Genomic DNA, 922,746 nt, shown 5'->3' with positions numbered 1-922,746 from the left:
TTAGAAAAACTATCAACAGCCCCAGGCATAAAAAACACGCCAGAACTGTACGCTCAAGCTCAAAATTTACTCCAGAAATCCAGGCAACAAGAAACGTCTTTAGAGCATTTCAAGACCTTTCATGCCGTCATACAAAACTCATATAACTATTTACCCTCTGCATTCAAAGAGTGTTCTAACAACCTTAATCAAAACGAATCATCACCAACACTTTCAACACAAACAAAACTCATTCAAGAGATTTTTGTTCAGGCTCTAACCATCCATAAACAGACTCATAACGATGGTTTTTACCATTTAAAAAGTATGAACGCCCAATTAGCCAAAAGTAGCCTAAATAATTTATGCAAAAATTTTATTAGGCACAATCAAATCTTGATTGATTATGTATCAAAAGAAGAGAATGTATATACACAGCTCTACAACATTGGCTTAAACCAAGCCATTCATCAGTTTTATATCAATATTGAAAAACATACTTCATCAGCGATTGCACAAAATAATACCTACTATATTATTCTGTCTTTGCTTGCTCTGCTCCTCATCGCTTATGTAGGTTTTACCCTAAACTCTCTCTATAAAATAAACAATCATTTATCAAACACACTCTCTCAGCTCTCTGAACAACAAGGGCTATTTACTACTCTCATTAAAGTCAATACGGCCATTGCTAACACGCATAATAAAAAAAAGCTCTTGCAGGAAGTGTGTAACATCACCACAGAAGAAGCACTATTAGACCATTGCTGGATTGGGTTTATTGATGAATCTGACACTGTACAGCCACTGGTCGCGTCTGGCATTGGAAAAGCCGTTATTATGAAAATACGGCCATCAATCAATAGTAACGAAGAAAACGGCACAGGCACAATTGCGGAATCCTACAGAACCCAACGCTCCGTTATTAGCAATAACCACCAAAAACGAATGGAGCACACCCCGTGGGCCAAGCTCGTTCAAGAGTGGGGTATCCGTGCGAGTGCAACCATTCCCATTAAACTGGATAATAAAATTATTGGTTTTTTTGTTTGCTATACCAGAAAAAACCATTTTTTTACGCAAAAAATCAACCTGCTACTTGAGCAACTCATTAGTGACTTGGGTGTTGCGCTCAAAAAAATACAGCTTGAATCAGAGCAAAAACAACGTCAACAAGACCTTGCCGTTTCTGCTATTGCATTTGAAAGCCATGAAGCGATTATTATTACCGATGCCAATAAAAAAATAATCCGGGCAAATAAAGCTTTCACAAACATGTCGGGGTATAACCTGGCAGAGTGTATTGGTAAAACACCTAGCATTTTAAAATCTGGCTTACATGAAGCTTCATTTTATGAAAGTTTGTGGAAACACATCCATAAAACAGGAAAGTGGCAAGGTGAGATATGGAACCGAAAAAAAGATGGTACTCTCTACCCTGCTTGGCAAAGTATTAGTACCCTTTTTGATGAAGAAGGTAATGTAACCCATTACATTTCTCACGCTATGGACTTAACTAAAGACAAAGAATCACAACGAGAAATTCACTATTTAAACAACCATGACAACCTTACAAAATTGCCTAATCGCACCCTTCTTATAGATCGGCTCGATCAACAACTAGGCCAACACTCACCTAAATATAGCTTTTTATTTTTAATCAATATCGATCGTTTTAAGATTTTTAATGAGTCTTTAGGGCATACCGCGGGGGATAATTTATTAATTCACGTGGCTAAACGTTTAAAAAACCTAGTCTTGGATAATGTATTCAACACAACAATCGCCCGTATTGGTAATGATGAGTTTGCAGTACTTTGCCTAACAGAGTTTGAAGAACTTGATGAAGCTACTCTCGAAGCTGGTCATATTTCTTCTCACATACAAAATAATTTGTCACAAGGGTTTAGTATTCAAGACAATAATGTAGTCATAGATACCTCAATCGGCGTGACCTTATTCACACCGAATCAACGCACTCAAAAAAAACAAACCCCAGAAACATTACTTCAGGAAGCCAACACCGCTCTGCATAGAGCCAAACAGAACTCCTTATCATCTGTACAGTTCTTTGAAACGAATATGCAGCTACAAGCTCAACAGCGTTTAACGCTTGAAACCAATTTAAGAACAGCCTTAAAAGACAAAGAATTTGAGCTACATTATCAACCGCAAATCTCATTAGTGACTCACAAAATTATTGGTTTAGAGGCGCTAATACGGTGGCGAAATAAACAACAAGAGCTCATACCTCCTAATGACTTTATTCCTGTCTTAGAGGAGACTGGAATCATTAATTCAGTTGGAACATGGATTATCGAAGAGGCGATTACTCAAGCTATCATTCTTCATAAACATGCACCCGATTTAACCATGTCGGTTAACTTATCAGCCGTTCAATTCAATGATCCGAATTTAGTGATTCAAGTGAAGAATATACTTGAAAACAGTGATTACCCAGCGGACAAGCTTGAGTTTGAAATCACCGAAAGTTTACTTATGACAGATATAGAAGAAACCATTCTTAAACTGAATAGTCTTGCTGAACTGGGGATTAAAATTGCCATTGATGACTTTGGTACAGGCTACTCATCACTCGCATATTTAAAACAGTTCCCTGTTAATCGCTTAAAAATTGACAAGTCATTTATTGATGACATCACTCTACCTGATAATGCGGATTTAGCCATTGTAAAAGCCACTATACAAATGGCGAGTGCTTTACATATAACTACCATTGCGGAAGGCGTAGAGACGCAAAACCAACTGTCCCTACTTAATGCATTAGGCTGTGATGAAGTTCAAGGATATTTATACAGCAAACCACTACCCTTGCCTGAATTACATAAATATATTCAAAAGCAGGCTTCCGACCCCCTCAAACAAACAAGTAAATAGTAACACTCTTTTATGTTTAAACTTTTTCAAAAAAAAATAGCGGTTAATTTAATTACAGGCTCGCTTGGCTCAGGCAAAACCACTTTACTGCGCCAGCTTATTGCAAAAAAAACGCCAGAAGAAAACTGGACCATACTGGTTAATGAATTTGGCGCAATCGGCATAGATGGCAGTATTTTTGAAAGTGAACAAACAGGTAACAATCAACTTCAAATTGAACAAATACCTGGTGGATGTATCTGCTGTACCGCACAAAATGAACTGAAAGAGTCTATTCAACACATCATTAAAAATAACAAGGTCGATCGACTATTCATTGAGCCAACGGGCTTAGGAGAACCAGATACTCTAGTTGATTTATTGCAAAGCCAACTCTTTCAAGAACAGTTCCATATTCAAAGCATATTTGCCGTTATTGACAGTGCAACCATGACAATTGGGGAAATACAACAATATACGATACTGCAAAACCTCTTTACCATGGCGGATGTTATCGTACTGAATAAATCTGATATTGCGGAGCCAAGCAACCTTTCTGAACTACAAAACTATGCAGAAAGCCTTTTCCCAGAGAAGATGTCTATTGTGACAACCAATCATGGAGATATTTCTATAGAGTTACTTAATAAACCCTCTGCAAACAAACCCGTAAGACATAATCTAATAAAACAACAAAGCGAACACGCTATTCAAAAATGCTCTCCTACTCAAAAGAGTGTTGAACTCAATTCAAACATTGAGTTACCAGGCCTGGTAACTCGGCAAATACAAAGCCAAATATCGACCCGTTCAATAGGCTGGGTATTTGAGGCGTCCATCATTTTTGATTGGGCTGCAGTACAAACACTTTTTAAGTCCTTTAATGCATTAAACCCTAAATCAAAACCGATGCGTGTTAAAGGTGTTTTTAGAGTAGGTAAACCTTGGATGCTGTTTCAATGGGTGAGTGACCACCCCTCAAGAGAGTACATAGCCTACCGCAGTGATAGCCGAATCGAGTTATTACTACCCGAAAACAGCCTTTTTAATATAGAGAAATTTGAAGTTTTGCTTAAAAATTGCATCAAATCTGACTAACATTAATTTTTTGAACCACCAATCTCTTTGCGAGCAAAGCGAAGCAAACCATAACTAAAGTCTAAATACTAAGCTTAAACGTTAACCATGGATTGCCACGCCACTTCGTGACTCGCAATAACCAAGATTTTCAAATCTTCGTGACTTCGTTGTTCAATGATAAAAAACACCAATGTCTTTGCGAGCGAAGCGAAGCAAACCATAACTAAAGCCTAAATACTGAGCTTAAACGTTAACCATGGATTGCCACGCCACTTCGTGACTCGCAATGACCAAGGTTTTAACATCTTCGTGTCTTCGTTGTTCAATGATAAAAAACACCAATGTCTTTGCGAGCAAAGCGAAGCGAAGCAAACCATAACTAAAGTCTAAATACTGAGCTTAAACGTTAACCATGGATTGCCGCGCCACTTCGTGACTCGCAATGACCAAGATTTTAACATCTTCGTGTCTTCGTTGTTCAATGATAAAAAACACCAATGTCTTTTCGAGCAAAGCGAAGCAAACCATAACTAAAGTCTAAATACTGAGCTTAAACGTTAACCATGGATTGCCACGCCACTTCGTGACTCGCAATGACCAAGATTTTCAAATCTTCGTGACTTCGTTGTTCAATGATAAAAAACACCAATGTCTTTGCGAGCAAAGCGAAGCAAACCATAACTAAAGTCTAAATACTGAGCTTAAACGTTAACCATGGATTGCCACGCCACTTCGTGACTCGCAATGACCAAGATTTTCAAATCTTCGTGTCTTAGTTGTTCAATGATAAAAAACAACAATGTCTTTGCGAGCAAAGCGAAGCAAACCATAACTAAAGTCTAAATACTAAGCTTAAACGTTAACCATGGATTGCCACGCCACTTCGTGACTCGCAATAACCAAGATTTTCAAATCTTCGTGACTTCGTTGTTCAATGATAAAAAACACCAATGTCTTTGCGAGCGAAGCGAAGCAAACCATAACTAAAGCCTAAATACTGAGCTTAAACGTTAACCATGGATTGCCACGCCACTTCGTGACTCGCAATGACCAAGGTTTTAACATCTTCGTGACTTCGTTGTTCAATGATAAAAAACACCAATGTCTTTGCGAGCAAAGCGAAGCGAAGCAAACCATAACTAAAGTCTAAATACTGAGCTTAAACGTTAACCATGGATTGCCGCGCCACTTCGTGACTCGCAATGACCAAGATTTTAACATCTTCGTGTCTTCGTTGTTCAATGATAAAAAACACCAATGTCTTTTCGAGCAAAGCGAAGCAAACCATAACTAAAGTCTAAATACTGAGCTTAAACGTTAACCATGGATTGCCACGCCACTTCGTGACTCGCAATGACCAAGATTTTCAAATCTTCGTGACTTCGTTGTTCAATGATAAAAAACACCAATGTCTTTGCGAGCAAAGCGAAGCAAACCATAACTAAAGTCTAAATACTGAGCTTAAACGTTAACCATGGATTGCCACGCCACTTCGTGACTCGCAATGACCAAGATTTTCAAATCTTCGTGTCTTAGTTGTTCAATGATAAAAAACAACAATGTCTTTGCGAGCAAAGCGAAGCAAACCATAACTAAAGTCTAAATACTAAGCTTAAACGTTAACCATGGATTGCCACGCCACTTCGTGACTCGCAATGACCAAGGTTTTAACATCTTCGTGTCTTCGTTGTTCAATGATAAAAAACACCAATGTCTTTGCGAGCGAAGCGAAGCAAACCATAACTAAAGCCTAAATACTGAGCTTAAACGTTAACCATGGATTGCCACGCCACTTCGTGACTCGCAATGACCAAGGTTTTAACATCTTCGTGACTTCGTTGTTCAATGATAAAAAACACCAATGTCTTTGCGAGCAAAGCGAAGCGAAGCAAACCATAACTAAAGTCTAAATACTGAGCTTAAACGTTAACCATGGATTGCCGCGCCACTTCGTGACTCGCAATAACCAAGGTTTTAACATCTTCGTGACTTCGTGACTTCGTGGTTAACCTTTAATCTGTCATTAAAATACAGACCAAAACTCACCCGTTCAAAGCAGTGCAATAGGCTTTCCATTTTGAAGCATTTTTATGCGTAAGAAAACGTAAACAGCGATTTTCCGCCCTTCTTAAAATGCAAGTATTATTTGACGTTTTTCCAATAGATTTTTTTTACCATAAATAGAATTTTTTTTCTTTCATTCTTTAAAACGCCCCACAGAGTTATCCACAGGCTATAAAGCTTGTTTTTTAGCGGATTTTGCTCTTTTTTCCACAGAGTTTAGAGTAAGTACTCACAGATAAACTCTAAAATTAAGGGCTTGCGTGTTTTTAGAAAATCTACTATATTTTGCGTTATCGTTTTACAATTAAAACCATATATTGTGTACTGCTTAATAAAACACACTAGGCAATTAATTCACAAAACTATATTGAGTTTTCTATTGTGACGCTAAGCTAATGAATTTACTAATAATTCATTTTTTTACCTCATATTTACTTCTTATGCTTTATACACAGGTTAAAAAAATACGCCCATGACTAGTCAAAATATTAAAGTTACCAAACGCAATGGAACCCAAGAATCGATTGACTTGGAAAAAATTCATAGAGTAATTTCATGGGCAGCAGAAGGTTTAGAAAATGTCTCTGTTTCTGAAGTTGAGCTGCGTTCTCATATTCAGTTTTATGATGGTATCACCACATCTGACATCCATGAAACGATTGTAAAATCTGCAGCTGACTTGATTTCTGAAAATGCACCTGATTATCAGCATCTTTCAGCTCGACTCGCAATTTTTCACCTGCGTAAAAAAGCGTTTGACCGCTTTACACCTCCTGCCTTATTTGAACACATCAATAAAATGGTGCGCAGCGGCCACTATGACAAACAAATCCTAGAAGACTTTACGAAAGCTGAAGTCGATGAATTGGATCAGTATATTGATCATTCTCGTGATTTAACTTTCAGTTATGCGGCGGTTAAACAACTTGAAGGTAAATACCTCGTTCAGAACCGTGTTACAGGCAAGATTTACGAAAGCCCGCAGTTTATTTACATGCTAATACCAATGTGCCTATTTGCACATTATCCTAGCGAAACACGTCTGCAGTACATTAAAGATTTTTACGATGCATCATCACTGTTTAAACTCTCATTGCCTACACCAATTATGTCGGGTGTACGTACCCCAACACGTCAGTTCAGTTCTTGTGTCTTAATTGAATGTGGTGATTCGTTAGATTCAATCAATGCCACTTCATCCTCTATTGTGAAATACGTCTCACAACGTGCTGGGATAGGTGTAAACGTAGGACGCATTCGTGCGTTAGGCAGTGAGATTCGTGGCGGTGAAGCTTATCACACGGGCATGATTCCATTTATTAAACACTTCCAAACCGCAGTTAAATCTTGTTCGCAAGGTGGGGTTCGTGGTGGTGCGGCCACTCTGTTTTATCCTATTTGGCATTTAGAAGTTGAATCGTTAATTGTTTTGAAAAACAACCGTGGTGTTGAAGAGAACCGTGCCCGTCACTTAGATTATGGTGTGCAAATCAATAGAACCATGTACCAGCGTATGATTCAAGGTGGCGAAATTGCGCTATTTAGCCCGTCGGATGTACCAGGCCTGTATGATGCGTTTTTTGAAGACCAAGATGAGTTTGAACGCCTATATAAAATCTATGAAGCGGATGAAAGCATTCGTAAGAAGAAAGTCAAAGCGATTGATTTATTCACTCAAGTGGCACAAGAGCGTGCACAAACTGGCCGTATCTATATTCAAAACGTTGACCACTGTAATACCCACAGCCCATTTGATCCAAGTAAAGCGCCAGTACATCAATCTAACCTATGTTTAGAGATAGCTTTACCAACAGCTCCTCTTAACTCAGTAGAAGACCCAAATGGCGAAATTGCTTTATGCACACTTTCAGCCTTTAACTTAGGCGCCTTAGAAAATTTAGAAGAACTTGAATCTCTTTCTAATTTAATTGTGCGTGCTTTAGATAGCTTATTAGACTACCAAGATTACCCTGTAGAAGCCGCTCGTCGTGCCAGCATGGGTCGTCGTACATTAGGTGTGGGTGTAACCAATATGGCTTACTACCTGGCGAAAAACAAAACCAAATATTCAGACGGGTCAGCCAATAACTTAATGCACCGTACCTTTGAAGCCATTCAATACAATCTATTAAAAGCTTCTAATGAACTGGCTAAAGAACAAGGTGCTTGTGATTACTTTGCAGATACAACCTATTCGCAAGGTATTCTACCGATTGATACCTACAAAAAAGACCTAGATGAAGTTTGTAATGAACCCCTGCATTTAGATTGGGAAACCTTGCGTACAGAGATTAAAGAGCACGGCTTAAGAAACTCAACACTCACCGCTTTAATGCCTTGTGAAACGTCATCACAAATCACCAACTCAACCAATGGGATTGAACCACCTCGTGGTTATGTCTCGGTTAAAGCCTCTAAGGACGGTATTTTAAAGCAAGTGGTTCCAGGCTTTAAAGAGCACCGTAATGACTATGAGTTGCTGTGGCATATTCCTGATAATAAAGGCTACTTACAACTTGTAGGGATTATGCAGAAATTTGTCGACCAGGCAATCTCTTCAAACACTAACTACGACCCAGCACGCTTTAATGAAGATAAAGTGCCCATTAAACTCGTGCTTCAAGATTTGCTCTACGCTTATAAAATGGGGCTTAAAACGTTGTATTACCACAATACACGTGATGGAGCGGATGACAATCAAGAAGATGATGGCTGCGCAGGCGGCGCTTGCAAACTTTAAACAGGCCTTTTTGCCCAAACTCAGCGTTGGTTAACAGCTCGTTTACACATGTAAACTTCGCTGGTAACCGCCTTGATTTTGAGCAAAAATACTCTGTTTAAAGTGATAAATTTTAAGAAAGCGATTGGTTTAACTTCAATCGCTTTTTTATTGGGTTTTTAAAATTACCAGGCCTGGTAAATGTCTATTTGATTTGTGCTGAGTTTTTAAGAAGATTATCGGGTCAAGCCAGATAATAACGTGTGTTTTTTGTAGATTGCTTCGCTTTGCTCGCAATGACGATTTTTATTTAAAAATAAATTCACCACGAAGGCACTAAGACACGAAGTTTTTTAAACATTCCAGGCCTGGTGGGTGGTTTCTAGTCTGCTTTGCTCTCAATGTCGATTTGGTTATGGAGCTTATTTAATATAAAAACCTTCGTGCCTTCTCGGCTCTGCAGCCGAGTTCTTTGTTTCATGTCTTCGTGGTTAACTTTCTATGTAATTTTTTGTACTGTAAGTTGTTACATTACTTCTGGAAAAGCTGGCCAGTTGTAGTTTTTGTCGTTTACGGCAATAAAAAATGGGTTAAGCAATGATTCTGTTTGTATATATTCTAACGGGTGGCCTGCGGCATTTAGGACTGCGCCCCCTGCTGCTTCCAAAATACATTGGGCTGCTGCAGTATCCCATAAAGAGGTTGGACCAAAACGAGGGTAAACATCTACTTTACCTTCAGCCACTAAACAGGTTTTAAGTGCAGAGCCCATTTTAACGGTTGTGCAGTGACCTAGCTGCCCCATAAATCGTTGCAAAGCGCCGCCGTGTCTTCGGCTCACGGCCACTTTACAAGCAGAGCCCTCGTCAGGCAAAGGCTTCACTTGTATGCTTATCGCTTGTTCAAGCACAGCAGGCCAATCGAGTTTTAGCTTAAGGTTGCTTGGCATTAAGTTTTCTAACTTAGCCACCCGACTCGCTTGTTGCATTCCGTTATTCAGTCTCTCTGGTTGTTGAATTGCAAAATACATATTCCCCAACTCAGTACCATAAACCACCCCTAATACAGGGTGGTGGTTATGAATCAATGCAATATTCACACTGTATTCCCCTGTATTAGCAATAAACTCTTTCGTACCATCTAATGGATCAACCAACCAATAGGTTGACCAGGCCTGGCGTTCTTCAAATGGCACTCGCTCAACACTCTCTTCGGTTACCAAGGGAATATTTGGCGTCAGCTTTTGCAGGGCATAACAAATTAAATCATCTGCCGCTTTATCGGCCTCTGTGACTGGTGAGCCATCCGCTTTTGATTCAATATCCACCTCTTCGTCTTGGTGATAATATTCAGAAATCAATTGGCCTGCGTTGTACGCAATCTCGCAAACTTGCGGTAACCATTTTTCTAACGGTAAAGAGGAGTCCGACATGATATTCCTACATTTATTTATTTGGATGATTAGATGTAATTACGTTCTTTCAGTAAAAGCATTAAAGCGGCATAAGCGCGCCCTTCACTAAAGTCGGGATGTTCTAGTAAAGCATGCCAGTCAGACAGGTGCCATTTCACCACCTCAAGCGGTTCGGGTTCATCGCCTTCTGCGTCTTGAAGCGAAAGCCCAGTTGCCAACACAATATGAGTAACATGCGTCATATAACCCGCTGCCAAGCTGACTGAATCGAGCAGTTTTACTTCTGCAGGCAAATGGCCAATCTCTTCTTGGCTTTCTCGAATACTCGCCTCTTTCCAGCTCTCACCTGGGTCGATTTTACCCTTTGGAAACCCCAGTTCATAACGCCCAACCCCCGCACCATATTCGCGAATCAGTAAAATATGGTCATCTTCTAATAACGGTATAATCAACACCGCACCGTCTTCACTGCCTAACAGACGTTCATAAATAACTTGTGTGCCATTTGAAAACTCAATTTCTTGCGATTGCACAGTAAAAATCCGCGATTGTATTGCAATGTTTTCCGCTAGAATGGTAGGTGTTTTTTTAGACGATTTTTTAGACATTCGTATTAACCTGACGTTTGATAAATGGCGCAACAACACACACTAAATTAAAACGTAACTGTTTAAATAATTAAAATAATTTTGTACACTCTGATACTCATTCATCATACGCTAAGGGATAAACATTGCCAATGCAGCAAACGCCAACAAACACTTTAATTGACTGGTCAAATATTGAAACCGTACTGCTTGATATGGACGGCACGCTGCTCGATTTACACTTTGACTGGCACTTTTGGATGGATGTCATTCCACAAGCGTATGCGGATAAAAATACGGTTTCTGTTGAACATGCCAAAGAGCTGATTCATAACAAAATTCATTCGCAAACAGGCACGCTTAATTGGTACTGCTTAGATTATTGGACAGAAACCCTGGATTTACCGATTGCTGAATTAAAACGCGAACTTCGCCATCAAATTAAAGTGCACCCAGAAGTCATGGACTTTTTAGCGTTTCTAAAAAAACAAAATAAAACCGTCATTATGGTTACCAATGCCCACCGAGATAGCTTAGCCATTAAGCTAGAGATGACAGAAATCGGTGCTTATTTTGATAAACTGATTTCTGCACACGATTTTGGCATGCCTAAAGAAGACATTACTATCTGGTCTGAGATTCAAAAAGTGAAACCTTACAATCCAAAAACCACGCTATTAATTGATGACAATATCCACGCATTAACCACGGCACAAAATTACGGTATTAGACACCTACTCTGTGCCACTTTTGTTAGCCCAAAACTGGATGCGATTGACCCAAAAGACTTCCCGAGTTTTGAACGTTATTCTGAAATTATGCCGTAGTTTTTTTTGACTTTACCATCCTGAACAAAACATTCTACCAGGCCTGGTAGATTCAAAATAATCCACTACGCTTGAATAATAAATACCTTCTCTAACGCATTGATTCCTTTACGACTAAAAGCCACCTCTTCCACTTTGTTCACACTAGCAAAAGGGCTAAACAACTCCATCACTTCTGACTCTGAAACTGAAAATGGTGGCCCTGGCATTTTGTTTTGGTCATACTCCATGGTCACCAATAAAAACTGGCTGCCTTTAGGTAAAATCGCCTGTAAATGGGCAACGTATTGTTCACGCATTTTGGGAGGAAGAGCGACTAAGGCCGCTCGGTCATACACCACATGAATATCCGCACACTGCTCAGCAGTTAAATGAAAAAAATCGCCACATAACAGCGTCATATCTGGCATTTTGTATCCGCAATGATTGCCCTGTTCAATTGCCTCTGCATTCAATTTGTTTTCAGCCAAAAACTCAGCCAACGCTTTAGGACTCAATTCAATACCCAAAACAGAATGGCCTTGTTGCGCTAGCCAAATCATATCAAGTGATTTCCCGCACAATGGAACCAGTACATTTTCGCTGCCATTAAGCTTTAATTTTGACCAATGATTTTTTAAATAACCATTTACATCAGGCTGTTGAAAACCCACTACACCGCTAGCCCACATATCGTGCCAAAAATTTGCTTCCATTAGATTATTCCTTTACAACTTAGCCTTTATAATGTGCGATATCTTAACCCGAATATTTCATTTACACGGATGAAATCAAACCGCATTTTATAAAAAACAAACAGGATATAGGCATGCCATCTCCCAATAACCAAACCGACACACCAAAAGAGCAAAAACCAAAAAAACCAAAAAAACCAAAATTATGGCAAAAAAATTGGTTTAAAAACATAGTATGGGCGGTTATTTTTACAGGTGTTTTTCTTACGATTCGTCCCTATATGCAAGGTGATGTGATTCATGGTCAAGCCCCCAAAATGCAGGTAACCTCCATTACAGGCAAGACCTTAGATTTACAGGCGTTTAACCAACAAGGCAAACCTGTTTTAGTGCATATTTGGGCAACCTGGTGCCCAATTTGCAGCGTGAGCAAAGGCGGTGTTGAAGAGATTGCCAAAGATTTTGCGGTAATCAATATTGCCACCCAATCAGCCGATGACGAACAGTTGCTGACTTATGCATCAGAGAATGAGATGAACCCCAATTTTATTGTCAACGATTTAGAGGGTAAGTGGTTAAAAACATTCGGTGCTAAAGCGGTGCCTGCCGATTTCATTATTGACCCACAAGGCAATATCGCCTTTGTAGAAGTCGGCTTTACTACCGCTTGGGGCTTACGTTTGCGCCTTTGGTGGGCAGGTTTAAATAAAAACCAAGAGAGCGCACAATGAAATATGACGGTATGACCATTCATAGCGTGCGTGACGAATACGGCCTAATTGAAGTGGTACAAAATCGTTCTACTCGTAAACTGTATTTTGACTCACCGATTGAACAAAGCTGTTTGTATTTAAATGCGCCAATGACACTTAACTTTGAATATCAAGAAAAAATAATTGAGCGGGTATTGGCCTTTGCCAATCAGCATAAAAAAGAACAGAACTTGCGAGTGTTAATGCTTGGTATGGGTGGCGGTTCTATGGCGCACCATCTGTTTCATACGCTACCCAATATTCAACTGACTGTGGTCGAACTTCGCCAAGCGGTGATTGACTGCGCTTACAACTATTTTCATTTGCCTAATGAGCCAGAAATTGAGGTCGTGTGTGAAGATGCGATTACTTTTATGGCTGAAAATAATTTGGAAAACCTTAAAGACAACGCCCAGCACTATGATGTGATTATTGTGGATATTTTTGATGCCAACGGTTTGCCTTCTGAGCTGAGTGATAAACAGCTTCAAGAAAACCTTTGGCAAAATATCAATTCACCAGGCCTGGTAATTTTTAATTTGTGGTATCAATGGAATCAAACGCACAGTAATGGCAAACCCGTTCCCACTGCAGAAACCCAACAAGTCATCAATTTTTGGCAGAACAGTACGATTGAAAACACCGACTGCACACTTAACCGCTATAATATCCAGTCCAGTCAAAACTTGATTGCTGAAATTTTAAAAAATTAAAAAAATTAGTCTAATTTAGTCTAATTTCCTTCAACTTAACCTTTTACAAACGAAAGCGATACACCTATGGCCCTTCTATTTTTACGCGATATCTCACTCAGCTTTGGTGCCGCGCCTCTGCTCGATAAAATCTCTTTTCAACTTGAACCGAATGAGCGTGTCTGTATTGTTGGCCGTAATGGTGAAGGGAAATCGAGCTTATTAAAAGTGATTGAAGGTTTAATTCTGCCCGATGGCGGCACACGCATTGTGCAAGACGGTGTAAAAATTGCCAAACTTCAACAAGAAGTACCGCACGACACCACAGGTAGCGTGTTTCACGTGATTGCCGATGGTATGGGCAATATTGGGCATTTACTGGATCAATTTCATCAATTAAGCCTGCAACTTGAACAAAATTACAGCGACGAGATTTTAGAACAATTCACAAAAACCCAACAAGCGATTGAGTCGCAAAATGGTTGGGAGCTTAAACAAAAAGTGGATACCATTATCTCGAAACTCGGTCTGCCAGAAGACAGCGAATTTTCTACGCTTTCGGGCGGGATGAAACGCCGTGTATTATTAGCCCAGGCCTTAGTGCAAGAGCCTGATGTGTTATTGCTTGATGAGCCAACTAACCATTTGGATATTCCCTCCATTCAATGGTTAGAAGGCTTTTTGAAAAACATTCGCTGTTCTCTGATTTTTATTACCCACGACCGTGCTTTTTTACAAGCCCTAGCCACCCGTATTATTGAACTGGACCGTGGTAATTTAAGCAACTGGCAGTGTGATTACCACACCTACTTAGAACGCAAAGCCGAAGTGCTTGAGGCCGAAGCCAAACAAAACGCTCTGTTTGATAAAAAACTCGCGCAAGAAGAGGTGTGGATTCGTCAAGGTATAAAAGCGCGCCGTACCCGTAATGAAGGCCGAGTACGTGCTTTAGAAAAACTGCGTGAAACCCATCAAGCTCGCCGTTCGCAACAAGGTACGGCCAACTTACAAGTGAACCGTGCTGCCAATTCGGGTAAACAAGTCTTTGAGATTGAAGATTTAACCTTTAACTTTCCTAAAAAGCCGATTGTTAGCCACCTTAGCGCTCTGATTATTCGTGGCGATAAAGTCGGGATTATTGGTGAAAACGGTTGTGGTAAATCGACCTTATTGGCTTTGCTTTTAGGCAAATTACAACCCGATTCAGGTACAGTAAAACTCGGTACAAATATCGATATCGCTTATTTTGACCAACATCGTGCGCAACTCGATGAAAACAAACCCGTAGTTGAGAGTGTGTTAGAAGAGAGCGACCATGTCGAAATTAACGGCCAACGTAAACACGTGATGAGTTATTTGGCCGATTTTTTATTCTCGCCAGAACGTGCTAGACAACAAGTCAAATCACTATCGGGTGGAGAGCGTAACCGTTTATTGCTGGCTCGTGTTTTCTCAAAACCATCTAACCTCCTGATTTTGGATGAACCAACCAATGACCTGGATGTTGAAACTTTAGAACTGCTTGAAGAGTTATTGATGAACTATCAAGGTACCGTGTTAATCGTAAGTCACGACCGTGCTTTCTTAAACAACGTCTGTACCAGCAGTTTAGTGTTTGACGCCCCTGGCGTGGTCAATGAATATGTGGGTGGTTATGATGATTGGTTACGTCAACGCCCTGAGCAATATACTACGTTACACAAACCTATTCCAAAAGAACAAAAAACGTCTGCAACAACCATTGAAACTGAACAAGCTACCAGGCCTGGTAGTTTTGAAACAAACGCATCAAACAACGTTAAAAAACCTAAAAAACTCAGCTATAAAGACCAACGTGAATACGATGCGTTGCCTGAGTTATTAGAAACCTTAGAAGCAGAATTAGAAACCTTAAATGAGCAGATGGCGCAAGCCGATTTTTACCAGCAAGGTGAAGAGAAAGTACAAGCCACCCTTAAAACCCTAAGTGATAAAGAGACAGAGTTAGAACACGCCTTTGAGCGCTGGGAAATTTTAGAAGCGATGATAATGGGCGAAGAGTAATTTTTACAATTAATTGGTAAGCGCATTTTATGATTGATAAAACAACAGTTTTAACCACGAAGACACGAAACAAAGAACTCGGCTGAAGAGCCGAGAAGGCACGAAGAATTCTAGAATTTAACTCCTGTTTCATTTGAAGGAATTATTTGTAGAAGTTTAGACTTAATCTGGCCGTTTCATATTTTTAAGTATTTTTTAAACCTTCGTGCCTTCGTGTCTTCGTGGTTCACTTTTTTTAATTGTTTAAGGTCACTGCCGGTGTGATATCCCCTCGCAGGGCTTTCCAGCGGTTTAACTTTCGTAAAACCGTTAACATCGCTTTGGGGCTAATTGGTTGTCTTAAACAGAAACGGAAATATCCTTTATTGATTAACGGTTTGATTTGTTCACTCTCTTCCATTGTTGACGTTAAAATCAAAGGTGTTTGGGCAATACTGGGGTTTACCGCAGTAATCTCCTGCCATGCGGCTTCTAAGGCTATCGCAAGGTCGGCTGAAATAAACACGGCCACAAAAACTCTATGAGTTGAATATCGCCGAGACTCTAAGTCTGCCAACATCTCTTGCGCACTTTGCAAACCAATAACCTCAATGTCATAACGCTGTAAAAAGCTCTTAACCTGCATAAAACGTTGCTTATTGGTTTCACACAGCGCAATTTTTTTACCCTTTAGCCAAATTAACTTCTCTTTAATGGTCACTCAACTTCCTCGTTGCTATTTTCACACTCAATGATTTTTAGTGTGTCTTAGCCCTCTAGCTAAGGCTAAAATGTAAAGTTCATTATCTAAAATAGAAGCCTCTCTGCCAAGCTGAATCTTTTTTATCTGTGTAAAACTGGCCATAAAATACACCTCTCAATAGATAGAATAATCGGTTTACACTTCACACAGTTTTTAGACTAAAATAGCTCAATATTTTCAGTCCCTTTAGTTACCCCTTTTAGGAAAACAGTCTATGAGCTGCCAAGATAAGCATACTTACTCTACTTTTTGTCGTTCAACCAACAATGCCTTGAAAGAGCCAATGTTCTTTGGGCAAAACGTCAACGTAGCGCGTTATGATCAACAAAAGTATCCCTTCTTTGAAAAACTTATTGAGAAACAATTAAGCTTCTTTTGGCGTCCAGAAGAGGTGGATTTATCAAGTGACCGTACTGAATATTCTGATTTACCCGATAATGAAAAACACATATTTATTAGTAACTTAAAATACCAAACCCTTTTGGATTCAGTACAAGGTCGTTCACCAAATGTGGCACTATTGCCTTTGGTTTCATTACCTGAATTAGAAACCTGGATTGAGACTTGGGCGTTTTCAGAAACGATTCACAGCCGCTCTTACACCCATATTATTCGTAATATCGTGGCTGACCCATCGATTGTGTTTGATGATATTGTCACCAATGAAGAGATTGTAAAACGTGCAGAAAGTGTCACTCAGTATTACGATGAATTAATCGCCCTGACGAATCACATGTATGCCAATCAAATCGACATTGCTCAGGACGATGAATTCCGTAAAAAGATTAAAACCATGCTCTATTTAACCGTGGTTTCGGTAAATGTTTTAGAAGCGATTCGTTTTTACGTCTCTTTTGCTTGCAGTTTCTCGTTTGCAGAACGCTCGTTAATGGAAGGTAATGCCAAAGTCATTAAGCTGATTGCCCGTGATGAAGCCCTTCACTTGTCTGGAACGCAAAACATGATTCAGATGATGGCAGAAGGTAAAGATGACCCTGAAATGGCTGAGATTGCTTTAGAACAACGTGAAGCGACTTACGAGATTTTTAGAGAAGCCGCTGAGCAAGAAAAACAGTGGGCCGAATATCTATTTAAAGATGGTTCAATGATTGGTTTGAATGCGAGCATCTTAAAAGACTATGTTGAGTACATCACTAATGTCCGTTTGAGAGCAATTCAACTTGAGCCTATTTTTGCCAATACCAGTAATCCACTGCCTTGGATGAATAACTGGTTAGTGAGTGATAATGTTCAGGTAGCACCTCAAGAGTCTGAAATCAGTTCTTATCTTGTTGGCCAAGTTGACTCAAAAGTAGAAACAGACGACTTTAGCGATTTCTCTTTGTAATTTTTCACAGCAATCCCATAAGAAGCCATGCACATTATTTATGCATGGCTTTTTTGTTTCTACTCGCTATTAACTTACCAGGCCTGGTTAAACCAATCCTAGCTTTGCAACAAACAGCTTGGTATTTAAAAGCCCAGTTCAAACAGGCTTTTAATATGTTCAGTTGCCGAAACCCTTAAAGCACCTAAGTCATAACCGCCTTCTAGAACAGAAATCATTTTACCTTCGCAGTGTTTATTGGCTAACTTAATCAATTCTTGGGTAATCCAAACATAATCACTCTCATGCAGTTGTAAATTCCCCAATGGATCTAATGCATGGCCATCAAAACCTGCAGAGATAATGATTAACTCGGGCGCAAATAGGTCTAAGGCAGGCAAACCTTTTTCTGACCAGGCCTGCTTAAATTCCTCTGATTTAGAAAATTTGATAAGTGGCATTGTCACCATATTCTCAATATCAGAGCTCGGTTCGCTAAAAGGGTATAACGGATGCTCAAAACTGGACGCTAAAAACGCCCTAGGCTCTCTTCTTACAAAATCTTCTGTGCCATTACCGTGATGGACATCAAAATCCACAATCGCAACCCGCTTTAATCCATACTTTGCTAACGCATAAGCCGCCCCAACCGCCACATTATTGAATAAACAAAACCCTTTAGATTCATTGTATTCTGCATGATGTCCTGGCGGTCTTACATTACAAAACACACGTTTTGCTTTACCCGTTTGTACCGCATCAACCGCATCAAGCACCGCTCCCACCGCATGGCGAGCCGCATTCACAGAGTCTTTACAGAGGTGAATATCTTCAGCCACCTCAACCACCCCTTGTTCAGGCGTACTCTGTTCAAGCAAGGTAATTAATTCAGGGTGATGAAATAGCGCAATTTCTTCATTCGTAGCCGCACGTGAATCCGCATGCAAAAACCAGTCATAAAGTTGACTACTAATAAGATAATCTTGAATTCGCTTAAGACGTTCACCCATTTCTGGATGATAAACACCATTGTCATGTAAGATACATTTTCCACTAGTAATATATAAATTCACTCGTCACATCTCTTTAAGGTTTTTTTATGGGTCCACATTATCTTACCAACTTGTTTAAGCCAAATAGTATTGCGGTATTTGGTGCTAGCGAACGACCAGAATCGGTTGGTGGCAACGCTTTGCATAATTTATTAACCGCTGGCTTTAAGGGGGATATTTATCCTATTAATCCTAAGCATGAGCAGGTACAAAATCAAGTCTGTTATGTAAACATTGAATCCTTGCCTAAGGTGCCAGACTTAGCGATTATTGCCACACCAGCCAAAACGATTCCTGCCATTATTCAGGCTTGTGGTGAACAAGGCGTGGCTAATGCGGTTATTTTATCAGCTGGCTTTGAAGATAAAGCGGGTAAAGTGCTCCAGCAAAAAATGACTGAGACCGCTCGCACTTATGGCATGCGTTTAATTGGCCCTAACTGCTTAGGCATTATTAGACCCGAAATTGGCTTAAATGCGACCTTTAGCAAAAACCAAGCATTGGAAGGTAGTTTAGCTCTAGTCTCTCAATCAGGCGCTATCTGTACCGCTGTATTAGATTGGGCGGAAGCCAACGGCGTTGGTTTTTCACAAGTGGTTTCAACAGGTGATGCCGCCGATATTGATTTTGGTGAAATTTTAGACTTCTTAGCACTCGACTCTAAAACCAAAAGCATCTTGCTTTATATTGAAGGGATTTCAGAATCGCGCCGTTTTATGAGTGGACTCAAAGCGGCAGCACGTATGAAACCAGTGATTCTATTAAAATCAGGTCGTATGCCAGAAGGTTCAAAAGCTGCAGTATCGCACACAGGTGCTTTAGTGGGTGGTGATGATGTTTTTAGCGCGGCCATTGAACGTTCTGGTGCGGTGCGCGCGCAGTCCATTTCTCAACTGTTTGCCGCAGCCAAATCTCTATCTCATAACATTCAAATTACCAGTAACCGTTTAGCGATTCTAACCAATGGTGGTGGGCCTGGTGTAATGGCCACCGACCGCGCGGCTGAACTGGGGTTAAAGCTACCTGAATTAAGTGCTGAGAGCATCAAAAAATTAAACGATTTGTTACCAGAGCATTGGTCGCATGGAAACCCTATTGATATTTTAGGAGATGCCACTGGAGAGCGTTACACTCAAGCACTTAAAATTTGTCAAGAAGATGAACAGTTTGATGGCACTCTGATTATTTTAACGCCCCAAGCGATGAGTGATCCAACTGGCATCGCACAGTCGATTATTGAGTACCAAAAACAATCCGAAAACGATAAACCGATCTTTACCGCTTGGCTTGGTGAATCCTTAGTCAGTGAAGCACGTAATTTATTTAGTGAAGCCAAAATACCCACTTTCCGTACACCCGAAGCGGCTGTAGAAGCCTTTAGTTTTATTTCAACCTATCATCAAAACCAGGCGTTGTTAATGCAAACACCTGCGACAGCTGACCAGTGTTGTCAACCAACCGATACCGCTGGCGCACGTATTATTATTGATTCGGTTTTGGCAGAAAATCGCACCTTGCTTAGCAGTGCTGAAACTCGGGCGATTATGCATGCCTTTGGTGTACCGATTACCCCTGCGGTAGAAGTCAACAGTGCCACTCAAGCAATGGTGGCGGCCGAATCCATGGGCTTTCCTGTGAGTTTAAAAATCAATTCACCTGACTTAACCCATAAGTCAGATGTCGGCGGCGTTAAACTCAATATTCATAGTGTGCAAGAAGTACGTTCTGAGTTTACTAAAATGATTGAAAAAATCACTAAAGAACAACCTAATGCCACAATTCATGGCGTGACTGTTGAGCCTATGTTTAAGCGCCCCCACGCGCGTGAATTATTAGTGGGCGTAATGCGTGATCCCGTCTTTGGTCCTGCGATTACCTTTGGCAGTGGCGGAACCGCCGTAGAGGTAATTCAGGATCGCGCCATTGCCCTGCCACCGCTCAACCATTTTTTAGCCAATAAAATGATTCAAGGCACTAAAGTTTCCAAAATGCTTAAAGCATTTAGAGGATTGCCTGCCGTTAATCATGAGGCGATTGTAAATACCCTATTGCGTATATCCGATATGGTTGCACAACTCCCTGAAATACAAGAACTCGACATTAACCCTCTTTTTGCCGATGAAACAGGGGTAATGGCGGTTGATGCGCGCATTACGGTTAAGTCATTACCCGCCAATCATAAACCTTATCAACACATGGCCATACACCCTTATCCCAATGAACTTGTTCAATCGGTAGAAACACCGAAGGGGTTAAATATCCTAATTCGTCCGATTCGTCCAGAAGATGCCGAACTTGAACTCGATTTTGTTAGAAACCTGTCTGAACGCAGTCGTTTTTTACGTTTTATGAATAGCATGCAAACACTGACCCCCAAAATGTTATCTCGCTTTACCCAAATTGACTATGACCGAGAGATGGCTTTTATTGCAACCACCCAAGATGCTCAAGATAAAACCATTGAAATTGGGGTAACGCGCTACACCACCAACCCAGATGGTAAATCTTGCGAAATGGCGATTGTCGTACGTGATGACTATCAACATAAAGGGGTAGCAAGCGCCCTGTTAAATAGCTTAATTCAACATGCTAAATCAAAAGGAATACGCAAAATGGAAGGCGAAGTCTTAAGTGAAAACAGCTCAATGCTTTCACTATTAAGGCAGTTTAATTTCAAATTAAAAACCATGGCAGAAGATCGCAATGTCATTCAAATTGAACTGAACTTATAGAGAGTCTTTAATTTAAATACACTAAGAAATCGCTGTATTGCTTGTACTTACATGAGTTAGTACAAGCAAAAGAAGTTACCAGGCCTGGTAACTTCGCTTTGCATAGAGTGCAAACAGAAATCAAAATCAGCTGAACTTAACCGACTTAAAGAAACGGATTTGCGCTAAAGCCACTTGTTCCATACTGTTGGCCACGATGGCAACCACACCGCCTTTTACGGGCATTAACTCCCCGTGATAACCACTTTTTTCAAACGCTTGCATAGCCGCAACTTGTTGACCTGGCATTACAATAATCGTAATGGGTTCACCACTCTCTTGAATCACTATATGCAACCCTTTTTGCCCCTCTACTTCACAGATACCCGCATAACTCATCCCTTCAACGGGCTTATTAAGCTGCGCACCTACGCTGGCAAACAGTTGTTGCATCTCTTCTTCTGAATTTGGTAGTTTTACCGCTGTCATCAAACTTGGATCTTCAGCAATATGCGCAAGAATATGCTCTACCATCGCTTCTCCAGAAATGGCTTTATGCACATGAGTGGTTTGCAACAAGCTAAACATGACCACAAAAGCGATAAGACTTGCGGCAATTCCACCTGCCCATCCCGTAAAATAGTTGGTTAACCATGCGCTAGTGGAGCGCTTTGTCGATTGATTGGAAATGGTTTCAATACTCTCTAGCTTGTCCGAATTCACCGCTAAGCGAATCTCTGGCGTTTCGACATTTGTTAACGTATTTTTACGGTTCTGTTGATAACTTTGATTCAGTAAAATTTTGGCATGTAACCCTTCAGGAATTTCAATATCGAAAACATCTGAAATTTTTTCATCAAACTCTCTTGCCTGTTGAATAGTCTGTTTTTTCTCAGGATTTTTGGCTAAAAATTGCAACATCTCTTCATCTAAGAGCTGAGGGTTTGTAAGCAGTTTTGTACGAAATGTCATGTCATTCATTTGTTTACCCCCTCGTTAGCAGGATATAAATTAAATTCGCTAATTTCGTTATTCATCATCTGTTTTAATTGCTGCCTAGCCCTAAATAATCGGGTATTGACGGTGGCCAATTTCAAATTCAATTCTTCGGCAATCTCATCACCACTAAATCCCCACATAATTTGTAAAAGAAGTGGTTCTTTATACTCATTAGGTAACTTTAAAATCATCTGATGTAGCTGCTCTTTTTCCAGTTTATGGCTTGGTTCATTACGATAATCATCGGCCACCAAGCTCTCTTCAATTTCAAGTAATTGCGGTTGATATTTTTCATAAAGGCGGGCATTTTCTCGTCTTAAAATAGTGATTAGCCAAGCCTTAGCGGCTTTTTCATCTTTTAAACTTTCGATTGATTTCCAGGCACGAGAAAAGGTCTCTTGCACTAAGTCTTCAGCCAACGGTTTTTGTTTGCATAACCAATAAGCGTAACGGTATAAATCGTTTGCATAGGCAGAAACCAACTGTTCAAAAAAACGATGTTTATTTTCCATAATGGTTTCTCATTTGAGGGTGTGGCAATGTTGATAAAACATAAAACGGATTATCTCAATGGCTTATTAACCTATAAGACCAGAAGCTATAAAAAATCTTTCAAGCAAAAGAACGGTAAATTAGCTTGTCATTTCGGCTGGTAAAATAACGGGGTGTTGGATGCCTTCAATCGTAACAACTTTTACCTTGAGGCCAAGCTCTTCCTGAATCGTTGCCACATTTAGCACTTCAGAAACCGTACCTTGCTTAACGAGTTTAGCATTATTAAGAAGCACCACTTTATCGGCAATTTGTACGGATAAATTTAAATCATGCAACACCATGACAATCCCTAAACCTTTTTTTGCCCAACTTTTAAAGTGTTTTACTAATTTTTGTTGGTGATGTAAATCCAAATTATTGGTCCACTCATCAAGCAATAACCAGCGACCTAAAAATGGCTGTTTAACGGCTTCATTAAAATAATCATTAGGCCAAATCTGCGCCAAGACTCTAGCCAGTTGTGCGCGTTTTTGTTCACCACCTGAAAGCGTTACCACATCGCGGTTAGCCAAATGCAGTACATCACAAACTTGCATTACCTTATGGGTGATCTGATTCATATCATCACGACAATTGTGTTGTTGTACCTCAACACCCAACTCAACCAACTGCTTAACAGTAAAAGAAAACACTAAGGATTGTAGCTGTGGCAACACGGCACGTTGTTGCGCAAGTTGTGAATAGCTCAGTTGGTTTAACGGTATATCTTGCCAAGTAATAACGCCACTAGATGGCATAAGCTCTTTGCTGAGTAAAGCCAGTAGCGTTGATTTACCTGCACCGTTTTTTCCCAAAATCACATTGATTTGGCTAGTATTGAATTCAGTATCAATGTTTTCAATTAAGCTTTTATTTTTTAACTGATAATCAATCTTCTGAAGTTTTATGCTTTGCAACGGATTTTCAATCATCAGCTCACCCAACCTTTACGCTGTTGCAGCAACATGATTAAAAAGAATGGGCCACCGAGCAGAGCCATCAGAAGCCCAATGGGGAGTTCAGAAGGAGCAATAAGCGTTTTGGCAACCCAATCAGCAAACACCAATAAAACCGCACCTGCAAGAGCACTTAACGGAATTAAACGCCTGTGGTCAGAACCCGTGGCTAGACGAACAATATGAGGAACAACCAAGCCAACAAAACCGATGACACCCACCGTGGCAACGGCAACTCCTACCATGAGCGCACTGCCCCACATCACTTGCCATTTAATTTTTGCAGGGTCATACCCCATATGCATACAGATATTTTCACCCAGCATAAACGCATTCAGAGGTTTAGCTAAACGCCAAAATAGCAAACTGATTATCAAGGTTAACATGGTCACAACCATCACGGCGTACCAATCCACATTGGCAAAGGAGCCCATCATCCAAAAAGTAACGCTACGTAGCTGACTATCATCAGAAACACTGATTAAAAGCTGGGTAGCCGCACCTGCAACAGCATTGATAGCCACCCCCGCTAACAACATCAAAGCAACATCTGTTTTACCAAAGCGAGTAGCAATACTATAAATAAACAGGGTTGCCAGGCCTGCACTCATAAAAGCCACAATCCCCAATTGCCAAAATTGAATCTCTTGCCAAAAAAACGAGCCCAGGACAATAACAAATACCGCCCCTAAAGCGGCGCTACTGGAAACACCTATCAGACCTGGTTCGGCTAAGGGATTACGAAACATCGCTTGTAAAACGACACCAGAAACCGCTAAGCCAGCGCCAACGACCATCACTAACAATAAACGGGGAACACGAAGCTCCCACAATACCAAAGATTGTTGTGCATTCAACCCTTGTTGAATTGAGTCCACATCAATATTCACACTCCCCGAACCAAGATGTAAAACCACCCCTATCAGTAGTGTGATTAGAAGCATCGTTAAGGTTATAGACAAGCGTGGAACTGCCGCTTTAAGAGTGACGTTACTCACTAAAAACCTCTTTTTGAGAGTTTGTTTTATTTGAGTTGCTTGTACTGGGTTTATGCGAATTCATATTCATTAAGGTAGCAACCACAGCACCATTCCAAATGACAATAAACCAGATTGAATATAACCAAAGTAAAAACAAAGGGATTGCAGCAAAAGCGCCATAAACCACAGCATAAGTTGGAAACCATTCAACATACATCGCAAAACCTGATTTTAAAAATTCAAGCTCTATCATGGCAAACAGTCCGCTAATTAAGGCCATTTTAAAAGGTACCTTAACAACAGGAACCAATTTATAGAGTGCGGTAAACCCTAACCAAGCTAATATCAGTGGCACAATTTTCATGCCCGACGTGAGCCTATCAATAAAAGGTGTGGTTTCTACAAATAACGGTAAAGCAAGTAGTGACGAACTAATCACCAAACTCAAACCTAAAAGCAAAGGCCCAAGTAAACTCACCCCTAAATATTGCAAAATATTCACCCACCACTTACGTTTTAAACGGTGAGACCATAACCCATTGAGCTTTTGATCTACTTTCCATAACAACATCAAAGTGGTAAACAGCATCACCACCAGGCCTGGCCCTTTTAAACTGGCTGCCGCTAATGAAAACTTAAACAAATACTCTTCAATAACAGGTTGAGAGTTGGGCATTAAATTACGTACAACCTGATCCATCACCAAAGCTTCAAATGAATCAAAATAACTTGAGACAGAAAACAGACCCAGCATCACCGCAAGCATGGGCACAATCCCAACCAAAGAGGTATAGGCGAGGATGGCTACCGCATCAGTACCTTGACGGTTTCTAAAGTGGATAAATACGCGCTGCCAAAAACGCCAATGAGAAACCTGCTTAATCAGTGTAAATAGGGAAACTGAATCTACCCTGTGTTGTTGTTTGACCTGATTAATAGGCTCTTTTTCGATATCTTGTTGCAAACGGTTTGCCCTCAAACACAAGTGATAATAATGAAAGATACATTGAATTAAATCTTTAAAATCATTATCGCATAAAGGTTTGTCATTCGTGAATGAATGGCAAGATTACCAGGCCTGGTAAATGGAGTCCGCGGTAATGATTGAAAGAGACCTTTGCACGAATCAATGCACGGTAAAAAATGATAAGAGATAGATTGTTTAATCAGACAAGGTTATAAACCTGCTAGACAGCCTGAATAATGCCTAATTTTTGAAATTCCATCAAAGTCTGCTGAGCAAATTTTACTAGCGTATCTTCATCAATTTCACTGCCTTGACTCACCTTAAAAAGCGCTTTTTTAGCACTTTCAGAGTTGGGTAGCTCTATTACCCATTGATATAGAAGCGGTGTTAACGCCATAAAATCAATTTTCTCAGCAGGTTCATTATCCACTTCAGAACGGTAAACCAATAAGGTTGTGACCTCTACAGGTTTTTCTGTAGGCTGATAACGCTTTGCTATTTTATGTACAGGCCATTCATAAGCCAAAGGCCAAGCCACGGGTGAGAGTTCATATTTTGCATCTAAATCAATCGTGCTTGCCTTATTTTGGCTTATAAAACCACGCTCTTCTGAGGTTGCAAGTGCTAACTCAACCCACTCATAGTGGGCTAATTCTAGAAGAAATTGGGGATCATCCTCTTGTGGATTGAATTCATTTTGCAGAAAATCCAAAAACTCTTCACCTAATTCATGAAACAGTGGCGTTTGCGATTGGTGTTTAACCATATACTCGCGAACCATCTCCGCCCACCGTGGTTCTCCAAGTACCTCTTTGCAAACGGGAAACAGTTGACTGAAAAAGCCATGTAGATTGTTAAAAAACAAGGCTTCATAAATTTTGAGCCTTCTTGTTTCGATTTCTTGTTCAGAGCCTGGTGCATAGTTGTTTTTTTCAGGGTCGCGGATATAGGCCGTGAATTGTTTTTGTAATTGTTGAAAATAGGGCAATGAATCAGGCGACATGTGATTTGCTCCATGCCTGCTGATAGGCTCTTATCTGCTCAATTTCTGCTAATAATTCTTGCAGGGGAGGGATATTAAAGTCTCGCTCTAATAGCGTAGGAATCAAGCCGTGAGTTTGATAGGTCTGTTCTAATAAATCCCACACTTGTTGTTTAACGGGTTGGCCGTGGGTATCAATTTTTAAATCTTCCGCTTCATCAAAATGCCCTGCCATATGTAGGTAAACCATTCGTTCTGACGGCATAGACTGCATATATTGTTGTGCATCATATTGATGATTGATTGAATTAACATAGGTATTGTTTACGTCAAATAACAGCTCACAATCTGCCTCGTTTAAAACCGCTGTTACAAACTCTTGTTCATTCATTTGATTGCTTGGCATGGCATAAAAAGAGACGTTCTCAATGCCTATCTTTCGCTCCAAAACATCTTGTACTTGACGAATTCTATCCGCCACATAGAACACCGCTTCTTCAGTAAACGGAATTGGCATCAAGTCATAAAGATGTCCACTATCGCCGCAATAACTCAAGTGTTCGGTATAGGCTCTAATCTCGTGCTCTGCAAAAAAACCTTTTAAGGCTTTAAGATAATCCATATCTAAAGGTTTCATGCCACCTAAATCAAGAGATAAACCGTGACAAACAAAAGGCGTTCGTTCAGTAAGCGTTCTCAATTGTCGCCCTTGTTTGCCACCAAACTGCAGCCAGTTTTCAGGGGCTATTTCCATAAAATCTACGGCTAAATCGGGTGTATCAAGCACTTCATTAAAAAAGTCCCTACGCAAACCTAAACCGACACCTTGAACAGGATAGCTTCTTAGCGTCTTCATATTAATTCCTAACAAGATACTAACAGGGGGAAAATCACCTTTTTAAAGTTACCAGGCCTGGTAACTTTAAAAACGATTCTCTATTATGCGTTACTTATGTTACAAGCATACCCACAAAGCATGCCTGTATCATTGTTTTTAAAAATTAAGAAGGTCTTCCACCACACTTACCTTCAGGTTCTTTTCCGCCACATTTGCCTTCTGGCTTTTTACCACCGCACTTACCTTCGGCTTCTTTGCCGCCACATTTACCCTCTGGCTTTTTACCACCACACTTACCTTCCGCTTCTTTGCCGCCACATTTACCCTCTGGCTTTTTACCACCACACTTACCTTCCGCTTCTTTACTTCCGCATTTCCCTTCAGCAACTTGTGAATAACCTGATGTCATTGGTTTAAAACCAAAAGGATTCTCAGATGCTGAAGCCACACCGCTCGCCCCTACCATGGCCGCTCCTGCCAATTTTAAAAAGTCTCTACGTGAATTTGTTTTCATGTCATTTCTCCAATTTTCTGATTATAGAAAGAATAATGCTTTCTATAAATATGACCTTAACAAGTTTGTTTTATTTCACGAGATAATGATTTTTTATTTCAAAATGGATAAATGGGGTAATTCTTTAGACAAAATAAAGGGCGAAAAGTCTTGTGAGATGAGCGTTTTATTATTGTAGCTAGGGAGATTTGTGTGATGACTTTATATAAAAAACGATTAAGGTTATGCAAACCGAGCAGCTAAAGCATAAAGGTATCTATATTTTGTGATTGATTATCTTTTTTGTAAATGAACCACAAAAACAGAACTCATTGCATAAAAAGTTATCTGAGGTTTAAGCCCTTACTAGAGCTTGTTCAACCTGCATGCGAACAGCTTTACCTTTTAACTGTTCAAGCAGAGCCAAAGCAAAATCCATTGCTGTTCCTGGACCACGTGAGGTAATGATTTGTCCGTCTTGAACAACAGATTGGTTGGTATATTTCATACCTGGTGCTGGAGCGATATCAATCACTCCTGGATAACTGGTTGCATTTTTATTGTCTAATAACCCAGCAGAGACTAACACTTTGGGTGCTGCACAAATGGCGGCTGAAATACCGCCGTGCTCAACGGTTGTCTGCAATATGGATAAAATGCGTTGATCATTATTCAGATGATCCGCACCTGGCAAACCACCTGGTAATACAACCATATCAAAAACGTCATCAACGATTTCTGACAGTGTTTTTTGAGCAACCAACTGCACTCCACGGCTGGCGGTAATAATCTTATTATCGTCCAAACTTGCCGTAATGACTTGCACACCACCGCGAACCAGAATATCAATAATAGTTACGGCTTCGAGTTCTTCGCACCCTTGGGCGAGAGGAACCAACACCTTATCTGACATTTTTTCACCTTCAAAAGTTTAAGTTTACTTAACCATTTGTTGAGCAAGAGCCATCGCTTTAACTAAACGTAACGCTTCATTTAATTCAAAGTCTTTATCAAGCAGTGTCTTTAATTCTGTTTCGGCTTTGCTCTTTTTATCCACTTTATCATCAGCTGATTTTTCGTCTTCAGAGTCACCATTTTCTAGGTGACCTGCCAAATCACTCTCTTTAATATTGGTTAAAGCACTTTTATCTACTTTTTCAACCTTAACGAGTTCGATGTCCACATCAGGCTTAATTCCTTCAGCCTGAATAGAACGACCTGAAGGAGTGTAGTAACGCGCCGTTGTAACCTTGATAGCCGCGCCATTATTCAATTGTAATAATGTTTGTACAGACCCCTTACCAAAACTGGTTCTACCCGCAATGATAGCGCGTTTTTGGTCTTGCAAAGCTCCCGCCACAATTTCAGAAGCGGATGCTGAACCTTCGTTGATTAATACCACAATCGGCTTACCATTCATGATGTCACCTTTTTCAGCTTCAAAACGCATTTTTGAATTCTTAATGCGCCCTTCTGTGTAGACAATCAAACCATCTTCTAAGAAGGCATCTGAAACCTGAACCGCAGCATTTAACACCCCACCTGGGTTGTTTCGTAAATCAAGTACAAGTCCTTCAAGAGGTTTACCATTCTCTTTTTCTAATGTTTCAATCGCTTTAACTAAATCAGGCCCTGTTCTAACCTGAAACTGGCTGATTCGAGCATAACCCACATTATCTTTTAGGAGACGTTGTTTTAAGCTTTTAACTTTGATAACGGCACGAGTAATTTCAATTTTAAGGGGTGCATCTTCACCTTTACGCACAATCGTCAGCATTAACTTAGTGCCTGGTTTACCACGCATGACTTTAACCGCTTCACTCAATGTTTTGCCTTTTACAGGTTCTTTACCAAGTCTAATGATTAAGTCACCTGACTGAATGCCTGCTTTTTGAGCGGGTGTATCGTCAATTGGAGAGATGACTTTTACAAAACCATCTTCCATCCCAACTTCCATCCCTAAACCACCAAATTCACCTTTAGTGTGCTCTTCCATCTCTTCAAAATCAGTTGGTGGTAAATAGGCTGAATGCGGATCTAAACTTGAAAGCATTCCACTGATCGCTCCTTCAAGCAGCTTTTTATCATCAATCGCATCAACATAGTCATGGGAAACTCTTTCAAAGACCTCTACAAAAGCACGTAGTTCTTGCAAAGGTAATGATATTTGTTCGCTTTGAACAGCAGGAAGACTCTCTTCTTTATCAGCCCAAACCGTTGTACCTACTGCAATTAAAGCTCCTAGCACTGCGCCTGAGCCGATTAACATGACTTTTTTTAGTCCCGATGTACTCACACCACTCTCCATAAATAATTGTGTTTCAGCCTCATTCAATCAAAAAATAACGAAAAAAGCGTACTCCCAAAAATAATTTGTTCATTATAAATTAACTTTAGGTGACAGATTGAAGGTATTTCATTAGAATTCAAGCTTAATAATAATATCGTTATACAGTGAAATAATAAAATGACAATCCAAGACAGCTCATATTTTGAAATGAAAGAAGATAACATCAATAAAGCTTCTAAGGCGCTTAAAGCAATGGGGCACCCATTACGTCTTAAAATATTATGTGTTATTGGTGAAAAAGAATTGCCAGTAATGGATATCGTAAAACAAGTTGGTACCACTCAAAGTAATATTTCTCAACACATCGATATTCTTCGCGAGAAAGGCATTATTACCTCTAGACGTGATGGCAGTAAGATTTTATGTAAAGTTCCTGACCACAATATCTTGATGTTAATGAATGCTATGCAACAAACGTTCTGTCCAGTTAAGTAGTCTTAGACACGAATACACATACACTGATTTAGCCAAAGGTAACGGTAATCTTAAATATAATTGTTACCTGGCTAGAACCCGAAAAACCAACGTTTTTTCGTTCTTTTTTCGTTCTTATTTAGACCATCACTTGACCAAACTCATCGGTTTAACGTGTAATTTCTGTAACATTTGATTGCCTTACTTTTTTCAACTCTTGCTCACTGTAAAACTGATAAGATCGCGCCTATTTAAATTCGTGATTGCACCACCTTGAGATATTGTACAGAAGGCTCGCAAAAGCCTCTATAAGGTCGAAATTAAAAGTTCAACAAAATCCAGCCAACCAGGTTTAGTCAGTCAGAAAACACTATGCATTATTAGATACATAAAGTATATTTTAGGTTATTATGATTTTTATTTGCTGTGAAAGCGCGCGCAGTAATCCACTAAAACGAGTAATATCAATGCCTTAAACTTTGAACTTATTCGCGCATATAACCTATGCAACATTACAAAAGTCATGGCAATCCTAACTATCGCTATTGAATACAAAAAACTAATTTAGGAACGAATGTGTAATATGCAACAAAACCTTGCTAATGCCGCCCAAAGATTTGCACAATCTGCGATCCCCTCTATTCCAGAAGAAATTATTAAGCTTAAAGAAGAGCTTAATAAGAAGTATCCAAATACCGTTACCATAGCGAATTTAATTAGCCATAATCCAGAACTACTCTGTGATTTTTTAACTCTAGTAAACACAAATATAACCAGTGAAAGAACCGAAATCACAGATGCTAAAGCCGCCGTTAACGTACTGGGTTTAGACGAACTTTATAATATATTTCTATCTAGCAGTTTAACCAAAATAATCGCTCAGACACCTGGTGAAAAAGCCATATTACAGCACGGCTCTAAAGCAGGTTTAGCTGCAGCAGAGCTATCATATTGGGTGTTTGATGTTTCGCGTTCCGAAGCCTACATGGCGGGTTTAATGCAAAATATTGGTGCCATCTACTTTTCAAAACTAGAGCCCGATAGCTATTTTGACATCTATAAATCACAACTTTCAAATCCAATCACAGGTTACGATAAAGAACTGCAAACCTACAACACAACTCATGCATTCTTAGGCACATTTATCACCAAAAAATGGCATATAAGTCAGGACATATACAAATCCATACTACTGCATCACGACAGTGACTTTGCCTCTAAGCTTGCAAATAACCCGAAGGTTCGTCACTTAGTCTCTCTAATCATGGTGGCTAACTATATCGTGAGCTCTAACGCTGATGACCAATACATTACCCAGGAATTGAAAGACTATCGAAAACTTGGTTTAGACCAATTAGATCTACCCGATAACGCATTAAAAGCAGCCTATGCAGCGGTTGCTAAATGGGGAAATTCGGTTGGCCTATCCACAGGTAGCCACTAAAAATAGTAAAAAAACAAAAAGAAGCCAAAAGATGGTGGGCCCTCCCAGACTTGAACTGGGGACCTGCCGATTATGAGTCGGATGCTCTAACCAACTGAGCTAAGGGCCCTAAATAGGGTAAATAAACTACCAGGCCTGGTAATTTAGGTGGCGCTATTATAGCGACAACAAATCAGTTTGTGAATTGTTTGCTAACAATAATTACAATATCAGGTGCAACAAAGTAAAAAGGCCACGTTTTCCATCTGGAAAACGTGGCCTTTTTTTTAAAAAAACAACCTGGATTAATCTAGGAAACTTTTTAAACGCTCTGCACGACTTGGGTGACGTAACTTACGCAGTGCTTTTGCTTCAATCTGACGGATACGCTCACGCGTTACATCAAATTGCTTACCTACTTCCTCAAGCGTGTGGTCTGTATTCATACTTAAACCAAAACGCATACGCAGTACTTTTGCTTCACGTGGCGTTAATGTACTTAGCATTTCACGCACTGTTTCGCTCATACCTTCAGAATCCGCGGCATCTTGTGGCGAGAGGATATTTGAATCTTCAATAAAATCGCCCAATGATGAATCTTCATCATCACCAATCGGAGTTTCCATAGAGATAGGTTCTTTAGCAATTTTCATTACTTTACGAATCTTATCTTCAGGCATTTCCATCTCTTCAGCTAACTCTTCAGGTGTTGGCTCACGACCCATTTTTTGAAGTAACTGACGCTGAATACGGTTCAACTTATTAATGGTTTCAATCATGTGAACAGGGATACGGATAGTACGAGCCTGGTCGGCAATTGAACGAGTGATTGCCTGACGAATCCACCAGGTGGCATAAGTTGAGAACTTGTAACCACGACGGTATTCAAACTTATCTACCGCTTTCATTAGGCCAATGTTACCTTCCTGAATTAAATCCAAGAACTGTAAACCACGGTTGGTGTATTTTTTAGCAATTGAGATAACAAGACGTAAGTTAGCTTCAATCATTTCACGCTTTGCGATACGTGCATTATTTTCAGCTTTACTTAATCCTTTATAAATCGTCTTGTATAAAGAAATTGGCATCTTTTCAGATTTCTGAATCATCGCCAAACGTTTTTGAGCACGACTGACTTCAGAACGAGCTTCTTCTAAAGCATCTGCTTGAGCTGGTGCTTTCTCTTTTAATAAATCAATTAATTCTGGATTAGTTTCAGAGCCAATAAACACTTCAAGAAACACTGAACGAGGTACTTTTACTTTACGTAAAACTAAATCGACAATTACTTTTTCTTGTTCACGAATGGCTTTAATTTTTTCTTTGATATTTTTTACGACACGGTTAGAGAAAATAGGTGTAATTTTCAATCCGCGTAAATGTTCAACTACCGCTTGGCGTTTTTTAACCGCTTTACTGTCTTCAGAGCCAAATTTGGCTTCAGCTTCTAAAGCTGCACTGCTTAATTTTTCAAGCGTTGCAAGAAATTGATCAAGCTCTTCTTGGTTAATTCCGTCTTCTTTTGGTTCATTATTATCGCTGTCTGGAGATAGCTCTTCTACAGGGACATCGATTAAATCTTCTGGACGAATAAACCCTTGAACTACATCGGCAATTTTTCCTTCGCCATCTTCCATTTTAGAAAAAGTGTCTAGGATAGAAACTGAAAAATTTGGATACATGGCAAGTGCATCCAACATATCACGAATTCCCCACTCGATACGCTTGGCGATATCAATCTCACCGTGACGAGTAAGCAGCTCTACAGAACCCATTTCACGCATATACATACGAACAGGGTCTGTTGTACGTCCAAACTCACCGTCAACTTCAGCAAGCGCGGTTAAAGCAGCTTCAGCCGCTGCATCATCAAATGCCCCACCTTCTTGGGTTAATAGCTCATCTTCATCAGGTGGAGAATCGAACAGTTTGATACCAAAATCTTTAAGAATGGTTAATACTTGTCCTAACTGATCTTCTTCGATATCATCGGGCAAAACATCATTAACATCAGCAAACGTTAGGTAACCCAGCTCCTTCGCTCGCTCAATCAAATCTATTAACTGCTGCTTTCTTTCGACTTTTGTCATGCTTTGCCTCAAATAATGTTTCTATAATTCATTTTTTCAAAAAAAATCTATCTGCTTAATAGCCACAGACAGAAAAAACAGAACCCGTAATTATACTAAAATTCTGCACCCTATGGGTAAAATTCTTCTTTTAAAATTAGCGGGTTAGCTTTTTATCGCAAACTGAACTTATTATGCCCAATTTACCTCGTTATTTACTCTTTACTAAAGCCTGGAGTTTCAACATTTCGTCGGCATTCCAACCAGACTGACCTAGTTTTTTTTCATCAAGATAGGCTGCTAAAGCCACAATATATATTTCAAACTCTGCTTGAATAAAGGCTTCGTCATCTGGAATATCTGAGCTTTTTACCAAATTTAATTCCGCTTCATAACCCGCATTAGCGACTTTATTCCATGCTGTTTCAGCATCAAAAGCATTAGATTGTAACGTTTTAATAAACCCACCTAAGGCTACATAGTCACGCTCAGAAGACTTTACAAGGTCTTGCACAAATTCTTTCGCAAAAATTTCAGCCCAAGCAGGTCTTTTTACCAATAAACGAATCATTTTCAATGGCAATGTCACAATAGTCGAAACAGAGATTTCAGAGCCTTTGGTTTGACCAGGCCTGGTAGTTTCTTTTTTAAAACCTGCAAAACCCGATTTTACATTCATCTGCTTTTCAACACGCCAGGTAGGCAAATCAACCATATTGGCAATGCCTTCCGCCAATAAAAATTGATATAGTCCATGCGCTGATTGAACATAAGGCTCTGCCATTGAAACCAACTGTTGCCGCCCTTCAATACTGTTCACTGGAAAGGAGAGCTTGCCTTGCAAACCCTGCATTAAAAACTCGGAGAGTGATAACGCATTTGATACACGTTGATTAAACCCTTCAAGCCCCTCTTTACGAACCATGGAATCAGGATCTTCACCATCAGGTAAAAATAGAAATTTCACTGACCGTTCTTTTTCCATCATAGGCAAAGCCAGCTCTAATGCTTTCCAGGCGGCTTTTAGCCCCGCAGAGTCGCCATCAAAACAAAACACGACTTCATTCACTTGTCTAAAAAGTAAATCTAAATGCTCAACAGTAGTAGCCGTTCCTAAAGTAGCTACAGCATTACGAATCCCAAACTGAGCAAGTGCCACCACATCCATATAGCCTTCAACCACAAGAATATGATCAATGCTTTGCCGAGATTGACGCATTTCATACAAGCCATACAAAGTATAACTTTTATGAAATATTGGCGTTTCAGGTGAGTTTAAATATTTTGGCTGGTCATCACCTAACACTCGGCCACCAAAAGCGATGACTCTGCCACGTCCATCTCGAATTGGAAACATGATCCGATGACGAAACCGGTCGTAATTTTTTTTATCGTCCTTCTCAACCAATAAACCCACTTCAATTAACTGTTTCTGTAGGTTTATATCTGCTTTTAAACCAGAAACCAAACTATCCCAACCTGGCGGGGCAAAACCAATCACAAATTCTTTGGCAATATCGGCACTTAAACCACGTTGCTTTAAATAGTTTTTGGCTTCATCGGATTGGGCATGATCACGCAGTTGATGACGGTAAAATTTGGCAGCAAGATGCATAACATCGTATAAATCACGCTGTTTTTGCTGTTTAATTTGTTGAGCCTTTTGCTGGGCTGGTGTTCGCTGTTCACGAGGAACTTCCATGCCATATTGAGCCGCTAAAGACTCAACCGCTTCCACAAAAGAAAGGCCGTCGTATTCCATAAGAAATTTAAGCGCATCACCACTCGCACCACAACCAAAGCAGTGGTAAAACTGTTTGCTAGGACTGACATTGAATGAGGGACTTTTTTCATCATGAAATGGGCAGCAAGCCTTGTATGAAGTACCTGCTTTTTTAAGTGGTACACGTTGATTTATAACTTGCACAACATCGGCTCGAGCCAAGAGAGACTCGATAAACGAACGGGGAATTGACCCACCTTGTTCTGCCATATTCACAACTTATCCACAGCGTGTACACACCTTTTTACACAGGCCTTAAAAGCAAAAAAACCCGTTAGTGAAACACTAACGGGTTCTATAGCAAGAGTCAGATTGTATTTAGAAACTAACCATAATAACGCAATTGTTATTAACTGAATTAGCTCAACTTAGCTTTAATTAATTTGCTGACTTGCCCCATATCTGCACGACCTTGCATCTCAGGTTTTAACAAGCCCATCACTTTACCCATGTCTTGCATGGAGCTGGCACCTGTTTTCGTCATCGCATCATCAATTAATGCATTAATTTCATCATCAGTTAGAGCTTGCGGCATGAAATCCTGAATCACGGACATCTCATAGGCTTCTTGCTCAGCTAAATCCGGACGATCGGCATCCGTAAATTGCTGATGAGAATCACGACGCTGTTTCATAGCTTTATCTAAAATCGCTAAAACACCAGCATCATCTACTGTCGTTTGATTATCAATCTCAACCTGCTTAATGGCTGCTAAAAGTGAACGTACTACTTGTAAACGTTCTTTATCTTTCGCTTTCATACAGGCTTTCATTTCAGCCGTTAGTTTTTCTTTCATTGTCTCTGACACTAACTTAAACCTTAGTACATACGAGTTGTACGACGGTTTTCACGAGATAAACGTTTTGCTAAACGCTTAACTGCTGCAGCTTTCATACGCTTTTTAGCCCATGTTGGCTTTTCATAAAACTCACGTTTACGAGTTTCAGTTAACACGCCTGCTTTTTCACAAGCACGTTTAAAACGACGTAAAGCTACGTCAAATGGTTCTGTATCTCTGATTTTTACGCTTGGCATAATTTCGACCTTAAAAATTTTTAGAATTCATTGCATCCCTCTCACGCAAGAAATGAGAAGTAGCAGAAAAGGGGGATTATAATTTTCTCACTCTCGTTTTGCAAACCTTTTTCAGATAATTTTAGAGATTATTTGTTAAAATTCAGCCACTTTGATTTAAACAGATGAGTTTTAAGATGTTAGTACTTGGAATTGAGAGTTCTTGTGATGAAACAGGCGTGGCCATTTATGACACCGATAAAGGGTTAATTACCCATACTCTTTATACTCAGATTGAACTGCATGCACAATATGGCGGTGTTGTTCCAGAACTCGCTTCTCGTGACCATATTCGTAAACTCACGCCTTTAATTATGCAAACCTTAGAAGAGTCCAATATTAACAAATCTGATTTAGATGGCATTGCCTATACATCTGGCCCAGGTTTGATGGGTGCGCTTCTTGCAGGCGCATCGGTCGCACGTAGCTTAGCCTTTGCACTCAAAATTCCTGCGGTGGGTGTTCATCATATGGAAGGCCATCTTTTAGCCCCCATGCTAGAAGAGACAAAACCCGAATTTCCATTTATCTGTTTATTAGTATCGGGCGGTCACAGTATGATCATTCGGGTAGATGGCATTGGCCAATATAAAGTGCTTGGCGATACTCTGGATGATGCCGCTGGTGAAGCCTTTGATAAGACTGCCAAGCTTCTAGACCTTGGTTACCCAGGTGGCCCAAACGTTTCTAACTTGGCCTTACAAGGCCGTGCAGACCGTTATAAATTTCCTCGACCCATGGTCGATCGACCAGGCCTGGATATGAGTTTCAGTGGTTTAAAAACCTTTACGCTTAACACCTGGAATGCTGCCGTAAAAGAAAATGATGCAACCGAGCAGACTAAAGCGGACGTTTGCCGTGCATTTGAGTTAGCGGTTGCGGACACTTTAACGATTAAATGCAAACGTGCCTTAGAACAAGAAAAACTCAATCGTTTAGTGGTTGCGGGTGGCGTGAGTGCTAACCGAGAAATTCGCAGTAAATTAGATGCTTTAATGCATAAACGCAAAGGCGAAGTTTTTTACCCAAGACTGGAGTTTTGTACCGACAATGGAGCAATGATCGCCTATGCAGGCGCACAGCGTTTATTAGCAGGACAAACCAGCGACTTAAGCTTTGCCACTACCCCTCGCTGGTCTTTAGAAGATTTACCAAAGATTTAAACTTACCAGGCCTGGTAAAAGATTCACCACGAAGACACAAAGACACGAAGATTTTAATGGTTTTGTCATTGTGAGCTGAAGAACTCCTTTTAAGACGACCCGCAGGATATGTGCAACGAATACTCCATGTCAACGCCTAAACCACAGTACTCTGCCGTGAACCAAAGATTGTCACGCCTCCAGATCGCAATGATACAACCCACCATCATTTTCTAGCTTGACTTGGTAATCTCTTCTTGCCTTATTAAACACCTCTGTCTAGGCCAGAGGATGACGTTCGATGTTTTGGATAGGGTTGTTTTTAGCCTTACCAGGCCTGGTAGGTTTACCAGTAAATAGTATTATTTTGATTTAGAGTCTTGGTCTTTTGGCGTTTTAATCAGGCTCTCTTCACCATTTAATAAACGCTGAATATTGCCTCTATGACGCCAGAATAAAATCAATGTCATCACCGAAGTTACCCACACCCACTCTACCAGGCCTGTTAAAAACCAAATATAAATAGGCGCTAAAATGGTCGCAATTAACGCTGAAAGCGAAGATATTTTTAGAACCTTTGCTACAAACAACCAGGTACCTGCCACAGCTAAACCAATTGGCAGTGACAAACCAAACATCACCCCCAACATAGTCGCAACACCTTTACCGCCTTTAAACTGAAAAAACACAGGATAGAGATGTCCAATAAACGCCGCAAAACCAACTAAGATAATCATTAAATTAGATAAACCCAATCCGTGCGCAACAACCACTGGCAACAACCCCTTGAGCATATCGCCAAATAAAGTGATCGCGGCTGCCTTTTTGCCTTTTTCGCCACCAATACGTAATACATTAGTCGCTCCAGGATTTCCAGAACCGCCTTCCCGCGGGTCGGGCAAAGCCATTAGCTTACATACAATAATTGCGGTAGATATTGAGCCTAACAAATACGCTGCAACAATGATTAAAACACTTTCAAATCCCATTTAATTCCTTTTTACCTCGCCTTTATACCCTCTTGAGGGCTGTGGTTCTTTAAAGAGAGCTTTGCCCAATGGGCTACAAATAATTGCATGATTTTACTAGAAGTAGATAATGTTCATACAAATATTGCTCATTCAAATAATTAGTGGAACCAATAAATAATGCTTACAGACAACAACCTAGTCACGACTCAAAATATGGATACAATTTTTATCGATGGCTTAAAAACACAAGCCATTATAGGTATTTACGACTGGGAGAGAGAGAACCGTCAACCACTGATATTTGATATTGATATGCTACTGCCTATCGCGCAGGCGGCTCAATCTGATGATATTAACGATACGGTGAATTACAAACAGGTCTCTGACGAGGTCATTGCACTGGTTGAAGCGAGTCGGTATGAATTATTAGAGACCTTGTGTGAAGCCATTTGCCAACACATCCTTACGCATCACAACGCTGTAAAAGTGATTAATCTTAAAGTAAGCAAACCCATGGCTGTCGCCGAGACCAATACCGTAGGGCTAAAAATAACCCGCGCTAGAACCAACTAAAAACGCTTGAATCGCCCACCTTCAATCGCCCACTAAAAAACAAGATTTAAGAATATAGCTCTTTTTGTTCTTGGGCGGCAATTTTAATCAGCGGCACAATTTGTTCCATATACAAGCAAGCGTGTTGTTCAGTAATTTTATTCATCACCTTAAAATCCTCTTCAAATTGACGACGATTCTGCTTAGACAGGTTTCTACAAATCTTTTGATACAGCGCATCCCCTTCGGCTAGACGTGCAATTGTGACCAACTGCTCTGGTGTCACTTTGGGGGCAAACTTCTGTACAATTCGATCATCAACACCAATCATTTTTGAGGCTAAAGCCTTATACGCCTCTAATTTACGTTTAATGCCTTCATCATCAATCGCATTACTTTGATTAAGACGCTGGTCAATCACTTGCTGTAATGCATCAACCACCTCTGATGGCAAGGTGAATGTAACAGGGCCAATATCCAATTGGCATTCACCTGTTTTAGTGCGACTCGCTGCAATTTCCATCTTTGCTACCTTTTACCCTATATTATTTTTTTACACACACTAGATATAGCGTGTATTATCAGAAGAAAATTCAATTTGCCCACTGGCTTCAAGTTCAAATGTTTTTTCAACAATTCGACGTATTGCCTCTTTTGCAGCGGCTTCGGAAGGTATCGCTGCAGTAACCAAATCTTGCTCAATTTGTTTGGCCAAAATACCGCCAATATTCGCCATCACAAAATCATTTAAGACCTCATCACTGGCTAATAACATCATAATCAAAATGTCTTTTGAGTCCAAAGCGCGCAGTAATTTCTGCATATCCAAAGCTTTTAGCTGCTTAATACGCAACCCCAATTTTATGTAGCTCTTCAAGGTTGAGTGTTCAGCACCATGCTCAAGCGCCAATAAATGCTCTAGGGTAATATTTAAAAGCGCAACGGAGAATCGATCCATTTTCACCGCTCCACAACCAATGTGAACCAGCCACTCATTTTCTTGTAATTTTTTAATACCGACTTTCATTCTCTATCTCGCCAACCATTGGGAACACTATTTGCCAACTTTACCAAAACTTCATTTCATAAAGCAAACTTCTTTCCAAGCCTGCTAAACCACAAAACGTTCTAATTAAAACCACCCTAATTTTAAGCTTATTTTTAGGCTTATTGACTCTATTATCTAGCTGTTAAGTACGCTTTATTGCATAATATCACATACTTTAACAAACGCCTCTTGAAGCTCAATGAAATCAACCAATAGCCATAAATCAAATAGAAATCACAATACAAAATCCCTTCCCGAACCAACAGAAGAAGCGATTGCTCATAGCCAACAACTTTCGCGGAACATCCAAAAGTATTTAGGTAGACACAAAAATCTAGCTTTTTCTAAATACATGGAAATGGCTTTATACACCCCACAACTCGGCTATTACGCTGGTGGACTACCAAAAATAGGTAAAACAGGCGACTTTATTACAGCACCAGAAGTCTCTTCAATATTTTCACGCTGTTTAGCTCGCCAAGCCGCACAGGTTTTAGCTCAGCTTGATGAACCCAATTTAATCGAGTTTGGTGCTGGTCAAGGCACAATGGCAAAAGACATTTTGTTAGAGCTTAACAGTTTGCAACAGCCTATAAACCGTTACTACATTGTGGAAATCAGTGCCGATTTACGTGATCGACAAAAACAGATGTTTGAAAAACACCTGCCTGAGGAGCTTATTAATAAGGTAGTTTGGTTAGACTCTCTACCAAAAACGCCTATTAACGCCGTTATTTTAGCTAATGAAGTCCTTGATGCTATGCCTTTTGAACGCATCCGCATTGAACCCAACCAAGCGTTACAAGGTTATGTACGCTTTAATGAAAAAAGCCAACAATTTGATTGGGACTACCAAACCATCACGGATTCAGGACTGCAAAAATTTGCCAACCAACTGATTAAACACATCGGAAAAGTCTCAGACTTAGGCTATGAAACCGAGATTAATCTTAATTTAAACCCTTGGCTCAAAAGCCTAAGTGATATTTTAAGCGCTGGGGCTGTCTTTTTAATTGATTACGGCTACAGTAGACAAGAGTACTATCAACCCGCTCGAGTTATGGGCACTTTACGCTGCCACTACCAACACCGCGCTCATCAAAACCCGTTTTTTTACCCAGGCCTGCAAGATATTACGGCGCACGTTGATTTTACCGCCGTGGCAGAAGAGGCCTTTGATAGTGGATTTAAGATTGCAGGTTTTACCACTCAGGCCAATTTTTTAATGGGAAGCGGTCTTTTAGAGATGTCTTTCAATGCCGATGCCGACATCACTCAACAAATACAAGTTGCCCAACAGATTAAGACTCTAACCCTACCCGATGAAATGGGTGAAACCTTTAAAGTGATCGGGTTAACCAAAAATTTTGAACAGCCTCTAATAGGGTTTAGTGTTCGTGATTTACGTCATCAACTCTAAACCAGCAAATTAAATAAACGACACACAGGACTTAATAAATGGATATTTTTCAGGCGGCTATACTTGGTATTATTGAAGGTCTAACCGAGTTCTTACCCATATCTTCAACAGGCCACCTTATTGTGGTGAGTGAATGGTTAGGTCTTGAGCAAACCAAGCAGAACATGGCGTTTGAAGTCATTATTCAAGTGGCCGCCATCCTAGCGATATTCTCTCACTACAGCTCAAAATTCAGTTTAGAACATATACGTTTATGGATTAATGTAGTTATCGCATTCATTCCCATTGCAGCCATCGGTTTTTTATTTCACCATCAAATCAAAGAATTCTTTACCTTAAACGTCGTTGCCTGGATGTTTATTATTGGCGGCCTGATATTTTTAGTTATGGAAAAACTCTATAATGAAGGGACCCACCGTACTCGTGATATTGATGATTTAAGTATCACCCAGGCCTTCTGGATTGGTATTGTGCAGATATTTGCCCTTATCCCAGGTACTAGCCGCGCTGGCGCTTCTATTGTGGGTGGTGTCATGGTCGGTCTAGACAGAAAAACCTCAGCAGAGTTTTCATTCTTATTAGCCCTACCAGTTTTGGCTGCCGCATCTGGGCTTGATTTACTTAAAAACTATTCAGAATTTGCAAACTCCTCTTGGCTACCGCTTTTGGTTGGTTTTGTAATGGCGTATATTGTGGCTTACTTAACCATGAGTTTATTCCTACGGTTTTTAGACAAATTCACCTTTAACGCCTTCGGCATTTACCGTATTGTTTTTGGTGTTGTTCTACTCATTTGGTTTGTTTAGCTCCCTATAAAAATGCTAAGGTGAACGTATGAAACTCTATAGCGCACAAAGTTCGCAAGCGATTGATCAAGATGCCATTCACAATTTAGGTATCCCAGGCATCCTATTAATGAAACGTGCGGGATTCTTTGCGTTTGATGTATTACAAAAACACTGGCCTGATATCAACCATATCCTGGTTTTTTGTGGAACGGGGAATAACGGTGGCGATGGTTATGTCATCGCCCAGTATGCTTGTTTGGCAGGCTATGACGTAACACTCATTCAAACTGGTAACCCCAACAAGATTAAAGGCGATGCGCTGATTGCTCTTAATGAATTGAAACAGCTTGGCGTTCAGCCTACGCCATTTTCAAAAGAGGTTCTGCAAAATGCTGATTTAATCGTTGATGCCATTTTAGGTACAGGTTTAAACCAACCAATCATAGGTGAAGCCGCTCAAATGATTGAGCAAATCAATCAAACCAATACACCAGTTTTATCTGTGGATATTCCAAGTGGGTTAGACGCTAACACGGGCACTATTCTAGGCTATACGGTTCAGGCAGATATAACCTGTACCTTTATTACCCAAAAACTGGGACTTTATACTTTCCAAGGCCCTGAAGTATGCGGCAAAATCCATTTTAGCCCACTCTTTCTCCCTAAAGCGCTCTACAAAAAACAACAAGCTTTGGCACAAAACCATCCGCTTAAATATTGGTTAAACAAACTCCCTCTTCGTCTAGCATCACATCACAAAGGTGTTTCGGGAACGGTCTGTTTGGTGGGTGGCAATACCACCATGATGGGGGCTATTCAACTAGCAGGCCTGGCAAGTTTAAAAACAGGGGCTGGGCTGGTTAAAATCATTACTCATAAAGAGCATGGTATCGCCATCACCCAAGCGATTCCTGAGTTAATGTGTTATTCAACCGAAGAACTGTTAAACCAGGCAGGCCTGGCAAATGTGATTGGCATTGGCCCAGGATTAGGGCTGGATGAATGGGGTAAACAACTGTTTACCCAAACCCTAGATTTACCGCTTAATAAAGTGATTGATGCCGATGCTTTAAAACACCTAGCCAACCTAGCTAAACAAAAAGAACTGCCAACCAATAACTGGGTATTAACACCTCATCCAGGAGAAGCCGCCCAACTGCTTGAAACGGACACTGCCAGTGTGCAGAAAGACCGAATCACGGCCATTAAACAGCTTCATAAAAAATACGGTGGTGTGATTGTATTAAAAGGCAATGGCACACTGATTTATGATGGTAGCAATATGGAAATCTGTTTAGCAGGCAACCCAGGCATGGCGGTTGGCGGAATGGGCGATATATTAACAGGCACAATTGCCACCTTTATTGCTCAAGGCTTATCCCTTTGGAACGCCGCATGTTTAGGCGTTAGCTTACACGCCCACGCAGGAGACATACTCGCCAACCAAAGTGGTCAGCCAGGAATTTTGCCCTCTGAAGTTGCACAAGTTATGAGTCAGTTATTAAGTTATAGCGATAGCCCCGTTTCTTAGCTACCTATCAACTGGATGAACTGCGAACTTTTAAGCTACCAGGCCTGGTAAATTAACAGGCCTGGTGTTTTGAAGGGATTTAAATAGCAAGGATAAAGTGAACTTTAGAGAGTTACGCTTTTGGCAAGAAACCTGATAACGTTTGAATATCTTTATATAAAGAGTCTTCATCCACCGCTAAGAGATTGATATGCCCTAATTTACGCCCTGCTCTTTCGGCTTTATCGTACAAATGCAAAAACGCATTTGGCATGGTTAGAACCTTTTCTACAGGCCCTGTTTCACCAATAATATTAATCATGGCGGCAATCGGTTGGCGAGGAGAGGTATCGCCTAATGGTAAGCCAGTAATAGCACGCACATGGTTCTCAAACTGTGAAGTGTACGCCCCCTCAATGGTCCAATGCCCTGAATTATGTACACGTGGTGCCATTTCATTAGCCACTAGCCCATCAACCGTTTCAAACAACTCAAGCGTTAAGACACCGACATGGTCTAACTCATCTAATAAGCTGTGCATATACTCTTCAGCCTGCTGTTGAATCTCTGCGGTGACCTCTCTAGCAGGGGCGATGGTGTAACGCAAAATACCTTCATGATGAACGTTTTGTACTAACGGATAATAGACATGTTCATTATTGGCATTACGCACGGCCACAATAGATAATTCACGTTGAAAATCGACAAAACCTTCTAAAATCAATTCACGATTCCCAATTTCTGACCAGGCCTGGTCAATTTGAGACTCTTCTTTCAAAACAAACTGACCTTTGCCGTCATAGCCTTCGGTGGTGGTTTTCAAAACGGCAGGCAAACCAATCTCTTCTACGGCAATCTTTAAACTCTCTAAAGAGTCCACCACCTGGTAAGGCGCACAAGGAATATTTAACTGGTCAAACATCCCTTTTTCACGACCACGGTGCTGAGAAACAAACAGGGATTTTTCTGCGGGATAGACTGGCGTGGTTTTAGCGATTTCTCTGACTTGTTCTACAGAGGTATTTTCACTTTCATAGGTAATGACATCAGCAAACTCTACTAACTGATTAAGCGAGTTAGTGTCATCAGACTGGTTGTACATATGACCCAACAGTGCAGAGGGTTCATCGTGACTGGTTCCGTAAAAACCAAATTTTTGCCCTAACGGATAGCCAGCAATAGCCAACATGCGTCCAAGTTGACCTGCACCTAATACTCCAATGCGTTTTGTAATCGGGGTCATCACCTTCTCCAAATAAAAAAACCGTAATGGTGGGCATTTTATCAAACAACCACCAAAACGGTTTTAAAAAACGTTGTATTCAGTTTGCTTAATGATTTTATTAAGCGGTTAACGACTTGCTGTTAACAAATTATTCCACACGAGGATCTGGATTTTCTAATACAAAATCCGTTTGCTCTTCTCTAAAATTAGCCACTGCTGTACGAATCGCAGGATTAGAATTACCTACAATCTGCGATGCCAAAATACCTGCGTTTTTTGCCCCCGCTTCACCAATCGCTAAAGTACCAACAGGGATTCCACCAGGCATTTGTACAATGGATAGTAACGAGTCTTGACCACTTAATGCACGTGACTGAACCGGCACACCTAAAACAGGTACAACCGTTTTAGCCGCTACCATACCTGGTAAATGTGCAGCGCCGCCAGCACCAGCAATAATCACTTGCAACCCTCTTTCCTCGGCCTGTTCCGCGTATTCAAACATCAAATCTGGCGTTCTGTGCGCTGAAACCACCTTCACCTCATGCGGTACACCAAAAATCTCTAACATATCTACAGCGTGCTTCATGGTTGGCCAATCGGATTTTGAACCCATAATTACGCCAACTAATGGTTGCTTCATTTCACTCATGTTTTAATACCTTAGAAATAGGGAAAGCGAAGTATTCTACATTTTTAAGCTAAAACGTCAACTTTAATCAGTCATAACTATTTGAATCAACTGGATAAGTGTTTTTAGTTCAAACTTGCTTTCCATTGATATTCACCCATCTGTTAGAATGGCGTACTTGGCGAACAAATTCAGTATAACTGCTAAACAGACTCACAATAACAGACTTAATTAAAATGAAATTCATTTACGGCATATTTTGTTTTTTTATTCTCAGCATCCAAGGTTGCTCACAGCAAACGGATGCGGTTCAATTACCTGAAACCGTTAAGGCTGAGAATGGTCTTCCAGAATACCATTTTGCAGTACATCCACTACACAACCCAACCCGCCTATTTGAAGTGTTTCACCCTCTCATTGAATATTTAAACAACAATATACCTGAAGCAACATTTGAAGTTGAAGCTTCTCGTAATTATGCCAGTTTTGATGATAAATTAAAGAATAGAAGCGTGCCTTTCGCCCTACCAAATCCATACCAAACATTAATCGCTATGGAACATGGTTATAACGTGATTGCCAAAATGGGCGATGATGAAAACTTTAAAGGCATTATTTTGGTACGCAAAGACAGTGGCATTACCAAGCCCAGAGATCTAAAAGGCAAAACGGTAAGCTACCCAGCGCCAACCGCATTAGCCGCCACAATCCTTCCACAATATTATTTACAAACCCACGGCTTGGACATTAATCAAGACATAGAGAACAAATATGTTGGCTCGCAAGAGTCCTCCATTATGAATGTCTTTTCAGGCACCGTAGCCGCTGGCGCAACCTGGCCACCGCCCTGGAATGCGCTATCCGCCGAAAACCCTGAACTCAAAAAACAGCTTAAAGTTGTCTGGCAAACTCAATCTTTACCTAATAATAGTGTAGTGGTAAGAGATGACATACCTAAAAACATTGCCATTAAAGTACAAAAACTAATGGCTGATTTACATAAACACCCAGAGGGTCAAGAGATTTTACAAAGAATGTATTTATCTCAATTTGAGAAGGCGGATAATACCACCTACCAAACAGTCCAAAACTTTATTAAAAATTTTGAACAAAAGGTTAGACCCCTTTAAAAAACGATTGACTAAAACCTACACACAAAACTTTTGCTATATCGTGTATTTACTACCAACTTTTAACATTAAAATGATTAAGGCCTAACATGTTTAAAGAGATTTTCTCTCATTCAATAAAACGCAAGCTTATTATCGGGATTGCGGCTTTGCATGCCATTTTAATGACCATTTTTGTCACGGATTTAGTCAATCGTCAACACAACTTTTTAATTAAAGAGTCTCATAGCTCCACAGCAGGTATAGCCAAAACCCTAGCCACAAACAGTATTCCATGGGTTCTCTCAAATGATACTGCTGGATTAAATGAGATTATTCAATCCCAGTCACAGCAACCTAATTTTGTCTACGCAATGATTACCGACACCCGCGGTAAGGTTCTTGCATTTCATCATCAAAATACATCTGCACCCAAACTAGTAGGTGAACACATTCCTCGTCACTTTCTTGCTAAGCCGTTATCGAAAGACGGCGTAGTTATTTTTGACGATAACAACACTCAAATCGATTTAGCCGCTCCAATTAAAGTTAAAGGTACTTTAATTGGTTGGGCAAGAATCAATATGAGCAGACAAAACATATTCAACAGTGTGCAATGGATTACAGTGGAAGGCATGCTATATACCTTAATAGCGATTCTTATCGGTACCTTCTTTGCTTGGCGCATGGGGCGTGGGCTAACTCAAGGCATTTACCAACTGATTGACGCAACACAGCAAGTAAAAGCTGGAGAACGCAAGATTAACATTACACTCAATCGCAACGATGAGCTGAAAACGCTTTCCAATAATTTTCAAGACATGCTCAATACCCTTAGTTCAAAAGAACAAGAGCTTTTCTCTGAAAAGGAACGATTAGAAATTACATTAAAATCGATTGGTGATGGTGTCATCACAACAGATCGTGATGGCCTGATAACATACATAAACCCTGTTGCTGAGATGTTAACAGGCTGGAGTAGCCACTCAGCAAAAGGCATACACATTGAGGAAGTCTTTAAAATCTACCATGAAAAGACCATGCTGCCAGTTAAAAACCCTGCATTAGAAAGCATGATTAAAAACAAAGTGCTCTATCTACAAAACCACACTGTTCTTATTAATCGAGCAGGTGAAAAAATCTCTATTGAGGACTCAGGCGCACCATTAGTCGAACTTTCTGGCGATATCATTGGTTCAGTTTTGGTTTTTCATGATGCGACTGAAGCCCATCAATTACGCAAACAGCTTACCTGGCAAGCGTTACATGACAGTTTAACAGGCCTGGAAAACCGTCAAGCTTTTGAAAATCATCTTGAAGATTTAATTGAGAAAAGCAATAAAAGCCCACAGTTAGAACATTGCTTAATCTATATTGACTTAGACCAATTTAAAGTCGTCAATGATACCGTTGGACATACTGCAGGTGATGAACTTCTTAAACAAATCGCCACTATTATCCATAAGCAAGTCCGAGATTCAGACCTACTTGCCAGAATTGGTGGCGATGAATTTGCCATTCTTTTAGAAAACTGTTCAATAGCGAATGCACAAAACGTTGCTGAAAAAGTACGGCTTGCTGTCAGCAAACACCGTTTTGTTTGGGAAAATCGTGTTTTTGATATTGGTACTAGCCTTGGCATTACCAGCATTAAAAGCTTTATGAATAAAACGACCATAATGAGTCAAGCCGATATCGCCTGCTACATTGCAAAACGTAATGGCCGAAACCGAATGCACATCTTTAAAGAAGATGATCAAATTCTAACTCAAGAACTCTCTAGATTAGATTGGGTAAATCGCATAAAACGTGCCATTGAGAATGAAGACTTTGTCCTTTATGCACAACAAATTGTGCCTCTACAAGACAACAAACATAAAAAAGCCTATGAAATATTAGTCCGTTTGCTAACCCCTGAAGGTGACATTATCGGTCCTGATCAATTTTTACCTGCTGCAGAACGTTTTAATTTAATGGGCGCTTTAGACCTTTATATTGTGAAACATGCATACCAATGGTTACAAGACCACTTTGATGAAGTAGAACTATTAAACATCAATATTTCTGGGCAATCACTTGACGATGAAAACTTTAACCAAGCCCTGCTTGATATTCTGGCCAAAGATAGCAAAATCAATCAAAAAATATGTTTTGAAATTACCGAAAGTACCGCTATTACACACATGTCAGCGAGCATTGTCTTTCTACATAGTATAAAAAATCATGGCTGCCAACTCGCTCTCGATGATTTTGGTTCAGGATTTTCTTCTTTTGGTTGGCTAAAAACACTGCCTGTTGACTACGTCAAGATTGATGGCACCTTTATACTGGATGCCCTTAATGACAAGGTTGATGCCGCAATGGTGAGAGCGATTCACCAAATCAGTGGTGAAATGAAAATTGAAACCATTGCCGAATTTGTAGAAAATCAAGAAGTTTCAGATTGGTTAAAATCAGTTGGAATCGACTATGCTCAAGGCTACCACTACCATAAACCAACATTATTGCAGGATATTTTATAGCGATAAGGTTTGCCTTTTATAAGCTGTTTTTTGAATCAACAATAAAATAGGTGTCACCTCCTAACGCCTTAGCCCCTTTTTTGGCTTTAGTGGCATAGGATGACAGTTTTTGGGTATGCTCAAAAGACTTGGGGGGCACCAATAAAATACCAATAGATAAACTCATCAAGTGATAAAACTTACTGTTTCCATCCCTATCTAGCGAATCTATTCCCCCTCTTAACTGATCTTGTTCGTTATAAAAATGTAAGATTTCTTCTTTAAATGTTTTTAATATCCGTTCAGCCCAGACAACATGCTCTTCAATAAAGGTACTCATAACCACAAAGTCATCTCCACCAATATGCCCAACAAAGGTTTCTCCATGTATGACTTGCTCTTCTGGCATAGCCTGATTAAGAATATCGGCGATCAAACGAATAACACCATCTCCTTCCTCAAAACTATAGTTATCATTAAAGGGCTTAAAATTATCCACATCAATATACATCACCATAAAGTCTTGCTGGCTTTTTAACAGTTTATTGAGTTTTTTCTGAATGGGTACATTCCCTGGCAGGCCTGATAGAGGGTTGGCATACTGCGCACTTTCAACCTTTAAATCGGTTATTTTTCTCAACAGGTCTTTAAAGTCTCCACAGCCTAAATATTTTTTCTTTTTCTCAACGATAAATGCGTCTCTAGAACCAAACTCATTGCTATCGGTAACCAAACGACTTAAATCAACCAAAGAGGTTCTTGAGTCAACAATAATCGGCGTTTTATCCATTACACTCGCCACAGATTTTCGCGCATGCAACTCTTGACCAAACTTACGCGCAAGCAAATCCATTAAATCCCGACGCCATATCATTCCCACAACCTGTTTATTTTCAACAACAGGAAAATAATCAAATTCAGCATGTTCTAAAAACATCTCAGAAACCGCATTAACCAGCTGATTAGGCTTAACTTGAGGGTGTTCAAATGCAATCTCAGCAACGGTTGCTTCGCCCTTTTCAGCCTTATTTTCTATCTGTGTTTCAGGCCATTCGTACAGTAAATCTTCGCAAATAATCTCTTCTGGTTTTTTAAATAAAAAACCCTGCACTAAATCCACTCCTAGAAACGTCAAGACCTCTAGCTCTTTTTCGGATTCCACACCTTCGGCCACTACTTTGGTGTTGGTGCTTTTTGCCAAAGCCATTAAGGTTTCCATAAACATTCTTTTATCATCATTCAGATGTATATCAGAAACAAAATGACGGTCTATCTTCACAAAATCGGGACGAAGCTCTGACCAAATACGTAACCCGTTATAGCCACTACCTAAATCATCAATAGCCACTTTAAAACCAATGGAGCGATAATAATTTATAGCGGTAATAAAGGCTTCAAAATTATCTACAGGTTGTAACTCGGTAATTTCAATCACCACTCTTTCAGGAGAAATTCCAAAAAACTCTAGAGCATCAAGCGTTATCCCCTTCTGATGCGCAGAGTTCATCACCGCATTAATAGAGATATTAAGAAACAGATGCAGGTGCTCATCTTTAGCGGCCTGTTTTGCAAAAGATTGGATGGTTGATATTCTTGAAAAGGTATCTAACTCATAGAGAACGCCTTGCTCATCAGCAACTTTAAATAAATTTAAGGGATGGTAGAGAACAGAATCGAATGGACCACGAACCAATCCCTCAAAAGCACACACTCGCTTGCGTTTAATATCAATAATGGGTTGAAAAACACATTGAAGTTTTTTGTTATCCACAATATCCAATAACTCGCTACCCAAACCAGATTGCATTAACATAAGACGCTGGCTTGCATCCAGCACACTGGTAGGATGAAATTCGGAATGATTAGAGTTTGAGTTTTTGAACAAAGGCATAAAAGGTCTTAACCATTTTTTGATATTAGAGTCCGCTAATGTTAATTTCAACCCCTCTCTTATTGATTAAATTGTCATTAAGTTCGTATGACAGAGATGTTACAAGCACATTTCCGTTCTATGTTTCCCCTACAACTTGAACCTACAAAAAAAATATTAGATAATACACATATGCGCCGATTTGATTATCAGCTTGCGGGCGCTTTAAAAAGTACGGCTAAAGCGAGGAACCCTTCTATAGATTTCGTTCCCAGCAATTCCCCGTACCTCGTTATTAATTCACTATTCTTTTCGAGGAACACAATATGACTAAAACAACCGTTTTTACTTCTGAATCTGTATCAGAAGGCCATCCAGACAAAATCGCCGACCAAATTTCGGATGCGATGCTGGATGCTATCTTAAAACAAGACCCTCGCGCTCGTGTGGCTTGTGAAACCTTTGTTAAAACAGGCATGGTAATGCTGGGTGGTGAAATCACCACTGAAGCTTGGGTTGATCAAGAAGAACTGGTACGTAAAGTCGTCAAAGAAATTGGTTACGACCATGGAGATTTAGGGTTTGATGGTGAAACTTGCGCGGTACTCTCTTCAATTGGCAAGCAATCACCTGAAATTGCGATGGGGGTTGATGATACAGCAGAACACGAGCAAGGCGCGGGTGACCAAGGTTTAATGTTTGGTTACGCATCCAATGAAACCGATGTGTTAATGCCAGCACCTATCTACTACGCTCACCGTTTAATGGAGCGCCAAGCGTATGTGCGTAAATCAGGCCAACTTGATTGGCTCCGCCCTGATGCCAAAAGCCAAGTGACGTTACGTTATGAAGATGGCCAACCCGTTGCGATTGATGCGGTGGTACTTTCTACTCAGCACGGCCCAGAGGTTGATAATAAAACTCTACGTGAAGCCATTATGGAAGAAATTATTAAACCCGTTTTACCAGCTGAATGGTTACACAAAGACACCCAGTACCATATTAACCCTACAGGGCGCTTTGTGATTGGTGGGCCAGTAGGTGATGCTGGATTAACTGGACGTAAAATCATTGTAGACACTTACGGTGGTATGGCACGTCACGGCGGTGGGGCATTCTCTGGTAAAGATCCATCAAAAGTAGACCGGTCAGCGGCTTATGCAGGTCGTTATGTGGCTAAAAACATTGTGGCTGCTGGTTTAGCAGACAAGTGTGAAATTCAAGTTTCTTATGCCATCGGTGTAGCAGAACCAACGTCAATCAGCATCGAAACTTTTGGCACTGAAAAAGTGGATATTCAGTTAATCGAAAGATTAGTACGTGAACACTTTGACTTGCGCCCTAAAGGGCTTATTGCTATGTTAGATTTGTATCGTCCAATCTACCAAAAGACCGCATCTTATGGTCACTTTGGCCGTGAATTACCTGAATTCACCTGGGAAAAAACCGATAAAGCAGATGCCCTAAGAGCAGACGCAGGACTATAAGACTGTCTAGTTTAGTCAATTTTAAATTCAAGATTTAACCAGGCCTGGTAACATTCAAAGACCAGGCCTGGTCGTTTTAAAAGAGAGACAAAATGAAATCTCAACAAAAATACGCTCAAAAATTTAGTTTGGAGTTTTTTCCACCAAGAACCGAACCAGGCATGGATAAACTTAAAACCGTCATTAATGAACTTGGGGCTTTAAACCCTGAGTATATGTCAGTGACTTATGGTGCGGGTGGCACTACACAAGAAAAAACGCTGGAAACGGTTAAATATATCCAGCAAAACACACCACATGCAGCTGCGCCACACTTAACTTGTATTGGCGCTTGCCAAGAGAGTGTTACAGAATTACTGGATACCTATGAAGCATTAGGCATCAAACGTATTGTGGCCCTGCGTGGCGATTTGCCTTCAGGTATGATGGACCCAGGTGAATTTAAATACGCCAGTGACTTAGTCAAATTCATTAAAGATACTCGTGGTGATACCTTTCACATTGAAGTGGCCGCTTACCCAGAAACCCATCCGCAAGCGCGTAACTGTGACATTGGTATTAAGTGGTTTAAGCATAAGGTTGAGCAAGGCGCTGATTCAGCGATTACTCAATACTTCTTTAACTTTGACAGCTACCGTTATTTCATTGATAACTGTGAGCGTAATGGCATTGACCTACCGATTATTCCTGGCATTATGCCAATCACCAACTATGAGAACTTAATTCGTTTTTCTGAAGGTTGTGGCGCTGAAGTACCACGTTGGTTAAAGTGTCGTTTAGAGAGTTTTGAAGACGATAAAGAGAGCCTACTCTCTTTTGGTAAAGATGTGGTTCAAGAATTAGCTCAGAAGCTACTCGATGCAGGCGCTCCTGGTATTCATTTTTATAGCATGAATAGCATTGAACCCACTTTAGAAATCACTAAAAATCTAACTTTTAAATAGAGTATCCATCTATGCGTATCTCTCGCTTGTTTTTAGAAGGTAATTACCAAGCAAACCAAACCATTGCTCTACCTAAAGAACAAGCGCACTATGCACTAACGGTTTTGCGTTTAAAAAATGACTATGTAATTGAGGCTTTTAATGGCAAAGGTTTATTAGCCAAAGGTAAACTTATTGTAACCAGTCGCAGAACCGCTGACCTTTTAATTGAAACCGTTGAAGAGTCTAATAATGAATCACCCCTCCATACCGTATTGGTACAAGGTATTTCTAAAGGTGACCGAATGGATTACTCCATTCAAAAGGCGGTAGAGCTCGGAATTACAACGATTCAACCAATCTTCACTGAACGTTGTGATGTAAAACTGCAAGACGATAAGCTTGAAAAACGTCGTGCACAATGGCAGTCCATTGTCATTAATGCTTGTGAACAGAGTGGTCGAACAGTAGTCCCTAAAATACAGCCCATCTTAACTTACCAGGCCTGGTTAAACCAACTATCAGAACCTTTTGGTTTAGTTCTAGACCCTTATGCCAGCCATACGCTCAAAAGCATTTCTCAACCGCCCATAGAGCACCCAATCCAATTACTTATTGGACCTGAAGGTGGTTTAACCGAAGAAGAGGTATTGCAGGCCAAGCAAGCTGGATTAACCCCTGTTCAATTAGGGCCACGTGTATTGCGCACCGAAACTGCTGGACCCGCTATTATTGCCATAATACAAACCCTTTGGGGTGATTTTTAATTTTTCGGATTAAAAACCATTAACAGACTTGAACGGTAAGCCATTATCTTAAACCCTCTAGTTAACTTTACCCATGACCACTTTTACCATTTAGAGTAAAATGATTTTAAGTTCATATTATTAGCTAAGAGTTACCCAATACAGTAATGAGAAAAAGTAGCATTCTAAATAGATGGTTGTTGTTATGTTTTTCGCTGTCTTGGGTTTTCACCTCACCGACACTCTTAGCCAACACATCTGAAGACGTAGTTTCTAAAGCGCAACAAACACCTCATAACAAGCCCGCTTTAGAGCCCGTTTCTTTACAGCTAAAATGGTTACACCAATTTCAATTTGCGGGTTATTACGCCGCCAAAATAAAAGGCTTTTATGAAGAAGAGGGCCTTGATGTCACCATTAAGCCTCGCGATACTTTCGTCAACAACATTGAGCAAGTAATGAATGGTGAATCTGAATATGGCATTGCTGACTCAATAATTATGCTCTATTTATCTAAAGGCGCCCCGCTTTCTATCGTTGCACCGATCTTTCAGCACTCCCCTCAAGTGTTTATCACCTTAAAATCAAGTGGAGTCAATAGCCTATATGACTTAGAAGGTAAAAACATCGCTTTTTACACTAAAGATACTGATGGATTTCCGTTATTAGCCATGATGAACCACAATAACATTGTCCCTAACCTTGAGCGGATAATGATTAAAACGGGACCTGAAATGTTACTCACAGGGCGAGTTCAAGCTTACCCGAGTTACCTATCTAATGAACCTTACTTTTTTCTTAAAAAAGGTGTAAAAATCAACATCCTAAATCCGATGAACTATGGGGTTGATTTGTATGGAGACATGTTATTTACCAATCTAAATGAACGTAATAAACACCCAGAACGAGTTGAACGTTTTAAACGGGCTTCTATCAAAGGCTGGCAATATGCACTTAACCATAAAGAAGAACTTATTGATTACATCATTAACGACTTAAAAGTGGACAAAAGTCGTGAACACCTGGCTTATGAAGCCAATGTCATTGAAGAAGCAATACAGCCCAATTCAACACCTATCGGAACCTTAAATGAAGGACGCTTAAAATATATAGAAAAACTGTTTATCAAACACAACTTAATCAATAATAAACTCGATTTTTCTCAAGGCATCTATCACGAAGAAATACATCAGTTAACCTTTTCTCAACAAGAAGTGACCTGGCTTAAAAAGCACCCTACGGTAAAAGTCGCCATTGATCCAAACTGGGCTCCCATTGACTTCGTAACCGATAAAGGTGAGTATCAAGGCATTGCCAATGAGTATTTTAAATACTTACACTCGTTTACTGGGATTAAATTTATTCCAGAAACCAATCTCAATTGGGAGCAGTCGGTACAGCAGGTCAAAGACCGCCAACTTGATATGTTCTCAGCTGTTGTGAATACACCTGAGCGCAGAAAATATTTGAATTTCACCTCGCCCTATCTTAAATTCCCCATGGTCATTGCCACCCAAAAAGGGCAAGACTATATCAAAGATTTAACATCGCTCAACAACGCTACTATTGCCGTAGTCAAAAGTTATGCCGCTCAAGAACTATTAACCGCAAACTACCCGAAACTTACCCTGTTATTAGTAGACAACCCAAAACAAGGTTTAGAAGCTGTATCTCAAGGAAAAGCCTTTGGTTATGTTGATAATATTGCGGTTGTCGGCTATCACATCCGTGAGGATGGACTTACTAATATTCAAATCAGTGGCGAAACGCCTTTTAGAGCTGATGTTTCTATGGCTATTCGTAAAGACTGGCCAGAGTTACAATCGATTCTACAAAAAGCATTTGACAGTATGGACGCTCAAACCCACTCTGAACTAAGTAACTCTTGGCTACAAATTGACTACAAAACTCAAATAGAGTGGCGCAGGGTTACTTTTATTCTGATACCCATCCTCATAGTCGCATTAATGATTTTGCTTTATAACAGAAAACTCAAACAGCTAAACAATAAACTCACACAGAGCAATGAACAGCTTCTTGACATCCAGTCTGATTTAAAACAGACAAACGACAAACTAGAGACACTCTCAACGACTGATTTTTTAACAGGCACTTTTAATAGAAAGCATATCGATCAAATCTTAGAAGAGGAAGTCAGTAGAAGTGAGCGCTACAACAATGCCCTCAGTCTATTAATGATAGATTTGGATAATTTCAAACAGATCAACGACCTATATGGGCACCTAATTGGGGATCAAGTACTCATAAAAGTCAGTGAACACTTGAGCAAACACATTCGTAAATCCGACACGCTTGGGCGCTGGGGTGGCGAAGAGTTTATGATTATTTGCCCCTCTTCAGACCAACAACAGGCACTTGAACTTGCCAATAAACTATTACAAAAAATCAGAGAACTCACTTTTGAGCAAGGTTTTACACAAACCGCTAGCATCGGGGTAGCTACATTGAAAAAGCAAGAATCTATTCTGGATTTTGTCGCTCGAGCAGACAGTTACCTCTATAAAGCGAAGCAACTTGGTAAAGACCAAGCCATTTCAAGTGAAACTGAAGAAATCATCGTATAAATTCTCTCTCAACGAGGGTTAGATTTTAAAATCGTTTATTTCAAACTGCGTATAATAAGTCATAACTTATACCTAGAGACCTATGTGCAAGCATACACTTGTGCAAAGTTCTTACAGAGCCAGTCGTTCTAATTTGAACGACCCACAATAGATGAAGAGATGTTCACATGCCATCAACAAACCAAGTGCCACATTTACAAACAGCATTAACCGGCCCTCTGCTCGAGTTAGAAGAGCAAATTTTATCTCACCGAACAGAGATTGAAGCTTGGTTTAGAAAACAGTTTAAAAACACCCCCGCTCCATTTTATGGTTCGGTTGATTTACGTAATGCGGGCTATAAATTGGCTCCAGTAGATACCAATCTCTTTCCAGCAGGGTTCAACAACTTACACCCTGACTTACGCTCACTTGCTGTACATGCTGCACAAAATGCAGTCACTCAGGTTTGCCCTATTGCTGACGGTGTTCTGATTATTCCAGAAAACCACACTCGTAATATGTTCTACTTTGAAAACCTTTATGCCTTACAAAACATTCTAGAAAATGCTGGCTACGAAGTGCATATTGGTTCACTAAACCCTGAATTAAATGCCCCCATGGTAATTGAATTACCCTCTGGCAATGTCTTAATATTAAAACCGCTGGTTCGTGAAGGTAATCGTGTTGGTGTTGAAAACTTTTTCCCTTGTGCCGTATTACTCAATAATGATTTATCTGCTGGTCGTCCAGAAATTTTAGAAGGTATTGAACAAACCTTATTACCCCCCATGGAACTGGGCTGGGCAAATCGCTATAAAACAGAACATTTTGCACACTATTCCGATGTGACTGAATCATTTGCCAAACTCATCAATATTGACCAGTGGCTGATTAACCCCATGTCAATCCCCTGTGGCCCAATTAACTTTAAAGACCGTACAGGCCTGGAAGATTTAGCGCAAGCGGTCAATAACGTACTTGAAAAAACACAAAGTTATTACGATACGCATCATATCGACTGCAAACCTTTTGTCATCGTTAAATCGGACAGTGGTACTTACGGCATGGCCATTATGTCGGTTTATAGCCCAGAAGACATCTTAAATTTAAACCGTAAACAACGTAATAAGATGGCCTCAGTTAAAGAAGGGTTACAAGTTGAGCAGATGTTGGTTCAAGAAGGTGTATACACCTATGAAACCATTAATGATGCCGTAGCTGAACCTGTGGTTTATATGATTGGTAGTCAGGTTGTTGGTGGGTTTTATCGTGTTCATACAGGTAAAACGGCAACCGATAACTTAAATTCGCCTGGTATGCATTTTGAACCACTCTCTTTTGAAGAATCTTGTGTATTGCCCGATGAAAACCAAAACCCAGACGCGAGCCCAAATCGCTTTTATGCCTATGGAGTTATTGCTCGTTTAGCCTTATTAGCGGCGGCAAGGGAGATTGCCGATTCAAAAGGTCAGCTTCCTGATATCAACGCCATTTAATCATTAAGCAATTACCACCGTTAGAGTAAAAAGGAAATATTCATGGCTTACCGTGTTGGCATTGTAATGGACCCCATTTCAGGCATTAAACCCCATAAAGACAGTTCATTTGCCATGCTGTTAGAAGCTCAGCGCCGTGGGCATGAATTGGTTTATATGCAGCCTGAAGACCTCTATTTAAAAAATGGTAAAGCCTTTGCCATGACGAGCGAACTTAAAGTTTGGGATAGAGCAAAAGAAGAGCAGTTTTATGGTTTTGGCGCCTCCCATGATATCGCCCTAAATACCTTAGATATTATTCTTATACGCCAAGACCCACCGTTTACAAACGATTATCTATATAGCACCCACATACTTGAACAAGCCGAGGCGGAAGGCGTGTTAGTGGTCAATAAACCACAAAGTTTACGTGACGCTAATGAAAAGCTTTTTGCCAGCTGGTTTCCCGAGTGCATTCCTCCGACCTTAGTCACCGCTTCAGCAGAGAAACTAAAAAGTTTTATTCAAGATCATCAAGACACCATTTTAAAGCCACTTGATGCGATGGGAGGCGCCTCTATTTTTAGAGTGCGCAAAGATGACCCAAATATCAGTGTCATTATTGAAACCATGACCGAACATGGCAAGCATCACATTATGGCGCAAGTCTATCTGCCAGAAATCAAAGCGGGCGATAAACGTATTTTACTGATTAACGGTGAACCGATTGATTACACCTTGGCCAGAATTCCTGCCCAAGGCGAAACACGTGGCAATATTGCCGCAGGTGGTACGGGCGTTGGCATGGAAATCACCGAACGTGAACGCTGGTTATGCCAGCAAATTGCACCCGTATTAAAATCCAAAGGGCTTTATTTTGTGGGGTTAGACGTGATTGGTGATTACATTACTGAAATTAATGTGACTAGCCCAACTTGCATTCGCGAGCTTGATAGTCAATTCCACCTCAATATTGCTGGCACTTTATTTGATTGCCTTGAAGGGCAATTAGCTCAATAATTGACTGATAACCACGAAGACACGAAAGCACGAAGAATTCTAAAGTCTAACACCAGTTTAATTTGAGAAAATAGCCGTACTAATCGCCATTCGTTATTCGTTATTCGTTACAAAACCTTATAAATAAAGTATCTATGTCGCATGAATTAAAACACATAAACGCTGTTATTTCTCATCGCTATACTTCTTTTTAAACCTTCGTGTCTCTGTGTCTTTGTGGTTAATTTTTTTTACAATACTGACTAATCAATCACCAAATATGGAGACCCTGCTACACGAATCGATTTAGTGTAACTGTTGAACAATCGCGTTTTCCAACTCACCTAAAGAGGTATCTAACTGTTCAGTCACACTCTCAAAGTCCACAATTAACTCATCAATCAACTCCAGTTTATCTAGCGTTAAACCACCATCACGACGTAACTCCAAAATCGATTCAACCGCTTTATGTTGACGATAGTGTAAATCTTCAATTTGACGCCATACATTTAACTGTTCCACAGAAGCATTAGCCTGCAAAATCTGTTTTAATGCCATTCCTACTGCACACTTAGTTGGGTCTAAGCTTGTCTCTTCATTAAAAGAGACATTAACGCCATTTAAATACGATTGGGCATTAATTTTCCATAAGCGCATCTGCTGACGTATCTCACTTAAATTTACTCCATAAACCTCTCGATTAAGCGCACCGTCTTCATGTTTAGGGTCGCAATTTAACTTAAACTTTTGAACTTCATAGTTGAGGATACCTGCTTGTTCATTTAAGCCTCTAGCGGTTGCCGTAGACTCCTCTACCAATGTCGCATTACTTTGTAGGTTGGTATCCAGTACTTTAATTGCATGGGTAATCTGAGTAACATTACGCTGTTGTTCTTCGATTGAAACCACAACTTGAGAGAGCGTGCTACCAATTTGTGACACACCCTCATCTACTTCGGTAAAAACGGCATGGGTCGCTTGCACCTTGTCAGAACCTTCTTTAACCTTATTACCAGACTCTTGAATCAAATGTTTAATATCTTTAGCGGCTTCAGCAGACTTGCCTGCCAGGTTTCTAACCTCTCCAGCCACCACCGCAAAACCACGACCATGCTCACCCGCTCGTGCGGCCTCTACGGCAGCATTTAACGCTAATAAGTTGGTTTGAAAAGCGATGCCATCAATTAATCCAATAATCGCCTCGATCTTTTCGGAGGTTTCTGAAATACTTTGCATTGCATGGATGGAGTCATCCATGGCAATTCGTGCATTTTGGTTAAGCGCCATGGCATTATTTGCCAGTTGAGCGACACTTGATAACGATTCACTGTTACTCGCTTGCATATCATTAATCACACTCATACTTGTGTTAACTTCTTGAAGCGTCTCGGTAGCCACTTGTGTACGTTCCGCCAGATCCATTGCAGCATTTGATGACTCTTTCGCCGAAAGTAAAGTCGCATTAGAGACTTCTTTAATCTGCAACATAATGCCACACAAGTTATCCAAAGAGACATTTGTCGCCCCTTTCATGGCATCCAAAGTACCACTTAGCGGTTTTTCAATACGACCTTGCATATCCCCATTGGCTAGATTCACCAGTATCTTAACCACATCCTCAATCGTACTATTTAGGCTTTTTAATAAGTTATTGATATTATTGGCTGAATAGAGATAAAAACCATCTAAGCCTTCAGTATCAATCGTCACATCCATATGGCCTCTAGCCGCTATATTTAAGGCGTTATCTAAGGTTTTTTCAATCTTACGTTGTTGGGTTAAATCGGTCCACTCCAACACGGCTCCAATACACTCATTTCGATCGTTCAACACTGGGTTTTTGACCACTCTAATAGTGAGGCCTGCCAAACTGACCTCTTTATCTATTGTCTCCATTAAGTTATTAGTAAATAACGGGTCTAACGAAGCTGTTTGATTAAATAAAAGAAGAGAGTGGTCTTTGAGTTGATTGCCATCAAACCCGCTATATTCAGACTGAAACTTGCCATTATTTTTATTAAAGAATCGTTTTAGCACTTGGTTATAAAAAATAATTTTATTATCTCGATTGACCACCATAATAAAATTGGAAGCATTATCTAAAGCGGAGGTTAATCGTAAGTTGTAGTTTAACTGCGCCCTATTCGCCTCATAACTCGCGCCCATCTGAACCTGCATTTTTTTAATATCACTGGCTAATGAAGAAACCCAAGAAGTTCCCATAGTGACCGTTTGCAAGCTAAAATCACCCTCAGCCATCCCTTTAAGCAGATGAGAAAACCCATTAACGCGTTTCTTTAACTGACTGCTCACAAATAAAGCTAACCCTAACATTAGGGTAAAGACAACTAACTGAACACCCCACGGAAAACGCACTAACTCAAGCGCATCCAAAATACCAACAATGCTCATTATGACAATCATTCCAACCAAGACCATAATGGGGTTAAAACGATTGATTAAACAAAATCGGCTGTATAAAGTTTCTATAAAACCGTCTTTAATTGAGACTTTACCTGCCTCAACCTGTTTATATAATTCTGTTGCCGCTTTTTTTTGTGCATTGCTAATCCGCCTGCGCACCGACAAAAAACCAATCACTGTACCGTTTTCTCGAATCGGTGATACATTGGCTTCAACCCAATAATACTCGCCACCTTTGCATCGATTTTTAACTAATTGAACCCAAGGCTTATCTGACTTTAAAGTTTGCCAGAGGTCTTTAAAGACCGTTTTAGGCACATCTGGATGGCGCATAATATTATGCGGTTGGCCAATTAACTCTTCACGTGAATAACCACTAATACGAACAAACGCTTCATTTACATCCGTAATGGTGCCATGCAAATCCGTTTTAGAAACAATGGTTATCCCTTCAGGTACGTCTATTTCTTTATCTACAACAGGTCTATCCATAAGTTCTTCCAGGCTCAAAGAGATTTGATTTAATACTCATCATTGGTATTCGATTAAATCGGGTTAACATAAAACATTCCAAAAACATCAGCAGAATTTACACCAAGTTTGGTAGCCACGCAGCACAAATGCCCTCTTTCATTATTTAATTTCATATTCCTATGATTAATATTTTTTATTACAAAGTCTTTATTGGCGGTCGATTCTAGTTAAAAATTGAATGTACAGCTTAACCATGGCGTTATAAGATAGGCTCTCTAAATTTTTCGCAAATCACCTAACAGGATTCACTGTGCGTTATCTTTTTTTATTGACTCTATACATATCATCACTACTGCTCACGGGTTGTCAGCCTGAAAAAACCACACCGACCAAAAGCACGGTTGTTGTTTTTGGCACCCTGGTAGACATAGTGGTTTATGACGAACACAAAAAAAATGCCGAGCAAGCCATTGCAAAAGTAGAAGCGACTTTTCAAGAGATGCATAAAGAGTGGCACGCATGGGAAAAAGGTGGCATTGTCAGTAAAATCAACCAAGCCATAAGCCATCAAAAACCCATTCAGGTGCCACAATCCGTTAAAGATTTTATTGAAACTTCTCAAAAACTCAGCCAACAAAGCCAAGGGCTTTTTGATCCAGGCATCGGCAGTCTCATTGGGTTATGGGGATTCCATTCCGAACAGTGGCAAGGCCCACCCCCAACCAAAGAGCGTATCCTGGCCTGGTTAAATAACAAACCCAGCATTGCCAATATCTCTTTTGAAGGCAATCAACTTATTAGTTCAAATAAATATGTACAGCTCGATTTTGGCGGAAACGCTAAAGGTTTAGCGATTGATATGGCCTTAAACACACTAGAGGAAGCGGGCATTAAAAATGCACTGGTCAGTATTGGTGGTGATATGAAAGTGATTGGCACTAAAAATAACCAGGCCTGGTCAATTGGCATACAGAACCCCAAAAATCCTGAAACAGCTATCGCCCAAATCGCTCTTAACGATGGCGAAAGTATCGTCACCTCTGGAACCTATCAGCGTTATTTTGATTGGCAAGGGCAACGTTATTCACACATTCTCAATCCAAACACGGGTTACCCAGCCAATAGCTTTTCATCCGTAACGGTCATTCATTCCGATGCAACAACGGCTGATTCTGCAGCCACCGCTCTACTGATTGCAGGGCCTGAAAATTGGTTGAAAATCGCTCAAGCAATGGGTGTGACACAAGCCTTTTGCATTGATCAATCAGGCAAAATTTTTCAAACAAAAGCGATCTCCAAACGCATCAAACTGTTATAGCGTAGCATGCGGTTAAACCGTGAAAATTATTTGAGTGTTTTTTGTTCCTTAACCTCTTTTAGACTCTGCTTCATAGAATAGTCTCTGCTATAATTTATTTTATGAATCAATTACACTCTTTAGAACATCACTTCCTTATAGCCATGCCCGCGTTAAATGACAGCTGGTTTGAAAAAACCGTTATTTACATTGTTGAAGATAACGAACATGGCACGATGGGTTTGGTCATAAATTTGCCGCACAAAAAACTCAATATAAAAGAGTTGTTAGAACATTTTGATTTACCTATTCCTGAACACTCTGAGTTTTTGAATAATGACGTACTACTTGGTGGTCCAGTTGATTTGGAGCGCGGCTTCATTCTTCACGACTCTCTTGGGCAATGGAAAAGCTCTATGAACTTACCTGACAATATGAGCATGACGGTTTCTGAAGACTTTTTAAATGCCTTAAGTGAAAATCAAGCCCCGCCCAACTTTATCACCTGTTTAGGATTTGCAGGTTGGGAACCTGGTCAGCTTGCCCAGGAAATCCAAGAGAATAGCTGGTTAACCATCCCTTTTAATCACAGCTTACTTTTTGAAACCCCAGTTGAAGAACGCTGGGAAGTCGCTTTAGGCACACTGGGTATTTCACCTGAATTTTTAAGCTCAGAGGCGGGTCATGCCTAAAAAAAATAGCAAACCAGAAGGGGTCATTATTGGTTTTGACTTTGGCTTACGTCGCATCGGTGTCGCTATTGGACAAACGGTTACCCAAACCGCCACTCCGGAAACGATTGTAAACAGTAAAGACGGCAAACCCGATTGGGAACACATTACTAAACTCTTTGAAACCTGGCAGCCAACCGCTATTGTTGTTGGTTTACCGATGCGGCTCGATGGAACCGAACAAGCGTTAACCCAACCTGCACGTAAATTTGGTCAACGTTTACATGGCCGTTATCAACGCCCTGTGTTTTATATTGAAGAACAGCTCAGCTCTATTGAAGCAGAACAGAGAGGTTTAAAACAAAAACACATAGACGATCACGCCGCACAAATTTTATTAGAAAACTGGTTACAAACCCAATAAGGCTTGTAAATACTGCACGCATCAAAAGATGCCACGCTTTGCGTAAAATTGAGACTTTATCATGACTGAACTCGACATTGATGTTCCAAAACTAATTAACAGCATTTGCGAACAAATCCAACAAAAATCGATTTTTACTCAATCTCCTAAAATGATTGGTATTCGCACGGGTGGAGAGTGGGTCGCGCAAAAAATCCATGAGCAATTAAATCTTAGTGATGAACTTGGTGTGATTGATATCGCCTTTTACCGAGACGACTTTTCTAAGATTGGCTTGAACCCTACGGTTAAACCTTCACACATTCCTTGGGATATTGAAGACCAACACATTATTTTAGTGGACGATGTCCTCTATACGGGGCGCACAACTCGAGCAGCATTGAATGAAATTTTTGATTTTGGCCGTCCAGCAAGCGTCACCTTAGTCACCCTGCTTGACCGTAAAGGCTGCAGAGAACTGCCTTTTCAAGCCGATATTTTTGGTGCCAGCTTAGAGTGCAGTCAAACCATTAAACTCACGGGACCTGACCCGTTGAAAGTGACCATTTTAGAGAAAAATGAGGAATCCGCATGAGTGCGAAATTAGCTGGCCCCAATATTCAGCTAAATGAACTGGGCAAACTCAAACATTTTATAACGTTAGAAGGCTTAAAAGCCCACCACCTAACAGAGATTCTAGATACCGCTGAATCCTTTATTAATCCACTCACAAATGAGATTAAAAAAGTGCCTTTGCTACGTGGTAAAAGCATTATGAATCTATTTTTTGAGCCAAGCACCCGTACTCGCACCACTTTTGAGATTGCTGAAAAGCGCCTGTCCGCCGATGTAGAAAGCCTAGACATTCAAACCTCGGCTACCAAAAAAGGTGAATCCTTATTGGATACCCTTTGGAACTTGCAAGCGATGCAGGCTGACATGTTTGTGATTCGCCATTCCGAAAGCGGTGCAGCCCACTTTTTCTCGCAACATGTAGCACCCCATGTTCACGTTATGAATGCGGGCGATGGCCAGCATGCTCACCCTACCCAAGCCATGTTAGATATGTACACCATTCGTAAACACAAAGGCGACATTTACGACCTTACAGTGGCAATTGTTGGTGATGTTTTACATTCGCGTGTGGTTCGCTCACAAATACAAGCCCTAAGCATATTAGAAGCTCGAGAGATTCGCGTAATTGGCCCTAAAACACTGATGCCAGAATCTCCCGAAGCCATGGGTGTGCATGTTTACCACGATATGGAGGAAGGCTTAAAAGATGTGGATGTCGTCATTATGGTGCGCTTACAAAATGAGCGTATGACCAGTGCTTTAATTCCAAGTGAAAAGGAATTTTTTAAACTCTATGGTCTTACTGAAAAACGGTTAGCATTAGCTAAGCCAGACGCAATTGTTATGCACCCAGGCCCAATTAATCGTGGGGTAGAAATTGATTCCGCCGTGGCCGATGGCCCACAATCCGTAATCTTAGAACAAGTCACTTACGGTATTGCGGTACGAATGGCGGTTATGTCTATTTTGATGAGCAATGCCGCCCAACTCGCACAACATAAATTAGAACAAGAGCAACAAGCCTCATTAGATTTGGATGATGAGCAAGCAACACAGGGGGGTACGCTGTGAGACACATTATCAAAAACGGACGTATCATTGATCCAGGTCAAAACATTGACAAAATCACCAATCTCTACCTATCACGTGGTCGTGTGGTCGCTATTGGCGATGAATTACCAGAAGGCTTTACTGCCGACCAAGAAATTGATGCTACGGGTAAATGGATTCTACCAGGCCTGGTAGATTTACAAGCTCGCCTGGGTGAACCTGGTAGTTTTTATGCTGGTAGCATTGAATCAGAAACCAAAGCGGCGGTTGCAGGCGGTATCACTAGCATTTGCTGTCCACCCGATACCGCGCCTGTGAATGATTCGCAAGCAGTAACTGAGCTCATTCAACGTCGAGCTCGCCAAGCCGCCACAGCATTTGTTATGCCTATTGGCGCACTGACTCAAGGGCTTGAGGGTGAACGTTTAAGTAACTCCTACTCACTCAAACAAGCGGGATGTATCGCTTTAAGCCAAGCCAACAAACCTGTTCAAAACTCACTAACATTAAAAAATGCCCTGGAATACAACGTGACTATTGGTTTACCGATTATGTTGCGCTGTGAAGATAAGCAACTTAAAAATGGCGGTGTTGCACACAGCGGTCCTGTAAGTTCTCGCTTAGGTTTGCCAGAGATTCCACCCGCCGCAGAGACAGCCGCCCTCGCTAGAGATCTAATTTTGGTGGAAGAGTCTGGGGTGAGAGCCCATTTTTCACAAATATCCTGCGCTCGTTCCGTTGAATTGATTGCCGATGCTAAAAAACGTGGGCTTCCTGTCACTTGCGATGTGGCCATTCACCAACTTCTCCTTTCAGAAATGGATTTACTAGGCTTTAACAGTCTATTTAATGTCTCGCCTCCGCTACGTAGCCTAAAAGATCAAAAGGCTTTAATAGCGGGCGTACAATCAGGTGTGATTGATGCTATTGTTAGCGACCATACCCCATTAGAAAAAGATTCTAAATTACTGCCCTTTGGGGAAAGTGCACCTGGCATCAGTGGTTTTGAAACCTTATTAGCGCTGTTATTAAAATTGGTTGAGAACAAAGAATTGGATTTAATCACCGCTATTCGTTGTGTCACGCAAGCGCCTGCTGAAATTATTGATTGCCAAACGGGTTCATTAACACCAGGAAGCTCGGCTGACTTAACCATTGTAGATCCTCAAGCCATATGGACATTAGAAACCAAAACCATGGTAAGCGAAGGCAAAAACACACCGTTTGCAGGTTGGGAGTTTGTTGGTCAAGTTGAACAAACCTTCTTCCAAGGGCGTCCTGTTTATCGCAATAACCAAGTGTAATTAAATAAACGTTAACCGCTATGATTTCATACACGCCTGACTCCCCCATTCAACAGTCAGAACAAGTTAATGGTTTTTGGTTAATTCAATTCACTCTACAAAAACCTTTGCCTTTCGAGCTATCGATTGGCAGAGCTTTCTCTTTAAGTGAAGCGCCAGAAACCCCGTTTTATCTCTTTCAACATGCGGATAATCACCCGAGTCAGCACTATCAATTTTTATCTAAAAAAGCCTTACCTCCAGAGATACTTACCAGGCCTGGTAACTTAACCAGCACAAATGACAAGCCGACCATGATGCCAGCTCAAAATCGAGCATTATTGATTTTAGGTGAAGATTTAGCGATGGCGAATGGTTTCGCTTTAGCCAAACAGCGAACTAATCTTAAATTAGAAAAACCAACATTGGCTGCTTTAGCCAGTGAGACGGCTTTTCCATTTATGATTAAACCTGCCCGTTTTTTAATGCCTGAAATGCCAGCTGAAGCAATTGGAGCTTGTACTTTATTAGAAGATTGGAAAATACAAAATCGCTTGGCGTCTTTACAAGGATTGCCTGGATGTTTTGAAGGCGATTTAGCTGAATTATTTGATTACTGGACAAGAGCAACCCAACCAGAAATCGACCAGCACAATAAACCAAGCTGGCAAGTGGTTATTTTTGCAGATGAATCAACACAAAAAAAATGCCTGCAAATTAGCCAAAATAAAACCTGGCTAACCGTGCAGACATCTTTTTAAAAACTTAATGAAGTTCATAAAACCTCATAGAAACCCATAGAAGCTCATTTAAAACATCACTAATCAGTCATCAAGTTCATCAATAAAACGCGTTTTTTTACGAATTTTTTTAGCTAAAACTTCAACATCTTTTGCAACTCGATGTAAAACATTCTCAGCGGTCGCACCTAAGGCCGCTTCTACCAATATTTGTAACTCTTCAAAGTTTTCATCGTTTAAAACTTTACGCTGTTCTTTACTTAAACTCTTTTTAAAGCCATCAACAACTTTATAGGCGTGCTTATCAACTTTCATCATTTATTCCTTTTTTGTAAAACCACAAACGTTAATCGTATTGAAAAATATCTTCACCAGAACTGACAATCAAAGGGTCTGCTTGCCCAACCACTTCTTCATCCTTGCCTTCATAAGGAATATGACTCAATACATAACGCATCGCTTCTAAACGAGCCCGTTTTTTATCATTTGATTTCACAACGGTCCAGGGTGCATGATTGGTATTGGTATAAAAGAACATATCTTCTTTGGCTTTGGTGTAATCGTCCCAACGGTCAAGTGAAGCCAAATCCATTGGACTGAGTTTCCACTGTTTTAATGGATCGGTTTTACGTGCGTTAAAACGTCTTAACTGCTCTTTTCGTCCAACTGAGAACCAAAATTTCATAATGCGTACACCATCTGCTACCAACATACGCTCAAACTCAGGCGCTTGATGCATAAACAAGGTGTACTCTTGTGGTTTACAAAAACCCATCACTCGCTCAACACCCGCTCGGTTATACCAAGAGCGGTCAAACAGAACAATCTCACCTGCGGTAGGCATGTTTTCTATATAGCGTTGAAAATACCATTGGCCTTTTTCAATTTCACTTGGTTTATCTAAAGCCACCACACGCGCACCACGAGGGTTGAGATGCTCCATCATGCGTTTTATTGTGCCACCTTTTCCAGCCGCATCTCGCCCCTCAAACAATAAAACAATACGCTCATCGTTCTCTTTGACCCATTTCTGCAACTTCAGCAACTCTATCTGTAATGAACGTTTAATTGCTTCATATTCTTCACGCTTAATCTTATCGGTATATGGATAATTACTCTCACTTGATTTTACCTTCTTCACTCAAAACTCCTTATCTCAAACTGGCTATTACTGTGTTTTATTTATACTTTAACTATACTCCGATTTACTGAGGTTTAAAGTTACCGCCATATTTTAAAGTTACTACCATATAAAACTCTGTAAGAAAATTGATTGAAAACAATTTAAATAGCCAACGCTAACATAGAGGTGACTTGCTCAAATAAGCGTAACGACACACTCTAAACTTATTGGTTATTTAAAAAACGATTGGCAAAAAATAGCGTTACAAAATGATTTAAAATAATCTTACATACACTGATTTAAGACTTGTGGAGAAAAGATGAGCGAGACGATTGAAAGCCGTTATCAAGATGTTAAAAATCGAATTCACCAGGCCTGTATAGAAGCCAATCGTTCTCTTGACTCTGTACAACTTTTGGCCGTAAGCAAAACCAAACCGATTGAAGATATTCAAGCCTTAACTAAACTAGGGCAACACGCTTTTGGTGAAAACTATCTGCAAGAATCTTTAGCCAAAATTGAGGTTTGTCCAGAGTTAGAGTGGCATTTTATTGGCCCGATTCAATCCAATAAAACCAAACCTATTGCTGAAAATTTTCAGTGGGTACATAGTGTAGACCGATTAAAAATTGCCCAACGACTTAGCCAACAAAGGCCAAGCGACTTGCCTGATTTGAATATTTTGCTTGAAGTCAATATCAGTGAGCAAGCGTCCAAAGCGGGATTTACCGCCCAAGAAATTATGGAAATTGCCCCGCAAATTGCAGAACTTCCCCATCTTAATTTAAGAGGGTTGATGGCTATTCCGCAGGTAGCTGAAACAACAGAACAACAGAGAAAACCCTTAGCAAAAATGCGTCAATTAATGGAACAGATTCAACAAGCACATCCAGATTGGCAGTTTGATACTTTATCCATGGGAATGTCGGGCGACTTAGAAGCCGCTATATTTGAAGGTGCAACTATCGTCAGAATTGGAACAGATATTTTTGGCGCCCGAGATTATTCAAAATAGTGTGTTCAATAGCCTTAAAAAATAAAACCTATTCTATTAATTTTTGAACTGTGTTTAATCAGTTAAATGCCAAAAAGAAAAAAGCCAAATTGCCTAGACAATTTGGCTTTTCCTATCTCCTTTTTGCGTAACTTAACCACATTGAGCTTTAGTTCTTATGGTTAAATCACAAGGGCAATTTATTCACTTAAATCGCATTAAATGCCAATTACCTCTATATTTTATATAACGGCGCTAACCATCAAATCTTGAGTCTTTTTATTCATTAACTTCTGTCTTTTTTACATCAGGCGCTATTGCCTCAGTTAGCGGTTCACTCATCTTTTCAGTCGCATCAAGACCCACCGTTTCTTTGGTGTTCACTTGAGCCATTTCAACAAGTTGTTGATGAAATTCTTTAACCCTATCCAACCATCCTTGGTGACTATCTTGCTCTGGAAAACGCTGTGCATTCACCTCCCCCATTAATTCATTTAGGAAACTTTGTGCGTTTTCAAACTGTGTATTTAAGCGCTCAATAGCCTGTTGCCAGTTTTGTAAATAGGGTGGTAAATTACTCATATCAACACCATACTCTTCAACATTTTTCTCCCCAGGTTGAGACGTTTGATTTTGTACATTATTGTACTCAGCTAGGGCGGCTTGCTGATAAGTTGTGGCAAGCGATTCGGTCTGCGTTAGATCCAACTTAAAACTATCAAGCTGACCAAAATCAATATTAAGCGCCATTGCCTGCTGCAAAGCCTTTTCAATATTGCCATCAAAAAACTGCTGTGAAAGAGAGTCAACTTGCTCAAACACATCAAATACAGCTTTAAGCTCATCTTCGTTTAAATCACCTTCAACAGAAAACGCAAACTGCTCTTCAAACTGTGTCATTTCCATCGCATCACGGCTCTCAAAATAACGTACACCTTGAGGACCTTTTTCGCTAGTTTGCATCTCTTGATACGATTGATACTGAGCATAAAGCTGACGAAAATCCACCGTGACTTTATCACCCTCTTTGGTTGTTAACTGTAAACTCATAGTTTCGCTATATTGATAGGCACGTTCAACACTCGTCATTTGTAAAGCAGCTAGAGTTGCCTTTTGACTTGGTTGGTAAGTAACATCATTAGAACGAGTTTTATTTGATTGGGCGGCCTGCTTAGCCATCTCATCAGCTTGCTTGTTTGCTTTGAAAAGTTCAGAAACACCCAGGCCTGGTTGATGTTTTTTGGTTTGTTCTTTAGAACCAAACAATTGATTCAGTGTGGGGTTTTCAACAATACTATTAGACATAAATACTTTCTCTTTACAGGCATTTAAGGCGTTTTGAGTAAATGGTTATTTTTTCTTTTTCCAAAACGACACCAATGAGCTATATCGCAACATATCTAATATATCGGCCTTCTCAATATATCTTTAGAGATTCTTATTGCGCGTTTTAACCTCAATGCTTTTGAATATTTAGAACTACCCTACCCTCAAATTAACTCAAATCAACTTCCTCTATTAATTATTCAAACAATCTTTGACGTACCTTGGTTAAACATAGTTAAATAATAAATACATATAATTAAAATGCTTTTTCTAAGCAAAAGGACATTATTGTGAAGACAATAAAATGGTTAAGCTTTGCACTTATTTACATGCTTACCCTTACAGGGTGTGGCGGTGATGACTCAGGTGAAACACCTCCCACAGTACCTCAGATATCTATTACCGATGTCCAAGCCTTAGACACAGCTACTAGCACAGAAATTACCGTCACACTCTCTGCTACAAGTACACAAACAGTCAGTGTCAGTTATGCAACAGCGGAAGGTACCGCAACTGATCCTGAAGATTTTGTGGCTCAAACAGGCACACTTGACTTTAATGTGGGTGAAACCTCCAAAACTATTCTGATTGCATTAACCGATGGTAGAGATTCATCCATACCTAAAGCCTTTACCATTAACTTATCCAATCCAGTTAATGCAACACTTTTAGATGCCCAGGCGAACGTTTCTCTGCTCGACCCTGTTCATAGTGCCATGTTCAACAGCCCAGCGTACACTGCATCATGGGGATCAAGAAGTGTTTTTAGTAATGCGGTAGCTTGTGCTAGCTGCCATGCTGGTACTAGTACAGTAATGAACTACAACAGTAAAGATGTTAGCCCCGTAACTGAGTGGAAACATGCCACCATGGCTCACTCTTTAAACGATCCCATTTTCAATGCGTTTGTTGAAGAAGAGGCACATATCTTTCCAGATAAAAAAGTTTTTATTGAAGATACCTGCATGCGTTGCCACGCACCAATGGCCTATACCCATGCTCATGACAATATTGAACTGCTCACAGCAGACCCAACAGGACTTGCTCCTGACGGTGGTTACCCATTTGCTCAAGCGATGATTGACCCACATGCTCGTGAAGGTGTCGCTTGTACGGCTTGCCATCAGGTACAGCCTGATAACCTTGGAAACTTAGCCAGCATGAGCGGGCATTATAAAATAAAATCAGAAGCTGAAAATGGCGCGGTCGATCCCGCGATTTTCGGCCCTTATAGCAGCCCTATTGGCCAAGCGATGCAAAACCAAACGCAATACACGCCACAACAAGCGGAGCACATTAGCATCTCGGCCATGTGTGCAAGTTGCCATAACCTGTATACACCTACATTGGACTTAAATGGTGACCCTGTCATGATTGGCGGAACCGTTTTAGCACAATTTCCTGAGCAGACTCCTTACTGGGAGTGGCTAAATAGTCGCTACCCTACTGATGGAAAAAACTGCCAAACATGCCATATGGCAGAACCTGCACCAGGTTACACTACCCCCATTACAACACGCCCAACGAATGCTCAAGACAGACCAAACGCAACAGATACAATTAACAACAAGGTCTTTTCTGCCCATGAGTTTGTTGGAGCCAATACCTATTTACTGACTCTATTAAAAACCTACAATGATGAACTTGGGATTGCTGATAAAACAACAAGCCAAGGCTTTGATACCAAAATTGCAGAAAGTCGTACTCTATTAGCCAGTGCCGCCAACTTATCCATAGTTAGCACCTCAATTATTGGCAATACTTTAAGGGTACCTGTAAAAATCGTAAATAATGCTGGTCATAAATTACCAGCCAGCTTTCCATCTCGTCGAGTATGGATTCACTTAACCGTAACCGATAATAATGGAACCACACTCTTTGAATCTGGTGCTCTCGATGCCAATGGCCGCATAGCCAAAGACACCAACTTTACGGCCAATAAATGTTTAGAAATCCATAAAGAGGTTGGCTTTGATTCAATCACCGATGGTTGTTATGAACCACATCACGATGTTATCTCAAACCCTAGCCAAGTTGCTATCTATGAAGGTGTTCTTGGAGATGTGAATCAAGACATTACGCATGTATTACTGCACGCACGTCAATACATTAAAGACAACCGAATTCCGCCACAAGGCTGGACACTCGCAGGGCAACATACAAACCCAGCAGACCCCGCTATTAAAGACGACGGTATTGTAGGTTTAGCAAACGCTGACATTAACTTTGCACCAGGAGCTGATGCGGGTGGTTCAGATGGTTCAGATACTGTAACTTATGAAGTGGATATAACAGGAGGAACACCGCCATACACCATTAATGCAGAACTCATATTACAAACTGTAAAACCAAGTTTTGTTCTGGCGATGCACGCTGATGACCCTGACCATGGGATTGAAGGTGATAGTTTTGTGCGTCGTTTAAAGTATATGTATACAGAAACACCGCCAATTGCTGAAACATTAACAACGGCAAACACAACAACACCTTAATAACTTAGGCGCTATCCTAAAAAGCACCTTAACTTAAAAACACCGCTGTATAGCACTGCTGTATAGCGGTGTTTTTATTTCAAGCATCCAAATCAAGATTACCAGGCCTGCCTATTTTGACACGAGCCTCTAAATCACCCGCTATCTAACTGCTGGCTTAGGCTATTTTTTAACGCTAAATCCTTTATAATAACTCCAATTCTTAACTCTGAAAGTGGAACGATCGATTATGCATGCTTCTATCTGTTTTATTGGCGCAGGAAATATGGCGCAAAGCCTCATTGGTGGCTTAATTGCCAGTGGTTATAACAAGCAAAACATTAGCGCCACTGACCCAACGCAAGAGCAGCGCGATTCAGTGACCGCAAAATTTGGCATTCAATGTTTTGGCGACAATATAGAAGCTATTTCAAAGGCGGATATTGTGGTTCTTGCTGTCAAACCTCAAATCTTAGAATCGGTTTGCCAAACCATTATTGAGCAAGTAAAAACACAAAAACCATTAATTATTTCGGTTGCCGCTGGCATTCGTTCAAAAGACATTAACCGCTGGTTAGGTGGACAAGCCGCGATTGTGCGAACCATGCCAAACACCCCTGCACTGATTCAAACAGGTGCAACAGGCTTATTCGCCAATGAATATGTAAACGATGAACAGCAAAGTCAGGCAGAACATATTTTACGTGCCGCTGGTATCACCGTATGGGTAGATGAAGAAACCAAGCTTGATGCTGTAACCGCTCTATCGGGAAGTGGTCCAGCTTACTATTTCTTATTTATGGAAGCGATGGAACAAAGCGCACAGAAGTTGGGGTTAGATGAAAAAACCGCACACTTACTCACTCTGCAAACCGCTTTAGGAGCCGCCAAAATGGCGTTAGAGAGTCATCAAGACTGTGGTACTTTACGTAAAAACGTAACCTCACCCAATGGCACGACCGAAAAAGCGATTCAAAGCTTTCAAGCTGCTGGTTTACCAGAAATGGTTGAAAAGGCCATGCAAGTAGCACAATCGAGAGCAGTAGAGTTAGCAGATGAACTAGGAGGAAAATCTTAATGGAACTTGCATCACCCGTTGGACAAGGCGGACTTTTTTTACTTCAGTTTATTACTGGTTTAATCATTTTTGCCTTAATGTTACGTTTTTTATTACGCGCTACTTATGCGGATTGGAATCATCCCATTGTGCAGTTTATTGCAAAAATAACCAATCCACTGTGTGCCCCTTTTAATAAGGTTATTCCAGCAAAAGGTCGTTGGGATTGGTCTGCAATGGCAACGGCTATCACTATTCAAGCTTTATTTGTGGTGCTGGTTGGTTACTTAACCTCTCGCAGTTTTGGTGTGCCATTTATTGTGCTTGCATCAACCACTGAAATTATTAACCAATTACTCGATATGATGTTTTGGTTAATCATTATTCAAGCCGTTTTAAGCTGGGTATCACCAGGCTACAACCCAAATACGGCTATATTTGAGCAATTAACACAACCTATTTTAGCGCCATTTAGACGTTTTATCCCACCAATGGGAGGCATTGATTTAACACCGATTGTTGCCATACTTGCTATTAAACTTTTCCAAATAGTGGTGGTGGGTTCAATCTCTCAAATTGCCCAGCAAATGATAGGGTAAGAACTGAATGAATTCTGAATTAGACATTACCCAACCTAAATTATTGCAAGTAGAAACGCCACTAACCTTAACAAGTGGCGCCGTATTACCTCGCTATGACTTAATTTATGAAACCTATGGTGAACTCAATGCTAACGCATCCAATGCGATTTTAGTCTGTCACGCCCTTAGTGGTGACCATCACGTATCAGGAACCGATGCCGATGGAAAAGTGGGTTGGTGGGACGGCTACATTGGCCCAGGCAAACCCGTTGATACCAATAAATTCTTTGTGGTCTGCTCTAACAACTTAGGTGGTTGCCGAGGCAGCACAGGACCTGCAAGCCTAAACCCAGAAACTGGCAAGGTCTATGGCCCTGACTTTCCAATGGTGACATGCCGTGATTGGGTACATAGCCAAAATGAACTGCGCAAACATTTAGGCATTGAACAATGGGCCGCTTTAATTGGCGGTTCAATGGGGGGTATGCAAGTTTTACAGTGGGCGATTGATTATCCAGACAAGCTTAAACACGCACTCGTAATTGCGGCGGCGCCTAAACTCTCTGCACAAAATATTGCATTTAATGCGGTTGCACGAGATGCCATTATGTCTGACCCTGAGTTTCATGGTGGGCGTTTTGTTGAGCATAATACCGTACCAAAACAAGGCCTCTCTTTAGCCCGAATGCTTGGCCATCTAACTTACTTATCTGACGATATGATGGGCTCTAAATTTGGTCGAGAACTGCGTGAAGAGACCTTACAATATAACTACGGAACTGTATTCCAAGTAGAAAGTTATTTGCGCTACCAAGGTGAAAAGTTTGCCACTAAACAGAACTTTGATGCCAATACCTACTTATTAATGACTAAGGCTCTAGATTACTTTGATCCTGCGGCTGAGTTTGACCATAATCTTAGCAAGACCTTGGCGAATGCCACGGCTAAGTTTCTTGTGGTCTCTTTTACCTCCGACTGGCGCTTCTCACCACAACGCTCTCATGAAATTGTTAAAGCTTTACTCGATAACGATGCCGATGTGAGTTACGCAGAAGTGGAATCAGAACACGGGCACGATGCTTTCTTACTACCAAACAAACACTATGAAGGTGTTTATAGAGCTTATATGCAACGAGTTTTAGCGGATATCTCTAATCAAACAGAGCAAGAAGGAGAACAATTATGAGCCATATTTCTCCTGAATTTAAACTGATTTCTGACTGGATTACGCCAAATAGCCGTGTATTAGATTTAGGTTGTGGTGATGGTCAACTATTAAAACACTTAATTGATACCTACTCCGTGACTGGCTATGGCTTAGAAATCGATAGCGATAAAAACATCCAGGCGATTCAAAAAGGCATTAATGTCATTCAAAGCGATTTAAATAATCACGACATCTGCGATTACTTTGATGAAGGCTCGTTTGACTTTGTCATTATGACTCAAGCGTTACAAGTGGTTAGTCGCCCTGATGAACTACTTGATGATATGTTAGCCGTAGGTAAACAGTGCATCATCACTTTCCCAAATTTTGGGCACTGGCGTATGCGTTTGCAACTACTAACTAATGGTCGAATGCCCGAAACCGATACCCTACCCTACCATTGGTACGACACCCCTAATATACACATGTGTACCTTTAATGACTTTGAAGACCTCTGTGAAGAAAAAGGACTTGAAGTGGTGGCTAGAACCGTTGTAAATGCAGAACACCGCACCTCATTAGGTATGCGAATCGCACCAAACTGGCTGGGAGAAGTGGCTCTGTATAAAGTACAAAAGAAAACTTAGTACCTTAAATTTTAACGTTCTTTAAAACACATTTAATAAGTTACCAGGCCTGGTAACTTATTAAAACCACATATAAAATCAAAACAAAACAACTCCGCTCTCATTAACACGTTACACCGCTCTTTATTGAGAATAATTTGCATTTAACTACGTGTTTTGCTATCCTACATGTAAATAAAAACTATTATCATTTAAAACCATATGTCGACACCAACCCACTCTACAACACTCAGCCAATGCCATAATGGACAAGTTAGCCAAATTGTCTCCTTAAATGGCAGTCTAGAACTCAAAATGCGTTTAGTTAATCTAGGATTTCATACTCACAGTATTGTTGAAACCATTCTAAGCCGAGGACAAAACATTGTGGTTAGTGTGGATGGCAGCCGTTTTGCGATTGATAAAAAAATAGCCGAATTCATTCAAGTAGAACCTTTAGCATGACCGTTATTAAACCTAAAATTAAATTTAAAAAGCAGGCTCATACAGGCAAACACGCTTATCAAATTGCCCTAATTGGTAATCCAAACTGCGGTAAAACGACTCTTTTTAACCGCCTAACAGGTTCACAGCAAACCACTGGAAACTGGCCTGGGGTAACGGTTGAACAAAAGTCAGGCAATTTTGAGTTGAATGATAGTGGTTATCACCTAATTGATCTACCAGGGGTCTATAGCCTTGAACAGTCATCTCATGCTGGCTTAGATGAAAAGGTTGCCACCGATTATCTTCAATGCCAACCAACCGATTTAGTATTGAATATTGTTGATGCCACCAGCCTAGAACGCCAGCTCTTTCTTACAGCGCAGTTATTACACATGGGGCTTCCAGTCGTTGTTGTTCTCAATCGCATGGATTTACTTCAAGAACGTAATCTAAGAATTGATGTCGATAAACTTTCTGAATATTTAGGTTGCCCAGTTGTGCCGATTTCTGCCTATTACAATAAAGGCATAGACCAACTAAAGCAGCATCTACCTGAGATGCTAAACAAACGTTCCAACTTGCACTTTGATTTACCTGAAACCTTGCACAACTCCGTGCATGCCGTACGTGATGCACAAGAAAACCCTGATTCAGACTCTTGCTGGAAAACATTACAGATGCTCATTGAACCTCAGCAAGCGCCATTAGAGTTACGAAGCTTCTGCCAGGCTGAAAAACAAAAAATAGAAAAACATTACCAAGAAGATTTAGCACTGATTGCAGCTGACCTATACTTCCAACATGCACATGATGCTACCCATGGTAGCCAAGAGCATACCGACCAATTCACACGAAACACAACGGACACCATCGATCGTTGGGCACTGCATCCTGTACTAGGAATGCCCATATTTTTGGGCATTATGTATTTGGTGTTTGCCTTATCCATTACCGTTGGTAATGCGTTTTTAGACTTCTTTGATTTAGGTGCTCAAGCGTTATTTGTCGATGGACCTTCTGCGCTATTGCAATCCATCAACGCACCCCAGTGGCTCATTGCATTTTTAGCGCAAGGCATTGGCGGCGGCGTACAGGTTGTGGCCACTTTCATTCCTGTAATTGGCGCGCTGTTTCTATTACTGTCCATTATGGAAGAGACTGGCTATATGCAACGTGCGGCACTTATTATGGACAGTTTTATGCGTCGCCTTGGTCTTTCGGGTCAAGCGTTTATACCACTTGTTGTCGGTTTTGGCTGTAATATTCCAGCGGTACTCGCAAGCCGAACCCTGCCAGATCAACGTGACCGAATTATGACCATTATGATGACGCCCTTTATGTCGTGTAGTGCTCGCTTAACGGTTTACGTAATGTTTGCTACCGCCTTTTTTGCAGATGATGCGGCGCTAATTGTATTTTCACTCTACCTAGCTGGGATTCTTGCCGCTATCTTAACCGCCCTGGTACTCAAAAGTACCTTATTACCAGGTGAAGCGCCGTCCTTATTAATGGAGTTACCGATTTACCACAAACCTGCGGTTATTAACGTACTGCTCAATACTCGTAATAAATTGAAAAGCTTTATTCTCGATGCTGGTAAAGTCATCGTATTGGTGGTGCTGGTTTTAAACTTTTTCAATAGTTTAGGCACTGATGGCACTTTTGGCCATGAAAACCAACCCTCTTCCGTTTTAAGTACCGTTGCTAAAGTGGCTACCCCTGTTGTTGAACCTTTGGGCATTACTGAAGAGAATTGGCCTGCTACGGTTGGACTCTTTACAGGCTTACTCGCTAAAGAAGTGGTGGTAGGTTCACTTGATGCACTGTATCAAAGTGCTTCAACAGAACCGCTCGAACATGAAGAGTACGAATTCATTGGCGCAATGAAAGAGGCTTTTGCGACCATTCCAGCTAATCTCTCCAATATCTTTATCGATATTCCTGATCCACTTGGCTTGCAGTCCATTGACGATATTGCAGATAAAAGTGCTATTGCTGAAGAACAAGGCTTTACCTTGTCGACACTTGATAAGATGGTCAAGTATTTTGACGGTGAAATCGGAGCCTATGCCTATTTATTATTGATTTTGTTGTACTTTCCTTGCGTAGCGACATTTGGTGCCATTAAACAAGAACTAGGTTGGCGCTGGGCACTCTATAGCGCAAGTTGGAGCATGTTTTTAGGGTACAGTGTTGCGGTCGGTTTTTATCAAATTGCCAGCTATGCACAACACCCGCTTCAATCATTAACCTGGGTGATGATTATCCTCTTTGCTTTTTTACTGCTCTATTCCTTTTTATGGAAAACGGGTCGGCCTTATAGAGAAAGTAAACGCAAAAGTGCCACACATTAAATTCCTAGAGGTTTTTTGGGTTCGCGTATGATTCTACTTAATATTAAAAAATACATTAAACAGCATCAACGGGTAACACTGAAAGACATTCAAAACCATTTTGAGTTAGATGAAGCCGCCGCTATCGGTTTAATGGAGCCTTTATTACAACAAGGCTATATTCAAGAAATCGCTCGCCCTAACAACCAAACTTGTACAACGGGTCACTGTTCTACAAATTGTCATCAAGTCAGCAAAGGCTCTGAATTTCAATGGGTTGATAAACCTCTAAAACCGCTATCAATTCCTGTACAAATTATTTAGAATGAATCCTTAGTATCTTTCACTAAGGATTTTAATAATTCATGAACAAATGGTTTAGAAAAGGAAATGGTCGACGCTTTCATCGAGTTGACATGCCATTACGCTACTATATTGTGCCGAGCTCGCCGATTAAAGATCGGGAAATCTATGCCACTGGAGCAAATTATTTTCCGCAACCATTGGTCGACATGATTGAAACCCGAAAATACGATACCATTCGTTCAGTCGAAAAAATTAAAGAGCAAAGCGCCTTAATCACTGAAATTTTTAACGATGTTATTGCTGATATTGAATTTTTAGGCGAATGCACCAAAAGCATATCAAATGGAATTAGCCCTAAAAACAATGTCAGTTATTGGTTAAAAATTAACGACAAACTCAAGGGGTTTTCATCCATTAACCGAATAGAAGCTTCTTCTCCGAAAACCTTTCAATACCTCTCATTAATTGAAGAAAAGTATTTAAGTTATTTACAGCGCCTTACCAATAGTATCAATGAATCTACACCCGAACATTTTATGGTAGAGGGCGTTTTGCCCATCGGCTACAAACTGGATGAGATGATGAGTGTATTTGAGCAAGAAAAATTTGCCAAAATTCCGCTCATTCAAGCGATTCTTAACTTATCGAAATTTTTAGAAGCTTATCTTGATGTTTATCGTCAAATTAACGATGACAACTATTTAAAACAATTTCCGCAAGAGTGGCCACAACAAATAGCCAATGTCAGTGCAAGTGGTTTAGCTATTTTACTGCCAAAACGTTTTGAGCTGTATTCTCGTGTTGATGTTTACCTCTATTTTGAAGCAAACGATAAAGTGATTAATTTTGACGGCAGTGTGGTAGATTTACGGGCGGATAATGAAAAACACCGAGAACGTATTGCCATTAACTTTGAATTCCCCAATGGCAATGACCAAAACTTTATTCAGCAAGAAATCCAAAAACAAGAAGTTAAAGAGTGCATGAAATTTGCTTTATACTCCTAACAGCCGAATACATTTAATTTGACCTAGAGACTAAAACCTATATGCCTGGAAGTAATCATGACCTTGACCCAAGTTTTATGGATGCATTGCCTATTTCGGTGAGAGATGCTGGGCTTGATTTAATACGTTTTTATAGCTTAAAGCAGATGATCAATCTTCGCATCAATGGCGTTGATGAGTATTTACAGAACCGTTTTAAACTGAATGAAGAGCAGTGGTTAAATGTTTTAAACGCGGTTATCTTAACCAAAATTAGTTATTTTCAGATTGAGCTACATTTCCCAAATCGCTATATTGATAAACTGATTGAGATTTCTAGTTTTGCCAATGGTATGGCGAGTAAAGACCCAATTGAGCTATACCATTCAATGCTTACTGACCACCCGCAATTTGCCGAATGGATTAAAAATGCCATTCAAATCAAACAACAAAATTTACGTTATCAAAACAATCTGGCCAAATCGACCTAACCCTATGTATCGGTTAACAAACGATTATGTTAACCACTCCTGTTTTTCTTAGGTTAATTTGGTAGTGCAAACGTTAACATGGCATCTTTCAACTCTTTACGCTGTTCAAATAGCGTTATTTTTTGTTCTTGCTCAACCGTGAGCAGATAAAACTCTACACCGACTCTATATGGAAAAACCAAGTCATGGGTCTCTATTTGAGAGATAATTTTTCCTCGGCAAACTAAGACTTCGCCATCGATATCCATAAAAATATCCATTAAGCCAAATTTTTCATAAGCTTTTTCTGACAAAAAACTAAAGCCACCCGCACTTAAATTCACTCGATAGTTCATCCAATCATCGGACCGAGAAATTTGTCTATACACCTCTTTTAAACGTTCAAGCACGGTTGCTTGTAAATTTAACTTTTTCACCATTAAGCGTAAAACCTTTGCTGGCAACACACCTGATTCTGCTAATTCATTTAAGTTTTTTACATAGTCTTTATCATCAAACAACCCTAAAGAAGGTTTTGAATAGATAAAAATCTTGCCGTCGATACTGGTCTTAACCACATTCTGAAGCTCGGCAATATATTCATCAATTTGATGATATAAACCTAAGATCAGGGGCGCAATGGAAGAGCTTTTTTTAGTTGATGGAGGGCTAAATTTAGCGTCCTCTTTAGTTCGAAATTTATAATCATGCGTTAATCTTGGGTCATTCGACTCCATCAATTTTTCCAATAACCACCACATAAAATCAATACGGTGGTTAAGAACATAAAAAACATATAAGGCATTGGAGCTGGCATCAAATACTTTTTCTAACCAAGCATCTAGCTGCACATTCAACTCATTCAGCTCGTCTTCTTCTTTTGCTGAAATCAACTGTCTACGTTCAGCGCCGAGATGTTTACCAAAACGATCTACTGGCTCTAAATGCATAGGTAAAATCACATCATAACGAAAATATCGTCGGGCGTTAGACATCTAAATAGAAATCCTGTTTCATTAAAAATTTAATAAAGATACTCCTCATTATTAACTCCTTTTGATTGGCATTAAACCCTGGCATAGACAACTTTCAAAAGCAAAAGCTTGACCAAATCCTTTCACATAGCCCCCGTTAATAGGTGTCAGGGCAATTAAATGAAAATCAGGTAAGCTACTAAGCATACCAATAATCTCACCAAATTCATCCGCAAACTTTTGTAAAACCAAAGTGTATTCACGCTGTTCACGCTTTAGTTCCGAGGCATTCAACTGCAAAGTAATCCGTTCACGAGCAAAAAGTTGTTCAGTTTCCGACTCATCCGCCACCAATAAAGCACTCACCAGTGGTCGATTCTGTTCTATTTGCCAAAGGCAATTTTGTGTATGTTTGGCTAACTCACTGATATAGATATAAAACAGACCATCTAAAAATACAAATGGGGCAACACTGGTCTCCAGCACCCCCTCTTTATCTAACGTACTCAATAGCAAAGTTTTACGGCGATTTAAAAAGGCTTCACACTGTTGTTGATGAGTCATTATGTTCTCTTTTTTGATATTGTTCGCTTATAACAATTGTGCGGTTAGCCAGCTTGAAATATGCTCTATTTCAGGCATGCAGACAGAGTGTTCCATTGGGTAAGTGTGCCACTCGACCTGTAAATTTAGACTCTCTAAAAACGCTTTTGACTTTTGTGCCACAGATAGAGGAATCACTGGGTCAAAATTGCCATGCGCCATAAAAATGGGCATTGCACTGTTTTTTTGAAACATGGCCTCTTGCCAACACACTGAGGGATAGTAAGTGGATAGGGCTATAACCCCTGCTATCGGTTGTTTTGAATGAAGTGCAGCGTGTAACACGACCAAACCACCTTGCGAAAATCCAGCCAACACAATTTTATCTGCGGCAATACCTTGAGCAACTTGCTGTTCAATCAAAGCTTTTACCACACCACTCGATTGATTAATACCTTCAATATCAACTCTCTCTGCAATCGTCATCGAGTAAATATCATACCAAGAGCGCATTGCCATGCCACCATTTACGGTAACGGGCTGTACAGGTGCATGTGGAAAAACAAAGCGGATAGCATGATTTTTTGGCAAGTTTAACTGCGGTAATATCCCTTCAAAATCGTGTCCATCCGCGCCCAGACCATGTAACCAAATAACCGCTGAACTGGCTGGAACAGAAGGTTCAACAATAATACAGGGATCTAAATCTGCAAGCGTGTCATGTTTATCCATTTATTTGCCTTTATTTGAGACTTTGCAAAACTGAGGTACAAGAGTTTTTATCATAAGTTACCAGGCCTGGTAAAGATATTAAAGCCAGATAACCAAAGGATTTCAGCCTATTTTATAATTCAAAGCAAACTAACCTAAAATTATTCGTCTTTAGTAATTATCTATCGTGAGATATTTTCTATGCTCTGCTAAAATAATCCCATTTTAATGGGTTGCACTCTAAATGAGAAACCCTATTACAAAAACCGAATTATAAAATACGGGTAACGTACTTTTGCGTTCACCATACTTGGGATACAACTATGCGAATGTTAACCATTATGACCATGCTTACTTGCTTTTTTTGGCTTTCAGCTTGCGGTAAAAAAGGTCCACTGCATTTACCTGATGATAACGCCGCTAATCAAACGCCAAGTAACGCTACAAACGCATTACGTTTACACCCTCAGGAAAAATCATGACACAAGCATTTAACTTACAAAAAACAGGCCTTTATGCCGAAAATGTGAGCATCGAATCGTTAGCCAAACAGTACGGTACGCCTCTTTATATTTACTCTCGTAGCGAATTAGAAAACCGTTGGTTAGCGTTTGATAACGCCTTTGGTTCTCAGCCACATTTGGTTTGTTACGCAGTCAAAACCAACTCTAACATTGCGGTTTTAAATGTTTTGGCCAGACTAGGTTCTGGATTTGATATTGTTTCTCAAGGTGAACTTGAACGTGTTCTCAAAGCGGGTGGCGACCCTAAAAAAGTGGTGTTTTCTGGCGTAGCTAAACAGTCCGTAGAAATTCGTCGCGCTTTAGAAGTGGGTATTCGTTGCTTTAATATTGAATCTCACGCCGAACTAGACCGCATTCAAGCGGTGGCAGAATCAATGGGCTTGATTGCAAATATCTCTATTCGTGTTAATCCCGATGTCGACGCCAAAACCCATCCGTATATCTCAACAGGGTTAAAAGACAATAAATTCGGTGTCGATATCAATACCGCTCCAGAACTCTATGCCGATGCGTGTGCGTGTTCACATATTAATCCAATTGGGATAGATTGCCACATAGGTTCACAGTTAACCGAAATCACCCCATTTGTTGATGCTTTAGAACGTGTATTAACCCTTAAAAACACCCTGGCCGATATGGGCATTGATATTCATCATTTAGATTTAGGTGGCGGCTTAGGCATTCAATATACCGATGAAACCCCACCGCCAATTCAAGAGTACATTCACGCTTTACTGAATAAATTAAATGATGATTCTATTGAAGTAATTATTGAACCTGGCCGTGCGATTGCAGGCAACGCAGGTGTATTGATAACAGAAGTAGAGTACTTAAAACCGACCGAACATAAAAACTTTGCGATTATTGATGCCGCCATGAATGACTTAATTCGCCCTGCTCTTTACCAAGCCTACCAAGAAATTGTGCCCGTTAAACCCCGTACAGATGGTTTACAAGCGCAATGGGATTTAGTTGGCCCAGTTTGTGAAACAGGTGATTTCTTAGGTAAAGACCGTAGCCTGAATTTAAAAGCGGGTGATTTATTAGCGGTTAAATCGGCTGGGGCTTATGGCTTTACTATGAGCTCAAACTACAACACTCGCCCTCGTGCCGCTGAAGTGATGGTAAAAGATAACCAGGCCTGGTTAATTCGTCCACGTGAAACCTATGAAGATTTAATGGGTTCTGAAATATTAATTAACGATTAATTAACAATTAATTGCTGACAATTTTCATAAAAATTAACCACAAAGACACGAAGTCACGAAGATTTAAGAAAAATAGACAGGGTTCAATTAATTAAAGTTTTTATCTAAACCTTGAAAACCCAAACTTAAATAACTTCGTGACTTCGTGGTAAACATTAAAATTTAAGTTATTTGAATTTTCTTGGCTTGCCATAGATGTAAGGTTGAGTGCTGTTTAGGGCCTGCCAAGACGTTCTCTAACCCTCGTACTCTAATGACCTTATGCATATCATTTAGCTGTTCAAGCGGTTTCGGTGTTTGTGGTAATTCTGAGTGAATTAACGCCCCCCAAATCCCCTCTTCATCTTGCCAAGCCACTAACTGCGTCTTGCCTTCTGTGGCATTGGCATAATCCGTTAACCAAACATGTTGCTGAATTTGCGTTAAGGCCACCCAATCCTCTAATCCATGTACTTGACTAGGTTCAGCCGTTAAACGTTGCATAAAGTGTGTTTGCAGGCTTTTATGAAAGGCGATTTTATTAAGTTTACAGCTATCAATCGTTTCCATTAACCAGGCCTGGTAAAGTTCATTTACCTCCACTAAATAACGACATTGACCAATTCTTTTAACGGTTAGCTCAGCCAACCCTAAATAGTCTGCCACGCGGTAGGCGTCTTCTAACTGTGCAATCATGCTTTGGCACTGCATGGGACGGCAAGGGAGTTGCGCTAAGGCGTGATGTAGTTTTGAACCAATTAACTCAGGAAACCGTGCAGCTAGTGATAGAGCCATTGAATTAATTCTTGGCAGGCTCTGCAAGGCAGTTAAGCGTTGCTCATCGAGCAGACAAGTTTCGATCTGTTCGGCAATCTCTTTATTCACTAAACGTAAGCGTAAATTGGTTAAAAATTTAACGGTTTCCGCTTTGCCAGGCCAGCCAACGGTGGCCGCAATATCCGCTCTCTTACCCGATAATAACGCCACAATTTTTGGCTCTTGCAGTTTTGAAGTGACTAATCGCCACGCCAACATCGGGGCATGATCCAACAACTCTAACACTTGTGGGTATTTACCTGCATAGTGCAATAAGGTCATTTGATGGGTTGGAAACAAAGCGCAACTGTCTTGCACCCATGGTGGAATCTGTTTGCGCCAGTCGGCATATTGTGGGTGTTTCGTCCAGGCTAAAATTTTGAAAAACGCTGGGTAATTCGGAATCGGTTGGGCGTTCATCATCATGTTATCCCAACCTAAAATGGTCACCACCCCCTCTTTGGGGAAAAGCTGGCGGGCATCAATATACAACACCTGTTCAAACTCATCCCAAAAACAGTGTTTAGCGAGCTGTTGCTGAATACGGTCGGCAGCGGTCAATAAAACAGGCGATTTCATTAGACTAACTCGCTAAATCCTTTAAATACATCACTTACCAGCTAGGTGAGACTTTGAAAAAAAGCGTTTTAATATATTCAGTTTCTGGAATAGCTGGGTGAATAGGATGGTCTGGTCCTTGATGACCTTGGTCAAACAACTGTACATTGCGGTCAATATGACGTGAAGCCGATTGAACCACTTGTAAAAGATTGTCACGCGTTAAGTGGTGAGAACACGATGCTGACACTAAAATACCGTCTTTTTCTAACACACGCATTGCCAATTCATTAATACGGCGATAGGCTTCAAACCCTTGTTTAAAGTCTTTTTTACGTTTAATAAATGCAGGAGGATCCACAATCACCACATCAAACTTTTCGGCTTCTTGTTTTAAGGCGTTTAATACATCAAACGCATTACCTTGAATGGTGGTCATTTTGTCTGCCACGCCATTTAAGGCCGCATTACGGTCAACCCCATCTAATGCAAATTCAGAAGCATCTGTACAAGTTACCGATTCTGCTCCAGCCACCGCTGCGGCCACGCCCCAACCACCTAAATAACTAAAGACATCTAATACACGTTTACCTTTTACCAAGCTTTGTAAACGTTTACGTGATTCACGATGGTCGTAAAACCAACCCGTTTTTTGACCGTTTTCAACGGGGATTTCAAACTGAGTGCCATTTTCTGTAATCAAAATTGATTCGGGTAATTCACCTAACACCACCTCTTCATACAAATCCAGCCCTTCTAGCGTTCGGCTGGCGGTGTCGTTTTTCATCACAATGGCTTGTGGGTGATAGAGGTTTTCTAACACTTGAATAATGTCGTCTTTGACCGCTTCCATACCCGCAGTGGTAATTTGCACCGAAAACACATCGCCAAAACGGTCAACTACCAGGCCTGGTAAACCGTCAGAATCTCCAAACACTAAACGATAAAAAGGCTCATCAAAATACAATTCACGTAAATCTTGTGCCGCCTGAATACGTTTTTTAAGAAACTTAATATTAAAATCAACCTTAACACTGCGACTTAAAATACGCGCACAAATCAGTGAATTTGGATTGACATACCCCATGCCTAATGGCTTGCCATTTGAGGCTTCAACAATCACTTGTTGCCCTGGCTCAAACGCTTTTAACGGTGTGGCTTGGGCATCTACTTCATTGCTGTACACCCAAACATGGCCTTGTTTAATACGGCGTTCTTCATTCTTTTTTAATCGTAGGCTGGCTAACATGGATAGGTTCTCTTTTATCTTTTTGTCTATTCTGTAAAACTAAAGAAGAGGCTTAACCAGTTTGATTAAACCTCTTCTAATTATTTGTGTCTAAATGGGGATAAGCGTTAAAACCGCCGATTAGCCATCAATCATCTTTTGATACTCGTCATCTGAGAGTAAATCATCAAGTTCTGAAGCGTCATGCACAGCAATTTTGAATAACCAACCACCGTCATAAGGTTCTTCATTAATCAGTTCAGGGTTATCTTCAAGCTCTTCATTGATTTCAATAATTTCACCACTGACTGGGGCAAAAATTTCTGACGCCGATTTAACCGATTCTAACGACATCACATCTTCTTCAGCGGAAACATCAATACCCAGCTCTGGAAAAGTCACACTCATTAACTCGCCCAATGATTCTTGAGCAAAATCCGTTATACCAACGGTTGCAATACCATTTTCATCAATATATACCCATTCATGAGTTTCAGCATATTTTAAATGGTTGGGTAACACACTCATGTAAATTCCTTTTAATTAATAGAGCTTTGTACAAAAAAGAGGCAAAGTTTCCAATAACATTTTTGTTTTGGCTATTATTTGTTGTGGCTATTATACGGCTAATAACAAAATAAAGTTAAGTTGCTCAGATTTTTATTCATGGGTATTTGAATGGTAATGAGCGGCCACTTTAACACAATTACGGCCATTTTCTTTAGCCTTGTAAAGTGCTTTATCAGCCCTTTTAAACAGGGTTTTATCATTATCCCAACGGGTCATCTCCGCCACACCAAAGCTAACTGTTAATTGAGTCGGCAAGGTATTATCTGGCAGTTTCTCTACTGCTAAACGTAAACGTTCTGCCGTATTTGTGGCTTGCTCTAAATTGGTCTCAGGCATAATCACCGAAAACTCTTCACCACCAATTCGGCAAAACACATCCGTTTCTCTCAATAATTCACTAATCACTTCACCCAGAGTGATCAAAACCTGATCACCTACCTCATGGCCGTAATTATCATTAATGTTTTTAAAGAAGTCGACATCAAATATAATCAGCGATAAATCAAGGTGATATCGATGCGCTCGCTGAATCTCCTTAACCAACATTCGATTAAAGACTAAGCGATTTGCAATGCCTGTTAAGGTGTCTGTTTCAGATAAAAACTCAAGCTGTTTTTTATACTCTTCTTCGCCCGTAATATCATGCATAATCACGCTGTATAATGGCTTTTCATAAAGGCTAATTAAGGCGACTTTAATTTCAAAATAATGTATTTTTTCATCTTTCTGAATTTGTACCTTATGCCGTTTATCAGGATGGCGTAAAACATAATCTAACCAATACTCGCCATCTTGTTCTTTTTGTAAATAGCCAGGTTTATCTAAAAAGGTTTCGCAAATACACTCGTATTTTTCAATGAACTGTTCAATATTTGTAAACTCAGAATAAAACTCAAAAAATTGCTGATTTGCTTCCACTATTTTTTGGTAGTTACTTACAAAAATAATCTCAGAAGCGGAGTTAAGAACGTGTTGATAATAGCGTAAACTTTTATCCGACGACTGTTTAAAAACATAGAGCAGCATAATAAACAGGGTTAAAGCAAGTAGCGCAATCGAACCATACAAATATTGTCGTTTCAGCTGTTCTACATCCATTAAATTCAAGGCGTGCACAGACTGAAAAGTAAACCAATGACCTAATAAGAAACCATTATCATCGTAAATTTCTTGTCTTGTGATTACTTGGTTTTTCTCTACCGTTACTGACTCTCTTTGCATCAACTCTTGCACACTTAGCGCTTTTAACTGCTGCACGTCTTGCCAATCCGCATCGCCATTGAGGATATAGTAATCTTCCACAAATAAATTTTTATCCGCTTTAGTGAGCTGTTGGCGAAAACGTTTATCCACCAATACCACTGAAGAGATTCCTTGTAGATTATTTAACTTTTTTGATAAAGAAGTCATGTGTGAGACGATTTCCACAATCCCTAAAAATTGATTAGAAGAGTCAAATAATGGCACCATCGATTTAGTCGTCAAACTAAACTTACCCACACTGATACTTTTCATAACCTGAGGTGCTTTTAACATCTCACGAAGGTCTAAACGCGCGGAGACCAAGGAGTCACCCACATTTTTTGTCCAACTGCGATAACGGCTTACACCTTTGGTATCTAACACTTGAACCCATAAGTTACGATAATGCGTGTGTAACGTCATTTTTTCAATTAGGTGCTCAAATTTAAGAGGGGTTATTGATGCGCTTGAGGTAAAGTCTTGTTGCAAGAAGTCGTGTACCTGAGTACTTTCTGATAGAGCCAATGCGATCGCCATAGAGGCTTCTCGACTATCGTCAATTAAACCGGTAATTTCACGAGAAACTTCTTTTTGATAGGATTGTAGAGCATCATTATAAAGTTTGGTTTTAGCATTCCCATAAAGCCAAAATACCACAGACGCAATCACAAGGAAAACGAGTGCTATCCATATAAAAACAGAGTTATTATTTTTTAAAAAACGCATACAGATAATTCAGAGTCTTTGGTAAAAAATTATATTGATTGTGCTCTTTTTCAAACGGGGTTGCAAACTCTTTAGTCATTGATATTATTTCAGTACCCAGAAAATGAACAAATAACCCCATAATCAAAGTCATTTATTCTCACTAAATCAAAAGCTAAAACTGTGAAATCGTTGCGGTGACAACGCCCCAAATGACAATATCAGATGACTCTCTGACTAAAATGGGAGGATAATTTTCATTTTCGGGCACAAGCCAAGTACCCGTTGATTTCATAGACAATCGTTTTACGGTTAACTCGCCGTCCAAAGCGGCAATCACAATTTTGCCATCTTGCGGTTGAATACTGCGATCAACCACCAAAATATCACCATCAAGAATACCCACATCCTTCATCGAATCACCCTGCACAGACAATAAAAATGTCGCTTCTTTATTACGTATTAATTTTTCGTTTAAATCTAACCGCTCTTCTACATAATCTTCAGCAGGGCTTGGAAAGCCTGCTACCACCTTATGGGCATACAAAGGCAGCTCAACAAACTCTGTTGTTTCGTTAGGTAAATGCCAAATAAAAGGCGAATCGAATTTTGACTGATTAGACGGCTTAGCGTGCTTGAGCAGTTTATCATCTGGCTTATTTTGTAAATTTAACCAGGCCTGGATAGCCGACACCTTCGATTGTGGCACACGCATCACCTTGGTGGGTTCTCCAAATTTTCCAGACCCTTTTTTACGCCCTGCGCCTTCACGGATACCGCCATGAGCAACAGAATGAATCGTGTCACTTTTTTGTTGAGTCATAGATTTTACACCTTTTGCCAGAATTTTTTTTAAAAACCAAAGTTGTGTTTTTTTGATTTGTGTTACACTTTTCAAAAAGCGATTATATTAAACTCAATCTTAAAAAGACAGCCTTTGTTTACCATCAACCGATCTTGAGAATACAAGTATGACCATCTACGCTTTAGTTGACGGCAACTCATTTTATGCTTCTTGCCAAATTGCCTTTCAACCAGGCCTGGTAAACCGCCCAGTTGTGGTTTTATCTAATAACGATGGTTGCATTGTGGCAGCCAATCAAATCGCTAAAAATTTAGATTTACAACATACCAAAGCCAATAGCATGGGAACAGGTGGATACCATGCGGCCACACCTGACAGTATGATGTTTCAACCCTATTTTAAAGTTGCGCCACTCTTAAAACGGTATAACACCGCGGTATTTAGCTCAAATTATGAGCTGTATGGCGATATGAGCCAGCGTATGCATGCCATTAGCGCCCAGTTTGCAACACGTCAAGAAATTTACTCAATTGATGAAAGCTTTTTGGATTTTACAGGCATAAACAAAGCAGACCTAAACAACCACGCGCTTAAATTAAAAGAGCGCATTATGCAATGGATTGGTATTCCTGTTGCAGTTGGAATAGGTCGCTCTAAAACACAAGCGAAACTGGCTAATCATTTGGCCAAAAAAATAACCCACTGCAATGGCGTCTTAGATTTAAGTCAAATGTCTGATCACTCTCGAAATGCGCTTTATAAACAGGTCAAAGTAGGCTCGATTTGGGGGATAGGAAAACGAATAGCCAATCAACTCAACGACCAGGGCATAAAAAACGCTTACGACTTAATTTCTATAGACAGTAAAACATTAAGAAAACGGTTTTCTATTAACCTTGAACGCATTGCTCTCGAACTTACAGGGCAAGCTTGCTTTGAATTTCATGAATCAGCAACCAATAAACAGAGCATTGTCTCTTCTCGCTCTTTTGGCACAAATGTGACTGAATTTAACCTAATGCGTGAAGCCGTCACCAGCTATACCGCGACCGCAGCTGAAAAGTTACGCAAACAATCTTCTACCTGCCAAGCCGTGAGCGTATTTATTACCACCCCACCCTATCAAAAGCAATTAGCACAGTATCGAAACCAATATACGATACCGCTGATTTACCCAACTGACAGTACCATACTACTAACAAAAATTGCGCTCAAGGCGTTGCAAAAGATTTGGCAACCCGACTACGAATATCAAAAAGCCAGTGTCATGCTACTCAATATTCAAGAGAAGCAAAACTTACAAATCGACTTATTTGTCGCAAACCCACAATATTCAGGTAATACAAAATCAGACCGTTTAATGAAAACTCTTGATAAGATTAATCACAAAATGGGTAAAAACACGTTAAAACTGGCGAGTAGCGGTTTACAAAAACAAGGCTGGAAAATGAACCGAAACCTAATGTCAGCACGCTATACCACACGCTGGGATGAACTGTTAATTGTAAAAGCGAATGGCTAACCTATTTTTCTAGCAACAAAACAAACTCTGCATACGGGAGTGGGCGGCTCATCAAATACCCTTGCAGTAAATTGCAACCTTGTTGAGCCAACCAGTCAAACTGCTCTTGTGTTTCCACGCCCTCAGCAACCACTTCCAACCCTAATTTTTGCGCCATGCTAATGGTGGCACTACAAATGGTCATATCGCTGTCATCGCTCGGAATTCCATCCACAAAAGATTTATCAATTTTAAGCTCACAGATAGGTAAATCTTTCAAATAAGAGAGTGATGAAAAACCTGTTCCAAAGTCATCTAACGAAAAACTAAACCCTTCTTCGGACATCTCAGCAAATAACGCTTTGGGATCCAAGGCATTATCTAAAAAAGCACTTTCTGTAAACTCAAAACGTACTTTACTGGATAACACCTGATGTTCTTCAAAAGCCAACAGCAAGCGCTCGGTTAAGTTTGGGTTGGTTAACTGTTTAATACTTAGGTTAATGGAAATGTGATCTAAAGAACTCTCATTAAACAGCCCTTCCATCTGCTGAATATCTGAAAGCACACGGTGTACAACAAACATACCTAAATCATCAATTAGACCGCTCTCCTCCGCGACATTAATAAAATCAACGGGAGAGATAACACCGAGCTCCGCCGAGTTCCAGCGAACTAACGCTTCAGCTCCAATCAGTTTTTTATCCTTATTGTACTGAGGTTGATATACAACAGAAAGTGGTGAATTGACCTCTTTGGTGAGCGTTAAATCATGACGTAAAGCCACCTCCATCTTAAAGCGCTCGGCCATATTATCGCCAATCAAATCAGTATAAAACCGAAAGGTGTTTTTACCCATCGCTTTGGCTTGATACATCGCTGTATCCGCCTTCATTAATAAACTGCCTGCATCGTCTTTTGAGCAATCGCTTACCGCGATACCAATACTGGTAGAGATATAAACATTTTGCTGGCGTACATCCAAACCGTCCGCTAATGAATCTAAAATAATTTGTGCCATATGCTCAATTTGAAACGCCGCCGTCTCATAGCTTTCAGAGAGCTCGGTAAAGAGAATAACAAACTCATCTCCGCCAAAACGTGACAAAGTCACACTATTTGGCACAAGCTCTTTAACAAACGAACTAAATACGGCCAGTAGTTCATCACCAAAAGCGTGACCAAAGGTGTCGTTAATGTGTTTAAAATTATCTAAATCAATAAACATCAACGCCAAATGCTGTTTTGTTGAGTGATTCGCTTTAACGGTCTGCTCTAAACGATCAGTAAATAATCTTCTATTTGGTAACTGAGTTATCGAATCATAAAAGGCTAAAAACTCAAGCTCTTGCTCAATTTGTTTGCGTTGCGAGATATCTGCAAAACTGCCAATATAGTTTATAACTTGATTATCCTTACCTAGTACTTGGGTAATTCTTAACCATTCTGGGTAAATCTCACCATTTTTACGACGGTTCCAAATTTCTCCGTGCCAGTAACCTTGGTTTATAATGCAAGCCCACATTGCACGATAAAAAGCCTTATCATGCCGACCAGATTGCAAAACCTTCATGGTTTTACCTTTTACTTCGGACAACGAATACCCCGTAATGTCTTCAAACGCTTGATTCACTTTAAGAATCGCACCAGAAGCATCGGTTACCACCATTGCCTCTTGAGTTTCAAATGCCACGGCAGATAACTTTAAAGCCTCTTGGTCTTTTATTGCTTGGGTAATATCCAGGCCTGTGCAAATAATAAAGAGCACTTCACCGTTTTCATCTAATAAAACCGAATTATGCCAATCAATGGTAACAACGCCACCTTGTCTTATCAGTAGGTCATATTGCCACTTATTAGGCAATGAGCTAGGCAAGTTACTGAAACGCTTTTTAACGTCAGCAACTAGGTGTTGAGGAATTAACATCTCCCAAACAGGCCTATCCTTAACTTCATGCGCGGCATAACCCGTTATATGCTGTGCGGCTAAATTAAACTGTTTAATAAAACCCTTTTTATCCAATACAACAACAATCGCATCCATTGTTTCTAAAAGTCGCTCATTCATTGTCGTTTGATACTCTAGCTCAGCGGTACGCCTGGCCACTTCTGAGGTAACGTGTTCTAGCATCAAGCGATTTTTGGCCTGCTCTTTCTGCTCCACATACTGCTCATAGGCTAAAATTAAAAAAGAAAACAATAACAAACTCATAATAGCCACAATCACTAACAAGGCTAAATTACCGAATCGAATCCCCTCCTCTAAAACCGTACAGTAAGAATTGTACTCAAATTCAGCTGCGGCCATACCCGTATAGTGCATACCAGTAACCGCAACTCCAATCACAATAGAAGAGAATATATTGCTTATTGAAAAGATTGTACGGTTTTGGTTTTTGAGTGATTGAGAGAAAAGTTTTAAGCCAATAAATGAAGCGACATAAGCGATTATCAAAGAGAGAAAAAACAGAATGGGATCGTAAACGATTTGAGGAAACATCTGCATCGCATCCATGCCTAAATAGTGCATACAAGCGATACCTGAACCTAAAACAAAGGTACCAAATAAAAGTCGATTGGAATTGGAGCTATCTTGATGAGACAGGATTACCCAAAAAGCCGCATAGCTTGCGGCTACTGGAATCAAAGCTGAAACTATCGTTCGAATCGGCTCAAAAGCGACCGCAGTATCAAGATGCAAGGCAAGCATTCCCACAAAATGCATCGCCCAAATACCTAGCCCCAAGTTAAGAGCGGCAGCAAACAACCACCACTGCGATGCACTCTTTTTATGCCAAACAATAAAGTTAGCAAATGCAATGGCTAAAAAACTCGTTAAAAACGAGATAATTAACGAGCCTAATACTAGATATACATCATACTGTTTATCCATACAAAGACCTTGTGCAACAAAACGGCACCTAATGAATCATTCGTTACCATTGATTTTAGCAACATTTATTCTAAATAAAGTCTTTATATTTCAATTTCTAACCCATTTTTTCTATCTTCACATAAAACAAATCAATTCTATTAGAGATCTTTGCACGAGTCAGGGACGTAAGAAAAACGAGATAGAATTTTTTAGCCTGAAGATAGAGGACTATTGCCGTTTTTATATGTTCATCAACTCGTGCAAAGGTCTCTATTAATCTTTTTTTAACAAAAAAGGGGCAAAAGCCCCTTCTATTAATGAACAACTCATTGTGAATGTTTAAAACATTATTTTAAATTAGTTGTTTCCATTGGTGAATTGATAATCGCATCAAACTCTTCTTGTGAGATATGTGAAGGAACATAAGTAAATCCTTTGCTTGTTAACACATCCCAAAAAGAGCGTAGGTGGTTACGTGACCCCTTCATTAACTCAGAATAGACATTAATAATATCGTCATTCCCTTCTACTTGAGCAATCGATTCTGCAATATCTTTAATATCCAGTTCTTCAATTTCAGTTCCAACCTGTAAAGCGCCTTCTAAACTTTCGCTGCCTTTAGCCACCAAAGCTTCATAAACCTCAACAAAGTGATAATCTGTAAACACACCAATTGTGTCATCAATAACAGGATCAGCTAATTGATATTTTTCAATCAAACCTTTAATCGCATCCGTATGAGTCTGCTCTGACTTAGCAATATTTTGAAAAATATTTAATCCCCAAATATCGTATAGCGTTAAATAAACATCACGAGCAAGTTTCTCTTCTTCACGCATAAATAAAATACCGTGCTCTTCTTCTACCGAAATCGCTTCTAAAGTACTTGCTTCAACGGCTTCTTCCATTGAAGTGATTGTTTGATTTTTAAAACCATTACCCGCTGAAACATTTAAAGCCAGTGCCATAAAACCAATAGAAAAAAGTGTTTTAATTGTCATTTTCATAAATAATTCCTTGTTGTTTAAAACATGTCTTTGTCATGGATAATATTAAATGTAATTATTTTACATGTACACATGAATTTATTTATTAATACATATAAGTAAACTCTTATAAATACTTTTTTAATAGAGCGTTACAACGATTTTTTATTTATTAAGTCCGCCAAAAATCACAAGAAATTACAAAAAATTACAAAAAAAAAGCGCCGCTAAATGATTTAGCGACGCTTTTTTGTTCAATGGCTTTTATAGAATAAAAGCGTTGAGTTTAAAGATTATTTCTGGATTTTGCGTAACCCCATAAACCCAATAATACCCATTAGCAGTCCAACTAAGGCTGGCATAATCAAACCGCTAAATACGCTGGCACTTCCACCACTTGAAGCAACAGTTGTATCTGTAACAGGTGGCGTTACCACTGGAACATCCGTTACTTCACCTGTAATGGCCACTGCAGAAATTGCATCTACCGCACCATTACTCTCTTCGTTCCAAACAGCATATACCGTTTGACCATCTGGAGATGGGCGTAATTGCGACTCAAAACGAGACGCATTATTCGGGTTTGCAACACTGACTACTGGTTCAAAAGTGACCCCTTTATCAAATGAACGTGTATAGAAAATCTCAACATCTTCTGCCTCTTCAATATGAGAAGCCACGTTGGTTTGCGTACCCCATGCAATTACAAACGCATCTGGATTATAGTTTTGTGCTGGGTCATCCGAGTAAGGTGTTTTAACAAAACGTGGTTCACGCACTGTCAATGGTTTGTATTCAACATTGGTTTCTGGGTTTATTTCACTTTTTAGGTTAGACAAGTTAACAGGTGTCGTCCACTCATCCGTTGCACCATTATAATGACGTAGCCAGAAATCATAGTTATCTAAGTTAGTGTAAGTCACTAACGCCCAATCAGAAGTATATGAATAACCAATATATAAATCATCACCAACAATTGCACCACGGTGCGCTAATGCGTTTTCTGCATTATTAGCTTCAGTGGTATCACTTAAGTTTCCGCCTGTTTTGGTGTTACTACTTAAATTATAAGCAGGCTGATTATTAACCGCTTTAGACGAATCATAATCAGGTGCATTACAGTTAGCATCAACGGCTGGAACCATATTGGTATAACTTACACCGTTTCGTAAAACACGCGCCACTATGTCAGATGGTCCACCGCCATCATATTTACCTTCTTTCCAGAAGATACCCATTTGTAAACCACTTGCACCTGGTGTCGCTTGAGGTACAAAACGGACACGACGTGCATTTTCAGCAGGGTTTGAAATCAAACAACCTGCTTGGTTGGTTACTGCACTTGGATCAGTAGAATAAGGAAAACTGTGGTAACGAATATACTTACCAAATTCAATTTCTTCAGATCCTTTTGTCTCTTCATAAGTAACCACAATATTTGAACCTACCAAAGCATTATTAGCTCTAGTTGATGCCGTTGAGCCACCATCAATAACTGATGCATCTACTAAATTACCATTTGCATCTTTTACTGTACGGTTATCACCTGCCATACTTTTTGTGAAGTTATTTGTTAAACGTGCTGGCGTTGTAAATCCTGTTGGCTTACCTTTTTTAAGCACAGCATCCGTTACCTCATTGGTTGTAGTGGCGTACCACACATCTGTACCGTGAGAAGCCGTTGCACCAGAAGCACCATCACCAGGACCATCTCCTCCACCAATTTGTAACCCTAACGGGTCTTCTTGCCATGTAATAACAGACTGCCCCATCGAGCTAACCTTACTCGCATCTTGTTTAGCATCACGTGATCCATCACTTAAACGAGTTGGTGCTGTCCATGCCAATCCACCATTAGTTGAATAAGACGCATAAGTACAACTAAATGGAATCTCTCTGTTATCACGCGTTACATAAGTAACCGTTCTTTGAGAACCACTATCACAAAACTTATCAACCCACGTAAGCATTAAGTTACCACCACCATTGGCAATGTTTGGCTTATCTGAATCACCCCAATAAGCTTTGCGTGTTGTGCCATCAACACTTTCGCCATCCCAATCTGTACTAATACTTGTTTGAACTGCTGTATTAGAAACGTTAACAGGATCACTCCAGTTAGACTCCACACCACAATCCACACTTGCACTCGCACACGTTCTAACAAAAATATCTCTTGCAGGTCTTTCGTTATCACCTTTCAAGTCATAAACAACTTTACTTGCATCAACACCATCACCAAAAGCGCTGATTAACATACCATTACCTAAACGAACCAATTTAGCCTTAAATGCCAATCCTAAATCAGGTACTTGTTTACTTGATAAGTTTTGCGTTTCACCAAAATGCATTTGTGTATTAGCTTGCTCTACTGCATAAGCATTACCACTTACTCCCACAGCTAACGCCATGGCAATAATTAACTGTTTTTTTTGTGTCTTCATACTCTCTCTACCTCTGTATTCAACTTAGTGTTCACTAAAACCATCACTCAATTCTCATTAAGTTTATGGTCTCTCTTCAACTATTATGTTACGCCTATACTGGGGTATTCGCTAGAATCCACTGCATATTAAATTAAGCATAAAAAACAGTTAAATTATTATAAAAAACCATACTATCTTTATTGAATATAGTTCAAATATAAAAATAGCGCAACAAGCAATAACGGATTGTTTTTAAAATTGTTTATTCACTCACCCTAACAGGTGAAACTCATAAAAATCATGATTTTGTTATAGGGTTAAAAATTATAGATTAGATTGAATCGCTAGAGAAAATAACACCCTAAAACTTAATTTAAAACAAGTGAATTAAGTAAAAACCCTCTCTGAATAAGGAATTTAATCATATCAAGTTTAAAGTAAAGCCATTATCGAAAAGTACTTTTATCCAGATAACCACAATCGCTTTATTACAGACAAAAACAAAAAAACTTGTCACATTAAAGAAAACATCAAGAAAAGCGTAACCAACACACTTGAACCCCTTATAATATGAACACTTTAACAATCTGCGTTTGTAGCTCAGCTGGATAGAGCACTGCCCTCCGGAGGCAGGGGTCGGGGGTTCGAATCCTCTCAAGCGCACCATTCTTTACAAGTAACCTATTGAATAATATACACTTTCCTTACACAATCCTTTATAGATACCGTAAAAAATACCGCTTTTCATTTTCTTTTCCCACTCTTGAGAATCTGTAAATATACGTATATGCTAACTATGTAAATGTCACGCAGTTAAAACAAGGGTATCTATTATGAGTTTTACAGACTTAGAATTTCGTTGGCATCAAGAATACTTTGAATTATTCGATTTAGAATTTACAACAACAGCTGATTTACTTGAGCTTGATGAAAATGAAGAGTGGTTTTCAAGAGCTCCTCGGCTCCTGGGATTGTTTGAGCATTCAAATGAAGAAAAGCAAGCGCAAAATGAAATGTATGAAAACCCTAATGAGGTTAAGTACTCAAACCCGCTCAGAAGATTGAGAGCGAAAGCTAAATTTGAAGATTCTTATAATTCTATGTTGCTTGGAGTTCCAGAAGATAAAGAAAGCCCTACATCGAGACACAACAGGATAGATTATTTCAACCTTATCCTTCGAGAGGTAGATACAACTGATAATATTGACCTTGTTGTTAAGTCTGGAACTTTCTTTTATTTTAAAGGAAACCCAGAAATATCTATTGAAGACGAGGTTTATGCTGAGTTTGGTGTTACAAAAGAAATTTTTGATTGTATCGAAAAATGGTTGTTAAAGTCGGATATTCAGCTTTCTGTTTATATCAATAGGAAAGGCTGGTTATGGGTTGGCCCAATCAATGATAAAGAAATGTATTTTGATAAAGAAAATAATGAAAAAGCTGAGTTTTCGGGCATTACCTTTACCAAAATATTTACCGAAACTGAAAGTGACAACATAGCAGAAGATACATATAGAGACAAGCAAGAAACTGCTCAAGACAACTCACAACAGATTATAGAAGCAACAGCACAAATCTTCAAAAAGCTGAATGAATTAGATACAAATTTATCTTCCATAAAGTTAACAGCTTGGATAATTGCCTTAAGCTTAATTCTTGGAATATTATTTTAGGGACATGGGAAAATAATGACTGAACAATTGGAAGATTACACAGATTCAAACAATCTGGTTTCAGACAAAGCGACCAAAGCAAAAAACAAACTATTAGCGATTAGTAGCATTGTAATTTTCTACATAACCTTTGAGCCATCACTAACAGGAAGCCTCTCCCCCTTTTCTGTGACAATTAATAATAACTGGGATTATTTACCAGTTTTTATAAGACTGGTTTTACTTTGGTTTTTATTTAGGTATATTTTTCTATTAATATACAGTAGCAATGAGATTTCTCTGTCTATCAAAAAACCTCACAGAATCATTGGAATACTTTTCAGACAGAACTACACCCCCCTATCTGACAGCATTACCATGGAAAAGAACAAACTAGAGGAGAAAATAAACTCTTTTCACAGCATAAATGGCTTTCCGCCTCCACAACCCGCGTCAAATCTGAGCCATATAATTACGGATGAAACCATTGCTCAAAATGAGTATAGAAAACAATACTCTGACTATGAAAATCATCAACTAAGATTAAATAACTATATTCTGCCTGATTTGAAGAGAGCACAAGAAATTGACAAAGTAACAAAGAGTGCCGTAACTGGACTGATAATAATGGATTTTTTATTCCCATTAGCTCTAGCTATTACAGCTTTAATATTGCTATTTGCTTGTGAAGACTTAATAATAATTAACTTTGCGACATAAACCACAAGGTTAAAATATAACGCTAACAAATAAAGATAGGCATAATAACCGCTTAAGGCAACCCGATACTTTCCATGCCAAGTGTTGGGATAAGAGATTGAGTGCTTCCAGTCCAAAGCATTGCTAAACATAACGTAATCGCAAAGAGGCATATCGAGTCTTATACTCAATCCCTAGCTAGTTTATCAAATAATTAAAAAAATAGGGATTACCGACCTTCTTTATTTAAATAAAAGCATACTGTCCTATAGTTTGCTTGGATCAATCCCAAGTGCTACAAGTTCTGATTCAATTTCTTCTTTACTCTTTGCTGACTTATTAATAACTGCTTCAACATTAACGTCCCTAGGTAAAACCTTGCTCAATAGGCCAGCAAAGACGCTTGGATTTTCTTTCGCTAACCCCACTAAATAATCCACTCCACCAGCTTTATTAAAAGCCTCAATTATCGCCTCTTTAATCTCTAAAGTTGTTTTGTTTGGCGTGCCTTTTTGACGCCCCCCAAATTTTCTACCTGTTGTGTTAGCCATAATCTATATCAAACCTTTTTAGTTTTAGCTGAAATCAACATTAGTTAAGCTTACTAGCATCTATTCCATTCTCAGTTAATATCTCTAACGCTCGGCTATCTGTCATTTCAACACTGCCACTGTGTTCAGTCTTCTGCTTAACTGCTGCGTGATCACCTGTCATCTTGTTAATCTGGTCAATAGCACTAATAGCCGCTTGAGGATTTACGAGCCTCTGCGTACCTTCTTCTTTCTGACTACATGCCTTTGCTATACCCCAAAGTAAAAAAAGCCGCTCATTAACAGTAGAATCAAACTGTTGTTCAAGCTTTGCTTTTACCTTACTTTGAATTTCATCAATCCTTACCGTAATCTTGCCGTTCTTGAGTAACTCACAAGCCTTAACATTTATACTTTCAGGCTTCATCTTAGAGGCCTCATAAGCTTTTCTATAAGCAGCAGAGGCATTACCTCCGTTTAGCACGAACTCTTTAGAGAAAGCCTCTTGTTTATCAGTTAAAGACCTCAACTAAATCACCATTGGTTAGATAACATACTTGCTTGCTGACCAAGCGGGTTAATGTCATAACTTGCCCCATAGCCCAAAGAGCCAAGACCATAACCGTTGGCACCATCAAAGAAAGAATATGACAATCCTCCCATTAAACCTTTACCAAGATCATTGTTGTAGTCTGCTGTACTACTTGTTGAACTACCAAGCACAGTAGGATTGCCGATAGCCGCTTGATAACGCCCTAATAAATCCCATTCGTTATTATTCTGCCAGTCGTATTGAGTTTGCGACATATCTTGTTTCATTCCGCCTACATTCAAGGCTGTTTGGTATGGCTGTAGCCCCATACTATAAGCATCACCCATCATACCTGTGCCTTGATTCGCCATATTCATCGTGTTATTAGCACCAAGATTCATTTGATTCATGGCGTTTTGATAAGCATTGTTTTGAATGTTAGAGACATTGTTAGACTTTAAGCCTGCTGCTTCTTTCGCCATCATAGCTTCTGCTGCGGCTCTACGTGTTGAGCCTGTGTTACCGCCGCCTGCGCTTTGTGAAGCAATGCCGTTCATTGCTTGCCCGAACTGGTCATCTACCGCACTGTTAGCCGCATTGATTTGTCCGTTTACTAAGTCTGAGTTGATGAACTGATTAGCATTAGCATTGAACTGTGTGCCGCCATTCATTAAATCGCCATAGTAGTTCTGCGCCTGGTCATAACCGCCCATTAGCTGTGTGGCCTGGTTCATGTTGTTATTGGCAATATCCATGCCTGTTGTGTTGGCATATCCAAGCATGCCTGTCATAGCATCGTTTTGGATATTGTTAAAATCCGCTACACCTGGTGCTTGCCAGCCTTGATTGTATAAACCTTGTGAATTTTGATATATATCTTTGAGGTAGTTCTCTTGCTCCCCCCAAACATTACTCTCACTCGTAGACGAGCTTTCACTTCCACCAAAAAGCCCGCCTATAGCCCCGCCTAATATTTCTCCGAACATACCTTTCCACCTTTATTGAATCGTTTTATTTTCTGACTCACTCTTGATACCTATTCTATGAGCGGCTACTACCCCCCAAGCAACAAGGCCATGCGTATAAAAATCAGCCATATCATCTTCAAAAGTAATTCGACCAGAATCTATAAATGCGGCAACAGTAATAGCTGCGTCAAACAGCTCTCGCTCTATACTTTTACCTTCATAATGAGCTGTTCTTTCAATTATTTCTTTAGCCTTTTTTAAGGCCAAACTTTCTTCAATACTTTTCATCTTTAGACCTAAAGTTTTCAATTATATTTTAACATCTTGATTATTGTTACACTAATCATAATTAAGACTTTAATCTACTTGCTGAATAATCTTTTGCCTGAACACCCCTATAACCTTTACCACGCTCTTTAGCCATATAAGAGATACGCCAAACCACGTCTTTCACCCCCTCCATATCATTAATCCAATAATATGGGTTCGGAATAGTAGGCATAGTTTTCGTGCCGCAAGTATTTCTCTCCCACATTCCCTTGATGACTTTATTGAGTTTAGATGAATGCCTTATCTTGTCACCATCAAGAAACAAAACAACGTGATAGTGCTGTACCTTAACTCTCTCAACTTCCCTGACCCAGCAAAAACCTACTTCCTTTGCCTGATAATTTCGCTTGATATAAGAGCGCACTCTTCGCATGAAGTCACTAACAACCTTGTTGTCTTGAGTGTATATTTTGTAATGAAGGTCAAAACGTAGCACAAAAACCCTTTTCCATCTCTTATAGCAAACCAACAATTGGTCAATCATTCGACTAAGAACTTGCGTATAACATCCAGATTTCTTAGCAACGTTAATATCGTAATAACCGCTCTCGTGCTTGTATGTATTTGAGTATGTAACGTACTTTCTGTTTGTTAATTTTCTATCTGAATTTGTAGAGGAAGAGTTATTAGATATTAGAAATATCCGCTTTTTTCGTTCCACTTTGGAATCTCTAAAACCTTCAATCCATAAGGGGTTGCTAACAGTCTCATGATACAAAACCGCTGATACAAAACCGCTAAATGAATTGAAGGTGTTAAGAGGGCTGTTATTACCCTCCAAAACATGGGTCATGACAGGCATGGTCTAACTCACTTTCTTGCGTGAATTAAGCCATTCTTCAATATCCTCTGCTTTCCAACCTACTGAACGAGCTGTTAGACTGACAGGCTTTGGAAATTGGCCTTCCTTAATCAATGCGTAGATTGTTGTTTTAGACAGCCCTAACTCACTTACAAGGGCTTTTAAACGGTAGATTCGCTTATTCATGCTGCGTCACCTCCGTTCTTGCCAAAGGAATCGTTAGCGGCCTGAATAACAAGCTCAGCAAACTTACCTTTTCCATCCAATTCTTGAATAACTAGGTTTAGACCATCACTGTTAGTAGCAAGTTTTTCAGCAAGGCGAAGAAGAGCTTTTGCTTCTCTCTGAATAGAGCGAAGACGAACCTCGTGTTTCATCTCTTCTCTTTGAGACTCTCTGTCATTGTAAAAGCGTTCTATCTCTTCCTTCTCCACCCAATACTCACAGACATTGTGAATGTTGTACTCTGAACAGATAGGGACGAAGTATTTGTTTTGAATTGTGCTAATGATTGAATGTAAGCTTGAATTGATAGTGCCAACATCTTGTGGAAGGTTTAAGCGAGAAAAGCGCTCGCCATTCAATAGGTGGGTTAATGCTGCGTTAGCTGTTTGATATTGAGTCTTGCTCATTTTCTTATCTCCGATTTAATTAAAAACCCTCTCCTTTTGAAGAGTTGAGATAAGTGTGTTTTTCGTTTTCGTCTTTTTTTTCGTCGGAACGAAAGATACGAAAGATTATTTTTTTAACTTTGATACAGAATCTTGAAAAGTCTGCTTAGATATGGCTCTGCCACCACTCATAAGAACCGTGGCTGTTTGACTGGTAACATTAAAGTTAAAAACTTCATCACCTTCAAACTCGATCTCATAAAGGTAAGAAGAATCCTTTGCTCCTGCTCTTAAAGATTTTATCTTTTGGTAGATTTGCTCATTAGTTGCTCCTTTACCAAGAACACTAATCGCTTCTCTTATTGCTTTTTTGTAATAAGCTTTTGGTACTGGAATTGTTGCTTTTCCAGCTTTAGCACTCTTTAAATCATTTAGTCCCCCTGTTGTATCAAGCTGGACTCCAAACATGTCAAAAATTTGCTGTTCAATGAAATGAATTGAGTGAGCAACCTCAAGAAGGGGCACCTCTCCAGGCAGCATAAACCCCTCAATATTATAACTAGTTGTTCCTGTGATGAAGTATATGCCACCCCCCCTTTTTTCTATTTCCTCAACCATTCCTATACCTGACTTATTAAGGAATGCCTTTAACTTTTTAGAACGAATATTCGATGTTATTTCAATTAGCACCTCATCCTTACCCGCTCCTTGAGAAGTTATTAGCTTAAGCGCATCAGAAAGCGAAATTAATTCAGGCTTCATTGAGTCCTCTCATTTTTTAAAAACGGAACTTAATCTTTCAAGCTGGCTCTATACGCAGCAGCATCAAAATTAAGACCCTTATTGGCTGTTTTTAATAACACTCTGTTATCTTCATTTTCAAGCCCATCATCCATGTTTTTAGCCGCAGCTACTAGCCATCTATCAAGCTCTGAAAAGAAGCCAACAGCCTGCCCTTTTAATGAATCCCATTCTTGCCTGTCATCCCTCTCTTTATCAAGCATATCTAAAGTTATGCTTTGAAGCATCCCACCAGGACACCCTCCATGCTCTTTTAGATGCTTTAAGTAAATGCGCGCTAAAGCTTTTCCAGTTGTACAGCCGCCAGCATACCCGCCGTCCTTTGGCACTTTCCAAAAAGATAGCCCCAGCTTCCCATCCTCATCTCCTACAAAAGGAAGCCTGTGTAATGGAAGTTTCTTCCTGTTTTTAAACTTCAACTTACTAGTACTTGTGCTCATTACAAACTCTGCTGGCAAGTTACACTCAGTAACATTAGTTTTCATATACGCCTCCTATCTTCGGCTTATTAATGTAAAACAATAATTATTTAACTTTAAATAATGGCACCACCTCGGCACCTCTTTTAATTCCATCCAAATAATTAGCCCAATCTTGGAGCATCCCTGCTCTTTTGGATAAATATTCAGCCTTGTTATAAACAGATCTAACCGAATTAGCATCGGCATGACTTAACTGAGCTTCCACTAACTCTGACTCATACCCAAGCTCATGGAGATATGTAGAAGCTACATGACGCCAGCCATGAGAAGTCATTACTCCTTTACCAAATGGCAATCCATCCTTTGGATTCCTGATACGTTTAATAGCCTGGTTTAAAGTATTCTCACTCATTGGCTTACCACAAGCTCTGGCTGTAGAAAACACGTACTCTTGACCACTTGTCAATCGCTCCATAAACCTTAATATCTCAATAACCTGTCTGCTCATTGGAAGAAAGTGTGGGCGCTTCATTTTCATATCATCTTTTTGAAAAGTAATTAACCTCTCTTGGAAATCAACATGACTCCACTTAAGAAACCTAATATTCTTCGGCCTAAGAAATACCAATGGCATAAACTGGAGAGCTTTTGCGACAGCTATATCGCCAGAATAAGCATCAAAACCAAGCAACAACGCTTTGAGAGTTTTCTGCTCTAAGGTAAAAGCAAAGTTTTCCGATGGCCTGGGTGAAGGCAGTAATTCTGACAATCCTGCGGCGGGATTAATAGAAATCAACTGTAACAACACAAGGTCGTTAAAAGTCTGTCTAGCATAAGTCGAGACATATCTAGCTGTCTCACGCTTACCTTCATCAGCTATAGGCTTACAAATATTAAGCAGGTCTATTGTGGTAATAGTGTTAACTGGCTTCCTATCTAAAACTGGATTTAGGTAGCGCTCTATTCTTTGCCATTTCTTCTGACGTGTTGATTCCGAGATTTCTTGACGAAGAACACACTCTCTTGCGTAATAGCTAAAAGACTTTAATTGATGGCTTTCATTATGCCTTTGTCTAGGATCGTTACCCGCCGCTAAATCAGCTCTAGCCTGACCATGTATATCTCTAGCAGTAGATAAATCAATTTCTGGGTAAGAACCAATAGAAAGTGTGTATCTTTTGCTCAAATAGGAAAAATCATAACGCCATAGTTTAGAAGCGTTCGGCTTTATCAATAGGTACAACCCACCCCCATCAGCTTTTTTATACTGCTTATCTTTTGGTTTCAGCGACTTGACCGCTCTATCTGTAAGACTTCGTTTCACTTTTGGTAAACCTCCTGAATAGATACCGTAAACGATACCGTATTTTATTCGGGATTTCAACAAACCATTTAGAACCAATAAATACTTAACTATTTGTTAAATAAAGACTCTATATACAGTTAAGAACCATAAAAAACTCATGTTCGAGGTTTCTCAAGCGCGCCATTCAGTGCATCTCAAAACCCCACTTATTCAACAAAACCGCAATATTTCATTTGCTTTTGAAATCCATCCAATCGATTTACAAATTTGTGACTTTATTAGTCTGTCTTTTAATCAAAGAACTCGAAACAGAGAAAAGTTGGTTCATACGAAGTGTTTATCGGTTTAAGAGATAGGTCGCTTTTGGCATCCGCAGACAATAATACGATTTTACCAGCTCAGTAATAAACTGCATTACAGGATAGGTTTCTTAGTCAAACCAGCAAGCTAAGTAAGATGCCTTCCACCGTTTAGGGGCAGTGAAATACCTGTTGTATAGGAACTGTTCATAATATAGTTGACCGCTTGCCAAACCACTTTTGCACCTGGTTCAATGGGGATAGCGGCTTGGGTTAGGCGTTTTTCTTTATATTCTGACGAATCGCCAATATTAAACTCAATTAACGCGGGTGCGATATCATTCACCTTAATATCTGGGGCAAACTTTTTAGCAAACACTTGGCTTGCGGTTTGCATGGCGGCTTTACTTGAAAGGTAAGCCACATGATTATCGGTGACACGATTTACGCTATTATCCGACAAAGAGATAATGTCTTTGTTCTCACAATCAGAAGCGTTCAGTAAAGGTTTTAATTGCTGATTTAAATAAATGGGCGCTTCTACATGAATTTGAAATAAACTCTGATATTGCGCTGATAATGCAGGAGCTTGTTCATCATTCAACCATAAAGAAGCATTATGAATAACTGCACGCAAACTACTGACCGTTTGCTTTATCTGTTCTACCAGGCCTGGTAACTCTGTTTGTTGAGTAAAATCGCATTGAATCGCGATTGCACCCAAAGCGATTAATTCATCCACTTCCGCTCGTGGGGTTCTGTAAGTGAAGATGACTGGATATTGACCTTGTAATAAGAACTGTCTTACTAAATAAGCGCCAATACGCTGACCGCCACCTGTAATTAAAACCGCATTTTCTTTTAACAAACTCAAATTCCCTCTCTCAAGCGTAAGGCTGACAACATTGTGACTGTCCGTTTTAAAGACAACAGGCCTGCGTTATTAAATTTATTGTACCGTTTTTATAAAAACTATACAGTGATTAGGCACTTGTTGAATTTAGGTAAAATCTCAGTTGCTTTGAGAATAACTCAAAGTGAAAACCGTAGAAACAAAAATGAAAAAAGAGGTAAAAACGTTAGATAAAATCACTTAATAGAGACCTTTGCACGAGTCGGGGACGTAAGAAAAACAAGATAGAACTCTTTAGATTTAGGCTAAAAAATACGCATAATAACCAGTTATTGGGCGGATTTTTTAGCCTGAAGATAGAGGATTATAGCCGTTTTTATATGTTCATCGACTCGTGCAAAGGTCTCTTATAAACAGTATGTTAGCTTTTAACATTACATTTACCCAAACCCCATATTAATATTTTTTATATAATAACTGGCTACCAGTTTTACTGGCACTATGAATTTAAGTGAATACAGAGATAAAAGAGATGAAAAATCGTACATTTGATGTCGTAATTGTTGGCGGTGGAATTTCAGGAAGCGCTTTAACTTACATGCTTTCCAAGTACACAAATGTCGGTTCAGTTGCCATGCTAGAAAAATATGGCTCTCTTGCACCGCTAAACTCGCACGCACGTTCGAACAGTCAAACACTTCATTGTGGCGATATTGAAACCAACTATACCTTAGCAAAAGCCAAATTAGTGAAACAGCAAGCTAATATGATTGTGCACTACGCAAGCCAAGTTGAGAAAAACGATTTTCTGTATAAGTTCCCTAAAATGATTTTGGCGGTAGGTGAAGACGAGTGTGAACGCTTAGAAAAACGCCATGAAGAGTTTGCTGAAGCCTTTCCATATATGGAGCTTTGGGATGCTGAGCGTATTGCCGAGGTTGAACCTGCTGTTGCACTGATTGATGGAAAACCTCGTCCAGAAAAAATCATTGCCTCTGGTTGTACCGATGAATATTCAGCCGTAAACTTTGGCAATCTATCAAAGTCATTTATTAATAGTGCTCGAAATGGCAGCACAGAAATCAATGTTTCTTTGAGCAGTGAAGTAGAAAAAATTGCCAAGTATGATGACCACTATGAACTGACCACGCCACAAGGGACTTTTCTGGCTAAATTTGTTGTGGTTTCTGCGGGTGCGCATAGCTTACTACTCGCCAACCAGCTTGGTCACGGCATGGATATGTCCATTCTACCGATGGCAGGCAGTTTTTACTATGTTCCAAAAATGCTAAACGGAAAAGTTTACACCATGCAAAACGACAAACTCCCCTTTGCCGCTCTACATGGTGACCCTGATTTAATCGAATTGAATAAAACCCGTTTAGGGCCAACCGCCTTAGTTCTTCCAAAACTAGAACGTTACACTGGCGGCACTTATTGGGATTTCTGGAAAAGCTTAAAGCTCGATTTCAAAGTCATAAAAGTCTTTTGGAATTTAATGAAAGACAGCACCATACGTAATTATATTTTTAGAAACTTTGCCTTTGAGATTCCAAAAATTCGCCAAAAACTCTTTGCTAAAGATGCCAGCAAAATCATTCCAAGCCTAAAGCCAGAAGATTTGGAATATGCACAAGGTATTGGTGGTTTACGTCCACAGGTGATTGATAAAACCACCATGGAATTAAAGCTGGGTGAAGCGAGTATTGTGCCTGAAGATGAAAACCTCATCTTTAATATGACTCCCTCTCCAGGCGCAACCACCTGCTTAGGAAACGCTTACCGCGATGCACAAATCATTGCCGAGCGTTTAGGTCTTGAACTTGACCGTGAAGCCGTCATTAATGACTTGCTTGGCGGCACCGACATGCCACGCTAAAAGCCACCGTTTATGTCTCAAACACTGCCAGTTCATCTCATAACAGGATTGCTTGGCAGTGGAAAAACCACCTGCTTAAAACACCTTATTCAACAAAAACCATGTAATGAAAACTGGGCTATTTTGATTAATGAATTTGGTGAGGTCGACATTGATGCCAGTCAACTTCAATCAAACCACAATACACATTCACTTAATATTCAAACCGTTTCTGGTGGCTGTATTTGCTGTACCGCACAAATTGGATTAGTAAATACCATTAACCAATTACTCAGCGACCATACCCTTAATTTTGACCGCATTTGGATAGAGCCAACAGGCCTGGGACATCCCGCTAAAATCATTGATGCCATTCAGCATACTCAATTTTTGCGCCCTCTGGCATTGCAAAAAATTGTGTGTGTAGTCACACCTCAACAATTAACCGCTGAACGTTGGAAAAAGTCCGCTGTTATGCGTGATTTGGTGAATTTAGCTGACACCATTATTCTAAATAAATCCGATTTAAGTGATGCTGATGCCACTACAAAAAGCTTGGCCATTTTAGATAACTGCTACCCAAGCAAAAACCAAATAATACCAAGCCAGTATTCAAACGTTTCTCTACAAGCACTACTAGGTGAGAGACCATTTAAACCCTTTACCCTACTCTCTCAAAAAACAGAAAACGACGATTCAGAACATCAACAACAAACTGAGAACCCACAAGCTCCATACCACTCAATAATTGATAAAACCCAAGCTTGTTACATCAGTCAAACCTCAGACCCAAAACAACCATTATTATTAAGCATGGGCTGGATTTGGGATAGCACACTGCAATTTAATCGAGTTAAAATTAAAGCGTTTTTTGAAGAAATTTCACCCTACTTAATTCGTGCCAAAGGCCTAATCAAAACAGGCAACGAGTGGCAGTTGGTAAACTGGAGCGAAGGTGAGCTTAAATTTGAAGATATAGCATGGCGCCAAGATAGCCGCCTAGAATGCCTTTTTAAATCTAATCGATCTAATAGAAATGATTTAAAACTTTCTCCACAACAACTTGAAAAGCAAATTAAAAACACTATAAACAATCTTATGGATTAACCGATAATTTCTATTTTATTGATTAACCCAGCATTTTAGTCAATTATTTGATAGAATCGCACGCTACTTTGAGTATTTACACAAAATCAGTGTTAAATGCTCTTTATAATTATTTCAGTGAGTTATGTTGATAATAACGCTAATGGTACATTAAGCGCCCCACCAAAACTCCACTAAAGCCGAAGGAAATTGCATGACCAAGCACATGCCCGATATCGCGTGTCAACCGCACCATGGCCCACAAGGTAAACTTAACTGGGTAGGAATGAGCGGTATTGAACTCCCAATCCTCGTCAAGCAAGCTCAAGCGAGTGATAGTGATGCGACTGATGTTCGTTTATCATCTAAAGCACAAGCCTACGTCAGTTTAGACGATCCGCATAGCAAAGGCATTCACATGTCTCGCTTGTACCTATTACTAGACCAAATGGCCACACAAGAATCCTTAACACCTCTTCGTGTTAAAGCCATTTTGGATGCTTTTATTGAATCTCACCATGGATTAAGTGCTAATGCATTTGTTGAGTTCAAGTTTGACTATTATGAGCGTCGTCGTTCATTGAAAAGTGATAATAGCGGCTGGAAACACTACCCAACCACATTGCGTGGTGAAGTACGCAACGGTCAATTTGAATGTGAATTATCGATCTCGGTACCTTACTCATCAACCTGCCCTTGTTCAGCCGCACTATCTCGTCAGTTGATTCAAGAAGCGTTTGAAGCACAGTTTTCTGGTAAAGAGATTGATTACAATACCGTGATTGACTGGTTAGGTACACCTGAAGGTATCAATGCAACACCACACAGTCAACGTTCTTATGCTCAAGTCAAAGTCAAAGTGGCTCAAAGTGATCATTTAGAAATTTCTGAACTCATTAACCATATTGAAGATGCATTACAAACACCTGTTCAAGCCACCGTTAAACGTGAAGATGAACAAGAGTTTGCCCGCTTAAATGCTTCAAACTTAATGTTCTGTGAAGATGCATCAAGACGTTTACAATCTAAATTGGATGCTTGTGCAGAGTACCAAGACTTTTGGGTACGCGTAAACCACCTAGAAAGCCTACACCCGCATGATGCAGTAGCGATTGTGACTAAAGGCATTAAAAACGGTTACATCGATGATCCAAACCTAATGGATCCAATGTAACGCTTTAGCATTTCAATAAAGCTTAAAACACAAAAAAGCCGATTTAAGAGTAATACTTAAATCGGCTTTTTTGTATTCAAAACAACCTACCAGGCCTGGTAGATTTTCATAAGTTCAAATACTTGAATTGCATTAACCTAAATTAAGGCAGATACTTTTGAGGCTCATCAAATAATGCCTTACGCTCTTTAGAAGTAAGTTGTTTGATTGGAATCACAATAAAACCAAGCGCTTTATAATCATTAATTTGCGCTAAACCCGAGGCCGACACCTCAACAAAATCGGCAAAATCTTCTTGGCTTAACCCTTTTAAACCAGCGACTGCACCACACACATGCAAACTCACCTCGTCATCACTAACTAGAGAGCTAAATGTTTGATGAAGTAATGTATTATCCACGCTCGCCTTTTTTTGCAATGCAAACTGCTCAGTACCATGCGATACCACGGCCACATCCACATCAGGAAAACGCTGGCGGATAAGTTGAATCTGGTGTTTAACAAATGGCAAGAGTTGCGGCAACACACCTGACTCTAAAGTCTCTATATCAAATACCACCCCACTTGGAGCATTAGACTGAGCCACAATCTCTTGCACTACGGGATGAATATCATACTGAGTTTGTGTTTGCGCCCACGCATTTGTAAAAAATACAAATACACTCAAAAATACACCTAACAATAACGTCTTCATTACTCATCCACCGTTGTATATGCTTAACTAAACCGCCACCATTCATTTTAAAACCACATGCCTATTTAAGCGAATGCATTATTAAACACTTATCTAATGGCGCAGTTAGTCGAAGTATAGTGTGGAAATTGAACGCACCTTATGCCGTTAAATGTTTACCAAGATAGCGCCTCATGTATAAGTAACAACCAAAGTTTTTACCCTTAAAAACCTAGAGAGAATTAAGAACAAATAATGCTTCATGCCTACTTAAAAAAGAATAATTAACGGTAATAAAAAAGCCAATTCAAGAGCGTGTCTTAAATTGGCTTTTTTGAAAGAAATACAACCTGCCAGGCCTGGTAAATTCAGCAATAGAGTAATCAACGAAACAAACCACAAGCCCGTTTATTTGAGTGATTATTTTGAAGCCAATCTAGGCGGCATGAGAGAAGCATAGCACCGCTATGTGAACGAATGCCAACAACGAGTGCCCTACAACAAACCAATAAAATTTGAGTGATTATTTTGATTCAATTCAAGGCAAGTTAAAGTGAAGTTTAGTAAAACTGAACAAACTTTAACTTAACGCAGAAGTGGATAAATCAAACCTGTAAATGATTTGAGTGATTATTTTGAAGCCAATCTAGGCGGCATGAGAGAAGCATAGCACCGCTATGTGAACGAATACCAACAACGAGTGCCCTACAACAAACCAATAAAATTTGAGTGATTATTTTGATTCAATTCAAGGCAAGTTAAAGTGAAGTTTAGTAAAACTGAACAAACTTTAACTTAACGCAGAAGTGGATAAATCAAACCCGTAAATGATTTGAGTGATTATTTTGAAGCCAATCTAGGCGGCATGAGAGAAGCATAGCACCGCTATGTGAACGAATGCCAACAACGAGTGGCTCAAAATAAGCCTCAAATCAGAAGTAACCGTTTTGGATTTCGTTATATATCCTTCTCGCATTATTTTCTGCCGCCTGGTCAAATACAGGGCGATCTTTATACATCGATTGATCCACTGCTTCGGCCTCTTCTACGGTGCCTTCAGCTTCAACAATTGGCTTAATCGCTTTTTGCAGATAACGGAAGTAATCATAAGTCTGTTTTTTTACGGTGGCCATATCGGTTGGTGTACCGTGCCCTGGTATAACCTTGGCGTTTGCAGGAATAGTCTTCATCATTTTGTCGTAGGAAGCCATCCATTCAAAGCTATTGGTGTAGTTAAACATAACGGGCATACGCTCATTGAACGCTAAATCACCTGATAAAAATAAGTTTTTACTGGGTACATACACACTGGTTGAGGCGGGAGTATGACCTGGACCAAAATCAATTAATTCAAAGGTTTCACCACCACCCACATCAATCGTCATTTTTCCGTCAAATACGGTAAATTTGTCGGTGACATTGCGTGCGGTGTGGGTAATCATTTTACCGACTCGTTCACCCCACTCTTGGTATTCTCTGTCAAACGCTCGATTAAACAGGTCATTAGCTTGTGCGCTAGAGTAGAGATTTTTGACCCCTACATCTACCCAATAGCTCGCTCCTAGATAAGCATGACCTTGATTGTTTTCAACGGCTAACCATTTAACAGGCTTATTAGTGATTCGTTTAATTTGTTGGTGAACACTATAAGCAATCGCTGGGTTTGCACCCGCATTAAAGACAAAAACACCGTCTTTGAAAATAATAAAAGAGATATTGTTATTTAGACCAAAGTTGGATGGGTTATGCCAAATTTGACTGCCTACAATGGTATAGACACCATCCATCACTTTAGTGGCTTTAGGAAGGGGTAATTCACTACCAATATAACCCTGCTTTTTAATGACGCCACTAACATCATTTACATAAGCCGAGGTTGCATGAGCAGAAATATCATCGCCCATTGCTTTCAATTCTTGTTCCCAAGCTGCAAAACCCTGAACATATAAATCTTCTTGTGCTGAAGCACTGATACTTAGTGTGGATAAAATAGCGGTTAATATTAATTTCTGCATTTTTTTCACTCCTCTGTTATTAACCCAATCATAACACCAAGCTAATCACAATACTCATCACTAAGTTCTATCTAATGAATGAGAATTTTTATGCTCATAAACATCAAATATCGTAATCGCCATAGCGGCAATCACTGGGCCAAAAAACAGACCAATAACACCAAAATGTAGTAATCCAGCAAAGGTGGATAGCACAGTTATTAAAGTATGATTCGCCACCTGCAAGCCCTCACCTGCCACACCTAAACTTTTGGTTAAACGGCTAATCATTAAAGGTCTGGCGATATTATCAATAACAAACCCTGTAATCACGATACCCCAAAAAGTGATTATCACTGCCGTTAAGTAGTCACCTTGAATCAGTGCATAAATCACAATCGGAATCCAAACTAAAGCGGCTCCCACCACAGGAATAAAGGAGGTAACGGCAATGGCCATTCCAATAAACAGGCCTGGCAAACCTAACACCCAAGACACAATGGCAAATGATACCCCCTGCATCAACGCGATCCCCACCACACTTAGGGTTAACACCGTAGATAATGAGGAAAAGCGATTCATAATCATCAAGTCGTAATAATTTTCTAAGGGTGAAAGAATTTTAATATGGTGAGCAATACTATGCCCATCACGGTAAAAGAAGAACAGCGCAAAAACCGACAAACCTAAAAAGGTAATAAAAGAGGAGGTTGTTCCCAATACCCCCTCAAGTAAGAAAACGGTTGCCTGTTGAACAAAACCTAAAATCTTTTGGGAATGCGCTTTAAGCTGGGCTAAAAGATCAGTTTGTGTTGTTTCTGAAATGGGTAGGTAACCTAAGATAGATTGGTTAAATTTGGCTAGACTTTCGGCATCTTGAGCGCTTAACCAGGCCTGGGCATTACTCATTAGCCCACCTACTTGCAAACTGACTTCTACCAATAAATAGGTCACGGGAGCAATCACGCCCACAAATACCGCAACACTCATAATTGATGCGGCCATGCTTTCTGAGTTTTTACAATGCGGTAATAACTGTTGATAGCCTTTATAACTGGCCGTCGCCAAAATCATCGCAAAAAATAGCGCTTCTAAAAAAGGCGCAAATAACCAAATCAGTCCTAGCAAAGCCAGAACCATTAAAATCATTAAAAAACCTTCCTCATAAGGACGATTGTCACGCATAATAAACCCCATAAAAATAGCAATCAGGAATGAAGTGTACCCTACCATGAATACCGATATTGAAGAAATCATTATTCGCCCAGAAGGCTCCTTACAAATTTTGTCTTACCGTGAAGCCAAACAGCTTTGCGATGTGTCTGATGAGGGTTTAAACGAAATTTTAATGCGTTGTGCTTTAGCGGTATTAAACACAGGCTCAGAGGCCGATAACGAATTGGCACTACTTGAAAAATACCCTGACTTCTCAATCAGTGTTGCGGTTAAAGGTCGAGGTGTTCAAGTAATCATCAAAAATGCCCCACGACATGCATTTGTAGACAACCAACTGATTGTGGGTCTAAAAGAACACCTGTTTGCGGTGATTCGCGACTTAATTTATTCACGAAATGAAGTGTTATTCAGCCAGAAACTTAACCTCAACAGCTCTCATGGCATTACTAATGCAGTATTTCATATCGCACGTAATGCGCAACTGATGAAACCGAATGAATTGCCAAATATTGTCGTCTGCTGGGGAGGCCACTCCATACCAAATGACGAATATCAGTACAGTAAACATTTAGGTTATGAACTGGGTTTGCGTAATCTCGATATTTGTACAGGTTGCGGCCCAGGTGTCATGAAAGGCCCAATGAAAGGCGCCATATTAGGTCACGGCAAACAGCGTTACCAAAATGGCCGCTATATTGGCATGACAGAGCCAGGCATCATCGCTGCCGAAGCCCCTAACGCCTTCGTAAACGAGCTTTGCATTATGCCCGATATTGAAAAACGCCTAGAGGCCTTTGTACGTTTAGGGCATGGCATTATTATCTTTCCAGGTGGTCCAGGCACGATGGAAGAGTTGCTTTATTTACTGAGCATATTATTACACCCAAAAAACCAAGATTTAGCTCTCCCTGTTATTCTTACAGGAGATGAATCAACCCAGGATTACTTTACTGAAGTTATGCATTTTTTAGACGTCACTTTAGGCAAACCAGCGCTTGATAAACTTAAACTGATTATTGACCACCCTCGTGATGTCGCCACTTATATGAAAAAACAGATGGAAGTGGTAAGACAAGACCGCAAAGCGAGTAGCGACGCCTACTACTACAACTGGCGCCTTACTTTAGAATTAGAACACCAACAACCTTTTGAACCAAATCATAAAAACATGGCCGCACTCAACCTATATAAAGACCAACCTATTCACCTATTAGCCAGCCAACTACGTAAAGCCTTTTCAGGTATTGTGGCGGGGAATGTAAAGGCGGATGGAATTAGGGAAATTCAGAACCACGGCCCTTTCGAGATTCATGGCGATAAAGAAATTATGCAAGCCATGGACAGCTTGCTACAAACCTTTGTAGAACAAAAACGTATGAAACTAGATACCAGTGAGTACCACCCTTGTTATAAAATACACAAATAAGCTTTTCACAAAGCAAAACAGACAAATATGATTATCTCGATTCTATTCGAGATTTCTAAACTACCAGGCCTGGTAAAAAGCCTGGTCATAACACTGAGATTTACATGACTTTTGAAGAACTGGATTTAGATGACGTCTTATTAGACGCTATTGAACAACAAAAATACCACAAGCCGACCCCCGTTCAAGAGGCCGCTATTCCCATTCTTATGGAACGTCATGATTTACTAGCAGGTGCTGCAACGGGTACGGGTAAAACCGCTGCATTTGTATTGCCTGTACTGCAGTTTTTGTTAGATGAACCACAACGTAGTAACCAACCTAGAGTTTTATTATTAGCACCAACCCGAGAACTGGCTTTTCAAATACATAAAGTCGTCAAACAACTGAGTACAAATTGCGACTTCCCAACCGCCATTATTACAGGCGGTTTTAAGATGAGTCAGCAAATAGAAACCCTAAGAAAACCTTGTGACATTATTGTGGCCACTCCAGGCCGTCTCGCCAAAATTATGGAAGAGGATGCCGTTAATTTATCAGACATTGAAATGCTGATTATTGATGAAGCCGACCGTATGTTAGACATGGGTCAAGGGCCAACGGTTAGAGCGTTAATAGAAGCCATTCCAGGAGATTTTCAGGCTGGATTATTCTCTGCCACTTTAAGCGGTTCAGGGGTCGCAAAGTTTGCAGACGAAGTCTTAGACAACCCAGAAGTGGTGCAAATTGATGCACCTAATCAACAATCAGTACAGGTGCAACAAGCGGTTTATTTAGCCAATGACAAAGCGCACAAACAAGCTATTCTTACCAGTCTACTCAGTGACCCGAGTTGCCAAAGTGCCATAGTATTCTGCAACAAAAAAGAACGCGCGATTGAAGTAACCGATTATCTACAGTCCCAAAACCTCTCGGCACAAGTTCTACATGGCGACTTTATTCAGGCCGTGCGTTTAGAAAAAATGCAAAAATTCCAGTCAGGTAAAATCAAAATATTAGTGGCTACTGACGTTGCTGCGCGTGGTTTAGACATGTTAAATATCACTCATGTCATTAACTACGACATGCCATTTAGAGGCGATATGTACATTCACCGCATTGGTCGTACTGGCCGTGCTCAACAAGTGGGTGTTGCCATTAATATTGTAGAGCGTCACGATTTACCCAATTTGGAACGTGTTGAATACCATCTACAACAGAAATTGCCAGAAGCAAAAATTGCTGGATTAGAGCCAAACTTTAAAATGAAAGATGCTCTAAAAAAAGCGACTACAAAAAAGAAGCCTAAGAAAAGTACCAAGAAGAGTGCTAAGAAAACGCCCGCTAAAAAAGCGAAAAAGAAACAGTAACTAACGCTTGCCTAAAAATTCAAACCTACCAGGCCTGGTAGGTTTCTTTATGTTTTCTATCTACTATTGGCTTTTAGGCCTCATCCCTTACTGGCATAGTCGATAAATGGTCAAAGTAATGATGTGACAAAGCAATAACCGCTAGTACTGGAACAAACAAACCAATTAAGGGTAAGGTACTCAATAAGAACAGGGCGGCTAATGCATTCGTTGGCGCCCAATTTGTCATTGGTTTTACTTGATTAAACATGGCTTCAGGCAAAATGACCTGCCCTACATCTAACACAATAGAATATCTAAAAAACATAAAGCCAAGCAACCAGAACCACACAATATTCACTAGCGGAATAAAGAGCATAGGGATCGTGACAATAAAGAGTAACAATAACAAGAAACCGTAAACCAATAACTTCCAAATCATACCCAAAATCGTGCCATGCCCCGAATAATCGGTATGCGGATAATGTTTATCATGCACCGCTTTTACCAAGCTATCCGTCATAAAGCCCGTGATAATCATGGCAAAAAGCAGTATGAGGTAACTCCCCAATAAAACCCCCAAAATCCCTGCAATCACCGCAACCACCATGCCTAAAATCCAAATGAGTGCACCGCCAATAAAAGGAATAGCACCAATGGTTTGCTCCGCTTCTTCTGTCCAAACTCCTACTTCAGCAACAATTGGGTTTTGTGTTACAAAATCACTCACCAAGAAAACACCAAAAATACCATAGCCCATTAAAGAGACCAAAATAATGGCGGCCACAAAGGGAACAAACAAACGCCATAAAATAGCGGGTTCTTTTAAATCAGAGAGTGTCTTAAACAGTAAATCAAACATAGTTACTTAATCCAAATAGATTTTATATTGGTGAATTCTCGGATGCCATGCTCAGATAATTCTCGACCATAACCTGAATTTTTCACACCCCCAAATGGCATTCTAGGGTCTGAAAAACTGATGTTATTCACAAACGTCGCTCCAGACTCCATACCGCGTGCCATGGTCTCTGCGGTGGCTAAGTCATTTGTCCAAATAGAACCACCCAAACCAAAATCAACCCCATTGGCAATGCCCAAAGCGTGAGCAGGCTCAGAGGCTTTAATCACAATCGCAACGGGGCCAAAAAACTCTTCATTAAAGGCGGGCATATTACTGGTTACATCGGTCAAAATGGTTGGCGCATAGTAGCAACCAGGCCTGTCAAGTTGGTAGCCTCCAGTGACAATTTTGGCGCCTAACTCAACAGATTCCATTACTTGTTCGTGCAATTCATCCAGTAAATCTTGGCGTGCCATCGGTGCTAGCGTGGTATTTGGATCCATTGGATCTCCAGCCACAAACTTTTCTTCAATCGCCTCTTTAAACTGTGCTACGAAGTCATCGGCAATAAATTGGTCAACAATAAAACGTTTAGAGGCAATACAACTCTGCCCCATATTTTGAAAACGCCCTTTTACCGCGCCTTGAACCGCCTCTTTTATATTGGCACTATCCAATACAATAAACGCATCTGAACCACCTAATTCTAGAACGGTTTTCTTGAGTTCAGCACCTGCAATACTAGCCACTGTACGACCCGCATGTTCACTCCCCGTTAATGCGACCCCTCTCACGGCTGAATGGCGAATCGCATTTTCGACCAAATCAGAACCAATCATTAAGTTTGAGAACACGTGGTCTGGAAAGCCTGCTTTACGAAAAACTTCTTCCATCGCTAATGCACATTGAGGTACGTTTGATGCGTGTTTTAACACAGCAACATTTCCTGCGATAAGCGCTGGAGCTACACAGCGAAAAACCTGCCAAAAAGGAAAGTTCCATGGCATAACAGCCAACACCACACCCAAGGGTAAATAAGCAACATAACTCTTACTGGCATCTGTTTCGATTGTTTCATCGGCTAAGTACGCGGGGCCGTTTTCAGCATAAAAATCGCAAACCCAAGCACACTTTTCAATTTCAGCCTGCGCTTCGTTGATGCTCTTTCCCATTTCTAAGGTTATCAGTTCTGCTAAAGGCTCAATATCATCTCTTAAAACATCTGCTACCCGTTTCATCATCATGCAACGATCTTCAATAGGGGTTAATTTTGACCAATCCTCAAACATATACCCCGCTTGGGTGAGTGTGTACTCTAAGGTCTCTTCATCCCATGTATCAAATTCAATTAATAACTCACCCGTTGCTGGATTTATTGAACGCATTGCCATGAATTTACTCCTTGTTCTACGGTTCTTTACCGTTAGCCTTTCACAGGCTTCTAAAAACAAATAAAGCCGGATAATAACCGACTTACATTGTCATCTTTAATTGTTAGGGAAATACCCATATTGATGCAAACTTACTATTGCCTATACTCTTCAGTCAGCAATAACCTGTTGAGCCCAAGCATTGGCTGCCATAAAGCTTTTGCCAACCTGATTAATACTTAAACCATCATAATGCAAGCTTTCTAAGGTGGAATTAACGCGCTCAATACTCACCAGTACTTTAAGCGCTTCACCCATTGGACCTTCATTATCAACCAATGCCTCGACCAGGTCTTCTGCTAATGGCATTTGTGCCACAATTTTATCAATTGGCGTTTTAAAGAAAGCACCTAAATTTGAGAATAAGCCCACTAAAAAGAAACTGTCTTTATCACTGGAATAGCCTGATGCTTCTGCCAATAACTCACAAAACTTAGCGCGCATTAATGACGTCGTTAATAACTCCTGTGGAACATCTTCCATACTCGACAGCATCAACATATTCACCCAAAACTTTAAACGTTTAATGCCCATATACTTGACGGCATCGGCCACGCTTTCCACTCTAATAGGAATCATAGCAGCTGGATTGTTAATCGCCACCAACAGCTTATGGCTTAATGCCACATCTTGAGAGATGATATCCGAAAGCTCTGCAAAATCCGTATTGGAATCGTTCACTTTTGCTAAAAGTTGCAACAATGTAAGCTTGTTGCCACTCAGTTTTTGCCCGTTAATAATGAGTGGGTTAGTGAAAAAATAACCTTGAAAATAATCAAAGCCAAGCTTTTTCAAATAGAGAAACATCTCTTCTGTTTCTACCTTTTCCGCAATGACTTTGATATTTTTATCTTGTAAATCTGCAAGCATTTTTCTGATTTGAACTTCGCTATGCGATTCTGGATCAATTTTCACATAATCACTAATACTGGCAAGACGAATACTGGACTCATCATCAATAAAATCATCTAGCGCAATGCTCGCACCATCGGCTTTTAACTCTTTTAAATGACGCAATACATCAACATCTTTGGTGATGTTATTGGGTATCTCTAAAACGAGTTGGTAATGGGTATCAAACTGCGGCAATGCGGTTTTTTTAAGAAGTTCTTTGGGTAGGTTTAGTAGCACATTATGATTGCCAACAATCGACTGAAAACCAATATTATCTTCTATCTCTTTTATGAGTTCAGCGGTGGCTTGAAGCGTTTTATTATTAGGATTAATCCCTTGATGAAACTGTAATTCATAAGCAAAGACATTCATATCCCTATCTAAAATTGGCTGTCTTCCAATGAATACTTCTGACATAGTTACACTACCTTATCTATTATTTTTTTAATCAATGGCTCGTTGTAAAGCCTTTTGACTAGCTATTAAACTCATATTAACAAAATTCAACGTAAAGCCAATACAGCAATACATATTTTTACCCGCTAAATAGATGAACCAACGGGCAGCCTACTCCCCACATAGGGGGTATTTAATCAAACACACTAACGGTCAAATAACAGACGATGTCCTGGTGTAAAGTCGGCAAACTCACCTTGGTGATACTTTAGCTCTCCAGAGACAATCGTACTGATTACGCTAGACTTAAAGGTATGCCCTTCCCACGGTGACCACTGGCATTTATATAAATTATGCGCTTTATCGTCCACGTGAGGTTTATTCATGTCCACTAAGACCAAATCGGCCCAATAACCTTCTCGAATATAACCACGGTCTTCAATTTGGTAACGAATCGCCACATTATGCGCTGTCTTTTGAACAATGGTCTCAAGATCAAACACGCCATCATGCACCATATCTAATAAGGCAGACAATGACTGTTGTACCTGCGGTAACCCTGCTGGAGCCATAAAATAACTGTTCTGTTTTTCTTCATCGGTATGTGGCGCATGATCGGTGGCAATAATATCAATCCGTCCCTCTCTTACCGCTTGGCGAATAGCCTCTCTGTCTGACATTTTTTTAATGGCAGGGTTGCACTTAATATAAGTACCGCGTGTTTCATAGTCCTCTTCAGTAAACCACAAGTGATGAACACACGCTTCTGCTGTAATTTTTTTACCCTTAACAGGCCCCGGTTCAAACAAGGCCATCTCTTCGGCGGTAGTTAAGTGCAAGATATGTAAATCGGCCCCCGTTTCTTTGGCAAGCTGTACGGCAAAAGAAGATGATTTATAACAAGCTTCACGGCATCTAATTTCAGGGTGGGCTGACATCGGAATATTATCCCCGTACTGCTCACGATATTTCTCTTCTTGCGCCTTAATCATCGGAGTATCTTCACAATGCGTGGTAATCAAGGTTGGGCTGTAGGTAAAAATATCTCTAAGCGCCTGCTCTCTATCCACCAACATATTACCCGTTGACGCCCCCATAAAGATTTTAACACCGCAGACATTCTTAGGATTTACCTGCTTTAACTCTTCCAGGTTGTCATTAGTCGCACCAAAATAAAACGAGTAGTTTGTCCATGCTTTTTCAGCACCAATTTGGTATTTTGCTTCTAGGTTTTCAATGGTCGTTGTTGTTGGTTTAACATTCGGCATATCCATAAAGCTGGTTGTCCCTCCAGCTACAGCCGCCTTTGATTCAGTAGCAATATCACCTTTAGAAGTTAAACCTGGATCACGAAAATGCACTTGATCGTCAATCATACCTGGCAACAACATCAATCCTGATGCGTCAATCACCTTATCGGCTCCAACTTCAATCTTAGGCGCAATCTTTTGGATTCGTCCATTCTCAATCAATACATCACCAACAAATTGCTTTCCTTCGTTAACGATGGTTGCTTGTGAAATAAGGAGTTGTTGTGAGTGGGTGTTCGAAAATTTCGACATAATGATTTCCTTTAAATTCGACTCAATAATTCAGCCGTTCTGACTCTCCAGCAAGTAAACAAGGAGATTTAACTACCTCTATTTAACTAGCACTGCAAAAAAATGGCCGAATTTGCTTGTTTATTTGCTATTCTAGCTTGATTCATTGTAAGATTTTGTTTGTTTTTCACTCTCAACGTAAATTCACTACGCCTTTAGACAGCAGGGATGCCATCAAGTGTTAATTATTAGAATATATCAACGTATTTTACGATTTATAGCTAATAATAAGTACCCTAGCCAAGTAGGCAAAGCCAATCTATTTCATAAAGCACTAAATGGCTTAATGACCAACACTAATCCCCCTTGTTTTCACTCAGAAACCTGCATACCCCCCCTCTTTTTCAAGCCAGCACTTTCTTTGAAAAAAGTGCTGTTTGTCGTGCTTTGTAGCGTGACTTTTTCAGCGAGTGCATTTACACAAGTTCCGCAATCCAAAACCGATAAGCCATTCTTTGAAAGCCCCGTTGAGACTCAAAAAAAGCTTCCAGTTTGCCTATATATCGCTTCTTATGCACCTGGTTACCCTTGGCAGAATGGAATAGAACGAGGCATAAGACAAAGCTTGAATGACAAATGTGAACTTAAAACTTTCTTTATGAATACCAAACAAGTATTTAAAGAGAGTGAACTTGAAAAAATTGGGGTACAAGCGATTGATTTTATTGCGTCCAACAACCCCGATGTTGTGATTGTTTCAGATGACAACGCTACCAAGTATGTACTTGAAAAACATTATAAAAACAGCCGTATTCCATTTGTATTTTGCGGGGTAAATAACACAGGATCAACCTACAACCTTCCGTATAAAAATACCACGGGTATGATTGAAAAAAACCCGACAGAATATTTATTAAAACTCTTGTTTAATATTAGCCCATCAAAAACTCGAGTGGCCTTTCTAACCTCCAATGGAACGACGGCCAAAAAAGATGTTATTGAATTTAAGCAACTCGCAGATCAACTTGGCATTAAACATCAGGCTTATCAAATACAAGATGAAAATGAGTGGCGTAAAGTCTATAAAAAGGTGCAGGAAAGTGACGATATCGACCTTATCTATTTTTCTAACCGAGCCGCTTTTAATACCTGGGATCATCAAAAAAATATTGACTGGGCTTTACAACACAACCATAAACTTTCTTTCACAACACAAGATTGGATGATGCCTTATGTTGCTGTAGGTATTAATAAGATTCCTGATGAACAAGGTGTTTGGGCTGGACAAGCGGCACTTGAAATTTTAAAGGGTACGCCTCCAAGCGAAATTGCAGTTGTACCAAATCAAAACGTCCAACTATGGATTAATAAAGAGTTTGCTAGACCTTTTAAAAAAGAGCTTCCTGAAAACGTTTTTTCAAAGTCCATCATTTATGATGCAAAGGTAGCTCATTGAAAAACTTATTCATGCAAACCTTTTATGAAACTTCAATAAAACAGAAATTCCTGATTTTTGTATTGGGTTTCTTATGGTTATCTATCGCATCTGTCATTGAAATTGCTCATCAATACCAAGAACATAAAGAACAATTTCAACAATATGCTATTGCATTCACCAACCAACAAGATATTCAACAAAAACGTGCAGAAACCGTTTTAACGGCTCTTTCTGAGTACTATACATCGCAAACCATTAAGTCCTACTCTGACTTTAGAAGCTTTTCTCAGGGGTTAATCGATATCAAAAATGGGGCTACCATAGGTTTGGCAGACTTAATTTCTCGTGACAAAAAACCAGCTGTTGAGTCGAATATGCAAGCACTTGGATACGAATCCTTTTCAATTTCAAATAGACACTTCTTTAAAGAACAAGAAAGTAATGAGAAACTGGGTTTTTTAACTGTCACGATGGTTTCACCACTCGACCCAAAACGTTCTACCTATTTATCGGAGGATCTTTTCTCCATTCCAGGTTTGGTGAATACATTTCAAGTCGCCATCAAAAATAATCAACCACAAACTCTACTTTTAACTGAAAGTAGAACCCATCAAGTACAAAAGCTTATCTTTACGCCTGTCTTTTTGAACTCGCCTGACTTAATGACGCATGAACAAAGATTGAAACAGGTCAGAGGAGTCGTATTTATATTAGAGCCCCTAGAAGAAAATCTACTAAAGCAAGCATCCCATTTTTTTGATCGTGCACATACCACAATCAGCTTTAATCAAGCTGGCTCAGTACACACAATACAAGTCGCCAATGATAGTTATGAGCATTTGTCCGATAATTGGTTTAACTTACCGTTTTCAACTTCAATCTTACTGCCTACAAACTCATCATCAGAAACCATTAAAATCACCAGAACCTTGCACCCATCAGAAATCGATCAAATCGCGTTATTGATCGTGATTTTAATTGCTAGCTTACTCTACTTTTTATTGGTAACCCTCATATTTACACTTATACGCTATACGCGAAACCTTCGTCTTACACAAACGAGATTGTCGCAAATTATAGAGACCTCACAAGACGCTGTCATCATCACAAATGAAGAGGGTTTTATTATTGATTGGAATCCCGAAGCGGAGACCCTATTCAAGCACCCCAAATCCAAAGCGCTTGGTGAATGCGTATTCTGCTTAATCTTTGACACGAATTTGCAAATTGATATAGAAGACAGTGATTCTAAACAACAGGCGATTGAACTGTTTTACAGAACACTTCAGCTCAATATAGATAATATTGATAAGCATAATGGTTCCCGAAAAATTGAGTGTATTTTGCACGATAGTGCACACAAACCAATAACAGCTGAAATCGCCACATCGGTACTCAAGATTAGAGACAATACCGAAATCAGCCTCTTTATCAAAGACATTACTTACCAAAGACAAACCGAAGAAGCCATTACAAAAATGGCCTATTTCGACTCTTTGACTCAACTCGAAAATCGCACTTTTTTCAAAACAGCTGTTGACCAGTTTATTAATGACCAGCCAGAATCACATTTAGCCCTTCTGTTTTTAGATCTTGACGGCTTTAAACAAGTGAATGATACGCTTGGGCATAATATTGGTGACGAACTGCTCAAAGTCGTCGCTAAACGCATTCAAAACAGTTTAAGGGGCAACCATGGCAATAACCATATTTGTCGTTTTGGTGGCGATGAGTTTGTCATCCTACTCAAAAACGTGGATGAAAAAAATAGCTCTCAAATCTCGTTAAGAATTCTTAATCAAATTGAACGAACCATTAAAATTGCAGAAGATGAATTACAGGTTTCTGCCAGTATTGGTATCGCCATGTATCCTGAACATGGTAAAGATGTGGACACCCTGCTTAGACACGCCGACACCGCCATGTATCAATCAAAAGCGTTAGGGAAAAACACCTATTCGCTTTATCACGACGCCATGGAAGAGAGCATTGCAGAAAGAAGCTTAATTGAAAAACATCTAAGAAAGGCTATCCAAAACGATGAGTTTAACTTGGTTTATCAACCGCAAATCAACTTAGAAACTGGCGCTATCATTGGTGTAGAAGCGTTGATACGCTGGAACAATCCCGTACTAGGCTTTGTGGCCCCCGATAAGTTCATCCCTATTGCTGAAGAGAGCCAATTGATACTCACGATAGGCGAGTGGGTCACGAAAGCCTGTATTGCGCAACTACAGGCCTGGAAAGATACCGAATTTGATTCGCTACACATTGCCATGAACGTCAGTAGCGTTCAGTTTGAAAGCCCGTATTTTTTAGGTTTTGTAAGAAAGCTGATGGAACTCTCAGGCATTCATAACCACCTACTTGAAATTGAGTTAACCGAACGCACGGTTATGAATAATGTCACGGAGAATATCAATCGTTTTAACCAAATTCGCTCTAGTGGTTTTGGCCTCTCGGTTGATGATTTTGGAACAGGCTATTCTTCTTTAAGCTACCTTAAAAAGTTCCCTTTAAGTATCTTAAAAATTGATAAATCGTTCATTGATGGCATTCCTATCGATGAAGAAGATATTATCATTACAACCGCCATATTAAACTTAGCTCACAGCTTAAGCATGAAGGTGGTCGCAGAAGGCGTTGAAACCGAAGAACAGTTAAAGTTTTTGCAAAAATTAAAATGCAATATTGCCCAGGGTTACTTCATCAGTTCACCACTTAGCATTCAAGATTTAGAATCCTGGCTACAAAAAAACCAACGCAATTTTTTTCATAAGCAAGCCCATTTATCCATAGACTCAAACAATGCGTAATCCAATTGGTTGGCTAATTGTATTATTGGTGCGTTTTTACCAACTGTTTATCAGCCCACTCCTTGGGCCAAGATGTCGCTTTTACCCTACCTGCTCAAGCTACACCATTGAAGCCATAAAAACCCACGGTGTTTTATGTGGTTCTTGGCTCGCCATTAAACGCATTGGACGATGCCATCCTGCCAACCCAGGAGGCGTTGATCCTGTTCCAAAATGTGGCTGCAAATCCGCTTGCGAAAAAAATAAATCCAAAGATTAAGTTTTTTTGCAAACACGGCTTTTACATAGCACCTAGTCTAAGATGATAACTTGTCACAATAATTTCTTATTTGAACACTGATTTCGTTTAATAAAAACGCTAGAATAGCTAAATATAAACCTGTTCAATTCAACGAATTTAGAGAACGATATGTCACCAAGCGAAGTCACCCTGCACGAGCCTGAAAACCCAATAGAAATGCCAACAGAATTTCCACGTTATATTAACCGTGAAAAGAGCTTGCTTGAGTTCAATAGACGGGTTTTGGCTCAAGCTCAAAACGACCAAATTCCGCTATTAGAACGTTTAAAGTATCTGTGTATTTCTAGTAGCAATATGGACGAGTTTTTTGAAGTCCGTTTGGCCAGTTTATTAGAGCTTGCTAAAGACCCTAATGCATTGACTTTTCCAGATGAACTTCCAGCAAGTAGTGTAGTGGAATGTCTCTCTGAGACCGCACATAGCATTGTTGAAGAGCAATACCATACTTTAAACAATATACTCATTCCTGCCTTAGAGAAAGAGAATATTCGTTTTGTTCGCCGCAACCATTGGACAGAACAGCACAAAGAGTGGCTAAGCAACTATTTTGAACAAGCTTTACAGCCTGTTTTAAGTGCGGTTGGTTTAGACCCATCTCATCCGTTTCCTAAGGTCTTGAACAAAACCTTAAACTTTATTGTCTCTTTAGAAGGTAAAGATGCGTTTGGCCGTTCAAACGGCCTCGCCATTGTGCCAGTTCCTCGCTCTTTGCCACGCATTATCAAGCTTCCTACTGAGGCAACCGACGGCGAAAATGATTTTGTGTTTCTCTCATCCATTCTGCACGCCAATGTCTCTAGACTTTTCCCAGGCATGACTGTAACAGGCTGTTATCAGTTTCGTGTAACACGTAATACTAACCTCTTTATAGATGAAGAAGAGGTGGATGACCTTATGAGCGCTCTTCGTGGTGAATTAACAGGCCGCCAATATGGTGGTGCAGTACGTTTAGAGGTCGCCGATAACTGCCCTCAACACATGATTGATTACCTTTTAGATCGTTTTAAACTAGATAAAACAGCGCTATATGAGGTGAATGGCCCTGTTAACCTTCACCGTTTAGATGCCGTACCAGGCATGGCAAACCGAGCAGATTTGCAATTTTCTCCGTACACACAGAAGACATATAACTTAAAAGAGCGCCCATCTAAAAATGCGTTTAAAATTTTTACCCGCCATAAAGAAACCAGCGACAACCTATTTGAAAAAATCAAACAAAAAGACATTTTATTACACCATCCTTATGACTCTTTTTCGCCCGTTATCGAGTTTTTAACGAAAGCGGCAACCGACCCTAATGTACTTGCGATTCGTATGACCCTATATCGAACTGGAGAAGACTCTCTCATCATTAAGGCGTTAGAAAGAGCGGCTCAAAATGGTAAAGAAGTTACCGCCGTGGTTGAGCTTCGCGCCCGTTTTGATGAAGACAACAATATCCTTCAAGCCACACGTTTACAAGACGCTGGTGTGCATGTTGTGTATGGAGTAGTTGGCTATAAAACGCATGCTAAAATGATTTTAGTGGTGCGTCGTGAAGGTGATTTAATTCGTTACTACACACACATGGGAACGGGAAATTATCATCATATTACCACCCGTTTTTATTCCGACTTTGGTTTGATTACTGCCAACCCAGCCATTGGTCGGGATGCTTCAAAAATATTCCAACAATTAACCAGTTTAGGCGACACTAAAAATCTAGAAGTCTTATTACAATCCCCCTTCACTTTAAAAAGCGGCATGATTGAACGAATTAACCGCGAAGCTGAACATGCTCGACAAGGTAAATCGGCTAAAATTATTGCCAAAATGAATGGCTTAGAAGAGCAAGGTGTTATTGATGCGCTTTATGAAGCTTCGCAAGCGGGGGTAAACATTCAACTGATTGTCCGTGGTATTTGTAGTTTAAGACCTGGTGTACCAGGCCTGTCAGAAAACATTACCGTGACCTCAATCATTGGCCGTTTTTTAGAACACCACCGTATCTACTATTTTGAGAATAGTGGCGGTAAACCTGAACTGTTCTGCTCAAGCGCAGACTGGATGAGACGAAATCTTATCGCTCGTGTTGAAACTTGCTTCCCTATTTTGGATGACGACTGTTTTCAACAAGTCTATACAGAAGGCCTTGCCATGTATTTACAAGACAATACTGGCGCTTGGGTTTTACAGCCTGATGGCAGTTATCTACCCAAAGAACCCAATGGCGCTGAAGCATACAATGCGCAGTCCTTACTTATTGAAAAATACAGCCATTAGTCTATAAATGAATCATTTCACAGCCTTATAAGTAAGATTGATTGTTCTTCTTAAGACAAGGCTGTTTAAAAACGGTACACTAGCGCCAATTAAAACTATAACCACTTATAGCGGCAACCGTGGTTGTCTTGCACAAAGATAAAAAACTGATTTCTCTATGATAGATACAAACAGCCCCTCTTCAAATGAAGATTTATTTGCCGCAATAGACCTTGGCTCTAACAGTTTTCATATGATTGTGGCTCGTGACGTTCACGGCCAAATGCAAGTCATTGATAAACACAAAGAGATGGTACGCCTACGCTCTGGTTTAGATAAACATGGCAAACTCACCGATAAAGCTTTTGAAGAGGGAATTGCCTGCTTAGAGCGTTTTGGCCAACTCATCAAAGACATCCCTAAAGAGAATGTTCGTGCCGTAGGAACAAACACCCTAAGAAATGCCGTAAATAGCCGAGAATTTCTTAAACAGGCAAAACAAGCACTGGGTCATAGTATTCAAATCATTGCTGGTCAAGAAGAGGCTCGTCTGATTTATTTAGGGGTTGCTCACGGCTTAGCCAACAGTGATGAACAACGTTTAGTCATGGATATCGGTGGTGGAAGCACGGAATACATCATTGGTAAACAGTTTGAAAACAGTCACTTAACCAGCACTGAAATGGGCTGCGTCAGTATTACCCAAACCTACTTTCCAAAAGGCAAAGTGACAGAAGAGAACTTTAATCTCGCCATTGCAAAATGCCGCCAAGTACTTCGTCCCCATCGCAGTACACTTCGTAAACAAGGTTGGGATATTGCGATTGGCGCATCTGGCACCATTAAATCCATTGGTCAAATTCTTGAAATCAATAGTTGGTCAGAATCGGGCATTACTTTGCAAGGCATGTTTGATTTAAGTAAGGCTCTGCTTAAAGAGGGTTCTGCACAGAGCATCAAGCTCGCTGGCTTAAAAGATGAACGCCGCCCTGTATTGCTTGGCGGTTTAGCCATTTTAATGGCGACCTTTATTGAATTAAACATTGAACACATGCAGGTTTCTCAAAACGCATTACGTGAAGGATTAGTGTTTGACACGCTAGGTCGATTAAACGCCGAAGATGTTCGTGAAACCAGCGTAAAAGCCATGCAACAGTGGATGAAGGTCGATACTGAACAGGCAGACATGGTTGCCAAAACCGCAAAATCACTCTACAAACAAAGTCATAATTTATGGCGTTTACACTCAGACGGTTATGATCTAAAACGCCTATTAAAATGGGCTTGCCGTCTACATGAAATTGGCATTGCCGTGAGCTTTAAACGTTCACGCCATCACAGTGCATACCTCATTGCGCAAGCCGATATGGCAGGATTTAACCAACAAGAAAAACTGATTATGAGCTCATTGGTACTCAACCAACGCGGTAAATATTCAGATGAAAGCCATGAAGAAATTGATGACAGCGTAAAGCCACTCATGCCCTATTTAACCGCTTTATTGCGATTATCGGTACGTATTCATCGCGGTCGAGATTTAGAACATGTTGACCCTACACTCATTATTGCTGATGACAAGCAATTACATTTAGAGTTTGAAGAAAAATGGCTTGATGAGCACCCGCTTACCCGCTTAGATTTAGAAAGTGAAGCCAAACACTTAGATAAATTTGGTTTTAAATTGACTCTAGCCTAAACCAAAAACTAAACCTACCAGGCCTGGTAGGTTTTAAAAAATCAATAAACATCCATCTGCAAACGTTTTTGTTTTCTCAATGTATGCCAAAATGCGTCAGCCGCTTCTGAATCCAAACCACCCTGTTTTTCAAAGATGTTCAATATTGCTGCTTTAACCGATACCGCCATGGTTTTTTGGCTACCACAAATATAGATATGTGCGCCATCATTGAGTAACTTCCAAATATGCAAGCTCTGTTTTTCTATCTGATGTTGCACGTATTGTTTCTCTTTTTGATCACGTGAAAACGCATAAAAGACTTTTACCAGGCCTGCGGATTGCCAACGGTCTAATTCATCACAAAAAAGACAATTTGTCGTCTGATAAGTCTCCCCAAAAAAGAGTAAGTTTTCAGCGCAATCTTTATTCACTCGGCTTTCCAGCTCACGCTGTTGCATAAAACCAATAAAGGGCGCTAACCCTGTCCCTGCACCAATCATAATGATTGGTGTAGCCAAATCATTGGGCAGTTTAAAAGTTGGATTTGACTTAAACTCAACCTCAAAACTCATCTGCTCTTTCGCATCAGCCAAAACACAACTGGCCACACCAAAACGTTGACGACCTTGATTTTGGTATTGTACTTTTTTATATAAGATTGAAACGCTGTTGCTCTTATCGGGTGCTGAAGCAATCGAATAGTAACGTGGGGCAAGTGGTGATAACAGCTTTAAAAATTCAATACCTTGCTCTTTTAATATTGGAAATGCTTCCAGTAAATCAATAATGTCTTTGCCATCGGCATAATCCATCATCGCTTGCCTATCTGCCCAGCTTCCCAAAGAAAACTGTCTTTGAAGTTTATTTAAAATAGCGGGATTCAACTGCGTTAATTCTAAATGGAAAGTTAAGGCCTCTCTGCAAGTTACCAGCCCTGGTCGTCTCAATTCAATACTTTCATCGCCCTCTAAATTAAGCAAAGAGAGCATGGCATTAACCATTTCTTCTCTGTTTTTAGGCTGAATCGTTAGCCAGTCTCCAGGTGCATAAACATCCTGACTTTTTACATTTTCAGGCAATAGAAACGTTAAGTAAAAAATAGCTTTATCTTGAGAATTTGGGGTAATACAGACATTGTGAGAAACAGTGAGATTCATAACAAAACTTCATAATCTGAGCTAAAAAATGAACATTTATTCTAGCACGCTATGAACCCAAAACTAATGAGGTTGTTTTTAACTCGCGCTATTTGAAGCGTAAATATGAAAAAAGGAGTGGCCATTTACCACCACTCCTTTTAAAAAGATAAGATGAGTTTGTTAATTTTTAACGAATATTTTCCATTAATACCGTTAACCACGGAGCGGTAGCTAAGATGGTGACTGCTGACATCAACCCCGCAATTAATCCAATTCCAACTTGAGGAATTAAGTTGTTTTGTTTAATTTCAATATCTGACATTTGGCGCTCAACAGAAGCAAAAATATCAACTTGACGTTTTAACAACGAGTTTAAGGTTTTGATTTGTTTAAATAACAGTTGCTGCTCTTTTTCAACGGTTAAACGAGACTTCTTTGATTTTTCATCAAGCTCATTCATTTGTCTATTGAGCTGACCAATTGAGGCATCCATCTGCTTAACTAAACTTTCAATGGCCGTTTTATCTTCTTTCAACCATTCAAAATCGGGGGTAATCATGTCTGACATATCAATATCATCAAAACGGTCTTGGCTATTTGCCGCACGGCTTCTACGCATCGCTTGTTCTAGCAAAACACTTTTTGAACCTAGTGGTTCAACTTTTCTCATATCTATCGCCATATCTTATCCTTAGTGTGTTTTTTGCAACTCATATAGACTGTCTATTGAGTTGTCATTTTTTTGTCGCATGGTATGCGCTAGCTGTCTTTATGTCAGTACCATGCAGAAATTGTGCCAACTAATACAAACGCGTGATATTTTGATAAAATCCCTTTTCAAGATACAAACAATCGCGTTGTAAATACAAAAAGGTAATCTCATTATGAAATACATTGGTGCTCATGTTTCAGCGGCTGGCGGAGTAGAAAACGCCCCGATTCGCGCCCATGAAATTGGGGCAACCGCGTTTGCCCTATTTACTAAAAATCAACGCCAATGGGTTGCAAAACCCCTTACTGATAAAAGCATTGATGCGTTTAAAACAAACTGCGAAAAATATGGCTATGGGGTTAATCAAATCCTACCGCACGATAGCTACCTAATTAACTTGGGCCACCCTGACTTAGATAAACGTCAAAAATCTCTTGATGCCTTTATTGATGAATTAGAACGTTGCCAACAACTTGGCATTAATCGCCTTAACTTTCACCCTGGCAGTCATTTACGGGAGATTTCTGAAGAACAATGTATGGATTACATCGCTGAGTCCATTAATTTTGCATTAGATCAAACTCAGGGCGTTATAGCTGTTTTAGAAAACACAGCAGGTCAAGGCTCAAATCTTGGTTACAAGCATGAGCAGCTTGCTTATATTATTGATAAAGTTGAAGACAAATCGCGCATTGGCGTCTGCATTGATACCTGTCATGCCTATGCAGCGGGTTATGATTTAAAAAATGATTACCAAGGTGTTATGGCCGATTTTGAATCGGTTGTAGGGTTTGAGTATTTAAAAGGCATGCACTTAAATGACTCTAAAGCCAAGCTCGGGCAAAAGCTTGATCGCCACCACAGTTTAGGTGAAGGTGAAATTGGCTGGCCCATGTTTAAACAACTTATGGAGGATAAACGCATTGATAATATCCCCATGACTTTAGAGACCATTAATCCCGATATCTGGAGCGAAGAGATTAAACAACTCCAGGCCTGGTTACCTAAATAATCCATTTAATTGACATTAAAACGCATTTATTCATAACCCCATTCTAACCTGTTAATAGAGATACAACTTGCTACAAGCAAAATGAATGGAGTAAGATAATCCTCCACTCACACAAAATACAATGGCTCAATGAACAAAAACCAATTTATTGAATTCGTCATGCAAACTGGCGTTTTAAAACTCGGCGAATTCACACTTAAATCTGGACGAATCAGTCCTTACTTTTTCAATGCAGGCCTATTCAATACAGGTGGCCAACTTGCAAAACTCGCCAACGGTTATGCGGGCGCAATTGCCCAATCAGGCTTTGAGTTTGATGTACTTTTTGGCCCAGCCTACAAAGGAATACCTTTAGCCGCTACCACCAGTGTTTCTCTTGCCAATGACTTTAATATTGACAAGCCCTATGCGTTTAACCGTAAAGAAGCCAAAGATCATGGTGAAGGGGGTAATATTGTTGGCCATGCTTTAGAGGGTGATGTGCTTATTATTGACGATGTGATTACCGCAGGAACCGCCATTCGTGAAGCGATGGATATCATCACCGCAAATGGCGCAAAACCAGCGGGTGTTGTCATTGCATTAGATCGCATGGAAAAAGGCAAGGGTGAACTATCAGCCATTCAAGAAGTTGAACAGGAGTACGGTATTCCAGTCATGAGCATTATCACCTTAAATGATATTATTGATTACCTAGCTCAATCCAATGACCCTGAAAGCCATCAATACCTTAATGCAATGAAAACCTACCGAAGTGAATATGGCATAGGTTAATGAATACTCCACAACGTTACAAACAGGATGTATTCAACTCAATCTCTGACCAATTGGAGGCATTCTAATGGCCAATAAACTGCGCGAACTGATGCTACTTAGACATGCAAAGACCGATTGGAAAGATAATGATTTAGAAGACATTGACCGCCCTTTATCCGATAAAGGCAAAAAGAATGCCGCCAAAATGGGCAAATGGTTAAAAGAAAAAAACTTAATGCCTGACCTTATTTTGGTATCACCCGCAGTGAGAGCACAACAAACGTTAAGACGTATTTGCAATGAATGCTCCGCAACGGCCATTACTGTCGATGCACTCTACCTAGCAGAATTAGACCAATTACGCCAAGTTTTAGCGGATGCTCCACACGCTGAACGTATTATGATTATCGGTCACAATCCCGGCCTAGAAACATTGTTTAATTTATTGGTTTCCGAAACAGCCTCCTCCCATGTACAACTTTTTCCTACCTGCTCGCTCGCCCATTTTATTTTACCCAATGACTGGAAAAATATTGAGGCTGGTGATGGTAAGCTACAACAGTTTATTACGGCTAAAGAGATCAAAAACAGTCATTAACTCATTCCCAATCAACCATTGGTTTAATCCTCAAAGACTTAATAAATTATGATAAAAAAGGGCGGTTTGTTGCAAAACAAACACAAAAGTTAATAATTCCTACAAAAGCCTCATATTTTCAACTTGTTAGAGATATATCCCTATTATTAAGTAAATATACATGTTATATTTTATGAGTGAATTAAATTTTATAGCTAAATTTAAAAAAATAATAAGGATATGTTCATGAAAACAAAATTACTTCCTCTTGTTGCTGTTATCGCTATGGCATCAGCCGCTTCTGTACAAGCTCACTCTTCAGTAGAAGCAAAAGGTGACATCATGGCAGAAGGTAGTTCTGCTTATGTTGTAGATTCTTGGGGTCGTATTGTTCGCGACAACGAAAATCGTTGTGTACGTTCTATCGACTGGAGTAAAGATACTGCTATCGCTAAATGTGAAGGCTGGGAAGAACCTAAGCCAGTAGTTGCACCTGCTCCAGCACCTGCACCTGCTCCAGTTGTTAAAGCACCTGAACCAGCTCCAGCGCCAATGGCTCCAGCTAAGTTTATTGGACACTTCGACTTTGATAAAGCCGATGTTAAAGAAGTACCTGAGTTAGATACCTTTGCTGCATACATGAATGAAGTTGCTGATAGCAAAATCTCTATTACAGGTCATACTGACAGCACTGGTCCAGAAGCTTACAACCAGACTTTATCTGTAAAACGTGCGCAAGATGTGGCTGATTACCTAGCAGGTAAAGGTATCGCAGCAGACCGTATGATGGTTTCTGGTGCAGGTGAATCTTCACCAATCGCAGACAACGCAACAAAAGCAGGTCGCGCTGAAAACCGTCGTGTAGAGGTTGAAATTGTTAAGTAATTAACGATTTCAAAACTTAGATTGGTTTGACAAAAATACCCACTTTTAGTGGGTATTTTTTTATCTTAAATTAAAACTCTACAATAGACTCAAGTACAAAATTTTTAACAGATACATTCACGCTTATTTATTGGTAATTAGTGGCATATTGCTGTATTCATGAATAGTCAGTTATTTAAGAAATAGCCTGTGTAACTTATTCATAGGTATCCCTCGTTTTTAGTAAAACACCTAAAACAACCAGGCCTGGTTAAAGTATTTTCTTAAGTCTTCGTGCCTTCGTGTCTTCGTGGTTAACTTTTTACTCTTTGGTAAGTCAAAGCCTAACTAATCGCTTTAAAAATAAGTGAAATCCCAACTAGAATGGTAATGATTTCAAAACTTCGTTTCACCATTTGATTGCCTTTTACAATGGCAAAATGCGCCCCTAAGTAGCCACCAATTAATGAGCCTAAAATCAGAGCAGGCAGCCAGCTCCACTCGATATTGCCCAAAATGCCAAGGGTAATCGCCCCCGAACCATTCCAAAAAATACCGACCAAAATCAAGGTATAGCCCACAGCCGTTTTATAATCTAACCCAAACCAACGCACTAACCACAAAGTCACAAACAAACCTGTTCCAGAGGTTAAAGAACCGTTTAAAGCGCCAATAAAAAAGAGCATTAACCCTCCAATAACCAGGCCTGGTAAGTCTCTATGAGTTGTCGATTCAACTTGCCCTAATTGCGGTTTAAGCCAAGAATATAAACCTAAACCGAGCGTTAACAACCCCAACAGCCCTTGCGATATCGTGTCGTCTACCTGCAAGATAATACTGGCACCTAAAACTACGCCTGGCAGCCCTGTGGCTAAAATAAAGGCTGAAAACTTCCAATCAAAAGTGGATGATTTAAGGTGTCTTGCTGTGGCACCCAGACCAAGAAAAACACTGGCAACCTTGTGGGTAGCTAAAGCCGTTCCAAAGGGTAAACCTAAAAAAAGCAAAGCGGGTAACTGCAGTAAACCTGCCCCACCGCCCGCTAAAGCAGAAAATAGGTTAGCGACCAAAGAAATAATAAATAAGATAAGCTGTTCAAATAAGTCCATGCGCTTATTGTATTCGACCCGAACACTCTAAACAGAATTTAAGAGATAAAAAAACCACTACGATGAGTGGTTTTTTTAACGTTAGACTTGTTACTTGGAAAAGTCTAAAAACGGACGATTAATCTTCTGTTTTGTGAAGATGAACATCCATTTGTGGATAAGGAATAGAGATTCCAGCTTCATCAAAGGCCAGTTTTACTTTTTCATTCATATCCCAGTAAACTTTCCAGTAATCGCCTGAGTTTACCCATGGACGAACGATAAAGTTAACACTGCTATCACCAAGTTCAGAAAGTGCAATTACAGGAGCAGGATCTTTTAAGATACGATCATCCGCTTCAACTAATCCTGTCAGAATCTCTTTGGCCTTACGGATATCGTCATCGTAACCAATACCAAAAACCATATCGACACGACGAGTATCGCGTGCTGAGAAGTTAGTAATAGCCCCACTGTAAATTCCGCCATTAGGCACAATCACTTCTTTATTATCGCCTGTACGCATCGTTGTGCTGAAAATTTGTACATTTTCAACCACACCCGTTACACCACCCGCTTCAACAAAGTCACCGCTTTTAAAGGGTTTAAAGACTAAAATCATCACACCCGCTGCAAAGTTCTGCATTGAACCTTGTAAAGCTAAACCAATCGCTAAACCTGCTGCCGCAATCAGTGCTACCAAAGAAGAGGTATCTACACCTAATTGGTCTAATGACGCAATAATGACAAACAACATTAGTACCGCGTTCACAATCGAACCAATAAAGTTCACCAGCATATCATCAACTGCTTGAGAGCGACCTAATAGCTTTTTAACCAGTTTAACAATCACTTTTACAACCCATTTACCAATCACAAAAATTGCGATGGCAAGTGCCACTTTAATTGCCCATGGCATGGCATAATCATTCAATAACGCATTAAATTCCATGTAATATTCCTTTTATCCAATCCTCTGAGTAGAAGCTTTACTCTGCGGTAATTAATGTACCAACACCCTCGTCCGTAAAGACTTCTAGCATTACAGCATGTTCAACCCGACCATCTACAATATGAGAAGAGTGCACACCATTTTGAACGGCCTCTAAAGCACATTGTATTTTCGGTAACATACCTCCATAAATTGTACCATCCTCTACTAACTTATCTACAGAATCCGCATTCAACCCCGTTAATAATGTGCCTTCCTTATCGAGCAACCCAGCCGTATTGGTTAATAACATTAACTTTTCAGCTTTCAATGCCTCAGCAATCTTACCAGCCACTAAATCAGCATTAATATTATAAGACTGCCCTGCTTTATCAACGCCTACTGGGGCGATAACGGGAATAAAGTCATCTTGAATCAACATATCTAACACTTTGGTATTGATTTGAGCGACTTCACCAACATGCCCTAAATCAATAATTTCAGGGGCGTCGAGCTCTGGTGCCATGCGCTGCATTTTCATTTTGTTGGCACAAATCAAATTACCATCTTTACCCGTTAAACCAACCGCATTACCACCTGCTTGATGAATCAGGTTTACAATCTCTTTATTGACCATACCACCTAAAACCATCTCTACAATATCCATAGTTTCAGTGTCAGTTACACGCATACCTTGAATAAATTCCGATTCTTTACCCACTCGTTCTAACAAGTTGCCAATTTGTGGCCCTCCACCATGCACAACCACAGGATTCATTCCCACCAGTTTCATTAACACAATGTCTCGCGCAAAGCCTTGCTTGAGTTTTTCATCAGTCATGGCATTACCGCCATATTTCACCACAATGGTTTTACCTGCGAAACGCTGTATGTAAGGTAAGGCTTCGGTTAAAACGGATGCGATGTTCTGCGCTTGCTGTTTATTTAGATTCATAGTGTTTTGTGCTCTCATGGTAGTGAGTTCTCGTTGTATATTTTGGTATATTAAGCGGTTTAGAAAGCTAAAAGTTAGTCTCTAAAGTTATTAAACTGCAAAGGCATCTCAAGGTCTTCCATACCTTTTAGTAACTGCATTACTTGTTGCAAATCATCACGTTTTTTACCCGTTACACGCACGCTGTCACCTTGGTTTGCAGCTTGCACTTTAATTTTAGAGTCTTTAATCGCCTTAATGATTTTTTTAGCTAAGGGGGCATCTAAACCCTCTTTCATCTCAATCACTTGTTTGGCCGTTTTTAACTGAATATCAGGATCTTTGGTTTCCATACATTTCACATCAATCCCACGACGGTTGGCTTTTTGAACCAAAATATCGAACATCTGATCCAACTGAAAATCCGATTGCGTATTCATGGTCACGGTCGTACCTTTTAATTCAAAGCTTGAATCCGTTCCTTTAAAGTCATAACGTGTCGTCACTTCTTTATTCGCTTGATCTAATGCATTTTGTAATTCATGTTTATCCAGTTCTGAAACGATATCAAATGAAGGCATGTTCTCTCCTAAAACTTACCAGGCCTGGTAACTTATACCCAACCAAGAATTTAAAATAAAAATATTGCAAACATTTTACCATTAGCCTGACAGTTGCAGAAGTCTTGTAACAGGCTTTAGATAAATAAAACGGTTATCTTTTCAGAGTATCAACCCGTATAATTCAAAGCAATCAAACTTAAAACCTACTGCTATGACATCAAGCTCTCAACCTTCTCACTACACAACACCATTTATGCCACAAATATCTACCACTGCGGCAGCGATACAACCTTTTCATGTAATGAAAATATTAGGCGAAGCTAAGGCTTTGGAAGCGCAAGGCAAAGAGATTATTCATATGGAAATCGGCGAGCCTGACTTCCCTTCTTTAGATTGCGTACATGACGCCGCCTATAAAGCGGTTAAACAAGGCTTAACGCATTACACCCCCACCTTAGGATTACCTGCTTTACGAGAAAAATTAGCCCAATTTTATAGCCACTTTTATCAGGCTAAGGTTGATTTACAAAACATCATGGTAACACCAGGCTCATCATCGGCACTGCAACTGGTTTTAACCGCCATCTTAAATCCCTCTGACAAAGTCATGCTCACCGATCCCGCTTATCCATGTAATCGTCAATTCATCAATTTACTGCAAGCACAACAAGTTTCCGTACCCGTTTCACATGAAACCAATTACCAATTAAATTTAAGCCTTATTAAACAACATTGGCAAGAGGGCATTAAAGCGGTGATGGTCGCATCGCCAGCCAACCCAACAGGCACGGTTATTGAGCAAGATGAACTGGTTAAAATCGCGCACTTTCTTGCCGAAAATAATGCCTATTTTATTGTCGATGAAATCTATCAAGGGCTGGTGTATGAACGCCCAGCAGAGAGTATTTTAAGTAGCACGGCTTTGCCAGAAAATGTCATTGTCATTAACTCATTCTCTAAGTTTTTTGGTATGACGGGCTGGCGTTTAGGTTGGACAGTGGCACCAACACACCTCATGCCTATTTTAGATCGTTTAGGACAAAACCTTTTTTTGGCCGCGCCAACGCCCTCCCAATATGCGGCCTTACGAGTATTAGACAGCGATGCTTTGGAACAACTTGAAAAGCGAAGACAAATCTTTGAAAAAAGAAGAAACACACTGTCTAAAGCAATGATAGAGGCTGGCTTTAGATTAAAAGGTCTACCACAAGGTGCTTTTTATCTGTATTGGGATGTTTCAGAATACACCGATAGCAGTGAACAGTTTTGTGCTGAACTGTTACGCCAAACAGGGGTGGCAATAACCCCAGGTTTAGACTTTGGTGAATTTGAAGCAAACAAACATGTACGTTTGGCGTATACCACAGATTGCGAGCAACTCAAATTAGCCATACAAAAAATAACCGCGTTTATTAAAAATACCTAAATCTATTTAACGATTGAGTCATTACGAGGCCGAAGGCCGTGGTAATCCATAGCTTAGCTCTAACTACATACTTTGCCGTTAACCATGGATTGCTTCACTTCGTTCGCAATGACCTAATTATGATTTGTTTCTCGGCTCTACAGCCGAGTTCTTTGTTTCTCGGCTCTACAGCCGAGTTCTTTGTTTCTCGACTGTACAGCTGAGTTATTTGGTTGGTGGTGAGTTTTTTAAATATAGAAAATCAATTACAAAAACTGCATAGCCATTAAGACCCTCCTACCAGGCCTGGTAGGTTTATAAAGGAGTGCTCTCTTTTAAATATTTACTTGCTTCCTGTTGAACCAAAACCACCAACACCACGTTCAGTGGCATCACCAAACTCTTGCACTTCGGTAAAGACTGGCTGTAATACAGGCACAATCACCATTTGAGCAATACGTTCACCCACTTCTACTTTATAAGCGGTGTCACCACGATTCCAAACAGAAACCATTAGTGGGCCTTGGTAATCAGAATCAATCAACCCCACTAAATTGCCAAGCACAATACCATGCTTATGCCCTAAACCAGAACGCGGTAATAACATAGCCGCCAAACCCGCATCATCTAAATGAATCGCCATCCCTGTGGGAATTAATACTGTTTGCCCTGGTTCAATGGTCATATCTTCATCAATACAGGCACGTAAATCCAAACCTGCAGAACCTTTAGTACCGTAATGAGGCATTTCAATCTCATTGCCTAGACGCTTATCTAAAATCTTGTATTCCACTTGTATTGTCATAAATCACCTCTGGTTAATTTGAATGTATTTTACACTAAGCCTCTTACGGATTACATGGCACTTACCAGGCCTGGTAAGTTCGTTTTAAGCTCAAACATAAACTCATTTAAAAGACTTATATACGCTTTTTGGTGGACATAGCCGCTATTTCTAGGTAATTTAACTCAAACCTATTATTTAATGACATTTAAACAGTCCCAAAAGGCCTCCTATGGAATCAATCAACAGCATCCTTTCAACCGCCAGCAGTTGGGCTTGGGGGCCTCTCATGTTGATTCTCTTATTAGGCACGGGGGTTTACTTAACCATTCGTTTAAAATTCTTGCCGTTACGCCATCTTTTCTATGCTTTTAGCCTTTTGTGGAAAGGCCGTAAGTCCAGAGAAGAAGGTGACATCAGTCCTTTTAGCGCCTTAATGACCGCCATGGCCGCAACGGTGGGAACGGGGAATATTGCTGGGGTAGCGGCCGCGCTTTTTATTGGAGGACCAGGTGCCATTTTTTGGATGTGGATTACCGCACTAGTCGGCATGGCCACTAAGTACAGTGAAGCCGTTTTGGCGGTTAAATACCGCGAGGTCGATGAAGATGGTCGCCATGTTGGTGGCCCTATGTATTACATTAAAAATGGCATGGGCGAAAAGTGGCAACCACTCGCCTTTGCGTTTGCCCTGTTTGGCACGATTGCCGCCTTTGGTATTGGCAATATGGTACAAGCCAATGCGGTGGCTGGCGCAATGCAAAGTGCGTTTGAAATGGATAATCAACTTACAGGCCTGGTATTGATGGTGTTAGTGGGTTTGGTACTGTTTGGCGGTATTAAACGTATTGCCCATACCGCCACCATGCTAGTGCCGATTATGGCGATTTTGTATATCGCGTTTGCCTTGTATATTTTATTTATGCACGCAGACGCTTTACCTGGCGCATTTGCAACCATTATCGAAAGCGCCTTTACAGGCAGCGCCGCCGCAGGTGGTTTTGCAGGGGCGAGTATTATTTTAGCCATTCAATTTGGTGTGGCTCGTGGGGTATTTTCTAATGAAGCAGGTCTGGGAACCGCCCCTATTGCCCATGCCGCCGCTAAAACCAATAACCCTGTTGAGCAAGGCCATATTGCCATGCTCGGTACTTTTATTGACACCATCATCTTATGCACCATGACCGCCCTGGTCATTATGGTCACAGGCGTTTGGCAGAGTGGTGAAACGGGTTCACCCTTAACTGCCTTAGCATTTAACACGGGATTAGAATCTGGTTTGGGCGCCATAGTGGTCGCCGTTGGTTTAGCGGTATTTGCCTTCACCACGCTCATTGGTTGGAGCTATTACGGTGAACGTTGCGCTGAATACATTGCGGGCACTAAAGTGATTACGGGTTACCGCATATTGTGGGTGCTCGCTGTTTTTGCAGGCGCATCCTTGTCTGACTACTTTAATACCGTACTGATTTTGGCCGATGTCCTCAATGCGTTAATGGCCATTCCTAACCTTATTGCCCTATTGGTTCTATCCCCCATAATCATTAAACTCAGCCAACAAAACAAATAACCGAAAAATCAATAAACTGTAGAAGTTCTAACATAATCTTGCAGTACAGAAGTTGAGAAGCCTTTTCGATTTAATTACTTTGCCTAAATTTTTTCTATCAGGCTTCCCGTCACTTTTTGCAATTTGGCAAAAAGTAACCAAAAAAACAAACCCCGCTCCATAAATGGGCAAGTTCTAAGCTTGTTCACTGACAATCTCGCAACTTGCTGAGCAAGCTCAGCTTCGAGCAGCAGAGATTGTTTAATCGTTCTCTACGCTAAGAACTTTGCGCTATTTATTCCAAGGGGAATCGAGGCGTTTGCCGATGCATTGATTATAAAAAGCAAGGTTCACTTATGGCTTATAGTATTCAAAAATATAAAAACATTTATGGTAGAAAACTATTCGTTTTGTTTTGTACTGTCAGATAAAATCTAATTTTCTACAACTAAACCTACCAGGCCTGGAGACTTTAATCCCCAAGTTGGAGATGAGCTCGATTATTTACCAGGCCTGGTTTGTTTCTGTATAACAATCCTATTTGAGACCTTTGCACGAGTCAGGGATGTAAGAAAAACGAGATAGAATTCTTTAGATTTAGGCTAAAAAATACGCATAATAACGAGTCATTGGGCAGATTTTTAGCCTGAAGATAGAGGATTATAGCCGTTTTTATACGTTCATCGACTCGTGCAAAGGTCTCTATTTATAACAATCATAAGAGTTTGTTTCTTTTCAACTATTTTTCATCGGTGTATTATTGAAACAACTTCCCACTATTTAGCTTGGTTATTATGTTTATAAGCGTTTTCGATATTTTTAAAATTGGGGTTGGCCCTTCTAGTTCTCATACTATGGGGCCAATGATTGCGGCTGAAAACTATATTGCGTTAGTGAACTCACTCTTAAAGCAAAATCCTGATTTCAAGGTTGCTCGCATAAAATGTACCCTCAAAGGCTCTCTGGCTTTTACAGGAAAAGGCCACGCCACAGACAGCGCTGTTTTATTGGGTGTTCATGGTTATAAACCAGAAAACCTTATTGAGGTTGATATCCCCATTTTATTAGGGCAACTTAACAGCCCAACCTTAATCAGCCATTTAACAACCGAGCTCATGTTTGATCCAGAGCACGATATCAAGTTTGATTTTGGCGATGCCCTCTTTCAACATCCAAACGGCATGATTATGGAGTGTTTAGATGAGAACGGTGAACGCATTCATCATGAAATCTACTTCTCTATTGGCGGTGGCTTTATTACAACCGTTGATGAAATCAACTCTATTGAGGCGCCCATAAAAGGCGAACCCGCCAAGCTATTTCCCTATCCTTTTAATAACGCAGAACTCATGTTGGAGCTAGCCAATCAAAACCAAGTATCCATTGCCGAAATGAAGCTCACTAATGAAAAAGAACATTTATCCGATGTGCAAATCAACAAACAAATTAACAAAATTTGGCAAGCCATGAAAAGCTGTGTTGAAAACGGGCTAGAAGCAGAAGGCATTTTACCAGGAGGGTTAAAGGTAAAACGCCGTGCCAAAAACCTCTATACTCAACTTAAAAATGAACCCGCAACGGGCAACGTAAATGACTGGTTGTGTGCTTATGCCATGGCCGTTAATGAAGAGAACGCTGCAGGGCACATGGTGGTTACCGCGCCTACAAATGGGGCTGCAGGCGTTGTGCCTGCTGTACTCTACTATTTTATGGAACATGAAAATGGCACTCTAGAAGATGTAAAAACCTTTTTATTAACCGCGGCCGCCATTGGGGGCTTAATCAAACACAATAGCTCTATTTCGGGTGCCGAGGTAGGTTGCCAAGGTGAAGTCGGTTCTGCCTCGGCCATGGCCGCAGCGGGCTTGTGTGCGGTAAAAGGTGGGATTCCTGAACAAATTGAACAGGCTGCCGAGATGGCTCTAGAACATCATTTAGGTATGACCTGTGACCCCGTAAAAGGATTAGTGCAAGTACCTTGTATTGAACGTAATGGCTTTGGGGCCATTAAAGCTTACACATCTTCATCGATTGCATTGCGTGAAAGCGGTGAACACATTATGCCATTAGACAGCTGTATTGCCGCTATGAAAAAGACTGGAGATGAGATGTCTCATAAATACAAAGAGACCTCTCTAGGAGGGTTAGCGGTTACTTGGGTAGAGTGTTGATTCATTAAAAAAGGTCTTTTATACTCCATCCATATCATCAACTCATTAGAGACTCCGTGGAGAGTAAAGCAACATGCTCGATTATGCAGAATATTTTAAGATTTTGATTGGTTTAATCGCCATCGTTAACCCCGTTGGTGCCATCCCTTTATTTATCAGTATGACCGCTGATGAAACCCCAAAAGAACGCCAAACCACCATTAACCTTGTGGCCATTGGCGTTATCAGCATTTTGTTGGTTTCTCTGTTCTTTGGTGAAGCCTTACTGCAATTCTTTGGCATTACCATTGACTCATTCCGTGTTGGCGGTGGCATTTTAATTTTATTAATGGCCATCTCAATGCTGCACGGTAAAACCAGCCCCGCTAGACAAACTAAAGAAGAGGCGTATGAGTCAGAACAAAAAGAATCTGTCGCCATTGTGCCGCTGGCCATGCCGCTATTAGCAGGCCCAGGTGCAATCAGTACCGTTATTTTAGCCGCACACAAATCTACCAGCGTGCCGCACTATCTAATTGTGGCCATAGGGATTGTTTTATTAGGTCTTATTATTTGGGGACTTTTGCGTTTATCACCATGGATAACCCGTCATAGCAGCACCACAAGTATTAATATTTTTACCCGAATTATGGGATTAATATTGGCCGCCATCGCCGTTGAGTTTATCGCCAACGGCTTGCGAGGTCTGTTTCCAGTCCTGGCATAAAAACAAGGTTTAACGAAACGTTATTGGTAAGCGGTTGCCATTGCTGAAAATCAATAAATATGGCATTTATTGATTTTCAGCCATAGCCTTTAACAAAGCCATGGCTTGTTGGGTTTTTGATGAGGTTGGGAAGGTTTGCTGTTGAGAAGCGGTAATCACTGTTAATGAATTCACATCTGCCTCAAACCCTTGAGTGTCACCCACCTGATTAGCACAAATCATGTCGAGTTTTTTACGCTGTAATTTGTCTTTGGCGTACTCAATCACATTTTGAGTTTCTGCGGCAAAACCCACCACAAAAGGCTTATCGGTTTGTTGCGCCACCCAAGCAACAATATCTGGATTCTTAACTAACTGAAGTGTCATCTCATCACTGTCAGCTTGCTTTTTAATCTTTTGCTCTGCAATGTCAGCAACTCTAAAATCGGCAACCGCTGCGGCACTAATAAAAAATGACGACTGCGCATATTCTTGTTGCACCGCCTCAAACATTTGTAACGCAGAGCGCACATTAATGCGTTTTACCTTATCGGGTGTTGCCAACTGAACTGGACCTGCAATTAGGGTGACATTCGCCCCCGCTTGAGCGGCGACTTGGGCAATGGCAAAACCCATTTTTCCTGAGCTTCTATTACCAATAAATCGCACAGGGTCAATGTTCTCAAAAGTAGGCCCTGCACTAATCAGCAATGATTTTCCTTGCCAAAAGGTTTGTAAATCTGACCAGGCCTGGTAATTTTCTTTTTGCTGTTCAGCAACCGCAATCACTTCATCAAATATCTGCTGAGGTTCAGGCATTCTACCCTCACCCACTTCACCACAAGCCTGCTCACCCGAACCAGGTTGCAATAACGTCCATCCTCTTTGCTTTAAAACAGAAACATTCTCTTGGGTGGCGGCATTGCTCCACATCAATCGGTTCATGGCTGGGGCTAAAACAATGGGTTTATCGGTCGCTAAAATCAATGTGGTGAGTAAATCATCAGCACGCCCCATTCTAAATTTGGCTAAGGTTTCTGCTGAGGCGGGAGCAACCACAATCACATCCGCCCATCGTGCCAACTCTATATGCCCCATACCTGCTTCTTGATTGGCATCAAACAAACTATCACGCACAGGGTTGCCAGATAACGCTTGAAAGGAGAGCGGCTGAATAAATTCTTTAGCGCCCGAGGTCATCACCACTTGCACTTGGTGGCCTGCCTTAATAAACAGACGCGTCAGCTCTAAAGATTTATAGGCGGCAATCCCACCTGTCACACCAATCAGTATTTTCATATTCGTTTCATATTCAAAAAGTACACTACGCTTATGATACCGAGTTTACCGCATGAACGAATAACTATTTATCACTCTTATGATTAGGTAAACTAACGGTGTAAACCTCAAATATATAAAGGGTTTTAACATGAATGTTGTACGTTTTAGTTTAGGAGTATTTATTATCCTGTTTTTAACCTCGTTTGTAGATATTCTCTACGACTGGGATGGAATGGGAGGATTAAACGCCCATATCTTAGTTGAGATGTTTATGGGGTTAATGTCCTTAATCGCATTTGGTGTTTTATTATTTACCTCTTGGCGGCAAAAACAAGTACTGCAAAAAATGGGGAATAATCTTACTCAGGCGCAAGAAGCACTCGATAGCGCTCAACATCAAAGTAAAAAATTGATGGGAGAGTTTTCCAAAATCATACAAACCCAGTTTGACCTTTGGAATTTTACTCAAAGTGAAAAAGAGGTGGCCTTACTTCTTTTAAAAGGTCTGACTTTAGACGAGATTGCATCGGTACGGGAGACGAAAGAGAAAACGGTTCGTCAACAAGCGTCAAACCTATACAAAAAAGCCGGCATATCAGGCCGGCATGAGTTAGTTGCTTTCTTTTTTGAAGACTTATTGATTTAGCCATTTAATCAATCAACCTTATCTAAAGTCTCCGTTTAGAAGCGCTTTAGGAGAAGGTATCCGCAAATAAATTACCAGACCAATGGAACATTGAACGATAATTTTCTGCACTCGGCGCGCCAGAGGCATATTTATCTACCACACTGTTAGGAACCACATCGACTGGCTGCATTTGTTTGCTTGTAGGATTGTATTCATAAACAGCGGTTAACCATGACGCGGTTGTGGCAGATACTGGGCTATAACAAGCTGAATTGGTTTTTGGTGCGGGGTCAGGTGCCAAACCTTTTAATGCACGTAAAATCGCATCGGCACAAATCTTCGCTTCTGAGTTACCAATATGACCTGCTTTTGGCAAACCCGTTCCTTGTGAATCACCAATAATATGAATATCCAAACCTACTGCTTCTAATGCTCCATTGAGCTTGGTAGATTCATAGGTTAATGCATTTATTGGTGCCCAATTTCCTTCATTTAACCCTGCTGTAAAGACAATGGGCCCTGCTTTTTGGTTTGGTATGACATTTAAGGTGGTCGCACTATCTGTAACTTCTGTCGGTTCTGAACCAACGGTATAAGTCACACTCTTAGCATCAGAATCAACACGTAATACGGTTGCACTATGAACGTACGTCACACCATAGGTCGCAAACATCGCTCCAAAGGTATCCGCTTCAACGGTAATTGCAGCATTGGCGTCTAACACTTTTACGGTACAGCCAGTATATCCTTTGGTGTTTTTAAGGTAGTCCGCTACCACACAAGCACGCTCATATGGCCCTGGAGGACAACGATAAGGAGCCTTTGGCACAGTCATAACAAAACTGTCGCCATCTTGCATGGCATCAATTTGTGCTTTTAACAGATTCGTTTGCACTCCCGCTTTCCATGCGTGAGGAACTTTAGTAAAGTCATGGCCTGGTACGGATTCAAAATCAATTCCAGGGGCAAGTATCAACTTATCATAGCTTACCGTTGCGCCACTTAATAAGGTAACAGACTTATCGGTGTTATTCACCGCCGTCACCGTGTCATGTATCATGTTTACGCCATATTTTTGACTGTGATTGATATAGTTAAAACTTAACTCATCAGTCGTCTTTTGGTTATTCAAAACCAAATTACTTAAAATAGGCGAGATATAGGTTGAGTTTGGTTCAATAATGGTTACTTGGACACTTAACCCACCCCACATTTTTAGATATTTAGCAACGGTGGCTCCTGCAAAACCGCCGCCAACAACCACAATGTGTGGCAAGCTATCTGCGGCTTTTACCAGGCCTGGTAAAGTGGTTGCGGCAAAACCAAGACCCAGTGCTTTTAATAAACTTCTACGTGATAATTGATTATTCATTTTCACTTTCCTTAATCATCGTTATCTGAGCTAGGTTGCGTTGCTAACCATGCGGCTAAAGCTTCTATTTCAGCGTCGCTATAACCATGTGCTTGTGCTTGCATAATTAGGTCTTCTTCACCCGCTTGAATCTCTTTCATCTCTTCAATAAGTTCCCTGGCGCTTTCACCCGCAATACTGTCCCAACTCGTGGTTGAATGACCATTTGTTCCATGACACTGAGCACATTGAGAAGCTAATAAACGACCCGTTGTTAAGGTATATTCATTAACGGGTGTGTAAACCGTTGTTGAACCCGTTTCATTATCATCGTCGTGATCAGAATCTTCGCTGTCAGGCGTACCATCATTATCATCATCGTCATCACGATCATCACTTAAACCATCATTATCATCATCACGGTCATAGATATCATCAATCCCATCGCCGTCGGAATCATGGTTATCTACTTCATCAATATCATCAGTACCGTCATTATCATCGTCAGCATCTTCTGAGTTAAAAGAACCATCGTTATCATCATCGTTATAAAGATCAGGGATATCATCACCATCTTTATCTAAAGGGTCATAGGTCACATCTCTAACGACAACGCCATCTGGTAAGGTTAGGGGCAAGGCTAAAGGAACATCCGCAACGCCATCTCCATCAGAATCTACCCCAACACGAGTTAATGAAAGCGGAACATACCCTAACTCAAGGTTTTGTGACATATTGATTAAACCACTGGTCACTAAACCTGAATTTATTTGAATAGCGGTAATGACTCGGTTCGCAATATCATCTTCATTGGTTGTCATCACTAATCGACAATCGACATTATTAGGCAATGAAATTAAGAATGGATGTTGACTTGTACCGTCATTGGTTGAGTTAACGTGATAATAGGTGCCATCGGCACAAAAGGCTTCTATTAATGTTCCTGGAACCGTTCCGCTTACCACACTGGTGGTGCTTGTCGTAGTGGCTAAAGCTGAATCGGAGCTACTGCCTCCACCACCGCAAGAGGCTAATAGTATCGCCATGGATATCCCAGAGAGTACAAATGGGGCTTTTATTATTTTCATAGCCACTCCTAGTTAGTTGTAGTTAGTTATGTATATTTTAAAAAATGTAAAATTTTTACTTAATAATACATGAAATAACCACATAAAACAGAGGGCAAATGTCTAATAGGACATATGTCTTAGACAGATATCTAAGCTAGATTCGAATGTATTTGTGCGTTAAACCTACTGCTACGGGGCGGTTTGAAGGCACAAAAAAGCCAAACCTTTTTAAGGTTTGGCTCTTTAACACCCTTTTAGAAAATAGCCATATGAACAACCTGACTATTTTGGGGTAACCCTGTTTTTATATACAACAGGCCTGGTAAATTTTAACCAAACGTATCGGCAAACAGGTTATTTGCCCATTTCAACATCGCATTCAAATGTCTCTCTGATGGTTCATCTGCGGTATTACCTGCACTGACTTCCATTTGCAAAGTAGCAGGGTTATAACGCCAAGCTTTTCCAGCCCAATTAATTTTGGTTTGAGTAACGGGTGCAGAACAACCAACGGTAGTAATGGGGGTTCCATATGGGGAATCTCCCGCCATAATTCTTAAAATGGCATCCGCACAAATTTTGGCTTGAGCATTCGCTGTTTGCCCACCTTTTACCTGAGCTGTCGCTTGAGAATCGCCTAAAACGTAGATATTCTCTTTGCCTACAACGGTCGATTCATAGGTCAGCGGATTAATGGGGGCCCAATTATCAACATTTAAACCCGCAGTAAAAATTAACGCCCCCGCTTTATGGTCTGGTATTAAATTGATAACATCCGCTTCAATGGTTTCAGCGGCACCAGCCACCCCACCAATATATTCAACAAAAGTTATTGAACGCCCAGATCCATCTGCCGCACCTGAATTAACACTTTGCACTTCAATATCATGTCGATATTCCACACCAAACTCATTATATAAAGCATGAAACATATCCGCTTCAATCGAGATATCGGACTGCGCATCAAGCACGACCACACGCGCATTTTTATTATTTACTCTTAAATAATCCGCGACAGTGCTGGCTCTTTCATACGGCCCAGGAGGACAGCGATATGGGAGTTTGGGCACTTTAATTACCAAGGTGCCATTTTCTGGAAAGTTTGCCAATTGCTCTTTTAATAACACCAATTGATCTCGCCCACTCCAAGCATGTGGAATTTTAGTACGATCCCAACCTGGAATATCAATAAAATCAATACCAGGAGAGAGAATCAATCGGTCATAATTCAGCGTTGCACCACCCCCTAAAGTCACTGTTTTATTGGTTGAGTCAACATTGGTAACAAGTTCTTGAACTACATTAACCCCATGAATATCTTGTAAGCGGCTATACCCAAAATCCAAACGATCCACTTCCAGTTGATTGGTCACGACCATACCGCTCAAAATGGGAGAACTGTATTTTGTATTGGGTTCAATTAAAGTCACATTAACCGTATCTTTACCCCAGATTTTAAGATACTTAGCAGCCGTTGCACCTCCAAACCCTCCTCCGACAACAACAATATGAGGAGGTGCAGCTTGAACAGGAAAAACAGACATACCAGCTAAACCTGCAAAGAGACCCATACCTGTTTTTAATAATTGACGGCGCGACCAAAGAGCCTGACGGACATCTAAATCTACTGTTGATTTACCCATGATTACTCTCCTGTCTAATTTGAAACGTAGCTGATTTCTGGATAATAAGACTTTAATAAGTCCACCTCAGCCGAGGTATAGGCCAATGCATGCAAATGCATCATATCGTCACTATAAATACCTGCGTCTTGATAATCATTCATCCAGTTACTAATTTGACGACCACCTCCCCATAAATCGGGCCAATCCCTTACAGCGACACCAAATGTTCCATGACATTGAGCACATTGAGACGCCAACAATCTTGCTCCTGCTGGGAGTGCATCAACACCAGCCGAATCAACGGTTATTCCCGCATAATTTACACTCGTAATATCAAAATAAATTCCACTATCAATTATCTTGTCTTCACTAGAAGACTCAAAACACCCTTGTAAAGCGAGTACAGATAAACCAATTAAAATAAACCAGCTCAGTTTTACCGTTGTGTGGACACTTCTATTCACTTCCCCTCTCCTTTTCGTATTTACACTTATACGATATAACTAATTAAGCCATATAAAAACTAGGGAATTTTAGTAAAAAACAGTATTTATAAAATGTGGTAAAACGTCTTCACCCAAAAGGAGCATAAAAACAGAAAAAGCAGTTAATTTAGGGAGCTAAAACTGTTTTAGAAGAATCCATAAAAATAAAATATAACTATGAATTGCGTTCAACTATCGGTGTAATATTACAGATAATGTGTCACACACTAATTTATGAGAGAAGAGGTTCTAATGCGATTCGCTATTATTTTTATCTGGATATTCAGTTTATTAGCAGTGAGCCAAGCCTCTTTAGCGGAAACCTCTCCAGCCATTAGCCAAACAGTAGCAACTTCTTCAATCTCCGTTGACTCTATAAAAACGCTTAACCAAGCGGTGAGTCAGTCTGATGCGCTAACCGAATCTGAAAAAAGTGATTTATCACTCCAACTAGAGCAAGCAAAATCTTGGGTTTTATCAAACTCAAAATCACTTGAGGTGCTAAAAAACCAACAACATGACGTTTTAGTGGCTCAAAAACATGAGTTAGAACGCAATATCGCACTAAAAGAACTCGAAACAGAGAGAGAGATCACACAAAATTTAACAAAATCTTCCGTTTCAAATGAAGACTTATACAGCATATTGACCCATGCACAAAAAGAGTTGGATTTAGCCAATAGTAATTATTTAAAGTGGGACAACACGCTTAATCAATTTCAGGTTCTTTCTGTTGGTGGTTCACAACAAAAGCTTGAGTTGGAACAATCCTTATCTAAACTGAATGAAAGTGTGACAAATTCACTCAATGCAAGACAAAACGATTTAACTGAACAAGTCTCACAATTGACCTTTAAAGCACGAAAACAGCTACTCGAAAACAATCTTAAACTGTTAAATTTTCAATTAGATAATCTAAGAAGTTTGACTAAAAATGCCCAGGTGGAACGAGATTATTGGCAGAAAAACAAAAGCCTTCAGTTAAAAACAGTTGACCATTTACAGGACGTTTTACAGACACAAAAAACAGAACAAGCACAAACAGAACTTGAGCAGACTGTACAAGCTCAATCTGACCCTTCAAGCCCGTTATACGCTATTCAAAATAAAATCATTGAGGTACAGCAAGAAAAAGCTGCCCTGGTTAAACAAGAACAAGAGATTCAACAACAGATTAACTACATCACCACAACCAACAATGCCATTGAAGCGGATTTTAGCCGAGATAAACAGATTATGGCCTTGGAAGGGTCTAGAGATATTGTTGCTCAAGTTTTACATAAACGTGTTGAAACCTTAGCGACTTACCGCATTAAAGAATCCAAGACACTTAAAATCAAAGACCAACTCAACCATACTGTCTTAGCTCAAATGCTGCTCAGTGAAAAACTACGTACCGCAAACTTACAAACCCCTAGCGACCTGTTAAATCAGACCTTAAATAAAATTAAGATTACCGACCCCGTTGAACGTAACAACATTGAATCTCAATTAATCCAAATTCAAGCCAAGTACATTGAGTCGGCAAATGAGCTACAAACCTTTTATCCTGATTTTGTCAGCAAACTTTCAGAACTAAACTCGCTCTACAATAAACGTAACCAATTGATAAATGAGTATTCGCAATTTTTACATAACAACCTTTTATGGCTGCCTAATGTTCAAGTCAATTCGTTACTCTCTTTAGAGGCTTTAACTCACAGCTTAAAGTGGTTTTTTGCGCCTGAAAACTTAAATGCACTTCTGGCGGATATTAAAGAGAGTTATGCCAAGCAAACGACCGCAATATTCGTGTGGCTAATGCTCATTATTGCCTTAATTTTCATGCGCTCACGTTTTAAACGAGGTTTAAAAGAAAGTGCGACACATATCACCTCCATTCGTACCGACTCATTTATTTATACGTTAAAAGCCGTTGGGTTTACTTTTGCACTCTCTGTCACCATTCCGTTAATATTCATTGGTTTGGCCAGTTTATTCAATGACCTTAGTAACCCATCAGAATATACCCAAAGACTTTCAAACAGCCTAATCAATGCAGGAATATTGCTGTTTATATTAGGAGGTTTACAACAAATTTGTCGTAATAATGGCCTAGCAGAAAAACATTTTCGCTGGCAAATAACCACGTTTAAGTCAATCTACAAAGAGCTGAAATGGGCGCTACCTATCGCCGTTTTGCTCATTATGGTGATTGGTTTAAACACCGACTCTACAGGGCCTTCTGATCGACAATTGATTGGTCGAATTGGTTTCATTACACTCATGGTTTTATTGATTATTGTTCTATTAAGGCTTTGGGGGCCTTCTAGTAGTATCATCCGTACCGCCAACAACCAGCTCAAAAAACATAATTGGATGCAGCTACACTTTATTTGGTTCCCTGTTTTACTGCTGATTCCTGCCTTTTTAATTTGGAGTACGATTTCAGGCTATTACTACTCATCCTTACTCATTGCTGAACGCATAAACTGGAGCATTGGACTCATTTTAATTACCTATATATTGAGAGAGTTATTACTACGCAATATCTATTTATCTGAAAGAAAACTGCACTTTGCCGAAAAGGTAAAACAACAACAGGCATTTATGGCGGCAAAAACAACAGATGAAAACGCACCCAAAGAGAGTTCAGAGCTACCGACAATAGAAGTTGAAGAGCTGGACTACGACAAACTCAACAACCAAGTAAGACAAACGATTAATTTAGGGTTCTTTTTAGCACTTGCTGTTGGTTTATGGCTATTATGGGGAGACCTATTATTGGCTTTAAACCTCATTAATGACAGCACCCTACCGCTAACCAAATCACAAGTTATTGATGGCGTTGTGCAGCAAGTACCACTGACTCTGGGCGATTTATCACAAGGTCTGTTATTAGGTATTGTGACGTTGCTACTGGCCAAAAATTTGCCTGGAATTTTAGAATATACCCTGCTCAAATACCTCCCCATCAGCAATGCGGCAAGATATGCGACCAGCTCATTAACGCAGTATATTATTGCCATTATTGGCTTTATTCTTATATTTAGAGCGCTGGGAATTGAGTGGTCAAATATTCAGTGGCTGGTTGCCGCTCTTTCGGTTGGTTTAGGGTTTGGTCTACAAGAGATTGTGGCCAACTTTGTAAGCGGGATTATTCTGCTGTTTGAACAGCCTCTACGAGTGGGCGATATTGTGACGGTGGATGGCGTAACGGGCAAAGTCTCAAAAATCCGCATCCGTGCTACCACCATTGTTAACTGGGACAGACAAGAACTGGTTATCCCTAATAAACAGATTATTACAGGGCAGCTCATTAACTGGTCACTCTCTGATCCAATCAATCGCATTAAAATCGATGTTGGTGTCGCTTACGGGAGTGATGTTAAGCTTGCCATGAAATTAATGAGTGAAGCGGCTGACGAGCATATCGAGGTATTAAAAGAGCCTGAGCCGAGCGTTATATTTGAAAACTTTGGCGATAATGCTTTACAGCTCTCATTGAGAGCCTTTACTGAAGATTTAGAGAACTTACTTGGCATAAAATCTCAACTTCGTAATGCCATTAATGACAAACTGAATCAGGCAGGCATCGTGGTGGCGTTCCCACAAAGAGATGTTCATTTAGACACTTCTGAGCCATTAGAAGTACGGTTTACTCGTAGCGAAAAACCTGCAAACTAAAGTGAATAAAGAAACTTACCAGGCCTGGTAAAAAATGCCATGACTCACTCGCTCTAAGTTTGCATGGCAACAAAATTAATTCTGGTTTGAAATATTATCTAACGGCTCAAATGCCGTTGGACGACCCCTTTCATTTAACGCTACCCCTAAAGTTCTGGCTTGTAGCATTAAGGTATCATCAACACTGCGGTATATTTTTTGTACAAAAGCGTATTTAACTCGAGAGACTTTCTCAAGTTCAACAGTAATATAAAACGCATCTCCTGGTTTGAGAGACTGCTTGTAATCCAGCTCCGCACGCACTACAACCAAATGAATGCCTGCTTGTGCTAAATGCACAAAATCTACGCTGTTTTCTAGCAAAAATTCATGACGACTGTGCTCTAAATAATTCTGATAAACAGAATTATTCACCACTTTTTGAATATCGCACTCGTAATCACGAACTTTCATCTCTATTTTAAACATTGCTAAATTGCGTCCTTATACGTAATATAAAAATCAAGTTTACCAGGCCTGGTAAATTTAACACTCGATATTATCAAAAACATCGATAAAGAGATAGAAAACCATGGCGATAAGCGACTGGCATGAAAACGACCGCCCCCGTGAAAAACTGATTAAATTTGGTGAACACCATTTAAGCGACGCTGAACTCCTGGCGATATTTTTGCGGGTGGGCGTAAAAGGTAAAAGTGCGGTCGATTTAGCGCAAGATTTACTCAATGAATTTGGCAATTTACATAATTTACTCAATGCGAATGAAACCGAATTTTGCAAAGCCAAAGGCTTAGGCCAAGCCAAATATGTTCAGCTTAAAGCGGTATTAGAGATGTCACGCAGGCACTTTCAATCTAGCCTAGAAAAAGGCAATGCCTTTACCAGCCCAGAACTGGTGGCACAATTCCTTGCTCACGAACTCGCCCATCAAAACCGAGAGCGCTTTGCCATACTACTTTTAGACCAGCAGCACCAACTGATTGAACTGCAAATACTCTTTGAAGGCACACTTAATCAAGCTGAGGTTCACGCCAGAGAAGTGGTTAAAGCCGCCTTAAACGCTAATGCTGCAGCGGTCATTCTTTCTCACAACCACCCTTCAGGCGATCCAAGCCCCAGTCAAGCCGATATTCAACTTACAAAAACATTAAGCCAAGCACTAGAACTGATTGAAGTCAGAACTTTAGATCATATTATTATTGGTGATAAAGGTCGTTGGCATTCAATGGCACAGCATAATCAAATGCCATAAATTGAATTCACACCCTAAATCAAAAAGCTATGGCATAAACTGAACAACCGAAAATTATGATGGATTTTCCACGGTTTAAAAATGAGGTAAGCGTATTTTATGGTTGATAAAACAAAAGATTTAACCACAAAGACACGAAGAGTTTTAAAAGCTAACACTTGTTTTATTTGAACAAATAATGAACCTAAGTGTAACGGGTTATTTGTTCTGAAGTTTTATAACTAAAGTGTTTATGACGCATTAATTAAAATGTATGGACTCTGTTTATCTCATCATTTTTACTCTTTTTTTAATCTTCGTGCCTCCGTGTCTTCGTGGTCGTTTTTTTTACAAAACTAAATAATCAATCACAAAATACACTTACCCTAAAAATTTAAGCGATTTGATGACCATCTTGATGCCAAATTGCAATCACCGTTGAGCGTGCGACATCACCATATGGAAAATGTGAATTACCTTTTTCACCAGGATGTTGAATACCCACAAAGATGGTTTTTTTATCTTCGCTATAAGCAAACCCTGTTACCTCACACTCTTTAGGCCCCACCATAAAACGCTTTATTTCACCCGTTTCAGGATTAGCTAGCAACATCTGATTGTTGCCCATACCAGCAAAATCCTCGTTATCAGAATATTTACCGTCGGTTTGAATCCAAAGCTTACCTTGGCTATCAAAATGCAGACCATCTGGTGCATTAAACATATTGCCACTAGTCACATTTTTTGACCCTGCTAAAAACCCTTTTTTATGTACAGCTGGATTACCCGCTAAAACAAATAGATTCCAATTAAAAGTATCTGCTGCATGATTATCTTCTGTTGGAATCCAACGAACCACTTGACCATATTGATTTTTTTCACGAGGATTTACCCCAGCTACTGGTTGGGCATCGCCTCCTTTATTAGGCTTTAGGCCACGATTTTTATTGTTGGTCAAGGCACAAAAAACTTCAGCCTTATTGGGGTTAACAGCCACCCACTCTGGTCTATCCATTGTCGTTGCCTTCACCTTAGAGGCAGCTTGACGAGTATGAATACAGATTTCAGCCTGACTCATTCTAGTTGCTTGTGGGGTTAAAGCCAACCACCCTCCTGAACCATCGTCATTAAACTTAGCAACATATAATGTACCGTTATCCATCAAATCATCAATATCCGCATCCGCATCCGCATGATAACTATTGGTTGATATATAACGATACAAAAATTCACCGCGCTCATCATCCCCTAAATAAATAACCACTTGCCCTGTTTTGGCAATAACAAGCTCTGCATTTTCATGTTTAAAACGACCTAAGGCGGTTCTTTTTTTAGGTTGACTATTTGGATTCCCAGGGTCTATCTCAACGACATAACCAAAACGGTTTGGTTCATTTGGGGTAACCGCTAAATCAAAGCGTTCATCATATTGCCCCCAAGCATACCCTCTGTCCTGATGAGAGATACCATAACGTTTAAGTTCCGAACTAAGAATCCATTCAGAATCAGAACTTTGAAAAAATCCATTAAAGTTTTCTTCGCAGGTTAAATAAGTCCCCCAAGGAGTTACGCCACTGCCACAGTTATTTAAAGTCCCTAATGATTCAACCCCCTTAGGGTCAGTCTTGGTTTGCATAAGTTTATGCCCACTTGCAGGCCCGGTAATTTGCATTGGGGTAAACGCATGAATACGGCGATTAAACTTTGAATCTTTAACGACTTGCCAGCCATTTTGATTTTGTTTAACCTCTACAATAGAGACACCAACGGCCAATTTAGCCTTCAAAGCATCTTCTTCACTCTCAGGCAGTCCAGAGGCGCGATTACTATAAAAAGAGCTAAAGTTAATATACTCATTATTAATTGCCAATAACTCTCTACCCTGAAAACTAAAGTGCTTCATGCCATCATTGTTATCGCCAAAAGCCAAGGCTTGAGATGATGAAGAGACTAATTCTTGAGGGTTAAACGCCTCACCTTTTGACCAAAGCGGGTCTCCCCAACTAACGAGGGGCTGCCAGTTGAAACCTTTAGGAAGGCTAATATTGTCCTCGGTATTTGCTATAACATTTTCTAAAGAAAAAATATCAAACTTATCAGGCGTTACTTTAGACAGTGCTTGGGCTAACGAAGATTGAACAAATAAACCACTACCAAATAAAAGAGCACTACCTTTAAAAAAATCTCTACGACTCATCGCTGAATCTAATACATCTTCAAAATCAACTCTATCAGGAGCAGGTCGTTGCACTTCATCAAATTCGTCACACGATAGTTCTGACAAGGCTTTAACACTCTTTTTATTAAAATGAGACACTTTCTTAACACTCCCAGCTAGGTAATCAATAATATCAGCCGTTGATTATCTAAAATTATCTAGAGTTGCTTTATTAACCTTTAATGACAGCCTATTCACTTCTTTTTCAACCTTTTCATTGATTTTTAGCTTAACTCTAATCTGCTTTTTGTACATTAAGACCTAATTCTATGTAATTAAACTTGCAATTAGCTCTGGTTTTATGGATAATTCCGCTTCTTATTTTTAACGTTACCCACATAGCGTTTTAAATATAGAAATATTCGAATATTTTTATTTATTTGGGTCCCGTTTAGGGGTTCAAACTGTTTTTAGAAGGATTGTGAAATGTCTAAAGTATGCCAAGTTACAGGAAAACGTCCTGTCGTAGGTAACAATGTTTCTCACTCTCACCGTAAAACTCGTCGTCGTTTCTTACCAAACTTGCACACGCATCGTTTTTGGTCTGAAGCTGAAAGTCGTTTTGTTAAGTTACGTGTTACCGCTGCTGGTATGCGTATCATCGACAAAAACGGAATTGACGCTGTGATCGCAGATATGCGTTCACGTGGTGAGAAGGTCTAAGGAGACTAACCATGCGCGATAAAATCAAATTACAGTCTACTGAGTCTGCTTATTTTTATACTACGGATAAAAATAAAAAGAACATGGCTGGCAAATTCGAGATCAAGAAATACGATCCAGTAGTTCGTAAACACGTCTTGTTCAAAGAAGCAAAAATCAAATAAGTCTTACCCAGATAGATTTGAGACCAACCCAGTTCAAAAGACTGGGTTTTTTTATGCCTAAATTTTAATTCAATATTTAAAAGCACGGCAAGATAAACCAGTTAGTTCAGATAAAGCTAGAGTAAACTGCTACTCTTTTTTATATGCTTAAGGCAGTCCGTTTTTTTGACTACTTCAAATACCAAAGCATTTCGGCCACTCTGTTTCGCCTGGTATAGACCTTTATCCACTGCACCATAAATATCATTGGCACGACAGCTTTCAGGAACCGATTCGCAAAATAAAGCACCAATAGACACGGTCAACACACCCTTTGGAGAGGTTGGGCTGGGTAGGTTCAACGCTTCTATTGCCAAACGCAATTCATCTAAGTGCATTTCAAAATCCTCAGCCTTTGAGTTGTCACATAAAATAACAAACTCTTCGCCACCCACTCTGAATACAAAATCATTTAAACGGTTAAAATGGTTTTTAATCACGTCTGCGACTTGCTTTAAAACGGCATCACCTTGCTGGTGTCCGTAGCTGTCATTGATACCTTTAAAAAAGTCAATATCGAGCAAGGCAATCGAAAATGAACCGCCATTACGGCTTGCACGGCTCAACTCAACCTCAATCACCTCATTAAAGTGGTTACGATTGTATACACCTGTTAACAAATCATTAATAGCGAGTCTTTGTAGACGTTTTTTATCACTGATATCAACACGAGTCGTCCAAGCCCCAACCACTTCATCGCCTGTAAAATCTGGCGTAATCGTCACATCAACAAAATACTCCTCTCCATTTTTGGTCAGCCCCCTTAATTCGCCCTGCCAAGATTTTCCCGATTGAACAAGTTTGTGGAGCTTCTCAACGACCTCATCAGATAGGTCTGGATGCTTTAAAAAAGTATGAGGTTTATTTAATAACTCTTCTCTTGAATAACCAATCATGGCCGCAAAACGGTCACTCACCCACTTTAACTTTAAATCTCTTAAATTCGTGTAGGTTGCTAAGGATAGGTCGTTAATTTGGTCAATATAAAGTTTTTGTTTCTGTTTTTGACGCTGAATAATAAAGACAATAAACAGTAAAACTGCCCCCAACAATAGAGCAAAAAGCACCACTTTAATCAAAGTGGAATTATCTGTTTTTTGCACCATTTCAAGTTGAATCCAGCGATTGTAGATCTCATTACGCTCTGCTGGTGTGATACTTTTTAATGCTTTATCTAAAATACTAAAAAGAACTGGATTCTCTTTAGAAACCCCTATAGACAAGTCAAAGCGCTCTATATTACTGCCAATTACATGTAAACCATCTAAACCAAAACGTTTAATGGTGAAATTAATAGATGCTAAGTTCCCCATATAAGCTTGTGCCTTACCATCAATAACGGCCTTCAACCCCTCTTCAATACTCTGCACAAGAAAAGGGTTGATTTTTGGGTAGTCTCTTTTCAGTAGTTCTTCAGACCAGTAGCCTTCAACAACGGCCACATTTTGCCCATTTAAAACATTGTAATTTTCAATATAACTTAACTTTTTAGACGCAACCAAAACCATTGGAAATGACAAATAAGAATCGGTAAATTTTAACCACTGTTTTCGCTCTTCCGAAGCAACGGCACAGGATAAAATCTCAACTTCACCCTTAGTCACTTTATCCATCACCTCCGCCCAGGTTTTGTCTTTAAAAGGCTTAAACTCCACTCCTAAACGTTTGGATATCAAGCCAAAATAATCGGCAGCCATACCACTGTATTCACCATGTTCATTAACATATTCAAAAGGCTCCCAATTTCTATCATTACCAATATTAATTACGGGGTGTGTATCAAGATAATTCAACTCCTCTGCGGTATAGAGCGTGGATGCCTGCTTAAACAAAAAGTTTTGGATATTAATATTGTCGAGTTCAGTTTGAGTAATTAGACCATTCTCTTTTGCATCTGCCGCACTCGCTAACAATTTCAAAGCATCAATCTGGCCTATGCTGTTACTACCAGACTTAACATATCTTGTTGTCGCAGCGGCTTCGGCTAACAGGGCATCACGATCTTTTACCACGGGGTAGCGCTTCATTAAATAATCAACAACCTCCTGTGGGTGCTTCAAAGCATACTTCCACCCCTTAATGGTAGCCGCCCTAAAAGAGGCTACTTTTTCAGGAAAACGATTGGCAAACTCTTTACTGGTAAAAATAAGGTCTCCATAAGACTGTATTCCATAGGTTTTGGGGTCTAAACGATAGTAAGTGACACCTTGCTGATCAAGGCGATAGGGTTCGTTAGTGTTATAAGCGGCGTAAAAATCCACCTTTTTATCTATAAAGTCTTGTAGATTTCCTGATGATGGAATAATTTTGATTGGTTGATCAACAACAACGGAAGCTTTATTCAATAAAGAGTGAATCTGTTGATTTCCAAAATGCATAACAGATTTGCCTGAAAATTCAGATAATTCATCCACTGGCTGATGAGCTAGTAATACCATTGGGGAAAACTGGAACGATGCCATCACCAGTTTTAATGGCGCCCCTTTTGCATAATCACTAATAATTGAGCTATAACCCGTAGCAAAATCGGCGCGCCCTGCGAGTACTTCTTCAACCGTGGAGAGACCTGATTTCCACGACTTAACACTCACCTCTAACCCTTCTTTTTCATAATACCCTTGCATTTGCGCAGCATAAAAACCCGCAAACTGAAATTGATGATTCCAGTTTATTTGCACCGAAATAGGTGTTAAAGAGTCATTTTGGAGAGTCGTATTTGTGGCTATTTGAGAAGTATTTGCTAGAACCGAAGTCGTAAAAATCAACAGTAAAGAAAAAAATATAAATAACCCCACGCCCCCTTTAACGGACTGAGACAGAGCTAAGGTTAGAGATTTATTTAAATTCATTTAGGCAGTATAAAACATTTTCTTAAATTCAAAACAGAATTATAAAAAAGAGTGGTTTTGTTCTAAACGTTAGTGCACTTCTTGTCGATAATAATTGGCTTTTGCGGCTCGCATGGCAGGTGGTGTTTTATCATAATCACTTAAAACAGGCCTGTCTTCAAAAGAGCGTTTAGCATCAAATGCCTCTTCACTATTAGCAAAGGCGGCTACAACACGCACCCCAAATAGTACAACATAGTCGCTGCCATTAAACTCGACTAAATAATTTGAATTTGTCATGATACCTCCTTACAGTATCGCTTACTTTAGTTATCGGCCAATAAACCAATAACTTATTGAGTTTCTTGAAACCTAACAAATTCTATGCCTAAAGAGCAACTTGCAATTTGACGGATTTCTGACGTTTTTTGCTCGCTTTGTTTACAATGTAGCCAATGCAATCATAACTAGAAAAAACCATGCCTGAATTACCCGAAGTAGAAACCACCCGCAAGGGCATCACCCCAAAAGCCAACCAACAAATCATTAAACAATTTATCATTCGTAATGCAAAATTACGCTGGCCTGTTGATTTAACGCTTACCGATAAACTACCAGGCCTGGTCATTCAAGCGATTAACCGACGTGGCAAATACCTGTTACTTAAAACTGAACTTGGCACATTAATGATTCATTTGGGGATGTCTGGCAATTTAAGAGTGCTACCCGAAAACACTCCACCGCTAAAACATGACCATATTGATATCGTTCTAGAAAATGGGTATTTAGTGCGCTTAAATGACCCACGCCGTTTTGGTTCAGTATTGTGGCACCCTGCCACAAATGGCTCAATTGAAGAACACAAACTGCTCGCAAAACTCGCTCCTGAGCCGTTAACGGATGCATTTAATGGCAACTACTTTTATGAAAAAACGCGCAATCGTAAAGTGGCTATAAAAAGCCTAGTGATGAATAGCTCGGTCGCAGTAGGGGCAGGCAACATCTACGCCAATGAATCGCTTTTTATGAGTAACATCCACCCAGAGACCCAGGCCTGTAAACTTTCTAAAAAACAGTGTGATGTGCTCGTTACTAATATCAAAAAAGTCTTAGAAGCGGCCATTAAACAAGGTGGAACCACCTTAAAAGATTTTATGTCACCCGATGGCAAACCTGGCTACTTTGTTCAAAAACTTAATGTCTATGACCAGGCTGGCAAACCCTGCCCTGTTTGCAGCACACCCATTGAACGCATCATCCTCAACCAAAGAGCGAGCTATTTTTGCCCAAAATGCCAAAAAAAATAACTTTTCTTAATTAGGCTTAAATAGTAAAACTGTAAAAAACCTATCAATAAAGTGTAACCAAATTAATACGTGTAAATATCTATTCTAGTAGTTTTACTATCAACCTAAAACTAGAGAGTCATTACTATGCGTTTAAAACCTATTGTTGCTGCCCTGCTAACACTATCACTTGTTGCTTGCGAAGAAGAAACGACCAATAACGACACAAAAACCATCACTTTGAGTGAACAAGCTCGTTATGAATCTGGTGTTTTTGATCAAAGTGCCGCCGAGATTGTCGCTTTTGATGCGACTACCGAACAAACTTTTGTGGTCAATGCGAACTCAGGCCAAATTGATATTTTAAATAGTTCCGACATCAGCAATCCAACACTAACCCAATCCATTGACATTGCAACAGACCTAGTGACAGCGACCGTTGTTGCCAATGTAGGTTTGGTAGGTGCAGCCAACAGCGTTGATGTAATCAACGGTTTAATGGCTGTGGCCGTTGAAGCGGGCACTAAAACTGATGATGGCTGGGTTGTCTTTTATAAAATTTCAGATTTGTCTTATCTCACCGCTATTCAAGTAGGCGCTTTACCCGACATGCTGACTTTTACACCCAATGGCTCTCAACTTGTTGTAGCTCTTGAAGGTGAGCCAAGCTCGGACTATAGCGTAGACCCTGAAGGTGAAATTTCAGTCATTGATATTACCTGGGATGGCACAACGCTAAATACGATACTGACTGAAATCGGTTTTACTGATTTTAATGTTGGTGGTGGTAGAAACGGAGACCTTCCATTAGATAAAATGGTTATAGATGGCTACAGTGCAACGAACGGAGATAATAAAGCAACCATTGCTGAAAGCTTTGAACCTGAATATATTACCGTTAGTTCTGATAACGCTAAAGCCTATGTTTCACTTCAAGAAAATAATGCCATTGCGGTGGTTGATTTAGCGACCAAAACCATTGATAAAATTATTGGTTTAGGCTTTAAAGACCACTCTATTGCTGGTAATGCTTTAGACGCAAGCCAAAAAGATGGTGTTAACATCAAAAACTGGCCAGTAATGGGTATGTATATGCCCGATACCATTGCCAGTATGCAATACAATGGCAAAACCTACCTGTTAACCGCCAACGAAGGGGATGACCGTCAAGACTGGTTAGACAACGTAACAGATCAAGCGAGCTGTGAAGCAGCAGGCTATTACTTTGATAGTTCAGATAACTGTATTGATGCTTTTAGCGCTAAAGATTATTACGATACCTTTAATGTCACTCTTAACTCTGGTTTAGCAACCAATGGCGGCTTTGGTGAAGATGATGAACTACGCCGTTTAAAATTTTCTTACCATACAACCGTTGCTAAGAATGGCAATGCCACATTCTTTAATGAGCTTTATGCATACGGAGGTCGTTCTTTCTCTATTTATGATGCCGAAACGGGCGAACAAGTCTTTGATTCAGGAGAGGATTTTGAAACCATCACGGCTGAAAAATATGCAGATGGATTTAACAACGATAACGCTGAAAATACTGGCGACGATCGCTCTGACAATAAAGGCCCAGAACCCGAAGCCTTAACAGTTGGTGTAGTAAACGGTAAAACTTATGCCTTTATCGGGCTAGAGAGAATGGGTGGAATTATGGTTTATGATGTTTCAAACCCAACCAAACCTAGCTTTGTTGAATACGTCAGCAACCGTGATATGACAAAACAACCAGACCCAACCAACCCAGACTTTGATGCCAACGGTGACTACGGCCCAGAAGGCTTTAAATTTGTTTCGGCAGAACACAGCCCGAGTGGAAAACCCCTGTTAATTGTTGGTAATGAGGTCAGTGGCACAACCACGTTCTACAATATTGAAGAAACCTTAATAGCAAAATAACCATAAAAATTAACACTGTCTTTTTAGCCAACTAGCTTTCGCTAGCTGGCTTTTTTGTTTTTGAATAAACCACCTTAGACACATCTCTTTTATAAACCAAAAAGTACTGCCCTCTTAAAACAACATTCAAAATTGAATATTTAAGCGTTTTATTGACTTAACTATTATTGTCATTTTTATCGTAAATTTGTTGTGATAAACTCAATTATACCTTTTGCGTTTACACTATTTTGAGTAGCAATGACATGGATAATTTAAGAGAAAAACATTGGCACCACCACGCCTTAGAGGACATAGATAAGCTATTAGAAACCAATAGCCACTCTGGTCTTGACGTTTTAACGGTAAAAGAGCGCCAATTATTCTATGGCCCAAACCGCCTCACTCCTCAAAAGGGAAAGAACCCTATTGTTCTATTCTTGCTCCAGTTTAACCAACCTCTTGTTTATATTCTTTTAGCCGCCGCCATTGTCACTTTTGTATTGCAAGAGTGGGTTGATAGTGGCGTCATTTTTGGGGTTATCTTAGTTAATGCCATCGTGGGCTTTATTCAAGAATCTAAGGCGTTAAAGGCGATTGAAGCACTTTCTCGCAGCATGGAAGGGTTTGCCACCGTACTGCGTGCGGGTACAAAGATAACCATCCCGTCTCATGAATTGGTGTTGGGAGACATTGTTCTACTTCAATCGGGCGATAAAGTGCCCGCTGACCTACGCTTAATACGCTGTCGAGAGCTTCAAGTCGATGAATCTGCCTTAACAGGTGAGTCGGTTCCTTCTCAAAAAAATCTGCAACCACTGGCATTTGAAACACCCTTATCAGAACGCCATAACATGACTTACTCATCCACTCTCGTCACTTATGGAACCGCTACTGGTGTTGTAGTAGAGACTGGAGATCATACTGAAATTGGACAAATCAATACCTTGATTGCCAATGCGACCGTTTTAGCCACGCCATTAACAAAATCCGTTTCTAAATTTAGTGAACTTCTACTTAAAGTTATTTTATTGCTCGCAGGCATGACCTTTGTTATTGGCTGGTTGCATGGTCAACCCATGCTTGAGACGTTTATGGCAGCCGTTGCTTTAGCCGTAGGCGCAATTCCAGAAGGATTACCAGCGGCCATGTCTATTATGCTGGCCATTGGGGTGAATAAAATGGCCAGTCGTCATGCCATTATTCGTAAAATGCCTGCGGTTGAAACCTTAGGAAGTACAACGGTCATCTGCTCTGACAAAACGGGAACCCTGACCCAAAACCAAATGACGGTACAGCAAATCTTTGCAGGCCAAACCCACTATGAGGTAACGGGCACGGGGTACAATCCTCAAGGCGAAATATCCAGCAATGGAAAGAGTATTGAGCCAGCACAATTTCATACTACACAAAACCAAATCACGGCCCTTTCAGAAACTCTTAAAGCGGGGTTATTATGTAATGATTCAAGGCTCATTGAAAAAGAGCAACGTTGGGCAATTGACGGAGACCCTACCGAGGCGGCCTTAATCTCGTCAGCGTTCAAAGCCCAGTTTAATATAGCGGATCTTGAACAAACCTACCCAAGAGTAGACACGCTCCCTTTTGAATCTCAACATCAATACATGGCCACATTACACAAACTTGCCATAGACAATGAGGCTGGACAATCCGTTATCTACATTAAAGGTTCCGTTGAAAGCATTCTTAAACGCAGTGATTCTGCTTTAAACAATGACAATCAACTCACTTCGCTCGATATCACGCAAATACATCAAGAAATTGATTTAATGGCTTCAAAGGGTTTGAGAGTACTCGCTTTTGCTAAAAAACTGGTTTCTGCTGACACACAAAATGTCACGCATGAAATGCTCAATTCAGGTTTAACCTTTTTGGGTCTTCAGGCGATGATGGATCCGCCTCGTCAGGAGGCGATCTCTGCGGTTAAAGCGTGTCAAAGTGCTGGTATTCAAGTCAAAATGATCACAGGTGATCATGTTGCTACAGCCGCTGCCATCGCCAAACAAATTGGTTTAAAAGGCAACGATCATGGACTAGATGAACAATATGCTTACAGTGGCCATTCACTTGCTCAACTTAGTGATACAGAGTTGGTTGAAGTCGCTGAAAAGTCAGCGGTCTTTGCCAGAGTCACACCAGAGCAAAAATTACGTTTAGTAGAAGCATTGCAATCTAAAGGGCATGTAGTTGCCATGACAGGTGATGGCGTGAATGATGCTCCCGCCTTAAAACAGGCCGATATTGGTATTGCCATGGGGCTGGGCGGAACAGAAGTGGCTAAAGAAGCCGCCGATATGATTTTGACCAATGATAATTTTGCCACCATTGAAGCGGCTGTAGAAGAAGGTCGTTCGGTGTTTGATAACTTAGTCAAGTTCATCACCTGGACATTGCCCACCAATGCAGGGGAAGGGTTAGTCATTTTAACTGCCATTATTTTTGGACTGACGTTACCCATCACCCCCGTTCAGATTTTATGGATAAATATGACCACCGCCCTATTACTGGGTTTGATGTTGGCATTTGAAAATAAAGAACCTGGCCTAATGGCTCGCAAACCACGCAAACCTAATTCTCCGATTATTAATACAGAACTTGCCATTCGTATCTTAACGGTAAGCACCCTTATGTTGGCTGGCGCTTATGGGTTATTTAACTGGGCAATTAACATGAATCATAGTGTGGAAACGGCACGTACCTTAGCGGTAAACATGTTTGTTTTTGGTGAAATCTTCTACCTCTTCAATTGCCGTTCTTTACGTTACTCGATGTTTAAAATCGGCTTTTTCTCCAATCCCTGGCTATTGGCTGGCGTTCTCAGTATGGTGATGATTCAGATATTTTTTACCCACTCAACCACCATGAACAATCTATTTGGTAGCGCCCCCCTATCACTTCTACAATGGAGCGCTGTTTTACTTGCAGGATTAACCATTTACATTGTCATTGATATAGAAAAACGTTTTAGAATCTACTTTGAAAAACACAAAAACTAACTCGCTTTTGCAACCGTTTATCACTCCGTCATGGCCACGGTTTTAATTAAAGCAAAAACAACCAGGCCTGGTAATAGTTGCAAACGATTAGCGGAGTTTTGAGTAATTTCTGCAAACAGGTGCTGACCATCAGCTAACAATAATCGCACTAAAACTCGATGTTCGCTCTGTGGAATAATTTCTCCCACCTCAACTTTTAAATGGTTGATTATGCTTAGATTTTGCGGATCAGATAAACCGATACTGACATCTCTGGCTAAAATTCGCACTCTTACTTGTGTTTTTTGCACCAAGAGATGCTGACTAACCCATAACGATTGCCCTGGATTTTGGTCTAAAGTTTTATTAATTCTAATCTGCTGTAGGCCATCCTCAACCTGCTGTGGTTCACCCAGTAAGACTGAAACCGCACCTTGTTCATCAAACAACGGAGAATCTGGACGAGATAAGGACTGTTGTAGAGTTTCCATTCGTTCAATCTGCCCATCTTTCATAAACACCACTCTATCTGCCAAACGCTCGACTTCTGCGGGAGCGTGGGTAATATAAAGCACGGGCAATTGATATTGTTCTATAACCTCTTCAATAAGGGTTAACAGTTCGGCTTTGGCTCGCCAATCTAATGCGGATAATGGCTCGTCCATACAGAGCAACTTTGGACGCATTAACAGAGCACGGGCAATTGCCACACGCTGACGTTCGCCCCCCGATAGATATGTGACCTCACGATCTAACAGTTCTGCAATGCCAATGCGCTCAACAATATCATTAAAATCACCAGGCCTGGTCGTTTTAGGCAGACGTTTAATGCCGTATTCTAAATTTTGCCTAACGGTCAAATGCGGAAACAGCGCGGCATCTTGAAACACAAAACCAATATTGCGGTTTTGTGCGGGCAAGGCTTTATGGCCATTTTGCCAGGCCTGGTCATCCACAGTTAACTTGCCACAGGTGCGTTTATCTAAGCCTGCAATGGCACGCAACAAGGTGCTTTTACCACTGCCCGAACGGCCAAATAAAACGGTAACGCCTTGTAATGGTATTGAAAAATCACCACTGTCTAGGGCAAAACCACCAAGATCAAGCTGTAAGTTGCCTGTTATCATCTGTTTGCTACTCACTTATCCCACCTTTACCCCAAAACGACGATTCACGCCATAGACCAACATCAGAACCAATAAAGAAAAAATCAACATCATGGCGGACAAAATATGCGCTTGGTCGTACTCCATGCTTTCAACATGATCAAAGATATCAATCGACACCATTCGAGTTTGCCCAGGGATATTACCGCCCATCATTAAGACCACACCAAACTCGCCCACCGTATGGGCAAAAGTCAACGTGGCAGCTACTAAAAACCCGCGTTGCGAGAGCGGCACGACAATGGTAAAAAACCGATCTAAAAATGAGGCACGCATAGTGGCAGCGGCATCGAGCAAGCGCGATGGAATGGACTCAAAGGCATGCATTAACGGTTGTACCGCAAACGGCAAAGAGTAAAACACCGAACCAATCACCAAGCCTGCTTTACTAAAGGTTAGCTGCCCTTCAAAACCAAACACCCTTAAAAAATCAGTGACCATGCCGTTTGGATTAAAGATAATCAGCATATAAAAGCCCAATACCGTTGGCGGTAACACAAGAGGTAGAGCCACTAAGGCTTCAAGCAATACTTTATTACGTGATTGCATTTGTGCCATCCACCAGGCTAAAGGTGTGCCTAAAACCAACAATAGAACAGTCGTCATTGCCGCCACTTCTAGTGTTAGCCAGATGGGGTCTAAATTGATTTGAGTACCAAAAATTTCCAGCATGGAAACCTTCCTTGAGAATCATTCATTCAAAAAAACAAAAGCAGGTAACAATACCTGCTTTAAACACTGTCAATACGGTGTAGGGGTGTGTCAATCAGAAACCTACTTGATGAGCTGGTGATTTAACCCTAGTTAACACCGTAACCATAAGATTCGATAATTTTAATCGCTTCAGGCGTTTTCATAAAGGCCATAAAGTCTTTAATGGCCGCATTCTCTTTACCGCGTAACGTTACCACTGCCCCTTGATTAATTGGCTGGTAATCGGCTTGTGGCACAACCCAATACTGGCCTTTTTGATAAATGGGGCTTTGTGGATCAACAATTTGTGACATGGCCACAAAACCAATTTCGGCATTGCCCGTTGCCACATATTGGAACGCATGGGCGATACTTTCACCGTTGACGATTTTGGCTTTCACGCCATTGTATAACCCTTGCTTCATTAGATAAGCTTGAGCGCGCTCACCGTAAGGAGCCGTTTTTGGATTGGCAATCGCCAAATGGTTAAACTGAGCTTGCTTTAAGACCTCTAAAGGCGATTTAGCGACTGGATACTTGGCACTATAAAGCGCGATTTTACCTTGCGCATACACAAAATAGCTGTCGGCTTCACCCAGACCTGCTTCAATGGTTTTTTTAGCACGTTTTTCATCGGCCGCAAAAAAAGCATCAAAAGGGGCACCATTTTTAATTTGGGCAAACAGTTTTCCCGTTGGTCCAAATGAGAACTTAATATGGTGCTCAGGGTGCTTTTTCACAAACGCTTCATTCACCGATTCAATGGTTTTAGTAAAGTTGGCCGCTACCGCCACAGTGGCATTTTGCGCATAACTTAATGCACTAAAGGTTAAACCAACAAACAAACCTGTTATTGATACGATTTTTTTCATTTCTTTCTCCATACTAATTCAATCTAAATAAACTTTAATACATATAACGTTTAATACATATCGATTATTAAAAAAAGAGCGATTGAGTAGCCTCAAGTCGCTCTATTTGTAAAATGTATTTCTAGTCAGCAACCGCCAATAACACATGGCTTGATTTAATCAATGCGCAACAACGTCCACCGACCACTAAATCTAGGTTTTCAACACTTTGGTTGGTAATGACCGCAGACAACTTTTGACCTCCGCCCACATCGAGCGTCACGTCACTATTAACGGCGCCCTTTTCTATGTGGGTAATTTCACCACAAAACTGATTGCGGGCGCTGGTTTTAAAAGCACCGTTTATATCTTCGGTTAAAATCACCCAGCTGGCTTTAATAAGGGCGTAGGCATCTGCACCAACCTCTAAACCCAATCGCTCTAAACTTTCTGGGGTAATATGCGCCACCACTTGCATATCATGGCCAATCGCTAAAATGACTTCACAATTTACTGGACCCGTTGTAATTTTAGTCACCGAACCGTGAAACAGGTTTCTTGCACTGGTTTTCATTGAGACCTTCCGCATAATTTCTAACTGACTTAATACACCTGGTGAGATATTCTCAAGCTCTCTCATCCAGTGCTGCATCTGTTCTGAAAATAACTGATAAGCGGCTAACAATGATTCTCCCGCTGGGGTCAACACCATTCCGCCACCGCCTGTTCCGCCTTTTTGGGCAGTCACCAAAGGTTTTTCAGCGGCCAGATTCATTGCTTCAATCGCTTGCCAAGCCCCTTTATAACTCATACCACACGCTTTAGCGGCAGATGAGAGTGAGCCTAATAACGCAATTTTATTTAACAACTCTAACCTTCTTTGACCTGAACGAGATTGTTTAGAGCCCATTAAAAAGGATTGCACAAGTTGTTCTGGATGTGAGTTGTTCAAAACGCTATTACCTTATATACATAATGAGACAAATTATAACTGGAGACAAGATGATGTCAACCAAATTAATCGCAATTACGTATGCCTTTTAATAGGTCCTTTAATAGACCTTTAAAAACTTGATTTAAGCTTCTTTAATCCAAACAGTTTTGGTAGGAGTATTAATATTTATTGAATTTACCAGGCCTGGTATTTACAGCAAAGAGTATAGATGTAAATATAGACCCCATCATTTTAATCGTAAGCAAATTTATGAAAGCCTATTTACGTTCCATTACACAGCTTATTGGCCAAACCAACGGCACGGTAAGCCACAGTGAAAAAATCATTTCTGCAATCGGTGGTTTTCTTGCTATTTTTGTGATTATTCTTATTAGCCAATATTTTTTAGGTCTTGAGGCTAGTTGGGGCATTATCGCATCCATGGGGGCTTCGGCTGTTTTGCTGTTTGCGGTACCCAACGGCCCGCTTTCACAACCTTGGCCAGTTTTTGGTGGCCATATGTCAGCCGCGTTTATTGGCGTAAGCTGCGCGCTATTGATAAGCGACCCTTTATTGGCCGCCAGCAGTGCTGTTGGGCTATCCATTGGCGTAATGTACTACTTAAACTGTATTCACCCGCCAGGTGGCGCAACGGCATTAACCGCCGTGGTGGGTGGAGAAACCATTCACCAAATGGGCTATCAATTTTTACTGACTCCCGTATTGATTAACATTGTTGGAATTTTAGTCATCGCCATTATTTTTAACGCTTTATTTGATTGGCGTAGATACCCCGCTTTTTTACAAAATACTGACAGCAAATCTAAAAAAGAATCAGCAAATCAAGAGAGCATTTCACACCAAGATTTTTTGGCCGCTTTAAAAGAGATAGACTCTTTTGTGGATGTAAATGAAAATGAGTTGCGACGCATTTTTGAGCTTATTAACCTAAATGCGGCCAAAAATAAACTCGCGGATTATGACATTCAGCTAGGTAAGGTTTATAGTAATGGTCAAGTAGGTAAAGAGTGGAGCATGCGCCAGATTATTGATGAATCCACTGATGAAAACCCTAATAAAGATTTTGTTATTTTTAGACAAATCGCTGGTAAGGCAAAAAAACGTAGCGATTGTTTAACGCGTAACGAATTTGCTCAATGGGCAAAATATGAGATGATTAACCAAGATGGTAAGTGGGTACGAAAAGATTAATACACGCCTTCACTGTCAAATAACACAGATAAAAACGATGATTAAACCTCAAAATATAGCCTTAATATTCTCTGTTATTTTTATAACGTTGGTTGCACAAGGTTGTTCAAAATCAGACGATAAGAATGTCACACAATGGCCAACACCAAAAACATGTGATTTGCATGCGGACAGCTGTACCGCAAAAATGGGTGATGCTAAAGTGACCCTTAAAATCAGCCCCCACCCAATCCCCATTGCGCGACCGCTAGGCATTGAGGTAGACATAGAGAATTTGGATGTTCAGAACATAGAATTAGATATATCGGGCATTAATATGTATATGGGGTACAACCGCGTAACCCTCACACCTGCAGACCCTAATCGATACATAGGCACATCCATGCTGGCGTTTTGTACGAGCCAAAAGATGTTATGGCAAATCACATTAATGATTCATCAAGCAGATGGTTCACAAATTCAAATACCTTACACTTTAGAAACCATTAATCGTCGCTAGCCAAACACTGTCTTTTCAAACTTACCAGGCCTGGTAAGTTTGAACTATAGACCTTGTTTCTCTTTTAGAGCCTTGCCAACAACAGGGTGTACAAATTCTGAAACATCACCACCTAATGCCGAAATTTCTCGCACCAAACTTGACGAAATAAAGGCGTATTGTTCCGCTGGTGTCATAAACATAGTTTCGACTTCTGGGGCAAGCTTTCGATTCATTGACGCCAATTGAAACTCATATTCAAAATCTGAAACCGCTCGCAATCCACGTAGCAAAACATTGCCATCAATCTCTTTAACAAAATCAACCAGTAGTCCACTAAAACCAACCACTTCTACATTGGGTAAGTTTGCCGTCACTTCTTTAGCTAATGCCACTCGCTCGCTCAAGGTAAAAAGTGATTGTTTGTTTCGATTATCCGCTACGGCAATCACTAAACGATCATAAAATCGAGCTGCGCGTTCAATCAAATCAAAATGCCCTGAGGTAATCGGATCAAAAGTACCTGGGTACACTGCCGTAATCGACATAGATGTCCTTTAAGTTAAGTTGAATAAAGTTGGCTCTATTCTACGTGAAGCCAAAGCATAAAAAAACCAGCTCTTCGCTGGTAAATAATTACGTTGGCCTGGGCTCTTATATAAAGCTCACTTAAAAACGCTGCCTAATCTTTTATCTAAACTTTAATTTAGAGTCTTATTTAACGTCTTTTTTAAATAAACCAAATTTAACTTGGGAAGTGTTTTTTTCACGATAATTAACCCAACCTTCGGGCAAAATTGGCCAATCCAACTGCTTTTCCTGTTCTAGATATAGCCAGGCCTGGTCACTCAAATAGCCATTTTCAAACAATAAATCGACCGCTGTTTGCATTAATTCTTTATGAAAAGGAGGGTCTAAAAAAACCAAATCATAGGCTTGTTCACAGGGCTTATTTAACCACTGCAAACTATCGATCTGTTCAACAACCGCATTTGAAACAGCTAGGGCTTTAAGATTCTGTTGCAATTGCTTGGCATTTTGTTTATTGAGCTCTAACAATGTGGCCTGTTTTGCTCCACGTGAAATGGCTTCAAAAGACAAAGCGCCTGAACCCGCAAACACATCCAAACAGCTTGCACCAGCAATCTCAAACTGTAACCAATTAAACAGCGTCTCTTTGACTCGATCTGAAGTGGGGCGAAGCCCTTCGGCATTAAGCACGGGCAGTTTTCGACCTCTGAAATTACCGCCAATAATTCTTACTTCACCTGCGGATGATTGTTTTAAGTTACCAGGCCTGGCAACTTTATTGGTTTTGGGGCGTGGTTTACGACTATTGTGAGACATTAGATTTATTTTTTAATGATTTAGAGTGATTTTTTCAGGTGTAATCGTAATCTTTTTAGCGGATAACAAACGACCTAACGCTTTTTTATAACTGGCTTTACTCACTCGATAACGGTCAAAAATTTGTTGTGGTGTACTTTTGTCGGTTAACTCTGAAACGCCATCATTGGCTTCTAAAACAGCAAGAATCATTAAACCAAGTTCATCTTGCGCCTCTTGCCCTCGCTTTTGTAGGGTTAGATTGATTCGATGGTCTGGGCGAATCCCTTTAATATAACCTTGCATTTTTTGCCCCATTCTTAAAGGCTGTAAAATATCTGAGTTATGAATTAAACCTAAATGAGTACCATCAATTAATGCGGTATAGCCCATATTACTACGACTCACCACCATGAGTTTAACGGGCTGACCGCTTTTAAAGTTGTCATTGGTCTCTTTAAGATGAAGGCTCAATTTACTAGAAGCGGCAATGCGTCCACTTTTGTCTATATAGAGATAAACACAGTAAAAGCGCCCTTTTTCCATTGGTACACGCTGTTCGGCATAAGGCACTAATAAATCTTTTGGCATTCCCCAATCAAGAAAAGCACCTGTGCGGTTTACATCACTAACCTTTAAATAAGCCACTTCACCAATTTGAGCTAATGGTTTGTCAGTAGTCGCCACTAAACGATCTTGTGAGTCTAAATGAATAAACGCATCAATCATTTGACCAACCTGGGCTTTAGCTGGAACATACCGCGCAGGCAGTAAAATCTCGCCTAAATCGCCACCATCTAAATAGAGCCCAAATTCAACTTCTTTTACTATTTTTAATTGGTTTATTTGTCCAATCTGAGCCATTATTTCTTTACCTTAAAGTTAAAAACGCATTTAATAGGATTTATTCAAACGGAGGTCTTCTATGAAAACGTATCTTATTCTACCACTTATATTATCTGTTATATTTCTCACCGCTTGTAATACTGTTCCGATTGCTTCAGATGATGCGGATAGCCTAGCTAAGAATTTTAAACCTAACGCTACAAAATCAAAAATCTATGTATATCAAACCGAACCTTTTAGCTCGATAACGGGGGTTCCCATTGCTCTAGATAAAAAAATCGCTGGAGAAGTTACCGCAAATAGTTTTTATGTTTGGACTGTAGAGCCAGGCCGACATGTTATAAGCTCATTGACAGCCAATAAAAATAATATGTGGATCGACACCGAAGCTGGACAGAATTATTACGTTAAGCAAACTGTTAATATCAGCATTTGGAAACCCACTTCCCTTTTAGAGCAAGTGAGCGAAAAAGAGGGAATTAAGGCGATTAATCAATCTAAACTGATTGACGTAAAATAGAAAACGGCGTGCCGTTAGCCAATTAAAGAGTATTTAAAGGCTAACTTGTACGCCGTTTGCTATGAAACTAAGCTCACTCAATAAATGGTTTAGCGCGGTTTTCCCACCATAATTTCAAGCATATGATCTGGCTTAATATGCTTTTGCCAGGCCTGCAAAACATCCTGTTTTGTTACTTGCTTGATTAATTTTGGAAAAGTATCCAAATAGTCTAAAGGTAAATCGTAAAAACCAATCATTGAGATATAACCTAGAATTTTGCCATTGTTATCCATTCTAAGTGGCCAACCACCAATTAAATTATCTTTAATCGCTTGTAGCTTCTCTTCTGAAAAATCTTTTAAGAAAGCATCCAACGTTTCTCTCACCACCTTATCGGCTTCTAAAGCCGAGGCGTTTTTGGTAGATAAACCGATTAAAAAAGGCCCTGTGACTTTTTGTGGCGCAAAGTAGCTGTATACACTATAGACCAAACCGCGTTTTTCTCGCACCTCTTCCATTAATAAAGAACCGAATCCTGCACCGCCAAATAGGTGATTGCCCACAAACAACGGTACATAATCAGGGTTACCGCGTTCAATACCAAGTTGTGCAAGTGAATAATAGGTTTGAGTAGAGTCAAAATCGATTTTAATGGTTTCCTGCTGATGCTCTAATTTTGGCGTTACCAGGCCTGGTGGTTTAGTGCCTTTAGGTAAGTTTGCCGTGAGCTGATTAGCGATGGCCTTAGCCTTTGCTTTATCCACATTTCCGACAATGGAAACAACCGCATTAGAAGCCACATAAAACTGTTTATAAAAGGCTTTAATTTTAGCGATATCAATCTGTTCAACCGAATCAAGCGTTCCAGATGTTGGATGTCCATATGGATGGTTGGCGTATAAGGTTTCCCATAACTTATCATTTGAAATGACTTGCGGTTTAAAGGCTTTTTGTTTTAAGCCTACTTTTAAACGCTGTATTTCACGGTCAAAAATATCCTGGCTAAACTGTGTGTCACTCACCAAACTTTCAAAGGTGGTTAACGCAGTTTGCATAATTTGTGGTCGCGTTAAGGTACGCAATGAGATAGAGGCACTGTTCTTGGTCACACCCGAACCAATTTGCGCACCAATGGCGTTAAAGGTTTCTGATACTTGCTCTTCATTTAGCTTAGATGTTGTAGTACCCAACAAACCTGAAGTCATTGAGGCTAATCCCCATACTTTACCATCACGTGCTGACCCTGCATCAAAGGTCATTTCAATATCAAGCATGGGCAGTTGTTTGGCTTCAACGTACATAACTTTGGCGCCATTTTCGGTATACCAACTCTCAATTTTGACATTGGCCAATGCTGAAAAACTCATGATAAAAAAGGTTACAAACAACCAGGCCTGTAAGCTTAATTGAGAAACCGAATAACTAGAATGTAATTTCAATATGTTCATTAGTGAATATCTCCTGCATGCCCAACTGCGCCACGCATTTTCTTCTCTTCTTGACCATTTGGCAATAAAGTCGCAACGGTTACTTTATCTTCTTGCAGATATTTTTTGGCAACCGCTTGAACTTGTTGTGGAGTGACTTTACGCAAAGACTCTACCCAGTTATCCAAAGTATCCGCAGGCAAGCCCACGCTGATTAATGAACCTAATACATTTGCTTGAGACTGAATCGAGTCCTGATGATAGATATATTGTGCTTCTGATTGTGCTAACACTCTTTCAAGTTCAGCGTTTGTGATGAGTTCAGTTTGCAGTTTTTTAATCTCTTGCCAAATGCCCTTTTCGGCTTTTTCTGGTGTAACCCCTTCTGATGGGGTTGCACTAAACATAAACAAGGTGGTCAATCGGTCTGTACCGTCATAACCCGCTCCAGCACTAGCAACTAATTGCTGTTTACGAATAAGCTCTTTGGTTAATCGTGACGAATCATCACCATCTAAAATAGAGCTCAACACCTCCAAAGCAAATACCTCTTGCTTTTCAGCCTCTGTCTTTGCCGTCACCAAAGTTGGCGCATGAAAACCCATTAATATACTCGGTGCTTTCGTCGCGCCTTTTAGGGTTAAACGTCTGGGGCCTTCTTGTTCAAGCTCAACCTGAGGTTTGGGCGGTTCAATCTTTTCAGGTTTATTTTTGCCATAATGTTTTTGGGCAAGCTCATACACCTCTTGCGGGTTTACATCGCCCACCACAACCAATGTGGCATTATTAGGAGCATACCAACGCTGATACCAACTACGTGCATCTTCTGCTGTCCAACTGCGAATATCTGGCATCCAACCAATAACGGGGTGATGTGCTGGACTGTTCATAAAGGCCATGGCTTTAAATTGCTCATACAACTTACCTGATGGCTTATCCTCTGTACGCCATCTACGCTCTTCAGTGACCACATCTCGTTCTTTGATAAACTCTTCATCGGTCAAAACAATATTACGCATACGGTCGGCTTCTAAACGCATCACCTCAGCAAGATGTTGTTTACCAATCACCTGATAATAAGCGGTGTAATCGGTAGAGGTAAAGGCGTTTTCTTGCCCCCCCATCTTAGAAACGATTTTAGAAAACTCGCCAGGCTTGAGCTTCTCTGTACCCTTAAACATCATGTGTTCAAGCATGTGTGAGATACCCGTTTTACCGCTATGCTCAAAATGAGAACCCACACGATACCAAACCTGATGAACCACAACAGGTGCACGATGATCCTCTTTTACCACCACTTTCATGTGGTTATCTAGGGTAAATTCGGTTACTTTTGCTGCGCTGGGTAAACTTACGGCAGCAAACAACATTACCGTTGCTAATTTACTTGCTAAGCTTGTGGTTGCCATATTGAAGTTTCCTTTAGATTGTCTGATTTGAATTTTGAATTAGCTATTCTACAAAAACTATTTAAGCTTACCAGGCCTGGTTGATTATTTTTGTGGCAAACCAATTAACATTAACGCCCTGGTTAAGCCAAACTGTTTATGAATTCATTTATAATAACGATAGTTTTTTATCCAAGTATGAATATAACTTGGATTTACCTCTGTTAGCCCTTATAAAACAGACAAATAATGAATACCAAATACCGCTATTTGGTTTTAGGAAATACGCATGTTTAGCTTTTTGCGCCGCAACAAAAAAAATGAAGAAGCTTCAGACATTAACGCTGAAGAAGCCAGTCAAAATCTTGATAAACTCCAACAAGAAGAACAGCCTGTAAAAGAGACTGAACAGCCACAAGAAAGCACTGAACAAAGTTCCACTGCTTCGCAAGCAGAAACGGCTAGAACTGAAACAGCGCCTATTGCAGAGCAAGCGGCTGATTTCGAAGAGATGACCGTTGAAAAACCCGTTGATGAAACCAAAGCAAAACCAACGACAGAAGAATCAACGGATATAGATATTGCGAAAGAACCCGAACAGAAAAAAATGGGATTCTTCACTCGTCTTAAAAATGGTTTAAGCAAAACTCGCCAAAGTTTTACCGAGAGTTTGGCAGGCCTGGTATTAGGCCGCAAAGAGATTGATGAAGATCTGCTAGATGATTTAGAAATGATTCTACTGACTGCGGATGTAGGGATTGATGCGACCGATAGAATCATTAAAAACCTAACAGAACAAGTATCTCGCAAAGAGCTTAAAGATCCCGAAGCACTTATTAATGCGCTCAAAATACAATTGCAAGAGATTATAGACCCAATGTCTCAACCTTTAGACATTGATACGCACTTAGCCAAACAATCTGGGCCTTTTGTTATTTTAATGGTCGGTATTAACGGTGTAGGAAAAACCACAACCATTGGTAAGTTAGCTAAAAAATATCAGCTTGAAGGAAAATCCGTGATGTTAGCCGCTGGCGATACCTTCCGAGCTGCAGCGGTAGAACAGTTACAAACGTGGGGAGAGCGCAACAATGTCCCAGTCATGGCTCAAAAAACAGGTGCCGACTCGGCGGCGGTTATTTTTGATGCCATTCAATCTGCTAAAGCAAAGAATATTGATGTATTAATTGCGGATACTGCTGGACGCCTGCACACGCAATCCAACTTAATGGAAGAGTTAAAAAAGGTAAAACGTGTTATCGCCAAAGTTGATGAAACCGCACCTCACGAGGTTATGTTGGTGATTGATGCGGGTACTGGGCAAAACGCTCTTAACCAAGCACAGCAATTCCAAGAAGCGGTGGATGTTTCAGGCATTACCTTAACCAAGCTCGATGGTACTGCAAAAGGGGGAATTGTTTTTGCCCTAGCTGAACAACGTCAAATCCCAATTCGCTTTATTGGTGTGGGTGAATCAATCGATGATTTACGCGCATTTGACAGCAAAAGTTTTACTGAAGCCCTATTTGACCAGTCACAAAGTAACTGATTCTTTTGAGTTAATTTATGCAAATGCCCGACACCGATAATATCGATTTTCAATATGCCTTTAAGATAGGCTATCGAATGGCGATTGAGGGCAAAAGGGTCACAAGTATGCCTAGCAGCATTCGCCGAGACATGGGCATGCGTGACTATTTTCAACAAGGTTGGGAACAGGCACTTGAAGATGTCAGTTTAGCCAATGCACAGGCGAATAAACCCGAGTGGCGTAAACGCTTTATATGGTTTGTCTTTATGGTTTTAGGTGGCATTGGTACCGCCAAACTCATGATTTACAATATTGAAGCAGAAAAAGCTCAGCAACAGGCCATTATTGAAGGTACACATACCTTAACAGTGCAGCAAAACTCACCCACAGAGTTACCTAGCGAGACTAAAGCCGTTCATAAAACGTTACCTCAACTTAGCCTTCTCTCTAATGAACAGCGTCAAGACCTAGCTCAAACTAAGCAAAACTTTACGACTCTTGAGGCCATCCCTCTTGAACCAATTATTGACAGTAAAATAAAGATAACTTTTTCTCAACTGAGTGAGTCTATCGAAAATAGAACCCCTGTTAACCCTCTGAGTGAAGTAGTTCCTAAATATATCCGTACCGTTTATTTCTTTACAGAGGTTACTGAAGCAAAGGGTAAAACAATCTTTCACCGTTGGCGAACGGATAATCAAGTCATGGCAACGGTTGAATTAAATATTCAAAGTGATAAATTTAGAACATGGTCTTCAAAAAAACTCAGTAGCGCTTGGCAAGGCAAGTGGTATTTAGAGGTTTTAGACGAAAACCAAAATGTAATTTACCGTAAACAGTTTTACTATGGAATAAAAAATGACAAGCCTTAAACGCTTAACCCTGATTGTACTCAGTTTAATTATTGCTACATTAACGGGTTGCAGTAGTACTCCGCCACCTAAAAAAACATTTAACAATGTCTGCTCGATCTATGACCATGACGATGACTGGCAAGAGGCTGCTGAGAAATCCTATAGAAAATGGGGAACTCCGCCACATGTGCTGATGGCAATGGTCCATCAAGAGTCGCGTTTTAAACCCAATGCTCAACCTAAAAGAGAATATGCATTAGGCATGATTCCATTACCTAGAAAATCTTCTGCATATGGTTACTCTCAAGCAAAGGACGGTACCTGGCATGACTATATGAAAGCGACAGGTAATTGGGGAGCTTCACGTTCAGATATTGAAGATTCAATGGATTTTATTGGATGGTATAACTACCAATCTTATAAACGCCTGAAGATTTCGCGTAAAGACACTTACAAGCTGTACCTTGCTTACCACGAAGGACAAGGTGGCTACTCAAGACGCACCTATTTAAAAAAGGATTGGTTGCTTAAAGTCGCAAAAAAAGTTTCTGACCGAGCAAGAATGTATAAAAAGCAAGACCGTAGATGTTAATCAGAGAAGCCCTGATTATAGAAAATGATAGGCTTAATATTTTAAATATAAAAAAAACCGAGAAAGAAAAATCCAACTCGGTTTTTTATATATTTTTAAAATAACCCGTGTTTAAAATAACTCGTGCTCTAAATGAGTAAATACAAAGGGTATTTACCAGGCCTGGTTATTCTAAATCGTGTTAATTAGGCTTTATAACGTTCAAATACCACTGAAGCGTTTGTACCACCAAATCCAAAACTGTTACTCATAATACGGTTCAACCCTGCATTATCAATACGCTCTGTAACGATAGGCATACCTTCACACTCTGGATCTAAGTTTTCAATATTGATTGAAGGACAGATAAAATCTTTTTCTAACATTAATAAGCTATAAATAAACTCATGAACACCAGCTGCACCCAAAGAGTGACCAGACATGGATTTAGTTGAACTGATTTTAGGCACTTTAGCGCCAAATACTTCACGAATTGCCGCGGCTTCTTTTGTATCACCTACTGGAGTAGATGTTCCATGAGGGTTAATGTAATCAACATCACCATCAACAGTTGCTAATGCCATCTGCATACAACGTACTGCACCCTCTCCAGATGGAGCTACCATATCGTAGCCATCAGAGTTCGCACCATAACCAGTAATTTCAGCGTAAATTTTAGCTCCACGAGCTAAAGCATGTTCTAATTCCTCAACAACAACCATTCCGCCGCCGCCCGCAATTACAAAACCATCACGGTCTGCATCATAGGCACGAGATGCTTTTTCTGGAGAATCATTGTATTTAGAAGAGAGCGCACCCATTGCATCAAACATAACGGACATTGTCCAGTGTAGCTCTTCACCACCACCTGCAAAGACTACGTCTTGTTTACCAAGTTGGATTTGCTCAACAGCTGTACCAATACAGTGTGCAGAAGTTGAACAAGCTGAACTGATTGAATAGTTGATACCTTTAATTTTAAAAGGTGTTGCTAAACAGGCCGATACTGTTGAACCCATAGTACGGGTCACCATGTATGGACCAACGCGTTTTACTCCCTTCTCACGCGCGATTTCAACCGCCTGAGTAGAGTTAGAGTTTGAACCACCACCTGAACCAGCAATAAGGCCTGTTCTAGGGTTAGAAATTTGATCTTCTGTTAAGCCAGAATCTGTTACAGCTTGTTGCATAGCAATATATGAATACGCAGCTGCGTCACCCATAAAACGTAACTGCTTACGATCTATATGGTCTTTAAATTCTAAATTCTTAATGGCACCGTGCACTTGCGAACGCATACCATTTTCAGCATATTCAGGGGCAAACACTATTCCAGACTTACCTTCATAAAGTGAATCTGAAACTTCTTCAGCATTGTTACCTAAACTAGAAACAATACCTAAACCTGTAATAACAACTCTTTTCATAATTAAAAACTATCCGTATTTGTGAATAGGCCAACCTTAAGGTCAGATGCACTATAAATTTCGCGTCCATCAACAAACATTTTAGCATCACCTAAACCCATATAAAGTTTACGTTTGATGACTCGTTTCATATCAATGACATATTCTACTTTTTTTGCTGTAGGTAAAACTTGGCCATAGAATTTGACTTCACCCGAACCCAATGCTCTTCCACGACCAGGCCCACCAGTCCAACCAAGGAAAAAACCAATTAATTGCCACATGGCATCTAAACCTAAACACCCAGGCATAACAGGGTCTTCATTGAAATGGCATTCAAAAAACCATAGATCCTCAGTAATATCTAGTTCTGCTCTAATCTGACCTTTTCCGTAAGCACCGCCTTCTTCAGAGATATGAGTAATACGATCCATCATTAACATCGGAGGAAGAGGTAATTGGGCATTACCAGGGCCAAAGAGTTCTCCACGACCACTCGATAAAAGTTCTTCTTTTGTGTAACTAGACTGTTGTTCCATTCGGCTTACCAATTTCAATATCAAATATCCTGCATTATAACAGTTCGTTAAAGCACAGTACAATTCGAGTTTATATAACAAAAAAGCCCGTAATTCACTATAAATTACGGGCTTTAAAATATGGTGCCGACATCAAGACTTGAACTTGAAACCTACTGATTACAAATCAGTTGCACTACCAATTGTGCTATGTCGGCTGAAGTTGCTGCGTATTATAAGGGCATTTAAAATTTCGTCAATATCTTTTTTCAATTATTTTCTATTTTTTTACACTTTCTTCAACATTAACCATTCCTTGTAGAACCAGGTCAGGTATATAGTCAAAATCATAGTCAATTAAGCTGGAAATCTTCAGAGATTCACCACCTGTTATAATGAGTTTAAAACGGGTTTGTAGCTGGCTATTAAGGTCTAGCACGACCTGATTAATAAATGAAGCTGTCATATAAAGAGTACCACCCAATATACCATCAGCCGTATTAGTAGCTAAAATCTGTGTTCGGTAATCATTACCTAATTCTTTAGCATCCTCAAAGAGTGGTAAATCATTTGTATTGAGTGCCAAGGAGCTTCGCATTGTATGCAAACCAGGAACAATAAACCCACCTAAATGCTTACCATTCATAATAGCATCGATAGTCAAAGCTGTTCCAGCATCAGCAACAATAACGGGATCACGGTAAATACCAACTGCTCCGAGCATGGCAAACCAACGGTCATCACCGAGTTGACTAAAATCATCATAACCAGAGGTTAAATCACAGCACTCTTTTTGTGAAGATAGTTGTATTGGAAAAATCTGCCAAGCCGTTTGAATCGATCTTTTAAGTAATTCAATGCGATGAGCATCCCCAACTGCAGAAAAATAAACCACATCTGGAATACCGTCAATTTCAAAAAATGCCAAACCTCTCTTTTCAATTTCATCAAAAGAGATAGCTTCGTGAAGTACGTATGAATCGTTAATAACAGTTGCCCATTTTATAAAACTATTACCAATGTCCAAGAAGAGCTTATTCATAAAATTAACTAACCAAAAGATCTTAAAATCAGATATAACGTTAAATAGAAACAGTATTTACATACTGCAAAGTAGCCAATATGATACACGATAGCCCTTAAAAAACAGCACTATATTCACTCTAAATACCTAGTATTACTTTACGAAAAAAAATAAAAACATATAAAAATAGACTCGGTATTTACCAACAACAAAGCACAAGCTGTCTGTTAAAAATTTGGGCAAAAAAAAACCCGCTATATCGAAGATATAACGGGTTTTAGGATATAAGCTTGGCAATGACCTACTCTCACATGGGACCTCCCACACTACCATCGGCGCTAAGACGTTTCACTTCTGAGTTCGGAAAGGGATCAGGTGGTTCCATCTTGCTATTGTCACCAAGCAATTTGGTGTTACGGGCTGATTAGTATCAACCACGTAAAATTCTTTGAAATAGATCTCTTTGAGATTTTATAAATTTGGTTTTTCTATAATCTCGAACACTCAAGGTATACCATAACCACTCTTAAACTCTTAGTTACGTTACTCTACTTCACTTTAACAAAAGTTACTTTTGAGTTGTATAGTTAAGCCTCACGGGTAATTAGTACAAGTTAGCTTCATACATTACTGCACTTCCACACCTTGCCTATCAACGTCATAGTCTCTAACGGCCCTTCAGAAGACTTAAAGTCTAGGGAAATCTAATCTTGGGACAGGTTTCCCGCTTAGATGCTTTCAGCGGTTATCCTTTCCGAACGTAGCTACCGGGCAATGCTATTGGCATAACAACCCGAACACCAGCGGTTCGTCCACTCCGGTCCTCTCGTACTAGGAGCAGCCTCCCTCAAATTTCCAACGCCCACGGCAGATAGGGACCGAACTGTCTCACGACGTTCTAAACCCAGCTCGCGTACCACTTTAAATGGCGAACAGCCATACCCTTGGGACCGACTTCAGCCCCAGGATGTGATGAGCCGACATCGAGGTGCCAAACACCGCCGTCGATATGAACTCTTGGGCGGTATCAGCCTGTTATCCCCGGAGTACCTTTTATCCGTTGAGCGATGGCCCTTCCACACAGAACCACCGGATCACTAGAACCTGCTTTCGCACCTGCTCGACGTGTCAGTCTCGCAGTCAAGCACCCTTTTACTCTTGCGCTCATTGCACGATGTCCGACCGTGCTGAGGGTACCTTCGCGCTCCTCCGTTACTCTTTAGGAGGAGACCGCCCCAGTCAAACTACCCACCATACACTGTCCCTGACCAGGATTCACTGGCCTAGGTTAGAACCTCAATAATATCAGGGTGGTATTTCAAGATTGGCTCCACAATAACTGGCGTTACTGCTTCAAAGCCTCCCACCTATCCTACACAGATAGTATCAAAGTCCAGTGCAAAGCTGTAGTAAAGGTTCACGGGGTCTTTCCGTCTAGCCGCGGGTACGCAGCATCTTAACTGCGATTTCAATTTCGCTGAGTCTCGGGTGGAGACAGTGTGGCCATCATTACGCCATTCGTGCAGGTCGGAACTTACCCGACAAGGAATTTCGCTACCTTAGGACCGTTATAGTTACGGCCGCCGTTTACCGGGGCTTCGATCAAGAGCTTCGCCTAAGCTAACCCCATCAATTAACCTTCCGGCACCGGGCAGGCGTCACACCGTATACGTCATCTTTCGATTTTGCACAGTGCTATGTTTTTAGTAAACAGTTGCAGCCACCATTTTATTGCAACCCCCGAAAGCTTACAGAGCAAGTCTTTCACCTAAGGGGGCGTACCTTCTCCCGAAGTTACGGTACCATTTTGCCTAGTTCCTTCACCCGAGTTCTCTCAAGCGCCTTAGAATTCTCATCCTGACCACCTGTGTTGGTTTGGGGTACGATTCTTTATTACCTGAAGCTTAGAAGCTTTTCTTGGAAGCATGGCATCAATCACTTCGTCCAAAAGAGGACTCGTCATCAGGTCTCAGCATAAAGTATCCCGGATTTACCTAAGATACATGCCTACATCCTTAAACTTGGACAACCATCGCCAAGCTGATCTAGCCTACTCCGTCCCTCCATCGCAGTAATAAAAAGTGCAGGAATATTAACCTGCTTCCCATCGACTACGCCTCTCGGCCTCGTCTTAGGGGTCGACTAACCCTACGTCGATTAACGTTGCGTAGGAAACCTTGGTCTTTCGGCGAGGGAGCTTTTCACTCCCTTTATCGCTACTCATGTCAGCATTCGCACTTCTGATACCTCCAGGACACTTTACAATGCCCCTTCGCAGGCTTACAGAACGCTCCTCTACCATGCCATAAATGGCATCCGCATCTTCGGTATATTACTTAGCCCCGTTAAATCTTCGGCGCAGGCCGACTCGATCAGTGAGCTATTACGCTTTCTTTAAAGGGTGGCTGCTTCTAAGCCAACCTCCTGACTGTCTGAGCCTTCCCACATCCTTTCCCACTTAGTAATATTTAGGGACCTTAGATGGCGGTCTGGGTTGTTTCCCTCTTGACTACGGACGTTAGCACCCGCAGTCTGTCTCCCATGATTGTACTTGTTGGTATTCGGAGTTTGCAATGGGCTGCTAATCCTTGACGGACCGCTAGACCATAACAGTGCTCTACCCCCAACAGTAAGACATGAGGCACTACCTAAATAGTTTTCGAGGAGAACCAGCTATCTCCGGGCTTGATTAGCCTTTCACTCCGATCCACAGCTCATCCCCGCATTTTTCAACATACGTGGGTTCGGTCCTCCAGTACCTGTTACGGCACCTTCAACCTGGCCATGGATAGATCGCCCGGTTTCGGGTCTACACCATGCAACTAAACGCCCATTTAAGACTCGGTTTCCCTACGACTCCCCTATTCGGTTAATCTCGCTACATAATGTAAGTCGCTGACCCATTATACAAAAGGTACGCAGTCACAGAACAAGTCTGCTCCTACTGCTTGTACGTACACGGTTTCAGGTTCTATTTCACTCCCCTTCAGGGGTTCTTTTCGCCTTTCCCTCACGGTACTGGTTCACTATCGGTCAGAAGAGAGTATTTAGCCTTGAAGGGTGGTCCCCCCATGTTCAAACAGGATTTCTCGTGTCCCGTCCTACTCGATTTCACACTTAAAAGATTTTCGTATACAGGACTATCACCTTGTATCGTTAGACTTTCCAGACTATTCTACTAATCTTATAAATGCTTAAGGGCTGGTCCCCGTTCGCTCGCCGCTACTTAGGGAATCTCGGTTGATTTCTTTTCCTCCGGGTACTTAGATGTTTCAGTTCCCCGGGTTAGCCTCCTGCAAGCAGGATATCCATAAATGGATGGGTTTTCCCATTCGGAAATCCACGGATCAATGCATGTTTACTGACTCCCCGTGGCTTATCGCAAGTTACTACGTCCTTCATCGCCTTCTTCTGCCTAGGCATCCACCGTGTACGCTTAGTCACTTAACTATACAACTCAAAAATAACCTTATGCCTTTTGTTAACTCCGCAAGTTCTGGTAGCTATACCATTGAATGAACTTGTTTCTGTTTATAAGGTCTGATGAGTGTACGTAACTAAAAGTTTTTCGCTGTCATGATATACGCTTGAGTATTCTCAATTATATATTTTACCTATACTTGATAACTCTTAAGCCTAAGCTTAAAAATTATCCAGTTTGCGTGACAAGCACCTGGAAGGGATACTTGCCACACCCACCTCTCAAATTGTCGGCTGAGAGGTGGGCTTCTCATTGATTGAGTCTTAAACCAACTACAATGCCTATTGATTACTCAATAAGTAGAGCTTGTATTTAAAATCTCAATCGAGAGATCTATTCCAAATTTTTAAAGAACTTGCAGTGTTTTCCACTGTAAATAAATTCTAAAGTTTTTAACTTTAAAACGTATTCAGAGTGAAACGCGTTTTTTAGCATCAACTATTTTTATTCAAGACAAGGCGTGTAATTGTGAAGTGTATTCTAGATACACGAACAATTGCATAACGCAGTATTGGATAAAAATTGGTGGGTCTGGGTGGATTTGAACCACCGACCTCACCCTTATCAGGGGTGCGCTCTAACCAACTGAGCTACAGACCCAAATCTAATTTATATTTAGACAATATCTAAATAAGTAGAATTTGGTGGAGCTATGCGGGATCGAACCGCAGACCTCCTGCGTGCAAGGCAGGCGCTCTCCCAGCTGAGCTATAGCCCCAGTTAATGCTTCATGTAATTCAGAGACAATTTATGTGAAAACTCACTTAAGCTCGTAACCATCTTTATCTTAAAGGAGGTGATCCAGCCCCAGCTTCCGCTAGGGCTACCTTGTTACGACTTCACCCCAGTCATGAACCACAAAGTGGTAAGCGCCCTCCCGAAGGTTAAGCTACCTACTTCTTTTGCAATCCACTCCCATGGTGTGACGGGCGGTGTGTACAAGGCCCGGGAACGTATTCACCGCGACATTCTGATTCGCGATTACTAGCGATTCCGACTTCATGGAGTCGAGTTGCAGACTCCAATCCGGACTACGAAGGGTTTTTTGAGATTCGCGCACTGTTGCCAGTTGGCTGCTCTTTGTACCCCCCATTGTAGCACGTGTGTAGCCCATCCCATAAGGGCCATGATGACTTGACGTCGTCCCCGCCTTCCTCCGGTTTATCACCGGCAGTCTCATTAGAGTTCTCAACTAAATGGTAGCAACTAATGATAAGGGTTGCGCTCGTTGCGGGACTTAACCCAACATCTCACGACACGAGCTGACGACAGCCATGCAGCACCTGTATCCAAGTTCCCGAAGGCACGAAACTATCTCTAGTAACTTCTTGGTATGTCAAGGGATGGTAAGGTTCTTCGCGTTGCATCGAATTAAACCACATGCTCCACCGCTTGTGCGGGCCCCCGTCAATTCCTTTGAGTTTTAATCTTGCGACCGTACTCCCCAGGCGGTCAACTTATCGCGTTAGCTTCGTTACTAATCTTTTTAATAAGACCAACAACTAGTTGACATCGTTTACGGCGTGGACTACCGGGGTATCTAATCCCGTTCGCTACCCACGCTTTCGCACCTCAGCGTCAGTTTTAAGCCAGGAAGTCGCCTTCGCCACTGATGTTCCTCCAGATATCTACGCATTTCACTGCTACACCTGGAATTCCACTTCCCTCTCTTAAACTCTAGACTACCAGTATCAGATGCAGTTCCCAGGTTGAGCCCAGGGCTTTCACAACTGACTTAATAATCCGCCTACGCGCGCTTTACGCCCAGTAATTCCGAATAACGCTTGCACCCTCTGTATTACCGCGGCTGCTGGCACAGAGTTAGCCGGTGCTTCTTCTAAAGTTAACGTCAAGAACAGCAGGTATTAACTACTGAACCTTCCTCACAATTGAAAGTGCTTTACAACCCTCGGGCCTTCTTCACACACGCGGTATGGCTGCATCAAGCTTTCGCTCATTGTGCAATATTCCCCACTGCTGCCTCCCGTAGGAGTCTGGGCCGTGTCTCAGTCCCAGTGTGGCTGATCATCCTCTCAAACCAGCTAGAGATCGTTGCCTTGGTGAGCCATTACCCCACCAACTAGCTAATCTCACGCGGGCTCATCCTATAGCGATACCTTCCAAGGAGAGGGCACCTTTACTCCGTAGAGCATATTCGGTATTAGCGTACGTTTCCATACGTTGTCCCCAACTATAGGGTAGATTCCCACGCGTTACTCACCCGTCCGCCACTCGACGCCTGAAAAAACAAGTTTTTTCATCGTTTCCGTCCGACTTGCATGTGTTAAGCCTACCGCCAGCGTTCATTCTGAGCCAGGATCAAACTCTTCAGTTTAATCTTGCTGATATATTTCAATTCCATCTCTGGAAATAAACACTCGGAATTGACAAAGTGAACATGATAAATAAATAATAAATTATTTATTACCAAATACATAATTTGTCAAAAATCGAGATTTTTTATTTGGTTACTCACTTAAGGAGTTTCCACATAAATTATCTCTGAATTACCTGATTTTTAAAGAACTTAGGTCTCTTCGAGAAAGTTAAGAAGCGAATCAAATTCACTTGCTTTTCCTTCTCGGTAAGCCGCTTATTATAAGTTGATTTCCAATTCGTTGTCAACAATTTATTTCAAATTATTTTCAACCACTTTTTCAATCAACTTAACAATCTCATATCAAATACTCAATCGTTAAGCGGGGTTCTCAACCACTTTCAACTCCCTGTTGACTTAGCGTCTAACCAGTTCGTTGTGTGTCTCCGTTGGAACAGGTGCGTATTCTAGTCATTTCACAAAACAACGCAACCCCTTTTTTCACCTTTTTGACACTTTTTTTACATTTATTCCAATACCACCACTTAACCCCATCTTACCCACGAGTTATCCACAGAGTTATTCACATTTTGGCTTCTTACCCTATTTTTTCTAACTCAAAACGTGTGGTTATTCACAGTATCAAAAGAATTCTTCCAACAGGTGACTTATAAAAAACAAAAGGCGATGCCTTTTGACATCGCCTTTTTTATTTAATAAATGATTTAACTTAATCTATGACTTAACAATATGCCTTATTACATATATATGATGTATTTAAAAACTAAAACATTTAATTAATCGTGATTTTGGCAAACTTACGTTTACCTACTTGATAAACGGCAGTGGTGCCTACTGGCATTAGTTGACGACTATCATCTACTTTTTCACCATTAATTTTAACAGCACCTTGTTTTGTCATTCGATGACCGTCAGATGTCGAACCCACCAGGCCTGCTTCTTTTAATAAGTTCGCTAATGGCATTTCACCTTCAATAGTGATCTCTTCAATATCATCAGGAATGGCGTTCTTAGAGAACTTGGTTTCAAAATCTTGCAACGCAGCTTGAGCAGCTTCTTCTGAATGGAATCGTGCAATCAATTCCAATGCGAGTTTTACTTTTACATTCCTTGGGTTTTCACCATCCGCTATCGCTTGCTTTAAACCTTCAATGGTTTCGATTGATTCAAAGCTCAATAATTCATAATAACGCCACATTAAATCATCAGACACAGACATCACTTTACCAAACATATCGTTTGGTGCATCTTTAATACCTATGTAGTTATTTAAAGACTTAGACATCTTTTGTACACCATCCAAACCTTCAAGAATCGGCATTGTTAATGTGCACTGCTGTGGCTTGCCATAATGACCTTGTAAAGTACGCCCCATTAATAGGTTGAACTTTTGATCTGTACCACCTAATTCGATATCAGCTTCTAAAGCAACTGAATCATAACCTTGTACTAAAGGGTATAAGAATTCATGAATGGCAATAGGTGTGTTGGCAGCATAACGATCACCAAAGTCATTTCGCTCTAGCATTCTGGCCACCGTCATTTTGCCTGCCAACTGAATCATATCAGCTGCAGACATCTTAGACATCCACTCAGAGTTAAAGACAACTTTCGTTTTCGCTGGATCAAGAATTTTAAAAACCTGTTCTTTATAGGTCTCGGCATTTTGAGCAACTTCTTCAGCCGTTAACGCTGGACGCGTGACACTTTTACCCGTTGGATCACCTATCATCGCGGTAAAGTCACCAATCAAGAAAAGCACCTCATGACCTAAGTCCTGAAACTGCTTCAATTTATTAATCAAAACCGTGTGACCTAAATGCAAATCCGCCGCCGTAGGATCAAATCCTGCCTTAACGCGAAGAGGCTTGCCACTCTCTAATTTTTCAATTAATTCTTTTTCAACCAGAATCTCTTCTGCACCACGTTTAATAATGGCTAATTGTTCTTGTACTGTTTTCATATTATTTTCTTATTTAAATCTAAAATTCTTTTAAAACTACCAGGCCTGTTCAAATTCAATTAACACAACACGGTGTCAGTATTTAATTCTAACTGCCCTGTCATTTGTGAGACAGAGGTATAACCATTGTCTTTCATATATTGAGCAATCCCTTTATTAACCTTTTTAACCAATAAAGGATCTTTGGCGATGGCTGTACCAATGGCAACCATTGATGCTCCCGCCAAGAAAAACTCAATTGCATCCTCAGCGCTGGCGATACCACCTAATCCAATAATAGGAATATTGTGCAGCTTGGCGACTTGATAAACTTGGTGCACTTTCAATAAAGCCACGGGTTTAATCGCGGGGCCAGAAAGGCCACCTTGGTTATTTCCCAAAGTTGGTTTTCGTGTTTTGGCATCTATCTGCATTCCCATTAAGGTATTAATAGCAGAAAGTGCATCAGCACCGGCCTCAATAACTCGTCTTGCACCCTCGGCAATATCGGTTTGATTGGGTGATAATTTAACAATTAATGGCTTGGTGGTATTTGCTCTACAAGCCTCAACCACTCTTGCGGCCATATCAGGATCATTACCAAATGCAGCTCCACCTTTTTTTACATTCGGGCAAGAGATATTGACTTCTATCGCAGGCAAATCTGTATCATTAAATAATCGCACTACTTCAGCGTACTCTTCAATACTTGAGCCAGATACATTAATAATAAAGCGTGATTCGGTTAAATCTAATTTAGGCAAATAGTCATTAATTACCGCATGAGCACCTGGGTTTTGCAAACCGATTGAGTTTAATAAACCACTTGGCGATTCCATTACACGCTCAGGTTTATTTCCAAGTTTTGGTTCTAATGTCGTGCCTTTTAAAAACACCGCACCTACATCTCTATTGGAAAACCCTGAAACAGCCTGGTATTCTATGCCATAACCAGCGTTCCCCGAAGCCATAGCTACTGGAGAATTAAAATGAATACCACAAATATCAACTGATAAATCAACCACAGAAATTTTCCTATATGTTACATATTATTCTTTACGAACCTGAAATCCCGCAAAACACAGGGGCTTTAATCCGCCTTAGTGCCAATATGGGCGCACACCTGCATTTGATTCACCCAATCGCTTTTGATTTAAGTGAAAAAAAGGTGCGCAGAGCAGGACTAGACTACGCCGAACTCGCCAATGTTTACGAACATCAAAACCTTGAAGCGTGCTTAGAAAAAGTTAAGCCAAATCGAGTTTTCGCATTAACCACCAAAACTACGCGCTATTATACCGAGCCAAAATTCGAAAATGGCGATGCTTTTATGTTTGGACCTGAAACTCGCGGACTACCTGCAGAAGTGATTGCCAGCCTGCCAGAAGAACAGAGATTAACCATTCCTATGATGCCTGGAGGTAGAAGCTTAAATCTGGCAAACGCTGTATCTGCCATGGCTTATGAAGCCTGGCGTCAACTTGATTTCAACATGAACTTATAAATAAACCTACCAGGCCTGGTTAACGCCTAAACAATCCAGACCTGGTAAGTAAAAACCTTACTTACTCAGATTTTCCTGAACGTGTCATCAGAGCATGAACCGCTTGTTTAGGTGAAATCGCTTCGCTGACGAGCAAATACACTTGCTCCATTATTGGTAAATCAAGATTCAATCTATCAGCCAATAACTTCACTGTCTTAACCGCTTTAACACCTTCAACCACTTGACCAATCTCACTCATAACTTCCTCAGAAGTATGATTACCACTGGCTAAACCAAACCCAAAACGTCTATTTCTAGATAAGTCATCGGTACAAGTTAACACCAAATCTCCCAGGCCTGCTAACCCCATCATGGTTTCAGGTTGCCCGCCTAAAGCCTGACTCATTCGCATCATCTCAACCATGCCGCGCGAAACCAAAGCCGCACGTGCATTAGCCCCCATATGCAAACCATCACTTACACCCGTTGCGATGGCCATAATATTTTTATAAGCTCCACCGACCTCAACACCAACCATGTCTGACTGGGTGTACATTCGAAAAGCATCATTATGAAATAAGTCTGCCCAATACTGCGCCTCACACTCCTGATTTGATGCACTTACCATCGCGGTAGGCAAACCTTTAGCGACTTCATTAGCAAAGGTTGGCCCAGATAAAACTGCAACGCGAGAAGATTCACCTAATACTTCAAAAGCGACTTCATGCAATAGTTTTTGACTGTTAGGTTCAAACCCCTTAGTTGCCCAAGCAAAATGAATTGTTGAACCAGCAACAAGTTTTTTTACCGAAACTAATGTCTCCCTAAACGCATTGCTTGGAACAACAAATAGAACCGCTTCAACATCAGCAATCGCTTCAGACAAACTCCCGACAGGTGCTAAATTTTCAGGGAGCTCAACGCCAGGTAAATAACGAGAGTTTTCCTTGGCCTCAACAAGCTGCCGAGCTTGCTCAGCTCGGTGAGTCCACAGATTAACAGCGTGACCAACCTTAGCTAAATGAATGGCTAAGGCAGTTCCCCAAGCTCCAGCGCCTAAAACGGCAATTTTGCGTTGCGAACTCACAAAAAATTATCTTTACTGCTCGGTTGTTTCAGATTCAGCCTGGCGCTGCTGCATGTGTTCGTGATACATCATTTCAAAGTTCACTGGCTCAAGTAGCAACTGTGGAAAACCACCACGAGCCACCAAGTCCGAAACGGTTTCACGTGCATAAGGAAATAATGCGGTAGGACATTGAACACCTAACATATACGAAAGTTCAGCATCATTAAAACCAGAAAGCGTAAAAATACCTGCCTGCTCTACTTCGCAAAGAAAGGCTGTTTTTTCTTCCACTTTAGTTGTTGCAGTCACTCTCACCACAACATGGTAAATATCACCTTCCAATAATTTACTTTCAACATTTAAATCCATACCTAAAGCGGGTTGAAAATCCGTAGTAAATAGCTCTGGAGTATTTGGTGATTCAAAAGAGATGTCTTTTGTGTAAATCTTTTGAATAACGAAATTTTGCTGAGGTGCTTCTGACATTTTTTATCCTTAAATCTTTTTATGTTTGTTTAGGCTTGTAACAGTGGATCAATTTCACCACGTTTATCGGCCGCAGATAGGTCATCAAAACCGCCTATATGATGTTCACCAATAAACACTTGCGGAACCGTATTTCTACCCGTTTTTGCTTCCAAATCCGCCCATTTTTGCGCATCATTGCCAATATCAATAGATTGATACTCAACACCTTTATCGTCAAATAAACGTTTTGCCATCATGCAAAACGGACAAGTAGCAGTACAATAAATAACAACTTCTGACATCTTTCTATCCTCTTTTGGCAAATCAGACACAACTTGGGTAGAAGTCGTTGACTGTTTTGTTAGATTTACTTTTTTTTGTTTTTTTTAGACTTTTCACGTCCAACAGGTAAACCAGCGGCTTTCCAAGCATTAATACCACCCGATAAATTATTTACATTGGTATAACCCGCTTTAGCGATAGCTCCTGCGGCTCTTGCTGAACGTGCACCTGTTAAGCAATATACCAAAATGGGTGCTTCTTTATCTGCAGGTAAATGCCCCATTTTTGAACCTATCTCAGTTGATGAAATATTGGTCGCATTGCCAATATAGCCTTCTTTATATTCATTAGCGGTTCTAACATCTAAAACAAAAGCATCATCATTATAAAGACGAGTCGCCTCATCGGTATTAACCGCTTTATATCCAGCAATCTTATCCCCTACATAACTATAGACGAGCATGAGTGTGATAACAAAAACAGCAATAAATAAAGGCCACTGTTCTTGAAAGAATTCATTAAACATTTACATTTCCTTGATAGGTATATTTTCAAACCTAATGATTTTAACAGTGAAAGTCGATACAATAAACCGAATTGACTAAATAATTTATATGGTAGAAACATCGAATGTCTCAAGAACTCAAACCAAAGATTAAAATTGCACAACGTCCAACTGGCCTAATCATCCTTGATGGCTGGGGGCACAGAGAAGAAAGAGAGCATAATGCAATCGCTCAGGCCAATACGCCAAATTGGGATAAATTGGTTGCCAACAACCCAAATACTTTAATCAGTACATCTGGTTTAGACGTAGGTCTACCACATGGTCAAATGGGTAATTCAGAAGTTGGCCACATGAACCTAGGGGCTGGCCGCGTGGTTTATCAAGAATTAACGCGTATTCAAAAAGACATTGATGATGGTCGTTTTTTCAATAACAACGCATTATTAAGCGCGATTGACAAAGCGACTGAACGTGATCGTTCGGTGCATATTTTAGGCCTACTTTCTGATGGTGGTGTTCACTCACATATCAGCCATATTAAAGCCGCGCTTTCATTGGCGGTTGACCGAGGAGCTAAAGCTTTCTTACATATCTTTACAGACGGTCGTGATACAGCACCACAAAGTGCTCTAGAGTACATTAACGAGATTGAAGCTCACATAAAAGAAATTGGTGGGAACTGTACGATTGCTTCGGTTATCGGTCGTTTTTACGCTTTAGACCGCGACAATCGCTGGGAACGCATTCAAGAGGCTTACGACTTAATCTGTTGTGGTGACGCCAAATTTAAAGCGGAAAGTGCTCGCGAAGCCGTTGAGCTTGCCTACGAACGTGGTGAAACAGATGAGTTTGTACAAGCCACCGCCATTCTAAATAAGAAAGGCAAAAAAAGTAAGGTCAAAGATGGTGACTCAATTATCTTTATGAACTATCGCTCCGACCGTGCACGCCAAGTCACCAGTGCCTTTATCATGCCTGATTTCGGTGAGTTCCATCGTTGTAAAACACCGATCTTATCGGCCTTTGTAACACTGACAGAATACAATAAAAACTTTGAAAACTTTGGTGCGACTATCGCTTTCCGCCCAACCAAACTCAAAAATACATTCGGTGAAGTCATTGCTAAATACAAGCTTCGCCAATTACGCATTGCTGAAACTGAAAAGTATGCACACGTTACCTTCTTCTTAAACGGTGGGGTTGAAGCGCCTTATTTAGGTGAAGACCGAATCTTAGTTCCTTCACCTCAAGTGCGTACCTATGACCTACAACCCGAAATGAGTGTAGGCGAACTGACTGATAAATTGGTTGAAGCAATCGAATCCGATAAATACGACACCTTCATCTGCAACATCGCCAACCCAGACATGGTCGGTCACACAGGCAACTTTGATGCTTGTATTAAAGCGGTGGAAGCGGTTGATGAAGCTTTAGGGAAAATCCTAGACTCTATTGAAAAAGCGGGAGGCCAAGTGATAGTAACGGCTGACCACGGTAATATGGAGATGCTAGTTGACCCTGAAACAGGCAAACCACTCACATCGCACACAACTTGTCCTGTACCGCTCGTCTATTTTGGTCCTAAAAAACTTGAGCTTATTGAAGGTGGTTCACTACCTGACGTTATGCCAACTTTATTAGACTTAATGGAAATAAAACAACCTGAAGAGATGACGGGAATTTCACTTCGTAAGAAGTAATTCTCATCAAATAACGCATTAGCTTTAATTAACCAGGCCTGGTGAGTTTTTAACTTACCAGGCCTGGTTGTTTATACAACTCCATAAAACCCTGCCTTTTAACTCTAGACTATTTACGCCTTTCATCATATGCTAATTTATACCTTTTGTTGCTTTGTGGGAATTGTTTATGGAAATAGTAAACGCCATTAACCAACCAGCGTTTTGGTTGTATTTTGCATACACTATTTTGGTTATTACTGCTGTCTTACACATTCTCTATCAAAGACGCTCACCTCAAAACCTAATGGCTTGGCTACTAACCCTTCTTTTACTGCCCTTTATTGGCCTTTTACTTTATATTGTTTTGGGCTCTCGTAAATTTTTTACTAAACGTAAAAAACCCATTTTATCCATACAACCCTCTTTTAAAGAGCCCCCACAAAGCGATTTGGGCGCAAGTATCAACAACATTCTAGTTGCCAATCATTTACCAAGCTCATCACAAAACAACCACATTGAAACCTTTGAAAACGCCACCGAAGCGTTTGAAAGATTTATGCTAACGCTAGAATCAACACAATCAAGCATCTACCTACAAACTTATATTTTTGAACTAGACCAAACTGGTAACGCTATTTTACAGGCACTGATTAATAAAGCTAAACAAGGTGTAGAAGTTTGTTTATTAATGGATGCCATTGGCTCTTTTGAACTTTATAGAAAGCAAAAAAAATTAAAACCACTCGTTGATGCGGGAGGGCAATATGCATTTTTTCAACCTTTACTCAAATCCCCATTTAACAGTCAGCTCAACCTAAGAAACCACCGAAAAATTTATCTATTTGATGAAAAAACCCTATTTACTGGTGGCATGAACTTATCAAGTGATTATCTAGGCTCTAAAAACACCCCTCACACATACTGGAAAGATCTTTTACAAAAGATTGAAGGACCTGCCGTCCTGCACTATCAAAATATTTTTAATGAAGACTGGAAATATACGACAAATCAAAACATAAGGCACTTACAAAACATTCAACCCTTAGAACAAACAGCTAGAAAAGGAGGAGATTCTATACAGGTTATTCCATCTGGCCCAGACATTGAAACAGATGTCCTATTTGAATGCCTACTGCACAGCCTCTTTGCCGCCAAAGAGCGTATTGAGATTGTTAGCCCCTACTTCATTCCAGACAGCTCGTTAATGAACGCCCTTCTAATCGCCATTAAACGCGGAGTAAAGGTAACCTTAACAACCCCATACAAGTCAGATCACATTATTTTTGACTTAGGGCGTAGTTCCTACATGCGCGAATTGAATGAAAATGGCGGAAAAGTCTTTCTTGACGGTTCAACCATGCTTCACGCAAAGTTAATTTTAATTGATGATGAATGCGCCATTATTGGCTCAGCCAACTTAGATTACCGCTCCATGTTCATAAACCATGAAGTGGTCAACTTTATCTATTCTAAAACCGTTATTCAGCAGATGAAAAACTGGCTCAATAAGATTCAAACATCCGCAACCGTTTATCACTCAAGCCAAAAAAGAAGACGTCGACTTTTAGAAAACCTCACCCGAATTTTTGCACCAATACTGTAACCTTTAACCAAGCAGAATATAGTCATGTATAAACCAAAATATACCCCCATATCGCCTCCAAACGGTGATACTTTTACACCAAAACAGCTCCCCAAGTCTTTCACCCTATTAACCTGGAATTTACAAAAAACTGACTTTGCTCACTATATTCACCGCTCATTCAATGAACTTTTAAAAACCCTAGACCCATCTATTCAACCAGATATTTTATCTTTTCAAGAAGCCAAAACATTTCCATCACAAAATACCTTTTTTAACATGCCTTTTATTATGGCGCCCAATATTCAAACCAAAAAAAACCATTTTGGGGTTTTAACTGCTTCTAACGCCACAATAACACCGATTAGACAGTGTTTAACCCAGAGCAAAGAGCTTGGCTGGACAACCCACAAAACCGCTTTAATTACCGAACACCTAATGAACAACCAACAAGTCCTAACTCATGTCAATATTCATGCCATCAATTTTGTGACCAATAGCGTTTTTTACCAAGAGTTAAATAAACTATGGCAACATCTTGAACACATTGATGGACCAATTATTCTGAGCGGCGACTTCAATACGTGGAATGCAAAAAGAACCAACAACCTAAATTTGACCACACAAAAATTAAAGCTCAAGAAGGTTGAGTTTTTAGACAACAAGCCCGTAAAAACAATGCTGAGACATCCTATTGACTTCATATTTTATCGCGGTGTAGAGCTTGAGCACTCAATGGCTTTAAACGTAAAAAACATATCCGATCACAACCCTATATTGGCGACCTTTCGCAGCAGCTAATCCAAGCAAGGCCATCAAAGGCTAAAAATAAGCGTTTACAAGCAGATAAATCGCCTTTATAGCAACTCAAACAATGGTAAAATTTGATTCTAATTGCCCTAATAAAGTATAATTCCGCTCTTATTTTTATTATTTATACGCGCTGAAACGAGACAAATCCCTTGTACATCAATAGGTTAACCTAGCTTAACCTAGGGTTATTTGTGCAAAATTTGACAGACAGGAAACTGAATATGAACCCATTACAATCCCCAAACGGTCTTAACCTAACAGGCCTATATTCTCCGGAGTTTGAAAAGGAGAACTGTGGTTTTGGCTTGATTGCCAATATGGATGACAAACCAAGTCATTGGCTAGTAAAAACGTCTATTGAATCACTTGCAAACATGACGCACCGTGGTGGGGTTGCGGCCGACTGTTGTACAGGTGATGGTTGTGGTTTATTAATCAAAAAACCTACAGCCTTCTTAGCCTCTGTTGCTAAAGAGCAAGGTATTGAGTTAGCGGACATTTATGCCGCTGGTATGGTTTTCTTAAACCAAGATGCGGATAAAGCCCAAACAGCACGTTCATTCCTAGAAAAAACCTTAACGAATAAAGGGTTAACAGTAGCTGGCTGGCGTAAAGTTCCTGTTCGTTCAGAAGTGTTAGGCGCTCAAGCAGCAGGAATGGAACCTGTTATTGAACAAATCTTTGTTAATGCTCCATCGGACATGGACGAAGCTCAATTTAACCGTTTATTGTTTACAGCGCGTCGTAAAACAGAGATGGAAATCGAGCCAACTGACGGCACTTTCTATGTCGCCTCTTTAAACTCTCAGTTATTGGCCTATAAAGGTCTAGTCATGCCTAAAGAACTTCCAGAGTTCTATCTTGACCTTAAAAATGATGAGTTTGCGTCTTCGTCTATCTCTTACCACCAGCGTTTTTCAACCAACACCACACCACAATGGCGTTTGGCTCAGCCGTTCCGTTTCTTAGCGCACAATGGTGAATTAAATACCATTCGTGGTAACCGTAACTGGGCATTAGCTCGTCAGAAGAAATTTGAAACGCCTCTTCTTCCTGACCTAGGTGAATTAAAGCCATTAGTCGCTCAGTCTGGCTCTGACTCAAACTCTTTAGACAACATGATGGAAATCCTAATGATGGGCGATATGCACATCTTCCAGGCTTTGCGTCTTTTAGTACCACCTGCTTGGCAGAACATTCCATCAATGGATGCGGATAAAAAAGCCTTCCTAGAGTACAACTCTATGCATATGGAGCCATGGGATGGCCCTGCAGGTATGGTTCTTAACACAGGTAAATATGCAATCTGTGGTGTTGACCGTAACGGCTTACGCCCTACACGTTATGTGATTACTAAAGATCGTCACATTACTTTTGCTTCTGAAATTGGTGTGTATAACTATGCGCCTGAAGATGTTGTTGAAAAAGGCCGTCTAAAACCAGGCCAGGTAATTGCCGTTGATTTAGAAAACGGTACTTTAATTAAGCCTGAAAACATCGATGACCAATTAAAAAATGCTAAACCTTACCGTCAGTGGATGGATGAAGGTTATATGCACATCGAAGAGAAGCTTGAGCAAGAACAAAAAACCCTTAACTGGGATAGCAAAACAGCGGACATCTATCAAAAGTACTATCAAGTGACTTTTGAAGAGCGTGATGCGGTAATCCGCGTTTTAGCTGAAGATGGTCAAGAAGCTACAGTTTCTATGGGTGATGACGCTCCTTTACCTGTTTTCTCTCACAAAGCGCGCTCAATCTTTGACTACTTCCGTCAGATGTTTGCGCAGGTGACTAACCCGCCAATCGACCCATTACGTGAAAACATTGTTATGTCTCTAAATACCTGTTTTGGTAAAGAGCTAAACATGTTTACTGAAGGGCCTGACCACGCTAAACGTTTAGAAGTTCAATCTCCAGTATTAAGTCCATCAATGATGGAACAACTGCTTTCTGTTGAAGTAGATGGTTACGAAAACTGCAAAATTTCATTGCACTATAACCATGAAGAAATGAATTTAGAAGCCGCCATCAAAGCTGTATGTGCTCAAGCAGAATCGGAAGTGAAAGCGGGCAAAACGATTCTAGTATTAAGCGATTTAGATATCGAAAATGGTCAAACCACCATTCCTGCTGCTATGGCGACTGGTGCGGTGCACCATCACTTAATAACAAACGAACTTCGTACTGAAGCTAACATTGTGGTTGAAACAGCGACCGCTCGTGACCCTCATCACTTTGCGGTGCTATTTGGTTACGGTGCAACCGCAGTGTTCCCATACTTAGCATATGAATCAATCGAAGACATGCGCCGTACTAACGAGCTTAGCAAAGATATTTCAATCAGCAAGTACATTGGTAACTACCGAAAGGCAATCAATAAAGGATTATTCAAAATCCTTTCTAAAATGGGTATCTCAACCATTACCTCTTACCGTGGTTCACAGTTATTTGAAGCGGTTGGTTTAAGCTCAGATATCGTAGAGCTTTGTTTCAAAGGTACGCCTACACGTATTCAAGGTACTAAGTATGAGCACATTGAATTAGACCAGCGTCGTCTTGCTTGGGAAGCATTTAACCCTCGTAAACCATTACAGCAAGGTGGTTTATTCAAGTACGTTCACGGTGGTGAATACCACGCGTTTAACCCAGAAGTGGTTAACAGCATCCGTGAAGCGGTACAAAAAGATGACCAAAACAAATACAACGAATTCCGTGACTTGGTCAACAACCGTCCTGCCATGACCATTCGTGATTTATTCACCTTTAAAGATGGTATTGAAGGCGTTGAGTTAAGTGAAGTTGAACCAGTAGAATCCATCTACAAGCGTTTTGACTCTGCAGGTATCTCGCTTGGGGCTTTATCTCCAGAAGCACATGAAGCCCTAGCCACAGCAATGAATCGTCTTGGCGCACGTTCAAACTCTGGTGAAGGTGCGGAAGATCCAGCGCGTTACGGTACCGAAAGAATGTCTAAGATTAAGCAAATTGCTTCTGGACGTTTTGGTGTAACCGCACACTACCTACGTAATGCCGAAGTATTACAGATTAAGGTTGCTCAGGGTGCTAAACCAGGTGAAGGTGGACAGCTTCCAGGCCACAAAGTGGATATGACGATTGCTAAATTACGTCACTCTGTGCCTGGTGTAACTTTGATTTCACCTCCTCCGCACCACGATATTTATTCAATTGAAGATTTAGCTCAGCTAATCTACGATCTAAAACAGATTAACCCTAACGCTTTAGTTTCAGTAAAACTGGTTGCAGAACCAGGTGTTGGAACCATTGCTGCCGGTGTAGCTAAAGCTTACGCTGACCTTATCACCATCTCTGGTTATGATGGTGGTACAGGCGCCTCACCAATGACTTCGGTTAAATATGCAGGTAACCCGTTTGAAATGGGTCTGGCTGAAACGCATCAAGTACTTCGTGCTAACGACTTACGTGGTCAAGTTATCGTTCAGGCCGACGGTGGTCTAAAAACTGGTTTAGATGTTATTAAAGCAGCTATCTTAGGTGCAGAATCATTTGGTTTCGGTACCGTGCCAATGGTTGCATTAGGGTGTAAATACTTACGTATCTGTCACTTAAATACTTGTGCCGTAGGCGTTGCAACTCAAGACGAACGACTACGTAGAGAACACTACATCGGTATGCCTGAAATGGTTATGAACTACTTCAAGTTTGTAGCTGAGGAGACCCGTGAGTGGATGGCTAAACTGGGTGTGCGTTCATTACAAGAACTCGTTGGCCGTGTTGATCTACTGAAGATGATTGATAACCCACTAACCGAAAAACAGAAGAACATCGACCTATCAGCGTTTATTACAGATGGTGGTGTACCCGCTGATAAACCACATACGGTTCAAGTTAAACGCAATAATCCTTGGGATGCAGGTGATATTGCAGAAGAGATGGTTAAAGCCACCCTTCCAACGATTGAAGCGAAAACAGGTGGAACTTTCGAATTTAACCTGGTTAACACAGGTCGTTCTATCGGTGCACGTGTTGCGGGTGAAATCGCAGAACGTTATGGCAATAATGGCATGAAAGACACGCCAATCACCCTAAAACTAACGGGGATTGCTGGCCAGTCTTTTGGTGTGTTTAACGTAGACGGATTGAACCTTCACCTAGACGGTGATGCTAACGATTACGTTGGTAAAGGTATGGCAGGTGGTGAGATAGTTATTCGTCCACCAGCAGGCAGTACTTTTAACGCTAAAAACACGCCTATTGTGGGTAACACTTGTTTATACGGTGCTACTGGCGGTAAATTATTTGCCAACGGTACAGGTGGGGAGCGTTTTGGTGTTCGTAACTCCGGAGCAATTGCTGTCGTTGAAGGTTTAGGTGATCACGGTTGTGAATACATGACTGGCGGTACGGTTGTCAGTTTAGGTGAAGTTGGTGTGAACTTTGGTGCAGGTATGTCAGGTGGTATGGCGTTTATCCTAGATGAAAACCGCAACCTTCCAGATTGTCTAAACCCTGAGATGGTTGAAGCGATTCGTATCGATACCGAAAACACAGAAGCCTACCGTGTTTACCTAAAAGAGTTAATCACTGAGTATGTTTCTAAAACCAATAGCCCATGGGGTCAAGAAGTATTAAACAACTTCAGTGCATTCATTGGTCAATTCTGGTTAGTGAAATCACGTGCGATTGGCATCGATAAGCTATTCGATTTATTTGTTAAAGCTGCAGACTAAGAGAAACTGGAAGGAATTTAAAAATGCCAAATGTTAGACAATTTTTAGAATTAAACCGCCAGCTTCCTGAAAAGAAAGCGGCAAACACTCGTAACAAAGAGTTCTCAGAAATCTACTCTGCGTTCAAAATGGAAGACGCTATGGCACAGGCAGACCGTTGTTTGCACTGTGGTAACCCATATTGTGAATTTGCGTGCCCTGTACACAACTACATTCCAAACTGGTTAAAGCTGGTTTCGGAAGGCAATATTATGGAAGCCGTTGAGATTTCTCATAAATCAAACTCACTTCCTGAGATGTGTGGCCGTATCTGTCCACAAGACAGACTATGTGAACAGGCCTGCACGCTAGAAGACACCAACTTTGGTGCGGTAACAATCGGTCAAATCGAAAAGTTTATTACTGATACCGCCTTTGCAGCAGGATGGACTCCAGATTTATCTGACGTTCAAATGACCGATAAAAAAGTCGCGATTGTTGGCGCAGGCCCTGCTGGGATCGCTGCCGCAGATATCTTAATCCGTAACGGTGTTAAGCCTGTCGTCTTTGAAAAGCAACCCGAAATTGGTGGCCTACTGACTTTTGGTATTCCTCAGTTCAAGCTAGACAAAGACATCGTAGTACGTCGTCGTGAAATCTTAGAAGGCATGGGGATCGAATTCCATTGCAACACTGAGATTGGTAAAGATATCTCTTTCCAATCATTACTAGATGACTATGATGCCGTCTTCTTAGGGATGGGAACCTACAAGCCAATGGCAGGTCGTTTCCCTGGTGAAGATCTACCAGGTGTTTACAAAGCATTAGACTTCCTAATCGGTAACGTTAAAAACGAATTAGGTATGGAACAATCGCCAGAACCATTCGTCAGCATGGCCGGTAAAAAAGTCGTAGTGCTAGGTGGTGGTGACACCACTATGGACTGTACACGTACTTCTATCCGCCAAGGTGCAGACGATGTTTATTGTGTATACCGTCGTGACGAAGAAAACATGCCAGGTTCACGTGCCGAAGTACAAAACGCCAAAGAAGAAGGTGTTCAATTCAAATTCAACTTAGCACCTGTTGAAGTGGTTGGTGATGGTAAAGTTGAAGGTATCAAGGTAATCGAAACTCGCATGGGTGAACCAGATGAAAACGGTCGTCGTCGTGCAGAGATGGTTGAAGGTTCTGAAACCATCATTCCATGTGATGCAGTCATTGTAGCATTCGGTTTCCAACCTAATCCACCAGCTTGGTTCAAGGATTACGGTATTGAAGTCAATAGCTGGGATGGTGTAGTGGCGTCTGACAAGTCTCTATACCCTTTCCAAACCACTAACCCAAAAATCTTCGCAGGTGGCGATATGGTGCGTGGTTCAAGCTTAGTGGTAGAAGCCATTGCCGAAGGTCGTTCAGCCGCAGAAGGGATTTTGGATTACTTAGAAGTTTAAATCTTTTCAAACCCACCTGGCCTGGTAAATTACAAAAAACCCGCAAGGATTTCCTTAGCGGGTTTTTTTATATTATTGATGGCTTAGGTCAATTATACTCATAGCAAAGTTGCTGCATTTATCTAAGCTGAATTTTGAAATCTTTCTTTAATTTCTTCCCTTATGAAGTAATTATTTAGAGCTCTTACTAATTCCTTACCAAGCGCATAACTTAAATTGACAGGAACGGCATTACCTATTTGTTTATATTGCTGATTGATACTACCCATAAACTTCCAATCATCAGGAAAAGTTTGGATACGGGCATACTCTCTGACTGTAAAAGGTCTAGTTTCATCTGGGTGACATCGTTCTGTTTGTTTTTGCGCTGGTGATGTTGTTAAAGTGAGGCAAGGCTCATCCCATGAAATCCTTCTTGCCATACCTGTTTTACCACCACCCAAATAATAGCTTTTAAGCATATACTCTTTTTGTATGTCTTCGGGCAAATCTCTCCAATACCCACCTGGAGGAATCATATCCATTATTTCTTTTTTACGGCCAGGGTAAGATTGCCCAGGAGATTTTGGTACATCTGTAGGGTAGAGTTCGCCTGCTTTTAAAGCCAGTTTTAAAGGTAGCATTTCAGGATTTGGCAGAGGATATTGAAATGGTATAATACAACCTTTTTTTACACCAACTAAAAACAGACGCTCTCTTTTTTGTGGCACATTGAAATAAGCTGCTTTTAAAACTTTGGGCTCTAAAACATCGTAGCCAAGTTCATCTAATATTTGAATCATTGATTCTAAAGTTTTTCCACCATCATGACTTGTTAAGCCTTTAACATTTTCACCAACGCAAATTAAAGGCTCAACTTCCTTAACCGCACGAGCAAATTCATAAAAAAGTGTTCCACGTGCATCTTCTAAACCTAATTTTTTACCTGCATAACTGAAAGATTGACAAGGAAACCCCCCAGTGACAATATCTACTTTACCTTTGTATTCTTTAAAAGAGACTTGTGAAACATCCCCTTCAACTACATTCCAATTCGGACGGTTTTCCCTAAGAGTTTGGCATGCCCACTTATCTATTTCATTAAGCATTGTACAATGCAAGCCAGACTTCTCTAAACCTAATGCTAAACCTCCTGCTCCTGCAAAAAGCTCGAGAACATGATAAGGTTTGATTGGTGTATAGTGGTTTTCGTCAATGACGTCAATTTCAAAAATGCTTTTACCCATAGTAAGTTCTTTTAAAGATTCTGGTGTATAAATTCTATATTTATTAGGTAATCTAATTGATTTTAATTTGCCATTTTCATCCCAACGACGTAATGTCTTTTTTGAGACTGAAAGCAGTTCTGCGGTTTCTGAAAGTGAGTAATAGCTTTTCATAAACAATGTTACCCAAGATTGGACATGGTTACTAATTTTATCATAAGGATAGTTTTACGTGGATAAAAATGAAAAAGAATTAATTTTGATTAAAGCTCAAACTTGGTTTAAAGATAGCATCGCTCTAAACCACATCAAAAATGCTAAGAAATTAGGCAATATTTCAAGTTTTGATATAAATCCTTTTTTGGCCGTTTATTTATCAAACTTCTTATCTGGCAACTCTGAACCAGAAAATATCGCAAAAGCATTAATCTATCCTAGAGTACTTGGAACCTCGATTACAACTTCTTTTGGAACTAATATTCAGAAATTCACAAATGAAGTTCTTTCTTCCTTCGCAAGCACAACTTCAGGGATTGATATTGAGTTTATAGACCAATTAGATGGGAATAGAAAATATTGCCAGTTAAAATCAGGACCAAATACAATCAACAAAGATGATGTTGAAACTATTGCAGGGCACTTTAAAAATGTAATAAATCTTGGTCGTGTAAATGGACTGAGAATACCCCACGAAGATATGATTGTTGGTGTTATTTATGGAGAACCAAATGGGCTAAATGGTCATTATAAAAGAATTGAAAGTCAGTATTATTTCCCTGTAATAATTGGTGAAGAGTTTTGGTATAAATTAACTGGAGATAAAGACTTTTATCATGACCTTATTCGAGTTATTGGTGAAGTTGCTGTCGAGGCTAACTTTGCAGAAGAAATCAAAGATTTGATTAAAGAACTCGCTTCTGCCAAGACACTTCAAGATTTGTCAAAATTTTGAACTGAAACAATTGAAAATCATTGTGAATCAGTCGATGCTACCCTTTTTATCTTTATATAATTGAGAAGCCTTTTTAATATTTATATACCTTTGAAATTGTCATTTAGGCCTCCCCTTACCTTATTGCTCGCCCAAACATAGAACTCGGCTGAAGCGAAGCGGAGAGACAAGAAACAGCAGCGTTTTTTAACCGTTCACTTCTCGGCTCTTCAGCCGAGTTCTTCGTTTCGTTAAGAACTCTGCACAATTTATTCCAAGGGGAATCTTGGCGTTTGTGGTTGGCTTTACAGAACAAAATCAAAATTTACCCTATGCTCACAATGTATGTATGGCCACAGGACATGCCAGGCCTGGTAAAACTGAAAAGTCACAGCTCAAAATTACTAAAAATGGAATACGGAATTAACGTAGAAAAAACCTCCCCTCTGTAAGAAATCGTAATTTTACCCCAAGGGCACTTCCGTTGGGCGCACATGCGTAGGTGGCGTTTAAACGTTTCATCTGTTTCTTGTCTCTCCGCTTCGCTGCAGCCAAGTTCTTCGTTTGAGCGAAGCGAGTTCACAAACTTCAGCAGACAAACTTAGTAAAATCGACTACTTCAGCGGGGTTTGCCCCAAGAGCACTTCTTTCAGGGCGCGTATTTGGTTACTTTTTGCCGAACTGCAAACGAAGAACTCGGCTGAAGAGACGAGAAAAAGTGACGGGAAGCCAGAATCATAAAATTGAAGACCTATAAATATTAAAAAGGCTTCTCAATAGCTAAGACTAATCAAACCTTAAAACCAAATTTACCCAGTCTGTCATGTCCTGTGGCCATTTCTACATTGTGAGCAAAGGGTAAATTTTCATCTGCAAAAAACACTGGCTTCCGTACAATACGTTTTTAATGCCTTTACCTTGGTTACCTCTATTTATGCTCGCGACTTTCTCAATCCTATTTCCCGTATTCGCTTTAATCGCAACGGGCTATATTAGTTATAAAACTAAAATTTTAGGTCCTGCATCGGCCACGGAATTGAGTCGTTTTGTGATTTGGTTGGCTCTGCCTGCACTGTTGTTTGAAATTACCGCCAAAAGCGATTGGCAAAACCTATTTCAAGCGGACTTTATTGCGGTGTATATCATTGGTTCGTTTGCTGTGTTTTTGCTGGTTTTGTTTTGGCGTTTACATAACGGAAAAGACTTAGCTGAGGCCAGCATTGATAGCATGGCGGCTTCTTATGCCAATACCGGGTATATCGGTTTTCCGCTGATGTTTCTGGTGTTTGGCACGGCCAGCGAAGTGCCTACCGCTTTAGCGAGCATTATCGTGGCCTCTTTGCTATTCGGTTTTGGGATTGTGTTAATAGAAAGTGCGTTACACGCCTCTCTAGCCTGGCACTTACGTGCTTTGAACGTGTTTAAAGCGGTGTTTAAAAACCCGTTGGTGGTCGCACCACTAGCGGGTGCGCTGTTTTCGGCCACTCCCTACACACTGCCCGAAGCCGTGGCGACCTTTTTAGGCCTTTTAGCTGATGCTGCAAGCCCTGCGGCGTTGATCAGTTTAGGACTATTTTTGGCTCATGGGTCGGCTCAACCAAATGTAAATTTAGCCGAGGCTCGCAAAACAGCTCTCAGCCTAACAATCGTTAAATTAATATTGCAACCGTTATTGGTCGCTTGGTTGGCGTTTGGTGTATTTAAGATGCAAACTGAGTTAGCAATGATGGCGGTGTTTTTGGCCGCCCTACCCACGGGCACAGGCCCTTATATGTTGGCGGAGTTTTATAAACGAGACGCCTTAATCACCGCCCAGACCGTACTAATATCCACCTTGTTTTCTTTGCTGACGTTGTCGCTATTATTGCAACACCTTAAATATTAACTGTATATAACGGCTATTTATAACTCTGCGACATCAGTGAAGCTTGTTCATCGGTTATAACACCCTGCTTATTTAATAAGCCAATAATTGAACGTGGTTTACGGCAAAACTGATCAGCTATAAGGTGAATCGCTATGTTTTCGTTAAACTGTTGAATAACAGAATCAATATCTGTTTGATTCCAAGGTAAACCATAATTTTGAGGTAACCCTTTTTCAATATTAGCCTGCTGTTTCTGCGCTAGCGTTTGTTTAGGCTTTCTAACTTTAGGAATAAGGTTAATTGCGTGAAACAGCGCTCTAATCACATCAGGGTGATTGTAAGGTGAAGTGCTGGGTAAAATTTCACCCGTAATCGGATTAACGCCATTTGCTAAACCTTCTATTATTGAAATTACTTCTTTTTGCTGCATACCACCTCCTACCTTAAATGCCAACGATTATCCGACATAATAACAAGTATTATTACGTACATCAATAAACTAGAACACCCGCCTCTATTACTAACACCACATTTATCTTCTTTTTCACTGCTGGCATTGATAGTGAGCTGGCAAGAACGAATAGCAATTTACCAGGCCTGGTCAATTAATCAGCCCTCTTTGATTGACCTGTAATGATAAAGCTTCTACTTTCTAATTCACCATTAATATGTAATACTCAATTCAGCCCTATACCAGTCTATACCGCCCCGTACCTGGTATAAACAAGCCAATCGGCTTGAATCATTACTGGGAGAAAACTATGATTAAAGTGACTATTAATGAACGCACGGTAGAAGTCGAAAAAGGCACAACCATATTGGATGCGGCCAGAGAAGCTGGCGTGCATATTCCTACATTGTGTTACTACCCACGCATTCCCTCTCATGCCGTATGTCGCTTATGTTTAGTGAATATCAGTAGTAAAGCTCGTCCCAAAGCGGCTTGTAAAACGCCTGCCATGGATGGTGACATTGTTGAAACTGACACGCCAGAACTGATTGAATTTCGCAAAATGGATATGCAGTGGTTATTGGCTCGTCATCCCAATGACTGTATGCGCTGTGAAGTAAACGGCTCTTGCCAGTTTCAAAATCTGGTAAGCGAATATCAATTGGAAGACCTTTGGCCTAAAGAGCCAAGAGGTTGTGAGGAACACCCAGAACACAAACTCATGGACCATACCTCCCCCAGCATTTGGCGCGATTTATCCAAATGTGTGGAGTGTGGTTTATGTGTTGAAGCCTGCGGTGATGCGGGGCAACAACAGCATGTGATTGGCTTTGCGGAACATGGATTTGGACGTTTACCCGTTACCGTATTTGATAAACCCCTTTCTGAAACCAACTGTATCTCCTGCGGGCAATGTACTTTAGTTTGCCCAACGGGGGCTTTAATAGAAACCCCGCACTGGCATGATGTACTGCATACGCTGGATGCCCACAGGCGAGTCTCAGCGGTACAAGTCGCCCCTGCAACCCGCGTAGCCATTAGTGAAGAGTTTGGCATGAAGCCTGGTACGGTGAGCACAGGCCGCATGATTAATGCGTTAAGAGAGCTTGGTTTTGACTATGTATTCGACACCAATTTTGCGGCTGACTTAACCATTATGGAAGAGGCTAATGAGTTTTTAACACGATTTAAGAACCAACAACAGCTCCCCCTATTCACCTCCTGCTGCCCTGGCTGGGTGAACTGGCTAGAAATCAATCGTCCTGACTTATTACCTCATTTGAGTACCACCAAATCTCCACAACAAATGCATGGCGCCTTAACCAAACGCGGCGCTTTTGCTCGTTCATTAGGCGGTGAGTTTGCAAACGGTCAAGTAGAACCCTATGTGGTGAGTGTCATGCCTTGTACCGCCAAAAAAGATGAATCGCAACGCCCTGGTGTTGCTGGTGATATTGACCATGTATTAACCACCCGTGAACTGGCAAGAATGATTAAGGCTCGTGGCATTGCATTTGGTGCTTTGTCTGAAGATGCGGAATTTGACAATCCACTAGGTGAAAGTACAGGAGCCGCCCAGATTTTTGGGGCGTCAGGCGGAGTGATGGAAGCCGTGGTACGAACAGCCGCCCACTTGATTGGCCAAGAAGATTCTATGCCTTTGGATTGGCATCAAATGCGTGGCGTAAACCTGGCGGTTAAAGAAGCCGAGATTCCAGGCGTAGGCAAGGTCGCCATTTGTAATGGCATTGCCACCGCACAGCAGATGCTTGAAACTGAAAACTGGCGGGATGACTATGTAGCGATTGAAGTCATGGCCTGTGTAGGGGGTTGCCTAGGCGGAGGTGGAGAACCCAAGTCTATGGACCCACTTATTCTTGAAAAACGTATGCAGGCGATTTATAACATCGACCAAAATACCCCTCGTAGACGCTCCTACGAAAACCAAGACATTCAAAAACTCTATGCAACAGAATTAGAGCAACCCAATTCAGCCAAAGCTCATCACTTACTACATACTCATTATGCTGCTCGTAACTCTAAACGTTTACTGTTAATGCAGTTTCTTGACTGCGTGGATAGACGAGATAGTAGCAGTGCTGCGAAGCTATTTCATCCACAAGCGGTGTGGTCAACTGCTTCTGATTTTGGTGATATTCAAGGCTCTGCAAACATTGAAAAATTCATCAATGAAACGCTTCCACCACGTCAATACGGTTCTCACTATGCACGCCATAAAATGGCCTCTACCGCTGAAGTTGACGATCTAACCGTTATCACACCAACAGGCGAGCGTTGCCGATTTATTATGCAAACAGAGAGCCAAACTAACGACTCTCAACCCAAAACCGTAATTACAAAACTGGTGCGAAAACCACTCACGTGATTAAACATTCACAACCAGGCCTGGTAAGTTCAAGCACCACACTTATTTAAAAGTATGCATGACTGATATCTCTTAGTTTTGCTAGAATGCTACTGATAAGCGTCATAAACTTATTTGCATTCAACCTACTAGGAAGTTTACCCGTGCTACTTTATCAAACCGTGACTCACCCTGCTTTTACTGCGCAATTACATCATCACTTTTTAAACAACTAATTTGGCTTATTATTCATGCTGATTCGAGTTTTATGTAGTGTCGCGTTTTTAATCCCTAGCGTTGGATTAACCCAGCCTATTGCGCCAACAACAGCTGAAACCACCCAAAATAGCACCGCTAAAAAAAGCTTTCCAAAACTTGAAGTCAAAATAACATTAAAAGGCAATGCCAAGCCTGAATTAAGCAAGCAACTACAAAATGAGATTGCCTTAACTCACCTTGAAAGGGATGAGTTTCCAGCGCAAACCGACTTTTTATTTAAGCGCGCTGAACAAGAGATTTTAGATGTATTGCGGGCATTGGGTTATTACGAACCTAAAATAACCCATTCATTACAACGCAATGGTAAGCAGACTCTAGCCTCTTTTCAGATTGATTTAGGCAAACCCGTTAAAACTCGCAAAGTGGATATTGTCATAAACGGAGAGGGTAAAAATTTAGCGAGCTGGAAACAGTACAAAAAATTTAAACTGACTTTACGCCCCAAAACGCAGTTTCGCCATGAGGATTATTCAGACACGATCAATGCACTCAAAAATTTGGCCATTAATGAAGGGCATATGGATGCTGAATTTACCCAGCGTGAATTTAAAGTCTATCCACACTTACATGCTGTAGACGTGCATATTCACCTTGATACCAAACAATCTTATCAATTTGGCAAGGTAAGCTTTCAAGGCAATAAAACCATTAATAGTGGTTTTTTATCTCGCTATGCCGAATTTAAAGAGGGTGACACCTATCAGTATGCAGGCATTACCGCCTTACAAAAAAGTTTGATTGATAGCCGTTTTTTTGGATTGATTCGTGTCATTCCACAATACAGTGAACAAGTAGACCGCAAAATCCCAATTAATGTAGAGCTTGAAGAGAGCTTAAAACACCACTACGACATGGGGATTGGCTATGGAACCGATACAGGCGCACGTGTGCTATTTGGCTTTGAAAACCGATTGGTGAATCAATATGGACACAGCTACCAAGTAGACAGTTTATTTGGTGAACGTGCACAGAACTTTAATTTTAATTACCACATTCCAGGGGAACGTCCCGCTGTGCAATATTGGAATGCTGGTGTAGGTTATGAGGCCACCCAATCCGACACCTTAGAAAAATCATTAACCTCAATCTCTGGAGATTATAACTATCAAATCACCCCACTTTGGTTGATTAAACCCTTTGTCTCATTAGAAACAGAATCCTTTCGCTATAAATATGAACCTTCTGAAGAGATTAATACTCTGCTAGTGGGGATTAATGCCACAACGCGTTGGGTTAATAATGAATCCTACCCTACATCAGGCTATCGCCACAGTGCCACCTTACGTGCGAGTATGGACGGCTTAGTGTCCGAATCTCAATTTGCCCAACTTGAACTCAGTTCACAAGCTATTTTTTCAATACAAGAATTTTGGCGTTTACACGCTAATGCCAAAACCATTGTCACCGCTTCTGACAAAAACCAAGTGATTCCCGCCTCTTATCGCTACCTGCTTGGTGGGGAAACCTTACGAGGTTATGAATTCGAATCGGTCGGTTTAATAAATGAAGATGGCGCTACTGTGGGTGCAAGAAATTTAATTTTAGGTTCACTTGAAACCGATTACCGTTTAACCGAATACTTTGGTTTAGGCCTATTTGCCGATGCGGGGCAACTGTTTGACTTTGATGACTCTACCGACCTTAAAGTGGGTGCGGGGTTTGGTCTGCGTGGTTATACGCCTGTTGGCATGGCTAAACTCGATATTGCTTGGCCCGTTTCTGAAGAGGGTGAACAACCCTGGCGTATACACTTCTCTCTAGGGTTTGATTTATGAGTACAAAACCCACAGAAAAACCAGCCACACAACCAAAAAAACGTAATTTTATCGATTGGTTTAGCCTGATTTTATTAAGTTCAACCCTGTTCTTTATGCTCACTTTTACGCTCGTTGTGAGCTTAATACTGTGGCACCCTAAAGCCAGTCAATACGCTCTGCCTTATTTAGAACAATTAACCGATGGTCAACTTAAAATTGAATCTGCCGAAGGCCGCCTTATTGAGGGTTTGCAGTTGCACAATGTGCATTATCAAAGCCCTGAGTTTAATCTAGAAATTCAACAGCTAGAGTGGCGCTGGCAACTGAGCGCTCTGCTAATCAATCAGCTTCAGTTTGATAAACTGCATATCAACCAAACAAAAATCACCTTAAAAACCAATGAGGCCGCTCACAACTCATCGATTGCAACCGCACCGTTTGAAATCATCACTCAACTCAATAGCCAATTTGCGACGGACATACACATTGATGATTTGCAACTCACTCAATCCAGCCTTCAAGTCGATTCACAACCCGCGATTGAAGTCGCAAAAATAAACAGTGCCGTTCACTGGCAAGATTTAAACTTACGCTTAGAGCGCTTCTCTGCCAATTACCAAACCTATCAATTACAAACGACCTCAAGTGCCACCATTCAAGATACCGAAAGCTTTGAAGCGCATCTTGGTCTTAAATTATTGGGTACGGAATTCCCTAATCAAAAAAATGAAATTGCCCTCTCTGCCAATATCAAAGGTGGAATAAACCAACTCCAGATTCAGTTAGAAACCACTCAACCTTATAAGAGTAAGTCGCATCACACCCTTAATATGGATGGTGCTTCGATTCGTGTCGATTCTCAATGGCAAGCCTTCAGTGCAAATTTACATGAACAATGGCAGATTGAAAACCTTCAAGGCAATAGCACTCTCCAGTATCAACTCGATTCTGCACAAATCAGCAGCCAAGGTAAACTTGAACTGGCTTTAGCCAATAGACCCAAAGCTACTTTTGAATTTGAGGTTGATTACCCTGCTTTACAGCAAACAAATTCAGACCTATTAGCGTTTAAATTACACAGCCAATTTGAGGGCATGGGTGCTCTACAAGCTAACGCAAAGGTTAATTTAGCAAACACCACCGCTAATATGGATATAGCCACTCAGGCGTTAAATTTACAGTGGATAAATCCCGCTCAAAATTACCAAATAGACAGCCAATTGACTTGGCAACTAACCGACTTTACACAACGTCAAAGCCAGCTTGATATTAAGCAGTTTAAGTTAACAGGCCTGCCAGAAACCTTAATCGCCAATGGCCGCTTAAATACTCAGCTGAATGCAAAACAAGACTATGCGGTAAACCTACTCAGCTCAAAGCTAAACTACGCTAATCACACGGGTAAACTTCAAGCCAAACTTGTTTTAAAGCCAGATTTATCAACCATAAACATTGATAAAGCGCACATGAGTTTAGGCAATAACCATTTAGATTTAAGTGGACAATGGTCAGATAAGTTTGCCTTAAAATTAACCGCAAAACTCAATCAGCTTGAACAGCTTTATTCGCCTGTTAGCGGAAAAATAGCGCTCAATGTCAATGCAAATGGCCAAGTTAAAAAAGATTTTTCAGGCTTTAACCAGGCCTGGTCAACCATCAACCTGACCGCTTCTCAACTCCACTACCAAATACCTAAAACCGAAAATAAAACGGCCACACAAGACTTTTATACACTCAAAAGTTTAACCCTACAGGGCGATATTCCGCTTCATCAACCCGAATGGAGTACGTTTAGCTTTAAAGCCAATCAACTGGCAAAACGCTCTAATATTCACCAGAGCCAAACTTTTTTTACACAATTACAGATTACTCGTCAGCAACCATCTAAAAAGAGCAATGGCTTAAATACAGACATCGAGTTCGTTCATCCAGATATCAGCATTCATGCACAATTTGATGAAAACAAACCCTCCTTCACACAACAAACCATACAATTAAATCGTGTGGATATTACGCAACCCGTTACAGGCAACTGGGCGCTTGAAAGCCGTGCCAATATCGATTGGCAGTCACCCAATAAAGTGACCATTCCAGGCCTTTGTTTGCACTCTATTCAAGACAAACAAGCCAAACTTTGTTTAAACGCTAAAGCCCATAACGCAAATTGGTCAATGCGGTCATTACCCGTTTTAGAGTGGTTAAAGCCGTGGATAAGTCCTTCGATTTCACTTACTGGCGTACTCAATGGTGAAGGTCATGCTCAGTGGAACAAAGCATTTAACTTAACGCAAAAATTAACTGTTCCTCAACTCGATGCCACCATTACAGAACAAGGGTTTGAAATACCTCTGCGCTTAAAAGAGTGGCAGACCGATTTACAATTTAGCCCGCAAAAAGCCAGCTTAATTAGCCAAGCACAATTAAATGAAACAGGCCGATTACAGGCTGATATTAACAGTACAAAAGCACTTAACCAGGCCTGGTCAAATGCCAAAATCAATGGAAAAATCACTCTTAATTTGAATGATTGGAAACTCAATAAACGCGCCTTAGAACTGATTGAACTGCAAAAAACAGCCCTTCTATTAGAGAGCCAGTTATCAGGCAATCTCAATGCCATTAAACATTCAACACAAGCTAACTTAGAACTAAAACTGAATTTACCCTTACTCGGCCTGAACGACCAAGAGCTTCAACTCAAGGCCGATGTGACCCAAGATAAAGTTGATGCCAATGGAACTTTAAAACAGCCAGGAGATCGCCAAGCTGACCTCTTGCTCACCCTGACTGATTTTAAATCCCAACCCAAAATTTTAGCCAGTTTACAAACCGACTCCATCGAATTACTTAAAACAGAATTTGCGCATTTCAATACCTCTGCCGATATAAATATCACACTGCTTGAAGGAGCAACCCATATTCAAGGTTTGGCGCAACTGCACAATAGTCGGCTTGATTTAGAAGCCATGCCTTTGCACGAACGTACTCAAACCAGCGATGATGAAAAGATTATCGACCAACAAGGCAATGTCTTACCACGAGCTGAAGCGGTTAGCGCACTGAGTTATGATGTCAAAATTGGCTTTGGTGAACAGGTAAAAGTAAATGTTCGCGATGCTCAGGTTTTCTTAGGCGGTCAACTACAACTCATCAAACAAGGCGACAGCCCTGATATGCAAGCGTTTGGCGAAGTTAAATTCACAGAAGGTTTTATTAAACTTGATGCCCGTAACCGAGTTGAAATCTCAGAATCTAACTTCCGTTTTAACGGTGTTATTGGCAACCCAGACCTGAATGTAAACCTCTTTAGAGTGGTTGACCAAACCACAGCGCGCCTCAATATTACAGGCAATGCCACCCAACCGCAGTTTGTCTTTTATTCAGACCCTGCGTTATCTCAAGGCCGCATTATTAACCTAATGATTTTTGGACGTGCTGGAGACTCTACCGATGAACCCAACTACGAGTCACAAGTACTGAGTGCTTTTTACAAGCTGGGGATTCAAAACAACACCCCCGTGCTAAATACCTTAACGCGCACTTTAGGAATAGAAGATGTGTATTTTGATGTGAAAAATCAGAAGGTCAGTAACTTATTAGTAGGTCGATCATTAACCGACAAACTCTATGTGCGTTACGCACGAGACTTAACGGGGCAACAAAACAATGCCATCCAGTTCTTCTATAAAATTGCCGATAAATGGCTACTTAAAAGCAATACCAGTGACGATGAAAACTCGGTTGACCTCATCTACCGATTAGAGCGTTAATTTAGTAATATTTTTAGTGAAGTTAAGAAGATTCATCTGTTGCTAACTCTTTTTTATGACTCTATTTTAGGACGGGGCATAGGCAATAAAAAAGCCCACAAGATTCATCTCTTTGGGCTTTTTGTAGGCAATTTTATCAAAAACTGAATGCATTGCTAATACGATGCAGTTTCCGATATAGATACGCTATTTATGACTTTTTATGCCGTCTGTTTTAAATTAAATCGCTCTCTTAAAATTTTAGCCGCCGTCACCATATTGCTGAGTGCTGGTTCAGTTTCTTTCCAACCACGAGTTTTTAAACCGCAATCAGGATTAACCCATAAGTTTTCTACAGGTAGTGTTTTCGAGGCTTTTTCTATTAATTTAACCATTTGTTCAACGGTTGGCACATTAGGCGAATGGATGTCATACACCCCAGGTCCAATTTCATTTGGATAGTCAAAATCTACAAACGCATCCAATAATTTCATCTGCGATTTTGAGGTTTCAATGGTAATCACATCGGCATCCATTTTGGCAACCGCTTCAATAATATCGTTAAACTCTGAATAACACATATGAGTATGAATCTGTGTACTGTCTTGTACACCCGATGTCGTCAGTTTAAATGAGTTTACAGCCCAGCGAAGATAGTCCGCCCAAGCCGATTTTTTAAGTGGTAGCCCTTCTCGTAAAGCGGCTTCATCAATCTGAATGATTTCAATACCCGCTTTTTCAAGGTCTAAAACTTCATCTCGTAATGCCAAGGCTATTTGGTTACAGGTTGTTTCTAGCGGTTGGTCATTGCGCACAAACGACCATTTAAGCATGGTGACCGCCCCTGTTAACATGCCTTTCATTGGCTTTTTGGTTTTGCTTTGAGCATATTCAGACCAAAATACCGTCATCGCTTTTGGGCGGGATACATCACCATAAATAATAGGCGGTTTTACACAGCGCGAACCGTAAGATTGCACCCAACCAAACTGGGTAAAAGCATAGCCATCAAGCTGTTCGCCAAAGTATTCCACCATATCATTACGCTCTGGTTCACCATGTACTAATACATCAATATCCATTTTTTCTTGGCGCGCAATCACCTCATCAATCTCTTGCTGCATTTTGGTAATGTACTCTGATTCATTGATGGAACCAGCTTTAAAATCACGTCGGTCTTGTCTAATCTGTTGGGTTTGTGGGAAAGAGCCAATTGTTGTGGTTGGAAACAAAGGTAAATTAAATTTTGCCTTTTGCAAAATGGCTCTATTTGGGTAAGTTGACTGGCGATTTAATGCCACTTGGTCAATATTATTTACACGTTGTTGTACTTCTGCATTATTAACAATCTTAGACTCAGAACGTGCTTGTATCGCTTTGGTATTTTCTGCTAATTCTAACGAAACATCTGCACCCATGAGTGCACGTTTTAATAATGAAACTTCTGATAACTTTTGTTTGGCAAACGCCAAGTATTGAAGCAACTCATTTGATAAAGTTTTCTCTGAATCTAAATCCACAGGTACGTGTAACAATGAACAACTCGGTGCAATCCATAGATTGTCTTTAAACTTGGTGTTAGCGGCTTGCGCTGTTTCAATCGCTTGCTGTAAATTGGCTTTCCATACATTACGACCATCAATTAAACCGAGTGATAGAACCTTATCTGCTGACAGAGATTCAATAATTTCCTTTAATTGGTTTTTACCATACAGCCCATCGTAATGCAGCCCATCAATAGGCAGTTCTGGCAACCAAGCTAAGTGTTCACCTAAGGTTTCAAAATAGCTTGCCAGTAAAATCTTAATGTCATTGCTTTTGAGTGTTTGATAGGCTTTTTTAAACGCTTCTTGCCACTCATTGGCTAATTCAAGACCCAAAATTGGCTCATCAATTTGCACCCATTCAATCCCTTTGTCTGCAAGTTTAGTCAAAATTTGTTTGTAAACCGCTAGCAATGCTTCTAAACGGCTCAACTTGGGTATAGAAGCCGATTTATTTTCTGCTAAATACAAGAAACTTACAGGCCCTAATAAAACAGGTTTTACTTTGACATTATTGCCATCTTGAGCAATCACTAAGGCTTCATCTACTTCATCAAACAAACGCGTATCTGTTAATTCAAAATGGGTATTTTCTTCCAACTCAGGGACAATGTAATGATAGTTGGTATCAAACCATTTTTTCATTGCACCAGCATAATCTGCTTTAGATGCTTGAGAATTAACATCAGCATGACCAGCACAACAAGCTGAAACATCGTCTGATGGCGCACGACCACGCGCCATTCTAAAGGCGACTTCTACATCAAAAGAATCTTGCTTAAACCTTTCTGGAATCACCCCCAATAAACAACTCATATTAAGCACATGATCATAATAGGCAAAATCGTTAACGGGCAAAAAATCAATTCCCGCTTCAATTTGAGTACGATAGTTTTGATAACGAATCTCTGCGCCAACAGCTTCAAGTTCATTAAGGGATTTCTCGCCCTTCCAATATTGTTCAATAGCAAATTTAAGTTGGCGCTTATCACCAATACGTGGATAACCTAAGTTATGTGATTTCATCTCCATTCCTTTTATTTTTGTTTAGTTCTGTGTTTGACACAAAGAATGATAGAATTCATACCAAATGAAAACAAACGAATTAAATTCATTTTTAAATGAATTTAATTCATATTGGAAAATACACATGATTGAAACAAAGCATTTAATAACCATTGCGAGTTTGGCTGAAACTCATTCGGTTAACCTATCGGCTGAACGTTTATGTATGACACAATCCGCCCTCTCACACCAAATAAAACAGTTAGAACAAACCTTAGATTTAAAGTTATTTGAACGCAAAACAAATCCCATTCAATTTACTTTGGCGGGGCAAACTTTACTGAAAACCGCACAAGAAGTCTTACCTAAACTACAACAGACCCAACAAACCTTACTCGCGTTATCTCAGGGTGAACAAGGTCGCTTATATATTGGCGTAGACTGCCATACTTGCTTTGAGTGGCTATTGCCTATGGTCAGAAACTATCAAAATAAATGGCCCAATATTGACTTAGACATACTGAATTCATCAGGAGACCAACCGCTCAAAAAGCTCACTGAAAATAAACTCGATCTAGTGATTACCTCTGACCCAGAGCAACTCAATTTAGTGAAATTTGATTCTTTATTTAGCTATGAATTAATGGCTGTTTTGCCTGTCAATCACCCTTTATCAAAAAAACAGTGGTTGGAACCGCAAGACTTTTACAATGAGACGTTAATTACCTATCCTGTACCCGAAACAAAGTTAGACATATTTAAACGATTTCTCTTGCCTAATCAGGTTAATCCGAAATCAATTCGCTATTCAGAATTAACTTTAATGATGTTGCAACTGGTGGAATCAGGGCGTGGCATTTGCGTTCTGCCTAAATGGCTCATTACCAGCCAGCAAGAGTTTGCACATTTACCCTCACTTAGCCTTGGTAAAGATGGGCTTTGGTCAACTTTGTATGCCGCTTCTATTCAAAATTGTCATCATCAAGCCTATATTCAAGACTTTATTAATCAGGTTGCCGACAAAATGAAACTTTGAAAGGAAAACGAAACAAATAAACGCTTTTGTCAGCCTATTCGTCAACAATAAAAGCTTTCCCATAACAGTGGAAAGCCATTACAATCAATCTAATAACGTTTGCGAGGTTTAAGATGAGAACTTTATCAAATGCTTTTTTAATGGCTACAATGAGCCTAGCGCTGCTGGGTTGTGAAGCAGAACAAGCTAAACGCATCGAAACAGAAGTGACTGCTACTGCCTACACTTCTCACGCTTCTCAAACCGATAAAACACCTTTTTTAGCCGCTTGGAACAATGTTTTAGAACCTGGAATGAAGTCCATTGCGGTATCTAGGGATTTACTCAAAATGGGTTTAACAAATGGGAGCAAAGTGACAATCTCTGGACTTCCTGGCGAATATATTGTGTTGGATAAAATGAATAAACGTTGGGAAAAGAAAATCGATATTTATATGGGTAAAGATGTTCAAAAAGCCAAAGACTGGGGTAAACAGCAAGTGATTATTAGCTGGGCAGAACCCATTGAATAAAACCCTACAATAAACCCATTAAATATAAAGAAAGTATCTATGAGACATGTTGTGATTACAGGCGGAAATAAAGGCATTGGCCTCGCCTTAACCCAAAAATTTGTAGAAGCAGGTGACACCGTGCAAATTATTGCTCGAGACTTTAGTAATCAAGAAGATTTTGATTACCAAAATCATCCACAAGTGACTTGCACAGAGTTTGATTTAACCGATTTAGACAACTTACCAGGCCTGGTAGATTCGATTGAGCAACTGGATGTATTAATTAATAATGCAGGTCTATTACAACCCATTACCCTGGATAGCTACCCAGACGATGCGCGTGATTACTCTTTGCAATTAAACATTATGTCGCCCGTAAAACTCACCGAGCTGCTCACTGAGAAACTGAAAAACACTTCGAACTATACACCCAGAATTGTCAATAACGCCTCAATTGCTGGTCAAATTGGCCATCCCGATATTTGGTATGGCATTAGTAAAGCAGGATTAATTAATGCCACTAAAAGTTTGGCTAAATATTTTCAAGGCGAGATTATTGTGAATGCTGTTGCACCTAGCCCAGTAGAAACGGAGATGCTAAATAATATACCTGAACACAGACAACAAGCTTTTCTAAAAAACACCATTGCAGGGCGTTTTGCCACCGCTCAAGAAGTGGCCAATACCATGTATTGGTTAGCGACTGATTCACCTGAATATATCAATGGGAGTTGTATAGATATTAATAATGGTTCTTTACCGAGATAGTAGATAGGTATTGCAACTAGATATTAGTCAAAGCGTTGACTTCTTTAAGGGCCTCAAAGTAAATCAGCGCATACTCCTGATGTTGGTCAGCATGATTCATTTCAAAGCTTTTCGCGGCTTGCAGTAAACGACCATATTCCCCCTCGCCTTTTAGCAAACCTTTTTTAATATTGTCATTAAGAGGAATCTGCTCTAAAGCCTCTTCTAAACTTTGACCCACAATCACATCCATCATTGAAAATAGACCCGCTAAGTAATAACTGTCTACCGCAGGAAGTCGTTCTTTTTGTGCCACATTACGCATAAAATTAGCTCGCAAGCGCGCTAAATTAAATACTTCTGGTAAAACATCTTCTAAAGCGGTCATCGAGATCATAGTTGCCCAAGATTGCACACGCTTTAAACCAAACAATATCAACACCTCTTTAAGTGAGGCAAAATCTGGCATGGTTTCTGTTCGATATTGCTTGGCCAATTTCATAATCTTAATACTCAAACCAATGTCTTTTTCAATGATTTTCTCTAGATCATCCAAGTGTAGAGATTCATCGACCACCTTTTCCAGCAATTCAAGAAGGTTCAGTTTGGCTACACTCAACCTTTTACCTGAGAGCACTTCAGGTTTGGCAAAATAATAGCCCTGAAACAGGTTTGCACCCGCCTCTTTGCAAAGCTCAAACATCTCTCTGGTTTCAACCCGTTCAGCCAGAATCGTTACCTCTTTTAGCTGTTTAATTTTTTGAAAAAGAGGTTTAATTTTTTCAGGCTGAATATCCAATACATCAAACTTAACGATATCCGCCATTTTGATAAATGGAATAAACTTTTTACTAAAAATAAAGTCATCCAAGGCAATCATATAGCCCTGTTCTTTTAAGTAACGAACACTTTCAACCACCTCATCCGTTGGCTCAACCGTTTCTAGAATTTCAATAACCGCTTGAGAGTGATGAAAGCACGGATCACGCATTTCAAAGAAGTATTCTTCAGGAAAGTTAATAAAGGCTTTAGCATTACCAACTAACTGATTTAATCCCATATACATCATGGCATTACAAATAACCGTTGCGGTGGCTTGACTAGGTGAATCAAAATGAGCCTGATTAGGGTTCAACCCACCTCGGAACAACAGCTCATAACCATAAATATTATTATCAACATCTAAGATTGGTTGCCGACCAACAAAAAAATCCTCTTTTTGTTCCGATTGCATTTGAATTGACCCCATTAATAACCGTTATCGTCCTTGATTACATTATTTTATAGAGACCTCTTCAATTAACCATTCAAATATTCTAGGGCAGAGATAAATAGAAACTTTAAAAAACAAAAAGATAGACACAATTAACCACTTGTGCAAACAACTGTACGTAAAATGAATATGGCTAAAAACAAAGCTATTTTGCTCGAGACTCGGCTCTTTTTACCCAAGCAGAGGTTGAGTTATCTCGCTCTTCTTTGAGACTATTGACTACCTTAATCACAGGTCGTTGAAGAATGAGGTTATTGGGGTAAGCGATTTCTTGATTATCTTCATCAATCAATAATACCTGAAACAGGTTAATCTCTGTGATTGTGCCTTTTATACGATGCGCACCATCAACAACCTCTACGGTATCACCAATACGAGCAGGAAATGAAAAGAACACGATGACTCCTGCGGTAATATTACTCAAAATAGACCACTGAGCAACCAACGCGACCCCAATAACTGCGAGAACAGAGGAGAGAAAAACCAACATCCCTTCATAGTCGACTCCCCAAACCATCATTAAACTCAAAAACAGTATTAGAAAGAGAATTAAAATAAAGTAGTTGGTGACATTCTTAATACGCACCTCAGGGACTTGTTTGGCCGCCCCCAATTTAATGAATATCTTGACCAGAGTCCACTTGCTAAAAAAGTAGCCTGAAACCAATGCTACGGTTAAAGCTAGCTGAAAATAATAGCCTTCCATACGATCCCTTTCATTATCATTTCTAAAATCTTGTTTTATTGAACATATTAAAATAATCGACTGGTTAATCAATCATTAAATGAAAAATACCCTGATTAAGTCCTCTCTAAAAAGGCTGATTTCGTTTATCTTATTATTTGTTTTACAATTTAACGACTAGCCTAACTAACCATGAGGATTGTATGAGCGATTTACGAACCGATGCCTTGCACTATCACGAACTGCCAAAACCAGGAAAACTGGAAATAAGCTTAACCAAAGCGTGTGAAACCCAGCGTGATTTAAGCTTGGCATACAGCCCTGGTGTGGCTGAACCCGTTAGAGAGATTGAAAAAAAGCCAGATGATGCCTATCGCTATACAGGCAAAGGTAATTTGGTGGGTGTCATCTCTAATGGTACTGCGGTGTTAGGTTTAGGCAACACAGGTGCTCTAGCCAGCAAACCTGTAATGGAAGGCAAAGGCATGTTATTTAAACGTTTTGCCAATATTGATGTCTTTGACATTGAGGTCGATTGCACCGATACCCAAGAACTGATTCAAACCATTGCCAATATCGCCCCTACCTTTGGTGGCATTAATTTAGAGGACATTGCCGCACCGCAGTGTTTTGAAGTTGAGCAAGCCCTTAAAGCCAAGTTGGATATTCCCGTATTTCACGATGACCAACACGGTACAGCTATTGTTGCTTCAGCAGGCCTGGTAAATGCCTTAGAACTGCAACACAAAACACTTGAACTGGCGCGTATTGTTTGTGTTGGCGCGGGTGCCGCAGGTATTGCCTGTATGAATTTACTCATGGCAATGGGGGCACAAAAATCCAATATTACCCTGGTGGATAGCAAAGGTATTGTGACCACACACCGTACAGATTTAAACCGTTATAAAGAGGCTTTTGCTCAAGACACTAACAAAACCACTTTAGCGGATGCGATGGAAAATGCTGATGTCTTTTTTGGCGTGTCAGGCAAAGATATTTTAACGGTGGAGATGTTGCAAAGTATGGCGGCTAATCCGATTGTATTTGCTATGGCGAATCCTGACCCTGAGATTAATCCAGTCCTTGCGCATAAAACTCGTAATGACCTAATCATCGCAACAGGGCGAAGTGATTACCCCAATCAGGTAAACAATGTATTAGGGTTTCCATATATATTTAGAGGAGCTTTAGATGTACGTGCTTCTGAAATTAATATGCCAATGCAAATTGCCGCTGTTGAAGCGCTACGAAAGTTAGCGCACGGCTCTGTACCTAAAACGGTATTGCATAGCTATGGGCTTACCGAGTTAAGTTATGGCAAAGAGTATATTTTGCCAAAACCCAATGACCCAAGGCTAATTAATGTCATACCGCAGGCTATTAGCCAAGCCGCCATTGAATCAGGAGTAGCGAGAATTTCCATGCCCAAAGAGGCACAAAAGTTTTAACCACAAAGACACGAAAGCACGAAGAATTCTAAAATATAACACTTATATATTTGGACGAATAATTAAAATATATGGACTATGCTTGTCTCATCGTTTTTACTCATTTTTTTAATCTTCGTGCCTCCGTGTCTTCGTGGTCGTTTTTTTACAATACTGAATAATCAATCACAAAATATGGATACCTAAGTTTATTAACTTAAATTTTCAGCCTGTGGATAACTATGTATAAAACTCAATTTTCATTACAAATAAGTAGCTTATTGATTGCATCATTATTATTGTCAGGCTGTCTATCACAGACGCCTGTCAAGCCTAAAGCAGACCAACAAAACGTTTCGTTAATGACCGCTTATGATTATCAACTGGTAAACTCATCACTGCAAAACCTATCTCTAAAACAGCTTATTGTGCAACTACAGTCCGCAGATATTGTCTTTGTGGGTGAATTTCACGGTAACCACGCTTCGCATTTATTGGAAATGCAACTGTTGGCAGGCTTGTTTAAGCAAAACCCAAACATTCTATTAAGTATGGAAATGTTTAACCGCGACCAACAAACCATGCTTAATCAATATTTAGACAGTGAAATTGGTGAAGTTCAATTGGTAAAAGAGACACCCGCCTGGAATAACTATGTGGCCAGTTATCGCCCGCTTGTGGAGTTTGCCAAACAGCATTTTTTGCCCGTAATCGCGGCTAACGCCTCAGCAGATATTGTGCGCTGTATTGGCCGTAAAGGTGAAAGCTACCTGAGCAAACTAAACCCCCAAGAAAAAGCCAATATAGCCCAAAATCCTTTTGCAGAAATACCAGGCTATAAAGCCAAGTTTAATGGCTTTTTAGAAGAGATGCGCCACTTGCCTGATGAACGCAAAAACAACAGTTATTTAGCGCAAATCACCCGAGACAATACTATGGCGGAATCAATCTACCAGGCCTGGTTAAATCACCCTCAACATCAAGTGATTCATGTCAATGGCGCTTTTCATAGTGAAAACCATTTAGGCACAGTGGCCGCATTAAAACGCTTAAACCCAAAATTGAATATACAAGTGATTACCCCAATAAGGGTAGAAAGTTTAGATGAGATAAAAGGTTTTAAAAAATCAGAAAAAAATGCAAATGACGATTTTATCTACTTTTTAAAACCGCAACCCGAACAGTATGTGGATGCGGATTATAAACAGAAAGATCGCCAGGCGATGTTTAACAAATCAGAACAGGCAAGTTGTAAATAGTTAGAAAATGATTCTAAGCAATTACTGTAAATATAAATAGTAGATGCCCGACTTCAATTGCATCTGTTCTAACATGGGGATATCGATCAACTTAACCGTTTGACCGCTTTCATTAAACTGCATAGTAGGTGAATAAGGGGTGGCATTGGCATTTTCGTTAAAACGATAAGTGACCACTTTACACTGTTTGGCCTCTGCCAACTCACAAGCCTTTTTAGTTGCATCCGTTACATAACCCAATGAATCTACCAGGCCTGCTTGAATGGCAGTTTTACCTGTAAAAACTCGCGCCGTTTTCAATACAGCCATCTGTTCATCATTCAGATTACGAGTGGTTTTTACCATCTCATAAAAACGCATAGCCATCTCATCGACTAAACTTTGAAAGGCCTTTTTATCCGAGTCGCTCGCCTGCCTAAATGGTGAACCCATATCCTTATTTTCACCCGTTTTATAAACATTCACCCTCGCACCAATTTTTTCCATAGTGCCAGATAAATCGGCACTCATTGAAATCACCCCAACCGAACCCGTAATGGTTGAAGGGTGTGCCTGAATATGGTCCCCCGCCATGGCAATATAAACCCCGCCAGAGGCAGCAACATCCATCATTTGTACATAGAGCTTTTTCTTGGTGCGCTCTTTAAACGCAAATAACTCATGGTACAAAATATCGCTAACGGTCACACCCCCACCAGGGCTATTCACTTTGAGTAACACTGCTTTTATCTTATCGTCTTTTTCGGCTTTTTTAAGCTGCATCATCACCGAGTCTAAAACACTCGGAGCTTTAGACAATAGGCCTGTTTTTGGACGGTCACTCAATAGACCGTTGATATTAATAATCAACACCTTATCTTCGGTTTTGCCCTCTTCAACCAACTGCTCTTTTATGGGACTATCGTAAGACTGGCCTAGCTTAATCGTCGCACAGCCAGACAAAAGACTAACTAGCGTCACACTCAATACCAGGCCTTTATACCCCCCTGCGGGGTGTGGTAACTTTAGAGAGAGCGAATAGAGTTTATTCACAAGTCACCTCATTTTCTAAACAGCTTTCAGGGTTTGCCAAATATTCATGTATATTTGCCGTAGTGGTTTCAGCTATGTGGGTTAATGCCTCTTGGGTAAAGTAGGCTTGATGACCCGTAATCAAAACATTGTGAAAGGTAAGCAGGCGTTCAAAAGCGTCATCTTGAATAATCTCACAAGAGTGGTCTTCAAAAAACAGGGCGCCTTCTTTCTCATAAACATCCATGCCTAAATAGCCAATTTTTTTGTTTTTTAAGCCTTCAATCAAAGCGGTGGTATCCATTAAAGCCCCACGTCCTGTATTGATGAGCATAACCCCATTTTTCATTTGTGAGATACTTTTAGCATTAATGAGATGATTGGTTTCTTTATTTAATGGGCAGTGTAATGAGATGATATCTGACTCTGCAAAAATCTCACTCAGTTCAACTTGTTTTATGCCCAGGTCATGACACGCCTCACAAGTATAAGGGTCATAAATCAACACCTCGCAACCAAATGATTTAAGCATTTTGCCCACTAAACGACCGATTCGACCCGCACCAATAATGCCCACCGTTTTGCCATGCATATCAAAACCCAACATACCATTTAAAGAGAAGTTACCCTCTCTCACTCGGTTATAAGCTCGATACAACTTGCGGTTTAACCCAAGCATTAATGCAATGGTATGCTCGGCCACCGCATAAGGCGAATAAGCAGGCACTCGTACCACTTTAAGGCCGAGTTTTTTAGCCGCTTCTAAGTCAACATTATTAAAACCCGCACAACGTAAGGCAATCAATTTTGTGCCACCTTCAGCAAGCAAAGTCAAAACCTTAGCATCAAGCCTATCATTTACAAACGCCGACACCACCTCGGCACCATTAGCGTAAGCAATCGTATCCAAGTCTAATGGCACTTCCAAATATAGAGTGTCCCATTGATGATGAAATACTCGACACAACACCTGTTTATCGTAAGGTTTAGCACTATAAGCAACAATTTTCATGGGCATCCTCTTGTTTCTGTTGGTGTTTTGAGTAATGACTTGGTTAGGATACTATTTGGAATGAGTCCACTTAAACCGCGCTTTACACAAGTTAGGCAAATTTCAATGTAAAACAGATTATAACTACCCCAGCTGCTCATCATAACCAGCAAGACAGTTTTTCGTTTCAACACCATCAATCACAAATTGATTTCTACCTAAATGTTTCGCTTGATAGAGGGCTTTATCCGCATTTCTATACAGCGCATTTATTGTAGTGCGACTGCCTGGTGACATTGAACTTATTCCCCCTGAAATAGTGACCCAAGGTAAATCCAATCCTGGCGCATGTTTTAGCTTTAATGACTCAATAACACCAGACAACTGAGTCAACCAACAGGCCATTTGTTTTGGGTCTCGCGCTTCTAATAAACCTGCAAACTCTTCTCCCCCAAGCCTAAAAACCAAATCGTTTTCACGATGAATAAATTTCTGTATAGCAGCACCTATCTGCTGAATAACCTCATCACCTGCCTGGTGGCCATAAAAGTCGTTATAAGCTTTAAAGTTATCAATATCAACTATAAAAAACATCAACGAATGCTGAGCACTTTCTAGCTCTTTTATTTTTTGAGCAAAAATCTGATTGAAGTAATGACGATTATACAAGCCCGTTAACCCATCGGTTCTTGACATTATTTTTAACTCATCAAGATACAGGAGCTCTTTTTCATGCATTTTTAACTCACGTTTATATGAATAAACTTGAGTTAAATCAATCAATACAGCCATACTCATAGCTAATAACAAGGTTGCCACAAAACGGTAAAAATTAACATAGTTCCAAAGGCCATCATCCCAAACACCTATATTGAAATAGGCCAGTGGAAACACCACAATATAGAAAGCAAACACATAAAGCCCGCCGACTTTCCAACCATTTAATAAAATGATGAAGAACGGCAAAAATACAACCCAAATTAAACTCATATCTTTATTCTGGGTAATCAGAATAAACATCAAATAAATAATAGAGGTGCCTATTGCCAAAAAGTGCCCAACCAATTTGATTGACTTGTTAGTTCTAAGTTGAAAGTACAAAAATATCACAAACAACAAAGCAACTAAATCAAAGAACCCTACCTTATAATTACCTGTATAAAGAAAGTGATAAAGCGTAAAAAAAGCCATTAACAGCCCCATTACCAACAAAATAGCATGGGCAAATAACGCACGAGAAAAAATGTGTGAATCCTCTTCATCAACCCACGAAACAACAAGCTTTAACCAAAAAGATTCTTTAAATATATTCTTTAAAAACATAATGATAAGCCAATCTCCTGTTATCTAAATCTAACATTTAGAGTAGAGTGGAATTTTGCCATCCTCTCAAGTTCAGTATAGCGCTTTGCATGGAAATAAAAACAATCAAAAACAGTAGGAATTACACCCTGCTTAAGTACAAAGTTTAAGAACAAAAAAGCCCAATCCACCAGGCCTGGTAGATTGGGCTTAGTTTCATATTAAACGCAATCAACAGTAAAGATTATAGTGAACGCGCTCTTAAATAAGTTTGTTCAGAAACATTCGTCCACTGCATAACTTGCTCTTTAAAGCGTTTTTGCGAAGCCCAAACTTTTTTAGATAATGGGTCTTTAGCGGCTTCCTCTTCAACCACTTGTTCAGAGATGCTTTTTAACTCTTTTAATACATCGTCAGGAAAGTCTTTAAGCTGAACATTGTGTTCGGTAATTAAGGTATGTAACGCTTGCTGATTACGTGCAGTATATTCAGCCAACATATCAGCATTAGCGGCCTTGATTGCATTACGTACAATGCTTTGTAAATCGGCAGGCAGTTCATTAAATGCCGCTTCATTAATCATACATTCCATTGTGGTTCCTGGCTCATGCCAACCTGGCGTATAGTAATATTTAGCGGCCTTATAAAAGCCAAACGCTAAATCATTATAAGGGCCAACCCACTCGGTGGCATCCAATGCACCTGACTGCATCGCAGGGAAAAGCTCACCACCTGGCATAGTCACGGGAATACCGCCAGCACGCTTTAACACTTCACCGCCTAGGCCAGGAATACGCATTTTAAGCCCTTTTAAATCAGCCACTGAGTTGATCTCTTTGTTAAACCACCCACCCATTTGAGTACCTGAGTTGCCACCTGGGTTAGGAATTAAACCAAATGGTTTATAAGCTTCTTCCCAAAGCTTCAAGCCTCCACCATAGTACATCCAAGCATTCATCTCTTGCGCCGTTAAACCAAAAGGTACCGATGAAAAGAATGCGGCAGATGGAATCTTTCCTTTCCAGTAATAAGCTCCAGCATGACCTAATTGAGCATTGCCTCGTGAGACCGCATCAAACACTTCAAAAGCGCCAACTAACTCACCTGCACCATAAACCTTAACATCAATACGACCACCCGACATCTCGGTAATTAATTTGGCAATATTATTTGCCCCAGTACCCAGGCCTGGAAAGTTTTTTGGCCAGGTAGTCACCATTTTCCACTGATAGGTTTTTTGCGGTGCGGCCGTAGCTGTTTGTGTTGGGCTCTCGTCTGTACCACAAGCTGTTAAAGCGGTTGCTGCAGTTGCACCTGTAATGGCGCCAATAAAGTCTCTACGTTTCATTTTTTAAATAGGCTCCTTACTATTTTGTAAGGACATTTTAAGCAAAAACATAATACAAAATAGGTTTTTTTATAAAAACCAGTCCCTTAACGTATTGCAGGTATGGCTCTTGCTGATAAACTTAACCTCATAAATTTAAGGTGATTTTTGTACCAATGAGGTGTACACATAAGCCTCTTCTCATGCAGAAATCACCTAATACAATTTCCTTACATGTTGTTTGGAGGCAATATGAAACTTACCCCAAAACTGGTCACTAGCTTTTTATTTATTGGTTTGGCACCGCTATTCATTTTTGCCGCCATCTCAATTCAAAATGCCGACCACGGTTTAAAAAACCTCGCGACTCAACAGCTAGAATCGATTAGAGACAGTAAAAAAGCCTCTATTCAACGTTATTTTGATACGGTTTCCAGCCAGGTAACGACTCTTGCCGATACACAAGTTATTCTACAAGCGATGTTCTACCTTCCCACTCAGGTACAGGGGTATCAGGCACTTGCAGACAATGCCGATTTAACAGCGCTAAAAGAGGCTCTACAAAAGAAATACCAAACATTAGACCTTAACCCTGATTATGCCTCTCAGCTAGATGGTATCGCCTTAATGATGCAAAATGACTATTTAGTCAATAACCCCAACTCAAGTAGCGAGCGTTGGAAACTCAATAAAGGGGCAAGCAAATCAGCCTATCACGCCATACACGCCTCAATGCAACCCGTCATTCATAAGTTCATCCGTAATGCCAACTTTAATGAACTTTACCTAATCGATCAAAAAACCGACCGTGTTCTATATAGCGTGAATAAAGGCAGTGATTTTGGGGTAAATATTGCCACAAACCCTTTAAAAAATTCGGGCTTAAATGCGGTGTACCAAAACGCCAAAAATCTAACAGCCAACCAAACTGCTTTTACTGACTTTAGTCGATACGCCCCTGCGGGCAATTTACCGCAGTCTTTTATGGCGGCACCTGTTGTTTACCAAGGTAAAACGTTAGGTATTTTGGTGGTACAGTTAGACACAGAACAGCTCAATGCCATTATGACTGATAACTCAGGTATGGGGGCTTCTGGAGATACTTTTCTAGTAGGTACCGATTTTTTGATGCGTACCGATTCAGCTAAGGATAAAAATCATACTGTACTCAACTCATTTGCCAACCCCAAAACGGGGCAGGCAAATTACTCTTCGGTTAACCAAGCACTGCAAGGAAAAACTGGCGTTGATTTAACACCCAGTTTTAACAGCACCCAAGTTATGAGTGCCTATACCCCCATTGATGCCTTAGGTACAAAATGGGCGCTCGTTGCAGAACTAGATGAACAAGAGGCGCTTGCAAGCTCAGATGCGCTTCTCAGTACCGCTTTGCTTACAATCTTCATTGCCATCTTAGTCATTGTACTGGTTGCCTTTGTGATTGCACGAAGCATCTCTAATCCGATTCATAAACTGGTTGAAACGATTGATAATATTGAAAAATCGTCAAATTTCACCCTTCGCCATCCCGCTTCAGGGAATGATGAAATCTCACAAGCAGGTCAAGCAATCAACCAGTTGATGGGCAATCTTGATAAGTCATTCACAGAAATACAACAAGTCATGCAATCGATAAGTGAAGGCCACTTTAGTCAACGAGTCGAATCTCCACTACATGGAGACTTAGAAAAACTAAAAGACTCTGTTAATGCTTCTGCTGGCAGTGTTGAAAACACCATGAACGCCCTTTCAACCGTTATGCAAGGTATTGCTAATGGCGACTTCTCGGTACGTTTAGATGAAAGTGTTAAGGGTGAACTAAAAGAGTTAGTCGATAATGCTCTGTCGCAAATGGATCAAGCCATTCACACCATTACCGATGCCATGGAATATGCCGCAAAAGGCGTGTTCTCACATCGTGTTACGGGTGAATTAAAAGGCGATATGGTCAAACTTAAACACTCTGTTAACGCCTCTTTAGAAGAGATTCAATCTGCCATTGATGAAATAACCAACTCAGCAAAAGCGATGGCTACAGGAGATCTCACCCAAACCATTCAAGGTACTCATGAGGGTGAGTTAAAAGAACTACAAGATGCCTTAAACAGTTCTATATCCCATTTAGGGCAAATGGTGCAGTCGGTACGCGATGCCTCAATAACGGTTTCACGTGGAGCCAATCAAATCTCAGCAGGCAGTACGGATTTAAATGGCCGAACTCAACAACAGGCCGCCGCGCTTGAAGAAACCGCCGCTTCTATGGAGGAGATGACCTCATCCGTTCAAGGCAATTCGGACAGCGCCCAACGTGCCAACCGATTAGCTTTGAATGCACGAAACACCACACAAGAAGGTGTTCAAATCATGCAAAAAACCATTCAATCTATGCAAGATATTGAAGCGGCCAGTAATAAAATTAACGACATCATCACCATGATAGATAGCGTTGCCTTTCAAACCAATTTATTGGCCTTAAATGCCGCAGTAGAAGCTGCGCGTGCTGGAGAAGCTGGCCGTGGGTTTGCCGTGGTAGCGGGTGAAGTTAGAAGCTTAGCAGGACGTTCAGCAGAAGCCGCTAACGAAATTAAAGTATTAATCAGTAATGCGGTCAGTCAAATTAAAAATGGAACGGAACTGGTCAACCAATCCAGTGCCTCTTTAGACAACATTAACCAAGCGATTCAAGAGGTCAATGATATTGTTGCAGAGATCAGCTCTGCCAGCAGTGAGCAAGCTAACGGCATTAGTCAGGTAAACCTAGCCATTAGCGAAATGGATCAGTCCACACAACACAATGCACACCTGGTTGAAACCTTATCGGCCAACGCGCAAGGGGTAAACAATGAAGCCAAAGAGCTTGAATCGGCGGTATCTGGATTTGAAATAGCTTCACAAAAAACGTTATTAACTCATCAGAAATAAAATTTGAATTAAAGCTTAGGTTGACTTTAATCAGGGCTTAGATAAAACTAAAGCACTTATTCAACCCACACATCAAAAGGCGCTTCCAGCATGAAAGGAATTGTATTTGCCGAGTTTATAGAGCTTGTTGAAGATAAATTTGGCTTTGAAATGGCCGATGAGATCATTGAAAAATCCAACCTACCTTCAGGTGGTGCCTATACCTCCGTGGGAACCTATGACCACCAAGAATTACTTGAATTAGTCACTCATTTAAGTGCTGAGACAGGTATTTCAGTTGAAGACTTAGTGAAGATATTTGGCGAACATCTTCTGGTACGGTTTTCTGAAGGTTATCCCATGTTTTTTGAAACAGTCGATAACTGCTTTGATTTTTTACACACCATTGAAAACAAAGTGCATGTTGAAGTGAAAAAGCTTTACCCTGAGGCAGAGCTACCGACCTTTGATTCCCAAATAGAATCGGAAAAACGCATGACATTAATCTATAGTTCAAAACGCCCATTTTCTGCTCTGGCTTATGGTTTGATTAAAGGTTCCTCCACCTATTTTGACGAAGAGATTGAGATTCAAATGAATGACCAATCTTCAGAAAGCTTAACTAAAGTCGTTTTTACCTTAACTAAATCTTAACCGCTTTCGGCCACAAAAATGACCAACAACCCTTTTGAAAAACGTTTTTTCCGTGAGCGCCAAGCTCGTAAACAAGCGGAACAAATTTTAGAACAAAAATCACTAGAGCTTTACGAAAGCAACCAAGCCCTGACCCAGCTGGCTTCAGATTTGGAGCTTCAAGTCGAACAGCGTACCGCAGAGGCTGAAAAAGAGAAAAATCGCGCTCTGGCCTTAAGTAAAGCCAAATCTGAATTTGTCGCCACGATGAGCCATGAAATTCGTACGCCGATTAACGGTATTATCGGCGCGTTAAATTTACTGGAATCGGAAGTTGTCTCTAATGAGTGCCAAAGACTACTGGGCATTGCCGACCATTCGGCCAATGTTCTATTGCATATCATTAACGATATTTTGGATTTTTCTAAAATCGAAGCTGGGCAAATGGATATTGAAAATATCCCTTTTGATTTATACCAGGCCTGTCAAAATTCACTCCTACCTTTTCAGGAAAAGTGTGCCGAGAAAAATATTGATTTATGTTTTGAGTGGGATGAGACAATCTCACATTGGCAAATAGGCGACTCTTTCCGAATTACGCAGGTGTTAAACAACTACTTAAGCAATGCCGTTAAATTTACTGAACAAGGCAAAATACTGCTTAAAATCGAAGCAATTGATGAGCAAATCCAGCTCAGCATTATTGACACAGGAATCGGCATTTCTGAAGAGGGCTTAGCCAAACTCTTTATCGACTTTTCTCAGGTAGATGCCTCAACGACTCGTCAATTTGGTGGAACGGGGCTTGGCTTGGTCATATCCATGAAACTCGCACAGCTTATGGGTGGTCAGGTCGGGGTTGAGAGCACCCCAAACATTGGCTCAAAATTTTGGGTTTGCCTATCCAATCAGCCTACCGACTCGCAAAATAAGCTATCTATCAAACCAAATATTGCAGATTTAAAAGCACAAAGCAGCACGATTTTATTAGTCGATGACAACCAAGTGAATCGCCAAATAGGCCAAAAGATTTTAGAAAAACTCGGACATAAAGTGGATTTAGCCGAAGACGGTTTTGAAGCAGTGGCCTTAGTCAAGCAGAAACAAATAAACGCTTTACCCGCTTATGATTTGATTTTAATGGATTGTCAAATGCCCGAGATGGACGGTTTTGAAGCGACACGAACCATTCGAGGCTTAAAGTTAAATACACCGATTATTGCCTTAACTGCAAACACCTCCAATGAAGATAAGCAACTGGCGTTTGATAGTGGTATGAATGGCTTTTTAAGTAAACCCTTTAAAATTGATGAAATACAAAATTTAATTCTCTCTTACCAACAAAAAAGCCAGTAGTCTCCCACTGGCTCTAAAATTTAATCCTGTTGCTGGACCTTAATCCTTTTGCTGAATGAAAACTTAATAGTCTGCCCTTGGATTAAATGGCATTTGCCCAGCCATTTTTTCATACAACGCTTTATCTTCATCGGTTGCCGCAGGTGGCGTATGGATTTGCACAATCACATACTGATTACCAGGGGTGGCTCCTAATCCACGGTCTTTAATGCGTAGCTTAGTGCCCGACTGCGTTCCAGCGGCAATCGCCATTCTTACCTTACCTTTTAAGGTTGGTATATCTACTTTTGCACCCAAAGCGGCTTCCCAAGGCGTGATAGGTAAATCCAAATAGATATCTTTACCCTCTACTTTATAGTGAGGATGTTTTTCCAATTTAATTTGGATAATCACATCACCATTTGGCCCGCCATTGAATCCAGAAAAACCTTTGCCTTTCACACGAATTTTTTGGTCTTGCGTTACCCCTGCTGGAATACGGACTTTAATCGGTGTCGTATCATAAGAATAGCTACTCGACTGAGGGTTACCTGTTTGTACGTTAATGGTTCTTTCTGTACCTTCTACGGCTTCAACCAGCGACACCATAACATTAACAGACTGATCTTCACCTGCCCTAGGACGAGCTTGTTGCTGAAAACCGCCATGACCACCACCAAAGCCGCCACCGCCGCCAAACATATCACCAAAGATATCGCCAAAATCGGCACCACCAAAGCCACCGTGCCCGCCGCCAAAACCGCCTGCACCACGCTGTTGATAATCCGAGCCAAACTGGTCGTACATTGAGCGCTTTTCAGCATCGCTCAAAGTTTCATAAGCTTCACTTAATTCTTTAAATTTAGCTTCATCCCCTGTCGGTTTATCTGGGTGATATTTTGCCGCCATTTTTCGATAGGCTTTCTTAATTTCAGCATCACTCGCACTGCGAGAAACGCCCAAAATCGCATAATAATCTTTGCTCATAATGTGTTTAATCTCTTAAATTCTTTAATTGCCTTGTAAATAAGGACTTACTCGCCCTTTTTCAAGGGCAATCTGCGACTTTTTCACTGCATTTTAAAACCCACTAAAGTCGTTATTTAATCAAAAATTGAGGCTATTCTACCCTATGCTCACAAAAGTATATATGGCCACAGAGCTTACCAGGCCTGGTAAAACATTCGCAGCTTTCCAAATAAGCATCTCAAGCACATAAAAAAGGCCTGGGATTTATGCAAATCACCAGGCCTGTAAGTTTTTTAGATTTAAATTTACAAAATATTAAAAATCCAAACGTGCTTTAAGTTGAATATTTCTACCCAAGTTAAGCGTATAGCCTTTGTATGTATTTAAAAAATCCACATACGGGGTATCAAACAAATTCTCCACTGCGGCACTTAAATGTAACGTTTGTTTATCTAACTTAACAGCTGTTTGATAATTTACATTCCATAAAGCATAAGCATCCGTTGAAGCCGTGCCAATGGGCAAATTATCAAATTGAGAGAATGGTTCATAAGCACCCGCCGAGTTTTTAGCGTCCACGAGCTTAACACCAACACTCACTTTTTGCTGAGATAAACCCGCAAAATCTTGTGGATGATAATGCACATTTAATTTGGCGTTATTGGCTGGCATTAGCGGTAAATCCTGGCTGTTTTTAGTGTCCATACCCGCAATTAATTCCAAGGCTAGGTCGGTTGACCAGGCCTGGTTAAATTGATGTTTGGCACTGAATTCAAAGCCGTAAATAGTGGCATCGGTTTGTTCCGCCTTCATTTCAGGAATGGCTCCTGGTGCCGTGGAAGCAACAACTTGACCTTCGTTCGGCGCGCCTTCTTTTGCTCGATACAATCCAGTGTTAGCTAGATAGATATAATTATCAATCCAGTTTTGATAAACCGTTGCTACAACCTGAGATTTAGGTGACTGCCAACGAAGCGATAAGTCGGTGTTAATTGCCGTTTCTGCTTCTAAATCAGGATTACCGATTTGATAAGCTTGAACACCGCCATGTTCGCCACCAGCATAGAGTTCAAAAATACTTGGCGCTCTAAATCCTCTAGCAATATTCCCTGCAATACTCCATTGAGAATCAACGCGGTAAGTCGCCCCTAATGAGCCTGTAACCACGTCAAAATCACGTTTATTATTGGTGGCATCAAAAATATCACCTACAAAATGTTCGTTCTCTTCACCTAAAGGGGCTTTAATTGATACGGTATCGTATCGCGCGCCAAACTGTACCAACCACTTATCATAATCCGCTTCTTCAAACACATAAATAGCACGTTTGCTTTCATCGGCTGAAGGCGTTAAATGCCCTGAACGTAAGGTTTGTTGCTTTTCAGTCACTTCAAACCCGATTTCACCTTCAAAATCCCCCACTTTAGGGTGTTCCAAAGCTAGTTTAAAGTCATCACGTTTAACCAAAAGGTCTAAATATTCTTCAGTTCCTTTATCCGCCGACATGGTTTCAAACGGTAAATCATGTGAGGCTTCACGGGCGTTACGCGTGTGTGTCCAGCTTGGTTTAATGACCCAGTCATTATCGGTATAAAACTCGGCACTTAACTGTGTCTCATCATTTTGTAAACGTTGCCCTGTGGCCAAAGCTTCATATTCAGACACCGCATTTGCTGCCTCAATACCTAAAAAGTTTTGATACGCTGTCCATTGTGTATGACGCAACTCAACTTTACCCCAGTCATCTTGATAACCAAGTGCGATGTTTCCAGTTCGGTTTTTAAAATTTGTATTTGGTACTTCGCCAACAAACAAGGGTTTATCACCTATTGCGCTACTTGGTGTCGCCCCTTCTGATGACGAGGTATTTGGCACAGTAAAGTTATCGCCTTCACGAATTGCCACACCTGCATTGATTGCAAACTTCTCAGAACCTGCACCGATTTTTGCACCCAACATTTTTTCTTGGTTGTTGCTGTTATATTCGGTTGCCACTTGACCTTTCATCTCTTGACCATAAGGCAACTCAGCTTGCAACACATTGACCACACCGCCCATTGCTTCTGAGCCATACAATACACTTTGTGGCCCTCGTATAACTTCCACACGCTCAGCTAAATAAGGCTCAGTATTTGGGTTATGACGTGTGCCATAAGCCTGATAGTCAGTCGCTTGGCCATTAGAGAGCAGTTTAACGCGGTTACCCGTTAGACCACGAATCACAGGCTTACCTGATTGCGCACCCGCCGATTGATTGTTTACCCCTGGGATGCTCTCTAACATTTTGCCAAGTGAGCCGCTCTCTTGTGCCATTTTTTGTTCATCAGTAATACTATCGATTTGCGACGGCACTTCAAACGCTTCATGGTCATGAATCGGCGATGCTGAGACAGTAATAGCAGGTAATAAGGTATTGCTGTTTTCTTGTGTTGCTTGTGCCATAGCTGTTAATGGCGCAGACAGACAAACGATTCCACTGGCGCAATAAACAGCCAGCGTGATTTTATTGAGTTTCATAATGTTTCCTAATGGTTTTGCAGGCGAGTGCATTTAGCTAAATAACAATCGCAAAATATTTGAGGTATTAACCCCTTGATAAACTAAAGCAAAATCAATTAAGAACAGGCGGTGCACGCCCCATGAAGTGAGGAATGTATTGCGCGTCAAAGACGGAACGCAATGCCAAACCTGTTGGAATAACAAAAGGCACTTTTACAAATTCAAAAGAGACATTTGAATCATGGTTTATTGGCTGAGCAAGGTTATCAAATACATCACAACTGGCTTCATGTTCATGAAACGGATGAATCTCAGCATGTATCAACCCTGCTGCTTGCGTAAACACAAACAGCAAAATAAGCGCAGCAATCCAACGACTTAACTTATTCGTACTGGAATGGTGCTCTTTGCTGTGCTGAGCAATCAAATTGTCTGCTGGTGAAATTATCATCAATAAACTGGCAAATAAAATAGAGAAAGTGGACTCGGATTATAAAGGATTTTAATATTGAATGATTAACAAAACAGATAAATTTGAAACAAATTAAGCCGTTATAAGTTACCAGGCCTGGTAACTTATTTTGCAATCAGATTCAGTCTAAAATCAGCTACAAACCCTTATCAAAAAAACGTAATATAAATCTCTACTTTACATCGTTAAACTGAATCGTTACTGTGTTTAAACAGAAACACTTTACAACTGACAACCTCATTAAAGCGAGTAACATTATGGCCAACTCTCCATACGCAGGCAAAAAAGCCCCATACACTCTTTTGGAAAACATCCCTTTATTGATGGCGGACTATTACAACCTTACTCCCGATGCAAGTAATCCTGACCAAGCGGTTAGTTTTGGCACATCAGGGCACCGCGGTTGTTCCAGTAAAACCACCTTCAATGAGAATCATATTGCCGCCATTTGCCAAGCGATTGTTGAATACCGCCGCTTAGAAGGTTTTATAGGCCCAATGTTTATTGGTATGGACACGCACGCATTATCTGAAGCGGCTCATGCTACCGCGATTGAGGTTTTTGCCGCAAATAATGTCAATGTGATTATTCAATCAAATGGTCGTTATACTCCAACGCCAGTGATTTCTAATGCCATTTTAAGTTACAACCAAGGCCGTCAAGGAGGCCTGGCAGACGGCGTGATAATTACCCCTTCGCATAACCCTCCACAAGATGGTGGTTTTAAATACAATCCGCCAACAGGCGGCCCAGCGGATACTGATGTAACCACCTGGATTCAAGACCGAGCCAATGCGATGATTATTGGTGGCATGAACGAGGTCAAACGTATGCCACTTAAAGAAGCCATGGCTTCAGAATTTGTGACACCGACTGACTTAATTACGCCTTATGTAGAAAACCTAGATAAAGTCGTTAACATGCAAGCCATTAAAGACGCGGGCTTAAAATTAGCGATTGATCCAATGGGCGGTGCAGCCGTTGATTTTTGGCAACCGATTGCTGACCATTACGGTTTAGATTTAGAGATTGTTAACCCACAAGTCGATGCCACTTTTTCATTTATGCATGTCGACAAAGATGGCAAAATTCGTATGGACTGCTCATCACCCTACGCCATGGCAGGGCTTATTGATTTAAAAGACAACTACGATTTAGCCTTTGGTAATGACCCAGACGTTGACCGCCACGGCATTGTCACCAAATCAGTAGGGCTAATGAACCCAAACCACTATTTAGCGGTAGTCATTCAATACCTATTTAGCCACCGTCCAAACTGGCCAAAAAATGCTGCGGTCGGTAAAACCTTGGTATCCAGCTCGATGATTGACCGAGTCGCCAACGCCATGAACCTGAATTTAAGTGAAGTGCCAGTGGGTTTTAAATGGTTTGTGGATGGTTTACAAACAGGTGACTTTGGTTTTGGTGGTGAAGAGTCCGCAGGTGCGTCTTTTTTATGCTTTGATGGTTCGCCTTGGAGTACCGATAAAGACGGCATTATCCTGAACTTATTAGCGGCAGAAATCACTGCGGTAACAGGTAAAGACCCTGGCGAACTTTATCAAGAACTCACTGAAAAATTTGGCAACCCCATTTACAGCCGAATCGATGCACCAGCCAACCGTGAAGAGAAAGCGATTTTAAGCAATCTTTCACCAGAGATGGTTAAAGCCGATACCTTAGCAGGCGAAACCATTACCACCAAACTCACCCACGCACCTGGCAATGGCGCAGCGATTGGTGGCTTAAAAATCACCACCGAAAACGGTTGGTTTGCCGCTCGTCCATCGGGTACAGAAGATATTTATAAAATTTATGCTGAAAGTTTCAAAGGCCAAGAACACCTAAATGCTATTTTAGAAGAAGCTAAAGCGATTGTATCCGAAGCTTTAAAATAACGAGTAAGCGGAATTTATGATTGATAAAAACTAAAAAATTAACCACGAAGACACGAAAGCACGAAGAACTCTAAAATCTAAACCCGTTTTATTTGAGTAAATAACCGTACTAATTGCCATTGGTTGTTATTTCTAATCGCTATTACTCCTTTTTAAACCTTCGTGTCTCTGTGTCTTCGTGGTTGTTTCTGACTAATCAATCACAAAATATGGATACCTAAAATAACCACATCCCGTATAGAAGTATAAAGGCCTGGTTATAAAACATCCAAAGGTTATATAGATGTCTAAACCTAAACAATTCACCCAAACAACCAAAACCGTCTCTCTCATTTTAGGCAGTGGTGGTGCGCGTGGTTTGGCACACATTGGCGTGATTCGCTGGCTAGAAGAACATAACTACCAAATCAACTTTATCTCGGGTAGTTCAATGGGCGCCTTAATTGGTGGCGTATACGCCGTTGGCAAACTTGATGAATTTGAAACCTGGTTTAAAAAGTTAGGCCATACCGACATTCTTGGGCTTGCCGACATTGCGTGGGATAGCAGTGGCTTAATTAAAGGCGATAAACTCTTTAATCAACTGGAAGAGCTCATTGGTCATCCAAACATTGAGGACTTAACCATTCCCTTTACAGCGGTTGCCACCGATATAGAAAATGAAAAAGAAGTTTGGATTCAAAAAGGGCCATTATTAGAAGCAGTTCGTGCCTCTATCGCCCTACCAATGATTTTTACCCCTTTTCACCGTCATGGGCTGACACTTATTGATGGTGGGGTACTCAACCCAATTCCCATCGCCCCCACCTTTAGCCAAACCAATGATTTAACCATTGCGGTCAACCTTGGCGGAAAACCCAAAACCAATCAACCCAAAACGGTTGAAAAACCAAATACCTCTCAAGATGACTCTTGGCTTAATAATGCCTCTGAATTATTTAATTCACTCATTAAACGATTTAGGCCCGATAAAAAATCGAATCTTGCGTCATTTAACTGGGATATGTACGACATCAGCAACAAAGCATTCGATAGTATGCAAAGCACCATTGCACGCCAAAAATTAGCCGCCTATCCACCAGATATCGTCTTAGAAATACCGCGTGATGCCTGTGGTATGCTGGAGTTCACCAAAGTGAATGAGATGATTGAACTCGGCTATCAAACCGCTCAACAATCGCTCAGTGACTAGAACTCCCACCTGCTCTCAAACACTGCTTGCATTCGTCATCAAAACTCCTGAAAATAGCGCCATTATAATCCGCTCAAACTTCTTAAAGGAAACCCCCATGCCTAGAATCAATGAACTTAAAAAAGGCAGTGTTGTTGAAATCAATGGTGTACCGCACATTGTAAAAACTTACGACGTTAGAAACCCCTCTTCTCGTGGTGCGTCAACCATGTATAAAGTGCGTTTTAACAATCTTAAAACAGGTCAAAAAGTCGATGAAACCTTCAAAGGTGAAGACATGATTAAAGAAGTTGAAACCACCAAAGTTTCGGTTATGTACTCTTATATTGATGGTGATAACTATGTCTTTATGAACAATGAAGACTATACACAGTATCTACTCGCTGCAAATGAACTAGAAGATGAAAAAAAGTACATCACTGAAGGATTAACTGGCATAACGGCTTTATTATATGAAGAGCAAATTCTTGCGATAGAGATGCCCACCAATGTGGATTTAGAAGTGGTTGAAACCAACCCAGGAACCAAAGCAACGGGGGCAGGCCGCACTAAACCCGCCGTGCTTTCAACAGGCTATGAAATACAAGTACCTGAATTTATTGAACCAAATGAAGTGGTTAAGGTCAGCACCTTAACAGGCAAATTTTTATCTCGAGCATAAAAACCGCCCAACTCTCAACCCATCCTAACCTCTCAATTAATCAAGGGGTTAGGCCATCCCAAGCTCCCTCATCGTTTAAATAAGCTCTTATCCTTTAATATTATAGGGTTATTATTAAATTTAGCCTTTTGTTATTGAATAACTCCTAGTAGAATCAAACTCTCATAAACCCGTATAAAAGCCTACTATTACATGCCACAAACAAACAAACTTGAATCCGAATTAAATGCGTTATTAAAATCCAATACAACGCTTTTTCACCTTCTAGAAGGTACGGTTTTTGATGGCATGTGGTTTTGGGATTTAGAAAACCCCAACAACCGCTGGATGAGTGAAAAGTTTTGGCTCACGCTTGGGTATAAGCCAGCAGAAAAAGCGCACACCCAAGAGGCGTGGGAAAGCGTCATTCATCCAGAAGATTTACCCCTTACCCAAAAATGCTTAACCGAACAAGCTTGTAGCACTGAATATCCATTAAACCGCACTATTCGCTATCTACACAAAGATGGCTCGATTATCCATGTTCAATGTCGCTGTTTTGCCCTTAAAAATGAACAGGGCAAACCTCACAGAATGCTTGGTTTTCACACCGACCTAACCGACTATATTGATGAAAAAAATTCACTTACCGCTGAAAATTTAAGTATTAAAGAGCGTTTACATTATGCGCTAGAGGGTAGTCAAGATGGTGTTTGGGATTGGAATTTAGACACCAACGAGGCCTTTTACTCTCCCCGGTGGAAGTCTATTCTAGGTTATAAAGAAAACGAAATAGAAAATGCCTTTTCATCTTGGGAAAACCTGCTTCATCCTGACGACATTGATGATGCAAAACAGTGTGTGCAAACGTTTTTAGACAACACCGATAACGGTTTTGAAACACGCTTTAGAATGAAACATAAACAGGGGCACTATGTTCCAATACTTTCAAGAGCTCAAAAAGTAGACATCCCTAAAAACGGTAGCACCATACCGCACTTAATTGGCACGCATGTAGACCTAACGGATATTGTTGCTATTCAAGACAAGCTAAATCAACAAATCAAATTAACCTCAACCTATCTAAACACCACTTCAACCATTATGTTGGCTCTCGATAAAAATACCATGCTCAACAAAAAAGGTTGTGAGGTTTTGGGCGTTACAGAAGCCTCTATATTAGGCCAGTCTTGGTTTAAACAACCCTTTTTACCAAAAGAAATTCACGCTAAATTTAAACAGATCCATTCCGAATTTATTGCTGAAAAAATTGATTTGAGTAAACCTATAGATCACACATTAATCACGGCCAATAACGAAGTTAAGATGTTTACTTGGAGCAGTACTCTGCTTAGAAATGACAAAGATGAAGTGATTGGTTCTTTAAGCTCTGCCATTGATATTACTGAACGTACCCGAGTTCAGCAACAGCTAGAACAGAGTGAGTTTATGCTTAAACAAGCACAAAAACTCGCTAAAATTGGCTATTACACGATCGATTTAAAAGCCAATCAGTGGTCATGTTCAACCGAAATTAACAAAATATTTGGCATAGATGACAATTATCCAAAAGAGATCGAAGACTGGATGCAAATCATCTGTACAGAAGACCGCCAAGAAGTACATAACTACTTCACGCAAAAAGTGGCCGCCAAAATAACAGAGTTTGACAAACAGTACCGAATCATCAATCAAACCACCAATGAAATGCTGTGGGTACACTCTAAAGCGACCTTAACATTTGACGATAATGGTTTACCTTGCGAAATGTTTGGCACAATTCAAAATATTTCAGATCAAAAACGTACTGAAAGTAAACTGACGCTGGCTGCAAATGTTTATAAAAATGCCAATGAAGGGATTGTGGTTACCAATAAGCAAGGCCTTATTATTGATGTAAATGACGCCTTTACCGAAATCACAGGATACAGCAAAAAAGAGGTCTTAGGAAAAAGCCCCAACGTCCTAAATTCAGGCATTCACCATACCGATTTCTACCGTGAGATGTGGGAATCTATCCAAACGTCAGGAAAGTGGGAAGGCGAGATATGGAACCGTAAGAAAAGTGGTGAAACCTACCCTGAATACATTAGGATTAGCACTATCAAAGACGCCAATAATGAGGTCGAAAATTATCTGGCCCTTTTTTCAGATATCTCACTCCAAAAAGGCAATGAACTTAAACTCAAAAAAATGGCGCATTATGATCCGTTAACAGGATTGCCCAACCGTGTTCTGCTAAGTGACCGTCTTAACCGCTCAATCGCACGTTCAGATCGAGATAAAAAAATCATCTCTTTAGCCTTTTTAGATTTAGATGGCTTTAAGCAAATTAACGACACCTTTGGCCATGAAGTGGGCGATCAAGTACTGAAAATTATTAGTGGCCGATACAGCCAACAAGCCCGTGAAAATGATACTATTGCACGCATTGGTGGCGATGAATTCATTATACTGTTAGATCAAGTTGAGACCATAGAAGAGTCTCTTTCTTTCTATGACCGTTTTTTAGAAATCACACGCCAACCCATTCAGATAAAAGATCATCACTTCACCATCTCGTGCAGTATAGGTATCTCTTACTATCCACAAACATTCCCTATTGATTCTGACCAGTTGATTCGTCAGGCTGATAATGCCATGTATCAGGCTAAACTCGCAGGTAAAAATGGTTATCACATCTTTGATAATGAAAAAGACCAAATCGCACGAGAGCGCCATCAAAAAATTATGGCCATCAATGAAGCCATTCAAAAAGATGAATTAGTGCTCTACTATCAACCTAAAGTGGATATGCGCTCCAATAAAACGGTTGGTTTTGAAGCCTTGGTACGTTGGCAACATCCAAAAAAGGGACTGCTACCACCGATTGAATTTTTGCCAGCCATTGAAAAAAGCAAAACCTCCATTGACCTGGATAAATGGGTTATTGAACAAGCATTCAAACAAGCTCACTTTTGGGTTAAGCAAGGCATTGAATATCCAATTAGCGTTAATTTAGGGGCTCAAATATTACAAAACTATAAACTGATTGAGTTTTTAGAAGAAATGCTACAAAAGTACCCCGAAGTACCGACTAGACTCATTGAAATAGAGGTATTAGAAACCAGCGCATTAGAAGATATGAAACACGCTTCTGCCTTAATGCATACCAGTGAAGCTCTGGGCATTAAGGTCTCAATTGATGATTTTGGTACAGGTTATTCCTCATTGGAATATTTAAAAAACTTACCTGCTAGCTATCTAAAAATTGACCAATCATTTGTACGTGACATGCTCGAGGACGAAGCCGATTTGGCCATTCTTACCGCTGTAGTTGGGCTTGCCCAAGCCTTTGGTATGGAAACCATTGCCGAGGGGGTTGAAAGCGACCTACACAGTAGTCGACTGATTGAGCTAGGTTGCTTTATTGGCCAGGGTTATGGTATTGCCAAACCAATGCCAGCCGATCAAGTTCCAGATTGGCTTAATCAATAACACCCATTCGCCCTCTTTATTTAAAAGAGCTATCCAAATTTTGTGATTGATTAGTCAGAATCAACCACGAAGACACGAAGGTTTAAAAAGGAGTAATAGAGATTAGAAATAACACCGTTCATGTGTTTTAACTCATTCAACATAAATACTTTATTTATACGGTGTTATAACGCGCAGTTTCAAGTAACAAATGGCAATTTGTACGGTTATTTTCTCAAATAAAACTGGTGTTAGATTTTAGAATTCTTCGTGCTTTCGTGTCTTCGTGGTTAATTTTTTTATTGTTATCAATCATCAAATACGCTTACCCTTTAAAACAACCAGGCCTGGTAACTCAAAAGGTTTAAGGCGCTTGATAGGTTTCTTTTAAAAGAGAATCAATCACCTGAATATGTTCTGCACTATCCCACTCGGTTGCGCCAAATAAAGCAAAACGAATTTGGCCTTTTTTATCTATCAAATAACTGCTTGGGTAGGCAAATACTTGCCACTCTTTGACCGCTTTAGACTCTGGGTCTAACAGCACTGAAAAATTAACGGGGTGCTCTTTTAAAAAGCTTTTAATCTCGGCAGACTCTTCACCTAAATTAACCGCTAAAATTTCAAAATCTTGATTACTATAATAATTTTTTAAACGCGCCATAGAAGGCATTTCATGCACACAAGGCGGGCACCAACTAGCCCAAAAGTTTACTAAAACCACTCTGCCTTGATAGTTAACGATATTAAATGGTTTTTGCTCAATATCCGTTAACGACAAGCCCAAATTTTGTTTGCCTTGGTAATCCGACAAGTGAATATTTCGGCTCGATTTTATCGGCTTAACCGTTTCTTTAGCGAGCGGTTTAATCGTTCTTTCAATACCCAAATAAGGTATCTGTAAACGCATAGTTTGTAATAACTGAGCCGCCAACTTAGAACGCTTTTCTTGTTCTATTGCTAAGGCATCAGGTCTAAAGTAAAAACGGTCTCTCACCTTGGGAATAAGCTGAGTAAACACATCACTACCTGCGCCAGCTAACTGCTCCGCCAATTCGCTTACCCTAAGTTTCCAGGGCGAAAGTTCTGCTTGAATTATGGTTGTGGGTATATTGATATTAGCGGTTTCTGGCCAGTAATGAGCTACCTGGCCTGGTAAAGGTGTTTCGAGATAGAGGTTAGGATTAATTAAAATCAAGCCAATCTGGTTTATTGACCGACTCAAAATGGGCTGCAAACCACGCACCGCCGTTTGTGCGGCTTTATTTGGCGCTATAACCCATAAAGGGATGGATTCATTTGAATGGTCGCCATTTTGAGAGGCTAAGGCAATGATGTGTGCCGTCCAAACTGGATTAATTTTATCCACAGCGCTCGGCGTCGGTGATAAAAACATCGCCTCGTAAAAATCCACAAACCAAGATTCAATTCCGTGTTTGGCAAGCTGTTTGGCAACGGTTTTTTCTTGAGCTAAAACTCCATACTCAGAAGGCAGCCAAAGTAGTCGTGCTTTTGGTCTGTTCTCATCGTTTGCCACCTGGGGCTGAACCACCTCAATATTGATTGAAACATCCTCAATCTCAACCACCTTTATTTGAGCGCAGACAGTCGGTGTTAACAACCACATTAGAAAAAAAAGTAAAGCGTGTTTCATAAAACCCCAAATATTAAGCCCGCGCCTTTTCAGCAAAACTCACTTGCGTGATCCAACTCTCAGGTCTGTGCCAGCTTGCTAACCATTTTGCAATAAATTTCGGTTCCATAGGTTTTGCAATAAAATACCCTTGGCCATAATTACAACCCAACTCAATTAACATACTGCCATGTTTTTCTGACTCAATACCTTCTGCAATCACTTTTCGGTTAAGCGATTTTGTTAAGCCAATAAGCCCTTCTAAAAGGGTAATATCTTCAGGGTCTTCAAACATATTTCGAATAAACGACTGGTCAATCTTAATCGTTTTAATGGGTAAACGTTTTAAGTAGGATAAAGAGGCAAAGCCTGTACCAAAGTCATCTAAAGCAAAGGCAATTCCACATTTTTTACACTCTTCAATCAACGCTTTAACCGACACCACATCTTCAAGGGCAGAGGTTTCCAAGACTTCAAACTCAAGCATACTGCGCGGCACACTTGGGTGCTGATTCAGCAATTCAGATATCCACTCTACAAAATCGCCTTTTTGTAACTCCATTACTCCAACATTAACACTAACAGAGAGCTTAATGCCCTGCTTAAGCCAAGTGTCAATTTGCTGTAAAGCTTGATTTATGACCCACTCACTCATTTTGATTGAAAGCGGAGTATTCTCGACACTCGGTAAAAATTCAGCTGGATAGAGCAAGCCTTTTTCTGGGTGTTGCCAGCGAATTAACGCCTCGACCCCCACAACTTCATCATTGCGTAATGAGACTTTGGGCTGATAATGCAAAACAAACTCATTATTTAACAAACCTTGTTCAACACTATTTAGGCTTCTAATCAAATCTCGGTTATAGGCATCTCTTTCAGTATCAAAAACATGATAACCATTTTTACCCGACTGCTTGGCTTGATACATCGCCTGATCGGCTTGTCTAATTAACTGCTCGCCATCTAAACTGGTTTCTTGAGGAAAAAAGGTCACCCCTAAACTCCCGCTAACTTGAAGCGATTGATTACCTTTTTTAACGGGAATTGAAATGGCCGCCAGCAACTTTTCGATAATTGGCAAGGCTTCATCAGAATCATGCAACCCTCCAATAACTGCGACAAACTCATCCCCGCCTATACGAGCAATGGTATCGGTTGCTCTTAAAGCGGCTTTCATCTCGGTAGAAGCATTGACGAGTAGCTGATCGCCAGCGTCGTGACCAAACGTATCATTAATTGTTTTAAAGCCATCTAAATCAATAAACACAATCGCCAAACTTTTTTGGTTTCGTTTAGCTTCCTTTATCGCTTGCTGAATGCGGTCATTAAGCAAAAATCGATTGGGTAAATTGGTTAACATGTCGTAATGTGCGGAGTTTTGTAAACGTTTTTGATACTGTTTTTCTAAAGTAATATCATTAAACATCCAAACATAATGGCAAGCACCGCCATGAGGGTTTTTAACTTTTGTAATATTTAAAAATACCAAGATAGGTTCGCCCGTTTTGCGACGACTCCATACTTCACCGTACCAGTGTCCTTTTCTCAATAAGGCGTGTTTTATATCCGCATAATATTCGCTAGACTGCATATTTGAATTCATCATACTGGGTATCTTGCCAATCACGTCTTCACGTTGATTTCCAGTAATGAATTCAAATTCATCATTGATATCCACAATCAGAAAATTTGCGTCGGTTAAGATAATACCTTCATTGGCATGAGTGAAAACGGATGCGGCCATTTCCAATTGAAATTCATTCTCTTTTTGCGAAGTCACATCTCGTATAAAAGCACAAATCTGCTGGGTGGCACACACAGGCATCAAACTAATTTCAATGTGAAATTTAGCATTATCCACTAGGCGTGCAAGCTCAACTTTACAATAACCTCTTTCAAAGATATCACTAATATACTGAGTTATTTTTTGCTCTTGTTCTTTATCAAAAAGAGTGCCTAAAAACACGCCATCAATATTTTTGTTTTCTATGTGCAAAATCTCATAGAGAGCCAAATTACACTCTAGAACAAAGCCTTGTTGATTCATTAACACAAACCCATCCATTGAGGCGTTTAACACACTTGAGTAACGCTCTACACTCTCTTCTAGTTCTTTTTTCGCCCTCTCTTTAGCGACAATATCCAAAGTCAACTGTTTACTGGTTTTATCTAATTTTTTATTGCTCGCTTTAAGCGCTCGTAAAGCAGCTTCTTTTGCCAAGCGAGAGCGCGCTAAAAAGATTGAACCTATGAGAACCAAAATCAAAATAACAGACAACCCTACGTAAAAGGGCATAAGAACCGAACGTTTCAATGCCATGATCTCTTGCATGGGTGAAAAATACACAACCTTCCAAAAATACGGGTTATAACTATGAGAATTTAATACCACTTTCTTTGAGTTAACATCATCAACCACAATTTGCTCCTGGTCGGCCAAATTTAGGTATTCCACTTGTTGAAGGGGTCGAATGGTATCAAAGTGCCAAAGTCCGCTTTCATCGCTAAAAGAGCCTTTTTCTTGGCTGATAATTTTTTGCCATGCATCGGGATAGCGGTGTTTAACGGTGAGTTCGGGCTTATCGTACATAAACCCCCACTCATTTTGAGGAGTACAGCCTAACAACCAATAACCTTGAGCATTGGTTAACCAAATTTTTTGGCTGTTTTTATCCTTTAGCTTTTTAAGATGTTGCAACATATCATTGCCAAGATAGTTTAAGACAATCACCCCTCTTTTTACGCCCTGTTGGTCAAAGACAGGTTTAGCCAATCGAATCATCGGCTTACGAGGTTCATCAATAATGCCGTATTCAACATTCAAGTCAAATGGAGAGAGATAAAACTGGTTCTCCTTTAATTTCATGGCATTAGAAAAGTAATAGCGGTTACTTTTATTCTGCAGTTCATCTTCAGGAATGCGGACTGGAAAAGCTTCAGAACGATCAATGCGAAGCCTTTCATGGCCCTTAGCATCAATCCAACGCAGTTGGTCATAAATCGGTGAGTTGGCCATCAATGCTTGCCAATCTCTGGCCAATTTATCTAGTGAGACATCTGAATTTAATACTTCACTCAATAGTTCACTGTTTGTGATATAAAAAATATCTCGCACAATTAGGTCTAAGTTTTCGATTGCCGCAGTCGTAGCCATCAAGACCTTTTCATTGGCCTTAGCGTTTAATGAGCTTAACGGTTCTTTTTGCGCTTGCTGCATACCCACATAGGCCAAAACCAAAACCAGCCCCATTGATGGAAGGAAATAACGTAGAAAATGTTTAAAAAACTGAGCCGAAGGTACGGATGTCATAGTTACAAACTTATTGTGCAATATAAGTTTGACATCATACCCTAACAAAAATAGTTAACAACTCTGACATAGCGCCTTTAAGCACATTCTTTTTATTATCAATAAAAACTTTTTATCTCTTCAAACACTTCACTTTTTGAATAAGGCTTAAACCTTAGCTAAATAGTCATAAACTTACCAGGCCTGGTAACTCAATGCAGTTCAATAACAGAAAGCTAGCCTTTAAAAAACTATCATCAAGCTGTCATCTTTTCGTCACCTCTCTAGCCTTTTTGCCAGTAATAATACTCAATGACATTTTCCATTATTGAGATCTGCACCAAACATGCTAAACATTGAAGCCGCAATTATTGAGAAGTTTCCAGAGCTGCACACCAAAAAAACAGGCAAACTCGTCATTAGTTTAATTAAAGCGCTAACCCATGAAGCTGAAATTAATCAATTTATAGAAACACACCAGCACTTAAAGGGCTTTGCGTTTTTAGATGCGGTGTTAGATTACTTTAACTTCAGTTACAAAATCAGCTCAAAAGCCACCAACCGGATCCCTTCCGATGGACGTATTGTGATGGTAGCCAATCATCCCATTGGCTCTTTGGATGGTTTAGCTTTATTAAAAATGGTACGAAGCATTCGCCCAGATGTGCAAATTGTGGCCAGCGATGTACTTAATCATATAGAACCACTCAAATCGCTGTTTTTAGGCATAGATAACCTAAGCGCAAAGAGCGCTCACAAAAAACAATTCACAGAGATGCTCAATGCCTTAGAAAAAGAACAAGCGGTCATTATTTTTCCCGCAGGTGAAGTCTCCCGCATTCGTCCTAATGGTGTGCGTGATGGCAAATGGAAAGGCGGCTTCTTAAAACTCGCTCAAAAGGCCAAAGCACCCATTCAACCGATTTACATTGATGCTAGAAATTCCTCTCTGTTTTATGCTCTATCGGCACTATACAAACCGCTTGGAACCATGATGTTAGTCAAGGAGATGTTTAATAAAAAACATCAAGAAATTCAGTTTTTTGTGGGTAAACAAATTCCATGGAAATCCATAGAAAACAGTGAATTACCCACTAAACAGTTGGCTAATCAGTTTCGTAAACATCTCTACCAACTTGACCAAGAGAGTAAACAGCTCAAAAAAGGCAAATCCACCCCCTTTAAAACCATAGAAACCATTGCCCATCCTGGCGATAAACAAGCCCTTAAAAAGGCGCTTAAAAAATCCCCTCTACTGGGGCAAACGCAAGATGGCAAAAAAATCTATCTTTATGACTTTGAAGATGATTCCCCCGTTATGCATGAAATTGGTCGCCTACGAGAGCTCACCTTTAGAACCGTGGAAGAAGGCACTGGCGGCGCAATTGATTTAGACCAGTACGATGTACGTTACCGTCACTTAGTTTTATGGGATGATGAAGAGTTAGAAATTGTAGGAGCTTACCGCATTGGTGAATGCAAACAGATTGTTGAACAACACGGTTTAAAAGGCTTATACACCAGCACACTTTTTAACCTAAAACCTCAGATTGAAAACTACCTGCCTAACGCTCTTGAACTAGGCCGCAGTTTTGTGCAACCCAAATATTGGGGCAAACGCAGTTTAGATTATTTATGGTATGGCATTGGTGCTTATGTTGCCCAACATCCGCACATTAAATACCTGTTTGGCCCAGTTTCATTAAGTGATGCTTACCCTTTGAATGCTAAAGAATTGATTATTGGTTTTTATCAGCAACAATTAGGCTCTAACCAAGATTTAGCCCAAGGCATCCGCTCCGTTAAGTTAAGTAAAAACAATCAACAAATTGCCCAAGAGATTTTTAACGGCGACTACAAAGAGAGCTATAAAAAACTAAATGCTTTACTGGATTTAGAAGGTGTAAAAGTCCCCACCCTATTTAAACAATATGCTGAAGTGGCTGATGATAAAGGATGCCGTTTTATTGACTTCAGCACAGACCCTGATTTTAACGATTGCGTTGATGCCCTGATTTTAGTTGAATTAGATAAGCTCAAACCCAAAAAACGTGAACGCTATCTCAACCCAATTAAAGCCTAACATTAAAGGGTTTAAAGGGTATCGTCCCTAAAAATCTTCTAAAAGCCTTTTGCAGATTCCCGCGTCAAGCACGGGAATGACGTTGGGAGTTTATGAATCATCATTATCGTGCTTGAATGCCTTAGACTTGCCACACAATTTAATCTGCTCTAAAACGGTACTTTCTTGATACAAAATAAAAAAAATAACACTAAGTGGAATTAATAACACTAAATTGCATACATATTGCTTAGAATGCATTCAACTTAAACTCAATCGTTTGTTAGGAATGTATTATGCAAGAATCTATTCGTCTTATTGCTCGAGTTGATGCCGAGGGCATTATTCAGTATATCAACCAAGAATACCTATCTTGGGCGGGTTACCGTTCAGAAGAGTTGGTAGGACAGCCCACTGTCATTCTTAGAGCACCCAATTTACCGCAAGGGATACAAGAGACCATTGCCGAACAGTGTCATAAAAACCGACCTATCAATTTCCCTGTCTGTGAAACCAAAAAAAATGGCGAGCTCTATTGGACAGACATGCGAATTCAGCCTATCCATGACGATGGCCAGTACCTTGGTTACACCTCAGTAAAACGTATTATCACTGACCCGCTAAAAATTCAAAGTGCGGAGGCTTTGTATCAAAAAATTAGAGATAAAAAACTGGTGTACTTTAATGGCGAATGGGTCAATAAAACCAGTCATGCTGTTAATGCGGCCATCGGTTTTCATAAAGCCTCCTTAAATCAAAAAATCATTGCAATTATTTCCATTGTTTCGTTATTCATTTTAGGCCTCTCATTTGTTTATATGGAATCAAGTAAAAGTGCAATCGAAACGCACGCGGCTGAAAACTATGCCAAAAGCATTGCTGACTTAGTTGACAGTCAAATGGATAAAAAAGAGCAAATTGGCTTAACCAATGCCATAGGGATTACCCATTCAAAAGAGATTCAACAAGCCACCGCTAGCATGGATCAAGCAACTCTAAATAAAGCCTTAATGGGCATTAGCCCCGAATACAAGTCAATGAGTTCATTGAACAATGTAAAACTGCATTTCACCGATGAAAATGGCATCTCATTCTATAAGTCTTGGAAACCTCTAAACCAACAAAAAATTGATGACTTGTCTAACCGTGGCTACTTAAAAACACTGGCAAAAGAACAAAAACCACAAGTGGCATTAGCGGTGAGTTCATTAGGTTTTAATATCAAATCCATTATTCCCATTTTTAAAGAGGGTCGCTTTGAAGGCGGGGTTGAATTCATTCAAGGAGTGGGTTCAATACGCCGTGATTTGAATAAAAGTGAGCGAGCCTATCTGGTTGCCATTTCAAAAGAATACGCTTTAGCTGGGGACAAATACCGTCAAAAAAACGCCAATAACATTGCGGTTTCTGCCGACAAAAACTGGGTTGTAGGTAACGATAAACACTTCTCTATGGAAGTTTCTGGCAAACAGATTAATGCCCTTCAACAAGTGGATATTAACAGCCTTTTTAAACAAGGTTATTTAGTTACCCATGACCACTTTCACTTTGCAAAACCTATTTTTGATAGCGCAAATGCACTCATGGGTTACCACATCATTACCGAAGACATCGCCAAGTTTCATGCCATTTTAATGAAACAATACGATGTGGCTGAGTCCGCTTTTTATCAGGTTTTATTCTCACTCATTTCTATGATTCTGATTATTTTAGCCCTGCTTTGGAACATGATTATTAAACCGATTCGTAAAACCCAAGATACTATGGAAAAATCGGTTAAAAATTCAGATCTATTTGCACGTGTTCACAGTTATGGTAATGATGAAATCGCCCAAATGGCTAAGGCTTACAATCGCCAGTCGATGCTTTCTCAGGTAGCCATTGCCGAAATTTCTGCCGCTATGGAAGAGATTCTAGCAGGACGACTCGACTACACCATTGAATACCCCTTCCAGTCTGACTACGGAATTTTGCAAGGACGTATTAATGATACAAGTATCTCATTAAAAGAGACCTTTGAAAAAATTGAAGATGTGATGCAAGACTTGCGTGACGGCGAATTCAATAAACCACACCAAAACAATCTACATGGCGCTTATGCCAAGGTGGTGGATGACTGCTTAGCCTCTATGCAGACCATGTCTAACGCTTTTTCAGAGATAAACCAAGTCATGGATTTTGCCGCTAGAGGTAAATTTGATGAACGTATTCTAAACATTGCCAAAGGAGACGTGGCTAAACTGCAAGAAAACCTAAACGCAACGTTAGAGCAGATTGAAACAGGCTTTGCAGATATCGTTCAAGCCGCACAACGTATTGCACAAGGTGATTTAACTCAGCCAATTACTCACGAATACGAATACACCATTGAGCAAGCCAAACAAGCAATCAACCAAAGTATTACCAGCCTAACTGACACGCTTTCTCAAGTCACCGAGATTGCACACCAAGTTAAAGAGGGCGTTTCAAGCGTGGCCGAAGGTGCTCACAACCTCAACAACCGTACTCAAGAACAAGCCGCTACCTTAGAAAAAACCTCTGCGGCCATGGAACAAACCAACGCACAAATTCATAACAATTTAGATAACACCAAAATGGCAAGCTCAATTGCAGAGACTCAAAGCAATATGCTACACGATGCCAATAAGGTTATGGGCGATACCAAAAGCTCCATGAACAATATCCAAGAAGCATCAAATAAAATTAGAGAGATTACAAGCTTAATTGACTCAATTGCCTTTCAGACCAACCTACTCGCTTTAAATGCCGCGGTAGAAGCGGCCAGAGCAGGTGAACACGGTCGAGGTTTTGCCGTAGTTGCTGGCGAAGTACGAACGCTTGCAGGTAAATCTGCCGATGCAGCCAAGGACATTAGCAGCTTAATTGAACAAACCTCTAATGCAATCAATATAGGGGTTAATCAAGTCGATAAAGTAGGTAATTCACTCGTTCAAGTGACCAGTGAAACCCAAAAAATGCTTGAAATTGTAAGAGAGGTCTCAACCGCCTCGCAAGAACAATCTCAAGGAGTGAGTGAAATCAATGACGCAATAACCACCATTGATAACAATACCCAACAAAATGCCGCACTCGTCAAAGAAACCACTGCCACGGCTGAATCCCTATTAGATTCATCCACACAACTGCAAAACTCTGTCAGTGCGTTTCAATTACAACGTAAATTAAACTGATTAAACAAACACCACAAAATACAAACCTACCAGGCCTGGTTATTCACAGGCCGCATCTCTTTTGTAAGCACTGCCCCACAACACGTCATTATCGGGCTCGACCTGATAATTCTTATAGCCCATTTTGGAGATTCCCGTGTCAAGCACGGGAATGACGGTGGGTGTTTATGAATCGTCATTGCGAGCCGAAGGCGTGGCAATCTAACAAGGCCAATGCAATATTCGCCATGGATTGTCATGGATTGCCACGTCACTGCGTGACTCGCAATGACAGGTGTTTTTAATTATCAAAATTCAGATTTACCAGGCCTGGTATCCTCTAATTCAATAAACACCCCCAACACGTCATTATCTGGCTCGACCTGATAATTCTTATACCCCCTTTTGGAAATTCTCGTGTCAAGCACGGGAATGACGGTGGGTGTTTATGAATCGTCATTGCGAGCCGAAGGCGTGGCAATCTCCCAAGGCCAATACAATATTCGCCATGGATTGTCATGGATTGCCACGTCACTGCGTGACTCGCAATGACAGGTGTTTTTAATTATCAAAATTCAGATTTACCAGGCCTGGTATCCTCTAATTCAATAAACAACCCCAACACGTCATTATCCAGCTCGACCTAATAATTCTTATACCCCCTTTTGGAGATTCCCGAGTCAAGCACGGGAATGACGGTGGGTGTTTATGAGTAGACATTGCGAGCCGAAGGCGTGGCAATCTCCCAAGGCCAATGCAATATTCGCCATGGATTGTCATGGATTGCCACGTCACTGCGTGACTCGCAATGACAGGTGTTTTTAATATCTTGCTTTCTCGCAATGATAGGTGTTTTTGAATTATCAAAATTCAAATTTACCAGGCCTGGTACTGACTAAAGGGTACCGTCCCTTCGCTCACAATTAACAGACATTGCCTTCTTGAAATCCTGGGTTCCATGGGTGGTCTAGGCGGATTAATCCGTTATCGACAGGTGGAATGGTGATATCGCCATTACACTCTTTCCAGGCATTAAAACCACCCGCTAAGTTCACCACATTGGTGTAGCCCATTTTTACCATGGTATCTACCGCTAACGCGCCTCGCCCGCCCGATAAACAGAATACCACCCAGCCTTGGTTTAAATCGGCTAGCTCACCGCTGTGGCCTTCGTAACATTTATCACACATCGGCTCTAGCATGCCGCGTGGTACATGTAGCGCCATAGGAATAGTGCCATCTAGGTATTCGGCTGGTTCACGTACATCAAGCGGTTTGTAGCCACCACATTTAAATAGGTCTTTGGCTTCTGAGGTGGTGACTTCTTTAATATTGGCTTTAGCGGCAGAAACGAGGTCTTTTAATCTTGCTGGCATGTTACTTCTCCTAATTGAAAGGGATAAATTACGCTTTCAATTTATCATAAATAAAACGTTACTTTGATTTTATATCAGCGGATATTCTTCATTTAAATCAATTTATTAGCGATTTATTGAAGATTTATTTATTTTAAATTATTTTTGCTTTTGCAAGATTTCAAGATTAAGACGCTGGCGTGAATCAAACAATTTTCGGCATGCCATATTGACGGCAATTAACGTACCAAAACCTGTTGAAGTGGCGATTAAAAGCATAATCATAATTTGGTATTTCACAGCTTCCATAGGGTCTGCACCTGCTAAAATCTGCCCTGTCATCATCCCTGGTAGAGAGATGATTCCTGCGGCTACCAACATATTAATCACTGGAATCATCGCCGAATGTAAACTCTGTTGGCGAATAAAACTCATGGACTGCTTGGCGGTTTTGCCCAAGGCTAATTGCGCTTCGATTTTGGCTTTGGATTGCACCGCATTGCGGGTTAAGGTATCTAACCCTAAACCAATTGCGGTCATACTATTACCTAATAACATGCCTAAAAGCGGAATCGCATATTGTGGTTCGTACCACGGACTTGGTTGAATAATAATGGTTAACACACCAATCAACAGCACCAATGACGTCATGGAAAGTGCTAAAAAACCAACCAAGAGCCCGTTTAGTTTTTTAAAGCGATACTGCTGACGTTTAGTGATTTCATAGCCCGCCGCGGTGAGCATAATGATTCCCACTAAAACAATCCACAGTGGGTTATCGGCATAAAACACATAGCTGAGCCATACGCCCATAAAAAGGAGTTGCACCACCATTCTGGCGGTGGCAATCCACAGCTCTTTTACTTTATTAAAACCGCTTAACCACAGAAAAATGCCCAAGAGTAAGACCAGTACAGAGAGGCTGGCTAAATCCCAATAACTAATTAATATCATGCGCTCTGCCTCTCTATTTGGTTTTTAGAAAACACCAGTGTTTTCGTTGCCATACGCTCGGTTTGCTCTGGGTCGTGGCTAATCCACATTGCGGCGGCATTTTGCTGTTGAACATAATCTAAAACCATTGCTTCAACAAGCTGTTCACTTTTTGGGTCGAGGTTGGCGGTAATTTCATCCAACAGCAATACTTTGGGCTGATATTGCAAACCACGTAATAGGGCAAAACGCTGTTTTTCACCAGATGAGAGTGCATCGGGATTGGATTTTAATTGCGCGCTATCTAAACCAATTTTTTCTAGCTCCTCTGCTTTTGGGACGCTTTCAAAATGCCGCTCAATCTCATCTTCCCACCAAGCACTCTCGGCCGAAAAATACATGACCTGCGCCCGCCAATTTTCAGGGCAAATTTTATCAAGCGACTGTTGTTGCAATTGAGCCGTACCTTGATGCTCAATTAAATCGGCCAATGCTTTAAAAAACTGGGATTTACCGCTTCCAGAAACACCCGAAACCATACAAATATCATTAGGCTTTAGCTCTAAATTAATCGCCTCTGGCATCCCTTTAGCCTTAAAGTCTTTAACGCTAAAAAAACAGGGTTGGTTTACCGATTCAGACACAAACTACCCCTTTTTCTCTAAATTAGCATAAGCGGTCACTAACCATTTTGACCCTGCATGAGTAAAGTTGATTTGAATACGCGCATGGTCGCCACTGCCTTCGGTACCCGTTACAACACCATCACCAAACTTTTGATGAAAGACACGCTCCCCCACACTAAATCCCGTTTCATTGACCGTACTGTTTAAACCAAAAGTAGGTTGTTGTGCATAACCACCAAACGCTGGCGCCACCGAACCCGACATGCGAACCGCCTCAATACAATCTTGCGGAATCTCTTTAATAAAACGTGATGGCACAGGAAAGAGCTCTTTACCATGCAAACGACGGCGTGTAGCGTAGGTAATCATCAATTGCTTTTCGGCACGAGTCACGCCAACGTAAGCGAGACGACGCTCTTCTTCTAAACGTGAAGCGTCTTCATGCGATTGTTGTGATGGGAATAAACCTTCTTCGACCCCAATCATAAACACCAATGGAAACTCCAACCCTTTGGCGGCATGCAAGGTCATTAATTGAACAGAAGATTCCCACTCATCGGCCTGACGTTCCCCCGCTTCTAAAGCCGCTTGTGCCAAGAATTCCGATAACGGGTTATCAAAGGTTGGCGTGAGCATAATGGTATTGCCGTCTTCATCAACGCCTTCAACTGTGGCAGAAGCCATAAACGCTTGTTGTTCGGTTTCTACACCTTGGGCATTTTGCTGGGCATTGGCTTGTTTAAATTGGCTAGCGGCGTTGATTAATTCGTCAATGTTTTCTAAACGGCCTTGACCTTGTTCTGAACGGTCTTTTTCAAAGTGCGCTTGCAACCCCGATTGCGACACGACTTTGAGCATTTGGTCTTCAAGATTCAGCGCTTGCGTGAGTTCATCCAAAGTCTCAATTAACTCCAAAAACCCTGCTACCGAAGATTTGGCCTTTGGCGTTAAGCCATTTTCAGCAAGTTGTTTGGCGGCATCCCAAAGTGGAATTTGGTTATGCTTGGCGACTTCTCGAATGGTATCGGCGGTTTTTTGACCGATGCCTCTTGGCGGATGATTGTAAGCGCGCTCAAAGGCGGCATCGTCTGCTCGGTTAACCAGTAAACGCAAATAACTTAAAACATCTTTAATCTCGGCGCGATCATAAAAACGTAAACCGCCATAAACTCGATACGGAATTTGTGCTTGCATTAAGGCTTGCTCTAAAATTCGTGACTGGGCGTTTGAGCGATATAAAATCGCCGCTTCATTACGTGCACCACCGTTTTCACACCACTGTTCAATTTGGTTACAGACATAACGTGCCTCGTCCATTTCATTCATGGCTTCATAGACTTTAATCGGGTCACCCTTTTCGCCTGCCGACCAAAGCTCTTTACCCATGCGTGAGGTGTTATTGGCAATTAAGCCGTTGGCGGCAGTCAAAATCGTTTCGGTTGAGCGATAGTTCTGTTCTAAACGCACCATTTTGACATTGGCAAAATCTTCATCAAACTGGCGAATATTTTCGACCTTAGCACCACGCCAACCGTAAATAGATTGGTCATCATCGCCCACCACAAATAACTTACCAGAACCACCTGCCAACACTCTTAACCAAGCGTACTGCAAACTGTTGGTATCTTGAAATTCGTCCACCAAAATGTGTTTAAAACGCGCTTGATAATGTGCCAGCACTAATGGTTGTTTTAACCATAATTCATGTGCTCTTAACAGCAGTTCGGCAAAATCTACCAGGCCTGATCGTTGGCACTGCTCTTCATAAGCTTTATAGACCTGAACCATTTTGCCAACAAACGGGTTGTGACCAATATCAATGTGATGTGGGCGTCTGCCCTCTTCTTTTTCGCCATTAATAAAGGCTTGAATCTGTTTATGTGGCCACTGAGCCTCATCTAACTCCATCGCTTTTAATAGGCGTTTAATCACTCGTTTTTGGTCATCTGAATCTAAAATCTGGAAATCTTTTGGCAGGCCTGCTTCTTGGTGATGTTGGCGCAAAATACGATAAGCAATCCCGTGAAACGTACCCATAGTGAGTCCACTGGCTTGCTGACCAATGAGTTTTTCTATACGGCCACGCATCTCATTAGACGCTTTATTGGTAAAGGTAACCGCCAATACATTATAAGGAGAGTGCCCCATAACCTGCGTTAGCCAAGCAATACGGTGTACCAACACACGGGTTTTACCACTGCCTGCGCCCGCTAAAATCAAAGCGTGAGTTTCATCAGCCGTGACCGCTTCACGCTGCGCATCATTCAAATCATTTAATATAAAAGAGATATCCATCAAAAATTCCGTGTGCGTTATTTAAAGCAAACTGACCAGGCCTGGTTGTTTATAACAATAACCAATTAAGTGCTTTAAATAATGTTATAAGTGGTAATAAACGCTAAATTGAGTTTAAAATTAGCACTTAGCCATAAAAAATAATGCTTCATATCGTACGATAAATTGCCTTAAATTTGGCGAAATTGATAAAACTTAAATGATAAAGCAAAATCGTCATACTTAGTTACCAGGCCTGGTAGATTAAGGAGTTCATAGCTAACACCGAAAAAAACATCACTTTTTTCTAATGTTTTTTTAATATTAAGACTTGATATTTAAAAAATCTTCCTGTAATGTTTGCTCAATATCAAAGAACATTGAATTTTATTCAAAACGAATTTCAGTTGGTATCAACAAGTTCGACATCACATCAAACAGAAAAAATCCATACAGCTCCTACACGTTTTAAATTACACGACCTACTCTAAAAACTGAGTATGCGTGATATGTGTATCTGTATGATAATAAGAGTTAGGAGAAAACATGATCTCAACAAGCGATTCAAACTTTGACGCAGAAGTTTTACAATCAGACATTCCAGTATTAGTGGATTTTTGGGCAGAATGGTGTGGCCCTTGTAAAATGATTGCCCCAATCTTAGACGATATTTGTTCTGAGTATGAAGGCAAAGTTAAAGTAGCTAAATTAAACATTGACGAAAACCCTGCTACCCCACCTAAATATGGTGTACGTGGTATCCCAACATTAATGTTATTTAAAAACGGTGAAGTAGATGCAACTCAAGTAGGCGCATTATCTAAATCACAGTTAACGGCTTTCTTAGACGGAAACCTATAATATCTTCCTCCCCAACGTTAACTTGTTGGGGAGCAAAATCCTCTCTTTTTAGTCATTAGAACTTCAGTAAGAAACTCAAAAAAACTCAATCATTGAACGAATTTAATATTCATTTCAACTCTTCAAGAAACCATCAAATAAAAAATTAAACTATGCATTTACTCGATTTAAAAAAACAATCTGCCGCTAAACTTTTAGACCTTGCTGCTAGCATGGGTTTAGACAACCTAGCGCGTTTACGCAAACAAGACATCATTTTTGCCATTTTAAAAGGTCACTCAAAAAAGGGTGAAGATATCTTTGGTGAAGGTGTATTAGAAATCTTGCCTGATGGTTTTGGTTTCTTACGTTCTGGTGACGGCTCCTACTTAGCTGGCCCTGATGATCTTTATGTTTCACCTAGTCAAATCCGCCGTTTTGGATTACGTAAAGGGGATACCATTCAAGGTAAAATTCGCCCGCCTAAAGAGGGTGAGCGTTATTTTGCGTTGTTAAAAGTTGAAAAAATCAACTTTGAAGACCCTGATGTCGCTCGTAAGAAAATTGCCTTTGAGAACTTAACCCCTTTACACGCTCAAGAGCGTTTAAAAATGGAAATTGGTAATGGTAGTACCGAAGATATTACCCCACGTATTATTGATATTGCCGCACCATTTGGTAAAGGTCAGCGTGGTCTCATCGTTGCACCGCCTAAATCGGGTAAAACGGTTATTCTTCAGCAAATGGCGCAATCGATTGCCGAAAACTATCCTGATGCTTACTTAATTGTACTGCTGATTGACGAGCGTCCAGAAGAAGTGACCGAGATGCAACGTACGGTTAAAGGTGAAGTTATCTCCTCTACTTTTGACGAACCCGCTTCTCGACACGTTCAAGTGGCAGAAATGGTGATCGAAAAAGCCAAACGTTTAACTGAACATAAAACAGACGTTATTATCTTATTAGACTCTATTACTCGTTTAGCACGTGCTTACAATACGGTTGTGCCTGCATCAGGTAAGATTTTAACGGGTGGTGTGGATGCGAATGCTTTACACCGTCCAAAACGTTTCTTTGGTGCGGCACGTAATATTGAAGAAGGAGGCTCTTTAACCATTATTGCCACGGCTCTTGTGGATACTGGTTCTAAAATGGACGAGGTTATCTTTGAAGAGTTCAAAGGTACAGGTAACATGGAACTACACCTTTCTCGCAATATTGCAGAAAAACGTACTTTCCCAGCGATCAACCTGACGAAGTCGGGGACTCGTAAAGAAGAGTTACTGACCACTCCTGAAGAGTTACAAAATATTTGGATTCTTCGTCGTTTCTTACAATCAATGAATGAAGTTGAAGCGATAGAAACATTGATTGATCAAATGAAAGTATCAAAAACAAACCAGGCATTATTTGATGCCATGAAAGGCTAAAAAGCCACTAAGAGAGAGTTGCTGTAAATAATTGTTACGCAACTAAAACACTGTATTCATTGGTAAAAATTTGCAACCAACTGTAAAAAGTTTGTTGCAATTCTTATTTTTAAGAATATAATGCTCATTTTTTAAAGAATTAACTAATTAATTGGACCGTCATCATGAAAGCAGACATTCATCCAGAGTACAAAGAAGTAGTTTTCCAGGATATCTCAACTGGCGAAACTTTCATTACTCGTTCAACAATTGAAAAGACTTCTGGCGACACTATTACTCTAGACGGTAAAGACTACCCGCTAGTACGTGTTGAAGTTTCTAGCGCATCTCACCCTTTCTACACTGGTAAGCAGACTCTTGTAGATACTGAAGGTCGTGTTGAGAAATTCAAGCAGAAATACGCTCGTCGTTAATCAAATCTTTTTGATTACACAAAAAAGCGCTATTGGCCAAAAGCCTCTAGCGCTTTTTTTATAGCTGAATTTTAATGAATGGGTATCCATATTTTGTGTATTGATTATTCAGCATTGTAAAAAATCAACCACGAAGTCACTAAGACACGAAGATATAAAAATAAATAGAAACCACTATATCTATATGAACACAATCCTTACATTGACCCATGTCTTAATCACTTATTTATAAAGCTTTAGAACCTATAACCAATTACATTGAGATTGGTTATTCATTCAAATAAAACAGATGTTAGATTTTAGAGTCTCTTCGTGCTTTCGTGTCTTCGTGGTTAAAACTTTCATTTTATCAATCATACAATGCGCTTAGGTAAATATTCAGTAAACACACAACCATCAAGCTTTGGCTTATCAATTGCTTTGTATTTCTCACTAAAATCATTACAATCAAAGCCATGAAAATACTAAATTCCCCGCTTGTTATCTTAACCACACTTTTTCTCTCACTAAATGTTTTAGCTGCTGATGAAAAAAGCTGTGCCATCGACACCAAAAAGCTACTTTGGACTAAAGCTGAATACGCGATTACGGGCGACACCATTGTCATTAACAAACAAAGAGTCAAGCTCGCAGGTATTTATGCGCCACAATTAGAAAAAAAACAAAAATGGCATACACCTGGCGAACCTCTAGCCAAAGAGTCGCAAACCTTTTTAAATAAATTGCTGGCTAATAATGATTTAGAAGTGGGCGTTGAATTTGATAGCACACGTTTAGACAATCGTAACCGCCAACTTGCCCACCTATTTTTTAAAGATGGCACCAGTGTTCAACAAAAAATGCTTGAGAGTGGTTTTGCTCTAAACCGTTCAATGTACAACAACCTCAAACATGCCGACTGTTACTATAAAGCCGAACAAAAAGCCCGTAATGGCGGTTATCAACTTTGGGATTTTTTAGCCAAAAACCCAGATAGACATTTTCCGTTGGCTGAAAGCACCACGCTCACGTCGGACGATGAAGGTTTTAGAATCATTAAAGGTAAAGTCGTTAAAGTAGATAAGTCTTCAACCAACTATATTATTAATATGGATACTACGGGTATCCGTGTTCAAAAGAAGTATTGGGATAAATTTGTTTACGACCAATTAGAAGCCTTGAAAGGTAAAACCATTGAAGTACGTGGCTACGCTTACCTCTATAAAGGCGCTATGTATATGATTATTAAAGAACCCTACGCCATCGCCAACTTTAGTCCAATTGGTGCACCCTAATTTAAGTTACCAGGCCTGGTAGATTATTTGTTCTTAACAAGCTGTTTGATTCAAGCAAATAGCTTGCTCGCCAAGTAACACTTTGTGTAAATTCTTGCTTTAAGGTCACTTTACGCTAAAATAACCCCCTATTTTTTAAGCGTTAACAGAAAGGGCCTTGTTATGGCAGAGTTACAAAACGATCGTTTTTTACGTGCACTTCTTAAAGAACCAGTTGACCGCACGCCTGTTTGGATGATGCGTCAAGCGGGTCGTTATCTGCCAGAATACCGTGCAACTCGTGCTAAAGCGGGCTCATTTATGGATCTTTGTAAAAACGCAGAATTAGCGTGCGAAGTGACCATTCAGCCTTTAGACCGCTATCCGCTTGATGCGGCTATTCTATTTTCAGATATCTTAACGATTCCTGATGCTATGGGACTTGAACTACGTTTTGCTGAAGGTGAAGGTCCTATCTTTGATAAACCCATCAAAACACAAGCCGATGTTGACCGCCTATTTGTTCCAGATATGGGTTCTGACTTAGGTTATGTAATGAATGCGGTCAGTACCATTCGTAAAGAGTTAAATGGCCGTGTACCCTTAATTGGTTTTTCTGGTAGTCCATGGACTTTAGCAACCTATATGGTTGAAGGTGGTTCAAGCAAGCAGTTTGGTAAAGTCAAAGGCATGATGTTTGAACAACCAAAAATGATGCACCAAATCTTAGACGTTTTAGCAGACTCCGTAACCGCTTATTTAAACGCTCAGATTGAAGCTGGCGCACAAGCGGTACAAATCTTTGATACTTGGGGTGGCTTATTAACGCCACGTGATTACAAAGCTTTCTCACTAGACTATATGGCTAAAATTGTTGATGGCTTAATCAAAGAGAAAGATGGCCGTAAAGTCCCATGTATTCTTTACACCAAAGGTGGTGGTCAGTGGTTACACGCCATGGCGGATGCAGGCGCAGACTGTTTAGGTATTGACTGGACAATGGACATGGCTGACGCGCGTGCCCAAGTAGGTGACCGTGTAGCCCTTCAAGGGAATATGGATCCAACGGTTCTTTATGCCTCTCCTGAACGTGTTCGTCAAGAAGTAAAAAGCGTATTAGAGAGCTATGGTAAAGGCGAAGGTCATATCTTTAACCTTGGCCATGGTATTCACCCTGGAATTGACCCAGAGACGGTTGATGCGTTTATCAATGCCGTTGTAGATTACAGTCCTGAATATCATAAATAATCGTTAGACACTCTTTATAGAGAGTCATAGGTTATAAAGCAAAAAGCCCTCACTTTGAAGTGAGGGCTTTTTTATGACTTAAAAATAATAAACTTAACTAACCTAAGTCAACATTCTCAGCAAACTGCATTGCTTTAAGGTACAAATTAGAAGCTTCTGTTGCGGTTATGGAGTCAGGCACAATAAAGTCTGTTTTTCCTTGCTCCAACCCTTTCACCATCGTTAATACATGCCCCAAATCGCCCTGCTCTTCTAACAAAGCGGCTTCTACCATTGGTTCGAGTCCTAATTTTTTTATCAGGCTAGAAAGCTCAGCGTCCATCACCGCATCCAAACATGAAAACAGGCCAACCGTAAAATAACTATCAATAGATGCTTTACCGATTTTACCACCCACTAACTCACAAAATTTAGCGCGGGTTAAGGCGGTCGTAAACAGTTCAACAGGCTTATCATCAACACCCGAAAGCACTAACATGCTTGCCCAGCTCTTTAAGCGGTTCAAACCAAAACGTAACACCGCATCGTGAATGGAGGCGATCTGTATGCCTGTATGATTGGTTTCTGCCACAAATTTAAGTAGTTTTTGGCTTAAAGAAACATCTTTACTGATAATATCCGACAAGCAATGCATATCGACATCAGGGTCATACACTTTAGAGAGTAATTCTAGAATGGTAAGTTTATTATTAGGTAGGCGTTTACCTTGAATAATTTTAGGTTTGGCAAAGAAATAACCTTGAAAATAGTCAAAGCCTAATTTGACACAAAACTCATATTGTTCACGGGTCTCAACCTTCTCGGCCAATAATAAAATTCCCTGTGCCTTCAATCTGGCAGTGTGTTCGGCTAATTTTTTAGGCCCTACTTGAGTGATTTCAACCTTAATGATGTCGGCAAACCGTTCTAGCGGCTGTAACTCGGGATTAAAAATATAATCATCCAGCGCAATCTTAAAACCAAGCTCTTTTAGTTTGGTAAGCGAAGAAATTAATTGAGGAGAAACGCTGATATCTTCTAAGACTTCAATGACCACTTTCTTTTTTGGAAAAAAGGGTTGGTACTCTCTTAATAATAGACCCTCAGTGAAATTAATAAACCCTTTATGTTGGCCTAAAACTTCCTCTAAACCCATCTCGCCAAAGACATTCATCATCACTTGAGCAGAAGCGGTATCCCCGCCTAAAATCATCGCATGATTGTTTTGCGAACCACTACGAAACAGCAACTCATAAGCAATGACTTCTAAGTTTCTATTAAAAATAGGCTGACGACCTACATAAATATCAATTAATTGACTCACTCTTTTCTTACCTTAAAAACACCTCATCCAGGTGATTAAACAGACTTAAACTCTTCAGGCATATCAATGTCCTGATCATCAAATAAGAACTTTTGCATCTCTTCCAATAAAAAAGTACGTGCTTTAGGGTCTAGGCTCGATAAACGATACTCATTAATTAAAATCGTTTGTTGGCCTAACCACTGTTTCCAAGCTTCTTTAGAAACATTATCGTAGACTTTTTGACCTAACTCACCTGGAAACGGTAAAAAATCTAACCCTTCTAACTCTTCACCCATTTTTACGCAATTTACTGTTCTGCTCATAATCTACTCCGTAACCCATCTAGATTGTTTTATCTGTTATTTTTGTTTTTAATAATTTTTATAATTTTATATTTTTTTTATAAATTAACTCAACTTAAGCCATCACTCTTACGTTTGTCTAGAAGCGTTATTAACTTAGTGACTGGTGCAGGTAAACCCACCTTGCTTTGCATTAGCGCCTCTAATGAATACCATTCACCAAAATGCTCTATTTGAGCTTTTGGTTCTGCTTGCAAACGGTATTCAGCGTTAAGCTCAGCGACCTGCTTTTTAAACTCCCCACTCATATCTAAATAAACAGGATGAATATCTAAATGATAGTGAGAAAAAGTATGTCTGAAAGTATCCCATTCTATCAAAGTATCTGCATGACTTCCTTGGCTTTCTGCATATTGCTCACACAAGGTACGACTTTCAAATTCGGGTAAACTCCATAAGCCGCCCCAAATCCCTTTTTGAGGTCGTTTTTTTAGAAAGACATCGCCATTTTCATTGGCCTGAATCAATAACCAGGCCTGCTTGATTGGTTTTTCCTTTTTGGGCTTTTTATAAGGAAAATCCAACACTCTATCTTGCTGATAAGCTTGGCAGTACGGCTGTTGAGGACAGGCCTGGCAATTTGGTTTACTGCGTGTACAGAGCGTAGCCCCTAAATCCATAATGGCTTGAGTGTAGTCTGCAAAACGCTCTGGCGGTGTTAATTCACTGGCTTTAAGCCATAGGTCATTTTCTATGACCTTTTCACCAGGCCAACCTTCAATGGCATAATAACGGCTTAAAACTCGCTTTACATTGCCATCTAAAATGGCATATTTTTGTTGCAAAGCAATGGATAAAATCGCCCCCGCTGTTGAACGACCAATGCCAGGTAGAGCGACAATTTCATCAAAATTCTGGGGAAATTCACCGCCATATTCATTGACGATAATTTGCGCGCTTTTATGTAAATTACGCCCACGAGCATAATAACCCAGGCCTGCCCAATGTGATAAAACCTGCTCTTGAGATGCATTGACTAAATCTTTAACCGTTGGGAAATGGCTCATAAACTTTTGGTAATAAGGAATCACGGTTTTAACTTGAGTTTGCTGCAACATAATTTCAGAGACCCAAACACGGTATGGATTAATCTCTTGTTGCCAAGGCAGGTCGTGGCGTCCGTATTGGTCAAACCAAGCGAGTAGTCGAGCAGAAAAGTTGTTTTTATTATGTATTGTCATGAGTTCACTAAACAGAAATAAACGCGGCAAAACACGCTTAAAGAATTGTATTTTTTGATTTACGTTATACTATACGCAATCAAAATTAACTCAACCTATTCTTAGACCTTTGCACCCTAGAAAATTATGACTGAAGAAAACAAATCCAACCCTACTCAAGACGATAATCGTCCTACCATCACTCACCGTATTAAAAGCTTTGTATTACGCCAAGGGCGTTTGTCCGCGGCACAACAAAATGCGATTGATACGCAATGGCCTAAGTTTGGTTTAACCGTCAGTGATGAATTATTAGATTTAACCGAACTGTTTGGTCGTGATGCGCCCACCATTGTTGAAATTGGTTTTGGTATGGGAAAAAGTTTGGCTGAGATGGCTGAGGCCAATCCACAGCAAAACTATATTGGGATTGAAGTTCACAGGCCTGGTATCGGTGCTTTATTAAAGCTGGTAGAGGAGAAAGGTTTAACCAATATTCGTGTCTATAACCACGATGCCATTGAAGTGTTAGAAAAATGCATTCCTAAAAATTCTTTAGCGGGTGTTTATCTGTTCTTCCCTGACCCTTGGCATAAAAAACGCCATAACAAGCGCCGTATTGTGCAACCTGCTTTTGCGCAAACCATCGCTTCACACTTAAAACCAGGTGGGCAATTTCATATGGCTACCGACTGGGAAGATTATGCCTTGCACATGATGGAAGTGATGAATGCGGCTGAAAACTACCGCAATATCAGTGGTGAAGGCCAATACACACCGAGACCAGAGTACCGCCCTTTAACTAAGTTTGAGGCGCGTGGCCACAGTTTAGGGCATGGCGTTTGGGATTTGATTTTTGAACGTGTATAACGGCTAAATAACGCTAAGCGCTAAACTTATCACTAGTTAATAAGCGTTTGCAAAGCACTCAGTACGGGCGAAGAATCAATAATTTTGGGGTTTAATTCGGCCAAATTAACCGACCAACTTGGGTTCATCATATCGCCCTGATAAGTCAATGGAATCACTAACCCTTTAAGCTCAGACAATGCTTCAGAGGGTTTGTCTATCTGTAAATGTAAATCCCCTTTCACTTGTTGATTCACTAAACTTAATTCACCATTCCCTGTGCCTTTAAAACGCTCTGCTGTGGCTAAAAAACGTTTGGGGGTAAACACGCCATCGGTAAACTGGCCATTCACTTGCAAACTGTTAAATTCAGTAAACAAGGGCTGCTGAGCATTCAACGCTACCTGACCTTGTAACAGCTGATTTAAATCCAGGCCATATACTCTTGCCTGCTCAATATTCGCATTGATATTACCTTGCAAATTTTTCGCCCAGTCAATCGGGTTTACCCCTTCTGTCTTTAAGGCAAAATGACTATCCAGCGTTCCTGTAACAGGTTGCTGCCCCTTCACAGAGACTTCACTCAACGATAAAGATTTCGTACGACCTTTCCAGAAATATTCAGGCTGTGGTTTCGATAAATCCGCCAAGAGTTTAGATTCAACAATACCCTGTAAAAACGCAATATCAAAAGGAGCAAGTTCTAATTTTCCATTGCGACTGTTCAACTCAAGGTCAATACGTTGAGCCTGTCTATCTAAAGCGCGAAAGTCAACCAGTGTTAACTTTCCTTGAAGAGACGTTGTTTGTAAAAAACTAATCGGAATAGGATAAATACCTTTTTTCAAACCACCAGGCCTGGTAACTTGTGACGCTGTTGGAATATTGGAAGCCGTTTTAATTAAATAATCTTCGAGAGAGAAATCTTTAACCGTTAAATCAAATACCGTAGTGGCATTGACTGAGTCCATAGAGCCAAAAGGGATGCTTAAATAACCCGTAATGTCTGACTCATCTACCTTAACCTTTACTTGTTCTATAGAGAGTTTTTTACCATCCCAGCGCCAATGAAATGTTCCACTGGCTTGGCTCAAGGCCTTTTGATCGGCCATCTCTGGTGCAGGAAAACCTAAATGTTCAACCCAGGATTTTATATTGATTTCTTTCGCGTCAAATTCACCTTCAAAAACTGGATTTGCACCAAAAGAACCATCAAAACTCGTCTCGACTTGTGAGTTTAGACCTTCTAACACCGCTTTTTTTACATAGATCTGTTGTTGGGAGAAGTCGACCATCAGGTTTTCACCACTGGTCGTTAAACGAATGTCAGGTCGGTTTTGCTCTTTGGGTAGCTGCAAACGAAACACACCATGCCAATTTGCTAGGTGCAACTGACTGAACTGCTTAGCCAATAACATCTGTGCATTAATTTCAAAATCAAATACACGCGGAGACTGACTGTGTTCATACACAAAATCACTGTTCACTTGAAATGGCTTATTCGGCTCTATATCAAAGGTTAATAGATTGGCTTTTTTGAGACTAACACTAAAGTTTTGTTCTCTATCGCTGTAATCAATTTGGGCATTTTTTATAGCCAGGCTTTCTAACTGCCAGCTGTCGTTAACCTGACCAAGATTAAGACTTTTAGCGTGTGTAGAACTTACCACTTTTTTGGCCAAATCATTAACCGACACATCATAGTGAGCCGTGTTCAGCCTTGCAGTTTGTCTCTCTTGAGAAACGATTTCTGCCAATTGGTTTGCTGAGAATAGCCCCGCTAAAAACTTAATATCCGACCAGTTGTTTTTATCGGCCTGTTTAATAAAGTGAACATGCGGCTCAATCAACTCTAAGCTAATCACCTTAAGTTTTTTCTCTAAAAAAAGCGCCCTTAATGAAAGTTCAATTTGCGCTTCTTTCATTGTCATCAAATTTTCTGTCTCAAAACCAGGTTGGTTCTTTAAGCGCATATCCCCCATATGAAACATAAACGGTAAAATGGAAACCTTAACCTCTCCTTCAATCTTAAAATCTCGCTGAGTCAGTTGGGCAACTTCTTGTTCTATTTGAGGTTTGTATTGATTGAAGTCAATTAAACTCACCGCGCCTGCAAACGCTAAAAAAAGCAGTATGGGGATTATGGCAAGAATTAAAATGGCACGTTTGGTCCACTTAATGGTCGTTTTAGTCACAGGTTTAGCCCTTAGGTTCAAAATGGGTTTTTGTTGGCAAAAACATTATACGATTTACTCATTCAAAAAAGCACTCACCACATTATTAAGATACTGTTGACCTTTGTCAGTTAACATTAGCCAATTGTCTTGATTAATGCCAATCAACGCTTGGGCTTGAAGGTCTTCTAAAATTTCATTAATCCGATTTTGTGGTAACCCTGTTCGCAAGGTAAATAAATTCAAATCAAAGCCCTGCTGTAAACGCAAAGCGTTCAACATAAATTCAAAAATCGCATCGGCTTCTTCCAACCAGTGTGTACGGCCTGCATTAGGTGATTTCATCGCCTCAACATACCCACCAGGAGAAGCGGGCATTTGGGTTCTCAAAATACGCCCTTCTGGCGCCATGGTAATTTTGCCATGTGCACCCGCACCTAAACCAATGTAATCGCCAAACTGCCAATAATTTAGGTTATGTTTACATTGGCGATTCTTTTGCGCGTAAGCCGACACTTCATAATGTTCATAACCTGCATTGGCAATCACTTGCTGACAAGCTTGTTGAAACTCCCAGGCCTGGTCATCATTGGGAAGAATAGGCGGATTTTTATAAAAAGGGGTATTTGGCTCTAAGGTCAATTGATAATGTGATAAGTGTGGAGGTTGATAACTTATTGCTTGCTCCACATCGGCAATGGCCTGTTCTAAGGTTTGGTTGGGCAAGGCAAACATTAAGTCTAAATTAAAGTTCTTAAAACCTGCTGATTTGGCCGCTAAAATCGCTTTATGCGCTTCGTCCGAAGAGTGAATTCGGCCTAACGCCTGTAACTTTTCATTTTCAAAACTCTGAATCCCCATCGACAGACGATTAATTCCCGCCTCATAAAAACCTGCAAATTTTTCAAAATCCACCGTACCTGGGTTCGCCTCAAGAGTGATTTCTATTTCGGGTGAAAACCCTAATAAGGCTCTAGCTTGAGATAAAAAACGGTTCAAACCCTCTTCGGAAATTAGGCTCGGCGTACCGCCACCAAAAAAGATAGAGACAATCGGTCTGCCCCAAATTTGCGGCAATAAACGCTCTAGCTGCACAATTAACGCCTTAATATAAGCGGCTTCATCGACCTCTTGTTTAAGCGTGTGTGAATTAAAATCACAATATGGGCATTTTTGAACACACCAAGGGTAATGCACATACAAACTAAGCGGAAGCGGTTGAGTAAAATTCACACAGTTCTCTCTAAAATTGATGTTACCAGGCCTGTCAGCTGTATCAGAAGGCCTATATTTTGCGTTTATTCTAACGTTTTCTCATATTTTTCGAGGGTAAAATTAACCCTATGCGCCTCTTTCATAACTCTATCTTGAGCATGCCCAACAATTTTAAATACCTGTTTTTATTGAAAATTAACTCAACATTAAGAGATACTGATATTCCACATTAGAGGGGATACACATGTTACATAAACACACTATAACCCTAGTAATCTCTTGCATGACACTGCTCTCGTTTACTCATAACAGCTCAGCCGCTGAACCAATTACCCACGCAATTTTAATAACCCCTATTCAAGGCCAACCCACTCAGGACAACCCGTCCCCAGTTGAACTTATCATTACGACAGGTGAAGCCAAAGGCTGTAAAGCCCAGGGCACAGCGTATTTAAATCATCAAAGATTGCGTTATGAATTTAAATTACAACCAATCCATTGCATAAAACAAGGTCAAGTTATCCCTGTGGGAACGGTGGTTCGCGGACAACATAATATTAAAGGCACTATGGCTAATAGCGGTTTAGGACGTGATTATTTAGTTTCGAATAAAGGCGTTACCGTTACCTTAGCCAATCAATAATAGTTATTTTGGCAGGCCTGGTAAAAAGCACAAGATATTGATTTTAATTATGTGCTTAGAATCAAGCTTGTGATAATCTGCAAACTTACCCTATAAATAAAGGATTGCATTATGGTTCCCATTCAATCATTTGGTGCGGCAGAAACCGTTACGGGTTCATGCCATTTTTTACAGCTTAAATCTGGCCCTAAAATACTAATCGATTGTGGCATGTTTCAAGGCCATACCGACCATGATTCAGCAGACCCTTTTGGTTTTAACCCTCAAGATGTTGATATTCTACTGATTACTCATGCCCATTTAGATCACGTTGGGCGTATACCTAAGCTAGTTAAAGAAGGTTTTAACGGACGTATTATTGCCACCAGAGCCACTATGGACTTAGCTGAAGTGGTGTTATTAGACAGTGCCAAAATAGCACAAGAAGATTACAAAACGTCACTAAAAAAGGCCAAACGTCGTGGTGATGAAGGTGAAGTGCCTGAACCTATTTATACCATTGACGATGCCAAAGCGGTATTTGATATGAATATTCAATATGCCAACTATAACGAGACCATACAAATCGATAAAGGTGTAAATGCCACCTTTAGAAATGCAGGGCATATATTAGGCTCTTCCACCATTCAACTTGACTTTAGCGATGATGGACAAAATAAAACCGTGGTATTTTCTGGCGATTTGGGTGGCTGCATTGACACAGTTATGACTGCACCTGAAACCGTTCCAAACGCAAACGCACTCTATATAGAATCTACCTATGGTGACCGAAACCATCGCTCTTTAGAAGCGAGTGTGGATGAATTTAAAACCGCTGTAGTTCAAACGATAAAAAACCAAGGTAATGTCATTATTCCTTCCTTTGCCATTGAGCGTACTCAGGAAATTTTGATTTTACTGAAACAGATGTACTACAACGATGAACTACCAGAATGTAAAGTATTTGTAGATTCGCCAATGGCCATCAAGGCGACCGCAATTTACAACCAAAATCACAACCACCTAAACAAAACGGCACAAGAGCTGTTTAATAAAGACGGTTCTGTGTTTGATTTTCCGTATTTGGAATACACCATTAGCGGAGCAGATTCCATGCAAATTAATGAAGTTGAATCGGGTGCCATTATCATTGCTGGAAGCGGCATGTGTAATGGTGGCCGTATTCTTCATCATTTTAAACACCGTTTATGGAACGAAAGAAATACTTTGATTTTTGTAGGTTACCAAGTTGAAGGTACGCTGGGTAGGAACTTAGTGGATGGCGCTGAATTTATTCGTGTGTATGGTGAAAAAATTAAAGTACGCGCCAATCGACTGATGATTAATGGTTTCTCAGCTCATGCAGATCAAAAAGACATGCTTAAATGGATGGGCGCATTTGAAACGCTTGATAAAGTGTTTTTGGTTCACGGAGAGCGCGACAAACAAGAAGTCTTTAAAAAAGCGATTGAAGACAAGTTAAATAAAACCGTGCATATTGTGGAATACGCTGAAGAAGTTTGGGTTTAAAAACAAATATACCAGGCCTGGGTAATTAAACATTTACCAGGCCTGGTAAATTGAAAAACCCAATAGGTCTAACGTAATCACCCAAAATTCAACATTCACAATTATCAAGCACCGCGTCTTAACTGCATAACCAAACCATTCAATGCTTGCGCTCTGTGGCTCACTTGGTTTTTTTGTGCCTTAGGCAACTCTGCCGCTGTTTTAGCAAACTCTTCAACCCAAAAAATCGGGTCATAACCAAATCCACCATCACCTCGCTTTTCAGTCAAGATTTCACCATACCAACGGCCTAAACCAATAATGGGGGTAGGATCATTTTCATGCTCAACATAGACCATCGCACAGTAATAACTGGCTTGTCTTTGTTCAGAAGGCAGGCCTGCCAACTCTTCCAATAACTTTTGAAGATTGGTTTCATCATTAGTGTTTTCACCATGAAGATCCTGCGAATAACGTGCCGAATAGATGCCAGGACGACCTTTTAACGCAGAAACTTCAATGCCAGAATCGTCAGCTATTGCAGGCAACCCCGTTTGTTGAGAAGCGTAACGTGCTTTTAAGATGGCATTTTCAATAAACGTTAGTCCTGTCTCTTCTGCCTCGCTTGAAAAAAACTCTGACTGTGGTTTCACTTGCCATCCATAAGGTTGCAAAATATCAGACATCTCTCGCAACTTACCCGCATTACCTGTCGCCAATACAACGGTTTGTGTCATCTCATTCCCTTTTATTCAGAAGCTTGTTAAATTACCACTATTATAAATGAAGCTTTCAATAGACACTGTTGAAAGCAACACATTCGATAAAAGGATTGGCTATGAATGCCCCACAAAACCAAAATATACAGTACTCTGCCAACAGTATGACGGCCTTTTCCCGTACTCAAGAAAATACTGAACTTGGACAATTTAGCTGGGAGATTCGTTCTGTTAACCAGCGTTATTTAGAAATAAGCCTTCGCCTTCCAGAGCCCTTTAGACACCTTGAAATGGCGATTAGAAACCTGGTTAAACAGCAAATTTCACGTGGTAAACTAGAGATTAGTTTACAATTTGAACCTGCACAAACCCAACAACAAATTCACCTTAACCAAAACGTTTTAACCTCGCTGACACAAGCAGTGAATGAGGTGCAACAATCTCTAATAGAAGCCACACACATTAACCCGCTGGATATTCTAAAATGGCCAGGGGTATTACAAGAAAATAACAAGAATGGCACACAAGACGAGTGGGAAAGCACTCTTCTTACAGGCTTAGAAAACGCATTAAACCTCTTTAGTAATCACCGTTTGCGTGAAGGGCAAAGCTTGGCGGCAATGATTATCGAACGTTGTCAAAAAATCTCACAGCAAATCACTCAGCTAGAACCCAAGTTACCCACAATACTTGAAAAACACACCAATAAACTCAAACAACGCATTGCCGATTTAACGGAAGAGATGGATAACAATCGCTTTCATCAAGAAGTGGCTATATTGGCTCAAAAAATGGATATCAGCGAAGAGATTGACCGCATTAAAATCCACTTGACCGAAGTTGAACTTATTCTCACCAAACCAGTACAAAACCCCAATAAACACTGCGAGTCAATTACACCAATAGGAAGAAGGCTCGACTTTTTAATGCAGGAACTCAACCGAGAAGCCAACACTCTTGGCTCAAAGGCTATCGATACGAGCATTTCACAAGCCAGTGTTGAATTAAAGGTATTCATTGAACAAATGCGTGAACAGGTTCAGAATATTGAGTAACCTTATAAACAACTCGGTAATTTGCATAAAAAATTCTTGCTCTTAATGGTGACTACAAACTTGATATAAATCAAGCTTGTTCATGGAATTTAATTGAAATTCCTAGTCAATATCAGTATAGTTCGAGGTGATATAAAATATAAAAAATAAAAAAACTTTTGTTGAGGCATAAAATCATGAATAACTTTGTAAAAATGTTACTTGTTATCGTTGTATCAGTGGTCATTCCACTTGCAGTTCTACTAGGCATTTGGGCTGATATCCTACCGCAAACAGTACAGGTTGCAATTGGTCTTGCAGGTGTTGCTTTAGCGGCAACATTTATCGTTGTTGGTAACCTATACCTAATGTGGGGCGACATCAAATCAGGTCGTTACAGCAAGTAAACTAATTCATTTATTAGTTTTCACTTCAAAAACCCAGCTCAGGCTGGGTTTTTTGCGTTTTAGCCATGTGTATTTGTGCGCTGTGCGAGCGCAAACTAACTAAACATTGACATTAAAGCCGAATTGACCTATCAACTTATTACGCAAAAAAGCTATAATAACCAACAGTTTTGACTCCATTTAAGTGCTAGATAGAAAAGTCAAAATGCCATATTTATTGGTTTCATCCTTAATTACAAAACGGATACAAGTAGAGTCAGTTCATGAGTGAAGTAAACAACCCGACGATTGAAATTAACAACGAGATGGCTAAGCCGAGCGCCCCTCAAGACCCTGCTCCTAAACCTAAAAAAACAAAACGAAAACTGTTTCTTTGGTTTATTGCTGTTAACTTTGTAATTTTTGGATTGCTCTTACCTGCCATTGCAGCAACCTATTATTACTTAACCATTTATCCCACGCTTCCCGATACTGCTGAACTAAAAGAAGTTAGTTATCAAGTCCCTTTAAGAATCGTCACTAGAGACGATAAATTAATCAGTGAAATCGGCACAAAAAAACGTCTGCCATTAGAATATTCTGAAATTCCTGAACGCATGACTCAAGCGATTATCTCATCAGAAGATGAACGTTTTTTTGAACACGGTGGGGTGGATTATCGTGGTCTAGGCCGAGCTGTTTATGAGCTAATTACCACGGGTGATAAAAAATCTGGCGGTTCAACCATCACCATGCAGGTGGCACGTAACTTCTTTTTAACCAAAGAAAAAACCTATTTACGAAAATTAAATGAAATCATTCTCTCTTACAAAATCGAAAACGATTTAAGTAAAGAAGAGATTCTAGCCCTTTATCTCAATAAAATATTTTTAGGTTATCGCTCTTATGGTGTAGCCGCAGCTGCGCAAACCTATTATGGTCGCCCGATCGCTGAGCTTACCTTGGATGAATATGCCATGATTGCAGGTTTGCCCAAAGCACCTTCGGCTTACAATCCAATCGCTAACCCTAGTCGCGCTAAACTACGTCGTAATTATGTATTACGCCGAATGAATGAGCTAAATTTCATCACCGAAGAGGAGATGATTGCGGCACAAGAAGTTGAAGTTCATGCAGATAAACACGCGGCCATTATTGATGTCGAAGCCGACTATGTGGCGGAAATGGCACGTGCATTTGCGCTCGAAAAATTTGGTTTAGAGGCCTTACAAAATGGTCTAACCATTGTCACAACCATTGACAGTCAACTACAAGCACAGGCTAATCACGCTGTACGCAGTGGATTACAACGTTATGAGCGTCGTCACGGTTATCGTGGCGCAATCACCAATTTAGACATCACCACTTTTGAAGATGAAAAAACGTTATTAACCGCCTTAAAAGAGACCTCTAACTATGGTGAGCTTAAAGTAGGTATTGTGACCGCATTCAATAAATCAGACACAGAAGTGCTGATGGAAAGCGGTGAGACAATCAGCATTCCATTTAACACAATGGAATGGGCGGCTGAATTTAAAACCGTAAACTACAAAGGCAAAGCCCCTAAAAAACCTCAAGATGTATTAAAGGTTGGGGATGTTATCTATCTCGAGCTACTAGATAATCTATGGCAATTAGCGCAAGACCCTGCCACAGAATCTTCACTGGTGTCATTAGATTCGCATGATGGCCGTATCTTAGCCTTAGTGGGGGGGTATGACTTCTTTAGAAGCAAATTTAACCGCGCAACACATGGTCGTCGTCAAGTAGGTTCTAATATCAAACCTTTCTTGTATTCAGCTGGTTTAAATAGCGGCATGACTGCGGCTACAACTATTAACGATGCTCCCGTAGTGTTTCATGATAAAAACCTTGAAGATGTATGGCGTCCTGAAAACTACTCTGGCCGTTTTTATGGGCCGACTCGTTTACGTAACGCCCTCGCCTTCTCAAGAAATTTAGTATCGGTTCGCCTACTCATGCAGCTTGGTATCAATGAAGCCTCTGACTATATTCAGCGTTTTGGCTTTCCTGAAGAAGAAATTAATAAACACCGAGACTTATCACTCTCTTTAGGCAGTGTGCAGTTCACCCCTTGGGAAATGGCTCGTGCTTATGCCGCCTTCTCAAACACAGGCTTCTTAATAGAGCCTTATATTATTGACGAAGTGCGTGATTTTAATGGCGATATTTTGTATAAAACCGAACCGAAAATTGCCTGTACCAATAATCAGTGTATCCCTGGTGACGAACGTAATGCACCGCGTATTATTGAAGAGCGCAATGTCTACATTATGAATACCATTATGCAAGACGTGATTCGCATCGGTTCAGGTAAAAAAGCCAAGGCGCTTAACCGTGAAGATATTGCTGGTAAAACGGGAACCACTAATGAGCAGAAAGATGCTTGGTTCTCTGGCTTTAATTCTAATATTGTGACCACCGTTTGGGTTGGATTTGATAGCCCAACAACCTTAGGGCGTAGCGAGGTGGGTGGCCGTGCCTCCTTACCGATTTGGATGGATTATATGCAGTTAGCTTTACAAGCTTATCCAAATGTACCGTTTACCCAGCCTGATGGCATTGTTAATGTGCCGATTGATCGAGAAACAGGGCAAGCTGTACCGCAAAACACGCCTGGTGCATTAATGGAAATCTTTAGGGAAGAGAATGCGCCTGAAATACCATCCGTTTCGCAAAAACAGATTGAAGCGATTACCGAAGATTTATTTGATTAGAACCCTGTAAACAACAATGGTTACAGCGATGATTTACAATATTTAAGAGGAAATCATTATGGACTGGCAAGCTTTTTCAAAACAATTAACGGATCAGCTTGGCAAGCCCATTCATATCAATACGGCACACTCGGTTGCGGGTGGCGATATTCACCAGGCCTACCACCTCCATACGAATCTGGGTAATCTATTCTTAAAACTTAACCAGCCTTCTCTACTCGCTCTATTTGAAACCGAAGCACATAATCTCAACGCCATTAGTCAATCCAATAGTATTCGTTGCCCAAAGCTCTTTGGGTTTGGTGTTAGCGAAAACAGCGCCTGGTTACTGATGGAACACCTTGCATTAACCACCAAAGGTGATGATTTTCAGCGTGGTCGTGATTTAGCTTTAATGCACCATCAAATTCATAATGCCTCGCAACCTTTTGGTTGGTTTGAAGACAACTATATTGGCCACACCATTCAAAAAAACCAGTGGCATTTTAACTGGGTTGATTTTTATGGCAAACAAAGACTGCAACCGCAACTGGAGTTGGCGCAATTACGTGGTGCTAATGCGGCTATGTTTGAGTTGGGCCAACAACTCATTGAAGCACTGCCCTTTTGGTTTAAAAAATATTCACCAAAAGCCTCGTTACTGCATGGGGATTTATGGGGTGGTAATAGTGGGTTTGCAATGGACGATGCCTCTAAAAAAACCTCAGAAGCCGTTGTTTTTGACCCTGCTTGCTACTACGGTGACCGAGAAACCGATATTGCCATGACTGAACTATTTGGAGGCTTTAGCCAGCAATTTTATGCGGGTTATAATGATGTGTTCCCGCTTGATACCGATTACCCAAAACGCAAACCGCTTTATAACCTCTATCATGTTATTAACCACTTCAATCTATTTGGTGGTGCTTATGAACAGCAAGCCATTCAAATAATGCAATCACTTTTACAACAAAGCCGCACTTAGCCAACACTCTACCAAAAAACTTACAGGCCTGGTTGAGCTAAATCTTGGTTAACCTTTTATGCCACTACGAAACACCGTATAATATTGGGATTCTTTTATTTTCAAACTTATCACTCTAGGATTTTTCAATGAAATTCATTCTATTAGGTGCTCCTGGTGCCGGTAAAGGTACACAAGCGCAGTTCTTAACCAAACAGTTCAATATTCCGCAAATCTCAACGGGCGATATGCTTCGTGCGGCAATTAAAGCGGGCACTGAGCTTGGTAAACAAGCTAAAGCGGCAATTGATGCGGGTCAGTTAGTCACCGATGAAATCATCATAGGTATGGTTAAAGAGCGCATTGCAGAACCTGATTGTGCTAATGGATTCTTATTGGATGGTTTTCCACGCACCGTTCCTCAAGCCGATGCGGTTGCTGAAGCGGGTGTTGAGATTGATGCTGTAATTGAAATTGATGTACCTGATGAAGAGATTGTAAACCGTATGTCAGGTCGTCGCGCACATTTGGCTTCTGGTCGTACTTACCATATTGTTTACAATCCACCAAAGGTCGAAGGTAAAGACGATGCAACAGGTGAGGACCTTGTTCAGCGTGATGATGACAAGCCAGAAGTGGTGAAAGACCGTTTAAATGTCTATCATGCGCAAACAGCACCACTAATCAATTACTACACTGATGTAGCCGCTAAAAACCCAGCGTTAAAGTACATCAAAGTAGATGGCACTCAGCCTATCGCTGAAGTTGAAGCAGCGATTATCAACAGCTTAAAATAAAACCATTCCTGATTTTTCAGAAGTGATTAAAAAGCTCGTTAAGTTAAGCTTAACGGGCTTTTTGTTTATTCACCACAGGCAAATAATAGCCATCATTAACGACGCTCTACGAGGGACTGAGTTTCTCGATAAACACTCAGCCATAACACCACCCCAATAAACCAAAGCGCTAATGTTGCACTCGCCATTTGTAATAAAGAGTCATGTACAAATGGCACCACCAATATTGATACTAAAGCCGCTGTTCCCATTTGCAATAAACTTTGTAATGAGGCTGCCATGCCTCTCTTTTCTGGTAAACAATCTAATGCCATGGTGGCCAATACAGGTAAGCCAAAAGACAAGCCAAAGGCATATAAGCTAATAAACGGAATAATGCTCATCACCGATGGTTCAAAGATAAAGTCCGATATTAATGCCATCGTAGCAGCGATGCCAACTACACTAAAAGAGGCGTTGGACATATGAATCGGCGAATAGTTATCGGTCATTCTATGTGCGGCCATCGAACCTAAAATCATACCGCCCACCATGGGTACAAACTGAACCCAAAAGTCTTCTGGCCCTAAATTTAAATGGTCAAACATCAAGCTGGCTGAACCCGCAATATAAACAAACATGCCGCCAAAAATTAATGCTTGCGCCAAGACTAAACGAATAAAAATAGGGTGTCTTAAAGCATGAATGTAAGAGCGAGCTAAATGTTTAGGAGCGATGGATTGGACATGTTCTCTATTCTGAGTTTCTTCAATAAACATCAACAAAATAACCAGCGTAATCAAGGCATACAAAGTTAAAAACCAAAAAATGCTTTGCCAGTCAAATACGGTTTGTAGATAACCCCCAACAATTGGCGCAATCGCTGGGGCAATCGCAAACACCATCATCACAATCGCCATGGTTTTTTGGGCTTCTTTAGGAGGAAAAACATCTCTCACCATCGCTCGTGAACCGATAATCACCCCACCTGCTAAAACCCCTTGCAATACCCTAAAAATCATAAATCCATCAAACGTCGGTGCTAAAGCACAACCTGCAGAAGCTAAAGCAAAACCAAACAAAGAGACCATCGCGACATATTTACGACCAAAACGGTCGGCCAATGGCCCCCAAATTAACGTGATAATCGCAAAAGCCCCTAAATACGCCCCCATAGAAGACGCTAACAGTTCACGTGAAACGCCGTAGTAACTTTCAATTGCTGGAAAAGAAGGCAGGTAAGTATCGATTGAGAATGGCGCAATCATACTTGCTAAAGCGGTAAAGACAATTAACCAGATTCTTATCATTGTTGACGATTCATTTTTGATATTTTAGCCTCATTATTTTTAGAGTTACCAGGCCTGGTAACTCTTACTTAGGGCGATACCCCTATTTATTGTCGGTTTTTTAACCTGTTAGAGTGCAATCGGTTAGAATACCGCCTCATTTATTTATTCAGGTATTTCTGTGTTCAAACAAAAGGCTGACCGCCTTCCCGTTATTTTGATTCTTTTTGTCTCTTTAATCGATTTTATTCTCTACTTTCAACTCGAAAACATTTGGATTTTAATGGGCGTTTGGTTACTAATGATTATACCCAAAGGCGTTATCTCTGCGTGGAATCATCATCACCAACACTGTCATGTTTTCAAAAGCCATATACTTAACCGAGCGTTAGAGTTTTTTTATGCTTTGCATACAGGCGTAACCACAAACCTTTGGGTTTTACATCATAACCTGGGTCACCACCGTAATTTTATGGACCAAGAAATTGATGAAAGCCGTTGGAAACGTCAAGACGGTTCTAAAATGGGAATAATTGAATATACCATTAAGGTCACCCTTACAGCCTACTATCGTGGTTTTCAAGTGGGTAAGCATTTTCCAAAACAACAACGCCAATTTGTTATTTACGGATTGATTACCGCCTTACTTTTGGCCGTTTTGACTTTTTACAATCCAGTGAATGCATTTTTTCTCTTTATTTTGCCAATGATAACCAGTTTAGCCTACACTTCATGGGCGACCTATGGCCACCATACAGGACTTGAGAGTGATGACCAATTTGCCAGTTCACACAATATTACCGACAAATGGTTCAATACCTTAACAGGCAATTTAGGCTACCACACCGCACATCATTTCAAGCAGGGTGTACATTGGTCAAAACTTCCAGAACTGCATGAACAGATTAAACATAAAATTCCAGCAGAGTGCTTTAGACCATCTTTTTTTGAAGGGATTGGTAAGTTTCTACCGATAGGAAAGTAACTCAGAAACGAGGAGTTTTATAAGCTACCAGGCCTGGTAGCTTTGTTGAGAAACGGCATAAACACTCAAATTTTAGAGCATTTCATACAAAGTAAATTAGTTATTCATCATAAAATAAGCCGTTACAACCGCGACTTGTGATTCATCTAAATTGGTATTTGTTGTTGCGCCGTAAGCTCTTCGGTTATCTATAGACCAATTGGTTGATGCCGAACTGGTACTGTTTGCTAAAGAACCTTCCCTAAACAATCCAAACCTCGCATCCACTTTACCATCAACCTGTGAATCCAAAAAACGCGCTAAATCAGGTGTCAGTGATTTCAGTACCATTACATTACGTTTTCTAACCACATAGCCTGATGTCGCTCCTGGTAAACTCCAATCAACATTTTGAAAACAGACCGTGGTCTCCTGTGGATTGCCATTGCTATCTAAATAGACAAAGGCATCTTCATGACCTTCTGCACGCCCTGCTGGCATAGTAATACCTGCCGCATCCATAAACCCATGAAGGTTTGTGGTACAAATTTCACCTGGTGTAGCATTAGCGCCATCCACTTTTAAAGTCGGTGCGCTTGCCGAATCGCCAATCACAATCCCTGTTTTATTGAAATAGTTTTGGTAAGCTTGGCTCCAAGACTGCATAAAATTAGAACTAATTTGCTGATAAACCGCATTACGCTGTAAATCTGAGCCAATCGAAACGGCACCAATAATCAGACCAATCACCACCAGAACCACAGACATCTCCACCAATGTAAAACCTAACTGTTTTACCTGGCTTGCAACGTTTCTACTTTTATAAGGTTTCATTAGGCTCTCTCTTTTTTCATTATTGTTGATAAACGCCTTTTGCGTCAGCTTGCACTACATTGCTATAAATAGAGGCATTTAAGGTATTAATCTCGGTCAACATGGCACTGACATCAACCACTAATGCATCTGCGCCAGTTTTATTTGTTGCCGCAAGCGCTGTCGTAATCCCCGCTGTTACCACACCAGCGGCGGCCGCAGCAACAGCCGCTATTGAAAGAGCGGCGGTTGGTGCAGCCGCACCTGCAGTATTGATGGATTCAGAGGTTGCAATCGGAATCGTTGCCGCTGCTGCGGCTGTCGCTCCAACACCACTTGCAACCGCAGCCGCAGCGGCGGCAATATCAGCTGAAGCGACATCCGCTGCCAATTCAGCCTGAACCTTATAGTCAGCTAAAGCCTGATTCATAATGGCCGATGCGCTTGCCGTATTTGGGTGGGCATGTCCCACAGATGAAATTACCCCAGCACAGCCTAAATCCGTCCACAATTGGTTAAACGACTTCACATAAACATAATCGTCATTACTGGCCTCAGCGCCATTACGAGCCGAGTTAAACTCTAAATCCGTTGCCACTAAGGTATTACTGCCATCTTCAATATTATTCAGCCCATCTGCATCTGAGAGACCAAGATCATGGATTAAATAAGCAATGTGTTCAAATTGTGCACCACTTCCTGTATGCAATACATTGGTATCGTTTGAAGCACTAGAACCGTTTTGGATTGCATGACACAGGTCCAATCCATTTGGGCTACCTACATTTAACACGCTATTTTGCGCCACTGGACGCAGGTTAACCGAATTATCATCTGTGGCAATATAAGCTTCATAGCGATCTTTTAAGGTCGTGAGCTCCATATCAGACGCCCCTGTTAAAGCTTTATCAAACACGGCGTAACGCAAAGCGACACCCGCCTGATTTCTTATTGGATAAGCCATACCTAGGGACTGATAGGGAAACTCTCCTTTAACCAAGCTACAGTTCTCAACACCGTTCATATCGCTTGCTGGACAAGGTAAACGACCTTTGGCAAAAACAAATCCTAAAATGGCCTGCTCCAGTCTTTCTGTTTGAATTTTAGACTGTTGTTTGGCTGAGCTCTCCGTCACTTTAGGGTATAAGTTTGTTAACACCGTTACCACAAAACCTAAAATCATTAAAGCAACAGACATCTCAATTAAGCTATAGCCCCTAAAAGCGTATCGATTTTTATCCATAGAGTGCTTATTCATTAAAACCACCCTTTGGCATCTATCGCTTTTGCTTCTGCTAGCTTAGCGGTATATAAAGCATCAATATCCACCTTTTGCGCAGCGGCCTCTACTTTTTGAGCCGCCGCAACATCCCTTGCCTCCTTGGCATCCGACAAACCATTCGCCGCATCAATCAATCCTTTGGCGGTTAGCGCTCCTGCCGCGACAGCAGGAATTGCGATGGCCGCAACCGCCACGCCAAAACTCTCGGCACCTTCAGCAATCGCAATAATCGTTTGTGCTAGATAAATAGCCGCATCCAACTTGGCTAATAAATCTACAAACTCAGCTTGATCAACATTCCCCTCATGCACATCTAAAGCTAGGGCTCTAAAATCAACCGTGTAATCCATCAATCTCTGCACGTCGTACATTGCAAAACTTGTTCTTGCTGCGCTATTCACTCGCCCTATCAAAGTAGAGCACTGTAAATCACCCGCTAACTCGGCAAACCCCACACTTTTAACTGTATCATCATAAGTGCTATCGATTACTTTATTTGGCAGCTCAAAACCCTTGGAGTTGACTTGATTAATACCATCAAAAATCGTACCGAGATTATTGGCATTTGAAGCGCCTGGGCTAGCCAAAACATAAGCTTGATTATAAGGATTCGCACTACTGCCAACGTAGCTATAACTATTGGAATTGACACTACCGATGGCATTTTTTAACGCCCAACAAAAATCCAAACCATTTGAATGAGTGCTTACTTCAGCATTGGGCAAAATTGGTGTAAAACGATTTTTTAGACTCGCCAAATCCGCATCCAAACTCACAGTGGCACTGCTCTTACGATAAACGCTATATGCAATAGGTTGGCCAAATCCGTTTTTAACAGGGGCTGAAAGCTTTAATGTTTTATAAGGCAGGACTCCAGAATCTATTCCCGCTGCACAGTTCTCAAAACCGTCTGCATTAGAATCAGGACAAGGGAAACGACTATTGGCTTTTAAAAACCCCTTTATCGCACTGCTGGCCTTGTTTAAAGTTTGTTCATCATTTTCCGCCACAAACAGTTTTTGAATGGTTGGCGTAATGGAAGGGATCGCTAAAAAAATAATGCCCAACACCGCCAAACCAACGGCGAGCTCAATTAAACTAAACCCTTCATTTCGCTTAATATTCACACTGTTTTTTTGAAGTATCTTCATCTAAATACTCCTTGTTTATCGGCTTCTTGAAGGATATTAGCGCCTCCATTAGAAACAACGGATCCCGTTCCATATCCAGGCGGAGGATTATCAGAACAGACCCCTGTTGATTCTTCCCAATATTTACCATCTTGCTTACATATCATGCCGTCTAAACCGTTTTTTACATCAACTAAAGTCGCTTCTTTGGCTTCGGCATCAATCTTCGCTAAATCGGCGTCTGGCTGCCTAACCAAAATGGCATCCAGATAAGAGTTTGGAAAGGTATCGGAAAGATAAATTTTAACATTCGCTATAGGAATCTCTGTTGTTAGCCCATAAGCATGGTAGGTGGCCACCTCACCCATTGCATACCGAGAATTATTTGGCAAGCCACAAACATTGGGTAGCAATGGATTTGTATTGTAACTTGCACAGGTACGGGTAGTTGCCGCTTGGGTAACCGTGGTCGTTGTATTGCCTTCAGAATCGGTTGTGGTTTCTGTTTGTTGTGGAATATAGACAGGATGATTTTCTGCGGCCTGGTAAGTCGCATTATAAGCACTTTCAGAAGCCGTTTTAGCCGCGATATAAGCGGCATAAGCATTATCCTCCGCCGTTTTGGCTACCGCGTAGTCTATACAAGATTGAGCAGTTAAATCAGGCGTACCACCAGCTGGGCAAGATGGTAGATTACTTGGATCGCCCCCCGCTGGAAGCGCATCGATATCCGCTTGGGTAAGTGGCGGATCAAAAACACAGGCTGTATTATCACAATCTTCTTTATAGCCAGCCGCTATTTGCGCTTTATCACGATAGATAATCAGCTTGCTATTTTCATCATCAATCGCATCTTGGTAGGCTTCAGATTGATTGTACAAGTTATTTCTGGCTGCATTATAGTCATTCCAAGAAGCATAGGTATCGGGTAGATGACCACCAACTGGGTTACTTAAATTATTTGCATAAGTATATAGGTCGGAAAACCGTTGAAGTGCAGTTGCCTTCACGGAATCAGCGGTTGTCTGCATTTGATTGGCGTAGTTTCTCGCGGCTGTTGCCTCTGCAACCGCGGTATTGTATTGAGATGTTAACTGAGCAATCATCGTGGTGTAGTCAGGCTCTGTTGTTGTGGCCGCAACATCAGGCGGGATTGAAGCATTCGAGCGAATGGCAATATCCACATACAAGCCAGTCGCAATGGCTTGTGCAACACCTGCAGCCACAGCCGCACCAACAGCAACACCACTTAATGCAACCCCAATTGAGGCCGCCACGACACTCGCAGTGTAAACAGGGATAAATGCACAACCCACAAGAACTGCACAGGATGCAATCGCACCAGATAAAAGACCAGAAGCTACCCCAAGTGTGGCACTGGCATTGGCTAAATCAACTGAGGCTAACACAACATCATAGGCAATAACGGCCAAGCCAACACCCGCCATAATCGCCCCTTCAAGCGCGGCATCAGCCATATCTTCTGCTTGATCTTTAACCTCTTTTTCCATTAATACCGAATTAGCCATCATATTCAGTGATTGCATAGTCACATCACACTGCATAGTCTGTTTAAGCTCAGAAAAAGAGCGGCTGATGACATAATCATCATAATCACTTGATAGTAAAGTACCCGAGCTATTAAAAGCTGCGGCAGAAGAGGCATTTAATCCATCATCTAACGATCCATCATTATTGCCATCATAAGCGCCTCCCATAGAGAGTGCATAGGCCACATTTTTTCTGACGCCCGTTGAGGTTTGTACATAAAGTTTTGAGCTGTCTAAAGCGCCTGCCTCAGCCGTAATCAGCCCTTGACAAAAATCAAGTGTATTGAGGTTATTGACACCCGAAAAATTAAAACTATAGCCACCAGCCATGGTTGGCTGATAACGATTTTTTAAACTCGCCAAATCGGCATCATTTTTAAGTAAAGAAACCGCATTAACATCGCTTGTCTCTAAGCGATCTAGCCCACCATTTTTAAGGGCTGTATCGTTGGCTTTTCTATAGACTCCATACTTTATTGGTGAATCACCAGCAACAAATCCAGAGGCTGGCATTCCTAAAGTGATGTAAGGCAAACCGCCTTTTACATTGGAACTACTACAGTCTTCAACACCATCTCCATTGGCATCAACGCAGGGTAGTCGACCATTTTTAACAATAAAGTCGTTTAATAATTTATCGGCTTTTTTGAGTGCAATCTCATTGCTTTTGGTAGGTGCTTGAGGAGCGATCGGCTTGAGCATATAACTGGCTAAGCCGCCAATAATCATTAATAAAATGGCAACGTGCAATAACCCAAAACCAGTCTGCTCTTTTATGCTCGCTAATCGCTTCATCGCATCGCCCTCTCAACCAAACTTAGCCGTTTACCTGACTAACCAATTGATAAATCGGTAAGAACAGAGCGATGATAAGAAGTAGGAATAGGCCACCTGCAATCAGCATAACCACAGGTTTAATAATTTCACTGATGGACGCCACAATATGATCAAAGCGTTGACGATATTCTTCGGCTAGATAACTCAACTGTTCATCAATACGTCCTGTCTCTTCTCCTACACTAATCATTCTGACCACAAATCTTGGATACATCTTTATCTGACGCATTTCAGAACTTAATGAGTTACCTCGAATAACCCCATCACGCATGTTTTGAATACTTTTTCGATAGACTTCATTTTCAGTAGAACGCTCTAAGATATCTAGGCTTTCGACCATACTTAGACCAGAGGAAATCAATAGGCTTAAATACTCTGTAATAAAAGCTAGAGCAGACGAGTTGACCAGTACTCTACTCACGGGTAACGCCATCAATAATCGATGGAACTGGTAGCGCACTCGATAACTGTTACGGATGGCGTAAACTGAAGCAACGAATAACAGAACTAAAATAATAAACGACAGTAACAAATTTTGACCTATGTTATCTGAAATAGCCAAAACCATTTTTGTTATGGCTGGTAGCTCTACTCGCATCTGCTTAAACAGGTCACTGATATTTGGAATCACATAGCTAATCCAAAATACGGCGGCCGCTAAAATGGTAAAGAAAACAAATGCTGGGTAAATCATTGCCCGTTTGCTATCTCGAACAATTTTATCTACTCGTTTAAGGTGCTCAGCGGCATCCATTAGGGTGCGGTCTAAGTTACCAGAACTCTCCCCAATACGAATTAAATGAATGACGGTTTGCGGCACAATATCCGAATGGCGCTCCACCCCTTCACTAAACGAGGCTCCCGTTTTTAAGTTTTCTAAAATGTCTTTTGAAACACGCTGTACAGGTATTGATGAGTCATCCGATGCCATATCTTCAATGGCGGTAAACATGGGAATACCGCTTCTCAACATGACGGCGATATTTCTGAAAAAATCTGCCACTTCTTCACGTTTTAATTGTGGCCTGAAAAGGCGCATAATAAAGTCGTATGGCCAATTTAACCACGTCGGCAGCATGACTAATTTAACAATAACCGCATCACCCCAGCGCTGTTCTAAATAAAACTGTGCCGATGTTTCATTGGCAAAAGCCAGCTTTTCAACGCCAGAGGCAATCTGCCCTGTATCTAACAATCTTTGAAAGTAAAAATATCTCATGGCGCAACTCGCTCTAAGCTATTTCCTAATAGACGGGTAACTTCCGCCAAAGTGGTATTGCCGAGTAACACTTGTTGAATCGCCATGGTTTCAATGGTTTTAAAATCAGAGGACTCTAACTTTCTCATTAACTCAGTACGGCTGGCATTTGATGCAATCATCTCTTGTAGTTCAGCGTCAACATATAAAATTTCATAAAGTGGAATACGGCCAAAATACCCTGTGCCTTTACAGTGTGAACAGCCTTCACCTCTATAGAGCGTAATTTCTTTAGACGCTTGTGGAAAATAGACCAACTCTTCATCGCTCGGTTGATATTCTGTTTTACAGTGTGAACATATTTGACGAGCCAGGCGCTGATTAACAACCCCAACTAATGAATCGGCAATCATTTGCACAGGAACATCTAACGCTTGTAAACGAGAAATCACCCCTAAGACACTATTGACGTGCAATGTGGATAGAACTAAATGCCCCGTTTCAGCTGCGGTAATAGCTGCGTGTGCTGTTTCAGCGTCACGAATCTCGCCCACGAGCATCACGTCAGGGTCATGTCTTAAAAATTGGCGTATGGCGTGTGAAAAATCATAGCCTGCTTTGCGGTTAACTTGAGTTTGACAGATGGTTGGTAGCTTATATTCAATAGGATCTTCAACCGTAAGAATGTTTTTACCAACCATACCTTTTGAACGCAGGCCTGCATGTAATGTCGTACTTTTACCTGAGCCTGTTGGCCCCGTCATTAATAAGATGCCATGCGGATGCACAAACATATTATTCAAAGTAGCTAAATCCTCTTCAAAGAAACCTAATTCATTTAAGCCTTTAACATGCATTCCGCTTGGTAATAGACGCATCACCACGTTTTCTCCATATTCAGAAATCAGCGATGAGACACGTACATCAAAAGGCATAGAAAGAATATTGGTTGAGAAACTGCCATCTTGAGGTCGTAACTGGTCAGAAATATCCATATCGGCATACCGTTTAATGGCAGCAACTAAACGTTTTAAGGTTGTAGGAATGGCAAAAACAGGCTGCAACACACCGTCAACACGAAATGAGATATGAATACTTTTTGGTTCAGGCTGAATATGAATATCAGTAGCGCGCTGAAGCACAGCTAGATGCAGTAAATAGTGAATCAAGTTATCTGGAGAAAGAACTTGATCTTTATCTTTATCAATCTTTGAAACTTCTTTTAAGAAAAGCTTGTCTACAGGGTTATCAATAAAGAAATAGTTGTGACGAATCGCTTGCAGGACTTTACTGAACTCCCCCTGCTTGATTTTACAATTTATGCCTGCACGTTGAGTCACCGCCTGTTTCACATCATGGATATTCGCATTACCAATGACAACGACAAGCTCATTGCCTTCTCTAAACAAGGGTAAGAACCCTCTATTTAAACAATACTCTTGGTTGAACAGTCTAAGAATATCGGCACTAGGCTTAGAAAGGCTGTCAACATCAACAAATTCGATGCTCGTTTGCGTGGCTAAATGTTTTGCTAAGTCATACTCAGAAACAATGCCTAGTCTTACCAGTAATTCACCTAAACGTTCACCAGTAACGGCTTGCTTTTGTAATGCAAACTCCATCTGATTTTGATTCATTAACTCGGCATTGAGCAATGATTCGCCTAATCGAACAACTTGTGTATTTATCTCTTCTGACATAGTGACCAGCTTTCTGTTTTATTTAGAACAATCTACATAACAAATGCACGATTATCCTGAGTTAAAAAATACAATGTTAACGGGTCAGCTTTACCCGTTGGCTCAATACCGAGAGAACGTTGAAAATTGGCAACGGCATACATGGTTTTTGACCCAACCGTTGCATCTTCCATATCCTTAAAAAAACCTTGTTGTTTAAGCAGTTTCTGCAATATTGCCACTTGTGAAGACTTCAGACCAAAATGGTATTTATCAAATCGTAACTTGGGCTTCCAAAGCATCAACCAACGCTGTTTTTTGTCTTTTAACACTAATTCCAATACGCTTCTAGGAGGTTCAATAAAAGGCTTATCATTCATTAAAACCTGCCAGCCCTGCTCCGCTATTTTTTTTTGAAATAAAAGCCAATTTTCTTGTTCAAGAGCGATATCCAGCTCTCTTGAATCATCTCTCACACCATAGTCTTTTAAGAAATGCATTAACTCGGTATTTTTGGGTAGCTCTAATGGTTTTGAAACTTCCTCTTTTACCAGGCCTGGTAACTCTTTAAATACCACTTTATCCGTTTGATTTTCCTCAACCGTATCAACCCGCTTTTCACTTACCGTTACCTTGGTCATCACAGTGTCTTCTAATGCGAGACTAGCTTGAGACTCTGCAACAATCTGCTGTATATTCAACTTATTTATCCAGCTATCGGGGGCAAATTGCCAAACCGCTAGGCCAACAGCTAATAAGCCAATAAAACTTGCTACCAAACTTTGATAACGCTGGGTATTGGCCTGAGCCTGTTGTACACCACGCATATACTCTGTTTGCTCAATATCGTTATTGGCTAAGACAATAAGCTTGTCATTCACGACAGTCGTTGCATCCACTAATAATGCATATAAGACTCTATCCATAATTAAATTAATGCGTCTTGGATAGCCTTTACTCAACTTATGGAGCTTCTGTCCTGCTTTTTTTGTTAATTGAACGTGATAGTGGTTACCTGCACTATCAAGCCGAAAATAGACATAATCCAACACCTCCTGTTCCGTAAATGGAGCCAGCTCGATATGGAGCGCAATGCGACTTTTTAGCTGCCTAATTTTCGGTAAATTTAGCGTCAACATTATCTCTGGTTGCGCAATCAATAAAATTTGTACTAGCTTATCTGTACTGACTTCAAAGTTTGAAATAAGACGAATCATCTCCAAACTTTCCGTACTTAAATTTTGTGCGTCATCAATAATAATTAAACAATTTCGTTGCTGCTGATACTGCTCTAGTAAAAAATGATTTAACCCATCTAACTGAGCTTTTACCCCTCCTTCAACTTTGAGGCCAAAATCATCATTAATGGCTTTTAATAGTTCTACGCCCTGTAAAAAGGTATTCAACACCAAGGAAACATCGGTATATTGCTCTTCCAAGTTGTTAATCAAATAACGACTTAATGTGCTTTTACCAAGGCCAACGTCTGCGGTGAACAGTAAGAAACCTTTACGCATATGAATGCAGTGCATCAGTTCAAGAACATGTGACTCTAGCCTTTGCGAACAAAAGTAATGACTTGCATCAGGTGTTACAGGAAAAGGAGATTCTGTAAGACCTATGCGATCAAACATGCCTTCATTAGGTATGGCTAAACTAATATCCATATTTAGCGTGAATCATTTTTTTATAGTGTTTTAACTGGCTTGATTCGGGGTACAAGGAATCTAACCGATTCAATTGTTGTTTAGCGGTTTTCTGATCACCTAATTCGGCTAATGCAATAACTAGATTCATATTCGCCTCCATGTCTTCAGGCTTTTGGTTTAACAATTTTTGGTAACTATTTGCAGCCTCTTGATAACGTTGATTTTTTAATGATGCATAACCATCCATTCTTTGATAAATAACGCTCTCTTTACCTGACAACAGCCCAAGCTCATTTAAATTAGCTTGCACCTCTTTCTCATTGTTAAAACGAATCGATTGTTTAATCTCTGCCACTTTGGTTTTGACAGCCATAAAATATTCAATGGTATTTTTATTGGCTAGAAGTGGAGCATCCACACTTTTAGAACCAACGGTTCTTTCAGTGGTTTTATTTACAACGGGTCTAGGTGTTTTGACTAGTTTAGTCGCGACTACACTACGAGGTTTTACCTCAATTATTTGAGCTTGTTTCACGGCAATAGCAGACTCTTTCTCTATTGTTTGATCCTCTTTTTGAGAAACCTCTTGACGAACTTTTTTAACATCAGAGCTTTTCTCTAGTGGCTGAATTACCGTTAATTGAACCGTTTTCTTTTCTGCATCTAGGTTGGTTTCAGGAGTCCTATCCACCTCTACAATTAAATGTGCTTGTACAGTTTCATCACTTTTAACAAAGGAGGTTGTAATTGAATTTTCTTCAGTCACCTCCGCCTGAGCTTTGATGTTTTGTTGTTTTAAACTCTCTAAAACAGGCCATTTCTCAGTATGCGGCTTCGCTTTATGCTCATTGCGTTCTTCTGGTACAGGAGCCAAATCTGGCTTTTGTATCGTTAATTTTTTATCTACCGTAGCCACAAGATTTGTAGCTGTAGCATCATTAATAACGACACCGTTTATAGCGTTCTCATCCTCAATCTCAGTTAACATGACTGACTCAGTTTGAACCGATAACGGTTCTTCTGTTGCCACAACACCTTCCTGTGGTTTGCTCGCCAATACCAGATGGTTAACACTATTCACATACTCGTCTTTAGCTTGGTAGCCCCAGTAGTTTTGCAAAATAAACAAACCGAGAATAACCGCTAGAACGGCACCTGAAACGAGTAGCCAAAAAAAAGTTTTAGAAAAAGACGGCTCTTCTAAAGCTTGCATTCTTTGACTAATTGGATTCATTTTTGGCGGTGAATCACTCTTTTTTTCATGTTGCTTTAATGAGTTATAAATTAAGCTCATAATCCTCTAGAGAATCGTTACACGTAAAACCATAACCAACTCTCTAGTCTCCTTATCATGCAGACGGTTACCACCAAATAGCGCGCCGATTCCAGGAATTTCATTCAACCCTGGCACCCCCTCACCTGAATCTGTTGCCACTTCATCCATTAAGCCACCTAAAATAACCGTGTCGCCATCTTTAAGACTAAGCGATGTGGTTAAGCCTTTAAAATCAATTACGGGTAAGGTGATTTTGGTACCGTTTCCTACATCCACTAATGCCATACTTGCTTTATCCACATTCGACTGCATAGGGTGAATGGTTAGACTGATTTTTCCATCAGAATCAATAAAGGGTTCGAATCCTAAAATGATGCCATCAAACACCGAGCTGGTTGATACATCACTGGTTGTGGTTAAAGAACCGCCCACGTTATTTACAGTGGAGGTACTTTCAGAAATATACTGAGAATTACGTCCTACACTAATAAAGGCTGGACGAGCATTTTTAGCGCGGATACTTGGATTCGATAGTACTCTTAAGCTACCAAACTGCTGTAAGGCTTGCATCGCTACTGAGAAGGTATTAGCTGAATGCACCAGTTTTAGGTTGGTAGCGCCATCTACGCCATAAGAGTTAGAAGGAATAGTAATTGAGCGAATCTGATTTCCTGTTCCGCTTAACGTATCGGTCACACCGCCTAAATCAACTGAACCTGCACCATAGTTATAGGCAATATCTTGGCCAAGTTTATTCCAATCAACTCCATACTGATTACCATCTCCTAGACGGACATCAAGCAATTGCGCTTCAATCAGTACCTGTCTTGACAATACCGATTTATATTGTGAAATGAGTTGATCAACCGCCTCCACTTGTGACGGTTTGGCCTTTAGATATAAAGTGCCTGTCATCTCATTGAGAGAATAAACAGGTTGAAACCCTTTTGGGGTTTCTTTGATTGGCATAGGAAGACGCCCCATCATATTTGGAGCTTGGTTGGTTACACCAGGAATCACACTCTCTTGTTCATTGGCTTTTTTTCTACCTAAAATGTCTTCTAAAGTTTCACTTAACTGACTATATGGATTGCTTTGGGTTGCGCCAGTCCCTTTAAATGCTAAAGAACCTGTCATTGGTTTATTACCACCACTACTACCGCCACTTCCATTCGAGTTGGTATTAGCACCAAAGACATCTCCACCCATGCTGTAGTCAATACTGGTAGAAGTCTGTAAGAAGTTCAGCTCATACACTTTTTCACGATAAGGTCTCACAATCAAGACATTACCTTTCACTTGACCATCAAAGTCTAAGAGCTCCATGACCTGGTTAAAGACAAGGCTGGCTGGTACATTTTTTAGATGCATACTGATTTTGCGCTTGAGCTCCGACAACTGAGGATCCATCAATAAGCTCATGCCTGCTTGATCAGAAATGGCATGCAATACCGACTGTACGTCTCCATTGTTGACATTTACACTAATTTTCACCGCATCTAAAGGGTTGAACTCAGGCTCTACAGCAACGACTTCAGGTTCTACTTTGGGGATGTTTTGAATTTTTTTATAAAGGCTTTGGCTTTCGTCCATAAACTTTTTGGACTCTTGATTAATACGCGTCGTCATCAATTCATGAGATTGATTATCGACTTCCTTGATATTATCAATATTGTTTTGGGAGACGTGAGCCGTTGAACACCCCGCCAATAATGCACCACTCATAGCAAGTGACACGATTTGAACATAAGTATGATTTTTAGTACGCATCTTATAACCCATTCTTTTGATAATTATTCATTCAAAAACCCGTTTAAAGTAAGCCTATTAATTCGTTAAAGGCCAAACCTGAAACCCTATCTACATAATTCGCATCTTGTCTTCTCGAAGGTGCTGCGAAACAAAGAGAACCGCTTCCATCATGCTTTAAAAACGCATTCACACCATCAAAAGGATTGCCATCACCATCAGCGTCTTCAACACTGGACGAAGCTAACCAAAAAGCCCCATTAGCCACCCTATTCGTTAAGCAATCCTCACTACCAGAAGTATCATTGTTGCCTGTTATAAAAGGTTGATTAACACTGATGGCGAGCAAACTAGCATTCGATAATGCTTTTTTTAAATCATCAATGTTTTGATAATCAGCATCACCTAAACTGTCTCCAGTTCGTTCTGTTAAAACGGTTAGCTCGGCATCATTGACGGAATCTCTAAAAACCCCATAAATAAGGTTTTGATAACCAATATCGGCATCAGAAACCTGACTACTGACTGGAAGTCCAATCGTATAAAAAGGCAACTGGCCTGTCTTATAACCACCTGAACAATCTTCATAACCATCACCATTTATGTCTGGACATGGAAGACGGAAATTAGCTTGTGCAAAAAAAACCACTGCTTCTTGTGCTTGCAACAGGCCTTTATTCGCCATTGCCTGATTTTTGTAGGTATTTGCCGAGTTATAAACTTGTAAGGTCGCCACCGATATCACCCCAATAATCACCAACGCCACTGAAAGTTCAATTAAAGAAAATCCTCTAACGTGAGAATCAATTTCTTTAAGAAGACTACTCATTCGGTACAACCCCCTGCTGGAGGTCTTGCAATGTTTGCACTTCTTCTTTTAATTTTTCGTTTTTGTCTTCACCAGGCAATAACCCTTTGTTCTGCGAGGTCTCAATGATTTTGTTGGATTGAGCAATGATTTTTCTTAATTGAGGAATGCTTACACCTCCAACAACACCATTTGCATCACCCATTTCTTGTAACTCAAGCAGCAAAGCATCCAACTTATTAAAGTCGACACTCTGAGGGTCGCCTGAGGCTATTTTTTTTAACTCATCGCGAATAATATTTAACTTAGCTCGCTTTTGTTCTTCAGCTGAAACGGAATCCACTGCATTTTTTTCACGGGTCATTGCTGGCTGAACGGCTAGATCTTCTTGTGGCTTTAGGTCACTAAACTCTTGCGTGCTATCTTGATTCTCTTTTCCCTCAGTTAACTGAGATTCATCATCATTGAACACGGGGGGATTCGATACCTGATCATTCATATTACCAGGCCTGGTTATACCCTCTGAATTCAGTCTGTAATTATCCTGGGCATCTGAATATTCAGGATTTACAATAGAAGAATTCTCAACAGGTATTTCAGATTGATTAGCAGGCACTAAATAGTTAACTGTCCAATAAGCTGTCCCTACAACCAAAATAAAGCCTAAAACAACATAGACAACCTGCTTCACTTTCATTTAACCTGCCTTAGATTTCTATTAACAATGTTGGAATGGGCTATTGTCAAACACCTCATTTCTGTCATCGTTTCAAACAATGGATTAAGAATTAATCTTAAACGCCTCTATTTTTTTGCCGCGCTTTACTTCAACATAATTTTCTTCAATGGCCACAACCTTTCCACCGTCTGGCAAGACATCACCCACTCTTGAAAAATGATCATCAATCACGGCATAACGATTATTGGGAGCAATAAAAATCATTGAAATCGCATAGTTTTTATAACTCTTAGCGGCAACACGCGTGTAAGGAATATAACGCTGTGAAGGTAAAGTCACCGTTGTTTTTTTTATTACTGGAGCAATCGGTGCCAAAGCGATTAAATTTGTATTCATATTGGCGGCTGATTGATAAGCGGCAATAACTTCAATTTGTTGACTTACGACTGAAGCCTGACTTTTTTGAGAATTTTGTACCAACGTTTTAGACTTTAAGTCTTGTAATTCACTCAAGGAAGAGTCTGAGTTAGATGGAATATACTGTTTATTGGCCGCTTCATCCCACGACAAATAGACCGCAACAGCGATAATCAATAATAAAACTAAACCACTATATTTCATTTTGACACCTATTCCTTATTTCCAGGAATGAGTATTAACTGGAACCCATTATTACCATTCTTAGCCACAAAACCTTTATCTTCAATTTGGTAGCCTTTTTCAATTAAACGGTCGATGAATAGGCGAACTTGTTTAGAGGCAAAATCTAAGTCTTGATCCACAAACCCTTGCACCACCATACCAAACCGATCACTCTCTTCAGAACTGTGCAGCTGTATATTATTAATATGAATAAACTTGTTCACGCTGGCTTGCAAATCTGCAACCATCTGCGGGATGGAATTTGATTCAGTTATAGAATAGAGCTCTTCAATAAAACCAACTTTGTCCGTTTCGAGAATCGAGGCTGTTTGATTGTTTGTAGCAACGAGCTGCTTAGCCTTTGCCAGCTTTGCCTCATACTGACTAGATGCCATTAATTCATTTGTAGAGGCTATATACTCTTCAGCCGTTTTTTGCCAATTTAGACCCGCCAAAAAAGCACCTGCACTAATCGCCAGAACCAAACCCGCCACCCAAGGTAAGGCTCGTTCAAACTGAAACAGCGGTTTACTGGTTTCAGCCTTAATCGCATCACAAGTAGAAAGAGCTTGAAATAGCGCATCAAAATTGGTTGAACAATCTTTGTTGTTTACCGAAATGACCTCCTTATTAGCGACAGAAACCACTCTCCCAGAAAGGGCTTCAAACTGCTCTGCTAAGTTATCTGATGCATTATCCGCACACCATAAGAACCACTTAACACTGTCTAATTGCAAAGCGTTATCTATCTCTACCTGGTTCAATTCTGTTGCCAAATAGCTAAGGGCGCTCTCCCAATCTTGACCGCCATAAGAAGCACTAGAGACTCGAATACTATGCAAAGGAAAACCAGAATCGACGACCAGCACATCCAGCACTCCACCATGCTGAACCACCACGGTTGAAATGGCTTTATCAACCACATTTAACATCGCACTCCATAAAGGAATATACAGACAATGGTCACTCTCTTTTTTAATGGTATCTAAATAGGTGGCATATTCGTTTATTGGCAAGGCGGCATAGAAAACATTTTGGGCTGAGGCGGCTTTTTGAGTTTTTAAAACCAACACCTCACTAGCACCTTCCATATCACCGCGACTTCTGAGATTCTTTTCGATAATCGCAGAGGCATAAGAGCTACCTTGATGAACGGTCTCTATGCCTGTTAAAGCGTGGTTAAAATCAGATAAAATGACTTTTGGACCTGAAATCGCTTCTAAAGAATCCATTAAAATGGCTTTTTTACCTTCTAATAACCAATACTGATTATCAAGATGCAATATTCGCTTAAAACCTAAAGGGACACTCATAACGCTCTCCGAATCATGTACTCACCTTCAAGCAATAAATTAAGCTGATTGGAGCTTTTTTCAATCCAATGAAAAAGATCATCTTTTTCGCTCATCGTTTTTAATGCAAACTGCTTTGGCTTAAACCATTGAGTCTCTTTGTTAGAAATTCCTTTCAAAAACCCAGAAACATCCTGTCTTGAAATAATACTATTTTTAACAATGACACTTTTACGGCTCCAATCTTCTTTGTTGAGTGCATTATTTGCTACACCAGATTGAATAGAAAGCAATGTATTTTGGTATTTTTGAAACTCGGGTAATTGTTGCTCAAGTTCAGACATCACTCTTACCTTTCTCTCCGCCGCTAAATACGCTTGCTGAGAGGTTTGAAGTTTTTGCCACTGCTGCACCGAATATGAGACCGATACCACTAAAAATACTGCAGCCAAAACACCCAATCCCAACGTTACTAGTCTGAGTAGTGACATAACAAACCTCGCTCCTAATATCCAATTATTCTTTCATTGATCTGCTGACAAATCTGCTTATTAACCTACTGATCCATCTGCCAGTGCGCGGTTAATAACACTACTCGGTTTTCATCTTGATTATCGCCTTCGCCATCTGCTGTTGCCGTGGCTTCCTCGCCCACCTTGTAGGTGCTGTTTGCACGCCATTCAACACCAGGTTGCTGACTTGTATTCGCGCCTCCTGTGTTTAAAGCGGCATCTTGCTGGCGAAATCGACCTTCAATTGCGTCAGGCTTTCCATCAATCATACTATCCAGAGTACGTGCTAAATCTGGCGTAAGCCCTCTTAACACAAGCACATTACCCGCGCCGCTATTCGTTCCATTTGGATTCCATTGAAAACAAACCTGCAACTCAACAGGGTTACCATTAGCATCTAAATATAAGTAACGATCTTCTTGTCCCTCTGCACGACCAGGCGGCATTTTCAAACCTGCACGGTCAAATAACGCATGCAAATCTTGTGTGGCCAACCCTGCATCTCCAGTAGAGACTGTATTAGCCGCATAACCTTGTCCATGGCAAATTTTTAAACCCGTATTAGTAAAGTTCTCAGCAACACCCGCTACAGCACCAGTTACATTGCCAGAAGCACCTCCATTTGCACCCCCACCAATATTGGCTTCAAAACCGTTTACCATGTAAGTTGGTGCAACTTGGCTATCTCCAACAACCACGCCAATACGGTTATAGTACTGATCGTAGGATGTCTTCCATGCAGCTAAAAATTTTTGATAAATTTTCTGGTTCTCAGCATCTCGCTGTAAATCTTTACCAATAGAAACAGCGCCCAAAATCACACCTATAATGGCCAAAACGATAGCCATTTCAACAAGCGTAAACCCTTTTAATTTAGCTTTTTTTTGCATAGACATGATGGTTCTCCTATTGATTCATTTTATAGATAGCAACCAAGGTGATAACCTGGTCTTCATCTTGGTTGTCAGCCGTATTGGTTGCATCACCGTTATCACTAACCTGCTCATCTTGAGAGTTATTACCATCCCACTCAACACCTGCCGTACCAGCCGTACCATTGGCAACACCTTGCTGTCTAAACAAACCCTCTCTTGCATCTGGCTTACCATCAATCATTTGGTCTAAAGTCCTTGCCAAGTCAGGGGTTAACCCAGTAATAACCATGACATTACCAGCACCTTCTGCGCGCCCTGGACGGTTCCACTGAAAACACACTTGAATTTCTTGTGGGTTTCCATTGGTATCTAAATAGACATAACGATCTTCCAAACCTTCAGCACGACCTGGCGGCATTCTGACACCTAAGCGATCAAATAATGCATGTAAATCAGCATCTGCATTGGCTCTATCCATTTTAGGCCCAAGACTTCCCTGACAAATTGCATTAGGTTCCGTGACAGCCGTCATATTTCCACCAGACACAGGTTCGCCAGCGCCCGCAGCATAATCTTCACCATTTACCATAAATCTTGGCTCGGATTGGTTATCTCCCACCACTACACCCGCTCGCTTGTAATAAGCGTTGTAGGACTGCACCCATTGATCCACAAATTTTTGTTTGATTTTGCTGTATTCGGCATCTCTTTGCAGGTCTTTACCAATAGACACTGCACCTAAAATTAAACCGATAATAACTAATACAATCGACATCTCAACTAAGGTAAAACCACGTTGCGATTTATTATTTGCTTGATGCTTCACGATGCTCTCCCAATCGTTAACTAAACTCATTCATATGTGAATAAACTTTAAATCACGGTCTTTGTTGTTTGATAACTGAAGTAGAATCGCTAAGAATGGTTTTAACCACCAGGCCTGGTAGATTAAAAACCCAATACAAAACACCACACAAAACCGTTTATTGGCTCCAAGTATGGCCCCTATTGAAAAACAGTACTAACGACGAGTTACGACAAATTACGACACAAACCGACATTCAGAAGTGAATAAACAACCCATGACTAGCGATTGTTTAAATTATGATTTAATCAAATAAAGAATTTATGAATAGAGATAGATGATTTGAAATGTAATCAAATAATTTTAATTGGCTCTATAAAAGAATAACCAATCGAATGAATCGTTTTAATGGGCTTGGTTCTGTCTCCAGATAGAGGTTCAATTTTTTGGCGTAAACGTCTAATCAGAACTTCTAGGCTTCTTAAATCGTAAGAATCCTCTTTTTTATTCAAGGCAATAATCAGCTCTTTTTTACTCACCGCTTGCCCAGGCATAATCGCTAAACGGTTTACCACCATCTCTTCTAGCTTGGTGAGCTTCACTGGCTCTGAAAAGTGTTTATTTTTTAAGCTCCAATCAAGAGTGTTCAAAGTCCACTCCGCCTGCTCAATACTAGGTAGTAGAGTTTGTTTTTTGTGCTGAAGGTTAAGAATAATCGCCACCAGTTCTTCCAAGGCGATTGGCTTAATCAGATATGAATCAATTCCTAACTTAAAGCCCTGAACACGATCAATGACCTCACCTCTTGCAGAAGCGATAATGACCGATACATCATCAGAAAAAGGGTTGCTCCTCAACCACTCCATGCCATCATCACCGTCTAGGTTTAAATCCAAAACGACCACATCGGGTGAGTTTTTAGTTAACCACTTTTGGGCATCCTGGAGGTTACCCACCCCCACGGCAAAAGCGTCTTCTAGATTTAAAAAGGAGACAATGGCATCACGTAAATCGATCTCATCTTCAATGACTAATACAGTTACACCTTCCATGATTTAATGATTTATCTCCTTAGTAAAAGATTAAATTATAAACTTCTTAGGCACGCTTAAAGCGTAAAACAAAGCGGCTGCCTTTTTTGTATTCACGATCGATATAGGCAGCGCCGCCATGCAGCTCCATCACGTTCTTTACGAGTGATAGCCCTATACCAGTCCCTTGAATGTGACTTTCTCCTTTACCTCGCACAAAGCGCTCAAAGATTTTTTGCGCATCTTCTTCTGAGACACCCGCCCCATGATCTTCAACATAGATAAAGATATTGTTCTCTGTTACCACAATCTTAATATTAATCAGCGAACCTACTGGGGAGTATTTAACCGCATTATCAATCAAGTTATAAAAGGCCAGTTTGAGTAAAACAGAATCTGCATGAATCATAACAGACTGTTTTTCAAAATAAAATTGGTGCGTACTGTAGGTTTGTTTAATCATCTCCTCTAGAGTTCCCATCCAATCAGACAATTCAAAGGTTTGAATTTCAAATGAGAACAAATCATTTTCTAATTTATCCGAAAGCAACCAATCATCAAATAACATCTCCATACGCTGGGTTGTCATGCTCATTGTATTTAAACGGTTGCTACAATTATTAATGCCTTTTTCCGACTCTTTTCTTAATAAAGCAATCTGACTTTTAATAATACCCAATGGATTTCTTAATTCATGGGTAATAAAAGAGATAAAGCTGGCGTACTGTTTAACCAAACCATTCTGTTTTTTCAGCATTTTCTCTAACTGTGACGTTCGCTCTGAAACCTGTCTTTCTAAACGAAGATTGGTTTGAGCTTGCATCTCAACCAAGCATTGATTGGAAATCTCTTTTTCATCTTGTATTTGAAAAACTTTAAGCGCCAGGATATAAGCAAAAAAAGCAAACTCAATAATAGAACCAGGAAAAGGAGCATTACGTGTTAAGACGTTGTAAGGCAACCACCCCAAAGCGAGCATAGACAAAACTATCATGCCAGAGAAGTAGGCAAACAACCCCACCACATATAAGTTAATTAATCGCTCCTTTCGTGCTAAAGATTTAAGCGATAAAATAATGAGAAGAACCATCGTTATGGTGACCGCCACATTATGCAATACAAACCCTGTTTGCACATCAAATGGGATAAAGGCGATGGCGACGACATACAGAGCAATCAATACATTCAAAAAAATATGGCAACGTAAGTTGTGTGTACGCGTATCCAAGATAGATTGTGAAAATTTGATTAAGAAAATAAATGCAATCGGCATAAATATATACAGTGCATTATTAACCCACTCATTGAAAAACATCGGAATTAAGCCGTTATACAAGGCCACCCAAATGGAGTAACTTAGACTATAGAGGCTGTAATAAATAAAACTCGCCTCTTTAATGTACACATGTAAAACCAGGTAAAAAATGGACAACATAATAAGTGCCACAATCAATGAAGAAAAAATCATTGATTTTTTTAAAACCTGATCATAAAAATCTTTTTCTGATGACACTAATAAAGCACCAAAAACACCTAATTGACCATTGAATTGAACATAAATAACTTTGGCTTCTTGCGGCTTTAAATGTACTTGAAAATGAGGATAGGTATCTAATGCATCTTTATGATTAATATCAATATTCAACCCTCTAGTAAAGGATTGCCACTGATTATTAACTTTTTCATAAAAAACCACTTTATGCAGAAAGGTCTCTGTTATCCAAAGAAAAGGAGAAAGGGTTTTATCAGAGATGTTTTGAAGTTCGATTTTAATCCAGTGAGTATCACCAGAATAACCAAACGAAAAGTGGTTGGGCTGAGATTGCCAATCATTTATCTCGATAACGTCAGCAAGTGAAAGCTCTTTCGATGGGGCGAGATAGCTTTCTATACTAATAAAATGTGGCGCTTCATCGCTTGAAAGAATCACTGCATTTGCATTTGTGGTAAACATCAAAAGTAACGCCAACAACCAAAATCGCATCTCTTTCATTCAGCATTACATCTCTATTTAAAATGCATCAAAATTAAAACCTAAAATCATCTTAAATGAGATACTAGCCTAAATACAAGTATTGTCTTAACTCAACTAAAACAACCGCCCTTGTAGCTTGGTCACATAATTGACCGCTGATTTTTTTTGCAATAAAAACGCCCAATCAGGTAACTCTTTCTCAGAAGTCGCCTTGAGATTCAAATCCAAATGATAAGCATAGCTTTTATTTAGTGAGGCCGTTCCATTTAATTGCCAGCCCGTTTTCTGACCATTTAAACGCGCCTTGATTCGCTCTTCTTGTAAATTGGCTTTAAGGTTTAATGTAGGAAATACATTATTCATCACCGATAACTCGTCAATTTGAAAATCCGATTCTAAAGCACTAAACCACCTAGCTTGAAGCAAATACTCAGCCTCAACATGATTAATACCAACCAGGCCTGCTAAGTTCTGTGTAATAGGTGATTCGGCTACTTTTTTAAACGCTAATTTGGGCATTAAATCCTTAAGATTAATCACACCATTCACGTCAGAAACATGCAGATTTCGTGTTTCCATTGAAGAAAAAATACCCGTAGATACTTCAGCAGACAAAGTTGATTGACCCAATTGCCAATCAATATCGGCAGATAACTTGGTAATCAAAAGTGATGCAAGATTTAAATCCCAAGCGATTTTTCCGATTGAAATAGCGCTTGCAGACTTTGCGTTGTTAGCTACATGCTTCTCAATAGCCAGATCCACTTCACCTTGCCAAATCGTTCCACGTGAAGCGAGAATTTTGAGCTTTTGAGATGGATTAATTTTTTGTTCTATGGCTTGTTTTATAAAAGGTTTTGACAACACCCAGTTAGCAGGCAGTTGTGACAAAATAGACAGCAATAACACCACAACAAACAAGGCAACAAAACCAGCAAACTGTTTTTTATTGCGACTGAACCCAAAAAAATGCATTGATATATTCCTATTGGAGAGTAAATTGCATTTCAGCCTTTACCAGGCCTGTTTCAAGCCATGAGGCTTGTAAGCTATTTGTGGTTACGCCTTGCTGTTCAAGTAGACTTAACCACTTAAATAACCTTGTTGCATCCACCTTTTCAAAACTAACTTTTCCACCCTTTGCCGTACCTTGCAAAGTTTTAATATCTTTAAACAGATTTTGTTCACGCAAGGTTTTTTGCAGCAATGCCATCAATTGGTTTTGGGAGGTTACTGGCACAGAATTTGAAGCCCCGCCAGAAGAGCGCATAGCCTCTACAGCTGGCACTTGCTCATTCAACCATTGCCACTCTTGCAAAGCACTCTCTAGCTGCTGCTGTGCTTGCTGTTTATTTGATTGAATTGGCGCCCAGATAAAGACATATAACGCGGCCAAAACTAGAAAAACAGCTAACGCTTTAACCAGGTTTTGCTCTCGTGCATCTAAATCCAACCAGGCCTGGTTAATTTGCGTCCACATAAATCACTCCCTGTGCGCCATCGGCATTGACATTTTTTAAAGAAAGACTCAACTTCACAGAACGATTATTTTGTGCGTTAGACAGTTCAATAATATTTTCTAATTCCTTGGTATTTGTCGCCGTCACTGTTAATTCCAATGGTTTTTGTTTTTTATCTCTGTGCCATTGAAGCTGTTCTACTTTAACCGTTTTGGCTTGACTAAACCAAGGTTCAACCTGTTGCAAAATAGGCATCAAATAGAGTGCTTCGCCACTTCCTTCTGTTTGCCGCTTGAGATACATCAATGTCTGTGATTTGATATTAACAATTCGTTTAGCTTCTGGAAACATCACTTTAAAAAGCTCGGTATTTTTCTGTTGAGTATAGTCAACTTGATCTTTAAGCTGCTGCGTCTGCATAACTTGGTTAGTTAAATACAACCCCACAACAATAAAAATCAAAACAGCAACCCAACGCCATTCATACCATTTGTTCTCATTACCCGAACGAGTTTTATAGGCATACTGACTTAAGCTTAAAGATAAAACCTTTGGCAAGTTTTGCGAATGACTGCTTAATAAATCAGAAGCCTTCACTGTAACTTCTTTTATATCCGTTACGGCTTGTAAGTCCTTCATGTAGCGCTGATTTAAAGCCTGCTCTTTTATGGCATGATACCAATCGGAGTTACCCGCCAACCCTTGATAAGCACTGGTTCTCACCAAGACAGTACTGCCTTGCTGAAAAAGAGTCCAAACATGAGAGCCTTCAGCTACTTCACCGTTGTTATTTTGCAATCTAAAACAATCGGGAACCAACTGCGCGTACCCTAAACCTGCCGATTCAATTATACGCTTCCAATTTTTCATGTCTTCATGGTTCGCTGCCGCTAAAGAGACTAAACCCGCATTGGTACGGTTATAAGGCACAAAATGATAGCTCTCAACAGGTTCCGACAAACCTTCCTCCAGAGCATAAGGCAAAGCCGCCATCCAATGCGCCTTTCGCTTTCCAGGTACGATGGCTTCGGTCATAACCAACTTTTGTGTTGGCAACCAAACAATGGCAAGCTCACGATTCAATCTTCTACTTGCTGTCAATTTAGAAATAACGTCTTCTGCATTCAGTAATTTGCCTTCAACATTGTGAATTTGCAACTCACCCTGAAGTGAAATACTTGCCACCAAAGAGTTGGCTAAAATACCATCGGTTTGCTGTATTTCAGATTTATTTTGGTTACTACCCAACACTTAACCACCTTTGCACTAATGTGACTTCGTTTTCACTTTTTCGATTAAAAATGGATGAAACCACCTGCTTTACATCACCATAATCAACTTGTGCTTGTAATAAAAAAAATTGACTTTTTACATCGATGACCTGAACAGGGATATCCTTTACAATCTCATCGGGCATAAACCCTGTTTTATCCGTTAAAAAGGCCATAAACATACCTGTATCTTCAGCGGGTTCAGTCTTCCTTTGAACCACCCACTGTTTAGCAATATCTTCTGTTAACCAGTCTGCCATTGCCGTTAATACGGGAATATCCGCCGTATTCACATTAATCGTTGTTACACTCGGCAGTGCCGTCACATATTGCTCAATTTTTTGTAAATTCATTGGCTTAATCTTTTCCATACCCTGTAGGTTTTTCAGCTCACTGACCATAACCATAGGTTGGTTTGCCGCTCGGTAAGCGGGCTCATTCAATAAATATATCTCACTTTCAGCACCGTAATCTTGTGAGTCATCATCAGCATCAACCCAATCTGTTAACACATCCGCAAAACCCTGAAAATTCTCTTCAGGCAATCTTTGCGAAAGATAGCGCTCAACCATTTTTTTCCAAAACGTTTTTAACTTTGCATCTTGTTCTAGCACATTATTTAAATTTAAATGCGCATGCAAATCGAGCAACCGTCCACTCACCATACCATCGGCAAATGCCACTGGAATTAAGGGTTGTGCCCATTGTTCATTCAAATGGTCAGTTGGATTATTTCTTAAATCTGCTTTTAACCCTTTTTTGACCCAGCCTTCAAATCCATAAGCCACCGATATCGAATGCGCTTGGTGAATCATATAGGTGCTTCGCTGTATATGAACTTGTTGATCATAGAGCAATTGACTAGAGACCATACTCACTAAAGCCACCACTAACATTACCGTAAGTAATGCAAAGCCTTTTTGCTTTTCATAAAACAGGCCTACCGTTTTTCTATACAAAACCACTAACTTACCCCCATATATAAACGGGAAAGCGTGCCCAGGGTTTTATGCTCAATAACAATTCTCGTTGCCTTGGGTAGCTCATCCAAAGTTTGGGTTGGCGCAGGCCAAGAGTCTACCCATTTATCTGAAGCGTTTAAAAGCTCAACATCCAGTTTGCTGACATCTTCTAATAACACGACCTTTTTGGGTTTAGTGTCAGGCGCACGATCCATCACAGGCCAAGTTAAACGGTATAGCACCGAATTATCCAACACATAACCAACTCGCTGTAGACCCCCATTCGAATTTGGCGTTGGAAACTGAGCAATTCTGCTCAGTTCAATACCTGTATCCGCTCGATACTGAAACGCTGGCAAATCAGAGCCTAATTCATCCTGAATAGGGCGAGGTGTCAATTGAATAAAGTCTTGCTCCATCCACCAAACCGCTCGCTGTAGGATTTCTGTTTGGCTGGCATGTTCTTCAACATTCGCCTTTACATTCACCATGCTGTCAATGGACTGATAAGCCAAAACGGCTATCACGGCAGAAACCCCTAAAGCCACCAACAACTCTATCAAGGTAAAACCTTGCTGTTGTTTCAACTTGAGCGTTAAATTACTCATTGGCTCCAACTACACTAAATAAATTGGCAGAGAGTTGCTCCGACCCTTCCTCTCTTACCTCAACCGACATTCGATAGATTTCTGGAATGAAGGTCGGTTCACTTGTCGTTTCAATGACCCATTGGCGATTCAACATACTTTGTACCTGTTTTTTCTCTGCTTGCTTGCCAGGAAAAAGTTGCTGTTCTACAATCGAATTTTCCGCCACCCAGGTCGCCAATACTCGTGACTCTAAATGCGTTTGATTTGACACCGTTAAACCTAAACTACGACTGACTGCAGAAAGTGCTATGGCAATAATCGCTAAAGCCACCATCACTTCAATCAGGGTGAAGCCAGAAGCGAACGCTACGCGTTTTCCTGCTTCACTATCAGTATTCATGCAATTCAATACCCCTGAACATATCTTCATCTCTTGGCAAACTCTAAAGATTCATTCCAACTCAGCGCCACTTCATTATCAGAAGGATCCGTCACACCATCGTTGATACTTTTTAGCAAAATTTTACCTGCCAAAACATCGCCACTTGGCCAAAACACCCAACCAGGCCTGGGTAAACTTTGTTGTTCTGCAAAATGTTCGTCCACTTCCCACTCTGCGACAAAACCACTGTGCCATGGCAAGTCACTCATATCCTCAACCGACTGCCACTGATAGTCAACATACTTAAATGGCGTTAAGCCTTCATCATCTGGCACAATTAAATACATTGTTTGGCTAAAGGTAGATTGGTCAGCAATTTGTGTAAAGTAGCTCTCAATTTTGGCTTGTTGGTTTTCAAGTAAATCTTGATTAAACCGCCCTAAAGAGAGCACACCTACTGAAACGACTACACTCATTATGACCACAACAACCATCAATTCAATCAAGGTAAAACCCTGTTGCAAATTATGTTTGCTTAGAAAAGTTGGGCGCGCCTGTTTACGCATACAAATTATCCGCTAATCGAAAGGGGGTTACTGTAAGTTCCACTGACCGATTGTCGCATTTACCCCTTCACCGCCATCAACGCCATCCGCGCCATAGGTAAACAAATCAAATGCTCCATGCTCGCCAGGTGATAAATACAAATAGGGATTACCCCAAGGATCTAAAGGCACATTATCTAATAGGTTTTTCCAATTCTTTGGCACAGGCTCACTGTCAGGTTTTGTAACCAAAGCTTCTAACCCTTGGTCGGTTGTTGGATAAACAAAGTTATCTAACTTATACAGTTTTAAGGCGGATGAAACCGCAGAAATATCCTGTTTCGCTTTTACAATACGAGCTTCATCTGGTCTATCCATTAAATTTGGAACAACCAGGCCTGCTAACACCGCTAAAATCACAACAACAACCATCAACTCAATCAAGGTAAAACCTTTTTGGTGTTTTAATTTCTGTTGATTTATTAATCGCTTCATAACCTTAACCTTTATTAAAATTTAATTTTTTTAAAACTCTTGAGATTTTTTATGAGAGTGTGCGAACCGATGCTAAAAGAAGAATGCATCCCCCCTTTAACTGCCAACCATTTGGTTCATTTCAAAAATTGGCATCATAATCGCCAGCACAACGGTCAATACCACCGCCCCCATAATAATAATGAGAATAGGTTCCAATACGCTCACTAAAGTATTAGCTGCCGTTTCAACTGAAAATTCATAATGTTTTGCACCTTTCAATAACATGGTATCTAACTGACCTTTACCTTCACCCGTTCTGACTAAATTCAGTAATAAGGGAGGAAAAAAGCCAGCTGTTTGCATCGCAGAAGCGACAGATTCACCTTCACGCACATCAGAAACCATCTTTAAAACCAATTTTTTCAATGGCTCTAAAGTCACGACTTCAGCAGAAATTTTAAGCGCATCCTGAATGGCAACCCCACTTGAAAGTAACACCCCAAGCGTTCTTGCCCAACGAGCGGCTGAAGAATAAATTAAAAAACGTTGTATTCCTGGTGTGTTAAGCATAAGTTGATGGACTTTATAACGACCATTTTCTTGACGCATTAACCAAACAAAAAATCCCCACGCGAATAATGCAAAAGCGAATAACCAACCCCATTGGTGCTGAATAAAATCACTAAAACTCAATAAACCTTGCGTTAAAGGGGGCAAGGTTTGCTGCATATTGTCAAATACCTTAACCACCTTAGGCACAACATACATCATCAAAAAGAATACAATAACTACCGCCACGACAACCATCAAAATTGGGTAGATAAGCGCCGTTTTCATTTTTTTATTTAACTGATCACGTTGCTCTACCGACTCTGCTAAACGTGAAAGTACCTTATCCAGATAACCACTCTCTTCACCTGCTTGTACGGTGGCAATCACATCAGTTGGTACTTTAAAAGGCGCTTGATTCATAGCACTCGCTAAACCATGCCCTTCAGCGACTTTAGTATGCAAACTGGTCACAAAACGTGTCATCTGCTTTGATTCCGCTTGCTGAGCCATAGATTTTAAAGCCTCATTTAAGGGCGTACCTGCGTCTAGCAAAGTATAAAGTTCACGTGTAAATAGAGAGAGATCAGCCGTTTTGATTTGAGGAACAAATAACGCCTGTCTAGCTCCCAAAGCGTGTTTTTCATGTTTACTGAGAGGTTCAATTTCAGTGGGAATTAAGCCTTGATCTCGTAAAATTTGACGAACCTGCTTTTCCGAATCGCCTTCCAAAAAGCCTTTTTTCAATTTACCAGATGAACTTAAAGCTTTGTACTCAAAGGCAGGCATAATGAGTATCCAAATTAATTAGTTGAAACATAAGACTCTCTTGCGCAACCATATTAAGACTGAGTCACTCTTTGCACTTCAGCCAGATTTGTTTGCCCTTTTAACACGGCTTGATAGCCATTTTCACGTAGTGATTTTGAATGGCCTCTTAAAACCGCTTCAATCTCATCTTCTGTCATATTTGAGTAAATCATAGAACGTAACTTCTCATCCATTAAGAACAACTCATAAAGCCCCATTCGACCTTTATACCCTGTATAACGGCACTGTTCACAACCATTTGGCTGATAAATGGTCGCTTGTTCAACACCCAGTATTTCGCACTCTACTTTATCTGCTTCGTGCGGGGTTTTACAATCACAGAGCTCTCTTACTAAACGCTGAGCCAATACGCCAACCACACTGGAGGACAATAGGAACGGTTCAACCCCCATATCTCTCAAGCGGGTAACCGCACCTACTGCCGAGTTGGTATGTAAAGTTGATAAAACTAAGTGCCCAGTTAATGAGGCTTGAACAGCAATATTGGCCGTTTCTGCATCACGAATTTCACCTACCATAACCACGTCTGGGTCTTGTCGAAGAATCGCTCGCAACCCTTTGGCAAAAGTCATGTCTGCTTTTGTATTCACTTGAGTCTGGTTAATACCATCAATGTTATATTCAATTGGGTCTTCAACCGTCATAATATTGCGCTGAGCATCATTTAATAAACTTAAGCCAGCATACAAAGTGGTCGTTTTACCCGAACCCGTTGGTCCTGTTACCAAGAAAATACCATGCGATTTAGATAAAGCTTCTTGAATGCCTTTTTCGACTTGTTCTGGTAATTTGAGTTCTTTAAGGTTTAAACGTCCCGCACTCTTATCTAACAAACGTAAAACCACACGTTCGCCATAGTTAGAAGGGATGGTTGAAACCCTTAAATCGACTGCTCGCCCACCTAACTTCAATGAGATACGTCCGTCTTGTGGTAAACGCTTTTCAGCAATATCTAAACGCGCCATCACTTTAATACGTGAAACCAGCATATTGGCTAGAGCAATTTTAGGCGTTAATACCGTTTTTAGAATGCCATCAATTCTGAAACGAATACGCAGTTGGTTTTCAAAGGGTTCAATATGAATATCCGAAGCGCGAGAGCGAATGGCCTCACCCAATATTGCATTCAGTAACTTGATGATTGGTGCTTCATCTTCACTGTCTAATAAATCTTCAGGCTCTCCGACTTCAGCAAATACAGAAGCTAAATCTTCGGTTTCAATCGCCTCAATGGCTTCCATAGACTGCTGTCCATGCGAAGAGTAACTTGACTGAATCTGCATATCAAAGTTAGCTTTATCAATCTTATTAAGTACAACATCACAATTTACGTATTTTCTTTGAAGCTCTAATAAAGCACTTGCTGGCGTCTCTTCGGTATATTCAAGCAATAAGCCTGCTTCAACATTGTTAAGCAGTACTTTATTTTTATTAGCAAAACTAAATGGTAGTGCAACATTCATAATTCAAAATCCTATTGCCTTAAAACCCTAACAGCTCTTGATCACTCATCTCATGAATCAATGATTCTTCTTTTTTGACTGGCTGAGTAACGGCTTTAGATTGCTTTGCATCACCATCAAAAGGCGTCGCTGGTTCACTTTTTTTCCATTGCTCAATCGTTGGCAATCTTGGACGCAACCCTTCTAATAATTGACCCTCAGATTGATGCAGCATCTCATCTTGCTGTTCATAAACATGGTGGTATTTTTTATTACTGTAGTAATCACTCATTTCATTATTACGAATAATGACAGGACGTAAAAACACCATTAAATTCACTTTTTCGCGAGTGTCAGAAGAAGAGCTAAATAAACCGCCTATTCCTGGTAAATCACCCAGGCCTGGTACTTTAGATTTTGAACGTGTTTCTTTTTCATTGATTAAACCACCGAGCACGACCATATTGCCATCACCAACAATCACTCGAGTTTTGATTTGGCGTTTAGAGGTTTGAATATCAACCGCTTGCCCCTTATCAATCACATCAGAAACTTCCTGATCAATCTCCAGGTAAACTTCATTACCTTCGTTAATTTGTGGTTTGACTTTAAGTTTTAATCCCACGTTTTTACGCTCAATGGTAGTAAAGGGATTGGTCACGGTTGTCGTCGTACTGGCATAAGAACCTGTTTGAAATGGTACTTCTCTACCAACCAAAATCTCAGCCTCTTCATTATCCAGTGTCAAAATAGAGGGTGTTGCTAAGATATTGGAATACGAGTTAGTATTTAAAGCACGAAGTAAAGCTCCCCAACCAGTTCCATCTGAGTTAACATCACCGCCACCTATAGTAATACCTCGACCAATAACTTGTGACTGAGCAAGAAGGTTATCCGCATTACCTATCAAAGATGGGATTGCACCCGAAAAATTCACTATGCCAGCAGCACCTGTACCACTCAACCCCCACTCAACGCCTAATTCAGCCGCTTTATCCGCTGCTATTTCAACAAAGATGGCTTCAATTAGTACTTGGGCACGGCGAATATCTAACTGTTTAATAACCGTTTTCAAGCCATTCACTACAGTCGTTGGTGCACTAATAATTAGTGCATTCATCCGCTCATCTGCCTCAATGCTAATTTTCTCTTTCAGCTCATTTTTATTCAAAATAGAAGTATTTAAACCTGTCACCTGTTCAGGAATCCCTGTCGTGGCATCCGCTGGGGCGTCTGGAGGAGTCGTCGTTGTTGTGGTTGACTCTTCAATGGTTTGAATCGCTTGGTTACCAGCAATCTTTTGCAAAACTGGCGCAATATCGGTTGCTTTAGCATAACGTAAATAGATAACTTGAACACCACCACCAGCATCCACTTCAACATCTAACTCTGCAATCAATGCCCGCAACATCATGCGCTTTAATTCATCACCACTTAAAATAATGCGATTAGAACGTGCATCAAAACCAATGGTGGCGTTTACGCCTGCTTGGCTTTTAGGCATAACACTTTTTAAAGTTTTGGCTAATTCAACGGCTGAAGTATGCTGAACTTGAATCACTTCAAATGCGCCTTTTACATCGATATCAACACGTTTCAAAATACTCTTAATACGTTTAATATTAGAAACCGTATCAGACACAATTAACTTATTGCTCTCTGACAACGCCACTAAGTGACCTTCTTTAGCGACTAATGGTCTTAAAACGGCAACCAGTTTACTGGCGTTCACATTATGAATGGTCACTACTTCGGTAACCCATTCTTCATCATATTCTGTCCAGGTGCGATATGGAATTTGGTCGCGTGCTAAGTTTGCAGGCACCACTTTCACCACGCCATCACTCGGTACAGCCACATAACCATATACATTCAACACGGCAAGTAAAGAGTCATAGAGCTCATCTGGCTCCATTCCCTCAGGCGCAATAAATGTCACATTACCTTTTACACGAGGGTCAATAATAAAGTTTTTACCGGTAATCTTGGCGACCGCTTCAATAACCGTTTTAATATCTGCTTGTTTAAAGTTTTGCTTCAAACTCCCTTCCGCTAAGGCATTCTGAAAAGCTCCCATTACCAGCATTGAACTGAACACTGCAATCGTCAAGGCATTTTTTATAACGCCATTTTTAAATAATGGGTTTTTAAATAAACGGCTTTTATCAAAACATCCGTTATTTAAAAAGTGGGTTAAGCTATTCATAATTCCTTCCCTATCCTTCTAATCCAATTGCAGCAAAACGTTTCGAGTTTGGCTATTTCTTACTTTTTCAAAGTCGCTTATTAAAGTCTTTTAATTGTTCACTATCAGCCCAGCAACACTCGCCCAAGGCAGAACTAAAACACCCAATAGGTTACATTTGAATCAATTTTTTGAGCATAATTATGAGTAATAAAAGGTTATTCTTTGACACTTTTTGCATGCCCGAACCAAAAAACAGTATTAGATACACTCAAAGTTTGACTAAGGTTAATTTTAATCTAAATTTGAGATTCAACTGAGTCAGGACATTTACCCTAACAATAACATCCAAAATCATTTGATTGAAAGCAAAACAATCAAATTAACGCTTTTAATAATATAACTAAAATATCTTAAAAGACAGTAATTATAATCTTTACTTATTTTGAATTAACTAAGAAAGCTCGTTCGAAACAAAAATTACATATTAATAATACAGACTTTCACTTTTTTATAGATGGCCTTCACAAAACTTTTAAGTTAAAGCCTTTACCTATTTAAATCTTAAACCGTTTTACCAAATAAAGATTAAACCCATAAACGTGACAACCTAAAAATCACACTCCTAAAAATAAATAGGTTCTTCGGCCAACACCTCATAAAGACAGAATAAAACACCTCTAAACAACCTTAATAAATTTAAAACATATCTTTAAAACACATGACTTTCATGTGTAAAAAAACATAAGCGAATGCTTTTATTTACTAATTCAATGAATTTTATAGATAAATTTGATTATTCTTATCAACTACTTATGAATATAATTCACTTAACCACATTAAAAAACAAATCACGATAGTAATGATAATAATAGCAACTATGCTAATGATTATTATTTGATATACCAATTAACGTTCACTTTTCAATCGACTTATCACTGATTGAATTACGTGCCTTTTTAAAACAATAACTAAAGAACATTAAAAGAATGCTAAAAAGCCAAAAAGACTCACTCCCAGCACAGGGCTACGTTATATAGAATAGATTTATATAGTTTCGCCTAAATAAGATAGCCTCGTTGCAAGGGATTTAATAAAAATTTGCAAGCCGAGGAGATCGAAATGACACTTCAACGAAACCAATCGATGAAATCTACGTTCATTGAACTGAGTGCTGCCGTCTTCTTACTGCTATTCGTGGCACTTGACGTAAATGCGCAGGAAAGCAGCATCAATGTACAGTGCCCCAAGGCAACAGGAACACTCATTCACCCTGGATCAAATAACCCTGGCATAAAATGCATGCACCTTGCGGCGGGTGACGGCATGGTAACCATGGCTGATAACTATCAGAATACTGGTGCTGGTAAACCGATGTATATCTTCAGTTTTGCTGACCTCCCCCTTCCTGGAGTAGATGATGCACCAACTGCAAGCAGTGGAGAATACCCTGGCTGGGTGATGGATAAAGGCATGCTGGCTGCGAATGCGCCAGCACCGACCATTGCGGTTGATGAAGATGATGAGCTCTTTCTATCTTTAACAAATGTCGGTATGACAATGCGTCCCGACCTGTTTGACCCTCATACTATCCACTGGCACGGATTCGCTGAAGCTTCAGCTGTCTTTGATGGCGTACCTGACGCTTCAATATCAATCAATATGGGTGCCACTTTAACCTATTACTACCAAGCGAAGGACGCTGGTACCTATATGTATCACTGCCACGTCGAAGCGGCCGAACACATGCAAATGGGGATGCTAGGTAATCTATTCGTCAGACCACGTCAAAATCGTTGTGACACTATCAACGACCCCGCCATACCTGGTGGTACTTGTCCAAATGGTCATGTCAGCGGAGTCACCACTTACGCCTATAATGATGGTGACGGCTCCACACGTTACGATGTAGACTTCCCAATCCAGATAGGTTCATTTGACCCTGACTTCCATGATGCCAGCTTCAATGTACAACCTCTTCCTTTTGCAGGTATGCGGGATCGCTACTTCTTATTAAATGGTCGTGGTTATCCAGATACAGTAAATCCCGAAGCTCTCAACACTGTAGACCCTCTAGGAAACACCCAAATCTCTCAGCCAATATCCAGCTTGATTACTGCATCACCAGGACAACGTATCCTGCTTAGGATATCGAATCTAAGCGTAACCCAATTTTACACAATCGGTACCAACGGCCTGACAATGGATGTGGTAGGGCTGGATGCACGAATGTTACGTGACAATGCTGGAAACAACATGAATTACCAAACGAATTCATTAACTCTCGGTGGAGGCCAGTCTGCAGATGTCATTATCACGGCTCCGACAACAACTGGAACCTACTTCCTTTATACCAAGAACCTTGATCAACTTGCCAATGATGCTGAAAACTTCGGTGGCATGATGACTGAAATACGGATTAACTAGGAGAACGGCAATGACTATATTCAAAACAAATATTAGCAATACTAAGTTACCCAGTTTCTTTTCAGTCATTACGGTACTGACGGTGTTTATATTCTTGTTAACCCCTGTCACAGTCCGTGCCATGATCATTGGTGAAACGGGAAGTAACTTCAACTTAACGGCTAGCGAAGGCTATATATCAATAGCGGATGGTGGTTCCATTTATTCTTGGGGCTATAGTAATAACGGTATCATGCAGCTTCCTGGACCAACGCTAATAGTGGATCAGGGAACAACGGTAACAGTGACTCTTAATAACAGTTTACCAGCCGCAGCTGGCAACACTTCGATAGTATTTCCAGGCCACCAAGTTACAACCAGCTCTGGTGTTGCTGGAAAATTAACCCAAGAAGCACCCGCAGGGGGATCGGTTACCTACAGCTTTGTTGCCAATACACCTGGTACATATCAATATCACAGTGGAACAAGGCCTGACCTTCAAATTGAGATGGGATTATATGGCGCTTTAATCGTTCGCCCCTCTGCGCCAGCCGCAGGATGTACTGTAGCCTCAGCCTACGACCACTCAGAAACTTGCTACGACCGTGAATATTTATACCTTCTTAGTGAAATCGACATGGAAGTTCATCAAGCAGCCCAACAACAAGCTTCAGGCCCTGGTCCAATTGATGTAGGAACAGGTCCGTTTCATCCTGAATACTGGCTTCTTAATGGGAGAGCAGCTCCTGACACCATGGCAGCAGCAGGTACGGATTTACTTCCTAACCAGCCCTACAATGCGATGACTCGTATGCACCCTGGTGAAAAATTACTATTACGTTTAGTTGCGGCGGGGCGTGATATGCACCCATTTCATACTCATGGCAATCACTCTCGTGTGCTCGCGCGTGATGGTCGTTTACTGTTAAGCGCAACAGATGCCAGCCAACTTGCAGGACCATTACTTTATACCATTCCTGCCATCCCAGGCGGCACTGTCGATGCAATTTTTGAATGGACAGGAAAAGATCTAGGTTGGGATATGTATGGTCACTCACCATCAGATCCAATGGAACCAAACGAATGGGCACCTGACCATGGCAAGCCTATTCCAGTTGAATTACCGAGTCTAAGTTCAATGGCATTTGGTGGATTCTACAGTGGAAGCCCTTTCCTAGGAGCAATGGGCAGCCTCCCGCCTGGTGAAGGTGGACTTAACCCTGGTGCAGGCTATGCATATATGTGGCACTCACACACTGAGCGTGAGATGGTGAATAACGATGTCTTCCCTGGTGGAATGATGACCATGCTAATCATAGAGGCACCTAGCGTGACAATAACTGAATAAAAGCCCGAAATTGGAAATTCAGAAGTTTGCACAATCAAAGCAAACTTCAAAATGCACATTCTGAGCACTACTTACCCTAACAGGTAACTCTCAATATAGAGGACAGAGCAATGAAACAGGCAATGCAAAAAACATCAATACAAAATTCTACAGTAGAACTGAGTGCCAGCAACGGCTACAAGTTAATACATAGAGCTAAATTGTTAACCCTTGTTACAGTCGTTCTAATGGCGACAGGGTTCAGTAACATCTCATCCGCAAAGGATGTTTATCTGCAAGCTCAGCCTTTTGAAAAGACTCTATCTGAAGACAAAACGGTTCCTATGTGGGGATACCAGTGGTGTAGACAAGGCTTTGTTAATTGTGGTCAAGCTGCGGCTTCACAAAATGCCCCAGGGCCACAGCTCAACCCCTACACAATCAACTTTGGTGTGCAAGCCAATGCCTCTGGAGCAACACTGAACGACCCAGGAAATCCAAGCGTTACAATTAGCGGCCTGCTAGGCAACGGAAATCCTGCAGGAAGTGTTTATCGAACAAGGCAAGGGATAGGTGTATCTAATGCAAATGTAGGTGCTAATCAAACCGCAGTATTTGATTTTGATAGCACCATAACCCCGCAAAAATTCTCTCTCTGGAGTGCGGGAGGCGTTCCCAGTACTTTAGAGGTGACACTTGATGGAAATCCTGTAACAGCTACACCTATTCATGAGCCGCTCGCTTCATTACCAACGACTCACGAAAATGCAGGAGGAAATCATGGTTGGGTTACTTACCAAGTTATAGGTGCTCCGAGTGGGACAAAACTGGCAATCAAAAACACGGCTTCTGGAACAGCTTTTAGAGTAAAAGAAATTACAGCGGTTCCTACAACCGTTTCAACAGGACCAAACTTAACCATTCACCTTAGAAACGCTCTTCGAACACCAACTTCTATCATCATTCCTGGACAAGCAGGCGGTGGTAATCCAGTAATGTCTATGGACTCACTCGGAAGAAACCGCGTACAGTCTTTTACAGCTGAAACGGCATCCAGAGGTGATATTCAAACTTACACGTTTAATAACCTGCGCCCTGGTACTTATCTCTACCAAAGTGGTACTCAACCATCTATTCAGATACCAATGGGTTTATATGGTGCTCTTATTGTCGATGCTAATGCGAGTACGGCTTACCCGAATGTAACGTATGACACAGATGCCATTCTACTTTTAAGTGAAATTGACCCATTACAGAACCAGCGCGCCGACGCTGCATTAGCCGCTGCTTTGGGGGCTCCTGGAACTGAATGTGTTCCTTTAGCCGAATACGTAGCGAACGGAACCGTTGGCTACCCTTGCACAGTGGATTACAACCCAATCTATAGACTTGTCAATGGAGAGATGTCTCCTGAGACAGCTATAGCGGCTGGTAATCCTGGTGACAAAGTCCTATTTCGTTTCCTTAATGCTGGTCTACGCTCGCATACCCCTGCTATTATCGGACCAGATATGGGGTTGATTGCCGAAGATGGAAACCCCTATCCAGGACTAGTAAAATTGCAGAGTCACGCCCTATTACCTGCTGGAAAAACTCTAGATACACTAGTCTCCATGCCTTTCGAAGATGTGACCTTCTCACTATTCGACCGTACATCACCTAGCAACAGTGGTATTAGCGGAAACAGCGGAACGACTAGTGACAATCCCGATGCTCTACCAGCTGGCGGAATACTGGTTCAACTACAAGTCGGTACGGGCACGCCACCACCGCCTGCGGCTACCACTTATGCTGTTGATGATGTCTACGATGTTACCGAAGACACAGCGCTTAATGCAGTAAGTGTCCTAGCAAACGATGTTATGCTCACTAATGCAACCGTTGCCCTAGTGAGCAGCCCTTCAAACGGCACAATTAATTTAAATAGTGACGGCACCTTTACTTACACTCCAAACGATAACTACTCAGGAACGGATGGGTTTACTTACAGTGCAAGCACGGGTGACGGAAATAGCTATCCAGCCCAAGTCACACTGAATATTTCATTCGTTAATGATGCTCCAATGGCTGCTGTGGATGGTCCTTATACCAATACCACAGGAACAGATATAACAGTATCAACTTCAGCAGGTGTTCTCGGTAACGATGCTGACCCTGATGGAGACATTCTTACTGCAGTAATCGAAGGAACTCCACCAACAGGACTAACCCTCAATGAAGACGGTTCATTTAGCTACACGGGTGACACTCAAGGTGCTCCAGTCACATTCAATTACTTCGCTTTCGATGGTTCTTTGCAAAGTGACAGCGATCCAAACACAGCAGGCAATCAACCTACAACCGTTACCCTTAACTTTAATCCTGTTGCAAATATTGCACTGACAGTTCAAGATCCTGACGGAACAGACGTATCCAATTACCGCTGGCTAGTACAGGAAGATGCGACTTTCCATCATGATCCGAATGCACCAGACACGCTCATTAATCAGCAATCCCTAAACTTTCACAAAAGTTATATGCCAATTGTTGCTCAAGGTAGCGGAGCGAACGAATTTGCTCAGGTAGCACTTGACCCATCAAAACATTATTACGTTTCCGTTTTACCTGACGATGGTGTCGATGCTGATGGACACTCAATTGGTGGAGCACAAATTCCACCTGGTTCAAACGCTGTCACGGTGTACGTTAACAAACAACCTATTCCAACAGCTCAAATCAGTGTATTGGTGTTTAATGACAACTTCCCAACCAATGGTGCTCCCGACGCTAATGAACCTGGATTAGGAGGTTTTCAAATCGTGCTTGAGGATGCGGGTGGACGTTATGGCATGTCAGGCGGAACCATGAGTCAAGATGCCTTTGGCGCACCACTGAAAAACTCGTTACCCTGTGCTCCTCAAGCAACTGCGGGCATGATTATCACCTGTCCAGATGGTAGCGCTCTGATAAAAGACCTACCTCCTGGTAAATACGGGGTTATTGCTGTTAAACCTCTTGGTGGAGCTGAATGGGTACAGACTTCGACCATCGAAGGTTCCAAAGTTATAGATGCTTGGGTAAAAGCGAACGAACCAGAGTTTTTTCTTGAATTCGGTGGGCAGATGCAACATGCATTTATCGGCTTTGTTGACCCTCAAACAACAACTCCACCCGTAGCTGGAAGCAACAGTATCAGCGGACAAGTTACTCTACTCCATGACCCCCGACCACCAGCTGCCCTGGGTTCTTTTGAAACAGGATCTTACGATGCTCTTAGCTATACCAGGGCGTGGGTTGGGCTGAATGATAGTGCAGGTGACGGTGCCAATATCCGCACAGTTCATGCTGAACCTGATGGTACTTTTATGCTCGATGGTATCCCAAATGGGAATTACCAAATTGTCGTTTGGGACGATTACCTAGACCAAATCATTGCCTACCAGTTAGTCGATGTTATTGATAGCAATGTTGAACTTACTGACCCCATCGCAGTAAATGCTTGGTTCACTCGTACAGAACATAATGTATTTATGGATATGAATGAAAACGGTATCCTCGACAATGGAGAGCTACCATTGTCTGAACAGGCCATCAACCTTCGCTGGCGCGATGGTACGGTCAACCAATCATTCCCAACAGATTTAGAAGGTTTTGTGTCATTTGACCAAACGTTTCCATTTTTCTCATGGCAAGTTCTTGAGGTTGACTATACCAGATTTAAAGCAACAGGCATGACAACAACGGTTGATGGCGGTGGTGATGTAAACCTCCCTGGCAACCCTTATGCAGGCCTGCTAAATCCGCAAGTTCAAGCAAATGGAGAACTTTCACGCACCGAAACTGGACCAGTGCTAACCCAAGCCTTCCAAGGCTTTCCAGGACAAACCAGCATTTTCAACTGGGGTAAAAAACCCTATGAAGTCGGTGAAAACGGAGGTATCTCGGGCATTGTCTTCTATGGGTCAACCCGTGGTGAAAATGATCCCCGTCTAACGGTAGGAGATCCTTGGGAACCAGGCATACCTGGCGTTAAAGTTCGACTATACCGTGAGGTAGCCAGATCAGCTCCTTTCAATGTTCCTATTGCCAACGCAGGCTTTGAAGAACTTGCTCTTGCGAATGGAGCATCTTTAAATGACAATCCTTTACCTGGCTGGGTAAAAACTGGATCTGGTCGAATTTTTAACCCCTCGAATAATGCCAATGTTGCAGAGGGTGCAAATATTTATCAGCTCCAAGGTGACGGTACACTGGAACAAACACTTGGTAGCGTACTCAAAACAGGTACTTACAACCTGAGTGTGGCAGTAGGAGACCAACGCTCTACCAGAATTTCAATTGCCGACTACCAGGTACAGCTTGGGGTCATGCAAGGAACAACGTTTGTATTGCTTGCTCAAGACAATGATAGCTTGAGCCCAGACCAAGAATACCTAACATCTACCGTAAGTTATACGGCAAGTGCTGATGATCCGAGTCTAGGCCTACCATTAGTGATTCGCCTATTAGCAACAAACACCTCTTCAAATGCATGGGTTCTTTTTGACAATGTGCGTCTTGAGTTATTGACAGACAAAGCATTAAGTTTAGTTGCTGAAGTCACCACAGACAGTTGGGATGCCAGTCTGCCTGAAGGTTGCCCTGGCGAAGATGCGAGTTCGGCATTCGCGATTGAAACGCTAGGCCTTGCCAATATTGACAAGTGTTACGATGGTTTTCGTAATTGGAACCAGGCAAGACCAGGTGTATTTGATGGCGGCTATGCCTTTAACGATATACCAGCAGGAACCTACGTTGTAGAGGTCGTGCCACCAGAAGGTTACGAGCTAATCAAAGAAGAAGACGTTAACGTCGGTTTTGGTGACATCTTCTCAACCGTATCAGTATCACCACCTGCTGGAGGACCTGGCGTGTTTACCTTCCCTGATGCAGCCACTGTAGCCGCTGCGTTAGCACCCGAACCAGGCATAGCGCAGCCATCTTGTGTGGGAGATTTACGCGAGGTACCTGACACCATGAGTCTATTCCCCAGCGTGGCTGAACCAGCGCCTTTTGCAAATGCTCTGCGTCCGCTATGTAATCGTAAACAAGTTGTACTTGCCGATCAAGGACAAGCTGCAGCAGACTTCCATCTATTTACCACTACTCCAGTTGCGGCACAGTTCACGGGATTAGTACTCGACGACATTTCTAACGAGAGTAACCCTGCTTCGCCAGGCTTCGGTGAGAAATGGGGGCCTGCTAACTTGCCAATTTCATTGCGTGACTGGGCTGGACGAGAGATATACCGTACCTACGGTGATGCCTTCGGTCGGTTCAATGGTGTTTTACCTTCAACTTATACTGCAAACATTCCAATTCCAAGTGGTTACTCACCAGCAATGATGTCTGCCTGTATGAATGATGCAGGAGATGGTCAGCCTGACCCTTTCAAACTGGAGAACTACGGTACTGCATGTTATACGGCGCAGTTTATGCCTGGAACAACAACCTATCTAGACACCCCTGTGTTGCCACAAGCCGCATTTGCAGGAGGTTTCAACCCAGCTGACTGTAAAGCCAGCAAAGGCACTCCAGTAATCACTTCGGTTGATAACGCTACGGCGGGAACTTTTGGACCGCTTGTGGCACCTGGGGAAACGATTGTTATTCATTCCGCTGGAACGGCAGTAGAGGTGCCAAACCCATCCTATGAAGGACCATTGGCAACGGCACCTTACAATATACCAACCATCGTCCGAGACTTAAGCTTCGGTGCCAGCTCAAATACAGCCACCGTAGAATTGATTGACAGTAACGGTATCAAACAGGCTCTATCGATACAATCCTGGACGCCTGATGAAATCCGTGTTGTTGCGCCAGCTTCAGCAATGACAGGTGAACTCGTTGTCACACGTGGAGACAGTGGAAAAACATCCGTCAACACAGTGACTTTAACAGTTAGTAACGAGACCCCTGTCCGTGTTGCGGCGGGAGAATCGATACAAGTAGCAATTGATGGTGCAGCCAATGGTGCTCTGATTCTAGTCGAATCGGGAAATTATAACGAGCTAGTCATTATGTCGAAACCAGTTCGTCTGCAGGGTTCTGGCGCGAATACCATTATCGATGCAAATCAGCGCCCTACAGAAAAACTACAGGCCTGGATAGATAAAGTTGACGGCCTAATCAGTAGCGGAACAGTTGATTTACTACCTGGACAAATTGCGGGACTACCAACAGAGCGTGGCGCAGGTATCACAGTACTTGCAAAACGCAATGGGCCAAACCGCTTCGCTCGCCATCCTTCGCGCATTGACGGTTTTACCATTACTGGTGCGAATAGTGGGGGCGGTATATTCATCAACGGTTACGCACATAATCTTGAGGTAGCTAATAATAACATCACAGGCAATTCAGGATTCCTACATGGAGGTATCCGCGTAGGCCATCCATTCTTACCAGACGTGAATCAGCAAGCAAACGCGAATGGTTACATTGTGTTCAATAAGAACTTAAATATCCATAATAACGCAATCACAATCAATGGTGCTATTGGCGAACAAAGTATCGGTGGTGGGCTTGCTCTCGCAACAGGTACCTTTAATTACACAGTGTCAAATAACTTCATCTGCGGTAACTATGCAAGTGGTAATGGTGCTGGTATTGCGCATCTGGGTCAAAGCCATTCAGGAATGATTGATCATAACCGTATTATGTTCAACCAATCTTTCGATCCGACTGCGACCCCATCTGGTGGTGGTATCTTTATAGGAGGTGAGCAACCTGAACCACCAGCTCTTACTCTCGGAACTGGTTCAGTAGAAGTGAATGCTAACCTTATTCAGGGTAACCAGGCTGGTAGTGGACACGGTGGAGGTATCCGTACCCAGTTTGTTAATGGTAGCGAGATTGGGTTCCAACAAAGAAATAATAAAGCAAGAAAACCGTGGTTATTGCGATTCATCAATAACGTGATTGTTAATAATGTAGCGGGTTATTCTGGTGCTGGTATCTCTCTACAGGACACTGTAAGAGCTGTTATCAACAACAATACCATTGCTAATAATGACAGTACTGCAACCATGGGTGGGCTTATTATTGGTAACACCACAACACCACAACCAGCTGGTATTTCTGCAGAGCGTTACAGCCTCGCTTTGGCCTCAGCTCTAAATGAACCAAATGGATTCTCGAACCCACTACAGTTGCTTAACAACATTATTTGGCACAATCGAGCATTCTCTTTCGACGGCTCAACATTACAGCCAGCTCTATCTCCAGCCAGCCCCGGGCAGTGTTCAGCTGGAGCAAACTATTGGGATCTAGGTGTTCTAGGCGAACCACAAATACCTTTGTCAGGCAGTCTCAAGCTCAATCCAAGACACTCAATACTCACCTCTCTTGCGGGAGGCTATCATTCAACCAATCTTACTGGAAACCCAGACTTCATCTCTGAGTACTGCAACGGTTCTCGGAGCCTGAGCACTCCAGGACCAATGCGGGTAACGCCAGCCTTTGGTGAAGGCGGCAATATGTTAGATATTCGTTTTGGCCCGCTAACCCCTGAGCCAGCCGTACCCTGGGCGGCTGAAACTGGACCTTGGAATTATCACATAGGAGCGGCTTCAGCTGGGTTAAATAACGGTAGAACCATTCGTAACTTGAATGCAACCAATCCTCGTTCGGCACTTGATATTGACAACGATGTTAGACCTCAGGGAGCAAGGTTCGACCGTGGTGCAGATGAGCGTCGATTATAACGATGAGGGATTAAAACGCTATACAGCTTGCGGAATATCCGCAAGCTTCACTACTTTAAAATCACTTCAAAAGATATTATTAGATAAAGGGCCTAGCAGTATGCAACAAGTAATGAAAATAACAATTACAGCAAATGCCAAGTCGTTAATAGCAATAATTGGCGGGCTCATACTCATCACGATATTGGGATTCTCTCAGTGGAGTTCGGCAGCAACGTTTTCAAATGTAACTAGCCCTAATCTCAAAAATTCCAATATAAAAGAAGTCGCTCACCATCCCCGTGAAAAAACTTACATGAAACGTCAATGGGGTGTTGAAATTCTATATGTACGTACCTCTGCGGCAGGATACATGCTTGAATTTCGATATAAAGTACTCGATCCAGAAAAAGCAAAAGCACTATTTGAACGACAGAGCAAACCACAGTTAACCCACAATGAGAGTAGTACAAAACTCATCGTGCCTACGCCAGCCAAGACAGGCGCATTACGAAATTCCAATCCTCCATTGGCCAACCACACTTATTGGATGTTCTTTGCCAACCCTGGCAAGTTAGTCAAACCAGGAGAACACGTTACCATCAAGATTGGCGACTTCCTCGCTGAGCGGCTCATTGTTCAATAAGATTCTTCAGGAGAACGACCATGTCAAAAAAACTAAGCTTAGTTACAATCGTGCTCATTCTAGGGTTGACGGCAATTTATTTCTCACCCGTTTATTATTTCTCTCCTGAGCAAAAGGCCGCTCGCGCTGTGACCAACCTTGTTGATCGTAATATTGAAGCTCGCGGTGGCGCTGATAAGTGGAAAGAAGTCTCCTCAATTCAACTCAAAGGACGCATCGATGTTGGCCAGGGAATGAATCTACCCTACACACTTGAACAAAAACGTCCTAACAAAATGCGACTTGAATTCGTCTTCGATGGGGAATCATCCATACAGGCCATTGACGGTAAAACAGGCTGGAAGCTGTTGCCATTTCTTGGTCGTAGACATCCTGAACCGATGACTGAAAATGAATTTCACATGGCGGCAGACTCCGCTGATCTATATGGCCTGCTCTACAAATACAAAGAACGAGGACATGCCATAGAGATTCTAGGCCTGGAAACCGTTGCTGGTAGAGAAACCTTTAAACTCAAAGTAAGCCTTCCTAGTGGTGACGTGCGCTGGGTGTATCTTGACAAAGAAACGGCTCTTGAAGTTAAAGTCGAAGCCTTACGAAATCTGGCGGGAAGAAAGCTACGAGTTGAGACCTTTTACCACGACTGGCAAGATACAAATGGATTATTGATTGCAAGTCGACAGGAAACCCAGACTGAAGGTGATAAAAAATCACATTTTCTCACCATTGAAAGTGTAGAGATTAACCCAAAGATTGACAACAATCGTTTCACAATGCCATCCCTAGGCATGGCTGTTGCCAGACAAGGAAAATAAAAAATATAGCAAAAATCGAATTCCATAAAGCTATCACGATAGTGTTGACAAGATTCCAACCGAGAGGTTATCGCTATCCATCTATTTGATGTATTAGTGATGGAAAAATTGAGTATTAAAGATAGAGGATGACAACATGAGTAACCTATATTCACAGCAAAAATCTAGCCGTAAAACCCTAGTATCATCGCGTTGGGGTAGCATTCTAGGAGCAAGTCTAATATTGCTATTTACAAGCAATAATCCTGCATGGAGCAGTGAAGATTCTGAGAAATCTGAACATTCACACCATCAGCTACACATGGATCATAGTAACCACATGAATCATGGCAATCACATGGAAATGGACGAACATGCCATGCACCGAGCAGCAATGGAAAATCCAAAATACTCAGTTACAACACGGCAATATGACGTGCCTGAAGTAACGTTAATCGATAAAACTGGTACTAATGTGTCATTAAAGAGCTTGCTCAATTCTGACCAACCAATAGCCCTAAACTTTATTTTTACAACATGTAATACAATATGCCCTGTGATGACTGCGACCTTTGCACAGATGCGAAAACAGCTCGGTAAAGCAGGATCAAATATGAAGTTAATCTCTATTTCAATTGATCCAGAGTATGACAGACCACCCGTTCTCAGCAAATACGCTAAACTCTTCGAAGCGGATTCTGATTGGACTTTCCTCACAGGTGACAGCAAAGATATTTCTCAAGTTCTAACCCGCTTTAATGCCCTCAGTGGTTCAAAAATGAATCATAGGCCATTAACCCTGCTGAAACAGCCTAACAGTACTGAATGGATTCGCATAGACGGTCTTGCCAGTAGTACAGACTTGACTCGGGAAGTAACCACAAGGCTACTAAATTGAATCGCTCTCTGAGTTCAACATTGAGTTACAGCGTATTCATTTCGGCTGTTCTTCTTGGAAGCAGTGTTTTTTTTGCACCTTCTTTGACCACAGCGGCCGATGCAGAAAAAATAGATTCTGGACAAAGAATTTATAGACAAGGCATTCGCCCCTCGGGAGAACCTATAACGGCAATTGTTACTGGCGATGTTAGCATATCAGGGAATCAATTCAGTTGTCATAACTGCCATGGTCGTAGTGGCATGGGTACTTCTGAGGGTACTTACCAAGTTCTGCCAATTGCAGGTCCCTTTCTCTTCTCTGATTCCACCCTTCCGCCACGCCCAGCTTATAATCAACAAAGTCTTGCACGTGCACTTCGTACAGGAGTGAATCCTGCGGGTCGCAAACTTGATCCTCTGATGCCTCGATATCAATTTTCCGATAACGAAATAACAGCTCTGACATCTTACCTAAAGAAATTATCTAGCGCTCCAGCGCCAGGAGTGAATGACAAGGTCATTCGATTAGCTACGGTAATCACTGACGAGATTGACGAACATAAACGCGATGCATTTCTATCCGTTCTACAAACCTATGTTAATGAGAAAAATAGGCAAACTCGTCTCGAGAGTTTGCGCTGGAACCGAGGAAAGACACCAGCAAGCAAACTACCGACGTTATATCGCGACTGGGTTTTAGATATTTGGAATCTCAGTGGTCCACGCTCAAGCTGGGACAAACAGCTCGAAAACCAATACAAAAGTAATCCCGTATTTGCCATGATGGGGGGATTAAGCGCAGGCTCCTGGAAGCCTATTGGTCGCTTTTGCGAGCGGCATGAAATACCTTGTCTATTCCCGTCCACCGATTTAGCTGACGCTGATTCGACAGGCTTTTATACGCTACATTTTTCACAGGGTCTCGACCTTGAAGCAAATCTAATCGCTAACCACCTCACAACACACCCTGTTTCAAAAGTTATCCAAATATACTGTAGAGAGGCGTCTGAACAAGTAGCAAACAACCTACGTTCAGAGTTATTGGAAAATAAATTTAGTGTAGAAAACCTTCGTTTTTCTTGCTCAGACTCCCCTCCTATAGCCGAATTGACTAAAGCTCTGTCTGAAAAATCGGATGTTGCAACCATACTTTGGCTAAATAGTGAGCAACTTGCAAATTTCAAGCACCCACTTCCAGTTGAGCGTATCTACCTCTCATCAACACTACTAAATCGTAATCTTGATAATCTACCTCTATCAACCCCCAAACATATATTTGTAGCCCACCCCTACTATTTACCAGGTCAACCTGACTCCGCAATGGAGCGTTTTAACGCTTGGGCTCGAACACGAGGAATCGAAATTAACTACCCTCGAATTCAGTCTGAGGCATTTTTTGCCAGTTTGGCCACTAATGATGCACTCAATCACATACGTCGTTATTTACTGCGGGATTACATGCTTGATTCACTCGATCATGCCCAAGGGTTAGCGGTGTATGTTCCAATCCATCCTAGAGCGACTCTTGGACCCAACCAACGGTTCCTTACCAAGGGGGGTTACTTGTTACCGATTGTGGAAGGGCATGTAGATACTAAAAATGCGACTTGGATTCTGCCCTAAGGTGGCAGGTTTTTACTGACCGTAATATTGCCTTTATTAATAAAGCTAATATTACGGTAAGCTCCCTCATGCAAGCTAGAGAATTTGTTTACTCAGGGATACCAATGACTATTGACTTAATCTAGTTGCACCAACAAATTTTGTGTTTGGCCATCTCTTATCACGGTTAAATCTAAATTTGTTTGTTTCAAAAGCTCTTGCCATAAAGCAGGTGATTTAGTCAACTCAGCCACCGAATAACCGTTTACAGACTTCAACTCATCGCCAGCTTTAAAGCCGAGAGAGAGAAAAATCTCCTTCTCTTTTTGAGGCCAGACCTTTACCGAATCCACCTTGCCATTTTGTTGCACCATTTCAAAACGAACATAGCGCATAATGGTAATTGGGTTCTTCAAAGCATTTTCTTTAACATGTTTTAAAATGGTAAGCTGTCTTTGATTTAACTCAGGAGCATCCGTACTTTGAGTAAAGACATCCTCTTCCTCAACCATTTGTAGCTTTTCTAAAAGCCCATTGTGATTAAGTACAACATAAGAAGGGTAAACCTCTTTTAGAACCACACCATTTTGAATGGTTTCTTCAAGACTATAGCTCTCTGATTTACCACTGTTTTCAATAATGGCCACACCAAATCCTGGTGCAACAAGTACACCCAGTAACTTGAGATTTAAGCTGGTTTTTTTGACGTTTTCTTGTGAAATAATGGGCGGTTCGTCAGCCGCGTATTCAACTCGCCCAAAGAGATAAACAGGCGCAATCCCCCCTTTTTGCTGATTAACAGACAAACTCTCTTGAAGAGCGGGAACAACTAATACTTGATTGGGGCTGTCCGTAAAAGTCCAAAACAACTTACCTGACAGCCATGCAACGAGTATAAGTAATAGAATCAATAATCCATTAATCATTCTGCTTCTAGTTAAGGTATCCAAAAGAACTCCGAAGTAATTTTATTATTTCTACTTTATTATGCATTATCCTTAGCATTAAAAAGGCATTATCACCATAATTTAATTGGCTTTAATTACATAATATAGACATTTTAAAAGCACGTCATCAAGACTGAACATCTAATTATTCTAAATCAATTCATTAGACCAATTGAACAATTCAAAAAACCATCAAACGCATTATCCACCAATAAAGTCAGCCTAAGAGATACAACTTCTTTAAAAGAAAACAAACTTATAGACTATTTTGGCATAATAACCAAAAAATCTATACCTGATTTACCACCAAAACAGTAAGGAACAACAAGTGATTAATATTATTCTATGCGGAGGCTCTGGCACTCGCTTATGGCCTTTAAGTCGTACCATGTTACCAAAACAATTTGTACGCTTATTTGAAGGTAAATCACTGTTTCAAGATACTGTTTTGCGTAATGCCTCTTTATGTTCAAAATCGATGATTGTCTCTAACCGTGACCAGTATTTTTTGGCGGTAGATCAGTTAGAGCAAATAGACTCCCACTCTAATCAATTTTTACTGGAACCCGCTGGGCGTAACACTGCTCCAGCGATTGCTTTAGCTTGCATGGCTTTAAATGCCGATGAAATCGTTTTTGTAACCACCTCAGACCATTTAGTAAAAGACCAAGCCGCTTATGAAAAAGCCGTTCAAGAAGCCAAAGCGATTGCCAAACAAGATTATCTAGTCACCTTTGGCATAAAACCGACTTACCCTGAAACAGGGTTTGGCTATATTGAATCTAATGGAAATGATGTTTTGTCATTTAAAGAAAAGCCAACGGCTGAAGTGGCCCAATCTTATATCGAACAAGGTAACTACTATTGGAACTCTGGCATGTTCTGTTTTAAAGCAGGCGTATTTTTAGCAGAACTTGAAAAACATGCTCCAGAAATCTACCAGGCCTGTAAAAAAGCCATGCCGCAAGACAACAATGGTGACGAAATTAATATTGACCTTGCTGCCATGCAAGCCATTCCTGAAGACAGCATTGATTATGCGGTAATGGAACAATCAAACAAAGTCAAAGTAGTGCCTTGCGACATGGGTTGGTCTGATTTAGGCAGTTTTGATGCCTTATACGATGAAGTTAAACAACCAGGCCTGGTAAACTCAATCTTGCCAAGATTAAAAGATTCACCCAAACCCATTTGTGTGAATGCCAACCATAATTTAATTGTAACGGGTGAACGCCAAGTTGCCTTAATTGATGTCGATGATTTATTGGTGGTGGACACCAGTGATGCCCTTTTAATCTCTAAAAAAGGCAGTTCACAAAAAGTGAAAGAAGTTGTCGCACAAATTAAAAAACAAGCACCTGAATTAGCCGAGATACATCGACTTGCTCACCGTCCTTGGGGAACTTATGAGGTATTGCAAGCTTCAGAACAATACAAAGTAAAACGTATTGTTGTCAAACCTGGTGAACGCCTATCATTACAAAAACACTTTCACCGTAATGAACATTGGATTGTAGTATCTGGCACCGCTACCGTGACCGTTGAAAATGAAACTTTTTTAGTTCGTCCAAATGAATCCACCTATATTCAAATGGGACAACTTCATCGCTTAGAAAACCAAGGTAAAATCGATTTGGTCATGGTAGAAGTCCAAGTGGGTGAATACACAGGTGAAGATGACATTGTGCGTGTAGATGATATTTACGGGCGTTAAAAACATGACTCACATAACGCAAATATAACGGTAGTTGCATGGATTTTTTACTTTTACCAAAAGCTTTATCCCTTCATGCATCTGTTATTCGTCATGATGCCAAACATTCAAACGATGTATATATTTGATTCCAGCTCTTTTACAAAGAAATTTAAAGATTTCTTCAAATAAAATTTGACACTAGCAAAGCCCATCTATACAATACGCCCATTCTATTTTGGCCACATAGCTCAGTCGGTAGAGCAGATTGAAAACCTATTTCCCTACAAAAACCTAGCCATGCTTCTTCTTGCATAAACCTATATTACCCTATAAAATCATAGCTATATCAAACTAAAAACAATTTAATATTCTATACATTAAAGTCCATTATCATGATTTTATTTGGAATAACTAAGTTGAATTTTAGAGCAAAGGGCTGACCTTTAAGCTCTAAAAACTCCAGCTATTTTGAGCTGTCATTATGGAAGCATTAATGGAAGAAAAGCAGCTTAAAAGGCCGGCTCCGTCCAACTTAGATATTTGGCATTCGCTGAATAGTGACTACCCTGAAAAAACTAAAGCGATGGAAGACCTCAAAGAGTTTCTTACGGCTCCAGATGATGGTTATCTCATTGTTGATATACTTAGTAACTTCATAAATCTAGACAATGAAATCACCCATGGCATACAGCCCTATGAAAAACTCAAAACCCTAATTGAAAATGCCAAATGGGCTCTTGAAAAAATCTTAATAAAATTCCCTCCTAATAAATATCCTTCGATTAAATTTGATTACTTCTTCGAATTGGTAAAAAAGGAAAATCAGGTTGTAAAAATATCACAAACGCAATTACAGCACTTCATACATGATCCACTTCTATGGGGGTACAAAAAACGCTACCCTATTTACGTTTGTCTTTTCTTTCCCTACATTGATAAAACCATAACCGTTGACGGCTCACTGCAACGAGTTACACAAGTACACAATTTCATCAAATCCCAAGGTTTCAAGCTCATTGCAAACAGCATTTCTACTCTAAGCACTCAGGCTCTATATGACTTTTCGTATGGGTTAATCAAAATAATACGAGACGATGCCTATGAACATCTGTTGATTGAGGGCTATCTCAATATGGATGACCCTAAAAAAATAGTTCATGCCATCAATGAAGATGAGGGACAGGAAAACACCCACAACCTTGAAGATAAACTAGATTTAGAATCCATCACTAGAGATGAAAACAACTGGTTAATCAAGGCGAAAACAAAACTAAATGATTTCTTCAAAAGATTCTACATAAAACCAAAAGGAATGACCTCTGACCCTCTTAGAAAATCATCTGAAAGATCTGCTTATAGCAGAAGCATGGGGCTTGTTCTTACAAGTGATATCAAACTTCATTACAAATACATTTTAGTAAAAACAAACGATGATACTAACCTAAAAGATGCCTACAGAGTACTTCATGAACCTAAAGAAGAACTTACCCCCAACCTCCACAAACCTAACTCAAAAAACCGATCAGATGATTTAGATGAAGAGACACAGACCACGCAACTTATTTGGCCTAAAGTAAAACCTTGTGAATTGGTAAACCCTCTAAGCTCAATTCAATCCGGAAAACAAATAGAGCCTCATATCGCACTAGGTAATCAGCAACTAAAACGCCGCATACCAGAAAATGAGTTAACGCGGTTATTCCTTGAGTTCAGTTTCATCTGCCAGGATATTAAGAAACATGGCGTTCAAAGCTCTTTTTTTAAACTCGCAGACACTTATCTATACGGCTTATTTTTATTACTTTTTGGCCGTGAAATCGTAAAGATTGAACTGGATGAATCTGCTATTCTGGATATACATTCAATTCGACTTCAACACGATCACCACAAAGTCGAATTAAGCTTTCCACAATATAAGAACAGACTTCATTTAGCAGATCCAAAATTATTTGAAACCACAAAAGTTGAGGAGGTTGAGTTCGACATACCCAATGATATTTGGGAGCTTATCGTATGTTTATTGGAATCTTACAAAAGGAATCATATTGATCGTCGTCAGACAAAACTACGAGGAAAAAGACAATTTGATAAATTCTTAAAAAACCACAAATATTCATTCATAACCAAGCACATAAAAGAAGCAATTCAAAGAAAATACAGTTTTCTAGTCCATGGCGATTTATGGACCATATCACTCTTTACAGGTCTACAAAATGGATTGCAAAACACTCAAAAGCACTACGCTTCAATAACGGCTCTCAGAACTCAACAGATTTTCGAAAGACACTGTATAGAAGCCTTTAAGTTGAATTTTGTAGAATACAACGCCCCTTTTAATCCCCCCCTACGAATCGGCTCTCCATACTTTTTAAAAGCCGAAGTTTTTAAAGTTATTCCCAATCTTCTTAAAAGAATATTCAAGCCTTTACACTATTCAATCAAATTGAAAAACCTTTCACTAGATGAACTTTGTGCTCGCTTCAACGCAGCTGTACTCTACACTGACTTATATTGTGCATTTTCAGCAGCAATTCGCGATATTACCGATCCCATCATAGAGCTTGAAATGGTAAGTCATGAAGGACTTTACATCGTAAATGACAAAAACACATTCAATGGATTCAATACCCGCATAATTTTCGTTCCAGAAGAGTTAAGGCTCTTTCTAACACAATTTCACCAGATACGAGCTAAGGTACTGACTGAATTTAAAAGACGAAACCTCATCACTCCTGAATCCCAAGATATCTATCAACAAAACAAGTTAATTTATTGCGCTCCCAAAGCAGATAATTTAAGCATTAGGCCCTATACACGCTCTGTAGCAAAAAGCGATTTGGTTTATCTATTAACTGAAAATAAGAAATCACTCAGGCTTGGGGAAAAAGAGCTAAGTTATTTAAGATTGCTAGAAGAATATAAGACAAATGCAAATCGGCACTATTTGCGTGGCCGAATGATTGATATGACGGTTCCTGGATATTTTATTGATGCCTATCTTGGACACTGGAATACAGGAACTCAACCCTGGGGACGAATGAGCCTATTTGATAAAAAAGGTTATCTAAATACTATGAAGCAAGTCATTCCAAACATTCTAACGGAACTAGGGTTTAAGCCTCTTCTTGAAAAAAAGGCTAAGCATGAAAGTTAACTCACCTCGCAAGCACTCTTCTCCTCTTGAACAACGCAAGGAACTCTTCAAAACGTTAGAAAGAACAGCACGATTGAATCAAAAAAATCGTTCACCGTCTCTCAGATTACTCCAGATTAGAGCACACAGCTCATTTCAATCAAAATATAAGGCTCTAAAAACTGGAAGCGATTCTATCCAGAGTTTAAGGCAGCATTTCAAAATTGAAAAACCTGCTATTGAAACCTTCTGGCGAGGCGACTGGAATGAAGCCATGCTTATTAATCCCGCCTCACTAAAAACCTTAAGGCAGTTTTTAACGATGAGACTTGATCAAAACATAGAATTGTTTAAAAGGAAGACTCCACCTAAAGAGACTGACAAACCCGCACTGGCCAACTTGTTTTACGATTGGGTAATTGTAGCTCTAGGTCCTACATATACTAAGAACAAAGCAAAAAATACAAAAATATTTGCAACGATAAAACTAGATAAATACATTCCTGATATTGACTCAAAAAACCTAAAAAAAGCTCAATTAGAAAAAGTGATTCAGAAAGCAAGACAATCTACGAAAACTGAATTTAGTGATGCTCTAGGGGAGTCTTTATTAAAAAGTGCACTTGAGGACTTTAAGTTAAATTTTACTCAAATCGAAACACTTTTTACGACACTCAATTTATTAATTGAATTTGGTAACCACCAAGGACTTTGGAAGCTTTGCTTTATTAACTCCGTCGTAGTACCTTTTAGAGAGGAAAACCCTTTTGCCGATGAGAATGAATGGAAAAGAGCTTTAAGAGTTGAGAAAGTTTCTGGGCTCGTTCAGAAAATCCTTCCAACCCACTTTAATGATATGGGCTTTATTGAAGACATTTTAAGTATTAGCCTGCTAATCGACAGCTATGTACTGAATGAAACAATATTTAGGGAAGCCATAGAAAAGCTTAACACTCCTGAAAAACTAGAACGATGTGGTGGACAAATTCTTCTACGGCTAACACATCCTAAAACTAAAGCACCGCGTAATATTTTTCTATCTCCGCTAACAGAACTGTATTACCGTCAGTATTTGGCTCTTTGTAAAAAACACGGCCAGCCAGCCAACCTAAAACCGGAACTACCTAACTCAAGGTTCTATCGGCAGCTGGGGTATTCTCAACATACCTTGAAACTTGAAACCTTTAAAAGCTGGAAACACTCAGCACTGGCTTACTTACATCTTGATTCGAACCTAAGTGGAATGTTGGTTGAATACATTGAAGGTTCAATAGATAACAGTTCACTGACACCTCAAGCATTCGAACGCTTGTTTAAAATTGATAATCAACAGCAACAGTATTTAAACAACGACCACAATCTTAGCCCACAGAACCTACCAGGAAACCCGCGACGCCCACGCTCTTCAGTATGGGTAGCCATAAGACGAGTTTTAAATGTACATCACATCTCTAAAAAAGATAACTACAGAATCATAAAGGGAATACAGCTTCAACTTATCGATCTGATGAATGGCCATTCGATAACGATTAATGAACAGTTAATGGCATTGTATGCAAAAGAGTTAATTGATTACAGCTACGGTCAAAAAAACTTATCCCCCTCTATCGCTCTAGAAAATATCGATGCAGTGGGTTTACCTCTAATTTTAACGGCAAGTCAAAGGGTCATCCGATCACTCTCTCCATTAGAAAGACAAAACTTATACATAGAAGTTCTTGAGCTTGAAGATATTCAGGTCGACCGCGTGCGTTATTATCTTAAGCGTTTTGAAGATTGGTTCCAGCGTTCCATCTCCAAAAACCAGCAAGTCCTCATTCCTGATTATGAAGAACTTTTTGGTGGAGCAAAGAAGCCTAGATTTAATATCGATGCCAATGTATTGAGTTTTGAAGAGTACGACGATGCCCTAAGAAAGCTCTTACAGGCTGATATAGACTCTCAGCAAAACGTTGCTGAACCTAAAATGAAGTTCCTCCAAAGTGCCGTACTATTAATTTTTGGATTTCGACTAGATCTAAGACGAGGAGAGGCAATCAATCTTCATCACAAAGACTATATCTTTGATTCTGAACAACCCGATTTATTGATTCGTCCCCATGAAGGACATCAATTGAAGACACAAAACTCACAGAGACAATTTCATTTAGAAGAACATCTCTCAAAATTTGAACTCAATATTATTAAGACTTACCTGGAAAGCTTGACTAAGTGTTTTGAAAAAAATCCGACCCATCTCCTTGCCGGGAAAAAAACCAAACCTCAAGAGTCATTTAAAATAGTTAATCCCCTACTCCAAGTACTTCATGGGATTACGGAGGATGAAAAATTTAAATTTCACAACCTAAGACATTCAAAAGCCTCATGGGATATGCTCTCAATTATCAATGCCCAATTTAATCTTGAACTAGAAACGCAATTTTTTTCACACAGCCCGCGCACTCAACTCTTTTTACAAACGGCAAAGGAACGTTGGGCACAGGCAGTACATACTCCTGAAAGCTATCACAAAGCCCCTTATTACTTGCATAAAGCAATGGGGCACTCAAACCTTCTAACAACCTTAAAACATTACATCCACTTTATGGACATCAGTGTGGCAGGGTTACTAAGACGACGAGCCAAAGAGATCATGACAATTGTATGGGCAAGCAATTTAAGTGTACGATCAAAAAGTTCACTCTATGAAAAATCTAAAAACGAAGACATGATTCAAGTTATTCTCGAATCAGTCTATCCTTGGTCAAACATTCTGCCTACCAAAACCAGATCAAAGGAGTTTTCTTCAGAGCCAGACGAAAGTGTAAAAAATTCATCCCTTAGCTCACTAGAAAAAAAGAGCCTAACACCTTTGAATGAGTTGAATAAACTAAAGCCGTTTTGCTTCTTTCAACTATATGCTCAACGAGATAATGAACAACAAGCGGTCTATGCCAAACTACTGAGGTTGGATAAAGAAGAGCTCTCAGCTATCTCTAAGCATTTTGAGATGAATCCTGCTTATCGTTTCAAAGAGATTAACACATCTCAAGGAAATTCAAATTTACTGAACTTAATTACAGGCCTGCCACAAGAACTTCAAACCGCTCTATTAGATGATTCGCTATGGATTGATGAAAATTACTCTGACTTTCGAGACCAAGTAAGTCAATTTATAGAACGCATGACAACGAAAATGGAAAGTGCCAAAGATTCTCTATCAAGCATTCGGGAGTTTGATGTCATTTTTCATCAGTTTAAAGAAGCAAAACCAGTACTAACTTTATGCAATGCATTAGATTTGCAGTGTAGTTTTAAATTTAGCCCTCCTAAGTCCGGAAAAGTAACTATAGAGGATTGGGCACAAAGCCTAGAGTTAAGCGAAGAGCAACTAATAAACACAGCCGTTACAGGCAGTCGAATTAATAACACAAATGGTCGACTAACCCTCAGGATTCAGAGAATCAATCAAACAAAATCAAAGAATCTTGAGGTCTATCTATTGCTGTCTATATTAGATAGTTACTGTAAATGGCGTCAACTTAAATCACAGCAAACTTCAAGAACTGCTTGAAGAGAGCTAGTCAAGTCAGTTAAAAATTAAGAACACATATTCAATATCGAGAGACAGTTTAGGTCGCCCATAAAAAACTAAACCCGCAAAGAGTAAGTAAACTCTAAGCGGGTTCGTCTGATAGCTATTTCTAGACTAACAGAAATCCCATAATCTTTACCGGCTTAGCCACGACCTAATGAATTAGGTAATCGGGTGTCATGAATCTTCATGTGGGTCACACTCATCTCATAAATAATAAAGTAAATCATCCAATCGGGTCAAGTAAATTCAAAGAAATGCTTCCTAAACGGCATATATTTATAAACAATATCTTCCATACGTTTACATAAACCTCTTTTCTAATTGAAGGCATCAGTTTGTTCGAAGGTTGACCTGGTCAATTTTTTGTTCTATTTCGGTTAGGTAATTAATTAAATGATAACGTCCCATTTTTCTATAACAAACCTAAAGCCCAACGCAGTTCATGCCAACTCTTCCAGATTTGTGCTTTTACAACTGGAATGTCTCTTTCTATCTTATGCGTTTGCCTTTGCGCATTTAATAAATCTAATAAGTTACGACTACCAGTAACTAGACCATTTTCAGTGGCTTCCTTTGCTAAACGAGTTGAACTTAAAGATGCATTAAGCGATTGTAATGCATCATTTAGTGCTTGATATTTTATAAATGATTGCTTTGCTTGCGTTCTTAACATGAGTATTTTTTGTTGCTCCTTGGCTTTAGCTTGAGACAGCATTCCCCTAGCTTTAGCAATTGCAGCGTCTGTTCCCCCACCTGTATAAAGAGGCAGTTCTAAACGTACTCCCGCTCGAACGCCCTGCATATCATCGTAAAAATTACCATTACTATCGTTGTATACCAAAGCACTAAAGGCTTCTATTTGAAGGCCGTCCCGATTTTTTGCGTAACTAATCGATTCACGAATGGCAGTTTGCTGGGCTTTGATGAGTTGTATTTCTGGGTGGCTATTTACCAAGGGGAACCAGTCGGACTCATCGGTAAGCTGGGTTTGATTTAATAAACTCTCAGGCAAATTTTCTGGAAAAACTTGGTCGGTTAAAGTAATCGCCGTGCCAACCAACTCCTCTAAATTGGTCTTTGCAATCCCCATTGCTAATTTTGCATTAATTAAATCCGACTGATTGGTATCCAATCGCGCTTGAATTTCAACTATGTCGTTCAGATCTTGATAACCAATTTGAAAACGTCGATTAAGTTGCTGCAGAATTTCATAAATGGAGGCCTTCTCCTTTTGCAAAAATTCAAATTCGGCTTCTTTTTGCCAATAGTCAAAGTATAGCTCAGCAATATTCAAAAATAGCCGTTGCTCTTCCGCTTCTCGCTGATAGGTCGACGCTTTATATTCATGATCAGCCATCTCAATTAAATTTGATTTATCTGGTTGATAAAGCGGAATAGTGGCCTGTAATTGGTTACTGGTTCGCGCAAAATCCTTGTTTTTCATCCACGCATAACTCAACTCGGACTGAAAGCCGACTTTAGGCTCTAACAAACTTTGGGTTTCTTGCTGATAGCTACTAGCGGTCTGCTCCATCGCTTGCGCCAAGAACAGACTAGGATTGTTGGCCAGCGCCTGATTAAAAAGTGCTTTTAATGGCGAAGCTTTAAACACAATCGGCTCAACCGCCTGATTTGCAAAAACAGGCAACGTCGTCAATGCAGCGCTAAAAAACGCTGCCCCTGAAAATAATAAGACTATTAATCGGTTCATCATGATTTTTCCTTTAACACGAATTGACCTTCCTCTTTCGAAAAGAGACGCTTTTTATAAAGAAGAAAGGTCAGTATGGGAATCAATATCATCGAGACAATTGGGGCGGAAATCATGCCTCCAATCATCGGTGCGGCAATCCGTTGCATAACTTCTGAGCCTGTGCCACTGCCATACATAATGGGCATTAAGCCGGCCACAATCACAATCACAGTCATCGCTTTAGGACGAATACGCTGTACTGCACCTTTCATAATGGCTTGAATCAAATCGTCGGTATTATTTAAACGTTGCGCTTGCTGAGCGCCTTCAATGGCCTGCTTGAGATATAACAACATAATCACCCCAAACTCAGCGGCCACCCCCGCAAGGGCAATCATCCCCACAGCTACCGCAACCGAATAGTCGTAACCGAGCCACCAAATTGTCCAAACAGAGCCAAGCAAAGCAAACGGCACCACAATTAAAATCATTAAGGCTTCTACGCCATTTTTAAAGATAAGGTAGAGCAGCATAAAAATAATGAGAATGGTAAACGGCACAATCGTTTCAAGGGTTTTTTGCGCTTTCAACAGATACTCATATTGCCCCGTCCAGGCGATACTGTAACCCGCGGGCAAGGTAACCTTGTCGGCCACAACTTGCTTGGCTTGCTCAACGTAACCGGCTAAATCGGTACCGCTTTCAATGTCTACAAACGTCCAGCCATTTAAGCGCGCGTTTTCAGACTTAATCATTGGCGGCCCTAATTGAATGACCACATCGGCGACTTGACCGAGTTGCAGTTGTTGACCTGTTGGCGAAACAATCGGTAACAGTTGCAGTTTTTGTACTGAATCTCGCCAAACTTGCGGATAACGAAGGTTCATCGAATAGCGTTCTCGACCCTCAATGGTGGTTTGTAACGCCTTTCCTCCTACTGCCGTTGAGAGAATATCCGCCAAACCTTCCATATTTAAACCATACCGAGCCATATTGGTTCTATTTGGCAAAATATCAATATAGCGCCCGCCTTGTGCGCGATCTGAAAAAGCCGATAAAGTACCGGGCAGTTCACTAATTGCAGCTTCAATTTCTTGACCTATGCTCTCTATTTCAGCCAAGTCCTCCCCCGACACTTTAACCCCAATCGGGGTTTTAATCCCGGTGGAGAGCATATCGATTCGGGTTTTAATGGGTTGCACCCAAGCATTGGTTAATCCTGGAAATTTCACCTTGTTGTTTAGCTCGTCAATTAGCTTCGGTAAAGTCATGCCGGCTCGCCATTCCGATTTGTCATGCAACTGAATAGTGGTTTCAATCATCGTTAAGGGTGCAGGATCGGTCGCGGTATCGGCACGGCCGATTTTACCGAATACCGTTTTAACCTCTGGAAACGACTTAATGATGGCATCGGTTTTTTGCAATAACGCTTGTGCCTCACCAATCGACAGGCCTGGTAAGGTGGTTGGCATGTAGAGTAAATCGCCCTCTTCAAGTTCGGGCATAAACTCCGAGCCTAGTTGTTGCCAAGGGTAGACTATCGAAGCCAATACCAACAGAGAGGCGACAATAACGGTTTTTGGCCAAGCCAATAATGACTTTAAGGTAGGTCGATAAAGATAAATTAACACGCGGTTAATTGGGTTTTTGCTCTCTTTAGGCAATCGTCCGCGCACAAAGTAGCCGATTAAAACCGGCACGAGCGTAATCGCCAATGCCGCCGCAACTGCCATAGCCAAGGTTTTAGTTAAAGCCAGCGGTGTAAACAATCGACCCGCTTGTTCTTGCAGAGCAAAAATAGGCACAAAACTTAAGGCGATAATCAACAGCGATAAAAACAGCGGTAAACCGACCTCTTTTGCGGACGCTAAAACAATTTGCCAGTGTTTACCGCCTTTGGCGACCTCGCCCGTTTTTTGGTAATGTGCTTCAAGGTGTTTGTGTGCGTTTTCAATCATGACAATGGTGGCATCCACCATTGTCCCGATGGCAATGGCAATACCGCCTAAACTCATAATATTGGCAGAAACGCCCATCGCTTCAATGATAATAAACGCGCCTAAAATACCTAACGGCAAGGATATAACGGCCACTAAAGCAGACCGCAAATGCATTAAAAAGACGATAGATACCAACGCGACAATTAACATTTCTAACAAAAGCTTATTGGTTAAGGTGTCCACTGCACGGTCAATCAATCCAGAGCGGTCGTAAACCTCGACCAACTCAACGCCTTCAGGTAAGCTTTTTTTCAGTTCTGAAATTTTATCTTTAACCGCCGCAATGACTTGCGATGCATTTTCACCCGCACGCATCACTACAATGCCGCCAACCACTTCGCCTTCGCCATCTAAATCGGCAATGCCACGACGTGACTCAGTACCTAACTTAATTTGGGCGATGTCTTTTAATAAAAGCGGTGAACCATTGCTCGAAGTCATGCCTAATGGAATCGACTCTAAATCGCTCACTTTGTCCACATAGCCTTTCACAGCGACCATGTATTCTGCTTCACCCTGTTCAATGACCGAGGCACCCATTTGAACGGTGCTTTTACGAATGGCTTCTTGAACTTGTTTTAAGGGGATTTGATAGGCGCGCAGTTTGTTGGGACTGACCACCACCTGATACTGTTTAATCATGCCGCCAACTGAGGCCACTTCGGATACGCCCGCAATGGATTGCAGTTCAAACTTTAAAAACCAGTCCTGCAAACTGCGCAGCTGAGCAAGGTCGGTGTTAAGGCTTCTATCCACCAAAACATATTGATAGATCCACCCCACCCCTGATGCATCCGGCCCTAAAACGGGTTGCGCTGACGGCGGTAATTGCCCTTTAACTTGGTTCAAATACTCCAAAACTCGGCTTCTTGCCCAGTAAGGGTCTGTGCCATCTTCAAACAAGACATAGACATAAGAGTCCCCAAAGAATGAGTAACCCCTTACGACTTTAGCCTTGGGCACCGACATCATTAAACTTGAAACCGGATAGGTAATTTGATCTTCTACCACCTGTGGGGTTTGACCCGCAAACGGGGTTTTAATAATAACCTGAACATCAGACAGATCTGGAATCGCGTCAAGTGCGGTTTTATTTAAAGCCATCCACCCCCATGCGGCGATGGTCAGACTGAGTAACAGCACCAAAATTCGGTTCTGGATAGAGTAAGAGATGAGTCTATTAATCATGCTAGCCCCCCTACTCGTTTGAATCGTTAGATGAAGTAGATCCAGAAATTAACCGTTGTAAGTTCGACTGAATTTGACTCTCTGAATCGATTAAAAACTGACCCGAAGTGACAATGGTCTCGCCTTCAGATAACCCAGAAAGGACCTCAACAAAGCCTTCACTTTGCATGCCTGTAGTCAGTTCTGACACTTCAAATTGGCCATTCTGCAAGGCCTTTACCACTCTTTTTGTCTTGCCATCATCAACCACCGCCTCTAAAGGAATTGCTAACACATTACGTTTAGGACCTCCGTAAATAGCAACATCCATAAACATATTGGATTTGAGCTTATTAGCGGAGTTTTCAACTGGTAAACGTACTTTCAAGGCTTGGGTTTTCACATCAGTGACTGGGTAGATATATTCAATAAAACTCTCCCACTCACTCTTCGGAAAGGCCTCTGATGAAAGGCTGGCGGTTAAGCCGTCACGAATCCAGTTCTGCTGTAAAGGCAACACTTCCGCTTCGACCCAAACTCGACTTAAATCGGTCAAACTCATTAATTCGGTTTGCGGCTCAACATACATGCCATCTTGTACAATCAAATTGCCCGCCACACCAGCTTGCGAAGCATAAACTGGAATTTTATGAATCACACGACGCTTTTGAATAATACGTGCGATATCGTCTTTACTAACGCCCAACAGTTCTAGACGTGTTTTGGCCGATTCTAGAACGGTATTGGCCTGATTGCCCAAACGTTTTTGGTTTTGGCGAGCGAGCAGTAAATCTTGCTGGGCAGAGACAATTTCGGGCGAGTACAAACGATAGAGCATCTGGCCTTTTTCCACCGATTCACCGTTGCTTCGAACGCTTAAATCACTAATCCATCCCGAGGCACGTGGATGAATATGAATGACATTTGCATCGTCAGCGACCACTTTTCCAAAGGTGGGGATGTACTTCCAAAGGGTCACGCGCTCCACTTTTGAGGTACGAATTGCCAAACCTTGTTGCAGGCCATTCGCGGACTCACCCGACACTGATATTTTAGGGGTAGAGACATTCTGCTTAAAAATTTGTTTGACCAAATCCATACCACAGAGCGGGCAAATGCCTTCGTGGTCTCTCACAATTTGTGGATGCATTGGACATACGTACTTAACGAGATCGGCACCACTTGAAGAACCAATTTCAGGCAGTTCACTCGAATCATGAGCATCGTGTGTGTGCGAGTCATGATGCATTTCCTCTTCTGCATAGGCAGAATTGAGCATCATTGATGAGAATAGCGTGATAAAAAATACAGAAACAAAACGTCTCATGGTTAAACCCTTTTTTAGAAATCAGATACTATGCTGCTTAAACGCATTAAGCAAACATCATGAAAATTTTAAATAGGGATTAAGCTTGGGGAGGTTTATATTCTGGAGAGATGGCGATAGACACCAATAAAGGTGAATAAGAAGCGATATAAGCCGAAATGAACAGGCCTACTGAAATAGATGCTTGTTCTAGATTCACAACAGGTGAAGTATGCTGACACGTTTGACCACTGGCACACTGGCAGTTATCGCCGCAATGGGCACACTGGGCAACCGTCTTTTCTATTGTTTGCATAGAAGGGCAGCAGTCATGTGATATCTTTGCATTGTTAGCAATAGAATGGCTAGAACCATGATGAAGCTGTGCATACGATGAAGAAGAAAACTTTGTCGTAACCATTCCTGATTCAGCTACACTTTTATTTGACGATATCGCACCTACCCACTGTGAAGACAGTGAGCTAAATAGGAATATAAATATCATTAAATAGTTTTTCATTTTTTCAATTATACAAGTTTTTAACTGAATGAGAAATCCAAAATATTTTATAGGCTCAATAGATATTCAATTTGATACTAAAAAACAAAGGTTATTGACGATGGTAGATATCAATATACCTAATTTACTTTAGGGCTATAAAGGTGTGTTCAAAAATACTGACCACTATTTTCTATTTTGTAATGATATGAATACTTAATAAACTAAGAATTAAAATCTAATTCATTTTATAGGACTCCCTTAGAAACAATGACACATACCATATGAATCTCGTACATATCTATCAACTTTGGTATACTTTTGAACTAAATACAAAATTAACGAAATCATACGTGACCAAATTACGGCTGCACTATCCACTGCTATTTATCCTTATTGTTGCTTTTATCAGCATGCAATGGGCTTCTGCACATGTTCATTTAGCAGAAAATCATAATCATGACGGAATTCATCACCATAAAGCAGAAAGTCACGCACATAATTTAACAACACACTATTCCGATACAGTAGATTCATCTCATCTAGCAGATGCTTCAAACACTGTTGACTTAGATAACCAATGCAATGTACCTTCAGGCAAGAACCAGTCACCTGATTTAATTGCTATTGAATATTGTTCTCAACAATACACCTATGTGCAAACCGTCAGGATTGAACCTCCCTTTACAAACAACCTCTTTTACCATCTTCTCGATCAATCAACAGCCAATCCTCGCGCACCTCCTTATTTCTCATAACATCTCACATATTTAAACAAATTTAATAATTTCAAGATCGTATAGCATCTTGAATAAACTGTTATTGAGAAAAATTATGTTATCTTTTATTAAGACGTCACGTTGGTTGTTGGCGGCATTTACCATGCTGGCCGTCAGCCAAGCTTTTGGACATGGTATGTCTGAAGCTGAAAAACAAACGATTATCGATGGAGGCAATCTAAGCTATCTATTGATTGGTACAACTCACATGCTCTCGGGCTATGATCATTTATTGTTCATCTTCGGTATTATCTTTCTTTTAACAAAGTTCAAAGACATTGTTAAATACATCACCGCCTTTACGCTCGGACACAGCGTCACACTTATTTATGCGACGTTTAATGGCATTCAAATTAATTACTTTTTGATTGATGCCATCATCGCTTTGAGTATTTGCTATATCGCCTTTGCAAACCTAAATGGCTTTAAAAAGTATTTAGATATCAAAGCACCTAACTTGCTGGTAATGATTACTGGGCTCGGCCTAATTCATGGCTTAGGCTTGTCTACACGCCTTCAACAGTTACCTTTAAATCAAGATGACTTACTCATGAATATCATCTCTTTTAATATTGGTATTGAAGTCGGTCAAGTCCTAGCCTTAACCGCCATGCTATTTGTCATGGTTTTATTACGCAAGTCAGCTTCATTCAAAACTTTTAGCCTTATCTCCAATTATGGACTGATATTTGCCGGCCTGTTTCTATTTATGCAGCAAATGCACGGTTATTCGCACACCTCACACCCTGATGAATTTGGTTTTAGCTCAGACAATCACATTCATGAGCATATCAAGATGGATGAAGAGCGAGCCGCTCAAGTCATTAAAAATACCCAACATGACAGCATTGAATAAAAGGAAATTGAATATGTCTAAATTATTTTTAACTTTTTTAGCAAGCTTGATTTTTATGACTCTGTCAGCCTGTTCTGATCATTCGCACGGTAATGGTTCGCACTCCCACGATGAACAAGAACATCACGAAACAATTGAATAATAGAAAGGAATCATTTTATGAAAAATTTAATCACAACACTGTTTTTATCACTCTTTATTACCGCTCCTGCAATGGCTAGTGGAGGACATGCACATGGTCCAGATGGCGGTCATAATCATTCACAGGCAGCCGTATCCAGTGAAGAAGCGATTAATAGAGCATCGAAAAAAGTAAATCAATTAGCGATTAAGGGTGTAATTGATGTGACTTGGAAAGACGTAAAAGCTCATAGCGCCACTCAAAAGCAGTTTTCAAAAGGCACTGAGTGGGTTATTACCTTTAAAAACGACAAGGTAAAAGACTCAAAAAAACAAAGCTTATATTTATTCTTTAGTTTGGATGGCCATTACATCGCGGCTAATTATTCAGGTAAGTAACACTCTGTTGTAAGAACGGTTTTAAAACTTGAACTCTTTGTTTTATTGACAAAGAGCTCTCATTAAATGGATTGTATCTATGTTATTTCATAACCTATATATTTCAAAAAAAACAACAACTGTTAATCGACTTTTTGGTGTAGCAACACTACTCTCTTTGTCATTAACATCCTTTACAAGTTTTTCTCAAACTCATGCGGTTGAATCTATCGATTTAACGACGGCCATCAAAAAAAGCATTGCTCACCACCCAGCGTTAAATCAGTATCAATACCAACTTGATGCTCAAAAAGGATTTGAAACGCAAGCAGGTGTTTCAATGCCTACAGAGGTTTCGCTCTCTGTGGAAGATGTACTAGGCACAGGGGATTTGCAAGGCATTACAAATGCACAGTCCTCCCTAAGTATTAGTTGGGTGCTCGATAACGATGTTATAAGTAAACGTGTCAGTGTCGAAAGTTCAAAAAAAGAGATCATTGAGATTGAGCAACAGATAAATAAAATTGACGTGGCTGCACAAACTGCTCGATATTTTCTCAGTACTCTCGCCTTACAAGAAAAGTTAAAAATCGCTCACCAGTCTGTTCAACAATTAAATAAGACAAAAACGCAAATCAAGAAACGTGTTCGAGCAGGCAAGACATCCGAAACAGACTTATTAAGAGCCGAAGCGGAATTAGAAACCGCTTTATTGCAACAGGAAGACATTCTTCATGAAATAAAGTCTGCCATGAGAATGCTTGTGGCTCAATGGGGTGAGAAAAACCAGCAATCGCTCAGAATAAACGGTTCACTACAGACTGAGCCGAACCTTATCACCCTAAACGAACTAGAGCAGAAATTGACGACAACCCCAGCTTTAAAAAGATTTATGGTCTTAAAGGGCATCGCTCAAACAAAAATAGATTTAGCTCAAGCGGAATCAAAAGCGTTATGGAAAGTGTCGGCTGGCCTCAAACGCTATGAAACATCGGGAGATTTTGGCTTAACAGCTGGTGTAACGGTTCCGATTATGCAAGCCAATAGAAACCAAGGGTTGATTGCCGCATTAACGGCAGAACAAAATCAACAGCAATCAGAGTTTAATGCATTGCAAAAACATGTTGGAACTCAGCTATTTGTTCTTTATCAAGAATTCAAACATGCACAACATGTCAAAGAAGCACTTCAAGAAAAAATCATTCCAAGCTTAAACAAGGCTCTAAATGAAGCGACTCGTGTCTACTTACAAGGAAAATACAGCTATATGGAACTCACTTCTGTACAGCGAGATTTATTACAAGCCAAGGCTAAATTGATAGACGCCAATTTGATGATGCATTTAAAAATGATCGAACTTGAAAAGTTAACAGGTATGCAATTAACCAGATTTGAAGAGAGAAAATAGTTATGAACAACATTTTTTATAAATTACGTAATGGGTTAATTGCGGGCCTGCTGGTATTAGGTGTATCCAATAGTGCCATTGCTGAAAGTAACCCTCAAATGTCCTTAGAACAAGCCGAACCTGAAAAAGGTATCCATGGTGGCCGCCTATTGAAAGATAACGGTTTTGTTGTAGAGCTTTCTATTTTTGAAACAGGTGTTCCGCCTGAGTTTAGAACTTGGGTTACTCACAATGGGCAACCTATTGATCCCAAAAAAGTCTCATTAAAAGTTATTTTGACCCGACTTGGAGGCGTTGAAGACCACATCAATTTTATGCCACAAGATGATTTTTTGCGTGGCGATATGGAAATCTATGAACCCCACTCTTTTGTGGTCACTATTCAAGCCAAACATCAGGGTAAAGATTATGAGTGGCGCTATGACAACTTTGAAGGCCGAGTGAAGATTCAACCTGAAATTGCTAAAGCGATGGAAATCAAAACCGAGATAGCTACTGAAGCCTTGTTAAATCAAACCATTAAATCCTATGGAAAACTGGCCGTTCTTCCTCAAAAAACCGCTAATATCTCAGCCCGCTTTGATGGAATCATCAAAAATGTATTTGTTAACCTGGGACAAAAAGTAAAAAAAGGCCAACGTTTAATTGTTGTTGAAAGTGATGAAAGCCTGAAGCCTTATAACATCACTGCTCCAATGGATGGATACGTGATTCAGCGAAATGCTAGTCTGGGCGAGCACACTCAAGGCAAGATCTTACTTCAAATTGAAAACCATGACGAACTCACGGCTGAACTTTTAGTTTTCCCTTTTCAAAGGGCCGCAATCAAGGCAGGTTTAAACGTCAATTTATCGATGAATGATATAAATGAAGGGTTCAAAGGTACTGTTACTCAGATAGATCGACACATGCAGGACAACCAATCTAGCGTTGTTCGAGTGCGAGTTGACAATCAATCAGGCTCCCTTTCACCAGGAATGTTTGTCAAAGGCGAGATCGAAGTATCCGAATTTACCGTACCATTAGCAGTAAAACGTAAGGCTCTGCAAAGCTTTAGAGACTTTACCGTTGTCTACGCCAAAATTGGTGATGAGTATGAGGTTCGCATGCTTGAACTAGGACGTGTATCAGGTGAATGGATAGAAGTGCTTGGAGGATTGAAATCAGGCACCGAATATGTCACTGATAACAGCTACATTATTAAAGCCGACATTGAAAAGTCCGGCGCATCACATGACCATTAAGGAAAAGACATGCTAAATTTTATTTTACAATTTTCCATAAAACGAAGTGGGGTGATTCTGGGTGCTGTACTGCTGCTTATCGCACTTGGAATTTGGAATGCCACAAAACTTCCTGTTGATGCGGTACCCGATATAACCAATGTACAAGTTGTCATCAATACCGAAGCACCTGGATATACACCTTTAGAAGTTGAACAAAGAATTTCATTCCCTATTGAAACCGCGCTCTCTGGCACACCAAATATGATTAAAACAAGATCGGTTTCTCGTTATGGCTTATCTCAAATTACCGCTATTTTTGAGGATGGTACCGACATATACTTTGCGCGCCAGCTAATCAACGAAAAACTATCTAACGTAAAATCTAAGATACCTAGCAATTTAGTGCCTGAGTTAGGCCCTATATCAACTGGGTTAGGTGAAATTGTCATGTTTACAGTGGATGCTGAACCTGGAGCGAAAAATGCCGACGGCTCAGAGATTACACCTATGGACTTACGTACAGTTCATGACTGGATTGTACGTCCACAGTTACTTAAAGTGCCTGGTGTCGTTGAAGTAAACCCGATTGGAGGTTACAAAAAAGAAATCGTTGTTGAAATCATTCCAGACAAATTACTTGCCTACGGCCTAAGTCAGGCTCAAGTCATTAACGCCATTGAAATGAATAATGAAAATCGTGGCGTAGGTTTTATTGAAAAAAATGGTGCTCAATGGTTAATGCGAGTACCAGGCCAACAAAACAGTCTTGAAGGCCTATCCAATATTGTTGTAAGTAATGATTCTGGGATAAACATTCAAGTCAAACATGTTGCGAATGTGACTGAAGGCAAAGAACTTAGAACGGGAGCGGCGACTCAAAATGGTCGTGAAGTCGTAATGAGTACGGTATTTATGTTGATTGGTGAAAATAGCCTTACCGTTGCAGAGGCCGTTTCAAAACAACTTGAAGTCATTAAGCCGACTTTACCTCACGGCGTCACCTTAACAGAAACCTACAACCGCATTAATCTAGTCAATAAAACGTTAGATACAGTAAAGAAAAACCTGTTTGAAGGGGCTATTTTAGTCATCGTCATTCTATTTTTACTACTTGGAAACATTCGTGCAGCCATCATTACGGCAGCCGTTATCCCTATTGCTATGTTAATGACCATTACGGGAATGGTACAAACAAAAGTTAGCGCCAATCTAATGAGTCTTGGTGCCCTAGATTTTGGTCTACTTGTCGATGGTGCAATCATCATTGTAGAAAACTGTTTAAGACGTTTAAGTATGGCGAGCGTACAAAAGAAAACCCTAGACTTAAAAGAACGTTTAGAAATTGTATTCAGTGCTACTCAAGAAGTGATAAGACCCGCTCTTTTTGGGGTGTTTATCATCACCGCCGTCTATTTCCCGATATTTGCATTAACTGGCGTTGAAGGCAAAATGTTTCACCCTATGGCGATTACAGTTGTCATGGCTTTAGCATCAGCAATGCTTCTTTCCATTACATTTGTTCCCGCTTGTGTTGCACTGTTCTTTAAAAAACCAGTTGTTATCAAACATAACATCATCATGAGTTCAGCAATGAAAGCTTATGAGCCTTTATTAAATTTTGCGATTAAAGCAAGATGGTTGGTACTAGCCGTGGCAATTGGATTAGTCTCATTTTCAGGTTACCAAGCCACTAAGCTTGGAAGTGAGTTTGTGCCTAATTTAGATGAAGGCGATATTGCTATGCATGCTCTACGTATTCCTGGAACGTCTCTTTCACAGTCCATAGACATGCAAAAGGTGCTTGAAGAAAAAGTAAAAGAGTTACCTGAAGTAGAAAGAATCTTTGCAAAAATAGGAACGCCTGATGTCGCAACAGATGCCGTTCCTCCAAGTGTTGCTGACAACTTTATTATCCTTAAGCCGCGTGATGAATGGCCAGATCCGACTAAAGAAAAACAACAAGTTGTCAATGAGCTTGCCGAGCTAGTCGAACCTATACCAGGAAACCGCTATGAATTTCTTCAACCTATTCAAATGCGCTTTAATGAACTCTTATCAGGTGTAAGGTCAGAACTCGCCATTAAAGTATTTGGTGATGATTTTGACAAATTAGGCGAGCTAGGTAAAGAGATTGAAAAGGCGATTAGTGGTGTTTCTGGCATTGCCGATCTGCAATCCGAAAAAACGACAGGGTTACCGATTTTAACCATCAACCCTAAGATTGAAAAACTGGCTCAATATGGTATCAGTACGAAACACCTCCAAGACCAACTTGCCGTAGCTCTTGGCGGTCAACAGGCTGGTCAATTCTATGAAGGTGATCGTAACTCCGACATCGTTGTCCGATTACCAGAACACCTAAGAACAGACGTTGATGGACTTTCCTATCTTCCAATCCAATTATTGAATAAAGATGTTATTCCTCTACAAGAACTGGCTAGCATCGAACTTGTCGAGGGATACAATCAAATAAAAAGAGAAGATGGTAAACGAAGCGTTGTTGTTACTGCAAACGTTCGAGGGCGTGATTTAGGTTCATTTGTTCAAGATGTTCAAGCAACGATAAATCAATCTGTTGATATACCTTCAGGGTATTGGGTTGAATACGGTGGAACTTATCAGAAGCTTCAATCGGCATCTGAAAGGCTAGCCATTGTTGTACCTATTACCTTAGTAATGATTATGGCTCTTTTGCTTTGGGCTTTAAGCTCAATTAAAGATGCCGCGATAATCTTTACTGGCGTACCTCTGGCGTTAACAGGAGGTGTTATGGCTCTACACCTTACTGGCATTCCATTTTCAATCTCAGCCGCCGTCGGATTCATTGCCCTTTCTGGTATCGCAATATTGAATGGTCTGGTGATGATTTCATTTATTAAAGACTTGAGAAGGAAAGGGGTGGCACTTGAAGACGCTATCATTGATGGCGCCTTAGGCCGTTTACGCCCTGTTATCACTACAGCACTTGTAGCTGCTCTTGGCTTTATCCCAATGGCATTAAATACCGGGATAGGCTCAGAAGTACAACGCCCTTTAGCAACCGTGGTTATAGGTGGAATAATTTCATCAACAATACTAACGCTGTTTGTTCTACCTGCGCTCTATCGAATATTGCATAGTAAGAATCAAGCCGTATAGTAAATTTAGTCACGTCATGGGTTTATATTTATAAACCCATGTAACTACAACGTTTAAAAAGCGTGCGAAAGTACGCTTTAACATCATTTAAATCTAAGCTTTAGAGGCTCAACTTCAAACCCGTCGTAATTATTTTAGTTTTTCAATTCTGTACTCACCCATCACTTGAGTCACATGACATCCAGCTTGTTCCTCTTCCCATTTTTTCATTAACTTCCATTTTTTGAAAACTAAAACAAACAATTGCATTCGAGTAAATAATTGGTTTACAATGAAATCATGCATTTTGTCTCAAAATTAAATAGGCATAATGAGACTTCCCTATACATCCGTTAGGAATACCCAGATGTTAAAACGATTGTTTTTAGTCATTTTCATTCTTCAAAGCTTCGCGACAACTGCGTGGGCAGGGATGGATATGTCTCAATTTAATCAAGCGGAAAAATCTCAAATGCAAATCATGCACCACTCGATGAACATGAACGAGGTACAAACAATGCCTTTTTCAAGTGAATCAAACGCAAATTCTCAAATGCACGCTATGATGGATTGCAATCAATGTGATCAAAATTCAAACTGTCACGATTTGATGTGCATCTCTATTCATGCAGCAACGCCATTTTATGCACAAATAGAGATGATTCTATCAGGAATATTATTGGTCGGACATCTAACGCCGACTTTAGCAATTTCAGTTCAATACTCTAATTCTCAGCCAGAAACACCTCCTCCTGCCATCTAACTCAGGCGAAATGCGTTCAAATATATACTGACAGAGTCTGATTCTTTTTAGAAAAAAGAAATCCGTTCCGTAATTTAACGCTTTCGCCTTAAAACTTAATCCCTTTATTGATTATTTTTTAAGGAGTTAGAGATGACCTCTTCTACTAAAAACACACACCCAACAACAATGAACCGTCGTCAGTTTGTACGCGGATTTGCTTTAACAACGGTTGCAGCCGCAGTTGCAGCCCATATACCCGCTGCTTTTGCATACGAAGATACACTTTCTCACGATGCAACGACTTATAACCCAAAGCAACCAGTCTTGTCAGGTACAGAGTTCGATTTAACCATTTCAGAAAAAATGGTCAATGTAACCGGCACACCTAATATAGCTACTCTAGTGAATGGTTCATTGCCAGCGCCTACACTGGTTTGGCGTGAAGGCGACACGGTTACGCTACGCGTTAAAAATGAACTGTCCGTAGATAGCTCAATTCACTGGCACGGCATTATATTACCAACCAATATGGATGGTGTGCCCGGCTTTAGTTTTGATGGAATTAAGCCCGGTGAAACCTACACCTATCAATTTACCCTAACCCAAAATGGTACCTATTGGTATCACAGTCACTCTGCATACCAAGAGCAAACAGGTGTATACGGAGCAATTGTCATTCTTCCTAAAAAAGAAGAACCTAAGCATGTTCAAGCCGATTATGACCATGTCATTCAACTATCAGATTGGTCAGATACTGCTCCAGAACAACTTTATGCGAATCTCAAAAAAATGGGAGACTATTACAACTTTAGCCAAAGAACGGTCGGTGATTTTTTTAGTGAAGTAAAAGAAAAAGGTTTTTCAAAAGCCTGGTCAGATCGTTCTATGTGGAACAATATGAAAATGACAGACCGTGATTTATCAGATATTTCTGGTGCTACCTACACCTATTTAATGAACGGACTAGCACCAAATGCACATTGGCGTGCCGTGGTGGAGTCAGGCAAAAAAGTCCGTTTACGTTTTATTAATAGCTCGGCAATGACTTTCTTTGATGTTCGCATCCCTGGACTAAAAATGACGGTGATTGCATCCGACGGTAACTTAGTACAACCTGTTCAAGTAGATGAATTCCGTATAGGTGTCGCAGAAACCTATGATGTCATGGTGGAAGCAGACACCAGTAAACAAGCTTATGCCATCTTTGCTCAAGCCATTGACCGTTCAGGTTATGCGATAGGCTCCATTACCTCCGATGCTTCAAAATTAGCGACTACTCCTGAAATGGATCCATTACCTATTTTAAGCATGACAGACATGGGAATGGACCACTCTATGCCAGGCATGGACCATAGCGGCCATGACATATCGGGTAGCTCACAAATGTCTGGCATGAACCAGAGTGGTCACGATATGTCTGGCGGTTCACAAATGAATGGTATGGATCACACTGGACACGATATGTCTGGCGGTTCGCAAATGCAGAGCATGGACCATAGCGGTCACGATATGCCTGGTGGTTCACAAATGAATGGTATGGATCACACTGGACACGATATGTCTGGAGGTTCGCAAATGCAGAGCATGGACCATAGCGGTCACGATATGCTTGGCGGCATGCAAATGGATGGCATGACATCTCCTGATTATACGCACGCCTTAACCATGGAAAAAATGAAAATGGGCCAGGATGTCAGTGATGTTGATCATTCAAAGCACGCACACACTGCGTCTAACATGAATGTCAATTTAGATGACGTACAAATTCCAATGGATATGAACCCAAAACTCCCTCTAATTGATGTGCCTAAAAAAGAAGGCCCGCAAATCGACATGCGTGCTACTGGCGCAAAATATCGTTTAGATGATCCAGGCGTTGGCTTACGCAATAATGGACGCAAGGTCTTAACCTATGCCGACTTAAAAAACCTTTATCCAACACGCCATGAGCCAAAGCCTACTAAAGAATTGCTATTGCACTTAACGGGCAATATGGAGCGTTATATGTGGTCAATTGACGGTATTCCATTTGATGAAGCACCACCATTGAAGTTTAATTACGGTGAGCGCATTCGCGTGACATTTATTAATGACACCATGATGAATCATCCTATGCACTTACACGGTGTATGGAGTGATTTAGAAACGGGAGATGAAAATCATATTCCTAGAAAACACACCATTGTTGTGCAACCAGGCGCCAAAATCAGTTATCGAGTCACCATGGATGCTCGTGGTGATTGGGCTTATCACTGCCACATGCTTTACCACATGATGGGCATGTTTAGACGTGTGCAAATTCGATAATGATGATTCGTGATTTAGGAGATATAAAGATGAAAAATTCACTCAAAACAATTTTAAGTGCCGCACTTACCTCGTCGATGCTAATAACATCGCAAGTGCACGCAGGCGGGGAAAGAGACCCTTTATTAGCATCCTTGTTAATGGACACCTTAGAGGTCAGTAACCAAACAGGGAACCCTACCGCTTGGGATGCATCCGCATGGATCGGTAAGGACTGGCACAAGCTTTACCTTAAAACAGAAGGTGAAAGTGTGAATGGCCAAATCGAGTCTGAGAACCAGCTGCTCTACAGCCGTCCCATTGAAAAATTTTGGGATCTTCAAATGGGTTTAGGTTACGACACGACTCCTGAAAAAACCCAAAATTGGGGAATAATCGGGTTACAAGGCCTTGCCCCTTACTTCTTTGAAACCAATGCGGTCATACTGGCAAACGACAAAAATATTGGCTTTAGATTAGATACAGAATACGAGGCTTTATTTACCCAAAAACTGATATTAACTCCCAGCCTAAAACTTAGTGCCTATTCCTCTGATGATGAATCCATGGGGATTGGATCTGGACTGTCATCTGCCGAACTTGGACTACGTTTTCGTTATGAATTTTCACGAAAATTTGCACCCTATATCGGTCTTAAATTTAACCAGGCCTTTGGCAAAACAGCCGACTATGTTAAGGCCGAAGGTGGAAAAGAGTCAGAAACCAGTCTAGTGGCCGGTTTAAGATTCTGGTTTTAATTAAACACTATAACGGTCGGACTTATTCACCATTAAGTCTGACCATACAGATAGGAAATCACCATGAGAGTTTTATTAATTATTCCGTTTTTATTGCTACTGAGCGCCTGTTCAGATGAGCAGGTAGCAAAATTGGATACCTCTGAAAGATGGTATTCAAATGCTGATGTTCAGATTGGAAAAAAAACATTTACCAACAATTGCGCCGTTTGTCACGGCGATAAGGCACAGGGGCTCACGAAAGACTGGAAAAAGACTTTAGCGGATGGAAGTTATCCGGCTCCACCTTTAAATGGCTCAGCGCATGCATGGCATCACCCGCTAAAAATCCTCTTAAGAACGACACAAAATGGCGGAATTCCGTTAGGAGGAACCATGCCAGGGTTTAAAGATAAGTTAACCCAGACCGAGCAATTGGCTGCAATCGCCTATTTTCAAAGTCTTTGGTCAGACAACATCTACCAGGCCTGGTTAGAACGTGGTGGTCTGAAATAAATTATGTATTACATTACAAGAGCGCTACTCATTGCTTACCCAGCGTTCTAAAAAGGAATTCAAATGAAGAGACGTGACTTTTTACGACAAGGATTAGGCATGACCTCCGGCTTAATAGCCGCAACTCATTCCCCTTTGACACTTGCTCAAACAATATCGCAAACGGGATTTTCAAAACCTATTTTTAACCTTAACGACTTTAACTTGCCCACAATTGAGGAAGGACAAACCATTCAGGGTAAACAAGTTTTTAAACTGAGACTACAGCAAGGTCAAACTCGAATATTAGCCGATACGACTACCGAGACCATTGGCATTAACCAAGACTTTTTAGCCCCCGTGTTAAGAATGAAAAAAGGCCAAACTGTCAAAATGGAGGTGACGAATAATCTAAATGAAACCGCCGCGCTTCACTGGCACGGCATGGTGTTACCTGCAACGGAAGATGGTGGGCCACACCAAGCTATTCAACCCGGTAAAACCTGGGTAGCGGAATGGAAAATACTCAATGAGCCCTCAACCCTGTTTTATCATTCCCACACCCATAATCAAACGGGCCAGCAAGTTTGGCGTGGCCTTGGCGGTCAAATGCAGATTGTGGATGAGGATCGAGATGCCGACTTAGGTATCCCGCATCAATATGGCATAGATGATTACCCTGTCATTTTAATGGACAGAGCGTTTGATGAATCGGGCGAATTCTATTACAACAATACCCGTATGAATAAAATGCGAGGCATGCATGGCGATGTCATGTTGGTGAATGGCGTTGCAAACTCGGTGCTTAAACCGAAAAAAACACTGGTTAGATTGCGGTTACATAATGCATCAAATGCCCGTTTTTATCATTTAGCATTTTCAGATAACCGGCCTTTTCAGCTAATTGCCTCCGATGGCGGCCTACTGGAAAAACCGACAACCTTACGCCAAATTCGTTTAGCACCTGCAGAACGAGCCGAGATATTAGTGGATCTTTCTGACCGAAATCCTATTACTCTCAGAAGCATCAAAGGCTATGGCAATCTTTCAATGGGCATGATGGGTGGAGGTAACGCCCGTTATCTGGATCAAAACTTTGATTTATTGCATATTGATTCGAGTCAGTCTGAACGATCGTCTGCGTTTAAAACTACTCAGCTGATAACCTTGCCCGATTGGTCTAAAGTACAGGTGGCTCAAACTAGGCGAATGAGTTTAGAGATGCAAATGGGCCCAAGAATGATGTTTGGTTCTGGAGGCTTTACGATTAATGGCCAAGCCATGGATATGGATGTCATCAATGAAGTAACTCATGCGAATACCTTCGAGGTATGGGAACTGCAGAACCCCTCCATGATGCATCATCCATTCCACGTACATAATACCCAATTTAGAGTATTAGATCGCGACGGTAAAGCGCCTTATCCCTGGGAAAACGGTTTTAAAGATACGGTAACCGTGCATGCTGATGAAAAAGTCAGAATTCTATTTCCAACAGGGCCTTATAAAGACAGCAAGATTCCTTACATGTATCACTGCCATATTTTAGAACACGAAGATGCGGGGATGATGGGTCAATTTACTGTTACTTAGCAAGAACATTCTTGAGGTTGTATTTTGAGGATTAAACCTACGTTCCAATAAAAATTACATACTAAATTTAGGTAAGCATGATGAAAAAATTAACTTAATAGATATAGGCCCTTTACTGAGCATACTTTTTATACAGAACGCGATTGCACACCCGTTTGTATATGCGCCTTTGGGTAAAGCCAATCAAATGACAACGATTCAATAAAATAGTTAAGAAGGAGATATATTCGTGTTGAAAAATTTTAAATCGCCAAAACTGGTTAGTTTTTTATTGATTTGTTTAGCTTGGCTCCCCCCAATGGAAAGCCAAGCACAACAGGCAGAACAGGTTGATGCAGTTCCGTTTGTTGTTCAGTTAACAAGGAGTGATGAAAATTATGGGCACAGAAGAGTTTTCCTGCAAATCGATAAAGTGCTCGATGAGATTGGAGAAGACAAATTGGCGATAACTGTGGTTGCTTATGAGGATGGAATTAAAGCATTACTGGCAGATAATCCTAAGACTTCACAATTGTTAACCAAGCTGGCTAACCGTGGAGTGACTTTTAAAGCGTGTCGTATCAGTATGCGATCGTGGGGGTTAAAGGATGAACAATTTCCTTTGGAAGTCGAGTATGTGCCATCGGGAGCGCCGGAAGTCGTCCGCCTACAGATGAAAGGATATAAGTATTGGCGTCCTTAAATAGCGATTTGATTAATTATTGAAGTACAGGAGAAATTGTAATGGATTGGCATTTTGAATCAATGGGAGGTTATATGGGTGGTGGTATGTGGTTATTTTGGTTAGTGGTTTTAGTAGTTATATTTGTATTGCTAAGACAATTCACCCCTTTATCTGACAAAGAAACTGCTTTAGAAGTATTGAAGAAACGTTATGCCAAAGGAGAGATTGATAAACAAGAATTTGAAGAGAAGAAAAAGGATCTTCAATCGTAATTGGATTTTAACTATATAAGAAGACGATTTCGTTAAAGAAAAAGGAGCACACAATGTATTACCAAGTAGAAAGTGAAAAATCATTTGATCAAGCTGCTACGGATCTAGAGGCATCAGTGAAAGAGCATGGGTTTGGCGTTCTACATATTCATGATTTAGGCGGCACTCTTCGCAGTAAGGGGGTCGAATTTTCTGAAGACTGTAAGGTTTTTGAAGTTTGCAACCCTGTTAAAGCTGCACAAGTATTGTCTACTGATATGCGTTTGAATATGGCTTTACCCTGTCGCATCTCTGTTTACACTGAGAAAGGTCAAACTAAAATTGGCATGATTGAACCGGCAAAAATGCTGGGATTTCTATCTCAGGATGAAGCATTAACTGAGGTGGCAAAGGAAGTGGAGCAGAAAACCATGCAAATGATTAATGATGCTAGATAGTTTTTAGCAAAAACGTTCGAATTGGAACGCTGACAGGAGAGAGACATGAATGAGAAGTTTTCAGAAGGTTCGTCTAAGGCTATGATTGATCCTGTTTGTCATATGGAGGTTTCCGAAGACACTTCTTATATCTATCAATATAAAGACCGGACTTTCTATTTTTGTAGTGAACACTGCCAGCATAAATTTGAACAAAACTCTGCTGTTTATCTACACCCCTCAGAGGATAAACAATTAGCCAACCCACCTCAGGAAGCGGGTCAATATACTTGTCCTATGCACCCTGAAATCGTACAAGACCATCGTGGAAATTGTCCAATCTGTGGTATGGCATTAGAGCCTGTCCTTATTGATATGGGTGAAAGCTCAAGTGATGATACAGAGCTTAAAGATATGCAGCTTCGTTTTTGGGTAGGTGCTGTATTTTCCATTCCAGTATTTGTATTGGCAATGTGGATGGACTTGTTGCCTGAAAGCCTTCCAGAAATGTTGAGTTTTTATCACATCCAGTGGGTTGAATTTATTTTAGCTACCCCCGTTGTTTTGTGGGGAGGGTTACCATTTTTTATTCGTGGCTGGCAATCGATTAAAACTTGGAATCTAAACATGTTCACACTGATTGCGATTGGTACTGGTGTTGCATGGAGCTATAGCGTGTTTGCTTTATTTTCGCCTCAAATCTTTCCACCTGCTATGCAAACAGAAACGGGGCTGGTGCATGTCTATTTTGAAGCTGCTGCCGTCATTACGACATTAGTTTTACTTGGACAAGTGTTAGAGTTACAAGCCCGTTCTAAAACGAACCAAGCCATTCAATTGTTATTGGGCTTAGCACCCAATACGACATGGCGACTTGAGGAAGATGGCAACGAAAAAGAGGTTTCGTTAACCGATGTACACGAAGGAGATGTTTTAAGAGTTAGACCGGGAGATAAGGTGCCAGTAGATGGCTCGGTGATTCAAGGGCAAAGTTACGTTGATGAGTCAATGGTGACGGGTGAACCAGTTCCAGTTGATAAGGCTACTGGTGATCATTTGATTGGTGCCACGATTAACGTATCAGGCAGTCTATTAATGAAGGCTGAAAAGGTAGGTAAGGATACTCTGCTGTCACAGATTGTCGATATGGTAGCTCAAGCTCAAAGATCAAGAGCCCCTATCCAAAAGTTGGCTGATATCGTTTCATCTTATTTTGTACCAGCTGTGGTGGTAATTGCATTCATCTCATTTTTGGTATGGTGGGCGTTTGGTCCCGAACCTAGCTTGGCATATGCATTAATCAGTGCAGTCGCTGTATTGATTATTGCATGTCCCTGCGCTCTAGGTTTAGCCACACCAATTTCCATTATGGTGGGGACTGGGCGTGGTGCTCAACACGGTGTATTGATCAAAAATGCAGAAGCACTGGAAATTATGGAAAAAGTCGATCTGCTGGTTGTTGATAAAACTGGAACCTTGACAGAAGGAAAGCCCAAACTGGTATCTATAGAAGCTCAGCCAAGTTTTGAAAAAATGGAGGTTTTACGTCTTGTCGCTAGCCTCGAAAGAGGAAGTGAGCATCCCCTCGCTAAAGCGATTGTTAGTTCTGCTGTGGATGATGGAGTGACATTGAGCAAGCTCACTGACTTTAACTCTGTGACGGGCAAAGGGGTTGTTGGAATGGTGGATGACCATTCAGTGGCCATAGGTAATCAAAAGCTGATGGGTTCACTGAGTATTGAGTTAAGCCACCTAGATGAGAGCATTCAGAGTTACCTTTTACAGGGGCAAACCGTTATGTTTGTGTCCATTGATAAAGCTTTTGCAGGTTTATTGATTGTGGCTGATCCGATTAAAAAGACCACTAAAGAAGCGATTGAAGCATTGCATCAAGAAGGCATAAAGGTGGTGATGCTGACAGGAGACAATAAAGTCACCGCTAATGCGGTTGGTAGCCTCCTCAATATTGACCAAATAGAGGCTGAAGTTCTTCCTGAAGATAAGGCTAATTGGGTCAAGCGCTTTCAAGATGAAGGTTATGTGGTTGCTATGGCGGGTGATGGTGTGAACGACGCACCTGCGCTAGCCCAAGCACATGTCGGTATCGCCATGGGAACGGGAACCGATGTGGCAATGGAAAGTGCTGATGTCACTCTAGTGAAAGGCGATTTAAACGGTATCGTTAGAGCTCGTAAATTAAGTAAAGCGACCATGCGGAATATTAGGCAAAATTTATTTTTTGCATTTAGTTATAACTCGCTTGGCGTACCTATTGCAGCTGGTGTTTTTTATCCAGTCTTTGGCTTGTTATTGTCTCCAATGATTGCAGCAGCCGCAATGAGTTTTAGCTCTGTATCGGTGATTGGAAATGCCTTAAGGCTAAAAAAACTAAAATTATAACCTGTTCTTAACTTTGAGTGGTCAAGTTGGGTTGTCTTGACCATTCTTTTGAGTTTTACAACCTGATTTGATAACGAAGTTTTTAATTTTATAGAGGATATTGTTATGAAAAAACTAAATTTAATGTCAATTATTTTGAGTGGGGCTGTAATGACTGGAGGGTCAATGGTATATGCATCTGATCATTCATACCCACAAACTCATGCAATTCAGAGTATGGAAGGAAATCATATTATTGGTGGTCATTTAATGACTTCGGAAGAACGCAAAGAATTCAGAGAAAAAATGAAAAATGCGCGCACGCCTAAAATGCGAGAACAGTTGTTAAAAGAAAATCATGAAAAAATGCAAAAACGTGCAAAGGAAAGAGGGGTGCCATTAAGAAAAATGCCTCCAAGTCAAGGACATCTCATGGATAAAGGCATGATGGATAAAAACATGCATGACACCCAAGAGCACGGACATAACCATTAAAATGTAGAGAAAGTGATGGGGAGCCACCTTCTTTTATGGTGGCTTCGACTCTGTAAATTAAACTGTAAACGCTCATTAGTAATGACCCTAAAACACTAGACACTTCATAGCTATATAATTAGCGTAAAAATGAGATGTTTTCAATTCCCCTTAAGGTTTATTGATTGATACGTTCTGATTTATTGACTGATTGACGCGAGTCTTCACTTTTAACTTGAAATGCAAATAGTAACAAAACTGAAACCACAGAAATAAAAATAGATGCAAAATACTCCAGTGAATATCGGTTTTCCTTTTGCTGTTTAAGAGTGGCTGAATCGCACTGTATACTTGGCGACACGGCTAACAGACCTGAAAACATCTCTGAGTTAGGGTAATGCAGATAACCGTGATAACATTGAACAGTGCTAACGACGTCTTGAGAGATTCCGTAAGTTTCAGCAAGCTTAACTTCAATTTGTTTTTGCTCTTGATAATAGCTTGGTGCGTATTGTGATATCGCCCAAATAGACCAAATAAATATTCCGACCAAAACGGTCTTTAATACCCTCTCTATCCAAATGATTTCTTGTGTGTTTTGATAAGCCATAGAGCTCTCCTTTACATGATTAAATAACACCTTTCTCTATGAAGATATCGTATTTCTCAATTCCGTCAAATTTTGAACGTCTTCGAGAATTTTAAGAAAGGTATGTTGCTTATTTTTAAAGAGGTCATTAATTCAAACGGTTAAGGTAATGCTTGTTGGCTCCAATATTTAGTTCTGCAAAGTGAAAGTATTCTGGCTTATCCTTAAACGCCATGCTTCTTAATGAAGCTGAAGTACTTAGGCGATCCGCCATCTTAATTGCATTGCCTGACACAAAACGACAGACGCCTTGTGGTTCCTTCCAAGTTAATAGATATTGCAGCGTCTCAGCACCCTGTTCCCAATATTCTTGCAAGGTATTGAGAGGATCTGCTAGGAGCATGAGAGAGAACTGCTCATGATCGATTAGTCGGCCTGTTGAGGTATGCTGAGTTGGCCCAATAGTTTTAACCTTACCAATATCATGAAAAAGTGCCGCAATAACGGCGACCTCTTTTTCTTTGGTCGAGACATCAATAAGTGACTCAACTGTTTGCTCGGTCATCAAGGCACACTCTAAAGAATGCATCAGCAACCCTCCTGGAAAACTATGATGATGACGTTTACTGGCTGGAATACTGACAAAAGCGGTTATCAGTGATTTATCCATCAACACTTCTCTTGCAAACATTCTTAAGGGAATAACCTTTAAGCTCTCTATTAATTCAAACAACTGATACAGTGAATCAAAATCATAACAGGCCTGGTAAATTGGAAAGAGCTGTTCCAGTGTTAAAGTGCTTTTGAATAGTCGCCAGTTCAGAACAGACCCATCACTACCTTGTTCTAACCAGAGATAAAGTGTTTCGGAGTTTTGCAGATTCAGGCTTTCATACCGCTGATTGATGTCGGCGTAATCTTGGCTATCGACCTGTATGTAGTGAGTGATGAAGTTTTGGTCAACAAGACTCACCTGACACCAACCGAAATCTGTACAGCCTAACTCTTGACCAAAAATACCAGCATAACCGATGAGCTGTTTACCGTTGCCGACTTGCAGACGTTTTTGTTGGTTGTAAAGCATAATTGGGTTCATTGGTAGACCTCCATCATAATCTTTTCTTTAAGCTGACTGACAAGGTGTTCAAGTACATCGTCTTGGCTTACTGGCGTTACTGCTAGGGTCGCTAACACCCAATACTTAATAGCATCCCTGTTATTAGCGCATTGACCTTGTCCTAATACGAAAGTTAGGTAATCACCCTCTTGAATGTTAAACAGGTACATAAGATTATTTACCAGGCGATTTAGGACCCTTGGGTCTTCAATAGCAATTGGTACTTCGATGGTTGAAGTCATCGATGGATGTTGCCTTTTTAAAAAAGGCGGGATATGTTGATTTGATGTTGCTTGTGGTGTAGTTTGATGTAAATTCATTAGTAACGTCCTCCCATTGAAGAAGTTTGATTGGGTGTTAAGAACTGATCCCAAAAAGCCACTTCTTCGGCTTCGCTTTGTTGTGCTTGATTAACCGATACGCTTAATTCTTCATCAGCTTGTTTTTCAGCATCGTTTACTGGCTCATGAAAACCGTCAATATTGGAAGCCAATAATCGCTCCATTGCCGAACCGTCTTGACGAGTGAGGTTGGGAACATAACGTGCATAGACGCTGAACAGCATAGTGGTGGTACTGTGGCCCATCTGTTTGGCAATCCAGTTGGGGTTTTCTCCTGCCGCCAACCAGAGCGTGGCGGCTGTGTGACGGGTTTGATAAGGCTTACGGTACTTAATCTTGAGATAAGCCAGTAGTGGCGTCCAGACGCGTCTTAAAAAGTTAGGCGTATGCACCGGTGAGCCGTTATTGGCGTGAAACACCATCTCACAGGATACATCACGATTTTTATAGCGCTCCAATAAGGTGTTATAAACCAAGGTCGACATCTCAATTTCTCGTTGAGAACCCTCGTTTTTGGTGTATTCCCAACGCCCCATTGAGAAGGTTTCTCGCACGAGAATCTCACGTCGTTCAAAATCAACGTTGTCCCATTTAAGACCGTCAATCTCTCCTGTACGCATGCCTGTAAAAAACCTCACGAGCAAATAATCACGCCAATCCGATCGGACGTTGACCAATATCAAGTTCACTTCTTGAATAGAGAGCGGTTCGATATGCACCTTCTCTTCTTTAAGAGGCTTGATATTTAAATGAGGTGGCGTAAAATTGTATCGGTCAGCTGCTTCATTCATAATCATATTGAGACACTTGATAAACTTGTTTATCGTCTTTGGCTTTAATTTACCGTCCGATTGTTTGGCGACGTTAGAACGGTACTTTAAAATGTGAGCTTTGGTGATTTGGCTGACTTCCATTTCTCCAAAATGGGGAATAAGTCGCTTATCGATATAACGCTGATAAGTTTCGGCTGTTGAAGTTCGCCATGTTGGTTCCATCTCTGAATACCACTCGATTGCAAACGCTTTAAACAAAGGTGTTTTGGTATAACCTGGTTGTTGCTTTGCTTGAATCTCGTCAATCTTGTTTACCATTGAACTGTTTGGAAAATACTTACCGTACTCAAACGTTCCCAAAGTAATCTCGGCTTCAATACGTGCCAATATGGCTTCCAGCCTTTTGCGGTTGGTTTTTGTGTCAGGTAAAGATGTGTATTCTCTACATCTAATTTTTAAAAACTGAAAATCAAAATATAGGTTTCCAGTACTCTTTTTGACTCTAATCGTGGCCATATAAAGCCTCCTAATATAAAAAACTATCTTGAATAACTTTATAACTTAACTAATGCAGCCCTAAACAAGAACCACCATTTGCCATTGGAATACTAAAATCAGAAGCCTCTGAAGCCTTATACATATCCGTTTCAATATGCTCCCAAATAAACAAAATTTTACGCTGTCCAAAAGGCCTGATGTAATGGCGTCCTTCAAGTAAAACGCTATCCTTTAGTTCGTTTCGAATTGTTCTAGGGTTGTACTTGATACGTTCTGATAATTCTTCTGTGGTTAAGTATGTAAAATCCATGCTAAAATCCTCTTATTAATATTAAGTATATAAAACAGATTTTATTCCCATAAAATCTATTTAGAATAAATTTTACACACTTAAAATATATTTACAAGCATTTCTGTTTATTTAATGTAAACAAAATATATTCTACATTCATTTAAAGCTTATAAAGGAGGGTAGATAATGATTGATTCCAAACTATCTACACTGATGGGAAGTAAACGATTAAAAGTGATTGATGTGGCAAGAGAAATTGAAGTTAACCGGAGTTCCATTGATAAGCTTTACAACAATCAAGCGAAAAGAATTGATTTGGAAACACTAGACAAATTATGTAAGTTTTTAGATTGCACGCCAAATGACATACTAAATTTTACAAATGAAGACAAATAGAGTCTTTTAGTCAATGTCCAAGCAATCAGAAATGTTTTGTCTCTAATTTGTCTCTAATTTGTCCCTGGGTCTTATTTAAGATTTTTTCAAAATAAAGTTTGACAGCCGCGAAGCCCGTCCATATAATACGCCCATTCTATTTTGGCCACATAGCTCAGTCGGTAGAGCAAGGGATTGAAAATCCCTGTGTCCCTGGTTCGATTCCAGGTGTGGCCACCATATTTTATAAGTTGTTTAAGCTTTAGTTTAGATGACTTATTCGCGGGAGTGGTGGAATTGGTAGACACGCCAGATTTAGGTTCTGGTGCCTTTGGTGTGAGAGTTCGAGTCTCTCCTTCCGCACCAATTCAAAAACCTCGATTGATTCGTCAATCGGGGTTTTTTTATATCTAAAATTTAATGTTTAATCAATAAATAGACTTACCAGGCCTGGTAAAAATGAATTGTCCTTAATTTCGCACCATTATATTCGGGTTTATTAGAGTGGTTAAAACCCTGACTCCCTAATTAACACGGCCATAATTTTGTCCCATAGAATGCTTAAACCACTTTTTGGGTCTGCTTCCACAATAACTTTGCCTGCGGTCTGTTGCATCCACTGTTTTTCTGGAAGATTTGTGGTTTGGAGTTTGATTAAAAAATAGGGGGTTTCAGGCACCATTTTACCTTCTTGGTTTTCTCTGACTCCTAAACTTCCGCCGTAAACGGAGCTTAAAATTTCATATTCCAATTGCTGTATTCCCATTTTTTCTATTGAAGTAACCATTAAATCTGCTTGTAGCTCTTCGCCATGATTGGCAATAAAAGTACCTTTGGCACCAGCAGAAACGGCACTTATTTGATTTTCAGGTAAAAAGGCAACCAACTCAATGTCAGTTGGTGCTACCACACCGATAAGGTGTTGATTAACACCTACACTTTGCCCTATTGTCATTGTTTTAAGGTCTGTGACAACACCATCTATGGGTGATGTTATTTGTAAGAGCTTCTGTCTTTTTTTAAGCCCCACGAGCGCTTCTTGTTCTTGTTGGAGTGCTTCTTGCAACACGTCAACTTGGTATCTATCTTCGGAAAAAGTAGCGATACGGTCTAATTTTGACTGTATTTTGGCAATATTGAGTTTTGTCACTTTTATACGAAAATCAAGTTCTGGTGAGGTCAACTGAGCGAGCTTTTCACCCTCTTGCACCGTTTTCCTAGACTCTACATAGATGGCAACTAGTGTGGCGGGTTCAGGGCTATACAATCGAATATAGCTACTAGACTTATAGACGGCATCTAGAGTGATCTGTCTTTGCCATGGAATAACCAGTAAGACAATTAAGCCAATAATCATGCTTGCGGAAGTTATTGATTTACGATTTAGCGTTATCTCTTTTCTCATCTTCCACCACTCAATAAGTTCTTTTTGTATTGGAAGCAAAATGAACCAAACAATTTCTATTATAAATAAGATAATGCCTAATACTTTGAAAGCAAAGAAATAGACTAATAACGCAATACCGAGAAAAAGAAAAAACCGATATATCCAGGTAAACCACGCATAGAAAATAAGAGTTCTTTGTAACTTTTTCGGCAAGGGTTCTGGTGCAGGTAGGTCTATTCCAAATAATGTTTTACGTAAAGCCCAACGACCTAAAGCAAATGAGCGCGACTGTAGGTTTTCAACACCCAGCCAGTCTGAAAATGCGTAATAGCCATCAAAACGTAAGAAAGGGCTGGCGTTAATAATTAAGGTACTTACCCAGGTTGTTGTTGCCAATACAAAAGCTGCACTTTTTAACATACCGTCAGGTAAAAAGCTCCAAAAGAAAGTAGCCAGCATGGCGATATATAGTTCAACCCTAACCCCAGCCGTAACAATATCTAGTTTTTGGTAACGTGATTGTAGTTTCCAAGCGTCGGTTGTATCGGTATATAGAAAGGGAAATAAAACCATAAATGCAATTCCCATTGAACTGACACGACAACGATATTTTTTAGCAACGTAAGCATGGCCCAGCTCATGAAATACTTTTACGATAATCAGCGTAATAATGTAAAAAGCCAGACCTTCCCATGACCAAAAATAAGAAAAGGCATTTGTGAACTCATCCCATTGACGCAGGGTTAATAAGATTCCAAGTCCACCAAACATCAAGATAATCCATTTGATTTGTGGCTTAAAAAGCCATTTTACGTAGGGATAAGTTTTTTCTAAAAAGCCGTCAGGCCTAAATAATGATAAGCGTATAAAAAGGTAGTTGTGAATTAACCACTTGAATAGACTGTGTTTTGATGCTTTTTCACGTTGGCTTAATCGAGCAACATCTTCACTATTACGATGAACGGTAAGCCCATTCACAGTCAAAAACTCACAAAATGCGTTAAGCTCTGACTCATCAACCTCTGTACCTTGGTTTTGTAACTCTACAAGAAATGTGGTTGTTTCTTGACCGTTACGCCAAGCGGACATTAATGCAACTGCGGTTTGACTAAGGGTGTAATATTTGTTGACCATAGGATCAAACAATAACCAGCGTGGTGAACCGCTTTCATCTGAGGTTCCTTGTAATAACTTTAAGTTTTGACGAATGGTGGGTAAAAAAGACTTTTCTTGTTGCGCTTGTGAAAACATGCTACTACCAACCCAGCCACTGCCTTACCGAAGTAATAGGCCGACGGAATAGATAATAAAATAACGTAACTGATTCACCATAAAGTTTTGCCGTACCTCGCATACCGATACGTACAGATTTTAACGCTGTCTCATCATTCTGAAAACGGGCAACCAACTTATAAGCGAGAATGCCTTGAGGTGTTACTTCTGGCATATACGTCATGTAAAGAATATTCACATCTAAAGGGTTAAGAGGATCACTGTCTAAAAAGAGCCTTACAGGCGTTTGATGATTTAAAACAATAAAATCCTTAACTGGTAACTGCACCTTTAACTCAAAACGTTTAGGGTTAGCAATTGAAAGAATTTTTTCACCAATTTGAACAGGCCTTCCTTCCCACTCCTTGGGATCATTCATAATCACAATGCCTGCATCTGGCGCGGTAAGCTGTGTTTTTTGTAAAAGCTCTTTGGCATAAGCCATTTCGGTTGCTTTTAAATCGACATTGGCCTGCAACTCTGCTAGCTTGGATTTGTCATTTTTATTAAGAAATCCTCCTCTTTGAGCAGTTGTTAACTCTGCCTTGGCTTTCAACCAAGCTTTTTTGGCTATGGCATAACGACTTGACTGCTGGGTATCATCAAAAACGACCAGCAAATCCCCTTTATCAACACTTTGCCCAGGAATCACTTCTATGTTTCTAATTGCACCTTGTAGCTGAGATGTCATTTGAATAGGAGATTTTGAAACCACTTCTGCAGGAGCAATGACACTTAACTGAACAGGCAATAAACTGAGCACTACTAAAAACAAAAAAGCATAAAACCAAACCTTACGCTTTTTGATCCCCGTTGAGAGCCAACGGCCTGCACAGCCTTTTCTAGAAAGACAGTTCATCGCATGAGCAGCGGTTTTAGAGATATGTGAAAGTAGCTCGGTGTCTTTATTTGAAAATGGAGTGCTTCTGGACAGTAGCACTCCCCCTTGAAGCGCTCCCGAACCTGACGGTAAAACGAGGGGAATCCAGAGTAAATGACCAAGAAAAAAGTCTTGAAGATCTTTAACATCTTCTTGTGACCATAATGCTGAATTTAAAACAATAGGCTCTTGTGAAGTACAGCACTCTGTTTTCTTAGAGAGCTGGTTCTCTAACCAATTGACAAAGGGTGCGGTAGAATCAACGGAAGCATGATCACTGATTGTAACGACTTTGAATCGAGCCTCACCATTACCTTCAAGCAACACCGCCAAATCATAGTCGATTAACTGACGGAGTTCATTTGTTATTATAAAACCAAACTCCGCCAGAGAGTCGCTTTTTCTTAAATGATGCTCTATTTGAATAAGAGCTGAAAATGAGGCAACGATATTGCTCATTAACTTGCCAATAACGCCGTTAATTTATCTCCATAACTATTTTGAATACTCATCTCATTTGATAATTGCTCACTCAAGCCTATAGGAGATAATGCCGCTTGCACTAATGCTGGGTCAGCCAACTGTTCAAGCTCTTCCTCTTCTTCTTCAAAACTCAGTTCAATTTCAAGAACCCTAACTTCTCCAGATGTTCCAACCGCGTTAATTCTGATTGAAAGTGTTTTTACACCTTCTGGTGGTGATGCTTTAATTGAACCCGTTGTCTTATCCACACTTACCCAAGCTGGCAACTCTGTACCATCACTCAAAGTTGCGGTATAAGATTGAGCGGTTTCGGTATCAAAAATTGACACCTCGACAGTGTCTCCCGATTTAATGACTTCAGCAACGGCTAAACCTGTATTTTTAATGGTTTCTGAACGTTCGCGATCAAAACTCACGTTACCATCCGTACCAACGTTAACGGCTATCTTAGTTGTTTGATCACCCTGTGGGGTTGTGTTGGTAACAGGGTCTGGAACATTTAAACCTGAACCTTCAAAACCTTCCCCACTCACAACTAGAGGTTCACTAACAAAACCTTCTTGTCCAGCGGTTGAATCAACTAAACCATCTGGTAAGTCACCTACACCAACCTCAACAATAGGCGCAGTATCATCACCTAAATTCACTGGAGAGGTAGGAGAACTTGGTGGCGTTGTTGGAGCAGCTGGTTCGGGAGGTGCGGTAACCGTCATCTCAAAAGTTCTTGAAACTGTGGCTCCTTCTTTATCGATAGCGGTAACTTCTATGGAAAATATACCTGGAACTAACGGTTGTCCAGAAAGCTTTCCAGTGTTTTGGTCGTACACAACACCGTCTGGCAAGCCATTAACTGCATAGGTATGTTGGTCATTGACATCAACATCGCCAAACCAGCCTGTGACATCAAGAGAATAAGGTTCAGAAAAACCTAATACCACTGAATCGTAATTATCATTGATAATGATAGGTGCATCATTTGTGCCATTGATTGTAAGGATTACCGTATCACTTGCCGTTGCATTCTCTGAGTCTGTTACCGTTACCGTATAAGTTAAGGCAATGGTTTCACCTTCAGATAAGAAATCCAAATCAACGCCAGAAACGTCATAATTCCAGTTTATGCTGCCAGGAGACAAGTCCTCTCCAACAACTTGGAAACCATCTAATAGAGTCTGTTTGATGCTTGGGTCTAAAGTCCCATGACTCCAGTTTATGTCCTTGGTGAAGCTAATATCAAGGGTGTCCCCTTCGTCAACATCATTAAAGGTGACTGCACCAGAATCCGATAAATCGACAGCAGAACTATCATCAACCGTACCAAAACCAGACCCTTGCTGAACGGTAACGGTTGGTGTGTCATTAACCTCACTAATCGTCAAATTGATTGTTTGACTTGCTGTTTGCGCAACTCCATCTCCAGAGTTTCCAAGGTCATTTACAAGAACAGTCAATTGATCACTACCGTTAAAGTCTTGGTTTGCTGTATAACTCAGACCATTGATTGCATTTTGAAGCTCAGTAAGTGTTCCTTTTACCTTAATATGGGCAGACTGATCTGCGCCTTCAAGTAGCTCCAAGTTGCTATTTGAACCTAAAGTTACAGCACCATGATTAACACTCAGTGTAAGAGTCATCTCTCCATTTGCACTGTCAACATCATTTAAGGTAATTTGATTACCATTACCACTACTGAATACGAGTGCAGAATCTTCGGCAATTGAGGCCGAATTGTTTGCCTGCACTTCTGGTGCATCGTTAACAGGGGTAGTAACAAGCAGTATTTGAGCGATATGACTTGATTTGCCATCCCCAGAATTATATTGATAAACAAAAGTTTCAATGCCATTGAAATCTCCATCTGGAATATAACTGAAGCTTGCAAAGTCAGTACCTAATACTTGGTCATTATTTAAAATCAGCTTACCGTGCTCTAGCTGATAACCAATCTCTTCTGGATTGCCATCATCATCAATATCTGCAGTAATAATCTTACTGTTGTCAAACGGTGTAATAGTTCCAGCTTGCGTCACATTACCGCTTTGATCCGTTATGTCTGGTGAGCCCGTACCGATAGTATAAGTTCCTGAGTTGTCGTTAATATCAGCCACTAAACCGCTCATATCAACCAAGACAACACCATCTTCTGAAACGGTTACATTATCACTGTTTGCATTTGGAATAGCAGGTAGAACCGTCACTTGGCGACTATACTGGAACTCGCCTCCAGCTCCATCTGTTGCCGTAATGGTTAAGATATCAGGCCCAGGAGTGACAATGTCATTGCCACTGCCAGCTTGATAAATCAGCCCTCCATTAGCCAATAAAGTATTATTAATCTGCTCAATCGTGCCTGTAATGGTTACATTGCCTGTTCCGTTATTTGTAATATTTGCACCAGTCAAACCGTTTGGAACACTTGTATCCACAGTTAACTCACCATATAAGCTTGTAGATAACTCCACGGTAAGCTCATTATGATCAAGATCACTCATTTCAATGCCAGGTAAAACAACCGTACCATCCGGGTTCGTTTGCACAACTTTCTCGACAATATAGCTACCTGAACTAATACTAATTTCAGGTAAATCGTTCAGCGTTTCAATCTCTACCGTCGCTTCTTTTGAACTGAATCTCGCTGTGGTCTGTCCATTATTACCACCGTCATTCACCTCAATAACCACTGTACGAGACTGCTCACTCAAATCATCTGTGGGATTACTAAAGCCTATCGAACGAGCCAAAGCCTCAACCTGAAGTGAGTAAGCATTTTGATTCAAGTTAATGCGCAGCGGTTGTCCCGCTTGGCCATTTTGCTGACTATCAATGCTTCCTATCAGGGCTCCAGATGAATAGACATTACTACCATTCAAGGTGATACCGTTAGTTTCAATAATGCTAAACTGATCCGCAAGCTCTCCATTAAGGGTCGTTTTAAAGACAAGACTTCCGCCTTGATAAGACAATCCTTCTGGGTCTTCTAGAGTAATAGATCCATCGACAATCACAGGGCTGCCATTTTCAAAGAATGTAACCTGACTTGCACCGCCGCCTAAAATAGGAGCGTCATTTACCGCTTGCAAATCAATTGTGAGTGTTTTTGAATCGTATGAACCGTTTCCATCCGTTACTGTAAATGTAAACGTTTCTGTTGTAGAACTGGTTAATGCATTAATCGCATTTTCGTCAGGCGTATATTGATACACACCTGTGCTTTTATTAATTTCTAGAGTTCCAAAAGTGCCCGCCTTTGAGAAAGAAGAACCCATATCGGTTCCGTTATCAATACTGTACTCAAAAGTGGTATTACTATCTGGGTCTGTTGCATTAAGCTGATTCGTTATGGTGTTGAAACTGTCTTGTCCATCGGTATCGGTAAGATAAATGGTATCTACAGGGTCTAACGACACTGAATCATTTACCTCAGTAATCACCAAACCTTTAGAGCTCGTATGCGTTATAGGAGTGTCATCGCCTGAAGCTGTAGTAATGATAATATTTTTATTAACCGTGCTATTCAACGCACTCAAATCAGCACTATCTTGGTATGTCACTTTATGGGACAAAGCTTCTAAAACAGAAGATTCCAAACCACCAGCTGCGTTGGCCTGCGTGACTTTAACGTCATCAATAAAGAGCTGCGCACCTAAAAGCGTACCGCCTGTCGCATCCCAGGTACCAGAGACAAATACAAACTGGTATTGTCCAGACTGACTCACCGCTATGGATTCTGTTGCCCAATTTGTTGTGACACTCGCTGAACTTGCTGTCTCATTTAAGATAATTTGATAGTTTATTGGGTCATTAACATCAATGATATAACCAAAAACATCATATGCATCTCCGCCACCTTGAGCTTTCCAATCAAACTGAACTGAATCTCCAGCCTCTAGCGCAACAGAAGCATCAGAATAGATATAAGGGCCACGAATCACTTCAAATCCCGTGTTCGACCACATAGTGGAGTACATCTGAATGGAGTTATCTCCATTTCCATCTTGGTGTACATAAGTTTTATATGTTGAAGAACTTAGAGTTCCCGTGTCATCAAGCCCATTGGTTGTTCTAGGCCAATCTGTATCTACTGGAGTTGGTAAACCGTCAATCGTATCCTGACCAAATATGACTCGGTCATTGACGATTGTCCATCCATCAATATTGATGATGTCACCTGTTTTTGAACTTAGCAGGCCTGCTGTTGAGAGGTTGAAATCACCATTCGTAAAGTCCACGCTAAAGTTAATTCTTAACTTTTGGCCATTTTGACCATTGAATGTACCATCAATTTGGCCAATCACTTTTGCACTACTACCGTCACCTAAGTAAACGGTATTACCAACCACGCTGACCTCACCATCTACCGTTGAGGCAGAACCATCATCTTCAAGCCCAAGAATCTCTGTGGTTGTTACTGAGTCGATTTCAAAGTCAATATAGCCGCCACTATAATCTTCAGCTGTATCAATGACCGTATCGGTTAATGGCAAGATAGGGTTTGCTTGCTCAACATATTGAGCAGCAACTTCAGGTGTAGCCGTAACATTAATATTTAATTGCACGCTATCAGACAAATCCCCGTCCGAAACATTGATAGTAAAGCTTTCAGATGTATCCGCATCTAGAGCATTAATAGCGCTATTATCAGGGGTGTAGGTATAGTCACCCGTTGACGCATCAATGGTTAAAGTGCCATAAAGACCTTGAATGCTCTGAACACCACTGCCATTGTCATCAATCTGATAATTTAAACTGCCACTATCAACATCACTGGCCGAAATAGTTCCTGTTATATCACCATAAATATCGGCACCTTTGCCATCAACAATGGCGAGTGCACTTGGAGCTGAAACAACTGGAGCATCGTTAACGGCAACAGTAGTCAATGTCGCGGTCACTACTGAGCTATCTAAATAACCATCATTTACCTGCCAAGAGATTGTTTTACTCGCATCGGTTAAGGCTTCATCACTCGATTGGAAAGTTACGCTTCTTAAAGCAGATTGCCATTCTGCGACCGTTGCTGTATCACCTGCTGATGAAAGTGTTAACAGACCATTAACAGAGTCATAGCTCCCTTGAATATTTCCCATTGAAATACTGTCGTTCACAAACAGCAACTCGTCATGACTTGTGTCAAAATTACCTGTAATTGAGATGGTTGCCGTTGATAATGTTACACCATCATCTGAAATACTTAGCCCAGGAGCTAAGACCACAGCACTTGCATTTTCCGTATAGCTCGGCGTATCAGAAACCGTAACCACAGGTTTATCATTAACCGTCATGGTGGCATTTTGAGAAATTTGCACAGATGACTCACCTGGCATGCCGCCGTATTCCACAATCGCATACGTTAAATTGCTACTTGCAGAGGGCAAGTCGTTCCACTGCCCAGGAACTGCACCACTTGCATAAAATTGCAGAGCGTCTTCATTACCTCCTGAGTCATTTGGCTCCCCACTATTCCAATTGGAGTAAGTTTGAGTTACTGGGTTATCATTTCCTATTGAAAATATCGTTCCAGCTTCAGGCCCAGTTACCCACTTCCAAGTTCCCTCTGTTTCCGAGTCTGAACCACCCGCCCAGCCATCTTCTGGGAGTTTAGATAAAATAAAATCATTTTCTTCTTGTGAAGTTATTGTTGCCAAATAACCTTGCATGCCATACAAAGTTAAACTTTCAGCATAAACTTTAGCTGCTGCCCAGGTCTGTTGGCCATTAGGCAAAGCAACGGCTTCATAAAAGTGTCCATTATCTTCAAATGGAATCGCCGAACCAATAGTAAAACTGATTGAGCGGTCTGTACCATCCGTAGCTGAAGCGGCTAAAGTTACACTTCTTAAAGCCTCTTGATACTGAGAAACCGTTGCTGTACCCGTTAACGTTAAAACACCTGTACTTGCATTATAGGAACCCGAAATCCCATTTTGATTGATAAAGCCGAGTTGATCACCCGAAACAAGGTTATTCAGCTGTACAAGGGCACCAGATATTGTGGTTGAATCAATGTCGGTAATGGTTAAATTAGGGGCAATTACCGTTGCTGAATTATCGTTTACAACATTAAGCGATCCTATGGTTAATACAGGCGCATCATCTACCGCAGTCACAGAAGTGTTTAAATTCGCCGAACTTGCTGATACAGCAGAATCAGCTCCTGTGTCACCATTGACGGTATCATAAGTTTCGCGCGTCGTCCCGCTGGTAAATGTGATGGTATTATCAGAACTATCTACGGCATGAACACTCAAGCTACCAGGGGTACCGCTATATTCAGCGGCTGGAACAAAACGCAGACTGGATGAACTCGATAGCAACAAGCCATCTGTCGTCGAAACGCTACCAACAGAATACCAGTTACTACCATCTGTCGAATATTGCCATTCACCTTCAGCGACAGAAGAAGAATCCGCCGTAATGATAATTCCAGACAGACTATCAGCGGGTGTATAGGATGTATCGGGATCACTCAGCAGAGAATCAAAAAGCGAACTAATCGTTGCACCAGACGGATTCAAGCTATCTTCCGCTACCGCAGCCAGAGAGCCATCCCCACTAAAAGAGGGAGCGTTATTCAATTGATTAATCGTCAAAGACGTTGTTTGAGAGCCAGTATTGCCAGACTTATCAACCACACTTACCGTTAAATTGCGTGTTTCAAGAGAGTCCACACCCGTATTTTGGTACTCAACCTGTCTTGCCAGGTCATTCAGTACCGTATCGTTTACCGTGTCACCAAAAACCTGAAAATTATCAATGTACAGAGAGCCACCAACCGCTCTACCGCCTGTAAAGTCATAAGTTCCTGCTACAAAAACAAAGTACCAGTCTCCAGAAGTTGGCACGACCACAGACTGTGTAGCCCAGTTAGTCTGCCCAGAATCATTTGCACCCGTTGCATCTAAAACCGTTACATACTCAGAGCCATCCGATTTCATCATATATCCATAGGCATCAAAAGCATCTCCACCAGCCGCCGCTCTCCAGTCAAAATAAAGGGTATCACCCGCATTTGCTTCAAATGTACTTGAGAAAGCGTAAGGGCCATGAACAACATCATAACCATTTGTTGTTTGGCCTGAATTGTACAAACGCAGAGAATATTGGCCATCTGTCTTTTGGTCTGATGACCACTGAGAAGAGTACGTCATGCTGTTCACTGAACCTGCATCATCGCCTGAATTTGGTGGATCAGTTAAATCATCAGGTGTGGTGTGACCATTGATTACGGTTGTACCAAGAATGACTCGGTTCTCACCGATAGTCCAACTATTCAAACTATCCTCAAACGAAGGGTTAGCAAAATTGGACTCAAAATTAACTCTCAAGTTATTACCATCTTGGCCATTATAAACGCTGTCAATCACACCAATAAATGTACCAGAGTGGTAAACATTATCACCCACAACCGTGATATTTCCGCCACTATCTAACGTAAACTGATCGCCACTGTTTGAGCTATCAACGCGAAATTCGATATAACCACCACCCAACTCACTTGAACCTGAAAAGGAGATATCACTATCAACGGTTATAGCAGGGTCACCTTCATCTATAACAATCGGACTAAGGTTACTCACCGAAGGCGCACCTAACTGTCCAGCATAAGCCGAGTAATTTATGGTCTGAGTTTCAATAGCGCCTATATTCAACTCTAAATCCCAATCTCCGCCAAGCGTATTCGCACCAGTGAGGTCATCCGATGCGGCAATGTCTGCACCTGTCAAATTCGCTAACGAATCGACAAAGTCACGCCCGTTACCATCGGCTCCAACATAACAACCATAGAGCATGACATCACCGCTCTCAGTTAAAGTGCCGCCAACGCGGGAAAGTAAATTTGAATAATCACTAAGATTGTCGCGATTTAGTGTCTGCGCACCGAGAGTAAACTCACCAACATCCCCGTGAGATAAAATATGAATGGCATCATAATCTTGAGCTGTTTCAGCCCACATTTCCAGCTGTGTTAGGCCATCATAATCGCCTCCAAGCAACTGAATTTCTACCCCTGCATGAGTGCTGTCAATAAGGGTTTGGTAATTGTCTAACCCTGTATCAATAAATACCACCTCTTTTCTGCCATTATTGGCCGCTGGATCAGCCGCTCTATATTGGGTAGGGGCTGGAGCTTCTGGTCGTGTAGGCGCAACCGATGCAGAAGTATCAGCTTGCTCTGTGGCCTGTTGGTCTTGTAAATCAACATCCGAAACAATGGCATCTGCTGCTGTGGCTACAGCTGCACCATCCAACAAAACCCTTGCTTCAAGTGCTGCAATAAGAGGTTTACGTTTAGCGTAAAAACTTGCTTGATTTTTTGAACGAATGTCTGACATGGAATATCTCCTCAAAGACCTTTAATTATTTCGGTCAAATAAATACTAATAACTTTCATGGATTTATCTATTACCGAAATGACTTTTATTTTTTAGCACTAACATTTTGGCTACTTACGGCATGCTTTTTGGAGCATCAAACACCGCAGTCGCACTCATGCCAGCTACAATACCCTTTGTCTGTAAGAGTTCAGCTCTCACCTCTAAGGTTTGGCTTACGCCATCAATTGTGGGATTTAAACCAGTTACTTTTGCCTCAACAATTTCACCTGTTTCATCAATGCTTAAATTCACTTTTTGATTAAGCTTGATATTTTTCACCCACTTTCCTGGAATAATGATTTCAGCCTGGAGCCTCTTAGTACCAATAACTTCAATAAGAGGTTCTTGACCAGCCCGCTCTTGTTCATTGACTAAAACTTTCACGACTTTTCCATCATAAGGCGCCTTGATATAACATCGTTGAGCGTTAATTCTAGCAATCTGCATTTCGGCACGCGCTTTTTCAAGCTCGGCTTCAGACAATGCAACGTCGAGCGCACCAATTGATCGCAACTCATTTAATTTTTTTGCATTTTTGAGTTTTAAGTCTGCAAGTTTAACTTCAGACTGTACTTTGGAGAGCTGAGCCTCAAAGACTCGGCAATCGAGCCTGACCAAGGTTTGCCCTTTACGAAATGAATCGCCCATTTTTTTTGGTACCGAAACAACCGTTGACACTAACTCGCCAGATAACACTGCTCGATCCACCGCCTTTACCACAGCTCTTGCTTCCATAGATTGAGCAAACAACACACAAGGAAACAAACATAAACCAAGACATAGAAAACCAGAAACCTTGTTTTTGATGTGCATCATTGTTATTTTTCTGCTTTAATTTCGGCAATTCTTTCTTTGTAAATCGCGTCACCCTCCAAGATATTTATATCAACAAAAAGCGGCACTCCAACGGATTCTATATATCTTTTAACCGCCATTCCTCTACGCATAACAAGGCGGCGGTTATAAGATTCTGGAAGATCAACTTTGTCCGTATCCTTAGAAGCATAAGGCGTAATAATCACCTTCTTGTACCCTAATTCAACTGCTTTTTTAAGGTACTGCTCTAACTCTTCGGTTTGCGTCACTTGCATCGAATCTAAATCAAAACCGATTACTGCTATACCCATTTTATCTTCTGGCTCGGCAAGTTCAGTTTGACTTTGTCCAGCCGTTTCTTCAATAGAGACTTTTTTAACAGCAGGCTTATTTTTTTGCGCAACTCTTGCTTTAGATTCCGTCATCTCTCCTGCTAAACTACCTTCAAAAGTAAAGGTTCCAGTTTTCCAAGCTTGCATCTTGCTGTCAATTTCGCTGGAAAGCATATTAAGATCTTTGTTTTTATAGCCAGAATCAATTAAGTCTAAGCCAATAGAGGTAAATATCTCACCAAAGCTATTTTGCATATCTGAATATGCAACATCACGGCGTAACTCAGCAAGTAATTCATTCATTTTTTCACGAATCAGCCCTAATTCACCCATGTTTTGCATCTGGTTAGAAATTACCGCTTGTTCACCTATGCGTTTGGATACCTCATAATATTGATCTGCAATTTTGAAATTTTTCTTAGACTCATAAAAACGAATATTTGAGATATGCACCTGTGAGATTACGGCCATTGAGCTGGCAATAGCTTGCTCTTTAACCAGGGCTTTATTAAGTTCATTAACTTTATCCACATTGTTCACATTGAAAACATTCAATAAATTCCAACTAACTTGAGCACCAATTCCTTGCCAGTCGTTGTTTAGTAGATAGGCGTTATCATCATAATAAGCACCTGCGTTCAAAGAGATTCCAGGCAATAAGCGAACCATAGCGGCTTTTGTTTCTTCAAGAGTGATTCGCTCACGATAGTTCGCCTCAATCAACTCTGGACGTTGCTCTATAGCCACCTTTTCCATGAACTCTAAATCAAACGGAATACTCATATCTTTGTATGCAAACTCGTCAAAACCTGCCAATTTAAAAGCTTGGCCTGGCTTCACCCCCATTAAACGTGACAAGTCCGTCTTAGCGGTTAATAGGTCCTGACGGAGAGATTGCAAAGTTCTCAAAACCTCTAGGAGGTTTCGCTGATATGAGAGCGCTTCCATGGGTGACTGCGCTCTAACTTGTTCTATCTTCTCTGCATCTGCTAATGCCGAAGATGCTTCTTTCATAAGCGGTTCTATCTTTTGTAGAAGCTTTTCTGCAGAAACTGCACGAAAATATGACTTACGCACATCTTGAACAATGTTATGTACAACCTTACGCTCACGCTCTTTAGCAATTAAATATCTGTCTGCCTGTTGTTTTGCACGAATATAAGAGAGTCCAAAATCTAAAACATCCCAGGTAAAACCAATATTTTGGGTACTGCTAGCTTTGTCTTGAGAGACTGAATAGGATGGCGGACTCGGTAACGGTTGAGGTTTACCATCCACAAAGGTCGTGCTTGCAGAAGCCGCATAATTATTTCTTTCAGAATAACCTGCTTTTGCTACCAAACTAGGTAACATGTCGAAATTATTAATATCAAGCTGACCTTGAGACAATACAGACTCAAGCACTTTGAGCCGATGTTCTCTATTATGTTTAATGGCTCGAGCAATTGCGTCAGACAAATCAATTTTGGAAATAATAGGAGGGCTTTGTTTTATTAAAATATTTAAGTTTTCGTTTGCTTTATCAGAAATTTGAGATTGAGAGAATTTTTCGGGATAAACCGAACAGCCCGTTAACACTGCAAAAATACCGCTTAGTAGTATTAAATTTTTTACTTTGAATTGTTTGGACATCTTTATCATCTCTATTCCCAAAATTTATAAAAAAACACGATACTCATAAGTATTTGCTAATGAATTGCACTTAAAGACGTGTATAAGAATACTTAACTTTAACTTAAGTTATGTAGTCAAATAATTTCAATCAATTCCTATCTTTTTTTGCAAAAAACTTATTTTGAAACAATATAAGTTGCTCAAATAAATGCATATAAAACATATTAATATCCATATCAAAATTAATAAATGTCCTGGCAAATATAACAACCTAAGTACATTAATCTTATAGCGGGTTAAATAGGCCGTCACCATCAAATTAGGTAAATTTAGGAAAAAACGAGATCTAACAACTGTAAAAACGTGCATATATTCTCCCAAACATAAAAATTCAAAATAAATACAGCAAATTAAGACAAAAACCGCTGTTATTACGTTTGCAAAAAGAATTCACCAGGCCTGGTAAAAGTTGTAATGCCGTTTATTGTGTTTGGACTCTTAAGAATTAAGCGCAGTGAAGATAATAAAGTCGATTTTCCGCTACTTTCAGAAGATAAGTAGCGATGGTTATAAAAACGCAATGAGCGATAATCATTTTTAGCGCTATTTACATCTCTCTTAGCCAGTAGAAGCCAAAACCTGGAATCACTAAGGCGTTGTTATAGATTTCTGGTTGTTGGCGGCTTTGTAAGTCAAACAGTTGCCCTTGATCATAACTTCCCCAACTACCGACGTCTTCTAGATCTAACTTTTGTGGTTGGTTGTTAAAGTTGGCCACAACCAACACTCGGTCACTAGACTGCTGTGGATTAAATCGGCTAAAAACAAATAAATTTGGGTTTCCTACATCGATTAATTCACGGTTATTGAAATCAGCAAACACATTGACTTCTTTACGCACAGAAATCATCTTTTTAATTCCGTTAAATATTTCATATTCAATGGTTCCTGTAACATGTCGAAGTTCTGCTTTTTCCCAATTGATGCAGGGGCGATGAACCCAGCGATTATCATCGACTTTATGAGGATCATCGAGGTAGGAATCATCATTTAAAGTGCCAATTTCGTCCCCATAGTAGAGTAGTGGAATACCACCAAAAGATAAAATCATGCTATTTAGCAGCAAAATCTGTTTAACAGCATCTTCTTGTGCGGCCAAGTCGCCAGTATAGAACGCATATTGCAGGCCTGCTAATGAAGCAAGCGAACCTGAAATCCGCGAGTCACCTGTTTTAAAGTTCTCCGCGAAAGGCAGACCACGAGCGTGAGAGTCATCATAACGTCCAGTAAGATAGTCAATTAAAAAACGACGGTGCGATTGCGGATTATAACCCGCTTGAATAATGTCTTTGTCATCAAAGCCTAGACCAATATCGTCGTGACAGCGAATGTAGTTTAACCAGGTTGCACGCTCTAATTTAACGGGTAAGCTTTTAATACCTTGGGTTAACAATTTGGCATTTTTAGTTGCCACGGCATCCCAAAGTAAAGCCATATAAGTTGCGTTATAGGCGATTTCACACTCTTTAGCAATGACCGCATCTTCACCAAAATACTTGGTGACTTCTGAGGGAGCAACAATGGCTTCAGCAATAAACAGAACACCTGGCGCAACCACTTGGCAACAATCTTTAAGCAATTGTAATATCAAGTGAGCTTCATGTTCATTTTGACAGGTACTGCCAAGTTTTTTCCAAAGGAATGCAACGGCATCCAAACGCAGGATATCAGCCCCTTGATTTGCCCAGTAGAGAATGACATCAAGCATTTCAATAAAAACGGCTGGATTATTGTAATTTAAATCCCATTGGTAATTATTGAATACCGTCATGACCCAACGTTGCATTTTGTCATCCCAGGTAAAGTTTCCTGGTGCGGTTTCTGGAAAAACTTCCAACATGCTTTGCTCAAACATATCGGGGATATTACGAGATTCAAAGGTGTAATAGTAATCACGGTAAACGGGGTCACCTTCACGGGCTTTTTCGGCCCATTCGTGTTCGTCCGAGGTGTGGTTTAAAACCACATCTAACGCCAGCAACATATCTCGTTCACGCATCTCTGTAGAGAGATTCTGTAAGTCTTCTAGGGTTCCAGCACGACTATCCACCTCTCTAAAATCACTGACGGCATAGCCGCCATCACTCTGCCCTTCTGGACATTTCATAATGGGCATAATGTGAGCCAGATTGACACCAAGCTCTTGCAGATAGCTTAAATGGCTTTGCATATCATTTAAGTCTTTAGCAAAACCATTCGCATAGAGCGCCATTCCCACCCATTTTTGATGTAAAAACCAGTTATGGTCTCGTTCACGATCAATGTCTAGCTGTTTTAAATCATCTAAACGATTAATGTATTTTCGAGCCATGGTTTCAACTAGTTTTAAAGCCTGTTGTTCAAAATCTGGGCGATTACCATACAGCTTAGAAAACAAACCATGAATGGCATAAAAGTTTGCACCAAGCCGTGTATAGAAATGGCGTAAATCTTTTTGGTAAATATCTGGTTTGATTTGGTTGAGGATATCGTTCAATAATGAATGGGAGATTTCTTCGTACATAGGCTTTTAACTGCTCTTAACTATTTTGTATTGAATCAGCTAGTAGTAATGACTGATAAAAAGATTTTTGATTGGGTGTTGCACCGCGAATACCAATGATTTTACTGGCTAGCCTTTGTGCTGTTGCGATCGTTTGTTGAGTTGACCATTTTTTTATTAAACCGTGTATATAAACGGCGGTAAAAGCATCGCCCGCGCCAACGGTATCGACAAATTGCTCTATTTTGTCAGGCGTTTCTTTAAAAAAACCATCTGCTGTCAGTACGGTAACGCCATCAGCACCTTGAGTCACAATCACTTGCTCATTACCAAACGTCGTTTGAAATGCTTTTATTGCGGTTTCAAGATTGGATTGCTGAAACCCAAGTTCACGCAATTCATCTAAATTCAGTTTGACCCATTTTGCTTGTTTAAGCCAATAAATTAAGGTTTCCTGTTCCCACCAAGGCGCTCTTAAATTGACATCTAAAAAAATATCCCACTCTCCAGAGTGAACGAGTTTTTGAAACTGATCTTTCGCATAGTTACTTCTTAAAGCCAGTGAACCATGGTAAAGAATGCCTTTTGGATTGTTCAACTGTGTTTCAGACTGATTAATGAAATCGTAAGCACTGTTAATTTTGATATCGTAATGTGGTTCATCATCCTTAAAAGTCACTTGTACCTGGCCTGTTGGATGCTGTTCATCTATTTGAATATTGTCTGTAGCAATCCCCCAATCTTGGGCTTGCTGAATAATTTTTTCACCAAGTTTATCTTTACCTACTCGAGAGATAAACACGGGATTATCGCCCAAAGCTTGCAGGTGCCAACAAATATTAAAAGGAGCTCCACCAAGAACTTGCTGTTGCTGTTCTTGATGACTAAAACAGTCAAATAAAACTTCGCCAAATAGGGTGATTTGTGTTTCAGTTGATTGATTCATATTTAATCCCTAAAGCATGAATGTGTCGTTTGAACCTAGGAAGATAGTGCATCACGCCTTGCAAGACACCTGAACTGTAATTTCCATTGTCATTATTGGCGTTTATAGCTTGAAAAAACTGTTTTCCAGTACCACGTTTTTCAACCAGTTCTAATGCTTGTTTTTTTAGCTCAGGCGTTGCATTCGCCACCAAAACGGACTGAATTGGACTGATTAATACTTCAAGGTCATTGCCACTGTCTCCAGCAAAAACCACCTCTTGGTTTTGATAACCTAAGTATTGCTGTAAAAACTCAATGGCGTGCAGTTTATTGGCTTTGGGCGGCAAAATATCTAGCAAACCAGTATGAGTGGTTTCATCAATACTCCAAATCAAATTGGTTTGAATTTTTAAAGGTGCTAGACGTTCATTTACTTTAGCCAAACAGTCTTGCTCGGCAAGCTTTTGTAGGTCAATATAAAAACTGATTTTATGGGCGTTCTGTTTTTCAGATTCTTGTTTTGCCAGGCCTGGTATCGAGTCGAGTAAATCATAGATTTGTTTTGGCTCAACCCCACGCCAATCTTGATCAATCTCTTTTTCCCATGCGGTTATAGGATGCCACAGCTGCTCTTTTTGCTGGTAAATACGTGTACCTACATCGGTGATTGCATAGTCTGCTAAAGGCAACTGATATTCTTGAACGGCTTGCTGCATTAATGCCAGATGACGCCCTGTTACATAAACCAAATTCACTGTTGGCAAACCACAAAAATCGGCAAATCTTTCTCGCGCACCGCTCGTTTCCTTTTGCATACCATTGGGTATCACCGTGCGATCCATATCGGTACAAAGAAGCAGTCTCATCCGTTTTCCCGCTCGCGTCCTGATGCATGACTATTTTCAGCTTCGGCTTTTTCTTCCATTTCAGGCGGACGACATTTACCAAAAAAATCATAGTGTTCAATCGCTTCTAAAATGCCTTCTTCATAACTTTTCTGGGCAAAATAGATTCGCTCAAACTCTTGCAACTGTGAGAGATCTTCCTTATGACGGTTAGCCACTACCACGGCAAGAGTATTACCACGCATCATATCTTCATCCGCACCAGAACCACCTGCAACCAGTATTTTTTCTAAAGGTATTTGCCAACGGTCAGCCACATAACGCAATGCCATTCCTTTGGAAGCTCGCATAGGCAGAATATCTAGGTATTTATCAAAAGAGAGCTGAACATTTGCCGATTCATCCTCTTGATGAAGTATGCCATTGATGTGGTCAAGATCGGTAATGTCCTTATTAAGGTAATAACTAATCTTAAATGGGGCTTGCTCTGATTTTGGCTGTAAATACAGGCCTGGATGTTCATCTAGCAGGTCTTTAATTTTATACCTAACCCAGTGAAAATCGATGTGTTTAGCCCAATATTTGTCTTTATTGAGTTTAGGGGCATAGTAAATCTCGGTTCCCGAACTGGTGATTAAAGTATCAGGTTCAGGCAATTTGTAGTGTTTAAGTAAACGTAAAGCGGAATCAAGCCTTCTGTTAGTTGCAACAATAAATAGGGTTGATTTACGGTGCTCTTTTAACACGGCAATGAGTTTAGTTAACGCTTCAGGGTTTCCAACAAGGTTATGGTCAAGACTGGTGACTAAGGCACGGTCTTTATAAAGAGCTGATCGTCTTGAAATCGGTGTTCTTGGTAACCGTTCAGAATTTTTAACAATTGGGCATATCAAATTCAAATAACGTTCTGCGTGAGCTTTCCATGCATAGTGTTGCTCTACACCGCTTAACCCATGTTTAATCATTTGATTTTTCTTTTCAGGCTGTTTAAAAAGCTCAAGCAATGCCTGGGTAATTGTTCGTGGTTCTAATGGGTCAATAAGAATGCCATTCTGGCAATTCTCTATAATATCTCTTGGCCCACCATCTTCTGTTGCAACAATAGGCAAACCAGATGCAGTCGCTTCAATTAAAGTTAAACCAAACGGTTCTGTTAAGGCGGGGTTAACAAACACACCCCCTGACGCTGCCGCAATGCGATAAATAAAGGCGACATCATTACGACTATGATGTTTTGGCAAAGAGACCTTGCCATATAAATCATAACGGTCAATCATCGCCCAGATTTCATGAAAGACCTGTTGCGCTCCTGACTCCAAATCTTCTACATCATCGCGGTTACCTGCAATAATCAATAAATTGGCTTGTTGTTGTAGCTCGGGCGATTGACCATAAGCCTCAATTAAAGCGGCAATATTTTTGCGAGGGTCGGGTCTTGATAAAGCCAAAATAATTGGTTTTTGCGAATCAACCAAAGAGTAGGTTAATTGTTGATAAAGTTTTGAGGTTAACTCATCGCCATATGGTGGCTGAAATTGGGCTAAATTTGTTCCTGGAGGAATAACCCGCATTTGCTCTGGTTGATAGAAATCATAAATTTCATACTGCTCTTCAATCTCTTGATGAGTGCTGGTAATCACCCTTTCTGCGGTAGCCAATACATGCTCTTCGGCATCAATACGCCTGGACATATTGTACTGGCTTTCAATCTCTTCGGACGGCACACCATTGGCAAACAGTCTAGCACGCTTAACGCGCCCTAATGAATGCCCCGTATGAATAAGCGGAATAGATAATTGATTGGCTAACTGGCTTCCCACATAACCTGCGTCGGCATAGTGGCTGTGAATAATATCGGGGTAATGATTTTGATGCCGAAAATAGTCCATCATATTATCAGCAAACGTATCCAGATAATCCCACAACTGCTCTTTGAATATATACTCTTCTGGACCCGCTTCGATTCTAATAATTGAGAGTTTATCGTTTATTTTTTCAATGGGTTGGGCGTAGTCTGCATCAACAGAGCTATCTTTTACTAAACGCGTAAAAAGCTCTACTTTACCCACTTCGGGTCTTTCTGATAGAGCCTGAGCGAGCTCTAAAACATAGAGAGTTTGGCCTCCTGTATCCGCGTCTCTACCTAATTCGAGATTATTACCACGGAAAAGGCCGTGAACACTAATAAGAGAGATATACACATCAGTTTGCTGTTCGTTCATACTTTTCACTTTATTGACAATTCTTGTTGGCTCAGAAATCAATGGGTTAAAAGGTTATTTGAATTTTAGCTCCCTCATTTATAACATACTCTAAAATAGGATTCTAAGATTTAAGTGATTAACTTGTGGATTTTAAAAGAGAAATCAAATACAAAGAGGCTTAAAAAGGTAATGACTCTTGGCTAAGATACACCTTAGTGTGTTTGCCTTGAACCTGTTTAATGGGAAGCTTGGCCTCTTCTGTGAGCCAGGCACTTATAGCATTACGCTTAGACTCTCCTGTAATCAATTTAATCACTAAATCACACTGATTAAAGGCTGAGTAACTTAAACTCACTCGTTGAGAAGGCGGCTTAGGAGAATCGTTTTCTATAATAATAGGGGCGACCTGACTGCCATTAGATTCTGAAAAGACCTGTTGAACAGTTTCACTTCCATCGTGCCCAGGAAACAGGCTGGCGGTATGGCCATCTTCACCCATACCCAATAAACACACATCAAAATGGTCTACTGACGCAAGTAAGTTCGCATAAGCCTTAGCGGATTTTTCAGCACCCGCTTCGGTATTCATAAAATGAATATTTTTAACGGGTATATCATTATTGCTCAACCAGTGAGAGAGCAAAGCCTGGGAATTGCGTTCCGAGTGATTAAACGGCAAAACGCGTTCATCCCCCATATAGATATGCCAGTTTTTCCAATCGGCATGGCGTTCCGCTAATAATTGATAACAACGGTTTGGTGTAGAACCGCCTGCCGTAATAAAATGAAAAGCACCATATTTTTGAATCGCCCTATCCGCAATTTGCAGAATTTCTTCTACGCATTGCTGGGCAAGAGCTTCACTGTTATCGAAGACTTGCCAATTTTCAGGTAAAGATGAACTCATATGGCAAGCCTACTCTTTACAGTGTGGATTAATATAGGTACGCCAATATTGTTCGTTATCATCAAACAGTTTATGTGAACCTTCAGGCCCCCAACTGCCTGATGCGTACGTATCAATATAATCCGTTTGATTTGCCCACTCAGACAAAACGGGATCAACCACATCCCAAGCCGCTTTGACTTCATCAAAACGTAAGAACAGTGACCTATCGCCTTTAATAACATCTAATAACAGTTCTTCATAGGCATCGATTTTTGAATTTTCATCGTATTTCATGGCCGCATCCAAACTAATCTGTTCGGTATTAATTTCCAGGCCTGGTTGTTTGGCAATCATCTCGATTTTAATAGACTCATTCGGCTGAATACCAAACACAATCCAGTTAGGCTCCATTTTTTTAACCTGTGAATCACGGAAGAATTGTTTAGGCGGATGTTTAAAACAGATTGAAACCAAGGTTTTAGACTGCTTCATGTTTTTACCCGTCTGAATGTAGAAAGGCACACCTTCCCAACGCCAATTATCAATATAGAGTTTTAAAGCCGCATAGGTCTCGGTGACCGAATCTTCGGCCACACCAGGCTCATCTAAATAGCTGTGCACTTGGTTGCCATGAATAATACCCTCGGCATATTGAGCACGATACGCTTGACCTTTGACCTGTTTCTTTTTAATAGGGCGAATCGATTTAAGCAGCTTTACCTTTTCATCACGCAAAGATTCGGCATCCATAGAGGCAGGAGGCTCCATCGCAACCAACGCCAATAGCTGTAAAAGATGACTTTGAATCATGTCACGCAAAGCACCACTATGGTCGTAATAACCAGCACGAGTTCCCACACATTTGTCTTCGGCATGGGTTATCTGAATATGGTCAATGGTATTTCGGTTCCATAAGGGTTCCATCAGTGCATTGGCAAAACGAAAAACCATCACATTTTGCACCATACCTTTGCCAAGATAATGGTCAATACGGTAAGTCTGCTCTTCAGATAACGCTTTACTGATTTTATTTTGCAGTGCCGCAGCACTTTCTACGTCATACCCAAACGGCTTTTCAAGAACCACACGTTTCCAACCATTCGATTCATCTAATAAACCATGCTCTTTAAGTTCATGGGTTACTTGGCCAAACATATCTGGCCCTAGCGATAAATAAAAAGCCATTTTGGAAGAAAATTTTGGCTCTGCTAACGTTGTTGCTAAATTTTTATAACATTCAGCACTCGAAATATCCATTTGCACGTAGTCCATACGCGAGGCAAAAGCTTTAAAAATAGCATGATTAATACCTCCACGGGCAACAGGTTCAATGTACTTTTTAATTTCAGTCAATAAATCTTCAAGACGCCACTCTCTGCGACCAATTGCCACAATACGCATACCATCTGGCAAACGACCCACGCATTCTAAGTGGTAAAAAGCAGGCATTAATTTGGTAAGAGATAAATTCCCAGTTGCACCAAATACCACATATGTACAAGGTTCAACCATGATTAAACCTCATACGTTGTAGAGCTAACATTACCGCCAGATTGAATCCAGTCGGTATGAAAAAACTCTCCACGTGGAGCATCTACACGCTCGTAAGTATGAGCACCAAAATAATCACGCTGTGCTTGCAATAAATTAGCAGGCACAACCTCACTGCGGTAACCATCAAAAAACGCTAAGGCCGAGCTTAAAGTTGGGGTTGGGATTTGCTGTTCAATACCAAACACCACCGCTTTTCGCCAATGGCTTTCAGCGGCTTTAATTGCGTTTTCAAAGAAGGGGGCTTGCAGTAAGTTTGCCAGGCCTGGTTGTTTTTCATAAGCGTGTTTAATCTCTTCTAAAAAACGGCTTCTAATAATGCAACCACCACGCCACATAAGCGCAATGCCACCGTAATTTAAGTCCCAACTATAGGCTTTAGCCGCTTCAGCCATTAACATGTAGCCTTGGGCGTAAGAGATAATTTTTGAAGCATAAAGCGCATCGTGAATTGAAGCGATAATGGCTTGTTTTTCTTCTGATGAATAGGTTTTTGTGGCGACCGTTCTTGGGTAAATTTTAGAGGCCTGTACACGTTCTGTTTTTAAGGCCGATAAACAACGTGCGTAAACCGATTCGGTAATCAAGGTCACAGGGATCCCTAACTCTAATGAGCTAATTCCAGTCCATTTACCAGTACCTTTTTGGCCTGCGGCATCTAAAATTTTATCGACTAACGGCTCACCATCTTTATCTTTAAAAGTTAAGATTTCTGCGGTAATTTCAATTAAATAAGAGTCTAAAACCCCTTTATTCCAATCAGCAAAGACGGCTTGGCATTCATCTGCACTCATACCCAAACCTTCGCGCATTAGCTGATAAGCTTCTGAAATAAGCTGCATGTCACCATATTCAATCCCATTGTGGACCATTTTCACATAGTGACCAGCACCATCATCCCCCACCCAATCACAACAAGCCTCGTTACCTGATTTAGCCGCAATCGCTTGAAAGATGGGTTTGACACTTTCCCAGGCCTGGTTATTTCCGCCTGGCATAATGGATGGTCCAAAACGCGCACCCTCTTCGCCCCCAGAAACCCCCGTACCAATAAATAAAATACCTTTTTCGGCTAGGGCTTTGGTTCTACGGTTTGAATCGATGTATAAAGAGTTACCACCATCAATGATAATATCGCCTTCATCCAATAACGGGACGAGCTGTTCAATAAACGCGTCAACCACGTCACCCGCTTTAACCATTAACATGACTTTTCGAGGCGCCGCAAGAGAATCCACTAACTCTTTTAAGGAATAAGCCGCGCTAATTGGAAAACCTTGTGCACGCTTTTCAATAAACTCATTGGTTTTTTGCTCTGAGCGGTTATACACACAAACATGAAAGCCATGCTCCGCCATATTCAAAACCAAGTTTTGTCCCATCACGGCAAGGCCAATTAAACCAATATCTGCAGCTGACATACTCTCTTCCTTATTCAATTCTGGGTAATTTTTAATTAAAAACGGTTGGTAATCCAAACCGTTTGATAGGGGGCTAACGTCATTTCACCATATAAATCGGTAATCATTTGGTCGCTAATAATCTCTTTCCACTCATCCATATCTATTAAGTTTAATTGTGCCAAACTTAATGTTTGTGACCGATTCGTGACATTATTAATCACAAAAATACTTTGATGACGCATCAAACTTTGTCGCCAGAAACCAAACAGCTCATCAGGTAAATGCAAAGTGAATTGCGTGGCATTTGGATGGAAAGCCGCATGCTGTTTACGTAAATGAATCAAACGACTTAAACCACTTAAAACACGGGAATTTAAGGTGTTGGAATCCTCAAGCAAAGGCTGCAACTCATCAAACTGCCATTTATGACGATTTATATCACGATTATGCTCTGTTTTTTCTAACATGTCATAATCATTTTCAGTGGCAAAGAAAGAATGCACATAAATCGCTGGAACACCTTCCAAAGCGATGGCAATCGCATGAGCGCATAACATACGTTCTACCTGATACTCATCCACACCATCAGCCGTGCCCTTAAAGGCATCAATTAAAGCAATATTAATCTCATACGGGTGTTTTTCACCGTTTAAACCCGCACGCCAAGAGACTCTTGCACCAAACGATTGTAAGGCATGAATCATATTTTGCAGCTCTTCTGGATCAAGAATCCCCTCGGCAGGCCTGACACCAATACCATCATGACTGGCAATAAAGTTTAAAAAAGTGGTGCCCATTTGCGCAGGCGGCATAGTCATTAACCAAGATTTTAAATGTTTGGCTGAACCAGTAAGTAAGGCATTAATTAATAGCGGTGGCAAGGAGAAGTTATAAACCATGTGCGCTTCATTGGCATTACCAAAATAGGTGAGGTTTTCACGTTTAGGCACATTAGTTTCTGTGATAATAATCGCCTCAGGCAAACGGTACTCAATTAAAGCACGCATTAATTGAATCGCTTGATGAGTTTCAGGCAGGTGAATACAAGATGTGCCAATAATTTTCCATAAAAAGCCAATGGCATCTAATCTAAAAATACTTGCACCTTTATCGATGTACATAGAAATCAAACGCATGACCTCTAAAAACACATCTGGGTTAGCGAAATTTAAATCAATCTGATCGTGACTAAAGGTACACCAAACGTATTTTTCACCCTCGGTGGTATGGGTAATTCTCAATAAAGGAGTCGTACGTGGGCGAACCACCGCTGATAAATCTTCGGTTGGACTGGCTTGCACAAAATAGTTTTCATACTTTGGATCACCCGCCTCAAAAGCCTTAAACCAGGGGTGTTCACTTGAACAGTGGTTAATCACTAAGTCTGCCATGATTTTATAGTCTTGGCTAATCTCTGTGATATCAGACCAAGACCCTAAATCAGGGTTAATGGATTCATAATCCGATACCGCAAAACCACCATCAGAGGTATAAGGGTAATAGGGCAAAATATGCACCATTGAGACACTCTCTTTTAAGTAAGTGTCTAAAGTGTTTTTTAAGGTTTTCAGGGGTTTTTCGCCACTCTTAAGAATAGAATCGCCATAAGTAATGAGCATAATATCTTGCTCATCCCAATGTGACTGGTGCGACATAGGTAACTGGCAAGATGTTTTATCAATGCCAGTTATCTCGATAAACTTCTCTGCCAATTCAGCCGTATCTTGATCGGGATAGAGCGCCTGCACTAATGGAGTAATTCGCTCAATCAGTGCAGAGTAAGCGACCGCAGATGGACATGATGACATTGGCATAGAAGCCCCCTTCTTTATTTAGATTGATACTCTTGCATATCGGCTTCAACCGCTTCGGTAATCTCTTGCAAAATATCTGGAAAAGCCGATGAAACTCGGTTCCACGATGGAATAAATGGCGTTTCCATTGGCGCTTCTAAAAAGTGTTGACCCGCTTTAATAATATTCTCACAGAACATCTCTACTGCAATTTCTTCTTTATGCACATCCAACTCTAAGCCATTCATAATCGCATCATTACGGTAAGACTCAATTAGGTCTAGGGCAATTCGGTAATAAGTCGCTTTTAAGGTTCTAAAGCCCTCTGTGGTAAAGGTGACACCTTCCGCAGCTAACTTACGGTAAAACGCCTTAGCAATATCAATCGACATTTTAGATAAACCTTTTTGGGCGTCATCGGCTGATAAGTCTTGGTGTTTATGGTCGTAAATATCGGCAATATCTACTTGGCAAATACGGTTAGAACTGATGTTTCGTTTCATCTCCGAAAGCACGCCAATCTCAAGCCCCCAATCCGAAGGGATGCGTAAATCCGAAATCACCCCAGCTCTAAAAGCAAACTCCCCTGCTAACGGGTAACGATAGGAGTCGATATGACTTAGATATTCGTCGGCTCGTTCATTTTGCTCTCCAGCGGTTTTTTGCAATGCACGTATCAGTGGCGTAACCAGTAAACGGGTCACTCGTCCATTCATGGTTTGATTGGCAATACGGGTATAAAAACCCTTGGCAAACGCATAGTTAAATTGTGGATTGGCCACGGGATAGATCAATCGTGCCAATAATGAACGTTCATAAGTGACAATATCACAATCGTGTAAAGCGACCGATTCAACTCTATCTGAACCTAAAACATAACCAATCATATACCAGACATTTCGCCCTTTGCCTGGTGCTTCTGGAGCGATGCCTTCATCAACCAACTTCTTGTGAATGGCTTTCATGCGTGGACCATCGTTCCAAATGACTTTAACGTCTTGCGGTAACACTGAAAAATACTCTAAAGCATGGCGATACTCAGCCTCATTGGCTCTATCTAAACCCACCACTATCTCTTCCAAATAAGGAACCGACTTTAACTCTTCAACAATTTTGGCAAGGGCGGGCGTTTGCAGTTCAGAATATAAGCTTGGCAAAATCAAGCCTAAAGGCCTTTGTTTACTGTACTTTAATAAGTCAGCTTCCATATCCTCGATAGGTCTATCCACTAAATTATGTAATGTGGTGATAATGCCGTTCTGATAAAAATCCATACTTGCTCCTTCCCACCGTTGGGGTTTGGATATTCGTTAATTTTTTAAACTATCAAGCCGTTTCTAACCAATTTAAAACGGCTTGATTCCAGCCTTTAGGCCCATACTCTTTGGTCACAATGACCCTATCGTGCTCCACCACGGGTGGCGGATTAACGGGAGAGCGAATCACAACGGGGTAATCACTCGCCTCTAATAAAGGAATATCGTTATTACCATCACCCAAGGCCATGGTCTCAATCGGTTCTTGCCAGGCCTGGTGATAATAATCTGTTAAAAATCGTAGTGCCAAACCCTTATTACTCAACCCCATTAGATGCACAAATCGCCCACCTTTTATGAGTTGCAAACCATAAGGTTTCAAAAGAGCCATAAACTGCTGTAAACGCTCTTCGGTATCTTGCCAAAGCAGAGGTTCAGAAAAGTGACGCTGCTTGGCCTTTGCCGCTTGCTCTAAGCTCAAGCCTGTACAATCAGAAACCTGTTGCACACTCATTTCAGAAAAGCCAGTACAAATAAAATGAAACTTTTTTCTCATAGCCTGAGCCAAAGTCAACATCTCTGACATTAAAACCGAGTTTAGACTAATGTAGTCATAACTCTCTTTCCATTGCGAAATTTCGATGTTTTGCAACCAATCTTTGCGAAAAACCTCTGTAAACTGCATACTCCCTTTAGGCCAAAAAATACCTGCGCCATTTTCAACAATAAAAGGGTATTTGTTATGTAATTCATTACGAATATCAATCACCTCTTCTGCCGTTTTACTGGTAGTCAAAACCCAAGGAACGTGTTGAGTTTGCAAAGCGTTTATGGCGGGTAACGCAGGTGAGTAGTCATAATCGTGATGGTCTAATAAGGAACCGTCTAAATCGGTAAATAACAACTTTCTCATCTAGGCGCCTTTGCTTTTCGACAACGTTTCAAATTCAAAATTTAACTTCATAACTTCAACTCAATACTAATAGAGTTAATGCAATCATTGTGCCAATGAATTTTTATACATCCTAATTAACTCCCACCAAAAAGACCTTGTTTCTTAAAAAGAATATCTTAATTAATATATCTAAAACAATAAGTTAAATACTTATTAAACTTTTAAATAGAGTCTATATAACAGCAATTAAAACACATAATTAATGTGAACTAACTGAAACCTTATCTTGATAAAAACGCAAAAAATCTTAATCAAACAGACCTAAACCCCTCCTTCCTCTCACCAATATGGTGCGTAAAGCACCTTACTCAGACAAGACCCTGCAGACAACAACTCACAAAAAGACCCTATCCTATTGAAATGTAATAATTTAATCACAAATTACGCCCTTATTGCTAAATGCCTAAAAAACGAGGTTATTATGCAAATACAAAACAAATACCCTAATAACGGCTTCTATGATGAATCGATAGACGCCAATGAAAAACCACGCGCAGCTTCTGTTGAGCTTTTTCAACATCTAACCAATCTGGGCTTTGAAGAGCTCACAGAACGCCAAAAAGCGGCTGAAAAAACCATCGCCCAAATGGGAATCTCTTTTACCGTTTACAGTGATAAGGGAAACATTGACCGACTTTGGCCTTTTGACTTAATTCCAAGAACCATTGAAGCCTCTGAATGGGAGCAGGTTGCAAGTGGGTTGAAACAGCGTTTAAGAGCGTTAAATCTATTTATTGAAGATATCTACAACGATCAAAATATCTTAAATAAAGGCATTGTGCCTGCCGAAATCATCCTATCGTCTAAGGATTTTAGACCTGAAAGCAAAGGCATGAAGCTGAAACACCAGGCCTGGGCATGTATTTGTGGTACCGACTTAGTGCGTGATGATGCGGGTGAGTTTTATGTATTAGAAGATAATCTTCGTGTGCCTTCAGGGGTGTCGTATATGCTTGAAAATCGTTATGTCTCTAAAACAGCCATGCCTGAGGCGTTTCAAGATATTAACATTCAACCCATGAACCAATACCCTTATGAACTGCTAAAAATGTTGCGTTCAATCTCCCCGACTGATTCCGAAGACCCTGAAATTGTGGTTTTAACGCCAGGTATTTTTAACTCTGCTTATTATGAACACGCCTTTTTAGCCCATGAAATGGGGGTAGAACTGGTGGAGGGTTCTGATTTAATGGTGGGTGATGACGACTGTGTTTATATGCGTAATGTTGATGGTCCACAAAAAATCGATGTGATTTATCGCCGTATTGATGATGATTTTATTGACCCCGAAGTGTTTCGTGAAGATTCTGCTTTAGGGGTACCAGGTTTAATGCGTGCATGGCGAAAAGGCAATGTAGGCATCGCAAACGCCCCAGGCTGTGGCGTGGCTGATGACAAGGTTCTGTATGCCTACGTACCCGATATTATTCGTTTTTACCTTAATGAAGAACCTTTGATTTCCAATGTACCCACCTACCTATGCAGTAATGAAAAAGACCGTGAATATGTTTTAGAACACCTTAATGAATTGGTGGTAAAACCTGCCAATGAGTCTGGTGGCTATGGTTTATTAATTGGCCCCAAAGCAACTCAAGAGGAACTAGAGACCTTTAGCCAACTTATTCAAGAAAACCCAAGAAATTATGTGGCGCAACCCACACTTAATTTATCCACAGCCCCAACCATTTGTGAAAACGGACTCGAACCCCGTCATGTTGACCTTCGCCCGTTCATACTACATGGAGAGGAGAGCTATGTGACCGCAGGCGGTCTAACCCGTGTTGCTATGGTTAAGGGCTCTTTAGTGGTTAACTCATCACAAGGTGGTGGCAGTAAAGATACTTGGATTGTGAAACTGGAGGATAAATAATGTTATCTCGTGTGGCAGAAAGAATCTATTGGTTAGCGCGTTACATTGAACGCATTGAAAACACCGCTCGTTTAACACAAGTTCACTCACAGCTCATGTTTGATATGCCTAAATCGGTCAAGCTGTCATGGTATACATTAATTGAAATCACCAGTAATGAAGATTTTTTTGAAGAGCACTATGACGCTAAAACCGAAAAAAACTGTTGTTGGGCCATCTTAGGTGATCGAGATAATTCAGCCTCGTTAATCTCCTCATTATGGTGGGCAAGAGAGAATGTTCGCACCACGCGTGATAGCTTACCTAGAGAGGCCTGGATATACGTTAATGAACTGTATCTATTGGTAAAAGAGAATGAAGAGGACTTTAATGTAAGACGTAAACGTAATGAGTTGTTAGAACAAGTCATCCGTTCATGCCAAGCTATTTCAGGTATGCTTGATGGAACAATGAGGCTTAATAAAACGTTTCAATTTTTACAGCTAGGCACGGCTATTGAACGAGCAGATATGACCTCACGTATTTTAGATGTAGGTGGTTTTTTTGTGGCGCAAGAGCTTGAAGAGCAGGAGATTAAACCCTTTGAGAGTATCTTATGGGCAAATATATTAAAGTCGGTCAGTGCTTACTTTATGTATCGCCAAGCGGTGCAAATGGAAATCAACGGTAAATCGGTTATTCGCTTTTTGGTCAATGACCCATTGCTATTTCGATCAATCAAACATTGCGTTTGTATGATGCACACTCAAGTGGCTACACTGCCCGAATCCACCAATGTGACCAAAGCACTTGAAGACTTACAAACACTGATTAATCAAAGCATTCCGTTTGAATTAGGCTCTCCTGTTTTACATGACTACTTGGATGAAGTTCAAATGCACTTATCCGTATTACACAAAGAGTTTTATAATACCTGGTTTCACCCAACGATTGATTTACCCACAAACCAGCAACAAAGCCAGTAAGGATACTTGACGTTGAAGCGTTATTATTGCCAGTGTAAACAAGAAATTTTCTTTAATAACGCCTTTTGTGAAAAGTGTGGACGTGACTTAATTTACGACCCGAAAGCACAAACCATGTGGAGTGGTGTGCTGACCGATCATGGTTTTGTCACCCATACTAATATGGCATTACCTGGTGATGAACCTATGGTGCTACGGCCTTGTGCAAATCGTCAATCCAGCATACTTTGTAACTGGTCAGTCTCATCAGAGCATGATACACAGTGCATTTCGTGCAAAACAACCCGTATTATTCCAGATCAATCGATTACCAAAAACAATCAACGTTGGCTCACTCTTGAACGGGCAAAACGCCAACTTATCTCCTCTTTAATCAGCTTAAACTTGCCCATTGAGAACTATCATCAAAAAACAGGTGGCTTAGCTTTTGACTTCTTGGAAGACCAACGCAGTAATCCCAATGTGGCGCTTGAACATGTTTTGACAGGCCATTCAAATGGCACCATCACATTAAATGCAGCCGAAGCGGACGAAGGTTTTTTACACACCATGAAAGAAGAAATGGGCGAACCTTACCGCACGATTTTAGGCCATTTTAGACATGAAGTTGGCCACTATTATTGGGCGATTCTGCTACAAGATGAGAGCCAACTTAAAGCCTTTAGGGAGTTGTTTGGCGATGAAAGACAAGATTATCAACAAGCTTTAGAGCGTTATTACCAACAAGAAAAACCAAAATTTAAAAGCAGTCAGTTCATCACCCATTATGCCAGCAGTCACCCACATGAAGACTGGGCAGAAACTTGGGCGCACTATTTACACATTGTAGATACGCTTGAAACCGCCGTGAGTTATGGTTTAAGTAGTTATGAGCCTAAAATAAACGACTTTAACAGCTGGTTTTCTGAGTGGGCACGAGTCGCACAAATTATGAACGCTCTGAACCGCAGCATGGGTTTAAATGATGCCTACCCATTTGTATTAACGGAAATTGTTCGCAGCAAACTGGCATTTATTGACTCACTCATTGATGGCTTTGCCTCTTATAAAAAATAACGTTTTTAATGCCCAAATTCTGAATCAACTCAATCTTACCAGGCCTGGTAGTTTATGATATCCTTTGATTTTCAAAACTCATGTAGCGCATTGATACACCTATTTAATACATATTGTTGTTAATACAAACTGTTTTATAGGTAGTGACTAGGAAACCAAATGATTCAAACCCAACACTCTATTTTAAAAACGCCATTTATCGCCCTGCTTTTTTTAATGTTCCTCTCTTTAGCAGGTTGCTTTGGTGACTCTCAACCATCCGAAAACGATGTTAAATCCATGTCTTCACAATTTTTTGATAAAGAATACAGCGACCTATTTATTGCCAGCAATATTGTTAAGAACAATGGTTATAAACAAAACGACACCCATTATGTGGCTGAAGTGACCATTACAGGTACCGCACAACAATCTTTAGAAGATTATGCTAAGAGCGTTATGAATGACAAATCAATGTCTAGCCTTGAAAAAATCAGCAACAGCATGGCGCTGGGCATGATGAAACTTTCAATGCCCGCTTTTCAAGAAGGCGACCAATTAGAGTTTGAAAAAAACTACCTGTTTATTAAAACCGACAATGGTTGGCTGCTTAAAAAAGAGCTGCCTCAAACAGATGAAAGCCAAGCTTTGCTGCACTAAACCTGTTTAAAGCATCCATATAGGTTTACATAAGCGTATTACTAAACGCCCAGTAACCTCACCAATTAACATAAAGAATTAGGACAAAACTATGCCATTACTAGATAGCTTTACCGTTGACCACACCATTATGAATGCACCAGCGGTGCGTGTAGCAAAAACCATGACTTCGCCATCTGGCGACACCATTACCGTGTTTGATTTGCGTTTCAATAAGCCAAATGAAGATATGATGGGCGAAAAAGGAATCCACACTCTAGAACACCTTTTTGCAGGTTTTATGCGTAATCATCTAAACGGTGATGGCGTGGAAATCATTGATATTTCACCAATGGGATGCCGTACAGGTTTTTACATGAGTTTATTAGGCACGCCAACAGAAGACCGCGTAGCTAAAGCTTGGTTAGCCGCAATGAACGATGTACTTCATGTACAACGTATGGAAGATATTCCAGAGCTGAACGAATACCAGTGCGGTACTTATGTTATGCACTCATTAGAAGAAGCCAAACAAATTGCCCAAAACATTATTGACCACGGTATTGGTGTCAATAAAAACGCCGATATCGCTCTAAGCGAAGACACTCTAAAATCATTGGGTAATGAGGTTTAATATAACGCCATGAAAATAGCTATTATTGGAGCAATGGAAGAAGAGGTCTCGTTACTTCGCAGTAAACTTGAAAATCAAACCACTGAAGTACATGCAGGCTTTGAATACTATATGGGCCATATTGGCGATAAAGAGATTGTATTACTGCGTTCAGGCATTGGTAAAGTTAACGCGGCCATTAGCACCGCGCTTTTAATGCAATCCTACCAACCAGACTATGTCATTAATACAGGCTCTGCTGGCGGTTTTCACACCGATTTAGAAGTGGGTGATATTGTCATCAGTAGTTCTGTGTGCCACCACGATGTTGACGTAACGCCTTTTGGTTACGATTTAGGTCAAGTACCAGGCCTGCCAGCTTGTTTTTTACCTGACGATAATCTAGTTAAAGCTGCTCAACAAAGCATTGAGGCATTAAAAGAAGTGGTTCATATGCACGGTTTAATTGCCACGGGTGACCGTTTTATGCATCAGCCAGAAGATGTCACCAATACACGCAATAACTTCCCTGAAATGATTGCTTGTGAAATGGAAGCGGCTTCGGTGGCACAAGTTTGTCACACCTTTAACAAACCGTTTGTGATTATCCGCTCTCTTTCGGATATTGCAGGCAAAGAGAACGCCAAAACCTTTGAACAATATCTAGAACAAGCGGCCACTCACTCTGCCAAAGTGATTTTAGGTATGTTAGACCGTATTTAATTTAAACACGCTCTAACCAACAAAAACGCCCGCAAATTTAATCAAATTTGCGGGCGTTTTAATTTATCACTCAAAATAACCAGGCCTGGTTGTTTATACTTCTTTCCAGCCACCCCAGAACATCCAGCCCACATATTTCATCTTTTTCATTTCGCAATCTAGTCCTTCATAAGCACGTTCCCAGTTTAAGATTGGACCAAAGAAAAACGACATCATTCGCTGGAAGAAATTCATGTGCATGGCACTTCTGCGCTCAATATCTAAACAGCTTTCATAACGAGGTGTACCTCCATCATTATAGGAAAGACAGCGCCCCATACTGATCTTTGCACTGCTTGTGCTTGGAAGGCAGGTACCTTTATAGCCAATGTAAAAACTGTCATCCAGCACCACTTTTTTACTTGAACTGACGGAGCCGCAGGATTTAACTGACGACATCATAAAAAAGGTATCTAAACAACGATAGTCACTCACAGCTGAAGAGGGCGAAATTTCGTCTTTTTTGAAGGTACTTTCATCTTGTTCATAGGCAAATTTTTCATCCGAAGACCCCCAAGGCATAAAACTAAACATCATGTCTTTCATTGCGGAAAACATGCCTCCCGTTTTATATAAAGGGTCTTCACCATCATCAATAGCCAAAGGTTTGTGTTCTAAAATTTTTGAAAAAGCAGCATCACTATAACCCTGTGAGTAAAACATAAAAAAGTTGCTGGTATTGGGTTCGCGACCTATCCAGCCATCATCAAATTGCGCCCAAGGGTATTTGCTTGTATTAAGGTTTGATGGGTGCGGTGCCGTGTAGCCATAGTTGCAATACTCTTTACGTGCATCAGACCCCTTAACTGCAATCAAAGCCGCTTGACCAGCTGGAATGGGCGCCAAATCAGCGACTGTTAAATCCATATCTAAACAGGCTGTATAGCGGTTTTTACAATAGCAATCTGAGTCAGCATTTTGGTCGGCAAATGAGAGTGTATAGATGGCTTTGCCTTGCGGGGTATAGATACCCATAAAACTGTCGGTACTCCAAAGTTGAACCGCCACCGCACTAAAATCGGGTGGGGTGGTTGCACCTCGTGGGTTTGAAGCGTTACTGCTTAAAGCCACAAAATTACCCGCTGAATCTAAATTGCCAAACGTAATCTCTTTGTTGATATTGACTGATTTATCATCGGTAGCGGCAGCGTACATCTCTACTTTTGATAAGAGACTGTCCACCACAATATCAGTTTGATTGCTCGCAATAGTTCCTGCATCAATACCCGCTTTGGTAATAGCTAGCTCGGAACGCAAAGCAACACTTGCGACAGTGCGAGCGTAATTATCGAGCTCTCTATCAAGTATTTTGGCGTTTCCGTATTGCAGAATTTGCTCAAAGCTAACTAACCCTAATGCAATCACAGATGCGCCAAGTAGTGAAATAGCACCCTTTTGTTTCGTCAAATGATCTGGCGTTTTCATTGTTTCTCAATCAATGTAGTAACCAAAGCTAAATTATTGCTCGCTTTGCTGTTTAAAGGATCTTTGCGTAAAGCTTGTTTAAAATACTCTTTTGCTTGCCGATAATCGTTTTGCAACATAGAGGCAAAACCTAAATTGTTTAAACCACTGACTTGAGTAGAAATCTTGTCAGAATTTAACCAGGCCTGGTAGATTGGCTCTGCAATATCAAATGCTTCTTGAACGAGTGCCAAACGTGCCAATTCAGCTTCATCAGAGACCGTTCTATCGCTCGATTTATTAACATGTAACCAAGCAATCAACGCCATTGAGTTTTTTTGTTGTCCTTCATAAACTTTTGCCAACATTCTGTAAAGCCGCAGGTCGTCGGACTTAGCTTTGCGTAACTTATGCAACAAGCTTTCTGCCTGCTGATATCGCTGTCTGTTAATCTCTAACTCCGCTAGATCTAGAGCAAATTCATATTCATCCTGAGCACTTAATTCAGTGGCCAATGGCGGAGATTGTGGTCGTTCAAAAGCTTGTTTTTCAAGCTGACTTAGCTTGGTGGGTGATTGTGAACAGCCTGCAAAGAATGTGGCTAACAACACGAGCAATCCCAATTTAACCCATTTAAATTTTTCCAACTCTGACATTAGAATCCTCTCCCTAATAACACCATGCGCTCTCCTACCAATAAGATGAGATAAGGCAACATTAAAAATGGCATAATCACCACCGCCATTTTGGCCGAGGTTTTTGCAGCCTTCTCTTCCAATAGTTGTTCTCTGGTTTGATACATACGGCGTGAAAATTCACTTAACGCTTCACTAATGGAGCTACCTAACTTTTCATTTTGTATCAATACTTGCACTAAGTTTTGAATATCCTTGGTTGGATTTCTTTGAGCAAACTGCCTTAATGCGTCGATTCTTGGCACGCCAATCTGAATTTGGTCTAACAGGTATTCAAACTCAAAACAGATCTCTGGATGAAGCTCTTTTAACTCTGCTGAAACACGTTTAATAGCCACCAAATAACTTAAACCCGCATTCATACAGATATTGCACATATCTAAAAAATCAGGTAAATGGGTACTGATTTCGGCCAAACGGCGGTTTCCCAAATAGATTAATACTCTTTCTGGCAACAGCATCACCACAATCGGCGCAAGAATCACCCACTCTAATCTTAGACCGTACCAGCTCCATAAACTCAACATGACCAGCAGCGTGCATAAAATTGCGGTGTATTTAATAAAAAAGTAACCGCCAATGTGGTTTTCGTCTCTGAACCCCGCACTCACGAGCAGTTGCTGAGTCTTTTCAAGCTCTGTTCGGTTTTTTGTGCCAATCACACGTCCAAGTGTGCACCACCAACACGTTGAGTAGCGGCGGCTTTCAGTGGTGTATTGACTGGCTAAACCCACTCTGGATTTTAAGCGCTCTTTTTGTAGCTGTTTGGTTTGTAACGATAAAGCTCGGTTCACCAATAACCAGGTTACACCAAACGCCATAAGCGCAACCACCGCTAATAACACCGCTAAATCCATTCGTTAAAACCTCATCTTTAACATTTGACGCAAAATCAAAGAGCCTGTGCCAATCAAAAACAGTGCAATCAAGAACAGCTTAAAGCCCAGAGGGTCATGCAAGAAAAAGTTCATAGACTCGCGATCAAAAAGGTATTTGTAGGCAATATAAAGTACAGGAGCTCCACCAATAAACCATGCCGTAAAGCGAGATTCTGCTGTTAAGGTTTTTAACTTTGCTTGAAAGACATCACGCCGCCTCATCAATTTGGCTAACTCATTTAAAATCGCTGCCAATTGACCACCTGTCTCTCTTTGAATAATCAATGTAATTACAAAAAACTGCGCTTCGGGCAGTGAAACCCTACGCTGAAATTCACGCAAGATATCACGCATACTGATACCCAGTGTGAGCTGTTTATTCACCTCTTTCATCTCTTCGGCCAACGGCCCTGTCATGTCTTCACCAATTGCGCCAATAGCCCCGTCAATGCCATAGCCCGACTGCAACGAGCGCACAATAGAGTCCAACATCTCAGGAAACTGTTTACGGAGTTCTCTCTGTCTTTGATTAATTTTCAGCTGAATATAAATCATTGGCAAAGCAGGTAACACGAGCACTAAAAAAAGGTGTTCTTGAGTTAACACATTGAGTTTAGTTGCTAAGATGAATGCACTAATAAACAACAAGATAGCTTGAATAACAATAAGGCGAACAATCTCTTTTTTGTGGCCAATACCCGCTTTTTTAAAATGTCCTGAAAACCACTGATACCAAGCGCTATCTTTTTGTTGTAACAGGTGCTGAGAAACATCACGCCGCTCACTGGTGGAAATACCCACTCGATTGAGCAATACATTAAGCTGTTGCTCCTTATGGCGCTTTTGTTTAAGTGAGAGCGTAAAACCTAAAATAACAAAAGGCATCATCACCGCTAAACCAACAATAATAAAACCTAAGTCCACTAAAACACCTCTTTAGAAAAACTAAACAGCTCCTGCGGCAAGCGATAACCCACTGACTCACACTTTTTACCGCAAGTCGGGCGTAATCCCGTCGCTTTAAATTGCCCGTTCATGGTATCGGTTTGCTTGTTGTATTTATTTTCAAAGACAAAAATCTCCTGTAAAACAACATTTTCTTCTTCAATCCCCACCACTTCAGTCACTGATTCAACACGGCGTTTACCATCCTTACCCCGATTAACATAAATAATTAGGTCAATCGCACTGGCAATCTGTTTGCGAATAGAGGGCGCTGGAATATCGACACCACTTAAATTAATCATCAGCTCCAATCGAGCAATACTGTCTCTTGGGCTATTGGCGTGAAGCGTGGCTAAAGAGCCATCATGCCCAGTATTCATAGCCTGTAGCATATCAAGCACTTCGCCACCTCGAACCTCACCGAGCACAATACGGTCAGGTCGCATACGTAACGCATTTTTTAAGAGCTCTCGTTGCGTAACCTCACCCACACCCTCTGCATTAGGTGGACGTGTTTCTAAACGCACCACATGGGTTTGCTGCATACGTAATTCCGCACTGTCTTCAATAGTAACGGTTCGTTCATTTTCAGGAATTAAGCCTGACAGCATATTAAGCGTTGTTGTTTTACCTGACCCCGTTCCGCCACACACCAAGATGTTTAAACCTGCTTTTACCGCATAATCTAAAAAAGTAAACATCTGCTCGGTCATTGAACCGAAGGCAATCAAATCTTTAGGGCGTAGATGTTGTTCTGGAAAACGGCGGATTGAGACACTAATGCCATCAACCGCCAAGGGAGGAATGATAATATTGATACGTGAACCATCAGGCAGACGAGCATCCACCAAAGGAGAAGACTCATCCACACGCCGTCCAGTTGAGTACAACATGCGATCTACCTTATTACGAAGATGCTCTTCACTAATAAAACGCACATCACTAAGCTCTAGCTGCCCACTACGTTCAACATAGATTTGTTTGTAGCCATTGATTAAAATATCGGAGACACTTGGGTCAGATAGCAGAGGTTCAATTGGCCCTAAACCGTAAATCTCATCTAAAAGTTCAACCCCAATTTGCCTAACCTCAACCTCTGACAAAGGGTAACCCAGCTCAAGGGCATGCTCTCTCACCAACTCTTCTAAACGAGGACGCAGCTCTTGGCGAGTTTCCTGACTGTCGGCTTCATAAAAGGCATCATCTTCTGCAGCCTTTTTTTGACAACGGCGCTTTATCTCTAAAAGAGTAGGGTTTTGCGCCAGGCTTGCATCGGCAATGGTGCGACGCGCCACCGCATCATTTACCTCAGAGGACTCAGTCTTGGTATTTTTGGCCAGCGGTTTGCGTTGTTGCTCTACCTGTCTTAAACGATCACGCAAACTCATCTATTGCACCAGTGCTTTATCTGTCATCACAAGTGACTCTTGTGAGGCTTTGACGGGTTGCTTTTTTTTGTTCATAAAAAAGGAAAGCACTTTATTTACTAGTGAAGATTGATGTGTTTTTTGCTCTATTGGTATATGTAAACTGCCGTTATGTAGCATATTAGCAACGCCATTTAGCTGGCTATTCACAATAGAATCTGGGTTGTACTCTTTTAATAACACCCCCTCTTTAAGAGATTCATTAAAATCTACATAAGCATTAGCCACATGGATAACGGTATCAATGTCTAGAGACTCAATAACCTCATCCAACATTTCGTCGTCGTGGCTTGAGCTGCGGTTTAAAATCAATTTAACGGACTCTTTTATATAGCCCAGTTTTTGCGTTAACTGAATAACGGAGTTCACCGCACGTAAAGAAGAGAGGGAAGGTTCGGCAATTAAAACAATATTATCTGATTCATCTAAACAACTCAGCGTCATATCGGACAAGTCACTTGCACAGTCGATGATCACATGATCATAGTAACGGCGCAGCGATTGAATAATGGTTTTGATAATATCACCGTTCAAATTATCCAGTTCACTCACTTCGGTAGGCAGTGAAAGCACATATAACCCTGACTCATGTCGGCTTAACGACTTATAAATCAAGTTTTCATCAAAACGGTTTAAGTTGTATACAAAGTCTGTTAGTGAATAGAGACGCTGACCTTCCATATTTAGGTATAGAGCGGTGTCTCCTAGTGGCATATTTAAATCGACCAATACTGTTCTGCCGTCGGTCATTTCATTGAGGTGAGAAGCCAAGTTAGTTGCCAAAGCGGTACAACCAACCCCGCCTTTTAAACTGAATAAAGAGGAAACATTACCGTTTTTTCCCTGACGTCTTCGGTCTTGCATGTGCAGGATTGACAAAATATGCAACACTTCATTAGGGCACTCTATAAAACCTTGTACACCTTGATGTGACGCCTCAATAATAAAATCCGCATCCTTCTCTTTTAGCAAGACATAGAGTTGAACACCTTTTGCCATGGTCAATAACTGATTAACTTGGCTTAACGTTTGTTGCGCATCGCCCTGATACTCTAACAACACCAGTTGAATATCATCAGGCCAGATATGAGGAATTTCGTGCATAAATTCAGTGTGATATTTAGACATAATAGAAACACGAACGGCCTCTCTTAAATCATCATCTACACCAAAATAAAGCGCCTGTTTAAGTGCCATGGAGTTTGTTGAAAGCGCTTGTGTCATTATGGTGTCTCCAAACCAACTTTAACCGATAGCTCAGGTAGGGCACTTTGGCCTTCTGGCAACAGTTTAGCGAGCTTACCATGCCAAAAACCATCCGCCACACTTGGGCGAGTCATATTTTCACCAGGCAGGGTAATTTTGGCACCCTTTTCAATCGGCTCAACAAAGGTTGGCGTCACTAAAATAGCTAACTCTGACTGATCTTTTTCATAGCTGGTCGAACGAAATAGCGTGCCAATAACAGGGATTTCTGATAATAGCGGTATTCTGGAAACCGAACTACGCAGGTTATCTTGAATCAAACCACCAATCACAAAACTCTGACCTGCCGACATAGTAATAGTAGTACTGGTTTTGCGTGAACGAAAGCCTGGCACTTCAATACTGCCAAGCTTATAACCCGCACTTGTATCAATATTGCTTACCTCAGGAGCCACCGTCATTTGGATTTGACCCGATTCCGTTACAATCGGGCTAAAACGCAAGCGTACACCAAACTCTTTATACTCAATGGTAATGGTGTTCTCTTCTTGAGCGACAGGAATCGGCACTTCACCCCCCACTAAGAAGTCGGCGGTTTCACCAGACTGAACAATCAACTCTGGTTTGGCCAGTACACGCGCCAGGTTATTTCCTTCTAAGATAGAAAGCACGCCAAATAGATCACCCCCCGTGGAGTTTACCCCTATCTGAAAACCGTCTGAATGCGGAAAAGACATGGATGCTGGCGTACCCTCTGCAACGTGTCTAACATTTAATAAAAAATTAGCGGTTGTGCCTAAGTTTCCTGGTGGAAAAATACCAAACTGGTCTTTTTTATCTCTCACCCCAAAACCGCTTCTAAACGGATTGCCTTTAACGACCTCAGCCACACGAACTGATAATTTTATCTGCTGAGGACCTGTTACATTAATCATATTGACCACGCTCAACCCTAAAGCCGACACCACCGAATGTATGCGTTTCTTTTGTGCTTTATTAGGAACCGTTCCTCTTAACAAGACCATATAGTTACCTGCTAAAGGCTGTGCCCCTATTTCACCACTCGCGCTCTCTGACTGTAACACCTCTTTATCTTTACGTTTTTCGGTTTTTTGAGTACTTTCACCATCAATTTGATTACCGATTTCATCGACTTCTCGGCGTACAGCTCCTTCGGAATTTACCCAAATATTTTTTAAATCAAACGTCACAGTCCCTTGTGGGTTTAAATCCGTAAGCAAGGTTTGCAAAGTACTGGTAATTTCTTCACGGCGAGACTGGTCGGGTGAAACATTGAGTACCACCTGGTGGTCAATATTGGGTTGTTCGCGATAGGTGACAATCAACTGCGTTCGACCCGCACCTTTACCTGTAACTAATAGCTCACGGCTATTTAAAACCTTAGCGGTGGCTAACTCAGGATTAGCAATCATCGCTCGTTTTAACGCTTTATCAAACTTGATAATAGTGCTGTCGGTCTCGGTTAAGTTATAAACCTTAGCCAGCGCGGCAGAGACACTTGCTGGCATGGCCAATACCGCTAAACTAAAGGCACTAATAACCGCTGTGCGTGTTAACCCTTGCGTGTTTATTCTCATTGCGTAAATACCTCTTGAACTTGATCACCTTGCATAATTTGGATCACGTCTCTATTTTGCTTTGGTTTATATTTAGGCGGTCTCTGTTTGCTACGCTCTATCACCTTGACATTGACGCCATCCGTTTCAACCAACGCCACATCTGCAGGCCCCCTTAAAGCCAAATGAATCGCTCCCACATTCATGGCTAATGCTAATTGTTCAGCCTGGGTGGTATTGACGTTTAAGGCCACCATAGAGGCTTTTACAAACGCCTCACCTTCATGATTGTCTTGCTGTGTTTTTCTCTCTTCATAATTTTGACGCCCCATACGGTTGGTCTGGCCAATCGATAAAACCTCAATATTTTGTAGAATGGTTCGGCTCACCATGCGCTTGCCATCCGCACTTTCAAAAACACTAATAACATCCACATGATCGCTGGGATTAAGCATCCCTAAGAGCCCACTCTCTGCCGACACAGGAATGCGCATCGCTCTCATCCCCTCTTCAAGTAGCGATTCAACTCGCCCCTCATCAACATCTTTTAAGCCAATTTTCTTTTCTATGAGCCACTCACCTGCATAGATAGGTTGTTTAGCAATACGCCCAACAATATTGTCTGGGTTTACCACCACTCCTGATGCCACTACACCTTCGGTTGGCACCATAAGCACTTTGACATCATCGACATTGAATTTTTCACCGCGATAGATATCTCTATTAGCCACAACCACAGAGCGTAGCTCAGGTTTTTCAATCACAGTAACGGTTTTTACTTGTGCTTTACTCTCCACCTCTGCCACACGGCTTTCAACATAGCCATACACCAAACTGACCGCTAAGAGCGATGCCAAAAGTGCCACGCCGTATAAAATCAAATCACTACGTTGAAGTTTCATAGAATTCTCTTAAAAATGAATTATTAATCTGGTAGTAAACAGATTAGTCTTCGCAACTGTCTTTAATACTGATAATCGTATCGACATTAATGGGAAGTAACTCTGATAAAAAATTGGGAATAACGAGTGTATTGGCCGTACCTTTAAAATTAACCACATAGACATCAAAACCAGAAACTGCGCTTTTGGTAATAGTAGTTACACCAGGATCGGAATCCGAAAAGGTGATATTTTTAGTAGCCAGCGTTGTTTTAATAACACTGTTGATTGCGCTATTTGTACCAGTGGGCAAAACCACCGTTCCGCCACTGCAACTTGCATATTGAATGGAGGCACTTGGCGCTTCACCCTCTTCTAGGTTGCTGATTTCAGAAACTTCGCTTAGCATCGTTGAGTGGATATCGGTTAAAACGTCATTGGCCGCAAAACTATTCATGGCATAACCAACCACTTCTACCGACAATAAAATAACGGACACCATTACGGGCAAAAAATAAGCCGTTTCAAGTAAAACGGCTCCTTTCTGTTTTCGCAACCTACAAGAAGGCATAATTAGCTCGGAATCGAAGCTTCAACTTTAGTCTTGATTGCATCGCCAACAGAACCACCGCCACTTGTTCCGCCAGAAAACAATACTGCTGCAATCGCTGCAACGCCTGCAATTACAAGGGCGTATTCAATCATCGTTGCCCCTTTCTGTTTTTTCTGTTTTTTAGCTTGTAACATCTGAGTAACTTTTGCTGTATCTAACATAATTTTTCCTCGGTTTTATCAAACTTATAAATTTTTAGCATTGGCCTTCTTGGACCGTGGAGCTATTTAAAATCATCACTTTTACTAATTCAATAATTTTTATAGCAAATCATAAACAAAACTTTTGATTACTTCATAAGTATTTCTTCTCACCCAAGTTTTATTCAAAAACAGACTTATAACCTATTGAATTCATTAATAAAATAATTTTATTACCATTCATTAATCAAGCTTATTTAAGCAATGGCTAATATTAGAATATGCTGTAATTTATAGCCTTATAAAGCCATGATTTTGAAAAATAGATGTGTTTTGAGGCTTAATAAGGAAAGAAGTTATGGTCTTTAATAAGGTTTTGCGTCTAAAACTGTCGTTAGTTATGAGTTTTTTTTGTTAAAAACAAACGGAAGTGAATAAAGCATTTTCTTAATAAGAGGAGAAAAATATGGCTGATAAAACTGGACATATTAAAAGAGACCTTTGCACGAGTCGATGAACATATAAAAACGGCTATAATCCTCTATCTTCAGGCTAAAAAATTCTATCTCGTTTTTCTTACGTCCCTGACTCGTGCAAAGGTCTCTAAAAGTTAAATACCGCTAAGGGAGCTTAGCGATTTGACGACTATGAACCTTAGATAATAAGACTAAGGCCATAATGGCCCCAAATAGCGCATAAGCCATATCGGATTGGGTATCCCAAACATACCCTTGAGTCCCTAAAAACGCTTCGGCTGCTTGTTCTGAAGCCAATGCTACCCACCATTCAATTAGCTCGTAAAAAGCACTGAAGGCAAGCGCAATACTCACACTCATAAAATTGACCCAGGCCTGGCCATTGACAATATGCTTGCGAATTAAGATTTCTCTGGCAATTAACACGGGCACAAAACCTTGCGCTAAGTGCCCCACTTTATCGTAGTTATTTCGTGACCAATCAAAGGTGTATTTTAAGGTATCAAAAAAAGGCACTTCGGCGTAGGTATAGTGGCCGCCAATCATCAAGATAATACTGTGTATCAAAATTAAGAAATAGAGCAATGAGGTTAACGGGAAAATTTTACGAGTAAACACGATTATTGTTAAGCCAATCAGCGCGGGGACAACTTCTAAAAACCAAGTGAGTGTATCTTTTGGGTTTATGGCTGACCAAATCAATACCATAAAAAATATGGCAAGCCAAAGAAACTGTTTTAGGTGCATCTCTTTTAACATGACTCTGTTCTCATGGCTCTATTTTGATTTATGGTTTTGTAATCGTAACGATTCTACCAGGCCTGGTCAATTCTATAATGATTTGGCTATCTCTTTTTACAGACAATAAAAAACCCCGTAATGAAGTGACCCCAAAAAGTTGGACATTTTAGTTAAACGGCACTTAAGGCCTGATTTCGATATTCTATCGGAGTCAGGCCTTTTAGTTTCACCTTGATTCGTTTTGTATTGTAATACTCAATATAGTCTTTAATTTCTTCCATTAGATGCTCAGCGCTATTGAACTTCTTACGATGATACATCTCGGTTTTGAGGATTCCAAAAAAGTTCTCAGCAACCGCATTATCTAAACAGTTCCCTTTTCTTGACATGCTCTGAGTTAATCCATTCTCTTTTAGTAACTTCTGTACATCACTATGCTGATACTGCCAGCCTTGATCACTGTGGAATATCGGTTTGACTTTGCCTGTTAACTTATTGACTGCTTCTTTTAGCATGTCGGTCACCAGTGGTAGCCGTGCACTCTTGGCCACTCGATAACTAATCACTTCTTGGTTAAACAGGTCAATCACTGGGGATAAGTAAACTCGCTGTTCTCCGACTTTAAACTCCGTGACATCGGTGACCCATTTTTTATCCGGTGCATCAACACGGAAGTTTCTTTGAAGCACATTTTCGGCAATTCGGCCTACTTGACCTCTATAGGATCGGTAACGCTTTGGCCTGACGAATGACTTCAAGTTCAGTTCTTGCATTAAACGTTGAACGGCCTTCTTGTTTAAAAAGTGACCTAAGCGTCTTAACGCATAGGTCATGCGTCGATACCCATAACGACCTTTATGCTCATTACAGAGTTGTTGAATCGCTCTTTTAACGTCCGCATAACGATCAGGCAGCGCATTGCGCGCCTGATGGTAATAAAACACACTGCGCGCAAGCCCTGCGGCCTTGAGAAGATGTTTAAGTGGATAGAACTTTCTAAGCTGATCTATGAGCCCTGCTTTTTCTTGGTTTGGCGTTCTTTTTCCTGAAGCAGGGCATCGAGCTTTTTTAAATAAGCATTCTCCGCTCGACGGTATTCGAGTTCTTCTCGTAACTCTTCTAGGCTCATTTGTTCGGTTGGTTTAATGGTTTCTTGCTTTTGGTTTTTTTTCATTTTTCTACCCTGCTTTTTAGGCTGCAAGCCTGAAAGGCCGAACCGTTCGAATTGAGTGAGCCAAGTAGAAATCGTACCTGGAGAACTCATGTTATGGACAATACTGGTATAACTAATAGACCAGTTATTTTCACGCATGTGTTTTAGGATACGATATTTGTCTTCAAAAGAGTATGGTGTGTTTCGTTTGATAAACGCATTTTGACCATGGAAACGATAGACTTGTGTCCAGTAACGGATATAGCGATCTGGAATACCGAGTCGCTTGGAAATGGACAGACTGGATTCATGAGAAAGGCATTGCTTAGCAATCGCCAGTTTAAATTCTCGATTGTATTTGGACATGAAAAACCCCCAAAGTTGGTGTCCAACATTTGGGGGTCACTTCATAAACGGGGCTTAGTTGAATTTTTTCAGGCTTATAGATTAAGAAATCACGGTTAATTCTTGTTGAATAGCTTGTTGTAATTGCTCTGCATCAATGGGCGCTGACCAGTTTTCACCTTGTGCCATTGAACAGCCAATCGCACGATATTGCTGCGCTTGTTCTGGGCTTTCAACCCCCGTGGCAATCACACATAAGTCCAAACTTTTTGCCATCTGAACCAGGGCTTGCACCCATTTTTGGCCTTTTGCATTTGTCATCGTGGTCTGTAACCAGTCACGATCTAATTTAATCTCTTGTAAATTTAACTGAGCCAATAATGCTAAATCAAGTGGCGTTTTGCCCACTTCACTTAAAGTGATTTGATACCCCGCGGCGGTTAATGCATTTAACACATTTTGCAATGCTTCATTTTCATTTAGCGTTTTAATAGAGAACTCTAATTGTACTTGAGAAGCAGGCACTTCAAAGTTTGCAAAACGTTCATTTAGCATCATAACTAAGTCTTGCTGTTTCCATAGGGCATCCATAACAGGAATAGAAACAATCATGGCATCATTATATTGTTGCCACTGTTTTAAATAAAACAACCCTGAATCCATTAACCATGCGCCAACGGTATAACCCGTTTGCGAGTCATTTAACATTTCAATCCAGCTGGCTAAATAAGGTGTTTCAATTTCAGTCTCATCCCATTTAGCAGTTAGGCTTGCGCCCACAATGACACCCGAGGTTAAATCTATTTGAGGTTCAAATTGTAAGGCAATCTGGCCATTATCCACCGCATCATATAAACGATTAACCAAAACATGTTTTGGTGAAACAACGTCCTCTACAATCTCATCATAAAAGCGATACGTTTTACGACCACTCTGCTTTGAAACATAAAGAGCTTGGTCGGCATGTTCAACTAATTCTGTTGATGTTTTACCATCTAACGGAAAACGAGAAATACCAATGCTCATTGAGATTTCAACGTCATTACCATTAATCCAATAAGGGCGGCTTACTTCATTAATAATACGCTGGCAAACCACTTCAATGGTTTCTTTATCTGCGATATCGGCAAGCAACACCACAAATTCATCTCCACCAAGACGACTAACAATATCGCCCTCTCTTGTGGCCGACATTAAGCGAGCACTGACATTTCGTAACAGCTCATCACCTACTTGATGACCTAGGGTATCGTTTACCGCTTTAAAGCCATCTAAATCTAAAAACAGTAAACCAAAATCTGCTTTAGCTTCTTGGGCTTTTAAAACAAGTTGTTCAACAGTTGTATTGAAATAAGCACGGTTTGGCAAATGCGTTAAAGAATCATAGTTAGCCTGACGAAACAATTCTCGCGTACGCAATTGAACTTGTTTTTCAACTATCTCGGCAATCTCGCTTGAGATATCACCTGTATGAGAAAAGCGATTCTGTAACGCACGCATCATTTTTTTAACGCTAAAACCGCCCGCCTCTTCATGACGTTCAATCGACGTTTGTGTGCGGTTACGCTCAGACTGTAAAAAACGCTCTACTTCAGGTGAAGTAATCGATTCTTTTTTTACTGCGCTGCTTAACTCTAACATGGTGTTAACCTCGTATTCCGTTTGGCGGTCTCGGTGGCAAAAATACCGTATAATGCTCGGTGTTTTATTCTGACCGTTTAACGGGTTTTAACTGTTTACTTAAACTTTTACTTAAGTTTTGAATAAAGTTGCCGATATATTGGCTCTTTGTTTTTCTTAACTACCTCTTAGCAAAGGAGATGCCATGTCTAGCATTGGTACACCATTTTCTTCTACAGCCGTGCGTGTTTTATTGTGTGGCGCAGGTGAATTAGGCAAAGAAGTTGCCATTGAATTACAGCGTTTAGGCGTAGAGGTGATTGCCGCAGACCGTTACCAAAATGCCCCAGCCATGCAGGTTGCAGACCGTAGCCATGTGATTGATATGTTAGATGGTGAAGCGTTAAGAAAAGTGATTGAACTAGAAAAACCGCATATGGTTGTGCCAGAAATCGAAGCGATTGCCACCGATACTTTAGCGGCAATGGAAAACGAAGGTGTCAAAATAATACCAACCGCTCGCGCCACGCAATTGACAATGAACCGTGAAGGCATTCGTCGTTTAGCGGCCGAAGAGTTAAATATCCCAACTTCACCTTATGAATTTTCTGACACCTTAGAAGACTTTACCGCCGCGGTAAATCGTATTGGTATGCCGTGTGTGGTCAAACCGATTATGAGCTCATCGGGCAAAGGGCAAAGCGTGATTAAGTCTGCTGACGATATTCAAACCGCCTGGAACTACGCTCAAGAAGGTGGACGTGCTGGCAAAGGGCGTGTGATTGTTGAAGGCTTTGTGGATTTTGACTATGAAATCACTCTATTAACGGTACGCCATGAAAATGGCATTAGTTTTTGTGAACCCATTGGCCACCACCAAGAAGATGGCGACTACCGCCAATCTTGGCAACCTGCTGCCATGAGTCAAAAAGCCATAGCGACTTCAAAAGAGATTGCCGAGAAAGTGGCCAATAATCTTTGCGGTGAAACGGGGCGCGGGCTATTTGGGGTAGAACTCTTTATTAAGGGTGATACTGTCTATTTTAGTGAAGTCTCACCACGCCCTCACGATACAGGCCTGGTAACTTTAATGTCACAAGACCTATCTGAATTTGCCCTGCATGCACGCGCTATTCTTGGTTTGCCTATTCCCAATATTACCCAACATGGTTTCTGCGCATCGAGCGTTATCTTGCCAACAGGCACTTCAACTCAAACAAACTTTTCTAACCTACAACAAGCTCTAGCAGAACCTGACACCCAAATTCGCTTATTTGGTAAACCTGATATTGATGGGCGCCGAAGAATGGGCGTTGCCATTGCTCGTGCTGAAAGCATTGAAAAAGCGATTGAAAAAGCCAATAGAGTGGCAGATGCGGTAAAAGTGACTTTTTAACCCTGTGCATCTGCCCACTATCTATTGACTATTTAATGAGTGACTTGCACCCCGCAAGCATTCATTAACACTCAATTATTTAACATCTATTTATTGACAGTTCTTATTTAAACTACCAGGCCTGGCAACTCACCAGCTACTGAAAACAAGCAAATCAAACCTATTCAATCAATATTTTAATAAAAACAAAATTAATAAATTATTATTTAGTTTCAATAACTTACCAGTACTAAAAAGCCATTTAACTACTGCTAAAATTCTATTTACCCTTTGTTTAGCCCCTCTTTTGGCATAGCTTATGCTGAACGACAAATAAAGCAAAAACTTGAATACTAAAAATCAAGCATTGCAAAAAATACACAAGAAAAGCCATAACTGCTAAACACACTAGGGGAATAACATGACTTTAAACAACACTACAGCGCAAGAGATTAAAGCGCCAATTTTAGAAGAATATCATAGAAACCAAGAAGCAGAAAAACAGCTGGCCGAGAACCCTCGTAAAACTGTTTTACTCCTACTACAAGGTGCCGTTGATAAAGGCAACCTGGCAAAAGTTTGCCACCAAAGCCATGCTTTAGTCGAAAAAGGCTTTCATTTAGGACGTATGACTACGATTCTTGATGCTCTTCGTGATCGTTTAAGCCTGACTCAAGACACACCGTTAGCATTTGATTTAGAAGAACTTTACCGTTATGCCGATCAAAGTATTCAGGAAGCGGTATTTGAAAAGGATACCTTCTATCTTGATAGTTCAATTGAAATCCTTACTGAGCTTCGCGACGCTTGGTTAGAAATGATGCAGCAAACAGGGCAGCTGCCTGAAAACAATTAATATCTAGATATTAATAAATCACACTATCAATAGTAGAGAGCTTTGCATCATCAAAGCCTCTAATTAATGATTCTCATAAGCCAAATTCTATTTTCTGAGTTTGGCTTTTTTTCTTTTCGCTTTTTTTCCTTTCACTTTTTTCATTAGCTCTCTTATCTCACTAAATTGGCAATACCACTTTTCTTAACAAATAGCCTATATTTATCTTAACGGCAACTATCGCCTTATTTACTCTCGTAAAACAAACGATATATCGGTTTTTAAGCCATCATCATAGCAATCGGCAATTTTTACCAACCTATTGTTTTAAAATCACTTTTTTACAATACTTGAAACATAGTGAACAGTTTTAGCACTCTCTTGCATTGAGTGCTAAAAATAGGTTATATTAGCTTTATAAGAAAGTATTAATGGAGGGCAATGTATGTCAATTACAACTTACCCACAAGCAGAACAAGCGCAGACCTTACCTTCTGCACACGTATTAGCACACCAATTAGCGCCAGGCCAAAACCTGGAAAGTTATTTGCATACCATTCAAAGTGTGCAACAACTGACAGCAAATGAAGAAAAAGCACTTGCTGAAAAACTGTACTACCACGATGATGTTGAAGCGGCTCGTCAGCTCATTTTATCGTCACTACGTTATGTGGTACCAGTGGCACGTTCTTATAATGGTTATGGTTTACCTTTAGGCGATATTATTCAAGAAGGTAACATTGGCTTAATGAAAGCGGTAAAACGTTTTAACCCTGAAGAGAATGTGCGTTTAATGACGTTTGCCGTGCATTGGATTCGTGCCGAAATTAATGAGTATGTCATTAAAAACTGGCGTATTGTGAAAACGGCCACCACTAAAGCGCAACGTAAACTGTTCTTTAAACTTCGTAGCACCAAAAAAAATCTAGAGTGGTTTGGTGATAAAGATGCCGATGCGGTCGCTGAAGAACTCGGTGTAACACGTAAAGACGTTCTAGAGATGGAAACCCGCCTTTATGGTAAAGATTTATCTGTGGATATGCAGCTGGATGATGAGAATGAAAACATCACCTTCCCAGTATTAATCAGCCAGGAAGCGGATCCAGAAACGGCTTTAGTTCAATCTAACCAGGCAGAATATGAGCTAGCCCGCATGCAAAATGCACTCGCCAGTTTGGATGATCGTAGCCGTGATATTCTACAAAAACGCTGGTTAACCGATGATAAAGTTGGTTTAAAAGAGCTTTCTGCTGAGTACGGTGTTTCAATGGAACGTATTCGTCAGGTAGAACAACAAGCATTAAATAAATTAAAAAACCTCTTAGTTGCTTAAATAAGTTAGAACACAGTTATTGTGCATAACTTACCAGGCCTGCTAGAATTCATTTTCTAGCAGGCCTTTTTTATTTCTGGAGAGCCAGTGCCTTACCCTATTCGAGAACAAATAGAAAGCGATACAGACTTTAGTGTTTCATTATCCAAACTCTATTGGATTAGCTTTACCATGACACTCATCGCAGGTTACATCAATAGTGCTATCTTGATTGAATTTGGAATCCCTGTTAGCCAAATGACAGGGGTGAGCTCTCGCATTAGTGATGCATTGATTGATATCGATTGGATTGAACTGACAAAAAATCTCATGATTTTATGCGGATTTTTCAGCGGTGCAGTCCTTTCTGGCCTGCTAATTGGTCAATCCAAATACAAAACCACCCCAAATTATGGCTATGCCCTACTTATTAATAGCGCACTATTAACCATCGCAACGATCTTTAGCTTTATTCAATCTGAAATATCTATTTTATTAGCGGCCATTGCTTGTGGCCTACAAAATGCGTTGGTTGCCAGCTATCGTGGACTACAGATTCGAACCACTCATGTAACTGGAACAGTAACGGATTTAGGCGTTCATGTTGCCCAAAAAATTAAAAACAAAACCCCCTGGTCTTGGCAGGGAAATGTCTTAATTGTGTTATTTTTAGGTTTTATTATTGGCGGCATTATCGGTATCTTTGCCTATCGCATTTTTCCGAACTGGTCATTGATATTTCCTGCTGCCATTAGCTTAACCTTGGGTGGGCTATATCTACACCAATTTAAAAACACACCAAAAGAAAATTGAATAAAACCCCATAAGCTATACTTAACCGTTACATAATTAATACAAAATCTAATAAAATTGATACAAATCACCTTTGATGTATCCTCTCGTATTGTTTAGAATGATGATTATTCATTCATATTTGGACAATCACAATGTTAACGAGAGAAGATTTAATTACCCAACCTCCCAAGCTTTTAACGGGAGATATTGAAGCTAAACGCCAAGAAATTAAATCTTATTTCAATCTCACCTACGATGCCTATGAAGCCCTGTTTTTAACGCTAAAATCCGATTCTGCTTTTTATGAACGCCCTTGTTCATTACGCCATCCTCTGATTTTTTATTTTGGTCATACCGCCACTTTTTTTACCAACAAACTGGCTTTAGCCAAGCTTTTACCCAATCGTATTAACCCCAAAATAGAGTCTATGTGCGCCATTGGCGTAGATGAAATGTCTTGGGACGATTTAGATGAAACCCACTATGACTGGCCAACAGCCGATGAAGTTAGAACTTATCGAAACCAGGTTCGAGCGGCAATAAATGAATTAATCGACCATATTGAATTTACACTGCCTATTGATTGGAATAGCCCAATGTGGCCAATCTTAATGGGCATAGAGCATGAACGTATCCATTTAGAAACCTCATCCGTACTCATTCGCCAACTGCCCATTAGCTCAGTTCAATCTCATGAGCTGTTTCCCATCTGTGACCAATCTGGCGTAGCACCACAAAACCAGCTTTGTGAAGTTCCTGCTGGCGAGGTATTAATCAATCACCATGATCCCGCTCCAGTCTATGGCTGGGATAATGAGTATGGGCAACATCAAGCTCAAGTCTCCGCTTTTAAGGCGGCTGCTTTTTTAGTCTCTAACCAAGAGTATTTCGCTTTTGTTGAAGATGGCGGCTATGACAAACCTGAATATTGGGATAATGAAGGCAATCAATGGCGTACTTTTAGCCCAGTAAAACACCCCACATTTTGGGTCAAAAAAAGTGACCAGGCCTGGTATTTACGATGCATGACCGAAGAGATCCCCATGCCTTGGAACTGGCCTGTTGAAGTTAACCAGCTTGAAGCACACGCCTTTTGCCAATGGAAAGCCCAACAGACAGGCCTGCCTATTCGCCTACCAAGCGAAGATGAGTACTTGCGTTTAAGAGAGCATAGTCAAGCACTGAATTATCGTGAACAAGCCAACTTTAATTTGCAAAAATTTGCCTCATCGACCCCTGTGGATGAAAACAGAACAGGCGATTTTTATGATGTTTTGGGCAATGTTTGGCAGTGGACTCAAACCCCAATTTACCCTTACGAAGGATTTAAAGTTCACCCACTCTATGACGACTTTACCATGCCGACTTTTGATAACAAACATAACCTCTTTACAGGTGGCAGTTGGATTTCAACGGGTAATGAAATCAATGGGTATTCACGTTACGCATTTCGCCGTCATTTCTTCCAGCACGCTGGTTTTCGTTATATCGAATCAAAAGCTAAAGTTCAGACTGAGTTTTCCACCTATGAGACCGATCAATCTGTTTCTCAATACTGCGAATTTCATTATGGGGATGAATATTTTGCGGTTGAAAACTTTGCTAAAGCGTATGCAAATATTGCTATCAATACCATTAAAAATGATGCCGAGTTTAATGAAAAAGAGCATTTAAGCGTTCTCGAATTGGGCTGCTCAGTTGGCCGTGCAAGTTTTGAGTTAGCAAAACACTTTAATGAAGTAACAGGCCTGGACTTCTCTGCTCGTTTCATCCAAGTTGCCAACCAATTGCAAGAAACAGGAAGTATCCGCTACACCATCCCGCAAGAAGGCGAAATCATGGACTTTAAAGCGCAAACATTAGTCAACTTAAACCTCCATGAACAAGCAGACCGTTGTACCTTTATGCAACAAGATGCCAGCAATCTTAAACCCCATTTTACCGATTACGATATGGTGGTTGCGGTTAACCTGATTGACCGATTATATGAACCCGCTAAATTTTTGACCATGATCCATGAACGTATCAATTCCCACGGTTATTTAATGATTGGCTCTCCGTACACCTGGTTAGAAGATTTTACCGAAAAAACGCGTTGGTTAGGCGGTTATAAAGATGAAAAAACGGGTGAGAATGTCACCACTTTAGAAGGTTTACACGCCATTCTAGACAAACACTTCGTTCGAGTTAAAGCCCCTTTTGACGTGCCTTTTGTGATTCGAGAAACCCAGCGAAAATATCAACATTCACTGTCTGAATTTACAATATGGAAAAAAATTACATAAATAGTATTTAATAATGGTAAGCTATAAAAATACAACCGCGCAACCAACGTGCGTTAATGAATTAGCACCAGAAAAAGAACCCATTATGTTTAACTTCAATCAGTCCATCTCTAGGGCTGGCACTCATGCCGAAAAATATGAATTACGCCAAGCTCTATTTGGCACAAACGATGTCATCCCAATGTGGGTGGCAGATATGGATTTGCCAACCCCACCATTTGTAATGAACGTCCTTAAATCTCGTTTAAACCACCCTTTATTAGGTTATACACTTACGCCTCCTGGCGTGTATCAAGCCATTATTGGTTGGCAGGCGCAACATGACTACATTGTAGAAACCTCACAAATACTGTTTACTCATAATGTGGCTAATGGCTTCTTTATGGCGGTTTCAGCTTTTACCAGGCCTGGTGATTCAGTTTTGGTACAAACACCGATTTATCCACCGTTTTTAAAAGCGCCCGAAATTAATGACCGAAAACTGGTTGAAGCCCCGCTCAATTTGATTGATGGACGCTATCAAATTGACTTTGATGAATTTGAAAAAACGGTTGTGGATAACTCTGTAAAACTTTTTTTATTTTGCAATCCACAAAACCCCTCGGGGCGTGTTTGGCTAAGAACCGAACTAGAACAACTCGCCAATATTTGCCTTAAACACCAAGTCACCATTGTTTCAGATGAGATACATTCCGATATGGTTTATGCTCCGCATAAACACATTCCAATTGCCTCTCTCTCAGATAAGATTGCCAATATCACCATCACATTAAACTCCCCAGGAAAGACTTTTAATTTAGGTGGATTGCAAATTGGTTATGCCATTATTGCCAATAAAGAACTCAAGGCGGATTATCTACAAATTTGCCAACAAAATGCGATTGATAGCGTAAACTTATTTGGCCAAATCGCCTTGACGGCTGCTTATACTGAGCAAGGCAAGGAGTGGCGAGATGAACTGCTTAGTCACTTCCTACAAAATATTGATCTGCTTGAGCAGTTTTTAAAAAAAGAGTTGCCTCAAGTTAAAGTTATGCGACCAGAAGCCTCGTACCTAGTTTGGTTAGATTTTAGAGCACTATTTACCCATCAAACGGATCTTAAGGATTGGTTAGTCAATAAAGCCAAGCTTGGCTTAAATGATGGGGAAAATTTCGGTGGAGAAAGTAAGGCGGGAACTGGCTTTATGCGCATCAACCTCGCTGTGCCCAAACCCACTTTAGACAAAGCCTTGCAACAGATAAGACAGGCAATATACTCACTGCCTGCTCAATAGAATTTGGTACAGCCACGAGGACTCGAACCCCGAACAGCCCCTTAGGAGGGGGCAGTTATATCCAGTTTAACTATGGCCGCATTGTTTGATTTTTACCTTAAAAGCCCTAGAGTCATTTAAGGTTGGTCAAGCGCACCTAAGCGTGCTGTTTGGTATTGACCTGTTTGGGTGTCTAGTTTATAAATATTAAAGTTGGTGTCAATATCAAAACCAGGTAAACGTGCCGCATAATTGGTTGAGAGACTCCCTTCTGGTGAATGCACTCGATGAAAAACCTTGGCTGGCCAACCTAAAATAGCCGCACCATCAAAGATTTTTTGGCTGTTGTGATAGATAGCATCCGCCGTTACTTCAAAGTTTTCAACTTGGCCATGTTTTACTGAATAGAGCTGAACCAAACGTCTTCCTTGATGTACCACTAATTTATCTTCTTGGTCGGTATGCATGTACCAATACCAGGTATCATCGCCCTCAATAAGAGGGCTTTTTCCGCCTGGTTCATGCATCACTAAGTCAACACCCGATAAGTCATCAACAATACCGTCTATGGCAAAAAAAGAGACCTTGGGTGTGGTTCTTAGCGTTTTTAACGGAAGAATAAAACATAAATCGTCAATGTAATTATTTTTATTACCAGCTTCTAAAGAAAGCATGCAAACCTCATAAATGATAAATTTTTGGACAAAATAATACCTTGAAAAAGTTCTGTTTTTTCAAGGTTTAGAACAATACATCTTCGTTGATGCTAAGAAATGGGCACCTCGATTAACCCCAATGAATTCTGGCAACGCCAAGCTTGTCAGATCAAGGCGTGAACGTGAAGCAATGTCTAGACCTTGCAAACGTTCACAACGCAAAGCTGGAGAACTTGGCTAAGCCCCTTCGGGCGGGGGTTAATCGAGGTGCCCAAATGATAAACCAGATTATGAAGTGATTTAAAACCACTTACTATACGGGAGCTATAAAGTCGTTTTTACGCTGTATTTGACACTTAATAAATGCTCAGAGTGCGCGGGAACCGTAATCACATTATCTAAAACATTACCGCTTTCTACACAGGCAAATTCTAACCAGGCCTGGTCATCGATATCGGCAAATCCTTTTACAATTTCAGGACCAGGGTTCCACACCACACTCGATTGTGAATTGCGTTTTTCAATAATAATTTCACGTGAATTATCACTATCCACAATACTGATTTCACCCGCTTGATTTAAATATACCGAATCTTTAGCGGGGTTTAACACAACCACCTCTTTTTGAACTTCTGCTGGTGCATTCTCAATCAGCTTATCTAAGTGCGTACTGTTTTCTAAACCTTTAATCGGTAGCCCAATAGGATTGGCCACCGCAAAATAAGTATGCAAAGCTTCAGTAATCTCTACTGGCTCATCACCCAAATTAACGGTAGTTAGCGTTAAAGTTAAGCTTGAATTAACTTGCACACAAAGCTTGAGTTCAAATTCGTGTGGCCAAACTTTAAGCGTCTCTTGGTTTGACTTACAGACTAATGAAATACGTGTTTCACCATTTTCTAGCTTACCTACTTTTTCAACTTGCCAAACCATATTTCTCACAAAGCCATGAGCTGGCAGGCCTGGTTGATTTGCCGCCCCAAACCATGGCCAACAAATTGGAACACCACCTCTTACTGGCTTGGTTCCATCATAAACAGCCGTATCACTTACCCACAACACATCTCGTTGTCCAATTGGAATAAAACTTAATACAGTAGCGCCATAAGTGGTAATGGTTGCCTTGGCAAACTGGTTTTCGATATGAATCAGTTCAACACCATCTCGAGTGGTAAATTTAACGCCTTCTACATCAAACTGCTTTGCATATTTACTTGTCATCTTTACACTCCTAAAAATGGTTACAGGCTAAATCGGTTTTAACGCCACTCAGTAAGCGTTTGCTCTAAAACGGCTTGGGGATAATCACCCGTTACATAGGCTTGACCAATGGTTTTAAGTAAAACTAAACGGATAGTACCTGCTTGTACTTTTTTATCACCCGCCATTAGGCCTAAATACTTTTCATTACTCATCTCTTCAACCGATGGCGGAACCACAGGTAATTTAGCACGCTCAAAAATCGCTTGAATTCGCTCTTGGTCAGCTTGGGTAAGATTGCCTAATAACTTAGACATATAAACCGCTTGCATAGAGCCAGCGCTCACGCCCTCACCATGTAACCAGTTGCCATAACCCATACCCGCTTCAATCGCGTGACCAAAGGTGTGACCTAAATTGAATAATGCTCGAAGCCCAGCTTCTTTTTCATCCTTAGCCACAATATCGGCTTTATCTTGGCAAGAACGTTCAATGGCGTATGACAATGCTTCTGGTTCACGATTAAGCAGCTTTTCAATATTGGCTTCTAGCCACTCAAAAAATTCTAAATCTTGAATCAAACCGTATTTAATCACTTCTGCCAGGCCTGCCGAGAGCTGGCGATCTTCTAAGGTATTTAAGGTTTCGGTATCAATCACCACACACTCTGGCTGATGAAATGCCCCAATCATATTTTTGCCTAATGGATGATTCACACCTGTTTTGCCACCTACCGATGAATCTACTTGAGAAAGCAAGGTGGTTGGCATTTGAATAAAGTTCACACCTCGCTGAAAAGCGGCCGCGGCAAACCCCGTCATATCGCCAATCACTCCACCACCTAACGCAATCAAAGTGCAACTACGATCAAAACGTTCACCAATCAACTTATCAAACACCAAGTTTAAGGTTTCTAGGTTTTTATACTCTTCACCATCAGGCAACACCACTGATTGAACATTAAAGTCAGCAAAGGCTTTTTTACAAGCCTCTAAATAGAGTGGCGCCACTGTGGTATTGGTGACAATTAAGACTTGTTGGCCTTTCACATAGGGCTTAACCAACTCGGCATTACCCATTAAGCCTTGACCAATAAAAATAGGATAACTTCTATCCCCTAATTCAACCTTTAATGTTTTCACGCTGTTTTCTCTTACTTTTTATTCTGTTGACTAAGCTAAACGATCTGCTCAGATTCTAAACAATCGATAATTTGTTTGACCACACGGTGCACGGGTACTTGCTGTGTTTCAATCACCAAATCGGCCATCTCTAAATACCAGGGTTCACGACGTTTCATCAAATCTCTTAACACTTGTGCAGGGTTCTCTGTTTGCAACAAGGGGCGATTACGATCATGTTTGGTACGTTGAATTAAAGACTCAACGGGAGACTTTAAATAGACCACAAATCCACGGGAACGCAAATGCTGTCGATTACTTTCCGTTTCAACCGCACCGCCACCTGTTGCCAATACCACTTCTGAACGCTCCGATAATTCATCAATCATCGCGGCTTCTCGAGTTCGAAAACCCGTCTCACCCTCAATATCAAAAATCATCGGAATCGTCGCGCCCGTTCGAGCCTCAATCTCATGATCGCTGTCGACAAAACTGTAGTGCAACTTTTCGGCTAATAATTTGCCTACGGTGGACTTTCCAGCCCCCATAGGACCTACTAAAAATATACTTTCTTTATACATTTGTTCATTATAAAGGATTTTCTTATTTTGCCTTAGGTTATACCGAGTTAAATTCACAAAAAAATTAAATTTATCATTTAAGCCAGCTCTCTTTTTTGTGTTAAAGTCTTTTTAAAATACGTAAAAAAAACCATTGTGCAAAAGGAATGTGTATGAAGCTGGTTGAAGCATTAAATTTGACTAAATCTTATGCAATGGGTGGCGAAACCGTCAATGCCATTCAAGGTGTCGATTTTGTCATTCATAGCGGGGCTTTTGTCTCCTTTGTTGGGCCTTCAGGTAGCGGCAAAAGCACACTTCTGAATATGATTGGTTGTTTAGACAAACCTACAGATGGTACTCTTAAAGTGGATGGCGTTGATATTAGCCGTTTAAATCGCCAACAAGCGGCTAAATTCCGTGGCGAAACCGTGGGGTTTATTTTTCAAGACTTCAATTTGATACCTGTTTTAACGGTGGCCGAAAACATCGAATACCCTCTTTTAATGGTACAAAACTGGCCCACTAATGAACGGCAACAACGTGTAAATACACTCATGGAAGCCGTAGGCATTAGTGACCAAGCCAATAAGTTTCCGCACCAACTTTCTGGTGGTCAAAAGCAACGTGTTGCCGTGGCGCGTGCTTTAGCCTCTAAAGCCAAGTTGATTTTGGCCGATGAACCCACCGCCAATTTAGACCACGACACCGCATTTCGTATTATTGATTTAATGAAACAGATGCGCGATGAATTCAATACCACGTTTATTTTCTCCACCCATGACACCAAAATCATGGATGCCGCAGAAGTTTTGTTTACGCTTGAGGATGGAAAGCTCTCACAACATATTCAGGGAGGGCAAGCCTAATGAAAATTCTACGCATTGCCAGCCGTAACTTATTACGTTATCAACGTCGTACCCTTTTAACCACCATACTAATTACGCTGGGTGTGGTAGCCATGCTGTTATTTGTCAGTACCTCTGGATCATTTAAAGCGATGATGGTTGGTCAAATTACCGACTCGATGATGGGACATTTACAAATCCACAAAAAAGGCTATGTATCCTCCATTGACAGCCTACCTCTCACCCTTAATATGAAACCTAAAATGGTTGAAAAAGCCGAACAACAACTAGCCCAAATGCCACAAGTAGAAGCTTGGTCTCCGCGCATTAAACTAGGTGCCATGTTCAGTAACTTTTCAGAAACCACCAGTATTCGTTTAAATGGCGTTATCCCTGAAAAAGAGATAGCCGCTTGTCCAGAGTTGTCACAACGTATTCTTGGTGAACAACCTCAAACCCTAATTGAACGGGGCAAGCTATTAATACCTGAACTGATTGCCAAAGGGCTCAAGGTTAAAGTGGGCGACCCTGTGGTGCTTGTCGCCACCAACCGAGATGGTTCAGTCAATGGCATTAACTTTGTTGTTCACGGCATCTTAGAAGGTCTGTCTGGTCCAGGCGGGCGTGATGGTTATATTCATATAGACGACGCTCGTGAATTACTGCGCATTGAAGACAACGAAATCAGCGAGATAGCGATTCGATTAAAATCGGCTGAACTGGAAAAACCCGCCCAAAAAGCCTTGCAAGAAACCCTAGGACAGATGAAAAATCAAATGGATAAACCCGCTTTTGAAATCCACAGTTGGGACAAGCTTTCACCCTTTGCCAATATTGCAAAAATGATTGATTTAATGACTCTGTTTATCAAAATCATGTTGGTTGCCATCGTTTTAATTAGTGTGATGAATGTCATGATTATGGCGGTATATGAACGTGTTCGCGAAATTGGCACCTTGGCCGCTATGGGCACGCAACCCAGAACCATCTTAGCGCTGTTTTTAACAGAGGGTTTATTATTAGGCATTGTTGGTGCAGTTTTGGGCATTCTTATTAGTTTACTGATTATTTTTGGCTTACAACAAGCCGAAATCAGTTTTGCCTTTGGTCGCCAAACAGGCCTGGTACTCTATCCTGTCCTGACGATAAGTGATGCACTATTTGCATCAGGCACGGTTATTTTAGCGGCCATTTTAGCGAGCCTGCAACCCGCATGGAAAGCTTCAAAACTCAATCCTGTTGAAGCGTTACGACAAGTTTAAAAGGAGAACATAATGAATTGTTTCCAGCAACAAATGCGATACCTTTTGATATTAAGCTGCTTACTTTTTTCTCACCAGGCCTGGTCAGATACCTTAGAGGCGAATTCGTTATTAAAAGAAGTGGATGCACGTTTACAGCCTGAGTCTTACGAAATGTACCGAAAACTCATTAATATTGAACCCGATGGCGACCGCAAAGAGTTTGTGCTCTATACCGTTAAAAAAGGCAAAGAAAATGTAGTGGCACTCTTTTTAGACCCTGCAAGTGAACGAGGCCGAAGCAGTTTACGTGTGGGCGACAATATGTGGTTATATATTCCCAATGTAGGCAAACCACTGCGCATCACAAGCTTGCAGTCCGTGGTGGGCGGTGTTTTTAATAATTCGGACATTCTTCAGCTCGACTACAGTACCGAATACAGTGCTGAAAACATCACCGAAGAGAATGATCTCTATCTATTAACACTCAAAGCCAAAAACCGTTCGGTTGCTTATGACCAACTTAAAATGTGGGTAGATAAAAACCACAAAACACCGATTAAAATTGAAGCCTATTCCGCCAGCGGCATGCTCATTAAAACCCTGCATTACAGCAAAATAAAAGATTTTGGCAATGGTTATATTCGCCCCGCCATGCTAGAAACCGACAGCCCTTTATATAAAGGATTTAAATCCGTCATGCTGTTTGATGGCATTAAACCAAGAGAATTTAATGAAGAAGTCTTTACACTAGGTTATATGTCCAAAATTGGTGAATTAAGAGAATGAAACCCGTTCGATTAACGGTTTTAACAGGCCTGGTAACTCTACAAATGGTATTTAATCTCGCCAATGCCGAAGAGTTTAGCTTTAATGTTAGTGCCTATGAAAAGAAGCCTTACGAGTTTAACGGCCATTTTGACCTAATGGCTACGCAACTCAATATTAACCCAAATTCAGCCCTAAGCAATCTTGCATTTAAACCGCCCGCAAAACCACAAGATTTTCAACGCTATAACAGTGAACTAGAACTGAACGGCTTATACCGTTTTGATAAAAGCTCACTCAATTTTCGCAGTTTGTCTTTATGGCAAGATGATATTTTGACTCAAACCACCGAGCACACCTTACAAGAAGGTTTTTGGCGTTATCAACCTAGCAACCAATGGTCATTTGATTTAGGTAAACGTGCTATAAAATGGGGTAAAGGATACGCTTGGAATCCTGTTGGATTTCTAGAACGAGCTAAAAATCCTGATGACCCTGAAATCAACCGAGAAGGCTTTATTTTAGCGGGTGGTGAATACACTAAAAGTTTACCAGGCCTGGTAAAAACGGTTTCTGCCGCCTTTTTTGCGATTCCCGTTTCCGACACTCTAAACGAAGACTTTTCCAGCAATACAACTGAAAGCCTGTTTTTTGGCGGAAAACTTTACCTATTAGTCGCTGACACCGATATTGATTTCTATCTACGCCACTCCGCAGAAACCAATACCGATTATGGAATGAGTTTTGCCACCAACTTAGCCACTAACTTTGAACTGCATGGCGACTTTGCATACCGTGATCAAGTTTTTCAAACACAAATCACTGACACGCCTAGCTTAGCATCCACAATCGAATCTACCTTTCAAAGTTTAGTTGGAATTCGCTATTTAACAACCACCGATCTCACCTGGATTGTAGAGTGGCTACATAATCCACAAGGTTATAGCACCAATGAAATGACCGACTTTTATTCGCTCGCCAAAAGCGATCCTGATACCAGTCCATTGGATTATCAATTAGCGCAGCAAGCCAAACAGGGCAGCTACTCTTTAAGCAATTCAAGACAAAACTATCTGTATATAAAAGCCAGCCAAAAAGATTTTGCCGATATCGTCTATTTGAATTCCGCCTTAACCCTAATTTCTAATTTAGAAGACAGTAGCTACCTACTCACACCTGAGCTGATTTATACAGGTTATAAAAACAGCGAACTACGCTTTAGAGCCACCACATTTCAAGGTTCTAACAATAGCGAATTTGCGGAAAAATTAACGGACTTAAAATTGGAATTCAGAGCACGAGTTTTCTTTTAAGCCCACTGATTTATAATGGATTTACCTAAATCTATCTTTTGGTTCAGCTAGATTGCCAAACCCATCAAATTCTCTGTTAAAATACTCCACCACTTTCAATTTTAAACTGGAGAAACTCTTATGAGCGGTTCACTGTATATTGTCTCTGCCCCCTCTGGAGCTGGCAAGACATCTCTAGTAAGCAAACTCATTCAAGAAGACAGTAGTATTGTTGTATCGGTTTCCAGCACTACTCGCGACATGCGCCCAGGTGAAGAAAACGGTGTTAACTACCATTTCTTAACGGTTACAGAGTTTGATGAAAAAATTGTTCAAGGTGATTTTTTAGAGCACGCTAAGGTGTTTGACAACTATTACGGCACCTCAAAAAGCAGTGTTGAATCTCAACTCGCTTCAGGAAAAGACGTCATCTTAGAAATTGATTGGCAAGGTGCTGAGCAAGTCAGAAAAATTATGCCTGATGCGCACTCTATTTTTATTTTGCCTCCGTCACGCGATGAATTATTTAAACGCTTAACTGGTCGCGGAACGGACAGCAAAGAGATCATTCAACGCCGAATGCAAGATGCCACCAGTGAGATGTCGCATTACCATGAGTTTGACTATATTGTGATTAATAACAATTTTGATATTGCACTTAAAGAATTACACAGTATTTTTCAAGCAAACCGCTTAACCAAAGAGCATCAAATCTTGAGTCACAAAAACTTGATTGCCTCACTGGTCGAAGAAGAATAACCCTAAAAAATAACCATTTAATCGTTTCACCCCACCGTAGGAGCAACCAATGCCAGGTTTTGAGATTTTTGATGAATCCGAAAAACAACAAATCAATGAAGTCATGGACAAAGGATTTACCTTTCGTTACAACTTTGACGGTATGCGTAATGAAGTATGGAAAGCGCGTGAACTCGAAAGCATGATTTGTGAAACGATTAACGTTAAACATGCGCATTTGGTCTCCAGCGGAACAACCGCTCTAACTACCGCCTTAATGGCGGCAGGCATTGGCGCTGGCGATGAAGTGATCGTACCCCCGTTTACGTTTGTAGCCAGTGTTGAAGCGATTGTGTTAGCTGGAGCGATTCCTGTATTTGCAGAAATTGATGAAACTTTAACCCTTTCTGCAGAAGGCATTGAAGCCGTCATTACCCCAAAAACCAAAGCGGTAAACTTTGTACACATGTGTGGTTACGGTGGACATATGGACGCGATTAAAGCGGTTTGCGACAAACACAATCTAGTGCTTTTAGAAGACGCTTGCCAAGCAACGGGCGCAACCTATAAAGGTCAAGCCCTTGGCACCATTGGTCAAGTAGGCACCTTCTCGTTTGATTCCGTTAAAACCATCTCTTGTGGAGAAGGTGGTGCGGTACTGACTAATGATGAAACCATCTATAATAACGCCCATATGTTCTCTGACCACGGTCACGACCATATCGGCATGGATCGTGGTGCAGAAAGACACCCTATTATGGGTAGCAACTTCCGTATTTCGGAAATGAACGCGGCGGTTGGTGTTGCTCAATGGAAGAAGCTAGACCGTATTTTAGAGATTCAACGTCGTAATAAAAAAGCCCTAAAAGACGCGCTTAAACAATATCCAGAAGTAGACTTTCGTGTTATTACCGATGAATCAGGTGATAACGCAGGTTTTTTAAGCATTATGATGCCAACGGAAGAACGTACAAAAGAAGTTGTGGCTGCCCTTAGCGATCAAAAAGTCCCAGCGGTTTTTTATTGGTATGCGAATAACTGGCACTACTTAAAAAACTGGAAACACATCCATGAAATGAAAAGCTCGGCCAAGCTACCCATTGATTTAATTGCCGACCGTCCCGATTACACACAAGTTAAAACGCCAAAATCGGACGATATCATGAGCCGTACCATCTCGATGCTGATTCAATTATCCTGGACAGAAGAGGATATTCAGTTCAGAATTGACGCATTCAAAAACGTATTTAAGAAATAAGTCAGCTAAAAAGCTACTAGGAAAGCCATATTATGAAATTTCGTAATTTTAAAACCGTACCTAAGATGATTTTTGGTCGAGGATCATTCGACCAACTAGATGATGTACTTGCCGATGAACGTACAAATATGGACGATTTTGTGGTCTTCCTGGTTGATGAAATCCACAAAGACAAACCTTTAGCTGAGCGTATTCCAGCAACGGGTAAAGACATGATTATTTGGTTAGATGTCACCGATGAACCTAAAACCACTTATGTGGATGCCTTAACGGTTGAAGTACAAGAGTACTCTAAAGCAAATATTGATGGTCGTAACCCTGTTAGTGTTGTTGGTTTAGGTGGTGGCTCCTCTTTAGACTTAGGTAAAGCGGTGGCTTTAATGCTAACCAACGAAGGTGGTTCAGCCTCTTACCAAGGTTGGGATTTAATCAAAAACCCAGCGGTACATCACGTAGGGATTCCTACTATTTCGGGTACAGGTGCTGAAGCTTCTCGCACTACGGTTTTAACAGGCCCTGATAAAAAACTCGGCATGAACTCTGACCACACGGTTTATGACCAAATCATTATGGATCCTGATCTAATTCAAGGCGTTCCAAGAGACCAGTGGTTTTATACAGGTATGGACTGCTACATTCACAATATCGAAGCGCTTAATGGCACTTACATTAATGAATTTGCCCGCGCCTTTGGTGAAAAGTCATTAGATTTATGTAATCAAGTCTTTTTACAAGACCACCCAGATTCAGATGAAAAACTGATGATGGCCTCTTATATGGGCGGACAAAGTATTGCTTACAGTCAGGTAGGCGCATGTCACGCCTTATCTTATGGCCTTTCGTATGTCATGGGGTATCACCACGGTATTGGTAACTGTATTGCGTTTGATGTGTTGGACGATTTCTATCCAGAAGGCGTAAAAGTGTTCCGCGAGATGATGGCAAAACACAACATTACTTTACCTAAAGGCATCACCAAAGACCTTTCTGAAGAAGATATGGAAAAAATGATTCGTACCGCCTCTGGCTTAGCGCCACTTTGGGAAAATGTCTATGGCCCAAGTTGGAAAGAGAAAGTGACCCCAGAGCTATTAAGAAGCCTATATTCTAAGATGTAAATTTTGGTTCGCCACTTTTTGGTTTTGGCGTTGTTGTTGAATCGGTCATTGAGTAATACTCAACTCCCTCATCAACGCCTAGCCAAATCTCAAAAATTGACGTCCAAAATCCATTAAACTTCAAAATTTTAACCTACCTAAAAAGCCTTCTATTATGAACACTTATGTTTTTATTCCTGCTCGTTACGGTTCTTCCCGTTTACCTGGTAAACCGTTAAAACTGATTGATGGCAAACCGATGATTCAGCATGTGTATGAGCGTATTTCTAAAGCAAAAGGTTTAGCAGGCGTTTATATTGCCACTGACGATAATCGTATTAAAGAGGTGGTAGAAGCATTTGGTGGTAAAGTCGTGATGACACCTATTGAAGCCGCTTCAGGCACTGACCGTATTGCAGCAGCAGCTAACGCCCTTGGATTGAAAGATGACGATTTAATTGTCAATGTACAAGGTGACCAACCATTAGTTCACCACCAATCGATTGAAGACGTTATTGCACCGTTCTTAGCTGAAGATTACGATAAAAGCTTTGAAATGAGCACATTGTCTTTCAAAATCATTAATGAGGCTGAAATCACTAACCCTAAAGACGTTAAGTTAGTCACGGACGTAAATGGTTTTGCTTTGTACTTTTCACGTGCCACCATTCCACATGGTCGTGATTACTGGGATCACGACAGTTTTAAACATTTAGGCGTTTACGCTTATACCAAACGTTTTGTAGATACCTTTAATGCTTTGCCTATGGGCAAACTCGAAGACATTGAAAAACTGGAACAGTTACGTGCTTTAGAATACGGTCATAAAATTAAAGTGGTTCAGAGTGACTATGACTCACCAGAAGTCGATTTGCCTGGCGATATTGCAATTATGGAAGCGCTGCTTCAAGCGGGACATTAACTTACCAGGCCTGGTAAGTTTCAAGAGAGTGATTAATGGTTATTTATCAAATACTCATTCGCCTACTTAGTCCTCTAATATGGCTTATTGTTGCTATAGAAGCGTTTAAACACAAAGCTGGATGGACATTTATAACCCAAAAACTCGGCCTACACTACACTCAAAGCCCTGCTACCTTACAAAATCCCATTTGGATTCACTGTGCCTCAGTAGGTGAAGTTAAAGCGGCCGAACCATTAATTCGCCAACTAATGGCAAACCACCGTATTTTACTCACCACTAATACAAAAACCAGCCAACAGTTAGTCTCTGACCTATTTTCAGAACAAGTGTTTCATCGCTATTTACCTTTTGATTGGCCTTTTGCCTTAAAACGTTTTGTTAAAACCTATAAACCAAGTAAGTTATGGGTGATAGAAACTGAAATTTGGCCAAACCTCTTTCGAGTCGCGAATAAGAACGGCATTGAAATCGCGATCTTAAATGGTCGTTTAACCCAAAAAACGTTTACTTCCCCACAATGGCTGCAAACCGCATACCGAAATAGTTTAAGGCGTGTAAACAAAATCATTGCTCGCTCTGAACTTGATGCCAAAATGTTTAAAAAACTTGGTGCAACCCCCGACAAAATCCAGGTATTAGGCAACTTAAAATACGCTGCTCAACCAGAAGTTCATAACCAGCCTAGACCAATTGAAAGTCCATTTGTATTAGCTGCTTCAACCCATAATGATGAAGAGTTAAACATCGTTAATCTTTGGTTAAATATGAATAGACCTGAACTTTTGGTGATTGTACCTCGCCACCCAAAACGCACTGCCAAAATTCAAAAACAACTTGAATTCCTAGGCACAAAATTAAAAGTGGCTACCAAGCAAGAAATGATTGATGAACAAACTCGAGTCTATTTAGATGACCGCATTGGCCGTTTGCTACCTTTATATGCACACGCAGAAGTCGTCATTATGGGTGGCAGTTATGTTGCCAAAGGCGGGCATAATATTTTAGAACCTGCTGCATTTAAAAAAGCCATTATCACAGGGCCAGACAGCTCTGATTTTGAAGACGAAATGACTCTATTAAAAGCCAGCAATGGTATTATTCAAAACCAAGATTACAGTCAATTACAGCAAGCTCTAATACAACTACTCTCCAACCCAGAGCAAGCCAAACAATTAGGTGAAAACGCTTACCAGGCGTTACAAAAACAAAAAAACACCTTACAAAAATATTTGGCCGCTCTCAATATCACCTAAGTTTTAATATTCTTTACTAAAAGCCTACAATTATTATAGATTTACATAGCTAAGTAAGTGTTGTTTAGGTTAAAATAACTCCTTACCTTTGAATTTTATTGGATAGGAAATAAATTATGGCTCGCGTCACAGTAGAAGATTGTTTAACTCAAGTAGAAAACCGTTTTGAATTAGTTATTTTAAGTGCAAAACGTGCTCGTCAATTAGCTAACGGTGCTGAAGCAACTTTAGATTGGGATAAAGACAAACCAACGGTAATGGCCCTACGTGAACTTGCAGAAAACACGATTGATGGTGAAGTGGTTATGGCTGATCCAGATACTCCTCCATTTTTTAGCTAAGAGGTTCCGCCCCCTCTATGCCAACTCCAACTTCTCTAGATGGTCTTATTGAAAAGGCTTCAGCCTATTTAACACCAGAACAGGTCGAACTCATTCAGTCGGCCTATGAATTTGGAGCGCTTGCACACCAAGGTCAAACTCGTAAATCGGGTGGTGACTACATCTGGCACCCTGTTGCCGTAGCCGAAATTCTGGCAGACATTCAACTCGACAAAGAGAGCCTCATCGCGGCCATTTTGCACGATGTCGTTGAAGACACTCCCTACACCAAAAACGATATTACTGAACGCTTTGGTGAAAACGTAGCTGAAATCGTAGATGGTGTCACCAAACTCGGTAAACTTGAGTTTGATAACCCACAAGAAGCCCAGGCTGAAAACTTTCGTAAAATGATCTTAGCGATGGCGCGTGATATTCGCGTTATTTTGATTAAACTTGCGGACAGACTTCATAATATGCGTACTTTGGGTGTTATGCGCCCTGACAAACAGCGTCGTATTGCCCATGAAACCTTAGATATTTTTGCGCCTATAGCTGGTCGTTTAGGCATTAATGCCATCCGAATCGAACTGGAAGATTTAGGTTTCAAAGCAATGCATCCTATGCGTTTTGCCGTTTTAGAAAATGCCGTTAAAAAGGCACGCGGCAACCGCAAAGAAGTGATTGAGCAAATTACTGAAACCATTCAAAATCGACTCAATCAAGAAAATATTCAAAGCGAAGTCGTTGGTCGAGAAAAACATCTTTATTCACTCTACAAAAAGATGAAAAACAAGCGCCAGAATTTTAATGATATTTTAGATATTTTTGCGTTCCGCATTATTGTCGATACTGCCGATGACTGTTACCGCACTTTAGGCACAGTTCACTCGCTCTATAAGCCGTTGCCAGGCAAGTTTAAAGACTATATTGCCATACCAAAATCCAATGGCTATCAATCGCTTCATACTGCCTTATTTGGCCCTTATGGTGTGCACTTAGAAGTACAAATTCGTACTGAAACCATGCATGAAGTATCAGAACACGGTATTGCGGCGCATTGGCAATATAAACAAGATCAAACGGAACAAGAAAATTCAGTATCGCATGTAGACTTACGTGCTCAAGAATGGGTTAAAAACTTACTCGAAATCCAACAGAGTGCTGGAAACTCTCTCGATTTCTTAGAAAACGTAAAAATTGATTTGTTCCCAGATGTTATCTATGTGTTTACACCTAAAGGTGACATTATCACTTTACCAACAGGCTCTACACCCGTAGATTTCGCCTATGCCGTTCATACAAATATTGGTCACAGTACTTTAGGTTGTCGTATCGATAAAAAGCTTGTTCCATTGAGAACACCTCTTGAAAGCGGCAAGACCATTCATATTATCAAAGGCAGCGAAGCCGAACCTAATCCCGCTTGGTTAAACTTTGTTAAGACAGCCAAGGCGCGTTCGCAAATTCGTCACTTTATGAAAAATCAGCAAGCAGGTGAAGCCATTACCCTTGGTCAAAGAATGCTGATGAAATCCTTACGACACTTCAATATGGCGTATGAGGGGTTAACGGATGAAATCCGCAACCATTTGATTGAAGAGTTAAAACTCAAGGATTGGGAACAGTTACTTGCAGAACTCGGTTCTGGAAATCGTATGGCACCATTGGTGGCTAAACAAATTCACGATATCGTTTTAGGTTCGGACGATGAAATAGGCCCTAAAAACGCCAACCCTGATGCCGCGCTACCTATCTCGGGCACGGAAGGCATGGTGGTGCATTTTGCAAACTGCTGTCACCCTATTCCTGGAGATGAAATTATCGGTTTTGTCAGTACCGAGAAAGGCTTGGTAATTCATAGAGAAGCGTGCCATAACATCAAAAACATTCGCAACCAACCAGATAAATGCCTCGATGTTCAATGGGATCAAGAGTCAACTGCGACATTCTTAGCAGAAGTGCAAATTGAAGCCAAAAATCAGCGTGGAACGCTGGCTACCATAGCTAATGAAATTGCTAAAACCAATACCGATATTGAGCGTGTGCGCTCTGAAGATAAAGATGAATCATACAGCTTAATGCACTTTGTTATTAATGTGCGTGACCGCGTGCACTTAGCCCAAGTTATGCGAAGATTAAAACGCCTGCCTATTGTTGAAAAAATCCAACGACTGTAATTCTATAACATGTAACGTCTTTAAACGTTATTGTACTGCCCATGAATATTTATATATTTAACCCCTTTATCCTGTAAGAACTCTAAAAAGGCTTTAGCAATCAATGAGAGTTCTTTGCCTTTTGGGTAAACAATATGCCACTGTTTTTCAATAGGAAACCCTTCTACATCTAGTTTTGCTATCGGACTAAATTCATCGCCCAAATACAATGAGTGACCAGAAACCACTGCCACACCTAAATCTGCAGCAACACAGTGCTTAATCGCTTCATTCGTTTCTAGAGTCATTCTCTCTTCTATTTCTAGCCCCTGCTTAGCAAACACTGTCTCCACAGCTGAACGTATTCCAGAACCTTCTTCACGCATAATAAAAGGGTATTTAGTTAGTTTTTTTAGAGAGACTTTTTTACCAACTAACTCATGGTTGCTATTAGCAATTACAACAAGCGGATTTCGCGCAAAAGGAATAATTTCTAAATCCAAATGACTGGGCGGAATTTGCCCCAAAATATATAGATCATCCATATTGCGATTAATGCGGTTTACAATACTATCTCGGTTAGAAACTTTAAGACTTAAATCGATATCAGGGTGCTGTTTGATAAAATTACCCAATGCAAGTGGCGCAAAATATTTGGCCGTAGAAACCACAGCTACTCTTAGTCGGCCACGTGTCAAACCTCTAAAGTCGTCCAATAAAATTTCTAAATTTGATAATCGATCAATAACTTCTCTGCAACTACAAGCAACATGCTCACCGACTTCAGTAAGATAAATATTTCTGCCTACTTGCTCATATAAAGGCATTTCTATCGCTTCAACCAAACTCTTCACTTGCGAGGAAACCGTTGGCTGCGTTAAATGTAGCTCTTCGGCAGCACGCGTAAAACTCAGATTACGCGCGACAGATTCAAAAACCTGAATTTGTCTTAACGATGCATGGCGGATTAAGAAGTTAGATTGATTTTGACTGGATTCGCCCATTCCATTCCCCTAAAAGTAATTCTGATATTAATCAAACAATTACTCATATTTAATAAACAACAATGTACAACTATACATTAAAAAAACATTTAACCTATACGATTTTTATACAACCATTTACCTTTACTTACCGTACGATTCAGAATTGTTTACACTATTTAACTAGACAAGGCATTCTTTCAAGCGCTGCCTTAGCCGCCCTTTCTGCCTCAATGACATCCGCCTCTTTGCCACACATAATTAAACGCCCGTAAGCCCCCACTGCGCGAGCCTCTACCAAAGTGACATTAGCTGCTTTTTCAGCTTCATTAGCAGCATAGACAACATAGCCAGCAGGATCCGTTTCCATAATAAACATACTTTGTCCTGGCAGAATCATCGACCCTCTTCGGTTATCTCGGTTAATTAACACAGCGTGGTCAGGGGTAATACCTCTTATAATTTCTGACCATTTCACATGACATTTGTCACGCTCAAACTCATTCGTTTGTAGATAATTCAGGATATGCTGTCCAGACTCCAAGACATCACTTTGGTCACGGTGGTTAAACAACATCGAACCATAAGCACGTTCAACAACCTGTTGAGCCAAACGGACATTGCTCGCTTTCAAAGCGATATCGGTAATCTTGTGAACCGCCATACCTGGAGCCACTTCCACCCATAAACAGGAATCACCAGGCACTGGCAAAAACCCCATAGAAGCCGTACCAATATATGAGGCTAATTGAGGCTGTAATGAATCTAAAAATATATAGGTTCTTAACTCTATCATTTAGCCTCCCGCTGTTTGATTTGCTTAATCACCGACTCCATTGCTTGAGCGCGGTGACTAATTTTTAATTTTCTCTCTAATGGCACTTCAGAAGCCGCTTTTAACTCACTTGGAATCCACATGACTGGGTCGTAGCCAATACCATATTGAGTTCTGGGTTCTGTAAGAATATCACCATGCCATGCTCCAATACCAATCAAAGGCGTTTCATCGTTTTCATGTGCCACATACACAACAACACAGATGTAATTAGCTTTACGATTTCGTAAGGGTAAACCTTCAAGCGCCTTGACGAGCTGGCGAGTATTCTCCTCCTCAGAGCTTTCGCCAAGCCCGAGAGTTTCAGCAAAACGAGCCGAAAAGATACCAGGCCTGCCATTTAGAGCATCCACCTGTAATCCTGAGTCATCTGCAATGGCTGGCAACCCTGTTTTAGCACTGGCAAACCTCGCTTTTTTCAAGGCATTCTCAATAAAGCTCAAACCATCTTCTACTACCTGTTCAGTAAAAAAGTCAGTTTGTAGCTTTATATTAAAACCATTCAGACGCAGAGGAGTGCTCAGTTCTTCAACCTTATCTGGGTTAGCTGTGGCTAAAACAATCGTAGTCATGATAATAATTTTTATCCAAATTTACTTGGCGTTAAAACATCTGCCGCATAAGAAAACACCATAAGATGATGCCCTCTTTTGAGATAATCATTATTTAATTGCCACATTAATTCTTCAGCAATATGAATAGGTACAACCACCATAATTAGTACATTCGTATCACCATCAATATGCCCTCCTTGAAAGCCTGTATCGCCATCACCTCGTACATCAAATATGGTATAACCATTGACGCCAATTGATGTCAGCGTTCTTTTCAATTTTTTTTCGAGGGCTGTATTAGCAATTATCTGAACGACTTTTTCATTACATGTTGTTACAGTCATTTTTAACTCCTTTATACCGCTGAATACCACATAGCAAGTTGATAAAATAATGGAATACCCACCACGACATTAAATGGAAACGTAACTCCTAAGGCTAAGGTTAAATAGTAAGATGGATTCGCTTCTGGCACGCCATAACGCATCGCAGGAGGTACCGCAATATAAGAGGCACTTGCGCCCAATATAGCCACCAATAAAGCACCACCAGTAGTCAAGTTTAGTAAGGTAATCCCTACAAAAACACCAATAGTTCCGCCTATTAACGGCATAATCACGCCAAAAAAAACTAAGGTTGTTCCAACATTTTTAAACGCTTTTAGACGTTTTGCCGCTTCCATCCCCATGTCTAATAGGAATAAGCACAACACACCCATAAAAATTTCTGTAGAAAATGGTGTGACTTTTTCCATCGCCTCAGGTGAAGCGACTGCTCCAACAACCATTGCGCCCAACAACAAAATAACACTGCCGTTTGTAAAAGCCTCTTTAAGTACTGGAGACCATTCCATCTTTGGTGTATCAAGCAGCTGAGAACCATCACCTGAAGTCGAAGCTAATCTTTTTCTTGCCATCGCAGCGAGAACCAAGCCAACAATAATCGCTGGAGACTCCATCATCACCATCATAATAATAGGGTAGCTTTCGTGTGCAATTTGAGAGGCTTCCAAAAAAGCCACTGCAGTTAAAAAAGTTGCCGCACTTACCGAACCATAATGCGCGGTAATAGCCGCTGCATTAAAAGGATCAATTCGGTCTTTATATCTCAGTAAGACATACCCGATAAGAGGTATTAAAAAACCCATCACAATTGCCCAAAAAATGGCTTGTACCGCAACACCTAAGTTTGCATGTGCAAGCTCTGCTCCTCCCTTCAAACCGATTGCCATCAATAAATAAAATGAGATCCCTTTAGACATCCCCTCAGGAAACTTTAGATCTGATTTTATAAGTGTTGCGATTACGCCTAAAGCGAAAAACAGTACCGCAGGAATTAATAAGCTATCCAATCCCAACATGTCCTTTCTCCTTTATTGCAGATGCAATATTTCTAATAGTTTCCATAGTATGGAAAAGTCCTATATATGAGAAATTGATAATTCAACTCCCTGCTATAGAGAACAGTGAATAGGTTAGTTCTCTGACAGATACACCGCTTTCTATAAACAATTTATAGAGAATGGTTCTCTATTTTTAGATAAAAAAAGAGGGCACGTTTTAGGTACCCTCAATGGCTAAGAACGTTTAAAAATTGCTTTTAGTCAGGCCAAACCCTTCTTGATGAAAACACCTTAATCTGATCGGCAATGTGCGCTTGCTCGGTATTTTTATTTACCGCTGCACTCTTCTTCGTTTTTGGTGTTGCCGTTTTTTGTGCTGCGGGTTTTCTTGCAGCAGGTTTACGCTGAACTGTTTTTTTTGCCGTAGCAGGTTTCACCTCAGGTTTATCATCAACCGCTTTGTTTTCAGCCGCTTTAGGTTCTGTAGATGACTCATCTTTCATCACCGAGCTACCTAAAACCCAGCTTTCTGTTTTTTCTTCTTCAACTGTCATGCCCATGCTCCTTCAGACTGATTGGTTACCCTGTGATAACCTTCATCAATCCCTTTGGCTAAAGTAAAATCAATAGTCTGTAACTCATCAGATTTTGAGTAAATCATCACCGAAACATGGCCTCTACCAAAACTGATATTTGGGTGGTGATCTAGTAAATCCGCCTGTTCTGCTAGTTCGTCCAAAAAAGATCTCAAAACTGAAAAATCTTTAAATTCAAACCGTGTTTCTAATGAAGCAGGTTTTAATTTAGCTTTCCAACGTTCGTTCATACAAAACTCCTATCTGAATATTGATTTACATTCATAGAGTGATAAAACTCGGCTAACCAACCATTAATTCTCATTAACTGAGCTTGCTCCTCTTCAAGAAGGCGACTAAATAATGAATGATCTTCCATAGCACCGATATTTGCACAATACTGCGTGGCTTCTCCATAAAGCTGAATCAAAGCTAACTCACGCGCTTCACAGCTTCTTAAAGCTTCTGCAATTGAATTAGCAGGCGTAGCTGGACTCAATACACTGCCCGCTGGCAAAGCCCCTTGAGCGACCATGCGATCGGTTAATAAGTTAGCATGTTGAAACTCCTCATTTGCCAAAGTGACAAAACCTTGAGCATAAGTCATTTCATTACGAAATTTAGCTAAAGAAGCTTGTGCTAAATAGTGCTGACCTGCTGAGAACTCTAAGCTTAAAGCTCGCCCTAAGTAACCGAGCACTCTTGAGTTAGCCCCTGTATTTTGAGGTGTCTCAAATTGAGGGTAACTTCCGATTCCAGGCATAACACTACCTTGCATTCGTGGTTGATAACGCATAACTTACTCCTCTCGTAACCGAGGGCCTTAGCCCCCATTGGGTTTAACCGATTCTCGCTCCGCTGCTAGCCATGTCTAGAACAGGTTCCACTTCTTTGTGTGGACGTGCAATGATGTGCGCAGCAACCAATCCGTCGCCAACTCGTTCACAGGCGTCAGCTCCCGCTCTTACTGCTGCGTTTACCGCACCCGTTTCACCACGTACCATAACGGTTACGTAACCACCACCTACAAATTCACGACTGACTAAACGCACTTCTGCCGCTTTGGTCATCGCATCTGCCGCTTCAATCGCTGGTACTAAACCGCGGGTTTCAATCATTCCTAAAGCAATTCCATATTCTGTACTCATGGCTCTTCTCCTAACGTTCTTACTAATTTATCAATTTCTCAATTACTTCTTTTCAATCGTAACGACTGATTCAACTTCGTTGTGAGGGCGTGCAATGATGTGCGCAGCAACCAGTCCGTCACCGACTCGTTCACAAGCATCGGCTCCCGCTCTTACTGCTGCGTTGACCGCACCCGTTTCACCACGTACCATAACGGTTACGTAACCACCACCTACAAATTCACGACTGACTAAACGCACTTCTGCCGCTTTGGTCATCGCATCTGCCGCTTCAATCGCTGGTACTAAACCGCGGGTTTCAATCATTCCTAAAGCAATTCCATATTCTGTACTCATGGCTCTTCTCCTAACGTTCTTACTAATTTATCTTTAAAAACTTTTACGCTTTTTCAATGGTTAATACAGGTTCCACTTCTTTGTGTGGACGTGCAATGATGTGCGCAGCAACCAATCCGTCGCCAACTCGTTCACAGGCGTCAGCTCCCGCTCTTACTGCTGCGTTTACCGCACCCGTTTCACCACGTACCATAACGGTTACGTAACCACCGCCTACAAATTCACGACTGACTAAGCGTACTTCTGCCGCTTTGGTCATCGCATCTGCCGCTTCAATCGCTGGTACTAAACCACGGGTTTCAATCATTCCTAAAGCAATTCCATATTCGCTCATGATATTTCTCCTGTTACTTCATTTACTAATTTGTGTGCGGTTGCCAGTTATCAATAATGCCGGCTACCGTTAAGTCGGTTAAAATTTTGTCGTCGCCTGCGGCGGTTCTCGCTGCAGAGTTGGCGATGGTAAAAACCCAATCTCCATTTTTTACACCAATCGGATCTAAAGCGACTAAGGTCGATCCAGATACACTTTGTAAAACCTTTACTGGAAGGTGTCCTAAACCATCAAGTCGACTGGTCATAATCAATCGTTGTTTAACTTGATGAATCTCCATCGTTATTCACCTCCCATCGGTCAATGATTCCAACTATGGTTAAATCACTTGGATATCCCTTAATCCCACTGGCATCACGTGCCGCCGAACTCCCTACACATAACACCCAATCCCCTGGCTTACAGCCAACTGGATCGACTGCAACTTGTGGAGTTCCACCTGCCTTTTCGGCTACCACCAATAAGGGCTTATGTTCCATACTGGCGATTCGGTTGGTGGAGACCAGGGTTTTTTCAACTTGAAATATCTTCATCCAATCCTCCTTGTTGTTACAGAATCACCAGGCCTGGTAACTTCTCAGCTGGTTGATTTCCGGTGTTATCCCTTAAAGTACAAAGGGTTTGTAGTTGACCATTTGCCGATAAATCGGTGTAACGATCGTGTAACGCTTGTTCAATTCGTCTGGCTTTGTCTTCAGCTCTGTCTTTAGAACCTGGTACTCTTCCGTCATAATCACAGCGGATAATGATGGGAATTGGCCAGCCATTTTTAAGATTAAGACCGGTAAAAATCTTAATCCCGACATTGACATCATTTAATCCTTCCTCAACCGTATCCAAATAGCTGTAGTAAGTTAGGTTACGAAGCTGTACTTCTTCAAATCCGTTACCAATGCCGATAAATCTTTCTGCGTGTCCAATGTCTGAATAACATCCGTTTTCATACTCTTGTACATACGCAATCTGAGAAAAATTATTCTCAATGAACCAAGCAATCAGTTTATTCATCGATTCAACTGGTGCGGTTGAGCCTAACTCTGGGTTACATTGCTCTACCGCTTGTTCAATCTTGATTCTGGCTTGCTCAGAATTCATATTGGTTGTTTGTTGGAAAAGTGCATCCGTTTCTACAAAACGTTTTAAACACACTTTCCCTTGTTGGTTTGGAACGTGTATCTTCAGACTATCGTCATCCGTATTCATTCCAATAAGCAGTGTTTGTACGGTTGACCCGCATCCAAAACGATTTTCGATTGCTTGGCGGAAATCTTTCAATTTCGTTAAAGCTGCCTCTGCCGCTTTGGCATCATCACTACCATGAGCCGCACAACCTTGGTGGTGTGGATCTGATTTTGAGTAGTGATACACTGCAATTTTTAAATATTTTGTTGGCTCTTCACTTGAATTTGGTATGCCATCACGAAAACGGCTATGTTCAATAAAGACCCAGTTACGTACGCTTTCACTCACATCAAACAGAGCTCCAGCATGTGCTTTTCTTCTGGTTACCGAATAAGGCAACCGTAATACATAACTAATAATGTGTGCTAAACGTCCATCGGCACATGGTGCAACACCGACGGCGTGAAAACCCGCATCTTTAAAAAGACGCTCTGCCTGTAATTTGTTTTGACCGTGTAACGGATCTTGTTCAAAAAACTCCTTAGACATTGACATAAACTGGTTAAAAACACATTGGCCATATAAAACATTGCTATCGAACTTCTGGCTAAGACTCTCTTCAACTTGTTTTTGGCTTAGGGTAATACCCAGTTTTTGTTTAATTGTCTGCTGAGCCCATTGCTCAAAATCGTTACGTTTCTGCTGCACAATTAAATGTTGTACAACCGATTTAATCTCATCAAACCCAGCTTTAATACGTACTTCATAATCACGTAATTGGGCATTTTGTGATGCATTTACCAAAGCGTGAACACCTGGTTTTCCATCATTAGATGCTTTATTCAAACCTTCTGAAGCTTCTCCTTGTATCTGCTTCACAACATTTGCTGGCAGTGGATAAGTACGCCAGAACAATGATTTTTCGCGGGTTTTTGCGTTTAACATCTTATTCACCTATTACTTAGACTATGCTCTGGCTCCGCCAGTCAAAGTCACCTTGGCTCCTTCACCAGTGTTACCCGAAGACCCTGTTATTGGGCTCTGCGGAACAGGTTGCATGGTTTCAGGTCTAAAGTTCGCTGCACCCATTGGAGTTTGCATTGCACCCCCTCTAATTGAAGGATTACGCTGCGTTGCAAAAGGTCCATCGGTACCCGTTACTTTAGAACCTCTATCCCAACCATCTCCAGTGATTCTGCTTGCTGGTGCAACTGGCTCAGCAGTTGGTAAAGGTTGTGACATATCTACAGCAGCAGCTTGCCCCATCATTACCGGAAAATCCGATTCTCCAGGGTTAGCGGCATTTGCCGTTTGACACATTGTGCTCATTTGATCAGCACCTTGATAATGCGTGCCTGATACCAATTCACACGCGCCTTTTTGTGCCCCCGTTAAACCTTGTGGGCCAGGCTGCACACCTGTTAAGGCATGACCAAATTGGCGGTCAATAGGAGCGGTTTTTTTTTGAGCTGCAGCTTGTTCATCTGTTGAACAACTGTTAGCAAACGACTCTTTTCCCATGTACGGTGTTCCACTTACCGCTTTACAACGACCTGCTTCTCCACCTGTAATATTGCTATTGCCACCACTGCGGTCACCTGTAATGGTTTGTCCTGCAAAGGTACCCGATACATTCACCTTTTGAGGTGTGGTTTCAGGAGCTGAAGTCTGACAAATTGTTTCCACTTCTTCTTTACCCTGATAACCTGTACCCGTTACCGACTTGCAATAACCACGTTCATCACCAGTTACTTCTTGTGTACGCCCTACTTGAGTACCTGTTGTCGTATTTCCTGCAAAGGTATTCGACATCACTACTTTTTGAGGCGCTTTTGCAGTATTGCCTGAGCTTGGCTGAATAGAACCTGACATTGCAGGATATTCATTACCACCGCTCACTTTAGAAACACTTTCAATCGCTGCTTCTAAAGGCTTTTTTGCCCCCTTAATTGAAGGGCCTGGGTTAATGCTAAACCCTGTTTTTGTTGTACTTGTCTGTCCCGATTGCTCTGAACAAAACAGCGCACTTTGATCAGCAGGTAAATATTCAGTACCAGTGATACCAGAACATTGACCTTGACGATTGCCAGTAACAGCTTGGTCTTGACCCATTCTGTTACCGCTAATCGTTTGACCACGTGTGGTTTGCGTCATGGTTACTTTGGATGGTGATGCTTTAGGGCTTTCAGAGCAATGTGCTTTAAACTCTTCCGTTCCTAAATATTCCGTTCCACTTACCAATTGACATGCCCCAGTTTCAGCTCCAGTCAATTGACCTTGGCCTAGCTGAGTACCCGATACTTCTTGACCACTTAAAGTTTCAGAAATACCCACTTTTTCAGGTGCGTTGTTAGAGCGTGGTTTACGACTCTGACGCTTAACTGAGCTTTCAGTAGAGCTGCTACAACCAGATTTACCTTTAGTACAACGTTCTGCTCTCACTGAACGTGCAATATCTCGAGTTGAAGCGTCAGGGTTACTTAGCTTAGCTAAAGAACCTGCTTGACCAGCTTTACTCTTGTAAGCTGCTTCACCAGACTTACCTTTGGTCAAAGCCTTACGTCTTGCCTTAGACATTTTTCGACCACTGTTATCTGCAACTTGCGTTGATTTAACAGGGTTTCTGCGTCCAGAAGCATCTGCTCGGCTCGCTTTTGACTCAGTACGTTCGCGAGGTTCAATAATTGGCTCAGGTTTTTTCTTCTCCCTTGCCTTAGCTTGTGATTGAGGCTGAGAGCTCGTCGCTTGTCCGCGCATCATTTGCTTCCTTTTTTGCTTAGCGGCCTCTCTTCCTTCTGCAACCGTTACTGGCTGAGAAGGACGAACAGGTCTTCGGCTTAAAGGCTCACCAACCGTCTGCAGCGGTGCTTTTGCAGGCTCTGCAATTGCTTCCACTGGCGTACTTGGAGCACGCTTAGTTCTGGTTGGAATCGCTGGTGATTTATTACCACCAGAAACTCTTGATTTACGATGTGCCATAGCTTGCGAGCGTCCACTTGTCGTGTTGTTTGTCATTGCACTCATGCTAAAGGCCTCCCTTTATTCATTGCTTAGGTTTGTTACAACTTTGATTTACATGCCTCTTGGGCGATATACCACAAAGTTGTGTCCCTGACACTGAGTGTAATTGTCATAACCAATTACACGAATCAGGTGATCAGGATAGGCCTGGCGACAAGCCTCAATCTCTGCTAAAACTAAGTTTGGATCACGCATTCCAAAGAATGGTAGTTTCCACATACCCCAGTAATGTCGAGCTGCTTTTGCTGGCTCTTCATGCTCTAGAGCTGGCGTCCAACCTTGGTTGATGATGTATACAATTTGGTCATAAATTTCATCTGCATTCATGTCCGGAAGAAATGAAAAGGTCTCAAGCGTATACTTAGTACGATAATCATCAGTCTGTAAGTTACTCATTTGTAATCTCCTTCAATTGGAATAAAGTGCTTTCATGGTTCAAGCTAGAATTAACCCGCATCTAACCATCTAACTTATCTACGGTGTCATATTCAAACTTGATCTCTTTCCAAGTCTCTAGTGCTACAGCTAATTCTTTACTGTGACGTGCTGCATCACGAAGAATGTCACCACCTTCTCTCTCTAAATCACGGCCTTCGTTACGTGCTTTAACACAAGCTTCTAAAGCCACACGGTTTGCTGCGGCACCCGCTGCGTTACCGCCTGGATGACCTTGCGTACCACCACCAAACTGAAGAACTGAGTCATCACCAAAGATGTTAACCAATGCTGGCATGTGCCATACGTGGATACCACCTGATGCTACGGCGAAGACACCTGGCATCGAAGCCCAATCTTGGTCAAAGAAGATACCGCGAGAACGATCTTCTGGAATGAAGTCTTCACGAAGTAAATCAACAAAACCTAGAGTCGCAGCACGATCCCCTTCCAACTTACCAACAACCGTACCTGTATGAAGGTGGTCACCACCTGACAAACGTAGACACTTAGCTAATACACGGAAATGAATACCATGTGTTGGGCTACGGTCTATTACCGCGTGCATTGCACGGTGAATGTGCAATAACATACCGTTTTCACGACACCAGTTTGCTAGTGTTGTGTTTGCTGTAAAACCAGCTGTTAAGAAGTCATGCATGATAATTGGCTGACCGAGCTCTTTAGCAAACTCGGCACGTCTCATCATGTCTTCAACCGTTCCAGCAGTCACGTTTAAATAGTGACCCTTACGCTCCCCTGTCTCTTCAGTTGCTTTATCCACCGCTTCGGCAACAAACTCAAAGCGGTTCTGCCAGCGTTGGAAAGGTTGTGAGTTAATGTTTTCATCATCTTTAGTCAAATCTAGACCACCACGAAGACATTCATAAACTGCACGACCGTAGTTTTTTGCCGATAAACCAAGTTTTGGTTTGATGGTACAACCCAACATTGGACGACCATATTTGTTTAACTTGTCACGCTCAACTTGAATACCTGCTGGTGGCCCTTTACATGTTTTAACAAAGGCGACTGGGAAACGAATATCTTCTAAACGTAAAGCACGAACCGCTTTAAATCCGAAAACGTTACCCACTAACGAGGTCAATACGTTAACCACTGATCCTTCTTCAAAAAGATCTAATGGGTATGCAATGAACGCATAAAATGCTTTACTGTCACCAGGAACATCTTCAATTCGGTAACAACGCCCTTTGTAGTACTCCATATCAGACAGAAGATCTGTCCATACTGTCGTCCAGGTTCCTGTTGAACTTTCTGCCGCTACCGCAGCAGCTGCTTCTTCACGTGGAACACCTTCTTGTGGTGTTACTTTGAAACACGCTAATAAATCTGTATCCAATGGTGTATAGTCAGGAGTCCAATAAGTTAATTGGTAATCCTGAACACCTGCATCAAAAGTTTGTGTAGACATAAAATTTCTCCTCTAAGGTTTGGAGTTGAATTAGATTCGAGCTCAATGTTATAGAGGGGCTGATATATTGACTAATTGAAAGAACCGATGAAATTTATTGAGGATTCTCAATACATAGAAACTTATTAGCTTGAAAAAATACCAATAAACTATTGATATAATAGAACTTTATTTAAAAAAGAAAACCTATAGAATTTCTTAAATTTTTATAAAAAATAAAAAGAAAAAATGTATTTTTTTAATAAAAAAATGATTTACATTCTTAAAAAATCAAAATTGAACGCATAATTTGAATTTTGGTTACAATGCTTTTTAAGATTAAACCTCATACATTAAAGGAAAATTCATGCGCGAAGTTATAGCTACAGAAAATGCTCCTCAAGCAATTGGAACTTACTCTCAAGCGGTTCGTATTGGTAATACGGTTTACCTATCAGGACAAATTGCCTTAATTCCAGAAACCATGGAACTAAGAGAGGGCGACATTTCAGAACGCATTCATCAGGTATTTAAAAACCTAAGTGCGGTCTGTGAAGCGGCTGGCGGTTCTTTACAAGACATTGCAAAACTCAATATTTTCTTAACCGACATGAGTCACTTTGCAACCGTTAACGAGATTATGGCAGAGTACTTTCAACAGCCATACCCAGCTCGTGCTGCAGTTGCCGTAAAACAACTGCCAAAAGACACCGATGTAGAAATGGATGGCGTGATGGCTTTATCTTCTTATTAAAAATCAACATCGATTAAAACCCTCTGATAGAGGGTTTTTTATTACCTGAAATTGCTTCTTTTTATCCCAATCACATATCCTTTTACTCATAATCACTCTATCCCGTAAAACCATTTCGACAAAACCATAATAAACCTAAGGTCATTAAAATTATTTGTGCGACAATTTGTCACATTTTCTTTTTGCTAAAAATATCTAACAATTAAGGTTTTAAATTTTGTAAATCAATATCAAAACAAGAAACCCTAATCATGAAAAAGAAACTCTTAGTCTCAATTATTGCGAGCATATTATCACCAGCCGTTTATGCGGATTCTCTTCCACAAATTGAAGTTATCGGTTCGGCTGAACAGATTAATCAGCAACAAATCTCTAAAGAAGCAATAGAAACAAACACGAGCTCTACCAGTGATGTAGTTAATATCTTAAAGCAATCTCCAAGTGTTTCAGTTAACCAAGCAGGAGCAATTTCTGGTTTTCCTGTTATTCGAGGATTAGCGGATGACCGCTTGAATGTTCAAGTAGACGGCATGCAACTTCTCTCTTCATGTCCTAATCACATGAATACACCTTTATCTTACGTCTCACCGTCTCAAGTAGAGTCTATTGAAATTTACCCTGGAATTACCCCTGTAAGTATGGGTGGCGACAGTATTGGTGGTGGCATTGCCGTAAAAACCAATGATCCAATCTTTGCCCCTAAGGGTAAACAAATTACAGAAGGTGAAATTGGAGGCTATTACCGCAGTAATGGTGAAGCATTTGGTGGTGATGTAAGAGTCACAACAGCAAGCGATAAGCTTAATCTGACTTATAAAGGCTCATACGCTAAGTCAGGCAACTATGATGCCGCTGAAGACTTTAAAACAGTAGGAACTCCTGCAAGTACAAATACCACGATTTTTACAGATGGTACAGAAGGTAGCGTAAGTGATTTAGATGAAGTGGCAGGTACCGCTTATGAAACGAAAAACCATAATCTAAGTATGGCTTACAAGGGTGATGACAGTCTTTTCAAAGCAACGGTGATTAAACAAGACACGCCTTATCAACAATATCCAAATCAACGTATGGATATGACCAAAAACGAAAGCACTAAAATTAACCTATCTTTAGAAAAGGCAATGTCTTGGGGTGACATTACCCTTCAAGCCTACAATGAAAATGTTGATCATGAAATGGCATTCATGGACTATAAAAGATCTGCACAAATGCCTATGGATACTGAGAGTACAACTCAAGGCTTAAAAGCATCTGCTCTTATTCCTTTAAATGAATCAAGCGAAGTTAACATTGGCGCTGAATTACAAACATACACATTGGATGATTATTGGTCACCCAATATGGATTCAATGGGCATGAAACCCAACACATTTTTGAATATCAATAACGGTACCCGTGACCGTTACGCCCTATTCGCTGAACTGAAACAAGACATCTCTCCAGAATGGAAAACTCGTTTAGGCGCAAGATATGAACGTGTCAACTCAAATGCTGGAGATGTTCAGGGCTACAATGGCGATAGAGTTCTTGGCATGTGGGGACAAACGAATGAAGGAACTGAATCGGCGGCTTTTAATGCTTCAGACCGTTCTATTACCGATGATAATTTAAATCTGACGGCTTTGGCAAACTATAAATCAAGCGATACTTTCGACATGGATTTCGGTTTAGCTCGTCAAGTTCGCTCTCCTAACCTTTATGAACGCTACACTTGGTCAACTTGGGGAATGGCGGCGATTATGAATAATTTCTATGGCGACGGTCATGGTTATGTTGGTAACCTAAACCTTAAACCTGAAACCGCCTATACCTTAAGTGCAAATATGAATTGGCATTCGGCAGATAACAAAACTTGGGACATTCAAGTTATGCCGTACATTTCTCATGTTGATAACTATATTGATGCCGAATTTATTAAAAACTATATGGGTGGTGATTTTGGTGTCTATAAATACGTGAATGAATCTGCACGAATTTATGGTATAGATATGGCTTCAAAGCGTAAACTTGCAGAAAATAAGCTTGGTTCTTGGAACCTCAAAACTAAAATCAATTACACTCGCGGTGTTAATTTAGATACCGATGATAACCTATATAACATGATGCCTCTTAATGCCACTATCGGTTTAGAGCATAAGATTAATCGTTGGAACAATATGGTTGAAGTTGTCATGGTGACCGATAAAACGGAAGTATCTGAAAACCGTAAAGAGCTTAAAACCGCAGGTTACTCCCTGGTTAATTTTAAAACCAGCTATACCATCAAAGATCTGCGTTTAGACTTTGGTGTAGACAATCTGTTTAACGTTGCTTATGACTTACCTACTGGTGGTGCTTACACAGGTGAAGGCGGCACAATGAATATTAATGGCGTACCTTTAATGTCAGTTCCTGGTGCAGGTCGAAGCATCTATGCTGGTTTTAATTTGAAGTTCTAATTTGAAAAACTAAGTAAACAAACAAAAAAAGCCCTTATCGGGCTTTTTTTGTCTCTTGAGTATAGAGGATTACATCATTGGATAGATAGAAGCTAACTTATCAAATTGCTCGGCCGTTAGGACTTTTTTCATATTGTCACGACAATCGATTTTGGTTTCGGCAATCTGCATACGCATCGCCAAGGTTTTCTCAAATTTAGCCATCAATTCAGCTTTAGACATGCCTGCTAAAGTGTCTTGAATTAGCTCTTTTTCCGTCATATTAACCGCTTGAAATAGACGTTTCATCTCATCACCGTTCTTTTGAGTCCACGCTTTTAATTTAGCCACTTGCTCATCACTCAATCCTAGCTCCTGAGCGTTTTTAATCGCAATACCCGTTAAGTTAGGAAATGCTGGGTTAGCGTGCATCACCAATTGCATTGGGTTGGTGTTGCGTCCATTGCTTAATTGTTTACCCATCATGCCCATCTTCATACCTTTCATTGGCATTAAAGGACGTCCCTTTGCTTCAATCGTTTTCGTTGAGCCGTCATCAAACGTTAAATCAATTTTAATAGTTTGATCCTTTTCAACTGGGGCATTCAAACCAATCAACATAATGTGAAAACCGCCAGGTTTCAGCTCGGTTAATTGACCTGCAGGCAGATCAATTTTTTGCACTTGACGCATACGCATAACGCCATTGTCGTGAATATGCGTGTGTAATTCAGTGGTTTTATTAATATAAGCTTTGGCAGCAACGAGAGCGTGATTTTTGTCACTTGTATTCTTTAGTCCCATAAATGCCGCTGATGCTGGTGCGGTTGGTGGCACCATACGAACATATGGGTCAGAAACCTCAATACTCTCTGCAACAGATTCGGCAAAAACTTGTCCAGATAAAGTCAAGCCTGCTATTAATGCCCAACCCATAAATGTACGTCTTTTCATAAAACACTCCTTTCAATTTTTAGGTGTTACGCTTAAATAATTCAGTTTATTTTAAACCAAAAGATAAGTTTATTTACTTATAAAAAACAAAAAACTCTATTTCTCTACGGGGCGTTTTTGCAGTTTACGTTGCAAGGTTCTACGGTGCATATTTAAAGCTTCAGCCGTTAAACTGATATTGCCGTCATTTTCTAACAATACTTTTTGAATATGTTCCCACTCCAACCGCTTAACCGACATTGGCTGAAACTCTTCAGTTTCTGGCTCTTTAGTTTCAACCTTTTCACCTGAAAAAATATTAATAATTTGCTGTGCCGTAGCTGGCTTACACAAATAGTCTTTAGCACCCAGCCGCATAGCTTCTACGGCTGTAGCCACACTGGCATACCCTGTTAAAATAAGCACTTCACACTTAGGTTGTTCAGCTAACAGCGATTGCATGAGATTTAATCCACTTTGACCATCAAGGTTTAAATCTAAGATTGCGTAATCAAAAGAGTGTTCTTTTGTCTTTTCAAAAACTTGTTCACTGTTTAATGCACAAAAAACTCGCCAACCTTCTCGTTCTAAAGTTCGCTTGAGAAGACTTAAAAAAACGTCATCGTCATCAACAAGTAACACATTAACGGAATCGCTCATATCTCACTCCCAATGACTTTGGGAAGGGAAATATAAACACGCAATCCTTTAATCCCATCAATCATTGCATTCTCAAATTTAAGCTCACCGTCAAAACGTTCAATCATCATTCGGCTTAGCAAAACCCCCATACCAATGCCGTGATAATCTTCAACTAACACTTCGCCCAATTGAGAGAGCTCATGAGTAGATAACCCTCCCCCTTGATCCTCAATCACAAAAAGCCATTGGTTAGTGTTTTCTTCAATACGAAAACGCACACAGTTTGGGCTATAACGCGCAGCATTATCAAGCAAATTCAATAGGGCGAGTTTTAAACTCACATCGCCAACGACTTCACCATTGGGTACTTTAAACTCAATATCTAATTCACTTTTAGGGTGCAGCAGGGCAAACTCTTTATAGAGTTGATTGACCAAATCTTTTAACTGTAAGCCTGCTTTGTTGGGCATCGTTGCCTCTTCTGCTTTGGCACGCAAACTGTGTAGTTCTTCAATACAGCGATTCAACTGAGCATTCGCCGACGATAAATAGTTTTTACCATCAGGTGTGGTGACCTCATTCTCGAGTAACTCATGCAGTAACACCAAACTATTTAATGGCGTACTCAAATAGTGAACCGATGCGGATGCCATACTGGTTACCGACAACATATACTCGTTTTGTAAAGCACGTTGATACTGCTGGTTTATGGTCTGTTTCTTTTTTTCTAAGCTACTTTTAAGAGGCAAAATCCAAACCGCTAACATAAAAACAATGAGCATAAACACCCACATAGAACCATGCAAATACCAAGCAAAAAACGCGGGTAAGCTGGTCACTTTCATTGACATTAACGGCACATAAAATAGGCTTAAAAGAAAATATAAAAACGCGGTAAATACCGCTAATGCAATGAATTGCCTAGAAGCAAGTACCCACATAGCAAGTACAAGGGGCAGTAATAATAAATGTATTAAAGGGTTAATCGTTCCGCCCGTTTCATAAAGCAGACCAGCATTCAAAACGAGTGTCCAACTTAGCAATACTAACCATGTTGATTGAGAGGAGTATGAAGCGCTTTTGAATGACCATTTAGAAACAGAAACAAACACGAGAGTGAATATCAGCAAACTTAACCAGCCAAATAGCATTAGGTAATCTAAATGTATCTCTAAATTCCAAATAAACCATGATAGTACTGCGCTCCAAAGCACAATTAAGCTCAGTAGCATCACTAAAAAATAACGTAATTCTGGTATCTTATGGGTAAAAGCGGTGCGCTGAAAAAGTTTCACTGGAAATGTCTTATTCTCATAGAAAAACCATATTGTAAAAAGCCTGTGTAAACGATGCTATTCAGCATAAGGCATCGTAACTATGTCGTCATACTCTGAACAGGCCAAAAACGATAAAACAGCCATCACCCACACTTTATCGCTGAAAAGCGTGCTCTATACTAAAACTTAAAGTAAGCAATATCATCGCTTAAAATCTCAGACTGCTCGTTAAGATTTTTTGCATTCGTTGAAGTGTTTTCTACCATCGCGGCATTTTCATGGGTAGATTTTTCTAAATGACGAATAGAGTGATGTACATCATTAATGCCATTTGCCTGATTTTGTGAAGCGCCTGCAATCTGAGAAATCATATTGGTTACTTCAGTAATCGATTCATTGATACTCGACAATACCTGCCCAGATTCACTTGCCATTGCTGAACCTTGGTTAACACGAGAAACGGTTTCATCAATTAAGTTCTTGATGTCTTTAGCCGCTTCTGCTGACTTTTGTGCCAAAGAACGCACTTCGCCCGCTACCACTGCAAAGCCTCGACCTTGCTCACCTGCTCGAGCCGCCTCTACCGCCGCATTCAATGCCAATAAATTCGTTTGAAAGGCAATGCCATCAATCAGTGTCACAATGTCTGCCACCTTTTCACTGGACTCTTGAATACTCGACATGGCATCAATCGTTTGCTGCATTACTTGAACACCTTGGTTCGCTTTAGACTGAACCTCTTCTGCCACTTGGTTTGCTTTTTGTGTATGTTGAGATGTCTCTTGCACCGCACTATTCATATCATCCATCGTTTTCGATGTATTCTGAAGCTCTTTAACTTGCTGTTGAACACGTTCATTTAGACTAATGGCATCGTTTGAGATTTCTGCAGCAGAACGTTTAGCCATGGTGGCTGCATTAGAAGCGACCTGAATGACCTCTTTTAATTTCGAAACCATATGCTCTACAGATTGACTGAGCTTTTTAATATCCTCATCGTATAAGCTCTGCTGGTTAGCGTTTAAGTGGTTAGTCATCTTAACAGCGAGATTCCCTTGAGCAATGGCAGAGATGGTATTTGCCACATCCTCAACCACCTTATCTAATAATTGAGCATTAGGATTTGAGCCAATATCAGTTGCATATTTTATGACTTTAATCACTTTACCCTGACAATCCAAAATAGGGTTGTAACTCGCTTCTAACCAAACTTTTTTATTGTTCTTTCCTAATCGGCAATAGGTTCCGCTAAAAGCTTGACCTTGCGCTAAAGCGTTCCAAAATTCGGCATATTCTTTGGTTGTTGCATAATGGGCTTCGGCAAACATCTTATGATGCTGACCTGTGATTTCTGACAAAGAATATCCCATCGTTTTTAGAAAATTATCATTGGCATTTACAATGGTTCCATCTGGCTTAAACTCGATAACTGCCATGACCTTATTAATGGCTGCAATTTGCGCTTTAGCATCGAGTTCTTCTGCCACTTTATCGGTAATATCTGTGGCAAATTTAACCACTTTAACAGGCCTGCCAGCTTCATCAAAAACAGGGTTATAACTGGCTTCTAACCAAACACCATCCCCATTTTTCTTATGTCTAAAAAAGCGTCCCGAACATGGATTACCCGCTTTTAAATCAGACCAAAACTGTTGATATTCCGCCGAACTGGCTTCTTGACTATCCACGAATATTCTATGGTGCTGGGAGAGCAATTCATCAATGGAATAGCCCATTGTATTCAGGAAATTTTCATTAGCGCATAATATTTTTCCCGTTAAATCAAATTCAACCATTGCGGATACACGATCCAGAGCGCTCAACAATGAGGCCTGGTCAGCTAACTTTAATTGCAAAGACTGGATTTGATCTTGATATCGATTACAAAACATATACACCTCTTAAATTTACCTGCATGATTTTTTAGATTCACAATCCCATGCTCTATACCAAGTTAATACTCGCTTGGCCAATATTATCAGGATCTTATTCTGGGTGAATTGATAGCGAATATCATACCAAACACTAGAGTTGGATTTATGAATGACTCTTTAATTAAAGATAAACAAATAAAAACAGTAGGCTCGTAGGTAAAATTTCTTGTAGGCCAATTCATTTTTTAAATATGCTTTGCTCTGTTTTTTACATTAGAATAGGCTTTATTAATGATTAAAAATAAAATCTTCTTATCACTGTGACGCTATTTTATGAAAGAAAAGCTAGCCATCGCGGCTTCAATCTTAAACAAGGTAAAACTGCCTAAGATTTCAAATGAAGTGGCTGCTCTACAAAATGAATCATTAAAGCCAGAGCCCGATATCAATACGATTGTTCAGTGCATCAATCGCAACCCCAAACTCTTTACTAAATTTCTGGCCGTAGCAAGCTTTATGGCTAAAAAAGAGGTCACAACCGCTAGGCAGGCGGTCGATATTTTGGGCACAAAAGGCGTTTTTACGGTTTTCTTTTCAAGCGCTATTGAATTCAGTTTTCAATCCAAGGGTGATTCAGTAATCATTGTGAATCACGCGATAAAAATAGCGACCGCAATGGTTGAATTGTCTAGAAAATTAAAAGGCTTTAACTCTAGCGATGCTTATCTTTATGGGCTACTCTACAATGTGGGTTATATTGTATTGAGTCAATATTCTCCCGAAAAGTACAAATCCTGTTATTTAGCGAGTTTAATGGCTCCTTCAGAGTGCGCTGAAAAAGAGCTTAAAGCGTTTCGAACAACCAGTGCTCATATAGGTATTTACGTTGCTAAAAAATGGCACGTTAAAAACTCGGTCTACGGTGGTATTCTTTTCCAACAACAAGATATTCAAAAATGCCCTAAAGGTGAAAATCACGCTTATGAATTGATTAACCTATTAAACATTGCCCGAATGGTTGTCTCTGAAACAGAAGATTCACGCTATGTCACAGATGAAATCAGAGAGTCTGCTAAGATCTCCATGCAACGTTTGGGTATTGGTAATCTCCATTACATAAAAGCACAACAAAAAGTAAAACAACTTGGCAAAGACCTCCGCTCAATCCCTGAGGAACTTTCTGGTAATGAAGAAATCCAATTTGCTATGAAATAGCCTAGATTGTTCATCTTATCTCTTCTGGTTTATTTCATAAAATCCTTCTCTCTCTAACCATTTCTACCAGGCCTGGTCGTTTTTGATAGAATTTAATCAATTTGATTAAGACTATTGATATGCTCTCTGAACTCTCTCTCGACAACCTCAAAGGCGTTGGCCCTAAACAGTTAGAAAAACTACAGAAATTAGGTTTATTTGTCGTGCAGGATTTACTGTTTCATCTCCCCTTACGGTATCAAGACAAAACCAAACTGACCCCGATTGAAAATGCACTCATCGGCTCAGAGCTATTAATGGAAGGTGAAATTTTTTCACAGGCTCTAACCCGAGGGCGTAGAAACAGCTTACTCGTTAAAATTCAATCCGAAAACGGTGCTTTTTTAACCTTACGCTTTTTTCATTTTCATTACCGCCAGGCGCAACAATTTACCCGAGGTAAACATCTACAAGTATTTGGCGAAGTGCGTTCTGGGCCCAACGGTTTAGAAATGGTTCATCCAAGCTACCAATTTATTAACCCCAATGATGCACCAACCCTTGAAACCACTTTAACCCCCACCTATCCAACCACAGAAGGTTTAGGACAGGCTTCATTACTTAAGTTAATGAACCAAGCAATTGATCTATTAAGAGAACACCCCCTTAAAGAGTTGCTACCAAATACTCTTCTAAACGAACTTCAATTACCCGATTTAAACCATGCCCTTTTAACCCTTCATCAGCCACAACCAGAGGATGATTTAAGACAAATCAAACAGTTTACCCATCCTGCTCAACAACGCTTAATTGTAGAAGAACTGATTAGCCAACAAGCGGGATTACAACTTCTTCGCCAAACAGAACAAAAACGAGTCGCCCCCTCTTTACCACCAAGCCAAAACTGCAATGCGTTATTAGCAAGCTTACCTTTTATGCTCACCAATGCTCAGCAGCGTGTTTTAGCCGAGATACAGCACGATTTGGCGCAACCACACCCCATGCAAAGATTAGTCCAAGGTGATGTGGGTTCTGGTAAAACCGTTATTGCCGCCTTAGCCGCTATTCAAGCCGCCGATGCGAACTACCAAGTGGCCATTATGGCTCCCACAGAAATCTTGGCAGAACAGCATCTCAATGCTTTTTTAGAGTGGCTAGAACCTTTAAACATACCCGTAGCCTGGCTAAATGGCCGCATGAAAGCGGCTGAAAAACGTTATCAACTCTCTCAAATTGCCTCTGGTGAAGCCAAAGTCATTGTGGGTACTCACGCACTTTTTCAAGATGCCGTTGAGTTTAATCAACTTGGTTTAGTGATTATTGATGAACAACATCGTTTTGGTGTCCACCAACGTCTAGCTCTGCATGAAAAAAATAATGATAAAAACGTTCACACTCATCAGTTAATTATGACCGCTACCCCCATCCCTCGTACCTTGGCGATGACCGCTTATGGTGACTTAGATTTATCGATCATTGATGAACTGCCACCTGGACGTAAACCGATTGAAACCGCTGTTTTAAACAATGAAAAACGCCATCAGGTGATGGAGCATCTATATGCCAAATGTAAAGAGGGCGTACAGGCCTATTGGGTGTGCCCGCTAATCGAAGAATCGGAGTTATTACACGCCCAAGCCGCAGAAGTCACCGCCACCCAATTTAGCGACTATTGGCCAGATTTACGAGTAGGTTTGGTTCATGGTCGATTAAAAGGTGAACAAAAAGCATTAGTTATGAATGCCTTTAAACAGCATGAACTTGATTTATTAGTGGCCACAACGGTGATTGAAGTGGGGGTAAACGTGCCTAATGCGAGCTTAATGATTATTGAAAATGCTGAACGTTTAGGCCTTGCCCAGCTTCATCAATTGCGAGGCCGAGTTGGGCGTGGTGATTTACAAAGTCACTGTGTATTGCTCTACCAAGCTCCGTTATCTGAAACGGGTAAAGCACGTTTAAACATTATGCGTGATACCACAGATGGTTTTAGAATTGCTGAAGAAGATTTAAAAATTAGGGGGCCTGGTGAAATTCTTGGCACCAAACAAACTGGCGGTTTACAATTTAGAATTGCCGATTTAAAGCGTGATAGTCAATGGATACCTACCGCTCAGCTCTGGGCAAAAACATTGGTAGAACAAAACCCAAACATCGTTGAAAAACTGCAAAACCGTTGGGTGGGGCATAAAATCGATTATCAACATGCCTAAACCCTCTTGGAACCTTTCATTCTCTATAGACTCCTTTTTCTATAAATAACTGGCCTTTGTATTGCTTAACAATTTTTCCAGCGACGATACAAACAGCAAGCGAGAAGAGCTGTAGAGACTTGCCGCTCAAGGTGACGGTTTAATTTAATGATAATGAAAAATCTGCCTAGCTGTTACAATCAATTTTAGAAAGTTATTGTTTTTTTAATGCAATAACATATTACAAAACCCTTTAAGAGGTGCAAGTTATGAATCAGTCAAAACCAACAGGGCGGACAACTACACAAAATATGGCGTTACTTTTTACAATTTTACTGGCTGTAAATATTGCTGGTTTTGTTGGTTTTATTTCTTTAGAAAAGAAGTTTGACCAGAACTTAAACACCTTAAATGAAGATTTTTCTGCACGTAGCCAAATCTTTGAGCGTGTGCAAGCACAACTGGGTTATGGTCAATTTATTCATAACTTCAAAAACCTAGTGATTCGTGGCGAGAGTGACTATCGCTCACAAAGCTATAGCACCTCTCTATTAAAAAATGCCGAAAGCATCAATAATGACCTAAATCAATACAAACAATTGGGCTCCCTACACATCACTGAGAAAGAAGCCATCGCTACAATTGAAAGTGTGGTGAGTCAGTATGTGGAGCAGGCTAAAAAAGTCATTGAATTAAAAAATTCGGGCATGGATATAAAAGCCATTGATGCGCAAGTCGTGGTTGATGACCGAAACGCCCTAAAAGCCATGGACAAATGGTACACCTACCTAAGCCAAGATTGGAATAGACAATCTTCAGCATTATTGGAACAAGCCGCCTCTCAAAAACAAATTGAAGTTTTCTTGGTCTTTTTCGGTGTTTTTATAATTACACTCATCGCCTTTGAATGGTTAATTCGTCGATCGCTTATTTCACCACTTAGAAAGATATATGAAAATCTAAACCAAGTTTGTTCAATCGACGGCACTTTAGATAAAAACTATAAGTTCAGCATCAATGGCGGTTATGAAACCCGTCAGCTAGCGCATTATTTAAATAGAATGCTACAGCACATCAATCTGCAAATTGAAGAACTTTCGGCGATTCGCACAACAGTGGATCAAAGCTCCTCTAATATTATGCTGGCCGATAATGATTTAAATATTACCTATATGAATGAGGCCATTTTATCGACCCTAAAGTCAGTTGAATCAGACATCCAAAAAATGTTACCGCATTTTGAAGCCAATGATTTAATTGGTAAAAATATTGATATATTCCATGTACATCCTGAACATCAACGTCAACTACTTGGTCAATTAAAAGAGACTTATATCGCTAAACTCACTTTAGGTGAACTACACTTAAACATCATCGTCAATCCAATTTGGGGTGAAGACGGTTCACGTATTGGTTTTGTAACAGAGTGGAAAGACATTACCGAAAGCGTCAAACTCGAAAAAATGCAAACCGCTGTTGAACAAAATCTAAAAACTATGGTTGAGAAAGCCGCGAGAGGACACATTGGTGAACAAATTGATGTTTCTGCTCTAGATGGTTTTATACGAGATTTAGGCGAGCAAATTAACTTTATGTCTAAAGCGATTCATGAGGCCAATAACAATATTTCTCATGTAATCCACTTCCTTGCCGAGGGGGATTTAACGCATCGCGTTGAGGGTGACTATGAAGCCGACTTAGGTGAAATGAAAAATGCTATTAATGACTCGCTTGACACCCTTTCAAGAACCATTTCTCAGGTTGACGTTTCAATACGTAATATCGCTGAAGATATTGATGCCACCACAGAGCGTAATACCGATTTATCAAGACGAATTGGTCAACAAGCTGCGGAACTTGAAAACACGGCATCAACGATGGAAGAAATTACTGCAGCGGTGCGTAATAACGCCGACAATGCACAACAAGCCAATGCCCTAACTGTCGATGCCAGCCGTTCATTAGATCAAGGTAGCCAAATCATGCAGAAAACCATTGGTGCTATGCAAGACATTAAGGCATCTAGCGATCAGATACAGCAAATTATTGGGTTAATTGACTCTATCGCTTTCCAAACCAACCTACTGGCATTAAACGCGGCGGTTGAAGCGGCCCGAGCAGGTGAACATGGGCGTGGATTTGCCGTGGTAGCAGGAGAAGTTCGCAATTTGGCAGGTAAATCAGCAGAGGCCGCTAAAGATATTAAAACCCTGATTGATCGCTCTGTATCCCAAGTGATTGAAGGAACGCGCCTAGCTGAGCAATCGGGTTCATCACTTGATGAATTAGGCCACTCTATGCAACAAGTCACACAAATGATTAGTGAGATTGCAACATCCTCTCTTGAACAGTCACAAGGTATAGAACAACTTAACCAAGCCATTGTTTCGTTAGACAGCAACACTCAAGAGAACGCTCAGTTAGTTCAACTGTCTGCAGAAAGTGCATTAGCCATATCTGAACAATCTCAGCAGCTTGTTAGAAGTATTGCAACGTTTAAAATTTCGGAGTCCTTCTCGCTCGAAGCCCAAAAACAGCTACAAAACACCAATACCAAAGTGCTTACTTCAAAATAAAACAACTCTCTGAGTTTACTGTTTAATACCATATAACTAAGAGTTAACTATCCAAAGAACCTGCCTTGAGCAGGTTTTTTGTTACTAGCCTTTTTTATCTCAACCAGGCCTGGTCAAACGATTTGCATTGACTTCTTTACAGACAAGTTGTGGTTTAGCTAAGCCATCCACGCCAGGGACAGACTAATGAATAATAATGGAACTCGACAACTCTCGAGAATTTGTTAATGAAATAACTGAGTGATTAGATGGGATAAGTTGAAATAACTAAGGGGGACGCTCTATGTTTATGCTGTTCGCTTTGCCAAGGAAAAAGTAAGGCAAGAAGCATCAAAAAAGAGCGTGTAAACGCTGTCCACTATTTTTATTTAGTATGAAATTGGCCAATCAAGCTACTAAGTTGCTTAGAAAGCTCTCCTACCTGAGAACAGGATTGAAAAGTTTGTGCCGCTCCATAAGAAACGTTTTCAGCTACATTACTGATTTGCTTTACATTACTGCTTACTAACTCGGCTTGTTTGCGTTGATTTTCTGAGGCGTTATAAATTTTAGAATTCATTTGGTGAATATTACTCACTGCGGTTTCAATCAGTTTTAAAGAAGCGCCTGCTTCATTCACCTGTTTAACACTGTTATTGGCTTTATTTCGCCCTAAGTTCATAACATTAACGGCTTCCTGAGAAGCTTCTTGTAATTGAACAATCGTGGAGGCAATTTCGGTTGCCGATTCTTGTGTACGGCTCGCTAAAATTCTTACCTCATCTGCAACCACGGCAAACCCTCGCCCATGCTCACCAGCTCGTGCTGCTTCAATCGCCGCATTTAGGGCAAGGAGGTTGGTCTGTTCTGCAATATCTTTAATAACATCTAAAACACTGCCAATGGTTTCACTGTCACTTTCTAAGCGTTTAATTACTTCTGCCGCTTCTTTAACCTGATCGGCTAAAGAACCAATAGAAGCAACCGTGTTGTTAACTACTAAATTGCCTTTTTCAGTGGCGATATTGGCCTCATCCACTGAACTCAAAGCTGCTTGAGCGTAATTAGACATATCTTCCACAGCACTGTTCATATTTTCAACGGCATTGGCCACATTGTAGGTATCCGTTTTTTGCTGCTCCACCCCCGACTGGGTTGTTTCGGTCACACAGACCATATCATTTGAAGCAACACTCAATTGCTTTGAAACATCAGCAATACTGTCGATCATCGTTCTTAGGTTCTGAGACATTAAGTTAAAACTATCGGCCATGTCACCAATAAAGTCATGGCTTTCCATCGAACACTTGTGTGAAATATCATTGTTACTGATGGCATTAGCCACTTCACCAATACGCTGTAAACGACGTAATAACATCTTATTTAACAACCAGAAATTGACTAAACCAATACTGATACCCGCAATAATGCACGACAGGATAAACCATGCCAACATTCCCTCTTTCCACTCAACAAAAAGGTTGGCAAAAATGGGAAAAATCACTCCCATAGCAAACCCAAAAGCCATAAAGGCTAAAAACATATTTCTTAAAATACTTGGTTTACTAAAATCAAATGAAATCATGGCATTGAACCTTTAACTTATAAATTCGTGAATAATGAATAAGTTCCAATAAGCAAAATTTAATCCAAGTTTTAACTAAAAATAGAATATTTATCTAAAACGGCTATCTAAAAAACGCTTTTATTGAAACAAATCGAATTGTTTTTGCTTACCATGGCTGGGCTAGTTTACAATTCTTTGTAATTAAGCACTTGTGCCATAACTCAGATTTTTAGGAATAGTTAATGCCTTTAGATAGACTCTCTAAAATTAAAGCCTTAATGCAAGAGAAGCAAAAATCCTCTCACTCTGTATTGCCACAGTTTTGGAAACCAACCACTTTAATACGCCGCATTACTAGCTCTAGACCTCTGCAAGCGTGGCTAACCCTACCCACATCCCTAACGGCTAAACTGAAAACAATCTGTCCCGACTTACAGGTGGTAATACTTTCTGAAAAATTAGAAATACCACTCTTAAATGAAAGTCAAAAGCTAGGTATGCAAAGAGATGAACAGGCCTGGGTAAGGTGTGTGTTATTAAAATGTGCTAATAAAAATTGGGTATATGCACGAACGATAATTCCAAACCTAAGCGAGGATAATCCTTGGTATGATTTGCAAAACTTAGGTAGTAAACCGTTAGGTGAAGTACTGTTTGAATTACCGAGCATCAAACGCTCAGATTTTGAGTTTTCGACGAATAAACTGAATCATTGGCCGTACTTAATGGAAAACTTTGCAGATAAAAGTCAAGCGAATAGGCCTGGTTTTGCAAGGCGGTCGATATTTAAGCAACAAAATAGCCCCTTATTATTAACAGAGGTATTCTTACCAGGCCTGGTAGAAATAGACAATGAGAAATAGCTTAGCTATTTTGTACAAATAAAAAAGCCTGGATGCAAATGCAATCCAGGCTTTTACCGCTGAATAGAGAGCAAATTAAACCCTAAAAGTCAGGCTCTACAATTGGAAAACCTAAAGCCGCCCAATCTAACATTCCGCCTCGGTAGTAATAAAAGTTCTCCGCTGGAAAACCTTCACGCACTGAAGCCTTCATTGCAATCGGTGACTGTGGACAAACAGGACCATTACAAAATGCCACCACTTTTTTAGCCTTTTCACAGTTCCATTTACCCTCTGATTTTTCACAGCCCATCTCATTTAAACGCATAGATACTTCGGTATAAGGGATGTTTTTAGCGCCAGGAATCGTACCTTCAACATAATGATCTTGTGCACGCATATCAAGCAAAATAAACTCTGCATCATTCATGCTTTTTAACACTTCAATTTCAGCAATTGGGTGTACGCCCTCCACTGGAATAACGGGCTGTAACCAACCTTTATTCTTTGCACATGAGGTCATTTGACGTGTAATGACAAATGGCTTTCCGTTTAATTGAACGGTATAAGAGGTATCCTCTGTTGCTTCACTCATAATGCGAAGATTTTCTTGTTTTTCCTGGGCAAAAGCGTGTGAAAAAAAGGAAAATAGCAGTAGCGCGCTAATCAATAATTTACTTTTCATTATCATTATTCTTTATTGTGTAAAAAAATGGCATTTTATAGAGGTTGTTTACAGCATACTAATAAAATTTAATTATCAACAGTCATAAAAAATCAACTATTTGAATTGATAAAAATGCATCTCCAGCATCAACCTTAAACTATAAAAAGGCTCATTAAAATTATCGGCTTCATACCAGGTAACTCTAGGCTCAACTTCTGCAAATAACCAGTCTTTATAAAGCTGTTCTCGTACATTTAACCCTAGGCCAGTGGATGTAAAAGTAGCACCTTCATTAACAATACTCCAATTGCCATCTACAAAGTAAGCGCGCGCACGATAAGGGTTCACTTTTTCAAATAAAATCCCTCTTTGGTTAACCAGCATCTCAGTATCGTCACGCCACCAGGTAGCGGTTGTTTGCATTCTACTTAACCAATTTTTACTATTTTGATAGTCGAATACATGCTGTCCTTCCCATGCAAAGCCTTTATCTCGTTCAAAATAGAGTGTTTGTGTGCCTCGGTTTATAATCTTTTCTGAACTCTCTTTTTTGTAGCGAATTTTGTATTTAACAAAAGGATTCGGTTCAATAAAGTTAATAAACTTTAAACCCATATCAAGATGGCTAAACATATTTTCAGAGTTACTTAATAGATAGCGTCCTGCAATGGAGTTTTGGCTGCTGTTAGGGTCGTTTTGCTGTGTACTACTTGGGGTGATTTCTGAACGATTCAAACTATCCACCTTTTCTTCTTCATCCCCTTCAAATGACGAAACCACTACTTTCCAGCGATTATTGGTTTTAGGCAAATCAATCTGCGCTCTAAAATTCACACTGCTTACAGAGTCACCGTTGTCATAAAGCGTTAACGGAGTATAGACAATAAGCCTATTGTTCTTATAAACAACGTCTAAATCTTTACTGCCGAAAAAGCGATCTACATTTTCACCCATGCTTTGTACATAGCCACCTAAATAGGCTTGAGTATCACCAAGTGAGTTAAGATATTGCTTAATTTTAGGGTTTTCTATTTGCTCTAAAAGCGGTTTTTCTGGAGGGGGTGGAGGAAGGTTAGCGGCAGGTTCAATCGCCATGACGGACATTGAGAATAATATACTTAATGATAGCAAACCTCTTATAATAAAGACTTTCACTTTTTCAAACACCCTGTCTTTTAATAAAATGAACCGAACTTAATCTATGAGCGAAAAAATCAATCAAATCCAAGCTTCTTATCACCCTGCTGAAGACAGAATACTCCTAAAAATAAAAACTCTCAATGAACAAGTCTATTTGGCATGGATTACTCGACGTTTTATGAAACTGTTAATCCCTGTGTTACATGGTCAACATCCAACAACGGGTAAAACTTTATTTGATGAAAAAACCGCTCAAGTACAACAAGTAGAAAAAGAGAAAAACCAGTTAACAGGGGATTATGACAGTGAGTATGAACTCCCCGAGAACCCTGATTATCCTCTAGGTGAAACACCCATTTTACTGGCCAAAATCACTTTTAAAGACATTTATAGTGACAATGCGCAACTGGCGTTTGAGCCTGAAATTGGCCAAGGGGTGGTGCTACCGTATCATGCTGATTTGCTTGGCCCATTAATTAAGATATTCTCTCAAGCATTAAATGCCGCCGAGTGGGCGCTGGATTTAGACCCCATTTTAGAAGTTCCTAAAGAAACCCGATTGCAATAATTTTGAATGTTAATAGAGAATTTACCCTATGCTCACAACGTGTAGATGGCCACAGGGCATGCCAGGCCTGGTAAATTCTCTAAAAGGCACTTCGATTTGACCTCATTGATTCAGAAAACAGAATATAAATCCTTTAATCAAAATATATGACAAGTAGAATGTGAGTACAAAAAATTTATTTCACTTTACGCCAACCCGTTGGTCTTCCAGGCTTTTTAGGTGACACTCTTCTACCAGTAAGCAACTCAATCTGAGCTTTAAACTGATCATTACCTAAAGCCATACCCTTCAAAGTCGCTTGCTCAATTTCCTCAATCAATTTTACGCCCAAAACATGACCTGTAAACAGATCACGATAAGCACTTTGGCGACGTTTCTCATCCACACCTAATGCCAAATACAAAGGATGTGGAGTACCTAATTTTGACTGCTTGCCCAATGCATTCATTTGATAGCTCGACCAAGCATACTCAGAAGGCTCTTGAACCATATCCGCAGTTACAGGATTCATCTCAATATAGCGATGCAAATCCAATAAATAACTATCTTCCTGAACCAAACAAGACTTATAACGTCCTTCCCACAAAGTACCTGATCTTTTATAAGTAAAATTAAAATAACGAACATAATGCCTGCCAACCGCCTGCATCATCTGACTGATAGCCCCCTGCTTTTTTGGGGTGCACAATAAATGAATATGATTTGTCATCAAACACCAAGCATGAATATCCACCCCATACCTTTGAGAATACTCAATTAACCAACCCAAATACGCAACAAAATCCGCTTCTTCAGCAAACACCACCTGGTGATTATTACCACGCTGATAAACATGAACTGGCACCCCAACTGGGGCAACACGAGCCAAACGAGCCATAAAACCTCCTAAAAACCCACTTTAATTGGGGTCAGAGTAAAGTTATTTTTAATTTTATTATATATATCATAAAGTTATTTATTTAATTTTACTCTGACCCCAATTATTAAATTAAAATAACGAACATAATGCCTGCCAACCGCCTGCATCATCTGACTGATAGCCCCCTGCTTTTTTGGGGTGCACAATAAATGAATATGATTTGTCATCAAACACCAAGCATGAATATCCACCCCATACCTTTGAGAATACTCAATTAACCAACCCAAATACGCAACAAAATCCGCTTCTTCAGCAAACACCACCTGGTGATTATTACCACGCTGATAAACATGAACTGGCACCCCAACTGGGGCAACACGAGCCAAACGAGCCATAAAACCTCCTAAAAACCCACTTTAATTGGGGTCAGAGTAAAGTTATTTTTAATTTTATTATATATATCATAAAGTTATTTATTTAATTTTACTCTGACCCCAATTATTTTTACTGGAGAAAGAGTATCTGAATAATCAGCTTGGATCTGATTTTTATAAGCTTGGTAATCACTGTTTGCCAATAGATTGCTTGTGCCAGGCGAGTCCAGAGTGACGCCATTCAAACCAAATACATCTTTAGAGACTTGAGCATGCGCACCGCCTAACGAGTGACCAGTAACAGTGATATTGGCCCTGTCATTATCACCTTGAATAAATGCAAGGGCTTCTGCTGTTGCGGCCATTCCCGCTTCAAATTGGCCATCAAATCCGCCGCCAACTAAACCATATGCATCAGCTCCAATTACATCGTCATAAAAATCCTCAGTTCCTGCATAGGCAATAACATAGTCGTCACCTTTTTGATAAACTTGAATTTTTAGACCATCAACTTCATAGTTGTTCTGAGGAGAAAACTCAACGGCTTTCCAACCATCTAAGTCAGAAGAAGCACCTCTATCTGGCTTATCGTTGTATACATCCACGGCTAAAAGACTGTAATCATAGCTACTCACTGACATAACTTTTCCTTTAAACTTTGCTTGATTTCTGGTTTATTGGTTTGCTGGTTTTTTCGGCACTATGCCGCGCTCAGCTGCTTCTTGGTATAAATCTTTAACTTTATGTTCTTTTTTATAATTTTCATAAAGATCATGAATCTGTTTTAGGTAAGATTTGGGTATCGTTGACTCATAATAGACCTCATCTGTTTCAAGGTTACTTATTCCCCATTTATACCCCTCACTTTTTGGGTATTTTTGTTCATCCGCATCCTCAACAAAAACCAAGCGGGTATGATCATATTTATAGGATTGAGATAATTTTTCACAGTTCAATTTCATAGAAATAGTGTCAAAACCCTTCCCGCGATAGTCTCGAATATAAGAGAGAATATAGCCGCTTCCGCCTTTATTTCTTCTATTCATACTTTCTGTAAAAAGTGGTTTTATTGAATTAACAAAACTATTATTTTGACTATCAAAAAAAACCCATTTAAAACCTATATGAGAAAAAGTATGGTCATGGGAAATCCTTTGTTCTTTTTCATTCCACATAAAGTGATCACTTTTTTGACCTGCTAATCGTTTTACAGAAGAGTCTGTACAACGTTCACAAAAATCACGCTTTCTATCAGTTCTCCAAGGGATTTTAGCGTTAGAGTCAAAATAAGCCTCAAGAATGCATAAGTTTTCACTGCGACAATTATTGTAATTTCTAAAATAACCACATTTTTTCTCATCGGACTGCTGTACTTTAAAAGCAAACGCTAAAGCCCCATCCATAGATAGGTCAACCCATTCCATTGGCATACTCCATCTTTTGGCAAAAGATCCAGACATTACCCAAATGAAATTATCAACTGGCATAATGCCATTCATTCCACTGCTTACCCGGCCTTCTGGCGTGTAAACATCATGATAAGACCTCGCTGAATGGGCGTTATTTGCACCTAAAAAAAATACAATTAAAAATAGTTGCATATATATTTTGTTAGTCATATTTCCCTCTCTGATCAATGGCGTCAGACTCGATTGGTTTATACTTTTTTAGATCAATAGGGTCAAGATCAATAGGGTCAGACTCGATTGATTTTTGCTTTTTCATTTCATTTTCCATAACTATCTTTCCGTAATACTTTCATTTTGATAACGTAATAATTGCATTAGACCCAATTTATTACGTTCAAACAGTATCGATGGGATCAGACTCGATTGATTTTTGCTTTTTCATTTCATTTAACATATTCATCTCTCTCTAATACTTTCATTTTGATAACGCAACAATGGCGTTAGCAGATATTCAATAATCCGTCTCTGCCCCGTTTTAATCTCTGCAGTGACTTGCATGCCTGGTGAAAGATCAACGAGTTTGTTATCCACATAGACATTGTTTTTCTCTATTTTTAAACGCATGGCGTAGACCAGCCCTAAGTCTTTATTTTCAACAGCATCACGTGAGATATTACTGATTTTGGCATCGATTACCCCGTATTTGGTGAAGTTAAAGGTGTCGATTTTAACTTCGGCGTTTTGGCCTTCATGCACAAAACCAATGTCTTTGTTTAGGAGCATGGCTTCTACTTCTAACTTTTGGTTTTTAGGCACTATGACCATGAGTTCTTGTGCGGAGGTGACTACACCACCGACGGTATTCATGGCGAGTTGCTGTACCGTGCCGTTAATGGGAGATTGAATAACATATTGTTTTAGGCGTTGTTGGGCTTTAATGTAATCTTGCTCAGCAAGGTCTTTTTGGCGTTGGGTATCTAACAATCGTTGCATTAAGGTTTGTTTGGTGTGGCTACGTAAGGTGGCTTGTTGCGATTGCATTTGTTTGAGCTGTGCATGAATACTTTGAATTCTTAGAGATTCAATTTTTAGGTCTTGGGTTTGTTCTATAAAGTTTTGTTTGATTTGTAGAAACTGATCTTCTGAGATAAGGCTTCTATCAAGCAGCTTATGACTGGATTGCATACGCTTTTGGGTAATGGGTAACACTTTTGAGAGTTTGGTTTCTGAGGCTTGGGCGGATTGAATAGTTTTGCTTTTGCTTGCTAGCACAATTAGACGTGTGGCAATAGCCACAAAGCTTGTTTTAGTTAGCCTAGGCAATGATGAGTAAAACTGCGAAATAAGAAACATGAACTCATCATAGTGCAAAACACACTAATAAGTAAATAGTCTTATTAATAGAAGTCTTTGTTAGTTTACTAAACCTTGTAGAAGTATAGAAGCGTGTTAACTTAAGAATATTAGTTTAATTAAGTCCGCATTGCTAAATCTAAAGCGATACTCAGCAGAACAATCACCCCGATCCAATGATTTTGAATAAACACGGTAAAAGCAATTTTATCGTCATGTTGAGCTAGACGTTTTAAATCATACACAAACCACAATGCAACAATGACCAGGCCTGTAAAATAAATAAAGCCTAAACCAAATAGAAAACCTATCCATACCAACAACAGCCACATTATTAACTGAAAAAATGCGGTAATAGGCACCAGTTTGTCTGAAAATAATATAGCTGTAGATTTTACGCCAATTTTTAAGTCGTCTTTTTTATCGCCTACCGCATAAGCAGTATCGTAAATAAGTGACCAAACCATGGTGGCGGCAAAGATAGGCCAAACCTGCCAAGGCACCTCATTTTGAACTGCAGCAAATGCCATTGGTATCGCCCAAGCAAACGCCGCTCCTAAAAAGGCTTGTGGCCAATAGGTATGACGTTTCATAAAGGGGTATAAAGCGGCTAAAAATACTGCTCCAAAAGAGAGATATACGGTTAGTGTATTAAGTGTTAACACTAGCCCAAAGGCAATTAAACACAGTACGGCAAAAAACAGCAGTGCCGCTTTGGCTGAAATTTCGCCTGATGCAAGAGGTCGGCAACAGGTGCGTTCCACGTGGCCATCGAAATTACGGTCGGCATAGTCGTTAATTACACAGCCAGCCGAACGCATTAGAATCGCTCCAAAAATAAACACAAACAACAAATACATTGAAGGCATTCCATCTGAAGCCAACCAAAGTGCCCATAAAGCAGGCCATAAAACCAAATAGATGCCTACAGGACGGTCTAAACGGGTTAAGGAAAGGTAGGAACGGAGTTTACTCATAAGTCAATGTGAGGCGCTTTGAATCAATAAATCAGGATAGTGTATCTATTATTGTCATAATCTCATCATACACTGCAGGAGAGATTTCTAAGTTAGCTTGTACCTGCCCTTGTCTATCTGAATAATTTAATAGCACTTTATTTCCGTCTTTTTCCCACGCTATGACATAACCATAAGCTAATAACTCAGTTTGCCCTACATCTTGATGGGTAATTTGCCAGGCCTGGTCTGCCACCGCTTTTTTAAACGGTTCGCAAAGTTTGCCAGCTATTTCATAATGTTTCATTATGTTTATGACTCTACTTTTTAGTCGGTTTTTGCCAACTTGGAATGGTTAATTGTTTAGAACGAGACAACGTTAATTGTGCTTCAGGGGCATCTTTAGTAATGGTTGAACCGGCTCCAATAGTAGCATCATCGCCAATTTGTACTGGGGCTACTAATTGGCTATCTGAGCCAACAAAAACTCGGTCACCTATAATCGTTTTATGTTTATTCACGCCATCATAGTTACATGTAATCGTACCAGCTCCAATATTCACATCTTTGCCCATATCAGTATCGCCAATATAGCTTAAATGATTGACCTTAGAACCTTCGCCAATAATGGCTTTTTTGGTTTCGACAAAGTTACCAATTTTGGCTTCATTACCCAACTCTGTACCTGGGCGTAAACGAGCATAAGGACCAATAATACAGTTTTTCCCGACACTACACTCTTCAAGATGGCTAAAAGGATGAATCACAGTACCATCTGCCACCGTGACATTCTTTAAGATGCAGTTAGCTCCAATGGTGACGTTTTCGCCCAATGTAACCAGGCCTTCAAAAATACAGTTCACATCAATCTCAACATCGGCTTGTGCTATGACTTGACCACGAATATCAATGCGATTGGCATCAATTAGGGTAACGCCTGCTTGCATCAGTTTAATCGCTTGCTGTTTCTGGTAACGACGTTCTAAATCTTGTAACTGCACCTTATCATTCACACCCAATACTTCAATTTCTGAACATGGTTGAGTTGTTTGAACGGTAAACCCATCATTAACTGCCATGGCAATAATATCGGTTAGGTAATATTCACCTTGAGCGTTATCACTACTTAATTGCGATAGCCAATGATTAAGCTGTTGCCCTTTAACTGCCATAATGCCTGTATTGACTTCATCAATTAATAGCTGTGATTCTGTTGCATCTTTTTGCTCTACGATGGCTTGCACAACATTATGTTGATCACGCACTATACGACCGTAACCTGTTGGGTTATCCAAATTAATGGTTAATAGGGCTAATGGATTTTGCTCTGACACAAGTGAGAGTAAATCTTGTAAAGTTTCTAGTGAAGTAAGCGGTACATCACCGTATAAAATAAGTACGGTATCTTCATCACTAACAAGGTGTGTAGCCATTTGCACAGCGTGACCTGTACCCAATTGTTGTTCTTGCATTACAAAATTTAAGTTATCACCCTGTACACGCTGCTCTACAAGTTCAGCACCATGACCAATCACCGTAATGACAGAATCAGAATTTAATGATTCTGCAGTATCAATGACATGCTGTAACAAAGACTTTTGAGCTAAAGGTTGTAAAACCTTAGGCAACTTAGAACGCATACGAGTGCCTTTACCCGCAGCAAGAATAACAACTTTTAAAGCCATATAAATTCCTAGATATAACAATTCATATACAAATAAAAACAAAAATGAATCTATTCATTTACAAACTATACATAAATAATAAACGCCTATCGAGTTTGTTTAGATTGATTACAAATCAAGGTCAAGGCGGAATAAGTGAGTGTAGTTTACTACACGACTCGTTTCCAACGAAGAGATTGATAGTAAGCAACTAAACAAAACGATAGGCGAAAAAAAAGCGGCTTAGAAGCCGCTTTTTCATTAGGGTAAGAATTAAGCCAACCCAGTTTTATGCAAACGATCACGAAGTTTCGAGATAGCTTGTATTTGAGCAACGGCTTCTGCTAATTCTACTTGAGCACGAGCAATGTCGGTCTCTGATTTAGCATTAGTCATCGCTTCTTCAGCACGCTGTTTAGCAGCTTCAGCTTCAGCTTGATCTAAATCAGCAGCACGAATTGCTGTATCCGCAAGAACGGTTACAACACTTGGCTGGATTTCGATAATGCCGCCACTGATGTAGAAGTGATCTTCTTCATCGCCGCTTACAACACGAACTGTTCCAGGCTTCAAAGAGCTTAGAAACTGGGTATGGTGAGGCATAACACCAACCTCACCATCGGCAGCCTGTGCATAAAGCATCTCAGCTTTACCTGAGAAAATTTCACCTTCTGCACTTACAATATCTACTTGCATTGAGACTGCCATAATTAATTACCCTTGGTATTTTTTCGCTTTTTCTAGAACTTCGTCAATGTCACCAGCGTACATAAATGCTTGCTCAGGAACATCGTCCATTTCACCACTAGCGATCATTTTGAAACCACGAATAGTTTCTTTTAATGGAACATAACGTCCATCTTCACCAGTGAATACTTTAGCTACGAAATATGGCTGAGAGAAGAAACGTTGCATTTTACGTGCACGCGCTACTAAAGAGCGATCTTCTTCTGAAAGCTCATCCATACCTAGGATTGCGATAATGTCTTTCAACTCTTTATAACGTTGTAGCGTTTGCTGAACGTTACGAGCTACATCATAGTGCTCTTGACCAACTACTAGAGGGTCAAGCTGACGTGAAGTTGAATCTAGTGGATCGATTGCAGGATAAATACCTGTTTCAGCGATAGCACGGTTCAATACAACAGTCGCGTCTAAGTGAGCAAATGTAGTAGCAGGAGCAGGGTCAGTCAAGTCATCCGCAGGTACGTATACCGCTTGGATAGATGTGATAGAACCCGTCTTAGTTGAAGTGATACGTTCCTGAACCTGACCCATCTCTTGTGCAAGAGTAGGCTGGTAACCTACCGCAGATGGTAAACGACCCAACAATGCAGATACTTCAGTACCAGCAAGTGTATAACGGTAGATGTTATCTACGAAGAACAGGATATCACGACCTTCATCACGGAAGTATTCAGCCATTGTTAAACCAGTCAGGGCAACACGTAAACGGTTTCCTGGAGGCTCATTCATCTGACCATAAACTAGAGCTACTTTATCAAGTACTCCTGACTCTTCCATTTCATAATAGAAATCGTTACCTTCACGAGTACGCTCACCTACACCAGCAAATACTGAGTAACCTGAGTGTTCAATCGCGATGTTACGAATAAGTTCCATCATGTTTACAGTTTTACCAACACCGGCACCACCGAATAGACCAACTTTACCACCCTTAGCGAATGGGCAAATTAGATCGATAACTTTAACACCCGTCTCAAGAAGCTCTTGAGAAGCTGCAAGTTCATCAAACGCTGGAGCTGCACGGTGAATCGTATTCTTCTGTTCCGCTTCTACTGGTCCTGCATTATCAATTGCATTACCTAGAACGTCGAAGATACGACCTAACGTTGCTTTACCTACTGGTACAGAGATCGCTTCACCAGTATTTTTTACAGCCATGCCACGCTTTAGACCATCAGATGCACCCATCGCGATTCCGCGAACAGTGTCATCACCGATCTGCTGCTGAACTTCGATCGTTAGATCTAGTTCATCAACCTTCAACGCGTCATAGATCTTTGGTAAATCAGCACCTTTAAACTCGACGTCGATTACCGCGCCGATGATTTGTACTATTTTTCCGTTCATAATCTTTAACCTTTTATTGAAACTATCAAACTTATACGGCTGCAGTACCAGCAACAATTTCTGAAATTTCAGCAGTGATCGCAGCTTGACGTGCCTTGTTATAAGACAGCTTCAATTCATTGATCATTTCGCCTGCATTGTCCGTTGCGTTTTTCATTGCCATCATACGAGCACCTTGCTCACATGCCGCATTTTCAACGACAGAACCAAATACAGTTGCTTCAACGTAACGACGCATTAGTAAATCTAATGCCGTTTTAGCATCAGGTTCATATAAATAATCCCAATGTCCTGCGTCCGCTTTTTCATCAGCCTCAAGAGGTACTAGTTTACTGATAGTTGGGTCTTGTGCCATCGTATTGACAAAAACGTTAGAAGCTAAATAAACTTCATCAATTTCACCCGCATCAAACTTGTCTAAAACAACTTTAATGGTACCAACTAAGTCCTCAATATGAGGTGTGTCGCCTAAGTCAGAAACGGTCGCAACAACATTTCCACCGTAACTACGGAAGAATGACTGTGCTTTGTTACCAACTAATGCAAGCTCAACTTCAACACCTTGCTCATCCCACTTCTTAAGTATAGGAAGAGACTTACGGAATAAGTTTGAGTTTAAACCACCACATAGACCTCGATCAGAAGAGATCATAATCAAACCAACACGTTTAACTTTATCGCGAACTTGAGTATAAGGATGCTTATACTCAGGATGTGAACCAGCAACGTGAGCGATTACTCTCTTCACTTTTTCGACGTATGGTTTCGTCGCTTCCATGCGAGCTTGCGCTTTACGCATTTTAGACGCCGCAACCATTTCCATGGCTTTAGTGATTTTTTTGGTATTTGTTACGGAGCCAATCTTGGCTCGTATTTCTTTACTACCGCCTGCCATGGCCTACCCCTTATCTTAGTAAACGCCGTTTGCTTTGAATGATTCGATACAAGCTTTGACGCCAGAAACGATTTCATCGTCCCATCCGCCTTTCGCATTGATCGCATCAGCAACTGAAGCGTGTTCAGAGTTAAGGTGTGCATGTAATGCTGCTTCGAAATCTAGTACTTTAGAGACTTCAACGTCATCTAAGTAACCTTCGTTAGCTGCATACAATGACACTGCCATTTCTGCAATAGTAAGTGGGAAGAACTGCTTCTGCTTCATAAGTTCAGTTACGCGCTTACCACGCTCTAACTGTGCTTTTGTAGCAGCATCAAGATCCGATGCAAACTGAGCAAATGCCGCTAATTCACGGTATTGTGCTAAGTCTAGACGGATACCACCACCAAGTTTCTTGATTGCTTTAGTCTGAGCAGCACCACCAACACGTGATACGGAAAGACCAGCGTTAACCGCAGGACGGATACCTTGAGAGAATAAACCTGTTTCAAGGAAGATCTGACCATCAGTAATCGAGATAACGTTAGTTGGTACGAATGCAGATACGTCACCAGCTTGTGTTTCAATAATAGGAAGAGCAGTTAAAGAACCAGTCTTACCTTTAACTTCACCGTTAGTGAATTTTTCAACATAATCAGCAGATACACGAGCAGCTCGCTCAAGTAAACGTGAATGTAGATAGAATACATCACCAGGGAAGGCTTCACGTCCTGGAGGACGACGAAGAAGTAAAGATACCTGACGGTAAGCCTGAGCCTGCTTAGTTAAATCATCATAAATGATTAAAGCATCTTCACCACGGTCACGATAGTATTCACCCATCGCACAACCAGCGTAAGCGGCCATGTACTGAAGAGCTGCAGGATCAGAAGCGTTAGCCGCAACGATAACTGTGTTCTCCATTGCACCGTATTCTTCTAATTTACGTGCTACGTTGTTAACTGTAGACGCTTTTTGACCCATAGCTACGTATACACATTTCACACCAGTATTCTTTTGTGAAATGATTGCATCGATAGCGATAGCTGTTTTACCAGTTTGACGGTCACCGATGATTAACTCACGCTGACCACGACCAACAGGGATCATAGAATCGATTGATTTAATACCAGTCATCATTGGCTGATCGACTGATTGACGGTCAATTACACCAGGAGCGATACGCTCGATAGGTGAAGTAACCTTAGTATCAATTGGACCTTTACCGTCGATTGGACGACCTAATGCGTCTACAACACGACCATTCATTTCTGGACCAACTGGTACTTCTAAGATGCGACCAGTACAAGTAACCTTGTCACCTTCAGAGATATGGCTATATTCTCCAAGTACAACAACACCAACAGAATCGCGCTCTAAGTTAAGCGCCATACCAAAAGTGTTCTCGTCGAATTGAACCATCTCACCATACATCACATCTGATACACCGTGAACAAGTACAATACCGTCAGCGATGCTAACAACAGTACCTTCACTGCCAGACTCAGCTGAACCGTCAAAACCTTTAATACGGTCTTTGATCAGGCTGCTGATTTCAGAGGCATTCAATTGCATGTTTGTTCCTCTCCATTATTGGGCGATTGCTGCGCCAAGTTTGTTTAGTTGTGATACAGCTGAACCATCAATAGCCCAGTCACCCACAATAATTTTAATTCCTGCGATCAGTGATTCGTCAACTTCATAGTTGATTTCAACTTCAGCATCAAACTTAGCATTTAAAGCAGCACTTAATTTTTTCTTCTGCTCGACAGTCGCTTTTCTCGCTGAAATTACCGTTGCACGAACACGTTTTTCTTCAGTTGCTTTTAAAGCTTCAAAAGCTTCAGCAACATCTGGTAACGCATTTAAACGTTTAAATTCAGCCATTGCAGCTAAAAGGTTTTTACCTTCTTTTGACAGACTGTCACCCATAACACCTTCATATACTGAAACAATGTTTTCTTCAGTGTATGCAGGGTTATTCAACATTGCAGTCATAGCATCATCTTTTGTGATAACAGCTAGGTTAGCAAGTTGGTCTGACCAGTCAGCCATATTTTGCTCTTCAAGACTAAGAGCAAATACTGCTTCAGCGTAAGGTCTTGCAATTGTCATTAATTCTGCCATAGAGTTATCCTTAGATTTGTTTTACTAAGGCTTCAAGCATGTCGTTATGCGCAGCAGCATCAACTTCTTTTGCCAGAATTTTCTCAGCACCAGAAATTGCAATTGATGCAACTTCTTTACGAAGATCTTCTCTCGCACGACTAACTTCTTGCTCTATTTCTGCTTGGGCGGAAGCTTTAATACGGTCAGCTTCTTCGGTAGCTTTTACTTTCGCATCTTCTACGATTTCAGAACTACGCTTTTCAGCTTGACTTAGTACATTTTGAGCTTGAGCTTTAGCGTCTTTTAGGACTTCTTTAGCCTTCTGTTCAGCTAACTCAAGTTCATGCTTACCTTTCTCAGCGGCAGAAAGACCGTCAGCGATTTTCTTCTGACGTTCTTCCATTAGCTTCGAAAGCGGCCCCCACAGCACCTTGTTCACAAACCAAACTAATGCAATAAATGCAATAATCTGGATGAGAAGCGTTGCGTTAATACTCACAGTGGTTACCTCGCCATTCGTTATTAATTAAATAAATAGTACAGTTAAAACGCTATGGATTAAGCACCAATAGCAGCTTGCATTGCACCAACGAATGGGTTAGCGAATAGGAACCACATTGCGAATGCTAGGATGATGAATGGGAAAGACTCCATCAAACCAGCGAAAATGAACATGTTAGTCATTAATGCTGGACGCATTTCAGGCTGACGTGCAATCCCTTCAAGAGTCTTAGAACAGATTAGACCCCAACCAATAGCTGAACCTAAACCAGCCGCAGCCAAAATTACACCTACACCAATTGCAGTTGCAGAATAGATATCAGCAATCATAGTAGCAGTTACTTCCATCGATTTTCTCCAAAGTTTAAAGTTAAAAAAAATTAAAAGTTAATAAAGCTTTTTACTCAGTATTCAGAACACCGAGTAGGTGCGCTTAAACCCTTTTGGTGACTCACCACATTTCTGTAGTGAGCCGCCTATTCCTTTTATTGTTACTAGGCGGTTAGTGACCTTCGTCGTGAGCCATACCTAAGTAAACAATAGTAAGCACCATAAAGATGAAGGCTTGTAGAGTGATTACCAATAAGTGGAAAATCAACCAACCTAAATCCAACAGAACTTGTAACGGTGCCCAGAATAGGGCAGCGGCACCCACTGCTAATGTTCCACCAATCAAAGCGATTAGAAGGAATACCAATTCCCCTGCGAACATGTTACCGAACAAACGCAGAGCAAGAGATAGAGGTTTAGAAACTTCTTCAATCAACGTCATAACAACGTTTACTGGAACAAAGAACTTTCCGAAAGGGTGAAATAGGAACATCTTAGCGAAGCCCACTACACCTTTAATTTTGATGTTGTAGTACAGAATCAGAGCAAACACAACTACAGCCATACCTAAAGTCGTATTTAAGTCTGTTGTTGGTACTATCTTCAGGTAAGCATGCGAGTCACCTGTTACGATCTGATACAGGTAAGGAATTAAATCAACAGGAATTAAATCCATGAAGTTCATCAACCAAACCCAAATAAAGATTGTTAATGCTAATGGAGCAATAAGAGGGTTATGACCTGGAAAGGCATCTCTTACGTTTGTTGAAACAAAGTCCAAAATAGATTCAACAAAGTTTTGGAAGCCACCTGGTGTACCAGATTCTAATTGCTTACCTAAACGTGCAGCTACAAAAACAATTAAAGCACCAAGCAAAAAACTAACAGCAATGGTGTCTAGGTTTAATGCCCAAAACGTCATTTGCCCTTTATCAATTGCTTCTTGTGCTTCAGCATTCAAAGCGAGTGTATTGTTAGTCAAGTGATGTTGAATATACTCGACAGTTCCCATCTTTTCAGCACTCAAGGGTCTACTCCTTAATCAGTCAAACGTCTTTTACCTTTCAAATCGAAAAGCTTTCCAAGCTGCATTAACACAAAAGTAATTACAACTGGGAATGCTTGACTCTCATCAAGGAAAGACAGCCCCAAAATAAATAACACAGCTAATAGAACGAATCTAATCACTGCACTCATATATAAAACTAATATCCCACTTTTCGGGTCTTCTGTCGTACTGGCTTTCTGGAAGGTGTAAGTTAACATCCATACATTAACCATTCCAATAAACATGCCGTACGCCGCCCCTGCAGGCTGCCCTAATAGGCTATAAATCATTACCATCACCAAGCCAATTAAGGCTTGTATTTTTATGGCTTTATCAAGATTTTTCACTATCTTGCTTCTCTTTATCAATAGGTTGCACATTATCCAACCTACTCGATAACTTATGTACTTTTTGTATGCCACCAATAAAGCCAAGCAATGCGCATAACAACATAAAAATTGGTGTTGTTTCAAATATTTGATCGATGGCATAGCCGACTAAAAAACCTGCAATTAGCATCGATGTAAATATCGAACCCGCACTTAACAGTAAATAATTTGCTGCTAGAGATGGCGGAGCAGCTTTTTCTGTTTTCTTTTTATCTTGCTGCAATTCAGTCATCAGACGGCAAACTCTATTAATGATACTTTTTAGCGAAACCAAGTTCAAGCTAAATGGGCGCCCATGATAATGTTTTATGCACCTAAAAGCTAGCTTATATCCCTGAAATTTTAGATTTTTTATAGCATTATTAATTTAATCAACTATATGATGTGATTTATCAAATAATAAACACAACATAACCAGGCCTGGTAACTTTTTCAAATCAATATCAGTTATTTTTTTTTGTGATTAATTACTTTTATTTGAAGAGTTTTATTAAACGATTTAACTCATCTAAATCTTGATAGCTGATCTCTATCTTGCCCCGCCCATTTTCCTTATGGCTTATTTTTACGCTTGCATTAAGTCTTTCTGCTAACTGTGTTTGTTTCTGTGTTACCTCTTCAATATCTGGTATCGCTTTTTTCTTAGCGGCGGTAATCAACTTTTTAGGGACCAATACTTGTTGGGCAGCCTCTTCCATCTCTCGGACTGACCACCCTTTTTCAATCGCTTTGTCTGCTAAGTTTTTTTGAACATCTTCAGGCAGACTGATAATGGCTCGTGCATGCCCCATGCTGATTAATCCATCATGTAAAGCGTCTTGAATGTTTTTAGGTAGTTTCAATAAACGTAGCAGGTTAGAAACTGCCGCACGTGAACGCCCAACTGCATCTGCAACGGCTTGCTGCGTTAAATCAAATTCTTTTAAAAGGCGCTTTAAACCAATCGCTGTCTCAATTGGATTTAAATCTTCACGCTGAATATTTTCAATTAACGCCATTGCCAGTGTTGCCTGGCTATCTGCTTGACGAATAACCACAGGAACCTTATCAAGACCAGCAAGCTGGGAAGCTCGCCAACGACGTTCACCCGCTATAATTTCATATTTATCTGTACCTACAGGTCGAACAATAATTGGCTGAACGACACCTTGTACTTTTATTGAATCGGCCAACTCTTGTAACGCTGCCTCTTCAAACTGCTGTCTTGGCTGATACTGACCAGGCTGAAGCTGTTCAACTGGCAACTTTTCGATACGTAAATCCGCACTGCTATTATCTGATTTTTGTTTTGCGCCAAGCATGGCATGGATGCCACGATTTCCCATTCCTGAACGTTTTTTAACCACGAAACTCTACCTTTATAGTTATAACTGGGTTTTACGAATTAATTCATTGCCAAGTGCCAAATAAGCAATCGCACCGTTTGATGTTGCGTCATAGTCGAGAATTGATTCCCCGTAACTCGGTGCTTCAGCCAAGCGTACATTACGGGGAATAATTGTTTGTAATACTTTCATACCGAAATGGGCTACAAGTTCATTTGATACATCATTCGCCAAATTATTACGGCGATCATGCATGGTTCTTAAAAGACCATCAATGTGCAAGGTTGCGTTCAACTGGCTTTGCACAGTATCAATGGTATCCATTAAGGCTGACAACCCTTCTAAAGCAAAGAATTCACACTGAACGGGTACCACAATACCATCTGCAGCGGTTAAGGCATTGAGTGTGAGCATGTTTAATGTCGGTGGGCAATCAATAATAACGACATCATAATTGTCTCGTATTTTCTTAAAGGCCTTACGCATACGTTTTGGCCCCATATCCTCTTCTAGCAAGGTGACTTCAGCGGCGGTTAAGTCCCCATTCGCTGGCATTAAATCGATATTGGCTTGTTCGCAATGAACAATCGCTGCTTTTGCCTTCATCTCGCCAACCAACACTTCAAATATGGAGGCATTTAACTGGTCTTTATCCACTCCAATTGCAACCGTGGCATTTCCTTGCGGGTCTAAATCTACCAGTAATACATTCTTACCTAAGCGTCCCAATGCAGCAGCTAAGTTAACGCTGGTTGTGGTTTTACCTACACCGCCCTTCTGGTTTGCAATTGCAATGACTCTTCCCACGCTATTTGCCTCTAAGTGGATGATTGATTAAGACTGATATTCTGATTGTTTAATGCCTTTTACCAAAATGCGCTCTGCATCCAAGTTCGGAACATGTAATTCAATCACTTCTTCTATGTTTACCAGGCCTGGTATCTTGTCTGGTAAGCTTGATAAATCTTCGAACTCTTTTTGACCTTTCATCGCCCACCAAACACCACCAATTGGAATTAAATGGTGTGTCCAAAACAACATGTCTTCCATTGCTGCAAAGGCTCTAGAGATTACACCATCATATAACGGCTCTGGTTTATATTCTTCTACTCGGCTATGAATCACTTGGGTGTTCGTCAGTCCCAACTCCGCTTTTGCTTGAATCAGAAAACGGGTCTTTTTACTGTTACTGTCTAATAAATCAATTTGTTTATCTGGGTAACAAATCGCCAATGGAATTCCAGGCAGACCGCCACCAGTTCCTACATCGATCAAACGTTCACCTTGAATATGGTTAACCACAGCCAAACTATCTAACAAATGCTTAATTAACATCTCTTCTGGGTCACGGATTGCGGTTAGGTTGTAAACCTTATTCCACTTTTGCAGTAAGGTCAAATAGGACATTAATTTTTCGACTTGGGTTTCAGTCAACTCAAGCTTAAGGGAATCTAACCCTGAAACTAAAAGATCTTTTAGATGATCCATCGGGGATTAAGCCTGCTTTTTTTGTGAACGGAATTTTTTAATTTCAATTAACAGTATTGAAATCGCGGCAGGCGTAATTCCTTGAATACGTCCAGCCATACCCAGATTACTAGGCTTATGATCACGAAGCTTTTGTTTAACCTCGTTAGATAACCCTGAAATCTTATCCAAATCTAAGTTATCTGGAATTTTAACCGACTCGGAACGTTTCATTTTATCAATCTGCTGAATTTGGCGATCAATATACCCTGAGTATTTAGCTTGTATCTCTATTTGATCAACAACGGCTTCATCTTTCACGCCATCACCAAATGCTTCAAGTGTAGCCAATGCACCATAGGCAACGTTAGGCCGTTTCAGAAGATCAAATAGAGTCTGTTCTTTACTTAAAGGTAACTCCATTAGCTCTTCGGCTTTTTTGGCTTCGGCATGTGATGGATATATCCAAGTCTCTTTAAGACGCTGAATCTCTTTCTCTAGACTTTCTAATTTGTTTTCGTATGACTGCCAACGCGCATCATCAATCAGTCCCATTTCTCTAGCAATCGGAGTCAGGCGTTGGTCAGCATTGTCTTCACGAAGCATCAATCGGTATTCCGCTCTAGAAGTAAACATACGATAAGGCTCGTTAGTCCCCATGGTGATTAAGTCATCAACCAATACACCTAGATAGGCTTCATCACGTCGTGGATACCAAGGCTCTTTATCTTGAGCACGAAGAGCGGCGTTAATCCCCGCTAGCAAGCCTTGTGCAGCCGCTTCTTCGTAACCAGTGGTACCATTAATTTGGCCTGCAAAATAAAGCCCTTGAATCGCTTGAGTTTCAAGAGTGGGCTTTAGACCACGTGGATCAAAATAATCATATTCAATCGCATAACCTGGACGCATAATTTTGGCGTTTTCTAGACCCGCCATAGAGTGAACGATTTGCAACTGGGTTTCAAACGGTAAACTGGTTGAGATGCCATTAGGGTATAGCTCGTTTGTCGTCAAACCTTCAGGCTCAATAAACACTTGATGTTTATCTTTATCGGCAAAACGCATCACCTTATCTTCAATTGATGGGCAATATCTTGGGCCTACACTGTCAATTTCACCTTGGTCAGAATACATTGGTGATTGGTCCAGTGACGCCATAATCGCTTCATGCGTTTTCGCATTGGTGTAGGTAATATAGCAAGGCAGTTGTTGTGGATGCATTGACGCCTTACCCATATAAGAAAAGACAGGAACAGGATCATCACCTGGCTGAATTTGCATTGCATCAAAATTCACTGTGCGAGCATCAATTCGTGGTGGAGTACCTGTCTTTAGACGACCTACGGGTAGATTAAGCTCACGAAGTTTTTCCGCTAAACGGTTGGCTGGCTCATCTCCCGCCCTACCGCCTTGATAATTTTGCAAGCCAACATGGATTCTCCCCGCTAAAAAAGTCCCTGCGGTTAAGACCACTTGGTTAGCATAAAACGCCAGTCCAATTTTAGTCATTACGCCACGAATCGAATCGCCGTCTAAAATCATGTCTTCAACAGGTTGCTGAAAAATCGTGAGATTTTCTTGGTTTTCTAAACGCATACGAATCGCTTGGCGATACAACACACGGTCAGCTTGAGCACGAGTGGCTCTTACTGCTGGACCTTTAGAGGCGTTTAAGATGCGAAACTGAATTCCCGCCTCATCAATCGCCATCGCCATGGCACCGCCCATGGCATCAATCTCTTTAACTAAATGGCCTTTACCAATCCCACCAATCGCGGGGTTACATGACATTTGCCCTAAGGTATCGATATTATGAGTTAGCAGCAGAGTTTGCAAACCCATTCTTGCAGAAGCTAAAGCCGCCTCGGTTCCAGCGTGGCCGCCTCCTACAACAATGACATCATATTTTGAATTTTCAGAACTCATAACTCACCTTACAAACACCGCTGCATCAAGCAAAACCGTATTTAACACACCAACTAACTTAGAGAAGTTTAATCCAATTGGATGACTTCACATTCTTGCCATTTTTATCTCATAAAATAGCGAGATATTTTAGCATAAGAATCATTCATTTGCGTATCTTCAAATCTCACCAGCAATCAAAGTACATTTCGAAAAATTGAACTTACCAGGCCTGGTAACTTTATTCATAAAACAAATTTACATATTTAATCCTTGATAAAGGTTAAGAACTAGAGCCTATCTCAGTCAATTTCTTTATGTTCGAAGAAAAACCTATTATGATTAAAGCGTTATTTATCAAAAGATTTAGCTAAGCTGACCAAGGCTTGCTTGTCATCAGGAGACTCCCATGTCGCATTCATCTCTTTTATTTGTACTTGTATGTACTACTCTCTTATTCTCGCAATCTGCTTTTGCAAAAGAGACAACTGAAATTCAAAAAATTGAAATCGATTTTAATACAAATATAGAAGAGCATGATTACGCATTAACTCCATTAGATACAGCGGCTTCAGAAATCATTTTAAGCAAACAAGAAATCAGTAAAGTCGCAGGAACTCAAGGAGACCCACTCAAAGCACTATCCACCCTCCCTGGCGTAGTTAACGCATACTCAAGCTCTGGTTCAGGATTAAGTAAAGGCTTTTATATTCGTGGAAGCGATAGCAGTGAAAATGCAATTTGGATAGATGATCTCCCTGTTGGGTATGCCTTTCATTTAGGAGGATTATATTCGATTGTTAATCCAGACTTAATGACTGGATTTGACACCTACTTAGGCGGTTTTGGTGTCGAATATGGCGATAAATTAGGCGGTGCAATTAATATTACAACTAAAAGCCCACGAACGGATAAAACCCAACAGAGTGTTCAGCTTGGTTTTTATGATAGTTCATATCAAATAGAAGGCGCTTTAAGCGAAAAAAGTAGTGGCTACTTCGCCATTCGTCGTAGTTACTTTGATCTATTAATGCCTTCAACTGGTTCTTTGGGAAATAGCAATATTAACTACACTCAATTCCCTCAATTTTGGGATATGCAAGCCAAGTGGCGCTATCGATTAACAGATGGTTTTGTTGACGTCAGTGTAATCAGTTCCGAAGACCAACTGACTTTAAATGTCGACAATAGAGGTGATATCCTTAAAGACCCTGCAATAGCTGGACTACTAGGAGGGCAAGACAGCTTTTCAACCTATGCAATAAAGTGGCAGCAATCCTTAAACCAAAACTGGCAACAAAAAATACGCCTTGGCTTGTTAAGTACCAAGTCTAACCGTTTTATTGGTACACAATTAGATAGTGATCCAAATCCAGGCAAACCTTATAACAAAGATGTAACGGGGCAAAATTGGTTCCTCCTTCCTCAATGGGAATATCTTGGCAGTGCCGACTATCTCATTAAAGCAGGAGTAGACGCCTATTCGTATGCCTATGATGTTAGTGGTTATTGGTATCAAGCTTGTCAAGAAGGCGTGGCTGACTGTAACCTCACACGCTTAAATAAAGCCGTGCTCAATGAAACAATTAATGGAACCGAAGCCTCACCTTACATTGAGTATCAAACCGATTTATCAGAAAACCTTGCACTCACATTTGGTCTTCGTAACAGCAATGTTACTATTGAAAACAATGATTTTAATGCGGTATCACCAAGAATGTCTTTAGAATATCACTGGTCTGACGATTTGATACTGAATGCTAATTGGGGTAAATTTGTTCAAAAACCAGACTTTTCGCAACTCACAACAGCTTTAGGCAATCCCAATCTGGCTTTAACTGAGGCAGAGCACCGTATTTTAGGACTGAAATACAAAGTTTCTGACTTATGGAGTTTGCAAGCAGAAGTCTATCAAAAACCGATGATTAATCTCATTACAACAAGCTTGACTGATAACTATGCCAATACAGCAAAGGGTGAAGCCAAAGGATTCGATCTTTTCTTAAAACGTAATTATGTAAATGGGGCTTCTGGTTGGTTAAGTTATGGTTATTCGGATTCTAAACGTACTGATTTGCCTGGTGGAGAGTCAAGACCATTTGATGGCGATCAAACCCATACCTTGAGTGCTGTCTGGAGTCAGCCGATGACAGGTAGCTGGAATAAATGGCACTGGGGAATTAAAGCTAATGCAAGTACTGGTCAACCTTATACAAAAGTCATTTCTAGGCACACCGAATTACTACCTGATGGTGTAACAAGTTATTGGGTGCCCGATTATGAAACGGTAAACAGTTCAAGACTCCCCTTCTATTTTCGTGCCGACTTCTCGATGGAACGTGATTGGAAATATCGTGGTATCGATTTAACCACACGTTTTGAGCTCATTAATATCAATGCGTTATTCAGACAGAATGTTGTAGGATATTTATATAACTCTGACTATTCACAAGTTGAAGAAATATACGATTTACCGTTCTTACCCTCTTTTAGTATTAGAGGGACATTTTAGACTTAAAAAACAATTTACCAGGCCTGGTAACTAGGAGAATGAAATGACTATCAAAGTTATGATTTATGGTTTTATTGCCAGCACAGCCCTTTTAGCAACAGGCTGTAGCGGATTCACCATGAAACAATATGAAGGAATCAATGTAGAACAACATTTTGTATTACAAAAAAAACTGACCATTGCACCAGGCTCAACCCGTGTATTTATACAAAAAGGTCAAAGCATGGGTGGATCTGGCTTTAATCATTCAGAACAGCATTGTCGTTTAGAAGTAAAAAATTTAAGTGACAGAAAGCAAATGATTCAACCAGATAAGTTCCAAATCACTTCTATTCAAATTGATGAAGAGATGATTGCCAAAATCGCTCATAAACCTGTGCAATTTGCATTTAATGACTATGCACTAGTACAGACAGATGTTCCTTTGCAAACCACTTATTTAACGCTAGCAGGCAGTTCACAAGAACGTGTTGAAACAATGGATTTAATTCACCTTAATTTATTATCTAACCAACAAAATAACGTGATGCGCCTAACTTGCGCTGGCTCTCTAAGTAATGGGGATATGGCTGACGCGCCGAGAAGTTATAGACCAAACCTGGAACAAATAAATAAAATACTCGGAAATATCGGTCATATTGAATAGATATTAACTTACCAGGCTTTTATATCCCATACTAGGCATAGCAAGTTAACAGCCTTTAAGTTGGTCTTTTACCATTAGGGTTAGGTCGCATGGTTAAAAGCTCCTCTACTTCGTGCTGGGAATAACCCCGATCAAATGCAAAATGCGCCAGTTGACTGGCTCTAGTTTGTAATGCCTCTGGATTGATACCATTTTCAATCGCTTCTTCTAACCACTCCGAAAGCAGATCTATCGTGCTGGCTTCTTCTTCATTTTCATCTGCACCATGCTCTTTAAGCCTTTGAAGATTCATATCAAAACACTCTAAAAGCTGTTTAGCTTTAAGATTATTTTTAATATCGATTATGTCCGCATTTGGCAAAACTTTCTCCTTACAAATTAACCTAGTATGGTTACTTACAAAAAACCACTTAACTTCCATTATTGAGTTAATACTAAAGCATCGCGCATCTGCATAAACGCAATTAAAAACTCAAATAATAAACGCCAAAACAGTTCTGCAAACACAAATGAAGTTGTAAACAACAGAATCCATTTAATTTTAGATGAACGACTTAATGAATTGGAAACAGCTTGAGTACCTGTATCAATGACCTCTTGAATATCACCCACTTTATTTACTATAAGCTGTTTAAGCCAAACCATAACCCATAAAATGCTCAATGGTATAACAACAGCACCCAAATAATAAAAAGCAATTAAAACCTCAATACTAATAAGTGTGTGAAAGGTTAAAAAGTCTTTCATTTAAAATTACCAGGCCTGGTAACTTTGCGTAAAACATAGCGAGGGTTATTCTCATACAAATCATCCCAACCCTCATCATCAATACCTTGATGCTTAGACTGTTCTGTTGGACGTGAATCTAACACCCATTCATAACCGAATAGGCCAGCAAAGAAGTTAATAATTTTTAAAAACATGCTACTGACGCAAAGTTCGTGAAATATCAAACTCATCTTCAAAGTTCGAACGATAAGGATTTATATCCAAGCCACCGCGCCTTACATAACGAGCATAAACTGTGAGCTTAACAGGTGAGCAACGATTGATGATATCGGTAAATATTCTCTCGACACACTGCTCATGGAATTCGTTATGTTCTCTAAAAGAAATTAAGTATCTCAATAACGCCTCATGAGATATCTGTTCTCCTTCGTAACGAATAACAACTGAACCCCAATCTGGCTGCCCTGTAACTAGACAATTAGACTTCAGCAGATGACTATTCAATGTCTCAGATACATACTCTCCACTAGCGTCTAGTTGAACTAACTCAGTATTCAATGAGTATTCAGATACCTCGATATCCAAATCATCAATATTGTCTCCTGGAAGCTTGGCTATTAATGTCTCTTCATATTCCAATGAACGAAGATCTACAGAAACTTCTTCACCACATGCTTTAGACAAATCCCTAATCCAAGTTTCAATAACTTTCTCCTGGGATTCAAAGCGAGTCGCATTGAATGAGTTTAAATAAAGCTTAAAGGATTTAGATTCAATTAAAAATTCAGAATCCGCAGGAAATGCAAATTCAGCTATAGCAACAACAGGTTTGCCTTTAAGATTAAGCCAAGAAACTTCAAATGCGGTCCAAATATCTAAACCTTGAAAGGGTAAACAAGTTGGCTGGATTCCTAACTCACCCCTTTTCTCCTGTCTTGGAATTGGGAATAACAAATCGGGGTTATATTTCCCACAGTAGGGTGTCGATTTACCTAAAAGGCTATTATTGGCTGTGCCATTTTTATTCTGTGAATTCATAATTAACCAGGAACATCAAAGTTACGTAACGCAGTTCTGAATGAGTTAAAAGGATTTAACAATGAATCGGCAAGAATTATTGCAAAACCTATCCAATGGAAAAAAGTAGGTTCTTTTCCTGTAACAAAGTAAAGATAGGTAAGTAAGCCCGAAGCTAATACCAGAGTAACAACAGCCCAGAATTGATCTAATAAAAATGAAATAGGTGTGACATCACCAGATTTAAACATTTCGATGAACAGGACGACGACAGCAACGCTGATAAAGATATAACCAACTGTACCTTCTAAACTAATCTGAAGATACTCAGCAATCAGCAAGAAGCCGATTATAAATAGCATCCATGGTACTTTACTGATTATTGATGTAATTCCACCTGATGTAATATTTACTTGGCTCATATAAACTCCGAATTGAATTTTGAGTATATTGTACTCAATAAATGCAAACAACAAAGCACAAGATTTGGGCAAAAAAAAACCCGCTATATCGAAGATATAACGGGTTTTAGGATATAAGCTTGGCAATGGTCCAGCCTAACCACTGAGGGTTAGGCGCTCCCTTGCTAAAATTCATCCACTAGGATGAATTTCTTTACGCGAATCGCCCTACTCTCTCGTCGGTTATTTCGAATAGACATAAAAAAACCCCGCCAGACTCAAAAGAGACTAGCAGGGTTTTAGGATATAAGCTTGGCAATGACCTACTCTCACATGGGACCTCCCACACTACCATCGGCGCTAAGACGTTTCACTTCTGAGTTCGGAAAGGGATCAGGTGGTTCCATCTTGCTATTGTCACCAAGCAATTTGGTGTTACGGGCTGATTAGTATCAACCACGTAAAATTCTTTGAAATAGATCTCTTTGAGATTTTATAAATTTGGTTTTTCTATAATCTCGAACACTCAAGGTATACCATAACCACTCTTAAACTCTTAGTTACGTTACTCTACTTCACTTTAACAAAAGTTACTTTTGAGTTGTATAGTTAAGCCTCACGGGTAATTAGTACAAGTTAGCTTCATACATTACTGCACTTCCACACCTTGCCTATCAACGTCATAGTCTCTAACGGCCCTTCAGAAGACTTAAAGTCTAGGGAAATCTAATCTTGGGACAGGTTTCCCGCTTAGATGCTTTCAGCGGTTATCCTTTCCGAACGTAGCTACCGGGCAATGCTATTGGCATAACAACCCGAACACCAGCGGTTCGTCCACTCCGGTCCTCTCGTACTAGGAGCAGCCTCCCTCAAATTTCCAACGCCCACGGCAGATAGGGACCGAACTGTCTCACGACGTTCTAAACCCAGCTCGCGTACCACTTTAAATGGCGAACAGCCATACCCTTGGGACCGACTTCAGCCCCAGGATGTGATGAGCCGACATCGAGGTGCCAAACACCGCCGTCGATATGAACTCTTGGGCGGTATCAGCCTGTTATCCCCGGAGTACCTTTTATCCGTTGAGCGATGGCCCTTCCACACAGAACCACCGGATCACTAGAACCTGCTTTCGCACCTGCTCGACGTGTCAGTCTCGCAGTCAAGCACCCTTTTACTCTTGCGCTCATTGCACGATGTCCGACCGTGCTGAGGGTACCTTCGCGCTCCTCCGTTACTCTTTAGGAGGAGACCGCCCCAGTCAAACTACCCACCATACACTGTCCCTGACCAGGATTCACTGGCCTAGGTTAGAACCTCAATAATATCAGGGTGGTATTTCAAGATTGGCTCCACAATAACTGGCGTTACTGCTTCAAAGCCTCCCACCTATCCTACACAGATAGTATCAAAGTCCAGTGCAAAGCTGTAGTAAAGGTTCACGGGGTCTTTCCGTCTAGCCGCGGGTACGCAGCATCTTAACTGCGATTTCAATTTCGCTGAGTCTCGGGTGGAGACAGTGTGGCCATCATTACGCCATTCGTGCAGGTCGGAACTTACCCGACAAGGAATTTCGCTACCTTAGGACCGTTATAGTTACGGCCGCCGTTTACCGGGGCTTCGATCAAGAGCTTCGCCTAAGCTAACCCCATCAATTAACCTTCCGGCACCGGGCAGGCGTCACACCGTATACGTCATCTTTCGATTTTGCACAGTGCTATGTTTTTAGTAAACAGTTGCAGCCACCATTTTATTGCAACCCCCGAAAGCTTACAGAGCAAGTCTTTCACCTAAGGGGGCGTACCTTCTCCCGAAGTTACGGTACCATTTTGCCTAGTTCCTCACCCGAGTTCTCTCAAGCGCCTTAGAATTCTCATCCTGACCACCTGTGTTGGTTTGGGGTACGATTCTTTATTACCTGAAGCTTAGAAGCTTTTCTTGGAAGCATGGCATCAATCACTTCGTCCAAAAGAGGACTCGTCATCAGGTCTCAGCATAAAGTATCCCGGATTTACCTAAGATACATGCCTACATCCTTAAACTTGGACAACCATCGCCAAGCTGATCTAGCCTACTCCGTCCCTCCATCGCAGTAATAAAAAGTGCAGGAATATTAACCTGCTTCCCATCGACTACGCCTCTCGGCCTCGTCTTAGGGGTCGACTAACCCTACGTCGATTAACGTTGCGTAGGAAACCTTGGTCTTTCGGCGAGGGAGCTTTTCACTCCCTTTATCGCTACTCATGTCAGCATTCGCACTTCTGATACCTCCAGGACACTTTACAATGCCCCTTCGCAGGCTTACAGAACGCTCCTCTACCATGCCATAAATGGCATCCGCATCTTCGGTATATTACTTAGCCCCGTTAAATCTTCGGCGCAGGCCGACTCGATCAGTGAGCTATTACGCTTTCTTTAAAGGGTGGCTGCTTCTAAGCCAACCTCCTGACTGTCTGAGCCTTCCCACATCCTTTCCCACTTAGTAATATTTAGGGACCTTAGATGGCGGTCTGGGTTGTTTCCCTCTTGACTACGGACGTTAGCACCCGCAGTCTGTCTCCCATGATTGTACTTGTTGGTATTCGGAGTTTGCAATGGGCTGCTAATCCTTGACGGACCGCTAGACCATAACAGTGCTCTACCCCCAACAGTAAGACATGAGGCACTACCTAAATAGTTTTCGAGGAGAACCAGCTATCTCCGGGCTTGATTAGCCTTTCACTCCGATCCACAGCTCATCCCCGCATTTTTCAACATACGTGGGTTCGGTCCTCCAGTACCTGTTACGGCACCTTCAACCTGGCCATGGATAGATCGCCCGGTTTCGGGTCTACACCATGCAACTAAACGCCCATTTAAGACTCGGTTTCCCTACGACTCCCCTATTCGGTTAATCTCGCTACATAATGTAAGTCGCTGACCCATTATACAAAAGGTACGCAGTCACAGAACAAGTCTGCTCCTACTGCTTGTACGTACACGGTTTCAGGTTCTATTTCACTCCCCTTCAGGGGTTCTTTTCGCCTTTCCCTCACGGTACTGGTTCACTATCGGTCAGAAGAGAGTATTTAGCCTTGAAGGGTGGTCCCCCCATGTTCAAACAGGATTTCTCGTGTCCCGTCCTACTCGATTTCACACTTAAAAGATTTTCGTATACAGGACTATCACCTTGTATCGTTAGACTTTCCAGACTATTCTACTAATCTTATAAATGCTTAAGGGCTGGTCCCCGTTCGCTCGCCGCTACTTAGGGAATCTCGGTTGATTTCTTTTCCTCCGGGTACTTAGATGTTTCAGTTCCCCGGGTTAGCCTCCTGCAAGCAGGATATCCATAAATGGATGGGTTTTCCCATTCGGAAATCCACGGATCAATGCATGTTTACTGACTCCCCGTGGCTTATCGCAAGTTACTACGTCCTTCATCGCCTTCTTCTGCCTAGGCATCCACCGTGTACGCTTAGTCACTTAACTATACAACTCAAAAATAACCTTATGCCTTTTGTTAACTCCGCAAGTTCTGGTAGCTATACCATTGAATGAACTTGTTTCTGTTTATAAGGTCTGATGAGTGTACGTAACTAAAAGTTTTTCGCTGTCATGATATACGCTTGAGTATTCTCAATTATATATTTTACCTATACTTGATAACTCTTAAGCCTAAGCTTAAAAATTATCCAGTTTGCGTGACAAGCACCTGGAAGGGATACTTGCCACACCCACCTCTCAAATTGTCGGCTGAGAGGTGGGCTTCTCATTGATTGAGTCTTAAACCAACTACAATGCCTATTGATTACTCAATAAGTAATGCTTGTATTTAAAATCTCAATCGAGAGATCTATTCCAAATTTTTAAAGAACTTTTCAGTTTTTTCAGTATCGTTTGTCTACTTAATCTTATTAAGCAGAACAACCAATAGTACTGTTAATAAACTCTAGTTTTAAAACTAAAACTCATTAAAAGTAGTATTGTTAATTTTAACTAGGTTGGACTATTTCAATCACGAAGCTTATCTTTATAAGCGAGCGATTTAAATCGTTCAAGATAGTAAAATTGGTGGAGCTATGCGGGATCGAACCGCAGACCTCCTGCGTGCAAGGCAGGCGCTCTCCCAGCTGAGCTATAGCCCCATTACTTGTCTTTTTTAATCTACTCTGCGTTGCATTCGTCAATCTTTCAGTCATGCACCATAAGTACACTCCTTCAATCTTTCCTCTTGCGCCTTGATTAGAATAAAAAATCCTGCGTAATTGGTGTCGGTGTGTTGCCACCCTGACTATTTTTGATTGAGGTTGGATATTTTAAAAATCGAAGTTTGTTTTAAACAAACGAGGTTTTTAAAAGATTCAAGATCAACAAAAATGGTGGGTCTGGGTGGATTTGAACCACCGACCTCACCCTTATCAGGGGTGCGCTCTAACCAACTGAGCTACAGACCCGGGTCGTTCACTATACTTTCATGTAATTCAGAGACAATTTATGTGAAAACTCACTTAAGCTCGTAACCATCTTTATCTTAAAGGAGGTGATCCAGCCCCAGCTTCCGCTAGGGCTACCTTGTTACGACTTCACCCCAGTCATGAACCACAAAGTGGTAAGCGCCCTCCCGAAGGTTAAGCTACCTACTTCTTTTGCAATCCACTCCCATGGTGTGACGGGCGGTGTGTACAAGGCCCGGGAACGTATTCACCGCGACATTCTGATTCGCGATTACTAGCGATTCCGACTTCATGGAGTCGAGTTGCAGACTCCAATCCGGACTACGAAGGGTTTTTTGAGATTCGCGCACTGTTGCCAGTTGGCTGCTCTTTGTACCCCCCATTGTAGCACGTGTGTAGCCCATCCCATAAGGGCCATGATGACTTGACGTCGTCCCCGCCTTCCTCCGGTTTATCACCGGCAGTCTCATTAGAGTTCTCAACTAAATGGTAGCAACTAATGATAAGGGTTGCGCTCGTTGCGGGACTTAACCCAACATCTCACGACACGAGCTGACGACAGCCATGCAGCACCTGTATCCAAGTTCCCGAAGGCACGAAACTATCTCTAGTAACTTCTTGGTATGTCAAGGGATGGTAAGGTTCTTCGCGTTGCATCGAATTAAACCACATGCTCCACCGCTTGTGCGGGCCCCCGTCAATTCCTTTGAGTTTTAATCTTGCGACCGTACTCCCCAGGCGGTCAACTTATCGCGTTAGCTTCGTTACTAATCTTTTTAATAAGACCAACAACTAGTTGACATCGTTTACGGCGTGGACTACCGGGGTATCTAATCCCGTTCGCTACCCACGCTTTCGCACCTCAGCGTCAGTTTTAAGCCAGGAAGTCGCCTTCGCCACTGATGTTCCTCCAGATATCTACGCATTTCACTGCTACACCTGGAATTCCACTTCCCTCTCTTAAACTCTAGACTACCAGTATCAGATGCAGTTCCCAGGTTGAGCCCAGGGCTTTCACAACTGACTTAATAATCCGCCTACGCGCGCTTTACGCCCAGTAATTCCGAATAACGCTTGCACCCTCTGTATTACCGCGGCTGCTGGCACAGAGTTAGCCGGTGCTTCTTCTAAAGTTAACGTCAAGAACAGCAGGTATTAACTACTGAACCTTCCTCACAATTGAAAGTGCTTTACAACCCTCGGGCCTTCTTCACACACGCGGTATGGCTGCATCAAGCTTTCGCTCATTGTGCAATATTCCCCACTGCTGCCTCCCGTAGGAGTCTGGGCCGTGTCTCAGTCCCAGTGTGGCTGATCATCCTCTCAAACCAGCTAGAGATCGTTGCCTTGGTGAGCCATTACCCCACCAACTAGCTAATCTCACGCGGGCTCATCCTATAGCGATACCTTCCAAGGAGAGGGCACCTTTACTCCGTAGAGCATATTCGGTATTAGCGTACGTTTCCATACGTTGTCCCCAACTATAGGGTAGATTCCCACGCGTTACTCACCCGTCCGCCACTCGACGCCTGAAAAAACAAGTTTTTTCATCGTTTCCGTCCGACTTGCATGTGTTAAGCCTACCGCCAGCGTTCATTCTGAGCCAGGATCAAACTCTTCAGTTTAATCTTGCTGATATATTTCAATTCCATCTCTGGAAATAAACACTCGGAATTGACAAAGTGAACATGATAAATAAATAATAAATTATTTATTACCAAATACATAATTTGTCAAAAATCGAGATTTTTTATTTGGTTACTCACTTAAGGAGTTTCCACATAAATTATCTCTGAATTACCTGATTTTTAAAGAACTTAGGTCTCTTCGAGAAAGTTAAGAAGCGAATCAAATTCACTTGCTTTTCCTTCTCGGTAAGCCGCTTATTATAAGTTGATTTCCAATTCGTTGTCAACAATTTATTTCAAATTATTTTCAACTGCTTTTTCAATCAACTTAACAATCTCATATCAAATACTCAATCGTTAAGCGGGGTTCTCAACCACTTTCAACTCCCTGTTGACTTAGCGTCTAACCAGTTCGTTGTGTGTCTCCGTTGGAACAGGTGCGTATTCTAGTCATTTCACAAAACAACGCAACCCCTTTTTTCACCTTTTTGACACTTTTTTTACATTTATTCCAATACCACCACTTAACCCCATCTTACCCACGAGTTATCCACAGAGTTATTCACATTTATTATTTTTTATCGGATTAATATTCAAATATGTTTGTTTTAGGGTTATGTTCTTTTAGTAACTCTCTTCTTTATTTACAGAGTAACATCAGTTTTTATATAACTTTGATTTCAATACCCCAATAAAACTTACATATTTGAGTGATGCTATTTATGCATGTACTCTTAGTATCTAATATGTCAGTAGGTATTATATGTATGTCTCAATTCTCTCGTCGACGTTTTATCTTGCAAGCATCTGCTTTGTTAGCTGGAAGTGTTACTTCTAATAATTTATTGGCAAATAACATCGCCCAATCTAATCAACCTAAAGTGGGGGTAGTATTAGATCAGTTGTTTTTCAAACACAATTTAATTGGTCACCCTGAAAATGCCAAGCGTCTTCAAGCTATTGATGCGGCTTTAACAAAAGCCGATCTATGGAAACAACTGATTCCAGTTAAGGGAAGAAAAGCGGTGAATGAAGAGTTGTTATGGGCTCACACTCAAGGTTATATAGATGAGATTGAGCTGTTGAGTGACGATGGCTCGAGTTTTTATGACGAGTATCAACAAGATACTTATATTAATGAGCATACATTCGAAGCCGCTAAAATGGCTGCAGGGAGTAATATCAATCTAAACTTAGCGATTTATGACCGAGAGCTCGATACTGGATTTGCGCTTCTTAGGCCACCTGGCCATCATGCGCTCGAAAATAAAGCGATGGGATTTTGTATTTTTAATAGTGATGTCATTGCCGCCAGGGTGTTGCAACGGGAACGAGGCGTCAAGAAAGTCGCTATTATTGATTTTGATGTTCACCATGGCAATGGTACTCAGGATTTAACCGCTGATGACCCATCTATTATGGCTATATCGATTCATCAACACCCATATTGGCCATTGACTGGTGGATTGGAATTTACAGGTAACGGTGAGGCTAAAGGTACTATTGTAAATTGCCCCTTTAATAAAGATGCTGGAGATAACGCCTACTTAGATGTATATGATGCGGTTATCCATCCTAAACTGGTCGAATTTGAACCAGAACATATTATTGTTTTTGCAGGCTATGATGCTCACTGGCAAGATCCATTGGCTCGCCACCAAATGACCATAAAGGGTTTTAATCAATTAGTAGACAAATGCCTAAGCTCAGCAAAAGAGCTCTGTAATGGGCGCATCAGCTTTTCTCTAGGTGGTGGCTACAATTTAAAACCTCTTGCCCAAAGCGTTGTGGGTACCTTCCACACCCTATTAAACAACCCTGAAAAGAAATTAGACCCAATTGGAAAAGGGCCGATAGTAGAAGTTGATTACAGTAGCCAAATTACAAAGATTAAAAAACATCATCTTGGTTAAATAGACTTATACCAAACTCGATGAATTGCCTTTAAGGTAATTTACAACAACAGCATATGCGTGATTTAATCGCGCATCATGCCTTTACCTGGACGGTCTTGCTGATTCATATGCCCTCTTTCCGCAGGAGGCGTATCTGGCAAAACAATTCCTTTTTTCTGTACACGTAATTTCATTTTTTGATGGTGCATTTGACGAAGTTGCTGTTTTGCTTGAGGTGTCTTCGCTGCTCTCATCTGTGCCTGATGGTCTAACCTTTCTTGTTGAGTCATTAATTGACTTCCATAAATAGGCTCAACCTCATTTGCCATAACTGGCATAGTCAATGAAAGAAAGCCCGCAATACATAGTGAGCGAATAATTAATTTAGACATAACTTTACTCCTTTAAAAGGAAAACAATAAGTAATGTTTTTACTTACCAGTACAGTGTAACCCGAATATGAAAATCTAAATAATGAAATTATTTAATCAAAAGATAACTCTGATAAAACCAATTTATAAAACCTACCAGGCCTGGTAGGTTAAAAAGACTAAAGGGTAACGATATTACACACGACGCTAAAGGTTCACTTTATATTTACAACGATTTGCTTCTAACTGTTTAACAATCTGGTCAACCTCTTGTTTGGGGATAACGATCTGCATATCCACTTGTTGTGAATAATCAACAGATTCAATTTGCCCTTCGGCCTGAGCCACCCAGTGTCGTACTGACTGTTCTAATGCAAAGTCACAAGTCACACAAATCAAATCCATTTCAACTTGTTGTTCGGTTGGCAAAATTTCCATAACGGCTTGTGCCGCTTGTCCATAGGCGCGGGTTAAACCCCCAGCACCCAATTTAATGCCACCGAAATACCTAATGACAATGATCATTACATCGCCAATACCCTTATGATTAAGTACATTAAGTATTGGCTTGCCCGCCGTTCCTGGTGGCTCGCCATCATCACCCATACCTGCATTAGCCGCACAATTTGGGTTGCCAATCAAATACGCCCAGCAGTGATGTCTGGCATCGGGATATTGTGCTTTTATCTCTTCAAGCCATGCCATACCTTCAGCGCGTTCAGTAATTCCTTTAGCATAGGCAATAAAACGGCTTTTCTTAATCTCAATTTCGGCAATGGCTTGCTGGGTGGGAATAGGATAAGACACTAAGCGACCTTAATTCTATTCCATACCGCATATAAAGCAGGTAGAAATAACAGAGTTAACAGGGTTCCAACACCGACACCACCAATTAACACATAAGCCATCGGCCCCCAAAATGTTGATTGGGTAAGCGGAATAAAAGCCAACATCGCAGCCACTGCTGTCAAGATAACAGGACGAGCACGGCGAACGGTAGCATCTATAACGGCTTCTGCAGGTGTATAACCTTGTTTGAGGTGATCATCTATCTGTCCCGTTAAGATTAAGGTGTTACGCATTAAGATACCCGCCAGGCCAAGCAAACCAAGATTGGCCACAAAGCCAAATGGCTGGTTAAATATAATCAATGCTAAAACAGCACCAATCAAACCCAGTGGAGCAGTAATTAGAACCATAAACATGCTGCTAAACGATTTCACCAAAAGCATAATCAATAACGTCATTGCCAAAATCATTAGCGGAACCAATACCTTAATAGAGTCTTGCGCTTTAGCAGACTCTTCAACTGAACCACCGACATCAATTCGATAACCTAATGGCAAATTATCGATAATCGGTTGCATCTGTTCTTGGATGATTTGGGTTGCAACAGGCGGCTGAACTCCAGGAATCAGTTCACTATTTACCGATAAATACAGTTCGCGGTTACGTCTTTCTAAAAGAGGGTCTTCATAAACCACATCAATTGAACCCAGCTGTTCCACAGGTAGAGATTCACCTGATGGTGTTTTCACAATCAAACCACCCAACTCAGAGACATCAACCTTGTGAGATTCATTGGCACGAATCACCACATTGATTGTGCGAATTTTTTCACGAACCTGAGCCACTGGCATGCCTTGAAGTTGTGCTTGTAACTGCTGTGCGACATCTTGGCTGGTCATACCTAACTGAGCCAATCGAACTTTATCCATATTAAGCTGCAAGGAGGGTACTCTAACACCCCATTGTAGATGTGGGTCAACGGCAAAGCTTTGCTTCTCAATCAACACTCTTAAATCATTGGCGATTCTTCGTAACTCTGTTGGATCAGAGCCTACAACTCTAAAGGTAACAGGCCAGGCAACAGGAGGTCCAAACAGAAGGGGATGCACTCTTACTCTCGCTTCGGGGAACTTACCTTCGTTAATCACTTTTCGTAACTTAGCCTGTAATGCCTCTCTTTGTTCTTTGCCATGCGTTACCACAATAATTTTGGCAAAAGCAGGGTTAGTTAATTCTGGGTTTAATGCCAAAAAGAATCGTGGTGCACCGCGCCCCACGTAAGATGAAAGTGATTTCACTTCATCATATTGATTAATGAGAGCTTCAACACGTTGAGTAAGTTCATTAGTGACATTAATTCCCGTTCCCTCTGGCAGAGAGATATCAACCATTAATTCGGGCCTGTCAGAACTTGGAAAGAACTGCTTTACCACGACTTTGTTCATGGCAATAGCAGAAACGATAAAGATAATAACGGTAAATAAAACAATCCAAACTTTATGGCGTACACAACCACTAATTACACCTCTTAACCCACGATAAAAACGTGTGTCATAAGGATCTTTACTCTCTGAAGAGTGGTCTAACTTTTCAGGCAGCAGTTTCACACCAAGATAAGGGGTAAAGTAAACCGCGACCAACCAAGATGCAACAAGAGTAATACCCAATACCCAAAAGATATTACCTGCATATTCACCGACTCGAGAGTTTGCCAAGCCTATCGGTAAAAAGCCCGCGACGGTGACTAAAGTACCTACCAACATTGGCGCTGCAGTCACCGACCATGAATATGCCGCCGCCTTAACCTTATCCATGCCCTCTTCCATTTTTACCAACATCATCTCAATGGCAATAATGGCATCATCAACCAATAAACCTAATGAGAGAATAAGCGCCCCAAGGGTAATTCGGTCAAAGTTAAGACCCTCAATAAACATAAATAAGAAGGTCATTGCTAAGGTTAGTGGTACTGCTAAAGCGACAATCAGTCCCGCTCTTAAACCGAGCGCAATCAAGCTGACAATTAATACCACAAACAGTGCAGTTAAAAACTTAACCTGAAAAGTGGTCACGGCACCATGAATCGCATCGGCTTGATTGGTTAGTTTATCGAGTTTAATCCCTAATGGCAGTTGTTGACGATATTGCTCTTCAAATGCCTTTAAATTTTCTTCTAACACCAGACCATCCGTAGCGGGCGACATCACAACTCCTACCAAGATGGCATCTTGCCCCTTGTCTCGAATCAAATAAGAGGGTGGTGAATCATAACCACGAGAGACCTTAGCGATGTCTTGTACTAAAATTTGTTTACCGCCTACCACAAGCGGTAGTTGACGAATTTGGTCAACTGCATTTTCATCGGTTTTTAATCCTTGACCCGTTCTTAAATAAAGTCTTGGCCCTGCCGTTTCAATAAACCCAGCATCCGTCACCGCTAATTGGCCACTAATCGCCTTACTGACAGAATCAGGGCTAAGGCCCAATTGAGTAGCGCGTTGTTCATCTAAATCAATATATATACGCTGTTCACGCTCACCTATTAATGAGACCTTCTTAACCCCATTTACTTGACGCAATGCAATCTGCATTTTATCGGCTTCACGCACTAACTTTTCTTGCGGCCAACCTTTTGCAGTAAAGCTATAAAGGGTAAAAAAGACATCTTCAAAATCGTCATTGAAAAAAGGCCCTTGCACACCCGAAGGAAGAAAAGCTGCCTCATCACTTAGGCGTTTACGCGCCTGATAATAGAGTTCTTGTGAGATTCCGTGTGGTGTATCGTCTGCAAACGTTACCAACATATCCACTCGACCAGCTCGGGCTTTAGTCTCTACTCTAGAAAAATAGTGAATCTCTTCCAAACGTTTTTCAAGCGGGTCGGCTACTTGGTTTTGCATCTCTAATGCCGTTGCTCCTGGCCAAACCGCAGAGACCACCATGGTATTAACACTAAAGCTTGGATCTTCTGCACGTCCCATATGTAAAAACGCATAAATGCCCGCAATTGCGACCATAAGAATAAAGTACAACGTTAACGAACGTTCTTTGACTGCATAGGCTGAAACATTCCAGCGATTCATTCCTCTGACTCCTTAACGGCTTGACCTTCATTTAAACGGTGAACACCCAAACTGACAATGCGATCAACCCCAGATAAATCGCCTTCAACCCAAGCCCAACGGTCAGATAAACGCAATACCTTTACCTCAACACGGTGCACTTTGCCCTCTTTTACTTGCCAGATAGAAGCAAAATCAGCCTGTTCGTACAAAGCGGTATTTGGAATTCTAATTAAAGCGTTATTGGCCTTAAAAATGACTTTGACAGTTTGTCCAAGATTCAGCGCATTCAACTCCGCTTCAAGAGGCTGATTATCCATATCAAACGCATAATTAGCATTCCACGTTCTACTCACACTATTGGCTTGGTCAGAGATTTCTCGCAATTCAACTGCATACTGGTTTTCAGAACCGTAGATTTGCGCCATTGCCTGTTTAGGCAGGCCTGGTAATCGACTTTCTGGCACAGCAACACTCACTTCTCTTGCTCCATTTAAAGCAATTGCGGCAACGGTTTGTCCTGCAGCAACCACTTCACCCTCTTCTGCTTGAATATTGAGCACTTTACCCAGGCCTGGTGAAGTAAGTTGTGTGTAATTAAGCTGATTACTGGCTTGCTGCGCTTGCAACTTTTGCGCTTTTAAACGCTCTTGTAAAATGGTTAATTGCGTTAGGGCCTGATCAATCGTTTGTTGTGAGATTAAATTGCGTGACAGCATTTTTTGATAGCGCTCAAGTTCAAGCTCAGCATTTTTAATTTCGGATTCTGTTGAACGAATATTGGCCAGAGCGATGTTGGCCGCCAATTGGTAGTCGGTTGAGTCTAAGGTAAACAGTACCTGGCCTGGCTGAACGGTTTCGCCAGTATTAATCAAACGTTTTTCAATTTGCCCGCTAACTCGAAATGCCAGGTTAGATTGATAACGAGCACTTAATGTTCCAGTAAGAGACCAATCGGGTTGGTTTGACTTGTCGTTGATGGCAATGGTTTTAACCACTGGAATAATTTGAACAGGCGCTTCAGTTTGTTCCTGACAACCGCTCAATAAAACACCAACCAAAACACTACCAATTATTTTATGCATTAAAGACATTTTCGCTCCCACGCTTCTATGCGCACTTCAAGGTGTATAACAGTAAAAAAATTTATTTTATTCTACCAGGCCTGGTAACTCGCGATAGGCAAATCAAGGCAATAGAGAACTCCCGTTATTCGGGTTTTAATAATTGAATACGGCTCACAATATCAAATAAACCGTCACCTAATGGCTGCAGTACGACCATCTCAGAAGGCTCTACTCTTATTAAGGCAAGTTCACCAATATTAGGTCTGTGCGTCACTAGGATTAAGTTTCCCTTGCCGTTGTAGCCACCTATAAGTTCTTTAGTTTTGGCAATATTGGCATTGGCTTGTTCTACGGTTAACGCTTTGGTTAAGCGTAAAATAGGTTCCACACTATATGTACCAAATGCCAATTCAGCCGTCTCTTTCGTTCTGCAATGTGGGCTGACTAATACCTTATTTAGGTTGATTTTATGCTTCGCAAATTGAGAACGAATGGCTTGCGCTTGTTTACGCCCAAACTCATTTAAGTTTTTCTCCGAAAAACAGGAATCATCCAATAAAAAAGAGTCGCCAAATGATCGGTCGATTTCGGCATGACGAACCAACACGACCTTGCCACCTTCTTTAAGCGCATTCCAAAAAACTGCGGGCTCTTCTGCTTGTGCTGTAGAAAATAAACTTAAACTCAATAAGCCAATAAATAAGTAGCTGAATAAATTTCCCAGTAGATGCATAATTATTTTCCTATACAAAATGAGGTGAAAATACGACCCAACAGATCATCTGAGGTAAATCGCCCAGTTATTTCGGATAACGCTTCTTGCGCTAAACGTAAATCTTCTGCCAAAAGCTCGCCTGCCGCAAAATGCTCTAATTGATGCTGACCATTCATTGTCCAATTAAGCGCCGTTTGCAAGGCATCTAAATGACGTTTTCTTGCCATAAAAACACCCTCTTCTGTCTGTGCGTAACCCATCTCGGTTTTTAAATGGTCTTGCAAAGCGTCCAAACCTAACTTGTGTTTGGCGGATAACCAAATCACGGTTCTACCGCTTTCTGCTTCAAGCTCAACCATAGGCGCATGATTGATTAAATCAATCTTATTTCTCACTAAAGTCACGGGAATATGTTCAGGCAGCTTGTCTAAAATAATTTGGTCTTCGGCATGAATCGCCTCACCCGCTTGTAACATAACTAATACACGGTCAGCACTGTCTAAAGCTTGCCAGGCACGTTCAATCCCAATCTGTTCTACTTGGTCGGTCGCTTCTCGAACCCCAGCGGTATCTAAAATATGCAATGGCATACCGTCAATATTAATCTCTTCTTTAACGATGTCACGAGTTGTGCCCGCAATATCCGTCACAATAGCGCTTTCACGCCCAGATAAAGCATTCAATAAGCTCGACTTACCCGCATTAGGGCGGCCTAAAATAACAACCGACATCCCTTCACGCAATAAAGCTCCTTGTTTGGCTGAAGCAAATACGGCATGTAAGCGGTCTAGAATATGTTGTAACTGACCTGCGACTTTTCCATCAGACAAGAAATCAATCTCCTCTTCAGGAAAATCAATCGCCGCTTCGACATAAATTCGCAGTTGAGTCAGCTCTTCAACCAAAGTATTTACTTCACGTGAAAAATCACCCTGCAAAGAACGTAATGCAGACTTGGCGGCTTGGTCGGATGAGGCCTCAATTAAATCGGCAATGGCTTCTGCTTGTGCCAAATCTAACTTATCGTTCATAAACGCTTGTTTAGAGAACTCACCTGGTTCGGCTAATCGTGCACCCAATTCAACCACTCTGGCCAAAAGCCACTGTAAAACAACTGGCCCACCATGCCCTTGAAGTTCTAAAACGTCTTCACCCGTAAATGAGTTGGGATTTGGAAAATACAGGGCAATACCTTGGTCTAGAACGGATCCATCTTCGGCATAAAAAGCCCCGTAATGCGCATAACGAGGCTGGGGAATTTTACCCAAAACGGCTTGTGCAATCTCGCCCACTTTTTTTCCCGATACACGCACAATACCAACGCCACCTCGTCCAGGTGCGGTGGCTACGGCTGCAATGGTATCTATATTGTCAAATTCCATAAATGTTCCAAATAAAACGACCAGGCCTTTAACCCCCTTGCGGGGTGTGGCTAAAAACAAAAAACGCCCAATTAAGGGCGTTAGTCTGACTAATTAAGCTGAATGATTGCTTAAACTAAATTACGCCACAATTTGAAAAGTTGTTGTCGTTAAGTCAGTAATAAACTCTTTGTCTGAATACAAAGCGATGGTTTTATCCAATTTTTTCTTAGAAGTAAAACTCATCTCTTCTTCTTCACCATTCACTTTAAACGATAAAACGTAAAGTGGTTTGGTGTTTAAATCAGAGTCACTATTAGTAGAAGCCGCTACTGGAGCTGCACCCTCTTCTAATGGAATGTAACCATCCTTAGTTTTATAACAAATTGGCTTAGTGCCATCTGCAACTAAAGATTCTACTTTGCCATACATTGGGTGATCTGTACCCAGTTTTTGATACGTTAAATGCATGTGAGTTCCTTTTATTTCTCTTCGCCAGCTTCAATCTTTCTAGTGATATACCACTGCTGTGATACAGAAAGAATGTTGTTCACTACCCAATAAAGTACTAAACCTGCTGGGAACCATAGGAAGAAGATTGTAAAGATAAATGGCAACATTTTCATTACTTTCTGCTGCATCTCATCCATCATTGCAGAAGGGTTTAATTTCTGCTGAATATACATGGTAATACCCATGATAACAGGCAAGATGAAATAAGGATCTTGTGCAGATAAGTCATCAATCCATAGCATAAATGGTGCATGACGCATTTCTACAGAGTATAAAAGTACCCAATAAAGTGCGATGAAAACTGGCATTTGAATAAAGATCGGTAAACAACCGCCTAATGGGTTAATTTTCTCTTCTTTATAAAGCTTCATCATCTTCTGTTGAAAGATAACTTTATCGTCACCATAGTTCTCTTTAAGCTGTTTTAACTTAGGCTGGAATTTTTTCATACGTGCCATAGAGCGGTAACTGGTTTCGGATAACTTATAGAACACTAACTTAATAAGTAGCGTTAGCAGAATAATTGCCACACCCCAGTTACCCACCACACTGTGAATTTTATCGAGTAACCAAAATAGAGGTTCTGCTAAAAAAGTTAAAATACCGTAGTCAATCGTTAGCTCTAAACCAGGTGCGATTTCTGCCAACATATTTTGCGATTCAGGGCCGATGAATAACTGCGAAGTTAATGTTTGACTCTGACCTGGCGCAACTTCAACCAACGGCTCAACCACACCCACAGCATAACGGTCTTCACCCAACGGTTTTGCAAAATAACTGTTCTGCGCTGACTGATTTGGAACAATAGCAGTTAAAAAATACTGCTGAATCATCGCCGCCCAACCGCCAGTTACATTACGACCAGAGACTGCCTGAGTGTTTAGGTCATCAAAAGAGTGTTTAACATATTTTTCTTCGGCATTACCATCATACAGAACAGGTCCTGTATAGGTGTACATCATAAAGTTATCATCAGGGTTATAACGGTTACGCACTAACTGAGAATACAGGCTTCCTGTCCATGATTCTTGAGCCGCATTATCAACTTTATAAGAGACATCAACGAGATATTCACCCTTTCTAAAAGTGTAAGTTTTCGTTACCGTAACGCCATCTTGCGTCCAAGTTAAAGGGACTTTTAAAGTATCTCCCGTCATTTCATAACGAGATTGTACTGCTTGATAAACACTTTTGTGTGTTGGCGCTGGTAATTTAGCTTGAGATTGTGTCGCCAAGCCATTTTGTGCCATATAAACTAAAGGTCCAGTATCTGACATCAAATGAAAAGGCAAAGAACGGTCTTCATTAGATGCATACTTTACAAGCTTAGCATCGCGAATATCACCACCGTTTGTGTCGATAATAATATCTAAAGTATCTGTTGTTACATGAATACGCTGCCCTTGAAGAATGCCATTTTGCAACACAGGTACCGCGTTATTTTGTACACCACCTGAATGCGCGCCAGGCACATCCGAAGCTGAATTAGAGGCAGAAACCACCGCATTTTGACTCGCAACAGGTACTTCTTGAGCAGTACTTGTTTCTAGTGTCTGCTGAGTTTTTTGTGCTGTAAATTGGGTCCATTCAAGCCAAATCCAAGTTAACGTAAAGGCTAACGCTAACCACCAAATTGATCTCATGTTCATGTGTGATACTCTTTATGAATCTTTGTTTAAGAAATCTATATCTAGATTTCTTTAAGGGCGATTTTTTAAGTTACTTTTTTTAATTTTGCGTATTAGATGCAAAAAGCTATTATGCAGAGTCTCATTATCAATCTCTTGCATACCTTTTTTTCCTAAAACGACAATATCATACCCACTTAACTCTTTCTTATGTGAGCGAAATGCTTCTCGAGCAATTCTTTTTACTCTATTTCGCCAAACGGCACGCTGTAACTGTTTTTTTGCAATCGCTAATCCTAGACGTGGAAAGGTTTCATCATTCGGGCGAACGATAAATGTCCAGTTACGATTACCAAAGCGTTCTGCTTGAGCAAAAACATGAGAATAAGATTTGGGAGATAACAATCGATTTGACTTGGGAAAGTCGTGTTTCGCTTGTTTAGAAGAGGGGGTCTCTGGAGAAGTCGATAACTCTTGATTAGAATTCATTACTGTCTCCAGAAGATTTTCTGCGCGCATGGGAGGTTTCCCAACACTCAATCGCTTATGGTGTTAAGCGCTTGCGTCCTTTTGCACGACGAGCCGCGATAACTTTACGACCATTTTTAGTCGCCATACGAGCACGGAAACCGTGAGTACGAGCGCGCTTGATTACGCTTGGTTGAAATGTACGTTTCATGTCACTGTCCTTAAAATTCTATTCCGGATTCGGAAAAACGGGAATTATATAGAGTTATCAACAAGAAAACAACAATTCTACAAAATAAATTCTATCTAAATCAAGATGGTAACAAACCATCCACCTAAGGTTGTGTATTAATTAGAGTGAACTACAAGCTATTGTGCTTTAACCATAAAAATAACTGACCAGGCCTGGCAATCTTAATATCACCTAAATACATTTTTTATCGTTTAAATTAATTTAGGTATCCATATTTTGTGATTGATTAGTCAGAATCAACCACGAAGACACAGAAACACGAAGGTTTAAAAAGTAGTAATAGCGATTAGAAATAACAGCGTTCATGTTTTTTAACTCATGCGATATAGATACTTTATTTATAAGATTTATAACGAATAACAAATGGCAATGAGTACGGCTATTTGCTCAAATAAAACTGGTTTAGATTTTCGAATTCTTCGTGCTTTCGTGTCTTCGTGGTTCTTTTTTGTTTTTATCAATCACAAAATACGCTTACCCGATTAATTACCGTGCCGTTCTTAAATTTGAACCCTTCCTTTAGAGCACAAACTTACTCTAACAACTGACTTTTATACCTTATTTTTCTACTAAAAAACATCAAGCACCAAACAATATAAATACGTTATTATACGTGTATTAGTAATAAATTCGTCCTAGCAACGGGTCGGTACTATTATCAAATCTTACTTTCTTTAGCAGTGGAGAACCTCTCATTGAATCTTCAGCCAACACAGTCGTTTATGTCTAAAATCAAACTTTTTATAGGTGCTTTAGCATGGTTAATTGTGTATGGCCTGCTTAAGGAGTTAACTTAATGCCCCCTAAACAAAACAATCTTATCGACTCCTTTTTGGCACAAATTCAAACCTCGGCTGATAACAGGCGAGCAGGCCGATTTTGGTCTCAAGCTCACGTCCTCAGCACTCTCAAAACCGCAGCTGGCCTTATGCCATCGGTGGCCATTTGGTATTTGCTTTTGGTGCAGGGGTTTGCGGTGTTTTTAGAACTGAACACAGGCAGCGTGTTATGGGAAACTTATCCTGTTTTTCATATTTTGGCAGGCCTGGTACTTTTGGTTGTTACCATTTTCATTGCCCGAGTTTCCCAACGTGCCAAAGCGCAAAATAAATTCAGTGCCTTTGCCATTGCGTTATTTGGTTGTTTTTTCTTAATCATGATTTCCCCAACTGGCTGGGGTTGGGTTGCTTTATTGTTATTGGGCATAGCCACTTTGGTTTATTGGCTAACGCCTTGGTCAAGGGTGACAGAGCAATTTACGCCCATTAGCCAACACAGTGGCGCAACGATGGCGGTGATTTTAGAGGTTTTGGAATCGATTGTACGTTTGCCTTATCCAAAAATGCGCGACGCAACCTTACGGTTATTAAAAGATTTTTTGGAAAAAATAGATTCTGAAACTGACCCTCGTAAAAAAATGGAACTGGTACGCTTTGCACAAGCATTTTCCGAACATGCCAAACCGCTTTTGAGTGCCCTATCCTATCGTGCCAAATCTTTAGGTAACGATGCGCCTGAACTGATGCAGTTTATGGAACGCTTCCCGCCTTTTTCAGCCGAACAGCGTACTTTATTTAATTCGCCTGCTGAACTGCTTAAACCCATCTTAGCGAATAACAATGCCAAGCCACAAACCAAAATCCTCTGGTTAAAGTCATGTTTGATTCTGGCGGATCAATCCCCTAAAACTTTGGCGACCACCTTATTTGATATTGAGCTCCTCTTGCTTGGCCTGTTGTTAAAAAACGACCAGCGTAATGACCGCGAAATCAAAGACCTGCTAATTCGTTTTATGAAGCGTCTGCATGATGAGGACATTTTGCTGAATGTCTTCCAGCAAAATTCATGGCTTAACGTCTTGGCGCAAATCCGAGATCTGCCAGATAATCATCACGATATTCGTCGTAAATGGGTTGGTTATGATTATCAATGGCCTGAACACGCCAACAGCTTCACCCCAGAGAGCTATGGGTATTTACAAGAACGAGAAGACAAACTAAAAACAATTCGCAAAGCGATTTGGACCAAAGTGGATGGCTCGGACACGGGGCCAAGTTTGATTGGCATAAAGTCTGACCTTTGGAAAATGGGCTGCATTGATGATGAAGATGACATTAGTGATGAAGAAGCAATTGAGCAAGATGAGGCTTCAAAGGCTGATGTCACCAATGGGATTGCTAAAATGCTGATAAAAGGTGAGCGTTATCGGTTTTATGAACTGCTTAAAACGCTGCCAGATAATGTCATGGCTCAGCTTCTCAACAGACTCGATAATGAAACCCGTGAAGCGTTTTATCAATCCATAACGGAGCAATTTGAAATTCAGGCCGAGAAACATTACGAAACAGTTCGAAAACAACCAGGCCTGGTAGAAATTGAACCGCAAAAACTGATCAATTTAGTGCTACGTTATATTCGCGCGGGCGAGCGACTTTCAAAACTTATTATGCGCCAAATTGATGAATATGACGACACCAGTTACATCCAAGACCCTGAGCGTTATGAATATGATATTGAGCGCAAACTCAACCAAGCGGCTATGCGCCGTGTAGATCACATTGAAGGCTTGTTTAGTGAAATACTCACAGAACTGAAAAGTGATATAGAAACGGCAAACCTTGATTTACAAGATTTTATTGACCACCTTGGCTATAAATTTGGTGCTTTAGTTTTTAGTTTAAACGCTTGTTTTAGCAATGAAATATTTACATGGTTTTTACTCACGGCTCAAAACCAAACGAGCATTATTGAAACCGAAGCGGCCCAAAACCACTACCCCATACGCATCATGCTAGAAGCCATTGCCTTTCATAACACCATGTTAAAAAGCGACAAAACGGGAGCCTTTAACGCCCTTAACCAACTGTTTATTTTGCACAGTGTACGTTATCCGCTGCATAAAGAAGCGACCGAAGCTTGCCTGGTAAGTTGCATGGAAATGCTCTCGCAAACCCAACAAACCGCAGAAAACATAAAAGCCTTTTTTGATGCCTTAGCAGGCCTGCCAAACGACTACGAGCACCTTACACCAGAAAAACAGAGCGATTTACAAGAGATTACCAAATTGGCGATTGCTAAATACAAGCTAATTGAACACCCTCAACTTTCCAACGACCAAAAAGCTCTACTCACTCGGTTTATGCTGGGTGTAGAAGAAATCTAACAAATTAACCAAAGCAACAGAGAATTAAACATAAAAATTCACACCCAATAAAACCACTGCATAACGCCCAAGCTTACCGATAGTAACCAAAACTAAAAACCAAATTAAAGAGACTTTTAACAGGCCTGCTATCACGGTAAGAGGATCACCAATAATGGGCACCCAAGCGAGTAATAAGCTCCATTTCCCCCATTTGTTGTAGCGTTGTTCGGCTTTGTGCATTTGCTGGGGGGATATTTTTAACACTTTGTGGGTGAGCCAGTCGCCGCCGTAAAAGCCAATAGCATAATTGACCACCGAACCTAAAACATTGCCTAAGGTGGCAACTATTAGCAGAACATAGAGATTATGGTCATGAGTTGCTAGAGTCACAAGTAGCAATTCTGAACCAATGGGTAAAATGGTTGCCGCCAAAAATGACACGATAAATAGGCCTAAATAGCCGAGCTCTATAAAATAATCCATTTGCCTCTTTTAACTATCGCTCTTTCTTTTCAGTGAAACTCGTTTAATTTAAACACCATAATGACTTAAAAACTCACATAATCAATCTGGCATAAAATAGAATAAACAGAGTTTACCAGGCCTGGTATCTCTTTAACGATTATTCACGTGCTGCAACTCAAGGCTATATTTATGTTCGATGCCAACCTAATCATTGAATTAACCACCTATTTAATTACTGGAGCTGTGGTAGGCGTTGCCGCTGGCCTGTTAGGTATTGGCGGTGGATTATTAATTGTGCCAGTATTAAGCACGGTGTTTATCTATTTTTTAGATGTTTCTGAAGTGGTTCATTTAGCGATTGGTACTTCTCTTGCCACCATTGTGGTGACCTCTTTTGCCTCTGCTAGAGCGCACCATGGTCATGGTGCTGTGCGTTGGGATGCGTTTAAACTGTTAACCGCTGGCGTGCTGCTTGGTGCTTTTTTGGGTGGCTGGAGTTCCCAATTTGTGGCTTCTAATATGCTAGGCATAATCTTTGGAATTTTAGAGGTGTTGATTGCTATCAATATGCTTTTAGACTTAAAACCAAGTCCACATAGACAGTTACCAGGCCTGGTAGGTAATAGCTTTGCAGGCTCAATCATTGGTAGTTTGTCTTCACTAGTAGGCGTAGGTGGCGGAACCTTAACCACACCTTATTTGGTTTGGAATAATATTTCAATGCACCAAGCGATTGCAACCTCGACAGCCGTAAGCCTGCCCGTTGCAATTGCTGGAACCATTGGTTACTTTATTGCAGGGTTAGATGCAGAAAACTTACCCACCTTAGCAACGGGTTATATTTATTGGCCAGCATTCTTTGGAATTGTACTAGCAAGTTACTTTACCGCACCCATTGGCGCACGCTGGGCGCACCAACTTCCTGTGAAATTATTGAAACGAATCTTTGGAGTTTTATTGATTATTTTAGCGATAAAAATGCTGTTTTTTACCTCATAGTGCATAACCGAAGAATACTGTTTAAAAACAACCTATTATCTTGTTCATAAAAGCGGTTATCCACATGGTTTATACCCAGAGTTATCCACAGAAATATTCCTTGTTTTAAAGTTATTCACAGGTATACTGTTCACAGAATAAATAAATACCCATAATTACAGCGGTTTTGAGTTAAAAAATAAACGTTAACGCCAATAAAACACTGTGATTATTTTCACAAACCTTAAATGGCCAAACGGCTTTTTAACGTTTGTTACTGACCAAACTACATAAAAATAAAAACCGCCGTTAGGTCAAAAAAATAACTAAAAACCCTATTTAACCGCGTTTACCTCCAGAGCACAGTCGTTTTAAGGTAAAAATCGGTGTTTGAACAACTTGACTAGCCTAATGCGCAATTCTCAAGTTTTTCATTAGATACTTTTGAGGATACAATCTTGTCATCACTTTGGACCCAAAGTCTTAAACACTTAGAAAACGACTTAAACGACCAACAATTCCACACCTGGATTCGTCCACTACAGGCGATTGAAGAAGAGTCTGTAATTCGCTTATTAGCACCCTCTACTTTTATTTTGGATTGGGTCAATAAAAAGCTCATGGAGAATATTCGTCAAGCTGTAGCGATTGCCGCTCCAACCAATACCCCTGAAGTTCACCTAGAAATTGGTGACTATGCTTTAGAAAGCCTTGATGAACCAGAACCGACTGTTCCGCAACCTTTGCAAAACAAGCCCAAAGCAGACAGTAAACCTGAGCAAGATAAAGCTAAGTCCACTACCAATAAAAACGGTATTAAACACAATTTAAACACCAGTTTCACCTTTGGGACTTTTGTAGAAGGTAAAGCCAACCAATTGGCCGCTGCCGCAGCGCGCCAAGTGGCCGAAAACCCTGGCGGAAGTTACAACCCATTCTTTATTTATGGTGGCGTAGGTTTAGGTAAAACTCACTTAATGCATGCTATTGGTAATCAGCTGATGAAAGATAAGCCTGATGCTCGTGTGGTTTACTTACATTCTGAACGTTTTGTTGCCGATATGGTTAATGCGCTGCGTCACAATAAAATTGACGAATTTAAACGTTTTTACCGCTCTTTAGACGCGCTTTTAATTGATGATATTCAATTCTTTGCCAATAAAGAACAGTCACAAGAAGAGTTTTTTCACACCTTCAATACGCTCTTAGAAGGTAATAAACAGGTTATCTTAACCAGTGACCGCTTTCCAAAAGAGGTGGATGGCCTAGAAGACCGCCTTAAATCACGTTTTGGTTGGGGGTTAACCATTGCGGTTGAACCACCTGAGTTTGAAATGCGTGTCGCTATCTTATTAAAGAAAGCATCTGAATTTGGCGTAGTATTACCTGATGAAGTGGCGTTCTTTATTGCGAAACGTTTACGTGGTAATGTTCGTGATTTGGAAGGCGCTTTAAAACGTGTTGGTGCCTATGCTCAGTTTACTCAGCAAGCATTAACCGTAGATGTCGTCAAAGAAGCCCTAAAAGATTTGTTGGCATTACAACAAAAAATGGTTACGCTTGATAACATTCAAAAAACGGTCGCCGATTATTATAAAATTCGAGTGGCAGACATTTTGTCTAAACGTCGTTCACGAAATGTAGCTCGTCCAAGACAAATTGCCATGGGTATTGCTAAAGAACTGACCAACCACAGCTTGCCAGAGATTGGTGATGCCTTTGGTGGCAGAGACCATACCACAGTATTACATGCGGTTCGCAAAGTGAAAGAATTGCGTGAAACAGATCATCATATTGATGAAGACTTTAATAGTTTAATTCGTATCATTACCAACTAGGACTCAAAAAGGCACTTGGCATGAAAATCACTTTAACTCGTGAAAATCTTTTAAAAGTTTTGCAAACCGTAGGCGGTGTCGTAGAAAAGCGTCAGACCATGCCTATTTTGGGCAATGTTTTATTTCAAGTTTCAGAAAATACCTTAACCGTAACCGCATCAGACTTGGAGATTGAAACCCGAGCACAAACTGAGCTTGAATCTTCTGAAGTAAGTCAATTTGCTATCACTTTGCCAGCCATGAAACTCATCAACATTGTGCGTTCACTGCCTGACGGATTAACCATTGTTTTAGACTTTGACGAATCACGCTGTAATCTTTCTGCGGGTCGTTCACGTTTTAAACTATCCACCTTGCCTGCTGAAGACTTCCCTACGATTGACTTAACGCAAGCGGATATGTCTTTCTCACTGTCACAACACCAGTTAAAACAGCTTATTCAACACTCTAGTTTTGCAATGGCCAGCCAAGATGTGCGCTTTTACCTAAACGGTATGTTGTTTGATATTAGCAATCAATCACTGCGTGTGGTTGCCACAGATGGTCACCGTTTATCGACTTGCTCAACAGAGTTAGCGATTGAAGGCTTAACACCGACGCAAGCGATTTTGCCACGTAAAGGGGTTTTAGAGCTATCTAAGCTCATTGGTGACGATGATGCGTTAATTGAGTTTGCGCTTGCTAAAAACTACCTAACGGTTCAGTTTGAAGAAACAGTATTCACCTGTAAATTAGTTGATGGTCGTTTCCCTGATTACCGCCGAGTCATTCCTCAGCATAATGATCAGCCTGTACAGACTGACCGCGAACTTTTACGCAGCCTTTTACAGCGTGCTTCAATTTTATCTAATGATAAATTTAAAGGCATTCGTTTAGTGTTAAGCAATAATCTACTTGCGGTTAATGCCTCTAACAGTGAACAAGATGAATCACATGAAGACATGGCAATTGATTACACGGGTACTGAAATGGAAGTAGGCTTTAACGTCAACTACATTCTAGATGTACTCAACTCAATGCATGAAGATTGCGTCACTTTGTTAATGAAAGATGCCAATAGCAGTTGTTTGATTGAAGCGACAACCGATACTTGTCATTGTCAGCACGTAATCATGCCAATGCGCCTCTAGTATTGGTTTAATTCGTCCAGAAAGTAAGCCTCTTCAGCGTTAGAAAACGGTCATGTACAGTTTGTACACTCCCTTTTTTTTGCCTTGAATAGACTCACTTTCTGAACAAATTAAATCCAATCTAATAAATATTGTCAGAACTCTATTCAAGGCATTAACCACTTCACCTTATTAAGCTTATCTTTTTTCCTTTTTAAACAATATAGTATTAGACTTTAGTTTTGCCTTCACTCATGCAGATATTTTATGAATAAAGCTCGTCTTGTCAGGATTGCCACTTATGCCTCGGTTGTGATTGCCAGCTTGCTTTTATTGCTAAAGCTTTATGCTTGGTGGTACACCGAATCGGTGAGTATTTTGGCTTCACTTCTTGATTCGGCGATTGATATTGCCGCCTCGGTTATGATTGTAATTGCCGTGCAAATCGCGCAAACCCCAGCCGATAAAGAGCACCGATTTGGACATGGCAATGCCGAACCACTCGCGGCTTTGGCGCAAAGTGTATTTATTTCTGGCTCGGCGGTTTATTTAATTATCTATTCAATTGAACGATTTATTCATCCTCAAGCAATCCAATCGGCTGATTTAGGGTTTATCGTTATGATTATCTCGCTAATGGTGACCTTAGGCTTATTAAGTTTTCAACGTTATGTCATCAGAAAAACCCAATCAACTGCCATCAAGGCCGATTCATTGCATTATCTATCTGATGTCTTAGCCAATATTCTCGTTATTATCACCCTATGGTTTAGCGCCATTCAATGGCTTGACCCACTAGCAGGCTTTGCCATAGCCGCGTGGATTTTTTACTCTGCAATACGCATAGCAATTGAGGCTGGCAATCAGCTTCTTGACCATGAACTACCACAACAGATGCGTGAAGAGATTAAGCAAATCACTCTAGCCACTGAAGGTGTTTTAGGCATGAACGACTTACGAAGTTATCAGTCTGGGCCTAATAAGTTTGTGCAATTTGATTTAGAACTCGACGACAATCTTAGCCTATTTGAAAGCCATAAAATAGCCGAAAATGTCACCAAAAAACTCAAGCAACGTTTTACTGATTTGGATGTGGTAATTCACCAAGAACCTGCTAGTTTGAAATATGACCCTTCACACCATAACTGGGGTAAAGAGTAGCGTGACGCAATTAAGCAAACTGAGTATCCAGAACTTTCGTAATTGTGATTCGGCTTGCTTTGAGTTGAGTTCAGGGTTGAACTTGATTATCGGTAATAATGCGGCGGGTAAAACTGCAATTATTGAGGCGGTTTGGTTATTAGCGACAGGGCGTTCTTTTCGCTCTCAGAAATCACACCACCTTATTCAGCATGAACAGACATCAGCCACTCTTTTTTGTGAAGCATCATCCAGTCACGATGCGAACAAAACTCATAAAATCGGCATTCAAAAAACCACCGATAACACTTTATTAAGAATTGATGGCGAAACCGTTAAGTCCCATGGCCCTATTGCCAAACTGTTACCGATTCAACTATTGACTCCTGAAAGCCATAAACTGCTTGAAGAAGGTCCAAAGGCGCGTCGCCAATTTATGGATTGGGGTTGCTTTCATCAATCAGAAACCTTTATGCCTTTGTGGCGAAATTATCAACGTGGGTTAAAGCAGAGAAACCATGCGTTAAAAAAACGATTACCTAAAGAACAAGTGCAGCTATGGGACAGTACTTTGGTCGAAAATGCTCAACAAATCGATGCCATTCGCCAAGATTATTTGGCTGAATTAACACCTTACTTAGTGACTTTTTGCCAAGCCTTAATGCCAGAAATCGAAAGTGAAGTTGTTTGTCAGTATCGTGCTGGCTGGCCAAAAACCAATGACGACCTATTGGCGTTGTACCAGCAAAATTTTGCTAAAGACCAACAAGTTGGTCACACCCAATATGGCGCACACCGTGCCGATATTCGTTTTAAATTTAATAACCAAGAAGCGATGAATATTCTCTCTCGTGGTCAGCAAAAACTCTTTGTTTGTGCTCTGTTATTGGCTCAGGCCAGTCTGCATGAAAAAATAGTCAATGAACCCGTTATTATGTTGATTGATGACCTACCTGCTGAACTCGATGAAATCCACAGAACTAAGTTGCTTGAGTTACTCCAAATCCTTAATATTCAGCATATCATCACCACAACCTCTGCAGAACTTGTTCCCATTCTCAATTCTCAAACTACCCAGGCCTGGTCAATTCAAAATGGTCACATTGATTGTTTAGTAAACCCCGCTAATTAAGCACAACTCGCTCAGCCCGTAATAAAATCTATTTAATGCAAATAACAATTATTTTTATAAGGACATTTGCTTATATTTGGTAAAATCCATCTGTTTTATAAAAAATACAATAATTAGAAAAGGATATTTATGTCAGAAGAGAACCAAAAGCCGCAAACTGAAGGTACGCAAGCGGTTGTTAGCACAACCGTACCTATGATTATCTATGTGCTTTATCTTGTAAGCTTGCTCGTTGGAATTACCTCAATTGTGGGGGTTATTATGGCTTACATCAATAAAGGCGATGGCAATTATCTAGATAGCCATTATCAGTTCCAAATTCGTACCTTTTGGATTGGCTTACTCTATACCATTATCGGCGTAGTTTTAACGGCAGTGATGATTGGTTGGATCATCATACTTTTTGTTCTAGTTTGGTATATCGTTCGTTGTGTTAAAGGCATTAAATACCTAGGTAAACAAGAATCAATTCCTGAGCCTACTAGCTGGATGTTTGGTTAATTCTACAACCACAATTAATAAATTACCGCTTATCAAAGAGGCCACTTTTGTGGCCTTTTTTATTAGGAATTTCGTCCTCTCTCTCCACACCAATTTTTTGCGTCTTTTACAACATCAATAATTCTTTTAAAAACATGTAGTTATACTAGTAAAAAACGGCTAAATTCGATTAGGTAATTTATGCAATTTTATGGTAAAATTCGTCTAATATTTTGATTATAAAAATAACCTGAGATTAAGCATTCTTAACAATGATTAATCTCCATAAAAGAAATCGAGTTTATGTCTGAAGAAACGCAATACGATTCCTCCTCCATCAAGGTTTTAAAAGGTCTTGATGCAGTCCGAAAACGTCCTGGTATGTACATTGGTGACACCGATGATGGTACTGGTCTCCACCACATGGTCTTTGAAGTTGTTGATAACGGTATCGATGAAGCCTTAGCAGGTCACTGTGACAAGGTTGTAGTTACCATTCACACCGATGGCTCTGTGTCCGTTACCGATAACGGCCGTGGTATTCCTGTTGGAATCCATGAAGAAGAAGGCGTTTCTGCCGCTGAAGTTATTATGACCGTTCTCCACGCAGGTGGTAAGTTTGATGATAACTCTTACAAAGTGTCTGGTGGTCTTCACGGGGTGGGGGTTTCGGTTGTAAACGCCCTCTCTTCAAAGCTCGATTTGACCATTAAGCGTGAAGGTCATATTTGGAAGCAATCGTACACGCACGGTGTACCCGATGCACCCATGGCTACGGTTGGCGACACCGATGAAACGGGTACTGAAATTCGATTTTTACCAAGTACAGAAACCTTTACCAATGTAACCGACTTTAATTACGACTATCTGCTAAAACGTTTAAGAGAGCTCTCTTTCTTAAACTCGGGTGTGCACATTGAATTAGTAGATAAACGTGATGACCGCCATGAGGTGTTTCAATTTGAAGGTGGTATTAAGGCGTTTGTTGACTATATCAACACCAATAAAACCCCCATTCATGAAAAAGCCTTCTACTTCACTACCGTAAAAGACGATATTACCGTTGAAGTGGCCATGCAATGGTCTGAAGCCTATCAAGAGTCTATTTTCTGTTTTACCAACAACATTCCTCAGCGTGATGGTGGTACCCACCTATCTGGTTTTAGAGCGGCATTAACCCGTACTTTAAACAGCTATGCAGAATCTGAAGGTTTAAACAAAAAATATAAGATGACGGTTTCAGGGGACGATGCGCGTGAAGGTTTAGCCGCGGTTATCTCAGTTAAAGTACCAGACCCTAAGTTCTCATCACAGACTAAAGATAAACTGGTTTCTTCAGAAGTAAAATCGGCCGTTGAAACAGCCATGAATGAAAAACTGGCTGAGTTCTTATTAGAAAACCCTAAAGATGCTCTATCCGTTTTCTCTAAGATTATGGATGCCGCTCGCGCCCGTGAAGCCGCCCGTAAAGCCCGTGAAATGACCCGTCGTAAAGGGGCTTTGGACATTGCAGGCCTGCCAGGTAAGCTGGCTGATTGCCAAGAAAAAGACCCTGCACTTTCTGAACTTTACTTGGTGGAGGGTGACTCCGCGGGTGGATCGGCCAAACAAGGCCGAGACCGCCGTACTCAAGCAATCTTACCGTTAAAAGGTAAAATCCTTAACGTTGAAAAAGCTCGTTTTGACAAGATGTTAAGCTCGGCTGAAGTTGGTACTCTTATCACCGCTTTAGGCTGTGGTATTGGGCATGAAGAGTACAATATTGAGAAACTGCGTTACCACCGCATTATCATTATGACGGATGCCGACGTGGATGGTTCTCACATCCGAACTCTGCTGTTAACTTTCTTCTATCGTCAGTATCCTGAGCTAGTTGAGAAAGGTTATATCTACATTGCTCAGCCACCTTTATATAAAGTTAAAAAGGGCAAGCAAGAGACCTATCTAAAAGATGATAGAGAACTTGAAAGCTATCTATTACAAAATGCCATTGACGGTTCATCTCTGTTTACGGCGCAAGGTGCGCCAGCCATCAGTGGCGTTGCATTAGAAAACTTGTCAAAAGATTATTTTAAAACCAAACACGTTATTGATCGTTTAGCTCGTCGCTATAATCCAGTTTTCTTGAATATGCTGGTCGATTACCCTGAAATCAATCTAGACATGCTAAATGATTCAAGCGCTTTAGAAGCCTGGATTAATGCCGTACTACCACCACTAAAAGCCAGTGGTGAACTGAATAAGGTTGATTACCAATTAAGTAGTGAACCTGCAACAGACATGGAAAGTAAAGGTAAGTTCCAGATTCGTTTACATCAACGTGAGCACGGTACCTTGAGCACACAAATCTTTGATGCCGAATTCTTTGCTTCTAAAGATTACGCACAAATTGTAGAACTTGGTAAAGCCTTACAAGGCTTATTAACCAGTACCGCTTACATTCAACGTGGTGAAAAAACCGAATCTATTGCTACTTTCAGTGAAGCGATTGATTGGTTATTTAATGAAGCCAAGCGTGGCCAAAACATTCAACGCTACAAAGGTTTGGGGGAGATGAACCCAGAACAGCTTTGGGAAACCACTATGAATGCCGAAGCACGTCGTTTACTGCAAGTCACAGTGCGTGATGCAATGATAGCCGATCAAGTATTCACCACCTTAATGGGCGACGAAGTTGAACCACGTAGAGACTTCATTGAATCGAACGCATTACAAGTTGAAAACCTAGACGTATAAAACGCAAATTTAAATTTACCAATAAGAAGCTAAAAGTGATTTATTTTTGAAAAATTAACTCTTTTAGTTTCTAATATGCGTCACAAGTCTAAAGCTATAAAGAATTTATAAAGTAAAAACACAGAGTTACCAGGCCTGGTAGCTCTTTAAATTAGGAGACAGTTCATGTCAGTACAACACCCTATCGTTACCGTAACAGGTTCATCTGGAGCAGGTACCTCTTTTGTTAAACGCGCTGTAGAAAAGATTTTTGATCGCGAAAACCTTAACGTAGCTATCGTTGAAGGTGACAGCTACCACAAATACAGCCGTGCTGAAATGAAAGAAAAAGTGGCTGAATCAAAAGCCAGCGGTGGTCCAACACTTACTCACTTCTCAGAAGCGGCAAACGAATTTGGCGAACTAGAAGCACTTTTTAAAGAGTATAAAGAGACGGCTACGGGTAAACGTCGTTACTACATTCACAGTGATGAAGAAGCAGATGAGCATAATGCACGTCTAGGTGGAACAAACTACCAGTCTGGTGAATTCACTCCTTGGGAGCCAATTCCAGAAGGAACAGATGTACTTTTCTATGAAGGTCTTCACGGAATGGTTAAGCGTATGGATCACGGTCCAGAAGAAGGTATGCATAACGTAGCACAGTATGTTGATTTAGGGATTGGTGTAGCACCATCTATCAACATTGAGTGGATGCAGAAAATCTATCGTGATACCGCTGAACGTCCATATTCAGTACAGCAGGTTCGTGACACAATCCTAGAGCGTATGCCTGACTATATTGAAACAATCGTTCCTCAGTTCCACCGTACACACATTAACTTCCACCGTGTACCGTTAATTGATACCTCTGATCCGTTTTCAACCATGTCTCCAGATGCACCAATGGGACCAGCGCCAGAAGATTCACTAATCATCTGTCACGTTCGTCACCAAGACGTTAACCTTGAAGCAATCAAAGATCAAATTGAAGGGGCTTTCTTACAGAATGCTGAAACTTTAGTTTGTAGCGGTTCTCACATGGTTCAAGCAATGGATTTAATGATGACTCCAATCATTCAAAACCTAATTGCTAAAAAACGTGCGGCAATGGCTAAATAAGCTATCCTCTAGCTTAACCTAATTGGTTTTAGGTAATAAAAAACCCCATTTTATGGGGTTTTTTTATACTTAAAATAAGCTATTTCTTGTCTATGCTATTAACGCATAATGGCTATCTTTGACTCTAATTGAATATCACGATTTAATCTTTCTTCTATCTGTTTTTTAACTTTTTCAATCTGATCAATATCAATACTTTTATTAGATAGTAAAGTAACGGAAACATATAAAGGAAATTGGTCGCGAATTTGCACATCCCTTACCTCAATTCCAGCCAGATTCAACCCTTCCAGGGTAGAAATAACCTGTTGTTTTTCAACTAATTTTTTAAATGAAAAACTCAAAGGAATACTCACTAGCAATACAAAGCCTAATGCATAGGCCACCCCTTTTTTTGCCAAATGAAATGGACTAAAACCCATCACCAAAAAAGTCAAAGTAGAAGCTAAGACAATTCCTACCAAGTTAGTTATGAACAATAAAAAAGCGGCTGAAAAAGTATGCCAATCTAACCAGCCGATTCCTATACCCGAAACCGCTAATGGAGGAACAAGTGCAACTGCAATAGCAACACCCGCCAAACTTTTTGCCACCTCAGAACGAGCGTTAGCATAAGCACCAGCAATACCTGAAATAATCGCGACGGCTAAATCTAAAATCGTAGGGCTTAAACGTGCCGAAATCTCACTTGTGACCGCTTGCAATGGCGTAATAAGTGTAAGCAAAATACCAAAAAACAGTGCCAGAACAATACCAACAAGCAATGTTTTAATGCTGGTAGAAATTAAATCAATATTTTGGCGTAAGACCCCCATAGATAGAGAGATAATTGGCGCCATTAACGGGGCTAAAATCATCGCACCTATAATCACAGGTGCAGAGTTTGCAAATAAACCAACCGTAGCAAGCAATGTTGAAAGTACCATTAACATTAAATACGATTCAGTTATTTGAGCACTCTCTTTTAAGTTAACAAATGTCTCTTTCACCTCCTCGGCATCTACGTGATGAATCCATGGTAGTGGACGACTTATAAGCTCTTTAACAGCTTGTCCTTTAGGTAACGTGGATACTCGAATAGACTCTTTAGCTTCCTCTACTGGAAGCTTTTTTGGCAATCTTGAACTGATTACTTTAAGTGCATTTGGCTTAACAGCCACATTGACAACTTCATTTGTGTAAGGAACGCTATCAACGGTATAAGATAAAGACTGAGTGGACGAAACCTCAATTGAGCTTGTTTTAATATAACCAATATAATTAGCAAAACCTTGAGCACCCTCTTTACTAGGAAACAAACGCGAGAACAAAAATCGTATCACCTCAGAAATACTTCTAGGTGCCAAAAGAATTGCATTCAATGAAGACTCATCCACCTCAGTTTCACCAATCACACGCTTAGTAAAATCACTGCCACTTGGGCGATAAACAAATGTCACCCCCAACGCAGCTGTATTAACCACGGAATTTTTTTCCGTTTGTAATTTATAGGATGAAAGATGAACTTTACTCAAATTAAAGGTCATTAAAGCCAGGTATTTCAATTTACTCCAAATGCTATTGTCCATATTTGATGCTGGGCGCATTATCGTTGGATTGCCAAGCATGACAGAGCCTAATACCAGTTGTTCATTACAAAACAGTAGATCTGATAAAACAGGGTCTTCTGTGCTTTTTATATCTTCTAATACCTCTTCTATTTTTTTAGAAATCGGAAAAGTACGATAAAAACGATTCATATCAGGGTGAGGCAGAAAACCCACTGACCAATTTTTTTCTACTGCATGGGGAATCAACTCATATAGAGGCAAGTCTCCCAACCAAAATAAAACTTTTATATCGCTAGGCAAAGACAACTCATTAACAGATTGAAAAGGTATAACAGTCCAGCTCTTTTCAAGCTGAGGTGCAATCGAACTTTCAAACAACTCCGCGTTTTGAGCATCAAAGAGAACCGTATAGTCAGAAAGATTTGTCATGAAAATTCCAAGTTAATTTAACAGTGATAGAAGAGATTATATTCATAATAATCAAAGCAATGAGCAGAACCTTATCAATCTTTTTATTGATTGAATCAAATACAAACGTTTGCAAAATATTTAACCCGTTTTCTAACGCGTTTAATCAATCAAACCTCAAACCATCTAAGAAAACGACAAACACCGACAAATACCGACATGCAGCGACAATAGTATGACTCTTATAATGCTTAACCACTGCAAGCCATTGATTAGTCATTTTTTAAGACTAGAATTGAAATTAACTAAACAAAATTATTCAAATCTAAGGATTTAAACATGACATTTTCGAAAAAACTTTTAATCGGTGTGCTCGCTATCTCCACGGCAAACTTTGCACTGGCAGCAGATTCAGTAGACTCTGACATTTTCAACCAACAGTTTTTAGATGCCCTAAAAACACGTGAAAGTGGTGATATCTTTGCCTCCATTGAAATGCTCGAAAAACTCATCGACAGCCAACCCCAGTTAAAAAGAGCCGAATTAGAATTAGCTGTTTCATACTTTAGAGCCACGCTATACAGCCAAGCAAAACTACATGCGGACAGAGTCCTAAGTGACCCCAACACTCCACCGCAAGTGAAAGAAACCATTGAGATTTTTTTAAGCCAATTACAAGAAATTGAAGAAGCTGAATCTAAAAACAGACATACTTTTGAAGGCAGTGTCGGTGTTAGCATTGGTCATGATACTAACATTAATGCCAGTCCAACTGATTCCATTATCAATATCAATGGCACGGACTTTACCTTAGCGAATAACTCCATTGCCCAAGAAGAAAACTATGGCGGAATTAATCTTCAGCTTAATCACACTTACCGTGTTCCTGGAACTTTAGGTATTGGATCTCGTCCAGTCAAAATGGAGTGGGCGACTTCTGTTGGGTTATACCGAAAAGCTTATCAAGACACAGGCGACTACAATTTAGATGTTGCTACCCTTACCACAGGAGCCAATTTTATCTCTAGTACAGATTGGCGAGCAGGTGTGAATTTACGCGTTGACCACATTAGTCTAGGAGATACTCAACTTGGTCTTTTCACAGGCCTCCATGCGCATTACACCAAAGTGGACAAAGCCAACCAATATACCGTTACAGGGGAAGTCACAAACCAAGAGTTTGAATCCGCCCTAAATGATGGTAGAGATGGCATCAAATACGGTTTGGGTGTTGAGATGCAACACCAATACAATCAAGAGTTACTTGCAAAAGCAGGCCTAAACTATGCATTAAACGATGCAAAAGATGATAACAAACAAAATATATCAAAATCCGCTCATGCTGGTCTCTATTACGCAGCAACTGAAAACTCGCTCGTTTTCGGTCAAGTTGAATATAAAGTTGTTGATTATGACGGTGTTGAACCTGTCTATAACATTGCTAGAAATGACAGTGAAGTCTCAGCCATTATTGGTGCTACCTATAGCATTCCAACAGGTTATTTTGCTGATTGGATTATTAACGGAAAAATTAGCCGATACAACAATACGTCGGATGTCTCAATTTATGAATACGAGCGAACCGACGCTTCTTTAGAAGTCAGTAAACGTTTTTAAAGAGGTTTTTTATGAAATAAACCAGGAGGTATAATTCATGAACATTCATTTCTCAAAAAAAATACTTAGCCTAATCATTTTAGGCTTACTCAGCCCAACAACGGTTTACGCTATTGACAAAAAAGAGTGTAACAGCACTGATACCCTCCAAGGATGGGGGATTTGGTGTGGTATTGACACCTATTTAAGCCAGCAAGAGCCTACAGCCGCTGGGCCCGTTGATGGAAGCAACTCAGCACTTGGATTACCAGCTATTGATGGCGATGAATTTGGTGGATCTGTTGTTGTACCTAATGAAGTTAATGAAGAGGCTTCATACAACTGGCGAGGTTACGCCATTTTGAGAGTGCCAGTAGAGATGGACAACAATCCAGTTGAACAACAACCTGCTCGTCGCAATGTTCAACAATACAAATATCTAACAGGCGTATTAAATATTAATCATGATCCTGATAATGATAATATTTTGGCGGTTATGAACTTAGAGGATGGATCAACTGTCACATTTAATAAGGATGCATCCTTTACGGCCCCCGCTTGGGATAACTCCTACTTTAAAATAACTTCAGAAGATGAATCTCTTACTGTTGTAAGTTCTGTTTTACCCACCCTTTTTGGTGGTAGTCAATTACCTGATGCTCTCAATAATGAGAATGTAACATCAGGTTATTTTACAACCCAAGATGATAGCAGTTTTCCATATGAATCAAAATTTGTTGCTGGGTCATTAACCAGTGCAGACTATATCAATGAATTGGCTTTAAACAATATAACGGCTACTTACAGTGGTTATGGTATGTATAAAGGAGATAAGTCAGGTACTCGATATAATCAAATTACAGTGAATTTTGGTAATTCAAGTTGGGATGGTTACTGGAAGCTGGATGGTAGTAGAATTTTTGCTCCTGATAGCAAACTACAAGCTTCAGGTGTGGTCACAGGTAATCAATTTAGCTCAACAGAAAACAGCTTAAACTACCAAACTTATGAAAATCAAGGCTCTTTCTTTAGGCCAAACTGGGTAGAAAATAACCAAGCGGCGACAGGCTCGATTAATGGATCGTTTAATGGTACAGAAGCTAAAAATTTAACAGGTTTAGTTGATGTCAATATAGATGGCAACCGTACCGTTGGTGTCTTTGCTAATGAAATGGATAGTTCTATAGCAAACTCCCCTCAAACCAATCGATAAAATTACAATTAAAAAATTAAATCATTTTTAAAGTACACTCGAACAGCTGAACAAATTGTTCACCCCAGTAAGGTGTATTTTTTTGTCTACGGGCATGCAAAACTCTAATAAATAAAAAAGCACCCAGAAAAACAGGGGTGCTTTTTAATCGTTAACTGGGTAAATAGTGATGAAACATCACTGCTAAGTTAACTTAAAAACGGTAGGTAATGCCTGCTTGAAGCATTGGAAGGAAATCATAATCGGCCACGTCTTTCTGTAGCTTAACTTCTTCGTCTTTTAAAGCTTCGTCAAATCCCGTACATGTACCAGTACAAGTACCGTTTATATCTGTATTTGGCGACCCAGTAAAGAAAGCACCTGCTTCAATCATAAACCCTAAACCTTGTTGAGGTGAATGACCCCAACCTAAACTTAAAGTAGGCGCATTATCCCAAGCAATGTTAGCATTTATATTCACATCACCAGTGAAAGTATCATTACCAACCGTTACGCTACCTGATTTACTTCCACTCGCATCCAGTTCAAAATTGTTAATGGCATAACCTGCCGATAAAAAGAACCCATTAGCAAAAGGATGGTAGTCCAAAGCTATACGATGAATACCACCATCGGCTTCTACATCATATTCAATATCAGTATCTTTTGCCGTTTCTGAAAGTCCCATTCCACCAGACAGTGCACCACGTACTTGCACAGTATCTGAAATTGGGTATGAAAGCTCTAAAGAAGGTCCTGAAAAGGCTCCATAATTAATACCTAAACCTACATTTTCCATTGAAGAAGCATATAAAGAATGAGAGGCAAATGAACCTGCAAAAAGTGCAGAAGCAAGTATGAGTTTTTTCATCTTATGTCCTTAATTAACTTAATAAGTAATTTTAACAACTCAGGATTATAAACTAAAAACCTAAATTTTCAATTTTTCGTCTATCACGTTTAGTTGGACGGCCTGCGCCCTTTTCTCTATAGCCAACCAAAGCCATGTCTGCGGTGGGCTTACGCTGGTTTAAGACTTCATTATCTAATTGATAAAGGGTTAAAGCTTGTTCGGCATTGCCGCGTTTATCGCTGACAATCAGCACTGTCACCTCAATCTGACGATGCACTTGGGTGATTTTGAGTTTATCGCCAATGCTCAAAGTTTTACTGGGTTTAGGTTTACAACCATTCAATTCAACTTTACCACCTTTTATCGCTTCTAAAGCGACCCCGCGGGTTTTAAAAAAGCGTGCTGCCCATAACCATTTGTCTACGCGAAGTTTATCCATACAAATTACGCTAACTCGGTTAACCAATCTTTGGGTGTTAAGTAGTTGTAAATATTAGACTCTTCTGAACCAGGCTCAGGGTGATAATCGTATTTCCAATTCACCACGGGTGGCATTGACATTAAGATTGATTCGGTACGCCCACCCGTTTGTAAACCAAAAATCGTACCCCGGTCAAAGGCCAAATTAAATTCCGCATAACGACCACGACGATAGAGTTGGAAGTCTTTTTGGCGTTCACCATACTCCATCTCTTTTCTGCGAGCCATAATCGGACGATAAGCTTTAATGAAGTGGTCGCCAACCGACTGCATAAATTGAAAACATTTGGCAAAATCCCAGCCAAACGTACTTTCATTTAAATCATCATAAAACAGTCCACCCACACCACGGGTTTCGTCACGGTGTTTTAAATAAAAATATTCATCACACCACTGTTTATATTTTGGGTAAATCTCATCACCAAATGGCTCACAAGCGTCTTTTGACTGAAGGTGCCAATGCAAAACATCCTCATCAAAAGGGTAGTAAGGTGTTAAGTCAAAACCACCACCAAACCACCATACAGGTTGCTCACCCTCTTTTTCGGCAATAAATAAACGAATGTTAGCGTGCGACGTTGGCACATATGGATTACGCGGATGAATCACCAAAGAAACACCCAAGGCTTGAAATGAACGCCCTGCCAATTCTGGACGGTGTGCCGTGGCAGAAGGTGGTAAGTTTTTGCCTTTAACATGTGAGAAATTAACCCCGCCCTTTTCAATGACTGCACCACCTTCCATTACTCGAGTACGCCCACCGCCTGTTAAGCCCATCACACCTTCTTCACCTTCACGCTCCCAAGCATCAACAATAAAATCCATTGAGCCATCTTCCTGGGCTAATTGTGAACAAATATCGTCTTGCAAGCTCAGTAAATAGGTTTTAACAGCTTGAATATTAATAGCGGTTTCTGACATGATAATTCCTTAAATAATGTGTAAGGTTATTCTAGTCGTTCTTTGTTCTGTTTGCATGTATCGAAACCATGCAAATTAGATCAAATAAATCATTTAGACCTTTTGCATAAGTTAAATACCTGAAAAAATTTCGGGTTTAAGTCAAAAAAACCGCATAATATCAAAACAATAAAGCATTACACTCATAACCAGACTTATTTAAAGAAACTTTTTAAACACAGCAAATAAAAGAACCATGATATGAAACACATTCTATTAATCACTCTCATGTTACAAAGTTGGCTAACCTATGCTGAAGAGGATAAAAACCAGTTATTAAAGCAATTTCATGAATTTGGCATTACCCATTGCGATGAATTTATTTCTAAAAATACGGCAACCCCAGGTGCTTGGAAATTTTTTATGAATAAACATCCTGGTGGTATTGATGGACCCAGTACCGAGGTCTCTTTAACCCAAATATCAGGAAAACCTGGCCAATCGTTTAAGACTAACTACACTTTTATTCAAACTCTAAAGCAGTGTTTTTTACATAAATCTGGGCAGATCACCGCCTTTGATTCTTGTGAGAAAGCGGTCGATAAAAAAGTCTGGAACCTTCAATACAATCTACCCGAGTTTGATTTCAAACGATATAAGGATAAAAAAGGCGTTGTCTTGTTTACTAAAGAAGTGAGTTTGGGTGATAAAAAAATATGTTTATTGAACTATGAATTTCGCACGAGTGGCAAACACAGTATTTACCATAAATTATAGACTTAACTCTTAAATGCAGCTCTATTGATAAACCTTTAACATGAAGAATATTTGGATAAAAATGGTTAAATTCGGTATTCTGTTTTAATTAGCATCAATACTTATTCACTAAAAGGTAATTTTACATGCGTAAAACAAACATAAGTTTCAAACCATTTTTCACACTAACTCTATGTGTGACTTTGACAGGCCTGGCAACGCATACTCAGGCAAGTTGGTTTGACCAAGGTGCAGAATTATTTAAAAGTATTCAAGAATCAACAAGTGACTCCAAAACAGATTCCAATACCAACAGTGTGATTCCATCCAGCTTATCAACTGAAGAGATTCAAAAAGCCTTTAAAGAGGCTTTATCTAAAGGCTCAGAAACGGTCGTCAATCAACTGGGGGTTAAAGACGGTTTTAATGCCGATCCTAAAATCCATATTCCACTACCCGATTCATTGAAAACAGTTCAATCTACCCTAAGCCAATTTGGTATGGGTAAATACATGGACGATGTTGAAACCAAACTCAACCGAGCGGCTGAAGCCGCCACCCCTGAAGCAAAAGCGCTATTTCTACAAGCCATCAAAGATATGTCTTTCGATGATGTTAAAAAGATATATGAAGGGCCAAAAGACTCTGCTACGCAATATTTAAAATCGAAAACATCGCCAGGTATTAAAGAAAAAATGGCACCTATTGTTGAAAACTCACTCAATGAAGTTGGTGCGATTAAAGCCTACGACACGGCCATTTCTAAATATAAGGACTTACCTTTTGTGCCAGACGTTAAAGCCGATTTACTTGACCACGTGGTTACCGAAGGTATGAATGGCATGTTCTATTACATTGCCCAAGAAGAAGCGGCTATTCGTAAAGACCCCGTTAAACAAACAACCGAACTACTGAAAAAAGTCTTTGGTCAATAATCATCACCTAGGAACACAACGATGAGAACAATTACTTTTATCAAACAGGCCGTAATTGCTTTTTCCTTATTAGGATTGGTTGCTTGTACCTCAACCAGCACCAAACAAGGTACGGTTGGAATCAAGCGCGAACAGCTGCTTTTGATTTCACCTCAAGAGATGACTCAAGGTGCTCAAATTGCCTATCAATCGGTTCTAAAAGAGGCTAAAACAGCTAAAAAACTCAATACAGACCACGCAATGTTACAACGTGTGCGCCGAATAGCGAATGACATCATTCCGCAAACCGCGGTATTTAGAGAAGATGCTCCTAAATGGGATTGGGAGGTCAATGTTCTTGAATCAGAACAGTTAAACGCCTGGTGTATGCCTGGAGGTAAGATTGCGTTTTACACAGGCATTATTAATAAACTGAAGTTAACCGATGCTGAAATTGCCGCGATTATGGGGCATGAAATTGCCCACGCCTTGCGTGAACACGGCCGTGAACGTGCTTCTGAACAAACGCTTACACAAGTTGGTTTATCTGCTTTGAGTATCTTCACTGGGGTTCAAGGCCCAGCTTTAGATGCTGCTTCCCTGGCTTTGCAAGTCACACTGACTTTACCAAATAGCCGTACCCATGAAGTTGAAGCCGATAGAATGGGCGTAGAGCTCGCTGCAAGAGCAGGGTACAACCCTTATGCAGCCGTCAGTGTTTGGCGAAAAATGGATAAGCAGTCTGAAGGTGGCCAACCACCCGAAATTCTTAGCACCCACCCATCACACTCAAGCCGTATTAAAGACCTTACCAAGTACGCTAAAAAGGTAGAGCCTCTGTTTCTAAAAGCGGTAAAACGATAAAATAAGATACTTTAAACAAGTGTTATTACAAGTTACCAGGCCTGGTAACTCGTTATTTATATGGCAAGCGTGTTTTAAAAAGGTTTTAACCACGAAGACACGAAAGCACGAAGAATTAGAGAACCTAACAGTTGTTTTCTTTGAACGAGTAAATAATCTAAATATACGAAGTTATTCGCTCTAAAGCTTTAGAAATAAAATTCTTATTAAGAATATAGATTAATATTTTTTTAAAATTTTTTAAACTTCGTGTCTTAGTGTCTTTGTGGTTAATTTTGTAAAATACTGAATAATCAACCTCAAAATATAGAAACCCTTTTTCAAACCTCTGCAATTTAAATTACCGTAAAACCTTACCTGTTTTGGCTTCACGAATTTCAGTAGGTTTGGTTAATCCGCCTAATTCAGCATCAATACAAAAAAGCTTATCACTCAAAAACTCCACCACCTCTTTACAAGACTTTGCAGGGGCATGGCTTGTCACATTGGCACTTGTCGAGACGATTGGCCCACCAAAACCTTTACACAAAGCCTTAACCACTGGGTGATTCGAAACCCGAATGGCAACGGTATTTCGTCCACCCGTAACCCAGTCGGGCATCGGTTTTTTAATAGGTAATACCCAGGTAACAGGCCCTGGCCAAGTTGATAATACCGCCTGTTCCCAAGGTGCGCCGATTAACTCAACCCAAGACTCAATTTGTTCAACAGATCCTGCGACTAAAATAATCCCTTTTTCAATCGGACGTTGTTTCACGTGAAACAGATTATTAACCGCCACTTCATCAAATGGATCACATCCCAACCCATAAACCGCTTCGGTTGGATAAGCAATGGTTTTACCCATTTTTAAGTCATTTACCGCTAGTTGAATTTGCTGCTGTAAGCTTGGTTGAATCACAACGCACATCCTTTTTTATACTTACCAGGTGTTAAAAACGCGTGTAGTAACCTACCAGGCCTGGTAGGTCTTGAATCTGTTGCGATAAAGAGGTTATTGATGAAGTTGTAAAACACGCTTAAAGACTTCTGGGTCTTTAATTTGGGTTATTTCACCCTCTCTTGGGATGTGTTTATCTTTTAAACGTGATAAGAAGAAACGCAATGCAGCTAAACGCAAAGCCGCTGGCCAAGCAATCTGTTCTTGTTCGGTTAACGAACGTTGGGTTTGATAGGCGGACAGCATGGCATCGATGCGCTTTTGATCAAACTCTATTTGTGCTGGATTATCAGCATGAACTCTACACCAATCATTTACCATAACCGCTAAATCGTATAGTAAGGTTGAGTTGCACGCATAATAGAGGTCAATAATGCCCGTCAATGCATCGCCATTAAACATGGCGTTATCGCAAAACAGGTCCGCATGAATAACGCCTTTTGGTAGCTCTGCCCAATCAGTTTGAGCTTGAAATACAAATTCAGACTCAATCATTTGGCGCTCATCATCAGCTAAATGACTTTTAATCTCTGCGTAGGTGTTTTGCATCCAGTTTAAATCGCGATCATTTTCACGTGTGCCTTCATAATGCTGTCCCGCGATATGAAAACGTGCCAATTGACCACCCATCACACCGCACTGTTCAATAGATGGGTCTTCTACCGTATTACCCACTAATCGTTCCACTAGCGCAGCTGGTTTGCCACAAAGTTCTTTTAAATAACCATTTGAGTGGGTTGGCATTGGGTGTGCAGTAGGTATATTGTGCTCAGCCATAAATGCCATAATATTTAAGAAGTATGGCAACTCCTCAAATGTATGGTGTTCAAAAATCGTTAAAACAAACTGTTCTAGCTGACCATGCTTTGTGGTGTTTACAAAGTAGTTGGTATTCTCAATTCCAGCACTGATTCCAGTAAAGGATTCTAAAGTGCCAACATCATAATCTTCTAAAAAGGCCACTAATTGGTGTTCTTCAACGACTGTATAGACAGACATAGAGTAAAGTCTCTTAAATGGATTGATTATTCGGTAGAATAATCGGTTGAGGCTTTTAGGCGAGTTTTCTTGCTAAAAAGTCTCTAGTTAATTAAACAAGTTGTATTTCAACCCACTGCTGAATTTAAACCAATTGGCTAAACCTAAGCAGTTAGCGCAAATTTTATCACAATGAGCAATATAAATGACCGATTCCAATTCGCAAAACAGTTTTAATCCAGATAGCCCATTTATTTTAGTAGATGGCTCCTCTTATCTGTTTAGAGCCTTTCATGCCATGCCACCACTTACTAACGGTAAAGGCCAAGCAACGGGTGCGATTTTTGGGGTCATTAATATGTTAGGTAAACTGATTGAACAGTACCAGCCTGAAAAAATGGCGGTGATTTTTGATGCTAAAGGCAAGACCTTTCGCCATGACATGTACAGCGAATACAAGGCGCACCGCCCACCAATGCCTGATGAGTTACGTACCCAAATTGAACCAATACATGAAATTGTTAAAGCGCTTGGTTTACCGTTATTGGTGATTGATGGCGTTGAGGCTGATGATGTTATGGGAACTTTTGCACATCAAGCCACAGCAGCCAAGCACGACACCCTTATCTCTACGGGTGATAAAGATTTAGCTCAGCTTGTGAATGAACACGTCACCCTAATCAACACCATGAATGATACCCTTTCTACTCCAGAAACCGTTGTTGAAAAATTTGGTGTACGCCCAGATCAAATCATCGATTATTTGGCCCTAGTGGGAGACAGTGCCGACAATATCCCTGGTATCCCAAAGTGTGGCCCTAAAACAGCCGTTAAATGGCTTAATTCATTTGGTAGCATCCATAATTTGGTTGAAAATGCACCGATGATTGGCGGCAAGATTGGTGAAAACCTGCGTAATAATCTAGACCAATTAGCGCTTTCCAAAGAGTTAACTACCATTAAAGTGGATTGCGACTTACCTGTAAGCCTGGATGATATTCAGCGCCAACCTGCCGATATGGAACGCCTACAAGAACTGTTTACCGAATACGATTTAAAAAACTGGTTAAATCAAGTGATGGCAGGTCATCTGCCTTTTTCTAAATCAACGGGTGCAAAAGCCCATAGCCAAACCGTGCAAAAGAAAAGTTCAGCAGCAAATTCTGATTCAAATGAACCTTCTTCACCACAGGTAGAAGCCGTCGCTTCAAATTATGAAACCGTATTCACCCAAGAACAATTTGAAACTTGGGTAACACGTATTGAAAACGCCGAGCTGTTTGCCATAGATACTGAAACCACCTCATTAAATACCTTACAAGCCAAAATTGTGGGTTTATGCCTCGCCGTTAAAGACCCAGAAAATCCAGGTAACCAGGCCTGCTATATTCCATTAATGCACGATTATGAAGGCGCACCTGAACAACTTGATATTGATATGGTGTTAAATCGCTTAAAACCGATTCTAGAGAACTCAACTATCGCCAAATGTGGTCAAAATCTTAAATATGACTGGCATGTGTTACAAAATCACGGCATCTCATTAAAAGGCATGCAGTTTGATACCATGCTCGAATCTTACAGTTTAAACAGTGTGGCCACGCGTCATAATATGGACGATTTAGCGCTTAAATACCTTAACCATCGCACCACCCACTTTGAAGAGATTGCCGGCAAAGGCAAAAAACAGCTAACTTTTAACCAAATAGAGATTGAAACCGCGGCACATTATGCGGCAGAAGATGCCGATATTACTCTGCAACTACATCAAACACTTTGGCAGCAGTTAGAAGCAGAACCTTCTCTTAAAAAGGTTTTTACCGACATAGAAATGCCTTTAATGCCTGTTTTAGCACACATGGAACGCAATGGCGTTTTACTAGATACCGATATGTTGGCGATTCAAAGTGAAGAGATTAGTAAAAAACTGACCGAACTCGAACAAAAAGCGCACTTAATTGCTGGCGAAACGTTTAACCTCAATTCTTCAAAGCAGTTACAAGTGATTTTGTTTGAAAACTTAGAATTGCCGATTATCAAAAAAACCCCAAAAGGCCAGCCATCAACTGCCGAACCTGTATTAGCCGAACTGGCTGAACAAGGGCATGAGATGCCTATTTTGATTTTAGAGTACCGTAGTTTAGCCAAACTGAAATCAACCTATACGGATTCTTTGCCTAAACAGGTCGATCCTAATACAGGTCGTGTGCACACCTCTTATATGCAAGCCGTTGCCTCAACTGGTCGTTTATCTTCCACCGAACCGAACTTACAAAATATTCCCATTCGTTCTGCAGAAGGTCGTCGCATTCGCCAAGCGTTTGTTACCAGGCCTGGTTATAAAATGATTGCCGCCGATTACTCACAAATTGAGTTAAGAATTATGGCGCATTTATCGGGCGATACAGGTCTGTTAAATGCCTTTGCCCAAGGTAAAGACATTCACCAAGCCACCGCAGCTGAAATCTTTGGTGTGCCTTTAGAAGAGGTCACCACCGAGCAACGTCGAAGTGCCAAAGCAGTAAACTTTGGATTGATTTACGGCATGTCTGCGTTTGGTTTAGCCAAGCAGTTAAATGTGGGGCGTAATTTAGCGCAAGAATATATCGATCTTTATTTCTCTCGCTATCCTGGTGTATTGCACTATATGCAAAACACCAAAGAACAAGCTAAAGAGACAGGTTATGTCGAAACCTTATTAGGTCGCAGACTGTATTTACCAGACATTAACGCCCGTAATGGTCAATTACGCCAGTATGCAGAACGCACCGCGATTAACGCCCCAATGCAAGGTACCGCGGCTGACATTATTAAAACTGCGATGATTCAAATAGAGCAATGGTTAGCGACCTGTGGTTTTGATATTCAAATGCTCATGCAGGTACACGATGAATTGGTATTTGAAGTAGCTGAATCTGACCTAGAAGCGGTTAAACCAGAAATTAAACGTTTAATGGAATTGGCTTTAGAGCTGAAAGTGCCTTTAATTGTTGAAATGGGTGAAGGCAAAAATTGGGATGAAGCGCATTAAAGTTCATTAAAAACACGCTCATTCTATACATCTCAAAGAACAACTCATCAAAAACCAGGCCAAAATCCATCTACCATACCCCGCAAGGGGGTATAAAGGCCTGGTGTCTCTTAAAACCAATCTAATTCTCTCTACAAACCTTTTTCAAATATAATCTCTATATTTCAATAGGTTAATAAACTCCAAAACAGAAATTATTTAAAATAAACCCAAGGCTCTTTATATTTAATGTAATTATTTTACATTTCAATTGACAACAATCGCTCTTATTAAGTAACATTACAAATGTAAACGTTTAACATATTTTGTATAATACTCACATCGGAGACCGTTCCATGAACACTCAAACTCAAAAAACTGTTTTAAAAACCCTTGCTGCAACCGCTTTAGTAACTGCGACTTTTGCCACTATGGCAATGGATATGACCAATACACAAGCGCAACAAGAGATGGCGTTACATGCTCAAGAAAAAGTGCAAACCATGACGCAGAATATGGAAAAAATTCAGGCGATGACCCAAATCATGGAGCATACACAAAGCATGAACCAGTCAATGGAACAAGCTCAAAACCGTGTTAGAGCGCAATTAGAAATTGATACCAGCAATACTGAAGTTACCACAGCAGAAGACGTTTCTATTGAAACAGAAGCGAATGTAACAGAAACAACGGTCACTGAATAAACGATAAGTTTAAAAATGTGGTACTGGATTTGGTACCACATTAATAAAGGTTAATAATGACTCATACAATTTTTAAAATCATTTTTTTGCCAATCGTGCTCATCCTGATAGGTGCCTTAACGTTAAGCAAAGTGGTTCAAGCGGCTGACAGCACAAAACTCACTACGGGCGTTTTTTATGCTAACGGTCAAAGTGACACCATCAATAGTGACGATGTTACCTCTATATCAGTACCACTGTTACTGTCTGTAAAAAAAGACAAACTCTCTTTTGGTGTATCTATGTCCTATTTGACCATTGAGAGCGGCAATATTAATGAACAAGGCCTAGGTGATACAACGCTTTCACTGGGTTACGATTTAAGCCGTAACTTTACAGTTAAACTGAAAGAAAAACTCCCTACGGGTGATGAAAACAGAAGTTTAAGTACAGGTGAAAACGACACCTCTGTTCAACTGGATTATTTTGCAATCGCGGACAAAAACGTCTCTTTCTTTGGGTCTGTTGGTTATAAACTGGTCGGCAAGGTCGCGGGTCAAAATATGCAAGATACCGCTTATGCATCCATTGGTACAGGCCGTCTTTATAGCGATAAAACCAGTATTGGTGTAAGCCTAGACTATAGAGAAAGTGTGTTTAGAAATTTAGATGACCAACTGGGTATTGCCGCCTTTATCAGCAAGCCTCTGAATGAAACCTATAGCCTGTCTGGATTTGCTGGCTTTGACACAACGCAAACCAATAGCATTGGTGTAAGTTTAACAACCAAATTTTAAAGAATAGAATATGACTCAAGACTCTCCTGCATCCATTAAAGAAAAAGCACTTGCTAAAGCACTAAGCACCATGCTTAGGCCTTTGGTTCGTCTATTAATTCATCAAGATATTACGTATGTTGGTTTACTAAACTTGCTTAAACGTACTTATGTGGAAGTTGCTGAAGAGTCGTTTTCTATTGAAACCAAAAAGCTTACTGATAGTCGTATTAGCCTATTAACGGGGATTCATCGTGGTGACGTTAAACGCATCCGTACCGAAAACTGTAACCAACCTACTGAAAAAGAGTTAAAGGCCAGTTTAAGTTCGCAACTTATGTCTATTTGGATGGGGCATCAAGGCTATATTGATTCAGAAGGATTACCGCTCTCACTGTTCCGCTACCAACAAGATGGTAGCCCCTCTTTTGAAGAGCTCGTGTTTTCAATCTCTAAAGATAAACACCCCAGATCTATTTTAGACGAATGGCTTACTCAAGACTTGGTAGAGCTATTAAATGAAGATGGCTTAGAAAAAATTCAGCTAACTCAAGCGGGTTATGTGCCTGAAGAAGACTTTGAAGAAAAACTGTTTTTTGCGGGTAAAAACATTGGTAGCCACCTTACCTCAGTAGCACATAACTTAGAAAATCAAACCCCTGCTATGTTTGATAGAGCCGTCTATTACTCAAATCTTACTGATGATTCGATTGAAAAAATCGAACGCCTTTCAAAAGAGCGCATGATGGCTGCATTAACTGAAATCAACCAGTTTGCTAACCAATTGCAAGAACAAGATTCTACCGCTAACAATGCCAATAAAGAGATGCATGTTGGTGCTTATTTTAGCCGCGCATCACTAAAAAATGCGCAATCAAGTTCATTAGAGCAGGAATAAGTTCATGTTGCATTTTGCTGCTCTAAAAAAAGGGATTATTGGGCTTACTCTGCTGACTTTTCTGAGTGCTTGTCAATTAATGCCAAGCGAAGTTAAAACGGCTTCTAACTCTGGGTTTGGTGGCACAGGGAAAACTGCAGAACAACCAACACAAGTGGCTAAAACTTCTGGATTTGGTGGCACAGGCCAAGTGGCTTCTAACTCTGGGTTTGGAGGTACAGGTATTATTGGTACCATTACCGAGTTTGGCAGTATTTGGGTAAATGGGATTGAAGTTGAATATGACCAAAATGTAAATGTCAGTTCAAACCTCTCAAGCAAAGAAACCCTACAACTTGGGCAACAGGTAGTGGTAGAAACCGTCAGCAACCATAAACAACCTTGGACAGATACCATTCAGGTTTTCTATCCTTTAGCAGGCCTGGTAGAAAAGGTTGAGGATAACCAACTTGTTATTGATGGACATACCGTTACTATCAATAATCAAACTATTATCGCTGACGGCTTAGAGCTTAAAGAAGGTTCAATGATTGCGGTCAACGGTTATCCAGAAAACGAAAACCACTGGGTAGCAACCCGATTGAGTCACAATACAGAGAACAAACACCTCTACCAAGTAACACCTAATGTATTGTTCTCTAACAAGGTAACCAATCTTATTATTGAAACCAATAAGACACAGTTATCCGAGTGGAATAAAGCCTTCTCAGGACTAAACATCAATGTAATTCAAAACCCTGAGAGTAGCCAATCCAATCCAAAATACTTGTTAAAAGCAGAGGTTAACCAGGGCAAAATAACGGGTTACCACCTTCATGATTACTATCGTGTGATAAAAGGCCAAAACGTTAAACAAGGAAGTGAATTGAATCACCTAAAAGAGAGTTCTTCCGAAGGTGGTCAAATAAAAAAGCCCCAAGAGCCTCTAGATATCAAAGAGGCTCATGAAGCCTTTAAGGATCATCAATTTTCAATGCAAAACCAGCTAGAACAGATGCACCAAATTCAAGAGATGAAAGAAACCATACAAAATATGAATGACATAAAAAGTCAAATGAACCTCAAAAAATAACTCATATTTAATCTATTAAAAGACCACTAAAGACCCAAAAGGTTTTGAGTGGTTTTTTTATTTCAACCTTGGCAAAGTTGCACATTTTTTGCACCTTTAAAATTAAAATTTTAGCTATAGTTTTATATCTGGTTAGCGCTCTTTAGCCATAAAACCTTAGCTTATTCAAAACGGGTTTATTCCGCTGTCTAAAAGAGCGAGTGGTAAACTGTAAAAAATTATTGGAAAACGTTCATGGGTATACGCTTAAAGTTAATCACTTTATTACTGCTATTTGGCTTTATTGTGCTGGGAGCTCTTTTGTGGAGTAACCAGTTTGTTTTGCATAAAACCATGTTGCACTACATCGATCAGCGCGACCAACAACGTCTTGAACGTTTGCAAAGTAATTTAGATTTTTATTTGCAACATGAGCCTGTCACCACCGCTGAACAAATCCCCGAAGTCATCTGGCTGAGAATGTTACGTCTATCACACCGAGTTGATTTACAAGAGAACCCGCTTCCAATTGAATTTGTACTAAAAAAAGAGAGCAAAAAACGTAAACGTAGCTTTCCATCTGATGAGTTTGAAAACCGTGTAAGCCTAATCGGTGATAATGAGTTAATCATCTTTGGTACCACCCTTGAAAAAACAAATATTCGTCTGCCAATTTATCAAGATAACCGCATCATTGGGCAAATTGGTTACCACCCTTTAAAAGAGCTTATTGAAAAAACCGACATTGAATTTGCCGAAAATCAATTCAAATTACTCAGTTTAGGTGCGTTGTTTATCACCCTACTTGCTCTGCTGATTATTTGGCCATTAGCCAATCACCTCATTGCGCCAATTCGCCAGATCACAGAGTCAATGCGCCAGCTCACTTCGGGTGATTTTAGTCACCGCTTAAACATCCAACGTAAAGATGAGTTTGGCGCACTCCAAAGAGATGTCAATCACTTAGCTAAAACCTTAGAGGCCTCTCAGCTCAGTCGTAATCAATGGATAGCCGATATTTCACATGAGTTGCGCACCCCATTAACCGTGCTTAATGGGTCTATTGAAGCGATGCGCGATGGGATTCGCCCAATGAATGAAAAAAACCTTGAGCAGTTGCATCAAGAAGTGGGTTTATTACAACGTTTAATTGAAGACCTCTACCAACTCAGTTTAAGTGATGTAGGTGCCTTACAATATGCGATGCAACGCCTAGATTTTAGCCAACTGCTCAGACAAACTGCAGCACAGTTTGAAAACAAAGCCCAACAAAAAGGCTTAGCGCTGCAAATCACCAAGTTTGAAAACAAAGCCTGGATTCAAGGTGACAGCGAACGTTTACAACAGATGCTTAATAACCTGCTACAAAATGCCATTGACTATACCGATGCCGTTCAAGCTGATGGTTCTAAAGGCACTGTGCAACTGAGCTTAATGCAAAGTAACCAGGCCTGGTTACTTTGCATTGAAGACAGTTCGCCAGCCGTTACTCAAGAAGAACTGACCCATTTAAAAGAGCGTTTTTTCCGCGCTGAAGTTTCCAGAAACCGCCGAACAGGCGGCACTGGCCTTGGTTTAGCCATGGTTAGCCAGGTCATAGAAGCACATGAAGGTGAGTTTACAATTGAATTATCCAAATTAGGCGGTTTAAAAGTGTGTATCTTTTTACCGTCTGATAACTCAAAAGGTGGTTAATGTATGAACCAAACCATTGTCATCGTTGAAGATGAAATAAAAATAGCTGAGATTATTATTGAATACCTTCACAGCCACGGTTATCAAACTCAATATTTTGAATCGGGTGAGGGGGTGATTAACTGGCTAGAAAATAACCAAGCTGACTGCGTATTGCTGGATGTTATGCTGCCAAATAGTCAGCTTTATGGCGATGGTTTAGAACTCTGTAAGAATATTCGCCGTTTTAGCCAAGTGCCCATTATGATGATTACCGCTCGAGTTGAGGAACTTGACCGTATTTTGGGTTTAGAATTAGGTGCAGATGACTATATTTGTAAGCCGTTCAGCCCGCGTGAAGTGGTGGCCAGAGTCAAAGCGCTGTTACGTCGTTCAAACTTACCGAATCAAACAATACAATCAAGCGATTGGCAACTTGATGAACAGCGCTATCAAGTTCACTTTAAAGATAAAAGTACTGACCTTTCTGCCGTAGAATTTGAAATTCTGCAAACACTCTCTAAATCACCAGGCAGAATCTTCTCCCGCTCGCAAATTATTGACAGCATTTACCATGATAATCGAGTGGTTTCTGACCGCACTATTGACAGCCATATCAAGAAACTCCGCCAAAAACTCAGCAGTGCATTTGGTGAAAACGATTGGATTCAGTCTGTTTATGGTGTGGGTTATAAGTTTTTATTAGATAAAACAGAAGGGTAAGAGTATTTATGATTAATAAAAATATTAACCACGAAGACACGAAAGCACGCAGAATTCTAAAATAGCACACTAGTTTTATTTGAATGAATAACCCTACTAATTGCCATTCGTTATAAAACCTTATAAATAAAGTATTTATGTCGCACGAGTTAAAACATATGAACAGTGTTATCTCTAATCGCTATTACTCCTTTTTAAACCTTCGTGTCTCCGTGTCTTCGTGGTTGATTCTAACTAATCAATCACAAAATATGGATACCTAAAAAGAGAAACCAACACCTTTCACAAACTACCATTTTGCTTGCATAAAGTTTGCACAGTTCATTGAGATACTACACCTGACCAAAACAGAAAGCGTAAAAATGGTTCTCTTAAAAAATCCGCTTCTGTTTATTAACATACCCTGTTTAGGAGATTATCTCATGAAAAAACTCACTACTCTTATGGCGGCTCTTGCTTTAACTTCTGCTTCATTTGCTGTCTATGCCGATTCACACATGAATGATAAAGGGGCTAAAAAATGTCACCATCACTCTATGCATAAAGATCATAAAAAATTAAGCCCAGAAGAACGCCAAGCAAAAATGGAAAAACGCATTAGCCATAAGGTTGAGCGCATGACTAAAAAGCTTGATTTAACTGAACAGCAACAGGCTCAGTTAACTGATATTTTAAAAACTAAAATGCAAAAGAAACGCCAACTCTATAAAGAAAGCAAACAACAAATCGAAAATATTCTGAACCCAGAGCAGATTCAGAAAATGAAAGCCTTTAAAAAAGCTTAAAGTAAAACGAGAGCAATATGAGCCAACGTTTAAAACGTTCTAATATTGCTCTTTTTTTTCTTTTTCTTTAATTTAGTGCCCTTTTCAGCTAAGTGTCTATGCTGAACCACGACCTCTTTTTTAGGTCGCTCAAACTCCATCCAACAATCAAGCTTGTCCCAAACCTCATCTAAACCTTGCTTATTTAAAGATGAAAAAAGTTGAACTGTTGCATGAGGATAGTTCTCTTCAATAATATTTTGCATGGTATGCAGGCTAGCATTTGCTGGACCTTTCTTTAACTTATCAGATTTGGTTAACAGAACATGAACAGGCAAACCTATATCTAAGGTCCAATCCAACATCACTAAATCAATTTCAGTGGGTTCCATTCTCGAATCAACCAATAAAATTAACCCTTTTAAGGCTTCTCGTTTTTCTAAGTAGGTACTTAACCCTGCTTCCCAGGCGCGTTTTACTTTTACATTCACCTTGGCAAAACCATAGCCTGGTAAATCCACTAAAGCACGAGTCTCATCGACTGGAAAAAAGTTAATTAACTGAGTACGCCCTGGGGTTTTACTGGTTCTTGCCAAGGTTCTCTGCGTTGTAATCACATTTAAAGCGCTCGACTTACCTGCATTAGAACGTCCAGCAAAGGCGACCTCATGGGTAAGCTCTTCTGGACATAAATCAATAGTGGGTACACTTTTTAAGTAAGTGGCTTGCTGATAAAGAGGATGCTGCATAGTCGTGTCATAAGTTCCATTGGTGAATTAGCCGCCTTCATTCAATCATCAATAACCCCCAAAACTAAAGGGCTTTACAAGTCTATTCATGGCGTACAAAAATCATATTTTAATACTTTATCAATGATTTACATAGGTATATACTCTATCCTATTTTTTAACTGATTCTATCTAGTTACCAGATGGTTTGTATATAAAACGCCCTTTTAAAATTAAAGGGTAAAGTGAAGAATTCTGTTTTTTTGTATATAAAACAGTCACCTACAAATCAGTAAATAATAATAGCTTTCTAGATAAAAATAACCAAAACGATACTATGACTGAAATAACACAAGCTAAAACGAACCCTACTATGCCCTCTAGAGAGCCTAATAAAACCACTCAAGTTAAAAAAACGAGTGTTTTTATGAACTTTTTAGGCTCAATGAATCTAGCCGTTACATTATTGGTTATGCTCTCTATCGCCTCGGTAATAGGTACCGTATTACAGCAAAATCAAACGGTACAAGATTACATTATTAAGTTTGGTCCATTTTGGAGCCAGGTATTTGAACAGTTAGGTTTGTTTCATGTTTATGGTGCAGCTTGGTTTGTATTGGTACTAGTGTTTTTATTAGTTTCAACCAGTGTTTGTGTAACCAGAAACACCCCCACCTTTTTAAAAGACATGAAACAGTACAGTGAAAAACTGTCTAAAAGAGCACTGCAACATCAACCAAATAAAACCGTTATTGAAAGCCCTTTAGCTTTAGAACAACAACAGGGATACGCTAAAGCATTGCTTGAACATAATGGTTATAAAACCAAAGTACATACTCGTGATGATGGCAGTGTGACTGTTGCTGGTCTAAAAGGTCGTTGGAACCGATTAGGGTATTTCTTTACCCATGTTTCCATTATTGTGATTTGTGTAGGCGCTTTACTAGACAGTAACCTATTGCTTAAATTTAGAGAGTTAACAGGCGATTTAATGCCAGAAACTCGTTCTGTCAGTTTAGATCAAATTGACCAAAAATCTTGGTTAGGGCCTGAAAACCTCTCTTTTAGGGGGTCTGTTAATGTTCCTGAAGGAGAAAAAACAGATGTACTATTTCTTCCTTATGAAAACGGTTATTTGGTTCAAAAACTGCCGTTTACAGTAGTGAATAAAAACTTCCGAATTGAATATTACGACACAGGAATGCCTAAGTCATTTGAAAGTGATTTAATTCTAACAGCACCCGATCTAGACAAACCAATCGAACAAACCATTGCAGTAAACCACCCTCTTTATTATAAGAACTATGCCATTTATCAATCCTCTTTTGGTGATGGTGGTACAAAGCTAAATATTAAAGTTCACCCTCTTTTATCGCCAATTGAAAACGCCATTAAAATTGAAACAAGCGTTAATAGTATTGAACCTTTAAAAACCCCTGTTGGTACCTTTAAGGCGGAGTTTAATGACTTTAAAATGCACAATATTGTGCCTGCTACTGAAGAAGAATTTAAATTAACTGGCCACAAAATGCATAACAATGGGCCAACCATTATCTTTAAAGTAAGAAATGATCAAGGTAAAGCTTGGGAGTATGAAAACTACTTCTTACCAAGTAAACAAGAAGAGCGCTGGTTCTTTATGACGGGTGTGCGTACAAGCAATGCCGAACCATTTAGATACCTCTTTATTCCAGCAGATGCAAACCGCAAAAAAGAGCGTTTCTTCAAACTATTAACTAAAATCAATAACCCGTTAACCACTAAAGAGTTATTTGCTAAGCTGTACCCTAAAGCCCCTGATATGTCACAACAAAGCTATGACACTCAAACCAAGTTACTACAACAACTATTGATGTTATTCCGTAGTAAAGGTTTTAACGGTATCTCAGGTTTTGTTGAGAAAAACGTACCTAAAGAAGACCGTGAAAAAGTGTCTGATTTCTACTTCAGCCAAACCAGTTTTGTGTTGCAAACACTCTATATGGATCTATTAAAAGAAGAAGGTGTTGTTAAGAGTTATGACGAAGAGATTTCTGACTTTGATAAAACTTGGTTTGAAGATGCTTTAAATACCATTTCAGGCCTATCAGTTTATGGGCCTCCAATGTATTTTGAAATTGAAAACTTTAAACACATTGAAGCCACAGGATTACAAATTACCAAGTCACCAGGTAAAGACGTGGTTTACTTTGGTAGTGCCATGTTAATCATAGGTGTATTCTTCTTGTTTTATGTAAGACAACGCCGTACTTGGATTCATATTCAATCTAAAAACAATGACGATGAAACAGAAGGTTTGGAAGTGACTATTGCTTCTAAAGATAATAAAGATTTACCAGAAACCACCAAAGAATTTGAATCTATTGTGACCAAGATTCAAGATTATAATAACAAGTCACTAGAACAAAAAGATAACAACAAACAAAATTCAGATAAATAATAAGGCTACGATTATGCAAACTGAAAATTACATGGACGAATTTAAAAATTCAAATAGGCCATCCATATCAATTCGAGATATTGCTTGGGCATCTTTTGTTACTTTCATCTCCTTTTATGGGTGGTATGAATTTGGTAACTTAATGGATGAGTATGAGGTGGCCATATTAATTGGTACTGCTATCAGTTTGATTTGGTTGGGTCGCTTTTGGCCAAGCATTCAAACCGTTACCCTTGTTACTGCTGCAATGAGTTTTTTAGCCATTTGGACCTATGCTAACCATGGCAATGTGTTTGCCGCTAATGAACAAGCGTTTTTCTTAAAGTATTTAATATCCAGTCAATCTGCCATTATGTGGATGAACGCACTGATTATATTAGCAATGGTCACCTACTTTTTAGCACTCTATCAGAAATCTGAATTTACTGGAAAAGTGGCAACTGCCATGGTGTGGTCGGCGGCTGTTTTTGGCTTAATTGGAATGATGGTTCGCTGGCGCGAATCGTATATCATTAATTTTGATTACGGCCATATTCCAGTCAGTAGCCTATATGAAGTTTTTGTTCTATTTGTTGTGTTAACTGCACTTATTTATCTCTATTACGAACAAAAATACAAAACACGAAACCTGGGTGGTTTTGTCATGATGGTTCTGAGTGCCGCTGTTGTCTTTATTCTTTGGTATATTTTTGATAAAGATGCGCATGTAATTCAACCATTAGTACCTGCACTAAAAAGCTGGTGGATGAAAATTCATGTACCTGCTAACTTTGTAGGTTATGGCACCTTCTCTATTGCCGCAATGGTGGGTTTAGCTTATTTACTTACCGCTAAAATCGCTGCTAAAAACCCAGATAGTGCTTTTGTTAAACGTATGCCTTCATTAGAAATGATGGATGATTTAATGTACAAAAACATTGCCTTAGGTTTTGCCTTCTTTACCATTGCCACCGTATTAGGTGCTATGTGGGCTGCCGAAGCTTGGGGTGGTTACTGGTCATGGGATCCTAAAGAGACCTGGGCACTAATTGTATGGCTTAACTATGCGGCTTGGTTACATATTCGTATGTCTAAAGGTTGGCGTGGTACACCGATGGCTTGGTGGGCACTGATTGGTTTATTGGTTACTACTTTCGCCTTTTTAGGGGTTAATATGTTCTTATCAGGTTTACACTCGTACGGTGAGTTGTAATTAACCTAAATGATTTTGAGGAGTTCATAATGAAGCGCAGAACATTTTTAGCTGGTTTAACAGGTCTATTAGCAACAACGAGCATATCTACTTTTGCCGCTGAAGGGTTTGGTTTAGAGCAAGGAGTGGAATATAAAATGGTTCCACAACCGCAATCTACTGCACCTCATGCAAAAAAGGTCGTTGAGATATTTGGTTATACCTGCCCTCACTGTTATCACCTAGAACCGAGTTTACATGAGTGGTTAAAAACCAAACCTAAAGATGTTCATTTTGAGCGTATGCCCGTGGTATTTAACCACCCAAACTGGATATTTATGGGTCGCGTTTTCTATACTGCTCAAGAACTCGGTGTGTTAGAACAATCTCACACCCCATTTTTTGATGCCTTGCATAGAGATAAAAAAGAGCTCTTTACTCCAGAGAAAATTGCTCAATTCTTTACTCAATTTGGGGTTAAAGAAGCCGATTTTATCGCCACCTTTAAGGGGTTTAAAGTTGACCAATTAGTTAGACAAGCCGCTAAAATGACCCGTGCCTATGGTGTTGAAGGTGTACCTGCGATTGTAGTAAATGGTAAATATCTTACGGATGTGCCTATGGCTGGTAGCCGCGATAAAATGTGGACAGCTGTAAACCAGTTAACCAATCAATAAAGAACACCGTAATATTTTAATTCACCCATATTTACCAATCTATACGCGAGATATAAAGTCTCGCGTATCCATATTGTTTAAATCCGCTATTCCTCTTGTTTGTTCAAATTTACTCTAAATATTAAGTTACCAGGCCTGGTTATTTCGTTTATTAATCTTCATAATAAAGCCTGTTTAGCACTCTGCAATTCAATTTAAAAAAATCAAAAAAGCGAGCATGCCATGAAAGCAGCCAATCTATTTGTTAAATGTCTAGAAAATGAAAATGTTGAATTTATTTTTGGAATTCCTGGTGAAGAAAACCTAGATATCATGGATGCGCTTCTTGATTCAGAGATTAAATTCATCACCACACGACACGAACAAGGTGCCGCTTTTATGGCGGATGTTTATGGTCGTTTAACGGGTAAACCTGGTGTCTGTATGTCAACACTTGGCCCTGGTGCAACTAACTTAGTTACAGGGGTTGCCGATGCCAATATGGATAATGCCCCGCTTGTGGCTATTGCTGGCCAAGCAGGCACAACTCGTTTGCATAAAGAATCGCACCAGGTAGTAGACCTAGTTAGTATGTTCAAACCCATTACCAAATACGCAACCCAAGTTTTAGAACCCGAAACCATTCCAGAAGTGGTACGTAAAGCCTTTAAAATTGCCGAAGCCGAAAAGCCAGGTGCCACCTTTATTGATCTACCTGAAAACATCACTGAGATGGACACCGATGAGTTACCACTGCCTGTCAGCACCAACCGTTTGACCTTTGCCCATCGCAGTTTATTAAAGCAAGCAGCTGAACTGGTAGCTGAAGCTAAAAATCCACTTATTTTGGTCGGTAATGGTGCCGTACGTTCTCGAGCTGGAAAATATATTGAACAATTTATAAGCACTCACAAAATACCCGTTGTAAATACCTTTATGGCTAAAGGTATTATCCCGTTTTATAACGATATGGCGATGGGAACCGCTGGTTTACAAAAAGGTGATTATGAAAATGCGGGGTTTGAAAAAGCGGATTTAGTCATTTGTGTAGGCTTTGATATGGTGGAATATCATCCCCATCTATGGAATCCAAATCGACAACACACCATTATTCACATCGACACTAAAAAAGCCGAAGTGGATAACCGTTATATTCCTGAAATTGAGCTTATTGGTAATATTGGTGCTAACTTTGCAGGATTAGGAGAGGCTTTAGATGAAATTCTTGAAACGCCTATCAACTCTACAGACATTGAGTTTCATTTACGTGAAGCGATGATTAATGAGATGAATCGCTGCCGTAAAAGCGATGCTTGGCCAATGCTGCCACAAAAGATTATTTGGGATCTGCGTACCGCCATGAAATCAGATGATATTGCAATCAGTGATGTTGGTGCCCATAAAATGTGGATGGCACGTATGTTCCGTTGCGATGAACCTAATACTTGTATTATCTCAAATGGTTTTGCTGGTATGGGCATTGCCGTGCCTGGTGCGGTGGCGGCCAAACTCGCCTATCCTAAAAAAGGCGTTGTTGCGGTAACAGGCGATGCTGGATTTATGATGAATTCACAAGAAATTGAAACTGCTTTACGCTGCCAAACACCTATTGTGATTCTGATATGGAATGACAGCCAATACGGCTTAATTGAGTGGAAGCAACAACGCCGTTTTGGCCGTGCCGCTTATATTGATTTTAAAAATCCAAACTTTGTAGATTACGCAAAATCATTTGGTGCACAAGGCGTCCGCATTGAATCTGCAGACCAGTTATTGCCAGCCTTACAAACGGCACTTAATAGCAATACCGTTACTATTATCGATTGCCCTGTAGATTACTCGCAAAATGATCGTTTAACAGAACTGTTAGGTAATGTTTTATCTGAAATAGATGATTGATTGAAAAACAAAACACTGCAATTAAATACGAATTAAATTAGGATGTTAGCTCTATTAATTTGTAATGATGGGCTAAAAGTTTTACAAACTAAACTTACACCTTCATAATCTTTTAAATAACCAGGCCTGGTAGTTTGAGTTATTTAAAAATTTAAAATTTAGAATATTTTTAAAATAGGCAAGACTATGATTTATATCGAACGAAATTCAACTGGTGATATTGATAATATTCATTTTGCTCCAGCTCCTAATTTAGAAGAGATTAGTCTTCACGATCCTAAATTAAAAGAGTTTATTGAAACCGCACCTAATAGCGAAGAAATTATTCAAGCCGTATTAAATCGCTTAGATTTAGATATGGTTCGTATTATTGAAGATGTGATTGATATCTTAATTGATAAAAATATTATGCTGTTTACTGACTTACCTGATGCGGTACAAAATAAAATTCTCTTTAAGAAAAATATTCGTAACCTTTCAAGCGGCAACTCAATTATTGAAGAAGAAGAGTTAATTAACTTTTAATGTTTTAACGCTCTTAAAGCGCCTAAAAATTCAAAACCATAGCGGGCTAATTTGGTTTCACCCACCCCGCTAATAGCTAATAATTCAGAATCAGTTTGTGGTCTTTTCTGCGCCATTTCCACTAAAGTAGCATCGCCAAAAACTTGGTAAGCGGGTATGTCTTCGCTCTCTGCAATCTCTTTTCGTAAAGTTCTTAACTCTTCAAAACAAGCTCTGTCTTTATCTAATAAGGTCTCTTTAGATGATTTTTTACCAGGCCTGGTCACTTTTGCATTCTGTTTTTTTGGAAACGCTAATTGAACCTCTATCTTACCTTTTAAAACATCACCAGAAAGCGCTGTAAGCTTCAATACCGAATAATTTTGGATATCTTGATAGAGATACCCTAAATGAATCAATTGACGCAGTATGCTTGACCATTCGTGCGCTGAATACTCTTTACCAATTCCATAAGTGCTTAATTGATGATGATTGAGATTTCGAATACGCTCATTATCCATGCCACGCAAGACATCAATCACTTGTTTAGCACCAAAACCTTGATTCATTCTATACACACAAGACAACGCTTTTTGCGCGGCCTGTTTGCCATCAAATAAGGTGGGAGGATCTAAACAGATATCGCAATTGCCACACGGTTTATGGCTAGGTTCCGCAAAATAATTGAGTAAAACATTGCGTCTACAAGTTTGCGCTTCCGCAAAATCCACCATACTGGAGAGTTTAAAATTCTCCAAACGACGTTGGTTCTCATCAGGTACATTTTCAACAAAATGTTTTGCGGTGGCCACATCTTGCATACCAAACAACAATAAGGCTTCTGAAGGCAAGCCATCACGCCCCGCTCGTCCTGTTTCTTGGTAATATCCTTCTATGTTTTTAGGTAAATCGTAATGCACCACAAAACGCACATTGGGTTTATCAATCCCCATACCAAACGCCACAGTAGCGACTACAATATCAACTTCATCACGAATAAATTGCTGATGAACAGAGTGTCTTATCTCAGCAGGTAAACCTGCATGATAGGCTTTGGCATTAATACCTTCATCTTTCAGTTTTTCAGCGACTTCTTCAACCCGTTTACGACTTAAAGCATAAACAATCCCACTCTCTTTTTGATGGGTTTCTAAAAACCCCATCAATTGCTTCATTGGATTGTGTTTTTCGAGCACTTTATAACGAATATTTGGACGGTCAAAACTGCTGATATGCACTTTAGGATTATGAAAGTGTAATTTATCGATAATATCTTGGCGGGTGGTTCTATCGGCTGTGGCGGTTAACGCTATAAACGGTACTTGATTAAACCACTCTCTAAGCGAACCCATTTGACTGTATTCAGGTCTAAAATCGTGACCCCATTGCGAGATACAATGCGCTTCATCAATGGCAAATAAACTAATCGGTAGACTTTGTAAACGCTGAATGAATTGCTGATTTAATAAACGTTCTGGCGACACATAAAGCAGATCTAATTGACCTAAATGTAATTGACTTAATACATTTTCAGCTGATTGAGCATCTAAACTTGAGTTGTAATAAGCAGCACTCACACCATTGGCTTGCAAAGCAGAGACTTGATCTTGCATGAGGGCAATCAATGGCGAAACCACAATAGCCGTACCAGAGCGAATAAGCGCAGGGATTTGATAACAGAGCGATTTACCGCCCCCTGTTGGCATTAAAACAAAACAGTCTTGTCCTGAAATAACATCATCAATAATCTCTGCTTGCTGGCTACGAAACTGGTCGTAACCATAAACACTTTGTAAAACTTGCAAGGCCGTTAACGACATAGAAATATTCTGTTTAATGAATGAGCGGGTAAATTAGAGGATTACTCAATAAATTACAAGTTGGCTAAGCTATTAAACTGTTATTTTTAAGTTACCAGGCCTGGTAACTTACTAAATTCAATCTAAATAAACAGTGACTTCTTCTAGGGTTTTGCGTTTAGGTAATGAATTTGAGAAGCATTGTTCGTCAATACTTCCTATATATAAAGCACCAATAATTTCAATATCATTACGTTGTAACTCTAGCTCTCTATAGGTTCTACTATCAGAGATAATGGGGCCTGTACTCCACTGAACGCCCATACTTTGTTGCCAAGCCATTAATTGAAAATTTTGTATCGCACAGGCACAAGCCGCATAGTCTTCTTTTTGAGTGGTTTCACATTGAGATAAAGCTTGACCAACTAATACCACTTTGGGTATTTCCATAAATTTAGCAAACGCTTTTTCATAAAAACGCTCATAACAACACGCTTCTAATAACGCTTTTTTATTTGCTCTATTATCCGCATAAATATGCGCTAATTTCATTTTAGCTTCATCACCTATCACCCAAAACCGCCATGGTTGAGTCAGTTTATGGTTAGGTGCCCAAAGCGCAGCTTGTAAACAAATATTCAACTTTATATCATCAACAGGCGCAATGTCTTTATCCAAAAATTGGTAACATGTTCTTCTTGATTGAATTAACTCATAAAGAGATTCTGTTTCAATATTGGTCGATTTCATTGCTGTTCTTGTCCTAAAATTTAGTTTTACATTACCCCTTAAAAAATCAAATAAGCCCTTGGGATAACTTATGTATTTTTGTGGATAACTATAGCAAAAATTCAAAACCTAAATTTTATCCACATTTCACGCACACTTACACACATACTTTATCAGAAACTCTACACACACCTTAACCACAATCTAACTATTTGATAAAATGATCAAATCAATACTTATCTACAACTTTCTTGTTGCTAATAAGAACTATAAGAAGTTATATATAAAGAAAATATATACTTTACTTACGCAACCACTTATCCAATAAACACACATAATCTAACTCAATAAAAGGCCATTAGATGACTTTAAATGAACTCAAATACATTGTGGCTGTTGCTAAAGAAAAACATTTTAGAAAAGCCTCAGAAACCTGTTTTGTGAGTCAACCTACTTTAAGTGTCGCTATTAAAAAATTAGAAGATGAACTGGGCGTTATTTTATTTGAACGACGTAAGCAAGATGTTTTGATTACTTCAGTAGGGAAAAAAATTATTACCATTGCTGAAGAAATTTTAGAACGCAGTAAAGACATTAAACAAATTTCAAAAGAAGCTCAGGGCGATTTAAGCAGTGAATTAAAAATTGGTGCAATCTATACCATTGCTCCGTACTTACTTCCTAAACTGATACCCAGTTTTCATAAATTAGCCCCTAACATCCCGCTAATCATTGAAGAGAACTATACCCATGCTTTAGCAGATAAATTACAATCTGGCGAATTAGATGTTGTTATTTTATCACTACCCTTTGATGAACCTAATATTGAAACCTATCCTCTCTATGAAGAAACATTTAGCGCCATCATTCCTAAAGAACACCCTTTAGCCAAAGGTAATAAACCCATAAAGCTACAAGAAATTGAAGATGAAACCGTTTTATTATTGGGCTCTGGACACTGTTTTAGAGATCAAGTTGTTGAAGCTTTTCCAAACTTAATGCATTTAAACTACCAAAGTGACCGTTTACAAAAAACATTTGAAGGCAGTTCATTAGAAACCATTCGTTATATGGTTTCTTCTGGAGTAGGTATCTCTATCTTTCCATGTACATCGCTCTCAGAACGTGATGAAGAGCTTTTTACCATAAAACCATTAGCTAACCCCGTTCCCAAGAGAACGGTTGCCCTTGCATGGCGTAAGACGTTTTCACGAATGCAAGTTTTAGAATTATTTAAACAAGCAATTGCAGATATTAAAATACCTTGTACACTGTCTGAAAATAAGTAATTAACTTTAGAGAGTTTTGTGTAACTCAATAGTACGGATTACAACAAAGAGCTCCAAAAATAAAATGATTGATATGAAAAAAACTTTAATTACGGTTCTATTAAGTGGAATCGTGTTTAGCGTCAATAGTTACGCTAATACTTCAGAAGCTAAAAATGAAACGCTTGTTAAAGCTAGTCCAATGAGTAGTACAGACCCCTATGAAAACTTTAACAGGGTTATGTTTGATTTTAATATGGGCTTTAATGATACCGTTGGTAAACCTGTTGCTAATGCTTATAACGGGGTATTACCACAACCTGTTAGAACTGGAATCAGTAATGTTTTTGATAATTTAAAAACACCGTTATCCGCCATTAACTGTTTTTTACAAGGTAAAGCAGAAGATGGGCTATCTGAGATTATGCGTTTTACAATCAATACCACTTTTGGTTTATTTGGTTTATTGGATGTCGCTGAACCAGCAGGTCTTCAAGCAAAAAGAGAAGATTTAGGCCAAACTTTATACCATTGGGGTGTTTGGAATGAAAGCAATTATTTAGTTCTTCCCATTGTTGGTTCATATACCACTAGAGAGTTGGTGGGTGGTATGGCTGATAATGTTTATGATCCTACCTATAACCAATTTTTAGATGTCGATGATACAGGCAGAGTGCTAATATTAATGGGGGATAAATTTGTGGCTTACACCAAAGTCGTTAAATTATTAGAAGATATGAAAACACAGCCAGATCCTTATGTATTTAGCCGTGAAAGTTATTTACAGTATCGTACAAATCTTATTTATGATGGCAAAGCCCCTGTAGCAAATTTAGATGATTTTAATTTTGATTAAAACGTTGTTTCCTGTGAAAAAAAGATAGTCTAATAATAAATCATTGGTTTATCTATTAGACTGAATAACATTGACTAAAAATCAGTTTCTAGTATCCTTTACGCTCTATAAATTTCATTTATGACAGGCTGATTTTCTTATGAACCTTTTGGCATTCAATCTTCCGATTGTAGTGTTACTACCCTTTTTTGGCGCCATTTTAGTAGCCTATTCAGCAAAATTTAACCGTTTAGCTGCGGCTTATACCAGTGGCTTAGTTACTCTATTAAGTTTAGCCTTTTTAATCCCTTCCATTTCTCAGGTTTTTGCTGGAGAAACATTAATACAAAGCTGGTCTTGGTTAGAAGGTATCGGCCTGTTTTTTGCCTTCCGTTTAGATGGTTTATCCCTGTTATTTGCACTGATGATTTTGATTATTGGTCTTTTAGTCATTATCTATGCCCGTTATTACCTTGCTCAAAAAGATTCAATGGGGCGTTTTTACGCTTATTTGATGATGTTTATGGGTTCAATGTTAGGTATTGTGCTCTCTGAAAATGTTCTGCAATTAGTGATTTTCTGGGAACTAACTTCAATCACTTCATTCTTATTGATTAGTTATTGGCAACATCGTCGAGATGCCCGTGAAGGTGCCAGAATGGCCTTAGCTATTACAGGCGCTGGAGGTTTAGCGTTACTGGGTGGGGTTTTATTACTAGGTCATATTGTAGGTAGTTATCAATTAAGTGATATTTTGCTTCAGGGTGAATTAATTCGTAATCACAACTTGTATGAAGTCACTTTAATTTTGATTTTATTGGGGGTATTTACAAAGTCTGCCCAATTTCCATTTCATTTTTGGCTACCTCACGCCATGGCTGCGCCTACCCCTGTTTCGGCCTATTTGCATTCGGCCACAATGGTTAAAGCAGGTATCTTTTTATTAGCACGATTCTTCCCTGTACTTTCTGGAACAGATATTTGGATGTATTTAGTGGGTGGCGCTGGCATGATTACTTTGCTTATTGGTGCTTACACCGCTTTATTTAAGCATGATTTAAAAGGATTATTAGCTTATTCAACTATCAGTCATTTAGGATTAATAACCCTATTATTTGGATTTGGAACGCAATTAGCGGCAGTAGCCGCCATATTCCATATTATTAATCACGCTACCTTTAAAGCTTCGCTGTTTATGGTGGCTGGAATAATCGATCACGAAACAGGTTCTCGTGATATGCGTAAAATAAATGGTTTAATCAAATATATGCCTCACACAGCCGCCTTGGCCATCATTGCTTCTTTTGCTATGGCAGGGGTTCCTTTATTAAATGGTTTTTTAAGTAAAGAGATGTTCTTTGCTGAAGCCGTCAGTGCTTCACAAGCCTCTATATATGCCTGGGCAATACCTGTATTAGTGACTATTGCAGGTATTTTATCGGTCGCCTATTCATTGCGTTTTATTCATGATGTTTTTTTTAATGGCGAACCCGTTGGTTTACCAAAAACACCACATGAACCGCCTCGATTTATGAAAATACCAGTAGATTTATTGGTTATTACTTGTTTAGCGGTTGGAATTTTACCGATGTATACCGTTGCGCCTATTTTAGATGTAGCGGTAACAGGAACTTTACAAACAACACCTCCACAATACAGTTTAGCGATTTGGCATGGCTTAAATTTGCCAATTATGATGAGTGTCATCGCTTTGGTTGTCGGTGGATTAATTTACTTTAATAGAAAAGTATTAATAGAAAATTATGAACGTCATGAACATATTAATGCTAAAGCCTATTTTATGACGTTAATGGATAAACTAACTCGTTTTAGCATTAAAGTGAGTCGCAGTTTTGACAAAGGGTCATTACAAAACTCAGCGGCATGGATTATTTTTGCTTCCATTATTATTTCTAGCTTTGGTTTCTTGAGTTTTAATAGCGCATTATTGGGTGATAGAGCGTTAATGGAGATTGATCCTGTCAGTGTGGTAGCGACTTTAATGCTTATTTTGGCCAGTATTATGACAGCGATTTGGCACAGAAAACGTATTGTAAGTTTGGTGGTCATTGGGGTTGTTGGACTGGTTGTTTCATTAGCATTTATTAAATTTTCAGCACCAGATTTAGCTTTAACGCAAATTTCAGTAGAAGTCGTCACCATTATTCTATTATTACTCGCCCTATATTTTTTACCGCAAAAAACACCTAAAGAAATAGGTCAAAGCCGTTTATGGCGAGATGCTGGATTAGCCGTACTTTCAGGGGTGGGGGTTACGCTCTTTACCATGATGGTATTGAGTCGAGAGTTTGAACCTATCTCCTATTATTTCTTAAATAACAGTGTGCCAGGTGGTGGTGGAACGAATGTGGTAAATGTTATTTTGGTTGATTTCCGTGGTTTTGATACCTTAGGTGAAATTGTGGTTTTAGCTTTAGCAGGCCTGGGTATTTACGCTATGTTGCAAGGCTTAACACTGCCTGCGCCAGATAATGATATTGATGGCAGAGTCTGGAGTAAAGACACCCATCCCGTTATTTTACAAACCTTTACCCGTTTAATGATGCCTCTCATGATATTGGTAGCGGTATATATATTCTTACGTGGTCATAACCTTCCAGGAGGCGGTTTTATTGCTGGTTTAATAGCATCTGTAGCATTAATTGTGATGTATCTATCTAACGGTATTGAATGGACTCAAAAACGTCTACCCATAGATATGCATTTAGTGATTGGTTTTGGTCTATTAATCGCCACGGCCACTGGTTTAGTTGCAATGGGATATGGCTACCCATTCTTAACCTCTGCTTTTAGCCATATTCATTGGCCAGTAGTCGGTGAATTTGAACTGGCCAGTGCCATTGCCTTTGATTTAGGTGTTTTCTTGGTGGTTGTAGGGGCAACGGTCATGAGTTTAGTGCAGTTAGGTAAACTCAGTACACTTTCTCATAAACAACAACATGCCTATCATGCTCAAACTCAAATTGAAGAGGGTAATCAATAATGGAATGGTTAATATCGATTGCAATAGGTGTAATGACCACAGCAGGTGTGTTTTTAACACTGCGCGCTAGAACTTTTCCAGTGGTATTAGGCTTAACATTATTGGCTTATGCTGTGAATGTTTTCTTATTTGCAATGGGGCGTTTAAATAGTGGATTACCAGCAGTAATCAATGATGTGCAAACACAATATGCAGACCCTTTACCGCAAGCTTTAGTCTTAACAGCTATTGTTATTGCTTTTGGGATGACGGCTTTTTTGATTGTATTAGCTTTAAAAGCCCGTTCAGAGTTAGGAAATGATCATGTTGATGGTATTCATCTTGCGAAAGATGAAAAGTCACTAGAACAAATCTTACCGCCAAAGAAAGCAACTAAATCGGCAGGGGGAGAGCTGTAATGTTACTAGAAACCTTTATGCCTGTAGTGTTGCCATTAATTAGCGGTATTGTAGTGCTTCTTGCTAGAACCTGGGGAATTGGCCTACAGCGTATTATTAGTTTATTAGCGGTTTTAGCACTTATTCTCGTTAATTTAAATGCTATACAGGCCGCTGTTCAACTGCCACCACAAGTTTATGCATTAGGTAATTGGATGGCACCGTTTGGTATTGTAATGGTGTTAGATGAGCTCTCTGCAACCTTAGTGTTATTGACTTCGGTATTAGCCTTAGCGGCCTTGTGGTATGCGGTACGCCAAAAAGTGGATGAGAAAGGTGCACATTTTCATGTGTTATTTCATATTCAGCTATTTGGTTTGAATGGCGCATTTATGACTGGAGATGTGTTTAACCTCTTTGTATTCTTTGAAGTATTATTATTGGCTTCTTATGGATTATTATTGCATGGAGGGGGGCGTCTAAAAACCCGTGCTGGGCTTCATTATGTGGCATTAAACTTAGTAGGTTCAACCCTATTTTTATTTGCTGTAGGGGCGTTATATGGCATTTTAGGTACTCTTAATTTGGCCGATATGGCGGTTAAAATCACACAATTATCGCCAGAAGATCAAGGTGTGGTTTCGGCCGCTGGTCTTATGTTATTGGTGGTTTTTGGTATAAAAGCCGCTATGTTCCCACTCTATTTATGGCTTCCGCAAGCCTATTCAAATACTTCAGCACCGATTGCCGCTTTGTTTGCGATTATGACCAAAGTGGGTTTATATGCCATTATTCGTATTCATGGTACTTTATTTGGCGAGCAAGCAGGTGCTTTGGCCTTTATTCATATCCCTTGGGTTTTATGGTTGGGTTTAGTGACACTGTTATTAGCTGCTTTAGGGGTTATGGCTTCACGAAATTTACGTGAACAAGTGGCTTATTTAGTGTTAGCTTCAGTGGCTACTTTGCTTATTGGGGTTGGAATAAACAGCATTGAAGCGATGTCAGCGACCATTTTTTATCTATTTCACTCTACTTTAATCGCTGGAGCGATGTTTCTTCTTGCCGATTGGATTCGTCAAGGTCGTGGTGAAGCTAAAGATCAATTTATTCGTGCTCAAGCTATGCCTAAATCCATATTAGTGGGTAGTATCTTTATATTTGGTGCTGTCGCTATGACAGGCCTGCCACCTTTATCTGGATTTATTGGTAAGTTATTGATTTTATCTTCGGCGTTAACACATCCTGATTTTTTCTGGATTTTAGCCGTTGTGTTAATTTCTGGATTATTAATGATTATTGCCATGGCACGTTCAGGATCGTTACTATTTTATAATGTTTTACCTGAAGAAGAATGTCATACCGTAGATGGTAAAGAAGTTTGTAAAACACCCAAAACCATGGAGTTAAAAGGTGCCGCTTCAGTTATAGGTTTGTTTTCGGTTGCCGTTATTTTAGTGGTTTTTGCCAAACCGTTTCATGAGTTTACCGATTCAGTTGCTAAGCAAATATTTGATAGTAATTTGTATCAACAACAGGTTTTGGAAGTAAATACCATTGCTAACCCACTTAAGGAGTTAGTCGAATGAAAAAGATTTTACCTCATCCAATTTTAAGCTTGGTTTTATGGTTAGTATGGCTACTGCTCAATAATACTGTGGCGCCAGGGCATATATTATTAGGTGCTATTTTGGCATTTTTTATTCCATTGTTAACGTCTGGATTTTGGCCAGAAAAAGTCTGTATTCGTTATCCATTTACTCTGTTTAAGTTTGTTTTGACTGTGCTTTGGGACATTATGATAGCGAATGTAATTGTCGCAAAATTGATTTTAGGCAATAAAGATAAATTACAGCCTACCTTTTTGCATATTCCTCTCGACATAGAACAGCCTCTAGCCATTAGTTTATTAGCTAATACTATTTCATTAACGCCAGGAACGGTCTCTTGTGACCTCAGTGAAGACAAAAAAACCTTGTTAGTGCATGGTCTACATGAAGAAGACCCAGAAGCGACCATAAACGAAATTAAACAGCGCTATGAACAGCCATTAAAAAAGGTGTTTGAATCATGTTAGAAATTAGCTTACAAATGGGTTTCGTTTTAATCTCACTAGCCTTAATTCTAAGCTTTTATCGATTAATTGTAGGTCCAAGTCAACCTGATCGAATCTTAGCGTTAGATACGCTTTATATTAATAGTATTGCGATGTTGGTCTTATCAGGCATCTACTTTGATAGTACAGCTTATTTTGAAGCGGCATTGTTGATTGCGGTTATGGGCTTTGTAGGCACAGTAGCCCTCAGCAAATATTTGCTGCGTGGCGATATAATGGAATAAGGAAATAATATGAGCGAATGGACGGAATATTTATTGGGCTTGTTAATAATTATTGGTGCAGTATTTACATTAGTTGGTTCAATAGGGCTTTATAAACTACCTGATTTTTATATGCGATTACATGGGCCTACTAAAGCCAGTACTTTGGGGGTAGGAGCCATTCTTATCGCCTCAGTGATTTATTTTAGTATGAAACAAGATGCTTTAAGTTTGCATGAAATTTTAGTCACGTTGTTTTTATTTATTACAGCGCCAATTGGTGCTCATTTAATGGCAAAAGCAGCGATTCATATTCATACAAACCAGTTAGCTAAAACGAAAAAATATCACTTTAAAAAAGAGCCTTAAATATCAAAGGTTAGTCACTTGAATAAAGTTATTTATTTGTAAGAGTTCTTGAGTAAAAGCGGTTAATTTAATTTTTAACCGCTTTTTTTGTATCTTAATTTTCCTTCGTTTCTGAATCCTTTTTTATATCCATTTCAACAGGGGGTTTATTGTCTTCAGTACTATGTGGTCTACAAAGTAATATAGCCAATGCAATCGTAATTAAGTGCAGTTCTGGATGTTTTAATAATTGTTCTCCAATAATCGAAAACTGCAAAATTAAAACCACTAATAAAGAGAGAATCAAAGTATTGAACATTTTTAGGTTAGATGGATATTGACCGTGTTTTTTTAAATTAACAAAGTATTTATCAATTAATAAAGCTAATACAACAACGGGTAATAAAGCATCGGTTGGATTATTTAACCAATCCATCATATCTGAAAAAGTAATAATCAAAATGAGCACTAATATTAAAAAGGTTAGGGTAACGGTATGCTCAACAATTTTATTTTTATTATTGACTAATTTTCGAATATAAATAGTGGGTAGAAAGACCAAACCCATAATAGCTAAACTCAGTAATAAATCATTAAAAGCTAAGGCCATACCGAGTAAAGCAGGGGTTAAATTCCCATAAGTTTCAATATGAAACAGTGTTTTCAAATAGGCGATAATTAAAACCGCAAAAGGTAAGGTAAGTAATACTTTAAGGACATTTTGCATGTCCAAACTTAATAATTCTAGATTATAGAGTTTCTCAATATCAAAAGCGTTAGCTGGCTCAACTTGAACCTCGTTAAATTCAATCGTTTCTTTTAAATGGTGACTATGAGTCAGTTTAGAATATTCCAATAAGTTTTTAGTTAAAGGAAAAAGCTTATAGGTGTTATCAGACCAAATATCAATCGTTTGCCAAAATTGACCGTTATAGATTTCTAACCAGCTACGTCTATAACTATTACCTAAATGATCTATCGCAATACCACAAACATTACGAGTAGGTACCTGATAGGTTCTTAATGCAATAAAGAGATTATTTTGTTTTTGTATCCAGGTATTACATGGCTTATCAACTAATTTAGAATAAATGGGTGCTTTTCCCCAGTATTGAAAGTAAAGTTGTAAATAAGTGTCTATTGGAAATGTTTCTGATGGATTGATATTAAATTGATTTTTTTGTAAAAAGTTTAAAAATTTAGACATGTTTTTACGTTGAGAATCATCAATTTGAGTGTATCTATCTCTATCCTCATCAGTAATAGAAAAAGATAATTTAGAAGTCTTTAAATGGGAAAAATAGTATTCAAAAGAAATTGAACCAGGTTTATCATCAATCGAAACAAGGGTTACTCCTCGGTCAATACCCTCTTTATAGTTACGTTTTATAATACGCCAGCCGTTATAATTTAAAGTCTGAGAAACCACTCTATTTTCTTTTGTTGAGTAAGGTAAAGGAAGGCGGATTTCAGTATTCGGTTTAACCTTATTATTAAACTCATAATGCATTACCAATTTACTTTGTAGATGCATTGAGGGTTTAGAAATGGGTATCCAAAAGGTTTTTGCCAAGAAAATAATAATGGCCAAGCCTATTAAACCTAAGACAACTTTTATATTAGTAAGGTGCAACATGAAATTATTGGCTATCCTATTATTGAATCTAAGCTTATTGAGTTATGCGCCTATATTGCAGGCACAAACGATTGTTGGTTGGCTTGAAGATATTACCTTAATAATCAACGATAAAAAGATCACTCTGCCTGCAAAGATTGATAGTGGTGCTGATCATTCTTCTCTTCATGCAAAAGAGATTATCTATTATAAAAAAGATGAACAAACGTGGATTAAATTTACCACAGACAAAGAATTTGTTATAGAAACTCTTTTTTATAAAGAGACGCAAATCAAAACAAAAAAAGCAGGAGTTCAATTAAGGCCAGTGGTGTTATTGGAGGTTTGTATCGCTGGAATAAAAAGAAAAATAGAAGTGAATTTGGTAAACAGAAGTCATTTTTCTAAGCCACTTTTAATAGGAAGATCCGCTCTGGATGGGGTTTTAATTGATCCAACTAAAACACATTTAATACAAAATACAGATTGTGAGCGTTAACTTTTTTAACCTGTGAGGCTTCTTTATACATACTTAAAATAAAAAAACACAGGCGCTTTTTAAAAGAGCCTGTGTTTTTTTGAAAAAAGAATGCATTAAGTGTTCGTTTTAATTTAACCAGAGTATTGGTCACGCTTTAATTTTTCTAAATAGGCTTTGCGTTTCTCTGGTGGTAGAGAAGCTAACATTTGTTGTAATTTTGCTTTTTGCTGAGCGGCAAAATCTTGAGAAGCTTGAGAAGGGGCTGCTATTTTAGCGCCACGTTTTTCTAGGCTTTTACGCTCTGCAATTTTATCAATTTTTTCTTTAAGAATCGCTGCTGTAAAGGGTTTAACAATATAACCATCTACCCCAGCTTGTGCCGCCTCTAATATCTGACTGCGTTTTTGTTCAGCCGTAATCAGCATAAAAGGCATATCTTTAAAATTTTCATCTGCACGGACTTTTTTTAGTAAATCAATTCCTGTCATTTCAGGCATATTCCAGTCACTAACAATAAAGTCATATTTGCCTGTTTGAATCATTGGCCAAGCTTTTGAACCATCGTTAGCATCATCAATATTGGTGAAGCCAAGTTCTTTTAACAGGTTGGTTACGATTCTAATCATAGTAGAAAAGTCATCTACTACCAGAATATTAATATTTTTATCGATTGCCATAATATTAGCCAGCTTCTTAATTTAATTTGTTCATTATAAATTTACTAAATTCTATATCAATAAAAACTTAGCTAGATTTATACCAAATCTATAAAAAAACTAAATTATTAGAACAATTTATCTTTTTTATACGTTTTATTATGTATTAATTAGTTGAATGGCGTTTGTTGAGAAGTTTTAAGAGGAGGGGCATGTAGAAAAACGCCCTCTATTTAGAAGAGGGCATTAAAAGGGGCAATAGAATTATGCCGCTTTTTTGACTGCTTTTTTAGCAGCAACTTTTACTTTTTTCTTACTAGAGAGACCTTTTTTTAGAACCTTTGATGTTGCTTTTTTAATGACGCTTTTAGCATTTTTTTTCTTAATATCTTTTTTAGCTACTGCCTTCATAGTTGCTTTAGTAGCTGCTTTTTTTACTAACTTTTTCTTAAGTGCTTTTGCCATCTTTAAATCCTTTATTTTATGTATAAACATATTTATTACATACTAATAGTAATAAATTATAGATAATACTAACTTTTATGTGATTTAAATACAAATTAATTTTTGTGTTTATATATAATATTTGTTCATTTCATTTTTGGGTCCAATCAAATGACTTTTATTGAGTTTAAAAAGCACTTATTAGATGCTGAAATTACCTTGCCTAAGTTCAGTAAACTAATAAAAGTAAGCGAAAAAAATATTCAATCTTATAAAAAGAAGGGTGAGGTTCCTAACCCGATTGCGGTTATTGTTGTTTGCTTTGTTGAGATGAAAAAAGCGGGTTTGGATTATAAAGAAATCATTGAAAAACTTGAGTTGACCGCTAAAACCAAAAAAGGGGTTGGTTTTGCCAATAAATCAAATAAATCAGCTGATGACTCTAAGCAAAATTAACTTAATAAAGTCTATTTTTATTGAATAGGAATGGCGGTTTTATTAACCACTTTTCTTAATACAAAACTGGTATGCACACCACTTACTCCTGTTATTTGGGTTATGTGGTTAAGTAATAAATCTTGATAAGCTTCTAAATCTTTCACTAATACTTTTAGCTGATAATCTGCGGTTTGACCCGTTAACAGTAAGCATTCCAAAACATTTGGCATTGATTGCACTGCTTTCTCAAATTGTGAAAACCGTTCTTTAGTATGTTTATCCATTGATATATGCAGTAAAGCCAATAAGTCTAAACCGAGTTTTTTCGAATCCAACAAGGTTCTATAACCAATAATTACCCCCGACTCTTCTAACGCCTTAAAACGTCTTAAACAGGCAGAAGGGGATAAGCCAATTTGATCGGCAATCTCTTGATTTGTTAAACGACCGTTATTTTGTAACGCTTCTAAAATGGCTTTGTCATAGCTATCTAATTGCATATTTTCACCAATATTTAAATAATATTTTAATAATTGTATCAATATTAGAATTTAATGTTAATTATTTGATATTTTATGGAATTGTTTGCAATAAAATATACCAGGCCTGGTAATACAATAGAGCTATTAAAACGAACCTGTAAATCTGTTGAGAAAACCCATGAATCCAAAAAAATATCATCGTACTGCAACGCCAGTGTTGGCTAATCGCCAGTGGCCAAATAACTTTCTAAAAAAAGCGCCTATTTGGGTTAGTGTCGACCTACGTGATGGTAACCAAGCCTTAGCTAACCCAATGAGCGTAGAGCAAAAGTTGGCTCTTTGGAAGCAGTTAGTGGCGATGGGTTTTAAAACGATTGAAATCGGTTTTCCGTCCGCTAGTCAGTTAGAGTTTGATTTTACACGTCGTTTGATTGAAGAAGGTTTAATCCCTGATGATGTGACGGTTCAAGTTTTGGTACAGGCTCGTGAACATTTGATTGAGCGAACTTATGAATCATTAAAGGGTGTTAAACAGGCGGTAATTCATGTCTATAACACCACTTCTGTTGTGCAACGTGAAAACGTTTTTGAAAAAAGCCAAGCCGAGATTAAAGCGATGGCTGTTCAGGGTGCTAAATGGGTTCAAGAATATGCTGTTAAAGCGTCTAAGGTAAGCCCTGGTTCAAAATGGGTTTTCCAGTACTCTCCAGAGAGTTTTTCGCAAACTGAAACAGATTATGCGGTAGAAGTTTGCCAAGCGGTAATGGATGTTTGGCAACCTACACCTGATAAAAAATGTATTTTGAATTTACCAGCCACTGTTGAAAGTACCTCGCCTAACCGTTTTGCCGACCAGGTTGAGTATTTTATCAATCACCTACAAAACCGCGAATCTGTACTGATCTCGATTCATACCCATAATGACCGTGGTTGTGCTGTGGCCGCTGCAGAGTTATCGCTTTTAGCGGGTGCAGATCGTATTGAAGGTACTTTATTAGGTAATGGCGAACGTACTGGTAATATGGATATTGTCACGCTTGCAATGAATCTATTTAGTGAGGGTATTGATCCCGAATTAGATCTATCTCATCCAAATCAATGGATACCTGTGGTTGAAGAGGTCACTCAAATACAAACCCATCCTCGCCATCCTTGGGTTGGCGATGTGGTTTATACCGCTTACTCTGGTAGCCATCAAGATGCCATTCGTAAATGTTTATTAAAACAGAAGCCTGATGCTCCATGGAATGTGGCGTATTTACCCATTGACCCCAAAGATATTGGTCGTGATTATGAAGCGATTATTCGTGTAAACAGCCAGTCAGGTAAAGCGGGTTCGGCCTTTGTTTTAGCACAAGAATATGGTTTAAATTTACCAAAATGGGTGCAATTAGATTTTGCCCCTATTGCTCAAACTTTAGCCGAGAAGCAGGGTGGAGTGGTCAGCCATAAAGATTTGTATAATGCGTTTACTAAACAGTATGAATTGGAAGACAGCAGTATTCAAATCAACCATTACCAGCTTGATAGAGATGGGGATTTAGAGCACTTATCGATTGAGGTTAATGGAGAAGTTTGGCAAGGTACAGGCAATGGAACGCTGAGTGCTTTGTGTGATGCTTGGCATAAGCGCACAGGTCATTCTGTTGATGTTATGGATTATGCTGAACACGCATTACATACTTTGGACGATAGCCCTAATGGTGAACAAGGTAAAAATGCTCAGGCAATGGCTTATGTGTATTTGCAAATAGATAACCGTCGTTCAGTGGGTGTAGCTAAAGCCAAAGACACGGTTTCAGCCATGGTGATTGCCTTATTAAAAGGGCTAAATGAAAGTGCTTAGTTCCAAACTTTTGCAAAATTAAAGGCTTTTTATTCAATTAAAATTAATGCGTTAGGTTTTGCACTTTCCACAAGAAAGTTACCAGGCCTGGTAATATTTATTTCATTTATCTATGTCATAATAATTGGGTTTCTAACTTTAGAGAGCCAATTTTATGTATATAGAGACTCAAAACGCCAATCCAGTTGAACTCTATCAACTGTTAACTGGTGGGATAATACCTCGACCCATCGCTTGGATTAGCACCCAAAATGCACAAGGCCTAACTAATATAGCGCCGTACTCCTTTTTTAGTGTCGCAAGTTGCAATCCTCCTGTTTTAACGTTTACTAACGTACCATCAAGAGATGTTTTATCTAAAGATACCCTCACTAACCTTAAAGCTACTAAAGAGTGTGTGGTGCACATCGTATCAGCCTCACAAATTGATGTTATGAATGCAACTTGTGCCAATTTTTCTTCTGAACAAAGTGAAATTGATGAGCTAGCCATTGAAACCGTGGCGAGCCAAAATGTAAAACCACCCAGTGTTAAAGGAGCGCTCGTTCGTTATGAGTGTACTTTGAGGGAGACAATTACCATTTCTGAACAACCTATTGGTGGTGTATTGGTATTGTTAGATGTGGTAGCGATTTATGTAGATGATGCGATTATAAAAGAGAATATTATTCAGCCAAAGTTACTCAATTCGATAGGTAAGCTTGGTGGTAATGATTACAGCTACTCTTATGCAGATATTACATTAGCAAGGCCTTAATCTTACTTTACTGGTTTCACGTGAAACAAAAAAGGTCCACTAAACGGTTGTTTAGTGAACCTTTATAAAGAATTAAGCTGAAAAATTTATTTTTCTACGTAAGCTTTCTCTTTATTGATTTTGTAAGTCCATGGGTAACCATTTACTTTCCAACCAGCTTTTAAGCGGAAACCTTTGTGCTCACCCTCTTTGGTTTTACCACCTTCAAAACCATCCGTCATAATGTAAACGTTTTTAAAGCCGTATTGAGCTAACATTTTGGCGGCTGGTTGCGCACGAGTAGCACCAGAACGGCACATAATCACGTAGGTTGAATCTTCATCGGCATCCAAATCAGCGATTTTTTCTTCAAATTCCGATACAAAATTTGAGTTTACAACAGAACGGTAGCGTGGCTTTTTCTCATCAAATCCATCGTATTTAAAGAAAACAGAAGGAATCATAATTTGAGCCATATCGGTGTAACCGACAAACTGCCATTCTGCAGGAGTACGTACGTCAACCAAAATAACCTTAGGGTCTTTTTTCATCATTTCATAGGTTTCAGCTGCGGTAGCATATAAACCTTGTGGTGTATGACGTTTTGGGTCAGAAGGGGCTGGTGCAGCTTGAACAGAAGAGGCCAGTATTACGGATGTTAATGCGGCTGTAGAAAGCCAAGTCATTGTTTTCATATAATTAATTCCAAGTATCGTTTATGAATAAAATAAATATTTTTACTTATTTTACATAGATTAACGTTTGCTAATATTATATTTAATTATAATTTGTGATAAGTAAATATTATTACTAATTTATTTTAATTTTATCGCTGCTTATAAAGTATTAATTGTATAGATTACAAGTCGCGTTATTATGTAACGAATACTGACCAAAATATCCAACTAGGTGATGTTATGAAAGTCCGCTCGTTTTCCCTTTTACTTATTAGTTTATTTACGCTTTTTTATGGTTCTTTTGCCTACTCTCAACCCAATACTGAAGGTCAACTGGATTGGTTTACTATGTTTATGTGGTTAACGGGTGGGCTGGCTCTATTTTTATATGGCATGGAGCAGCTCATTAAAGGTTTACTTGTGGTTGCGGGTGACCAGATGAAAAATTTATTGGCGAAGCTAACCACTAATCGTGTAATGGGCGCAATTACAGGCGCTGGTGTCACGGCTGTTATTCAATCTTCATCCATTACCAGTGTATTGACTGTTGGGTTTGTTTCAGCAGGCTTAATGACGGTGGGACAAGCAACAGGAATTCTTATGGGTGCCAATCTAGGCACAACGATTACAGCCCAAGTTATTGCATTTAAGGTAACTAACTTTGCCTTATTGATGATTGCGATAGGATTCATAATTCATTTCTTTGCCAAGCTTAATAAAAAAATTGCGATTGGCAGATTAATAATGGGTTTAGGTCTCATCTTTTTTGGCATGAATGTGATGAGTGAAGGCATGTCGCCTCTAAGTAATTATCAGCCATTTCTAAATTTTATGATTGAAATGGAAAACCCACTTTATGGTATTTTGGTTGCCCTGATATTCACCGCATTAGTGCAATCTTCTTCTGCAACCATTGGTATTGTGATTGTTTTGGCTAGTAACGGGTTTTTAACATTACCTGCTGGTATTGCTTTAGCGATGGGGGCACATATTGGTACCACGGTTACCGCTATGATTGCCACAGTCGGTAAGTCTAGAGAGGCCAAAAGAACAGGTTATATGCTTGTTTTAATCAATATATTAGGTGTACTCATATTTATTCCTTTTATCCCAGATTTGGCAATGGCGATAACCGCTTTTTCCGAACCTCAAGCCGCTTCCAGTGGGAATGCTATCGCTTATTTATCAGAAAATGTTCCTAGGCAGATTGCAAATGCAAACTCACTCTTCAACTTTATTATTCTGATTTTATTTCTACCCTTTATTTCGGTATTTCTATGGATTATTCACAAAATAGTCCCAATTGTTGATGACGAAAAAAATACTGCAGAATTTAAACCAGAGTTTATTGATGATGCGCTTTTAAGTACGCCATCAATGGCTATGAATGCCGTAAAGCTTGAGTTAGAAGTTTATCAACAGAAACAGTCGTTGTTTTATAAACGCATTATTGCGTTGGTGGGCGAGCCTAATCTGGATAAACTTTCAAAAGAAGATTTAAATATTCAGCGTTTTAGAAGTTACCAACGAAAAATATTAGCTTACATAGGACGATTAGGTCAGAGTGAGCTTACCCCAGAAGAACAGGAGCAATACCTTAAGTTGCTTAATGTCTTAAATTCACTTGAAGCGATGTTGGAAAGTTTTCAAGCCAATATTTTGAACGTATTACATAATATGATTCAAAACAGTACTAAACCAAGTGAAACGATGTTGCAGCTTGTTGGTCAACTATCCAATGAGGTAGGTAAGTCGATTGATAGAGCGTTAGTGAGTATTTATAAACAAGATAAAGAGTCAGCTATGTCCGTGATAGCTATTAAACCGACTATTGATTTATTAATACAAGATGCACTCAAACATCAGATCAAAAAGTTTCAACCAACCGAACAACGTTTAACGGTTTTTCGATATGAGATGCAATTAGTTGATGGTTTTAAGCAGTTACATACCTTAGCAAAAAGAATGGCTCGATTAGAATTGGCTGAAAAATTGATTCAATCAGAAAGTGCTAACTCCGCCTCAGAAAAAGTAGATTAATCAATTTTGTTTATAAAGACAGTAAAAATTGACTCTCTTAAATGGTGTTTTATTAAACGTTCTCACTGTTCCTAATGCAATCTATAGGGTATGTATTAAAAAAGAGGATAGTGGGCTTTATTTTAAAGATTTTTAACTTAAATAAAGAGATTGTAAAAATTTTAGTTCGAAATATTAGAAGTCAGCTAATCGAACAGCTTGGGTTTTTATTATTACGTTCTTGAAGTTGAGAGGCAATTTCTGTTGTTTCCAGAAGATTCGTTTTTAGATTTTCAAGATGTATATTTTGTAGGTTTTCAGGGCATAAAGAATAATGCATCCAAATACCTTCTCGCCAAGACTTTACAATTCCCGAGTTTTTTAGATAAGCCAAATGTCTCGATACCGTGCTTTGGCTTAAACAAAGTGTGTCGACAATTTCACAAACACATAACGACTCACGCTCTAAAAGCAGAAAGATTATTTTTAAGCGAATCGGATCAGATAGAGCTTTAAATGTTTGGCTAATATTTTCAATGGTCATAAGTTACTGCTTTTATAGTGTCTGTCTTTAATCGGCTTGTCTGTTTTAGAAATTTAATTTTACTGTCAGATTTATTTCACTTGTAATTTACCATAAAGATGATAATAATATCAATATATCCGCTTATGCGGATTTATGTGTTGCTAGAGTTTGCTATAAGAGTTTTTTGTATCAACTATTATTTTTAGGATATGGTTAGCATAACCTCTGTTATTGCACTAAAACTGCAATTTTGAACGATAGCAAAGCTATTTATGGACTTGTTTATTCAAAAATAAAGTAGCGACTATTTACAATAAAAAAATATAGAGTGAATTGTAATGTTTGAAATTTTTACCGTTTTGGGAGATTGGTTCTCCTACCAGTTATTGGGGTTATCTCCTGACTCTCAACTAGGTTCAGCTGTACAGTTCTTTGTAATGGATACCACCAAGATATTCTTTCTTTTGGTTGTAGTAATCTACTTAATGGGAATGCTTAGGGCGTTTGTTTCTACTGAAAGAATTAGGCAAATTGTTGCAGGTAAACCAAAGTGGGTTGGTCGTAGCCTTGCTATTACTTTAGGTTCTGTTACCCCTTTTTGTTCTTGCTCTTCTGTACCATTGTTTATTGGTTTTGTAGAGGCACGCATTCCCTTGGGGATTACATTTGCATTCTTAATTGCTAGCCCAATGATAAATGAAGTTGCAGTGGTGTTGCTGATTTCATTATTAGGTTGGGAAGTGGCCCTAATGTATGTAGTAGCTGGTGTGTTAGTGGCTTACATTGGTTCAGTTGTTATTGAGTGGTTTAAGCCAGAACGTTGGGTAGAGTCTTACGTATGGGATATTAAAATGCGTAATACACAGCAACAAGCAGAAGCTACTGCTGACACACTTAAACAACGCCATCGTTTTGCTTGGAATGAAGTGGTGGTTATTGTTAAACGCATTTGGCATTGGGTGTTTATAGGTATTGCTGTGGGTGCTGCATTTCATGGATTTGTTCCACAAGGTTGGGTTTCTGAAAATTTAGCAGACGCGTCTAATTTATGGAGTGTACCTGCTGCTGTGTTATTGGGCATACCTCTATATTCAAATGCCACGGGGGTCATTCCGATTATTGAAGCGATGCTCTCTAAAGGGGTTCCTTTGGGTACCAGTTTGGCTTTAATGATGAGTATTGCGGCTTTATCTTTACCTGAACTTTTAATTTTAAGAAAGGTGATTCAGTGGCCAGCTTTAGCCATATTTGTGGGCGTATTGGCAGTCGCTTTTGTTTTAGTGGGTTATTTATTTAACTTTATTCAATTTAACTTACCAGGCCTGGTAAGTCTTTAATCTGACTTTAATTAGTCTTTAATTTGTTTAAAAAGGAGTCTTTATGAAAGGCAATATTATGATTCGCATGATCTCACTGATGATTGTTGTACCTGTTTTACTGGCACATTTTACAGGGCAGGTTGATTTGTTAAAACCAACTTGGTTGTGGTTAACCTTGTTTGCAGGGGTAAATGCTTTACAAGCCACCTTTACGGGTTGGTGTCCAGTGAGTCGTTTTTTACCGCATGATGAAAAGACAGGAGCTTGTTGCATTTCTGATACATCGGGTACTTGTTGTGCTCCATCAGAAGAAAAATCTGCTACTTCATCTTGTTGTGGAGAGGATGTTTCACGTGAAACAAAGAAAGCAGATTGTTGTTCAGATAATGAAAAAGAGAGCTGTTGTTCAGACACGTCATCTTCAAAATCTGCATGTTGTGGAGGTTCTGCAATAGAGATTAAAGTATTGGGAACGGGGTGCACCACTTGCGAAAACACAGTGAAACTCATCGAAGCAACTGCGAATGAAAAGGGTGTTTCAGTAACAGTAACTAAGGTTGAAGATGTGGCAGAAATTGCTTCTTATGGGGTAATGAGCACACCAGCGGTGATTATTAATGAGCAAATAGTACATGCTGGCGGAATGCCGTCAAAGCAGAACGTAATCGAGTGGTTAAAGTAATTTTAAACAAGAATTGGCGCTAAAGGAGCGGTAATAATGAAAAAGGTAAGAATCGCCATTAATGGTTTTGGACGTATGGGGCGTTTGGCTATGCGTGTGGCTTTTGATTGGCCTGAGATTGAAATTGTTCATATCAATGAAATTGCAACAGATGCGGTGGGTTCAGCTCACCTCCTAAACTTTGATTCGGCACATGGCCGTTGGCACAATGAAGCGATAGAACAAAATGGCCAAATTATTGTGGGTGACCAAGTAATCGGCTATTCCATGAATAAAGATGTTTCTGAAACCCAATGGGGTGATTTGAATGTGGATGTCGTCATAGAATCAACGGGTAAGTTTAGAACACTTGAAACCATTCAGCCCTATCTTGATCAAGGTGTAAAACAAGTGATTGTGGCCGCACCGATGAAAGAGGGTATTAAGAATATCGTTATGGGGATTAATGATGATATTTTTGTTGCAGGTAAAGACCCTATTATTACGTCGGCTTCATGCACAACCAATTGTATTGCACCCGTTATTAAAGTGATGCACGAAAAATTGGGTATTAAACACGGCATGATTACCACCATGCATGATAGAACCAATACTCAAAAAGTAGTGGATCATGGTCATAAAGATTTACGTCGTGCTCGTTCAAGTTTTGAGTCATTAATTCCAACCTCAACAGGATCTGCAACGGCTATTGGAACCATCTTTCCTGAACTCAATGGTAAGTTAAATGGTGTTGCGGTGCGTGTACCCTTAATGAATGCATCTTTAACAGACTTAGTATTAGAGATGGAAAAACCAACCACAGTTGAAGAAGTAAATATGGTGTTGGAAGAAGCATCAGAAACTTACCTAAAAGGTATTCTTGGGTTTGAAACACGTCCACTGGTATCAGTAGATTATGAAGGTGAAACCTGTTCCAGTGTGATTGATGCACCTTCTACTATGGTCGTAAATGACACTCAAGTTAAATTACTGGCTTGGTATGACAACGAGATTGGTTATGTCCTTAGAATGATGGAGTTGGCGGTTAAAGTAGCCAATGCCAATCGAATTGTTAATTAATATGGCTAAACGTATTTAATGATTGGTAAAAAAGAAATTTAAACCACGAAGACACGAAAGCACGAAGAGTTTTAAAAACTAAACCCTGTTTTATATGAACGAACCAATCAAATTGTAATTGGTTATGGTTTCTAAAACTCTATAAATAAATAGCTTATGACACATGAGTTAATATTTGAACCATGTTTATCAAATAGTTGTTATTCATTTTTTTGAATCTTCGTGTCTTAGTGTCTTCGTGGTTAATTTTTTTTTGTTATCCGAACAACCAATTAACAGGCCTGGTTAGAAAGTCATTTCACCAGGCCTGTTTACTTTAAAATCAAGTAAAAGGTTTTCAAAATGAATGCAACACAACAGTATGGCATTGTCACAACAAACTATTGGGCATTTACCTTAACGGATGGTGCATTACGTATGCTGGTATTGCTCTATTTTTACCAATTGGGCTACACCCCTTTAGCCATTGCTATGTTGTTTTTGTTTTACGAGTTTTTTGGTGTGGTGACCAATTTAGTAGGGGGTTGGCTAGGCGCAAGACTTGGTCTAAATGTCACTATGAACATTGGGTTGAGTTTGCAAATAATCGCTTTGTTGATGTTAACCGTACCTAACGAATGGTTAGGTGTGGTTTATGTGATGTTAGCTCAAGCCTTATCAGGTATAGCTAAAGACCTCAATAAAATGAGTGCAAAAAGCAGCATTAAATCTCTAGCCAGCGATACCGATGGCACTTTATATAAATGGGTAAGTGTTTTAACTGGTTCTAAAAATGCCTTGAAAGGTGTGGGTTTCTTTTTAGGGGCAGTGCTATTAGAGCTTGTTGGTTTTGCTAACGCCATGTGGATTATGGCTGCGATGTTAACGGTAGCTTTAACCGTCTCATTTATCTTTTTAGATGGTTCTTTGGGTAAAGCTAAGAACAAAAGCAAGTTCACAGAAATGTTTTCTAAGACACCTGCTATTAACTGGTTATCTGCAGCAAGGTTCTTTCTGTTTGGAGCGCGTGATATTTGGTTTGTGGTTGCTCTACCGATCTATCTACAAAGTGTTTTGAACTGGAGCCACTATGAGGTAGGTACGTTTATGGCATTATGGATTATTGGCTATGGAATCATTCAGGCGAGTACACCTAAAATTTTAGGGCTAGCTAAAAGTCAAAACAACAATCCTACAGTCAGTACTGCCATGAAGTTAGCTGTGGCTTTGGCCTTAGTTCCGTTGATTATGGCTTGGCAGTTGATGGATAACCCTCAAGTCGTGATTATTGTAGGCCTATCGCTATTTGCATTGTTCTTTGCATTAAATTCTGCGGTACACTCGTATTTAATTGTTGCAATGGCTAATGAAGATGGTGCCTCTAAAGATGTTGGTTTTTATTATATGGCCAATGCGGGAGGTCGCTTAATTGGTACCGTTTTATCAGGTTATGTCTATCAAGTTTTTGGTATGGAAGCGTGTTTATTATTTGCATTTGTTTTTATTTTAGCTTCTGCGGCTCTAGTATTACGTGTGCCAAGTTCTTAAAATAACTTTTTATAAAAATCTAGGTTAATTCAGGAAAGAGTATGTGGATTCAAAAAACCATTACCCTCAAACCACAAAAGAGAGGGTTTCACCTAATTACCAATGAAATCATTAATCAGTTACCAGAGTTAAGGGATATTAAAATTGGCATGATGCATGTTCTTATTAAACATACCTCTGCCTCTCTTACGATTAACGAAAACGCCGACCCTTCTGTACGTGATGATTTTGAAAGCTTTTTTAATGATGTTGTGGCCGAAAATAAGGCTTACTTCACCCATACCTACGAAGGCTCTGATGATATGCCTGCGCATTTAAAAGGCAGTATTATAGGGTTTGATTTAAATATCCCAATTACCAATGGCTATCCAAATTTAGGTACATGGCAGGGTATCTACTTGTGTGAGCATCGTAACCAGGGTGGCTCAAGACAATTAGTGATTACTACCCATGGGCAATAACGACAGAAAGGTTCAAGGGTTACCAGGCCTGGTAACTTTTTGTTTACGCTATAATGTTCAGATACGCTCTGCAAACTTATGTAGCCTTATTTAATCTAATACGAAAAAATAAAGACACCCATTTATGACACAAACCACAATTTCTACCTCAAATAATCCTTTCTTATCGAACACACATTTTCCAGAATTCAATGCGTTTCACGTGGAACATATTGAACCCGCTGTTTCACAACTTTTAACAGACAATAAAAATGTTATTGATGAGTTAGTTGCCTCAACAGAACAGCCCACCTGGCAAAATTTTGTTGAGCCACTAGAGGCTATTGATAACCGTTTTGAAAAAGTTTGGGGACCAGTAGGACACTTAGATGCGGTAATGAACAGTGATGAGTGGCATAAGGCTTATACTAACTGCTTAGAAAAAGTCACTCAGTACTACACAGAAAATGGTCAGAATGCAGGTCTTTATAAAAAGTTTAATGCTATTTCACAAAGTGTTGAATATAAAGATTACAACCTGGCTCAGAAAAAAGTCATTGAAAACGCCCTACGTAACTTTCGTTTAAGCGGTATTGCTCTACCAGCCGATAAGCAAGCGGTGTACAAAGAGCTTAAACAGCGTTTATCGCAAAATAGTAGCCAGTTTGGTAATAATGTTTTGAAATCTACCCAGGCCTGGTTAAAACATATTGAAGATGAAAGTGAGTTGGCAGGCCTGCCAGAATCGGCAATGGGATTATTGCAACAATTGGCTGAGCAGAAGTCATTAAAAGGCTGGTGTGTCACTTTAGATTTCCCTTCATATTTAGCGGTGATGACCCATGCAGAGAATAGAGAGCTACGAGCCGAAGTCTATAAAGCCTTTAGCACTCGTGCATCAGACCAAGCGGATAAGATTGAGTTTGATAACAGTGAATTAATTGAAATTATTCGTGCCGACCGTCATCAGCTAGCCAGTCTGCTAGGATTTAAAAATTATGCAGAGTACTCTTTAGCAACCAAAATGGCAGAGACGACTGAGCAGGTGTTAGGCTTTCTAAGAGACTTAGCGGTTAAGTCTAAACCGCAAGCAGAACAAGAGTTAGCCACTTTAAAAGCGTTTGCTAAAGCTGAACTGGCTATTGAAGACTTTATGCCTTGGGATGTTACCTACGCCTCAGAGAAATTAAAGAATAAAACACTCTCATTATCACAAGAAAAACTGCGCCCGTATTTCCCAGTAGAAACCGTTTTACAGGGCTTGTTTTCAATTACACAAACCCTTTTTGGTATTAAGATTACCGCAAAACGTGATGTAGAAACATGGCACAAAGAGGTTAGGTTTTATGAGTTAACCGATGAAAGCAATCATGTTGTGGGACATTTTTATCTTGATTTGTATGCACGTGAAAATAAACGGGGTGGTGCTTGGATGGATTCAGCGATTACTCGTTGGCAGCATCCAAAAGGTCAACTGCAAACACCAGTAGCCTATTTGGTGTGTAATTTCACACCACCAATTGGCGATAAAGAAGCGTGTTTAACGCACGATGAAGTTACCACCTTGTTCCACGAATTTGGTCACGGTATTCATCATCTGTTTACCAAAATGGAACAGCTTGATGTCTCGGGTATTGCTGGTGTGCCATGGGATGCCGTTGAACTACCATCGCAGTTTATGGAAAACTTCTGCTGGGAGAGAGAAGGTTTAGACTGCATTTCTGCCCATATTGAAACAGGCGAAACCTTGCCCGACGAACTGTTTCAAGCACTCAAAAAAGGCCGTGGTTTTCAGTCTGCCATGATGATGTTACGCCAGATTGAATTTGCCTTGGTCGATTTTGAATTACACACCTTCTATAACCCAGAAAATCCTGAAGCGATTTTGGACATTGCCCAACGAATTCGTGATGAAGTAGCCGTGGTGCAACCACCGAGTTTTAGTCGAACGTTACATAGCTTTAGCCATATTTTTGCAGGTGGCTATGCAGCGGGGTATTACAGTTACAAATGGGCAGAAGTTCTGTCAGCCGATGCCTTTAGTCTGTTTGAAGAAACGGGAATATTAAATTCAGAAACAGGATTGCACTTTAAAAACACGATTTTAGCGGCGGGTGGTTCAATAGACCCTATGGTGCTATTTAAAAGCTTTAGAGGCCGTGAACCTGAGATTGACGCTTTATTAAGGCATAGTGGTATTGCGGCTTAAATAAGTATTGAAATAGATTAATCAAGACCATACAGCCAAAACAAAAAAGCCTTTACACCTTAAAGTGTAAAGGCAAATTGGTTTATTGATATCTCAGTGAAATACTAAACAATCCAATACAACGAAAAAAGTTTTTGAAACGTTAAGCTTTAAAAAACCATCATAACCTGCGCTGAAACACGGTTATCCAAACCATCTAAAATATCATGCACAGGTGCGCTCGAAGGGGCATCTGGCGCTTCTAAGTTACGAATTTCGTAGTTTAAGCGTACAGATGTTTTCTTATTAAAGAAGTACTGAGCACCTAAAGTGGTTGTGGTGAATAAACGACGTTTATCGCCATTTGTGCCCGTTTGAATATCTGTTTCGGTTGCACTATCTAAAACATCGTATCGAGCATTTAATTCAATATTAGGCTTGATGCGATAACCAAAGTCTAGCTGATAAGCTGTTGCTTTTTGATCAGTGAAAACAGTTAAAGGATTACCAGCTACACCACCTGCTGGGCCACCAAATATCATTCCGTCCGCCGTAAAGTACTCTGCCGCCAAACGATATTTACCATCAAAATAGGTCATACCAACCCCAGCACGATCTCGATTGTACTCATCGGTTCCATAGGTGCGTTTACCATCTTGCGACCAAGCATATAATTTAAGACTCTGACGTCTTGGCCCTTGTGTGTTATTGAACACTTTTTCAGTAGAAGCATACAAATAAAGGTCTTTGTTTTTATCATCATCAGAGAGAGCTAAGCCATTACCATTACCATACATAATGGCATAACTGTGCTCCCAGTCACCTTGTTTAAAAGTGTCAAAAACCTGTATTCCCGTATCGCGTACCGCAAAAGCGGGATCGGTTCTAACACCGCTGGTATCAATTTTTCTTTCAATTAAAAGGCGATCTGTTCCATTGGTAAAATTAACATAATTGAAAACGGGTATGCCTTTAAACGACTCTTCAGAACCAGGTGTTTTAAATAATCCTACACGAACACGTGCCCCTTCAATATGGTTAAGCGTCACGCTGGCATCCGTTAATTGACCCTGTGAACCGCTTTCACCCGTTGTAATTCCATTATTACCAAATTCAGCCATTAGGAAGTAGTTCACATTTTTGTCTAAAGGAAAGTTTGCACCTCTCACCCCAATACGTGCACGTTTTACATTAAAGCCACTCGCTGTTGTTAATTGCGGTTGCATTTGGTTAAACGCCGCTTTTTTACCCGCGTTAGGGCCCGCTTGAATGGTGGTGTCATCCGTTTGTTGATAGTCAATTTGGGCAAAACCCCATACTTTAGCTCTGGGTGCTTGATCTGCTTTTTCAGTTCCTTGAAGCATCAGCCAGTTTGCAGCCTGAACCGATTGTGTACTCATGGCACAGGTCAATGCCATTAAAATGGCCGATTTTTTGAAGGTATATGGTTTGTTAAACATGTTAATCCTCTTTGATTATTTCTTGTTTTTTGTTTTATTTTTTGTTCTATTTTTTTATGTTTATATGTCTTTTACTTTAAGGTCTAAGGTAGGTAAAACCCTGGCTTTGTAAATGAGCTAACTCGGCCACACCACTTGGCACTATGTCTTCTTTAGATACATCGTAAAGGTGTTTTTCAGTATCTACATTTCGCCCTTTTACGGTATTTGCACACACATTAAAATTGACGCCTTGAAGTTTTAACTTATCAATTTTTTGTGCCATCACTTGATTGGCATTGGCGTGTTTGAATCTTGGCACATCGTTTAAGGCTTCAGGTTTAATGATTAAAGAGAGACCATCGCCATGTAACACTACTCGGATTTCTAAATTGTCCGCACCCACTGCATTGATATGATTTTCAATATTTCTTAATGTGCTAGACTGCTTTTTGGCGTCATCATAGTTGATGTGATAAACCACTTTTTGTTTGGCATATCGTTCATTTGCCGCCATGATGAGTGTGGATTGACTGATCAATGCAATTAAGAAAATAAATGGCAATATTTGTTTGATTTTATGCATGATGATTTCTCATAAGGTTAAGGTTTAAGAATTTGCCAACCCGCTTTATTGAGCTGCAAAATACGGCCTGCACCAGCAGGAACGGTAGTGACACTGTTTTGAATTTTGGGTTTATGGCCGAGTTTTTTTGCCATATTGTCAATGGTATTTTCGCAAGCGCTAAAGCGCACGCCATGGGCAATCAAGTTATTTATGCGGTCGGTATTGGCATTGCCATCAAACATCAGTCTTACTCCAGGCCCAAAAGCAACCACTTCAATATCCACATTTTGTTCTCCATAGTATCTTTGTAAGTTGCCAGCCACATTGAGTACCAATGTTTGTTTGAAAGGATCACTATCGCTAATTTGAAGTACCACTTTGTTTTCTGCAAAAGTATCGGGCAATGGGGCTTCTTTTTGAGCAGCGTAACTTGGTAAACAAACAAATAGACTTAGCAACAGGCCTATTAAGTTTTGGGTAAATAATTTTTGCATGTATCTTCCTTGTAAAAGTTGAATCAAATTTGGCGCGCTTAACCTTTAAACGTTTGAATGAAATGTTTTATTCCATTAATTTTAAATAAAATAACTTATTGGCTTAACAGCATAATTAATATCGTAACTTGCTAATATATAAAAGGTTTTACAAAAAAAACTTTATCGATTAGTATCGAAAAAAGGCTAATTTTAATAAGACATCAAAATGATATTAATGACTCAGGTTGCAAACTTGTTTGGCGACACAAAGAAAAAGCGACAACTTAATGCTCTGTTAGCACAAAAGCATCAAAACCTATATCGCTTAGCATATGCTTGGTGCCATCAGGCGTCAGTCGCTGAAGATCTTGTTCAAGAGACTTTTCTTAAAGTGTTAGAAAAGTCGATAGATATTGAAAGTTTGGAGCATTTAGATGCATTTCTAGTTAAGATAATGCGTAACCACTTTTTGGATATAATGCGTTTTAATAAACGTTGGCAGTGGGCTGATGAGACAGAAATTGATGAGCTCTTTATTCAAGAATGCAGTGAGACACAATTTATTGCTCAACAAGATTCAGAGTGTTTATTTAAAGCGATGGCAAGCTTACCTTTTGAGCAACGTGAAGCCATTGCATTGGTGGACTTACAAGGGTTTAGTTACCAAGAGATTGCTGAAATAACTAGCACACCCATCGGCACAGTGATGAGTAGAATTTCTCGCGGTAGAGAGAATTTAGTTAAACGTATGAAACAAATAGAACAGCGTGGATCGAATATCGTTCCATTTCGGAGATAGAGATGAATCACTCAATTGAGACTTATCAATTACATGCTTATATAGATGGTGAACTGAGCCGAGATGAGGCCATTGAAGTAGAAAAAGCGTTAGAAATCGACCCTGAATTACGTGCCCAATTAGAAGAGTTTAACCTGGTAAAAAATAAGGTACGTTTGGCTTATACAACAGATATTCCTCAAACCAATAGTGACAGCATAAATAAACAAAATTTGACCAATGATAAAGGTTGGGTTTTTCCTAAAGCAGCGGTAGCGTCTCTATTTTTTGGATTACTACTTGGTGCAGGCCTATTGAAGGTTTACACAGTTAACCATAGCTTGAGTCCCGCTATCGAGCAGGATAGGCCAGCCAACTATTTAGTCCATTTAGATTCAGATTCAATAGAAAAACAGCTTCAGGCACTTATAGAGATTGAGAGTTTGTTGGAATCCGCTGCCACTGATGTAAAAGTGGAGTTAATATCGAATTCTGATGGCATACAACTGTTTGATATCAATAACCCAAATAGTGCTGAATTAAACCGACTGCTTGAGAAGTACGATAATTTAGCTTTGCTTGCTTGCAAAAGGGCTTTAGAGCGCGCTAAACAAAGTGGTAAACCAATTAATATCATGCCGCAGGTTAAGCACGATATGCCTGCTATTGATACGGTGGTTAATAGGTTAAATTCTGGTTGGAATTACATCAAAATATAATTTTGTTATTTTTTGTTAAATGGCGAACAGGTAAGGACGTAAACTTAACCTCTTTATGTCAGTATAATGAGATGCGATGAATAACGTACCCCCAAAAAACGCTACTATTTTGTTATGTAATCGTCAATTTTATCCTCTGTTTTGGGTGCAATTTTTAGGCGCTTTTAACGACAATCTATTTAAAAATGCGATGGTGATGCTTATCACCTTTAAGCTGACTGATTCCGCAACCGATACAGGACTTTTGATTACCCTAGCGGCAGGTCTTTTTATTTTACCTTTTTTTGTCTTCTCTTCTTTTGCTGGCCAAATTGCTGACCATTACCCTAAAAGTTTCCTGATTAAAAAGATTAAATTGGCTGAGATTTTAATTATGCTTTTAGGTGCAATGGCTTTATTGAGCCAAGACCTGTGGTTACTGTTTATCACGCTGTTTTTGATGGGATCACAATCGGCATTTTTTGGCCCCATTAAATATTCCATTTTGCCTGAGATATTGAATGATAAGCACCTTATGAAGGGCAATGGCCTGTTTAGTGGCTCAACCTTTCTGGCGATATTAATCGGTACCATTGTGGGGGGCATGGGTGTTTTATTAGACGATGGCTTGTGGATTATGGCAGGCCTGGTAGTTTTTATTGCCATTTTAGGGTACTTGTTTAGCCTGTTTGTTGTGCCAACTAAACCGTTTGATAAGAGCTTAAAAATAGATTGGAACTGGTTTAAAAGCACTTATCAAATCGTTCAAGAGAGCCGCACTCATAAGGTTGCGTTTTTTTCGGTATTAGCCATTTCCTGGTTCTGGTTTATTGGTGCGGTTATGCTCAGTCAAATACCCGCATTGGTCAAATATGACCTGCACGCAGACGATGGTGTCGTGATGCTGTTTTTAACCCTGTTTTCAATCGGTATTGCTATCGGTTCGGCTTTAATAGGGCGTTTAATGCCCGTTCATTCTCATATTAAATGGCATTGGGTTTTGTTGTTAGGTATTTCCGTGATGCTGTTTTTAACCGTGTGGAGCATTTCTGCAGATAATCAGAAAGCAGCCATTTCATTAAATGTTTCACATGAAACATTGTTCACAGTCACTGAATTTATTACCCACTTTCCATCCAGTTTATCTCTAGTGTTTCTAGCCATTTTAGCGGTATTAGGCGGTATGTATATTGTGCCTTTATACACGCTTTTGCAAACGCATACACCAGGCCTGCTACGTGCTAGAATGGTGGCGGTAAATAACATTATGAATGCACTGTTAATGGTGTTGTCGGCACTCTTAATAATGATTGGTTTCTCTTTTGATTTCAGTTTATTAGAGATGTTGATGTTATTAGCCATCTTCAATTTGATGGTGGTCATGGTTTTATATCGCAATCGGTTTAAAGCAAATAGGTAACGGGCTAATCAACGGTGATTAGTTCAGATGGGGACTTCAATTCCTCCTGCAATAGCTCGCCAGCAGGATGTTGAGGTTTTCATTTTAAGATGGGTTTTAGAAGTAGGAAAACAGATGAAATGGTTGTTTAAATTAATTGTAAAAACGTTATTCAAACTGGTTTATCGAGTAGAAGTCAGTGGCATTGAAAACTATCAAAATGCGCTAAAAAGTGAACGTCCTGTCTTAATTATTGCCAACCATGTTTCTTTACTCGATGGCCCGCTATTAGACCTATTTGTACCAGGAGAAACCACCTTTATGGTGGATACCTCGCATACAAAAAAGTGGCATGAACGTTTTATTTTATCTCTGAGCCACTTTTTTAAGGTCGATATTCACAGCCCATACGCGGCTAAACATATGATTGATGAGCTTAAAAAAGGGCGGCAATGTATGATTTTTCCAGAAGGAAGAATCACCACCACAGGTTCATTAATGAAAGTGTATGAAGGTACAGGTTTAATTGCTGATAAAACTAAGGCGGCCGTTTTACCGGTTCATATTAGTGGAGCGGTTCGCAGCCGTTTTTCTTATTTAGATGGCACCAAATACGCCTTTATAAAACGTATGTGGTTTCCAAAAATCCAGCTACATATTCAGCCTTACCAGACCGTTTCAATAGAAAAATCATTAAAAAGCCACGAAAAACATAAACACTACAAACAGATTATTTTTAATCTGTTACGTGATGCGAGCTTTAGCGCCTCTGTGATTGAACGTTCTCTGTTTGCCAGTTTAGTGTCTGCAAAACAGAACTATTTTGCTAAAGAGATCTGTGTTGAGGATATTAACGACCAAAAATTGAGTTTAAAGAAACTCACTCAAGCCTCGGTGATTTTAGGTAAGGCGCTGCAAAAAAACTTAAAAGATGAGCAACGTGTTGGTTTAATGCTGCCTAATGTGGCAGGTATGCCAGCCAGTTTCTTTGCATTACAAGCCTATGGCTATGTGCCAGCGATGATTAACTTTACAGCTGGCCAAGCCGCAATTCGTTCCGCTTGTGAAACCGCACAACTGCAAACCATTATTACCTCTAAAAAGTTTGTAGAAGCCTTTGAAATAGAAGGCCTAATTGAAGGGTTATCTGAAAACGTTAACTTCTTATATTTAGAAGATGTTCGCACTCAAATTACGCTGTTTTCTAAAATAGCAGGCCTGGTAACTTCACCAAAATCGTTAGCAGGTTATAAAAAATCAGCCGATTCTGAAGCGGTCGTTCTCTTTACCTCGGGTTCTGAAGGGATGCCAAAAGGGGTGGTATTATCACAAAGTAATATCATCAATAATATTGAACAAATCAACGCTATGTTTAATATCTATTCTGAAGATAAAATCTTTAATGCCTTGCCCACATTCCACTGTTTTGGCTTAACGGCAGGGATGCTTTGGCCAATTTTAAAAGGCTCAAAAGTCTTCTTATACCCTTCGCCAGTGCATTATGGCATCGTGCCTGAGATGGTCTATCAGACCAATTCAACCTTTATTTTTGGAACCGATACCTTTTACAGCGGCTACGCCCGAAAAGCCGACTCTTACGACTTTTACAGCCTAAAAGCCTTGGTAGCGGGTGCTGAGCGTTTACGCCCTGAAACCAGAACGTTATATGCCGATAAATATCATCAGCCTATCTTTGAAGGCTACGGAGTAACTGAAACCACTCCTGTATTGGCCGTAAACACCCCAATGGGCTACAAAAATGGTTCAGTAGGGCAGTTTGTGCCAAACGTGCAATATCGTCTTGAAGCCGTACCAGGGATTGAAGAGGGTGGTCGTCTGTTTGTGAAAGGGCCAAATATTATGATGGGCTATTTAATGCCCGATGCACCAGGTAAATTACAGCCACCCAAAGAGGGCTGGCACGATACGGGCGATATTGTTGATGTGGATGAAGACGGTTATGTTTGGATTAAAGGCCGTGCTAAACGTTTTGCTAAAATTGGTGGAGAGATGGTCTCTCTTACCGCCGTTGAAACCTATATTAATCTAGCCAGCCCAGAAGGTCACCATGTGGTTGTAGCCGTGCCTGATGAGCGTAAAGGTGAGCAATTAGTGTTGGTAACCGATGACAATACCCTAAGCCGTAAAACGGTAACCGATGCCGCTAAAGAGAAACAAGTCTCAGAACTCATGATTCCTAAAACGGTGATTTTAGTGGAACAAGTACCCATTTTAGGAACAGGTAAAACCAACTATCCAGAAGTACAAAAAATAGCAGAACGCCATTTTAGTAGTTAGGTTTTTTAATGGTTTCAACAACAAAAAAAGGCGCTTGATTAGAGCGCCTTTTTTATTTGGGTATTTATAGTTTGAGATGTTTTACTATTAGGTTTTGAAATTGACCACGAAGTCACTAAGTTTATAAAAAATCTACCTTTATCAAATTTTTATAAATTAAAACGAGAGGTTAAAAGGTGATTGAATAGACTGAATACTCTTGTCAAATCTCTTAAACCTACACGCCTTCGTGGTTTGTAATCAAGTTTTTATATCAAATAGAATTACCCATTATTATAAAGTGAGTTTAACTCGCCTTTCTTTTTGGTCGCTGTATTCTTTTGGGTGATGAGTGATGCCCAGTTATCACAAATGGTTTGTTGGGTGTCGTAACCGAGTTTTTCGCCTGCAAAAAGGTGGGCTTCTAGTTGAAAGATGGCTTTTCTTAAACGTTCAATTGGAATGGCATCAACACTGTTAATTTGCAGCTCATCATGCAGTTGTCTGAGTAGCTCTTTATAGAACTCGGGTAACGGCATATCACACCACTTATGGTTGAATGTGTGTTCGGTGGCGATTAACGGGGTAGTGCCTGTTAGCAATATTTGGCTTTTAACTTCTTTGATTTGCTTACGGGTACGTAGCAAAATCAGTAGGGTGATGAGCCATAATGAAACAACGATAGCTACCAAAAGAGGCCAAACCCAAATAGGTAATGACAGTAAGGTGTCATGGTTATTTAAGACGTTTTGTTGGTAGCGTTGCTGATAGCTTTGAGTGCTACCTGGGAGGCTATTTTCTGTATTTTTGGTTATATTGGTCGATTGGGTAATATCGGGTATTTGATTGCTTTTGTTGCTCTCTATTGGCCATATGGTAAGTGGTTCAGTTTTTAATATCGCTTCTTCAAATTTTTGCGTTTCGGTATTCCACCAGGTAATTTTTTCATCTGGGAGAGTGAGTGTACCCGCTTGAGTTGCTACGATTGCTTGAGAGATCAGCTTGATGCTCTGAACACCTTTTTCAGAAAGGGTTTGGCTGGTTTTTGCCTCATCAGCATAGACTTTAAAATGAGTACCATTTTGGGTGGTAATATTTGGCAGTTGCGATGCTTTTAAACCCTTAACATTTAAGGTAATAATACGGCGCAGACTGTCGCCCACTTGAATCTCTTTGGGGACGTTTTCCCATTTTTGACTTAGGGTAACGTCGCTGGCAGGCAACCAATAAGGTGCTGGGCTTTTTTCAGCTGGTAACACCTTAATAATGGTCGGTTCTGCAACGGCTTGCACCCCTTTTTGTTTTGTTCTTAGGTGTAATAACCCTGTGAATGAAGGGCCTGCAATACTGAGTTGGCCGCTGGCTTGTGGAAAGATTGCATATTGCCACTCATACACGGTGTATTGTTGACCATTAATGGTTTTACCAAAAACCGATTGTTCTTTAAGAGATTCCACCAAAGCATCATTGAATTTGGGTGGACGAATATTGCCGTTAATCAGGCTTCCTTTATGGTAAAAACGTAAGGTGTAAATCACCTGCTCTTGAACATAAGCTTGTGTTTTGTCTGTTTCAGCCTCTAAAAAATAGGGTTTACTGCCATCAGCGTAAACGGCTTCTGTGACATGAATAGGGTAGGGTTTACTTTTTACATCATTAATCTCAAATGCGGGAATCATTAAGTTACCAGCCTGTTTAGGTAATAACTGGATTCGCCATTGAGTGTAAGAGGAGTATTGACCGTTAATAATGGCGATTTGATTGCTTTGTTGTTGGTTAATGACATCAAACTGGTCTTTTAATTGGCTTAAATCTAAATTACTGCCTTTGGTTTGAAAATCCGTTTGCACCGATAAGGTAATAATGTCACCCATCTCAACATTTTGACGGTCGGTTTCTACGGTAATTGAATCTGCAAAGGTTGTGCTAGCAATGAATGCAAAGCATAAAATAAAAAATAGTTTTTTAAGCGGAATAAAAGTCAGTGTACTCATAAAGGTTAATTTAGGTTGTGTCATCGCTATTACCACTGTTTCTCGGTTGCATCATCCGTTTGCGGATTTTGTTGAAATTGATATTCAAATTTACGTTTTAAAAACAGGCCTGGTTGGTCGGGTATCTGTTTTAACCAGGCCTGCTTAGCTTGTTCTTCTTCTGATAATTTTTCTCTGTTTTGTGCGCCTTCACCAATAGCCGATGATGACGACACAGCTTCAGGTGACGAATTTTCTTCTAATTTATTGGGCTGAAGTGCTTGTTGGTTCTCTTCGCTTTTACCCTCGTCAGTATTATTCTCTTGCGTGGTTGCCGCCTCAGAGACATTACGGCTATTTAAATCCTCTTCAGTTGTGCCATTTTCTGCCGTTTGCTGATTGGCTTGATTGTTAGGGGCTTGAGAACCAGGTTCAGTTTGGCTGTCTTTAGGTGGATTGGCATCACTGTCTTCTTCACCTTGTTGAGCAGAAGAGGAGTCCATAGATTCTTTATCAGCAGAGTTTTGTTTATTATTCTCGCTGTTGCTGTTTTCAGGGTTTGGTTTTTCTTTGGAGCTATGGCTCTGTTGTTGCTCTTTATCGCTTTCGTTTTGGCTTTCAGGGTTTGCATTGCCCTTATCGCTATTTTGATTCTCTTTAGGCGGTTGTTGAGTCAGTAAATTATTAATGATTGCCAGGTTCTCTTTGGCCTTTTTAAAGTCTGGCTGGATTTGCAATGCCTTTTCATAGGCATTCTTTGCTTCTGCTAAATCACCCGCTAAAGCCAGTGCATTACCACGGTTATAGTGACCATTTGGGGTTTTATCATGTTCATACAGCTTAGCCGCTTGAGCGTATTTTCCTTGGCGATACATGGCACTGGCTCGCCACTGTGGGTTCTCAAAAAAAGCTTCTGCGGTTGCGTATTTTTTCTCTTCCCAGGCCTGGTAACCTTGTTGATCAAGCGATTGAAATAGGGTGGGAAGTTGCTCCCAATAATCCATGGCATAGCTCGGCTGAGGGTTAAATAAACCAATAGGAACAATAGAAATAACCAAAAGACTCAATAAAGTGCCACGCCTAAAAATAAAGGCGACCAATGGGATAAGAAAAAACAGGAAGTAAGCACCAATATCCATCGGATGATTAACCTCTTTAGATAAGGTGGTGTCAGTTTGACTACTATTGGAGGTCGTAACGGGTGGAAGAAGTGCCTTCACACTGGCATCTTCTGGCCTTAACTCTACCCATTTAATATCGGTTTGTTGGGCGAGTTTGGCAAAACGATTAAAAGGTACCTGGGGCATAATCAGTTTTTCTTTGCTGTCTTTGAGCAAACCATAATTGGGGATTTGAACGACTCCTCCTTGTTCTGTTCCTACGGTCAATAGCGTGATGCTGACAGAGTGATTATTTACCCACTGAGACACCTGTTCGATCTCATTCTCTTCAATATCATCGGTAATCCAAATGATATGACCATTGGTGATTTGAGCGCCCTTAATGAGTTTTTCGGCTAAATCTAGCCCTTTTATGGGTTTGGCGCCATATTTGGGCATCATCACTGGGCTAAGGCTTGGCAATAAACCAAGTAAAGTTTGGTTATCTTCTGAAATAGGGCTAATGGTGTGTGCAGAGCCTGCATAGGCAACCATTCCCGTAGCGTATTCAGGATGCTGTTTGAGTAAATCAGTGAGTTTGTATTTAACGCGTGACAGACGGTTTGGCGGCAGATCATCGGCTAACATAGAGAGTGATAAATCGACAACAATTACCATACCTTGTTGAGATTTTTGGGCAGGAATATCTACCGATTTTACCCAAGGCCCCGAAAGCGCCAAGACCGCAAAAAACCAAGCAAAAGCAAGAACGATATAACCCAATTTTTCATTTACTGTGGGTTCTGAGGTGGTGTTTTCGCCCAGTAATAGCGTTCTAAACTTGGGGGCAATGACCTCATGCCAAGCACCCTGTTTACGGTTGGTTTGCCATATTTGCCAAATAATCCATGCAATAGGCAACAGGGCTAAAAACCACCAAGGGCGCAGAAAGTGGATATTGTTTAATAGTTCAACCATCGATTAAGCCCCCATTTTTCTGAGTTGTGACCAAGCTAAGAGCAAGCTCAATAGCAGGGCGACACTGAGTGGCCAAACATAATATTCAGTACGTAAGCGGTAGCTGTAGATTTCGTGCTCAACCGATTCCAGTTTATTGATATGTTGATAAATTTCACCTAACTGCTCGGTGTCATTGGCTTGAAAAAATTGGCCGCCAGTGAGGTCAGAGATTTTGGTGAGGGTATCAATGTCCATATCAGACTTATTGGTCATAAATAGATCTAAACCTGTGCGAGATTTTAATTTACCAACCCCTACGGTATAAATTTTTAGCTCCATCTCTTTGGCTTTTTCTGCGGCATCAAGTGGGTTGACTTGCCCTGCGGTATTAGAACCATCCGTTAATAAAATCAAAATGGCGCTGTTACCTGTTTTGGATTTAGAGAGGTGTTTGAGGGTTAAACCAATGGCATCACCAATGGCGGTGTTATTGCCCGCCATTCCAATTTCAGCTTCATTAAGCAGAGTATTTACGGTGTTTAGATCATAGGTAAGCGGGCTTTGTAAGAAGGCTTGAGTTCCAAAAACAATCAAGCCCATTCGGTCACCTTTACGACGTGCAATAAACTCAGAGACGACTGACTTTACCGCCACTAAGCGATTGACTTCATCACCGCCCAAATACATGTCCTCTTTTTGCATACTGCCCGATAAATCGACCGCTAAAATCATCTCTTTACCGCTCATTTGAAAGGGGGTGGCATCTAAATAGAGAACAGGCCTGGTAGCGGCAATAATGAGCATAAACCAGAGTAGAATGGCCAAAACAGGCATTTTGCTTGAAGATTGATTGGCCTCTACTAGGTTTTCAGCAGGGAGTTGTTCTTCAATTCTTGCAATAATTTGCGGAGCGAGCAGTGGGCTGTGTTGTTGATTAACAGGCTTGATAATACGGTGAATAATCCAAGGTACTGGCAAAAACGCCACCATCCAAGGCCAAATAAAGCTCAGATTACTCAGGGTTTCAAATAAGTTTTGCCACTGCATTATTGATGGTGTCCTTTAATCCATTTTTTTGCATACTCTTGCCAAATATCCACGGCCTGTTTAGCAGAAAGATTATGTTGGGAATAGGTAATGCCATCTTTATGGTTTGGCCTATAAGCCAAATTCAAGACCTCTTGCAGGTGTTCAGGCTGCGGAATATAACTGGCGGTTTCAGATAAAAAATCCAACCAGGCCTGGTCATGTAGCGAAGCGGTGCTTAATCGGCCATAGGCGGTTAATGCGACCCGTTTTACAGTGGCATTAATGGCGGCGATCTTATCGTTATCATTGAGGTTGCTATTGTTAACAATCTCTTCAATTTGCCCAATGGCTGTTTTACGGTAGATATTGCGGCGTTTTAAATCAAAATAGTACCAGGCGATACCAATTAAAATTGAGGTGATACTGAACAGTAAAATCCACCAACTAAACGCCAATGGCCACCAACCAATAGGGTCGGGTAACTGAATATCATGTAGCTGTTCAAGCAATACGTTTTGAATTTGTGAGTCTTTCAATTAGGCCACCATCTACTGAATCAACTTGTGTTGAATTAAGCTCATTAAAGGTTCTTGGTGTGTGCCAATTTCTACCAGTGGTATGGTGAGTTTTGAAAACACCTCTTGCGTCTCTTTCCACTGGACTTGATAGAGATTGGTATAGGCCTTACGGGTTTTAAGCCTAAAGCTGTCAAGCTTAACGAGTTTGTCGCTACTAAAGCTTTTGGTCATGCTTAACCAACCCAGTTTGGGTAGGTTTTTCTCTAAATTATCGTAGATATGAATGGCAGTCACATCGGTATTTTTTTTCAATTTATGGAGCAAGGGCGAGGCGTTTTCAACCAATTGCATCATATCGCCCACTAAAAAGACTTTATTTCCAGGTTTATTCACTTTAAGAAGCTGATTTAAAGTATCTACCCAGGCCTGGGTATCTGGCGCGCTCGGTTTACTCATCTGCTCTTGCAGTGAAATACTTTTTTGCAATAGGTGTAATACCGTTTGCTGACTGCGTTTAGGGGGCACCCAAACGCTTTGCAAATGATTGAAACTGATGCCTCCTACACGTTCGTTATGAGTCAGTGAAATCCAAGCTAAGATTGCTGAGACATTTAAGGCCTGTGCGGTTTTTAAACGAACCTGTGAACCAAAAAAAAGATGAGGGGTCTGTTCTGTAACCAAGATGGTTGGCCGTTCATGTTCTTCAACAAACACTTTGGTATGCGGTTTTTGAGTGCGAGCGGTGACTCGCCAATCAATATAGCGTATATCATCACCAGGCTGGTATTGACGAACCTCGCTAAAGGTCATACCTCGTCCTTTACGAATGGCTAAGTGATTACCACTATTGGTGGCAATGGTATTCTGTTGATGGCTGAGCTTTTTCTGTTTCACGTGAAACCTAAAGGCGACCAATTCAGAGAGTTCACTATAGAGCGATGAGGCTTGTGTGTTAGTTTCTGACATGATTCTTACCGAGCTTCTACAACAGGCTTAGGTTGCGGGTACAAAATTAAGAATTTGATCGGTGATATCGTCTGTGGTGATCCCTTGTGCTTCAGCCTCAAAGTCGAGAATGAGGCGATGACGAAATACGTCATGAATCACCGCCTGCACATCATCAGGGCTTACAAAGTTTTTACCACTTAACCAGGCATGGCTACGAGCACAGCGTGAAAGGGCAATGGTTGCACGAGGGCTAACTCCCACACTAATACATTTATCTAGGGCTTCTCCATAACGTTTAGGTTCACGAGTGGCCATAACCAATTCAACAATATAGGTTTTAATGGCATCTGCCATGTGCAACTCTAAAATGGCTTCTCGTGCTGCAAATAGGTCATTTTGAGTCATGGTTTGAAAAACTGGTTTTTGACTCGCTTGACGTGCTTCATTTTCAACCAACTCTAAAATTTGATGTTCACTTTCTGAATTTGGATAATCCACATTCACATGCATCATAAAGCGGTCGAGCTGTGCTTCGGGTAGAGGGTAGGTTCCTTCTTGTTCTAGCGGGTTTTGCGTTGCCATAACCATAAACAGTTTTTCCATCGGCAAGCTGCGCTTACCTATACTCACTTGACCTTCCGCCATCGCTTCTAATAAAGCGGCCTGCACTTTGGCGGGTGCACGGTTGATTTCATCGGCCAAAATCAGGTTATGAAAAATGGGGCCTGACTGAAACACAAACTCACCCGTTTCAGGACGATAAATATCCGTACCTGTAATATCAGAAGGGAGCAAGTCGGGGGTGAATTGAATACGGTGAAAACTGCCTTCAAGCATATCTGAAAGCACTTTAATGGCTTTGGTTTTTGCCAGGCCTGGTGGCCCTTCAACCAATAGATGGCCATCTGACAAAAGTGCAATTAATAGACGCTCTGTTAAATGAGATTGACCAATAATATGCTGATTGATTTGTGCTCTTAAAGCCTGAAATTGTGATGCTAACTGAGATGAAGCCGCTTCTGACACTCTGTTATCCTTTCGATATTAATTTGCTAAATAAAGTTCAATAATTAACGTTTATTATTAAATGATATTTATCAATTTTTGAATAGATTGGAATCGTTAAAAGACTCTTGCGAGTTCTACAATGCTTCACATTATACTGTTTATTTAGAAAGGGGGAATTCATTAAGCATAAACCCCTATAACAGGGGTTTATGGTGGTTATGATGTTTTATTTTAGGTGTTTGAACGGTGTGCTTAATAAATTAGGACGGATTACCTTCATACTCAATTAATTTATTTAAGATAGCGACTACCTTATCACTTTGCTGATCCATTTTAAGGATAGAGGCTTCAAGGGTTTCATAATCATCAATATGAAAGGCGTCCATAATGACCCCTATGAGCTTGTGCATTTCCATATGTTCATCACCTAACTGTTTCATCATAGGTAGATGCATTAGCTGTTGCCCACTACCTTGGTAATACCATTTACCCAGTGCACAGGCTGTATAATCGCTTGCAGATTCCTGGGTAACACCAATATCCGCACCATCAATAAAGCGGCGAATTTTCTGTTTCCAGCCCAGGTGTGCCGTAATCATTTCAGCATATTGTTTGGCTGTATTGGATGTTTCAAGAATCTGTTTGCGTTTAGCCTCCATAATCGTGTTTGATTTTGCATTTGGATGAATTTGATATGAGGTCAGTTTTTCAATGACATCATCGATTTTAAATGGTTTTTTAACAATCGTGGTCATTCCCGCTTTTTCAATCGTCTGCTGGTATTCACTAGAGTGGCCTGTGTAGGCAAGGATTGGTTGACTATAACCTGAGTTACGCAACGCTTTTGACGCTTCTAGGCCATTCATGATTGGCATTTCAATATCCATTAAAATGGCTTTAGGTTGGTAACGTTTGCATTGAGAAATAGCATCTCGACCATTGGTTGCTGTTTTCGTTACATAGCCCGATTTTTCTAATAGCATCGTCGCCACTTTTAAATTGGATATATTGTCATCAACAACCAAAATAAGAGAGCCATTATCGGTATTTTTAGAATCTGTTGAGCTAACTTGGCAGTCTCCAAGTTCAAAAGTCCCCACTAGATCGTCCATATTTTCAGCCACATCGCTTAAATAATCGGCTAATGAAGAGTTTTCCATAATGAGTGTTGAGTTATGGCTAGCGGCTTCATTTAGGTTGCGGATAGTGCCGTTAACCTCTTCAATTTGACTGGCTTGTGACTGGGCGTTTTGGGTAATAACAGAGATATTTTCAGACATTTGATGCACTTGTTTAATAATCTCTTGCAGTGAGTTACCTGTATTTTCGACCTTAGCTGTACCGTGCGAAATCTTGCTTGCAGTGGTATCAATTAAACCTTTAATGTCTTTGGCCGCTTCGGCCGATTTTTGAGCCAAATTACGCACTTCACCTGCTACAACGGCAAAACCACGACCATGTTCACCCGCTCTAGCAGCTTCCACTGCGGCGTTAAGTGCCAATAAGTTGGTCTGGAAAGCGATACTGTCAATAAGTGAAACAATTCCTGTAATTTGTTGACTAACCTGCTCAATCTCTTGCATGGCTTGAATGGTTTCTTGCATACTTTGATTGCCAAGTTCGACATCTCTTTGAGTTTGTAATGCCAATTCATTCGATTTAGTGGCCTGTTCTGCGGTTTGCGAAACGGTTTCTGTTAAAGCTCGCATAGATGACGATGTGGTTAACAGTTGGCGACTTTGCTGTTTAATAGAATTAGCTAAATCCGCGTTACTGTTGGCAACGTGCTCTGCGGATTGAGTGACCTCGGCGGCTTGATTATTAACACGGCAAAAAGAGTCACGTAGCGATTCAATGCCATTGACTAAATTTTTAATTGTCCAGCCATATTGACCCTGATGTGAATTTTCTGGTTTGACGGTTAGGTCTTTACCTGAAAGGCCACTAATTAGAATAGAGATGTCTTTCAGGGTATTTTGTAAGCCATCCATTAAGTGGTTAATATCTTCGGCCAATTGTTTATAGAAACCTTCAAGTTGCTCTGTACCTACTCGGGAGTGCAGGCGACCATGATTAGCGTCTTCTACGAGTTTAGCGATACTTTGTTGCACATACAGTTCTTGGAAAATATCTTGCCACTCAATGACCACCCCTAACGATTCGCCATTACGGTCATAAATAGGCGTTAGTAAGAGTTGAAGTTGCGCACCAAAAAACTCAAATTTAAAGGATTCTTGCTGATTCATGGAGATAAATTTTTCCATGATATGTGGGTTTTTCTTGAATAAGCAGGCAACGCTTTTTCCCATTAACTTCTCTAAGTTGAAGTCATGAATTTCTTCTTGAATAGCAGGCTCAAGTTCTTTTAGAAGCCCTTTTAAAGATGCATTTAAATAGGTGATGGTACCTGTCTGATCGGCTAACATAATATTGGTTTTAAGGTTATCCAATCCCGCTTCTAAACGAGTGGAGCGGCGAGCGGTTGTAACAACTTCATTTTGCTGAGCCCCTAATCTTATTTGCAGGGTTTTAATGCGACGATTAATGGTACCTGAGGTATTAGAACCATGCGTGTTAATTTGCCCTTTTAGTTGTCCATTGGCAATCTCATCTATCGCATGGATTGCGTGTTTGATTCTATTCAAATAATAGATAATGTGAATAGTTGATAACAGTGTTAGAAAAATAACAGAATTATTTAACCAACCAGGACGAATGCCGTAAACCAATTGATATAGCTCGGTTGATATCGCTAATAAAACAGCAGGAACCAAGGTAACCAAAGGTGGCCAATGCGCAAAGGGATTAAATCTTGTCCATAAAGTATCTACTTCGCCATGTTTAAGTTTAACGGCACCATTTGCCACCGCTTGATAAGCCGACTCTGCACCACTTATCTGCTCTCTCGTTGCCGCCGTTCGCACACTCATATAGCCTATGACTTGACTGTTTTCATCAAACATCGGTGTGGCATTGGCCTCTACCCAATAGTGGTCACCATTCTTTCGACGGTTTTTTACAATTTGGCGCCATGGGCGACCCGCCTGAATGGTGCCCCAAAAATCAGCAAAAACAGCAGCGGGAACATCAGGGTGTCTAAGTAGGTTATGAGGTTGCCCAAGTAACTCTTCATAAAGATAGCCGCTCGCTTCAACAAAGGCTTCGTTTGCATAGGTAATATTGCCTTGAAGGTCTGTGTGAGACACCAGCAAGGTGTCTTTTGGCAATATATATTCTTGTTGGGTAACGGGCTGATTGTTACGCATAACGGCTTTCCTGTTCAATGTGTGCTTTTAAATAAATTACGTTTATTACTCTAGCTTAGCAATCAAGATGCCAGTTGTTAAGTTAAGTTTTTAATTTTTTTTATAAAAGACGGATTAGGTGATTAAGCTAAGAAATGTTGGCTTAAAATAGTGGACTATTAAAAACAAAAAAGGGCATTAAAGCCCTCTTGGTAAGTGAATATACGCGGCTCTTGGTGATTTAAAACAACCCCGTAATTACACCTGAATCATCAATATCAATACGTTCTGCTGTTGGTACTTTAGGCAGGCCTGGCATGGTCATCATATCGCCAGCGATCGCCACAATAAAACCAGCGCCATTTTCGAGCTTAATGTCGCTGATTTCAACAGTGTGACCACTTGGTGCGCCTTTAGACATTGGGTTGGTAGAAAATGACATTTGCGTTTTCGCCATACAAATTGGCAAATTACCATATTGCGGTTGAATTCGTTCAATTTCAGCCTTAACTTTTGCACTTGCGGTAATACCACTTGCGCCATACATTCTGGTGGCAATGGTCTCTATTTTATCCCACAATGGCATTTCACTGTCGTAGAGATATTCAAAGCCTGTTGTATGGTTTTCAGCTAACTCGACCACGGCATGGGCAAGCTCTTCCGCTCCCGCGCCACCTTCTGCCCAGTGTTTAGAAATAATGCATTTAACCCCTAAAGATTCGACCTTTTTGATTAATAAATCGGTTTCATCATCCGTGTCAAAGGTAAAGTGGTTTATACAAACCACAGCAGGCAGCTTAAAGTTTTCAGTGACGTTATAGAGGTGTCTTTCAAGGTTTTCAAAACCTCTCTCAAGCGCTTCTAAGTTCTCTTGATTTAAGTGGTCTCTTTCAATACCACCGTGGAATTTTAGCGCACGAACCGTGGCCACTAAGACAACGGCTGACGGTGATAATTTGGCGGAACGACATTTAATATTTAAGAATTTTTCTGCGCCCAAGTCGGCACCAAAACCTGCTTCGGTAACGGCATAATCAGCCAGTTTTAATGCCGTTTGGGTGGCCGTTACTGAGTTACAACCGTGAGCGATATTGGCAAAAGGGCCACCGTGAACAATGGCAATGTTGTTTTCTAAGGTTTGCACAATATTGGGTTTAATGGCATCTTTTAATAAAGCGGCCATGGCGCCATGTGCTTTTAAATCACTGGCATAAACGGGGGTAACACGGTCTGTTTTATAACCAATGATAATGCGCCCTAAACGCTCTTTTAAGTCGGCACGGTTAGTGGCTAAACAGAGAATTGCCATCACTTCAGACGCTACAACAATATCGTAACCATCTTCACGCAAATAGCCGTTAGCTGGGCCACCTTGACCGACGGTGATATTACGCAAGGCGCGGTCATTCATATCAACCACACGTTTCCACTTAATGCGGCGAGGGTCAATATCTAAAGCATTGCCGTGGTTGATATGATTATCAATCATGGCAGAAAGTAAGTTGTGCGCCACACCAATGGCGTGAAAATCACCCGTAAAGTGCAGGTTAATGTCTTCCATTGGTACTACTTGCGAATAACCGCCACCTGCTGCACCGCCTTTCATACCAAAACATGGGCCAAGTGATGGCTCACGTAAGCACATAATGGTTTTTTTGCCAATGCGGTTTAAGGCATCACCCAAGCCAACCGTGGTCGTGGTTTTTCCTTCACCTGCTGGAGTAGGGCTGATGGCGGTAACCAGAATCAGTTTACCTTGCTCTTTTTTGTGTGACAGACTGTCTACATATTCTAAAGAGAGCTTAGCCTTGTAGTGACCATAAGGGTCTAACTCAGCAGCGGGAATACCAAAAAGTTCATCCGCTAAGTTAATGATTGGCTTCATCTTGGCATTTTGTGCAATTTCAATGTCAGACATAGTTTGGAGCTTCCTTCGTTTTTTGTAGCCGCTTACCCGGTTTTTTAATTTTATGTAGTGTATAGCTTGGGTTTTGCGAATGGTTTACATCTATTTATGATGTATATAGTGAAAAGTTATGAATCATTTGTTAGCAGTTCAATCCAATGTTTTACGGGGGTTTTTGTGCCTTTTTGTAAATGCATTAAGCAACCGATATTGGCGGTTACAATAATGGGCGGATTGGATTCCTGAAGATTTTTAAGCTTGTTATCACGCAGTTGTTTAGAGAGTTTAGGCTGAAAAATCGAGTAAGTTCCCGCTGAACCACAACAAAGGTGCGAGTCTGTGACATGACTGATTCGGTAGCCTAAACGACGCAAAAGGTCTTCTACCAGGCCTGGTAACTTCTGACCATGTTGTAAAGTACAGGGAGAGTGGAAGGTGACCTTTTGATTTTTATAATTTGTGAAAAGTGATAAGTCTTGTTTGCTTAAAAATTCGGCAATATCAAAAGTGTGTTCCGCAACACGTTTGGCTTTTTCTGCATATTCGCTATCTTCTCTTAATAGATGGGCGTAATCTTTAATCATCACGCCACAACCACTGGCATTAGAGATAATCGCCTGGGCACCTTGGTCAAGATAGTGAATCCACGCATCAATATTGGCTTTGACTTTTTTGATGGCATCGTCACTGCCTGATAGGTGATGATCAACCGCACCACAGCACTGCTCTTGTGGGGTTTCTAAGACATTTAAACCTAAGCGATTTAAAACCTTAATGCTCGATTGATTAATATTTGGAGCAAGAGCGGGTTGAACACAACCTGAAATAAGCAATACGCTCGATTTCATGGCATCCGCTTGGTCTTGCAAGTTTTGCTTTAAAGTGAGCTCATCTACTGTAAATTGCACCGCCTTAGAGTGACGTAAAAACGGCATAGCTTTAATGGTTAGGTTAAAGAACCACGGCGTGGTTAAGCTTTTACGAATAGTAAAACGTGCTACTTTTTGCCAAAGGCTACGGTTGCCTTTCTCTTCGGCCATCTCTCGGCCGATATCTAATAAATGACCATACTCAACCCCAGACGGGCAAGTGGTTTCACATGAACGACAGGTTAAACAACGATCTAAATGTGAGAGAGTATCAGTCGTGACCTCATTACCCTCTAGCACGCTTTTAATTAAGTAGATTCGGCCACGTGGTGAATCTAACTCATCGCCCAGTAGCCCATAAGTTGGGCAGGCGGATAAACAGAATCCGCAATGTACACAAGAGCGTAAAATTTTGTCGGCCGTTTGCCCCGTTTCAGTGGCTAATAAATCTTTAGGTAATTGAGTTTGCATAGGTAAACAGGTCGCTTATAGATCTTTAAAAATGTGATGAGGGTCAAAAACGTCTTTTAAACCTTTTTTAATCCTTTGAACACAAGGTTTATCGTTATTGCGTGGCGCAAAACGTGACTGCCACAGTGTGACATAAGGATGATTAGGTTTGTTCTTACTCGCAACCCAACGGCGTGTTCCGCCCATTCCTACGGCAATGGTGTTTTCTATTGCGGGATTGGTACTTTCAACATCCAAACGCCACAGCTTTTCACCTGGTTCTAATTTTGGGCGGAATGGGTTTAAAGTTTTCCATACATCATTACTGCACGCACTCACCTCAACACGGTTGTCTTGTTCAGGGTGTTCACCTGCCACTCGATAATAAAACTTGCCTTCAAAATAGGCACAGCCTGTTAACGGCAGAGCGGTACCTTGCATTTTATTCATCAGCAAAATCGCCTCACCCTCTGGCATGGTAATACAATAGGTGCGTTCTGGTAAAAGCGGTAATACCTTTAAACTCAGCTCAGTGACTAAAGCCAAAGAACCTTTAGAACCACATAACATGCGAGAGACATCATAGCCCGCCACGTTTTTCAGCATCTTACCGCCAAAACGCATTTCACGACCTTGGCCATCAATCAGTTGTGTGCCTAAAACAAAATCACGTAAACCACCTCTAAAAGGACGAGAAGGACCTGTTAACGCACAAGCGTAAGTGCCACCAATGGTGGAGTTGCCATATTCGGGTGGTTCAAAACCCAGCATTTGATTGTTTTCGGCTAACACGGCACTCAAATCGGCAAGTGTGGTACCCGCTTTAACGGTAACCACCAGTTCAGCAGGGTCGTAGCTAACGATGCCTGTATGGTCGTTAATACTTAAAAGTTCAGCATCTTCATAAATGGGCACCTTGCTTTGGTTTCCAGCTATTTGAAGCAGTTTTTTATCAACGGCGGCTTGTTTAATTTGGTCGGCGTAATGAGAAATTGAGCTTTCTATTGACATTAAAAACGCTCCAATTCTGGGTGTGGCAATTGATTATTATGGACATGCATATGCCCAAGTTCTGCACAGCGGTGCAAGGTGGGTATCGCCTTACCAGGATTTAACAGGCCTGTCTTATCAAAGACATTTTTAATGCCATGAAAAATCTCTAGCTCAGCTTCTGGATATTGATGACACATAGAGTCGAGTTTTTCAACACCCACACCGTGTTCACCTGTTATGGTGCCTCCGACATCCACGCAGAGCCTTAAAATCTCTGCGCCAAATTTTTCAGTCTCTTCCAGTTCGCCTGGTTTGTTTGCATCGTAAAGAATCAGCGGGTGTAAATTACCGTCACCCGCGTGGAAGACATTGGCGACTTTTAAGCCATATTTTTCAGATAATCTGGATATTTCATCCAATACAAACGCCAGTCGGCTACGTGGAATAGTGCCATCCATACAGTAATAGTCTGGCGAGTAACGGCCTACTGCTGGAAAGGCGTTTTTACGGCCTTGCCATAAAGCAATACGCTCTTTTTCATTTTGAGAAATGCGAATTTCGTAAGCGCCACCTTCACGTAGAATATCCGCTACTCGTTGGCTATCGGCTCTTACTTGGTCGTGACTGCCATCCACTTCACATAATAGAAGGGCGGCGGCATCCACTGGGTAACCCACTTTGGCAAAATCTTCAGCGGCGATAATGGAAAATTGATCCATCATCTCCAGGCCTGCTGGAATAATGCCTTGTTTGAGTACGGTTGTGACCGCATCGGCACACTCAGTTACCGATTTAAAGGCCGCCATAACCAGCTGTGCCGCTTCGGGTTTAGGAATAAGCTTGAGTTTAATTTCAACAATAACGCCTAATAGTCCTTCCGAGCCATTTAATAGAGCCAATAAGTCTAGGCCATCGTCTTTTTCATCAAAACGAATAATCTCTCCGTCCATATCTAATACGGTCAAGGAGGTTACGTTATGAACCGTTAGGCCATATTTTAAACAGTGAACGCCGCCCGAGTTCTCGGCCACATTCCCACCAATTGAGCAGGCGACCTGTGATGAAGGGTCTGGAGCATAATACAAACCATACTTGGCCGCCATTTCAGAAACCGTGATATTACGCACACCAGGTTGCACAACCGCAGTACGTTGCAGAGGGTCAATATGTAATATTTTATTGAGTTTTGAGAGTCCAAGGATTACGCTGTTTTCTAGCGGAAGGGTTCCGCCAGCTAGCCCAGTACCAGAACCACGTGTAATAACAGGGGTGTTGTAAGCCTTGCAGATTTTTAAGACCTGTTTTACTTGTTCTACATCTTCTGGAAGCACGACTGCCAAAGGTTTTTGGCGATAAGCGGATAAGCCATCACACTCATAAGGGCGACAAGCTTCTTCACTTGATAGGACACAATTTTTGTTTAAGGCTTCTTCTAAAGCTTGAATAACATCCATTTTTAACCTTGTGTATTACACGCGTTTGACACTATAATTGTGAAAAACTTGATTTAAATCAACTTTGACTAACCTCTTATTATTAAAAAAAGGTAACCAATATGCAATCTTTTAATCCACCAATTCGTACATTGATGGGGCCAGGACCATCAGATATTCATCCAAGAGTGCTTTCAGCTATGGCTCGTCCTACTATTGGACATCTTGACCCTGCGTTTGTCGGCATGATGGATGAGATCAAGGAACTACTAAAATACGCTTTTCAGACAGAAAATGCACTAACAATGCCCGTTTCTGCGCCAGGTTCTGCTGGTATGGAAACCTGTTTTGTAAACTTAGTAGAACCAGGCGATAAAGTCATTGTATGTATCAATGGTGTGTTTGGTGGTCGCATGAAAGAGAACATTGAGCGTTTTGGTGGTGAAGCCATTGTAGTTGAAGATGAGTGGGGAACAGCTGTTACACCTTCTAAAGTGGAAGACGCTTGTAAAGCCAACCCAGATGCTAAGATTGTTGCATTTGTTCACGCTGAGACTTCAACAGGTGCATTATCGGATGCTAAAATGATTTGTAAAATTGCCCAAGACCATAACTGCTTAACGATTGTGGATGCGGTAACTTCTTTAGGGGGTGTTGAGCTTAAAGTGGATGAGTGGGGTATTGATGCAATTTATTCAGGTACTCAAAAATGCCTTTCTTGCGTACCTGGTTTATCACCAGTGAGCTTTAGCGAAAAAGCGCTAGACAAAGTTCGTAACCGTGAATCACGTGTACCAAGCTGGTTTATGGATTTAAACCTAGTAATGGGTTACTGGGGACAAGGTGCAAAACGCGCTTATCACCATACCGCACCTGTTAACACGCTATACGCACTGCATGAATCATTAGTGATGTTAAAAGAAGAAGGTTTAGAAGCTTCTCATGCACGTCACGCCGCTGCTCATGCTCAGCTAAAAGAGGGCTTAACTGAGATGGGTATCGATTTTGTCGTACCAGAAGGTGAGCGTTTACCTCAGCTTAACTCAGTTGTGATTCCAGAAGGGTTTGACGATGCAGAAGTACGTGGCAAACTGTTAAACGAATATAATCTTGAGATTGGTGCTGGTTTAGGTGCGCTTGCTGGTAAAGTTTGGCGTATTGGTTTAATGGGTGACAGTGCTCGTAAAGAAAAAGTGTTGTTCTGCTTAGCCGCATTAAAAGAAGTTTTAGGTAAGTAATCAAAAAGTAACCGATTTATACAAACCTAAAAGCTAAAAAGCTTACAAAAAACGCCCTATATTCCTAGAAATATAGGGCGTTTTTTTATGAGTTTATGGAGGGACGGTACCCTTTTCTGTGATTAGATTTCAATCTTTAGAAGATAATTGTTTAACTCGGCACTTTTTTGTTTGAGTTCTGTTAATAGGGCTAGGGTATCTTCCTCAATATTGAGTAAACTGGATGCAATTGTTTGTTTAGCCAACCTATGAATTTCTTGATGAATATAATCTATTGCTTGATAATCTTCAGGCTTCAAGAGTTCTTTGCCTTTATTTAGTAACCACAGTCCAAATTCACAGCTTTTAGGTGAATAGTCATAGGTTAAATTTTCATCTGTACCGTCAGCAATAACGATTTGAAGTTTGTTTACCCAAGCAATATGTGCCAAACGTGCTTTAAGCAATTGTTTATTTTGTGGCGCAATTTCTATTAACGTTTTCCAAGTTGGATTGACTTTCCACTCTTTTAACCAAATATCTGTCTGTGTACGGCTCATCGGTTTACCGATGGCATACCCTTGCATAGACTCAATGCCCAGTTGTAGAAGCAATTCGATGTGTTGTTCTGTTTCAACCCCTTCGGCAATTACCGATATATTGAAGGCCTCTGCCATCGATTTAATGGCCTCGATAATACTTAAACTATTGGGTTCATTAAAGATCTCACGAATAAAGGCCTGATCAATTTTGACTTCATTCACAGGTAGGTTTTTTAAATAAGTTAAGGACGCATGGCCTGTGCCAAAATCATCAATCGCGAATTTAAAGCCCTTTTCTTTTAATCGACTGATTTGATGAGCAATTTTTTCTACTTTATCTAAAGAAGAGCTTTCTAAGATTTCTAGGGTAAGTTGATTGGGAGAGATTGTTTCACTATCCAAAAAACTCGCTAATAGATGATTAATAAACGCTTCATGCAATAAACTATTGCCATGAATATTTAAACTAATACCAATTTTATTTGTTCGGTTTTGGTTAATCGTTTGTAAGTACTGTATGCCATCTTGAATAATAAATTCGCTTAGCTTGTCCATCAGGCCAAACTGTTCAATCTGTGGCAAAAATTCAAAGGGTGCAACCAGACCTCTTTGAGGATGATTCCAGCGAATCAAACCTTCTAGAGAAATTACTTCACCACTGTGGCAGTTTACTTTGGGTTGGTAATAGAGCTCAAATAAACCTTGGTTGAGTGCTTGGCTGAGCTCATTTTTATCTTGAATGTTATCCCACTCATAATGTTGAATGGTATTTTTACCCTGTTGTTTTGCTTGGTACATGGCTTGGTCTGCTAAACGCAGTAGCTGTTCAGAGCCTAAGTGTTTGCCATAGTTATGTCCGTAATAAACAACACCGATACTGCTTGATACCTGTAATGAATGTTCTTCATAAACTACCTCACTAGAGGTTTCCTCGAGAATGCGCTGTTCAATAACAGAAAACTCATGTTGGTCTTTGGTACTGGAGATGACCACTACAAACTCATCGCCCCCTATTCGGGCAACAGTATCACTTTCACGAATAGAATCTAAAATACGATCAGCCAGTGTTTTAAGAAGAAAATCACCTGCCTGGTGTCCATAAGTGTCATTAATCGCTTTAAAGCCATCAAGGTCTATAAACAAAATCGCAATCATCTCATCAGATCGTTGAATGGCATGAATTGCTTGAGAAATTCGATCAGAGAGTAAAAAGCGATTGGGTAAATTCGTTAGAGCATCAAAGTGCGCCATTTTTTCAAGTTCATTTTGGTGCTCTTTTTCAAAGGTAATATCGGAGAGTAATCCAATATAGTAAGCTGTATTTTGACGATCATCTAAAACGGTGTTTATTTTTAAACGCTCTGGGTAAAGTTCACCATTTTTTTTGCGATTATAAAGTTCCCCTTCCCAGCTCCCTGTATCGTTTAAGGTTTGCCATAAATCTTGATAAAAAGACTTATCTTGAAGGCCAGAGCTCAGTATTTTGGGGTTTTTTCCTAAAAGCTCCTGTTCTGAATAGCCTGTTATCTCTTCTATGCGCTTATTGGCTCTTACGATGAGATTATTTTTATCACTTATTAAAATGCCTTCGTTAGCGGACTCAAATACTGTAGCGGCCTGTTTGAGTCTAATTTCCGATTCCGTTTTATTGGTAATATCACTCACTAATCCATCAATTGAAACCAATTTTTCGTCTTGATATACGCCATGGTGTTGCACAAGCAGAGTTTTGACGGTTTTACTCTTAGGTGAGGTGAGTTTTAGGATAAAAGTATCCGTAGTTTTTTCTCGTGAGATGAGTCGATTGGTGCTCTTTTGAGCGATTTCTATGGATTCAGGGAGCCAGTCGATATTGGTAAACCAGGGGCGGTTTAATACGGTTTCAACTGGCTGCTCAAAGACTTGACTAAAGCTGGCTGAAACGTAGTTTAAAATCCCGTCCTGACCACTATGTGAAAAAACCACATAGCTTTCTCCAAGGTCATCTAAAAGGCGTTGAAACTGGTTTTTTTGTTCCATGATTTGTTGATTAGAGCGGTGCTCTTTAACGATTCGCCAAATCTCATTTAGGATAAGCTGAAAAGTGTTGACGTCGTCTTGCGTATAATCGGTTGGCTTATTTCCCACCCCCGCAATTAATACCACTTCATTATGCTCAATCACGGGCAGTGAAATCATTCTCTTTAAGAAGGCATGACCTTCAGGTAAGCCTTTCTTTTCTTCATAAGTTACATAATCGTTAATGACAACAGGCTGTTTTTTGCGCGCCGCTTCTGCCCACACCCCAGCGCTTGAAATAGGGTAATGTGTTTCATAGTTTTCTAGATGGCAATAGTTCTTTAGCGTGTTGTGTGACCAGGCCATCAGTTCTATATAGCCGCTTTTAGGGTCAATGGCGTGAATAAAACTAATTGGGCTAGAGGACAATTTCTCGATTTTATCTAAGGCATATTGCATTAACTGGCTTTCATCCATCGTCTCTGCATATTTTGGTATGTCTAATAAAACTTCATCAATCAACGTTTGCTTTTTTAAGCGCTTTTCTTGTAAAGAGATAAGGTGTTTACGTTTTTCTGAGAGGATTAACAACCCAGTAATCGATAACAATAAGGCAATGAATAGGGTGATTTCGTTTTTGTACTGCTGCCATAGCTCTGTGGGAGTGATTTCAGGCTGAGTGTCAAAAGGAGTCAGTTTTAACGTTCTTAAAAGGTTTTCAAAAGGGAAGTAATCTCTTGGTGCAACAAAGCCAGCGATCCCCGCTTGTATGGCGGCAGGGTTATCGGCTCTTAAAGCAAATAGAGCCACTGAAATATCACGATTTAAATTTTCATCCAACCCTGGCAATATAATAAATGGCCATTCTGGATAAAGCGTTGTTGAAACGATATGAGGAAATTCGTCTTGATGTAATGGGTTTATGATTCTTATTTCATTAAGATTAAGCTTGTTAGCGTTCAGCCACTGTTCCAAAATACCAGTGCGAACAAAACCGACATTAGCCTTGCCTGATAACACCGATTCAATAACCGAGTCATTATCTCCAACTTCGATAAAACCCAACTTTTTATAATCAATTCCTGCTTTATATAGCTCATAAAGAGGCACTCGATAAGCCCCAGTATTATTCTTTGATGGAATGGCGATACGTTGGTTAACAAGGTCTGAAAGCTGTTGTATTTCAGTATTATTTTTTTTGGTAAAGATAACCCCGCCTAGTTGGTCAAGCGCTTGTTCACCATAAAAAAGTTGTAGTGTCGCAGTGATACCATTTAATGCCACTTTGCTTCTTAGGATTTCATACAGGCTAGGGTTGACTAAGAGCAGTTGTAGTTGTTTTTTTTGTAAGGCAGAAAGGAGCTCTTCTTGAGTATAGACTTTGAGCTCAACATCATGGTTTGGTAAGGCTTCAGAAAGGTAGTTGGCAAAACCTTGATATTGCTGCTGAACGGCAGCTTTAGCCTGGTATTGGTAAACGCCAAGTACTAATTTTTGAGATGCATGAACCCCTTGCGCAAATACCAGCAATATCAGCAAAGGTAGTAAATATAAGGTGGTTTTCTTCACATGAACCTTATTTGTCTGTAAAGAGGTTTTTAATAGAGCGCATTAAAATCATCCTTGGTTTTAAAATGCTAAATATGCAAAGTTCAATGTTAGGTGCTTTTCTGTAGAAATTGATGGTTGTTTTTGAATATGTTCTTTTGCTATGTGCTAATAAGGGAATATTTTTCAATCTACGCCTTAAAAACCAATAACATAGTTAGCTTCTTAGTATAATTAAATACTCATTATTAAGACAGTAAATGGAATAGCTCAATCTATAACTCTTGATTGATATCAAGAATTCATTAATCACTTATATAAAACAGATGACAAATTTCAGTATAGTTATGTATCTGCCTAGAATCAGTGCTTATTGATGCTCTTTAGAGAAGATTGTGAGTTGTTTTTTAAGGTTTTACTTTATTGTTCTCTTTGTCCGTGTCAGCTTCAAACAATTTGACCCTATTTCGTCCCTGCTGTTTGGCCATATAAAGTGCTTTGTCGGCCTGGCTAATGGAATCTTTTGGACTATTACAGTGTGTTTTATCACAAGCGCTTATTCCAATTGACAGGGTGACATATTTACTGCATTGAGAGCCGTTATGAGGAATTTTTAACGCCTCAACCTGCTCTCTTATTGCGTTAGAAAATTCAACTGCCTGATCAGCCTTAACCCCTGAAAAGAGAATTAAAAACTCTTCACCCCCGTAGCGACAAGCAATATCATTTGTTCTTTTTACATTCGTTTGTAGTACTTCGGCAATTTGTTTTAAACAGTCATCTCCTGCTAGGTGCCCATATTCATCGTTGAACTGCTTAAAAAAATCGATATCGAGCATTAAAGTGCTAAAAGGAGTTTGGTTGCGAGTGAGAAAGCCCCATGACTGTTTAAGTTGTTGATCGAGCGCACGGCGATTTTTAAGGCCTGTTAAGCCATCAATTAAAGAGAGTTCTTTGAGTTTAAGGTTACTTCTTTCTAATGATTTTTCTACTTGTTTAAGATGAGTGATATCGGTATGAGTACCTGAAAAACGTAATGGTTTACCTTGAGCGTCTCTCTTCACAATTCGACCTCGGTCGAGCATATAAACCCAGTGGCCGCCCTTATGTTGCATGCGGTGGACATTCCGATAGAATGGCGTTTTTCCATCCATGTGTTTTTGAATATCTTTAGAACACTGTTCTAAATCATCAGGATGAACACGGCTCTCCCAAGATTTATATGTTGGTTCTATTTCAGCGAGTTTATAACCTAAAAGTTGACACCATCTTTCATCAAAAACCACAATATTCGTTTGTGGGTACCAGTCCCATAACCCTAAATTTGAGCCTTCTAGCACCAGCTCTAAATATTCATTTTTTTCTTGTAAGTTTTTTTGTGCCAGTTGAAAGCGCTGTATCCAATAGGAGATAAATAGACCTGAAACACTGCCAACACTAAATGGCAAAATATAAAGGTGTGGTTTGACAACACCAACAAGATAGATAAATTGAAAAGTGGCAAATGTAGTAACAACTAAGGCACCAATCACTGCTGCAATGGCAAATTGTTTAACTGAATAGTGTGATAAAAATTGCATGATGCAGGATGCTCAGGTAATTAAATCTCTCTCAATGTACCAAAAAAAAATAGAATAGGGAATTAATTCAATGAGGTAGACACATGTATATGATAAATTCAATGCAATATCCCTTTTTTTAGTATGGTTTAAAACAGAATCGTGAAATTACTCCCTATATCCTCCTATTTACCCGCCATTTTTAATGCTCTAGTGGAATATGGCCAACTTATATTGCAGGCTGAGCCTGGTGCGGGTAAGTCAACAGCCGTGCCTTTACACCTTTTAAGTCAGTTGAGCAAAACGGACGGCAAAATTTTAATGCTCGAACCACGCCGTTTAGCAGCCAAGTCGATTGCGCAATTTTTGGCTAAACAGCTTAATGAAAAAGTGGGTGAAACCATTGGTTATCAAATACGTAATGAACGACGAGTGGGCGCTGATACTCGGTTAGAGATTATTACCGAAGGGATTCTTACCAGTAGAATTCAAAATGACCCAGAATTGAGTGATGTGGGCTTAGTCATTTTTGATGAATTTCATGAGCGTTCCATTCATGCCGATTTGGGTCTCACGTTGTGTAAAGAGGTTCGCACCGCCTATAACGAATCGTTAAAAATATTGGTGATGTCCGCCACGATTGACACTCAAAAAGTCAGCCAGTTTTTAGACAATGCGCCAATTATTGAATCTGAAGGGCGATGTTTTCCTGTTAATACGCACTATCTTACCAGGCCTGTAAACTCTCAATATGCAAACGAATGGTTGCCTGAACTGAATAAACTTGTTCTGAATGCCCTACAAGAAACCAATGGCGATGTTTTGGTGTTTTTACCAGGCCTGGGAGAAATTAACCGAAGTTTAGAAACGCTTTCTAACCAATTAGATTCAGCAAATTATCTTGTATTGCCGCTCTATGGCGCGCTTAAAGCAGAGCAGCAACAACAAGCATTACTCGTTGATAAAACAGGGCGACAAAAAGTGGTGTTGGCCACCAATATTGCAGAGACCAGTTTAACCATTGAAAATATTTCAGCGGTGGTTGATTCAGGTTATGAACGTGTCTCACTGTACGATGTGAGCAGTGGCATGACTCGTTTAATTACCCAACGAATCTCTTTAGCCAGCGCCCAACAACGCCAGGGACGAGCAGGGCGTGTGCAAGCTGGGCATTGTTTTAGGTTGTGGACAGAGAGTCAACAACAAGCCCTTAAACCATTCAGTGCCGAGGAAATTACCACTACCGATTTAGCCTCATTACAATTATCACTCGTGCAATGGGGGGTAAAAAGCTTTACCGAGTTAGAATGGCTTACCCCACCACCCAAAGCCCATATTGATGCGGCAATTACTCTGTTACAGCGTTTAGATTTAATAAACCCACAAATCGGCTTTTCTCCTAAAGGGCTTAAAGCGATTAACTACACACTTGAACCGCGTTTTTCGGCACTATTGGCCAGCTTACAAAATGAACCTGATTCCATTAAAGCAATGGCCTGTGATTTAGTGAGTGTGTTGAGCGATAGCCATTTTTTGCATGCGCCAGATGATGCCGATTTAGTCACACGATTACTTGCCATTCAACTCTACCGAGAAAACCGTCAACAAGCACTCAAGGCTTACCCTATTAAAGCAGGTATTGCCGAACAACTATTAATCAACGCCAGTAAACTCGGCAAACAGCTCGCTATTCAAAAACCAGTTCAACACACTTTATTGCAACTGCAAACCAGCCTGGGCAAATTGGTGGCCATGGCCTATCCCGACCGAGTGGCTAAATGTCGCAGTTTATCGAGCACAGAAAACCGTTATCTACTCAGTAATGGCAAAGGCGCGGTGTTGCCAGAATATAATCAGCTTAAAAATAGTGAATGGCTGGCTATTGCCGATTTAGATGGACAACGTAATGAGGGACGTATCTTCTTAGCCACAGCGGTTGAACAAACCCTATTAGAAGAGATGCTGGGTTTTGAAACATCGGCCAGCTATCGGTTTGAAGAAAAGAGCCAAAAGATAGTCGGTAAACAGCAAACTAAACTCGGGGCGATTGTTTTAAATGAACAAGCGTTATCGCAACCTGACAATACAAAAATACAGGCCTGTTTACATCAAGCGATTATAGATACGGATTTAAAAATCCTACCTTGGTCTAAAAACAACCAGGCCTGGTTAAATCGTGTGATTTGGTTAATGCAACACAATCCAGAAAACACTCAAAAGTGGCCAGATTTCACTTTACCAGGCCTGGTAACTTCCATTGACGATTGGTTATTTGCCTATATTGAAGGCATTTATTCGGTTAAAGCATTACAAAATTTGGCGTTAATGGATCTATTAAAAGCTCGCCTGCCCTATGAAGCCCTGGCACTTATTGATACTCAAGCTCCCGAAACCTATATGACGCCAAGTGGTAAAAAACTCAAAATAGATTATTCAGGTCAACGGCCAAAAGTGTCAGTGGTGTTGCAAGAGATGTTTGGTGAACTAAGCTCACCACAACTGGCTTGGGGTAAGGTCAATTTGACCTTTGAGTTACTCTCTCCCGCACAAAGACCCATACAAACAACCAGTGATTTGGCGCATTTTTGGCAAAATTCTTATTTTGAAGTCGCCAAAGAGATGAAAGGCCGTTACCCCAAACATCGCTGGCCAGAACAACCTTTAGAAGAGAAAGCTGGCAGGTCAATCAAATCTAAGAAGCCGAGTTTATGAAAAAAACAGAGGTCGGGTTTAAAAGTCTAAGTGTGTTTGGTCATTAAGAAAGGTTCTCTCTGCTTGCCATTCGTTGTTAACGAAGTAAGGTATTAATATACCTTTCGGGCATCTCATTGGAATGCGCTAGCATCGCCATACTTGCTTGTTGCAGAACTTGATTTTTTGTAACCTCAACGGTCTCTTTAGCATAGTCAGAGTCCGCTATTCGAGACATAGCCGTACTAGTAGATTCATTTAAATTCATTAAGTTTGACGACTGATACTGTAAGTGGTTTTCTGTGGAACCAATAATAGCCGCATAGTCTGTGAGAGTTTCTAAATGAGCGTCAATGGTTTGTGTTGAGAGCTGGGCATTACTCATAGTTGTAATGTCCAAAGTATCTCCCGTGGGAGGTGGCGGGGGTGGTACAACTGGGGCAGGAACAACATTTTTTGAAAAGCTTAACCCAGCACCAACATCACTAATCACATTAATGCCAATATCCGCTGAGGTTAAATCTCAATTGGTCGATTCAACAAGCAGTGAGCCATCTCCTGCGTTATATGTTGCTGAAAAACCAGCCGTTTGGAGATTGGCATTACCGTTAATAAAGTTGGCGGTTAACTGGTTAGCGCTTGATCCAGTGGGCGCGGTTACCGCGAGCCCAAGTATATCGAGCAACGGTATCGCGCCATAGGTTACAGTAAGTGATTCCATGCCCATTAAATTCAGCTGATAGGTGTCGCCAAGCACTAATATTCCATCAAAACCCTGTGGTGCTCCAAACTCTAATGAGTCATATTCTTCAGGAGGTGGTGGAGGGGGTGCTACTACACTGCTTAGATTCATTAAATCAATGGTCGGTATCTCAATGATATTATCCTCACCTGCTTCCCAGCCGCTTTGAATACGAACCTGATCTTCTTGGGTAAATAACGGTATACCATTAAATTTAGTGCTACCTGCAATATGTCCGATTTCGAGATAAATCGCCTGAAATTCGGCATCCATTTGTTGACGATCGTCATCACTGTATGTTCCGCTCATAGATTGAACGGCAAGCTCTCTCATGCGTTGATAGATATCAAATACCTCTTGCAGGCCTTGATCTATGGTTTTGGCAAGCGAAATTCCATCATTCATATTTCTAATGGCTTGGGTGTTACCATTCAGTTGAGAACTCATTTTAGATAGCACCGCCATGCCCGCAGCGTTATCAGACGCACTGTTAATGTTTTTACCAGAAGATAACTTCTCCATCGCCGTAGAGGCATGTGAATGACTTTTGGTAAAAACATTAACCGCATTCTGACTAGAGCGATTGTAGTTAATGACGGTTGGCAAGGCTGTAATACTCCAAAACTTTAAAAAACCAGAGTTGTCAGTATTGAGGGTTTTATCTCTGTTTTAGAGTTAACGGCCAAGAGTCGAGTTTTATGAGTAAAAATGATTAAAATAATTTAGATTACGTAAAAAGATTACTTGGGTTTATTACACACCATTACCGCACGCAGTGGCGCGGGGTAGCCTTCTATGGTCTTATTGTGGTCTTGTGGGTCTAAAAAGGTTTCTAATGAGTTCCAGGTCATCCAATCGGTGGTGCGCTGCTCTTTTACGCTGGTTTGGTCTAAATCGACGCAACGTACATTTAAAAAACCACAGCGTTCTAGCCAGTGAGTCAACTCTTTGACTGACGGCAAAAACCATACATTACGCATTTGCGCATAACGTTCACCTGGCACTAATAGTTGGCCATACTCTTCAGGCACCACGATGGTTTCTAACACCAACTCACCACCAGGCAGTAATTGGTTTTTAAGCTCATAAATATGGTCAATAGGTGAACGTCGGTGATACAAAACACCCATAGAAAATACCGTATCAAACGCACCACCTTTTTTAGAAATAGGCAGTTGTTCAAGGGTTAATGGCAAGAAATAGGCGGGCACTTTTTCACCAATAAAGTGTTTAAGCACTAAAAACTGGTTCATAAATAACAGACTTGGGTCAACACCCACCGCCAGCTCCGTCTCTTCGCCAGCCATTCGCCACAAATGGTAACCACTACCGCAACCAATATCTAAAACTTTGCGACCTTTTAATGGGGCTAAATGGGGGCGAACTCTGTCCCACTTCCAGTCTGAGTGCCATTCGGTATCAATAAAAATATCGTGAATTTTAAACGGGCCTTTGCGCCACGGGTGAAAAACGCGCATAGCGGTTTCTAACTCAACTTTTTGTTGGGCAGTTAAGTTACTGTTTTGAGCAACGGTAACGGCCGATTGATTCAGGTCAAAGTCGGTGTTTCCTGAAAAAGCACGAACCTGTTCTAGGCCTTTTAACCAGCGTGATAGATTACCATTGCCTTCAGGATGAAGTGCATCGTCTATTAGCTGGGGTAGCTGTTGCTTCCATTCAGTAAAACGTTCGTCTTCAAGTTTTTGCCAAAATGTATCGTAATGTTGCTTCACGTGAAACCTTGTTTGTTAATGTTTTATGTTTGATTTAATTAAAATTTAACCACGAAACGAAGAACTCGGCTGTAGAGCCGAGAAGTCACGAAGACACGAAGAAATTTAAGTTGTATGTCATTGCGGGTTAAGTAAAAATAATGGCATGGCAATATCTGGCGAACACTTCAGTTTCAGCTATGGATTATTCGCGTTGCTCACCCTACGGGTCGCCTTAAAAGGTGTTCTTCGCTCTAAAGAGCTTGTGCTTCATTACCTTAGTGCCTTTCAAACCCCCGTTATTATCGGGCTTGACCCGACAATCTCTCTTTGCCTTATGAGATCCCCTGGTCAAGCCAGAGGATGACGATTTGTGGTTGTACCGAATCTCAATGTCATTGCGAGCCGCAGGCGTGGCAATCTATAGCGTGCATTGCGGTTTTAGCCATGGATTATTCGCGTTGCTCACCCTATGGGTCGCCTTAAAAGGCGTTCTTCGCTCTAAAGAGCTTGTGCTTCATTACGTTCGCAATGACAGTGTTAATTTTAAAATTACCAGGCCAGGTATGCCTTGTGGCAAACATTAACTATGTAAGCAGGTGTTAAAATCAAAAAAACTTCGTGCCTTCGTGTCTTTGTGGTTCACTATTATTTAATCGCTAAAAAAGAGGCAAAATTATACGCCTGAAACCATATACCTGCCGAATTAAAGCCTGCATTATTGAGTCGTTGAATGTGTTGGGCTTCGGTATCGGTAATCAGTACGTTTTCTAAGGAGCTGCGTTTTTGGCTAATCTCTAGTTCTGAATAGCCATTGGCGCGTTTAAATTGTAGGTGCATATGTTCTATGGCCTGTTGCAGTTTGTTATCTTCAAAATGTATTTTTTCAGAAAGAATCAGTACACCGCCTGGTTTAAGGCCTTGGTAGATTTTTTTGACTAACTCATCACGTTCTTCTGGGTCAATAAATTGCAGGGTGAAGTTAATCACCACTACGGAGGCATTTTCAATCGGTACATCGGTCATATTGGCGCAATGTAGGTTTACTGGAATATCGGAATGATAGGCGTGTAAATACTCTGTGGCACGATTAATCATCGCCTCAGAGTTATCAATCGCTTCAATTTCACAGCCTGCTACCTTAATGTTACGGCGCATGGTTAGGGCGGCCGCGCCTAGTGAACAACCTAGGTCATACAATTTGCTATTCGCCTGGGCGTACTCTTTTGTGAGTTCGCCAATGCCCGTTAAAATGGTTTGGTAGCCAGGTACAGAGCGTTGAATCATATCTGGAAAAACCGCCACGACGGATTCATCAAACTGAAAAGCGCCTACCGCTTCATGGGCTTGGGCGTAAATTGTGTCTTTTTGGCTGGTTTTTAACATGATGCGCTCATTTGTTAATTGGCTAGTTGTTTCACGGTAAGTGTTTATTTTATTGAATTTTTGAGTATTTTTCGACTTACCGTAAAAATACTTTTAAAGCGCTACGGTTTTAAAAAATGGTGACGTTTTTTTTAAGCGTATTTAAACTTGTTACGGGTGACTTTTTGCACATAGTTACGCGCTTCACTACTGGATAAATTGCGTACTAAATGGGCGTAAACTTGTTCGCTCGAGAGACGGTTGATTTTACTGATGGCTCTATCTCGGTTGCTGTCAAAGGCCTGTAACACATTGCCACTGCCAGTGTTGTAGGCCGCAATCACACAATACTCTTGTGATTTTTGATTACGAATTCCTTTGAGATAACGAGTAAATAAAATAGACAAATAAGCGGTGCCATACTCTATATTGCGTGCAGGGGTAAACAGTGTGGTTTTGGAGGGCATACCATCCCGATTATGAAGTAGGCGATGTACATCACGCCCTGCCGTGGACGGCACAATTTGCATTAATCCATAAGCGGGGGCAGAACTCACTGCATAGGGGTTAAAGCTGCTTTCAGTTTCGATAATGCCATACACCAACGCGGGTTGAATGCCAAAACGTTTACACTGTTTAACCACCTCAAATTGGTAGTGTAGTTTCTGTTGGTTTTGGTAGTCATTGACCATGCTAAAGGTTACGGCATGGCGGGTTTTACCGTTATCAGCAAACTGGCGATAGCGGGTTTTAATTAAATAGTCAGCATAACGGTTAGCGCGCCAGGCATAGCGTATTTGTTTTTTATCCTGGTCTTGCACAAGGTCTAATAAAAACGGTTTAGCACCTGTTGGAGGAGCGTCTGCACTAAATAAATCTACCTGGCTTGGGTCTTCAGGGGTAAGCAGGGTTTGGGCTATGGCGTTTTTAAGTGCCAATTTTGGGTTCTGTGTTGAGATGGTTTCAACTTGAATTTGGCCACTGTTAAAATCAATAATCGCTCGGCTCTGATAGTGATCAGTGTATTTAACATACGCCTTGGGTGTGGCGGTTTTTTTATCGCTCCAGTTCTTGGCAATTTCATCTAAAAATAGGGTAATTTGTTTACGCACAACACTATCTATTTCAGGAATTCCCAGGCCTGGTACCTGGGCTGAAACCGCTTGGGATACATTGCCCTTATAGAGCTGATGACTGGTGGTAATGCCACGACGAATTTCAGAAGCCGTACAACCGCTCAAGCCTAAAATACCCAGGCCTGGTAATCCTAGAGTTAAAAATTTTCTGCGGTTAAGTTTAGGCTGTTTCATATTCGCTTTTTCATGTGAGTAGTGGTTTTTTAAAGGTCTCAATTTAATAACGCGAAGGACGATTAGCCACTTCTTGCAAACGCCAGGCTTCAGGGGTTTGGCTCGATTCAATACGTGCTTCAAAATCGTCTTCTAAGTCAGCAAAAAAGTCGATACCTGTTAAACGTTCCACCTCATCAATGGTGGTAACAAACTTCATTAAACTGGCATTAGCTGGCGCATTTTGCGGAAAAATAAACGCTAAGGCAACCGCTGGGGTTTGTGGTGTGGTTGGTTTAATCAGTATTTTATAGAATGCGTTAGGAATCTTCACACTCGAATTTTTTAAGGTTTTAGGATTTGCATCAAAAATAGGCCCAGTGGTTACCCAAAAGTCGCCATGCCATTGTGAGAAATCATTGGCAATCACCTCTTCTAAACGCTGCCACGATTTTTGGTTAAGCTTAGGTTTTTGCGGGGTGATATTGGTCATTAAAAAGGTCTCTTTTTGCGCTGAAACCCCATAACGGCTGGCAATCACATAATTGGGTGCCATGTGTCCACGATCATAACCAGAGCCTGTGTAATCATCATGTTTTACTTGTTGGTAAGAACGCCAATCACTTGAGAAGCCTGAAGGGCGTTTGCCACTTTTATAATTGGCTTTAGTCACTTTATAGGTGACCCATAAAGGGTTTTTTAAGGTTTCAGAGTATTCCAGCATAAAAGCTTGGTTGCGTAAAATGTGTGAAAACCCAGTCATAATACCTGTTTGCGGTGGCGTAGCATTGACCTGCGGTACGCCCATATACACCATGGCAGGGCGCGCAACAAACACCTCATAGCTATACCAAAGCCCACCAATGAGCGGAATTAAAATCAAAAACTTTGGGTATTTAAAAAGTAAGTTTAAAAGCGGTTTAATAATCTGTTTTAAGGCGGATGAATTCATGGGGGGATTAGGTTCTGTTCTATTATTTTAAACCACTATTTTAGCGAACTTTATAAAGATTTGGATACTTACCCCATTAAAATTGGATTTTAAATTTTGGGTTTAGCTCCATGTTGCAAAAGTGGTGTTGGTAGCTTATTTTTTGCTGTAATTTTCAATTAATTCTTCTAGTGATAGAGCAGGGCTAAAATAGAAACCTTGATAAAAGAACTCAATTGGAAGGTCTTCAAGTATTGCCAATTTTTCTTTGTTATCAACATACTCAGCAATAATGGGCTGTAAACCAAGGTTATTAATCATTTCGGCAATAAAGGTTAGAACATGGAGTTTTTCTGCTTTGGTTTCAATGCCATCAATTAAGGCGCCATCGAGTTTGGCCATTTGAATGGTTTTATTACCAGCCAATTCAGCGAGCTTGGCTAGATTGGAATAACCTGTTCCAAAATCATCTATCGCAAAATGAATACCATGCTTTTGGCTAAGGGTTTGCAGCACATTGTCATGGGTAAGTGTTTCGTGTTCGGTTATTTCGACCATGAGCACTATGTCATTTTGTTTACACACTTCCGCTAAACTAATAATTTGCAACAAGAAGTCTTTATCGCCCAAGGAATCAGGATAGATATTGACATTAATCATCGGTGTGATGCCTTTTAATTTTGGAATATCTTGTTTGATTAGATCGAAAACGATTTGGTCAATTTCTAAGGTAAGGTGGTAATACTCAACAAGATTTAGGAAGTCTTCTGCAGTAACCAATTTATTATTAATAGGCAGGCGAATTAAAGATTCGACCGTTTGACATTGGTTTGTTTGGTCTACTATTGGCTGATAATACAGTACAAAAGAGCGATTTTGGATATGTTCACGAACCACATCCAAGGTAAGAATATCGTGGTGGACGAGATTAGAGTAGTGGTGAATTTTTTGGTTATCAACTTCACATATTTGTGCATTACATGAATCTGTTAGCATTTTATTGAGAAGCCCATCAAAGTGCCTGAAATTATCAGATTGAACACCGTCAAGCTCAAATAATTTAATATAAATAAAGTCGAGAGCATGCGCCCCACATTCCTTACTCAGGTTGTTAATAACGGTTGAAATTGGCTCCACTCTATTGAAATTTATTTGTTCATGTTCACTGAGTACAACATGTAATTTATTAGCGTGATTTAAACAAATAAAGTCAATATTCTTATCTTTTAGGTAGTCAATAAAGGCATCTTGTAACTTGTTAAGCAGGGCACGCTTTTGACGAACACCTACATCAAACTCACTAAGAAGCCCATAGTGCACTACAAAATAGTAATCTAAATTTTTTTGATGTTTATTTTCACTAATTACAAACTCAATAAAGTTTTGATAGGGATTAGAGAGATAGTTAAATTCAGCTTCATCAATGTATTTATCAAGCAGTAAAAAAGCTTTAATTAATATTTCAAAGTGAATAATGGCTTTAAAATAATTGGTTTTATGAAGGTGATAACTAATCAGTTGAGCCTCTTCATGTAAGGTTCTATGGGCTAATAAGATATTACCTCGCAGAGAAAACGCATACTCACCAGCAGAATGCAAAATTAACTTGGCTTCTAAAGAATTTAGCCAGCGGCCTAATTTGCATTGACTGTGTTCCATTTCAGGCAGAGGTGCATTTTTAATATCTTTAAAATGTTTTTCTAGCTCAAGTAACCAATTCCGATGCATGAGCATAGCGTGGTTTTTACCAAAAAAGCCGTTTTCAAAACGTTCTGTGATTTCTTGGGTAGAAGCCTGAAAATAGCCGTTGGCGATATTTTTACGGCACTTACTAAAGGTTTCTAGTAGCTCTGTTATTGTGAAATTAGCTGAGAACTTTTGTACTTCATGAAAGTTATCGACACAGTAGTTTTGTGCTTGTTCTATACGTTCAAAAACATCGTGTAAATTGAGTTGATAAGTGTTTTTAAGTTGAAACCCAATGTTTTGTAGTGATTTGGCATCATTGGCATCTAAATTACGGCTTAAAATTTTTGTAAGCCACATCGCTTCTGCTTGTTTTAAGCGGGTTAACCCATTAATAGACTGTATGGCGTGTGTTGTAGAAGGGTTTTGTAATAAATCGTTCTCGAGTTCTTGCAACAAATCTTCAATAAACGCATTTAACGAATCTTGATTTAACATAACTAACTCCATCAATAATATTAGGTAGTTAATACCTATATTAGCTTATTAATGTTATTAAGATTATGAAAATAAAAGATTAAATCATGACTGTTTTTTAACCAATAGATGAATGTAGCGTGCCATATTTCGGTAAGTGGGTTCACGGCAATAGCGGTATTCCATCGCCAATAACTCTTCTTGATTGGTTTGTTCAAGCGCCTCGGGTGTCATATAGTCGTTAAACACTCTAATGCCCGTATGTACTTCAATCTCAAAGCCCCAATCTTGCAACCAGGCACAGACCTCTTCAGGAATTTGCGGGTTGGGTGGCGTCAGTTTTTTGCCTTTGCCCATATACTCATCTTTTAACAGGCCTGGTAAACGCCAACCGCCTTTTAAGGTATTGCGAATCACCACCGAATTGCGGTTATAAAACAGCAAAGATAAATGCCCGCCTGGTTTCACCTTGCTGGCCACTTCAAACAGGGTTTCTTTAGGTTGGGCTAACCACTCTAACACAGCATGAAACAGCACCAAATCAAATTCAGGCAAGGTTTTAGCTACCTCTTGCGCAGGGCCTTCAATAAAGGTAGCGGTTAATTCATTTGCCGCAAAATTCTGTTTAGCACGCATTAACATTTGGTGCGATAAATCACATAAAGTCACTTCATGCCCAGCTTGTGCAAACCACTGGCTCATCTGCGCAAAACCACAGCCTGCATCCCATACTTTAAGGTTGTGGCTTTTTAAATTTACCACACCCCGCAAGGGGGTATAAAAGCCTGGTGAATCAGTGTTTTGTGATGGTTGGCAAAGCGAATGTAAGTCCTCTTTAAGCAACTTTAAACGCCATTCGCCCTTAATGGTGTCATACACCTTGGCTTCAAATTTATCGACCAACTTATCAAAGTTACGGTCTTGTAATGGTTTTGGTTTATTCATAAGCACACATTATAAGAGTTACCAGGCCTGGTCAGTTAGTGTTTAATTGAGCTAATTGATTGACGAGCCACAATGCCAGCCCTAAACTAAGTTTTTTATTATCAAATGAGTGTTAATGATGTCATCCAAAGTTTATTGTTTAGCCCAATTTCAACCTAAACCAGGCAAAGAAAAAGAGCTGTTTCAAGTCTTACAAAGCCTAGAACCCAATACCGTAAGAGAAGACGGCTGTATTCAATATAGAGTAACCCGCCATATACAAAGCCCATTTGCAGAAGGGAACAGTTTTCCCATTGTATTTAACGAAATTTGGGCCAATATGGCCGCCTTTGAAGCCCACTGCCAACGCAAAGAAATAGTCGATTTCTTTAACACCTACTGCCTAGCCAAAGACGGTCTAGCCGCCGATTGGAACGTATGCGTATACAGCGACGAGCCCGAAAATTACGATTCACCAAAGATATAAATACCTACCAGTTTTATGCGTAAATATAATTACGCAACAAGATTTTATAATGATATATTAAGACGCTTGTAAATTATCAATTCTTGGTAGTCTTTATGAGCAAAACAGATAGGCAAAGGCAGTTTATAGAGTATTTAAAATCGGCACAGAGTTTTCCCATTAGCATTCAAAGCCTGGCACAAAGGTTTGAATGCAGTGAACGAACCATCCGACGATATATAGAAGACCACTCTGCAAAAGGCAGTCCATGGTATATCTTACAAAATGCGATTGGTTTAGATAAATCTAGAAAACAAGCCATTCAACTGCACGACTACTGGTTTACCAAAGAAGAACTAGAAGCCCTATTTACACTCAATCAAATCATCACCCAACTCTCACCAGGCACATTAAAAACACAGCTTGAAACCCTTATCTCACGAATGAGCAAGCTACTTAAAGACGAAACCCAACAAACGGATCTCGCCACAAAAGTAAAACTCATCGAAATTGCCGACCGAACCATCCAACCCCAAGTTTTTCAAACTATTACCGCCGCCTTAACCGAAAATAAACGCATAAAAATAAAGTTTTGGAGCCGAGAAAACAATCAAACTACAAACCGAACCGTTTCGCCTCTGCAACTGGTTCGCTACAAAGATAACTGGAAAATTGACGCCTGGTGTCACCAAAAACAAGCCCTAAGAACCTTTTCACTAGAAGCCATAAACCAGGCCAATTTAAGCAATGAACCTGCTATTGAAATAGACGATAAAACCCTACAAAACCACTTTCAAACCAGCTACGGAATTTTTGCAGGTCAAGCCAATAACCAAGCTGTTATTCAATTTACACCCTACATCGCCCGCTGGGTGCAATACGAAAACTGGCACCCACAACAACAAAGCCAATGGGATAAAAACGGCAATTACCTACTCACACTACCCTACAACCAAGACCAAGAACTCATACAAGACATTTTAAAATACGGCGCACACGCAAAAGTCCTGCAACCCATTGAATTACAAGAAAAAATAAAACAAAAACTCAAAGAAGCACTAGAGAAGTATTCACAGTGACAGGTTTTGTCACTGGTGTGTGATATGTTGAAGTTATAGAAAAATTGGAATAATTAAATCATGCAAGTCACAGCTAAACAAACAACGTACTACGCTCATTCTGGTATGAGTGCAGATAAATCAGACTGGCAACTTTTAAATGATCACTTAAAGACAGTTGCTGAAATTTCTAAACATAATGCTCGTTATTTTAAAGCATCAAAGTTAGCATACATGGCAGGTTTGTTACATGACTTAGGTAAGTACACATACGAATTTCAAGCAAGGCTCGAAGGTTCACCCCATAAAGTGGATCACGCAACCGCGGGGGCGATTATTGCTAAAGACATACTGCCTGAACCTTGGTTTAAGATTTTATCGTTTGTCATTGCGGGGCATCATGCAGGTTTAGCCAATGGCTCCCTTGAGGGGGAAGGGCGTAGAACGCTTGAAGAGCGTCTTAAACAATCCTTTGGTAAAGAGTTATGTCAGTTGGATGATATTTGGAAATCTGAACTCTCCTTGCCACCGCTTGAGGCTTTGACACCCAAGCTACAATTCCATCCGCAAGCGATTTTTCATGGCTTTCAATTTGCGTTTTTAATACGCATGATTTTTTCGTGCTTGGTTGATGCAGACTTTATCGATACGGATACCTTTTACAAAGAATTAGAAAATAAACCGCTATTACGGGGTGATTATCCAACTCTAGCAGAACTTAAAAATAACTTGGATCATTATTTGAAGGATAAGCAACAGTCCAGCGATAACACGCAACTAGTTAATAAATTGCGCCAAGATATTCTTGCTAGCGCTAGAGAAAAAGCTATTTTAGAGCCAGGCCTGTTCACTTTAACGGTACCTACAGGAGGTGGTAAAACGCTTAGCTCGATGGCGTTTGCCTTAGACCATGCGCTGGCTCATAACTTGCGACGTGTTATTTATGTGATTCCTTTTACTAGCATAATTGAACAAAATGCCAAGGTTTTTCGTGAGGCATTTGGAGATTTAGGCGAAACTGCTGTTTTGGAGCACCACAGTAATTTTGATGATCGTAATATTAGAGATGAAAAAACACAGGATAAGCTCAAATTAGCAATGGAAAATTGGGATATGCCCATAGTGGTTACTACAGCGGTGCAGTTTTTTGAATCTTTATTTGCTGATAGAACTTCGCGTTGTCGCAAACTCCACAATATCAGCGGCAGCGTGATTATCCTAGATGAAGCGCAAACGTTACCGCTGAAATTTTTGCGCCCCGTGATGGCAGCAATTGATGAACTGGCTCGAAATTACCAATGTACAGTCGTGTTATGCACAGCGACTCAACCAGCTTTAAATGCGCCCGATTTCAAGCTGGGGTTTGAAATCGAAAATGTGCGCGAAATTGCACCTAATCCGCAAGCTCTGTATGACCAACTCAGTTTGGTGAGCGTTAGCCATCTTGGGGCTTTAACTGATGACCAGCTGGTACAAAAAATTCAAGATCAACCGCAGATTTTGACCATTGTTAATAATCGTCGTCACGCCCAATCACTTTTTCAAAAGCTTAAAGACCAAAAGCTAGCAGGCGTTTTTCACCTGACCACGTTGATGTATCCCGCACATCGTATGCAAACCTTAGAGGTGATTCGAGAAAGGCTTAAAAATAACCAGGCCTGCCGTGTTATTTCAACTTCATTGATTGAAGCGGGCGTGGATGTGGATTTTCCGTGTGTGATGCGCGCCGAAGCGGGACTGGACTCCATTGCTCAAGCCGCAGGGCGTTGCAATCGTGAGCGTAAGTATTTAAAAGAAGACAGTCATGTGTGGATATTTAGTACCCCCGATTGGAAAACACCGCCAGAGCTGGATTCTTTAGCAGCGGGAATGCGTACGGTGCTGCGTCGAAATCACGATAACCTGCTCGGGCAACTAGCCATTAAAGACTATTTTGATGAAGTTTATTGGCGTAAAGGTGATGAACTGGATAAGAAAAACTTGCTTAAAACTTGCCAAGATCATGCAAACAAATTGAGCTTTCCTTTTCAAAATATTGCCAAAGAATTTTGCATGATTGAAAGCTTTATGTGTCCGATTTTTATTGGGCGTGATGAAGAGGCAAAAGCCCTGATTAGCGAATTAGCAGTGACTGAAAACGTCAGCCAAACCTTAAGAAAATTGCAACCCTACATTGTGCAAATTCCACAAAAAGGGTTTGAGGCTTTAAAAATGGCTGGGGTTTTAGAAACCATTGCGCCACATCGGTTTGAAGATCAGTTTTGGCAGCTGCTTAACAATGAAATATACGATGCCGAATTTGGCATGAGTTGGAATAATCCAACTTTTATCAGCGCGGAATCGTCGGTTTTTTAACAAATTAAGTCGTCTAGCGATAGGCGTATATCTAATCCCAAAGAAGGAGGTAGAAAATGGCTTATGGCATTAAATTGCATGTATGGGGTGACTATGCGTGTTTTACCAGGCCTGAGATGAAGGTGGAACGGGTATCTTACGATGTCATTACGCCTTCTGCCGCGCGCGGTATTTTAGAAGCGATACATTGGAAACCTGCGATTCGCTGGCAGATAGATAAAATTCATGTGCTGAATCCGATACGGTTTGAGTCGATTCGGCGTAATGAATTGGGTAACTGCAAAATATCCACCTCTAAAGTCAGTGGCGCAATGAAACGAAAATCGACTCAAGACTTAGGGTTTTTGATTGATGAGGGTGATAATCGTCAACAAAGAGCTACGACCTTGTTGCGTGATGTCGGTTACATTATTGAAGCGCATTTTGAACTAACCGATAAGGTGGGTCAGGAAGATTCGGTGGGCAAGCATCTTGATATTTTCAATCGCCGTGCACGCAAAGGGCAGTATTTTCACCAGCCCTGTCTAGGAAATCGCGAATTCCCAGCTTATTTTTCATTAATTGAGTCTGATGAAAACTTTCCAAACTCTGAACTTGCAAATGAATCAAAAGACTTGGGATGGATGTTGCATGACATTGATTTTGCCAATCAAAACACGCCTAAATTCTTTAGAGCACAAATGCAAAATGGCGTGATTGAAGTGCCACCTTTTTATGCTGAGGAGGTTGCACAATGATGCTTTCTAGTCTTCAGCAATATTATCAACGCCTTGCCAATAATCCCGACCCAATTACAGGTGCAAAAGTCCCCGCCTATGGCTTTAGTGAAGAAAAAATCGGCTATGTTTTGGTGCTTTCCGAAGCAGGTGAATTGGTCGATGTGATTCCACACCTAACCGATGAAAAAAAACCGAAACCAAAATTAATGAATGTGCCAAGGCCAGCCAAGCGAACCTCTGGCATTAAACCGAATTTTTTATGGGATAAAACCGCCTATGTATTAGGGATCGCGTTGCCTAAGGATAAAAAAAGTAAGGCTGTGTTTGATTTATCTTTAGCGACCTTTGAAGTCTTTAAAAATGAGCATCTGTCGCTTTTACTAGAAGCAAAACAACCAGGCCTGGTGGCTTTAAGACGGTTTTTGGAGATTTGGCAACCAGAATGGGCTTCAGTATCTAGGCTTAAAACTGAAGTGTTAGATGCCAATGTCGTTTTTCAATTAGATGGTGAACAACATTATATCCATGAATCAGAAGAGGCCAAATCACTATGGGATACTTTGCTCAAACCTGATGACGACAGTCAGGAGGCTATGTGTCTGATATCTGGAAAATCTGCCCCAATTGCACGCTTGCATCCCGCCATAAAAGGGGTGTCTGGTGGGCAAAGTTCAGGTGTTTCAATAGTCTCTTTTAATAAAGAGTCTTTTAACTCGTATGGTAAAGACCAAGGTGACAATGCACCCATATCAGAAACGTCAGCCTTTGCCTACACCACCGCTTTAAATTATTTATTGCGTCGAGAAAATAATCAAAGCATCAGCCTAGGAGATACCACCGTCGTTTTTTGGGCTGTGGCTGAAGATGTGGCGCAAGCTCAAAAAGCAGAAAACTTTTTTAACTTTGCCTTTAATCCGCCCGCCGCGTCGGACGACAGCGAAACCACTCAATTGCATGCCGCATTAGAAAAACTCGCAAAAGGCCGTCCAATGTCTGAAATTGCCCCTGATATCGAGCCAAGCACCCAGTTTTATATTTTGGGTCTTGCGCCCAACGCCGCGCGCTTGTCGATTCGGTTTTGGCTACAAACCGATTTTGCACACATTCAGCAACGCTTGTCAGAACATTTTCAAGATTTAAGTTTGAACCCTTTGCCATGGAAAACGCCGCCGTCGGTTTGGCGTTTGTTATTGCAGTTGGTACCCCATAGAGAAGGCAGTAAACCCAAAATAGATGATGTGCCTGCACATTTAGCGGGCGAATTGATGCGCTCGATTATTACAGGACAACGCTACCCTCAGGCTATTTTGGCTCAATTATTAGCTCGATTTCGAGCGGATGGTGATATCAGCGGTTTACGTGTTGCGATGGTCAAAGCCATTTTGCAAAGAGATTTTAGAAAACAACTCATCAAAGAGGAGATTCCCATGAGTTTGGATGAAAACAATACTAACTCCGCCTATTTATTAGGTCGCTTATTTGCGCTGCTTGAAAATATTCAACGCTTAGCTTTGGGCGATAAGGTGAATGCGACCATTACCGACAAATATTATGCATCGGCATCCACCGTGCCTTATTCAGTCTATCCAAGATTGCTCTCTGGCAGTAAACATCATTTTTCAAAGATCCGTAAAGATAAAGCTGGATTGGCTTTTAATTTAGAAAAAGAGCTGAGTGAAATAATGGCGAAATTGCCAAGTGAATTCCCGCGCCATTTTTCTATCGAAAACCAAGGTCGTTTTGCGATTGGTTATTACCAACAAAAAAACGCTCGTTTTGCCCAACAAGATTCAAATGACACTAATCAAACACGCTCTGAAGGAGAAGAATAATGACCATCCAAAACCGCTATGAATTTGTATACTTTTTTGACGTAACCAACGGTAATCCAAATGGTGATCCAGATGCGGGCAATATGCCACGCCTAGACCCTGAATCCAGTAAAGGCTTGGTAACGGATGTGAGCCTTAAACGTAAAATTCGTAATTTCATTCAACTAAGTGAAGAGAATACGCCTGGTTACGACATTTATGTACAAGAAAAAAGCGTTTTAAACTTACAGAACAAAAAAGCTTATGACGCATTAGAAATTACGCCAGAAGCCAAAAAACTCCCCAAAGATCAGCAAAAGGCTAAAGAAGTGACCGATTGGATGTGTGCCAATTTCTTTGATGTTCGAGCTTTTGGGGCTGTTATGACCACAGAGGTAAATTCAGGGCAAGTTCGTGGCCCTATGCAACTGGCCTTTGCCAAATCTATTGACCCAATTATTCCATTGGAAATTTCGATTACTCGTATGGCGGTTACCAATGAAAAGGATTTAGAAAAAGAGCGGACAATGGGACGTAAACATATCGTACCTTATGGTTTATATCGAGTTCATGGCTTTATTTCGGCAAAATTAGCCGAAAAAACAGGTTTTTCAAATTCAGATTTAGTAAAAGTTTGGAAGTCATTGGAAATGATGTTTGAGCACGATCATTCTGCTGCACGCGGTGAAATGTCTGCAAGAAAATTGATTGTCTTTAAACATGACAACGCCTTGGGGAGTGCCCCAGCGCATAAGCTATTTGAGCGTGTGACAGTCGAGCGAGTTAAAGGGGAGGCGGGTACACCTGCAAGTGAGTTTGCAGACTATGCGATTCACTTTGATAAAGACGGGTTAGTTTCTATGGGCGTTGAAGCCTTAGAGGTTTTTTAGCCGTGAGTGACACCCGTCTGATTCCTTTGTCCGCCTTGCAGCATTATGCGTTTTGTCCTCGCCAGTGTGCGCTGATTCATAATGAGCAGGCCTGGTCAGAAAACTGGCTTACGGCACAAGGTCAGCAACTACATCAGCGGGTAGACCATGGTTTACCCGAATCCCGTAAAGGGATTCGGTATGAGCGTGGGGTGGAGGTATCTGCCCCTTCTTTAGGTTTAACTGGAAAGCTTGATTTGGTGGAAGTTGATATTGCCACAGGAGTATGTTTTCCAGTTGAGTATAAACGTGGTAAAGAGAAACAAGAAAATATTGATTTAATACAGCTTTGTGCCCAAGCACTTTGTTTAGAAGAGATGCTGGGATTAGAGGTTCCACATGGCGCCATTTGGTATTGGCAAACTCGTCACCGTTTTCAAGTTGAAATTTCTTCTGAACTGCGTGCTGAAACGATAGCCGTGATTGAGGCAACAAAAGACCTACTCAATTCTGGCAAAACACCAAAAGCTAAATACAGCAAAAAGTGCCAGGCCTGTTCACTTTATGATTTGTGTAATCCAAAGCTGACATTTCAAGACCATAGTAGTGCCTATGTAAAAGCGATTTATCAGGAGTGTGCTAATGAAAAAATTGCAGAATAGTCTTTATATTACTAAGCAAGGTTCGTATTTACATAAAGAGCGCGAAACATTGGTGATTGAAGTTGAAAAACAAAAAGCCATGCAAGTGCCCATTCATGCGATTCAAGCGATTTATTGTTTTGGTAATGTGATGGTATCGCCATTTTTAATGGGTTTTTGCGGTGAAAACTCTGTGCATTTGGCTTTTTTTACGGAATACGGTCGTTTTTTAGGTCGTTTACAAGGTAAACAAACAGGCAATGTACTTTTAAGAAAAGCGCAGTTCAAAGTGGCAGAAATTAGTCCAGAACCCATTGCCCGCAATGTAATTGCAGCAAAAATCAGTAATTCCCGCTCCGTACTCTATCGTCATCAACGCAATTACGGTGAAAATAACAAAGTAAAGCAAGCGATTATTCAAATTTCATCAGCTCTAAATCGTTTAAAAACGGCACAAACGCTCGATTCTATTAGTGGGATTGAAGGCGAAGTGGCCTCGTTTTATTTTGGTGTATTTAATGAACTATTGTTACCTGGTGTAAAAAAAGATTTTTTATTTAACAAACGTTCTCGTCGTCCGCCTTTAGACCCTATAAATGCACTGTTATCTTTTTTATATAGCGTGATTGGTAACGATATTTCGGCCGCTTTGCAAGGTGTTGGGCTAGACCCTCAAGTTGGGTTTATGCATTTAGACAGGCCTGGTAGAGACAGTTTGGCACAAGATATATTAGAAGAATTTCGTGCATGGTTAGTTGATCGATTAGTGCTTAGTTTGATTAATCGAAAACAGTTAAAAGCCAAGGATTTTATAAAAGAAGCCAGCGGTGCGGTTAAGTTAACCGATGACGCACGCAAAACGGTTTTGGTTGCCTTACAAAATCGCAAACAAGAAACCATTATGCACCCCTATTTAAAAGAACAAGTCCCCATTGGTTTGTTACCTCATATTCAGGCACTATTATTAGCAAGGCATATTCGTGGTGATTTGGCGGAATATCCTCCGTTTGTTCCAAGATAGGGTAAAGCATTATGATGGTACTAATTACCTATGACATATCATTTGATGATCCAGGAGGTCAAAGGCGGCTAAGGCATATAGCTAAAGCTTGTCTAGACCATGGTGTAAGAGTTCAATATTCTGTATTTGAATGTGAAGTTGAACCTGCTCAATGGGTAAATCTTAAGGCAAAGTTATTGGCAACCTATAATGAAGAAACTGATAGCCTGCGGTTTTATATGCTAGGTGCTAAATGGCGAAATAAAGTAGAACACTTTGGAGCCAAAAAATCATTAGATCTTTTTCAAGATACTTTAATTTTATAAAGTTATCATATATGATAACAAGGTTGGCAAACTGAATTGGACAGTAAAGTTTTACCCTGGTGTTGAGCAAGACATTTCTGATATGCCAACTGGCATCGCAGCAAGAATGATTAAATTACTAGAGTTAGTTGAAGCCAAAGGGCCAAAATTAGGCGAACCACATACCAAACCGCTAGGTAACAAACTTTTTGAAGTGCGAGCAAAAGCCCCAGAAGGGATTGGTAGAAGCTTATTTTGCTATCAACAACAGCAAACCATTATTGTGCTGTGTGCATTTGTGAAAAAACGGATAAAACACCAAAAAGCATTTTAGATTTAGCAAAAAAACGCCAAAAGGAACTTAATGATGAAAATGACAAGCCTAAGTGATTTCAAAAAAGAGTTATTACAACAGGATGATTTCAAAAATGAATATGATGCGCTTGAAGAGGAGTTTCAATTTATTCGTGTATTAATAGATATGAGAGAAAAATCGGGTCTTACTCAAGAAGAAATAGCCAAAAAAATGGGTACACAAAAAAGCAATATTAGTCGGTTAGAAAAAGGAACCAGCAATCCTGGTTGGAAAACCCTAAAAAAATATGCCCATGCGTGTGGGTTTAAAATTCAATTACAATATTCATAAAATGAATACAATTACAGTGAATCGCTAACCATTAGTGCTCTTTAAAAACATGGAACCTTAGCGATTGACGAAGCCAATGAATAATCAACCTCCTTAAAAACCAAATTAAATTAATTTATAATTTACAAGTCTATTTATGAACCTTAGCGAATTCCCACCTAAACTACCTTAGTTTGCTGAGTTTGATTAATAGGCAGTCGCACCCATCACGGGTGCGTGGATTGAAACAGTTTATAGGTGATGCAACGGTTAGCCAGTGGAAGTCGCACCCATCACGGGTGCGTGGATTGAAACTTACACTAACTGTACGGAATGAAATAATAATGAAGTCGCACCCATCACGGGTGCGTGGATTGAAACCCATCCCTGTAAATCTACGTTGTAGAATGTTAGAGTCGCACCCATCACGGGTGCGTGGATTGAAACTTATAACGAATGAATTAGACATTTGATTTTCTCCGTCGCACCCATCACGGGTGCGTGGATTGAAACTCGCTCTTGTTGTCTTGGTGGTGGTGTGTATGAGTCGCACCCATCACGGGTGCGTGGATTGAAACTTAAATCAAAGCAAGATGTCACGATTCATTCACGTCGCACCCATCACGGGTGCGTGGATTGAAACTGCAAATTTGGGTTATCCTCGCTTGCATTTGGAGGTCGCACCCATCACGGGTGCGTGGATTGAAACATAGCTTGCTCTGCTTGTTCTAGCGTTAAGCCTGTCGCACCCATCACGGGTGCGTGGATTGAAACTAAAACCTGCTCATATAACTCATTACTAACAGGAAGTCGCACCCATCACGGGTGCGTGGATTGAAACAGGCTCCAAAGCTTTGTATTGCTCTGGCGTAAGCGTCGCACCCATCACGGGTGCGTGGATTGAAACTCGTAATAAATCATCGTGCCAAACGCTTGCCTGTAGTCGCACCCATCACGGGTGCGTGGATTGAAACATCAACTTCATTGGCTGGATGAATAAGTATTAAGGTCGCACCCATCACGGGTGCGTGGATTGAAACACTTGAGTTAATCGGTAATTTGTGCCCGTTAGATAGTCGCACCCATCACGGGTGCGTGGATTGAAACCTGCTTCTTGTTGTTCGTCTGGCATAAATTGAGCGGTCGCACCCATCACGGGTGCGTGGATTGAAACAATTACATCATCCCAGACAGGGTCTAGACCTGTGTCGCACCCATCACGGGTGCGTGGATTGAAACGACTAAAACACCGCTATTTATTAATGATGCATTAGTCGCACCCATCACGGGTGCGTGGATTGAAACCATTTACCGTGGTATCACCGTTAATTGTGGTTTTGTCGCACCCATCACGGGTGCGTGGATTGAAACTAGTCTAAAGGCGGGCAGGGGTAGGTCTCCTGTGTCGCACCCATCACGGGTGCGTGGATTGAAACACAGGTTTTAGAGAGTGTTGAAAAAAGCGGCTGGGTCGCACCCATCACGGGTGCGTGGATTGAAACACGCAAGAATGTTTTTTGACCTGATTCAAAATAGTCGCACCCATCACGGGTGCGTGGATTGAAACAAGCATTAACCGAAAATCAAAGCGCGCTTGCTTGTCGCACCCATCACGGGTGCGTGGATTGAAACAAGCAGCATGAGAAGCAAGAAACAGGCGATTACAGTCGCACCCATCACGGGTGCGTGGATTGAAATATTACCTACCGCACAGGCTGTGTATTGCAGTCCAAAAACCACCGTCTACGAGTGTTAAATTTTCCACTTAATTAATTCTTAAATGAAGCATCTTCTTTAAGAGTTTCAATATTTGATAGCTTTTAAGTAGCCTGTAGGCTACAATTTACACATGAAATACAAAATCCTAACAACCAGCACTTTTGATAAATGGCTTTCTAAACAAAAAGACCGACAAGCTGTAAGAGCCATCGCCATGCGAATTGCAAGAGCAGAACAAGGGAATTTTGGAGATTCTGAGCCTGTTGGAGAGGGAGTTAGTGAAATGCGTATTTTCATAGGAAAAGGCTATCGAATTTATTACACCGTTCGTGGTGAAACTGTTTTATTACTTTTGAACGGTGGTATCAAAAGTAATAAAAAGCAGCAACAAGAAGATATAGCCAAAGCAAAACAAATCTTGCAAAAAATTGGAGAGTAGCTCATGGCAGAAAAAATAAAAGCATTTAATCCATTTGATTACTTTGAAACCCAGGAAGAAATCAATGCCTATCTAGAAGAGTGTTTTCGTGATGAAGACCCTAATGTATTCGTTAATGCGCTTGGTCACTTGGCAAAACACCATGGAATAAGTGAGGTATCAAAGGCAACGGGTTTAAACCGTGAAAGCCTGTATAAAACTTTCAGCGGTAAAGTTCAACCAAAGTGGGACACTATTGCTCGAGTCATGCGGGCATTACACGTAGACATGACGGTAGCGGCTTAAAATATTCAGTACAAGATATGATCCACTTTCGGTAAACATTGCGGTTTCTGTGGTGGATTGCTTCACTGCGTTCGCAATGACAGAGTTAATTTTAAATTACTCTTTGTGCACAAAATTAAGTTGGCCAAAAGGCATGCCAGGAATGATAAAAGCAAAATAGTCGCACCCATCACGGGTGCGGGGTTTTGTTTTTGAGTTTACCAGGCCTGGGTGAGTTTTTTTAGATCGGTATTTAATTGTGTTTTATTAAATTCTTCGAGCGTGAATTTTAGTTCGTGCTCGTTAAAAAATTCGCTGAGATGTTCTGGTATGCTTTGGCCATTTTTTAGATTTCTAGCAAGTTCGTTTAATACAGGTATGCCACCAATGTCTTCTATTATTGCGCCACGTTTTCCAGTAATGCAAATGGCTTTGGTGTCTTTGAATTTTGAAGCTTGGTATTCTTTAGTTTGCTCTAACGTTATTGTAAATTCCCAGCCGTCACCAAAGTCATAGGCATAGTCTAACTCGTCAATCGGTTCTAAGATTTGTTGAAGTGTGATTTGTTGTTCTAAATCTTCATCAATAATATCGTGACCTTGGCTGAATTCGTGTAGGTGATAATCTAGGAGGCCAAAGAGGTCTTGAATAATGAGGTGTAGTTGATAAAGATTGAGGTTGTTTGGTGTTTCTATACGTCGCCAAATGGGTGGTTTTGAGCCTTTTAATTGAATTTTAAGTTGTAAGGTTTTAAGTTCAGCAGGTGTTTGGTTGTTTGTTGGAAAGTCGATTACATTGTTATTTTTGGTTTGTTTTTTTGGGGTGTTTTCAAGGTCTAATGGCTGGCCACTTTCTTTTAAAATTTCTTCAATATCAAACTCTTCAGAGTTGAATATTTCTTCAATAAGCTGTGCTTGCGGGTTTAGACTTAATGCTTGTGCCAGGTAAAATTCTTCGGTATCAAGGGATGGGTATTGTTTTTGGAGTTTTGAGGGAGTTGTCCATTCAAGCAGTGCAAGGCCGTGTGTTTCTATGAGGGCTTGGTTGTCATCAGCGAGCTTAAAGGTTGTTTTCATAACAGCACTTTCGTCGGGCAATTTATTGGGAGTGTAATGTTTTAGATAGGCCTGCTTTTGTGCCATAAAGTAGCTTAAATGTTCTTTAAATAATGCCATTTCAACGGCGTATTTTTGATCAAACCAGTATTGAAAAGAGGTTCTGTAACATGCCATTCTTTCTGCTTTGAGTCGTATTCAATGGCATCTTCGCAGTCCATTTTGGCGCTGTGTTTAAAAATAGAATGCAGTACTTGTTGGTATTCTTCGTGTTCGCTTTCTTCTAATAGGTCATGTTCAACAAACGTTTCTACTTCGGTTTGCGCAATGGCTAATAGTTCTACCAGTTTGCGGTATTGTTTTTTATTGATATTTAAGATCACTGTAATCACCTAATTAGAATATGTTTGCAATTTGGGTATATAAGTTGTGTTATTTTGATGGGATTATTTTAGGGTTTTTAGCCTAGATGTTCTAGGTTTTATAAGTTTAAGAATTGGATTTAAAAGGTATTGTGATTTGTTAGTATTAGAGATTATAAGAGAGCCACTGACACCCTCCAAAGGTGACTTTGGTTTGAGCGGGTGAATGCCAGTGACTCTCTTATAATCTCTTTGTTTTATACTTTAGGTTGGTTTTTGTAAGAGATTTTCAATCTGTTTAAGGCTCGCTCCATAGTCTTAAAAGGTTGTGATAGAGTTCGGAGAGTTGCAGGAGTTCAGGGTGTTGTGATTGCACACCAAAGTGCTTTCTTAGACCTTGTATGGATTCATCTAGTTGATTAAGCAGGGTGCGTTGTTCATCACTTTTAATTAGGCTTTGTACCCACATAAACGAGGCGATTCTTTGCCCAGAGGTAACGGGTAGCACTTGGTGTAGCGCGCCTGATGAGTACAAAATCATATCGCCTGCTTGCAGTTTTATTTCTTGTACACCCATGCCTGTGTCAATTTGCAGTTCACCGCCTTCATAGCTGTCTGGTTCATTTAAAAACAGGGTGGCGGATAGGTCGGCTCTTATGGATTGACCTGTGTATGGGTGGGTAAGCACGGCACTATCAATATGAGCACCGTAAAAACCACCATCTTGGTAGAGGTTGAACTTTGGTGGATAGAAGACATTGGGCAACGCTTTTGATATAAAGCTCGGGGTTTGCATTAGGCGTTTTTCAATGGTTTGACTAAGGGTTTTAGTAACCTCTTGTTGATCATCTAGCTGTAAATTTTGTTTTACGTTTTTAGCTAAATTACCAGCTGTTTTGATGCCTTCAATCCACACCGCTTGTTGCATTTGGTTAAGAAACTCGGCCACTTCTTTTTTGCTTAAAACGTTTTCTATAATGGTAAACATAGTTATCTCCTAGAGTGCACACATTTTGGAAGGTGGGTTGAAGAGTTTATTAACAGTAATTTCAGCCAGGTTACTGCAGCCTGTTAGTGCCATGCAAAGCTGCAATTCTTCAATGATCAGTTTAAGCATATGGGCGACACCGACTGCACCTCCTACGGCTAAAGAATAAATTTGTAAGCGTCCAAGCATGACGGCATTAGCGCCTAGAGCTAGGGCTTTAAACAGGTCATAGCCATCTCTAATGCCACTGTCCATTAGCAGGGTAAAATCGTTGCCAACGGCTTGGCGAATGGCGGGTAAGACTCTTAAAGGGCTTGGGCTACTGTCTAAAGCTCGCCCGCCGTGATTAGAAACTACCAGGCCTGTTACACCCATCTCTTTGAGCTGTTTGGCATCGTCTGGGTGCATTACGCCTTTTACCCAAACAGGCAGGGGTGATTGTTCTATCCATTTGCCAAAGGTTTGCCAATTGGGGGCTTGCGCCATGAGTCCGTTAAAAATAGTGTTAGTTGTAGGAGTTGGACTATGGTTGTAGTCACGTAAGTTAGCAGCTTCCACTTGTTGGTGAAGGTCAAACCCTAATCTGCGTGCTTTGAGCGAAACCGACTGAACCGAGGTATCTAGGGTAATCATAATGGCTTGATAACCAGCTTGTGCGGCACGGTTTATAAGGTCTAAATTGGTTGCATCATCCGCTTGCAAATAGAGTTGAAACACTCTGCAAGCGGGTGCAACCTGTGCCACATCTTCTAAGGTTTGTGAAGAAAGCGTGCTTAATACCGACCCAATATTAGAGGCTTTAGCGGCAGAAGCACTGGCGATTTCACCTTGTGGGTCAACTAAGTTTTGATAGGCCACAGGCGCTAATAGAATTGGGGCGGCTAGTGTTTGATTAAGCAGTGTTAATTCGCTATTGCCGTGTGATACGTCATTGAGTAGGCGTGAGTTGAGTTGAATCTCTTGAAAGGCCTGGCGATTGTCTGCCAAACTCTGTTCTTGACCACTGCCACCACTTAAATAAGCAAATAGCTCTTTTTCAAGATAATATTCGGCCAATTGCTCGTAATCGTGCGGGCAAAAAGCGTGTTGTGCGAGTTGTTGTGGTGAAAAAAGTGCCATAAAATTTGCTCTCGTTTTGGGTTTATCCCCCATAGCTTTACAGACTTTGTATAAATCGAGAGAATCTAAATCTGCACAGCTATGGGTGCGCCAACGTTAGTTTTGACTATGTGTTGGCGACCATCTTTGTTAAAGAAAGTGAATTAAAGATTAAAAATCATAGTTAAGCGTTACGCGGTAGTTTCGAGCATCGCCCTTGTAAAGGAATGAGCCTGAACGATAACCTGCTAGATAATAGTCTTCATTAAGGAGGTTGTTAATATTAAAACGTACATCTAAGTTTTTATTAAAGCGATAGTTGGCAAAGGCATCAAATACCCAGTATTCAGGTATAGGTTGGCTGTATTCACCCGTGGTTGAGCTGTAACCCGCAGCGGTGTCAGGTTGCCCTGCATAACGCACGCTTTCGTATTTGGCAGAACCACCAAAATCAAATTTATCGGTAAATTGATATTTCAACTGGGCACTGGCGCTGTTATCAGCAAAGTTACTCAGAGTTTTACCAATATTGGCGGCGATTGCGGAATCTAATATTTTAGATTTCATTAATGTAAGGCCAACTTGTCCAGATAGTTTATCGGTAATATTTCCTGCTAGGCCTAACTCAATCCCTTGAACCTCGTTTTTACCTGTGTTGTAGGTGCCAGTAGAAGTATATCCATCCCCTTCCATTACATCAGATTTTTCAATATGAAATACAGCGGCTGTGGCGAGAACTTTACCTTTGTTAAATTGCCATTTAGTTCCTAATTCAATACTGGTGGTTTTTTCTGGATTAGCAGACATTGAACCATCGCTAATGGCAGCACCACCGTAACCTGAACTAGTACCAACATCTGATTCACCACCGTTAATGTCTGAAGCCGTTGCGTAAGAGGCATAAATATTGGCATTAGGTCTAATTTTATAGGTAGCCCCTAAGTGATAGTTCCAAATGCCAGAAGAGTCTTTAAACTCATCTAGTACGCTTGGTGTACCACCACGACCATCGCCATCATGATCCCAGTAAGCTTTTAGGTTGTAATCGTAAATGTCGTAGCGAAGACCTGCAAATGCGGTTAATTTATCGGTTAAATCCACGGTATCCATAGCAGAAAACGATAGGGTTTTAATTTGCCAATCAGAATCCCAATCACCTTTACGGGCACTTGAACGGTCGAGTGTGTTGTTTAATTGGTAGTCATTAAAGGCGATACCTGAGGCACTAGTTGCAGCACCATTGAAATCATAAGTACCATTGACTACTTTGTGGTCTGAGTATTCTGCACCTAATAAAAATTCGTGTTTTTTGCCGCTAATCCATTTGTCTATATGTAGGTTGGTTTGGTTAACAAAGTAATCAACCTCTTGCCAACCATTGTGGGTGGAGAGTCTTAGGGCATTTACGCCATCGGCTCTTGCACCTGTAGCAATATAGCCATTCTCTGTGGTACCAAAACGAGTGGCGTTGGTGAGCTTCATGTCTTCATTAATTTTGTACTCTAAACGACCTGTTATGGTGGTGACTTCAGATTCTAAAAAGTCGCCGTCTTGAGTATAGACTGGCGCATCATCTACAGGCTTACGGTTGGGTACTGTGCCATCTAAATAACTCCCTAGGTCTGGATTGTCTTGCGCTTTAAGGTAGTAGATGTCACCCGTTAAGGTTAATTTATTATTGGGCGTGTGCGTGGCAGAAAGTGCAACACCTTGGCGTTCACGATCCGCAGGGTCACGGTCTGGCACACCTTCATAACCATAAAGAACATTGGCACGTACCGCCGTGTCTTGGTTAATAACATGATTGCTATCAATAGTTACACGTGTGTGTTGGTCTGAACCAACCCCTGTGGAAAGTTTGGTAAAGTCATAGTCTGGACTGGCTTGTTTGGTAATGGAGTTAATGGCACCACCTGTTGTTCCACGCCCACCAAAACTAGAGTCTGGCCCTTTAGAGACTTCTACTTGTTCAGTGGCAAAACTTTCACGAATGGTCATACCTGGATCACGCAGACCATCTACAAATACGTCTGATCGTGCTTCTTGACCACGAATAATGTAACGGTCACCAAAGGCGTTACCGTTTTCTCCCGTCCCTAAAGTAATTCCAGGCATGCCGTCTAAGATTTCTCTAAGGTCACTGTCGCCAGACTCTTCAATTTGGGTTTTAGTAATGACTTGAATGTTTTTAGGCAAATCCGCAATATCACGCTTGTAACGATCATCGCCCGATTTTTTGGCTTTGTAGGGTGCACCTGGTTCGGCATAAGGGTTGGTATCACTGGTACGTTCTTCAACCTGTAGTTTGTCTAATTTAAATACTTCCTCTTGTGCATAAACCGACGTGGCGGCCATGGTTGTCGCTAAACCAATCGTGATGGCCGTGGCATAGGCTTTAGGTTGCGGCTTACGCAATGAGGTTTGAGCGTTAAAGCGTACATTGTGACGGTTCGCTGCTTGTTTTTTAGCAGAGAGTCGTTGATGAGTCATGGTTTTTCTCCGTTTAGTAGCCCTGTTAAACAGGTGTAAATTTTGACTTTGGCCCCGCTCAAAAAACCGTAGTCAGTTAAAGTTATTCGTTAGGCTTTCGCTTAACGGGTGATTAATGAAAAATCAATCGGTAAAGCGATGGTAATGCGTTCGCGATTGAGTTCTTTTGGAATCACAGGCAAAGGGGCGGCACGTTGCACCATTTGCAGTGCGGCCTGATCCAGAGCTGTGTTTCCTGAAGATTTTGTAATTTTGATTTTTAATAATTCGCCTTGACGATTGATGGTGAACTTCACTTCAACGACACCTTCAATCTTGGCCTTTTTAAGTGCATTAGGGTAATGTTTGTTGGCATTAAGCCACTCCTTTAAAGCACCAAAATAACGGTCTGGACTCACATTTTGAGTATTGGGTCTAGCACTTTTTGGTGGCGCAATAAAGTCTGTGGTTTCGACCGTTGATGAGGTTGTAGATGTGACCGTAGGTTGAACCGCTTGCTCTAATGGTTTTGGCTTTTGCTTAACTTCTCGCTCAGGTAGCTGTTTTGGTTCAGGAACTGACTCAGACTTAGGTTCAGGCTTAGGTTCAGGCTTAGGTTCAGGCTTAGGTTCAGGCTTAGGTTCAGGCTTAGGTTCAGGCTTAGGTTCAGGCTTAGGTTCAGGCTTAGGTTCAGGCTTAGGTTCAGGCTTAGATTCAGGCTTAGATTCAGGCTTAGATTCAGGCTTAGATTCAGGCTTAGATTCAGGCTTAGGTTCAGGCTTAGGTTCAGGCTTGAGTTCTGGCTTGAGTTCTGGCTTAGGTTCAGTGGTAGGCGTTGACTCTGCTTGTAACAGCATATTGTTTAAATTAATTTCAGTCAGTTGCAGTTGTGCATTTGAGCTATCTAACTCAATAGGATCAAGCTGGTTGTCAACCAGTGCTAGGTATAGTCCACCGTGAATGATTAGTGCAGTAATAAGTGCGATTGTCCAGTTTGTCATCATCTATCAACGTGCTTTTTGAGTCACTAGGTGTACTTTTTGCCACTCTAGTTTTTTTAGGGTTGAAAGGAGCTCATTTAGGTGCGCTACCGTTGCATTTTGGTCAACATAAACAGCAAGATTTAATGGTGCTTTAGGAGAGAGATTTTGTTGCTGTTGCAGTTTACTCAGCAGGTCGTTAGCGCTGTAGGGTACGCCATTAATCAACCATTGATTATTGGCATTAAGAGTCACTTGATAAGCTTGATCAAGATACTTTTCTTGTTGTTGGGTTTGTGTTAAGCGTACTTCTGTAGGCTGTGGCTTTTGTATTTGGCCAGCAATCATAAAAAATATTAGTAGTAAAAACACAATATTAATCATGGGAATCAGGTTGCTATCCAAATCAATGGCTTGGCTTTTAGGTAGCGTTACTTGCATGGGTTTAGGTGAACTATTCATGCTGAGAACCATCTGCAGATACTAAAATTTGGCTACCAATAGAAAGGTTAATACCCAGGCTTTTAAAGTGGTCAAGCGCCTCAATGACGGTTTTAACGTTCGCTTGAGAGTAAGGGTGCAATTTAAGGTCTTGCGCAAGTTGTATTTGACTAAAGTCTGCTTGGGCATAGTCTTTAAAGTACTTTTGTTGTTCAAACGACGGTTGGTTTGATGCTAAATCAAATTTAGCAGGCCTGGTAAAAGTGATTAAGCCATTTTGATCAATTATTAACGCCTCAACTAGCTCTTCTTGAACGGCACTCGAAGCATTTTGCGATAGTTGCAATGGTATTGATTGCCATTGTGTAAACTGAGTCGTAAGCATAAAAAACATCAACAAAATAAACACCACATCAATTAAGGCGGTTAGGCTGATTTTGCGTTTTTTGGCGGTGTAGTTTACTTGCATTGCAAATGGCTCGTATAGGTTAGTTTATTGGTCACTTTTCGGGTGAAAAGCTAACTGCAAATGGTTGTTAATGTGGTGAGCATGCGCTTCAAGTTGGCGTTCAAAATATTGGTGTGCCATAGCGATAGGAATGGCCACTATTAGCCCCGCTGCGGTAGTTAATAAAGCCTGCCAAATACCACCAGAAAGTACAGAAGGGTCAATTTGACTGCCTGCTTGTTCCATTGCTTGAAAGGCGGCGATCATGCCAATAACCGTACCCAATAACCCAAGTAATGGCGCAATCATGGCCAAAACTTCAAGCACTTTTAGGTGTTTACCCAGCTCAAAAAGTTTACCTTGCCCCTGTCTAAAGGCGTTTTGTTTGGCGTGCTGCTCGGTAAAATTGTGTGCCCATTCGGCAATGATTTGGCTGCTTGGGTAGCTGTGTTGGCTGGCAATGTCACTCAAGATTTGGCTATTGAGTTGGTTTTGATGCTCTAAATCAGACGATAAACTAACGGCTTGTTTATGGCTAAACTTAGAAAAAGCCCACAGCTTTACCAGAATAATGGTGCTGGCAATAACCGAAAAACCAATCAAAATCCAGACGATAATGCCGCCATTTATAAGCATGTCTTGTAGTGTCATTTAGGTGCCTTTGTTCACATTTAAATTTTAATTATTAAATCTATATCTAAATAATAATGATTCGTATTATATATGATAGTTCGCTTAGGTCAACTAAATAATAATCAATTGCATTTAGGCGAGATTCTTTTCAAACTTTGATGGGGTATTTTTAGAGAGACCTTTGCACGAGTGAGGTGCGAGGAAAAAATAGACGTAAGTACCCCTTGAGGGTATAAAATTTTCCTGATTGCGGCGAAAAACGCAGTGAATAGCTAGCTATTCGCCAGTTATTTAACAAAAAACAGGGAAGTTTTAACCATTTTTAACCGTGCCTTGACTCGTGCAAAGGTCTCTTAGAATGAATGAAAAATTAAAATGAGACAGCTATCGCTGTTTTAACGGTTGATTAACCAGTAAAAGAGCATTTACTAACGCACTTAAAAGTGCGTCCTTAAATTCAAGAGAGAGTGGTTTAAATATTTAATTGTGGGATAAAAATACTTTAGCGATGTTTTGGTGTAGGTCTTTTAAAAAACCAAGTAAAAGATAAAAAGTTGCGGTTTCAAGTAAACAGTGAAAAAAGGAAATTTAGCTTATTTTTACCTTTATATTTGTGCAAATATGTGAATTTACAGGTATATTATTTAACCATATCAATTGTAATGTATTAAGTAATGTCAGAAAATCAAACACTCCATTTTGTTTTGGATAAGGCTACTTTGTCTCAAGAGCTCTTTGAGGTTGCCTACGATCCTGTTTTTTTATTGCATCAATCACACGTTATTGATTGCAATAAGGCGGCCATGAAAAAGTTTGGTATCGATAATAAAGAAAATATTATCCATCTTCACCCTTCTCAACTATCGCCACAATTCCAGGTGGATGGTTCAGCCTCTGAAGAAAAAGCCAATCAAATGATTCAAGCTTGTTTAAATAATGGCGTAAACCGTTTTGAATGGCAGCACTGCTCACTTGACGGCGAGGTTTTTTGGGCCGAGGTGACCTTAATAAAACTGAAATTAGAGGGGCATGAAATCATTCATGCTCAAGTTCGTGATATTGATAGTCAGAAGAAAAACCAGGCTAAGTTATTGAGTGCTAATAATGAATTAACCGCTCAAAATCAAAGTGTTGAAGCAATTAATAATCAACTCAAGCAGGCGAGTGACACCCAAGAGACTTTAATTGATTCAATGACTTTTTTGAATGAATATAAAAAGGCGATGGATGCCAGTTCAATTGTTTCTAAAGCGGATACGTTTGGTCAAATCACTTATGTAAATGAACTTTTTTGTCAGATTTCAGGTTATACAGAACAAGAGTTGGTTGGCCAACCTCATAGCATTGTACGACACCCTGATAGCCCAGCTGAAACCTTTACAAATATGTGGGCAACCATACAAAATAAGGAGGTTTGGAAAGGGGTATTAAAAAATCGTACTAAGTGCGGTAAGGACTATTACGTTAATACAACGATAGTACCCGTTTTAGACTCTCAGGGTGGGATTAAAGAGTTTATTGCTATACGCCAAGACATTACTTCTTTGTATGAACGAGATGAGATTATTAGTCAGCAATATACCGATTCGTTAACGGGGTTAAAGAATCGTATAAAACTTAAAGCTGATATTCAAACATTACCTCTCCCAAAATTAGCCATACTGAATATTGATCGTTTTAAAGAGATCAATGATTCTTATGGGCAGGAAGTGGGAGATTTAGTGTTGATTGAATTCGCTCACAAATTGAACTTGCTTAACAGTCATAATATACATATTTATCATTATAGTGGGGATGCCTTCGCCATCCTGGCTTTTGGCAATTATTCATTGAAAGAGCTTGAAGAGTTATGCCAAGAAATCTTATCTGAACTCGATCAGCAAAATTTAATGGTAGCAGAGGATGCTTTCAATATCTCTGTAAGCATTGGTTTAGCCGAAGGCAATAAAAGACTGTTAGCCAGTGTTGAAATGGCTCTGTCGCATGCTAAAGCACGAGATTTAGATTTAGTCGTCTTTAACGACGATTTGGATATGCGTACCGAGTTACGTGACAATATTGAGTGGACCAAACGCATTAAATTTGCCATTCAGAACCAACGTGTTCTCTTGTATGGTCAGAAAATCATCAATAACATAACGGGTAAAGAAAAATTTGAAACGCTGATGCGTATTGAGTCTGAAACAGGTGAAATTATTGCGCCTGGTCGCTTTTTAGAACACGCTAAAAGAGCGCGACTCTACCCAATATTAACTCGAATGATGATTGACCAGGCCTGTACCTATTTCCAAAATAAACCGTATCAGTTTTCACTGAATCTTACCATTCAAGACATCCTTAATACCGAAACGGTTAATTTCTTATTTAAACGTTTAGAAGAGACAAATACCTTTAAGCAAGTCATTATTGAATTGGTTGAATCAGAAGGGATTGAGAGTCATCTTGAAATATATGATTTTATCGCTCAAATCAAAAGTCTAGGCGGTTTGATTGCCATTGATGATTTTGGTACAGGGTATTCAAACTTTGAGTACTTAACTAAAATTGATGCAGATTTACTTAAAATTGATGGTTCATTGATTCGCAATATGCATCAAGACCCTAATACGTTAATTACCGTAAAAACCATTGTGAGCTTTGCAAAAGCGTTAAATATAAAAGTGGTAGCTGAGTTTGTACACTGTTTAGAGGTTCAAAACCTAGTTTTAGAATTAGGAATTGAGCTATCGCAAGGTTATTTCTTGCATGAACCTGAATTGCTCAGAGACTCAATGTAGTCGTTAGTTGAGCCTGTTTGTTTCACCGCTACGAATGAGTATAACTCGGGTAAATGGCGGGCCAATCAGTTCAAAAACAACGGTAGAACCTAAAATAACGGCCAGTATGACGGACTTGAGTTCAGGGAAGTGCTGAATCGCTAAGAGCGCCATACCAATGGGTACCCCTGCATGAGGTAGCATTGCAAGGCCAATCCAACGGTATAACACATGATTTTTACCTTTAAAGCCTGCCCAATGTACGCCTAACTGTGAACCTACCAATCGTCCTAAAATTCTTAGAACAATATAAGCCATACCAAATAAGCCCACCTCAAACAGAGCATTAATCTCTAAAGAAGCACCCGCAAGCAAAAAGAACAAGATGAGTAGAGGCCACTCAAAGGTCTCAATTTCGGTAAAGGGTTGCTGTCGATGGTGTTGAGTATAGTTGGCAACAATAGTGCCCATCATCATGGCGGACAGAATGTAGGAAACTTCTAGCCACTCGGCTAAGCCTGCGCAAAGCAGTACTAGCCCAAGTGCTTCTGCCTGGCTTGATTTTCCAGGGTAGATATGACCTGTTAAATACGCCATTGGGAAGCCAATAATAACTCCTAATAGTAAGGCACCGCTAATTTCCCATAGACCCGTATATAAGCTTTGTAGTGCATCACCATTGCCAACAACCACACTGGCAATAACCAGCAAAAAGCTAAAGAGTAACATCCCCCATGCATCATCCACTGCAACAATACCAAGTAAGGTGTTGGTAAATGTGCCTTTAGCATTCATCTGCTGGGTAACATCTACCACGGGCGCTGGAGCGGTGGCGGGTGCAATGCCCGCTAAAATGAGAGCGAGTTCAAGCGGTGCGCCTAACATTACCAGGCCTGTAAACATCAGAGAAGCAGTTGCAATCATTACCGCAATAGAAATGCCGATAATCGGACGGCCCATTGCCTTGAGCTTTTGCTGAGTAAGACTTTTACCGAGCATAAAACCAATCATAGCCAACGCGATGTCGGTTAATACTGGAAACCACTGTTGGGTAAAGCTAGGCAGAATATCGAATACTGAAGGGCCAATTAATACCCCGGTAATAATCAGTAAAGTAACCCTAGGTAAAGGGGTGTGACGACCGATTAGGTCGGCAATTAATCCAATTAAAAATAAGCCGCCAAAGGTCATGAGTATAAGAGAGGCTTCAGTATTTGGCATTTTGAAAACCTTTATTGATTGACGATTCAGTATTGTACAAAATCAACTATGAAGTCACTAAGAGAGCTTTAAAACGTTTCATGCTTTCGTGTTTTCATGGTTAAAACTTTTTTATCAATCATAAATACGCTTACCCATTTTAACAAGTTACCACACCCCGCAAGGGGGTAAAAAGGCCTGGTGATTTGCTTTATGTAAACCATTTAGGCTGTACTGATTATTCATCTTGCTTATCAAGTGCAGATTCCAGTTTGCGGGTTGAGGCCAATGGTGAACCACTATTTTTGGCCATTAGAGCATAAGCACTTGGAATAATAAAAAGACTTAATAGGGTTGAAAACGCCACCCCAAAAAACAGCACAATCCCAAGTATATAACGAGTTTCTGCCCCAGCACCACTTGAGAAAATTAGAGGCAGTGTTCCTGCAATCGTGGTAATAGCGGTCATTAAAATCGGTCTTAAACGCAATTGCGTAGCGGAGACTAAAGCATGATACGTGGTATAGCCTTTATCTCGTAATTGGTTGGTAAACTCAACAATTAAAATTCCGTTTTTAGTCGCTAAACCGAGCAATAATACCAGGGCGATTTGGCTATATATATTCAAGCTCATATTAAAGACGAGCAGGGCAAACAGCCCGCCTACTAAAGCGAGTGGCACGGTCAGTAAAATGACCATTGGGTGAATAAAACTTTCAAACTGAGCGGCTAATACTAAAAAGATAACCAAAATCCCTAGAATAAAGACAAAATAAAACGAACTTGAGCTATTTTGGAAGTCTCTAGATTGGCCTTTATAGTCAATAATCGCTTCTGGAGGTAAGGTGGCACGCGTTAGCTCTTGTAAGAATGTTAAGGCTTGGTCTAATGAGTAGCCATCTTCGAGTTTGGCCGATAAGGTCATAGAGCGCACACGGTTATAGCGGTTTAAACTTGAGGCCTCTCCAGAGGTAGATAAGGTGATTACCGTTGATAATGGAATCATTTGATCGGTGGTGGCTGAACGTAAATAGATCTGCTCAAAATCTTGCGGCGAACTGAACCATTTATGGTCGGCTTTTAGGTAGATATCAATCTCTTCACCTTCATGCTGGTAGGTGGTAACACGTTTACTACCCAATAACATTTGCAGGGTTTCAGTGACATCTTGATGCGATATACCAAAAGCGGCCGCTTTGGCATAATCCACTTGAATACCAATTTGCGGTTTATTTGGCTCATAATCCCAATCTAAACCTACCAGGCCTGGGTTGTTTTCTTGTATCGCTTGATTCATTTGTTCTTGCCATTGTTCAAGCTCTTCATAGCTTGAGCCACCAATCACAAATTGCACTGGTTTTTGAATACGTCCACCAATAGGTGAGCGCATAACAGGCACGGCTTTTACCCCTGTTAAATCAGCCAGTTTTTTACGCACTTCATTCATTATGGTATAAGCAGAACGGCGCTGAGCCCAATCTTCGAGCACAACAATCACAAAGCCCGTATTAAAAATTTCGGTACTGCTAAAGGATCTAGGTGCACGTATCAGTAAACGTTTTGCTTCACCACTATCAACCAAAGGCATTAAACGCTCTTCAATTTCATTCATATAGCTTTGCATATACTCATAGGTTGCGCCTTCAGGGCCTTTAATCATCACAAAAAACGCCCCACGGTCTTCTTTAGGCACATACTCTTTGGGAACGTCTGCTGAATAGTAAACGCCTGCGCCAACCACACTAATAAACAACAAAATACTTATCCAGGTGTGGCGTAAACTTTTAACCAATAACTTTTTAAAGAGATGAGACGGTGCAGGACGATGGCTTTTATTTTCGCTTTCTACCAGGCCTGGTAACTTGCTTTTGCGTGGCTTTAATAGATTTGAAGCTAAAGCGGGTGATAGCGTTAAGGCCACCCAACTTGAAAAAATAACCGCGACCGCTAGGGTAATAGCAAATTCAGAGAAGAGTCGCCCAATTTGGCCTTCTAAAAAGGCGATGGGTAAAAACACCGCAATGAGGGTTAAGGTGGTTGCAATAACCGCAAAACCAACTTGGCGTGTACCTAAATAAGCCGCTGCGATTGGCTTATGCCCCATATCAATATGACGTTGAGTGTTTTCTAATACCACGATGGCATCATCAACCACTAAACCAATCGCCAGTACGAGCGCCAGTAAGGTTAATAGGTTAATGGAAAAGCCTAAAGTCCATAAAATACCAAAGGTTGCAATCAGTGATACGGGTAGTGTGACCATAGGAACCAATGCCAAACGCCAACTTTTTAAGAAAGCTAACATCACTAAAGAGACTAAACCCAATGCAATAAATAGGGTTTTATAAACCTCATTAACCGCTTGTTGAACAAATACAGAAGAGTCAAAACTCTCTTTGAGTTCAAGGCCTTGTGGCAGTGATTTATTAACAATCTCTTTGCGTTCTCGAGCGAGTTCAGCAACCGTTAGAGTATTGGCGGTAGACTGTTTAATAATCCCTACACCGACCATGGGTACGCCATTTCCACGGAAGAGACGACGGCGTTCAATGGCTCCTAATTTAACCTCCGCTACATCTTGCAGGGTAAGCTGGCCAATTTGTTGGTTCTGTTTAATGATGAGGTTTTTAAGGTCATCAATGCTGCTAAGCGGTTTGTCAGCTTGTAAGGTAAACAAGATGTGCTCACCCTGCAAAGCACCGATAGGAAGCTCAACATTAGCGGTTCTCAGCTGGTTTTCAATGTCTTGCGTGGTAACGTCATAGACGGCCATTTTTTGCGGGTTTAACCAAATGCGCAAAGCGTAAGATTGCCCGCCGCCCACACGCACTCGTGCTACGCCATCCAGTACGGAAAAACGGTCAACCAAATAACGTTCAGCGTAATCGGTGAGTTGTGGCACAGTCATTTGGTCGCTGGCGAGGTTAAACCACATAATGACACTTTCATCGCCATCTACTTTTTCAACCTCGGGGGCGGTGGCTTGTTCTGGTAAATCATCGGCAATACGCGCCACTCGGTCACGAATATCGTTGGCCGCATCGTCAATGTCACGCTCGATGGAAAACTCCACTTTAATACTAGAGCGCCCATCGCTTGAGGTGGATTCAATATATTGAATACCCGAAACCCCAGAAATACGGTTTTCAATTAGCTTTGTAATGCGGTTTTCAACCACTTTGGCGGAAGCGCCAAGATAGGAGGTGTCGATGGTAACAATAGGGGCATCCACATTGGGATACTCTCTTAAACTCATGCGATCAAACGCCATGAGTCCAAAGGCTAATAATAATAAAGAAGCAACGGTTGCTAATATAGGACGTTTGACAGAGGTATCAGATAGCCACATTGTTATTGACCCTGATCTTTCGGTTTTTTGGCCGATGGTTGCAGTAATTTCGCTTGTTCAGTGTTGTTTTGTAGCGCCTTAATTTTAATGGGTACCTTAGCGTTCACACGCATCACTCCTTGGCTTACCACAAGATCGCCCTCTTTAAGACCAGAGAGAATTTCTGTTTGTGATTGACCTACTTCACCCACTTGAATGGCTACTTTTTCTGCCGCATAAAGGCCTTCTTTACTAGGTTTAAGTCGATAGGCAAATTCATAATCGCCCAGCATGAGAATAGCTGTATTGGGTACCGACAAGAAAGCTTTATTTGGGAGGGCAATTTGCGCATTGACCACCATATTGGTTTTAAGCTTATTTTTTGGGTTAGGAATATTGGCTTGTACTTGAATGAGACGAACAGCGCTCTCTAATCGGGGTGAAATGGCGGTAATTTTTCCTGTAAATGTCTGATTTGGGTAAGCATCCGTTTGCACAGAAACAGCCAGGCCTGGTGCGATAAAGTTAAGATATTTGATTGGCACAAATAGGTCTAAACGCATACTGCTAATATCGTCCAAACTAACTAAGTTGGTGTTTGCAGCCAAAATGGCACCTTGAGAATAGGGCGTGAAGCCAAGTTGGCCATCAAAGGGCGCTTTGATTTGATAGTTTGCGAGTACCGCTTCTTTTACTTTGCGCTGTGCAATGGCGGTTTGCCATTGTCGGTACTTTTCATCCACGACCGCTTTGGTTACGGTATTGCTCCGTAAGGCTTTTTTTACACGCTCATACTGCGCATAACTCTCTTGTTCTAAAGCTTTACTCTCTTGTAACTGCGCAAGCTCTTGACGGTTATTCAGCTCTACAAGAAGTTGACCTTTTTGAACATGGTCACCCGCTTTAAAATGAATTTTATCGATGGTGTCCGTGACATTAGAGGTGATTTGAATAGATTGCTGTGCCTGCAAACGACCGAGTGCTTGAATACTTTGGCTTTCTGATTGCAATGTCGTTTCATAAGCAATGACTTGAACAGGCGGTTTGCCATTGGCTTGAGCCAGTGAGCTAAAGGTTAAAGAGCATAGTGTGATAAATACAATAAATTTGCGCATTGGGGAGTAACCAGTGATTTAAATGTCGTTTACTGATTTTAGAGGTAAATGCAAATAATGCAAAGCCATTTGATGACTTAAATATGAAGGTTTTTGATTGTTTTAAAGAGGCGTGAGGTAAATAATGAACAGGCCTGGTAAGTTACCAGGCCTGTAAGATTGAAAAATTAAATATTTAAATCACTTTAAATAGGTGAATTGTCGCTGTTAAAAGCTGTTTTGGCTACGTTAAAACCAAAAACGAATGCCTGCAACAAGATAGGTATCTTGATCAAAGTTTGTAAACTTGGCGGTATTGCCAAAATTTTTGCTCCATTGCACACCAATGTAAGGCGCCAACTTACGTTCTATCTCATATTTAAGTCTTACCCCTAAGCCTGCTGAAGATAGTCCCGAACCGATTTTCATATTTGCAATATCCGCACTGTAAGCCGATGCGCTTATTTCAGGCACAAGTATGAGTCGCTGGGTAATCAACCATTCCACTTCTAAGCTGGCTCTTAAACCAAGATTACCGTCACTATCAATTAGAGCATGTAGGTTGGTTTCAAAGAAATAGGGTGCCATGCCTGATATACCAACCACGCCCCAATTATGTGATTGATTTGCGTGGGTGTCGTAGCCTAAGCCAAATTGCACATCCCAATAAGGCGCAATGCCATGGCCATAAACCAGCCTGTTTTCACTTTCGGTTTCGCCATTAACGGTTTCACCTTCAGAGGAAAACACAATGCGTTGGATATCTTGCATTACCCAAAAATCTAGCTCCCACACTTTAGGGTTGTCTTGTTGGTTTGTGGCCTCAAATTTATCAACTAAAAATTTGGCTACAACGGGTTCATCCATCATGCCAGCTTGTGCACTGTGATTAACTCCTAATAAGCTTAAAAACAGAGTTGTAAACAGGCCTGGTAGTTTATAAAAATGCTGTATTTTCATTTTGATTCTCCTTTAGTCATTTACGCCACAATCACTTTTCTAAACATACCTGCCATGTGGTACAGCATATGACAGTGAAACGCCCAAACACCTTTTGCATCAACCGTTACACGGTAGCTAATACGAGCACCTGGTTGCACAATGATTGTGTGTTTTTTGGGTAGGTAATTGAGGTCGCCCGTTTCTAAATCGCTCCATAAGCCGTGTAGGTGCATCGGGTGATTCATCATGGTGTTATTGATAAAAGTGATGCGCACTCGTTCACCATATTTCAGATGAATAGACTCTGCTTTTGAGTAGGGCACGCCGTCAATTGACCATAGATAACGCTCCATATTGCCTGTGAGATTAAGCACAATCTCACGGTCGGGCTTGGGAGCTTGGCTGGTTGGGTAAAGGTTGCGTAAGTCAGAATAGGTTAAAACCCTGCGGCCATTATTTCGTAATCCAACACCTGGGTCACTTAACCGATATTGAGCATCTTCAGCCTGCATATTGGTATGCGGCCCCCATTTAATTTTGGCTTGTTCCACTGGCCAATCAGCCACCTCGTCATTGGCATTGACTTGATTCATAAAGTGCCCATCGTGGTTCATGCCTTGATGTGTGGAATGATCCATTTGCATTACAGGCGCATTAGACATGTCGTGGTTCATTCCTCCATGTGTTGAATGATCCATATTACGCATATCCATTGCCATATCGCTGTGGCTAAGTATCGGCAGTGGGTCCAGTTCTGGTGTGTCGGCAATGATATCGGTATGGGTGGTTAAGCTGCCTATGGCGTAACCCGAACGGTCTAGCGCTTGAGCAAAAATCGCATAAGCTTGATTGTCCTGAGGTTCAACCAGTACATCATAAGTTTCGGCCACCCCAATTCTAAATTGATCAATTTCTACAGGTTGAACCAGGTTGCCATCTGCGGCTATTACGGTCATCTTTAGGCCAGGAATATGAATATCAAAAAAGGTCATGGCTGAGCTGTTAATAAAACGCAGGCGTACTTTTTTACCAGGTTCAAATAAGCCACGCCAATGGGTTGTGGGATTTGTACCATTCATTAAGTAGGTATAAGTCGCACCTGTGACATCTGAGAGATCGCGGTCGGTCATTGACATCTCATTCCACATTTTTCGGTCGTTAAAGGCGGCCATAAAGCCTTTGCTCTGCACTTCACTAAAAAAATCGCCAATAGTGCGTTGTTTGTAGTTGTAATAGGCTGGCATTTTTTTGATGTTTCTGACCACCTCATGCGGGTCTTCATCTGTCCAGTCAGACAGTTGAATTACATGGTCGTGCTGATAATCGTAAGGGTCTTGTTGTTTTGGCAGAATAACAATCGATCCATACATGCCATTTTGCTCTTGAAAGCCCGAATGGCTGTGATACCAGTAGCTACCGTTTTGCTGCACTTTAAATTGATAGGTGAAGGTTTCTCCTGGCTTAATGCCATCAAATGTCAGGCCTGGTACTCCGTCCATTTCAAAAGGTAAAATAATACCGTGCCAATGAATTGAGGTCATTTCTTCTAAGGTATTAGTTACATGCAACGTCACCACATCGCCTTCTCGCCAAATAAGCGTTGGGCTGGGCAGCATATTGTTTACCGTGGTGGCAAGTTGCGGTTTGCCAGTAAAGTTAACCACCGATAAGCCTATGGTTAGGTGAAATTCGGTGCCTGTAAGCACTTTAGGGTGCTGTGTAGCTGGTTGTTGTTGAATAGATTGCGGCACGCTTGCCAACAATTGAGCTGGATTAAATCCGATGCCAGCCATGGCAGTACTCATAACCGACCCTTTAATAAAGGTACGACGTGTTGTGTTTTGAGTTGTCATTGAATGAACTCCTAAATTTTAAATACAGTAAACCACAGCCAGTTGAGCTGTGAATGTGTTCAAAAATTAAGCGTTGAGAAGTGGGGGGCGGAGTTCAGGAGGGGTGAAACGAGGTGTAAATTGCGCTGTTGTTGTAGCTAGGATTTGAGATTGTTCAAGTGACAAGATGATTTGAAGAGCATTGGGTTGTGTTGCTGATAAAGAAGTAATCATTAAGCAGTTTGCGTTGTTGCAATCGTTTTGACAAAAGTGAATCCCCTCATCACAACACGGCATATTTTGTGGCATCTCATCAGACATTTGGCTGTGCATATGATTATTCATAGCATGACTCATATGGACGTGTTCGCTCATTTGCATCATTTCATTGGCCATTGTTGTTTGTTCTGCTGAGTTATTATGCACCATAAACCCTTCAGCCAATACTGGCCTAATCACTAACGATAACGTTAATAATAGAAAGATTAAGGGTTTAAATGTTCTCATTTTTAATAAGATACTCTGACATAATTATTTACTAAGTTACTCAACTACTATTTAGTTTGCAAGTTAAACGGGTATTTTGGTACCTATTCTACCAGGCCTGGTACTTTTATAACCCAAGTTTGGCGAGCTTTATGACTCAGTAGCTGCTGAAGCACAGCTTTGTACTAGCTTGATAAACTCTTTGTTAGGGAGCGGTTTACTGCATAAATAGCCTTGAAAACATTCACAATTGATGTTTTGTAAATAGGCTAACTGTTCTGCTGTTTCAACCCCTTCAGCCACCACAGTAATTTTGAGGTTGTGCGCCATATTAACAATGGTTTCTATAAAGATGGCACCAGAATGGCTTTCATAATCATCGATAAAGGATTTATCAATTTTTAGAGTATTAATTGGAAAGGTTTTAAGATAAGCCAGAGAAGAGTAGCCTGTTCCAAAATCATCAAGAGAGATGGTTACACTCAAACCACGTATTTTCTTTAAGGTATTAAGGTGTTTGTCTTTATTTTCCATTAATACCGATTCAGTGACTTCAATATCAAGATGACTGGGTTCAAAACCGAGTTTGTAGATGGATTCTTGTAGCTTTGAAAAAAAGTTTTTATGACTAAACTGCATGGCAGAAACATTGACTGAAATGGGCAATATAATGCCATGCTGTTTTTGCCACGATAGTTGAGTTTTCATCGCTTCCTGAAGAATCCAATCTCCTAAAGGAATAATCAAACCACTTTGTTCCGCTATGGGTATAAAGTCTAGCGGCGGAATCAAACCTTTCACTGGATGGTTCCAACGTATGAGGCACTCTAAACCAATAATTTCCTTTGCCTGAGTAGAGACTTTGGGCTGGTAATAAAGTTCAAATTCCTGATTTTGGATTGCCTGTCTTAACTCCGCTTCAGTTTTAACCTCGGCCTGAATTTTATGATTAAGCTCTTCTGTAAAATAGTGGTGTTGGTTTTTACCGTGTTTTTTAGCCTCATACATGGCAATATCCGCGCTTTTCATTAACGCTTGCCCATCAGTACCATCTTTGGGATAAAACGCCACACCAATACTGGCAGAGACATTAATGATTTGGTTACGCACCAGTTGGTCTTGTGAAATTTGGGTAAGCACCCTTTCTATAATGTGATTCAGCTCGATATGATTATGGTATTTATTAATAATCATCACAAATTCATCTCCGCCAACACGGGCAATAATGTCATAACCTCTTAATTCAGATTGCATGATATTTGAGACATTGACGACAATTTCATCCCCCGCATCATGGCCTAAGGTATCGTTGATTTTTTTAAAATCATCAATATCAAGAAAGAGATAAGCAAACTCTTTTTGTGAGCGCTCAGACTCTGCAATTAACCAGTCAAGCCGTTCATTTAACTGGTAGCGATTAGGTAACTCACTGAGAGAATCTGTTCTGGCTGAACGGTATAGGGCTTTTGTTTCTTCTGCAAGCAGCTGAAAGGTTTGCAGCATTGAACTGCGAATGGCCTCTAGTTCTCTAATTTTTAAAGGTTCTGGAACTCGGTCATGATAATAGGCAAAATTATTTAATTTTTGTAGGGGCTTAACCAGATAGGTTTTTAACACCCAATAGAGAAATAAGGCAATAAGAAATGTGGGTAGCACAAAAGAAAAAATGTATTGATTCTCTGTTTCAGAGAAATAGGTTTTTATTTCAGCAGGATTTGAGAAGAGCAAAATGCTTAAACTAACCGTTTGATTTTGCTGGTAAACATCAAACTCAAACTCTTGAACAGAATTAGTTAATATCTCTTGATGAGACTTGTTTTTAAATAGGGTATGTTTGTATGTTTGAGTGGGTAACTCTTTAATGCTGGGATCTGTGGTTAAGAGTATTTGGTTGCCTTTCACAACCATCATGGCTGAAATTAGGTGATTTTGTGCCACTTTACGATTAAGCAAAGACTTAAAGTTATTGATCTGTTCTAACGAATTGAGCTGGGTGCTAATTGAGTAGCTTGATTCATTGAGTACACGTTGAAAGTCTGAATTGATAATTTCCGCTTTGGTTTCTTGTTCATCTAAATAATAGGCGATAAATGAACCATATAAGGCAACGACAACTAGAATAAATAGCGCGGTTAAAAAGCGTTTTAAAGTAAGCATCTAAAGCAGATTCCGAGTTTGAAAATTGATCTCATTCATTTTTTCAATTAAGTTTGGGGGAATTGTTTCATTTAACCAATCAATATCGTGAATACTTTGCAAAAATTCGTCATAAGAGGGGTTTTCAAGATAGGGTTTAACCACTTCATAATATTCTTTGGGGTTTTGTTTTAGGTTATGGATTGCATTATTAATGACGATTTTTAGCTTTTTAAAGTTTTCTTGATGATGGTTTAGGGTGTTGGTATTCACATATAAAGCATCGAGAACGACGATATTCATTGCATCGCGGGTAGAGTCAACCGTTTTGAAACCAGCATTTACTAATTCAAAGTTGTAAGGTACATAAGTCACCACAATAGTGGGTTTATTCATGGCTTTTTGTTTTAAATGAGTAACAATTTTTAACTGATCTTTATTAATAAAATTAAAGGTTTTTTGAGTAAGTTGGTGAGCCTTTTTGAAATCATCAAATACAAAGGCGTTTACCGAGTTTACTTCTAGATAGACGTCAATTTTTTCAGAGGTTTCTTGCAGTTCTTTGATAGAGACGTTGCTCATAACCATATCGCCCCCATTGGAGCGATTAAACATGATAACGGGTACTAAATTAGAGTTTAAGGCGTTGAGTTTTTGGTATTCAAATTGAGTGCCTGTTAGGCCATCAAATCCACCTGAGCGAAAAGTCATCACACTTTCCCCTAAAGAGACTAGAGGTGAGATTTCGATATTAACTTCTTTAAGCCAACCTTTTTCTTTTGCATAAAAAAGAGGTGAATAACCAATCCAGGCATTGGTAACAAGCTTGATGGAGGCTTCTTTATGTGTGCTGCAGCTGGTTAACAGGAATAGCAAAATAAGGAATATGGATTTAATCTTCAATACAGATTTCTCTAAGTAGATGGTTGGCCATGGTTATTTAATAAAATAAAACTATTTGAGTTCTAATAATAAATGTTTTTATGGCTAAAGAAAAACTTTAGATGCATAAAGTATGTGTAAAAGTTAGCCATTGGGTAAACATCAATTTATAAAACTTTTGGCGCAACACTTACTCATTAAGCGTAAATGTGATTTCATCAATTTGTTGGGCATTTAAAAATTGATTGTACTGTTTATAGGTGCCGCTTTCATAAAAGAATTTAAGCAGTTTTTTATCAATGTGTCCTTCATTGGCCATTGAACAGAGAATGTTAAAAATCTGTGAAAGCGGGTTTGGATCTTTATAAGGTCGATGTTGTGATGAAAGGGCTTCATAGAGGTCTGATAAGATTAAAATTCGGTCTTCCAATGCGATATCTGAATCGGTTAAACCTCTTGGGTAGCCTGAACCATCTAATTTTTCGTGATGATTCGCTGCGATATTAACCACACGCTGGTATTTTTTAGGAAACGGCAGTGTGCTTAATATTTCAAGTGAAACGCGGGCGTGATCCATGATTTTTTCACGCTCTTCTTGATTTAAGGTGCCTGCACGGATAGATAAGTTAGTTATTTCATCGGGATTCAAAATAGGTTGAATTTGGCCATTAATTGTATAGCTTTGTTTGGCAATCTGCTCAATTCTCATTAGCTCGGCATCTTGTAAATAGCTTTCACCGCGATTGTGTTTTTTAAGAAAGGCAAAGTCTTCATCAAGCTGTTTGATCTTATTTTCAAACTCGATTTGAGCAATGCTAGGGGTTGTTTGCGACAGTTGGCTCTCCAAATACTCGATTTGGGCATCACGTTTTAGAATTTCAATGCGATGCTTAATCGCATCAATTCGATCATATACTTTCTCAAGTTTTGTCGACTTCTGCATAATAAATTCAGGCGTGGCGATTTTGCCTACATCATGCAATAAAGCAGCAATTTTAATTTCATGAAAATCATCTGCACTGTATTGCACTTCTTGATAGGTTGATTGATCTTCGTTAATGCCACGGGCAATGATCTTCGTTAATGCCACGGGCAATGATTTGCGAAAGTTCTGCTACTTGGCGAACATGACCACCTGTAAATGAGCATTTTTCATCAAAAGCTTTAGTGATGGTACTAATAACCGACTCAAATAAGTTTTCTAAATCTTTAATCAAAAGCGTGTTGGTCAGTGAGATGGCTGCTTGAGAAGCCAGTGCTGAGGTGTTTTGTTTATCCGCCTCTGTAAAGGCAATGCTTTTGCCTGCCGAATTGGTTTTATTAATCAGTTGTAATACACCGACTAATTCATGGTTTGAGTTGAGTAGTGGTAAAACAAGCATCGATTCGGAGTGGTAGCCCGTGTTGGCATCAAATTTTTTGGTACCTTCAAAATCAAACTTTTTATTGTTATAGATAGACTCGATATGCACCATTTTTTTGTGTATGGCGCAGTAGGTCGCCACCATCTGTTCATTCGGTTGACCATTCTCACCGAATAAAGGGAGATTGTCCCAAGTAATGGGGTTAGCGGTGCCCCCCATATGTATATCTAGGCTTTGGTTTTGTACAACGGTAAAAACTAACTCTTGGTGGTCATCTGATAAACGATACAAGGTACCAGCGTCGGCTTGTGCAAAAGCCATGGCTTGTTGCAGAATCATCTCTAATAGTTTGTTTACATCGGTTTCTGAAGATAGCGCCTGTGCTGTGGCTAGCAAGGATTCAAGTTGTTTGGTGTTATCAATGTCACTCCGTTTAGTTGCAGGGAGTGCGTGAACGGTATGTTCAGTGAACACCTCTAGAGTATCGCCTTCATTGAGCGGTTTGTGAATGGTGGCTTTACCGCTGATATTTTCAAGTTCCGCCATAATTTCGGTTTCATAGGCGGGTTTTAAATGATAGGGAAAAACCGCTATTGGCCGTTCTATTTTTTCTAAAGTAGAGGCGAGTAATTTAGGGGTTAAATGTTTACTTTGTTCGGCAAGTGACGTTAAGCGTGAGGGAAATGAGACATCAATGAATAGAGAATGAATACGCTTATCGTGATTAATGATATTTGCAATCTCTGGGTTTAGATAGGTGTCTCCTGAGATTAAGCAACTATGATTGTTTTTTTGGACTAAATAGCCACATGAACCTTTCGTGTGGTTTGCTGGAATAGCGGTGATGGTCATCTCTTGGCTAAGAATGGATTCCCCTAATTTTATTTCGTGAAAAGTGAGTAGCGGACGCTTTAAAACTTGGTGTTTAATTTTTTGAAATTGCGGCCAAACAGACCCATTAAAAATATGTTTTTCTAGGGTGTCTAAGGTGTTTTTTAGGGCAAAAACTTGCAGTGGTTTTTGGCGAGCTTCAAAATAGGTTTCAATTAAAAAAGGCAGGTCAAGAATATGATCAAAGTGCGCATGGGTTAAAAATATCTGCTCAATGAATTTACAGTCATCGCCAAGCGGTCGAATAATATTTCCAGCATCAATCACGGTGGTTTTATTGAGTTGGAATGAGATGCAGGATTTCTCTTTATCTAAAGATCCTGATGCCCCTAATACTTTAATCACAATGCACTCTCCAATTCACAGGTGACTTCTTAATTAACACTCAACGAGAATATTTAAACTCTGTAAAAATCTCCTAGCGAATGTTCAATATAGTGTTTACAAGGAGTAATGTAAATTCCTATATTTATTTGCTGAAATTTAAGCAGGCCTATAACGGGTAGGGCTTTTTAAATGAAACGAGGTGATGCGTTTGGGTGGTATATAGATTTATTGATGATATAGTTAGTTCAAAATTAAATGGCAGTAGAGCTGGTAAAGCAGATTGAATTAGGTTTTTTATGGTTTTTTGGATCGAAATCTTATTTGTCTCGCGTCTTAAAGCGGGAGATAAATTGTGAATTATTTGTTACACAAAAGGCTTCAATGGTCACTATAAAGTAAATTTGGTCTATCATTTGCTTCTTGTTTTTTTCAGTTTTCTTGAATGATTTTTTTCAGTAATGTGGGTTAAGTGGTAATTTTTGCAGCTTGCTGTGATCTTTACCTTAAAAGGTGTAAATATGTTTAAAACAATTAAATCAAAATTAATCGGTGGTTTTTCTTTAATCACGATATTGATTGTATTGGTGGCTATTTTTAGTGTGGTCAAAATCAATGAATCGAGCGACGGCTTTAAAAGCTATAGAGAGATGGCCAGAGCGTCCTTAATCTCGAGCCATATTGAGGCAAGCATGTTAATGGTCCGAATGGATGTCAAAGATTATTTATTTAATCCCGCACAAGACAAAGTGGATGAATTTCAAACTTACTATGACAAAACCATGGCCTCTATTAAAGAGGCGGAAGAGTTAATTCATGATTCAGAAAGAGTTGCTTTACTGGAAAAAATGTCGACTGACTTAGTGGAATATAAATTGAACTTTGAAAAGGTTCAAGCGTTTATGAAACAACGTGACGAGCTTGTTAATAACGGGCTAGATATGATTGGTCCACAAATGGAAAAATCCTTGACCAGTGTTATGCGTGAAGAAGTTGGATTAGGGGATTTAGAGATTGCTAATCATTCCGCTGAAACGATTAGAACCCTGATGTTGGCAAGACTGTATGCCGCAAAGTTCATTAAAAGTAATGAGCAGTCGACAATGGAACGAGTGTTACAAGAGTTTGATAACTTAAATAGCCAATTATGGACACTTAAATCACAAGTCAGTTCTGAAAAACACACTGATCAATTACATGAGGTTACTAGCCAAATTGATGAATATAAAAACAAAGTAAAAGCATTGTATAAAGTGATTAATGACCGTAACGATATTGTGAATAACAAATTGAATGTCATTGGACCGCATATCGCTAAGCTTTCAGAAGAGATTAAATCATCATTAAGAGCGGATCAAGATCGTATTGGGCCAGAAGTGCAACAGAATAACGAGAATATTGTGATGGCAATGATCTTGTCATCGGCTATTGTGGCATTAATTGCCATTCTGATTGCTTTCTTCTTACCACGTTCGATTGCGCGTGGTTTAGCCAGTATTCAACAAGCTTTAAATAAAATCAGCTCAACAGGCGACTTTAGCATTAGAGCGGATGCCAGCAAAGAAGATGAAGTGGGTGATATGGGGCGTGCGGTTAACAGTTTGTTAACCGATATGCAAAAAGCCATTGATGAATCCAATGAGGTGATTCAAGCGATTGCCAAAGGGGATTTTTCAAAACGTATTCAAGCAAATCTGAATGGAGATCTGGATAGTTTAAAACAAGGTATTAATGGTTCTGCTGACTCTATTGATGACACCATGACACAGTTAAGCCATGTTATGACAGCAATGAGTAAGGGTGATTTTAATGTCAGCATTAATGCCGCTGTTGAAGGTAAGTTCCTTGAGATGGTAGAAAGTTCTTGCCTGACTTTGAAAACATTGAATGACACCATTAGCGATATCATCAATATTATGACCCGAATGGAAAACGGTGACTTTGAGCATAGAGTGACTGTTGAAGCGCACGGTGATTTATTGAAATTGAAATCGGGTGTTAACAACTCAATGGATGCGATTGAATCAGCTATGGCGGATATCATTCGCATTGTGGTCGCTCAATCTAAAGGTGATTTGACTCAATCTATTTCAGCAGACTATAACGGGCAACTTGATACCTTAAAACAAGCGATTAACGGCAGTGCAGCAAGGCTGGCTGATGTGGTTGGTAAGGCGCTTGAAGCGACCAATATTGTAAGCAATGCGGCCGATGAAGTTTCTCGTGGCGCGCTAGACCTTAGCCAACGAGTGCAAGAGCAAGCTGCGGCATTAGAAGAAACGTCCGCAACCATGGATGAAATGAACTCGGCGGTTCAAGGGAATACTGATAACGCACAAGAGGCGAGTGCCGTTGCCCAAGATGTGCAGTCTAAAGCCAATACTGGCGTGAGCGTGATGAACCAAACCATTGAAGCGATGGACGCGATTCAGGAATCAAGCCATAAAATCAATGATATTGTCTCGTTGATTGATGGTATTGCTTTCCAGACCAATCTATTAGCATTAAACGCGGCGGTTGAAGCAGCGAGAGCGGGTGAACATGGTCGTGGTTTTGCGGTGGTTGCGAGTGAAGTACGTGCCTTAGCTCAAAAGTCGGCCGAAGCGGCTAAAGAGATTAAAACCTTGATTGAAGAGAGTGTGAACCGCATTGATGATGGTACTCAGCTCGCCAGCGAATCGGGCAAAATGCTCAGCGAGATTAATGCCTCAATTGATACCGTGAGCCAAATGATTAAACATATTGCTGAGGCCTCTGGAGAGCAAGCCACAGGGGTGAGCCAGGTTCACCAAGCAATCAGTCAGATTGATGAGGTGACTCAACAAAATGCGGCGCTGGTTGAAGAAACCTCGGCAGCCTCAGCCAGTATGAATGATCAATCTAGCCTGTTAAGACAAGAGATGTCATTCTTTCATATTGGCGGAGCATCCAAAGCAATCGTATCGGCACCAATAGCAAAAGAGCCAGTAGCCAAACTTGAAAAACCAGTGGGTATGACTGCAAAAACGCCAGTACCATCAAAGCCAATGGAGCACAAAAAAGAGACACAAAAACCAGAACTTAGTGATATAAAGTCTTACCAAAAGAAACCGTTAGGCAGTAATGAGGAGGAGTGGCAAGATTTTTAATCAACTAGGGTTTTAGCTTGTACATTCAAACGGCTTTGATTGAAGTTTGTCTTAATTCGCACAACATCAATTATTGCATAAGCCTTTCCAAAAGATGAATAGCGTGCACTCATACAGAGTGTGCGTGATTTCATATCTAAATTAAACAACCTCTTATTGAGACAACCACTCAATGAAATATAGTCATTCCAAATTGGCTTATATTCTAACGATTTAGAACCTTATTACGATTTACTAGTGTGCTCAAAGACGCAGCTAAATTTAAGCGGTGGCTGTTCTATATAATGTTTACAACGCTCGATGTATATATCGTATATTTTTGATTTATCTTATTTCGCCAGGCCTGGTAACTTAAAGACGTTGGTAATTATAAAAAATAACTGAACCTTACTGTTTGTCTAAGGAGGTTCGCCTGTGGTAATGAAAGCGTGTTGGCTCAGACTGGATAATGATAGCGAATTTGAGTGCGATACTTGATTTGGCAGGTTATAGGCTGTTTAGTTTGGTAATTCTCATTTGAGAATGAGTAGGATATTTAGTGGTGAATAAACTTAAACGTTGTGTTTTCGGTGTTATACCGACTTTATCTCTTCTGCGGTAGAAAGTGCAGAATTTTGCCACTCTGGATAACCCTCTTTTAAACGTTTGGCTTGGTAACCAAGAGATAACAGGGTTTGTACCGCATCTGTTGACCACATGCAATAAGGCCCACGGCAGTAGACAATAAGGGGTTCTGAAAGCTTAAATTGCTCTAGATTTGTTGAAAACTCATCAATCGGTAAGTTAATGGCATTGGGCAGATGACCCGCCACAAATTCGTCTTGGGGGCGAACATCCACTAGCGTATAACTTTGTTGATTTTGTTCCATTAATTTTAAGGCTTTTAGAGAGATTGGCTCTAAAGGGGTGTTGGGCTTTAAATGCTCTGTTAATAAGGTTTGCATCTCTTCAAGCTGTGTTTCGGCCACGTCACGTAAACTCACAATTAAGTTAAATACCGACCGATCACTCAACATATAAATAATACGTAAACCCTCACGGCGGTTTTTTACCAGGCCTGCTTGTTTCAGGTTTTGCAAATGTTTAGAAACATTCGCAATGCTCAAATTCAGTTTACGATGCAAAGTATCCACATCACACTCACCTTGGCTGAGAACATCAAGAATCATCAAACGATTAGCGTGTCCAAGCGCCTTGCTTACCTGTGCGAGTTGTTCAAATAGGTTGTATTTTAACGTTTGAGAGGTTGAATCGGTTGTCATCAGTACATTCAATAAAGGTTTTTTAAAATAGAAATTACCCTGTACTTTACCTTAAATAGAGTGAATACGGGAGAGCTTTATTGGTTTGAAGAGCCTTTAAGGAGAGTTGAATGTGTTCTAAAGCTTTGGTTAGAACACATATTTATTTTGTTCAAACTTTCTGTATTGGATTCATATTATAAGCAAGAATTTTCTGGATTTCTTTAGGCGCTGGCAGTGCGGTGCTGGCAACTTGCTTGATAAACTCTTCACGATTTAATCTAAGGGTTGGGTTATAACGTTTTTCAAACCCCAGAGTTGAGCTAGGTTTACCGCTAATTCCTGCACCGCAAACACTGCCTGCTTGAGCGCCAGGAAGAATTTCCATTGTATCTGGTAAGGGTAAAATACGGTGATAAATTGAATTATGCAATTGTTCAGCCATCTCCTGTTCTCTGCCGTGTAAATCAGGGCGACCAACACTGCCTACAAAAAGCGTATGTCCTGTAATCAAAAACCAAGGGTCATCTGTCCGAGAACGGTCGGTGACCATTAACGTAATACTATCTTCTGTGTGTCCAGGTGTATGCATTATCTCAATTTTTACATTGCCAGCCTCTAGTATTTGACCATCAATAAGTGGCGTAAACGAGCATTTTGCAGGTGATGAAGTGTGTAAAGCATATTGGCCATTACTTCGTTGAGCAAGTTCATATCCACCCGTGTAGTGGTCGGCGTGAACGTGAGTATCAATTACATAAGCGATTTTAAGACCTTTACTTTTAGCAAGTTCTAAATAGAGTTCGACTTCATTTTGATGAACGTCAACAGCAATAGCCAGTCCTTGGCTAATACAACCCAATAGATAGGAGAGTGATCCTGGTTCAGATTGTGGGGTATTTTGAAATAAAAACATAAAAACTCCTTAGCTTATATAAGCTTACATAATGAAAGTTCTGCAAATATTGATCGAATTCGTTGTCATTTGACGTTACCATTTCGGCTCAAAATATATTCAACTAAATGGTTGAATTGTATTAGCCTAACCGTTAAACTGTCTTTATTCAACTATATGGTTGAATAAAAAATAAGGGATTATGGAGCTTTAAAATGACTTCTTTAGACAAGAATTCGCAGATTAAACACGGTATTCATGACAATTTATCGCATATGATTCAGCAGTTAATTCAAGTGTTTTTGGTTGGTTTAACTGTTGGTATGACACGTACTGTGTTACCAGGCCTGGCAGAAAGTGAATTTGGTTTAGCTTCAAAAGCCTTTATGAGTCTAGCGGCATTTGTGGTTGTTTTTGGTTTTGTGAAAGCGGCAATGAATTTATTAGCGGGTTATTTAAGCGACCGTTTTGGTCGTCGTAGGCTATTAATTGTAGGTTGGCTATTGGCGATTCCTGTACCGTTATTGCTGTTTTTTGCAGAATCTTGGTCGTGGATTTTATGGGCAATGGTGTTTCTTGGTGTAAACCAAGGTTTGTGTTGGTCAATGGCTTTAAACAGTAAGCTGGATTTGGCGCACGCCAATCAAAAGGGCCTGATTAATGGATTAAATGAGTTTTCAGGCTATGCCGCAGTTGGAATTGCAGGGTGGCTAACGGCTTTATTGGCTGAGCAATATGGTGCGCGTGAAGCGTTACTGGGTTTTGGTTTGCTGGTCATCTTTTTGGGTTTGTGGCTAGCGATTAGCAAAGTGATTGATACCCAACCTTGGTCTCAATTACACCATGAACTTCATCGTTTTGAACAGGCCAAAAAAGGTGAGACAGAACAACAAAATGCAATGAATTTAAGTCAAGCCCTGCTCTATGCAACTTGTAAACAACCACAACTCATGGCGCTTAACCAAGCAGGCCTGGTAGAAAAGTTTATTGATGCGTTAGTTTGGGTGTTTATGCCAGTGTATTTACTCAGTCAGTCACAAACGCTGATTGAAGCTAGCGCCATTATTGCGATTTATGGTGTAGTTTGGGGAGCTTCACAGCTGATTACTGGACCAATGTCAGATAAGTGGGGGCGGCGAACTCTTATTGTGGGTGGATTTTGGCTTTGTGGTATCACAAGCTTACTCTTTGTATGGGCAGAAAGTATCTGGCTGTGGTCTGTTTTAGCCGCTTTGATGGGCTTTGGAATGGCGATGCTCTATCCAACATTAGGTGCTGCTGTGGCCGATTTTTGCGAACCTAATATACGTGCCACAATCTTGGGGGTATACCGTTTTTGGCGTGATTTTGGATACGCCGTTGGTGCTTTAGCCATGGGCGTATTGGCGCATTACGCACAATCAGTGGTTTGGCCATTTTATTTTGTGGGTATTATGATGTTTATCTCAGGGTTATGGGTATTTTTGGCTCTTAGGTCACCACAAAAACCTGCCTAAATCCGCTGTAACAATGCCTTATATAAGCAGAATTAATTGTATTTATTGAAAGCAGTTTTTTATCATTCAAGCCTAGTTTTCATTTCATAGTCCATTTATTAGATGGCGAGTCTATGGGTATTGGTTTGATTGATGAGCCTTAATCGTTTAGTTTGGAAAAAAGTATGTCTACACAAACAGAATTTTTAGCGTTAAAAACGCATTTACAGAAGGTGATTGTTGGTCAGGAAGCCTTGCTAGATAAGATGTTGATTGCCTTGTTAACGGGTGGCCATGTTTTACTAGAAGGGCCACCAGGCCTGGCAAAAACCACGGCGGTTAAAACCCTAGCAACGGGTGTGCATGCCAGTTTTCAGCGTATACAGTTTACCCCCGATTTAATGCCTGGCGATGTGATGGGTTCGGAGGTGTTGGATGTCAATTCGGGTGCATTGAGTTTTGTAAAAGGTCCGATTTTTAATGAGATTGTGTTGGCCGATGAAATCAATCGTGCGCCACCAAAAGTGCAGTCGGCACTGCTTGAGGCGATGGCTGAAAAACAAGTTACCGCAGGCGGACAAACTCGCGCCTTGCCTGAGATGTTTTTGGTCATGGCCACACAAAACCCTCTTGAACAGAGTGGAACCTACCCTTTGCCAGAAGCACAGCTTGACCGTTTTATGTTGCATGTGGTGTTAGATTACCCTGATGAAGCCGAAGAGCTAGAAATTTTACGCCGTGATAGAGCGCATCATTTTGGTGAAGACAAAGAGGACTTTAACGCTTTTTTAACACCCGAAAACGTCATTCACGCTCGTCACTCAGTGGCCGAACAATATGTCTCTGAACCTGTAGAGCGTTATATGGTGGCGCTGATTGCCGCAACCCGTAAGCTAGGCCAATTAGACAGTGCTATGCAAGGTGTTCTAGAAGTAGGGGCATCACCTCGTGCGTCTATTGCATTATTACATGCCGCCAGTGCTTATGCCTGGTTACAAGAGCGTAATTTTGTCACGCCTGATGATGTGATTACTTTATTGCCTGATGTATTGCGCCATCGTTTGATTGTTAGCTTTAGTGGTCGTGCGCAAAAATGGACACCTGATTCCATTATTCAAAAATTAATTGAGCTTGTGCCTGTTCCAATGTTAGAAGGATAAGTCGTTAATTTTGAACGGTTTTGAAGATGAATCTGAAACATGGGTGGCGCATTAATGCCGTTATTTAAACTTATGAAGTCTTTGGTGGTTCCTGTTTGGCAGAATATTCGCCAACGATTCATATCGCCTATAAAACCGCTTAGTCAAACCATTTACCAGCCGATTTTATCGTCTACTGAAATCACTGACTTTGCAGAGCAACTTGCTCAAGCCTCTAGTAAAGTTTCGCCCAACTTAAAACAGAGTGAAGCCCTAAGGCAGGGGGAGCAAACCTCGCAGTTTATGGGTGCTGGTTTGGAGTATGAAGAGAGCCGAGCCTATCAACCAGGGGATGAAATTAGACGAATTAACTGGCGTTTAATGGCGCGTACAGGCAAGGCATACACCAAACTGTTTCAAGAAGAACGCCAAGAAAATTGGTTTATTTTGGTCGATCACCGCGCCAGTATGCGTTTTGGTACCCGTAAGCGTTTAAAGGCGACACAAGCGGCAAGAGTGGCAGGTTATTATGCTTGGTTGGCACAGCAGATTGGTATTCCTGTTGCAACAGGCCGATTGGCCGAAGAGTTTGAACAATCGCGTATTTTTGAGGGTAAGTCTATCTACTCGCATGTTATGGAATTTGTCAGTCAACCGTGTCCGCCCTCTTTGAAGATCTCGCAAATTGAACCGTCATTCAATGATGTATTGGTGAGTTTGACTGCGCAGTTACAACCTGGTTCTCGATTGATATTGATTAGCGATTTTCATGATGTTAATCAAGAGACAACGGAAATATTAACCGCCTTGCAAAGTCGCGTGGCGATTAAGGCGGTTTGGGTTGAAGATATTGCGGAAACGCAGCTTCCTGAAATAGAAGGTTTACAACTTCAGTCTATGGTGAATCAACAAACTTATGCCATTGCAGATGCTGAGCAACGTTTAAGTTACCAGGCCTGGTCAGTTCAATATCAAACGCATATTCAACAAGCGATTAATCAAGCCGCAGTTGGGGTTTATTCACTCTATGCGCATGAACCTCTGTCAGAGATGATGTTGTCATTAAGTCTTGAAAATAAAAACAATCTGTTTCATAAGAGAGCACAAAATGAGCAGGTAAATTATGGCTAATCAAAATAATTCTACATCAGAGGCATTAGACCTTGTTTTATATGATATTGAACTGCCTGTTTCGCCCGATTTTAACTGGTTGAGTTTGTTGCAAACCAGTGCTTATTGGCTGGTGATTGTAGTGTGTGTATTTGCTTTAATTGCGTTGGTAGTGATGTTTAAAGCACGTAACCAACCTTTTGCAAAACAGAGTCTGTTTTTGCACTTTTTAATAGCACGTTCTCAATTGTCTAAGCTGCAAACGCTTGCACAAAAATCACAGAGTCAAACGGGGATTTCTCAGGCGGAAGTTCATGGTTTTTATCATCTAGCACAGCGATTAATCTATGTATCACAACGGTTAAAAGTAGAGGATGAACCGTCAATGGACTTATTGCAACGCCAAGTTAACTTTGTGGTGTTTTCTGAGCACACAGTTTCACGTGAAACTTTTGCCATGAACTTGAAAGAAGTTGAGACCTTTTTGCAAAATCATTTGAGTGTTAAAAATTTGTGGGCTTATTATTTGAGTTACCTCAAAACACCTTTTAAAGGTGATGTTTAATGGACGCTTGGCTATTAAATCTATTTAACTTAACAGGCCTGGTAGACGGCGCTGAAACAGCAAACTTGGCGTTTGAATCGCCTGTTTGGTTGTGGTTAATTGTTTTTTGGCCACTATTTTGGTGGTTAAGCAGTCGTTTTACCGCTAATAATGATTTAAGCGATATCGCGGCTCGTCGTCAGCTACAAGTAAGACACGCCTTAATTCATAAGGTACAGCATATAAAACCGATTAAACAGATTACGGTTTTCTCCTTTAGGGCGATTATTTTTAACCTGTTAAGAGGTTTGGCCATTAGTTTGATTGCCATCGCCCTCGCTCAGCCCATTCAAAAATTACCTACGCCTTCTGAACCCGATAGCAAAACGGTGCGTGACATCGTATTTGTAGTGGAAAGTTCAGCCTCGTTTTTATTGCCCGATTACGCGATGAACGGCCAGCAAGAAACGCGTATGAATGTGGTGAAACAGGTTTTAGATGACTTTATTGCCAAGTTGGAGGGTAATCGTTTTAGTTTAGCGATTTATGCAGATAGTGCCTATACCCTATTGCCTTTGACCTCTGACCAAACTTTGGCACGCTTAACTTTAAAACGGCTACAACCGTATTTAGCAGGGCGAACCGATACCGCAATGGGTGAAGCATTAGGTTTAGCACTTAAACAGGCCGATCAATCCACAGGCGTGACAAAAGCCAGCACCGATACCTTAAAGCGTGTTTTAGTGCTGATTAGCGATGGTTTAAGTCAGCCAAGTAAGATTGAGCTGACCGAAGCGGTGAATTATGCACAGCTTTTACAAGTACCTATTTATACGATTGGGGTAGGAGCGAGTAGTGAACAAGCCGACAAGCGTGTTTATACAGGTTTGCTTTATCAGCCATTAGAGTCCGAATCACTGCAAAGTATCGCTCAACAAACAGGTGGGCAGTATTATCAGGTGGGTAGTGGTGCTGAAATTTCTGCTGTGCTAGAACAAATTAATCAAGCCGAAGGGGTGCCTTATATTCAGCCTCCAAGCCCACCGCAAAAACAAGATTTATCGCCTTATCCGTTAATAGCAGGCCTGGTTATTTTAGGTATTTATTGGTTATTAAGTCTGATTTGGACGGGTGTGGTTCTCAGAAAGCCCAAACAAGGTAATGATGAGGAGGCAGCATGATTGAAGCTTTTTTAAATGATGCTTTAATGTGGCGCGCTCCCATCTGGCTTTGGGGGCTTTTATTACCTGTTTTGGTTTGGTTTATTCAGCGTTTGTTACGCAACCGCCAAAAACAGAGTTATGCCGATGCACAATTATGGCCTTGGGTAAGTGCTCAGCCGTCAATTAGCCAGGTTTCAATGAAACCTACCAGGCCTGGTAACTCAAAATCGCCTTTGAGCAGGCTGCTAAACTTGATAGCTAAGCCCTGTAAGGTGTTGAATGCAAGCCGCCTATTGGCATTAGCTTGGCTCTGTTTTGTGATTGCTTTAGCAGGCCCACGAAGTTTAGACAGTCAGTTTGACTCTCAAATACGGAGCGGTGTGGATGTAATGATTGATTTTGATCTATCTGATTCCATGACGGCCGAGGATGTTAAACCTAACCGTTTTCTGTTTGCTAAGTCGATTGCCCAAACCTTGGTTGCCGAACTTAAAAGCAGTGACCGAGTGGCCTTAAATGTTTTTGCCTATCAACCCCATACTGTTTTGCCTTTAACTTATGATAAACAGGCCTTTAATCATGCATTAAATTTGATAGAGCCTGGAATGTTGCCAACAAAGGGAAGTTGGTTAGATTTGGCTTTAATTGGCGCATTAAACACCTTAACCCAAACAGGACGAGCTGCAAAAATATTGGTGGTGTTTACCGATGGCGCGCAACCTTTTTGGAAACCAATGGAATTACCCAAAGCGGTTCAAGAGCTCGATGTGGCTGTTTCGCAAAAACAGAGCGATACGGGTGTAAAGGTGATTTTTGTTGGGGTGGGTAATACACGTCCTGCACCGATTCCTGATACAACACACGCTTCTGGTCATTTACATGTAAATGGTCTATTGGTGCAGAGCCGTTTAGAAGAGAGTCAGTTGCTTAAACTTGCACAGCAAACAGAAGGCGTTTATTTACGTGCCAGTGCTGAGCAAGTGTTTATGCAAAAGTTGTTAGCCGAAATTGAACAGAGTGCCTCAAGTTACCAAGATAAGCGAGCTAAGCAAGTTTGGCTGAGTTATGCCCACCCGTTTATGGTGGCTGGCATAATCAGTTTATTACTGGCCTTTTATGCTTGGCAAATTGCTTTAGGTGTATTGGCATTACCTAAAAAACAATTAAATAAGTTAAAAGATTCAGCCACCATTAGTAGCGTGCTTTTAATGCTGATTGCGCCTGCGGTTATGGTTGGCTGTTTATCGCTGTGGCCTCAAACGGCTACGGCACAAGAGGCTAATATTAAACTGCATGAGGCTTATAGCGCTTTTAGTGAGGGTGCGTATGAGTTGGCCGAAACCTTATATGATGCTAACCCCAATTACCAAGGTTGGTTTGGTGCTGGGGCATCAGCTTACAAGTCGGATGATTTAGAAGCCGCCGTTTTGTATTTTAGACAAGCCGCTTGGCAAGCTCCGTCTGATGTTGAACGCGCTAAGGCGCTCTATAACTTAGGCAATAGTTACTATCAAGCCAACTTACTGCCGCAGGCGATTGAGTCTTATCAGCAAGCGATGATTTATCAATCTCCTTATTTAAAAGCCCAAAATAATCTTCAGTTGGCTCAACAGCGTCATCAATTAGAAATACAGGCCAAGCAGAGTAAGTCAAAGTCAGAAGAGCAAGATCAGGGCAAAGGTTCAAAAGGTGATAATTCAGGGGCATTTTATGGTGGACAAAAAACAGGCGATTCAGACTCTAAAGAACCAGGTTTTGGTGCTGATGGCGATGCTTTTGGCGGGAATAAAAGTGGTAAATTATTAAAAATACCCGATGTGGATAATTTAACTGATTTTCGTTTAAACCCGAGTATTGCCAAGTTGCGATTAAATACGGTTATAGGACAAACAGGTGGCAATAAGGTTTTGCAGGCGCAAATGAATCAACAACGAGCAGAGCAATTTGAACATGAATTACAGCAGTTGCAAGATAATCAAAAACAGCTGTTAAAAAGACTTTTTGAGCGTGAAGAAGGTTTTCATGCGGCCCAAGAAAAGGCGCACTCTATTCCTGGAGCTCAGCCATGGTAAAGTTTATAAAAGTTCTTTTATTTGGTTTTTTACCGCTGTTTTTTGTGTCAGCGGTGTTTGCGGTGGATTCTCAAGTTACCCGGCCTGGTAACTTAAATGAGACCGAGTTGCTTAAAGATAATACGCCAATTGAGGTGAAGATTCGTCCAACCCATATTCAGCTTGGTCAGCCCGTTTCACTGGTGATTGAAGGTGAAAAAATTGGCAAATCGACCGCATTATTGGATTGGACTGAACTTAAACAAAATTTTGTAATTGATGATGTTGACCAACACTCATACCTTTTACGTTTAATCCTCTACCCATTAAGGGAGGGGGAGTTGGTGATTGCTGAGCAAAAAGCGGGTAGGGTGCATATACCCAAAACGGTGATTAAGGTTGAACCTAACCCAGAAGTGGCTATTGAATGGCAAAAGCCCAAGACTGAACTTTTTAGCACGCAGCAGGGGCTTTGGCAGGCTCAAGTCACCGTTAAAAATCCCGCTTTTTTAGTGGAGATGCAATCGCCTGAAGGATTAAAAAATGCAGGGCTAATTACCCATCTATTAAGTTCAGAGAGTGACCCACAAAACCACATGGTGAGTTTTGAAATGCCAAGAGTGTCAGAATTGGAAAGTCTGCCACTAAAATCGCCCATTGTTGAGGTTAAAAACACCAGTAATCAGCGTTGGAAGTTTTTTGATTCAGCGCACACTGTACAAGTAAAACCCTTGCCAACGTTTTTACCCATGTCGGTTGCGGTGGGTCAGCTAGATTGGCACATTGCGCCCTTTGAGGCGTTTTACCAGGTAGGGGATTTATATTACTGGAATTGGCAGATAACTGGTCAAGGTCTTACTGATAAGTATGTAAAGGCCACGGCTTATCAGTTAATTAGCCAGTTAACGCATAACGAGCAGGTCTCTTGGCTAGCCGAGTCGATGCAAGTCACATCAATGAGTAATGATAAAGGCATGTTGACTCTTTTAGATGTTCAAGTGCCTTTTAGGATTAAACAACCAGGCCTGGTTACTTTTCCTGAGCTGGTTTTAAGAGGTTTTAATCCAGAGATGGCTAAGGTTTCACAACAGACATTTGCTGCTATTCAGGTTATGGCTTTACCAGGTTGGTTAGTGTGGAGTGTTTACTGGTTGGCTTTGGTTTTAGGGATTGCTTCAGGCTATTTTTTACTGCTAATTTTAAAGCAATACGGGTTAAACCTGCGGTTACGCAAGGAGATTAATCAAGCCAAATCCAGTGAGGTTATTTTGCAAGCGATACTGCATTGGCAATCTAAGCACCTATTAAACTCAACAGGAAACTCAACAGGAAATTCAACAGAAGCAGAAGGGAGTCAAAAGGTTCATTCTCTAAATCAGTTTGAGCAGTGGTTTAAACAACATTATGGTGAGTCGCCATTACTGTCAGTTTTAATTCAAGATATGAATGAGGTGCTGTATGCAAAAGCAAATCCGTTAGAACATTTTGCAGACATTAAAAAGAATGCCCAGGCCTGGTCAGATGCCCTTTCTATAATAAAGGGCTCAAAATTGGCCTTTAGAGTGGCTTTAAAGACGTTAATACACCATTTCAAAAAGCATAAACGCAATTAAAAGGTTTGGGTTTATGTGTCTGGTAAATCTACCAGGCCTGGTTGTTTGTGATAATTAATTATTTTGAGTTATAAGTCTCATCAAATGGCTTAATAATGCGTTGGTATTTTTTCCAAACCAGTGTTAAAGCATACAGCAGTGAACCAACTAAAATGGCCAGCCCTAGATAAGCAATACCAGTTGAGAAAGCATTTTCTCTGAATAGGTATGGAATCATTAAGATAACACCTAAAATAAAACCTAGTGAAACGGTTTTTAATGCCACTCTGATAATGCCTTGCATCAGAAGTCGTTTATGTTCTGGTGAGCCTAGTTCCATTCTGTACTCGCTTTAATATGATGTAGTGAATTTGTAATTATACGTCTGTTGGAAATGCTTTAGGTGGGTAATTGAAATTGGACGGTATGTCTGCTCATACCGCCTCATTTACAGAGAAAAGTCATTTATTGTAATTGCTAGGTTAATTGGGTAGGTTCTGTTCAAGCCATTGGCTAAAGTTACCATAATCCATTGCGCCAGCCATTCTTGTTAACTCTTTACCCGACTGGAAAATCGCTAAGGTTGGAATCGAGCGAATCCCAAACTGAGCCGCAATTTGTTGCTCATTCTCAGTGTTAATTTTAACAAACCGCGCTCTAGGCTCAAATTGTGAAGCGGCTTGAGCAAACGTGGGGGCGAAGCCTTGGCAAGGCCCACACCACGGTGCCCAAAAATCAACCACTAAAGGTTGATCAGTTTTCTGTAAAGCTCGGGTAAATTGTTGGCCATTCATCTCTATCGGTTTGCCAGGGAAAAGCTCCCCTTTGCATTTACCGCAAGTGGCTTGAGTTGATAGCTTCTCATCTGGTACACGGTTAAGACCCGCGCAGTGTGGACACATAATAATCATGGCAATTTTCTCAATTTACTTAATAACTTAACTTAATGAGTTTATGGGGGTGAACTCCATGAATTCAAGTTTCTAAAATGGTCTTGTAACTTTTTTATTCGGTTAACCAACTTGGTTTTGGGCTTTCGCGTTTTCCTGCGTCAAAGCCCTCATTCACAAAGCCGTGTAAAGTATCATCATGCCTATGAATCAGCTCAATAATTTTAGGGTCATCGCTTGTTAGGGTCGCCTCAACGCCATCTTCAATATTGCGGTATTGCATATTAATTTGCTCTTTATATTCAAATAATGCAGCAAATAGCGGATCCCATGAGCGAATCGCTCTACCCATACCAAAACGTTTTTCCATGCCGACAACATGTTCTTGGATGATTTTAGCCAGCTTAGGAGATTGCGAAGTGGTTCGGCTGCAAATGCCATTGGGCAAACGTTCGGTTGAGCGTTTGAGTTCTTTGTGATGCTCTAATAGGTGGCTAAACAGTGCTTGGTCTTTTTTATGCTGTTCATCACTGCCGTGACCGTGTTTGTATTGTCTATGATGAGATTTGCTTTCCATGAGTTCAACTCCTGATGATTACGCTTATTGTATGAACTTGTTTGAATTTTTTCTAAAAAAAAAGCACAGTATTGGTCGTACTGTGCTTTTCAAAAGTTGAGGAGCATAAAAACCCAGTTTGAAACAGGGAAATGTTTTGAGGTTTTTAAGACTATTTTTAAGGAGCAACTCGAATACGTTGAAATGTATTTAAGTTAATGAAAAGTTTACTTTCATGGTGGTGATAGAGCAATAGATAAAGATTGAGGAAGTCTTGAAAGAGTGTGAATTACTAATACGGGCATTAAATAAATTTATACACCAATAGAATACACCTAAATTAATTGGGGTTAATGGGTGTGTTATTCTACTGGAATAGCGTTGGGTTTATAAAAAACTATCTTTCAGATATTACAACTCCCGACTCTTCATTTTTATCTGAAGCCTCTTTTTTAAACGGGTTTAATGAATTTTCCTCTTCTATTACTGAGTCCTTAATCGCTTTAGCTTCCGTTTTTTGCCCATCCGTTTTTCCTGATGGATTGGCAAACTGATCATTGAGTTTTTGGATGGCCTTTTTACTGGCATTGACAATATGGGCTAATTTTAGTCGATTGCGTTTTGTCCAACCCCGTGGTTCTGAGGGAAACAAGCTGCGCCAGAAGCGGGTATTGTGCTTGAGAGCATTAGCAAGTTGCCGGTCGGTTTTTTCAATTCGATTGGCATCCCATCCAGCAAATTTAGCCCGGATGTACCCATGAATGGATAGTATGAGTATTAACCCTATTACGGCCACTCCAGCACTGTAGTATATCGACTGTTGCATGAACTTGATTAGAGGCCAGTCGGACATGGCGATATCAAAGTAACCAAAAAACTGTAAACCATAGAAAATTGCGATTAAAAGAGCACCAAAAACCACACTATCTGTAGCAATGACCTTTTTACGCCATGACTGAATCGCTTTTTGAATCAGAGGGATTTTTTGTGTATGCATTTCTTCAATAATGTTTTCCATTGCATGAGCAATACGGTAGGTTCGTTCAATGCTCACTTTATCGATGCGAGAATGAATGCGAGCAATATCCATGTCTTTTTTACGTTTAAAGCGTTCTTGTTGTGCAGGGTCGGTAAATTCAGTGGCAGAGTCTTCATTATAAATACTGTAGAAATTACCACCCACCAAACCCTGACTTGAAATAGCACGTTGCCATGAGCCAATGACTTCTTCAGGGTTATCTTCTTTTGCAGCGGTGTCAATTTGGTTAAGAATGTAGAGAATTTTATCTGAGTCTTTTCGCCCAATGGTCGTGGCAACTAGGTGTTCTAAGGTGTCACGCATCGCTCCTGGTTCAGGGTGGCGAGCATCAAAGAAAACCAATACCAAATCAGACATATTTATAATGTGATTGGTTATACGTAAAGTGGAGTCACGTTGCGAATCGGCATCAAAACCTGGAGAGTCAATTAAGATTTTGCCTTTTAAAATGTTCGCATTAGTGGTTTTTAGCTGAAGATAAGTGTCTATACGGCTGCCTTCACCTGTTTCTACTTTTTCAATTTCTTTACTGATTCCAAAGAAGGGAAATCTTGGATCCGAATCCAGTGCCAGGCCTGGAAGAGTGGTTGCCTCTTCACCACTGCCATAACAAAGCACGGTGAATTTATCATCAACCGCCTGATTGCCAGTAGTTTGTATCTTTTTGCCTGTATAGCTATTTATAAAAGTAGATTTGCCCGCAGAGAAAGTTCCCAAAATAGAGATGAGCGGCCACCAAGAAATTTGTGTGGCATAAGACTGGTCTTTCTTGAGTAGGCCTGTCTTATAGCCGATTTTATCGAGTTCGCGATAGTTATTGATAATATCAATAAGAACAGGATTCTCTTCTTGCAAGTGTTGTTCTAATTTTAGATAACGTTCTTTAGGTAACATTATTCACATCCTTGTTCTTTGGCGAACTGTACGGTGTAAAGACCTTGGAATATATGAAGTTCTCGACCTCTAAATGTATAACACTTTATAAAGCTACCAGGCCTGGTAGCTTTATGACTACCAGAAAACGAGTAGGGTTACTTTTGGGTATTCATTTGATTTGCGAGAAAATTACTTTGGGTTTCAAGATTTGAAGCATAAGTTAAACCATTGGTGGTTTCATTTTCTTCACTCTGAAGGTTTTTAGACGGATTAGTTTGATTGATGGTTTGTTGTGCGTTTAGCGCAAGATAATCTGTGGTGCTATTTTCCAATGGCTCAGAAAGCGTAACTGAGCTATTTCCACTAATGGGTGTGTTTTGTTCGGTTGGCTGAGCTTCACTCAGTTTATCAGAAGATTTTAGTTGGCTACCATTTTGTATATTTTGTAAATTCAGAGCCGCAGAGGCTAAATTTGGATTAATTGTTGCCATGTTAAATTCCCCTTAATAAAGAATAAGAAATACAAAAAACTTCTAAGTATTCAACCTAATAATTATAGAACAAAACGACCATTTGTCTAATTTGCATTTAATTTTTTCATTTGGAATATTTTTTTGTTTTACAACGAAACACAATATTTAGTGCTCTAGTATTTTATTAAATACTCTTAATAGTTATTGCGAGATAACGAATGTATAAAAGTTAAAAAAATAACGGCTGTATTGTCCTTAGGTACAGTAGTCGTGCTTGTCGGACATAGGTATGATGAGTTTAATTAAAGTTTTAATGACTTGTTATTCAGTGCAAATTTGGAGTACAAAAAATGTCTACAATCGTTGGTAATGTTTCAAAATTAGAAGGTATCGTTCGTGCTATCAACCCAGTTACTGGTGAGGTACGTGTACTAGAAGCAGGAAGCCCTGTTTATGCAGGAGAGATTATACAGACTTCTGGAAAAGGTGGTGTGGTTGTAGACATGGTCAATGGTACTCTGTTGACATTAGGTCGAGATACCCAAATGCGTTTAGATGATGATGTCTCTGGTCAGGCAAGTGCACTTGATTCTGGTACTGAAGGAGCGGTGGATATTGAAGCGCTTCAGCAAGCCGTATTAGAAGGGAATTTTGACGCACTTGAAGCCACTGCTGCGGGTGACGCTTTTATCGTTGGTACCGCTTCTGATGGTGGTGTGACTGTTGAACGTATTGCAAGCTCTGGTGAAGTTACTTCAGGATTCGATACGAGTGTAAATGAAACTGATCAAGTTATTCAGCCTCGTACTAATGACGCGCAAGCTGTTGTTGAACCTATAGCAGTAATTCCAGTGGTGAGTATCTCTGGTCAAGAATCTGTGTGGGAAGGCAATCAAGCTACTTACACTGTAACGACAGACACAGTCTCTTCAGAAGACATTATTGTCTCAGTGGTCACAGGTCATGTCACCACTCAAGACGGTGACTATGTCCCTGTTACTCAAACTGTGACTATCCCAGCAGGCCAAAGCTCAGCACAGTTCACGGTTCAAACTACCGATGACGCCCTAGCGGACAGTGGTGAACAATACACAGCAAGCATTGCGAGTGCGACAGGTGCCGAATTCGAAGCGGTAGCCGTAGATGCAACAGCCAACAGCGTAACGACTACGATTGTCGATGCAAGTGAGCCAAATCCACCAATTACCCCTCCAGGTACACCGGATGCCCCAGATGCAGGCGCAACAGTTAGCATCGCAGGGGACGCCACTGTATGGGAAGGTAATCAAGCGACTTACACCGTCACAACCGACACCGTATCAAGTGAAGATATCCTTGTTTCAGTGGTCACAGGACATGTCACCACACAAGCAGGTGACTACGTACCTGTTACTCAAACTGTCACCATCCCAGCAGGCCAAAGCTCAGCGCAGTTTACGGTTCAAACTACCGATGACGCCCTAGCGGACAGTGGTGAACAATACACCGCCAGCATTACAGGTGCGACAGGTGCCGAGTTCGAAGCGGTAGCCGTAGATGCCGCAGCAAACAGTGTGACAACCACGATTGTCGATGCAAGTGAGCCAAATCCACCAATTACCCCTCCAGGTACACCAGATTCACCAGATGCGGGAGCAACAGTTAGCATCGCAGGGGACGCCACTGTATGGGAAGGCAATCAAGCGACTTACACCGTCACAACCGACACCGTATCAAGTGAAGATATCCTTGTTTCAGTAGTCACAGGACATGTCACCACACAAGCAGGTGACTACGTACCTGTTACTCAAACTGTGACTATCCCAGCAGGCCAAAGCTCAGCACAGTTCACGGTTCAAACCACCGATGACGCCCTAGCGGACAGTGGTGAACAATACACAGCAAGCATTGCGAGTGCGACAGGCGCTGAATTCGAAGCGGTAGCGGTAGATGCAACAGCAAACAGTGTCACTACCACGATTGTTGACGCCTCAGAACCGAACCCACCGATTACGCCTCCAGGTACACCAGATTCACCAGATGCAGGAGCAACGGTCTCAATCGCGGGTGATGCAGCTGTATGGGAAGGTAATACAGCGACTTACACGGTAACGACAGACACAGTCTCTTCAGAAGACATTATTGTCTCAGTGGTCACAGGTCATGTAACGACTCAAGACGGTGACTATGTCCCTGTGACTCAAGACGTCATCATTCCCGCAGGTCAACTGTCAGCACAATTCACCGTGCAAACAACCGATGACGCCTTAGCGGACAGTGGTGAACAATACACAGCAAGCATTGCGAGTGCGACAGGTGCCGAATTCGAAGCGGTCGCGGTAGATGCAACTGCCAACAGCGTAACGACTACGATTGTCGATGCTAGTGACCCAACACCACCAGTAACGCCTCCAGGTACACCAGATTCACCAGATGCGGGTACAGAATTAAGTATCAGTGGTTCTACAAGCACATTAGAAGGAGACAGTGTTGAATACACCGTCTCAGTGACTAATGCTCCGCTTGAAGATATGGATGTCCAAGTTACGGTTAGCAATATCAGCACAAATGGTGATGTAATCGTAGGTACTCAAACAGTTACAATCCCAGCTGGTTCAACAGAAGTTAAGTTCACAGTTGACAACGTAGAAGATGCCATCAAAGAAACCCCAGAAGACTACAAAGTAGCGATTACGGGATATGAAAATGGTGGATACGAAGCAGTGACGGAAGGTGCAATGGAAGTTAGCACAACCATTACTGATGATGATTCAGTGATTGTTGCGAGTATCACCGATGATACACAAACTGAAGGCACTGTAGATAATGATCTGGTTCATACTGTTACGATGAGTGGTGCAAGTGCAAGTGATGAAGTTTACGCGTTTAGTCTTGTTGATACAACGACCCAAGCGGTCGATCACGGGACAGCTGTATTCAGCAATGGCGTGACTAATAATGGTGATGGAACTATCACCGTTCCTGCAGGCGTGACCAGCTTTACAGTCAGTACGACAGTGACAGACGACGCCTTGGCAGATAGTGGCGAATACTACACACTGAACATCGGCGGACAAAGTGCGACGGGAACGATTTTAGATGAAAGTAACCCATATACGCCAGAAGACCCTGACCAGCCAAATGAAAAAGACGCAGGCGCAACAGTTAGCATCGCAGGGGACGCCACTGTATGGGAAGGCAATCAAGCGACTTACACCGTCACAACCGACACCGTATCAAGTGAAGATATCCTTGTTTCAGTAGTCACAGGACATGTCACCACACAAGCAGGTGACTACGTACCTGTTACTCAAACTGTGACTATCCCAGCAGGCCAAAGCTCAGCACAGTTCACGGTTCAAACCACCGATGACGCCCTAGCGGACAGTGGTGAACAATACACAGCAAGCATTGCGAGTGCGACAGGTGCCGAATTCGAAGCGGTAGCCGTAGATGCAACTGCCAACAGCGTAACGACTACGATTGTCGACGCCAGTGACCCAACACCACCAGTAACGCCTCCAGGTACACCAGATGCCCCAGATGCAGGCGCAACAGTTAGCATCGCAGGGGACGCCACTGTATGGGAAGGCAATCAAGCGACTTACACCGTCACAACCGACACCGTATCAAGTGAAGATATCCTTGTTTCAGTAGTCACAGGACATGTCACCACACAAGCAGGTGACTACGTACCTGTTACTCAAACTGTGACTATCCCAGCAGGCCAAAGCTCAGCACAGTTCACGGTTCAAACCACCGATGACGCCCTAGCGGACAGTGGTGAACAATACACAGCAAGCATTGCGAGTGCGACAGGTGCCGAATTCGAAGCCGTAGCTGTAGATGCAACTGCCAACAGCGTAACGACTACGATTGTCGACGCCAGTGACCCAACACCACCAGTAACGCCTCCAGGTACACCCGATTCACCAGATGCAGGCGCAACAGTTAGCATCGCAGGGGACGCCACTGTATGGGAAGGCAATCAAGCGACTTACACCGTCACAACCGACACCGTATCAAGTGAAGATATCCTTGTTTCAGTAGTCACAGGACATGTCACCACACAAGCAGGTGACTACGTACCTGTTACTCAAACTGTGACTATCCCAGCAGGCCAAAGCTCAGCGCAGTTTACGGTTCAAACCACCGATGACGCCCTAGCGGACAGTGGTGAACAATACACAGCAAGCATTGCGAGTGCGACAGGTGCCGAATTCGAAGCGGTAGCCGTAGATGCAACTGCCAACAGCGTAACGACTACGATTGTCGACGCCAGTGACCCAACACCACCAGTAACGCCTCCAGGTACACCAGATTCACCAGATGCGGGAGCAACGGTCTCAATCGCGGGTGATGCAGCTGTATGGGAAGGCAACACAGCGACTTACACTGTAACGACAGACACAGTCTCTTCAGAAGACATTATTGTCTCAGTGGTTACGGGTCATGTAACGACTCAAGACGGTGACTATCTCCCTGTTACTCAAACTGTGACTATCCCAGCAGGCCAAAGCTCAGCGCAGTTTACGGTTCAAACTACCGATGACGCCCTAGCCGACAGTGGTGAACAATACACAGCAAGCATTGCGAGTGCGACAGGTGCCGAATTCGAAGCGGTCGCGGTAGATGCAACAGCCAACAGCGTAACGACTACGATTGTCGACGCCAGTGACCCAACACCACCAGTAACGCCTCCAGGTACACCAGATGCCCCAGATGCTGGAGCAACTGTTAGCATCGCAGGGGACGCCACTGTATGGGAAGGCAATCAAGCGACTTACACCGTCACAACCGACACCGTATCAAGTGAAGATATCCTTGTTTCAGTAGTCACAGGACATGTCACCACACAAGCAGGTGACTACGTACCTGTTACTCAAACTGTGACTATCCCAGCAGGCCAAAGCTCAGCACAGTTTACGGTTCAAACCACCGATGACGCCCTAGCGGACAGTGGTGAACAATACACAGCAAGCATTGCGAGTGCGACAGGTGCCGAATTCGAAGCCGTAGCTGTAGATGCAACTGCCAACAGCGTAACGACTACGATTGTCGATGCTAGTGACCCAACACCACCAGTAACGCCTCCAGGTACACCGGATTCACCAGATGCAGGTGCTATGGTTTGGATTACAGGTGATTCTTCAGTTGCAGAAGGTGCAAAAGCTGGTTATACGTTACATACAGATACTGTATCAAGTGAAGATATTGTGGTTACTGTGACAACAGGGCACATTACTACTGAAGCGGGAGATTATGTTCCTGTTAATCAAGATGTATTAATACCTGCAGGTCAGTCTAGCGTTGATTTTGAAGTTACTACTAATGACGATAATGAAGCTGAAATCACAGAACAATACTCTGTGAGTATTTCAGCTGCATCAGGTGCAGAGTTTGAAGCTGTTACAGTAGATGGTAGCCGTGATTCTGTTACCACCGATATTATTGATAATGATGAGCCAAGTTTAAGCATCAATGATGTAAGTGTTAATGAAGATGAAGGCTCAATGACATTTACAGTTACTTTGAGTAATCCAAGTGCTTCAACTGTTACCGTTGATTATGTAAGCTCAAATGGAACTGCAACGGCTAGTTTAGACTATACAGCTGTTACTGGTGATTTGACTTTTGCACCAGGAGAACTGACTAAAACGATTACCGTTCCCGTTACAGATGACTTTATTGCAGAAGGTTCAGAGACTTTAGATATCATTTTATCTAATCCTGTCAATGCAACAATAACTGACGGAACAGGCCTGGGTATTATTAGTGATGAACCAATTCCTGGTGCTCCAGACACTATTTCTGTCAGCCTAAGTGGTGATACAACCGTTACAGAAGGTGGTACAGCAAACTACAGGGTTACTTTAAGTGAAACTGCAATTACCGCAATGGATGTTGTTGTCGTTACTGGGCATGTCACAACAGAAAATGGTGACTTAATCCCAACTACAATGACAGTGACAGTACCAGCGGGCAGTGACCATGTTGATTTTACGGTAAGCAACAATGATGACGCTTATGCTGAAGGAGATGAAAGCTACACAGTTACTTTATCAGGTGTCACTACGGGCGGTGGTTTTGAAGCGGTTAATGTAGACAAAACGCCAGTTGAAACAGTTATCAAAGACAATACTACGCCTGGTACAGAGTCAGATGATGAAGTCATTAACGTGACATTAACTGGAGATACTTCTGTTGCCGAAGGTGGTACAGCGACCTATACCGTGACGCTAGATCAGCCAACAGCTACAGAGATGCAAGTTGAAGTACAGACAGGCCATATCACGACAGATAATGGTGATCTTGTACCAACAACTATGCTTGTGACTATACCTGCTGGAGCGGCTTCTGCAGACTTTACGGTAGTTAACAACCAAGACACCACTGCAGAAGGCAATGAGAACTATCAAGTTGCCCTAACAGGTAATAACACTGTTGGCGGTGGTTTTGAAACGGTTAATATCGTAACTACGCCTGTAAATACAACGATTGTTGATAATGACGTTCTATCGATTAGCATCAATGATGTGACTGTGAATGAAGATGCAGGCACGATGACGTTTACTGTATCTTTAAGTACAGATACCACAACAGACGTTACATTTGATTATGCCTCAGCCGATAATGGCAGTGCATTAGCTGGCAGTGACTATACTGCGGTATCAGGAAGTGGCACGATTGCGGCAGGAGATACTTCTACTACAATTACTGTTCCAATTACAGATGATTATATTGCTGAAAACCCAGAAACCTTCCTAATGAACCTAAGCAATATCACGCCAAGTGTTGTGGTTGCAGATGCCCAAGGTGTGGGAACGATTGTGGATGAAGGAACTCCAACGGCAGGCGATACAATTACCGTAAGTATTGGTGGAACCGATACCGTTGCCGAAGGTGAAACCGCAAGTTATACGGTGACTACTGACAAGCCTGTTGTAACAGATATGATAGTTGATGTGACCTATAGTTATGTTTCAGCTGAAACAGGCGATATCGTAGAAGGCGTTACAAGCGTTACTATTCCAGCAGGCACATCAACGTCCGCACCATTTACTGTTGCAACAATTGATGATGCATACCTAGAGGGTGACGAAGTCTATAACGTGACAATCTCTAACCCACAAGGAGGTGGAGCAGAATCTGTCACTATTGGAACAGCGACTCAAGCAACAACAATTAAAGACGGTGCTGATGAACCAGATGGTGGTACTGGAACAGAAGATACAGCTACTGTATCGATTGCTGGTGATACTGCGGTTATTGAAGGCAATACAGCGGCCTACACCGTTAGTGTTGATAAAGCACCTACATCTGACATGACAGTAGATGTGACTTATTCCTATGCATCAGCAAGTTCAGGTGATATTCATACTGGCACGACTCAAGTCACTATTCCAGCAGGTCAACTATCTGTACCATTAAATGTGGCTACAATTGACGATGCTTATGCAGAAGGTGATGAAGTTTATAGCGTGGTTATTAGCAATCCATCACAAGGTGGTTTTGAGAATGTTGTAATTGATACAGATACTGTAAGTACTACAATCAGTGATAACACGACTCCAGGTATTGAACCAAATGATGAAGTGATTAATGTAACGTTAACTGGAGCTTCTACGGTAGCAGAAGGTGGACAGGCTTCTTACACAATCAGTGTTAATGAGCCAACAGCAACAGCTATGAATGTTGAAGTGATTGTTGGGCATATTCAAACCGATAATGGTGACTTAACTCCTGTTACTCAAACGGTTACGATTCCGCAAGGTGCTACATCCGTTAACTTTACGGTTGATAATAATCAGGACAATCTAGCGGAAGGAAACGAACTGTATAGTGTTGCGCTGACAGGTACTACAACGGGTGGTGGTTTTGAAACGGTTAATGTCAATACAACGCCAGTTGAAACCAATATTATTGATGATGAAGGTACACCAAGCTTAATCATTGATAATGTTACGGTTAATGAAGACGCAGGTACTTTAGACTTTACAGTTACCCTAAGTAACCCAACCACAGAAGAAGTTACTTTTGACTATGCTTCATCAGATGGTAGTGCGATTGCAGGTAGTGACTATACTGCGGTTAATGGATCAGGTTCGATTGCAGCAGGAAGTACAACAACAACGATTAGCGTTCCAATTACGGATGACTACATCGCTGAAAACCCAGAGACATTCTTAATGACCTTAAGTAATCCTAGTACGAATGCGCAAATTGCAGACGGACAAGGTGTAGGAACCATCACGGATGAAGGTACCCCAGGTGCAGAAGATACGGTGACGTTGACACTAATAGGTGATGCGCAGGTAGAAGAAAGTACCCAAGCGAACTACACAGTGACTGCAGACAAACCAGTAGAAACGCCGCTTACTGTTACCGTTACCACAGGACATGTTACAACTGAAGATGGAGACTATGTCGCCATAACACAAGATGTAACAATTCCAGCAGGTCAAACAAGTGTTGGCTTTACGGTTGATACAATTGATGATGCTTATGCTGAAGGCAGTGAAGACTATACAGTTACTATGAGTAATCCAGTGGGTGGTGGTGTAGAGAACGTTGTTCTAGGAACTTCACAAGTTACAACGTCTATCGTAGATGAAACCTCGCCAGCCTCAGAAGATACTGCAACAGTCAGTATTAGTGGTTCAACAACCGTTATTGAAGGTGAAACGGCAAGCTATACCTTAACGGTCGATCGTACTCCTACAACAGACCTTCATGTTACTGTTGAAACGGGACATATCACCACTGAAAATGGTGACTACGTACCAATGAATACCATTGTAACAATCCCTGCGGGAAGCACTACGGTGAACTTTACAATCGACACTAACGATGATGCGTATGCCGAAACGACAGAAGACTTTTCTGTAAACCTAACAGGAACATCTGGTGGCGGTTTTGAAAAAACTATTATCGGCGTAAACTCAGTAACTACAGCGATTACGGATGAGACGAATCCATATAATCCTGAAGATCCAGACCAGCCAAATGAGAGAGACGCAGGCGCAACAGTCAGCATCGCAGGTGACGCCACTGTATGGGAAGGCAATCAAGCGACTTACACCGTCACAACCGACACCGTATCAAGTGAAGATATCCTTGTTTCAGTGGTCACAGGACATGTCACCACACAAGCAGGTGACTATGTCCCTGTTACTCAAACTGTGACTATCCCAGCAGGCCAAAGCTCAGCGCAGTTTACGGTTCAAACTACCGATGACGCCCTAGCGGACAGTGGTGAACAATACACCGCCAGCATTACAGGTGCGACAGGTGTCGAATTCGAAGCGGTAGCCGTAGATGCAACAGCCAACAGCGTAACGACTACGATTGTCGATGCAAGTGAGCCAAATCCACCGATTACCCCTCCAGGCACACCAGATGCCCCAGATGCTGGAGCAACAGTCAGCATCGCAGGGGACGCCACTGTATGGGAAGGTAATCAAGCGACTTACACCGTCACAACCGACACCGTATCAAGTGAAGATATCCTTGTTTCAGTGGTCACAGGACATGTCACCACACAAGCAGGTGACTACGTACCTGTTACTCAAACTGTGACTATCCCAGCAGGCCAAAGCTCAGCGCTGTTTACGGTTCAAACTACCGATGACGCCCTAGCGGACAGTGGTGAACAATACACAGCAAGCATTGCGAGTGCGACAGGTGCCGAATTCGAAGCGGTCGCGGTAGATGCAACTGCCAACAGCGTAACGACTACGATTGTCGATGCTAGTGACCCAACACCACCAGTAACGCCTCCAGGTACACCAGATTCACCAGATGCGGGTACAGAATTAAGTATCAGTGGTTCTACAAGCACATTAGAAGGAGACAGTGTTGAATACACCGTCTCAGTGACTAATGCTCCGCTTGAAGATATGGATGTCCAAGTTACGGTTAGCAATATCAGCACAAATGGTGATGTAATCGTAGGTACTCAAACAGTTACAATTCCAGCTGGTTCAACAGAAGTTAAGTTCACAGTTGACAACGTAGAAGATGCCATCAAAGAAACCCCAGAAGACTACAAAGTAGCGATTACGGGATATGAAAATGGTGGATACGAAGCAGTGACGGAAGGTGCAATGGAAGTTAGCACAACCATTACTGATGATGATGATGCTCCTATTGCCAATGATATTCCTCCACAGAATGATGAGGATGCTGATGGAATTAGTCTTGATATTTCAACCTTCTTTACTGATGATAATCCACTGACATATAGTGCAACAGGTCTTCCTCCTGGACTTTCAATTAATATCTCAACAGGTGAAATTACTGGGACTATAGACAATAGTGCATCTCAAGGTGGTACCGGCGGAGTTTATTCTGTAACAGTAAGTGCTACGGATGGCGTAAATCCTCCAGCATCATCAACGTTTGATTGGACGGTTACAAACCCTGGACCTGACGCTCAAGATGATGGTGTTATTACTATTGTTGAAGACAGCGTAGGGATTGCTATTCCTGTAATGAGTAATGACCAGGATCCTGATAACGATAATATCTTTGTTTCAGGCACAACAGATCCTTCTCATGGTTCTATTACGCTAAATAGCAATGGAACAATTACCTATGTTCCTGATGCAAACTATAACGGTCCAGATAGCTTTACCTATACGATTAGTGATGGTGAAGGTGGTACAGATACTGCAACAGTTACCTTGAATGTAACGCCTGATAATGACAATCCAGAAATTCAGAATATAGCTGTAGTTGCACGTGTTTCTGAAGAGGGATTAGTAACAGGTCTTGCAGATACAGTGGGTGAAAACTCAGGTGATGACCAGACGAATAGTTCAACATTTACAGGCAATATGATCTTTACTGATATTGATGGCGATACATTAACTGTTAGCTTAGCAGAGCCGACAGAAGCTATGACATCAGGTGGTGAAACCATTACCTGGAGTGGTGTGGGTACAAATGTACTGACAGGTTCTGCAGGTGGTTCGGATGTTATCACTGTTCAAGTTGATAACACAGGAAGCTATACGGTTGAATTACTAGGTCCAGTTGATCATCCTAATAATTCTGTTGAAGATGTTTTATCCATTAGTACAGCTGTAACAGTAAGTGATGGCAATGGTGGAAGCGCAAGCGCAAATCTTTCTGTTGTCATTGAGGATGATTCCCCAGTGTCTCAGGATAGCTCTAACTCAATGACCGTTGACTTGGATGTAATTGAGATCCGTAACTATTCAGCAGGCTGGGTAAACCCAGTCTCAACAGCTGGAGATAGCTCAGGTATTACACAAATCAATACAGATTCAGATAGTTATATTGATGAATTACAGTGGGGTTCTGGTAGTAACGGTTCATCTGGTTATGATTTAGTTGACGCAAGTGGATTTAGTTCATCTGCTGGTGTGGGTATTCAAACAGGGGATTTACTGAATTTCGGTTCTTTCACTCACAATAACTTCCCAGTAAGCGGTGAGACGCTTGATAATGTGGATTTGACTGTATCAATGGAAGTTGTCATTAATGGTCAGCCATATACGGTTAACTTTACAATTCCAATTGAACATACTGAAACAACGAATTCAGATGACGCAGAAGCTTCAAGAGACATTATTAACCTTCCAGCTCAAGCGCAGTCTTTTACCGTAAATGGGCAGGACTATGTAGTATCGATTGATGGTTTCCGTGATACGAACGGTGATGTGGTTGAAACTATCTATACCTATGAGAACGCAGCCAACTCTTTTGATATTTTAGGTTCAGTAACATCTGTTGATACTTTACCTACAGTAACAGGAACGGTATCTGCTGATGCAGGAGCGGATGGTTCAGTTGATGGTGTTGTCTGGGCTTCTACAACAAGTCCATACGGAACTTTAACAGCTAACTCTGATGGTTCATATAGTTTTGAACTTAATAGAGAAACAAAAGATGCCTTGACTGATGGACAAAACTTACAAGCGACTTTTGATTATACGATTACAGATAAAGACGGTGACAGTCACACATCTACTTTAACGATTGATATTAACGGAAATGCTGTTTACGTTGATTTAAAACCAGAATCGATTGATGAAGTTCGCGGTATGGATTTTGCCAATGAAAATCTAGCGCAAGATACCAATATCGTTATTACGCTTGATACTTCTGGAAGTATGTCTAATGAGAATCGTTTGACATTAGCAAAAGAAGCACTAGCAAATATGATTAATACCTATGATTCGATGGGTACTGTCAATGTTAAGCTGGTCACCTTCGCGACAACAGGATTGGTCATGACAAATGCCAATGGTGAAGTCTGGATGTCTCCGCAAGAAGCCATCAATATTATTAACGGTTTGACTGATAATAATATGACAAACTATGAAGATGCGGTTTATGAGACCTACAATAACTACACAGAACCAGCAGCCGATAAAACGGTAGCTTACTTTATCTCTGATGGCGAACCAACGGCTGAAAATGTTAATGGAACTCAAAACACCACCACATCAGGTGATTCTGAAGCGGGTTGGCTAGATGATAGCTATGTTACAGGATGGACTAACTTTGTTAATACCTATGTAGATTCAGCGCATGTTGTGGCGCTAGGTGCTGGTATTACAGATACCAGCTATCTGGATGAGTTGGCAACAGCAGCAGGCGTGGAAACGACTGTTGTCGTTGATCCAAATGACCTGAATTCTGCATTGGAGCCTGAATTAAGCGTTTCAGGTGGTGCGTTAGATAATATCGGTTCTGGAACCACATTAGATAATGTTTCTGGTGGTGATGGACAAATAACAATAGACAGTATTTCCGTCGATGGCACTGTATATACCGCTGCAGATTTCCCAGCAACAGGTATAGCGATTGGTGGACAAGGTAAGTTATTGTTTGATTTTGCAACGGGTCAGTATGCTTACTCGGCAAAAGCTTCAGAGTTTAGTGCCGATATTCTGAAAACATTCAGTGTAACCGCTTCAGATGCAGATGGAGATGCAACTACTTTTGATGTGAAGGTTTTTGTGAATGTTAAGGATGTCAATGTCATTGCAAGTGAAGACTTTAATGCTTCCGCAGAAGGTTGGACTGTTAATGGTGATACTGATAGTAGAGAAAATAATGCGTTGTTCATTGACCGTAATGAAACGGCGACTAAAACTTATCAAGTAGAGCCAGGTGAAAACGTGACTGTTAGCTTTGATACAACAAATACAAGTGGTTGGGAAAGTAGCGACTACTTTGTTGTTTATGTAAAAGATGATGGTGGTAATGACGTTGAAGTTGCAAGACACTATGGTGAGTTTAACGATAAAGTTTCATTTGATGCTACGGCTGATAGCAATGGTGATTTACAACTTAGTATTCAAGTTGTGACAAATAGTAATAATGAAGAATTACAAGTTGATAACCTAGAAATTACGACAACATCTGATAATGGATTGTTCTTGTATGGTGATGACTCTGAATCGGAAGCATTTATTATCAATTCACAAGAAGACGTTACAATCGTTGACTTTGATGTAGCCAATGATGTATTGGATTTAAGTGAAGTGATTACTGATACCGATGTGACGGAAGCCACTTTAGGAGATTACTTAAACTTCACAAGCCTTGATAGTGATAATGATGGTACTGCTGACAGTACAATTATTGATGTTGATGCGGATGGTGACGCTGCGACAACCAATGATATTACTTCGGTAATCATTCAAGGAGAGTTATTGGATGAAAATGATATCAATGATATGAATATTGACTTCCAAAACGACTAACTTTTAAGGTATGGTAAAAGGGCACTCATTAAGTGCCCTTTTTTTTAGATTTTTATTTTATGGGGATTAGGCATTATGTCTGATGCGCTTTTAGCTGTTTTAGAACAGCAACCAGATTTACGTAAAGTTAAGCCGTTTGGTGATTCTAAAACCACATTCCTATATAAAGGCAAGCAGACACTGGATAGTGGCTCGCGAAAGCAATTAATTAGGGTGATAGACAGTATTGGTAATCACCATGCAATTAAGCGTGAAAAAGATTTATTACAGTATCTCAATCAATTCCCTGAATTTATTCATTTTAATGAGATACGTAAAGTAGGTTATTACTACCTTCAGTTTTTTGATTTAGCTGGAAAGCGTAATTTACAAAAAACAGTCGAAAAATCAGGCGCATATTCAGCCAAAGCGGCTAAAAAGCTTTTGCAGGATATGGTGGCTATTTTAGAGCGAGTTCACAAGCTTGGCTTTGTGCATGGGGATATTAAGCCTGAAAACATGATTGTTGGTAAAAAACGTGCGTATTTAATTGATTGGAGTCATGCCGTTCCCTCACTGAGCTCTTATGATTCAGAGGAAATACTCTGTGATACAAAGTATTGCCCCCCTGAGCGATTAAATGGCCAGTTGGAAGAGTCTAGCGATATTTATTCATTAGGTTGTACGCTTTACTATGCGTTAACAGGCAAGCATATTTATCGTTTAGATAAAGTCAACGAGGTTGAAAAGCAGCTATGGGCGCACGCACATCACTCTGTTCATAAAATGAATAAGCTACCGATTTTTTGGCGTTATTTGATTTTTTGGATGACTCAAAAAGACCCTGCTAAACGACCAGGCCTGGCAGAGTTAAAAGCATGGCTAGCAGATCAAACGGTGCCTGAGTGGGTTCGTCACATGAGTGTTCGTGTTGATAAATCCTATCCAGAAGATCCAATGACGGTATTGGCCGATGAGCATTATCTTTATCCGATTTTTAAAAAGGCTCTGGCTTTTGAAGAATCGGGTGATTTGGATACCGCTTTCAATCTATATGAAAATGGTGCCTTTAGGGATTATTCACGAGCCGAAAATAACTTAGGTTTAATGTATGAAAAAGGTGAGCCTGTTAAGCAATCTTATGCAATGGCGGCCAATATGTATCATCAAGCCTTTGAAAAAGGTAATCCATTTGCGGCCTATAACTTGGCTAGATTGTTTGAAAAAGGTCAGGGAATGCCAGCCAATTTGGACTATGCATTTAAGTTATACCGTTTTTCGGCCATGCGTGGACATGTAATGGCGCAAAACGCTTTGGCAGAGATGTATTTAGAAGGTAGAGGTACAGCAAAAAATATGGCTCAAGCCCGTTCTTGGTTTGGCTTAGCGGCTCAATATGGGAGTAAAGAAGCCAAAGTAAATATTAAAGCATTGCTCAAAGAGTCAAAAGCTATCGTGTGAAAAGTGTTTGTATAAGGTTAAATAGAAAGGTTTTTTGTTTGTTTCAGAATAACTTACCAGGCCTGGTAAGTTATGTTTTTGCTTTCAATTGCCTTGCAAACAGCGTTAGCCATTCACTGAAAATAGGGTATTCATCTTGGCTCATTTTAATGACTTCTTTCACAGAATAAGCATTTAAAGGCAAATGAATGCTCTCACAGGCCGCTTTCATTAGATACAAAAGTTCTTCTTTTGTGAAATTATCATTGGGTAAAAAATAGGTTGTTTTAGCCAATAAAGTTGCGTCAATGATTTCATCCCAATAAACTTCAGGCACTTTGTAGAAGTGTAACAGTTCCCTGTTTGGTTGCTTTGCTTGCCAGAGAATCAACAGCTCATTCAGCGGTATAATGGTAAGTAAATACTCACCAATATCTCTTGCATGCGGAGGCAGTTTTAATAGGCCTGCTGTTTCGTACTTGTTTTCAATTAAATGCATAAGTTTTGTATAATAATTTGAATATAGTGTTATAAATATATTTTGTTTTTAAGGCAGAGCATTTAAAAACCTTGAAGGCATCTGAATTGATAGAATAATCATTTATACAAATAGAGTAAATGAAAGTTTTTGTAAACGCTTATATTTTCATATTAACCTGTATTCTCAAATTCAATATAAAGGCATTTTCATGGCCCAACATCCTCTTGCGCAGTATTTAGATGCGGTTCCTGATTTTCCAAAACCAGGTATAATTTTTAGTGATATTTCACCGCTTTTAAAACGCCATTTTTCAGAAACGATTGATGCGATTAGTGACTTATTTAGCGAAGCCGAATGGGCTAATATAGATTGTTTAGCGGGCATTGAATCGCGTGGTTTTATTTTTGCTGCGGCTTTAGCCTATAAACACAATAAAGGCTTTATTAAAGTGAGAAAGCCTGGCAAATTACCGAATGTAGCTGCCTCCATTGAGTATGGTTTAGAGTATGGTGCAGATAAGCTTGAGATGCAACAGGGTGACGGCAGCAAAATTCTGTTATTAGATGATTTAATTGCAACAGGCGGCTCAATGGGTGCGGCAGCTTCACTGTGTGAAGAAGTTGGTTACCAAGTTGCAGGAATGGCTTGTTTAATTGATTTAGCAAGCTTAAACAGCTTTACCTACAAAGAGATGACTGTTCGTTCGGTGATTAAATTTAATGACTAACATGCGCTTCTAAAGGAAACATTGATGCACATACCTCGATTGACCAAAAGTATTTTTTTAGACCAGTTTATCTATATGCAGCTCGTTGGTGTTGTGATTGGGTTAGCTTTTCCACACTTTCTTGTTTTATACGGTTTTCCTTCAGAAGAGGTTTTAACCTGGGGCTTTTATTTGGTCACACAAATTGCGGGTCAGATGGTTGGGTTAATGAGTTTTTTGATAATATCCATGGTCATTCGTCCGCATTTAAAACAACTCTCTAATAAAATGCAGGATATTGCCACAGGTCTGCATCAAAAAGACTTTTTGGATTATTCGGCTAAATGCCATGATGATTTATGTTTAATGGAAGTGGTTTCCAATGATGAAATTGGGGTGAGTGCCAAAGCTTACAATGAACTATTAACCGCGTTATTAGCCGCTCACGAAAACGAACAGGTATACAATAAGTTTTCAATGGTCATGTCTGAAAACTTAGAAGTTCAAAACCTATCCTCTGATGTGGTTGATTTAATCATCTCAGCCACCAAAATTGAAGCGGCTACCATTTTGATGTTTAACAATGGTGATGTGAATGTTGAAGCCAGTCGTGGCATTGTAAATGCTGAAAGTTTGAGCCAGCATCCAGCCGTTTTAGAGTCGATTCAAAAAGGTAAAGCGCAATACATTAATTTACCAAAACATATTCAAATGGATGGTGTGCTTACACAGTTCACGCCATCAGAAGTCTTTATTGAACCGATTGAATTTAAAGGCACTCATCTTGGGGTCATGGTCGCTGCAACGGGTTCTGAATATGCTGATGAGAGAACCATTAATACACTTCACCTGTTCTCAAGAAGTATGGGGTTAGCGTTTAACAACGCATTAATCCATTCTAAATTTCAGCGTTTAGCTGCATACGATGGCTTAACCAATGTGTATAACCGTCGATTTGGTATGGCACGTTTAAAAGAAGACTTTGGCCGTGCCTTGCGCGAGAAATCAGCGTTGAGTGTGGTTATGGTGGATATTGATCACTTTAAAAACATCAATGATAACTACGGACATTTAGTGGGCGATAAAGCGATTATTTTAATCTCCTCGATTCTTAAAAATATTCTTAGAGATGGCGATATTGTTGTGCGTTATGGTGGCGAAGAATTTTTAATGATTTTACAAGCGGCTAACTCGAAAGATGCGGCCAATGTTAGCGAACGGATTCGTCATCAAGTGCAAGATACCGTATTTAAAGATGGTGAACAGCAAATTCCAATGACCGTGAGTATTGGTGTATGTGCCTATCCAGAGGCAGAGGTAATCGATGAGGTTCAATTGATTGATAAAGCCGATCAAGCCCTATATCAAGCCAAACAAACTGGTCGAAATAAAGTCGTTCAATACGGTCAAATGTCAGCTTAAATACAATGAGACCTTTGCACGAGTCAAGGCACGGTTAAAAATGGCTAAAATTTATCTGATTTTTGTTGAAAAACTTGCTAATAGCTGGCTATTAGCTACATTTGCCGCTGCAATCAGCCAAATTTTATACCCTCAGGGGGTACTTACGTCTATTATTTCCTCGCACCTCACTCATGCAAAGGTCTCACAATCTAAACATTAAGGTAATTAAGTACCTACCAGGCCTGGTAAGTTTAAAAAGTTTTTCATTTATTTAAACCATTGAAACTCGAAAAGATGGTCATTGCGAGGCCAAAGGCCGTGGCAATCCATGATTAAAATCAAGTTCCGTATTTAAAGATTTCCCTGGATTGCTTCGCTACGCTCGCAATGACGTGAATTTTTGTCTAAATAAACAAATTTTTCCGTTATTTATATCTCAATCCTAACGCATTCAAAGGTCTCTCATTGAGTTACCAGGCCTGGTAAGTTTAGTTAGATAAGATAGATGTGATTTCAGTTGCCGTTAAAGCGCGGTATTCTCCAGGTTTTAAGTTTTCGTCTAAGACGACCTTTCCCATCGATTCTCTGTGAAGGGATTGCACGCGGTTGCCTACGGCCGCAAACATTCTTTTAACTTGATGATACTTACCTTCATAGATGGTTAATCGGCAGAGTGTTGGCGATAAAGTTTCTATGCTGGCAGGAGAGGTAGTGATATTTTCATAGCCAAAATAGATGCCTTTTGCAAACAGTGATTCGGTTTCTGGAGAGAGAGGATAAACGGTTTCAACCAAATAACATTTGGGAATCTTTTGTTGTGGTTCGGTAATGTAACGAGACCATTTTCCATCGTTGGTTAAAATCAACAGGCCTGTGGTCGCACGATCTAAGCGACCCGCAATGTGTAACTCTTTTGCCTCTTTTTTAGGCAGTAATTCAAGCGCTGTTTTGTGAGTTTTATCGGTTGTGGCGCTTAAAATACCTGCGGGTTTATTCATCATAAAATAGCGTGCTGATTTGTGTCTGTGTACTGGCTGGTTTTCTATTGCGATGCTAGAAAAGTCATTGACCTCTTGAAATCGGGAAATAGCAATTTGCCCATTCACTGAAATTTTTCCAAGAGTGAGTAAGCGCAAAATTGATTTACGACTTAGGCCAGCATATTTACTCAAATATCGATCAAGTTGCATGCTTGTTCCATTTATTATTCGGTATTGTAAATAATTAACCGCGAAGGCACAGAGGCACGAAGATTTGAGAATGACAAAAAATTCATTTGTTTTTGTTGAACTACTTGCAAGTAGTCTGCAATTAACTGCATTATTCGTTCAAATAAAACAGGTGTGAAATTTTAAAGTTCTTGATAACTTCGTGGTTAAAAACAAAAAACCGCCTGGTATCGCAAGCGGCTTTAAGTTTAAACTTATGCAGAAAAGGGCGTTATTAATTTTCTAAATATAACTTAGCGCGTTTAACAGCGGCTCTAACCTGGTTTGGAGCGGTACCACCTAAATGATCACGTGCTGCCACAGAGCCTTCTAGAGTCAATACTTCAAACACATCATCGCTGATTTTGTCGCAGAAACCTTGCAGTGTTTCGAGAGACATTTCAGACAAATCTTCACCCGTTTTAAGACCATGCGCTACGGCTAACCCCACAACCTCGTGTGAATCACGGAATGCTAACCCTTTACCAACCAAGTAATCAGCTAAATCCGTTGCGGTAGAAAAACCACGTTTGGCAGCTTCATAAGTGACCTCGCGTTTTACTTGAATGGCAGGCACCATATCGGCAAACGCACGCAGAGAACCTTTAACCGTGTCTACGGTATCAAATAAAGGCTCTTTGTCTTCTTGGTTATCTTTATTGTAGGCCAATGGTTGAGATTTCATCAGTGTTAATAAACTCATTAAATGCCCATAAACTCGCCCTGTTTTACCGCGAATTAACTCAGGAACATCAGGATTTTTCTTTTGCGGCATAATCGATGAGCCTGTGCAAAAGCGGTCAGGCAAATCAATGAATTGAAACTGTGCCGAAGACCATAAAACCAACTCTTCAGAGAAGCGTGACATATGCATTAATAAGGTGGCCGCAAAATGGGTAAACTCAATGGCAAAATCACGATCAGAAACTCCGTCTAACGAGTTTTCGGTAATGCGCTCAAACCCTAATAATTCAGCGGTATATTCACGCTCAATTGGGTAAGTGGTTCCCGCTAAGGCCGCAGAACCTAATGGCATAGTATTGGTACGCTTGCGGCAATCTTCTAGGCGTTCAACATCACGTTTAATCATTTCAAACCACGCTAACATATGGTGGCCAAAGGTAACGGGTTGTGCGGTTTGTAAGTGAGTAAAACCAGGCATAATCGTGTCCGCTTCACGCTCGGCTAATTCTACCAGGCCTGCTTGTAATCGTTTAAGTTCAGGCAAAATAGCATCAATTTCATCACGAATATAGAGGCGAATATCGGTAGCGACTTGGTCATTGCGTGAGCGACCAGTGTGCAGTTTTTTACCTGTAATACCAATTAGGCTGGTTAAACGGGCTTCGATATTCATGTGAATATCTTCTTGTTGAATAGACCAGTTAAACTCGCCCGCTTCAATTTCTTGCTGAACTTGTGTCAAACCTGAAAGGATATCGTTTAGTTCCGCTTCATTTAAGATGCCCACCTTAGTTAGCATTTTGGCATGAGCAATCGAGCCTTGAATATCTTGCTTATACATGCGCTTGTCAAATTGAATGGATGCCGTAAAGGCTTCTACAAAAGCGTCTGTCGATTCACTAAAACGTGCGCTAGAAAGTTTTTCTTGGTTGTGTTTATTACTCATTTTTGTCTCAAACTTATCGGTTTAATTTTTGAATGTGTTTATTGTAAGCGACTCTGTTCGCTACGGTATTGAATCTCTAATTTTTCTGGGGTAACAGGTATCTGTTTGGTTAATCCCATATTTTTATAAGCGATGTTTAAGCGTTCATGGATTAACCCTGCATACAGGGTGATTTCTGAAACCCCCACAATTCTAGGTGCGACTTCTTGGCCTTTTGAATCAAGAAAAAGTACGGTAGGTGTTAAATCCGAATTTAGTTTGTAAGCCCAGTTGGCTTTATTCATTAACTGACCATTCCAATCTGGAATAGGTGCGGATTCATCCACGCCAACGTGGCGCATTAACACTACGCGTTCTTCGTAGAGTTTTCCCAGAGCCATTGGGTTAAAAACAGATTCATTGAGCAGCTCACAATACTCGCACCACTGCGCACCAAACATCAACATAATGGGCAGCTGTAATTGCTCTGATTTTTCAGCCAATGTTTGTAAGTTGGCAAGCTCTTTAAATTCACTATGATTATTGGCTGAAATAGGTTCAGTTGATACCATTAATATAAGTGCATAAAAGCGAATAAATCGACTCATTTTGAATATTCTATTACTTAATCACATAACGCCTAGCTTAATCCTTTATTTTAACTAAAACTTAATGGCCTTTTTCAGTAAAATGGTTTCAATCAATTAATCATTATGAAAAGAAATCAAAAAGCACTACTTTGAGTACCCGTTTGAATTGATTTTCTCTAAGCAGTGAATGGAAGCCGTTATGAAAAAAACCTTAAGAATTGCCACTCGTAAAAGTCCTTTAGCTATGTGGCAAGCTGAATTTGTTAAAGCCGAATTAGAAAAAGCGCACCCAGGCCTGGAAATTATATTGTTACCAATGTCCACAAAAGGTGACAAAATTTTAGATGTGCCTTTAGCTAAAATCGGTGGTAAAGGTTTATTCACCAAAGAACTTGAAGATCGCATGATGGATGGTGATGCGGATATTGCTGTGCATTCAATGAAAGACGTGCCAATGGAACTGCCTGAAGGTTTTGCTTTGGGTGCTATTTTAGAGCGTCATGCACCAACCGATGCCTTTGTTTCGAATAAATATGAAACCTTTGATTCTTTACCGCAAGGCGCTATTTTAGGGACTTCAAGTTTACGTCGTAAAGCGCAACTTATGGCCATTAGACCAGATTTAGATGTCCGCGATTTGCGTGGTAATGTGGGGACTCGTTTAGGAAAATTAGACGCAGGTGAATATGATGCCATCGTTTTGGCCACTTCTGGGCTAATGCGGTTAGAGTTAGATGAACGTATTCGCCATGAACTCGCGCCTGAGGTTTGTTTGCCAGCGGTAACTCAAGGAACCTTAGGTATCGAGTATTTTGAAAAAGACAATGAAACCTTAGATATTATTAAAGTGTTAAATCACACAGAAACCGAAATTCGCACCACGGCGGAACGTGCAATGAACCATCGCTTAGAAGGCGGTTGTCAGGTTCCAATTGGGGTGTTTGCTGAATTAGATGGTGATAAGATTAGTATGCGTGGTTTAGTAGGAGCTTTAGATGGCTCACAAATTTTAAAAGCCGACATTCAAGGTTCTGCAGCGGATGCAAAAGCTTTGGGTGTAACTTTAGCTGAAAAGTTGCTTGATCAAGGCGCTAAAGCGATTTTGGATGAAGTGTACGCCAATGATAACCATCACAAAGGTTAGTGTTATCTGATGCGATTTAAGGGGTTATAAGTGCACTCTTTTACCTTGCTCAATACCAGGCCTGCTCATCAAGCAACAGAGTTAAATGATTTAGTGGTTGAGTCAGGTGGTAAGGTAATCTCGTGTCCAACGATTGAAGTTGAATGGCGAGCACTATTGGTTACGGATGTTAAAAAGGTTGGCGATTTTGATAAGCTAATTTTTACCAGTGCCAATGCGATTGAAGGTTGGGTTAGGTGGTTTAATCAGCAGAATAACCAATCTGAATTGTCAGGTTTAACATGCTATGCAATTGGTAAAGCAACAAAAATTAAAGGTCTAGAATTAGGCTTAAATATTGTGACATTGTCAGATACTCAGTTTGATAGTGAGCATTTTTTAGCCCACCCAACGATGCACGAAGTGAAAGGCTTGGCTATTGGATTGGTCAAAGGGATAGGTGGTCGAACACTTATTGAGAATACCTTAACTGAACGAGGTGCCGTCGTTTCTCAATTAAATGTTTACCAGAGAAAGACGATTCCTTTTTGTAAGCAGGCCTGGCAATGTTTTATAGCCTCACCTAATCCAATTCTATTGATAACCAGTATTGAAAGCTGGCAGAATTTACTCAAAGGTTTGAGTGATGAATTGAATGATTCAGTGGCAGTAATCGATTCTGTCAATCAGGTGTATGGTTTTGTGGTGATGAGCCAAAGAATTGCAGATGAGGTTTTGAAGTTAGGTTGTTCTACGGCTATTAAAGTGGTTACAACGCAAAGTAATCAAGGTATTGTTAAGACAATACAGCAATATGTTTAATTTTCTGTTAAAGAAGCCTTTTACAGAGGCTACCTTTAGATAGATAAAGAGCGATAGATAAAAAGCGTGTTAAAACGTTTTATTTAGGTGAAAAGATGTCTAAACGTATAAAACCAAATGCAGAACATCGTATTGTCGATGGTGAGATCATCAGTGGTAGTATTGATGAGAAAATAGAGCGTGGTAAAGCCTATTCTCAAGAAAAACAGCAGAAGATGAATTCTGGTGATGACTCCCTGTTAAATGACGACGATGTTAATATTATTGGTGATGGAATTGATCCACAAGCACCTATCTCTGAGGGTATTGATTTGAAAGAAGACACTAAAGACTTACCTAAATCGAGCAAGTTTTTTACTAAATACCGAGGTTATGTTCTTTGGCTGTTACTGTTTTTAATGGTTGCTGCCGTGCTGTTTTTTACACGCCCAAATATGGACTGGCAAGTTCAAAAAATCAATGACCTGCAATCTGAACTGGCACAGTTAAAACAAGATAATATTGATTTAAATCTTCGTATTCAAAAGCAAGAAACAGATGTAGAACAGCTCATCAATGCACAGATTGCTAAAGCGGTTGCCGATTTGTCTTTAGAATCAAAAGAGAGCAGCTCATCCTCAATTAGTCAAACGGATTTAAGCGCCTTGGAACAACAAGTTCAGCAACAAATTGCGCTTCTTCAAGAAAAACTCACTTCTCTATCGGGCAATGCTGCCAGTCAGGCAAGTCAGGCGTTGTCGCAGCTGAATGAAATGGCCAATGATGCCCAGGATAATTTAGAGCCAACCCACGAGCAAATTGAAGCACTTAAGAACATTGAGGCTAAACTACAGGCGAAAATTAATGGCTTTGGCGATAAGCTGAAAGAGTTATTTGCGTTTAAATCGGAACAAGAAGTGTTAATCAAACAACCTCCGTTATTAAAGCTTGATATGCCATTGGATAGCTTACAAATTCAACAATGGATTGTGGAGGTGAATACACAGTGGATATTAAATGGCCGTACCGATGAGACAACGCAACAACTGCTAGCGCTTGAACAAGCGGTCAGCTTGAGTGATTTTAAGTACACAACCCAACTTGCTAGATTGATTGGCCAAGATTTAGGTTATTTAAAACAGCTAGAAGACGCACAACTCAATAATCCGTTGCCTGATACAAACGCTCTTAAAGCAGCCATAAATGGTTTAACCGCAGACAAAATTGCCCAAATCGATTCAGCTAATATAAATGCAAAACCTGAGCCAGAAGGGCTAAATGCACTATTAGAACGTTTTAGCCAAATGATTACGGTAAAAAAACGTTCTGATGATGACGCAACTGATGTGGACGGTTTACTAATGAATGACGTACTGAACCAACGACTCGCACTCTTAGTCAACCGTTTAGATTGGGGGTTGCAAACCCAGTCGGTTAAAGCGGTTAAACAGTCAAGCAATGATATCAAACTCTTTATTCAGCGCCATTACGCCAAAGAATTTTCAGAGTTTAATCTGTTATTAGAGCCATTTGAGAATATCGAATTTGCAAGCAAAAGAACCTTATCCATTATGCAGTTGGACGAAGCCATTGAAAAACAATAAACCGTTTGGCTTCATCTTAAATAGAGAGCATTACCCATTATGAGACTCATCGTCATTTTAGCATTTGTGTTTTTGTTTACGACCAGTTTGGCAACGATGCTTTTATATGATAACGGACAAGTTGCTATGGTTTGGGGTGACTGGGTTGTTGAGACCAGTGTTAGCTTCTTAATAGCCGCTATTTTGATTGGTTTTGTGGCTGCTTATGGCGTGATTAGGCTCATGCTGAATATTTGGCATTTACCGATGTTCTGGAAGCGACGACGTAGAATACGCCAATACAGTAAAGCTGAAACAGCCATGGCCAAAGGAATGATTGCACTTGAATATGGTGATTGGCATAAAGCCGAAAAACAGTTGATTAAAAGTGCCAAAAACAGTGAGGCAGGCCTGGTTCATTATTTAAGTGCGGCCAAGATGGCGCATAATCAACAGGCTTATGAGCGCCGTGATCAATACTTGTCACAGGCAAGAGATATTTATCCAGAAGAATATATCACTATAGGTTTGGTTGAGGCGAGATTGCTGTCTGAAGATAAGCCAGAAATGGCTTTGGCCATTTTACAGACATTACATGAGCAGCAGCCTAAAAATCCAACGATCCTGTCAGAATACGCAGTAGGACTGCGCAAGTTGGGTTATTGGGAAACCTTGGCGGATATTTTGCCTTTAATTAAGAGTACCCGTGCATTAGATAGTGCGGCTTATTTTGCGTTAGAACAAAGTTATTGGGCAGGTAAGCTTGCCTCAGCGAGTGATGAAATTGAGCTGGATACGATTTGGAAATCTTTAACAAAAAAACAACACCTATCAGCGGAATTATTAGCTGAATATGCAGAGCAGAGAATGGGTTGGGGGCAAGAGGTAACATTAGAGTCTTTACTTGAAAAAGCCATTAATAAGCAATGGAATGATCGTTTAGTGTACCAGTATGGACGATTGAGCTTAGGCCCCGCTTTTGAGCGCTTAAAAGTGGCGGAAAAGTGGCGTTCAGCGCAAGGGGATAATAATCCAATACTGTTATTAACCCTTGGTCGATTAGCCTGTAAAAGTCAATTATGGGGTTTAGGGCAGAGCTATTTAAAACAGAGTTTACAGCTGCGTGCAGAGGTTGAAACCTTTCATGCGCTTGCTCAATGCTATGAGGCCGAAGGTAAAGATAACCAAGCAGCGCTCACCTATAAAGAAGCGATATTACAGCTAGAAAATAAATAACTTACCAGACTAACGGGAAAGCTTAGATTTGCTTCCCCATTTTTTATCGCTAATGTCAAAAATGCTCTATTTACCAGGCCTGGTAGAATCCATGTTATCTTCTTAACCAAGTTATATAGAATGAAATGACCAGAGTATAAAAACCAACCTTAATAATCTTATAGGGTTGGTTTGCATTGATTCTTGCTAGAAATGACTATTCATCTTAGAAAGATTCAGCCTAAGAAGACAGATTGTCTAGCCATTATCGGTAAGGGGAGGGTAACGTCCGACTTGCTCTTCAGATTCTCTCATAGAGGCAACTGCTGCTTTAAGAAGATCCTTAGCCGTTGAGTCATCACCTTGGTAGGTTGAGTGGCCCATTTGAATGGTAAATTCGTATTCTGGACGGGCGATAGAGCGTTGGATGTCAGCAGGGATTTCACTGTTAATGAGTCGGTGATAAATATCTTTTTTGACAACCTCAGCGCCTGCCTCGTCTGTCTCAGGGGCTACGATGGCAAAAATATGCTCTTCTAAACGGAATGCCATATCGGTTTCACGGGTATCGTTGTGAAGAATTTGACCAAATACCATGTATTTAGAACCTGGCTCTTCTGCTTCAATGTTCTTAGCGGTGGCGTTCAGTATTTTAACGCTTACGAGTTTAATGAGCAGTAACGAGAAAGGGTGTTGGTAGCGATGGCTTCTAAAAAGCTCATAGCGAATTACTTCGTTAAAGCGCTCTTTATGAAATAAACCTGTCTCATGTTCAGTGACCACTAAAGCATCTAATTTGTCATAGATTCCATGTATTGTTTGAATATGTTGAGAAATGCTTTCATCAATTTGATCTATTTCAACCATCATTTGAGGCGTTCTTTGCCAGTCAATGTGTTGTTCGTGGCTACTTAATCGAAGGCGTTTTACACGTTCATTTAAGCCCGCTAGAGGAACCAATAAATTGGTTTGTATCAATTTGTTGGTAATCACTGTGGCAACCGCGATAAAGATCAAGAGAAAGGCTAGAAAAAACCCAATTGTTGAAGTAGCAGAAATTTGGTTTATCGACATGGGCACTTGTAATACCATTGTTCCAGCTAAAGCCCCAGCATAGATTGCACCCGTTTTAACTTCTTGTGAGTGGCATACCAAGCATTGGTTTTGAAACTTAATAGGAATAGCTGCGTTGATGGTACTGTTGAGAATATTTGTTTCAACAATGAGGCGCTCGTTACGTTGTACGTCTTCTATTAAACGTTTAAAGGTGGCTGTTGTTGGTGTCGATGGGTCAACAATGTCATCTTCATCAGGGTCTAAAAATTGCGGCGCTTTTTGAAGAAATAGAGCGGCACCAGGCATTCTTTCACGCAATTGTTGATAAACTTTATCAATATTATAAGGCTGCCAGCCCGTATTTAGATGCTCGTTAACAGAGTCGTAACTCTCTTTTTCTAGGGTCTCTATGTCTGAGTTTATGGTGTGATTAAGTGCAAAATAGGCGGGGATACCTGTGAGCGGTAAACTAATTGCAAAAGCAACAGCAATTGCAATAAATAGCTGGTTTAGAAGTACAGATTTAAATGTGTATTGTTTAAAGTTTACTTTTGCCATGATCGTCTTTTAGTTTTTTCACCTTTGCATTATAGACTAGCCCGTAGCGGGAAATTTATCTATTGGTAATCAATAAATTAATAAGGGTATTAACGTATTCTTGAGGTCTAAAATCATAGCAAGCCTATTTTAAAACGGCCTGAATTTATTTAGTGAATTAACTTGTTTTCATGCAGCCCAACGGCAAGAAAAGCTTCTTTAGCAGTTTGAATCATTGGCCATGGGCCGCACATATAAAGTGTGGTTTTATCTAAAGAAGGATGGTCTTTTAAGACCGTATTGTGAACGAGCCCAGTTTGACCTTGCCATCCTTCGGTATTGTCTGAAATAACGGGAATGTAATCAATATTGCCATGTTTTTGGACTAAATCAACCATCCATTCGTGCATGTAAAGTTCATCAGGGGAACGTGCGCCCCAGTAAAAAGTGATTGGCACTGCAACATGTTGACGTAAAGCTTCTACTAATAAAGCACGCATGGGTGCAAACCCAGTACCGCCAGCCACAAAAATAATCGCTTCATGGGCTGGGTGCAGGCTCATTTGTGCCTTAGGACCCTGCATAACCAGTGTGTCACCCGCCGAAACAGAACACAGTTTTTCCATCCAATCATTATTAAGCTGATTACGAATATGGCATTCAATCAATCCGTCTTCACGTGGAGCATCTGCAATTGAGAAAGGTTTGAGCTCTTCTGTATCAAACCCGAGCATAATGTAATCACCAGATGTGTATTGAATAGGATGTTCAGGCTTTAGTAAAAGTTGAATAATTTGCGGTGCAAGTTGATTCGTTTGCACGACTTTTAATACATGGGTGTTTTCAAGTGAAGACATGGGGTTTCCAAAAGTTGTATTTTGAGAAGCTTTTTATTTAAAAGTCTCAATTTAAAATTTAAATTCAGTCCAAACGGGTGCATGGTCAGAAGGTTTTTCCATAGCACGAACCTCATAACTAACACGGCTATCAACCGCTTTCTCATTAAGAGAAGGTGTCGCAAGAACGGTATCAATTCGTAGACCTCTTCTTGGTTCTCTATCAAAGCCTTTTGAGCGATAATCAAACCAGCTAAAAACATCATCCTTTTCTGGGTGCACGGTTCTAAATGTATCAACCAATCCCCAGTTTAAAAGCGTTTGCCACCATTCGCGCTCTTCTGGTAAAAAGCTGGTTTTACCATCACGCAACCAACGTTTTCGATTCGGTTCACCAATACCAATGTCTAAATCGGTTGGTGAAATATTAAAATCACCAATTACCGCTAAATGCTGATTTGGATCACACTCTTCATGTAAATAGCTCATTAAATCCTGATAAAACTTCTCTTTAGCAGGAAATTTAACAGGATGGTCACGACTTTCTCCCTGGGGGAAATAGCCATTCACGACCCTTACGGTTTCACCATTTTCAAGTTTAAAATCACCAATAACCATTCGTTTTTGAGCGGTTTCATCGTCGGTTTTCCAGCCGAGTTGTGAGTCAACAAGTTCAATGCCTTTACGGTAAAGCAGTGCCACACCATAGTGAGTTTTTTGCCCAGCAAAAATAGCGTTGTAACCCATGGCTTCAATATCCGCCATTGGAAACTCATGATCTTGTACCTTGGTTTCTTGTAAACCAATAATATCGGGTGAAATTTGCTCGGTCAGTGCTTGAAGTTGGTGCAGGCGTAAGCGCACGCTGTTGGTATTAAATGAGACGATTTTCATAAAATGAAGAACCTTGGTATAAAGAGTTTAATGTATTTCAATACGGTGTAAATACCGCTTTAATAGGATTATGAAATTATAACGAATTTGAACAGTGTAAACGGAAGAGAATCTTTATAAATATCGATGTTGCAGTGGTTTTTTATCTATATCATCTCAATAATAGATAGATACTTTTTATTTAAACAGTTTGGTATTATTAGTCACAGTCTTAATCAAATGAATATTTAAGGAATTCAAGCAGTATGAGTCATGTATATCGGTTAGTTATTTCGTGTCCTGATCAAGTTGGGATTGTTGCCAAAGTTGCGGAATATATTGCCCAGCAGGGCGGTTCAATTGTAGAAGCCAATCACCATACAGATGCAAATAATGGCTGGTTCTTTATGCGCCATGAGATTCGAGCTAGCTCGTTAAAGGTCTCGCTCAATGAGTTTGAAGCGGGTTTTCAAACCGTGGCAAATGAATTTGAGATGGAGTGGTATATCTCTGATTCAAACAAACCTAAAAAGATTGCCTTATTTGCTTCCAAAGAGTCACACTGTTTAGCGGATTTACTGCATAGATGGCATGAGAGTGAACTCCCAGGGGAGGTGGTTTGTGTCATCGCTAATCACGATGATTTGCGCTCAATGGTTGAATGGTACAAAGTTCCCTTTCACCATGTACCAGTGACCCCAGACACTAAGCCACAAGCCTTTGCAGAAACAGAAGCCCTAGTTCAACAATATGGTGCGGACATGATTGTGCTGGCACGTTATATGCAAATTTTACCACCACAAATGTGTGCCGATTATGCGGGTCAGGTTATTAATATTCACCACAGCTTTTTACCGTCATTTGTGGGTGCAAAACCCTACCATCAAGCGAATGAACGTGGGGTTAAGTTGATTGGTGCGACTTGTCACTACGTGACCCAAGATTTAGATGAAGGGCCAATTATTGAACAAGACGTGATTCGTATTAGCCACTCACAAACCATTGATGATATGAAACGTTTAGGACGTGACGTAGAAAAAACGGTATTGGCTCGTGGTTTACGTTACCACTTAGAAGACCGAGTGTTAATTCACGGCAATAAAACAGTGGTATTTGACGCCTAAAGCTTGAGAGAGCTTACGAGTTACCAGGCCTGGTAACTTGGCAGGGAAGGCTTTAAGGATGAGAACCGATGTAGATGAATGACATCGGTTTTTTTATAAATGGCGTTTAAAAGGAACGGTCGGTGATGAGGTTATCCAATCATTAATCGTATTTTTTAGCTTGTCTTCAACGCCTTTTCGACCAGCCAAATGGTGTTGGTGAGCCACGTCTTGCCAACTCTGTTTCTTAAGGATTTTGTCGCACCAGATGGCTTGTTCAGTCGTTGAAGATTGCTGTACCTTAGCGGCACACTGTAAGCTCCATTCCCATAATTTATGGCTAATTGATTCATAAGGTCTTGAGCCATTTTGGTAATGAGCCAGCGCTTTTTCACACCCCAGGTTTCGTTTCTTAAAACGGAAAGTTTGCACGATTGGCCAAACTTGTGTGGCAGGTAAGTGGGGTAGCGATTCGAGCAATAGATGTGGGAACTGTTCTTGAAAACGATTCTGAACAAGTGAAAGCGCTTGCCTTGCCATCGCGGTTAGCGGTTTGGCAACCACCAAATTATGAGAGCCGCTGGCTTTATCTCGTTTAACGCCTACGTGAAGCGGCCAGAATTGTTGTTCAAACCAAAATGGTAATAATTCATCACTCGAGCCAAAACTACTGCTGAGATAGTCAATTCGATTCAAAATGGCGGTACGTTCAATATGCTCTATTAGCTGTTTACCCATACCCCTGCGTTGGCATTTTGGATGTACAGCGATACGCATAATACGCAGGGTAGAAAGCATTAAAAAGTCTTTTTGAGCATAGTGTTTTGTGAGTAATTGAGGTACTAAATGACCGTGAACTCTATTAACTCCTGGATTGATTTTACCCTCTTCAATGCATAATACTGCTCCAAGTATTTCGGTCAGTTGATTGTTAGCCCTGCTAGCGGCAAAGATTTTGATATTGGGGGCATTTAAGAGTTGCTGAAGATCATTTGGACTGGTTTGATAATGTGCTTGAACGAGTAAGCCAAACAGAGAACGCATTAAATCGGGGTTTTCAAGAAGTTGCTGAGCACTAACTTGTTCATAGATGAGCTTGTCAGTATTTAGCTTTTCAGCCATTTCTTCTTCAATGGTTGTGATTTCAGCATCAAGCAGTAAGGCGTCATTCATCGCTTCTTCTAAAGGGTCGTTTGCTGCCCACCTAATGGGTTGAAGCAAACAACAGCTTTTCCAGTCGGGCGTATGCACGTTTAATTGTTTTTTAAAGCGGAGTTCAAAGCCCCTGCCAGAACCTTCGTAGCCATGTGATGTGGTCGCAAAAACCATTCTATGATGGCGCAGTAAGAGTTCGATTAATACGGGGGTGGGTAAGTGTGCGGCTTCATCTACAAACAGCAGATCTGCCGAACTTGGGTTAAGGATTAACGCATCTGGTGCAAAAAATTGAATACTTTTGAGTTGATTTTGGTAATTAAATTCTACCAGGCCTGGTTTGTTGGTCACAATCTCAAGCTCAACACCCTCTTTAACTAAAATCTCAAGTGATTGAATGGCGTGTTTAAAGGCTGCTTTTGCTTGATCAAGACGATTCGCCGTAATTGCAATCTGTGTTTTACCCTTAACTAAACACTCGACGGCCGCCATGCCTAACACACTGCTTTTACCTCGGCCTCTATCTGCGGTAATCACTAATGGACGTTTACGGTGACCAAATGCCACATTTTGAATACTTTTAATTGCCTCTTGTTGATCATGGGTTGGCAGCTCAATGACGGTTTTTTCAGTCGTATTGTCTTGTGAATCACAAAAAACAGGTTGAGGATGATTCTCTTCAAGCCAGATGGCATTGCTCTGTTGCCAGCGAGCAATTAGATGGTGTGTAAAACCTGAGTTTGCTTGCTCAATCGTAAGTGGTGTATTTAAAAATCGACTGTTTTCAGGGTTAACGAGATTTTTCCATTCATCAACATCAGGGGTGAGTAAAATTAACAGACCACCTGCTTTAATCATCCCTGAAACAATGCCTAAAGAATCGGCACTCATGCCTTGTTTTACATCAATAACCGCACCTGATATCTCTTGCCCTAGGAAGTAAGGTAGGCGCTTAGCCTCAATAAACTCATAATTCAAATCAGAAAATGGATGAGGAATCTTCGACTGTGAATCGTATGCAACCTCGACTTTTGAAGAGACCCAAAAAACGCATTCATCACTTTGATAAAGTGCCTCTAATTGGTTTTTTTGCCACGACTCAGAACCGCTTAATATAACCAGTTGTCGGTGCATTTGCTTGTGTAACTGTTTTCGTAAAGAAATTAAATCAGACATGAATAAGTTTTTATTATGGTTAATGATTAAAGTGAGTCGTACTCATTGATTCTATAGTAAAAATAGAGGTAAAGTTTCCATAATGTTTACTATTATTTAAGTCGCTTTAAACTCTAAACTGGCCGAGTTAATGCAAAAACGCAAGCCTGTTGGTTGCGGACCATCGGTAAATACATGGCCTAAATGACTATGACAAGCGGCACATAACACCTCGGTTCTGGTCATGCCGTGTGAGTTATCAATGCGTTCTAAAACGGCTTCTTTATTGATAGGTTGCCAATAACTCGGCCAACCTGAACCCGAATCGTATTTTTCGGTTGACGAAAACAGCGGGGCGTTACAGCAAGCACAAGAATAAATGCCAGGTGTTTTTAAATCCCAATATTTACCTGTAAAGGCTCTTTCAGTACCGCCGCAACGGCATACTTCATACTGTTCAGGAGTCAGTTTTTCTTTCCAAAAGTCATCATTAGAATCTTGTATTTTAGGTTCTGTTTTTGATGCAGTTTTTGCTAAATCATCTTCTATCATAGAACACTCCAGTCACGCGTATAATAGCGGTATTTATTGATTTACACTCTTAAACTCGGTCTAAAAAACTTAAACTACTAAATACCTTAAACTACTAAATATTATGTCATCCACTAAAAAGCCATCTCATAAACTCACTTTAGCACAAGTTAGCTGGACAAATGAAGCGGTTCCTAAATCGGAACAGTTTGACGATTTTTATTTTTCAACCGATGGCGGTATGGCTGAAGTTGAACATACCTTTATCTTACCCAATGCGCTTCCGCAACGTTTTGCAACGCTGCCAGAAAACGGTGAGTTTAGGATTGCGGAAACAGGCTTTGGTTCAGGCTTAAACTTTTTAATGGTTTGCGAGCTGTGGTTAAAAACCGCCCCAAAAACCGCTACCTTACACTTTATTTCATTTGAAAAATATCCTTTACATATTGAGGATTTAAGCAAAGCACATTTGGCTTTACCAGGCCTGGTAGATGAGGCTAAAGCCTTGCAAAAAGCCTACCCATTTTTACTGCCTGGCTGGCATGATGTATGGCTGTTTGATAAACAAGTGCGTTTAACCCTATGGTTTGGCGATGTTTTGAAAGGATTGCCCGAGTGTGATGCCTCTGAGGGTTCAAAAGTGGATGCTTGGTTTTTAGATGGTTTTGCCCCAGCTAAAAATCCTGATATGTGGCAACCTGGCTTGTACCAACAAATGGCAAGATTGAGTCACTTGGAGACCACTTTCGCTACCTTTACCGCAGCAGGTGATGTACGTCGTGCGCTTGACAAAACGGGCTTTGAGGTTAAAAAGGCCTCAGGTTATGGAAAAAAGCGCGAAATCTGTTTTGGTCAGCTTGCCCAAGAACGCCCCTACAGTTTAAAAGCGCCGTGGTTTAGTCGCCCAGAGCCCGTTGTAAAACAAACTGGCAAGGCAATCGTGATTGGTGCAGGTTTAGCGGGTGGTGCTGTCGCAAACCAACTGGCTCAAGCAGGTTGGTGCGTCACGGTTTTAGAAGCCGAGGATGAAATTGCCACTCAAGCCTCGGGCAATTTGGCGGGGGCGGTTCACCCGCTGGTGACGGCTGATTGGAATTTAAGAAGCCAGTGGTATTTACAAGGTTTTGAAGCTACTTTGCGTGCGGTTTTGCCTTGGCTACAAGAGACAGAGAGTATCGAAAAATCACCGCTGGGTGATTTAACAGGCCTGGTACAATTGGCGGTTTCGCAAACCAGTGCACAACGTGTAGCAGAAGCATTTGAGCGTGTTGGTTTGCCGCAAGATTTTATTCAATCGCTCACCCAGCAACAAGCCACTGAGCTGATTGGTACTCAAGCGTCCACCTCTGGTGTTTTGTTTCCATTAGGGGGTTGGCTCTATCCTAAAGCGGTGATTGAACGCTGTTTTGATTATGATAATGTCGATGTGCAAACAGCTCAAAAAGTCACAGAAATTGCACAGTTAGCGGATTTGACGTGGCAAGTGACAACATCCAACCAACAGCTAAAAGCGGACATTGTGATTGTTGCCACGGGCAGTTTAGATAATGATTTAAACCAAAAATTAGGCTTACCCATTCGCCCAGTAAAAGGTCAAGTAAGCCATCTTCAGGCTTCACAGCAAAAACAAGCCTTAAAAATCGCCGTGACCCATGAAGGTTATTCAACCGCTTGTGGAAATGGTAATGCGGTGACAGGGGCAACGTTTGAAGCGCCCGATATGAGTGAAACCCTTTGCATAGAAAGCCACCAAGTTAATCTTGATATGACTAAAAATGCTTTGCCAGATTGGTTAGATGTTGAGGCTAAAGAACTGAGTGGTCGTATTGCATTTAGGCCAACCACGCCAGATCATTTGCCTATTATTGGAGCCATTGCCGATATTGATTGGTTGCAAGAAGCGTATCTGTCACAATCTCATACGCATGCGGTGTATCGTTACCCTAAACAAAAATATCAACCAGGCCTGTATGTTTCAAATGGTCATGGGCCAAGAGGGTTGATGTCGGTATTTCTTGCAGCAGAAAGTTTAATGGCGGATATTTCAGGTAAAGCACTGCCCCAGCCCCTAAATTTATATTATGCGAGCCATCCTGCGCGTTTTCAAATACGTCACTGGCGCAGTGCAGGTAAAAGTTAAAGGTGTGCAAAAAATAGATAGGAAACAGCTGTTGTTACTATTTCTTTTATGTGTGCTAAAACGTAAAATAACCCGTACAATTAAATGGTTAAACCTCCATGGTAAGAGAGAATCGAGTATGATGTTTAAACGTGGTGTCCAATCACAAGTTTAGAGGTGTTAAGTCGCTTTCTTAAACAATAAAACACAGAACGATTGGGCGTTTTAATATGCCTTTTTTGTGAAATTGGTAAAGTAAGGAGACTGGGTGTTATCCAGTAAAACAGACAAGTCGGATTTAGAGCGAGCGAATACTAGAGACGTTCTGCAAATTTTTACAGGCTCTTTTAACGCTTGGTTTTTTGCGTTGTTATTTTGTGCATTATTCATGCTTCAGTCGAATTTTAACCGAGCGTTCGCTGACACTTCCATTCAAGAGCCTATATGGCAAAATGTTGTAAACACCTTGCCACATGCTTCAGGCATCTTTAACCGTCATTTACGCCAAACTGTGCAACAAAAGCTGGTCTTACCCAATATCACGGCTTCTTTAAGTGACTCGCTACCCGAATTAAATGCCCGCCTTCAGGTATTAGATAAAGCCTTGTTTCAATATATTCGTGTGAGTGAATCAAGTACCCGCTTTGATCAGTTAAGGCAGCTTATGCCAGCGCTTTATAATATTGAAGAGCGTAAATTGATTGAGCAATTTCTTAAAAATCAGGGAGAACCAATCCCAAGATTAAGAAATAGTCGCCTACTCGGGTTATTGGATAGACGCATTTCACGTTTAGCGAATGGCTTGGTTTTTAATATGAAAACCTTAGTGCGAGAGCGCCGAGATTATGAACCAGATTTGCTTAAAGCGATGGCGAGTAATGGGGTTGTATTTTCTGCCAGGCCTCCAGATTTTATCTTAAATTATTATTTACAACCTAATGGAAAAGATGCCAAAGGGTTGTGGACGTTTTATGCAAAAATTGAGCTATTAAACCGATATGAAATGCCGATTGTGACGGTAAATGAACAATTAACTCAATCATCGCAAACCCGTGAAACAGCGCAGGTTCAATCGGTTCATGAGCTGGCAAAGTTAGTGACAAACCAGCTAAAAGAGTTTTTAATACACTCTGTTGAAAAATAACTGTAAATTTTTAGGAAAACAGCATGAATTTGTTTGGAAAAATCAGCATCTTAATTTGGATAATTATCTTTATAGCGGCAGCGATTATGTTTGATTGGTTTGGTAGCCGAGAAATTGCTGTTAATCTTTTAGACTCGAGTCAAACGGCCGTAGAAAAGCTTTCTGAAACAGGCGACCACGTACAAGATGCCATAGAGGTCGTGAGTGAAAGCACTGAGCCAGCCCGTGAAGAGATTAGAGAAAAAGCCGCTGAATAACCGAGTTAGCTCTCTTTAACATAAGAGCAATCGTCAAATTTACCAGGCCTGGTAAATTTAAGATAAAGTCAGTTAATTTTTAAAAATCGATAAAGAGTTTTTAATGCGCTTTTTGCAAATTAAGGGCATTAAATTCGTCTTTGGTCTGTATAAAACCATATTTCTGCAAAATCCTCTCACCAATTTTAACAATCACTTTATCTCGCTCTTGTATGGATAACGTAGTTTGCGTTAGGTAAATACTTATTATCAGTGGTTGTTTTTCTTTTCCCCAAATGACTGCCGTAATACCTCTTGAACCGTTATTGCCGGCTCCCGTTCGGTCGGCAATAAAAAGGTTGCTGGGTAGGATTGAACGTAATAAAGCGTCAGATACTTGGTTATTCATCATCCAATTTTTTAATTGCTCTTTAGACGCATTAGATAGCAAGCTGCCATAAAGGAGTTTATGCAGTGTATTTACCATGCTTAAAGGTGTGGATGTATCTCTTGGGTCATTCAGAAAAGCGGTATTTAATTCAGGTTCAATTCTATCAATGCGGGTAACAGAGTCGCCATTTTGTTGTAAATACTTTGTTACCGCTGCAGGGCCGCCAATATGAGATAAAACAAGATTAATTGCCGTATTGTCGCTGTTGAGCATGGCGGCTTCACACAACTTTTCAAGTGTCATTTGTTTACCAATATACTGTTCGGTAATAGGTGACCAAGGAATCATTTTGGTTTTATCCACTAAAGCGGTTTGTTGTTTGTTTAGGATATTGTGGTCAGAATCAGCCAGCATTTTGGCGCAGGCAAGGGTTTTAAAGGTACTCATTAGCGCAAAACGTTCATTACCACGGTAACTCCAGTATTGTTGGGTTTGCGTGCTTAGTACCGCAACACCAATTTTACCGTGGCTCTGTTTTTCTATACTTATAATGGTGTTTTTAAGTGATGGTGCGGCCGCATTAGCATCGGCAAAAAAAGAAAGTAAGCCGAAAAACAGAACAATATTTTTCATCTGTATTACTCTTCCTCATCCAAAACGCTTACGGCTTTTTGTCCAAAATGATTTAAACCTCCGTGTCTGGCTTTTTTAAGGTTAACTGCTTCCTGATAGCTGGGTTGAGCATAGTCAGCGGTAGCAAGCGCATTTTGTAAATAGTTTTTTGCGAGCTTAACAGCTTCAGGTAGTGAGCGTTTAAAAGCGAGTTGGGTGGCAATGGCTGAGGAGAGGGTGCAGCCTGTTCCATGACTGTTTTGTGTGTTTATACGAGTTGCAGGAAAGGCATACAGCTCTTCCTTTACACCGTATTCAGCTTGAGTTAAGAGTAGGTAGTCGGTGGAGAGTGCTTCCGCGCTGTGTCCACCTTTTACTAAGGTGTTAGGCCAGTGATTGGCTTTGAGCTGTGCCAAGATTTCGCACAGCTCTTCTGAACGCCCCAAAAATTGACGGCTTAATAAGTGATTAAGCTCAGGAAGGTTTGGGGTTATTAAACGGCTAAGCGGCATAAGTTTTTGCAGTAAATAAGTTGTAGCGTCTTCATTTAACAAGGCTTTACCGCTGCTACTTTGAATAATGGGGTCCAGAACCACTGGTACGCCTTTGTGTATTTGCAAAAAAGCCACCACAACTTTAATTAATTCTTTATTGGCGAGCATGCCAATTTTAATGGCATCAATTTGGTAGTCGGCTTGTATGGCCTTTAGCTGGGCTTGCAACTGTTGGGCGCTGACTGGAAAAACCTGTTGAACCCCTTGGCTGTTTTGGGCGGTAATAGCGGTAATGGCGGTTAACGCATAGCCACCTAATGCGTGAATGGTTTTTAAATCGGCTTGAATACCAGCCCCAGCAGAACTGTCTGACCCTGCAATGGTTAAAATGGTTGGTAAAGGTGGTTGAGTGTTTGCTGTTGTCATAATTAAGGTGTTGGATAAAAGCCTGGTTAATGTGCTACGAGATTACTGATGTTCAATTTTAAACATGAGACAATTTGGCATATATGGAGTGAATTGAAAATTAAGATAGATTATCTTACGGTTTACAGTCAGGAATTGAAAGGGTGGGGTAAGTCACTATGCAAACAAACACATTAAAAATTGGATTATTGATTATTGGTGATGAGGTGCTATCGGGCAAACGGCAAGATAAACATTTAGCTCAGGCAAATGCGCTATTGCAGCCACGTGGTTTGTGTTTGAGTTGGGTTAAAATTGTGGGCGATGAACCCGATTTTTTAGTCAAAACGCTGCAGGAGAGTTTTGCAACCGACAACGTGGTGTTTAGTTTTGGCGGCATTGGTGCAACACCCGATGACCGAACTCGTCAAAGTGCTGCTTTGGCTTTAGGTTTGCCGATAGAGCGACATCCAGAAGCGGTAGCGGAGATTGAAGCGAAATTTGGCGACGACGCTTACCCACAGCGTATTCATATGGCTGAGTACCCTAAAGGGGCTGATATTATTCCTAATTTCTATAATCGTGTTCCAGGCTTTTCCATTCAAAATCATTATTTTATGCCTGGCTTTCCAATGATGGCAAAGCCAATGATGGAATGGGTGCTTAACCATTACTATTCCGCTTTTTACCAAAATCCAACGATTGAAAAAGGCATTAAAATATTTAACGGCCAGGAATCAGAATGGGTTGTTTTTATGGAGCAGTTTGAAAAGCAGTTTCCGCAACTTAGATTGTTTAGTTTACCGAGTATTCGTGCCGATGAATCCAGAACCATTGATTTAGGGGTTGAGGGATTAGAGCCTGATGTATTAAGAGGTTATGAGGTGATTGTTAATGAAGCAAATCACAGAAAAGCCAATTGGCAACCATTATAAATAGGTTTTAAGGGCCTTTAATGATAAAATTTATCATTTAAGTGTAAGTTTTTTAAACTATTTTAAAGTCAGCTTTGAATTCTCTGTTTTCAGAAGAAATTATGAATGAAATTGAACGTATTAAAACCATATTAAAGAGTAGCCAGGCGGTTTTTTTCTCTTGGAAAGCGCAAGAGGGTTGGCCTGTTGAATACGTTTCTGAAAATATCACGATGTTTGGCTATCAGACCAATGACTTTTTATCTGGAAAACTTGCTTATTCCGATATTGTTCACCCAGACGATATTCAGCGTGTTGCCGAAGAAATAAAAACCTATACCAAAATGCAGAAAAATGAATTTCGTCAGGTCTATCGTTTGATGGATGCGGATGGAGCTTCTCATTGGATTGATGACCGTACTGTTATTGAACGTAACGCCATGGGTGAGTCAACGCATTATATAGGTACAATCATTGATATTACCGAGCAAAAACAGGCTGAAGAATATAATAGCTTGTTAGGTAATGTGGTGAATGAAAGCAGTGAAGAGGTCTATATTTTTGAGCGCGGTTCACTTAAATTTACTTATTTAAATTTGGCCGCTTTAGATAATATTGGCTTTACCATGGAAGAGGCTAGAGAGCTCACACCGTTTGATATTAAAACCGATTTAGATAATGCTATCTTTAGCCATGAGTTGGGGCGCCTTCTAGATGAGTTTGATCCAACCAATACCATTACCTTTGAAGCCACGATGAAACGTAAGGACGACTCGGTATACCCTGGAGAGGTTAAAATCAAAACCATGGAGGTGGATGGGCGTTTACAGTTTGTTACCGTCGTGCGCGATATTACCGAACATTTAGAACTACTTGCAGAGAAAGAAAGAGAAAACGAGTTTGTTCAAGAGGTCATTGATGGTGTTGCAGACAGTGTGATGGTTATTAACAGTGATTACACATTAAAACTGGCGAACAGAGCGGCTCGTAAGAAGTTATTCAATTCAAAGTACATGAATTTAGAAAACCCAAAATGTTACGAGATGCTCTACCAACAAGATGCGCCTTGTCATGGTTCGGATCGTCCTTGCCCATTAAAAAAAGCAATAGAATCTAATCACCAGGTTTCGGTGATGCACTTGCAAGAGTATCAGGGTAAACCAAGGTATGTGGAGATTTTGGCAAACCCTCTGCATGATGCTATTGGAAATGTCTCAGGCATTGTTGAGTCTGTTCACGATATAACCGAATTAATGCTCTTGCAAAAGAAATTAAAAGAAGAGGCAAGTGAGCTTAACTTTCAAGCCACACATGACAGTTTAACAGGCCTGCCAAATAGACGACTTTTCTTAGATCGGCTTGAATTGTCATTAAAACGTGCTGAAAGATTGTCGTCCTTAGTGGCTACCGTATTTGTGGATGTCGATAAATTTAAAGATATTAACGATAGTTTAGGTCACCAAGCGGGAGATGAAGTCTTAAAAGAGGTATCACAACAGTTGCAGAAAATTATTCGTAGCTGTGATACCGTTGCCAGAATGGGAGGGGATGAATTTACGTTGATATTGGAGGCGCTTCATAATCAAACGGATATCTTTCCTATCTTGCAGAAGTTAAAAGACCAATTTGCTAAGCCGATTTTAACAGATAGCGGGCCAATCCAGATTACGCTCAGTATTGGTGCTTCTTGTTTCCCAATGGACGGCACAACCCATAAAGAATTACTACATAATGCAGATATCGCGCTTTATGATGTGAAGACAACTGGCCGAAATGATGTGCGTTGTTTTAATCAGCTCTCTCAGTCAGGCGATGCAAAATAATGGCCTGACGATATTGAACCCCCTTCATTAAACGTTTTATTTGATCAAGTTAGTAAAAGCCCATTTCTCTATGTCTCAAAATAAGCCAACACAGTATGATGTCATTATTCTCGGAGCAGGGGCTTCAGGGCTAATGTGTGCTGCCACCGCAGGTTATCAGGGTAAATCGGTTTTAGTGATAGATCACGCACCTAAAGCGGCCGCTAAAATTCGTATTTCTGGGGGCGGTAAATGCAACTTTACCAATCTAGATGTTTCACCGAATAACTACATTTGCCAAAACCCGCACTTTGTAAAATCAGCGCTTTCTCGTTACCCTTCGAGTGCTTTTATTGAGTTGGTCGAGCGTCATGGCTTAGCGTTTGAACAGAGAGAGCTCGGTAAACTATTTTGTGCTGAACGAGCCTCCGATTTAATTCAGATTTTACGCACAGAGGCCGATTGGGCTGGAGTAGAGGTTAAAACCAACTGCTCAATGATTAAGCTGGATTATATTAATGAAATGTATCAAGTCCAAACCTCTGAGGGTGTGTTTACCACAGCAAAATTAGTGGTGGCTACGGGTGCTTTGTCTTTTCCAAAACTCAAAGCCACAGGTTTGGGTTATGAGATTGCTCAGCAGTTTGGCTTAAATGTTATTAACACTTCACCAGGCCTGGTACCTTTGGTGTTTGAAGATAAATGGTTGCAACGCATTTCAGCGTTAAGTGGTTTGGCGTTAGATGTAACGGTATCGGCAGGTAAACAATCGTTTCAAGAAGCGATTTTATTTACCCATAATGGTTTAAGTGGCCCAGGTATTTTGCAGGTTTCTAATTACTGGCAAATAGGTAAACCCATCCATATCAACCTGTTACCAGGCCTGGTTATTTTGGATGAGTTAAAACAACTTAAGCAATCGGGCGAAAGTATTTCTAAATGGCTGAACTTGTATTGGCCAAAACGATTTACCCAGGCCTGGTTAGAATGGTTTCCGATTGAAAATCAACTCTCAAACCTAACCGATGACGCATTGATTGAATATACAGAGAACCTTGAGAATTGGACAATTTACCCAAGTGACACAGCAGGTTATGATAAAGCAGAAGTAACTTTAGGCGGGGTAGATACCGATGAAATCTCTTCTAAAACCTTTGAAAGCAATAAACAACCAGGCCTGTATTTTATTGGCGAAGTATTAGACGTAACAGGGCATTTAGGTGGCTACAACTTCCAGTGGGCATGGGCGTCTGGCGTGGCCTGTGGTTTGGCTGTTTGATGTTGTGAAAAAACAATAAAGTTTGTCCCTTTAAAATAAAGTTTGTCCTTTTCCCGTCAAAAAAAACAATAAAGTTTGTCCTTTTACTCTGCACGAGGTAAAGTTATATAACTCTCATCCTTAATAGGTGAATCCTATGGCTCGCAGAAAACTTCAATCAAATAAAGATTTTGATCGTGCATTGAAAAATAAGTATGGGCTAGGATCGGGCAAGGATTACAAGCCCTGGCTAAGGGTGCAAGATGTCCCGTCTACAGGTATTAGGTCTGAAATTTGGGGGTTAAAAACTAAGCGTGTTCACCATACTCTATCCTCTCTCGAAACTGACCTATTCTATTTATTGGAGTTCAGTGATTCAGTAATAGATATCCGTGAGCAGTTTCCGTTAATCCCCTTACCCTTTTCTCTACATATTTCTTCAATACTAGGTATTGAGCATCCAAAAAATCCACTCTCTAAAGACCCAATTGTTTTAACTACTGATTTTTTGATTACTAGACGGATTAATAATGAAACCGTTTATGAAGCGGTGTCTGTAAAGCCAGAAGATATGCTTAGTCAGCGTAATCTTGAAAAGATAGAGATAGAAAGGGTTTGGTGGGAGTTACAAGGTATTAAGTTTTGGGTGTTTACTAGTAATAAAAGAGCAAAAATACAGAGCAAAAATATCAATTGGGCCACGCATTCAATTAGGCAACAGGAAGTCTTTGATGATTCGATTCTGAGAGACGCAATTGGGATTCTAAATACAGGTCGATTTTTGAAAAAAGACTTGGTTGATAAGTTTGAACGGTTATTAAACATTGAATGTGGACAAGGTCTGGAGTTGTTAAGAACTTTAATTGCACAAAAGATGGTATTAATACGATTGGACTATGAAATCGAGAGTTCTGTAATAATTGAAATTCAATCTCTTGTTTCTCTAGCGGAGGTAAAATATGCCAATTCTTGGAAATAGTGTATGGAAAGTTAAAGGTGTTCTGGGTTTGGGCGAAGGTTTGTATCGGGTGCTCGATATTATTCCACAGACGAATGAAGTAGTGTTATTTCCAATCGTTAATGATAGGACGGAGGTTAAGCCTTTATGCTTCTCATTAGATGTGTTTCAAATAGCTGTCTCAGATAGGACCATTGTTAAATCTAACTTCGAACTACCAAACTTCATGCAGAAGGTGGAGTCTGAAATTTCAGCTGAAGAACTGAAGACTAAAGAAAAGAATTTTTCTTTGATTAAAGACTTAATTGAAGATCATTCGTTTGTTTATGAATATGCCAAAAACAAGAAGTCTTCAAGAATTGTAGAGCATGTAAAGCAAGTTGGAACTGACCGTAAAAGACTAGCTCGTTTACTGACTCGTTATTGGAGGTTTGGTCAGTCATCAAATGCACTGCTTCCATTCTACCAAAATAGTGGAGCTCCAGGAAAAACTCGAGTAGCGAAAGACTCTTCTTTAGGCGCCCCTAAACAACCTAGAACTCTCGCAATTGCGCCATCGGAAAAATATGTTCTTAAAGAAATAGATAAGCAGCACATAAAATCTTTCCTCAAAAAACGCTACTTAATTGATAATGGACCTGCTTTAAAGAGAGTTTACAGCGACTTTTTAACAAAGCACTTTTATGAAGAAAAAAAGTCCGCAAAGTTAAAGAATAGAGCTCCATGTGTGCCAAGTTTCCGGCAGTTCAGTTACTGGACAAGACAACTGTTCACTAAAGACGAAATTACTAAAAAAAGAAATTCAAAGCACACTGAGAATTTAAAAAATAGAGCAGTGATTGGTAGTGTTAAAGATGGGTGGAAAGTTCCAGGTAGTTGTTTTGAATTGGATGCAACAGTGGCAGATGTGCATATAGTTTCAAAATTCCGTTCGGATTCTGTTCTCGGTCGACCTACGATTTATTCCATTGTTGATAGAGCCAGTGGCATGATAGTGGGGTTAAATGTGTCACTCTTTTATGCCTCTTGGAGAGCTGCAAGGCTTGCTTTGGCAAATGCTTTTTTACCTAAAATTGAATATTGCAGAAGTTATGGTGTTGATATCGTAGATGCTGAATGGCCTTGTCATCACATTCCGCTTAGGTTGATGTGTGATAACGGAGAAATGATTGGTCTTAAGCCTCAACAAACCGTAGTTCCCTTTACTGAGCTTCAATTTGCTCCTCCATACAGAGGAGATTTCAAATCGATGGTGGAAAGGCGTTTTGGATTATTAAATGGCAAAGTAATCCATGATTTACTTGGAACGACTAGAGGTAGGCAGACGGTCAGAGGGGAAGCAAATCCTAAAAGTCGAGCCGTTTATACTCTCAATGAATTCACTAAGGAATTAATCCTCGCAGTATTGGAGATAAACAAAACCATTTATGACAGTTTGGCAACGGTAGATGACTTATTAATTAAAAATGATCTAGCTCCAACACCGTTAAACTTTTGGAAAATTCATATAAATAATCATCAACATGCGCTAAAGCAAGCAAATAGTGATGATGTAATTGGACAAATTTATCCAGAAGATACCGCTAGTCTTACTAGAAACGGTATTTTTTACAATGACATGTACTATAGCAACGATAAATTGATTAGTGAAAATCTTGCTAGTGTTGCGAGAGTTCATGGCCGATGGAAGCTTGAAGCAAGGATAAATGAAAACACCTCAGATTTTATTTATGTTCGATTTGATAAAACATCTAATTTTATTAGGTGTGATTTGACGAACAGAAGTTCCATATATGAAGGTAGCTCAATGACCGACGTTGATTTTGTTCAAGATTGGTTACAGGACAAAAAAGTAAAGAATATTTCTGAAAATGTCGATTCGGATTTTGATTCGAATAGAACCCGACAAGAATCTATTGGTAAAAATAGACTAAAAAAGATTGGTAAACGAAAATCAGTTGACTCATCTGGTATCAAACAAAACCGTAAAGAAGAGTTGTTAAAAACGGTTCATCAAGTATCTGAAGTTAATGATAGCCAGGTATCTAAAGGTCCAATAGACACAAGTCGTGATAATGACCGAGTTATTTATCTGCCACGTAGGAAGAAAAAGTGAGGTGCTTTATATGAAAAAGGTTAAGGCACTATATACAAAAGCGATACTTCCTGAGCATCAAGGTAACCCTTTTATTGAAGGCTTGCCACAAAAGCAAAGTGCGAAAGATTTAATGGAATTCTTTGCCTACTATCCTGAAGTTGATGAAGAAATTAGGTATCACTCTGATCCTCTTGTCAGGGAAGAATATACTCAGAGACTTAAATCATTACGACAGCCACTTCCTATTTATTATGATTGCTTTAGAGCAATTGAAACGGCTATAAAAGCAGGTTATTCAAGTAAGAACCCATTCACACCGACGACAGCTCAGTTTTTACATTATCCAGTGGATGAACGGCCTGAAATAGAACCTCGGACGGGTTTTTTTGAGCCTAAAGCAGATAGCATCACTTTAAAGGGAGAAAGTGGAGTTGGAAAAACTTCCATGTTGGAACAACTGCTGAACTACTTTCCTCAAATCATCGAACACGATATCTACCAAGGGCAGAAAATGGAATTTACACACCAAGTTGTTTGGATAAAAGTTGATTGTCCAAATAACTCAAGTGTAAGAGAGCTGTGTGAAGAAATCTTATCGATGATTGATTCAGCTTTAGGTGAGGTTACAAAACCTGAGCCAACCATTCCTAAGTTGATGAGGCAAATTGAGCAAAAAATTAAGTCAAGTTTTTTAGGGTTGTTGGTCATTGATGAAATGCAAAGACTCGTGTTTAAACGAACAGGTGGTGAAAATAATTTATTAAACTTTCTACATAGCTTAGTTAATAAACTAGGAGTGCCTCTTTTGTTTTGCGCGAATCCTCCTTTTGACAAAACACTTGCTAAAACTTTGAAGGCTGCAAGAAGAGCTGAAAGTGGTGGTTATTTCGAAATGGAACCTTTGAAGAGAGATAGTCAAGGATGGGATTATTTTGTTCATGAGTTGTGGGACTTACATTGGACAAATGTAACAACTGATTTGACTGATGACTTAAATAATAAATTGTTTGAGTTATCTGTTGGTAACTTAGATTTGGCACACAGAATATATAGAGACGCTCAGAGGCTTGTAATTGGTTCAGGTGATGAAAGAATTACTGAAGCTGTTTTGGAACAAGCTTATGCTACTTCTTGTGGATTGTCATCAAAAACGGCGGAAGTTATAGAGCTTAGACAACAAAACTTATTACCAAGACGAAACAAAAAATCAGCTATTAATAGACAAGCAGAAGTTAAACAAGAAGCATCAAAAGAAAAAAAGAAATTTATCGCAGATATTACTAGAGTGCAACATCCTGAATTTGAAACTAAACTCAGGGAGTTAATAGAAGATATAGCATTGATAGAACGAGTCAAAGATCCTGATAGTTTAAGGAAAGCAGTTGATCAAGAAGACTCTCTTGATTATCTGCGTCAGAATGATTTACTTCTTGATGACCCTCTTGATAAGTTTGGCTAAAAGGCAGAAGTACGAGTGTCTTTTCCTAAGCAGCTTACCGATGAAACTTTATATAGTAGGTTGATACGCCATCAAGCGATTCTAGGGCTGAATGAAAAAGAGTACTTAAAACAGTTTTTTAATAACCCTCGGCTTAGTATTCACCCCTTTATAACTGTTGGATTAACTGAAATTGCGAACATTTCAGGGGATGAGCCTTATGAATTGTTTAGGTATCAAACCTTGGGCTCTCTTTTCATGTATTTTAAGCCCGATTCAGGCTTAAAAATATATCAATCCTTATTGAAAAATGACGGTGCTCTCGCATTCAGGCATAGTTGTTTATCTAATTTTAGAGAAACTAAAAAGGTAACAATTAATTTTTGTCCAGCATGTGCTTATGAAGATGCTCATAATTTTGGGGTTACCTATTGGCATAGAATCCATCAACTACCGGGGATGGAATGCTGTCCGGCGCATAGAGTTCGATTAATCGAAGTTAATTTACCTGAGCGGCCTCATATAAAAAAAGGTTTTTTGCCTGAGCCATCAGAATCGTCGTTTTGTAATGAAAAACATGGAGAGTTTTCACAGTTCTGTTTCACTTTTTTACAAAATCTAACAGATAAACAAATTCAATTTGATTTAGATAAACTTAAACAGAAGATGATTTGTACTGGATATATTACGAGATATGGTCAAGTAAGAAGAAAGTTATTATGTAAGGATTTTTTTGATTTTGTCCAAACAATTGACTTCAATCATCAAGACCTTTTGCCTAAAAGTGAAGAGGATTATCGTTATTTAACCAATCTGCTTATACCAGGCTCTGCACAACACCCCTTTAAGTATCTTTTGTTTAGCTTTTTCTTAGAACACCACCCTCAGAAATCTCTAGATTTTGATAAGTTACAGACGTTAACTGAGAGCTCAGCATCTTCTGAAAAGGTTTGCATTGAAATCCTTAAAAAAGGAGTAACTTTGGCGGAGGCTAGTAGAGATACAGGAAAAAGTGTTTCTTATTTAAAGCGCCTAGCAGGATTAAATGATATTGATGTTTTAAAAGAGTCAATAAGTATAACAAAATTGGATAAAGCGTCTGCATTAATGATGGCATGGAAAGGCTTTCATCGGCGAATTATTGCAAATTGTTTTGGGGTTTCAATAGGTACTATTGAAATGCTCATTTCATCGGAGAAAGGATTGGTTGAGTATAGAAAAAAATGTAAATTTGAATCAAAACGCAGATGGTATAAAGTTGAAATTCTAAGAGCAGTGAATAATCATCCAAGCTGGATTCGTCAGCAAATAAAAGAGAGGCATAGTGCAGCATTTTTTTGGTTATACAGATACGAAAGATTATGGTTAGATGGTGTACTTCCCAAAGCTTTAAAACCCAAAATACCCGCTAAAGACAGCTGGAAACGGTCGCGATTAAGTTAGGCTATCATTGGGATGTTGGATTATATACGCAAAGTAGCAGATAGTTTTAAGACTCTAATCTTCAAACAATATTTGACATGTTTTTTTTCGATTTTAGCTCCTTTCTAGGAGGGAGTAAGCTTTAATTCATTGAATATATTGGGTAGTAAATAGCAACACTAATTTTATAAAATCATAGGCCTAAAAAGTCTGGAACCAAGAATAGGCGAAGAAGTCCAGAATTTGAAGGTGCCGCCATTTTATTCTCTTAAATATATACAACGATTAAACCTTTAAACCTCTATGTTAAAGATACAAGAAAATGAGTTGATTCATAGTTATTTATTTCGGAGCCAGTCTGTAAATGGGATTTCTGATTATTCAAATATTTTGACTGTAAAAGGAGGGTGGAAGTCAAATCCAACAATAATCTCGTCAGATTTGAATTTATATTCTTCTCTTGAGGAGAGAATTGTTTTTGATAAGTTGGTCAATATTGGTGTTATTTCTACCGCTACAAAAATGTTTTCTTATGATTTAAGTTTTAGAAATGATATTAAGTACTTTTTCAATGTGAAAGACCATTTTTATTGGTCAATGAATAGACTGCAAAAAACAGTTAGAGTTAGTTTTTGTGATATTTGTATAAAAGAGCACATTAAAGAACTTGGTTATGGGTTAATAGAAGAATCTTGGTTTAATAGTGATAGTTGTCAAAAGCATGGTAAGCCTCTTTACTACTTGCATGCAGAAAACAGATCGAAAACAACCCAACAATTAATGTTGGTTTTAAGAGGAAAACTTCCCAAGTCGGCAAAACAGCCTGCTGAATCTTATCTCAGTCATTATTTAAAAGACCATACGTTTGACTACCCTATTTATGCACCATGTTTTTTTAATGCATTTAGTGATTTCATCATTTATGTGTCTCAGGCAAAACATGCAAAAAAAATTCTTGGGAAAAATTACAGTTCACGTTGGGAAATGCGACAGAGATATTTATTAAACCATGTCTATGAGCATTTGAAGAAAAATGAAAAAAGGCTATTTCAAAAATATTGGCCAAAATATCATAAAGAGATAGAGGTGGCATGTGGTGTGTTAGATAAATCGTCATTGTCTATGAAGTTGATTAAGTTTTCACAAGCTAGCTGCCGCACCTGTATATATGATGAATGTATAGCTAATCCAGGTTACTACGAATATCGACATGTTAATTGATTCAAACTGAAGTGTTTAGATTTAATAATTGAGGTAAGCTTGTCATGTAATAGCGTTCATTTAATACTGAGCTGTTTGCATAATATCCATTAGAATCATCTTTTCCGTAACTCCATGAATATGACCGAATAAGTGGGCTTTGATATTAAGTTCTTGAATTCATTTTAAGAGAAATGGGCAGCCTAGATTTCCAGGGGTAAATTTGTAGTGGTCAACAAATCCCGAACGATATTTTTAGTTAGATAATTATTGTCTAGAGTTTTCAATTGTTAACATTTTAATCGCTCTTTCTCAGGGGGATTACACTAGGACTTCTTTTATTTGTTGTAATTGTATTAAGTGTGTAACATTACTTATCTATTTTTAGAGAATGTTTTCCTATGAGTTTTTTAAATCTTTTTCTTTTAATTATCATTGCTGCCATTATTTTTCGTTTGTTTCAAGGTGTAAACCTCCCGCTTTTAGTTTCAATTTCAAGTTAAATGTATTTATACTTAATTAAGTGTAATAATGTACCAAATTTGTTTAGTTAAAATGTAAGGATAGGATATGTCTGGAAGTGGAAGCGATGGTTTTGTCTCAACAGGTACAGGAAACACAAGGGTTGGACGTGGAATTTCAGAGGGAGATGTAAATGATGATTCCTGTTCTTCATTCGAATATGAGACAACGGTTGGAAGTCCTGACCCGAGTATGTTGAGCTCTATTTCAGCTGGAGATGTATTTACTGTGGATTTAATTCAGTCTGTGCCTGGATTTGCAGTAGTTCAGCTAACAAATAGCAGTAAGCAACGTATTGGAGGTTTAACGCCTTCAGCAGAAGTTGAGTTTATAACTCAATGCATTATGAAAAAAAATACCATGTATCAGGCAATAGTGCTTCAAATCTCTGGATCATTAATAAAAATATTAGTTAAATCAATATAGGATTAATTTTATGCAAATTAATGTTGTAGGAGGTTGTTATAAAGAGTTGTGTGATTGGCCTTCTCATAATCAAACGTTAGGCTCAGCAGGTAGAGCTTGTAAGGTTTTGTCCAGTTTAAAGAGGTCGGATGAAGGCGGTGTAACGTTAGAAGTATGTCTTCATTCTCTTCTAAATGAATCTGATATCGACCCCGTTAAATCAACTTTTTTCATGGATGAGATTTCGTGTGAGTTTACTCCCGCTGAGAACACTTATGCATTTTATTATTTTCATCCATTATCAAAGCCCGAGATTTATCCAAATATTCTGAAGAGTGGTGATTTCTGTGTGGATGCTGATAGCCCCAGTGTTCATGCGCTTGTTTTTGGCATGATTGAAGCTAATCCAGTTGTTACAGGGCATGGAAAAGTTGTATATGACCCTCAGGATTCAAAAAATCCAAAACTCTATAAAGAGCTTAAAGGCAATTTTGGCTCTTTGGTTATTATCCTTAATTCTAATGAAGCGAAGTTGTTGTACGAGCGCGTAGAAGGGAAAAAAGAAGTAGATGTTAGGATTTTGGCTGAATGGCTACTAAATGAAGAGGGCGCTTATGCGGTAGTTATTAAAAGCGGAACAAAAGGAGCTTTTTGTTATTCTTCGATTGACAAAATCTCGAAGTGGATTTCCCCGTTTATTACGAAAAATGTCTTCCCCATAGGTTCAGGAGATATATTTTCATCATCTTTTACATATTTTTGGGCTTGTAAAGAGTTGTCTTTAATTGAGGCGGTTGTTAATGCATCTGCATCAACAGCGTTTTATTGTGACTCATCAGCTTATCCAATGCGAATGGATGTGAAGCAATATAGCAGTTTACCGTGTTTGCAACAATCTACAGAGCCGTTAAATGTTTACCTAGCGGGTCCTTTTTTTAGCTTGAGTCAGATGTGGATGATTAATGAAACCAGGATTCATTTACAAAACGCCGGATTTGATGTGTTTTCTCCCTACCATGATGTTGGAATAGGCTCTGCAGAAAAGGTGGTTGAAAAAGATATTCAAGGAATTGAAGAATGTGATGTTTTATACGCCATTTTTGATGGTAGAGATCCGGGAACTTTGTTTGAAGTTGGATATGCAATTAAAGCTGGTAAAAAAGTAGTAATTTTTGCAGAAGACTCTACAAGTGAAGAGTTAAAAATGTATGAGGGAACCGGATGCTTTATTTATAAAGATTTTACATCCTCTATTTATGCTGTGTCATGGGTCTGAGTAGATGATAAAAAAATGTTTATTGCTTTCGGGAGGTTTAGATTCTATTGCTCTTGCTTATTGGCTTAGGCCTGATGCTGCAATAACACTTAATTATGGACAGGTTTGTGCTGAGGCTGAAGTTAGTGCAGCCAGAAAAGTATGTGATGAATTAGGTATTGAACATCATGTTATTTCTATAAACTGTTCTGCAATTGGTAGTGGTGATTTGCTGAATGCTGAGTCTTCACGTTTTGCACCGGAGTCTGATTGGTGGCCATTTAGAAATCAATTGTTGATCACGTTGGCTGCATCAAAGGCTCTTGAATTGGGAGTTCAAGAGATTATCCTAGGTTCGGTAAAGTCTGATCAGTATCATAGTGATGGAACCATAGAATTTTATAATTTAATAAGTGAGTTGCTTGAATATCAGGAAGGTGGGTTAAGGGTTTCGGTACCAGCCATAGATTTAACAGCGTTTGAATTGTTGGATAATGCCGGAGCTCCTGCAAGCCTTTTAGGTATTGCTCACTCGTGTCATAAATCGAATATTCCTTGTAGTCAATGTAGAGGTTGTTATAAGCATTCATCGACTATGCAGTATTTACTAAAAAATGAGAGAAGATAAAGCTTTGGATGACTTTTTTGGGCGGTTTTATAAATTTAATTCACCAGTTTCTTATCCATTGTCTAGTCCGGTAAGAAATCATGCTGGTTTTATTGAAGTTCTAGAATCAAGAGAGACTCACCGCAGGTTTGACTGTATTGATCTACAGAGAATTGGACACCTTTTTTACTTATCGAATAGAACATTAACTGTTGGCTTATCAGAGTTAGGGCATGAGGTTCAGCACAGACCAGTTATTTCAGCAGGCGGGTTACATTCAGTTGAAATAGTGTTTTGGTTGCCACAGCATAAGAGCTGGTTTCACTATAATCCTATTGAAAACTCTGCTGAGCTAATTTCGCTGAACTCAGAGAGTATTAATCAGTTTATCCAAGAATCTTACCAGATGGTTATAGATGCAAATTCTGCTGCCCTCATTTGGTTTGTATGTGATTTATCAAGGCTGGCGGTTAAATATAAGTCACCGTTGGAGCTGGCGTACAGGGATAGTGGGGCAATCTTAGCAACACAGTCGTTGGTTGCAGAATATTTAGATTTGTCGTATTGCCCTTTAGGTAGTTTAGGAGGAAGTCAGGCTTGTGAAATTTCAAATGATCGCGACTTTATAGGGGTCGGCGCTGCTCTGGTAGGTGAACGAAAATGACATTTCAATATCCCGTTTTGCTTTTTTCGGTTGCCTGATTTTCCTTGAATTCAATAGTTGTAATGCAGTTTTTGAACGTTGCATTTCATACCAAATGACCGCATCTAGCTCTGAAGCATCTATTTTAATTGCTTTTGCAACATTTAAAAAAATTTCTTCCAACTCAAAATAGTTTTTTTCAACGTTCAGGTCTTCAGGGAAAAAGCCCGCTAATATTCCAGCTCTTAATATGTGAATATCTAGTATCGCGACATCGTTGGCATTGAGCCAGTTTCTTGCAATCCATGATGCAGTTTTAGGGCCAATGCCTTTAATATCTAAAAGCCAATTTCTTAATTCTTTACCTGAGGTTTCAGGAGCTTTTGATGAATTTATTTTTCTGATGGCATCTTCTAAGTATTGTGCTTTTTGTTTGGCAAATCGGTATTTCACGCTTCGACCATTTTTTAACTGGAGAGGGCGTGATAGAAGATTTGTTAGATGCTCTCTATCATAATTTTGTCCATTAAAAACCTTGTTGGCTTTTATATGTTCAAAGGCGGCTAACCCAATCTCTGCTGGTATACCATGCCCCCCTAATAGGCAGGCACCAGTTTCTTCTAGTAATGAATTGCCTAATTTGTAATTGATTTGAGTTTTAGTGGTTCTTCTTTCAATTACTTTATATACCCAATAAGCAATGCTTGGAAACTCAAGAACACTTCCCCAGCTTACATTTGGGATGATTTCTTGCGTCTCAAAAGGCAAGTCTAATTTCAAATATGATGCGTTTTGCTGTTTTATAAATACTGTTTGCTGCATATAAATTATCTTTAAAGTTAAAACCAGGATAGATTGAAAGTAATTATAAATTTATATTAAAGTTTATAACTAATATATAATTTATTATATATTAGTTATAAAAAAAATATATTTCAAGAGCTTGAGAAGTTTTTCAGTGTTTTTTTATGATTTCTCCAGGCTTTGAGGGGGTGTGATGGAGCTTTTACCGTTTAAATATTGATTTGCAGGAAGAGCATGTTAAGCGAGTTGAGCAAGGCGAGGAACCTGTTGCACTCCCAATACATGCTGTTCAATATGGAGGAGATGTAAAAATTAATTGTTGCATTGATAGGACTGCTAAACCATGAAACATTTCTACTCTTATTTTTTATTATCTCACCTTAAAAATACTTAATTTATTAATCTTGTTTTCATTCATAATTGTGAAACGATAATAGATATAGCTAAGTATAGGAACTTACCATAGCCTATTTTATTTCTAAGGTTAAAAATATAAAACTCTATTGATTAAGCCATGAGGCATTAGTAATCTCATGCAAGAGGGGCCAATTTTGGCTGTACTCAATAAAATTAGGAGATATGAAAATGATTGGAAATAAAATTCAAATAAACACTAATTCCAAACTAAATAATAAGGTCAAAAACGAAAAAGTGCACATCTATTGTACTAAAGGGTATTGCATTACAGTTTCACTAGAAATCGAACCTGATACAGGAGAGGTGCTTGGGTGCTTTTTTACGCTTTTAGATCCAGCTGGGGTCGTTGTTATGAAATCCTTAAGTCTTGATGAGGTGACCTCAACACTAAACGCACTAATCAGTAAAGAACATGAATCTCAATCTGAAGTAGAGGTCGGTATGAGTATGTAGAAAACGCTTAGCAACGATCGCTTCGCTGGTTAAGCTGCTCAGAGGGCAGTAAATGGATAATAAAAACCCTGCGGAAAGCAGGGTTTTTATTAAGTTTGATTTATGAAGCAGACATGTATTATTAGAAAGTCTCTGTAGAGCGTTTCATAAAATTTACTCCTAAAGTTATTTGTACTAAGATTTCTTATGCTTCTGAAGCAGGTACCGCGAAAATTATATAAGCCTGTCCAGGCAATATCAACTCATCTTTTTCTGCCAACGTCCATCTTTTAAAGTTTTCAGAATCAATCTTACCACTTTTTTCCTCTTGTCGCCCAATATGTGAATGATTAAATTTAACATCAAATCCAGAACTAACTCTCGCTCTAATACGAGCTCCTTTTATATATCGACTGATATTTACAAACATATATGGCTCTGAATCAATTTTTTGACGAGTGATTACCTTACGCTCGAACTCGAGGCAAGCATCTTGATGGTTGCTTCCTGATTTTAAACAATTTTTTAATGGCAATTTAAGCTTAAAGAACGTCTCATCAGTATCATCGCAGCTTTGCTCGTAATATTCTGTAAGAGGCTTTCCAGATGCATCAGTATCTGATCCATTAATGTATAAATGGCCAATAGATGCACTTTCAGCCTGACTTAAAGAAAAATCTTGAACTAAGATAGGATCTTCGGCATGGGGAGAAATAATTAGATTAGTTTTTGTAAGTTGATGAATTGTCATGTTTCCATCGTCATCGACCTCAATATCAAAAACTGCACGGTAATTTTCAAAGTGATAGTCGCGTTCTTTATTAAAAAACTGTTTGTAAATACGCTCTGAGGCAGATTCATATGAAATTGGTAGCGTACCGCGTAATAAAGACTCTGATAAGACCATCCAACGATGTTCTAACAGCATCTCATCATCAATTTTTAACGGGTCATAAAAAACCGTCGCAATATGTTTTTGGAATATTTCAGTAAACTGGGCAGATTTTAGGATGACAGCAAATACCCCACCACCGAGAGCGGCACTTCCCGAGTGAAGAAGAAGTTTTGATAACCAGTCAAGCTTTTCGTACGTGACGATTACTCCAAGAGCTATTAAAGAAATACCAAATAGCATCATTGAAATGGCGATATGATTTTTTATTGGTTGCCAAAGAGCGGTTTTAAACCAATCCATAAGTTACTTTATCCTATTGATGAACTCAATTAAGCTTAATATTTATGAAGCATAGAAGCTCACAAGAAGTCGAATTAAAATTAATTACGATTTTTTTATCCGGATGCATTTCGTCCAACATCATCCTCTGGAACTCGGAATCTCCAATATTTATCTGGAATAACCCAAACCACGTCATGCTCATTAAGGGATTTAAACGCGTTAAGAACTTTCAGACCTAAGGCAAGGTTTCCTTCCGCATTTTCCCTTAACAATGATTCTTGTCTTTGTTTGACGATGTAATCGACAACGTCATCTTGATATAGACAGCCATCTTTATTGAGCTGCTGCTGCATCCAGGTGGCTATTTGGATTTCGTTCATTGCGCGGACAACTCAACTGTTTCAAGAGATTCTTGTTTGAAAGTTCCCTGATCCAGTTTCTTGCCTGCAAACCACTGGCAAATATATGATCCTGAAAGAAGATCTTGCATTCCGGTGTTTACTTTGTGTACGGTCATGACTGGCCCACCTGATTTTAGTTTAACCAAATCGCCAACTGAGAATATCGCTTCTTGTGTCATATTTTTTCCTTATAGGTTTTGATTAGATTACAGGTATAGCTGTAATAAATTAACTTTCCCTTTATGGGTAAAACAACTTATTGTATTATTTTTTTAACTTCGAGAGGGAACAATGTAGCTGGCAAGTGTTCATGTTCTTGAGGTGCAATGTTCCAATCCATAAGGAAGAACGGGATTAGAGCCTTTCGAATTTTGACCTCCTTATAGCCATTAATTAGCCCGAAATCGAATTCGATAGATTCTTTGTGCTTCAAGTTCCTATTTGCAGTAAGTTTCAAGATCACTTTTTTATTCCATTCCTGATCTGAATCTTTATTCATTTCTTTCCCAATTTTCCAAGAGGTAGGTCTTGCATTAACGATTCTATTCAGTTTGAAGGCTCTGAATTCAGCAGTTTTATGGTCAAAGGCTCTGACGTATTTAAAGTTACCTGCCGCGATCAATGAATGGGGTGCAATCAGTCTAGTTGACACTCCTGAAGAAGTAGAAATGTACTCTATCTCAACTTTTAACCCACGACTTAATGTTCTCAACACCGGTGCAATGATTTTTAAATCAGGTTCAACTCCTGGTATAGAAGTAACAACCTGAGTTTCGGCTAGCTTCGGTATGAAACGGATTTTTTGTGCTCCTTCACTAATCAATAAAAAAGCGTCTTCAAAGGTGTGTTTGAATGTTGGTTCAAACCAACCAACAGGTACATAAGCCTTTAGAGAAGTGTTGTAAGAGAGTTTTTCAAAGGTCTCTTCTTGATATTTTTTAATATCACGTGATGCATACGCAGACTCAATGCTGAATCTGGATGTAAGTAGACTTCTATTAACATAGCCCAGTACATAAGCGCATAAGTCGATGAACTTAAGCCTTTCCTTGTACCTCTATACTTAATTGAGGCGCAATCACAACCTCCTCGAACCAAACTTGACCGTAAGTTCGAAACAGTAATTTTGCTTTATCGGCTATATTTTGTTCTATTGTTTTGAGCTCTGATTCAGTATCAGCGTATAGCTCCAACGGAACTTGAATGTAAATACTGTAGGAGGTAGTTCCTCCGTTCCAATTATCATAACCTGAAACTTCAATAGTCGATGTTCCTTGAGATAAAACCTCAAACTCAACTTGTAAATTACCCTTTTTGCAGAGATTGGCAAGGGTCGCAATTATTTTTTTTGAGTCTTGAATTATTAGGTCCATATTTTTTTATGCTTAGCCTTTAAATAATTAAGCTGTTCCTGTTTTCAAATGAATCAAGTACGCCACATTTTAATTTTACGAACCATTCATGTAAGTATATTAAAAATAATGTACGCAGGAAGGGCGTTTACGCTGGTCTTTTTATTGAGCTTACTTTTTGAGTTGAGTTTACCGTTTAAAGAAGCTTCTAGGGTACTGGTAAGGTCCTGAAAACTTAGACACCTTTTAACTTCTCAAAATAATGTATTTCAATTTCAACTAGTGACAGAGGTAATAAAGTTAAGTTTTTGACTTATTATGCGAATTCAAGACATATATTCGCCTTTAAATTCTATAATAAAATGAAACTTTTCATTCGCAAGTCGTAAATAATATTCACCAGCCTTATTCTTTAAAATGTCGTCAAGAGAAAGTTTTACGAACTCAGGAACTTCAAGTCCATGTAAGTATGAAATAGCAATTCTAAGTAATTCTTCATCTGGCACTTCAAGCTCTTTACATTTCTTTAGAATATCAATAAAGCGTTTTTTAGCATTTTTGTGCTCAAATAAGGACGTTCAAAAGTAATCGTTTTAGGTATCGAATCTAATGTGATGTTAATGTCGTAAGCACATTTTAAGAAATTAATAAATCCAGTGATTGCTGGTCTTATGCAAGGTGAAGCCTAAAGAAATCCTTGTAGAACTTCCAGTGTAGGTTGACTAATCTTACAAATCGGTTAATCGGATTTTGGTTGTCGTCCTGCCATAAAGCCAAGGCCCGTTCCCAAAGCGGTAGTCAATATCCCTGTACCCAAACACTCTTTGTTTATAATGATAAGTGCAAAGCCTCCTATGGCTGCAATTATTAAACCTATCCCTCCAACCCATCGAAAAAAGGAGTTATTTTTAATATTTTCATTGTGCTCTTTCTCAAATCGAGAAACCTCTGATGAATGTTTATCTCGTTCAAAACGCAGAAGATCTGCTCTGTGATCCCGGTCAGACTGACGCTCTTCTTTGGTTGGAAAGAACTGACCAACGATGTCTTTAAGAGGCTCTGATGCCGCTTCTACAAGTGCATTAGCAAATTCTTTATTTGGATCACTTTTCTCTGAACTTTTGGTAACTTCGTCGCCCACTAATTTAAACTCCATTTTTGGTTCAGAACGAAAATGATTATCCTGAGCCGTTAATTTTTGTTGTGTAAAGGTTTTATGAATTGAATCAGGGGGGGATTAAGCTGATTTAGTCATAAACTAACCGTGATAGTACATCGTTGTATATTCTGTGTTTTTAAACTCAAGTTTAATTAAAAAAGAAAGAAACTAATGAACCCTGAGCAAAATCTCATTATACAAATAATAAATTATTGTTGGTCTTGCTTTAGAGGATTGTAGCGAAATAGGATTGATACAGGTATAATTTAACTATGAATTCAAAATATACAGCGTCACATGTGGCTAACTACTTTCTTTCAGAAGCCTTGGAGGCTAAAGTAGAAGTTACGCAGTTAAAGCTCAATAAGCTTGTCTATATAGCTCAAGGTTGGTACTTGGCTATAAAAAATGAGCCTTTATTTAATGAAAAGATTGAAGCTTGGCAACATGGCCCAGTGATTCCATCGTTATACCATGAGTTTAAGCACTTTCGAAAGTCGCCTATCACTAATCGGTCAATAGCTTGGGACGATTTATCATCTTCAGCATCTCATCCTGAAGTAGATCAAGATGACTTCGATGCACAGGTTATCCTAAGTAAGGTTTGGGAGATTTATAAACCTTATTCTGGTTGGGGGCTTCGTCAACTTACTCATAAGGATGGTACTCCATGGAGTAAGAACTATTCAGAAGGCGTTTTAGGTAAAGAAATACCAACTGATGACATTAAAGAATACTATAAAGAATTTATTAAAACCCTTCTTGTATGACTGATAATGAAATTTCAATAAATAGCATCAATTCTATTGAACCAGAAGATGCTAATAATAAAATTGAACAACAAAACCCGAATATTTTAGGTGCAAAACAGGAAGCTGAAACTAACCATATAATAGGAAAGTCAAAGCTTAACAATCATATCAATAATATAAAAGTTGGAGCTGTCTATTTCTTCCCATTAATTGTAGCTGTTATTGTTTTTTCGGTTTTAATTTCTTATGGATTTATTCTTCATTCATTAAGCACTGATATTCTTCAGAATAAGATAGAAGGTTGGATTTCTGCTGGTTTTTCTTTTTCTTTCGGTGTCGCGGCAACTATAGTCTACAATCATTTTAGTAACCATAAATAGGTTGCCCCTTCACCATTTAAAACTTTAGCGGTTTTTGATGTTTATGGCCAGATTGCTTTCCAAAATTGAACTTTTTAATTAATCAATCTAACTTTAGAGAAAATTTTCTATTTAAGTGATTGGATAATATAGAAGTTTTCATTCGCAAGTCGTAAATAATATTCTCCGGCCTTATTCTTCAAAATATCATCACGACAAAGCCTTACGAATTCAGGTATTTCAACTCCATGTAAATATGCAATGGAAGTTCTAAGCAATTTTTCATCGGGTATTTCACGTTCTTTTGATTCTCTTAGTATGTCAATAAAACGTTGTTTTAGCATCTTTGTGCTCAAATAAGGCCGTTCTAAAGCAACGATTTTAGGTATTGAGTCTAAGGTAATATTGGTTCCGTAAGAATTTCTTAAGAAATTAATAAACCCAGTGATTGCAGCTCTTTGGCCGGGTGAAGCCCAAAGAAAGCCTTGAAGTACTTGCTGTGAAGGTTGGCTAAATCCAAAATAGATACAATTTTTCAGAAAATTTATGGCAGGCGTCAAGGCTAGTCTTATTGAACGAACGCTTGTTTTGCCATCTTCTAGTTTAAATTCGAGTTTGCCATAGTAGCTATTCATCATTTGGCTAAATATTGAATTTTGCTCAAAATGGTTTAGGTACCGATCAATCATATCAAGGTTGGAAAATTCATCTTTAATTTTGGAATCAATCTTGATTGCTTTAGTCTCAGATAAAAATACCGTTACAAGCAAATATTGGCGTGTTGTAGCCACGGTAAGGTTATTTACTATGTCGTAGTAGCCTGGAAATGCATTTAGTCTGTTAGCAAGGTTATTTAGCTCGTGAAGGAATTTAAAATAATATCCAATCTTTATGGCCGCATAATCCATGCCTTTTCGAGCAACTAACCATTGGCTAAATTCATTAAATATTCTTTGAAACTCTTCATTTAAAAGTAGACTCAAATAATCCATTCTTCGTTTTAAAGTTCGGCTGTAACTGCAATCACGACAAATATGTCCTGCGCCAGCAGGTATTTCTACAGAGCGATATTTACAGTATCTAGGAGGCAGTGTTAAACAGTTCTTGTAGATATGTTTTCTAGATAAGTCATAAAAAAACTCATGTTGGCGTCTAGTGCATAACGAACAAGCAACCTGTTCAGTTCTTCCATAACAGCTTTGGCAAAGTAATGCGGTTGAACCATTCTTTAGATTTCGATTAAAAACATCATGTTTATTAGACCATTACAGTTTCCTGTGGTGTAAATTATTCAAATTAAGGTTAGATATTAGAATTTGCTTAAGTAAAAAAGCGCATGCTCCTATTTACTTATCCTAGTGCTTTGTTTATTATTAAAAAACAATAATAAATGATTTGGGCTTTTTGTGGATTCTGGAATCGGTTGCGTACAATTAATTTCGCGTTTTTATGGCGTAGCCGCTGATGCAATGCAGTTGCAGCGACAGTATGTAAAGCCGACTGAAAAAGCATCTTCGATGGATGTGGTTCGAATGATTAAGTCGTTAGGCTTAAAATCCCGTCAAATAAAAAGTTCAGCAGAGAAAATCCTTAAATCCCCTTTACCTGCGATTGCCCAAGACCATCATGGTGAGTTTTTCATTATGAAGCAAAGCAAGGGTTAACGCCGAACCAATAAATCCAGCAGAACCAGTGATTAATATTTTCACAGTGCACACATCTAATGGTAAGTAAATTTATATACTATATCACAATAAAATACTTCTTGAATTCGCATTACAAGTTAATTGCACTTGTTATGCGAATTCAAGACTTATTCAAATCCTAGAGATGTGACCACTTTTACTTGACCACTTGTATCTTGAAGCGAGGAATGATTAGCTATCATTTTCGCTTGAAGTCAGTGAGCATGTTTGACCACCAATTGTTTAACAATGCGCTGTAGATTATGCCCTGACTTCACTCATTTAATTAAAACTGAATGGTATCCAAGTGCTCTTTGAAAAAAGATGATGCTGTAAATACAAGTGGAGAGGGTTAAATTATGCGACAAAACATAGGGATGGATGTCGGTAAAAGTAATATCGATGTATGCATTTTCAAACAAAACCAAAAACCAATTTTCAAGAAATTCACCAACTGTAGCGAGGGCTTTCAACATTTACTCGATTGGGTATTAGTTACAAGTAGCAGCAATCCTAATGATATTTTAGTTACCCTAGAAGCTACTGGGGTTTATCATGAAAGACTAGCCTCATTTTTATATGCTTCAGAATTTATGGTTTTTATTGCAAATCCGGGGAAGGCAAAAAAGTTTGCTTTGTCTGTTGGTTCAATTCATAAAACAGATAAAGGTGATTCTTTGATGCTTGCTCGATTTGGGGCATCTCATGAGGAAATCCCTAAATTATGGATGCCAATGAATCCTATGGCACAAGATTTAAAAGCAATGAATCACAGGTTATCCGCTTTAGAAAAAGACTTTTTGCGTGAAAATAATCGTCTTGAAGCTGCAACTATCGGCAATCAATCTCAATTGACAATTGATTCAATCAACCGAATGATTCAATATCTTTTCCAAGAAATCTCCATATGTAAGGCTGATATTGACGCGCTTATAGAAAGCAATGTGGTGCTTAGAAATAACAAAAAATTGCTTATGAGCATAAAAGGCATCGGGCCAGTCATGGCAAGAGAATTAGTTTCATTATTCGCATATAAAGATTTTAAAAATGCTAAACAATTAGCGGCATATTTAGGCTTGATCCCCCAAATTAATGAATCAGGAATCTTTAAAGGTCGTACATCGTTAAGTAAAAACGGGCCTTCCAGAATCAGGGCAAAACTTTACTTGGCCGCCGTTAAGGCATTTACCCATAATCCTGATATAAAATCTCAAAAGGAACGCCTTCTAAAAGCTGGGAAAACTAAGATGCAAGCTCTGGGTGCGGCTATGCGCAAATTAGTTCAAATCTGTTTTGGTGTCATAAAGTCACAAACCCCTTACACTCCTCAAAATATTATTTGAATGCTTGGTTAAGACATGGTATCTACACCTCGATAGTTTTAAAGACCATATTATTTTCTATCTCAATTTTCTAATGCTGGAGCAAAGTCTTTATTTGATTGAAGTTTTCTTGGAGACATAGAGTTCGCCTTTAAAGTAGGAATGGCCAAAATCCTATACTGTGGAACATAAAAGGACAAACTTTATTGTATTTTTTAATATAAAGGACAAACTTTATTGTTTTTTCACAGATGTTTTTGAGGATTAACCGCGAAGGTTTTTAAGAGTTAACCACGAAGGCACGAAGGGTTTGAAATAAAAAAAATTACCGTTTTACCAGGCCTGGTACGCGCTATGGCAAACTAAATTTTGCGAGCAGTGGGTAAATTTTAATCCAACACGGTCATTGCGAACGCAGTGAAGCACAAGCTCTTTAGAGCGAAGAACGCCTTTTAAGGCGACCCGTAGGGTGAGCAACGCGAATAATTCATGGCAGAAATCGCATTGTACGCCATAGATTGCCACGCCTTCATCTCGCAATGACGATTCATAAACTTCCATAGTCATTCCCGTGCTTGACACGGAAATCTCCTTTAAGACGTGAGATTATCAGGTCAAGCCCGATAATGACGGACAGTTAATAATTAGGGTTGTGGCTTCTATTCAATAGGTTCAATCCTTCTTTTACCTTAAAAAACTTCGTGTCTTCGTGGTCAAATAATCTTTGCAGTTAAAATCTCTTTATTCATGTCGTAATGCATCAATTGGATTTAAACGTGCGGCGTTTCTGGCAGGAAAGTAGCCAAACACGACGCCCACTGCGGCAGAGAATACAAATGCCAAAAAGATAATACTAAAATCTAATATATAGGGTATGGACATAATATCGCTCACAATGGCTGAAGCGCCAATGGCGAGTATTATGCCAATCACGCCGCCTAAGGTTGAGAGTACCACGGCCTCAACTAAAAATTGCCACAACACTTCACGTTCCATGGCACCAATCGCCATTCTTATACCAATTTCGTGGGTACGTTCTATCACCGAAACCAGCATAATATTCATAATGCCAATGCCACCAACCACTAAACTTACCGCAGCTACCGCGCCCAGTAGCATGGTCATGACTTTGGTGGTACCCGTCATTGTGGCGGTAATTTCGGTGGTATCCATAACAGAGAAGTCATTTTTTTCACTATCACTTAAATGGCGTCTATCTCTTAAAAGCATAGTAATGGCTCGGTTGACAACATCACTATCGACATTGGGTTTGACCGAGATACGCATCATGCTGATATCATTATTACCAGTAATGCGTCGTTGCACTGTTTTTAAAGGCATTATAATGGTGTCATCTTGGTCATTACCCATCATGGACTGGCCTTTAGAGTCGAGTACGCCAATAATTTTGCAGGTGAAGTTTTGTAGACGAAGCTCTTTGCCAAGAGGTTCAGTATTGGGCATAAGCTCCTTAATAATGGTATTGCCAACCACACAACTGGTTTTACCTGCTTTAAGTTCATTGCTGGTGAAGTTTCGGCCTTGAGCGATTGTCCAACTGCCCGTAGTAAAGTAGTCATTATTGGTGCCAGTAATGGTGGTTGACCAGTTATCGTTGCCGTAGATAACGGTCATGCTACTTCTCACGCTAGGGGCAACAGCGACTAAGGAGGTGATTTGTTGTTGTATGGCTTCGGCGTCTTCTAGTTTAAACATTTTGGCACCTGAAGACCCGCTACCTGGCCCCATTCTTTGACCTGGCATTACCATTAGTAAATTGCTCCCTAAACTAGAGATTTGTTCAGTTACTTTAGCAGTTGCGCCGTTACCAAGGGTGACCATGGTTATCACGGCGGCCACACCAATAATAATACCGAGCATGGTTAAGGCGGAACGCATTAGGTTACGGCGAATCTCTTTTATGGCGAGTAAAAATGCATTCCAAATCATTGTGATTCTCCTAGTTTAGCCGCTTGTTGCTGATCACTTTCTACATCTCCATCGACAAAGTGAATTAAACGACTAGCGTATTCGGCCATATCAGGTTCATGGGTGACCATTAATACGGTGATACCTGTTTCACTGTTGAGTTCGCTTAGTAATTTCATAATTTCATGGCTTCGTTCGGTATCTAGGTTACCCGTGGGTTCATCAGCCAGTAAAATTTGTGGATCGGTCACTAAAGCACGGGCAATGGCTACACGTTGTTGTTGTCCGCCAGAAAGTTGCCCTGGCGAATGGTCTTCCCAGCCTTTTAGGCCAACACGTTCTAATGATTTTTCAGCCAATAAGCGTCGTTGTTTACTGGGTACACCACGGTAAATTAAGGGTAATTCAACGTTTTCAATGGCCGAAGTTCGTCCAAGTAGGTTAAAACCTTGAAAGACAAATCCAAGGTGATTACGTCGTAATAAAGCCCGTTCGTCACGGTTTAGCGTTTCAATGGGTAAACCTTTAAAAAGATAGTGACCATTGGTCGGGGTATCTAGACAACCGAGCAAATTCATGACGGTCGATTTACCCGAACCACTCGGCCCCATAATGGCCACAAATTCACCATTATAAATTTTAAAGTTTACGCCTTTTAACGCATCAAACGCAGACTCTCCTTGCCCAAAACGTTTGGTGATTTGTTTAAACTCAATCACTGGTTCTAAGTCTGGTGACGGCTTCATTTGGTGGGTACCTCAACGCCTGTAATAATCTCTTCGCCCTCTTTTAAGTCGCCTTCAGTCACTTCGATTAAGCCGCCATCAGAATCGCCCACTTTGATTTTAATGGATTCGAGTTTACCGTTAACCAACTGCCAGACTTTTTTATATCCATTCTCTACTTCTACTTTAATGATTTCACCTTTACTAGAAGGAGGGCGAAACGAGAGCGATTCAATAATGCTTTTACTCTCTTTGGCTTGGCCAATTAATTCTGGGGTAAAGCGTAAAGCCCCTATGGGTATTTTCAAAACATCCTTTTTCTCTTTAACCAAAATATTTGCAGTTGCGGTCATGCCAGGACGCAGTTTTAAATCTTGGTTAGAGACTTCTAATAAAGAGGTGTATGTCACTACGCCATCGGTGGTTTCAGAGCCATAACGAACTTGCTTGATAATCGCTGGAAATTCTTGATTAGGATAAGCATCAACCGTAAAAGTGGCCGTTTGCCCTTCAGCCACTTGGCCAACATCGGCTTCATCCACGTCGGCTTCGAGTTCCATTTTTGTTAGGTCTTCGGCGAGTGTAAATAAAACGGGTGCAGACATGGTTGCGGCCACAGTTTGTCCTGGTTCAATAGAGCGTTCTAGCACAATACCATTAATAGGAGACACGATATTGGCCTTAGATAAATCGGTTAGGTTTTGATCTAAGTTGGCTTGAGCCTGTTCAACTTGAGCTTCGGCGGTTGTTTTGGTGGCTTGCGCTCGTTCTTTGGCAGCATTAGCCGAAATAAAATCTGCTTTAGAGGGTAATTTACCGCCTGAAAGTTTGCGAACTTCTACCAGTCTTTCATATTCTGCGTTTGCTTCTTGTAAGGATGCTTCAGCTTCGATTACACCCGCTTTGGCCACTTTTAAGGCGGCTCGGGTTTGTAGAACTTGAGCTTTAAGTTTGTCGGTATTTAAACGGGCTAAAAGCTGTCCTTTTTTAACGGGACTATTGTAATCTACCAGTACCTCATCAACGGTTCCAGAAAGTTCACTACCCACTTCAACCTCATTGGTTGGCTGAATAGTGCCTGTGGTTGAAACCGTTGCTCTAATGTCTCCACGTGAAACATTGCCCATTTTATAAATTGGCGCTAAATCCTCTTTAGGGTAAAAGGTGTTTACGCCCCAAGCAAAAAGGGCAAATAAAATAACAAAGGCCACAATTTTTAAAATCAACGATGAGCGGGTTGGTTTAACATCAAGCCCTAGCTGTTCTTTTAAGGATTCGGGTGTTTGACTCATTTTTGCATTCCTTGTTGTGTGCTAACGTGGTCTGAATTAGCGTCTGGTTCATTATTAGATGGGTTGTTTGCTTTATCGATGACTTGTTGTGATTGTTGTATTGCCCAGCCGCCCATGATTGATTGGGTTAAGGTGGTAATATTGTTTAAGGAGTTTGTTTCAGCTGTTAAATATTGTTGGCGTAAAGACAGCAACGTTCTTTGTGCGGTTAGTACCGTAAAGAAATCTGCTTGCCCTGATTCATAAAGCAGGGTGGATAACTTAACTTCCTCTTCAGAGGCCAGCAATGCCTTGTTAAGTGATGCCAGTGTTCTTTTATTAAGCTGAACATTGCTTAAAGCCTCTTGAGTCTCTTTTAACGCACTTAAAATGGTTGAGCGTAAGGTTAAAATTGCCTGAACTTCTTGTTCATGTTTAATATCGACTTGCGCTTGCAGTTGTCCGTGATCAAACAAGGTTTGTACAATGCCAGCACTTAACCCGCTAACCCAAGAGTCTATTGAAAAGAGTTTGGCAAGGGTATTGCCATCCAAACCAATATTACCCCCAAGCGTAAATCCTGGTAATTGGTTGGCTTTCGCCGAATCGGTTAACGCCATAGCCGATAATACGCGCTGTTCATCGGCTTTTACGTCAGGTCGTTGCAAAAGCACATTCGCAGGAATAGGAATATCACTTATATTAGGGATTTTAGGCAATACGCCAGGATTCTTTAATGTGGACTGTAAAATAGTGGGTGTTTTACCTAAAAGCAAAGCCAGTTCGTATTGTGATTGTTGAATAGTGGCGTCAAAACTAGGAATAGTCGATTTGGTTTGTTCATAACTTCGGTTAGCTTGTACCACATCCAGTTCACTTACTAACCCTGCTTTAGCTTGCCAACTGGTTAATTCGATGGTTTCTTGCCAGCTGCTCAAGGTTTTTTGGGTGAGTTGTTTTTGGGCTTGAGCATTACGTAATGCAATATAGGTGTTAGCCACTTCGGTGGTTAAGCTAACCGCCATGTCGGCATAGTCCATTTGAGAGGCTTTTGCTAAGGCCTGTGAAGAGCTGTATGTTTTGGAGTTTTGCCCAAAAATATCTGGTTCCCAAGAAGCATCTAACCCAAGTGAAAAGTTATCGCTGGTGATATCGGTTCTATTGCTGTAGGTTCGGCTGCCATTGGCACCAATGGTTAAGCTGGGATACAAAGCACCTTCTGTTTGAATACGGTAAGCACGTGCCTCTTTAATGCTAGAAAGTGCACTTAATAAGTCTGGATTTGCTTTTAAGGCTTGTTCTATCAAATCATTAAGAATAGGGTCATTTAAGCTTAACCACCACTTTGTGGTTTGTTGAGAAGCTTCAGACGTTGAAGCTTGTTTTTGTTTGTTTTGGGTATCCCATTGTGAGGGTATATCTTGAATAATAGGGGCTTCTCTGGTGGGGGTGCTGCAACCACTTAGCGAGGCTAAACCCGCAAATGGTAAGCCTAAAACTGTAACAAGAATTAATCGTTTAAACATGGTTTTTTCCATCCTGTTTACCAGGCCTGCTAGAAATTGAAGAGGCTGAATTAAAAATAACACGAACAAAATGTTGGTTTTCGGTTTTTACAAAAGAGAGTTGCCAATTAAATTGGTCACATAGCTGTTTTACCAAAGCAGTACCTAATCCAAAGCCCAATTTGTTTTCTGCATTAAGTGAATCAATAGGGTTTTTAATGGTTAATTGATTGGCTTTTTGTTCAATCGATATTACACCTGACCAAGTGTGTTCAAAAGCGTTTCTTAGTAAGTTGCTAATGACAATTTGACAAGGTATTTGAGCTAGTTTTATTTCAAAGTCATGAACATCTGAAAGAATCTTAATGGATTTATTCGCAACTAAATACGTTAAAGATTCATTTAAATCAGTGATAAGAAGATCAAGTCTAAATTGGCTTTGTGGAATTTCGTGATCTTTTTCATGGCTCATCCATAATAAGGTATTGGTTAAATCCGTCATGGTCAAACCTGCACGGTACAAACGGTTTAAAACCGCTTGTTCGGCTTGAGAAGGAGTTGGGTGTAAACGTTGTAATAATTCAACATTATTGCGAATAACGGCAATAGGTGTACGCAGTTCATGACTGGCGTGTTTTAAAAACCTTTCTTCCCGCTCAATGGTTTCAAGGGTGTTGTTTAAACTATTTTGTATTAATTCAGCCAGTTGATTAAGTTCTTTATAGCGAAAAGATGGTGCGGGTTTTTTAAGAGAGTAGGGATCTAACTTTTTGGCCCATAAACCCAGTTCTTCAACGGGACGACCAATGCTTTTTAAAATAAAAAACAGTAAAAATGCCAATGCCACAGCTAAAAAAGCCAGTGTTAAGTTTAAGATGGTTCGAGAGCGATCGGCATAATCTATCCCAAGCCTTGGTGCTTGAGAAAGTTTAAGTTTACGACCAACAAATACATTGGGAAGGTCAGCGTAATCCACGTGCACCATAAAATAGACTTCGCTAGCACGGGATTCATTTTTTGGTGTGATTTTTATTTTATAAAGTGTGTTTGTTTTTTCAGGTTTTTGAAAAGTCTGTTGGTAGTTTTGGGGTAAGTCTTCCCAGTGTTTTTCAATCACAAAATCATTATTTAAAGACCATGGTTGGTTATTGGCATCAGCGCCTTTTTGGTATGCTTCTACGGCTTTTTGCATATTGCTAAGCATCACCGTATCCATGCCTTGCATAAAAAGACGATTTCCCAATACAAAGTAACCTAATAAAAGGGATATACCAATAACAACCATTATGCCAATAAAGTAAAATTTTAGGCTGGCACTAAATTTCATGCGTTTTTCTCTTGTGGTGCTGGAATAAGAAAACCATACCCTGCTACAGTTTGTATTATAGGTAAGGCCGATTGTTGTTCAATCTCTTTGCGTAAATGATGTATATGTACTTTAAGATTGTCCGTTGGCGGTGACTCTTCTCCCCAGACAGCTCTAATTAATTCTTGTTTTGAAACCGCTTGCGGGCTAGCTCGCATGAGCTTTTCTAAGATAATCCATTCCGTAGGTGAGATTTTTAAAATCTGTGAATTCATAGAAACTTGGTGGCTTGCTATGTCCATTTCTAAAGCACCAATCGTCAATTTTTGTGTTGCGCCACTACGACGTTTAGCCAGTACTCGTACTCTTGCAATCAGTTCTAATATTTCAAAGGGTTTAATCAGATAATCATCCGCCCCTTTTTCAAAACCAATGAGTTTGTCAGAAAGACCATTCTGCGCCGTGAGCATTAAAATTGGGATTTCTATGCCACTTAAACGAAGTGATTGGCAAACCTCTAAGCCATTCATTCCAGGTAGGTTTATATCTAATAGAATCACGTCGTATTGATTGATTAAGGCCAAATGTTGACCAATCTTGCCATTAAATGCGTGGTCGCAAATAATGGACTCTAGCTCAAAGAAATCGATTAAGGTATTGGCTAAGTCTAAATTGTCTTCTACTAATAGTATATTTAACTGCATGTTGATTGACCTTTTAGCCATCTTTTAATTAAGTATAGAGTAGTGGGTGTTAATAAACGGTTAATAAAGAAAAGAAAACCGATAATGCGAGTATATTTTGGATTGTATTCATAAAATAGAGCGTTTGCCTAGCAAGAGATACTTTGCACAAGAGCGCATTTGATTAAAAGAGACCTTTGCACGAATGTAACTACATTTAAAAAACGATTTATTCGTTGGCTAGTGCAGAGGATTTAGTCGATTTATACCAAATAAAAAACAGAAAAAATTGATTGAAATTATCAAATAAAACAAAACAATCGGTCAGTAAAGGTATTGTAGACAAAGCAAAATAGCTAAAGCAGGTTTGGTGTATAATTTGCAAAAAAACGGCTTGTTAAAATAGAAAGAAAAAGTTGAAATTTGAAATGAACTTACTGAATTTAGATGAAAAAAATCGCGACTCTTTTACGCAGATAGTGAAAACGTTGGTGCAAAAACATAACACAGATCCTAAAGAGATGTTTATGCACGCTTTAGAAAGTGAAGCGGAACCAGAAATGAACTATTGGATGAGTATGGTGTTAATGCAAGACTATTTTGTCTCACCTCAGTTAGAAGTGGCTAAAGATGCTGCTGGTGAACCTGTTAAAGCTCTACAAGCGGCTTGTTTGTTACAAAATGTAGGCTTGGTTGCGGCCTTACTTGAGTTAGATGGGTTTAAAGGCAGTGTGGTGGACAGAGAGTTTCAGTTAGCCGCCAGAATTGCCTCTTCGCATGAAGATCAAGCGGTGTTAGCTTTGTTAATGAAATACGCTCAAGAAAAAGAGGCTTTAGAGCCTTTTATGCGTTCACTTCAAGGTTCAACCTTGCAGTAACTTTTCTTTTTTGTCGTTTTGTTAAAAAAATAAAAGAATTTAGTAAAATTAAGTAGTCTAAATCGCTCAAGCCTCTTGTTTATAAGGCTGGTTTTTAATGATAGTCAATAGCTATTGATATGGTTAATATAATTAACTTTATAAATGAATAGTTGTTCGCTAAACTGGCTTCAAGTTATCGAGAAAGCTCGTTAACAAAATAATTTATAAGAAACAATTTAAAGCATTTTTAGAGCACGTATGGTGTTTAACTTAAGGAGAAGTAGAATGGCATTAGTAAATAAAGAAGGTCAAAAAGTACCAGCAGTCACATTCCGTACTCGTCAAAACGACGAATGGGTAAACGTAACTTCTGATGACTTATTTGCAGGTAAAACCGTTGCAGTATTTTCGCTTCCAGGTGCATTTACCCCTACGTGCTCATCTAGCCATTTACCGCGTTTTAACGAGCTAGCGGCTGTGTTTAAAGCAAACGGAGTTGATAGTATTGTTTGTATGTCAGTGAATGACACTTTCGTTATGAACGCTTGGGCTGAAGACCAAGAGTGTGATAACGTGATGCTTATCCCCGATGGTAACGGTGAGTTTTCTGATGGTATGGGCATGTTAGTAGACAAAACAGATATTGGTTTTGGTATGCGTTCATGGCGTTATTCAATGGTGGTTAAAGATGGCGTAATCGATAAAATGTTTATCGAGCCAGAAGTAGAAGGCGACCCATTTGAAGTATCTGATGCGGATACCATGCTTGCTTATATTAACCCAGAAGCCAAGCCACCACGCGTTGCAACAATCTTTACTAAGCCTGGTTGCCCATTCTGTAAAAAAGCGAAAGCGATGTTGACAGAAAATGGGATTTCTTATGAAGAAATTACCATTTCTAACCACGGTCCAAGTTCTAAAACATTACGTGCGGTTGCTCAGGCAAGCACAGTGCCACAAGTATTCATCGAAGGTGAACACATTGGTGGTTCTGATGATTTAGAAGTGTTTTTAGCTAAGTAATGATTAAAGCTAAAAGCGATAAACTGTGATAATTTTAAATTTACCAGGCCTGGTAAATTTAAAAAGTAGATTCTTAAAGAGCCGATAATAATTCATTACTATCGGCTTTTTTATTGGTATTAAGTCTCTTTAGAGCAAAGGATTAACCATGAGTTTTGATTATGATGTAATTGCAATTGGCGCAGGAAGTGGCGGTTTATCAATTGTAGAACGTGCCGCAGAATACGGTAAAAAATGTGCGGTGGTTGAAGCCAAAAAGTTAGGCGGAACTTGTGTCAATATTGGTTGTGTACCTAAAAAAGTGATGTGGTTTGGTGCACACATTGCCGAAGCTTTGCGTGACGCTCCAGACTTTGGGTTTGATGTTGAGCAAAAAGGTTTTGATTGGGCAACGCTAGTGGAAAAACGTGAACAGTACATTAGCAATATCACCACTTGGTATGGTGGTTATATGTCTGATAAAGGGGTGGATGTATTAACTGGCTGGGGAAGTTTGGTTGATAAAAATACCGTTTTGGTTGATGGCAAAACCTATACCGCAGAAACCATTGTGATTGCACCTGGTGGCACACCATTAATTCCTCAAGAAACAGAAAATGCCAATTTAGGCATTAATTCTGATGGTTTTTTTGCCTTAAAAGAACAGCCTAAAAAAGTAGCCGTTGTGGGCAGTGGTTACATTGCCGTTGAACTTGCTGGTGTGTTTCAAGCATTAGGCACAGACACCACATTGATTAGCCGTAAAGATTTAGTATTACGTGGCTTTGATGACATGATTCGTGAAACACTTACCGATGCCATGTTAGAAAGTGGAATCACTAAAGAGTACCACTTTGCTGTTAAAAAGCTTGAACGTGCTGAAGACGGCACCTTAACAATTTACAGTACAGATGGCCAAAAGATTGAAGGTTTTGATCAGGTTGTTTGGGCCGTTGGTCGTACCACTTTAATTGAGCCTTTAGCATTAGAAAACGCAGGCCTTTCTGCAAATGGTAAAGGCTTTATTGATGTGGATGAAAATCACAAAACGGCGGTTGATAATATCTATGCGATTGGTGATGTAACAGGTCAACCGCAATTAACGCCAGTAGCGATTCGTGCAGGTCGTTATTTAGCAGAACGTTTATATAATAATAAACCGCACCTAAAGTTAGATTTAAGCTCTGTGCCTACGGTGATTTTTTCGCATCCGCCAGTGGGTACCGTTGGTTTGGCTGAGCACGATGCCAGAACAGAATATGGGCATGATAATGTAAAAGTCTATACCTCTTCATTTACGCCAATGCGTTACGCTTTTACTCAGCACCAGATTAAAACCGCATTAAAGTTGGTGGTAGCGGGTGAAGATGAAAAAGTGGTGGGTATTCACATTGTGGGTGATGGTGCAGACGAAATGTTACAAGGCTTTGCTGTCGCTGTACAAATGGGCGCAACGAAAGCCGATTTAGATGCCACGATTGCAATACACCCATCGAGCTCAGAAGAGTTGGTGACTATGCGTTAACTCTAATAACGATGTTGTTTTTAGAAACTAAAAAGGCCGTTTTTAAAACGGCCTTTTTCTATTCAATATGGTGTATTTTTTATTAACGCTTATTAATGCTTATTGATGTTTACTTAGCGGAAAACTCAGTTTTTTCTATTCTGCTTCTATGGATGATTCGTCAACCGTTTCAAAAAACTTTTTATATTCCAATGAGTTTTTTGTGATGCTCCCACCAATGTAATATTCGAAATCGACCTCTTTACAAGAGTGAACGTGAACTTTTAAGTTAACAGGAACCATGGTGTTCACCGTTTTTCGTTCAAAATTAATTTCCACTTGTTCATCGGTACCAAGCGGCACGGCAGAAAGAAAACCAATCCCCGTTGAAGATAGGTTGATAATGGTTGTATATATTGTTTGACCTTGTTGAATAAGAATAGAGGGGAGGTGCGCTGGCAGTCTGGCTTCTCGACGGCGGTCTATATAATCTTGAGAGGGCTTTTTTCTAGGTTGTAATAAGCTTTTATTAGTGCTTTTCATTAGGCTACCTTGCTCAGCAATTGTCGATTCAGTTTAACAAGACTATTGTAAATTAAAATGAATCATAATGGGTGCTTGAAATGCTTAAATTGACCGATTAAGTGTCAATCACTTGTTGTGCTACGCTGCAGACAATGCATCAAATAATCTCAAGTACTCTTCACTAGGTAGTTCTAAACGCACCCCAATATGACTTTCTTGACCACAATTTATACAGTGTTTTACTTCGGCCTTAAATTGAAAGGGTTTTATGGCGTTGGGTAGGTCAGTATTTGGGATATCAAAGTGAACTTCTATTCGACTATGAATATCGGGTTTTTCAATTGTGGTAAATCCAATCCCGTGGCGTGAAAAGTCGGTCATAACCGCATAGATGCTTTTGTTATTGACAATCATTAAAACAGGTCGGCTTGATGGGAATCGCACATGTCGGCGTTTTTCAGAGTTTGTTGTTGTCATGTAAAGCCTCTGGGTGGTAAAAAATCGTATTTGAGTTTTATTATAGACTTATTTCACTGGAGGGCTAATAAAGGCTTTTTGGCCATTATAAAAGTTTTTAGGTAGTACTTCTTGACCATAATGTTTCTATTATCTAAACGTATTTACAGTCTGTTTACTGCGCTATAATTAATGGGTAAATATCAAATTAATCATGGAGAAAATGAATGGCAATTAGAAGATACAAGTCATTTATACCGCAAGTTGCGCAAACGGCCTGGGTGGATGAGTGTGCCGTTGTCATTGGTAGAACGGTTTTAAGTGAAGAGGTTGGAATTTGGCCTAATGCGACTTTACGGGGTGATGTAAACGACATTGTGATTGGTGCACGGTCTAATATTCAAGATGGTGCAGTGGTGCATACTACGCATGAGAGCGATATATCAAAGGGTTCAAAATGTATAGTTGGTAAAGATGTGACCGTAGGGCATAACGCTGTTTTACATGGCTGTATTATTGAGGATGAATGTTTGATTGGTATGGGGGCAGTTGTTTTAGATAATGCGGTAGTTCAAAAGCATGTTTTGGTAGGGGCAAACAGTTTAGTGCCGCCTGGTAAAGTTTTGGAAAGCGGTTATCTTTACGTGGGTTCGCCTGTGAAACAGGCACGCCCATTAACCGATAAAGAGATTGCCTTTTTTAAATATTCTGCGGCACACTATGTGAAACTAAAGAATGAATATCAAGCACAAGAAGTAGATTAGCGAGATAACCAGGCCTGGTAGGTTAAAAGGTTGTTGGTTAAACATCCAGGCCTGGTAAGTGATTAGGAGATTGTTTCTCTCACTTCTTTAATTACGTTAGCCGTTTCAGGACGAACGCCACGCCAAATGTAAAACGCTTCAGCCGCTTGACCCACTAACATGCCTAAACCATCCATGGTTTGGCAATTCGGTTGAGCTTGTTTTGCCCAGTTCATAAATACAGTCGGCTTGGCACCATACATCATGTCGTAAACCAAGCTGTCTTCACCAATTAATGTATTTGAGATAGGCGGTAACTTACCTTCTAAGCTAGCAGAAGTGCCATTGATGATAATATCAAAAGTCTGTGTAGGAATATCCTCCCACCCACTTGAGCTGATTGGCACAGAAGTTTCAAAACGTTCCCCCAATATTTGAGCTCTTTTGGCGGTTCGATTGGCAATATGTACCAGGCCTGGTAACTTCTCTAAAAGCGGTTCTAAAATACCTTGAACAGCGCCTCCAGCACCAAGAATCAGTACTTTTTTGTCTTTAAATAAACATTGGCCATTGATTTCAATATCATTGATTAAACCGATGCCATCGGTATTGTCACCAGAAACCGTTCCATCCGTATTGAAGCTAAAGGTGTTGATGGCATGTGCATTTTGAGCACGTTCGGTTAGTGTGTCGGCGTATTCAAAAGCATCAAGTTTATATGGCACGGTAATATTGATACCTTTATAACCTTGGTTTTTTAAATCCGCCATTGCCCAGTTAAATGAACTCTCTTCTGGGTCAATTAAAATGGCCTCATACACCATGTCTTGTTGGGTTTGTTCGGCAAAGAGCCGATGAATCAGCGGTGACTTGGAATGACCAATCGGGCAGCCAACAACGGCATATTTATCTGTCATGTCATTAATCCTGTTGAGCTTCTTTTAACCAAATGGCGGCCAGTTTGGCGTAATAGGTCAAAATACCATCTGCACCAGCTCGTTTACAGCTGAGTAGCGTTTCAAGTACCACGGGTTTTTCATCAATCCAACCATTTTGGGCTGCGGCTTTTAACATCGCATATTCACCGCTCACATGATAAACGTAGGTGGGCGCTTTAAATTCGTTTTTAATGTCACGCACAATATCTAAATAAGGAATACCTGGTTTTACCATCACCATATCTGCGCCTTCATTTAAATCTAGGGAGGCTTCATGTAAAGCTTCATTGCGATTGGCAGGATCCATCTGGTATGTGTATTTATTACCAGAGCCCAAGTTGCCCGCAGAACCGACCGCATCACGGAAAGGTCCATAATAAGAGGAGGCGTACTTAGCCGAGTAAGCCATAATACGGGTATTAATATGTCCGTGTTCTTCAAGCAGTTCACGGATTTCAATGATACGGCCATCCATCATATCTGAAGGTCCGATCACATCAGCCCCTGCTTCGGCATGGGACAGGGCTTGCAACATAAGTGCATCAATCGTGTCATCATTCAATACATAACCATTTTCATCAATAATGCCGTCTTGGCCATGCGTAGTGAATGGGTCTAAAGCCACGTCGGTCATTACGCCTAATTCAGGACAGGCCGCTTTGACTGCTCGTACAGCACGTTGGGCCAAACCTTCTGGGTTGTAGGCTTCTTCTGCAGTTAGAGATTTGGCCTCTGGAGGCGTGACAGGGAAAAGGGCAATCATTGGAATGCCTAAAGCATGAATCTCTTTGGCTTCTGCCACCAAAAGGTCTATACTCAGACGCTCAACTCCTGGCATAGATTTTACGGGTTCACGGCTATTGTGGCCTTCTATAACGAACATAGGCAAAATTAAGTCATTGGTTGTCAGTACGTTTTCGCGCATTAAACGGCGTGAAAAGTCATCTTTACGCATACGACGCATGCGGGTGATGGGGAATTGGCGATCAATCATGATAAATACCTTATAAGATAGTCAGCGAGAAACTGAAAAGAGAAAAGTTACTGTGTATCGAATGATACCTGGCAAAGCATTAAAAATAAAGGAACCTGAACGTGGATGATTTAATGGAGTATATGTTTTTTGACGAAGACTTGGCAAAGCGATTTCAAACCTATTGCCAAAGTTTGGGTATCGATGCTCAGTTGGAAACAGATATTACTCATACAGATGATGACTCTTTTACGATTAAGATAGCTGATGGCTTGAGTGATGAAATCATGGAGCAGATTGAAGAAGAGTATGGCGAAATGCTTTTTGGAGAGCAGGCGGCACAAATTGAAGGTAATGATGATGGCGGTGCCATTGCCGATGCTTGCGGGGTGCAAGTGCAATTAGGTTCAGGTCAATTTACAACGGTGGCTATCCATCCAGAAATTATGAATAAGATTTTATCAGTGTTAACAATCGATGAACTACAGCAGTTTTTAAGTCAGGTTGCTGAAGACATCGAAAATCCAAAAATGGGTCCAATCTGCTCGAGAGAGTCGCTACCTACTATATAGTGTGTTTTTAGTCAGTTAGCTGATGGCGCATAGAAATAAATCGTGGTAGTTATAAAAAAATTATATAAGAGAATCCTAATTTTTCTAGTGTTTAGACTTGCAGTCATTGATTTTAAAATTTATTATAGCTAGCTAGCAATAACTGTATTAGCCCTGGTTGGTAATTCAACTACTTGGCAATCAGGCTATTTGGATAATTTAAACTCTTGAATCTGGGGTGTTACTGTTTAGTAAGGCCATCAAGGAGCAATAAATGACAGATCAAATCGTAGAAAAGGTTGCAGTTCAGACTGAAGATAGTCGCAACCAAGGTCGTCGTGCCTTTTTAAAAGGTAGCGCGGCTGTAGCTGGTGGTGTGATGTTCACTAAAGCAGCTAGTGCAGCAGAAGGTGCTGGTTATGATGCTAAGAAAGCAGTAGCCCCTTATGCTGGTAAAGAAGAAATTACAACTGTACTACAAGATCAGGCTGCACGTAAGTCACTTGGTTTTGGTGTTCGTAAGTACCCTTACGGTATGCCTTCTCCTTTCGAGAAAGAAGTTCAGCGTCGTACACTTGAGTGGTTAACTCCTGATTCAATGGCGTCTATCACTATGACTCCACTGCACCAGTTGCACGGTATCATCACTCCTAACGGTCTTCACTTTGAACGTTTCCACGGTGGTGTACCTACCATCAATCCTGATGAGCACCGTTTAGTAATTCACGGTCTTGTAGAACGTCCATTAATCTTCACTATGGATGATCTTAAGCGTTTCCCATCAGTTTCACGTATCCACTTCGTAGAGTGTCCTGCTAACGGCGCGATGGAATGGAAAGGTGTTCAGTTGAACTCTGTTCAGTGGACTCACGGTATGATGTCTTGTGTTGAATACACAGGTGTTCGTCTATCTGACCTATTGAAAGAAGCTGGTATCAAGCCAGAAGGTAAGTGGATCATTCCTGAAGGTGCGGATGCATCTGGTATGGCTCGTTCACTTCCTGTTGAATTAGCAATGGATGACTGTTTTATCGCTTACGCTCAGAATGGTGAAGCGTTACGTCGTGAACAGGGTTACCCAATTCGTTTAGTTGTTCCTGGTTGCGAAGCGAACATGTGGGTTAAATACCTACGTCGTATCCAAGTTCATGATGTGCCTATGCAACACCGTGAAGAAACTTCTAAATATACTGAGCTTATGCCTGATGGAACTGCACAGCGTTTCTCATGGTACATGGAAGCAAACTCAGTAATTACTTACCCATCTCCTGACTTTAAAATGCAAGGTCCTGGTAAATACTACATTCGTGGTTTAGCTTGGTCTGGTCGTGGTAAAGTTGCTCACGTTGACGTTTCTGTTGACGGTGGTAAAAACTGGAAAGAAGCTCACTTTACTTCTGCTGTTCTTGATAAAGCTTGGACTCGTTTCGAACTTGAATGGGAATGGGATGGTAAAGAAGCGTTCCTAATGAGCCGCGTTACTGATGAAACAGGTTATGTACAACCTCCTATGCCTCAAATGCGTAAGATTGAAGGTACTAACAACGTTTATCACCGTACAGCAATGGTTACATGGCGTGTACACGATTGGGAAGATGGTAAAAACGGAGGCATGATCGAAAATGTTCAGTACTAAACAAACTTTAGTTGTAGCTTCTGTTACAGCATTATTCTCAGGTTCTGTACTTGCAATGTCTGGCTCTTCAGACAGCAACTCAGCAGCTGGTGAAAAAATTAATGGTAAATATGCAGCTAACTACGCTGAAATTATCAAAAACGCAGATGGTAAATATTTAGATTCTAAAGTTATCGAAGCGATTTTAGGTAAAGATGCAACTCATGGTCGTGATGGTCTTGAAGGTAAGTTAGACCCTGCTAACCCTTACTCTTTTGAGGTAGATGACAGCATCGATGGTGGTAACCACGGTAACGCTCAGTGTAAAATTCCTTTAGCTTTCACTGAAGTTCACGAAAGTGTTGCTAAAAACTATCACAATGACGACTATACTGCACGTGGATTTGGTACGCCAATCGCTGAAGCAGCACTTGAAAAGTGGAACATCGTTGTTGATGGTGACGGTAAAGGTCTTCCTGATCCTTCAGTTGGTATGACTGTAGATGAAGGTGCTAAGGTTTACGTTCAATTCTGTGGTATGTGTCACGGTGAATTTGGTGAAGGTGCTAAAGGTTACCTACCTCTAGCAGTTGAAGAAAACCTAGTTACTTCTGACTTCTACGATCCAGCACCTATGAAAGCAGTAGGTAACTACTGGCCATATGCTGCCACATTATTTGATTATATTCGTCGTACTATGCCTTTCTGGACTCCAAACGCACCTTATATTGGTGATGCTGGATATATGGGTATGACTGGTTATATCATGCAGTCTAACTATATCCCGATGGATGACGAAGGGACTGAGCTAGAAGGTGATACTTTCTATAACTCAGAAGTGTTGATGAAGCAGAACAAGTACATGAAGAACCAAGGTAACTTCTTCTGTGACCACCGTCCTGTTATTCATAACGAGCGTTGCATGACTAACTGTCCTGATGCGCAAGTTGGTAACGGTAAAGGTGATATTCACAGCTACCGTCAAGCACGTAAACTACCTGATGGTACTCCTCAGTATAACGTTCCACAACGTATGCATGAAGATAAGCCAGGTGTAGGTCACGCTGGAATGTAGTTTTAACGCCTTAAAGACCCGATAAGCACAGTTAATTCTGCGTTAGATGTGGGTCACCTACGAGAGTAGGCTCTCCACATCTGCCTTGCCTTAACAGCACTTCTCGGACTTTAAGTCAGTTAAAATCTATGTTTTAAAACCCGCGATTACTTTTGTAGTCGCGGGTTTTTTTATGTCTCGGTTAATCTTATAAATCTTAAATTTACCAGGCCTGGTAAGTTTAGGTAAAGTCTTTGAAGCGATATGTACTTAATTTCATTAAGAAATTTAATGCCTATCACAACACTTTTTTCTGATAAATAATTGAATTCTAATATGTGTTACGTGTAAAATGCGTTATTCCCGCTTGGCTATATCGCTAGCGATAACAAGATAGATATTATGCGTAAAGAATTGATAGATCCATTTAACCGAAAAATTGAATACCTTCGAGTCTCAGTCACCGATAAGTGTAATTATCGCTGTGGTTACTGTATGCCTGAGCAAGGTGTGCATCCTGATGGAACACATACTGAATATCTTTCGTATGATGAGTTAGCACGTATTATTAAAGCCTTCGTGAATTTAGGTGTGGCCAAAGTACGATTGACTGGCGGTGAACCATTAGTTAGAAAAAATCTCGCGAGCCTAGTAGAAGAAATAAACCAATATGAAGGTCTTGAAGATATTGCTTTATCAACCAATGCTCACCACTTGGGTCGTGAGGCAGAAGCACTGACTAAAGCGGGAATTACCCGTTGCAATATCTCAATAGACTCATTGAAAGTAGAACGTTTCAACAAGATTACCCGTGGTGGTGATTTGGTTAAGGTTTTAGCAGGTGTCGATAAGGCGCTAGAAGTTGGTATGAAGCCAGTAAAGTTTAATATGGTGGTTATGAAAGGCACCAATGATGATGAAATTGAAGCGATGGTGGATTATGGCTTAGAAAAGGGTGTAGAGGTTCGTTTTATTGAGACTATGCCAATTGGGCCTGCTGGCGTTAGCATGATGGATCAGCATTATTCGGCGGATAAAATACTTGCCAGAGTGAAGAAACATGTCGGAGCAGACTTAATTCCAGCCTCGGGTAAAACCCATGATGGACCTTCTCGTAACTTTATAATCGCTGGTACGAATACTAAAATCGGTGTTATCTCGGCTGTTTCTCAACATTTTTGTGAAACTTGTAACCGCGTACGCTTAACGGCAAAAGGGGTGTTGGCACTTTGTTTAGGTCAGGAAGATTCTGTTGATCTAAGAACGCCATTACGTAACGGAATCACGGATGCAGAGCTTGAGCAGCTTATTACTGATGCGATGTTGAAGAAGCCAGAAAAACACTTCTTTAACGAAAATGTTCACAATATTGAATTTAGACAAATGGTTCAACTTGGTGGTTAACCTTGGTTAAGTCCACTCTTTGAATAGGAAGGTAAAATGGTAAATGTATTATATTTTGCAAGCTTTAGAGAAATGTTAGGCAAGGCCGATGAGCAAATCAAGGCCGATCATGCAACTGTAGGAGCGCTTATTGAAGATTTAGCTACCCGAGGTGAAAACTGGCAACAAGCTTTACTTAATAATCAAAATTTACAGATTGCGGTCAATCATGATGTTGCACAAAGGGATACTTTAATTAAGGCTGGTGATGAAGTTGCTTTCTTTCCACCCGTTACAGGCGGTTAAGGTTTCGTGAATCCATTTCCTTTTATTAAAATTCAAACAGAAGATTTTGATTTAACCACTGAAGTAGCTGCTTTACGTGCTGGTCATAAGGATATTGGTGCGGTAGTCAGCTTTGTGGGTACCGTTCGCGATATTAATGAAGGTGATGAGGTTAGTGTTCTTGAGTTGGAACACTATCCAGGCATGACGGAAAAAGCATTAGAAAAAATACGTTTAGAAGCACATCAGCGTTGGAAATTAGAATCAAGTTTAATTATTCATCGTATTGGTAAAATGTACCCAACTGATCAGATTGTTTTGGTTGCAGTATCAAGTCGTCATAGAGAAAATGCTTTTTATGCCTCTCACTTCATTATGGACTACCTTAAAACCAATGCGCCATTTTGGAAAAAAGAAACCTTACCCAACGGCGATGAACGTTGGGTGGATGCACGTATTTCAGATAAAGATGCAGAAAAACGTTGGGTGAAATAAAAGATTTTTTGCCTTGTGTACGAGTATTAATAATCCTAATAATTAAAGAAAAAGAATCTGTCATTTCCCCGCATTGCGGGGATTTTTTTCAGTTCCCATGTAGAGACTACCCATGAAAACGTTTGATGAAGCCTTACACTATCTATTAACCAAAGCCATACCAACTAAGCAAACAGAAAGCATTTCTATCTTTGATGCTTTAGGGCGTATTTTAGCCGAACCTATTGTGTCACCCGTTAATGTTCCTCCACACGACAATAGCATGATGGATGGTTATGCCTTGCACGGCTTTGACTTGGAGCATAACGATACCTTTGAGGTTAGTCAGCGAATTCCCGCAGGGACAACGCCATTGCCTTTACAGACAGGTACTGCCGCAAGAATCTTTACAGGAGCCCCAATTCCTGAAGGTGCGAATATGGTGGTGATGCAAGAAGAAACTGAGCAAGTAGGTGAAAACAGAATTAGAATCGTCGCTCAAAAGACTAAACCAAATCAAAATATTAGAGTGGTGGGTGAAGATATTGCCAAAAACACCACTATTTTAAAACCTGGTCATAAGTTAAGACCTCAAGATTTAGGATTAATAACCTCTATTGGGTTTGCACAAGTAACGGTATATAAACCGCTCACCATTGCCACTTTTACCACTGGCGATGAACTGCTTGAACCTGGTCAAGCGGCACAGCCTGGCAAAATTTATAATGCAAACCGTTATGTATTAAATGGTTTAGTACCGCAATTAGGTTTCAAGCTTATTGATTTGGGTCGAGTTGAAGATACGATTGATGCTACGGTTGAAGCAATGAAAAAAGCTGCAGAGCTTGCTGATGTGGTAATTACCACTGGTGGCGTATCCGTAGGTGAAGAGGATCATATCAAACCCGCTATTGAGCAACTTGGTCGTCTTGATATGTGGAAAGTCAAAATGAAACCAGGTAAACCCCTTGCTTATGGCGATATTCAAGGTACTCCTTTTATAGGGTTACCTGGTAATCCTGTGTCCGCTTTTGCAACGTTTAACCTTTTTGCACGTCCATACCTACTGAAAATGCAAGGTGCTAACAATCTTAAAGCCAAACCTATTTGGTTGGAAGCTGACTTTGATTGGCTTAAGGCAGGCTTTAGGCGTGAGTTTGCTCGGGCGCGTTTAGTCAATAAAAACCAAATCAGTGTGGTAGAAATCTACCCTAATCAAGGTTCTGGTGTATTAACCTCAACCGTTTGGGCGGATGGCTTTGTGGTCATACCTGAAGATACTCAGATTCATAGAGGCGATAAAGTCGCTTTTTACCCGTTTAACCCAGTGGATGAATAAGAGAGAGAAATCTTACTAATAGCTAGCTATTAGCTGCGCTTTTTGCCTTCATCAGCAAAGTTTTTCCAATTTTTTCTAATGCCCGCCACTCACACAAAACTCTCTAGGAGAATCTAATGACAGATAACGTATTAACCCATTTAGATGAAAAAGGGCAAGCTCGTATGGTGGATGTCAGTGCCAAAGCACACACAGAGCGTTCGGCAACGGCAACGGCTACTATTTTTATGCAACCAGAAACTTTAAAAATGATTGTTGAAGGTAAGCATAAAAAAGGCGATGTCATGGCAACGGCTCGTATTGCTGGGATTATGGCAGCAAAACGCACACCTGACTTAATTCCAATGTGTCACCCTTTAATGATTACTTCAGTAAAGGTAGAGCTAACACCTGACTTAGAAAAGAACTGTGTGGTGATTGAAGCGACTTGCAAAACGGTAGGGCAAACGGGGATTGAAATTGAGGCCTTAACCGCCGCATCCGTTGCTGCACTTACTTTGTACGATATGTGTAAGGCAGTTGATCGAGGTATGGTGATTGATCAAGTAAAATTGCTCGAAAAAATTGGCGGAAAATCGGGTCATTGGACACGGTAAATCAAAACAACCAGGCCTGGTATGTTTACCTTTTGCGTTGCGCCGACAATAGTTTGTATTGCGGCATAACCACCAATCTAAAAAAACGGCTACGCCAACATAATGGTGAATTAGTTGGCGGAGCTAAATACACCAAAGTTCGTCAACCATGTGAATTGGCATATTCAGAGACGCATAATAATCGTAGTGATGCTTCTAAGCGCGAATATGAAATCAAGCAGTTAACCAAAGTGGCTAAAGAGCAATTAATTACAAATAAGTAAATTCAGTACTGTCCATCAAAGAAGGCTAATAACTCAAGGTGATCAGTGGGTTTGCAAAATACCCTTGTCTAAGTAAATTATTTAAGAAGATAATCATCCGATAATTGTGCTCATCATCAAAACTTTTAAATATAAATTTTTTCTGTATAGTGACTGAGAAATGAGTTTTGTCTTTCGGTTAATGGTTTAGGTACTAGATTATGGATTTGTATGTTCCAGAGGGTTGTTCAAAGTGCAGTCAGTCGTTTGATTTTGACTTTACGATGGCATTTCAGCCAATAGTGAATGTGGCAAAGCGTACTATCCACGGTTATGAAGCGTTGGTTAGGGATCGGATTACCAGAACAGCTTATGATGTTTTAAAAAAAGTAAACAGTGATAACTGTCACTCCTTTGATCAGAGGTGCCGTACAAAGGCGATTTCACTGGCAAATCAATTGGGATTAGAGTCGATGCTTAGCATTAACTTTTTACCTAATGCGGTCTATAAGCCTGAACATTGTATAAGAAATACGATTCGTGCGGCTGAAGTGAGTGGTTTTCCATTAGAACGAATTATGTTTGAAGTAACAGAATCTGAAAAGCCCTATGACTTAGAGCATTTAAAAGGAATTTTTGAATATTATAAAGCTAAGGGTTTTGTGACAGCTTTGGATGATTTTGGCGCAGGTTATGCAAGTTTAAGTATGTTCTCGAGTTTTGTGCCTGAACTGATTAAGTTGGATATCTCTTTAGTTAAGAATGTTCAGCAGGATAAAGTGAAGCAGATTGTTGTTAACTCAGTATTGGATATGGCTAAACAGCTTAACGTTACGGTATTGGCTGAGGGTGTTGAGACGATTGAAGAAGTTCGTTATTTTGAACAACGTGGGGTTGAGTTGATGCAAGGGTTCTTTTTTGCGCGGCCAGGGTATGAGAGCTTGCCTGATGTTGATTTTAAGTTGTTAGACTAATTTATCTCCAACTTGGTTCACCTAAATATCTAAAGCCTTTGATGTTTAATTTGAGTCTATTTTAGGTATAAAAAAAGCGCTGTTATCTTAGATAACAGCGCTTTTTTTTAGCTAACCTTTACCAGTTAACTGCGTTTTGGAGCGCGACGTGGTTTACCCTTGTCTTTTCCAGCACCGCCAGCAGGCTTATTGCGTGAAAGACGTTTACGAGGTTCACCTCCTGTACTGCCCGATACTTCTCGAATTTTAAGCTGTTGACCACAAACCCAAGCTTTGCTCAAATCTTCTTTAGCCGCTTTAGGCATATCAGAAGGTAGATCAACTGTGCTGTAAGTATCTTCAATATTTAATTGGCGAATAAATTCACTGTCTAAGCCCGCTTCGTTAGCAATACAGCCAACGATATTACCAGGACGAACACCGTGTTGATTACCCACTTCAATACGGAAGCGAGTCATGCCTTCATCAGGTGTTGCTGAACGTTCGCGACGAGGCTTGCGTTCACGACTGCCGCGGTCACTACGTTCTGAACGACCACCGCGGTCACGTCCGCCACGATCATCGCCAGCGTTACGTTCTGCACGTGGCTCACGGATTGGCTTGTCAGACATAAAGAATGGAATATCACCTTGTAATAAACGTGCTAAACCAGCTGCAATTTCTACCGCAGGAATATTTTTCTCATTCTCAATTTGCTCAATCATCTCTTGATAGAAAGCGGTATCTTCAAGCTGAGTAGCTTCGATAATACGTGATTTAAACTTCTCAACACGACTGTCGTTGATGTCTTGTGTTGAAGGTAAGTGCATTTCAGGAATCTTGCTCTTAGTTGTACGCTCAATTGAACTTAATAGACGGCGTTCACGTGGGGTAACAAATAATACCGCTGTACCAGAGCGTCCTGCACGACCTGTACGTCCAATACGGTGAACATAAGATTCGTTGTCTTGTGGGATATCGTAGTTAAAGACGTGGCTGATACGCGGCACATCAAGCCCACGGGCTACAACGTCTGTGGCAACTAAAATATCTAGCTTACCTTTTTTAAGTTGGTCAACAATACGCTCACGTTGATTCTGGGCAATATCACCGTTAAGTGCTGCAGCCGCATAACCACGTGCTTCTAGGCGTTCTGCTAAATCAACTGTAGCCGTTTTAGTACGAACAAAGATGATTGAACCATCAATGTTCTCTTCAGCTTCTAAAATACGGGTTAACGCATCAAGTTTATGACCACCACTCACCAATAGGTATTTTTGTTCAATGGTCGTTGCAGTGGCTGTCTGCTGCTTAATAATCACTTCGGTTGGATTATTTAAGTAGTTAGAGGCAATACGGTGCACTTCTTTTGGCATGGTTGCAGAGAACAGCGCAATCTGACGGCTTTCTGGCGTTTGCTGAAGAATCCACTCAACATCATCAATAAAGCCCATGCGAAGCATCTCATCGGCTTCATCTAAAACAAGTAGTTTAAGTGTGTCTAACTTTAGGGTGCCTTTACGAATGTGATCCATAACACGGCCTGGCGTACCAACAACAACATGAACACCTCGGTTTAAAGCGCGAATTTGTGTGCCGTAATCTGAACCACCGTAAATTGGTAGAACGTGAAAACCTTTCATATGGTGAGCAAACCCTTGGAAGGCTTCTGCTACCTGAATCGCTAACTCACGGGTAGGAGCTAAAACTAAAATTTGCGGGTTTTTTTGCTTGATGTCAGCTTGTGAAAGCGCAGGTAGAGCAAACGCCGCAGTTTTACCTGTACCCGTTTGCGCCATACCAAGAATGTCATTTCCCGTCATTAATGCAGGGATCGCTTGTGCTTGAATGGGTGAAGGAGTCTCGTAGCCAATATCGGTTATGGCTTTAAGTACTTCAGGTGTTAAATTTAAATCTTTGAATGTTACATCAACAGTCATTTAGGGGTCCTTTTCTCATTTTGAGAATAAAGTGCCCTTGAATAAATAAGCGTTTTTTCGGCTGAACAGCGGACAAAGCCACATAACAAGTTAAGAACTTGTTAGGCAAGAGGTCAAACTATTAACGAAAGTAGTGAGTCGTTATTCTGGGGCAAATTGCGTCTAGTAGAGCACCTTTGCATCAGAATAATCAGATCGCTTGTCTAAGTTACAAGCGTAGGCAAATGGCTCTTTGAAGCATGATTTATTTCGTGGCTTAGTCTATTTTTAGGTAAGCAAAATCATTGCGAGTGCGCGGATTCTACTAAATACCGAGTGATAATGCAAATTTACTGCGATATTAATTTTATTAATGAGTTGTAAATCATTAATCGGTGTATGGAATGCTAGAGGTGGAGAGAGAAATAGTTAAGAATCAAAACCCTGTGAGGAGAGAGGTAGATAGAACTACAGGGTTTTGATATTGGGTTTGCTTAAAAAGCGTGGCTAACTTGAGTTTACCAAGACTTATAAGCTAAAAATTTACCATTCATAGTTACCTTAACGCGGTCACCAGCTGGGTTTTCTTCTTTATCTATGTCCATGGTGAAATCGATTGCACTCATAATCCCGTCACCAAACTTTTCATTAATGATCTCTTTCATTGTTGGACCATAAACCCCAACAATTTCGTACAAACGATAAATAAGAGGGTCAGTAGGCACAATTTGATCCCATGTTTTACTTGGAAAGGCTTTTAATGCTTCTGCGACTTCTTTTCCTAAGCCTAAAAATTCAGCCACTTTTTCAGCAGGCTCTGGATCAAGGTGGTTCATGCCTAGGCATGCAGAGGTTGTATATACTTCACTTAAACCTGCAGCGGCTGCAATATCCGTCCATCCTACAGACTTTTCACTCTTAGCTAAAATAATGGCTTCAGTCATTTGTACTTTTGTAATCATGTTGTGTTCTCCAAATTGTTTGTAATAAAAACAATGTCGGTATCGCAAAGTATGTGCCATTTTTATTAACCTATTGATTAATAAGGTAAAGTTGTATGGGTTATTCAAGAATGTATAACAAACATATACAAATATAGACACAAATAATAAAATTGTAATCAAATGTGTACAATTATTGAGATGTAAATAATAAACTGAATTAACTTAGTGGTGTAAGTAATTGTATTTAATGGGTTTAGCGATTTTTGGCATCTTAACCGCTATGTGAAGGGTAACTTTTCGAATAACCGAAAATTTATTCATTACAATTTAATATTTAGGAGATTCACATGACTGATATCGTCATTCCATCATGCTTACGTCCAATTGATACTGCTGGGTTAAACAAACTAGGTGAAGCGGGTAAAGCTGCTCCAGACACAATCAAAACACTAAAAAGTAAAACGGTTTTAGAAGGTCAATTTAAAAACTTAAATTACATTCGTGATTTAGACCCTATTGTTGTGGATGAGCCACCTGTTTTATTAGGTGAAGATACTGCTCCAAATCCATCAGAAATGGCTCTGCTCTCTTTGGGTTCTTGTTTATCTGTTGGTGTTCAAGCGAACGCAACGAACCAGGGTATCCCTTTAACTAAGTTAGAAGTTGAACTTGAAGGTGATATTAACATTACAGCGGTTTGGGGTACAGGTGATTTAGATCCTGACAAAAAACTTGGTGTAACAGAAGTAAGAGCGATGTTTACCATTGAGTCTCCAGGTACACCTAAAGAAGTGCTAGAAGAGTTGGTTGCACATGCAATGAAGTGGTCCCCAGTGGCTAATACTTATTTAAATGCAGTAACTATGTCAGGAAAATTAGTAGATTAATTTCTACCAGGCCTGGTAGTTCATTATTTACCAGGCCTGGTGACTTACAAGGAGTACAACTCATGATTAGTCAAATTGTAAAAAATGATTTAAAACCACTCACACTTGCCATTGACCATGGTACCTATACAACAGAGGTACTTGAAAAATTAGGTAAAGCGGGCGCATTTCGTCACCATATTCCTTCACAAAATAATGGTGAACTAAACTTGTTTGGCACTATTGCTGATATGGCGATTGTTTCTGAAGAGTGTATGTCTACTGGCTTTATGATGTGGGCACAAACGGTTTGCGCTTGGTACATTGAAAACTCAGATAATGAGTGGTTAAAAAGTGAAATTCTTCCTAAGATGGTAGATGGTGAACTTTTTGGCGCAACGTCATTATCAAACCCAATGAAACACTTTGCTGGCATTGAAGAGCTTAAACTTACAGCAGAAGAGACGGAAGATGGTTATATCATTAATGGTACTTTACCTTGGGTTTCTAACTTATTAGAAGGTTCTAGCAAGCATTTCTTTGGTTCAATTTTTAGTGTGCATGACAAGAACGGCCAGCCTAATCGAGACGCTATGGCTTTAATTCCATGTGACCTTGAAGGTTTAACTATGAAGCAATTAGTTGAATTTGTAGGTATGGAAGGTACAGGTACTTATGCATTAATCTTTGATAATGCCTTTTTACCTAAAAAATATCTGTTATCTGATCCCGTAAAACCTCTACTACAGAAAATGAAAGCGGGTTTTATTTTGTTACAGACGGGGATGGCAGCAGGTGTGATTCAAGGTGCTATCAATGATATGAATAAATCGAATCTGACACTGTCTGAAATCAATGAGTATCTTGATGACTCTCCAGAAGAGTTGCAAGAAGAGCTTGAAGATGCATTAGAGTTTATTCAAGAACTTTGTGAAGAGCCTTACACACAAGGCGAAGAGTATATTAAATCGGTTTTAGAAGCCCGTTTATTAGGTGCTGAGATTTGTAAGCGTGCGGCCGATTCGGTTATGCAACATGCTGGTGCTAAAGGCTATATTGTGGATGCCGTTGCCCACCGTAAACAGCGTGAAGCCTATTTTGTTATTATTGTTACCCCTTCAATTAAGCATTTACGTAAAGAAATTGCGCGTATTGAAGAAGCGGCATAGGAGAGAGTTATGAGCATGCCATATCAGAAATATATTTGTAAAACTTGCGGTTTAATCTACGATGAGGAGTTGGGTGATGAGGATTCAGGCCTAGCACCAGGAACACGTTTTGAAGATATTCCTGATGATTGGTATTGTCCATTATGCCTCGTTAGCAAGTCCGATTTTGTGTTAATAGACACAACCAAAAAATCCGCTTCAGCAGATCAACCTAAGCGTAAGGTAAGTAATAAAGCCGATATTTTAATTATTGGTTCTGGTTACGCGGGTTGGCAGACAGCAGAAGCAGTTCGTAAAGAAAATGCGGATGCGGTGATTACACTTCTTACCGCTGATGATGGAACGGTTTATCCTAAACCCGCTCTGTCAATGGCATTAAGTCAAAACAGAACGCCTGATGATTTACCCGAAGCGACAGCTAATGAAAAAGCGACAGAATTAGATTTAGGTATTAAAGTCAGAACCAAAGTTATGTCTGTTAATACTAAACGTAAAAAAGTAATGACGACAACAGGTAGTTTTAGTTACGACAAACTTGTTTTAGCAACAGGTGCTAAAGCACTTATTCCCAAGGTAGAAGGGGATGCTGGGCACGAGATGGTCACCATTAACGATCTTGCTGCTTATAAGAAGTTTTATAAAACATTGCAAGGCATCAAAAAAGTTACCTTAGTTGGTGGTGGTTTAATTGCCACCGAATTAGCAGAAGACTTGCGTTCATTTGGTATTGAAGTCGATATGATTGTCCGTGGTTCTCATTTGATGAGCCAGATTATGCCTGAAGCCATTTCGAGTAATTTAGAACAAAAATTAAAGGAACGTGGTGTTAATTTAATCTTTAATTCTGAATTAAAAGAGATGGATAAAGTAGGAAGCGGTTATGTACTGAAAACAGATCAAGGTGAGACCTATGAAACCGACTTGGTCATAGCAGCTATTGGTTTGGCACCCAATGTTGAATTAGCAAAAAAAGCTAAGCTGGAAACAAATCGTGGTATCTGTGTTAATCAGCATTGCCAGACAAATGATCCTGATGTCTATGCTATTGGTGACTGTGCGGAATTAGATGGCGTTGTGCAAGCATTTCTAGAGCCGATTAGACGTCAAGTAAAAGCTTTTGCTTCACATCTTTATGGTGATTCAAGTTCTGAATTTAATGTATTACCAACGTTGATTAAAACAAAAACACCAAGTTTATCTATTATGTTAAGTCCTCCTTTGATTGCAACGCATGGTCAATGGGAAATGAATATGAATGTTGGTGAGAACCAAAAATTACTGTATACCGTTGACGGTGCTGTGTCAGGTTTTGCATTGAGTGGTGAGTTTGTTACTTCTGCTAATAAGATGTATCAAGAGTTGTATTCGGCCTAAATAAGGGTTTAACTCTCTCAATAAAAAAAGGTTCTATGATTAGAACCTTTTTTTTTGAGTAAAATTTTTAAGTAAGCTCATCTCAAATAAAGTTAAGAACGGAATTAACCCTCAATTCCCAGTTTCTTCAATCGATAATTAAACTGTCTAGGCGTCATATTTAAGAGCATGGCGGCTCTTGTTTTATTTCCGCGCGCCATTTCTAAAGCTTGTTGAAGGCGTTCCGTTTCATTTTCTGAAACCCGCCAATAGGCACGTTTTTCATCTACTGGATTGACTGAGTCAATAAAACTCTGTGGAGGGTATGGCTCATGCGTTGGCGGCGCTGGCTGATGAGCTGCGTGTGTCCCCACAGGTTGCTGAGGGATTGCAGTACTTTGCTGCCAGCTATCTGTATACGCGGTAGAGACAGGTGCAATTTGCTCTGGCGCAGGTGAGCCACCGCGAATGATTCCACTTTCTTCGGAAATAATTCGGTTAATTAAGTTGGCTGAAATAAGGCGATTGTTATCCGCCATCAGTACTGCACGTTTTACGATGTTCTCTAATTGACGAATATTACCAGGCCAGTCATAACGCTCTAGAAATGTCATGGCTTCTGGATCAAAAATGGCACTTGTTCCGTACTCTTGGTTAGCTTGGTTTAAAAAGTGTCTTGCTAATAATCGAATGTCGCCATCACGCTCTCTTAAAGCGGGGAGCTCAATAGGAAAAACATTTAATCGGTAGAATAAATCGAGTCTAAAAGCGCCATTATTGACTTGTCCATGTAAGTCTTTGTGTGAAGCCACAATAATCCGTATATCAATAGGAATCGGTTTTGTTGCACCAATGCGAGTAATCGTCCGATCTTCTAAAACACGTAATAATTTGGATTGTAGCCCTAAATCCATATCACCAATTTCATCAAGAAATAAAGTGCCATGGTTTGCCAACTCCATTTTTCCTAATTTGGTTTGAATGGCGCCAGTAAAGGCGCCTTTTTCATGGCCAAATAGTTCGGACTCTAAGAGCTCTTCGGGAATGGCGGCACAGTTAATGGCAATAAAAGGCCCATCTTTTCGATGAGAGGCTAGGTGAAGCATGCGAGAAAAACGTTCTTTACCTGTACCTGATTCACCCTGAAGCATAACGGTAACAGACGTGTTGGTGGCTCGGCTAACCTTGTTTAAGGCAGACATTAAAGCTGGGCTTTCCCCAATAATGCCATATTGGCTTCCTTGGCCTAGCGCCATTGAACGCAGTTGTTCGTTTTCTTCTTTTAAAATTTGGGTCTGTTTTTCAATCATAGCGTGAACCGCCAGAATTTCGCTTATAAACAGAGCAATCAGTTTGAGTAACCCTAATTCTTTATCTAGAGAGCGCCTTGGGTTTGCCATGCGGTTGACAGCCAGTACACCAATGACAATATTGTTTCGAGTAATGGGTGTGGCAATAAAAGAGACTTTTCCAGCAGGAAGGGTGTCACGATCTACTGTTCTAAATAGGTAATCTTCTTCTTTGTCTATATCAGAAACAATCGTTGGAGTCCCTGTATACATGACTTTGCCAGAGATACCTTCACTCATTGCAAAACGACTTCTATCAATTTCTTCTTGGGTTAGACCATAAGAATAGGCGGTATATAGATAGCCTGAATCTCCATCCTGTAAAAGAATTCGTCCGCGATTTAGCCCCATTTGTCTAGAGATCAAACTCAGAATAGTGCGGATTGCCTTCTGCGGTTCATAGGCATTCTCAATCTGTTCTGCAGCCTCTTTAATAACAATATATTCAGAGTGATTGGCAATATCTAAATGTTCAACTTCTTTCACTAAGTTACCTGTATTTACAGTGTTGTAATGTTTTTGATTAAAAGGGTAAGATGGTTTCATAGTATCACTTTGTTATATCAAGCTAAAGATGGAAAGAGGTGAAATATGGGGATTTCTTGTTCTATTTATGACCAATTAGAGCTCGCTTCTATGCATGGACATAAAGTGTGTTTAGTGTTTGATGTTCAAAACAGTGAACATAAGTGTGTTGAAGGTGTTGTAGAAAATTTATATGCAAGCAAAGGTAAAGAGTATGTCTTAATGAAAAATGGAGAAGAGTACTGTTTAGATAACTTGCTCAGCATGAGTGTTATTGATTTTTAGTGCTCCGTTTAATAATAACGGAGCAGTAAAAACCGAGGCTTAAAGCCTAATTAGTTTAAAAGTTGATATTTGTCCAAACCCATAATTTTGACGTGTCTGTCGCAAAAGTATCCGCTGAATAGTCGGCATATTTAATACCTACTAAATAGTTTTTACCAAACTTCTTAGCGGCTAATAAGTTGACCTCTGAACCATAATTATCACCGCCTTTATCTGACTTAAAGTCATGGTAAGCAGCAGCAAGTTTAATACCTGAAACTTTGGTGCCAATCGTGGCATAAGTATCGACTAAACCTTTTACAGGGGTGGCTAAAAATTTATCTGCCCAGCCGTTATATAGGTGAAGTGTCGCTAAAGGGGTTTGAAAAGATGAAGTACCGTCACCGCCCAGTTTTTCTTGAGCGATTGTTGCACTTACACCGCTAAATTTACCACCTAATTTAAAGTGATAGTAGTCGCCACCAGTATTGCTTGGCGCATCTGCGTACTCTGTTTGGTCTGCATATTCAGCAAAGTACGTCAAGTCAACGCCTTCCGATAAAGCTGCAGAACCCTTAATGCGAGCGCCAAGAGTTTTGCTATCAGCAGTGCTATCAAGAGTGTCTACTAAATAGCCATAACCTGTTAAAGTTGCTCCTGGAATCGCTTTAATATCGGCTTTTAAAGCGTGCGTTGCCATAGGGATTTGAAGCCCGAGAGGGTTATCTTGTTCCGCAATGTACGCATAGTCGAATGAAACCGTATCAAACTCTTTAATTTTGGCACTAAAGCCGTTGTAAACCTGCTCGGTTTGACGCCAACCTACGTTTCCTAAAAAACGGTTATCCATAATGATGCGCTGTTTACCCGCTTTAAGGTTCGATTTAGAAAAACTGTAATCTATCCAGGCCTGGTTTAAGCGTGTAAGGGTTGGATCTAAAATAACGCCTTTTGCATAGGAATCAGCATAAGGGCCTTTAGGTACATGATAATCTTCACGGCTACCAATCGATTCGGTTCCGCTCATTTCTACAAATGCGCTAAAACCTTTAAAGTCGCCTGTTTTATAACCAATACGAGTTCTTTCGGTTAATGCAGACCCGTTACTTGAACCGTCTTGATCAACGGATTCATAGCGAATCGTAATGTCGACATTGGCCTTACCACCTGTTAAAGCTTCAGTAAAATTGTCGCCTGCATTTGCTAGGTTTGGCGCCAACATACAGCTTGAAAGTGCAAGTGCAAGGGGGGTTAAAGTTGGAATTTTGTTTAAAGACATTTTTGTTGTCATGGTATTTCCTTAATTTTAGTTATTGTGAGTGGGCTATTTTTTAGTCCTACTCTTTGTTATTCCAACGCCGTTGTTGTTTATTTCTTTGTCACTCTTTTACACCGTTAAGAGAGTGTGATTAATTTAGGGTGCAAAAACCCTATTCATTCTTTGGAGAGAATAAATGTTTGCTCTGTTTTCTATGATGGAAGCCCAGTGAAGAATTATCACTAGGCTAGGGTTTAAATTGTTTTAGTTACTCTACGCGCCATGAGTAGCGCTTGATTAACATCACCGCGATGGCATCAAGTAGGTAGCCAATAACACCAATTACAACAACAATTGCTGCTAATGAATCATAGTCTAAGGTGTCACGAGCATCGTTGATGGCATAACCTAATCCAGACGTTACCCCTAGGTATTCGGCTGGAACAAGTACAACCCAGGCAACACCAATGGCTAAACGAATCCCTGCAAAAACGTCTTGGGCGATTGCTGGCATAATCACTCGGCGCAACATTTGAAAACCATCCGCACCTAAGTTTTTAGCCACACTGAACCAGTTAGGGTCAATACGTTGTACACCGTGGGCAGTACCAAAAACAATCGGCCAAACGGTTGCCATAATGAGTAAGAAAATGATCGCATTATCCCAAGTTTCAAAAGCTAATACGGCGATTGGCATCCAAGCTAAGGGACTAATCATTCGTAAGAACTGAAATGGCATATTCGCTACTTGACGTACTGCAGCAAAATAGCCGATTAATACACCAACAGGTACGCCTATAACAATCCCCCAAAATAGACCGATAATAATGCGGTATAAGCTTGAGTAAATGGTTTCCCAGATAGAGCCAGTTTCAAATAAATAGGCTAATGCACTAAAGGCTGGACCTGGTGCAAAACCAGCAAAAGCCTCTGTATCTGGATTAGATTCAATTAATATTCCGCCAATCCACCAGAGTAACAAAAGTAACGCCATACCAAGTACGGCATTAGAAAAGTTTTGTACGCCTGTTGGAAGTTTCTTAAAGCCAGAATACATCTGGCCAAAAGAAAACATTGGCTTTGCGGCCAAAGTACTCATAGTACAAATACCTCCTCACGTTCTGTTGGGTTTTCAGGGTTTACACCTGGAACTTTGTCCCAAACTTGGTATTTATCCATCGCATTCTTAACATAGTCATAGTTGACTAAATCTTTAACAACAAAGTCAGTGTCTAAATCATTTAAGAATGTCTTATCTCCAGCAACGAGAGTATCTTTAAGTTCATCAATAATAAACTTGGTTGCTGTTGGGTAAGGGTATGGGTTAAAGTCAATACGACCAACCTTCCAGTCTTCATGTTTAATGGCATCAGGCTCGGCATAGTGCTCTGGAGCATAGTCAGTCATCGCTTTAAGTACTACTTTAGCTTTCATTGGTAAATATCTCTTACCTTCACGAGAAAGCATGTGTGCTACCTCTTCTTTGTTCTCTTGTGCATATAAAGCACCACGAACCACCGCATTCATCACTTTTTGAGACCAAACTTTTTTCTTTTCAACATGCTCGTCATGCATACAAATTACACAACAAGGGTGGTTTTTCCAAATATCCCCAGTAAAACGGAGCATTTTAGCGCCAGCCAGTACTTCACCTGCCGCATTGAATGGTTCAGCAACAATGAACGCATCAATCTTTTTAGCCGCTAATGCTGGTGGCATATCGGGTGGTGGCATAATTTGTAAGTTAACTTGGTTAGGCTTCAGTTCATCTGTTTGATCTTGGATAACAGGTTCAAGTCCCGCATTTTTAAGCGCCATTTGTAATACAACGTTGTGCATTGAATACCAATAAGGTACGGCAATTTGTTTTCCGCCCAAATCTTCAAATTTTTCAACACCCGTGTGTTTACCAACAACAAGGCCTGAGCCATTTGTGTGTGCCCAACCCGTGATTTTGATAGGGAATTTATTGTTGTAACGCATCCATACAGGAATTGGCTTTAAGAAATGCACTAGGTTGAATTTTTTAGCGGCAAAACCTTCAATAAGAGGAGACCAACCACGAATTAAAGTTGGTTTTTCAACTTTTAGCCCTTCGTCTTCAAAGAAGCCCATAGCGTGAGCAACTAATAAGGCACTGGCATCTGTAATAGGTAGGTAACCAATTCGTACCACTTCATCTTCTGGCATCTCAATATTCGCTAAAGCGTCTAATGGTAAGCTCATTGCTGCAGTAAGACCACCCGCTGTTGCTAGGCTATCAAGAATAAATTCTCTACGTCCTTTAGCGGGATTGAATTTATAGTCTTCTTTAGCTTGTTGTTCATTAATATCACATAATTGGCACATGATTAAATCTCCTTAAAAAAACAAAAAATGGGTAAATAAATTAAGAGGCTTGTTGCTGTAGTTCGAGTTGTTTTGCTTGATCAATCTTTTCAAATTCTTCAAATAACTGCTCTTTTAACGCAACAAACTCAGGTGCGTTACGGTCACGAGGATAAGCAACGGGGACATCTAGCGAACCCACAATGCGTCCTGGGTTATGGTTCATAATGACGACCTTGTCGGCCATCGCCACCGCTTCTTCGATGTCATGGGTAACCAAAACCATGGTGATACCTTGGTCATGACAGATTTGAGCAACTTCGGTTTGTAAAGCGGAACGTGTAAAAGCGTCTAGCGCTGAGAAAGGCTCATCTAAAAGTAGAACTTCTGGTTCAGCGGCTAAAGATCGTGCTAGAGCAACACGCTGTTGTTGACCCCCAGAGAGTTGTTGAACATTTTTGTCTTTATGTTCAGTGAGTCCAACCATATCTAGCAGCTCTTCAACTTTGTCTTCATTGCCTTTATAAGTGCCTGCAAAAACCAGTGAAAGCGCCGCGTTTTCTCTAACGGTCATCCAAGGATAAAGTGACGGCTTTTGAAACATCATGTTCCACTTAGCGTTAGGCTTTAGGACCGTGTGGGTGTTAATTCGAACAGAGCCGTGAGATGGCATTAATAAGCCAGCCATCATTTGTAAAAGGGTTGATTTCCCGCAACCACTTCGACCAATTAAAGCAGTGAGTTGGCCTTTAGGAATGGTTAAGTTGATATCGTCTAACGTTGGTGACGTTTGTTTCTTGTTGTAGTAATGCGTTAGATCTGAAATCCAAATATTAGAAGCTGACATTTTATATTCCTAATTAGTTTTTTATTAATTGGTATAACGCATTTATATGACCAATATTATATTTATTTATAATATTCAACTAGTTAGGGTGTAAATGTTTAATTGTTACCTTTTGTAATACTTAAAATTGTTACAAAATGTTAACAATTATCACCAAATGGGTGCAATTGTGGTTCGAGATTGTCAGGTGGGTGATAAAGGGTGATAAAGGGGGAAAAAGGGGGTTAAAAAAGGGGATTTGGAGAGGTTGTTATTTTAAAAAGGTTTGTTCAAATTCATTGGCTGGGCAAGGCTTAGAGTAGTAATAACCTTGAATAAGGATGTTTTTGTGATGTTCATGTATAAAATCTGCCTGCTGTTGGGTTTCGACACCTTCAGCGATAATATTGAGGTTTTTGGTTTCTGCTAAGCGAACAATGGATTCGACGATGGCCATGTCATCTTCACTATCGAGTATTTGTCGAATAAAGCTTTGGTCTATTTTTAACTCATGGATAGGTAGTTTTTGTAAGTAGCTTAAAGACGAATAACCTGTGCCAAAGTCATCAATAGAGATATGAAAACCAAGGCTGACTAGGTGTTGAATTTTTTGTAAAGCCAAATCGGTATTGCGTATAAGAACCCCTTCAGTCAGTTCCAATGTAATGTTGTTTGGGTTTACAAGAGTGAATTTCACCAAGCCAATAACCAGTTCAACAAAGCTTTGTTCGTGAAACTGAATAGGGCTGATATTAATGGATACACGCACATTGCCGTATTTTTGGTTCCAGGCCTTAGCTTGTAAAAAGGCCTTATGCATAACCCAAAGGCCAATCTTAATAATTTGACGACCTTCTTCAGCAACGGGGATGAATTGTCCAGGAGGAACGAGACCTAATGTTGGGTGAAACCATCTCAGCAACGTTTCGGCTCCCACGGTATTACCTTTGGCGTCAACTTGCGCTTGAAAGTAAAGTTGAAATTCATTATCCAGTTCAGAATGATTAAGGGCTTGAAGCATTTCTAGGCGCTGTTTGGCAATGTCTCTAAGCTGTTCTTCAAAGAGGTAAACTTGGTTGCCTCCTAGGTTTTTAGCTTCATGCATGGCTAAGTTGCTGTGACGGACTAATTGATCAGAATCTTTGGTATCCAGTTCTTTATTGAAAATATAAGCGCCAATGCTTGCGGTGATATGTAGTGAACGATTAGAGATCTGATAACGATCATCTAAAGCGGCACGGATTTTATGGGCAACACTCAGTAGTTGAGTTTTAGCTTCCTCTTCATCTTGGCTTATTTCTTTGATGAGTACCGCAAATTCATCGCCGTCTAATCTAACAACAAGCGCATCAGTGGACACTTGTTGAATGATTTTTTGTGAAACTAAAATCAGTAGTTGATCACCGATGGCATGCCCGAGTGTGTCGTTGATTATTTTAAAATTATCTAAATCAATTAAAGCCAATCCAGAATGACTTTGTGAGCGGTCAACATTCGCTAAGGTTGAGCCTAAATGATTATTGAGTAATGTACGATTAGCCAGGCCTGTTAAATTGTCATAATAGGCAAGGCGTTCAATTTTACTGTGGGCTTCATGGATGTCTGTGATGTCTTGCAAGACACCGATAAAATGTTGAATATTGCGATTATTGTCAGTCATCATGGAAAGACTTAATACGGCATGATATTGCGTATTAGGTGAGGGGGAAAGCTGCACTTCACCACTCCAGCAATTATCCGTTAATAGAGCTTCCATTACTGTGTCAAAAGGGACTTTAAAAACCACCTGTTTTTTTAACCACTCAATGTAGGTCATTCTTTCAAGTGTTTCAGGTTTTAGGCCCGTATAGGCAGAAAAAGCGTAGTTAGGTTGAGTGATATAGCCATGAGAGTCAGTGATGAATTGACCTGCATAGCTTGCCTCCATTAATTTGATTTGCGCTTCAGCTTTTATCTGTAAGGATTGATCTTGAATCAGAATCAATAGACTTTCGGTTTTATGGTCGGGTGATTGAATTTTGTGGACTTGGAATAAAACGGGAATAAATACTGAGTCAGTCGCTTGGGTCTTATTATGGCTGTTAAGCCATAAAAGCGGGCTTGTTTTACTGCCTTGGGTGAGTCGGTTTTCTAATAACCAGTTTTTTAAATCAAACGCCGTATTACTCCGTTTTTGACTATAGACTTTTAGCCTATCTAAAACACATTCAGTATCGGTTTGGCTTAATAAGTAGTTTTGAGCCTTTCGATTAATCAACTGTGGTTTTAAATTTAAAGACAATAACAAAAGCCCATCGCGAAAATTATCCGCAATTTGCTGCTTTTCCAGCAGATGGGCTTGGTTAAGCTCATCAACAATGCTGTTTATATTTGAATTGGCAAGTAGAAGGGACATATTTGAAATGAAGCATACCCATTGCATTTATTTGATAAAAACATAATACACAAAATAAGAGTAAAGAAAACCACTACTGCTTTTTATGAACAAAAAAATGATATATAGGATTTTAATTCATTTTTAAAAAACCGCGTTCAAATTCATCTGCAGGGCAGGGTCTGCTATAAAAGTAGCCTTGAATAAGGATGTCATCAGGCTGTTGTTTTAAAAAATCAACTTGTTCTTGTGTTTCAACGCCTTCAGCGACTATGAGTAAGTTTTTACTTTGTGCAAGACGAACAATCGATTCAACAATGGCGACGTCTTCTTTACTATTGGGCACGTTTGAAATAAAGCTTTTGTCAATTTTAAGCTCATTAATCGGTAACCGTTGAAAGTAGCTGAGCGAAGAGTAACCCGTTCCAAAATCATCAATTGAGACTTTAAAGCCCACTTCCACTAAACGATCTATTTTTTCAACGGCACTTTCTGTGTCCGAAATTAATACACCTTCAGTCAATTCTAAGGTAATGTTTTTAGGGTTAACTTGCGTTTCAATTAGTACTGAAATGACATTATCAATAAAGTCGGCTTCATGGAATTGAATGGGACTGATATTGATTGAAAGATTAAAGTCGGGATGCTTTTTACTCCAACGCTTGGCCTGTAAAAAGGCTTGATGCATAATCCATGCACCCAGTTTTAATATTTGACGACTCTCTTCTGCAATTTGAATAAACCTAACTGGAGAGATAAATCCAAATTCAGGATGATTCCATCTTACCAAAGTTTCAGCACCACGAAGTTGCGTGTTTGAATCGACTTGCGCTTGATAATAGAGAGCAATTTCGCCTCTTTTATGCGCAAGAATCAGATCGTTTTCTAATTGGCGCTTACTTTTAACTTCTTCACTTAAAGAGGGTTCATAAACAAAGATTTTATGTTTTTTCTTGACGAGCTTGGCTTTGCTAACCGCTAAATCAGCATTGATGAGTAAGCTTTCTGCTGAATCATTCTCTCCAGGGTAAATAATCATGCCAATTCTTGCAGAGCTATGAAGCGTTAACTCATCAACTAAAAAATGATGATTTAAAGCGTTGGAAATCTTATGAGCAAGTTTAGTCGCATTGCGAAGTGCATTTTCAGGGTTAGATTCTCTATCTTGGGTTGAGATTACAAACTCATCGCCACCCACACGCGCAATTTGATCCTCTTCTCTCAGTACCTTCTTTAATACATAGGCCAGTTTTTTAAGAAATCGGTCGCCAGTTTTACGCCCAAACGCATCATTAATGCCCTTAAAGCGATCGATATTAATATAAAGTAATGCGCTATAAGTATGGTGGCGTCGGTGATTTTTAATCGCTGAGTTAATATATTCGATAGCGAGTTTTCGGTTTGCCAGGCCTGTTAAATTGTCGTAAAACGCCATGTGTTCAATTTGACTGTGCGCTTCTTTAATATCCGTAATGTTTTGTAGGGAAACAATGTAATGCTCAATGTTCGATTCTGAGTCAAGAATCATGGAGATGCTTAATATCGCATAAAAAGTCATCTCTTCAGTTGGATGAATTTCAACTTCACCACTCCAAAAACGTTGTTCTATAAGGCTTTTAAGTAAGCCATTGGTATCGTTTTTTAAGGTAACTTGTTGCTCAATCCATTGCATTAATGTCATCTTTTTTAAACGCTCAGCGGAGAGTCCTGACATGGCAATAAAGCTTTCATTAGGTTTAATGATGTAGCCTTTTTCATTAGAAATGAATTGAGCATTGTAGCTATCAAAAGCGGCTTGCATTAGGCGTTTTTGCTCATCGGCTTGGCTATGAATGCTTCGGTCGTAAATCGCTAGAAGGATATTTTTGACCTTGCCTTTTTTATTTAAGAGCGCTTTTGCACTGAATAGAAAGGGGGTGCTTTTTAGTGTACTGGGTTCGGAGTGCCAAATCAGAATTTCAGAGGCTTCAGAGGTTGGGTTTTCTTTGATGCGCTTTAGCCAGCTGTCGAGTTTAAATGTAATGGTGGTCTTTTTGTTTTTAAAAAGAGGAAGCGGCATCTCTTCAAGTAAAAAGTTATCGTTTATAGACAATAAACTTTTAGCTTGTTTGTTAATGCTTTGAACTGACCAGTTGTTTTTAAATACGATAATACCGTCGTGAATAGCGTCAAAAATTTCACGTTTATTTTCGCGCTCTTCTTTTAAACGCAGTACGGTTTTTTCAAGCTTTGTAAATTGTGGATCTACATCCATTGGCAGAAAACGTCCTGGCGTTAGGTTAAGTCACGAAAGAGTGTCTGATTCTAGCCTATGTTAAGAGTTCTTGAAAGCCACATGATTACGTATTACCAAGTTTTTTTACGCCGAATAAACCAGGCCTGGTAACCAGGTGACTATTTCTGGCCATATCGCTAAAACCCCTAACATACCTAATTGTATGAGTATAAAGGGAATCGTGCCTTTGTAAATGTCGGTGGTTTTCAGTTCTGGTGGTGCCACACCTCGTAAATAGAAAAGAGCAAAACCAAATGGCGGGGTTAAAAAAGCTGTTTGTAGGTTAATAGCAATCATAATACCTAGCCAAATTGGGTCTACCCCCATCATCAATAAAATAGGCGCGACCACTGGTACCACGACATAGGTGATTTCAATAAAGTCCAAAAAGAACCCTAAAATAAACATTAATACCATAACAATTAACATGGCCGTAAAAACGCCACCAGGTAAATCAGTAAGCAGTTCGGTAATTAAGTCATCACCACCCAAACCTCGGAAAACCAGCGAGAAAAAAGCTGCACCAATAAAAATTAAGAAAATCATACTGGTGACTTGAAGGGTATTTTGCATAACGGTTTGCAATGTGGCGATGTCTAGTTTGCGATTACTCAATGCCAGTAACAAGGCACCCAACGCACCTAAAGATGCCGCTTCGGTTGGAGTAGCAAAGCCACCTAAAATAGAACCTAATACCAATAAGATGAGTAATAGCGGCGGTAATAAACTTTTAATTACGCGACCTAGCAGACCTGGTGCAACGGGTTCGCCAGAGTGGTTTGGAATCTGTTCTGGTTTGGTTATCGCTTTAAATATAATGTAACCCATGTAGGCCACTACCAATAGCAGGCCTGGTAACAAGGCACCTACAAACAGATCACCAACCGATAAGGTTTCAGGTGAGAAAATACCTTGATTTAACTGCGCTTGTTGGTAAGAAGAGGAGAGTACATCACCTAATAAAATCAGCACGATAGATGGCGGGATAATTTGTCCTAAAGTGCCCGACGCACAAATAGTGCCACTGGCAACTTTAGGGCAGTAGCCTTGTTTTAACATCGTAGGCAAGGCAAGTAAGCCCATGGTGACAACTGTTGCACCAACAATCCCCGTGCTGGCTGCTAATAGCGCACCCACTATAATCACGGCAATCCCTAATCCGCCTTTTACGCCGCGCATGACCTCTTCCATGGTTTGCAATAGAGATTCGGCGATTTTAGATTGCTCAAGCATAATGCCCATAAAGACAAAAAGCGGTACCGCAATTAAATTGCTGTTATTCATAATGCTAAAGATTCGGTTAGGAATACTTTGCAAAAAAGCCATATCAAATACGCCAAATAAATTGGCAAATAAAGCAAAAATTAAAGAGACACCAGCTAGAGTAAAAGCAACTGGAAAGCCCGTTAAAAGGGCAATAAATACCAAAGCAAATAAAACAAGGGCTAACCATTCCATTAGAGTTTACCCTCCGTTTCAATATTATGATCAGCGTCTGATTCTATTATTAGGGTAGGTTCTGAAAACAGGGTTAAAGCCGACTGAATTAGAATGGATAAGGCTTGCAAACTTACCAGGCCTGCCATAATGAGAATAAAGGTTTTAAGAATATATAAATAGGCGAGTCCGCCAGCTTCTGCAGAACCTTCTTGAATTTGCCAGCTAGTGGTTACATATTCCCAGCCAGACCAAATAATAAAGGTCATAACAGGTAGAGCAAAAAAGAGTGTGCCTAAAAGGTTCGTCCAGGCTTTTTGTCGTTCATTAAACTGGCTATAAAACACATCCACTCTAACGTGTTTATCTTGTTCATAGGTATAAGCAATGCCGAGCATAAACAAAATAGCATGGTTATACATAACGCTTTCTTGTAGAGCGATAGAACCTTCATTAAAACCATAACGCAATACGACAACCAAAGCAGAAATTAACACGAGTGATAATGTTCCCCAGGCGACAACTTGGCCTAAGTTTTTTTGGAAATGGTTTTGTTTAATCACAAAACTTAACAATTTTTCAGATAACGACATAGCTAAAAGAGTCTAAATAATGAGTAAATAATAGTTTGTATTTTAACGTTTTTACCCATTTAACGGGTACTTTCTCATTATAGAGCTCTTTGTATGAAGAATCTTTAGCTAAAATGGGTTAAATTCCCCCTCGGTTTTGTAAAGCGCATGAGGTTTTAACAGAGCAGGTTTGGCCTAATTAACGAGCATTGGCTTGCTGTTTGTAATGCGATTTTCTTTCTGTTTGAGAGTCTGATCTATCGTTTTTTCGTTCTTTATGATTCTTCTCTTTTTGGGGTTTCATGTTTGCATAACGGTTTTTAGTAAGGCTATTTTCATGCATTATTTTGGGTTTATCATAATGTTTAATCGGCATTCTTTTCTGTGAAGTGACGCTTTTATGGTGCTTGTCGTGTTTTTTATAAACGGTTTTCGATTCTGGTCTATGTGGTTTTGAGTGGATGGGTTTGTGGTGATGATGGTTTTTATAATGGATGTCTTTATAAATGGTCTTAACTGGTACAACTTTCACCTTTTTCACCACAATGGTTTTAGGTTGATAGTGTGGCTCATAGTATGAAGATGGATATCCATAACGTTCATAGTAAGCACTATTGGAACTGATTAGTACTTTGTTGTGATGCGCATGTGAAACAGGGTGTGAAGAGACCACTGTATGATGCATACAACCTGTTAAACCCGTTGTTGCTATTGCTAATAGAGCTAATATAACCACTTTATGTGTATTGAACGTTTTCATAACAATTCCTCATTTTACTTGTCAACAAAGCCCGGCTTTTAGAGTTACCAGGCCTGGTTGTTTTAATGTGTGTTAAATAGAGGTTATTCTAAAAACCACATCACATCGTAAATCACACGGGTTCGTGTATTCATAATGGCGATGTCTTCGCCAATCCGAATTCGAATGTAGTCGCGTGGTAACGGAGGTAAATGTCTCTCTAATTCATAAGGTAGACGTGTATAACTTAAATGTCTTGGTAGAGCGTGATGACGTTCAAAGTTTCGAGTGTGACGTTTTTTATGCCGAGGAGGCATACGTCGCATATCCCTATAGTTATATAGGTAGTAGCCTTTAATTCGTGCACGGTCGCTTGAACTAAAATATAAGCTGACATGGGTGCTGGGTGAAACTTGATGGTGGCTACTGACTTTCACCGATTGTGATGTGGCACATCCAGAGGCCAATAAAACAGAACTACTCAATAGAATGACAGTTAATTTTTTTAACATGTTGGTATCTCCTGAGAGTGAATTTTTGTTTAGATAACGGCGGTTGATTTGGTTAATTTTGTTAACTTGGGTTATCCCTTAGTTCCAAGTCTAGAATAACAAATTGCAACAAATGTGAAAGTTTGTGAATTGTTATTGCACAAAAGAGAGTTTTCGCCCAGAAGAATCGAATAGCGGTAAAATGCTTTTACATTAAAAACCACAAATTAGGCTTTTTATAACCTTTGTGAGGTTGAACCGCCTATTTACAATTAGAGATTTAATTTGCCGACATTTAAAATCGCCAAGGTCGCCGTGCCAGGCCCGTTTTTATTTCCTTTAGACTATTTGCTTGAAACCGATTTGCTCTCTGGTCAGCAGCCACAAGCGGTGGTTGGTGGGCGAGTGTGGGTACCGTTTAGAAATAAAAAAATACTGGGTTTTGTCATGGCAATCAGTGACTCAGCAGACTATGAGCTCAGTAAAATTAAAGCCGTTACGGAGGTCATTGATAGCAAGCCGATTTTAGGACTAAAGCAAATCGATTTACTGAATTGGGCAAGCCATTATTACCATGAGCCGATTGGTGAAGTGGTGATGGCGGCTTTGCCAAAACGTCTGCGTGCTGGTGAAGACGTTGAAATAAATGGTATGCAATATTGGCGATTATCAGTTCAAGGTCAGAGCAAAACATTGGACGATATTTCAAAACGTGCTTTACGCCAGCGTGCGGTGTTTAACGCTTTTTCAGAGAATCAACTGAAGTCCGAATCGGACTTAAATGCCGAGCTAGAAAACTGGCGAAGTAGCGTAAAAAAATTCACTGAAAATGGCTGGTTAGAATCGACCTATGGGCCTTGCCTACGAGAAAGTGATTACCCAAACGCACCCAACCATACTTTAAATGACGCCCAACAAGCCGCCGTGAATGCCGTTACGGGTAACAAGGTGAATTGCGCTGAATTTAAAGCCTATTTGCTCGAAGGGATTACGGGGAGCGGTAAGACAGAAGTTTATTTAGGCATGATTCAGACGATGCTTGAACAAAATAAGCAGGTGTTGGTTTTAGTCCCAGAAATTGGTTTAACGCCACAAATGGTTTCTCGTTTTGAAGCGTTTTTACAAACACGAGTGGCCGCCTTACATTCAGGCTTGAATGATTCTGAACGCCATTGCGCTTGGCATCTCATTCGTACAGGGCAAATTAAAGTGTTATTGGGTACACGCTCAGCGATATTTACCCCATTTGAAAACCTCGGCCTATGCATTATTGATGAAGAGCACGACCTCTCTTATAAACAGCAAGAAGGTTTTCGTTATTCAGCACGCGATATGATTGTGCAGCGTGCTTTCCGAGAAAAAATTCCCGTCGTATTAGGTTCGGCCACACCCAGTTTAGAAACACTTTATAACGCCAAAACAGGGCGCTATCAACATCTGCATTTAAAACAACGTGCGGGCGTGGCCAAATTGCCATCCCTCAAATTATTGGATATTCGAGGTGAAAAAGTACAAGAGGGGGTTTCTCGTCCGTTAAAAACCGCCATGACAAAACACCTAGAAAACCATGGTCAAGTATTACTGTTTTTAAATCGCCGTGGTTTTGCGCCAGTTCTAATGTGTCATGAATGCGGTTGGCAAGCGGCTTGCCCAAGTTGTGATGCTAATATGACTTTTCATCGTATCTACGACCCTAATCAGCCCGATGCCGACTTAGGTTATTTGCAATGCCATCATTGTGATGAACAGCTTGCAAAACCCTCATGTTGCCCAAGTTGTGGTAGCGAAGAGTTTGTAAAAGTCGGGCAAGGTACCGAGCGCTTAGAGGAGACCATTCAAGAGTGGTTTCCAGATAAACGTATCTTACGAGTGGATAGAGATACCACTCGTCTAAAAGGATCTATGGCCGAACTTACTGGTAAAGCGCAGCGTGGTGAAACGGATATTTTGATTGGTACGCAAATGTTGGCCAAAGGCCATGATTTTCCGAATGTGACCTTGGTGGGTTTATTGGATATTGACCAAGGTTTGTTTAGTGCCGATTACCGAGCATCTGAAAGAATGGCACAACTGATTTTACAGGTTTCAGGACGTGCAGGACGTGCCGAAAAGCCAGGTGAAGTATTGATTCAAACCCATCATCCAGACCACCCTTTATTAACCACCCTGGTACAAAAAGGCTACTCCGCTTTTTCTGAAAAAGCGTTAGAGGAGCGTCAAAAAGCCAAGCTGCCTCCTTATAAATATCAAATTTTGATTCGAGCCGAAGCCACTCAGCCAAATGATGGCATGGCCTTTTTACATTCGCTAAAAGCGGGGTTAGAAAATTATTGGAAACAGTGGCAAGAATCAAAACTGGTTGAAGGTAATATTGATTTTTGGGGACCCGTTTCTGCGCCCATGTTACGTCGTCAAGGTCGTTACCGTTATCAATTAATGTTGCAATCAAGCAATCGAGCCGACTTACACCGCCTATTGTCTGAAATGCACCCTCATATCTATAACAGTCCCTTAACCCGTAAAGTGCGTTGGAGCATTGATGTGGATCCACAAGAGATGTATTAAAGGCAAAATCAAAATTTATTCTAATTGTTGTAAGCATTATTGCTAAATATTGCGTTAAGATAGCTCAATCGTTTTAGTTTTCAAAAATAAGGTCAGACCTTGGTGTCCAACAGGCTAAAAGGTCTCAAATAAATACTTTTTATTAGGAGAGTGTCTTATGGATTTTTTAGGTTTTGTTGGAACAGTATCAGCCTTAATTATTATCTATTTTATTTTGGCGGTAAAAATTGTGCCCCAGGCTGAAAAATGGGTGATAGAGCGGTTAGGAAAATACCACCGTACTTTAGATGCTGGTATTAACTTTATTGTGCCGTTTGTTGACCAGCGCAGATCACACTATTCCACCCAAGAGCAGATTATTGATGTGCCACGACAGGCTGTGATTACCAAGGATAATGTCAGTATTCAAATTGATGCAGTTGTCTTTATTCGTATAAATGATGCCAAGCAAGCCACCTATGAAATTCAAGATTTAAAAGTAGCAATAGCTCAGCTGGCGCAAACCACGCTACGTGCTGAAATTGGTCGCATGGAATTGGACGAAACCCTCAGCTCACGAGCCGATTTGAATGCCTCGTTACTCACCGCATTAGATTTAGCAAGTTCTACTTGGGGCGCAAAAGTGACCCGTGTTGAAGTCGCAGATATCTCTGTACCAGAAGCCGTTCAACGTGCGATGGAGCTGCAGATGGAAGCGGAACGTCGTCGTCGCGCCACCGAGACGGAAGCGGAAGGAGATAAAAACGCGCTTATTATGCAGGCTGAAGGTGAACGTCAACAGGCATTTAAACAAGCCGAAGCCGTTGAACGTATGGCGGATGCACAAAAATATGAAAAAGAACAACTGGCTTTAGGTGAACAGAAAGCGATGGAAGTTATTAACCAAGCCATGGCGAGCAATGGCAGTGCGGCAGAGTTTTTATTGGCTAAAGATCGTATTGCTGCATTTTCTGAACTGGCGGGAAGTGATTCAGCCAATAAAATTGTGGTGCCAGTGGAAACCTCAGAAATGGTTGGTTCTTTAGTGGCTTTAACAGGCCTGTTAAATCAAAACGGATCATCCGTAAAATAATCTAAGTTAGATTAACGTGTTGAAGATAAAGGTTTTAGAGAGATGGAAAATATATTAGAAGTCATACCTGCATGGATCATGTTGACGATTGGTGTGGCATTGTTAGGCTTTGAATTACTCATAGGCACATTTGTTATTCTGTTTTTTGGCATCGCCTTTGTGGCCATTGGGGCTTTAGGTTTTTTTGTAGAGTGGCCATCTGGTGAGTTGCAAGTATTGGTAACAATGGTGTTAAGCGGTGTGTTGATTTTTGCTTTAAGGCCGCTATTAGTAAAAGGTTTGCAAAAAGAGGATTTACCACTGGAAACCATGCAAACAGGCGAGACTGGCACCATTGTTAACCATGGCGGTGAGCCAAGATTAATGTATAAAGGCACAACTTGGGCATACAAAGTTGTGGATAAAAATGATGTTTCAGTAGGTGAAGAGGTATTGGTTGAAGCATTACATAACAATGTGGCATCAGTTAAAAAAGTGATTAAATAAAAAAGTGATTAAATACTAAATAACCATTTGAAATCAAGTTGTTAAAAATAAGCTGTTTAAAGCCACTCTACCAGGCCTGGTAGAGTGGCTTTTTTGTTTTACCCTGTAGTTAATCTATAAATCAATATAATTTATATGGATATAAAATTATTGCTTTATCGTTTTGTTTGCATAGAATGCTAATTAAATAAACGACTTTTATTATTTCAATAAATTAAGAAACAAAAGGGAACAATTATGAAATTTAAACTGCTTACCGTAGCGTTATTAGGAACTTCTTTATCAGCCATGGCGATGTCATCATCTGATAAAGTCGCCTCTAAAGTTGAGCTATCACCAGAAGCAACAGAAGCAAACTTAAACGAAGCGCGTTCATTAATGAAAGCCTTTGGTGGCGAACTTAAACCAGAGTTGCAAAAAGCAATGAAAGAAGGCGGGCCAGTTCATGCCGTAGGTTTTTGTCACTCTAAAGCGCCACAAATTGCTTTAGATTTAGCTGAAAAATCAGGTTGGACAGTGACTCGTGTAAGTTTAAAACCTCGTGGTGCTATGGCCAATCCAGATGCTTGGGAAACTCAAGTATTAAACAATTTTGAAAAACTAAAAGCCGAAGGTCAACCTGTTCAAAAAATGGAATTTTCTGAAGTCGTGCATGTTGGCGATGAGGCAAAATTCCGTTATATGAAACCTTTACCAACAGGTGAAGTGTGCTTGAAGTGTCATGGAGAAAATGTGGCAGAGCCAATTAAAGCGGCGATTGCTAAATTTTACCCAGATGATAAAGCAATGGGATATAAGCAAGGCGATATTCGTGGCGCATTCAGTTTTTCTAAGGCTGCTCAATAATGAAAAAGCTAATCGCGGTATTTATGATGTTATTGGCGTTTAGTGCACAAGCACAAACGCTAACGGCTCAACAATTTGAAAACCAGTGGGAAAAGCCAGTTGAGCTTAATGCTGAAACACAGTGGGTGATTGTTACTCAAGTGAAAGATGCGGGTAAAATAGTGCAAGCCACTTTTGCTGACTTAGAACTAAGTGATTTAGCTCAACATAAGTTGGTTTATATTGCCGATATTTCTGGAATGCCAGGCTTTATTACCAAGATGTTTGCTCTGCCTAAAATGCGTGACTATGCCTTTCCGATTGCGTTAATTAAAGAGGATTCTCAGTTAGTTGCGATGAACCTGGGTGAAGCGGATAAAGAGTCTGTTTTGGTTTTACAACTGAAGGGTTTAGAAGTGGTAAAGAGCCAAACCTTTAACGACCAAGAGAGCTTTCAAAACTATCTGAAATCAGACGTTCTGTCGGCTTCAAAATAAGTTTATACAGTAGTTTATGGGCTTTTAAGTCCATAAACTTTAAAGCCCGTTTTACCAGGCCTGGCATGTTCTCAGGCCATCTATGACGTGTGAGCATAGGGTAAAATGGGCTTTTTTGTATCCATAAAAAACAACCGATAAGCCTATCGGTGGTGAAGATAGTCCAGGGTTATTTTGGCGGATATTGCTGCATAATGGCATCAACTACCTTCTGTGTATAAGCCTCTGATTCTTGAGGGGTGCTAAAACTTTCTACAGGCCTGGTTGTTTCACCCCGCCAAATTAACTTACCATTAGCATCATAAATATCAATCGCCCACTTTGCATCACGATAGGTTTCGGTATCGTAATCCATTGGAAACCGTGAACCAAAACCAATATTACGACTGTGCCAGCCAAAACCAATGGTAGTGTTTGGGGTAACGACCTGTGTTTCACTTACTGAATAGTGGTAACTGACATAAGCTTGGGGGGCTTCTCGCACCATTAAAGCACCACGTTGATGAAGGTTATTCATAATTGCTTTTTCAATACGTTGTGTAATAAAAGGTTGGCTACTTTTAAGCTGCTGCGCGCTCGGTGAGGTTTGCATGCTTGATGGTAGCCATTGATAGGTTTGGTGGTTTACTAAAGCACTACGGTTGCTGTAATCTTGCGTAACAGGAATACTGCTACAAGCACTCAAAAGAGTGACTGAAACCGCAATAAAAATAAGCTGTTTAAGTTTTAGGTGCGTAAGTTTTAAGTGCTTAAATGCTAGTAGGTAGCTAGGTATATTCATGACAACTCCCCAAAAAATTGGTTTCAATATTTTCATTCTACGCTTAATTTATTGAAAACCTAGATTGAAGAGTGAAAATATCTTTGAGTTGGTTTTTCTTAACTAAGTAAATTGACTGGCAGTCAATTTAGTAACGAGATTATTTTTTGAGTTGCTTAGAAAACTCATCTAATGAGATTTCAATATGCCCTGATTTGTCGCGGTTAGGGCCTTTAATAACCTCTTGTGCGGCCCAGGCATGTCCGTGTACCACTTCATAGGTGGCAGGTACTTTATTATCTAGTGGGTTTCTTAATTCGTCATAGGCATTGAGCATTAAAGCAAATCGCTGTTTACCCATAAGGCCAGAATTACGCTGTTTATTGGCATTGGTGGCACCAATCGCTTTTAAGTCTTTTAAGACACCAATCGGTTTGTCATAAGTTAAGGTGAAAATTTCCATATCCATTACGGGCTGGCCAAAGCCAGAACGAATTAAAGCATCGCCAATATCATGCATATCAATGAAATTATTCACATGTTCGTAGTCTGCATCTGCCGTTTGCCAGGCCTGCTTCAGCTCTTTTAGGGTGTCTGGGCCAAAGGTGGTAAACATAATTAAGCCTTCTTGACGCAAGACTCGTCTAAACTCTTGAAATACGCGGTCTAAATCATCACACCATTGCAACATTAGGTTGCTCACAATTAGGTCAACACTGTTATCGGCAAATGGCAGTTGATAAACATCAGCATTAACTGGTTTTGCCGCTTTGCGAGTGGCGAAACCTTTAGTGATAGTGCAGTTTTTTAAAAACTGATTGAGTCTATTAGGCAGTTTAGACCAGCGAGGTGCTTGTAATCGAGGGGCTGCAATTTCTAACATTTTGGCAGATAGATCCACCGCAAAAATTTCTGCAGTGGGGTAGCGTTTAATGATTTTCTCAGTGAGTAACCCTGTTCCAGCTCCTAAATCTAAAATGGTTTTTGGCTCAATGGTGGTGAGCTCTAAACGTTCATCAATACGGTCGGCCACGGTTTTTTGCAAAATGGCGGCATCATCATAGCTGGGGGCGGCATGATTAAAGTGCTTTTGGATATGTTGACGGCTAAAGTTTTGCATATTAAATGGCTTTTTAAATTGAATAATATTGAGATTAAGAGCGGTTGTTGTTTAAAAATTGGAGAATGAAATCCGCTGTTTCGTTGGGTTGGGAGAAGAAAGGGATATGACTTCCTCCTGGAATAATTTGAACTTGTGCCATGGGTTGTAGTTCAACTAAATTTAGGCGAATATCTTGTGGAATAAGCGGATCACGTTCACCGAGCAACCATAAAGTAGGCATGGTTAAGGTTTTTAATTGCTCACGGTTATCCATGTCTTTGAGCAAAATCAATCCTTGATTGAGTGGCTTGATTTTGGGCATATTACGGCTAGACATGTGTTGAACCAGTTCTTTCATTAAGGTACGACTGTTTTCAGAGCCTTGTAGTTGTAATCGCCAAAACTTTTTTAATACAGCTGAAACTTCAAGGCTAATGGCTTGGATAAAGTCGCCGATGATTTTTGGGCTAACGGAACGTTGCCAGCCATCATTTTGAGTAAAACGCGGTGTCGTGGCTAAACAGATTAAACTTTGGACTCTTTCTGGAGAACGTAGCGCAATTTGCTGGGCTAATAGACCACCTAATGACCATCCCAAAAGGTGTGTTTTTTCAGGTAATACTTCAAGAAGTGCGTTAATCCAGTCGTCTTCAATGGTATCGCTATTCGCTAAAGCAGGGCTTTCGCCAAAACCAGGTAAATCGATAAGGGTGACGGTGTAAAACGGTGCAAACTTCTCTTTAGCCCACTGTTCCCAAACGCGACTTTCTGCACCCCAACCATGAATCAGCGTGAGATTTGGATTGGCCTTTTGATTTTTATCAAAGGATGGGATGATGATGGTGTTTAATTTCATGCGAGTATTTTAGCGTTTTTTAGCCTGGCCTGTATAACGCTTTACTGGGTTAAACTCTTTTTTTATGTGTTTGTATTTATAGCGCGTTAAATGGTGAGTTTGACCTGTGCTTTTGAGCTCCCTTTTATAATCTCAGGTTTACATATCACCACTTGATTACTGGCGGCTCCCATTTTGATTAAGTAGCGTTTAATGGCTTTTTGACGTTCATCAGCGAGTTTAAGCATTTGGGCATTGCTGATGGTAATCTCTGGCACGGTGATTTTTGCAGAATTTTGTTGATTATCAGATTGCTTGGAGCTTTCTTTGTTAGCCTGGTTTTCAATAGCCTCTCTGATAGCCGCTTGTTTAAGCGCCATGCGATCGGCCTCGGTAGCGCCACCACAGACTTTAATTTGGATGGCTTTACGTTCCCCGAGCAGTTTGGTTATCTTTTTTAGGTAGCTTTGCATTGAGGGGTTAAGACCAGCGAATCCTGGTTGAAAATCGATCGCTTGTAGGGTGATGGCTGAGGCTTTGTCTAAAGCGTATTCACCTGCTAATGCAATGGCACCAAAGGGTTGTAGTGCTAAAAGGAGGTAGGTGCGTGATGCGCCTGCAATCGCACTCCCTAATGCCGTAGAAATAATATCATTAATATTGAAGTCAGGGTTGCTTAGGTCTCCTTGAACAGGCAAAGATAACTCAATGTTATCGTTTTTATCTTTTAACATTGCTAAGCCCGTTTTAAGCGGAATAGGGAAGCCTTTTTCAAGTTGAGCGCTTTTTTCATTATCGACATTTGTTAGTTCAAACTTATTAAGGTGCAGTTTGTTTTGGGTATCAATTTGATTGTCTTTAATCCTGGTTTCAAGTTCTGCAGAAACTTGACCACTGGCAATTTGATAACCGACTTTGCCTTCAGCAAGAGGTGAAAACTCAACCAGAGATAAGCTGTCCAGCTTAGTGGTTGCACTTAAGTTTTTGGTTGGTTCTAGAGGGCTCAAAGAACCATGGCTGGTTAAGTGGCTAAACTCATCAAATACGACTTTTAAGCTATAGTCGGTTAGTTTTTGAGGTTGTTTACTGGCAATTTTTCCGACGGAAAATTGTTCAAGTTGTAATGTTTTACGAATTGGAGGGGTTACTTGTTCATTAACAACATAAATGGGATTTTTACCTAAAATATTCAAAGAGGCGAGCTGATAGTTAAAAGTGTTACTCTTGGCAGATTTTGGTTTTTTAGAATCGGTATTTAATTCTTTGGTGGCCTGCTCTTTTGTAGAGGGCTGTTGAAGTGGTAGCGCGCTAAGCAGGTGGTTGATTTCAGTCACTTTCCCCTCTTTATTAATGCTTAGGTGTGTTTCACTGCCGTTAATGGATAATTTGCCCAAGTCGACAAACATATCTTCAGCCTGTTTAAGATATTCCGCTTGGGTTAAAGAGAGGTTTTGCAAAGTTACCAGGCCTGGTTGTTTATTGTGATTGGCAATGGAAAAATTATTGAAAGCAATGTCTTTTAAAACAATAGAGTTTAGATTGTTAATTGTAACTTGGTCTATTTTTGCCGTTTCTGATTGAGCAATAATGGTTTTTGTTTGGCTGTTATTGAGTTTAAATTGGTTAAGCTGAAGTTTACCCCTAGAGTTGAGCGCTACGTTTTGATCTGCAATCAGGTTTAAATCACCTTGCCAGTTGAATTTTTCGAGTTGCGCACGCAGTGCTTCTTGAGAGCCCGTTAGATTAGTCAGTGACAAACTCCCTTGTTGGTTTACACTGACCTTGTCACCTTCAATTAAGATGTTTGCATTTAGCTTGGCGCTCAAATCCGTTGAAAGGTTTTGTTTATTTGCGGAGTCGTTTAGGGTTAAGCCAGAAATGGATACGTTTTCAGAAGACTCAATTGTCATGTTTTTAGCAAAAGATAAAGTGGTTTTACCTGTTATGGCTGTTTGTGCGATGGCCATTTGTTGAGTGGCTTTTTGGGCGTTAAATTCTTGTAACGTCAAGTTTCCATCAAGTTCGATGGTTTTTGTGGGTTGCTCACTATAGTAAAAGTCGCCTTTCCAGTTAAGCGTTTGCAGATTAGCTTGAGTCTCTTTTTGAGTAAAATTCACTTGATTAAGTGTGATATTACCTTGTTGAAACAGGGTTGGGCCCTTATCGGTTTGTGTTAGGGTAAAGGTGATGTCGGTATCTAATAGACCTTGAAAATCAAAATCGAGTTTAGGTAAAAATTGTTTAAATTCTGACGCATTGAGTTGTGTTGTTTTTAGGGTTCCGATGATTTTCGGTTCATCCGCAAATAGGTGCAGTTGTAGGTTGGTTTGTATTAGGCTTTTATTTAAATAGGCCTTAAATTGCAGGCGACCATAACCATTTGACCAAGCGTATAAATGGTTAAGGTTAAGGTCTTTAATAGCAAAAGAGGTGGTTTTTGATTGATGTGTTAGCGATAACTGAATGTTATGGAGTTTAATATTATCCAGGCCTGGTAATAACACCATACTGTGGTTTTTAGCAGGTTCTTTGGGGTCGTTTGACGTCAGCGGAATATTGGCTAAAAAGAGCTGTTTACCCTCTAAACTAAACGGTAGATTGGTGTCTGAAAAATAGAGTGATTGAATCAAAATACGCTTTTTTAACAAACTAAGCCACTCAATATTTGCACTTAATTCACCAATATGAACAATGCCTTCTTGAGTCTGTTTTTGAGGGCTGATTGTGTCTGAAAAGAGGTTAAGGTTGTGAATGCTAAGAGAACCTTTAAACAGATTTAAGTTTACCTGTTCTAATGAGACTTGTTGAATACCATATGGCTTGGTGTAGTCTAAAATGACTTGTTTGGCGGTAATCTTTAATAAATAAGGAAGCAGCAACAGCAACGTGATGAGAGAAAGTAGGAGTAAGCTTTTCCATTTATGCTGTTTAATTAAACCGAACATATCAGGTTTCCATCTAGAGTAGTTATGTTTTTAAGTATAACGAAGATTAAGGCTAATGAGTATCGCTTTAAGGAAGTTGGGAACGCTTTAAAGCTAGCTTTATTCTGAAAACTGGCTTTGAATTTTTTCTAATTCAAAGAGTAATTGGTCAATTTGCTCGGTAGTATGCGAAGCAGAGAGCGTGACTCTTAAACGAGCCTGGTTTTTAGGTACGGTAGGTGGGCGAATGGCACTTACCCAAAAACCTGCTTTTTTTAAGGCCTCACTCCAAGCGATTGCCAACTCACTTTTACCTAACATAATCGGTTGAATGGCCGTTTTGCTTGGCCAAAGCGTTAACCCTATTTTTTGAGCGCCTTCTCTAAAGTGTTGAATATTTTTTTGTAAGGTTTCACGTGAAGCCTCTCCCTCTTTAATCAATTTTAGGGCTTCACGAATCGCTAAGGCATTGAGTTGTGGCATAGCGGTGGTGTAAATGTAAGGTCGTGCAAACTGAATCAAAGCTTCAATCAAGGTTTGGCTACCTGCTACAAATGCACCTGATGTGCCAAAGGCTTTACCTAAGGTGCCCACAATAATCGTGTTTTCATCAGGTTGTAAACCAAAGTGTTCAAAACAGCCTTTACCGTGTTTTCCTAAAGCGCCAATACCGTGCGCATCATCCACAAACAACCAGGCCTGGTAAACTTGGGCAAGTTGTTGTATCTCTTTTAAGGGTGCCATATCGCCATCCATGCTAAAAACGCCATCGGTCACAATCAGCGCTTGGCTATGGTTGGCTTGAGCATCTTGTAAACGGCGTTCAAGTGCTTGCATATCTAAATGAGGGTAACGTTTAAAATCGGCATCGGACAGCTTGGCACCATCAATGAGAGAGGCGTGATTGAGCTTGTCGGCCAAAATAATATCGCCCGCTTGCATTAAAGTTTGCTGTACCGCTAAGTTAGCCATATAGCCAGTTGAAAACAGCAGGGCGCGCTCCGTTCCTAACCAATCCGCCAATTCATCTTCTAATAAATGATGTTGGATGTGGTGACCTGTAACTAGATGTGCCGCACCTGAGCCATAACTTATCTCATCGCTCTTTAACTCATTAAGCAATACGCGTTTGATTTGCGGATGATTGGCTAAGCCCAGATAATCATTAGACGAAAAGTTGATGCACTCAATCCCGTTAATTTGCATAACAGGTTGTTGTGGCGAAAACACCAAAGGACGACGGCGATACAGGTGTTCTGATTCGCGTTGCTGTAAGAGAGGAGTAAAGCGCTGATTGATAGACATTGGAATAGACATCAAGGTAATTACGGCTCAATATAAACTGAGCCGTTTAGCTGCATTAAGCCGTTAATTCAGTAATTTGTTCAGCCATTTTTTTGGCTTGCGTTTCGGCTTTGATGTTTTGCTGCATTTGAATGCCCAGTTTTTTGAATAGCATGATGTCGTGATCCGATTCTGGGTTTTCTGTGGTTAATAACTTGTCACCGTAAAAGATGGAGTTTGCGCCAGCAAAGAAACATAACGCTTGCGCTTCATCAGTTAAACTCATTCGTCCTGCGGATAAACGTACATAAGTTTGCGGCATAATAATACGTGCTGCGGCAATCACTCGAATAAATTCAAATGAATCGGTTTTGTCTTTCATGTGCGCTAAAGGCGTGCCTTCAATGGCTACCAGTAAGTTAATCGGTACAGAGTTTGGGTGTACTCGCATATTGCCAAACGTTTTTAAGAGTTCTGCACGGTCTTTATGCTGTTCACCCATGCCGATAATGCCGCCAGAACAGACATTAATACCAGCTTGTTGTACTTTATCAATGGTATCAAGGCGATCTTGGTAATTACGAGTGGTGATGACTTGAGGGTAAAACGCTTCTGAGGTGTCTAGGTTGTGATTGTAATAATCCAGGCCTGCTTCTTTTAGTTGCGCCACTTGGTCATCATTTAACATACCTAAAGTTAAACAGGTTTCTAAGCCTAAATCTTTAACGACACGTACCATTTCTAAAACACGAGGAAAGTCTTTTTTGTTTGGATTGCGCCAAGCTGCTCCCATACATAAACGGGTTGCACCGCGTTCTTTAGCTACTAAAGCTTGTTCGATGACTTCTTGTACTTCCATCATCTGTTCTTTTTCAATATCGGTGTAGTTACGTGCGCTTTGTGAACAGTAAGAGCAATCTTCTGCACAGCCACCAGATTTAATATTCACCAGTGTGCTGGTTTGCACCTCATTTGGGTTAAAGTGTTGACGGTGCACGCTTTGTGCCTGGAACATTAAATCATTAAAAGGCTGATCCATAATGGCGCGAATTTCTTCAAGAGTCCAATCATGGCGGATTTGTCCAAGGTTTTGCATAGTCATAGCCCTATTCCCGTGTTGTGCTGACAAAACGTCTAACTAAAGTGGCGCTTTGTGAATGAATATTTTAATAGGTTATTATATCGTATAAGTTTGCTGAGAAAAGGAGTGTTGATGCATTGGCTAGAAAGTTGGTTGCTACCTGCTGAATGTGTATTGACTCATCAAGCCAGTGAAGGCAGAGATCTCTCTGATGATTTGGTTGCAGAATGGTCAGTGCCAATAGAGGTTTGCCCGCAGTGTTGTGAGCCAAGTAAAAACAGCAAACTTTGTGGCGCTTGCCTGGTCAGTCCGCCAGCTTTTTCACGTACTCAAGTTGGCTTTTATTTTGACAAAGAGCTGACTGATTTAGTGCATGGATTGAAATATAGCAATAAACCGCACTATGCAAGAATTGTAGGAGAATTATTGGCCGAAAGAGTCGATGCTAGAGGGGTTGAAGCTATTGTGGCTGTACCTTTATTTGCGACACGTTATCGAGAGCGGGGTTATAACCAGGCGCAACTCATTGCTGAAACTTTGTCAAAAGAACTGGGTTTGCCACTGATTAATCAAGCGGTGTTTCGTATTAAGGATACACCAACGCAAACCCATTTAACGGCTAAGCAGCGTAGACAAAATCTCAAAAAGGCCTTTAGTGTGGATAAGGCTCAGTTGTTAGAGTTTAAACACATTGCTTTAATTGATGATGTAATGACAACGGGGGCGACGATGCAATCTTTGGCGCAGAGTATTTTAAATCAAACAGATATAGAAACTGTCCAGGCCTGGTCAGTGGCAAAAACAAAGTGATACAATCGGATCTGCTGTATTTGTTAACTAATCTTTATTAGTCCACCATTTTAGGAGATGGCATGAGCGTTCAGCCTGTATCACATCACCATAACCACATCGGTAAAGCCAATAAATCCAATCAACGCAAGATTTTGATTGCTGCGGTAATTACCGCCAGTTATATGCTGGTGGAGATTATTGGTGGTCTTTGGGTTAATTCGATTGCGCTTGTAGCAGATGGTGTACATATGATGACGGATGCGATGGCATTGGCCGTTGCATGGTGGGGGTATCATATTGCGCAAAAACCCGCCAATGCACGTATGACTTTTGGCTATCAACGATTTCAGATTTTAACGGCATTTATTAATGGATTTACCCTGTTGTTGATAGTTGGAGGAATCGTAATTATGGCGATACATCGTTTTTTTGAACCGCAAGAGGTGATGGGCAAAGAGATGTTTGTGATTGCCTTGATTGGTTTGCTCAATAACTTATTTGTGTTCTGGATTCTTCACTCTGGCGATCAACATAATATGAATATGCGTGGCGCAACCTTGCATTTTTTGGGTGATACTTTAGGTTCAGTCGCGGTGATTGCAGGCGCAATTGTGATTTATTACACAGGTTGGATGCCGATTGATCCAATATTGTCACTGGTGATTGCTATTATTATTGGTGTTGGTGCTTATCGCTTGTGTAAAGAGTCTGCACATCTTTTATTGGAAGGGGTGCCTGCTGGGTATGAAATTCAGGATATTAAAGAAGATTTAGAGACGCATTTCGATTATTTGACTTGTGTACACCATATTCATCTTTGGGCGATTGCTGAGGATCAAGTCATGATGACCTTACATGCTAAAACGGATTTATTGCATATCAATGATGAAACGTTATCTGAAATTAAGCAATACTTGTTTGAGCAACATCGAATTCATCATGTGACGTTACAATTAGAGACAGAAGTGATTGTAATTGATTGAAAAATGCTTATGCTATATTGATTAATTATTATTAACTAGACATTCCAATTGAAGTAACGCGATGACTCAAAATATTATTCTTGTGATAGAAGACCAGAAGGCTATGGCAAGCCTATTACAAGAAAAAATATCCCAGCAAACTACCTTGCCCGTTATTACTGCTCATAGCTTAAAAGAAGCTAAAGAGGTTATCGACTCAGATGTGAAGGTGTTGGTTTGTGTCACCGATTTAAACCTCCCTGATACTGAAGAGGGTGCTTCGGTTCCGCTTTTACTAAAAAAGAATATTACAACGGTCGTACTCACTGCCGACTATACCGAAGAAACACGCAAAAAAATGTTTAAACAACATGTCGCAGACTATGTGATCAAAGATGGTATGGCGGCGATTAATTATGCCGTTAGAACCGTAATTTCTTTGGTTGAGAACTCCGATATTAATATTTGGTTGTTGGCACTAGACAATAACAAAACCACGAGGCGTCTACTCGGGTTGTTAAATATCCAGCGTTATCATATCTCTGTATTTGAAGACAGTCAGTCAGTTTTAAAAACCCTCCCCAGTAAGATGCCAGACTTATTAATATTGACAGGCGTCGCCTCTGAAAATGAAAAAAAGATTGTGGATATGATTAGTTCAATTCGTGAGAATTATACCCAGAATCAACTGCCTTTAATGCTGTGTGATGACAGCCATGATATGGCACAGGTCATCAAACTCATGAAATATGGTGTGAATGACTTTTATAACAGTGGTTTTACCGCGGAAGAGCTTACTGTTCGAGTCAACTTGAACATCTCACAAGCAATCAACTATAAAAAGTTGGAAAGAATTTCTCAAGTAGATGCATTAACAGATTTATATAACCGACGTTATTTCTTTGAAAAATCGGAATCTGTTATCAAGGAGTGTGGTGCTCACTGTTTTGCGGTCATGCTGGATATTGATTTTTTCAAAGTGGTTAACGACACTTACGGTCATGCAAAAGGTGATGAAGCAATAATCTTTGTGGCCAATGTAATTCAAGATACGTTTGATTCATTTGTAGTTGCCCGTTTGGGTGGAGAAGAGTTTTGTGTTTTAGGTGGCTATGAGGAGTTATCTAAAATTCAGGCGCTATGTGAAACCGTTAGACAGTTCATTGAGTCAGAGTCAAAGAATAAAATTGGCATACCAATTACAATCAGCATTGGGTTGAGTACAAATAACAACCTCTTAACGTTAGATGATCTGGTTTCAGAGGCGGATAAGGCCCTATATGCCTCAAAAGAGTCTGGTCGCAACAAAGTGTCATTACAACCTGTTGTAAACGGTTAGTACTTTTTAACGTTTTAACGCTTTTAGCCATTTCCATAAATTAAATAGGCTTGAGAGTGATGCCGCCACATAAGTCATCGCGCAGGCAAATAAAATCTTTTTGGCGATTTTATGGTCTTTTTTATTTAAATACTCACCTTGTTCAAGCAGTGGTAAAGCCCGTTTAAAGCTGGCATCAAACTCGACTGGCAGTGTGCTTAAATGAATAATGACAGGTACACCCATTGCCACAAATCCCGCCCCAAAAGTTAATAACGCCACCATCGGTGTATGGGCTAAGGGAATTAAAAACGGGGTAATCATTAAAGCAATACCCGCAAACTTTTGCATAATCGCAGCCCGTTCAATCAGTGCAGTACGTTGTTTTAGTTCTGGATAATTGGTTTTGTCCTGAATGGCGTGCCCAATCTCATGCGCTACCGTAGTAATAGCCGTTAAAGAGTTGCTGTGAGCATTCGCCGTTGAGATTCTAACCACTTTATCAACTGGATCATAATGGTCGCCCTGTTCGGTTTCTTCGACCTTTACTCCAATAAGTTCATGTTTTTGGATGAGGTGCTCAGCAAATTGCAACCCTGTTCCTGGAATGTCGGGGTGGGGTTTGCGGTGTTTATTTAAAATTGCTTTTGTCCACAGGCTGGGTAGCGTAGTTAAAATAAACAGCAAAACAAACAGTATGATTAAAGGGCCCATCTAGCGCTTCTTTTTAAAATGTCATTAGTCATTATTTTACGGGATTTGTTGTTTGCTTCATACAGTCGAATGAGTTTATGTAACTGGCATGCATAAGCGGATTTTCTATCAGTGCTGCTTGGCTCTGAACTGGTATTTTGGGTTTTAGGCAATAAAGAATAGCGGTTAGACTCGGCATCGGATTATCGGCCATTAGCCATTCGCCTGTTTGTTGAGCCAATATCGGATTAACATCATATAGCCAACCTTGCTCACTCAGAAAATCATTTTTAAGCGCGCTGTTAATCATTTCTATGGTTTTGTTAAATTGCTTATCATTCGACCAGGCCTGGTAATCTTCTAGCCCTCTCTTTATAAATGCATAATCTTGAAGATTGGCTCTACCCATAAAAGAACCGTTTTCAGACAAAGCTCTTGGCGGATTTTCCAGCTGGATTAAGTTGACTAATGTGGTGGCTAAGGTTTGCGCTGACAGCAGGTAATGTTCATCTTTTAACACTGAGTACGCTTGACTGAGCGCGCTTAATACTAAGCCATTCCAACCTAGAATGCTTTTAGTGTCGGTGGGAATCGCTTTATCTTTACTTGTGAGTTTTATTTGTACACTTTTCCATAATCTGTTCGGTGTAAATGGTTTTGGGTGCCAGCCTAATTCATATGGGGGCGACTTTTCAAGTGACCAGGCCTGGTAGATTGTTTGATACTCTTCATTTGAAAGCGCTTTTTGCAATTGGCTTTTGCTCCAAAGATAGTTACCACCTTCTAAGCCCTTTTTATCAAGTGCAGATTGGCTGCCCAAATACATTTTGGTTTGGGGGGAATATAAATGATTCTGTAGGTAAGCTAGGGTATGTTTAGCGGTATCTAAAAAGTCTGGACGATTCCACCTTTCTCCTGCCATTAAATAGGTTTGCGCGAGCAGAGCATTGGTATAAGCCATTTTTTCAAAATGTGGAGTTTGCCAGTTTGGGTCGACAGTATAGCGATAAAATCCGCCATGAATATGGTCAAATAAATGTTCCGATTGCATCTGCTCTAACGTCAAAATCAACCACTCTTCAATCTCTTCAGGAAGCTCTTGAATCATTAGTAAACTATTTAATAGCGGTGCTTTAGGAAATTTTGATGTGCCCGTTAAACCACCAGCTAAATCATCTTTGGTGAGATTAACCTGTTCAAAAAGTTTTTTGATAAATGCTTGTTGGCTAAGATATGGTTTAGAGTTCGACTGGGTTTTAATTATAGGTGTGTTTGCTTGTTCAGCAGCTTGTTTAGCAAGCTTTTCTATCTGGCGGGATTGTGTGTGCCATAGCGATTGAATTTTGTTTAACCTCTGGTTAAAGGCTTGATTCGGTAGGTAGATAAAAGCAGCAAACGGGTAACCAGTTGGGGTGAGGATAACATGTTGTGGCCAGCCTGCATGTCCTGTGGTTTTTTGGGCAAACTCAATTAAAGTTTTATCGAGTTCTGGATTCAGTTCACGATCAATTTTTACGGATATAAAATGCTTATTGAGTATTTGTGCCGTTTGAGTGTTTTGGTAGTTTTCATGCTGCATGACATGACACCAATGGCAAGAAAAGTAGCCGCTGGAAATAAAGATGAGTTTGTTCTGAGCTTGTGCCTGTTTAAGTATGTCTGCGTGCCAATGTTGCCAGTGAACAGGGTCTTGACCGTGCATCGCCAAATAGGGGCTGTTGTGGTTTGCTAGGTTGTTTTGATCTATTTTCGATGCTTGAGAGTTAAGTGTAAAAACAAATAAAAATGTGACTAGAATGGATTTACTAAAGAGGTAATAAGCGGTTTTAAAAGGGTTTGTAATGTTGGTGCTTACAGATAAGAAAATTCTTATCTGTAAAAAAAGAGTTAACCAGTCTGTTAATCGAGTGATTAACTCAAGATTTTGTATCTGTTTTATTATCCGACTTTGCAATGGATTCTTCAGACGTAACAACGTCATTTTTTTCCGCTGTAGCTGTGTCAGGAGAGGTATTGGCTTTCTGGTTGTCGTTAGAATATTCATTTTTTGACTTCTCTTTGTCGGCCTTTTGACGAGTTTCATAATCTCGTTCTAACTTAGCCATTTCAGAGTCAATCTTATCAAATTCATCGTCCCAGTCTAAATCATCATCTACTTGGTCAGCATAACGGTCATCAAATTCGTACTCTTGTACTGGTGTTGATTGATTTGATGGTTGAGTAGAGGCCTGGTTTTCTTGGGCTTTTGTATTGCTAGAATCGTTTGGTTCTGGAGGAGTATCCTCTTCATTCTCATCGGTTTTACGACGTTTTATAATCATCGCACCAATGATTAAGCCCAATTCAAATAACAGCCACATAGGTACAGCAAGCAGTGTTTGAGAGATAATATCTGGTGGTGTTAGTAACATACCAATAACAAATGCACCAACCACAATATATGGGCGAGCATGGCTTAGCTTTTCAGGCTTTGTCATCCCAGTGATAATCAGCAGTATGGTGACGATAGGTACTTCGAAAGCCATGCCGAATGCAAAGAACATTTTAATAACAAAGTCTAAGTAAAGCGCAATGTCTGTGGCGATGGTAACGCCTTCTGGGGCGGATTGCGATAAGAAACCAAAGACCAGTGGAAAAACCACATAGTAGGCAAATAAGCCGCCAGAATAGAATAAGAATGAACTAAAAAACAGGAGTGTAGCAACGAGTTGTCGTTCATGTTTATAAAGTGCAGGTGCGATGAAGCGCCATAACTGATAGAGCAAAAAAGGCATAGCCAAGTAAATTGCTAATACAAAACTTAACTTAAATGGGGTTAAGAATGGCGAGGCAACGGCCGTCGCAATCATGCTTGTACCTTCAGGAAGGTAACGTGTTAGCGGCTCAGATATGTAGGTATAGATATCATTTGCAAATGGAAACAGAATGATAAAAAAGACAATAATAGCCAAAATACCACGAGTTAAACTCGTTTTAAGATCCAACAAGTGTTGAACTAGAGTCATTTCTTGATCGTTAGGTGGTAGGGCGGCGTTGCTCATACTGAATGTTTAACTTTTAGAAGTGTCTTTTTCTGGAGCTTTACTTTCAACTTCAGAAGGTTGAGAAATTGGCGTTTCAGTTGGTTGAACTTTTGGTTCAGAAACGTACGTTTGCTCTGTAGAATTTGCAGTGGCTTCAGGGTTGTTATTCGCTGGTATTTGCGGCTGCGCTGGCGCTTTATTGAATTGATGGCCAGAAGAGCCTTCCGTTGGCGTTAATTCACCGCCAAAAGGTCTTTGAAAATCATCTAAATTCATATCGTTGTAATTTAAACCCTGTTCTAGTTCTTTACCAATGTTGTCAATTTGGCGTTTCTCTTCCTCTAGATTCATTGAGTCTTTAATTTCACGAAGTGTGTCTTGAACCTGGCCTTCTTCTTTCATGGAATTGACAAAACGACGCATTTTGCCCATGAATTGGCCAATTTTTCTGGCCACTTCAGGCATGCGTTCAGGACCAATCACCAATAATGCAATGACGAGTATAACGAGGAGTTCAAGAAAACCGATATCAAACATGTAGTTAAGCGCTTAGAGTCAAAGACGAATTAAGCTTTGTCCTTTTTCTCTTCTGATTTTTCTTCAGTTTTCTTTTCTTCAGCAGCAACATCAAAAACGTTTTGACCGTCTTTCTGTTCTAGTTTTTTCTCATCTTCAGCTGTTTTAGCTTCTTCTTCTTTAACAGCAGACTTGAAACCTTTGATTGCTCCACCAAGGTCGCTACCAACATTACGTAAACGTTTTGCACCGAATAATACTAATACGATTGCTAAGATAATAAGTAATTGCCAAATGCTAATGCCCATGGGTTTGCTCCGTTTAATAATTCTATAATTTGTGGCTTAATGTACCGTTTTTAAAGGTTTTTTATTATTAACCTTAAGGCCATTATTTTTAGTGACCGCTAATCATACCAAATTAGATGATTTGTTGGCACTAAAAATATGATTAAATTAAGAGGTTTAAGCCCTTTATTTAATTGTTTTGGCTGAACTTTCAGTGGTTAAAGGATTAGTTGCCGAGAAGATGGATATGAATATGGAAAACTTCTTGTCCACCAGATTCACCCGTATTGATTTGGGTTTTAAATCCATCCAGTCCTTGGGATTGTGCAAGTTGCGGTAGCAGTAACATCATGTGGCCCATGCAGTCCTTATCACCTGGTTTAAGGTCAAAAAGCGTGGCAATGGGTTTTTTAGGGATAAGCAAAAGATGTACTCTTGCTTTTGGATTGATGTCATTGATTACAATGCATTTATCATCTTCATAAATAATTTCGGCTGGAATTTCACGGTCGATGATTTTAGAAAATACACTTTTTTCTTCTGTACTCATTGGTCTCATCCTTTATTGATTTTGACTGGAGCAGTGATCATTATTCGCTGCGGCTGGCTTTTTCTTCATGGCCAGAAAGGCCGAAGCGTCGTTGTAGTTCTGCGGTCACATTGTTGCTCGACAGATTTTGAGAAGCCAATAGTACCATAGTGTGAAACCACAGGTCGGCAATTTCATACACTAGGTGCTCTTGGTCTGCTTGAGCGCCATTGCTATGTTCTAGGTCTTTTGCTGCCATCACTGTTTCAGCCGCTTCTTCAGATACTTTTTTAAGTATTTTTTCAATGCCTTTATCGTATAAACTTGCTACGTAAGAGCTATCTGGTGAGTCCGATTTACGTGCTTCAAGGACATCATCGATTTGTTTTAAAATATCGTTCATAGTCTCACCTCGATACCTTCTTTTTGCATAGCAAGTTTTGCTTCTTCAACGGTGTGTTGTCCAAAATGGAAGATGCTTGCGGCTAAAACGGCTTCAGCATGGCCTTCGGTAATCCCTTTTGCAAGGTGGGAGAGTTCGCCTACGCCACCCGAAGCTATTACGGGGATAGTGACACTGTCAGAAATTGCTCGTGTTAGTTCTAAGTCAAAACCAATTTTGGTTCCGTCTCGATCCATGCTGGTAACTAATAGTTCACCTGCGCCAAGTTCCGCCATTCTTACCGCCCAATCAACTGCATCAATCCCAGTCTCTTTTCGGCCGCCATGAGTGAAGATTTCCCATTTGTTGTCTTCACCTTCAGTACTGACTTTTTTGGCATCAATCGCGACAACAATGCATTGTGAGCCAAACGCATCACAGGCTTCTTTAACAAAAGCGGGGTTAAAGATAGCCGCTGAGTTAATGGCGACTTTGTCAGCGCCAGCGTTGAGCATGGTGCGAATGTCTTCGACACAACGAATTCCTCCGCCAACCGTTAGCGGGATGAATACTTGGCTTGCGACCTGTTCAACCATGTGTACCGTGGTGTTGCGCTCATGCGCTGTGGCCGTGATATCTAAAAAGGTGATTTCGTCTGCACCTTGTTGGTCGTAACGTTTTGCAACTTCTACTGGGTCACCAGCATCGCGAATATCAACAAATTGTACGCCTTTAACAACACGGCCGTCATCGACGTCTAGGCAAGGAATAATGCGTTTTGCAAGACTCATGGGTTTGTTCCTATTTGAGTATTGTTTTAAGGCTTGGTCATAAGTAAGACTTACCAGGCCTGGTAAGTTTTAATTGTTATTTTGGGGCAAGTTGGTCGGAAAGGGTTTGACCTTCTTTAAAGTCTAAAGTGCCTTCATAGATTGCACGACCTGTAATTGCGCCAGTAACCCCGTCAGCTTCAATTTCGGCCAATTTGCGGATGTCGTCTAAGTTTGTGATTCCACCAGAGGCGATAATTGGAATGGTCAGAGCTTTGGCTAAAGCTTGCGTGGCTTCAATGTTTACGCCTTGCATCATGCCATCACGACCGATATCAGTATAGATAATGGCTTCAACACCGTCGTCTTCGAACTGTTTTCCAAGTTGAGTGACTTCGTGGTCTGTCACTTCTGCCCAGCCATTGATTGCCACCATGCCATCTTTGGCATCTAAACCAACCATGATGTGTCCTGGAAAGGCTTTGCAGGCTTCGGCAACGAATTCAGGGTTGTGAACGGCTTTTGTGCCAATGATGCAGTAGCTTACGCCAGCATTTAGATAGGCTTCAATGGTTTGTAGGTCTCGAATACCGCCACCAATTTGTATTGGTAAATCAGGAAAAGCTTGGCGAACTTGATAAACCGCTTCGCCGTTGACTGGTTTGCCGTCAAAAGCGCCATTTAAATCAACCATATGCAAGCGACGTGCATCTTGATCTACCCAGCGTTGAGCCATGGCAACAATATCACCTGAAAATACGGTTGCGTCTTCCATAATGCCTTGACGAAGGCGTACGCATTCACCATCTTTTAAGTCGATAGCAGGAATTAATAACATTTTTTAAACCTTTAAAATTTATTGTCCGTTCCACTGTAAAAAGTTTTTAAATAGCTGTAAGCCGTGGTCAGCACTTTTTTCAGGGTGGGCTTGAATTGCAAATAAGTTATTGTGGCTTAACGCGGATGGAAATGTGATTCCGTGCGTTGTTTGTCCGCAAATATAGTCAGAATGTTCTGGTTGTACATAGTAGCTGTGAACAAAATAGAAGCGACTGTCTTGTGGAATGTTATGCCATAACGCGTGCTCTTTTGTTTGCAGGATCTGGTTCCAGCCCATGTGTGGTGTTTTTAGAGGGCTGTTTTCTTCAAAATCAAAATGCTGAACATTGCCAGGAATGACATCCATGCATTGAATGCCTTGGTTCTCATCGCTGTGGGTCATAAGAACTTGAAGACCCATACAGATACCTAAAAAAGGTTTTTCTTTAGCCGCTTGTTGTACAGGGTGAATCATGCCCGTTTTCTGCAAAGCATTCATACAGGCTTTGGCAGCACCTTGGCCTGGAAAGATGACGGCATCAGCATTGGCAATGTCGTCGGGGTTGTTGGTGACTAAAATACGAGTGTTTTCTGGCGACACATGTTCAGCCGCTTTGGAAACAGAGCGTAAATTACCCATGCCATAATCAATAACGGCAACTAGCTTCTGGTTCATTTATAGACTGCCTTTGGTAGAAGGCATTTTGCCTGCCATTCTCTCATCTTGGCTTAATGCCATGCGTAAAGCGCGGCCAAACGCTTTGAAGATGGTTTCGGCTTGGTGGTGAGAATTATGGCCACGTAAACAATCAATATGTAGTGTTGCGTTGCAATGATTAACAAAGCCTTGAAAAAATTCAAAGACTAGTTCTGTTTCAAAGTTTCCAATTTTTTCACGGGTAAAGTCGGCATTAAAGACCAGGCCTGGTCTCCCAGATAGATCAATTACTACACGAGAAAGCGCTTCGTCTAATGGTACGTAAGCGTGGCCATAACGAGTGATGCCTTTTTTATCGCCCACTGCTTTATTTATGGCTTGACCAAGGGTAATGCCTACATCTTCAACCGTATGATGGTCGTCAATGTGAGTATCTCCATTGGCCTTTATGTCAATGTCTATCATGCCATGTCGAGCAATTTGGTCTAGCATATGTTCAAAAAAAGGTACGCCTGTATCAAATGTTGCTGTACCGTCACCATCTAAGTTGACAGTGATTTGAATTTGAGTTTCTAAAGTATCGCGTTCAACGCTTGCAGTTCGCATAACATGATTCCTAATATAAAGTAGTTCAATATGATAACTGAAAATAATATTATTGGATACTTTGAGTCTTAATAATCACATGAAATCTAGTTGTTGAAGTTAGCCGTTAAACATGTGAATAAAAGCCTAGCACACAGGAAGTATAAAAATAATCTGAGGACCCCTATAAATTTTTTTTAGTATAAAGAGGCTTGTGTATTTGGGATAATGCCAAAGATTTTTTTAAGTGTCTAAGTTTATAAAAGCGCTTTTCAAGGCTTGATTCTATTGAATTTCTTGATGTGAATTAAGTTTTAAAGACGTTTTTGGCTGAGTTACAGTCCTGTTGCAGGTATAATGCGTGTTGAGGAGTCTGTATCTAAAATGGTCCGTTAAGTTTTTGTTTGTTTTGGGGCAAAAATTTAATGATAGATAAAGACAGAATATTAAGACTATAAAGGGGATCCGACTGATGGATACTACAGTAAAACCACAATATGATAATGGCGTGGTTAAGTATTTAGCGGTAGGTGCAATTGTTTTCTTGGTGTTAGGTACACTTATGGGTACTTATGCAGCAGCAGAACTTGCGTGGCCTGCGTTAAATTTTGATATTGCGGAAATCACTTTTGCTCGACTACGTGTTATTCATACGAATACCGTTATCTTTGCATTTGGTGGTATGACGTTAATGGCGACTGCGTTTTACACGGTTCAAAGAACCAATGGTGTAAAACTATGGAGCAATGGCTTAGCTTGGTGGACTGCAATTTTGTTCACAATTGGTCTTTTAGCAACAGTTGTAACTCTAGCTTTAGGGATGACAACAGGTAAAGAGTACCACGAGCAAGAATGGCCTTTAGCGATTGCGATTGCTTTGGTTTGGACAATGTATACGTTCAACTTTGTAATGACGATTGCTTCACGTAATAAAGAGACACACCCGAGTGTTTATGTTTCAAACTGGTTCTTTATGGGTATGATGATTGCAATCACATATTTATATGTAGTAAACGGTTTAGCTATCCCAGTTTCATTGTTCCGTTCGTACTCTATGTTCGCTGGTGTGCAAGATGCAATGATTCAATGGTGGTGGGGACATAATGCGGTAGGTTTCTTCTTAACGGCTGGTTTCCTTGCAATTATGTACTACTTTGTACCTAAGCAAGCACAACGTCCAATTTACTCTTACCGTTTATCTGTAATTCACTTCTGGGCATTAATGTTCGGTTATGTATGGTTAGGTGCTCACCACCTTCAGTACACAGCGCTTCCAGATTGGACAGGTTCATTAGGTGCAGTAATTTCATTGGCTATGATCATTCCTTCATGGGGTGGTGCATTAAACGGTATGTTAACGCTATCTGGTGCTTGGGATAGACTTCGTACAGATTATATCTTACGTTTCTTGATTATCTCTTTAGCCTTCTATGCAATGTCTACTTTTGAAGGGCCTGTAATGGCTGCAAAAACTGTAAACGCTCTTTCTCACTACACTGACTGGACGGTTGGTCACGTTCACTCTGGTGCGTTAGGTTGGGTTGCAATGGTTTCGATTGGTGCGCTATACCACATGGTAATGAAACTTTGGAATACTGAAATGTACTCTATGCAGTTGATTAACTTCCATTTCTGGTTGGCAACTATCGGTACGGTATTCTATATCGTTGCGATGTGGGTATCAGGTATTATGCAAGGTCTAATGTGGCGTGCTTATGATGAGTACGGAACGCTTGCGTATACTTTTGCTGAATCCGTTTCAGCTATGCACCCTTATTATGCGATGCGTGCATTCGGTGGGTTATTATTCTTCACTGGTGCTGCAATCATGCTATATAACGTTGTTATGACGATTCGTATGGCAAATGCTAAAGCGACAAATACAGTTGAAGCACACGCATAAGTAGTAAGTCAGATTAAGCGGTTGTTAAAACGCCGCTTAAATTGAAAAATTTATGAGTTGAGGAGCACAAACTCATGGCAGATAATGAAGCACCAAAAAATATCCAGGAAGGCTTAGAGCGTAATATCTTCGCTTTATTCCTGGCGACAGCGCTAGCAGTTTCGATTGCTGGTATCGTTGAAATCGTTCCGTTGTTTTATCTCAAGTCAGCTGTAGATTACACTGAAAAAACAGATAAGTACGGTAACGTTAAAAACGAGAAGTTCCCTGAATTAGTTTGGGAGCGTACATTTACAGAAGATGCTAATGGTAAATTAGTATCAGACAAAGCACTTTACAAACAAGATAATAACGGTAAGTGGGTTGTAGCGGATTGGAAAGCAGGTGACGGTGTTCGCCCTTACACTCCTCTAGAACTAGCTGGTCGTGACTTATATCTTCGTGAAGGTTGTTATATTTGTCACTCACAAATGATTCGTCCTTTCCGTGATGAACGTGAACGTTATGGTCACTTTTCACTTGCTACAGAATCAATGTATGACCACCCAATGCAATGGGGTTCTAAACGTACTGGTCCAGATATTGCACGTTTAGGTGGTAAATACTCTGATGAATGGCATGTTCTTCATTTATTGCGTCCACAGGACATGGTTCCTGAATCAGTTATGCCAGCTTATCCTTGGTTAGCTGAAAAACCAGTATCTGAAGATTTCTTTGGCACTAAGCGTGATATGTCTACACGTTTATCTGTTATGCGTACACTAGGTGTGCCATATACAGACGAAGAAATTGAAAATGCTAATGCCGCTATCGAAGGTTATACCGAGATGGATGCAATGGTTGCTTACCTACAAGTACTTGGAACGATGGTTAAGCTGGATGACAGCAAAGTATACCGTCAGTAAGTCCTGTGAGTAATCTAGAACGTTATTTTAGCACCGACTGGTCGTCTTTGACGACACAGGATTGGGCAGGTTTAATTGTTACAGTACTTGTATTTCTTGGCATGTTAATTACCTTTGCGATGGCTTTACGTCCTAGCAAACGTAAAGAGATGGAAGAGCAGAAATATAAGATACTGAACGATGACTAGTCATTTTAAGGAGATTTAAATATGGCACATCATAATCCATGGCCAGATGAAGGGAACACTGGTCATATTTGGGATGAAGATATCCGTGAATTAGATAACCCACCACCGCTTTGGTGGATGTTATCTTTCTATGCGGGTTTCATCATGATTGTTTTTTATGCACTTTATTATCCAACCATTCCATTAACGAATGAGCTTGGTCAGCATACAAAAGGTATGGCTGATTGGACTCAGGTTAATGAATATCACGACGACTATAAAGTGTTGAAAGACTGGCGTGTAGCTAAGTTTGCTGACAAAGAAGAGAAGTTAGCCGCTATGTCGGTAGCTGACATCTTAAAAGATGAAGAGCTTAAGTCTTATGCGGTTGCAACATCAAAAATGTTGTTTGGTGATTACTGTGCAGCTTGTCACGCAGTAGGTGGAGCTGGTAACCCTAACTTCCCTGTATTGGCTGATGATGATTGGCTTTGGGGTGGTAACGTAAACCAGATCGAAGCGTCTATTAAAAACGGTCGTATTGGTAATATGCCTGCAAAAGGTATGATGGGTAACTTAAACGATCAAGAGATCGAAGATGTTACTGATTATGTTATTGCATTATCTGAAGGTAAAGGTGGTGATGCTGCTTTTGCTGCAGGTAAAGCGGTATATGCAAAAGGTATGTGTTTAGCATGTCACGGACCTGCTGGTAAGCCTTTGGCTCCTGCAGGGGCTGCGAATCTAACAGACCAAGTATGGCGTTTCTCTTCTGATCGTGAATCGATCAGAGGTGTGATTGCAAACGGTGTGAATGTTAAGAAAAATGGTGAATATGTCGAGGGAACTCGTCAGGCTGTTATGCCTGCTTTCAAAGAGCGTTTACCAAATGCAGATGTAAACATTAAACGTTTAGCTGTTTATGTCCACTCATTGGGTGGGGGTCAATAGTTGAGTGCTTTAGCACTCGATTAGATGACTAAAAAAGGAGAGCTTATGTTCTCCTTTTTCATTTTTGGTAATACTAGATTCTTGATATTAATCAACTTTGGAGAAGATTATGAATGAGTTAAATAGCGATTTCGTCCTATGGATTTCAATTGGTGCACTGGTGTTGAGTATTGTTGCTCTTATCGGTTTTGGTTGGAAAGCCACACGAGGCATTGAAGGGCTTGAGAAAGACGAAGATAAAGAAAGTTAAGCATTTTCTGTAAACAAAAATAGGCCTGCAATAAAGGCCTATTTTTGTTTATGGAAATAGATAGAAAAATTTACTTATGATTGATAAGGTTATTTTTATAGAATAGCCTTCTAATTAGACTGGTTGCAAGGATAGCCCTATGTCAGATAAAAAAGAGTTGTATCGAGATAATGGACAAACAGGTTCCGTTCTTGATGATATGGATTTGGATAATAAAAATCTACAAAATATTGGTGTAGAGATATTACCCGTGCACACTGGTGGTACAGTCCATGCAAAAAGAATGCCTGGAAAATTTCGAACCATTAAATGGATAACAGCAGCGTTTTGGTTGTCTCTTTTTATTTTCCCGTATTTTAGATGGGATGGTCACCAAGCCTTGTTATTTGACTTAGCAAACCGTCAATTTCATATTTTTGGAATTACAATTCTTCCTCAAGATATTTGGATGCTAGCCATGATTCTGCTCTTTGGCGCACTTCTGCTAGCAGCATCTACGGCTGTAGCAGGGCGTCTTTGGTGTGGATATTTTTGTTTTCATACTGTATGGACCGATGTTTTTACTTGGATTGAAGAGAAGTTTGAGGGTCAACCTAACAAGCGTATTAAGTTAGATGAAGCACCTATGAGCCTTTCTAAAATTAAGACTAAGCTTCCTAAATTTGTGCTGTGGGCTATTATCGCTTTTATGACTTCGTTCAGTTTTGTCGCATACTTTACTGATGCGTTTGATTTGTGGGCACGTTTGTTTAGTTTTGAATGGGGTGGAACAGAAACAAGTGTTATTTTAGGTTTAGCCGCAGCGACATTCTTCTTTGCAGGCATTTTGCGTGAGCAAACTTGCATCGGTTTTTGCCCTTATGCTCGTATCCAGGGTGCAATGATTGATACCCAAACCGTTGTTCCAACATACGATGTGGATCGTGGAGAACCAAGAGGGAGAATGAAGCGTCTTAAACCAGGTGAAGAAGCTCCTGATTTAGGTGACTGTATTGACTGTAACCTTTGTGTCGCAGTTTGCCCAACAGGTGTAGATATTAGACGAGGTCAACAATTTGGTTGTATAACCTGTGGTTTATGTATCGATGCCTGTGATTCTGTTATGGATAAAATCAAAAAACCACGTGGATTAATCCGTTACGCCTCACTTGCAGAGTTTGCCGGACAAAAGCCCCCACCTTTATTTAAGCGACCAAGAGTAATCGTATATTCAGCGATTATGGCTTTTGCGGCTATCGCTATGGTTTATGGTCTACTAACTATGTCACCAATCGACTTAAAGGCACTGCATGAGCGTTCACCACTGTTTGTTCAAATGAGTGATGGTAATATTCAGAATAAATGGACAGTTAAGGTTGTGAATAAGTCTAATGAAGTCATGTTGGCAAAAATTGATGTCACAGGACCAGAAGGATTGACATACATTGCAGATAAACAGATTACAGTTCAGCCTGGTAATGTTGGTGCTACCACCTTGTTTGTTAAGATTCCTAATAAAAACTTAACAGAGACTAGTACACCAATCACTATTCATGTTGTGAATTTAAATAATGAATCGATATCTGCAAAATATGAAACGGCATTTATTAGCCCTAAAAAACGCTAATGCCATAATAAAATGAAGCTGTAGCTACAAATTATTTTACAGCTATAATAGCCCTATTTAGGAAAGTCCTTAATAGGGCTTTTTCGTTTCAGGAGTAAAGCTCCTGGCAAAATTTAGGAGTAAAGGAATGACTGATAGTAAGAAAGATACTCGTGATTGGAGTATTGCCTGGAAAAATCCGTTTGTTATAGCTTGGATTGTGATTTTGCTTATCGTTTTAACCGTCAATTTTTTTATGGTGAGTATGGCGATCGTGACAAACCCAGGATTGGTTGTTGATGACTACTACGAACAAGGCAAAAGAATGGATGTCATTCTGGCTGAGCAAAAACGTATGGAAAAAATAGGGTGGCAGTTACAGGTGGATTTACCGATTCTGTCAGAAGGTAAAAAAGACACTGTAAAACTATCGGTGTTAGATAAAGAAAATAATCCTATTGAGGTTGAAACTGCCACGCTTTATTTTTACCGTCCAGCAGATAGAAAGCTGGATGGCAACGTGGAGATGAATAAAGTAGATGGGATAGGACAATACGAACAAGAATTTAGCTTACCTGTAAAAGGCAAATGGGATTTGATTATGGAAGTGACCAAGGGTGATATTCGTATCAATATCGGCCGAAGTATTATGGTTCAAGATCCTGAATAATGATGAAAAATAGTTGCTTTCATTGCGGGCAAGCCATACCTAAAGGCGATTTGGTTTTAAAAGAGATTAATGGCACTCAACAGAGTTTTTGTTGCCATGGATGTGCTTCAGTGTGTGAAGTAATCCATGAGGCAGGCATGGAGAGCTTTTATAAACGAACACCTGATGGTGAATTGCTAAGCCCGCCACCTCCACCTAATAAAGATATTGAATTTTTTGATTATGATGAAGTTCAATCTCAGTTTGTCGATAATCTCTCGGATAGACGTGAGATTACTTTGATGTCAGAAGCCATTCATTGCGCTGCTTGCGTTTGGCTGATTGAGCATACCTTAGCAAAAATGGACGGTTTGTTATTGGCACGGGTCAACTTTACCAATAAACAAATTAAAATTCGCTGGGACAACAGTAAAACTAAGCTCTCAGAAATTATCAAAAAACTCAATTCTATTGGTTATGACGCCACACCTTATGACCCTTCAGCGAGTGAACAAGCCTATAAAAAAGCGAATCGTGATCTTCTTTACCGTCTAGGTTTTGCAGGTTTTGCCATGATGAATGTTATGTGGTTTTCCGTCGCATTATATTCAGGGGCTGCAGAGGATCTTGAATACCGCAACTATTTTCATTGGCTTGAGTTTTTTATTGCGACCGCTGCATTAGCCTATTCAGGTCAACCCTTCCTTAAAGGGGCTTTAACAGCAATAAAATCTAGAACGGTAGGAATGGATGTCTCGATTAGTTTAGGTATGCTTACGACCTATTTCTACTCTTTTTGGGTCACAATTCACCCTAATCACTCTGGTGATGTCTATTTCGATACTCTGATAGACTTTATGTTTCTACTCTTGATTGGTCGCTATTTAGAAGCGATCTCTAAAAATAAAGCGATTGATGCTTCTAGAAGATTAATGGATCTACAGCCCAAAGTGGCGCGTAAATTAAATGAAGAAGCAGAGAACATTGTGCCTGTGAGAACCTTATTAAAAGGGGATTTAATTGTCGTTAAACCAGGCGAACAAATTCCAGTAGATGGCACAATAAGCTTTGGCCAAAGCATGGTTAATGAATCTATGCTGAGTGGGGAATCAAAAGAAATAAGCAAGAATGTTAATGACAGTGTTGTGGCGGGTACTTTAAATGTAGATGGTCACCTTACCATTCAAGTAGATAAGATTTTACAGGATACCAAGCTCGGTAAGATTGTTCATATGGTTGAAGAGGCGCAGGGTTCAAAAGCCCCCATCCAATGTACTGCCGATAAAATTATGCCATGGTTTGTTTCAACCACAATTTCACTGGCATTAGCTAGTTTTGTATTCTGGCTGTTTATGGCTAATATTGAATTTGCGGTGATTACAGCTACGGCGGTTTTAATTATAACCTGCCCTTGTGCTTTCGGTTTAGCGACCCCAATGGCAATAGCCGTGGCGTCAGGTGTTTCAGCACGTAACGGTATCTTGGTCAAAAACGGTACTGTATTAGAGGTGTTACACTCAATTGAACACTTTGTTTTTGACAAAACAGGCACCTTAACGAAGGGTGAAATGAAGTTAGTTGGAGAAGCGTTTGTCGATTCAACAGAACAAGAGAAGATTCTTAGAGCGGTTGCCTCAATAGAAAATTTATCAGAACACAGCTTAGGAAATGGAATAGTTAAATCTGTTAAAAACCGTTTTTCAATTGGCAATAGTGAATGGTCTAAAGTAGATGGTTTTAAAATTATTGCAGGTAAAGGTGTTCAAGGAACGGTTGCTAACAGTCTTTACCAGATTGGTACAGCGAGTTGGCTCTCCTCTTTAAACTTTACATTACCTGATAGTTTGCAAACCGTTGCAGAAGAAAAAGCAAAACTTGGGCAAACAGCGGTGTGGATTGCAAAAGACTCAGAAATAAAAGGGGTTATTTTCTTAGAGGATGAAATCAGACCTGAAGCCGTAGAACTGATTTCTCGCTTGAAAGCTAAAGGTAAAAAGGTTTCTCTATTGAGTGGTGATTTGGCTGTCGTGGCGGATCGGGTTGCCGAGCAGTTAGGTGGCATGAATGTTATTGCTGAAGTACTGCCTGAAGACAAAAATGAAGTGATTAAGACATTGCAAGCACAAGGTCAAACAGTGGCTATGGTGGGTGATGGTGTCAATGATGCACCTGCATTAGTGAGAGCCAATGTTGGGATTGCTTTAGGATCAGGTACAGATGTATCAATGGAAAGTGCGGATATTGTTTTAATGAACAATGAATTGTTGGCTGTAGATACCGCTATAGAGCTTTCAGCCAAAACATTACGCACGATTAAACAGAATATTGCGAGCTCGATAACTTATAACTTAATTATGGTTCCTTTAGCGATGTCAGGTGTGTTAACACCATTGATTGCCGCTATTACTATGCCTTTAAGTAGTTTAGTTGTGATTGGTAATGCCGCTCGTATTCGTAGCTTTTTTAATAAAAAGCATTCATTAAAATAAAGCAAGATAGATGTAGAGGGACAAAAAATGGATGTGATCTATGGCTTAATTCCAATGATGCTTTTCTTTGGGTTTTTGGTGGTGGTTGTCTTTATTTGGATGGCAAAAAATGGCCATTTTGATGATATGGATGGGCAAGCTAATCGTATTTTTATGGACGATGAATTTCCAGAGGATATTGAACAGAAAAAGCAGGCTTCCTCAGTAGAGGAGGCGCGTGACGATAAGCTATCTGCAGGATCTAAAGAGTCAGAGAAAACGAGTTAACAACTTTTCAAAGCACAATATTAATCCTATAGATACTATTTAATAATAAAAACCAATCTATCCAACCCTACGCTCACAGTGTTTTGATGGTCATAGGGTTTGCCAGGCCTGGTAAGTTGGTTTATTTATCGTTGAATTGTAAACAAGATTAGATTTTACTTTGGGGCAATACTTGTTGTGTATTGCAACGCCTCAGGGCCTTTCTGGTCTAAAATAAGTTCAAGCCCTAGATCGTTGAAAAACCAATGGGGTAAACCATCTGATTGAATCTCTTTTTTATTAGGTTCACCAAAACGTTTCGCAATGGCTCTATCGGTTAAATTGTTTCTTGGTATCAACGCTAGGCTTGAAATGGGGGTATTGAAGAACTTGGTAATATCAGATGTATATAGCTCAATTTCCCTCTCTCCTGAGGTGGTCATTGTGATCTTTTTACCATTATCATAGGTTGTATTAAGTTGTTCTTGTGTTGCGGCTAATTTAAGCGTTAAAGCGGCTTTGATAGAGCCGATATAAATAACGGGAAAATAAGCTTCTAATGATTTATTAGATTCATCGAGCTTAGAGAACATCTTTACCTCAACATCTTTACCATAGAGTGCCATGGCATCCTCAAGGGTTGACTCATGAATCGTTAAACCTAAAGCGTGTAATTTTCCCTCTTTATCAAAGTGTGCATTCCAAGGAAGGTGTTCTTGGTTTACAGGCTCTCTATCAGGCTGTATTAAAAGAATTAAACCAAAGCCAATCACGCTAAAAACGATTAAAATCCAAAAAACGGGTAAATTTTTTGTTTTGGGCTTTGCACCCAAATTCTTACTATCACTCATTTCGGTGTATCGTCCACTTTAGCCGTTTGATTGCCTTCATCACTACCTTTTCCAAGCTCTTCATTTGAGTTTTCATCTCTTGGTAGAATTTTTGCAATATTAGGGTTTGATATCCCATTGCCTGCGTCATACACGGCAATACCTGTTTGCATAAAGGTAATTAGTACAGCAACAAAAATGACTACGGCTGCAAAACGCAAGGTAATGACTTCACCTAAGTTGGTTTGAGAGCCTTCTGTTGAAAAATCGTTCATACTAAACCCTCCTGGAAAGAGGGTGTCGATCAATAAATAAACCAATACCATGCCTATTGCAACCGCATAACTGAAAAGCAGTATGCGTCCTCGACGCCAAGCCATAATCCAGTGAGAGCTCACAAACCAAGTATCATTTTGAATCACTTTCTTTGTTTTAAAATAAAGAAAAGCAATCACTAAACTTGATATCAGTGGAACAAGTAATAATTCAAGTGTTTCACCTATTTCAAGAACAATCATAGAAATAAATAGATGAGTGATAATAACGTTAATATTGAAAATGTGATGCGGTGTTTTAGCACGGCGTTTTTCATCTTCGGTTACACGATAATGCATATAGCAAATCCTTTAATTAAATGGGCTATGTAGAGATAGGTGATAAGGTTAAAAATTGGCCATATAGGTTTTTAACGCTTCTTCAACCGCTCGGTTTTCTGAAATAACTTGAGGCAAAAGTTCTGCAAAGTTGGCTGAATTATTCAGTTTAGCTTGCTGCTCAATTTGCCCCGCCAGTATAGATAGTTGATTAGCACCAATGTTAGCGGCACTGCCCTTAATGGCATGAGCTAATGATTGAATTTTAGGCATAGTATTTGAGTCAATGGCATTTTGTAACTGTAAAATGCTATCGGGTGTGCTGTCTAAAAAAACATTAAGAACCTCTTTCAGGTCGTCGCCAATAATTTCTTTTAGCATGTCTAGGTTGTCTAAATCAATGTGCATAACTTATTTGTTCCATATCTATTTTTATTTTTTAGAGTGGTGTTGTTTTAACCAATCAGTAAACTCATTATGTGGCATCGGTTTACCAAATTTGTAGCCTTGGAAAATATCGCAGTGTTTATCGGCAAAAAACGTCACTTGTTCATCAAGTTCAATCCCTTCGGCCACTACTTCCAAGTTAAGACTTTCAGCCATGGCTAATATCGTTTTAGCAATGGCCTGACCTTCTGGAGTGTCAAGATTTAGTACAAACGAACGGTCAATTTTAATCGTATCAATGGGAAAGCTGTGCAGATAAGCTAAGGATGAATAGCCCGTACCAAAATCATCAATAGAGAGAGAAACTCCCATGGCTTTTAAGCCACTCAATATATTGATATTGGTCTCAGCGTCGCTCATCGCAAGGCTCTCGGTGATTTCTAAATCAACAAAATGACTCGGCAATTTCGTTTTACTTAACGCGGTTTGGGTGTCTTGCATAAGGTTAGATTGGGTAAACTGTCTACTCGATAAATTGATGCCAATACGCATTTGGTCATAACCTAAATTGTGCCAAATTTCCGTTTGTTTAATGGCCGTTTCCAAGACATAACGACCAATCTCAATAATCATTCCAGTGCTTTCAGCCAAGGGAATAAATACCACAGGAGAGACGATGCCACGAGTAGGGTGGCGCCAACGTACTAAAGCTTCTGAGCCGATAGGTTCAAGTGTTTTAGCATGAACTTGTGGTTGGTAAAAAACTTCGATTTCATTATTTTTTAAAGCCTTGCGTAGATCGTTCTCTAAAGTGAGCATATCTAAGGCGTTGTCATTCATTTCTGGTCTGTAAAAAATGAATTGATTACCACCATGTGATTTGGCGTTGGTTCTTGCGCTGTTCGCATGCTCAATTAAAGTTTCAGTGTCCGTGGCATCATCTGGAAAAACGGATACACCACAACTATAACTGATAAATAATTCTTTATTATTAACGATAAAAGGAGCGTTTAAGTCATTCCTGAAACGGTTAATGACCAAGTTTAGTTCATTGTTGTTTTGTATCTTAGGTAAGAGGATGGCAAATTCATCACTTCCGATTCTAGCCACAAAATCACCCTCTCGGGTAATTCGGTTTAAACGCTGTGCAAGCGAAATGAGCAGATTGTCTCCCTGTTCTTGACCTAAGTTTTTATTGATTTGTTTAAAACGGTCAATATCAAAAATAAGCACAGCACCAAGTTGTTGATGAGCGTTTTCTGACAACAGGGTTGTTAGAGTTTCATTAAAACTCACCCTGTTTGGAAGTTCTGTTAGTGTGTCATGTTTCGATTGATAATGAATTAAGGTTTCAGCTTTATGTAGGCGACTAATATCTTGGGCAGAACCTGTAATCTTATTGATTTTGTCTTGGCTGTCATAACTCACTTCCCCTAAACATTCAATATGGCGCAGATTGCCATCTTGCTGAATGACTCTAAAGCTGATTTGAATATGAGACTGTCCATTGCTTGCTTCAGAAACAGCTTGTTGAATGATAGGTAAATCTTTAGGCAAAACGCGACTTAAAAAATTGTCTAAGCTAACCGCAGAGTGTTTAGGAACGCCAAATAAACTAAAGGCCGATTGTGATCCCGTGACTCGGTCTGAGACAGCATCCCACTCCCAATAACCCAGTTTCGCCAGTTTTTGAGCAAAGACCAGTTGCGCTTGGCTACTTCTTAATTGTTCTTCAATTTCTGCTGAACGAAGTGCATATTTCACACGCTGTGTTAATAGACCCCAATTGATTGGCTTGGTAATAAAGTCGGTGGCGCCCGCATCAAAAGCATTATTAATGGAGTCAACGTCATCCAGTGCTGTGAGCATTAATAGTGGAATAGCGCGATCTTGTTCGTATTTACGGATGGCTTGTATGGTTTCGTAGCCATTCATCTCTGGCATCATGGCATCGACAATAACAAGATTGGGTGCTTGTTCGATATAGCTTGTGAATCCCTCACGGCCATTGCTGGCATCAAACACTTCATAGTCCGATTGAGCTAATACTTTACGCAACGTTAACCGAGTGACAGGATCATCTTCGATAATGAGTATTCTAGGGTTTGCTTGCGTTGTAGTCGGCATCTTAAACGATAAGTTCCAATCGTTGTTATAGAGCGTTAGTTTAGCGACTAATTGCTGAAATTAAAACCTGTTTCAGGGAATATTCAATACAATCAAGCTAGATGGTGATTTAAATCAAAATAGGATTAAATTTCTAACCAAAATGTGACAGGACCATCATTAATTAAACTCACTTTCATATCAGCACCAAATTTGCCAGTTTGAATGAATGGGTAGAGTGATTGAGTATATTGAACAAATTCATCAAATTGTTTGGTAGCGATTTCGGGTGGGGCTGACGTCGAAAAACTCGGTCTTAGGCCTGATTTTGTGTCAGCCGCTAAGGTGAATTGGGGTACCAGTAACACTCCTCCTGAAACCTGTTGAACATTAAGATTCATCTTATCGTTGTTGTCCGAGAATACGCGATAGTGCAAAAGCTTGTGCGACATCTTATGAAGTGTTTCACTCTGATCACCTGGTTGAAAGCCTGTTAAAACGACCAGGCCTGGTCCAATTTTGCCAACGACTTCATTGTTGATTGAAACTTCTCCCTGAGTGACTCTTTGAAGTAAGCAAATCATATCTCACCCAGTTGTTCGGCATATAAATCGGTTGTTTCAACCAGCATTTTCGCAATTTCAGGTTCCATGGCGGAGTGCCCAGAATGGTTACACACGATTAATTTCGATAACGGTAACTTATTATGCAAATCAAAAGCTTGATTGATTGGGCAAACCATATCATATCGCCCATGAATAAGGGTGATAGGCAGGTGTTTGATGGAGTCAATGTCTTGTAGAATCTGGTTTTTTTCAATAAAGGCTTCATGGCGGAAGTAATGGCACTCAATTCGTGCCATCGCTAAAGCATGAAAAGGCTCGCCAAAATGCTTAACAATATTTGGATCGGTTTCAAGATTAGAGGTTCTGCCCTCCCAAATGGACCACGCTTCAGCGGCACGCATTCGCGCAACTTCATTATCGCTGGTTAATAATTCGTGATAAGCAGCAATCATGTTGTGACGTTTATTAGGCTCAATTGGGGCAATAAAGTCCTCCCAATATTCGGGATAGAATTGATCAGCCCCTTTTTGGTAGAACCAGTTCAAGTCTTGTTCGCGACATAAGAAAATGCCTCGCAAAATTAAGCCAAGTACTCTTTCGGGATAAGTTTGAGCGTAGAGCAGTGCAAGTGTTGAACCCCAAGAGCCACCAAATAATAACCATTTATCAATCGTTAGATGGCGGCGAATTTTTTCAATATCTTCTATGAGGTGAGCGGTTGTATTTTTGGTTATACAGGCGTGGGGACGTGATTTACCACAACCTCGTTGGTCGAATAAAATAATACGGTAACGTTGTGGACAAAAGTATTGACGATGAATGGCTGAGTACCCACCACCTGGACCGCCATGAATAAACAGCACAGGAATCCCCGCAGGGTTTCCGCACTCTTCTATATGTAAGGAGTGTGTGCTGTCTACTTGAAGACTATGTTGAACATAAGGCTCGATGGGAGGGTACAAATAAGCTGGCTGTATCAATGTATTAAGACTCCAAAAATATTTTTATTTCTAAGTTTACTAGAAAAAAACGCTTTTCATAGTCTAATAAAGTCACAAAATCCAATAAATTGAGCTTGATTTGAACTAATGATTGTTTAAGTAACGTGAAGGAATTATTAAACACTGCTGGTTAAATAAAGCCTAAAAATCTCATGTAATTTAGGAATGTTAACGGGTTTCGTTAGATATTCATCCATCCCAGCAGAGACAAATCGCTCCCTATCGCCAGTCATTGCATTGGCTGTCAAAGCAATAATAGGGAGTCGATTAAGGTTTTGTTGTTGCTCCCATTCTCTTATTTGTTTCGTCGCTTCAATGCCGTTTAGATTTGGCATGTTTTCATCCATTAACACTAGGTCGTAGTGGTTTTTTGTCACCGCTGAAACGGCTTCTAGGCCATCTTCGGCTAAATCAAAAGTAATGCCCTGTTTAGTGAGAATTGCACTCATGAGTAGTTGGTTGGTTTTATTGTCTTCAACCAATAGGATATGGCCTGCTAGTTGAGATGCTGAAAGACTCTGCAATGCAGGCCTTTCTGTTATTTCTACGATTTTGGCTGGTACACTAAAGTAAAAACGGCTTCCTTTGCCAAGCGTGGATTCGACATGCAGTTCTCCTCCTAGCATTTGCACTAGTTTTGCACTGATAGCTAAACCAAGGCCAGTACCACCATATTTTCGAGTAGTCGATGTCTCGGCTTGTGCAAAGGCTTCAAATATATGTTCTTGAGCTTCTTTAGAAATGCCAATGCCTTGGTCTTTAACAGAAAAATGTAAATAACCGTGTGCATAACTAATTTCTAAATAAATGCTTTTATGTGAATCCGTAAACTTAATTGCATTTGAAATAAGGTTAGAAAGCACTTGTTTAATGCGCAAAACATCGCACTTTAAGCCGTTTGGAAGTGTTTCTGATAGCTCAATCGAAAAGGTCAGTTGTTTTTCACTGCATCGCGCTCGAAATAGATCAGCGGTAGAGCTGAACTCTTTGATTGGATTGAAAACAACAGGGTCAATATTGAGCTTTCCGCTTTCAATCTTACTGAAATCTAATATGTCATTAATAATACCGAGCAGGGAGTGGCTTGAGTTATCAATGGTATCTAAATATTTGGTGGATTCTTCATCATGCGTTTTATCTTTTAACAAACCAATAAAGCCAAGGATGGCATTTAAAGGAGTGCGTATTTCATGGGACATATTTGCCAAAAATGCACCTTTTGCTTGAGTCGCTTCAAGCGCTTGGTTTTTCTGCTCTTGTAGGATGCGGTTGGTTTTTTCATTCCCTGAAATATCAAACATAGAAATGATGTAGCGATGATATTTATCGGATTTAACTGCATTGAGCTGAAAAGTGGTTATCACACCTTGATAATTAATTTTTGCTTTATGCGTCTGCTCTGGATTCTTAATTAAGAATTCAATCCAATTTTTATCCTCAAATTTATAGACCAGGCCTGGCTCTTTAACAAATAAATCGCAAATACAAGTGTAGTCTTTGGCAAAGGCATCTAATGTTGGATAGTTTGAGAAAAATTTAAAAAAACCACCACTGGCATCGATAATATTGACACCATCATTCACAATAATAATATTAGATTGTGAGTCAAGAATGTCTTGAGTGTAGTCTTGATTGGTTTGAATTTCTTGGGTGGTGTTACGAATATTTCGACTGAGTGTATAAAAGGCAATTAAACCAAGAATAAATACCGATAGGGTGAGTGAAATTTGTATGTTCTGATAAAACTTCTTCTGAGCTTCAACCTCTTTTCTGGTCTGTTTAAAATGCAGTTTGTTTTGGTGAAAAATATGATTAGCATCTTCCTTGATGCGTACAAATAAAGGTTTAATGAATTTTACTTGGAGCTTAAGTTCAGTAATTGCTTCAGAGAGTTTTGGAGAATTGGTTTTACGTAAGAGATCTATCTCTTCTAAACGTTGTGTCAATTCATCCATTTTGCTATTGATGATGGTGAATTTAGGCAGAATATCGGAACGTGAAAAGGAAAACATGTCTTTTATTTCTGGTTTATACAACAAAATATCAAATTGGCGTTCAGTATTGGGCAGGTTTAAATCAATATGATGTTTATAGATTCCGCCTTCATTTAAGATGGTTAAGGCGTCTTTAATCGCTTCTTGTTGTTTAAGAATGTCTTTAATAAGTATTTTTCTTAAATGCTTATTTGGGAATGCCGCCATTTGAAAGAAATCAGATTCAATTTTATGGATTTCTAAGATAATTTCTTGGCCTAAAAGGTTTTCTACTTCAGAGTTTTGAACTCTTTGGTCTAATTCCGAAATAAAATTAGAAATGCTGAGATTAAGCACCGCTTGAGAACCAATACCAAATATAAAAATAAGGAGCAAAAGGAATAAATTTCTTGGAGTGTGGTTTAAGTAAGGGCGTTTTAAGGTTTTCATTGTGCCTCTTTCTCAACCGATTTGGTTGTTTGTTTCTCTGTTTTTAAGTGAGCCAAGGCGGTTTTTAACTCTTGTTCTGTTAAAAAACCATATTGAGCAAATGTTTCTAATCCATGTTTAGAACTCGCATACTGCATAAACTGCATGGCCAGGCCTGGTTGTTTGGAAAAGGATAATAAGTTTAGTTCGAGCCTTTTCGGTTTTGCAATGTCTTCGGGCAATAAAATGGCATCCATATAATCTTCTGTTTCAGGCCATTTTGTTGTTGCATACCAGTTTATGGCAACGTCAGCATCGCCATTTTGTATCGCATTGAATATACGATGAGAATCGGTTGTAAAGTAGGTAACATTGTCGTAAACCTCTTTGGTTAATCCTTGTTGGTCTAGCAAAGCTTTGGCGGCTCTTCCTACAGCGCCAGATTCAGGTGCGGATAAAACCACAGAATATTCAGGATTAATCAGTTGTGTGAGCTCATTGCTTAAACCTTTAGGGTTGCCTTTAGCAATCACTAATGCCAGACGGTTATAGCCCACAAATACATAATCTTTTAAAAGACCATCGGCTTGATTTTTAATACGATACGAATCAGAACCAGGAAAAAAAATATCCCCTTTTTGCTCCGCTTTAATCGTTTTATAAAGGTAGCCTGTTGCCCCTTGTTTGATTTCAATATTAACGTTATTTTTTGCTTCAAATTCTTTGACAAGCACATTCAATGGTCTCACCATGGTAATGCCGCTGTAGATAATTAAATCTATATTCTGCTCTCTTGAAGAGGGGGACTCAGACGGTGAACACCCCAACAAGAATGTCACGGCAGAAAATAAGATGATCTTATGAAGCATGAAGTGAACGGTCCTTAATTGTGAAAACAAGGTGAATCGAGAGCAATAATTTTTTATTCTATCATTACAAGAATTAAGGATATTGATTTTACGTTTAGGTTTTTTTGTAAAATGGATTAAACCTATTTAACCAGGCCTGGTTAAAGTGAAATGCGTGTTTTTTTAAAGCAAAAAAAAGGCCTCAATTACTGAGACCTTTTTCTGTTTAGACGCTAAAAGATTATCCTTTAGAGCGTCCTGCACGTTTACGTTCGTTCTCGGTCAGTAATTTCTTACGAATACGAACGCTTTCTGGCGTGACTTCAACTAACTCATCATCATCAATGAATTCAAGTGCCTGTTCAAGCGAGAAACGAATAGGTGGTGTTAACGTTAGAGCTTCATCTGTACCAGAAGCACGCATGTTTGTTAACTGCTTACCTTTAACAGGGTTAACCGTTAAGTCATTAGCACGACTGTGCAGACCAATGACCATACCTTCATACACTTCTTCACCGTGACCAACATATAAACGACCACGGTCTTGTAGGTTAAATAAAGAGAATGCCAGCGCTTTACCTTTTTCCATAGAAATCAGTACACCACGTGTTCTTTCACCTAAAGTACCAGTGAATTTAGGGCCGTAATGAGAGAAACTTGAGAAGATTAAACCCTCACCTTGAGTGGCTGTCATAAACTCGGTACGGTAACCAATTAATCCACGTGAAGGAATAATGAAGTCGATACGCACACGACCGTGTCCGTCTGGAACCATGTCTTGCATTTCGGCTTTACGCAGACCTAAACCTTCCATAATCGTACCTTGAGCAGACTCTGGAACGTCAACCGTTAAGGTTTCATAAGGTTCTTGCATTTCACCATCAATTTCACGGAAGATTACTTCTGGACGAGAAATCCCCATCTCAAAACCTTCACGACGCATGGTTTCAATCAATACTGAAAGGTGAAGTTCACCACGACCCGAAACACGGAATTTGTTCGCATCTTCAGTGTCTTCAACACGTAATGCCACGTTTGTGATTAGTTCTTTCTCTAAACGCTCACGAATCTGACGAGAAGTTAATAGCTTACCTTCTTGTCCAACAAACGGAGAGTCGTTAACTTGGAAAGTCATGCTTACAGTAGGTTGGTCAACCGTAAGAGCAGGTAAGGCTTCTGGGTGGTTAGGATCACATAAAGTATCAGAGATATTTAGCGGATCTAAACCAGAGAATGCAACGATATCACCGGCATGTGCTTCATCAACGTTAACACGTTCAAGACCCATGTAACCAAAGATTTCACCAATCTTGCCTTTACGCTGATTACCTTTCGCATCCACGATCACAACTTGCATACCCACTTGAGCCGCACCGCGTTTAATGCGACCTGTACCAATAACACCTTTGTAGTTATCGTAATCAAGAGAGATACACTGCAGCTGGAAAGGACCTGCTAAATCTACGTCAGGAGCGGCCACTTTATCAACGATAGTTTGGAATACAGGCTCCATATCGCCTTCACGAACATCTTCATCAAAACCAGCAAAACCATTTAAACCAGAAGCGTAGATAACGTCAAAGTCCATCTGCTCATCGGTTGCGCCTAAGCGGTCAAATAGGTCAAACGTTTGGTCAAGTACCCAGTCAGGACGTGCACCAGGACGGTCGATTTTGTTAATAACAACAATCGGCTTAAGCCCTTGAGCTAAGGCTTTAGATGTTACAAAACGTGTTTGCGGCATTGGCCCTTCAACAGAGTCAACAAGTAATAAAACTGAGTCAACCATAGAAAGAATACGTTCTACTTCACCACCAAAATCGGCGTGGCCTGGAGTATCTACGATGTTGATACGGTAACCGTTCCAGTTAACTGCGGTGTTTTTAGAAAGGATGGTGATTCCACGTTCTTTTTCTAGGTCATTCGAGTCCATGACACGTTCGCCCAAGTCTTTACGAACATCGTCAAATGTTCCAGACTGCTGTAGTAATTGGTCAACCAGGGTGGTTTTCCCGTGGTCAACGTGGGCAATAATCGCAACATTGCGAATGTGATCCGTTTTCATGGCTCGCTCTCTATCTAGGGGTAGTGGCAAAATCGCAGTGTTTTCACTGGCTTATTGGCCGCTAAGAATTTGAAAAAGAAGGTATTATAATGAAATTAAAAGGAATTTATAGGTTATTGATGATTTTTATTGCATATGCGAATGCTGAGTCACTCTAAACAGTAACTAACTTAAAGAAATAATCAGAGAGTATAGGCTTTAATTATTAAAGTCTATTTGTAAAGAAAGGTATCCATATTTTGTGATTGATTCGTCAGAATCAACCACGAAAACGCGAAGGTTTAAAAGGGGTAATGGCGATTAGAAATAACACCGTTCCTGTGTTTTAACTCATGCGACATAAATACTTTATTTATAAGATTTTATAACGACTAACGACTAACAAATGGCAATTAGTACGGCTATTTGCTCAAATAAAACGGGTTTAGTTTTAGAATTCTTCGTGTCTTCGTGGTTAATTTTTTTGTTTTTATCAATCTAAAATGCGCTTAACCGTAAAGAATTAGTCTTTAAATGCATCTGAATAACGGCCGTTGTGTGCAATAAAACTTTGTAAAACCCCATAAGCCATTGTACCCAAAAGCAAACCAAATAAGGTAAAGAGGGCGCTGATTTTACCTTCACCGATCATCGCGGGTACAGTACCAGGGCATGAGGCCGTCATAGCCCAGCCAATGCCAAACAAAAATGCACCAGCAATCAAGCCTTGTTGATACGGTTTTTTAACAAAGTCTACTTCCATGCCTGTTGTTAAAGCTTGTACATGGTATTTCTTTAATAAATAAACCCCAATCATTGAAACCACAACAGCGGTACCAATTACCTTCATTAATTGCATATCAATAAACAGAAACATCTTGGCATGAAAGTCATAGGTCGTTGCCCCTGCATGACTCATTAAAAAGCCAAACATCACTCCCATAAACAGACCTAAAATATTGGCACGGTAGGCATAACTAAAAGAGATTAACGTCAGTTTAATGCTCTTGGTTAATGGTAAGTTATGCTTTTCTTTTTTTTGCTCTTTATCTTCTTTTGTCATAGTGAATTCTTTTTAATTTAAGCCTTGCCGATAAGGTCTTAGCTGGTGTTATATTTAAGTGCCAAACAACAGTCTAGTGGTAATAAATGCGCTCATAAAAAATACCGCACCAGCTAACAAGCTAGGAGGGTTCATCATTGCACCGCCCACCAGCGCGTGACCTGTGGTGCAAGCACCCGCTAAACGTGCGCCAAAGCCTAATAACATCCCGCCAAACATAAGCCAAATCGCTTTTGCGGCATCAGATTGTGGCAAAATTTCTTCATACATGCCCATATCAAAACTAATATGCCAAGGGTCATCAGAACCTAAAGCGCTTAATAATCCCCCTATTGGAATGCCTATTAAAAACCAAAGTTTAGGATTGTTTTTTTCGCGGTATTCGCCCTCGTGGTAGTAACTCATGTTTTTACATATGTAACCACAGACGTTTCCGTAGCCAGTCGAGCAGCCTGCAGGCTTACCGATTAACCAAAAATGCAAAATAACAAATAATCCAATTGCCAGGCCTGCTATCCATCCAGACCAAACGGTAATTTCCATAAAGCATAGCCCTTATATCAGTTTTCAATATTATCGCTATTGTTCAGTCTTTTAATAACTGAGTCAATACAGGGTTTTTATTGGGTCAATAAGTAAGACTTATTGAGTGAGGTTGTATTTTTTATAACCTATTGCAGGTTTGCCTGTAATGTGCGGTAAATCTGTTATTTGATTTTAAATAATTATTATATAAATGAATCGGAGTGCTTCTTGTAATAAGCGTAAAATTAAGTGGTTAAGCAATTAAAGAAGTGAGAATTAATGCGTTTTCCAAATGTTTATGATATCTGTTCAAAAAATGTTCTTAAGATTCATTCTAAGGCTTCCTTGAAAGAGGCATTAGATCAAATGTTAGCGTTCAATCATCGCAATATTATTGTTGCGGGGAGCATTACCACCATATCTTGCGTGCTAAAGAAGTTTTGCAATTTAACCTCCAAAAAGTGTCTCCTGATACCGCATTAAAAGAGCTTGATATGCCAAGGCTTTCCATGGTGAATAAAGACGATAATATTCTAGATTGTGTGGCGTTTTTAAAAGACGAAATTGACCAAATTGATATTGTAGATGAGCAAGGTGATTTGTGTGGCATATTAACCCATAGCGACATTGTTAATAGTATCGATCCCTAAGTTCTTCTTGAGAACTACTCCGTTAGTGATGTATTAAAGCGTCATCGCGGTGATATTTGGGTAAAAGCGTCTGATAAAACAGAAGATGTCATTGCCTTGATGGTTAAACACAATCAGATTGTGTGATCGCCAAGGATGGCAAAGGCATAAAAGGTATTTTTACCATCTAAGATGTAATGCGTCTTTTTGATAAACACAGCCATCTTGCATGTCCTCTTGAGGATTACATGAGCAAACCTGTTGAAACAATCAACGCCAATATGTCCATTAAAGCGGCCTTACGATTTATCCAAGAAAAGCACTTTAAAGGTGTGGTCGTGGTAAGCGAGGAGGGTGAGTTGCAAGGAATCGTTACACAAAATGAATTGATTTCACTCTCATACAGTAATTGGGCGGTTATTATGAGAAAGTTTCAAAGTGAGTTACAAGAAATCAATACATTGCTTGAACAAAAAAGTAAACCTTATGAAGGTTTGGCTGCCAAAGACCCATTAACAAAATTATACAACCGTTATAAGTTTACTGAGATTTTTACCTCTGAGTTTGTGAGCATGAAAGGGCGAGAGAACGAGATGAGCCTAATTATGCTAGATATTGATTTTTTTAAAAAAATTAATGACCAATTTGGGCACAATATGGGAGATAAAGTGCTGATTGATGTGGCACAGGTTCTTGATAAAAATCAGCGACAGACTGATGTGATATGTCGTTGGGGTGGTGAAGAATTCTTGATACTTCTTCCATCGGCGGGTCTAGAAAAAACCTGCATTATCGCAGAAACCTTAAGAACCAAAATTAAACAGATTACGTTGTTACCAGGTCATACTGTTACAGCAAGTTTTGGTGTTACTGAGGTTAGAGTGGATGACACCTTAGAAAGCTTAGTTGAGCGTGTCGATTCCGCTCTATATGAAGCTAAGAAAAATGGACGAGACCGAGTTGTTACTCTCTAAAAGTGGTGGCCTATCAAGGTTTTGATGGAAAAAACAACAAACAGTGAGATTTGGATATGGGTGAGGAAAGATGTCAGTAAACGGAGTAATCAATGCTGTTTTGGTACAAAACAAGGTTTACAGTCAAGCACAAATCAGCGCATTGTCGCTTGGCTTTAAAGTCTTTAGAGATTCAAGTCCAAAGTGTCATAGCACGCATTGAATCTATACCAAAAGCTTCTAGTAGAAAAAACTCGCCAGATAATTTAGGACGCAATATAAATACTACAGCTTAATTGTTGATAGGGTTTCTCGTTTTGACCCAATACACACATATAGCGGCACCGTTGGATATTACCAGGCCTGGTAAATTAAGTTCATTTATAAAGAGTATCGCTACCAACGGTTTTGTTTTTACCCGTACGTTTCGCTTCGTACATGGCAGAATCAAGACGATGAAAAATCAAATCTTGGCTATCGTTTATGAGGCATTCAGTAACGCCCAAACTAACGGTTACGGGTTGTTGAGTTAGATCGATTAGTACGGCATCTTGCTCAATTTCAATGCGCAATTTTTCAGATAGATTTTTGGCGTCATCAAGAGGGGTGTTCATTAAGCCAATAATAAACTCTTCACCACCCCAACGAGCACTAATATCGGTTTCTCTTAAGCAGTGGTTTAGTATTTCACTAATACGAATTAACACTTTGTCACCTACGTGATGACCATAGCTATCATTAATATCTTTAAAGTTATCGACATCAAAAAAGATTAAACACATCTCAGAATTATTGCGTTTTGCCAGATTCCAGTATTGAGTAAAGGCCTCGTTAAAAGCGCGTCTATTTTGTAAATGTGTCAGGCTGTCATTTTGTGCCAAAAAGGCGAGTTTACGGTTAAAACGGCGTACTGTCGCTAGAGTGATAAAGATAACTATGAGCGTAATCAGCATAGAAAACGCCAGGTTAATATAAAAGGTTTGACGAACTTCTTGGGTGAAATCAGCCAGCTTTGCTTGCACCAGCAGGTAAGATTCTAGCTCAGGAATATACTGACTATTGAGCAAAAACCGATCGCCGTTAAAGCTATATTCCATTACCTTTTTTTGATTACTAAAAATCTCATTACGTAGAGCGCCTAAGTTTGGTATTTCATCAATATTGGTTAAAGGGTTTTCTTTACGTTCACGGAGTATGACTTCGCCATCTTTGTTAATAAAAAACACCGTGAAATGGTAGGTTTCTCTAAATTCTTTCAAAATGCCGTCAATATAGGACATTCTCATGCCAATACCTGTTACACCTAGTTGCTTATTGTTTTTATCAAATATTTTGTGATTAATGAACATAATCATCGTGTTGCTAAACTGGTCGTTGTAATCTAAGTTGATTTCGTGTGCTTTATCTGAATTTTTAAAACGAAAATACCATTGATTATCTGGATTTTCTGGACTCATTTTTTCAACAAACCCATTTTGTGAATAATAGTTTTGAGTTCTTTCTGAGGATAGAAAAGTTAAAAACATTCCATACTTCTGTTGAATCGAAGCTAAATATTGCTGAATTTTTTCATGGCTGTGTTCTTCATGCAATAGCCAATAGGTCACAAAGGTATCGTGCGCCATCATGGAGGAGATTAAGTTGGGTTCAATAATATTACTTTGAATTTCTGAATAAATATTTTCAAGCGATAGAGGCAGAGAACGGGTCTCTAATTCAGTTTGTTTGGCATTGAGAGAAACGAAAAAGTTAATGAGAGAAATAGAAACTGACAATAATATAAGAAGAAACGTGATAACAATAACGATTTTAAGGTTGGCATTGAATTTCATATAAAACTTATTGGTTATGTCTTGTTGCGATTAAGGTAGATGCTATATTTTATGGTTGAATCATTTTACTTTAAACTCACATACAAAAAGTTAATGTTTTATCAAAGTGTCATTCAAAGTTAATGTATACACCGACCACGAACATGTGCGTTTTAAAAGTTCAGTTTACCAGGCCTGGTAATTAAGACTTAGTTTTTTTTTAATGATGGATTGGAGTCTTAAATAACGGTTAAGAAGGGGGTTAAGGTTATTGCTGGCGGGTCATTTTTTACCGTATTGTGATGTGGTTATATTATAAGCTTTTTATACTCAATAATTCGGTAAAAAGCCTTTAATATTGTAATGATTTAAGGTTTAATGGTGTTTCGTTTTCAATGAAAAGATTGGTGTTTATTTTGCCGTTACAAAATCCTATCTACCGTTTATTTATTAGTGTGTTGTTTTGTTGTTTTATCGCTGTTTCTGTTGCAAATGCGGCTTCAGGAAAAAGTTTTAATGAAAAAATCGCCACGCCTGAGTTGCTGACTCAGCTAAAACAAGGCGGTTTTGTTCTCTATATGCGTCACGGTAATACCGATAACTCTCGACCTGATAGAGTGCCTAGTGTTGACTTAAATGACTGCAATACACAGAGAGTTTTAAATGAAGAGGGGCGCACAATCACCAAAAAAATCGGTGAATATATCCGTGTGGCAGAGATACCTGTGAATGAGATTTACTCGAGCCCGATGTGTCGCGCCAAAAACTCGGCATTGAATGCTTTTGGACGATATCAACTGGAACCCAAAATTATGTACACTGGTGGCATGACCAGTGCGCAAAAAAAACCTGTTATTCAAAAGACTCGTGAACTGGTTTCTCGCCCAGTTACCAGTGGCGGTAACCGAGTTTTAGTGGCACACGGCCCAAATATGATGGATTTAATGGGGTACTTTCCAGTTGAAACAACCATTGTCGTTTTTAAGCCAAAAGGCGGTAATCAGTTTGAATACATCGGAAGCATTCAACCTCAAGATTGGCCACAACTACTTGGTAGGCTTGAAAGCCGTAATCGAGAGAGCGGTTTAGCACATAATCACTAGGACTTTATGAGAAAACTACAGATTTCATCCCTATTGATTTTTTTATTGCCAGCCTTTTTGGGGTTGGGCATCATGGGGGTAGTTTATCTTTATGGCACAACCCATTTTATTGAAGCTGAACAACGTAATCTAGTTGGCATTGAGCAAAATGCCCAACTGATGAGTTCAACCGTTAATTTTATTCAAAAAACAGGGCGATTACACTCTCGGCTTGAAAATCTGATTGAGGCGGCAAAAAAACGAACCCAGTCTCAAGAGCAGTTGTATATTCAGCATACACAAATTATTGATGAATTAGCTATTTTAGAAAAGCAGTTTGCAGATTTAAAAAGCTTTTTGTCAAAAGATATCAATAGTCAAGAATCTATTGCGAAATGGCAGGCTGGGTTTGTTAAATTTAAAAACTTTACGACAATGGCAACAGACATTATTGCCATTGACCCAAGTACGGCAGAAAACTACATTAACGCCGCTCAAAAATCATTCTTTGATTTTTCCTATAACGCCTATCAAGTTTCAGAACAGCTCACTTTACAAACAAATCAAACGCTGAGTTCATCTAAAACGCTACTGGAAGATTCTACGCAACTTCTTTACATTATGTTTGTAGCCTCCTCTTTAATTGCCTTTTTAATTGCTATTTTGGCGGCACGCAAGCTCTCTGAATATCATCGAGTCATCCTCTCGTCGCTTTCGGTTTTAACTCAAAATAGCAAACGTGTACCTGAACTACCTCAGATAACCAAACTTGTGGAAACCACGACCTCTGGTGAGATCAAAAATTTAGGCCAAGCGGTACTTAAATTTAGAGAAGTGTTGATTACCAATCAAGAAGAGCAAACAAGAATCTATGAGTTGGCTTATTCAGACACGCTGACAAAACTACCGAATCGCGCATCACTGCTTAAAGTGATTAATACCGAACTTGAAGAATTGAAACGCTCTCAACGGCAAAACCTATTGCTCAAAATTAACCTTAACCGTTTTAAATTGTTCAATGATGGAATGGGGTATGAGTTTGGTGATGAACTGTTAAAGCTAGTCGCTTTGCGCTTAAAAAACTTTAAGCAACCAAATATGGAGTGTTTCAGAGTAGGAGGGGATGAGTTTGCCATTAGAGTTCCTTGTACCTCGTTTCAAAATGGTGACTTGTCTCAAAAGCTCAATATGATTGCTGAATCACTACATGAACACTTAGGTGAGTATTTTTCTATTTCTAACAATCGCATAAAAATCACCGTTAATATCGGCATGACACTTTACCCATTAAGTGATGATGATAGCCCGTTAGAAGTATTTAGGCACAGTATGATTGCCTTGCATAACTCTAAAGAGCACGGCCAGCGTCAAACGGTCATTTTTAATGAAGAACTTTTAAAAAATGCAAATGACAGCTTTGAGGTAGAAAAAGACCTCGAAAAAGCCATCAAAAACAATGAGCTTGAGTTCTACCTACAAAGCCAGGTTTACCCAAAAAGTTCGATTCATTATGCCGAGTCTTTGGTGCGCTGGATTCACCCGCAGAAAGGCTTTATTTCCCCAGCTGTATTTATCGGCATAGCTGAAAAATCGGAATTAATCATCCAAATTGATAAATGGATGCTAAATAAAGCCTGTGAATTTATTGTGCAGCAAACTTTGCAGGGTAAAAAAGTACATATTTCGGTCAATATCTCTGGTCGCCATTTTATAAAACCTGGTTTTATCGATTACATCGATGCCTTGATTCTTAAAACAGGTGTTGATGCGAATAAATTAACGATTGAAATCACCGAAAGTGTCCTGATGACAGACCTTGAGGCTGTAATAGAAAAAATGCACTATCTGCGTCGCTATGGAATACGTTTTTCAATTGATGACTTTGGTACAGGCTATTCCTCTTTAGCTTATCTAAAAAAGTTGCCCGTTCAAGAACTTAAGATAGATAAACTCTTTATTAATGACATTGCTTCAAATGAAGATGATTTAAAACTGGTGCGAGCAATTTTTGAAGTGGCCAAAACCTTTGACCTTGATGTGGTTGTTGAGGGGGTAGAAGAGGACAATCAACTTGAGATTGTGAATAAAATTGGTGATCCAATTATTCAAGGATTTATCTACGCCAAACCTATTCCTGCTGGCGAATGGGCAAAACAAATTCACTGATCTGAAACACCTTGTTAACAATGCCGTAAATCAATGGCGCTCGATTGGGTGTTTTTCTAGCCGTCGTTTACATTATTAAAAACAAACAACCTACCAGGCCTGGTAGGTTTTCCAACTCGGTTTTTACAAGGTGTGGAGTGTTTACAAAGCAAAAAGCCTAAGAAATAATTTCTTAGGCTTTTTAGTTTTAACAAGAGTAAATTACTTTAGTTGGCAAAATCTTCTGGATCGTACCCCAGGTTTGGCGCTAACCAAGTTTCGGCTTTTTCAATGCTCCAGCCTTTACGGTGGGCGTAGTCCTCTACTTGGTCACGACCTAATGACCCTACCCCAAAATAGCGAGACTCTGGATGGGCAAAGTAGGTGCCTGACACCGCTGCCGTTGGATACATCGCAAAACTTTCGGTGATGTCTAAACCAATTTTTTCATCGGGTTTTAACACTTCCCACAGCGTGCCTTTTTCTGTGTGATCTGGGCAAGCAGGGTAGCCTGCGGCAGGGCGAATCCCTTGGTAACGTTCTTTAATCAAGTCTTCGTTATCTAAGGCCTCATCTGGCGCATAACCCCAATCTTCTTTACGTACAATCTCATGTAAGGTTTCTGCAAAGGCTTCTGCAAAACGGTCAGCCAAGGCTTTTAACATAATGGAACTGTAATCATCGTGATTTGCTTCAAAACGCTCGATATGTTCATCAATACCAATTCCCGCCGTAACGGCAAATAAACCAATGTAATCCACTACGCCAGAGGCTTTAGCGGCCACAAAGTCAGATAGACAGTTATTAGCACCACCACGTCTTTTCTCGGCCTGTTGGCGAATGTGGTGGAACTTATGAATCACTTCAGAGCGACTTTCATCGGCATAAATCTCAATATCATCACCCACGCGGTTTGCTGGATAAAAACCATATACCGCTTTGGCGGTTAGCCATTTCTCGTCCACAATTTGTTTAAGCATCGCTTGCGCATCAGCAAAAACTTTTTTGGCTTCTTCGCCCACTACTTTGTCTTCTAAAATTCGTGGGTAAAGACCGTGTAGCTCCCAAGATTGAAAGAACGGTGACCAGTCAAAACGTTCTACTAATCTTTCTAGAGGGAAGTCTTCAAGCACTTTTGCCCCTAAAAACTTCGGTTTTACAGGGGTGTAATCTGACCAGGCCTGGTCGGTTAAGGATGGGTTTTCACGGGCTTTATTAATAGGAATACGACGCACCTCTTTAGCGCGCGCTTTACGCTCTTCACGTACTTGCTCATATTCGGCACGAATCTTAGCGGCAAAATCTACTTTTAAGTCGTTAGAGATTAAGCTTTGCGCCACGCCCACAGCACGAGAAGCATCTTTAACATATACAACTGGGTGGTCGTATTGTGGCTCTATTTTAACGGCTGTATGGGCTTTAGAAGTAGTTGCGCCACCAATTAAAAGTGGTAAATTCATACCGCGCTCTTTCATGAGCTTGGCCACATTGACCATCTCTTCAAGCGAAGGGGTAATTAAGCCAGAAAGCCCAATAACGTTAGCACCTTGTTCCACTGCGGTGTCTAGAATTTTCTCGGCAGGTACCATTACGCCCAAGTCAATCACTTCAAAGTTATTACATTGTAGAACAACACCCACAATGTTTTTACCAATGTCGTGAACATCGCCTTTTACCGTGGCCATCACAATTTTTCCGTTGACTTGCCCTTCAGTTTTAGCCGCTAAAATATATGGGTCAAGATGAGCCACCGCACGTTTCATAACTCGTGCGGATTTAACCACTTGCGGTAGGAACATTTTTCCTGAACCAAATAGGTCGCCCACCACATTCATGCCATCCATTAGTGGCCCTTCTATTACCAGCAGACCAGATCCGAGCTTTTGATAGGCTTCTTCGGTGTCCTCTTCAATGAAGTCGGTAATACCTTTAACCAGCGAGTGCTCTAAACGTTTTTCAACCGTGGTTTCACGCCAGCTTAAATCCGCTACTTTAGAAGCAGCGCTGCCATCTCCTAAGAATTCAGCGGCAATTTCTAGTAAACGCTCACCTGCATCGGCGTCTTTGTTTAAGATAACGTCTTCTACCGCAATACGCAGTTTTTCTGGTAAGTCATCGTAAATCGCCATTTGACCAGCGTTTACAATCCCCATGTCCATGCCTTCTTTAATGGCATAGTACAAAAAGACCGAGTGAATCGCTTCACGCACGGGGTTATTACCACGGAACGAGAACGAGACGTTTGACACGCCACCTGAGATTTTAGCGTGTGGCAGGTTGGCTTTTATCCAGGTAACGGCGTTTATAAAATCTAAACCGTAGTTGTTATGCTCTTCAATCCCCGTGGCCACGGCAAAGATGTTTGGGTCAAAAATAATATCTTGTGGTAAAAAGCCTACTTTTTGGGTTAATACTTCATAAGAGCGTTTACAGATTTCGATTTTACGCTCAAGCGTGTCGGCCTGACCGTCTTCGTCAAACGCCATAATAATAGCGGCCGCACCGTATTTTTTAACCAGTTTAGCGTGGTGAATAAAGGCCTCTTCGCCCTCTTTTAGCGAGATAGAGTTAACGACACCCTTACCTTGAATACACTTCAAGCCCGCTTCAATCACCTCCCATTTTGAGGAGTCAATCATAATCGGCACACGTGATGCTTCGGGTTCTGATGCCAACAGGTTTAAGAAACGCACCATACATGCTTTGGCATCCAGCATGCCTTCATCCATGTTTACGTCAATAATCTGCGCCCCGTCTTGTACCTGTTTTACCGCGATATCAATCGCTTCATCGTAGTTCTCTTCAATGATTAAACGTTTGAATAAAGCAGAACCCGTGACGTTATTACGTTCACCGACGTTTACAAATAGCGTTTTTTCATCAATGTTTAAAGGCTCTAAGCCAGATAAACGGCAAGCAGGATGCACTTCGGGTAATGGACGAGCAGGATGTTTTAGTGCTGCTTCTGCCATCGCTTGTACATGGTCTGGCGTGGTGCCACAGCAACCACCAATAATATTGATCCAACCACGCTCTGCCCAAACCGCAATTTCTTCGGCCATCTGTTCTGGGGTTTCATCGTATTCACCAAACTCATTTGGCAGGCCTGCATTGGGGTGAATCGAGACATAAGTTTCGCATACGCGGCTTAACTCTTGCACATAAGGGCGTAGTTCTTCAGGCCCTAAAGCACAGTTAAGCCCAACTGATAACGGCTCGGCATGTGCAACCGCATTGTAAAAGGCTTCGGTGGTTTGACCGGAAAGGGTTCGGCCAGAAGCGTCAGTGATGGTTCCACTTAATTGAATAGGGACTTCATAACCGACTTCTTGTTCAACTTCTTTTACCGCAAAAATCGCAGCTTTGGCGTTTAAAGTGTCAAAGATGGTTTCAATTAAAATGGTGTCAACGCCACCGTCTAGCAAGGCATGAGTGGCTTGTTTATAAGCTTCAACCAGTTCATCAAAAGAGGTGTTGCGGTAGCCTGGGTCGTTTACGTCTGGCGAGATGGAAGCGGTGCGGTTTGTTGGCCCTAAAACCCCCGTTACAAAACGCGGTTTACCATCCTCGGCTTCGGCAATATCACACGCTTCACGTGCTACTTTGGCGGCGGCCAGGTTGATTTCAGCAACGTAATTTTGCATGTCGTAGTCGGCTTGGGCAATGGTGGTGGCGTTAAATGAGTTAGTCTCAAGAATGTCGGCACCTTTGCGCAAAAACTCAAGATGAATCTCACGAATTACTTCTGGCTTGGTGATGACTAGGATGTCATTATTGCCTTTGATGTCCATGTGATAATCGGCAAAACGTTCGCCACGAAAATCTTCTTCAGTCAGATTCAGGTTCTGAATCATGGTGCCCATAGCCCCATCAAGAACCACTACACGTTCTTTAAGCAGGTTGCGAAGAGTTTGGATGCGTTCGGTACGATTTGTCATAAGTTAGCCGTTTGTTAATTGCTGTATGTGCGTTGCGTAAATTTCTAAGAACCGCACATTTTACCTGATTTGAACGCTAATCACTAATTTAGAATGCCTGTTTTTAGTAAATTAATAAGCAAAAGCTAATATTTTGAATGGCCGTAAAAGCATGGAATTATTAAGGTTTTATGAGTGTGGTTTGAAGAGCATATCTACTTTGCGGTGAATCAAGTATAATTGCGACTCTTTGATAAATTCCCAAAATAAAGCTTAGATTATGCTCTGCCAAGTATTCCCAGAACGATACGACAGTCAATTAGCCGATAAAGTGGCTCGATTAAATCAACTTCTTCCGCAATCTGCTTTAGCGCAGCCGCAAACGGTCTTTGCTTCTACGCCAGAACACTACCGAGCACGTGCCGAATTTAGAATTTGGCACGAGGGCGATGAGTCAGATTACATTATGTTTGACCAGGAGACCAAAGAGAAGGTCGCCATAAAAGAGTGCCCAATGGCGATTGAGTCGATTGCTGACTTAATGCCAAAACTGATGGCTGAAATCATCAAACAACCGATTCTGCGTGAACGTCTTTTTCAGGTCGATTTTTTGGCCACATTAAGCGGGCAAATGTTGGTTACGTTAATTTATCGTAAATCGATTAAAGATGACCAGGCCTGGTTAAATGCGGCAAATGCTTTAAAAGTGGCATTGCCAATTACGCATATTATTGGTCGAGCTCGTAAACAAAAGATTTTGTTAGATGAAGACTTTGTGGTTGAAGAGCTGCAAGTAGATGGCAAAACCTTTTTTTACCAACAAATCGAAAACAGCTTTACTCAGCCTAACGCTAAGATGGCGCAAAATATGTTGCATTGGGCACGAAAAGTCTCGCAAGATGCTACGGGCGATTTAATTGAACTCTATTGCGGTAATGGGAACTTTTCAATTGCATTGAGTGAACACTACAACCGAGTTTTAGCGACTGAAATTTCAAAAACCTCGGTGGCATCAGCCCAATATAATATTGCGGCCAACCAGGTTGAAAACCTTACGGTGATTAAAATGGCCGCCGAAGAGATTAGTGCCGCTTTGCAAGGCCAAGAATTTTTTAGACTGAAAGATATTGATTTGAATAGCTACGATTTTCAAACCATTTTTGTTGACCCACCACGCTCTGGTTTAGATGATTTAACCCGCAAAATGGTCACCGAGTTTGACCGTATTATTTATATCTCTTGTAATCCAGAAACCCTAGCGATTGATTTAGAGTCAATTCAGAAAACCCATGATATTGTTGAAACAGCGCTGTTTGACCAATTTCCATACACACATCACATTGAAAGTGGTGTGTTTTTAAAGAAAAAGGAAAACTAAATGATTTTAGCTTGGATAGGCGCACTTTTTATTGGTTTAACTTTGGGGCTGTTAGGTTCTGGTGGATCCATTTTAACCGTACCTGTTTTAACCTACGTTGTAGGACAAGAGACCAAGGTAGCGATTGCTGGCTCTTTAATGATTGTGGGTATTATCAGTATATTTTCAGCCATTCCTTATGCCAGACAAGGTTTGGTTAAATGGCGTACCGTGGTGATCTTTGGTGTACCTGGTATGGCAGGGGCGGTATTTGGTGCTTGGTCAGCGCATTTTGTGAGTGACGCATTGCAGATGTTAATCTTTTCAGTACTGTTGCTTGCCGCTTCGTACCTTATGTTTAAGCCCGTCAAATTGGATTCGGAAACGGAACTAGAAGAGCGAGCGATGTATAAAATCGCCCTAGATGGTTTTATCGTTGGTGCGGTTACAGGTCTTGTTGGCGTAGGCGGTGGTTTTTTAATTATTCCTGCTCTGGTGCTACTTGGCGGTTTATCCATGCGATTAGCCGTGGGAACCAGTTTGGTTATTATTGCGGTTAAATCCTTTGCTGGTTTTGCAGAGTATTTGCATGTTTTACAAGAGTTACAGTTAAGTGTCGACTGGGAAATTATTGGTATGTTTTCGGTGATTGGAATTGTGGGTGGTTGGTTAGGCCATAAAATCAGTAGCCGAATTAACCAAGAGCAACTCAAACGTGGCTTTGCGATATTTTTAGTGTTAATGGGTGCGTTTATCTTGTATAAAAACCTTCCTGGCCTGTTTTAAATAACGTGTTTTTAAAAGTTACCAGGCCTGGTAAAAGCCCTGTGGCAAACTAAGCTTTGTGAGCAGAGGGCACGTTCGATTAATTTGCTTGTTTTAGATTAAGGAATCTGTATGCGAATTGTGTCTTTAAATATTGGAAAATGTGTTGAGCAACCGTGGCGAACTGGCACTATGACGGCAATTCATAAAACTGCCATTGCAGATAAACTATGGCTTGCGGAACTTGGGTTAGAAGGTGATGAACAGGCCGATTTAAAAAACCACGGTGGCAAAGATAAAGCGATTTTAGTTTTGCCAAGCAGTGCTTATCAACGTTTTGAAATATCACATCCGTACGGGTTTTTAGGTGAAAACTTAACGATTAGCGATATCGATGAAGACGAAATTTGTTTGGGTGATCGTTTGCAAATCGGCTCTGTTTTACTAGAGGTGACTCAACCTCGTTCTCCATGTTGGAAGCTGGATGCACAAGCTACACAAGATTCTAAATGGCAAACAGGTGAGTTTTTAAAGGCATACAGTGATAGCGGCCGAGTGGGTTTTTATTGCCGAGTGCTTGGCCAGGGTTGGTTGCAAGAAAATCAGTCAGTGAGATGGTTAACCCGTAACGAAGAGCAAGAAAAGAAGTTCCCAAGAATTTCAGTTAAAACCTTATTTTTAGCCAGGCATAATGCCAGCGAGAAAGCTTCTAGAAAAATCTTAAAAGAAGCGGTTAAACACCCCGCGCTATCCTTGGCATGGTCTCAATCGATTCAAACACTGTTACAGCGCTAAATAGCGTTGATTTGATTATTTGCTGCACTCAAAAGCAGTTGGTTGCCCGTTTTCTAAGCCATCAAACACCACTAAAAATTCAATTTTCTCTTTAGTTTGCTTAATAAATTGCACGCCTTCAGCCTTGCCTTTTGAAACAGGCAAGTCACAAAGGAGTTTAATTGATGGGTTAGCATCGGCGCCAGGTATGGCATTGTCTCCATCCCACAGAGCGACTTGATAAGGCAAGGGTTGGTCACCCATAGCTCCCGTTAAGACTAAAAATTGATTGCTATTTGGAATTTCGGCAATGCCTCTCACTCCTGTACCGCTGGTTTCAATAAAAATCGTTTTAGACTCTTTGACTTTAAAAGCATTTTTAGCCAGTTTTATTCTCATTATCGGCACAATATTACCTCTTAAAACAGGGCCTCTAAAACCGATGAGAAGCCTCGCTTTTTGATCAATTGCAAGACCTTCTAAGTCAATGCCGTTTTCTTTACTGGGAATGCCCGAAAAAGCTTTTAGGATAGGGTCATTTTCAATGAACTTTTGTAAAGATAGTATTTGAATAGATTTAGGTTGAGCATTGGACTTTAATTCAATGCGAAACAGTTGCTGTCTGGCGGGTTCTGGGCTGGTTTGCGTAAGTCGTTTTACATTCTCTTTTTGAGTTTTATTGCTTTTGATTTTTTTGCGTTTTGCACTGTGTGAACCTAGAGCATATAAATAGGGTTCTTGCCAGGCAAGTGCTTCAATATCCAACTCATCGGGGGTGTTGCTTAGCGTGATTGTGCTGTGGTTTTGCCAATGATTTTTGACAGCAGGTTTTAAAATCTGGAGCTGGTTACCCTCATCGGTCGCCAGCGCCATAAAACCGTAAGGTAAAGCAATTCCGCTGATATTCAAATTATCTACTTGCAAGTTCTGTGAAATTAACCAGGCCTGGTTAATTGGTTTGGCAATTTGCTGTACTGCATAACCGTTAGCACTAAAGAGCAGAATATAAGTTGATAATAATAAGAAAAGTAAGCGCATTTAAGCTCTCCAGCGAGATAAGAAGGGTAATCATAAAAGTTAAATTTTAGCTTACATACGGTAGATAGCGATGACTTTAGAGAAGTTATTTTGGGAATACACTTCAGCACGTGTAAAATAAGCCAATTATTTAAGCTCAGCAATACGATAGCCGCCATGACACAAACCACCATTGAAAACGATTCAGCCACAAAATTAACTAAAAAAGAACGTACCAAAGATTGGATTAAGCCACCTAAATCGATTATGAAATTAGTAGGCAGAGCTATGGCACAATACAAAATGTTGCGTGACGGCGATAGAGTGCTTTTGGGTCTATCTGGCGGTAAAGATTCGATGGCTCTGCTCGTGATATTGAAACACCTACAACGTCACGCACCTGTAAAGTTTGAGTTGGCGGCTTGTACGATTGACCCTGAGATTCCAGGGTTTGATCCTTCGCCATTAAAAGAGTGGTGTGCCAAAATGGAGGTGCCATATTTTTATGAATCGGAAGATATGGTGGGCCTGGCAGAAGAGCGCATGAAAGGCGACTCATTTTGCAGTTTTTGCGCACGCCAAAAGCGTGGAATTTTATATTCCGTTTGTCGTAGAGAAGGTTATAACGTCTTGGCTTTGGCGCAGCATTTGGATGATTTGGCCGAAAGCTTTATTATGTCGGCTTTTAATGCAGGTCAACTACGCACCATGAAAGCCCATTATCTGAATGATGATGAAGATGTAAGAATCATTCGCCCATTAGTACGTGTGCGAGAAAATCAAACTCGTGACTTTGCCATTGCCGCAGAGCTACCCGTTATTGAAGACAACTGCCCAGCCTGTTACGCCAAACCACAGGCGCGTGCAGAAACCAAAGAGTTGTTATTGGCTCAAGAGCAAAAAAACAAGCATCTTTACGCCAATCTTTGGCGTGCCATGCAACCGTTGATTGCCGACGATAACCACGAAGGGCAAGCCGATTTAACGACCATAGCCTCAGAAAAGAACACTGAACAAACGGACGGGATTGATTTGTAATGAGTCAGCAATCAGCCAAAAAACCAGAGAATCAACAGGCCTGGTTAGGAGCGATTTTAAAAGGATTGATACGCTTTTTAAGTTGGATGCCGTTGCGACTAAACCACGCTTTAGGTTCTGCATTGGGCGTTTTGCTCTATTGGATTCCCAACAGTAATCGCCGTATTGCCCAGATTAATATTCAACAGGTCTATTCAGACCGCTCTCCACAACAGCAACAGGCTCTGCTTAAAGCGAACTTAAAAGAGACCGCAAAAGCCTTTATGGAATTAGGGCCTGCTTGGTGTTGGTCAAGCGAAAAACTGTTAAAACAAGTTGTAGAAATAAAGGGTAAAGATCTCGTTGAGCAAGCGGTAGCTAAAGAAAAAGGGGTTGTCTTTTTAGGCCCGCATATCGGTTCTTGGGAGTTGATTGCCACTTATCTTTCGGTGCTATACCCATCTACTATTCTCTATCGTCCCCCCAATGTTCCTTCGGTTGAAACTTTTATGGTTAACGCCAGAGGTCGATTTGGGGCGACTATGGTGGCTACTGATGGCCGCGGGGTGAGAAGTTTAATGAAGGCCTTAAAAAATAAAGAAGTCACGGCTATTTTACCTGACCAAGATCCAGGTGAATCTGGTGGTGTTTATGCCCCTTTTTTTGGTCGCCCTGCTAGAACCATGACTTTAGTCAGCAAGTTGTTACAAAAAACCGATAGCGCTTGTCTGTTTGTGGTGATGAAGCGCCTTCCAAAAGGGCAAGGTTATGCTCTGCACTTTTTGCCTGCACAACATGAGGTTGCAAGTGAAGAGGCTGAGGTTGCAACTCAGGCTTTAAACCAGGGAGTTGAGCAATGTATTGCCATTGCACCAGAACAGTATTTATGGTCATACAAACGTTACCGTAAACCACCTGCTGAAGTCGCCGATATCTATAAAAAATAAGCATTAAAATCCCAATGTTCAATGCCCAATGCTTAATGTATACCGTTCAATTTACCAGGCCTGGTAGATTTAATTTAAAGTGTAGCGCCTGCTACATTTTAGGCGTAAGATATCTGTCTTTTATTAAAAGAACCGTGTTCAAACCCAAATGAATCAACAATCCCTCATTCAAGTTTCCCTATTAACCTTGCTTTCAATGGTGGCATTTTCCGCCAACGCGATAATCTGTCGTTGGGCGTTAGATCATCAGCTAATTGACCCAATGAGTTTTACCAGTTTACGTTTAGGTTCAGCCGCGCTCGTTTTATTTGCGGTTATGACTTGGTTTTATTGGCGCAAATCGAAAGTCAACCAAAAGAGTATCCCTGAAGCTCCTAATAAAATCAGCCGTGGTAGTTGGCAAGCCGCCATTGTTTTATTTGTATATGCAATGACCTTCTCCTATGGTTATGTGGCAATTAGCACCGCAACAGGCGCATTACTGCTTGCAGGTATTGTGCAGTTGACTATATTGGGCTACGCCGTTCATAAGGGTGAAAAGCTTCATCTTGCTGAGTGGATAGGGGTTGGGCTGGCCTTAATTGGGTTGATTTATTTGGTTTACCCAAAACTAACAACCTCATCTTGGTGGGGGTTGGTCATGATGAGTATGTCGGCTTTTACTTGGGCGCTTTATACCATTAATGGACGCAAATCAGCCAATCCATTGTCAGATACAGCCTTTAATTTTTACCGAACCATTCCGATGATAGTGATTGCGAGCGGCTTGAGTGTTTGGCTAACCGAAGAGACGTTTTTGACTAATAGAGGTGTATGGTTGGCAATTGTCTCTGGCGGAGTGACCACAGGGTTAGGTTATATCTTATGGTATTCGGCCTTGCCTAAAATTTCATCAAGCATGGCATCGTCATCACAGTTGTTAGTGCCATTAATTGCCGCTTTTGGCGCCACTTGGTTAATTGATGAACCGATTACCATGACCTTTATGGTCGCCGCACTACTCATGCTAACTGGGTTAGGCCTGGTTGTTCATGGTCGAAACCAACATCGCAAAGCGGCAAATAAACCTTTATAGACGTTTACGAATATCTTTACGTAACTCTTTAATGGTTTGGTTTTTTTGTTCTTCTAAAAACCCAATAGCGGTTTTGTACGCTTTCGCTTTAATCTGTTCTTTATGCTGTTTTAGAAGTTTGATTGCTTGGTAAAAGTCATGAAATGTACCAAGCTTTTCTTGCATCCGTTTTGTTAAAGCGATGGATCGCTTTTCTTTTGGGTAAAAGCGTTCTAATTGATAGTGCAAACGTTTTATAACCAGACGAATCTTATGTAACTGTTTGTCTTCTAAGTCTAATAAGTTTAATTCCCTAATGGATTTTTTTAAGCGTTTTTCAATTTCGTTTAACGGCATTTGATGACGACTTAAATTTGCTTCACTCTGCTGCTGAGTAATGAACGATAAGCCTTGAGTTTGGGGTAAATCATCAAGCCATTCAGAGCCCACTAAACTCTTAAAATCATGGTTCATCTCAACTCTTGTATCTTGTAAAACAAGTTTAATGTCTTTAAATGCCGTATGAAGTTTCTTAGGAAATAGTGGCAAGATTTCACTGGTAAAGACATCTAAATCACGTAGTTTATTACTCGACTGAATTAGCTTTTTTAAACCCAGAGTCAGCATGTCATCGGGATGCATTACAACAATCAATTTGCGTGCCGTGACTCGTATATCATGCAAAATCTTAACTTGTTTAGCATCACTATCCGCCATAGTGATATAGCGCAAAAGGGCACGGTTTAATTTCTCTAAATTGGCTTTCATAAAAACAGTATTTTTTTAAAAGGATTTCTACTATTTTGCAGAAAACAGCGCTTGAAGTTTGAACTATTTATGAAATAAAGCAAAATCGGAATAAACGATTTTAATTCAAAACATCTCGCTTATAGAATGATTTTTTCTATTTGAAAATATTACCAGGCCTGCTCTGTATTGACGGTTGCATGGTTTTTTAGCTTCAAAGTTATTTAGATAGAATTTATCTGATAAATTTTGCTCGGGGAATGATAAGAAGTTTTACCTGGTTCATTACGTTTTAATTCATATAATCAATGCTGAAAATCATTTCTAAAGAATGAAGTGGTTCCGTTGTATTTAGAGTATATGGAGAGAAAAGTATGAGGAAAATAACCGTAGCAATGGTTGGTTTAGGGCGTATTGGGGGTAAATTTTATCAGCAGTTCACCAGTATGAAACCTGAACATGTTGAGATTATTGGTATTAGTGAGCCTAATATGGATAACCCTCTACTGCAAGATGCGAATGATCGCGGTATTCCAAACTTTTCTGAGTATGAAGAGATGCTACAAAAATTTGGTACCGATATTGATATCATTATGGACACATCAAATCGCCCAGAGATAAAGCATGGGATTCGCCAACAATTGCAAGAAACGGGTAATCAGCATACTGTGCTGGTTCCAATGGTGGTTGATTACTTAATGTGGTATTTATTACCAGGAGCTGGTGACATTCAACAATCACACCATGAAGATATCGGTTACTAAAGTACCCTGAGTCAATTAAAACGGCCTTAACAGTGATCAGAGTAAAGTTAATTAAAGAATATAAATGTTAATTAAATTTTACTCCGATCCAATGATTATCTGCAGCTTCGTTAAACCGTCAGTGAGTTTTGGCGCGTTGTATTAAAACCATATAGAACAAAACAGAAAGAGAGGAGTTGTTGAGCCATTAGTATCGGTTTATCTTGCAAAAACATTAAGCTCGCCATGCTTAGATTCATCAACATAAAAAATAACCAGCCATTAGGGTTATTTTTAGCCAAATAATAACTTCCTAACAAAAAACCTAGCATAACACCTATTTCTAACACCTGAGATATTGAGGTGATACCACCATGAACATACAAACTGTACGTAACTCCCAACGCTAAAGAGGAATAGGTGCATAAGGTCACAAAGGCATTAAACCCTTTATTTGGTTTCTTGTAGTCGTGATAGGTATTGTATAAACCCAATAACATCGCAGGTATGCCTCCAGCCTCTATAGAAGCCGCAATCCAGTTATGGTGGTCGATTAAAATAATGACCCAAGCAGGTACACCTAATATATAAATGCTCCAACCAGACACTTTTAGTTTCTTTTTAAGCGGTACTTTTTTACCTTCTGCCAGCGCGAATAATATCTTGTTGAGTAGATAAAATAGTCCCCCCCATATTTGTAAAATGAATTCCATAAGCCTATTTTTCTTACTGCCAGAAACGGCTGGCAAAGTTTATGATGGTTTTGAGTTGCATTGAATTATACAGCTAGAATAAACTAAATTTAATGTTCATTAATTTAAGCGATAATAATAGAAGGGATTGATTCAAATACCTTTATATACGAGATTACCAGGCCTGGTAAAAGGTGTGTGAGTAAATCCTATTCTGACTCCCTTTTTGTTAAGTTTTTAGAGCTTGAATTACATTATCTTTTAAAAGTGATTATTCACTTTTATTTTTGCCCCGATAACTTAAAAAGGAAATTCCGCCTACCACTAATGCCATTCCCATGGCATGCCAAAGGGTAAAGGGTTCGTTTAGAATCCAGATGGCTAATCCCATGGTCATTATTGGCCCTAGAGAACCTACAATACCTGTTTGTGCTGGGCCTATTCGGTGAATGGCTTCGCTAATCATAAAGCTGGGGATGACGGTGCTAAATACGGCTAATAAAACCAGCCAAACCCATGCCATTGCGGTGACGTGTAAATCGGAATAGTCATTGAATATTGTGAAGTGAATCAGTACAAATAGACTGGAAATACTCATTGCCAGGCCTGTAAACCAAACGCTGCCCATTTTTTGGATTTCTTGTTTGCCAAACAGTACATAAAACGAGAATGAGAGGGCGGCGAGTGCAACCAGGAGTGTGCCGAGAATGACGTTTTCACCCTCTAGCGATAGCTCTTTATAGAAGACTAATAGAAGTCCTGAGTAAGTGATGATTAATGAGAGAATTACTTTACGAGTCAGTGGAGTTCTAAAAAACAGCGCGCCCAATAAGGCCACCATAATGGGGTAGGTAAAGAGGGTTAATCGTTCCAACTGAGCACTAATCATCTCAAGGCCTTTTAGGTCAAACCAGGAGGATAAGTAATAGCCAATAAAACCTAAAAAGGTGATTTTTACTATTTTGGATGAGAGGTTGTCGGGTACGTTTTGTTGTTTGGTTAACCAAAATAAAACGCCTAGGTAAATAGGTAAGGCGATGGCCATGCGTAACATAAGCACGCTGTCGGTATCTAAGCCTTGGGCGTAGGCGAGTTTAATGAATATGGATTTTAACGAGAAGAGCGCCGTGCCGATTATGGCTAAGAGTAAACCGATGTTAAAAGCGGAGAGTGAAGTTTTTTCGGTCACGGTTTATGAGTCATTGTTTACGACCCACATACCAAGCGTAGCGATGTTTGTTGCTGCCTTGTTCTGCGGTGTTTTCATTGGTTAACCAGCCTTCACCGTAAACTAGGGTTTCTAGGTTTGACCAGGCCTGGTTGAATTCTCCTGGTTGAATATAAAAATCTGGGTTCTGTGGCGCATTGTCTTGCACGGGCGCTAAAAAGGTTTGGTAATAGAGTAGGCCTTTAGGTTTTAGGGCATCGGCAATCGCTTTGAATTGGTTGCGGTCTAAATAACGGCTAATCACAATGACATCAAACTGTTGATAAGGCAAAATCATTTGCTCTAAATCGGTGATGAGTGGGGTGATTGAGAGTTGATTTAAACTGGCAAAATTATTGAGTACCGTAAGGGCGTTATCAGAGATATCCCAAGCGTGGGTTTTAAGCCCGCACTGTGCTAAAAAACGGGCATTGCCTCCCAGGCCACAAGCGAGCTCTAAAGCTTGGCCGTGAAAGGGCAAAAAGCGACTATGCTGTTTTAAAACAAAGCAAGGGTTTGCAGGGGTTTGTAAATTGCATTGGGCATACTTTGCATCCCACTTTTCAGCCATTTCTAAACTCATAATGCGATTATTTTCTCCAGAAGGCTGCGGTAAATAGAACCAGTAAGGTAAAGATTTCAAGTCGGCCTAATAACATTGCAAAGGTCAGTACCCACTTAACAGGATCACTCATCGATTGGAAGTTGGCAGCAACATCACCTAAACCTGGGCCTAAGTTATTCATCATAGCGGCAATAGCAGAGAAAGCAGTAACTTGATCAACACCCAACGCCATAATAATGAGCATTAAAATCGCAAAGGTAAAGACATAGACCGAAAAGAATCCCCAAACGGCGGTCATGACTTTTTCTGGAATACTTTTTCCACTGAGTTTTACGGGCATAACGGCATTTGGGTGTAGTAGTCCTGAGATTTCTCGCATACCTTGTTTAAAGAGCAGAATAAAACGAATCACTTTCATACCACCTGCGGTTGAGCCTGCACTGCCCCCAATAAAACTCATAAAAATAAGCATAATAGGTAAGAAGCCAGGCCACATTGAGAAGTCGGCATTGGAAAAACCAGTGGTAGTGGCCAGTGAGATGGTTTGAAATAGGCCATAACGCACGGCCTCTTGCCAAGTTGGGTAGACGTCTTGCAGATGTATGTAGCCAATAGCAATTATGGCCGCCCCAATAAGCAGGCCTGTGTAGGCTTTGAATTCAGGGTCATAAAAATAGGAGTGCGGGCTAAGGTGCCTAAACGCGGTAAAGTGCAGAGCAAAGTTAATCCCTGATAAAAACATGAAGATCATGGCGATGATTTCAATATTAATATTGTTGAAGTAACCTATGCTCTCGTCATGTGTTGAAAAGCCTCCGATGGCCACGGTAGAAAAACTATGGCTAAAGGCGTCAAACCAATTCATTCCAGCAAACCAATAACTGACTGCGCAAACAATGGTTAAGCCTAAATAGATATACCAAAGCGCTTTGGCGGTTTCTGAGATACGCGGTGCGATTTTGGTGTCTTTAACGGGACCTGGCGTTTCTGCTCGGTAAAGCTGCATGCCCCCAATGCCAAGCATTGGCAAGATGGCAACGGCCAAAACGATAATCCCCATACCGCCCATCCATTGCAGTTGTTGGCGATACCAGAGTACCGCGTGAGGCAGCTCATCTAAGCCAATAATAACGGTCGCCCCAGTGGTGGTTAAGCCAGAGAAGGATTCAAAGATAGAGTCGGTTAAACTAAGAGGAACATCTTTATCTATATAAAACGGTAAGGCTCCAGCAAACCCAAGTACTGTCCAGAACATTACAACCACAATAAAGCCATCACGAATTTTAAGTTCTCGAGAGTGGTTTCGGACGGGATACCAAATAATGAGACCCGTTAATAAAACACCAATTAGCACTTGTACAAAGGCCCACAGCCCTCCATCTTGATAATAGAGTGCAATCATAATGGGTGGTAACAGGCTAATGCTGTATACCATTAAGAGTAGGCCAAAGACTTTAAAGATGATTTTTGAGTGCATAGTAAGTTCTTATTGTAGGGCTATTTGCCTATTGATGATTAACCTAATGATGATTAATCTGATGATTAACTAAACCAGCTACGTTTTTCTTCTGGCGAAAAGAGTTTGGCTATCTCTGCGGCATTTTCAGAATTACTTAAAAATAAGATGGCGTGGTCTTCCGCTTTTATTTCTAAATCACGGTGGGCGATAATGACTTTTTCATCGCGAATAATACAGCCGACCGTAATGTCGCTTGGCCATTCGATTTCACCAATTTTTTTACCAATAATTTCAGAGCTGTTTTCACTGCCGTGGGCAATCACTTCCATCGCTTCTGCGGCCCCCTTGCGGAGAGTCGCTACCTTAACGGTATCGCCTTTACGAGTGTAATGCAGTAGGTGGCTAGTGGTGATACTATCGGCAGAAATGGCGACATCTATGCTGTTGCGCTGAATCAGTTCAACATAAGATTGGTTGTTGACTAAAGCAATCACTCGACGAACCCCGAGCTTTTTGGCAAGCATACCCGAAATAATATTCGCTTCATCATTATTGGTAACGGCAACAAATAGGTCAATTTCGTCGATATTTTCTTCAAGCAGCAACTCTTTATCGGAAACATCGCCATGAATAATAATGGTGTTATCCAGCGCTTCGGCTACTTCACGGGCTTGCTGCATATTGTGGTCAATCAGCTTTACTTGATGACTCTTCTCTAGCGCTTGCGCCAAGCTAAAACCTATATGGCCACCTCCAGCAATCATAATTCGGCGAGAGGGGCGTAATTTGCTGCGACGCAACTCATTTACGATAATGGGGATATGAGCCGCTTCCGCTAAGAAAAAGACTTCATCGCCCGCTTTAATCACGGTATCTCCAGTAGGCATAACCACTTGGCCACGACGGTAAACGGCTACAATTCGCGCTTTGATATTACTGGGTAGATGGTCTCTTAATGTACGAATTTGTTTGCCAACCAGCATGCCATCGGCATAAGCACGCATGGCCACTAAACGCACTTTTCCTTCTGCAAAGTCAATAACCTGAAGTGAGCCTGGGTATTCGATGAGCTGCAGAATATAATTGGTTACCAGCATCTCTGGGCTAATGAGTACGTCAATAGGAATGGCATAGGTATTGAGAGAACGATCAAAGAGTTCTGGATGGTCAAGGTAAGATTTACCACGAACACGAGCGATTTTCTTATCGGTTTTATACATGCTATGAGCAAGATAGCAAGCGAGGATATTGGTTTCATCATTTTGTGTGGCGGCAATCAACATATCCGCATCTTCCAGACCTGCTTGATTGAGAATGTCAGGATGAGAGGCATGCCCAACTACGGTACGAATATCGAGCCTATCTTGTAAGCGCTGCAACTGTAATCGGTCTAAATCAACAACGGTTACATCGTTACTTTCTAAGGCTAGAAGTTCTGCTAGCGAAGAACCAACTTGTCCTGCACCTAAAATTACAATATTCATTTGTGTACTTTACTCAACTATCTCATTAGCTCATTTCAGAGTGGTTCGTTTTATTTTACACCGCATTATTGAGGGTTTTTAGGATCTATCCCTAAGGTTTTTAATTTTCGGTATAAATTGGTTCTATCTACCCCAGAACGTTTTGCCGTTTCGGATACATTACCACTGCTTTCGCGTAATAATTGGCTTAAATAACGCGCTTCAAAATTCTCTTTAGCCTCTTTTAAAGAGAGGGTTGTATCTACCACTTCACCTAAACTATTAGAGGCTTGGGCACTGGTTAATAACTCTTTGACTTCATCATCTGAGACTTCGTTATTACCTAAAATGAGCAAGCGTTGAATATGATTTTTAAGCTCTTTTAAGTTACCAGGCCAGTGATGTTGGCGCAGAATATTTTGCGCTGGGACACTAAAATGGCGATACTCTAAGCCTTCAAATGTCACAAAGTGATCCACATAGTACTCAATCAACTCAGGAATATCTTCAGTGTGTTGACGTAAAGCAGGGATATGAATTTGCATGACTTTTAAGCGCTGGTATAAATCCTCTCTAAATGCTTTACGGTCTACGTCACTTTCTAAGTCGTGTTTGGTTAAGGCGATGACGCGAATATCAATGCAAATGGCATCGCTATTATTGTCCACTTGGAAACATTGTTTAAGAACAATATTCGAAAGCTGAGCTTGTGCCTCTTTAGAGAGTTGTTCAATATGTGCGATAACCATTGTGCCTTGATGAACTTCACGTAAGGCTTTTTTGAGTTTTTCTAGGTTTTCAGGCAAACATAGATCGTTGAAATCTAAAGCATGAAAATGGGTATAAGGATTGGTTTGACGCAGGCTGGTTTTGTGAAGCGCTTCGGCAAAGTGGTGTTTGCCTGTGCCTGACTCTCCAGTCACCAAAATCGGCATGGTAAATTTAGAGAGACGTTCAATGGTTTCACGCAGTTGTAACACAGCTTTACTTTTACCTATGGGTAAAAAGTGATTTGGCTGTTTTTGTTTTAACTGGCGGTTTTCTAAGTTAAGTTGGTTATGCTCTATGGCACGTTCGGCCGTGACAATCAGTTTTGCCAAAGAGAGCGGTTTTTCAAGAAAATCATAAGCACCGAGTTTTGTGGCTTCAATCGCGGTTTCAATCGTGCCGTGTCCAGACATCATAATGACTTTGGTGTTATCTAAAACCCCCTCTTCTTGCATCTGTTTGAGAAGTGAAATTCCGTCGATATCTGGCATCCAAACATCCAAAAAGATAATGTCTGGAAGAAAATTTCTCCAAGCATTTTGTGCCTGTACGCCATTGGCTGCGGTTTCAACTTGATAACCTTCTTCTAAAAAGATCTCTTCCATTAAGCTGCGAATATCTTTTTCATCATCAACAATCAGTAATTTACCAGGTTTCATGTACGCTCACTTAACTACCTCTTTTGGCGATTATAGGAAGTTTAATTATAAAACAGGTTCCGTTTCCTGGTGAAGAAGTTAATGTAATTTGACCGTTATGTTCTTCAACTATTTTACGCACAACGGCAAGGCCTAAACCTGTGCCCTTGGGCTTGTCGGTGGCATAAGGCTCAAAAATCCAGTTTTGTGCTTCTTCTGGAATACCTGGACCATTGTCACAAATGGAGAGGGTTATTTCATCACTCTCATCACACTGTGTTTTTACTATAACATGCGCTTTAGGCGTTTCTTCAGTCGCTTCAAGGGCATTTTTAATTAAATTATGTAGTAACTGACGTAGCCGTGAACTGTCTGCCATTACTTGAGGGCAGTGATCATCAATTTCTGCAGAGACACGCCAATTAGAATCTGGATCGCGGTACATTTCAGTAATGTTGTATATCAATTTATTGATTTGAGTGGGGTGCAACTCAACTTCAGGTGTATTGGCGTAATCACTAAACGCTTGTACGAGTTTTTGCATGGTTGAAACTTGTTCAATAATGGTTTCGGTCATGCGGCTGAGTAGGTCTTGGTCAGTGTTGTCGAGTTTATTATGTAATTTAAATTTAAGTCGCTCTGCTGAGAGTTGTATGGGCGTTAAGGGGTTCTTAATCTCATGTGCTAATCGACGTGCTACATCACTCCAGGCGGCATGAACCTGAGCTTGAACAAGCTCGGTAATGTCGTCAATAACAATAACATAACCGCCTATTTTTTTATCAATGCTTGGTAGTGTAGAACCCTGTATTAATAAAATCTTTTGGCCTTTCTTGCAGGTAAAGTCAATTTGCATTGACCAGGGTTCAGAGTTGTGTTCAAACTTGGGGGCAATTTTATGAACCAGTTCATTCAGGTGTGCGCTATCTTCACGGTCTATTACATCCAGCAATTTTTTACCAATGTGTTTGCTGATATCGGTATTTAGAATTTCTTGAATGGCATCGTTAATCGTACGGATTCGGTAGTGCATATCTAGGGTAACAACACCACTCGATAAGTTTTTGATTATGGCTTGCAGATAGAGTTTTTGTACTTCGGTCTGTTGATGGCTGAGTTTAATGTCATTTCGCGCTTTAGAAATACGTTGAATCATATCGTTAAAGGATTGAATCAAATCACCAAATTCGTCATTTTCAGGGACAGCCATTTTAACGCTATAGTCACCCTTAGATATGGCACGAGTCCCTTTTGCTAGGGTTCGAATTGGCATTGTAAAGTTTTGTACCGCTTGAATAGTGAAAAGTACCGCAGTCACTAATGTGAGCAGTAGAACCATAGAAAGAACCAGCACAAAGCTCGCGGTTAAAGGGTTTTTTAAGTAGGACAACTCTTTGTATTGGCCAGATGCCGTGCCAACCGATTCTGATAAAAGTGTGATGTCAGTTGGCACAGGAAAGATCGCTTGCAGGGCATATTGGGTTTTTAAGGTGAGGTCGGTAAAAGGCACTAAAACACGAATAAATTCCTCTTTGGTGGTAGCACCAGGTCGGTTTTCTAAGGCGGCATAGGTTTTGTTATTACGAATTTGTTGAAAGAGGTTGTCTCCAGGTGTTGCTGGTAAAATGGCCGTATCGTATTCACTACTAAAGGCAATCAATTGTTGGTTAACATGGTAAAGCGCAACCTCTTGCGCACCTAACTGCTGGCGTAATGTATTTACGGCCAAACTGGGTGAGGTAGTCAGTAAGGTGTTATTTGCTTTGGCTAAAGCAAGTGTCATTTTAAGGCTTTCGCGCGTTTTATTGTCGAGGGTAATTCGAACGACAGCGGTAGCATTATCTAAAGCAACTTCGGTTTTAACATCAAACCATTGGTTTATCCCTTGTTGAATAAAACTCAATGAGAAGTAGAAGATAATGGCCGTTGGAATCCCTAGTAATAAACTGGTGATAAAGGTTAAACGAACGGTGACCTTACTGCCTGGAACTTTTTTGCGGAACTGTTGGTATAAATGAAATAGCGTTTTTACAAGAAAAAATAGCAGTAAACCCACACCACCAACAGTAAAGAACAGCAGAGTAGAGTAACTGTCAGCAAAGCTTGAAGCGTTTTGCAGGGTTTGACTCATTACCACTAGCGCTAGCAGCAGTAAGCTAGAGAGTAAGGTCAGTAAACCATATTGTTTTAAATAACGGCCAAATGCATTCATTGCCAACTCAATGGGGTTTTTAGGGTGGTTTCAAACCAACCACTGTCTAACTGCCAAACCGTGGGTGAGAGCAGCGCTTCTAAAATTAACGGTGCAGGTAACTTCCAAAAATCAAGCGATATGCGCATGCGTAAAGTATACCTTTGTTCAGGATGTAATTCAGAAAGAGATGCAATGGGAAACGCTTGTAAGGTCGCTAGGGTAGTTAATGCATCATCAATGGTTTTAAAGGTTTTAGCATTTTGGTTTCGGTTATTGTAAAGCGCGTATAAGCGATTGACACCATAGGCATAGATATCGGTGTGGTAACTGATGATATTGCGATTACGTTCATATTTTATACCTAGAATTCGGCTAGATTCGGTTAACTCGATTTGGATTCTAAAGCTCAGCGGAATTTCATGGTGAATCGCTTCAATAACGCTTGAGGGTAGATTAAAGTCACTCTCAGAGTCTATTAACAGCTGTTTATCTTGTTGATAATCGCGAACGTTGAGAATCGTAATGGGATTTTCAACCGTGTTGGTTGTGGGTAAAACACTTTCTGCTACCGCGATATTACAAGTTACCAGGCCTGGTAAAATGCAGAAAAATAGCACGCTTGTTGTGTATGAAGGAGCGGCTAAAAGCTTATTAAAGATGAACCTCAGCGTTTGGCTTAAATCGTGCCTTAATTGCAAACATAACAGAGCAATGGCGCGGACTCTTTGCATGGTTTACAAGCTCTTTTCCAGTAAACAGTAGAAAAAACCATCCATATCTAATCGTCCTGGAAGGTATTGATTACCTGGTGTTTCAAAAGTGACTGTGGCCTCAAGTTCTAATGGAACCACTTTAGCCGATGCTTCACTTTCAATAAAGCGTTGCATTTGTAAGGTGTTCTCTTCTGGTAAAACAGAGCAGGTGGCATAAAGCAGTTGGCCGCCTGGTTTTAGCGTGGCCCATAATGCCTTTAGAATATTCGCTTGGATTTCAACCAGGGCTTCAATGTCTTCGGGGGTGCGATGCCATTTAATATCTGGATGACGGCGAATAATACCCGTTGCAGAACAGGGTGCATCAAGCAGGATTTTGTCAAACAGTTGTTTATCCCACCACTCGTCAGGACAAGAAGCGTCGCCAACTTGGTACTCTGCTTCTAAATCTAAACGGTATAGGTTTTCAGCTAAACGTTCTATGCGTTCGGGCTCTTTTTCTATGGCAAACACCTGCGCCTGATTGTTAGATAGCTCTAAAAGATGGGTGGTTTTTCCACCTGGTGCGGCACACGCATCTAAAATGCGTTCATTCGCTTTAGGTTGCAAGATGTTAGCAGCTTGCTGTGCCGCGCCATCTTGCACGCTAAACCCACCTTCTTCGTAAGTGGGTAGTTGACTGATGTCCATGCTATTTTCTAAGACAATGCCTTGTGGTGCCGTGGCATGAATTCTGGCTGCAATATCTTCTTGCTGAAGTTGCTGCATAAAGGCTTCACGTGTTTGCTTCATGGTATTTACCCGCAAGGTGAGCGGAGCAATCTCGTTGTTGGCTTGCATAATCGATTGCCAATCATCTGGGTAGGCTTTACGTAAGGCTTTAAATATCCACTGCGGGTGCGAGTATTTGTGTGCGGGTTTTAAATCGGCCTCAGCACAAATCGCTTCTTGGTCACGTAAAAAGGTGCGTAAAACACCATTTATCAACGCTTTGGCCCAAGGTTTTTTGAGTTTTTGCACCACGGCAACGGTTTCTGAAACCGCCGCATGTTCTGGGGTTTCCATATAGAGAATCTGATACAAACCAATCAAAATGAGCTGGTTGATATCCTCATCTTTTTCTTTAAGTTTCTTTTTGAGCAGTTGGGCTCGAATGGCCTCTAAACGCGCTTGCCAACGTAAGGTGCCAATCACCAGGTTTTGGGTAAAGCCACGCTCTCGACGGTCTTGAAACTGTGCTAAGCCTTCAGGCAAGCTTTGGCTTAATGAACGACCGTTTTGAATAACCGTTAAACAGATTTTAAGCGCAATGAATCGACTGTTTAACCCTGTGCTGTTTACATTGGGTGTAGAGGTTTCGTTACTCATGCAAACTGGTAGCCATCAAGATTACGAGATTGAGCAAAGTCATAGGCGTTCATCGCTTTTTTGCCTGCAGGCTGTAACTGTTCAATACAGATAGCTTGGTCTGCCGTGGCAACGATTAAGCCTTGCTTGGTTAAGCCAAGTACCAGGCCTGGTAACTTCTCTTTTGAATTGAATTTTTCTTGCTCTTCACTGTTAAGTAAACGCGCTTGCCAAATACGCAACGGTTTTTCTTCATAAGGGGTAAAAGCCACTGGCCAAGGGTTAAAGGCCTGTATTTTACGAAGGATATTTTGAGCAGGTTGCGACCAGATAATTTGCGCCTCTTCTTTATGCATTTTTTCAGCATAGGTCACTAATGACTCATCTTGCTTTTCAGGCGTAATGCTTTTATCTAAAAGCCCTGTTAAGGTCGCCATTAAAGCCTCGCAACCCATGGTGCTTAAACGGTCATGCAGGGCTTGAGCATTATCGGTAGGCGTAATTTGAGTGGCGATTTTATAGAGCATGTCGCCAGTATCAAGCCCCGCATTCATTTGCATAATGGTTACACCTGTTTCAGCATCTCCCGCTTCAATCGCGCGCTGAATAGGCGCTGCGCCACGCCATCTAGGCAGTAAAGAGGCGTGAATATTTAAGCAACCCATCTTAGGCATATCTAACACCACTTGCGGCAAAATCAGGCCGTAAGCCACCACAATCATAATGTCGGCATTTAAGGCTTTAAGCTCTTCTTGGGCTTCTGGATTACGTAAAGTTTCAGGCTGAAAAACAGGAATATTGTGTTCCAAAGCAAGTTGTTTCACAGGGCTTGCTGTCAGTTTGCGACCACGTCCTGCAGGGCGGTCTGGCTGTGTGTAGACGGCAATAACGTCATGTTCTGAATCAATCAGTGTTTGCAGTGGCGCAACCGAAAATTCTGGAGTACCTGCAAAAATAATGCGAAGGGATGGATTGGTTGTTTGACCCATAATTTACGGTTGCTCTTCTTCCATTAATTTACGAAACTTCTGCAAAGCTCGGGTGCGTTTTAAACCAGAAAGGTGGTCAACAAACAGCTTGCCGTTTAGGTGATCAATTTCATGTTGAATACACACGGCCAATAAATCATTGGCTTCAAACTCAATCTGTTTGCCATCTCTATCCATGCCGCGCACAATGATGTCGCTTGGTCTGGTAACCGTTCCATAAACGCCAGGTATAGATAAACAGCCTTCTTCCCACTTAATTTGCCCAGCCGAACGAATGATTTCTGGATTGATTAATGCAATGGGTTGGTCTTTGGTTTCAGAGACATCAACCACAATTAAGCGCTGTTGAACGGCAATTTGTGGGGCGGCTAAACCAATGCCTGGCGCGTCATACATGGTGTAAAACATGTCATCAATAAGTTTATCAATCTCATCACTCATTTCAGGGATTGGGGCGCAGATTTCACGAAGACCAGCTTCAGGGTAGAGAACGATATCGAGTTTTTCCATGGTGTCGTATATACTTTCAATAAAATAACTGCGGATTATTATAGCTGATTATGTCAAATTTTGCCGATTTACCCTCAATGCTTGCCTTTCACGCTTGCTACGTTTCGTTTCAGCAGTTACAAGCCATTCATACATATTTTGGCAGTTTAGAAAATGCACTAAATAGTTCCCCTTCTGACTGGCAAAATAGAGAGTTATTATCCGCTAAACAGGTTAATGATTTATTAAGCGATGAGTGCAAAATTCGTGTGGATGAAGCACTTGAGTGGGCAGAAAAAGATAACCAGGCCTGGCTACCTATTGGCTCAACATCGTTTCCGCAGCCACTTAAAGAGATAACCGACCCGCCTATTCTGCTTGGAGTGAGAGGTAATGTTGAACTGTTAAGTGATCCACAAGTTGCGATAGTGGGGAGTCGCCACGCGTCCAAGCAGGGTATGGAAACGGCCAAAGATTTTGCACGCTTTCTTTCGCAACAAGGGTTGGGTATTACCAGTGGTTTAGCTTTGGGGATTGATACTGCGGCCCATCAGGGCGGGTTACAAGGTATGGGTAAAACCGTTGCGGTAGTGGCAACAGGGTTAGACCGTATTTACCCTGCTTCCAATCAAGGTTTGGGGCATCAAATTGTAGAAGAAGGAGTGATGATTTCAGAGTTTGTGCTGGGTACAAAACCGCTGAATTACAATTTTCCTAAAAGAAACCGAATTATCAGTGGTTTGAGTCTGGGTACTTTGGTGGTTGAGGCGGCGTTAAAAAGTGGTTCATTAATTACGGCAAGAACCGCTTTAGAACAAGGTAGAGAAGTGTTTGCTGTGCCTGGCTCTATTCATAATCCACAAGCCAAAGGGTGTCACCAGTTGATTAAGCAAGGCGCTAAATTAGTGGAGTCTGGTCAAGATGTGTTAGAGGAGTTGTCAGCTAATTTACAATATCGTTTGGATTTGCAAACAACGCAAGAGTTACCAGGCCTGGTAACTCAGCCGAACAACCAATCAAAAAGTGCTTTGCTAAACAGCATTGGTTATGAACCGACCAGTTTAGATGAGTTAGTGGTGTTAACTAAGCAACCTGTTTCAAGCTTGCAAGGCGAGCTTATGCTATTGGAGTTGGCGGGCGAAATTGAAGCTATGTCAGCCGCTCGTTGGCGCAGAATCAAATAAAATAAAGGGGTATTTGTGAGCTGTTTAAAGGTTGACTTTACAAATGGCTTTTGAGCCAGAATCCTGGTAATCAAGAGCATCAAAACTGAGCTGATTGGCAATCATGATTCCTCTACCGTGATGATGTAAAGCGCGGTTTTCAACATAGTCTAGGTAACTTGAAAAATCAAAGCCCAGACCATTGTCTTTAATGGTAAATTGCAAGTATTCTTTAAACCTTTCAACACTGACTTCAACATGTTTATGCTTGTTCTCAGGTAGATTTAATCGTCGTTCAATTTCAGCCTGTAAAGAACCTTTTGATGTTAAGCGCGTTTTTTCTTCATAGCCAATGCCTAGATTTCCATGTTCAATGGAGTTCAGGATAAGCTCAAATAAACCAATCGCAACATGTTTTTGATCTGGTGTTATAAAAGCTAAAACCGACGATACGGTTTGTGCATCCTGTATTGTTTTTACATGAAAAGTGGCTTTTTGCATGAGAGGATGAACATTTTCAAAATTGGCTAAACGGTGCGCCACCTCCAAATGCCGACTGAATCCATAGGTAGCCGCCATTAAAACGGTTTTAAACAAGGAAGCGTTATAAGGGTAGTTTAATGAAAAATACACCCCGTTTTCTAACGCCTTTTGAACAATCTCAGTGCGTGGGTTATTAATTTGCAGGATTAAGGGTATTACATTGTAAATGGGTTGTTTTTGGTAGCTATGAAATGCTTTAAAGTCATCTCTGTCGAGCATGCATTCATCAATAATAACGGCTTCAAAAGAGGGGGTGGCGAACTTTTTTAAGATTTGAATCCCTTCGAGAGGCGTGGCGCAAAATGTAAATTCAAAATTGAAATGATTCAGTTTGCGTTGAATGTCTAATTGATGTGTAGGGTCGACACCAATAAATAATAACCGACGGGTGTCTGCTACAGCAGGTACAGGTTGGGCTTCAGGCATTCAAGTTCTCAGTTATTGTATAGGTAAAGGCACTCTTAGTGCGGTGCATCATACAAATTGACATTGAAGCGTCAAATGAGATGTCTAACTCTTATTATTATAGCAAATATTATTTGAGTAAAAAAACGTAGTTTATGATGAAAAGATGAGCTTGATGAAGTTTGGTAGCAATAAAATCCTGATATTAATTACCGACAAATTTAAATAAGTGTTTGCAAAACCACTTAAAATTATGCATCTTAAAAAAGAAGAAAATAATTAAACCGTATTTAAGTGATTAGACAAGATACGATAAACCTTTTAAATTTAGAGCAAACAATATGACGAATTTGGTGATAGTGGAGTCCCCCGCTAAAGCAAAAACAATCGAGAAATATTTAGGTAAAGATTTTACTGTACGGTCAAGTTACGGTCATATTCGTGATATTCAGAAAAAAGGGATGGGGATTGACCTAGAAAATGGGTTTTTACCAAACTACGAAATCTCTGCAGATAAAAAGAAAAACGTAGCCGAATTAAGAAAGCTGGCTAAAACGGCTGAGGCCGTATGGTTGGCAACGGATGAGGACCGCGAGGGGGAGGCGATTGCCTGGCACCTTGCGGAAGCCTTAAAGCTAGATATAAATACCACCAAACGTATTGTATTCCATGAAATTACCAAGCCCGCTATTCAAGCGGCGATTGCTGCGCCAAGAACGGTTGACTTAGATTTGGTAGACGCTCAACAAGCGCGTCGCATATTAGACCGAATAGTGGGTTTTGAACTGTCGCCTATCTTGTGGAAAAAAATTCGTACAGGCTTGTCAGCAGGGCGAGTACAGTCCGTTGCCGTGCGTTTAATTGTAGAGCGTGAGCGTGAAGTTGAAGCGTTTGAATCAAATTTTGTTTTTAGAGTTCAGGGCGAACTTAATTTGCTGGATGAGGCGGGAAAAAAAGTAGGTGTTTTAGATGTAAAGCGCACCGCAACTTTTGCAACTGAAGAAGAGGCCGTTGCCTTTTTAGAAGCGGTGGCTAAAGCGAATTTATCGGTCATCTCTTTAGAAGAAAAACCAGCAAAACGCACCCCTAAAGCGCCGTTTACCACTTCAACTTTGCAACAAGAGGCATCTTCAAAGCTGGGCTTCTCGGTGAAGCAGACCATGATGGTGGCGCAACGTTTATATGAGTCTGGGAAAATCACCTATATGAGAACGGACTCAGTGAATTTGTCTGAGTTGGCGATTGAACAAGCTAAAAATGTGATTAGCTCCGATTACGGCAGTGAATACAGTCATTCAAGACGGTTTAAAACCAAAAATGCCGATGCACAAGAGGCGCACGAAGCGATTCGTCCAACCGACTTTAGCGTTGAAAATGTCACAGGTGAGCGTAATGAACAGCGTCTTTATCAGTTGATTTGGCGTAGAGCAATCGCCTCGCAAATGGCGGATGCACAATTAAAAAGAACCACGGTGGATGTGGGGATTGATTTATTACCGGGTGATAAATTTACCGCCAAAGGTGAAGTGGTCATTTTTGACGGTTTCTTAAAAGTATACGACTTTGATACCAAAGATGAAGGTGGCTTATTACCACCTATGACAGTCGGTCAAAAGTTAGATGTTTCTGAGTTAAGCGCAAGACAGAGCTTTAGTCGTCCACCGGCACGTTATAACGAAGCGAGCTTGGTTCGCACTTTAGAAGAGATGGGGATTGGACGACCATCAACCTATGCTCCGACTATTGATACGGTGCAACAACGTGGTTATGTGGTTAAGGAGGACCGAGAAGGTAAGCCTAGAGAGTACCGACAAATCACCTTGAATAAGGGTGAGGTTAAAGCTGAAACCCTATCTGAGATGGCGGGAAGTGAGAAGAATAAATTATTCCCTACTGATATTGCTGGCATTGTGACCAACTTTTTAACCAAACACTTTGGTGATGTGTTGGATTATCAATTTACCGCCAAAGTAGAAGATAAGTTTGATGTGATTGCCCAAGGTAATATGCAGTGGCAAGAGATGTTGGCCGAGTTTTACGGGCAATTTCACCCTAAGGTAGTCGCAGCCGAAGATGTTTCACGTGAAGAAGCGGGTCAGGCACGTTCATTAGGCAATCATCCGCAAAGTGGTAAACCCATGTTTGTTAAAATTGGTCGTTTTGGGCCTTATGTACAAGTGGGGGATGGTGAGAATGATGAAAAGCCGACTTTTGCTAGCTTAATGCCAGGGCAAAAGATGGATTTGATTACCATAGAAGATGCGCTAGAGCTTTTTAAGTTACCTCGTGAAGTAGGAGAAATGCCTGAAACTTTTAAAGCAACCGCCGTTGATGGTAGTGAATTTGGTATTGAAAAAGGGCAAGTGATTATTGCTAAGCAAGGCCCGTTTGGTCCTTATTTGGAATATGGTCCAAAAATGTTTGCTCCCATTAAAGGCTTTGACCCTCTAAGCATTACTTTAGAAGAATCGGTGGCGCTAATTGAAAACAAAATTCAAGCCGATGCCGATAAGATTGTAAAAACCTTTGTTGGTACCGATGTCAAAATCCTTAAAGGACGGTGGGGGCCATATATTACCGATATGGTGACCAAGAAAAACGCCAAAATTGCTAAGGATGAAGATGCGCTAGAATTGTCTTTAGAAGAGTGTCAGAAGCGTTTAGATGAAGCGCCAGAGCCTAAAAAGCGTGGTCGTGCAGCGGCTAAAAAGGCGCCTGCTAAAAAACCAGCAGCAAAAAAAACAACCGCTAAAAAAGCAACTACAAAAAAACCAGCTACAAAAAAGGCGGCTCCTAAAAAAGCACCCGCTAAAAAACCTGCTACAAAATCGACAACTCGAAAATCACCTGCCAAGAAAACAGCTTCTGAATAATTGTTTTGCCACTCAATTAAGCGAATTAAACTGGTTGTTCGCTAATTTGAGTGGCGTATTAGCTTAAAATCAAACAGTAATTTTCTGAATTTTTAAGTTACCAGGCCTGGTAACTTAAAATTAACCTCGTTGACTAAATTTAATTTAGTAAAATATCCTGTTTTATAAAATATCTAAACTTTTTGGTCTTTTCATTGAACCCGTTTATGTAAACGGTCGAGTTAAAGAAGCCCAAAAGTATCATCCGCCAAAAGTAAAGAGACCATCGCATGAAGCAGCAAATTGCGCAGATTTTAATCGAAGTTGTTCAACAGTTAAAACAACAAGGGGTTATTCCTGAAGATGTATCACCACGCATCAATGTAGAAAACACCCGCGATAAATCGCATGGTGATTTTGCAACTAATTTAGCGATGATGCTCACCAAACAAGCGGGTATGCCACCAAGAGAATTGGCGCAAAAAATTATTGAACTGGTTGATGATGTACCGATTGTGCAAAAAGTGGAAATTGCTGGGCCAGGTTTTATTAACTTTTTTGTGGACGATTCGGCTAAGTTTGCGGTGGTTAAAACCGTATTAGAGGAAAAAGCCGATTTTGGTAAGTGTAATGTTGGACAAGGTCGTTCGGTTTTGGTGGAGTTTGTTTCGGCTAACCCAACAGGGCCTTTGCATGTAGGGCATGGTCGTGGTGCGGCTTATGGTGCAAGTGTGGCCAACTTGCTTGAGGTAGCAGGCTTTACGGTGGCCAAAGAGTATTATGTGAATGATGCTGGTCGCCAGATGGATATTTTGGCAACGTCTGTTTGGTTACGTTATTTAGAACAGTGCGGTGAAAAGTTTGCTTTTCCAAGTAACGGTTATAAAGGCGATTACATCTATGCGATTTGCGATAGTTTACAAGCCGAGTTTGCAACCACTTTACAAAAACCAGCTTTAGAAATTTTTGCAGGTGTTACGCCTGATGATGGTCAAGAGAATGGCGATAAAGAAAAACATATTGATGACCTGATTGTTAAAGCCAAAAATTTATTAGGCGCAAAACACTATGAAGCTGTTTTTAAAATGGCAATTGATGCCATTCTTGGTGATATTAAAGAGGACTTAGCAGGTTTTAATGTTCACTTTGATGAATGGTATTCAGAACGTTCATTGATGGATTCAGGCGTGATTGATGCGGCGATTGAAAAATTACAAGCGGCCGACAAAATCTACGAAAAAAACGGTGCGCTTTGGTTTAGATCAACCGATTATGGTGATGAAAAAGACCGTGTGGTTGTACGTGACAACGGCATTAAGACTTATTTTGCTTCAGATATCGCTTACCACTTCAATAAGCTAGAACGTGGTTTTGATATTTTGATTGATATTTGGGGTTCAGATCATCATGGTTATGTACCACGTGTTAAGGCCGCTATGGAAGCGATGGGCACGGATTCTGAAGCATTAAAAGTGCTATTAGTTCAGTTTGCCGTGCTTTATCGTAGTGGTGAAAAGCTTGCAATGTCTACACGAAGTGGTCAGTTTGTGACCTTGCGTGAGTTGCGTGATGAGGTCGGTAGCGATGCCGCTCGTTTTTTCTATGTTCAGCGTAAATCTGAACAACACATGGATTTTGATTTGGATTTAGCAAAATCGAAATCAAATGAAAACCCTGTTTATTACATTCAATATGCGCATGCACGTATTTGTCGTGTTATGGAACAGGCACAGCAACAAGGCTATAGTCTGGATTTACAAGCAGGCCTGGCAAGTATTGAAAAACTTGACGGTGAGCATGAAGTAAAACTGGCGACAGAGCTGGCTAAGTACCCTGAAATTGTTGCGCGAGCGGCAGGGTTCTATGAACCACATCAAATTGCTTACTACTTAAAAGATTTAGCTCATGGGTTACACTCTTATTACAATGCGAGTCAGTTTATTGTTGAAGATGATGCTACACGCCAGGCTCGATTAACCTTGATTACAGCCGTTCAGCAAGTGTTACAGAATGGTTTGGCCATTATTGGGGTTTCTGCTCCAGAGACAATGTAAATGGCTAGAGATTTTCGTCATGGGCATGCTCAACATCGCAAACAAACGTTTCAGCGAAAGTCTCAAGAGGCATCTAAAGCAGTGAGTGCTGGCAAGTCATCCGTGCCAATGATTTGGGCGGGTGGTTTTTTAGTGTCTGCGGTGTTTTTAGTGGGCTTCTTTGTGACACAGCATTTTGCATCCCAAGGGGTGAAGTCTGATCAGCCATCAGAAAAGTCGATTTTTACCGCAGCTAAAGAGATTAAAGAACAGGCGGTAGAGTCTGTTAATGAGGTCTCTGAAAAATTACAACCTAAAACGGTCGTGGTTGAAGCGGTTAAGCTTGATAGCGAACATCCAAATTCAAACCCTGCACAAAAAACTTCATATAGCTTTTATGAAGGCTTAGGACAGATGGAGGTGGTGGTTGATGCGGTTCCTATTTCAGTCGCTCTAGAACAACCTTATTACATTCAAGCTGGAACATTTGGTTCTGAGAAAGTTGCGCGCTCTGAACTGCAACGTTTGTTACGTTTGGGTCAAAAGCTAGAGCTTTCGGTTTTAAATACTAAAACACGAACCTACTACCGTTTAAGAGTAGGTCCTTATTCTGATCGCTTAGCTTTAAACAAAAAAAGAAATGAACTACGTCAGCTTGGTGTGGATACATTATTGCTGAAAGCGCCCAAAACCAAAGAATCAAATTAAGTGAGTTTTGTCGGTTATTAGAGGTAATAAAAAGGGGCTAATTCGCCCCTTTTTTGTGATTTTGCTTGAGCATCTTTTTAAACACGCTCTATATTTTTGGTTTTAGCTTATTTATCTTTTTCAGGTTTATCAACTAAGTCGGTTTCTAATACAACTCGGTTTCTACCGTCTGTCTTCGCTTTATATAAGGCCTTATCCGCTCGGGCAATTAAGTCTTCACCTGTTTCATTTCCGTTAAAAGTAGCGATTCCAAATGACGCTGTGATGGTAGAAATGGGTTTATCTTCATTTTTACGCTTTAAATGAGCCGATTCTATTGCTTTGCGGATGGTTTCGGCACGAGCAGCCGCTTCTTCTATTGAGGAATTGGCGACTAAAATGGCAAACTCTTCACCTCCGTATCGACAAATGGTTTCATTGTCGGCTTTATCTTTCTTCATAATGCTTGCGTAATATCTAAGTACGCTATCGCCAACCAGGTGACCGTAGGTATCATTGAATTTTTTAAAATGATCGATATCACTAAGAATCAAACATAACGATTCTGGAGAGTCTATTGCGTCGAGTATTAATTCCTGTAAGGCGTTATTGAACGCTTTGCGATTTCCCACTTCTGTTAGCTCATCTTGCATCGCTTCAGCACGCGCTTCAATGAGTTGTTCTCTAAGTTTCTTAACCTCATCTGAGCTGTGTTGCATCTCTTCTTGAAAAGCGCGGCTGCTCTCTTTCATGTTGGTTGCAGCACTGAGCACCGTATTGGTAATGGCTTTTACTTGTTCGGTATTGAGGTTTGGGTCAGAAAGTTTGGTTGTACAACTATCAAGTTCATGAGTATGGGTTTCAAGTTTCTCACTCCAGTCGTTCATTTTCTTGATCATAAGATCAATTAAACGTTTGAATGCGCGATCAAATTCAGAAGCGGAGTTATCGTCGCTTGCTAAATAGTCATCATATAATCGTCGTCCAACACGATCGTTATAACCAAATGGGTCATTGATAATGGCATCCATCTCTTGGCGAAATTGTGGATTGTCGCCCTTGTAATATTGGTACCAAACAAAATAATTTAGTGGGGTTGGGTTGATGTTTTGCTCTTCAAAAGCATCAATTAAATTATTGAAAATGCGTTTCGCTTTTTCTGGTGCATCCTTAATATCCACTAACACAGCTGAGATTCCTTATAAATCATGCATAAATATGCTTAAATTTTACCATGAAAGCTATGCAAAAAAAGGCCTTTGACCCACAACAATTTATGCTGAGCTGAGTAAATAATCTATGCTTACTTATGGAGAAAATATCTATAAAACGTTATAGTTTTGCTTTAGCCTAATGAATTCAAGGAACTTCCTATGTTAAACCCCTCACAGTTAGAATCAATGGCAAAAAAAATTGCTGATATTATTCCCGAAGGTTTTGGTGAGATGCCTGAAGCAATGCAGTCTCAAGTTAAGACGGTTTTAAGTAATGCATTCGATAAAATGGATTTAGTCACTCGTGAAGAGTTTGATATTCAATCGGGGGTCTTAGCTAAAACACGGGAAAAGTTGGAGCGTTTAGAAAAGTTGGTTGCTGAGTTAGAACAGCAGCTTAACGCAAAATAAAGTACTAGAGTGTTGGTTGCCAGCTTAAATACCCGTGCTGTTCTTGGTATGGACTCACCAAAAGTGGTGGTTGAAGTGCATGCCAGTAATGGTCTACCCTCATTTTCAATTGTAGGTTTACCAGAGGCATCGGTAAAAGAAAGTAAGGATAGGGTCAGAAGTGCGCTGATTAGTTCGGGTTTTAAGTTACCTCCTAAACGTATTACGGTTAATCTAGCACCCGCTGATTTGCCTAAAACGGGAGGGCGTTATGACTTGCCTATAGCCATTGGTATATTATTAGCAACAGAGCAGTTGCAAATAAGTGATGTAAACCGTTTTGAGTTTTTTGGAGAGCTTGCATTAACGGGTGAGTTGCGCGGAATCCACGGTGCTATCTCAAGCCTGCTCGCCTCTCATTCTGAGAATAAAAAGATTATTCTTCCATTTGATAACCTTCACGAAGCACAACTATTAATTGAAACATATCCCGCGCTGAATGAAACGCTGTTTCTTGTTAAAGACCTCAGAGAGGCCTGCCAGGTTTTATTAGGTGACCCCCCCTCTTTTTCTATGGATTTAGACCGAATTCAAGACTCGTCAAATTCTCAAACGCGTTACATTGAAGACATTGCCGATGTTCGAGGACAGTCACAAGCTAAGCGTGCGCTTGAGATTTCGGCAAGTGGTCATCATTCTATGATGATGGTTGGCCCACCAGGTTCTGGTAAAAGTATGTTGGCATCGAGACTGATTACCCTTTTACCTGATTTAACAGCAGAAGAAGCCATTGAGGCGGCTAATATCAGATCTATTTCTGGTGAGGTTATCACTCAAGAATCTTTTTACGTTAGACCGTTTATTCATCCTCATCATACCGCTTCTGCAGCGGCAATGGTCGGTGGTGGGTGCCATTTACAAAAGTTTTTGCTACATTACAATAGTTTTTGCTACAGATGTTTAAAAGAGCTATTCAAGCTCACTAATAGATACATTTCAGAATATATTTTTGGTCAAGACATCTTCTTATCAAGGAGGTGTAATATTGTCTAAAACTTTTCGTATAGAAACATTATTCAATGACAATCTTCAAAGAGTTGTTAGGGCTTTTTGTCGTGTAAAACAAAACACATCTGATCGTTCAAATCCATTAGTTACTATTGCATTCAGAAGAATTGATAATAATCAGATTGAATATTCTACAGCTGCTATTGCAGAGCTTGACGTATTGCGTATAGGCAGTGTTTGGAATGGACGTGTAGGCATTCAAAATGATTTTCAAGACAAAACAAGCCTAAGAAAAGGATGGTTTGAATTTGATCTTTCTAGCCAGCAGGTTGAGTTTCTCAATCTCCATCAGGTCATTAGTAAATACCGACCTGATGAAGAAATTGGTAAAACGCGTGTAGCTAAGCTTCTTACAACGACAAGCCAGGTTGTTTACGTACAATCATTAGAAATATTCACCTCCCTTTATACCCCTGAAAACAAGAATATTCGTAGAGCTTTATTGAACTTTGATCTGGACAGTGTTGTAGACAACTTCGTGCCGAAAAGTCAGCAGGGAATGATTAATGGGGAATATATTCTTCCAAAGGGTTTTGAGCGTTCTAATGCTGTATTCCTTGCTTATATTGCGAATCATCCCGTTACTCGTCAACGTTTATCAAAAATTCGCTCACAAATAAATCAAGGTGAGCGCTTTATTGATGCTCTTCCATACCACCCAACTAAATTGTCTTTTGAAGCCGCTTACGAAGAAATTAATGGGGAAATCTTTGTTCATAGAATAAATAAATTTAGAACCCCTACTGAAATGTCTTTAGTCAAGATAAAGGAAAAAATTTCTACCAAACCTAATAAGCATAATGTTGGTCGTAAGCCAAATTCAAAAACCACCGAACATGATGAAATAGATGTTCAAAGCTCAACTCCACCAGGAACAGGTAGTAATACTCAATATATTGATTCAGGTGTTGATGTTTATGACTCAAACATAGTAAATGAGATTTTAGTTGAAAGAAATGACCCTATTACAGCCCCTAGAGATAAAGATGCCAATGAGCCAGAGCAATTTTCTTCAGGTAGTGAATTTTCTGACAATGATCAAATTGGTAAGTTAGATATTAGTAATACCTCAGTAGAGGATTCATCAGGTATTCAGCAAGATTTTATTGAGGCTTTAGAGGCACTGAGTGCTTTAGATGAGAAGATGAATGGCTACGCTATCTTAAGGTGTGATGACGTTATTTGTGAAGTGGTCACAGGTTCGTTCTTCACAATTTCATTTCCTAATAATGGAGAAAAAGATGCGGGAAAAATGCTTTGGCATCACACTAAGCGAAAGAAGATAAAAGACACATTCCCCTCTGAATATGCAATTACCTATCGGAAGATCGCTCTTATTAGAGTGAATTATGACGGGCAACTTTTTTATTTTGTTGAAATTCAACCAAGGACAAAAAGTGATAAGTATCGTGGATTGATGTTTGGTTATCCGTCAGAGCCGCTTGAATGTGAGTTTGTTTACGCGATTATGGAATGTATCAAAGCAAAAGATGGTTTATTGCTTGAGGCAGAAGGTGCCTTAGAAGACTTGCTGGGTCAGGTGAAAGTTTTTAAGCATTCTAAGCCTTTGGCTCAGCGTTTAAAAAACTTGATGGATGCAGGGTTTAATTAGGATTAGAGAATTATGGCTTTTACAAAAATATCACAGAGAACTTTAGCACCAGCTAGTCCAGACTTGTTATTTAGAGAGTTAACCAGGAGGAAGTTTCCAGATGTATTGCCGCATCAGAAAGACATGATGGAGCGTTATGCTTCTGAGGCTCAAAATGCCCCTGACGTTGCATTGCAATTGCCAACGGGAAGTGGGAAAACTTTAGTGGGGTTACTGATTGCTGAGTGGCGTCGCAGAAAATATAAAGAGAAAATTGTTTATCTTTGCCCAACCCGACAATTGGTCTATCAGGCTGTTGATCAAGCAGAGCACAAATATGGATTAAATGTAATCGGTTTTACAGGATCTCAACGAGATTATTCACCTTCGGACAAAACAAGTTACAAACAGGGTGATGCAATAGCAATAACGACATATAGCAGTTTGTTTAATACGAATCCATATTTTTCAGATGCGGATGTCATCATCATAGACGATGCTCATTCAGCTGAAAACTATGTGGCTAAGATGTGGTCCTTGGATGTAGATAGGTTTAATGATAAGCATACTGCTTTGCACTCTGTTTTAGCATCGGTACTAAAGCCTTATATTGATGCGACAAGTTACACAAAAATGACGGGTAAATGGGAAAACCCTTTGGATTCTTCATGGGTTGATAAAATCCCTTCACCATCTTTATTGGAAATTCATGACGATCTCGTTGATATTATGGATACTTATACTGCGGATAGCGACCTTAAATATTCGTGGAGTATGCTTCGCAATAATCTGAGCTCATGTCATATTTATATTTCATTTTCTGAAATTGTTATCAGGCCAATAATTGCTCCTACTTGGGAGCTTCCTTCATTTAATAATCCTAAACAGAGAATCTATATGTCCGCAACTCTGGGAGAAGGTGGGGATTTAGAGCGTTTGATGGGAAGGAAAAAAATCTTAAGGCTCCCCGTCCCTGATGGCTGGGATCTACAAGGCGTTGGGCGACGCTTTTTTATGTTTCCAAGTCTGTCTTTAAAAGATGAAGACGAAGTCAAATTGAGACGTTCTCTTATTAAAAAGGCAGACCGCAGTTTGATTCTAGTACCGTCTGACAACCTGAAAAATCATATATCTGAAGATATAGAAGAAAATTTATCTCTTGAAGTGTTCTCAGCTGAAGATATAGAGAAATCAAAGCAGAGTTTTGTTGAGTCAACTGGTTCTGTTGCAGTGGTCGCTAATAGATATGATGGTATAGATTTTCCGGGTGAAGAGTGTCGATTACTGTTTATTGAAGGGCTTCCGAAAGCTGTTAATGCTCAAGAACGCTTCTTCATGAGCAGAATGGGTGCAAATTTACTATTTAATGAGAGGGTTCAAACAAGAGTTTTACAAGCAATTGGACGATGTACTAGGTCATTGGAGGATTATTCTGCTGTAGTTGTGAGTGGTGAAGAATTGCCGGACTATCTCTCTGATCGAAGCAGAAGACAGCATTTTCATCCTGAGCTTCAAGCCGAACTTTCGTTTGGGGTAGCACAATCGAAAGACAAGAGCATTTTAGATTTTGAGGAAAACTTTGCTCTGTTTCTCGAAAATGGGGATGAATGGGATGCTGCAAATCAAATGATTGTAGAAGAGCGGAATAGGGCTGAAAAAGTTCCTTTTCCAAGCATTGAGCAGTTATCTGAAGCAGTAAAGTTCGAAGTTGAATATCAGATGGCTCTATGGCAGAAAGATTATACAGAAGCAGTTTCTTGTGCAGAATCTGTTATTGGAGTTCTTACTGATGGTCAACTTGGAGGTTATCGAGCTCTTTGGGAGTATCTTGCTGGTTCAGCTGCAAAGCTAGCCGTATCAGATGGTAATTTAGCCTTTAATGTAAAAGCGATGGAACACTATAAGGCAGCAAAAAAAGCAGCAAAGAGTGTTCCTTGGTTAGTTAAGTTGTCTCAACACTTAGAATTAGACCCAAGCATACTTGAGACAGATTCTCTTCACGAATTAGTAGTCCTGCAAGTGGAGAAAATTGAAGCCGTGCTTAGTTCTCTTGGAACAAGGCATGATCGAAGTTATTCTCAAAGAGAACGACAAATTTTAGAAGGATTCGAGAATGAGTCAACTTTTGAAAACGCTCAGAAGCTATTAGGTGAGCATTTGGGTTATGATGCCGGAAAAGTTGAATCTGATGCTTCTCCGGATCCTTGGTGGCAATTAGGAGATTTCTGTATTGTTTTTGAAGATTACGCTGGTGCGGAGGATACTTCTTCCTTAAATGCCACCAAGGCTAGACAAGCAGCTACACACCCTTCATGGATAAGAGCAAATGTTCCGACGTGCTCTTCTGAGAATGTCGAAATTATCTCTGTAATGGTATCACCTGTTTTGACTGCCAATTCAGGTGCATTGCCTCATCTTTCTGGATTCTTTTTTTGGACGTTAGCGGATTTTAAAGAATGGGCTCAGATTGCGATGAGAACCATGCGAGAAATTAGAAAAACATTTGTTGAGCCAGGCGATTTAGTTTGGAGGGCACAGGCTATTGAAGTACTCCAGGCAAATGGTGTTGATGTGCTTAGTTTAAAGAATAGTCTTAAGAGTAAAGTTGCTAAGTCTTATTTAGAAGAAAGACCATGATTAAGCTTGCTGGCAGAGTTTTGTTTATTTTTTGTCTTTTTGCTTTAGCTGAAGTAGTTCAAGCATCTGGTAAAAGTTATGGCCCTGTCGTTGTTGATGAAGTGACGAGTATCTACGATGGCGATACTTTTCGAGTGAATATCAATGCTTGGCCGGCTATTGTCGGGCAGAGAATTCCGGTTCGAGTAAAAGGTATTGATACACCAGAACTACGAGGTAAATGTCAGCTAGAAAAAGAGTTGGCTAGAAAAGCTAAACAGCATACTGTTCAGATGCTTCGCGGAGCCAAAAGAATTGAATTACAGGATATAGACAGGGGGAAATACTTTCGTATTCTTGCGGATGTATCAATTGATGGGCAAGACTTAGGGAAAAGTCTTATTAGGAATGGACTTGCTGTAAGTTATGACGGTAGAACTAAGACTGATTGGTGTCAGTGAAAGAACTTTTTTCAAGTAGAGGGTATTTATAGATGAGCTTAATCGAAGAAATTGAAGAAAATAAGAGAAAGATTTCAACGGATGCTTACCCAATGTCAATTGGTGAAGTTATAAATCTGTATAGGGATGGTGAAATTGATATTCATCCAGAATTTCAGAGGGTCTATCGTTGGGATGAGTACCAAAAATCAAGCTTGATTGAATCAATTCTAATGGGCATACCTTTGCCATCATTTTTTGTGTCCCAAAGAGAAGACGGTATATGGGACTTAGTTGATGGGCTGCAAAGGTTAGCAACTATTTTGTCTTTCACTGGCGAGTATAAAAATGAAAATGGTGAGCCTTTAGAACCGTTAGTTCTTGAGAAAACAAAATATATTCCAGATTTAGATGGAACAGTATGGAAATCTGAGTTTGGCGACAAAGCTTTGCCTATAGAAGTTCAAAGGGATTTTAAACGCTATAAAATCGATTTTAAAATCATTAAGAAAGAAAGTGACGACAATGCTAAATATGATTTGTTTCAAAGGTTAAATACTGGTGGCAGTTCTTTAGAGGGGCAGGAAGTTCGAAACTGTCTATTGATTATGGTTAATAAGGGGGCATATGATTTTATAGAGAGTCTCTCAAAAAATGAGGATTTTATTACATGTACTCCAATAACTGACCGACAAGAAAATGAAAGGTATCGTTACGAGCTTATTCTAAGATTCTTCGTTTATAAGAATATGATTGAAACTGAGATTGTGATTGATTATGGGAACGTTGATAGTTTCTTAAGTGAACAAATGGTTAATATTTTTAAGGCTGGTAGTGAATTTAATTATGACCAATCAGAAGAATTGTTTAATGAAGTTTTCTGTGAGCTCAATCAGCGATATGGTGAGGATTCATTTAAGGCCTATAGAGATGGATCATTTAAAGGGGCTTTTGTTTTGTCACGTTTTGAATGGATATGCTCATATATTTTGTCTCGAAAAATAAGAGAATTAGATGCTTATTCAGAAATTAATGAGATAGTAAATGGCTTAGGAGAAGATCAAGACTATATCGACTCAACCAAGCGTGGTACGGGGTCTTTAACGCGAACTAAAAAATTAATTAAAATAGCTTCTGGAAAATGATTTTTGCATATGAGTAGTCTAGAAGATCGCTTAAATAAAGAGCGAAGCCGTAGAAAAAAAGAAATTTCTGAACTGTATATTCTAGTTCAATCGACTCAGGAGGAAAGTGCGCGAAAGCACTTGCTAAGAGCTCTTTTATTGTTGATATATGCACATTGGGAAGGGTTTATTAAATCATCTACAGTGAAGTACCTCAAAGCTTTACAAAAGATGGGAATACCATGCAACGACTTGCACCCTTCATTGAGAGCATTCTATTTATATGCTCAATTTAAAACACAGCAAGGTAATGATTGGGATAAATTTTCTGAGGCTATTAATTCAAGTGAAGGACTTATCTTTACAAAAGATATTAGCGGAGAGGTCTCAACTAAATCAAATTTAAACACAGAGGTCTTTAAGGCTCTAGTTTCTAGAATCGGTGTGTCAGATCTTGGTATAGATCTCAAAAAAGGTCTTATCGATGATGGGCTTCTTAGTAGCAGAAATGCAATTGCACATGGAGAAATGAGGGAAATTGAACTATCTGATGTTATTAATTACAAAAATCTGATAGTTCAACTTCTGGACTCATATTTTGATCAATTAGTTGATGCTATTGATAATCAAAAATACCTTAAGACTGATGCCATTCAATCATGAGGGCCTAAAAACCTATCTCCATTAAAATGAATCATATGAGACGGCGCATCAGCTACCCAAACTTCGGTTTCCCAAGAGATAACTGGTAGATATTTATTCATAACTTTTCTATCTGGAAAAGCTGTTACGAACACTAAACCTGCAGTTGTGTTTTTGAATAGCTGCTGCAATTCAGCATATCGCTTGCCGTCAACTGGCCCATGAGAAGTGACTGATTCAATCAATAAAAGCCAGTTTTTTTCCGGCCAGTAAAGTACTACGTCTGGTAGTTTTCCTTTCTTGTTGAGTTTTACGCCTAGCTGCTCAAATTTTTTATCATCAAAGAAATCTTGTTTTGCACCTGTATCACCTAAGTATATGACATCTGCTCCAGGTGCAAATCTAGGCCCAAAATCAGTAACAATATCTTTTATTAGCTGACTATGCGCACCTGAAGAAAGCTTGATTTCTATACCATTTGGCAGGGTTAAGGGAATCATTTGCATTTCACGCTGCATTGCATATTGAGCAGCTAATGTTTCTTTATCCTGTAAGTATTTTTGCAGGTTTTGATCCCAGTTTTCTGTGCTGAAGGATTTTAATAGGTTAACTAATTCTTCTGTTATTTGATAACAAGCTTTAGGGCTATTAACAGGTCTATCAGGTCTATCGGGGTTGTATAGACAAAGTCCTCCGTCTACAAACTGATGGAGCGTTTGTCTTCTGATTGTCTCACGAGTGTTTGGAGCATAGTTTTTGCCATATTCGGTTTCCATCCAATTCATTATTGGGGTGACACCAATCATTAGGGTTGGAAAAATTATTTCATCCCAAGAGTCTGCAGGTTTTAGTCCTAATAAAGCTAGCAGCGTCAGTGCTGAGCGCTCATTTTGTTGTTCTCTCGGCATTCCAAGTTGCTGCAGTATTTCGATTGCCGCATTGATTTTTGTATCGCTATTTAAGGGGTTCTGTTGGCTGTTAGTCATATTAGCTAGTTCTTCTTCGATTATTGAATCTAAATTTTCTTGTGAAATGTTATTTAGGTCTAAGTTGGAACCCATACGAATTAATGATTCCTTAGATGGGTAGTTCAATACACGCAAATCAGTTGCGTTTACTTGTGTATGGCCTCCAAAAAGTCGGTAGTATTTATCGACTAACCTGCAGTTTAGAAAGATGAATAATCCTTTTGCTAAGTCGAAATCAATTGGCTTTTTCTTACTATGGAAAACATTAAGTTTATTGTCAAAACCAATATGTTTTGATGGGATTTTATGGTTCTCGTAAATATGAGCATTAATTCTTCTGTTTTGTTCTTTGGAGCTAAATCTGTCGACCAGTACGTATGAACCGGTGTTTTCCCATGTTAATTTTTGGGTTTTCTCTGTAATGGAAATTGCATTAGGCTTTTTTTCTATTGGCCAATTAACAGTGTTCTTAAGATGTGAAGAGTAGATTAAACCTGCATTGTTATCTTCTAAGTCTTGTTTTAAATATTCTCTTAATCTAAATCCGACAACAGGTCCTGTGGAAACTTCGATCTCAAGCTCTTGAAGTGTTGTGCTGAAATGAGAAATACGATTTACAATATTTTGTTCACTTTGGCTTGTCACGATATGAATAAATCGGTGTGCATCATTTGGGTTCACTACCTGATCAAACGATACTGTTCGTTTAGTCATGTTTTCTGTAATGAATGTTTCAGAGGTATCATCAAATGTGAAGTCAGCATCAGAGCTTGAAGTAATGGTGATATCACCTTGAGCAGCCCCTTTAATGCAATGAATAATGATATTTTCTTGAAGAACTTGATTGTCAGAGAATGCATTTTTTCGGCTATCGAAAATGTGAATATGAGTGAGAGCCGTCTCAGTTAGCAGATATTCTCTAAAGGATTGATAGTAAGGTCCATTACAAAAACTTCTTGGAATGATTGCAACTAACTCTCCTCCAGATTCCAGTAACTTAATTGCTTTAGCAACAAAGCCAGAATAAAGGTTAACTGTATCTATTCCCTCTAATTTAAGGCTTTTTCTGTGTTTACTCGTAGAGCCAATTTTTTTGTATGGAGGGTTAAGTATGGCATGAGTGAATCTATTATCTTTGAGAGTAGTGTTTAGAATAAAGTCTGCAGTTTTATGGGTGTGCTCAATTTGTATGCCTCTTCGAGTATTTGTTGATTCGTAAAGCTTGATTGTTTGGAGGAGAAATGGAATAGTTTTAGTTTCTAAATCAACTGTTGTTATAGAAATCCCCTGGACATCTTTACTTTGTTCAAAGTGTTCGATTGATGCGGCTGTTAATATCCCACTACCACATCCAGGGTCTAAAAGTTTTATGTTCTTTGCTGATGTTTGGAAAAGCGATGCCATGAATTGAGATATTGGTGCTGGAGTGAAGAACTGCCCTAATTCACTTTTGACTCTGTCGTCTAGTGTATTGTTAGCTTGAATTCTTAAAATTTCGGCATCTAAAATCATTAATTTCTCTTTTTTTGTAATGTTGAGGTGTTGGTATTTATTTGTCTGAAAATATGAACTGAAACGTCCATAGAAAAAGTTCTATTCAAGCAACAAACAGTCAACATGACTCTTTCACCCCTTAAGTCTCAAACTTCGTATCCAAGCTAATAAGATTGTGTGGAACGTGTTTTCTTTAGTTACCATTAGTTTTCACTTGAGTAGATACGATATTTTGAGATTCGAAATTATAACATGTGTAAACAGAACCCCTTTTATCACGATAAAAAGAAATTCGAGTTATATTCGTAATTTGTTAGAAGTTAATGGGATATTCTGTATCGTAGGTTTTATGTATTGTTAGCCTTACCAACTTTTATTGTTTGCTTTTCCCACATCTCTTGTTCATATTTTTTTCCGACAGAAGTTACTCTTTGGATTAATTTCTCTATGTCAGAGTTCGAAAGTAGTTCTAACTGTATTTTTTCAGATTTAGTTAAGTCTTTTAGTTGCTCAGAACTTAGGTAATCATCTGGTGACATCCGGTAAGGTTTCACACCTCTTTTAATAGATTTATTGAGTATGTTCCAGATCTTAAAACCACCAAGATCGATATCCCCCCAATGACGGAACATTGTTTGAGCATCTAATTCCTTTGAAATCTTTTGGAAAAGTGTAATAAACGTAGGAGTTGGGATGCCTGCGGTATAAAGCACCACTTCGTTTGGCTGTTTTTCTTCTTGAATATAGCGCATAAAAGATGCTTGGTTTTCAATGGTCGTTACTACTTTTATTGAGGCTTGAGTTGAAACTGTTAATTTTTCGGTTGGAAACAATCCTACTGCTGGGGGAAAGTTGGCATTGAGAACACTACCATGTTGCGTAAAGCTAAGGCTTCCTGAAATAAGAATGGGCTGCGCTATGGGCGTAATTCCAAAGAATCGAAAGACTTCATCAACATCAAAACCTTCAAGTTCTGGCAATTGTGATTTCAGAAGGTTGGCAATAAGACCTTTATGAGAACTGAGCTTCTTGGAGTCTTGAAACGCCTTGATAGAAAAATGTCGGTAGTCCAGGGCCTCTTTTACCTTATACAGTTCTAATGCCAGATGTGCACCCTGAAAGCCTTTGGCCAGGGTTTCATACTGATTAACAGAACATTTATGAAACAATTTATGCTCCAACCAGTGAGCCTTAATATCATCTCTTAATGCGTGATAAAGCGGAATATCGAACATCTCGTTATCCAGATACTGCAAAGCAACAGCCAATTTTTTCAGTAGCGGGGTGTACTGAATTAACTCACAAAGCCTCTCGTAATCTTGAAGATAGATACGTTTTAAAGAGATATTTTGAGTATGCCAAGTGGCTGTTAGAATACCCTCTTTTTCATACTTTTGGATCAGAGTGTTTATGTATTCCACAATGCCAAGTGGTTGGCTATTAGCATAAGGCTTAAACACTGATTCATGGGTACCTATGTCGGCCTGCTTATCTGAGCCAGGTGCTAGCAATCTCTCGTGCTTGAGCAATAATTTAGTCAGAATCTCGATTAAAACCTGTTCGCTTTTTGCAGCATCATTCATTCACAACCTCGCTTGGTATAGTTTGTACTGGATTGAAGATTTCCCACCCTTTCTCCGTTAAAATCTCAATATCCAGGCTGGCGGTTGCGTTATCCCGAGACAATATGTGCTTGGAAACATAGATCACACTGTTGACTGCTGGTTTGAAGACGTATTCTTGCTGTGCAGGGGTGGCCACAATAACCTGTAGCCCAGTATCGCCCATGAAGTCCATCGCATTCTTAAGGTTTTCTTCATCCAGCTTATCAAATGCCTCATCCAGTAAAGCAAGCCCGGCACTTCTGCCCGGATTGCTCAAGGTTCCCCATGCAGTCGCCAGTGACGAGGCAATGGCAACATAGAAAGGCGATTGCTTTTCACCACCAGAGCCTGTTCCCATTTGGTCACTGACGTAATAACGCTCTTGAGTTACATCCGAGGTTACTTCAACGTCATACACAAAGTATTTTCGATAATCCCGAATATTCAATGTTTCATCGTTGTCACTGGAAATCAGTAATTCAATTTGCGCTTCTACTTCCGGTGGCATGGAATCAAACAAATCATCACTATTCGTGGTCAAGTCAGTCTTCTCAATGTAATCAATCAGATCTTTGAATTCTGATTTTGGTTTCTTGATGAATTTATAGCGTTCCGAATGGAAAAGTCTTTGCGATAGCGCCTTATTTAAAGCTCTGAACTGACGATTCTGCATTTTAAAGACTTCTCTTAATCGGTTAGTCACATCGTTTCTAAAGGACTCATTCAGCTCTTTACTGGCTCTTTCAGCAGCCTCTTCATATTTGACGATATTCATCTCGACAATATTGGTGATGCACTCATGAACGTATTGAACCACAGGTTCCAAGGTCTCATTATTTAGCGGGAAGTACGTCACTGGATTAAAGCTTTCATTTGATTCAGCAATATCTTTCATGGTGAACTCATTTCGAGTCAATGCATTGTCAAACTGCTTACTGAGGTTTTCATGCTCATCCATGACGGTATCTGCATCCTTATCCTCAGACTTGATTTGAAGTTCGTCATTGTATTGAGCATCAAAATAGACAGATGCTTCAACTTTGACCTGTTCTTCATATTTCGCTTCAATCTTTTTATTAAGAGCCAAAAGATAAGCTTTTGCGCCTTTAATCTGGGTTCTCATGCCTCCTTTTTCATCCAGAAGTCTTTCTAGCTCTTTCGTTCGCTGAGGTAGAAGCTTCTTTTCAATTTTATCGCGTTCATGAGTCAGGTTTTCAATATGAGTTAAATCAATCCCTTCCAGTAGTTCTTCATTTTTTTCTTTTAGCTTTGCTTGTCTTTTGACTGCTAAGTTTCGTGTTTGGAATGATTGGCGCTGAGTATCTTTCTGAACAATTTTTAAATGCGCTAGTGAATCGGAAACGTCTTTGAGTTTTGACCTAGTTGGTGTAATTTCGTCATCTTTTTCAGTCGATAGAACTCGACGCTTATGACGCCACGTCTCAAGGTTATGACTCTGGTCTTTCATCATCTTTAGATGAGAGATCAATTTAAGGCGAGAAACTCCGACCGAATTTGCAACCATTCCGTCCTTGGATAAGGCGAATTTCGAGCGTCTAAGTTCTGAGTCCGAATCCACTAGTTCAAGTCTGCCTAGCAGTTTGTACAAAAAACCCAATGCATAATGGTTGCTTGACTCTAAAAGTGTGGCCGCAGAGTTTGGGGCCAAATCGATTGAGTTGTACCAATTCACGCAAAGGGAGGCTTTAACAATGATGCGCTTATAAATCTGGTGGGTTTTCTTCAATCCTCGATACAAGCGGATTGCTTCAACCTCTTGGTCTTCTGGTACAATCAAGGCTTCCACGTTATTCGCCAAAAATGCCTCGATTGCAGGTTGCCAACTGACATCGGAGATTTCCACGACATTACACACTGGGGTTGCCTGAATGCCGTGTTCTTCTAGGTATTGAATCAAGAATTCCGTCTCATGAGTTAAAAGACGCTTACCGGAGGAAACCCGGTTAATGTTTTCCGTCAGCGTTGTAATCTGATTTTCGATTTTGACTTCTCGTGCAATTAAAGGTTTTTGTTTGTGCTCAATCAAGTCCTCAATTGCATTAATCTGCCCAAGTAAGGCTTCAGCAAGTTCGTCGAACGATTCAAAATCAAAAGACGGGTTAGCGACCTGTTCAAGCATTGGACGCATTTTTGACATCAATAGGTTTATTGACTCTTCATGCAAAACCGAAACATCTTGCTGACAGAACTGGCGGTAATGCAAAATGTCACTCAACATATTTCTCTGAATCGAATCAATTTTCTCATCAATATTTCCGATTTCTTCAATCAATTTGTCCTTACGTCGTTGCTCATCATCATTGCTGATTTCAATCGATAGAGCGCTTTGCTTGGTGCGTAAACCTTCAATGAGTTTTTTCAGTTGACGTTCGGTTTTACGGTTATCCCAGCGTTTCTGAATATTTTTTGCTAAGTCCTGTTTTCGAGCATATTGATCCTCTTGAGTGGCTTCGAGCTGTTTCTCCAAAGCAATCCACAAGAGTGAGTACATCTTTTTTCGTTGTGTAATAGTGCGGTTCAAAGTGGCATGCAGCTCATCCAAATCTTGCTTTTGTTGACTTAACTCGCTGATTTTAGTGGTTAGATTTTGATAGTGATTCTTGGTGCGAATCAAATCATCCACTTTGATATCACGGGATTCAAGAACGAAGTTTTCGACAAACTGCGAGACTTCGGTGATCTCTTTTTTTAGGGAAATAGATTTGGCAAGTGAGCTACGTAAGGCCTCTGGATCAATCCAGTCATGGTGTGCTGTTGGACCAATGAGCTTAACCATCGCCTCCATAAAGTCTTTTGCCTTGTCAGCATAGTAGGGTTCAATACCTTGAAGCGAGAGAGACTTTTTCAAATCCAACGCTGTCAGGGATTCATAAGAACCATCTTCATGCGCAGTAATAAAGTCCTTGGCTTCTAGGGCGCGATTACCTTGGTATACACCCCTAACCTTAAAGTTTGGCGCAGGATCATCCTCATAAGCCTCAATCCCCACAAAAAGTGAAACATGACTGCCATTATCCGGATGCTCGAATACCAATCCCAGGTAAGTTATGCTCTCATCCCGCTTTCTGTAGGTAGTGGATGACTCATCATCTTTGTTGCCCGGTTTGTAATAACCTAGGCAGTAAGTTCGGATGCTTCGATTTGTTTTGGCAACCGAGGCGCTTGCATTTAGGTGGATAGATTTTTGGTTCCCACCAAATAAGACAGTCTGTATGGCATCAATAATCGTGGATTTACCTGCTCCATTCTCACCGATTAAGGCGACATTCCCGCGAATGGGAACTGTAACAGGGTCAAACAAATACCAATTAACGAGAATAACGCTTTTTAATTTCATTGTACTTCCTCCATCGTATCGGAAGGCGTTTTAGTTTGGCTGGTATCACCATCTGAAAAGGATGACTTTGCTCTATCAGCGATTTCCTGATTAAGTCGTTGTGCGAACTCCGGAGTCATAATAACTTCGATAGTCGGGAAAATGGTAATAACTGGAAGCAAGGTTTCTTCATCAAGCTCATTGCTCAACGAAAGGATTCGTTTCTGCTTAAAAAGCTTTAAATGCTCCATAAAACGCGACTTACTGTCATCCAAGTCATTACGTTCAGTGTATTGTTTATACTGAGTCACTAAATGACTCCCAGGGATACTGATTGAGCCATCTTCATTAGAGCGGGATTCTTTCTCTTGATGGTAGATAACCCGTAAAGTTACCAGAATAGCGGTATCGACCATCGCTAGACGATTAAAGTCATCCGCCGTAGTGTTATTGATGCCGATGTAACCATAGTCATGATTCTGGATAAGGGTTTTTCCAAACAACTCAAACCCACTTCTAAATAGATCTAAATGCTCGCTGATAAATGCATAGTATTTACGGTCTTTTGAAAGGCTTCTGAAGACAAACTGATGATTTTGCAGGTAGTTGAACGTCTCGATAATTTGTGACTCTTCAACCGCCGTGTTGTTAATTAGATTTCGAGCTTCATTGAACATGGCTTAACTCCCAAATATTTTTACGATGCTAAATGGCTGGCAGAAGGTGTGCTCATGCTCAATAAGATCATCGCCTGTCAGGGTAAAACGGTATTGTTTGAATGTGTCCGAATAGCTTCGGTGAAGCTTTTCATCTTCTATGCCCAGTCGTCGACAGACGGTAAATGCCACAAAATCTTCAATGGTGGAGACCGGAATGTCAATCGAGTGAATTTGGCCAAGCACCCCATGCTGGCTGAACAGTTCATCCAGCCATATCGTAAGCTTCTCTTGGTTAATGGTGCGCCTTTCTAGTGCCAGGCGTTTTTCTTCTTTCTGCCTTATTACTTCTTCAGGGATTTGAGTCTTGATTGTGCTTTTGCGCTGGGTAATCGGCTTGCGTTTTTTCGGAATTCTTGCCACAAGTTCCAACGAAATAAGCGGATAAACAGGTAATGGATTACTGATAGTGCCTTTTACTCCGATTGCTTTAATGGTTTTTAATAAGGATTCAAAATCATTGATGGCACTTGATGGGGTTCGTGAGTGATATTTAATGGATTCATTCACCTGTCGTCCAAGTCGGGCGTGGCTTGTATCAATTTTTTCGATTAAATGCTCGGTATTTTCAAAGATGTTGCGAATCACCCGAGCCTTGTTCTTCAAGTTCTCCAACGCCTTTTCATAGGGAAAGTCTTGAGCGGTCTTGAGTTTGTTGTGTTCCTGAATGGAATTCACTACTCGTTGGGTTGTCTCGGCTTCATACTCGATCAAGTACAGCATGTCCAATATCTCGCTTTTAAAACGAAATGGATGGTGCTGGCCTTTAATAAGGTTGTAATCGGAGAAAGAGGAATTCTTAATAAAGCCTTCAAAGAACAAAGTCATTTTTTCATCCAGCTTAGTAAAACGGCGAAAGTCCTGAGAAATGTCGGTCAGGTGCAAAGCCAAATTCTTCATTGTCTTGCCTAATGATTGTGTGTCTTGAACAACTTGGTCCAGCATTTGAGAAATGTCGGTTGCAGAGGTTCGGCTTCTTGGTGAGAGAATGGATTCTAGGTTGTTACGAATTGATAACACACCACCTCCAATTTCACCGGATGAGTAGAGTTGAATGTTCTCAATGAAATCCACTAGCATAGAAACTTTCGATGACATGTAAATATCCTGTTTAATACCGTCTTTACGGATATTGAGCCATCCTGTTTCAAGCAATCGGTTATATACATAAATCGCTTGGGATTTAATGGTGTCCTCTTCGTTTTTATCTTCGGTGTTCCAATTGTCTTCCTGAAGCGCTTCTTCGATAAACGCTTTGATTCGCGGAATCGGAATACTGGTGTCAATAAATTCTGACGACTCACTGAAGAATTTTGAGTGCATACTGACAATGATGTCTAGGTAGGCTCTTCTATTTTCACCCGCTAATGGAAAAAAGATAGTATCAGGATACAGATTAAAAAAATGGCTCATTGTCATCCTTGTACATAAATTATGTATTTATGCTGACTATTAAAATCTAATAGGTGTTAAAAATCAATAGGTATTTATAAATAATAGGTATTTAATAGTTTATGTTTTATAATGGAAGCTCATTACTAAGAGTGCAGAAAAGGATGAATAACAAGGATTACATTGAATTTACCTTACATAAGGCTTTCTTTGAAGGACGTGTTACACGAAAAGATCTTATTGAACGATTCGGCATAAAAGAATCCAAGGCCACGAAAATCTTTGCTCTCATCTCAAAAGAACAGCCGGGGCATATCCATTATCATCCGCGTAGTCGAGGATATGTACCGAGCGAAGATTACCGAATTAAAAGCAAATATCGTTTTGCCGATTACCTGCAGATTGTTGGTCGTCCAGCTTTTATTCATCGCCTGGAAACGGTAAATTCTGGCGTTGATATGGATAAGTTTCGATCCATCCAAGAAGCTATTAAACATAGATTTGCTATTGAATTTGACTATTTATCATTAAATACGCCTGAGCCGACTAAGCGAATAGTCTATCCTCATAGCTTGATTAGCTCTGGTTATCGGTGGCATATACGTGGCTGGGAAGAAAAATCAGGGGAATTTAAAGACTTTAATTTACCTCGAATGCTAGGAGAGGTCGTTGAAGTTAAAATGAATAATCCACTGAGTAATATTGACAAGGATAAAGACTGGAATGAGTATAAAACTTTCTTTTTAGTTCCTAACCCTCAATTAAGTAGTGAGCAAAAAAAAATTATCGAAATCGATTATCAAATGACCAATGGCGTGCTTACGGTGTCGTGTAGAAAGGCACTTTTTTTCTATACACTACATACCTATCTGGTAACAGATCAAAGTGAAATTCCAAATGTACATCAGCATTTAGCCCTTAGAGAATAAATGAGCATTTTAATAATTTAGAATTAGTATGTATGTCGTGGTTAAAGAGATTTGGCCACTATAAAGAAAAATATTTATTGGAGGATGGCAGATGTCAGAAGATAAGGGTACGAATGAATATAGGGAAGAATTAATTGTTGAAATTATAAAAAGATACGATCTTTATATTACTTCAACTAATTTTAAAGTTGCCCTGCACTTAACATTTTTAACAGCGATATTTGCAGCTTTGTTGGTATTTGTAATTAAATTAAATCAATCTTACGGTAACGACTCATTGATAGGAATATTGAATTTTTTAACATTTATAATTTTGATTCTTACTCTTTGGTCAGCATCATTTTTTTTAAAATCAGCTAAGCCAAATTTAAATAACCATAGAACTCGACTTTCAGTTTTGTTCTTTGGTGACGTTTCAAAGTTTGCTAGTGCAGAAAAGTATCGGGCCGATTTTTTAGGAAGGACTAAAGATGAATTTCTTGAAGACCTTTCTGATCAGGCATATGCTTTAGCACAAGTTTTGCAACATAAAATGCATAATATTTCTAAGGGAGCTAACCTTATTCAGTTCCTGATAATTCCTTACCTTGTTTTATTGTTTGTTGCTTTTGTAATTCTTCTTTAGCTTTTTCTATATTGCTCCGTAAATTTGGTGCAAGTTTCTTATCATTAGGAATTTTAGATAGCTCAAAGAAATTTAACCCTTTTGCCTCTTTTTCAGAAACAATGCCTGTAAAAATAATGCCATTTGTCCATGGCGTATCATTATGCTCAATTTGGTATATTGCTATAGGTACTGGTTGATCATGGTTTTCTAAAATTCTTGGACTTACTTCGAAGCGCTTATGATAAGCGTCCATAATTTGGTCTTTTAATGGTTGATTAGAGTGCGATAGCTGCATGCAACCACAATCGTACTTTTCGGGCAAATCTTCTCGTTCAGACTTTCTTTGCCTTAATAAAACCTTCTTAAGGTCTTCCGAGAAGCAGATAACAACACAGTGAGTTTCTGGGTTTCGGCTATCTTGTCTTTTGATTAGATCTCTATCGCCTTGTTTTATAGCTTTCAATTTGTCAATTAATAAAGATAAGCTATCCGTGATTTTGAATTCTTCAGTTAATCCTTCCAGCAACGAAATATCTTTGATAGCGGGTTCTGTTTCGGTGTATTCGCTAGTATCTTGATGATTGGTTGACGTTATTAGCGAGGTGTCTGTTTTAGGTATATATCTAATTATAGGGTACTTTTTACTATCCCAAATTCCTTTGAGAGATATAAAAGAGTGGATTAACAAGTTTTTTGATAAATCTGGTAGTTGACTGTTATGAAAGGATGAAGACTCTTTAAGAAGAACCCAGGCTAAAGATAAGTCAATTGTGATTCCGGATTTGTTTGAGTATTTCGCGATTCTAAACCCAAGATCGATATCGGGTCCAATAAATTCATATGATTTTGATTTATCAGTAAGAGGGACTGGTATTAAGTAGTTCGGGCATTTTGAATCATTTTTAATAAATTGGTTCTTGATACATTCATCTAAGCACTTCTTCGTTTCTTCATCGGATTTGTTGTCAAAACATTTCTCGTAGCATTGAGAAAGATTGATATCGATGTTCTCAAATTTATCCTTTAAATGTTTTTCACAGACGTTGGCTAGCCACATTGTTGCTTTGACGCTGGGAATGGTATACGGAGTAGAGTGATTATGTATGTTCTGTACAAGGCTTAGAGTTATTTCTTTAACCTTATCAGAAGTGTATTCAACTAACTTTTCAGTCAGAATTATTAAGCTAGGAATATCAGTAATATTTTTGAGTTTATAGGTGAAAATAATTTCATCACCTTGGATTTTCCAGGGGTGTAACTCAGAGCATTGGGAAAAGTCTTCAGTAAGCCTTGTTACCCCAGAAATAAAACTGCCAAAAAATTCTATAAAAACGTCTTCCCATTTTCGAATGAGTTGGTGTTTTATCTTGGTCGAATCGACTATGTCAAAGGACATGAAAACATAAAAATTTTCTGTCTCTGATTGTTTTGATTGGCTCGCGTCAGATTTTGGTTTGTCAGATGAATCATCAGAACGCTGTATGTTAATTATTTTTTTTAGAGCTGACTGTTTATCATCAGCTGAAGTGTTAGTTCCAGCTGAAGACACCAAGCCATCGACCTCTATTGATTACAGCAGCTTTAGAAACTTCAAAATGATTCGCTACTTTTATAATATCTACGTTTTCATCTTCATCAGTGTTTATATTCAAAACTGACATAAATTCATCTTTGGGCATTAAAAAGCTTGCAGCAAAAGAATGGGCTTCATTTTCTTGTTGAGAGCTGCCATATCTGTAATACGGTTGATTAGTTCGAACTTTTTCATTCCACTTTTCTGGATTATTAAAATTCAAGTGTAGAAAAAGATGTCCTAGTTCATGAGCAATAGAAAAGCGCCGACGATTAGCTGATAGGTAATCTTCATGAACTCCAATACGGAATAGAGGAAGATTGGCATTAAGGTTTTCCAGTTCGTTGTTATATTCTCTTAGAGGTTTTATGTAAGCTTCTTTTGAGCATTCTGAGTCAGAAAACGTGTGGAGTTCTCCATATAAGTCAGCTATAACCTGGATAAAGTTGACAGGAGTAGATACGTCTAGAGCGCTTCGAACTTTTTCAGCAAAGCTTTCAATATCTTTATTGTCCATAAATGTCAACCTTTTTTATTTGGGCATGTTTTGCGATATCTTACCAGTAAACTGCTTGAATCTAAAATAAATTTATGTTTTGTTACGGTTTTTTATGGCTTGTTCGTTTTTTGTATTGAAGTTCTTTGAATGAGGCGGGTAGGTGTAATGTTTTTCCTGCTAGAGAGAGTGAAAGGAATATGTCATTTGTATTCACGGTAAGTTTTTTGATGAGGTGAAGTTCACTAGGAAGTCGTATGTCATGAAAGTATTCAATCGCAGTCTTGATGTAAAGCTCTTCACTAAAATTACCAGAACGCAGCATGGTTATCAATTTTTGCTTTATACGAGCTCTTGACTCTGTAGGTCTTTTAAACTGGAAGTAATTTTGGTTCGGTATCTTTAAATCTAACTGAGCCTTATTTTGGAGAAAATTAATAAACCCTGTTATTGCTGCTCTCTGTCCGTAGTGAAGCCAAAAATACTGCTTAATTAGTTCGTCATCGGGAGTGGTTTTATTTTGTTGTAGTCCAAGTTCCAGCATGGCAACAGCAGGAGTCATTGCAAGCCGAAATGATCTAGCTGATGTTTTACCTTTATTATATTGGCTCAACATTTCTTTATAATATCCATCGATATATCGCCTTAAAGAATCGCCAGGTGAAATTTTCTCAAGTAATCGAGTAATAGTGTTCAAGTCTCCTATTGAAGCTTTTGTTTTTTTGTCAATTGAGAGTATTTTGTGTTCGTTAAGAAAGGTTGTCGTCAGTAGGTGCTTTCTAGACTTTTTTACAGTCAAAACTTTTACATATTCTTCGTAGGTTGGCCACACATGTTTTTGAGTAAGCCATTCGTCCAAAAATACGAAAATTTCATAGTCACGAACAATCTGTCTGCTCGTAAATGGTGGTTCTCTTCTGTTCAATAACCAGTTGGAATAATCTTGGTAGAGTTGGTGAGCCTCATTAGAAAGGTCATTTTCTCGTTGTTTTAAGATTCGTTTGATTTTGTGCAAAGCATGACAGTCATAGCAAGTATTGCTGTGATTTCCGGCATGCATTGAAATACCGCAAACTTTGCAGTTTTTATCAGGTTTAGTTGCACAGGGCTTGCAGTATGCATTGCGGTTAAAATCAAATAAAAAAGGGGCTACACGTTGTTTGCACCGGCAACATGAAACGAAATGTTTTTTGTTAAAACACTTATCACAAATTGGGACTGTTTCTCCATATTTGAGTCTTCGTGAAGCGTTATTCTCCGCCTTACCGCAAATGGAACATGATTTCTTTGGACGGTAGTATTTTGAGCATGAATTGCATACAGGACCGTCTTCTGTGATCTTTCCTAGTGAGAATACGGTTTTTCCGCATCGAATGCAAGGCTGATCTTTTAATTCGCACTGTTGGCATACAGGAGGCTCCAAATAACGATAAATACGTTTATCTTGAACGCACTGAGAACACTTCTTCTTTTTGAACAAGTAAGCATAGCAGGTTGAACAATAACCCTTGCCTTTATATTTGCGCTGAAACTTTTCGACTGATTTGCCACAAAGTTCGCATTCTTTCACTTTAGATACTCTTGCAATTGAAGCCACATTTCCCAGACTTCTTCTCTAGATTTCGGTTTGACTTCTTTGGTTGTTCTTGAGGAGCTTTTTCTGTGGCGACTGTTTGATGGTAGTGATGACAGGATGTTTTGAATGATTGGGGGTTGAGATTCTTTTGATTTTCGAAAACCTTCTCCCGTCATCTCGCATTCCAAGAATAGTTCGACAATCTCTCTTGTGCTTAAAAACAGTAATTGTGAAACTGCAAAGTCCAGTTCACGAATCCAGATAGGAGGTGATTTATCGATGTTTTCGATGGTGATTGCCGTTGGTCTAAGGGATGTATCAATATCTAGCTTGTTGCATAAGGCTAAATCAGCATTTATTGCCCCTTTTGCAGCTAAATTAAAAAATTCATAAAAATATCGAATAGTTGAAAATAGTTCAGCGATGCTTTCGATATTCCAAGGTAAATGGCAATTATTATTTAAAATGGCCTTATTTAATAGGTGCTGAACTTGAAGTATCTTTTTCGATGAACATTCGGTTTTTGTTAATGAGACATCAAAACCACAACGCTTGCATATGTGCAATTCAGGTTTGTCAAAGTCGCTTTTATATGGAGTTATCGGACTGCTGCATGAAGGACAAGACTCTTGTAGTAGAACATCATGTTTAGGGCAAGTGTGATACCACGAAAGTCGCCAAGATTTTCGAAAATAAACGGGGTCTTCTTTTAGGCATTCTGGGCAAAATCGTAAGCCACCGGTTCGTTCTCGATTGCGACTACCTAATCTTGTTAACCAGGGCCACGCTTGTTTTAACGGTGGTTGCTCGCCAAGTACTTTCAAAATGGTAGGTTTTAAGGTCGCTTGTTCGAGTGATTCAATTCTGAAAAAATTATCACTGATAGCTAAAAGTTTTTCTTTTGGGCAATGTCTGTCAATATCAATCGTCCAGGGTCGCCACTTACCCCAAAAGAACCAACTCCAAGTCATAGGGTCCGAACCGTTAGCTAAGGAATTACGGATGATCCAAGAGCTTAATAGTTCGTCTTCTTTAATTGGTAAAACAATTGGCCAAAGACGCTTCATAGTTTATGTACTTAACTTATTTGAAGTTGTCTTGAATAACTGGCGCGTGTGGGTTTTACCCAAGAAAAATTTTGAATAACACTTGTCGTGATTTCTTCAATTTCATGTTCAATCGCATAAGTTGCGCACTCGATGAGTAAGCGGTGCAAGTCTCCTGTATTTCCTTGGGAAATGTTATGTAGTAAAACGGTTTTCTTTTTTTCATGTAAGTTGGATGCTTGTCTAAGTGGGAGGCGTTTTTCAAACGCTAACAGTAACCCTCGAAAGTTTTTATCCAAATCCCAACGTGGAATAGTCAAAGTGTCAAATCGGCTTGCCATCTGTGGGTCACTATTGATGAGCGTTGTGGCATCATGAATGCCAACGGCAACAATCGGAATCATCAATTCATTCCCAAGAGTTTTAAGCATCCCAAGTGTCTTCAAGCGTTTTGAGGCAGTAAATGTCAGTAAGTTGTGAAATTCATCAATTACAAGCATTCGCACATTGCATTCGCGCATTAACGAGATAACTTGGTTTCTTAATCGGAGTGGCGTATGCTCTGGGTTAAATGGTGTCCAAAATTGCTCAAGTATCGAAACATACAATGCTTTTTCCGAATCAAGAACGGGTGCATCTATCACAATTAGTGGAATGTTTGCCCTTGATATTCCGTCTTCATCTTCATTTGTATAGCTAGGGTGTAAACCTGAATAATATTTAATCAGGGATGTTTTACCTATGTTTGGCTCTCCAATCATCAATAGATTCCGCATTCGTGGCTTTTTGGGGCTTCTTAGAAGCTGGTTGAGAACCTGAATCACTTGCGTTGAACGGTTATGGTTAATCCACAAAGGGTGATTCATAAAATCAATCCGTTCCTGTTTTCCTTGAAGAATTACTTCGTGAACGCTCTCATGAAGGTGAGTGTAATGCTCTGTCATCTAATCCATCCGTATTAATCAAAAACTGGAATATCATCATCCCAGAGGTCATCATCTGACTCATGCTGCTGAGATGGTTGAGGAAATGGAGGCGAGGTGTTTTCTGGTATGGTTTGTTCTTTATTCATTTTGGATTTTGCAAGTTTGCGTCGGGCACTCTTAGTTTTTTTCACAGATGCTTCAACAATTGCCTGCATTTCGCGGTGGGTTTCAATAAGTTGTTCTTCTGTGAAAGTGTAGCCAAACTCCTTAATCCGTTTTTTGGCTTCCTTAAGCTCCCATAGGCTCATCTGAGGTATTGATGGATTAGCGAGTGGAATTTTAAAATACTGCTTGTTCTCTGGTTCATAAAACCAGATTTGACGAATATTCCTAGGGTCTATACGGAATATGAAACGCTGTTTTTTATTCTTCTCAGGGTCAATTTTATGAATAAATGGTCTCAGGACATGTTCGTAGTAGTTTAGCCCATTAATATTGATACCATTACTCTGAACTGTGCGACGTTCAATCGGTAAAAAGTCTCTGTAAACCGTTTCTGGATCTGATGGTTTTGGAGGTAACCCGATTCCATTAGTATGGTTTGAACCGAAAACTCCTTCATGCCATCTATCTTCAGGTGATATACCTAAGCTTGAATGCTTCTTCTTGTGATAAAACTTTGTAATGTAAATGATAAGCCAACGTTCAAACTCGTCAAAGGTTAAAGTCGCGTTGCCGTCTGAATCGTATTCAGCACGCTCTTCAATATTGGAAAAAGTGGTTCCTGGTAAGTTATGAACTTTTTTCATAACCGTTTTCATTAGGCTTTCAACATGACCGCCATAATTAGGTTTTCCAACAGGACGAAAATCGATATTTATGTCATAAGCTAGGCACGATTGCCGCAGAGTGTCAGAGCGAAATTCACCAGCATTATCGAGGTGAAGAAATTCTGGATTTCCCCAAACAGGCCAGCTTGAATCAATCTGAAATTGAATTAAAAGCTCATCTTTAGGGTTGATCATCTGAGAGATGCACATTGCTACAGAGGTGGTGCTTGGTGCATATAGTGAAAGATGATAGCCAACGATCATTCGACTGTAACAATCAATCGCAAAAGTAACGTAGGGCCGCCCAATAGGAAGACGGTGTTCGTCGTCACTTACGAGTATCAAATCAACAGGTGTGTGGTCAATTTGAATAACTTGTAATGGATAGTCTGCCTCATACTTTCCTGGTGTCGGTTCAAATTTTGTTCGGGCTTTACTTCTCTCGTTGCGATGTTTAAGCCTTTTTTCTTCTGAAATTTGTGAAATTCTGTTACGAATAGTGTTATCGGATGGGGTTGCTAAGTTTTGTTCTTTACAGCGATCTTTGATCACTAGGATGGTATCGGTAACAGATGGCTTTTGGGAGGTTAGGTAGTAATTATGAATAGCATTGTTCATAACGGACTCTGCACGATATTCAATTTTTAAAGTCCCTTGTGCTGGTCCACGTTTTTTAGGCAGAAGACCTGTAAGAGTTCCTGTTGTTTGGTAATTTTTCAGCCAGCGATAAAGGGTTGTGAAATGTATTCCAATGGCTTCTGCGTGCTGTTCAATCTCTTTACGAGTTGAACCCTCTATAAGAGGTTGAATGCTGATGAAACGTTTTTCGATTTCTTTCCATTCAACATCGGAAAAATCGTCCATATCTCTCAGCGACTGATATGCTTCGGTATCTAGAGTTTCAATATGCTTTAGGTTTTTAATTAGTAACCGCTCAGCTCGACCTGTTTTTAAATTTATCCCCACGACATCTTCAAAATTTATTATTTGAGTAAGTTTAAAAGCTTCGCCAAAGTTCTCGACAAAATCATTAGGTCGAAATGTAATGCGTCTTCTGTCAGCATAACTACCGGTCGATTCAAAATCTGTCATTGAATACTCCTTCTTCGTAAGTTTCATCAATCTTTAGCCATACAATTGTTTGTAAGTTGAGAGGCAAAGTTAAATCGCAACCAATTTTCTTATTCCAAACTAATTGCCAGATTTGACCAAGCGCAATTGAGCGCTGTTCTTCTGTGACGTATAAGAAACAAAGTAAGTGATCAAGTCTTGTGTGTCCAATGTTTTTTAGGTGCTCTAGGATTTGCCTTTCTTCATCGTGGGAATACTCGTAGCGCTTGTAACGGGCAATCATTTGAAGATTTTTAAGCTTGGGTGTTCGTATTCTCGACTCAGAGAAGATTTTGAAAACCATGTCATTTGCTTTTGCAAAGCGCATGCCTGTTTTAAATTTGGGCTTTAAATCAAAAAACTTTTTCTTAAGAATGTCATCCGGCTTAACTTCTACCAAAAGAGACTTGCGGTAAGTGCTGTAGGAGCAAGTGGTAAGTGGGGTTTTAAATTCAATTAAGAAATCCGGTGTATAGGTCACTAAACGGCCATTTTGATTTTCGTATTCTATGGTGAACGGTTGCTCAGTAACATCAATTATTGAATCATCAAATTCAAGTAAAGACAAAAGATCCCGTTCAAGTTTAGATTCAAACGCAATGCTCTTTTCTCCTCTAAATGAATAGACTCCTGATAAACTACCGTATGTATAGCCAATTTTTCTGTTCTTGTGAGAAAATTTCAATTAACAGCTCTCGTAGAAGTAAGGTTGTAGCAAAAACTTTTAATAAAAGGTAAGGTTGTAGCAAAATTAAATGGTATTTGTAGCGTTAATTATTAGTAAATTACTACTTAACTTATTGTTCTTTTCGAGAAGTGTAGCATTAACTTCTGGAAATGTCAGTGGCTCAACGCCAAAACCTGGTGCTTTATCCCTTGCGCATAACGGAGTTTTGTTTTTGGATGAGCTGCCAGAGTTTAATCGTACTGTATTAGAAGCACTACGAGAGCCTTTAGAAACCAAATGTGTCAATATCTCTAGGGTTAATCAGCATGTTAGTTATCCAGCGAACAGTTTGTTGATTACCGCCATGAATCCTTCTCCCAGTGGTTTTTTTCCAGATGACCCTTTAGGAAGGTGTAAAGATACACCTGATCAAATCATCCGCTACCAAAAAAAGTTATCAGGTCCTTTATTGGATCGTATTGACCTTCATATAGAGGTTCCAGCAGTGGATATTGCGGATTTGCAAAATCATACCAGGCCCAATGACGAAGAGCGCAGCTCAGAAGTAAGACAGCGAGTCACACTTGTTAGACAGTTACAATTAGAAAGGCAAGGTTGCTTTAATTCACAGTTGACTCCCAATCAATTGAATGACTATGCACAACTAGATGAACACGTTGCGTTGTTTATTGAAAAGGCGGTTAATGGATTGGGGTTGTCAGCACGTGGTTATCACCGTGTGTTACGTTTAGCACGTACCATTGCAGATATGCAAAACTCAACCTCTGTGCAGATGGAGCACGTTGCTGAAGCGTTAAGTTATCGGAGTAATTCAAGGGTTTTCAAGTAATGGATTCTATTTACATTACGGCACTCATTGTTGGTTTGTTAGGCGGTGTTCACTGCTTGGGGATGTGTGGTGGCGTTGTTGGCGGTTTAACCTTTAGTCTTGAAAGTCGAGTGCAAACCAGTTGGCTGAAAATGATGCCATACCAGCTTCTTTATAATATTGGTCGTATATCGAGTTATATGATTATTGGAGCGATATTTGGAGCACTGGGAGCGGGTTTAGGTTCGCTGGCTACATTTTTACCTGCACAACAGTTGTTACAAGTTGTAGCGGGGCTATTTATGATTGCACTGGGTTTGTATTTAGGCGGCTGGTGGTTTGGGGTAGCTAAAATTGAAAAAGTAGGACAAAGCCTTTGGTTACGTTTAGCACCATATGCAAAAAAAATGACACCAGTTAAACATTATCACCAGGCCTGGTTATATGGCTTAATTTGGGGTTGGTTGCCTTGTGGATTAGTGTATAGCATGCTTATTATGGCGATGACAGCAGGGGGGGCGCTTAGTGGAGCAGCTGTGATGCTTGCTTTTGGCTTAGGCACCTTACCTAATTTATTGTTAATGGGGGTTTTTGCTTTTTACTTTACACGGTTATCAAGAATGGTATGGGTGAAACGCATCGCAGGTTTTAGTGTTATGTCTATGGGAGTTTGGCAACTTTATTTAGCATACAGTGTTTCGGTTTGATTGCTATATATTGGCTTTTGGCAAAGATAAAAAAACCAGGTCTTAGAGCCTGGTTTTTTCTTTAAGTGTTATTTATTAACTCTTAACTCAAATATAAAGATTATTAATTTGAATAATCGTTGTCGACCTGAGCATAATTTACGTTAACTTGAAGTGCGTCTATCAATTTTCCCATACCGTTTAAAATGCGGAACTCAGCAATGACATATTCACTTTCACTGGTCACTAATGTACGTAAGGCGCTATTGTATTCATCTTCTGTGTTCAGTAAGTCAAGTAGTGAACGACGCCCTAAACTAAACTGTTTGCGGTATCCCTCAAGCGTTTCATAGGTTAATTTAATATGTTCTTTAATGTATACCAGTTGTTGACCAACGTACTGTTTAGCATCCCAAGCGTAGCGTAAATTTTCAATAGTTTGGCGACGTGCATTGTTACGGATTTCTGCGGCTTGCTGTACACCCGCTGCGGTTCTGTCTCGGTTAGCCGCGTCTTTACCACCATTGTAAAGGTTATATCTTAAACGTAGCATGGCTTGAAAGTTTTCATCTTTACGCTCAAGACCGTTAATGTTTTCATCAAACGTTTTCTCTATTTCTAGATTAACGGTAGGATAATAGGCGCTTTTGGCACTTCTATGTTGCGCTTGAGCTTCCGCAATATCAGCATTGGCAGAGCGTAATGTAGGATGGTTAATCAGCGCAATATCGATGGCTTCTGACAAGGTCTCTGGAAATTGGAATTCAAACTCTGGTTTAAGTAAGTCATTGTCAGGCATGCGCCCTAAAACACGTTGAAAACGACTTAATGAATCATTGTAATTGTTGTGCGCAGCTAGATAATTAGAACTGGCAAGAGCGAGACGTGCTTTTGCCTGGTCAACCTCTACTTGGTTACCAATTCCAGCTTCACTACGTTGCATGATCTGATCGAGAATACGTTCATGTGTCTTTTTATTGTCAGCCTCTAATCGAAGTAGCTCTTGCTCTTTAAGGAGGTTGATATAGGCTTGTGCCATATCTAAAGCAATTTGACTGGCTTTGGCTTGAGCACTGTATCCCGCAGCATCCATGGCGGCTTGTGTGCGGTCAATTTCATTTTCAGTTTTAAAGCCTTCAAATAGGTTTTCTGTTAAGCGAATAGAGGTTTCTTTTCGAGTCAAACTTGTTGAGTCTACACCTTCATCATTAGTTTCCTCAAGACCTATGCCTGCAGCAATATCAATTTTAGGGTACCAACTTCCTTCAGCACCCTCTAGTTCGGCTGAAGCGCCTTGATGAATCTTGATCTGCTCTCTAAACTCTGGATTATGAATAATGGCATCTTCAATGGTTGGTACAAGCTCCATCGAATAACTTGGAGCAATAAAACTTACTTGCAGTAACGTAGCCGAAACTAAAGTGGTTATTATTTTTTTCTGTAAGCGAGGGTTTGTCATAATGTTTCCAGTCAGTAAATTGTATTAGTATGTTCTAATTTGTTGTATTTATTGCCAATTTTTAATTTTTAATACTAGCGCAAGTCTATCAGTGACATCAAGTTTTTCAAAAACATTATGGAGATGCGCTTTAACGGTTCTCTCGGTAATGTCAAGTTCATTGGCAATTTCTTTATTGGTTTTATTTTCCAAAACCAGCGAAGTTGTTTGAAGCTCTCTGTCTGTCAAAAGTTCTTTCCAAGCTTCTGTTGTTTGATGACTGTCTGTGATTGCACCAATCATGGCTTGCATAACGCTTTGCCCTAGCCAAATGCTTCCTGCATTGATGGTTGCGAGAACCTGCTGAATGCGCTCAACTGTGGCGTAGGTATTAACATAGCCTTTAATACCATTTTGAAACAGTTTTACACCTTCTAAATCATTTGGCTGATTCGTAAAGCTAATAACGTCAAATTCTTTTGCAAGTTCAATAATCTGATCAATCGTTGAACTATCTGAAATTTGTACTAAAAGTATGTGCGAGCTCGAATCAAAACGATTAGATAAATTCATAAGGTCATACAAGACCTTTGAATCTGTTCCGCAAGCACTTAACCAGTTTTTTAAGGCATTTGGATCTTGCACAAATAATAAGGGGTATTTCATTATTTTTTAAAACCCTTTGGTTTTTTAGTTTTTATATATCCAGTAATTATACGTATTTTGAAGCATAATAATTTGGGCGTTTTAAGTTTTTAAGATTCACGTAAAGCGGTGTCTTTTGCTTTAATAATTGGTTTTAAAATGTAATCTAATACAGTATGTTTGCCTACAATAATATCAACACTCGCGGTCATCCCTGGTAGCAAAAAGAGTGGCTCTTTTTTAGTGCCTAGGTGATTTCTATCGGTTTTGATTCTCGCAATATAAAAACTATTGCCTTCTTCATCAGTAATGGTATCGGCTGATATACGTGTAACTGTACCGTCTAAACCGCCATAAATAGCAAAGTCATAGGCGGTAAATTTAATTTTGGCTTTCAGTCCTTCATAAATAAAGCCGATATCTGCAGGTAAGATTTTGGTTTCTAAAACTAATGAATCATCTTCAGGAACGATTTCTACAATATCACTGCCTGGCTGCACGACACCGCCAATGGTGTTAACAAACATCTGCTTTACCGTTCCATTTACAGGTGACTTAATGTCTGTTCTGTCTACTCGGTCTTGTAAAGCGGCTTTAGACTTGATTAATTGTTCCTTTTCGGCAAGAACTTGGTTCATTTGTTCATGTGCATCATTGGCAAAAGTTTCTTTGGCATCCTCTCGCTTAGAACGAGCCTCTGAAATAGCAGACTTTAGCCTTGGGATTGAGAACTCAACGCCTTTCAACTTAGAAAGCGCATCATTTTCCTCTCGTTCAAGTTTAAGTAAATCGACTTGAGATGCGATCCCCTGTTTAACAAGGGGTTTCATAAAACTCACTTCTTTTTTTAATAAGTTAAGTGAGCGTGTGAGCTGCTTTTGTTGGCTATAAGCATCTTGTAATTCAAGCTTTTTTTGTTCAATCTGTTCAACCAGAATATTGTCTGTGGTTTCTACTTGTTTTTGCCTTGCTTCGTACAAATAAAACTCACGGTCATAGAGCTTTTGTATCTCTAAATCGGTAGAGGGTACTTTGGATACAATAAAAGGTTTGTTAAAGGCTTCTGCGGCTAAACGTTGTGCCTTTGCTGTTAATTCAGCTTCTTTCAGCTCGCTTTCACCATACGAACTTGCAAACTGAGTATTGTCTAGTTTTATAAGGATTTGCCCTTTTTTGACTTTATCGCCAGAATGAATAAAGAGCTCTTCAACAATACCACCTTCTAGGTTTTGAATGATTTGAATTTGAGAGGACGGTACAACTTTACCTTCGCCACGGACAATTTTGTCCAGTTCAGCATAGTTAGCCCAAACGATGAGCCAAATAAACACTAATAGGATGACCCAAACCACCATTTGAGACTTTACCGTTGGTTTTTCCAGTGCAGCCTGGCTTAGACTAGACATGTAAGCAATGTCTTGTTCTGCAATATGGGTTTTGCGAGGCTTATTTTGCTTAGCTTGCTCTACTGGTTTTTGTTCTTGAATCTGCTCAGTCATGGTTTATGTAGTCTTATTTATTTTGCCTGTTTTCAGGGCTTCTAAAACAGTCTGTTTTGCTCCATCCGCTATTAACTTACCATTTTCCATAACCATTAATCTGTCAGTAAGCTGGAGTAAACTCATTTTATGGGTAACAACTATGGTTGTGCTGTTGAGGGTTCCTTTCAGTAGGCGGTTAATCATTAGCTGTTCGGTTTTAGCATCCATCGCATTAGTTGGCTCATCAAAGAGATAAATAGGGGCTTCTAGGAGCAAGGCTCTGGCTACACCAATACTTTGGCGCTGGCCACCAGAAAGCGAGCTTCCACCCTCATTTACTTTTAAACTGTAGCCCGAAGGGTGACGTTTGATAAAGTCATCAACGCCCGCAAGACGTGCAGCACGGATAATAGTGGAGTCTTCTACATAAGGAGCACGATAAGAGATATTGTCTCTGACATCTCCACTGAAAAGTGTTACGTCTTGCGGTACATAGTTTATGTTGCGGCGAACTTCTGCAGGATCAAGTTGAGTGATATCAATGCCATCTAATAGTATTGAGCCATCATCGACTTGATAAAAGCCTAAAATGAGCTTTTCAATTGTAGATTTTCCTGAACCAATTCGGCCGATAATGCCGACTTTCTCACCAGGTTCAATTACAAAACTGACTCTATTTAATGCAGGTTTAGTTTCATCTGGGTAGGTAAAGGTGACATTGTTAAATTCAATACGACCTTCAAAAACAGGGTGCTGAATAAAGCGTTTATGCAATGGGCGCTCAACTTCTTTAGCCATAATCTCATTTAACGAATTCAAGGCGGTTTTGGTCTGTTCATAACTGGTAATTAGGTTGGCAAATTGTCCCATTGGACCTATGGCGCGCTGACTAAGCATGACGGTAGCGATTAAACCACCCATGGTTAAATCACCTTCTTGAATAATGTAAACACCTGCCAGTACGATAATCACTGTACTCATTTGCTGCATAAATCCAGTCATTCTTCCCAGTGAGCTTTGCAACATTTTAGATTTTAAACTCGCCTTAGCAATTTCACCAATGGCCTGTTCCCAGCGCCACTGTGCACGAGCTTCAACACCTAGGGATTTGATGGTTTCCATAGCGGTCAGGGTTTCGATTAAAACGGCATTTTTTTGACTGCTAGCTTCATAAGTTGCCTCGATAGCACGTTTTACGGGGCCTTTTAGTAGAAAACTATATAGAAGGATAAAAATGATTATTAAAATTGGAATGAGAACAATGCTACCTGCGATGTAAAAAATCACTAATAAAAAGATAATGGTAAAAGGCAGGTCAACAATCGTTGCAACGGTTCCTGAAGTGAAAAAACTACGGATACTGTCAAACTCTTTAAGTTGGTTGGCAAAAACCCCAATTGAACCGCCGCGGTTTGACATGGTTAAGCCAAGCGTCTGTTCAAAAATCTTACCAGACATAATCACGTCACTTTTTTTGCCTGCAATCTCTAAAAAGTAGGAACGTAAATATTTGAGAATAATGTCGAACATATAGACAACACTGACACCAATCGCTAAAACCCAAAGAGATTCGACCGCATTATTAGGCACAATTCGGTCATAAACATTCATGACAAACAGTGGGTTGGCTAATACAAATAGATTAATAACAATGGATGCAACTAATACATCTCGATAAATGGATTTAGAAGCCCATAAGGTTCCCCAAAACCAATGGCCTTCTTGAAAGCCCATTAGGTTTTCGGTTTTTTGTTCATGGAGCGATTTAGTGGTGAGGTAGATAGCAAAACCGAGATAATCTTGATTAAGTGCTTCAAGAGAAATAGTTTTTGTGCCTTCAGGTGCGTCAGGTAAGATTACAGTTGCTGTGTTTTTTTCAAAATCAATGCTGTCGAGTATGCAGGCCTGGTTGTTTGAAAGCGTCAATATGCAGGGCAGTACCAGGCTTGAAATATCTTCTAGTTTACGTTCTTTAAAGGTCGCTTGAAGGTTTGCTCTTTCAGCAGCACGTTTAAAAATTTCAGGCGTAATGTTGTTCGAATCAATAGGTAAGCCAGCAATGAGGGATGCTTTAGAATAAGGTTGACGATTCAGCTTTGTGTAGATAACCAGGCATTCTAGCAAAGGGCTGTTCAACTCTGTGTGAGAAGACTGTGCATTTTCACTTGAATTGTTTTCTGGAATGATTGGTTTATCGTCAGTTGGATGTTGCATAAAATCCAGTTAATCCTAAATTCTTCTTGGCTTTTGTTATTTTGTTATTTTTGTTATGTAATTCAGTTTACAAGGAAAAAACTATCCAGTATTGATTACTGCAAAATGCATATTAGCATACTCATCTAGGTATTAAGTAAGTTTAATATGAATGCATTAATTTTATATATAACCGTCACATGGTAAAGATATATAAGGATTTTCTTATATATTCACTGGTTTTAGTAGGGTTATTTACATTAGCCTATTATGCAGAGTAATTCATTAATTTGAAGTTTTTAAGAGGAAAAACTAGGTAAAAAGTTGACTAATTGGTTTGAATTATTCAGTTTTTTGGTGGAATTATGCTGTTTTTTAATTGTTTAAGTTCATGGCAAGAAGTGTGCTCTGGTAGAGTTCTTAAAATGTAATTTGCGGTATTAATGACATTTTTCCATCTTGGATTACTTGGGATACTGTCTAATAGAAAGGTATTTATCAAAGGTGCGGGTTTTAGCTGTACTTCCGTCTAAACTGACTCGCCATAGCCCACTCTGTTCAGCCAGTTGTACTTTGGTTTTAGAGGTGCTCTCTTCCCAAATTTTAAGACAAAGAGCCATTGTTTGCACTAATGTGTTTAAAAATGCAAGGTGGGTATCACCTTGGTCGTCAGCGATTTTTAACTCTTTTTTAAATGAAAGAGCCTTGAGATCTCTTAATTCGGAAATGTCTAAAGCCATACAAATTAGGTAGTTTTTATCATCAATTTTAAAAGGGGCATTCGCCCAGTTACAAGTGATTTCACGGCCATCTTTACAATAGTTTTTATTTTCAATATGCAGTGGCTTTTGTTGGTTTATAACGTTATTCAGTCCGTGTTTGACCTTTGTTTTATTGGCATCAAGCACTAAAAAAGAGAATATATTTTTATTGATAACTTCTTTTTCGGACCAGCCAAAAAGTTTTTCAGCTTGATGATTCCATTCAATAATTTTGAACTCGTCAGAGAGTAATAGAATAGCCATTGGGGATTGATTGACCATGGTTCTAAGTTGGGTTTTGAGTCTATAAAAGCGTCGTGCTAAAAACAGCGTAAACAGCACTAATGCCGCAATGCCAGAAATAACCAGTATAAGATCGTTGATTTTGTTTTCTAGACGGTCGAGCACTCTATTGTTTTTATAAACAAAGTCTTCCAAAGGGATGGGGTTTTGTATGAGACCAAGC

Annotated in this window: 770 protein-coding genes, 10 tRNA genes, 6 rRNA genes, 5 pseudogenes and 1 CRISPR repeat array (2 of these 792 only partly in view); of the genes and pseudogenes, 348 read left to right on the top strand and 443 right to left on the bottom strand. The window is 40.3% G+C overall.

What is annotated here, in order from left to right; translation table 11 throughout:
* The 3 genes from A379_RS12815 to nrdA all read left to right on the top strand — a co-directional run.
* Positions 1–2,877, top strand: the 3' portion of a protein-coding gene (locus A379_RS12815; RefSeq protein WP_051145146.1) for an EAL domain-containing protein. 297 nt of this gene lie to the left of the window's left edge; 2,877 of the gene's 3,174 nt are visible here — the last part of the coding sequence; its start codon lies beyond the left edge, outside the window; it ends in the stop codon at positions 2,875–2,877.
* Positions 2,878–2,889: 12 nt separating this feature from the next.
* The gene (locus A379_RS09625; protein WP_040727765.1) at positions 2,890–3,954 is read left to right on the top strand and encodes a GTP-binding protein; all 1,065 of its coding nucleotides are present in this window, start codon (positions 2,890–2,892) and stop codon (positions 3,952–3,954) included.
* Between the two features lie 2,518 nt (positions 3,955–6,472).
* A complete protein-coding gene (gene nrdA / locus A379_RS09620; RefSeq protein ID WP_040727763.1) occupies positions 6,473–8,740 on the top strand; it encodes a class 1a ribonucleoside-diphosphate reductase subunit alpha in 2,268 nt (755 codons plus the stop codon).
* Positions 8,741–9,245: 505 nt separating this feature from the next.
* On the opposite strand, the gene A379_RS09615 is transcribed toward nrdA, so the two are convergent.
* The gene (locus A379_RS09615) at positions 9,246–10,151 is read right to left on the bottom strand and encodes a 3'(2'),5'-bisphosphate nucleotidase CysQ (protein ID WP_040727762.1); all 906 of its coding nucleotides are present in this window, start codon (positions 10,149–10,151) and stop codon (positions 9,246–9,248) included.
* A gap of 29 nt (positions 10,152–10,180) precedes the next feature.
* Entirely contained in the window at positions 10,181–10,741 is a 561-nt protein-coding gene (nudE, locus tag A379_RS09610) for an ADP compounds hydrolase NudE (RefSeq protein ID WP_040727761.1), read from the bottom strand.
* A 131-nt stretch (positions 10,742–10,872) separates the two neighbouring features.
* Between nudE and yrfG the strand changes: the two genes are divergently transcribed.
* On the top strand, positions 10,873–11,547 hold the full coding sequence (gene yrfG / locus A379_RS09605; RefSeq protein ID WP_040727760.1) for a GMP/IMP nucleotidase: 675 nt from the start codon (positions 10,873–10,875) through the stop codon (positions 11,545–11,547).
* A gap of 65 nt (positions 11,548–11,612) precedes the next feature.
* Here yrfG and A379_RS09600 read toward each other — a convergent pair whose 3' ends face one another.
* Positions 11,613–12,242 (bottom strand): thiopurine S-methyltransferase, encoded by a 630-nt coding sequence (locus A379_RS09600; protein ID WP_040727758.1) that lies wholly within the window; start codon positions 12,240–12,242, stop codon positions 11,613–11,615.
* A gap of 113 nt (positions 12,243–12,355) precedes the next feature.
* Between A379_RS09600 and A379_RS09595 the strand changes: the two genes are divergently transcribed.
* From A379_RS09595 to A379_RS09585, 3 genes are all read left to right on the top strand, one after another.
* Positions 12,356–12,952, top strand: coding sequence for a redoxin domain-containing protein (locus tag A379_RS09595; RefSeq protein WP_051145145.1), 597 nt, complete (start codon positions 12,356–12,358; stop codon positions 12,950–12,952).
* Positions 12,949–13,686 carry a spermidine synthase gene (locus A379_RS09590; protein WP_040727757.1) on the top strand — a complete coding sequence of 246 codons (738 nt, stop codon included), beginning with the start codon at positions 12,949–12,951 and terminating at the stop codon, positions 13,684–13,686. Before A379_RS09595 ends, A379_RS09590 begins: the two co-directional genes overlap by 4 nt.
* A gap of 66 nt (positions 13,687–13,752) precedes the next feature.
* Positions 13,753–15,708 carry an ATP-binding cassette domain-containing protein gene (locus A379_RS09585; RefSeq protein WP_040727756.1) on the top strand — a complete coding sequence of 652 codons (1,956 nt, stop codon included), beginning with the start codon at positions 13,753–13,755 and terminating at the stop codon, positions 15,706–15,708.
* A gap of 235 nt (positions 15,709–15,943) precedes the next feature.
* Here the strand turns inward: A379_RS09585 and A379_RS09580 are convergent, their stop codons facing one another.
* On the bottom strand, positions 15,944–16,408 hold the full coding sequence (locus tag A379_RS09580; RefSeq protein ID WP_040727754.1) for a hypothetical protein: 465 nt from the start codon (positions 16,406–16,408) through the stop codon (positions 15,944–15,946).
* A 256-nt stretch (positions 16,409–16,664) separates the two neighbouring features.
* On the opposite strand from A379_RS09580, the gene nrdB reads away from it, so the two are divergent.
* Positions 16,665–17,798 carry a class Ia ribonucleoside-diphosphate reductase subunit beta gene (gene nrdB, locus A379_RS09575; protein ID WP_040727751.1) on the top strand — a complete coding sequence of 378 codons (1,134 nt, stop codon included), beginning with the start codon at positions 16,665–16,667 and terminating at the stop codon, positions 17,796–17,798.
* 125 nt (positions 17,799–17,923) lie between these two features.
* Here nrdB and A379_RS09570 read toward each other — a convergent pair whose 3' ends face one another.
* Positions 17,924–18,850 carry a histone deacetylase family protein gene (locus tag A379_RS09570; RefSeq protein ID WP_040727750.1) on the bottom strand — a complete coding sequence of 309 codons (927 nt, stop codon included), beginning with the start codon at positions 18,848–18,850 and terminating at the stop codon, positions 17,924–17,926.
* Positions 18,851–18,876: 26 nt separating this feature from the next.
* On the opposite strand from A379_RS09570, the gene A379_RS09565 reads away from it, so the two are divergent.
* Positions 18,877–21,561, top strand: coding sequence for a bifunctional acetate--CoA ligase family protein/GNAT family N-acetyltransferase (locus A379_RS09565; protein ID WP_040727748.1), 2,685 nt, complete (start codon positions 18,877–18,879; stop codon positions 21,559–21,561).
* Between the two features lie 126 nt (positions 21,562–21,687).
* Here the strand turns inward: A379_RS09565 and A379_RS09560 are convergent, their stop codons facing one another.
* The 10 genes from A379_RS09560 to A379_RS09510 all read right to left on the bottom strand — a co-directional run bounded on the left by A379_RS09560 (position 21,688) and on the right by A379_RS09510 (position 30,558).
* Positions 21,688–22,521: a DUF3379 family protein gene (locus A379_RS09560; RefSeq protein ID WP_040727747.1), complete on the bottom strand. Its 834-nt coding sequence runs from the start codon at positions 22,519–22,521 to the stop codon at positions 21,688–21,690.
* On the bottom strand, positions 22,518–23,051 hold the full coding sequence (locus tag A379_RS09555) for a sigma-70 family RNA polymerase sigma factor (protein ID WP_040727746.1): 534 nt from the start codon (positions 23,049–23,051) through the stop codon (positions 22,518–22,520). The genes A379_RS09560 and A379_RS09555 overlap by 4 nt, the downstream gene beginning before the upstream one ends.
* A 120-nt stretch (positions 23,052–23,171) precedes the next feature.
* Complete coding sequence (locus tag A379_RS09550) at positions 23,172–24,005, bottom strand: ATP-binding cassette domain-containing protein (protein WP_051145144.1); 834 nt, start codon at positions 24,003–24,005, stop codon at positions 23,172–23,174.
* Complete coding sequence (locus A379_RS09545; RefSeq protein WP_040727744.1) at positions 24,005–25,027, bottom strand: iron ABC transporter permease; 1,023 nt, start codon at positions 25,025–25,027, stop codon at positions 24,005–24,007. The genes A379_RS09550 and A379_RS09545 overlap by 1 nt, the downstream gene beginning before the upstream one ends.
* Positions 25,020–25,973, bottom strand: a complete 954-nt coding sequence (locus A379_RS09540) for a YihY/virulence factor BrkB family protein (RefSeq protein WP_051145143.1) — start codon at positions 25,971–25,973, stop codon at positions 25,020–25,022. The genes A379_RS09545 and A379_RS09540 overlap by 8 nt, the downstream gene beginning before the upstream one ends.
* Before the next feature lie 223 nt (positions 25,974–26,196).
* Positions 26,197–26,979 (bottom strand): DUF2063 domain-containing protein, encoded by a 783-nt coding sequence (locus A379_RS09535; RefSeq protein WP_051145142.1) that lies wholly within the window; start codon positions 26,977–26,979, stop codon positions 26,197–26,199.
* Complete coding sequence (locus A379_RS09530) at positions 26,969–27,814, bottom strand: DUF692 domain-containing protein (RefSeq protein ID WP_040727742.1); 846 nt, start codon at positions 27,812–27,814, stop codon at positions 26,969–26,971. The genes A379_RS09535 and A379_RS09530 overlap by 11 nt, the downstream gene beginning before the upstream one ends.
* Before the next feature lie 145 nt (positions 27,815–27,959).
* The gene (locus tag A379_RS09525; RefSeq protein ID WP_051145141.1) at positions 27,960–28,310 is read right to left on the bottom strand and encodes a twin-arginine translocation signal domain-containing protein; all 351 of its coding nucleotides are present in this window, start codon (positions 28,308–28,310) and stop codon (positions 27,960–27,962) included.
* 334 nt (positions 28,311–28,644) lie between these two features.
* On the bottom strand, positions 28,645–29,202 hold the full coding sequence (locus A379_RS09515) for a DJ-1 family glyoxalase III (RefSeq protein WP_040727740.1): 558 nt from the start codon (positions 29,200–29,202) through the stop codon (positions 28,645–28,647).
* Between the two features lie 24 nt (positions 29,203–29,226).
* Entirely contained in the window at positions 29,227–30,558 is a 1,332-nt protein-coding gene (locus A379_RS09510) for a S41 family peptidase (protein ID WP_040727739.1), read from the bottom strand.
* A gap of 198 nt (positions 30,559–30,756) precedes the next feature.
* Between A379_RS09510 and A379_RS09505 the strand changes: the two genes are divergently transcribed.
* Complete coding sequence (locus tag A379_RS09505; protein WP_051145140.1) at positions 30,757–31,074, top strand: helix-turn-helix transcriptional regulator; 318 nt, start codon at positions 30,757–30,759, stop codon at positions 31,072–31,074.
* 562 nt (positions 31,075–31,636) lie between these two features.
* On the top strand, positions 31,637–32,497 hold the full coding sequence (locus A379_RS09500; protein WP_040727737.1) for an HDOD domain-containing protein: 861 nt from the start codon (positions 31,637–31,639) through the stop codon (positions 32,495–32,497).
* A 32-nt stretch (positions 32,498–32,529) separates the two neighbouring features.
* Here the strand turns inward: A379_RS09500 and A379_RS09495 are convergent.
* The 5 genes from A379_RS09495 to rpsU all read right to left on the bottom strand — a co-directional run bounded on the left by A379_RS09495 (position 32,530) and on the right by rpsU (position 37,363).
* Positions 32,530–32,606 (bottom strand) — tRNA-Ile (locus tag A379_RS09495).
* A 175-nt stretch (positions 32,607–32,781) separates the two neighbouring features.
* A complete protein-coding gene (gene rpoD, locus A379_RS09490; RefSeq protein WP_040727735.1) occupies positions 32,782–34,566 on the bottom strand; it encodes an RNA polymerase sigma factor RpoD in 1,785 nt (594 codons plus the stop codon).
* Between the two features lie 190 nt (positions 34,567–34,756).
* Positions 34,757–36,538 (bottom strand): DNA primase, encoded by a 1,782-nt coding sequence (gene dnaG, locus A379_RS09485; RefSeq protein WP_040727733.1) that lies wholly within the window; start codon positions 36,536–36,538, stop codon positions 34,757–34,759.
* A 148-nt stretch (positions 36,539–36,686) separates the two neighbouring features.
* Complete coding sequence (locus A379_RS09480; protein WP_106381697.1) at positions 36,687–37,136, bottom strand: GatB/YqeY domain-containing protein; 450 nt, start codon at positions 37,134–37,136, stop codon at positions 36,687–36,689.
* A gap of 11 nt (positions 37,137–37,147) precedes the next feature.
* Positions 37,148–37,363 carry a 30S ribosomal protein S21 gene (gene rpsU, locus A379_RS09475; RefSeq protein WP_040727729.1) on the bottom strand — a complete coding sequence of 72 codons (216 nt, stop codon included), beginning with the start codon at positions 37,361–37,363 and terminating at the stop codon, positions 37,148–37,150.
* A 176-nt stretch (positions 37,364–37,539) separates the two neighbouring features.
* Between rpsU and tsaD the strand changes: the two genes are divergently transcribed.
* Positions 37,540–38,565, top strand: a complete 1,026-nt coding sequence (tsaD, locus tag A379_RS09470) for a tRNA (adenosine(37)-N6)-threonylcarbamoyltransferase complex transferase subunit TsaD (RefSeq protein WP_040727727.1) — start codon at positions 37,540–37,542, stop codon at positions 38,563–38,565.
* Between the two features lie 341 nt (positions 38,566–38,906).
* Here the strand turns inward: tsaD and plsY are convergent, their stop codons facing one another.
* Positions 38,907–39,533 (bottom strand): glycerol-3-phosphate 1-O-acyltransferase PlsY, encoded by a 627-nt coding sequence (gene plsY, locus A379_RS09465; RefSeq protein WP_040727726.1) that lies wholly within the window; start codon positions 39,531–39,533, stop codon positions 38,907–38,909.
* A gap of 159 nt (positions 39,534–39,692) precedes the next feature.
* Between plsY and folB the strand changes: the two genes are divergently transcribed.
* On the top strand, positions 39,693–40,088 hold the full coding sequence (gene folB, locus A379_RS09460) for a dihydroneopterin aldolase (RefSeq protein WP_232744837.1): 396 nt from the start codon (positions 39,693–39,695) through the stop codon (positions 40,086–40,088).
* 46 nt (positions 40,089–40,134) lie between these two features.
* Here the strand turns inward: folB and A379_RS09455 are convergent, their stop codons facing one another.
* Entirely contained in the window at positions 40,135–40,590 is a 456-nt protein-coding gene (locus A379_RS09455; RefSeq protein ID WP_040727725.1) for a FliG C-terminal domain-containing protein, read from the bottom strand.
* Between the two features lie 39 nt (positions 40,591–40,629).
* On the bottom strand, positions 40,630–41,094 hold the full coding sequence (locus A379_RS09450) for a FliG C-terminal domain-containing protein (protein WP_040727723.1): 465 nt from the start codon (positions 41,092–41,094) through the stop codon (positions 40,630–40,632).
* Positions 41,095–41,314: 220 nt separating this feature from the next.
* Between A379_RS09450 and A379_RS09445 the strand changes: the two genes are divergently transcribed.
* The 3 genes from A379_RS09445 to A379_RS09435 are packed head-to-tail and all read left to right on the top strand — an operon-like array spanning position 41,315 to position 44,854.
* The gene (locus A379_RS09445) at positions 41,315–42,535 is read left to right on the top strand and encodes a class I SAM-dependent methyltransferase (RefSeq protein ID WP_040727722.1); all 1,221 of its coding nucleotides are present in this window, start codon (positions 41,315–41,317) and stop codon (positions 42,533–42,535) included.
* Between the two features lie 38 nt (positions 42,536–42,573).
* A complete protein-coding gene (locus tag A379_RS09440; RefSeq protein WP_040727721.1) occupies positions 42,574–43,341 on the top strand; it encodes an undecaprenyl-diphosphate phosphatase in 768 nt (255 codons plus the stop codon).
* A 28-nt stretch (positions 43,342–43,369) separates the two neighbouring features.
* On the top strand, positions 43,370–44,854 hold the full coding sequence (locus A379_RS09435) for a bifunctional ADP-dependent NAD(P)H-hydrate dehydratase/NAD(P)H-hydrate epimerase (protein WP_040727719.1): 1,485 nt from the start codon (positions 43,370–43,372) through the stop codon (positions 44,852–44,854).
* 112 nt (positions 44,855–44,966) lie between these two features.
* Here the strand turns inward: A379_RS09435 and A379_RS09430 are convergent, their stop codons facing one another.
* Positions 44,967–46,076, bottom strand: a complete 1,110-nt coding sequence (locus A379_RS09430; RefSeq protein ID WP_040727718.1) for a 5-(carboxyamino)imidazole ribonucleotide synthase — start codon at positions 46,074–46,076, stop codon at positions 44,967–44,969.
* 130 nt (positions 46,077–46,206) lie between these two features.
* A complete protein-coding gene (purE, locus tag A379_RS09425; protein ID WP_198525670.1) occupies positions 46,207–46,710 on the bottom strand; it encodes a 5-(carboxyamino)imidazole ribonucleotide mutase in 504 nt (167 codons plus the stop codon).
* A gap of 215 nt (positions 46,711–46,925) precedes the next feature.
* On the opposite strand from purE, the gene A379_RS09420 reads away from it, so the two are divergent.
* Complete coding sequence (locus A379_RS09420) at positions 46,926–47,819, top strand: phosphate/phosphite/phosphonate ABC transporter substrate-binding protein (RefSeq protein WP_040727717.1); 894 nt, start codon at positions 46,926–46,928, stop codon at positions 47,817–47,819.
* Between the two features lie 89 nt (positions 47,820–47,908).
* A complete protein-coding gene (locus tag A379_RS09415; RefSeq protein ID WP_051145139.1) occupies positions 47,909–50,320 on the top strand; it encodes an EAL domain-containing protein in 2,412 nt (803 codons plus the stop codon).
* Between the two features lie 16 nt (positions 50,321–50,336).
* Here A379_RS09415 and A379_RS09410 read toward each other — a convergent pair whose 3' ends face one another.
* On the bottom strand, positions 50,337–52,241 hold the full coding sequence (locus A379_RS09410) for a bifunctional diguanylate cyclase/phosphodiesterase (RefSeq protein ID WP_232744836.1): 1,905 nt from the start codon (positions 52,239–52,241) through the stop codon (positions 50,337–50,339).
* Between the two features lie 254 nt (positions 52,242–52,495).
* Here A379_RS09410 and metK point away from each other — a divergent pair, with 254 nt between their 5' ends.
* From metK to gshB, 6 genes are all read left to right on the top strand, one after another.
* Positions 52,496–53,656: a methionine adenosyltransferase gene (metK, locus tag A379_RS09405; protein ID WP_040727715.1), complete on the top strand. Its 1,161-nt coding sequence runs from the start codon at positions 52,496–52,498 to the stop codon at positions 53,654–53,656.
* A gap of 92 nt (positions 53,657–53,748) precedes the next feature.
* A complete protein-coding gene (gene metF / locus A379_RS09400) occupies positions 53,749–54,600 on the top strand; it encodes a methylenetetrahydrofolate reductase [NAD(P)H] (RefSeq protein WP_040727714.1) in 852 nt (283 codons plus the stop codon).
* Positions 54,601–54,611: 11 nt separating this feature from the next.
* A complete protein-coding gene (locus A379_RS09395) occupies positions 54,612–55,346 on the top strand; it encodes a 16S rRNA (uracil(1498)-N(3))-methyltransferase (protein WP_040727712.1) in 735 nt (244 codons plus the stop codon).
* A gap of 146 nt (positions 55,347–55,492) precedes the next feature.
* The gene (locus A379_RS09390; RefSeq protein ID WP_051145138.1) at positions 55,493–57,910 is read left to right on the top strand and encodes a diguanylate cyclase; all 2,418 of its coding nucleotides are present in this window, start codon (positions 55,493–55,495) and stop codon (positions 57,908–57,910) included.
* A 167-nt stretch (positions 57,911–58,077) separates the two neighbouring features.
* Complete coding sequence (gene gshA, locus A379_RS09385; RefSeq protein WP_040727711.1) at positions 58,078–59,388, top strand: glutamate--cysteine ligase; 1,311 nt, start codon at positions 58,078–58,080, stop codon at positions 59,386–59,388.
* Positions 59,389–59,430: 42 nt separating this feature from the next.
* Complete coding sequence (gene gshB / locus A379_RS09380; RefSeq protein ID WP_040727709.1) at positions 59,431–60,387, top strand: glutathione synthase; 957 nt, start codon at positions 59,431–59,433, stop codon at positions 60,385–60,387.
* Positions 60,388–60,672: 285 nt separating this feature from the next.
* Here gshB and A379_RS09375 read toward each other — a convergent pair whose 3' ends face one another.
* The gene (locus A379_RS09375) at positions 60,673–63,282 is read right to left on the bottom strand and encodes a methyl-accepting chemotaxis protein (RefSeq protein WP_040727708.1); all 2,610 of its coding nucleotides are present in this window, start codon (positions 63,280–63,282) and stop codon (positions 60,673–60,675) included.
* Positions 63,283–63,574: 292 nt separating this feature from the next.
* Between A379_RS09375 and A379_RS09370 the strand changes: the two genes are divergently transcribed.
* The 7 genes from A379_RS09370 (at position 63,575) to A379_RS12810 (ending at position 69,305) form a co-directional block, all read left to right on the top strand.
* Positions 63,575–64,582, top strand: a complete 1,008-nt coding sequence (locus tag A379_RS09370; RefSeq protein ID WP_040727707.1) for an FAD:protein FMN transferase — start codon at positions 63,575–63,577, stop codon at positions 64,580–64,582.
* 101 nt (positions 64,583–64,683) lie between these two features.
* Positions 64,684–65,253, top strand: coding sequence for a YqgE/AlgH family protein (locus A379_RS09365; protein WP_040727705.1), 570 nt, complete (start codon positions 64,684–64,686; stop codon positions 65,251–65,253).
* Positions 65,246–65,656: a Holliday junction resolvase RuvX gene (gene ruvX, locus A379_RS09360; RefSeq protein WP_040727704.1), complete on the top strand. Its 411-nt coding sequence runs from the start codon at positions 65,246–65,248 to the stop codon at positions 65,654–65,656. Before A379_RS09365 ends, ruvX begins: the two co-directional genes overlap by 8 nt.
* A 61-nt stretch (positions 65,657–65,717) precedes the next feature.
* Positions 65,718–66,230, top strand: coding sequence for a bifunctional pyr operon transcriptional regulator/uracil phosphoribosyltransferase PyrR (gene pyrR / locus A379_RS09355; protein ID WP_040727703.1), 513 nt, complete (start codon positions 65,718–65,720; stop codon positions 66,228–66,230).
* Positions 66,227–67,282, top strand: a complete 1,056-nt coding sequence (locus A379_RS09350; protein ID WP_040727701.1) for an aspartate carbamoyltransferase catalytic subunit — start codon at positions 66,227–66,229, stop codon at positions 67,280–67,282. The genes pyrR and A379_RS09350 overlap by 4 nt, the downstream gene beginning before the upstream one ends.
* On the top strand, positions 67,279–68,565 hold the full coding sequence (locus A379_RS09345; RefSeq protein ID WP_040727700.1) for a dihydroorotase: 1,287 nt from the start codon (positions 67,279–67,281) through the stop codon (positions 68,563–68,565). The genes A379_RS09350 and A379_RS09345 overlap by 4 nt, the downstream gene beginning before the upstream one ends.
* 20 nt (positions 68,566–68,585) lie before the next feature.
* Positions 68,586–69,305, top strand: coding sequence for a hypothetical protein (locus A379_RS12810; protein ID WP_051145137.1), 720 nt, complete (start codon positions 68,586–68,588; stop codon positions 69,303–69,305).
* Between the two features lie 63 nt (positions 69,306–69,368).
* On the opposite strand, the gene A379_RS09335 is transcribed toward A379_RS12810, so the two are convergent.
* Together A379_RS09335 and ppk2 are read right to left on the bottom strand one after the other, a co-directional pair.
* Positions 69,369–69,599: a hypothetical protein gene (locus A379_RS09335; RefSeq protein ID WP_051145136.1), complete on the bottom strand. Its 231-nt coding sequence runs from the start codon at positions 69,597–69,599 to the stop codon at positions 69,369–69,371.
* A gap of 31 nt (positions 69,600–69,630) precedes the next feature.
* Positions 69,631–70,425 carry a polyphosphate kinase 2 gene (gene ppk2 / locus A379_RS09330; RefSeq protein ID WP_040727697.1) on the bottom strand — a complete coding sequence of 265 codons (795 nt, stop codon included), beginning with the start codon at positions 70,423–70,425 and terminating at the stop codon, positions 69,631–69,633.
* 301 nt (positions 70,426–70,726) lie between these two features.
* On the opposite strand from ppk2, the gene A379_RS09325 reads away from it, so the two are divergent.
* Positions 70,727–71,422 (top strand): YggS family pyridoxal phosphate-dependent enzyme, encoded by a 696-nt coding sequence (locus tag A379_RS09325; protein ID WP_040727695.1) that lies wholly within the window; start codon positions 70,727–70,729, stop codon positions 71,420–71,422.
* Between the two features lie 258 nt (positions 71,423–71,680).
* On the opposite strand, the gene A379_RS09320 is transcribed toward A379_RS09325, so the two are convergent.
* A complete protein-coding gene (locus tag A379_RS09320; RefSeq protein WP_051145135.1) occupies positions 71,681–72,706 on the bottom strand; it encodes a hypothetical protein in 1,026 nt (341 codons plus the stop codon).
* A 311-nt stretch (positions 72,707–73,017) separates the two neighbouring features.
* On the opposite strand from A379_RS09320, the gene A379_RS09315 reads away from it, so the two are divergent.
* The 10 genes from A379_RS09315 to A379_RS09275 all read left to right on the top strand — a co-directional run bounded on the left by A379_RS09315 (position 73,018) and on the right by A379_RS09275 (position 83,172).
* A complete protein-coding gene (locus A379_RS09315; protein WP_040727693.1) occupies positions 73,018–75,219 on the top strand; it encodes a Calx-beta domain-containing protein in 2,202 nt (733 codons plus the stop codon).
* Between the two features lie 229 nt (positions 75,220–75,448).
* Positions 75,449–76,276: a pyrroline-5-carboxylate reductase gene (proC, locus tag A379_RS09310; protein ID WP_040727692.1), complete on the top strand. Its 828-nt coding sequence runs from the start codon at positions 75,449–75,451 to the stop codon at positions 76,274–76,276.
* Positions 76,276–76,854, top strand: coding sequence for a YggT family protein (locus tag A379_RS09305; protein WP_040727689.1), 579 nt, complete (start codon positions 76,276–76,278; stop codon positions 76,852–76,854). The genes proC and A379_RS09305 overlap by 1 nt, the downstream gene beginning before the upstream one ends.
* Positions 76,855–76,861: 7 nt before the next feature.
* Entirely contained in the window at positions 76,862–78,022 is a 1,161-nt protein-coding gene (locus A379_RS09300; RefSeq protein ID WP_040727688.1) for a homoserine O-acetyltransferase, read from the top strand.
* 5 nt (positions 78,023–78,027) lie between these two features.
* Complete coding sequence (gene metW / locus A379_RS09295; RefSeq protein ID WP_198525700.1) at positions 78,028–78,630, top strand: methionine biosynthesis protein MetW; 603 nt, start codon at positions 78,028–78,030, stop codon at positions 78,628–78,630.
* Positions 78,631–78,831: 201 nt separating this feature from the next.
* Positions 78,832–79,074, top strand: a complete 243-nt coding sequence (locus A379_RS12940; RefSeq protein ID WP_081696388.1) for a FeoA family protein — start codon at positions 78,832–78,834, stop codon at positions 79,072–79,074.
* Positions 79,071–81,410: a Fe(2+) transporter permease subunit FeoB gene (feoB, locus tag A379_RS09290; protein WP_051145134.1), complete on the top strand. Its 2,340-nt coding sequence runs from the start codon at positions 79,071–79,073 to the stop codon at positions 81,408–81,410. Before A379_RS12940 ends, feoB begins: the two co-directional genes overlap by 4 nt.
* Positions 81,411–81,437: 27 nt before the next feature.
* A complete protein-coding gene (locus A379_RS09285) occupies positions 81,438–81,713 on the top strand; it encodes a FeoC-like transcriptional regulator (RefSeq protein ID WP_040727684.1) in 276 nt (91 codons plus the stop codon).
* 41 nt (positions 81,714–81,754) lie between these two features.
* On the top strand, positions 81,755–82,702 hold the full coding sequence (locus A379_RS09280) for a PilZ domain-containing protein (protein WP_040727683.1): 948 nt from the start codon (positions 81,755–81,757) through the stop codon (positions 82,700–82,702).
* Positions 82,703–82,743: 41 nt separating this feature from the next.
* On the top strand, positions 82,744–83,172 hold the full coding sequence (locus A379_RS09275) for a hypothetical protein (protein WP_040727681.1): 429 nt from the start codon (positions 82,744–82,746) through the stop codon (positions 83,170–83,172).
* A 53-nt stretch (positions 83,173–83,225) separates the two neighbouring features.
* Here the strand turns inward: A379_RS09275 and A379_RS09270 are convergent, their stop codons facing one another.
* The 3 genes from A379_RS09270 to A379_RS09260 are packed head-to-tail and all read right to left on the bottom strand — an operon-like array spanning position 83,226 to position 85,400.
* Positions 83,226–84,146 carry a PilZ domain-containing protein gene (locus A379_RS09270; RefSeq protein ID WP_040727680.1) on the bottom strand — a complete coding sequence of 307 codons (921 nt, stop codon included), beginning with the start codon at positions 84,144–84,146 and terminating at the stop codon, positions 83,226–83,228.
* Positions 84,147–84,197: 51 nt separating this feature from the next.
* Complete coding sequence (locus A379_RS09265; RefSeq protein ID WP_040727679.1) at positions 84,198–84,689, bottom strand: HugZ family protein; 492 nt, start codon at positions 84,687–84,689, stop codon at positions 84,198–84,200.
* 27 nt (positions 84,690–84,716) lie between these two features.
* Positions 84,717–85,400 (bottom strand): alpha/beta hydrolase, encoded by a 684-nt coding sequence (locus tag A379_RS09260; RefSeq protein ID WP_040727677.1) that lies wholly within the window; start codon positions 85,398–85,400, stop codon positions 84,717–84,719.
* Between the two features lie 302 nt (positions 85,401–85,702).
* Here A379_RS09260 and A379_RS13070 point away from each other — a divergent pair, with 302 nt between their 5' ends.
* Complete coding sequence (locus A379_RS13070; RefSeq protein ID WP_157832362.1) at positions 85,703–85,861, top strand: lipoprotein; 159 nt, start codon at positions 85,703–85,705, stop codon at positions 85,859–85,861.
* Positions 85,858–87,111, top strand: coding sequence for a diaminopimelate decarboxylase (gene lysA / locus A379_RS09255; RefSeq protein WP_040727675.1), 1,254 nt, complete (start codon positions 85,858–85,860; stop codon positions 87,109–87,111). Before A379_RS13070 ends, lysA begins: the two co-directional genes overlap by 4 nt.
* A 162-nt stretch (positions 87,112–87,273) precedes the next feature.
* Here lysA and A379_RS13115 read toward each other — a convergent pair whose 3' ends face one another.
* The 5 genes from A379_RS13115 to A379_RS09230 form a co-directional block, all read right to left on the bottom strand.
* Positions 87,274–88,485 carry a hypothetical protein gene (locus A379_RS13115; RefSeq protein ID WP_040727674.1) on the bottom strand — a complete coding sequence of 404 codons (1,212 nt, stop codon included), beginning with the start codon at positions 88,483–88,485 and terminating at the stop codon, positions 87,274–87,276.
* A gap of 34 nt (positions 88,486–88,519) precedes the next feature.
* On the bottom strand, positions 88,520–89,713 hold the full coding sequence (locus A379_RS09245) for a class I SAM-dependent rRNA methyltransferase (protein WP_040727673.1): 1,194 nt from the start codon (positions 89,711–89,713) through the stop codon (positions 88,520–88,522).
* 120 nt (positions 89,714–89,833) lie between these two features.
* A complete protein-coding gene (gcvH, locus tag A379_RS09240) occupies positions 89,834–90,220 on the bottom strand; it encodes a glycine cleavage system protein GcvH (protein ID WP_040727672.1) in 387 nt (128 codons plus the stop codon).
* 132 nt (positions 90,221–90,352) lie between these two features.
* Positions 90,353–92,173 (bottom strand): diguanylate cyclase, encoded by a 1,821-nt coding sequence (locus A379_RS09235; RefSeq protein ID WP_198525669.1) that lies wholly within the window; start codon positions 92,171–92,173, stop codon positions 90,353–90,355.
* Between the two features lie 211 nt (positions 92,174–92,384).
* Positions 92,385–93,032, bottom strand: a complete 648-nt coding sequence (locus A379_RS09230; RefSeq protein ID WP_051145263.1) for a LexA family transcriptional regulator — start codon at positions 93,030–93,032, stop codon at positions 92,385–92,387.
* Between the two features lie 148 nt (positions 93,033–93,180).
* Between A379_RS09230 and A379_RS09225 the strand changes: the two genes are divergently transcribed.
* Positions 93,181–94,536: a Y-family DNA polymerase gene (locus tag A379_RS09225; RefSeq protein ID WP_040727669.1), complete on the top strand. Its 1,356-nt coding sequence runs from the start codon at positions 93,181–93,183 to the stop codon at positions 94,534–94,536.
* A 1-nt stretch (position 94,537) separates the two neighbouring features.
* Here A379_RS09225 and A379_RS12805 read toward each other — a convergent pair whose 3' ends face one another.
* The 3 genes from A379_RS12805 to A379_RS09210 form a co-directional block, all read right to left on the bottom strand.
* Complete coding sequence (locus tag A379_RS12805; RefSeq protein ID WP_051145133.1) at positions 94,538–97,408, bottom strand: EAL domain-containing protein; 2,871 nt, start codon at positions 97,406–97,408, stop codon at positions 94,538–94,540.
* A gap of 329 nt (positions 97,409–97,737) precedes the next feature.
* Complete coding sequence (locus tag A379_RS09215; protein WP_198525668.1) at positions 97,738–98,397, bottom strand: DUF2202 domain-containing protein; 660 nt, start codon at positions 98,395–98,397, stop codon at positions 97,738–97,740.
* A gap of 272 nt (positions 98,398–98,669) precedes the next feature.
* Complete coding sequence (locus A379_RS09210; RefSeq protein ID WP_040727668.1) at positions 98,670–100,820, bottom strand: choice-of-anchor O protein; 2,151 nt, start codon at positions 100,818–100,820, stop codon at positions 98,670–98,672.
* A gap of 571 nt (positions 100,821–101,391) precedes the next feature.
* Here A379_RS09210 and A379_RS09205 point away from each other — a divergent pair.
* The 3 genes from A379_RS09205 to A379_RS09195 all read left to right on the top strand — a co-directional run bounded on the left by A379_RS09205 (position 101,392) and on the right by A379_RS09195 (position 103,174).
* A tRNA-Arg gene (locus A379_RS09205) sits at positions 101,392–101,468 on the top strand.
* A 167-nt stretch (positions 101,469–101,635) separates the two neighbouring features.
* Entirely contained in the window at positions 101,636–102,475 is an 840-nt protein-coding gene (locus A379_RS09200; protein ID WP_040727664.1) for a hypothetical protein, read from the top strand.
* 15 nt (positions 102,476–102,490) lie between these two features.
* Positions 102,491–103,174, top strand: coding sequence for a hypothetical protein (locus tag A379_RS09195; protein WP_040727663.1), 684 nt, complete (start codon positions 102,491–102,493; stop codon positions 103,172–103,174).
* A gap of 245 nt (positions 103,175–103,419) precedes the next feature.
* On the opposite strand, the gene A379_RS09190 is transcribed toward A379_RS09195, so the two are convergent.
* From A379_RS09190 to folM, 11 genes are all read right to left on the bottom strand, one after another.
* Positions 103,420–103,704, bottom strand: a complete 285-nt coding sequence (locus A379_RS09190; RefSeq protein WP_051145132.1) for a hypothetical protein — start codon at positions 103,702–103,704, stop codon at positions 103,420–103,422.
* Between the two features lie 40 nt (positions 103,705–103,744).
* Positions 103,745–104,212, bottom strand: coding sequence for a terminase small subunit (locus A379_RS09185; RefSeq protein WP_051145131.1), 468 nt, complete (start codon positions 104,210–104,212; stop codon positions 103,745–103,747).
* A gap of 5 nt (positions 104,213–104,217) precedes the next feature.
* Positions 104,218–105,201, bottom strand: coding sequence for a hypothetical protein (locus A379_RS09180; protein WP_040727662.1), 984 nt, complete (start codon positions 105,199–105,201; stop codon positions 104,218–104,220).
* 12 nt (positions 105,202–105,213) lie between these two features.
* On the bottom strand, positions 105,214–105,471 hold the full coding sequence (locus tag A379_RS09175; RefSeq protein WP_040727659.1) for a hypothetical protein: 258 nt from the start codon (positions 105,469–105,471) through the stop codon (positions 105,214–105,216).
* A gap of 61 nt (positions 105,472–105,532) precedes the next feature.
* The gene (locus tag A379_RS09170) at positions 105,533–106,315 is read right to left on the bottom strand and encodes an inovirus-type Gp2 protein (protein WP_040727657.1); all 783 of its coding nucleotides are present in this window, start codon (positions 106,313–106,315) and stop codon (positions 105,533–105,535) included.
* 3 nt (positions 106,316–106,318) lie between these two features.
* Complete coding sequence (locus A379_RS09165) at positions 106,319–106,501, bottom strand: AlpA family transcriptional regulator (protein ID WP_040727655.1); 183 nt, start codon at positions 106,499–106,501, stop codon at positions 106,319–106,321.
* Positions 106,498–106,947 carry a hypothetical protein gene (locus tag A379_RS09160; protein WP_040727654.1) on the bottom strand — a complete coding sequence of 150 codons (450 nt, stop codon included), beginning with the start codon at positions 106,945–106,947 and terminating at the stop codon, positions 106,498–106,500. Before A379_RS09160 ends, A379_RS09165 begins: the two co-directional genes overlap by 4 nt.
* Before the next feature lie 105 nt (positions 106,948–107,052).
* On the bottom strand, positions 107,053–107,688 hold the full coding sequence (locus A379_RS09155) for a hypothetical protein (protein ID WP_040727653.1): 636 nt from the start codon (positions 107,686–107,688) through the stop codon (positions 107,053–107,055).
* A gap of 29 nt (positions 107,689–107,717) precedes the next feature.
* Positions 107,718–108,212, bottom strand: a complete 495-nt coding sequence (locus A379_RS09150; protein ID WP_040727651.1) for a hypothetical protein — start codon at positions 108,210–108,212, stop codon at positions 107,718–107,720.
* 40 nt (positions 108,213–108,252) lie between these two features.
* Complete coding sequence (locus A379_RS09145; RefSeq protein ID WP_040727649.1) at positions 108,253–109,473, bottom strand: integrase arm-type DNA-binding domain-containing protein; 1,221 nt, start codon at positions 109,471–109,473, stop codon at positions 108,253–108,255.
* 429 nt (positions 109,474–109,902) lie between these two features.
* Positions 109,903–110,622, bottom strand: a complete 720-nt coding sequence (gene folM / locus A379_RS09140; protein WP_051145130.1) for a dihydromonapterin reductase — start codon at positions 110,620–110,622, stop codon at positions 109,903–109,905.
* A gap of 517 nt (positions 110,623–111,139) precedes the next feature.
* Between folM and A379_RS09135 the strand changes: the two genes are divergently transcribed.
* The 3 genes from A379_RS09135 to folE2 all read left to right on the top strand — a co-directional run bounded on the left by A379_RS09135 (position 111,140) and on the right by folE2 (position 114,725).
* Entirely contained in the window at positions 111,140–112,486 is a 1,347-nt protein-coding gene (locus A379_RS09135; protein ID WP_040727647.1) for an FAD-dependent oxidoreductase, read from the top strand.
* A 12-nt stretch (positions 112,487–112,498) separates the two neighbouring features.
* Entirely contained in the window at positions 112,499–113,572 is a 1,074-nt protein-coding gene (locus A379_RS12800; RefSeq protein ID WP_051145129.1) for a GTP-binding protein, read from the top strand.
* A 193-nt stretch (positions 113,573–113,765) separates the two neighbouring features.
* A complete protein-coding gene (gene folE2 / locus A379_RS09125) occupies positions 113,766–114,725 on the top strand; it encodes a GTP cyclohydrolase FolE2 (RefSeq protein ID WP_040727645.1) in 960 nt (319 codons plus the stop codon).
* Between the two features lie 142 nt (positions 114,726–114,867).
* Here the strand turns inward: folE2 and A379_RS09120 are convergent, their stop codons facing one another.
* From A379_RS09120 to A379_RS09110, 3 genes are all read right to left on the bottom strand, one after another.
* Entirely contained in the window at positions 114,868–115,419 is a 552-nt protein-coding gene (locus tag A379_RS09120) for a DsrE family protein (protein ID WP_040727643.1), read from the bottom strand.
* A gap of 911 nt (positions 115,420–116,330) precedes the next feature.
* Positions 116,331–117,413, bottom strand: coding sequence for an MBL fold metallo-hydrolase (locus A379_RS09115; RefSeq protein WP_040727642.1), 1,083 nt, complete (start codon positions 117,411–117,413; stop codon positions 116,331–116,333).
* 60 nt (positions 117,414–117,473) lie between these two features.
* Complete coding sequence (locus tag A379_RS09110) at positions 117,474–118,577, bottom strand: AI-2E family transporter (protein ID WP_040727641.1); 1,104 nt, start codon at positions 118,575–118,577, stop codon at positions 117,474–117,476.
* Positions 118,578–118,623: 46 nt separating this feature from the next.
* Here A379_RS09110 and ppnN point away from each other — a divergent pair, with 46 nt between their 5' ends.
* Together ppnN and A379_RS09100 are read left to right on the top strand one after the other, a co-directional pair.
* Complete coding sequence (gene ppnN, locus A379_RS09105; RefSeq protein ID WP_040727638.1) at positions 118,624–119,994, top strand: nucleotide 5'-monophosphate nucleosidase PpnN; 1,371 nt, start codon at positions 118,624–118,626, stop codon at positions 119,992–119,994.
* A 104-nt stretch (positions 119,995–120,098) separates the two neighbouring features.
* Positions 120,099–121,343, top strand: a complete 1,245-nt coding sequence (locus A379_RS09100; protein ID WP_040727636.1) for a DEAD/DEAH box helicase — start codon at positions 120,099–120,101, stop codon at positions 121,341–121,343.
* A gap of 73 nt (positions 121,344–121,416) precedes the next feature.
* On the opposite strand, the gene A379_RS09095 is transcribed toward A379_RS09100, so the two are convergent.
* The 4 genes from A379_RS09095 to A379_RS09080 all read right to left on the bottom strand — a co-directional run bounded on the left by A379_RS09095 (position 121,417) and on the right by A379_RS09080 (position 126,448).
* Complete coding sequence (locus A379_RS09095; RefSeq protein WP_040727634.1) at positions 121,417–122,184, bottom strand: EI24 domain-containing protein; 768 nt, start codon at positions 122,182–122,184, stop codon at positions 121,417–121,419.
* Between the two features lie 2 nt (positions 122,185–122,186).
* Entirely contained in the window at positions 122,187–123,557 is a 1,371-nt protein-coding gene (locus A379_RS09090; protein ID WP_040727633.1) for an NAD-dependent succinate-semialdehyde dehydrogenase, read from the bottom strand.
* 150 nt (positions 123,558–123,707) lie between these two features.
* Complete coding sequence (locus A379_RS09085; RefSeq protein ID WP_040727632.1) at positions 123,708–124,907, bottom strand: EAL and HDOD domain-containing protein; 1,200 nt, start codon at positions 124,905–124,907, stop codon at positions 123,708–123,710.
* A gap of 185 nt (positions 124,908–125,092) precedes the next feature.
* Positions 125,093–126,448 (bottom strand): dihydroorotase, encoded by a 1,356-nt coding sequence (locus A379_RS09080; protein ID WP_040727631.1) that lies wholly within the window; start codon positions 126,446–126,448, stop codon positions 125,093–125,095.
* Between the two features lie 217 nt (positions 126,449–126,665).
* On the opposite strand from A379_RS09080, the gene A379_RS09075 reads away from it, so the two are divergent.
* The 5 genes from A379_RS09075 (at position 126,666) to ppx (ending at position 134,919) form a co-directional block, all read left to right on the top strand.
* Positions 126,666–127,883: an ABC transporter substrate-binding protein gene (locus tag A379_RS09075; RefSeq protein ID WP_040727629.1), complete on the top strand. Its 1,218-nt coding sequence runs from the start codon at positions 126,666–126,668 to the stop codon at positions 127,881–127,883.
* Positions 127,880–130,681, top strand: coding sequence for an EAL domain-containing protein (locus tag A379_RS12795; RefSeq protein WP_051145128.1), 2,802 nt, complete (start codon positions 127,880–127,882; stop codon positions 130,679–130,681). Before A379_RS09075 ends, A379_RS12795 begins: the two co-directional genes overlap by 4 nt.
* A complete protein-coding gene (yidD, locus tag A379_RS09065; protein ID WP_040727628.1) occupies positions 130,674–130,940 on the top strand; it encodes a membrane protein insertion efficiency factor YidD in 267 nt (88 codons plus the stop codon). The genes A379_RS12795 and yidD overlap by 8 nt, the downstream gene beginning before the upstream one ends.
* A gap of 150 nt (positions 130,941–131,090) precedes the next feature.
* Positions 131,091–133,244, top strand: coding sequence for a polyphosphate kinase 1 (gene ppk1, locus A379_RS09060; RefSeq protein ID WP_198525667.1), 2,154 nt, complete (start codon positions 131,091–131,093; stop codon positions 133,242–133,244).
* 157 nt (positions 133,245–133,401) lie between these two features.
* Positions 133,402–134,919, top strand: coding sequence for an exopolyphosphatase (gene ppx / locus A379_RS09055; protein WP_040727627.1), 1,518 nt, complete (start codon positions 133,402–133,404; stop codon positions 134,917–134,919).
* A 41-nt stretch (positions 134,920–134,960) separates the two neighbouring features.
* Here ppx and A379_RS09050 read toward each other — a convergent pair whose 3' ends face one another.
* A complete protein-coding gene (locus tag A379_RS09050; protein WP_051145127.1) occupies positions 134,961–136,058 on the bottom strand; it encodes a hypothetical protein in 1,098 nt (365 codons plus the stop codon).
* A 169-nt stretch (positions 136,059–136,227) separates the two neighbouring features.
* Positions 136,228–136,710, bottom strand: a complete 483-nt coding sequence (locus A379_RS09045; protein WP_232744835.1) for a hypothetical protein — start codon at positions 136,708–136,710, stop codon at positions 136,228–136,230.
* Positions 136,711–136,924: 214 nt separating this feature from the next.
* On the opposite strand from A379_RS09045, the gene nfo reads away from it, so the two are divergent.
* From nfo to A379_RS13060, 4 genes are all read left to right on the top strand, one after another.
* The gene (gene nfo / locus A379_RS09040) at positions 136,925–137,764 is read left to right on the top strand and encodes a deoxyribonuclease IV (RefSeq protein WP_040727624.1); all 840 of its coding nucleotides are present in this window, start codon (positions 136,925–136,927) and stop codon (positions 137,762–137,764) included.
* Positions 137,765–137,893: 129 nt separating this feature from the next.
* A complete protein-coding gene (gene pyrE, locus A379_RS09035; RefSeq protein ID WP_040727622.1) occupies positions 137,894–138,538 on the top strand; it encodes an orotate phosphoribosyltransferase in 645 nt (214 codons plus the stop codon).
* A 67-nt stretch (positions 138,539–138,605) separates the two neighbouring features.
* Positions 138,606–139,118 carry a histidine phosphatase family protein gene (locus A379_RS09030; RefSeq protein ID WP_040727620.1) on the top strand — a complete coding sequence of 171 codons (513 nt, stop codon included), beginning with the start codon at positions 138,606–138,608 and terminating at the stop codon, positions 139,116–139,118.
* A 225-nt stretch (positions 139,119–139,343) separates the two neighbouring features.
* A complete protein-coding gene (locus tag A379_RS13060) occupies positions 139,344–139,982 on the top strand; it encodes an OmpA family protein (protein ID WP_040727619.1) in 639 nt (212 codons plus the stop codon).
* Positions 139,983–140,305: 323 nt separating this feature from the next.
* Here A379_RS13060 and A379_RS09020 read toward each other — a convergent pair whose 3' ends face one another.
* The 4 genes from A379_RS09020 to A379_RS09005 all read right to left on the bottom strand — a co-directional run bounded on the left by A379_RS09020 (position 140,306) and on the right by A379_RS09005 (position 143,495).
* Positions 140,306–141,070, bottom strand: coding sequence for a sulfite exporter TauE/SafE family protein (locus A379_RS09020; RefSeq protein ID WP_040727618.1), 765 nt, complete (start codon positions 141,068–141,070; stop codon positions 140,306–140,308).
* A gap of 118 nt (positions 141,071–141,188) precedes the next feature.
* Positions 141,189–142,001, bottom strand: coding sequence for a mechanosensitive ion channel family protein (locus tag A379_RS09015; RefSeq protein WP_040727616.1), 813 nt, complete (start codon positions 141,999–142,001; stop codon positions 141,189–141,191).
* Between the two features lie 37 nt (positions 142,002–142,038).
* The gene (gene argB, locus A379_RS09010; protein ID WP_198525666.1) at positions 142,039–142,935 is read right to left on the bottom strand and encodes an acetylglutamate kinase; all 897 of its coding nucleotides are present in this window, start codon (positions 142,933–142,935) and stop codon (positions 142,039–142,041) included.
* A 74-nt stretch (positions 142,936–143,009) separates the two neighbouring features.
* Positions 143,010–143,495 carry a YajQ family cyclic di-GMP-binding protein gene (locus A379_RS09005; protein ID WP_040727612.1) on the bottom strand — a complete coding sequence of 162 codons (486 nt, stop codon included), beginning with the start codon at positions 143,493–143,495 and terminating at the stop codon, positions 143,010–143,012.
* 193 nt (positions 143,496–143,688) lie between these two features.
* Here A379_RS09005 and A379_RS09000 point away from each other — a divergent pair, with 193 nt between their 5' ends.
* Entirely contained in the window at positions 143,689–144,903 is a 1,215-nt protein-coding gene (locus tag A379_RS09000; RefSeq protein ID WP_232744834.1) for an aminotransferase class I/II-fold pyridoxal phosphate-dependent enzyme, read from the top strand.
* Between the two features lie 322 nt (positions 144,904–145,225).
* Here A379_RS09000 and dut read toward each other — a convergent pair whose 3' ends face one another.
* Positions 145,226–145,681, bottom strand: coding sequence for a dUTP diphosphatase (gene dut, locus A379_RS08995; RefSeq protein WP_255325091.1), 456 nt, complete (start codon positions 145,679–145,681; stop codon positions 145,226–145,228).
* A gap of 217 nt (positions 145,682–145,898) precedes the next feature.
* On the opposite strand from dut, the gene A379_RS08990 reads away from it, so the two are divergent.
* From A379_RS08990 to A379_RS08980, 3 genes are all read left to right on the top strand, one after another.
* Complete coding sequence (locus tag A379_RS08990; RefSeq protein WP_040727610.1) at positions 145,899–147,236, top strand: sodium:alanine symporter family protein; 1,338 nt, start codon at positions 145,899–145,901, stop codon at positions 147,234–147,236.
* 773 nt (positions 147,237–148,009) lie between these two features.
* A complete protein-coding gene (locus A379_RS08985; protein ID WP_040727608.1) occupies positions 148,010–149,386 on the top strand; it encodes an L-serine ammonia-lyase in 1,377 nt (458 codons plus the stop codon).
* A gap of 73 nt (positions 149,387–149,459) precedes the next feature.
* Positions 149,460–150,092 (top strand): YchE family NAAT transporter, encoded by a 633-nt coding sequence (locus tag A379_RS08980; protein WP_040727607.1) that lies wholly within the window; start codon positions 149,460–149,462, stop codon positions 150,090–150,092.
* 66 nt (positions 150,093–150,158) lie between these two features.
* Here the strand turns inward: A379_RS08980 and coaBC are convergent, their stop codons facing one another.
* Positions 150,159–151,370 carry a bifunctional phosphopantothenoylcysteine decarboxylase/phosphopantothenate--cysteine ligase CoaBC gene (gene coaBC / locus A379_RS08975; protein ID WP_040727606.1) on the bottom strand — a complete coding sequence of 404 codons (1,212 nt, stop codon included), beginning with the start codon at positions 151,368–151,370 and terminating at the stop codon, positions 150,159–150,161.
* A gap of 130 nt (positions 151,371–151,500) precedes the next feature.
* On the opposite strand from coaBC, the gene A379_RS08970 reads away from it, so the two are divergent.
* The gene (locus A379_RS08970; RefSeq protein ID WP_040727604.1) at positions 151,501–151,998 is read left to right on the top strand and encodes a LuxR C-terminal-related transcriptional regulator; all 498 of its coding nucleotides are present in this window, start codon (positions 151,501–151,503) and stop codon (positions 151,996–151,998) included.
* 46 nt (positions 151,999–152,044) lie between these two features.
* On the opposite strand, the gene A379_RS08965 is transcribed toward A379_RS08970, so the two are convergent.
* The 4 genes from A379_RS08965 to A379_RS08945 all read right to left on the bottom strand — a co-directional run bounded on the left by A379_RS08965 (position 152,045) and on the right by A379_RS08945 (position 156,490).
* On the bottom strand, positions 152,045–153,352 hold the full coding sequence (locus A379_RS08965; protein ID WP_040727602.1) for an FAD-dependent oxidoreductase: 1,308 nt from the start codon (positions 153,350–153,352) through the stop codon (positions 152,045–152,047).
* A gap of 11 nt (positions 153,353–153,363) precedes the next feature.
* Positions 153,364–154,419, bottom strand: coding sequence for a c-type cytochrome (locus A379_RS12790; protein WP_051145126.1), 1,056 nt, complete (start codon positions 154,417–154,419; stop codon positions 153,364–153,366).
* Positions 154,420–154,730: 311 nt separating this feature from the next.
* The gene (locus A379_RS08950; RefSeq protein WP_051145125.1) at positions 154,731–156,044 is read right to left on the bottom strand and encodes an FAD-dependent oxidoreductase; all 1,314 of its coding nucleotides are present in this window, start codon (positions 156,042–156,044) and stop codon (positions 154,731–154,733) included.
* Between the two features lie 14 nt (positions 156,045–156,058).
* Positions 156,059–156,490: a hypothetical protein gene (locus A379_RS08945; protein WP_040727601.1), complete on the bottom strand. Its 432-nt coding sequence runs from the start codon at positions 156,488–156,490 to the stop codon at positions 156,059–156,061.
* A 273-nt stretch (positions 156,491–156,763) separates the two neighbouring features.
* Here A379_RS08945 and A379_RS08940 point away from each other — a divergent pair, with 273 nt between their 5' ends.
* Positions 156,764–160,177: a mechanosensitive ion channel domain-containing protein gene (locus A379_RS08940; protein WP_040727599.1), complete on the top strand. Its 3,414-nt coding sequence runs from the start codon at positions 156,764–156,766 to the stop codon at positions 160,175–160,177.
* A 75-nt stretch (positions 160,178–160,252) separates the two neighbouring features.
* Here the strand turns inward: A379_RS08940 and A379_RS08935 are convergent, their stop codons facing one another.
* Positions 160,253–160,645: a thioesterase family protein gene (locus tag A379_RS08935; protein ID WP_040727597.1), complete on the bottom strand. Its 393-nt coding sequence runs from the start codon at positions 160,643–160,645 to the stop codon at positions 160,253–160,255.
* Positions 160,646–160,748: 103 nt separating this feature from the next.
* Between A379_RS08935 and radC the strand changes: the two genes are divergently transcribed.
* The gene (gene radC / locus A379_RS08930) at positions 160,749–161,429 is read left to right on the top strand and encodes a DNA repair protein RadC (protein WP_040727596.1); all 681 of its coding nucleotides are present in this window, start codon (positions 160,749–160,751) and stop codon (positions 161,427–161,429) included.
* A gap of 373 nt (positions 161,430–161,802) precedes the next feature.
* Here radC and A379_RS08925 read toward each other — a convergent pair whose 3' ends face one another.
* On the bottom strand, positions 161,803–163,725 hold the full coding sequence (locus A379_RS08925; RefSeq protein ID WP_232744833.1) for a PhoX family phosphatase: 1,923 nt from the start codon (positions 163,723–163,725) through the stop codon (positions 161,803–161,805).
* 327 nt (positions 163,726–164,052) lie between these two features.
* Between A379_RS08925 and rpmB the strand changes: the two genes are divergently transcribed.
* Positions 164,053–164,289 carry a 50S ribosomal protein L28 gene (rpmB, locus tag A379_RS08920; RefSeq protein WP_029408318.1) on the top strand — a complete coding sequence of 79 codons (237 nt, stop codon included), beginning with the start codon at positions 164,053–164,055 and terminating at the stop codon, positions 164,287–164,289.
* A gap of 11 nt (positions 164,290–164,300) precedes the next feature.
* On the top strand, positions 164,301–164,453 hold the full coding sequence (rpmG, locus tag A379_RS08915) for a 50S ribosomal protein L33 (RefSeq protein WP_028485767.1): 153 nt from the start codon (positions 164,301–164,303) through the stop codon (positions 164,451–164,453).
* Positions 164,454–164,569: 116 nt separating this feature from the next.
* Here the strand turns inward: rpmG and A379_RS08910 are convergent, their stop codons facing one another.
* Both A379_RS08910 and A379_RS08905 read right to left on the bottom strand, forming a co-directional pair.
* Positions 164,570–167,341: a diguanylate cyclase gene (locus A379_RS08910; protein ID WP_051145124.1), complete on the bottom strand. Its 2,772-nt coding sequence runs from the start codon at positions 167,339–167,341 to the stop codon at positions 164,570–164,572.
* A 69-nt stretch (positions 167,342–167,410) separates the two neighbouring features.
* A complete protein-coding gene (locus A379_RS08905) occupies positions 167,411–167,620 on the bottom strand; it encodes a hypothetical protein (RefSeq protein WP_040727576.1) in 210 nt (69 codons plus the stop codon).
* 179 nt (positions 167,621–167,799) lie between these two features.
* Between A379_RS08905 and mutM the strand changes: the two genes are divergently transcribed.
* From mutM to A379_RS13170, 3 genes are all read left to right on the top strand, one after another.
* Positions 167,800–168,627, top strand: a complete 828-nt coding sequence (gene mutM, locus A379_RS08900) for a bifunctional DNA-formamidopyrimidine glycosylase/DNA-(apurinic or apyrimidinic site) lyase (RefSeq protein WP_040727575.1) — start codon at positions 167,800–167,802, stop codon at positions 168,625–168,627.
* Between the two features lie 126 nt (positions 168,628–168,753).
* Positions 168,754–170,511 carry a choice-of-anchor I family protein gene (locus A379_RS08895; RefSeq protein ID WP_040727572.1) on the top strand — a complete coding sequence of 586 codons (1,758 nt, stop codon included), beginning with the start codon at positions 168,754–168,756 and terminating at the stop codon, positions 170,509–170,511.
* 245 nt (positions 170,512–170,756) lie between these two features.
* The gene (locus tag A379_RS13170) at positions 170,757–173,507 is read left to right on the top strand and encodes a cation-transporting P-type ATPase (RefSeq protein WP_040727571.1); all 2,751 of its coding nucleotides are present in this window, start codon (positions 170,757–170,759) and stop codon (positions 173,505–173,507) included.
* 20 nt (positions 173,508–173,527) lie between these two features.
* On the opposite strand, the gene modC is transcribed toward A379_RS13170, so the two are convergent.
* The 4 genes from modC to A379_RS08870 form a co-directional block, all read right to left on the bottom strand.
* A complete protein-coding gene (modC, locus tag A379_RS08885; protein ID WP_232744832.1) occupies positions 173,528–174,628 on the bottom strand; it encodes a molybdenum ABC transporter ATP-binding protein in 1,101 nt (366 codons plus the stop codon).
* A complete protein-coding gene (gene modB / locus A379_RS08880) occupies positions 174,629–175,324 on the bottom strand; it encodes a molybdate ABC transporter permease subunit (RefSeq protein ID WP_040727570.1) in 696 nt (231 codons plus the stop codon).
* Between the two features lie 128 nt (positions 175,325–175,452).
* Entirely contained in the window at positions 175,453–176,217 is a 765-nt protein-coding gene (modA, locus tag A379_RS08875; RefSeq protein WP_040727569.1) for a molybdate ABC transporter substrate-binding protein, read from the bottom strand.
* 121 nt (positions 176,218–176,338) lie between these two features.
* Positions 176,339–177,148 carry a TOBE domain-containing protein gene (locus A379_RS08870; RefSeq protein WP_040727568.1) on the bottom strand — a complete coding sequence of 270 codons (810 nt, stop codon included), beginning with the start codon at positions 177,146–177,148 and terminating at the stop codon, positions 176,339–176,341.
* Between the two features lie 252 nt (positions 177,149–177,400).
* Between A379_RS08870 and A379_RS08865 the strand changes: the two genes are divergently transcribed.
* Together A379_RS08865 and A379_RS08860 are read left to right on the top strand one after the other, a co-directional pair.
* Positions 177,401–178,342 (top strand): HPP family protein, encoded by a 942-nt coding sequence (locus A379_RS08865; RefSeq protein WP_040727566.1) that lies wholly within the window; start codon positions 177,401–177,403, stop codon positions 178,340–178,342.
* A 37-nt stretch (positions 178,343–178,379) separates the two neighbouring features.
* The gene (locus A379_RS08860; protein WP_040728963.1) at positions 178,380–178,841 is read left to right on the top strand and encodes a hypothetical protein; all 462 of its coding nucleotides are present in this window, start codon (positions 178,380–178,382) and stop codon (positions 178,839–178,841) included.
* A 44-nt stretch (positions 178,842–178,885) separates the two neighbouring features.
* Here A379_RS08860 and coaD read toward each other — a convergent pair whose 3' ends face one another.
* The 3 genes from coaD to A379_RS08845 form a co-directional block, all read right to left on the bottom strand.
* Entirely contained in the window at positions 178,886–179,368 is a 483-nt protein-coding gene (coaD, locus tag A379_RS08855) for a pantetheine-phosphate adenylyltransferase (protein ID WP_040727564.1), read from the bottom strand.
* 166 nt (positions 179,369–179,534) lie between these two features.
* Positions 179,535–180,167 carry a 16S rRNA (guanine(966)-N(2))-methyltransferase RsmD gene (rsmD, locus tag A379_RS08850; protein ID WP_040727562.1) on the bottom strand — a complete coding sequence of 211 codons (633 nt, stop codon included), beginning with the start codon at positions 180,165–180,167 and terminating at the stop codon, positions 179,535–179,537.
* 12 nt (positions 180,168–180,179) lie between these two features.
* Complete coding sequence (locus A379_RS08845) at positions 180,180–181,010, bottom strand: S1 RNA-binding domain-containing protein (protein WP_040727561.1); 831 nt, start codon at positions 181,008–181,010, stop codon at positions 180,180–180,182.
* A 61-nt stretch (positions 181,011–181,071) separates the two neighbouring features.
* Here A379_RS08845 and A379_RS08840 point away from each other — a divergent pair, with 61 nt between their 5' ends.
* Entirely contained in the window at positions 181,072–181,512 is a 441-nt protein-coding gene (locus tag A379_RS08840; RefSeq protein WP_040727560.1) for a DUF2846 domain-containing protein, read from the top strand.
* 89 nt (positions 181,513–181,601) lie between these two features.
* Here the strand turns inward: A379_RS08840 and A379_RS08835 are convergent, their stop codons facing one another.
* Entirely contained in the window at positions 181,602–182,942 is a 1,341-nt protein-coding gene (locus A379_RS08835; RefSeq protein ID WP_040727558.1) for a pitrilysin family protein, read from the bottom strand.
* Positions 182,942–184,330: a pitrilysin family protein gene (locus A379_RS08830; RefSeq protein WP_040727556.1), complete on the bottom strand. Its 1,389-nt coding sequence runs from the start codon at positions 184,328–184,330 to the stop codon at positions 182,942–182,944. Before A379_RS08830 ends, A379_RS08835 begins: the two co-directional genes overlap by 1 nt.
* A 268-nt stretch (positions 184,331–184,598) precedes the next feature.
* Here A379_RS08830 and ftsY point away from each other — a divergent pair, with 268 nt between their 5' ends.
* The 3 genes from ftsY to A379_RS08815 are packed head-to-tail and all read left to right on the top strand — an operon-like array spanning position 184,599 to position 187,286.
* On the top strand, positions 184,599–185,858 hold the full coding sequence (ftsY, locus tag A379_RS08825; RefSeq protein WP_040727555.1) for a signal recognition particle-docking protein FtsY: 1,260 nt from the start codon (positions 184,599–184,601) through the stop codon (positions 185,856–185,858).
* Between the two features lie 17 nt (positions 185,859–185,875).
* On the top strand, positions 185,876–186,712 hold the full coding sequence (locus A379_RS12785; protein WP_051145122.1) for a DUF2914 domain-containing protein: 837 nt from the start codon (positions 185,876–185,878) through the stop codon (positions 186,710–186,712).
* Complete coding sequence (locus A379_RS08815) at positions 186,699–187,286, top strand: transglycosylase SLT domain-containing protein (protein ID WP_040727554.1); 588 nt, start codon at positions 186,699–186,701, stop codon at positions 187,284–187,286. Before A379_RS12785 ends, A379_RS08815 begins: the two co-directional genes overlap by 14 nt.
* Before the next feature lie 185 nt (positions 187,287–187,471).
* Here A379_RS08815 and fabB read toward each other — a convergent pair whose 3' ends face one another.
* The 11 genes from fabB to A379_RS08760 form a co-directional block, all read right to left on the bottom strand.
* On the bottom strand, positions 187,472–188,692 hold the full coding sequence (gene fabB, locus A379_RS08810; protein ID WP_040727552.1) for a beta-ketoacyl-ACP synthase I: 1,221 nt from the start codon (positions 188,690–188,692) through the stop codon (positions 187,472–187,474).
* Between the two features lie 2 nt (positions 188,693–188,694).
* Complete coding sequence (fabA, locus tag A379_RS08805) at positions 188,695–189,210, bottom strand: 3-hydroxyacyl-[acyl-carrier-protein] dehydratase FabA (protein WP_040727550.1); 516 nt, start codon at positions 189,208–189,210, stop codon at positions 188,695–188,697.
* A 121-nt stretch (positions 189,211–189,331) separates the two neighbouring features.
* A tRNA-Thr gene (locus A379_RS08800) sits at positions 189,332–189,407 on the bottom strand.
* Between the two features lie 62 nt (positions 189,408–189,469).
* Entirely contained in the window at positions 189,470–190,231 is a 762-nt protein-coding gene (locus A379_RS08795; RefSeq protein WP_040727549.1) for a type III pantothenate kinase, read from the bottom strand.
* A 270-nt stretch (positions 190,232–190,501) separates the two neighbouring features.
* Positions 190,502–190,616, bottom strand: a 5S ribosomal RNA gene (rrf, locus tag A379_RS08790).
* Between the two features lie 180 nt (positions 190,617–190,796).
* A 23S ribosomal RNA gene (locus A379_RS08785) occupies positions 190,797–193,663 on the bottom strand.
* 554 nt (positions 193,664–194,217) lie between these two features.
* A tRNA-Ile gene (locus A379_RS08780) sits at positions 194,218–194,294 on the bottom strand.
* 42 nt (positions 194,295–194,336) lie between these two features.
* Positions 194,337–194,412: transfer RNA gene (locus tag A379_RS08775), tRNA-Ala, on the bottom strand.
* A 71-nt stretch (positions 194,413–194,483) separates the two neighbouring features.
* A 16S ribosomal RNA gene (locus tag A379_RS08770) occupies positions 194,484–196,029 on the bottom strand.
* The 16S, 23S and 5S rRNA genes sit together here with 2 tRNA genes alongside, the layout of an rRNA operon.
* Before the next feature lie 775 nt (positions 196,030–196,804).
* Positions 196,805–197,995 carry a tyrosine--tRNA ligase gene (tyrS, locus tag A379_RS08765; RefSeq protein WP_040727547.1) on the bottom strand — a complete coding sequence of 397 codons (1,191 nt, stop codon included), beginning with the start codon at positions 197,993–197,995 and terminating at the stop codon, positions 196,805–196,807.
* 59 nt (positions 197,996–198,054) lie between these two features.
* Positions 198,055–198,999, bottom strand: a complete 945-nt coding sequence (locus tag A379_RS08760) for a dihydroorotate dehydrogenase (RefSeq protein ID WP_040727545.1) — start codon at positions 198,997–198,999, stop codon at positions 198,055–198,057.
* Between the two features lie 14 nt (positions 199,000–199,013).
* On the opposite strand from A379_RS08760, the gene A379_RS08755 reads away from it, so the two are divergent.
* A complete protein-coding gene (locus A379_RS08755; protein ID WP_040727543.1) occupies positions 199,014–199,478 on the top strand; it encodes a tRNA (cytidine(34)-2'-O)-methyltransferase in 465 nt (154 codons plus the stop codon).
* A 61-nt stretch (positions 199,479–199,539) separates the two neighbouring features.
* Here the strand turns inward: A379_RS08755 and A379_RS08750 are convergent, their stop codons facing one another.
* From A379_RS08750 to A379_RS08735, 4 genes are all read right to left on the bottom strand, one after another.
* Positions 199,540–200,547 carry an NAD(P)H-dependent glycerol-3-phosphate dehydrogenase gene (locus A379_RS08750; RefSeq protein WP_040727542.1) on the bottom strand — a complete coding sequence of 336 codons (1,008 nt, stop codon included), beginning with the start codon at positions 200,545–200,547 and terminating at the stop codon, positions 199,540–199,542.
* Between the two features lie 12 nt (positions 200,548–200,559).
* Positions 200,560–201,015 (bottom strand): protein-export chaperone SecB, encoded by a 456-nt coding sequence (gene secB, locus A379_RS08745; RefSeq protein WP_040727541.1) that lies wholly within the window; start codon positions 201,013–201,015, stop codon positions 200,560–200,562.
* Between the two features lie 29 nt (positions 201,016–201,044).
* Positions 201,045–201,299 carry a glutaredoxin 3 gene (grxC, locus tag A379_RS08740; protein WP_040727539.1) on the bottom strand — a complete coding sequence of 85 codons (255 nt, stop codon included), beginning with the start codon at positions 201,297–201,299 and terminating at the stop codon, positions 201,045–201,047.
* 65 nt (positions 201,300–201,364) lie between these two features.
* A complete protein-coding gene (locus A379_RS08735; protein WP_040727538.1) occupies positions 201,365–201,805 on the bottom strand; it encodes a rhodanese-like domain-containing protein in 441 nt (146 codons plus the stop codon).
* A gap of 104 nt (positions 201,806–201,909) precedes the next feature.
* Between A379_RS08735 and gpmI the strand changes: the two genes are divergently transcribed.
* The 5 genes from gpmI to A379_RS08710 all read left to right on the top strand — a co-directional run bounded on the left by gpmI (position 201,910) and on the right by A379_RS08710 (position 212,009).
* The gene (gene gpmI, locus A379_RS08730; protein WP_040727537.1) at positions 201,910–203,487 is read left to right on the top strand and encodes a 2,3-bisphosphoglycerate-independent phosphoglycerate mutase; all 1,578 of its coding nucleotides are present in this window, start codon (positions 201,910–201,912) and stop codon (positions 203,485–203,487) included.
* Positions 203,488–203,656: 169 nt separating this feature from the next.
* The gene (cls, locus tag A379_RS08725) at positions 203,657–205,072 is read left to right on the top strand and encodes a cardiolipin synthase (RefSeq protein WP_051145121.1); all 1,416 of its coding nucleotides are present in this window, start codon (positions 203,657–203,659) and stop codon (positions 205,070–205,072) included.
* Positions 205,073–205,096: 24 nt separating this feature from the next.
* Positions 205,097–205,852: an endonuclease/exonuclease/phosphatase family protein gene (locus A379_RS08720; protein WP_040727536.1), complete on the top strand. Its 756-nt coding sequence runs from the start codon at positions 205,097–205,099 to the stop codon at positions 205,850–205,852.
* Between the two features lie 233 nt (positions 205,853–206,085).
* Positions 206,086–210,576, top strand: coding sequence for a glutamate synthase large subunit (gltB, locus tag A379_RS08715; RefSeq protein WP_040727535.1), 4,491 nt, complete (start codon positions 206,086–206,088; stop codon positions 210,574–210,576).
* Positions 210,577–210,599: 23 nt separating this feature from the next.
* On the top strand, positions 210,600–212,009 hold the full coding sequence (locus A379_RS08710) for an FAD-dependent oxidoreductase (protein ID WP_040727534.1): 1,410 nt from the start codon (positions 210,600–210,602) through the stop codon (positions 212,007–212,009).
* A 122-nt stretch (positions 212,010–212,131) separates the two neighbouring features.
* Here A379_RS08710 and dcm read toward each other — a convergent pair whose 3' ends face one another.
* On the bottom strand, positions 212,132–213,388 hold the full coding sequence (dcm, locus tag A379_RS08705; RefSeq protein WP_040727533.1) for a DNA (cytosine-5-)-methyltransferase: 1,257 nt from the start codon (positions 213,386–213,388) through the stop codon (positions 212,132–212,134).
* A 58-nt stretch (positions 213,389–213,446) separates the two neighbouring features.
* Here dcm and A379_RS08700 point away from each other — a divergent pair, with 58 nt between their 5' ends.
* Both A379_RS08700 and A379_RS08695 read left to right on the top strand, forming a co-directional pair.
* On the top strand, positions 213,447–214,166 hold the full coding sequence (locus tag A379_RS08700; RefSeq protein ID WP_040727531.1) for a PmeII family type II restriction endonuclease: 720 nt from the start codon (positions 213,447–213,449) through the stop codon (positions 214,164–214,166).
* A gap of 886 nt (positions 214,167–215,052) precedes the next feature.
* Complete coding sequence (locus A379_RS08695; protein WP_232744831.1) at positions 215,053–216,030, top strand: AEC family transporter; 978 nt, start codon at positions 215,053–215,055, stop codon at positions 216,028–216,030.
* Between the two features lie 13 nt (positions 216,031–216,043).
* On the opposite strand, the gene A379_RS08690 is transcribed toward A379_RS08695, so the two are convergent.
* A complete protein-coding gene (locus A379_RS08690) occupies positions 216,044–216,442 on the bottom strand; it encodes a hypothetical protein (RefSeq protein WP_040727528.1) in 399 nt (132 codons plus the stop codon).
* A gap of 331 nt (positions 216,443–216,773) precedes the next feature.
* Here A379_RS08690 and A379_RS08685 point away from each other — a divergent pair, with 331 nt between their 5' ends.
* The 3 genes from A379_RS08685 (at position 216,774) to A379_RS08675 (ending at position 224,634) form a co-directional block, all read left to right on the top strand.
* Positions 216,774–218,849 (top strand): [FeFe] hydrogenase, group A, encoded by a 2,076-nt coding sequence (locus tag A379_RS08685; RefSeq protein WP_040727527.1) that lies wholly within the window; start codon positions 216,774–216,776, stop codon positions 218,847–218,849.
* Positions 218,850–219,079: 230 nt separating this feature from the next.
* The gene (locus A379_RS08680; protein WP_051145120.1) at positions 219,080–220,882 is read left to right on the top strand and encodes an autotransporter assembly complex family protein; all 1,803 of its coding nucleotides are present in this window, start codon (positions 219,080–219,082) and stop codon (positions 220,880–220,882) included.
* Positions 220,879–224,634: a translocation/assembly module TamB domain-containing protein gene (locus A379_RS08675; protein ID WP_040727526.1), complete on the top strand. Its 3,756-nt coding sequence runs from the start codon at positions 220,879–220,881 to the stop codon at positions 224,632–224,634. The genes A379_RS08680 and A379_RS08675 overlap by 4 nt, the downstream gene beginning before the upstream one ends.
* Positions 224,635–224,834: 200 nt before the next feature.
* On the opposite strand, the gene metE is transcribed toward A379_RS08675, so the two are convergent.
* Positions 224,835–227,183 carry a 5-methyltetrahydropteroyltriglutamate--homocysteine S-methyltransferase gene (gene metE / locus A379_RS08670; protein WP_040727524.1) on the bottom strand — a complete coding sequence of 783 codons (2,349 nt, stop codon included), beginning with the start codon at positions 227,181–227,183 and terminating at the stop codon, positions 224,835–224,837.
* A gap of 124 nt (positions 227,184–227,307) precedes the next feature.
* Between metE and A379_RS08665 the strand changes: the two genes are divergently transcribed.
* From A379_RS08665 to A379_RS08655, 3 genes are all read left to right on the top strand, one after another.
* Positions 227,308–228,198 (top strand): LysR family transcriptional regulator, encoded by an 891-nt coding sequence (locus A379_RS08665; RefSeq protein WP_040727523.1) that lies wholly within the window; start codon positions 227,308–227,310, stop codon positions 228,196–228,198.
* Between the two features lie 113 nt (positions 228,199–228,311).
* A complete protein-coding gene (locus A379_RS08660) occupies positions 228,312–228,710 on the top strand; it encodes a 3D domain-containing protein (protein ID WP_040727521.1) in 399 nt (132 codons plus the stop codon).
* 39 nt (positions 228,711–228,749) lie between these two features.
* Positions 228,750–229,460 (top strand): SDR family NAD(P)-dependent oxidoreductase, encoded by a 711-nt coding sequence (locus A379_RS08655; RefSeq protein ID WP_040727519.1) that lies wholly within the window; start codon positions 228,750–228,752, stop codon positions 229,458–229,460.
* A 16-nt stretch (positions 229,461–229,476) separates the two neighbouring features.
* Here A379_RS08655 and A379_RS08650 read toward each other — a convergent pair whose 3' ends face one another.
* Positions 229,477–230,673: an EAL and HDOD domain-containing protein gene (locus tag A379_RS08650; protein ID WP_040728954.1), complete on the bottom strand. Its 1,197-nt coding sequence runs from the start codon at positions 230,671–230,673 to the stop codon at positions 229,477–229,479.
* A 184-nt stretch (positions 230,674–230,857) separates the two neighbouring features.
* Positions 230,858–231,418 carry a mechanosensitive ion channel domain-containing protein gene (locus A379_RS08645; RefSeq protein WP_040727517.1) on the bottom strand — a complete coding sequence of 187 codons (561 nt, stop codon included), beginning with the start codon at positions 231,416–231,418 and terminating at the stop codon, positions 230,858–230,860.
* A 182-nt stretch (positions 231,419–231,600) separates the two neighbouring features.
* Here A379_RS08645 and A379_RS08640 point away from each other — a divergent pair, with 182 nt between their 5' ends.
* Together A379_RS08640 and A379_RS08635 are read left to right on the top strand one after the other, a co-directional pair.
* Positions 231,601–232,845 carry a malic enzyme-like NAD(P)-binding protein gene (locus tag A379_RS08640; RefSeq protein WP_040727515.1) on the top strand — a complete coding sequence of 415 codons (1,245 nt, stop codon included), beginning with the start codon at positions 231,601–231,603 and terminating at the stop codon, positions 232,843–232,845.
* Positions 232,846–233,066: 221 nt separating this feature from the next.
* The gene (locus tag A379_RS08635; RefSeq protein WP_081696384.1) at positions 233,067–234,083 is read left to right on the top strand and encodes a ChaN family lipoprotein; all 1,017 of its coding nucleotides are present in this window, start codon (positions 233,067–233,069) and stop codon (positions 234,081–234,083) included.
* A gap of 21 nt (positions 234,084–234,104) precedes the next feature.
* Here the strand turns inward: A379_RS08635 and sppA are convergent, their stop codons facing one another.
* The 4 genes from sppA to A379_RS08615 form a co-directional block, all read right to left on the bottom strand.
* Positions 234,105–235,115, bottom strand: a complete 1,011-nt coding sequence (gene sppA / locus A379_RS08630) for a signal peptide peptidase SppA (RefSeq protein WP_081696383.1) — start codon at positions 235,113–235,115, stop codon at positions 234,105–234,107.
* Positions 235,108–236,106 carry a 2-hydroxyacid dehydrogenase gene (locus tag A379_RS08625; RefSeq protein WP_040727514.1) on the bottom strand — a complete coding sequence of 333 codons (999 nt, stop codon included), beginning with the start codon at positions 236,104–236,106 and terminating at the stop codon, positions 235,108–235,110. Before A379_RS08625 ends, sppA begins: the two co-directional genes overlap by 8 nt.
* Positions 236,107–236,229: 123 nt before the next feature.
* A complete protein-coding gene (locus A379_RS08620) occupies positions 236,230–237,408 on the bottom strand; it encodes a GGDEF domain-containing protein (RefSeq protein ID WP_040727513.1) in 1,179 nt (392 codons plus the stop codon).
* A 223-nt stretch (positions 237,409–237,631) separates the two neighbouring features.
* Positions 237,632–238,735, bottom strand: coding sequence for a TRAP transporter substrate-binding protein (locus A379_RS08615; RefSeq protein WP_040727512.1), 1,104 nt, complete (start codon positions 238,733–238,735; stop codon positions 237,632–237,634).
* A gap of 231 nt (positions 238,736–238,966) precedes the next feature.
* Between A379_RS08615 and A379_RS12780 the strand changes: the two genes are divergently transcribed.
* The 3 genes from A379_RS12780 to A379_RS08600 all read left to right on the top strand — a co-directional run bounded on the left by A379_RS12780 (position 238,967) and on the right by A379_RS08600 (position 243,604).
* Positions 238,967–241,636: a methyl-accepting chemotaxis protein gene (locus A379_RS12780; protein ID WP_051145119.1), complete on the top strand. Its 2,670-nt coding sequence runs from the start codon at positions 238,967–238,969 to the stop codon at positions 241,634–241,636.
* Positions 241,637–241,726: 90 nt separating this feature from the next.
* Positions 241,727–242,269, top strand: coding sequence for a heme NO-binding domain-containing protein (locus A379_RS08605; protein ID WP_040727510.1), 543 nt, complete (start codon positions 241,727–241,729; stop codon positions 242,267–242,269).
* Positions 242,270–242,287: 18 nt separating this feature from the next.
* Positions 242,288–243,604 carry a response regulator gene (locus A379_RS08600; RefSeq protein ID WP_051145118.1) on the top strand — a complete coding sequence of 439 codons (1,317 nt, stop codon included), beginning with the start codon at positions 242,288–242,290 and terminating at the stop codon, positions 243,602–243,604.
* 63 nt (positions 243,605–243,667) lie between these two features.
* Here the strand turns inward: A379_RS08600 and A379_RS08595 are convergent, their stop codons facing one another.
* From A379_RS08595 to A379_RS08585, 3 genes are all read right to left on the bottom strand, one after another.
* The gene (locus A379_RS08595; RefSeq protein ID WP_040727507.1) at positions 243,668–244,570 is read right to left on the bottom strand and encodes a DnaJ C-terminal domain-containing protein; all 903 of its coding nucleotides are present in this window, start codon (positions 244,568–244,570) and stop codon (positions 243,668–243,670) included.
* Positions 244,571–244,867: 297 nt separating this feature from the next.
* Positions 244,868–247,069 (bottom strand): TonB-dependent receptor, encoded by a 2,202-nt coding sequence (locus tag A379_RS08590; RefSeq protein ID WP_040727506.1) that lies wholly within the window; start codon positions 247,067–247,069, stop codon positions 244,868–244,870.
* A gap of 94 nt (positions 247,070–247,163) precedes the next feature.
* Positions 247,164–247,502 carry a hypothetical protein gene (locus A379_RS08585; protein WP_040727504.1) on the bottom strand — a complete coding sequence of 113 codons (339 nt, stop codon included), beginning with the start codon at positions 247,500–247,502 and terminating at the stop codon, positions 247,164–247,166.
* Positions 247,503–247,780: 278 nt separating this feature from the next.
* On the opposite strand from A379_RS08585, the gene pgm reads away from it, so the two are divergent.
* From pgm to A379_RS12775, 4 genes are all read left to right on the top strand, one after another.
* Positions 247,781–249,421: a phosphoglucomutase (alpha-D-glucose-1,6-bisphosphate-dependent) gene (gene pgm, locus A379_RS08580; protein ID WP_040727502.1), complete on the top strand. Its 1,641-nt coding sequence runs from the start codon at positions 247,781–247,783 to the stop codon at positions 249,419–249,421.
* Positions 249,422–249,704: 283 nt separating this feature from the next.
* Entirely contained in the window at positions 249,705–250,613 is a 909-nt protein-coding gene (locus tag A379_RS08575; RefSeq protein WP_040727500.1) for a patatin-like phospholipase family protein, read from the top strand.
* A gap of 97 nt (positions 250,614–250,710) precedes the next feature.
* Positions 250,711–251,274 (top strand): elongation factor P-like protein YeiP, encoded by a 564-nt coding sequence (gene yeiP, locus A379_RS08570; RefSeq protein WP_040727498.1) that lies wholly within the window; start codon positions 250,711–250,713, stop codon positions 251,272–251,274.
* Positions 251,275–251,466: 192 nt separating this feature from the next.
* Positions 251,467–254,730 carry an EAL domain-containing protein gene (locus A379_RS12775; RefSeq protein WP_051145117.1) on the top strand — a complete coding sequence of 1,088 codons (3,264 nt, stop codon included), beginning with the start codon at positions 251,467–251,469 and terminating at the stop codon, positions 254,728–254,730.
* 343 nt (positions 254,731–255,073) lie between these two features.
* Here the strand turns inward: A379_RS12775 and A379_RS08560 are convergent, their stop codons facing one another.
* Positions 255,074–256,363, bottom strand: a complete 1,290-nt coding sequence (locus A379_RS08560; protein WP_051145116.1) for a TlpA disulfide reductase family protein — start codon at positions 256,361–256,363, stop codon at positions 255,074–255,076.
* A gap of 13 nt (positions 256,364–256,376) precedes the next feature.
* Positions 256,377–259,652 (bottom strand): EAL domain-containing protein, encoded by a 3,276-nt coding sequence (locus A379_RS12770; protein ID WP_051145115.1) that lies wholly within the window; start codon positions 259,650–259,652, stop codon positions 256,377–256,379.
* 325 nt (positions 259,653–259,977) lie between these two features.
* On the opposite strand from A379_RS12770, the gene A379_RS08550 reads away from it, so the two are divergent.
* From A379_RS08550 to A379_RS13230, 3 genes are all read left to right on the top strand, one after another.
* Positions 259,978–261,714: a lysophospholipid acyltransferase family protein gene (locus tag A379_RS08550; protein ID WP_040727496.1), complete on the top strand. Its 1,737-nt coding sequence runs from the start codon at positions 259,978–259,980 to the stop codon at positions 261,712–261,714.
* Positions 261,715–261,989: 275 nt separating this feature from the next.
* Positions 261,990–264,884, top strand: coding sequence for a methyl-accepting chemotaxis protein (locus A379_RS08545; protein ID WP_040727494.1), 2,895 nt, complete (start codon positions 261,990–261,992; stop codon positions 264,882–264,884).
* 396 nt (positions 264,885–265,280) lie between these two features.
* On the top strand, positions 265,281–265,415 hold the full coding sequence (locus A379_RS13230) for a hypothetical protein (RefSeq protein WP_255325085.1): 135 nt from the start codon (positions 265,281–265,283) through the stop codon (positions 265,413–265,415).
* Positions 265,416–265,569: 154 nt separating this feature from the next.
* On the opposite strand, the gene A379_RS13055 is transcribed toward A379_RS13230, so the two are convergent.
* The 5 genes from A379_RS13055 to uvrD form a co-directional block, all read right to left on the bottom strand.
* Positions 265,570–265,737: a hypothetical protein gene (locus A379_RS13055; RefSeq protein WP_157832361.1), complete on the bottom strand. Its 168-nt coding sequence runs from the start codon at positions 265,735–265,737 to the stop codon at positions 265,570–265,572.
* A gap of 49 nt (positions 265,738–265,786) precedes the next feature.
* Positions 265,787–266,239: a rhodanese-like domain-containing protein gene (locus A379_RS08540; RefSeq protein ID WP_051145114.1), complete on the bottom strand. Its 453-nt coding sequence runs from the start codon at positions 266,237–266,239 to the stop codon at positions 265,787–265,789.
* 138 nt (positions 266,240–266,377) lie between these two features.
* Complete coding sequence (gene fetB / locus A379_RS08535; protein ID WP_040727493.1) at positions 266,378–267,172, bottom strand: iron export ABC transporter permease subunit FetB; 795 nt, start codon at positions 267,170–267,172, stop codon at positions 266,378–266,380.
* Complete coding sequence (locus A379_RS08530) at positions 267,169–267,795, bottom strand: ATP-binding cassette domain-containing protein (RefSeq protein ID WP_051145113.1); 627 nt, start codon at positions 267,793–267,795, stop codon at positions 267,169–267,171. The genes fetB and A379_RS08530 overlap by 4 nt, the downstream gene beginning before the upstream one ends.
* Positions 267,796–267,798: 3 nt before the next feature.
* Positions 267,799–270,072 (bottom strand): DNA helicase II, encoded by a 2,274-nt coding sequence (uvrD, locus tag A379_RS08525; protein ID WP_040727492.1) that lies wholly within the window; start codon positions 270,070–270,072, stop codon positions 267,799–267,801.
* A gap of 525 nt (positions 270,073–270,597) precedes the next feature.
* On the opposite strand from uvrD, the gene trxA reads away from it, so the two are divergent.
* The 5 genes from trxA (at position 270,598) to hemE (ending at position 275,235) form a co-directional block, all read left to right on the top strand.
* Positions 270,598–270,912, top strand: coding sequence for a thioredoxin TrxA (gene trxA, locus A379_RS08520; protein WP_040727491.1), 315 nt, complete (start codon positions 270,598–270,600; stop codon positions 270,910–270,912).
* A gap of 152 nt (positions 270,913–271,064) precedes the next feature.
* The gene (gene rho / locus A379_RS08515) at positions 271,065–272,321 is read left to right on the top strand and encodes a transcription termination factor Rho (protein ID WP_040727489.1); all 1,257 of its coding nucleotides are present in this window, start codon (positions 271,065–271,067) and stop codon (positions 272,319–272,321) included.
* 164 nt (positions 272,322–272,485) lie between these two features.
* A complete protein-coding gene (locus tag A379_RS08510; RefSeq protein ID WP_029408379.1) occupies positions 272,486–272,734 on the top strand; it encodes a type B 50S ribosomal protein L31 in 249 nt (82 codons plus the stop codon).
* 455 nt (positions 272,735–273,189) lie between these two features.
* Positions 273,190–274,008 carry a thermonuclease family protein gene (locus A379_RS08505; protein ID WP_040727487.1) on the top strand — a complete coding sequence of 273 codons (819 nt, stop codon included), beginning with the start codon at positions 273,190–273,192 and terminating at the stop codon, positions 274,006–274,008.
* Between the two features lie 162 nt (positions 274,009–274,170).
* Positions 274,171–275,235 (top strand): uroporphyrinogen decarboxylase, encoded by a 1,065-nt coding sequence (hemE, locus tag A379_RS08500; RefSeq protein WP_040727486.1) that lies wholly within the window; start codon positions 274,171–274,173, stop codon positions 275,233–275,235.
* Between the two features lie 97 nt (positions 275,236–275,332).
* Here the strand turns inward: hemE and A379_RS08495 are convergent, their stop codons facing one another.
* The 3 genes from A379_RS08495 to mutY form a co-directional block, all read right to left on the bottom strand.
* A complete protein-coding gene (locus tag A379_RS08495; RefSeq protein ID WP_040727484.1) occupies positions 275,333–276,538 on the bottom strand; it encodes an EAL and HDOD domain-containing protein in 1,206 nt (401 codons plus the stop codon).
* 35 nt (positions 276,539–276,573) lie between these two features.
* Positions 276,574–276,843 (bottom strand): oxidative damage protection protein, encoded by a 270-nt coding sequence (locus tag A379_RS08490; protein ID WP_040727483.1) that lies wholly within the window; start codon positions 276,841–276,843, stop codon positions 276,574–276,576.
* An 89-nt stretch (positions 276,844–276,932) separates the two neighbouring features.
* Positions 276,933–278,063: an A/G-specific adenine glycosylase gene (gene mutY / locus A379_RS08485; RefSeq protein ID WP_040727482.1), complete on the bottom strand. Its 1,131-nt coding sequence runs from the start codon at positions 278,061–278,063 to the stop codon at positions 276,933–276,935.
* Between the two features lie 126 nt (positions 278,064–278,189).
* On the opposite strand from mutY, the gene trmB reads away from it, so the two are divergent.
* Positions 278,190–278,912: a tRNA (guanosine(46)-N7)-methyltransferase TrmB gene (gene trmB, locus A379_RS08480; RefSeq protein WP_040727480.1), complete on the top strand. Its 723-nt coding sequence runs from the start codon at positions 278,190–278,192 to the stop codon at positions 278,910–278,912.
* 32 nt (positions 278,913–278,944) lie between these two features.
* On the opposite strand, the gene A379_RS08475 is transcribed toward trmB, so the two are convergent.
* Positions 278,945–281,086 carry an AsmA family protein gene (locus A379_RS08475; protein WP_040727478.1) on the bottom strand — a complete coding sequence of 714 codons (2,142 nt, stop codon included), beginning with the start codon at positions 281,084–281,086 and terminating at the stop codon, positions 278,945–278,947.
* A 54-nt stretch (positions 281,087–281,140) separates the two neighbouring features.
* A complete protein-coding gene (gene hemW, locus A379_RS08470) occupies positions 281,141–282,298 on the bottom strand; it encodes a radical SAM family heme chaperone HemW (protein ID WP_081696380.1) in 1,158 nt (385 codons plus the stop codon).
* 226 nt (positions 282,299–282,524) lie between these two features.
* Between hemW and A379_RS08465 the strand changes: the two genes are divergently transcribed.
* The gene (locus tag A379_RS08465) at positions 282,525–282,923 is read left to right on the top strand and encodes a hypothetical protein (protein ID WP_040727475.1); all 399 of its coding nucleotides are present in this window, start codon (positions 282,525–282,527) and stop codon (positions 282,921–282,923) included.
* Positions 282,924–283,034: 111 nt separating this feature from the next.
* Positions 283,035–284,432, top strand: coding sequence for an MBL fold metallo-hydrolase RNA specificity domain-containing protein (locus tag A379_RS08460; protein ID WP_040727474.1), 1,398 nt, complete (start codon positions 283,035–283,037; stop codon positions 284,430–284,432).
* A gap of 104 nt (positions 284,433–284,536) precedes the next feature.
* On the opposite strand, the gene rdgB (A379_RS08455) is transcribed toward A379_RS08460, so the two are convergent.
* Complete coding sequence (gene rdgB, locus A379_RS08455; RefSeq protein WP_040727472.1) at positions 284,537–285,148, bottom strand: RdgB/HAM1 family non-canonical purine NTP pyrophosphatase; 612 nt, start codon at positions 285,146–285,148, stop codon at positions 284,537–284,539.
* Positions 285,149–285,249: 101 nt separating this feature from the next.
* Here rdgB (A379_RS08455) and A379_RS08450 point away from each other — a divergent pair, with 101 nt between their 5' ends.
* The 5 genes from A379_RS08450 (at position 285,250) to adk (ending at position 291,028) form a co-directional block, all read left to right on the top strand.
* On the top strand, positions 285,250–286,185 hold the full coding sequence (locus A379_RS08450; RefSeq protein WP_051145112.1) for a YicC/YloC family endoribonuclease: 936 nt from the start codon (positions 285,250–285,252) through the stop codon (positions 286,183–286,185).
* A gap of 176 nt (positions 286,186–286,361) precedes the next feature.
* Positions 286,362–286,571, top strand: coding sequence for a hypothetical protein (locus A379_RS08445; RefSeq protein WP_040727470.1), 210 nt, complete (start codon positions 286,362–286,364; stop codon positions 286,569–286,571).
* A gap of 263 nt (positions 286,572–286,834) precedes the next feature.
* Positions 286,835–289,288 carry a penicillin-binding protein 1A gene (locus A379_RS08440; RefSeq protein ID WP_232744830.1) on the top strand — a complete coding sequence of 818 codons (2,454 nt, stop codon included), beginning with the start codon at positions 286,835–286,837 and terminating at the stop codon, positions 289,286–289,288.
* Between the two features lie 58 nt (positions 289,289–289,346).
* Positions 289,347–290,252 (top strand): fructosamine kinase family protein, encoded by a 906-nt coding sequence (locus A379_RS08435; RefSeq protein WP_040727468.1) that lies wholly within the window; start codon positions 289,347–289,349, stop codon positions 290,250–290,252.
* A 128-nt stretch (positions 290,253–290,380) separates the two neighbouring features.
* A complete protein-coding gene (gene adk, locus A379_RS08430; protein WP_040727467.1) occupies positions 290,381–291,028 on the top strand; it encodes an adenylate kinase in 648 nt (215 codons plus the stop codon).
* A 95-nt stretch (positions 291,029–291,123) separates the two neighbouring features.
* Here adk and A379_RS08425 read toward each other — a convergent pair whose 3' ends face one another.
* Positions 291,124–292,317, bottom strand: a complete 1,194-nt coding sequence (locus A379_RS08425) for a multidrug effflux MFS transporter (protein ID WP_051145111.1) — start codon at positions 292,315–292,317, stop codon at positions 291,124–291,126.
* A 160-nt stretch (positions 292,318–292,477) separates the two neighbouring features.
* On the opposite strand from A379_RS08425, the gene A379_RS08420 reads away from it, so the two are divergent.
* Positions 292,478–293,281: a fatty acid desaturase gene (locus A379_RS08420; protein ID WP_198525665.1), complete on the top strand. Its 804-nt coding sequence runs from the start codon at positions 292,478–292,480 to the stop codon at positions 293,279–293,281.
* 96 nt (positions 293,282–293,377) lie between these two features.
* Here A379_RS08420 and A379_RS08415 read toward each other — a convergent pair whose 3' ends face one another.
* The 29 genes from A379_RS08415 to gspD all read right to left on the bottom strand — a co-directional run bounded on the left by A379_RS08415 (position 293,378) and on the right by gspD (position 325,757).
* A complete protein-coding gene (locus A379_RS08415; RefSeq protein WP_040727466.1) occupies positions 293,378–294,094 on the bottom strand; it encodes a type II secretion system protein in 717 nt (238 codons plus the stop codon).
* Between the two features lie 19 nt (positions 294,095–294,113).
* A complete protein-coding gene (locus A379_RS08410; RefSeq protein WP_040727464.1) occupies positions 294,114–295,331 on the bottom strand; it encodes a type II secretion system protein in 1,218 nt (405 codons plus the stop codon).
* Positions 295,331–296,506, bottom strand: coding sequence for a type II secretion system protein (locus A379_RS08405; protein ID WP_040727463.1), 1,176 nt, complete (start codon positions 296,504–296,506; stop codon positions 295,331–295,333). Before A379_RS08405 ends, A379_RS08410 begins: the two co-directional genes overlap by 1 nt.
* Positions 296,503–298,830 (bottom strand): hypothetical protein, encoded by a 2,328-nt coding sequence (locus A379_RS08400; RefSeq protein WP_040727462.1) that lies wholly within the window; start codon positions 298,828–298,830, stop codon positions 296,503–296,505. Before A379_RS08400 ends, A379_RS08405 begins: the two co-directional genes overlap by 4 nt.
* 22 nt (positions 298,831–298,852) lie before the next feature.
* On the bottom strand, positions 298,853–300,091 hold the full coding sequence (locus A379_RS08395; RefSeq protein WP_040727460.1) for a type II secretion system F family protein: 1,239 nt from the start codon (positions 300,089–300,091) through the stop codon (positions 298,853–298,855).
* Positions 300,088–301,770: a GspE/PulE family protein gene (locus tag A379_RS08390; protein ID WP_040727458.1), complete on the bottom strand. Its 1,683-nt coding sequence runs from the start codon at positions 301,768–301,770 to the stop codon at positions 300,088–300,090. Before A379_RS08390 ends, A379_RS08395 begins: the two co-directional genes overlap by 4 nt.
* Before the next feature lie 32 nt (positions 301,771–301,802).
* On the bottom strand, positions 301,803–303,416 hold the full coding sequence (locus A379_RS12765) for an ExeA family protein (RefSeq protein WP_051145109.1): 1,614 nt from the start codon (positions 303,414–303,416) through the stop codon (positions 301,803–301,805).
* A complete protein-coding gene (locus A379_RS08380; protein WP_040727457.1) occupies positions 303,406–304,692 on the bottom strand; it encodes a M48 family metallopeptidase in 1,287 nt (428 codons plus the stop codon). The genes A379_RS12765 and A379_RS08380 overlap by 11 nt, the downstream gene beginning before the upstream one ends.
* Positions 304,693–304,698: 6 nt before the next feature.
* A complete protein-coding gene (gene mshL / locus A379_RS08375; RefSeq protein ID WP_040727455.1) occupies positions 304,699–306,444 on the bottom strand; it encodes a pilus (MSHA type) biogenesis protein MshL in 1,746 nt (581 codons plus the stop codon).
* 43 nt (positions 306,445–306,487) lie between these two features.
* On the bottom strand, positions 306,488–307,252 hold the full coding sequence (locus A379_RS08370; protein ID WP_040727454.1) for a type II secretion system protein: 765 nt from the start codon (positions 307,250–307,252) through the stop codon (positions 306,488–306,490).
* Positions 307,245–307,928 (bottom strand): hypothetical protein, encoded by a 684-nt coding sequence (locus A379_RS08365; RefSeq protein ID WP_040727453.1) that lies wholly within the window; start codon positions 307,926–307,928, stop codon positions 307,245–307,247. Before A379_RS08365 ends, A379_RS08370 begins: the two co-directional genes overlap by 8 nt.
* A gap of 84 nt (positions 307,929–308,012) precedes the next feature.
* Entirely contained in the window at positions 308,013–308,531 is a 519-nt protein-coding gene (locus tag A379_RS08360; protein WP_040727451.1) for a hypothetical protein, read from the bottom strand.
* An 8-nt stretch (positions 308,532–308,539) separates the two neighbouring features.
* Positions 308,540–309,865 carry a hypothetical protein gene (locus A379_RS08355; RefSeq protein WP_040727450.1) on the bottom strand — a complete coding sequence of 442 codons (1,326 nt, stop codon included), beginning with the start codon at positions 309,863–309,865 and terminating at the stop codon, positions 308,540–308,542.
* On the bottom strand, positions 309,862–310,335 hold the full coding sequence (locus tag A379_RS08350; protein WP_040727449.1) for a hypothetical protein: 474 nt from the start codon (positions 310,333–310,335) through the stop codon (positions 309,862–309,864). Before A379_RS08350 ends, A379_RS08355 begins: the two co-directional genes overlap by 4 nt.
* A 65-nt stretch (positions 310,336–310,400) precedes the next feature.
* A complete protein-coding gene (locus A379_RS08345; RefSeq protein ID WP_040727448.1) occupies positions 310,401–311,252 on the bottom strand; it encodes a type II secretion system protein in 852 nt (283 codons plus the stop codon).
* Between the two features lie 10 nt (positions 311,253–311,262).
* Positions 311,263–312,057 (bottom strand): type II secretion system protein, encoded by a 795-nt coding sequence (locus A379_RS08340; RefSeq protein WP_198525664.1) that lies wholly within the window; start codon positions 312,055–312,057, stop codon positions 311,263–311,265.
* Between the two features lie 332 nt (positions 312,058–312,389).
* A complete protein-coding gene (locus A379_RS08335) occupies positions 312,390–313,088 on the bottom strand; it encodes a response regulator transcription factor (protein ID WP_040727446.1) in 699 nt (232 codons plus the stop codon).
* Positions 313,089–313,134: 46 nt separating this feature from the next.
* Positions 313,135–315,060 (bottom strand): sensor histidine kinase, encoded by a 1,926-nt coding sequence (locus A379_RS08330; protein ID WP_040727444.1) that lies wholly within the window; start codon positions 315,058–315,060, stop codon positions 313,135–313,137.
* Between the two features lie 96 nt (positions 315,061–315,156).
* Positions 315,157–316,017 carry a type II secretion system protein N gene (gene gspN, locus A379_RS08325; protein ID WP_040727441.1) on the bottom strand — a complete coding sequence of 287 codons (861 nt, stop codon included), beginning with the start codon at positions 316,015–316,017 and terminating at the stop codon, positions 315,157–315,159.
* A 10-nt stretch (positions 316,018–316,027) separates the two neighbouring features.
* Positions 316,028–316,522 (bottom strand): type II secretion system protein GspM, encoded by a 495-nt coding sequence (gspM, locus tag A379_RS08320; protein ID WP_040727440.1) that lies wholly within the window; start codon positions 316,520–316,522, stop codon positions 316,028–316,030.
* Positions 316,506–317,753 (bottom strand): type II secretion system protein GspL, encoded by a 1,248-nt coding sequence (gene gspL, locus A379_RS08315; RefSeq protein ID WP_040727438.1) that lies wholly within the window; start codon positions 317,751–317,753, stop codon positions 316,506–316,508. Before gspL ends, gspM begins: the two co-directional genes overlap by 17 nt.
* Positions 317,743–318,738, bottom strand: a complete 996-nt coding sequence (gene gspK, locus A379_RS08310) for a type II secretion system minor pseudopilin GspK (RefSeq protein ID WP_040727437.1) — start codon at positions 318,736–318,738, stop codon at positions 317,743–317,745. Before gspK ends, gspL begins: the two co-directional genes overlap by 11 nt.
* A complete protein-coding gene (gene gspJ, locus A379_RS08305; RefSeq protein ID WP_040727431.1) occupies positions 318,738–319,343 on the bottom strand; it encodes a type II secretion system minor pseudopilin GspJ in 606 nt (201 codons plus the stop codon). The genes gspK and gspJ overlap by 1 nt, the downstream gene beginning before the upstream one ends.
* A complete protein-coding gene (gene gspI / locus A379_RS12760; protein WP_051145107.1) occupies positions 319,336–319,725 on the bottom strand; it encodes a type II secretion system minor pseudopilin GspI in 390 nt (129 codons plus the stop codon). The genes gspJ and gspI overlap by 8 nt, the downstream gene beginning before the upstream one ends.
* Positions 319,726–319,751: 26 nt before the next feature.
* A complete protein-coding gene (locus tag A379_RS08295) occupies positions 319,752–320,273 on the bottom strand; it encodes a prepilin-type N-terminal cleavage/methylation domain-containing protein (RefSeq protein ID WP_040727429.1) in 522 nt (173 codons plus the stop codon).
* A gap of 27 nt (positions 320,274–320,300) precedes the next feature.
* Positions 320,301–320,747, bottom strand: coding sequence for a type II secretion system major pseudopilin GspG (gene gspG, locus A379_RS08290; RefSeq protein WP_051145106.1), 447 nt, complete (start codon positions 320,745–320,747; stop codon positions 320,301–320,303).
* Between the two features lie 96 nt (positions 320,748–320,843).
* Entirely contained in the window at positions 320,844–322,067 is a 1,224-nt protein-coding gene (gene gspF, locus A379_RS08285) for a type II secretion system inner membrane protein GspF (RefSeq protein WP_040727428.1), read from the bottom strand.
* A gap of 53 nt (positions 322,068–322,120) precedes the next feature.
* Positions 322,121–323,572, bottom strand: a complete 1,452-nt coding sequence (gene gspE / locus A379_RS08280) for a type II secretion system ATPase GspE (RefSeq protein ID WP_040727426.1) — start codon at positions 323,570–323,572, stop codon at positions 322,121–322,123.
* 19 nt (positions 323,573–323,591) lie between these two features.
* On the bottom strand, positions 323,592–325,757 hold the full coding sequence (gene gspD / locus A379_RS08275) for a type II secretion system secretin GspD (RefSeq protein ID WP_051145105.1): 2,166 nt from the start codon (positions 325,755–325,757) through the stop codon (positions 323,592–323,594).
* A 1,101-nt stretch (positions 325,758–326,858) separates the two neighbouring features.
* On the opposite strand from gspD, the gene A379_RS08270 reads away from it, so the two are divergent.
* From A379_RS08270 to A379_RS08240, 7 genes are all read left to right on the top strand, one after another.
* Complete coding sequence (locus A379_RS08270) at positions 326,859–328,163, top strand: multicopper oxidase domain-containing protein (protein ID WP_198525663.1); 1,305 nt, start codon at positions 326,859–326,861, stop codon at positions 328,161–328,163.
* Between the two features lie 10 nt (positions 328,164–328,173).
* Positions 328,174–329,490, top strand: a complete 1,317-nt coding sequence (locus A379_RS08265; RefSeq protein ID WP_051145104.1) for a multicopper oxidase domain-containing protein — start codon at positions 328,174–328,176, stop codon at positions 329,488–329,490.
* A 110-nt stretch (positions 329,491–329,600) separates the two neighbouring features.
* On the top strand, positions 329,601–337,190 hold the full coding sequence (locus A379_RS08260; RefSeq protein ID WP_040727424.1) for an Ig-like domain-containing protein: 7,590 nt from the start codon (positions 329,601–329,603) through the stop codon (positions 337,188–337,190).
* Complete coding sequence (locus A379_RS08255) at positions 337,165–337,815, top strand: hypothetical protein (RefSeq protein WP_198525662.1); 651 nt, start codon at positions 337,165–337,167, stop codon at positions 337,813–337,815. Before A379_RS08260 ends, A379_RS08255 begins: the two co-directional genes overlap by 26 nt.
* 128 nt (positions 337,816–337,943) lie before the next feature.
* A complete protein-coding gene (locus A379_RS08250) occupies positions 337,944–338,630 on the top strand; it encodes a hypothetical protein (protein WP_157832359.1) in 687 nt (228 codons plus the stop codon).
* 136 nt (positions 338,631–338,766) lie between these two features.
* Positions 338,767–339,507: an SCO family protein gene (locus A379_RS12755; protein WP_051145103.1), complete on the top strand. Its 741-nt coding sequence runs from the start codon at positions 338,767–338,769 to the stop codon at positions 339,505–339,507.
* Positions 339,504–341,111 (top strand): c-type cytochrome, encoded by a 1,608-nt coding sequence (locus A379_RS08240; protein ID WP_040727420.1) that lies wholly within the window; start codon positions 339,504–339,506, stop codon positions 341,109–341,111. Before A379_RS12755 ends, A379_RS08240 begins: the two co-directional genes overlap by 4 nt.
* 116 nt (positions 341,112–341,227) lie before the next feature.
* On the opposite strand, the gene gspC is transcribed toward A379_RS08240, so the two are convergent.
* Positions 341,228–342,016 (bottom strand): type II secretion system protein GspC, encoded by a 789-nt coding sequence (gspC, locus tag A379_RS08235; protein WP_040727419.1) that lies wholly within the window; start codon positions 342,014–342,016, stop codon positions 341,228–341,230.
* A gap of 349 nt (positions 342,017–342,365) precedes the next feature.
* Between gspC and A379_RS08230 the strand changes: the two genes are divergently transcribed.
* From A379_RS08230 to A379_RS08220, 3 genes are all read left to right on the top strand, one after another.
* The gene (locus tag A379_RS08230) at positions 342,366–343,751 is read left to right on the top strand and encodes a mannose-1-phosphate guanylyltransferase/mannose-6-phosphate isomerase (protein ID WP_040727417.1); all 1,386 of its coding nucleotides are present in this window, start codon (positions 342,366–342,368) and stop codon (positions 343,749–343,751) included.
* A gap of 463 nt (positions 343,752–344,214) precedes the next feature.
* Complete coding sequence (locus A379_RS08225) at positions 344,215–346,887, top strand: hypothetical protein (RefSeq protein ID WP_198525661.1); 2,673 nt, start codon at positions 344,215–344,217, stop codon at positions 346,885–346,887.
* The gene (locus tag A379_RS08220; protein WP_040727414.1) at positions 346,877–350,419 is read left to right on the top strand and encodes a site-specific integrase; all 3,543 of its coding nucleotides are present in this window, start codon (positions 346,877–346,879) and stop codon (positions 350,417–350,419) included. The genes A379_RS08225 and A379_RS08220 overlap by 11 nt, the downstream gene beginning before the upstream one ends.
* 436 nt (positions 350,420–350,855) lie before the next feature.
* Here the strand turns inward: A379_RS08220 and A379_RS08215 are convergent, their stop codons facing one another.
* The 4 genes from A379_RS08215 to A379_RS13050 form a co-directional block, all read right to left on the bottom strand.
* Positions 350,856–352,157, bottom strand: a complete 1,302-nt coding sequence (locus tag A379_RS08215) for a TolC family protein (RefSeq protein ID WP_081696377.1) — start codon at positions 352,155–352,157, stop codon at positions 350,856–350,858.
* The gene (locus tag A379_RS08210; RefSeq protein ID WP_040727411.1) at positions 352,154–355,324 is read right to left on the bottom strand and encodes an efflux RND transporter permease subunit; all 3,171 of its coding nucleotides are present in this window, start codon (positions 355,322–355,324) and stop codon (positions 352,154–352,156) included. The genes A379_RS08215 and A379_RS08210 overlap by 4 nt, the downstream gene beginning before the upstream one ends.
* 10 nt (positions 355,325–355,334) lie before the next feature.
* Positions 355,335–356,630 (bottom strand): efflux RND transporter periplasmic adaptor subunit, encoded by a 1,296-nt coding sequence (locus A379_RS08205; RefSeq protein WP_051145102.1) that lies wholly within the window; start codon positions 356,628–356,630, stop codon positions 355,335–355,337.
* Between the two features lie 79 nt (positions 356,631–356,709).
* On the bottom strand, positions 356,710–357,114 hold the full coding sequence (locus A379_RS13050; RefSeq protein ID WP_157832358.1) for a hypothetical protein: 405 nt from the start codon (positions 357,112–357,114) through the stop codon (positions 356,710–356,712).
* Positions 357,115–357,461: 347 nt separating this feature from the next.
* Between A379_RS13050 and A379_RS08200 the strand changes: the two genes are divergently transcribed.
* The 6 genes from A379_RS08200 to A379_RS08175 all read left to right on the top strand — a co-directional run bounded on the left by A379_RS08200 (position 357,462) and on the right by A379_RS08175 (position 365,013).
* Positions 357,462–357,866, top strand: coding sequence for a hypothetical protein (locus A379_RS08200; RefSeq protein WP_040727410.1), 405 nt, complete (start codon positions 357,462–357,464; stop codon positions 357,864–357,866).
* A 76-nt stretch (positions 357,867–357,942) separates the two neighbouring features.
* Positions 357,943–358,743, top strand: a complete 801-nt coding sequence (locus tag A379_RS08195) for a HupE/UreJ family protein (RefSeq protein WP_040727409.1) — start codon at positions 357,943–357,945, stop codon at positions 358,741–358,743.
* A gap of 159 nt (positions 358,744–358,902) precedes the next feature.
* Positions 358,903–359,262 (top strand): DUF6488 family protein, encoded by a 360-nt coding sequence (locus A379_RS08190; RefSeq protein ID WP_040727406.1) that lies wholly within the window; start codon positions 358,903–358,905, stop codon positions 359,260–359,262.
* Positions 359,263–359,341: 79 nt separating this feature from the next.
* Positions 359,342–360,649: a TolC family protein gene (locus A379_RS08185; RefSeq protein ID WP_051145101.1), complete on the top strand. Its 1,308-nt coding sequence runs from the start codon at positions 359,342–359,344 to the stop codon at positions 360,647–360,649.
* Positions 360,650–360,651: 2 nt separating this feature from the next.
* Complete coding sequence (locus A379_RS08180) at positions 360,652–361,893, top strand: efflux RND transporter periplasmic adaptor subunit (protein ID WP_040727405.1); 1,242 nt, start codon at positions 360,652–360,654, stop codon at positions 361,891–361,893.
* Between the two features lie 9 nt (positions 361,894–361,902).
* Positions 361,903–365,013, top strand: a complete 3,111-nt coding sequence (locus A379_RS08175) for an efflux RND transporter permease subunit (protein ID WP_040727403.1) — start codon at positions 361,903–361,905, stop codon at positions 365,011–365,013.
* 129 nt (positions 365,014–365,142) lie between these two features.
* On the opposite strand, the gene A379_RS13045 is transcribed toward A379_RS08175, so the two are convergent.
* Positions 365,143–365,298 (bottom strand): hypothetical protein, encoded by a 156-nt coding sequence (locus tag A379_RS13045; protein WP_157832357.1) that lies wholly within the window; start codon positions 365,296–365,298, stop codon positions 365,143–365,145.
* A 61-nt stretch (positions 365,299–365,359) separates the two neighbouring features.
* On the opposite strand from A379_RS13045, the gene A379_RS08170 reads away from it, so the two are divergent.
* From A379_RS08170 to A379_RS08125, 10 genes are all read left to right on the top strand, one after another.
* Entirely contained in the window at positions 365,360–365,755 is a 396-nt protein-coding gene (locus A379_RS08170) for a hypothetical protein (RefSeq protein WP_040727401.1), read from the top strand.
* Positions 365,756–365,887: 132 nt separating this feature from the next.
* Positions 365,888–368,044 (top strand): copper resistance system multicopper oxidase, encoded by a 2,157-nt coding sequence (locus A379_RS08165; RefSeq protein ID WP_040727399.1) that lies wholly within the window; start codon positions 365,888–365,890, stop codon positions 368,042–368,044.
* A 29-nt stretch (positions 368,045–368,073) separates the two neighbouring features.
* A complete protein-coding gene (locus A379_RS08160; protein WP_051145100.1) occupies positions 368,074–368,781 on the top strand; it encodes a copper resistance protein B in 708 nt (235 codons plus the stop codon).
* Positions 368,782–368,844: 63 nt separating this feature from the next.
* Positions 368,845–369,276 (top strand): cytochrome c, encoded by a 432-nt coding sequence (locus A379_RS08155; RefSeq protein ID WP_040727398.1) that lies wholly within the window; start codon positions 368,845–368,847, stop codon positions 369,274–369,276.
* 63 nt (positions 369,277–369,339) lie between these two features.
* Complete coding sequence (locus A379_RS08150) at positions 369,340–370,848, top strand: multicopper oxidase family protein (protein ID WP_040727396.1); 1,509 nt, start codon at positions 369,340–369,342, stop codon at positions 370,846–370,848.
* A 229-nt stretch (positions 370,849–371,077) separates the two neighbouring features.
* The gene (locus tag A379_RS12750) at positions 371,078–371,530 is read left to right on the top strand and encodes a DsrE family protein (protein ID WP_051145099.1); all 453 of its coding nucleotides are present in this window, start codon (positions 371,078–371,080) and stop codon (positions 371,528–371,530) included.
* Positions 371,531–371,571: 41 nt separating this feature from the next.
* The gene (locus tag A379_RS08140) at positions 371,572–371,784 is read left to right on the top strand and encodes an SHOCT domain-containing protein (RefSeq protein WP_040727394.1); all 213 of its coding nucleotides are present in this window, start codon (positions 371,572–371,574) and stop codon (positions 371,782–371,784) included.
* 53 nt (positions 371,785–371,837) lie between these two features.
* Positions 371,838–372,221, top strand: a complete 384-nt coding sequence (locus A379_RS08135; RefSeq protein ID WP_040727392.1) for a DUF302 domain-containing protein — start codon at positions 371,838–371,840, stop codon at positions 372,219–372,221.
* A 45-nt stretch (positions 372,222–372,266) separates the two neighbouring features.
* Positions 372,267–374,600: a heavy metal translocating P-type ATPase gene (locus A379_RS08130; RefSeq protein ID WP_040727390.1), complete on the top strand. Its 2,334-nt coding sequence runs from the start codon at positions 372,267–372,269 to the stop codon at positions 374,598–374,600.
* A 105-nt stretch (positions 374,601–374,705) separates the two neighbouring features.
* Positions 374,706–375,074 carry a hypothetical protein gene (locus A379_RS08125; protein WP_051145098.1) on the top strand — a complete coding sequence of 123 codons (369 nt, stop codon included), beginning with the start codon at positions 374,706–374,708 and terminating at the stop codon, positions 375,072–375,074.
* Between the two features lie 157 nt (positions 375,075–375,231).
* Here A379_RS08125 and A379_RS08120 read toward each other — a convergent pair whose 3' ends face one another.
* From A379_RS08120 to A379_RS08100, 5 genes are all read right to left on the bottom strand, one after another.
* Positions 375,232–375,663, bottom strand: a complete 432-nt coding sequence (locus A379_RS08120; protein ID WP_040727388.1) for a hypothetical protein — start codon at positions 375,661–375,663, stop codon at positions 375,232–375,234.
* A gap of 127 nt (positions 375,664–375,790) precedes the next feature.
* Positions 375,791–376,738: a TraI domain-containing protein gene (locus A379_RS12745; protein WP_051145097.1), complete on the bottom strand. Its 948-nt coding sequence runs from the start codon at positions 376,736–376,738 to the stop codon at positions 375,791–375,793.
* A complete protein-coding gene (locus A379_RS08110) occupies positions 376,735–377,079 on the bottom strand; it encodes a hypothetical protein (RefSeq protein WP_040727386.1) in 345 nt (114 codons plus the stop codon). The genes A379_RS12745 and A379_RS08110 overlap by 4 nt, the downstream gene beginning before the upstream one ends.
* Complete coding sequence (locus tag A379_RS08105; protein ID WP_051145096.1) at positions 377,079–378,389, bottom strand: site-specific integrase; 1,311 nt, start codon at positions 378,387–378,389, stop codon at positions 377,079–377,081. Before A379_RS08105 ends, A379_RS08110 begins: the two co-directional genes overlap by 1 nt.
* Positions 378,390–378,438: 49 nt before the next feature.
* Complete coding sequence (locus tag A379_RS08100) at positions 378,439–378,681, bottom strand: hypothetical protein (RefSeq protein ID WP_040727384.1); 243 nt, start codon at positions 378,679–378,681, stop codon at positions 378,439–378,441.
* 168 nt (positions 378,682–378,849) lie between these two features.
* Between A379_RS08100 and A379_RS08095 the strand changes: the two genes are divergently transcribed.
* The 3 genes from A379_RS08095 to A379_RS08085 all read left to right on the top strand — a co-directional run bounded on the left by A379_RS08095 (position 378,850) and on the right by A379_RS08085 (position 379,404).
* Positions 378,850–379,059, top strand: a complete 210-nt coding sequence (locus tag A379_RS08095; protein WP_040727382.1) for a helix-turn-helix transcriptional regulator — start codon at positions 378,850–378,852, stop codon at positions 379,057–379,059.
* 143 nt (positions 379,060–379,202) lie between these two features.
* Positions 379,203–379,278, top strand: a tRNA-Phe gene (locus A379_RS08090).
* A 42-nt stretch (positions 379,279–379,320) separates the two neighbouring features.
* A tRNA-Leu gene (locus A379_RS08085) sits at positions 379,321–379,404 on the top strand.
* 142 nt (positions 379,405–379,546) lie between these two features.
* Here the strand turns inward: A379_RS08085 and A379_RS08080 are convergent.
* The 15 genes from A379_RS08080 to A379_RS08010 all read right to left on the bottom strand — a co-directional run bounded on the left by A379_RS08080 (position 379,547) and on the right by A379_RS08010 (position 408,520).
* Complete coding sequence (locus tag A379_RS08080; protein ID WP_040727380.1) at positions 379,547–381,676, bottom strand: HlyD family efflux transporter periplasmic adaptor subunit; 2,130 nt, start codon at positions 381,674–381,676, stop codon at positions 379,547–379,549.
* A gap of 4 nt (positions 381,677–381,680) precedes the next feature.
* Entirely contained in the window at positions 381,681–383,036 is a 1,356-nt protein-coding gene (locus A379_RS08075; protein WP_040727379.1) for an HlyD family secretion protein, read from the bottom strand.
* Positions 383,036–391,393 (bottom strand): DUF4347 domain-containing protein, encoded by an 8,358-nt coding sequence (locus A379_RS08070; RefSeq protein ID WP_040727377.1) that lies wholly within the window; start codon positions 391,391–391,393, stop codon positions 383,036–383,038. The genes A379_RS08075 and A379_RS08070 overlap by 1 nt, the downstream gene beginning before the upstream one ends.
* A 114-nt stretch (positions 391,394–391,507) precedes the next feature.
* Positions 391,508–392,251, bottom strand: a complete 744-nt coding sequence (locus A379_RS08065) for an efflux RND transporter periplasmic adaptor subunit (protein WP_051145095.1) — start codon at positions 392,249–392,251, stop codon at positions 391,508–391,510.
* A gap of 2 nt (positions 392,252–392,253) precedes the next feature.
* Positions 392,254–394,215, bottom strand: a complete 1,962-nt coding sequence (locus tag A379_RS08060; RefSeq protein ID WP_081696376.1) for a TolC family protein — start codon at positions 394,213–394,215, stop codon at positions 392,254–392,256.
* A 589-nt stretch (positions 394,216–394,804) separates the two neighbouring features.
* Entirely contained in the window at positions 394,805–396,760 is a 1,956-nt protein-coding gene (locus A379_RS08055; RefSeq protein WP_040727375.1) for an alpha-amylase family glycosyl hydrolase, read from the bottom strand.
* A gap of 16 nt (positions 396,761–396,776) precedes the next feature.
* A complete protein-coding gene (locus A379_RS08050; RefSeq protein WP_040727374.1) occupies positions 396,777–397,685 on the bottom strand; it encodes a PfkB family carbohydrate kinase in 909 nt (302 codons plus the stop codon).
* On the bottom strand, positions 397,669–398,532 hold the full coding sequence (locus tag A379_RS08045) for an HAD-IIB family hydrolase (RefSeq protein ID WP_040727372.1): 864 nt from the start codon (positions 398,530–398,532) through the stop codon (positions 397,669–397,671). The genes A379_RS08050 and A379_RS08045 overlap by 17 nt, the downstream gene beginning before the upstream one ends.
* The gene (locus A379_RS08040; protein ID WP_040727371.1) at positions 398,529–400,733 is read right to left on the bottom strand and encodes an HAD family hydrolase; all 2,205 of its coding nucleotides are present in this window, start codon (positions 400,731–400,733) and stop codon (positions 398,529–398,531) included. The genes A379_RS08045 and A379_RS08040 overlap by 4 nt, the downstream gene beginning before the upstream one ends.
* Positions 400,734–400,893: 160 nt before the next feature.
* Complete coding sequence (pgl, locus tag A379_RS08035; RefSeq protein WP_040727369.1) at positions 400,894–401,622, bottom strand: 6-phosphogluconolactonase; 729 nt, start codon at positions 401,620–401,622, stop codon at positions 400,894–400,896.
* Between the two features lie 9 nt (positions 401,623–401,631).
* Complete coding sequence (gene zwf, locus A379_RS08030) at positions 401,632–403,116, bottom strand: glucose-6-phosphate dehydrogenase (protein ID WP_040727367.1); 1,485 nt, start codon at positions 403,114–403,116, stop codon at positions 401,632–401,634.
* A gap of 2 nt (positions 403,117–403,118) precedes the next feature.
* Entirely contained in the window at positions 403,119–404,576 is a 1,458-nt protein-coding gene (gnd, locus tag A379_RS08025; RefSeq protein WP_040727365.1) for a decarboxylating NADP(+)-dependent phosphogluconate dehydrogenase, read from the bottom strand.
* A gap of 35 nt (positions 404,577–404,611) precedes the next feature.
* Complete coding sequence (locus tag A379_RS08020; RefSeq protein WP_232744829.1) at positions 404,612–406,372, bottom strand: sugar phosphorylase; 1,761 nt, start codon at positions 406,370–406,372, stop codon at positions 404,612–404,614.
* A 14-nt stretch (positions 406,373–406,386) separates the two neighbouring features.
* Positions 406,387–407,625, bottom strand: coding sequence for a glycosyl transferase (locus A379_RS08015; RefSeq protein ID WP_040727362.1), 1,239 nt, complete (start codon positions 407,623–407,625; stop codon positions 406,387–406,389).
* Between the two features lie 52 nt (positions 407,626–407,677).
* Complete coding sequence (locus tag A379_RS08010) at positions 407,678–408,520, bottom strand: mannosyl-3-phosphoglycerate phosphatase (RefSeq protein WP_040727361.1); 843 nt, start codon at positions 408,518–408,520, stop codon at positions 407,678–407,680.
* Positions 408,521–408,980: 460 nt separating this feature from the next.
* Here A379_RS08010 and A379_RS08005 point away from each other — a divergent pair, with 460 nt between their 5' ends.
* From A379_RS08005 to mtnN, 6 genes are all read left to right on the top strand, one after another.
* Complete coding sequence (locus tag A379_RS08005; protein ID WP_369759658.1) at positions 408,981–410,432, top strand: circularly permuted type 2 ATP-grasp protein; 1,452 nt, start codon at positions 408,981–408,983, stop codon at positions 410,430–410,432.
* Positions 410,432–411,397, top strand: coding sequence for an alpha-E domain-containing protein (locus tag A379_RS08000; protein WP_040727358.1), 966 nt, complete (start codon positions 410,432–410,434; stop codon positions 411,395–411,397). Before A379_RS08005 ends, A379_RS08000 begins: the two co-directional genes overlap by 1 nt.
* Positions 411,398–411,409: 12 nt before the next feature.
* Positions 411,410–412,453: a putative zinc-binding metallopeptidase gene (locus A379_RS07995; protein WP_040727355.1), complete on the top strand. Its 1,044-nt coding sequence runs from the start codon at positions 411,410–411,412 to the stop codon at positions 412,451–412,453.
* A 159-nt stretch (positions 412,454–412,612) separates the two neighbouring features.
* The gene (locus tag A379_RS07990; protein WP_040727354.1) at positions 412,613–413,092 is read left to right on the top strand and encodes a hypothetical protein; all 480 of its coding nucleotides are present in this window, start codon (positions 412,613–412,615) and stop codon (positions 413,090–413,092) included.
* A 91-nt stretch (positions 413,093–413,183) separates the two neighbouring features.
* A complete protein-coding gene (gene luxS / locus A379_RS07985; protein WP_040727353.1) occupies positions 413,184–413,705 on the top strand; it encodes an S-ribosylhomocysteine lyase in 522 nt (173 codons plus the stop codon).
* Positions 413,706–413,714: 9 nt separating this feature from the next.
* Complete coding sequence (mtnN, locus tag A379_RS07980; RefSeq protein ID WP_040727351.1) at positions 413,715–414,407, top strand: 5'-methylthioadenosine/S-adenosylhomocysteine nucleosidase; 693 nt, start codon at positions 413,715–413,717, stop codon at positions 414,405–414,407.
* Between the two features lie 93 nt (positions 414,408–414,500).
* On the opposite strand, the gene A379_RS07975 is transcribed toward mtnN, so the two are convergent.
* The 14 genes from A379_RS07975 to A379_RS07910 form a co-directional block, all read right to left on the bottom strand.
* Positions 414,501–415,871, bottom strand: a complete 1,371-nt coding sequence (locus tag A379_RS07975) for a hypothetical protein (protein ID WP_040727350.1) — start codon at positions 415,869–415,871, stop codon at positions 414,501–414,503.
* A complete protein-coding gene (locus tag A379_RS07970) occupies positions 415,868–416,506 on the bottom strand; it encodes a lipopolysaccharide assembly protein LapB (RefSeq protein ID WP_040727349.1) in 639 nt (212 codons plus the stop codon). The genes A379_RS07975 and A379_RS07970 overlap by 4 nt, the downstream gene beginning before the upstream one ends.
* Positions 416,506–417,402: a type II secretion system F family protein gene (locus A379_RS07965; RefSeq protein WP_040727348.1), complete on the bottom strand. Its 897-nt coding sequence runs from the start codon at positions 417,400–417,402 to the stop codon at positions 416,506–416,508. Before A379_RS07965 ends, A379_RS07970 begins: the two co-directional genes overlap by 1 nt.
* Positions 417,403–417,405: 3 nt before the next feature.
* The gene (locus tag A379_RS07960; RefSeq protein WP_040727345.1) at positions 417,406–418,347 is read right to left on the bottom strand and encodes a type II secretion system F family protein; all 942 of its coding nucleotides are present in this window, start codon (positions 418,345–418,347) and stop codon (positions 417,406–417,408) included.
* Positions 418,347–419,756, bottom strand: a complete 1,410-nt coding sequence (locus tag A379_RS07955) for a CpaF family protein (protein ID WP_040727343.1) — start codon at positions 419,754–419,756, stop codon at positions 418,347–418,349. Before A379_RS07955 ends, A379_RS07960 begins: the two co-directional genes overlap by 1 nt.
* Positions 419,757–421,019, bottom strand: a complete 1,263-nt coding sequence (locus A379_RS07950) for an AAA family ATPase (RefSeq protein ID WP_040727342.1) — start codon at positions 421,017–421,019, stop codon at positions 419,757–419,759.
* The gene (locus tag A379_RS07945; protein WP_040727341.1) at positions 421,019–422,599 is read right to left on the bottom strand and encodes a type II and III secretion system protein family protein; all 1,581 of its coding nucleotides are present in this window, start codon (positions 422,597–422,599) and stop codon (positions 421,019–421,021) included. The genes A379_RS07950 and A379_RS07945 overlap by 1 nt, the downstream gene beginning before the upstream one ends.
* Positions 422,596–423,480 (bottom strand): Flp pilus assembly protein CpaB, encoded by an 885-nt coding sequence (cpaB, locus tag A379_RS07940; protein ID WP_040727339.1) that lies wholly within the window; start codon positions 423,478–423,480, stop codon positions 422,596–422,598. Before cpaB ends, A379_RS07945 begins: the two co-directional genes overlap by 4 nt.
* Before the next feature lie 43 nt (positions 423,481–423,523).
* The gene (locus A379_RS07935) at positions 423,524–424,030 is read right to left on the bottom strand and encodes a hypothetical protein (RefSeq protein ID WP_040727337.1); all 507 of its coding nucleotides are present in this window, start codon (positions 424,028–424,030) and stop codon (positions 423,524–423,526) included.
* A gap of 2 nt (positions 424,031–424,032) precedes the next feature.
* The gene (locus A379_RS07930; protein WP_040727336.1) at positions 424,033–424,233 is read right to left on the bottom strand and encodes a hypothetical protein; all 201 of its coding nucleotides are present in this window, start codon (positions 424,231–424,233) and stop codon (positions 424,033–424,035) included.
* 599 nt (positions 424,234–424,832) lie between these two features.
* Positions 424,833–425,447, bottom strand: a complete 615-nt coding sequence (locus A379_RS07925; RefSeq protein ID WP_232744828.1) for a DUF2238 domain-containing protein — start codon at positions 425,445–425,447, stop codon at positions 424,833–424,835.
* 152 nt (positions 425,448–425,599) lie between these two features.
* The gene (locus A379_RS07920) at positions 425,600–426,526 is read right to left on the bottom strand and encodes an IS3 family transposase (protein WP_106381680.1); all 927 of its coding nucleotides are present in this window, start codon (positions 426,524–426,526) and stop codon (positions 425,600–425,602) included.
* Positions 426,436–426,948 carry a helix-turn-helix domain-containing protein gene (locus A379_RS07915; RefSeq protein ID WP_040725716.1) on the bottom strand — a complete coding sequence of 171 codons (513 nt, stop codon included), beginning with the start codon at positions 426,946–426,948 and terminating at the stop codon, positions 426,436–426,438. The genes A379_RS07920 and A379_RS07915 overlap by 91 nt, the downstream gene beginning before the upstream one ends.
* Before the next feature lie 81 nt (positions 426,949–427,029).
* Complete coding sequence (locus A379_RS07910; RefSeq protein ID WP_040727330.1) at positions 427,030–428,568, bottom strand: bifunctional diguanylate cyclase/phosphodiesterase; 1,539 nt, start codon at positions 428,566–428,568, stop codon at positions 427,030–427,032.
* A 184-nt stretch (positions 428,569–428,752) separates the two neighbouring features.
* Here A379_RS07910 and purT point away from each other — a divergent pair, with 184 nt between their 5' ends.
* From purT to A379_RS07880, 6 genes are all read left to right on the top strand, one after another.
* Positions 428,753–429,943 (top strand): formate-dependent phosphoribosylglycinamide formyltransferase, encoded by a 1,191-nt coding sequence (purT, locus tag A379_RS07905; protein ID WP_040727329.1) that lies wholly within the window; start codon positions 428,753–428,755, stop codon positions 429,941–429,943.
* A 400-nt stretch (positions 429,944–430,343) separates the two neighbouring features.
* Entirely contained in the window at positions 430,344–430,778 is a 435-nt protein-coding gene (gene fliS / locus A379_RS07900; RefSeq protein ID WP_040727328.1) for a flagellar export chaperone FliS, read from the top strand.
* A 424-nt stretch (positions 430,779–431,202) separates the two neighbouring features.
* On the top strand, positions 431,203–432,090 hold the full coding sequence (gene rpoH, locus A379_RS07895; protein ID WP_081696375.1) for an RNA polymerase sigma factor RpoH: 888 nt from the start codon (positions 431,203–431,205) through the stop codon (positions 432,088–432,090).
* A gap of 87 nt (positions 432,091–432,177) precedes the next feature.
* Positions 432,178–432,882 carry a YoaK family protein gene (locus A379_RS07890; RefSeq protein WP_040727327.1) on the top strand — a complete coding sequence of 235 codons (705 nt, stop codon included), beginning with the start codon at positions 432,178–432,180 and terminating at the stop codon, positions 432,880–432,882.
* A 134-nt stretch (positions 432,883–433,016) separates the two neighbouring features.
* On the top strand, positions 433,017–435,149 hold the full coding sequence (ovoA, locus tag A379_RS07885) for a 5-histidylcysteine sulfoxide synthase (RefSeq protein WP_040727325.1): 2,133 nt from the start codon (positions 433,017–433,019) through the stop codon (positions 435,147–435,149).
* A gap of 85 nt (positions 435,150–435,234) precedes the next feature.
* Complete coding sequence (locus A379_RS07880) at positions 435,235–436,425, top strand: pyridoxal phosphate-dependent aminotransferase (RefSeq protein WP_040728899.1); 1,191 nt, start codon at positions 435,235–435,237, stop codon at positions 436,423–436,425.
* 4 nt (positions 436,426–436,429) lie between these two features.
* On the opposite strand, the gene A379_RS07875 is transcribed toward A379_RS07880, so the two are convergent.
* The 5 genes from A379_RS07875 to aroK all read right to left on the bottom strand — a co-directional run bounded on the left by A379_RS07875 (position 436,430) and on the right by aroK (position 439,962).
* Positions 436,430–436,505, bottom strand: a tRNA-Arg gene (locus A379_RS07875).
* 36 nt (positions 436,506–436,541) lie between these two features.
* Entirely contained in the window at positions 436,542–437,078 is a 537-nt protein-coding gene (locus tag A379_RS07870) for a hypothetical protein (RefSeq protein ID WP_051145094.1), read from the bottom strand.
* Between the two features lie 306 nt (positions 437,079–437,384).
* A complete protein-coding gene (locus A379_RS07865) occupies positions 437,385–438,281 on the bottom strand; it encodes a D-hexose-6-phosphate mutarotase (protein ID WP_040727323.1) in 897 nt (298 codons plus the stop codon).
* Between the two features lie 38 nt (positions 438,282–438,319).
* A complete protein-coding gene (gene aroB, locus A379_RS07860; RefSeq protein WP_040727321.1) occupies positions 438,320–439,402 on the bottom strand; it encodes a 3-dehydroquinate synthase in 1,083 nt (360 codons plus the stop codon).
* A gap of 35 nt (positions 439,403–439,437) precedes the next feature.
* Positions 439,438–439,962: a shikimate kinase AroK gene (gene aroK / locus A379_RS07855; RefSeq protein ID WP_040727319.1), complete on the bottom strand. Its 525-nt coding sequence runs from the start codon at positions 439,960–439,962 to the stop codon at positions 439,438–439,440.
* Positions 439,963–440,114: 152 nt separating this feature from the next.
* Between aroK and A379_RS07850 the strand changes: the two genes are divergently transcribed.
* The 11 genes from A379_RS07850 (at position 440,115) to A379_RS07800 (ending at position 451,861) form a co-directional block, all read left to right on the top strand.
* Positions 440,115–440,810, top strand: coding sequence for an ABC transporter ATP-binding protein (locus A379_RS07850; protein WP_040727317.1), 696 nt, complete (start codon positions 440,115–440,117; stop codon positions 440,808–440,810).
* Positions 440,810–442,051: an ABC transporter permease gene (locus A379_RS07845; protein WP_040727315.1), complete on the top strand. Its 1,242-nt coding sequence runs from the start codon at positions 440,810–440,812 to the stop codon at positions 442,049–442,051. The genes A379_RS07850 and A379_RS07845 overlap by 1 nt, the downstream gene beginning before the upstream one ends.
* 12 nt (positions 442,052–442,063) lie before the next feature.
* A complete protein-coding gene (locus A379_RS07840) occupies positions 442,064–442,819 on the top strand; it encodes an outer membrane lipoprotein-sorting protein (RefSeq protein ID WP_198525660.1) in 756 nt (251 codons plus the stop codon).
* The gene (locus tag A379_RS07835; protein WP_040727313.1) at positions 442,816–444,111 is read left to right on the top strand and encodes a hypothetical protein; all 1,296 of its coding nucleotides are present in this window, start codon (positions 442,816–442,818) and stop codon (positions 444,109–444,111) included. Before A379_RS07840 ends, A379_RS07835 begins: the two co-directional genes overlap by 4 nt.
* A 120-nt stretch (positions 444,112–444,231) precedes the next feature.
* Positions 444,232–444,849, top strand: a complete 618-nt coding sequence (gmk, locus tag A379_RS07830; protein ID WP_040727312.1) for a guanylate kinase — start codon at positions 444,232–444,234, stop codon at positions 444,847–444,849.
* 49 nt (positions 444,850–444,898) lie between these two features.
* Positions 444,899–446,086, top strand: a complete 1,188-nt coding sequence (locus A379_RS07825; RefSeq protein ID WP_040727311.1) for a DegT/DnrJ/EryC1/StrS aminotransferase family protein — start codon at positions 444,899–444,901, stop codon at positions 446,084–446,086.
* A gap of 32 nt (positions 446,087–446,118) precedes the next feature.
* Positions 446,119–447,204 (top strand): iron-containing alcohol dehydrogenase family protein, encoded by a 1,086-nt coding sequence (locus A379_RS07820; RefSeq protein WP_040727309.1) that lies wholly within the window; start codon positions 446,119–446,121, stop codon positions 447,202–447,204.
* A 154-nt stretch (positions 447,205–447,358) separates the two neighbouring features.
* Positions 447,359–448,105 (top strand): 3-deoxy-manno-octulosonate cytidylyltransferase, encoded by a 747-nt coding sequence (gene kdsB / locus A379_RS07815; RefSeq protein ID WP_040727308.1) that lies wholly within the window; start codon positions 447,359–447,361, stop codon positions 448,103–448,105.
* A 35-nt stretch (positions 448,106–448,140) separates the two neighbouring features.
* A complete protein-coding gene (locus tag A379_RS07810) occupies positions 448,141–449,361 on the top strand; it encodes a 3-deoxy-D-manno-octulosonic acid transferase (protein ID WP_040727307.1) in 1,221 nt (406 codons plus the stop codon).
* Positions 449,362–449,477: 116 nt separating this feature from the next.
* The gene (gene rpoZ / locus A379_RS07805; protein ID WP_040727304.1) at positions 449,478–449,702 is read left to right on the top strand and encodes a DNA-directed RNA polymerase subunit omega; all 225 of its coding nucleotides are present in this window, start codon (positions 449,478–449,480) and stop codon (positions 449,700–449,702) included.
* 17 nt (positions 449,703–449,719) lie between these two features.
* Positions 449,720–451,861, top strand: a complete 2,142-nt coding sequence (locus tag A379_RS07800; protein WP_040727302.1) for a bifunctional (p)ppGpp synthetase/guanosine-3',5'-bis(diphosphate) 3'-pyrophosphohydrolase — start codon at positions 449,720–449,722, stop codon at positions 451,859–451,861.
* Between the two features lie 20 nt (positions 451,862–451,881).
* On the opposite strand, the gene A379_RS07795 is transcribed toward A379_RS07800, so the two are convergent.
* The 17 genes from A379_RS07795 to A379_RS07715 all read right to left on the bottom strand — a co-directional run bounded on the left by A379_RS07795 (position 451,882) and on the right by A379_RS07715 (position 463,960).
* Positions 451,882–452,844 carry a LysR family transcriptional regulator gene (locus A379_RS07795; RefSeq protein ID WP_040727300.1) on the bottom strand — a complete coding sequence of 321 codons (963 nt, stop codon included), beginning with the start codon at positions 452,842–452,844 and terminating at the stop codon, positions 451,882–451,884.
* A 154-nt stretch (positions 452,845–452,998) separates the two neighbouring features.
* Positions 452,999–453,619, bottom strand: coding sequence for a BMC domain-containing protein (locus tag A379_RS07790; RefSeq protein WP_040727299.1), 621 nt, complete (start codon positions 453,617–453,619; stop codon positions 452,999–453,001).
* Positions 453,616–454,230 (bottom strand): RdgB/HAM1 family non-canonical purine NTP pyrophosphatase, encoded by a 615-nt coding sequence (rdgB, locus tag A379_RS07785; protein WP_040727296.1) that lies wholly within the window; start codon positions 454,228–454,230, stop codon positions 453,616–453,618. The genes A379_RS07790 and rdgB (A379_RS07785) overlap by 4 nt, the downstream gene beginning before the upstream one ends.
* Positions 454,231–454,241: 11 nt before the next feature.
* Positions 454,242–454,556 carry a hypothetical protein gene (locus A379_RS07780; protein WP_040727294.1) on the bottom strand — a complete coding sequence of 105 codons (315 nt, stop codon included), beginning with the start codon at positions 454,554–454,556 and terminating at the stop codon, positions 454,242–454,244.
* 11 nt (positions 454,557–454,567) lie between these two features.
* On the bottom strand, positions 454,568–455,572 hold the full coding sequence (locus tag A379_RS07775) for a sodium-dependent bicarbonate transport family permease (protein WP_232744827.1): 1,005 nt from the start codon (positions 455,570–455,572) through the stop codon (positions 454,568–454,570).
* Between the two features lie 239 nt (positions 455,573–455,811).
* The gene (locus A379_RS07770) at positions 455,812–456,108 is read right to left on the bottom strand and encodes a hypothetical protein (protein WP_040727293.1); all 297 of its coding nucleotides are present in this window, start codon (positions 456,106–456,108) and stop codon (positions 455,812–455,814) included.
* Entirely contained in the window at positions 456,105–456,380 is a 276-nt protein-coding gene (locus tag A379_RS07765; protein WP_040727292.1) for a 4a-hydroxytetrahydrobiopterin dehydratase, read from the bottom strand. The genes A379_RS07770 and A379_RS07765 overlap by 4 nt, the downstream gene beginning before the upstream one ends.
* Positions 456,377–456,925, bottom strand: coding sequence for a bacterioferritin (locus A379_RS07760; protein WP_040727290.1), 549 nt, complete (start codon positions 456,923–456,925; stop codon positions 456,377–456,379). The genes A379_RS07765 and A379_RS07760 overlap by 4 nt, the downstream gene beginning before the upstream one ends.
* A 43-nt stretch (positions 456,926–456,968) precedes the next feature.
* Entirely contained in the window at positions 456,969–457,277 is a 309-nt protein-coding gene (locus A379_RS07755; RefSeq protein WP_040727288.1) for a BMC domain-containing protein, read from the bottom strand.
* 42 nt (positions 457,278–457,319) lie between these two features.
* Positions 457,320–457,613 (bottom strand): BMC domain-containing protein, encoded by a 294-nt coding sequence (locus A379_RS07750; RefSeq protein ID WP_040727285.1) that lies wholly within the window; start codon positions 457,611–457,613, stop codon positions 457,320–457,322.
* A gap of 43 nt (positions 457,614–457,656) precedes the next feature.
* Entirely contained in the window at positions 457,657–457,950 is a 294-nt protein-coding gene (locus A379_RS07745; protein WP_040727283.1) for a BMC domain-containing protein, read from the bottom strand.
* 22 nt (positions 457,951–457,972) lie between these two features.
* Positions 457,973–458,227, bottom strand: coding sequence for a carboxysome peptide B (locus A379_RS07740; RefSeq protein ID WP_040727280.1), 255 nt, complete (start codon positions 458,225–458,227; stop codon positions 457,973–457,975).
* Entirely contained in the window at positions 458,208–458,480 is a 273-nt protein-coding gene (locus A379_RS07735) for a carboxysome peptide A (protein ID WP_040727278.1), read from the bottom strand. The genes A379_RS07740 and A379_RS07735 overlap by 20 nt, the downstream gene beginning before the upstream one ends.
* Before the next feature lie 16 nt (positions 458,481–458,496).
* Positions 458,497–460,014 carry a carboxysome shell carbonic anhydrase gene (locus A379_RS07730; RefSeq protein ID WP_106381692.1) on the bottom strand — a complete coding sequence of 506 codons (1,518 nt, stop codon included), beginning with the start codon at positions 460,012–460,014 and terminating at the stop codon, positions 458,497–458,499.
* A gap of 21 nt (positions 460,015–460,035) precedes the next feature.
* Entirely contained in the window at positions 460,036–462,093 is a 2,058-nt protein-coding gene (locus A379_RS12740; RefSeq protein ID WP_051145092.1) for a CsoS2 family carboxysome shell protein, read from the bottom strand.
* Between the two features lie 48 nt (positions 462,094–462,141).
* Complete coding sequence (locus tag A379_RS07720) at positions 462,142–462,486, bottom strand: ribulose bisphosphate carboxylase small subunit (protein WP_040727275.1); 345 nt, start codon at positions 462,484–462,486, stop codon at positions 462,142–462,144.
* Between the two features lie 61 nt (positions 462,487–462,547).
* The gene (locus A379_RS07715) at positions 462,548–463,960 is read right to left on the bottom strand and encodes a form I ribulose bisphosphate carboxylase large subunit (RefSeq protein ID WP_040727274.1); all 1,413 of its coding nucleotides are present in this window, start codon (positions 463,958–463,960) and stop codon (positions 462,548–462,550) included.
* A 346-nt stretch (positions 463,961–464,306) separates the two neighbouring features.
* Here A379_RS07715 and A379_RS07710 point away from each other — a divergent pair, with 346 nt between their 5' ends.
* Complete coding sequence (locus tag A379_RS07710; RefSeq protein ID WP_040727271.1) at positions 464,307–464,693, top strand: RidA family protein; 387 nt, start codon at positions 464,307–464,309, stop codon at positions 464,691–464,693.
* A gap of 251 nt (positions 464,694–464,944) precedes the next feature.
* Entirely contained in the window at positions 464,945–467,134 is a 2,190-nt protein-coding gene (locus A379_RS07705) for a TonB-dependent siderophore receptor (protein ID WP_040727270.1), read from the top strand.
* A 69-nt stretch (positions 467,135–467,203) separates the two neighbouring features.
* On the opposite strand, the gene A379_RS12735 is transcribed toward A379_RS07705, so the two are convergent.
* The 4 genes from A379_RS12735 to A379_RS07685 form a co-directional block, all read right to left on the bottom strand.
* Positions 467,204–468,067 carry a copper chaperone PCu(A)C gene (locus tag A379_RS12735; protein ID WP_051145091.1) on the bottom strand — a complete coding sequence of 288 codons (864 nt, stop codon included), beginning with the start codon at positions 468,065–468,067 and terminating at the stop codon, positions 467,204–467,206.
* A 96-nt stretch (positions 468,068–468,163) separates the two neighbouring features.
* Positions 468,164–468,706: a response regulator transcription factor gene (locus A379_RS07695; protein WP_040727269.1), complete on the bottom strand. Its 543-nt coding sequence runs from the start codon at positions 468,704–468,706 to the stop codon at positions 468,164–468,166.
* Positions 468,703–469,983, bottom strand: a complete 1,281-nt coding sequence (locus tag A379_RS07690; RefSeq protein WP_040727267.1) for a sensor histidine kinase KdpD — start codon at positions 469,981–469,983, stop codon at positions 468,703–468,705. Before A379_RS07690 ends, A379_RS07695 begins: the two co-directional genes overlap by 4 nt.
* A 161-nt stretch (positions 469,984–470,144) precedes the next feature.
* Positions 470,145–471,857, bottom strand: a complete 1,713-nt coding sequence (locus A379_RS07685) for a methyl-accepting chemotaxis protein (RefSeq protein WP_051145090.1) — start codon at positions 471,855–471,857, stop codon at positions 470,145–470,147.
* A gap of 315 nt (positions 471,858–472,172) precedes the next feature.
* Between A379_RS07685 and A379_RS07680 the strand changes: the two genes are divergently transcribed.
* The 3 genes from A379_RS07680 (at position 472,173) to A379_RS12730 (ending at position 477,801) form a co-directional block, all read left to right on the top strand.
* Positions 472,173–473,054, top strand: a complete 882-nt coding sequence (locus A379_RS07680; RefSeq protein WP_040727266.1) for an HDOD domain-containing protein — start codon at positions 472,173–472,175, stop codon at positions 473,052–473,054.
* Positions 473,055–473,173: 119 nt separating this feature from the next.
* Complete coding sequence (recG, locus tag A379_RS07675) at positions 473,174–475,246, top strand: ATP-dependent DNA helicase RecG (RefSeq protein ID WP_040727264.1); 2,073 nt, start codon at positions 473,174–473,176, stop codon at positions 475,244–475,246.
* A 248-nt stretch (positions 475,247–475,494) separates the two neighbouring features.
* Positions 475,495–477,801 carry a methyl-accepting chemotaxis protein gene (locus A379_RS12730; RefSeq protein ID WP_051145089.1) on the top strand — a complete coding sequence of 769 codons (2,307 nt, stop codon included), beginning with the start codon at positions 475,495–475,497 and terminating at the stop codon, positions 477,799–477,801.
* 364 nt (positions 477,802–478,165) lie between these two features.
* Here the strand turns inward: A379_RS12730 and A379_RS07665 are convergent, their stop codons facing one another.
* Positions 478,166–479,365 (bottom strand): methyl-accepting chemotaxis protein, encoded by a 1,200-nt coding sequence (locus A379_RS07665; RefSeq protein ID WP_232744826.1) that lies wholly within the window; start codon positions 479,363–479,365, stop codon positions 478,166–478,168.
* A 224-nt stretch (positions 479,366–479,589) separates the two neighbouring features.
* On the opposite strand from A379_RS07665, the gene A379_RS07660 reads away from it, so the two are divergent.
* Entirely contained in the window at positions 479,590–480,210 is a 621-nt protein-coding gene (locus tag A379_RS07660; RefSeq protein WP_040727263.1) for a chorismate lyase, read from the top strand.
* Positions 480,211–480,292: 82 nt separating this feature from the next.
* Here the strand turns inward: A379_RS07660 and A379_RS07655 are convergent, their stop codons facing one another.
* Positions 480,293–480,874 (bottom strand): rhodanese-like domain-containing protein, encoded by a 582-nt coding sequence (locus A379_RS07655; RefSeq protein WP_081696374.1) that lies wholly within the window; start codon positions 480,872–480,874, stop codon positions 480,293–480,295.
* A gap of 96 nt (positions 480,875–480,970) precedes the next feature.
* Entirely contained in the window at positions 480,971–481,960 is a 990-nt protein-coding gene (locus tag A379_RS07650) for a hypothetical protein (RefSeq protein ID WP_040727260.1), read from the bottom strand.
* A gap of 97 nt (positions 481,961–482,057) precedes the next feature.
* Between A379_RS07650 and A379_RS07645 the strand changes: the two genes are divergently transcribed.
* Entirely contained in the window at positions 482,058–482,564 is a 507-nt protein-coding gene (locus A379_RS07645; protein WP_040727258.1) for a hypothetical protein, read from the top strand.
* Between the two features lie 175 nt (positions 482,565–482,739).
* Here A379_RS07645 and A379_RS07640 read toward each other — a convergent pair whose 3' ends face one another.
* The 23 genes from A379_RS07640 to mnmG form a co-directional block, all read right to left on the bottom strand.
* A complete protein-coding gene (locus tag A379_RS07640) occupies positions 482,740–483,441 on the bottom strand; it encodes a transposase (RefSeq protein ID WP_040727256.1) in 702 nt (233 codons plus the stop codon).
* 74 nt (positions 483,442–483,515) lie between these two features.
* Positions 483,516–483,818 (bottom strand): transposase, encoded by a 303-nt coding sequence (locus tag A379_RS07635; protein ID WP_051145088.1) that lies wholly within the window; start codon positions 483,816–483,818, stop codon positions 483,516–483,518.
* A 74-nt stretch (positions 483,819–483,892) separates the two neighbouring features.
* Positions 483,893–484,438 carry a hypothetical protein gene (locus A379_RS07630; RefSeq protein ID WP_040727255.1) on the bottom strand — a complete coding sequence of 182 codons (546 nt, stop codon included), beginning with the start codon at positions 484,436–484,438 and terminating at the stop codon, positions 483,893–483,895.
* Between the two features lie 33 nt (positions 484,439–484,471).
* A complete protein-coding gene (locus A379_RS07625) occupies positions 484,472–485,416 on the bottom strand; it encodes a hypothetical protein (RefSeq protein ID WP_040727254.1) in 945 nt (314 codons plus the stop codon).
* Complete coding sequence (locus tag A379_RS13225; RefSeq protein WP_255325080.1) at positions 485,409–485,534, bottom strand: hypothetical protein; 126 nt, start codon at positions 485,532–485,534, stop codon at positions 485,409–485,411. The genes A379_RS07625 and A379_RS13225 overlap by 8 nt, the downstream gene beginning before the upstream one ends.
* A gap of 128 nt (positions 485,535–485,662) precedes the next feature.
* The gene (locus A379_RS07620) at positions 485,663–486,502 is read right to left on the bottom strand and encodes an HlyD family type I secretion periplasmic adaptor subunit (RefSeq protein ID WP_157832356.1); all 840 of its coding nucleotides are present in this window, start codon (positions 486,500–486,502) and stop codon (positions 485,663–485,665) included.
* A 176-nt stretch (positions 486,503–486,678) separates the two neighbouring features.
* The gene (gene ubiA, locus A379_RS07615; protein WP_040727252.1) at positions 486,679–487,536 is read right to left on the bottom strand and encodes a 4-hydroxybenzoate octaprenyltransferase; all 858 of its coding nucleotides are present in this window, start codon (positions 487,534–487,536) and stop codon (positions 486,679–486,681) included.
* A 31-nt stretch (positions 487,537–487,567) separates the two neighbouring features.
* On the bottom strand, positions 487,568–487,822 hold the full coding sequence (locus tag A379_RS07610) for a hypothetical protein (protein ID WP_040727251.1): 255 nt from the start codon (positions 487,820–487,822) through the stop codon (positions 487,568–487,570).
* Positions 487,823–487,835: 13 nt separating this feature from the next.
* Entirely contained in the window at positions 487,836–489,200 is a 1,365-nt protein-coding gene (gene glmU / locus A379_RS07605) for a bifunctional UDP-N-acetylglucosamine diphosphorylase/glucosamine-1-phosphate N-acetyltransferase GlmU (RefSeq protein WP_040727249.1), read from the bottom strand.
* Positions 489,201–489,452: 252 nt separating this feature from the next.
* Positions 489,453–489,887, bottom strand: a complete 435-nt coding sequence (locus A379_RS07600; RefSeq protein ID WP_040727247.1) for a F0F1 ATP synthase subunit epsilon — start codon at positions 489,885–489,887, stop codon at positions 489,453–489,455.
* Positions 489,888–489,893: 6 nt separating this feature from the next.
* A complete protein-coding gene (gene atpD / locus A379_RS07595; protein WP_198525696.1) occupies positions 489,894–491,276 on the bottom strand; it encodes a F0F1 ATP synthase subunit beta in 1,383 nt (460 codons plus the stop codon).
* A gap of 28 nt (positions 491,277–491,304) precedes the next feature.
* Positions 491,305–492,168, bottom strand: a complete 864-nt coding sequence (gene atpG / locus A379_RS07590) for a F0F1 ATP synthase subunit gamma (RefSeq protein WP_040727245.1) — start codon at positions 492,166–492,168, stop codon at positions 491,305–491,307.
* A gap of 15 nt (positions 492,169–492,183) precedes the next feature.
* Complete coding sequence (gene atpA, locus A379_RS07585) at positions 492,184–493,725, bottom strand: F0F1 ATP synthase subunit alpha (RefSeq protein WP_040727244.1); 1,542 nt, start codon at positions 493,723–493,725, stop codon at positions 492,184–492,186.
* Positions 493,726–493,740: 15 nt separating this feature from the next.
* Entirely contained in the window at positions 493,741–494,277 is a 537-nt protein-coding gene (locus A379_RS07580) for a F0F1 ATP synthase subunit delta (RefSeq protein ID WP_040727242.1), read from the bottom strand.
* 10 nt (positions 494,278–494,287) lie between these two features.
* Complete coding sequence (locus tag A379_RS07575) at positions 494,288–494,758, bottom strand: F0F1 ATP synthase subunit B (protein ID WP_040727241.1); 471 nt, start codon at positions 494,756–494,758, stop codon at positions 494,288–494,290.
* Between the two features lie 59 nt (positions 494,759–494,817).
* Positions 494,818–495,108: a F0F1 ATP synthase subunit C gene (gene atpE / locus A379_RS07570; protein WP_040727240.1), complete on the bottom strand. Its 291-nt coding sequence runs from the start codon at positions 495,106–495,108 to the stop codon at positions 494,818–494,820.
* A 154-nt stretch (positions 495,109–495,262) separates the two neighbouring features.
* A complete protein-coding gene (gene atpB / locus A379_RS07565; protein ID WP_040727239.1) occupies positions 495,263–496,117 on the bottom strand; it encodes a F0F1 ATP synthase subunit A in 855 nt (284 codons plus the stop codon).
* Between the two features lie 11 nt (positions 496,118–496,128).
* A complete protein-coding gene (locus A379_RS07560) occupies positions 496,129–496,485 on the bottom strand; it encodes an ATP synthase subunit I (protein ID WP_232744825.1) in 357 nt (118 codons plus the stop codon).
* Positions 496,472–496,759, bottom strand: coding sequence for an AtpZ/AtpI family protein (locus A379_RS07555; RefSeq protein WP_040727237.1), 288 nt, complete (start codon positions 496,757–496,759; stop codon positions 496,472–496,474). The genes A379_RS07560 and A379_RS07555 overlap by 14 nt, the downstream gene beginning before the upstream one ends.
* Positions 496,760–497,000: 241 nt before the next feature.
* Positions 497,001–497,852 (bottom strand): ParB/RepB/Spo0J family partition protein, encoded by an 852-nt coding sequence (locus tag A379_RS07550; RefSeq protein ID WP_051145257.1) that lies wholly within the window; start codon positions 497,850–497,852, stop codon positions 497,001–497,003.
* A gap of 39 nt (positions 497,853–497,891) precedes the next feature.
* Positions 497,892–498,659, bottom strand: coding sequence for a ParA family protein (locus A379_RS07545; RefSeq protein ID WP_040727234.1), 768 nt, complete (start codon positions 498,657–498,659; stop codon positions 497,892–497,894).
* Between the two features lie 27 nt (positions 498,660–498,686).
* On the bottom strand, positions 498,687–499,340 hold the full coding sequence (gene rsmG / locus A379_RS07540) for a 16S rRNA (guanine(527)-N(7))-methyltransferase RsmG (RefSeq protein WP_040727233.1): 654 nt from the start codon (positions 499,338–499,340) through the stop codon (positions 498,687–498,689).
* A gap of 6 nt (positions 499,341–499,346) precedes the next feature.
* On the bottom strand, positions 499,347–501,245 hold the full coding sequence (mnmG, locus tag A379_RS07535; RefSeq protein ID WP_040727232.1) for a tRNA uridine-5-carboxymethylaminomethyl(34) synthesis enzyme MnmG: 1,899 nt from the start codon (positions 501,243–501,245) through the stop codon (positions 499,347–499,349).
* Between the two features lie 388 nt (positions 501,246–501,633).
* On the opposite strand from mnmG, the gene A379_RS07530 reads away from it, so the two are divergent.
* Both A379_RS07530 and A379_RS07525 read left to right on the top strand, forming a co-directional pair.
* Positions 501,634–503,736, top strand: coding sequence for a TonB-dependent siderophore receptor (locus A379_RS07530; protein ID WP_040727231.1), 2,103 nt, complete (start codon positions 501,634–501,636; stop codon positions 503,734–503,736).
* 43 nt (positions 503,737–503,779) lie between these two features.
* Positions 503,780–504,382, top strand: a complete 603-nt coding sequence (locus A379_RS07525; protein WP_040727229.1) for a hypothetical protein — start codon at positions 503,780–503,782, stop codon at positions 504,380–504,382.
* Between the two features lie 55 nt (positions 504,383–504,437).
* On the opposite strand, the gene A379_RS07520 is transcribed toward A379_RS07525, so the two are convergent.
* The 10 genes from A379_RS07520 to A379_RS07475 form a co-directional block, all read right to left on the bottom strand.
* The gene (locus tag A379_RS07520; protein ID WP_040727227.1) at positions 504,438–504,743 is read right to left on the bottom strand and encodes a hypothetical protein; all 306 of its coding nucleotides are present in this window, start codon (positions 504,741–504,743) and stop codon (positions 504,438–504,440) included.
* Positions 504,744–504,802: 59 nt separating this feature from the next.
* On the bottom strand, positions 504,803–505,129 hold the full coding sequence (locus tag A379_RS07515; RefSeq protein ID WP_040727225.1) for a DUF4282 domain-containing protein: 327 nt from the start codon (positions 505,127–505,129) through the stop codon (positions 504,803–504,805).
* The gene (locus A379_RS07510) at positions 505,126–505,305 is read right to left on the bottom strand and encodes a hypothetical protein (protein ID WP_040727224.1); all 180 of its coding nucleotides are present in this window, start codon (positions 505,303–505,305) and stop codon (positions 505,126–505,128) included. Before A379_RS07510 ends, A379_RS07515 begins: the two co-directional genes overlap by 4 nt.
* Before the next feature lies 1 nt (position 505,306).
* Positions 505,307–506,149 (bottom strand): NADPH-dependent 7-cyano-7-deazaguanine reductase QueF, encoded by an 843-nt coding sequence (queF, locus tag A379_RS07505; protein WP_040727223.1) that lies wholly within the window; start codon positions 506,147–506,149, stop codon positions 505,307–505,309.
* Positions 506,150–506,151: 2 nt separating this feature from the next.
* On the bottom strand, positions 506,152–506,550 hold the full coding sequence (locus A379_RS07500; protein ID WP_040727222.1) for a hypothetical protein: 399 nt from the start codon (positions 506,548–506,550) through the stop codon (positions 506,152–506,154).
* 289 nt (positions 506,551–506,839) lie between these two features.
* Positions 506,840–506,954, bottom strand: a 5S ribosomal RNA gene (gene rrf / locus A379_RS07495).
* 180 nt (positions 506,955–507,134) lie between these two features.
* Positions 507,135–510,000 (bottom strand): 23S ribosomal RNA (locus A379_RS07490).
* Positions 510,001–510,580: 580 nt separating this feature from the next.
* Positions 510,581–510,656, bottom strand: a tRNA-Ala gene (locus A379_RS07485).
* A 232-nt stretch (positions 510,657–510,888) separates the two neighbouring features.
* A tRNA-Ile gene (locus A379_RS07480) sits at positions 510,889–510,965 on the bottom strand.
* Between the two features lie 79 nt (positions 510,966–511,044).
* Positions 511,045–512,590 (bottom strand): 16S ribosomal RNA (locus A379_RS07475).
* A 770-nt stretch (positions 512,591–513,360) separates the two neighbouring features.
* Between A379_RS07475 and A379_RS07470 the strand changes: the two genes are divergently transcribed.
* A complete protein-coding gene (locus tag A379_RS07470) occupies positions 513,361–514,506 on the top strand; it encodes a histone deacetylase (RefSeq protein ID WP_051145085.1) in 1,146 nt (381 codons plus the stop codon).
* Positions 514,507–514,571: 65 nt separating this feature from the next.
* Here A379_RS07470 and A379_RS12725 read toward each other — a convergent pair whose 3' ends face one another.
* The 10 genes from A379_RS12725 to rpmH form a co-directional block, all read right to left on the bottom strand.
* A complete protein-coding gene (locus A379_RS12725) occupies positions 514,572–514,880 on the bottom strand; it encodes a hypothetical protein (protein ID WP_051145084.1) in 309 nt (102 codons plus the stop codon).
* A 186-nt stretch (positions 514,881–515,066) separates the two neighbouring features.
* Complete coding sequence (locus tag A379_RS07460; protein WP_040727220.1) at positions 515,067–515,666, bottom strand: YigZ family protein; 600 nt, start codon at positions 515,664–515,666, stop codon at positions 515,067–515,069.
* The gene (locus A379_RS07455; RefSeq protein ID WP_040727219.1) at positions 515,666–518,731 is read right to left on the bottom strand and encodes an efflux RND transporter permease subunit; all 3,066 of its coding nucleotides are present in this window, start codon (positions 518,729–518,731) and stop codon (positions 515,666–515,668) included. The genes A379_RS07460 and A379_RS07455 overlap by 1 nt, the downstream gene beginning before the upstream one ends.
* The gene (locus A379_RS07450) at positions 518,728–519,804 is read right to left on the bottom strand and encodes an efflux RND transporter periplasmic adaptor subunit (RefSeq protein WP_040727218.1); all 1,077 of its coding nucleotides are present in this window, start codon (positions 519,802–519,804) and stop codon (positions 518,728–518,730) included. Before A379_RS07450 ends, A379_RS07455 begins: the two co-directional genes overlap by 4 nt.
* 115 nt (positions 519,805–519,919) lie before the next feature.
* Positions 519,920–520,510 (bottom strand): histidine phosphatase family protein, encoded by a 591-nt coding sequence (locus A379_RS07445; protein WP_051145083.1) that lies wholly within the window; start codon positions 520,508–520,510, stop codon positions 519,920–519,922.
* Positions 520,511–520,512: 2 nt separating this feature from the next.
* On the bottom strand, positions 520,513–521,874 hold the full coding sequence (gene mnmE / locus A379_RS07440; RefSeq protein ID WP_040727216.1) for a tRNA uridine-5-carboxymethylaminomethyl(34) synthesis GTPase MnmE: 1,362 nt from the start codon (positions 521,872–521,874) through the stop codon (positions 520,513–520,515).
* A gap of 120 nt (positions 521,875–521,994) precedes the next feature.
* Complete coding sequence (locus tag A379_RS07435) at positions 521,995–522,324, bottom strand: hypothetical protein (protein WP_040727215.1); 330 nt, start codon at positions 522,322–522,324, stop codon at positions 521,995–521,997.
* 11 nt (positions 522,325–522,335) lie between these two features.
* Positions 522,336–524,015, bottom strand: coding sequence for a membrane protein insertase YidC (yidC, locus tag A379_RS07430; protein ID WP_040727213.1), 1,680 nt, complete (start codon positions 524,013–524,015; stop codon positions 522,336–522,338).
* A gap of 51 nt (positions 524,016–524,066) precedes the next feature.
* On the bottom strand, positions 524,067–524,483 hold the full coding sequence (rnpA, locus tag A379_RS07425; protein WP_081696373.1) for a ribonuclease P protein component: 417 nt from the start codon (positions 524,481–524,483) through the stop codon (positions 524,067–524,069).
* A gap of 55 nt (positions 524,484–524,538) precedes the next feature.
* Positions 524,539–524,673 (bottom strand): 50S ribosomal protein L34, encoded by a 135-nt coding sequence (gene rpmH / locus A379_RS07420; protein WP_040727210.1) that lies wholly within the window; start codon positions 524,671–524,673, stop codon positions 524,539–524,541.
* A gap of 838 nt (positions 524,674–525,511) precedes the next feature.
* Between rpmH and A379_RS07415 the strand changes: the two genes are divergently transcribed.
* Entirely contained in the window at positions 525,512–527,878 is a 2,367-nt protein-coding gene (locus tag A379_RS07415; protein ID WP_040727209.1) for an MFS transporter, read from the top strand.
* A gap of 24 nt (positions 527,879–527,902) precedes the next feature.
* On the opposite strand, the gene A379_RS07410 is transcribed toward A379_RS07415, so the two are convergent.
* Positions 527,903–528,343: a YqaA family protein gene (locus tag A379_RS07410; RefSeq protein WP_040727207.1), complete on the bottom strand. Its 441-nt coding sequence runs from the start codon at positions 528,341–528,343 to the stop codon at positions 527,903–527,905.
* 171 nt (positions 528,344–528,514) lie between these two features.
* Here A379_RS07410 and A379_RS07405 point away from each other — a divergent pair, with 171 nt between their 5' ends.
* The 8 genes from A379_RS07405 to A379_RS07370 all read left to right on the top strand — a co-directional run bounded on the left by A379_RS07405 (position 528,515) and on the right by A379_RS07370 (position 538,839).
* Entirely contained in the window at positions 528,515–529,324 is an 810-nt protein-coding gene (locus tag A379_RS07405; protein ID WP_040727206.1) for a sulfite exporter TauE/SafE family protein, read from the top strand.
* Between the two features lie 437 nt (positions 529,325–529,761).
* Entirely contained in the window at positions 529,762–531,141 is a 1,380-nt protein-coding gene (gene dnaA, locus A379_RS07400; protein WP_081696372.1) for a chromosomal replication initiator protein DnaA, read from the top strand.
* Between the two features lie 20 nt (positions 531,142–531,161).
* A complete protein-coding gene (gene dnaN, locus A379_RS07395; protein ID WP_040727203.1) occupies positions 531,162–532,271 on the top strand; it encodes a DNA polymerase III subunit beta in 1,110 nt (369 codons plus the stop codon).
* A gap of 246 nt (positions 532,272–532,517) precedes the next feature.
* Positions 532,518–533,411 (top strand): cation diffusion facilitator family transporter, encoded by an 894-nt coding sequence (locus A379_RS07390; protein WP_040727201.1) that lies wholly within the window; start codon positions 532,518–532,520, stop codon positions 533,409–533,411.
* Between the two features lies 1 nt (position 533,412).
* The gene (recF, locus tag A379_RS07385; protein ID WP_040727200.1) at positions 533,413–534,522 is read left to right on the top strand and encodes a DNA replication/repair protein RecF; all 1,110 of its coding nucleotides are present in this window, start codon (positions 533,413–533,415) and stop codon (positions 534,520–534,522) included.
* A gap of 129 nt (positions 534,523–534,651) precedes the next feature.
* Positions 534,652–535,023 (top strand): membrane protein, encoded by a 372-nt coding sequence (locus A379_RS07380; RefSeq protein WP_040727197.1) that lies wholly within the window; start codon positions 534,652–534,654, stop codon positions 535,021–535,023.
* Between the two features lie 282 nt (positions 535,024–535,305).
* Complete coding sequence (gyrB, locus tag A379_RS07375) at positions 535,306–537,738, top strand: DNA topoisomerase (ATP-hydrolyzing) subunit B (RefSeq protein ID WP_040727195.1); 2,433 nt, start codon at positions 535,306–535,308, stop codon at positions 537,736–537,738.
* Between the two features lie 165 nt (positions 537,739–537,903).
* A complete protein-coding gene (locus A379_RS07370; protein ID WP_040727193.1) occupies positions 537,904–538,839 on the top strand; it encodes a phosphoribulokinase in 936 nt (311 codons plus the stop codon).
* A 98-nt stretch (positions 538,840–538,937) separates the two neighbouring features.
* On the opposite strand, the gene A379_RS07365 is transcribed toward A379_RS07370, so the two are convergent.
* Positions 538,938–540,818, bottom strand: a complete 1,881-nt coding sequence (locus A379_RS07365; protein WP_040727191.1) for a TIGR00341 family protein — start codon at positions 540,816–540,818, stop codon at positions 538,938–538,940.
* 318 nt (positions 540,819–541,136) lie between these two features.
* On the opposite strand from A379_RS07365, the gene A379_RS07360 reads away from it, so the two are divergent.
* Positions 541,137–542,414: a DUF2860 family protein gene (locus A379_RS07360; RefSeq protein ID WP_040727190.1), complete on the top strand. Its 1,278-nt coding sequence runs from the start codon at positions 541,137–541,139 to the stop codon at positions 542,412–542,414.
* 37 nt (positions 542,415–542,451) lie between these two features.
* On the top strand, positions 542,452–543,606 hold the full coding sequence (locus A379_RS07355; RefSeq protein ID WP_040727188.1) for a transferrin-binding protein-like solute binding protein: 1,155 nt from the start codon (positions 542,452–542,454) through the stop codon (positions 543,604–543,606).
* A 193-nt stretch (positions 543,607–543,799) separates the two neighbouring features.
* Here A379_RS07355 and A379_RS07350 read toward each other — a convergent pair whose 3' ends face one another.
* Genes A379_RS07350 through hemF form a run of 3 tightly spaced genes read right to left on the bottom strand, consistent with a single transcriptional unit; the run spans position 543,800 to position 545,839 of the window.
* Entirely contained in the window at positions 543,800–544,456 is a 657-nt protein-coding gene (locus A379_RS07350) for a hypothetical protein (RefSeq protein WP_040727187.1), read from the bottom strand.
* A gap of 52 nt (positions 544,457–544,508) precedes the next feature.
* Positions 544,509–544,877, bottom strand: a complete 369-nt coding sequence (locus A379_RS07345; RefSeq protein WP_040727185.1) for an RNA-binding S4 domain-containing protein — start codon at positions 544,875–544,877, stop codon at positions 544,509–544,511.
* A 5-nt stretch (positions 544,878–544,882) separates the two neighbouring features.
* Positions 544,883–545,839: an oxygen-dependent coproporphyrinogen oxidase gene (gene hemF, locus A379_RS07340; protein ID WP_040727184.1), complete on the bottom strand. Its 957-nt coding sequence runs from the start codon at positions 545,837–545,839 to the stop codon at positions 544,883–544,885.
* Positions 545,840–546,079: 240 nt separating this feature from the next.
* Between hemF and A379_RS07335 the strand changes: the two genes are divergently transcribed.
* From A379_RS07335 to A379_RS07325, 3 genes are all read left to right on the top strand, one after another.
* Complete coding sequence (locus A379_RS07335) at positions 546,080–546,595, top strand: hypothetical protein (RefSeq protein ID WP_040727183.1); 516 nt, start codon at positions 546,080–546,082, stop codon at positions 546,593–546,595.
* Positions 546,596–546,720: 125 nt separating this feature from the next.
* Positions 546,721–547,509: a DUF4197 domain-containing protein gene (locus A379_RS07330; protein WP_051145082.1), complete on the top strand. Its 789-nt coding sequence runs from the start codon at positions 546,721–546,723 to the stop codon at positions 547,507–547,509.
* 21 nt (positions 547,510–547,530) lie between these two features.
* Entirely contained in the window at positions 547,531–548,352 is an 822-nt protein-coding gene (locus A379_RS07325) for a M48 family metallopeptidase (protein WP_040727181.1), read from the top strand.
* 340 nt (positions 548,353–548,692) lie between these two features.
* Here the strand turns inward: A379_RS07325 and A379_RS07320 are convergent, their stop codons facing one another.
* Positions 548,693–549,253 (bottom strand): L-threonylcarbamoyladenylate synthase, encoded by a 561-nt coding sequence (locus tag A379_RS07320; RefSeq protein ID WP_232744824.1) that lies wholly within the window; start codon positions 549,251–549,253, stop codon positions 548,693–548,695.
* A 93-nt stretch (positions 549,254–549,346) separates the two neighbouring features.
* The gene (locus A379_RS07315) at positions 549,347–550,291 is read right to left on the bottom strand and encodes a homoserine kinase (protein ID WP_040727178.1); all 945 of its coding nucleotides are present in this window, start codon (positions 550,289–550,291) and stop codon (positions 549,347–549,349) included.
* A 184-nt stretch (positions 550,292–550,475) separates the two neighbouring features.
* Between A379_RS07315 and polA the strand changes: the two genes are divergently transcribed.
* The 8 genes from polA (at position 550,476) to A379_RS07275 (ending at position 559,870) form a co-directional block, all read left to right on the top strand.
* On the top strand, positions 550,476–553,301 hold the full coding sequence (gene polA / locus A379_RS07310; RefSeq protein ID WP_051145081.1) for a DNA polymerase I: 2,826 nt from the start codon (positions 550,476–550,478) through the stop codon (positions 553,299–553,301).
* Positions 553,302–553,636: 335 nt separating this feature from the next.
* Entirely contained in the window at positions 553,637–553,984 is a 348-nt protein-coding gene (locus A379_RS07305; protein WP_040727177.1) for a hypothetical protein, read from the top strand.
* A 56-nt stretch (positions 553,985–554,040) separates the two neighbouring features.
* Positions 554,041–554,760 (top strand): hypothetical protein, encoded by a 720-nt coding sequence (locus A379_RS07300; protein ID WP_040727176.1) that lies wholly within the window; start codon positions 554,041–554,043, stop codon positions 554,758–554,760.
* Positions 554,761–554,770: 10 nt separating this feature from the next.
* Positions 554,771–555,637: a DUF6502 family protein gene (locus tag A379_RS07295; protein ID WP_051145080.1), complete on the top strand. Its 867-nt coding sequence runs from the start codon at positions 554,771–554,773 to the stop codon at positions 555,635–555,637.
* A gap of 4 nt (positions 555,638–555,641) precedes the next feature.
* Positions 555,642–556,709 (top strand): DUF5666 domain-containing protein, encoded by a 1,068-nt coding sequence (locus A379_RS07290; RefSeq protein ID WP_040727175.1) that lies wholly within the window; start codon positions 555,642–555,644, stop codon positions 556,707–556,709.
* A gap of 234 nt (positions 556,710–556,943) precedes the next feature.
* The gene (locus tag A379_RS07285; RefSeq protein ID WP_051145079.1) at positions 556,944–558,383 is read left to right on the top strand and encodes an ATP-binding protein; all 1,440 of its coding nucleotides are present in this window, start codon (positions 556,944–556,946) and stop codon (positions 558,381–558,383) included.
* Positions 558,384–558,386: 3 nt separating this feature from the next.
* Positions 558,387–559,085, top strand: a complete 699-nt coding sequence (locus tag A379_RS07280; RefSeq protein ID WP_040727174.1) for a response regulator — start codon at positions 558,387–558,389, stop codon at positions 559,083–559,085.
* 422 nt (positions 559,086–559,507) lie between these two features.
* Positions 559,508–559,870: a hypothetical protein gene (locus tag A379_RS07275; protein WP_040727172.1), complete on the top strand. Its 363-nt coding sequence runs from the start codon at positions 559,508–559,510 to the stop codon at positions 559,868–559,870.
* Between the two features lie 29 nt (positions 559,871–559,899).
* Here the strand turns inward: A379_RS07275 and yihA are convergent, their stop codons facing one another.
* Positions 559,900–560,598 (bottom strand): ribosome biogenesis GTP-binding protein YihA/YsxC, encoded by a 699-nt coding sequence (gene yihA / locus A379_RS07270; protein WP_040727171.1) that lies wholly within the window; start codon positions 560,596–560,598, stop codon positions 559,900–559,902.
* 316 nt (positions 560,599–560,914) lie between these two features.
* Here yihA and A379_RS07265 point away from each other — a divergent pair, with 316 nt between their 5' ends.
* From A379_RS07265 to A379_RS07245, 5 genes are all read left to right on the top strand, one after another.
* On the top strand, positions 560,915–563,017 hold the full coding sequence (locus tag A379_RS07265) for a cytochrome c biogenesis protein ResB (protein WP_081696371.1): 2,103 nt from the start codon (positions 560,915–560,917) through the stop codon (positions 563,015–563,017).
* 13 nt (positions 563,018–563,030) lie between these two features.
* Positions 563,031–564,209 carry a c-type cytochrome biogenesis protein CcsB gene (ccsB, locus tag A379_RS07260; protein ID WP_106381691.1) on the top strand — a complete coding sequence of 393 codons (1,179 nt, stop codon included), beginning with the start codon at positions 563,031–563,033 and terminating at the stop codon, positions 564,207–564,209.
* A 29-nt stretch (positions 564,210–564,238) separates the two neighbouring features.
* Positions 564,239–564,865 (top strand): thiol:disulfide interchange protein DsbA/DsbL, encoded by a 627-nt coding sequence (locus A379_RS07255; RefSeq protein ID WP_040727169.1) that lies wholly within the window; start codon positions 564,239–564,241, stop codon positions 564,863–564,865.
* A 222-nt stretch (positions 564,866–565,087) separates the two neighbouring features.
* On the top strand, positions 565,088–566,743 hold the full coding sequence (locus tag A379_RS07250) for an acetolactate synthase large subunit (protein ID WP_040727168.1): 1,656 nt from the start codon (positions 565,088–565,090) through the stop codon (positions 566,741–566,743).
* 186 nt (positions 566,744–566,929) lie between these two features.
* A complete protein-coding gene (locus A379_RS07245; protein WP_040727167.1) occupies positions 566,930–567,268 on the top strand; it encodes a hypothetical protein in 339 nt (112 codons plus the stop codon).
* Here the strand turns inward: A379_RS07245 and recQ are convergent.
* Positions 567,265–569,067 (bottom strand): DNA helicase RecQ, encoded by a 1,803-nt coding sequence (gene recQ / locus A379_RS07240; protein WP_040727166.1) that lies wholly within the window; start codon positions 569,065–569,067, stop codon positions 567,265–567,267. The genes A379_RS07245 and recQ overlap by 4 nt on opposite strands.
* A gap of 117 nt (positions 569,068–569,184) precedes the next feature.
* Positions 569,185–569,796 (bottom strand): nitroreductase, encoded by a 612-nt coding sequence (locus tag A379_RS07235; RefSeq protein ID WP_040727165.1) that lies wholly within the window; start codon positions 569,794–569,796, stop codon positions 569,185–569,187.
* A gap of 341 nt (positions 569,797–570,137) precedes the next feature.
* On the opposite strand from A379_RS07235, the gene A379_RS07230 reads away from it, so the two are divergent.
* The 8 genes from A379_RS07230 to A379_RS07195 all read left to right on the top strand — a co-directional run bounded on the left by A379_RS07230 (position 570,138) and on the right by A379_RS07195 (position 577,947).
* Positions 570,138–571,064, top strand: a complete 927-nt coding sequence (locus A379_RS07230; RefSeq protein WP_040727164.1) for a hydrogen peroxide-inducible genes activator — start codon at positions 570,138–570,140, stop codon at positions 571,062–571,064.
* A 73-nt stretch (positions 571,065–571,137) separates the two neighbouring features.
* The gene (locus A379_RS07225) at positions 571,138–571,899 is read left to right on the top strand and encodes a VacJ family lipoprotein (RefSeq protein ID WP_040728863.1); all 762 of its coding nucleotides are present in this window, start codon (positions 571,138–571,140) and stop codon (positions 571,897–571,899) included.
* Positions 571,900–572,038: 139 nt separating this feature from the next.
* Positions 572,039–574,882, top strand: coding sequence for a monovalent cation/H+ antiporter subunit A (locus A379_RS07220; RefSeq protein ID WP_040727163.1), 2,844 nt, complete (start codon positions 572,039–572,041; stop codon positions 574,880–574,882).
* On the top strand, positions 574,882–575,280 hold the full coding sequence (locus tag A379_RS07215; RefSeq protein ID WP_040727161.1) for a Na+/H+ antiporter subunit C: 399 nt from the start codon (positions 574,882–574,884) through the stop codon (positions 575,278–575,280). Before A379_RS07220 ends, A379_RS07215 begins: the two co-directional genes overlap by 1 nt.
* Positions 575,280–576,848 carry a monovalent cation/H+ antiporter subunit D gene (locus tag A379_RS07210; protein WP_051145077.1) on the top strand — a complete coding sequence of 523 codons (1,569 nt, stop codon included), beginning with the start codon at positions 575,280–575,282 and terminating at the stop codon, positions 576,846–576,848. Before A379_RS07215 ends, A379_RS07210 begins: the two co-directional genes overlap by 1 nt.
* Positions 576,845–577,336 (top strand): Na+/H+ antiporter subunit E, encoded by a 492-nt coding sequence (locus A379_RS07205; RefSeq protein ID WP_040727160.1) that lies wholly within the window; start codon positions 576,845–576,847, stop codon positions 577,334–577,336. Before A379_RS07210 ends, A379_RS07205 begins: the two co-directional genes overlap by 4 nt.
* Positions 577,330–577,599 (top strand): K+/H+ antiporter subunit F, encoded by a 270-nt coding sequence (locus tag A379_RS07200; RefSeq protein ID WP_040727159.1) that lies wholly within the window; start codon positions 577,330–577,332, stop codon positions 577,597–577,599. Before A379_RS07205 ends, A379_RS07200 begins: the two co-directional genes overlap by 7 nt.
* A 9-nt stretch (positions 577,600–577,608) precedes the next feature.
* Positions 577,609–577,947: a Na+/H+ antiporter subunit G gene (locus A379_RS07195; protein WP_040727156.1), complete on the top strand. Its 339-nt coding sequence runs from the start codon at positions 577,609–577,611 to the stop codon at positions 577,945–577,947.
* A 94-nt stretch (positions 577,948–578,041) separates the two neighbouring features.
* On the opposite strand, the gene A379_RS07190 is transcribed toward A379_RS07195, so the two are convergent.
* Positions 578,042–579,562 (bottom strand): 7TM domain-containing protein, encoded by a 1,521-nt coding sequence (locus A379_RS07190; RefSeq protein ID WP_040727155.1) that lies wholly within the window; start codon positions 579,560–579,562, stop codon positions 578,042–578,044.
* Between A379_RS07190 and A379_RS07185 the strand changes: the two genes are divergently transcribed.
* Positions 579,561–580,040 (top strand): RimK/LysX family protein, encoded by a 480-nt coding sequence (locus A379_RS07185; RefSeq protein ID WP_040727152.1) that lies wholly within the window; start codon positions 579,561–579,563, stop codon positions 580,038–580,040. The two genes, A379_RS07190 and A379_RS07185, sit on opposite strands and share 2 nt — an antisense overlap.
* Positions 580,041–580,318: 278 nt before the next feature.
* On the opposite strand, the pseudogene A379_RS07180 reads toward A379_RS07185, so the two are convergent.
* Positions 580,319–580,693 (bottom strand): annotated as a pseudogene (locus A379_RS07180) (chemotaxis response regulator CheY); the annotation flags it as partial.
* A gap of 249 nt (positions 580,694–580,942) precedes the next feature.
* Complete coding sequence (locus A379_RS07175; RefSeq protein WP_040727149.1) at positions 580,943–581,143, bottom strand: hypothetical protein; 201 nt, start codon at positions 581,141–581,143, stop codon at positions 580,943–580,945.
* Positions 581,144–581,293: 150 nt separating this feature from the next.
* On the opposite strand from A379_RS07175, the gene A379_RS07170 reads away from it, so the two are divergent.
* Positions 581,294–581,578 carry a hypothetical protein gene (locus A379_RS07170; protein ID WP_040727146.1) on the top strand — a complete coding sequence of 95 codons (285 nt, stop codon included), beginning with the start codon at positions 581,294–581,296 and terminating at the stop codon, positions 581,576–581,578.
* A 17-nt stretch (positions 581,579–581,595) separates the two neighbouring features.
* On the opposite strand, the gene A379_RS07165 is transcribed toward A379_RS07170, so the two are convergent.
* Complete coding sequence (locus tag A379_RS07165) at positions 581,596–582,060, bottom strand: Lrp/AsnC family transcriptional regulator (RefSeq protein WP_040727145.1); 465 nt, start codon at positions 582,058–582,060, stop codon at positions 581,596–581,598.
* Positions 582,061–582,220: 160 nt separating this feature from the next.
* Here A379_RS07165 and A379_RS07160 point away from each other — a divergent pair, with 160 nt between their 5' ends.
* On the top strand, positions 582,221–583,888 hold the full coding sequence (locus tag A379_RS07160) for a 2-isopropylmalate synthase (RefSeq protein ID WP_040727144.1): 1,668 nt from the start codon (positions 582,221–582,223) through the stop codon (positions 583,886–583,888).
* Positions 583,889–584,042: 154 nt separating this feature from the next.
* The gene (locus tag A379_RS07155; protein ID WP_040727142.1) at positions 584,043–584,645 is read left to right on the top strand and encodes a flavin reductase family protein; all 603 of its coding nucleotides are present in this window, start codon (positions 584,043–584,045) and stop codon (positions 584,643–584,645) included.
* 86 nt (positions 584,646–584,731) lie between these two features.
* Here A379_RS07155 and A379_RS07150 read toward each other — a convergent pair whose 3' ends face one another.
* Entirely contained in the window at positions 584,732–585,319 is a 588-nt protein-coding gene (locus A379_RS07150; RefSeq protein ID WP_040727140.1) for a rhodanese-like domain-containing protein, read from the bottom strand.
* Between the two features lie 222 nt (positions 585,320–585,541).
* Here A379_RS07150 and A379_RS07145 point away from each other — a divergent pair, with 222 nt between their 5' ends.
* The gene (locus tag A379_RS07145) at positions 585,542–587,341 is read left to right on the top strand and encodes a Na/Pi cotransporter family protein (RefSeq protein WP_040727138.1); all 1,800 of its coding nucleotides are present in this window, start codon (positions 585,542–585,544) and stop codon (positions 587,339–587,341) included.
* A gap of 181 nt (positions 587,342–587,522) precedes the next feature.
* On the opposite strand, the gene A379_RS07140 is transcribed toward A379_RS07145, so the two are convergent.
* The gene (locus A379_RS07140; RefSeq protein ID WP_051145076.1) at positions 587,523–587,864 is read right to left on the bottom strand and encodes a helix-turn-helix transcriptional regulator; all 342 of its coding nucleotides are present in this window, start codon (positions 587,862–587,864) and stop codon (positions 587,523–587,525) included.
* Positions 587,865–588,184: 320 nt separating this feature from the next.
* Here A379_RS07140 and A379_RS07135 point away from each other — a divergent pair, with 320 nt between their 5' ends.
* The 6 genes from A379_RS07135 (at position 588,185) to A379_RS07110 (ending at position 595,082) form a co-directional block, all read left to right on the top strand.
* Entirely contained in the window at positions 588,185–589,183 is a 999-nt protein-coding gene (locus tag A379_RS07135; protein WP_198525658.1) for a permease, read from the top strand.
* 43 nt (positions 589,184–589,226) lie between these two features.
* Complete coding sequence (locus tag A379_RS12935) at positions 589,227–589,847, top strand: MTH895/ArsE family thioredoxin-like protein (protein WP_081696370.1); 621 nt, start codon at positions 589,227–589,229, stop codon at positions 589,845–589,847.
* Between the two features lie 36 nt (positions 589,848–589,883).
* On the top strand, positions 589,884–590,906 hold the full coding sequence (locus A379_RS07125; RefSeq protein WP_040727135.1) for an ArsJ-associated glyceraldehyde-3-phosphate dehydrogenase: 1,023 nt from the start codon (positions 589,884–589,886) through the stop codon (positions 590,904–590,906).
* Positions 590,907–591,248: 342 nt separating this feature from the next.
* On the top strand, positions 591,249–592,433 hold the full coding sequence (gene arsJ / locus A379_RS07120) for an organoarsenical effux MFS transporter ArsJ (RefSeq protein WP_040727132.1): 1,185 nt from the start codon (positions 591,249–591,251) through the stop codon (positions 592,431–592,433).
* A 41-nt stretch (positions 592,434–592,474) separates the two neighbouring features.
* On the top strand, positions 592,475–592,894 hold the full coding sequence (locus tag A379_RS07115; protein WP_040727130.1) for a secondary thiamine-phosphate synthase enzyme YjbQ: 420 nt from the start codon (positions 592,475–592,477) through the stop codon (positions 592,892–592,894).
* Positions 592,895–593,018: 124 nt separating this feature from the next.
* Positions 593,019–595,082, top strand: coding sequence for a M3 family metallopeptidase (locus A379_RS07110; protein ID WP_040727129.1), 2,064 nt, complete (start codon positions 593,019–593,021; stop codon positions 595,080–595,082).
* Positions 595,083–595,231: 149 nt separating this feature from the next.
* On the opposite strand, the gene A379_RS07105 is transcribed toward A379_RS07110, so the two are convergent.
* From A379_RS07105 to A379_RS07095, 3 genes are all read right to left on the bottom strand, one after another.
* Positions 595,232–596,521 (bottom strand): porin, encoded by a 1,290-nt coding sequence (locus A379_RS07105; protein ID WP_040727127.1) that lies wholly within the window; start codon positions 596,519–596,521, stop codon positions 595,232–595,234.
* A 76-nt stretch (positions 596,522–596,597) separates the two neighbouring features.
* The gene (locus A379_RS07100; RefSeq protein ID WP_040727125.1) at positions 596,598–597,086 is read right to left on the bottom strand and encodes a DsrE family protein; all 489 of its coding nucleotides are present in this window, start codon (positions 597,084–597,086) and stop codon (positions 596,598–596,600) included.
* A 17-nt stretch (positions 597,087–597,103) separates the two neighbouring features.
* Positions 597,104–597,562 (bottom strand): DsrE family protein, encoded by a 459-nt coding sequence (locus tag A379_RS07095; RefSeq protein ID WP_040727123.1) that lies wholly within the window; start codon positions 597,560–597,562, stop codon positions 597,104–597,106.
* Positions 597,563–597,770: 208 nt separating this feature from the next.
* Between A379_RS07095 and A379_RS07090 the strand changes: the two genes are divergently transcribed.
* The 4 genes from A379_RS07090 to A379_RS07075 all read left to right on the top strand — a co-directional run bounded on the left by A379_RS07090 (position 597,771) and on the right by A379_RS07075 (position 602,717).
* The gene (locus A379_RS07090) at positions 597,771–598,343 is read left to right on the top strand and encodes an RNA polymerase sigma factor (protein ID WP_051145075.1); all 573 of its coding nucleotides are present in this window, start codon (positions 597,771–597,773) and stop codon (positions 598,341–598,343) included.
* A 2-nt stretch (positions 598,344–598,345) separates the two neighbouring features.
* Positions 598,346–599,041 (top strand): zf-HC2 domain-containing protein, encoded by a 696-nt coding sequence (locus tag A379_RS07085; RefSeq protein ID WP_040727122.1) that lies wholly within the window; start codon positions 598,346–598,348, stop codon positions 599,039–599,041.
* Between the two features lie 76 nt (positions 599,042–599,117).
* The gene (locus A379_RS07080) at positions 599,118–600,440 is read left to right on the top strand and encodes an MFS transporter (protein WP_040727121.1); all 1,323 of its coding nucleotides are present in this window, start codon (positions 599,118–599,120) and stop codon (positions 600,438–600,440) included.
* Between the two features lie 27 nt (positions 600,441–600,467).
* Positions 600,468–602,717 carry an AMP-binding protein gene (locus tag A379_RS07075; RefSeq protein WP_232744823.1) on the top strand — a complete coding sequence of 750 codons (2,250 nt, stop codon included), beginning with the start codon at positions 600,468–600,470 and terminating at the stop codon, positions 602,715–602,717.
* Between the two features lie 263 nt (positions 602,718–602,980).
* On the opposite strand, the gene A379_RS07070 is transcribed toward A379_RS07075, so the two are convergent.
* From A379_RS07070 to A379_RS07020, 14 genes and pseudogenes are all read right to left on the bottom strand, one after another.
* The gene (locus tag A379_RS07070) at positions 602,981–604,714 is read right to left on the bottom strand and encodes a BatD family protein (protein ID WP_040727117.1); all 1,734 of its coding nucleotides are present in this window, start codon (positions 604,712–604,714) and stop codon (positions 602,981–602,983) included.
* Between the two features lie 5 nt (positions 604,715–604,719).
* Complete coding sequence (locus tag A379_RS07065; RefSeq protein WP_040727114.1) at positions 604,720–606,747, bottom strand: VWA domain-containing protein; 2,028 nt, start codon at positions 606,745–606,747, stop codon at positions 604,720–604,722.
* A gap of 3 nt (positions 606,748–606,750) precedes the next feature.
* Positions 606,751–607,776 carry a VWA domain-containing protein gene (locus A379_RS07060; RefSeq protein WP_040727112.1) on the bottom strand — a complete coding sequence of 342 codons (1,026 nt, stop codon included), beginning with the start codon at positions 607,774–607,776 and terminating at the stop codon, positions 606,751–606,753.
* Positions 607,776–608,294, bottom strand: coding sequence for a DUF4381 domain-containing protein (locus A379_RS07055; RefSeq protein ID WP_051145074.1), 519 nt, complete (start codon positions 608,292–608,294; stop codon positions 607,776–607,778). Before A379_RS07055 ends, A379_RS07060 begins: the two co-directional genes overlap by 1 nt.
* 12 nt (positions 608,295–608,306) lie before the next feature.
* Complete coding sequence (locus A379_RS07050; protein WP_040727109.1) at positions 608,307–609,242, bottom strand: DUF58 domain-containing protein; 936 nt, start codon at positions 609,240–609,242, stop codon at positions 608,307–608,309.
* A gap of 27 nt (positions 609,243–609,269) precedes the next feature.
* Positions 609,270–610,250 carry a MoxR family ATPase gene (locus A379_RS07045; RefSeq protein WP_040727107.1) on the bottom strand — a complete coding sequence of 327 codons (981 nt, stop codon included), beginning with the start codon at positions 610,248–610,250 and terminating at the stop codon, positions 609,270–609,272.
* A gap of 242 nt (positions 610,251–610,492) precedes the next feature.
* A complete protein-coding gene (locus A379_RS13280) occupies positions 610,493–610,831 on the bottom strand; it encodes a CZB domain-containing protein (protein WP_369759657.1) in 339 nt (112 codons plus the stop codon).
* A 114-nt stretch (positions 610,832–610,945) separates the two neighbouring features.
* Positions 610,946–611,248: pseudogene (locus tag A379_RS13275) on the bottom strand (response regulator); the annotation flags it as partial.
* A gap of 234 nt (positions 611,249–611,482) precedes the next feature.
* Positions 611,483–613,162: pseudogene (locus A379_RS13270) on the bottom strand (methyl-accepting chemotaxis protein); the annotation flags it as partial.
* A gap of 3 nt (positions 613,163–613,165) precedes the next feature.
* A pseudogene (locus A379_RS13265) lies at positions 613,166–613,498 on the bottom strand (PAS domain-containing protein); the annotation flags it as partial.
* 220 nt (positions 613,499–613,718) lie between these two features.
* On the bottom strand, positions 613,719–615,395 hold the full coding sequence (locus A379_RS07035) for a formate--tetrahydrofolate ligase (RefSeq protein ID WP_040727106.1): 1,677 nt from the start codon (positions 615,393–615,395) through the stop codon (positions 613,719–613,721).
* Positions 615,396–615,511: 116 nt separating this feature from the next.
* Positions 615,512–616,723, bottom strand: a complete 1,212-nt coding sequence (glcF, locus tag A379_RS07030) for a glycolate oxidase subunit GlcF (RefSeq protein WP_040727103.1) — start codon at positions 616,721–616,723, stop codon at positions 615,512–615,514.
* A gap of 15 nt (positions 616,724–616,738) precedes the next feature.
* Positions 616,739–617,713, bottom strand: a complete 975-nt coding sequence (locus A379_RS07025) for an FAD-binding protein (RefSeq protein WP_051145072.1) — start codon at positions 617,711–617,713, stop codon at positions 616,739–616,741.
* Positions 617,713–619,149 carry an FAD-linked oxidase C-terminal domain-containing protein gene (locus A379_RS07020; RefSeq protein WP_040727101.1) on the bottom strand — a complete coding sequence of 479 codons (1,437 nt, stop codon included), beginning with the start codon at positions 619,147–619,149 and terminating at the stop codon, positions 617,713–617,715. The genes A379_RS07025 and A379_RS07020 overlap by 1 nt, the downstream gene beginning before the upstream one ends.
* A 101-nt stretch (positions 619,150–619,250) precedes the next feature.
* Between A379_RS07020 and A379_RS07015 the strand changes: the two genes are divergently transcribed.
* A complete protein-coding gene (locus A379_RS07015) occupies positions 619,251–620,366 on the top strand; it encodes an alanine--glyoxylate aminotransferase family protein (RefSeq protein ID WP_040727099.1) in 1,116 nt (371 codons plus the stop codon).
* 122 nt (positions 620,367–620,488) lie between these two features.
* Here A379_RS07015 and A379_RS12720 read toward each other — a convergent pair whose 3' ends face one another.
* Entirely contained in the window at positions 620,489–624,454 is a 3,966-nt protein-coding gene (locus A379_RS12720; RefSeq protein ID WP_051145071.1) for an EAL domain-containing protein, read from the bottom strand.
* 386 nt (positions 624,455–624,840) lie between these two features.
* Positions 624,841–626,013: a sensor domain-containing diguanylate cyclase gene (locus A379_RS07005; RefSeq protein WP_040727096.1), complete on the bottom strand. Its 1,173-nt coding sequence runs from the start codon at positions 626,011–626,013 to the stop codon at positions 624,841–624,843.
* Between the two features lie 141 nt (positions 626,014–626,154).
* Here A379_RS07005 and hrpB point away from each other — a divergent pair, with 141 nt between their 5' ends.
* Positions 626,155–628,704 carry an ATP-dependent helicase HrpB gene (gene hrpB, locus A379_RS07000; protein ID WP_040727095.1) on the top strand — a complete coding sequence of 850 codons (2,550 nt, stop codon included), beginning with the start codon at positions 626,155–626,157 and terminating at the stop codon, positions 628,702–628,704.
* A gap of 76 nt (positions 628,705–628,780) precedes the next feature.
* Here the strand turns inward: hrpB and A379_RS06995 are convergent, their stop codons facing one another.
* The 3 genes from A379_RS06995 to cmoB form a co-directional block, all read right to left on the bottom strand.
* Entirely contained in the window at positions 628,781–629,176 is a 396-nt protein-coding gene (locus A379_RS06995; protein WP_051145070.1) for a flagellin, read from the bottom strand.
* Positions 629,177–629,206: 30 nt separating this feature from the next.
* The gene (locus A379_RS12715) at positions 629,207–630,031 is read right to left on the bottom strand and encodes a flagellin (RefSeq protein ID WP_051145069.1); all 825 of its coding nucleotides are present in this window, start codon (positions 630,029–630,031) and stop codon (positions 629,207–629,209) included.
* Between the two features lie 134 nt (positions 630,032–630,165).
* Positions 630,166–631,158, bottom strand: a complete 993-nt coding sequence (gene cmoB, locus A379_RS06985) for a tRNA 5-methoxyuridine(34)/uridine 5-oxyacetic acid(34) synthase CmoB (protein WP_040727094.1) — start codon at positions 631,156–631,158, stop codon at positions 630,166–630,168.
* 350 nt (positions 631,159–631,508) lie between these two features.
* Between cmoB and A379_RS13040 the strand changes: the two genes are divergently transcribed.
* Positions 631,509–631,724: a hypothetical protein gene (locus tag A379_RS13040; protein WP_157832355.1), complete on the top strand. Its 216-nt coding sequence runs from the start codon at positions 631,509–631,511 to the stop codon at positions 631,722–631,724.
* A gap of 61 nt (positions 631,725–631,785) precedes the next feature.
* Here the strand turns inward: A379_RS13040 and cmoA are convergent, their stop codons facing one another.
* The 5 genes from cmoA to A379_RS06960 all read right to left on the bottom strand — a co-directional run bounded on the left by cmoA (position 631,786) and on the right by A379_RS06960 (position 637,830).
* Entirely contained in the window at positions 631,786–632,523 is a 738-nt protein-coding gene (gene cmoA, locus A379_RS06980; protein ID WP_040727092.1) for a carboxy-S-adenosyl-L-methionine synthase CmoA, read from the bottom strand.
* 131 nt (positions 632,524–632,654) lie between these two features.
* Positions 632,655–633,812 (bottom strand): murein transglycosylase domain-containing protein, encoded by a 1,158-nt coding sequence (locus A379_RS06975; RefSeq protein ID WP_040727091.1) that lies wholly within the window; start codon positions 633,810–633,812, stop codon positions 632,655–632,657.
* A 43-nt stretch (positions 633,813–633,855) separates the two neighbouring features.
* On the bottom strand, positions 633,856–634,743 hold the full coding sequence (locus tag A379_RS06970; RefSeq protein ID WP_040727089.1) for a DNA/RNA non-specific endonuclease: 888 nt from the start codon (positions 634,741–634,743) through the stop codon (positions 633,856–633,858).
* A gap of 135 nt (positions 634,744–634,878) precedes the next feature.
* Positions 634,879–636,906 (bottom strand): EAL domain-containing protein, encoded by a 2,028-nt coding sequence (locus A379_RS06965; RefSeq protein WP_040727087.1) that lies wholly within the window; start codon positions 636,904–636,906, stop codon positions 634,879–634,881.
* An 84-nt stretch (positions 636,907–636,990) separates the two neighbouring features.
* Positions 636,991–637,830, bottom strand: coding sequence for a methyltransferase domain-containing protein (locus A379_RS06960; RefSeq protein ID WP_040727086.1), 840 nt, complete (start codon positions 637,828–637,830; stop codon positions 636,991–636,993).
* 115 nt (positions 637,831–637,945) lie between these two features.
* Here A379_RS06960 and A379_RS06955 point away from each other — a divergent pair, with 115 nt between their 5' ends.
* From A379_RS06955 to A379_RS06895, 13 genes are all read left to right on the top strand, one after another.
* Complete coding sequence (locus A379_RS06955) at positions 637,946–638,296, top strand: putative quinol monooxygenase (protein ID WP_232744822.1); 351 nt, start codon at positions 637,946–637,948, stop codon at positions 638,294–638,296.
* 95 nt (positions 638,297–638,391) lie between these two features.
* Positions 638,392–639,354 carry a YafY family protein gene (locus A379_RS06950; protein ID WP_051145068.1) on the top strand — a complete coding sequence of 321 codons (963 nt, stop codon included), beginning with the start codon at positions 638,392–638,394 and terminating at the stop codon, positions 639,352–639,354.
* A gap of 60 nt (positions 639,355–639,414) precedes the next feature.
* The gene (locus A379_RS06945) at positions 639,415–641,688 is read left to right on the top strand and encodes a CRISPR-associated helicase/endonuclease Cas3 (RefSeq protein ID WP_040727085.1); all 2,274 of its coding nucleotides are present in this window, start codon (positions 639,415–639,417) and stop codon (positions 641,686–641,688) included.
* A 56-nt stretch (positions 641,689–641,744) separates the two neighbouring features.
* The gene (gene cas5c / locus A379_RS06940) at positions 641,745–642,425 is read left to right on the top strand and encodes a type I-C CRISPR-associated protein Cas5c (RefSeq protein ID WP_040727082.1); all 681 of its coding nucleotides are present in this window, start codon (positions 641,745–641,747) and stop codon (positions 642,423–642,425) included.
* Positions 642,422–644,239 (top strand): type I-C CRISPR-associated protein Cas8c/Csd1, encoded by a 1,818-nt coding sequence (gene cas8c / locus A379_RS06935; protein WP_040727079.1) that lies wholly within the window; start codon positions 642,422–642,424, stop codon positions 644,237–644,239. Before cas5c ends, cas8c begins: the two co-directional genes overlap by 4 nt.
* Positions 644,236–645,108 (top strand): type I-C CRISPR-associated protein Cas7/Csd2, encoded by an 873-nt coding sequence (cas7c, locus tag A379_RS06930; protein ID WP_198525695.1) that lies wholly within the window; start codon positions 644,236–644,238, stop codon positions 645,106–645,108. The genes cas8c and cas7c overlap by 4 nt, the downstream gene beginning before the upstream one ends.
* 2 nt (positions 645,109–645,110) lie before the next feature.
* The gene (gene cas4 / locus A379_RS06925; RefSeq protein WP_040727070.1) at positions 645,111–645,749 is read left to right on the top strand and encodes a CRISPR-associated protein Cas4; all 639 of its coding nucleotides are present in this window, start codon (positions 645,111–645,113) and stop codon (positions 645,747–645,749) included.
* Entirely contained in the window at positions 645,730–646,749 is a 1,020-nt protein-coding gene (cas1c, locus tag A379_RS06920) for a type I-C CRISPR-associated endonuclease Cas1c (protein WP_040727068.1), read from the top strand. The genes cas4 and cas1c overlap by 20 nt, the downstream gene beginning before the upstream one ends.
* Positions 646,750–646,760: 11 nt before the next feature.
* On the top strand, positions 646,761–647,054 hold the full coding sequence (cas2, locus tag A379_RS06915; RefSeq protein WP_040727067.1) for a CRISPR-associated endonuclease Cas2: 294 nt from the start codon (positions 646,761–646,763) through the stop codon (positions 647,052–647,054).
* Positions 647,055–647,160: 106 nt separating this feature from the next.
* Positions 647,161–647,367, top strand: coding sequence for a type II toxin-antitoxin system RelE/ParE family toxin (locus A379_RS13165; protein ID WP_232744821.1), 207 nt, complete (start codon positions 647,161–647,163; stop codon positions 647,365–647,367).
* A 33-nt stretch (positions 647,368–647,400) separates the two neighbouring features.
* The gene (locus A379_RS06905) at positions 647,401–647,679 is read left to right on the top strand and encodes a helix-turn-helix domain-containing protein (RefSeq protein ID WP_198525657.1); all 279 of its coding nucleotides are present in this window, start codon (positions 647,401–647,403) and stop codon (positions 647,677–647,679) included.
* A 196-nt stretch (positions 647,680–647,875) separates the two neighbouring features.
* Positions 647,876–649,356: direct repeats of the CRISPR family, unit length 32 nt; unit sequence GTCGCACCCATCACGGGTGCGTGGATTGAAAC.
* 151 nt (positions 649,357–649,507) lie between these two features.
* Entirely contained in the window at positions 649,508–649,816 is a 309-nt protein-coding gene (locus A379_RS06900; protein ID WP_040727066.1) for a type II toxin-antitoxin system RelE/ParE family toxin, read from the top strand.
* 3 nt (positions 649,817–649,819) lie between these two features.
* The gene (locus tag A379_RS06895) at positions 649,820–650,101 is read left to right on the top strand and encodes an addiction module antidote protein (RefSeq protein WP_040727065.1); all 282 of its coding nucleotides are present in this window, start codon (positions 649,820–649,822) and stop codon (positions 650,099–650,101) included.
* A gap of 197 nt (positions 650,102–650,298) precedes the next feature.
* Here the strand turns inward: A379_RS06895 and A379_RS12710 are convergent, their stop codons facing one another.
* The 9 genes from A379_RS12710 to A379_RS06850 all read right to left on the bottom strand — a co-directional run bounded on the left by A379_RS12710 (position 650,299) and on the right by A379_RS06850 (position 658,572).
* Complete coding sequence (locus A379_RS12710) at positions 650,299–651,255, bottom strand: plasmid pRiA4b ORF-3 family protein (protein ID WP_051145067.1); 957 nt, start codon at positions 651,253–651,255, stop codon at positions 650,299–650,301.
* Positions 651,231–651,518 carry a hypothetical protein gene (locus tag A379_RS06885; RefSeq protein WP_040727063.1) on the bottom strand — a complete coding sequence of 96 codons (288 nt, stop codon included), beginning with the start codon at positions 651,516–651,518 and terminating at the stop codon, positions 651,231–651,233. Before A379_RS06885 ends, A379_RS12710 begins: the two co-directional genes overlap by 25 nt.
* Before the next feature lie 277 nt (positions 651,519–651,795).
* Positions 651,796–652,485, bottom strand: a complete 690-nt coding sequence (locus A379_RS06880) for a Fe2+-dependent dioxygenase (protein WP_040727061.1) — start codon at positions 652,483–652,485, stop codon at positions 651,796–651,798.
* Positions 652,486–652,494: 9 nt separating this feature from the next.
* Positions 652,495–653,604 (bottom strand): alpha-hydroxy acid oxidase, encoded by a 1,110-nt coding sequence (locus A379_RS06875; RefSeq protein ID WP_040727059.1) that lies wholly within the window; start codon positions 653,602–653,604, stop codon positions 652,495–652,497.
* 150 nt (positions 653,605–653,754) lie between these two features.
* Complete coding sequence (locus A379_RS06870) at positions 653,755–656,073, bottom strand: TonB-dependent siderophore receptor (protein ID WP_081696365.1); 2,319 nt, start codon at positions 656,071–656,073, stop codon at positions 653,755–653,757.
* Positions 656,074–656,174: 101 nt separating this feature from the next.
* On the bottom strand, positions 656,175–657,056 hold the full coding sequence (locus A379_RS12930) for an energy transducer TonB (RefSeq protein WP_157832354.1): 882 nt from the start codon (positions 657,054–657,056) through the stop codon (positions 656,175–656,177).
* A 3-nt stretch (positions 657,057–657,059) separates the two neighbouring features.
* Entirely contained in the window at positions 657,060–657,494 is a 435-nt protein-coding gene (locus A379_RS12700) for a biopolymer transporter ExbD (protein WP_051145066.1), read from the bottom strand.
* Entirely contained in the window at positions 657,487–657,942 is a 456-nt protein-coding gene (locus A379_RS06855; protein ID WP_040727057.1) for a biopolymer transporter ExbD, read from the bottom strand. Before A379_RS06855 ends, A379_RS12700 begins: the two co-directional genes overlap by 8 nt.
* Positions 657,943–657,966: 24 nt before the next feature.
* Complete coding sequence (locus A379_RS06850; RefSeq protein ID WP_040727055.1) at positions 657,967–658,572, bottom strand: MotA/TolQ/ExbB proton channel family protein; 606 nt, start codon at positions 658,570–658,572, stop codon at positions 657,967–657,969.
* 656 nt (positions 658,573–659,228) lie between these two features.
* On the opposite strand from A379_RS06850, the gene A379_RS06845 reads away from it, so the two are divergent.
* Positions 659,229–661,331 carry a bifunctional diguanylate cyclase/phosphodiesterase gene (locus A379_RS06845; protein ID WP_051145065.1) on the top strand — a complete coding sequence of 701 codons (2,103 nt, stop codon included), beginning with the start codon at positions 659,229–659,231 and terminating at the stop codon, positions 661,329–661,331.
* Between the two features lie 3 nt (positions 661,332–661,334).
* On the opposite strand, the gene A379_RS06840 is transcribed toward A379_RS06845, so the two are convergent.
* The 10 genes from A379_RS06840 to A379_RS12685 form a co-directional block, all read right to left on the bottom strand.
* On the bottom strand, positions 661,335–662,531 hold the full coding sequence (locus tag A379_RS06840; protein ID WP_040727053.1) for a cation:proton antiporter: 1,197 nt from the start codon (positions 662,529–662,531) through the stop codon (positions 661,335–661,337).
* A gap of 217 nt (positions 662,532–662,748) precedes the next feature.
* Complete coding sequence (locus A379_RS06835) at positions 662,749–665,859, bottom strand: efflux RND transporter permease subunit (protein ID WP_040727051.1); 3,111 nt, start codon at positions 665,857–665,859, stop codon at positions 662,749–662,751.
* Positions 665,860–665,861: 2 nt separating this feature from the next.
* Positions 665,862–666,953: an efflux RND transporter periplasmic adaptor subunit gene (locus A379_RS06830; RefSeq protein ID WP_051145064.1), complete on the bottom strand. Its 1,092-nt coding sequence runs from the start codon at positions 666,951–666,953 to the stop codon at positions 665,862–665,864.
* A 228-nt stretch (positions 666,954–667,181) separates the two neighbouring features.
* Complete coding sequence (locus tag A379_RS06825; RefSeq protein WP_051145063.1) at positions 667,182–667,892, bottom strand: copper resistance protein B; 711 nt, start codon at positions 667,890–667,892, stop codon at positions 667,182–667,184.
* Positions 667,893–667,912: 20 nt separating this feature from the next.
* On the bottom strand, positions 667,913–669,727 hold the full coding sequence (locus A379_RS06820; protein WP_040727049.1) for a copper resistance system multicopper oxidase: 1,815 nt from the start codon (positions 669,725–669,727) through the stop codon (positions 667,913–667,915).
* A gap of 66 nt (positions 669,728–669,793) precedes the next feature.
* Positions 669,794–670,213 carry a hypothetical protein gene (locus tag A379_RS06815; protein ID WP_040727047.1) on the bottom strand — a complete coding sequence of 140 codons (420 nt, stop codon included), beginning with the start codon at positions 670,211–670,213 and terminating at the stop codon, positions 669,794–669,796.
* 129 nt (positions 670,214–670,342) lie between these two features.
* The gene (locus A379_RS12695; protein ID WP_051145062.1) at positions 670,343–672,349 is read right to left on the bottom strand and encodes a bifunctional diguanylate cyclase/phosphodiesterase; all 2,007 of its coding nucleotides are present in this window, start codon (positions 672,347–672,349) and stop codon (positions 670,343–670,345) included.
* Complete coding sequence (locus A379_RS06805) at positions 672,350–673,231, bottom strand: ABC transporter substrate-binding protein (RefSeq protein ID WP_040727045.1); 882 nt, start codon at positions 673,229–673,231, stop codon at positions 672,350–672,352.
* A gap of 169 nt (positions 673,232–673,400) precedes the next feature.
* Positions 673,401–674,300 carry an HD domain-containing phosphohydrolase gene (locus A379_RS12690; RefSeq protein WP_051145061.1) on the bottom strand — a complete coding sequence of 300 codons (900 nt, stop codon included), beginning with the start codon at positions 674,298–674,300 and terminating at the stop codon, positions 673,401–673,403.
* Positions 674,266–675,810: an MBL fold metallo-hydrolase gene (locus tag A379_RS12685; RefSeq protein WP_051145060.1), complete on the bottom strand. Its 1,545-nt coding sequence runs from the start codon at positions 675,808–675,810 to the stop codon at positions 674,266–674,268. Before A379_RS12685 ends, A379_RS12690 begins: the two co-directional genes overlap by 35 nt.
* A 500-nt stretch (positions 675,811–676,310) precedes the next feature.
* On the opposite strand from A379_RS12685, the gene A379_RS06795 reads away from it, so the two are divergent.
* Complete coding sequence (locus tag A379_RS06795; protein WP_157832353.1) at positions 676,311–678,917, top strand: methyl-accepting chemotaxis protein; 2,607 nt, start codon at positions 676,311–676,313, stop codon at positions 678,915–678,917.
* Here the strand turns inward: A379_RS06795 and A379_RS13110 are convergent.
* From A379_RS13110 to A379_RS06785, 3 genes are all read right to left on the bottom strand, one after another.
* Complete coding sequence (locus tag A379_RS13110; RefSeq protein ID WP_198525656.1) at positions 678,914–679,051, bottom strand: hypothetical protein; 138 nt, start codon at positions 679,049–679,051, stop codon at positions 678,914–678,916. The genes A379_RS06795 and A379_RS13110 overlap by 4 nt on opposite strands.
* A 438-nt stretch (positions 679,052–679,489) precedes the next feature.
* A complete protein-coding gene (locus A379_RS06790; RefSeq protein WP_040727043.1) occupies positions 679,490–680,179 on the bottom strand; it encodes a metalloregulator ArsR/SmtB family transcription factor in 690 nt (229 codons plus the stop codon).
* A 151-nt stretch (positions 680,180–680,330) separates the two neighbouring features.
* Positions 680,331–681,074 (bottom strand): MBL fold metallo-hydrolase, encoded by a 744-nt coding sequence (locus A379_RS06785; RefSeq protein ID WP_040727041.1) that lies wholly within the window; start codon positions 681,072–681,074, stop codon positions 680,331–680,333.
* A 194-nt stretch (positions 681,075–681,268) separates the two neighbouring features.
* On the opposite strand from A379_RS06785, the gene A379_RS06780 reads away from it, so the two are divergent.
* From A379_RS06780 to A379_RS06750, 7 genes are all read left to right on the top strand, one after another.
* Positions 681,269–682,549 carry an MFS transporter gene (locus tag A379_RS06780; protein WP_040727039.1) on the top strand — a complete coding sequence of 427 codons (1,281 nt, stop codon included), beginning with the start codon at positions 681,269–681,271 and terminating at the stop codon, positions 682,547–682,549.
* A 164-nt stretch (positions 682,550–682,713) separates the two neighbouring features.
* Entirely contained in the window at positions 682,714–683,688 is a 975-nt protein-coding gene (locus A379_RS06775; RefSeq protein ID WP_040727036.1) for a MoxR family ATPase, read from the top strand.
* Positions 683,689–683,742: 54 nt separating this feature from the next.
* Positions 683,743–684,798 (top strand): DUF58 domain-containing protein, encoded by a 1,056-nt coding sequence (locus tag A379_RS06770; protein ID WP_157832352.1) that lies wholly within the window; start codon positions 683,743–683,745, stop codon positions 684,796–684,798.
* Positions 684,791–685,342 carry a hypothetical protein gene (locus tag A379_RS06765; RefSeq protein WP_040727034.1) on the top strand — a complete coding sequence of 184 codons (552 nt, stop codon included), beginning with the start codon at positions 684,791–684,793 and terminating at the stop codon, positions 685,340–685,342. The genes A379_RS06770 and A379_RS06765 overlap by 8 nt, the downstream gene beginning before the upstream one ends.
* On the top strand, positions 685,342–686,502 hold the full coding sequence (locus A379_RS06760; RefSeq protein WP_040727032.1) for a VWA domain-containing protein: 1,161 nt from the start codon (positions 685,342–685,344) through the stop codon (positions 686,500–686,502). The genes A379_RS06765 and A379_RS06760 overlap by 1 nt, the downstream gene beginning before the upstream one ends.
* A complete protein-coding gene (locus tag A379_RS06755; protein ID WP_040727030.1) occupies positions 686,499–688,556 on the top strand; it encodes a VWA domain-containing protein in 2,058 nt (685 codons plus the stop codon). The genes A379_RS06760 and A379_RS06755 overlap by 4 nt, the downstream gene beginning before the upstream one ends.
* Positions 688,550–690,148 carry a hypothetical protein gene (locus A379_RS06750; protein WP_040727029.1) on the top strand — a complete coding sequence of 533 codons (1,599 nt, stop codon included), beginning with the start codon at positions 688,550–688,552 and terminating at the stop codon, positions 690,146–690,148. Before A379_RS06755 ends, A379_RS06750 begins: the two co-directional genes overlap by 7 nt.
* Before the next feature lie 58 nt (positions 690,149–690,206).
* Here the strand turns inward: A379_RS06750 and A379_RS06745 are convergent, their stop codons facing one another.
* The 5 genes from A379_RS06745 to A379_RS06725 form a co-directional block, all read right to left on the bottom strand.
* Complete coding sequence (locus tag A379_RS06745; protein ID WP_040727026.1) at positions 690,207–690,467, bottom strand: hypothetical protein; 261 nt, start codon at positions 690,465–690,467, stop codon at positions 690,207–690,209.
* Between the two features lie 142 nt (positions 690,468–690,609).
* Positions 690,610–691,038: a thioredoxin TrxC gene (trxC, locus tag A379_RS06740; protein ID WP_040727025.1), complete on the bottom strand. Its 429-nt coding sequence runs from the start codon at positions 691,036–691,038 to the stop codon at positions 690,610–690,612.
* Positions 691,039–691,132: 94 nt separating this feature from the next.
* Positions 691,133–691,594, bottom strand: coding sequence for a hypothetical protein (locus A379_RS06735; protein ID WP_040727024.1), 462 nt, complete (start codon positions 691,592–691,594; stop codon positions 691,133–691,135).
* Positions 691,595–691,970: 376 nt separating this feature from the next.
* Positions 691,971–693,506, bottom strand: coding sequence for a dynamin family protein (locus A379_RS06730; RefSeq protein WP_081696363.1), 1,536 nt, complete (start codon positions 693,504–693,506; stop codon positions 691,971–691,973).
* 137 nt (positions 693,507–693,643) lie between these two features.
* Positions 693,644–693,979: a hypothetical protein gene (locus tag A379_RS06725; protein ID WP_040727022.1), complete on the bottom strand. Its 336-nt coding sequence runs from the start codon at positions 693,977–693,979 to the stop codon at positions 693,644–693,646.
* Positions 693,980–694,311: 332 nt separating this feature from the next.
* Between A379_RS06725 and A379_RS06720 the strand changes: the two genes are divergently transcribed.
* Positions 694,312–707,682, top strand: coding sequence for an immunoglobulin-like domain-containing protein (locus A379_RS06720; protein ID WP_040727020.1), 13,371 nt, complete (start codon positions 694,312–694,314; stop codon positions 707,680–707,682).
* Positions 707,683–707,757: 75 nt separating this feature from the next.
* Positions 707,758–709,122, top strand: coding sequence for a Sel1-like repeat-containing protein kinase family protein (locus A379_RS06715; RefSeq protein WP_040727019.1), 1,365 nt, complete (start codon positions 707,758–707,760; stop codon positions 709,120–709,122).
* A 70-nt stretch (positions 709,123–709,192) separates the two neighbouring features.
* Here the strand turns inward: A379_RS06715 and A379_RS06710 are convergent, their stop codons facing one another.
* Positions 709,193–709,600: a hypothetical protein gene (locus tag A379_RS06710; RefSeq protein WP_040727017.1), complete on the bottom strand. Its 408-nt coding sequence runs from the start codon at positions 709,598–709,600 to the stop codon at positions 709,193–709,195.
* A gap of 190 nt (positions 709,601–709,790) precedes the next feature.
* On the opposite strand from A379_RS06710, the gene A379_RS06705 reads away from it, so the two are divergent.
* A complete protein-coding gene (locus A379_RS06705) occupies positions 709,791–710,309 on the top strand; it encodes an adenine phosphoribosyltransferase (protein WP_040727015.1) in 519 nt (172 codons plus the stop codon).
* Between the two features lie 24 nt (positions 710,310–710,333).
* Positions 710,334–711,710, top strand: a complete 1,377-nt coding sequence (locus A379_RS06700) for a GGDEF domain-containing protein (protein ID WP_040727011.1) — start codon at positions 710,334–710,336, stop codon at positions 711,708–711,710.
* 470 nt (positions 711,711–712,180) lie between these two features.
* On the opposite strand, the gene A379_RS06695 is transcribed toward A379_RS06700, so the two are convergent.
* The 3 genes from A379_RS06695 to A379_RS06685 all read right to left on the bottom strand — a co-directional run bounded on the left by A379_RS06695 (position 712,181) and on the right by A379_RS06685 (position 715,117).
* Positions 712,181–712,882 (bottom strand): pseudouridine synthase, encoded by a 702-nt coding sequence (locus A379_RS06695; RefSeq protein ID WP_040727010.1) that lies wholly within the window; start codon positions 712,880–712,882, stop codon positions 712,181–712,183.
* A gap of 253 nt (positions 712,883–713,135) precedes the next feature.
* Positions 713,136–714,530, bottom strand: coding sequence for an argininosuccinate lyase (gene argH / locus A379_RS06690; protein WP_040727008.1), 1,395 nt, complete (start codon positions 714,528–714,530; stop codon positions 713,136–713,138).
* A 38-nt stretch (positions 714,531–714,568) separates the two neighbouring features.
* Entirely contained in the window at positions 714,569–715,117 is a 549-nt protein-coding gene (locus tag A379_RS06685; RefSeq protein WP_051145057.1) for a thioredoxin fold domain-containing protein, read from the bottom strand.
* Between the two features lie 181 nt (positions 715,118–715,298).
* On the opposite strand from A379_RS06685, the gene hemC reads away from it, so the two are divergent.
* From hemC to A379_RS06665, 4 genes are all read left to right on the top strand, one after another.
* Positions 715,299–716,243, top strand: a complete 945-nt coding sequence (gene hemC, locus A379_RS06680) for a hydroxymethylbilane synthase (protein WP_081696362.1) — start codon at positions 715,299–715,301, stop codon at positions 716,241–716,243.
* A gap of 30 nt (positions 716,244–716,273) precedes the next feature.
* Positions 716,274–717,044, top strand: coding sequence for a uroporphyrinogen-III synthase (locus tag A379_RS06675; protein ID WP_040727005.1), 771 nt, complete (start codon positions 716,274–716,276; stop codon positions 717,042–717,044).
* 95 nt (positions 717,045–717,139) lie between these two features.
* A complete protein-coding gene (locus A379_RS06670; protein WP_040727004.1) occupies positions 717,140–718,627 on the top strand; it encodes a hypothetical protein in 1,488 nt (495 codons plus the stop codon).
* A 39-nt stretch (positions 718,628–718,666) separates the two neighbouring features.
* Positions 718,667–719,842 carry a heme biosynthesis HemY N-terminal domain-containing protein gene (locus A379_RS06665; protein ID WP_040727002.1) on the top strand — a complete coding sequence of 392 codons (1,176 nt, stop codon included), beginning with the start codon at positions 718,667–718,669 and terminating at the stop codon, positions 719,840–719,842.
* Between the two features lie 237 nt (positions 719,843–720,079).
* Here A379_RS06665 and A379_RS06660 read toward each other — a convergent pair whose 3' ends face one another.
* The 3 genes from A379_RS06660 to xthA form a co-directional block, all read right to left on the bottom strand.
* Positions 720,080–721,435 (bottom strand): diguanylate cyclase domain-containing protein, encoded by a 1,356-nt coding sequence (locus A379_RS06660; protein ID WP_040727000.1) that lies wholly within the window; start codon positions 721,433–721,435, stop codon positions 720,080–720,082.
* A gap of 149 nt (positions 721,436–721,584) precedes the next feature.
* The gene (locus A379_RS06655; RefSeq protein ID WP_040726997.1) at positions 721,585–722,271 is read right to left on the bottom strand and encodes an FAD-binding oxidoreductase; all 687 of its coding nucleotides are present in this window, start codon (positions 722,269–722,271) and stop codon (positions 721,585–721,587) included.
* 51 nt (positions 722,272–722,322) lie between these two features.
* Positions 722,323–723,144: an exodeoxyribonuclease III gene (gene xthA, locus A379_RS06650; protein ID WP_040726995.1), complete on the bottom strand. Its 822-nt coding sequence runs from the start codon at positions 723,142–723,144 to the stop codon at positions 722,323–722,325.
* A gap of 245 nt (positions 723,145–723,389) precedes the next feature.
* On the opposite strand from xthA, the gene purU reads away from it, so the two are divergent.
* Positions 723,390–724,247 (top strand): formyltetrahydrofolate deformylase, encoded by an 858-nt coding sequence (purU, locus tag A379_RS06645; RefSeq protein ID WP_040726994.1) that lies wholly within the window; start codon positions 723,390–723,392, stop codon positions 724,245–724,247.
* 93 nt (positions 724,248–724,340) lie between these two features.
* Here the strand turns inward: purU and A379_RS06640 are convergent, their stop codons facing one another.
* Together A379_RS06640 and msrB are read right to left on the bottom strand one after the other, a co-directional pair.
* Positions 724,341–726,557 carry a tRNA(Met) cytidine acetyltransferase TmcA gene (locus tag A379_RS06640; protein ID WP_040726993.1) on the bottom strand — a complete coding sequence of 739 codons (2,217 nt, stop codon included), beginning with the start codon at positions 726,555–726,557 and terminating at the stop codon, positions 724,341–724,343.
* A 96-nt stretch (positions 726,558–726,653) separates the two neighbouring features.
* Positions 726,654–727,088: a peptide-methionine (R)-S-oxide reductase MsrB gene (gene msrB, locus A379_RS06635; protein WP_051145056.1), complete on the bottom strand. Its 435-nt coding sequence runs from the start codon at positions 727,086–727,088 to the stop codon at positions 726,654–726,656.
* A 103-nt stretch (positions 727,089–727,191) separates the two neighbouring features.
* Here msrB and mnmC point away from each other — a divergent pair, with 103 nt between their 5' ends.
* The 3 genes from mnmC (at position 727,192) to A379_RS06620 (ending at position 730,587) form a co-directional block, all read left to right on the top strand.
* Positions 727,192–729,207, top strand: coding sequence for a bifunctional tRNA (5-methylaminomethyl-2-thiouridine)(34)-methyltransferase MnmD/FAD-dependent 5-carboxymethylaminomethyl-2-thiouridine(34) oxidoreductase MnmC (gene mnmC, locus A379_RS06630; protein ID WP_040726991.1), 2,016 nt, complete (start codon positions 727,192–727,194; stop codon positions 729,205–729,207).
* Positions 729,208–729,454: 247 nt separating this feature from the next.
* Complete coding sequence (locus tag A379_RS06625) at positions 729,455–730,330, top strand: hypothetical protein (protein WP_040726988.1); 876 nt, start codon at positions 729,455–729,457, stop codon at positions 730,328–730,330.
* A gap of 23 nt (positions 730,331–730,353) precedes the next feature.
* Complete coding sequence (locus tag A379_RS06620) at positions 730,354–730,587, top strand: hypothetical protein (RefSeq protein WP_040726986.1); 234 nt, start codon at positions 730,354–730,356, stop codon at positions 730,585–730,587.
* A 100-nt stretch (positions 730,588–730,687) separates the two neighbouring features.
* Here the strand turns inward: A379_RS06620 and bla are convergent, their stop codons facing one another.
* Together bla and thiD are read right to left on the bottom strand one after the other, a co-directional pair.
* The gene (gene bla / locus A379_RS06615) at positions 730,688–731,590 is read right to left on the bottom strand and encodes a class A beta-lactamase (RefSeq protein ID WP_051145055.1); all 903 of its coding nucleotides are present in this window, start codon (positions 731,588–731,590) and stop codon (positions 730,688–730,690) included.
* A gap of 5 nt (positions 731,591–731,595) precedes the next feature.
* Positions 731,596–732,489 carry a bifunctional hydroxymethylpyrimidine kinase/phosphomethylpyrimidine kinase gene (gene thiD, locus A379_RS06610; RefSeq protein WP_040726985.1) on the bottom strand — a complete coding sequence of 298 codons (894 nt, stop codon included), beginning with the start codon at positions 732,487–732,489 and terminating at the stop codon, positions 731,596–731,598.
* A 158-nt stretch (positions 732,490–732,647) separates the two neighbouring features.
* Between thiD and A379_RS06605 the strand changes: the two genes are divergently transcribed.
* The 12 genes from A379_RS06605 (at position 732,648) to A379_RS13035 (ending at position 747,011) form a co-directional block, all read left to right on the top strand.
* Positions 732,648–733,403 (top strand): molybdopterin-binding protein, encoded by a 756-nt coding sequence (locus A379_RS06605; RefSeq protein ID WP_040726983.1) that lies wholly within the window; start codon positions 732,648–732,650, stop codon positions 733,401–733,403.
* 101 nt (positions 733,404–733,504) lie between these two features.
* A complete protein-coding gene (locus A379_RS06600; protein ID WP_040726981.1) occupies positions 733,505–735,205 on the top strand; it encodes a sensor domain-containing diguanylate cyclase in 1,701 nt (566 codons plus the stop codon).
* A gap of 70 nt (positions 735,206–735,275) precedes the next feature.
* Positions 735,276–736,463 carry an NAD(P)/FAD-dependent oxidoreductase gene (locus A379_RS06595; RefSeq protein WP_040726979.1) on the top strand — a complete coding sequence of 396 codons (1,188 nt, stop codon included), beginning with the start codon at positions 735,276–735,278 and terminating at the stop codon, positions 736,461–736,463.
* 136 nt (positions 736,464–736,599) lie between these two features.
* On the top strand, positions 736,600–737,421 hold the full coding sequence (locus A379_RS06590; RefSeq protein ID WP_040726976.1) for a TnsA endonuclease N-terminal domain-containing protein: 822 nt from the start codon (positions 736,600–736,602) through the stop codon (positions 737,419–737,421).
* Entirely contained in the window at positions 737,402–739,516 is a 2,115-nt protein-coding gene (locus tag A379_RS06585; RefSeq protein ID WP_040726975.1) for a hypothetical protein, read from the top strand. Before A379_RS06590 ends, A379_RS06585 begins: the two co-directional genes overlap by 20 nt.
* Before the next feature lie 10 nt (positions 739,517–739,526).
* Complete coding sequence (locus A379_RS06580) at positions 739,527–740,957, top strand: ATP-binding protein (RefSeq protein ID WP_040726973.1); 1,431 nt, start codon at positions 739,527–739,529, stop codon at positions 740,955–740,957.
* A gap of 15 nt (positions 740,958–740,972) precedes the next feature.
* Entirely contained in the window at positions 740,973–742,379 is a 1,407-nt protein-coding gene (locus tag A379_RS06575; RefSeq protein ID WP_040726969.1) for a TnsD family Tn7-like transposition protein, read from the top strand.
* Between the two features lie 282 nt (positions 742,380–742,661).
* Positions 742,662–743,579: a hypothetical protein gene (locus A379_RS06570; protein ID WP_040726966.1), complete on the top strand. Its 918-nt coding sequence runs from the start codon at positions 742,662–742,664 to the stop codon at positions 743,577–743,579.
* Between the two features lie 549 nt (positions 743,580–744,128).
* Positions 744,129–744,506 (top strand): hypothetical protein, encoded by a 378-nt coding sequence (locus tag A379_RS06565; RefSeq protein WP_040726962.1) that lies wholly within the window; start codon positions 744,129–744,131, stop codon positions 744,504–744,506.
* Positions 744,507–744,516: 10 nt separating this feature from the next.
* Positions 744,517–745,761 carry a PfkB family carbohydrate kinase gene (locus A379_RS06560; protein WP_040726959.1) on the top strand — a complete coding sequence of 415 codons (1,245 nt, stop codon included), beginning with the start codon at positions 744,517–744,519 and terminating at the stop codon, positions 745,759–745,761.
* A gap of 4 nt (positions 745,762–745,765) precedes the next feature.
* On the top strand, positions 745,766–746,368 hold the full coding sequence (locus A379_RS06555) for a 7-cyano-7-deazaguanine synthase (protein WP_198525655.1): 603 nt from the start codon (positions 745,766–745,768) through the stop codon (positions 746,366–746,368).
* Positions 746,355–747,011: a hypothetical protein gene (locus A379_RS13035; protein WP_157832351.1), complete on the top strand. Its 657-nt coding sequence runs from the start codon at positions 746,355–746,357 to the stop codon at positions 747,009–747,011. The genes A379_RS06555 and A379_RS13035 overlap by 14 nt, the downstream gene beginning before the upstream one ends.
* Here the strand turns inward: A379_RS13035 and A379_RS06550 are convergent.
* Positions 746,955–747,812 carry an 8-oxoguanine DNA glycosylase gene (locus A379_RS06550; RefSeq protein WP_040726958.1) on the bottom strand — a complete coding sequence of 286 codons (858 nt, stop codon included), beginning with the start codon at positions 747,810–747,812 and terminating at the stop codon, positions 746,955–746,957. The genes A379_RS13035 and A379_RS06550 overlap by 57 nt on opposite strands.
* Positions 747,813–748,445: 633 nt before the next feature.
* On the opposite strand from A379_RS06550, the gene A379_RS06545 reads away from it, so the two are divergent.
* A complete protein-coding gene (locus A379_RS06545) occupies positions 748,446–748,664 on the top strand; it encodes a hypothetical protein (protein WP_157832350.1) in 219 nt (72 codons plus the stop codon).
* A gap of 184 nt (positions 748,665–748,848) precedes the next feature.
* Here A379_RS06545 and A379_RS06540 read toward each other — a convergent pair whose 3' ends face one another.
* The 7 genes from A379_RS06540 to A379_RS06510 all read right to left on the bottom strand — a co-directional run bounded on the left by A379_RS06540 (position 748,849) and on the right by A379_RS06510 (position 752,714).
* Positions 748,849–749,838: a hypothetical protein gene (locus tag A379_RS06540; RefSeq protein ID WP_040726955.1), complete on the bottom strand. Its 990-nt coding sequence runs from the start codon at positions 749,836–749,838 to the stop codon at positions 748,849–748,851.
* A 95-nt stretch (positions 749,839–749,933) separates the two neighbouring features.
* On the bottom strand, positions 749,934–750,200 hold the full coding sequence (locus A379_RS06535) for a hypothetical protein (RefSeq protein WP_040726954.1): 267 nt from the start codon (positions 750,198–750,200) through the stop codon (positions 749,934–749,936).
* Complete coding sequence (locus A379_RS06530; protein ID WP_040726953.1) at positions 750,197–750,400, bottom strand: YodC family protein; 204 nt, start codon at positions 750,398–750,400, stop codon at positions 750,197–750,199. Before A379_RS06530 ends, A379_RS06535 begins: the two co-directional genes overlap by 4 nt.
* A 77-nt stretch (positions 750,401–750,477) precedes the next feature.
* Positions 750,478–751,044, bottom strand: coding sequence for a YafY family protein (locus tag A379_RS06525; protein WP_040726951.1), 567 nt, complete (start codon positions 751,042–751,044; stop codon positions 750,478–750,480).
* 214 nt (positions 751,045–751,258) lie between these two features.
* Entirely contained in the window at positions 751,259–751,594 is a 336-nt protein-coding gene (locus tag A379_RS06520) for a hypothetical protein (RefSeq protein ID WP_040726949.1), read from the bottom strand.
* A 305-nt stretch (positions 751,595–751,899) separates the two neighbouring features.
* Positions 751,900–752,079 (bottom strand): hypothetical protein, encoded by a 180-nt coding sequence (locus A379_RS06515; RefSeq protein ID WP_040726946.1) that lies wholly within the window; start codon positions 752,077–752,079, stop codon positions 751,900–751,902.
* 233 nt (positions 752,080–752,312) lie between these two features.
* On the bottom strand, positions 752,313–752,714 hold the full coding sequence (locus A379_RS06510) for a hypothetical protein (RefSeq protein ID WP_157832349.1): 402 nt from the start codon (positions 752,712–752,714) through the stop codon (positions 752,313–752,315).
* A gap of 290 nt (positions 752,715–753,004) precedes the next feature.
* On the opposite strand from A379_RS06510, the gene A379_RS06505 reads away from it, so the two are divergent.
* Positions 753,005–753,502, top strand: coding sequence for a Panacea domain-containing protein (locus A379_RS06505; protein WP_040726943.1), 498 nt, complete (start codon positions 753,005–753,007; stop codon positions 753,500–753,502).
* Positions 753,499–753,864: a hypothetical protein gene (locus A379_RS06500; protein WP_040726942.1), complete on the top strand. Its 366-nt coding sequence runs from the start codon at positions 753,499–753,501 to the stop codon at positions 753,862–753,864. The genes A379_RS06505 and A379_RS06500 overlap by 4 nt, the downstream gene beginning before the upstream one ends.
* Before the next feature lie 107 nt (positions 753,865–753,971).
* On the opposite strand, the gene A379_RS06495 is transcribed toward A379_RS06500, so the two are convergent.
* Positions 753,972–754,835 (bottom strand): hypothetical protein, encoded by an 864-nt coding sequence (locus A379_RS06495; RefSeq protein WP_040726940.1) that lies wholly within the window; start codon positions 754,833–754,835, stop codon positions 753,972–753,974.
* A 414-nt stretch (positions 754,836–755,249) separates the two neighbouring features.
* On the opposite strand from A379_RS06495, the gene A379_RS06490 reads away from it, so the two are divergent.
* A complete protein-coding gene (locus A379_RS06490; RefSeq protein WP_040726937.1) occupies positions 755,250–755,507 on the top strand; it encodes a cysteine peptidase family C39 domain-containing protein in 258 nt (85 codons plus the stop codon).
* Between the two features lie 380 nt (positions 755,508–755,887).
* A complete protein-coding gene (locus A379_RS06485) occupies positions 755,888–756,871 on the top strand; it encodes an IS110 family transposase (protein WP_040726935.1) in 984 nt (327 codons plus the stop codon).
* 312 nt (positions 756,872–757,183) lie between these two features.
* Here A379_RS06485 and A379_RS13030 read toward each other — a convergent pair whose 3' ends face one another.
* From A379_RS13030 to A379_RS06455, 7 genes are all read right to left on the bottom strand, one after another.
* The gene (locus A379_RS13030) at positions 757,184–757,432 is read right to left on the bottom strand and encodes a hypothetical protein (RefSeq protein WP_157832348.1); all 249 of its coding nucleotides are present in this window, start codon (positions 757,430–757,432) and stop codon (positions 757,184–757,186) included.
* 159 nt (positions 757,433–757,591) lie between these two features.
* Entirely contained in the window at positions 757,592–758,800 is a 1,209-nt protein-coding gene (locus A379_RS06480; RefSeq protein ID WP_040726933.1) for an ABC transporter permease, read from the bottom strand.
* The gene (locus A379_RS06475; protein WP_040726931.1) at positions 758,797–759,525 is read right to left on the bottom strand and encodes an ABC transporter ATP-binding protein; all 729 of its coding nucleotides are present in this window, start codon (positions 759,523–759,525) and stop codon (positions 758,797–758,799) included. Before A379_RS06475 ends, A379_RS06480 begins: the two co-directional genes overlap by 4 nt.
* Positions 759,522–760,796 carry an efflux RND transporter periplasmic adaptor subunit gene (locus A379_RS06470; RefSeq protein ID WP_040726930.1) on the bottom strand — a complete coding sequence of 425 codons (1,275 nt, stop codon included), beginning with the start codon at positions 760,794–760,796 and terminating at the stop codon, positions 759,522–759,524. Before A379_RS06470 ends, A379_RS06475 begins: the two co-directional genes overlap by 4 nt.
* Positions 760,793–762,301 carry an efflux transporter outer membrane subunit gene (locus A379_RS06465; protein ID WP_040726926.1) on the bottom strand — a complete coding sequence of 503 codons (1,509 nt, stop codon included), beginning with the start codon at positions 762,299–762,301 and terminating at the stop codon, positions 760,793–760,795. The genes A379_RS06470 and A379_RS06465 overlap by 4 nt, the downstream gene beginning before the upstream one ends.
* The gene (locus A379_RS12680) at positions 762,294–763,607 is read right to left on the bottom strand and encodes a HAMP domain-containing sensor histidine kinase (RefSeq protein WP_051145054.1); all 1,314 of its coding nucleotides are present in this window, start codon (positions 763,605–763,607) and stop codon (positions 762,294–762,296) included. The genes A379_RS06465 and A379_RS12680 overlap by 8 nt, the downstream gene beginning before the upstream one ends.
* Positions 763,604–764,290 carry a response regulator transcription factor gene (locus A379_RS06455; protein ID WP_198525654.1) on the bottom strand — a complete coding sequence of 229 codons (687 nt, stop codon included), beginning with the start codon at positions 764,288–764,290 and terminating at the stop codon, positions 763,604–763,606. Before A379_RS06455 ends, A379_RS12680 begins: the two co-directional genes overlap by 4 nt.
* A 407-nt stretch (positions 764,291–764,697) precedes the next feature.
* On the opposite strand from A379_RS06455, the gene A379_RS06450 reads away from it, so the two are divergent.
* From A379_RS06450 to gorA, 3 genes are all read left to right on the top strand, one after another.
* Complete coding sequence (locus A379_RS06450; RefSeq protein ID WP_040726922.1) at positions 764,698–765,147, top strand: hypothetical protein; 450 nt, start codon at positions 764,698–764,700, stop codon at positions 765,145–765,147.
* Positions 765,148–765,414: 267 nt separating this feature from the next.
* Complete coding sequence (locus A379_RS06445) at positions 765,415–766,152, top strand: glutathione peroxidase (protein WP_040726918.1); 738 nt, start codon at positions 765,415–765,417, stop codon at positions 766,150–766,152.
* 148 nt (positions 766,153–766,300) lie between these two features.
* On the top strand, positions 766,301–767,656 hold the full coding sequence (gene gorA / locus A379_RS06440; protein ID WP_040726913.1) for a glutathione-disulfide reductase: 1,356 nt from the start codon (positions 766,301–766,303) through the stop codon (positions 767,654–767,656).
* 135 nt (positions 767,657–767,791) lie between these two features.
* On the opposite strand, the gene A379_RS06435 is transcribed toward gorA, so the two are convergent.
* Positions 767,792–768,178 (bottom strand): PilZ domain-containing protein, encoded by a 387-nt coding sequence (locus A379_RS06435; RefSeq protein ID WP_040726910.1) that lies wholly within the window; start codon positions 768,176–768,178, stop codon positions 767,792–767,794.
* Between the two features lie 120 nt (positions 768,179–768,298).
* Positions 768,299–768,637: a PilZ domain-containing protein gene (locus A379_RS06430; RefSeq protein WP_040726907.1), complete on the bottom strand. Its 339-nt coding sequence runs from the start codon at positions 768,635–768,637 to the stop codon at positions 768,299–768,301.
* A 206-nt stretch (positions 768,638–768,843) separates the two neighbouring features.
* On the opposite strand from A379_RS06430, the gene A379_RS06425 reads away from it, so the two are divergent.
* On the top strand, positions 768,844–769,380 hold the full coding sequence (locus A379_RS06425; RefSeq protein WP_040726905.1) for a gamma carbonic anhydrase family protein: 537 nt from the start codon (positions 768,844–768,846) through the stop codon (positions 769,378–769,380).
* Positions 769,381–769,442: 62 nt separating this feature from the next.
* On the opposite strand, the gene aroE is transcribed toward A379_RS06425, so the two are convergent.
* Positions 769,443–770,276, bottom strand: coding sequence for a shikimate dehydrogenase (aroE, locus tag A379_RS06420; RefSeq protein WP_040726903.1), 834 nt, complete (start codon positions 770,274–770,276; stop codon positions 769,443–769,445).
* A gap of 4 nt (positions 770,277–770,280) precedes the next feature.
* Positions 770,281–771,291, bottom strand: a complete 1,011-nt coding sequence (gene hemB, locus A379_RS06415) for a porphobilinogen synthase (RefSeq protein WP_040726898.1) — start codon at positions 771,289–771,291, stop codon at positions 770,281–770,283.
* A gap of 101 nt (positions 771,292–771,392) precedes the next feature.
* Between hemB and A379_RS06410 the strand changes: the two genes are divergently transcribed.
* The 10 genes from A379_RS06410 (at position 771,393) to A379_RS06365 (ending at position 779,783) form a co-directional block, all read left to right on the top strand.
* The gene (locus tag A379_RS06410) at positions 771,393–771,842 is read left to right on the top strand and encodes a hypothetical protein (protein WP_040726897.1); all 450 of its coding nucleotides are present in this window, start codon (positions 771,393–771,395) and stop codon (positions 771,840–771,842) included.
* A gap of 253 nt (positions 771,843–772,095) precedes the next feature.
* Entirely contained in the window at positions 772,096–773,457 is a 1,362-nt protein-coding gene (gene soxC, locus A379_RS06405) for a sulfite dehydrogenase (RefSeq protein ID WP_040726895.1), read from the top strand.
* Positions 773,444–774,511, top strand: a complete 1,068-nt coding sequence (locus A379_RS06400) for a c-type cytochrome (protein ID WP_040726890.1) — start codon at positions 773,444–773,446, stop codon at positions 774,509–774,511. Before soxC ends, A379_RS06400 begins: the two co-directional genes overlap by 14 nt.
* 381 nt (positions 774,512–774,892) lie before the next feature.
* Positions 774,893–775,894: a GTP 3',8-cyclase MoaA gene (gene moaA / locus A379_RS06395; RefSeq protein WP_040726889.1), complete on the top strand. Its 1,002-nt coding sequence runs from the start codon at positions 774,893–774,895 to the stop codon at positions 775,892–775,894.
* 36 nt (positions 775,895–775,930) lie between these two features.
* Entirely contained in the window at positions 775,931–776,179 is a 249-nt protein-coding gene (gene moaD, locus A379_RS06390) for a molybdopterin converting factor subunit 1 (protein ID WP_040726886.1), read from the top strand.
* Positions 776,180–776,185: 6 nt separating this feature from the next.
* On the top strand, positions 776,186–776,653 hold the full coding sequence (gene moaE / locus A379_RS06385; RefSeq protein WP_040726885.1) for a molybdopterin synthase catalytic subunit MoaE: 468 nt from the start codon (positions 776,186–776,188) through the stop codon (positions 776,651–776,653).
* 112 nt (positions 776,654–776,765) lie between these two features.
* Complete coding sequence (gene glp / locus A379_RS06380) at positions 776,766–777,971, top strand: gephyrin-like molybdotransferase Glp (protein WP_040726882.1); 1,206 nt, start codon at positions 776,766–776,768, stop codon at positions 777,969–777,971.
* A gap of 116 nt (positions 777,972–778,087) precedes the next feature.
* Positions 778,088–778,567 (top strand): cyclic pyranopterin monophosphate synthase MoaC, encoded by a 480-nt coding sequence (gene moaC / locus A379_RS06375; RefSeq protein ID WP_040726881.1) that lies wholly within the window; start codon positions 778,088–778,090, stop codon positions 778,565–778,567.
* Positions 778,555–778,830 carry a GIY-YIG nuclease family protein gene (locus tag A379_RS06370; RefSeq protein ID WP_040726873.1) on the top strand — a complete coding sequence of 92 codons (276 nt, stop codon included), beginning with the start codon at positions 778,555–778,557 and terminating at the stop codon, positions 778,828–778,830. The genes moaC and A379_RS06370 overlap by 13 nt, the downstream gene beginning before the upstream one ends.
* A 200-nt stretch (positions 778,831–779,030) precedes the next feature.
* Positions 779,031–779,783, top strand: a complete 753-nt coding sequence (locus A379_RS06365) for an EAL domain-containing protein (protein ID WP_040726870.1) — start codon at positions 779,031–779,033, stop codon at positions 779,781–779,783.
* Positions 779,784–779,908: 125 nt separating this feature from the next.
* Here the strand turns inward: A379_RS06365 and A379_RS06360 are convergent, their stop codons facing one another.
* Both A379_RS06360 and cynS read right to left on the bottom strand, forming a co-directional pair.
* Positions 779,909–781,702: a DEAD/DEAH box helicase gene (locus tag A379_RS06360; protein WP_040726869.1), complete on the bottom strand. Its 1,794-nt coding sequence runs from the start codon at positions 781,700–781,702 to the stop codon at positions 779,909–779,911.
* Between the two features lie 497 nt (positions 781,703–782,199).
* Complete coding sequence (gene cynS / locus A379_RS06355; RefSeq protein ID WP_040726866.1) at positions 782,200–782,643, bottom strand: cyanase; 444 nt, start codon at positions 782,641–782,643, stop codon at positions 782,200–782,202.
* Positions 782,644–782,972: 329 nt separating this feature from the next.
* Between cynS and A379_RS06350 the strand changes: the two genes are divergently transcribed.
* From A379_RS06350 to A379_RS06340, 3 genes are all read left to right on the top strand, one after another.
* Positions 782,973–783,512, top strand: coding sequence for an OsmC family protein (locus A379_RS06350; protein WP_040726864.1), 540 nt, complete (start codon positions 782,973–782,975; stop codon positions 783,510–783,512).
* Positions 783,513–783,574: 62 nt separating this feature from the next.
* On the top strand, positions 783,575–784,660 hold the full coding sequence (locus tag A379_RS06345) for an acyl-CoA dehydrogenase family protein (RefSeq protein WP_040726861.1): 1,086 nt from the start codon (positions 783,575–783,577) through the stop codon (positions 784,658–784,660).
* Between the two features lie 9 nt (positions 784,661–784,669).
* Positions 784,670–786,034 carry an FAD-dependent oxidoreductase gene (locus A379_RS06340; protein WP_040726859.1) on the top strand — a complete coding sequence of 455 codons (1,365 nt, stop codon included), beginning with the start codon at positions 784,670–784,672 and terminating at the stop codon, positions 786,032–786,034.
* Between the two features lie 104 nt (positions 786,035–786,138).
* Here A379_RS06340 and A379_RS06335 read toward each other — a convergent pair whose 3' ends face one another.
* Complete coding sequence (locus A379_RS06335) at positions 786,139–787,908, bottom strand: sigma 54-interacting transcriptional regulator (protein ID WP_081696359.1); 1,770 nt, start codon at positions 787,906–787,908, stop codon at positions 786,139–786,141.
* Positions 787,909–787,953: 45 nt separating this feature from the next.
* Between A379_RS06335 and A379_RS06330 the strand changes: the two genes are divergently transcribed.
* Positions 787,954–788,172, top strand: a complete 219-nt coding sequence (locus tag A379_RS06330; RefSeq protein WP_040726856.1) for a hypothetical protein — start codon at positions 787,954–787,956, stop codon at positions 788,170–788,172.
* 55 nt (positions 788,173–788,227) lie between these two features.
* Here the strand turns inward: A379_RS06330 and A379_RS06325 are convergent, their stop codons facing one another.
* The 10 genes from A379_RS06325 to A379_RS06280 all read right to left on the bottom strand — a co-directional run bounded on the left by A379_RS06325 (position 788,228) and on the right by A379_RS06280 (position 800,472).
* Positions 788,228–789,442: a hypothetical protein gene (locus A379_RS06325; RefSeq protein ID WP_232744820.1), complete on the bottom strand. Its 1,215-nt coding sequence runs from the start codon at positions 789,440–789,442 to the stop codon at positions 788,228–788,230.
* Between the two features lie 235 nt (positions 789,443–789,677).
* Positions 789,678–790,508, bottom strand: coding sequence for an ABC transporter permease (locus A379_RS06320; RefSeq protein ID WP_040726855.1), 831 nt, complete (start codon positions 790,506–790,508; stop codon positions 789,678–789,680).
* Positions 790,505–791,758 (bottom strand): ABC transporter substrate-binding protein, encoded by a 1,254-nt coding sequence (locus A379_RS06315; protein ID WP_040726851.1) that lies wholly within the window; start codon positions 791,756–791,758, stop codon positions 790,505–790,507. Before A379_RS06315 ends, A379_RS06320 begins: the two co-directional genes overlap by 4 nt.
* Positions 791,759–791,798: 40 nt before the next feature.
* Positions 791,799–792,584, bottom strand: a complete 786-nt coding sequence (locus A379_RS06310; RefSeq protein WP_040726850.1) for an ABC transporter ATP-binding protein — start codon at positions 792,582–792,584, stop codon at positions 791,799–791,801.
* A gap of 250 nt (positions 792,585–792,834) precedes the next feature.
* Complete coding sequence (locus A379_RS06305; RefSeq protein WP_051145053.1) at positions 792,835–794,958, bottom strand: EAL domain-containing protein; 2,124 nt, start codon at positions 794,956–794,958, stop codon at positions 792,835–792,837.
* A gap of 112 nt (positions 794,959–795,070) precedes the next feature.
* On the bottom strand, positions 795,071–797,191 hold the full coding sequence (locus A379_RS06300) for an EAL domain-containing protein (RefSeq protein ID WP_040726848.1): 2,121 nt from the start codon (positions 797,189–797,191) through the stop codon (positions 795,071–795,073).
* Positions 797,192–797,296: 105 nt separating this feature from the next.
* Positions 797,297–798,670, bottom strand: coding sequence for a TRAP transporter large permease subunit (locus A379_RS06295; RefSeq protein WP_040726846.1), 1,374 nt, complete (start codon positions 798,668–798,670; stop codon positions 797,297–797,299).
* Positions 798,670–799,242: a TRAP transporter small permease subunit gene (locus A379_RS06290; protein ID WP_040726843.1), complete on the bottom strand. Its 573-nt coding sequence runs from the start codon at positions 799,240–799,242 to the stop codon at positions 798,670–798,672. Before A379_RS06290 ends, A379_RS06295 begins: the two co-directional genes overlap by 1 nt.
* Positions 799,243–799,420: 178 nt before the next feature.
* Positions 799,421–799,981 carry a hypothetical protein gene (locus A379_RS06285; RefSeq protein ID WP_040726841.1) on the bottom strand — a complete coding sequence of 187 codons (561 nt, stop codon included), beginning with the start codon at positions 799,979–799,981 and terminating at the stop codon, positions 799,421–799,423.
* Positions 799,982–800,064: 83 nt separating this feature from the next.
* Entirely contained in the window at positions 800,065–800,472 is a 408-nt protein-coding gene (locus tag A379_RS06280; protein WP_040726837.1) for a hypothetical protein, read from the bottom strand.
* A 264-nt stretch (positions 800,473–800,736) separates the two neighbouring features.
* On the opposite strand from A379_RS06280, the gene A379_RS06275 reads away from it, so the two are divergent.
* The 5 genes from A379_RS06275 (at position 800,737) to A379_RS06255 (ending at position 805,896) form a co-directional block, all read left to right on the top strand.
* Positions 800,737–803,016, top strand: coding sequence for a primosomal protein N' (locus A379_RS06275; protein WP_040726834.1), 2,280 nt, complete (start codon positions 800,737–800,739; stop codon positions 803,014–803,016).
* A gap of 157 nt (positions 803,017–803,173) precedes the next feature.
* Positions 803,174–804,088, top strand: coding sequence for an SPFH domain-containing protein (locus A379_RS06270; RefSeq protein ID WP_040726829.1), 915 nt, complete (start codon positions 803,174–803,176; stop codon positions 804,086–804,088).
* A gap of 42 nt (positions 804,089–804,130) precedes the next feature.
* Positions 804,131–804,574, top strand: a complete 444-nt coding sequence (locus tag A379_RS12675; RefSeq protein ID WP_051145052.1) for an NfeD family protein — start codon at positions 804,131–804,133, stop codon at positions 804,572–804,574.
* A 237-nt stretch (positions 804,575–804,811) separates the two neighbouring features.
* On the top strand, positions 804,812–805,420 hold the full coding sequence (locus tag A379_RS06260; protein WP_040726826.1) for a DUF3365 domain-containing protein: 609 nt from the start codon (positions 804,812–804,814) through the stop codon (positions 805,418–805,420).
* On the top strand, positions 805,420–805,896 hold the full coding sequence (locus tag A379_RS06255) for a hypothetical protein (protein WP_040726823.1): 477 nt from the start codon (positions 805,420–805,422) through the stop codon (positions 805,894–805,896). Before A379_RS06260 ends, A379_RS06255 begins: the two co-directional genes overlap by 1 nt.
* 169 nt (positions 805,897–806,065) lie before the next feature.
* Here the strand turns inward: A379_RS06255 and A379_RS06250 are convergent, their stop codons facing one another.
* The 6 genes from A379_RS06250 to bioB form a co-directional block, all read right to left on the bottom strand.
* Positions 806,066–806,677 (bottom strand): DUF4136 domain-containing protein, encoded by a 612-nt coding sequence (locus tag A379_RS06250; protein ID WP_040726820.1) that lies wholly within the window; start codon positions 806,675–806,677, stop codon positions 806,066–806,068.
* Positions 806,678–806,816: 139 nt separating this feature from the next.
* Positions 806,817–807,776 (bottom strand): malonyl-ACP O-methyltransferase BioC, encoded by a 960-nt coding sequence (gene bioC, locus A379_RS06245; RefSeq protein ID WP_040726816.1) that lies wholly within the window; start codon positions 807,774–807,776, stop codon positions 806,817–806,819.
* Positions 807,777–807,810: 34 nt separating this feature from the next.
* Positions 807,811–808,614: a pimeloyl-ACP methyl ester esterase BioH gene (gene bioH, locus A379_RS06240; RefSeq protein ID WP_051145051.1), complete on the bottom strand. Its 804-nt coding sequence runs from the start codon at positions 808,612–808,614 to the stop codon at positions 807,811–807,813.
* An 86-nt stretch (positions 808,615–808,700) separates the two neighbouring features.
* Entirely contained in the window at positions 808,701–811,538 is a 2,838-nt protein-coding gene (locus A379_RS06235) for a DUF748 domain-containing protein (protein WP_040726814.1), read from the bottom strand.
* A 99-nt stretch (positions 811,539–811,637) separates the two neighbouring features.
* Entirely contained in the window at positions 811,638–812,834 is a 1,197-nt protein-coding gene (gene bioF / locus A379_RS06230) for an 8-amino-7-oxononanoate synthase (RefSeq protein WP_040726812.1), read from the bottom strand.
* A 43-nt stretch (positions 812,835–812,877) separates the two neighbouring features.
* Positions 812,878–813,897, bottom strand: a complete 1,020-nt coding sequence (bioB, locus tag A379_RS06225) for a biotin synthase BioB (RefSeq protein WP_040726810.1) — start codon at positions 813,895–813,897, stop codon at positions 812,878–812,880.
* Between the two features lie 117 nt (positions 813,898–814,014).
* On the opposite strand from bioB, the gene A379_RS06220 reads away from it, so the two are divergent.
* The 3 genes from A379_RS06220 to A379_RS06210 all read left to right on the top strand — a co-directional run bounded on the left by A379_RS06220 (position 814,015) and on the right by A379_RS06210 (position 816,975).
* Positions 814,015–814,692, top strand: a complete 678-nt coding sequence (locus A379_RS06220; RefSeq protein WP_040726807.1) for a ComF family protein — start codon at positions 814,015–814,017, stop codon at positions 814,690–814,692.
* A gap of 62 nt (positions 814,693–814,754) precedes the next feature.
* Positions 814,755–815,657, top strand: a complete 903-nt coding sequence (locus A379_RS06215; protein ID WP_040726805.1) for a cation diffusion facilitator family transporter — start codon at positions 814,755–814,757, stop codon at positions 815,655–815,657.
* 61 nt (positions 815,658–815,718) lie between these two features.
* Positions 815,719–816,975 carry a diguanylate cyclase gene (locus A379_RS06210; RefSeq protein ID WP_040726802.1) on the top strand — a complete coding sequence of 419 codons (1,257 nt, stop codon included), beginning with the start codon at positions 815,719–815,721 and terminating at the stop codon, positions 816,973–816,975.
* A gap of 6 nt (positions 816,976–816,981) precedes the next feature.
* On the opposite strand, the gene A379_RS06205 is transcribed toward A379_RS06210, so the two are convergent.
* The 11 genes from A379_RS06205 to hisB all read right to left on the bottom strand — a co-directional run bounded on the left by A379_RS06205 (position 816,982) and on the right by hisB (position 825,237).
* On the bottom strand, positions 816,982–817,668 hold the full coding sequence (locus A379_RS06205) for a zinc metallopeptidase (protein ID WP_040726797.1): 687 nt from the start codon (positions 817,666–817,668) through the stop codon (positions 816,982–816,984).
* 31 nt (positions 817,669–817,699) lie between these two features.
* Complete coding sequence (locus A379_RS06200; RefSeq protein ID WP_198525653.1) at positions 817,700–819,628, bottom strand: thioredoxin domain-containing protein; 1,929 nt, start codon at positions 819,626–819,628, stop codon at positions 817,700–817,702.
* Positions 819,564–820,688: a twin-arginine translocase subunit TatC gene (gene tatC, locus A379_RS06195; RefSeq protein ID WP_040726793.1), complete on the bottom strand. Its 1,125-nt coding sequence runs from the start codon at positions 820,686–820,688 to the stop codon at positions 819,564–819,566. Before tatC ends, A379_RS06200 begins: the two co-directional genes overlap by 65 nt.
* Before the next feature lie 9 nt (positions 820,689–820,697).
* Positions 820,698–821,207 carry a Sec-independent protein translocase protein TatB gene (gene tatB / locus A379_RS06190; protein ID WP_081696356.1) on the bottom strand — a complete coding sequence of 170 codons (510 nt, stop codon included), beginning with the start codon at positions 821,205–821,207 and terminating at the stop codon, positions 820,698–820,700.
* Positions 821,208–821,236: 29 nt separating this feature from the next.
* The gene (gene tatA / locus A379_RS06185) at positions 821,237–821,494 is read right to left on the bottom strand and encodes a Sec-independent protein translocase subunit TatA (RefSeq protein WP_040726791.1); all 258 of its coding nucleotides are present in this window, start codon (positions 821,492–821,494) and stop codon (positions 821,237–821,239) included.
* 205 nt (positions 821,495–821,699) lie between these two features.
* Positions 821,700–822,023, bottom strand: a complete 324-nt coding sequence (locus tag A379_RS06180) for a histidine triad nucleotide-binding protein (RefSeq protein WP_040726789.1) — start codon at positions 822,021–822,023, stop codon at positions 821,700–821,702.
* A gap of 40 nt (positions 822,024–822,063) precedes the next feature.
* On the bottom strand, positions 822,064–822,405 hold the full coding sequence (locus A379_RS06175; RefSeq protein WP_040726785.1) for a phosphoribosyl-ATP diphosphatase: 342 nt from the start codon (positions 822,403–822,405) through the stop codon (positions 822,064–822,066).
* The gene (hisF, locus tag A379_RS06170) at positions 822,402–823,175 is read right to left on the bottom strand and encodes an imidazole glycerol phosphate synthase subunit HisF (protein WP_040726780.1); all 774 of its coding nucleotides are present in this window, start codon (positions 823,173–823,175) and stop codon (positions 822,402–822,404) included. The genes A379_RS06175 and hisF overlap by 4 nt, the downstream gene beginning before the upstream one ends.
* Positions 823,176–823,251: 76 nt before the next feature.
* Positions 823,252–823,992, bottom strand: coding sequence for a 1-(5-phosphoribosyl)-5-[(5-phosphoribosylamino)methylideneamino]imidazole-4-carboxamide isomerase (gene hisA / locus A379_RS06165; protein ID WP_040726777.1), 741 nt, complete (start codon positions 823,990–823,992; stop codon positions 823,252–823,254).
* 18 nt (positions 823,993–824,010) lie between these two features.
* Positions 824,011–824,649, bottom strand: coding sequence for an imidazole glycerol phosphate synthase subunit HisH (gene hisH, locus A379_RS06160; RefSeq protein ID WP_040726775.1), 639 nt, complete (start codon positions 824,647–824,649; stop codon positions 824,011–824,013).
* Entirely contained in the window at positions 824,650–825,237 is a 588-nt protein-coding gene (gene hisB / locus A379_RS06155; protein WP_040726768.1) for an imidazoleglycerol-phosphate dehydratase HisB, read from the bottom strand. It abuts the gene before it with no gap.
* Between the two features lie 451 nt (positions 825,238–825,688).
* Here hisB and ccoN point away from each other — a divergent pair, with 451 nt between their 5' ends.
* The 9 genes from ccoN to ccoS all read left to right on the top strand — a co-directional run bounded on the left by ccoN (position 825,689) and on the right by ccoS (position 834,382).
* Entirely contained in the window at positions 825,689–827,119 is a 1,431-nt protein-coding gene (gene ccoN, locus A379_RS06150) for a cytochrome-c oxidase, cbb3-type subunit I (RefSeq protein ID WP_040726767.1), read from the top strand.
* Positions 827,120–827,193: 74 nt separating this feature from the next.
* A complete protein-coding gene (gene ccoO, locus A379_RS06145) occupies positions 827,194–828,024 on the top strand; it encodes a cytochrome-c oxidase, cbb3-type subunit II (protein WP_040726763.1) in 831 nt (276 codons plus the stop codon).
* Positions 828,025–828,029: 5 nt separating this feature from the next.
* Complete coding sequence (locus tag A379_RS12925) at positions 828,030–828,212, top strand: cbb3-type cytochrome c oxidase subunit 3 (protein ID WP_081696355.1); 183 nt, start codon at positions 828,030–828,032, stop codon at positions 828,210–828,212.
* A 21-nt stretch (positions 828,213–828,233) separates the two neighbouring features.
* On the top strand, positions 828,234–829,142 hold the full coding sequence (ccoP, locus tag A379_RS06140; RefSeq protein ID WP_040726762.1) for a cytochrome-c oxidase, cbb3-type subunit III: 909 nt from the start codon (positions 828,234–828,236) through the stop codon (positions 829,140–829,142).
* A gap of 109 nt (positions 829,143–829,251) precedes the next feature.
* On the top strand, positions 829,252–829,392 hold the full coding sequence (locus A379_RS13105; protein WP_198525652.1) for a hypothetical protein: 141 nt from the start codon (positions 829,252–829,254) through the stop codon (positions 829,390–829,392).
* A 139-nt stretch (positions 829,393–829,531) separates the two neighbouring features.
* Positions 829,532–830,998, top strand: a complete 1,467-nt coding sequence (gene ccoG, locus A379_RS06135; protein WP_040726759.1) for a cytochrome c oxidase accessory protein CcoG — start codon at positions 829,532–829,534, stop codon at positions 830,996–830,998.
* Positions 830,999–831,125: 127 nt separating this feature from the next.
* Positions 831,126–831,647: a FixH family protein gene (locus A379_RS06130; RefSeq protein WP_040726755.1), complete on the top strand. Its 522-nt coding sequence runs from the start codon at positions 831,126–831,128 to the stop codon at positions 831,645–831,647.
* Positions 831,647–834,115 carry a heavy metal translocating P-type ATPase gene (locus A379_RS06125; RefSeq protein ID WP_040726752.1) on the top strand — a complete coding sequence of 823 codons (2,469 nt, stop codon included), beginning with the start codon at positions 831,647–831,649 and terminating at the stop codon, positions 834,113–834,115. Before A379_RS06130 ends, A379_RS06125 begins: the two co-directional genes overlap by 1 nt.
* 27 nt (positions 834,116–834,142) lie before the next feature.
* Positions 834,143–834,382, top strand: a complete 240-nt coding sequence (ccoS, locus tag A379_RS06120; protein WP_040726748.1) for a cbb3-type cytochrome oxidase assembly protein CcoS — start codon at positions 834,143–834,145, stop codon at positions 834,380–834,382.
* A 155-nt stretch (positions 834,383–834,537) separates the two neighbouring features.
* Here the strand turns inward: ccoS and A379_RS06115 are convergent, their stop codons facing one another.
* The 11 genes from A379_RS06115 to A379_RS06065 all read right to left on the bottom strand — a co-directional run bounded on the left by A379_RS06115 (position 834,538) and on the right by A379_RS06065 (position 846,744).
* Positions 834,538–835,212, bottom strand: coding sequence for a hypothetical protein (locus A379_RS06115; protein ID WP_051145049.1), 675 nt, complete (start codon positions 835,210–835,212; stop codon positions 834,538–834,540).
* Positions 835,209–835,805, bottom strand: coding sequence for a hypothetical protein (locus A379_RS06110; protein ID WP_040726746.1), 597 nt, complete (start codon positions 835,803–835,805; stop codon positions 835,209–835,211). The genes A379_RS06115 and A379_RS06110 overlap by 4 nt, the downstream gene beginning before the upstream one ends.
* Positions 835,806–835,853: 48 nt before the next feature.
* The gene (locus A379_RS06105; RefSeq protein WP_040726742.1) at positions 835,854–836,192 is read right to left on the bottom strand and encodes an Hpt domain-containing protein; all 339 of its coding nucleotides are present in this window, start codon (positions 836,190–836,192) and stop codon (positions 835,854–835,856) included.
* Between the two features lie 24 nt (positions 836,193–836,216).
* Positions 836,217–838,298, bottom strand: a complete 2,082-nt coding sequence (locus A379_RS06100) for an EAL domain-containing protein (protein WP_040726738.1) — start codon at positions 838,296–838,298, stop codon at positions 836,217–836,219.
* A 125-nt stretch (positions 838,299–838,423) separates the two neighbouring features.
* Complete coding sequence (gene dtd / locus A379_RS06095) at positions 838,424–838,861, bottom strand: D-aminoacyl-tRNA deacylase (RefSeq protein ID WP_040726735.1); 438 nt, start codon at positions 838,859–838,861, stop codon at positions 838,424–838,426.
* On the bottom strand, positions 838,858–839,823 hold the full coding sequence (gene pip / locus A379_RS06090; protein ID WP_106381688.1) for a prolyl aminopeptidase: 966 nt from the start codon (positions 839,821–839,823) through the stop codon (positions 838,858–838,860). Before pip ends, dtd begins: the two co-directional genes overlap by 4 nt.
* Before the next feature lie 137 nt (positions 839,824–839,960).
* Positions 839,961–842,267, bottom strand: a complete 2,307-nt coding sequence (locus A379_RS12670; protein ID WP_051145048.1) for an ATP-binding protein — start codon at positions 842,265–842,267, stop codon at positions 839,961–839,963.
* Complete coding sequence (locus A379_RS06080; protein ID WP_081696354.1) at positions 842,264–843,115, bottom strand: substrate-binding domain-containing protein; 852 nt, start codon at positions 843,113–843,115, stop codon at positions 842,264–842,266. The genes A379_RS12670 and A379_RS06080 overlap by 4 nt, the downstream gene beginning before the upstream one ends.
* 220 nt (positions 843,116–843,335) lie before the next feature.
* Entirely contained in the window at positions 843,336–845,159 is a 1,824-nt protein-coding gene (gene typA, locus A379_RS06075) for a translational GTPase TypA (protein ID WP_040726729.1), read from the bottom strand.
* Between the two features lie 502 nt (positions 845,160–845,661).
* On the bottom strand, positions 845,662–846,201 hold the full coding sequence (locus tag A379_RS06070; protein WP_051145047.1) for a DUF6691 family protein: 540 nt from the start codon (positions 846,199–846,201) through the stop codon (positions 845,662–845,664).
* A gap of 54 nt (positions 846,202–846,255) precedes the next feature.
* On the bottom strand, positions 846,256–846,744 hold the full coding sequence (locus A379_RS06065; RefSeq protein WP_040726727.1) for a YeeE/YedE family protein: 489 nt from the start codon (positions 846,742–846,744) through the stop codon (positions 846,256–846,258).
* A gap of 422 nt (positions 846,745–847,166) precedes the next feature.
* Between A379_RS06065 and A379_RS12665 the strand changes: the two genes are divergently transcribed.
* The 3 genes from A379_RS12665 to A379_RS13220 all read left to right on the top strand — a co-directional run bounded on the left by A379_RS12665 (position 847,167) and on the right by A379_RS13220 (position 848,531).
* Positions 847,167–847,376 carry a CBS domain-containing protein gene (locus A379_RS12665; RefSeq protein ID WP_051145046.1) on the top strand — a complete coding sequence of 70 codons (210 nt, stop codon included), beginning with the start codon at positions 847,167–847,169 and terminating at the stop codon, positions 847,374–847,376.
* A gap of 227 nt (positions 847,377–847,603) precedes the next feature.
* Positions 847,604–848,329: a diguanylate cyclase gene (locus A379_RS12660; RefSeq protein ID WP_051145045.1), complete on the top strand. Its 726-nt coding sequence runs from the start codon at positions 847,604–847,606 to the stop codon at positions 848,327–848,329.
* Between the two features lie 70 nt (positions 848,330–848,399).
* Entirely contained in the window at positions 848,400–848,531 is a 132-nt protein-coding gene (locus A379_RS13220) for a hypothetical protein (protein WP_255325077.1), read from the top strand.
* A 154-nt stretch (positions 848,532–848,685) separates the two neighbouring features.
* Here the strand turns inward: A379_RS13220 and A379_RS06055 are convergent, their stop codons facing one another.
* On the bottom strand, positions 848,686–850,140 hold the full coding sequence (locus tag A379_RS06055) for a sensor domain-containing diguanylate cyclase (RefSeq protein WP_040726724.1): 1,455 nt from the start codon (positions 850,138–850,140) through the stop codon (positions 848,686–848,688).
* A 374-nt stretch (positions 850,141–850,514) separates the two neighbouring features.
* Here A379_RS06055 and A379_RS06050 point away from each other — a divergent pair, with 374 nt between their 5' ends.
* Positions 850,515–851,222, top strand: a complete 708-nt coding sequence (locus A379_RS06050) for a histidine phosphatase family protein (RefSeq protein WP_051145044.1) — start codon at positions 850,515–850,517, stop codon at positions 851,220–851,222.
* A 6-nt stretch (positions 851,223–851,228) separates the two neighbouring features.
* Entirely contained in the window at positions 851,229–853,367 is a 2,139-nt protein-coding gene (locus tag A379_RS06045) for a bifunctional diguanylate cyclase/phosphodiesterase (RefSeq protein WP_040726721.1), read from the top strand.
* 206 nt (positions 853,368–853,573) lie between these two features.
* Here the strand turns inward: A379_RS06045 and metH are convergent, their stop codons facing one another.
* On the bottom strand, positions 853,574–857,284 hold the full coding sequence (metH, locus tag A379_RS06040) for a methionine synthase (protein ID WP_040726718.1): 3,711 nt from the start codon (positions 857,282–857,284) through the stop codon (positions 853,574–853,576).
* 259 nt (positions 857,285–857,543) lie between these two features.
* Here metH and trmA point away from each other — a divergent pair, with 259 nt between their 5' ends.
* From trmA to A379_RS06025, 3 genes are all read left to right on the top strand, one after another.
* Positions 857,544–858,641 carry a tRNA (uridine(54)-C5)-methyltransferase TrmA gene (gene trmA, locus A379_RS06035; protein ID WP_040726717.1) on the top strand — a complete coding sequence of 366 codons (1,098 nt, stop codon included), beginning with the start codon at positions 857,544–857,546 and terminating at the stop codon, positions 858,639–858,641.
* Entirely contained in the window at positions 858,642–859,406 is a 765-nt protein-coding gene (locus tag A379_RS06030) for a sulfite exporter TauE/SafE family protein (protein ID WP_040726714.1), read from the top strand.
* A gap of 111 nt (positions 859,407–859,517) precedes the next feature.
* The gene (locus A379_RS06025) at positions 859,518–860,180 is read left to right on the top strand and encodes an MOSC domain-containing protein (protein WP_040726713.1); all 663 of its coding nucleotides are present in this window, start codon (positions 859,518–859,520) and stop codon (positions 860,178–860,180) included.
* A gap of 15 nt (positions 860,181–860,195) precedes the next feature.
* Here the strand turns inward: A379_RS06025 and A379_RS06020 are convergent, their stop codons facing one another.
* Positions 860,196–861,197: a DUF3616 domain-containing protein gene (locus A379_RS06020; protein ID WP_051145043.1), complete on the bottom strand. Its 1,002-nt coding sequence runs from the start codon at positions 861,195–861,197 to the stop codon at positions 860,196–860,198.
* Positions 861,198–861,353: 156 nt separating this feature from the next.
* On the opposite strand from A379_RS06020, the gene A379_RS06015 reads away from it, so the two are divergent.
* The 3 genes from A379_RS06015 to A379_RS06005 all read left to right on the top strand — a co-directional run bounded on the left by A379_RS06015 (position 861,354) and on the right by A379_RS06005 (position 864,215).
* Positions 861,354–862,214, top strand: coding sequence for a tRNA 2-thiocytidine biosynthesis TtcA family protein (locus A379_RS06015; RefSeq protein ID WP_081696352.1), 861 nt, complete (start codon positions 861,354–861,356; stop codon positions 862,212–862,214).
* Positions 862,214–863,140: a lysophospholipid acyltransferase family protein gene (locus A379_RS06010; RefSeq protein WP_040726709.1), complete on the top strand. Its 927-nt coding sequence runs from the start codon at positions 862,214–862,216 to the stop codon at positions 863,138–863,140. Before A379_RS06015 ends, A379_RS06010 begins: the two co-directional genes overlap by 1 nt.
* Positions 863,141–863,288: 148 nt before the next feature.
* Positions 863,289–864,215, top strand: a complete 927-nt coding sequence (locus A379_RS06005; RefSeq protein WP_051145042.1) for a DMT family transporter — start codon at positions 863,289–863,291, stop codon at positions 864,213–864,215.
* Here the strand turns inward: A379_RS06005 and A379_RS06000 are convergent.
* Positions 864,210–864,962, bottom strand: a complete 753-nt coding sequence (locus A379_RS06000; protein ID WP_040726706.1) for a CHAD domain-containing protein — start codon at positions 864,960–864,962, stop codon at positions 864,210–864,212. The two genes, A379_RS06005 and A379_RS06000, sit on opposite strands and share 6 nt — an antisense overlap.
* 353 nt (positions 864,963–865,315) lie before the next feature.
* Here A379_RS06000 and A379_RS05995 point away from each other — a divergent pair, with 353 nt between their 5' ends.
* Positions 865,316–865,705, top strand: coding sequence for a Gfo/Idh/MocA family oxidoreductase (locus A379_RS05995; RefSeq protein ID WP_040726704.1), 390 nt, complete (start codon positions 865,316–865,318; stop codon positions 865,703–865,705).
* A 110-nt stretch (positions 865,706–865,815) separates the two neighbouring features.
* On the opposite strand, the gene A379_RS05990 is transcribed toward A379_RS05995, so the two are convergent.
* The 11 genes from A379_RS05990 to def all read right to left on the bottom strand — a co-directional run bounded on the left by A379_RS05990 (position 865,816) and on the right by def (position 878,229).
* Entirely contained in the window at positions 865,816–866,397 is a 582-nt protein-coding gene (locus tag A379_RS05990; protein WP_040726700.1) for a hypothetical protein, read from the bottom strand.
* A 250-nt stretch (positions 866,398–866,647) separates the two neighbouring features.
* Entirely contained in the window at positions 866,648–867,565 is a 918-nt protein-coding gene (locus A379_RS05985; protein WP_040726695.1) for a DMT family transporter, read from the bottom strand.
* A gap of 10 nt (positions 867,566–867,575) precedes the next feature.
* Positions 867,576–868,166: a bifunctional 2-polyprenyl-6-hydroxyphenol methylase/3-demethylubiquinol 3-O-methyltransferase UbiG gene (locus A379_RS05980; RefSeq protein ID WP_040726692.1), complete on the bottom strand. Its 591-nt coding sequence runs from the start codon at positions 868,164–868,166 to the stop codon at positions 867,576–867,578.
* A 7-nt stretch (positions 868,167–868,173) separates the two neighbouring features.
* Positions 868,174–869,625 carry a TrkH family potassium uptake protein gene (locus A379_RS05975; protein WP_040726690.1) on the bottom strand — a complete coding sequence of 484 codons (1,452 nt, stop codon included), beginning with the start codon at positions 869,623–869,625 and terminating at the stop codon, positions 868,174–868,176.
* A 65-nt stretch (positions 869,626–869,690) separates the two neighbouring features.
* Complete coding sequence (gene trkA, locus A379_RS05970) at positions 869,691–871,091, bottom strand: Trk system potassium transporter TrkA (protein WP_040726686.1); 1,401 nt, start codon at positions 871,089–871,091, stop codon at positions 869,691–869,693.
* Between the two features lie 65 nt (positions 871,092–871,156).
* Positions 871,157–872,497 (bottom strand): sigma-54 dependent transcriptional regulator, encoded by a 1,341-nt coding sequence (locus tag A379_RS05965; RefSeq protein WP_040726684.1) that lies wholly within the window; start codon positions 872,495–872,497, stop codon positions 871,157–871,159.
* Between the two features lie 10 nt (positions 872,498–872,507).
* Positions 872,508–874,688, bottom strand: coding sequence for an ATP-binding protein (locus A379_RS05960; RefSeq protein ID WP_040726683.1), 2,181 nt, complete (start codon positions 874,686–874,688; stop codon positions 872,508–872,510).
* Positions 874,685–875,401 (bottom strand): DUF4390 domain-containing protein, encoded by a 717-nt coding sequence (locus tag A379_RS12655; protein WP_051145041.1) that lies wholly within the window; start codon positions 875,399–875,401, stop codon positions 874,685–874,687. Before A379_RS12655 ends, A379_RS05960 begins: the two co-directional genes overlap by 4 nt.
* Before the next feature lie 3 nt (positions 875,402–875,404).
* Positions 875,405–876,751, bottom strand: coding sequence for a 16S rRNA (cytosine(967)-C(5))-methyltransferase RsmB (gene rsmB, locus A379_RS05950; protein ID WP_051145040.1), 1,347 nt, complete (start codon positions 876,749–876,751; stop codon positions 875,405–875,407).
* On the bottom strand, positions 876,748–877,719 hold the full coding sequence (gene fmt / locus A379_RS05945; RefSeq protein ID WP_040726680.1) for a methionyl-tRNA formyltransferase: 972 nt from the start codon (positions 877,717–877,719) through the stop codon (positions 876,748–876,750). Before fmt ends, rsmB begins: the two co-directional genes overlap by 4 nt.
* Positions 877,720–877,722: 3 nt before the next feature.
* Positions 877,723–878,229 carry a peptide deformylase gene (gene def, locus A379_RS05940; RefSeq protein ID WP_040726679.1) on the bottom strand — a complete coding sequence of 169 codons (507 nt, stop codon included), beginning with the start codon at positions 878,227–878,229 and terminating at the stop codon, positions 877,723–877,725.
* Positions 878,230–878,279: 50 nt separating this feature from the next.
* Between def and dprA the strand changes: the two genes are divergently transcribed.
* Positions 878,280–879,392 carry a DNA-processing protein DprA gene (gene dprA, locus A379_RS05935; RefSeq protein ID WP_040726676.1) on the top strand — a complete coding sequence of 371 codons (1,113 nt, stop codon included), beginning with the start codon at positions 878,280–878,282 and terminating at the stop codon, positions 879,390–879,392.
* Between the two features lie 24 nt (positions 879,393–879,416).
* On the opposite strand, the gene A379_RS05930 is transcribed toward dprA, so the two are convergent.
* Positions 879,417–880,340, bottom strand: coding sequence for an ATP-binding protein (locus tag A379_RS05930; RefSeq protein WP_051145039.1), 924 nt, complete (start codon positions 880,338–880,340; stop codon positions 879,417–879,419).
* A 320-nt stretch (positions 880,341–880,660) separates the two neighbouring features.
* On the opposite strand from A379_RS05930, the gene topA reads away from it, so the two are divergent.
* The 3 genes from topA (at position 880,661) to A379_RS05915 (ending at position 885,912) form a co-directional block, all read left to right on the top strand.
* Positions 880,661–883,192, top strand: a complete 2,532-nt coding sequence (topA, locus tag A379_RS05925) for a type I DNA topoisomerase (protein ID WP_040726675.1) — start codon at positions 880,661–880,663, stop codon at positions 883,190–883,192.
* A 269-nt stretch (positions 883,193–883,461) separates the two neighbouring features.
* Positions 883,462–885,225, top strand: coding sequence for an arginine--tRNA ligase (gene argS / locus A379_RS05920; protein WP_040726670.1), 1,764 nt, complete (start codon positions 883,462–883,464; stop codon positions 885,223–885,225).
* Positions 885,226–885,912: an SPOR domain-containing protein gene (locus A379_RS05915; RefSeq protein WP_040726669.1), complete on the top strand. Its 687-nt coding sequence runs from the start codon at positions 885,226–885,228 to the stop codon at positions 885,910–885,912. It abuts the gene before it with no gap.
* A 107-nt stretch (positions 885,913–886,019) separates the two neighbouring features.
* Here A379_RS05915 and A379_RS05910 read toward each other — a convergent pair whose 3' ends face one another.
* Positions 886,020–887,078 carry a GGDEF domain-containing protein gene (locus tag A379_RS05910; protein WP_040726666.1) on the bottom strand — a complete coding sequence of 353 codons (1,059 nt, stop codon included), beginning with the start codon at positions 887,076–887,078 and terminating at the stop codon, positions 886,020–886,022.
* Between the two features lie 186 nt (positions 887,079–887,264).
* On the opposite strand from A379_RS05910, the gene A379_RS05905 reads away from it, so the two are divergent.
* From A379_RS05905 to A379_RS05875, 7 genes are read left to right on the top strand one after another with little or no spacing between them, the layout of a single operon-like run.
* On the top strand, positions 887,265–887,516 hold the full coding sequence (locus A379_RS05905; RefSeq protein WP_040726663.1) for an accessory factor UbiK family protein: 252 nt from the start codon (positions 887,265–887,267) through the stop codon (positions 887,514–887,516).
* A gap of 9 nt (positions 887,517–887,525) precedes the next feature.
* Positions 887,526–888,548: a YifB family Mg chelatase-like AAA ATPase gene (locus A379_RS05900; RefSeq protein WP_051145038.1), complete on the top strand. Its 1,023-nt coding sequence runs from the start codon at positions 887,526–887,528 to the stop codon at positions 888,546–888,548.
* Positions 888,541–890,175 carry a hypothetical protein gene (locus A379_RS05895; protein ID WP_040726660.1) on the top strand — a complete coding sequence of 545 codons (1,635 nt, stop codon included), beginning with the start codon at positions 888,541–888,543 and terminating at the stop codon, positions 890,173–890,175. The genes A379_RS05900 and A379_RS05895 overlap by 8 nt, the downstream gene beginning before the upstream one ends.
* A gap of 12 nt (positions 890,176–890,187) precedes the next feature.
* Positions 890,188–892,791, top strand: a complete 2,604-nt coding sequence (locus A379_RS05890; RefSeq protein ID WP_040726656.1) for a DEAD/DEAH box helicase family protein — start codon at positions 890,188–890,190, stop codon at positions 892,789–892,791.
* Positions 892,788–893,231: a thermonuclease family protein gene (locus A379_RS05885; protein WP_051145037.1), complete on the top strand. Its 444-nt coding sequence runs from the start codon at positions 892,788–892,790 to the stop codon at positions 893,229–893,231. Before A379_RS05890 ends, A379_RS05885 begins: the two co-directional genes overlap by 4 nt.
* 32 nt (positions 893,232–893,263) lie before the next feature.
* Positions 893,264–894,355, top strand: coding sequence for a DUF262 domain-containing protein (locus A379_RS05880; protein WP_040726653.1), 1,092 nt, complete (start codon positions 893,264–893,266; stop codon positions 894,353–894,355).
* Between the two features lie 9 nt (positions 894,356–894,364).
* Complete coding sequence (locus A379_RS05875; protein ID WP_040726651.1) at positions 894,365–894,997, top strand: MAE_28990/MAE_18760 family HEPN-like nuclease; 633 nt, start codon at positions 894,365–894,367, stop codon at positions 894,995–894,997.
* Here the strand turns inward: A379_RS05875 and A379_RS05870 are convergent.
* From A379_RS05870 to A379_RS05850, 6 genes and pseudogenes are all read right to left on the bottom strand, one after another.
* On the bottom strand, positions 894,988–897,456 hold the full coding sequence (locus tag A379_RS05870) for a BsuBI/PstI family type II restriction endonuclease (protein ID WP_040726647.1): 2,469 nt from the start codon (positions 897,454–897,456) through the stop codon (positions 894,988–894,990). The two genes, A379_RS05875 and A379_RS05870, sit on opposite strands and share 10 nt — an antisense overlap.
* Before the next feature lie 329 nt (positions 897,457–897,785).
* Positions 897,786–899,021 carry a Wadjet anti-phage system protein JetD domain-containing protein gene (locus A379_RS05865; RefSeq protein ID WP_040726644.1) on the bottom strand — a complete coding sequence of 412 codons (1,236 nt, stop codon included), beginning with the start codon at positions 899,019–899,021 and terminating at the stop codon, positions 897,786–897,788.
* Positions 899,014–902,097 carry an SbcC/MukB-like Walker B domain-containing protein gene (locus A379_RS05860; RefSeq protein WP_369759656.1) on the bottom strand — a complete coding sequence of 1,028 codons (3,084 nt, stop codon included), beginning with the start codon at positions 902,095–902,097 and terminating at the stop codon, positions 899,014–899,016. The genes A379_RS05865 and A379_RS05860 overlap by 8 nt, the downstream gene beginning before the upstream one ends.
* 132 nt (positions 902,098–902,229) lie before the next feature.
* Positions 902,230–902,400: pseudogene (locus A379_RS13260) on the bottom strand (ATP-binding protein); the annotation flags it as partial.
* Positions 902,397–903,056 (bottom strand): DUF4194 domain-containing protein, encoded by a 660-nt coding sequence (locus A379_RS05855; protein ID WP_040726639.1) that lies wholly within the window; start codon positions 903,054–903,056, stop codon positions 902,397–902,399. The gene A379_RS05855 and the pseudogene A379_RS13260, both read right to left, overlap by 4 nt.
* Before the next feature lie 3 nt (positions 903,057–903,059).
* Positions 903,060–904,508 carry a Wadjet anti-phage system protein JetA family protein gene (locus A379_RS05850; RefSeq protein ID WP_040726637.1) on the bottom strand — a complete coding sequence of 483 codons (1,449 nt, stop codon included), beginning with the start codon at positions 904,506–904,508 and terminating at the stop codon, positions 903,060–903,062.
* Between the two features lie 101 nt (positions 904,509–904,609).
* Between A379_RS05850 and A379_RS12650 the strand changes: the two genes are divergently transcribed.
* Both A379_RS12650 and A379_RS13025 read left to right on the top strand, forming a co-directional pair.
* A complete protein-coding gene (locus tag A379_RS12650; RefSeq protein ID WP_081696351.1) occupies positions 904,610–905,416 on the top strand; it encodes a WYL domain-containing protein in 807 nt (268 codons plus the stop codon).
* Positions 905,417–905,507: 91 nt separating this feature from the next.
* Complete coding sequence (locus A379_RS13025; RefSeq protein ID WP_157832347.1) at positions 905,508–906,041, top strand: Pycsar system effector family protein; 534 nt, start codon at positions 905,508–905,510, stop codon at positions 906,039–906,041.
* On the opposite strand, the gene A379_RS05840 is transcribed toward A379_RS13025, so the two are convergent.
* The 7 genes from A379_RS05840 to A379_RS05810 form a co-directional block, all read right to left on the bottom strand.
* Positions 905,977–907,572 carry a hypothetical protein gene (locus A379_RS05840; RefSeq protein ID WP_040726636.1) on the bottom strand — a complete coding sequence of 532 codons (1,596 nt, stop codon included), beginning with the start codon at positions 907,570–907,572 and terminating at the stop codon, positions 905,977–905,979. The genes A379_RS13025 and A379_RS05840 overlap by 65 nt on opposite strands.
* On the bottom strand, positions 907,553–908,113 hold the full coding sequence (locus tag A379_RS12645; RefSeq protein WP_051145035.1) for an ImmA/IrrE family metallo-endopeptidase: 561 nt from the start codon (positions 908,111–908,113) through the stop codon (positions 907,553–907,555). Before A379_RS12645 ends, A379_RS05840 begins: the two co-directional genes overlap by 20 nt.
* Before the next feature lie 82 nt (positions 908,114–908,195).
* Positions 908,196–909,689, bottom strand: a complete 1,494-nt coding sequence (locus tag A379_RS13020) for a hypothetical protein (protein WP_157832346.1) — start codon at positions 909,687–909,689, stop codon at positions 908,196–908,198.
* Positions 909,659–910,735, bottom strand: coding sequence for a TniQ family protein (locus A379_RS05825; RefSeq protein WP_040726632.1), 1,077 nt, complete (start codon positions 910,733–910,735; stop codon positions 909,659–909,661). The genes A379_RS13020 and A379_RS05825 overlap by 31 nt, the downstream gene beginning before the upstream one ends.
* An 11-nt stretch (positions 910,736–910,746) precedes the next feature.
* The gene (locus A379_RS05820; protein WP_157832345.1) at positions 910,747–911,580 is read right to left on the bottom strand and encodes a TniB family NTP-binding protein; all 834 of its coding nucleotides are present in this window, start codon (positions 911,578–911,580) and stop codon (positions 910,747–910,749) included.
* Between the two features lie 92 nt (positions 911,581–911,672).
* Positions 911,673–913,562, bottom strand: coding sequence for a Mu transposase C-terminal domain-containing protein (locus A379_RS05815; protein ID WP_051145034.1), 1,890 nt, complete (start codon positions 913,560–913,562; stop codon positions 911,673–911,675).
* The gene (locus A379_RS05810) at positions 913,549–914,265 is read right to left on the bottom strand and encodes a TnsA endonuclease N-terminal domain-containing protein (RefSeq protein WP_081696349.1); all 717 of its coding nucleotides are present in this window, start codon (positions 914,263–914,265) and stop codon (positions 913,549–913,551) included. Before A379_RS05810 ends, A379_RS05815 begins: the two co-directional genes overlap by 14 nt.
* A gap of 70 nt (positions 914,266–914,335) precedes the next feature.
* Between A379_RS05810 and A379_RS05805 the strand changes: the two genes are divergently transcribed.
* Positions 914,336–915,097: an ATP-binding protein gene (locus A379_RS05805; protein WP_051145032.1), complete on the top strand. Its 762-nt coding sequence runs from the start codon at positions 914,336–914,338 to the stop codon at positions 915,095–915,097.
* Entirely contained in the window at positions 915,097–915,783 is a 687-nt protein-coding gene (locus A379_RS05800) for a sulfite exporter TauE/SafE family protein (RefSeq protein WP_040726626.1), read from the top strand. The genes A379_RS05805 and A379_RS05800 overlap by 1 nt, the downstream gene beginning before the upstream one ends.
* 103 nt (positions 915,784–915,886) lie before the next feature.
* Here A379_RS05800 and A379_RS05795 read toward each other — a convergent pair whose 3' ends face one another.
* The 5 genes from A379_RS05795 to A379_RS12640 all read right to left on the bottom strand — a co-directional run.
* Positions 915,887–917,221 carry a TolC family outer membrane protein gene (locus tag A379_RS05795; RefSeq protein WP_040726622.1) on the bottom strand — a complete coding sequence of 445 codons (1,335 nt, stop codon included), beginning with the start codon at positions 917,219–917,221 and terminating at the stop codon, positions 915,887–915,889.
* Between the two features lie 48 nt (positions 917,222–917,269).
* Positions 917,270–917,866, bottom strand: a complete 597-nt coding sequence (locus A379_RS05790) for a response regulator transcription factor (RefSeq protein WP_040726620.1) — start codon at positions 917,864–917,866, stop codon at positions 917,270–917,272.
* Between the two features lie 89 nt (positions 917,867–917,955).
* Entirely contained in the window at positions 917,956–919,344 is a 1,389-nt protein-coding gene (locus A379_RS05785) for an HlyD family type I secretion periplasmic adaptor subunit (RefSeq protein WP_040726619.1), read from the bottom strand.
* Positions 919,345–919,347: 3 nt separating this feature from the next.
* A complete protein-coding gene (locus tag A379_RS05780) occupies positions 919,348–921,540 on the bottom strand; it encodes a type I secretion system permease/ATPase (protein WP_081696348.1) in 2,193 nt (730 codons plus the stop codon).
* 443 nt (positions 921,541–921,983) lie between these two features.
* A protein-coding gene (locus A379_RS12640; protein WP_198525651.1) for an ABC transporter substrate-binding protein crosses the window boundary here: on the bottom strand, positions 921,984–922,746 show its 3' portion. It continues 866 nt past the right edge of the window; only the last 763 of its 1,629 coding nucleotides appear in the window; its start codon lies beyond the right edge, outside the window — the gene reads right to left on this strand; its stop codon occupies positions 921,984–921,986.

The sequence above is a fragment of the Thiomicrorhabdus sp. Kp2 genome (assembly GCF_000478585.1).
GTDB lineage: Bacteria > Pseudomonadota > Gammaproteobacteria > Thiomicrospirales > Thiomicrospiraceae > Thiomicrorhabdus.
Note: the sequence above shows the minus strand (reverse complement) of the source record. Positions and strands in the feature narration are given on the sequence as shown.

What these genes read in the sequence shown, in the direction of transcription:
- A379_RS09625 (WP_040727765.1), top strand. Translation starts at nt 2,890, where the DNA reads ATGTTTAAACTTTTTCAAAAAAAAATAGCGGTTAATTTAATTACAGGC.
- nrdA (WP_040727763.1), top strand. Translation starts at nt 6,473, where the DNA reads ATGACTAGTCAAAATATTAAAGTTACCAAACGCAATGGAACCCAAGAA.
- A379_RS09615 (WP_040727762.1), bottom strand. Translation starts at nt 10,151, where the DNA reads ATGTCGGACTCCTCTTTACCGTTAGAAAAATGGTTACCGCAAGTTTGC.
- nudE (WP_040727761.1), bottom strand. Translation starts at nt 10,741, where the DNA reads ATGTCTAAAAAATCGTCTAAAAAAACACCTACCATTCTAGCGGAAAAC.
- yrfG (WP_040727760.1), top strand. Translation starts at nt 10,873, where the DNA reads ATGCAGCAAACGCCAACAAACACTTTAATTGACTGGTCAAATATTGAA.
- A379_RS09600 (WP_040727758.1), bottom strand. Translation starts at nt 12,242, where the DNA reads ATGGAAGCAAATTTTTGGCACGATATGTGGGCTAGCGGTGTAGTGGGT.
- A379_RS09595 (WP_051145145.1), top strand. Translation starts at nt 12,356, where the DNA reads ATGCCATCTCCCAATAACCAAACCGACACACCAAAAGAGCAAAAACCA.
- A379_RS09590 (WP_040727757.1), top strand. Translation starts at nt 12,949, where the DNA reads ATGAAATATGACGGTATGACCATTCATAGCGTGCGTGACGAATACGGC.
- A379_RS09585 (WP_040727756.1), top strand. Translation starts at nt 13,753, where the DNA reads ATGGCCCTTCTATTTTTACGCGATATCTCACTCAGCTTTGGTGCCGCG.
- nrdB (WP_040727751.1), top strand. Translation starts at nt 16,665, where the DNA reads ATGAGCTGCCAAGATAAGCATACTTACTCTACTTTTTGTCGTTCAACC.
- A379_RS09565 (WP_040727748.1), top strand. Translation starts at nt 18,877, where the DNA reads ATGGGTCCACATTATCTTACCAACTTGTTTAAGCCAAATAGTATTGCG.
- A379_RS09560 (WP_040727747.1), bottom strand. Translation starts at nt 22,521, where the DNA reads ATGAATGACATGACATTTCGTACAAAACTGCTTACAAACCCTCAGCTC.
- A379_RS09555 (WP_040727746.1), bottom strand. Translation starts at nt 23,051, where the DNA reads ATGGAAAATAAACATCGTTTTTTTGAACAGTTGGTTTCTGCCTATGCA.
- A379_RS09550 (WP_051145144.1), bottom strand. Translation starts at nt 24,005, where the DNA reads ATGATTGAAAATCCGTTGCAAAGCATAAAACTTCAGAAGATTGATTAT.
- A379_RS09535 (WP_051145142.1), bottom strand. Translation starts at nt 26,979, where the DNA reads ATGTCGCCTGATTCATTGCCCTATTTTCAACAATTACAAAAACAATTC.
- A379_RS09530 (WP_040727742.1), bottom strand. Translation starts at nt 27,814, where the DNA reads ATGAAGACGCTAAGAAGCTATCCTGTTCAAGGTGTCGGTTTAGGTTTG.
- A379_RS09525 (WP_051145141.1), bottom strand. Translation starts at nt 28,310, where the DNA reads ATGAAAACAAATTCACGTAGAGACTTTTTAAAATTGGCAGGAGCGGCC.
- A379_RS09515 (WP_040727740.1), bottom strand. Translation starts at nt 29,202, where the DNA reads ATGTCAGATAAGGTGTTGGTTCCTCTCGCCCAAGGGTGCGAAGAACTC.
- A379_RS09510 (WP_040727739.1), bottom strand. Translation starts at nt 30,558, where the DNA reads ATGTTAATCGGCTCAGGCGCAGTGCTAGGAGCTTTAATTGCAGTAGGT.
- A379_RS09505 (WP_051145140.1), top strand. Translation starts at nt 30,757, where the DNA reads ATGACAATCCAAGACAGCTCATATTTTGAAATGAAAGAAGATAACATC.
- A379_RS09500 (WP_040727737.1), top strand. Translation starts at nt 31,637, where the DNA reads ATGCAACAAAACCTTGCTAATGCCGCCCAAAGATTTGCACAATCTGCG.
- rpoD (WP_040727735.1), bottom strand. Translation starts at nt 34,566, where the DNA reads ATGACAAAAGTCGAAAGAAAGCAGCAGTTAATAGATTTGATTGAGCGA.
- dnaG (WP_040727733.1), bottom strand. Translation starts at nt 36,538, where the DNA reads ATGGCAGAACAAGGTGGGTCAATTCCCCGTTCGTTTATCGAGTCTCTC.
- rpsU (WP_040727729.1), bottom strand. Translation starts at nt 37,363, where the DNA reads ATGCCAAGCGTAAAAATCAGAGATACAGAACCATTTGACGTAGCTTTA.
- tsaD (WP_040727727.1), top strand. Translation starts at nt 37,540, where the DNA reads ATGTTAGTACTTGGAATTGAGAGTTCTTGTGATGAAACAGGCGTGGCC.
- plsY (WP_040727726.1), bottom strand. Translation starts at nt 39,533, where the DNA reads ATGGGATTTGAAAGTGTTTTAATCATTGTTGCAGCGTATTTGTTAGGC.
- folB (WP_232744837.1), top strand. Translation starts at nt 39,693, where the DNA reads ATGCTTACAGACAACAACCTAGTCACGACTCAAAATATGGATACAATT.
- A379_RS09455 (WP_040727725.1), bottom strand. Translation starts at nt 40,590, where the DNA reads ATGGAAATTGCAGCGAGTCGCACTAAAACAGGTGAATGCCAATTGGAT.
- A379_RS09450 (WP_040727723.1), bottom strand. Translation starts at nt 41,094, where the DNA reads ATGAAAGTCGGTATTAAAAAATTACAAGAAAATGAGTGGCTGGTTCAC.
- A379_RS09445 (WP_040727722.1), top strand. Translation starts at nt 41,315, where the DNA reads ATGAAATCAACCAATAGCCATAAATCAAATAGAAATCACAATACAAAA.
- A379_RS09440 (WP_040727721.1), top strand. Translation starts at nt 42,574, where the DNA reads ATGGATATTTTTCAGGCGGCTATACTTGGTATTATTGAAGGTCTAACC.
- A379_RS09435 (WP_040727719.1), top strand. Translation starts at nt 43,370, where the DNA reads ATGAAACTCTATAGCGCACAAAGTTCGCAAGCGATTGATCAAGATGCC.
- A379_RS09430 (WP_040727718.1), bottom strand. Translation starts at nt 46,076, where the DNA reads ATGACCCCGATTACAAAACGCATTGGAGTATTAGGTGCAGGTCAACTT.
- purE (WP_198525670.1), bottom strand. Translation starts at nt 46,710, where the DNA reads ATGAGTGAAATGAAGCAACCATTAGTTGGCGTAATTATGGGTTCAAAA.
- A379_RS09420 (WP_040727717.1), top strand. Translation starts at nt 46,926, where the DNA reads ATGAAATTCATTTACGGCATATTTTGTTTTTTTATTCTCAGCATCCAA.
- A379_RS09415 (WP_051145139.1), top strand. Translation starts at nt 47,909, where the DNA reads ATGTTTAAAGAGATTTTCTCTCATTCAATAAAACGCAAGCTTATTATC.
- metK (WP_040727715.1), top strand. Translation starts at nt 52,496, where the DNA reads ATGACTAAAACAACCGTTTTTACTTCTGAATCTGTATCAGAAGGCCAT.
- metF (WP_040727714.1), top strand. Translation starts at nt 53,749, where the DNA reads ATGAAATCTCAACAAAAATACGCTCAAAAATTTAGTTTGGAGTTTTTT.
- A379_RS09395 (WP_040727712.1), top strand. Translation starts at nt 54,612, where the DNA reads ATGCGTATCTCTCGCTTGTTTTTAGAAGGTAATTACCAAGCAAACCAA.
- A379_RS09390 (WP_051145138.1), top strand. Translation starts at nt 55,493, where the DNA reads ATGAGAAAAAGTAGCATTCTAAATAGATGGTTGTTGTTATGTTTTTCG.
- gshA (WP_040727711.1), top strand. Translation starts at nt 58,078, where the DNA reads ATGCCATCAACAAACCAAGTGCCACATTTACAAACAGCATTAACCGGC.
- gshB (WP_040727709.1), top strand. Translation starts at nt 59,431, where the DNA reads ATGGCTTACCGTGTTGGCATTGTAATGGACCCCATTTCAGGCATTAAA.
- A379_RS09375 (WP_040727708.1), bottom strand. Translation starts at nt 63,282, where the DNA reads ATGGATAGACCTGTTGTAGATAAAGAAATAGACGTACCTGAAGGGATA.
- A379_RS09365 (WP_040727705.1), top strand. Translation starts at nt 64,684, where the DNA reads ATGAATCAATTACACTCTTTAGAACATCACTTCCTTATAGCCATGCCC.
- ruvX (WP_040727704.1), top strand. Translation starts at nt 65,246, where the DNA reads ATGCCTAAAAAAAATAGCAAACCAGAAGGGGTCATTATTGGTTTTGAC.
- pyrR (WP_040727703.1), top strand. Translation starts at nt 65,718, where the DNA reads ATGACTGAACTCGACATTGATGTTCCAAAACTAATTAACAGCATTTGC.
- A379_RS09350 (WP_040727701.1), top strand. Translation starts at nt 66,227, where the DNA reads ATGAGTGCGAAATTAGCTGGCCCCAATATTCAGCTAAATGAACTGGGC.
- A379_RS12810 (WP_051145137.1), top strand. Translation starts at nt 68,586, where the DNA reads ATGATTTCATACACGCCTGACTCCCCCATTCAACAGTCAGAACAAGTT.
- A379_RS09335 (WP_051145136.1), bottom strand. Translation starts at nt 69,599, where the DNA reads ATGAAAGTTGATAAGCACGCCTATAAAGTTGTTGATGGCTTTAAAAAG.
- A379_RS09325 (WP_040727695.1), top strand. Translation starts at nt 70,727, where the DNA reads ATGAGCGAGACGATTGAAAGCCGTTATCAAGATGTTAAAAATCGAATT.
- A379_RS09320 (WP_051145135.1), bottom strand. Translation starts at nt 72,706, where the DNA reads ATGTCTAATAGTATTGTTGAAAACCCCACACTGAATCAATTGTTTGGT.
- proC (WP_040727692.1), top strand. Translation starts at nt 75,449, where the DNA reads ATGCATGCTTCTATCTGTTTTATTGGCGCAGGAAATATGGCGCAAAGC.
- A379_RS09305 (WP_040727689.1), top strand. Translation starts at nt 76,276, where the DNA reads ATGGAACTTGCATCACCCGTTGGACAAGGCGGACTTTTTTTACTTCAG.
- A379_RS09300 (WP_040727688.1), top strand. Translation starts at nt 76,862, where the DNA reads ATGAATTCTGAATTAGACATTACCCAACCTAAATTATTGCAAGTAGAA.
- A379_RS12940 (WP_081696388.1), top strand. Translation starts at nt 78,832, where the DNA reads ATGTCGACACCAACCCACTCTACAACACTCAGCCAATGCCATAATGGA.
- feoB (WP_051145134.1), top strand. Translation starts at nt 79,071, where the DNA reads ATGACCGTTATTAAACCTAAAATTAAATTTAAAAAGCAGGCTCATACA.
- A379_RS09285 (WP_040727684.1), top strand. Translation starts at nt 81,438, where the DNA reads ATGATTCTACTTAATATTAAAAAATACATTAAACAGCATCAACGGGTA.
- A379_RS09280 (WP_040727683.1), top strand. Translation starts at nt 81,755, where the DNA reads ATGAACAAATGGTTTAGAAAAGGAAATGGTCGACGCTTTCATCGAGTT.
- A379_RS09275 (WP_040727681.1), top strand. Translation starts at nt 82,744, where the DNA reads ATGCCTGGAAGTAATCATGACCTTGACCCAAGTTTTATGGATGCATTG.
- A379_RS09270 (WP_040727680.1), bottom strand. Translation starts at nt 84,146, where the DNA reads ATGTCTAACGCCCGACGATATTTTCGTTATGATGTGATTTTACCTATG.
- A379_RS09265 (WP_040727679.1), bottom strand. Translation starts at nt 84,689, where the DNA reads ATGACTCATCAACAACAGTGTGAAGCCTTTTTAAATCGCCGTAAAACT.
- A379_RS09260 (WP_040727677.1), bottom strand. Translation starts at nt 85,400, where the DNA reads ATGGATAAACATGACACGCTTGCAGATTTAGATCCCTGTATTATTGTT.
- A379_RS13070 (WP_157832362.1), top strand. Translation starts at nt 85,703, where the DNA reads ATGCGAATGTTAACCATTATGACCATGCTTACTTGCTTTTTTTGGCTT.
- lysA (WP_040727675.1), top strand. Translation starts at nt 85,858, where the DNA reads ATGACACAAGCATTTAACTTACAAAAAACAGGCCTTTATGCCGAAAAT.
- A379_RS13115 (WP_040727674.1), bottom strand. Translation starts at nt 88,485, where the DNA reads ATGAAATCGCCTGTTTTATTGACCGCTGCCGACCGTATTCAGCAACAG.
- A379_RS09245 (WP_040727673.1), bottom strand. Translation starts at nt 89,713, where the DNA reads ATGTTAGCCAGCCTACGATTAAAAAAGAATGAAGAACGCCGTATTAAA.
- gcvH (WP_040727672.1), bottom strand. Translation starts at nt 90,220, where the DNA reads ATGAGTGTGTTACCCAACCATTTAAAATATGCTGAAACTCATGAATGG.
- A379_RS09230 (WP_051145263.1), bottom strand. Translation starts at nt 93,032, where the DNA reads ATGACTCAACAAAAAAGTGACACGATTCATTCTGTTGCTCATGGCGGT.
- A379_RS09225 (WP_040727669.1), top strand. Translation starts at nt 93,181, where the DNA reads ATGACCATCTACGCTTTAGTTGACGGCAACTCATTTTATGCTTCTTGC.
- A379_RS12805 (WP_051145133.1), bottom strand. Translation starts at nt 97,408, where the DNA reads ATGGATAAACAGTATGATGTATATCTAGTATTAGGCTCGTTAATTATC.
- A379_RS09215 (WP_198525668.1), bottom strand. Translation starts at nt 98,397, where the DNA reads ATGAAAATGACAATTAAAACACTTTTTTCTATTGGTTTTATGGCACTG.
- A379_RS09210 (WP_040727668.1), bottom strand. Translation starts at nt 100,820, where the DNA reads ATGAAGACACAAAAAAAACAGTTAATTATTGCCATGGCGTTAGCTGTG.
- A379_RS09200 (WP_040727664.1), top strand. Translation starts at nt 101,636, where the DNA reads ATGAGTTTTACAGACTTAGAATTTCGTTGGCATCAAGAATACTTTGAA.
- A379_RS09195 (WP_040727663.1), top strand. Translation starts at nt 102,491, where the DNA reads ATGACTGAACAATTGGAAGATTACACAGATTCAAACAATCTGGTTTCA.
- A379_RS09190 (WP_051145132.1), bottom strand. Translation starts at nt 103,704, where the DNA reads ATGGCTAACACAACAGGTAGAAAATTTGGGGGGCGTCAAAAAGGCACG.
- A379_RS09180 (WP_040727662.1), bottom strand. Translation starts at nt 105,201, where the DNA reads ATGTTCGGAGAAATATTAGGCGGGGCTATAGGCGGGCTTTTTGGTGGA.
- A379_RS09175 (WP_040727659.1), bottom strand. Translation starts at nt 105,471, where the DNA reads ATGAAAAGTATTGAAGAAAGTTTGGCCTTAAAAAAGGCTAAAGAAATA.
- A379_RS09170 (WP_040727657.1), bottom strand. Translation starts at nt 106,315, where the DNA reads ATGCCTGTCATGACCCATGTTTTGGAGGGTAATAACAGCCCTCTTAAC.
- A379_RS09165 (WP_040727655.1), bottom strand. Translation starts at nt 106,501, where the DNA reads ATGAATAAGCGAATCTACCGTTTAAAAGCCCTTGTAAGTGAGTTAGGG.
- A379_RS09160 (WP_040727654.1), bottom strand. Translation starts at nt 106,947, where the DNA reads ATGAGCAAGACTCAATATCAAACAGCTAACGCAGCATTAACCCACCTA.
- A379_RS09155 (WP_040727653.1), bottom strand. Translation starts at nt 107,688, where the DNA reads ATGAAGCCTGAATTAATTTCGCTTTCTGATGCGCTTAAGCTAATAACT.
- A379_RS09150 (WP_040727651.1), bottom strand. Translation starts at nt 108,212, where the DNA reads ATGAAAACTAATGTTACTGAGTGTAACTTGCCAGCAGAGTTTGTAATG.
- A379_RS09135 (WP_040727647.1), top strand. Translation starts at nt 111,140, where the DNA reads ATGAAAAATCGTACATTTGATGTCGTAATTGTTGGCGGTGGAATTTCA.
- A379_RS12800 (WP_051145129.1), top strand. Translation starts at nt 112,499, where the DNA reads ATGTCTCAAACACTGCCAGTTCATCTCATAACAGGATTGCTTGGCAGT.
- folE2 (WP_040727645.1), top strand. Translation starts at nt 113,766, where the DNA reads ATGACCAAGCACATGCCCGATATCGCGTGTCAACCGCACCATGGCCCA.
- A379_RS09120 (WP_040727643.1), bottom strand. Translation starts at nt 115,419, where the DNA reads ATGAAGACGTTATTGTTAGGTGTATTTTTGAGTGTATTTGTATTTTTT.
- A379_RS09115 (WP_040727642.1), bottom strand. Translation starts at nt 117,413, where the DNA reads ATGCAGAAATTAATATTAACCGCTATTTTATCCACACTAAGTATCAGT.
- A379_RS09110 (WP_040727641.1), bottom strand. Translation starts at nt 118,577, where the DNA reads ATGCGTGACAATCGTCCTTATGAGGAAGGTTTTTTAATGATTTTAATG.
- ppnN (WP_040727638.1), top strand. Translation starts at nt 118,624, where the DNA reads ATGAATACCGATATTGAAGAAATCATTATTCGCCCAGAAGGCTCCTTA.
- A379_RS09100 (WP_040727636.1), top strand. Translation starts at nt 120,099, where the DNA reads ATGACTTTTGAAGAACTGGATTTAGATGACGTCTTATTAGACGCTATT.
- A379_RS09095 (WP_040727634.1), bottom strand. Translation starts at nt 122,184, where the DNA reads ATGTTTGATTTACTGTTTAAGACACTCTCTGATTTAAAAGAACCCGCT.
- A379_RS09090 (WP_040727633.1), bottom strand. Translation starts at nt 123,557, where the DNA reads ATGGCAATGCGTTCAATAAATCCAGCAACGGGTGAGTTATTAATTGAA.
- A379_RS09085 (WP_040727632.1), bottom strand. Translation starts at nt 124,907, where the DNA reads ATGTCAGAAGTATTCATTGGAAGACAGCCAATTTTAGATAGGGATATG.
- A379_RS09080 (WP_040727631.1), bottom strand. Translation starts at nt 126,448, where the DNA reads ATGTCGAAATTTTCGAACACCCACTCACAACAACTCCTTATTTCACAA.
- yidD (WP_040727628.1), top strand. Translation starts at nt 130,674, where the DNA reads ATGCGTAATCCAATTGGTTGGCTAATTGTATTATTGGTGCGTTTTTAC.
- ppk1 (WP_198525667.1), top strand. Translation starts at nt 131,091, where the DNA reads ATGTCACCAAGCGAAGTCACCCTGCACGAGCCTGAAAACCCAATAGAA.
- ppx (WP_040727627.1), top strand. Translation starts at nt 133,402, where the DNA reads ATGATAGATACAAACAGCCCCTCTTCAAATGAAGATTTATTTGCCGCA.
- A379_RS09050 (WP_051145127.1), bottom strand. Translation starts at nt 136,058, where the DNA reads ATGAATCTCACTGTTTCTCACAATGTCTGTATTACCCCAAATTCTCAA.
- A379_RS09045 (WP_232744835.1), bottom strand. Translation starts at nt 136,710, where the DNA reads ATGAGAAAAGTTGAACCACTAGGTTCAAAAAGTGTTTTGCTAGAACAA.
- nfo (WP_040727624.1), top strand. Translation starts at nt 136,925, where the DNA reads ATGAAATACATTGGTGCTCATGTTTCAGCGGCTGGCGGAGTAGAAAAC.
- pyrE (WP_040727622.1), top strand. Translation starts at nt 137,894, where the DNA reads ATGAACAAAAACCAATTTATTGAATTCGTCATGCAAACTGGCGTTTTA.
- A379_RS09030 (WP_040727620.1), top strand. Translation starts at nt 138,606, where the DNA reads ATGGCCAATAAACTGCGCGAACTGATGCTACTTAGACATGCAAAGACC.
- A379_RS13060 (WP_040727619.1), top strand. Translation starts at nt 139,344, where the DNA reads ATGAAAACAAAATTACTTCCTCTTGTTGCTGTTATCGCTATGGCATCA.
- A379_RS09020 (WP_040727618.1), bottom strand. Translation starts at nt 141,070, where the DNA reads ATGGACTTATTTGAACAGCTTATCTTATTTATTATTTCTTTGGTCGCT.
- A379_RS09015 (WP_040727616.1), bottom strand. Translation starts at nt 142,001, where the DNA reads ATGGAATTTAATGCGTTATTGAATGATTATGCCATGCCATGGGCAATT.
- argB (WP_198525666.1), bottom strand. Translation starts at nt 142,935, where the DNA reads ATGAATCTAAATAAACAGCAAGCGCAGAACATCGCATCCGTTTTAACC.
- A379_RS09005 (WP_040727612.1), bottom strand. Translation starts at nt 143,495, where the DNA reads ATGCCTTCATTTGATATCGTTTCAGAACTGGATAAACATGAATTACAA.
- A379_RS09000 (WP_232744834.1), top strand. Translation starts at nt 143,689, where the DNA reads ATGACATCAAGCTCTCAACCTTCTCACTACACAACACCATTTATGCCA.
- A379_RS08990 (WP_040727610.1), top strand. Translation starts at nt 145,899, where the DNA reads ATGGAATCAATCAACAGCATCCTTTCAACCGCCAGCAGTTGGGCTTGG.
- A379_RS08985 (WP_040727608.1), top strand. Translation starts at nt 148,010, where the DNA reads ATGTTTATAAGCGTTTTCGATATTTTTAAAATTGGGGTTGGCCCTTCT.
- A379_RS08980 (WP_040727607.1), top strand. Translation starts at nt 149,460, where the DNA reads ATGCTCGATTATGCAGAATATTTTAAGATTTTGATTGGTTTAATCGCC.
- coaBC (WP_040727606.1), bottom strand. Translation starts at nt 151,370, where the DNA reads ATGAAAATACTGATTGGTGTGACAGGTGGGATTGCCGCCTATAAATCT.
- A379_RS08970 (WP_040727604.1), top strand. Translation starts at nt 151,501, where the DNA reads ATGAATGTTGTACGTTTTAGTTTAGGAGTATTTATTATCCTGTTTTTA.
- A379_RS08965 (WP_040727602.1), bottom strand. Translation starts at nt 153,352, where the DNA reads ATGAATAATCAATTATCACGTAGAAGTTTATTAAAAGCACTGGGTCTT.
- A379_RS12790 (WP_051145126.1), bottom strand. Translation starts at nt 154,419, where the DNA reads ATGAAAATAATAAAAGCCCCATTTGTACTCTCTGGGATATCCATGGCG.
- A379_RS08950 (WP_051145125.1), bottom strand. Translation starts at nt 156,044, where the DNA reads ATGGGTAAATCAACAGTAGATTTAGATGTCCGTCAGGCTCTTTGGTCG.
- A379_RS08940 (WP_040727599.1), top strand. Translation starts at nt 156,764, where the DNA reads ATGCGATTCGCTATTATTTTTATCTGGATATTCAGTTTATTAGCAGTG.
- A379_RS08935 (WP_040727597.1), bottom strand. Translation starts at nt 160,645, where the DNA reads ATGTTTAAAATAGAGATGAAAGTTCGTGATTACGAGTGCGATATTCAA.
- radC (WP_040727596.1), top strand. Translation starts at nt 160,749, where the DNA reads ATGGCGATAAGCGACTGGCATGAAAACGACCGCCCCCGTGAAAAACTG.
- rpmB (WP_029408318.1), top strand. Translation starts at nt 164,053, where the DNA reads ATGTCTAAAGTATGCCAAGTTACAGGAAAACGTCCTGTCGTAGGTAAC.
- rpmG (WP_028485767.1), top strand. Translation starts at nt 164,301, where the DNA reads ATGCGCGATAAAATCAAATTACAGTCTACTGAGTCTGCTTATTTTTAT.
- A379_RS08910 (WP_051145124.1), bottom strand. Translation starts at nt 167,341, where the DNA reads ATGAATTTAAATAAATCTCTAACCTTAGCTCTGTCTCAGTCCGTTAAA.
- A379_RS08905 (WP_040727576.1), bottom strand. Translation starts at nt 167,620, where the DNA reads ATGACAAATTCAAATTATTTAGTCGAGTTTAATGGCAGCGACTATGTT.
- mutM (WP_040727575.1), top strand. Translation starts at nt 167,800, where the DNA reads ATGCCTGAATTACCCGAAGTAGAAACCACCCGCAAGGGCATCACCCCA.
- A379_RS08895 (WP_040727572.1), top strand. Translation starts at nt 168,754, where the DNA reads ATGCGTTTAAAACCTATTGTTGCTGCCCTGCTAACACTATCACTTGTT.
- A379_RS13170 (WP_040727571.1), top strand. Translation starts at nt 170,757, where the DNA reads ATGGATAATTTAAGAGAAAAACATTGGCACCACCACGCCTTAGAGGAC.
- modB (WP_040727570.1), bottom strand. Translation starts at nt 175,324, where the DNA reads ATGCTGGAAATTTTTGGTACTCAAATCAATTTAGACCCCATCTGGCTA.
- modA (WP_040727569.1), bottom strand. Translation starts at nt 176,217, where the DNA reads ATGAAAAAAATCGTATCAATAACAGGTTTGTTTGTTGGTTTAACCTTT.
- A379_RS08865 (WP_040727566.1), top strand. Translation starts at nt 177,401, where the DNA reads ATGAAAGCCTATTTACGTTCCATTACACAGCTTATTGGCCAAACCAAC.
- A379_RS08860 (WP_040728963.1), top strand. Translation starts at nt 178,380, where the DNA reads ATGATTAAACCTCAAAATATAGCCTTAATATTCTCTGTTATTTTTATA.
- coaD (WP_040727564.1), bottom strand. Translation starts at nt 179,368, where the DNA reads ATGTCGATTACGGCAGTGTACCCAGGTACTTTTGATCCGATTACCTCA.
- rsmD (WP_040727562.1), bottom strand. Translation starts at nt 180,167, where the DNA reads ATGTCTCACAATAGTCGTAAACCACGCCCCAAAACCAATAAAGTTGCC.
- A379_RS08845 (WP_040727561.1), bottom strand. Translation starts at nt 181,010, where the DNA reads ATGGCTCAGATTGGACAAATAAACCAATTAAAAATAGTAAAAGAAGTT.
- A379_RS08840 (WP_040727560.1), top strand. Translation starts at nt 181,072, where the DNA reads ATGAAAACGTATCTTATTCTACCACTTATATTATCTGTTATATTTCTC.
- A379_RS08835 (WP_040727558.1), bottom strand. Translation starts at nt 182,942, where the DNA reads ATGAACATATTGAAATTACATTCTAGTTATTCGGTTTCTCAATTAAGC.
- A379_RS08830 (WP_040727556.1), bottom strand. Translation starts at nt 184,330, where the DNA reads ATGGCAACCACAAGCTTAGCAAGTAAATTAGCAACGGTAATGTTGTTT.
- ftsY (WP_040727555.1), top strand. Translation starts at nt 184,599, where the DNA reads ATGTTTAGCTTTTTGCGCCGCAACAAAAAAAATGAAGAAGCTTCAGAC.
- A379_RS12785 (WP_051145122.1), top strand. Translation starts at nt 185,876, where the DNA reads ATGCAAATGCCCGACACCGATAATATCGATTTTCAATATGCCTTTAAG.
- A379_RS08815 (WP_040727554.1), top strand. Translation starts at nt 186,699, where the DNA reads ATGACAAGCCTTAAACGCTTAACCCTGATTGTACTCAGTTTAATTATT.
- fabB (WP_040727552.1), bottom strand. Translation starts at nt 188,692, where the DNA reads ATGAAAAGAGTTGTTATTACAGGTTTAGGTATTGTTTCTAGTTTAGGT.
- fabA (WP_040727550.1), bottom strand. Translation starts at nt 189,210, where the DNA reads ATGGAACAACAGTCTAGTTACACAAAAGAAGAACTTTTATCGAGTGGT.
- A379_RS08795 (WP_040727549.1), bottom strand. Translation starts at nt 190,231, where the DNA reads ATGAATAAGCTCTTCTTGGACATTGGTAATAGTTTTATAAAATGGGCA.
- tyrS (WP_040727547.1), bottom strand. Translation starts at nt 197,995, where the DNA reads ATGAAAACAGTACAAGAACAATTAGCCATTATTAAACGTGGTGCAGAA.
- A379_RS08755 (WP_040727543.1), top strand. Translation starts at nt 199,014, where the DNA reads ATGTTACATATTATTCTTTACGAACCTGAAATCCCGCAAAACACAGGG.
- secB (WP_040727541.1), bottom strand. Translation starts at nt 201,015, where the DNA reads ATGTCAGAAGCACCTCAGCAAAATTTCGTTATTCAAAAGATTTACACA.
- grxC (WP_040727539.1), bottom strand. Translation starts at nt 201,299, where the DNA reads ATGTCAGAAGTTGTTATTTATTGTACTGCTACTTGTCCGTTTTGCATG.
- A379_RS08735 (WP_040727538.1), bottom strand. Translation starts at nt 201,805, where the DNA reads ATGTTTAATGAATTCTTTCAAGAACAGTGGCCTTTATTTATTGCTGTT.
- gpmI (WP_040727537.1), top strand. Translation starts at nt 201,910, where the DNA reads ATGTCTCAAGAACTCAAACCAAAGATTAAAATTGCACAACGTCCAACT.
- cls (WP_051145121.1), top strand. Translation starts at nt 203,657, where the DNA reads ATGGAAATAGTAAACGCCATTAACCAACCAGCGTTTTGGTTGTATTTT.
- A379_RS08720 (WP_040727536.1), top strand. Translation starts at nt 205,097, where the DNA reads ATGTATAAACCAAAATATACCCCCATATCGCCTCCAAACGGTGATACT.
- gltB (WP_040727535.1), top strand. Translation starts at nt 206,086, where the DNA reads ATGAACCCATTACAATCCCCAAACGGTCTTAACCTAACAGGCCTATAT.
- A379_RS08710 (WP_040727534.1), top strand. Translation starts at nt 210,600, where the DNA reads ATGCCAAATGTTAGACAATTTTTAGAATTAAACCGCCAGCTTCCTGAA.
- dcm (WP_040727533.1), bottom strand. Translation starts at nt 213,388, where the DNA reads ATGAAAAGCTATTACTCACTTTCAGAAACCGCAGAACTGCTTTCAGTC.
- A379_RS08695 (WP_232744831.1), top strand. Translation starts at nt 215,053, where the DNA reads ATGCCTTTACCTTGGTTACCTCTATTTATGCTCGCGACTTTCTCAATC.
- A379_RS08690 (WP_040727528.1), bottom strand. Translation starts at nt 216,442, where the DNA reads ATGCAGCAAAAAGAAGTAATTTCAATAATAGAAGGTTTAGCAAATGGC.
- A379_RS08685 (WP_040727527.1), top strand. Translation starts at nt 216,774, where the DNA reads ATGATTAAAGTGACTATTAATGAACGCACGGTAGAAGTCGAAAAAGGC.
- A379_RS08680 (WP_051145120.1), top strand. Translation starts at nt 219,080, where the DNA reads ATGCTGATTCGAGTTTTATGTAGTGTCGCGTTTTTAATCCCTAGCGTT.
- A379_RS08675 (WP_040727526.1), top strand. Translation starts at nt 220,879, where the DNA reads ATGAGTACAAAACCCACAGAAAAACCAGCCACACAACCAAAAAAACGT.
- metE (WP_040727524.1), bottom strand. Translation starts at nt 227,183, where the DNA reads ATGAAATCACATAACTTAGGTTATCCACGTATTGGTGATAAGCGCCAA.
- A379_RS08665 (WP_040727523.1), top strand. Translation starts at nt 227,308, where the DNA reads ATGATTGAAACAAAGCATTTAATAACCATTGCGAGTTTGGCTGAAACT.
- A379_RS08660 (WP_040727521.1), top strand. Translation starts at nt 228,312, where the DNA reads ATGAGAACTTTATCAAATGCTTTTTTAATGGCTACAATGAGCCTAGCG.
- A379_RS08655 (WP_040727519.1), top strand. Translation starts at nt 228,750, where the DNA reads ATGAGACATGTTGTGATTACAGGCGGAAATAAAGGCATTGGCCTCGCC.
- A379_RS08650 (WP_040728954.1), bottom strand. Translation starts at nt 230,673, where the DNA reads ATGCAATCGGAACAAAAAGAGGATTTTTTTGTTGGTCGGCAACCAATC.
- A379_RS08645 (WP_040727517.1), bottom strand. Translation starts at nt 231,418, where the DNA reads ATGGAAGGCTATTATTTTCAGCTAGCTTTAACCGTAGCATTGGTTTCA.
- A379_RS08640 (WP_040727515.1), top strand. Translation starts at nt 231,601, where the DNA reads ATGAGCGATTTACGAACCGATGCCTTGCACTATCACGAACTGCCAAAA.
- A379_RS08635 (WP_081696384.1), top strand. Translation starts at nt 233,067, where the DNA reads ATGTATAAAACTCAATTTTCATTACAAATAAGTAGCTTATTGATTGCA.
- A379_RS08625 (WP_040727514.1), bottom strand. Translation starts at nt 236,106, where the DNA reads ATGAAAATTGTTGCTTATAGTGCTAAACCTTACGATAAACAGGTGTTG.
- A379_RS08620 (WP_040727513.1), bottom strand. Translation starts at nt 237,408, where the DNA reads ATGTTTTTAAAGAATATATTTAAAGAATCTTTTTGGTTAAAGCTTGTT.
- A379_RS08615 (WP_040727512.1), bottom strand. Translation starts at nt 238,735, where the DNA reads ATGAAACGTAGAGACTTTATTGGCGCCATTACAGGTGCAACTGCAGCA.
- A379_RS12780 (WP_051145119.1), top strand. Translation starts at nt 238,967, where the DNA reads ATGAAACTTACCCCAAAACTGGTCACTAGCTTTTTATTTATTGGTTTG.
- A379_RS08605 (WP_040727510.1), top strand. Translation starts at nt 241,727, where the DNA reads ATGAAAGGAATTGTATTTGCCGAGTTTATAGAGCTTGTTGAAGATAAA.
- A379_RS08600 (WP_051145118.1), top strand. Translation starts at nt 242,288, where the DNA reads ATGACCAACAACCCTTTTGAAAAACGTTTTTTCCGTGAGCGCCAAGCT.
- A379_RS08595 (WP_040727507.1), bottom strand. Translation starts at nt 244,570, where the DNA reads ATGAGCAAAGATTATTATGCGATTTTGGGCGTTTCTCGCAGTGCGAGT.
- A379_RS08590 (WP_040727506.1), bottom strand. Translation starts at nt 247,069, where the DNA reads ATGAAACTCAATAAAATCACGCTGGCTGTTTATTGCGCCAGTGGAATC.
- A379_RS08585 (WP_040727504.1), bottom strand. Translation starts at nt 247,502, where the DNA reads ATGATAATTTCACCAGCAGACAATTTGATTGCTCAGCACAGCAAAGAG.
- pgm (WP_040727502.1), top strand. Translation starts at nt 247,781, where the DNA reads ATGGCCAACTCTCCATACGCAGGCAAAAAAGCCCCATACACTCTTTTG.
- A379_RS08575 (WP_040727500.1), top strand. Translation starts at nt 249,705, where the DNA reads ATGTCTAAACCTAAACAATTCACCCAAACAACCAAAACCGTCTCTCTC.
- yeiP (WP_040727498.1), top strand. Translation starts at nt 250,711, where the DNA reads ATGCCTAGAATCAATGAACTTAAAAAAGGCAGTGTTGTTGAAATCAAT.
- A379_RS12775 (WP_051145117.1), top strand. Translation starts at nt 251,467, where the DNA reads ATGCCACAAACAAACAAACTTGAATCCGAATTAAATGCGTTATTAAAA.
- A379_RS08560 (WP_051145116.1), bottom strand. Translation starts at nt 256,363, where the DNA reads ATGAAACACGCTTTACTTTTTTTTCTAATGTGGTTGTTAACACCGACT.
- A379_RS12770 (WP_051145115.1), bottom strand. Translation starts at nt 259,652, where the DNA reads ATGACATCCGTACCTTCGGCTCAGTTTTTTAAACATTTTCTACGTTAT.
- A379_RS08550 (WP_040727496.1), top strand. Translation starts at nt 259,978, where the DNA reads ATGCTAAACATTGAAGCCGCAATTATTGAGAAGTTTCCAGAGCTGCAC.
- A379_RS08545 (WP_040727494.1), top strand. Translation starts at nt 261,990, where the DNA reads ATGCAAGAATCTATTCGTCTTATTGCTCGAGTTGATGCCGAGGGCATT.
- A379_RS08540 (WP_051145114.1), bottom strand. Translation starts at nt 266,239, where the DNA reads ATGCCAGCAAGATTAAAAGACCTCGTTTCTGCCGCTAAAGCCAATATT.
- fetB (WP_040727493.1), bottom strand. Translation starts at nt 267,172, where the DNA reads ATGATATTAATTAGTTATTGGGATTTAGCCAGCCTCTCTGTACTGGTC.
- uvrD (WP_040727492.1), bottom strand. Translation starts at nt 270,072, where the DNA reads ATGGATATCTCTTTTATATTAAATGATTTGAATGATGCGCAGCGTGAA.
- trxA (WP_040727491.1), top strand. Translation starts at nt 270,598, where the DNA reads ATGATCTCAACAAGCGATTCAAACTTTGACGCAGAAGTTTTACAATCA.
- rho (WP_040727489.1), top strand. Translation starts at nt 271,065, where the DNA reads ATGCATTTACTCGATTTAAAAAAACAATCTGCCGCTAAACTTTTAGAC.
- A379_RS08510 (WP_029408379.1), top strand. Translation starts at nt 272,486, where the DNA reads ATGAAAGCAGACATTCATCCAGAGTACAAAGAAGTAGTTTTCCAGGAT.
- A379_RS08505 (WP_040727487.1), top strand. Translation starts at nt 273,190, where the DNA reads ATGAAAATACTAAATTCCCCGCTTGTTATCTTAACCACACTTTTTCTC.
- hemE (WP_040727486.1), top strand. Translation starts at nt 274,171, where the DNA reads ATGGCAGAGTTACAAAACGATCGTTTTTTACGTGCACTTCTTAAAGAA.
- A379_RS08490 (WP_040727483.1), bottom strand. Translation starts at nt 276,843, where the DNA reads ATGAGCAGAACAGTAAATTGCGTAAAAATGGGTGAAGAGTTAGAAGGG.
- mutY (WP_040727482.1), bottom strand. Translation starts at nt 278,063, where the DNA reads ATGACAATACATAATAAAAACAACTTTTCTGCTCGACTACTCGCTTGG.
- trmB (WP_040727480.1), top strand. Translation starts at nt 278,190, where the DNA reads ATGACTGAAGAAAACAAATCCAACCCTACTCAAGACGATAATCGTCCT.
- A379_RS08465 (WP_040727475.1), top strand. Translation starts at nt 282,525, where the DNA reads ATGTTACATAAACACACTATAACCCTAGTAATCTCTTGCATGACACTG.
- A379_RS08460 (WP_040727474.1), top strand. Translation starts at nt 283,035, where the DNA reads ATGGTTCCCATTCAATCATTTGGTGCGGCAGAAACCGTTACGGGTTCA.
- rdgB (WP_040727472.1), bottom strand. Translation starts at nt 285,148, where the DNA reads ATGACACAAACCGTTGTATTGGCGACAGGTAATGCGGGTAAGTTGCGA.
- A379_RS08450 (WP_051145112.1), top strand. Translation starts at nt 285,250, where the DNA reads ATGAATGCCCCACAAAACCAAAATATACAGTACTCTGCCAACAGTATG.
- A379_RS08445 (WP_040727470.1), top strand. Translation starts at nt 286,362, where the DNA reads ATGAATAACTTTGTAAAAATGTTACTTGTTATCGTTGTATCAGTGGTC.
- A379_RS08440 (WP_232744830.1), top strand. Translation starts at nt 286,835, where the DNA reads ATGAGTGAAGTAAACAACCCGACGATTGAAATTAACAACGAGATGGCT.
- A379_RS08435 (WP_040727468.1), top strand. Translation starts at nt 289,347, where the DNA reads ATGGACTGGCAAGCTTTTTCAAAACAATTAACGGATCAGCTTGGCAAG.
- adk (WP_040727467.1), top strand. Translation starts at nt 290,381, where the DNA reads ATGAAATTCATTCTATTAGGTGCTCCTGGTGCCGGTAAAGGTACACAA.
- A379_RS08425 (WP_051145111.1), bottom strand. Translation starts at nt 292,317, where the DNA reads ATGATAAGAATCTGGTTAATTGTCTTTACCGCTTTAGCAAGTATGATT.
- A379_RS08415 (WP_040727466.1), bottom strand. Translation starts at nt 294,094, where the DNA reads ATGAAACCTTATAAAAGTAGAAACGTTGCAAGCCAGGTAAAACAGTTA.
- A379_RS08410 (WP_040727464.1), bottom strand. Translation starts at nt 295,331, where the DNA reads ATGAATAAGCACTCTATGGATAAAAATCGATACGCTTTTAGGGGCTAT.
- A379_RS08405 (WP_040727463.1), bottom strand. Translation starts at nt 296,506, where the DNA reads ATGAAGATACTTCAAAAAAACAGTGTGAATATTAAGCGAAATGAAGGG.
- A379_RS08400 (WP_040727462.1), bottom strand. Translation starts at nt 298,830, where the DNA reads ATGAAGCGATTAGCGAGCATAAAAGAGCAGACTGGTTTTGGGTTATTG.
- A379_RS08395 (WP_040727460.1), bottom strand. Translation starts at nt 300,091, where the DNA reads ATGAGATATTTTTACTTTCAAAGATTGTTAGATACAGGGCAGATTGCC.
- A379_RS08390 (WP_040727458.1), bottom strand. Translation starts at nt 301,770, where the DNA reads ATGTCAGAAGAGATAAATACACAAGTTGTTCGATTAGGCGAATCATTG.
- A379_RS12765 (WP_051145109.1), bottom strand. Translation starts at nt 303,416, where the DNA reads ATGGATATTAGTTTAGCCATACCTAATGAAGGCATGTTTGATCGCATA.
- A379_RS08380 (WP_040727457.1), bottom strand. Translation starts at nt 304,692, where the DNA reads ATGAGCTTAATTTATAACTCATTAAAGCAACATGAAAAAAAGAGTGAT.
- mshL (WP_040727455.1), bottom strand. Translation starts at nt 306,444, where the DNA reads ATGCGTACTAAAAATCATACTTATGTTCAAATCGTGTCACTTGCTATG.
- A379_RS08370 (WP_040727454.1), bottom strand. Translation starts at nt 307,252, where the DNA reads ATGAGTAGTCTTCTTAAAGAAATTGATTCTCACGTTAGAGGATTTTCT.
- A379_RS08365 (WP_040727453.1), bottom strand. Translation starts at nt 307,928, where the DNA reads ATGAAAGTGAAGCAGGTTGTCTATGTTGTTTTAGGCTTTATTTTGGTT.
- A379_RS08360 (WP_040727451.1), bottom strand. Translation starts at nt 308,531, where the DNA reads ATGAAATATAGTGGTTTAGTTTTATTATTGATTATCGCTGTTGCGGTC.
- A379_RS08355 (WP_040727450.1), bottom strand. Translation starts at nt 309,865, where the DNA reads ATGAGTGTCCCTTTAGGTTTTAAGCGAATATTGCATCTTGATAATCAG.
- A379_RS08350 (WP_040727449.1), bottom strand. Translation starts at nt 310,335, where the DNA reads ATGTCACTACTCAGACTAGTAACGTTGGGATTGGGTGTTTTGGCTGCA.
- A379_RS08345 (WP_040727448.1), bottom strand. Translation starts at nt 311,252, where the DNA reads ATGTCTATGCAAAAAAAAGCTAAATTAAAAGGGTTTACGCTTGTTGAA.
- A379_RS08335 (WP_040727446.1), bottom strand. Translation starts at nt 313,088, where the DNA reads ATGGAAGGTGTAACTGTATTAGTCATTGAAGATGAGATCGATTTACGT.
- A379_RS08330 (WP_040727444.1), bottom strand. Translation starts at nt 315,060, where the DNA reads ATGAAAGAGATGCGATTTTGGTTGTTGGCGTTACTTTTGATGTTTACC.
- gspN (WP_040727441.1), bottom strand. Translation starts at nt 316,017, where the DNA reads ATGCATTTTTTTGGGTTCAGTCGCAATAAAAAACAGTTTGCTGGTTTT.
- gspM (WP_040727440.1), bottom strand. Translation starts at nt 316,522, where the DNA reads ATGTGGACGCAAATTAACCAGGCCTGGTTGGATTTAGATGCACGAGAG.
- gspJ (WP_040727431.1), bottom strand. Translation starts at nt 319,343, where the DNA reads ATGAGTAATTTAACGCTCAAGTTGAAACAACAGCAAGGTTTTACCTTG.
- gspI (WP_051145107.1), bottom strand. Translation starts at nt 319,725, where the DNA reads ATGAATACTGATAGTGAAGCAGGAAAACGCGTAGCGTTCGCTTCTGGC.
- A379_RS08295 (WP_040727429.1), bottom strand. Translation starts at nt 320,273, where the DNA reads ATGCGTAAACAGGCGCGCCCAACTTTTCTAAGCAAACATAATTTGCAA.
- gspG (WP_051145106.1), bottom strand. Translation starts at nt 320,747, where the DNA reads ATGAAGCGATTAATAAATCAACAGAAATTAAAACACCAAAAAGGTTTT.
- gspF (WP_040727428.1), bottom strand. Translation starts at nt 322,067, where the DNA reads ATGCCTGCCTTTGAGTACAAAGCTTTAAGTTCATCTGGTAAATTGAAA.
- gspE (WP_040727426.1), bottom strand. Translation starts at nt 323,572, where the DNA reads ATGAATGTTGCACTACCATTTAGTTTTGCTAATAAAAATAAAGTACTG.
- gspD (WP_051145105.1), bottom strand. Translation starts at nt 325,757, where the DNA reads ATGAATAGCTTAACCCACTTTTTAAATAACGGATGTTTTGATAAAAGC.
- A379_RS08270 (WP_198525663.1), top strand. Translation starts at nt 326,859, where the DNA reads ATGACACTTCAACGAAACCAATCGATGAAATCTACGTTCATTGAACTG.
- A379_RS08265 (WP_051145104.1), top strand. Translation starts at nt 328,174, where the DNA reads ATGACTATATTCAAAACAAATATTAGCAATACTAAGTTACCCAGTTTC.
- A379_RS08260 (WP_040727424.1), top strand. Translation starts at nt 329,601, where the DNA reads ATGAAACAGGCAATGCAAAAAACATCAATACAAAATTCTACAGTAGAA.
- A379_RS12755 (WP_051145103.1), top strand. Translation starts at nt 338,767, where the DNA reads ATGAGTAACCTATATTCACAGCAAAAATCTAGCCGTAAAACCCTAGTA.
- gspC (WP_040727419.1), bottom strand. Translation starts at nt 342,016, where the DNA reads ATGATTAATGGATTATTGATTCTATTACTTATACTCGTTGCATGGCTG.
- A379_RS08225 (WP_198525661.1), top strand. Translation starts at nt 344,215, where the DNA reads ATGGAAGCATTAATGGAAGAAAAGCAGCTTAAAAGGCCGGCTCCGTCC.
- A379_RS08220 (WP_040727414.1), top strand. Translation starts at nt 346,877, where the DNA reads ATGAAAGTTAACTCACCTCGCAAGCACTCTTCTCCTCTTGAACAACGC.
- A379_RS08215 (WP_081696377.1), bottom strand. Translation starts at nt 352,157, where the DNA reads ATGATGAACCGATTAATAGTCTTATTATTTTCAGGGGCAGCGTTTTTT.
- A379_RS08210 (WP_040727411.1), bottom strand. Translation starts at nt 355,324, where the DNA reads ATGATTAATAGACTCATCTCTTACTCTATCCAGAACCGAATTTTGGTG.
- A379_RS08205 (WP_051145102.1), bottom strand. Translation starts at nt 356,630, where the DNA reads ATGAGACGTTTTGTTTCTGTATTTTTTATCACGCTATTCTCATCAATG.
- A379_RS13050 (WP_157832358.1), bottom strand. Translation starts at nt 357,114, where the DNA reads ATGATATTTATATTCCTATTTAGCTCACTGTCTTCACAGTGGGTAGGT.
- A379_RS08195 (WP_040727409.1), top strand. Translation starts at nt 357,943, where the DNA reads ATGTTATCTTTTATTAAGACGTCACGTTGGTTGTTGGCGGCATTTACC.
- A379_RS08190 (WP_040727406.1), top strand. Translation starts at nt 358,903, where the DNA reads ATGAAAAATTTAATCACAACACTGTTTTTATCACTCTTTATTACCGCT.
- A379_RS08185 (WP_051145101.1), top strand. Translation starts at nt 359,342, where the DNA reads ATGTTATTTCATAACCTATATATTTCAAAAAAAACAACAACTGTTAAT.
- A379_RS08180 (WP_040727405.1), top strand. Translation starts at nt 360,652, where the DNA reads ATGAACAACATTTTTTATAAATTACGTAATGGGTTAATTGCGGGCCTG.
- A379_RS08175 (WP_040727403.1), top strand. Translation starts at nt 361,903, where the DNA reads ATGCTAAATTTTATTTTACAATTTTCCATAAAACGAAGTGGGGTGATT.
- A379_RS13045 (WP_157832357.1), bottom strand. Translation starts at nt 365,298, where the DNA reads ATGCATGATTTCATTGTAAACCAATTATTTACTCGAATGCAATTGTTT.
- A379_RS08170 (WP_040727401.1), top strand. Translation starts at nt 365,360, where the DNA reads ATGTTAAAACGATTGTTTTTAGTCATTTTCATTCTTCAAAGCTTCGCG.
- A379_RS08165 (WP_040727399.1), top strand. Translation starts at nt 365,888, where the DNA reads ATGACCTCTTCTACTAAAAACACACACCCAACAACAATGAACCGTCGT.
- A379_RS08160 (WP_051145100.1), top strand. Translation starts at nt 368,074, where the DNA reads ATGAAAAATTCACTCAAAACAATTTTAAGTGCCGCACTTACCTCGTCG.
- A379_RS08155 (WP_040727398.1), top strand. Translation starts at nt 368,845, where the DNA reads ATGAGAGTTTTATTAATTATTCCGTTTTTATTGCTACTGAGCGCCTGT.
- A379_RS08150 (WP_040727396.1), top strand. Translation starts at nt 369,340, where the DNA reads ATGAAGAGACGTGACTTTTTACGACAAGGATTAGGCATGACCTCCGGC.
- A379_RS08140 (WP_040727394.1), top strand. Translation starts at nt 371,572, where the DNA reads ATGGATTGGCATTTTGAATCAATGGGAGGTTATATGGGTGGTGGTATG.
- A379_RS08135 (WP_040727392.1), top strand. Translation starts at nt 371,838, where the DNA reads ATGTATTACCAAGTAGAAAGTGAAAAATCATTTGATCAAGCTGCTACG.
- A379_RS08130 (WP_040727390.1), top strand. Translation starts at nt 372,267, where the DNA reads ATGAATGAGAAGTTTTCAGAAGGTTCGTCTAAGGCTATGATTGATCCT.
- A379_RS08125 (WP_051145098.1), top strand. Translation starts at nt 374,706, where the DNA reads ATGAAAAAACTAAATTTAATGTCAATTATTTTGAGTGGGGCTGTAATG.
- A379_RS08120 (WP_040727388.1), bottom strand. Translation starts at nt 375,663, where the DNA reads ATGGCTTATCAAAACACACAAGAAATCATTTGGATAGAGAGGGTATTA.
- A379_RS12745 (WP_051145097.1), bottom strand. Translation starts at nt 376,738, where the DNA reads ATGAACCCAATTATGCTTTACAACCAACAAAAACGTCTGCAAGTCGGC.
- A379_RS08110 (WP_040727386.1), bottom strand. Translation starts at nt 377,079, where the DNA reads ATGAATTTACATCAAACTACACCACAAGCAACATCAAATCAACATATC.
- A379_RS08105 (WP_051145096.1), bottom strand. Translation starts at nt 378,389, where the DNA reads ATGGCCACGATTAGAGTCAAAAAGAGTACTGGAAACCTATATTTTGAT.
- A379_RS08100 (WP_040727384.1), bottom strand. Translation starts at nt 378,681, where the DNA reads ATGGATTTTACATACTTAACCACAGAAGAATTATCAGAACGTATCAAG.
- A379_RS08095 (WP_040727382.1), top strand. Translation starts at nt 378,850, where the DNA reads ATGATTGATTCCAAACTATCTACACTGATGGGAAGTAAACGATTAAAA.
- A379_RS08080 (WP_040727380.1), bottom strand. Translation starts at nt 381,676, where the DNA reads ATGTTTTCACAAGCGCAACAAGAAAAGTCTTTTTTACCCACCATTCGT.
- A379_RS08075 (WP_040727379.1), bottom strand. Translation starts at nt 383,036, where the DNA reads ATGAGCAATATCGTTGCCTCATTTTCAGCTCTTATTCAAATAGAGCAT.
- A379_RS08070 (WP_040727377.1), bottom strand. Translation starts at nt 391,393, where the DNA reads ATGTCAGACATTCGTTCAAAAAATCAAGCAAGTTTTTACGCTAAACGT.
- A379_RS08065 (WP_051145095.1), bottom strand. Translation starts at nt 392,251, where the DNA reads ATGATGCACATCAAAAACAAGGTTTCTGGTTTTCTATGTCTTGGTTTA.
- A379_RS08060 (WP_081696376.1), bottom strand. Translation starts at nt 394,215, where the DNA reads ATGTCCAAACAATTCAAAGTAAAAAATTTAATACTACTAAGCGGTATT.
- A379_RS08055 (WP_040727375.1), bottom strand. Translation starts at nt 396,760, where the DNA reads ATGTACGAAGAAATCTCCCATTCATTATTGAACGATATCCTCAACCAA.
- A379_RS08050 (WP_040727374.1), bottom strand. Translation starts at nt 397,685, where the DNA reads ATGAATCAATCAACTGAAACACAAATCACCCTATTTGGCGAAGTTTTA.
- A379_RS08045 (WP_040727372.1), bottom strand. Translation starts at nt 398,532, where the DNA reads ATGAGACTGCTTCTTTGTACCGATATGGATCGCACGGTGATACCCAAT.
- A379_RS08040 (WP_040727371.1), bottom strand. Translation starts at nt 400,733, where the DNA reads ATGAACGAACAGCAAACTGATGTGTATATCTCTCTTATTAGTGTTCAC.
- pgl (WP_040727369.1), bottom strand. Translation starts at nt 401,622, where the DNA reads ATGAGTTCATCTTTACCTGAAAATTGGCAAGTCTTCGATAACAGTGAA.
- zwf (WP_040727367.1), bottom strand. Translation starts at nt 403,116, where the DNA reads ATGGTTGAACCTTGTACATATGTGGTATTTGGTGCAACTGGGAATTTA.
- gnd (WP_040727365.1), bottom strand. Translation starts at nt 404,576, where the DNA reads ATGTCAGCTGCAGATATTGGTTTAATTGGCCTTGCCGTGATGGGACAA.
- A379_RS08020 (WP_232744829.1), bottom strand. Translation starts at nt 406,372, where the DNA reads ATGCCAATGTCATCATGTCCATCTGCGGTCGCTTACTCTGCACTGATT.
- A379_RS08015 (WP_040727362.1), bottom strand. Translation starts at nt 407,625, where the DNA reads ATGGATTTTTATCAGAACGGCATTATCACCACATTACATAATTTAGTG.
- A379_RS08010 (WP_040727361.1), bottom strand. Translation starts at nt 408,520, where the DNA reads ATGAGAAAGTTGTTATTTACCGATTTAGACGGTTCCTTATTAGACCAT.
- A379_RS08000 (WP_040727358.1), top strand. Translation starts at nt 410,432, where the DNA reads ATGTTATCTCGTGTGGCAGAAAGAATCTATTGGTTAGCGCGTTACATT.
- A379_RS07990 (WP_040727354.1), top strand. Translation starts at nt 412,613, where the DNA reads ATGATTCAAACCCAACACTCTATTTTAAAAACGCCATTTATCGCCCTG.
- luxS (WP_040727353.1), top strand. Translation starts at nt 413,184, where the DNA reads ATGCCATTACTAGATAGCTTTACCGTTGACCACACCATTATGAATGCA.
- mtnN (WP_040727351.1), top strand. Translation starts at nt 413,715, where the DNA reads ATGAAAATAGCTATTATTGGAGCAATGGAAGAAGAGGTCTCGTTACTT.
- A379_RS07975 (WP_040727350.1), bottom strand. Translation starts at nt 415,871, where the DNA reads ATGAAAACGCCAGATCATTTGACGAAACAAAAGGGTGCTATTTCACTA.
- A379_RS07970 (WP_040727349.1), bottom strand. Translation starts at nt 416,506, where the DNA reads ATGTCAGAGTTGGAAAAATTTAAATGGGTTAAATTGGGATTGCTCGTG.
- A379_RS07965 (WP_040727348.1), bottom strand. Translation starts at nt 417,402, where the DNA reads ATGGATTTAGCGGTGTTATTAGCGGTGGTTGCGCTTATGGCGTTTGGT.
- A379_RS07955 (WP_040727343.1), bottom strand. Translation starts at nt 419,756, where the DNA reads ATGAGTTTGCGTGATCGTTTAAGACAGGTAGAGCAACAACGCAAACCG.
- A379_RS07950 (WP_040727342.1), bottom strand. Translation starts at nt 421,019, where the DNA reads ATGACACAAGCGCTTTCAACAAACTCCATGGCACTTAAACAGGCGCTT.
- A379_RS07945 (WP_040727341.1), bottom strand. Translation starts at nt 422,599, where the DNA reads ATGAGAATAAACACGCAAGGGTTAACACGCACAGCGGTTATTAGTGCC.
- cpaB (WP_040727339.1), bottom strand. Translation starts at nt 423,480, where the DNA reads ATGAAACTTCAACGTAGTGATTTGATTTTATACGGCGTGGCACTTTTG.
- A379_RS07935 (WP_040727337.1), bottom strand. Translation starts at nt 424,030, where the DNA reads ATGCCTTCTTGTAGGTTGCGAAAACAGAAAGGAGCCGTTTTACTTGAA.
- A379_RS07930 (WP_040727336.1), bottom strand. Translation starts at nt 424,233, where the DNA reads ATGTTAGATACAGCAAAAGTTACTCAGATGTTACAAGCTAAAAAACAG.
- A379_RS07925 (WP_232744828.1), bottom strand. Translation starts at nt 425,447, where the DNA reads ATGTTAAAAGAGATGCACCTAAAACAGTTTCTTTGGCTTGCCATATTT.
- A379_RS07915 (WP_040725716.1), bottom strand. Translation starts at nt 426,948, where the DNA reads ATGTCCAAATACAATCGAGAATTTAAACTGGCGATTGCTAAGCAATGC.
- A379_RS07910 (WP_040727330.1), bottom strand. Translation starts at nt 428,568, where the DNA reads ATGTTAGAGTTAAGCAGCGCAGTAAAAAAAGAATCGATTACTTCACCT.
- purT (WP_040727329.1), top strand. Translation starts at nt 428,753, where the DNA reads ATGTCTAGCATTGGTACACCATTTTCTTCTACAGCCGTGCGTGTTTTA.
- fliS (WP_040727328.1), top strand. Translation starts at nt 430,344, where the DNA reads ATGACTTTAAACAACACTACAGCGCAAGAGATTAAAGCGCCAATTTTA.
- rpoH (WP_081696375.1), top strand. Translation starts at nt 431,203, where the DNA reads ATGTCAATTACAACTTACCCACAAGCAGAACAAGCGCAGACCTTACCT.
- ovoA (WP_040727325.1), top strand. Translation starts at nt 433,017, where the DNA reads ATGTTAACGAGAGAAGATTTAATTACCCAACCTCCCAAGCTTTTAACG.
- A379_RS07880 (WP_040728899.1), top strand. Translation starts at nt 435,235, where the DNA reads ATGTTTAACTTCAATCAGTCCATCTCTAGGGCTGGCACTCATGCCGAA.
- A379_RS07870 (WP_051145094.1), bottom strand. Translation starts at nt 437,078, where the DNA reads ATGCTTTCTTTAGAAGCTGGTAATAAAAATAATTACATTGACGATTTA.
- A379_RS07865 (WP_040727323.1), bottom strand. Translation starts at nt 438,281, where the DNA reads ATGACAAGTAAATATGCAAAGCAGTTTGATGTAGAAGGCGTTAAATTT.
- aroK (WP_040727319.1), bottom strand. Translation starts at nt 439,962, where the DNA reads ATGTATAAAGAAAGTATATTTTTAGTAGGTCCTATGGGGGCTGGAAAG.
- A379_RS07850 (WP_040727317.1), top strand. Translation starts at nt 440,115, where the DNA reads ATGAAGCTGGTTGAAGCATTAAATTTGACTAAATCTTATGCAATGGGT.
- A379_RS07845 (WP_040727315.1), top strand. Translation starts at nt 440,810, where the DNA reads ATGAAAATTCTACGCATTGCCAGCCGTAACTTATTACGTTATCAACGT.
- A379_RS07840 (WP_198525660.1), top strand. Translation starts at nt 442,064, where the DNA reads ATGAATTGTTTCCAGCAACAAATGCGATACCTTTTGATATTAAGCTGC.
- A379_RS07835 (WP_040727313.1), top strand. Translation starts at nt 442,816, where the DNA reads ATGAAACCCGTTCGATTAACGGTTTTAACAGGCCTGGTAACTCTACAA.
- gmk (WP_040727312.1), top strand. Translation starts at nt 444,232, where the DNA reads ATGAGCGGTTCACTGTATATTGTCTCTGCCCCCTCTGGAGCTGGCAAG.
- A379_RS07825 (WP_040727311.1), top strand. Translation starts at nt 444,899, where the DNA reads ATGCCAGGTTTTGAGATTTTTGATGAATCCGAAAAACAACAAATCAAT.
- A379_RS07820 (WP_040727309.1), top strand. Translation starts at nt 446,119, where the DNA reads ATGAAATTTCGTAATTTTAAAACCGTACCTAAGATGATTTTTGGTCGA.
- kdsB (WP_040727308.1), top strand. Translation starts at nt 447,359, where the DNA reads ATGAACACTTATGTTTTTATTCCTGCTCGTTACGGTTCTTCCCGTTTA.
- A379_RS07810 (WP_040727307.1), top strand. Translation starts at nt 448,141, where the DNA reads ATGGTTATTTATCAAATACTCATTCGCCTACTTAGTCCTCTAATATGG.
- rpoZ (WP_040727304.1), top strand. Translation starts at nt 449,478, where the DNA reads ATGGCTCGCGTCACAGTAGAAGATTGTTTAACTCAAGTAGAAAACCGT.
- A379_RS07800 (WP_040727302.1), top strand. Translation starts at nt 449,720, where the DNA reads ATGCCAACTCCAACTTCTCTAGATGGTCTTATTGAAAAGGCTTCAGCC.
- A379_RS07795 (WP_040727300.1), bottom strand. Translation starts at nt 452,844, where the DNA reads ATGGGCGAATCCAGTCAAAATCAATCTAACTTCTTAATCCGCCATGCA.
- A379_RS07790 (WP_040727299.1), bottom strand. Translation starts at nt 453,619, where the DNA reads ATGATAGAGTTAAGAACCTATATATTTTTAGATTCATTACAGCCTCAA.
- rdgB (WP_040727296.1), bottom strand. Translation starts at nt 454,230, where the DNA reads ATGACTACGATTGTTTTAGCCACAGCTAACCCAGATAAGGTTGAAGAA.
- A379_RS07780 (WP_040727294.1), bottom strand. Translation starts at nt 454,556, where the DNA reads ATGACTGTAACAACATGTAATGAAAAAGTCGTTCAGATAATTGCTAAT.
- A379_RS07775 (WP_232744827.1), bottom strand. Translation starts at nt 455,572, where the DNA reads ATGTTGGGATTGGATAGCTTATTAATTCCTGCGGTACTGTTTTTCGCT.
- A379_RS07770 (WP_040727293.1), bottom strand. Translation starts at nt 456,108, where the DNA reads ATGACAGTTGAAGAAGAAAAAACAGAAAGCTGGGTTTTAGGTAGCTCG.
- A379_RS07765 (WP_040727292.1), bottom strand. Translation starts at nt 456,380, where the DNA reads ATGAACGAACGTTGGAAAGCTAAATTAAAACCTGCTTCATTAGAAACA.
- A379_RS07760 (WP_040727290.1), bottom strand. Translation starts at nt 456,925, where the DNA reads ATGCGTTATCAACCACGAATGCAAGGTAGTGTTATGCCTGGAATCGGA.
- A379_RS07755 (WP_040727288.1), bottom strand. Translation starts at nt 457,277, where the DNA reads ATGAGTACAGAATATGGAATTGCTTTAGGAATGATTGAAACCCGCGGT.
- A379_RS07750 (WP_040727285.1), bottom strand. Translation starts at nt 457,613, where the DNA reads ATGAGTACAGAATATGGAATTGCTTTAGGAATGATTGAAACCCGCGGT.
- A379_RS07740 (WP_040727280.1), bottom strand. Translation starts at nt 458,227, where the DNA reads ATGGAGATTCATCAAGTTAAACAACGATTGATTATGACCAGTCGACTT.
- A379_RS07735 (WP_040727278.1), bottom strand. Translation starts at nt 458,480, where the DNA reads ATGAAGATATTTCAAGTTGAAAAAACCCTGGTCTCCACCAACCGAATC.
- A379_RS07730 (WP_106381692.1), bottom strand. Translation starts at nt 460,014, where the DNA reads ATGTTAAACGCAAAAACCCGCGAAAAATCATTGTTCTGGCGTACTTAT.
- A379_RS12740 (WP_051145092.1), bottom strand. Translation starts at nt 462,093, where the DNA reads ATGAGTGCAATGACAAACAACACGACAAGTGGACGCTCGCAAGCTATG.
- A379_RS07720 (WP_040727275.1), bottom strand. Translation starts at nt 462,486, where the DNA reads ATGAGTAACTTACAGACTGATGATTATCGTACTAAGTATACGCTTGAG.
- A379_RS07715 (WP_040727274.1), bottom strand. Translation starts at nt 463,960, where the DNA reads ATGTCTACACAAACTTTTGATGCAGGTGTTCAGGATTACCAATTAACT.
- A379_RS07710 (WP_040727271.1), top strand. Translation starts at nt 464,307, where the DNA reads ATGCGCGAAGTTATAGCTACAGAAAATGCTCCTCAAGCAATTGGAACT.
- A379_RS07705 (WP_040727270.1), top strand. Translation starts at nt 464,945, where the DNA reads ATGAAAAAGAAACTCTTAGTCTCAATTATTGCGAGCATATTATCACCA.
- A379_RS12735 (WP_051145091.1), bottom strand. Translation starts at nt 468,067, where the DNA reads ATGAAAAGACGTACATTTATGGGTTGGGCATTAATAGCAGGCTTGACT.
- A379_RS07695 (WP_040727269.1), bottom strand. Translation starts at nt 468,706, where the DNA reads ATGAGCGATTCCGTTAATGTGTTACTTGTTGATGACGATGACGTTTTT.
- A379_RS07685 (WP_051145090.1), bottom strand. Translation starts at nt 471,857, where the DNA reads ATGTTTTGTAATCGATATCAAGATCAAATCCAGTCTTTGCAATTAAAG.
- A379_RS07680 (WP_040727266.1), top strand. Translation starts at nt 472,173, where the DNA reads ATGAAAGAAAAGCTAGCCATCGCGGCTTCAATCTTAAACAAGGTAAAA.
- recG (WP_040727264.1), top strand. Translation starts at nt 473,174, where the DNA reads ATGCTCTCTGAACTCTCTCTCGACAACCTCAAAGGCGTTGGCCCTAAA.
- A379_RS12730 (WP_051145089.1), top strand. Translation starts at nt 475,495, where the DNA reads ATGAATCAGTCAAAACCAACAGGGCGGACAACTACACAAAATATGGCG.
- A379_RS07665 (WP_232744826.1), bottom strand. Translation starts at nt 479,365, where the DNA reads ATGATTTCATTTGATTTTAGTAAACCAAGTATTTTAAGAAATATGTTT.
- A379_RS07660 (WP_040727263.1), top strand. Translation starts at nt 479,590, where the DNA reads ATGCCTTTAGATAGACTCTCTAAAATTAAAGCCTTAATGCAAGAGAAG.
- A379_RS07655 (WP_081696374.1), bottom strand. Translation starts at nt 480,874, where the DNA reads ATGAAAAGTAAATTATTGATTAGCGCGCTACTGCTATTTTCCTTTTTT.
- A379_RS07650 (WP_040727260.1), bottom strand. Translation starts at nt 481,960, where the DNA reads ATGTCCGTCATGGCGATTGAACCTGCCGCTAACCTTCCTCCACCCCCT.
- A379_RS07645 (WP_040727258.1), top strand. Translation starts at nt 482,058, where the DNA reads ATGAGCGAAAAAATCAATCAAATCCAAGCTTCTTATCACCCTGCTGAA.
- A379_RS07640 (WP_040727256.1), bottom strand. Translation starts at nt 483,441, where the DNA reads ATGGCTCGTTTGGCTCGTGTTGCCCCAGTTGGGGTGCCAGTTCATGTT.
- A379_RS07635 (WP_051145088.1), bottom strand. Translation starts at nt 483,818, where the DNA reads ATGGCTCGTTTGGCTCGTGTTGCCCCAGTTGGGGTGCCAGTTCATGTT.
- A379_RS07630 (WP_040727255.1), bottom strand. Translation starts at nt 484,438, where the DNA reads ATGTCAGTGAGTAGCTATGATTACAGTCTTTTAGCCGTGGATGTATAC.
- A379_RS07625 (WP_040727254.1), bottom strand. Translation starts at nt 485,416, where the DNA reads ATGACTAACAAAATATATATGCAACTATTTTTAATTGTATTTTTTTTA.
- A379_RS13225 (WP_255325080.1), bottom strand. Translation starts at nt 485,534, where the DNA reads ATGGAAAATGAAATGAAAAAGCAAAAATCAATCGAGTCTGACCCTATT.
- ubiA (WP_040727252.1), bottom strand. Translation starts at nt 487,536, where the DNA reads ATGAGTAAACTCCGTTCCTACCTTTCCTTAACCCGTTTAGACCGTCCT.
- A379_RS07610 (WP_040727251.1), bottom strand. Translation starts at nt 487,822, where the DNA reads ATGAAACATTATGAAATAGCTGGCAAACTTTGCGAACCGTTTAAAAAA.
- glmU (WP_040727249.1), bottom strand. Translation starts at nt 489,200, where the DNA reads ATGGCTTTAAAAGTTGTTATTCTTGCTGCGGGTAAAGGCACTCGTATG.
- A379_RS07600 (WP_040727247.1), bottom strand. Translation starts at nt 489,887, where the DNA reads ATGGCAGTCTCAATGCAAGTAGATATTGTAAGTGCAGAAGGTGAAATT.
- atpG (WP_040727245.1), bottom strand. Translation starts at nt 492,168, where the DNA reads ATGGCAGGCGGTAGTAAAGAAATACGAGCCAAGATTGGCTCCGTAACA.
- atpA (WP_040727244.1), bottom strand. Translation starts at nt 493,725, where the DNA reads ATGCAATTGAATGCCTCTGAAATCAGCAGCCTGATCAAAGACCGTATT.
- A379_RS07580 (WP_040727242.1), bottom strand. Translation starts at nt 494,277, where the DNA reads ATGGCAGAATTAATGACAATTGCAAGACCTTACGCTGAAGCAGTATTT.
- atpE (WP_040727240.1), bottom strand. Translation starts at nt 495,108, where the DNA reads ATGGAAGTAACTGCTACTATGATTGCTGATATCTATTCTGCAACTGCA.
- A379_RS07555 (WP_040727237.1), bottom strand. Translation starts at nt 496,759, where the DNA reads ATGACTGAATTGCAGCAAGATAAAAAGAAAACAGAAAAAGCTGCTCCG.
- A379_RS07550 (WP_051145257.1), bottom strand. Translation starts at nt 497,852, where the DNA reads ATGGGAAATCGTGGCATCCATGCCATGCTTGGCGCAAAACAAAAATCA.
- rsmG (WP_040727233.1), bottom strand. Translation starts at nt 499,340, where the DNA reads ATGGATCATCTAAAAGATCTTTTAGTTTCAGGGTTAGATTCCCTTAAG.
- mnmG (WP_040727232.1), bottom strand. Translation starts at nt 501,245, where the DNA reads ATGAGTTCTGAAAATTCAAAATATGATGTCATTGTTGTAGGAGGCGGC.
- A379_RS07530 (WP_040727231.1), top strand. Translation starts at nt 501,634, where the DNA reads ATGTCGCATTCATCTCTTTTATTTGTACTTGTATGTACTACTCTCTTA.
- A379_RS07525 (WP_040727229.1), top strand. Translation starts at nt 503,780, where the DNA reads ATGACTATCAAAGTTATGATTTATGGTTTTATTGCCAGCACAGCCCTT.
- A379_RS07515 (WP_040727225.1), bottom strand. Translation starts at nt 505,129, where the DNA reads ATGAAAGACTTTTTAACCTTTCACACACTTATTAGTATTGAGGTTTTA.
- A379_RS07510 (WP_040727224.1), bottom strand. Translation starts at nt 505,305, where the DNA reads ATGTTTTTAAAAATTATTAACTTCTTTGCTGGCCTATTCGGTTATGAA.
- queF (WP_040727223.1), bottom strand. Translation starts at nt 506,149, where the DNA reads ATGAATTCACAGAATAAAAATGGCACAGCCAATAATAGCCTTTTAGGT.
- A379_RS07500 (WP_040727222.1), bottom strand. Translation starts at nt 506,550, where the DNA reads ATGAGCCAAGTAAATATTACATCAGGTGGAATTACATCAATAATCAGT.
- A379_RS07470 (WP_051145085.1), top strand. Translation starts at nt 513,361, where the DNA reads ATGTCTCAATTCTCTCGTCGACGTTTTATCTTGCAAGCATCTGCTTTG.
- A379_RS12725 (WP_051145084.1), bottom strand. Translation starts at nt 514,880, where the DNA reads ATGTCTAAATTAATTATTCGCTCACTATGTATTGCGGGCTTTCTTTCA.
- A379_RS07455 (WP_040727219.1), bottom strand. Translation starts at nt 518,731, where the DNA reads ATGAATCGCTGGAATGTTTCAGCCTATGCAGTCAAAGAACGTTCGTTA.
- A379_RS07450 (WP_040727218.1), bottom strand. Translation starts at nt 519,804, where the DNA reads ATGTCTTTAATGCATAAAATAATTGGTAGTGTTTTGGTTGGTGTTTTA.
- A379_RS07445 (WP_051145083.1), bottom strand. Translation starts at nt 520,510, where the DNA reads ATGCATCTACTGGGAAATTTATTCAGCTACTTATTTATTGGCTTATTG.
- mnmE (WP_040727216.1), bottom strand. Translation starts at nt 521,874, where the DNA reads ATGGAATTTGACAATATAGATACCATTGCAGCCGTAGCCACCGCACCT.
- A379_RS07435 (WP_040727215.1), bottom strand. Translation starts at nt 522,324, where the DNA reads ATGCATTTAACGTATCAAAAACTGGGTACAGATCACCCAATGTATGGC.
- yidC (WP_040727213.1), bottom strand. Translation starts at nt 524,015, where the DNA reads ATGAACATGAGATCAATTTGGTGGTTAGCGTTAGCCTTTACGTTAACT.
- rnpA (WP_081696373.1), bottom strand. Translation starts at nt 524,483, where the DNA reads ATGAATTCTAATCAAGAGTTATCGACTTCTCCAGAGACCCCCTCTTCT.
- rpmH (WP_040727210.1), bottom strand. Translation starts at nt 524,673, where the DNA reads ATGAAACGTACATTTCAACCAAGCGTAATCAAGCGCGCTCGTACTCAC.
- A379_RS07415 (WP_040727209.1), top strand. Translation starts at nt 525,512, where the DNA reads ATGCCCCCTAAACAAAACAATCTTATCGACTCCTTTTTGGCACAAATT.
- A379_RS07410 (WP_040727207.1), bottom strand. Translation starts at nt 528,343, where the DNA reads ATGGATTATTTTATAGAGCTCGGCTATTTAGGCCTATTTATCGTGTCA.
- A379_RS07405 (WP_040727206.1), top strand. Translation starts at nt 528,515, where the DNA reads ATGTTCGATGCCAACCTAATCATTGAATTAACCACCTATTTAATTACT.
- dnaN (WP_040727203.1), top strand. Translation starts at nt 531,162, where the DNA reads ATGAAAATCACTTTAACTCGTGAAAATCTTTTAAAAGTTTTGCAAACC.
- A379_RS07390 (WP_040727201.1), top strand. Translation starts at nt 532,518, where the DNA reads ATGAATAAAGCTCGTCTTGTCAGGATTGCCACTTATGCCTCGGTTGTG.
- A379_RS07380 (WP_040727197.1), top strand. Translation starts at nt 534,652, where the DNA reads ATGTCAGAAGAGAACCAAAAGCCGCAAACTGAAGGTACGCAAGCGGTT.
- gyrB (WP_040727195.1), top strand. Translation starts at nt 535,306, where the DNA reads ATGTCTGAAGAAACGCAATACGATTCCTCCTCCATCAAGGTTTTAAAA.
- A379_RS07370 (WP_040727193.1), top strand. Translation starts at nt 537,904, where the DNA reads ATGTCAGTACAACACCCTATCGTTACCGTAACAGGTTCATCTGGAGCA.
- A379_RS07365 (WP_040727191.1), bottom strand. Translation starts at nt 540,818, where the DNA reads ATGACAAATCTTTCTGACTATACGGTTCTCTTTGATGCTCAAAACGCG.
- A379_RS07360 (WP_040727190.1), top strand. Translation starts at nt 541,137, where the DNA reads ATGACATTTTCGAAAAAACTTTTAATCGGTGTGCTCGCTATCTCCACG.
- A379_RS07355 (WP_040727188.1), top strand. Translation starts at nt 542,452, where the DNA reads ATGAACATTCATTTCTCAAAAAAAATACTTAGCCTAATCATTTTAGGC.
- A379_RS07350 (WP_040727187.1), bottom strand. Translation starts at nt 544,456, where the DNA reads ATGAAAAAACTCATACTTGCTTCTGCACTTTTTGCAGGTTCATTTGCC.
- A379_RS07345 (WP_040727185.1), bottom strand. Translation starts at nt 544,877, where the DNA reads ATGGATAAACTTCGCGTAGACAAATGGTTATGGGCAGCACGCTTTTTT.
- hemF (WP_040727184.1), bottom strand. Translation starts at nt 545,839, where the DNA reads ATGTCAGAAACCGCTATTAATATTCAAGCTGTTAAAACCTATTTACTG.
- A379_RS07335 (WP_040727183.1), top strand. Translation starts at nt 546,080, where the DNA reads ATGAAACACATTCTATTAATCACTCTCATGTTACAAAGTTGGCTAACC.
- A379_RS07330 (WP_051145082.1), top strand. Translation starts at nt 546,721, where the DNA reads ATGCGTAAAACAAACATAAGTTTCAAACCATTTTTCACACTAACTCTA.
- A379_RS07325 (WP_040727181.1), top strand. Translation starts at nt 547,531, where the DNA reads ATGAGAACAATTACTTTTATCAAACAGGCCGTAATTGCTTTTTCCTTA.
- A379_RS07315 (WP_040727178.1), bottom strand. Translation starts at nt 550,291, where the DNA reads ATGTCTGTCTATACAGTCGTTGAAGAACACCAATTAGTGGCCTTTTTA.
- polA (WP_051145081.1), top strand. Translation starts at nt 550,476, where the DNA reads ATGACCGATTCCAATTCGCAAAACAGTTTTAATCCAGATAGCCCATTT.
- A379_RS07305 (WP_040727177.1), top strand. Translation starts at nt 553,637, where the DNA reads ATGAACACTCAAACTCAAAAAACTGTTTTAAAAACCCTTGCTGCAACC.
- A379_RS07300 (WP_040727176.1), top strand. Translation starts at nt 554,041, where the DNA reads ATGACTCATACAATTTTTAAAATCATTTTTTTGCCAATCGTGCTCATC.
- A379_RS07295 (WP_051145080.1), top strand. Translation starts at nt 554,771, where the DNA reads ATGACTCAAGACTCTCCTGCATCCATTAAAGAAAAAGCACTTGCTAAA.
- A379_RS07290 (WP_040727175.1), top strand. Translation starts at nt 555,642, where the DNA reads ATGTTGCATTTTGCTGCTCTAAAAAAAGGGATTATTGGGCTTACTCTG.
- A379_RS07285 (WP_051145079.1), top strand. Translation starts at nt 556,944, where the DNA reads ATGGGTATACGCTTAAAGTTAATCACTTTATTACTGCTATTTGGCTTT.
- A379_RS07280 (WP_040727174.1), top strand. Translation starts at nt 558,387, where the DNA reads ATGAACCAAACCATTGTCATCGTTGAAGATGAAATAAAAATAGCTGAG.
- A379_RS07275 (WP_040727172.1), top strand. Translation starts at nt 559,508, where the DNA reads ATGAAAAAACTCACTACTCTTATGGCGGCTCTTGCTTTAACTTCTGCT.
- yihA (WP_040727171.1), bottom strand. Translation starts at nt 560,598, where the DNA reads ATGCAGCATCCTCTTTATCAGCAAGCCACTTACTTAAAAAGTGTACCC.
- A379_RS07265 (WP_081696371.1), top strand. Translation starts at nt 560,915, where the DNA reads ATGACTGAAATAACACAAGCTAAAACGAACCCTACTATGCCCTCTAGA.
- ccsB (WP_106381691.1), top strand. Translation starts at nt 563,031, where the DNA reads ATGCAAACTGAAAATTACATGGACGAATTTAAAAATTCAAATAGGCCA.
- A379_RS07255 (WP_040727169.1), top strand. Translation starts at nt 564,239, where the DNA reads ATGAAGCGCAGAACATTTTTAGCTGGTTTAACAGGTCTATTAGCAACA.
- A379_RS07250 (WP_040727168.1), top strand. Translation starts at nt 565,088, where the DNA reads ATGAAAGCAGCCAATCTATTTGTTAAATGTCTAGAAAATGAAAATGTT.
- A379_RS07245 (WP_040727167.1), top strand. Translation starts at nt 566,930, where the DNA reads ATGATTTATATCGAACGAAATTCAACTGGTGATATTGATAATATTCAT.
- recQ (WP_040727166.1), bottom strand. Translation starts at nt 569,067, where the DNA reads ATGTCGTTAACGGCCTTGCAAGTTTTACAAAGTGTTTATGGTTACGAC.
- A379_RS07235 (WP_040727165.1), bottom strand. Translation starts at nt 569,796, where the DNA reads ATGAAATCGACCAATATTGAAACAGAATCTCTTTATGAGTTAATTCAA.
- A379_RS07230 (WP_040727164.1), top strand. Translation starts at nt 570,138, where the DNA reads ATGACTTTAAATGAACTCAAATACATTGTGGCTGTTGCTAAAGAAAAA.
- A379_RS07225 (WP_040728863.1), top strand. Translation starts at nt 571,138, where the DNA reads ATGAAAAAAACTTTAATTACGGTTCTATTAAGTGGAATCGTGTTTAGC.
- A379_RS07220 (WP_040727163.1), top strand. Translation starts at nt 572,039, where the DNA reads ATGAACCTTTTGGCATTCAATCTTCCGATTGTAGTGTTACTACCCTTT.
- A379_RS07215 (WP_040727161.1), top strand. Translation starts at nt 574,882, where the DNA reads ATGGAATGGTTAATATCGATTGCAATAGGTGTAATGACCACAGCAGGT.
- A379_RS07210 (WP_051145077.1), top strand. Translation starts at nt 575,280, where the DNA reads ATGTTACTAGAAACCTTTATGCCTGTAGTGTTGCCATTAATTAGCGGT.
- A379_RS07205 (WP_040727160.1), top strand. Translation starts at nt 576,845, where the DNA reads ATGAAAAAGATTTTACCTCATCCAATTTTAAGCTTGGTTTTATGGTTA.
- A379_RS07200 (WP_040727159.1), top strand. Translation starts at nt 577,330, where the DNA reads ATGTTAGAAATTAGCTTACAAATGGGTTTCGTTTTAATCTCACTAGCC.
- A379_RS07195 (WP_040727156.1), top strand. Translation starts at nt 577,609, where the DNA reads ATGAGCGAATGGACGGAATATTTATTGGGCTTGTTAATAATTATTGGT.
- A379_RS07185 (WP_040727152.1), top strand. Translation starts at nt 579,561, where the DNA reads ATGAAATTATTGGCTATCCTATTATTGAATCTAAGCTTATTGAGTTAT.
- A379_RS07190 (WP_040727155.1), bottom strand. Translation starts at nt 579,562, where the DNA reads ATGTTGCACCTTACTAATATAAAAGTTGTCTTAGGTTTAATAGGCTTG.
- A379_RS07175 (WP_040727149.1), bottom strand. Translation starts at nt 581,143, where the DNA reads ATGGCAAAAGCACTTAAGAAAAAGTTAGTAAAAAAAGCAGCTACTAAA.
- A379_RS07170 (WP_040727146.1), top strand. Translation starts at nt 581,294, where the DNA reads ATGACTTTTATTGAGTTTAAAAAGCACTTATTAGATGCTGAAATTACC.
- A379_RS07165 (WP_040727145.1), bottom strand. Translation starts at nt 582,060, where the DNA reads ATGCAATTAGATAGCTATGACAAAGCCATTTTAGAAGCGTTACAAAAT.
- A379_RS07160 (WP_040727144.1), top strand. Translation starts at nt 582,221, where the DNA reads ATGAATCCAAAAAAATATCATCGTACTGCAACGCCAGTGTTGGCTAAT.
- A379_RS07155 (WP_040727142.1), top strand. Translation starts at nt 584,043, where the DNA reads ATGTATATAGAGACTCAAAACGCCAATCCAGTTGAACTCTATCAACTG.
- A379_RS07150 (WP_040727140.1), bottom strand. Translation starts at nt 585,319, where the DNA reads ATGAAAACAATGACTTGGCTTTCTACAGCCGCATTAACATCCGTAATA.
- A379_RS07145 (WP_040727138.1), top strand. Translation starts at nt 585,542, where the DNA reads ATGAAAGTCCGCTCGTTTTCCCTTTTACTTATTAGTTTATTTACGCTT.
- A379_RS07140 (WP_051145076.1), bottom strand. Translation starts at nt 587,864, where the DNA reads ATGACCATTGAAAATATTAGCCAAACATTTAAAGCTCTATCTGATCCG.
- A379_RS07135 (WP_198525658.1), top strand. Translation starts at nt 588,185, where the DNA reads ATGTTTGAAATTTTTACCGTTTTGGGAGATTGGTTCTCCTACCAGTTA.
- A379_RS12935 (WP_081696370.1), top strand. Translation starts at nt 589,227, where the DNA reads ATGAAAGGCAATATTATGATTCGCATGATCTCACTGATGATTGTTGTA.
- A379_RS07125 (WP_040727135.1), top strand. Translation starts at nt 589,884, where the DNA reads ATGAAAAAGGTAAGAATCGCCATTAATGGTTTTGGACGTATGGGGCGT.
- arsJ (WP_040727132.1), top strand. Translation starts at nt 591,249, where the DNA reads ATGAATGCAACACAACAGTATGGCATTGTCACAACAAACTATTGGGCA.
- A379_RS07115 (WP_040727130.1), top strand. Translation starts at nt 592,475, where the DNA reads ATGTGGATTCAAAAAACCATTACCCTCAAACCACAAAAGAGAGGGTTT.
- A379_RS07110 (WP_040727129.1), top strand. Translation starts at nt 593,019, where the DNA reads ATGACACAAACCACAATTTCTACCTCAAATAATCCTTTCTTATCGAAC.
- A379_RS07105 (WP_040727127.1), bottom strand. Translation starts at nt 596,521, where the DNA reads ATGTTTAACAAACCATATACCTTCAAAAAATCGGCCATTTTAATGGCA.
- A379_RS07100 (WP_040727125.1), bottom strand. Translation starts at nt 597,086, where the DNA reads ATGCATAAAATCAAACAAATATTGCCATTTATTTTCTTAATTGCATTG.
- A379_RS07095 (WP_040727123.1), bottom strand. Translation starts at nt 597,562, where the DNA reads ATGCAAAAATTATTTACCCAAAACTTAATAGGCCTGTTGCTAAGTCTA.
- A379_RS07090 (WP_051145075.1), top strand. Translation starts at nt 597,771, where the DNA reads ATGATATTAATGACTCAGGTTGCAAACTTGTTTGGCGACACAAAGAAA.
- A379_RS07085 (WP_040727122.1), top strand. Translation starts at nt 598,346, where the DNA reads ATGAATCACTCAATTGAGACTTATCAATTACATGCTTATATAGATGGT.
- A379_RS07080 (WP_040727121.1), top strand. Translation starts at nt 599,118, where the DNA reads ATGAATAACGTACCCCCAAAAAACGCTACTATTTTGTTATGTAATCGT.
- A379_RS07075 (WP_232744823.1), top strand. Translation starts at nt 600,468, where the DNA reads ATGGGGACTTCAATTCCTCCTGCAATAGCTCGCCAGCAGGATGTTGAG.
- A379_RS07070 (WP_040727117.1), bottom strand. Translation starts at nt 604,714, where the DNA reads ATGACACAACCTAAATTAACCTTTATGAGTACACTGACTTTTATTCCG.
- A379_RS07065 (WP_040727114.1), bottom strand. Translation starts at nt 606,747, where the DNA reads ATGGTTGAACTATTAAACAATATCCACTTTCTGCGCCCTTGGTGGTTT.
- A379_RS07060 (WP_040727112.1), bottom strand. Translation starts at nt 607,776, where the DNA reads ATGCAGTGGCAAAACTTATTTGAAACCCTGAGTAATCTGAGCTTTATT.
- A379_RS07050 (WP_040727109.1), bottom strand. Translation starts at nt 609,242, where the DNA reads ATGTCAGAAACTAACACACAAGCCTCATCGCTCTATAGTGAACTCTCT.
- A379_RS13280 (WP_369759657.1), bottom strand. Translation starts at nt 610,831, where the DNA reads ATGATTACGGCACACCTGGGCTGGAAACAGAAAATTCGCCGCTTTATT.
- A379_RS07035 (WP_040727106.1), bottom strand. Translation starts at nt 615,395, where the DNA reads ATGTCTGACATTGAAATTGCACAAAATGCCAAGATGAAGCCAATCATT.
- glcF (WP_040727103.1), bottom strand. Translation starts at nt 616,723, where the DNA reads ATGCAAACTCAATTACCTAAAGATTTATTAGCCACTGAAACGGGGCAA.
- A379_RS07025 (WP_051145072.1), bottom strand. Translation starts at nt 617,713, where the DNA reads ATGTCAATAGAAAGCTCAATTTCTCATTACGCCGACCAAATTAAACAA.
- A379_RS07020 (WP_040727101.1), bottom strand. Translation starts at nt 619,149, where the DNA reads ATGGATGTTATTCAAGCTTTAGAAGAAGCCTTAAACAAAAATTGTGTC.
- A379_RS07015 (WP_040727099.1), top strand. Translation starts at nt 619,251, where the DNA reads ATGCAATCTTTTAATCCACCAATTCGTACATTGATGGGGCCAGGACCA.
- A379_RS07005 (WP_040727096.1), bottom strand. Translation starts at nt 626,013, where the DNA reads ATGCAATTTTTATCACACTATTCAGTTAAACAATTTGCCATTGCAGCA.
- cmoA (WP_040727092.1), bottom strand. Translation starts at nt 632,523, where the DNA reads ATGTTAAAAACCAGCCAAAAAGACACAATTTACGCCCAAGCCCATGAA.
- A379_RS06975 (WP_040727091.1), bottom strand. Translation starts at nt 633,812, where the DNA reads ATGAAACAGCCTAAACTTAACCGCAGAAAATTTTTAACTCTAGGATTA.
- A379_RS06970 (WP_040727089.1), bottom strand. Translation starts at nt 634,743, where the DNA reads ATGAATTCATCCGCCTTAAAACAGATTATTAAACCGCTTTTAAACTTA.
- A379_RS06965 (WP_040727087.1), bottom strand. Translation starts at nt 636,906, where the DNA reads ATGTTAAATCAAGATTCGTTAAATGCGTTTATTGAAGATTTGTTGCAA.
- A379_RS06960 (WP_040727086.1), bottom strand. Translation starts at nt 637,830, where the DNA reads ATGAATAAACCAAAACCATTACAAGACCGTAACTTTGATAAGTTGGTC.
- A379_RS06955 (WP_232744822.1), top strand. Translation starts at nt 637,946, where the DNA reads ATGATGTCATCCAAAGTTTATTGTTTAGCCCAATTTCAACCTAAACCA.
- A379_RS06950 (WP_051145068.1), top strand. Translation starts at nt 638,392, where the DNA reads ATGAGCAAAACAGATAGGCAAAGGCAGTTTATAGAGTATTTAAAATCG.
- A379_RS06945 (WP_040727085.1), top strand. Translation starts at nt 639,415, where the DNA reads ATGCAAGTCACAGCTAAACAAACAACGTACTACGCTCATTCTGGTATG.
- cas5c (WP_040727082.1), top strand. Translation starts at nt 641,745, where the DNA reads ATGGCTTATGGCATTAAATTGCATGTATGGGGTGACTATGCGTGTTTT.
- cas8c (WP_040727079.1), top strand. Translation starts at nt 642,422, where the DNA reads ATGATGCTTTCTAGTCTTCAGCAATATTATCAACGCCTTGCCAATAAT.
- cas1c (WP_040727068.1), top strand. Translation starts at nt 645,730, where the DNA reads ATGAAAAAATTGCAGAATAGTCTTTATATTACTAAGCAAGGTTCGTAT.
- cas2 (WP_040727067.1), top strand. Translation starts at nt 646,761, where the DNA reads ATGATGGTACTAATTACCTATGACATATCATTTGATGATCCAGGAGGT.
- A379_RS13165 (WP_232744821.1), top strand. Translation starts at nt 647,161, where the DNA reads ATGATTAAATTACTAGAGTTAGTTGAAGCCAAAGGGCCAAAATTAGGC.
- A379_RS06905 (WP_198525657.1), top strand. Translation starts at nt 647,401, where the DNA reads ATGAAAATGACAAGCCTAAGTGATTTCAAAAAAGAGTTATTACAACAG.
- A379_RS06900 (WP_040727066.1), top strand. Translation starts at nt 649,508, where the DNA reads ATGAAATACAAAATCCTAACAACCAGCACTTTTGATAAATGGCTTTCT.
- A379_RS06895 (WP_040727065.1), top strand. Translation starts at nt 649,820, where the DNA reads ATGGCAGAAAAAATAAAAGCATTTAATCCATTTGATTACTTTGAAACC.
- A379_RS12710 (WP_051145067.1), bottom strand. Translation starts at nt 651,255, where the DNA reads ATGGCATTATTTAAAGAACATTTAAGCTACTTTATGGCACAAAAGCAG.
- A379_RS06880 (WP_040727061.1), bottom strand. Translation starts at nt 652,485, where the DNA reads ATGTTTACCATTATAGAAAACGTTTTAAGCAAAAAAGAAGTGGCCGAG.
- A379_RS06875 (WP_040727059.1), bottom strand. Translation starts at nt 653,604, where the DNA reads ATGGCACTTTTTTCACCACAACAACTCGCACAACACGCTTTTTGCCCG.
- A379_RS06870 (WP_081696365.1), bottom strand. Translation starts at nt 656,073, where the DNA reads ATGACTCATCAACGACTCTCTGCTAAAAAACAAGCAGCGAACCGTCAC.
- A379_RS12930 (WP_157832354.1), bottom strand. Translation starts at nt 657,056, where the DNA reads ATGATGACAAACTGGACAATCGCACTTATTACTGCACTAATCATTCAC.
- A379_RS12700 (WP_051145066.1), bottom strand. Translation starts at nt 657,494, where the DNA reads ATGAATAGTTCACCTAAACCCATGCAAGTAACGCTACCTAAAAGCCAA.
- A379_RS06855 (WP_040727057.1), bottom strand. Translation starts at nt 657,942, where the DNA reads ATGCAAGTAAACTACACCGCCAAAAAACGCAAAATCAGCCTAACCGCC.
- A379_RS06850 (WP_040727055.1), bottom strand. Translation starts at nt 658,572, where the DNA reads ATGACACTACAAGACATGCTTATAAATGGCGGCATTATCGTCTGGATT.
- A379_RS06845 (WP_051145065.1), top strand. Translation starts at nt 659,229, where the DNA reads ATGTCAGAAAATCAAACACTCCATTTTGTTTTGGATAAGGCTACTTTG.
- A379_RS06840 (WP_040727053.1), bottom strand. Translation starts at nt 662,531, where the DNA reads ATGCCAAATACTGAAGCCTCTCTTATACTCATGACCTTTGGCGGCTTA.
- A379_RS06835 (WP_040727051.1), bottom strand. Translation starts at nt 665,859, where the DNA reads ATGTGGCTATCTGATACCTCTGTCAAACGTCCTATATTAGCAACCGTT.
- A379_RS06830 (WP_051145064.1), bottom strand. Translation starts at nt 666,953, where the DNA reads ATGCGCAAATTTATTGTATTTATCACACTATGCTCTTTAACCTTTAGC.
- A379_RS06825 (WP_051145063.1), bottom strand. Translation starts at nt 667,892, where the DNA reads ATGAAAATACAGCATTTTTATAAACTACCAGGCCTGTTTACAACTCTG.
- A379_RS06820 (WP_040727049.1), bottom strand. Translation starts at nt 669,727, where the DNA reads ATGACAACTCAAAACACAACACGTCGTACCTTTATTAAAGGGTCGGTT.
- A379_RS06815 (WP_040727047.1), bottom strand. Translation starts at nt 670,213, where the DNA reads ATGAGAACATTTAAACCCTTAATCTTTCTATTATTAACGTTATCGTTA.
- A379_RS12695 (WP_051145062.1), bottom strand. Translation starts at nt 672,349, where the DNA reads ATGCTTACTTTAAAACGCTTTTTAACCGCGCTATTTATTCTAGTTGTC.
- A379_RS06795 (WP_157832353.1), top strand. Translation starts at nt 676,311, where the DNA reads ATGTTTAAAACAATTAAATCAAAATTAATCGGTGGTTTTTCTTTAATC.
- A379_RS13110 (WP_198525656.1), bottom strand. Translation starts at nt 679,051, where the DNA reads ATGAAATCACGCACACTCTGTATGAGTGCACGCTATTCATCTTTTGGA.
- A379_RS06790 (WP_040727043.1), bottom strand. Translation starts at nt 680,179, where the DNA reads ATGACAACCGATTCAACCTCTCAAACGTTAAAATACAACCTATTTGAA.
- A379_RS06785 (WP_040727041.1), bottom strand. Translation starts at nt 681,074, where the DNA reads ATGTTTTTATTTCAAAATACCCCACAATCTGAACCAGGATCACTCTCC.
- A379_RS06780 (WP_040727039.1), top strand. Translation starts at nt 681,269, where the DNA reads ATGACTTCTTTAGACAAGAATTCGCAGATTAAACACGGTATTCATGAC.
- A379_RS06775 (WP_040727036.1), top strand. Translation starts at nt 682,714, where the DNA reads ATGTCTACACAAACAGAATTTTTAGCGTTAAAAACGCATTTACAGAAG.
- A379_RS06770 (WP_157832352.1), top strand. Translation starts at nt 683,743, where the DNA reads ATGCCGTTATTTAAACTTATGAAGTCTTTGGTGGTTCCTGTTTGGCAG.
- A379_RS06765 (WP_040727034.1), top strand. Translation starts at nt 684,791, where the DNA reads ATGGCTAATCAAAATAATTCTACATCAGAGGCATTAGACCTTGTTTTA.
- A379_RS06760 (WP_040727032.1), top strand. Translation starts at nt 685,342, where the DNA reads ATGGACGCTTGGCTATTAAATCTATTTAACTTAACAGGCCTGGTAGAC.
- A379_RS06755 (WP_040727030.1), top strand. Translation starts at nt 686,499, where the DNA reads ATGATTGAAGCTTTTTTAAATGATGCTTTAATGTGGCGCGCTCCCATC.
- A379_RS06750 (WP_040727029.1), top strand. Translation starts at nt 688,550, where the DNA reads ATGGTAAAGTTTATAAAAGTTCTTTTATTTGGTTTTTTACCGCTGTTT.
- A379_RS06745 (WP_040727026.1), bottom strand. Translation starts at nt 690,467, where the DNA reads ATGGAACTAGGCTCACCAGAACATAAACGACTTCTGATGCAAGGCATT.
- trxC (WP_040727025.1), bottom strand. Translation starts at nt 691,038, where the DNA reads ATGATTATTATGTGTCCACACTGCGCGGGTCTTAACCGTGTACCAGAT.
- A379_RS06735 (WP_040727024.1), bottom strand. Translation starts at nt 691,594, where the DNA reads ATGGAAAGCAAATCTCATCATAGACAATACAAACACGGTCACGGCAGT.
- A379_RS06730 (WP_081696363.1), bottom strand. Translation starts at nt 693,506, where the DNA reads ATGTTACCTAAAGAACGTTATCTAAAATTAGAACAACACTTGCAAGAA.
- A379_RS06725 (WP_040727022.1), bottom strand. Translation starts at nt 693,979, where the DNA reads ATGGCAACAATTAATCCAAATTTAGCCTCTGCGGCTCTGAATTTACAA.
- A379_RS06720 (WP_040727020.1), top strand. Translation starts at nt 694,312, where the DNA reads ATGTCTACAATCGTTGGTAATGTTTCAAAATTAGAAGGTATCGTTCGT.
- A379_RS06715 (WP_040727019.1), top strand. Translation starts at nt 707,758, where the DNA reads ATGTCTGATGCGCTTTTAGCTGTTTTAGAACAGCAACCAGATTTACGT.
- A379_RS06710 (WP_040727017.1), bottom strand. Translation starts at nt 709,600, where the DNA reads ATGCATTTAATTGAAAACAAGTACGAAACAGCAGGCCTATTAAAACTG.
- A379_RS06705 (WP_040727015.1), top strand. Translation starts at nt 709,791, where the DNA reads ATGGCCCAACATCCTCTTGCGCAGTATTTAGATGCGGTTCCTGATTTT.
- A379_RS06700 (WP_040727011.1), top strand. Translation starts at nt 710,334, where the DNA reads ATGCACATACCTCGATTGACCAAAAGTATTTTTTTAGACCAGTTTATC.
- A379_RS06695 (WP_040727010.1), bottom strand. Translation starts at nt 712,882, where the DNA reads ATGCAACTTGATCGATATTTGAGTAAATATGCTGGCCTAAGTCGTAAA.
- argH (WP_040727008.1), bottom strand. Translation starts at nt 714,530, where the DNA reads ATGAGTAATAAACACAACCAAGAAAAACTTTCTAGCGCACGTTTTAGT.
- A379_RS06685 (WP_051145057.1), bottom strand. Translation starts at nt 715,117, where the DNA reads ATGAGTCGATTTATTCGCTTTTATGCACTTATATTAATGGTATCAACT.
- hemC (WP_081696362.1), top strand. Translation starts at nt 715,299, where the DNA reads ATGAAAAAAACCTTAAGAATTGCCACTCGTAAAAGTCCTTTAGCTATG.
- A379_RS06670 (WP_040727004.1), top strand. Translation starts at nt 717,140, where the DNA reads ATGTCTAAACGTATAAAACCAAATGCAGAACATCGTATTGTCGATGGT.
- A379_RS06665 (WP_040727002.1), top strand. Translation starts at nt 718,667, where the DNA reads ATGAGACTCATCGTCATTTTAGCATTTGTGTTTTTGTTTACGACCAGT.
- A379_RS06660 (WP_040727000.1), bottom strand. Translation starts at nt 721,435, where the DNA reads ATGGCAAAAGTAAACTTTAAACAATACACATTTAAATCTGTACTTCTA.
- A379_RS06655 (WP_040726997.1), bottom strand. Translation starts at nt 722,271, where the DNA reads ATGTCTTCACTTGAAAACACCCATGTATTAAAAGTCGTGCAAACGAAT.
- xthA (WP_040726995.1), bottom strand. Translation starts at nt 723,144, where the DNA reads ATGAAAATCGTCTCATTTAATACCAACAGCGTGCGCTTACGCCTGCAC.
- purU (WP_040726994.1), top strand. Translation starts at nt 723,390, where the DNA reads ATGAGTCATGTATATCGGTTAGTTATTTCGTGTCCTGATCAAGTTGGG.
- A379_RS06640 (WP_040726993.1), bottom strand. Translation starts at nt 726,557, where the DNA reads ATGTCTGATTTAATTTCTTTACGAAAACAGTTACACAAGCAAATGCAC.
- msrB (WP_051145056.1), bottom strand. Translation starts at nt 727,088, where the DNA reads ATGATAGAAGATGATTTAGCAAAAACTGCATCAAAAACAGAACCTAAA.
- mnmC (WP_040726991.1), top strand. Translation starts at nt 727,192, where the DNA reads ATGTCATCCACTAAAAAGCCATCTCATAAACTCACTTTAGCACAAGTT.
- A379_RS06620 (WP_040726986.1), top strand. Translation starts at nt 730,354, where the DNA reads ATGAATTTGTTTGGAAAAATCAGCATCTTAATTTGGATAATTATCTTT.
- bla (WP_051145055.1), bottom strand. Translation starts at nt 731,590, where the DNA reads ATGAAAAATATTGTTCTGTTTTTCGGCTTACTTTCTTTTTTTGCCGAT.
- thiD (WP_040726985.1), bottom strand. Translation starts at nt 732,489, where the DNA reads ATGACAACAGCAAACACTCAACCACCTTTACCAACCATTTTAACCATT.
- A379_RS06605 (WP_040726983.1), top strand. Translation starts at nt 732,648, where the DNA reads ATGCAAACAAACACATTAAAAATTGGATTATTGATTATTGGTGATGAG.
- A379_RS06600 (WP_040726981.1), top strand. Translation starts at nt 733,505, where the DNA reads ATGAATGAAATTGAACGTATTAAAACCATATTAAAGAGTAGCCAGGCG.
- A379_RS06595 (WP_040726979.1), top strand. Translation starts at nt 735,276, where the DNA reads ATGTCTCAAAATAAGCCAACACAGTATGATGTCATTATTCTCGGAGCA.
- A379_RS06590 (WP_040726976.1), top strand. Translation starts at nt 736,600, where the DNA reads ATGGCTCGCAGAAAACTTCAATCAAATAAAGATTTTGATCGTGCATTG.
- A379_RS06585 (WP_040726975.1), top strand. Translation starts at nt 737,402, where the DNA reads ATGCCAATTCTTGGAAATAGTGTATGGAAAGTTAAAGGTGTTCTGGGT.
- A379_RS06580 (WP_040726973.1), top strand. Translation starts at nt 739,527, where the DNA reads ATGAAAAAGGTTAAGGCACTATATACAAAAGCGATACTTCCTGAGCAT.
- A379_RS06570 (WP_040726966.1), top strand. Translation starts at nt 742,662, where the DNA reads ATGTTAAAGATACAAGAAAATGAGTTGATTCATAGTTATTTATTTCGG.
- A379_RS06565 (WP_040726962.1), top strand. Translation starts at nt 744,129, where the DNA reads ATGTCTGGAAGTGGAAGCGATGGTTTTGTCTCAACAGGTACAGGAAAC.
- A379_RS06560 (WP_040726959.1), top strand. Translation starts at nt 744,517, where the DNA reads ATGCAAATTAATGTTGTAGGAGGTTGTTATAAAGAGTTGTGTGATTGG.
- A379_RS06555 (WP_198525655.1), top strand. Translation starts at nt 745,766, where the DNA reads ATGATAAAAAAATGTTTATTGCTTTCGGGAGGTTTAGATTCTATTGCT.
- A379_RS13035 (WP_157832351.1), top strand. Translation starts at nt 746,355, where the DNA reads ATGAGAGAAGATAAAGCTTTGGATGACTTTTTTGGGCGGTTTTATAAA.
- A379_RS06550 (WP_040726958.1), bottom strand. Translation starts at nt 747,812, where the DNA reads ATGCAGCAAACAGTATTTATAAAACAGCAAAACGCATCATATTTGAAA.
- A379_RS06540 (WP_040726955.1), bottom strand. Translation starts at nt 749,838, where the DNA reads ATGGATTGGTTTAAAACCGCTCTTTGGCAACCAATAAAAAATCATATC.
- A379_RS06535 (WP_040726954.1), bottom strand. Translation starts at nt 750,200, where the DNA reads ATGAACGAAATCCAAATAGCCACCTGGATGCAGCAGCAGCTCAATAAA.
- A379_RS06530 (WP_040726953.1), bottom strand. Translation starts at nt 750,400, where the DNA reads ATGACACAAGAAGCGATATTCTCAGTTGGCGATTTGGTTAAACTAAAA.
- A379_RS06520 (WP_040726949.1), bottom strand. Translation starts at nt 751,594, where the DNA reads ATGGACCTAATAATTCAAGACTCAAAAAAAATAATTGCGACCCTTGCC.
- A379_RS06505 (WP_040726943.1), top strand. Translation starts at nt 753,005, where the DNA reads ATGAATTCAAAATATACAGCGTCACATGTGGCTAACTACTTTCTTTCA.
- A379_RS06500 (WP_040726942.1), top strand. Translation starts at nt 753,499, where the DNA reads ATGACTGATAATGAAATTTCAATAAATAGCATCAATTCTATTGAACCA.
- A379_RS06495 (WP_040726940.1), bottom strand. Translation starts at nt 754,835, where the DNA reads ATGGATTATTTGAGTCTACTTTTAAATGAAGAGTTTCAAAGAATATTT.
- A379_RS06485 (WP_040726935.1), top strand. Translation starts at nt 755,888, where the DNA reads ATGCGACAAAACATAGGGATGGATGTCGGTAAAAGTAATATCGATGTA.
- A379_RS06480 (WP_040726933.1), bottom strand. Translation starts at nt 758,800, where the DNA reads ATGATTTGGAATGCATTTTTACTCGCCATAAAAGAGATTCGCCGTAAC.
- A379_RS06475 (WP_040726931.1), bottom strand. Translation starts at nt 759,525, where the DNA reads ATGAAGCCGTCACCAGACTTAGAACCAGTGATTGAGTTTAAACAAATC.
- A379_RS06470 (WP_040726930.1), bottom strand. Translation starts at nt 760,796, where the DNA reads ATGAGTCAAACACCCGAATCCTTAAAAGAACAGCTAGGGCTTGATGTT.
- A379_RS06465 (WP_040726926.1), bottom strand. Translation starts at nt 762,301, where the DNA reads ATGTTTAAACGATTAATTCTTGTTACAGTTTTAGGCTTACCATTTGCG.
- A379_RS12680 (WP_051145054.1), bottom strand. Translation starts at nt 763,607, where the DNA reads ATGAAATTTAGTGCCAGCCTAAAATTTTACTTTATTGGCATAATGGTT.
- A379_RS06455 (WP_198525654.1), bottom strand. Translation starts at nt 764,290, where the DNA reads ATGCAGTTAAATATACTATTAGTAGAAGACAATTTAGACTTAGCCAAT.
- A379_RS06450 (WP_040726922.1), top strand. Translation starts at nt 764,698, where the DNA reads ATGAACTTACTGAATTTAGATGAAAAAAATCGCGACTCTTTTACGCAG.
- A379_RS06445 (WP_040726918.1), top strand. Translation starts at nt 765,415, where the DNA reads ATGGCATTAGTAAATAAAGAAGGTCAAAAAGTACCAGCAGTCACATTC.
- gorA (WP_040726913.1), top strand. Translation starts at nt 766,301, where the DNA reads ATGAGTTTTGATTATGATGTAATTGCAATTGGCGCAGGAAGTGGCGGT.
- A379_RS06435 (WP_040726910.1), bottom strand. Translation starts at nt 768,178, where the DNA reads ATGAAAAGCACTAATAAAAGCTTATTACAACCTAGAAAAAAGCCCTCT.
- A379_RS06430 (WP_040726907.1), bottom strand. Translation starts at nt 768,637, where the DNA reads ATGACAACAACAAACTCTGAAAAACGCCGACATGTGCGATTCCCATCA.
- A379_RS06425 (WP_040726905.1), top strand. Translation starts at nt 768,844, where the DNA reads ATGGCAATTAGAAGATACAAGTCATTTATACCGCAAGTTGCGCAAACG.
- aroE (WP_040726903.1), bottom strand. Translation starts at nt 770,276, where the DNA reads ATGACAGATAAATATGCCGTTGTTGGCTGCCCGATTGGTCATTCCAAG.
- hemB (WP_040726898.1), bottom strand. Translation starts at nt 771,291, where the DNA reads ATGATTGATCGCCAATTCCCCATCACCCGCATGCGTCGTATGCGTAAA.
- soxC (WP_040726895.1), top strand. Translation starts at nt 772,096, where the DNA reads ATGACAGATCAAATCGTAGAAAAGGTTGCAGTTCAGACTGAAGATAGT.
- A379_RS06400 (WP_040726890.1), top strand. Translation starts at nt 773,444, where the DNA reads ATGTTCAGTACTAAACAAACTTTAGTTGTAGCTTCTGTTACAGCATTA.
- moaA (WP_040726889.1), top strand. Translation starts at nt 774,893, where the DNA reads ATGCGTAAAGAATTGATAGATCCATTTAACCGAAAAATTGAATACCTT.
- moaD (WP_040726886.1), top strand. Translation starts at nt 775,931, where the DNA reads ATGGTAAATGTATTATATTTTGCAAGCTTTAGAGAAATGTTAGGCAAG.
- glp (WP_040726882.1), top strand. Translation starts at nt 776,766, where the DNA reads ATGAAAACGTTTGATGAAGCCTTACACTATCTATTAACCAAAGCCATA.
- moaC (WP_040726881.1), top strand. Translation starts at nt 778,088, where the DNA reads ATGACAGATAACGTATTAACCCATTTAGATGAAAAAGGGCAAGCTCGT.
- A379_RS06365 (WP_040726870.1), top strand. Translation starts at nt 779,031, where the DNA reads ATGGATTTGTATGTTCCAGAGGGTTGTTCAAAGTGCAGTCAGTCGTTT.
- A379_RS06360 (WP_040726869.1), bottom strand. Translation starts at nt 781,702, where the DNA reads ATGACTGTTGATGTAACATTCAAAGATTTAAATTTAACACCTGAAGTA.
- cynS (WP_040726866.1), bottom strand. Translation starts at nt 782,643, where the DNA reads ATGATTACAAAAGTACAAATGACTGAAGCCATTATTTTAGCTAAGAGT.
- A379_RS06350 (WP_040726864.1), top strand. Translation starts at nt 782,973, where the DNA reads ATGACTGATATCGTCATTCCATCATGCTTACGTCCAATTGATACTGCT.
- A379_RS06345 (WP_040726861.1), top strand. Translation starts at nt 783,575, where the DNA reads ATGATTAGTCAAATTGTAAAAAATGATTTAAAACCACTCACACTTGCC.
- A379_RS06340 (WP_040726859.1), top strand. Translation starts at nt 784,670, where the DNA reads ATGAGCATGCCATATCAGAAATATATTTGTAAAACTTGCGGTTTAATC.
- A379_RS06335 (WP_081696359.1), bottom strand. Translation starts at nt 787,908, where the DNA reads ATGAAACCATCTTACCCTTTTAATCAAAAACATTACAACACTGTAAAT.
- A379_RS06330 (WP_040726856.1), top strand. Translation starts at nt 787,954, where the DNA reads ATGGGGATTTCTTGTTCTATTTATGACCAATTAGAGCTCGCTTCTATG.
- A379_RS06325 (WP_232744820.1), bottom strand. Translation starts at nt 789,442, where the DNA reads ATGACAACAAAAATGTCTTTAAACAAAATTCCAACTTTAACCCCCCTT.
- A379_RS06320 (WP_040726855.1), bottom strand. Translation starts at nt 790,508, where the DNA reads ATGAGTACTTTGGCCGCAAAGCCAATGTTTTCTTTTGGCCAGATGTAT.
- A379_RS06315 (WP_040726851.1), bottom strand. Translation starts at nt 791,758, where the DNA reads ATGTGCCAATTATGTGATATTAATGAACAACAAGCTAAAGAAGACTAT.
- A379_RS06310 (WP_040726850.1), bottom strand. Translation starts at nt 792,584, where the DNA reads ATGTCAGCTTCTAATATTTGGATTTCAGATCTAACGCATTACTACAAC.
- A379_RS06305 (WP_051145053.1), bottom strand. Translation starts at nt 794,958, where the DNA reads ATGTCCCTTCTACTTGCCAATTCAAATATAAACAGCATTGTTGATGAG.
- A379_RS06300 (WP_040726848.1), bottom strand. Translation starts at nt 797,191, where the DNA reads ATGGATGTAGATCCACAATTTACAAAGCTTGAAAAAACCGTACTGCGT.
- A379_RS06295 (WP_040726846.1), bottom strand. Translation starts at nt 798,670, where the DNA reads ATGGAATGGTTAGCCCTTGTTTTATTTGCTTTGGTATTTATTGCCCTT.
- A379_RS06290 (WP_040726843.1), bottom strand. Translation starts at nt 799,242, where the DNA reads ATGTCGTTATCTGAAAAATTGTTAAGTTTTGTGATTAAACAAAACCAT.
- A379_RS06285 (WP_040726841.1), bottom strand. Translation starts at nt 799,981, where the DNA reads ATGAAAACGTTCAATACACATAAAGTGGTTATATTAGCTCTATTAGCA.
- A379_RS06280 (WP_040726837.1), bottom strand. Translation starts at nt 800,472, where the DNA reads ATGTTAAAAAAATTAACTGTCATTCTATTGAGTAGTTCTGTTTTATTG.
- A379_RS06270 (WP_040726829.1), top strand. Translation starts at nt 803,174, where the DNA reads ATGGATTTTTTAGGTTTTGTTGGAACAGTATCAGCCTTAATTATTATC.
- A379_RS12675 (WP_051145052.1), top strand. Translation starts at nt 804,131, where the DNA reads ATGGAAAATATATTAGAAGTCATACCTGCATGGATCATGTTGACGATT.
- A379_RS06260 (WP_040726826.1), top strand. Translation starts at nt 804,812, where the DNA reads ATGAAATTTAAACTGCTTACCGTAGCGTTATTAGGAACTTCTTTATCA.
- A379_RS06255 (WP_040726823.1), top strand. Translation starts at nt 805,420, where the DNA reads ATGAAAAAGCTAATCGCGGTATTTATGATGTTATTGGCGTTTAGTGCA.
- A379_RS06250 (WP_040726820.1), bottom strand. Translation starts at nt 806,677, where the DNA reads ATGAATATACCTAGCTACCTACTAGCATTTAAGCACTTAAAACTTACG.
- bioC (WP_040726816.1), bottom strand. Translation starts at nt 807,776, where the DNA reads ATGCAAAACTTTAGCCGTCAACATATCCAAAAGCACTTTAATCATGCC.
- bioH (WP_051145051.1), bottom strand. Translation starts at nt 808,614, where the DNA reads ATGAAATTAAACACCATCATCATCCCATCCTTTGATAAAAATCAAAAG.
- A379_RS06235 (WP_040726814.1), bottom strand. Translation starts at nt 811,538, where the DNA reads ATGTTCGGTTTAATTAAACAGCATAAATGGAAAAGCTTACTCCTACTT.
- bioF (WP_040726812.1), bottom strand. Translation starts at nt 812,834, where the DNA reads ATGTCTATTCCAATGTCTATCAATCAGCGCTTTACTCCTCTCTTACAG.
- bioB (WP_040726810.1), bottom strand. Translation starts at nt 813,897, where the DNA reads ATGCAAAACCTTGGACAAATCCGCCATGATTGGACTCTTGAAGAAATT.
- A379_RS06220 (WP_040726807.1), top strand. Translation starts at nt 814,015, where the DNA reads ATGCATTGGCTAGAAAGTTGGTTGCTACCTGCTGAATGTGTATTGACT.
- A379_RS06215 (WP_040726805.1), top strand. Translation starts at nt 814,755, where the DNA reads ATGAGCGTTCAGCCTGTATCACATCACCATAACCACATCGGTAAAGCC.
- A379_RS06210 (WP_040726802.1), top strand. Translation starts at nt 815,719, where the DNA reads ATGACTCAAAATATTATTCTTGTGATAGAAGACCAGAAGGCTATGGCA.
- A379_RS06205 (WP_040726797.1), bottom strand. Translation starts at nt 817,668, where the DNA reads ATGGGCCCTTTAATCATACTGTTTGTTTTGCTGTTTATTTTAACTACG.
- A379_RS06200 (WP_198525653.1), bottom strand. Translation starts at nt 819,628, where the DNA reads ATGACGTTGTTACGTCTGAAGAATCCATTGCAAAGTCGGATAATAAAA.
- tatC (WP_040726793.1), bottom strand. Translation starts at nt 820,688, where the DNA reads ATGAGCAACGCCGCCCTACCACCTAACGATCAAGAAATGACTCTAGTT.
- tatB (WP_081696356.1), bottom strand. Translation starts at nt 821,207, where the DNA reads ATGTTTGATATCGGTTTTCTTGAACTCCTCGTTATACTCGTCATTGCA.
- tatA (WP_040726791.1), bottom strand. Translation starts at nt 821,494, where the DNA reads ATGGGCATTAGCATTTGGCAATTACTTATTATCTTAGCAATCGTATTA.
- A379_RS06180 (WP_040726789.1), bottom strand. Translation starts at nt 822,023, where the DNA reads ATGAGTACAGAAGAAAAAAGTGTATTTTCTAAAATCATCGACCGTGAA.
- A379_RS06175 (WP_040726785.1), bottom strand. Translation starts at nt 822,405, where the DNA reads ATGAACGATATTTTAAAACAAATCGATGATGTCCTTGAAGCACGTAAA.
- hisF (WP_040726780.1), bottom strand. Translation starts at nt 823,175, where the DNA reads ATGAGTCTTGCAAAACGCATTATTCCTTGCCTAGACGTCGATGACGGC.
- hisA (WP_040726777.1), bottom strand. Translation starts at nt 823,992, where the DNA reads ATGTTATTAATTCCTGCTATCGACTTAAAAGATGGTGAATGCGTACGC.
- hisH (WP_040726775.1), bottom strand. Translation starts at nt 824,649, where the DNA reads ATGAACCAGAAGCTAGTTGCCGTTATTGATTATGGCATGGGTAATTTA.
- hisB (WP_040726768.1), bottom strand. Translation starts at nt 825,237, where the DNA reads ATGCGAACTGCAAGCGTTGAACGCGATACTTTAGAAACTCAAATTCAA.
- ccoN (WP_040726767.1), top strand. Translation starts at nt 825,689, where the DNA reads ATGGATACTACAGTAAAACCACAATATGATAATGGCGTGGTTAAGTAT.
- ccoO (WP_040726763.1), top strand. Translation starts at nt 827,194, where the DNA reads ATGGCAGATAATGAAGCACCAAAAAATATCCAGGAAGGCTTAGAGCGT.
- ccoP (WP_040726762.1), top strand. Translation starts at nt 828,234, where the DNA reads ATGGCACATCATAATCCATGGCCAGATGAAGGGAACACTGGTCATATT.
- A379_RS13105 (WP_198525652.1), top strand. Translation starts at nt 829,252, where the DNA reads ATGAATGAGTTAAATAGCGATTTCGTCCTATGGATTTCAATTGGTGCA.
- ccoG (WP_040726759.1), top strand. Translation starts at nt 829,532, where the DNA reads ATGTCAGATAAAAAAGAGTTGTATCGAGATAATGGACAAACAGGTTCC.
- A379_RS06130 (WP_040726755.1), top strand. Translation starts at nt 831,126, where the DNA reads ATGACTGATAGTAAGAAAGATACTCGTGATTGGAGTATTGCCTGGAAA.
- A379_RS06125 (WP_040726752.1), top strand. Translation starts at nt 831,647, where the DNA reads ATGATGAAAAATAGTTGCTTTCATTGCGGGCAAGCCATACCTAAAGGC.
- ccoS (WP_040726748.1), top strand. Translation starts at nt 834,143, where the DNA reads ATGGATGTGATCTATGGCTTAATTCCAATGATGCTTTTCTTTGGGTTT.
- A379_RS06115 (WP_051145049.1), bottom strand. Translation starts at nt 835,212, where the DNA reads ATGAGTGATAGTAAGAATTTGGGTGCAAAGCCCAAAACAAAAAATTTA.
- A379_RS06110 (WP_040726746.1), bottom strand. Translation starts at nt 835,805, where the DNA reads ATGCATTATCGTGTAACCGAAGATGAAAAACGCCGTGCTAAAACACCG.
- A379_RS06105 (WP_040726742.1), bottom strand. Translation starts at nt 836,192, where the DNA reads ATGCACATTGATTTAGACAACCTAGACATGCTAAAAGAAATTATTGGC.
- A379_RS06100 (WP_040726738.1), bottom strand. Translation starts at nt 838,298, where the DNA reads ATGCCGACTACAACGCAAGCAAACCCTAGAATACTCATTATCGAAGAT.
- dtd (WP_040726735.1), bottom strand. Translation starts at nt 838,861, where the DNA reads ATGATTTGCTTACTTCAAAGAGTCACTCAGGGAGAAGTTTCAATCAAC.
- A379_RS12670 (WP_051145048.1), bottom strand. Translation starts at nt 842,267, where the DNA reads ATGAAAACCTTAAAACGCCCTTACTTAAACCACACTCCAAGAAATTTA.
- A379_RS06080 (WP_081696354.1), bottom strand. Translation starts at nt 843,115, where the DNA reads ATGCTTCATAAGATCATCTTATTTTCTGCCGTGACATTCTTGTTGGGG.
- typA (WP_040726729.1), bottom strand. Translation starts at nt 845,159, where the DNA reads ATGAAAACGGATCACATTCGCAATGTTGCGATTATTGCCCACGTTGAC.
- A379_RS06070 (WP_051145047.1), bottom strand. Translation starts at nt 846,201, where the DNA reads ATGACAAAAGAAGATAAAGAGCAAAAAAAAGAAAAGCATAACTTACCA.
- A379_RS06065 (WP_040726727.1), bottom strand. Translation starts at nt 846,744, where the DNA reads ATGGAAATTACCGTTTGGTCTGGATGGATAGCAGGCCTGGCAATTGGA.
- A379_RS12660 (WP_051145045.1), top strand. Translation starts at nt 847,604, where the DNA reads ATGAGCAAACCTGTTGAAACAATCAACGCCAATATGTCCATTAAAGCG.
- A379_RS13220 (WP_255325077.1), top strand. Translation starts at nt 848,400, where the DNA reads ATGTCAGTAAACGGAGTAATCAATGCTGTTTTGGTACAAAACAAGGTT.
- A379_RS06055 (WP_040726724.1), bottom strand. Translation starts at nt 850,140, where the DNA reads ATGAAATTCAATGCCAACCTTAAAATCGTTATTGTTATCACGTTTCTT.
- A379_RS06050 (WP_051145044.1), top strand. Translation starts at nt 850,515, where the DNA reads ATGAAAAGATTGGTGTTTATTTTGCCGTTACAAAATCCTATCTACCGT.
- A379_RS06045 (WP_040726721.1), top strand. Translation starts at nt 851,229, where the DNA reads ATGAGAAAACTACAGATTTCATCCCTATTGATTTTTTTATTGCCAGCC.
- metH (WP_040726718.1), bottom strand. Translation starts at nt 857,284, where the DNA reads ATGACAAATCGTACCGAACGCATCCAAACTCTTCGCAACCTGCTTAAA.
- trmA (WP_040726717.1), top strand. Translation starts at nt 857,544, where the DNA reads ATGCTCTGCCAAGTATTCCCAGAACGATACGACAGTCAATTAGCCGAT.
- A379_RS06030 (WP_040726714.1), top strand. Translation starts at nt 858,642, where the DNA reads ATGATTTTAGCTTGGATAGGCGCACTTTTTATTGGTTTAACTTTGGGG.
- A379_RS06025 (WP_040726713.1), top strand. Translation starts at nt 859,518, where the DNA reads ATGCGAATTGTGTCTTTAAATATTGGAAAATGTGTTGAGCAACCGTGG.
- A379_RS06020 (WP_051145043.1), bottom strand. Translation starts at nt 861,197, where the DNA reads ATGCGCTTACTTTTCTTATTATTATCAACTTATATTCTGCTCTTTAGT.
- A379_RS06015 (WP_081696352.1), top strand. Translation starts at nt 861,354, where the DNA reads ATGACACAAACCACCATTGAAAACGATTCAGCCACAAAATTAACTAAA.
- A379_RS06010 (WP_040726709.1), top strand. Translation starts at nt 862,214, where the DNA reads ATGAGTCAGCAATCAGCCAAAAAACCAGAGAATCAACAGGCCTGGTTA.
- A379_RS06005 (WP_051145042.1), top strand. Translation starts at nt 863,289, where the DNA reads ATGAATCAACAATCCCTCATTCAAGTTTCCCTATTAACCTTGCTTTCA.
- A379_RS06000 (WP_040726706.1), bottom strand. Translation starts at nt 864,962, where the DNA reads ATGAAAGCCAATTTAGAGAAATTAAACCGTGCCCTTTTGCGCTATATC.
- A379_RS05995 (WP_040726704.1), top strand. Translation starts at nt 865,316, where the DNA reads ATGAGGAAAATAACCGTAGCAATGGTTGGTTTAGGGCGTATTGGGGGT.
- A379_RS05990 (WP_040726700.1), bottom strand. Translation starts at nt 866,397, where the DNA reads ATGGAATTCATTTTACAAATATGGGGGGGACTATTTTATCTACTCAAC.
- A379_RS05980 (WP_040726692.1), bottom strand. Translation starts at nt 868,166, where the DNA reads ATGAGTTTAGAAATGGCTGAAAAGTGGGATGCAAAGTATGCCCAATGC.
- A379_RS05975 (WP_040726690.1), bottom strand. Translation starts at nt 869,625, where the DNA reads ATGCACTCAAAAATCATCTTTAAAGTCTTTGGCCTACTCTTAATGGTA.
- trkA (WP_040726686.1), bottom strand. Translation starts at nt 871,091, where the DNA reads ATGAATATTGTAATTTTAGGTGCAGGACAAGTTGGTTCTTCGCTAGCA.
- A379_RS05965 (WP_040726684.1), bottom strand. Translation starts at nt 872,497, where the DNA reads ATGAAACCTGGTAAATTACTGATTGTTGATGATGAAAAAGATATTCGC.
- A379_RS05960 (WP_040726683.1), bottom strand. Translation starts at nt 874,688, where the DNA reads ATGAATGCATTTGGCCGTTATTTAAAACAATATGGTTTACTGACCTTA.
- A379_RS12655 (WP_051145041.1), bottom strand. Translation starts at nt 875,401, where the DNA reads ATGCAAAGAGTCCGCGCCATTGCTCTGTTATGTTTGCAATTAAGGCAC.
- rsmB (WP_051145040.1), bottom strand. Translation starts at nt 876,751, where the DNA reads ATGAGTAACGAAACCTCTACACCCAATGTAAACAGCACAGGGTTAAAC.
- fmt (WP_040726680.1), bottom strand. Translation starts at nt 877,719, where the DNA reads ATGGGTCAAACAACCAATCCATCCCTTCGCATTATTTTTGCAGGTACT.
- def (WP_040726679.1), bottom strand. Translation starts at nt 878,229, where the DNA reads ATGGAAAAACTCGATATCGTTCTCTACCCTGAAGCTGGTCTTCGTGAA.
- dprA (WP_040726676.1), top strand. Translation starts at nt 878,280, where the DNA reads ATGTCAAATTTTGCCGATTTACCCTCAATGCTTGCCTTTCACGCTTGC.
- A379_RS05930 (WP_051145039.1), bottom strand. Translation starts at nt 880,340, where the DNA reads ATGCCTGAAGCCCAACCTGTACCTGCTGTAGCAGACACCCGTCGGTTA.
- topA (WP_040726675.1), top strand. Translation starts at nt 880,661, where the DNA reads ATGACGAATTTGGTGATAGTGGAGTCCCCCGCTAAAGCAAAAACAATC.
- argS (WP_040726670.1), top strand. Translation starts at nt 883,462, where the DNA reads ATGAAGCAGCAAATTGCGCAGATTTTAATCGAAGTTGTTCAACAGTTA.
- A379_RS05915 (WP_040726669.1), top strand. Translation starts at nt 885,226, where the DNA reads ATGGCTAGAGATTTTCGTCATGGGCATGCTCAACATCGCAAACAAACG.
- A379_RS05905 (WP_040726663.1), top strand. Translation starts at nt 887,265, where the DNA reads ATGTTAAACCCCTCACAGTTAGAATCAATGGCAAAAAAAATTGCTGAT.
- A379_RS05890 (WP_040726656.1), top strand. Translation starts at nt 890,188, where the DNA reads ATGGCTTTTACAAAAATATCACAGAGAACTTTAGCACCAGCTAGTCCA.
- A379_RS05885 (WP_051145037.1), top strand. Translation starts at nt 892,788, where the DNA reads ATGATTAAGCTTGCTGGCAGAGTTTTGTTTATTTTTTGTCTTTTTGCT.
- A379_RS05880 (WP_040726653.1), top strand. Translation starts at nt 893,264, where the DNA reads ATGAGCTTAATCGAAGAAATTGAAGAAAATAAGAGAAAGATTTCAACG.
- A379_RS05875 (WP_040726651.1), top strand. Translation starts at nt 894,365, where the DNA reads ATGAGTAGTCTAGAAGATCGCTTAAATAAAGAGCGAAGCCGTAGAAAA.
- A379_RS05870 (WP_040726647.1), bottom strand. Translation starts at nt 897,456, where the DNA reads ATGATTTTAGATGCCGAAATTTTAAGAATTCAAGCTAACAATACACTA.
- A379_RS05865 (WP_040726644.1), bottom strand. Translation starts at nt 899,021, where the DNA reads ATGAATGATGCTGCAAAAAGCGAACAGGTTTTAATCGAGATTCTGACT.
- A379_RS05855 (WP_040726639.1), bottom strand. Translation starts at nt 903,056, where the DNA reads ATGTTCAATGAAGCTCGAAATCTAATTAACAACACGGCGGTTGAAGAG.
- A379_RS05850 (WP_040726637.1), bottom strand. Translation starts at nt 904,508, where the DNA reads ATGAGCCATTTTTTTAATCTGTATCCTGATACTATCTTTTTTCCATTA.
- A379_RS12650 (WP_081696351.1), top strand. Translation starts at nt 904,610, where the DNA reads ATGTTTTATAATGGAAGCTCATTACTAAGAGTGCAGAAAAGGATGAAT.
- A379_RS13025 (WP_157832347.1), top strand. Translation starts at nt 905,508, where the DNA reads ATGTCAGAAGATAAGGGTACGAATGAATATAGGGAAGAATTAATTGTT.
- A379_RS12645 (WP_051145035.1), bottom strand. Translation starts at nt 908,113, where the DNA reads ATGGACAATAAAGATATTGAAAGCTTTGCTGAAAAAGTTCGAAGCGCT.
- A379_RS05825 (WP_040726632.1), bottom strand. Translation starts at nt 910,735, where the DNA reads ATGAAGCGTCTTTGGCCAATTGTTTTACCAATTAAAGAAGACGAACTA.
- A379_RS05820 (WP_157832345.1), bottom strand. Translation starts at nt 911,580, where the DNA reads ATGAATCACCCTTTGTGGATTAACCATAACCGTTCAACGCAAGTGATT.
- A379_RS05815 (WP_051145034.1), bottom strand. Translation starts at nt 913,562, where the DNA reads ATGACAGATTTTGAATCGACCGGTAGTTATGCTGACAGAAGACGCATT.
- A379_RS05805 (WP_051145032.1), top strand. Translation starts at nt 914,336, where the DNA reads ATGGTATTTGTAGCGTTAATTATTAGTAAATTACTACTTAACTTATTG.
- A379_RS05800 (WP_040726626.1), top strand. Translation starts at nt 915,097, where the DNA reads ATGGATTCTATTTACATTACGGCACTCATTGTTGGTTTGTTAGGCGGT.
- A379_RS05795 (WP_040726622.1), bottom strand. Translation starts at nt 917,221, where the DNA reads ATGACAAACCCTCGCTTACAGAAAAAAATAATAACCACTTTAGTTTCG.
- A379_RS05790 (WP_040726620.1), bottom strand. Translation starts at nt 917,866, where the DNA reads ATGAAATACCCCTTATTATTTGTGCAAGATCCAAATGCCTTAAAAAAC.
- A379_RS05785 (WP_040726619.1), bottom strand. Translation starts at nt 919,344, where the DNA reads ATGACTGAGCAGATTCAAGAACAAAAACCAGTAGAGCAAGCTAAGCAA.
- A379_RS05780 (WP_081696348.1), bottom strand. Translation starts at nt 921,540, where the DNA reads ATGCAACATCCAACTGACGATAAACCAATCATTCCAGAAAACAATTCA.